We start from the raw sequence: 922,746 nt of genomic DNA on the forward strand, positions 1-922,746 counted from the left end.
TCCAGGCGCAGCCCTCTGCGTCCATCTCACCGATCACTACGCCTTCTGGAACACCCGATACAACATGAACCTCGAAGCCGGGAATGTCGGCGAAAATCTCACCCTCGACGACCTCGCCGAAGATCAGGTCTGCGTAGGCGATCGCGTCCGTCTCGGCACTGCGCTCGCTCAAGTCAGCGGCCCGCGCATCCCGTGCGCCAATCAAGCACGTCGAATCGGACGCCCCGACTGGATCAAGCTCACCATTCAAGAGAATCGCACGGGCTTTTATCTGCGCGTCCTTGAGCCGGGCACACTTCAGCCGGCAGACCCCTGGATCATCGAGGAACGACTCAACCCCGAAGGCTCGATCCCCGCAATCAACCGCTGCATGTATCTGAAGTTCGATCCAGACTACGCCCGCCGAATGCAGGAGATGTCCGGCCTCGAATCATGGTGGAAAGACCAGGCACGCGAAAAGATCGAAGACCGAACCGGCCACTGGACCTCGACCATGAAGAACGGAGGCGACTAGCAGCAGCTAGCCTGCTCTAGTTCGTCAAAACCGCCCGATACCTCACCTGGTTCTTCTTCACCTTGGTCACCGCATCATTTGCTTTGGCCATCGCAAACCGCTCCGTAATCGCCTTCACCCCATGCCGAGCCGCAACGTCCAGCATCTCGCTGATCTCCTGCGGACTCCCGGTATTGCTCCCCGCAACAGCCTTCTGGTGCGTAATCAGCGACCCCCCCAGAATCGGCATCGGAGAAGGCGGCGCCCCAACAATACACAGAGTCCCCTTCGGCCGCAGCGCATTCACATAAGCCTGCCACTCCTGATCCGCGCCCACCGTCGAAAGCAGCAGATCAAACGATCCCGCAACCTTCTTCAGCGCTCCCGTATCGCGTGTATTCACGAAGTGATGCGCACCCAGCTCCTTCGCCTCGGCCTCTTTGTCCTTCGAGGTTGAAAACGCCGTCACCTCCGCGCCAAACGCCTTCGCAAACTGCACCCCAAGATGCCCCAGCCCGCCAATCCCGATCACGCCCACGCGCGACGACGGCCGCACCTCATAGTTCCTCAGCGGAGCGTACACCGTAATTCCACCGCACAGCAGCGGAGCCGCATTCTCGCTCTCAAGCGCCGCAGGCAAGGGAATCGCAAACCGCGAATTCACCCGGACCCTGTCGGCAAACCCGCCATTGCGTCCCACGCACGTTGGTTGTGCCTTCGCGCACAGCTGCTCCTGCCCCTGCCGGCACCACTCGCAGATTCCGCAGCTATCGGCCTGCCAGCCAATCCCCACGCGCTCGCCCATCGCGCGGTCCTTCACACCCGAGCCCACTCCCACAACAGTTCCCACAATCTCATGGCCCGGAATAAACGGATACTTGCTGATCCCCCAATCGTTATCGATCAGGTAGACATCGCTGTGACATACGCCGCAGTGCGAGATCTTTACCTCGACCTCATTGGCTTGCAGCGCGCCCGGATCGTATTTATAGGCTAGTAAGTGTGCGCCGGCCGCATGCACAGCGAGACCATGTATTTCACTCATTCGAAGTCTTTCCCTTTTGGCGCAGAACATATCCGCCGCGCCGACCCTTTGATGCTATCTACCCTTTGATGCTACCTGATGCTACAACACCCAACCGGAGCAAAAAAACATCCGCACGCTAATCGCACCCGATCGCAACAATCGTGTAACAAGACCTGCCTCAGCACTTAGAAAACTGGCAGGACAGTCTCTGGCCCGACCTCATTCCACCCACTACCGCACCACCAGGTTCAGCACCTGGTAGCCACTCACCGCATATCCCGCCTCCACCGACCCCGCACTCACAACACTCTCTCCTGTCAGCTGCATCTTCTGCGCCTCTTTCAACGGCTCGAAGATATTCGCCATCGACAACGGAACCTCAGGCAGAGCCTCGCCCTCCAGCACCACCTGCGCCGAATGATTCAGCAGCGTCACATAAACCCGATCGTTCTCATGAATCCTGTTCAGCGCCGCCACCGTATCGGCCAGCCCCACCGACCGCTCCGCCCCCGTCTTCGTTGTCAGCTTGTCCACCGTCGCGCCATCGCTCACCACCACCCGCATCGACCCCGCGCTCACATCCTCCGGCAACCTCACCTTCACCCGCACCATCCGAGCCTCAGCCTGGTAAGGATGCACCACCGCCTCCACCTCAATCTCATCCCCCGCCCGAGCCTCCATCCTGCTCAAACGCGCCGACTCCAGCACCGCCGACATCCTCGCCGGAATCGCCTCCACCCTCAGCCTCACCCCCGTTACCACCGGCTGATCCAGCGCATTCCCATACACCTTGCTGAACCGGTCATTCACCAGCAGAGCCGCGTTGATCGTAGCCGGATTGAGCTCGTTCTGCGTCATCAACCCCTGCATCGCAACCGGCGGCAACCCCTTCAGCTCAATCTCGCCCGACAGCCGATAGCTCAACTCCTCCGCCGCCGTGTTATTCGTCTGCAAACTCTGATACACCGACACCACCATCGCCGACGGAGTCAGTTGCCGGTTATCCAACACCTCAAAGTGCAGCGTCCTAGTCTTGGCCTGCACTCCCTTATCCATTGGAGGAGGCACCACCTCTACCACCACCGGAATCATCCGCGCCTCCACCCCAAACCGCCCCATAATCGCCGAAGCGCGATCCTCCGTAAACGCCCCCACCGTCTCGGTTGTATTGATAATCTTGAACGCATTCAGCGGCGACGCCAGCGAAGCCAGTACCGTAGCCTTAGTCATCGGCATATCCACCGGCCCATACTGCGTAATCGGATGCCCGCACGCCAGCAGTCTCGTCGGGTCCACATACGTCACCGTGCAAGTCCCCGCCATCGACAGATCCCCCCGCACCAGAACCGCGCTCACCGCACTGCCCGGCACCAGCGGCTCCGGCTGCACCGCGGCAGAGTCCGCCCCGCCCAGCCCAACCACCGGCGTCAAACCCATCGCCCGGAACCGATCCCCAAACCGCTCCACCGTCTCCTGGCTGAACCCGCCCATCACCAGCGGAGTCTCCATCGCCCGCATCTCCGGCTGCCCCTCAAACTCCCGGCTCACAGAAGCCAGTTTCATCCCCGCCGCGCCATCCTCATCCCGCACCTGCAGCATCGACTCGATCGGCGTAATCCCCGCAATCGGCTCCTTGCTGAACTGCCCAATCCGATAACTCAGCGCCCCCACCAGCCGCCCATCGATGTACACCGGGCTTCCGCTCATCCCCGCCACCACGCCCGTGTACTCCGGCTTATCCCCATGCAGCCGAGCCAGAATCATGTCCTGCCCCGGCCCCAGCGCATCCTTCAACAGCCCAAGAATCTCCACCTGCATCGGCTCCGGGTTCACCCCTTCGAAGACCGTATAAGCCACCCCGCGCATCCCCCGCCTCACCTCAGCCAGAGGAAAAAATTTAGTCACCGCCGGAGCCACCGAAGGCGCTGCCACCGCAGTCCACCCGCCCGCTCCACTCACAGCCTGCGCCGCCGCCCGCGGCCCACCCAAAAGCACAGAACTCCCCAACACCCCGCCCACCATCAGGCCAGCCATCCCCAACCGAGTCTTTACCGCATCCATCACGTCTACAGACTACTAGTGTTCCGTCTTTAAAGTTCTTTTCAGACACAAGACCAGAAGATAGGTCCTGCCGGACGGGCGGTCACTTCGTGACGTGTATACCGGCTTCGCCCGGTCCTCCCGTTGGTCGGAATCAACTTCCATCGCGACCAACGGGAGCGCCAACCGAAGGGGTATACCCGCCACGAAGTGGCCGCAGCCCGGGCAGGGCGCCCGTCCGGCAGGACAAGTCCCAGCGTCTCTCACAATTGCACTTAAACCCCGTCCAACATTCGGAGTAAAGTTTCAGATGATGACTATCCTTCCGCATCCCAGGGCTCGCATCCTCCTCCTTCTCTCCTGCTTCCTCATTCTCACCCTGCCCGCAGCCGCCCCCGCGCAGGAAGCCCCCGCGCAAAACCCGCCCCAGCAGACCAAGCCCACCCCCGACGACGCCGGCCCCGACACCGACAACGGCTCCATCATCCTCAAGAAAAAGAAAGAAGCCGACGAGCCCCCCCCACCCGCCGCGCCCGTCGCCCCCAAGGTCAAAAATCCCGACAACGAGACCTTCTCCCTCCGCGTCGACGTCCCCATCGTCAACATCGACGCCAGCGTCATCCTCGACAAGACCCACCAGTTCGTCCCCGGCCTCAAAGCCAACAACTTCCTCATCCTCGAGGACGGCGTCCCCCAGACCATCACCAGCGTCCGCACCACCCAGACCCCCATCACCGCCGTCATGCTGCTTGAGTTCGCCGCCAACAGCTACTACCTCATCAACGACATGCGGAACGCCTCCTACTACTTCTTCCGCTCCCTGCGCCCCGACGACTACATCGCCGTCATCACCTACGACCTACGCACCCACATCCTCACCGACTTCACCAACAACAAGGACCTCATCGCCCAGTCCCTCCAGTCCCTCATGATCCCCGGCTTCTCCGACACCAACATGTTCGACGCCCTCTACGAGACCCTCGACCGCACCAGCCGCATCGAAGGCCGCAAGTACATCATCCTCATCGGCTCCGGCCGCGACACCTTCTCCAAGCTCACCCTTGACAAGATCCTCGCCAAAGTAAAGAACACCCCCAACATCACCATCTTCACCATCTCCACCGGCGCGCTCCTCAACGAGCTCCGCTCCGGCGGGGGCCCACGCGAACTCGACTACCTCCAGGCCCAGAATCAGATGAGGACCTTCGCCTCCATGACCGGCGGCCTCAGCTTCGCCCCCATCTTCCAGGGCGAACTCCCCGACATCTTCGCTCAGATCAACCAGTCCATCCGCAACGAGTACATCCTCACCTACCGACCCACCAACAACAAGAACGACGGCACCTACCGCAAGGTCAAGGTCCTCCTCGTCGACAACGAAGGCCACCCCTTGCGCATGCAGGACGAAAAGGGCAAGCCGCAAAAGTACTCCGTCATCGCCCGCGACGGCTACAGCGCCAAACTCCCCGTCGAATAGTGCAGGGCATGCCGATACGCAAGAAAAAACTCTCCAACTTGATCTCTGATCAGAGCAATGCCATCACTGACGAGAAGCCGACTTACCGCTACGAATCGGGTAAGTGAGTGCATCGGCGATTTGGCAACAGCTGAGAATAGGCAGAGGCTTTGAAGGTCTGGCGCTCACTGGAGTTTCGCTGGGTCTTCGAAGCTAATGATAATACGCGATGCCGTAGCACTTTCGGTCTTCGTTGTCGCTAATCATTGAACATTCGAAGCAGTTGTGACGTGCGTCTCGTTTGAGATGGTGTAGCTGGTGACACGCTGGTCGGCGGTGAGTACGAGGAGTTGGGTTCCGTGGTTGCGGAACTCGGCAAAGCGGAGGGGGCTGTCGAGGGTAAGATGCACAAGTTCAGCGCCAGTCTTGTCGGAGACGGTGGTCTCGTTGCGGCGGTTGTGGGTGCAGATGGTCTGCGAGGCGATATCGGCGGCGACGACTGATCCGTAGAGCTGGCGGAGTTGGACGCCTGTCTTGAGCGAGTAGACGATGATGCGGTTGTCGCCGGTGGAGAGGTAGAGGAGGTCGCCGAGCCTGCTGAAGCCGTCGACGCCTTCGTACGTGAGTGGTACCTGGACCACGACCTGGGCACGAACGGTGCCGTCCTCTGCGTTGACGATCTCGATAAGACGTCCGGCGGGCTTTTGTTTGATTGCGTCTGTCTGCTCTTTGAGGATGGCATTGCTGCGGAGTTTCTCCTTCGCTGCTGAGGACAGCAGCAGGTCGCTGAAGATGAGGTCTGTGTCGCCGTAGTTGGTGGTGTAGCCAGGACGGCCCTCTGGGAACTGGCGGGTCCACTTTACGGCGAGGTCAGCGGGCGAGTAGGCCGTGAGGGTCCAGGCTTTCTTGTTCTGCGACTTCCACTCGAGGAGGTCATTATTCTCGAGATGGGCTTGGTCGGGGAGCTTGTAGGCCATATTTTTGGCGAGACGAGGCTCGGGCGTGAGTTCCCCGATGACGGCGGGGTGCTCCTTGTCGGTTGCGGTGAATTCGGCGAGGAGCTTGCCATCGGGGGTCCACCAGGAAGAGCGGAAGCCTCTCATGAGGAAGATTTGTTTGCCTGTTGCGAGGTCCCACACGGCGCCGCGAGTCCGGGCGGAGAGGGCAAGATAGCGACCATCGGGTGAGATCGCGGTGGAGCGGGCCGGAGCCAGGGGGCTGAGCGGCATGTTGGCGCTGAGGATATGCATCGGATTCGGATCGCTGAGCTTTCCAAGAACAATGGAGCCGGCCAGATTTTCAACGACAAATGAGTCGCCAAAAACGTCGATCGCCGGGGACTTGGAGCCGAGGACATATTTTGTCGCGTTCACATCGACGACCCCCACTACGGCCTCGTTGGAACCTGAGGTGGTGACGTATCCGGCGGTGGTGGTGGCGTTCATGAAGGGAAGGCCGAGCTTGAGCGATTGGAGACGTTTACCGTCGGGGAAGCTGAAGACACCTGAATTTGCGGCCTGGAGGGCGTGGACGGCAACGATCTTGTCGTTGCCCTCGAAGCAGTAGGTGATGGGGAAGTCGTAGCTGGTCAGTGCTCCGGAGATCTTGATAGGAGTTCGGGTGCGGAGATCGAAGGCGAGGCGGTCGGCACCGGGACCGAGGAGGAGGGTGTTGCCATCGGCTGAGAACGCAGAGGTCAGGACGCCGGACGTGTCTTTTTCGAGCTGGCGGACGAAGACCGACATCTCGAAGTTGAAGTTGGGGTGAAACCAGTCTTTCTTCTCGAAGACAACTTGCCCGGTTTCGATGTCGATGAGGAGGGCCCTAAGGTTGACCTCGGCCGCTGGATACGCGATGCAGATGAGGGTCCGGGCGTCGGGCGACAGGAGGGTCTGGAGGCAATTTTCCTGAGTGACGACCTCATGGGCGGAGACGAGTTTTTGTTGGGCGATGTTCCAGAGCTCCACATGGAGGTTGGGGGTGTAGAAGGCAATCTGTTTGGAGTCGGGGGTGAAGTCCGCGGGCAGGCCGCGCTCGGCGTCGAAGCGAAAGAGCTCTCGGAAGGGGCTGCGGGAGAGGACGAAGATGGAGCTTTCATCCTGGGCGAGAATGTATTGGCCGTCGCGGCTGAAGCGGAGGTGGTCGATATTGAGGCGCAGTGGCGGGTTGAGTTGGATTGGCGTGGTGTTAGTCGATATTGCGGTGGCAGCGGGCGCAGTGGGAGTGGCCCCGACTTGGTCCTCGAGCACCAGAGTGTGCCAGTGCTCGAAGGCTGTGGAGGTGTTGTCAGCGACGGCGCCGCAACCGGAAGGGAGTTCGGCGATGATGCCGCGGATGCGGCGCAGACGCTTCTGCGAGGGAGTGGTGGTTTGGAAGAAATCGCCTAAGCGGCCGCCGGTCTTGCCGCCGACGAAGAAGGAACGGTCCCAGAACTCGGCATAGGCCTGGGCCCGGTAGCCGGCGGCGGCAGCAGCGTAGACGGCCACGCGGTCCGCCCCGTCCTGCTTGTCGTCCGAGTCGACAGCGATGGCGTGCTTGTCGTGCTGGCGGGCATCGGTAAGGCGCTGGAACTTGGTGTAGATGTCTGCCCGGTCGGTGACGGAGGTGACGCCGAGCAGGCGACGAAGATCTGCGGTGGTCTCGATGGCGAATTGGTGGGAGAGGATGTGGCCCATCTCATGGGCGACGACACCCGCGACCTCGTCTTCGCTGTGAGCGCTGGCGACGAGCTTGCGAGTGAGATAGACGCGGCCGCCGGCGAGCGAAAAGCCGTTAACTTCGGGAGATTCGACCAGGAGGAAGTGAAACTGGATTTTGGTGGGTGGCAGTGCGGCAAGGAGGCGGCCACCGATCGTATCCAGGTAGGCATTTTCTTTGGGATTCTTGACGGGACGGTTTTCGGTTTCGATGTAGTCAGCCATGGCTTCGCCGAGCCATTGCTCCTGTTGTTCGGAGAAGATGTTGGCTTGGGTAGATTGGAGAGCTGCTGGTGGTGCTCCGCAGGCTGATTGGGGCGTCGATTGCGGGAAGGCATGAGAGATCATGCTTAGGTGAAGCAGCGGCAGAGACAGCAGCAGGTGCAAACATGAGCGCATTGGAGGACCAGGGTTAGGAATCATCCTATTACGAAAGGGTAGCTGTCCGAACCTCCCGAAAGTCGCACTTGGCAACTACAATTCTCAGCGGTTGATAACAGGACAAAGCACTCATCGACACACGTTTGGGGAAGATTCGGGATGAGTCCTCAAAAACGCGCTTCTGTTGAGTGGCCTCTATGGCCGGCGGCCTCAGCTTCGCCAATTGAAAAATAGTGTGACATCTCTCTTGACAATCCATAACCAAACAGTTATGGTTTTGCCTGTGAAGCCGACCAGCGCCCATCACGTCTTCCGTGCCCTATCCGACCCGACCCGCCGGGCCATCTTCGAGGAGTTAACCCGGCAGGGCGAGCAGACCGTCCACGCATTGACCAGCTTTGCCGGCGTCTCCCAGCCCGCTGTCTCCAAGCACCTCACCGTACTGAAGCGCGCAAAGCTGGTACGGCATCGCCGTGCGGGACGAGAGACTCACTACCGCGCGCAGCCCGATGCCCTGGCCCCCATGGTCGACTGGCTGCGTCACTACGGCGCCTTCTGGCGCGACCGGTTCGACAAGCTTGAAGCACTTTTGGAAAGGATGGAGCCATGAGCCAGAGATCAACGACCAATCCAGCAGAAGCAGAGAGTACCCGTACCCTTGTCATCGAGCGAGTCTTCCCCCACACACCGGAGAAGCTCTGGCGCGCACTCACCGAGAGCCCGCTCCTCGCGCAATGGATGATGAACAACGACTTCGAGCCGGTGGTCGGGCGCAAGTTCCAGTTCCGCGCCGACCCCATGCCGAACTGGAACGGCATCGTCGACTGCGAGGTGCTCGTCGTCGACCCACTCCAACGTCTCTCCTACAACTGGGGTGTTGGAGGAGGCGAAGCCGGCCTTCAATGGGTCGTGCTCTTCACCTTGACTCCAGCCGACGGCGGCACCCACCTACGCATGGAGCAGTCCGGCTTCGGTCCCGATCAGCAGGCAGCGTATCAGGGCGCAAACTACGGTTGGCAGAAGTTCTTCGGCGGCCTCGAGCGTGTCCTTGGAGAGGTGCAATGACCACGAGAGCAAAAAACATTACTTACTGGACAACGACCGGACTCATAGCATTTTTTATCGGAGGCGGCGGCGCCGGGCAGCTGATACAGTTTCAGCGCAACCCCCACGGCGTCGTGCCCGTCCTCGGCTACCCACTGTACTTCTTCGCCATCCTGGGCATCTGGAAGGTGCTTGGCGCCATCGCCATCCTCGTGCCACGCTATCCGCGCCTCAAGGAATGGGCCTACGCCGGCATCTTCTTCGACCTGACCGGCGCAGCCGCATCCTGCGCAGCAGTCGGCGGCTACGGCGCCTACGCCTTCCACGTCCTCGCCCCGCTCATCCTCACCGGTATCACCGTGGCATCCTGGGCCCTTCGACCCCAAAGCCGCACCATCGGCCTCCTCTTTCCCGCAAGTCGCGGCCAAGGAGGTATCGAGTGACGATTCCGACTGCCTCCGTTTCCGACGCGTCTCACATCGCTGCCCGTGGCGCGATAGTTGCCGCAGGGCTAGCATTGCTCGCGCTGGGCGCTTTACACATACTCCGCCCCGATTTGGACCCATCGCGTCAAATGATAAGCGAATATGCGATTGGCCGGTTCGGTTGGCTCATGACCGTCTGCTTCGCGCTGTTCGCAGCTGCCAGTGCCTCCTTGTTTCTTGCCCTGATGGGGAACACATCGACACTTGTCGGACGAATAGGTCTGATCTTCCTTTTGGTGGCAGCCACCGGACTTGCGATGGGCGCCGCCTTCCGCACGGATCCTCTATCTACGGCACCCGAAGCCATGACCTTTTCTGGGCGCATGCACGGTGTGTCCTTTATGATCGGCGTTCCAGGTGTGCTTGTCGCGACTCTTCTCTTATCCTTCGCGCTCCGGACTCACGAAACCTGGATTGGCCTGCCACTTCTTTCGCTCATGGCGATTACCTGGCTGAGCCTGGCTGCAATGGCTATCGCCATCGCCGTCACCATGAAGCACTTGGGAGTCGATGTATCCAGCATTGTTGGATGGACCAATAGGCTGTTTATGGCTGGTTACGCCCTGTGGGTCATCGTCGTAGCTTGGCCGATGGCACGATAAAAGCCGCCTCCAATAGCAAGCCGAGCGCAGCTAAATTACGATTACGTCCAAGAGTTTGGAGCTATACATGAAAAAAGCCATCCCGGTGGAATCAACCTCTGCCTTCATCGATGCGAAGATCAACGAACTCGGCGACTGGCGCGGCAAGACGTTCGCGAAGGTCCGCGCCATCATCCACAAGGCAGACCCTGAGATCGTCGAAGAGTGGAAGTGGATGGGCACTCCCGTCTTCTCTCACGAAGGCATCGTCTGCACGGGAGAGACCTACAAGAGCGTCGTCAAGCTGACCTTTGCCAAAGGAGCTGCGCTGCCGGACCCATCCGGTCTATTCAACTCCAGCCTCGAAGGAAATGTCCGTCGCGCCATCGATATCCACGAAGGCGACAAGATCAATGAGGCGGCCTTGAAGGATCTCATCCGCGCTGCCGTCGCGCTCAATCTCGATCTCAAGACCGCCAAAGCCAAGCCCAAGCCGAAGCCCAAACCTGTGAGCAGCAAGCAGGCCGATTAGCTCATTCGCAGCCCGCGGCACCAGCGAAGCGAATCACCGAGCGTTCTTCGCCAACAGCTCCCTCATCGCGGCCGCAACCTCCTCCACATGCGTCTCCAGCGCAAAGTGTCCTGTGTCCAGAAACTGCACCGTAGCGTTTGGATTATCTCGCTTGAAAGCCTCAGCACCCGGAGGAATAAAGAATGGATCGTTCTTCCCCCAGATCGCCAGCAGCGGCGGCTTCGACGTCCGGAAGTACTCCTGAAACTTCGGATATAGCTTCACGTTGTTCTGATAGTCGAAAAACAGATCCAGCTGAATGTCGGTATTCCCAAGCCGGCTCACCAGCGCATAGTCCAGCCAGTAAGCCTCCGGCCCAATCGTCTCAGGATTCTTCACCCCATGCACATACTGAAACTTGATCCCTTCAAAACTGACCGCGGCCTTGCGTACCTCCTCGCGATTCGCCGCCGAAGGATCGCTCCAGTACTTACGAATCGGCCCCCACGCATCGCCCAGCCCCTCTTCATACGCATTCCCGTTCTGCGAGACGATCGCCGTCACCCGCTCCGGATGCGCCATCGCCATGCGAAACCCCGTCGGCGCGCCATAGTCAAACACATATAGCGCATACCGCTTCAGATCGAGCGCATCGGTAAAGGCCAGCATCGTCTTCGCCAGCGCATCGAAGCTGTACCTGTACTGCCGCGCCTCCGGCACCTCGGTAAATCCAAACCCCGGAAGATCCGGCGCAATCACCCGATACTTATCCGCCAGCCGCGGAATCAACTCACGATACTGAAACGAAGAAGCAGGGAAGCCGTGCAGCAGCAGCAGCACAGGCGCACCCGCCGGCCCAGCCTCACGATAGAACACACTCACCCCATCGGCCTCAACGCGGTGAACGGTAGTCAGCGGAACTCCTGAACCTGTCACTCTTGAACCAGGTACTCCTGAACTAGTAGACATACTCTCTCCTCTCCCGAAACTTCGTGTGTCTTCCAACCAACCTTGTGAAAGGGCAGCAGGAGCAGCACCCGCCAGGGCAAGCAGACTCCCGCCTCCCGCCAAAAAGCCTCGACGATCCATTCCGCCCTCCCATGTAGTTCAAATTATGCGAAACCGCTGAACGCATCATTCAGCAGTTACAGGTAAGATGTAACCCAGCAGGATAGGTTTCACAAGTTACAATAAAACAGAAGAAAAATCCCCATGCCGACACCCACCCATCTCCCTCCATCCATCGAGCCACCAAAGGCAGGGGATCATCCTGCGCTCGATCTCCTCAACACCGTCTTCCTTCTCAACGGCACAATCGTAGACTCCCTCCAGACCGATCAGGATGTACTTCTGTGGCTCGCCGGCGCTGGCTGGCCAGTCGAGCACGACCTCGCAAGATCAAAGCCCGGCGCCCTCCTGCGCAGCGCCCGGACTCTCCGCGAAGCAATCCGCCGACTCGTCGAAGCCAGAAAAGCCGGCAAGCGCGCCGACCCGGCTCCCCTCAACGCCTTCCTCGCCCAGTCGCAGAGCCATCTCAAGCTATCGCCCGCCAAGGGTCGAACCCTCCACCTCGAACGTCAGTGGAGACAGCGCACCCCCGAAGAGATCCTCGCCCCCATCGCCGAAGCCGCCGCCGAGCTCCTCGCCACCGGCGACTTCAACCTCGTCCGCCACTGCGAAGCCCCCGAGTGCGTCCTCTGGTTCTACGACCGAACCCGCTCCCACCATCGCCGCTGGTGCAGCATGGCCACCTGCGGCAACCGCAACAAGGTAGCCGCCTTCCGCCACCGCCAATCCACCACCTAACCACCACCTAGCGACCACAACTCACCACCAAGCCGCCACGACGTGACCACAAACCACCACCGTTTTTTTGTCATCCCGCAGGGATCTGCTGTCTCTCACCTACCAACAACATCGTCATTTCGACCGAAGCGGACCACAGTCTCATCGTGGTCCGCGCAGTGGAGAAACCCCCGCATTTGCTTTTGCCGTTGCTGTTTCCCCGCAAGGAAATCCCAAAGCGCGAACAAAAACCCATGTCAAGCCCCAAACAAGCCTAAACTTCTCTATCCAAAGAACATCCACGTGGCGTATCAGATAACCCCACCGAACTATACTTAAGGAAGAACAGAAAGGAGAGATAGAAGAGATTTCAACAAACACCTCTCATGTCTCCATCTAACTCATTGATTACAAGTATTTTGCAAACAACTAACCCGCAATCAATACCTTACAGACAGCCACCCCTCTTAAACCACTAAAAACAAACAGCTTCCCTGCAAGATACCCAGAGGGGGGAGGGGAGGGGCACCACCGCTACCTGGGCCGAGGAATCGTAAGGTCAAGATCCCCAGCAGTCATCTGCTTGGTCAGCAAAATAATCTGCCCCACATGCTGCTGCACATGTCCCACCACCTGGTAGATCGCCTCCAGCACACTCACATCGCGCCCCTGCGGAGTAATCCTCTCCGACAGCCGCCCCGCCGGCACCGCCGCAATCACACCCTTCGCCTCCGCCATCGTCGACTGGAACAGTGCAATCAACTCCTCCGCACTCATCCCACCCTCCGCACTAAACTCCGCATCCCGAACCCTGACATCGGCCGCCCCACCCACCCCATGCATCACCCACTGCCGAGCATTCCCGCAAAGATGAAGCACAAGATTTCCCACGGCATTCTCATGGGCCCCCTGCCGCTGCCACACCTGATCGTAGGTCAGCTTTTTCAGACAAGCCACCAGGCACTCGCACATCATCTCCAGCCGGCGACACGAAACATCAAGAAAATCCGCAGCAACAGCATCAAGGGTCGTAGTCATCCCAGCATTCTAACCCGCCCAAAGGCGTCTGAATCCGTCGAGCCGTTGACGGGTAGGGGGATAGGAGCCGGGAAAAGTGCACCCCCTGAGATTAGGATAATAACTCAACCAGACTGTTCGATAACGACAGGGTGGGATGAGTGTGGAGTGTCGCGTTGTCCTATAGTCGTCGAATTCGTCTCAGATCCTACCCGTCGAGCCGTTGACCTTCTCTCCCTCACCTCGTACACTCATAAAAGGCAGTCAGCGAGCACCCTGTTCGCGACGCAAAAGCGCACCCACGCCAAGCACGTTGCCCCCTAGTTCAATGGTAGAACAGTCGGCTCTGAACCGATCAATCGGGGTTCGAATCCCTGGGGGGCAACCAATCGTAACTACCCCCTGAATCCTCAGCCCAGACGGATATTCGTTCGAGGTTGTTCGCAAGAGTTAGCGTGCATTATTTCCGCACACCCGCTCGTGCAAATGCAAAGAGGAAACAGGTTGTACGCGCCCTCGACGCGATGGTGAACAAGTGGGTGTGAAACGGCTCAGTTTTCAGCAAGTCTGGCGTAGTTGAGCGAGCAAACACATCGCTGACATGTTGGGTTTCGGGCAACGTCTAATGTGCGCCGGAATTGCTGCGCCTCTTCAGAATTAACGGCGTCTTCTAACGAGCCCCTCTCGACCGTGCCAATCTTATGATGAAAAAAACAAGGCCGAATAGACCCGTCGACCTCCATTACCGCGGAAACCCAGGGTGCGTTGCAGACAGGCGACACTGGCGTCAGCTCGCCCAGATGTTCGCGAAATCGGCGCACGATATGTCGTAGCTTCTCGGGCGGCTCTACGATGTAGCGCCGAGCGATTTCGTCGCGGAATTGTTCGAGCAGCAGTTCGATCTCGACTTCAAGGCACGCTATTTCTGACCGTGTCAGCGCGACCTCGCTCTGCCGTTCTCCGGGCCAAATGAGCTCTCGGTTGAATGCGTGCGACGATACGTCAGTCGCCAGAAAAGAGATGGAATCAAAGCCCAGCCGTTTCGCCGCGGCTACCGTCTCGCGCAAAAAGAGAAAGTTGGCACGCTGCACTGTACTACGGGCTTGGATCGATATCCCCGGCCGATGGCACCGAATCGCTAGTATGCCCGCCCGAATTAGATCAAAGCCTCGAATTACCCGCCTGATACGATCATGGATCGCTTCTGGGCCGTCAAGCGAAATGATGATTTCATCCACGGACCTTGCTACGATATCCGCTCGTTTCTCAAGCAGCAGTCCGGTCGTCAAAAGAGTAACTCGGGCCCCGCAGCTCTTGAGAAAGCTACATAATGCCTCAAAGTTCGAGTGAAGCAGGGGCTCGCCTCCCGTCAGTACGACCTGCTGTACTCCCAGGGCCATAATGGAATCACGGTGGTGTCTGAAGCTTGCGAGGTCGAGCCCCAAGCCAGGCGGCCTTTTCCAAATATCGCACATAAGGCAGCGGCAGTTGCAGTTCTCATGCATGTTCAGCAATAAAATCGGGAGCGATGTGAGTTTATGCGGCAACGCGTGAGAAAGTTGCGCCTTTGCTTCCAATTTAACTGACATGGCATCTCCTGCGGTAAAACTTATGTCGGGTAGCGGGTTCGTCGACATGGCTTATACCTGCATTCTGGAAACTCGGAGACCGCCGACACGAACGTTACCGTCACCCAGAACATTCTCCGTTGCTTCGAGCAACACTGTGGCGGGAGCACGCAGCCAACGGACTTCCTTCTCAATCATGAGCGGGACAAGTGCTCGCCTCATCTGTGCTGTGAGCCTGTCGAAGATTTCAGATGAAGCTAGTTGTACCAAGCCGCCGACAATCACCAACTCCACATCCCGCCAACTCAACTCACTCAAAATATGTGCTGGGCTTCCAGCTCGCTGAGTTACAGCAATAAGGTCGGCTACGGCACCTTCGCGCAGTGAACCCTCACCACCCTGCAGACGTAAAAGCTGTGCGGCTTCATCAGTAACCATTGAGAAGAGTCTGTCATCGTTAAGGTCGCAGGCCCACCTAGTAAAACGAATCTCATCTAGAAGATCACCGTTTGAAGTCAACGGTGAGTCGCTCCCAAGTCCAAGCCTCTCGATGGAATGTAATAGTTCACGTGTGAGGGCCTTTTCGAAGAGAAAGCTGTTTGAAGAAGGACAAATTACCAAGGCAGAGCGGCGCTCATTCAGGAGTGCCGCGCCTTTGGCATCCAGTGCTAATCCATGTATGAGGACGGTACGCTCCTCGATCGCGCCAACAGCATCGAGTATGTATAACTCTTCGGCTGCAACATGATCGACACCTTCGCACGCATGGATGAGAAAGGGAGCATTGGCGGGAGTATCCTCTAGGGCGGACCGGATATCTTTTGCGAATGCCAGCGAGTGGTCCCATCCGTAGTTTGTGATCACCCGTATGGGAAAGTCCCTAGTCAGCAGCAACGGATCGACCGGGTTGTGCTGACATACGGTGGTGACCCCGCACAGCAGGTTGCGGATGCCACCCCACCACAGGCGAACGTCTTTCGGCACTTTTTTGTGAAGCGCAATCTTCTCGGCCTCCTTCACTTGAATATCCAGCGCCCACTCGGTCGCGTTCTCGTATGGAGGAGAGCCCAACCGGGGAAAGAGCGCAAACTCAAGGTGATCGTGTGCATTCACCAGCCCCGGAAAGACGAGATATCCAGTCAGGTCAATTTGATTCGTTCCGTTTCTACTGGCCGTCTGTGCAGTTTCTGTCGCAATTGAAGCAACTAGTCCGCTGTCCACGGTGACAGAGGTTGCAAGACTCTCATGTGCGCCCAAAACGCATTGCGCGCCTCGCAGATGAAGATCTTCATACTCCCTAATTGCAGGTGAAGACGCGGACATCCTGCGAAGATGAAGCAAGTAGATTGCAGGATTTCCAGCCGCTTGCTGCCACGCTGCCTCTTTGCCCGCCGTCATGAACAATTCATGGTCACTCTCGTCGAACGGCGGTTCGAGGCACACGACAATCGCGAAACCATGAGCGACAAACGTGCTGATCAGATCGGTCAGGGGCCGAGTATGTGCTTTGAGTCTGTATGTCTGGACGGGAGTATCAAAGCCACGTTTCCAGCCAAGTGTAGCCGCGGTGCCCGGATGCATGTCTGACAGAAATAAATCTCCACCAGGACGGATGACTCGCGCTAATTCGGACGCACATAGTTCGAGATCTTCCACATAACTCAGAACGAACGAGGCGAGTACCAGATCCTTGCTGCCGGACGCAATCGGGATAATAGGAAGTGCGGCATGGATCAGTTCCGTATCCGAAAGCTCTTTGCGAGCGGCTATATCAATCATCTCGCTGGAACTATCGAGACCATGCAACGAGGCTGGTTCGCCGTGCACGAAACGCGACAGCCATCTTCCACTGCCACAGCCTACATCTAAAACATGCCGGTCTTTCGTGTGCGGCAGAAGATGAGCGAAATAACGTTCCTCAAGCGCAAGCAGCGGATTCGGCTGCTTGTCATATACTTTCGCCCAAGCTGCGAAGGCATGTTCGTTTTCCGTCTTTGTTCCACACTCAGCGATCCTCACAGGCTTTCCCGCTTTGGCTTGCGTAGCTTGATAAAGCTGTTCGCCCACTGCAACTCAACCGGATAGCTGTACACCTGCAGCGTATACCGCCATGAGCTTAAGGTTTTCAGTAGAATGCGGCTCCACTTAGGCGCGCGAATGTCCTGAACGGTAGGCCATCGAGATGCTACAACTAATTCGAAGTTGTCGATCAGCTCCTTCGTCGTGGATTTCAGCCAAGGGGCACTAGTGTCGATGCGAAGAGTGAAGTCCATCCACCGTTTTGTCGCCCATCCTGCCGGGCTGTCGGGAAAGGAAATCTTGTCGTCCACATCCCCGTACATAGAGCCTTTCTGCGGAGTGGGTGTGTAGTGCTGGACGATGATCTCCGAGTCCGGATTAATTCGTTTGATCCTTCGGATAAACCTCAGAGTTTCTCGCGTGTCCCGTTCAGGATCTTTAGGGTTTCCGACCACGAACGAAAATTCAGGAATAATTCCGAATTTTCGCGTCCGCTTGGCCATGGTCAGGGTTTGTTCCGTGGTTATACCCTTCTGCATTTCTTCTAATGCCCAATCGGAGCCGGACTCGGCACCAAAGAAGATCATCGCGCAACCTGCACCGGCAATTGCGGCCATCGTCTCGTCCGAGTATCGTGACATGATGTCTACTCGTCCTTCACACCACCACCGCAGCTTCAGGGGAGCCATCAGATCGCAGAGCTTGCGTGCGTGGTCTTCGCGAAGGAAAAAGTTCATATCGTAGAACTGCACAGAGTCCGCGCCATATTGGTCGATCAGATGCTTGAGGATTGCCACCGTACGTTCCGGCGATTCCATCTTTTCGTCGCGTCCATAGGCCGCATGAACGCCGCAGAAACTGCAGTTGAAAGGGCACCCAATGCTAGCGTGATGGACTGCCGTGCGCTTGCCGAAGAAGGAAGGCCGCAGATACCTCTCTACTGGCAGCCGATGGAACGGAGACCATGGAAAGCTATCCGGGCCTCTCATCGGACGTTCAGCATTGCTGCGATGCAGACCGAACGCATCTTTGTAGGAAAGCCCGCGGATTGAATCCAGGGGGCGATTGCCCCGAAGCGCATCGATCAATTCCAGCAGGGTATCCTCACCCTGTCCCCGCACGATAAAGTCTACATACCTGGCGTTCAGTGCTGCATCCGGATAAATCGAAGGAAAGTATCCTCCCCATACGATCTTTACATGTGGCCGCAACTTGCGGATCTCACGCGAAACTTCCATGGCTGAGACCATTTGCGGTCCAGGCATAGTGGAGACACCGAGTAACTGCACCGGATGCGCGTCGATAAGCTTCAATAGCGCTTCGACCGGTTTCTCCTCGAGGTTGCCGTCAACGATCTCGTACTCTTCACGCCCCTCCAAAACGGCGGCAAGGGCGAGCACCGCCAAAGGCAGCCGACAGTTGCGCGGTCTTGTAGCTCGTGGATGAAAAAGAAGAATCATGCGGATTTCCTGGCTGTATAAATCTGGAAACGTGACGGCTCGCGGCGACGATTCCAACGTGCAATCCACGGTCGCATCGTCCAGCGGAATCCATAGAACGGATTGTGGCGTTCCCAGCGGATGCCGAGCTTTTCTTCCAGATCTCTAAGCCGCTCGTCTGTCAAAAACTCGAGGCTTCGAATTGAGTTCGAAGATGTGCCAAACCGCTTAAGAAACGCTGCCTGCCGTTCCGCAATCATCTGCTCACCGCTACTCTCGTTGGAGTACCACGGCGAGTCTGCCACGACGATTGTTCCACCGCTCCTAAGGCAGCGCAGCGCTTCCTGCAGGCTTGCCTCGTAACTCTCTGCATAGTGGAAGGAGGCGTTGAAGAAGACCGCATCGAACTGGGCAGAGGCAAATGGCAGGGCCGTACTTTCGGCCTGTACACGCGGAAACATCTCCTGTAGGTGTTCGTGATAATGTTTTGCGGCACCGAGTCCGTCCTGATCATTGACCAGCAAGTCCACCGCAACAGGTCGAAGCCCCATCTGCGAAAACCGATAGCTCATCCATCCGTTACCGGCGCCCACATCCAGAACGCGTGCATTCACTCCCGCTTCTGTCTGAACCTTCGGAAGAATCTGCTTAGCAAGATAGGAATAAGTACGCGCACGGATTGTCCATTGCGCCTGATTCTTGCCTGAAAGATCCTTGTATGGGAGTGCCAGATAGTAAGCCGCGTTTTGACCGCCACGCCCCTCGGCAGCGCGAATCATCTCATAATCTGTAATGAACTGGGAATAGTGCGCCGTGCGATCTTCGCTGAGTGCAATCCAGATCCCTTCGCGAAGAACCACGGAATGGCGACATCCATTGCAGATGAGGCCGTTCTCTTCCCGCTGATTCTGTCTGACCTTGAGCGAGTCATCGCATCGTGGGCACCTCGATATCAGATCTGTAGCGCTTCTATCGCAACTCGCATTTGGGTGTTCCATCACACTTGGCATGGCCGCACTTTCTCCAGATGTAACAGCATGTGGTCTCCCAAAGTACGCAATCCTGGCCAGGTGCGTGCGGTCTCATCGATGACCTCGAGAAACTTCAAAAGACGTGGGCGAGACGTCACCCAGGATTCGACATAGGATGGGGGCACGGCGAGACCGACAGCAGTCGTTGAGACAAGGCGAAACTCAGGCGCGAAAGCGCTACGCAACTGTGCAATCGTCGGATAGTACACAGGGAACTCCAGACCATCGAGGCGTGCCTCTGATACGCCCTTCCATCGGCGAAGCGCCTTGCGCGGATCCCCACGCAGCAGAAAGTAAACGATCTCCCACAAGCAGTACCGAGTAGAAAAGCACAGCAGAAGCGGCGCGCCTGATGGCAGCCGCTCGGATAACTGTTGTGCGAGGCTAGTCAGATTCCCAACACAGTTCAGCCCAGAGAAGTTGGAGAATACGCCGTCAAAGCACTGTGTTTGTGGCAGAGTGCGGATCTCTTCCGTACGAAGAGGGATAAACTCCACAGTGGCACTCGGGGCCTCTGCAGCCATTTTGTAGCGCGCTTGTTCGATCATGCCCAGCGAGGCATCGCATGCAGTGACCGTCATGCCTGCCTTGGCGAGAAACAAGGCATCCTGCCCAGTCCCACAGTTTAGTTCGAGGATGTGGCTGCCTCTTGCGAATGCTTTTAGCGCAAGTTTCCAGACAACCTTTCGTTGTGATCTGCCGATCGCCGAAAATGTGAAGAGCGAGTCATAAGTAGTCGCCAGACGGTCAAATGCCAGTCCGGCTGTGGAGGTTTCGAAAGTATTCATCACCGCTCCACCTCGGCGTAGGTCGCTAGCAGAGCGGCGCGCTCGCTTGCAATGGCCTGCCGCAGCAAGGCTGCCTGTCTCGGATCGATCGTCTGGTCGGCGCCTTGTGAGTTATCCAACATTCGGGCTAGAGCGACCTCATCTCGCAGCACTCTGTCTGCATGCGTATAAAAGGCGCGCGAGTGCCTCCCTTTGATTTCGAGTTCACGGTCTGAGGTTTTTCCCCAGGGAGAAATCTGAACGATCCGAGAAGCAATGCGGTTATAGTATGGCGTTCCCTTTATTGGGTACGAGACGGTTGTAAAGAAGATGTCTGGCTTCGAGGTGCTAACGTGCTTAATTGTTGCCTCGATATCTTCCATTTCTTCTCCTTCGTAGCCCCACATAAGGAACATGCCGCTTTGGATACCGCGCTCGCGGCACATTTCCACGGCCTTGTGCACCTGCTCGATCTTGACGCCGCGATCCATCGCGTCAAGAATGCGCTGCGATCCGCTCTCCGATCCTATCCACATGCGGAAGCAGCCCAACTCTGCCAGAAGGTCCATCATCTCGGGACTCAACCGGTCTGCACGCGAGATGCACTCAAAAGGAATGCGGATTCGACGTTGTTTCATCTCAGCAGCATAGGTGCGCAACCATGCGTGATTGATCGTGAACACATCATCGGAGACCCACACCATGTCTGGTTGGTACTCGTCCAACAGCCATGCCACCTCATCGACGACCTTTATGGGATCACGTCGCCGATGGGACTGCCCAAAGACCTGGTGGCTACACCAGTTGCAACGAAAGGGACATCCACGTGCCGTGATGAAGTTTATCGACCCAGTGCCGTGATGAGTCCGCCAGGTCTCAACATACCGACGGATATCGATTGCGCCACGTGCAGGCCACGGCTGTAGATCAAGATTCTGAATCTGTCCACGTGGTTGGTTCTGGCATAGGTTCCCATCGATGTCAAGATACGATAGGCCGGCAATTTTGGAAAAATCCTTTTCTCCGCATCGAATCGCAAGGAGCAGATCCTCCATCGTTAGCTCACCTTCACCGGCAACTACAAAGTGGGCTCCAGCCTGGAGATATTCCAGCGAATAAGCGCCTGGCTCAGGCCCGCCCACCACGGTCGTCCAACCGGCTTCTCGAGCCACAGAAAGAATCTCAACGACATTGCTTCGAGTCATCAGGTTTGCGTACACGCCGAGCACCGAAGGCTTTTCTGTGCGCAGGTGGTTGAATAGTTGCCCACGACTTGAAAAGGTCGTGTCGAATACATCGACGTCAAAACCCCGGCTACGCAAGTGCGAGCAGAGATACAGAATTCCCAAGGGGGCATAAGGCTTCATGATCTGCCGTTCCTTTGGGTCTTCGAATAGGAAGTATCCATGAGTGAGTAGAAGATCGAGCATCTATGCCCCCGTTGCTCCAGTGAGCTGATGAATGGGAACCAGGTTCACCCGAGTCTTCCCACTCGCGTTCGTCGCGATAAGTTCGATTGCATTTGGATTTTTACTAATCGGCTCCAGAAGAGATACCTCGTTCCACAGTCGTTCGACGGAAGCCTGGGCCACCTCGAAGCCCTGACCATCGAGAGTCCAGGCGTCGACTTCTGCGTGAAGAGCATTGCGGACAGCACGATAAAACCCGCTCGTATACTCTGCTTGAAACATGATGCACAAGTCATCGCTATCGGCCCAGTTGCGTTTCGACCCAAGTTGTGTCCGCACGCGCTCATAGAAAACGGTGCCAGGAAGGGGGTATGAGAATGAGATCCCAATGTCATCAGGACGTGTATTGCGGACGAAAGCGATGGTCTCTTGCAGATCAGACCAATGTTCTCCTGGATAGCCAAATTGTAGGAAATAACCTGCACGAATCCCGAACTCTTTCAACCTTTGTCGTGCCGCTCGGACCGAGGATATATTCAGACCTTTGTCCATCGCGTCCAGAATTCTCTGCGAACCGGATTCAACACCCATCCATACTTCCGCGCAACCGGCCGACCTCAGCGCTGCCACCGTTTCCTCAGTCATCAGATCTGCGCGAGACTGAATCTTGAATGGCAGCGCGGCCGCTCTTTGAGAGACTTCTGAAACAAACTCCTGGACCCAATGACGATTCAACGCGAACACGTCATCACTGAACCAGATGTGCTCAGCTCCCGCTTCATGTTTAAGCTGCCTCATCTCTTCCGCAACAACAGATGCAGCACGCAGTTGAAATTTGTTGCCTGAAATCGGTTTTGCGCACCAATTGCACTGATATGGACATCCACGGCTCGAGACCATGTTCACCGAGAAGTATCCGTGCGCTTTCTTCCATGCATGGCGGTACGAGCTGAAGTCTGTCAAATCGGTGGGCGGCTGATGCAAGGTGGTCCAATCAGGATTTCTCGAGAGCGCTCGATCACCAGAGGTCGCGTCACCGCTGTCTCCAATACATACGAGTCCGCCAATCTCGGTGGGCGTTCTTCCCTTAATCAGGTCTGTGCAAAGGGCTACGAGAGTCTGTTCCGCCTCGCCACGCAGTACATAGTCGATTCCATGACTCAAGAAGAGTTCGGGGTGGTCAGTGGCATCTGAGCCATGCGCGATCACCGGAATTTCTCTTTCTTTTGCGGCGTCCGTGAGGTGCCAAGCCACTTCTCGCATTCGTGTTAGGCACATCTTCGTCAGAAAATTGAAGTCGTCTTCATAAATCACCACAATCTTTGGGTCGTGGTGCGCCAAAGACCTTCTGAACTCCATATCCGGATCCGACAGCATGGTATCGAACAGAGCCACAGAAAAACCTGCATCGCGAAGAGCTGCCGCTGCGTATAAGGTGCCGAGCGGACGGTAAGGCTGCATCTTTCGCACTTGCTTCTGATCGTAGGCAAGGTGATACGAATGTGTGAGCAGAATGTCTACCAAGAATCACCTCTGCGCATCAAGTTGGCGTGCCGGCAAGCCCCACTGAACCTGGACTTGACGATGCAGCGCCGGCCTAGCACGCGGCCTCCGCTGGTGTGTTCGCAAGTCGTTTAGCATCTACGGCAGGTTTCATTGCCGTGTATTGCTTTAGCTTGTTGTTGAGCCAGAGCTCTACTGGCATGCGATACATATCGTGGTCCAATCGCCAACGTGCGGGGAGCGAAATGCACTTCTGCATCAGTCGGGTGATCTTACCGCGCTTGTCGGCTCCGATTGGTATGCGGTCGAATGCAACGCGCAGATAATCCCGGGTCACCTGAAGTCTGTCGTGTTCCCTTCCATTAAGCCAGGGAAGCCGTGTGTACCGCGGGAAGTAATCTGCCCATGCCTCAAGTGAAGCCGGCAACTCGATGCCGAGCTCCGTGGCCTTTGAAAAGATCGGTGAGCCGGGATAGGGGGTGAAGATGTTCGTCCAGAATTCGGCGCCTGGAAACCTTCGGCAGACGTTCATCATGAAATCAATAGTTTCGCGCCGTTCGTTCCTGCCTTCACCCGGAAATGCGAAGATGATATTAAAGGACGGCCGTATTCCGGCTTCCAGACAGCGTGCCGCGCTTTCGTAGATGGAGTCAAAATCCTGCCAATCCTTATTCATTGCCTTCAACACTGTAGGTGAGCCAGAATCCACACCTTGGCAGATCTGCTGCAAGCCCGCTCGACGCAGCATGCGCAGATCCTCTGGTGTAAGCCGTGCGACCACATTGCTGGTTGCCTGAATGCTCCACTGGAAATGAGAGTCTTCGCGCACCAGACCGTCTGCGATTCCTCGGGCTCGGTCCATGTCAACGAGGAAGTTGTCGTCAACCACCCAGATCATATCGAGTGCATACCTGCGGCTCAGATCTACCGTCTCTTCAACAAACTGTTCCGGAGGCAGCGCGTTCCACTTGCGTCCGTAGACGCCGGCGTTGGTGCAGTAAGCGCAGTTGAATGGGCAGGCGAGGCTAGACGTGTACATTGCCCAACGCCGTCCGCACTTGCGCTCATAGGCATCGAAATCCGCGATGTGGTATGCCTTCGGAGGCATTTCGGCCAGCGGACGCAGTGGACGTTCCGGTGTCATGACTAACCTGCCATCGCGTTTAAATCCGATACCTGGAACGAAGTCCGGAGCGGAACCTGATTGCAGATGCTGCACCAATTCCAGAAAGCTCTCTTCGCCTTGTCCTCGCACAATGTAGTCGAGGTAGGGTGCCTCAAGCGTCTGCTTTGGAAGCAATGAAGGATGCCATCCTCCTAACACTATCGGGAAGTCCGGGCTCCATGCTTTCACAGCCTTCGCGATCTCCACGGTTTCGCGGATCATCGGGCCGGTCACTAGAGAAACGCCCAGACACAGTGCATTCTTGACTTCTTCCAAGACACGGTTCTTGAAGTCGGGCGTGATAGTCGAATCGATCAGTACGATTTCGAAGCCGGCACGGATCAGCGGAGTCGCTACCGCCAAAATGCCGAGTGGCGCCGTCGCCTCAGAACTGGCAAACGATGGAAAGAAAAAGACGATCTTTCGAGATGTACGCACGCTATGCCCGCCGTTTCTTTGGAAAAGCATAGCGAGTTGGTGCGGCGGAGCTTGTCACCAGGTTGTCAACGGACTGTCATCTTGTTACCTGCCAAGAAAACGCGCTCTGCCAGACACGCAACTTAAAACTGACAAGGCACAAGAATTATCGGCGATGGAACGGCACTTAACGGTATAGCTACTCGTTCAAATGCACCTCCGTTAAGAATGGCAACAATCGAATGACCCCGAAATGACGGCGGGGTGACAATCACAGAGCGGCTATTGAGCAAGCATGAGATGTGACCGCACTTTCGGACGATCGTATTCTGCACTGGCTTGAGAGGGGTCTCCTCGTCATCCTATTGCTCTATCTGGGAGCACACACCCTGCCACGTGCATGGGGAAAGCTGAATACCGATTTCCCAAACTACTACCTGTCTGCGAAACTGGCGCATGAGGGGTACGATACTAGCCGCATGTATGAGTGGGCCTGGCTACAGCGCGAAAAGGATCATCGTGCTCTGGACGTTCGTGTAATTGGGATGTTGCCCATAACGCCGATATCTACTTTGACTATGTGGCCACTGACGCGGTTCTCACCGCTTACGGCAAAACGTTTGTGGGTGCTGCTGAATCTTGGGTTGCTAGTCCCCCTCTGCTGGCTGTTGCGCTCTCTAACCGGCTTGTCCTATCAGCGGATCGCACTTGTCTTCACACTAAGCTTCCCTTTGCATCGAAACCTGCTGTATGGCCAGTTCTATTTACTTTTGCTATTACTGATTGTGGCTGCATGCTGGGCATACCTACACAAGAAAGATACGCTTGCCGGTTCCCTGATCGCAGTCGCAGCAGCCTGCAAAGTATTTCCGATCTTTTTCTTTGTCTTTTTCGTGCAGCGCAAGGCTTGGCGCGCCCTCACTGCGGGTGCGCTCACCGGGCTAGCAACTCTCGCGACATCTGTCTCGATCTTCGGCTGGAACGTACATCGCACCTATCTCCAGGAAATTCTTCCATGGACTCTGCATGGGGAAGGTCTGCCACCATATGCAACAGCCAGTGGTTCCATCTCGAGCGTTCTGCATTACCTCTTACTCGATGAACCGCAGTGGAATCCGCATCCTTGGCACCACTCCCCATTTTGGTATGCCATTCTGCAACCGACCTTGCAAATAGCACTGTTGGCGCCAGCGATTCTGCTCATGCGAGGGAAGGGTCGAGCCCCTCACCGGACACAACTGGAGTGGTCGGCGCTGCTGGTGGCTTCCCTTGCTATCTCCACCATACCGGCTTCATATAATTTCGTTCTCCTCGTTTTTCCTGTATGTGTGTTGACAGCAATATTGCTGGAGCGAAAGAGATATAGATGGCTTCTGGTTTTATCCATCGTCTACTTGGGTATTGGGCTACCCCTACCGGGCCCAGGCAGTGTGATAGGTCCAGCAGTCCTGCTGTATATCCCTCGGTTGCCATTGATGCTTGCGCTGCTACTGGGAACTTATATGCTGTTACGTTCCGAACGGTTGGTCCCGAGTTCATCACGCAGCAGCTGGACGCAATACGTGTGGGTCGCGGCGATGACCGCTGCGGTTATGTTCAGCGTGCATTACACTCTCGAACGGGAACGGGCCGTCCGTCAAGAGTACGCTTACCGGCTACCGCTCCAGACTCAAGTTCTGCTTGCTGCCAGCCCTGAATTAGCAAGTAAGGGAATCAGATATCTGGCATTCACTTCGGCGGGATATCACCTTGAGGGCACGGCGGACGCGATAGGAAGCGATCCCACGATGAGCGATGAGCTCTCGTTTGCCACCAGTGCAAAGGGTCTATGGGCCGAGGAGGCTCTTAACCCAGAGTCACGAATCATCGAGCGAGGAGATTCTTCGCATGTGATAGTGGAGAACGCGCGTGAGCCAATGCTCTCAGCCGATCAAGCGAGCCTGGCTTTTGTTCGTGATTACCATGGTCGCGGCACTTTATTCGTTCGAAGAAACTTCCAGTCCCAGACGGCATCGGATGTGGTACTTACACCTCCGTCGCTCAACTTATATGAGGCATCTTTCCTTTCCGAGCACGAGTATGTGTTTTCTGCGGTGAAGGGACATCACCCACCTGGAATCTACTTAAGCGACGCTTTACATAGCAACACGCCGCTCGATCTGGGTGAGGCGCGATATCCGGCGCTTTCTCCAGACGGGCGCTGGATGGCATACAGCCACTTCGATCGAGGCGCTTGGAACCTATGGATTCGAAATCAACAAACCGGCGAAACGAGACGCATTGCGGATGTTCCCTGTAATCAAATTGAGCCAAGTTGGGAGACCGACTCGAAGACTCTGCTTTACAGCACCGATTGCGGTCGCAGTCTATGGTTTACCGCGGTAGCACGTAGACGCGTCGTTCCATGAAGACGTCCACTAGTGGATCAGCCTTCAATAGCAAAGGAGATCCCATTGTCACTGATAGAGCTAAAGCAGATCGCCCAAGTGGAGTTCCCAACCCGGTGGACCGATTTCCATCTGCTAGCTTTCGAGGGAACGTACACGAGTCCAGGCAAAAAGGAGAAGCGTGTACAAACAGCGCTCGCCCTCATCGCGGGTAACCTTTACCACGATGCTCCTGTGGTCCGTATTCATTCTCAATGCGCCACAGGAGATGTTTTCCATTCTCTCCGGTGCGACTGCCACGACCAGCTTCATCTTGCGTTGCGCACGATTGCGGAGCTAGGTACAGGGATACTACTGTACGAGCACCAGGAAGGGCGGGGAATAGGCCTCATGGAGAAGTTGAAAGCCTATGAGCTACAGGATCAGGGTCTCGACACAATTGAAGCAAATCTCCGTCTAGGCCACGCAATCGATCATCGTGACTATCAGCTACCGGTAGACATTCTCCGTTCGCTGAACATTCGGAGGGTCCGTCTGATGACCAACAACCCAGAAAAGATCCGGGCAGTTACATTATCAGGAATCCATATTGTCGAACGTTTAAATGCTGAAGTTCCGATCGATCCCCACTGTGCGGACTACGTTGCCACCAAACGAGAAAAGCTAGGTCATCTCTCGACGCACCCTGCTGCGAGCCTAATAAGCTAATCCTCCGCATAACTCCACGTCGGCTAGAATATTCGCGGCCATGGAGGACCATTATTTTCTCTCCGTCCATAAATACATCTGTGACATACGGCCAAGCCTCGCATCTTTGGAATGTTTGATTGATTCGTTATTTCGCGGGATGGCGTTCTCGCTTATGAAATGTGTCCGCTGCAAGGGAGCGCGCCAGTTCTCTATCGCGCTGTTCAAATTTCTTGAGTCTCCAGGATTGGTAAAAACCGTGGATCGAGCAAAACGTCAATTCATTAGTGTATGTTTCTTCTTCCAGGATCTGCCCAATGAAGAAGCGGTGGCTGCCAACAGCGATGGAGTTCCAAATCTCAAGCTCCTTCACTCTCTGTGCGAACTCTGGAATGGGAATGCTGAGTGCCTTTGAGATCTTGGTTGCGAAAGGAAGCTCACTCCAATCGACGGATTCCTTTTTGTGCTGATTTGCCAGACGGTAAGCCAAATAGCCTGCCTGCTCAGGCAGGCTGCTGAGAGCCACGTAGCCAGTCCGCTGGACAACCGTACCGGCAACTCGTTCCGTTCTCAACGCAAAGCCGAAGTATCCGTTGCCGAGATATCCGCAGAGATTCATGGGGAAGAGGTTGCCTTCTTCGTGATTGCCAACACTAACCAACATGATAGGGTGAGGCCGGATGAACGTGACCATAGATGCACGTCTCTCGAGGAACGACATTTTAATACCTTGCGTGTTGTCTCTCCTCCATTGACGATATGCGTGAAGAATGTAATGGAGTCCGAGCTGCGCATTCGGCAAGCAGAAATTCTTTGAACTCCTCGGTTCGAAAAACATGAACTCCGTGCGTACGCCAGACAAAGTTTGCCTGTAGTCGAGACCGATTTCGCCCAGGACGCACTCTTGGCCGTTTCGCTCCGAAAATACCAAGGTCAGCTCAGAGAGCTCTCTGGGGCTTGGGCAGGTGCCCTCATCGAAGCCGATGCAGATTGTCAACGGCTCAGCACATGCCGTCGACAGGTGTTCCGTTACGTCACGATTCACACCTGCGCCGCGCAGAAAGACAGTGATCTCGGTCTGCGGCTCCGGCAGCCCGAGAGTGAATTCCTGTGGAAGTAAGGTTTTTCCTAAGGCAACTGTCTTGATCCCTGCGCGGACTCTGGTCGCGATCGACATATAGAAGATTCTCCTTGAGTAGTTGTTTGGAATGGAGGGGACGTCGAACCTCAAAACGAGCAAATCTCTTGTTGAACTCCGGACGTCGACCAGTGATCTCATCATCGGGTTGACGCTCATTCGTTCTAGGCTTTTAGTACAACGGGTCGAGGGTGGTGTGTCGTCAGCTGTCGCCAATGGAAAGCAATATCTGGAATCAGAATGGCTAGAAATGTGATTATGATGATCTCGATAGCGAAACCGGCCTCGCTATGTCGGTTCCAGGCCGGAATCGGTTGAAGCACGCGAGTACCCACAAATGTAAGTGTCACGGCATAGGAACGGACCATCCATTCGCGATGCTGCTGAATGTGGCCATTACGAGCCGTGAGAAACGCCGCAAGTGTAGTAATCATCCATGTGCAGGCTTGAACAGAAGTGGCCACTACAAAATGGATAGCTCGGGGGTCGTGCCGGTGCTTTGACAACGTGATCGCGAGGGGAGCGGCTACAAATACGGCAGTCACATAAATTCTTCCAAGTGCCCGGTGAAATCGCGGATAACGTCTGCGCAATCGGCTCGAAAACTGAATTGGCCCGATAAGAAGTGCGAGCACGCCCCCCGTTATGTGCGGGACTATGAGAAAAAGAATGGAGCCCAGGTACGCCCGTTCCGCTGCTTGACGGAGGAGCGGTACTTCGCTGTAGAGCGTAACCGAGAGTGTCATCGCGCCGATGAGCATCCAAAGCGCAACCTTCATAAAACGCGGCTGAGAAGAATGGAGAACCTGTTTTTCTGCCGCTGCTTCACCAAGTTGCGCGATCCCTCTGGATGGGTCTAAGGGAGCACCCACAGGGGACGACCCTATGCCCTCGTGTAGTCCTCTCAGCATCGCGTGATTGTCTCGATCACCGTTGAGCACCATGCGCTCCTTCTCTTGCAGCAAGCACCGGCGCGTCGACGGCGGAATAGACAACCGCGGGTTTGCGGCTGAAAGTCTGCTCGATCAAGGTAGAGTTGGCTAGGGCCGCTGCACCTCCCACACCGGCACCGGAAACCCTATGACTGTGCCATCCCGACGTACGTCTATCCATCAGCGTTAACGCATTTGCTCCTTCGCCAAGCAACTCCCCGATCAATTCGCTGGACGACTGATTGGCGATATACAGCACCGAATGCCTGGTAATTGCCGCAATCCTTTGCAGGCACTCAGTCATCGCCCCTGCCGATAGATTTGAAACTCCATTGGAGCTAAAGGTGATGTCGATAGAAGCATTCTGCATAGCCGCCAGCGCAGATATAGGCAACAGTGCTACGTCAACCTCTGAGAGAGCGTCTTGGGTCAGCGACTTCTCGCCATATAGTAGAAAAGTTAAATGGGGAAATGCCTTCATCAGATGGTATGAGCTCAGAGCAATTCGCTCCGGAACGTCAAAATCAAAATAGGTTAGAGGTCGATGATCACGGAGAAGATAGTAGGCGACAGCGCCGAAGCCACCACCGATTTCCGCTACGGTCGAATGGGGTATGCAGAAGCGATCTACTAAGCCGGCTACCCGCTGCGCGCAATAGTGTGAGTACTCCGCTCCGACGGTGATATGCGTCCCGTCGATCACAACTCCGAACGGATTGCCGATTCCCGATCCTGCTAGGTCCTTCAGAGAGAAGCGGTTGCTGGTAAGAGATTTCCAGTAGTCGAGTCGATATAAAACGTGGCTTAGATAAAAATGACGGTAGATGTCTTTGATTTGCGGTCCAAAATAAGCTTTCGACATTCCTTGAGGAGCTGCCAACAAGCCGGCAGAGCAAGGATCGCGGTAGAAGTTTCGGTACATCTCGCCTAAAGCAACAGTTTCATGCTTAATGAGCGCCCGGATTGATGGGCTCAAACTTCCTTGTCGCAGCCTTCGCACCGACTCCGACGCTATATAGGCGCCAAGTACGGAATGCGGTTCGCTTTCGGCTTTATTGTAGGCTGCACAGATGCGTTCAAGAAGAGGTGTATCGTCAGACGCTTCATCGATTCGATTGGCGAAGCCAGCCGTGACCTGTTGCAGATCATAGCGGGGATCTTTTTTAAAACGTCTTCGGCCGTGGTTGCCAAACCTCCACATGTGAACATGAGCGGCAAACCATGACTTCGCCTTTCTGGCGCTGCGAAGCGGATGACTTATATTGGTCAAACTCACGGAATCATATCCTCTGCACTCCTGAACAAATCTTGGGCACATTCAACACCCGGCACAGTGATTCGCCATCTTCCTATAGCCACTTGGACTCGTAGTGCAACAGACATCTCAACCGTCAAACTGGAGTTGGGCATAGGTCTCCTTCGCCGGTTGCCAGAAACAGGTTGCTTTCAAGTCTGTGTTGTCTCGTGTAGAAGTCATAGTAATGTTGCTGGAGCGAATACAGAGATTCATGCGTTCCACGTTCGACGATCTTCCCGTGATCAAGCACAAGAATCTGGTCGGCGCTTTGGATCGTGGAAAGCCGATGAGCGATAACAAAAGTTGTTCTGCCCCTCATCAAAGAACTCAGACCTGCCTGGATCAGCGCTTCCGATTCCGAGTCAAGCGAACTTGTGGCCTCGTCGAGGATGAGAATGCGCGGATTCGCTAAAATGGCGCGGGCAATGGAGATCCGCTGGCGCTGTCCCCCCGACAGCCGGATTCCCCTTTCGCCCACGACTGTCTCATACTGATCCGGAAGTCGCTCTACGAATTCATCCACGCGGGCGATACGGCAAGCCTCGAGCCATTGTTCTCTATGTGCGCCAGGACGGCTAAATAGAACGTTTTCGCGAATGCTCCCATCGAACAAAAATGTATCCTGCAGCACCACGCCCAGTTGTTGGCGATAGCTGTCGAGCTGCACGGTTGACAAGTCGACGCCATCGATAAGGATCTGACCGTCAACTGGAATATAAAAACCGCAAATCAGCGAGATGATTGTAGATTTACCAGCACCAGAAGCACCGACCAGTGCGGTCACTGTACCTGGATCGGCCTCAAACTGAAGCCCATGCAATACAGCCTTCCCGGTTGTGTAAGTAAATGAAACATCCCTGAAAACGACGCTACCTTGGATTGGGCCAATCATTCGGGTACGGCATATCTCACTGTCCTCCTTAGGTTCTCTAAGGAGGACCGCGGTACGGTGAAGCTTGGCGATGGACTCTGTAAGTTGACTTCCAACACTAACGAGGAGTGCAATGGGAGCTACCATAAAAGCCAGCAGCATGATGAACTCCACATAACTGCCAATGTCTAAACGGTGTTCCTTCACCTCCAGCGCACCGAGGTACATGATCAGGCCGCCAACTATGCCAAACAGGATAGTAGACGCCAGCGACATCCATGATTGTGCACCAATGGAGCTCACATGGTTCTTAAGTATGCGCTCAGCGCCATTGGCGAACACATTGGCCTCGCTAGCTTCGGCACGGTAGCCCTTTACTACACGCACAGCTGCAAGCGATTCGGTTAAGCGCCCCGCTACCTCAGCAGTCAGCTTGGAGCGTTCATGAAAAATCGGGCGCGTGATGCCAAATGCAGTCTTAAGAAAGAACCCGAACCCGACCAGAATGCAGAAAGTCAACATTGTCATCAAGGTGCTGATGCGTAAGAGAAGGACAAGAGCGATGATCGCGGTCAGCATACCTCCTGCCAAATCCACGAGGCCGGCGCCTACCAGGTCACGGACACCTTCCGCATCGTTCATAATGCGGGCTGTGAGATCTCCAGCGCGACTGCCATCGTAAAACGAGATGGGGAGGCGCCCAATATGTTTCTGAACTTGTTTCCGAAGGTCCGCGATCAAACGCTGACCAGTGATGGAGAGCTTTTGAGAAAGGAAAAAAGTAGTAACACCCTGAATGCATGTCGCCCCAGCGACGGCACTAACGATCAAAGCTAACTTATCGAAACGACGTCCGTACATTACATCGTTGACTAAGTAACGGAAAGCGACGGGAACTGCAAGGCCACATATGCGGTTAACTATCATCAACGCAAAACAACCAAAGATGAGCCAGCGAAATGGCTTGACGAGCATCCAGACTTCAGGGATTGCCGCGACAAGCTTCGGCTTCCATACGCGTTCCGATGCACATACAGTGCCTCTGTCGCTGGATGATCTGGAAGAAGAATTCATAAGCGCTCGTGTCCCGGTCGATTCTGCGGCAGCGCAAGCCGGCTGGATAGAGAGACCTGATCGACTTCTGAGATGACATCGAGTGGCATCTGCAGCTTGATCTGGCTCAGAATCCTGTTGTAACGTACTCGCATCCGCTCAGAATCGGCGGTATTGACAAGGGTCGTCAGTTCGTCAATCGATGGCTTGAATTTCAGAGGCAGGTGCTTCCAGAAGTACTTAAGATCCTCCGACAGCCAATGGGCATAGGTGCTTTCCCATGAGCGATCGTTCGAGCCGGGGAATACGAAGTTCGCAGGATTTGAGACATGGGAGTAATCCTGAAACCTGCAATCCATAGAAATTCGGAGTTGACTGGAAGTGTTTGGAGAGGCGGAGTGAACTGTTAAGCCATGGAAGATCAGCGCATCTCCAGCATTGATCGCTCCGCTCACCCATTCTCTGCCTCGCGCATTATCTCTTGAGATCACCCCGGTGTCGGGATCGGCGTCTTGCAGGCCGAAATGATGGGAACCCTCCAGGACCTGCAGCGGACCAAGTTCAGCCGGACAGTCGTGAAGTGGCAACCATGCTGTAAAGCAGTCCGTATCGCCTCCAACAGCTAAGTGGTCCTGATGCGCATGAATCACGAATCGATCGCAATTAGGAAAGATCAATCGACCGATCGGTTTCGGGTGAACAAGCAGCTTGGGGCCTACCAGCAAACGCATCACCTCGCGAAGTTTCGGGTGATGAGCAAAAGAGTGAAAAGCTTCAAGATTGAAGACTTTTTCGTAGACTCGCTTAAATGCAGGATCAGATTCGCCGCAGGCTGCCTTTGGGTTGGCCGCTCGCACCATGGGGTGCTGATTTGGCAGCAGCCAGCCTTCGTCAGAGAGAATCTGCACGATCTGGCGCAGCAAATTCTCAATGTCTTCAAATGGCAGGAACTGCCTGATGAGCACGTAGCCGCGCGAATCCAACTCACTCTTTACGTAAGCTGAATCCACGTGACTAGCGTCGATATCGCGGAATGACTCCATCTAATGACCTCTAGCTCGTTGTCCTCTGGATCACGACAAACATACTAGCGCTCGTAGTTCATCGGCGTACCAACAGACCTCAGACCTCCAAAGGATATGGTCGGTGCTGCTATCGTTTGTCATCGAGTTGTCACTTCATTGTCTCTTTGGATCTACATGCATCGTGAGGTATGCCAGCCTGCCGATCGAATCGGATCCCAACTTGCCCATGCATAAGCCTCGACAATGCAATGAAGACATTTAGACAATCTCGCGACAAGTAGAAAATACCCAGACGTATACCTTGGGAAAGAGGCTGCGAATTGAGAATCGACCAGGGGATAAAGGAAGCTGTGAGCGTCTGCCCATCATCTCGAGCCTGCCGACCAATCTGCTACATGAATGTCAATATGAAATTAGCTTCGAAGTATCTACGAAATCCGGTTCAAACGCTGAGATCCGCCGGCCTCAGGTGGCGGACGGCGTGGGCAAATCGCGAGCTTCTATACCGGGGCGGTCATCACTTCAAAGGTGATCCGCGATACGATCTTGATGGCGTCACTCGCGGGTTTAGGGATCGCATCGGCGACAACAGCTCCGATCGGCCATTGCTGCAAAGGATTTGCAGGGCCTACTCCCTGGCAATGAGCCGAGAACAGGCCGCATCGACGAAATACGATCCAACCCCTTGGTGGCAGCAACACCGCGATCTCACACTTGAGCCTGTCATGCGGGCTTTGGCTTCGCACGACCTCGATACATTGCAGAAGATGTACGAGAACTTCTTCCGCGATGATTGTTCAACGGGGCTGCTCCCCGTGCAAAGGGTGAAAAACAACTATTTCGGTCATGTCATTGCCGACTTCTACCGCCGTCTGTATTTAGTCGATGCCCTCTATCGCCTGGACTATTGGAAGGCGGAGACAAGCGGCTGTTATACGGTTGGCGATCTGGCTGGCCCGGCGACCGGAAACCCCTTCGGCGTTGCTCTGGGGGATACCCTTGTCAGAGTAGGCTCCGAGTACCAGCACTACTGTGCGCAGAGAATTGCCCAGCTTCTGCACGGTCACGCCACGATCGCCGAGATCGGCGGGGGGTTCGGTGGAATGGCATATTATCTTCTTCGCGATCGCCCAGGAACAACTTACATTGATTTCGATGTGCCAGAAAGCATATCTCTCACATCGTATTACCTGCTGAAAAACTTTCCGCATCTCAAGATTGTTTTGTACGGAGAGGCAGAGTTGACCTCCGATACGATCCGGCAGGCCGACATCGTCCTAATGCCATTAGTCGAGCTTGCGCATCTGCCGAACGACATAGTCGACCTTAGCTTCAGCTCACATGCCATGTCAGATCTCGCACCGGAAGTCATGCCCGAGTACTTATGCGACATCGCCCGGATCACACGAAATCATTTTCTCTATGTAGGAACCGAAATCTCCGCAGCGAGAATTGTGGATTTCTCCGAAGCTATGCCTAGCCAATTCATATTGTTGGAGTCGCGTCAGTCCGGCTGGAATCGTCATATCGCGCCCAACGCTGGTCATGTGGAATGTATCTACCAAGTTAGTTGTTCAACTTCACCCATATGTTGGGACAAAGAAGTGACAAATCGGTAACAACACGCAAAAAGACTCTGTTCATAATCAGCTTTGATGCAGCACGAGCATATGACAAAGCAATTTCATAAATCCGACATGAGCTTCTCCTGTGCGCAACTCTTCGGAGCGCCGGATACTTCTCGGCCTCACGAAGATAAAGGAATCCAAATATGACGATCCAGGAGATTGAACGGGCGTGTGACAACTTACAGCCACTGGACTTTTCCAGGCCCGAGCTCCCGAAATCCAAGCTCTCATTGACCAGAAGGTTCTATCCATATGGATTTCCCGTCGAAGTGAGGACAAACTCAGTCGACGTGTTAGAGGTGCTGGAGGGTATTTGGGGCAAATTCGAGCAGCGATACAACACAACTCCCATCTCTTCCGAAGTGCATTTGGTGACGAGCGATTCTCTCGACTGTCCGCCCCTGCCGGTGTACCGCCTTATGTCGTCGTTGTTTATAAGTATCGCGGACAAAGATAACTACAGCATCGTCGATATGGAGCGGAATACCGCGCAGATATGTCTATCGGATGCAGCCCTCCGTCACAAACTATACGCAGGATATTACTTCCTCGGAACCCCGGTCTCCTGCATTGCGTCTTGTCACACAACACCGGTACATGCAGGATGCGTGGCCCTGAACGGGCGCGGTGTGCTGCTTTGTGGAGACTCAGGAGCGGGCAAATCTACATTGTCCTACGCATGCGCGCGAAACGGATGGACGTACGTCTCCGACGACGGAAGTTATTTGTTGAGCTCCGGCAAAGATCGCGTGGTTACAGGCAACTGCCATCAGGTAAGGTTCCGGCCGACCGCAGCGGAACTGTTTCCGGAGATCGGAGAGCTCAAGATGATGCCACGAGCGGCCGGGAAACCATCCGTAGAGATGCAGACATCAATGATCCCGGGGTTGACCTGTGCTCAGGCAACCAAGGTCGACTTCATCGTGTTCTTGAATCGTCATTCGGAGGGTAGGCAGGGTCTTGTACCCTATCGCAAGGACGTGACGCGCAACTTTATGCGCCAGATGCTATTCGGACCACCAAATACGCGCGATCGGCAACATGCGGCTATTGAACAATTGTTGACCGCCGAAGTCTTCGAGCTGCGGTACAAGGATCTGAACTGGGCAGTTCATCGGCTGGAGAAGCTGGTTCACGACGGACGGTAGTGGATTTTGCTCCCACATCTGGCATATTAGTCGGCAAAAACAGAGACGCCATCCCTGACCCTAACGATCTCACAAAGCATAAACAACCGGGCAATCCACCTTGCCGAAGATTTGAAGTACGCAATCCCACCCAGGAGGAAAGGTATGTTGCAAGCTAATCAGGCATTTCAATCGACGCGGAGAATTCACTTTTCGAAGTCAGGATAGATCCAAGCGCCATTGAGACAGGTCAGCTTGTTAGGGATTCAGAAAACGTAGGAGCTCTTGTGCCTCGTGCTGACTGAGCGATGCTCGCACACGCATGTGGCGCACCACCGTGCCCGATATATTGGGCGAGAACCCATCAGGAGCCGCATGGCACCGCGAGCAGTTCTGTGCGAAGATGCGATCGCCCTCACTATGGGGAGCCTGTGAGTTTTGTTTCGTGGATACTTTCTGCTCAACGTGCGCGGAGGCTTGCTGATTCGATTGAGGTTGAGTTTGCGCCGCTAGAAACGGCGTAAGGAGCGCACTTAGACCAAAAGCATAAGCGAGAAGATGTGTCTGGCTCATTATTGTTTTCCTTTCCAGGCCGGGAAGAGGAACCGATATACGATTCCGGTCTCCCAGATGTTGACATTTCCGCTGGACGAGAACTGTCGCGAATAGCTTGTGAGAATTCTCGTATTGTGCGGTAGGTTATAGTCCAGGCCGAAGTCTGCACGCTGTGTGTTGACGGCTGGCAAACTATCGCTCGCTACGCTGTCGATTCGAAACGTCTGCTGAATACGAAAGATAGGCTCCAGTCGGCCGATCCAGCTATTAAGTCCCCCGAAGTTTGTGGGTCGATAATCAGCTTCCACCCAATAGCCCTGTGCGTGCTGACCCCGAGCCCACTCTGAACGCAAACGAAAAGCACTATCCTTGGGTTCCCACCAGACATGCGTTCCGTAGAAGTTCTCTTGAGTGCCTTGCAAAAGCCGACCATAAGAAAAACCTACTTCCAGACGTTTCTCCGGCAGATAAAGGCTCACCCGTCCACCGGAGGAGCGTTTTGAATTAAACTGTTCGTTCCCACTGCGCGTAGAGAAGTATGCAGCATAGTCAATGGAGAAGTTATGCCGTGAGATTGCGGATCCTCGCAACTGACCGCCGAGACCAACTCCTGTGGTCATAACTCCTAGCGTCTGGATCAATGGTCCGTCCTGAAGATTATTGATCCAGATTGGAGATAGGCGTTCGTTGTAGGTTCCGAATGGGGTCAAGAAACTCCCGCCCACAACGGTCACATGCGGAGAAACAATGTAATCGCCCTGAAGATAGGTCAACCCAATGAAATGACTGTGGTCGTAGCCGGACTGACCGTCAGCTTTCGGTGTAAAGTCCTCGAGCAGCGTCGCTCGAGACTCGATAAGAAAGTGATCTCCGATTGGTGCGGCTAACACGGGCGAAATGATCGGCAAATAGCTTGTACGGCCCGCAGTGGTATTCGTAAAGAAACCAACGCCACCGGAGATTAACGGCGTGTCCTGGGCATTCCCGTACTGTGTAGCGAAGAGTACGGCCACACTAAATAGGAGCGGTCTCGCAGACCATAGTGATTTGAAAAAACGGAAATCTCGTCGGGGGCACGGCATAGATGCAACTGTAGTCACGTCTCCAACCGGATGTGTCTCATGCTCGTATGTCCTTTGTCAAAGGTTTGTCACGCAACATCAAGCGAAATCTTCTGACGTACCCACCGGTGTATAGGCCCAACGGGCTCGACCTTGGACGTGTTCGTATTCACTGATCTGTATGTCCGGCAATCGAAGCCAATTGGCACGATGCAAAAAGTGACAATTGGTTTACAGCCTTATGACAAACGTCCACAGAATCTTTCCTACAGTTGAAGTCACCAATGCAGGTTGGCGAACAGTGTCGCGGAACAGCTTGGTATTTGTCTTGGTTACTGGTTCGCATGAAATTTGAAGCGATAAAAGAATCCCTGAGCGCCGAACAACAGATCAGGCACGCTGTGCTGCTGACCTTCTGCGACCCGCTTCCTGCCCAGTGTTCGCTACTGCGACATATCTCCTCTAAGGATTGGAAGAAGCTACTGCATTGGCTGGATACCAGTGGTCTTGCATTGTATTTTCTCGACCGGATGCTGGAGCTGCAACGATCCGAAATGCTACCGCCATCGGTACTGGAACGTCTGCAGCAGAATCTCAACGACAACATTGCCCGCACTCAGCGCATGGCGGCCGAATCAAATACGATTCACCGTGAGTTTCAGCACTCACACCTCTCTTATGCAACCCTGAAAGGATTTTCGCTCTGGCCACTTTCGGCGCCAAAGCCGTGGCTGCGATCGCAACTAGACCTGGATTTCTTAGTAGCGGAGGATCATGTACCCGAGGCGCGCCGGATCTTGGAACAGCGAGGCTATTACCTGCACGCGGTCAGCGACAAGAGCTGGGAATTCAAGACGATCCACGCTCCGGGCAGGTCTGTGAAGGATTTATACAAACCTCTTCCGTTGCGTTGCGTAGAGCTACACGGTGAAACAAGCGATCAGAGCCGTCCCTCAGTGCTCGCACGAAAACATGAACTCGACTTCAATGATGTCTCCATTCCGGTGCTTTCTCGCAGCGATCTTTTCGTAGGGCAGGGGTTGCACCTGTTTAAACATGTAGCCAGCGAGTTTTCACGGACTGCACACCTCGTCGAATTCTATCGGCACGTGCTCGCTCGTTATCACGATGACCTCTTCTGGAAGGAAGTCCAGGCTGCGGCTGAGGAGAATCCAAAAGCGGCTGTGGCACTCGGGGTCATTACAATGTTGACTACTCAGGTTATGGGTAATTTCGCTCCTGAAGCACTGACAAACTGGACGGTTCATCACGTCCCCGCTCGCGTACGGTCCTGGGTAAGACTGTACGGATGCAAGTCTGTTCTTGCTAGCTTTCCCGGCAGCAAGCTTTACTTGTTGCTCCAGACAGAGCTTGAACGCGAAGGTATGCCCTCGAAGCGGTCGCTCCGACAATCACTGCTGCCGCGGAGTTTGCCGCCGGCAATTGCCCATACGCCTCCGCACGAGACAGTTCCTGAGCGGATCCGTCGATACTTTATGCAAGTGCGTTTCGTATGTTTCCGCCTGCGGTTTCACTTATTTGAAGGTCTTCGCTACCTCTGCGAGTCGGTCAAATGGCGTCAGCGAACACGTCGGCTTGCACTTTGAATTGACGTCCCAGCTCACTCCATATTGGCGGCGGCTCATTTGTATTCAAACAAGCCCGACAGGGCGGGGTAGGCGATCTATGCCAATTCCTATTTGTCTGAAGCACCGCTTTGCTGTTGGTGTGAAGACGCAGGGCGCGTGCTCAACTTCCTTGAGTTCAATCACGACAACAAAAGAGTGACAATTCACTGACGCACGCATGACATCGCAGTTGTGTTACTTCGCTAGGGTAAATGGTGCACATCGGGACCAATTCAGTGAGCCGGTATTCATTGGTCTAAGCCACAACTCTGAGGCAACGCACGTATGTGACCGTCATTATCCGTCTCTCCGTCCGCTTTCTGTTGCAAAGCCCGCATCTTGAACAGCGAGTCTGATCGGCCATCGAGTCGTAAGCGGCGACGAGTGTCAACCGGCGCAAGGATAGACACTGCAACCCTCATCTCACGCAGACAAGAGATTGACATTTGCCTTACGAAGGCATGACACCGCACCGGTTCGAGTTCTTTACGTTGAAAGACGAAGAGAAAACCTATGCTGATATCTTCCAGGCCATTCCGCATTCTCAAGCTAATTCGAATCACACCCTCGCTTGAGACTGCCTACCGCGGTCGTATGTCGCGTTCGCACGCGGTTGCGGCAAGCGGCTTATTGGCACTTACGGTGATGCTGGGTCAGTCTTCACAGGCGCAAGGAGTGTTCTCACCTCCGCAGAGTACGACCCAATCTCCCTCAACTCCAGGCCCAGGTCTAGGAGCTCCGGAGCAATCCCAAAGTGACGGATCGCAGGACGATAAAAGCAGCTCCTCAAGCAGCCTCGCCGTTCCGGCTACTCTTTCCTCGAACCAAATCATCCATATCCTGCAGCAGAATCCCGATCTGGTTGTGGAGTTGAAGTCGCAAGTAGCCGATCGCCTCCAACAGCAGGGGACGCCGATCGATGCCAACGATATCTCCGACCAGATGCTCTATAGCCAGATCGCAACAAACAGCGATCTGCGCGCGAACATCACGATGTTTCTTCGCGCAAGAGGGTACGTTTCACAGGACGATCTCCAAAGTTTGGGCTCCAATTCAAATATTGAAACCACGGAAGGCAGTGACCTGACCGGACAAGAAGGCAGTGGACTAGCAGGTCAATCTCCTGTGTCGGCTGGACTTGATACTGCCAGGCTTGCTGCAGCTGGTCTCTCTTCGCCCGATCAAATCGATGCTACGGACCGCGCAACTCAGTTGATAGGCCCGGCCGCCAATCAGTCCTCCAGCGAACAGAAGCGTGGCCATGAACCGGTGAATGCCTCCACTGACCCACCGAAGGTTCTACGCCAGCCTGCTCCTTATAACCTGCAATCGATGCGTGATTTATATACGCAGATCCCCGAACAGACTGTCCCACTCAAGCGCTTCGGTTCAGATGTATTTGTCAATCGCAACGTCTCCGCGATGGCTCGTGGCGGGGCTGGTCGGGACACCCCTCTGGATGTGCCACTGGGTCCCGACTACGTGATCGGCGCGGGTGACACACTCACGATCAACATGTGGGGTGGCATGACACAGAGTGTGAATCGAGTCATCGACCGCGACGGTCGCATCTTGTTGCCTGAGGCGGGCTCGCTGGACTTGGCCGGGCTTTCGCTCGATCGTGCGGAGAGCCTGATTGACAACGCACTTAAGAAACAATATCGAGATGTTAAGGTTACCGTGACCGTGTCGCGCCTTCGCTCCGTGCGAGTGTACGTTGTGGGCGATGTGCAGCGGCCCGGCGGGTATGACATCAGTTCTCTGGCAACTCCGTTAAGTGCACTCTATCTCGCGGGTGGCCCGACCGCGGCCGGGTCGCTTCGGATGGTGCGTCATCTACGCGGAGAGCAGCTCGTTGAGAATATAGATCTCTACGACTTTCTGCTGCATGGAATCCGCGCCAAGGGCGCCCGTTTCGAGAGTGGTGACACCTTGCTGATACCGCCTGTAGGACCACAGGTTGCGGTCTCAGGCGCGGTCAAGCGGCCCGCGATCTATGAATTGAAGCCGGACGAATCGACGTTGGACCTGGCCATCAGCGATGCAGGCGGTCTTACTGCGGCAGCCTCTCTTGGGAACATCACGATCGAAAGAATCGATATCAATCGACAACGCGAGACTGTCACGCTTAAGACTTCTGCGGCCGGAACTGCTGACGCCGACCGTGCCACCATTGCCGCGTTCCAGATCCGGGATGGTGATCGCATTCGGATTGCGCCTATTCTGCCCTATAGTCAGCGAGCGATTTATCTTGAGGGGCACGTCGTTCGCCCAGGAAGGCGTTCGTACAGTGACGGCATGCGTCTCAGTGACGTTTTGCACAGTTACCAGGACTTGTTGCCGGAGCCGTCGCCTGTAGGGGAGATTATCCGCCTCGTACCACCCGATCTCCACGCAGAGACCATCAACTTCAATGTGCCGGATGTGCTCATCGGGAACAGCAATCTCGAGCTTCAGACATTCGATACGATTCGCATTCTGGGTCGATACCAAGCGGATGCCCCAAAGGTGACGATTCAGGGCGAGGTACTGCGACCATCTACTTACCCATTGTCCGATGGCATGACGGCTGCACAACTCGTCCGTATGGCCGGTGGATTCAAACGCGACGCCATGCTCGATGAGGCGGATCTTACAAGCTACGGCGTGGCGAATGGAACTCGAGTCACGGGAAATCTTGTTAACGTTCACATCGGCGCGGCTGTGGCGGGGACTGAGCCGGGCGCAGACGTTCCGCTTAAACCAGGAGACATCCTCACCATTCACCAGATCACGGGATGGAATGACATCGGTCAGTCGGTACAGATCGAAGGGCAGGTCGCTTATCCCGGTACGTACGGCTTTCGGGAGGGAGAGCGTCTCAGCTCAGTGCTGCGTCGCGCTGGCGGATTCCGCGAGACGGCATATCCAGCGGGCGCAGTCCTTGTTCGTGAACAGGTGCGCGAACTCGAACAGAAGAGCCGCGAGGAACTGATTCGACAGATTGAGACGAGCTCGGCTTCGGCACGTCTTTCACCGAATCTAGGCGCTGGCGACTCCGGAGCAACGCTGAAGTTGATCCAGGCGCAACAAGATCAGGTGCTGGCCCGCTTGAAGAGCGAGCCCCCGACAGGTCGTCTTGTGGTCCATATCACCGCGGACATCGATAGCTGGGCGAACACCGCTGTTGACATCGAAATGCGCCGCGGCGATGTGTTGACGATTCCTAAACGTCCCGGATTTGTTCTGATTACCGGTCAGGTATATAACGCCACGGCACTGACCTTCGCACCAGGAAAGACTGCGAGCTGGTATCTGCAGCATGCCGGTGGCACGAGTGATACGGCGAACCGAAAAGAGATCCTCGTGATCCGTGCCAATGGCTCAGTCATTGGTCGGCATTCGGGCGGTCTGTTCGATCCTTCTGTCCTCTCCACACGGCTTGGCCCTGGTGACGTGGTGGTCGTACCGCAGAAAGTGCTTGGGGCCTCTCTCTTCTGGAAAAATCTCCTCACTGCTGCACAACTCGCGTCGTCGATTGCCATCACCGCAGCCGTAGCGAATATCTAAGGTCGCTATGGTCGCACCACTCAGCGTACTGGACCCTGACACTTCTATGCCGAACGGGACACTTCAAGGCACAACCAATCCGGGCAGTAAGCAACAACACCGCTCCCTGCCGAGGGCAAGGACATGAGCGAAAGTGTCATGACACCATACGTGGAATCCGCTCCGGAGTTAGCAGCTTCAGCGCCTATGGATTGGCTTAGCCGCGCAAGACTGCTTTGGCAATACCGCCAGACGCTTGCGCGTGTCACGGCCGTTGCGCTCGTAGCAAGCCTCACGATCGCATTCCTGATTCCTAAGCGTTACAAGTCCATTGCGAGCATAATGCCTCCCGACCAACAGGGCTCAGGTGCGATGCTGCTGGCTGCGTTGGCCGGACACTCTGGTAGTTTGGGCAGTCTCGGTAGTCTGGGAAGCCTTGCCGGCGGCTTGCTCGGTGGGCACACCAACACTGCACTCTACGAGAGCCTGCTGGAAAGTGGGACTGTCCGGGGACGTCTCATCGATCGCTTCGACCTGCAAAAAGTCTACTGGTCGCGCTACCGCTTTACCGCTGCGAAACACCTGGCGAATATGACGAAGATCACGGACGACAAGAAGAGTGGCGTGATCACCATTGCGGTGCAAGACACCGACCCGGTACGGGCGCGTGATATGGCACAAGCCTATCTGGATGAATTGAATAATTTACTGACGCGGACGAGCTCGTCCTCCGCCCGGCAGGAACGCATCTTCATCGAGAGCCGCCTTCACTCGGTAGGGGCGGATCTCGAACAAGCCCAGCTTGAGTTGAGCGAGTTCTCTAGCAAGAACAGCACGATCGATATCAAAGAGCAGACACGTGGACTGGTCGAAGCAGGAGCAAGAGTGCAAGGTGAGTTGCTGGTTGAGCAATCAGGCCTTCAATCACTGCGTCAGATCTACGGTGATGGAAACGTGCGGGTTCGTGAGACCGAAGCGCGAATCGCATCGCTGCAGCGCGATCTCCAGAAGATGACCGGGACTTCTGCTCCTCTGACTAAAGGCGACGCGACCGGCAGCCACGCGTCGGCGAACCCCAGCGATCAAGGCGAACTGTATCCGCCACTGAGACAGCTTCCCCGTCTCGCGGTTCCGTATGCCAACCTGTACCGCCGCGTACGAGTGCAGGAGGCCGTATTCGAACTGCTCACACAGCAGTACGAGCTGGCTCGCATCGAAGAGGCGAAAACCATTCCAGTCGTCACAGTCATTGACTCTCCGGGAATACCAGAGAAGAAGTATTTTCCGCCTCGTCTCTTGCTGACCCTGTTGTGTACCTTCCTCGCGTTTGCGGCCACTTCAGCAATGATCGTGGTTCGTGAACATTGGCGTGCAGCCGACAGCCGCGACCCGCGTAAAGAACTGGCGATTGAGGTTCTTTCGGTTATACGCAAACGCCTTTTCCGGATGTCCCGACGGGGGCACATTGTCGAATGAAAAAACACCTCGTTAACGCCGTCTATGGAGTTCTCGACTACGGCTCATATCCGTTCGGGATGTTGCTGGTTGCACCCATCGTGCTGCACAAACTTGGTGCGGCAGAGTATGGGGTTTGGATGATCTCAACGGCGGTCGTCAGCGCTGGAGGCATCATCGCCTCGGGATTCTGTGACGCCAACATTCAGCGGGTTGCCATACTTCGAGGAATTGGCGCAACCGATTCGATGGTGAACTCTGTGCGTAGCATGCTGGGCATCAATCTAGTGCTTGGCATTGCGTTAGCGATTGCCTCCTGGATTGCGGCGCCGTACGCTGCGCGTCATATCACGGTCGCATCTTTCACTCCGGTTCGGGAGTGTCTGATTTGCCTCCGCATAGCGAGCCTGCTGATCCTGGTGCGCGCTATCGAAAGCGTAAGTGTAAGCACGCAGCGCGCCTTTGAACAATATCGCGATGCAGTGCAGGTAAGCGTCGCGGTTAGACTCTTGACGCTTGCTGCAGCAGCTCTACTCGTCCAATCTGGCCACAGTGTCATCTCCATTCTGACAGGCACCGCTGCATTCCTGATCTCGGGTACGTACCTTCAGTTTCGTCAACTCTGGCGCCTACTCGGCAGGCCCTCCTTGTTGCCCGCCTTTCATTCCGGTGAGACGCGATCGCTGCTGCGGTTCGGCATCTTCGCTTGGGTGCAGGCTCTGGGTGGCATTATCTTTGGACAGCTCGACCGACTGTTGCTTGGTGTCTATTTGGGTGCCGTGGCCCTCGCCCCTTACGCTTTGTGCATACAGTTTGCGCAGCCCATCTTTGGGCTAACTGCATCAGGACTCCACTTTCTGTTCCCCTATATCTCTGGACGGGCGGCTACAGTCTCCCGCGAAGAGTTGAAGCGAACAGTGTTGAAGGCATTCGCGTGCAATTTGCTGCTCGTTTCCGGTAGTGCGGCCATGCTACTTAGCTTCGGACCCAGGTTGATCAGGATCTGGGCGGGAGTGAGAGTGGCACAAAGTGCCGCCGCTATCCTTCCTCCGATTGTGATCGGTTCGGCCCTCATGGGCCTGGGTGTGACTGGCATCTACGCCATGCAGGCTCTGAGCCTATTCCGCATGGCGGCCTGCATCAGCCTTGGAGGCAGGGCAGTCATGTTGGTTGTGATGATCTACCTACTGCGCCATATGGGGATTGAAGGATTGGCGATTGCGCGAGTCGGGTATGGCGCAATTGCTCTACTGGTGTATCTGCCTCTTGGCTACCAGCTAGGGATAGTACGCAAGAAGACGGTAGGGGCTTCATCTCTCGCAACAGCCTGCGAACTTCATGAAGGGCCCCGTCTATGAAAATTCTCGTCGTCGCCGCCTCCTACTCGGCTAACATCTCTGGCCTTCAACGCCATGCCTTCAATATGGTGCGCTGTCTATTGCTTAATCCGGATATCACGGCGGTACACCTGGTTCTGGCCCCATGGCAGCGCAAGATGGCCGTGTCGGCCGGACTGGGTTCGGACCAGCGCCTTGCAATCCATTTTGAAGAGATGGACCGAGGGACCGTTGCTCGAAACCTGTGGTATTACAGAAAGCTTCCACAGCTTGTCTCCCGATTGAAACCCGATCTGGTTCATCTCACTTATCCGATGCCGGTCGATGCAGAGGCGATCGGATGTCCGACGGTGCTGACCTTGCACGATCTTTATCCGTACGAGATACCGAGAAACTTTGGACTGCATAAGGTCCTTTTCAACCGAGTGATTTTGCAGCACTGCCTCAATTCCGTCGATGCGATTGCCTGCGTGTCCGAGACGACGATGAATCGGCTGAAGCAGTATGCTTCGAGCAAGACCTATCAAAAGGCGACCCGTCTTTATAACTGCGTTGAGCCAGAACCCTTTTGTGCAACGCAATCTCCGCTTCCAGGATGGCGGGGTGAACCATTTCTGCTTAGCGTTGCTCAGCATAGGCGGAACAAGAACATTCCTCTGCTCATCCGTGCATTCGATCGCTTGTTGCAGCAGAAGCAAATACAACCCTCGACGAAGCTGGTTGTGATCGGAATCAAAGGACCGGAAACCCATCTCATCGAAACGTTGGTGTCTCGGCGTGGTCTGCACAAAAGTGTGATCTTCCTGGAAGGGCTGGAAGAGATGGAGTTGCAATGGTGCTACTCGCGTTCTGAGGCCGTCGTGCTGCCGTCAGTGACAGAAGGTTTCGGTCTGCCTGTCGTGGAGGCGCTTCTCGCAGGCTGCCGCGTGGTCTGTTCAGACATCCCTGCGTTCCGCGAGGTCGGCGACCGGCATTGCGAGTTCATCGAGCTGCGAGAAGATGCCGAGGAAACTCTCGCGAGGGGGATCAGGGCGACATTAGATAATCCAGCCAAAGAGCCCGTGTCGCTTCCGCACCTCTCCGCAGAAGTTCTTGCGAACGAGTACGCGAGACTTTATCGCGGCTTGATACCCGCCGCCTCGATAGCAAAAAGCATGACCCGCAACTCTTCAATCCAACTGGCGGCCCCAGAAAGACAGTCCCTATGACAGAAGAAGACACGCCCGGCCCTGGTTGGTCGAAGACGTGGACTGACGACGCGCGATTGGAGTCTGATGAGACTAGACAGAATTTTGACAATTGACTAACCGACACATGACAACTCGAGGCGATGAAATATCTACGGTACGAAGAGAGCTGAGATATTCCGAACAAGCAAGTCCAGATACGTTGTGCGATTGACAATTGCGCCCGGCTTCCACCAAACGGACGTAGCTAAAGGAGAGTATATGAAGAGAAATGTAACGTTGATGGGCACGTTGATCGCAGGTTTAATCGCAAGCGGCTTCCCGGGCCACGTGGTCAAAGCGCAGGGAGCACCGCGTCAGGTGGAAGTTACCGCCAAGCGTTTTGCTTATGCTCCGGGTGAGATCACTCTAAAAAAGGGACAGCCTGTTGTACTAGTCATTAAGAGCGAAGATGTAGCTCATGGCCTCCGCTTTCGTGAACTAAACCTGAATGCTAAGGTCGACAAAGGTGGATCGGCCCAGTTGAGTTTCACCCCGGATAGAACCGGTGACTTCGTGGGGCATTGCTCTGTGTTTTGCGGCTCCGGTCATGGCGCGATGACCTTGACATTGCATGTGGTGGAGTAGTCATGCGGCCGCCTGCCGGAGTAATTGTCGCAGCGTTCGCGGCAGCGTTGACTGGATGTAAGGCGAGCCCTCCAGGCAAGATCGAGATGGTGACTGTCACCTTCGCCAAGCACCACATCTTCATCCGCAACAGGAGTCAAAAGAATCCACTGGAGCCTAACGCTGCAACCTGGGCGGATGGCAAAGAGGCGTTCTCGCATTATTGCGTCGCTTGCCACGGTATGGATGGACAGAACACTGGAGTTCCATTCGCGAATCACATCTCACCACCCATCCCCTCCTTGGCTTCTGATGAGGTCCAGCGATACTCGGATGGTCAACTCAAAGAGGTTCTCGACAATGGAATCTGGCCGTCAGGCATGCCTGGTTCTAAGGGAACACTTAGCGATGATGAGCTCTGGGCAATCGTAGTGTTCATTCGCCATCTACCGCCAGCCGGGAGCCAAGGCATTCCAGAGATGTACAACCACTAAGTCTTCAACGAGACAAGTGAACAATGGCAACCGCCGACAACTCGACCATCGCAGCACAACCACAGGTGTCGAAGTATTCAGCTTCGGCATTTTGCGTTGGGTTCTATTTTGCAATCCGCGTTGTTACGACTGTCTTCTTTGTCCGTATCCTGGGTACTGATCCCCAGGTGGGTGCCGCAACAAACTTGACTTTCAACTTCCTGCTGTTGGGCTTCATCTGGCTATCGACGCTGGGAACATCAAGTCGCGATTCCGCCTCCGTGCTGACGTTTGCGCAGATTCGATGGGTTCTCATCTTTCTCGGGTTTTCAGGTTGCAGTCTTCTGTGGAGTGAAACGGCGTCGCCATTGGCATCGGCTGCATACTGGTGTGGCACCGTATCTGATGTCGCGATTATTATCTTGCTGCTGCGCAATCGATCTGGAGTTGAGGCAGCGGATTCGTTGATGACGGGTTTCGTATGGGGCGGCTGCTCCATTGCCTTAGTAGCTTGGGTCATGCCGACGCAATTTGATATGCGTCTTGGAGATGAAGACTATCTCAACGCAAATACAATCGGAAATCTCTGTGCGTTTGCCATCTTTTTCGCTCAATATCTCAGGACGTCTAAAAAAGCCCGTTGGGGACTTGCGATATTCTTCCTTGCAATTACAATTGTCCGGAGTCTCAGTAAGACGGCGATTGTCGCGTTCTTAATCAGCGAAGGCTACCTCATCATCCACGACCGGGTCATGAATCGCCGAACCAAGACATACCTGACAATCGGCGTAGCCGTCGTTGTCCTTGTCTTCTGGGGCTTGTTCGAGGCGTATTACGACTTCTACACAACCTATGGCAATCAGTCTGAGACCCTGACGGGGCGCACCGCGATTTGGGCCTATGTAGTTGATGCGGCACTTGCAAAGCCTTGGATCGGTTATGGCTTCGATTCTATGTGGAAAGTAGTTCCTGCCTTCGGAGCCTTTGAAGCGCGGCACGCCGAGAATGAACTATTAGAACAACTCTACTCTTACGGAATCGCAGGCCTGGTTATACTCTGCGGCGTCTACGGGAGCCTCTATCGGAAGGTTCGCAAACTCGACGAAAGCCCGCTCCGGATCATCTTCGTCGGGATGCTGATGTTCGTCATCATCCGCGGCTTGGCTGAGGCCGAACCCTTTGATCTCTTGTTTCCACTGTGGGCTATCGTCTTAGTCACCTCACTCGTTACTCGGAATGCCGTGGCCGGGCATCACATACATCCTCATCCACCCCAATCGGAACCGGTGTACGACTTTGGATCTAGATCAATCGCGGCCTGCGCAATCCAAATGAAGAGGGGAACGGCAGATTCATGCTCTTAACTCACTCATTACAGAGCGAGAATCTTCTGCCGGAATTGTCATCTGATTGTCATTTGTGCCGCCTGGCGCTTCAGTTCTCGGTGCCGGTCGACGAGAATAAACTAGAGAGGTCCAAAAATCATGATCATGGAAGCGGATTTTGTGAAAGACAGCATCGAACTCGAATCGGCGCACTCAGTCAGTCTCGGAACAATCCTGATCATTGAAGATGACCCGCGCATGCAAAAGGTGCTCCGCCGAATCTTCACCGAAGAGCATTACGCTGTGCTCGTTGCAGGCGATGGACAAACCGGGCTGGATTTGTTTCGCACAGAGCGACCCTTGGCTGTAGTCCTTGATTTAATCCTGCCTGGGATTCCTGGCCGCGAACTTTGCCAGAAGTTCAAGTCAATCTCCAGCGAAACTCCGATCATCGTGCTCAGCGCGATCAGCGAAGTCGTCGACAAGGTTTTATTGCTGGAGCTGGGAGCTGACGACTATGTTACAAAACCATTTAGCCCGCGCGAACTAACGGCCCGTATTCAAGCGGCCATTCGAAGGCAACGCAAGCCCGCTCGCGCTGAGATCTTTCGCTTTGCCGACTGCGAAATCGACTTCAAGAGTATGAGCGCCCGGCGCAACAAAGTGCCTGTCAGCCTCACTGCACACGAGTTCAAGCTGCTGAAGTACTTTACTGACAACATTGACCGTGTACTCACGCGAGAACTCCTATTGAATGAGGTGTGGGGTTACAATTCCTATCCCACCACGCGCACAGTAGATAATCAAATACTGAAACTGCGTCAAAAGCTGGAAACAAACCCTGCCGATCCAAAACATATTCTCACTATCTATGGAGCAGGATATAAATTTGTTCCATGAGTATCCCCGGTCAAGGCCGGCTGACCAAATGACCAACGAGTTAGTGGGCATCAACGAGAAGCGGGGAATTCGGACACATATCCTGTTGGTCGTTGCCATGGCGTTGGTAATTGCAGTTGTCACAGGTTCGTCCCTGTTGCTCATCCGCCATCGTCTGCGCGCCGAAGTTACAGAGGAGTTGTCTCAGGACCTGACTCACTCTGTCACTACCTTCCAAAACCTGCAGGCAGAGCGCGTAGCCGCGTTAGAGCGTGAGAACTCGCTCCTCGCCCAACTGCCTACCCTGAAGGCGTTGATGACCAGCGGTGACGACCTCACCATTCAGGACGGCGCCACCGAATTCTGGCAGCTTAGCGGAAACGATCTGTTCGCGTTGATAGACCCCAGCGGACGTGTGGTCGTCGTCTATAGGAAGAACGCGCCTCCTGATGCCACCCTGGTTCGCGGGCTGCAGACCCTGGCCGCTTCACCAGACAAGCGTTACCTGATTGACGGCCGAGGACTTTACGTCTGCTCACTGCAGCCTCTTTACTTTGGTAGCGACGGCGATGGCACACTGCTAGGCTATGTTGTAAGCGGTGTTTCCATCGAACCGACCGTGCGTCAAATCAGCCGGCCCACCGGCGCTGAGGCTACATTCTTGAGCGGTGACGAAGTGGTTGCCAGTACGCTGAGTTCATCAGCACAGGCTAGCCTCGCGGCCGAGCCGCTCTTGTCGTCCAACGCGACGCGGACGCCTTCCACGTTGAACCTCGGAGGTACCCGTTTTCTCGCCGATACCGAAGATCTCTCAGCTGCGGCGACTGCTCCGCTCCAACTGGTCGTATTGAGATCCTTCGAGCAAGCGGACCGGTCGATCAACCGGATCGATCGGATTGTGTTGAGTGCGGGGCTTCTAGCGCTTCTCTTAGGCACCGCGTTGATGATTGCGCTCTCACGCTTCGTGACTCGTCCTCTCGAAGAGCTTTCGCGAAGTGTGATCGCATTCGGTGTCGGTGATGGAGCATATCGTATCCCTAAATATGGGACGCAGGAGGTTCGCCAGCTGAGTACGGCCTTCTCAGGCATGCGGGACGAGATTCAGCAGAAGAGCAGGGCATTGCTTGAATCTGAGCGTCTGGCGACGATAGGCCGCATGGCGAGTTCGGTCTCTCACGACCTTCGGCATTATCTGGCCGCGATCTATGCCAACTCAGAGTTCCTGGCCTCACGTCAGCTTTCCGAGCGGGAACGTGCGGAGATATTCGCAGACGTTAGTGCGGCGGTGCACGGTACCACCGATATGATCGAGTCGCTTCTCATCTTCAGCCGTAACGGTGCTGGCATGAGACGCTCGCCGGAGCTAATGGCTACCCTGCTCGAACGAGCAGTCGCGGTGGTCCGTGCACATCCTGATGCGGAGCGCGTCTCATTGAAGGTGCAGTACGGTGATCCGGCGGAGACCGCGATTGTGGCCGATGGAAAGCAGATCGAGCGTGCACTCTGCAACCTCTTACTCAACGCCTGCCAGGCCACGCGCCCAGCCGAGCGAGAGCGTAAAGTGAGGTTGACACTCGAGGTCAGGGAAACTCAGATGATTATCTGCGTTATCGATAATGGAGAGGGAATCCCCGACGCCATTCGTAACAGCTTGTTCGAGCCCTTTGTCAGCGAGGGAAAACAGAAGGGCACAGGTCTAGGTCTCACGCTTGCTAACTGCATTGCTATTGAGCACGGAGGAGAGGTCGTTCTTCTCAAAAGCCATCCTGGTGAAACTGTATTTCAGATGAGGTTGTCGCGTGGGCTCCTGACCCCTGACGCGGCGGTTCTTCCGGAAGCGAATCCGCAAAATCAGGTTATCGAACATGAGAATATACGGTCCTAGAAGAACTTGTCGTTTCCTGGGTTCTCTTCGTAACCCATGGTGGATGATGTCGATACTTACCGTATCCTGCGGACTCTTCGCCTCTGGTACGTATGCCCAGAACGCAACGTCGCCGGATTTGTCGGAGCAGCTCCTGAGGCTGACGGAAGCGATGGCGCGAACCCAGGCTCAGGTCGAGCAGTCGCAACACGAACTGGACGAGATGCGCCGGCAGGTGAGTGCATTGCAGGCACTCGTGGCACAGTTCGGTTCGTCCGCGCAGGTTACGCCTCCGTTTGCGGCTACCCCGGCGTCTTCTCCCATTCCACAACCGCCATCAACGACTACCAGCGCCGATATTGATGAAATTCACGAACGTCAAGCATTAGACGAGGCGCAGATCAGAACTCAAGACCAGACAAAGGTAGAGAGCGAATCGAAGTATCCCGTAAAGGTAACTGGACTGTTGCTGATCAACGGATTCGTCAATACCAAGCAAGTGGACACGGCGCCTACGCCTACACTCGCGGTTCCTGGACCAGGCAGCAGTGGCGCGTCTTTACGTCAGACTGTTCTCGGTATCGATGCACGTGGCCCGCATCTCTTCGGAGCTCGCAGCTATGCAGATCTAAGCGTGGACTTTGACGGCAATCCGCCGTCCCTCAGCACAACCAATTACACAGGTTACGACACGTCCAACGCTACACTGCTGCGGCTGCGTACCGCTCATGCGGGTCTACAGTGGCAACACACCCAGGCGTACTTCTCGTTGGATCGCCCTATCTTCAGCCCGGATACGCCAACGTCGTTGACCGCTGTAGCTGAGCCTTCGCTCGCCTGGTCCGGCAACCTTTGGACGTGGAATCCGCAGCTCGGCGTCACGCAGGACCTTCCCGTCGGTTCTCACGCAATTCGTCTGCAGGGCGCTCTGGTCGATGTCGGCGATGCCCCATGGCCTGCCCCTCCTATCTCTGCGGTCACCGGCGGGACCTTCGCCACCACCGCACAGCAGAGCCGTTGGCCGGGCGTGGAGGCTCGTGTCGCGCTGCTTGGATCGAAGCTCGACGAGGGAAGTCATCTCGGCTTCGGCGGATACTTCGCCCCTCATCTCAGTCCCTTGGGAAATCGCTTCGACGCCTGGGCCGGGACGCTCGATGCGAAGCTGCTTCTGCCATACCGCCTCGCATTCAGCGGTAGCTTCTACCGCGGAGAGGCACTGGGCGGCCTAGGGGGTGGAGGCTTCAAAGACTTTACGTACATCGCCGGTCCGTTGCCCGGTGAATACTACTTCCGCCCGCTCGATGATGTCGGAGGCTGGGCACAATTGAAAGAGAAGCTCAGTGAACGGCTGGAGTTCAACGCCGCGTTCGGGCTCGACAACGTCTTCTCGAAAGAGCTGCGGCCATACGCCATCCCCGGCGGAACGATCTATCGGAACCTCGCAAGAAACCGGACATACACCGGCAACATCATCTACAGCCCAAGCGCTTACCTGCTCTTCTCCCTCGAGTATCGTCGTCTTGAGAGTGCACCTGTCAACGGCGTGGCCGCAGGGAGCAACGTCATCGGCGTCGGCGCGGGATATAGGTTCTGATGGCGAGAACACATCTCCGAAAATGGCTGGTCTGCGGCGTGAGTCTGGCATCGAGCCTGACCTGCGCCCAATCCAACTCCTCGCCGAATCCTATAGGCGAGTTGCGACTTCGCGCCGTATCGCCTCAATCCACTAAGCATCACCCCGCGCCCGCGGTCATCTGGCTAGAGCCGCTCGGTGCTACACCAGCCCTTAGCTTCCGACCCCATGGTCGCTCCACCTTACTTCAAAAGAATCGGACCTTCATCCCGCATTTGCAGGTCATTCCAGTTGGCACTGTAGTTCAGTTCCCCAACGCCGATCCCTTCTTTCATAACGTCTTCTCGCTATTCGATGGAAAACGTTTTGATCTGGGTCTCTACGAAGCGGGCTCAAGCAAAACCGTGACCTTCTCACGAGAGGGGGTGTCCTACATCTTCTGCAACATCCATCCGGAGATGAGCGCAGTGGTGCTGGTGCTATCAACACCCCTGTATGCGATCGCCGACGCGAACGATGCGTTCGTTTTATCCAACATTCCCCCTGGCGACTACATCCTGCACTTGTGGGTGGAGGGCTTGCCGCAAACTGTCGCAGATCGGTTGACGCAACATTTACATCTGACGGGACAAAATGTCGATTTGGGCGTGATAACTATCCCTGCCACATCTGGCGCCAGCGATGCCCATTCAAATAAGTATGGCAACCCTTACGATCCCATCCCTAAGTCGCCCTACGAGCACTAAACCCAATCCCTTCCGGGGCGACCTGCTCATTCTATTTATGGGTTCTAATCAGAGCAGGCTTGCGTCATCCCTTCTCCGAAAGATCAATGAGTGCTTTGCCCTGTTGGCCACAGAGAAGACCATCTACTCAATAAAATGCCAGCACTAGCGAAATAGGCGTTGGTCCCACAGTACGAGCTCCGGCTCTTGAATGCTAATCAATGCAAATTGATCATGTTGGGGATTGAAGACAATATTGTTCTCTCGTCCCTGTGTGATCACGCTCGGTACTCTTAAGACGGCGGTCCGGTTCTCTCGAATCCATGTATTACCAAATGACCTGGAAGCTGTCATATCTTCCCAATCCCATCCGGGTACGTCTGTGATCTTGACCGTTTCGATCAAGACGTCATCTGGAATCGAGACTCGAACCACACGATGATTCTTAGGCGGCTGCGAAAGATTGGAGTGAACCAGAACTTCCAAGAGAGCCCCCGCGTAAGTCTCGGCAGCGTATATCGCGCGAAGGCCGATTGAGTTCCAACGTCCTCCGTGAAGCATGGCTCCAGTCGCGTCGAAGATGGGATGCCGCGAGTCGGCGATTCGATAGGCGAACATTTATAGCGGAAGACCGTAGAAGAGTTTGTCCAGAAGATCTTCCACCCTGCGAGCTCCGAGTTCTGTACGTGCAACCTCCAATGGAGTTTCACCATGCAATTCCCGGTGGGGTTTACTCATCCACTCTCGCGCCTGCTCGCGATCATCCCAGATATACTCCGCTGCAGCGAGCACACGGGCCAGCCTTTCCGTCTTCTCGCTTTCGTGAACTGAAAGCCGCTTCGTACGGCGCTTCCAAGTTGCCTGCGGGACCACCTTGAACTTGTAGGCACTCGCTACTCGACGGTCTTCATAGAGCCGTGAAGAGAGTCGCTCCAAGGCGCGTTTGGGCAATCCGGCTGATACGGCATCTTCAAGTTCGCCTACTGTGCGAACCGATGCTCCCAAACCAAGAATTTCGGCGATGGATTCCGGTGCGATCATGGAGAAGTCCTCTTGGCTCAGTATAGCCTAATATTAGGCTCATGTGAGCTTGATGTCGAAAGTCGAGATATATACTGACTTCTTCGCTCGTCGAAAAACAGGCACTGGATTTCATGGGTATGTGCCTGTTCTACAATGGTTTGGCTCATCGCTAAAAGGTCTCGGGTCGTCCAAGATATGGAATGGCAGAGCGTGGGTCCACAAATTTGATGCTTGGGATACCATATAGAAATCCTCCGAGGGCTTGGTGCCGGTTTGAACGGGAATTTTGGTGCGATTTCTTGCGACCCGTTGCAAGTTCCGCATGACTCGTAACCGTACACCAACGAACGTCGCACCGCTACCTAACCCACGCCTCCCGCAAAAAATCAAAACTCCCCGCCCCGCGAGGCACAACTCCCTCAACTCGCCGGGTATGAATCACCTCATTATTCGGATACCAAAGTGGTATCCCCGGCAGCTCCTCCGACAAAATCTTCTGCACCTCAACATAATCCGCTCTTCTCGCCGCCCGATCCGAGCTGGCTGCAGCCTCTGTCAGCAAAGCATCGACCCGCGCATTCGAATACCGCCCTCGATTGCCACCCTTCGGCGGAAAGCTTCCCGACCCGTATGCATAACGAAAGATATCCGGGTCTTCATTGCTCCCGATCCACCGCAGCGCGTACATCTGGAACGCTCCCTTGGTCACATCCGCATAGAACGTCCCAAACTCCGCCGACCGAATCTCAAGACGAATCCCCGCAGCCCGCAACTGCTGTTGCAACACCGTCACCATCAGCCGAGTCGTCTCGTCCGTACTCGTCTTCATCGTTAGCCGCAGTCGCACTCCATCCTTGCCGGCAGAGAAACCAGCCTCGTCCAGCAGTCTCTGCGCCCGCGCCACATCATGCGGATACTGGGCCAACTCCGCTTTCCCTGCCGCCGCCCAATGTTCCGCCGGCAGCAACGTATCAGCCAGCCGAGCCTGCCCCCTCCATATCGCATCCACGATAGCCTGCCGATCCATCGCACAAGCAATCGCCTGTCGCACCCGTTTATCCTTCAGCAACGGATATGTAACGTTGAAGGTCACATAAACCACCGGCGACCCAGTCCCGGACTCCACCTTCAGGTTCGGCGCACTCTCCAGCGCATGCACCATATCCAGCGTCACGACATTGCTGGCCAGATCCGCCGATCCCTTCTTCAACTCCAGCGCACTGGTAATCGCATCCGGCACCACCTCAAACCGAACGCGCTCGATTCTCCGTGCACCCTCCGAAACCACCTGCATCGGTTCAATCTTCGATGCCCAATAGTCGTCAATTCGTACAACGATCACCTCTTTATCCTGAACTGCACTCACAAACCGGAACGGCCCCGAACCCACTGGGTGCAACCCAAAGTCCTTCCCACTTCCACGCGGCACCACGCCAAACAATCCATCACTGACGTTGAACAACAGCCCCGCATCCGGCCGCTTCATATGCACTACCACCGTCCGCCGATCCTTCGCTTCCACCTTATCCACCGCGGCAAACCCGCCGCCCTTTGCCGTCACCAGCGAGCCATCAATCAAACTCCGAATAGTGTAAGCAACGTCCTCTGCCTCCAACGGCCTGCCGTCATGAAACCGCACCCCATCGCGCAGATGAAACACCCAGGTCAACGGATCGGGCTGCTCCCAGCTCTCCGCGAGCCACGGTTGCAGCTCATAGTGCTCATCCTTCTTCACGAGAGCATCGAAGATCAACCCTCCAACTCGCTCCGATTGAGCATCCGCCCCCACCCGCAAGTCCAAATTATTCGGACTACTCTCAATAATCACCACCACAGAACCCGGCTCCTCCACCCGCCCCCGGCATCCGGTGATGAAAAGCAAAACGACAAAAACCGCCAGCCAGTCCAACCCACGCAGAACATCAGCAAATAGCTTCACTCTACAAAAGAGAGACCATCTCGGAAGCACGGCACAACCCAGCCTAAAGATCATGGATCCCGCCAGCGGCCATTCTTTTCGGCGACCTACCCATGCGTTATCTTCCCCAGCACGACCGCCCTCGGTGCGCCAGTCGCAGCGGGAACATTCCCCGGCAGTCCGCTCCAGCTCAACCATGCCAGCAGCGCAAACGCTATAGCTTCTTTCGCCTGCGCCGGAACCCCCAGCTCCTCTATCAATCTCACCTTTACTCCCATCGGTTCCAGCTCAGCACCAAGCATTCTCATCAAACAAGCGTTCTTCGTCCCACCGCCTGCAACCACAAACTCCACCCGCGACAAAGGCGCTGCCTGTCCCACATGCCCCAACACAAATCTCCGGTAAGCCTGTGCAATCGAGGCTGCCGTCAACGCGGTTGCTGTGGCGACCACATCTTTATCGCGACCTTCCCGCCCGCCCGCTTTTCTGCACATCGCAACAAAACGCGAAACAAACGTCTCCCCAAACTGCTCTCGCCCGCAAGACTTTGGTGGCAGGGCAGAGAAGTACGTTTCCTCCAAAATCTTCTCCACCACATCTCGCAACACGGTTCCCGTCCGGGCTACAGCGCCACCGCGGTCAAACTCCCGTTCGTACAGTCTCTTCATGCAGGTGTCGATCACCATATTCCCCGGCCCCGTATCGAACGCCATCAGCCCATTTGCATCAGCCTTCGCAGGGATAGCGGTCAGATTTCCAATCCCACCAAGATTCAGCAGCACACGGCTCACCTTCGCCGAACGAAACATGCAGTAGTCCAGCATCGGCACCAGCGGAGCCCCCTGCCCGCCGGCAGCCAGATCTCCCGGCCTGAAATCACTCACCACCGGAACCCTCAGCCGCTCCGCAATCACCGCGGCCTCCCCCGTCTGCCACGTAACCCGCAGCGCTCGCCCTAGGTACTTCTCCGAAGCCCCCTGGTGATAGATCGTCTGTCCATGACAACCCACCAGCTGCACCGTCACGCCGAACTTCTCCTGAGCTCTCGCCACAGCCTCTGCATACAACTCACCCAATCGCCAGTTCAATCGTGCAAGCTCCGCCACCGAGATCGCCTCGGCGTCCATCGCACCCAGCACTGCCGCTCGCAGCGTCTTCGGATAGGCCAATCCCAAATGTCCCAGCAGCTTGATTCGCGGCGTCCCACCAGCACGAAGCGCCGGCGATACTCTGCAGATCGCGACGTCCACACCGTCCGCCGAGGTCCCACTCATCACTCCAGCCACTACCAAGCTCTTCACGAAGCCTCCCACCGGGCAACGCCCGGTCCCATGCAACAGACATCACCACAAAAAGGTACACAAGTCACGAAGTGACCGCGAATCGGGGTCCCCACAAACAGGTCTTCGTTTGTGGGGTGACAAAGCGAAGTGGGCCCGTCCGGCAGGACATCATCCCTTCAACTCCCGCTGCAACTCCGCCAGCAGGTTCAACGCCTCGCGCGGAGTCAGCCCATCCACATCCGCCTCCGCCAACCGATCCACAATCCTCTGCGACAGCGGTGTAAACATAGTCATCTGCATCTGCGCCCCCTGCGCAGGCGAAGCCTCTCTCACCTGCTGCGTCTCCGCCCGTTCATGCACCTTCAACACCTCACGAGCCCTCGCGATCACAACACTCGGCAAACCAGCCAGCCGCGCAACCTCAATCCCATAGCTCTTACTCGCAGGCCCCGCCTCCACCGTGTGTAGAAACACAATCCCCCCCGCAGTCTCTTTCACCGTCACACGCAGATTCGTCAGCCGCGCCAGCCGATCCGCAAGCAGCGTCAGCTCATGATAGTGCGTCGCAAACAGAGTTCTCGCTCCAATCCGGTCATGCAAATATTCCACCGTCGCCCAGGCCAGGCTCAATCCGTCATAAGTAGCCGTACCGCGTCCCATCTCGTCCAGCAGCACCAGCGAGCGGTTCGTCGCCGTATTCAGGATCGCAGCCGTCTCCGTCATCTCGACCATAAACGTCGATCGCCCCCGCGCCACATTATCGCTCGCCCCGATGCGCGTATAAATCCTATCCACCAATCCCAGCCGCATTCCTTCGGCCGGAACGAAGCTTCCCATCTGCGCCATCACCACCAGCAGCGCGGCCATGCGCAGATACGTACTCTTTCCTCCCATATTCGGTCCTGTAATCAGCAGTACCGCAGGCCCAGCGTCGGCATCCAGATGAACGGAGTTCGGCACAAACCTCCCGCCACCCGACTCCTCCATCCGTCTCTCCACCACAGGATGCCGCGCCTGCACAAACTCCAGCACGCCCGACACTTCAATCTGCGGCCGCACCCATCCGCGCAGCGCAGCCAGATGAGCAAAGCAACCCAGCAGGTCGATCTCCGCAATCTTCCTCGCAGTCTCCCGCATCCGCCCCGCGGCCTCCAGCAACTGTCTTCGCAACTCCGCAAAGATCCTTCGCTCAATCTCTCCGCTTCGTTCCTGAGCGGTCAAGATCTTCGTCTCATACTCCTTCAACTCAGGAGTCGTAAATCGTTCCGCATTCACCAGCGTCTGCTTCCGCTCATAATCAGCCGGCACCGCCTTGGCATTTGCCTTGGTCACCTCAAGGTAGTACCCGAACACATTATTGAACCGCACCTTCAACGACCCAATCCCCGTCCGTCCGCGCTCTCGTTCTTCAATCGCCGCCAGCGCCTGTCGTCCACTGCGGCTCAACTCGCGCAGCTCATCCAGATCCGGATCGACGCCCACGCGAATCGCTCCGCCATCGCCAATCGACACTGGTGGCTCCTCTGCAATCGTTCGCACAATCATCTCGTGCAGATCTTCCAAAGGATCGACACTCTCCCCGAGCTCTCGCCATCGCAGCGCAGAGAACGCCTTCACCGCCCCCACCACTCCAGGCAAGCACCCCAGCGTCTTCGCCAGCGCCACCACCTCCCTTGGCCCAGCCGAATCCAACGCCACTCGCCCCAGCAACCTCTCCAGATCGAGCACTCCATCCATCGACCGCCGCAGATCTTCACGCCGACGCAGATCTCCAGCAGCCTCACCCACCGCCTCCAGCCGAGCCTCAATCTCTCCCATCCCACTCGCAGGCCGCAGCAGCGACGCACGCAGCAACCGCTTCCCCATCGGAGTACAGCAAGCATCCATCGTGTAGAAGAGCGTAGTCTGCGCCGACTCGCCAGAGAACAGCGGCTCCACCAGCTCCAGGTTCCGCACACTCACCGCGTCAAGCTCGAGGCAAGTAGACCGCTCATAAAACCGCAGCCCATCCACATGCTCCAACCCACCCTGCTTAGTCGCTCGCATATAGTGCAGCAGGGCCCCAGCCGCCACCGCCGCCGCCTCATGTCCTCCCAGCCCCATCCCGTCCAGCGAATGCACTTTGAAGTGATTCCGCACCAGAGGCACCGCATACTCCGCCGTAAAGACCCACTCCTCCACCGCCGTCTTTGTCCGAATGGCATCCAGACCCGCCGCCGTCTCGCTCTCCCCGGCCAGATTGACACCGCCCAACAAACCCGACCCATACAGCAGCTCCACCGGCCGCACACGCCCCAACTCGTCCACCAGCGCCGCCCATCCGCCAGCCCCTGAAAACTCAGTAGCCCGAAACTCCCCCGTCGAAAGATCCAGCAGCGCCAACCCACAACTCTGTATCGCTCCCGCACCCAAGACCGCCACACTCGCCAGGTAGTTGCTCTGCTCCGCCCCCAACGCCGGATCGAGCGCCGTCCCCGGCGTCAGCACCCGCGTCACCTCCCGCCGCACAACCGACTTCGTCTGCTTCGGATCCTCCATCTGCTCCAGCAGCGCAATCTTGTATCCCATGCGCAGCAGCTTCTGCAGATACACCTCCGCCGCATGGTAGGGAACCCCGCACATCGGCTGCTTCTTTTCGCGATCACGTGCCGTCAGCGTAAGCTGCAGCAAACGCGACACAAGAATCGCATCCTCATAGAACAACTCATAGAAGTCCCCGATCCTGCAGAACAACAGGCAGTCGGGATACTGCTCCTTCGCCGCGAAGTACTGCCGCATCGCCGGCGTTGCCCCAGCCGCCTCACCCGCCAAATTCGCTACTGTTTCATTCGTCATCCCGGTCTCGATCACAGAACCGCAGAATACCGTACCGGCGCCATCGCCCGTTTAACCACTCCGCGGAGGCACTTAGCGCGTAACCGCTGATTCGAAACTAGGTGGAATCCATCCCAGAGCGTGGAGCGCATCACGCTATAATTATGAGGCGCGAGTTAGGGGTTAGCGCGACCTCCACTGACATTGCACCCAATCAAAAAAATAACGTCGGCCAACCTAGATCTCCTCCGCGCAGTGGCGGTTTCCTGCGTGTATTTCGGTCATCTCGTGAGCACTATCGGCAATCCCAGCTTCCTGAGCCTGGCGCGCTTCGGCGTTCTTATTTTCTTCGTTCACACCAGTCTCGTGCTCATGGAATCCCTCGATAGACTCGACCCAACCGCAGGCAGTAACTCCCGGTTGTTCGGTGGCTTCTGGGTTCGCCGTATCTTTCGCATCTACCCTTTGGCGATGCTTACCGTCGTTCTGGTCGTCCTCTTCCACGTTCCGTACATCCCGGGACAAGTCTACGGCTGGATCGGAGCCAAGGCGTTTCTGTCGAACCTTTTCCTGGTGCAAAACCTGACTCTCACCACCGATATCATCGGACCGCTCTGGAGCCTTCCGCTTGAAGTGCAGATGTATATCCTTCTGCCCTTTGCCTACCTGGCGATACGAGGCCGCAGATACCGTTCTCTCTTCCTGTGGGTACTCTCTGTCATCCTGGCCATGACGTTGCCGCGACTCTCTCCGCGCCTCAACGTCTTCTACTTCGCACCCTGCTTCACCTCAGGTATCGTGGCTTACGATCTCGTCCGTAGTCGGCTAGGACGGTGGAAGCTGCCCTCCTGGACGTGGCCCCTTGGCATCTGTATTTTTATCCTTCTCTTCGGCCCCCACGACAACGAACTCTTTTCCAGCAAGTTTCACCGTGCATGGGCAACTTCACTCCTTTTAGGGATCCTGTACGCAAACGTCAGGGAACTTCCTGCCGGCGTTATCCAGCGTCTCACCCACTGGATAGCAGAACACTCCTACGGAATCTATCTCAGTCACATGATCATCATGTGGGTCGCGGTCGACCGGATGCACGCCAAACCTCTTTGGTTCAGGGTTCTTTTCTTAGTCACAACTTCTATAGCAGTTCCAGCACTGCTCTACGTCTCTATCGAAAAACCCTTCATCCTAATAGGGCAACACGTAGCAAGAGGCTTGTTGCGCACCAGACCAAAGGACAGCGCAACATCTGTCGTGCTCCCGGTACTGGCACCAGATTCGCGCTTCGACTTGCCCGACTCGCAGTGAACATGGCGAGTTCGAGACAGCGGAACGTCTTTGCAGGGTTTTGCTCAACCACTTGGCTGGGGAGGGGAGCATGAACTACACTTGAAGCAGCTATTTAAATCGTCCGCGAGAGGTTCTCATGACACAGTCGACCTGGGCTACGCCCGACTTTGAAGAAGTTACCCTTAACTGCGAGATCAACTCCTACGCTCCCGTAGAACTCTAAGCAGAGTTTCCGTGAGGATTAAAGTCCTGGGGGCCGCCGCAGGTGGCGGCCTTCCGCAATGGAACTGTACCTGCGCGAACTGTTCCGCTCTGCGCCAAAACCAGCCGAACATTCAATCCAGAACTCAGTCTCAACTAGCCGTGACGGCTGACGGAGACGCGTGGCTCCTTGTCAACGCCTCCCCCGACCTTCGCCAACAACTCATCAACAATCCTGAAATTCATCCAGACCCCGCAAAGGGCCTGCGCAACACTCCTGTCGTCGGAATCATCCTGACCAGCGCCGATCTCGACCACATCCTCGGTCTTCTCCTCCTGCGCGAGTTCACCCCGGTTCGCATCTACGCCACCCGCCCGGTCATCAGCATTCTGAAAAAAAACAGCTTCTTCCAGATGCTCGATCGCCTCCCCGGACAAAGCCGCTGGACAGAGATCGAGCCCGACGTAAGCTTTCACGCCGGCAACGGCCTCGTCTGCACTCCAATCGCACTCTCAAGCAGTCTCCCCTCGTATATCGGCGAACAAGAGCGCGCCGCCCTCGACCCAACCGGCGCGACGATCGGGCTGATCCTCGAAGATACTCAAAGAACCCGAGCAGCCTATCTCCCAGCTCTCCCCGCGATAACCGATCCCTTGAAGGAGCGTCTCTCTACATGTTCCACTATCTTCATAGACGGAACATTTTGGAGCGATGACGAACTGCAGAAGATCCAACCCGGAACACCATTAGCCCGCTCCATGGGCCACCTGCCGATAGATGGCCCGGACGGCTCTCTCGCAGGCCTCCAAGATCTCATCAACACACGCAAAATCTACACACACATCAACAACACCAACCCGATCTTGCAGGAACAAAGTTCAGAGCGTCGCACCGTCGAGGACGCAGGCTGGGAAGTGGCATGGGACGGACTAGAGATAACGTCGTAGATCAGGAAGAGCCGGTTTTGCTCGACAAACCAGCTCTGCGCCAACGTCTCCAGCAAGTGGGCGAGGCGATGTATCACCACAAACATCCCTTCCATCTACACATGCACGCAGGCGAGCTCACACGCGGCCAGATGCAGGCCTGGGTGCTCAACCGCTACTACTACCAGAGCCGCATCCCCATCAAGGACGCCATCATCCTCTCCAAATCCGAAGATGTCGCCTTCCGCCGAGCCTGGCGAAAACGCATCATCGACCACGACGGCGACGCCGGAGCAGGTGGTATCGAAAAATGGCTCCAACTCGCAGAGGCCGCCGGTCTCAACCGCAGCTACGTCACCAGCAACCACGCCATTCTCCCCGGCGTTCGCTACGCCGTGGACGCCTATATCGAGCTGGTTACCCACAGCACTCTGCTCGAAGCCGTCTCCTCCTCACTCACCGAGTTATTCGCCGGTCAACTGATCGCCTTACGCATGGACGCTCTCGCGAAGCACTACCCCTGGCTTCAAGATGGCCTCGCCTACTTCCAGGGCCGTCTCACCCAGGCCCCCGAAGACGCCGCATTTGCCTTCGACTACGCCGCCGAACACGCCGACACACCTCATCTGCAATCATTAGTAGTCCGCTCCCTCGAACGAAAGTGCGCGCTACTCTGGGCCCAACTCGACGCGCTTCACTACTGCTACGTCGAGCCGGGATCCCTCCCCCCACAGCCCAACATCTTTCGCCCCGAGGCGTCATGAGCGAGACCCCCGAGACCCCCGACACGAGAGTTCCGCGCCTCGCAGTAGGCTGTCGCGTTCGCACTGTCTCGCCCGACGAAGCAATGCTTTTAGTCCCCGAAGGTGCATTGAAACTCAAAGGCGCAGCCAGCGAGATCATCAGCCTCATCGACGGACAGCGCTCAGTCGAAGCAATCACAATCGAACTCCAACAGAAACACGCCACAACCGACTCATCGCAAATCGCCACCGAGGTAAAACAGTTCCTGGACAAGCTCCACGCAAGAAGCGTCCTACTCTACAGCGACCAGGCAGAAGATTCCTAATCGCGACCAACGGGAGCGCCAACCGAAGGGGTATACGCGTCACGATGTGACCGCCGCCCGCGCAGGGCGCACTTGAGCATACAATCTTTTCAAGCCGTAACTATGTCGACACTTCCAGGCCCACTCTCCCTCGTAGCAGAAGTAACTCATCGCTGCCCCCTGCATTGCGTCTACTGTTCGAACCCGCTCCAGATGCAGTCCGCAGCAAACGAGCTATCAACCGACGATTGGACAAGAGTCTTTCATCAAGCGTCAGAGCTAGGCGTCCTTCATCTTCATCTCACCGGAGGCGAACCCCTCTCGCGACCCGACATCGCAAACCTAGTCGACGCGGGCAGGGAAGCGAACCTCTACGTCAACATGATCACCTCAGGCCTCGGCCTCACCGCCGACCGCATGCACGAATTAAAGGACGCTGGCCTCGAACACATTCAGCTAAGCCTCCAGGACGCAGATGAGGAGAAGGCAAACGAGTTCGCCGGTGCTCGCGCCCACGCTCACAAGCTGAAGCTGGCCGCACTCATCCGTCAACAGGACATAGCCTTCACCGTCAACGTAGTCGTGCACCGCGACAACCTCGATCGCCTCGAAGCAATCCTCGCTCTCGCCGAATCTCTCGAGCCGCAGAGAATCGAAGTAGCCCACGTGCAGTACTACGGCTGGGCTCTCAAAAATCGCGACAGACTCATGCCCACCCCCACTCAGGTTGAACGCTCCGTGCAACTGATCACCGAAGCCCAGTCCCGGCTGAGCGGCCGCATCCAGCTCCAGGCCGTCTTCCCGGACTACTACGCGCGCTATCCCAAAACCTGCGTCGGCGGTTGGGGTCGCCAGATGATGCTCATCGACCCCGCCGGACTGGCTCTCCCGTGCCACGCCGCCGCCATCATCCCCGGCATGAACTTCGACTCAGTCCGCGCTCACACCCTGGAGTGGTTGTGGAAGCACTCTCCAGCCTTCAATCGTTTTCGCGGCACCGACTGGATGAACCCGCCATGCAGCACCTGTGATCGCAGAGAGATAGACCTCGGAGGCTGCCGATGCCAGGCATTTCAACTGACCGGCGACGCGGCCAACACCGACCCCGCATGTAGTCTCAGCGATCAACACGAAAGTCTGGTCGCAATCGCACAAGCCCGCCCAAGCAGCGATTCGCAGTGGGTCTATCGCATCCTCGCCAAGTCGTGAATCCATAACCCCAGGAAAACAGACCACATCTTCCTCTCTCTCCTGGAGCAGTGTCAGAGCAGAACCCCTACATCCTTTGAGGGATGTCCTGTCGAACTCGCGTCACTGTAGTGTCGTCTTCGTTCCAAAGGACAGGATTATGGCCAGAGCGACAATGCCGGTAGGGATCAACCTGAATCTCACCTCTTCAACCCGAACCAAAACTCAAGATATCCCCGAAAGGGATCTCAACAAAGGTTCGAGCCCTGCCGCTGGAATCGTCTTCGGCCTTCTCTGTTCTCTGATCGCCTGGATGTTCCTCGCCTATGGAATCTATCGCCTCCACGCGATGTCCATCGCAATTCGATAAGCCTGCAAATTGCCACGGTAGAACAAGTTCCGACGATCCTACACGCAAACCAAAAGATACTCACGCCCTGCCGCTCCACAGTCAGGCTTGCGTCCCGATGAGACCGTGCGAAACCGCCAGCACCCACGCAGAATCAAACTCATAAGCGATATACTCAATGTTTGCGGAAAACTCCGCGAAGTACGTCACTTATGTCTCTTTTCTGGCTCAGAGTCGCGGTCTTACTCTACGGCATTGCCGCGCTTGCGGTCCTGCCGGCCGCCCTCTATGAGCGCCCCCGCTGGCGCCATATCGCCGTCCCCGCCACCGTAGCCGCAGTTTTCTTCCACTTCGTCTCGCTGGCCGAGATGCTCAACGCGGCCCACCATCGCCTCCCCGTAGACACCCACGAAACCCAATCCTTCCTGGGCCTTCTCCTCGCCCTGGCCTTCCTCCTCGTCTACGCCCGCTACCACACCGTCTCGCTCGGCATCTTCCTCCTGCCTATCTGCTTCCTTCTCGGCCTGGTCCCAGCCTTCCATCCCGGCCAGGAGAGCACCACCTTCCCCATCCTCCACGCAGGCTGGATCTTCCTCCACGTCGCTCTTCTTCTTGCCGCCTACGCCGCGCTCTTCCTCTCCATGCTGGCCTCGCTTCTCTATCTGGTGCAGGAGCGCCGTCTCAAGCAGAAATCGCCAACCCTCTCCTGGCTGCCACCGCTAGAAACCACCGACCAGATCGCCCTCAAAGCCCTCCTCTTTGGCCTGCCCTGCATGACCGCCGGCCTACTCATCGGTTCGCTCATCGCCCAGGCCACCGTCGGTGCCTCTTACTTCCGTGACCCCAAGATTCTTCTCGCCTTCGCCATGTGGTTGGTCTATGTTGCAATGATCCACATCCGCCGCATCTCTGGCCTCCGTGGCCGCCGAGCCGTCTACCTCTCCAGCTTCGTCTTCCTGGTCATACTCACCGTGTGGGTAGCAAACCAGTTCTCCGCGGTCCACAGGTTTACCGCCCCATGAGCGCGACTACACAGGGGCGTCTCGTCCTCCTCGGCATCAATCACAACACCGCGCCCATCGAGGTACGCGAGCGCCTCGCCATCCCCGCCGAGCGCCTCGCCGACGCCACCCGCACCCTTCTCCACCAGCCCGGCGTCCGCGAGGGCCTCATCCTCTCCACCTGTAACCGGGTCGAACTCCTCACCCTCCAGGACGACGCCGAAGCCGCACCGTCACAGGCCAAAACCGACCTCCTCCGCTTCCTGCACGAGTACTTCGCCGTTCCGCCGCACGACATTCAGCCCCACCTCTACGAGTTCCGCGAGCGCGAAGCCGTCCGCCATCTCTTCCGCGTCGCCAGCTCCCTCGACAGCATGGTCGTCGGCGAACCCCAGATTCTCGGCCAGGTAAAAGAGGCCTACACCGTAGCCCGCGACGCCGGTGCCGTCTCCACCCACCTCGAAGCCTTGATGCAGCGCACCTTCACCGTCGCAAAAAAAATCCGCACCGAAACTCAGATCGGTTCAAGCTCTGTCTCCATCGCCTCGGTAGCCGTCGATCTCGCGCGGAAGATCTTCGGCTCCCTCTACGGAAAGACCGTCCTCCTGGTGGGCGCCGGCAAAATGTCCGAATTAGCCGCCCGTCACCTCATCCAACAGGGCGCATCCTCCATCCTCGTCACCAACCGCACCCAGTCCCGCGCTGAAAAAATAGCCTCCGACTTCAACAGCCTCACTGTTCACACCGAAGCCATTCCCTTTGAGGCCCTCTACGAGCAGGCCGATCGCGCCGACATCGTCATCACATCCACCGGCGCCCCCCAGATGATCTTCGGTCGCTCCCACGGCCAGCACTTCCTCCATCGTCGCCGCAACCGTCCCATGTTCTTCATCGACATCGCCGTCCCCCGCGACGTCGACCCGCGCATGAATGAGGTCGAAGGCTGCTTCGTCTATGACATCGACGATCTCCAGCAGGTAGCCACCGCCAACCTGGCCGATCGCAGCCGCGAGGCCGCAGCAGCCGAGAATATCGTCAGCAGGGAAGTAGACAAGTATCAGGAGCGTCTCCAATCCCGCGACGCCGTCCCCGCCATCAAAGCCCTTCAGCAACAGGCCGAGCAACTCCGCCAGGCCGAACTAGTCCGCTCCCAATCCAAGCTCGCCGATCTCACCGCCCAGCAGCGTGACGCCGTCGAAGCCCTGACCCGCTCGCTCACAGCCAAGCTTCTCCACCCCCAACTCACCGCGCTCCGCGAATCCACACGCAAAAAAGACTCCGAGTAAGACTCGGAAGGCGTTCTGCCTCATGTCTACTCGGAATCCTTCTCAGTCTCGTTCCGCCAATACCAGCCCGCTTTGCCGAAACTATATCTACACTGCGCCTGAGCCACGAAAGACTGCAGGAATAGTTTGAAACAGGATCTTGATATCGAGCCACATCGACCACTGGTCGATGTAGCGCATATCCAAAGCCATCCATTCATCGAAGCTGATCGAGCTTCTCCCCATCACCTGCCACAGGCACGTAATTCCAGGTTTGACGCTGAATCGTCTCCGGTGCCAGTCCTTCGAGAACCCTTCATAATCTCTAACGGGAAGTGGCCGCGGACCGACAAGACTCATGTCGCCGAGGAACACATTGACGAGCTGAGGAATCTCATCCAGACTCGACTTCCGTAGAAACTTACCCAACGGAGTGATCCGAGGATCGTTCTTCAACTTGAAGGTCGGGCCCTTGGTCTCGTTCAAATGCTCCACCTGGGCCATCAGCTTCTCTGCATCGACCACCATGGTCCGAAACTTCAGAATCTCGAACGGCCGTTTCCCGTAGCCAATCCTGGTCTGACGAAAGAAGACGGGACCCTTCGAGGTCAACCTGATCAACGCCGCAACCAGGAGAAAGACCGGAGCCAGCCCCAGCAGCAGCACTGCCGACACAACCGCATCGGTGACTCGCTTGATCATGAAGCCCCATGCATTCCACGACTCGTCATGCAGAGTGATCGTGCCTACCCCTCTCTGCAGATACGCGGTTCGTTTCGTCTGTTCCTGATCGAAGAACGTTCCGATGCTTCGCACTGCAATCCCATGATCCCGGCACGAGGCAACAATCTCCGCTATCTGCTGATAGAACGAAGCCAGAGGCAACGCCACGATCACCTCGTCCACCGGAAGCGTCCGCAACAGAGAGGGAATCGAATCCAACCCGCCCAGCAAGGCCCCTGCATTGGACGCAGCCGTCTCTTCAGACCACCATTGATCGTCAACGAAACCCTGCAGGTGATAACCCCACTCCGGATGCAGTGCGACATCCTGCGAAAACCCGTGGGCGCGTCGATTGGTCCCGACCACCAGAACATGGCGAAGGTTATAACCCTTGGAACGGAACACACGCGCCAAAGCTCGTCCCACCAGCCGAGTGGATACAAAGATGGCAAAGCTCACTGCGCCGAAGACAGCGCTGATAAAACCAATCTCTGCGATGCTGTGCTTCGAGTGGGAGCACACCAGCCACAGCCAGGCACAGGAGGAGAGAGCGCAAAGTACGCTCGCTATAAAAACATCCACGACCTCTCTGACAAACCCATCCACTCTTCGAGAGCGATAAAACTTATTTGACCGCAGAATTCCGTGCCATACTACCGCCAGCACCAGTGTCGCGAGGAAGACTTGTACGGGGTGCCGCGTCTCCAGGGAGTCAAGAATTCCAAAGAAGCGGTGGCCGGACGTGAAAGCATACGCGCCGCCCAAACTGCCGAATAATAGACAAAGGTCGCCGAACTCCACCAACTCTAAAAAGATTTTCCTGTTGGGTGGTGTCATAGATCTAGCCCCTTTTCATGAATGCTGTAACGCAAGTTATGATGCGAAGCCGACAAGGGAAAAGTTGATTACCACACATCACTAGAGTAACCAGGCACCCAAAACTCTGCAATGAAGCGGATGGTCCGAGAAGGCCTTCTCATATCTTCGGCAATTCGCTATCTCGACCTCTAGAAGCAATTCTGAGGCCGCACCGAGAAGGAGGACTCTAATCTGCCAAATAGACAAACAACCCTGGTAGAACTCCTCCCCAATCACCTCTTTCTAGAGAGTTATGGTCAGGTTTGGGGATTTACAGGACACAGGCTTACGGCTTTGGACTCGAAAATGCTCACAACCCGGAGAGAAAGTATCCCATTCCCTGGGGAAGAGAGAGAAACTCCGAGGAGAAAAGCATGAAAAGAATGTGACATTGCTAAAAATTTGCCTACTACGTGGGAACTTTCGTTCCATTCGTACCTCGGATGGTGCACTTCAGCCGACTCCACCAACCACGGTACGGAACTATAATGATCTATTGATCGAGCAAGCTCTGGCGTTCCGTGCAACGGAGAAATATGCAAAACCAACCGGGTATCCGCGATGTGTCTAGGCTCCTTGACCAGCTCTCTCTCTCCGAGAGTTCCTCCAGCCTGGCCAACCGATATCAGAATAGTCGACCGTACCCCTATCTCACGATCGATAACTTGTTCAATTCAGAGCAGCTCACGGCCGTGCTTCAAGAGATGTCCCACACCAGAAAATCCGACTGGGTGCATCACAATACCCAAAATCTCGAAAAGCTTGGGCAGAAGTCTGCCGCCGGGCTTGGACCGGCTGGCTTTCAGCTCGTAGCTCTGCTTCACTCAGCTCCATTCCTCTATCTTCTTTCGGAGATTACGGGAATCTGGAATCTGCTGCCTGACCCCTATATGCATGGTGCGGGCTACAGCATCATCCCCCCAAAAGGAAAGTTCGACGTCCACATCGACTCCAACGCCGACCTGACCAGCGGACTGATTCGCCGTCTCGCTTTGATCATTTATCTCAACCATGACTGGACCTCGGAGTATGGCGGCCAGCTCGAGCTGTGGAACGAAGATGCGAGTCGCAAAGAGGCCGAGATAGAGCCCATCTTCAACAGAACGTTGCTGATGAATATCTCGGAGACCTCCTACCATGGCATCAATCCGGTCGTCGAACCTACCGGAAGGTCGCGTTATTCCTTCATGATCTACTACAACACCGTCGGCAACATCCTCGGCAAAGAGATGGGTGTGCACAGCTCTCTGTATGCACCTGACTGTTATAAGCCGAAGCCCACGGCACGTAGTCTGGTTCGCAAGTGGACGCCTCCTGTTTTCTACGACTTCGTTCGTCAGAGGATCCGGTAGCTCTCACTTCGATCCATTCGATAAACGGCTTCAGGGATAACATGACGGGTGAAGTAAGAACCTTCGTCTTAGATTTCAAGTCTGACGGTTTTAACTTAGGTTGACAGGTGACGCGTCTTACCACTGCATCTCACTCAATATGCGTGTGCTATGCAGTCTCGATGAGAGTATCTTCCTATCCCACTTGCGATAACTTCTCTCCAATGCGAAAGCGCAGCGACTACGTTACAGTGAAAAACACGGATAGATTTTTTTGAGGCCTGATGCGGATTCTGTTTCTACACAATAGATACATCTATCGAGGTGGAGAAGATGAATCTCGAGAGCAGGAGATCGCGATGCTTCGCGCGCGCGGAGAAGATGTTCACGACTACACGCTCGACAACGCTGAAATAAAATCAGGGAACCTCATCACCATCGGTCTGCGTTCGGTCTGGAACACTAAAGAGGCCGACCGAGTGAAAGATCTGATCCGATCCACAAAGCCGGATCTCATGAAGGTAGATAATTTTTTTCCTCTCCTTTCGCCCTCCATCTTCGACGCTGCGAAGTCAATGGGAGTTCCGACCGTTCTCTCCGTACGAAACTATCGGCTTATCTGTCCGTCCGCCAATCTGTTTCGCGACGGCCACATATGCACCACATGCGTTGGGAGCAAAGTTGCACTCGCCGCCATTGAGCATCGTTGCTACCGGCAGAGCTATCTGCAATCGGCTGCAGTGGTTGCCAGCAATGCGTACGCTCATCTCCGCGGCATCTGGACCAACTCTGTCGACCGCTACATCGCAGTCAGCAGCTTTGTCAAGCAGCAGCTCGTCGAAGGTGGATTTCCCGAGGAGAAGATTCTCGTAAAGCCAAATTTCATCTCGGACAGCGGAGTCGGCGACGGCTCCGGCGGATATGGCTTATATGTCGGACGTCTCACCGAAGAGAAGGGCGTTCGCTCGCTTCTCAATGCGTGGCCGGACGTGCCGTCATCAGCCTCTTTGAAGATCATCGGCGATGGCCCCCTCGAGTCCGTCGTTCGTCAGGCGGCGCAGGCTGATCCGAGGATCGAGTACCTGGGACGAAAGTCGCTGACCGAAGTCTGCGACTATCTCGGCAAAGCCGCCTTCCTCATCTTCCCGTCGCAGTGGTATGAGCCCTTCGGCCGCACGATCGTCGAGGCATACTCCAAAGGGACGCCGGTCATTGCCGCCCTGACCCCACCGATGAAGGCGATGGTCGACGATGGCGTAACCGGCCTTTTATACAACCCCTCTGATAGTAAGGACCTTGCCGCCACCGTAAGCATCCTTATGGCAGATAAGGAGCGTCTGAACCTAATGCGGGTTCAGGCTCGAGCGAAATATCTAGCTGCCTACACGGAAGATCAGAACTATCGACAGCTCATGGATATCTTTCAGCAATGTATCCATACGTATCACGCCCAGCCCGCGTAGCAAAAGGAGATACCTTCCTGCAGTAGAGTCAGTCTTACAACAGGACCAACCTATCTACGAGTAACAGGTCCTTCAAGAATGAAGAATGCAGTTTGAAATTTGTTACATCGTTTGAACAGACTGAAGTTAGAAAGAGACGGAAACCCTGAGCGCTGCCGAACATTTATTGTTAGAGGACACCATAGGAATGACATTCAACTCATACTGCTGCAACGCTCTATGGGCGGTTATTCCGTCACAGATGTTCGAGGAGACCAGTAAAGGCTGTGGTAGTATTCATGAATAAATACCTGATCTGCACTGTAAGATTTTTAGCCCTCGAGTCTCAAGAGGGTGTTGCTCTTGAGCTAGCACAATTCATAGCATTCCCTCGATCAGTTACCTCCGGCCGGGGAGAATGCAAAAAAGGATTATTGCTATGAGTGCACTTCAGCCACATCCCACTCTCTCTACAAAAAATCAGTCTGCCGCCTTGGGTACCTTGTCCGACGACGCTCTCTTCGCATCGGGACCTTCCGAGTACGAGACACTTTCAGGTGTCCTCCGGGTTCTGCGCCGGCGATGGAGGACTGTCGTTCTCGTCACCCTCGGCATCTTTCTTCTGGGCCTGCTGGTCTGCCTCATCATGACCCCGAAGTATGCCTCCACGGCCATCATAGAGATCAACAAAGAAGATAACAGCGCGAATGTATCCACCGACACGGGAACCGCGTCGCCGACCGCTGATGAGCTGAAGGCCGAGATCGAAACCGACATCAGCGTCCTTCAAAGTGATGGGCTGGCGTTGGCCGTGATCCGCGATCTCAACCTCACCCACACCCGCCCCTTCAGTGGAGATATTGTCTCGTCCGAGAAGGACAAGCCCCTTGATCAGGCTCCGCTCACCCGCGAGAAGCTGATCAAACGATTTGCGAAGAATCTCACCGTCGAGTCGCCGCCGGATACGCGCCTCATTACCGTCACCTTTCTAAATCCCGATCCCGCCGTAGCCGCCAATGTGGCCAATGCCATCTCGCAAAAATTTATCGATAGTGCGATGGATCGGCGCCACAAGTCGACGATCCAGTCGTCCTACTGGCTCCGGAAAGAACTCGACGATCTGAAGAAGCAGGTAGAAGACTCCGAACAGAAGCTGGCGGACTACCAGAGGGAGTCAGGGCTTGCGGGCGTTCAGATCTCCGCAAATGGTGGCGGTGGCGACAACGCAGGTGGTGCCGCCGGCATCTCCCCGCATAGTACCGTCACGGATCGGCTCTACACGCTGAACCAGGAGCTCACCGCTGCTGAGTCCAACCGCATCTCCACCGAAACCGTCTTCCACCTCGTCCAATCCCAGGACCCCGAAGTAGTGCTGGGCCTGGGTTCCATGAGTGCCTCCGGAGGAAACGGTGGCGGATCGCTCACACCCGATGGCGGCATTCAACTCATCCGATCTCTCCGGACCGAAGAAGCTGCGCTCGAACAGGAGTACGCAGGCGCCGCCGTCAAGTATGGCGCAAACAACCCGCGTCTCGCCCAGACCCAGCAGCAGCTCGATGCAGTCAAACAGCAGCTCCACGCCGAACTGCAGCGCATCAGCAAGCGCGCCGAAAACTCCTATCTCTACGCCAAGCAGAACGAAGACACCATCCGGCAACAGTTCGTCAAGCAGCAGTCGAATGCAAACGAGATGGCCGATGCCACTGTCCATCTTCAAGTGCTCGCGCAGGAGGCCTACTCCAATCGAGCTCTCTATGAGAGTCTCTTCTCCAAACTGCAGACGGCTAATCTCGCCTCCGGGGTTCGCGCCACCCGCATCGACATCGCCGACCAGGCTCGTCCCGCGGGCACACCGGCCATACCGAACTATCTGAAGTATCTGTCTCTGATCGCCGGCGTAGGAATCTTCTTCGGCATCTCCTCCGCCTTTCTGCGTGAGAGCCTCGATGAGACCGTGCGCAGACCACGTGATCTGCAGAGGATCGCAGGGCTTCGCATGCTGGGCTATGTCCCTAGAATGCAGACCAAGAGCTTGCTTGCCTCAAGTGGCGGAGACAGCAAGTTGATCGACGCTCCAAAGGCTCCTTTCTCCGAGGCCTTTCGCGTCATCAGAACCTCCATCATGCGTGCTCTCCCATCGATTGGATCGAGGACCCTGCTCGTCACCAGCGCTGCAGGCCGTGACGGCAAGACGACTGCCGTCTACAACCTCGGAGTGGCCTTCGCACAGCAGGGTGCTCGAGTTCTGCTGCTGGATTGCGATCTTCGCAACCCGGATCTGCACCGCCTCTTCGGGTGCGCGCTATCGCCCGGTGTTAGCGATCTGCAGGATCCTGTCACGAAGGCCGAAGTTCTCGGCATCGTACGCCATACCTCGCTCTCCAACCTCTTCATGCTTCCCGCCGGGCCCCCCCCGGAGTTCCCAGCCGAATTCTTCGAATCGCAGACCTTCGATGCTCTCCTGCGGGTCTGTGCCGCCGACTACGACTATGTCCTGATCGACAGCCCACCCATTTTGTCCGTCACAGATACCTCCATCATCGCCAGTAAGGTTGGCGGCTCTATCGCCGTGGTTCGCTCACGCAGCACGACGCAGTCGGTTCTCTCCAGTCTGATCGAGAGCCTGCATCACGCCAATACTCCGGTACTCGGGGTCGTGCTCAACGACGTTCGCAATCCTGAGAACGATGGATTTCATGGCTACAGTTATTCCAGGCAAGAGGAGGGTCCTATCCATGCAGGAATTTAGGTTTGGAAGAAAAAACTGGGCGATTCCAGCATTGACGGGGTTGCTCGCACTCACGTCCTGGACTGCCCTGGCACAGGGGAACGCGGCTCCAAAGGTCGGCGGAACCAGCACCTTCGATAGTCCAGGGGCAAATGAAGGTCAGGGAGCCAACAACAGGAGAAGGCTTACCACCCTCACTCCGGTCCCGGAGGACTTCTCCAACCTGAAGCTCTCGCCCGGCTTTCTACTCAGTATGGACGTCTATGACGCGCCTGAGCTATCGACCGATCTCCGCATCGACACTCAGGGCAACGTCGTCGTTCCCATGGTCGGCTCCGTCCACATACAAGGCGAGACGATGACCGAGGCGGCGGCGTCGATCGGGCAACGTCTCAAAGACGGCAAGATCCTCAACAATCCGCAGGTCAACCTGAACATCACCCAGTATTCTGGACAGAATGTCAGCGTCCTCGGCGAGGTTCACACCCCCGGGCGTATCGAGTTGCTGGCCCCGCACAGTCTCGATGACGTCATCGCCCTCGCAGGCGGCGAGACCGAACTGGCAGGAAACACCATTGAGATCCGTCATGCCCCGGGCGTCACCCCGCAGAAAGAGACGATCCACTTCTCCCGCAGTTCGGATGATCCGACTATGAACGACGTCAGCGTTCGTCCTGGTGACACGGTCACAGTGCGCAGAGCAGGCGTCGTCTATGTCCTGGGCGGAGTCACCCGGCCCGGCGGCTATGTCATGCAGGAAGGCGGGGAGCTGGACGTAGCCCAGGCGTTATCCATGGCCTACGGAACCACGATGGGCGCTGCCGTCGGCTCTATGCGGATCATCCGTAAGCTGCCTGACGGGAAGGTGCAGGAGATCCCCGTAGCGTATCGCGATATTGAAAAAGGAAAAGCCCCCGCCCCGAGGCTTCAAGCGGAAGACCTTCTCTACGTCCCCATCAGCAAGGTCAAGACGGTCCTCACCACTTCACTGCTTTCCGCTACCTCTTCGGCTGCACTCTACGTGTACCACTAGTCGATCGACGGCCCGATCCAGGTGTCGATCGCGAGACAAGCAACTGGACCGGGAGCGGACACCATGGACGACTCTAAGACTTTATGACGCTTGATCGACCCTACTCAGCGCAGAATCCGCTCTTGTACTGGACCTCCCTGGTCTACATCGTCGGCGCGCCCAACTTCCTTCACTTCGACACGACAGGGCGCACCCACGAGCTCGGTCTCTTCAATCTAACCTCCATCAGTCAGATCGTCATCGCGCTCGGCAGCGTCTATGTCCTCACAGCGGTTCTGTTCTTGAGCCATCGCCCGCTCTTGTGCCGCAAAGTAAACTTCGCGCAGTGGCTGTGGTTCCCCCTGCTGTTCCTGCTCGTCGTGGCCACCGTGCTGCACCCTCGCAGCCACCTCACCCCGTCTTCTGCAAAAGACGTCATCATCAGCCTCTATCGCCTCTTCGAATGGGTCCTGGCCTTCGCCCTTTTTCTGGCTCTTTACACCCGCACGCCACTCGAACACGCAACAGAGGTCGTCGTTCAACTGATCGGTCGCGCTTCCTGGATCTGGACCGCAATCGTCTGGATCGTGCTACCCGTCATGCCCGCACAAGTCTATGGCATCTCTGAAGAGTCCACCAAGGCAGTCGCCCAGCTCGGAGGTCAACTCATCTCTCCGTCCTACTTCGCCACCCTCTCCGTTGCGGCATTCTTTTATGCTCTCTTCTATTTTCCGCGCGGCCTCGCCACGGTTGCAGGCTGCATGCTCGCATTTGTAGATATAGTCTTGGCACGAACCCGTATCGAACTGATCAGCTTCCTCTTTTTGCTGATCATCTATGCGATCTTCTTCTCGGGAAAATTCATCCTGCGCATGGGCACGATTATCGGACTCGCAGCTTCCGGAGTGTTGGGTATTCTCTTCCGGGATCTCATCTTCAAATTTCTCTCTCGCGGCCAGAGCCTCAAAACACTCTCCACTCTCGACGATCGCACTCGCGTATGGCAGGCGACCTATGAGGCCGCTCGTCTCAGACCCTTCATTGGATATGGCTTCATCGTAGGCGCTAAAAATGCGATTAAGGACCATTGGAAATATACCCACTGGACCCCGCCTCATGCGCACAACGAGTTGCTTCACGCATGGGTCAGTGGAGGAATCTTCACTGCCATCATAGTTCTCTGTCTTTATGGCCGGGCGCTTTGGACCGCATTGAAGACAGTCCGGCAAGGCACGCCGGAGGTGTTCCTGTTCCTCTTCTTCCTCCACTTCGTCGTGAGATCAATTGGGGGACCAAATCTAATCGTGGCTTACGGCCGTGTCGGGGCAGTTTTTCTGCTGACTTTTATAGGCATCGTCGCAAATCCCCAATATGCTTCCCGCAAGCGGCTCAAACAGTCTAAAAAAACCTCAGTACATCTTCATCCCCAGGAAGTTGGAGCATAGCAATACCGGGCAAGAGATTGTATGCAAGGCCACAATCAATAAGACGCTGCCATAGTCAGAAACTCGTTACACTGATATCGCTGGCTTCAACGAAGCAACCAAAAGACCTCCCATGCCGTCTTTTTAATTTTGAATAGGCAATCAGTCTTCGTAGAATGGAACTGCCCATCTGAATTTTCGACCAGCGCACAGCAACCAAAGGAGCTGATTCAGCCTATGAGCAGTAGTATCTACGCCGATCTCTTCTGGCTCCCCAAATCTCCCGAAAACTTTTCCTCTCTCTGCCGGTCCGTTCTTGAAGACGATCATGGACTTGGCCGAAGACTGCAAGGGCTCGCCAAATATGCCCTCAACGGAAATCAGCTAGGTCGTCTGGCAAAGGTACTTGCAAAGGCACGCGCCGACGGAATGTCTCTGGCTCCCCTGACACCGTTTCGGCTCGGAGTTCTCAGTAACTCAACCCTGGACTTCATCGTGCCCGCGCTCGAAGCCACGGCTCTCCGTCACGGTATCGCGCTTGAGTGCATCAAGGCAGACTACGGCCAGGTCATCCAGGCGGCCCTTTCGCCAGACTCAGTCATCAATCGTGCTATGCCTGACGCAGTTCTCGTCGCGGTGGACCTCCGTTATCTTCCTCTGCAATCGACTCTGGGAAATCAAGAGGCGGCCGCGGCCGCAGTGTCCGGTGTCCTCCAGCACTTTCAGGCCATCCGCGAAGGCGTCCGGAATAACAGTGGCGCCATCTCGATCCTTCAAACCCTCGCGCCTCTTCCCGAGAGTCTCTTCGGAAGTTTCGATCGCGTTCTTCCCGGTGCACCCCGTCAATTGATCGATGCAGTCAATCGTGGGCTCGCCGAAAGTGTCTACGGCACTGAAGACGTCCTGGTCGACGTCTCTGCGATCGCTGAAACTGTCGGCCTTGCGCAGTGGCACTCTCCCGCCCAGTGGAACATGGCCAAACTCCCCTTTGCGGACGAGCTGGTTCCGCTCTATGCCGACTACGTCGCTCGCACCATCGCCGCACTTCGAGGAAAGAGCAGGCGCTGCCTCGTCCTCGATCTGGACAACACCGTATGGGGTGGCGTCATCGGCGACGATGGCCTGGAAGGAATCAAAGTGGCACAGGGAGACGCGGCCGGCGAGGCGCATCTGGCAGTGCAGAGAATGGCTCTGGCGCTTCGCGAACGCGGAGTCGTACTAGCCGTGTCGTCAAAGAACAACGACGATGTTGCACGCAAACCCTTCCGCGAACATCCCGAGATGCTCCTCAAAGAAGACCACATCGCCGTCTTCCAGGCCAACTGGAACGATAAAGCGACCAACATCAAAGCGATTGCAGAAGAACTCTCACTCGGCCTGGAGTCCTTCGTCTTCCTCGATGACAATCCCGTCGAGCGAGGACTCGTTCGAGAGATCCTTCCGCAGGTAGCGATACCCGAGCTTCCAGATGATCCCGCTCTCTTCTCTCGCACGCTGAGCGCGGCAGGTTACTTTGAGGCCGTTACATTTTCCTCTGAAGACCTCAAGCGCGCAGACTACTACCAGGACAATGCGCGCAGAGTCACACTGCAAAATCAAGCGGGAGACATCGACGCCTACCTCGCCTCCCTCAAGATGGAGATCACCTTTCAACCCTTCGACCGGACAGGCCGAAGCCGCATCGCCCAGCTGATCAACAAATCGAATCAGTACAACCTCACCACTCATCGGTACACCGAAGCCGAAGTCGCAGCGGCAGAGACCGATCCCCGTTGCTTCACCCTGCAGGTCCGCCTCGCCGACATCTTCGGAGACAACGGCATGATCAGCGTAGTCATCTGTCGCCGCACCGATCCCAAGGTATGGGAGATCGATACATGGCTGATGAGCTGTCGTGTCCTCGGTCGAAAGGTCCAGGAGGCGGTGCTTCGCGAGATACTGAAGCACGCAGAAGGAAACGGAATCGAAGAGCTGATCGGAATCTACAAGCCAACCGACCGCAACCAGATGGTCGAAGGGCACTACCGTTCCCTCGGATTCGAGCAGATTGGTTCAGAGCCCGACGGCTCAACAACGTGGAAGCTTCTGGTACAAGAAGCCAGTGTTGTGGAAACCGCGATGTTGGTCCGATCGACTGGCTTTGAAACTGTTGAAATAGGAAACATCTGAAGCCCAGATTGCACCAGGCAAGCGCCGCTGATTCGCCCGATGTGATTCGTGCTACCAGGACAATTACAAATAAAGAGATGGAGTGTGTAAGTGGAATCAACTGAAATCTATGATCGTCTTACAAAAGTCTTCCGAGAAGTGTTCGATGACGATGAGATAGTCGCTCGTCCCGACCTGACTGCTTCTGACGTCGAAGAGTGGGACAGCCTCAAGCATGTACGCCTCATCCTCTCCGTCGAAAATGCATTCAAAGTTCGCTTCTCTGCGTCTGAGGTCAGCAACCTCAAGAACGTCGCTGATCTCGCGAAGGTCATTCAGTCGAAGGTGTAGCGCGTAAACTGGTTGTCAAATTGATAGCAATTTGCTCTAAGCCATCCAGATCTCTTGAGCGACAATTATGAGCACAATGGTGACCCTTCCAAAGGATCAACTTCCTCGCCGCGACCTCTTTGTTCTCCCGGCGCTCAGTATCTTGACCCTCCTCGTCCTTCTCATAGCATCCGAGGCGGCAGCAAGATTTTTCTTCCCCGAACAAAAGACCGATTACTGCGAAATCCCGAATGCGCGTCTCGGCTTCAGCTACAAGCCAGGCTGCATCACCCACGTCAAGGCCGCTGAGGGCCCCTGGGTCATCAATCAATATAACGACTGCGGCTATCGCTCTCGGGAGTCCTGTGGACCCAAGCCATCAGGAACAACGAGGATCGCCTTGATAGGGTCTTCGATCGCCGAAGGATGGCTCGTCGGTTACGACCAGAGCTTCAACGCTCGCACCGCGAAAGATCTCACCGCCCGCTGTCATCGGCCCGTCGAGATCCAGAACCTCGGTCGCCAGGCATGCAGCCTTACCTGTATCTCCCGCCGCGCCGACGAGGCTCTCGCTCTCAAGCCCGACGTTCTCCTGATGACCATCAACGCAAGCGACATAGAGACTCTTACGGAAGCAGACATGGCCACCCGCTTTCAGCCAACCGTGCCCGCTCACAAGGACCCCGCAACCGAAAAGCGTAGTCCGGTCAGGCGGATCAAATCTCTATTCGCCGAAAGCCGGGCAATGATCGTGATAGAGCACTATCTCTTTCAGGATGCTGCGACCTACCTTCGCCTGGCCCTCATCAATACGAATGCCACCGGCTTCCTGCATACTCCTTTCAACTCCGCATGGGAACAGCGCTTTCATAACTTGGATATCTTGCTCTCAGAGACTGCAGCGAAGGCTCACGAGGCCAACGTCCCGTTCGTTCTTGTTGAATTTCCAAGCGCCGCTCAGACCGCAGCTCTTGTTCTAAACGACCCTGCTCAAAAATTGGACCCCGATGCGATCAATACGCGTCTGGCCCAGATATCTTCCAGCCATGGAATCAAATTTGTGAACACGCTAAACGCTTTTCGGGAGACACCTGCATCAAACAAACTTTACTATTTGGCCGACGGCCATCTGGACGGTGAGGGACAGGCGCTGATCAGCGGACCGCTGGTCGAGCAGTTGACCGACTCAAGCGATCCAGTAATCGCTGGCTGTCCTGTTCTACACGCTCAAGGGCCCCGATAGAGCTCACTACCGAATAACAGCAGGAGCTTCTGACATGACAATCGCATCATTTACATTTCTCGGATTTGCGCTTGCCGTGGTCCTTATCTACAACTGCTTCTCGAGTGCGACCTGGCGGATGTGGGTCTTGCTCCTGGCAGATCTAGCGTTCCTCTCCACCTTCTCCCACAGCGTCTCCGCCTTTGTCCCACTCACCGTCTTCCTGGCATGCGGCTTCTTCGCCGTCCAAGCCATGCAGCGTGCTCACAAAGAAGCGTCCTATCTGTGGATCATCGGTGGAACGATCCTCGCCTTCATCTGGCTAAAGAAATACACCTTCCTGCCCCACGACACGTTCCTGCAATTTGCTTACACTACGCTCGGCCTCTCCTACATCTTCTTCCGCGTCATGCACATGATCATCGACTCCCATCAGGGAAGCCTCAACCAAAAAGTAGGCCCGCTTGCTTACCTGAACTACACGCTAAACTTCACGACACTGGTCTCAGGTCCCATCCAAAGCTATCCCGCCTTCATCGAGCAGCACCTCGCTCCCGTACGCCCGCCCCTCACCATCATCGACATGGGCAACGGACTGGAGCGAATCGTCGTCGGGTTCTTCAAAGTGAACGTAGTCGCCCTGGTTCTATCGATGATTCAGAATCAGGCGATCAATGCACTCTCTTCCTCTCAGCCTCTCGCAACGCGAGCCCTTACCGGAGCCATCATCGCCGCAACCTATCCGGTCTACCTCTACTACAACTTCTCCGGCTACACGGACATCGTCATCGGCATAGCGCGCTTCATGCGAATCAAGCTTCCAGAGAACTTCAATCGCCCCTTCTCGACCGACAACTTTCTCGAGTTCTGGAACCATTGGCACATGACCCTCTCCGGCTGGCTCAAGGAGTACGTCTACAACCCACTCCTCAAGTCGCTCATGAGACGCTATCCTTCGCCCCGCGCAGAACTCTCCCTCGGAGTCATTGCCTTCTTCGTCACGTTCTTCCTCATCGGTATCTGGCACGGACGCACTTCGGAGTTTCTCTTCTACGGCGTCCTGCTCGGAATCGGCGTCAGTGTCAACAAGCTGTATCAAGTCAAGATGGCGAAATCCCTGGGCAAGAAGCAGTACAAAGCTCTCGCCAACAACTGGATGTATCAAGCACTCTGCCGTGGCCTGAACTTCACCTTCTTCGCGTTCTATCTTCTCTGGTTCTGGTCTACCTGGAAGGACCTGGGTAAGATGGCCAACACCTTGGGTCCGTCTGCGCAGCTGCTGGGATGGAGCCTCATCTTTATCGTCTCCACCATTGTGCTCGCTCTCTGGCAGGTCGTTCGTGCCAGCGTCTTTCGTGTGCAATGGGAAGACCAGCCCTTCATCTTGTCCCGCTACGTGAGAACGGTCTTAGACACGAGCCTCGTCTTCGTCTTATTGGTTGTGATGGAGCTTCTCAATACACCGGCTCCCGATATCGTCTACAAGGCCTTCTGAACGCAGCAGCTTCCAATCGTTCCAGCGAATCGATCATGTTACATACTCATGGGGGAAGCGATCGCGTCGAATGATATTCTTAGGTTGTGCCTTGCTTCCATCACAGCCTCGCACAGCTCCTTTCAAACATGTCTCGATGGACGAGGGTTCCCTGCGTTGCTTACGAAAAGTGTCGACACAGGTAGAGGTGGCATTGAGTACTGAACAACTAGCGCTGAAGCAAACCTTTTTCGCACGGATCCTTGCCAGGATCGGTGGAGGCCGAACCCCTGCCGCACTCTTCGATCAGGGACTCGTCAGCGGCGCCAACTTCATCACGAATGTCGTCCTGGCACGCGGCTTCGGTATCAGGGACTATGGCGTCTTCGCTCTTGCATGGGTTGCCGTGCTCTTCGCCAATAGCCTTCAATACGCTCTCATCATTACCCCCATGGTGAGTGTCGGGCCAAAGCAGGAGCCCGAAGAACGGCCCGGATACTATGGCGCAGTTTTACTGCAGGAGTTTATCTTCGCGTTCTCTGCCGCGTTGATTATGTTCGTCTGCGTGAAGCTGTCGGTCCGCTTCTTCCCTCAGTGGGGAGTAGGTAATCTCGCTCTTCCCATCAGCGGAGCAACCCTCGCCTACCTGCTTCAGGAGTTCGTACGCCGCTACTTCTTCTGTACCCGCCAGAGCAAGCTAGCGCTCATCACCGATGTGGTCAGCTATCTGACCCAGCTTCCCATCATCTATTGGATTGTGCACAGCCATTATGCGAGCCTCTCCAATGTGCTGTGGATCATCGCCGCCACATCCTTCATGGGCTTCATCACCTGCCTCAGATGGTTCGAGCCAGTCACCTTCGATCGGCTCGCTTCCAAAAAAGTATTTCTCCGGCACTGGCGCATGTCTCGCTGGCTTGCACCCACCGCCTTCATGCAGTGGGGAGCAGGGAATCTCTTCCTCATGGCCGCCCCGGTCTACTACGGAGCCGCCGCCTCCGCAATCATCAGGGCTGCAAACAACATCGTAGGAGTGGCCCACGTCTGGTTCTTAGGTCTGGACAACGTTGTGCCGGCAGAGGCATCGCGACAGATGCGCCTTGGAGGTGTCGATGCAATGCTCCGCTACATCAAACGAGTAGTCATCCTCTGGGGGGGCGTCACCCTGACCTTTGTCACCATCGTCGCCTGTTTCCCCACCCTATGGCTCAAATTGGCATACGGGCAAAAATACTCCTCCGACGGTTCAGTGCTTCGTCTCTACGCGCTCCTTTATATCTTCATCTTTATCGCGGGTCCGCTGCGCGCTGCACTACAGGCGCTTGAATACACTGCACCCATCTTCTGGGCCTATCCCGCCTTGATCGCCTTCTCCGTCGCATTGGCCGGCCCCTTCGCTCGCAACCTCGGACTCAACGGCGTCATGCTGGGCATGTGTGCCACCCAGTTTGTCTTTCAGACCTTCATCGGCGTTGCGCTCTGGTTCCGAGTTCGTAAGGTACGACACGACATATCGTTGCAGAATATCGGTCCCTAAAGCCCAGAGAGCCCTCCCCAAAAATCGTGTCGAAAACGGAGCATCTCTCTCATAGCTTTGTTTGTCCTAACTTAAAGCAGATCGTGTTCTCCGGCTTTCAATCATGCGGAGACAACTCGTCGCTAACTCAAGAGGGGTTGATCATGAGAAGACTTTGTCAGTTCGTACTCCTGCTATCGTCTCTTCCAACGGTGGCCGCAACCTACACCGTCACCTCACCCCATCTCACCATGCACGCGGGCGACCCGCTACCTCCCCTGATCTTCAACATCTCGGCTTACTCCGGAAGCTATGCGAGCCACTTCAAAGGATCGCCAGAGCTAACCACCGCGGCAACTTCACACTCTCGCCCCGGTAGCTACCCCATCGTCATCAAGCAGGGTTCCATGGCCGCCGTCGATGGCAGCGAACTGAAGTTTGTAAACGGCGTGCTCGATGTCATCCCGGCAGATGACATCGGCGCTAGGCTCACCAACGGGATCTCTTATCCTCCAGGATTCTTCAGCGGCCCGGGTGACTATGCGCTGCTCAACGTCACCAACAATCCAACAGCAAATCTAGTAGGCGACTGCGTGACCGACAACGCTGCCAACTTCGCCAAACTGCTAAGTCAAAACGGCAAGCGCATCCCCACCACCAGAAACGGAGGAGGTGCCCCACTTAATCTGTACTTTCCGCCCGGCTGCTACGCCACTAGCCAGCCGCTCACAATCTACGGCAGCTTCTGGCATCTCTGGGGAGCAGGCCCACAGCAGTCCATCATCAAGCTTCTCCCCAACTCGCCGGTATTCAACACAGGCTCCCCCACGCAGTTCTTCAGCCCGCAGAGCGCAGGGGGAAATGAAAACTTCTCCGAGTACCTCTTTAATCTAGGCTTCGAAATAGGCGCAGGGAATCCGAACGCAGTCCCCGTCACCACGGTACAAAACAACTCAGGAGTCTTTCGCAACGTACAGATCTGGGCCGACGACTCCAACTGTCCCTATGCGATGAACTTTCGTCGCGGCTTTCCCGGCCCTGCCTTCTTCAAGAACATCGCCATCTACGGATGCCAGAACGCCATCTCCAGCAATCAATCCGAATACAACGCCACCTTCGAAGGACTCACCACAGAAGGTCAGACGTCGACAGCCATAAATCTTCAAGCCTTCAAGATGAGTATCCGTCACTGGCTCAACGACAATCCTTCAACCGCTCTGGCCGCCGCCGGATCCACCACCGCAAACGTCTCCATTCTAGACTCAAAGTTCGTAAACGGCTCTCCGTCGACACCGGGAATCACCGTGGCGTCAGGCAGTTCTGTCTACATCAAAAACCTGGCTTCCAACGGCTACAACCCAACCGAAAACGACTCCGGCTCAGGCACGCCGGTCGCCCGCAACGGCAACATATCTCAGGCATGGACCGGCAATCCGCAGAGCGTCTTCAACGCGACGCAATCTCCGGACTCTCTCCATATCCCCGTCAACGAAACTCCAACGCCCTCCGACCCACCCGTCAACACCTGGACAAAACTCGGAGACGAGGTCACAACGTGGCCTGCACAGATCGCAGGCTCCAGATCAACGACCGTCTACACCGCTCCCGGTGTCTACACCACCTCTGGAACGACAAACATCACGGTGCCTGACACAGTCAACCACCTGCAATTCTTTCAATCGAAGTTCCAGAACGGAAAGCCGCAGATCGTCCTCACCATCGCAGGCAAATCCACCACTCCTTTGATCCTCGATGGCTGCCCTTATGAGTCCTGCCAGGTCGTCCACACCAGCGCCAGGCCCGTCGTCATTCTCGATTCCACTCTCACCAGTTACACCTCCAGCAACGGCGCCGGCGATCTTTACCTCGAGGACGACGAACTCAACTACCTCAACACCGGCTTCCCAACCTTCTACCCGTCGCAGCACGTATGGGCGAGACAACTCGACCTCGAGCAATCCCAGAACCAGAAGTTCCTCTGCCAGGGCGGCACTCTATGGATGCTCGGCTACAAAACAGAACAGGCATCGCCATCCATCGTCCTCACCAACAAGGCGCAGGCTGAGGTCTTCGGCTTTTTCTTCTATCAAAACAGGGGACCGCTCCAACCCGTCAGCGCAAACATCTATCTGACAGATTCCAGCCTCTTCGCCACCGGCTGGACCAAGGTAGACGTTCCGGGTCGCGGCCAGCCAAACTGGGTCATCGAAAATCAGAGTGGAAGATCCTCAACCTTCGCCACGCACGATACCATGACCTCCCAGCAACTCAACGTCTTCTACTCTTATGGAGGAGACACTCCCACCCGAGCAAAGCTTCGTGCCGTCGGCTCACCCACACGAAATCAAAACCAGAAGTAGAGCGTTCGCTATCGTCGCATGCGGACGAATCCTGCAAGGCACAGGTGATCCCGGACCACGTCGCAATGCAAGCGAAACTACGCGAACCCCGCCAGATGTTCGCCCAGACGAAGTGCAAGCGCCACAATCGTCAACGTCGGATTCGCATGACCTCCGGTAGGGAAGACCGAACTCCCGGCAACATACAGGTTCTCGACTCCGTGCACCTTACAACTCTCATCGACCACGCCATGCTCCGGAGAGGTTGCCATTCGAGTGGTCCCGATATGATGCGCCGCAGAGTTGAAGTGCTCAAATCGACGTCTCACGTAATCTGCTAACTCCCCTTCGTCGAAGATAAGCTCTCCCGCTCCCGCAGCGCGATACCGCTCCACAAAGATTCGGTGCGCCTCCACCACAGTCCGTATGTCCTGCTCCGTAAACGCGAGATCGACCACTGCCCGCGGCACACCATGTTCATCGAACTGATCAGGAGATAAAGTAATCCGGCTATCGCGATTCGGTACCTGCTCCGCCTGATAGTAAAGCCCCAGATACTTCGACTTCACCGACGGCAGTACCGACGGCAACCTCCGGTCCTTCGCTGCCCGCGCACGCCCAAGCTTCACCAGCCGGGGAATCGACGCCAGCCCATCTGACGCAACAATCGCAAGATGCTGGCGAACATCAGGCGCCAGTGCTTTCAACTTGGATCGTCTCTTCGAAAACCCATGCGCGCGCATCACCGCAAGCGCAGCCTTCGCCACAAACACGGCGGAAAAAATTGCGTCGCGATGACCGTGAGCGGCGTTCGTCCTGTCGAGAAAGAAGATAATATTGTTGATCCGCAGTCGCGCCTGCGCCTCTTCCGAGATCGTCCATCGCCGCCGGCAATAAACGCCATCGCTATCACGCTCGTAGTCATATTTGATCGCCTGCCGGTTCACGGGAGCAAGCGAGGTATACGTCCCATGAGGATGAGCCTGATAGAAACGTCCAACTAGGTCGCGTTCATTCCCGACCCCTGCAGGATGCAACTCGCTCTTGGATGACAGAAGAATTCGAGCATTTTCAATCCCGCCCGTCGCAAAAACAAACGTCTTTGCGCGAACTTCGAATCTCTTCCCCTGGGAGATCGTCCGCACGAAATCGATCCTGTCCTTGCGATCTGTCGAAACAAACTCCAGCACATGGGTATTCAAAACGACGCGGACGTTCGCTGCATCGGACAGAACAACCTGAAACTCTTTTGCGAAATCTATCGGCGGGCTCCATCGCTCCAGGTGCCAGTCCTCCAGGTCTTCGCTCTTCATGCCGGGAATGATCTCCCCACTCTCAGCAGGGAAAACCTCGCGGCTGTCGAAGTCATACCGCCCAGCGCGACAAAGCGTTAGAGCTCGACGATAAAACGGTTGCATCTCTTCGTAAGAGAAAGGCCAGCCACTCTCGGCGATCCAATCCCGCGCCTTGAAATCAATCGGATCGAAGGGGATGCACCGACCTCCCCATGCAGAAGATGCCCCGCCAAACACGCGCCGCCGATTCTCCTCAAGACTCTCATGCGAGCCTGGCCTAGCGATAACGCCGCGGTTCAAATCCTGATCTGAGGCGGACTCCCGGTTCGCCCCGCCGCCCACCAGCAGCAGGATACTCACTTTCTTCTTGAGTAACTCCAGCGCAACGCTGATCGCCGCCGGGCCACCGCCGACAATACAAACATCCGATTCGAGCATCTCCCCGGAAGGGTTGCCGGTGAGAATCATGCGAACGCCTCCTTCATCTCCGCGAACATCTCTCGCATCTCTGCTCCATACTCCAGGGCCTTCAAGTTCTCAAGCAAATGACCAGCCGAAAGTGTTCCCACAAGAACAGTGCTCACACCCTCCTGGGCTGCGGCATAAGCAATCAGCAACTGCGGAGTAGCAATCATCCCAACTCCATGTCGTTCGCGCATCGAGTTCCACTCACCGGCATGCTCCTTCAACAGCGTCTGCGGCTTCAACACCTCATTGGCAACAAGCGGCACCTGTCCCTCCACGCACAACTCTCCGATCGTCCCCGCATTCGGCGAACACAGCGACACGGGCGTCTCCACAATCATCACCTGTCCCGAAGCAAGGCCCTGCCGCACCACTGCGGGATCGCTGGTGGATACTCCGGTCAGGCGACTCATCCCCTTCGTCCGTATCGTCTCCAGCGCGGCCCAACTCTCATCCGTCGGCTCGCCAGCGACAGCCGCGTGCAGCAAAAAAGCATCGACGTGATCTGTCCCCAACCTCTTCAAACTCCGTTCGACACAGCGCACCAAATAGGCCTTCGAAAAATCTCTCCCTGGCGACACCTTCTGCTTCAACTTTTTTCCGATCTGGTTTAGCGGAGAGAACGCTGCAGGCAAAGCAACATGCGCAAATCCGGCCTTCGTAATGAGAAAGCAATCGTCGCGCCGCCGCTCCTTAAGAGCCGCCCCAATTACGCGCTCACTGTCACCGGAGCCATACGTATCAGCCGTATCGATCACCCTGATGTCATGATCGATCGCCGCATGGATCAACCCAATCGCCTGACGACGGGTAAGCGACGAGCCCAGCGATGCCAACCGGCCCGTACCGAGACCCATCCGCGAGATCGGAGTCGCAACTTTCATCGGTCCCTCCGCTTCATAAATCTCACCCTCCAAAACAATGGATGCGTATTCTGATGCTCTCGACCATGTCGATAAAGCAACAAAGGCCATGTTGTTCAAGCAACAGGAATTAATTCGAACCCACCTGCGCGGCCGCCTCCAGAACAGCGATATCGCTAGCCGTATATGTATTGCGAATCTGTTCGTCATTACGCGCCAGCAGCACATTGGAGTGGTAAAGCCCGGTGCCCTGCGTCCCTGGAACGAAAGGAAACCGCAGCGGACGGTCCCAAACCTGCCGGGTCCGCATCCCCGCACGCAACGCATTCACATGCAGCCACACATCATCCGCCTTCGGACAGAGCTGCACAAACTCGGAGCCCGCAAGCTTCAATCTCCGCAGCAGCGACGGAGGATAGATGCAACCGGAGACTCCCGTCGCAAAATGGAGAAAGCTCGACTCAGTCGTTCTGCACCTTCCCCACGTCACGTAGGGAGCGATCGCCCCCTTCTCAAGCCTCACCCGATGAGCTCGATAGCAGTTCACCGACCCAGGGTCTTCACGATTCGCTCGCACCAGGCCCTCCAGCCACCACTCGTTGTACAGAAGATCGTCATCCGCCGTCACAAGCGCCGATTCAAACGTATCGGTCGACAACAGATACGGATAGTACTTGGTGTGTGGCCCGAAGTTTTCACTCCGGCAGATCTCGAGACCCCGATCAACCAACCTCTGCAAACCAGCCGTTCGATTCGCAAACGCCTCTTCACTATCCACCCACAAGATCATCCTCGACGGAAGCACAGATCCCGCAGCGATCGACTCCAATACCAGATGAACCGTACGCAGCCGATCCCCGTAAGTGGTCACCGAAACCACCGGTCCCCCCGGCGCCGTCACCGAAGCCTTCGAGCGTTCGTTGCGAAGACGCAGCCGCGTCAGGTGAAACTTCGTAAGCTTGGTCTCATGCCTCAGGAAAAAAAGCCACGTCTCAACGGCTCTTGTAGACAAGCCAGCCCTCGCGGTGCGGAGTGCCAATGAGAATCTCCCAGTACGTCGTGAAGTAGAACTTGCGATAGGTTCGCGCGTCTCGAGAGCTCTCGCGGTGTTCGGCCAGAAGGAGAAGATCTCGATCGCGTCTACGTTGAGTCTCTATGGCAAGCCGCCCTGTGTCAACGTTTCCCGGCGGCAACCCTTACGGTGCTACTTCGCATCTCCTGCCGAAATTTCTCTGTAGAGAAGCTCGGCAGCCGCGGCCCGCATAGGCCAGGTACTCGTGCGTGCAAACTCCCAACCCGCACGCGACATCGCATTCTTCTGCTCGACACTCATCGAAGCAAATCGGTCGATGGCCGACGCCAGCGCGCACACCACCTCCGCGGGAGTGGTAACAGGAACCTTGATGCCGGCCTCGTCAGGGACGACATCGCGCGCCCCATGCAGGTCCAGGGTAATCACCGGCAGACCGAGCGCCATCGCCTCTAATAGCTGTACTCCCGAGGTCTCGCGCAGACTCGTAAACAACAGCGCATCATGTTCCAGATAAGCTGCGCGCACCTCATCCCAGCTCAGACGCCTTCCCGCCCAGTGGACACGGCCCGTCAACTCCCGCTCAGCAATCATCTGTCTCACCTCGGCCTCGGCTATACCGTTCCCGACGATCGTCAACATCCAGTCGTGCGTCACCTTCGCCAGCGCATCGAGCGCCATCGGAAGCGCCTTGCGCGGCAGCATCCTCCCCACCCAGATCAAGCGAACAGCAGAGCTGCCCTTGAAACTTCGCGGCCCCGGCGCCAGGTAGTCGACCCCCACTCCATTGTCGAACTGTAGTTGCACGTCCGGCCTGCCCATCTCTCGTATCAGCTCCAGCGTGTCATCGTTTGCAGCCAGCACCCTGCTCATCTTCGCAAGCCAGCGTCTGTGAAACGGAGAGTAGGGAAGCGCTCTCGTCAAAAGCGTCCGGCGCTCCTCCGACCGTCTGCTGGGTCCGAAGTATTCGAGCATGCTCGGCGGAGCCGTCTGTCCTCCGCCCACCGGCCCAAACACAGTGGGCACGCCCAAACGCCACAACTGCGTCGGCACATGGATACTCGTATAGGTCACGTGATGCACCACATCGAACCGTTGCTGTCGATTGAGCTCCTTCGCCACTCCCACCGCGAGCATCTGCCAAAGGGCATAGTGAATCCCGCTCCCCGGTTTGAATAGCTTGATCGGTACCGTCACATAGCCAAAGCTCACGTTCGACTTTGGATGATCGCGCTGGTATGCCTCGATCTCCTCACGCCCCTCTCCGCGCGTCAGCACCGTAACCTTGATCCCACGCTCCGCGAGGTGCATCGCCCAGTTCCATCCATTTCCAGGCTCCGAACCAGAGTCCGGCAGGCACGCATAAGCCGAAAGCAAAACATTCATCAGGGAGCTCACCCTCTCATCTTGAATTTCTTTGTTCCCATTCTTCCAGCAATCAGGTCTTCCATTTGCCACACACTCTTATTCAAGCATGCCTTTCTCTCTCTGCCATGCAGCACTTTCGTCTCATTGTGATCTCCAACGAAGTGTGACACAGTAAAAAACAGAACGTTCGAAACTCCCAACGGAGAAAGAATGTGAATGCCAACGGCCAAGCAGACAATCCTCCCTCTGACATCAATGAGATTTTTTGCCGCTCTATACGTCGTCTTATTCCACACCTTGACAGAGCTGCTCACTGGTTTAGATGATCCCAATGCTGTCAACGGGGGACTTCTCGGTCTCGGCTACATCTCCGTCAGTTTTTTCTTCGTGCTCTCGGGCTACATCCTTGCTTTTGTTTACTTGAATGAGGGACAAGGGCCCAAGAAGGGAAGGTTCTGGTGTGCTCGATTCGCAAGAGTTTACCCGCTCTTTTTCTTCACGCTTCTGCTGGACACACCGCACTCTCTCTTCGCTTCGGCTCGCCACATTGGCTTTCATGCCGCTCTCCTCTCAACTGCGAAGATCCTGGTTGCCAATATCTTTCTGATGCAGGGCTGGGCAGTCTCCCTGAGAGGAATCGATAACCCCAACTGGTCGCTCTCAGTCGAAGCATTTTTCTATCTCCTCTTCCCCTTCATTGCAAGCCTGCTTCTCCGCAGACGCCAATCAAGTCTATTGTTGATCCTTGTCCTCTCTTATTGTTCGGGGTTGGCCCTCGTTGCAGGCGCAGCCGGCATGCATCTTAGACAGGATGCCGTGAAGTTTTCACCGGCTCTGCACCTGCACGAGTTTATCGAGGGAATATGCGCTGGTCTGCTCACTCTCAGAATGACCAGCAAGACAAAGTCGACCATCGAGCGAATCTCTCTCCCCCTGTTGGGATGCGCCGCTCTGGGATTTGCCGCCTTTGTCGCGCTCTCCTATCGCACTCTCCACCTGCATTTGCTGATTCATGACGGGATGCTGGCTCCCTTGTTCCTCGTTGTTATCGTTGCACTCACCTATGGAAACTCCGTCGTGCATCGCGTCCTCTCCTATCGCTGGCTGGTAGTTCTAGGAGAGGCCAGCTATGGTCTCTATCTCATTCATATTCCACTATGGCATCTGCTGAAACCAATACATCGAGGCCACAGTCTCCAGACCTATCCCTTCTTTCTGGCTCTCGCAATAGGTCTAAGCGTCCTCAGCTTCTACTACCTGGAAGCGCCTTCGAGGAGATTCATCCTAAGTAAATTCGAGACACGCCCGAACGAGAACCCCAGCCGAACGTTGGTCGCGAATCGTTTCGGCTTGGAGCAGTAGCCGGAGAATTTATCAACGGGTGATCTTTTTTTTGATTATTTTCTAACAAAATACCCGGTCGCTGCCGTCAGGTATCGTTCTACAAAAATGGCGCAATGAAAGGCACTTAGCCCCTGCATCCACGTCGGCGCGCTCTTCCGATCCCATGCAGCAGGCCTCTTCGCTCCGATGCCACACACTTTCGTACTATTGTGACCTCCAGCGAACCGTGCAAGTATTTGCATATGAGAATATGCCCTCCCCCTCCCCGTAACGCTGGGATTTCTCTGCCCAGCGAAGTTATCCGGTCGCGCGCTCTCTTGCGTGCCACCATCAGCGTCATCAGCTTGCTCTGTCTTCTCGTAATGGTGGGTTGCTCCGGACAAACCATTCCCGTTGCCGACGGCGGCACAGCCGCGCCGCAACCCCTCTCCCTGTCCGGCGCTACTCTCAGTGGGACACTGACGTTTCCGGCTGGCTTCATGACCTCCGTCAAATCCTACGGAGCGGTCGGCGATGGAGTAACCGACGACACCGCAGCCATTCAGAGCGCTCTCTCCGATGGCCGATCCAATGCCACCGAGGACTACAACGGCCTCCCCAAAGCGCTCTACTTCCCACCCGGCACCTATCTTGTCAGCAACACGCTGCAATGGAACGGATGCTGTGTCACGCTGCAAGGCTCCGGCTCTTCGAGCAGCATCATTCGTCTCGCCCCCAGCTCCAGCGGCTTCAACAACTCCTCCGCTCCGAAGCCCCTCATCCAAACCCCGAAAGGGAACCAGTCCTTCCGTCAGAGCATCTGGGACCTCGGCTTCTCCGTTGGCTCCGGCAACCCAGGCGCAACGGCACTCAGCTATGTCTCCAACAACGTCGGTTCCATCCACGATGTTTTGATCAAGAGTGAAGACGGAACCGGTCACGCGGGCATCGATCTCACCAGGCAATGGGCCGGCCCCATGATGATCCGCAACACCGAGGTGCAAGGCTTCGATGTAGGCATCGACCTTAAGAATGCCGAGTACAGCATCACCATGGAAGGCATCACCCTCCAGAACCAGAACATCGCCGGCATTCGCAACAGCAATCAAGCCATCAGCGTTCGCGGTCTTACCAGCACCAACAAGGTTCCCGCTCTCACCAACACCGGCGGCTTCGTAATCCTGCTCGACGGCAGCCTCTCTGGCGGAGTCGATACGGTTTCCGCCATTCAGACCAACAGCAACCTCTTCCTGCGAAATGTCTCCTCCTCCGGTTACGAGGCGACCCTGCAAGACTCAAGCACCTCCACTCCCACCCTCACCAAGGGAACCATCTCGCATCTCGTCGTAGGCACTCCCAGTACACTCACGGGAACCATCAACACCATCGGTCTGAATCTTGCCGTTCAGGAGACACCCTCCTTCACCAGCTCAAGCCTCACCGATTGGGCCGTCTTCACCCCCAAGTGGTACGGCGATACCTCAGGCCTCCAGGCCGTACTCAACAGCGGCAAGCACACCGTCTACTTTCCCTTCGGCCAGTACTTCTCCTCCAACGAGACCGACGTCACCGTACCTGACACCGTTGACCGCATCGTAGGTTTTTCCTCCGTCGTCAACCTCGGTTCGGGAACCAACGGCGGCGGCATCCGATTCGTCGTCACCAGTAACTCCTCCCAGCCGCTCATTATCGAGCAGTTCGGCTACGGCATCAAGATCGATCATCGTGGCAGCCGTCCCATCGTCCTCAAGGACGCCCACATCAACAACTACGCAGCCTACGCTGGTGCCGGCAAACTCTTCCTCGAAGACATCGGCATCTCCGGCCTGACCGTCCAGAAGGGTCAGCAGGTCTGGGCACGCCAGCTTGACAATGAACTGAACGGAACCAAAATCTCAAACCTCGGCGCCTCGCTCTGGATCTTCGGTCTCAAGACAGAAGCCGCCGGCACCGTCATCAACACCACCTCCGGCGGAAAGACAGAGCTCCTCGGCTCCCTCATCTATCCATCCACCTCTGTTCCAACCTCGCAGGCAGCCTTCATCTCCACGGACGCGCAGGTGTCGTACATGTACAAGGAGTCGGTCTACTGCTCAGGCTGTGGATACGCCATCCAGGTGCAGGAGACACGTTCCGGTGTGACAAAATCCATCACCTCACCCAACAGCAATCCATTTCGAATGCCGCTCTTCATCGGTTACAAATAGGAGAGTCCAAGGGAGTGCTGTCGAGCTGCACGTCAGGTCGACAGCCTCCAACGACTTTCGTATACTCGAGCCATCAGCAGTGCCAACAACTCAGGGGAGTCCTATCAAAGCGCTCTATCCCATGGAGCATGCGACTCCCAGCAACCCGCAACACCACGGACTCGAACGTCAATTTCATCGTCAAGGAGCGATCATGATCTCTGCCGATCCGCCAAGAGTCAACATCCTTGGTGTCGGAATAAGTGCACTCTCCATGAAAAGCGCACTGGAACATAGCGAATCCTTATTGAGCAGCGGCCAATCCGGGTACATCTGCGTCACGGGAGTCCACGGCATCATCGAGGCACAATCAGACGAAGCCTTCCGAACCATCCTCAACAAATCTTTTCTCTCAACCCCCGACGGCATGCCCACCGTGTGGCTCGGCCACCTCCACGGCTTCAAGCACATGACCCGCGTCTACGGTCCAGACTTCATGCTGAACCTGTGCGAACTCTCCGTCCAGCGCGGCTACCGTCACTTCCTCTACGGAGGCAGGCCCGGCATCGCCGAAGAGCTGCGTGCCGAACTCACCCGCCGCTATCCCGGTCTCCAGATCGTAGGCACCTACACCCCGCCCTTCCGTCCGCTCAACGCCGAAGAGGAGGAAGATCTGCAAACTCAGCTGACCGCATCCCAGGCCGACATACTCTGGTGCGGCCTCAGCACACCCAAGCAGGAGCGCTTCATGGCCGCATACAACGGCCGCCTGCCGGTGAAACTGATGATTGGTGTCGGCGCAGCGTTCGACCTCCTCAGCGGCAACCTCGCCGAAGCTCCCGACTGGATGAAGCAGTCCGGCCTCCAGTGGCTCTACCGGCTCATCAAAGAGCCGAAGCGTCTATGGCGTCGATACCTCATCAACAATCCAAGATTCATCTGGCTAAGCTTTCTGCAACTATCCCGCCTCAAACGCTTCTCCGTGTAAAGAAAAAGAGCAAACACTCGCCTCACACCGAAAGTGTTGCGTGCAATCAAGCCGTGTTGCGTTTAATCAAGCCCATCTACTCCGTACGCAGCGCCGTCATCGGCTCGATATTTGCAGCCCGCCGAGCAGGAATAAATCCCGCAACCGTAGCCGATCCCAACAGCACGGCCACCGCAATCAACAAACTCACCGGATCATACGAGCGCACGCCATACAGTTGATCGGCCATCGCCCTCGCTCCAAAGATCGCAATCGGCACTCCAATCACCAGCCCCAGCCCAGCCTGCACAAACGCACTCCGCATCACCATCCGCACCACATCTCCGCGGTCTGCTCCCAGCGCCATACGCAGCCCAATCTCGCTCGTTCTTCGTGCCACCTGGTACGACGTGATTCCATAGAGACCCACAGAAGCAAGTACCAGCGCAAGCCCACCGAACAACATCGTCAGCCTCGCAATCAGCCGCTCCTGCGTAAAGTTGTCGGCTATCTGGAAGTCCAGCGAGTGCAGGTCAAGCACCGTCAGGTCCGGATTGATATTCGCCAGTGTTCGTCTCACCGTCGCGTCAAGATTTTGTGGCTCGCTCCGAAAAAACAGAGTCACCGAGTTGATATACCGCCCGCGTCCCTCAGCCATCGTTTCATTCGGATCCGTCAGCCCCGTCATCGTCTGCGTTAGCGGACGAAAGTACATCGTTCTCATCTCATCGCGCGGATTCTGATACTTGGCATCTGCCACAATGCCCACAATCTCGAACGAAGATGAGAACTTCTGCTCGTAGATTCCGAAGTGCCTCCCAGTGGGATCTTCCTTCGGAAAGAACTTCTTCACGAACGCCTGGTTCACCACCGCAACCTGCTGCGACGTCGCCGTATCCTGATCCGTAAATCCGCGTCCACGCACAACCGGCTGTCCCACCGTCTCAAAAAAGTGGTTACTCACCCGATCCCACGAAGAGTTGTTGTGGTCATTCGGTCCAGGTGCTGGATGCCCATCAACGAACACACTCTCACCCCAATTATTTCCCTCGAGCGTGCTGTAAAGCGCCAGCCCAACGCTCTGCACTCCCGGCAGCGATCCAAGCTGCTGCTCCAGAGTCTGGTAAAAAGCCGGCAGCTTCTCCGGCGTATACCCCGCGCCAGCCGGGTCGAGATGCAGAACATACCGGTTTGCCGTCTGAATCCCAAAGCTCTGATGCTCCATATTTCGCAGACTCTTCGTCAACAGCCCCGCACCCACCAGCAGCACCAGCGACAGTGCCGCCTGAAACACAATCAACGATCTCTGCGGCAGTGACGCCCGATCTCGCGTCGACCGGTTCGCACCCCGCAACGCCTCCGCCGGGTCCGAGTGCGATGTAATCCAAGCCGGCACAACCCCAAACACCACTCCCGTCAGCAGCGACAGCAAAAACGCAAACCCCAGCACCGCCAGCGAAGGGCTCGCCGCAATCGGCAGTTGCGGCGAGTCAGGAAACGCAAGCGCCAGAATCATTCGCGTTCCCGCATACGCCACCGCCAGGCCAGCCAGCCCACCCGCGCACCCCAGCAGCAGACTCTCCGTCAGCATCTGCCGTATCAATCTGCTTCGCGCCGCGCCCAGCGCCATCCGCACCGATGTATCAACCCTCCGCGTCGTTCCTCGCGCCAGCAGCAGGTTCGCCACATTCGCGCACGCCACCAGCAGCACCAGCCCCGAGATCGTCATCAGCAGATAAAGTCCCTTGCCCGTCTCCTTCTGCAGGTTCTGAATCCCCGCGCCACCCGGCACAATCACCACATGCTGCTTCGGAATAATCGTCGACCCACCATTGCGAGAGTAGTTAGGCTGCGCTGCAAGAAACTGCCTCAAGCTCCCCGACATCTTGTCCTGCAACGCAGTGACGCTGACTCCCGGCTTCAGCCTCCCTACGGCATAGAGCCAGTTGCTATCCGGCACATGCAGAATCGAATTCTTCCCCTCGATCGCAGGCTCCATCGCCAGCGGAATCCACAACGCCGGTGGATTGCTCCTGATCCGGTCGCCAAAGAATCCCGGCGGAGCGATCCCCACCACCGTCGCCGGCTGCCCCTGCAGATAAAACGTCGACCCCACCACCTTTGGATCGGCGCCATAGTCCGACTGCCACGCCTGATAACTCATCACCACCGCCGGAGCCGCACCCGGGGTATCGTCCGCATCTGTTAGCACACGTCCCGCAAACGGTCCAATTCCAAACGTCTTAAAGAAGTTCCCCGACACATACTGCGCCCGCTCAGACTTCGCCGGCTCCGAGCCTCGCCGCGTCGTCTTCTGCTCTCCGCCAGCCTGCATCGCCGCAAGGCGCTCAAACTCCGGCGTCGTCTCCTGAAGATGCTTGTACAACTCGTAAGAGAAAAGATCGAAGTCCCCGTTGTCATTAATAAAGCCGCCGTTGACGCAGCAATCATCCTGGTCGCCCACGCGAAACAGAGTCTTCGGATCCGCCACCGGCAACGACTTCATCAGGATCGCGTGCACCAGCGTAAAGATCGCCGTATTCGCCCCAATTCCCAACGCAATCGTAAGCACAACCGTAATGGCAAAGCCCGGCGATTTGTAGAACTGGCGCAACGCAACCCAGATATCCTGCATGAACTCCCCTCCACTTGTGTCTCTCTCAGGCACTTACGCTTGCAGTGCCAACTTAGTTCCGAAAAAAATCAGACTTGCACGTCCTTCAGCCGTAGCTCGCCCATCGATGTAAAGCCACTCAACGAATATTTCGCCGCCGCCTAAAAACGTCATTCCGACCGCACCCTGAGCGGAGTCGAAAGGGAAGTGGAGGAACCCGCTTTTCCTCAACCGGGCACAAACCACCTGAATCAGCGAACCAGCTCACGCATCATCCCGTATCCTAGTAAAGACCATGAGTTCCGAGCACAATAACCCTAGCAATCCAATCCGCATCGGCAGCCGAGGCTCTCAACTAGCTCTCTGGCAGGCCAACCACATCCTCTACGCCCTCCGCGACGCCGGCTACCACGTCGAGCTCGAGATCATCCGCACCACCGGCGACCGCATGCAGCAACCCGGCTTCGTCCCCCCGCCGAACCTCGACGGCAAAGGCATCTTCATCAAAGAAATCGAGGAGGCCCTCGAAGAAGGCCGCATCGACCTCGCCGTCCACAGCCTGAAAGATCTCCCGACAAAACTAGCCCCTCAATTCACCCTCGCCGCAATCCCCAAACGCGCCGACGCCCGCGACGTCTGGGTCTGCGAGCCCTACTGGGCGCTCCACACCCTCCCCACAGGAGGCCGCATCGGCACCACCAGCCCACGCCGCCGCGCTCAAATCCTCGCCCTACGCCCCGACGTCACCTTCGTCGAAGTCCGCGGCAACATCGACACCCGCCTCAAGAAGCTCGCCGATGGAAAGTGCGACGCCCTCGTCCTCGCCGCCGCCGGCCTCGACCGCCTCAAGCGAACCGAATCCGTCCACCAGCGCTTCTCCCCCTGCGAACTCTGTCCCGCCCCAGGCCAGGGTGCCCTCGCCCTCGAAACCCGCAGCCCCGAACATGCCATCGACGAAGCCCGCGACACCTACATCCGCAACGCCATCGCCTTCCTCGAGCACCCCTACACCCGCTTCGCCATCGACGCCGAGCGCACCACACTCGACGCCCTCGGCGGCGGCTGCTCCCTTCCCATCGGCGCGCACTGCTTCCACGAAGAAGGGAAGTGGAAGATGGTTGCCCAGGTCGTGTCCCCCGACGGCGAATCCATGGTCCAGGTGGAAACCGAAGCCACTCCCGACACCAACCCCGTCACCCTCGGTCTCCGCGTCGCCGACGACCTCAAATCCAAAGGCGCCCTCGACCTCCTCGACCTCGCACTCTCCGCCGACTGACCGTTCTTGTAAGATAATGCTGCCTCACGGGTCCCGGGCCATACGTCTCCGCGTTTGTTTTTCATGGAAACGACGATGAAGCCAGAGGAAATAGACAAGCCCGAAAAGCTAAGGCCGCGATTCTTTCTTCGCGCCACACTCCTTGTGCTCTTCTTCGCCTGCCTGTGGTGGTTGATGTTCAGGGTAGCCTTTCGCATCGCCCCAACCGAGATTCACTGGAACGATATCTACCTCAGCTGGATCGAAAAGGGAGGTCCCCACCTCGTCATCCCCCACGCCATCGTATTGTTCATCCTGCCGATAGCCTTGTTTCTTTTCCTCATCTACAGAAAGTCTCATGCATTCCAGAAGTCCCGCACGCGACCGCTCTACTGGCTCTATCTCACCATCGCCGCGTTGACCGGCCTCCTGGTCAGCCTGCTCTGCTGGTACCTGATCTTTCGTCGTTCCTTCGCAGGCCACTTCGCCGCCCATTCCATCTACTACAACATCCTCGCGCGCGCTATCCTCTGCACCGGACTCCTCCTCGTGGGCACCCTCCTCTACCTGTTCAAAAAATATCTAAAGATCTTCTACGGCCTGTCTCAAATCGTTATCGCAATTTTGTCGAATCTTACCCTTCTTCAAAAATCCGACCTCAACCACATCCCCGCGCGCGATCTAAGCTCCTTAGGACTATTCGCATTTGCCGCATTCACGTTCCTGCTCAGCAAAGGTGTCAGCGACGTTGTAGAAGGAGTGCAGGAACGGCTCGACAAGACCCTCGCTCCGCCGCAACCCTCCGAGCCTTTAGCTGCCGAGCCGCAAGCAGTTAAATAGCAAGGGGAGACCGGTATTTCCGATCCCCCCTTGTTTCGCTCTGTGCTTCCGTTCGACCTACTGTGCCGGCTTAATTCCCGGTAGCACAGCTGTTCCTTCCTGCTGCACCGCGTTCAGCAGATTTGGGTTTAGCCCCAAAAGCTGCAGAATCGTCGGAGCCACCTGCGCCGTCGCAATCGGAATCGACACCGACACCTTCGCAAATCCAGGATTCGATACCAACAGCATCACATTGGTATCGTCATGCGCAAAGCCGCCATGCTCCGCCAGCTTTGCCGCACTTCCCGTATACGTCACTCCAACATTCGGAGTCACGATGATGTCCGGAGCCCGCGGATCCAGACCCGCTCCGAGACCCGGCTTGTTGTAGTTCAGAGCCACCGACGGCCCATAGTAAATCTGCCCCAGCCCGATTGCGACCTTGTTCTCTTCAAGAGTACTCACCGCTGTCGTCACATCCGCGCCACTCTTCAGCCACAGCAGCGAGACGTCATCTTCCGTCGGCCCAATTCCACCGCCCAGCGGCGACTCAGAAGCCGGCAACATCGCCGCCAGCAGCGTCGCTGGAGTCGTTCCGTTGCTCGTCTTGCCCGGCGTCGCCTTATAAAGATTCGGATCGATCGGAGACTGTCCGTGCTTCGCCGTCACAATAATGACAGTGTCCTCCAGATTGCCCGTATCTTTCAGCGCAGTCACCATCTGCCCAATCGAGGCGTCCACATACTCGATCTCCTTCAGCAACTCCTGCGTAGGCACTCCCTCCGCATTCGTGTAGCCGCCGGTGGCAACATTCGCTTCTATCAACTTCTGTCCTACACTCACTGCCTGAAAGTTCATGCCAAACAACGCTGGAACCTTTCCCGCGCCGCCGTTGTGCGTCTTGCCGGCAATCTCGTTCAAGATCGCATTCACCTTCAGCGTGTCATAGCACTGGATGTTGTCAAAGCTATTGGTCCACGACGTCAGATCGGCAGCCGTATCGCGGATCGTCGCGCACGAAGCTCCCTCTGGCGTCTTCACTCCCGGCAGAGCCACCACGTTCGAATTAATCTCCGGAGCGTAGAAGTCGTCCAGGAAAGGTCCGCCCGGTCCACCCACCGACGAATAAGCAGGATGCTTATCCGACCATGCCGTATAACCTCCAGCCTGATGGATCACCCCAAAGACAGTATTGGTGCGAATAAAGTTCCACGGAAACACCGGCGCACAGCCCGCCGCAGGATTGCGAATCAGCTTCTGCGGATCAATCGAAGCAAGGCCGCCCTCCGTCAGTCCCGCTCCCGGCGCGCCGCCATTCAGCTTCGTCTGGTCGATATCGATTCCTTCTTCATACTCGGTCGTCGTCCCCGTCGGCGCTGCGCCTGCGGTGCACGGCCCGGCTAGATTCCCGTTGCCCGTAGTCTTCGCCGGAGCGTCCAGCGAGCGGTCGTACGCCACATCGTAATAAACCCCCATCGTCCGCGGAGTAGCGCCCGTCACCAGCGTCATCATCCCCGGAAACGAATCGGAAGGCCTCGTCGTCGACGCAGCCGAGTAGGTCGTCCCCCGATGGCTAAGGTTTGCAAGATTCGGGCAGTAAGGCTCACCGCCGTTCACCCCGCTGATACCGTTCGAGCAGTTGTAAAAGTCCACCGCATGCATCCCGTCGATGCTCAGCAGAAGCACATGCTTAATCGCACTTGGGTCCTGCGCGATTCCATGTGTTGAAAGACTTGCCAGGGCAACGGCAGTGGTAGCTGCCGCAATTGAAATCTTTTTCATAACGAACCTCCGCACTCTTGATAGCAGAGGCCGGCCAGCGATACGTTACCTCAAAATGAATTCACAAGGGACACTCGATGACGTCAACAAAGCTTCCAATAAGGTCGATAACCTTAAGTTATTCTTAGTAAAACCCGCGTCAATCCTGAAGAAAACCTTAATAACGCCTCTCGTCGGAAAACAAACTAAAATCGTCTCCTGTGCCACTACTCACCAACAAACGCATCCTCATCACTCGAACCCGCCACCAGGCCTCCGAGCTGGCAACTCAACTCGAAGCCCTCGGCGCGATCACCATCCTGATCCCCACCATAGAGATCGTCCCGCCCACCTCCTTCGCCGCCCTCGACGCCGCACTCACCTGCCTCCGCACCTACGACTGGCTCCTCTTCACCAGCGCCAACGCCGTCGAAGCCTTCCATCGCCGAGCCCAGTTCCTCCACCTCACCCAACTCCCCAAACACATCGCCGTCATCGGCCCCGCCACCCTTCGCGCCGCCAACGCCATCGGCCTCACCGTCGACCTGGTCCCCCCGCAGTACCTCGCCGAATCCCTCGCCGAAGCTCTCCTCCCCGAAGCCTCCGGGAAATCCTTCCTCCTCCCCCGCGCCGCCGAAGCCCGCGACACGCTCCCCGAGACCCTCACCGCCGCCGGAGCCACCGTGACCATCGCCGAAGCCTATCGCAACCAGACACCGCCCAACTCCATCCCCGCCCTCCGACATCTCTTCAGCGCACCAGAGAACTACCCCGACGCCATCACCTTCACCAGCGCCTCCACCGCCACCAACCTCTTCGCTCTCCTCGAAGCCGCCAACCTCACGCTCCCACCCAACATCACCCTCGCCTCCATCGGCCCCATCACCAGCCAAACCCTCCGCGCCTTGGGCCACGAACCCACCGTAGAAGCCGCCGAACCCACCATCCCGGCCCTAATCGAATCCCTCCTGAAAGGAAGATGAAGACGTGGGGTGGCAAGCGCGTGTACCGGTCCTAGTGGAACGAACGCCGTGGGTCCTCCCGTGGTTGGGAAGGAAGATCGCTCGCGACCAACGGGAGCGCCAAGCGAAGCGGTATACACGTCACGAAGTGACCGCAGCCCGCGCAGGGCGTCCGTACGGCAGGACAGAGCCTAGTGCGAACTCCAGGTCTTATCGGAAGAGTTACAAAGCCGCTCCAGCGTACAGTCCACACACCGCGGCTTCCGAGCCACACAAATCTGCCGCCCATGATGAATCAGCTCATGCGAGAACGCGATCCACCGATCCTGCGGAATAATCTTCATCAGATCCCGCTCCACCTTCTCCGGCGTAGTCGACCCAGGTGTAGTTCCGGCCAGCTCAAGCCGCCGCGACAGCCGCATAACATGCGTATCCACAACAACTCCCACCGCAATCTTAAACCATGACCCCAACACCACATTCCCAGTCTTCCGAGCCACCCCCGGCAGCGTAAGAATCTCCTCCATCGTCTGAGGCACCTTCCCCCCAAACTCCTCCACCACCACCCGCGCCGCGCCCTGAATCGACTTCGCCTTATTGCGAAAAAATCCAGTAGTCCGAATCAACTCCTCAAGCTCCGGCAGGGAAGCAGCCGCAAACGCCTTCGGTGTAGGAAACGCCTTGAACAGCGCCGGAGTCACCAGATTCACCCGAACATCCGTACACTGCGCCGACAGAATCGTAGCCACCGTCAGCTCCCACGCACTCCTGTGATGCAACGCGCAGACGACCCCAGGGTAAGTCTTCGCCAGAATCTCCAGAATCGCCGCCACCCTCTCCTGCGAAGTAGGATTGCGCATCTTCCCAGTCTTCTTCCCCGTAGCCACCCGTTCAACCGCTGCAACCGCCGGCTTGCTGACTCGCCGACTCGCTGCTTTCCCAACTCGCTGACTCGCTGCCTTCCTCATCCCAGACGATCCAGCATCTCCGCCGCAGGCACCCGCACGCAGCTGAAGATCGGTGTGTCCTCCAGCGTATACAAGCTGATCTCCGTCTCCCGAAGCTGCTGCACCAGGTCCAGAAAATCCTCCGGAAAATTCGTCTCAAACGCCACCACAAACTCCTGGTCGTCGATCCCGAACGAGTAAGTCGTATTCAGCTTCACCCGTGGATACATCAGCCCAATGCGAATATGCTCATCCATCAACCGCTTCCGTTCCGTCGCCGGCAGCAGATACCACGGCCGCGTCTTCCAGAACGGATAGATAAAGATGTACTTCTGCCCACCCGGACGAATCGCTCCACGCCCTTCGCCCTCGCTCTCATCCGGCCGGTCAATCTGGTACTGCGACCGCTTCGTCATCGCCAAAAAGTTATGCGGCGAGTTCAGATATCCCCCCAGCGGCGTCCGCATCAACTCGCTGCGCATCTGGTTCAGCTCATCCACCCCATAGCCAATCGACCACACGCACATATCCACATCGCCGCGGGTCCCAATCGTCGAGTACGTCAGCGACACAAACTCCCCCGGCTTATTCCACCTGGCCAGCACCTCGGCAAACGCCGCCTTATGCGCCGCCTTCTCCTCCGCCGGCAGCCTCCGCCACTCCGGCATCACCTTGTAGAAGCTGAAGCAAACAATCTGCCGCTTCACCGCCGGCTTCGAAGGGTCATGCGGAGCCGCCCCAAAGCTGCTCGCCGGCCTTCCCGCCTGAGTCGGCGCACTAGGATTAGTCTCGCTGGCAATAGAGGTTCCCGCTTCGGTAACAGTATTCGACATGGTGCAAATCTCCTGACTCTTCCATGCTAGCTCATCCCACCAAACCCTCACCCCGTATACTGCACCTGCATGTCAGAAAAAATCATCGCACTCCTCATCGGCGCCATCGCCAGCGGCGGCTACGCCAGCGTCATCCTCCTCATGGCGATCCAGTCCGCCTGCATTCCCATCCCGTCTGAAGTCATCATGCCGCTCGCCGGCTACGCTCTCGCCCACACCCAGCTCCAGCTCATCATCCTCGCCACCGTCGCATCGCTGGCCTCGAACCTCGGCTCCATCCCCGCCTACTGGGTCGGCGCAAAGGGCGGTCGCCCCATGGTCGAACGCTACGGCAGCATGATGCTCCTAAGCCGTCGCGACCTCGACCTCGTCGATCACTTCTTCTCCAAATACGGCTCCATCACCGTCCTCATCGGACGCATGCTCCCCATCGTCCGCACCTTCATCGCCTTCCCCGCCGGCGTCGCGAAGATGAACCAGCTCCGCTTCCACCTCTACACCTTCATCGGCTCCTGGCCCTGGTGCTACGCCCTCGCCTGGGTCGGCATGAAGCTAGGCGCAAGCTGGAACACCAACCCCCAGTTCAAAGCCATCTTCCACCGCTTCCATCTCGCCGTAGAAGTAGTCCTGGTGATCGGCGCAGTCTGGTTCATTACCTCCCATTGGAAGAACCGCATCCGCACCGAAGCCGCATAGCCGCATCTGCCTCCACTGCAAGGCACGGCGTCGGTTGACTACTTTGCATTATGCAAAGTAAAATTGGAGAGAAAGTTAGACTCTCATGACACAGGCTTTCGTCTATGAATGTAGTAACCCGAAAGCATCTGCTCGAAGCCGAAACCCGGTGTCCAGAGGCCGCAAATGAGATAAGAGCCTGGTACAAGATCGCGACCGCCGCACGGTGGAGAAACTTTGTGGAGGTCAGGCAGGTCTTCCCAGACGCAGATGCCGTCGAGGGATACGTTATCTTCAATATTCGTCAGAACAGCTTTCGACTCATTACGATCATTCACTATTCGCGGCAGAAGGCCTCACGCATCACCGAAGGCCACATCTACATCCGGTCTTTTCTTACGCACAAGCAGTACGACAACACAGCCAACTGGGACAAGGGGGTCAAACGATGAGTACAACACTAGCCAATCCCGCCAGGATGATTCGCCTTGGAGCGCCCCACCTCATTCGATCCGACAAGGAACTCGCCGCCTATACGAAAGCATTGTTCGAGCTCACCGCGAAGTCTGCCCCGACCGCTTACGAGGACGAAGCGATCGCGCTCCTCACTCTGCTCATCAACCAGTATGAATCTCAACATCACGTCGTGCCTGACGCCGATCCTGCAGAGGTGCTACGTTTTCTGCTCGACCAAAACGGTCTCACCCAGCGCGACATCGCCAACGAACTCGGGAGCGAAACCACCGTCTCGCTCATTCTCTCCGGGCGCCGCCAGCTTACGCGCGACCATATCCAGCGTCTGAGCCGCCGCTTTCACGTTCCCCCCTCCGTCTTCTTCTCCGAAATCTAAGCACCCGCCATCCGTGATCGACCTCCGTTTGATGGAATGAAGAATAGCGCTAAACCTGCCACGACTCCGCGAACGAGATGATCTACAGTTAAACGTGACCTCTCGGAGAGCCAACCATGAGCCGCGTTCTGGTCATTGGAAGTGATACCCAAATCGCCCAAAGTATCGGCGATGCACTCTCCCGCGCCCGTATCCCCAGTGACTATGCCTCTGGTCACGCCGACGCCCTGCAGCGTCTGCGCATGCGATCCTTCAGCGTCGTCATCACCTGCGCCAACAGCTCCGTCGAAGAAGACCTGGCTCTGCTCGACGAGATGCGTCACATCCGTCCGGGAGTAAAGTGCATCGCTCTCGCCCACCACAGCACGCCGGAAGACGTTATCGCTGCCCTGCGAGCCCACGTCTTCGCCTGCTTTACGCCTCCCTTTGATCCGCACGCGATCGCCAGCCTGGCCGGCGATACAACCTCCGACAGCCGGTGGCAGCAGGACATCCACGTTCTCTCCGCTCGTCCCGGCTGGGTCTCCGTCCGCATCAGTTGCCGCCTCATTACCGCCGAGCGCCTCCTCACCTTCGCCAAAGAGTTCACCAACCTTTTACCCGACGGTGCACAACTCGACCTCATGCAGGCGCTGCGAGAGATCTTGCTCAATGCCATGGAGCATGGCGCCGCCTTCAATCCCGAACAGGTCGTCGAGGTCACCGCCATTCGCACCGCACGGACACTCGTCTTTCACGTACGCGACCCCGGCGCAGGCTTCCGCCAGGAGTCTCTCACCCACGCCGCCATCGCAAACCCTCCACAGGATCCCACCGCCCATATCCGTAAGCGCGAAGAGGATGGAATGCGCCCCGGCGGCTACGGCCTCCTCCTCGCAAACGGCACAGTAGACGAGCTGATCTACAGCGAAATCGGCAACGAAGTCCTGCTCATCAAATACTTGGAGACGCCTGCGAAGTAGAAACCGTATCCCCACGACTCCGGCTTCCGTCAGAGTTGCGAGAAAACATCGCCCTGTCGATGATCGGACGCCTCCATTCTTTGCCCCGACCCGAGAACGTCTACCCGGAGCCGCCACGCAAGCCGCGGCCAGCACCAAGCCCGCCTCTGGAAGACTAGCCGTCATGATCCCGGCACAGAAGCCGTCGCCACCACCCTCATCGCCGGTCTAGGATGACAGTTGGAGAACGGCTATGGAAGGCATTCAGGCACACAGATTGTTCTTCGCCAATCTGATCACTGCCAATGCCGGCCTTCCTCCAAACAGCGAACTCGCCTCTGCCTTTGCGTCTACCCCCCGAGAGAAGTTCGTAGGACCTCCTCCGTGGCACGTCTTCACAGGCACTGACTACATCCAGACGCCCTCCGACGATCCTGCATGTCTCTATCAGGATGTCGTCGTCTCGCTCGGCGCTGCAGACCCTCTCAACAATGGACAGCCCACCCTGCACGCGTTCTGCATCGCTGCCCTGAATCTCAGGAAGGGCGAACATGTGGTCCATGTGGGCGCCGGAACCGGTTACTACACCACGCTGCTCGCGAAGCTGGTAGGAGAGACAGGAGCCGTAGACGCCTACGAGATCGAGCCAACCCTCGCGCAGCGTGCCATCAGCAATCTCGCTGAGCTTCCTCACGTCAAGCTGCACCTCCGCTCCGGAGCAATGGCGCCGCTCCCCGAATGTGATGTCCTCTATGTGAGCGCTGGAGCAACTCATCCACTGGCCGTTTGGCTCGACGCACTGCGCCCGAAGGGACGGCTCATCGTTCCCCTGATTCCCTCGGAAGGATATGGAGCCATGCTCCACATCACCAAACGCGAAGACGGTGGCTACGCGGCTCGTTTTCTGACGCAGGCACAATTTGTTTCCTGCATCGGAGCAAGGGATGAGGCAACCGCGCAAAAGCTCACCAAAATGTTCCGCAAAAGCAGCTGGACCAGGGTAAGGTCGCTGCATCGAGATGACGAGCCGGATGACACCTGTTGGTGCTCTGGCCCCGGCTGGTGGCTTTCGATGAGATGAATTGAGGTACATCCTCCCTTCGACCCCCTTGGTCCGGTTCCATTTGCACCCCTACTCCACCGTAAGCGATACTAAAGAGTCCGCATTACACGGAATATCGCACGACAGAAGGGTACCGCCAAGAATGTCTACACCCCCAGCCGCTAAGCCAGCATCCGCTGCGCAAGACGCGGCAACCATCAAGCCTGCCACTGGAAAACTAGGCGTCATGATTCCCGGCATGGGAGCCGTCGCCACCACCCTCATCGCCGGCGTAGAAGCCATTCGCCGCGGCTTCGCCAAACCCATCGGTTCCACCTCGCAGATGGCCACCATCCGCCTCGGCAAACGCACCGACGCGCGCAGCCCCCTCATCAAAGAGTTCATCCCCCTCGCAGACCTCAACGACCTCGTCTTCACCGGCTGGGACATCTTCGGCGGCAACCTCTACGACGCAGCCAAGACCGCGCAGGTTCTCGACCGCGACCAGCTCGAGCAGATGCGTCCCTTCCTCGAGTCCATCGAGCCCATGCCCGCCGTCTTCGATCAGCACTACGTCAAGCGCCTCACCGGCCAGAAGGTCAAGACCGGCAAGAACAAGTGCGACCTCGCCAACCAGATCCGCAACGACATTGCGGAGTTCAAAACCAAAACCGATCGCCAGGTCATGATCTGGTGCGGCTCCACCGAGATCTACCTCGAGCAGACCGCCGTCCACCAGACCCTCGAAGCCTTCGAGAAGGGCCTCGTCGATAACGACCCCGGCATCTCGCCCTCCATGATGTACGCCTGGGCCGCACTCAAGGAAGGTATCCCCTTCGCCAACGGCGCACCAAACCTCACCGTCGACATTCCCGCACTGCAGGAGCTTTCCAAGAAGATGAACGCTCCCATCTGCGGCAAGGACTTCAAGACCGGCCAGACCTTCATCAAGACAGTTCTCGCTCCCGCCTTCAAGGTCCGCAACCTCGGCGTCGCCGGCTGGTACTCCACCAACATCCTCGGCAACCGCGACGGCGAAGTTCTCGACGACCCCGACTCCTTCAAGACCAAAGAAGTCTCGAAGCTCGGCGTGCTCGAGCACATCTTCCAGCCCGAACTACACCCCGACCTCTACAAGGACCTCTACCACAAGGTCCGCATCAACTACTACCCACCCCGCGGCGACAACAAAGAGGGCTGGGACAACATCGACATCTTCGGCTGGCTCGGCTATCCCATGCAGCTCAAGGTAGACTTCCTCTGCCGCGACTCCATCCTCGCCGCCCCACTCGCACTCGACCTGATCCTCTTCATGGACCTCGCCGCCCGGACACCTCTACTGCGTGGTCTCGGTATTCAGGAGTGGCTCAGCTTCTACTTCAAGGATCCCGACTCCGCACCCGGCGTCTACCCCGAGCACGACCTCTTCATCCAGCACATCAAGCTGAAGAACACTCTCCGCCACATCATGGGCGAAGACCTCATCACCCACCTCGGCCTCGACTACTACGGCGACTAATTCCACGACCTAAAACCGAAGAGCGGCTGCGAAATCTATCGCAGCCGCTCTTATCATTTCAAAGTCAAAGCAAAGCTATGGCCCCGGCAATAAGCGAGTCAGAATATAAACCCCCGCTTGGCTTCGTCGGCATCCTCCGCCAGATCGCGCATCACTTTGACGAAGGCGGGCGATTGCCCGATGAAGAGACCCATTGCCGTCAGGAAGTTGACCACTCCCATCGCTATCCCATTAGTTTCAGTGGGACGGATGATCGAGCACACCGGCAGCTTACGGCTCAGGAACGGACACGGCTCAGGCATGATCAAGTTCGTCTGGAACTCCTCACCACCAAACGGAGGAGAGTTCAGGTCTGGAAAAGTCACCGACACTTTGGTGACGGGATCCACTGCAGTCAGAGGAGGCGCGTTGCCCGCCTTGTCTGACCATGTTTGAAAGTGCATCGTCTCAGTGGGGCCGATGCTGATCAGAATTCGTAAGACCTCCACACTTGTGGCTCTCTGCGCCATCGAGGGATAGAGGCTGTTGCCGCCTTGTTCGATCGTAGCGAAGTGGAAGCCGGCAGTGTTTGCGATCGCCTGAAGGAAGTTTGGATGCTTGGTGTCGTCATTCGTCCTGGGAATTGCCGTATGCTCGCCTGTAAATAAAGTAGGCACAGCCTGCGGGAAGGTGAAGTTCGGATCGAGGTCCGGGTTATGGCTGTCGTCGCGGTAGCGAGTCCACCAACTCGTATCCAGAGTCAGTCGCATTAAGTTTGTAAGGCGTAGTTTTCCGCTGGAGCCAGTCGCGGTGCTCCCCTGCAACGTGCGAAATTGCTCAAGGTTGACTGTAGCTGCTCCCTTCGAAGCCAGATACGCGTTGAGAAAGTTCTGGTGGGTAAATTCGTCGTCGGTATTATCGTGGACGTACTGGGCCATGTCGGAGTCCAGCTTCGAAAGGGCCGCGGTGAAGGCTGGATTGCCGCTTCCGCCAGGGACTTCGCTGTCCTGAATCCCCGCTAGTTCGTTGTACTGCACCCAGAGGTCCGTCTCCAGTATCTCCGCTGCTGCGGCGAACCGGAGCAGCGCTGCATCTCCACGGGTGAGACGTCCGCTACGGTCATCGTCAAATCCATCTAGCGCTGAAGCTGAAGAACTATGGCCCAGAAGTCCCATTCCAACTGTTGTGGCCCCCGCTGCAGTTAGTCCGTTCTTCAGAAACGAACGTCGGTTGGTTGCGGCCTTCATGTTGGTCCACATGTTTTCCATAAATGCCTCCGTAGGCAAGCTTGAGTTTGCCAACCAAAGCTTGAGCTTGGTCAACAAAGGCCGGTGTCACCGAAACGTCAAAGTCTAGTAATTTCCGCTAGTCGTGGGGCCACATCGAAAACAATCTTCACAGCATCAAAAGGCGAAGACCGCATCACCACCTCGGCCTCGACTACTACGGCGACTAGCTACTCGTGCTGACTAGTCAAGTGCACAAACCTAAAGCAGGCACAAAGCAAACAGGCGGCTGCGGGTGATCGCAGCCGCCTGTTCTCCTTCCAATCAAACAACAAACGCTGTCATTCCGACCGAAGGCACTCACAGTCGTATCGTGAGTGACGCAGCGGAGGAACCCGCTTCTCTCCCAAGCCTGGTCCCCGCTACAAAATAGGTGCTCGAATACCGCCTACTCCGCCACCTCCATCATCTTCGCCCAAAGCACCTTCGTCCCCGCATCCGTCTTCGCGCTCACCGGAAGAATCTCCTCCACCTCATGCGCTTTCTTCAACGCCGCAACAGACTTCGCCAACTGATTATTCGAAAGCTTATCTGCCTTCGTCCCCACGACAAGATACGGCCGCTGCGTCTGCTTGAAATATGTAATCAACTGAGTATCATTCTCCTGCGGCGGAATATTCGTATCCACCAGGCAGATGCATAGCGCCAGCGTCTCCCGCTCCGCAAGATAAGGCTCAATAAACGAAGGCCACTCCGCCGAGATCGACTTCGAGATCTTTGCATACCCATACCCCGGCAGGTCCGCGAAGATCAACGTCGGCCTCACCTTCATCTTGTCTCCCGTACCCTCATGCAGTGCAAAAAAATTGATCGTCCGTGTCCGCCCCGGCGTCGACGACACCTTCGCCTCCCGCGAACCAAGCAGGGAATTGATCAACGAGGACTTCCCGACATTAGACCGCCCAAGAAACGCAACCTCAGGCGCGCCGAAGGTCTTCGCTTCGGAAGGGAAGTGCGCCACATCGGTCGCAGACAACAAAAAAACAGGATTCAGTCGCATCTCTCAAGTCTACCGTCATGCCGTCGTGTGCCCCGCAAATCCTCACCGCATAAAAAAGCACCTGCCCCGAACAGGGAGCAGGTGCTTGATCCATCATAGAATCCCGACTTTATTCCGTAGGAGCGGCATCCCTGGCAGCGGCCCTCGATCGCGCAGTGACCGTGACCGGAGCCGTCAGGTGAAAGGTCACCGTTGACTCCGACGGAATCACGACGTCCTTATTACCCGTGAACGCTGCGCCAGCCGTTCCAGCGCCCGCTCCCAGCAATCCACCCAGCAGAGCGCCCTTGCCGCCGCCGGCCAGTCCTCCAATCAGTGCGCCGCCGCCAGCACCGCCGCCAATAAAGCCAGCCGACCGCTTACCCTTGCCGGCCTGATCCTTCTCATACGAGCTCGTGCTCACAGAGGTCCCCGAGATCTCGGTCACCGCGATGCCAAGCGCACCTGATCCCTTGAACCGGCCGCGGCCCTTTGCAGCCACCACCGTGCCGACCACGTGCGCCCCGCGCGGGAAGACCGTTCCCCCACCCGAGCTCTTCACCGGAGCCGCCAACACCCCGGAAAATCCATCGCCAACGTTGTTCTTGCTGGCGCTAAGCTGCTCGGTCACCGTCACCGTTACGGCAGTGCCTGCCGGAGCAGTCAACCTTACGGGAGCAGGCGGAGGTGGAGGTGGCGGTGGAACCGCTGCTGCCACCGGAGCTGGTGGAGGCGGCGGAGGCACCGCAGGAACCGAAGTCGCAGGCGAGACCGCAGGCGTAGCCGGCGCCGTCGCCGCGCTCGACGAAGTCGGAGTGGCAGGCGTCCCATCCGGGTTCAGGCTTTGTGTCGGAGCCGGAGTAGGAGCAGGCGCTGAACTTTTGCATCCGCCCAGCAGTAAGGTGGTTGAAAGAGCTATGCTTGCTGCAAGATACATCGATTTCACGCGCATGGTCGTCTCCGATAGCGAAGGATCTGATGGAAGCAGGCTACTCGAATAGATTAGCTTTCTTTCGCGAAAGTTGTCCGAAATTCCTCGAGCGAGAAAGAGTAGAACCGGCTTTTTTCCAACACGAGTGGCCGAGACTCACGGCAGGCATCGAGCCGCCAGGCCAATCAAATTCGCATCCTCAAGAAACGCCCACACAGCCCGAAGACTGCAAGAAGACTGCAAATAGTTGCATGTGCCGGGAGTTTGTTCTGGTCAATCTATTAACGCATGGCCTACAAATGACCCAAAAGTGTCACGAGTTATTTAGCACCAGAATGGCCAACCTCGGGTATGCTCCATCATGAGATGTTGAAAGATTTTCAGTCGTCCTGTAACTGTCCTCCCCCTCAGGGGCCCTCCGACCCGTAGAGGCTCCGTTATCGAAGGAAGTTCCAGATGTTATAGATCTTTTGTATTGACGTGGCAGTTTGCACTAATGAATTAATCTGACAGTCCGATATTTTCCCCCAGCCTGTCTCACTCTTGATTCTCACGCTTTTGATTTCATGTTGTCTCTGGTCAGCACAACCATTACCTTGAACAGCAAACCGCACCACCACCTTTCGGAGGGAACACCCATGATTGGCAACTCTTTCGCCCGGCTGACGGGCTCAAAGCGAAATCTGCTCGCGCTGATGGCATCGAGCGCGGTCTTCACCGCCGGCTGTTCGAATATGGCGACGACGGCGCCTTCCATCGTAAGCAACGCCAGCTCCCCAGCCGCACTCGGTGGGAAGATCCACGGCGGCAATCAGCCAGTTGTGGGCGCTACGGTCAAGCTGTACTACGCCGGCCAGAAATCGGGCTTTCCTTTCACCCTCGGCGCCACCACCACCACCGACGCCGCCGGGTCCTTCGCCTTCACGAGAGATCCAATCCCTGGCAATCCAGCTGATAATGGTTCCACCAGCACCTTCTCCTGCCCGACGAGCGTGGGAATCTCACCTCTGGTCTACGTCATCTCCTCTGGCGGAAACACTCAGAACAACGGTGACACGACTCAGAACAATACAGCCGCAGAGTTCATCTCGGTCTTCGGTACCTGCAACTCGCTTACCGGATCCACTAACATCGACATGACCGAAGTGACGACCGTGGCCACAATGGCTGCCTATCAAGGATTCTTCGACCCAACCACGGAGAGCATCTCCGCTGACGGGACGACGCAGCAGACCGCAATCATCACAGCCATCCCCAATACGATCGCTCTTCTCGCCAATCTAGCCACAGGCGCCTCCGTCACCTCAACCACGTTGAGCGCATCCAGCACAGGGAACATCAATCCAGCGGTCACGATCACCGCTACTCCCGAGCCCGGCAAAGTCAACCTGCTCGCAAACATTCTCTCCGCCTGCATCAATACCGCAACTGCCTCTTCGACAGCCTGCACTTCGCTCTTTACGGCTGCAACTCCGCCGAACTCCGCCTATACGTCTAACTTCCAGCACGGGACTCTCCCCGCTCCAACCGATACTCTCCTGGCGATCTACTACCTCCTCACGAATCCTACGAGTACAAGTGGCGGCACCTCGAACATCGGCACTCTCTTCGGTCTCGCGGGCGGCGTCAGCGGTCCCTATCAGCCCGCGCTCGCTACCCAGCCTACGGACTGGACCATCGCGGTCAACTTCACCAGCACCAGCACCTGCGGCTCGACCTCAGGCGGCAGCGGTGGCTTCATCAGCTCGCCCATCGACATCAATATCGACGCGGCGGACAACGTATGGATCGCCAACTCCCAGGCCGGTACCGGCAACCTCTCCGAGATCTCGAGCGGTGGCGTACCCACCACCTGCGTCCTTCTCGGCAGCGGCGGCTCGCAGGGCGGCGCTACGGTCGACTCGGCAGGTAATATCTGGTTCGGCTCCGGCACCAGTCTCTACCGATACAACAATGGCTCCACCCTTGCCTTCCCAACCACGGTATCTCCCATCGGAGTTACGGCGGATGGAGTTGGAAACGTGTACTTCACCGCTGTCTCCGGATCCGTTGGCTCACTCTATCGGATCGCAGGCGCTGCCAGCGCCGGGGCGGCAGTCGCTCCAGTTCAGATCTCCAGCAACGTTGGCACCAACCCGGTTCGCCTCATGCCGGACTTCCAGGGAAAGGCTCTCCAGGGCAACATCTTCGTGACCACCGGAACAACCTCGGTCGCCGAGGTCTCACCCAGTGTTGCAACTGGTAACCTGAACGGATTTGCCACCACCTCCATCAACACCTCCGGCAACTCCTATGGTCTCGCCCTCGGACCTCAAAACAACCTCTTCGTCTCGGCGATCGACAGTGGCGTAATTACCGGGCTGAGCGCAACCAGTGGCTACACCGCGCCTATCAACGGGGGCTACCCCTTCGTGACGCCGGCAACCATTGGTGTCGCTACCCCAACCTCCATCGCAGTCGATGGCCGTCTCAACGTATGGATTCCTAACAATGCCAACGGTACCGGCACCGGTAGCGTCAGCGAACTCGGAAGCGCAAACACGGCGACCGGGCTCTCACCTTCCACCGGCTTCCAGAAGTCCTCGTCCTTCCTGACCTCCGGACGCGCCTCCGTAGTCGATCAGGCCGGCAACGTCTGGGTTGCAGGAGACGGAGCAAACTTCATCACCGAGATCGTCGGTGGTGGCGTTCCCATCTTCCAGCCCTACGCGCTCGGTTTGAAGAATGGCCGCTTCCAGGCCATCCCCTAACTCAACGCGGAACAAACCATCAGAAGACCCCGGATGCACTCGTCCGGGGTCTTCTGCATGGATAACCCACCTCTGCCGGTAAAGTAAGACTTAGATTGCAACCAAACCAGCTACAAGATCCTCCTCGCAGAGTACGTTTGATCAGCCTTCATGGGTAAGCAGAGCCTCCCTCGCCCTCTTCGCACCAACTTCGTTCCCTTCAGGATCGCACTCGCCCTCCTGCTCTGCGTCCTCTCCCTCTCGCGCCTTCCCGCCCAGACCACATCCGTCTCCGCGCTAACTGTCCCCCTCGTCCTCCCCTCCGCCATCGTCTTCGATTCAGCCGGCAACCTCTACTTCGCCGAAACTGGAAACCACGTCATCCGCAAGGTCGACACCAGCGGCAACCTCACGACCATCGCTGGCACAGGCACGCAGGGCTTCTCCGGCGACACAGGCCCCGCCACCTCCGCCACCCTCGACTCTCCGCAGGGCCTGGCCCTCGACGCGGCAAACAACCTCTACCTCGCCGACACCCACAACCACCGCATCCGCAGAATCAATCTCGCCACCGGCCTCATCACCACCATCGCCGGCAGCATCCCTGGCTTCTCAGGCGACGGCGCCCCCGCCCTCTCCGCTCAACTCAACCTCCCCACCGGTCTTGCCATCGACGCCTCCGGCAACCTCTACCTCGCCGACACCGGCAATCACCGCATCCGCAAGATCACCTCCACCACCGGCCTCATCACCACCATCGCCGGCACCGGCACGCAAGGCTACTCCGGCGACGGCGCTCCCGCCCTCTCCGCCGCCATCGACTCACCCACCGGCATCGGCATCGACGCCTCCAACAACCTCTACCTCGCCGACACTCACAACCACAGCATCCGCAAGATCACCTCCAGCACCGGCCTCATCACCACCATCGCCGGCACCGGCCTGCCCGGCTTTTCCGGCGACACCGCCCCCGCCTCCGCCGCAACCCTCGCACTCCCTCACGGCCTCACCGCCGACGCCGCCGGCAACCTCTACCTCGCTGACACCGCGAACCACCGCATCCGCCGCATCGATGCCACCACCGGCCTCATCACCACCGTCGTCGGCGACGGCACCCAGGCCTTCGCCGGCGACAACGGCCCCCCCACAGCCGCCTCCCTCGACAGCCCAACCGCAACCTCCCTCTCTCCCGCCAGCAGCCTCACCCTCTCCGACACCGGCAATCAGCGCATCCGTCAGGTCGAGACCCAGCCCGCAGGCAGCATCATCACCACCATCGCGGGCCTCGGTTCAACCACCCCCACAGCACTCACCCTCACCGCACCCTCCGCCATCGCCTATGGCACCGGCCAGCTCACAGCCAACCTCGCCACCAGCCAAGCCACAGGCTCCATCACCTTTCTCGCAACCACCACCACCGCCACAGAGACCCTCGGCACCGCGCCTCTCCTCTCCAACACCGCAACCTTCTCAACCACCACCTTGCCCGCGGGCTCCTACAGCCTCACCGCAATCTACTCCGGCGACCAGACTCATCCCTCCACCCAGAGTCCACCCCTGGCCCTCACCATTACCCCACAGCAACTCACCGCGACCATCGCTCCCATCTTCGTCCTCTACGGCCGGCCAATCCCAAGCCTCAGCGGCACTCTAAGCGGAGTCCTCCCTCAGGATGCCGCAAACCTCGCCGCCACCTTCATCACCACCGCCACTGACGGCTCGCCCGCCGGAACCTATCCCATCACGCCCCTTCTCACCGGCCCGGCAGCAGGGAACTACACCGTCTCTGCACCCTCCACCTCCCTCACCATCACCCCGGCCGGTACAGTCATCACCCTCAGCAACCTCGTAGCTACCGGGACCACCGGAACCACCGGATCATCCCTCACCCTCACGGTCCACGTTGCCAGCACCACCACCGGCACGCCAACCGGCTCGGTCACTCTGCTCGATGGCAGCAGCCCGATCTTCACCACTCCACTCTCCTCCTCTGGAGACGCAGTCTTCCTCACCAGCCTCCTCGCCCAGGGCTCTCACACCTTCACCGCTGTCTATGATGGCAGCACCAACTTCACCCCCAGCGTCTCCACTCCGCAACTGATCACAGTCGGAACCGGCCCCGCCACACCGGACTTCGCTCTCTCCGCCACCGGCAGCACCACGCAGACCATCCTCTCCGGCTCCAGTGCCAGCTTCACCTTCGCCGTTCAGACGGAGAACAATCTCTCCAGCCCCATCACCCTCGCCGCCACCGGCCTGCCAAATCTCGCCACCGCCTCCTTCAACCCCGCCACCCTGCCACCCGGCGCCACACCCAACTCCTTCACCATGACGATCGCAACACCCACGACCGTCGCAGCGAACCGCCCCTCAGCCCACGGCCTCTACCAATCCTTCCTCGCAGGAGTCTTTCTCCTCTGTCCCCTCGCAGGCGCGGCCGTACGCAGACGCAAACACACGACAGCAACTAGGCTCCTTCTCATAGCCATCGCCAGCGTCACCCTCACCCTCGCCACCGGCTGCGGAGCCCGCATCAACGCCGACCCTCAGCTAACCTCACCCGCAAAGAGCTACGCCATCACGGTCACCGGCACCGCCACTTCCCCAACCGGAAGCCCCCTGCAACACTCCGCCACCGTAACCCTCACCCTCAATCCCGCCAGCTAGATCCCGCCCGATTCCGACCAACGGGAGGACAAGCGAATCCACCCCGCCCGGAAAAGGTATACAAGTCACGAAGTGACCGCTCCACGCGTAGTGGGCCCGTCCGGCAGGACATATCTTTCGGCGCAAAACCTACCCAGGCCCGAGCAGCCGCAGAATAAAAAACACCACCACCCCAGCAAAAAAAACCAGCGCCATCCGCAACCCAGGCTCCCGGTTCACCTCCGGCACCAGGTCCGTCGCCGCGACATAGATCGTCACCCCAGCCGACAGCGGCAGCCCCACCCGCACCCAAGCAGGCTCGAGGTTAATCACGAGCACCCCAAGCACCGTCATTGCCCCCAGAAACAACGCCGAGTTCAACGCCGCCGCCGCGCCTCGGCCACCCGCCAGCATCACGCTCGCCATCGTAAAGCCTTCGGGAATCTTGTGCAGAAACACCGCGAAGAACAAAATCCACCCCAGCCAATGCGACAGCACAAACCCCGACCCAATCGCCACCCCATCAAAAAAAGTATGCGTCGCCAACCCCAGAAGAACCGAGTAGCTGGTCTTCGCCGAAATGAACTCGTGGTGGTGCGTCTCCTCCCCAAAGTGAAAGTGAGGCACCAGTGAATGCTCCAGCAGATGTACCCCGCAGTACCCAGCCAGAATCAGCAGCGGAGCAAACCGCGCATTCACCCGCAGCCCCTCCGGAATCATCTCCAGCACCGCCGCCGCCAGCATAAAACCCGCACCCAGTGCGACGAAGTAGCGCAGAGCCCGCGCCGAAGGCGACTGCCGCACCAGCAAAAATCCACCCAGAAAATCAGCCAGTCCCGCCACCAGCCCCAGCGTCAGGCTCAACCACAGCGCCGACACCGCTAGCTCCTCCGGCCGATGTTAAGCCTATCGCCATCCATCACGGAAAATAAAATCGCCGCATCCACTCGCAGCAAACCAATCACGCAGATCTTCATGTTCTTAAGATTCTACCGTCTCCTATTGCGACTCACGAGACAGCACAAACACCACCCCCAACCCACAAAAAAAGACGAACCCCTCCAGCCGCTCCGACAAAACATGCAGCCGCTCAAAGTCCACTCGCCCCGCGTTCCCCACCGGAGCCGTCTCTACCGCTCCACCCGCCAGCGCCCGGTCCACCTCCATCGCCGGCAGTATCTTGAACTGCGAATAAAACGTCCCCGCCATCATCAGCCCGGCAAGTATCATCTCAATCGCAAACTCAGTCCTTGCCGCCACCCCCGCCCGCAGCCACAACAGCCCCGTCGCAACATAAAACACCGCACCCCCCACCAACCCGATCCAGTGCAGCACCCGCAGCGTTCCGCCCACCACCATTCCCGCTTCGTGCGCGCTCGGCAGACTATGAAAGGCCACAGGCGCCACCACAAAGGCAAAAAAACCAAGCCCACCAACCCACGCCACCATCGCAAACAACCGCAGAGCCCGAAGCAAAGTCTGCATCCTAGATTTGGTCCCCTCGAATCACTAGATGTGGTCCCTTCCAATCAACCGTTGAATCCGTTCCTTCATCGGAGGATGCGTCGAAAAAAGACTCCCAATCCCGCCACTCCCCAGCAGAGGCGCAACAATAAACAGATGCGCGTTCGAAGGCGAAGCCTGCATCGGAATCCTCTTCGAATAATCCTCCAGCTTCTGCAGCGCCCGCGCCAGGGCATACGGATTCCCCGTCGCCGCCGCCCCCGTAGCATCCGCCTCAAACTCCCGCGTCCGCGAGATCCAGAGCTGAATCAGCGAAGCCGCAATCGGCGCCACAATAATCATCAGCAGACCCTGCAGCCCGCCGCCGCGTCTGTCGCCTCCACGACCCCCGCCCCCGCCAAACAACGAAGCGTAGTAGCCCATCCGCGCCACCATCGTAATCGCCCCCGCCAGCGTCGCAGCAATCGAGCTCGTCAAAATATCCCGATTCCGCACATGCCCCAGCTCATGCGCCAGCACCCCCTCCAGCTCCTCATCATCCAGCAATTGCAGAATCCCATGCGTCACCGCCACCGAAGCATGTTGCGGATTCCTCCCGGTAGCAAACGCATTCGGCGACTCCGTCGGCAGCACATAGATCTTCGGCATCGGCAGCCCCTGCTTCGCCGTCAGCCTCTCCACCGCCGCATACGCTCTCGGCAACTGCTCCCGCGTCACCGGCTGCGCGTTGTACATCCGCAGCGCAATCCGGTCCGAGAAAAAGTACGTCCCGAAGTTGAACGCAACCGAAAGGACGAACGCGAGCACCATGCCGTTTCGCCCACCAAAGCGATCTCCAATGAAAAGCAAAAACAGCGTCAGCAAAACCAGCAACAACGTCGACTTGAACGTATTCATCGCAAGCACCTCAGACTACGGGTCCCGCCACATTAGACGTCTCTGCGCTCCGTTCGCCGCGAGTCAGCGCCCGTCGCAGCACCACCTCCAGCGCGGCCTTCTGCTCAACATACTCGCTCTCGGTTAACTTTCCCTGCAATCTATCGGTCTCCAGCGAGAACAACTCTTCCTTCATCGCCACAAGCAGGGAACCAGGCGCCGCCGCCAGCGAACCAGACCCACCCACACCCGCAACACCAGCCGGACTCACAGCAGCAGGCCCATTCTTCAACATCACCCCCGCACCCACCGCCAGCACCAGCCCAAGCCCACCCAGAATCCACCACTTGTACTTAGCCCACGGATCATTCGTCCCCTCAGGGTCCAGCGGAGTGCCCAGCCCGCCACCAGGCCGCGTATCACTCGCCGCTGTACTCGTCGCCCCGCCCGCACCAGCCGGCGCCGAAGCATCCCCCGCCGCTCCACCCTCACCAGCCGTCGCCGCAGCCCCGGTATCCCGCGGCATCTGCCCCGTCCCCGAGATCGTAAAGTCCAGTGTCTGCGAAGGAGCCACACCCCGTGCCACATAAGTCTGCGCCGTCGTCTCCTCCGTCACCGCCGTATACGGTGCAGAAGGTCCCGGCTTGAACGTCATGCTCTTCGGCATCATCACCGCAATCGTGTCCGTCGGCATCATCACCCGCGGCGAAAACTTCAGGCTCCCGCCATACGGCAGCTTGTACGTAATCTGAAACCGCGTCTCACCCGGACGAATCGGAAAGATGAACGCATAGTGATTCGGCTCCCCCAGCGGCACCGGTGAAGCCTGCACCGGCATTCCACCCGGCGACAGCGCCGCCGAACCCTCCACCACCGCACCCTCCGGCAGATAAAACTCAAACGGCCTGTCGCTGAACTGCGTCAACGGAGGACTCGACTCATTCTTTACAAAAAAATTCTCAACCACATGCAGCGACTTCCCGCTCTCATCGGTCTGCAGCCGCATCACATCGGCCTCGCTGCTAACACCCTTCACCTTCGCCGCAGCGTTATAAACATCCACCTCGACCGACTGCGTCCCCGGAGGCGCCGGCCGAAAGTAGTTCGCCTTATCATGCGTCACCCGCACCAGATGAATCGCCTGGCTCTCGTTCGCCGGCACCTCCAGCGTAAAGCGTCCCTTCGCGTCCGTCTTGGTCCGCGTCGCCTCCTGCATGCCCTGCTGCAGACGAATCAACACCACGTCATCACCAGCCGCAGGCTTGTTCGTCGTCTTATTTGTAACCGTGCCGGTGATCGAATCAGCAAACGCCAAACTGGAAAACGCCGCCACCAAAGCAGCAGCCACAACAACACGCCGAAGAAAAGAAGGGAAGTATCTCACCCTTCAAGTTTACGTCAAACCCGCAGCAACCAACGGTCTCAAGCCCGACTCCGCCGCCCAAAATCCCCACGAGCCTCAAGCGCATCCATCTCCGCAATCACCCGCGCCGCCTCATCTTCAAGCCCCGCCCGCTGCTCCGCATAGTCCTGCTCCGGATACTTCCCAGCCAGATACTCGAAGTTCAGATCCCGCAGATTCTCATAGATCACATCCTTCCGCTCCCGCAGATAGTCCACCCGTGTCTTATCCGCCTGAACAAAGGGATTCCGCTCCGGCCAGAAGATGAACCCAAACAGAGCCAGCGTCAGCACCACACCCGCAATCATGCCCATCTCAGTACTCCGTCTCCCGCCGAATCCGCTCGCGCACAGCATCGCCACCCAACACAGGCCCAGCCGCACTCACAGCCCGACGCTGCGCCGACCGCGCCGACCACATCTTCACCAGAAATCCCGTTCCAATCGTCGCCAGCAGAAACACAGCCATCGGCGCGATCCACGCGACGTTATCGAACCCCCCACGAATCGGCGCCGCCAGCACCGTCGCCCCATACTTCGTCTCGAACCAGTTGAAGATCGAAGTATCGGTTCCCCCCGCATCGATCCCCGAGTGCAGCTCCGAGATCATCACGGGCGAGACAGGGCACCCAACGTGGTTGCACTCCAGCAATACCTGCCCGCACCCGCAGGTGCAGATCATCTCATGGCCCATCTTCTCGAAGCGCGAATCAGGCGTAGCCCCCAGCATCACCACGGCCAGCAGACAAACCATCCCAGCACCAACAAAGCGTCGAAAGCGACCAACGGGAGCCGCACTCGAAGGAGTAAACAAGCCAAGAAGTGGCCGCACTCCGCGCAGGAGGCTCGTCCGGCAGGACATTCTTGCAGCAAACTCAAACATGATGAACCTCAGCCTCAACCACCGGCGCCTCCGCGGTCACGCGCGCAGCCGTCCGAGCAAGGTTCGGCACCAGCGCCAGGAATGTCCCCCCCACCACAATCAAAACCCCAATCCAGATCCAGTTCATCAGCGGATTCAGAAACACCTTGATGATCGGCCGATCCGTATCCGGATTCTTCCCCTCATAGATCACATACAGATCACTCGCCAGCGTAGAGTGCAGCGCCACCATCGTCGACGAAGTCTGACTCGCAATGTAGAACCGCTTCTCCGGAGCCAGCTGCGTAATCTTCTTGCTCCCGCGAAACACATCCATCAACGCATACTCCGTGTCGTAGTTCCTGTTGCTGTCCTGCGTATAGCTCTTGCACACCAGCCGATACGGCCCCAGCTTCAACGTATCGCCAAAGCCCATCTCCTGCTCATGCGACTGGTTGAACGCCCCACCAGCAATCCCGATAAACATTACCACGATGCCGAAGTGCACCACATATCCGCCATAGCGCCGCGTATTCCGCCGCACCAGCAGCACAGTAGAAGCCACCAGATTCTTACCCGTCTGCGTCGCCACCACGTTGGCCCCACGCAGAAACTCCGCCCCAATCGCCGTAATCACACCAGCCGCCAGCGTAAAGGTCACCAGAGAAAACAGCGTAGCCTGCCAATCATCCCCAGCCTGCCAAGGCCTCACACCCACACCCAGCAACACCACCAACGCCAAACCCATAGCAATCGAAGGCAAAATAAAATTCCGTCGAATCGACCGCAGCGAAGTCGACCGCCACGCCAGCAGCGGCCCAATCCCCGTCAGAAACAGGAGAAACAATCCGATCGGCAGATTCACGCGGTTATAAAATGGGGCACCCATCGTAACCTTTGTGCCCTGCACATACTCGCTCAGCACAGGAAACAGCGTCCCCCAAAGCACCGTAAAACAAGCCGCCAGCAGAATCAGATTGTTGAACAGAAAACTAGACTCGCGGCTCACCAGCGACTCCAGCCTGTTCTCCGACTTCAAATGATCCCGCTGCTTGAAGAACGTAAACAAACACACCGCAAACACAATCAAAATAAATCCGTAAAACCAATCCCCAATCGAACTCTGCGCAAACGCATGCACCGAGCTCACAATCCCCGACCGCGTCAGCAGCGTCCCCAGAATCGTCAGCATGAACGTCGAGAAGATCAGCCACACATTCCAGCTCTTCATCATCCCGCGTTTCTCCTGCATCATTACCGAGTGCAGAAACGCCGTCCCCGTCAGCCACGGCATCAGGCTTGCATTCTCCACCGGATCCCAACCCCAGTAGCCACCCCACCCCAGCACGCTATAAGCCCAGTGCGCACCCAGAAAGATCCCGCACGTCAAAAACAGCCACGTCACCATCGTCCAGCGCCGCGTAATGTGAATCCACTTCTCTCCCGGATACCGCATCATCAGCGCACCCAGCGCAAACGCAAACGGAACAGAAAATCCGACGTAGCCGAGATACAACATCGGAGGATGAATCACCATCTCCGGATACTGCAGCAGCGGATTCAACCCAAACCCATCAGTCGCCACCGGCCCAGGCTGAATCGCAAACGGAGGCGCCGCAAAGTTCAGCAGCAGCAGAAAGAACACCTGAATCCCAGCCAGAATCGTCGAAGCAAACGCCGACAGCCGGACATCCACCTTATGCCGCATCCGCAGCACAAACCCGTACGCCGACAGCAGCCACGCCCAAAGCAGCAGCGAGCCCTCCTGCCCCGACCACAGCGCAGAGAACTTATAAGCCGTATTCAGATCGCGGTTGGTATGGTGCAGAATGTACGAGACCGAATAGTCGTTAGTAAACGAAGCCCATACCAGCGCAAACGCCGCGCAGCTCAGTGCCACAAAGCTCGAGATCCCCGCCCGCCGTGCCGTCTCCCCCAGCCGCCCCGCCCCGCCATCGACGCCCGCCGCCATCCCGCGCGTACGCCACAACGCCACCCCACCCATCACCAGCGTATAGGCGCTCAATGCCAGAGCCAGCAACAACGTAAAACTTCCAAACTCCGGCATAGAATGCAGTCGCATGAATTCCTCTGCCTTATTCTCTCAAGCGCAGAGCGTATCAGCAATCAACCAATGGATGGACGCATCGTTTACCGGACAGCTTTACTGCGGCATCACACCAGAGTCGCGTCTTCCATCCCGAACCAGCCCATGAACCGTCGCCAGCAGATGATCCGGCAGCAGCGGTTTCATCCGGAACGTCACGTTCAGCTCCTCGTACTCCTCTTCCGCCTCCTGCAGCCCGCTGATCACCAGCACCGGCACCGCAGGATTCGTCTTGCGCAATGCCCGAACAAAGTCCGCGCCCGTCATTCCCGGCATCAGGTGGTCGGTAATCACCAACCCGATCTCCGCCGGAAACTCGCCCCTCTGAATCTGTTCCAGCGCCCGCGACGGATTCAGCGCCGCAATCACAAAGTACCCGGCCCGCTTCAAGATCGTCTGCCGCGTTGCCGCCTGGACTGCATTGTCATCGATAAGGAGAAGGGTGGCCGGCATTCGAGAGATGGTCTGTTCCAAGGGAGAGTTCACCAGTAAATTCAAATCAGAGCCTCTTTCAGGAAATCTTTGCTGTCGTACAACCGGAGGTGATCCGACCAATTTCACTATCACTGGGATGCACCCTCTCGATCAAACGTTGGCACAAGATGCCCATCTTTTGGCAAAAAATATCGCATCGTGAGACATTTTGTCCTTGCATCAGGTCATAATCTCCCAAACCCGCCTCCAATACCTACAAAATTTGGAAGACAGTACCAAAACAATTTACAGTTGGCCCCAGGACTATCTAACTTCCCGTTCCGAAAAACTGCGTCGGACCGCAACAGGATCGAAGCAGAACGGCAGCAGAACAACAAGGGTTACCGTGAATCTTTCCATCATCGACTGGCTCATCATGCTGGTCTACTTCGTCTTCGTTCTGGGCATCGGCTTCGCCCTCAAGCGCTACATGCGCACCTCAAATGACTTCTTCCTCGCTGGCCGCTCCATCCCGGCCTGGGTCTGCGGACTCGCTTTCATCTCCGCGAATCTGGGTGCCCAGGAGGTCATCGGCATGGGTGCCTCCGGAGCCAAGTACGGCATCATCACCAGCCACTTCTACTGGATCGGCGCCATCCCAGCGATGATCTTCGTCGGCATCTTCATGATGCCCTTCTACTACGGGTCTAAAGCCCGCTCCGTACCCGAATACCTCCGCATGCGCTTCGACGAGAAGACCCGCGCCGTCAACGCCTTCTCCTTCGCCATCATGACCGTGCTCAGCTCCGGAATCTCCATGTACGCCATGGCGCTTTTGATCCAGACCCTCGGCCTCCTCCACGGCGTCATCCCCGACGCCTACGTCTTTCACGTCTCAGTCTTCCTATCGGCAATTATTGTGCTGGGCTATATCTTTCTCGGCGGCCTCACCAGCGCCATCTACAACGAGGTCCTCCAGTTCTTCCTCATCGTCGCCGGCTTCGCCCCCCTGGTCTGGATCGGCCTCCGCAATGTAGGCGGATGGCAGGGAATCAAGCACACCCTCCCCGCCACCATGACCCACTCCTGGCGCGGCATGGCCCACGCCTCCACCAACACCCTCGGCGTCGAGTGGGTCGGTCTCGCCATGGGCCTCGGCTTCGTCCTCTCCTTCGGCTACTGGTGCACCGACTTCCTCGTCATCCAGCGCGCCATGGCAGCCGACTCCGAGGTCTCCGCCCGCCGCGTCCCCCTCATCGCCGCCATCCCCAAGATGTTCTTCCCCTTCCTGGTGATCCTCCCAGGCCTCATCGCCGTCACCATCACCAGCCACATGGCTGGAGCCGGCCAGACCACACCCGTCGTCACCCAGTCCCTCACCGTCACTCACCACGGTGTCCAAGGCACCGAGCCCGCCCTCTACACGCCACCCCTCGACGACCAGCACCCCCACGGCATCATCCCCGAAAAGACCGACCCCGTCAGCGGCCAGCCCGTCCTCGACAACCACGGCAACCCCGTCTACAACTACGACCTCGCCATCCCCGTCATGCTCCTCCACTTCTTCCCGACAGGAATCCTCGGCTTGGGCCTCACCGCCCTCCTCGCCAGCTTCATGTCCGGCATGGCCGGCAACGTCACCGCCTTCAACACCGTCTGGACCTACGACATCTACCAGGCCTACATCAACAAAAAGGGCACCGACGCCCACTACCTCTGGATGGGCCGCATGGCCACCATAGGAGGCGTCACGCTCTCCATCGGCGCGGCCTACCTCGTCACCAACTTCAACAACATCATGGACGCGCTCCAGCTCGTCTTCTCCATCGTCAACGCCCCCCTCTTCGCCACCTTCCTGCTAGGCATGTTCTGGAAGCGGACGACAGGCCACGGAGCCTTCACAGGCCTGCTCGCCGGCACCGGCGCAGCTCTGATCCACCACGGCCTCACCCTGCCCGCCGACGCATCCCCCGGCATCCACGGCGGCTGGATCGCCATCCTCCACCACTACCCCAGCGACATGGCGCAGAACTTCTGGACCGCCATCTTCGCCTTCACCATCAACCTGCTCGTCACCATCGCCGTCTCGCTCGCCACCAAACCCCGCCCCGAAGCCGAACTCGTAGGCCTCGTCTACTCCCTAACCCCCAAGCCCATCGACACTCACCTGAGCTGGTACCAGAAGCCCGCCACCCTCGGCCTCGTCGTCCTCGCCATGCTCATCGTCCTCAACCTCGTCTTCGCCTAGCAACGAGTATTGTCTTTGCCTGGCAACGACTACAAAATGTCGTTATCCTGACCGCCGCGAAGGATCCCCGTATTTGTATTTGTCTTAGCTGTTGCCTTTGTTTTTCTTGTTGTCATCCCCGAAGGGGATCTGCGGTTGCACTTCGCAAGTTGCTCGCTCACCGAAACAGCAAGCAGCCCTCACCCTCAACCATTCGGCAGATGGGCGACGCATGATCTTTCAGCTTGCCGATCTATCTCGGGACTGTCTGCTGATACGCCGGCTTCTGAAAACGAAAGAAACGACAGTCGCACCGATCACATCGGAACGGATACAGAAAGATCAGGCTAAGGACTTTATCGAGTGGATGACGATGGGACCGTCTCACTTCACCTTGACTCACACATTCGGGACACTTAGGCATCATGTTATTGCTCCGGGGAGGCGCAAAGAATAGTCCCACACTGCAGGGTGTAACGGACCACCACCTTTGTGGGATTTACCCCAGAGCCGTACCCCACTTCGGTGCATAATTAAACCAACAACAAAGGACACATCTTGGGACTAGACATCCGCATCCCCCTCGGCCTCATCTTCCTGCTCATCGGCGGCCTCATGAGCGTCTACGGCCTCATCACCCGCCACAGCGCCGACATCTACGAGAAATCCATGGGCATCAACCTCAACCTGACCTGGGGCCTCCTCATGTTCCTCTTCGGAGCCATCATGTACTACGTAGGCCGCCGCCAAAAGTGGCAGGACGACCCAGTCAACCCCCGCCCCTGGGAAAAACCCACCGCCCCCCGCCACTGATCCGAGATTGACTGCGCCGCCGAGACAACTCTCAACCCTCACCGGCTTCATAGAAAAAATCTATACGCGTATGCCCGCGCCAACAGGGTACCCTTAAGGCATGGGCCACACTTCGACTCTCCCCACTCTGGCACCCCCAGCCCAGCCCCAGTCCGGCACCCTCCTGCGCGTCCTCGCCGCCGCCAGCTTCTGCCATCTCCTCAACGACATGGTGCAGTCCCTGCTGCCCTCCATCTACCCCATCCTCAAGAGCTCCTTCCATCTCAACTTCACCCAGATCGGCATCCTCACCCTCACCTTCCAGATCACCGCCTCTCTCCTACAGCCCGTCATCGGCCATCTGGGAGACCGCACTCCCCGCCCCTTCGCTCTGCCCATCGGCATGACCTTCACCCTCGCCGGCCTGCTCCTGCTCGCCGTGGCACCCACCTTCGGATGGCTCATCTTTGCGGCCTCCTTGGTGGGCATCGGCTCCGCCATCTTCCACCCCGAGTCCTCCCGCATCGCCCGCATGGCATCTGGTGGTCGCCACGGCTTCGCGCAGTCCTTCTTCCAGGTCGGCGGAAACGCCGGCTCCGCCATCGGCCCGCTCCTCGCAGCCTTCATCGTCCTGCCTCGCGGACAGATCGGCATGGCCTGGTTCGCCATCCCCGCCCTCCTCGCCATCTGCATCCTCATCTGGGTTGGCCGCTGGTACCGCATCACCCACACCAATGCCGCAGCCAACAAGCCCCCCGAAACCACGCACCACACCCATCTCTCCCGCGGCAAAATCATCGGAGCCATCGCGGTCCTCATCGCACTCATCTTTTCCAAGTACTTCTACCTCGCCAGCCTCACCAGCTACTACACCTTCTACCTCATCAACCGCTTCCAGGTCTCCGTCCGCACCTCGCAGGAGCTGCTCTTCCTCTTCCTCGCCGCAGTCGCCGCCGGAACCCTCATCGGCGGACCCGTAGGCGACCGCTACGGCCGCAAGTACGTCATCTGGGTCAGCATCCTCGGCGTCCTGCCCTTCACCCTCATCCTGCCCCACGCCAATCTGCTCTGGACCGCAATCCTCACCGTCATCATCGGCTTCGTCCTCGCTTCCGCCTTCTCCGCCATCCTCGTCTACGCGCAGGAGCTGGTCCCCGGCCGCGTCGGCATGATCTCCGGCCTCTTCTTCGGCTTCGCCTTCGGCATGGGAGGCATCGGCGCCGCCGTCCTCGGCAAAGTAGCCGACGCCACCAGCATCACTCACGTCTACCAGCTCTGCGCCTACCTGCCCGCCATCGGCCTCCTCACCTGGCTCCTCCCCAACCTGGAGCCAGCCAGAAAGCGACAATAAAGAAAGCGACAATAAATCCGACCACCCCACAAATAACCCTCCCTAAACCATCCACACCCTCGCCCCTTGCGATAATCAATCCATGAAGCGCCGCGAGATCAAGCAGTACGAGTTCGTCCGCAAGATAGGCACAGGCGGCAGCGGCGTCGTCTACCTCGCCAACGACACCCTCCTCCAGCGGCCCGTCGTGCTCAAACTCCTCAAGCGCGGCAACCTCACCATCGAGCAGATGCGCGCTACCCAGCTCCGCGAAGCCCGCCTCGCCTCCGCCATCGACCACCCCAACGTCTGCGCCATCTACGACGTCGGCGAAGCCCTCGAAGAGAACGGCAGCGGGGAAGAAGCCTACATCGTCATGCAGTACATCCCCGGCAAATCCCTCGACAAGCTCATCGCCGAAGGCCCCGCCAGCCTCCAGCTCGTCCTCTCCGCCGGCATTCAAACCGCCGATGGCCTCTCCGCCGCCCACAACCTCGGCATCTTCCACCGCGACCTCAAACCCGCCAACGTCATGCTCACCGACGGCGGCCTCATCAAGATCCTCGACTTCGGCCTCGCCCGCCGCCTCCGCCCCGACCAGACCGAGTTCGACCCCGGCGGCCCCGTCAACAAACGCACCCCCGTCGCCGGAGCCACCTACACCGCACGCGGCGGCACCATCGCCTACATGGCGCCCGAGCAGTTCGTCACCGGCCAGTCCAGCGTCCAGTCCGACATCTTCGCCCTCGGCCTCATCCTCTACGAGCTCGCCACCGGCCGCCACCCCTTCCACCGCCCCGACGCACCCGAGTTCCAGTCCATCCGCGCCATCCAGTTCGCCGACCCGCCCTCCATCCGCGACATCGCCCCCGACCTCCCCGTCGAGCTCGAGTCCGTCATCCTCCGCTGCCTCGAAAAACAACCCTCCGCCCGCTTCGGCTCCGCAGCCGAGGTCCGCGACGCCCTCAAGACCATCATGCGAGCCATGCAGCTCGACTCCGTCCTCCTCCCCGGCGACAACATCTCTCTCCGTCCCAATCAGGCCCGCCTCCCCCTCGACACCCCCGACGAAGAAAAACGCACCACCGGCATCCTCTCCATGCTCGCCGAGCGATTCCGCGAGTCCGGCACCTCCTCCACCAGCAACCAAAACAGCATCGTCGTCCTCCCCTTCGTCAACTTCGGCCCCGCCGACGTCGCCCCCCTCTACGGTTACGCCCTCGCCGACGCCATCGCCACCCGCCTCACCCGCATGTCCTCCCTCGTCGTCCGCCCCTCCAGCTCCTTCATGAACATCCCCACCCAGCAGCTCGACCCCCTCAGCATTGGCAAAAAACTCCTCGTCAACTACGTCCTCGCAGGCAACTTCCTCCGATCCGACAAAGGCTTCGACCTCAACTGGCAGCTCCTCGACGTCCCCAACCAGAGCGTCCGCGCCGGCGGCTCCATCAACGTAGCCTCCTTCGACCTCGTCTCCGTCCAGTCCGAGATCTGCAACGAAGTATTCAGTACCCTTCAGGGCTTCGGCGATCTCGCTCCCCACGAGACCAATCGCACCGCCTCGCTCTCCGCCCCCTCCCTCAACCAGGCCCTCTCCGAGCAGTACCTCCAGGCCCGCGCCGTCCTCTCCTCCTTCATGAACCGCACCGGCAGCCGCGACGACCTCAACCGCGCCTGCGAGCTCTTCACCTCGGTGGTCAGTCAGGATGAAAAATACTCCCCCGCCTGGTCCGGCCTCGGCGTCACCCATCTCCAGTACGTCCGCCACGGCCTCGGCGGCCAGATGCACGTCCTCGAAGCCCGTCGCGCCTTCGACAAGGCCCTCCAGCTAGACCCCGGCTCCGTCGAAGCCAACCTCTACCGCGTCTACATGCTCCTCTCCCGCGGCGAAAAAGAGTCCGCCCGCCACGGCATCGAAAACCTCCTCCAGACCGCCGGCAATGACTGGAACGTCCGCCTGGTCGCCGGTCAGACCCTCCGCATCGACGGCATGTACGACGAGGCCCTCGAGCAGTTCAACGCCTCTCTCCGCATGAACCCCTCGAACGCCGCCATGATCTACAACCATCGCGCCCGCGTCTACCAGTATCAAAACCAGATGGAGCTGGCCGCCGACGAGATCGAAAAGGGTCTCACCCTCGAACCCCGCCAGCCGCTCCTCAGAATCTCCCTCGGCTACCAGCAGATGCGCACCGGCGACCTCCCCAAAGCCATCGAGACGCTCGAAAAAGTCATCCGCGACGACACCTCTCTCCGCATCGTCTTTCCCACCATCGCCCTCTGCTACGTCCAGCTGGGCGAACGCCAAAAGGCCGCCACCTTCATCGTCGACGAGACTCTCTCCGCCGCCGAAGCCGACAGCGAGATGGCCTATCGCCTGGCCACCTACTTTGCCCTCGAAGGCGACGAGTCCGAAGCTCTCCACTGGCTGCGCCGCGCCATCTATCTCGGCAACGAAAACTATCCCTGGTTCAGCATCAACCCAGCCTGGCGCAAGCTAAAGGGCCACGTCGACTTCGAGCGAATCCTAGAAGACCTCAAAAAATCCTACCGCCGCAACCAGAAAAACTGGAAGCGCCTCTTGGCCCAGGTCCGCAACTGACAAGCACCTGGCAAGCAACAAGCAAGCATTGAGCCGTATCTGGCGCCGAAGGCGCGTCAGCCTCGATGGCAGATCGCGCCGTGCGCGCACCACGCCCTTGCTTTTGCCGTTGCCTTTCTTGCATTCTGAGCGCAGCAAAAACCCCGCATTTGCGTCTCTGTTCATGCGCCGGACGACAGACTCACTTACATTGACGTGGTCCAAATCCGCGATCAGTTCGCAGACACAAATCAAGCATCCTTATAGACATGAAACCCGCAGCCCTGGCCTTCGTCGCCTTCGTCTTCCTCTTTCGTCTCGCAACTCTGGCGATCTCAATCCGCCACGAGCGCGCTCTCAGAAAAGACGGCGCCATCGAGTACGGCGTGCTCAACTCGAAGATTCTCACCGTCGCCTACACCAGCTACCTCATCGCTGCGGCGATCGAAGGAGTGATCCGCAACGCCCCCTTCGACATCCTCTCTGGCATCGGATTCGTACTCTACGCCATCAGCGTCATCGCCCTACTCGCAGTCATCCACCTTCTCGGTCGCTTCTGGACGGTCAAACTCCTCATCGCCCCAGATCACTCTCTCGTGCTTCATCCCTTCTTCCGTCTGATTCGCCACCCAAATTATTTTCTCAACGCGATCCCGGAACTGGTAGGTATCGCCCTGGTGCTTCACGCCTACGACACGCTCGTGATCGGTCTTCCCCCAGTCCTCCTCCTCTTCGCCAATCGCATCCGCCAAGAGGAGCGCGCCATGAAAGCAACCTTCGCAGCCTATTGATTGAGTCAGGAACGGTTTGCTCGTCCGCTCGACGACTCGTCATCCTGACTGCAGCCGCGTGCTCTTGTCCGCTCATGATTCGTCATCTCGGTCTAAGTCTTGCAGTCTCATCTCCCTCAGGATTCGTCATCTCGACCGAAGTCGCGCAGTCTCATCGCGACGCAGTGGAGGGACCCCCGTATTTCGTCTTTCTCTTCACGATCGCCCAGACACCACATAGCAATGCGGACCTGCGACAGCTCATCGTCAGCCTATCCACATCGACAAAGAAAAATGCTCCGCCAGGAGCCTTGCTAAAGCAAACCCAAACGCTCAGCAGGCCAGAGATAGCTCTCAAGTGAGCGCAATCCCGCCTTGAGAACCCACTAACCCTTCGCCGCAATCGGAGCCGCTTTGACCGTTGGAGCCGCAAGGGCAACCGAAGCGGCTTTGGGTGCGGTCACACCCAGATAGCCATCGACCGTCGCTACCGAGATCCCGAGGTTTGAAGCAATCTGAGAGAGCGCCTGTCCCTGCTGCTTCAGCTGGTGAACCTGCGCAGCCTGCGATAGTTTCACCGTGTCGCCGATTGCCGAAACGGGTTTATGAACGACCTCCGTCGGGGTTGATTCAGCGGGAGAGGGAGGAGCAACCGTCGATTGAGACGATAAAGAGCCAGAGATAGAAACAGCCATAGAATGTCCTTTCTTACACAAAAGGTAAGATCGGCAGGCCAGTTGAAGAACATCTCTTTGTGTTGCAGAACGACACAGAAATACCAGCATTCGCGAGACATCTGACGCCCTCGCACGCGCGCTGCTACGATACGAAACGTACTGCCGCAAACTACTGCGTAGCGCCCGCCACGCCCACCCCACCAGTAGTTAAGCTGCTAACCGGCGACCCACTCAACGGAGTCAAAATCATAGGCGTAGTCAGACTGAACACCAGCAGCTCATCCTTAGGCAGCGTAGCCTGACGATCCTGTTTCAGCCACATCACCGTACTTACCCCCGCGCCGATTCCCGCGCCAACCACAGCTCCAACGCCGCCGCCAACCAACGCGCCCGTCGCAGCACCCGCTCCAGTCACGCCGCCCACAATCGCAAGCGTCTCCTTCGCATGATCCTTCCGCTTCAACGTCCCTTCGTTATCCACGTTGAACTCGCTCTTGCCCGTATCGACCAACTGAGCATGAACAATATAGTGCGTTCCATCCGGCAGCGTAACGTCGCTGGTCTCCAGATGCAGCAGCGCCGCACCCGTAATCCGCCGTCCGCCGCGAACCTCCGTCACTCGCCCCTCAAGAACCGAACCAACGGGAATGATCACTCGTCCATTCCTCTCGATAGCCTCCGTAACGGTCGCCGAAAATCTGCTGCCCGCAACCGTCTTATCCGTAGCCAGCGTCTCTTTGATCTGCGTCTTCAGCAGAGTCCCTTCCCGCAGCGTCCCATTACGCTCCGGCACACTCGTCACAACCATCGCATCCGGATCGTTCGGATCATCCGCCGAAGCTTCAGCCGTCATCATGTTCGAACCCGCAACCGTCGCGCCCCGGTAGGGAACATAAGGCCCATACGCCGTGGCAGGCGACGCAGGCGCAACCACCGCGGGCACATCAGCACTCGGCTTCGCGATCGGCGTCTGCTGCACCGTATCGTCTGTACTCGAGATCACAGCAGAGTCAGGATGCGAGACTCCTGTCATAGCACTCTGAGAGAACGCGGGCGCAGCAGCAAGAACGAGAGCGGCGGTAGTGATGTGCATCTTCATGGCGATACCTCGGTGAAAATTCTCGGTGAAAATTCTTAGACCAGCTAGAGCGCCGAATTCTTCAGCACTCGTATCACTCCAAAGAATAAAACTCCCAACGCTTCTAGGGAACAAATTCCTTACACCGGAATCGACCCTGCTAATAAGCCCTTCAACGCTCATTCTCAATCTCCGACCCGCGTCGTTTCCGACGAAACTCTGAGCGGAGTCAAAGTATAAGCAAAGAGGCCTGTTCTTCCCTACCTAATACTTAGTCTGTCATTTCGACCGAAGCGTAGCGAAGTGGAAAAACCTGCTTTTCTCCAACCCGCCTAGACTCTTCATTTCCCCACCTCAATAATTCATCCTCTTGTAGTCGCGACCGAAAGCGCTACTCCCATCCCTTTGCTAAAATCCGACAGGTGAGCCCATCCGACGCAAAGCTGGTGCAATCGATCACCCTCGCGGGTGGCAGCGCCCTCCCGGTCGACCGCCGGCCAAAGTTAAACGAACGGTTGAACCATCGCATCGTAGCCCAACATTCCGCAACACCAAGCCAATCACAGTTCAGGAGCAACATGACCGAGATCGTCTCTATCCACGCACGCGAAATTCTGGACTCCCGCGGTAATCCCACCGTCGAGGCCGACGTCCTCCTCGACAGCGGAGCCAAAGGCCGCGCCGCCGTTCCCAGTGGAGCCTCCACCGGCGAGCACGAAGCCGTAGAACTCCGCGACGGAGACAAAGAGCACTACCTCGGTAAAGGCGTCCTCCAGGCCGTCGAAAACGTCGAAACCATCCTCGGCCCCGAACTCACCGGCATGGACGCCAGCAACCAGCGCCTCATCGACGCCACCATGATCAACATCGACGGCACCGAGAACAAATCCAAAGTCGGAGCCAACGCCATCCTCGCCGTCTCCATGGCCGTAGCCCGCGCCTCTGCCGAAGCCCTCAAGCTCCCCCTCTACCGCTACCTTGGCGGAGTCAACGCCTGCCTCCTCCCCACGCCCATGATGAACATCCTCAACGGCGGCTCCCACGCCGACTCCAACGTCGACTTCCAGGAGTTCATGGTCATGCCCACCGGCGCCGAAACCTTCTCCGACGCCCTCCGCTGGGGCACCGAGGTCTTCCACACCCTCAAAGGCGTCCTCAAAAAGAAGGGATACAACACCGCCGTAGGCGACGAAGGCGGCTTCGCCCCCTCGCTCAAATCCAACGACGAAGCCCTAGACCTCATCCTCGAAGCCATCCAGCTCGCCGGCTACACCCCAGGCGAAGACATCTCCATCGCCCTCGACCCCGCCTCCAGCGAGTTCTTTGATAAAGAGACAGCCAAATACGTCTTCAAGAAATCCGACAAGCGCAGTCTCTCCTCCGAAGAGATGACCGCCTTCTGGGAGAACTGGGTCAACAAATATCCCATCATCTCCATCGAAGACGGCCTCGCCGAAGACGACTGGACAGGCTGGGCGCACCTCACCAAAGTCCTCGGCGACAAGGTCCAGCTCGTAGGCGACGATCTCTTCGTCACCAACACCCAGCGTCTCCAGCAGGGCATCGAGCAAAAAGTAGCCAACTCCATCCTCATCAAGGTCAACCAGATTGGCACTGTCACCGAAACCCTCGAAGCCATCGAGCTCGCCCGTCGCTTCGGCTACACCAGCATCATCAGCCACCGCTCTGGCGAAACCGAAGACACCTTCATCGCCGACCTCGCCGTAGGCACAGGCGCAGGCCAGATCAAGACCGGCTCCGCCTCCCGCACCGATCGCATCGCCAAGTACAACCAGCTCCTTCGCATCGAAGAAGAGCTAGGCCAGTCCGCCGAATTCCTCGGCATCGAGTCTGTCAACTTTGGCGAATAAAACTGTCCTGCCGGACGGGCCGCCTGCGCGGCGCGCGGTCACTTCGTGACGGGTATACCGGTCTCGGCAGTACAATCATCCCGGTCCTCCCGTTGGTCGGAATCATCTTCCTTCGCGACCAACGGGAGCGCCAACCGAAGGGGTACACAAGTCACGAAGTGACCGCGCGCCGCGCAGGCGGCCCGTCCGGCAGGACACAAGCATCTCAAAACCATGCGCCTTACCGAACAAGATCACCTCTTCGTCCTAACCGGAGCAGGCATCTCCGCCGAGAGCGGCCTGGCCACCTTCCGCGGCTCCGGCGGCCTCTGGAACGGCTACCGCGTCGAGCAGGTAGCCACCCCCGAAGCCTGGGCCGCCGACCCCGCCCTCGTCTGGCACTTCTACTCCCAGCGCCGCCGCAACGCCTCCTCCGCTCAACCCAACGCCGCCCACCTCGCCCTGGCCAAAATCGAGCAGCATCTAGGCGACCGCTTCTACCTCTGCACCCAAAACGTCGACGAGCTCCACGAGCGCGCCGGCTCCCAGCGTATCCACCACATGCACGGCAACCTCTTCCAATCCCGCTGCACCCGCTGCAACCAGCCCTTCCCCGACACCGCCCTCTACGAAACCGCCACCACCCTCCCCCAATGCGATCGCTGCCAGGCCCCCATCCGCCCGCACATCGTCTGGTTCGGCGAGATCCCGCTAGACATGGACACCATCTACCGCAAGCTAAACGAAGCAACAGTCCTCGTGGTAGTAGGCACCTCCGGCTCCGTCTATCCCGCTGCCGGTCTGGTCCACATCGCCAACCAGCAGCGCACCCACACCATCTACCTCGGCCCCGAAGCACCACTCAACCACGAAGCCTTCGACGAGATCCTCCTCGGCACCGCCACCGAACTCCTCCCCACCCTGGTCCCATAGAAAAGGCGCCGAAGGCGCGTCAGCCTCTTGTGGCAGATTCGCGCCCCGCGCAGCGGACCCGTCCGGCAGGACAAGCCGTAACCCCAAAAACCTGTCAAGCCCCCAATCGCCCCAAACCCGCGCCAACACAGGAGATTCGCGTGGCGTATTCACCCCACCCAATCCGCTAAAATAGAAGCAGAAGCAAAAAAGGGAGCCCGGCGCAAGCCGGGTTCTTCCATTTAAACCCGAAACTTAACCCGGAAACCATACCAAGGACACCACAAGGTCCAGACCTATGCCGTTTCTTTCGAAGACTTTGCACACATTTCTACCCGGTGGGGGAGGGAACACAATGCACCACGCAATCACCAAGCACGCAGTCATCACCACAAACAACATCCAACCCAAGCGCTACCAATGCCGCCACATCTTCACCGACGGCCATCGCTGCGGCAGCCCATGCCTCCGCGGCGAAGAGCTCTGCTACTACCACCACACCACCCGCAAGCCCGTCACCGGAGCCCGCCGCCGCCGCTCCCGCCGCTCCGCCTTCGATCTGCCCCTGCCCGAGGATCGCTCCGCCATTCAATCCTCCATCGGCCAGGTTCTCCAGCGCATAGCCTCCAACGACCTCGACTCCCGCCGCGCAGGACTCCTGCTCTACGGCCTCCAGATCGCAAGCCTCAACCTGCCCCGCGAAGCCTCACCCGCACCCGCAGCCGACACCGTTGAAGAGCTCATCCTCGACCCAGCCTTAGGTCCGCTAGCTCCACGCGCCGAGGCCGGACAGACCAACTCCCGTCGCAGCCCAGTCGCCGCTCTCCTCGAACAACTCGCCATTGGCGAAGAAGACGAAGAAGCCCTGCAATCGATCCTCCCCGCAGTCCAGGCCTCCGCCGAACTCCAACCAGTCCCATCGAACCACCGCACCCTAACCAGCCGTGCCATGCCTCACCAGCGCAAGCGCAGTCAGATCCTCGTCCTCCTGCCGATGTCCAAAGGGATTCAGCCTGCTGTACCAGGGAACCTGCTTGAACTCCTCAGCCGCCTTCAACGCCGCCAGGCAAAGCTCCGTCGCCGACTGCGTCGCAAACCCGGGCGCCGCGTCCTGCATAAGCGGAATCAGTCGCTCCACACCAAAGTGAGTCCGTCCATGCCGCGTCTCCATCACGCCCTTGGTCACCAGCAGCAGCTTCGCTCCCGGCTCAAACGCCTGCATCGCAGGCTCATGCGTCAGGTGCGTAAACAAACCCAGCGGCACCGACGCGCTCGTCAGAATTCGCGCACCCTCCGAATCATGAAACACAGCCGTCAGCCCACCCGCGTTCACATAGGCAAGAATGCCAAGCGCAAGATCGTAGCAACCCAGAAACGTAGGCGCAAAGCGAACCCCCTTCGCAGCCCGGATCAACTCATGGTTCACCGCCTGTGCCAGCTGAGCCGTAGCATCCATCACGTTCGTGCCCGCCGGCCCCAGCAGCTCCGCAGCGCTCCCGCGAAAGATCCTCTGAACCTCGGACGCAATCGGTTGCGTCGCCTCCTTGGTCCCGGCAATATCGGTCAGCAGAAAGATCACATGCGTGCCCAGGTCCACCGCATCGAAGAAGTCTCCACCCGTCCGCACCGAGTGATACTCCGCGTGCAGATCAACACCCTGCAGCCCCTCGAGCTCCATTCGCCGGGGACTTCGGCCCGTCGCTGCCAAATCCGGTTCAGACGACTTCATCGCATATCCACCCAACTAAACGTCTCCGCGATTGTAACCCCGCGCGTTACCCACAGCCCCACCCGAAAGAGCTGTCATTTCACGGTGCACCCCAAGAGCTGTCATTTCGATAAGCACGAACAAAGATCTGTCCTTTCGAATTTAGAACAAAGATCTGTCCTTTCGATTTAGTACAAGGATCTGTCATTTCGATTTAGTACAAGGATCTGTCATTTCGACCGGAGCGGGACGGCTCTTTGTCCCGCGCAGTGGAGAAACCCGCTGTTCGCCGCTGCCGGTTCAAACGCCGATCCCTCGAATCCACATCAAGCTTTGTTGATATCCTGACCACGAGCCTCGAACCCACAACCATCCGCGAGAGACAAAGCCCATCATGCCCAAAGCACCTGTAGTCCTCACCATCCTCGACGGATGGGGTTACCGCGCCGAGACCCACGGCAACGCCATCGCCCAGGCCCGCAAGCCCACCTACGACGCGCTCCTCCGCGACTACCCCAACACCCTCCTCCGCGCCAGCGAACACTTCGTCGGCCTCCCCGACGGCCAGATGGGCAACAGCGAAGTAGGCCATCTCAACCTCGGCGCAGGCCGCATCGTCCGCATGGACATGACCCGCATCGACACCGCCATCCTCGACGGCAGCCTCTACACCGACCCCACGCTCGTCCGCGCCTACGAACTAGCCGGTCAGAAGGGAAGAGCACTCCACCTCATCGGCCTCCTCTCCGACGGCGGCGTCCACTCCCACCAGCGCCACCTCGACGCCCTCATCCGCATGGCCGCCCGGCACAAGCTCACCCGCGTCTTCATCCACGCCTTCATGGACGGCCGCGACACCATGCCCACCAGCGGCCTCGGCTACCTCGAACTCCTCCAGCAGACCCTCCGCGAAGCCGGCACCGGCCACATCGCCTCCGTCAGCGGCCGCTACTACGCCATGGACCGCGACTGCCGCTGGGAGAAGGAGCACCAGGCCTTCGACGCCCTAGTCACCGGCCACCCCGAAGGCGGCACCTACGCCGACCCCATCGCCCGAATCAAAGAGCTCTACAACAACGACATCACCGACGAGTTCATCCCGCCCTTCACCTGCATCGACGCCGAAGGCACCCCCATCGCCCTCATCCGTGACGAAGACGTCATCATCAACTTCAACTACCGCGCCGACCGCGTCCGCCAGATCACCCGCGTCCTCACCCGCAAGTCCGGCCTCACCGCCGACCCCGTCGGCAGCCAGGGCCATCAGCTCCCCAAGGCCGCCGAACTCGACGCCGAGATCCCCCTCGACCTCATCCCCTCCAAACTCCACTACGTCTGCATGACCCAGTACGACAAAAACTTCAAACTCCCCATCGTCATCCCCGCCGAATCGATGGACAATCTCCTCGCCAACCTCATGGCCCAGGCCAACCTCCGCAACCTCCGCGTTGCCGAGACCGAAAAGTACGCCCACGTCACCTACTTCTTCAACGGCGGCATCGAAAAGCCCTTCCCCGGCGAAGATCGCGCCCTCATCGACTCACAAAAAGTAGCCACCTACGACCTCGCCCCCGAGATGTCCGCGGCAGGCATAGCCGACGCAGTCGTAAAGGCCGTCAACGACACCGCCTTCGACGTCATCATCGTCAACTTCGCCAACGCCGACATGGTCGGCCACTCCGGCATGATGGAACCCACCATCCGCGCCGTAGAAACCGTAGACACGCAACTAGGCCGCATCTATCAAGCCATCAAACAACGCGGCGGCTCGCTCCTGGTCACAGCAGACCACGGCAACGCCGAGATGCTCATCGACCCCGCCACCGGCGGCCCCCACACCGCCCACACCACCAACCCCGTCCCCTTCCTCTACATCACCGAAGAAGGCAACAAGCCAGCCCTGCGCGAAGGTGGCAGCCTGCGCGACATCTCCCCCACCATCCTGTCGCTGCTGAACGTAGACCAACCCAACCAGATGACCGGCGGCAACCTCCGCACAAAACCCAATACCGAATAAGAATTTTTCATCCGACCAAAGGGAGGACCAGCATCGTTCCCCAACCACAACAAGGTATACAAGTCACGAAGTGACCGCCTCCCGCGCAGGGAGCCCGTCCGGCAGGACAAAATCTTTCGCAGTGAAGACAGTGACGAAGCGAAGCGCCGGGAGGCGTTTAAGCGAAGTTAGTAACCGTGCCATCCAGCTTCTTAGTAAAGGCGTGGATCACTCGCCCCTTCTCATCCAGATGCCTCAACGTAAGCATCTCCGGCGTAACCTCCAGATCGCTGAACCCATATACCCGCGCCGCATAAGGCCCACGCTGAGCCTCATCGATGACGAGCGGATAGAGATCCGCCCCACCGCCACCAGACAAAACAAACGAAGTAGGATGCCCCTCAAACTCCAGGTGCTGCATATCGTGGTCATGCCCGGCCAGGTACATATGAGCCTTATGCTTCCGCAGAAGCGGCTCCCAGTCCCGCACCAGCACCTTATGATCCCCATGCGGCCCATTCGAAAAGATCGGATGATGCCCCATCACCACCAGAAACGGAGTACTCCGAGGCTTCTCCAACTCCGCCGCCAGCCACGCCAACTGCTCAGCCTGCTGCGTTGGAGTCAACGTAAAGTTCACGCCCTTCGTCGGCAATCCACTCGCGAAAGGCATATTGCTATCCAGCGCAATCACCGTCATCAAAGGCTTCTTCACCGGAAACTCGAAGCTGTACCAGAGAGAAGGCATCGTCCACCGCGTCCCGCCCGCCTTCGCATACTCCAGCTCCGCCGCAACCTTGCTCATTGGCATCGTCTGATAGTCATGGTTGCCAGGAATCGCATACGCCGGGCAATCGAACACACTCTTCGGATACATCTCCTCGAACTGCCTCTGCCACCGCGGGTCCTTCACACCACCCGGCAGAGGCCCATACCAGTTGTCACCCAGCATCAGCAGCCCCTCGGTCTTGAACCCCTGCGCCCCCACATAAGCCTGCATCGCAGTGGCCACGCGGCTCTGAGCCTGGAAGTCCTCATAACCCCAATCCCCCACCATCAACAACCGCGATCCACCCGGGGACCGCGCAGGCTTCGAACCAGCAAAAGAAGGCAGACTCCCAAGCCCAGCTAACGCACTAAAAGCAAAACTCTGTCGAAGAAAGCCGCGGCGGGACAGCGTGTTATTCAAAGTCATCCTGTTTTTATAACACCGCCTTGTTACACAGTGTTGACGAGCCATTCAGCGATTCTTAATCTTGGGAAGCGACGAAGAAGGCGAGTCCACTCAAGAAGCCGAGTCCACTCAAGCAGATCGTCTCAGCTTCAGCAGCTAAAACTCACGCCGCCCTTCCATCGCTCGTGTCATCGTCACCTCATCGGCGTATTCGATATCGCTCCCCGCCGGCACACCCGTCGCGATCCGTGTCACCTTCACATCGCCCTTCGCCTTGCGCAACTCCAGGGCAAGATATCCAGCAGTCGCCTCGCCCTCGGTAGTCGGTGAAGTTGCGAGGATCACCTCATCCACCTCCAGCAGACGAGTCAGCAGATTCGCAATCCGCAACTGCTCCGGCCCCACCCCGCCAATCGGCGAGAGCGTCCCATGCAACACGTGATACACCCCGTGATAACTCCGCGTCTTCTCAATCGTCGCAATATTGGTCGGCTCTTCGACCACACAAACCACCCGCTGATTTCGCACCGGATTCGTGCAATATCCACAAGGATCGACGTCGGTAATGTTGTTGCACACCGAGCAAAGCCGCAGATGCAGCTTCAGCTCCCTGATCGCCGTCGACAACGCCTCGGCATCCTCCGCGGAGGAGCGCAGCACATGAAACGCCAGTCGCTGTGCGCTCTTGGAGCCAATTCCAGGCAGCTTCCTCAACTCCTCGATCAGCCGCGACATCGGCTCCGCAAAACGATTAGGCGCTGCATGGAACGAACCAGCCACTTAGCTCAACCCCGGCAGATCCGGCAGGCCCAGCCCACCCATCATCCCGGCCACACTCGACTTCATCGCCTCATCTGCCCGCCGCCCGGCCTCATTCACTGCCGCGGCAATCAGATCCTCCAGCAACTCCAGATCGCTCGCCGAACTTCCCATCGCAGTCGGCTCAATCTTCACCCGCAGGACTTCCTTCTTCCCATTCATCCGCACCGTCACCACTCCTCCGCCGCTCGAAGCCTCCACCACCATTGCAGCGAGCTTCTTCTCCACCTGCTCCTGCATCAACTTCGCCTGCCCCATCATCTCTTTCATCTTGCCCAGATCAGAAAAATCCATCCTCACCCCCAACGCTGTATCGTGCTAATCGTTATCCCGCAGATCGATTACATTCCGAACCTCAGCATTGAACAACGTCTGCGCCCTCTGCACAATTGGATGCTCCAAGGCCTTTGCCTGGACGCTTCCGCTCTTCGCCGCCCTCGGCTTTTTTGCACTGGCTGCGCTCTTCACGCCCGGCAGCAGCACCAGCTTCAACGCTCCAGCGCCCGCATCTCGCAGCGCAGCCCTTGTCAGCTTCTCTGCCTCCGCATTGATCACCATCGGCAGCATCGTCTTTGAGAGCTCCGTCTGCACCCGAATCTCGTTCTCCGTCACGGACCACTCTGCATCCGCCAGAGCATCCGCCGGCGTCGCCTGATTCTTAGCGGCCGACAAAGCATCAACAGCCACCCTCTGCAGCTCCTCCGCCGAGTGTAACGAAGTTGGTTGCATATCAGAGCTGCTCGCACTCCCGGCAGTCTCCGGCCTCTCAACCGCCGTCTCAATCGGCTTCTCCACCACCGGCAAAGCCGCAACTGCCAAACCTTCTGTCGCCAGCGCAGCTCCAATCGAATCGCAGTCAGTCAGCACCATCTCCGCAGGAGTCGCCACGGGAGCCGGCGTCGCTTCTGCCGCAGGTACAGGCATCGGCGCCGCGATCGGCACAACGAGAGCAGCAACAGGCACAATTGCAATCGGCGCAGCCGCTATCGCCTTCTCGTCAAACCGATTTCTACTCTGGTCTTTTTCAAACGGAGAAAACGCCGGTCTGGCACTCGCCACCGTTGCGCTCGTCTCCAACACTCGCGCCGTCGCAGCTCCACTCACCGGACTTCGAGAAGGCGTCGAAGCCGTGCTCACCGTCCTCGCCGTCGCCACACCCGGGCCAGGCCGCGAGCCGCCGCCAACAGGGAACTGACTCAACACCTCTTCAATCGGCAACAGCCGCCGCAGATGCACCAGCTTCAGCAATCCCAGCTCGAAGTGAAACCGCTGCTCCTGCCGGTATCCCAGCTCATCGAACGTCCTCAGCATCACCTGCAAAAATCGCGTCAGCTCTTCTTCGCTGAACAACGCAGCCGACCGCCCCGCGCGCCGTTGTTCATCGGCCGAGACCTGCAGCAGCTCTCCCGCCACTCCATCCGCTCCGGCCCCATCCACGCCGATACCCGCAATCTTCGCGATCACAGCATTCCGCAGATACCTGACAAACTGCCGCGCCAACTGCGCCGGAGAGTTTCCCGCATCCAACAGTTGGTTCGCAACCGTAATCACCTCGGCGCTGCGATTTCCATCCACCGCCTCAAGTATCCGCTCAAAGACCGCATTCGGAACCGTCCCCATCAGCTCCCGAATCTGCCCCGCATCCAGCCGCGGCCGCCCATCTTCCACCGGCGCGCTCGCTATCGCCTGATCCATAATCGACAGCGCATCGCGCATCGACCCATCGCCAGCCTCGGCCAGCAGGCTCAGCGCAGACTCATCCGCATCCACGCCCTCCCGCTCTGCAATGCCGCGCAGCTCGCCCAGAATGTCCACCAGCTTCACCGCATGAAAGCTGAAGTGCTGACACCGCGACCGCACCGTCTGCGGAATATCCTCCGGCTGCGTCGTCGCCATCATAAAGACGATATGATCCGGCGGCTCCTCCAGCGTCTTCAACAGCGCATTAAACGCCGCATCCGTAATCTGGTGAGCCTCATCCAAAATGTAAATCTTGTACTTATCCCGAGCCGGCCGATACCGCGCCGCATCCCGCAGCTCGCGAATCTCATCGATCCCGCGATTGGTTGCCGCGTCGATCTCAATCACATCGACCGCATTGCCCGCTCTGATCTCCGTGCAACTCTCGCAGACCTCGCACGGCTCTGCCGTAGGCCGCACCGCCGACCCAATCGCATTCCGGCAGTTCAGCGCCATCGCCAGAATGCGCGCAATCGTCGTCTTTCCAATGCCGCGATGTCCGCTGAAGATATATCCATGCGCGATGCGACCCTGCGTCAGCGCATTCATCAGCGTCACGGTCACGTGGTCCTGTCCCGCAACATCTGCGAAACGCTGGGGCCGGTATTTCCTAGCAAGTACCTGATATGCCATATAGAAAAGGTAGGGAAGTCACAACTGTCGCGACCGATCCGCAGCCTCTATTGTATCGCCCATCGCCAGCCCACTTATCCTCTGCGACGAAAGGCGCTGAAGGCGCGTCAGCCTCGATGGCAGATCGCCGTGCGCGCAGCACGCCTTTAGCTTTTTGTAGCTTCAAAACTAACGCCCAGCCTTAGCCAAAGCCCGAGCCTTCCGCGCCCGCCGCTTCACCTCAGCCTCGCTGAACATCGTCCCCCGGCACTTCGTCGCTCCGCAGTAGCAGTTTTGCTCGTCATCGTCACTGTCGTAGAGGTTGTACTCATAGGTCAGCTCCTCCCCGGCAGCGATATCCCGAATCGCAACAACAAACACCCTGCCATCGACATTCTCCGACTCGCAGTTCGGATCGCACGAGTGATTGATAAACATAGCCGTCCCAAATCCGTCGATCACCAATCCATTCTCCCCACAGCTGAACAGGTAGGTGATATCCCGGTCCTGGTATCTATCGTCCGCCTCGTCTTTGGTAAACCGCGGCCCGTCATACTCGCAGACCCGCTTCCCCCTTTTTATCGCCCGAGTGGTATAGCAGCCCGCTGCATGAATCGACGAAGAACGAATAATCAGCCCATCAACCATAGTCAAAGAAGTTCCATCTAAATAAAATAGTGGCAGGGAAATAGGCCAGGTGAGCTGACTATAACAAACCACCTCGCAACATCGTCCAAGTACCGAACGAGATCTGCACCTTATGGCAACCGGTCCGAAAATTCGCGCATTGCTCGCTGCGTTCTTCCTCTCCGTAGCTTGCCACGCACAGACCACGCCTGCGCAAAATCCACCCCCGCCATGCCCAGCCCCAGGCCAGAACACATCCCAACCCGCCGCGCCATGCTCCCCGCCTCCATCGGCAAAGAAGCCCTCAGTCGCCGAGCAGTTCCCCTTTCCCGGCAGCCCCGCGAAGCCGTCCACCTCTGCAACACCCCCGCCCGAATCCCCCAGCTCCACCACAACACCTTCCTCCGCTGCAGAGCAGCATCCCTTCCCCACAGCCCCCGCCCCCAGGCTTCCAGGCGACGACTCCAGCAGTAGCAGCAGCTCCGACTCCAGCACCCCAGACCCAGACGCCGTTCCCGACACAGACTTGCCGAAGCCAGGCACCGAAGGCAGCTCCGTCCACCGCAAGCTCCCCAAGGTCAAACGCGTTCAGACCGACGACGAGCGCGTCGACGAAGACCTCAAGGTCGCAAAGTTCTACATGCGCGACGACAACCTTCCCGGCGCCTATCTTCGCGCCCAGGACGCCGTCAAAATCCAGCCCGACTACTCAGCCGCTCACTACGCCCTCGCCGAGATCGCGCAAAAGATGAAGAAGAAAGACGAAGCCATCGCCGAGTTCCAGACTTACCTGAAGCTCGATCCCGATGGCGAAAACGCGAAACAAGCCCATAAGGCGTTGGATCAACTAAAGTAGTTGCCACCTGTAGTCCTCTGCCAGACCATCGCCCCGCACCCCCGCAGAGAACACTAGCCGCCACGTCTCTAACCGGTGTAACGTGATTCTGCTTATGAACTCAACCCTCCATCGCCTCCAGCGCGAGATAGCCTTCTCCCTCGACGGACTCGACGCCGTTCAAACGCAGCTCCAGCCACCCTCGCGTCCTCACAAGTGGACCATCCAGCAGATCATGGAGCATCTCCTCCTCAGCTACTCCGGCACCGAGCTGGCTCTCAACGCCCGCCTCGCCAAACGAGCCCCCACCCGCGCAAAACCCAGCATCCCCCAGCATCTCGGCCAATACACCCTCATCCGTCTCGGCTACTTCCCGCACGGCCGCAAGGCCCCGCCCATGGTAACGCCGGCTCCCACGTCCCATCCTCTCTGCGGCGAAGATCTCACCACCGCCGCCGCCGAACATCTGGCTCACCTCGATGTGCTCTGCGGCGAAGCCGAAGAACTCTTCGGAACCACCTGCAAATTTGCGAGCCACGCAGTCCTCGGTCCGCTCAATGTAAACCAATGGCGAAAGTTCCAGCTCATTCACGGCGAGCATCACCTCAAGCAGATCCTCGCCATCCGCAAAGCCCACAGTCTTTCGCCCATCGAGCAACCAACTCACCAGGCATAAGAAGGATGTCGTTCAGAGATCTGCCAGACCGGTAAGATCTGCGGCCTACTCTTCCAACCGGCCTGCCGCAGCCTCAGCCGTCTCTTCCTCCAGATCATCCTCGACCCGCAGATAACGCCGCATATATCGAAGCGGCTCTTCGGCAGCCGCCATCTCTTTCAGGTGATACAGCCACGCATCCTCCCGCGCGCTCCGTCGCGTGTACCCCTTGCGCTGCACCGTCCCAATCGACCCATCCTTCATTCTGCGTGTAAACGACTGCATCGGAACCTGGAAGGTCATCAGCTCTCCCGGCTTCCAGAACGTCGACGCAAACTCATGCGAGAACAGCAGCGCATAATAACGACGCTCCGCCGCCAGCATCTCCACCGCATGCCGCGCGCTCTGCCAAGGCAAACCAAGCTTCCCCACATACCATCTACGAAACTCGAACCCGTTGGTGCGCGCCTGCCCGACCAGTAACTGAAGCAACTCAACCCGTGTCATATGCCCGTTCCACAGCAAAGAAGAATACCGGCATCGTAGCCGGTTCCGGTGCCCACAGGGTACAGTCTGCGGTGTTATGCGTCCAACTCCGTGTACGCTATCAGAGAAGTTTCCGGAATCAGAGTCTGCATCCCAGGCTGCCAACCTCAAACGCTTCGCCGTCCAGGCCCGGAGAAGAACCATAAAACGCAGCGTCAAAACTCTCAGCCTCCTCCTCGCCCTCGCGCTGGCTGCTCCCTCCAACTCGCAGTCTTACAACCCTGCCGCCCACACCGACCCCGTCAACCTCACCCCCCAGGTTCGCGACGCCTTCGAGCACTTCTACGACCTCGACTACGAAGGTGCTCTCTCCCGCTTCGAGGCCGTCCAGCGCGCCAACCCGCAAAGCGTCATCGCCATCGGCAACATCCTGCTCACCCTCGTCTTCCGCGAACTCTATCGTCAGGACTTGCTCGATACCACCTACTACGCCCACGACTCCTTTCTCACCTCCAAGCGCAATGTTCCCGTCCCCCCGCCCATCCGTGACCGCATCGAATCTCTCACCAACTCCGCCGTCGCCCTCGCCGACCAGCAGATCAAATCCAATCCCAACGACGCCAACGCCTACTTCGCCCGCGGATACGCCCGCGGCATGCACGCCGCCTTCATCACGCTCGTCGATCACAGCTACGTCGCCGCAGCCCGTCAGGGCCTGGCCTCGCGCAACGACAGCGAAGCCACCCTCAGGATCGACCCCGACTACGCCGACGCCAAGATGGCCATGGGCATCCAGCAGTTTGCCGTCGCCAGCCTCCCTCGCCTCGTCCGCATGCTCGTAGGCATCGCCGGCGTAGGAGGCAACAAAGAAAAAGGCCTCGACCTCCTTCGCGAGTCCGCCGCCCACGGCATCGTCACACCCATCGAGTCCCGCACCGCGCTCTCGCTCTTCCTGCGCCACGACGCCCGCTACGTCGAAGCCATCGTCGTCCAGAAGGGCCTCGCCGACCAGTATCCCCACGACTATCTCTTCCGCCTCGAGGTCGCCAACCTCACCAAAGACTCCGGCAACGGCCCCGCCGCCATCGCGCTCTACAACGCCATCCTCGACGACGCAAAGAAACCCGGCTACTTCATCGAACCCCGCCTCCACATGACCTATTTCGGCCTCGCCGACACCCAGCGCGGCCAGAACCAGATCGCCGACGCCGCCCAGAACTACCTCAAGGCCGCCGCCCAACCCACCTGCAGCGACTGGATTCGCCGGCGCGCCCAACTCAACGCCGGCGAGATGTTCGACCTCCTCCACAAACGCGACGAAGCCACCAAACAGTACGAGCTAGCCTCATCCGGAGGCGGCGACCAATCCCAATCCGACGCAGCCCACCGCTACCTGAAGACCCCCTACACCGGCAAGTAGCTCGGAAAGCCTACGTACATGGTAATGAAGCGATCTGCCGTAATTGATGGTTCAACTCTCCGAACTCTTCTATTGTTAGGATCAATCACGCTCCTGACAAGCTGTCACTGTGCCCAACCTTCAATTCTTAGCACTGCATCTTCGCCGAGTGGTAAACGAACGCTCACTTACAGCATGAACACATGTACAAGGACTAACGGATCTCCGATCTTCGACGTGACTGTTGACGGCAGCGGTCAAACAAACACTTTGTTTGAGACAAACAACTCGAACCACCATCTCAAAATCGCATGGCTTTCAGAGAGTGAAGTACTAATCGACTGCAGTGCATGTGACTTGAGCAGTTCAGACGTGCATTTCTTTCGAACACAGGGAAGTGGTGTAACAATGAAGTACGCTGGCGTCCCGCTCGATGAACGACACCGTCGTTAGGACGTGTAGGGATCGTCGACCATAACCAAAAGACTGCTAGCCTAAACGTATCTATGCGAAGCCATCGCCCTCTTGCCGCCACCCTCCTTGCCCTTACCACCACCCTCTCCGCCCAGCAGCCCCCGCAAACCAACACCAGCGTCCTCGACGCCAACGGCACCGCCCACATCACCCGCGTCATTCCCGTCCCCACCACCATCAGCCCCGAGGCCCAAGCCTCCCTACGCCGCCCCGCCGGAGCCGAAGACCAAACCCTCGCCGAGCGCCGCACCGCCATCGACGCCTGGCAGACCAGCGCAGGCGAAACATCCCGCAAAGCCTACCCCGTCAAGATCGAATCCCTCACCATCGCCAACGTCCCCGTCCGCAACGTCCTCCCCCTCGAAGACGTACATCCCGACCACGTCCTCATCAACGTCCACGGCGGCGGCTTCAACTCCGACTCCGGCTCCTTCACCGAGTCCATCCCCATCGCCAACCTCACCCACACCCGTGTCGTCTCCGTCCTCTACCGCCTCGCCCCCGAGCACCCCTTTCCCGCCGCCGTCGACGACACCATCGCCGTCTACCGCGACCTCCTCAAGACCTACAAGCCCGCCCACATCGCCCTCTACGGCACCTCCGCCGGAGCCATCCTCACTGCCGAAGTAGCCGTCCGTCTCAAGCAGCTCAACCTCCCCCTCCCCGCCGCGCTCGGCATCTTCTCCGGCATGGGCGACTTCAGCCAGAACGGCGACTCCTGGTCCATGTACGCCCTCCGCGGCCTCACCGGCAGTCTCCCAGTCGCAGGCACCCAGCCCCGCAGCACCGAGTACACCGGCACCACCAACCCCAAAGATCCCGTCCTCTCGCCCCTCTACGCCGACCTCCACGGCATGCCTCCGACACTCTTCATCACCAGCGGCCGCGACATCCTGCTCAGCGGCACCGGCATCCTGCACCGCGCCTTCCTCCGCAGCGGAGACGACGCCCGCCTCATCGTCTTCGAAGCCCTCCCTCACGCCTTCTGGAACGACATCAGCCTCCCCGAGACCAAAGAAGCTTACGGCTACATGGCCGACTTCTTCTCCCAGCAGCTGAACCGCTAACCGTCGGGCCAAACTGAACCATCAGCACAATCTTTGCGTATTCAACCACGAGAGCATATGGCAAAATAGAAGCTCTCGGAGACACTTATGTTCTGCTCCCACTGTGGCAATCAAGTCGATCCCTCCTCCCGCTTCTGTCCGGCATGCGGAGCCCCCGCTGCCCCTGCCGCCGCTCCCCCGATGGGCTACTATCCGTCCACCACACAACTCACCCGCCCGCGCACCAACCGCATGATCGCCGGCGTCTGCGCAGGCTTCGCCATTCACTATGGCTGGGACCTCAACCTCGTCCGCGTCCTCACCGCGCTCATGATCGTCCTCACCGGCGTAGGCGCCATCGCCTACATCGCCGCCTGGGTCATCATCCCCGAAGCCCCCTACGCGCTTCCCGTAAAGAGCACCTAAGTTTTGCCAAATAAGGTTTTGTCAAAAAAGATCGCCGCCACTCCGCCTCCAATCGAGGCCAATCCACGCCCCTTCGTCTACCGCGACCGCCTCCTCCATTGCGACGGAGCCGACCTCACCACGCTCGCCGCCGAACACGGCACACCGCTCTACGTCTACTCCGCCCGGCACATCTCCCACCGCCTCCAGCTCTTCAAAGACGCTTTCGCTGCCCACCCCCACACCATCTGCTACGCCATCAAAGCCAACTCCTCCCTCGCCATCCTGCGCCTCCTCGCAAAGCAGGGAGCAGGCTTCGACATCGTCTCCGGCGGCGAACTCGAGCGCGTCCGCAAAGCTCACAAGCCCGCCCTCAAAAAAGTAGTCTTCTCCGGCGTAGGCAAGCAAACATGGGAGATCGACGCCGCCCTCGACGCCGACATCCTCCTCTTCAACGTAGAGTCCGAAGCCGAACTCCATCTCCTCGCCGCACGCGCAGAAGCCCGCAGCAAAGTCGCCCGCTTCGCCCTCCGCGTCAACCCCGACGTCTTCGCCGAAACCCATCCCTACATCTCCACCGGCCTCAGCGAGCACAAGTTCGGCATCGACATCAAAGCCGCCCGCTCCATCTATCGCAGCGCAAAAAAAATGAAGTGGCTAGATCCCGCCGGCGTCTCCGTCCACATCGGCTCGCAGATCCGCAAAGTGGATCCCTTTGCCGCAGCCCTCACCCGCGTCACCAGCCTCATCGCCGACCTGCGCCGCGACGGCCACAACATCCGCTACATCGATGCAGGTGGCGGTCTAGGCATCGACTACGGCACGACAGCATTTGACCCCGCGAAACAAGTAGCCAAATACGCTGCCGCTCTCACCAAAGGTCTCGGCACAGAATCCGCCCATCTCCTCCTCGAGCCCGGCCGCTTCATCATCGCGCAGGCCGGCGCGCTTCTCACCCGCGTCCTCTACGTCAAAAAGAACGGCACAAAAACCTTCGTGATCACCGACGCCGGCATGAACGACCTCATCCGCCCCGCGCTCTACCACGCCCACCACGAGATCATCCCCATCAAAGAGCCAGCCAAACAACCAGCAGGGAAGCAGCCCCTCCCGGAGACCGGCGAGAACAAAGTAGACGTGGTAGGCCCCGTCTGCGAGTCCGGAGACTTCTTCGCCCGCGACCGCGTCCTGCCCCCAGTCAAACCGAACGACCTGCTCCTCCTCCTCGACGCCGGAGCCTACGGTATGTCCCAGACCTCGAACTACAACTCCCGCCCCCGCCCAGCCGAACTCCTCATCGACGGCGCCACCACGAAATTAATCCGCCGCCGCGAAACCATGCGAGACCTCCTCGCCCCCGAACTCCTCTAGATCTCTGGGCCTTTGCAATCTCCGCGGCCTTTGCAGTTGCTGTTGTCTTTCTTGTTGTCATCCCGCAGGGATCTGCTTTGCGTCTCTCATCCCTTCCCAAGAAAACGTCATCTCGACCGAAGCTACTCACAGTCTGATCGTGAGTAGCGCAGTGGAGAGACCCCCGCATTTCGCCTCTGCTTCCGTAACATGACAAGGACCACCCGGCTTCAATCGATGCCGAGGTCTTGGACGATGCGGGCGCGGAAGAGAATCTCTTCCGGATTCAGGCCTTGTTGATCGACAAAGACGGCGACGAGAGCGTTCCATACACTTTGGGGTGACCAAGGCAGAACTTCCGGCGGGGCTGGCAGCGGCGTGTGCGTGGAAAGGAACAAGAACTTTTTTCCTTGTGCGTGATCCTGGGAAGCTCTGCGGAGGTGACGGGGGATTGGAGCGGAGCCACATTCATCTTCGAACAGATCAGGTTGTAGAAGTCTCCGACAGTGCGGACGGCAGCTGCTTCGTCGTCTCCGATGGTGATGACGAAGAGTTCTTCTGTGCGCAGGACGATCTCTACTGCGTCAAGTCCCATCGGTAGAGGTTAGCGCGGAAAAGGGTAGCACCGCCAACTTCCCGAAACGGGTTTATGAGAAAACTTTCGATTTTGGTTTGTCGCCCGCAGGGATCTGCTTTTGATTTTGTCCTTCCCACCAAAAACTCATCATCTCGAAGCACTAATCGACTGCCGCACCGCAGCCAGCGGCGCCTTCGCGTCAAACACCACTCCATTGTTCGGTCCCGCGCTCACGCCCAGCTCCTTCCATAGAGCCACCAGGTCCACCGGCACCGGCCTCTCACTCCACTTCGCATACATATCAGTCAGTACACTAGTCCCCGTCGCTCGATCCCCAATCTGCAACACCCGCGACAGCGGCCAGTCCTTATCGATCCCGCCCCCGCTCGCCACCACCGCACGCAGCGCATCCTTCAGCCCCTTCCTGTCATTCGTCTCACGCCGAATCGACACATCCGCCATCAAACAAAACATTGCCCCGCCCCAATAAGTCCGTCCCCACGTCTGCGTCTCGTTCAAGCCTCGATCCCCGCGCTCCGGCTCACCGTTATGCATCTCATGCAGAAACTCCGCCCACACCCTCTCCTCCGTCAACCGGCCAGTCCCGGCACGCGCAATCGGCTCAACATACGTAGCCAGCCCCTCCTCCATCCAATGCTGATCGTCCGGAAGATCCGGCAGCGCCGTATGGACAAACTCATGCGTCATTACCCAGTCATCCTTCAGCGCGTCCTTGGTCACATGCTGGCCCAGACGAACTCGTGTCACGGCAGGGAAGCCACCCACCCCACCCCACGTCGTCCCGTGAATAGAATCCGAATCGCCCGCAATAGGCTCAATCACCACCCGCGCCCGAGCCACCGGAAACCTGCCGTAGAACACCGCCACCGAGTGAGCCGACGCATGAATCCACGAGACAACATCTGCTTGCGAAAGATCTAGATCGCCCGCCGCAAAGTCCACCTGAATCGTCGCTCCCCCCTCGCCAAAGCTCTGCGAAGCAACGATCCGCTCCCCCCGCCATCCTCGATGACCATCCTGCGCGCATCCCACGCAACCAGCCCAGAGCAACGCCAGGCAAGCGCACATCACCACGGTTCTCAGCCCCCACCAACATCTCATCCCAACCTCGAACCGGAGTCTGCCCGATCGCTAATCTTCTAATGTTCGATCTCTCCATCTACCAATAGGACTCGCCCGCCGCCGAAACAGTTACACCAGCCCGCAGCACGCGCTTCCTCATCTCAACATGCCAAAACCTCAAAGACGACGGGTGCCCCATATCTCGATTTTGAGATGTGGGCATTCGCGCGACAGCGCGAACCCTCTTCTAAGAAGCTGTCCTGCCGGACGGGCCCACTGCGCGTGGGGCGGTCACTTCGTGACTTGTATACCCCTTCGGTTGGCCCTCCCGTTGGTCGCGAGAAAGTTCATTCCGACCAACGGGAGGACCGGGCGAAGCTCAAAAAAGGCGTGCGAACGCCCGCACTCCGCGCAGGAGGCCCGTCCGGCAGGACAGCTTCTACAGGGATGCATGTTCCTCTCCTCAACATGCTAAAATCGCAAGGTCGCGCAAGCCCACAACTGATCGTAGGCACACGCAAAATCAACACCGAGGTAGTCCATGTCCGGCCACTCAAAATGGGCGACAATTAAGCACAAAAAGGGCGCCACAGACGCCAAACGCGGCAAGATCTTCACCCGCCTCATCAAGGAAATCACCATCGCCGCCAAGTCCGGCGGGGGCGACCCCGACGGCAATCCCCGGCTCCGCGGAGCCATCGCCGCCGCCAAGGCGGAGAACATGCCCGCCGACAACATCAAGCGCGCCATCCAGCGCGGCACCGGCGAACTCGAAGGCGTCAGCTACGAGGAGATCACCTACGAAGGCTACGGCCCCGGCGGCGTCGCCCTCATCGTCGACGTCCTCACCGACAACAAAAACCGTGCCGTAAGCGAGATCCGCCACGCCTTCTCGAAGAACGGCGGCAACCTCGGCGAGTCCAACTCCGTCTCCTGGATGTTCACCAAGAAGGGCGTCATCACCATCGCCAAATCAGCCGCATCGGAAGACAAGCTCACCGAGATCGTCCTCGATGCCGGCGGCGAAGATCTCTCGGACGAAGGCGAAAACTGGGAAGTCCTCTGCGACCCCAAGGACTTCGAAGCCGTCACCGAAGCCCTCAAGGCCGCAAAGATCACCCCCGAACACGCCGAGGTCACCAAGATCGCCTCGACCTACACCAAACTCGAAGGCACGCAGGCCAACGCCATGATCCGCCTCCTCGAGACCATCGAAGACCTCGACGACACGCAAAACGTCTACTCCAACTTCGACTTCGACGAAGCTGCAGTCGCCAACGCCAGCCACTGATCGAAAACGGCAGCTAAGCCCAAAACGGCCGCCGTGCACCGGCGGCCTTCTTCTGCAACCGGCCTTCCTCTGCAACCAACCTCGGAGACCTAAGTGATCAAGCAACTCGCACGCCTTGGAGCGACCGCCCTCTGGACCGCCCTCCTGCTCGCCGCCGCTCGACCCTCCTCCGGCCAGGCAATCGTCAGCAACGAGAACAATCCCTTCCTCGATCCCAAAGGCCACCAGCCCCTCGAGATCGGAGCCATCGTGCAAGGCGGCTTCGGCCTCACCGAAAATCGCAACGACTTCAAGTTCATCATGGCTGGAGTCCACGCCGGCAAAGTCCTCACCGGCAACATGGGCCACGGCCCCCTGCGCGGCAACTTCGAGTACGCCGTCGAGGCCTTCCCCTTCTGGCAGTCCTACACGCCCAAGTTCGAGCGCCCCTTCTGCACCAACCCGCCCGGCACCCCGGCACAGTGCACGCCCTTCTACACCGTAGGCGGCACCTACACCGGAGCCTCCGTCACCCCGATCATCCTCCGCTGGAACGTCGTCGGCACAAAGAAGTTCTCCTTCTGGGGACAAGCCGCAGGCGGTCTCCTCTGGACCAACCACAAGTACCCAGCCTTCGGCGGACCACCCTACAACTCCCAGAACGACGGCAAATACGCCGATGCCAGCGTCTTCAACTTCACCCCCCAGGGCGGCGTCGGCCTCCACTACTTCCTCCGCCCCCGCCGCTCCATCGACTTCAGCGCCAACGGTGTCCACATCTCCAGCGCCTCCCTCGGAGACCGCAACCCCGGCGTCAACGCCAGCGTCCAGTTCTCCCTCGGCTACACCTGGTGGAAGTAACAAGTAAACATGTATCTTGTCGCCAACCGGCCAACCGGCCAACCGGCCAACCGGCCAACCGGCTAACCGCTAAATGGCTAACTCGCTAACCCGCTGACACACCACCATGAACCCAGAAGCCATCGTCGAGTGCGTCCCCAACTTCTCTGAAGGCACGGACGCCGCCAAGGTCGAGCAGATCGTCGCCGCCACCGAGGTCGAAGGCGTGCGCCTGCTCGACTGGTCCCTCGACACCGCCCACAACCGCTCCGTCGTCACCCTCGCCGGCTCGCCCACCGGCATCGTCGAAGCCGCCGTCCGCGCCGCAGGCAAAGCCGCCGAGCTCATCAACCTCACCACGCAGAACGGCGTCCACCCCCGCATCGGCGCCGCCGACGTCATCCCCTTCATCCCCGTCAGCGGAGCCTCCCTCGCCGACTGCGCGGTCCTCGCCCGCCAGGCCGGCCTCCTCATCTGGCGCCGCTACGGCGTCCCCGTCTACTTCTACGGAGCCGCCGCCGCCCGCCCCGACCGCGTCCTGCTCGAAGACGTCCGCCGCGGCCAGTTCGAAGGCCTCCGCGACGCCGCCCTCCGCGACGCCACCCGCCGCCCCGACATCGGCGGCCCCGAGCTCCACGCCACCGCCGGAGCCTCCGCCGTCGGCGCCCGCAGCTTCCTCATCGCCTACAACATCCACCTCCAGCAGCCCGACATCGCCGCCGCCCGCGCCATCGCCCGCGACATCCGCGCCGCCAACGGTGGCCTCCACGGCGTCAAAGCCATCGGTGTCCTCGCCAACGGCCGAGCCCAGGTCAGCATGAACGTCACCGACTTCCGCGTCACTCCCATGCACCACGTCCACGCCACCGTCCAGCATCTCGCCCAGCGCCACGGCGTCCTCATCCAGGATGCCGAACTCATCGGTCTCATTCCCCAGGCCGCCTATGAGCCCGATTCTGATTGGGTACGTCAAATCACTGGCTTCGATCCCGACGGCAAGGTACTCGAGCGCAGACTCCACTCCCCCATCTCGTGGCCTCAGCACTAGTTATTCCAAAGCCACCCCATCTACCACGAAAGTAGCAAGCTTGCTAACAGAAACCTCACCCATCCAGTCTTGCAACCAGCGCGTATTCACGGAACAATGGTGGTATTGCAGCTACACTGCCAGTAGCTCAAGGAGTAAAGGAAACAAATGAACAAGCCCAAGCGCACCCTCTTCACCACCGCCGTCGTCATTGCAACCATGACGGCGACCATGATGGCCCCCAACTTCGCCTCCGCCGCCCAGCTCTCCAGCGACGCCAAGTCCGCCACCCCCAAGGAAGTTCAGCAGCTCATCGTCGTCGACTATCGCGCCATGCAGAACTCCCCCGCCGCCATGGACCTCAAAGACCGCGTCCTCCCCCCCGAGCTAAAGCGCCTCGAGACCGCCCTCAAGAGCTCCGGCCTCAAGGTCGACCAGGACGCCGACGTCCTCGCCTTCGCCGCCTTCCGCGATGCAAAGGGTGACGGAACCCGCATCGTAGGCATCGCCCAGGGCCAGTTCCACACCCGCGAGGTCATGGCCAACTTCACCAAGAACAAGATCAAGCCCACCATGATCCGCAATAACAGCGTCTATCCCATGGGCTCCAACGGCATGAGCGTCGTCTTCCTCAACCAGACCACCATGGTCTTCGGCGACAAAGATGCAGTGCGTGAAGCGATGGACGCCCGCGATGGCATCAGCTCCAACTTCCTCTCCAACGGCGACATGGTCAACGAGATGAACGTCGTAGACACCAAGGCCGTCTGGAGCCTGCTCGACGCCAAAGGCACCCAGACCATGATGAAGAGCGTCCTCGGCGACGCCTCTCAACTCGCCGACTACGACACCGTCAAGAACCGCATGAAGAGCAGCCGCTACACCATGGACTTCCAGAACGGCGTCAAGTTCGACATGGCCGTCGTCATGTCCGACACCATCACCGCAGCCACCGCAGCCACCCTCATGAAGGGCGTCTCGATCCTGCGCAAGAACTCCGGCTCGCCGCTCGAGAAGTCCGCGCTCGATCAGACCACCATCGACTCCAACGCCGGCACCCTGACCGTCTCCTACTCCTCCTCCGACAGTCAGTTCGCCAGCCTCCTCACCTCCCCGCTCTTCCAGTCAGTCGTCAAGTAGTCACTCGCAGTTTGCCAAATAAAGCGCTCCGCAAAACAAAAAGCCCGGCCTCCGCATCAAGCGAAGTCGGGCTTTTTATCGCAGTCGGGCAAAGTCCCGTATCAGGCCTTTGGCTGTCATCCTGAACGGAGTGAAGGATCACCGTATTTGTATCAACCTCTGCTACGTTTTATTCAATCCTATGCACCCACAAGCGGACGATTCAACTCCGTTCGCCAGTTAGCCGGGTCCGGACCCGCCTCCATGCCGGTCAGGTAGCGCTCCCACAGGTCCTCTGCTGTCTTATACCCATTCTTCGCGATCCATGCTTCAAACTCGCCCCACCCCGTACCGAGTCCAGAGTAGTCTCCGTGGTAGACCGTCCTCACCAACTTCATTGCAGGCCACACTCCAGCCTGCACACGGCCCGCAGCCACAATCGGCGCGGCAACCGGCACGCAGATCTCGAAATCGAAGGTATCCTTCGGCTTCGTCAGGTGGTGAGTAAACCATGGTCCGGCCTCGGCAACTCCTTGTGCGGCAACCGCGGCCTTCACCTCGTTCAACCCGGGAATCATGACCTTCCGTATCTCCGAGGCCGGAACCTTGAGAGGAAGAAAGGCCATAGGCAGTGCAGTAGCCTCGATAACCTTCGGCGTCTCGATCATGCTCTTCTCTCCTCAACGACGGCCCGCGTCATTGTTTTAGCTTTCGCACAAAGCCTTGAGCTGGTCCGCGCACTTATCCCAGCCTTCATGGAAGCCCATCTGTTCATGCTTTTTCAGATCCGCAACGGTCCAGTGCCTTACCCGAGCCGTGTAATCCGTACCTCCTCCAGCGTCCTCGAAGGTCAAAATCACGGTCATGAATGGACTCTCCGACGGCTCCCACGCGTTCGTATAGGCGTCGGTATAGACCAACCGCTCGTTGTCGACGACCTCCAGATAAACCCCGCTGCACGGATACTCCGCTCCATCCGGACCGCGCATCACCACTCGCATCGAGCCACCCGGCCGCACATCCAGCTCCGCAACTGGAGTCGTAATCGGCGCCGGCGCAAACCATCGGTTCATCATCTCCGGATCGGTCCACGCCTTGTATACCTTCTCGCGCGGCGCCTTGATCGTGCGCTTCACCACAAGCTCGCGACTGACAACAGGCGCAGCTAACGTTTCGGTGATCATAAAATCCTCCTCCTTCCAACTCGCTCTACACGTCTCTGTTCTGTTATTTACGGCTGCAGATCAAACGCCGGCCGCAGACTGCCATCCATGTAAAACGGCACCGACGTGTGTGAATGTGTGATCCTCCACTGACCAGCCTCCCTCTTCAGATGAAGAGTGGAGCGCATCCAGAAGCTGACCAGTCGCGCCCCCGCCTTCGAGGTGGCGTTCATGTGCATAAAGCCATGACCGAACGCAACGTCGCCACTGACCGTCACCTCAAAATCACGCGCTTCCACTTCCACCGGTCCATCCCAGGAATCAAACCACGCCTGCTTCTCGCGTCGATCGATTCCACGATGAGAGAGCGGCGGAGCCAGATTGTAGTCGGACGCATCCTCCGCGAACAACGCCGCAAATCCGGCAGCATCTTTGTCATGATTCGTCTTACTGAGTTGATCGATCACCGCCAGAACGTCGGCATGATCCTTCGAAACATTCTGCATTGCTGCTGTCGCCATCGTTGTTCTCCTCTCTGATTTAGCTTCATGTACCAAGCCTTTGCTGTCATCCTGAGCGGAGCGAAGGATCCCGACGAACCCCGTCCTACCCAAACCGCTCGTCCCTTTCCGGCCATCCTCTCCACGCCGTTGTTCTCTATCGTCCCCTTGCAAAAATGCTGCTGCCTCTGAACGCAGTTAGGTTCCGGACACTAACGAATCGGCACCCACACCTCAACATCGCCCGCGCCGACCTCCGGATCAAAGCTCTCGCCATAACGCTCGAAGAAACCCGGCGCCCCCGGCGTCCCCAGCGCAAACGAGTGTTGGGACCGCGGCAGCCACTCGTGCTCAATCGCGCGGCAGGTCTCCGAAAGCTTCGAGACATGGCCCCTGTGCTTGAACACCGCATATCGTTCTACGGGCATCGTCACCACGCTGAACCCTTCAGGCAGTCCCTCCGCACTTCGTACCTCGACTCCGGCCATATAGCCAAAACCCTCCGACGAAGGAAAACAAACCCCATAAGCCACCCTGCGAACCTGTCCTGGGATCTTGCCCAGGTAAGCAGCAAAACGCTGCCACAGCGCCGGAATCTCTCGCATCGTCGCCATCGTGTACTCACCACGCAATCCAGCCAGCAACATCGGCCTTCCATCTTCAAACCGCGGCGCTTCCAACTCCTCAGAACCTGGCTTAACTCCCTGCTGTCGAACCTCTGTCATGAAGTGCTCTCCTGGAATCGGATTGAGAAACAACATCTCAATATACCGGTGCAGGTGATCGATGCAGGCGGCTGCAATCTCGGGGCCGCCTTTGGCCTTGGCAAGAATGAACGCTCCCTGCAGCGTCGCCTGCATGTAGAGCGCCAGACTCTGCGCAGTCCACTCCGCAACGATGCCGTACTTTTGCATTGCATCCGCGATGTCCGCCTCCACGGTCGCAGCGTGGCCGCTGATGCTCCTGTCGCACGCCTCCCGTATTGAAGGATTGGTGTCGTAGACCTCCTGCACCATCGTTCCCACCAGGCACGTAAAGTCAGACAACGGTCTTCCCGGCAGAATCGCCTTGCGGAAGTCCAGATAAGCAAGAACGCGATCCAGCGGATCGGGGAGCTCGCGATACGGCGCAGACGCAAACACCCCCCCAGTAATCTCGCTCCAGTGATCCGCTGCAGCCGTAGCCAGCTCTTCCTTGCTCTTGAAGTGGTGGAAGAAGCTTCCCTTGGTCAGGCCAGCTTCTTCGCAGACATCCTCAATGCGCGTAGCCGTGTACCCTTTGACGCGGATTACGCGCATCGCCGCATCCAGAAACTTCGTCTTCGATTCGTGCCGGCTGTCGATCATGAGCGGGACCCTGTGTGACAAGCACAATACCAACCAGTGGGTATGCTGTCAACCAAAATCTCCACCCACCTGACAAACCGTCTAAGCCTAGATTGAGCGCCCTTCAACACGCGATGTTCAACGCGTTACGACGTTCAGCGCGTCGACCTGACTTAGCCGACCTGACTTTAAAAGGTTGCTGAAAGAGTCTGTTTTGCTTAGGGCACGGCTGGTAGCCCAAGGCTTTAGTCTTGGGTCTCCGTGCCGCAAATGCTTTGATTGCATTGCGGCTTTTAGCCGCTGAAGTCCCTGGCAGTTGTACTTGCTCCTGGCAAAAACCCTTCGCTTCGGCCCGCGTTCAAACGCGCCACACGATGAGCCCCACACGGCAACGCCTTGGCATCACCCGCCGCTTCTTCACCGAAATCATGTCAAGGCCCACATCATGCTAAGTCCCATTTCATCAGACAGATCCGCGTGGCGTATGAGTTACATCCCACCAGCTATACTGAATACAGTGATCTATCCGAAGATACTCTCTCAATCAGCATGTGCCAGCAGATGCTTGCGTAAGTCCTTTGCCTTGAGGAATCTGCGAGCAACCTGTTTGAAATGAAGCATTTGCGAACAGCCGCTTCTCGTAAGTCGTTAACAATAAAAGACTTACGCGCTGGTAATAGGGGGGGGGCACCTCCCTAGAATGCCAGTACTACCCCGAAAACATTACCCTGAAACGAATACTTCCGGCTGAACTTGGTCCCGAACTTAGCCTGATACCCCTCAAGCCCATCCCGAGTGACAGCGGGGGTCGAGATCGTGCAGTTGGAGTCCGGTGAGGCAAGCTTGCTCTTCCAGCCGCCGGCGATCATATTGCAAAGCTCCCCGATCGCATCGTCCACCATCGGATCGTGCGGCTCTGACGGCGTCCCCAACAACGCCTCAGCAGTCACCGACGCAGTAGCCTGACTCGCATACAACAGGCACTCGCCATCCACGGCACCGGTAAATTGAATCCTCGCCACGATCCGCCCCTCCACCGTGTCGACCTCGCCCTCCAAAGGGTCGCAGCTTCTCTCCAGCATCGTCTCAAAAACTTCTGCGACAGCCGAATCCAGCCGAGTCACTGCCTCATCCTGCGTATTTGACACAATCGTCCTCTTCCCGCTCCAGGTTTGTATTCCGGAATAACTCAAGCAACTCTCAACCAACAAAGCTCCAACCGATGCAACTAACAAAGCTCCAACTGATCTCAACGAACGAAGCTCCAGCCGAAAAGCCGGACGACAATGAGCAACAACAGAACCGCTTAAGCCGCACGCAACAGAGGAAGCACCCGCGCCTTCACCTGCTCGGCCGTGAACGGCTTGCAGATGTAGCCTTGCGCGCCTGCAGCGATCGCCCGCAGCACAAAGCTCTCATTGCCCTCAGTCGTAATCATCACCACCGGCACGCCCTGCGCCAGATTCTCCTGCTTCCGAGCCTCCAGAAACTGCAGTCCATCCATCACCGGCATATTGATGTCACTCAGGATCAACGCCAGCCCACCCGAACCTTGGTTGTCACGAAGAGTCTGCAACGCCTCCTCCCCATTCGAAGCCTGCAACACCTCGCTGAGTTCGAGGCCCGCCTGCCGCAACGCCCGTTCGATTACCTTCCTCATCACTGCCGAATCATCAATAATTAGCGCTCGCACCGACCCTCCCAACACATCTTCTGGTCTAACTGTTGTATCGGCGGATCAACAGCAACCTTGAACGAACCTCCCCTTAGCACTTTCTAACCATCACCTCTCCAACTTCGGCCACCGAACTGCATAAGCTCGTGGCATGGACAGCGGACTCTACGCAGCATACACAGGACTCTTGGCACGCACGCAGGCGCTCGACACCGCGGCCAACAATCTGGCCAACGCTGGAACCTCCGGCTTTCGTGCCCAGCGCGACTACTTCAGTGGAGTTCTCGCAGGCGGCATCGATCAGGATCCCGAGACAGCATCCCAGGTCGGCCAATCCGTAAACGGCTTCGGAGTCTTGGGAGGAAACCGACTCGATCTCGGACAGGGAGAGCTGAAAGCTACCGGCAATCCGCTGGACCTAGCCCTCGAAGGCCAGGGATTCTTCGCCATCCAAACCCCCAACGGCATCCGGTACACAAGAGATGGAGCTTTCTCCCGCTCCCCCAAAGGAGTGCTCCAGACAAGCCAGGCAGAGCCAGTGCTCGATGCCAATCTCAAGCCCATCACCATCCCCACGGGCACCATCTACGTATCCCCCGACGGCACCATCTCAGTTTCTACACCAGACGGCAGCGCAATTGTAGGCAAGGTCGGCGCCTTCGATTTTTCAGATAAATCAGTCCTTTCCGCTGAGGGTTCTAATCGGTTTTCAGCGAATGGGGCAAAGCCCACTGCTGCGAATGCCTTGGTAGAACAGGGCTCGGTCGAAGGAGCTAATGAAGACGCTGTTCACGGCACCATGCAACTGGTGCTGGTGCAGCGACAAGCGGAGATGATGCAAAAAGCATTGAGCGTCTTCAATAACGATTTCGACAAAACGGCGTCAGAAGACCTTCCTCGGGTTTGACGAAAGGCCCATATTTTTAGAGTCCACTACCGAACAAGGAGCTTGAAATGATTCGTGCACTATATACAGCCGCAAGTGGAATGAGCGCTCAACAGACAAATCTGGACACTATTGCAAACAATCTGGCGAACTCCGGGACTGCGGGTTTCAGACAGCGTCGAGTGCAATTTGAGGACATGATCTATCAAAACCTGGTTACACCTGGATCCGCCGAGACACAGCAAACCCTTTCAGCCGGTTTGCAGGTTGGTCTTGGCACCAAGACAGCTGCGAGCGAAGTAATTATGACGCAGGGTGATCCTAACAATACAGGTAACCCATACGACCTCGAGATCCAAGGCGCGGGATTTTTTCAGGTTTCACTTCCCGACGGAACCATAGCTTATACACGTGCTGGGAACTTTCATTTGAATAGTCAGGGCACGATTGTGACCTCAGCTGGGGATACGATCTTGCCTGCGATCACAATTCCGTCTAACGCTACTAATGTTGTGATCTCTCAATATGGCGTTGTAACTGCAACCCTTCCTGGGCAGACAAATGCTGCTCAGCTTGGCACCATTCAGCTTGCAACTTTCCCTAATACAGGCGGCCTGAGTTCCATCGGAAGCAATTTGTTACAACAGACTGCATCCTCTGGCAATCCCATTACGGACACACCCGGAGGGACTAGCGGCATAGGAACACTCCAGCAAGGTTATCTAGAAAATTCGAACGTTGATGTCGTCGCAGAGTTCGTACAAATGATTCTGGCGCAACGTGCCTACGAGAGCAACTCCAAAGTCATACATGTCGCCGACGACATGTACTCGCAAATCAATGGTCTCGTTCGGTAGAATGCTATGTTCAATAGATTTTCAATATTTAAAACGGTTGGCAGAAGTTTCTTTCTCTTGCTGCACGGAATATGTTTCACCAATGCATTTGGAGTCTGCTACAGAACGCCTGCGGATGCGATCGCCGCGAACCTCGAGACTTCCCCGTATTCAATATCGGTGGGCGGTGGTTATAGGGTGTCGAAGATTCAGTCTGACCCAGTGTTGAATCAAAGCTGGGCGATGATTATCCCTTGTGATCATCCAGGATGGCCAGCATTTGCGTTTCCATTGCGTAATTCAATCTTACCGGCACAACTTAAAGTGCCGGAACGTGCAACGAAGATCTTGGCTCCTGTTGTAGTTCGTGCCGGCGATACCGTTCGCCTCTGGAGGCAAGAAAGCTCCTTGCGTATTGAAGTCGCTGGTACCTCGGAAGGGAATGGCGGATTGGGCGATCTCGTAAAAGTCAGGCTGTTACGTAGAAACACAGACAACCAGTCGATAACGGAACAATTCTCCGGTATCGTTCGAGGGCCGTTTGATGTGGAGATGAAACCATGAGGAAGACCCTAAAGGTAGTTTCTTTTTTTAATTCTATCCAAAAACGTGCGCACAACGAGGTCCATATCTCGATAAGCCAGCCCTGTTGGATGTTGTTAGATAATAAAATTTCGAGCTATTTCTCAGTGGTAATCGCTCCGTTATTGGTGTTGCTTTTAAGCCTCCCCTCGCTGCACGCGCAGACCGAAGCGATCCATAAGTTGATTGAGCCAAAGCCTAATGTGGCTGCGGCGTCCTTGTCCTCTTATCTAGAGAGAGTGCGGGCGGAGAACTCCAACATCCAACCTGCGCCAGGATCTATCTGGACTGACAGTGGAAGGCTCACTCGCATCAATACGGATGTGAGGGCTATGCGGCCGCATGATCTGATTTCAGTTGTGGTCTCCGAGAGCCTCGTAGCGTCTACGGACGGCACGGTAAAGAACTCCAGAGCATCCAACGCCAGTTCCTCTATCTCTGGTTTAATTGGCGCTCTGCGTGCCGGTAATGCGCTGCAGAATTTGATCAACCAAACATCCTCATCAGGACTTAATGCGCAGGGAACAAGTGCAACGAATTCGAGCTTGAGCACCACGTTTGGAGGACAAGTGATTGAGGTTCTTTCAAATGGAATGCTCGTGATAGAAGCCGCTCGACAGGTCGAATTTAGTCAACAGACACAGACGATCATTTTGAGAGGACTAGTCCGTCCCGAGGATATCTCTCAACAAAACCAAGTTCTATCGACAGCTATCTCTAGCCTCGAGCTAGAAGTGCGTGGGAAGGGAATTATCAACGATTACACCCATCGTCAAAATGCCCTGGTTCGTCTTTTGGAAAAAGTATTGATTTTTTAGCGAGGAACTCATGCATGTTGACGACAAGCCAAAAAAAATAGAATTAAACAAAAACGTTATAAGGCCCTGGATCTCCTTTGCATGTCTATCGATTCTTTTTATTGCTTCGACTGTATATGCTCTTTCTTCTGATGCGTCAGCTTCTGAATCGAGGCAGGCGCGCATTAAAGATATAGCTTCAATCGAGGGTATTCGTGACAATCAATTGGTCGGATACGGCATAGTTGTTGGTCTACAAGGTACCGGCGATAGCCAGCAGACGACCTTTCCTGCACAGACGTTGGCGTCAACGTTGCTCCGTATGGGAGTCAGCGTACCTGCATCGGCGATTAGAGTACAAAATCTTGCCGCAGTCTTTGTTTCGGCTACGTTGCCGCCCTTCGCTCGTCCAGGTACCAAGCTGGATATTACGGTCTCTTCGGCAGGCGATGCGAGAAGCCTCGAAGGAGGGCTACTTCTCATGACTCCTCTCTATGGTTCGGACGGAAAAATATATGCACAAGCGCAAGGACCATTGGTGGTAGGGGGATATTCGATCAACGTTAATGGGAATGTAAAACAATATAATCACCCCAATACTGCAAGAGTACCTTTCGGGGCGATGGTAGAACGTGGTGTGCCGCTTGATTTGGAAGGAAGAAAGCAATTCTCAATATTGTTGAACGATGCTGACTTTCGAAGCGCAGAAGGGGTGGCGCTTGCGATCAATCACACGTTAGGACGACCTGCTGCGCATGTTCTCGATAGTCGGAGGATTGATCTGTTTGTGGCCGCGGGTGAAGAGGTTCCAGCCCTCCTGGCTCAGGTTGAGTCAATAGAAGTACCTGTCTTTCCTCGCGCAAAGGTGGTTGTCAACGAGCGCACGGGAACGGTAGTTATTGGTGGAACAGTTGTCTTGCAGCCGGTGTCGATTCTTCACGGTGGATTAGCCGTCAACGTTGTGAGCGAGTTTCAGGTATCACAACCAAATGCATTTTCTTCTGGTGGCACGACACAGGTCGTGCAGCAGACAAGAGTCGACGCTCAAGATAAGCCGGTCAACCGAATTGAGTTAAAGCAGGGAGCTACTGTGGATGACCTGGTTCGAAGCCTCCAGACAATAGGGGCCTCAGCGCGAGACGTTATCTCGATCCTTCAGGCGATGAAGTCTGCAGGAGCATTGGAAGCGGAGATCGAAGTCCTATGAAAATAGATTCAGATCTTTCAATCCCGACAGTTTCCGACGTACAAAGACAAAAACAAGCCAAGTTGGTGGATGCCGCACAACAATTTGAAGCGACGATGTTACAGGAACTTCTAAAGCCAATGCAGCACGGGCAAAGTAGTTGGGGAGATGAGGAGAAGAAGGACGATTCTGCTTCCGACACGATGAGCAGCTTCGGGACGGAGTCTATTGCAAAAGCCATATCGAAGGGTGGCGGCTTCGGGATCGCTCGAAGCGTAGTCAAACAGGTCGCTCAAGAGCATCAACGACACTCAGAAAAGAAGACCTCCGGGTACTAAAGTTTGTGGATTGGATGCCGATATAGTCATGTAGACGGAGGCTCATCATGAGCTATACAAGTGGAATCGGCAGTCAACAGACAACCAACGCGATCACTCCATCTGAGACGCAGCCGGTTGTAACCGTGAATGCGTCCGGGACCGTAGCCGATAAATCTGAAGCACTTAGCGCAACTGTCGGACACACCGACGAAGCGGCTTTGAGTTCAACAGGGGGCCTGGTATTTCAGTCTCTAGCGGCTTCCGATACGCGAACCGCGAAGGTTTCATCCTTGCAGGAAGCGATCGCCGCTGGAAGGTACACAGTGCCGTCGTCGGATGTGGCAGACAAAATCATACAGTCCTTACTGGAATAACGATGACGATTGATCAAACAGTGGCTGATGCACTCGATGAGACGATTAAGGCTCTCACCATTCTGGATCTGAATCGACTGCAAACCCTGGAAGAGCGAATCTCAGCGCTTGCGAAGTACAGCATCGTATGCAGCAAGGGTAGTCTTAGTTCAATTTTGGCAAAGAAGCATCTGCTTGAACTCATTCTTCAAAATTGTGAGTCGAATCTGGCTACACTTCACCGCCTACACGGGAGAGACACGAGAGACCAATGGGCACACTAACGTCATTATTGAATATAGCTAGTGAGGCTTTACTGGCCGATCAGGCTGCCCTGAACGCAACCGCCAACAACGTTGCGAATCAACTCACTCCTGGCTACACACGGGAGGTCGTGAGCTTCCAGTCGGGGGATTCAGTCTCTCTTAGCGGGCAAGCCCAGAGCTCAGGAGTCACCGCTACCGTTTCGTCACAGAGGGATCGCGTTCTCGAACAGCGTGTACAGCAGCAAACACAGACTACCTCGCAGAGCGCAGCGCTTCAAACTGCTTTGCAGCAGGTTGAAAACATATTCGGATTGACCTCGGCTTCAACGGGGTCGGGGGCCGTAGCGTCGTCTCAACTTGGCACTGCGATCAACGGATTCTTTAGCTCTTTATCTTCCTTGGAAGCTAATCCGTCTGATACAGCAACACGACAGCAAGTACTAACTGCTGCTACCGCGTTAGCCGGCGCATTCAACAGCGCATCGAGTCAGCTTTCGCAGATCTCTACCAGTCTTAATCAGCAAGTCAGCGGTGACGTCAGCCAGATAAACTCACTCACCTCCTCGATAGCCTCTCTTAATTCCAAGATCGCCAGCACCAGCCCGAATGGAGATGCCGGCAGTCTCGAAGACCAGCGGCAAGAGGATATCGATCAACTGTCTCAGCTCGTTGGGTTGGACCAAATTTCAACTTCACAGAACGGCATTTCTCTGACAACCAGCGGCGGAGCAGTTTTGGTTAGCGGTGATCAGTCCTTTCAAGCGAGCACGACACAGGTAGCAGGCAACACAGACGTCCTGGCAGGGGACCCTCCTCAGGACGTGACTTCAAACCTCAGCGGCGGAGACCTGGGTGGAGCATTGCAAGCGAGGGATCAGTACTTGCCGACTTATTCCGCGGCGTTAGATAACTTAGCCTTTTCCCTTGGAACTGCAGTCAATCAGCAGAACAAGCTAGGAGTTGACAGTAGCGGGAACCCAGGACTGGCGATCTTCAGCCTGCCGGGCAGTGCGACTGGTTCTGCTGCAACGATCGCAGTTTCGGCAACCTCTCCTGGGGCCGTAGCGGCTGCCTCTGCTGGAGAGGGGTCTTCGGGCAACGGCAATGCTACTACTCTCGCCGATCTTTCCACGACCAATGTGGTCGGGAGCCAGACGGCCACAGGTTTCCTCGCTTCGTTCCTCGATCAGGTTGGCAGCGATGCTTCGAGCGTGACCACGGAGAATGCGACGCAGCAGGCTACGCTCACCCAGCTTACGTCGCAACGCAATTCGCTCTCGAGTGTATCGTCCGACGAAGAAGCATCGAATCTAACGCAATATCAGCGCTCCTATCAAGCGGCGTCTCAGGTGTTCTCGATCGTTAACGCCCTGATGGCGAGCGCAATCAATCTTGGTGAACAGACTACAGTGACCTAAGAAGACGCGGCACTCTTCGACCCTAACTAACTATCAATCAGGAGCGCATCTTGCGAGTAGATCCGACTTATCTCAGCAGCCTGACCGGGGCACTCAACCAGTCCAGTTCCACGATCAACAACCTGACCTCCGAGCTATCAAGCGGATTGAGTATCCAATCGCTTCAGGACAACCCGGTTGCTGTCGCGCAGAGCGCCCTCCTGGCCAGTCAGATCGAACAAGCGGACACGTTCGTTCAATCAGCTACCGGGGTGGGATCGAGGCTGCAGGTTGCCGACTCGACTTTGGGCGACGTGGTGACACAGATCAATCAGGCGCTCTCGCTCGCGGTGCAGGGCAACAACGGCACACAGAACACATCGAACAACGCCAGCGTCGCTCAAGCGCTCAGCGGGATTCTCACTGAAGTGGTCTCGCTGGCGAATACCAGTTATCAAGGGCAATATCTCTTCAGCGGTAGCCAGGGGTCGGTCCAGCCTTTTACGCTCAATACCGCCGCCGTTCCACCGACAGCTACCTACGCCGGCGACACCAATGTGCAAACCGTCGAGGTGCCAGGCGGACAAAAGCTTCCAATCAATCTGCCGGGCTCCTCTGTCTTCGGTTCGGGGGCCACCGGGATTGTTGGCGCACTGAGTCAGTTGATCGGCGATATCTCGAGTGGCGCCTCGACCGCTAGCATCACGACCGATACGGCCGCCCTCACCACAGCTCTTGGTCAGCTGTCTGATCAGCGGCAAACACTCGACAGCTCTTTGAGCCGACTCAACTCCGCCAGTACCTTTGCGCAGACCAGTGAAAGTCAGCTTCTTGTGGCGCAGAGCACTTTGGTTTCGGCGAATCCCGAGCAGGTGGCAACGCAGCTTTCGGCTGCCGAAACTCAACATCAGGCGCTGCTCAGCGTCATCAGTAACCTGGGAAACCAGGAGGACCTCTTTCAGCGTATGAGATAAGTGGACTTCGGCACTCCGTCCCGCTGCACGATGATGCGAGCAGTTTCCTGGCCGCGTAGGCGGGACGTTTGGAGTTATCTTGTTCAGGAGCCTGGACTTTGTGTACTACCCCTCCCCTCTGTACCCGTTAATTGATAAAGTATCTGTTTTCATGCGTTTGCGGTCTATTTAGAGTGCAAAGTGTTCATTATAAATGGCTTGCTGCTAAAGTATTCAATCCAGGCGACTTGCCGGCTTAAACGCGTCGGAGACATAAAGAAGCCCCGATTCCGTTCGGGGCTTCCTCACAATGTGTCCTAATTCAAGTATAGCTGATTGGGTATGACCAATACGCCACGCGTATGTAACTGTACAGATTGGAGTTGGGAGGTTTTGGGGGTTGACAGAACTTTGCAGGGGTGAGCGGTTTGCCTGCGATTGCTCTTGAACTGGCAACTGTCGCTTTTTGCCTGAGTTTAGAAAGAAGTAGTTGTCATGGCCTGTGGCTGGACGATAGAGGAGACAAAAGAAGAGGGCAACGGCAAATGCTACGACGACGGCAACCGCGACCGCAGATTCCCTTCGGGAGATGACAACAAAAGAACAGGCAACGACAGAACATCTCTGAGGGAGTGCCTATACTTTAGTGTTGAGGACTCCTATGGGCGAAGAGATCAGATTTCTCTGGAACGCGACGCGCGGTAACAGATTGAGGCCGTGGCGAAGCCCGTATCTGCGATGGAGACTCGAGACCTATTCGGGCCAACGTGCGGATACCGTGCGCGCGCTCGATTTCTGGAACCTGTTCTGGAAAGAAAAAAGACAACTGTTTCGATTTCTTCGCTGGACGCGAGAGATCAAAAGCTACACCGAATCCAAGAACAAATAGACGACGGGAGATAGCAGGATCTTCCAGTGTTGTGTCTCGGAAGTTCACAGCATATTTCCGACCGTAATCTGTTCGCCAACCGGACATACAGCAGATCCTTCGACTGCGTTTGGCACAAAAACGCGCCAAACTTCGCTCAGGATGACACCCTGTTTATGCAACGAACTTTAGAGACGGGACACCGTATCCGTGGTTTCAAAGTGTGACTTTTACTTTTATTTGACAACTCACGATGGCAAAGAAGCTCGATGAATTGGATATGATGGAGTTATGAGTGAGTGGATCAAGCTGAAGGCAAAAGACGGTCATGAGTTGAGTGCGTATGTTGCGCGGCCCATTGGAGAAGCGGTTGGGGTTCTGATTCTTGTGCAGGAGATCTTTGGCGTCAACGCCCACATTCGCAGCGTGGCCGATGGGTATGCCAAAGATGGGTTTCTGGTGGTTGCGCCTGCGATCTTTGACCGGTTCGAGCCTGGCGTAGATCTGACGTACCAGCCCGAGGATATGAAACGGGCCTATAACTTTTATGGCATGTTGAAGCCTGAGCCGACGCTGATGGACGTGGCTGCGGCGTATGAGTGGGCGAAGAAGGCCGGGAAGAAGATTGGTGTCATCGGCTATTGTTACGGCGGGCTGACCAGCTGGCTGGTGGCTACGCGCGGCAAAGACTACGGGATGCAGCCTTCCTGCTGCGTCGGCTACTATGCGGGCGGCGTTGGATCGGTGGCAAAAGAAGATCCGAGCTGTCCGGTGATGTTGCACTTTGGAGCGAATGATAGCCACATTGGGAAGGATCAGGTGGATGCGGTTCGTTCGGCTCATCCTGAGGTGAAGATCTTCATCTACGAAGGGGCGGGGCATGCCTTTAACCGTGACGCCGATCCGAGCAGTTACCACGCTGCCTCGGCTAAGCTGGCGCGGGAGCGTTCGCTCGAGTTTTTGAAGACGCATCTCGCTTAAAGTTTCCTGAAAATCGTTCGCATCGATGGCGGCCGTGGATTGCCCGGTTTCGCCAGCGGTGCTATCCTTATGTGGACACTAAGAGTGAATTAGAAAGAAGATTAGGAGTAGAAACAGCTGTGTTGGCATCCGCTAAAAAGACAGACATTATTGAGAAGTTCCGCACGCACGACTCAGATACCGGGAGTCCAGAGGTTCAGATCGCTATTTTGAGCGAGCGTATTGGCGAGTTGACGGAACACTTCAAGGCACACAAGAAGGACCACGGATCGCGTCGCGGGCTTCTGATGCTTGTGAGCAAGCGTCGCCGTTTGCTTGATTACCTGAAGAAATGTGACGCGGACCGTTATCGTGAGGTCATCGGCAAACTCGGAATCCGCAAGTAACCGCATCATCCCCGGAGAAACCGTTCAAACTATGGGAGCATACACGGCCCGTTCTCATTCGGCTGGCAACTTCGTGCAAGGTCCAGTAAGACCTTGTCGCCGGGGTTGCTGACGATGGGACGCCACGGTGGTGTGTCTATGGTCTTCGACTCACGCGGGTGCTGGTCCATGAACGAGTCCACGAACAACCTATTCCAGCGCAGCTTGCTGGCGGCTTACTAGTCGCCAGCGTCGAGCTGCGCTTTTTCGCGCCCGATCAATGGATGTCGCGATTCAAGCTTATTAATTCGATAGAACACGAGAGAAGAGAGGCAACATGAAACAGGATGTGACAGTTGAGCTTGCCGGCGGCAAGCAAATTAAATTCGAGACCGGACGCATGGCGAAGCAAGCCCCCGGTGCGGCCCTTACTTCAAGCGGCGATAACGTAGTTCTGGCGACGGCAACCGCCTCCCCCGATCCGAAAGAGGGGATCGATTTTTTCCCGCTCACCGTGGAATACCGCGAGTTTACCTATGCCGGTGGCCGTATCCCTGGTGGGTTCATCAAGCGCGAGGGGCGTCCGAGTGAGAAGGAGATCTTGACGAGCCGTCAGATCGACCGTCCGATTCGTCCGCTGTTTCCTGAGGCGTTTCGCAATGAGACCCAGGTGGTTGCGTTTGTCTACTCTGCGGATAAAGAGAACGATCCCGATGTGCTTGGCATCAATGGTGCCAGCTGCGCTTTGGCGTTGAGCGATATTCCTTTTCACGGCCCGGTTGGTGCGGTGCGAATCGGTCTGATTGACGATCAGTTTGTAGTGAATCCTACTTACGCCGAACGGGCGCAGAGCAAGTTGAACATTATGGTCGTCGGAACGAAGGACGGCATTGTGATGATCGAGTCTGGCGCAAAGGAGGTCGCTGAAAACCGTGTGGTGGATGCGATTGAGTTTGCTCATGAGCAGATCAAAAAGATCTGTGCGGCGATTGAAGACCTTGTTGCTCGCGCGGGTAAGACCAAACGCACGGTCAGTGAAGTGGAAGTCGATCACGCGTATCTGAACGAGCTGACGGCAAAGGTTGGTTCGCAGTTGAAAGATGCTCTCGACACGGAGAAGCATCCGAAGTTCGAGAGCTATGCGCTGGTCAAGACGATCAAGGATGAGCTGAAGAAGGATCTGCCTGAGGGTGATGCGGCGGCTGCGAAGAAGCTCAGCAAATACTACGAGCTTTTGCGCGAGAAGATCTTCCGCGATCAGGTTTTGCACGATCGGATTCGTCCGGATCATCGTGCCTTCGATAAGATTCGCGACCTGAGCATCGAGGTTGGTGTGCTTCCGCGGGTTCACGGCTCGGCTCTGTTTACGCGTGGTGAGACGCAGGCGCTGGTGAGTGCAACCCTGGGTACGACGGATGACGCTCAACGGCTTGAGAGCTATGAGGGAGAGCAGAAGCGCCGCTTTATGCTGCACTACAACTTCCCTCCGTTCTCGGTTGGCGAGGTGGGGCGTATGTCTGGCGTGGGACGGCGAGAGATCGGGCATGGTGCGTTGGCTTCGCGTGCGATTGAGGCTGTGCTGCCGGCTGAGGATGAGTCGCCTTATACGCTGCGTGTCGTCTCGGACATCCTGGAGTCGAATGGATCTTCGTCGATGGCTACCGTGTGCGGTGCGTCGCTTGCACTGATGCAGGCGGGTATTGCGATCAAGGGATCGGTTGCAGGCGTCGCGATGGGCCTGGTGAAGGAAGGCGATAACTACGCCATTCTGACGGATATCGCCGGAGCGGAAGATCACTATGGCGATATGGACTTCAAGGTTGCGGGTACGCGCAACGGAATTACCGCGCTGCAGATGGATATCAAGATCATGGGGATCACTCCGCAGATCATGCGCGAGGCACTGGAGCAGGCGCGTAAGGGTCGGCTGTTTCTGCTCGATACGATGGATGGAGTCATCTCGGGTGCGAGCCAGGAGAAGTCGCAGTTCGCTCCGCGCATTCATACGCTGCAGATTCCTACCGACAAGATCCGCGATCTGATTGGGCCGGGAGGCAAAGTCATTCGCGGCATCATTGATGCCACGGGCGTGAAGATCGATGTGGACGATACTGGACGCGTCAATGTGGCGTCGAGCGATGCGGATGGTCTTGCACGCGCGATTCAGATGATCAGCGATCTGACTGCTGTACCTGAGATTGGGAAGACCTATCTTGGTAAGGTGGTTCGTCTCGCAGAGTTCGGCGCGTTTGTGGAGATCTTTCCTGGAACCGATGGGTTGCTTCACGTCTCCGAGATCGCGGAACATCGCGTGAAGGAGGTGAAGGATGAACTTCGCGAAGGCGATCAGATCCTGGTGAAGGTTTTGGCGATTGAAGGGAACCGGATCAAGCTTTCGAGGAAGGCTGTGTTGCGGGAGCAGCGCGCCAAGCTTGGTCTTCCGGAGCCTGGTCAGATTGGTACGGATGGAGGCAGCGTCGCGGCCGGTGCAGCCGGGGGACCCGGTCGTCAGGATGCTGTTGTCGGTGATGCCGACGGGAGCGACGATGAGGGTGAGGAGTTCGACGAGGATGGTGACGAGTCGGCGGAAGAGCCTAACTTCAACCGTGCGGAGGGCGCTGTTCCGGTCCAGGCGGGCGGCGGAGCACCGGGCGCGAACGGACCTGGTGGGCAGAGGCGGCCGGGTGGCGGAAGACGTCGTCGTGGCGGTCGCCGGCCGGGCTCGGGTTCCGGGTCTGGTGCGCCTTCGGGCGGCGGCAATCGGTAAGGTTGCATAATGGAGGGAGAGACCGCGCACTTTGCGCGGTCTTTCTGTCTGTGGAGTGAGTTCCCTGGGAGTGAGTTGCAGGGGAGTGAGTTGCGGTGAGTCGATAGGATGAGACGCGCGGTGTGGATTGCGTTTGCGGCGGTTTGTGTCTTGTCGGCTACGTCGTGGGTTGTTCCTCGTGCGGAGGGTTTGCCTGCGCTTGAGTTGCAGGGGCTTCGTTATGGGTTGATTGGGTTCGTTGCGTTTTTGTTGGTGCGGGGCCGGGTTCGGTTTGGGAGGGTGGGGCTGCGGGTCGCGGCGGCTGGGGTGGGGTTCTTTGGGATTCCTATGGTGGTGGGGGAGTGGGCGCGGGTTGGTGTGCCGGAGATCAGCCGGTCGGCGTTGTTTGCCATGGTTCCTGTGGTTGTGGTGATGGTGGTTGCGGCGGGGGATGAGGAGCGTGGGGTTCGGCGGTTTCTGGTTCCGGCCCTGGTGGGACTGGGTGGGCTTTTGTTGCTGCTACCGCTGGAGTTTTCGGGGTCGCTTCGCGGGCGGTTGATGCAGGGTGCGGTGTGCCTTGCGGTGGTTGGGGTTGGGTTGTCGAGTGTGTGGCTGTATCGTCTGTTGCGGGGGATGGCTCTGGCGGAGGCGCTTGCGGTTGTTTGTCTCAGCAACGCTTTGTTTCTGCTGGTTTGTAGTGCGGTTCGGGAGGAGTTCGTCTGGCGGTGGAGCGGGCTGGCTTCGGTGGTGTCGCTTTCGTCGTTAGTCGATGTGGCGGAGGTGGTGTTGCTGGTGTGGCTGCTGCGGGAGATGATGCCGGTGCGGTTTGCTGCTCGATACCTGGTGATTCCGCTGCTGACTTTGCTGGAGAGTTATGCGCTGATGCGGCCTGAGCTGACGGTGAGGGTGGTCAGCGGAGTGGTGCTGCTTGCGGCTGGTGCGGGGATGCTTCTGGCCTTGAAGATGGGCGAAGAAGAGACGATGCTGTCTCTTCGTTGATACTTTTCTGTGCAGACTTCTGCGCGGTACACTTTGGGGAATGGCTGCTTCCATGTACATTGTGGTCGAGGGCGAAGACCCTGGGTTCGATATCTTCGTAAACGGGCGATCGCTGGCGCGGCATGAGGATGCGCTGGAGCGGCTGGCTCTCCGGCTTGGGGTTCGACCGCTGATTGAGTTTTTTTCGGCAGATGAGAATTCGATGTCGCTTCTGATTGAGGAGGGCGCGGGGAACCAGGAGCTGTTGCGCCGGCTGCCCCCGCCGCAGTGGTACTCCCCCGCAGACGGGCTGAAGACGGTGTGCGCGTTGTTGAGAACGCTGGAGGCTGATCCGCAACAGCTCGGAACCGAGGGGGAGCAGGTGCTCTCGGAGTTATTGGAGTATGCTCATGTGCTTGAAAAGACCATGGACAGGAAGATGCGGTGGCATCTGGCGGTTAGCTGGCGGTAACTCGACCACGAAATCATTGCTTCGAGGTAGAACTACCAGCCGCCGCTTGCTCAATGAGTGAAGCAACCGCGTCGGGCCGTGAGACGTAGACGGAGTGGCTTCCCTTGACCTCAACAACCTTTGAGCCGGCTCGTTTCGACATGGCTCGCTGAGCGTCAGGCGGGATCATCCGATCGTCAGTGGTAACGAGATACCAACTCGGCTTCGTCTTCCAAGCGGCCTCGGTGACGACGCCATTCAACGCGTCCATTCCCCATGGGACCTGCGAGTTCGCCATGAACTCTGCCATCTCAGGCTTTACGTCACCGGCAAACGATGCTGGAAACTTTTCCCGGTCGAGAAGCAGGAAGCCGTCCTGTGGCGGCAGAATCGGGGGGACCGGTGCACCGGGAGGAGGGTTCTTGATCAGAGAGCTGACAGATTCGCCATTGTCTGGGGCGAATGCGGCGATGTAAACAAGCCCAGCGACCTTAGGGTCCGATCCCGCCTGGCTGATGACCGCCCCACCGTACGAATGGCCAACGAGAATTACGGGACCATTCAATGCGGCGATAGATCTCTTCGTTACCGCTACATCATCCACAAGAGATATTGTGGGATTCTGAACGACCGTGACGGTATATCCCTTCTTCTTGAGGATGTTGTAGACACCTTCCCATCCAGAGCCGTCTACGAATCCACCATGGACGAGCACAACGTTCTTTACGGCAGGTGCACTAGCCGTTTGAGAACGGGCGATTACACCCGTGAACATAAGGGCGACAGCGGGCAACAGCCGCCACAGACTTCGTTGAAACTTCATTCTTCCTCCCGGAGTCCGGGCCTTGTTCGGCCACAGATCTCTTGATGTTGTTTGTAGATTCTGACACTATGAACAACAAGTTCCGAATAGTTAACGTCTGTTGAGGGATCATCAACAATGGATTTTTCATCCAGGCAGCTAAAAGCTTTTCATCTGGTCGCACGGCATCGGAGCTTTGCGCGTGCCGCTGAAGAACTCCTCATCACTCCGTCGGGATTGAGTGTGTTGATCCGCGAGCTGGAGCGACAACTCGGATTCCGTCTGTTCGACCGCACGACCAGACAGGTCACCTTGACAGCTTTCGGAGGTGAACTGATTGCGGTAACGGAACCGAGTCTGGGAGCGTTGGATGCGGCCATGTCTCGTATCGAGCAAGTGGCCAAAGGCCGGGAACGCTGGATCTCAGTCGGAACAACTCCCTGGCTTGCGGCGAATGTACTACCGCTGGCAATCAAGCAATTTCGCAAGGGGCGTCCAGATCTGCATATTCGCTTATTCGACGGCTGGCTGGACGAGATCCAGCAGCGGGTGCAAGCCGGAAAGCTTGATATGGGAGTTGGGATCTTCAAGAACTCCTCGGGAATGAGGAGGAGTCCACTTTTTCGCTTTGCACTGATGGCAGTCTTCCCGGATCAGGGGGCTGCGATCAACAGCGCACCGACGCGATGGTCCTCTCTCAGCGAGCAGAGATTAATCTCACTGACCAAGGACTATCCCCATCAGTTGATTATCGACAAGCAGCTGGCTAAGGTTGGCATCGTTTGCAGACGCGAACAGACCGTGAAGCTACTGGAGACGCAGATTGCACTGGTGGAGGCCAAGGAAGGTATCGCCGTCATTCCTTCGTTTGGCATGCTCGCCTGCCGTAACCGCAAGGTCACCATGAGCGCGCTGATTGACCCGGTGGTGAGCCTTGACTTTTATCAGATTAGCAACCGCGGCAGCCGTTTGTCAGAGGACGCTAAAGAGTTCAGCCGGTTCTTGAAGACGTATCTTGCCAACTGGGCAGGCAGTTCGAGCGTTCGATAGCATTCTTCAGCCCCTGAACGAGAAAGGCCCCGGCAGGATGAGCCGGGGCTTTCGGGTCTGCGCTGGTTGGGTTCTTGTGCGTTAGTTGTGGTCCCGATCGTGACCGTGATTGCTGCGGTCATCGTGGTCTCCGTGGTCTTTATCGTGTCCATAGGCGTGGCCTTCTCCGCGGCCATGGTCGTGGTCCTCGCGGTCCCAATGGCCCTCGTGAATCTGCCAGCCCTGGGGATAGCGATCGTAATGCGGGTGGGTCCAGTAGGCTCCGGGATAAGGCGGGTGGTCATAGTGACCGCGGATCCAGCGGTAGTGGTTTCCCTGGGGAGCCCAGAAGCCCTCCATCCAGACGACGTCGGGTGCGGGGGGTGGCGGCGGAGGGGGTTCGTAGCGGATCGGCGGGGGCGGTGTTCCGATGTAGACCGATATCTGCGAGTGTGCCGGTGCTGTAATGATTGCCGCGAGGAAGATTCCGAAGGCCAAACTTTGTTTCATGCAGGTTTCCTTAAATGCTGAAGTGGGGAGGGCCGATCCGCGTTGGATGGGATGTAGAAGTTGACTCTGATATGCCAGTTGAGGTCGATCGTACGGAGAGAGGGTGGCAAGGGCTATGGCACTTGAGTGGGATATGTAGGGGCGCGGTTCAGTCTGGATGTTAGTGACGGGTTTCGGTGGAGGCGGTGGTGTGGGTGGTCTGGTCGCCTTCGCCTAGTTTGCGGTGGAAGAGATCGAAGACGAGGCCGTAAAGGCTGTAGGCGAGTTCGGGGTCGTAGCGGATGCCTTCGTCGCGCAGGAAGGCGTGGGCTCCGTTGACCTCGTGCCAGCTGAACTTCTTCTGGAGTTCGTTGAGGCGGGCGAGGACGGCCATGCGGCCTTCGAGGGGGATGTGCGGGTCCTGACGGCCCCAGATCATGAGGAGTTCGCCCTGGATGTCTTTTGCGCGTTCGAGGGAGTCGTCTCCGCTTTTGCTGAGCGAGCCTTTGTGGATGTCGGTGGCGTAGAAGCAGGCGGTGGCGAGGACGTCGGGGTTCATGGCGGCGCGGAAGGCGAGGTGGCCGCCGATGCAGATGCCCATAGCTCCGAGACGGCCGGTGCAATCGGGGCGCGACTTGAGGTGGTCGAGGGCGGCGCGGGAGTCGGCGTCGTAGCTGGAGAGCTCTTTGGTGGTCTTGAGGACGTTGCCGCGGTCGGAGCCGGCCTGGTCGTAGGCGAGGATGGTGCCGGCGGGTTCGAACTCGTGGTAGATCTCGGGCATGGCGATGATGTAGCCGTGGCCGGCGAGCATGGCGGCGGTGCGGCGGATGGGGGCGGTGATCTGGAAGATCTCGGAGTAGAAGACGATGCCGGGGTAACGGCCGGGGGCGGCGGGGCGGACGATGTGGGTGCGCATGGGGCCGTTGGTGGTTTCGAGTGTGACGTACTCGTCGTTGACGATGATCATTTTTCTTTTAGCCTCGAATCTCGGATTATGGATGGCTCGCTTGTGGGTTTGCCCGGTGTCTATCTTATTCTGGTTGAGAGTGGTTTGGCTTATGCTGCAGGCGTGAGGTGAGGTATGTATATTCCACGTGCGAATGAAGAGCGGCGTGTGCCGGTGCTGCATTCGCTGATGAGGGCGGAGCCGCTGGCGGCACTGGTGACGCTGAGTTCGTCGGGGCTGGTGGCTTCTCATATTCCGATGGTGCTTGAGGAGGGCGGTTCGCCGCTGGGCGTGCTGAGGGGCCACGTTTCGCGCGCGAATTCACAGTGGCGCGATCTGGAGGCGTCGGTTGAGGCGTTGGCGATCTTCTCGGGTCCGCAGCACTACATCTCGCCGACGTGGTATCCGGGGAAGGTGGAGCATGGGAGAGAGGTTCCGACGTGGAATTATGTTGTGGTTCACGCGTACGGATCGCTGAAGGTGATGGAGGACAAGGGCTGGATGAGAGCACACCTTGAGAGACTGACGAATGAGAACGAAGCCGAGACAGCGATGCCGTGGAAGGTGAGCGATGCGCCGGAGGAGTTTATCGAGACGATGATGAAGGGGATTGTGGGGCTGGAGCTGCCGATTGGCCGCCTGGAGGGGAAGTGGAAGGTCAGTCAGAATCGTACGGTGCGGGATCGAGAGGGAGTGCTGGAAGGATTGAGCAAGGAAGGGACGCCGGAGAGTCTGACGATGAAGGGACTGGTTGCGGACGCCATGTGAGGATTTGGACGAAGTGGTGTGGATGCCCGGCGAAGAGGTCGCCGGGCACTTTTGTTGGGGAGTTAGTGGTGGTGGTCGCCGCCGTGTTGTTCGCCGTGCTCTTCGTAGTGGGTGTGACTCTCTACGCGAGGGGCGGCTGGGCGCACGTAGGGATGGGAGTAGGGGTGAACGTAGACGCCGCGGTTGTAGTAGGTGCGTGTCCAGGGGTGGTGGTCGATGAGGATGGTGTGGCCTCCCCAGCCAAAGCCAGCGCCGTACCAGCCGAAGACGCCGAAGGCCGGGCCGATGGTGACGACGGGGCCGAAGCGGATTCCTGTGCTGATGATGAAGCCGGGGCGTGGACGATAGAAGACGATAGCCGGGCTGTAGACGGGGACGTAGTAGTAGGCGGGGTTGATGGGCTGGATCTCAAGGTAGCCGCCGTTGTCTGCGACGTTGTCGTAGGCGTTGGGGACGAGGTAGCCGTAGTCGTGAGCTAGGAGGCGCTGGCGTTGGACGGCGTCCATGACGTCGGGGCGCTGGCCGAGGACGGCGTTGCCGAGGGTGCCGGTCCACTGGGGGTCGCGAGCCATCATGTCGAGGACGTTCGGGAAGGGGAGAAGGGCGAGGACGCTGGGGTCCCAGGGGAGGTTATCGGCCTGAATGGCCTGGGCGAGGGAATCGCCGGTCATGAAGTTGTGTTGCTGGGCCCAGGTGGCGGCGTCGGGGATCTCGTTCCAGAAGGTGGAGGCGGTGAGGACCTGCGCGAGGAGCGGGTCGGGATAGAGGGCGATGCGCTGGACTAGCTGGTCGAGTTGCTGTGGCGCGATGGTGGGCGGCGGGCCTTGTTGCTGCTGGTCGGGAGGGCCGGCCTGTTGCTGATACTGGGGGTCGCCCTGCTGCGGATCGTATTGCTGAGGGTAGGCTTGTTCGTCTTGCTGATTAGGCTGCGCCTGCTGCTGGTCTGGGAGAGGCTGTGGTGGCTGGCGCTCGATGGGGGCTTGCGCGAATGCGGACGCTGACAGAGCAGTTACGAACAAGGTGTTAACCAGGGCGTGGGCGAGTTTTTTCATGGACTCTTTCTTTCGAAGCGAAGGCGGCGGGTTTTTTGATGTTCGAGAGGGTGCATGCCTCTTCTTGCAGATGAGTTCTCCCGCACAGTGATGGACGTTTCTCCGGGCCCAAAAGTTGTGGTTGACCATGTCAGCCAAATGTCAAAGTTATGGTTAGGGATTAGCTGAAGAGAAACTCTTTGGTGCGGAGTTCTTTTACGGTGTCGCGGAGCTTGGCGGCTTTTTCGAACTCGAATTTTTTGGCGGCTTCGCGCATGTCGGACTCTAGGTTGCCGATGTAGGTGTCGAGCTCTTGTTGGGTGGAGAAGTCGGGCATCCCTTCGGCTTCGTCGGTGAGGTCGGCGTAGTCGGCTTTGAGTATGCCGGCGAGGCCCATCTCGATGGGGCGGATGATGCTGGCGGGGGTAATGCCGTTTTCTTCGTTGTAGGCGACTTGTTTTTCGCGGCGGCGGTCGGTCTCGTTGATGGCGCGCTGCATGGAGTCGGTCATCTTGTCGGCATAGAGGATGGCGCGGCCTTCGATGTGGCGGGCGGCGCGGCCGATGGTCTGGATGAGAGAGCCTTGCGAGCGGAGGAAGCCTTCTTTGTCAGCGTCCAGGATTGCTACCAGCGAGACCTCGGGAAGATCGAGGCCCTCGCGCAGGAGGTTGATGCCGATGAGGACGTCGTACTCGCCTTTGCGGAGGTCGCGGAGGAGCTTGATGCGTTCGAGGGTTTCGATCTCGGAGTGCATGTAGCGGCAGCGGACGCCGACCTCGGTGTAGTAGCTGGCGAGGTCCTCGGACATGCGCTTGGTGAGGGTGGTGACGAGGACGCGCTGATTCTTTGCGGTTCGGTCGCGGATCTCGGCGAGGAGATCGTCGATCTGGCCCTTGATGGGACGGATCTCGACTTGAGGATCGATGAGGCCGGTGGGACGGATGATTTGTTCTACGACTACGCCGGCGGATTTGGTGAGTTCGTAGGCGCCCGGGGTTGCGGAGACGTAGATGATCTGGCCGGTGCGGGACTCGAACTCTTCGAAGCGGAGGGGGCGGTTGTCCATCGCGGAGGGCAGGCGGAAGCCGTAGTCGACGAGGTTTTGTTTGCGGGAGCGGTCGCCGTGCCACATGCCGTGGAGTTGGGGGACGGTGACGTGGGACTCGTCGATGAAGAGGAGGTAGTCTTGCGGGAAGTAGTCGAGGAGCGTGGGTGGTGGTTCGCCGGGGAGACGCGCGGAGAAGTGGCGGGAGTAGTTTTCAATGCCGTGGCAGAAGCCTACGGACTTGATCATCTCGAGGTCGAAGCGGGTGCGCTGGTGGATGCGTTGGGACTCGACTAAGCGGCCTTGGGTTTCCAACTCTTTTTCCCACCACTCCATCTCTTCGATGATGGAAGCGATGGCGGTGGTCTTGCGTTCGGGTTGAACGACGTAGTGGGACTTGGGGTAGATGGGGAGGCGTGAGTACTTTTGCCGGACCGTGCCGAAGAGGGGGTCGATCTGGGAGAGTGAATCTATTTCGTCGCCGAAGAGCTCTATACGGTAGGCGTTCTCGTCATAGGTTGGATAGACCTCGATGATATCTCCTCTAACGCGAAATGTTCCGCGGCGGAAGTCGACGTCGTTGCGCTCGTAGAGGATCTCGACGAGGCGGCGCGTGATGTCTTCGCGCTTTATCTTCTGGCCTTTTTCGAGGAGCATCAACATGCCGTAGTAGGCCTCCGGCGAGCCGAGGCCGTAGATGCAGGAGACCGAGGAGACGATGATGGCGTCGCGGCGCTCGAAGAGGCTGCGGGTGGCGGCGAGACGAAGTTTATCCAACTCTTCATTGATGGTTGACTCCTTCTCAATGAAGAGATCGCCGGCGGGGATGTAGGCTTCGGGTTGGTAGTAGTCGTAGTAGGAGACGAAGTATTCGACGGCGTTGTTGGGGAAGAAGGTCTTGAACTCGTGGTAGAGCTGGGCGGCGAGGGTTTTGTTGTGCGCGAGGATGAGGGCTGGGCGCTGCAGCTCTTCGATGACTTTGGCCATGGTGAATGTTTTGCCGGAGCCGGTGACGCCGAGGAGGACTTGATCTTTTTCACCGGCGTGAATGCCGGAGATGAGCTCGGAGATGGCGCGGGGCTGGTCGCCCTGGGGCTTGTAGGTTGTGGAGAGCTGGAAGTCCATCTTTGTAGGATAGTTTATTTAGTACGGAGGTTGTGATGAGTGTGGGAACTGAGTTGTGGCTGGTGCGGCATGGGGAGACGGAGTGGAGTTTGAGCGGGGCGCATACGAGCCGGACGGATATTCCGTTGACCGACCATGGACGCAAGCGGGCAGAGGAGCTGCGGGATTATTTGAAGGGGACGAAGTTCGATGCGGTGTTTGAAAGCCCGATGCAGCGCGCGAAGGAGACCTGCGCGATTGCGGGGTTTGGCGACCAGGCTGTGGTGGAGAACGGGTTGAAGGAGTGGGACTACGGTGTGTATGAAGGGAAGACGACCAAGGAGATTCAGGCGGAGATTCCGGGCTGGTCGGTGTGGAAGGACGAGATTATTGGTGGCGAGACGGTGGAGCATGTTGGGGAGCGCGCGGATGGCGTGATCGCACGGGCGCTGGCGGCTGCTCCGCAGGGTGGGAAGGTGGCGCTGTTTGCGCATGCTCATATATTGCGGATTCTGGCGGCGCGGTGGATTGGGTTGGCGGCTACAGGTGGGAGTCTGCTGGCGTTGGGGACGGGGAGTGTGAGTGTGATGGGGTGGGAGCGGGAGACGCGGGTGATTTCGAGCTGGAATCGCGGGTTTGAGTAGAGGCTAGAAGTCTTTGATGTGCTGGGGTTGCAGGCCTACTCCTACGAAGCTGGCTGGGAGATTTTGGAAGCCTGGGAGGCTGGTGAGGATGCGGAGAGCGAGGGGCGGCTGGATGGGGCCGGGGTTGTGGAGGACTCGGTTCAGGATGCGGTGAGCAACGACTTGCACGCGCTGGGTGTTGCGAACTGCGCTTTCGCGATAGTGCTGTACCTGGGCGAGATTGTGCGGGCTGAGGGTGTTGGAGAGTAGCGCTTCGGTGAGGATGTTGGCGGTGGCGACGGCGTCCTGAATGGCGATGTTGATGCCGATGCCGCCGACGGGAGACATGGCGTGGGCCGCGTCGCCTATGCAAAGGAGGCCGGGGGAGGACCACTCGAGGAGGCGGTTGACCTGGATGGTGAGCAGCTTGACCTTGTCCCAGGAGTCGATCTCGGCGGTGCGGCCGACGAGGAAGGGCACGATGCGTTCGATGCTTTGTTGGAAGGCGGGTAGACCTTGCTGCTGGATGGCGGGAAAGGTGCCTTTGGCGATGATGTAGCCGACCTGGAAGTAGTCGCTGCGGTTGATGAGGACGATGAGGCGGCCGTAGTTGATGTAGCCGAGAGCGTTCTCGGGGTCGGAGGGCTGGCGGGCGATCTTGAGCCAGAGGACATCGACGGGGACGCCGACGTCCTGGAGTGTGAGGTGGCCGGCGTCGCGGGAGATGGCGTGGCGGCCGTCGCAGCCGACGGTGAGGGTGGCGGGGATTTCGACCGGGCCATCGGGTGTGTTGGCACGGACGCCGATGGTGGTGCCGTTTTGCTGGATGAGGCCGGTGGCCTCCCATCCCATGCGCAGGGTGAAGGCGTGAAGACGGCTGGCTTCGCTTGAGAGGAAGTCAAGGAAGTCCCACTGTGGCATGAGGGCGATGAACTTACAGTGGGTGGGGACGTGGGCGAAGTTTGCTATGGGGAAGCGCTGGCCGCCGATGGTGGCAGAGAGCGCTGCGACCTGGGAGTGGGGGATGGTGAGGAACTTTTCGAGGAGACCGAGTTCGTAGAGGAGGTCAAGGGTGGAGGGATGGATGGTGTCCCCGCGGAAGTCGCGGAAGAAGTCTTTGTGCTTTTCGAGGACTGTGACCTTGACGCCGGCGCGGGCGAGAAGAAAGCCCAGCATGATGCCTGCGGGCCCGCCTCCTATGATGCAGCAGGTGGTGGCGAGCGGATTGGGTGCGGCGGCCATGGGTGGTGATGAGGGTAGCAAGCCGCGGGGAGGGCGTCAAAAAATTACTGCGGATCTGCGAGGATGAAGGAGAGCCAGTCGGCGGGGGTGTGGGCGAGATGGTCAGGTGGAGCGTCTTCGAGGGAGTGGGGCTTGAGGCCGAAGGTGCAGCCGATGCTGCGGGCGCCACAGTTGCGGGCGGTGAGGACGTCGATGTCTGTGTCGCCTACCATGATGGTTTCGGCGGGGGTGATGGTGCGGCCGGCGAGGGTGGAGGCTTCGGCGATGAGCGCTTCGAGGCCGTGGGGGTCAGGCTTTTTGGTGTGGAAGCTGTTGCCGCCGTAGTTTTGGAAAAAGAAGGGTGAGAGGCCGAAGTGGGCGCAGATGTCGCGGGAGGGGTGTACGGGTTTGTTGGTGAGGACGGCCATGAGGGTTTGGGGGTGTGTGGCGCGGATGGCCTGGAGGGCTTCGAGGACGCCGGGGTAGAGGTAGGTGTTGTCGAGTTTGTGGATGCGGTAGTAGTCGAGGAAAAATGTTAGCGCTTTGGTTACATATTGCTCGTCGGTGATGTCCCCTTCGGGGTCGCCGATGGCGCGGCGAACGAGCATGGAGGCTCCGTCGCCGATGTAGCCGGAGATGACGGCCTCGGGGAGGGTGGGTTTGCCGAGGTGGGCGAGGGTGGCGTTGACGGAGTTGCAGAGATCGACGCGGGAGTCGATGAGGGTGCCGTCGAGATCGAAGACGATGAGGCGGGGAGGAGATGCGAGGGGCATGGTTTAAGGGTAACCGATGGCGGTGGTGTAAGCTTTCTGGCATCGGGAGAGACTATGCGGCGAGTGATTGCGGGCGAGTGGACGCGGAGGCAGTTTGTTGCGGGAGCGGTAGCGGCTGGCGCGCTGGCAGAGTTTGCGGGTATTGGTCGATTGGCGCTGGCGCAGACGGGAATGACGGGCGAGACGGCAATGAAGGAGCTGATGGCGGGGAATGAGCGATACATTGCGGGAAAGATTACTTCGTTTCCCGAAGACCTGAAGATTTTGCAGGAGAAGACGGTGTTGAAGCAGGAGCCTTTTGCTGCGGTGCTTGCGTGTGCTGATTCTCGGGTGCCGGTGGAGATACTGTTCGATCAGAGCATCGGGCATGTGTTCGTGACACGGGTTGCAGGAAATGTTGTGACACCTGAGGTGATGGCAACCCTGGAGTATGGTGTGGGTGTGTTGGGCTTGAAGGCGGTTCTGATTCTGGGACATACGAACTGCGGGGCGATCGCTGCAGCGGTACAGGGCAAAGAGGTTCCGGGACAGATTAGCGTACTGTACCAGCACCTGATGCCGGGAGTGCGTGAGGCGCATGGAGATGTGGTGCAGGCGGTGAAGGCAAATGTGGTGTTTCAGACGAGGCTGGTGCAGGAGAGTTCTACGCTGATTGCCAAGGCCGTGAAAGAGGGCGGAGTGAAGGTAGCGGGTGGAGTCTATGACCTGGAGAATGGGCGCGTGAACATCATCGCTTAGCGTCGGGTGAAGGTAAATAAAAAAGACGGTGGCTGCGAGTTGGGGTTCGCGGCCCCCGTCTGATTGGTTTGGGGAGGACTACTTGATGGAGATGTCGCCGGAGCCGGTGCCGATGCGGAGGGTGGGGCCGCCGCCGCCTACGACCGCGCTGACGTGGTGGCGGTTGAGGCTGCCCTGCATGGTCATGGGCTGAGCAACGCTGATGTTTCCGGAGCCGGTGTCGGCGTCGAGGTTGAAGTGGGCGCTGCCGACGGTGAGGCGAACGCTGCCGCTGCCGGTGGAGAGCTTCCAGTCGCTGGTGGGCTGGCCTTCGGCGGTGATGTCGCCGGAGCCGGTGCTGGCTTTGAGGGCTCCGTTGAGACCACGGAGCTGGATGCTTCCCGAGCCGGTTTCGGCTTTGACGTCGCCTGGGCCGGTCTGCTGAAGTTCGATGTCGCCGGAGCCGGTGCCGAGGGTGGTCATGCCCTGGACGCCGTGGACGCGGACGCTGCCGGAGCCGCTCTGCGCTTTGACGGCGGCGCCTACGTCCTGAATATCAATATCGCCGGAGCCGGTGGTGGAGTTGATGGTGGAGGCGCGGGGGAGGGAGATGTCGTAGTCGATGGAGATGTTGCGGTAGAGGTCGTTGTTATGGCGTTCGCCAATGGTGACGTCGTTGCCGCTCTGGACGATGGGCGGGTTGCTGATGATCTGCTGGATGCGGCTGTCGGTGTCCGAGCCGCCGCTCATCCAGCCGTGGCTCGAGTGGAGGTGGGCGACGATGTGGATCTGATCGCCGGAGCCGGGATGGAGACGGATCTCGCCGGAGCCGGTGGAGACCGAGACGTTGGGAGAGCTGCCGGCGCTGAGGGTGCGCTCGAAGTTGCCGTCGGCGGCAAAGGCTGTGGCTGCGGTGAGGGTGAGGATTGCGGCGGTGGAGGCGAAGACTGTCATCTTCATGGGCGTTCCTTTTTTTCGACTTTTCGACTCTGGGTAACTGCGGTTTAGATGTTAGCTCGTCGGGTGAAGGTTGCGATCCTTGTACGCTCGATTGGCGGACTTTCTTGTTGCCACTGGCCGTGCCGGTTATTGCTGAAGGATAACGGTGTCGCCGGGGTTGAGGCCGGCGAGGATCTCGGTTTTGGTGCCGTTGGAGATGCCGGCCTTGATGTCGATCTTTCTGCGGCCGTTCTTTTGCTTGGGGTCGGGAACCTCGACAGAGGCGTTGCGGTCTTTGTCGTAGAGGACGGCCTGCTCGGGTACGGTGAGGACGTTTTTGTGCTCTTCGAGGAGGATCTCGGCGTTCGCGGTCATGTTGGCCTTGAGCTCGCCGCCGGGGTTGTCGATGGAGACGCGGACCTCGAAGGTGGTGACGTTATCCTTCTCTACGCCCAGGGGTGCGATCTTGGTGACTTTGCCGAGAAAGGTCTTGTCCTTGAAGGACTCGACTTTGATGCGGGCGGCCTGGCCCATATAGACCTTGCCGATGTCGGACTCGTCGACCTTGCCCTGGACGTAGACCTGGTTGGTGTCGCCGATGGTCATGACAAGGGTCGCGGTGGAGCCGAGGACGAGGATGGAGCTGACGGCGTCGCCGATCTCGACGTCGCGGGAGAGGATGGTGCCGTCCATGGGCGAGGTGACGGTGGTGTAGCCGAGCTGCTCTTCAAGCTGCTTGAGGGAGGCCTTATTCTGAGCGACCTGGGCCTGAGCCTGGCGGAGTTTGGAGGAGTCGACTGAGATTTGAGAGACGGCCTTGTCGCGGGTGTTGGCGGCAGAGAGGTACTTCTGCTGAGCATCGTCGAGGGCCTGCTGCGAGACCACACCCTCTTTAGACATCTGGAGGTTGCGATCGTAGGTGTGCTTGTACATGGGCAGGTCGGGCGCTTCGGCGTTGACCCTGTCGTACTGGATGGAGGCTTCAGCGGCGCGGGCGTTTGATTCGGCGGCGGCGAGCTGGGCTTTCTGCGCGGCTACCTGATCGAGGATCTCCTGCTGGTCGAGTTGAGCGAGAACCTGGCCCTGATGGACGTGGGCGTTGATGTCGGTGTCGAGGCGAGTGACGATGCCCGAGGCTTTGGATTTGACCTCTACTTTAGTGATGGGCTGAACCTTGCCGGTGGCGACGACGGAGCGGGCGATGTCTCCGCGCTCTACCTTGGCCAGTTGCGAGGGTTCAAACTTTGTGGTGTTGCCGTGAGCGGCTGCGACCACGCCGAGAACGACGGCTACGACCAGGACGCTGAGGCCGACCCAGAGCCAGGTTTTTCGTTTGTTTTTACGCTGCGTAGCCAATTGCTGCTCCCATTGGTGCTGGTGATATGTGTCTTCGGAGTGTGGTTACGCAGGAATGCGCTCCGCGGTTCCGTCGACTACGAAAAAGTTTACGTGACGGCGTGGCAATGTTGCAGAGTCGACGTTTAGACGGGGGAGGTGGGAGGAGGAAGCAGTGGGGCAGGCGGACGGGGAGTGAATCTTATGCGTACTTTCGGAGAACCCCGAGGACCTTGCCTTGGATGCTGACATTCGCGGCCGGGGCGTAGATGGGGGACATCTCCGTGTTGGAGGGTTGAAGGCGAATCATACTGCCCTCGCGGTAAAAGCGCTTGAGGGTTGCGTCGGAGCCGTCGATCAGAGCGACGATGATCTCGCCTTCGCGGGCGGTGCGGGTGCGCTCGACCAGAACGTAGTCGCCGGAGACGATGTGCTCGTCGCGCATGGAGTCGCCTCGTACTTCGAGGGCAAAGACCTCGCGGTTGCCGATGATGTCTGAGAGGGAGATGCTCTCTGCGCTTTCGATTGCTTCGACGGGCTTGCCGGCGGCGATGCGGCCCAGCAGGGGGAGACGGTCGGAGCCTTTTTTGCCGCTGCGTGCGGGTAGCACGTCGATGGAGCGGCTGCGGTTGTGCGCGCGCTGGAGGAGGCCTTTGTTCTGGAGGTTGGTGATGTGTTTGTGGACGGTAGCGAGGGAGCTGAGACCCAGGCCGCTGGCGATCTCCTCGTAGGAGGGCGAGTAGCCATTCTTCTGGGTGAAGCTGGAAAGGAAGTCGATGACCTCTTTTTGTCGCCGTGTAATTGCCATGCGGATGATTGTAGCGAATAAAAAGCGAATTGCAAGGGATCTGTCGAGTTTATTTTCCGAGCGTGCCTCTAGGAGTGCTGGCGGTTGGGAGAGAGAGCGCGGGATATGCTGATTCCATGAAGACTTCGAAGCTGGTTCGCATCTTTGGGGTGGTGGTGACCTTGGTGCTGGCTGTGTCCGCGGGGCGGGCGGAAGAGTCGCAGAAGATTGCGGAGTTGGGAAGCTGCGCTTTGGAGAGTGGCAAGGTGGTGTTGGATTGCAGGGTTGGGTACCGCACCTTTGGCACGTTGAACGCTGATGGGTCGAATGTGGTGGTGATGCCTTCGTGGCTGAATGGACGAAGCGAGGATCTGGCTCCTCTCTTTGGGCGGGAAGAGACTGGGCATCGGCTGGTGAATACGTCGCGGTTCTTCGGGGTGGCGTTCGATGCGTTTGGAGATGGGGTCTCGTCGTCGCCATCAAATAGCAGGCGGCAGCATGGGCCGGAGTTTCCGGAGTTCACGATGGAGGATATGGTGCGGGCGCAATACCGCGTGTTGACCGAGGTGTTGCATGTGCGGCATGTGCACGCGGCGGTGGGGCTGTCGATGGGCGGAGAGCAGGTGTTTGCGTGGGCGGTGCTGTTTCCGAAGTTCGTCGATCTTGCGGTGCCTATTGTGGGGACGCCGCAGGTGACGAGCTTTGATCTGTTGTCGAAGCAGATTGTGATCGACGCGATTGAAGCAGACCCGGAGTATATGCACGGGCGGTATGTGACGGAGCCGCAGTTGAAGCTTGCGAATGCGATTGGGACGCTGATTGTGAGCGCACCGCAGTATAGGAACGCCGAGATTCCAAGGGCGCAGTTTGCAGAGTGGTTGAAGACGGTCGAGTCGCCGCAACGACAGGACGCGAATGACAGGGTGTGGCAGGCGAAGGCGATTATGCATCATGATGTGCTGCATGGAAGAACGATTGACGAGGTTGCGCGGTCCGTGCCGGTGAAGTTCCTGGTGATTGTGGCGGCGGAGGATCGTATGGTGACTCCGCAGCCTGCGCTGGAGTGGGCGAAGGCGGTGGGTGCGGAGACGTATGTTTCAGCGGGCAGCTGCGCGCACTTGATCATGAGCTGCGATGCTGAGGCTGTGTCGTCGCGGGTGGAGCGGTTTTTGGCGAGGTAGTGAGGAAATTCCCGTTTTGAAATTGACCTTACAAAAAGATCGCGAAGAACTCTTGTCAAGATGAGTTGGATGCACCAAGGTAATAACACGCCACCGAAACGGTAATGTAATTTCGGTTGGAACGGATGACCTGAACATCTTGATTGTGCCTTGGGAGACGAAATGCGAGTTCTGATTGTGGAAGATGATGCAGCTTTGGGTTTGTTTCTTCAGAAGGGTCTGAAGCTGGAGGGACACCAGGTGGATTGGGTGGGTGATGGCGAGGCCGGGTTGCGGCATGCGGAGGAACATCGTCCGGACTTGATCGTGCTGGACCTGAGTCTTCCGAGAAAAGATGGGACCGAAGTGCTGGCGGAGATGCGCGGGCGCTTCGATGAGACCTCGGTGCTGGTGCTGACGGGCCGCAGCTCGGTGGAAGAGCGGATCAAATGTTTGAACCTTGGCGCGGATGATTGCTTGTTGAAGCCGTTCAGCTTTCATGAACTGACGGCGCGCTGCCGGGCGCTGCTGCGGCGGCGGGAGCAGTTTGTGGATCCGGTGCTGCGGCATGGCGACGTCGAACTGAACCGAATGGAGCGCAAGGTGATGCGGAACGGTTATCTGGTGGATCTGACGGTGAAGGAGTTCAGCCTGCTGGAGTTTTTGCTGAAGCGGGGCGGGCAGTGCTGCAGCCGGAGCGAGCTGCTGCGGGACGTGTGGCAGATGTCTCCCGATGCCGGGACCAACGTGGTGGATGTGTACATCAACTATCTGCGGCGGAAGCTGGCGGCGGCGAGTGGGGATGGCGACCTGGGGTACTCGGTCATCGAGACGGTGCGCGGAGAAGGTTACCGGATGAGCAGCGGGCGTAAGAGTGTGGGCCGGGTTGGCGTGCTTCCGGTGAGTGCGGCATATGCCGGTGCGTGAGCTGGTGCAAGAGGCTGGTCGCGCAGAGTTTGTGGAGCGCCTTGACGTCGCGTTGCACGGGCTTTGCCAGCCGTTGACGGTGTTGCAGTGCAGGCTGGCGATGGGCGAGATGATCGGAGAGCCGGATGCGATGCTGGAGGCAATTCGAGAGGCTTTGAAAGAGTGTGTGCGGTTGAACCAGACAGTTGGAACGATGAGGACGATGTTGCAGCAGGTGAAGGCGGATACGAACGACGAGAGGATAGGGTGACGGAGATGGGCATGGGACGGGAGTCGGTGTTGAACTCGGTGTCAAACATAGATGCAGCCGAGGTGGCTGCTGTGCGGACGGTGGTATTGGCCAGTGCTGATGCGGGGTTGCGACAGCGACTGCGTGCCTCTCTTACGGGGCTGCGTTGGCAGGTTCGCGAGGCCAGTGGAGGAGCCGAGGCGATGGCGCAGCTCGAGGACGCGCGGTCGGAGGCGCTGCTGGTGGATAGCTGGCTGCCGGATCTTGAGGTGGGTGAGTTCGCGAGCGTGATCCGGATGATGTATCCAGCGATGGAGCTGCTCCGGGTGGATGGTGGTGTGGATGGTGGAGCGCGGAGTCCACGGCGTAATGAGTTGCTGCATGCGTTACGAGAGGCCCAGAACGCTCCGGTGAACGATACGGCGGCGTGGGCCGCGGCTCCGGTTTCAGTGCCTGTGGCGACACCGGCTCCGGCAACTGCTGCCTCTGGTGCGGGAGCGAGGGTGCCGATTCGGATGCCGTCTCCAGTACGAAAAGATGTGGACCAGGACGAGGCGCGGGAGAGAGAAGAGCAGGTTCGTCTGGAGTCGACGCGGCAGGCGCTTGCCGTTCTGCTGGGCAGGGAGGAGACAACGCGGCCCGCGGCGAAGAACGAGCCGATGTTGCCGGAGATGATTGGCGCGAGTGAACCGATGCGCGAACTGACGCGTTTGATTCGGCTGGTAGCTCCGCGGTCAACGACTGTGCTGGTTGAAGGGGAGACGGGGACCGGAAAAGAGGTTGTGGCGCGGGCCTTGCATCGGTTGAGTGAGCGGGCGGGGAAGCCGTTTGCGGTGTTGAACTGCGCGGCGATTCCTGAGGCTCTGCTGGAGGCTGAACTGTTTGGGCATACGCGCGGAGCCTTTACTGGCGCGGTGCAGTCACGAACCGGACGGATCGAAGCGGCGCATGGTGGGACGCTCTTTCTGGATGAGATTGGGGAGATGCCGATGGCGCTGCAGGCGAAGATGCTGCGGTTTCTGGAGTGCGGCGAGTTGCAGCGGGTGGGCGATAACGAGACGATGCGCGTGGATGTGCGTGTGATCGCCGCGACGCATCAACCGTTGGAGAAGCTGGCTACGAGCACTGGCGCGGAGAGGACGTTTCGATTGGATCTCTACCATCGGCTAGCCGTCTTTCCGGTGGAGGTGCCGGCGCTGCGGGATCGGATGGACGATCTTGGGCTGCTGGCGGAGCACATTCTGGAGCAGATGGGGCAGGAGATGCCACGCAAGCGGTTGACAACCGAAGCGGAGGCGAAGCTGTACGAACACAGCTGGCCGGGCAATGTGCGAGAGCTGATGCATGTATTGGAACGCGGCGCGATTCTGGCAGGGGAGAAGATGGAGATTGGCGAGGAGGAGATTCGCTTCCGGCGGGCTACCCGGAGTTAGGACGGGTAGCCTGGAGTCAGGCTGGCGGCTTGAAGCCGAGGGCTGCTAGCTGGAGCCAGGTTGGCTTGGAGTCTAGGCTGCAGGCTGGAGCAGGTTGGCTGACTTGGAATCTAGGCTGCTGGCTGTGATCGTGTAAAAATCACGGATCAAGATCGTCAAAAAGTCAGAAATCGAGATCGCCTAAAAAATAGTTGAAAATCGTGGCGTATTTTTCGTCACGCGAAAAGTGGATGCTAAAACACCACCTTCACCACGCATCTCACCACGTCTTCACCACCAAAACACCACAACGAAAACCACGTTTTTTCCCGAAAACCCCTGCAAAAACCACCAAACACCAGCCGAAAAAAACTTCATTCCAATTCCCCAAAACCCGACCCCGATCTCTGATTTTTCGACGGTCATGATCTCTGACTTTCAGGCAATCTGTGGGTGATGGACAGTTCGAGGTTGGAAGTTGATAAGAGCGCTCTCATTTGAGGGCGCTTTTGTTTGGTCGTAGGACTGCATATGTCATGGCGTGGAGGTGAAGGGCCTATGCAGACGACGACAGCGATGAGCGATGCTTTGGGACGGTATCTGGATCTGACCAGTCAGCAGATGCAGGTGACTGCCAGGAATATGGCGAATGTGGATACGCCTGGGTTCAAGACGCAGGGGTTCGATTTCGAAGAGGTGTTTGCGCAGCAGCTGAACGATGGCGCGGGCGCGGCGGGTCTTGAAGGGGTTCTGGCTCCGATGCAGGATGTCGATGGACTGGTGGCCCGGCCGGATGGCAATAACGTATCGATCGACCGCGAAGGCTTGCAACTGGCTAAGGCACAGATGCAGTTCAAGCTGGGCACGCAGCTTTTGAAGGGCGAGTTCGCAACGGTGATGAGTGCAATTCATATGGATTCGAAATAGGCCATGAATATCTTCGGAGTGATGGATGTGAGTGGTTCGGCGCTGAAGGCCGAGCGAGTGCGGGCTGAGGTGGTGGCTTCGAATATGGCCAACGCCGAGACAACACGGACACCTGAGGGCGGCCCGTATCAGCGGCACCATGTGGTGTTTGAAGCTCAGAATGGCGGCACGTTTCAGGACTCGATGGTGAATCAGTTGAATGGCGGATCGAGCATTAGTACGGGGAGCGGCTTCAAGAATATCTACACCGGTGGGATCAGCGGTGGGTTGAGCGGTGATCTGACGGCTGCCAATCCGACGCCGGGCGGAGTTGAGGTGACTGGTGTGATTGCAGATGCAAGCAAGCCATTGCAACGGTATGACCCCTCGCATCCGGATGCGGGGGCGGATGGATTCGTGGCGTATCCGGATATTAATCCCCTGACGGAGATGGTGGATCTGATGGGGGCGACGCGATCGTATGGGATGAATGCGTCAGCCATTACGGCGGAGAAGAGCATCTTCAACTCTTCGCTTGATCTTTTGAAGTAGAGCGATCGTGCAGCGCGCGAAGAGATAGAGACGCAGAGGAGGGATTGTGGTCGGATTGCCTGTTGGTTCCGGAGTGATGAGCGGAGTAGGGATTGGAGGCCTCGATGATGGCTTCCTGAGTGACGCTGGGGTTGCGGCGTTGAACGCAGGGGGCGCGGGGAGCGTGCCGTTTGCGGGGGTGTTGCAGTCGATGGTGAAGGAGACGACGAAGCTCGATCAGAAGGCGTCTGAGGCCGTGACCGGGTTGTTGAATGGCTCGGGTGTCGAGGTTCACGACGCAATGATTGCGACGCAGAAGGCGAATATGGCGTTCGAGCTGGCGCTGCAGGTGCGGAACAAGGCAGTAGGCGCCTATCAACAGATGATGGGCATGCAGTTTTAAGAACTTAGGGTTCAGAGAGACACTGGGGCGAGATGGCTGAGACAGAACAGGTTGGCGGGGCGGGGATGCAACGAGCGGGAGAAGCCGGCGCTGGTGTGGCTGCCGGTACTCCACTCGAGAAGGCGCAGGCGATGGTCTCGGGGATGCGCGAGCGGCTGATGGCGATGCCGGCGGCGAAGAGGACGTGGCTGATTGCGGCTGGAGTTTTTCTGGCGGCAGTGTGCGCCGCGATGGTGTGGTTTGCGGGGCGTCCGGACTGGCGGGTGTTGTTCAACGGGCTTGATGCGAAAGATGTGCAGCAGGTCTCGCAGGAGCTTGCGGCTGCTGGAATTCCTTACGAGACGACGGCGGATGGCGCGGGAGTGCAGGTGCCGGCGGATATGTTGGATAAGGCCCGGATGGAGGTTGCGGCGAAGGGGATGCCACAGACGGGGCGACTGGGCTTTGAGTTGTTCGATAAGCCGAACTGGGTGGGTAGCGAGTTCGATGAGCGAGTGAACTATCAGCGGGCTCTGGAGGGTGAGCTCGAACACACGATTGGAACGCTGGGCGTGGTGAAGTCGGCGCGGGTGCACCTGGTGCTGCCGCAGCCTTCGTTGTTTACCGCGGAAGAGAAGGTGGCGAAGGCTTCGGTGGTGTTGAAGCTGAAGCGGGATGCGCTCGATCCGGAGCAGGCGGATGCGATTCGCAGTCTGGTGGCGGGGTCGGTGGAGAACCTGAGCGCGGACCAAGTGACTCTGGTGGATGCAGATGGGCGCGTGAACTTCAAGCCGCGCTCGAGCAATGCGGCCGAGGCCGACGCGGAGCAGGCGATGGAGGCAAAGCTGGTCGCGATGCTGGAGCCGCTGGCTGGACGCGACAATGTGCGGGCAACGGTGAATGTGAGTTACGACGAAGGCAGCGAGGAGCGGACCGACGAGGTCTACGACCCGACTGAAGTGGTGACGTTGAATATGCAGAAGAGCGAACAGGTATCGACTGGGCGGGGAGGGCCCTCGGGTATTCCTGGGACGGCAAGTAATTCGCCTGGCGCGTCGCCTGAGGGTGCGGTGGCGGGATCGCAGGTGGCGGCTGCGCCGGGTACTCCACCGCTGCTGCAGAAGCAGGCTCAGTCGCTGCCGGTGTATCCGCAGCAGAATGGAGCCCAGGGGCAGAGCATTCATCAGGAAAATGGAACCTACGGAGTTACAAAACATCTGGTGCATACGGAGCAGGGTCCGGGGCGGGTGCGGCGTGTGTCGGCCGCGGTCGTGGTGAACGATCGGAGCATGACTGAAGGGGCGGGCAAGCTGGAGCATGTGGTTTGGAAGCCGCGGAGTACGGAGGAGATGCATCGGCTTGAGGAGCTGGCGCAGGCCGCGGTTGGTTATGATGCGCGGCGCGGCGACCAGGTGGTGATGCAGAACGTGAGCTTCAGCACGAACGCGCCTGAGGTGAAGCCGCCGACGATGGACAGGTTGATGGACCAGGTGCGCGGGTTGCTGCATACGCAGCCGGGACTGATGCGAACGGCGGTGATTGGGCTTTGCGGCGTGCTGCTGGTGCTGTTTGTATTGCGTCCCGTGGCGACCCAGATGACAGCGACCTTGCGTGAACCGATGCTGCTGCCAGCCGATACCGGACACGTTGGGTTGAACAACGCCGAGGAGCAACTATTGGCCTCGAGTGAGGCTCCGGACAAGATGCTGCCGCGAGCCAGGAACAAGACCTATCAGTTGCAGCAGGGAATCTTTGAGCAGGTGTCGGAGCACATTCGACGGGAGCCTGGGCAGAGCACGCGGTTGATCGAGGCATGGATTGGAACATCTGAGGAGAGGTCGTAATGGGGACAGCGATGCAGTTTTCAGGGGCAGAGACGACGCGGCAGAATCCGCTGTTGTTGACACCGGAGTCGGGATTTGTACCGGCGGATATTCCAGGGCTGCGGAAGGCCGCGATCCTTATGGTCGCGATCGGTGACGAACTAGCGAAGACGCTCTTTTTGAGTCTTTCGGAGAATGACGTACGTCGCGTGACCGAGGAGATTACGCGGCTGGGAGATGTTCCGGCGTCGCAGTTGACGCAGGTGCTGACGGAGTTTTACGGACTGTTGGAGACGCAGCAGTACATGGTTCGCGGCGGCCCGGACTACGCGCTCAAGTTGCTGACAGAGGCATTTGGAGCGACCAGGGCAGAGGAGCTGCTGCAACAGGTAAAGAAGATTCGCGAACGTACGAACGGCGACATGGCGATGTTGCAGAACATGGACGCACAACATCTGAGCAAGTTTCTGGAGAACGAACACTCGCAGACGGTCGCGCTGGTGCTGGCGCATCTGGATGCCAAGCGAGGCTCGACGGTGTTGATGAACCTGCAGGGCGCGATGCGAGTGGATGTAGTGCGGCGGTTGGCGGAGATGCGGCAGTTCTCGCCGGAGATGGCGCAGACGGTTGCGATGGCTCTGCACAAGCGAATGGAGAAGATGGGTTCGAGTGGCCGGAAGTCGTACTCGGGCTTCAAGGCGGTCGCTGAGCTGTTGAACCGTCTGGACCAGGGCGAGAGCCGCGGGATTCTGGAAGAGATTGAACAGAACGAGCCAAAGGTGGCGATTGGAATACGCGAGCTGATGTTTGTGTTTGAAGACCTTTGCACGGTGCCGGCGGAGAGTATTCGCGAGTTTGTAAGTTCTGCCGACAAGAAGGTGCTTGCGATGGCGCTAAAGGGTGGCAAGGACAATGTGAAGGCTCATCTGTTCAAGGCGATGAGCTCGCGTGCGGTCGATATGTTGAAGGAGGACATGGAGGTGATGGGGCCGGTGCGGATGCGAGACGTCAACGCGGCGCAGCAGGAGCTGTTGGCGCTGGCGAGGCAGCTCGAGAGCGAGGGCAGGATGATCTTGAAGATGGAGGTGGATGATGATCTCGCCGTCTGAGAGCGCTGGAGCAGGGGCCGATCGCGGCGCTGCCATGCAGTTGCCCGGGAGGTTGATGAAGGCGGGTGCGAGGAGCGTGTCGCGACTTGAGTTTTATCCGTTGGATCGGCCGGAGCCCGTTGCGGAGATCGTGGCAGAGGACAAGATTGTTGAGGTAGAGGCTTTGCTGAAAGAGGAAGAGGCACTGAACGGGAAGCTGCGATCGCAGGCGGAGCAGATGTCGGCGCAGGTTGAAAGAGCGCGGAGTGAGGCGACTGCTGAGGCTCGTCTTTTGTGGGAGGCCGAACTTCAGGAGAAGATTGCGCAGGAGCGTTCCCGGCTGCAAAAGATTGAAGAGGAGTTTCGCCAGGAGCGGACGAGATATTTTGCTGGAGTGGAGAGTGAGGTTGTTCGGTTGGCGCTGGCTATTGCCGTGCGGGTGTTGCATCGCGAGGTAAAGCTCGATCCGCTTCTGTTGACAGGTGTGGTGAGGGTGGCGCTGGAGAAGGTTGCAAAGGATAGTGCGGTGGTGCTGCGCGTGCCGGTGGGCGAGATTGAGATGTGGCAGGGGGTGTTTGCTGCGCATCAGGACGCCGCTATGAAGCTGGTGGGAGATGAGCGGCTTGCGGCTGGAGAGTGTGTGCTCGAGACGAATGTCGGCAGAGTGGAGCTGGGTGTGAGTGCGCAGTTGGAGGAGATTGAGCGAGGCTTCTTCGATCTGATGCAGCAGAGGCCGGCATGAGCGACGACTTACAGGACGCGGTGAATGGGAGCGCGAACGGCCTGGGAACTTACATGACCCAGCTGGCAAATCGTCCGGCGTGGCGGTGGAGTGGGCGTGTGGTGGAGGCGAATGGACAGACGGTGGAGGCTGAGGGACCGCTGTGTTCGGTGGGGGAGTGCTGCGAGATTGTTGACAGCGAGGGGCAGAGACACAGCGCAGAGGTGATCGGGTTTCGCGGGCGGCATGTGCTGGCGATGCCTTTGAAGGAGACGCAGGGAATTCGCTATGGAGATGCGGTGCTTGCGATGGGGGTGACGCCGCAGATCGCTGTGGGGACGGAGATGGAGGGAAGGATCGTCGATGCGTTGGGGGCTCCGCTTGATGGCCTGCCGACGCCGAGGGCGGTTGAGATGTGGCCGCTTGATGGCACGGTGCCGCACCCTATGGAGCGTGAACCGATTCGAGAGCCGCTGCAGACAGGACTTCGGGTGCTGGATGGGATGTTGACGGTTGGGCGTGGGCAGAGAGTGGGGATCTTTGGCGGCTCGGGTGTGGGCAAGAGCACGCTGATCGGGATGATGACGCGAAACACGGCGGCTGATCTTACGGTGGTCGGGTTGGTGGGGGAGCGCGGGCGCGAGGTGCGGGAGTTTGTGGAGGACTCGCTGGGAGAGGAAGGACGCAAGCGATCGGTGGTGCTGGTTTCGACGTCAGATCAGAGCCCTCTGCTGAGGATGCGGGCGGCGATGGCGGCGACTGCGGTGGCGGAGTTTTATGCGGCGCGTGGAAAGCATGTTCTGCTGGTGCTGGATTCGTTGACGCGGTACGCGATGGCGGCGCGGGAGTTGGGGCTTGCGGCGGGGGAGCCGCCGGCGAGCAAGGGATATACGCCGTCGGTGTTTGCCAAGCTGGCGAAGCTGGTGGAGCGCGCGGGGAACTTTCGCAGGGGGAGCATCACGGCGTTCTATACGGTGCTGATGGAGGGCGACGATCAGCAGGATCCGGTGGTGGACGCGGTGCGATCGCTGCTCGATGGACATGTGGTACTGTCGCGATCGATGGCGGCGAGTGGATGGTATCCGCCGGTGAATGTGCTGGATTCGCTGAGCCGGTTGATGCCCGCGGTGACGATGCCGGAGCATCGGGCACGGGCTTCGACGGTGCGGAGACTGCTGGCGGCTCATGCGCGGTCAGAGGATCTGATTCGCATTGGAGCTTACAAGGCGGGAACGGATGAGGACCTGGATCGGGCTATGCGGGCGATGCCGGTGCTACGCGCGTTTCTGGAGCAGGGAAGCGACGAGCGCGTGACGATGCAGGAGAGTGTGGCACGGCTGAATACGATGGAGCTATAGAGAATGTCGACACGGTTAGAGACGCTGCAGCGATTGATGAATCTGTACGCCGCAGTCGAACAGATGCACTCGACTGAGTTGCAAAGGTTAACGACGGCGGTTCGCGAGGCGCAGCAGGCGATTGCCGTCGAGCAGTGTGCGGCGCAGGTGGCTCGTATCGATGGGCGCAAAGCTTTGACGGAGGGCGATCGCGTGGGCTGGATGATGTCCGAGACGCAACAGGAGACGGCGGGGTGGAGGCGACAGAAGCTCGAAGAAGTTCGGGTGGGTCGCGAGGAGCTGAGCGATGCGGCGAGAGAACAGTATGTCGCGAGCCGGTTGAAGAAGGAGCAGATGAAGCGCGTCTTCGAAGAGATGGAGGCGCGGGCGCAGATGGAAGAGGGGAGAAGAGTGCAATCCTCCTCCGATGATCTCTTTTTGTCGCGACGACGATGGACCGATGCGAAGGAGAAGACAGAAGAGAGGGAAGAGATGAAGGCTTCCTAATCGTTTCGTCGCATGTTTGGAATGGGAATTGCTATTGCACTAGTCGCAGGAGATGGGCGAGGACCGAGATGATGAGTACGGCGATTCTGATGGCAATGGGTGCAGAGCAGAGCGGTAAGCAGCCGGCAGCCCACGACGTAGAAAATTCCGACGGGCCCACGTTCGCGCAGACTCTCGATGCTCGTGTGGAGATCTCTCCGGCGATCTTGGGGAAGGACTTGGGGAGAGACTCCACGGTTGTAACGCTGCCTGAGGCGCCGATTGGAAAGACGGAACCAACTACGAAGAACCTGGTTGATGCGCCTGACCTGGCGGCTGGTGTCAAGGCAAAGATGTTTGCGGGCCAGTTGACGTCAGCTCAGGTTGAGAGCAAAGACATCAACGTCGCAAAGACTGCGCCATTGCATCCTGCGATCGTGGCGGCACCAAAGGTTCAGAAGAAGGAGGAAGAGGCAGAGGCGCAGGTTGCCGAACCGGTTGTGGGCACCGAAGAGAACCAGACAGAGACACCTGCAGCCGCTCAGGTTGCGCCGGCCACCAGCTTGCAGACGTACGGAACGATACCACTGGAGCAGCAGGCGGAAGGGAATCAGATTCAGGTGCCTCAGGTCCAGACGCCGGTGAGTCCGAGAGAGGCTTTGGCAACAGGCAGGACGCTGGAGGTTGCTCCCGAGAAGAAGACAGCGACGAAGACGCAGGCGGGAGATGCTAGCCAGCCGGTTGTGACCGCGAAGAACGGGGCAGTCACAGTGTCTCCGATAGCCGATGAGACGAAGTTGACGCACGGAGTAGGTGCCCGGGTTGTTGTCCAGATACCCAATCCTATTCCGGTACATGCGGCTGTAGCGTCTGCTTTGCCGGTTGCGATTGCTACGCCTGCCGCGTCTGCTGCGCCTGCTATGCCTGCTGCGACTTCGAATGTTGCACTCAACGTGGAGGGTGGCAAGAGCGGCGTTGGCTCTGGCGCTGCTTCTTTGTCTGGAGGCACATCGTCTGGCGTTGCGCCTGCGGCTGCCGACGCTTTAGGCAGCAGCAAGAACGCTGCGCATGGCACGAAGACCTCCGTATCGGATCGTGAGACGACGACGGCACCAGGAGATCCGGCTGCGACCGGAAAGCCTGACGCGAAGGAGGAGAGATCGCAGACAACAGCGGCGAATGCAAGTGGTGACACCGATACGAAGGTGCGAACGACTGGCGACGCTCCTGCGGCGGCGGTCCATGCTGTGGTGTCAGGCGGTGAGGTTACATCAGGATCTGCAGCGACGACCCTTGCGGGATTGACGAAGTTGTCCGGTGGCGAAGGCAGCACCTCAACCGCTGGCTCGTCGAATGGGCTAAGAGAGCAAGACAGTTCGGGCGGTGTGTCACGGTCTATGGAGCCAATGCCGCGAACTCTGTCGGCGACTCCAACGGCGCTCGAGGTTGGTATCCCGGATGGAACGCACGGGTGGTTGAAGGTTCGGGCGGAGATGGCCGATGGCGGCGTGGTGAACGCATCGGTGTCAGCGGCTTCGCCGGCGAGCCAGGAGATGCTGCACCGGGAGCTGCCTTCGCTGACGGCCTATCTCCAGTCGGAGAAGGTTGCGGTGAATACGGTCGTCGTTCATCCGACTGCGAGCGCGGACGCGGAGTCTCGAGGCAACTCCACTGGACCGGAGAGTGGTAACGGACAGACACCACGGCAGAGCCATGAGGGAGGGCAACAACAGAGCTCTGTGAAGACGGCCGCGAAGGTTGCAGAAGATGTTACGAGTTATCGAGGTTTGCACGGAGTTGATGAAGATGGGACGTCGCCGCTGGCGAGTCATGGGAGCGGTGGAAGCTGGTTAAGCGTCAGGGCATAACCGAGGGGAATTCATTTCAACGGCATAAGACACGAGGAGAGGAACAATGGATTGGTCTAACATAACTTCGATTGTAGGGTCAGGTGTAGGGTCAGGGAGTTCAGCGGCGGGAACGGTGGCTTCGGCACTGGCTCCGCGAAACGCGACGGTAAAGGCGACGCCAAAGGATTCGAGCAGCAGTCCGACGACGAGCGGGAGCAACAGCAGTTCCGCGACTAACTCGGATATTACGTCGCAGGACTTTCTCACTTTGCTGGTGAGCGAGCTGAAGAACCAGGATCCTACGCAGCCGACGGATCCAAACCAGTACATCACGCAGCTGGCACAGGTTAACAGCCTCGAACAACTGATTTCGATCAACCAGGGAATCGGGACTCTTGATGGTGCAGTGTCTCCGAGTTCAGCTTCAGGTTCAGGCTCAGGTTCTGGTTCTGGAGCGAGCTCGAATGCAGTGGCTGCGGTGGCGAATGCCAACGCTGCCTCGGGTTTGCAGGCGATTCCAGGGCAAAACGCGATATGGGGCGGCTCGACGGCGAGCTAAGACAAACATTGGAAGTCCGTAGTGTCCCTTGAGAAGGGGCTGCGATCAACAGAACTATCAACAGGAAGGTCAAGGAGAAGACGATGGGAAATTTTTCGATTGCACTGTCAGGGCTGGAAGCTGATTCGACAGCGCTGAATACGATTGGAAACAATCTGGCGAATCTTAACACCGTTGCTTACAAAGGACAGACTACTTCGTTTGAAGATCTGTTTCATCAGCAGCTTGGGGAGTCGGGTGCGGGCGATCCGATTCAGGTTGGATCAGGAACCAAGGTCGGTTCGACGACTACGGACTTCAGCGAGGGAACCCTTTTGCCCGATGCCAATGGGAACACGAGCGATATGGCTCTGGACGGAAATGGCTTTTTCGTGGTGGAGCGGAACGGCCAGCAGTCGCTGACCAGGGCGGGTAACTTTACTGTGGCCAACAACGGCAGTCTGACTACGCAGGACGGTCAGTTTGTGCTGGGCTATCCGGCGACGGCTGGCGTGGTGAACACGAACACAAACCCACAGCCGATCACGCTTCCTGTTGGCGCTACTGAGGGAGCACAGGCGACCCAGAATATTTCGGTGACCGCAAACCTGAACTCGGGAGCAACCGTTGGCACAACCTTTACGACGCCGGTAACGGTCTATGACTCGCTTGGGCAGAGCCATCAGGCGACGATCACCTATGACAAGACCGCTACGAACACCTGGAGCTACTCGGTGGCGCTGCCCGCTGGCGATGCAACCGGAGCAACCAATGCAACCGGAACTCTTAGCTTCGATACCTCGGGAAATCTGATTCCACCGCCGAACTTACCGGCCTGGCCTGCCTCTACTGCGGTTACCGTTGGAAGTACTGTCGTCGATTCGAACGGCAATCTGGAGAAGGTGACCTCTATCTCGGGTACGGGCACTACTGGAGGTGCGCTTCCGGTATGGAACACTACAGTAGGGGCAACCACTACGGATAACGCGGGAGCCAATCAGGTAATGTGGACGAACCTTGGCCCTGTGAGCACGGTTCCGGGTCCGATTACGTTTACGGGGTTGGCAGACGGAGCGAGCAATCTCAGCTTCAGCTGGAACCTGGATGGCGGTGGCACAAGCCCGCTGATCAGCCAGCTGGCGTCCGCGAATAGCAATGGGGCGAATACTCAGGATGGGTTCGCAAGCGGTAACTATACGGGATTCACCGTGGACCCCAGTGGTGTCATTCAGGCCAAGTTCAGTAATGGCAACTCGGAGACGATCGGCCAGGTTGCGGTGGCGAATGTTGCCAACGTGCAGGGATTGGTGTCGGTTGGAGGGAATAACTTCCAGACGACTGGGGCCTCGGGGCAGGCGGTTGCAGGAGTGGCCGGAACTGGTGGGCGCGGTGTTGTGCAGGATAGCGCGCTCGAGCAGTCCAACGTCAATATCTCGACAGAGTTCTCTAATCTGATTGTTGCGCAGAGAGCGTTTGAGGCCAATTCCAAGACGGTGACGACCTTCGATACGATCTCGCAGGATGTGATTGCGATGGTTCGGTAACATTTTCTGAAGCGGGTTGAGGCGGCTTAGCGGGTACGGGACCTGGACGATGGGTTCTACCGGCTGGCCGCCTCGGCTGTTCTTTGCTGTTTGTATGGCCCCCGGCTCTTGACTGAGCTTTATAGGGCGATCCTGAAGAATCGCTAATATTCGCGAAGGTTGGACTGGCCACCCGTTTGCATTCTCTCCAGGCATCATGGCTACTTCACCTACAGTTCTTGCTGGCGCTTCTTCTGCGGCTCCTCCGGATTCCTCTCCCGCTTCGGTAGCGGCTCCGGTGGAAGCTAAGTTTCCACTTATTCCTTTGTTGATCGCTGTGGTGGTGGGAGTTCTCGTCGCTACGTTGGGTGTCGGCGGCGTTGTGTACTACCTGGTGCGGACCGGCCGGCTGTCGGGACGAGAAGGCTCGGCTCACAGGACTGAGATTGTTATTCCGGCTGCGACGCATTCCATGGTGCTGGAACCGCTTCTGGTGAACCTGGCGGATGCGGGCGGGAGCTCCTACCTGCGGGTGGCGATGACTCTGCGGGTGGCTGACGCCACGGAGGGCAAAGAGGCCAAGCCCAAGGAAGAGAAGCCGAAAGAGGACAAGGAAAACAGTGGCGATGTAGCCGCGGTGCGCGACACGATGCTGACGGTGCTCGGGAGACAGACGGCGGATCGTCTGCTGGCTAGCGATGGAAAAGAACAACTGAAGGCCGAGTTGAAAGCTGCGCTGGCCGAGCACAACGCTGGTCTGAAGGTGATGGATGTGTTCTTCACCGATTTTCTGGTTCAGCGCTAACCGAGATTGGGATCGTTGCAGAGAAGAGAGAGGAAGAGACGATGACGGGGACGGAGCTTGCGGTACTCGCTGCAGAGGGTGGGGGGATGACGGGTCTGGATCTGGTTAGGACGACGCCAGCCGCACCGTGGATGACACGGATTGAGGCACATCCCTCGTGGGAGACGCTGTCGCAGCTGAGGATCACGATGCGGGTTGGTGTGGCTTTGAACCGGTTCCGGGTGAGGGACCTGCTGACGCTGAAGGTTGGACAGGTCTTTGAAAGCGTCTCGCCTGAGACCGAAGACGTGCCGCTGATGGTTGGTCAGGTGCAACTGGGTTGGAGCGAGTTCGAGGTCGTCGACCAGAGGATGGGGCTTCGATTGACGCGGCTTGGGTAGGGAGTGAGCAACGAGTGGTGGACCTCGAGTGCGAACGATCATGCGGGTTTTCGGACTGAACAAAGTAACTGGACAAAGTATTAGGACGGAGAGTTGAGATGCGGCTTTTGCAGGGTGTGAGACCGGGAAGTTTGGAGGAGACGTCGGCACCCGAGGTGGCTGGGCTTGCAGGATGGCTTTTGGCGCTGGTGCGTGGATGGCGCGGGCAACGAGAGTGTCAGCAGAAGCAGCTTCAGCTGGTGGAGACGTTGCCACTTGGCGGAAAGCGGCAGCTGATGCTGGTGAGGTGTGCGGGGGAGAGCTTTCTGGTAGGAGGCAGCTTCGAGAGCGTGGAGACGATTGTGCGGTTGAGGGCTGAGACATCGCTAGAGCACACGGGGGACAGGATGGAGGAGCGATGCGTGTAGTGAGCCAATTTCGTTGGCTGGGGTTGGCTCTGGCCGGGTTGGCGATGGCTTTGCCTGCGGTTCATGCTCGCGCAGAGAGCTCGATGATGGCGGCTGCTGTTATGGCGCCGGAGTCGTTTTGGGTCAAGAAACCCGCAGGCTCGGTTGGGGGGCATGAGCAGGTGGCTTCAAAGGCTGGCAAAACGGCCATGAAGGCGCATGGGGGCGCGAACGCGGGGGCAACTCCGGGAGCGAAGAAGAACGATTCGATCGCATCGGAGCTTGCGGGAACCAAGAGCGTTCCATGGTCGATTGTGGTTGGGTTGACGTTATTGACCCTGCTGCCGGCGCTGCTATTGTCGATGACTCCGATGGTGCGTCTGCTGGTGGTGTTCCATTTTTTGCGGCAGGCGCTTGGGACACAGACCGCTCCGTCGAACCAGATTTTGATGGGGCTGGCGTTGATGATGACGTGGTTCCTGATGCAGCCTGTTCTGCTTGAGGTCGAGCAGACGGCGGTTGCTCCTTACAGCGCAGGATCGATTACGGGCGAGCAGGCGCTGGACCTGGGCGTGGTTCCGGTAAAGCACTACATGCTGCGCTATGCGCGGGAGAAAGACCTGGCGGTATTTGCGTCTGCAGGAATGGCTGCGCGGCCGAACAAGAGAGAGGACCTGCCAATTCAGGTAGTGATTCCGGCTTACATCCTGAGCGAGTTGAAGGCTGGATTTCAGATTGGCGCGATCTTGTTCTTACCATTCCTGCTGGTGGACCTGGTGGTGGCAAGTATTACGACCTCGATCGGCATGATGCAGCTGCCGCCGGTTGTGATTTCGACGCCGTTGAAGATTCTGCTCTTCGTGATGATCGATGGCTGGAGTCTGCTGGCGGATCAGTTGATCAAGAGTTTTTAGGCAAGCACACGTAGCGATGGAGCAGGGATGGGACCGGATCAGACAGTAGAGATTATGCGGCGGGTGTTGATTGAGGCGATGCTTTTGAGCGCGCCACTGCTGGTGACGGCGGCCCTGGTGAGCCTTGCGGTGAGTCTGCTTCAGACCCTGACGAGCGTGCAGGAGCAGACGCTGACGGCAGTGCCGAGGTTGGTGGTGGTCTTCGTCATCACGGTGGCGGTGCTGCCGTGGATGGTGCATCGGTTGGTGGGTTTCACGGTGCGGTTGTTTACCGACTTTCACAGGTACCTGGGATAGAGGCCGCTATGAATCGTGAAGTGAGTGGATTGATGGCGGATTGGCCGCAGTACCTGTCGGCGGCGGTTCTGGTGATGGTGCGGTTGAGCGGGCTGATGGTATTCGCGCCTGTGTTCTCCTCCTCGGCGATTGCGCCACGGATCAAGGCTGGGTTTGTGTTTGCAATGACGATCCTGCTTGCGCCTGCGGTGGCGACGGTTCCGGGAGCGCGTGCGGTGCTTGATGGGAGGGCGCTGCTGGGCGAGTTGAGCGTGGGTCTGCTGTTTGGGCTTTCGTTGATGTTGTTGAACGAGGCGTTGACCTTTGCGGGAACGTTGCTGGGCTTGCAGTTCAGCTTTTCGCTGGTGAATCTGCTGGATCCGAACTCGATGATCGAGACGGCGGTGTTGGGGCAGATGCTGAGTTGGCTGGGTGTGCTGGTGATCATTGGCTCGGGGCTGGACAGGAGTCTGCTGGCTGCGGTGGTAAGGAGTTTTTCTGCCGTGCCGGTGGGAGAGGCCGTGATGCAGGCAAAGACCGGAGTGGCTCTGGCCATGATGGCAAGCGGGATCTTTCTGGCGGGAGTGCAGTTGGCCGCTCCAGTGATGGCGGCTGCGTTGGCAGTGGAGGTGACGATTGCTCTGGTGGCGCGTCTGTCGCCGCAGTTGCCTTCGATTGTGATCAGCGTTCCGATCAAGACGATGGTGTCGTATGTGGTCTTGATCGCGAGCCTTGCGGTGTGGCCTGGATGGATCGAACGGCATTTCACGGCGCTGCTGGATGCTGCGGCAAAGATGTTGGTGCGGGCATGAGCATCGTGATGGCGATTGGAAATAGAGGGACGTGCTGCCTGAGAGGGAATCCTCATGCCAGATAAGGGCACAGAGCAGGCTACGCCACTACGAAAGAAGAAGGCGAAAGAAAAAGGCGATAGCGTTCATAGCCGCGAGTTGCTGTCGGCGATGGCAATGTTGGGCGGCGTTGTGATGCTTGGGGCGATGTCGAATGGGTTTGTTGCCAGCTGGGGCAAGGTGTATCAGGAGAGCCTGCGCTCTGCTACGACGAACGCGAGCGGGTTGAACGGAGAGCAGCTCTTCAATGTTGCGGTGAGACGAATCCTGGTGCCGTCGCTGCTGCCGGTGGGGTTGGTGATGGCGGCGAGCTTTACCGGCGCACTGGTGTCGGGAGTAGCGCAGAGCGGTGGCGTGCAGATCTACCCGAGCGCGGTGGAGTTGAAGTTTTCGAAGTTGAATCCGGTTACGAACCTGGGAAATTTGTTTAGCTTGCGGTCAGCGACACGGTTGGTTAAGTCGCTGGTGCCTGCGTCGGTGATGGTGGTGCTGGGTTGGGGAGCTTTGAAGACGTTGATGATTCCGATGCCGGTGATGAGTCTGCTGCGGCTGCCGGCTACGTTTTCTGCGGCGTATGGGTTGGCGCTCGATGCGGCGTGGGTGACGCTGGCGTGGTCTGGACTGGACTATGCGATTGAGTGGAGGAGCTGGAATCAGCGGCTGAAGATGAGCAAGCAAGAGATGCGCGAAGAGATGCACGATGCGATGGGCAATCCGCAGATCAGAGCGAAGATCCGGCAGATTCAGCGCGCGATGCGCAAGCGCAAGGTGAAGGCGGATATGTCGCGGGCGAGCGTGGTGATTACGAACCCCACGCACTATGCGGTGGCGCTGGAGTTCAGCTTCGAGACGATGTCGGCGCCGACAGTGCTGGCGAAGGGGCGCGATCTGCTGGCTGCGGAGATTCGCGAAGAGGCGCGGTGGGCTGGGGTTCCGATCATTGAGAATCCTCTGCTGGCGCGGAGTTTGTACAAGATGGTCGAGCCGGGGCAGTCGATTCCATTCGATCTGTATGCGGCGGTGGCTGGAATTCTGGCCTTTCTGTATCGACAGAAGGTTGAAGAGCGAGTGCGGCAGGATCGCCAGGCGAAAGAGAGAGAACAGAAGACCCAGATGACCGGGCGTCTGCTCGGCGGGAGAGGCAATGTGGGAACGACGGGGATGGTTGGAATGCGTGGCTTTGGAGGTGGGATGTGAGTGAAGCAGCGATAAAGAAGAATAGTGGTTTTCAGATGGCGAAGCTGCAGACGTTGATGCTGCCGGTGGCCGCTATCAGCATGGTGTTCGTCATGATTATGCCGGTGCCGAGCGTGGTGCTGGATATCTTGCTGGCCGCCTCGATTACGGCTTCGGTGATTGTGTTTTTGACGGCGGTGCAGGTGCGGAGAGCGGTGGATTTTTCCGTGTTTCCTACGCTGCTCTTGCTGCTGACACTGTTTCGACTGTCGTTGAACCTGGCTTCGAGCCGCAGGATCCTGCTGCATGGTCAGGAGGGAACACACGCTGCCGGCGCAGTAATTGAAGCGTTTGGGCAGTTTGTTGTGGGCGGGAACTATGTGGTCGGGCTGGTGCTGTTTCTTGCGCTGATCGCGATTCAGTTTCTTGTGGTGAGCCACGGTGCGGTGAGAACTGCGGAAGTTACGGCGCGGTTCACTCTCGATGCTCTGCCGGGTAAACAGATGGCGATCGATGCGGACATGAACGCTGGTCTGATCGATGAGCAGGGAGCGAGGAAGCGGAGACAGGCCATTGCACGGGAGGCTGAGTTCTACGGCGCGATGGATGGTGCGGCGAAGTTCAACCAGCGGGACTCGCTGGCGACGATCCTGATCACGGCGATCAACATTGTGGCAGGGTTGTTGATCGGAGTGTTGCAGCATGGCACGGATCTTGCGACGGCCGTGAAGACTTACACCATTCTGACCGTGGGCGATGGCCTGGTGACGATGATTCCCAGCCTGCTGGTTTCGATTGCGGGCGGCATGGTGTTGACGCGGGCTTCGTCTGCGGGGTCGCTCGATGAAGAGCTGGGAACGCAGCTTCTGAAGGGGCGCAACACGCTGTGGATCGCCTGCGGCGTGCTGCTTGGACTGGCTCTGATTCCTGGACTGCCGAAGCTGTCGTTTGTGTTGCTGGCGGTTGGGGTTGGGTTGATTGCGCGGCGACTGCCTGCGGCGAAGGACGCCTCTCTGCTGTTGGCGGAGGAGGCGGCTGAAGCGAATGCGAAGGGTGACAAGGCGAAGGCGGGGGATGCGGCGAAGGGCGAGAATCTGGCTTCGTTGCTGAAGATGGATGAGCTGACGCTGGAGATCGGATTCCAGCTAATTCCGATGGTGGATGAGAAGCAGGGCGGGCAGATGCTCAACCGCGTTCGCGCGCTGCGGAGGCATCTGGCGACCGAGCTTGGATTTATCGTTCCACCGATTCATATCACGGACAACCTGCGGCTGAAGCCTCGGGAGTATGTGGTGAGTCTTCGCGGGATTGAGATTGCGCGATGGCAGACGGAGCAGAACTGGTTGCTTGCGGTGAACTCGGATCCGAAGGCGCGTGTGCTGCCTGGTGTTGAGACGAAGGAGCCGGCGTTTGGCGTGCAGGCACGGTGGATTCAGCCGGGGCTGGAGGAGCAGGCGTTGGCTGCGGGCTACTCGGTGGTGGACCAGACGACAGTGATTGGAACGCACCTTGGCGAGTTGATCCGCCGACATGCGCATGAGCTGCTGGGACGGCAGGAGGTGAAGCGTCTGCTGGACAGCCTCAATGAGAGTCATCCGAAGCTGGTGGAAGAGCTGGTGCCGAAGCTGATGACGCTGGGCGAGGTTCAGAAGGTCTTGCAGCAACTGCTTCGGGAGCAGGTCTCGATTCGCGACCTGGGGGCGATCCTCGAGATTCTGGTGGAGGCGGCGCAGCAGTCGAAGAACGTGGTGCACCTGGTGGAGAGTGTGCGGCAGTCGCTGGGGAGAGGGCTGGTGCACTCTCTGCTGGATAACGAGGGCGGCCTGAAGGTGCTGGTGCTGGATCCGGAGCTGGAGAGCGAGCTGCAGCAGACCTTCGATCCGCAGGGAGCCGGGCTGCTGCTGGGGGATGGCGCGCGTCCGGCGGGGATGCGGTCGGACTTTTTGAAGCGGCTTGTGGAATCTGTGAAACGCCTAACCGGAGGTGCTTCGACCTCGGCACTCCCCGTGCTTCTATGTCCGAGTCCAGCCCGATATCACGTGCGGCGTTGGCTGGAGCCGTTTCTGCCCAAGGTGACGGTGCTGGCGCCAGGAGAGATTCCTCCGGAGATTCGGGTACGGAGCATTGGCACGGTCGGGTAGAGACGGTGTGCAGGACGGCGGTAAGACAGTAGCGGCAGATGAGGAATGGAGGAAGTATGAGCACAGGGAGTTCGATTCCGATACAGGTCGGGCAGAAGTTGTCGAAGGGGAAGCTGACGGGCGAGCAGTGGACTTCGCTGGAGGCCGCACGGTTTGACGAGGTGACAGGTATTGCGGAGGCGGGGATATTCGCTCCGTTTACCGGAGAGGGACTGGCAGCACCAGGGGATGGCAACGCGACTGAACGGGACCTGCTTTTGATGGAGCATCTGCCGACGGTGCGCTACCTGGCGCGACGAATCCATGAACGACTGCCTCAGCATGTGGAGTTGGATGACCTGGTCTCGGCCGGTGTTGTGGGCTTGATCGATGCCTTCACGAAGTTTGACCACAAGAAGAAGGTGCAGTTCAAGAGCTATGCGCAGTTCAGGATTCGCGGGGCGATTCTTGATTCGTTGCGGACGCTGGACTGGAGCCCAAGGGAGCTGCGACGGAAGGGCAGGGCGGTCGAAGAGGCGATTCGCGCGGTGACGCAGAGGGTCGGACGAGCGCCGTCGGAACAGGAGATTGCGCGGGAGATGGCGCTGACCCTGGCGGAGTACCAGGCGTTGCTGGGTGATCTGAAGGGGCTCGAGATTGGAAGCCTGCACATGGAGCGGTCGGAGGACTCCGGCGATGAAGAGCTTGCTTATGTTCCTGGTGCGCCGGAGGACGACCCACTGTTTCGCTGCTTGAAGGGGGAGATGAAGCAACGGCTTGCGGATGCGATCGATGAGCTTCCGGAGAAAGAGCGCATGGTGTTGACGCTTTACTACTACGAGGAGCTGACGATGAAAGAGATTGGACTGACGCTGGGCGTGGTGGAGTCGAGGGTCTCGCAGATCCACTCGTCGGCGGTGTTGAGGCTAAGGGCATCGCTCGCGAGTCTGCGGCCGGGAGACTCTGCCGGGGTTGTGAAGGCCAAGGCTTCGAAGCGCAAGGCTGGAGCACGTTGACGCTCTGATCTAGTTGTTTGTGAGAGATCTCTAACCAAAGAAAGGAATGCATGGGAAAGCAGCTTGGGCAGGGAGATATCGATGCACTGTTCGCGGCGGCTGGCGCGAATGCTTCGGCGCAGTCTGAGGGTGCTGAAGCCGAGGTGCCGCTGGAGCAGTATGACTTCAGCAGCGCGGGACAGATCAGCAACGATCAGATGCGAGCGATCAGTTCGGTGAACGATCTGTTTGCGAGGAACTTGATGCACACCCTGGGGGCGTGGTTGAGGACTCCGTTCAAGATGAAACTGGTCGCGGGGGAGCAGCTTCCTTTCAGTGAGTTTCTGGAACGACTCTCTTCTCCGAACTACATCTGTTCGATTCGGCTGGAGCCACTGGGAGCGGTCGGGTTGCTGGAGCTGGAGCTGGCGCTGGCATCGCCGATCGTGGATGTTCTGCTGGGTGGGGTAGGGCGAGCGTGGCCGGCGCGGGAGTTGACCGATATTGAAGACGCGATTCTGACGTCGGTTGTGCAGATGACGGTGCAGGAGCTGAACCTGGCTTGGCAGTCGGTCGGGTTGGAGTTCGTCTTTGAGAAGCGAGAGTCGGAGGCGGCGGTGGCCCGGATGTTGACCTCTGGCGAGAAGACGCTGTGCGTGAGCTTCGAGGCGCGTATGCCTGAGGCTCAGGGAGCGATGAATATCTGTCTGCCGGCGGTTGTTCTGAATGCGATTCTGCGGCGGTTGATCTCTGAGGGGGATCGTCCAAAGAGGCGATCGAAGGAGGCGCAGGCAAGGATGCGCCAGCTGATGGGTGAGGTAAAGTTCGGCGCTGCTCTGCAGTTTCCCTCGATGCGGCTTCGAGTGAGTGAGTTGACGGCCCTGGAGCCGGGAATGGTCCTGCGTCTCCCGTTGGCGAAACACGCTATCTCCGAGTTGCGGGTTGGTGGCTTGCAGCTTGGGAGAGCGCATCCGGTGAGGACTGGCGAACATCGCGGGGCTCAGCTGGAGGGCGAGATCGAGAGTGAAGACCTAAGCAGCGTTTTGGAGACTCAGAGCGCGGCCGAGACGATGAGTGTGAACTAGGAGAGGGACGAGACATGGAGAATGTGACGGGTTCGGATGGGATCGCTGGGATTGATCCGGGAATTGGGTTGTTGTGTGACATTGAGCTGGATGCGACGTTGCAGTTCGGTTCGCGTGATATGCCGTTGCGAGAGGTGCTGGAGCTTGGGCCGGGGGACGTGGTGGAGCTGGATCGTCATGTATCCGAACCGGTGGACCTTGTCGTGGGAGACAGGATCGTGGCTCGGGGCGAGGTGGTTGTCGTCAGCGGCAACTTCGCTCTGCGCATTACTGAAGTGGCTACGCCGCAGCTGAGACTGGAGAGCATTCGATGCCTTTTCTAACGAAGAAGACGGGAGCGATGAAGGTGAGCGCACTGATGCCGAGTGCCTTGAGGGTAGGGAACGGGGTGGCCTGGCAGGAGGATGAGTACAGGCCGTCGAATGAGCTTGCGGGGTTTGAAGGGTATGGTCTTCCGGCTTCTGTGGGGAAGACGGCGCAGCGGAGGATGTGTGGAAACTCCGAGTGTGAGAGCGGATGGACCATGCCCTGGAGAAATCGGCGCAGGCCGATCTTCGAAGGGCAGTGGGGATGCAGCGGACGGTGTGTGCTCGCGATGGTACAGGCAGCAGTGCGTCGCGAGTTGCGAGACGGAGGAGCGTCGGCAGATTTGTCTCCGCATCGGCATCGGGTTCCGCTTGGCCTGCTGATGCTGGCGCAGGGATGGATTACTCATCCCCAACTTCAGAAAGCATTGGGGGCGCAAAGAGAGAATGGGACAGGGAAGATTGGCGAGTGGCTTCGGAGCGAGTGCGGCGTAGAGGCTGAGCAGATCACTCGCGGATTGAGCATGCAGTGGGGGTGTCCGGTGCTGACGACCGAGGGATTCTCTCCGGAGGCGATGGCTCTGGTGATGCCCAGGGTATTCGTTGAAAAGTTCGGTCTACTGCCGCTGAGAGTTGCGGGCTCACGCATCCTGTATATCGGCTTCGCGGATCATCTGGATGCGTCCTCCGCGCTGGCGATGGAACAGATGACGGGGTTGAAGGTTGAGAGTGGAGTTGTGGAGGGGGCTCAGTTCGAGGCGGCTCGAAGCAGGCTTCTTGCGTGCGAAGGCGTGGAGGCAAAGCTGGAGACAGCCGCGGATAAGGATTCGATGGCTGCACGGATCACCGCGGTGTTAGAACAGAAACAACCGATCGCGGCTCGGCTGGTTCGAGTTCACCAGGACTATTGGCTGAGGATGTGGCTGGAGAGCGGCACAGTGGGAAGAGCAGGGAATCTGCCGGTGTCGCATGAGGACGTGAAAGACCACGTCTTTACCATCCGGGTCCAGTAGCAACGATGTACGCAGGTCTCGTTGAAAAGAAAAAGGAGGGCCGATTGGCCCTCTTTTTTGTGTGAGCGAATGTTTTATCGCTGCATGAAACCTGAGGTCGGAGATACATCGGAGACAGTCATTGCGGGAGTGCCGGTGCTCATTTTGGAACTCTGCTCGGGGCCGAGTCCTAGTTTGATGATGGCTCGGGAGTCGGGGATCAACTTTGTCTGCCAGCCGTTATCTGCCTGAAACTTCTGCATCGCCGTTTGTGTCTGGGAGTCCCAGTGGCCTGATGCCTCGCCGGAGAGATAGCCGGACTTGATCAGAGAAGCCTGAATCTGGGTTGCTCGGGCATCATCGATGGTGCGCTGTCCCACTGGCTTCGCGGATTTTGAGTGTTTACTCGATACCCTCGGCGAGGTTGGGCCACGACGCGAGTGCGTGAACGCCAGGCATGGCATTGCGGTTGCCAGAAGCAATGTCGAGGTTAGAAGTGATCTGCCAAACTGCATAGTTAGAACATCACCTTGGGATAAATATCGGTAAGTGGATACCAAGACTGTCGTCGATGCTGAGAGTAGGGTACCCCGATAGTAACGTGCGTTGCAAGAAAAAGGTTGACTAATGCGAATACATCTTTTGGGTGGGGTGTTTGTGTAGTTCATCGAACGATGAAGAAGGAGTGAGGCTGAGGTCGATCAGGATCACTCCTTCTTCTGTCGGTTCTATGGGATGACTGCTCTACGGCAGTGTGCCACCTACGTAGGAGTTGAGGTTTTTCTGGATGGGGGACTGAATCACAAAGACGACGTCGTCCTTGGACTTGAGGGTGGATACGATGGCGCGATAGCTGGTCTCATCTGTGACTGGTTTGCGATTGATTGCGGTGATGATGGTTCCTTTGCCGAGGCCAATCTCGTCTGCGAAGGAGCCGGGGCGGACGTTGGTGACGATGACGCCACCCTTGATCCCCACCTTGGATGACAAGGAGGCCGGGATTGCCGAGACGGTAATGCCGAGCTTGCCTTCTCCTGCGTCGGTCTCCTGTGGGGTAGAGGTGTCGTCGGGCTGGCCGGTGATATCGGCGTATGTCTTGGCGCGATCTCCGATGGTTACATTTGCGGTATTCTGCTTGCCGTCGCGGAGGTAGCCGAGTTTTACAGTCGAGCCGACATGACGGGCTGAGATGTCGTTGACCAGATCGTCGCCGTCTTTGATATTGCGACCATCGATCGAGACGATGACGTCGCCTGCCTGGATGCCGGCTTTTGCCGCGCCACCGTTGGGTGTGACTACGCCGACGATGACGCCGCTCGAGAAGCCATACACGCGATTGACGGCAGAGGACTGGGCCACCTGGAACTGGATGCCGATGGAGCCGCGAACGACCTTATGTTCGGGTCCGATGAGCATGTTGTAGACGCTTGCAATGATGTTGGCGGGCATCGCGAATCCGACACCCTGAGAACCCATTGACTGGGTGTAGATGGCGGTGTTCATGCCAACGACCTGGCCGGCCATGTCGACCAGCGGGCCGCCGGAGTTACCGGGATTGATGGCGGCGTCGGTCTGGATGAAGCGCTGGAACTGGGTTTGGGAGACGCCGTTGGGGCTGGGCTCGTCGATGCTACGGTTCTTGGCAGAGATGATGCCGGCGGTGACGGTCTTCGAGAGGGCGAAGGGGCTGCCGATGGCGAGGACCCAGTCGCCGACCTGTGCGCCGTCGGAGTTGCCGAGCTTGATGGTGGGGAGCGGTTCTTTGGTGTCGATCTTGATGACGGCGATGTCGGTATCTTTATCGACGCCGATTACAGTGGCGGGACGGCCTTCGTCGCCGGGACCGCCATCCGGGTCGGTGGAGAGCTTCACGTAGATCTTGTCGGCTTTGTCGACGACGTGGTTGTTGGTGATGATGTAGCCGCGAGGATCAACGATGAAGCCGGAACCGAGCGCGCGGCGTTCGCCGGCAGCACCGCCGTCGCTATCGTCGCCGCCCTGGCCACCACCGAAGAAACGGTTGAAAAAGTCCTGCATGTCGCCTGGGGACTGCTGGCTGTCGTCGTCGCCGCCGCCGTTCGGGTCGCTTGGCTGCGGCAGGCGCTGGCCGCCACGTCTGCGCTTGTTCGATGAGGGCTTGGGGAGCTCTTCGGTATTGATATTGACGACGGCGGGTCCGACTTGCTTGACGATCTGGGAGAAGCCGTTGGAAAGCGCGACTGGAGAGGGAATGACGAGAGGCTTGGCGTCGGTAGAGTTGACCTCAGACTGCTCTTTGCCGCTGACATTGCGCGTGAGGATGGAACCGGCGAGTATGCCGACCGACAATGTGGCAAGAAGGGTGAACGTCGTGGTGAGGCGGTGGGTGCGGACGCGTTCGAGCAGAGTGGAGGATGTGTTCTTCGGTGTGTCCATTAGTAGGTCTTGACCTCAGTATTATGTGTTGCTGTGTGCCGGAGTGTGTGCGCGGCGTGAAGTTTAAGTATAGTCGCTGCGGTGTATTGTGCTTTGGCCTGAGGTGAGGTCAGCGTCACAATCTGATTAGACGCAAAAAGAAGACGAAAGTCTGTGTGAAGCTCAGGCGGGGTAGGTGGGGATTGGAGCTTCCGAGGGAAAGAGCTCGATGAAGGCGATCCCAGCGAGGATGAGAGCGGCTCCGAGGAGAGAACGGCGGCCTAGATGTTCGTGCAGGACGAGGAATGAGGTAAGGCAGGCGAAGACGGGTTCGAGAGTGAGGAGGATCGCGGTGTGGGTGGGGGGGAGATGTTGCTGGGCCCAGCTTTGGATGGTGAAGGCTGCGGCTGTAGCGAGGAGGCTGGTGATAACGAGTGCTGTGACTAACCGAGGTGTGAGGGTGAGATGAGGCCTTCCGCCTAAGGGCAGTGTGACGGCCATGATGAGGGCAGCAGTTCCGATCTGGAGAGTGGCGAGTTGGGCGGTTGGGACCTTGCGGGAGGTATGAGCCAACGATAGGAGATGAGCGGCGAAGGCTATGGCGCAGCCCAGTGTGAGTAGATCGCCCGCACCGATGCTGCTGGAGAGATTCCGCCAGGATGTTCCAGCGGGCGTTGTGAGTAGGAGAAGGCCGCAGAAGGCGAGGATGGCTCCGATTGCAGTGGTCCAGCGCGGAGGTGGTGTCCCTTGCGGGCGAATCGCAGGGATGAGGGTGAAGAGAGGGACGAAGACGACGACCAGACCGGTGATCAGGGCGGATTTCGCCGCGGTTGTGCGGGACAGGCCGGTGGTCTGAAACTGGTATCCGGCGGCGAGGAAGAGGCCGACGATGAGGCCGGATACGATGCTTTGGCGGTTGATGTCGCGGAGTTGACGATGGTTCACGATGGCTAAGGCGATGAAGGCAAGAGCCATTCTGAGCAAGTTGAAGAGCAGAGGCGAGATGTCCTGGAGCGCACCTTTTACTAAAACGAATGTGGCCCCCCAGATGATGACGACCGCGAGGAGTAAGAGGTGGGCCAGGGTGGTGGCGCTTGGTCGGCGGGGCAACTAGTTGCTCGCTCCGACGTTGGGTTTAGGTGACTGCGTGGGTTTAGGTGACTGCGAGTAGACGGTTTCGCCGTTCACGATGGTGCGAAGGACTTTGGTGTGGAGCAGTTGCTGCGGGGTTGCGGTGGTGATGTCGCGGTCGAGAACGATGAGGTCGGCGAGGTAGCCGGGTTCGAGGCGACCCTTCTGGTGCTCGCGAAACTCGGCGAAGGCAGAGGCCTGGGTGTAGGCGTAGAGGGCTTCGTTGAGGGAGATTTTTTCTTGTGGCTGGAAGGTCTGGGTTCCGGCTTCGTTCTGGCGGGTGATGGCGGCATAGAGTCCGCGGAAGGGATTGATGGACTCCACTGGGTAGTCGGTGCCGAAGGCGAGGGTGACATTGTGGTCGAGGAAGCTCTTCCAGGCGTAGGCGTACTTCACGCGGTCGGGGCCGAGGCGGTCGGTGGCCCACTTCATGTCGGTGAGGAGGTGGGAGGGTTGCATCGAGGCGATGACCCCCTCGCTCGAGAAGCGGTCGAAGTCTTCGGGAAGCAGGACCTGGGCATGTTCTACGCGGAAGCGGAGGGCGGCGGGGGTGGGGTCGGGTGGGGGTGGAGTGGTGACGATGTGGGCGTCGGCGGTATGGGGGTTGGCGGGTAGCGGGGCTAGGGTGGCGACCTGGTCGGCGGCGCCGAAGGCGTTGAGGGCCATGGCGTTGGCGCGGTCGCCGATGGCGTGGAAGCCCAGCTGGAAGCCTGCGGCTGCGCGCTCGGAGGCTAGTTGGGTGAGCTTGTTCTGGTCGTAGCGGGGGAGGCCGGAGTTGTTGAGGTCGTCGGAGTAGGGCTCGTCGAGGGCTGCGGTGCGGGAGCCGAGGGAGCCGTCCATGAAGCCCTTGAGCATGGTGAGGTGGAGGAGCGGGTCGTCCGGGGAGTGGCTGGCGCGGCGCTCCTTGAGGACCTCGAGGGGCTTGTCGAAGGGGAGCCACTCGGCGAAGCGGAGGTGGAGCTGGTGCGCGTCTTCTAACTCTTCGAGGGCGAGGAAGTCTTCCCAGTCGGAGTAGTCCTGGACGCTGGTGACGCCGTGGGCGAGAGCGTCGTTGATGGCGAGGTTGAGGGCTTTGGTGCGCTCTTCGGGGCCGGGCGAGGGGATTTTGCTGAAGACGAGGTTGGTGGCGGCGGGCTCGCGGAGGATGCCGGTGGGAGGGCCGGAGGGATCGCGGTCGGGCCGATCAATCTTTGCTCCGGCGGGGTTGGGGGTCTCGTCGGTGATGCCGGCGACGGCGAGGGCGGCGGAGTTGGCGAGGGCGATGTGGCCGTCGACCCGCTCGAGGATGCAGGGGTGGCCGGCGGTGATGGGGTCGATATCCTCGCGGGTGGGGAGCTTGGCTCCGGGCCAGAGGGTGTGGTCCCAGCCGCCGCCTTCGAGCCAGGTTCCGGGCTTGGCTTTTGCGACGTAGACGCGGATGCGTTGCTGCATCTCGGCGAGGGATTTGACTCCGTCGAGGTTGATGGAGAGTTGCTGGCGGCCGGCCGGGGCCATGTGGGTGTGGGCGTCGTTGAAGCCGGGCATTGCGAAGGCGTGGTGCAGGTCGATGATGCGGGTTTTCGAGGACTTTAGTTTGAGAATCTCGGCGTCGGTGCCGGCGGCTACGATCTTTCCTTTGGCGATGGCCAGGGCCTGGACCTTTGCTGGGGTGGGGGAGGGGTCGTTGGGGCGGAGGTGGGCACCGGTGAGGATGTTTCCGTGGAGGTAGATGGCGTCGGGCGGCGTGTTTTGCGCCTGGGCGAGGGTAGTGAGGAGGAGAGTGGCGGTGAGGGTGAAGGGTTTCACGAGTGGAGTGTATCGCGGAGTGGGGTAGAGTTGGTGGTTTCGGGTCGGAGTTTTGTTGGTCGTACCCCTCCCCCCTCCCCCCTGGGGGTATCTTGCAGGGAAGTCTATTGGAATCATTGGTTTGCAGGGAGTGGGTGTCGCTAAAATATAGAAAGTAAAACAGTTGCGTACAAAATACTTGTTTTGTTGGTATTGTGTGAGACTTCGTCCGAAGCTGCATGGTTTGACCCGCGCGGCCTGGTGACTTGAGATCTGGATTTGCTGGTTAGTTCTATTATAGCGGGGGAGCATAACTGATACGCCACGCGAAAGTCCGCGGCTGGTGCTGGTTTTATGCGATTCGGGGCTTGACAGGCTTTGTGCGCGGAACATGAGTTACTTGCGCCAAACTCAAAATTTTGTGCGATAGGACTCGGTTGAGTTCGGTCCGTCATTCTCAAGACCCCATTGCCGAAAGCGTGTACACGTGAGCGATAAACGGAAGCGCGTTTATCAGGACTAATCCTCGCCTCCAGCAGAAGCTCAATGAGCGCATTGGCCTGTTACCGCGAACTGAGGATTGCGGCACTTATACGAGACGGCGACTATAAGACCAAGTGGACTCTCTGGCTCGCCGCTGAATGGTTCGAGATGCGCCAATCCGGATGACGACGAGTCGCATGAGATTGCACTTTATGCGAGGGATGCTTTCAGAGAGGGCGTGAGCGTGAGGGTAAGTACGGTGATGTCGTCGTTCTGGCCGAATTGCTTTGCGGCTTCGGCGATGGCGCTGGCGGATTGGGTGCTGATGGCCTGGGTTCGGTGGAAACCGAAGAGCTCGCGACGTTCGTTAGTGGCTTCTACGACTCCGTCCGATACGAAGGTCAGGCGGTCGTTTGGATTGAGCTGGAATGTGGTTTCGGAGTAACAGGCATCCGGCGTGATGCCAAGTGGCAGGCCGGATTCAACATCCAGTTCTTGCCCATTGCGGTAGGGCGGGTGGTTTCCGGCGTTGGCGAGGGTCATGTTGCCGTTGGCGGCGATCAGCGCGATGGTGCAGGTGACGAAGCCTGTTATTTGGCCGTGGAGAACATGGTTGAGGTAAGCGAGGACTTCGGCGGGTTTTCGCACCGTGCAGCCGCGCAGCGCGCCGATGATGCTGCCGACGGTCATTGCAGCTTTGAGGCCCTTCCCGCTGACGTCTCCGACGACAACGAGTAGAGAACCATCCTCGGCGGGCATGATCTGGAAGAAGTCACCGCCTACCTCACTGGCGGGAAGATAGACGCTATCGATGGCAAATCCGGGAGTAGCAGGCGGCTTTGCCGGGAAGAGCAGCGATTGAATGTTGCGGGCAGACTCGAATTCACTTGAAAGGCGCGCGCCCTCCTGCCGAGCGAGCGAGAAACGCCGAATCAGAAATAAAAGAAGGGCAAAGATGAAGATCGTACCTACGACCGGACCAGGCAACAGCACGAACGGTTTGGTTAGCAAAGCGAACGTCCAATGTAACGCCCAACGCTGCCAGCCCAGTTGCCACGTGATGATGAGGATGTTGTCGATGAAGGGAAACCCCTGCCAGAGCAGAGTAGGAACAAGCAGGATGAGAGCGTCGCGATCGCGTTGAAGCGCACGCCTGAGTAGGGTCACGAGAATCCAGACGGTGGCAGGAAGCACAGACAGCGTGGCAACCAAGCTGGCGATTCCCACAGAGGTGATATTGAAGACGTAAAGAAAAACCGCTGGCGGATTGATTAGCAGCAGGGCGGCGACAAACCACCAGGTTCTCGAGCGCGGGGCACGCAGCACGATGGAGAAAAAAGCCATGGCGGCAAAGAGAGCAGCCAAGCGCACTGAGCCATCGATAAAGTCAACGACCGGCAAAGGGATAAGAGCAAGTACCTGACCGAAGCTCAGTCCAATGTCAATCGCGTTCGCCAATAGAAGCAGCGCGAACCACAGATATTCGCGTTCTTCGCGGCGGAAGAAAGACAAGACGAGCACCACTAGGCCGACGAGCGTGCTGAGCACGGCATACGTGTATTCGTTGACGAGCCCGTTCCATTGCAGCGATCTGGCCGTCGCCGCACGTTGCGCGATGAGGCGGGAGTCTCCGAAATAGCTGCTACCGAAAAACCCAAACCCTCCCGGCACATAATCCGCCCAGGCGGGAAGGTGCCAGGTGCGGATGGCAATATGAAACGTACGCGGGCCGGAGGCGGCAGCGGGGGATAGGGCGAAGGCGCGGCTTGATTGGGCGTAGTTCAGAGAATTGAGGATTGGGCCGAATGAACCGGCGGGACGTCCGTCGACGAAGAGTTGATAGCCGGTTTCCATGGGTCCTAAGTAGATGGACCAGTCCCTACTACCCTCAGGCACCGCGACGGTGAAGCGATACCAGGCGAATCCGCCATAGTTCTCATAGCCCTGTTGGTTCCAATCCTTATCGGAGCGAAGCAGAGGCCATTGCGAATCGTCGAAGTTCGGGTCGGCCCATGCGGGATTGTCTCCGGTGTGAAAGCGCCAGAGGCCGTCGAGGGAGGCGACGGCCTCGCGTCCGGTTTGCAGGTTGAAGGTCTGGGCATGGAGGCCAGAGGCCGCGCAGAGTAAGAGCGACAACGAGGCTAGCGACACCAACAGCACAGAGAACCGCGAGAGTCTCATTTGATGATTTTGAGCTTTCTCATGATCCGTGTCCTTCTGCGGGTCTCGGCCATGGCATAACGTCGCCAACACTGCCTGCGGGCACTCGCGTGGCCAACTTTCTACCCATAGTACGTGACGAGTACCGGAAACACGCATGTCGCCAGGAATCCTTCCGGATTCACGCTAAATCGCCGAGTCACTCATATACGATCGGGCGCCTATCCGTACTTCGCGAAAAACGGGGTTTTCGGCAGCTGAGGCCGGACTAGTAACGCTAAGTCGGCTTCTCGTCAGTAATCGAGAGATCAGTGGCCCGTCGGGTGGAGTAGTCGATACAGCCACAAAGCTTCGATCGATAACTGACTCGATCGAAGCTTTGGCGGTTGGTGTAGGCAAAAATGTTGGCTCAGGCGACTAATAGGGGCGGTAGTAGCCGTAGGGTGGTGGGTAGGCGTAGCCATAGGGTGGTGGCGGTGGAGGATAGCCGTAGACTACGTGGGGGCGTACGACGACGGGGGCCTGTTGGATGACGGTTGGCGCGGGCGCCTGGGCCTGGACTACGACCACGGAGGGGTTCTGCTGCTGGGGATAGTACGGCGGCGGGGGCGCGTAGGACTGCTGGACCGGCTGAGGGTAGGCCTGTTGGATGGGGGCGGCCTGCCGCTCGATTGGGGCCGGGGTGGGATCGGCGTAGTTGAAGCGGGAGATCATCTCGGGTTGATGCTGGACCTCGGACTTGGTGGGGATGCCGATATCGTCGAGGAGTTTGATGGTGAGGCGGGTCTCGGGCTTGAGGACGGGATAGGGTCCGCGGCGGGGCAGGTTGATGAGGTCGATGGGCCAGAGGACGGGGATAAGCCACTCGACGGTGTCGCGGGTGGCGTGTCCGGTGCCGAGGATGCGGCCGTTGAGGTCGACGGGATTCTTGCCGGAGTCGGCGACGACGCGGGCCGAGATGGGGATGACGGTGTCGTTGCCTACGACGATGCGGTCGAATTTGAGCTCCATCCAGCCTTTGCCGACGAAGTGCCCTGGGTCTTTGTAGTCTTCAAAGCGGCCGACGAGGTAGCTTCCGTAGGGGAGGACGGAGCGACCGTACTTCTCGACGCGGCTAAGCTGGCAGAGGACGGGGTCGCCGAGGTGGAGGGTTTTGGATGAGATTTTGTCGGAGACCATGCATTGCAGGACCGAACCGGCTGGAATCAACTGCTCGGCGCCTGCGATGAGGGAGACGGGCAGAAGAAGAAGCAACGAGGCAAAGATGCGCTTCATGGGGGACCTCCACAACACACGGGAGGTGGATGCCGTGTGCTTTACACCTTGGGTTCGCCGGATCGCGGGGGTTGATCTCGAGACGTGCCAGAATGTTGGGCGGATTGTTGGGCTGGATTTTAGCCTAATTGTGGCGGCTTGCCACTTAATTTTCTGCGGGTTGGAATTTTTGCACCTCCCAAAGCTCGAATTGATCCCTGGTGCTGATGAGTACCCTTGGTTGGGGTAGCTTCTGCTTTCGGCTTTATCGGCATAAAGGTTGATCTCTTTAGTGCCTTGCGAAGTTTTGTGCTGTTTGCGGTGGGAACACCGTTGTTTTTGTAAAGTTGCTAAGAAAATTGAGGGGTGGGAGATGGGGAACAGACAACGGCTGGAGAGGTGGGTGGAAAGGGACGGGCGGTTGGGGCAGGTCAGGTTCTTCGGGATCCTTCGCTGCGCTCAGGATGACGGCAAAGGCAAAGCGATGACAGCAAGGGCTTGATGACGGTAACGGCTCGATTTGTTGCTAGAGTTGGGCTTCGGCGAGGAGTTGGGTGGTGTCGAGGAGGGTTAGGAGGATGCGGCGGAGGGCGGTTTCGCGGCCGGTGGGGTCGTACCACTCCTGGAGGGTGTGGATGCCGCCGCCCGCGCCGCCGCTGCCGAGGGCGAGGGCGGGGATGCCGCGGGAGAGAGGGATGTTGGCGTCGGTGGAGCCGAGGCGGAGTTCGGTGCGGAGGGAGAGGTGACGGTCGACGGCGCGGAGGGTGTGGAGGAGGGGGGAGTCGTCAGGGAGGGTGGCGGCGGGACGGTTGCCTATGGTGTCGATGTGGAGTTTTAGTGGTGTGGCGGTGGTGGATTGTGTGGTGACGATGTCGTCGAAGATCTGGTGGACGCGGGTGGCGGTGGAGACGAGCTGGGTGGAGTCGGTGGAGCGGAGGTCGAGGAGGGCGGAGGCGGACTCGGGGATCGAGTTGATGGAGGTGCCGCCGGAGATGTGGCCGACGTTGAGGGTGGTGAGGGGGTCGGTGGGGAGGGTGAGGGCGGCGATCTCGGTGAGGGCCTGGCTGAGGGTGAGGATGGGGTTGGGGGTTCCGGCGTCGGCCCAGGAGTGGCCGCCTGGGCCGGTGATGGTGACGCGGAAGCGGAGGCTGCCGAGGGCTCGGTGGATGGCGGCGGCGGTGCCTCCGCCTTCGAGGATGAGGGCTGCGGCGATGCGGGTGCGGTAGGGGCCGCGTTCGAAGAGGTGACGCATGCCGCGGAGGTCGCCTTCGCCCTCCTCGCCTACGTTGGCGGCGAAGAGGATGGGGATGGGTGGGGTGATGTTGGCGAAGCGGAGGGCGGCGGCGATGGCGAGCAGCGCGGTGAGACCGGCGGCGTTGTCGCAGATGCCGGGGGCGTGGATGCGGGGAGAGTCTTTTTCTTCGGTTGGGTCGATGGGGGTGTTGGCGGGGAAGACGGTGTCGAGGTGGGCTGAGAGGAGAGTGCAGGGAGTAGGGGGTAGGGAGTAGGGAGTAGGAGACGGGTCTGGGGTGAGTTCTGGGGTGAGTTCGGGGGCTAGTTCGGCGAGGGCGTTGCCGGCGTCGTCGAGGTGGAGGTTGGTGAGGCCCAGGGCTTGGAAGCGCTCGAGGAACCAGGCGGCGCGGGCGGATTCGCCGAAGGGTGGGGCGGGGATGCGGACGAGCTCGAGCTGCCACTGGCGGAGTTGGGGTTGATGGAGGTGCAGCCAGTGGAAGGCGCGGTGGACGGCGGTGAGCGTGGCGAGGCGGGAGATGCGGCGCTGGGCGGAGGCGGTGGCTGGCATCAGGAGTCGGCCTCGGCGTCTGTATAAAGGACCTCGACTAGGAAGAGGCCGCGGGCGGGGGCGGTGGGGCCGGCGGCGGCGCGGTTGCGAGCGGCGAGGATCTTGGGGATGGCGTCGGGGGAGAGGCGGTTGGCGGCTGCTTCGACGAAGGTGCCGACCAGGTTGCGGACCATGTGGTGGAGGAAGCCGGAGCCGGTGACTCGGTAGATGAGGAGGTCTTCTTGCTGGTGCCAGGCGGAGTGGAAGATGGTGCGGGTGTTGTCGGTGGGGATGATTCTGTTTTGTGAGGTGGCGTTGTGGGCCGGGGTGGGATTGGTGGTGGTGTGGGCGGAATGCGGGGGGTCTTGACGGATACCGCGGCGTGAATCGGTCCGCTGCAACTGAGGACGGTGGCTGCAATCCACTGCGCTGCTCACGATGAGGCTGTGAGCAGCTTCGGTCGAGATGACGTTGTCTTGGGCGATGGCGCTTTTTTTGGAGGTGACGCTGATTTGGTTGGGTGACTCAGGGGAGTCGATGGTGGCGGTGCGGGTGGTCAGGTCGGGGTCGGTGGCGGCAAAGGAGGTGAAGTCGTGGGTGCCGAGGATGTGGGCTGCGGCTTGTTGGAGGGGGGCGAGTTCGAGGGGGAGAGGGCAGGCCCAGACGTAGGGGGCGAGCATGGGAGGGCAGATGCGTTCTTCTGAATGCGAATGGGAGTGCGAATCGGAGTGGGAGTGGGAGCCGCAGGGGAGGATGCGGTACTCGTAGGTTTTGCGGCGGGCGCTGTGGCGGGCGTGGAAGTCTTCGGAGACGACTTCGACGGAGAGGATGCGGATGCTGGGTGGGAGGGCGCGGTTGAGGGCGCGATGGAGATTTGCGGCGGGGATGGGGACCGAAAGCGAGAAGGTGGCTACCTGGGCGAGGGCGTGGACGCCGGTGTCGGTGCGGCCGGAGCCCTGGGGGAGAACGGTCTCGCCGGTGACGCGATGGATGGCCTGGGCGAGCGTGCCCTGTACGGTGGGGAGAGATGGTTGGATCTGCCAGCCGTTGTAGGGGGTTCCGTCGTAGGTGAGGATTGTCTTCCAGTGAGGCATGGGCTGCTTTGGACGGTATCACGGTTGCGCGGGACGGGTTTGGAGACGGTTGGTAAGGACAAGAGGTTGATATACTTACCGCATCGTATCTTGAAGCGCACTTTTACTGGAATGCACTTTTACTAAAGATGTTGGGAACGAAGCGGGCGATGAGTGCGTATCTGTGCTGAGCCCAGACAGCGTAGAGGTAGTGAGCGATGTTTGGGTTAGCAGGATTTTCCTGGTTCGTCGCATGTGTTGTCGCCTAAGTGTCATCGCATGTCTGTGGTCGCATATCTGTGGTCGGATATCTGGGGCTGTCTTTAAGAGTCTTTGGGAAGGTGCTGCGCGTCTGAATAAGAATTGCAAAAACAGGTTGCGGCTGACCCCTCGTGTGGTTGAGCGGGGTTGGGAGAGCTATTGAGTCCGGCGAGTCCGGGGAAGTGGTCTATGCCGATGTGGTCCGGGCCGGTGTTGGGCATTGCCGGTAAAGTGTCGAGAAGCTTCAGGAAAGAGTTGGAGAGCGAATCGTGAGATTAAAGGATATGCAGGGGGCGGCGAGCATTGCACTGCTGCTGATGAGTCTGTGCACACAGCCGAGCTTGGGGCAGCAGACGCCGACGAGTCCGACCACGCCGGCAGCGCCACAGCCGGTAGCGAACGACACGACGGGACAGGCGGGATTGCCGCAGGCTCCTGAGCCGAAGCCGACCGAGCCGTTGTTTATGCGACCGACGAGCCGCGACTTTACGAAGCCGAAGAGCCATATCTGGAATCCGATCGCTCCCTATACGGCGATTCAGCTTCCGACCTTCCAGATGGGAAACACGACGCTTAGCAGTTTGCTGAAGGATGGGAAGCTCTATCTGAGCCTGGCGGATGCGGTGGCGCTGGCGCTCGAGAATAACTACGATATTGCGATCTCGCGGATCAATCTGGATATTGCGGATACGGATCTGCTGCGGGCGAGGGCGGGATCTTCGCTGCGCGGTGTTTCGACGGGCCTGCTGACGAATACGATTGGCGGAACGACGCTGACGATTACGACGGGCGGCGGACCGGGAGCGACCTCGCAGGGTGTGGGTGGCGGCGGTACTGGTGTGGGCGGCATCGTTGTGAGCACGAACGGCGGCGGACCTGTGCCGGAGAATCTTGACCCCGTGGTGACGGGGCAGGTGTCGTATGAGGCTTCGACGCAGCCGCAGTTGAATACGCTGTTCAGCGGTGGGTTGAATGTGTTGACGACAAACACGGGGACTTACAACTTTAATTATGCGCAGGGATTTCTTACCGGCACGCAGTTGACGGTGGGTTTCAACAATACGCGCGTGACGACGGATAATCCGTTCAGCAACTACAGCCCATCGCTGACGACGAGCTTTCGCGCGACGGCGACGCAGCATTTGCTGCAGGGATTTGGCTGGGGCGTGAATGGCCGGTTTATTCTGCAGGCCAAGAACGATCGGCGGATTACGGACTCGGCGTTTCGGCAGCAGCTGCTCTTCACGGTGAACCAGGTGGAGAACATCTACTGGGCGCTGGTGAGCGCGTACGAAGATGAGCAGGCGAAGGAGCGTCAGCTGGCGCAGTCGTCGCAGCTGACTTCGGATAACCGGAAGCAGTTGGAGATTGGCACGCTGGCTCCGTTGGATGTGGTGAACTCGGACAGCGCGGTGGCGAGCGACAAGCAGGCGCTGGTGGCGTCGAAGACGAACCTTGAGTATCAGCAGCTGCTGATGAAGCAGGCGATTGCGCGGACACTGAATGATCCGCAGCTGTCGCAGGCTCCGGTGATTCCGACCGACCGCGTGGCTCTGGACAGACTGCCTGAGGAGGATTTGCAGGTAGAGGACCTGGTGAAGCAGGCGTATGCGAACAACCCGCAGATTGAGCAGGCGGTGTTGAACATGAAGAACAACGAGATCACGATCAAGGCGTTCAAGAATGGATTGCTGCCCGTGGTGGATGCGTATGCCTTCTATGGGGGAAGCGCGCTGGGTGGTGCTCAGAATCCGAGTGCGATTGACTTCTCCAAGAATACGCCTTTTCCCCCGGGAACATTTCCTTCGGTCAGCTACGGCACGGTTTTTCAGAACACGTTCAACAACAACGCTCCGGATAAGGGCGTTGGGGTGAACATCAACATCACGCTGCGGAACCGCACGGCGCAGGCGGACCAGGCGCGGTCGCAGATGGAGTACATGCAGTCGCAGATGCGGTTGCAGCAGCTCTACACGTTGATTCGGATTCAGGTGACCAACCAGCAGTATGCGTTGACCAACGACCGGGCGCAGGTACAGGCGGCACAAGCGGCGAGAGACTTCGCGGCGCAGAGTCTGGATGCTGAGCAGAAGAAGTACAGGCTGGGTGCATCGACGACTGCGAATGTGCTGCAACAGGCGAGGAACCTGGCGACGGGGGAGAATAACCTGATCTCGGCCACGGCGGCTTATGCGAGGGATCGTGCGCAACTGTTCCAGCTTCTGGCGAACACTCTGGATCGGTATGGGATCAGCATCGAAGCTGCAGCGCAGGCGGTTGGAGGCGGCGCGGGCATGGCGACGCCTGTGATTCCTGGGCTGACGGCTCCGAAGGCTCCTGAGGCGCCGAAGCCGATTGATGTGAACCCGGGTGCTGCTCCGCCGCAGTAGGGATGGATGATTTGCGAGAGGGCTCGGGCTTTGGCTCGGGCCCTTTTTGTTTGGCTTGATGCGGCGTAGTTGGTGATGCGGGTTGGGTTCAAAGGCGGCTAGTTTTGGTTCGTGGATAGACGGGATGCAGTGAAGGCGAAATACAGGGATCTTGACGGATACCGCGGCATGAATTGGTTCGCTGCAACTGAAAGCTGTAGTCGCAATCCACTCCGTCGCGCGATAGGATTGCGCGACTTCGGTCGAGATGACGGGAGTTGGGAGGGGAACAGCAGATTCCTCCGCTTCGCTGCGGAATGACAAAACGGAAGTGCGGGTCCGGGAGATGCGTTTGCACTAGACTGAGATGCGTTTGAACTAGACTGGAAGACTATGAGTGAGGAACGGACGGCAAGTCAGGAAGCGGCGGGGAGTCACGAGCAGGCTGAGGTGCATTTGAACTCTTTGGCGAGTGCGGCTTCGGCTTATCTGCGGTCGGCGATGCATCAGCCGGTGGAGTGGCAGGAGTGGGGCGAGGCGGCGTTTGAGAAGGCGAAGGTGGAGGATAAGCCGATCCTGCTGGATATTGGCGCGGTGTGGTGCCACTGGTGTCATGTGATGGATCGCGAGTCGTATGAGAGTGCGGCTACGGCGAAGATCATCAACGACAACTTTGTTGCGGTGAAGGTGGATCGCGACGAGCGGCCGGATGTGGATACGCGATACCAGGCGGCGGTGTCTGCGATCAGCGGGCAGGGTGGTTGGCCGCTGACTGCGTTTCTGACTCCGGAGGGGAAGCCTTACTTTGGGGGGACTTATTTTCCGCCGGCGGATCAGCATGGACGGCCGGGGTTTCAGCGGGTTCTGCTGACGATGGCGGAGGCGTTTCAGAATCGGCGGGATGAGGTGAACGAGTCGGCTGGTAGTGTGATGGCGGCGATTGAGCATAACGAATCGTTTATGGGGAGGAGTGGGAATCCCGGGCCGGAGCTGGTGGCGAAGCTGGTGGGGTCGGCGCTGAAGCAGTTCGATTCGCGGTCGGGAGGGTTTGGGTCGCAGCCGAAGTTTCCTCACTCGGGGGCGATTGATCTGCTGCTGGATGTGGCGTCGCGCGTGTCGGCCGGCGGGATGGAGAGTGTGAGCGAGGCGGCGAAGACTGCGGCGATGGTGACGCTGCAGAAGATGTCGAAGGGCGGGATCTATGACCACCTCGCCGGGGGATTTCATCGCTACTCGGTGGATGAGCGATGGGTGGTGCCGCACTTCGAGAAGATGTCGTATGACAATAGCGAGCTGCTGAAGAACTATGTTCACGCGTTCCAGACGTTTGTGGAGCCGGAGGCGGCGCGGGTGGCTCGAGAGATGATTCAGTGGATCGACGAGTGGCTGAGCGACCGGGAGCGCGGTGGTTTTTATGCTTCGCAGGATGCGGACTTTTCGCTGGAGGATGACGGCGACTACTTTACGTGGACACGCGATGAGGCCGCGGAGGTGCTGACTGCGGAAGAGCTGGCGGTGGCTAGTGCTTATTACGACATTGGCGAGATCGGCGATATGCACCACAACCCGGCGAAGAATGTTTTGCATGTGCGGGGGACGCTGGAGGGAGTGGCGAAGGCGAATGCGATTACGGTGGAGGTGGCGAGGGAGCGGCTGGGGGCGGCGAAGGAGAAGTTGTATGCGGCGAGGCTGAGGCGGCCTACTCCCTATGTGGATAAGACGATCTATGTGGGCTGGAATGGGATGATGATCTCGGCTTACCTGGAGGCGGGGCGGGTGCTGGATATGCCGGAGGTGCGGGCGTTCGCGCTGAAGTCTCTGGACCGGGTGTTGGCGGAGGCGTGGGAGGCCAAGGCTGGGATGGCGCATGTGGTCGGCTATGGCGAGCAGGGTGGGAAGGGAGCGCGGGTGGCTGGGGTGCTCGAGGACTATGTGTTTCTGGGGCATGCGGCGCTGGATGCGTGGGAGCTGACGGGGGAGATGCGGTACTACACGGCTGCCGAAGCGATTATGGAGAGTGCGCTGGTGAAGTTTTATGACCCGGTTGGGTGCGCGTTCTTCGATACGGAGAGCGTGGCGGAGGGAGAGACGCGGCTGGGTGCTCTGGTGACACGGAGGAAGCCGTTGCAGGACTCGCCTACGCCTGCGGGGAACTCTGTTGGCGCGGCGTTGCTGCTGCGGCTGGAGGCGCTGAATGGACGGGAGGACTATGCGGTGAAGGCTCTGGAGACGCTGGAGACGTTTGCTGGGGTGGTGGAGCACTTTGGGTTGTATGCGGCTAGCTATGGGCTGGCGCTGCAGAGGATGGTGCTGCGGTCGGTGGAGATCTGCGTGATTGGGGACGATGCCGCGGCGAGGAGGCTTGAGGCGGTGGCGCTGGCTCGGTATGCGGTGAATAAGAGCGTGATTCGGTTGCGGAGGGATCAGTTGGGGGCGCTGCCTCCGGCGCTGGCGGAGACACTGCCGCACCTGCCGGGGCTGGGTGGGGAGGGGAGTTTTGCGGTGGTTTGCAGTGGGCGAGGGTGTTTGCCGCCGGTCTCTACCGCGGATGAGTTGATTGAGGCTATGAATAAAGCTTTGTAGGCGGGACTACCTTTTTTTCTCTTACTGCCTCTTGTCCTGCCGGACGGGCCTCCTGCGCGGAGGGCGGTCACTTCGTGACGGGTATACCTTCCTCCCGTTGGTCGGTTTGATTTTGCTAGCTGCCTATTAGGGGTTGCTGGGCGGGCGGACCTGTGGGGTTGGAAGCTCGGATAATGAGCATGTTTGCGGGGTCGTTGCCTAGCGGGATGCCTTCCTTTTCGAAGGCGAGGATGATGCGGCGGCGCAGTTCGCGGAGGACGCCGTCTCTCTGGTTAGCGCGGACGCGGATCTGGATGGGATAGGTGATCTCGCGGCCGTTGATCTTGTCGACACCCAGGACGACCGGGTTGGCTATGGCAATGTCTTTGAAGGCTGAGTCCTGACGAACATCGTCGGCCAGGGCTGTGAGGAGTGCGATGACTTTGTCGGGGTTGGCGCTGGCGTCCACGCTGACGGGAAGGGTGGCGACGGCGTAGTCGCGGGAGAGGTTGGCGACGTTGGCGATCTGGCTGTTGGGGATGATGTAGAGGGTGCCGTCGGCGTCGCGGAGGCGGGTGCTGCGCAGGGAGAGATCTTCGACGGTGCCTTTGAGGCCGGCGAGAGCGACGACTTCGCCTACGTTGTACTGATCCTCGATGAGGATGAAGATGCCGTTGAGCATGTCCTTGAAGATGGATTGGGCGCCTAGGCCTATGCCGACGCCGACGATTCCGGCAGAGGCGAGGATGGGCTGGTAGGGGATATCGAAGATGTTGAGAAGCTGCAGGAAGGCGATGAAGCCGAGGACGCCGTAGGAGGTGGCGCGCACGATGGAGGCGATGGTGCGAAGCTGGGCGGCGCGGTGGAAGTTGCCCACCTGGCGGTCGGCGCGGGTGCGCATCTTTTTGACGAAGAAGAGAACGAAGCGCTGGAGGACGAAGATGACCAGGAGGACTACGACGATCTTGGGCAGCTTGTTTTGCAGGAAGAGGATGATGTCGTTGTGCCAGTCGTGCTGGATGACCTCGATGATTCGCTCGTCTTGCGGGGGAACTACCAGAAGGAGCATGATTACGGCGTCTCGCTTTCGGGAAAGAAATACTGTGAACAGAATGCGTCAGGTGTTTGTAAGATGCAATTCATGCAGAGGATGTGGGTGGGCGGCGGGGCGTGATGGAGGGTGCTATGAAGATGCTTCGAGCGGCGATGATTGGGGTTGTTGTGTTGATGATGGGCGTGTCCGGTGGGGTGAGCGGGGGCGAGCCGAAGCAATATGCGCCGCAGCCACAGCACTTTCCCGGGCAGGCGCATCAGCCCAGCGATCTGGATCCGACGACGGATCCTCATCGTTTGGAGCAGCAGGAGCAGGTTAGGAGCACGGAGCGGCAGAAGCGACTGGTGGCGGACACGGATAAGCTGCTGGCGCTGGCGACGGATCTGAAGCAGCAGGTGGACAAGACGAATAAGAATATTCTGTCGGTTGATGTGATTAAGAAGGCGGATGAGATTGAGAAGCTGGCCCATAGCGTGAAGGAGCGGATGAAGGGCTAGGTCCTGCCGGACGGGCCCACTGCGCTAGGCCACCCCGCAAACGAAGACTTGTTTGCGGGGACCCCGATTCGGGCGGTCACTTCGTGACGCGTATACCGCTTCGCGTGGTCCTCCCGTTGGTCGGAATCTGACTGCTGAGCAACGCGAAGCCCATTGCACCTGACTTACCCCGACAAGGTACACACGTCACGAAGTGACCGCCCTCCGCGTAGGAGGCCCGTCCGGCAGGACTACTGTGGCGTGGGTAGGGAGAGAGCTGCGGTCGCGCTGATCAGAGGGATGGAGAGGCCGGGGAGGGTGACGGCTGAGTTTCGCATGGCGGTGACTACAGTTGCGGCGCTCCAGCCTGGGTGGGCGGCGCGTAAGAGTGCTGCGACTCCGGCGGCGAGTGGGGCTGAGGCACTGGTGCCCATGGCCTGAACGTACGGGGTGTGGCCGAGGTTGAAGCAGCCGTAACTGTGGGCGGAGTTGGCGGGGAGGCCGTCGAGGGTGTTGGGGAGGCCGGAGCTGCAGGCGCCTTGAATCCAGCCGCTGACGCCGCTGTCAGGGCCGTCCGGGTAGCTGCCGCCGGGTGCGGCGAGGGCGTTAAGGGGAGCTCCATAGTTGGTGTAGTAGGCGAGCGAGACGGGGCCGGGGGTGCAGGTGGCGCCGGGGGTGGTGTTCTGCGCACAGGCGGGGTTGGTGGAGGCGGCGATGGCGAGGACGCCGCGAGACTGTGCGGGGAGCTCGACGTATCGGGGGTTGGAGAGGTCGAGGCCGTCGTTGCCGGCGGAGGCGACGAGGACGATGTTGGCCTGGGCGGCGGCGTAGGTGATCTGGTTGAAGGCGGCGAGGAGGCCGGCTCCGTCTCCGGTGGTGAGGTCGGCGGTGGCGCCGACGGAGAGGGAGATGACGTCTGCGCGGTTGGTGACGGCGTCTTCGATACCCTTCATGACCCAGCTGAGGAGGCCGCTGGCTTCGCCGGCTTCGCACAGGTCGGCGGGGTTGGTGTCGCCGGTGATGGAGACGGGCATACGCTGGAGGACTTTGATGTTGAGGATGGTGGCGGCGGGGGCAACGCCGATGATCTTTCCGGTTCCGGGACCGATGGCTCCGGCTGCGAGCGAGGAGGTCCAGGTGCCGTGACCTTGCTGATCCTGCGGACTGCCGTCGTCGCAGGCGCTGGGGTAGGCAGTCTGGTCGACCTCGGTGAGGTTGAGGGCGAGGTTGGGGGCGATGTCGGGGTGGGTTCGGTCGACGCCGCTGTCGAGGACGGCGATCCGAATGCCTTTGCCCATGGTGGTGTCCCAGGGGCCGTGCGCGGGTGCGCCGGGGGTGTTGTTTCCGTAGCCGCCGACCTGCTGGACGGCCCATCCCTGGGGGGTGGAGGTGTAGTAGGTGTCGTAGGTTGGCGGCGGTGGCGGCGGAGTGGCCGGGGGTGGAGTTGGGATGTTGGGGGGAGCTGAGGTGATGGGGCCGTGGGTGGGGAGTCGGCCTATGGTTGTGGTTGGCGTGAGAGATTGTGCTCCGTTGTTGTCGTGCGAGGTGGGCGCGATGGGCTTGAGGCGGAGGCGCAGTGCGGAGACGATTCGGTCGTGGAGAACGTAGCTGACGTTGGGTTGGGCGGCGAGGAGGCGGAGGGTGGTGGCGTCGTCCTGTGAGACGGGAGACTGGACGGCTGCGATGCCGAGGTGCTCGTTGCGTTGGGTGAGGCGGGTATTGGCGGAGAGGAGATGGGCCTCGGCGTCGCCGGGGATGGTTGCGTTGCGATAGAGGACGAGGTAGCGATGGGGCGCGATGCTGGTGGTGTCGATCTGGGCCACGGCGGCGGCGGGGGGAAGAAGAGGGAGAAAGAGAGCGGCGACGCGCGAGATGCTTCGGCGGAGCTGACGGGGGCGAGCCGCTGTGGGAGTTAGCTCTGGTGAAGCGATTTTGTTGAAGACGGACACGGCGGCACCTCAAGGTTGCAACTGAGGTATGAATCGGCTGCGCGCGGATTTGCATTAGTACCAGTCCGGTTGTGTGCTATTCCTTTAGTCTGTCGATTGAGTGAAATCTGACTGATCCTGCTCGATTAACGGATACGTTGACCCTGTTTGATCGCACGTGCTCTAATTGCGCCTTTGTGAAGCAGAGAGAAAGTTTTTGTTCGAAGGAGACCCTTGCATGGTTGGAGTAAGTATTTTGGCGTTGGCCGTTCAGTCGCAGGTTCCGGTGTCCTCTGCGTCTGTGGACGGCGGCGACGGGCGCGTCTATTTGTGGATTGCACTGACGGTTGGGGTGCTGGCGTTGGTTGCTGCGCTGATGCTGGCTCGTGCGGTAATCGCCTCAGATACCGGGACGCCGGAGATGCAGGCGATCTCGAACGCGATTCGCGAGGGGGCGGAGGCGTTTTTGCGGCGGCAGTACAAGACGATCGGGTCGATTGCTCTGGTGCTGGCGGTGGTGGTGTTTGTGGGGTATAAGATGTCGCCCCGGACTTCGCCCTATGCGCTGAAGACGGTGGTGAGTTTTCTGGTGGGCGCGGTGTGCTCGGGGCTGGCGGGATTTACGGGGATGTACTGCTCGATACGCGCGAACATTCGAACGGCTTCGGCGGCACGCACGAGTTTGAACAAGGCGCTGCAGATGGCGCTGCGTGGCGGGGCAGTGACGGGGCTGGTAGTGGTTGCGCTCTCACTGCTTGGTGTTGGGGTGCTGTTCCTGTTCTTTGGCGGGTTGGAGCATCCGCAGGCGGTTCCTTATCAGCTGGTGGGGTTTGGGTTCGGGGCTTCGCTGGTGGCGCTGTTCGCGCAGCTTGGCGGAGGGATCTATACGAAGGCCGCGGATGTGGGTGCGGACCTGGTGGGTAAGGTGGAGGCGGGGATTCCTGAGGATGATCCGCGGAATCCTGCGGTGATTGCGGACCTGGTAGGCGATAACGTGGGTGACTGCGCGGGTCGTGGTGCGGACTTGTTCGAGTCGACGGCGGCGGAGAATGTGGGCGCGATGATTCTTGGCGCTGCGCTTTATCCGGTGTTCGGAGTGAAGGGGATTCTGTTTCCGCTGATTGTGCATGCGATTAATTTGATTGCGAGCATCGTCGGCGTGTTTGTGGTGAAGACGCGTGAGGATGAGGATCCGATGCACGCGTTGAACAAGGGATTTTATGTGACCTCGGCGCTGGCGCTGGCCGGGTTTGCAGTTGCGGTTTATACGATGTTGAACGGGCCGCAGGTGCAGCCGATCTGGCTGCTTGGGTGCGGCGTGATTGGGCTGGTGACAGCGTTTCTGTTTGTGTGGATTACGGAGTACTACACGGAGGCGATCTATCGTCCGGTGAAGTCGATTGTGGAGGCTTCGGTGACTGGGCCGGCGACGAACATCATCAGCGGGCTGGCGGTGGGGATGGAGACGCCGGCGATGCCTGTGGTGGTGATCTCGGCGGCGCTGTTGCTGAGCTACTACTTTGGCGTGCAGGGACTGGCGGGCGTGACGGGGATCAGCGACTACGCCAAGGGAATCTACGGGACGGCGATTGCCACGATGGGGATGCTGAGCTGCGCGGCATACATTCTGGCGATGGATACGTTTGGGCCGATTACGGATAATGCGGGCGGGATCATCGAGATGTCGAATCAGCCTCATGAGATTCGCGACCGGACGGATAAGCTGGACTCGGCGGGGAATACGACGAAGGCGCTGACGAAGGGATATGCGATCGGGTCGGCTTCGCTGGCTGCGTTTCTTCTGTTCTCGGCGTATCTGGAGGAGATTAAAACAATTGTAACCGATAAGGTTGCACTTGCCGACGGGTATATGCCGGTGGGGTGGAGCTTTACGAATATCAATCTGGCGCAGGTGCCGGTGTTTGTGGGCGCACTGCTGGGTGCGATGTTGACGTACCTGTTCAGCTCGCTGGCGATCAAGGCGGTGGGGCGAACGGCGCAGATGGTGGTGAAGGATGTGCGCGATCAGTTCAAGGAGAATCCCGGGATTATGCTGGGGACCTCGAAGCCGGACTATGCGCGCTGCGTGAACATCGTGACGGGTGCTGCGTTGAAGGAGATGGTGGTGCCTGGGCTGCTGGCAGTTGGTTTGCCGGTGGCGGTGGGGTTGATCTTCCGCCACTTGAGCTCGAGCTATCAGGCCAGCTCTGCGTTGTATGCGCCGGGAACGATTCTGCCTGTTCCTGCGATTGGCGGCGTGCCGGTGAATCTGGCTGGAGCTGAGGCTGTGGCTGGGTTGCTGATGGTCGGGACGATCTCGGGCGTGCTGCTGGCGATGTTGATGAACAACGGCGGCGGGGCGTGGGATAACGCGAAGAAGTTTATCGAGACGGGACAGTATGGCGGGAAGAAGTCGGAGGCGCATAAGGCGGCGGTGGTGGGGGATACGGTAGGCGATCCCTTCAAGGACACGGCTGGGCCTAGTTTGCATGTGCTGATCAAGCTGCTGGCTACGATTACGCTGGTGCTTGCGCCGTTGTTTGTTTAGTTTGACCACTGCTTGAAAGATGGGTGGCCTTCGGGTTGCCCATTTTTCTCGATTTTTTTTGCAGAGCGTGGAGAAGGAATGCGGGAGACAGGGGAGTCAAGTGTAGCGGCTTCCCGGTACAATCTGTGTCGGTAGTGTTAATGAGCTGCGGCTTTTCGATGGCTCTTCGATGTAAAGGATGGGTGTATGGCAAGACAGTCTGGATCGGGTGTGCAGGAGAGCAAGAAGACGGCGGGAAGCGTGGCGGAGAGCTTGCTGACGCGGGAGCAGCTGGTGGAGTTTTATCGGCTGATGTACCTGTCGCGGCGTACCGATGATCGTGAGATTGTTTTGAAGCGGCAGCAGAAGATTTTTTTTCAGATCTCTTGCGCCGGGCATGAGGCGTTGCTGGTTGCGGCGGGGATGGCGCTGAAGCCGGGGTATGACTGGTTCTTTCCTTACTATCGGGATCGCGCGATCTGCCTGACGCTGGGCAATACGGTGGAGGAGCAGCTGCTGCAGGCGGTGGGTGCGGCAGACGACATAGCGAGCGGCGGACGGCAGATGCCTTCGCACTGGTCGAGCAGGAAGTTGAATATTGTTTCGCCGTCTTCGTCGACGGCTACGCAGTGTTTGCATGCGGTTGGGTGTGCGGAGGCGGGGAGATTTTTTACGAAGCATCCTGAGGCGGCGAAGAAACATGAGGGAGATTATCGTGAGTTCAAGGATGTGACGTTTCATGGCGATGAGGTGGTGTATGTTTCGATCGGTGAGGGGTCGACTAGTCAGGGAGAGTTCTGGGAGTCGCTGAATACGGCCTCGAATGGGAAGCTGCCGGTGTTGTATGTGGTCGAGGACAATGGGTACGCGATCTCGACGCCGGTGGAGGTGAATACGCCGGGGGGAAATATCTCGAAGCTGGTGGCGAACTTTCCTAACTTCCACTTTGCTGAGATTGACGGGACCGATCCGATTGCGAGTTACAAGGCGATGGTGGAGGCGGTGGCTTATTGCCGCTCGGGCAAAGGACCGGCGTTGGTGCATGGGCATGTGATTCGGCCTTACTCGCACTCGCTGAGCGATGACGAGAGGCTCTACCGGTCGGTGGAGGAGCTGGATGCCGATGCTGCGCGGGACCCGATCTCGCGGATGCAGATGTGGCTGCTGCGCGAGGGGATTCTGGATGCGGAGGGGATCAACCGGCTAGAGCGGCAGGTGGATGAAGAGGTGCAGCGGGCGGCGGATCGCGCGGTGATGGCGACGCTGCCGACGGTGGCTTCGATTACGAAGCATGTGTACTCGGAGGATGTGAGTTCGCAGGATGCGCGGTTTGCGACCGAGCCAAAGCCGACCGCGGATGCAACAGAGCGCACGATGGCGGACCTGATCAACTGCTGCCTGAAGGATGAGATGCGGCGCGATGAACGGGTGGTGGTGTTTGGCGAAGATGTGGCCGATGCTACTCGCGATGGTGCGCTGCGCGCGGGGAAGATCAAGGGCAAGGGTGGTGTGTTCAAGCTGACGGCGGGGCTGCAGACGGAGTTTGGCAGCGACCGATGCTGGAACTCGCCGCTGGCAGAGGCGAATATTACGGGCCGTGCGATTGGGATGGCGGTGCGCGGGATGAAGCCGGTGGTGGAGATTCAGTTCTTCGATTACATCTGGCCGGCGATGCACCAGATGCGGAATGAGCTTTCGCTGATGCGGTGGCGGTCGAATGGGGACTTCAGCTGCCCGCTGGTGATGAGGGTGCCTATTGGCGGATATCTGACGGGTGGATCGATCTATCACTCGCAGTCGGGGGAGAGCATCTTTACGCATACGCCGGGAGTGCGGGTGGTGATGCCGTCGAATGCGCTGGATGCGCTGGGGTTGTTACGGACGGCGATTCGTTGCGATGATCCGGTGTTGTTTCTTGAGCATAAGCGGCTGTATCGCGAGACGTTTGGACGGGCGGCTTATCCGGGGCCGGACTACTGCATTCCGTTTGGGAAGGCGAAGATTGTGCGGCCGGGGAAGGACCTGACGGTGTTGACGTATGGCGCGGTGGTGCCGCGGGCGCTGCAGGCGGCGCAGAAGCTCAATCGCGATACTGGCGTGGATGTGGAGCTGATCGATCTTCGGAGTTTGACTCCTTATGACTGGGAGGCGATTGCGGAGAGTGTGAGGAAGACCAACCGCGTGATTGTGGCGCATGAGGATATGTTGAGCTGGGGGTATGGCGCGGAGATCGCGGCGCGGATCGGGGAGGAGCTGTTTCATGATCTCGATGCCCCGGTGAGGCGTGTGGCGGCGATGGATACGTTTGTGGCGTATCAGCCGCTGCTGGAGGATGCGATTCTGCCGCAGCCGGAGGATCTTTATCGGGCGATGGCGGAGCTGGCGGCGTTCTAGTTGGCGTATGGGCGTCCTGCCGGACGGGCCTCCTGCGCGGAGGGCGGTCACTTCGTGAGTGTCTACCGGTCGTGGCTGGAGGTGGTGCGTGGGTCTTCCCGTTGGACAGACGCAAGGATTGCGCAACTGATGCGCTGGTTTGGTGTCTCTGATTGCAGGTGTAAATCTGCGGTTGGTTGCGCTGCTTGATTTTTTCGGCGCTTAGTGAGGAGTGGCGATGCGATCTGGACAGAGAGCCGGAGTCTTTCTCGGTGGAGTGCGGGTTTTGGTCTCGGGTGTTTTGTGCGTGTTCATGGTGGAGCAGCCGATGGTGGCGGCTGCGGCTACGAAGAGGGCGGTGGTGCCTTCGGTGCAGCAGATTGAGAGTGACCAAAGGGCGCTGCATGCGCTGAACCGGTTTACGTTTGGGCCGCGGCCGGGGGATGTGGCGGCGGTGCGGGAGATTGGGGTGAAGGCCTGGTTCGAGCGGCAATTGAATCCGCAGAGCATCGACGATTCGGCGCTGGAGGAGCGGCTGGCCGCGTTTCCTGCGATGCAGATGGAGCAGGCTGAGTTGATGCAGCGGTATCCGAGCCCTGCTGTGTTGCGGCAGATGATTGCGAAAGGTGAGCCGCTGCCGGGTGATCCTGTGGAGCATGCGATCTATGCGGATCAGATTGCGTTTTACAAGGCGGCGAAGGCGAAGAAAGAGGCGGAGCAGGCGGCTGCGGGGAAGAGCGGCGAGGATGGGACAGGTGCAGCCGGTGACGGCGCGATGATGAAGAGTGCGGAGGAGATGAAAGGGAGTGCGGCGCTGCCTGGGGATGGGGTGGATCCGGCGACGCCGGCGATGGCTACCCATGAGGAGCAGTTTTATTCGGGGCTGGATGCGGTGCGGGTGATCAACCTGCCGCCGGATGAGAGGATGCAGCGAATTCTGGCGATGCCTCCGGAGGAGCTGGTGAGGTTTCGCAAAAGTTTGAGCAGGAGCGAGCTGCTGGCGGCGGCGGAGGGTCTTTCTCCGATGCAGCGGGAGACGCTGGCTGTGCTGCAGGGTTCGCCGCGGATGATTGGCGCGGAGCTGTTGCAGTCGCGAATGCTGCGCGATATCTACAGCGAGCGGCAGTTGGAGGCGGTGATGACCGACTTCTGGCTGAATCACTTCAACGTGTACATCAAGAAGAATCAGAATGAGCCGTTTTTGCTGCCGGCCTATGAGCGGGATGTGATTCGGCCGCATGCGCTGGGGAGGTTTGAAGACTTGTTGGTGGCGACGGCGAAGAGTCCGGCGATGCTGATGTATCTGGATAACTGGCAGAGTATTGGGCCGGACTCGATGGCGGCGAGGAATGGCGGGAGGCTGGCGAAGTTTGCGCAGAATCCGCAGGTGAAGCAGGCGCTGAAAGATCGCGGGTTGAATGAGAACTATGCGCGGGAGTTGATGGAACTGCATACGCTGGGCGTGCAGTGCGAGGTGAGCGCGGATCGACCGGTGAGCATGTTGGATAAGGCTTGCGGGCGGGGGTATACCCAGCAGGATGTGACCGGGGTGGCGGAGGTGCTGACGGGATGGACGATCGATCAGCCAGCACGGAGTGGTACGTATCGGTTTGAGGAGCGGCGGCATGAGCCGGGGACGAAGACGGTTCTGGGGAAGAAGATTGGGGAGGGTGGTGAGGCGGAGGGGCTGGAGGTGCTGCATATGCTGGCGACGAGTCCGGCGACGGCCAGGTTTATTTCGATGAAGCTGGCGGTGCGGTTTGTGAGCGATACGCCTCCGCCTGCGCTGGTGGACAGGATGGCGAAGGCGTTTGTTGCGAGCGGGGGAGACATGAAGACGGTGCTGCGGACGATGTTCGATTCGCCGGAGTTCTGGTCGCCGGAGGTGCGCCGCGCGAAGGTGAAGACGCCGGAGGAGTTTGTGGTGTCGGCGGTGCGGGCGAGCGGAGCTGAGGTGACGACGGCGATTCCGCTTTACCAGGCGCTGGAGAAGCTGGGGATGCCGCTGTATGGAATGCAGACGCCGAATGGCTATAGCTGGATGGCGGAGCCGTGGGCGAACTCGGGCGATCTGGTGAACCGGCTGAACTTTGCGGTGTCGCTGAGTAACGATCGCATTGGGGGAGTAGAGACGGACTGGGCGCGGTTGCTGGGGGCGCAGGGTTCGGCGCAGGGTTTGGTTGCGACGGGAGATTCGGCTGCAGCGAAGGAGAAAAAGCTGGAGGTGGCGCTGCTTGGGCAGGCGGTGAGCGATCGAACGAGGGAGACGGTGCTGGCCCAGTTTCAGGATCAGACGACGCAGCAGCAGGCGGAGAAGAGCTTCGGGATCAGGGCGAATGAACAGGAGCCGATGGCGCAGGTGTTGAACATCTCTTCGCCGAAGCAAAAGGTGAGGCCGCCGCTTGATCGTGAGGCAGCGGGGATGGCTGGGTTGCTGCTTGGTTCGCCGGAGTTTCAGCGGCGGTAAGGAGTTGTGTGTGCGCAGATGCATTGTGGTGAGTGCACGCGAGTTGGAATTGTTCCGATTTGGCAACTTCTCCTACGGAAATGCGTTTGTATAGGCAGAATGGCGTGATGCGATACGCGGACTGGGGTCTAAGATGGCGAGCATGAAGAGTATGGCGGATCAGAGCGACTGGGGTTGCGATCTTCATGGGCGCGATGCAGCTCGGCGGCAGGTGACGCGGCGTGGGTTTATGAAGGGTGGGGCGCTGGCTCTGATTGGGACTTCGACGATTCCTGCGTTCCTGTCGCGGAGCGTTCTGGCTGAGGTGACTACGGCCGCGGCGAATAAGAAGAAGCTGGTGGTGCTGTTTCAACGGGGCGCGGTGGATGGGTTGAATGTGGTGGTTCCTTACAAGGAGAAGAACTACTACGCGATGCGGCCTTCGATTGCGATTCAGGAGAAGGATGTTCTGGATCTGAATGGATTTTTTGGACTGCATCCGGCGATGACGGCGTTCAAGCCGCTCTATGACAAGGGGCACCTGGCGATTGTTCAGGCGGCGGGTTCGCCCGATACGACGCGGTCACACTTTGACGCGCAGGATTATATGGAGAGCGGGACGCCCGGCGTGAAGGTTACGGCGGATGGGTGGTTGAATCGTGCGTTGCAGGCGGAGATTTTGACGGGAAAGCCTACGGCGTTTCGTGCGGTGGCGTTGGGGACGCAGGTGCCGCGGACGTTGCAGGGGAAGATTCCCGCGATTGCGGTGAGTAATCTGGCGGATTTCTCGGTGGCGGGGAAGGGGCCGCAGGCTTCGCCGATCAGCAATGCGTTTCAGGCGATGTATGACGAGAGCACGGACGCGGTGCTGCATGGGACGGGGCAGGAGACGTTTGAGGCAGTGAAGATGCTGAAGTCGGCGGACCCGGCGAAGTATCAACCGGCGGCGGGGGTGGTGTATCCGAATACAGCGTTTGGCAACAGCATGAAGCAGGTGGCGCAGCTGATGAAGGCGAACCTGGGGGTGGAGGCGGCGTTCTCGGATATTGGTGGCTGGGATACGCACCAGAACCAGGGGAATGTGAATGGACAGCTGGCGAATCGGCTGAAGGAGTTTTCGGAGACGATTGCGGCGTTCTGGAGAGACATGGGAGACGACGCCGAGAATGTGACGCTGGTGACGATGTCGGAGTTTGGACGGACGGCTCGGCAGAATGGGACAGGCGGGACCGACCATGGCCATGCGAATGTGATGTTTGTGCTGGGTGGCCGGGTGAAGGGCGGCAAGGTTTATGGCAAGTGGCCTGGGCTTGCGAATGAGCAGCTGAACGAAGGGCGGGACCTGACGGTGACGACAGACTTCCGGCGTGTGCTGGGCGAGGCGACTTATAAGACTCTGGGGGCGAGGAATCTTGAGATGGTGTTTCCGGGAGCGCGGGTGAGTCCGAGTGAGTTTTTGAATCTTTCTCAGGTGTGACGGGCTCAGGCGTGACGGGGTTCAGGGGCGCGAATGTCTTTACAGTGTCACTATTCTGTTTATGGAATGTAAAAATCAACAAGATACAAAATAGTGGAAAAAGCACGGCAACTTTTCTTTGTATTCTGCGTCTTATTGGATGTAACACACGACAGTCGGGCTTGCAGTTCCCACAGTTCCGGCTTCCAATATCCGCAACAAAAGAACTCCCCACCACAATGTAAGGCTCCCAGAGTATCGGGAGCCTTCACTCCTTTTGGTCGGGATTTTTCGGTTTTAGTCGGTCTGCGTTCGCAGGCTTCAGGTCAGGCGAAGCCTATCTTGCGGTCGAGGGCCATGGCTCCAGCGCCGTAGAAGATCAGCATGATGGCCAGGGCGGCCAGGGCGAGGATGTAGTTGTAGATGCCGAAGCCCTGATGGATGCCGACGGTGACGAAGGCTACCAGCATGTTGGTTGCGACCAGAAACGCGGCGAGACGGGTGAGAAGACCCAGGATGAGGAGGATGCCGCCGACGAACTCGGTGTAGGCCGAGACGTATCCGAGCCAGTAGGGCAGGCCGAGGGTGGTGACGTAGTGGGCGTAGTGGTGCAGGGCGCTGAGCGGCAGGACCTTGTGGTAGCCGTGGATCGCCATGGAGATGCCGAGGATGAGGCGCATGAGAAGCGCGCCGGTGGGTTGGAGGCTATTGAGCCATTTCGTCATAGAGATCCCTTTTGGAAAAGGGTACCTCGGGGAGTTGTGAAGATGAGTCGGATCTTAGTGGGTGGGTGCCGGGGGAGGTACGAGTTGCTGGGTTGGCGCGGGCGAGAGATCGTGGGCTACGTACTGATCTAAAAATCGGGTGATGCTTTGAGCGTAGAGACGGTCGGGTGAGGGGAGTTCTGGTTTGGGAAGTTCTGGGGAAGGGAGTTCTACGGTGAGTTTGGGATCGGCGGCGGTGCGAAAGCTTTGGTCGGGTGAGTTGCTGCGGGAGAGGAGGAGCTTGGGGGTTTTGAGGGTGGAGAGTGGTGCGGCGAGGGGGAACTGCTCGTGAAATAGGAGGCGGACGGGGAGGAGACGGGCGCGGGGGTCGCGCTGGGCTATGGGGAGGAGGTCGGCGTGGGGGGCGTCGAGGATGAGGGCGGGGATTGTGGTGTGGTTTGCTGCGAGTTGGGCGGCGAGGGACGCTCCTACGCCGGTTCCGTAGGGGATGATTTGTTGGGCGGGGATGGCTCGGGAGTTGGTGAGGTACTGCCAGGCGGAATCGGCGTCGTGGGCCATGTTTTGTTGATTGGGGCGCGTGGTTGCGCTCTGGCCGTAGCCGCGGTAGTCGAAGGCGAAGACGTTGAGGCCGACGTTGTGGAGGGCTGCGAGAGTGGCGATGGAGTCAGCCAGAGAGCCGTCGGCGCCGGGAAGGAAGAAGATGGTGGCGTGGGCGTAGCGGGCGTTGGGGGAGGAGGGAATCCACCAGCCGGTGAGCCGCGGGGTGGCGGACTCGTCGGGGCCGAAGCGGATGAGCTCGTAGGGGATGCCTGCGATGGAGGTTGGAGCGGCAGACGTGCGGGTTGGGTGGAGGACGAACTGCCACTGGCCTTGATAGAAGAGGAGGCAGAGGGTGAGATAGCCGCAGACGAGGGCCGCGATGATGGTTAGGGCGATGGCCTTGACGAGCCAGAGAGGGCTTACGACTTCAGGCTGGGCGTTGGTTGGCGGGGTGCGCTTGCTGGGCTTCGGCGTGGGGCGGGGCATGAGTCAGGCTTCTGTATCGACTTTAGCATTCGGGGTGAGGGGGCTGAGTCGATTTGGCGAGAGCTAGGCTCTAACATGGAGATGGCGGAGGATTTCGAGTGGCGCAGTGGGTGAGGTTGTGTGGGGTGGCGGAGGCTCCGCCGGTGGGACGGGTGATGGAGGCCGAGGTAGAGGGCGTCGCGATTTGCCTGGCGAATGTGAATGGGGAGCTGTCGGCGCTGGATAATGTGTGTCCGCATCGGCAGGGGCCGCTGGGACAGGGTTGGATTGAGGGGGAAGCGGTGGTGTGCCCGTGGCACTCGTGGGCTTTCAACGTGAAGACTGGGCTGGCGGAGTATCCGGCCGATGAGAGGGTGGAGGTGTTTCCGTTGCGTGTGGAAGGCGAGGATGTTCTGGTGGATATTGAGTAGCGATCCGTTTGGGGAATCAAGGTCGGAACGTCACGGATATTTTGGAGATATATGTTTCTAACCCACAAGACGGCAGGCTAAGCTGCATCTACTGACAGACCATTCGAAGGAGTGGCTGGTTGAGAGGGAGTTCTGCCATGAAGTTGCGTTCGTTGTTTCTCGCTGTCGTTGCGTTCGTTGTTCTTGCGGGCGCTGTAGTGCCTGCCAACGCGTCTACCCGACATCATCGTCGTCATCACCATCACCATCATCACAGCTAGAGTTTGAACAGAATGTGAATAGGCTCGGCCATTGTGCCGAGTCTTTTTGCGTGCCAGGGGATTTGCCTGCGATCGGCGTTTTGCATCGTCAATGCTGATAGAATCTATTAAATCCACTCCAGACAGGAGAGGCAATGCAGGCAATACTGGCGCTGGAAGATGGGCGCGTTTTTCGGGGTAAGAGTTTTGGCGCGCGGGCGGAATGCTCGGGCGAGGTGGTCTTCAATACATCACTGACCGGCTATCAGGAGATCTTTACCGATCCCTCCTATGCGGGTCAGATCGTGGTTTTGACAAATCCACATATTGGGAACTATGGGACGACGCCGAGCGATGCGGAGTCGAAGAAGCCGTTTATCGAGGGTTTGGTGACGCGGGAGTTTTCGCCGATGAGCTCGAACTGGCGTTCGACGCAGGTGGCGGATGAGTATCTTGAGCGCTATGGCGTGCCGGTGATCGGCGAGATTGATACGCGTGCGGTGGTGCGGCATCTGCGGGCGAATGGTGTGATGCGCGGGGTGATTGCGTCGGGGGAGAATCTTGATGTCGATGCGCTAGTGGCAAAGGCGCGATCGATACGCAAGATGGATGGGACGGACCTGGCGAGCGTCGTGAGCACGAAGGTTGCGTATGAGTGGGATGCGAACGAGCCGAAGAATCAGACGGGCGATACGCTGCTGACTGCGGCGCTCGGTGAAGACGTGAAGCAGATGCATGTGGTCGCGTATGACTTCGGGATCAAGGAAAATATTCTGCGGATGCTGACGCGGGAGAACTGCCGGGTGACGGTGGTTCCGGCGAAGACCTCGGCTGCGGATGTGCTGGCGATGGAGCCGGATGGAGTGTTCTTCTCGAATGGACCCGGGGATCCCGAGCCGCTTGAGTACGCCGTTGAGAATGTGAGGGAGCTGCAGGGGAAGAAGCCGATCTTCGGGATTTGCCTGGGACATCAGATCTTTGGGCTGGCGCTGGGTGGCAAGACTTATAAGCTGAAATTTGGACACCATGGCGGGAACCACCCGATCATGAATCATCAGACGGGCAAGGTGGAGATTACCGCGCAGAATCATAACTTCAATGTTGATCCTGATTCGCTGCCGGACGACGTTGAGAAGACGCATACGAATTTGAACGATCAGACGCTGGCTGGGTTGAGGCACAAGACGGCCCCGATGTTCAGTGTGCAGTATCACCCGGAGGCTAGTCCGGGGCCGCATGACTCGCATTATCTATTCAAGGATTTTCGGAAGATGATGGAAGAGTGGAAGAAGTAGGTTTTTGAAAGGGCGCGGCTTTAGCCGCGCCGATTGATGCGAGAGAAACGGGGGCTTTAGCCCCTGAGGGAATGCATGATACCGAAGCGGGAGGTAGCTACCAGGAATGGACAAACCTACTTCGTCACTTCTAACACGGCTGGACGGAAGCCGTTCTTCAGACATGAACGATGGGCACGGCTTTTCATTCAGATGTTGTATGAATATGGGCCAGCAAGATTTTTGATCCACGGCTTTGTGGTGATGCCCGATCACTTTCATCTTTTGATTACTCCGCAAGAGAGTTTAGAGCTTGCGGTGCAATGCATCAAAGGCGGATTTTCGTTTAGGGCGAAGAAGGAATTCGATTGGTCCGGAGATGTTTGGGTTGCAGGTTTCTCTGACCATCGGATTCGGGACTATGAGGATTTTGAAGTGCATCAACGGTATATCGCGAAGAATCCGGTTGAGGCTCGGTTGGCGGAACGGGCAGGGGACCATGCGTATTGTTCCGCGAATGGACAGTTCGAATTGGATGCATTCCCTCAGGGGCTAAAGCCCCCACTCGCGGTGATGGCAGACGGCGCGGCTAAAGCCGCTCCCTTTCAAGACAAGAGCGGTGACCAAGGGAATGAAACGTAGCGGATGGTGCAGCCATTCAACGCATGAGTAGCAACGAAGCGCAAAGACGAAAAGGGTAAAGATGCCACGCAGGAATGACATCGCGAAGATTCTGGTGATCGGCTCGGGGCCGATTGTGATTGGTCAGTCGGCGGAGTTTGATTACTCCGGGACGCAGGCTTGTAAGGCGCTGAAGGCCGAGGGGTATGAGGTGGTGCTGGTGAACTCGAACCCGGCGTCGATCATGACCGATCCTGAGGTTGCGGATAGAACATACATTGAGCCGTTGACTGCTGCTTATCTTGAGGAGATTCTTCGCGTCGAAAAGGAGATGCTTGATCCGGATGGGTTGGGCACGAAGGGTAAGTTCGCGGTGCTGCCTACTGTGGGCGGACAGACGGCGCTGAATCTTGCGGTGGATCTGGCGGATTCGGGTGTGCTGGATAAGCTGGGGATTGAGCTGATCGGCGCGAAGCTGGAGGCGATCAAGAAGGCCGAGGACCGGCTGCTGTTCAAAGACGCGATGACGAAGATCGGGCTGGATATGCCGCGGTCTGCGTTGATCAATAATCTTCGCGATGGGTTGGAGTTTGCAGCGAAGATCGGATTTCCGGTGGTGATTCGGCCTTCGTTTACACTGGGCGGTTCGGGTGGTGGGATCGCTTACAACCGCGAGGAGTTGATGGAGATTCTTTCGCGTGGGCTGGACCTATCGCCCGTGCATGAGTGTCTGCTCGAAGAGAGTGTGCTGGGTTGGAAGGAGTATGAGCTCGAGGTGGTACGGGACCTGAAGGATAACGTCATCATCATCTGCTCGATTGAAAACTTCGACCCGATGGGCGTGCATACGGGCGATTCGATTACGGTGGCCCCGGCGCAGACATTGACCGATCGCGAGTACCAGGCGATGCGGGATGCGGCGATTCGTGTGATTCGCGAGATCGGCGTGGAGACGGGCGGGAGCAATGTGCAGTTCGCGGTGAATCCGCTGAACGGGCGCATGACGGTGATTGAGATGAATCCGCGGGTGTCGCGTTCGTCGGCACTGGCGAGTAAGGCTACGGGCTTTCCGATTGCGAAGATTGCAGCGCGGCTGGCGGTCGGGTACACGCTCGATGAGATTCAGAATGACATTACGAAGGCCACGCCTGCTTGTTTTGAGCCGACGATCGACTATGTCGTGGTGAAGATTCCGAAGTGGCAGTTTGAAAAATTTCCTGGTGCGGATGAGGTTCTGGGGCCGCAGATGAAGTCGGTCGGTGAGGTGATGGCGATCGGCAGGACCTTCAAGGAAGCAATGATGAAGGCGGTGCGGTCGCTGGAGACGGGTAAGAAAGCTACGGCGGATGAGATTGAGCCGCGGCGGTTGACGCAGAGGTTGGTGACTCCGCATCCGGAGCGATTGAACTACGTTCGGTATGCGTTTGAGCGCGGGATGACGGTGCGTGAGGTTGCACGTATGACCTCGATGGATCCGTGGTTCCTGTATCAGATGAAGCAGATTACGGATGAGATCAAGGCGGTTGGCGGGGTGCCGATGGCGGAGGTGACGGCGGAGCAGCTTCGCGCGGCGAAGCGGATGGGGATCTCGGATGAGAGGCTGGCGGCGAGCTGGGGTTTGACTGGCGCGGAGGGTACGGCGGCGGTGCGGGCGCTGCGGAAGAAGCTGAACGTGATGCCGGTGTACAAGATGGTGGATACGTGCGCGGGTGAGTTTGAGAGCTACACGCCTTATCTGTATAGCTGCTACGACGAGGAAGATGAAGCGGCGCCGACGAAGAGGAAGAAGATTCTGATTCTGGGGAGCGGGCCGAATCGGATTGGGCAGGGGATTGAGTTCGATTACTGCTGCTGCCATGCTGCGTTTGCGCTGCGTGAGGATGGGTACGAGACCATCATGGTGAACTGCAATCCGGAGACGGTGTCGACCGACTATGACACGAGTGACAGGCTGTACTTTGAGCCCCTGACGCTCGAGGATGTGCTGGGCGTGTATGAGCACGAGGCTACTTCTGGTGCGGAGATCGGCATGATCGTGCAGTTTGGCGGACAGACGCCGCTGAATCTTTCGCTGCCGCTGAAGAAGGCCGGGGTGCCGATTATTGGGACGTCGCCGGAGTCGATCGATCTGGCGGAGGATCGCAAGCGGTTTGGAAAGCTGATTGACGAGTTGAAGATTCCGCAGCCTGAGGGCGCGATGGCTACGAGTGTGGAAGAGGCTGTGGCTGGCGCGAATCGTGTCGGATATCCGGTGCTGGTGCGGCCCTCGTATGTGCTGGGTGGACGCGCGATGGTGATCGCGTATGACGATGAGGCGATTGTGCGGTATATGTCGACGGCGATTGAGTACTCGCAGGAGCGGCCGGTGTTGATCGACCACTTCCTGGAAGATGCGGTGGAGTGCGATGTGGATGCGCTGTGCGATGGCGACGATGTGGTGATCGCTGGGATTATGCAGCACATCGAAGAGGCGGGGATTCACTCCGGGGACTCTTCCTGCGTGCTGCCTGCGGTTGATTTGAGCGATGACGTGCTGAGGATGATTCGCGAGTACACGCGCAAGCTGGCGATGGCGTTGAGCGTGCGGGGCCTCGTGAATATTCAGTTTGCGATTCAGCGGGGAATTGTTTACGTGATCGAGGTGAACCCTCGGGCTTCGCGGACGGTGCCCTATGTTTCGAAGGCGACGGGGATTCCGCTGGCGAAGATTGCATCGCGGATTATGGTGGGACGGAAGTTGAAGGAGTTGTTGCCGGAGCAGACGGCAAGCGGCAAGGATCTGGAGACGGGCTCGCACTACTTTGTGAAGTCGCCGGTGTTTCCGTGGGGCAAGTTCCCTGGAGTCGATACGGTGCTTGGTCCGGAGATGAAGTCTACGGGCGAGGTGATGGGTGTCGCGGATAACTTCGGCGAGGCGTTTGCCAAGGCGCAGATCGCCGCGGGGCAGGTGCTTCCGCTGCAGGGAACGGTGTTTCTCAGCGTCAACGATCACGATAAGGAAGGCGCGGTGCGGCTGGCGCGCGATTTTGTGGAGATGGGATTTCACCTGGTGGCCACGCACGGCACGGCTCTTGTGCTGGAACAGGCGGGGCTGCAGCCGGAGCGCGTCTACAAGGTGAAGGAGGGACGGCCGAATGTGGTCGATCTCATCAAGGGAGACCGGATTCACCTGATCGTGAATACGCCGCATGGGCAGGATACGTTCTTCGATGAGAAGGCGATTCGACGGGCCGCGGTGATGGCGCGGATTCCGACGATCACGACGCTGGCAGCGGCACGGGCAGCGGCTGAGGGTATCTCCGCGCTGCAGGAGGGCACGTTGAGTGTTGTTGCGCTGCAGACGCTTCACGCGAACAGGATTGCGGGCGAGGTCAAAGCTGTTGCTGCTGTGAGATAGAAAGCGACGGCAGGTGGTTTAGTAGGGCTCGCGTGCGAGCTTTGCGCCGATGGCGTAGCTGATCATGGAGAGGGGGAGCCAGGTGCCGATGAGGAGGCCGTCCCCGCCCATGAGGCCGCTGCCGTGGCGGAAGGTGAAGAAGGTGCGCCAGAGTTTTTCGACGGCTCCACAGTTTTCGCAGAGGCCTTTGCCGGTGGGCAGCTCGAGCACCCAGACACAGACGATGGAGAAGATGACGAGGCCTGAGATCCAGGTGTAGGGTGCGATGTCGTTTTGCAGGAGGCGAGTGACGATCGCTCCGCCGAACAAGGGGATAAGGGCAGCCAGGATGGTGGCTAGCAGCTTGGGGGTGGCTGAGTCCGGGTCTGGATGATTGAGTGAGAGGACCACGATGACGATGGCCAGCGTGAGGATGGCGATGAGGGTGTGGGTGAGAAACCAGGAGGCTTCGCGGCCGAGGTCGCCGAGAGATTTGCCTTGCGGGATGTCTCGTCCGTTGGTCATGGGTACCAAAAGTTAGATTACTGCAATGGGGCTTCGTCGAGACGGTATGTTGTTACGTCTTTCGGGGTATGAGGCTGTGGGATGGATCGTTGTCCTGCCGGACGGGCCTCCTGCGCGGAGGGCGGTCACTTCGTGACTTGTATACCCCTTCGGTTGGCGCTCCCATTGGTCGCGACGGAGAATGATTCCGACAACAAGAAGAGCTGGCGCAAAACCGGGTACAGCAACGGTGTATTCGCTTTTAGAATAGAGAGATGCTGCTTGATGGGCTTCAACTACCGCTGACTACGCCGTTCTATCCTGACGGTCGCCTCAATCTCCATAAGCTGGAACACAATGTGGCGCGCTACTCGAAGACGCCAGCGGCCGGGCTGGTTGCGCTGAGCGAGGTGGGGGAGCCGACTCTGCTGAGTGAGGAGGAGACGCGGCACGTCTTGCGGAGTGTGGCGACGTCGGCTGCGGCGGAGAAGGTGCTGATCGCTGGAGTGTCGCGGGATAGCGTGGCGGGGACGCTGGAGCTGGCGGAGTCGGCTGCGGCGTTTGGCTATGATGCGGTGCTGGTGAGGCGGCCTTCAATGCTTCGGGAGAACGGGGGACGGGCGAAGGAGCTGCTGGCTTATTTCCAGGCGGTGGGTGACCGGTCGGCGCTGCCGGTGGTGTTGTACAGCTCGTCGGCGGAGGATGGCGGGGTGCTGCCTGCCGAAGTTGTGATCGAGCTGGCAGGACACTCGAAGGTTCTTGGGCTGGTGGATGGTTGGGGGGACCGTGCGCGGATGGAGACGATCAAGACTGGAACCGCTAGCTGTAAGCGCGATGTGATGGTGACTGCGGTGTTTGCTGCAGTGACTGGTAGGATGCAGCGTCGAAGTGAGGGTGCGGAGGCGAAAGATCTGATTCTGGCGACGGAGTTGATGGATGGGATGCCTGCGGTGGCGACGCCCATGAAGATGGTGGAGAAGACGCGAACGAAGGTGGTGGGGTTTCAACTATTGGCTGGAAGAACTGATGGGATGTTGGAGGGTTTGAGGAGTAGTGCCGTGGGCGCGATGCCGGCGTTTGCGGCGGCTGCTCCGCAGGCCTGCTACGAGGTGCTGGCGGCGTGGAAGGATGGCGATGAGGGATTGGCTGGCGAGAAACAGATGCGACTGCAAGAGGTTGCGGTAAGGATTGAAAGGCAGATGGGAGTTGCTGGTATCAAGTTTGGGTGTGATTTGAATGGGTACTTCGGAGGGAGGCCGCGTCTGCCTTTGCTGCCGCTTGGCGGGGAAGAACGGGCCGAGATTGAGGCTTTGATGCAGGGGATGCGGAACTGAAGGCTAGTGCTTGGGTGTGACGGGAATGCCCATGCCGCTGAGTTTGCTGCGGGCCTGCATGGACTCGGGCGAGTTGGGGAAGCGCTGGATGAGGGTGCGGAGTTCGCGGGTGCCGGCTTCGTTCTCCTTGAGATTGAAGAGGGCGATGCCCTTGTGGAGATGAGACGCGGGGACCTTGTTGCTGTCGGGATACTGCTCGAGGACGGCATCGTAGGCTTTGATGGCGGCGGGGTAGTGGCCGTCGCGGAAGTTGATCTCGGCCTGGTAGTAGAAGGAGTTTCCTGAGAGGGGATTGTCGGGGTAGTACTTGACGACGTCGCCGAACTCAGAGGACGCGAGGGGGTACTTGGCGGCCATGTAGTCGCCGAGGGCAGTCTTGTAGAGCTGGTCGGCGGGAGGAACGGCGGGGCCGGCGGGATCGGGGGGGTCGGCTGCCTGGGGGATGCTGGCCGAGGGTTTGCCTTTTTTCCCGTTGGGGGCTGGGGCTGCCGGGGCGGGTGTTGTGAGCGGTGCGGGGTTGGAAGGAGGGAGTGCGGTCGAGCCGGTCGGCTGGGGCATGCCGGCGCTCATCGACTGCTGCTGGCTTTGTACATCCTGCATGAGCTTCTGGAGGGTGGCGATGCGGGCCTTGATCTCGTCGACGGAGTCGTTGAGGGACTGGATCTGACCGGAGACCTGGTCGACCTTGCCGCTTTGCGTCTCCTGCTGGGTCTGAAGCTGCTTGCGCATGACGTCGACGTTTGCGCCCATCTTGTTGATGGAGTCGGCGCTCTGTTGGATGAGATCTTTCATGACGCCCATGCGCTCGTCGTTGGACTGCTGAAGACGGGCTACGGCGTCCTGCAATGCCTGAATCTGGGTCTGCAGCTGCACCATGTCTTTGCTGACGGCGAAGGCTGGGGCGGAGCAGAACAGGATGGCCGCGAGGAGAGCGGCTAAAGGGAACGTCGGGGTGACGAATTTACGGGGTTGCTTTGGTTTGATCATGTCAGAGGCACTCGGCTTTCTGTCTTTGGTCGAGCTGAAAGAGTGGGTCAGGTTAGTAGAAACCCCTGTCCTTGATTCAGGACAGGGGAAGGGTGGTTTTGGATTGGGTTTGCGATCGGGTTAGCGGTCTTGTTAGCGGTCAAGGGAGAATTGGGCGCGGCGGTTTTGCTGCCAGCAGCTTTCGTTCTCTTCGGTGCAAAACTGCTTCTCTTTGCCGTAGCTGATGACGCGGAGACGGCTGGCCGGCACACCGGCATTCACCAAAGCGGTGCGGGCGGCGTTGGCGCGGTTCTCGCCGAGGGCCAGGTTGTACTCTGCGGAGCCGCGATCGTCGCAGTATCCGCCGATGACGACTCGGATGGCGGGATGAGCGGTGAGGTACGCTGCGGCTTTGGAGGAAGCTGTGGTCGCGTCGGGACGAAGATCGTAGCTGTCGTAGTCGAAGAAGACATCCTGAACGTTCTCGTGGAAGGCTGCTTCGCTGCCCATGTCGTTGTCTGCCGGCGGAGGAGCAGCGGGGGCGACGGGGACACGGACGGTTACGCGGACGTTGGCTTCGGTGGTGCCGCCGTCACCTTTGGCGGTGAGATGAAAGTTGGTCGAGGTGGAGGGGGCGACGGTCTGGGTGCCGTTGGTGTTGACGTCGCCGATGCCGTCGATGGTGACCGTGGAGGCGTTCTGCGTGCGCCAGTTGAGGATGACGGATTGGCCGAGGTCGATGGAGAGAGGGTCAGCGGTGATGGTGGCGGTGGGTGCGGCGGCGGGAGGAGCAGGCGCGGGCCCGAGCGCGTTGGGGTCGATGCCGCTCGCTTTCTTGTGGCAGCCGGTGACGGCGCCGATGGAAATGAGAGTTGCTGCAATCACCAAGGTCTTGCGAATTCCTGTTTGCATCGCGTTCATTTTGATATCTCCTGCTAACGGTAATGGTGCAAAGATCAAGTTGCCTGCGAAGCGCTTCCGCAGAGACGAATAAAAACTTTTACTTCCAACTCCAGTTGGGCATGTCTGCGCCGGCTCCGGTGAGTTCATGCTTTTGTGTGCCGTCGGCCAGCATAGTCATGATCTTCATGTGGGTGGCTTTGCCGTCGGGCGAGTTGGCGTAGACGATGTGGCGACCGTCCGGGGACCACGAGGGGAAGTCGCAACGACCGCCGTCGTGGGTGAGTTGAATCCAGCGTTTGGTGGCGATCTCCATGACGTAGATATCCTGTCCACCGGGTGCGCCGGGGCCGTATTTGCGATCCCATGCGAAGGTGAGGAACTGTCCGTTGGGAGACCATGAAGGTGAGGTGGCGTATCCGCCGTCGGTCATACGCTGAACGTTGGATCCGTCGATGTCCATGATGTAGAGCTGGGGGAGATTGGTGCGTCCGCTGATCCAGGCGATCTGCGAGCCGGTGCGGGGGTTGAAGACGGGCGAGACATCGGGGCCGCGGAAGCTGGTGACGCGGCGCGAGGAACCTCCACTGGTGTCGGAGATCCAGATCTCGGGGTCGCCGCTGCGGGAGGAGGAGTAGGCGAGGTCCTTGCCGTTGGGAGACCATGCCGGGGAGAGGTTGGTGCCGCCGGCTGCCGAGAAGTTCACCATGCGGTTGAGGACGAGAGAGAACATGCGGATTTGAAAGCCGTCGCGACCGAGCGAGGAGAAGGCGAGGCGTGAGTTGTCGGGCGAGATGCGAGGGGAGATCGAGACCGTGCCGAGGTGGGTGAGAGGATGCTGGTTGGCTCCGTCGTAGTCCATCTGCCAGATCTCTTTGTCGGTGCCGGTGAGCTTGACGTAGTAGATCTTCGATTCGGCGATGCCCTGGCTGCCTCCGCTGAGACGGAAGATGATCTCGTCGGCGAAGCGATGGGCAATCTGGCGGGCGGAGTCGTCGGTGGCGTCCTCGTTGTACTGCTTGGCGAGGACCTGTGGATACTGAAGATTCTTTGCGTCGAAGAGGAAGCCGTTGCAGGTGATTCTGCTGCCCTGAATGCCGAAGTTGCCGAAGGCCACCATGGCTGCAGAGGTTGGCGCGTCGGCCCACTGCTGAATCCTGATCTCGGCGGGTGCGCCTGGAGTGGATTGGGGGAGGAGGCTCTTCGAGACGATGTCGAAGATGCCTGCGTTCGCGAGGTCGGCGTAGAGGGTCGAGTCGAAGGTGTGCTTGAAGGCAGAGGTCTGCTGATCTGCGGAGGCAGGTTTGAAGTCGGCGACGGCGATGCGGATGTTTGAGACTCCGCTGGAGGTTTCAGTCTTGAAGCCTTCCTGCGCGTGCAGAGCGGAGGCGCCAACAAGAAGAAGGAGAAGAACTCCAAGACGACAAAGGTAGGCGTGCCGAGGGAGCGGCGTACGTTTCAGTCTAAGCATTCTGTTCCATGTTAGACGCAAAATCGGTGGGACGGGGTGTCTTAGGGTAGTTGCCAAGCGGAATCAAAGAAAACACTCCCTGAAGACGAGATTTTATTGGGGATGAAGGTGGAAGGTGTATTCGACGGTGATGTGATCGCCTTGCGGGAGGGGACCGAAGCCGTCGACACGCTGAACGGCTCGCATAGCGGAGAGGTCGAGCGAGGGGGAGCCGCTGGGCGTCTCGACGCGGGCGTTGGAGGGGACGCCTTCGTGATTGATATCGAAGATGATGGTGGTGCTTTTGCCGATGGAGGTGCGCGGGTCGGCCTCTGCGGTGTACCAGTTCTGCGCGACCTTGCTGTTGACGATGTTGACGTAGTAGGCGAAGCGCTGGCCGAAGGTGCGGTCTTCGACGGAGACGCTGGCGGTGCCGTTTTTCAGCTCCAGTGTCGATTGCGCGATGCGGACGCCTGCGGTTTCGCCGGTGACTGCTTTGGTTGGCGGAGGGGTGACGGGCTGGATGTGTTTTGGTGGCGCGGGCGTGGGCTTTTCAGCCTCTTTGATGGGTTTGGTGATCTTTTCCGGGATTGCAACTTCGTTGGGAACTGGCGGCGGCTCGGTTCTCTCTTTGGTGATGACGGGCGCGGGGCTTGGCGCCTCCGAGGTGAGGACGCCGGTGTCGAGGGTGCGTTGTGTAGGAGGAAGCGGGAGCGAGGAGACCATGGTGGCCTGAATGGCTCCTGCGTTCGAGGCGTTCTCTCCCCAGTCGTGGCCCCGCGTGTGGAAGAGAAAGGCCCAGCCCAGGATGGCGGCGGCGATGATGCCGTGCAGCACGATGGAGCCGACGAAGTTTGCGCCGAGCTTATCGGGATTGCTGTCGCTGTCGCGGCTGAATGTGAGAGACGTGGCTATGTCACCCTCCTCACTTCTGGATCGGCTGGGTGACGATGCTGATGTTGGTGATGCCGGCCTGCTTGACCGCATCCATGACGGAGGCGAAGGCGCCGAAGGGCACGCGCTCGTCGGCTCGCAGGTAGATGATGCGCTTGGACGGGTCGGCTTTGCCGGTGGATCTCAGCAGCGTGGGGAGCTGGTTGACGTTGACGGGCTTGTCCTGCAGGAAGACGTTCTGCTCGCGGTCGATGGTGACGACCATGCGCTCTTCGGTGAGTTGATTGACGGAGCGCGTCTTGGGAATCGCGACCTCTACACCGGACTGGAGAACGGGTGCTGTGAGCATGAAGATGAGCAGGAGCACAAGAACGACGTCGACCAGCGGCGTGATGTTGATCTCGGCGAGCGCGGTCTGGGTGTGTCCCTTGGTGGAGAAGGCCATTGCTAGAAGGTCCTCCGGCGGATCTCTTCGGGCTGCGGCTGGGGCGGTTGTGGCGGTTGGCTGTGCTGGCTGGGCGTGATCATGGCTGCGTTCTCGATGGCGTTGAGAAGCTCGCGGCCGAAGTCGTCCATGCGTGCGGCGAACTCACGGAGACGGGCGGTGAGCTGGTTGTAGCCGACGACGGCTGGGATGGCGACGACGAGGCCTGCGGCGGTGGTGATGAGGGCCTCAGAGATGCCGGGTGCGACGGCGCGGAGGGTTGCGGCGCCTGCGGTGCCGAGGCCGTGGAAGGCGTCGATGATGCCCATGACGGTGCCGAAGAGGCCGATGAAGGGAGCGATGGCGGCGATGGTGGCGAGCCAGGTCATGCGGCTCTCCATTGTGGTGAGGGCTTCGCTCGAGGCGGTTTGAGCGGCGCGTTCTAGTGCGACGGGATTGCGGGGGAGGCCGCGTCCTCCGTTCTGACGCTGGTACTCGTCGTGGATCTCGGTGAAGACGGCGACGAGTGGGCTGGGCCTGAACTGGTCGGCTACGGCGGCGATTTCGCTGAGGCGAGTCGATTTGCGAAAGGCCCGGACGAAGCGCTGGCTCTGGGTATGGGCTCTGCTGAAGCTGGACCACTTGGAAAACATGATGGCCCAGGAGAAGATGCTGGCGAGAAGCAGGATGACCAGGACGGCGAAGGCGACAGGGCCGCTGTTATGGATCATCTCCAGCAGGGCGCTGGTGTTGGAGGCCGCAGGGGGCGCGGCGGCGGAGGGGTCTTCCTGGAGAAGGTAGAGAGCTAACGAAAGGGTCCAGACCATAGTTGTTGTGTACCAGAACTTAGTGTAAATCGTGGTTGAGGCCAATGTGGCTGGCAATCGGGTTGGCGCACCTTCTGTGGTGCGGATCTGCAGGGTGTTTCAGGTGTAAATGATAGTTGGGGGCGAGGTTTGCTATTCTCGCGATACGTGTTTGCCTGAGGGCCTTATGCTGCTGGAGTTGCGCGCGGAAAACTATGCTGTGATCGACCGTGCGGTCGCTACGTTCGGGCTGGGCCTTAACCTGCTGACTGGCGAGACGGGCGCGGGGAAGTCGATTCTGATCGATGCCCTGGCGCTGCTGCTGGGTGGAAAGGCGTCGGCTGACTTTGTTCGCCATGGGGAAGAGAAGGCGGTGGTCAGTTGCGTCTTCGAACTGACACCCGGGGCGGCTGCGATTCTTGAGACGAATGGGATCGACAGTGAGTCGGATCATCTTTTGCTGCGACGGGAGATCCTGGTTAGCGGCAAGGGGCGGGTGTTTGTGAATAATCAGCCGGCGACGGTTGGGGTGTTGCGACAGCTTGCGCCTGAGCTTGCGCTGGTGCACTCGCAGGGGGAGACGATGGGCTCGTTCGACCAGGCGCAGCAACGTATTTTGCTGGATCGCTTTGGTGCGGTGAGTGTCGATGGGGTGGCGGAGGCGTTTGCTGCGTGGCGGGCGACTACGGACAAGCTGGACGAGTTGCAGTCTGCTGAGCAGGACCGTTTGCGGATGGCGGATCTGTGGCGATTTCAGAGCAGGGAGATCGATCAGGCTGGGCTGAGTGCAGAGGATGAAGATGTTCAGCTTGAGGCCGAGAAGCGGGTGCTGGGGAATGCTGAGAAGCTTTATACGGCGGCGATGAGCGCGCATGAGCTGCTCTATGAATCGGAGAGCTCGGCGGAGAGTGCGCTGGGTGCGGCGTTGAAGCATGTGGAGGAGTTGGCGCGATATGATGCGCGGTTTCAGGAGCCTGCGCAACAGTTGGCAGCAGCGAAGGCGATCGTGGAAGATGTCGATGCCGAGGTGCGGGATTTTGCGGACAATGTTCATGCTGCGCCGGGTCGGCTGGAAGAGATTGAAGATAGATTGGCTGCACTCGACCGGTTGAAGCGGAAGTATGGGCAGAGCTTGAAAGAGGTTATCGACTTTGGTGCGGAGGCGGCGCGGCAGTTGGCTGAAGTTGAGAATCGTGATGCGCTGCTGGTGGAGCTGAAGGCGAAGCAGGAGAAGGATGCGAAGGCCTATAAGGTTGTCGCAGCGAAGCTTACCGCGGGGCGTACAGAGGCTGCGAAGCGACTGGAGAAGCTGGCTGAGGCGCAGATCAACGATCTTGCGATGAGCACGCGGTTTCATGTTCGCGTGACTGCGGAAAAGTCTCCGGAGAACTGGACCGCGCATGGGTTGGATCAGGTGGAGTGCCTGATCGCGACTAATGCTGGGGAACCCATGAAGCCATTGCATGAGATTGCATCGGGTGGTGAGATGTCGCGGGTGATGCTGGCGTTGAAGGTGACCGTGGAGGAGGCGGCGTCGGGAGGGGCGGGGAGGAAGAAGAAGTCGGTTCTTCCACGGACGCTGGTCTTTGATGAGATCGATATCGGCATCGGCGGACGGGCGGCAGAGGCGGTTGGGCGGAAGCTGAAGACGTTGTCCAAAGGCCAGCAGGTGCTGTGTATTACGCATCTGCCGCAGATTGCCGCATTTGGGGATCAGCACTTCCTGATCGAAAAGACGGAGAAGCGCGGACGCACTCAGACTGAGGTTCGTCGCATGGAGGATTCAGAGCGAACCCAGGAGATTGCGCGCATGTTGAGTGGGGCGAAGTTGACTGAGACGAGCCTCAAGCACGCTGAGCACTTGCTGGAGAGCAGCCGATGATGGTTTGCTGCACATCTTGTGGGACGGCGTACGCATCCGAGTGAGGAGATGCTATCCAGGAGGATGAGATGTCGAATGATTCCAAGAAATGCGCTATGAAGGGTTGTCTCTGTACTCCGCCTGAAGGGCAGAAGTACTGTTCTGCGTACTGTGAAACAGCAAAGGGTGAGACGAAGTTGCAGTGCGACTGCGGTCACCCGGCCTGTGCTGGTCAGAAGCTCTAGGTTTCGGACAACATAGGATGATGCCAAGACGATGCCGGAGGGCTTCGAAAGGTTCCATTATTTGTGCGGCTTTTGTTGCTTTCTCGGCATGTTATGTTGCACCTAGAATGGTTCAATTCTGTGCTAAGACAGGGTTGAACGCGGTATACTAGGGACGTGACTACAACCACCCTTGACCACGCTGCTGGAACCGAGAGCGGCAACAAAACGAAAACTAAGCGGGTTCTCCTCCTCAAGCCTCGCGGCTTCTGTGCCGGCGTCGTGCGTGCGATCGATATCGTGCAGATCGCGCTGGAGACCTTTGGCGCTCCGATCTATGTTCGCAAAGAGATTGTCCATAACAGCTATGTTGTGACCGACCTGGCGAAGAAGGGCGCAATCTTTGTCAACGAACTTGATGAGGTTCCAGAGGGTGCTCGGGTAATTTACTCGGCTCATGGAGTTTCGCCGGCGGTTCGTGACCGGGCGAGGGAACGCGGTTTGAAGGTGGTGGATGCGACCTGCCCGCTGGTGACGAAGGTTCACGTGGAGGCGATCAAGTTTGCCAAGCAGGGCTACTCGCTGGTGCTGATCGGTCATCGTGACCATGACGAGATTGAGGGCACGCAGGGCGAGGCTCCGGATGTAACCCAGGTGGTTTCGACGGTGCAGGAGGTCGCGGATCTGGTTGTGCCGGATCCGAATCGCGTGGCGTATCTGACGCAGACGACGTTGTCGCTCGATGAGGCCCGGGATATGATCCAGGCGCTCAAGAACAAGTATCCGAATATCGTTGGGCCGCACTCGCAGGACATCTGCTATGCGACAGAGAACCGGCAGGTTGCGGTGAAGAATGTTGCTCACGGAGCGGACCTGGTGCTGGTTGTCGGGTCGACCAATAGCTCCAACTCCAACCGCCTGGTTGAAGTTTCGAAGAATCTGGATACGAACTCGTATCTGATCGATACGGCAGATGCTATTCGGCCGGAGTGGCTTGATGGTGTTGATACGGTTGCTGTGACGGCTGGCGCTTCGGCTCCTGAGGTTCTTGTCAAGGATGTCGTCGAATATCTGCAGACTGTGGGCTATGGCTCGGTCGATGAGGTTGAAGTGATGCCGGAGAACGTGCGCTTTGGTCTGCCGCCGGAGATCGTTCAGGCGATTGCATCTGCTCCACCAGTAAACCGGTAACGAGTTTCGTATCGGTAACTAGTTTCGTAGACAGAGAGTTTGTTTTTCATGGGTATATCTGCAAGTAATCCGAAGAGCGTTGATCAGCCGGCCCAGCCGCGTTTTGGCCGGATGGATGTTGGCCTGGATCGTATTACTGATGGTGTGGCGCGCGCCAAAGACTGGCTGTTCGAGCAGCAACATCCAGATGGGTACTGGTGCGGTGAGCTCGAAGCAGATAGCATGCTGGAGTCTGACTACATCTTTATGCATACGCTGCTGGGCACCGGCGAACCGGGCCGGATGGAACGCGCGATCAATGAGATTCTTCGGCACCAGAATGACGACGGAGGCTGGGGACTGTTTCCGGGTGGGCCGTCGAATATCAGCTATGGGGTCAAGGCTTATCTTGCTCTGAAGCTGATGGGATGGTCGAAGGATCATCCGGTGCTGGTGAAGGCTCGTGAGTGGGTGCTTGCACATGGCGGCGTCGTCGAGTGCAACACGTTTACGAAGATCTATCTGTGTGCGCTGGGTCAGTACGACTACGATGCTGTGCCCGCTATTCCGCCGGAGATCGTTCTCTTTCCAAACTGGTGCTACTTCAATATCTATGAGATCTCTTCGTGGTCGCGCGGCATTCTTGTTCCGCTTTCGATCATCTATGCGAAGAAGCCGTTCAAGAAGCTCGCTCCGGAGCAGGGGATCGAGGAGCTTTTTGTGGGCGGCCGCGAGAATGCCAATCTGCATCTTCGCTGGGATAAAAAGAAGCCATTGGGTTGGCGCAACTTCTTTCTTGCCGTCGACCGCGTGATGCATCTGGCGGAGCGGGTTCACATTCGGCCATTGCGCAAGGTGGCATTGAAACGCGCAGAGGCCTGGATGCTGGAGCGGTTTGAGAAGTCTGATGGACTGGGGGCGATCTATCCGGCTATGTTGAACTCGATCGTGGCTCTGCGATGCCTGGGGCGCTCGGTGGACGATCCCCAGTTGATTCGTGCGCTCGATGAGTTTGAGAAGCTTGGTATCGATTGTCCTGATGGCACGGACGACTATTCGACGCCTACGTTTCGCATGCAGCCCTGTTTTCCGCCGGTGTGGGATACGGCGCAGGCGATGTATGCGCTTGGTGAGGCAGGTGTTCGCAGAGACGATCCGCGGATGTTGAAGGCTGCGGATTGGATACTGTCGAAGGAAGTGCGTCAGAAGGGCGACTGGGCGGAGAAGGTCAAGAATGTTGAACCAGGCGGCTGGTACTTCGAGTTCAACAATGAGTTTTATCCGGATGTGGATGATACCGGGCAGGTTCTTCTTGCGCTCAACTGCGTGGAAAATCCGCGGGAACGGTATCAGTATGACGCCTGCCAGCGGGCTCTGAACTGGATTTGGGCGATGCAGTGCAAGAACGGTGGCTGGGCGAGTTTTGATCGCGACAACACCAAGATGATCTTCCAGTACATCCCGTTTGCGGACCATAACGCGATGCTTGATCCGCCGACGGTCGACATTTCCGGCCGGATGTTGGAGATGCTGGCGCTGTATGGCGTTGATAGAAGCGATCCACGTGTGGAGAAGGCGATTCAGTTCATCCTGAAGGAGCAGGAGTCTGACGGGAGCTGGTTCGGGCGCTGGGGCGTCAACTATCTCTACGGGACGTTTCTGGTGCTGCGCGGACTTGAGGCGATGGGTTTTTGGAATCACGAGCCAGCCGTGCAGCAGGCTGCCGAGTGGATTCGCATGGTGCAGAATGCGGACGGCGGCTGGGGCGAGACCTGTGGCACCTACGACGATCCGAATCAGCGCGGCATTGGACCGAGTACACCCTCGCAGACGGCGTGGGCTGTGCTTGGACTGCTCGCTGCCGGGGATACGCGTTCTGATTCCGTGGCCAAGGGTATTCGCTGGCTGGTGGATCGTCAGCATGAAGATGGAAGCTGGGATGAGCTTGTCCCCGGACGCAATGGCGAGAGCTACTACACGGGTACGGGGTTCCCGCGTGTGTTTTATCTCGGATACCACCTTTACAAACAGTACTTCCCGCTGCTGGCGTTGACGACCTACGAACGTGCCATGAAGAGCGGTACGGCTCACTAACTCAGTAAGCCGCGCGTCAAGAATTTATCTGGAAGTTGGAGGAGACATCGATGGCAGTGCCAGTCTCGCAAGCCTGGACGGTTGCAACTTATGTTTTGAAGCAGAAGCTGATGGGCCGGAAGAAGTATCCGCTCGTGCTGATGCTGGAGCCGTTGTTTCGCTGCAACCTGGCGTGCGCCGGCTGCGGAAAGATTCAGTATCCCGCGCACATCCTGAAGGCAGAGCTCTCGCCTGAGGATTGCTTCAAGGCTGTGGAAGAGTGCGGTACGCCGATGGTTTCGATTCCCGGTGGGGAACCATTGCTGCATCCTCAGATGCCCGAGATCGTTGCCGGATTGGTAGCGCGCAAAAAGTACGTTTATATGTGCACCAATGCTCTGCTTCTGAAAGAGAAGCTGCACTTGTTCAAGCCAAGCAAGTATCTTTCTTTTTCAGTCCATGTGGACGGTCAGCGCGAGCATCATGACTTTTCGGTTTGCCGCGAAGGTGGATACGACATTGCGATGGAGGGGGTACGGGCTGCGGTTGCGGCTGGTTTCCGCGTTACGACCAACACCACCTTATTCGACGGGGCGGATCCGAATAGTGTTCGTGCCCACTTCGACGAGATGATGACAGCCGGCGTCGAAAGCATGATGGTTTCGCCGGGATATACCTACGATAAGGCGCCGGATCAGAATCACTTTCTCGGCAAAGCGAAGTCCCGCAGAATGTTTCGCGCCATACTCTCCAATCGTAAAAAAGAGTGGCAGTTCAATACTCATCCCCTCTTTTCCGAATTTCTGATGGGGAAGCAGAACTTTGAATGCACGCCGTGGGGAATGCCGACTTTCAGCATCTTCGGCTGGCAAAAGCCATGCTACCTGCTGCAGGATGGCTACGCGGATACCTTTCAAGAGCTGCTGGACTCCACGAAGTGGGAGAACTACGGCGCGAAGAGCGGTAATCCCCAGTGCGCGAACTGCATGGTGCACTCCGGACACGAGGCTTCTGCGGTCGACTATAACTTCGGCTCTCTGAAAGGCTTTTTGACCACGGCCAAGAGGTATATGTTTGCGTCTCTCTATCCTGATGAGGGCGCACAGAAGCTGCTCAACGAGTGGCGGCCGGAGCACACCAGTCCGCTGATTCAGATTCAAGCTCCAGTCGGGACAACGAAGACAGAACTGCAATCGATCTCAGGAGACTAGGTGTCATGGCCACGGAACAACAGGAACATCTAAAGATCGCGCAGTTGCGGCATCAGAGTGCTGACGAACTCGAGCACATTGCGGGTCGCGACCGCGAACAACTTGAAGGCTGGATTCCGACGCTTGCGACCGATCAAGAGATTACCGAGGCGTTGGAGAAGGCCTTTGACTATCGCGGCGATATTACGGTCACCCGTAAAGATGGGTCTCAAGTGATTGGCTACCTCTTCGATCGACGGACAGGTGCCTCCCTCGTAGACTCGTTCGTCCGCATCATTCCTGTGAATGAGAAGACGAAGGTAAGTGTCACTTACTCGGACATTGCGGCGATTGCGTTCAGCGGCCGCGATACGGCGGCGGGCAAGACCTTTGAAGCGTGGGTGAAGAAGTACTGGGAGAAGAAGGCAGCCGGCGAACAGAACATCCAGATCGAGCCGGAGAAGCTGGACTAAGACCGCGGTCGGGCGTAGAGTTTGCCGGGTAGCAGGTTGATGGTTCCAGGATTGTCTGCCAGTTTGGCTGGAAAGAGCGAGAGTGCGCGTATTTATTACGGGAGCGACGGGCTTCGTTGGAGGCCATGTGGCCAGGAGTTATGCAGCGGCGGGCGCCAGCCTTCGGTTGCTGACTCGGCAGACGAGCCGGTTGGACTCCCTTGCTGGCATTGATGCAGAGATGGTGACCGGGGATCTTCGCGAGCCGGAGAAGCTGCGCTCCGCTTTGGTGGGTTGCGATGCTCTGGTTCATGTTGCCGCGGATTATCGTCTGTGGGTGCGTGATCCGGACCAGATGTATGCAGCCAATGTGAATGGCACGCGGGAGCTGCTGAAGCTCGCTTGCGAGGCTGGCGTCGAGCGTGTGGTCTATACCTCGAGCGTGGCGACGATGGGGTTCAAGAAAGATGGGACGATCGTGGATGAGGAGTCGCCGGTCTCGTTAGAGGAGATGATCGGCCATTACAAGCGGTCCAAGTTTCTTGGCGAGCTCGAGGCTATCAAAGCGGCGAAGGCTGGCCAGCAGGTGATGATCCTGAATCCTACGACGCCGATTGGGCCTGGCGATTCGAAGCCTACGCCTACGGGAAGGATTATCGTTGATTTTCTGAATAGAAATTTTCCTGCGTATGTGGATACCGGACTGAACCTGGTGGATGTGACCGAGGTGGCGCGGATGCATGTCGTCGCGCTCGAGCGGGGAACGCCGGGGGAGCGATACATTCTTGGTGGAGAGAATCTTACGCTGAAGCAGATTCTGGATCGTATGTCGGCGATCACGGGACTTCCTTCTCCGACGATGAAGGTGCCGCATGCCGTGGCGATGGCCTTTGCCTTCTTCGATGAAAACTTTACCGGCAGGTTGAGGGGCAAGGAGCCGCGTGCGACCGTTGAGGCCGTTCGAATGGGGAAGAAGATGATGTTTGCTTCTTCGGCGAAGGCGGAGCGGGATCTGGGATTTCAGGTGCTGCCTGTTTACAGCGCGCTGCGAGCGGCGATTGAATGGTTTGTCGCCCACGGGTATGCCCCGCCGCTGGATGGACAAGCGACATGAAGGGAAACATCGCGATTATTGCAGCGCTTGAAGGGGAACTGAAGCCGTTGGTTCGCGGTCGAGGTGCAGGGAGTTGGAAGCGGAGAGAGGTGGGGAAAGGATGTTCGGTGTGGGAGTATCGTCACGCGGATGGGTGTTGGATTGCCGCGTGTGCGGGCATGGGGGAAGTGAGGGCCGCTATTGCCTTTGCTGAGGCTGAGAAGGTTGCTGGGATCGATGCTGTTTGCTCTGTTGGGTGGGCGGGTGCTCTAGATGGAGCTATTGCGGCGGAGTCGGTTTCGGGTGTCTCTTTAGTCATCGATACGAAGACGGGAGAACGGTTTCGTCCGGCGGATTTTCAATCCGCATGGCCGGTGCTGGCAACTACGACGCGAGTAGCTGATGAGCGAGAGAAGAAGCGACTCGCTGCGAGTTATGGGGCGGGGCTTGTGGATATGGAAGCGGCTACGATTGCCCGGATAGCGTTAGGGAAAAGCATTCCATTCTACTCCTTCAAGGCCGTGTCGGATGATGCGGAGGCGCGGTTGCCAGATTTGAATCCGTTTGTTGCAGAGAATGGACGGTTGAAGATACTCCCGTTTTTGGCGCATGTTGCGGTGCGGCCGGGCTCGTGGTCGGGCTTGATGAAGTTGGGAAGACATAGTTCTGCCGCGGCTAAGAATCTGGCAGAGGCGCTCTATGGATGGTTGGATGAAAGCGGTTCGGTGCGCAGATCGAGCGGCAATTACACTGAGAAGCAGAGATAGGTAAGGATCGGTTGATGTCACAAATTATTCCTGAGACGATGCGTGCTGCGGTCTATCGCGGTGTAGATGATGTTCGGGTTGAGACGATTGCGGTGCCGGAGATCGGTGACGGCGAGGTGTTGGTAAAGATCCACACCTGTGGGATCTGCGGGACGGACTTGAAGAAGATTCATAGTGGTTCGCATGATGCGCCGCGCGTCTTTGGGCATGAGATGGCGGGGACGATTGTGCAAGTGGGTGCCGGGATTGAGGGGTTCGCTTTAGGAGATCGGGTGATGGCTTATCATCACATTCCTTGTGGCGAGTGCTATTACTGCCGCAAACAGACGTTCGCGCAATGTGAGGTTTATAAGACGGTCGGGTGTACTGCGGGGTTTGCGCCCTCTGGCGGCGGCTTTGCTGAGTACATTCGCGTGATGGACTGGATTGTGCGACGTGGGTTGGTGAAGATTCCGGACGATGTTCCGTTTGAGCAGGCGGCGTTTCTGGAGCCGGTGAATACCTGCTATAAGGCAATTCAGTTGCTCAATTTGAAGGCAGATGAGACGGTGCTGGTGATTGGCCAAGGACCGATTGGAATTTTGCTGGCTGCGCTGGCACGACGGACGGGAGCTAATGTTCTGACAAGTGATCTGTATAAAGAACGGCACGCTGTGGCAGCGAAGTTTGGGTTGGATCGTCCTGTTGATGCTCGTGAAGATGTTGTTGCGGCAGCGAAGGCGGCTACTGAAGGTCGTGGTGCGGATGTGGCTCTGTTGGCGGTTGGCAGCGATGCGCTGATCAAAGTTGCCATGGAGTCGATCCGGCCGGGCGGACGAGTGGTGCTGTTCGCCTCGACGCAGCATGGGGAGGCGCCGTTCGATCCTGCGGCTGTATGTATGGACGAGAAGACGTTGATGGGGTCTTACAGTGCGTCGGTGGCGATACAGGATGAAGTGACGCGGATGGTGTTCGACGGCTACCGTAACGGATTCGATCTGACGAACCTGATCTCGCACCGGTTTTCACTGGAGGATGCGGTGACGGCTATCGATCTGGCGTCGCATCCTCAGGCTGGTTCGATGAAGATTGTGATTCAGCCTGGAGGCTAGTCGCGGGTGCGCTTCTTGACCTCTACGTTGAGGCGCTTGATCTTCTGGTTGAGAGTCGAGAGAGGAATCTTGAAGTACTCTGCGGCTTCGGTCTGGTTCCAGTGGCAGCGCTCGAGACGGTCGGAGATGATGCGACGTTCGATCTCTTCCATCAGGTCGAAGAGGCTGGCGTTGGGCTGGTGGTCGAGCAGGCTGGCCGAGTAGGTTCCGCCTGTGAGTTGAGTGGGCAGCAGGTCTGGATTAATGCTGCGGGAGGTGGAGAGGACGACGCCACGCTCCATGGCATTCTCAAGCTCGCGAACGTTGCCGGGCCACTCGTAGTCCATGATGATTCGCATCGCCTCGGGTGAGAGGGTGCGGGTCTCGGTACCGTTTTCTTCTGCGTAAAACTTGAGAAAGTGAGCGGCGAGCAGAGGGATGTCTTCGCGGCGGGAGCGGAGGGGCGGGAGTTCGAGGCTGATGACGTTGAGGCGGTAAAAGAGATCCTCGCGGAAGCGGCCTGCGCGGACGGCGTCCTGCAAGTTGACGTTGGTTGCGGCGATGATGCGGACGTCAACCTGGATCTCCTGCACGCCGCCGAGATGCATGAAGCGACGGTCTTGAAGTACGCGGAGGATCTTGGCCTGCATGTCCATCCCCATGGTGCCGATCTCGTCGAGGAAGAGCGTGCCACCGTTGGCGACTTCGAAGAGACCTTTCTTGGCTGTGACGGCGGAGGTGAAGGCGCCTTTGACGTGTCCAAAGAGAGTGGATTCGAGCAGCTCGGATGGCACGGCACCGGTGTTGACGGGCACGAAGGGACGATCCTTGCGAGGGGAGTTGGCGTGGATGGCCTTCGCGATGAGCTCTTTGCCGGTGCCGCTTTCACCCTGGATGAGAACGGTTGAGCGGCTGGGCGCGACTTGTGCGATGAGGTCGAAGAGGCGAAGCATCGGCTCACTCTTTCCGACGATGTTTTCAAAGTTGTAGCGCTGCTTGAGGGTGCGCTTGAGTTGAACGACCTCTTCTTCGGCGCGATGGCGGGCGACGGCGGCGCGAATGTCGGCGAGTAGCTTCTCGTTGTCCCACGGCTTCTGGACGAAGTTTTCTGCGCCGGCGCGGATGGCGTCGACCACGTTGCCGACCGTGCCGTAGGCCGTAATCATGATGACGGGAAGGTTGGGCTGCATCTCGACGATGCGGGGGAGGAGATCCAATCCGCTTTCGCCGGGCAAGGCGAGGTCGAGGAGGAGCAGGTCGTACTCGTTGCGTGAGAGAAGTTCGATGCCGGAGGGGCCATCGCTGGCGATACTGACCGTAAAGCCCTCGAGGGTGAGCAGGGTATCGAGCGATTCACGGATAGCGGCTTCGTCATCGATGATGAGGATGCGGGGATCGCCGACGACTCGGGCGGTACGTTGGAGATGGAGGGTTTCGGCGGCGAGCTCGGTAATTTCAGACATGCATCGCCTTCCTGTCAACAATTGCAGACTCGCTCTTCGGTCCATCCGCTATCACGGCAGGGCGAGCGGCTGAGGTGGGGAACTCCAACTGGAAGGCGGTGCCGACGCCGATTTCGCTCTCGACGTGGATCTTGCCGGCGTGCTCCTGCATGATGCCGTAGCTGACGGCGAGGCCGAGGCCGGTGCCCTTGTGCTCGCCCTCCTGCGGCTTGGTCTTGGTGGTAAAGAAGGGATCGTAGATGCGGTGGAGATGCTCTTTTTCGATGCCGTTGCCGGAGTCCTGAATGCGGACGATGACGCGGCCGGCGCCATTGAAGGTTGCGATCTTGAGCGTCGCGTTGGCGGTTCCGAACATCGCGTCCTTTGCGTTCAACATGAGGTTCAGAATGACCTGTTGAAGCTTGCCCTGGTTGCCGTGAATGCGGGCGAGGTGCGGGTCGAAGTTGGTTTCGACGCGGATCTGTGCGGTCTTGAACTGATGCTCAAGCAAGGTGACGGTGTCGCGGAGAAGCTCGTTGAGGTTGAGGGGAGCGAACTCGGCGCCGCTGGTGCGGGAGAAGTTGAGCAGACCATTGACGATCTCGGAGGCGCGGAAGGTCTGCTGAGTGATCTTTTCGAGCACGGGGGCAAGGCGCTCATCGTCGCGCATGTGCTTGGTGAGCATCTGGGTGTAGCTGGAGATGACTGCGAGGGGAGTGTTGACCTCGTGTGCGACCCCTGCGGCGAGCAGACCGATGGAGGAGAGTTTTTCGGCTTGAGTGAGCTGGGCTTCGAGCTGAATGCGGTCGGTGATGTCGTCAACGAGAATGATGCGACCTACAGCGACGAAGTTACGCGTGACCAGTGGGGCGATGGCGATGTTGGCGATGCGGACCTTTCCGTCGGGAAGTACGAGGCGGAACTTGTAGAGGGTGTGGGTGCCGTGTTCCTCGCGCACACTGTTGAAGCGGGCTACGAAGTCCGGCGGCAGGACGGCAGAGAGAGGTTGGCGCAGGACCTCATTGCGCGACTTCGAATACATGCCCTCCATCTGGGTGTTCCAGCTTTCGATACGGTCGTCGAGGTCGACGGCGAAGACGCCGATGTTGATGGACTCGACGATGTTTTCGTGGAACTCCTTGAGGCTTTCGAACTCGGTGATCTTCTGTTCGAGGCGGCGGTAGAGCTGCGCGTTTTGAATGGCGATGCCGATGTAGCCGGCGAGGGATTCGAGCAACTCCATGTCTTCGCTGGAGAGGAAGTCTCCGTCGTCAGTGCGGCCGAGACCGATGACAGCGACGGTGCGGGTACCACCGCCTTCGCGGTTGGCGACGCGGCAGGGAAGGTAGTAGTTGAGATCGAGGCGGCCGGCGCTTTGGCGCTGGGCTTCGGGGAGGCGCAGGACCTGCTGGGGGTTCTCGAGGAAGATGTGGTTGTTGGCTCCGGGCCGGTCGAAGTCCAGGAAGCGAACATCGAGGCTGCGGAGTTCGGCGGAGTGGAGGTTGGTGAGACCGTGGGAGGCGGCCAGATCGAAGTGTCGTGGGGTGAAGCTGCCTTCACTCTCCGAGGCGAGAAAGACTGCGACGCGAGTGACGAGGAGAGTCTGGGGAAGGCGCTCCACGATGGAGTCCAGCAGGGCGCGAAGGTCGGTTTGGGCGTTGATGCCGCGGCCAAACTCAACGAGGGTCTCGCGGTAGTCGAAGCGCTTCTGATCGAAGACACGGTCGACTCGCGCCTGAATCATGCGCTTGAGCGGATCGAAGACGATGCCGGCGATGATGATGGCGGCGAGCAGTCCCCAGACGCCGAGGCTGGAGAGTCGAGTGTGGACGATCTCGCCGGTGAGCGCGATGACGCCGAAGTAAACGCCGACGAGGGATGCGGTGGCCAAGGTGTAGGTGACGCCGCGCTTGAAGATGAGATCGACGTCCATGAGCCTGTAGCGGACGATGGCCCAGCTGAAGGTGAGGGGAAGGACGACGAGAGAGAGACCTGCGATCTTGGCGATCTGGCTGTTGACCGACCAGTCAGCCAGGTAGGGGATGACGTAGAGCAGGGTGAAAGGCGTGACAGCGATGAGGGTGCCGCGCGTGAGCCATTTGAGTTGCTGACGCTCGAGAGCAGACTCCGCCCAACGGTAACGCAGTCGGAAGACGATGGCGGCGATTACGTAATAGAGTGCCAGGTAGCCAAGGGCGATTTGATCGAGCCGGTGGAGTAGAACCTCAGTCGCGGACCAGAAACTTATCGCTGTGTACTGCAAACCGATGAGAAAAAGCCCTGGGAGGTAGAGCAACACACAGCCGATGCGGCGGCGCAGACGGTTGCGTTGGTCGGAGGCGAAGTTATCGGAGAAGCTGACCGCGAAGTGCAGAAAGAGGGCCGGTTGAAGCGCCTGCGCCGCCATGTTGCCCCAGTAGATGTACCAGTCGAAGGTGCCAGGTTCGCCGGTAGATCGGAAGCTGTAGAGGACAAACGAGGCAAGGCAGAAGACGTAGAAGTGGACAGACTTTGGAGCGGTCCAGCGCCGGAACAGGACGTAGATGCCGATGCAGAGATACACCAGCGCGATGAAGCGGAGCCCCTGATTGATGGAGCGGTCTTTAGGCTCAAGAATGACCTGGATGTCGAGCTTGGTCGCGCCGTGCAGGTCGATGGACTGGGGAACCGGTCGAAGGATGGAGTACGTGGCGTGGGCCCAGATGCCGCTGCGAAACATCTCCCGGGTGAGAGAGGCGACGCGTGGGGTTGGCTGGTCGTCGACACTGACGAGGATGTCGCCGGTGCGTATGCCGGCGCGATGGCCTGGGGAGAGCGCTGGAACCCGCTCAGCCCGGAGGCCGGTGACCGCCTCGACCCACCAGATGCCGTCGGTTGGGACGTCGAAACCGCTCTCCCGATCGAAGTTCATGGCCGCAAGGACGCAGGCGGCGACGGTCGCAACTGCGAGTACGATAGCCAGAATGCGAGTTTGGGAGGCGTTTTTCATGAAAATCCGACGACCTGGAACAACATCAGCACATCAAGGACCAAACGATTTAGCCCTCTATGCACCATTAGCAAGTCATTTGCCGTCCCAGAGTCTACAAAAAATCATAACCTATTCCGTAATAGTCGAAGTTATTCAAAGCTTACGCTCCTGATGTAGGAATTGTTCACATCTATGCATCTATATAGTCTGACTGGGCCCAAAATCCCGGATTTGAACACCTCTGGAGGAGAGATGGAATTTAGCTAAAATAACCCAGGGAAAGAATTAATACTCCTGTAATATTTGAAGATTGCTTTGGAATGAACTTCCTTTAGCAAGACGAGGCTGCCGGACTGTGACACGAAGAGATACTAGCCAGATTGCTGAGGGATTTGTTGTGGTGGATGGGGTGAAGGTCCACTACCAGCGCGCGGGTTCGGGACGGCCACTGCTGCTGCTTCACGGCCTGGTGGGATCGGCTAAGAACTGGCGGCGAAACATCAGCTTTCTTGCACAGGACTCCGACGTCTACGCGATCGACCTGTTCAACATGGGGGAGTCGGAGCGAGTTCCCGGACTGGATGCCGGGCTTGAAGCTACGGCGGACCGGTTAGCGGCCTATATGGACGCGCTTGGTTTGGACGAGGCGGATATAGCTGCCCATTCTCATGGTGGAGCAGTGGCCATGATGTTTGCCGCACGGCACTCGGATCGAGTGCGCAGGCTCATCCTGTTCGCGCCGGCAAATCCGTTCTGCGACCTGGGACACCAGTTGATCCGGTTCTATCAGACAAGATTCGGGATTTGGGTTGCTCGGCAGATTCCTTCCTTGCCGAGGATGTTGAAGGCGACCGCGCTGAGCCGCATGTATGGGGACCCCTCCCGGGTTTCGGCCGGAGCTCTTGAGGGGTATATCGAGGGACTGCATATTCCGGGAACGATGGATCACGTGCTGCAGATTGTTGAGCGCTGGTTCGTGGACATGGGGTTGCTGCGATCTGTCCTTGAGCGGTTGATAACGAAGCCAATGCTGCTGATCTGGGGCGATCGCGACAGAGCGGTGGGCCTGAGCTCAGCACGAGAGTTGCAGCGGATTCTTCCGCAATCGAGTCTGATGGTGCTTCCGGGCGTGGGACATATCGCGTTCGAGGAGATGCCGGAGGTCTGCAATACGGCGATGCGGGAGTGGTTGCTGAAACCGCTGCCCTCCGAAGCGCGCGTTACTGTGAGTCGTCATGCCGAGTCTGCCGCGTTTGCCAGCCAGGCGATTAAACGAGGCGCGGCTTAGCTCGCTAACTCAAGCTGAATACTCTCTGCAGCCAGAGGCGAATCTCGGCCTGCATCAGATCGAGCTTCGGGTTGGGTGACTCTGTAGTTCCCTGAAAGAAGTGGTCGGCGTCTGCGATCCAGACCAGGCGCTTTGGTTCGGGCGCTCGTGCAAAGACGTCTTCCAGAATGTCGCGTGGGCCGTATTGGTCGTGGTCGCCGCTAATGAAGAGCTTAGGCTGGGTGCATTTCGGCAGAAACTTATAGGTGTAGTCGCGACCCTCTGCGTGGACGGGAACGCCGAGGCCGACGAGACCCTTCACGCGGGGATCTCCACAGCAGGCACGCAGTCCGACGTTCGAGCCGAAGGAGAAGCCGGCGAAGAGGATAGGCCGGTCGAGGTTGTGTTGTAACCAGTCGAGAGCTGCGAGAACGTCGTCTTGTTCTCCGAGTCCGTGATCGTGAGCGCCTTCGCTGAGGCCTACGCCGCGGAAGTTGAAGCGAAGGACGGGAAGGCCGAAGGATGAGAAGGCCTTCATAGCGTGATAGACCACTTTGTTGTGCATGGTTCCGCCGCCCGAGGGGTGTGGATGGCAGACGAGCGCAGCGTATGGGGCGTCGTCACGGCCGGTGTTGAGGAGGGCTTCGAGGCGACCGGCGGTACCGCGAAGATCGTCGATCGACCGGATCTGGGAGGTGGTGGTTTGCGTCATCGTCTTCAGTTTATCGGGTGTGTTCGTTATCCGTTTTTTACAGGGGATACCGTATGCTGGAGGGCATGGCGATTGACCCTATCGAACTGACGAAACAGCTTGTAAATATTGAGTCCACTACGTATCACGAGGGTCTTGCCGGTGCTTTTCTCTATGACTATCTGGGGGCGCAGCGTTATGAGGTGGAGCGGACGGCGGTCGAGCAACCGGACCGCGCCAGCACGCCGGGAGCGGGCAGCGGAGAGCGGTTCAATGTGTACGCCGCCATGCCTGGAGTGACCCCGGATGTGGTGCTTTCGACCCACATGGACACTGTCCCTCCCTTCTTTGGCTGCACGGAGGACGACGAGTTCTTATATGGACGGGGAACCTGCGATGCGAAGGGGATTCTTGCGGCGCAGGTTGCGGCGGCGGATCGGCTGCGCGATGGCGGGGTGAAGGTTGGATTGCTGTTTGTGGTGGGCGAGGAGAGAGATTCGGCGGGGGCTGCGGAGGCTAATCTGTCTCCGAAAGGATCACGGTTTTTGATCAATGGGGAGCCGACGGATAATCGGCTGGCGCTTGCATCGAAGGGCGCGTTGCGGGTTGAACTGAGGGCGAAGGGCCGCATGGCGCACTCTGCCTACCCTGAACTTGGAGAGTCGGCTATCGATAAATTGATTGAAGCGCTGCATGATGTTCTGGCGATGCCATTGCCGACTGAGCCGGAGATCGGCCCTTCCACGTTGAACATTGGGTTGATCGATGGGGGGCGTGCACCGAACGTAATCGCGGATAAGGCAGAGGCACACATTCTGGTTCGTCTGGTGGGGCCTTCGGATGAAGTGAGGAGATCGATCGTTGCTACCGTCGGCGACAGGGCGGACGTTGAGTTCAGCCTCGATCTACCGTTTGTCAGGATGCGGAAGGTTGGAAAGTTACCGACGATGATTGCGAAGTTTACGACGGATATTCCCAAGCTGACGGCATGGGGCGAGCCGTTCCTGTTGGGGCCTGGGTCGATTCACGTCGCGCATACCCCCCAGGAGAGGATCGCGAAACGAGAGCTTCTGGAAGCGGTCGATCATTACGTGGAACTCGCCACGAGTCTTGTTCAAAACAATTAGCCTGAGGCCAAATGCGGTCACTAAGAAAGATTCTGATCATCTTGCTGGCGGTGGTGTTCGTTGTTATTGTCTGCGCAACGTTTGTGTATCGGAAGATTCCGAACGGCAACACCGACCTGAGACACTTCGATACTCTCATCGTTCTGGGAAATCCTGCCATGCCGGATGGAACGCCTTCGCCGGAGCAGCGGGAGCGTACCTTGGAGGCGGTTCGAGAGTACAGGGATGGTGTTGCGTCACACCTGATCTTTACGGGTGGCGCGGCCCATAATCGATTCGTTGAGGCCGACGTGATGAAGACTTTAGCGGTCGCGAACGGCGTCCCCAGCAGCGAAATTACGGTGGAAGATCAGGCGCAGAACACCATTCAGAATATCTACTACAGTGACCAGATTATGGACGCTCATCATTGGACCAGTGCGGAAGTAATAAGTTCGCCCAGCCATCTTCCTCGTACCGGGCTGATTCTGTCGCGCTATCACTTCGCGTGGCGAACCCATGCGGCACCATGGCCGGCTGAGTACACGTTGCTAGAGAAGCTGATGCACTTCTGCGTCGAGGCGGAGTACTGCTTAAAGCTGCGGGTCTTCGGGTTTCCTGCGTCGCGATTCCTGCCGAAACCAGCCTGACTGGTGTTTTGTCCGCGTTTAGCCGGAGACGACGCGGAAAGAGAGATTGCCTTGATTGTCTTCCGCGAGTACGGCGGTCTCATCGGGATTGGCAGGGTTGTAGCGGATGTTTACCGAGGGGCTGCCGGTGGTCTTCGACTCCGCCTCGTGATGAGTAAGAGCTACGCTGCGAAGATAGCCGCCATAGTACTCCCCGTTGATCTTGAAGTGGAACCCGGCTTCGATCTGGTAGGTGACTCCAGGTGAGGCCACCTCTTCGTCGGCGGAGAGGACTTGCCAGTGGTTGATCTCGGCCTGGGCGAGTGGCCATTGGGCGGCGAGGCGAAGCTTCTTCTCGCGATTTTTGCGGCGGAGCCTGCGGCTGATTGCGTCGATGAGAAAGATGCCGGCCATACTTGGATAACGATTCTAATACGGCAATTTGGGACGCGTTTTCCTATGGGCGGCTGGGCTCTAAACTAGAGGGATGGCAGCAGAGTTTACCCACCTTCATCTTCATACTGACTACTCCCTCCTCGATGGCGCGTGCGATGTAGATAAACTTGCCGGGCACCTGAGCAAGATCGGCCAGACAGCGGCTGCAATGACCGACCATGGAAATATCTATGGCGCGGTGCACTTCTTCGACGCGATGCAGAAGAAGGGAATCAAGCCGATTCTGGGGTGCGAACTTTATATCTGCAAGAACGACGATCATCGTGCCGCGCCGGAGGGGGACAAGTATAACCACCTGCTGGTGCTGGCTGAGAATCAGGAGGGCTATCGCAATCTGGTTCGGCTGACGAGCGAGGCGGCGCTGCATGGGTTCTATCGAAAGCCTCGTGTGTCGAAGGACTTTCTTGCAAAGCACTCTGAGGGGTTGATTGGATTCTCGGGCTGTCTTGCGGGTGAGGTGAATCAGTTCCTGATGGAGGATAAGTACGAGGAGGCCAAGCGTACTGCTGGCTTCTACCAGGATGTCTTTGGAAAGGGGAATTATTTTCTAGAGATTCAGGACCACGGACTTGCGCCGGATAAGGGTGTCTGCGATGCGTTGTTCAAGATGGAGCGTGAGCTTGATATTCCGCTGATCGCGACCAACGATAGCCACTATGTTGCTGCGGATGATTCGCGCGCGCATGAGATTCTGCTCTGCGTCCAGACGGCCGGCAGCATGAACGATCCGAAGCGATTCAAGTTCGATACGCAGGAGTTTTACATCAAGAGCGCAGAGGAGATGCTGCGGACGTTCTCGCAGAATCCCGAGGTCTGCGCGCGGACGATGCAGTTCATCGAGCGTTGCAACGTGAAGATGATGAAGGTGGACAATCCGTTTCCGGATTTCGTCGTGCCAGAAGGCGAGACGCTTGACAGCTACTTCGAGCAGGTGTGTCGCAAAGGGCTGGAGATGCGGTTGGAGACGGCGGTTGCTCATCTGCGTTCCCGCGGGCTGCTGAAAAAAACGATTCCTGAATATCATGAACGTCTGGATCGCGAGCTGAACATCATCAAACAGATGAAGTTTCCAGGCTATTTCATGATTGTCTGGGACTTTATCAAGTACGCGCGCGAGCAAAAGATTCCGGTGGGGCCGGGGCGTGGATCGGCTGCGGGATCGCTGGTGGCTTACGTGATGCAGATTACGGATATCGATCCGCTGCAGAATGAACTGCTGTTCGAGCGATTTTTAAACCCGGAGCGCGTGTCGATGCCGGATATCGATATCGACTTCTGCATGAACCGGCGCGGCGAGGTGATTGAGTACGTCAATCGTAAGTATGGACGGGATCAGGTCGCGCAGATTATTACGTTCAATACGATGGCGGCCAAGGCTGCGATCAAGGACGTCGGCCGGGCATTGGATATGCCGTATGGCGAGGTCGACCGGATCGCGAAGATGATTCCGCCTACGATTGGGATCACGATCGATCAGGCGTTGAAGGATTCGCCGACGTTGGCGGGAGCGTACGAGGGCGACCCGAAGATCAAGGAGTTGATCGATGCGGCGCTGCGGTTGGAAGGACTAGTTCGCGGCGCGGGCGTGCATGCAGCGGGCGTCGTGATTGCACCGAAGCCGCTGACAGAACTGGTTCCGGTGACGCGTGCGAAGAACGACGATATCGTCACAGCGTATGACATGAAGGCCGTCGAGAAGATGGGGCTTCTCAAGATGGATTTTCTCGGGCTGACGACGCTGACGGTGATTGATGACGCCTTGAAGTTGATCAAGTCTACGACGGGGACAGACGTCGATATGTCGACGATTCCGCTCGACGACGCGACGACGTATGAACAGGTCTATCATCGCGCGCTGACCTCGGGTGTGTTTCAGTTTGAGTCGGGAGGGATGCGCGATGTGTTGCGGCGATATAAGCCGAACACTGTTGAGGATCTGACCGCGTTGAACGCGCTGTATCGTCCGGGGCCGATTCAGGGTGGCATGATCGACGACTTCATCGAGCGCAAGTGGGGGCGGCGCGCGGTGAGCTATGAGCTTCCTGAGCTTGAGATGATTCTGCGCGAGACGCTGGGAGTCATCGTGTATCAGGAGCAGGTGATGCAGATCTCGAATGTGCTGGCGGGGTACTCGCTGGGTGATTCGGACCTGCTGCGTCGAGCGATGGGCAAGAAAGATCCTGCAGAGATGGCGAAGCAGCGCGATCGTTTTATGAGTGGCGCGGCGGCGAATAAACATCCGAAGGATACGGCAGGGAAGATCTTTGACTTGATGGCGCAGTTTGCCGGGTATGGCTTTAATAAGTCGCACTCTGCCGCGTATGCTCTGCTGGCGTATCACACGGCGTGGTTGAAGACGCACTATCCGGTTGAATTTATGGCGGCGCTGCTGACCAGCGAAACGTCGAAGCCGGAAAATGTTGTGAAGTACATCTCAGAGTGCCGCGAGATGAACATCTCGGTGGTGCCGCCGAATGTGCAGGTTTCCGATGCGAACTTTACGCCGATCGATACACCAGGTGGGGGTGCGATTGGGTTTGGATTGGCAGCGATCAAAAACGTTGGGCATAACGCGATTGAGTCGATCATTGCGGCCCGGACGGCGCTCCAGGCTGCGGGAAAGAAGGGGTTCTCCAGCCTTTGGGAGTTCTGCGAGAAGGTTGATCTGCGACTGCTGAATAAACGTGTGCTGGAGTCGCTTATCAAAGCCGGAGCGATGGATGTGTTTGGCGGTCGGGCGGCATTGTGCGCTGCTCTGGATAAAGCGATGGAGCGGGCGCAGAAGTCACAACGCGATGAGGCGGCTGGTCAACACGGGCTGTTTGGGATCTTCGATGCGGATATTCATTCTCCCTCTTCGAACAACCGGGAGGAGCCGCTGCCCAGTGTGGCTGAGTGGGACGAACACACTCGGCTGCAGAACGAGAAAGAGGTGCTGGGATTCTTTGTGTCAGGGCATCCGATGGATAAGTATCGGGAGAAGCTTCGAAACATGAAGGTTGTCGACACGGTGACCGCCTGCGAGATGAAGCCTGAGCCGCAGGTATTCCGACGCGGACGAAATGAAGAGCCACAGAATGAGATCTCTATCGCGGGCGTGATTACAGGCCTGAAGGTCGCGAAGTCCAAGCGCTCGGGGGAGATGTATGCGCAGGCTTCGCTCGAGGACACCGTGGGCAAGATCGAGTTGATCGCGTTTCCGCAGTCGTACGAGAAGCTCGCGGAGAAGTTGAAGATTGATGTGCCCGTGGTGGTTCGGGGGGTGCTGCGTGGGGAAGAGGATTCGGCGCCGAAGCTTGCGATCTCCAGTATCCAGGCGCTGGAGGATGTGAAGATCAAGCTGCCGGATTCGTTGCGGATCAAGGTACCCCTGCATAATCCTGACGCGGCGCTGCTTGAGAAGCTGCACGCCATCCTGGTTGGAGCGCCCGGCAAGGGAAAGCTGCTGCTCGATCTTGAAGAGCCGGGGGAGTTTTGTGCGGTGCTTGAACCACACAACTGTCTGGTCGCCGCGGATCGGCTTTTCATCGATCAGGTGGAGGAACTGGTGGGCCGCGGAGGGGTTCGCATCATCGACTAGCCGTCGATGCCATACAATCGAGAGAGAAGTTTGTGAAGCATACCTAGACAATGGCAGAACACGAGACCGGAAGAACAGCGCATTCCCAGGCAGTATCCGCACCGACTCCCGAAGCGTGGATTAAGACGGAGCTGGCGCGGCACCCCCAGCGCCCCTACCCGATGGATTTCATTGCAGCTTTGTTCACCGACTTCAGCGAGATCCACGGCGACCGCGCTTTTGGCGACGATGCCGCGATGAGTTGTGGGATGGCGGCCTTTCACGGCGAACCGGTGATGGTGATCGGGAACCTGAAGGGACGGACGCTGAAGGAGCGGGTGGCGCGGAAGTTTGGCAGCCCCGATCCGGAAGGGTACCGCAAGGCTCTGCGGGCGATGAAGATTGCTGAGAAGTTTGGCAGGCCTGTGTTTACGTTCCTCGATCTGGCTGGGGCGAATCCTGGCATTGGTGCCGAGGAGCGCGGGCAGGGGGAGGCGATCGCACGGAATCTGCTGGAGATGTCTCGGCTGCGGGTGCCGACCATCGCCACGATTACGGGCGAGGGCGGTTCCGGCGGTGCGTTGGCGCTGGCAGTAGCCGATCGCGTATTGATGCTCGAAAACGCAATTTACTCAGTGATCTCTCCTGAGGGTTGCGCGTCGATCATGTGGAAGGATGCGAGCAAGAAGCAGCAGGCAGCGACGGCTTTGAAGTACACCGCTGTGGACGTCAAATTACTTGGCTGTGTCGATGAGGTATTGCCTGAGCCGTGGGGTGGGACGCAGAACAATCCGGAAGAGGCCATGGCGCTGGTCGACGAAAGACTGCGAGGCAACCTCGCAGATCTTCGGGCACTCCCGCTCGAGACACTGCTGGAGCAGCGCTATATCAAGTTTCGTAATATCGCGCAGTTTTACACCACCGTTTAGCGGAACCACCGTTTCTGGAGCAGCCAGCGTTGCAATCCCTCAATTCGACACACTCAGGCCGCTCTGAGCGCACCTTGCAACTGGCGCTCTTCGTAACATCTGCGACCTGGTTTGTGGCTTCGGACATTCTGGCGGGACGTTCGGCGCGCGGTCTTTCGGAGCGATTCGGCCTTGACGCGGAAAGGCCGCTGCTTGCGGCACTCTTTCTTCTCTTTTTGCTGGCGGTCGGGTTTTCGATTCTGCAGGCGATTGCGCATCGACACTCTTCGCTTCGGGAGGTTCTGGGCCTTCCAATGCGGTCGACATCGCGGCGGGAGTGGACCCTCGGGGTCGCTGTTGGCTGGGGTTGCGTGGTTCTGGCCATTCTTCCGATGACGCTGACGGGAAAGTTGGATGTCCAGCTGTGGTTGCAGGCGCGGGCGATCTGGCTGCTGTTATTGAATCTTGTAACTCTTGGGATCGCGGCGCTGGCCGAGGAGGTGGCATTTCGCGGCTACCCCTTTCGGCGTCTGATTGAAGCGATTGGACCAGTAGCGGCGACCATTGGAATGTCTCTTCTCTTTGGGCTGGGACACGCACTGAACCCGGGGGCTACCTGGACCAGCGTTTTTGTGACGATGCTGGCCGGTCTGCTGCTGTCGGTGGCGTGGCTGCGGACCCACGGATTGTGGTTACCCTGGGGACTTCACTTTGCCTGGAACGCCAGCATCGGCATTCTGTTTGGCCTTCCAATCAGCGGAATCAGTGACTTCGCCAGCGTGGTGCAGACGCGGGCCTTCGGGCCTCTGTGGCTGACGGGAGGGAACTACGGACCCGAGGGGGCGGTTTTCTCTGTTTTCGTTTTGCTGATCGCTGTTGTCGTTCTGATCCGTATTACTCGAGACTATGCATGGGATTACACCCACAAGCCGATTATTGCAGGTGGCTATGCGATTGAGGTTCAGCCACCGCCGGCGCATGCGGCGATGGAGCAGGAGGCAAAACCGGCGGCGGCCTCCCTGGTTCAGATTCTTCCGGTTACTCCGCAGGCGCGTTCGGTTGGCGAGGAGCCGAAGCTCTAGACGGGTGGGATTGAGGCGCTATTGTTTTGATTTTGGGACTCTAACCCTGCTTCCCTGTGGTCTGATCAAAATTCGTAAACCGGCTCTTGTCAAAAGGGGAAGAGAAGGCGCAAGCTGGTGTGTATCTGAGGTGCTTCGATGGCACTTTTTCACTACAGATCGGCTCTCCTGCTGGGTAGTCTGGCGCTGTCGTCGCTGTCCCTGAAGACGGCTCATAGTCAGGTCTTTGTGGTTGGGGAGGGCACTGCGACCGCTGATATCTCAACGGATTTCTCCCCTACGCATGTCTCGTTGCCAGATACCCCTATGACCGAGCGTGGGCGTCGTGAGCTGGTCCGGAATCTTGAGGCGGAGCAAGGCTTTGCTCATCGTGCGCTGCCGGTGAGCGCGAGTGTGATGCTGCGAGCGAATGGGCCGATCAGTCCCGGTGGGGCGGATTACAAAAAGTTGATATATCAAAAGGGTGAAGCTGCGGCGCTCGGGGACCGCGTCATCATTACCTCTTTGGAGATCAAGCCGGATCGGATTGTGCTGGACCTCAACGGCGGTCCGTATGTGAAGCATCGGTTTTTGAGTCATGTTCAGATCAATGACGCGCCGGTTGCGCGGACGAACCAGGATAGGGCCTCAGGGTCGCGAATTACGCTGATCTTTGAGGGGCATGTTCCGGAGATCTCCGCGCCGGAGGTAAAGGCGTTGCTGGAGCCGGTGATCGATTTTGGAGTGAAGACCTCTGAGCAGGCCTATGCGGACACTCTGCCGCCTGTGTTGAAAGAGGCGATTGCTGCGCATGAAGTTCTGGTGGGGATGAACCATCGGATGGTGCTGGCGGCGCTGGGAGCACCAGAGAACAAGATGCGGGACCAGCCGAGCGGAGATCCGAGTGGTGGGCGATACGAGGAGTGGATCTATGGCCACGTGCCACAGACCATTCGATTTGTGCGGTTTGTAGGGGACCGCGTGACGGTCGTGGAGATTGCGGCGCTGGGCAAGCCGATCGAGATACATGACAAGGATGAGATGGCTGGCTACAACTCCGGCGAGCCGGCGCGTGAGGTCGCGATGGGAGATAAGGCCGCTGATGGAACTGAGAAGACGAATGCGCCGCCGACGTTGCTCAAGCCGGGTGAGGCGGCGTCCGCGGGCCGCACCGACAATAAGGTTCAATTTCCCGACGACAAGAAGGACAACAAGAGCGGAGCGTCTGCGCCTGCATCGCCGGCACAGCCGCCTTCGAACAACCTTGCACTGGCTGAGCAGCCACGTTAAGGCTGTGGTCGTGTAGACTTATAGGAGAGCTTCAATCGCAGTTCTTCTCCTCCGATTCCCGCCGTGGTTCGTCCCGGACAATCTTTACGAGAAGCACCGGATGATGAGATTCTGCTTGCCCGCGCGGGTCTAGCCGATCGAAATATCCAATGCGTGGGCCGAGAGATTTGTAACGTTCGTATTAGGGAGAGCAAGAATTATGGCGAAGATTGCCAAGACCGGCGACCGTAAGAAGGTCATGGATACTAACAAGAGCACGGATTGTCCGAAGTGCTCCAAACCAACTCGCATTGTGAAGCGCGTGAAGGACCGCGAGCGCGGTACTCCTGGCGGAGTGTATATCTCCTGCTCAGCGTGCGATTTCTTCGAGAAACTCTAAGCGAGATTCAACCAAGATGCCACAGGATAAGGAGCCCCGCGTGGGCTCTTTGTCGTGTGTGGGCCTTTCTTTTGTGTGTCTTGTGAGTGTCTGGGCATGAGCTGGATTTCGTTGAGGGTTATGCACCAAAGTTGTACAGATAATTTACCGGCAGAGACTTGACGATTGTTGCTTCAGACGGGCAGACTCGACGCTGGAAAGTAGGAACCCCGTTTTTATGATGACCAGCAGCTCTGCACTGACCTCCTCTGTGTTTGCGCCTCTTCCGCACTTCACTCGCCCCACGTTTCTGATGTGTCCGCCTGAGTTTTATGACGTGGACTACGTGATCAACCCGTGGATGGCGGGGAATCTGCATCAACCGTCGCGGGATACTGCGTTTATGCAGTGGAAGAACCTGTACCGGCAGCTGCAGCGGGTGGCGGACGTTCGCTTGCTGCATGCTCGGGAAGGGGCGCCGGATATGGTGTTTGTGGCGCATGCGGCGGTGGTGCAGCATGGGCTGGCGGCGGTGTCGAGTTTTGCTCATCCGCAGCGGCAGACGGAGGAGGGACATCTGCGAAAGTGGTTGCAGGACGCGGGTTTTCTGCTGTGGGAGACGCCGCGGGAGACTTGCTTCGAAGGCGAGGGGGATGCGCTCTTTGACGCTAATGGCGGGCATCTGTGGGCGGCGCACGGGGTTCGGACCTGCAGGCATAGCCACCGGCATCTGGGGGATGCGTGGCATACGCGGGTGACTTCGCTGCATCTGGTGGATCCGCGGTTTTATCATTTGGACCTTTGTTTTGCGCCACTTAGCGGGGAGTATCTGCTTTACTTTCCGAGCGCCTTCGATGCGGCTTCGCTCGAGAAGATCCATTCGGCATATGGAGTGGATAAGCGAATTGTTGTCAGCGAGTTAGAGGCTACGCAGTTTGGCTGCAATGTGATCAACGTGGGGCGGGATGTTTTGCTAGGGGCGGTGGAGACGAATCTGGCTAAACGATTGATGGAGCGGGGTTTCGATGTGACCGAGATGCCTCTGGGCGAGTTCCAGCGTGGGGGCGGGTCGGCGAAGGCGCTGGCTCTGCGGTTGAGCGATTCGGCACTGGCTCTGGGGGATGCTCGGATCGAGTCGGCGCTCTAGTATTTCGTTTTTCGTGGATGATTTTTTTGGGGTGTGGTGGAGAGGCGTTTTTTCTGGGGTTTTTCCAGAAAAGCGCCTCTTTTCGCGTGGTGTTTTGGTGGTGAAGCTGTGATGTTTTGTGTGGTGGATGTGGTGTTTTAGCAGCGATCTTTTTGGCTGCTAAAAATGCGCCAACTTTTCGAACTTTTTTTGATTTTTATTTGGACGCTCCACCCGCCATCTAACCAAACCTGCCTATCGATTGAGATCCTACATCCCACTCTTCGCAAGAGCGCGAAGGATGGGGCACCCGATTGTTTTGCGTGCGTCAAAATTTGGGTGGGGCGCAAAGACCTACCTCTCAATCGAGACTTGCGGCCAAGAGGGAGCGGTTCGAGCTTTGCTCGAGGGCCCACTCATACGATGAAGCTGCATGAATGGGGCGCCCGGCACCCGGCAATCGCTCGAGGGCCCACTCATACGATGAAGCTGCATGAATGGGGCACCCCGCAATCGGGACGTAAAGACGTCAGCGGGCTTCGTGAAATTTGCGAGCCATCCGGAGGCTGGCTACGAAAAGGCGTGAGGTGTTGAACAGAAGAAAGAGGGAGACGCGGAATGAGCGCCTCCCTCGAGTTTGCGGTTCGGCCGATTGGTTAGAATTGCCCGCCGTAGCCGAGGAACTGGCGCAATCCGTCGCCCGTTCGCCAGGTGGACTGGGATTCGTTCTTGATTAAGTCGCGGAATGCGACGTGGGCGATCTCCGACTTGATCTGCTGGAAGCGCAGCGAGTTGGGATCGAGGGGATTGCCGGGCAGATGCGCGGCTAGCTCATTGGGAAGATAGTTGTTGACGAGCGCGTCGTAGCCCTCCTGGGCACGGGGGTCGCGGGGGTGGCTGAAGAGCTCGAGCTGACCGGCTTTGGTGGAGTAGTCGTAGAACTCGAGCTGTACGCTGGTGGGGTCGATCCGGGTGGATAGGGGCAACCAGTCGTAGTAGGCACCCACCTTGGTCTCGCAGGTGGTGAGGGAGAGGATGTTGGTTGGGGCTCCGTTGAAGTTGAAGAAGCCGGGAGCGATCTCGTCAGTGGCGAAGAGGAGGTAGTCCCGGCCGGGGGCCCAGCGCGACTTGAGCATGGAGTACATGTCGTGCCGGTTGGTGTAGATCTGGTCATAGGGATGCTTCGTTAGCCAGGTTGTGTCGCCCTTGTGGCCGAGGGTGACGAACATATTCAGCAGGTCGACGGAGGAGCAGAGGCCGGTGCGGATGGTGTTGGTGTCGCCTGTGAAACGGCCGCTGGGATCCATGACGATGAGGGGGATGTGGGTGGCCTCGTCATAGACGGTGCCGATTTTGCCCTGAACGAAGCCGTGGGCGCCGTTGTACTCACCGTGGTCCGAGGCGAAGATGATGATGGTGTTGTCGATGATGCTCTGCGGCAGGTTGTGGAGCTGATCAAGGAGGTCGCCGATCTCTTCATCGATGATCTTGGTGATCTGGTTATAGCTGTCCAGGCCGCGCTGCCAGTAGTGGAACGGTGCGTTGCCTATGCCGAAGCCGGTGCTTCCGTCGGGTCCGTCAGGGTAAGGAACGACCTTGAATCCCAACTGAAACGGGTTCGTGGCGATATCTCCCCAGACCATCGCTGAAATCTTCTGAAAGTAGGCATGGGTAGTGGGTTTGCCGGTTGCAGCATAGTTACCGGGGTCCTGCCAGTTGGTCGGAAGGATGGGATTGCCGAAGGGCGGTGGAGATTTGAGCTTATTGGTGTTCCAGTTCACGATCGGCGGACTGTTCGTGTAGTCCTGGTTCTGATTGAGTGGGGCGTTTGGGTGGTTTTTGTTGTAGTTCGCGAAGAGGTTGGTGTAGGTGAGAAACTCGGTGCCGGCGGGGAAGAACTCGCGATCGTGCGGGTTGACATAACCGACAGTCAGAAACCACGGGGCATCGGTGGTCTTGACGTTCTGCAGGTAGGCGATGGCCTGACCGGTGGTGTAGGCGTCGTTGTTGTAGGGGGGAGGGATCGCTGGGTCTTGGCCGGGCGCGGGGGGAGTTTGGTCGCCGTAGGTTCCCTGCAGGTTGTACCCGGTCGGGTCGGGTGGGCTGTTCCAGGCGAATCCGTAGGGGACGAGGGTGTCCTTGGGGCCGCTGGCGACGGAGACGTGCCACTTGCCGAAGTATGGCGTGGTATAGCCGGCTGACTGAAGGAGCTTGCCGAAGGTAGGAAATGCAGGATTGAGGACAGGAACTTTGGGATTCGTAGTGATAGTGCCGATGAGCCAGCTCTGATGGGAGTAGAGGCCGGTGATGATCGTGCCGCGAGCCGGCGTGCAAGCGCAGGCCGCGGTGTGGTAGTTGGAGAACTTTACGCCGCGCTTCCAGATGTGCTTGTAGAGGTTCGGCATGAAGCGCTTGAAGTATTCTTCGGCGCTGTTGACGCCAATGGGGAAGACGGAGGGCCAACGCAGCTCGTCGACAAGGATGAAGATAACGTTAGGTTTCGCTCCCGGTTCGGTGATGTTTTGAGAGAAACCAAGACGACTGGCGACACTGGCGCCTGCGACGGCAGCGGTGGTTTTCAGGAAGTCTCTGCGCTTCATATGTATTTTCTCCAATGGATGAAATTCGAAATTCGTTGCTGCTGAGAGTGAACTTCGGAGAAGTCCGAAGCCGAAATAGCAACCCACGTAGGGAGATAACCGAGACACAATGGTTGACCTGAATTTGTTCCAGAGCCCCTTTAGCTGATGCACCATGCAAACAGCTCTCGAGAGCGGATGAGGGCTCTCGATGAGGCGCCGGTTTAGTGGAATGAATCAGGGAGCCGGTGGATTCCTGGGGGATTCAGGGGGTCAATAGATTCTTGGGGGACCAGGGCCGACGAGAGTCGCGAGGGAAGATCACTTACGCGACGGGCCGATTTTACGCCGGGTGCCAAGAGGGGTCAATGCAATACTCGGTAAAGATCGAATGAACATCGTCTGTCTTGTGCGAACTACGTTTCAGAGGTCAACGACCGTTCGTTGAACAACTTGCCACCTTGGCATGCTTATCGCTGCCTGATCTCAGTGGCGATAACAGGTCGTAAGTTGGACCATGAGTGGTGCCCGAGCATAAAGATTCGTAAATCGCCACTCTTCGCAAGAACGCGAAGGGTTGAAATTCCCGTTGAAACCCGTGAGCTTTGGCAGTAGGCTCCTTGGCAACAGGAGGATGCCCTCATGCAAATCGATCGTCGAGCCTTCCTTGCGACCCTCGGAACGGCCGCCGCTATCAAAGCCATGCACTCCGAGGCGCTCGCCGAGGCACTTGAACACCACATGATAGAAAACCTCGACGCGGAGACCACCAAGGACGAGCTAAAGGTTCGTCTCGGCACGGGACTATTGTTCGGCGGGCCCCTGCCGAGTGGCAAGGCACCGGCGGTGCTGACGAAGCTGGAGCCGATGCCGGAGAAGCCGACATTGGTCGATTTCTTTAAGTACCGGTTCGCGCCAGCGACCGCGAAGCATGTCTTGCAGAGCGCGACTGATGCTATGAAAAAAGGCGAGAGAGAGGAATTGATCCTCGCCTGCCTTCTTCATGATGTTGTGCTCAACCTGATCAAGGTTGATCACGGGTGGTGGGGTGCGCAGATGATGGAGCCCTACGTCTCGGAGAAGATCAGTTGGGGCATCCGCTATCACCAAGCCTTACGCTTCTACCCGGATCCGTCGGTCGGCTATGAGTACCCAGAGATGTACAACCAGATCTTCGGCAAGGACTATGTGCCGCCCCCCTACATCAAGCAAGCCTACGAGTATGCCCGCAACCACAAGTCATACATGGACGCGCGCATGATCACTGTGCACGACCTCTACGCTTTCGATCCGGCAATGAAGGTGTCGATAGATCCGTTCATCGACATCATCGGTCGTCACTTCAAACAACCGAAGGAAGGGCTCGGGTACGACAATAGCCCCGTCGCGCACATGTGGCGGACACTCATCTTTCCGGACACCCCGCTCTAAGTCGCCCGATTTTTTTGGGGTGGGGCAGCCGGCCTTAGCTCGTTCTGGATCTGCGGTGCCGGAGTATGGTGATTGCTCCGAGGATTCCGGTTGCCATCAGGGCGAAGGAGGAGGGTTCGGGAACGGTTGAGTTGGTGAGAGGTTCGATGGTGAGGGTGCCGGGGTAAGGTGGGAGAAATGGGATGTCGGTTTCGTACAGGCCGTCGAAGGTTCCGGTGAGAAAGGTGGGAGCGTCAACGGGACCGGTGAAGAGAAGCGGTAACAAGATCTGGGTGAAGGCCCTGCTTGGGGGAATAGGGCCAGACTGGTAAAAGGCGTACCCGACTAACATTTCGGTGGGCGATAGCTGGATGAAATGGACGAGGAGGTTTTCGGAGCCGGACTGGCCGAGAGCGGTGATGCAGTAGTCCGGGGGGCATGAGCCCAAAAAGCCGCCCAGGTAGGGTTGAGGGGAGGCGGGAAGGTCGATGGTGATGATGCCTGTGAAGCCGTCGGAGATGTGGGGGAAGTTGAAGGCGAGCTGGTCGATGGTGTCGGCGTGAGCGGTTAGGGGGATGGACAAGGCAGAGGCAAGGAGGGCAAGGGCGAAGAGAGTTTTGCGCATGAGTGGATCCCTTCTCGAAATTTGAGTGGGATAAGGGTGCGCCTTGGTCTGGGGGGCGTCAAGTGAATTTGCGGGGCGGAGGGAGCGGTTCGAGGTTCGCTCGAATGCCCACTCATGCGATGAAGCTGCATGAATGGGGCACCCGGCTTCGATTTTTAGCTATTTTTCTGGGGGGCTTCGGCTTGGGCGATTTCGTCGAGGATGGCTTGGGCGGCGGCGGCGGGGTTTGGGGCCTGAGTGATGGGGCGGCCTACGACGAGCATGGAGGCTCCTGCGGCGATGGCCTGGGCGGGGGTGGCGATGCGCTTCTGGTCCCCGATGGCGGTGCCTGCGGGGCGGATTCCGGGGATTACGAGGAGGGTGTCGGGGCCGGTGGCTGTGCGGACGGCGGCTACCTCTTCGGCGGAGCAGACGAAGCCGTCTATGCCGGATTGGGTGGCGAGCCTGGCGAGGCGAAGGACCTGGTCTGCGGGGGAGGCGGTGATGCCTGTGCCTGCGAGTTGTGCGGCGTCCATGCTGGTGAGGACGGTGACGGCGAGGAGTCGGGGGGAGCCGGGGGCGCGAGCGGCTTCGGCTGCTGCGGCCATCATGGCGGCTCCTCCGCTGGCGTGGAGGGTGAGGAGGCCGGCTCCGGCTTGTGTGGCGGAGCGGACGGCACCGGCTACGGTGTTGGGGATGTCGTGGAGTTTGAGGTCGAGGAAGACGTCGAAGCCGCGGTCGCGGAGTTCGCGGACGACGGTAGTGCCGGCGGCGTAGTAGAGCTCCATGCCGACCTTGAACCATTGGCAGGTGTGGCCGAGAGTGTCGACTAGTTTAAGGGCTTGCTGGGCGTCGGGGTAGTCGAGGGCTACTGCCAGGCGAGCTTTTGGGTCGGGCATGAGGTTAGTTTAACTTCTTGCGGCGACAGATGGGTGGAGAAAAGCTGAGTGCGGCGCTTGGTGCGTGGGTTTGATTGGCGAAGAGGTTCGCGCTGGGTGTTCGAAGGCCCACATCTCAGCGTCGAGATTTGCGGCTAGAAGGAGCGGTTCGAGCTTTGCTCGAATGCCCACTCATGCGATGAAGCTGCATGAATGGGGCACCCGCAGACGGCCTACATCTCAAAGGTCGAGATGTGGGCACTCGTTGATACTGTAGAGTGGCCGTTGCTCAGTGGCCTCCGTCGTCGGCTAACAACTTACGCACGACGCCGTGGATAGCCTGTGGTCCGAAGTGCGAGGTTGCAGGCCCCGTGAAGACCATCGTCATGTTCGAGTATGGGACCTCCGCTCCTCCAGTGATGCAAACCTGTAGCATCGTTGCAGGCGGTTTGGGCTCGAAGAGGGCGTTGCTTCCATTCCCCGTGATCAGGTTTACCGTGCTGGTGATCTGAAAGCCTCTAGTGGTGGCAGGGCTGAAGGTGGGGCAGCCAATCATGTTCCAGATGACCCTGACGTTGGTCAACCGGATGTGGTGCGTGTGAGCGTTCTGTCCGCCCGCGGTCGCATCTGGTGTACCTGCTGTGATCGCATAGTCGGACATTGTCATGTCTGCTGCGAAGTCGGCGAAGTCGGATTCACCGTGAATGTCGAATGCCCATTGACCATGCATCTCCCAAGGGCCGCCTTTGACCGTTGAGGGGGAGTAATCGTTGATTAAGCCTTTGAAGTGCAGCTGCTCGCGCTCCTGGGCCCAAGTGCAGGTAGCTGAAACCAGCACAAAGAGGGAGAGCATGCGCACCGCCGAAGTGAGGGTTTTGATTTTCATGAAGGATCTCCAGTTTGGAATTGACGCCTGAGTCACCGAAAATTCGTAGAACGCCCAAAGAGCGAACTGCCTGGGAATCGATGAAAGTGAGCCAAAACTTCAGCGACTTCGCGCCTGATTGGTGACACCATCGAGTACGCTGCACTGTTGGGTCAAGCAGCAAGACGCGGAACGGCTACATGCCGTCAAATGCCGTCTTTTGCGGTGCCGGCTGACAGGATTACAATTAGCTCGCCTCCCTGCGATAACGTTTCTCGCTGCGATACGCTGAATTGCTCTGGAGATCTCTATGGGTGAGCCGTCGTATGAAATCCCGCCAGTAGAGAAGCCAGCGGAAAAGCGCCTCGATTCGTGGAAGGAGATCGCGACCTATCTGAATCGCGATGTGACGACGGTTCAGCGCTGGGAGAAGCGAGAGGGGATGCCGGTTCATCGGCATGTGCATGACAAGCGCGGCTCCGTCTATGCTCTAAGCGAAGAACTCGACGGGTGGATTCTGAGTCGAAGCCGGCGTGCGGACGAGTCTGACAAAGAGCCTGAGGAGGAGATACCCCAGGCAGAGGCGAACGGTGATGACGCGATGCCGGTGTGGAGAGGCCGCCACTGGGTTGCTTTGGCTGTCGTCCTTTGCCTGTTCCTGTCGGCTGCTGCGTGGCTCGTGCTCCGGCATCGCGCGACGGTTAAGGTTGAGCCGAAAGATACGCCTGAGTCCAGGATTCGTTCGCTGGCTGTGCTGCCTCTGCGGAATCTGTCAGGGGATACTGCGCAGGATTACCTGGCCGACGGTATCACCGAAGCTCTCACTGGACGCCTGTCAAACATCCACGATCTGCATGTGACCTCTCACACGTCCGTGATTCGCTTCAGAGATCCGCAGCTTTCTACCCCGGAGATCGCGAAGGCACTTGGTGTGGACGCTGTTGTCGAAGGCTCTGTCATAAAAGAAGGGGATCGTATTCGCGTTACGGCCCAGCTGATTCGCGGCTCTACCGACGAGCACTTCTGGTCAGAGACCTATGACCGCGAGATGCGAGACGTGCTTCCTCTTGAGAGCGAATTAGCGCGATCCATTGCGGAAAAAGTGGAGGTAACGGTGAGCGGGGAGGAGCACAGCCGGCTCATCTCTGCACGACCTGTTGCGCCTGAGGTGTATGAGAGCTATTTGAAAGGGAGATTTGTCTTAGAACAGGGAAACATAACCGGCGTTGAGCAAAGCATTCGTGATTTCGAGGACGCTCTAAAGAGGGATTCGAGCTTTGCCCCAGCTTACCTGGGACTTGCCAAGGCCTACACCAGGCTTGGAACAGTCTTTGCCGGAGCCCCTCCGGAGACGACGCGGCCAAAGGTGAAGAGCTTCGCCCGACGTGCCCTAGCACTAGACCCTGCTCTCGTTGAAGCTCACGTATTGTTGGCAAATGTCCTGCAGGAGGAGTGGCACTGGACCGAAGCCGAGACCGAGTACAAACGCGCTCTCGAGTTGAACCCTAACGACGCCGAAGCCCACGCGGAGTTTGCTTTGTGGCTGCTATGCCAGGGACGTACGAACGAAGCGGCGGCCTGGATAGAGCAGGCCCGGGCATTGGATCCGGTTGGGGTCTCTGGTGGTAGCATATCGTGGATTGCTTTCCAGTCACACCGGTACGAGGATGCCATTCGCGAGTCGCGCAGCGCGTTGGCCGTTCAGCCAGAGAATGCGAACAATCTTCTGGGCCTGGGATTTGCGCTGATCGCCAACAATCAGCCGGGAGACGCAATTCCAGTGTTGGAAAAGGCACACACTCTCTCACCGGGGAGTCCTGCTGTCATGGGCGTGCTGATCAGAGCGTACGCTCATGCGGGGCGGCGCAGCGATGCGGTCCGGCTCCTCGAGGAACTTAAACAGCGCAAGAAGAACGGCTACGTTCCCGCGGGTGCTTTCGTGAACGCCTATCTCGGCCTCGGAGATAACGAACAGGCCTTCTACTGGCTCGAACAAGCGTACAGGGAACAATCGAATATCCTGCAGTTCCTCAAAACCCATCCATATTTTGACCCGATTCGAGGGGACCCCAGGTTCGCTGAGTTGGTTCGTCGGGTGGGGCTTGGCTAAGTCCACTCGATAAGGCGAATAAAGGAGTAATAGAACCGATCTGCCTTCGTGGCTGGGGTTCTCGTCTTTAGTTTTGATTTTGTCGATAATAGAGGTCTATGTCGAAACGTGAATTTCAAACTGAAGTTAGTCAGCTGCTGCAACTGATCATCCACTCGCTTTACTCTCACCCTGAGATCTTTCTTCGTGAACTGGTGTCGAACTCGTCCGATGCGTTGGATAAGCTTCGCCATCTGACGCTGACGGACGAGGCTTATAAGGCGCTGCCGTTCAATCCGCGGATCGACCTGGACCTGGACGAGGAGAAGAAGACTCTTACGATCAGTGATACCGGCATCGGGATGAATGAGGAGGATCTGACTTCGAACCTGGGTACGATTGCGCGGTCGGGTACGAAGAACTTTCTGTCGCAGCTTTCGGGAGATGCGAAGAAGGATTCGAATCTGATCGGGCAGTTCGGCGTTGGGTTCTACAGCGTGTTCATGGTGGCGGATAAGGTCGAGGTTGTGTCGCGCAAGGCTGGGGAGGAGCAGGCGTGGCGGTGGGTGAGCGACGGCAAGACTGGATTTGATGTTGAGCCTGCCGAGCGTGACGTTGCCGGGACTACGCTGGTAATTCACTTCAATGACGAGGGTGCCCAGTACGCGAATAGCTGGCGGCTGCAGGAGATTGTTAAGAAGTACTCGAACCACATTGCGTTTCCTATCTTTCTCACCTACGACAAGAGTGAGTGGAATGAGGCGGAGAAGAAGTCGGATAAGGTTCGCACAACGGAGCAGGTGAATGCGGCGAGTGCATTGTGGCGGCGACCGAAGAGCGAGTTGACGGATGAGGACTACAAGGAGCTTTATAAGTCGGTGTCGGGCGGGTGGGATGATCCTCTGTTCTGGTTCCATACAAAGGCAGAGGGGAGCCTGGAGTACACAACGCTGTTTTATATTCCTGCGAAGGCTCCGCTTGATTTGTATAACGCGGAGTACAAGGTCGGGGTGAAGCTTTATGTGAAGCGCGTCTTCATCATGGATGATGCGAAGGAGCTTCTGCCGCAGTACCTGCGATTTGTGCGTGGAATTATCGACAGCGAAGATCTTCCGCTGAATGTGAGCCGCGAGATTTTGCAGCAGAATAAAATGCTGACGACGATTCGCACGGCCAGCGTGAAGAAGATTCTCTCTGAGCTGAAGAACATTGCAGCGAATCAGCCGGAGGAGTATCTGAAGTTTATTGCGGAGTACAACCGTCCGTTGAAGGAGGGGCTGTACGGGGACTATGCGAATCGCGAGACGCTGCTGGAGCTGGTGCGGTTCAAGTCGACCAAGGTGGAGGGGCTGACGAGTCTTGCGGAGGTGAAATCGCGGATGAAGGAAGACCAGAAGAGCATCTACTACATTACGGGTGGGGCGGAGTCGCTGCTGCGGACCTCGCCGCTGCTGGAGATTTATAAGAAGAAGGACGTTGAAGTTCTGATTCTTGATGATGACTTCGATGAGGTGATCTTCTCCGGCGTCGAGAAGTATGGCGAGATCGACATGAAGGCGGTGAATAAATCTTCTACCAGCGAGGATCTGAAGAGCGAGGATGAGGCGGATAAGAGCGAGAGCCTGAAGCCGCTGATCGAGATGCTGAAGAAGACGCTGGGGGATCGGGTGAAGGATGTGCGGGCCTCGGTGCGGCTTGCGGATAGTCCTTCGTGCATTGTGTCGGACGAGGAGGAGCCGTCGCTGAAGATGCAGCAGATGATGCGGGCGATGGGGCAGAAGGATCTTCCTGCGCTGAAGCCTACGCTGGAGATCAATCCGGATCATGAGATTGTGAAGAAGCTGCTGGCGCGGTCGGATGATTCGGTGGCGCAGGATGCGGCGTGGCTGCTGTTTGATCAGGCTCTGCTGATGGAGGGTGTGACGATTCAGGATCCTGCGGCGTTTGTGCAGCGGCTTAATCGCGTTTTGAATCTTTCTGTCTAGAGGCTCTCGTAGCGGCTGTGGGGTGTGCAGCCGCTGCGCCATTGCGTTTTTGGCGAAGCGCGGGAGTGATGGACGGGGCGTTTTATTGCATTGGGGATTGACTGGCTTGGGTGAGGATTTTTTTTTGCCTTAGGTCTTGAGAAGGGCTAGGGTCTCTTTACTGTGTTTTTAGAACTGGAGGGTTGATGCTGTCTCGCAGGACTCTTTTCAGCTTGCTGGTTTTGTTTGCGTTCTCCATCTCTTATGCGGCAGTTCCGCAGGCTCCACAGACGCGTCCGGCGCCTGGGGGTGGACAGTCGGGAGGCGAGAAGCCCGGGGGAGGGAACCCAGGTGGAGGTGGAGGCAATACGCGTCCGCCGGGTGGAGGAAATCCTGGTGGAGGACGGCCTCCGGGGGGTGGAAACACACGTCCGCCCGGGGGAGGGAATCCTGGAGGGGGAAATAATAATCGTCCTCCGCCGCGGCCTACTCCGAGTCGTCCACCGCCTCGGCCGAATCCGAGTCGACCGCGGCCTCCGAGTGGGCGACCGCCGCAGTGGGGACGTCCGCCGCAACAGCGTCCGTCGTATAGCTTCAGGAGAAACGACTGGGGATACCTGCACAACTACTACAGGCGGAATCTTGGGTACATCAACATCGCAACGCGGCCTCGGTTTGTGATTGGCGGATTCTTTCCGTACGCTTACATTCCTTACATCACGGCGCTGCCTCCGAATGTGTATGGGTATCTGCCGCCACCACCGCCGGGGTACAACATGGGCTACTACGATGGATATGTTGTGGTGTATGACCCGCTGACTTACTTCATCGCAAACGTAGTCGATCTGTTGCAGGAGCAGTAGAGGTGTGGCGGGCCGGAGTCTCGGGATGCTCCGGCCCGCTGCGGTATGGAGTGGCGTTGCATCGAATGACCTTCTTGCATCGAACGACTATAGGGGACATCTGTTTAAAGTATGAAGAAGAAGAATCCGAGCGCGGAGGTGACCTTGTCGGAGGATCAGTTTCAGGCGATCGCTCGTGCCCTGAGTGATCCGCGCCGGGTTGCCATTCTGCAGCAGGTGGGGGCCTGCGAGGGGATGGAGTGCAGCGCGCTGCGGGAGCATGAGTCGATCAGTCCGGCGACGGTGTCCCACCATATGAAGGAGTTGAGCGAGGCGGGGTTGCTTGAGATAAAACGCGTTGGCCGAGGCGCGAATCTCTCTCTGTGCCGGCGGGTGCTCGATGCTTACGTCAGACGGCTTTCCTCTATTTAGATTTTTGGTAAATGACGAATCGGGTTGGACCTTCTCCGCATCTATTTGATAGCGACACTGTTCGATAGATATCGAAATAAGGAGATTTGAGATGGGAAAGCTTGCAGGGAAGATAGCGGTTGTAACTGGCGCGTCGAAGGGTATTGGCGCTGAGATTGCGAAGGAGTTGGCGGCGCAGGGCGCGTCTGTCGTGGTGAACTACGCGTCGAGCAAAGAGGGCGCCGATAAGGTCGTCGCAGAGATTGTGAAGGCCGGTGGAAAGGCGATTGCCGTGGGCGGCAGCGTGGCGAAGGCTGCGGAGATTGACGCGCTCTTTGCTGCGACGAAGAAGGCTTATGGCAGGGTCGATATTCTGGTGAACAATGCCGGGGTGTATGAGTTCGCTCCGCTGGAGGGGATTACGGAGGAGTCGATCGACCGGATGCTGGGCATCAATGTGAAGGGATTGTTGCTCGCGACCAGGGCTGGTGTGGCTCTGTTTCCGGCAGAGGGCGGCAGCGTGATCAATATTGGATCGGTTGCGAGTGACCAGACGCCACCGATGTCGGCGACGTACAGCGGCACGAAGGGCGCGGTGGATGCGATTACGCGCGTGTTTGCGAAGGAGCTGGGGCCGAAGAAGATTCGGGTGAACTCGGTAAACCCCGGGCCCGTGGTAACGGAGGGCTTCAAGTCGGCTGGGGTTGAGGGAAGCGATTTTGAAAAGCAGATGCTGCAGAGCACGCCGCTCGGCCGTATCGGACAGCCGAATGATGTGTCCACCGTGGTTGCATTCCTGGCTTCGGACGATGCCAAGTGGGTGACCGGTTCGCTGCTGCAGGTTGCGGGTGGGATGCGGTAAGAGAGTTGCTGAAGGTGGGCGCTTCGGGCTTCGAAATGAAGCTCGGAGCGCTTTTTTTTGTTTGCAGGTGGGGGCCCTGCACTGAGCACCTAACTAAGTTGAAGAGACGATCCTAACGGTGGCCCTCTTGTTCGCCCAATTCTTCGGCGCGTCTTGCGATTCTCTTGAGCACTTCTACCATCTGTCGCTGCTCCTCGAGTGAGACATCCTGAAAGGCACGTTTAACGAGAGCGGTGTGTTGGCGATCGTGCAGGAGCACATCTCAATGCCCCCGCAGGCCGCCCGGTAGTGAGCACCAGATAAGAGTGAGGCAAGCAAAATGGGCGCTGGGCTTGCGCTCCCCGACAAGCAGCCAGCCGATGACCTTAGTTGGGATGATCTTCTCGTCGCGAGACCGGCAGATCATCCCGATATTGGCCGACGGAACTCAGATTCACCTGTACGCATGTGGAAATCACGTTGGTTAGATTCACAAAAACGTAATTTGAAGACAAGGAGGAGAAGATGTCTACGAAATCAAACACGGCAGCGATTCCGGCCGACGACCTGCGACGGAATCAGGAGGGCACGGCAAGATGAAAACTCCAATAAAGAACACACGAGGGGCACGTAGCGTTGGTCACCGGCGCCGGCCAAGGCATCGGCCACGCGATCGCACTGGCATTGGCAGAACGAGGCGCGCGGGTGATTGCGACCGATCTCAAACCGCCGCACGAAACCGCAAGGAAGATTGGCCTGACGGCAACCTCGCTTCAACTTGATGTGACTCAGGAAGCGGATTGGCGTTCGGCATACGTCAAGAGCCTGGAGGTTGGCGAGGTGGATATCGTCGTGAACAACGCGGGTTATTTCCCGAACCGCCTTATCGAGGAACTCGATCTGCCGACGTGGCGAAGGACGATGGCTACTAATCTCGACTCGCACTTCCTGAGCGCGAAGTACTTCTTACCCGCGATGAGAAAGAAGAAGTGGGGCCGCTTTGTCGGCATATCGTCAAACATGGTCGGCTTAGCGATACCCGGTATGAGCCACTACATCGCTTCAAAGATGGGAATCATCGGGTTCATGAGAGGTTTGGCGAACGACGTTGCAAACGACGGCATTACCGCGAACGCGGTCTTGCCCGGTCTGATCAATACTCTGGCAACTGCGCCTCAATCGGATGAGCAAAAGCGCGCCACCTGGGAACAGCAGGCCATCAAGCGTATGGGGGAGCCGGAGGACGTCTCAGGTGCGATTTTGTTTTTGACAAGCGATGATGCTGCCGGGCAGGCAATTGTGGTTGATGGTGGTCAGTACCGCATCGGCTAAGCTCTGCCTCCGGCGTATGAAAACGGAACTGGTATTCACGTGTACGTATGTGGAGATCACGTTGATCAGGTTTACACAACGCAATCCGTAATTTCAAAACGTAATTTCTAAACAAGGAGGAGAAGATGTCTACGATATCCAACACGGTAGCGATTCCGGCCGACGACACGCGGCGGAATCTGGTGGTTCGAAACCCGGATAACAGCGGTGCCCAGCATCTCGGGGTCGTGGGCGACACCTACACGATCCTGCTGTCTGGAGCAGATACTGCAGGTCGATTCACTCTGATCGATATGCATGTTCCTCCCGGAGGCGGGCCTCCCCCGCATCGGCATGATTTCGAGGAGAGCTTTACTCTTCTCGACGGGGAACTCGAGGCGACCTTCCGAGGGGAGAAGCGGACGGTGCGCGCTGGAGAGACGATTCACATTCCAGCGAACGCTCCTCACCAGTTTCATAATGCCTCGTCGAAGCCGGTGAGGATGCTCTGCATCTGCTCGCCGGCAGGCCAGGAGGAGTTCTTCAAAGAGTTGGGAGCAGTGGTTGCGACGCGTACCACACCGCCTCCCAGGCTCGATGCAGCACAGGAAGCGGCGTTCCTCAAGAAGGCAATTGAACTGGCTCCGAAGTACCGAACCGAACTGCTCAGAGAAGCGAAGTAGGGCCGACTCAAGGCGTAGCACCGGCTTGATAGTTGACCGGTGCTCGCCTGGCATCGTTCTATGCGAGGGAGAGAATGTAACAGCCTTTGGGATCTCTCAGGGAACGTAGACGAGGAACTCCGGCATGTCCGGAAGGCCTTCCATGAACGTCCCCTTTTTCTTTCCCTCGGGGGAAAAGCGCAGCACCCGCTGCTTCTTTCGCTCGGCGACGTAGAGATCGCCGTCGGGCCCGATGGCAAAGCCGGAGGGGGTATCGAGTTTTCCGTCGATTACCACGCGCGCCTTGAGCTTGCCGCTCGGCGGTGTGGAGGTCAGGTCCAGCGCGAGGATGCTGCCGGTGCCCGCGGCGCCGATGTAGAGCGTCTCGCCGAGCAGGAGCAGGTGCACGGGCGCCTTGAGCGCGTGCTCGGTGATGTGGGCCATCAACTCGCCGGACTCCACCAGAAAGACCTTCACGGCGTCGCCGGCTTCGTCCGCCACATACAGATGCTTGCGGTGCACGACGATGCCGCGCACCGAGCGCCGTGGTTTGCCTTGCTCGTCGAGCACGACGCTAAGGCCGAGAGGCGATGGCACATCGAGCGGCGTGCGGTCACCGTACCCGGGCAGCCTTCCCTGGCTGGACGCGACGAGCGTGCCGGGGAGGAACTTCCCGTCGGGATAGCGCATGCGCAGGTGCTCGGCCACGGGTGCGGGCTGGCGGGTCTGGGGCACAAGCGACACTACGGTGTTGGTGTCCTGACAGGAGATGTAGATGCGACCATCGTCGCCCAGATCCACGTCGAAGGGGTGCACCATCGCTGCAACCTGCTCGGTCTTCGCCAGCACCTCCTCGAAGCGGAAGGAGTCGCCGTGCCGGTGGTAGCGTGCGATGTGGCTATCCTTGCGCCACGCGTTCGCGATGTAGAGGTCGTCGCCCACCAAGGCGAAGCCGCGCGCAATGTGCAGCGGCTCGGCGGCATAGGGATCGAGGAGCAGGGGATGTATCTTGCGCGGGGAGCCGTCGTCCTCGAAGACGTCGATGTTGTTGACACCGTGCTTCGATTCACCCCGATAGCTGATCCACCACACGGTTCTGTCCTCCCGAACGCGATCGCTGCATCGTCAGAACCGGCGCGCGATACCGTGCGGCTCTTCAGCCAACAGGCAAGCTGCGGTGACAATTACGACCCGCGCAATTGGACCGGGCATGGGGCATTATAAGCCGGGTGGAAGGCGCGCTTCCTTTATGCTGGAGGGAAGCGAATGATGCAGACCGTTTTGACGATTGCTGGATTCGACCCCTCGTCGGGTGCGGGTGTGACCGCCGACCTGATGGTGTTTGCGGCGCATGGGCTGTTTGGGACCTCGTGCGTTACGGGGCTGACGGTGCAGTCGACGCTGGGGGTGCGGGACAGCTTGCCGGTGCCGGTGGAGATGGTGCGGGCTACACTTGCTTGTCTCGAGAGCGATCTGCCGGCGGCGGGGATCAAGATTGGAATGCTGGGAACGGCGGCGAATGTGGTCGCGGTGGCGGAGTTTCTTGAGGGGCTGCGCGGGCGTGGGTGGCGGGTTCCGGTGGTGCTGGATCCGGTGATCCGGTCAAGCTCGGGAAGGGAACTGCTGGATGCGGAAGGGGTGGGGGCGCTGCGGGATAGGCTGCTGCCGCTGGTGGATTGGGTGACGCCGAATCTTGACGAGCTGGGGGTTTTGGCGGGGCGGATCGTGATGCAGCGGGGGGATATGCCGAAGGCGGCGCGGGATCTGCAGGCGATGGGAACGGGGCTGAATGTGGTGGCGACGGGTGGGCATCTGATGCCGCCGGACGATCTGCTGCTGCGCGTGGGCGGGGAGATGGATTGGCTGCCGGGGGAGCAGATTGTGAGCCGGTCGACGCATGGGACGGGGTGTGCGTTTTCGAGCGCGCTGCTGAGCAGGGTGGTGCTGGGGGATGCTCCGCTGGCTGCGGCGAGGATGGCGAAGCGGTATGTGGCGGAGGCGATTCGGACGGCGGAGCCGAGGGGCGCGGGGCTGGGGCCGGTGAATCCGCTGTGGCCTCTGCGGGAGGAGTAGTTGGTTTCGACGGATGTGCTGAATCGGGAAAAGAGGGGGCGGCCGGTGTGCGGGAGGGGAACAAGGCACGGTTAGGGTGCAGAAACTACATCGATTGGGTCATTGCGGAGCTGTGGCTGGACTGTTCCGATAGCGCTGAGGGTTATACGTTGAGTTGTCTGAGTCGGGATATTCCGGATAATGCCGCGGTGAGGTTCGCCGATAGGGATTAGGACGGAGGATTCAGGTCCATGTCCACAGTTGCTTTTCCCGGGGTCTTTCGACCCGAACTCGTAAACCGGAGCGCCTCGAGCGTTCCAACTCTTTCGCCGGGCAACCCCCCGCCGAAGAACGCAGACCTGACGATTCACAGGATCAGCCAGACGCACCACGGACGCACGCTGCTGACGCTGGGCCATGCGGCTGAGTACCTGGCAAACTCTCGGCGTTATTCGATCGAGGCATTCGACAACAAATCAGACGATGAGGCAATCCATATCCTGCTGGGGCTGAGCCGCAGTGTGTTTGAAGACTTTGCCGAACCTAAGACATTGACTCGCGGGTTGTGGAACTGGATGGTTGAGCGGGTGGTGCGGGTGCTGAGTTAGCCCGCGATGCTGCTAGGCTGAATGGGTATGGCACTTACGGTGATCTTGAATGGCCAGTCCCGCAGCTTTGACGCACTTGAGGAAGCTGCCAACCTTGAACAACTCGTCGTGGAGCTGGGATTGAAGGGCGACCGTGTGGCGATCGAACACAATGGGGAGATCGCTCCTCGCTCGCAGTGGGCCCAGACGGTTTTGCACGGAGGGGACCGGCTCGAGGTGGTTCACTTTGTCGGGGGCGGAGTTTGACGAGGCGTTTCGTTCGGTGCCTCTTTCGCTATCAGATGCTTTAGAAGAGACTCCCAGCGGTCGCCGTAGTCGTCCCAGCCTCCGAGAAGCTGGACGCGACGAAGGGCGGCCTCGCTCATCTGCGATTGGAGGGCGGGGTCGTCGGCGAGTTGCTGCATGCGCTCGGTGAGGGCGGCTGCGTCGCGAACCGGGACTACGAAGCCTTCTACGCCGTTGGTGAAGAGGTCTTCGCCGCCCGTGTTTGTCGAGCAGAGAACCGGGCAGCCACAGGCGAGGGCTTGACCCTGGACCAGTGCCAGACCCTCTTCGATGCTGGGGAGGACCATGACGTGGCTGGTGCTCATGAGGGCTGCGAGCTGTTCCTGCGGAAGTGGGCCGAGGAACTCGACCTGCTGTTGAGGGAGGCGGTCGAGGACGGTCTTCATATCGGGATGGATGGACCCGGCGAGGCGCAGGCGCTTTGCGGGATGACGCAGCTGGGCGAAGGCCTCGAGCAGGTAGGGAACTCCCTTGCGTAGGGTGACGGAGCCGGCAAAGAGCACCTCGAAACGATCGGCGGGAGGCTCGCCCGTGCGGGTGAAGCTTTCAAGGCGAACGCCATAGGGGATGACGTGGAGCTTTTCGGCGGGGACGCCCATTTCTACGAAGGAGCGGGCGGCGAAGCTAGAGGGGACGGTGATGGCGTCCGAGATATTGTAGATTTTTTCTTCGCGGAGGATGTCGCGGATGTCGGTAACGGGACGGGTTACATTCCAGCGCTGGTACTCGTCCGAGACGATTGTCTCCTGGTAGCGCTGGTGCGAGGAGCCGCGGTCGCAGATGAGGCGGCCTCCACGAGACTGGATCTCGCGGCCGGTTTTTAGGCTGGAGCCGGAGATGGCGATGAGGGCGTCTGGGGTTGCGGCGGCGCGGGTGCGGCGGAGGGTCCACTCATCGAAGGAGAGCGCGTTGGCATAACTTATTTGATCCATTAGGTATGGATGGTGAATGCCAAAGCGTTGCATGAGGATTTCGGGGGTGTGAACCCAGGGGAAGGTCTCGACGACTTCGTAGGGGAGGCCTTCGCGCTTAAGGCGGGTCCAGGGCCAGGTGGAGTAGATGCGCTGGAGATGGCCTCGGCGGTGAAGTTGGCGGGCGAGTTCAAAGTGATGAAAGACACCGAAGACCGTCTGAACGATTCGCATAGCGCCCGTTGGGCGATTGACCTCGGTTCATCGTAACAAAGGTCTTTAGATTATTTGATTCGTGGTGTGGACGTGCCTGGTCAGGGAGCAGATTGGACTGCGGGGCGATGATACTTAGCGGTTAGGAGCCGGGTCACAGGCCTCTCGACGTAGAGATAGCAGAGGGGGCCGATGAGAGCGACGGACAGAAAGGCGAGGACCACATTCGTGTCGGGGCCTAGACGCGCGAGATGGGGATAGAGGCGATCGTATCCGTAGAAGACGAGGAGCGTGACGAGGTAGATGGAGTAGGACGCGTCGCCGAGGAAGACGCCGAGACGCCCGATGGGGGACGTGATCTGCGTGAAGCGGAAGACGAGGCCTGCGGTGATCATGGCGGCGGGAATGCCCCAGAGAAAGATGCGATACCAGCTGAGGGCTCCGTTGAGGACATATCTGGCGTCGCCGAGGTTGTAGTCGCCGAAGAAGAGGGTGGAGAGAAGCCATAGCGACCCGGTGGCGAGCAGCACAGTGCCGAGGGCGTGGCGCTTGCCGAAACGCGCGTAGGCCAGGCCGATGAGACAGCCGAAGATGAACTCGATGTTGAGGGGATTGGCCACCAGAATGAGCACGGGCTGGTGGAAGCCGAGCAGGCCGCCGACAACGATGAAGGCAAGGATGGTGAGGATGGTTCGTTCGACGACACGTGCGGCGCCGAAGAAGAGATTGAGAGTGAGAGTGTAGTAGAAGAACATCTCGAAGATGAGCGTCCAGCCGATGAAGATGAGCGGCGGCGGCATGGGAAAGCGCAGCGAGGGAAGCAGGAGGTAGGAGTTGAGGAGCCAGGCAGTGGTTAGATGGTGTAGCTTCCACTGAATCAGAACAAAGAAGAAGGAGAGGATCCAGTAGATGGGAAAGATGCGGATGAAGCGGCGAAGGAGAAAGTCGATTGCGCCGTGGGGCAGGCTGGGATGAGTGGGGCGGACGCTCATGGCGACGGTGGAGAGGATGAATCCGCTGATCGTAAAGAATATGTCGACGCCGCAGGCGCCAAAGTTGGTGAGGTTGAAGAAGTGACTTTGGCGGGAGACTGCGTGCCCTGAGACGACAAAGAGGGAGTGGACGTAGACGACGAGCAGGGCCGCGATCGCGCGAAGGATCTGGATCGAGTCGTGTCTTTTCATCGAGAGAGGGAGACCGGCTTCAAGGTCAGTGGGGTCGCCCTGGAGTGTCTTTTCGAAGGTAGATGCGGTATCCGCGTTCGTGCTGCGCATCGCCGCCACGTTGTATGGAAAGAACGTAGTTTTCGTCCAGGAGGTCGGTGAACCGCGGCCAGAACTGCAGTTTCTCGTAGCCATGAGCACCGTAGGTCGGCCACTGTTCATTGGTCAAGACGATGATCCGAGGATTGGATTTCTTCAACTGTGCCAGGAAGTCGTCTCTCAGATGTTCTACCCGCGCATCGTTGCGGTCGAGGAAGAAGACGGTGTCGTTGACGTAGCCTGTGGCCATGGTGATGTTCATTTGAAGCAGGACGTTGAGACAGCCGCTGGTCACGTCAAGACACTGCACCTCACCTGGCGCATCCGAAGCATGCAGGGCGACCAGGTCACTCTGAAGCGCTCCTTCGTTCCACCTGTCCCACCGGGCTGGACGTGAGAGACGGGGGTAGAGTGCGGCGGAGAACAAGACCAGAGCAAGAGCCAACCATTTGTAGGTTGCTGAACTTTGCCTGATCGTCGCTACAAGCACCCAGCCGGCCCAGAGAAAGAAGAAAAAATAGAAGGGCGTGCGGTGATATAGGAAGCCTTTGTGTTGCAGGAAGTACGATGCAGCGCCCAGTGCGGAGGCGAGGAGTAAGACCTGCTGGTCAAGGTTGTTTCTGAGGGAGGGTTGCAGCGCGACGAGGAGCAGCGAGCCGATTGCCACCTCCGGTAGTACATGAATTGGATCGAAGATAGCCGGAAGCATCTTCCGGAAGCCCATGGAAGCTGTGGTCGCATAGACCGGAACCATGGTCCATTCGAGATGGAGAAAGGCGCCTAAAGCTTTTTCGTAGAGAAGATAGGCAAGGATCAATGCGATGCCGGCGGCGAACCCGGCGAGGAGATATCCCAGATAGGCGCGGAGTGGGAGCTGCCGCTTGCGGAGTGCCAGGACCGTTGGCAGGGCGAGGAGAAGAAAGACGCTGGCCGTAGGCTTGATCGTCGAAGCGAGCGCGACGGAGAGTCCGAAGAAGAGGATGAGGAGCGGCCGTTGTCGATGGAAGGATTCAAGTAAGAAGGCGACACCGGCCCCGAGCAGGCAGGTCATGAAGAAGTCTCGCTGGCCCAGGCCGATGATGCTGGCCCAGGTGCCGGTATGCTCCAGCACAAAGAAAGAGAAGCCGAAGACAGCGGCGAACCAGAGCTCTCGGCGGCGCGTGATGACGAGCATGGAGGCTAGAGCTACGACCAGGCCGCAGAGATCGAAGAGGCGGAATGCGAGATCGCCGGGGCCGAAGAGGTGCCTTTCGAGGCTGTAAAGAAGAAGCGATCCGGGAAACTGTACTTCGACGATGTCACGATAGAGACGCATCCCGTGCTCGCTCAGGTAGACCATGTAGAGCAGGATGGGGCTGTCGTGCACCATGGGCCAGTGGATGGAGTGAGCGATGGTGATGGTTACGAAGACCGCGAACCAGACGGTGAGGAGAGCGAACAAAATGCGCAAGGTCGACGGTTTGAGTGCCGGGGAAGAGATGCCGATATTGCGTTGCGTCAGGGCCGAGCCTCCGGATGGTGCTTCAGGAAGAAGTATAGAGTCTGGCTATAGGATTAGCCGAGAGAATCAATTCGGGAAGCGCGATGCAGGGGAGTATGGTTCAGGGCAAGCTTTTCGATGGACGGTGGCTATTCCTGCGCCGCCAACTCGCAGGTCTATCTTTACACTCTGGGAGCGAGAACGCGGAAGAACGTTCCAGAAGCCCTGAATACGTCCCTGTGTCTCAAGGAACTACATTGAAGAGAACTTTTCCAGTAAACTCTAAGCTCCCCATCCGGATGCGAAGCAGCGTCGTCTTTGCTCTGGGCTGAACAGGACCAGAGGAAGGCTACAGAGCACTCTTAACCGGGTATATCGAAGTCATGCGGGCCAAGTCGCCCACTACCGGTTCCAACGCCGTGCCACTTCTTTCAAAATCCACGTTCAACATCCAGTTGCCTTCCATCGTCGCAAAATGGACTTTGCCGTTCAACGAACTCATCACTGTTGAGAGCTGACTGGACAGCAGGGCCAACTCGTCGGTGGTCATTCCGAACTCTATCGCCTCGGAAAAGAGGTCCAGCCTGGATCGTCAGATTCGCTCGAAGCCAGTTGCTGTCCTCTACACTCTGGGCACGAAGATTTTCATATGGGATCTCCCAATCAGTTATCAAGCTATAGGTGGGACACGCTCATATTCCATCAACAGCTGCGTTGATTGAATGAATGGATATCTGTTACCTAGCCGGAGGCTGTGATAGGTTGCTGCTCCAACTATCCGGATTAAAACAAGTTGTTGATAAATGCTCGTGTGTCCTGGCAAAGTAACCAACTTTGATTACTACTTTGCATGCACATGTTCTGCTCAGATGAGTTACATTTTGCGTTTAACGTGCTAAATGAGTCGGCACGTTTTGTTGGCCTCCTGCCGGGGACGCGAAAGATCCCGCTGCAGTTGTGTTGTCTGGTTCGGCCTTGGTTGAAACTCGTTGGAAATTGGATTCATTCTCCTCGCTCACAACGAAACAACCACGGAGCTGGAGGTGAGTCGTGTCGCTGGTTATCTTTCTGCCCATTGGTCTGGCTAACTTATGTATTCGACGTCACTTTTCAAGCAGGGTTGAAGCAGCCGCCAGGTCTTTGCTCCTAGCAATGCTCTTTCTCTGCGTGTCCACTGCGGTGAATGAATCAGCGCTGGGCCAAGTCGCGACTCCGGTGAATGTACCTACCTGGCGATATGACAACACCGAGGCTGGAGCTAATACGCAGGAGACTTTACTTTCGCCTGCTAACGTGGTGAGTTCATCGTTTGGTCTACTCTTTTCAAGGTCGGTCGATGGTTATGTCTATGCCCAGCCCCTCTACATCAGTGGTCTTACGATGGGTGATGGGTTAGTACACAATGTTCTGTTTGTAGCGACAGAACATGATTCCGTATACGCTTTCGATGCTGACTCCAACGTCGGCGCGAATGCCCAGCCACTGTGGCAGATCAGCTTGCTCAACCCGGCTTATGGCGCCGCCCCCGGCGCAACCACCGTTCCCAGCGCGGATGTTAATACTAACGACCTTGTTCCTGAGATAGGGATCACCAGCACTCCTGCAATCAACGTCGCTGGTAATACGATGTACGTCATTGCCAAAACGAAGGAAAGTGGAGGGTATGTCCAGCGGCTGCATGCGATCAACATAATAACTGGAGCAGAGCAGCCAAACAGCCCAACAATTATTCAAGCGACGGCGGCGGGCAAAGGAGCCGGAAGTTCGGGCGGCGTAATCGCGTTTAGTCCGTTATGGCAGCTGAACCGCGCTGCCTTGAGCTACTACAACGGCATAGTCTATGCGGGATTTGGCTCTCATGGCGATAACGGTCCATGGCACGGATGGTTGTTGGCATTTGATGGCACGACGTTGGCCCAGACGGGATCGATCTGTTTGTCGCCTAGCGGTTCCGGAGCCGGCGTCTGGGAGTCCGGTGCCGGAATGCCAATCGACAATGGAGGGACTGCCGGACGGATGTTCTTTTCTACAGGTAATGGGTTGAACACTCTTTACCCTCCGTTCAATCCGAGTGTGAATCTCGGAGACAGCGTTGTGGAAGTGAGTCTTGCGAGTGGCAGTCTTGCTGTGACCGATGCCTTCACTACTTTTAACCAGGCTGCATTATCCGGAGCAGATCGCGATCTGGGTTCCGGCGGGGTTCTACTATTGCCCGACCAGACAGGTTCAATTCCGCACATCCTGATACAGGCCGGAAAAGAAGGACGCATCGTGGTCCTTGATCGAGATAATCTCGGAGGCTATCTACCGGGAGGTACATCGAACACAAACGCTTTGCAGGATATTCTCGGCGCAACTACTGGGATCTTCAGTACTCCCGCCTACTGGAACGGAAATGTCTATTTTTGGGGGAATGTAGACTATCCTAAAGCCTTCAGTCTAACGAGTGGTGTACTAGCATCGACTTATAGCAGCGAAGGTACAGTTAAATCTGGCTTTCCGGGGGGAAGCTTCGTCATATCTTCAAATGGCACATCGAACGGTATAGCGTGGGCCGTCAGGCAGGGCAACGCAACTTCTCCCGAGTTACTCTACGCCTTTGACGCCACGAACCTATCGAGGATTCTGTATGAAAGCGATAAGCAAACGCGCGATAACGCTGGCCTGGCGAATAAATTCGTTGTGCCAGTGGTTACAAACGGCAAGGTATATTTAGGCGCACGATACCAAGTCGATGTGTTTGGCCTGCTAAACGGCGAACCGGTTGCCGCAGCGCCAACGGTTACGCCCAACGGGGGTGTATTCGATCCTCCCCAACTTGTATCGCTCAGCACGCTAACACCTTCCGCGAATATCTACTACACACTGGATGGAACAGTTCCTACGACTGCGTCAAATGTCTACACGTCGCCAATCTCCGTTACTATTGGCACAACGATCAGAGCCATGGCGAGTGCAACCAACTATCTTCAGAGCGCGCTAACCTCCGCGACGTTCAGCCCTTCGCCATTCACACCTTTGCCGGTATTCACACCAGCCGGGGGCACCTATGCATCAGCGCAGGAGGTTGTGTTATCAGATAAAGATACTTCGGCCGCTATCTACTACACGCTGGATGGCTCTACGCCTACAACCTCGTCCCCCGTCTACACGGGTGCGATACAGGTGCAAGCGAATACGACTGTTAGTGCTTTAGCTGTAGATCCGGCGCTAAAGACTAATCACGCTGTGACGGCAGCCTATGTTATTCAGAGCGGAGGTTCGAACATAGATTTTGGTAGCGGTTTTGCAATTCCGACTGGACTAACCTTCAATGGCACTGCGATTAATGCGAACGACACTAGCCTCCAACTCACAAACGGAGGTACTAACCAGGCGGCTAGCGCCTTCTACAACCAACCGATTGACGTTCGGGTTTTTACTACCGATTTCGTGTTCCAGCTCATCAATGCGTACGCAGACGGCTTCACGTTTACCATTCAGAATCAGCGTGCTACTGCGCTCGGCAGCGTGGGACCAGCATTAGGGTACGGCAGAGGCATACCAACCAGCGTCGCTGTCAAATTTGACTTTTACAACAACATTGGAGAAGGCAGCGACTCGACTGGCTTCTATACCAACGGAGCGATGCCCGAACTTCCTGCCGTCGATATGACCGCAAGCGGGGTGATTCTGAAGAGCGGCAACATCATCCAGGCTCACCTAACTTATGATGGCACTACTCTAACGCTGACACTTACTGACATCGTGGCCGCTAAGACATTTACGTACAGTCAGGCGATCAATATTCCTCAGATTGTTGGAGGCAATACCGCATATGTCGGTTTCACTGGCGGAGCAGGCACAATTACATCAACCCAGAAGATCCTGACCTGGACCTACAGCACCCCAGCGACCGCACCTGCGCCTGCACCACCGACCTTTAGTCCCGCGGGTGGCAGTTACCTGTCGACGCAGAGCGTTGTGCTTAGCGATACGAGCTCTGGTGCCGTGATTTACTACACGACGGACGGTACGACTCCAACTACATCTTCTGCCGTATACAGCAGCCCCATCGTGGTTAACGCCGCGACGACAACCATGCTCGAGGCAATAGCTGTAGCTCCCGGTGGTTCGCAAAGCGCAATCGCTACTGCAACCTATGTGATTTCCGCTGGTACTGCCACGCCGACGTTCTCGCCGGCGCCAGGCACATACACGAGTGCGCAAAGCATTACTCTTTCCGACGCTACACCGGGTAGCATCATCTACTACACAACGGACGGCACGTTACCAACCACGAGTTCTTCGGCGTATTCCGGTCCCATCCCGGTTGGGTCAACCGAAATGATACAAGCCATGGCGATTGCGCCAGGACTTTCAGCAAGCTCGGTGTCGAGTTGCGGATATACCATCAGTGCGGTAACTGAAGTGATCAATTTCCCAAGCGGTTTCGCCGGCGCAGGAAGCAGTTTCAGCTTCAATGGAGTTGGCACTCTAAATGGTTCGATGTTGCAGGTGATGACCGCAAGCCAGAAATCTTCGCGAAGTTCTATATGGTTTAACAGGGCGGTCAATACCGCTACATTTACGACTGATTTTGATTTTCAGATCCTCAACGGTGTAGCCGATGGTTGGACGTTCACCATCCAAAACAAAGGGCTCTCGGCTATTGGACCAACGGGAAGCGGTCTGGGCTACGGAGGAGGGACCGCTGGAATCGGAAATAGCCTGGCAATTAAGTTTGATATCCATAACAACTCTGGTGAGGGAACTAACTCAACCGGGTTCTATACAGGTGGGGCATTGCCAACGATACCCGCTATCGATCTGACACCTTCCAATATTGTCTTGATCAGCGGGCACGTTATACATTCGCATGTTACTTACGACGGCACAATTCTTACACTGCTGCTAACTGACGCTACAACATCTGCAAGCTTTACTGCGACGTATGCTGTGAATCTAGCCAGCGTAGTTGGTAGTACAGCTTACGTTGGTTTTACAGCAGGAACTGGTGCTTCAACAATGAACGTAAACATCCTTGACTGGACTTATCACAATTAGCAGATGCAGGCCCAGCGCTAGTCGTGATCGTGATCGCCGTGGCCCATGCTCCAGAGCAGCAATCTGTTCATCTTTCACACCGACGCTATGCGCCACCACTACGTTTTGCCGCCAGGCATAGAAGCAGTCCGACTGATTTGCGACGAGAAGAACGATCATTCGCTCGAGTGCCATGTCCAGCTCCATCGGCCGGAACAACTGCAACATGCATGTACTTGCTGAAATGCGGGTAAAGGGATTCAGCGTTCGTCAACGCACGGTACACATTGATTCGCAATCCCGCCGCCGCAAGTCGGTGAAAGGATATAAGCATCAGTTACGAGCCTCAAAGCTGCAAGCTCCCATTTTTACTTAAAATTAGGGACTAGCTCTACTTGAATGGACGACACGTATCTTCAAGTAAATCATGAACACCATGCTGCATTTAAGTTATTGATTCCAAAGCTCGATGCCTACAACAAACCCATCTGTTCTTTGAAATCTCTCAAGTAAAGTATGAATTGAGCCGTCATTTCAAGTAAATGATTGTCGCCGCGGCCAGCGACGGTGTAGTCATTCGGATCAGCGAGCAGCTGCAAGAGCTCGGGCAGGGGGTGATCGTGGCCGACGTCTGCGAACTGCGAGCCATATCGCACAGTGATCGCAAGAGCGATCAGGTCGATGCCGAGAAGTTAGCCCGCTACCCACAGCGTTTATGAGGACCGACGGGGAGCGTCTCTGATCCCTTGTGGCACGTGCGCGGAACAGTCCATTGCCAACTTGATGGGCGAACCGAACCGAACCGGCTCTCGGCTCGATAGCCAAGTAAAAGAGCGTTTGGCAAAAACAGAATCCCGGGAATTGCTTTTTTTGAATCGCTATACGTGTTGCAACACTCATATACGTGTTGTAACACTTAATGCTTGCCGGAAACCCGGGAGCGCAAAAGGAGAATCAAGATGAACGTCGTACTTTATGGAGCCACTGGGAACTCAGGCCAACGTATTTTGAAGGAACTTACCAATCGCGGGCATCATGTTACGGCGGTCGCCCGTGATACCTCGAAGATCCCCTCGACCGTAAAAGCTGTCAAGGACGACTTAAGCAGCGTAGAGGGGATCGCCTCCATCATCGCCAGTGCGGATGTTGTGGTCAGCGCCTACGCTCCCCCTCAAGACAATACCGACGCACTGCTCGGCGTCACCGAGCGGCAGATCGCTGCAGTGAAGAAAGCTGGCGCGGCGCGGTTGATCGTCGTCGGAGGTGCCGGACTGCTTGAGGTTGCGCCCGGCGTCACACTGATTGCCTCGGGTTATTTACCGGAAGCATACCTCCCCATAGCTAAGGCACACGAAAAGGCTCTCGGCATCCTCAAAGCGTCTGATATCAACTGGACCTACTTCAGCCCTGCCGGTTACTTCGAGGCGGGCGAGCGAACGGGCAAGTTCCGGCTGGGCACTACCAATCTGATCGCCAACGAGAAGGGGGACAGCCGCATTTCCTTTGAGGACTACGCCGTCGCCTTGGTAGATGAGATCGAGACACCGGCTCATGAGCGTGGCCAGTTGTCCATCGGCTACTAAGGGTAAGGTCACACTTCTGCTTGTGCTCGATTCGAGTGAGACTGCTTTGACTTCGGTTCGGTGTCGCAACCCGTCGGCAGCCTCACTCGCCTGTGAGCGGGATCGTCAACTTTGGGTGTAGCTCTGAAAGAATGACTTATGGCGACTACCAGCAAATCTCCTTTGGCCGTAACGCTGAAGCAGAACCGGCCTTTTGTCTCTTTGCAGCAGGAAGCATTCCTGAGCATCCTACGCACAGCCTCGGAGCTGTCGAACACTGCCGACAAATTACTGCGCCAATTCGACATCACCCAGCAGCAGTACAACGTTCTTCGCATTCTGCGGGGAGCTGGGACGGAGGGTCTTTGCAGGAACGAGATCTCTGCACGCATGGTAGCGGCGGCGCCTGATATGTCTCGCCTGTTGGACCGCATGGAGAAGTCCGGTTGGATCACTCGAGAGAGGGCTGAGGATGATCGGAGGCAGGTGTCGACCTTCATCACCGATTCAGGCAAAAAGCTGCTCACGATCATCGAGGGTCCAGTTCACGCACAGACTCATCGACTGTTTGAAGGTGTGAAGTCCACCGATCTCAAAATGCTGGTCGACGTGCTGGCACAAATCAGAAGCCGTCGTGCCGAACTCTCCTGAAAGAACAACCGAACCGGAACATTGGACTTACCTGCATGAAGAAAATTGCCTTTCTCTCGTTCGGCCATTGGACGGCTTCGCCGCAGTCACAAACGCAGTCGGCAGCTGATACGCTGCTGCAATCCATCGACCTCGCGGCGGAGGCCGAACGCCTGGGGATAGACGGAGCCTACTTCCGTGTTCATCACTTCGCCCGACAACTAGCATCACCATTCCCGTTGCTCGCGGCAGTCGGTGCTAAAACGCGAAAGATTGAAATTGGCACGGCAGTGATCGACATGCGGTATGAGAATCCGCATTACATGGCGGAGGATGCCGGCGCTGCGGACCTCATCGCCGGCGGCCGCCTGCAGTTGGGAATCAGCCGCGGTTCGCCCGAGCAAGTGATCGATGGGTGGAGCTATTTTGGCTATACCCCGCGTGAAGGCGAGAGCGATGCAGACATGGGCCGACGCCACGCCAAAGAGTTTTTCGAACTGCTACGCGGCAAGGGATTCGCTCAACCGAACCCGCGTCCGATGTTTCCCAATCCACCGGGGCTGTTGCGTCTCGAGCCCTTCTCCGAAGGACTGCGTGATCGGATCTGGTGGGGTGCGGGTTCCAATGCGACCGCTGTCTGGGCCGCCAGGCTTGGAATGAACCTGCAATCTTCGACCCTCAAATTCGATGAGACCGGTGAGCCGTTCCATATCCAACAAGCCGCCCAGATTCGCGCCTTTCGCGCCGCCTGGAAAGAGGCTGGCCACTCTCGCACTCCGCGCGTTTCCGTCAGCCGCAGTATCTTCGCGTTGATCGACGACCGTGATCGCGCCTATTTCGGACGAGGAGGTCAGGAACAGGACAAGGTCGGATTCATTGACGGAAACAGACAGGCCGTCTTCGGTCGTGGCTACGCTGCAGAACCGGATGTTCTCATTGAGGAGCTTAGGAAAGACGAGGCGATCACCGAGGCCGATACGCTACTGCTGACGGTTCCAAATCAACTCGGTGTCGCCTACAACGCGCACGTTCTGGAAGCCATTCTGACTACTGTCGCCCCAGCTCTCGGTTGGCGATAAGTCGCCGAGACGAATAAACCCCGTTTACAGACAGCTGCATGAGGCACTTGTCCGGGATGCCGACTACACGTCCATGTGGCTCGCGTTCCGTTGTCGGTGAGTGATTTGGCGATGATGCACTCTTTGAGAAGGCTTAATGTGCCAATTGACGGCAATCACTGTGCAACAAAGCCGCCTCCAGCTCAAAGAATCGGTGGAACCTAGCTAGGGTCTCTCTTCATTGCCCGACTCGCCACGGGGAGGTTGTTTTCCAAGTCACGAGTTCCTTCGTCGCCCAATCCGTCGATTTGCCTGTATGGCAGGATGTGCAAGGGTTAGACGTTTCGACCTCGCTTTTCATAGCCGAGCTTCTGACTGTTCGTGTTCACCTTCGGCGTGAAGTACGTGTCTTGCTGTGCCTTGATGAGGGCAAGAGAGTGGCCTAAGCGTTTGTTCTCGACGATCGCGGTATGGCTGACTCTCTGATCCTTGCTGAAGACGCGATAGGGAAGCAAGAGGCCCTTGGTGCGGACTTCCAAGCGGCCATATGGGAAGTCGTAAACGTCAACATACTTGCCCTCAAGTCCTTCGGAGAGAGAATTTCGCTCCAGGATGATCCGCTTACCGGCCCGAACTTCCGCCAAAACCTGTATCCGTTTTACATCCCGCTCATTGAAATAAGTCCCATCCCGTTAGTGTCGTTTCTAATGGGCGTAACCATGTCATTTCTAAAGAGCGTCTACATTAGAACTATACATAATATGTGTTATCGGACATACATGCAGTCTCCTGCTAGCCTGCGGCGGCACGGGTGTCGGATACAGAAGTCATTGAGACTGAACACAAGTGCCTGAGACTGAGTCGGGGGGATATCACTACTATCTCCTCGGCCGTCCTAGGATCGCCTGATTCAACGCACGAGTGATTCGTGGAGGCAACGGATTATCTCTTTTCCGTCTTCATATGCTTGCACCACCTCGGTCCAAGTAGCCGTCCCAATAGTCGCAGAGTGTGCGAAACCATGCCGCCAGAGAATGATGTTCTTGTAAGACGCTCGAATATCTCGACGCTGTGTTCGCAGTGTCGTCCTAGCAGTTTGGTCAATCTTTTTATCAAATCTCTCTTTGTATTTCAGTCCCAGCGGAAAAATGTAGTTCGGCTTGAGAGAGTCCAACTGAATTCTGCCGTTCATCCTCTCACAGCTGTGCCGAATAAAACTTCCCAACACCTGATGTTTTTTATCTGCAAAGGTCGTGAGAATCTCTTTGATCGCCATCTCAAATACTGTTACGCATGCGACAGCGACAAAGCCGACATATTTCGCTTCGAGAAGAGGATCCAAAGTAGGACCACGAAGACTCCCAAGGTGGGCGATGATTCTGTCAGCATGCACAAAGTGGGATTGATAAGCCATCTACTTCTCCATGAACACTTTGCGAACGAGCGCAAACCGATCTTGGAGAACCTTGGCATCACTCGAGCCCGGCCGCGTCCATGCTTCAAAGTCATTTGATTTCAAGAGCCGTTGTCTTTTCCCTTCTAGTCCATGTTTTGGCAATTTAGCGTAATTCTCAATAAGGATCGCGGTTATCGAATCAAGCGCTGCGATGTTTATAGGCCCTCGTATATGAAACGGGCGCTCACCCATTTGCTCTACGATCAGTTTGGTAACTTTTGGGAAAATACTCTGAAAATCAATGGCCTTTTGAGTTCGCCCCTTCCGATTAGTGCTCATTGCCTTGTTTAGGAATTCTTTCATCGGCTTTTCATATTTGTCTGCCGAGCCAACTAGTGCAAATACCCGAAGAAGGAACTCGACATCCCTTTGGCGTCTATCAATAGATTTTCTACCTAGAATCTTGCGCCAGTTCTCATCACGATTGAGACGCTTCAGGATCTTGGTGAGTTCTCCCCTGAAAACTACGTTTCTAATCTCTTGTGGTCGTAGTGGCGTTCCGCCTGTATTTAAGCGTTCGAAGATGTGATACGCGCTAGTTCCCTCACCTTGTGGGCTGAGTTGTCTGATGTTCACTGCTCTCAGAACTGTTTGCTTGAGCTTTCTCTGGTCGGCTTCGTCAAGATCAACGAATCGCTTATTTACGTAAGGGTTTTTGTCTCCAATGCCTCGCAGGCGAAAGACAGAACGCTTTCCGTGGGTGCTTTCTCGACCGAAATATCCTTCCATGAAAAAGACAACACTGAGTATTCGCTGTTGCCCATCGATGACAAGGTTTTTGTTTTCCTCATCGATGTAGAAGAATACTGACGGCACTGGAAGCCCACACAGGAAAGAATCGATGAGAAGGGATGATTGTTGTATAGTCCAGACAAACTCTCGTTGGAACTCGGGGATAACGATGTCACCGTTGTTCCACATCTCATTAATGCCGGAGAGGGTGTAATCGGACGGATACGTGGCGATGTCGTAGGACATCGGTACAGCTTCCTCATCAATCGATTCGTCATCTTCCGTGATTAGATCTTCCGGATCTTCAGCCACAATGCCTCTCCAAAGGAATTCTAAGTAGCACAATGTTTTGATCTTAGCCGATTAGACGGGGAAAAGCTGTTGTCTAGACGGATGCCGTTGCTTCCTAACGAGCGGCTTTGCGTAACAACAACCCTAGCATGGTGGACCTAGGAATAAGGCACAGCTACGCGTTGCGGCACAGTTGGCCGAGGCCACGCGGATCTCGAGTAATCACTTGTGCTCACCTATACAGAGAGAGATCCACCTCAATTTGTAGTTGTGTCCGACATGCCAGCCCAAACCGTGGCAGCATTTGTAAGAGTCGATGAGATCGGGCCTACGCGCACCAGGTGCCCCCTTGAGCCGTTCGACCTCCTGCTCGGCCAGCTCCCGCGTGCCCCACGCGATCTTGGAACAGGTTTCACAGTAATTCCCTTGAGCCTCCGGCGATCGTCGAGTCCGGCGACGCTTGCCCCGCTTTCGTGACATGCTAATTGCCTCCTGCCTGAGTCTCGGAAGCGATTTCGGTGACTGCCCGTGCTGGGGGGTTCTTCGTCAGAGCCTTAATCCGATAGGTTCCAGTGTCGATTTCGTGCCAGGCGTATCCCGCCATGACGACCTCATTAAACCAACGAACCGAGATCGCATTCCGATTGAGTGCCGGATACGACACCTCCGCCGTCCTAGCGCAATCGACAAATCGCGTCGGCCATTCCTCTGTTAGCCAAATTGCAGCTTCCAAGGCCAATACTCGTGCATGGACAGCAAGCTCTTCGAAGTGCAGCATTTCTGCATCTGGTTCATAGGGAAGCGGGACATCAACGCGAGGCAGGCCTGAGCGATCAGCTATGACCTGCCGGAACCGCTCGAGCCCAAGGTTCTGGCCCACAATCAGGCTGACTATGTGTCGCAGCACGGCAAAGTAGTCCGCAGTTCCCTTCTCCGCCGACTCTAGCTTCAGGGTCAAGGCTTCCTGGCGTTGGACAAGCGAGTCGTCTGCTACTACTGCCAGCGCATGTCTCAGATCAAATTGGCAATTACGGCAGCGCTCCATCCGGAGCAGATATTCCATGCGTGGGTCGTCCCGAAGCCCCCACAGGCCCTGGACCGATGCATGGATCGATGCTCGACATTCCGGACAGCGGTCCACGAGCAGGACACGATGCACTGGGCAACAGCAGATGAAGGCAATCCGCCATTGCCAACGGAAATAAGGCTCGCTGGAGTTCAGGCAAAGTGGGCAAAACTGAAAGCCGGCGATGGCACCGCTCCGGTGAGATCTCCCGATGGGGATCAGCCATGGCCACTCTGGCGTATTGATCCTCAGTCTGTCACTGTGCAGGGCGGACATTCGGCGTCTGAGCAGGGTGGCACGGCCGGCGATGGGATCTGTCCCAGTCACCTTGCATACGCTTCTGACCAGAATGTCGGATGCAACCCGATCGATGTCGCTGTTATGAAGGTGCCGAGCTAGACCCAGGATCTGGAGGAAGTCACAGAACTGCATACAATATGTACAGCCTAGACGGATCAACCAGGACGAGAATAGCTCATCCGGCAGCGGCTTGGGCCGACATGGCAAAAGATACATGGTCAGATCACCGCCATTGCATGTTTCCTGCGCGCTGAAGGTGGAATCCAGTGCAGCCGGTCCAGGACTGCATCGCAGATCCGCTCCTCGCCCCCAAGGATCGCCTCAGCCATAGCGCGTTGTATCAGGGTCGATAGCTCTCCTACTGTTCCCTCCGACATCGAGTGCAGACGTTGAGCGAGTCGAGGATCCGCTAAATCGGACGGTTTTTGCAACGGCAATTCCATCTCGAATGTGGCCAAAAATCTGCGCCACTCATTCGTGCATTTCCAGCGCGGGATCTCGAGCGGTTGGAACCGGTTTTCAATCTGGCTGTCACTCTGAACAGCGCAGAGAGCTTGGCGCGTTCCCGCCCCGATCATTGGGACCAACAACTCATTACCGATGTACTTCAGCGTGTTAAGGAAGGCATGATGCTTCTTGGTGCTTCCAGACAGGATGTGGTGAATTTCGTCGATCACCAACATCTTCAGCCCGACCCGTGGAAGCAGATTCCTTACCTGGTAGAAAAGCTCGCTGGTTCGAAAGGAGCGCCGGTGGAAAACACCGATGGCGTCCAGGAGAGCCGCGTAAAACCTTTGCTCATCAGGTAGAGGCGGTGCCTGGACATAGACGATGGGAATGATAGCCGCTTCCTGGTGTGGATCATTACTGGAAGGGTGGAGCGACATGAAATGACGAATGATCGCGGTCTTCCCGTTGTTTGTTTCGCCGACCAGTAGCCGGTTTGGCATCCTGTGAACTTTTGGGTGGGTCAGCAGGGAGTTCAGCTCTGCAATGATCTGTTCAGCTGCCGGGTAGCACACAAATCGATCATGAAGGGAGTACCGGCTTCTCGCGATATCGGACAAATCAAGAGCTGTGCGGGCGTGCTCGGTTAGCTGGGTCATAGCTGCTCCACTCGGAACGGAGAGACTGGACTATCGTCGAAGGGCTCAACTGAGCCGGCGGAGAAATCCTGGGCTTCTGAGATCTCCCGGGCTTCTGGTTCTTGCACTGTCTCTTCCGGCTTCGAAGATCCCGCGCGTTTTCGTTCCAGCAGCAATCGGCGCTTAACTGCCTTCGTCTGTTTGACTGCGCTGCGCGCCTGCTCCATAAGCTCCAAGTGTTTGTGGAACAGTAGGTTCTCGTCGATGTACCGCCGACCTTCTGTCACAAGCTTCCTATTCGCCTCGCGCAGTTCCCAGATGCTCATCGGCCCCCGCGACGTGTCTAAGTAGGGGATTTCTTGATATTCATTGTCTTCAGGATTTAGAAAGAACACCCGGCTGATATCGCGGGGGTCACGTGCAAAGCTGAACTGCCGGGAGCGGGTCTTCCCTTCCTCGCGGCTACCAATAAACCTGTTTAGTTCAGGCCCGTAGTAGCGGATGTAGTCGATTTCTACGCCGGTCCGTTGAATAGTTCGATACACAACGGGCATGAAGTCTTTCTGGAGGCGATCTATATCAAAGAGGACTGGTGGCAACGGGCGGCCGTTGGGCTCCATGAATCCCTCCGTAAAGCGTTTGAGGGGGGACTTCTGAATGCCACGATGAAATTGATTGTGGTAGATCTCCACAATCCACTTTCCAATCGCCTGTTCAAGTTCGCCCAACGTAAAACAGGCCTTCGCCGCGGAAGGGTATTCTCCCTTGTCTGGAACGCTGGAGAAGGTCGTCCCCGGGAGTTTGTGAAGCCAATCGTTCAAAGTTCGATAGAAACGCTCCACGTGACCGCCAAAGTGGGGCTGGCCCACCGGTCGGAAGTTGAGTTCGATTCCGTACCGTTCGCATGCGCGCCTGAGCATGTCCCCTCGAAACTCCTTAGCATTGTCAACGTGAATGCAATCCATCCGTCCCCAGCACGGCCAATCACCCTCGATGCCGCGCTCCGCAAGCCATGTATCTTTGCGCATCATGGAATGGGCGATGCATAAGCCGGTAGAAATAGCACCAACTGGGTCAAGTGATATGTAAAAGCCCATGACCATCCGACTGTAGACGTCGAATCCCAGAGTGATCCACGGCCTACAAGTGGCCCCGCGATCAATATCATCGACGAGAATGACGTCGAGTTTCGTGTGATCGATCTCAACGATCGAGAGAGGGTACGTCGCGCCTTCAAACTTGGTCGGTCGAGGCCGAAAGCGCTCAGCAGCCTTCTTCCCTTTCCTTTTCCGGGCGACAACCTCCGCAGAGACCTGATGAACACGGCTTGCAATCGTGTTCACATGGGGCGCTGGTAGTCCCGCAACGTCGCAGGCTCGTCGGACCTCCCTCGCCACATCTTTGATCTTAAGCTTCTGCTTATTAAGGTAGTGGCATTCTATCGAGCTTGTAATTAGCTCATCAACGTCAGGACGAAGACGACTCTTGCCCCGCCCGCCGTCGGATTTCAAAGGCACCAGGGCCTCTTCCCGGCCATGCAGGTCCCATGCTGCGAGGCGGCGGTAGATTGTCGAGGGGTGAATTTTATATTCCGCGGCCCTGTTCAGAACTAAGTCACGTGATCGGTCAGCGGGATTGCGAAGAGGGCGAATACACTCCATCCACTTCCCTGCCTGAGTTTGGTCGCGTCCCCCGAGCGGTAAGGCCATCTGGCGACCATGCTCTTCTACTATTAGCGGCGGTTTCAGGTCGGCTATCGGTACCATGCACTTTTCCCGCCGATCTGCGGAACGAACGCAAGCCCGGTCAGTCCCGAAAGTTGCAATCAGCTCCCAGTTCCGGTCTTTGTAACCAACAACGGAGCCGGGATAGAGATTCAAGACGGGCATAGCATCACCTCACCCAAATGGTCGTTTCGGGCCCAAAAGGCATCTCGAAATCCGAAGAAATCATGCGCTTCGCGATGGCACTCCAGATGACTTGCCTTGGGTCGACCGTGTGGTAATTCCACGTTTGGCTAGTGAGGAAAGCCCTAACGGTGGTTCGCCCTGCCGACCGGAGCGCAGCCACAACCTCGTCGAGCATGGCTGCCGACAGGTCAGAATTCAAGAATGGGCGCACGAACTTCGCATTTGTAAGCGGGATACACGACAGGCACGCTTCGCTGACGATATGGAACTGGGAATTCCGTCTGGTTGCCTCACGAAACCCGGCGCGCAGTTTCTGCCTGATCTTCGGCCAGTTCTCTGCTAGGTCACTACGGTACTTGGTTTCCACAATCCAGGGGCGCGTGACGTCTCTTCCCAAGAAGCGGCCGCTCGTGAACTCGATGTGGAAGTCGGGGACATAAACCTGATCGACACCAGTTTCGTCGATAAATCGGATCTTCATAGGCTGCTCCGAGAACCATCGAACAGCTGGGTGCATATCCAGGAGCAATATGAAGTCGCGCTCGAGGATCGAATCGAATTGAACGAGCCTCTTAAGTCGAAGGCTATAAAACAGCCCAGTGACGTTTTGGTAGCTCTTCTTGAGTTTTCTGACAGGCATCTATTTTTCCCTACCAACCGTTTATGACGGTTTACATTCGGCTATGCCAAGCAGGATGTACTCCTTATAAATATCCTGTCAAGTGTCCTATTTACTGATAGTTACACCGCTTTTGCGATTTGACAGGGGCTGAGATTTGCCTCACCTGACTTAATGTCAGGTTGAAGGCCGCAAAATTGCGGGCTGTCAGCTTCTGTTGTAGTTAATCATGTCCTCCACGACGTGTAACTTTTCTTAAACTATTTGATTAGCCAGCCTCTTGACTTCCACGAAGGATTGATTAACCTTATTGCTGTATGAGCCGTCAAGAGGTTCGACACGCCATCGATCAGTGGGAACAAGACCTTCTTAGTAGGAGGTCAGGGCTGAGCGCCCAGATGAGACACCTTCAGGAGGAGCTGGCCAGTATCGAGCGCGTACTCATTGATCTGGTCAAGCTACGTGGGGAGGTAGAAATCGTAGCTTGCGATTCGGAACCGCCAGATCCTCCCATTCCAAGCCTTACAGAGCATGTTCGAAGACTGGTAGCGGTGACCACGATCCCTCTGCTGGCAACACAGATTCGGGACTCGTGCGAAGCAGTTGGTATTCAGGCGTCTTCCCGGAAGAACCTTCTTATTCAGGTTCACACTGCCCTGCAAAGGATGAGGTTAGATGTCAGGAGGGTGAAGATTGATGGGAAGGGTGCCTACCTACCCCGAATTCCCTTTAGGAGTACGGTCGCTCCGCCCCGAATGCCATCGGTTACCAATCACCGCAGTAACTCCGGAGTGGGTTAGCGCTAGGGAGGCTTCGTAACCTAGAAACGCGTCTTTTCCCTAGCGTCGCAGTCTCAATGCCTGGCGTAATCTGTCTTCCCGGTCTCAAGAACTTAAGTGTCTAGTCCCCACAGCTTCTGTTCCCCGCGGCATGTTTAGTCTCAACGGCTTCTGTTTCCAACAACGGGCGAACGCCTCCAGGAGCCTCCCCCAATCGCCTTCCGTGTCGAAGATTCGACGCATCTCATCGCGACGTGCCCCATAGCGATCAAGATGACGATGCTCCAGTTCGACGAGTGTATGCTCGCCACCGCCAGCTCTGAAGCGCACCTCGATTTCAGTCTTCAGGTTTGGGTCATACTGCCAGTCGGCGCTGATATCCCACGAGAGGACCAGCCGCGAGTGCGGTTCCCACGCGAGTACACTGCCCCACTGACAGATGCTGCCATCGTCGCCTTGCTCGTACCAGCGGCCCCCGACGCGTGGCTCGATCACCGCGTCCACTGCATCGGCTTTTCCGATTTTGTAGTATGCCAGCGGCCACCACGCGCCCATCTTCTCGGTGAACACCCGCCACGCCACCACCTGCGGCGCCTGAACGCTCACGACCTTCCGAACGCTATTGGGATCGACACCGGCGGGCGTCTTCGGCTCTGTCTTCATGGTTTCTCCTGGGATGCGTGTCCAGCAATTTTGCGTTGTCGGCTTTTTTGCTAGCTCTTTGGGAAGTTTGGGTCCGCCTTCACTTCATTAATCTGCTTGAGGTGACGCTCGCTGTGTGCCGCAATAAAGAGAACAAATTCATACCCATCCATTTTGCCCACCGGTCCATCCATCACGTGATCGCGCAGCCCAGACGTGGTCTTTAGATATTCCTCGGTCGTCGCGCGGCTCTCGAGAAAATGTTTCACGGATCCCTCTGGCGAACCATAGCGGTTGGTGGGGACCAGTGGCCCTGGCGCCTGAGCCTTGTGACTGCGGTCAGGAACCATCGCCATCACCGCTTCGTCGGTCTTCGCTAGATCGCGTCCAGGCGGCCCCGAGGGCGAGACCATGACCTTTTTCTTCAGCAAGTTGTCGCGGATAAAGTCCTCCGACGCAGCGATGTGTTCCATGACCTGCGCCACAGACCAACGATCTGGGGCCGGTTTGAAGTTCCATTGCGCCTCGGAAAGCCCTCTGGTGGCTTCGAGGACATTCGCCTTTGTGGATTCCAGATAGTGTACTGCCCGGTCTCTTCCCGCCTTCGTTAGTTCTTGTGCTCCGGCGGCCACTGTCCCAGTCACCAAAAGCAACAGCAACGCGAAGATTGTCTCCGTCAGGGATTTGTTCCTCATTTCGGTTCTCCTTTTGTGCCATCGGATGCTTCTTGGTCTCAGAAACTTATCATTCATACGAGCTCCCCTTTCTTCGTCTTCCTGGGTTTCAGTTCTTTGACTGCTTCTCGTTCGGCGGCTTCCTTAAACGCAAGGAGCGCTTGGTCCCAGAATCCCTCCAGCCACTTCCGCAGCGACTCTATGCCCCGTGTGTCGACTGCGTAGACCCGTCGCGTGCCCTCCGCATGAACAGTCACCAGCCGTGCCGTCTTGAGGATCTTCAGGTGCTGAGAGACTGCGGGGCGACTCACCTCCATCCCTTCGGCGATCTCGCCTACGGATCGTCCGCCGCCGCGCAGGCGCCTCAGCACCGCCCGCCGGGTAGGATCTCCCAAAGCATCGAGGGCTCGTTCTTCGTAAGTAATCACTTACGGTAAGCTACTACTAACGGAAGTGGCTGTCAAGCTCGCAGTCTAGATGGCGTAGATCTCCTTCCTGCGTTCAACGCAGGCGAGAGTTATCTCTCGCGACTCTTCAGATGTGGCGTGCAGGACTCTACGAATGGATTGACCAGGAAGGTGCCTGCGATGCCGGAGATAAGGATGGTTCCATCGGAGTTGAAGTGGGCGGAGCGGAACTCCTCTTCTGGAAGATCGTTGAGCCTCCTCCAGGTTTCGCCGCTGTCCTGGCTGGTGTAGACGCCTGTGAGCGAGGTGACGACCTCCCGGTTTGGCTTTGAGGGGTCGACCTCTATGCTGTAGGCTCGGACGTTTGAGCCGGTTTCGTCGGTGGTTCTATGCAGGAGAAATCTTGCGTTGGTGACTCTTCGAACGGTGCCTGGGCCTGAAGGGTTGTACACTCCCCAGCAAGCAGCCAGATGGAGACCGCCGACGACACTCATCCCATGGATCGCCGAATCCGGGCCGACGCCCTCGATGCGACTCCACTTCATGGAGTGAAGGTTGAGCAGGTAGACCTGGTCCCCTGTTCCGAGATAGAGGAAGCCTGGGTTCAGTTTTTTGGGATCATCGAACTGAAGGGAGAGCAGATCCATCTCGGTTGGGAGATGAGGGATGGGCCCATCTTCGATCCATGAGCCATCGTTCTCTTTGTGGTAGCGGAGGAGCTGGGGCTCGAGGTCAAAGTAGCCATAACCGATGATGAGATGTTGTCCGTCGGGTGTGATCTCTACTACGTTTGCCCTTAGGGGGTCGTCCGCCTTCTTCGTAATGGGCGTCTTAGGAGGCGTGTCGGGAACGCGCGGGCCTACGATCGGTTTAACCAACGCCTCAGATGGGCTTGATTGAGGAAATACTTGAAAGGCTCCCCGTTGCGTTGTGATTATAAAGTAGGTTGCGTCGGGAGAGATGATGAAGCCGTTACGCAGCCCCTCGCCGATTCGTGCATCGAAGTATCTGGAATCCACTCGTGCGACTTGAGTCCATGTCGCGCCGCCATTGGTTGACTTCGAGATGTACATGGCTCGATCCTGGGGCGGAAGTTTATTGCTCAGGTCCGCAGTGAGAGCCCATATCAAGTCAGGATTGGCGGCCGGGTTGGGGTCGCTGGCTATGGCCTCGATAAAGTCGCTGGCAAACTGATGACTTCCCGGAAGGCTGGTTACTCGATGAACAAAGCAGCTGTCCATATTGTTCGCTGCATCGCCTTCGCTACGATCAGAGGATGACGGTGAGCTGGTGACGACGTGATTCAGAGTCAGAGCCTGTCCCTGCCCCGCGATGGGAAGCGCCATCAGCAGCAGTAGGGTTCTGCTGAGGGCGGCTCGATATGGGAGTGGGAGTGCCATAACCAGAACACTTTCGACGCGCTTGAATCAACACCTCAAATCTACTGCAAGGCGCAGGATCTCCTGAATAGCTGAGCAAAATTCCCTGGCCTGCTATCCATGGTTTCAGGTTCGCGTCAGGCAAAGTTCACCCGAGGTACTCCGTTCTCACTAATATGAATGTGAGACGTCTTATTTCTGGCGAGGTGCTGCTTCGTGTCCGCAAACCGAATCGTCTGTCGCCTTCGACGCAACGATTCGATCCTTTTCCTTGTGGTTCTGGTCTGTGCCTTGTGGGGGGACGAAGCTCGTTGCCCTGCCCAGATCGGCGGCGCTGCAGGAGTAGGCACATCGATTGCGAGCTCCAGCATTCCAGATCTGGTCTCGGGCCGAGTGATCAATGCCGCCACAGATCAGCCTGTTCGTAGAGCGTTGGTTCGGCTCAACACCCGCGCAGTTCTGACCGACAGCGAAGGCAGGTTTCGGTTCGAACAGAACAAAGAGAGCAGCGCCAACATTCTGGTTACCAAGCCAGGCTTTTATGCCACCGCAGAGTATGGCGATGCCGGCAATCTGTATCTGCAGTCCGCACAACTGGCAGCGCCGCTGGAGCTTCGAATCTACCCTGAGGCTCTGCTTACCGGCGTGGTACTGGCTCCGGATGGGACGCCTCTTCCAGAGATTTCGGTGACTGCGATGAGAAGGGTGTACGACGATATGGGGCGTCGCTGGGTGCCCGCTGATCAACGTCCGACAGACGTGCACGGGGGCTTTCGCATCCCTGTTCCGGCTGGGGAGTACCGCATACAAACTCGCTATTCTCCGCAGAACTCTGCGATGGGCGAAGCTGTCCTTCCTGTTGCAGTTCCGAGTGGAAGCGCAAGTAACACTTCACAACTGATTGGCATTCACAGCGGAGAGGAACAGACGTTTGAGCTGCGACCGGCCGTCAGTGCGATCCATACCGTCGGAGTTTCGCAGTCTCCTCCTGATCGCGGCTTCCTGCGGATCTCCGCGCGCACCGCCAATGGAGGCACGGTGCAGGTCAACTCGATGCCGGCAAGTGATGAGACAAAGATACAGCTCCCCCAGGGAACGTATACGCTGACGGTTCGGACGATGGGCGATACCGATGCTACGGAGCTGGCAGAGACGACGGTTATGGTTCCGGATCACGATATCTCCGGGGTGGTTCTGCGGTTCTCGCCAGTGCCATCGATTCCGGTGGAGTTGTTGATCGACTCTTCATCCTCCGATACAAGTTCGACTGGGCTGGCACAGCTGGGCCTCAGTCTGCAAAGTGAGCAGGCTGATTCCGACGGCGGATTCGCCAGGATAGGGTTGTCGCCCAGGGCAAATCAGAGCTTCTTCTTCTCGGCTCCTCCAGGCAGTTATCGGCTGGTGGGGCGCAATAGCGGCGCGTGGTATATCAAGTCTGCCAGCTATGGCGACTCAGATTTGTTGGAGCAGGAACTCGTCGTAGCGCCTGGAGCATCCGGTACTCCGATACGCGTTGTGGTCAGCAATCAGACGGCGGCGTTGCAGGGGACGGTGCACCTCAACGGCGATCCTGTGGCGAGTTGGGTGTATTTGATTCCGAACAGGCGGAGCGCGCAGCTGGTGTACAGTACCCGCAGCAGTTCGACGGGCAGCTATAGCTTGGATCATCTTCCGCCCGGAAGTTATCAGGCTATCGCGTTTCAGCGACGGCACTCGGTCGACTACCGTGATCCCGAAAGCCTGACGTCGTTTGGTGATCGTGCGCAGGCGGTTACGGTCAACGTCGGCGATAAGCCTACGCTGAACCTTGATGCTGTGCCGGCGACGGAGGTGATTCCATGAGATGTAGTCTTGTGTGCCCTTCGTTGCTGCTCTTTGTCGGCGCTCTGTGGGGAGGGATCGCGCGCGCACAAACTCGAGCGCAGACGAAGCCGGAGGCCAAGCACACGATAGCCGTTACACACTATGAGATCACTGGCGTCGTTGTCAGCAGCATTGACGGAAGTCCCGTCCCGCACTGCAGGCTGACGCCGAATCTCGTGGTTCCTGGGGGCTCCGGGAGCCGCCGCTTCCCTGCCTCGACTGACGGCTCTGAGGCCGATGACCATGGTCGCTTTTCGATTTCGTTGCCTTCGGCGGGCGCGTGGAATCTGAGAGCGCGTGCTCGCGGCTACGTCACCCAGTCCTACGAGGAGCACGACGCCTTCTCCTCGTCGGTTGTACTGACAGCCGATTCGCCGACGATCGATCTACGGTTCACGCTTAGTCCTGAGGCCAGCATCAAAGGCATCGTTCTGGATGAAGCCGGGGAGCCGGTGAGAGACGCCCAGATCTCTCTTTCCCTGGTGCCGCCGCCAAGTCCAGGAGGCCCGCCGGCTAATGGAAGCGCGCGAGGGAATGTTAGAACCGACGATCGTGGCATGTATGAGTTGGCGAATCTGTCCCCGGGAGGCTATCGCCTGTCGGTGCGGGCGCATCCCTGGTACGCCGAGGCCACGCAGCAAAGCGGAGCGTCGGGCACTGATGGATCGCCGCTCGATCCCTCCCTCGACGTCGCCTACCCGCCGACCTGGTTTCCAGGAGGCAGCGAGGTTGTGACCGCCGAGACGATTGTCTTGCATGCAGGCGATACACGTCAGGCAGACTTTCATCTTGTTCCGATCCCTTCGATTCATCTGAAGATCGCGCCACCAACAGGAGCTTCGGGAGCGGTCAACGGTCGCCAGGGACAAGCGTTCCCCATTGTGGAGGAGATTACGCCGGGTGCAAACGGCCCGCGCGCAGTCTCGGTTGCAACCCGTCGCGACCCACAAGGAGAGTTCGATGTTGGTGGACTGACGCCAGGGCTCTATCAGGTGAGGACGCCGGGCCAGGAGGGGCGCTCCACGATGGTCGACGTGACAGCGAACTCGGTTCGAACGCTCAATCTCGATGCGCCGGGGAGCGATATCGCGAGACTTACAGTCCACGTCGACGGGTTCGCCGGCGATACGGAAGAGTCAGGTGACAGACGCGGCAGAGGGCTTCGCGTCAGCCTGATCGATACCGATACGCAACGCGGGACGTTTTCTTCCGTGGGAGATGAGGGCGGGTTTGCAGGTCGCCGAAGGTCGAAAACACCGGCTACAGACCGTATCATCGAGGTTCCCCCAGGACGTTACGAAGTTGTTTTGCAGGGCGTCCCCAACATCTATCTGATTGGTATAACCGCCAAGGGAGCCGAAGCCTCGGGGCGGTACGTGACGGTGCCCGCGGGTGAGACGACCCTTACGGTGCATGTTGCGAATGGCCGCGCTAACGTTAGCGGAGTCGCGACGCTTGACGGAAAACCCGCGGTGGGCGCCATGGCCCTGCTGGTTCCGATTACGATTGAGGAGCCTGACTCCATTGGTTTTTTGCGGCAGGACCAGACCAATACAGACGGAAGCTTCGACATCGAGAACGTAATTCCGGGGCAATACATTCTGGTGGTCATCGATGGCGGATGGCAGATCAACTGGGGCGATCGATCGACGCTGCGCCGCTATCTTACGAGAGGGATACCGCTGGAGTTGAAGCCGTCTGCAAGCGTGAAACAGAACGTAGTTGCGCAGGCTCCATGAGGATTGGGGAGGTGCGCGAGGCATCGGCAGACTTCAAGTTGTGTTAGATTCAAAAAGGCCCGCAATACTGCGGAGAGATGGCCGAGTGGCTGAAGGCGCACGCTTGGAAAGCGTGTATACCGCAAGGTATCCAGGGTTCGAATCCCTGTCTCTCCGCCACATCTTTTTAACCCTCTCAAGATCAACAAACTATAGCGTAATCAGTACCGCTCAACTCTAAAGTGCCTTTTCTGACTACCTCTGAACCGCCCACTAGGTATGAAAGGTAACGACCAGGAGCAAAATCACGCCGAGGTATGCCATTGGATAGATCCATCTTCCGGCGGAGTGCACCTTCACCGCTGTAGACCTCCTTCCACGTTTTTGCAGAAGATAGACCGTAAGAATTTCAAAGACACAAAGAAAGCAGAGGGCGAAACTGGCGAGGAAGACAGCATCCAGAAAAGTAACGTAGCCAACTCGCGGAAGGTCGCGTGTAATCGTGAACTCGAAGGCCACCATGGAGAGCAGCATGGTCATCGGAACTTTCAGGAGCCAGTCGAACTGCTCGACGTCGATCCAAAAGACGACCACTGGAACCAGAGTCATCATCGCCAGCGGCACAAATATCTTCCAGAGATAAAAGCCTGCTCGTCGTTTGACAACAAGCTGGAAGACCGCTTCCTGAGCTGGGGGAAGGAAGCGATCAGTGGCCACCTTTTCCGCAGTGTAGCGAAGATCGTTTATTTGCCAGGCAGCTAGTTGAGTATGTTGTTCCGGACTGATGCCCGTCGACGGCAGCGGCTGAGGGGCGAATCGAATCTCAGAGGCGGTTGAAAGAAATGGTTGAAATTCAAACTGAAGGACCTGGTTGTCGAAGGGAAATCTTCTCAAGTCGTAGTCGTTGGATAGAACCGCGTCGAAGCGTTCGATGTAGGTCACAAAGCCAGCTCTGTCGGCTACCAGAGAGTACTGGTTCATCTTGTGAGAGATGGAGTTCGCCGCCTCAATCGCTGGAGCCCAGAGGTCTTCCAGCCGAAACGTGCGAGTCAGTGTCTGCTCCGTTCGCTTATCTGCGGCTTGGCCCGCGGGCAAGGCAAGGCGCGGATCCTGCCATTTTGCAGTAAGGTAGCCACCGACCTCAAAACTCTCACGGGATTCGTCTATCGCTACAAAGTTAGTGATGTAAAGCCCCACCGAAATCTCAATTGGCGTCTTTCCGCCGGTCGGATGTTTGTGAAGATCCACATTGGGCTTTGCTGCCGCTTTCACTGCGGAAGATGCGGGAATGGCAATGGGGGCCACTATCAAAAACATAGCTAGCTTTGCACGGAAGAGACCGCATTGCTTCATGGAGTTGTCCAGGAGGGAGTGCCCCCACTGTATCAGAAATCTTACCCAGAGAGGCGACTCCTATTTCCTTGGTTTACGATCTTGGGCCAATGCCGTTCAATCTAGATGAATTGGGTTGGCCTTATCTACTAGTCGGCAAAGGCTCACTTATTAGAGCAAGCCTTTGGACTCCTTCTTTCCGTACTTCAAAGATCGATAAGCCTCGGCTCTCTCTGGCTGAGTGCGGCTATTCTTGTAGTTCCGCGCTACGCTCATTTCTGCCATCGGATATAGATCTCCTTCCTGCATCGACGCTTCGCCGCGCCGCGCCAACACTGCCTGGAAATCGAGGATGGCCTGAGGCGTCTGACTCAATGCGGTATGCGCCATGCCGCGCAGATACGCCGCGAACAACGTCTGGTCGTACTGCCCGGAAGCATCCAGATTTGGGATAGCCTTCCCCGGTTCATTGATGCCAATTGCCGCTGCAGCCTTCAACTCCGGTGCGTAGTTCCGGGCCACTGCAGTATTTCTCGGAAAATACTGTTGCAGAATAAGAGCGGTCTTTATCGCATACGGTTGATCTCCACAAAGAGCCGCTGCCATTCCCGCGTTGAAGCTTGCAACTGGCCCCTTCGGCAAGCCCTTCCCTTCCTCAACCATCGCGAGCGCGACAGGGCAACTCTCCGCAAGAGCGTGATCAAGCGCACCCTGCGCCAACAAATACGCCTGAGTGCCAGATAGCTCAACCTCGTCGCCGGCTTTCGCAGCCGCACTCCGCCACAGGTCCAGAGCCGTGCTCTTCTTTCCTGTGTTATCCAGATAAAGACCGTAGTCATTCAAGTCCGCGTAAGTCACCTGCGTGCGATTGCCCATCGTTGGTTCTACGAGCGCAGCCTGCAGTTCTTTTTCTTGCTCGGCCACAAGATCTTCCCTCCCGTCCAGGTATGCCGCGGTCAGAACGTTAGTGCTACTCGCAACGCCAACGTGACCAGCCTGTGATTCCAATTCAAGAACGCTCCCGTACCGATCCATCCCAATCAGGTCACGTTCTGCCTCGACATAAGCCTCTGCATCGAACGGATTCGCCTCATAGCCCTGCTGCGCCGCCTGCAAAGCCTCCGGGAAGAGCCGTTGCACTCGCAACCCCAGCGCCAGCTGCTTTCGCCCGTCAACGCTGAGCGGATACCGCAACACATACTCACGAATCGTCCTGGTAGCCTGAACCAGATCCCCGCTCGCATTCATCTCGAAGCAGAACTTCGCCAGCAACTTCACCGCCTCGCTCGAGTGCACGGCACCATCGCGTGCGAAACTGGCAGCATTCGCGGAGGCCACTTCAGCTTTCTCTTCGCGATAAAGCCACGCTAGACGCATCTGCGCCTGAACAAACTTCGGGTCGAAACGGACAGCCTCCTGATACGCCCTCAACGCATCGGTGACTCGCCCACTCTGCTCCGCCGTCGCACCCGCGAAGTAAGCGTGCAACGCCTCCAGGCTTCCCGATGCCTCATCGGCAAATGGAATCTTTCTTCTCAGGTCGGCTTTACTGTCGGCGCTGACCTCTCTCCGCACGGCCAGCGCCAGTCGTCCGATCGCCGCTGGAATCTCTTCCCTGCTTCCGGCAGTCTCATCGAGGCTCGCCACCTTGTCATTCGAGTCCGTCCTCAACACGTCGACACTAATCGTGTAGGGCGCCTCGGATCCATTAATTCCATTGATCTCGCCATACAAATAGGCTCGTGCACCAATCTTCTGCGCGACGCTCCACACCGGCACCGTCATGTTCGCGCCTGTGTTCTCCGGCTCGATCTGCACTAAGCCCGCGTGATACGCCTCACCACCCAGTACATTCAAAGTCCGCGATTGACGCAATGCAATCTCAAGTCCCTGCATCACCGTTCCATCCAGCGTCTTGTCCCCGGTTTTGTTTTGGATAAGAGTCAGCAGTAGACGATCACTCGGCTTCAGCACCATCGGCCGAAAGAGGCTCATGCCCATCGTAAGAGAGGCTGCCGTCGCGACGCCGAGAATTATCGTCACTGCGACTACCATCCGCACCCGGAGGTTCTTCCCCTGCTCGGCCACCAACTCTGCCGACGAGTCTTCTTCAGAGCCCACCCAATCTTCTGCTTCATGGTGGACATCGTCGTCGCGTTCTTCTTCGACAGCAGCCCATCCGCCTCGCGACCTTATCGAGCCATCTTCATAAGAGAGTGTCTTCGCTGCTGCCGGCGCACCATAATCAACATGCGGGACAACGGGGTCTTGAGAGGAAGCGCCTTGCACGGCCACGCCGTATTCAAAGCGCGATTGCCACGGCGCATCCGTACTCTCAAAAGCCAGAGCGCTCGCCTGCGCGGAACGCGAGCCATCCACATCACTTCCATGCTCTCGCTCCGGTCTGCGCGCGGGGCGTGTCCGTTTGTTGCCATTGCTCGCCCCCCTCGTCTGCGCTACCGGGAGCCGCCCACCCGGCGTATCGCTCTTGCCTGGATCAGACTTGCGTTTCGGTCCCTTATGCAAAGCCACCGGATCATAGGCGCGAACCAGCGGAACCGCTGACAAAGTCCCCTTATGTCGCCATCCGCCTCGACCCAGCTTCCCACCAACTCTGGTCAAGGCCTCCTGCAACTCCTGCGTCGTCTGGAATCGCTCACCCCGACTCTTTGCCATCAGCTTCAGAATGACCCGCTCCAGGTCACGCGGAATCGACTCATTCCAGTTGCGCACCGAGTCCGGCGTGTGACTGAGAAGCTGCACAAACATCAGCGCGCTCGTCGTCCCTTCAAACGGCACACGCCGCGTCGCCATCTCATACAACACCACACCCAGCGAGAACATGTCCGACCGCGTGTCCAGCGACTCGCCCCGCGCCTGCTCCGGCGACATATACGCCACCGTCCCAACCGTCGCCCCCGACAGCGTCATATCCAGCGTCCGCGACTCCCACCCGCCGCGCACTTCGAGCCCGATCTTCGCCAGTCCGAAGTCCAGCACCTTCGCCTGGCTCTTTCCATTCGGCAACTTCACCAGAAAGATATTTGCCGGCTTGATATCGCGATGCACAATTCCTTTGGTGTGTGCCGCAGCCAGCGCGTCTGATATCTCCAGCGCATAGCGAACAATCTCTTCTGGCGAAAGCGCACCGCGTTCGATTCGAGACTTTACCGTCTCACCCTCCAGCAACTCCATCACCAGATAAGGAGTGCCCTTCTGTTCGCCGATGTCGAACACCGTACAGATATTTGGGTGATTCAGTGCGGACGCTGCCCGTGCCTCCTGCAGGAAACGCTCTCGCATTCCGGGCATCTTGTAGCTCTCATGCAGAAGCTTTACCGCAACCTCGCGATGCAGACGCTCGTCCCAGGCGCGAAAGACCAGTCCCATGCCTCCGCCGCCCAGTCTGCCTAGGATCTCGTACGGACCGAACCTCTGGCCAGCCTCAGGAATCATCGCCGCTGTTGCCTTCTATTCTCCCCAACCCTCAATCAGAACCAATCTCTTCGCTTAGCGCATTTTCTAAGCAGCGTCGCGAACGTAACACCTTGTGCGACCTGATCATAGTGGCCATCGTTCGTTGTTAGTAGAACCACCTCGAAGGGTTCCATACTCGATAAACAAAATCTGCAGATGGCGCTGAAGCCCGTGCACTCTTCAGCCGCACTGACCCAGGACTCGTGATCACCCTCAACTCTCGCATAGCCGACCCAGGGAATATATCCCCCAAGCGTGGCATGTCGCTCAAGGCTCTACCCTCTCCATCAAGCCCCGTCGGCACGACCTATAATCAGTCTGTGAACTCCCCTACTCGAATAGAACGTCGCCCAGCCAACCAGACCCTCCTGATCGACGCCGACGACACGCTCTGGGAGAACAACATCTACTTCGAGCGGGCCATCACCAGCTTCATCTCCTACCTCGATCACCGCATCCACACCGCCGACGAGGTCCGCAGTCATCTCATCCGAGTCGAGCACGACACCATCCGCACCCATGGCTACGGACTTCACAGCTTCCGCCGATCGCTGGCCGCCTGCTTCGAGCAACTCAGCGACGCCCCCATGACAGACGAAAAGCACCGTCGCATCGAAAGCTTCGCCCAGTCCATCGCCGAGCAGGAGATCGAACTCCTCCCCAACGTTGCCTCCACGCTCAGCGAACTCGCCACGCGCCACCGCCTCATCCTGGTGACAAAGGGAGACCACGACGAGCAAACCGACAAGCTGCATCGCTCCGGTCTCGCTCCTCACTTCACTGCCGTCGAGGTGCTGTCTGAAAAACACCACCAGGCCTACGAATCCCTCGTCTCCCACCACGCCTGCGACTCATGTAGCACCTGGATGATCGGCAACAGCCCACGCTCGGACGTCAATCCCGCGCTCTCCGCCGGCCTGAACGCCATCTTCATCCCGCACGACTTCACCTGGGTGCTGGAGCACGAGGCCGTCCACCAGCCCCCAGCCGGCCGGCAGTTGCTCGAGCTAGCCAGCTTCGCCGAACTCACACAGCACTTCTAGACTTGCTCTCTAGAACGAACACGTCGCATCCGTAGCGACCATCCGCATGCACAATTTAGGGTTTTACATCCAAAGCCGTTGCTGTTGCCATAGGCGACTAAGCGGAACTCTCGCACCGCGACAAAGATAAATTGTCACATGCTCGAATGGCATCGCATAGGGGTGGTTCACGTACCCCACTGCCTTCACCGAAAAAAACATCTCTTTCAATTCGGTTTCGGGCTTCCCAACTACTATCATCAACTCACCTGTATACCCATGAGTTCCCCAAAGATAATAGTTCTGATGGCCGCTTATCGCAAAAGGCAAACCATATTGTGCGCCAAGATAATTGATAGCGCTTGCCTCGCCATAGTTCTGACAGAATATGCCAGTCTTCGCCTGATCTCCTGGCCCCAGTGCGCCATAGACGCGCGCCACCTCCGCTGTAAGTTCCGGCCAACCGAACATGTCAGCGGTAAAAGATGGAAGTGGCCCTATTACAAGATTTTCAGTGCTCGAAGGCTTGAAATGCAGCATATGCATGTAACGGACGAAGTCTGTCGGAGGAAGGATCGGCAATGACATAGGAGCGAGGAGCACGCCAGTAACAACAAGAATTAAAGAATACGTGCATGCCACCCAGTACCGGCTCCGTGTCCACGATTCCCAGACAAGGCCACCCGCCGAAAAAAGCACTGGATAGATCGGAGCAACATAGTAGTCCTTGGAGTGAAGAAACATCATCACTACCAGAAACACCAGATAAGTAACTCCGACAAAACGCCATCTCTTGCTACCCTGCGCGAACAGCAGCCAAATCAGCCCTGGCACCCACATCAGAACCGTGAGCGGGTTCATCATCTGCATCTGGTGATGCAAGAACGATATTGGGCCGTAGACTACGTTCTTGCTGCTGTGCGCGATGTTATTCAGCAACACGAAGGTGGCCCAATGGTGCCTCGATTCCCATATCAGGTTCGGCAGCGCAATAAGGACCATCAGCGCCATAGCAATGGCAAACCAGCGGCTCAACAGGATACGCCGCTGCTTCGTGGCCGCTAACCCAAAGAGCAGGGCCGCCAGAAAGAATGCGGTCGAATGTTTGTTCTGGAGACCCAGACCGCCCAGCACGCCCGCCGCTAGCCACCAGCGTTGGTCTTGACCACGAGCAACGAGGATCACTGACAACAGACAGCCCATCCACAAGATGGACTCAACCGAATTCATTGAAAGATAGCCGTCGATACCGAGGTATTCAGGCGCGACAAGCACGGCGATCATTGCAAGTGTCTGGGCTGTCCGCCTTCCACCTAGGGACCATGCGAGAAGACCTGTGAGCAGTACTTTGACCGCCCCCGCCATTGCGGAGAGCATTCGGACCTCAACAAGTGAACTTCCAAATACCGCCGTCACAACTCGTGCCTGCAGGGCGACTAGCGGGGGCTGATCGACGTAACCCCAGTCGAGAAAGCGTCCGCAGATGAGGTAATAGAGTTCATCGCGTTCATAGCCATATCCGAGGTGCTGTGCCATCAGATTGGCTCCAACCTGTATCGACAACTTCACCAGCGCAAACACTACTGCAATTTGGAAGGCGCGCTGGAAGCTGGAATCGCGCGTCGCAGGCGAGTTCAACTGCATGAGTCGTTCCCGCTTGCCATGTACGTTGATACTACGAGTTCTTTCAGCACGGGAACCTTTCACTCTTAGGAAGACTCTACGGATATTCGGCTGCAATTTGGAGTACGCAGAACAGAAAGAGCAAGTTCCGTTCCTGGAAATGTCGGACTTCGCGAGCGGCCACGGTCTTGGTCCGCAGCATCTAGCTACACTAACCGCATCGGGCCTGGTCAAAGCATGCAAACGCTTCACGAATGACCCAGCATTCACACTCCATAAACACTCCACAAAACTTCCCTGTAACATCTAAGAGGACTACAAAGAAGCAGTGAGAGGTGTATGAGCGAAGGCCGTTGGGTTTTATTGATTGCGAGTGAAGTTGGCGGTACGGATTCGGTCTCAGACCGCGCTATGGAGCGTCTGGTTGAGGCGATCCGTCTCGAAGGATATGAGGTGGTTCGCACCTCCACGCCGGAGGACGGTCTATCCCTGGTCACATCCGATCCGTCCTACAGCGCAATCCTTCTAGACTGGGACCTCGAGGGCGAGAACCAGTTCGCCGAAGGCGCAGCGCTCGCCATCCTGCGCGCCGTTCGCCGCCGCAACAAGAAGATTCCCATCTTCCTCATCGCCGACCGCACCCTCGTCAGCGAACTCCCCCTCGAAGTCGTCAAGCAGGTTCACGAGTACATCCACCTCTTCGGCGACACCCCCGCCTTCATCGCCAACCGCGTCGACTTCGCCGTCGAGCGTTACCACGAGCAACTCCTCCCACCCTACTTCCGCGAGCTCAAAAAATACAACGATCAGGGAGCCTACTCCTGGGACGCGCCCGGCCACATGGGCGGCGTCGCCTACCTCAAGCATCCCGTCGGCATGGAGTTTCACAAGTTCTTCGGCGAAAACATCATGCGCTCGGACCTCGGCATCTCCACTGCCCCGCTCGGCTCCTGGCTCGATCACCTCGGACCTCCCGGCGAATCCGAACGCAACGCCGCTCGCATCTTCGGCGCCGACTGGACCTTCTACGTCCTCGGCGGCTCCAGCACCTCCAACCAGATCGTCGGCCACGGCGTCATCGCGCAGGACGACATCGTCCTAGCCGACGCGAACTGCCACAAGTCCATCTGCCACTCCCTCACCGTCACCGGCGCACGCCCCGTCTATATGAAGCCCACGCGCAACGGCTACGGCATGATCGGCCTCGTCCCCGTCAAGCGCTTCAGCCCCGAGTTCATCCGCGGCATCATCGACAAGAGCCCGCTCACCACCGGCGTCGCTAACCAGAATCCTACCTACGCCGTCGTCACCAACTCCACCTACGACGGTCTCTGCTACGACGTAAACCGCGTCGTCACCGAGCTCTCGAAGTCCGTCCCGCGCATTCACTTCGACGAGGCCTGGTACGCCTACGCCAAGTTCCACGAGATCTACCAGGGCCGTTTTGCGATGGGTGTGCCCGACGACATGCCCGATCGCCCCACCATCTTCGCCGTCCAGTCCACGCACAAGATGCTCGCCGCCTTCTCGATGGGCTCCATGATCCACGTCAAGCTAAGCCCTCGCGCCAACCTCGACTTCGATCAGTTCAATGAGTCCTTCATGATGCACGGCACCACCTCGCCCTTCTACCCGCTGATCGCCTCGCTCGACGTAGCGGCCGCCATGATGGACGAGCCCGCCGGACCCACCCTGATGAGCGAGACCCTGCAGGACGCCATCAGCTTTCGCAAGGCCATGTCGTCCATCGGCCACCGTCTCCGCGAAGCCGAGCAGGGCTGGTTCTTCCGCCTCTATCAACCTGAGTACGTCTTCGATCCGCTCGACGGAAAGACCTACCTCCTCGAAGAAGCCGCTGACGGTCTTCTCACCAACCGCTCCAGCGCCTGGACCCTCAAGGTCGGGGAGGAGTGGCATGGCTATCAGGACGAGGACATCGCCGACGACTACTGCATGCTCGACCCCACCAAGGTCACCATTCTCACTCCCGGAGTCAACGCCCAGGGCGTCGTCAGCGAGTTGGGCATTCCCGCAGCCATCGTCACAGAGTTCCTCGACGGACGCCGCGTCGAGATCGCCCGCACCGGCGACTACACCGTCCTCGTCCTCTTCTCCGTCGGCACCTCCAAGGGCAAGTGGGGCGCCCTGCTCGAAAACCTCTTCGAGTTCAAACGCCTCTACGACTCCGAAGCCTCCCTCGAAGAGGCCCTGCCCGAACTGGTCTCCCGCTTTCCTCATCGCTATCGCAACGTCAGCCTCAAAGAGCTCTCCGACGAGATGCACGCCGCAATGGTTCAACTCAACCTCTCCGGCCTTGTCAACGACGCCTGCGACGAAGACTTCGACCCCATCCTCACCCCCGCCCAGACCTACCAGAAGCTCCTCCGCCACGAAACGGAAAAGATTCGCTTCTCCGAGATGGCCGGACGAATCGCTGCGGTCATGCTCGTTCCCTACCCTCCCGGCATCCCCATGTCCATGCCCGGCGAACGCCTCGGCGGCACCGAAAGCCCGGTCATCAAGCTCATCCTCGCCATGGAGGAGTTCGGCAAGCGCTTCCCCGGCTTCGAGCGCGAGGTCCACGGCATCGAAACCGACGCGGAAGGAAACTACTGGATGCGCGCCGTCATCGAAACTCCCGGCAAGAAGAAAAACGGCAATGGCCACGGAAAGCAGCGTCCACCAAACGCCGCCCCGCCTGTCCAGAAGAAGAAGCGCGTTCCTGCGACTTCGCCTATCGTTCCAGGAAGCGGCCTCGCCTCGGAGAGGTAGTTTCATAAAGCATTTATCAACCTGGTCCAACGGCCTTTTCTGTTGACAGAAGAGGCCGTTCCCTTTAACGTGCCTCCATAGTCGATGGCGATTGATCTCTGGTTTTGATCTGATTTCCTGTCACCGTACTCCTCCCACTTGCATCACGGCCTGGCATTTTCTGTAGTTTCACCGGTTGAAGCTGGCCTTCCCTTCCAACATGGAACGGCCTCCAGTACAACCGGCAATCATTCCGGAAAACAAACCAAGAAAGGTCCTATGATGAAAAAACTTCTACTTGCTCTGATCTCCATTGGGGTGACCTTACCGGCTGTTGCGCAAAACAAGATTGATGATCGCCTGGGCAACTCCGCCGAAGTGTTGAAGCAGATCCTTGCCAGACCCGATGGAATCCCCCAGAATCTCCTCGATAAATCCGTATGTGTGCTCGTCTTCCCCGCTGTCAAAAAAGTAGGAATCGGTCTGGGCGTAACCTATGGCCGTGGGGTCATCGTCTGCCGATCCGGCACGGACATGACCGGTCCGTGGTCTGCTCCCGCAATGTACAAACTCGATGTCGGCAGCTTAGGGTTGCAGCTGGGCAGTTCTTCCACGGACTACGTCCTGCTGGTCGAAACCAAAACCGGAGCGCAGAAGGTTCTATCCGGCAAGCTCAAACTTGGTGCTGACGCAACCGCCGTTGCCGGGCCAACTGGAGCGAAGGCGGTCGCTGCCAACGATCCAAACGTCGATATTCTCACCTACTCCAGGCCCAAAGGCGGATTGTTTGCCGGAGCTTCTATCGGTAGCGCTTCCATGGACACCGACACCGACGCGAACAAGTCGGTTTACGGCAAAGACATCACAGCAACCGAGATCGTCCGCGAGGGAGGCGTTACCATAACGCCCGCGGGTAAAGCCCTCGACAACATCCTCAGGAAGGCATCGCCCACTCGTTCCCAGACCGCCAACTAATCCGCAAAAACAAAGACCCGGAGGAATGCCGTCAACTTTCAGCCGACGCCATCCCCGGGTCTTTGTTTCGCATGTTACATCCGCTGGCGCCACCGAATCGAGCGACATCTCCAAACCCGAGATAACAAGAAGAAACTCGTCCTGGCATCCTCGCGAGCCCAAAAACCTTATCCACACCCACTCCCACTCAACCCGTCGCAGATGCTATACTTACCTTCGGATTGCTTACCGCACCTCGCGCTTCCCAAGCGTCGAGATAAAGCGCGGAGGTGGCGAAATTGGCAGACGCACTAGCTTGAGGTGCTAGCGCCGCAAGGCATAGGGGTTCAAGTCCCCTCCTCCGCACCAATCCAAACTTTTTCAAGGATTTATTCAGGGTCGACCGAAAGGTTGACCCTTTGCTTTGACTATCGCTCGGCGTTCCAGGCGGACGCGAGATAGGACGAGGGGCTCTTACACAGCACCGGACCCGCGAAACACCGCAGGAATCGTCTGAAAAAGAATCTTGATATCCAGCCAGACCGACCACTGGTCGATATACCGCATATCCAGAGCCATCCATTCGTCGAATCCGATCGAACTCCGGCCCATAATCTGCCACAGACACGTAATTCCAGGCTTCACGCTGAACCGTCGTCTATGCCAGTCCTGCGAAAATCCCTCGTAGTCGCGCAGCGGAAGCGGTCGCGGACCCACAAGGCTCATATGTCCAACCAGCACATTAATCAATTGCGGAATCTCATCCAGACTCGTCTTGCGAAGAAAGCTGCCCGCTCGAGTAATCCGCGGATCATTCTTCAGCTTGAACGTCGGCCCCTGCGTCTCATTCAAGTGCTCCACCTGTGACATAAGGCGTTCCGCATCCTGCACCATCGTACGAAACTTCAGAATCTCAAACGACCGCTTGCCGTACCCCATCCTGACCTGTCTAAAAAAGACGGGACCCGGATCGGTCAGCTTGATCAATAGCGCGATCATCAGGAAGAGCGGTGCGAGCACCACCAGCAACAGCAGCGAAACCGTGACATCGGTCGCACGTTTGATCATGAACGCCCAGGCATTCCAGGATTCATCGTGCAACGTGATGGTGCCAACGGTCTCACGCATAAAATCGCTCCGCTTCGACTCGGCCTGATCGAAAAAAGTGCCGAGAAACCGGACGGCGATCCCGTGATCGCGACACGAGGAGATAATGCCCGCAATCTGTTGGTAGAACGAAGCCAGAGGCAGAGCCACAATGACCTCGTCCACAGGCAGTGTTCTCAGCAGTTCAGGAATCGAATCCAGGCCGCCGACTAAAGCTCCCAGTTGAGAGTCAGCCGTCTGCTTACTCCACCATTGATCATCCACGAAACCCTGGACGCAGTAGCCCCACTCCGGGTGGTTGTCCAGCTCTCGCACGAAGCTGTTGGCGCGGCGATTGGTGCCCACGATCAGCACATGTCTGCGATTATGCCCACGCGCTCGAAACGCCTGCATCGTCGCGCGAGCCACCAGACGAGTCGTAAGAAACGCCGCGAAGCTCATAATGCCGAACAGCGCCGCGACCACTGCCAGATCTATCGTGTTGCGCATGGAGCGCGATGCGATCAGCCACAGCCAGATACAACTCAACACCGCGCATAGCGAGCTGGCAGTGCAGACATCGAGTGCCTCTCTCACAGAGCCGGCCAATCGACGGGAACGATAAAACCCATTGGACCTGAGCACCACATGCCATCCCAGCGCCAGCACTAGCGTCGCCGCAAAGACCTGGATGGGATAGTGGGTCTCGAGCGAGTTGAAGACATCGAATGGCCGCTGATGAACCGCTGTGATGTAGGAAAGGCCAAGACAGCAAAACAAAAGCCCGAGATCGCCGATTGGCGCCAGCTCTAAAATAGTTGTTCGATTGGAAGGTGTCATTGGGGAAGCCCCTTCTGAAAGTGCCTTCTCGCAAGGTTGGTGGAACCGTTGAGCAACAAGTTAAGCCCGAATGTGGCAGTTCCCAGAGTAACCTGTCCCAGCCCCAGCAAGCAATGATGAAAAATACCCGAGAAGCATTTCTCACACGAGACGATACGATTGCAAAACCGTGAATTCTTTTGTCGACAAGTCGCCTTTATGTCTCCAACTTGTCACGAAGAGGATACCTGTGGACAAAATAAGAATGGCGTCCACACTGCAACCTGCGGTATAAGGAGACTTGAGCGTTTTTCTGGAACAGCGCGACATCGAGCCTGAGAAAATTCTCATTCAGCAACAACCGCCCATGCTGGAGGGACTCATCGATAGACGTACCTACAAAATTGCTCCTGCACCTTCCGCCACCTCTTCCCCATGGACTCCAAACTGGTCTCGGGGGCAAAGCCAGGATCTGGTAAACATTGTCAAAGGGTTCCTCGATATCTGTTTTCGATATCTAAGATATCGCCACGATCAAGCCAACTCGTTCCCGATTTTGATCGTCCTACAGGGGGCACACTACCTGTAGAAACCAAGTTTCTATACCAAGGTAAGACGCGAGCGGCCATTCGCCAATCTCGATCTTGCACATAAAAAATAAGACACTGGGAGACCCTATGAGTGATTCGATTCACATTGCAGTCGTCGGTTCCGGCTATGTCGGATTAGTAGCTGCTGTTTGTTTTGCAGAGATGGGTCACAGCGTCGTATGCGTGGATAATGACCAGAAAAAAGTATCCGCCTTGCAAGCGGGAGAGAGCCTGATTCACGAGAAGTATCTGCCTGAGCTTCTCCAGCGGTATCGCAACGCCAGGGTACGTTTCACCACCGACCTCTCCGCCGCCACGCGCGAAGCCCAGGCCATCTTCATCGCGGTGGGCACACCCCAGAGCGAGACAGGAGATGCCGACCTGTCCTACGTCGAAGCCGTTGCCAGTGAGATTGCGCGTTCGATCACCACCTATAAGGTCATCGCCGAAAAGAGCACCGTTCCCGTCTACACCAACGAATGGATTCGCAGGGTGATGGAGCGCAACGGCGTCTCCCGGGAGATGTTCGATGTCGTCTCCAACCCCGAGTTCCTGCGCGAAGGAACAGCCGTCGCCGACTTCCTCCATCCCGATCGAATCGTAGTAGGAACCGATAGCGACCGCGCCGCCGAGATCATGTCGAAGATCTACGAGCCCTTGACCACAGGCAGGTACTACGCCAAGGCAGGAGCGATCGACGGATCCTGCAATCACGACACTCCACCGCCTCTGCTGCGCACCTCCACAAAGAGCGCCGAGATCATCAAGCATGCCTCCAACGCCTTCCTCGCCCTCAAGATCTCCTTCATCAACGCCGTCTCCAATCTCTGCGAGGCCGCAGACGCCGACGTCGAACAGGTAGCCCAGGGCATGGGCCTCGACAACCGCATCGGTCCAAGATTTCTGCGGCCCGGCATCGGCTATGGTGGATCCTGCTTCCCGAAGGATGTCGCTGCATTTCGCTCCGTCGCCGAGCAGCTCGGAGTCAACTTTGCTCTCCTCACCGAAGTCGAAAACATCAATGCCGATCAGAAGCGGCGATTCCTCAGCAAGGTCCGTTCCGCGCTCTGGACGCTCCGCGGCAAAAAACTCGGTGTACTCGGCCTCGCCTTCAAAGGCGGAACCGACGACATACGCGACTCTCCCGCAATAGATCTGGTCCGAATGTTGATTGAGGAGGGTTGCTCCATCCGCGCCTTCGATCCCGCCGCCATGCAACGCGCGCAACAGATACTCCCGGAGGGACCGGAGATTCAATACGCCTCCGACCCCTACGACGCTTCGAACGATGTAGACGCCCTCCTGATCCTCACAGACTGGTCGGAGTTTGCCCGTCTCGATCTTCAGCGTCTCAGCGCGGCAATGCGCTTTCCCATCATCCTCGATGGCCGCAATCTCTATGATCCAGAACTGATGCTGGAAAATGAGATTACTTATTTCAGCGTAGGCAGACCCACACGACATCACACCGAGGAGCTCGCAGCCGTCGCCTCTCGCTCTCGATAAGGATTTCAGCCAAGGACTTTTAGCCAAGTCCCCGTTCCGATGTATTGAAATATCTTGTGCGCGATCCGGTTGGTCTCCCTCAGGCAGCCACCGGACCTCGCATCTGAAGGAGATCTGAGGGAGATATGAACGCCAAAAGAGTTCTTGTAACAGGAGCAGCAGGCTTTCTCGGTTCACACCTGTGCGACTCCCTGCTGCACGCAGGAAACACCGTCCTCGGTGTCGACAACCTGAGCACAGGCAACCCCGCCAACCTCGCTCACCTGCGCAACGAGTCCCGCTTCGACTTCGAGCGCCTCGATATCTGCCAGCCCTTCGACCCAGGCAAAGTCGACTACATCTTCAACTTCGCATCCCCCGCAAGCCCTTTGGACTATGCCCGCCTCGGCGTGGAGACCCTGCTCGTCGGCTCGGCCGGAACCATCAATACCCTCGAAATTGCAAAGAAGTATCACGCCGGCTACCTGCACGCCTCTACCTCCGAGTGCTACGGCGACCCGGAGGTTCATCCTCAAACCGAGACCTACTGGGGACACGTCAATCCCATCGGCCCGCGCTCGGTCTACGACGAAGCCAAGAGATTCTCCGAGGCCGCCGTCATGGCCTATCACCGCTACCATCGCGTCAACTCCCACCTCGTGCGAATCTTCAATACGTACGGGCCACGGTTACAAATCAACGATGGCCGCGTCATCTCCAACCTCATGTCTCAGGCCCTGCGCGGCGAGCCGCTCACCATCTACGGCGACGGCATGCAGACCAGAAGCTTCTGCTACGTCTCGGATCTGATCGCAGGCATCCTCGCACTCGCAGACTCCAGCGAGCATCTCCCCGTCAACATAGGCAATCCTGAGGAGTGGACCATCCTGAGTTGTGCCGAAGAGATCCTCAAGCTCATCGGATCCGACCAGAAGATCGTCTTCAAACCGCTGCCCCAGGACGATCCCACCCGCCGCAGGCCGGACATCAGTAAGGCGATCAGCCTTCTCGGATGGACCCCAAAGATCCAACTGCGTCAGGGACTCGAGATGTCCTTGGCCTACTTCCAAGAGCACATCGAAACTGGGCTGGTTCAAAACTCGCAGGCATGAGAGGTTCTTCTCATGAAAAGCCGAGCAGGAAGTCTCTATGCAAAAGAAAGAACTTAGATCTGCACCTGCGGAACAAGTGCTCTGGGTTCAATGTTAATTTTTCGAGTAATTTAGTCGCTGTAAGCGACGCTCGATGAGCACTTACCGCAAAATTATAGGCAGCAGATCCGGTAACTTTTTCGTCTGGAGATCATCTCGAATGGTGGGAAGATCTTCTCAATTGAGCGACCGACCTCTGTGCTGGAGAGACTCATGAAGCGAGTTACTGAAGAAAGCACCTCCCCGAACGTCATCAAAGTGATTGTGGCCAACCTGCCCATTATGCTCTGCGAACTGTTGCAGAACGCCTTTGAAGCCGTTCCCGACATCCAGATCATTGCCCCGGTCAACGACGTCCAGCATCTTCTCCATCCGGCCAGGCCCCTCCCGGTCGACGTCATCCTCATCGGCTCTTCCCGGATGGAGTCCAGGATGGAGAACACGCACGGCGCCGTCTCCATCCTCCAATCCCTTCCCGAGTTCTACAAAAATGCCCGCGTCGTCGTCCTCACGCAGGATCCCGACTACGCCGAAGTCATCTCCTTGTTTCGTGCCGGAGCCAAAGGGATCTTCGGCAGCGCCGACCTGCGCTTCGAGCTCCTCTGCAAGTGCATCCGATGCGTTCACCAGGGGCAGATCTGGGCAAAAAACGAGCTGCTCGCCCACCTGGTCTCCTCCCTCTCTCACCCCAGGTCAACCAACGTCATCGACCGCCACGGCAAGCCTCTGCTCACCACCCGCGAGCAGCAGGTTCTGCATCTTCTCTCGGACGGCCTCAGCAACTCCGAGCTGGCAACCGTGCTCAAGCTCAGCGAACACACCATCAAAAACCACCTCTTCCGCATCTACGACAAGCTTGGCGTCTCCAACCGTATGGAGGCCGTCCTCTACGCCCTCACCCCTCGCGACGTGCACCACCCCCCGGTACAAAATCGCCCCACCCACCCAGCAGCCTCCAACAAAATCGCAATCATCAAAACCGCCTAGGCCCATATCCGGCTTCCTGACCCTGAGCGAAGTCGAATAGGGAAGGATCCAAGAGCTGGCCAAGCCCGTATCAGGTTTTTGCTGTCATCCTGAGCGCAGCGAAGGATCCCGACCTGCGAGCCGAGCGAGCGAGGTGACATATGCTAGCTGGACTCCGTACTGCCCAAGCCGCTCGTCCCTCTCCACCAGCCTTCCTCGAGTCCAGCGCCGCTGGGTCTTCCCCGGTAGCCGGTGATACACTAGGTTTTAGGTTTAGGTGCGAACGCCGCAAGGCGCGAGGACTCATGCACCGATCCCAAACATTCTCCGGAGATCAACTCTCCGGGCTCAAGAGGTAGCAAGCAGCTCCGATGGTTATTCTTCTCGTCATCATTCACGTTATCGTCTGTCTCTTTCTCATTGGCGTAGTCCTCCTGCAGCAGGGCAAGTCCGCCGACCTCGCCGGAGCCTTCGGTGGCCAGGGATCCCAGACCGCCTTCGGTCCCCGCGGCGCAGCCAATCTCCTCACCAAGCTCACCACCTACTCGGCCATCGTCTTCATGCTGACCTCCATCGGCCTCACCATCCTGCTCTCGCGCGCCAGCGGCGACCACTCCGTCCTCTCCGGCACCGCCCACCCCACCAGCCAGACGACACCCGCCAAGAAGTAGCTCTTCGATCTTCAGAGATGCGCAGGCCTTGGGCTTGCGCATTTTTCATTCCCAAAAGCTCTCCCCGCTGAAGGCTCAAACACCATGATCCACGAGATTCTCCCCGTCGGCCCGCTGCAATGCAACTGCTCCATCCTCGGAGACGAAACCTCCCACGAGGCCATCGTCGTCGACCCCGGCGACGACATCCCCCGAATCATGGCCGTCTTAGCCACTCACAACCTCACCGTCAAAAAGATCGTCATCACTCACGCCCACATCGACCACATCGCCGGAGCCCATCGCCTCAAGCAGCTCACCGGAGCCCCCATCCTCTACAACCAGCACGACCTCCCTCTGGTCAAGATGATGGACATTCAGGCAGGCTGGCTCGGAATCCCCACCCCCACCGTCCAAGCCCCCGACGACACCCTCGAGGACGGCAAGCTCATCGCCGTCACCGGCCTCACCGGCTCCATCCTCCACACCCCTGGCCACACCGAAGGCAGCGTCTGCCTCTACCTCCCCGCCCAATCCCTCCTCCTCGCCGGCGACACCCTCTTCGCCGGTACCGTCGGCCGCACCGACCTCCCCGGGGGCGACATGCGCAAGCTCCTGGCCTCCATCCACGACCGCCTTCTCACCCTGCCCGACGAGGTCACCGTCATCCCCGGGCACGGCTCCAGAACAACAATCGGCGCAGAGCGAGACTCCAATCCATTTCTGCAAAAGCAATAAAAACAATCGCTTACATAAAACATTCAATGTACAGCTTTACACGCATCGCATGAACTAGTAACTACCGTGGTTCCATCCAATTACCCTTTTGATTCTCGAAATCCCCCCTGCAAACCCCTCCGTCGATCCCAGCAGACTCACCACCACCCGCCCAGCTTCACCGATCCCATAAAAGCTCCCCGGATGCACGATCACTCCTGCCTCCCGTAACAACCACCCCGCAACATCCCCCTCGCCGAGCCTCTGAGGCAGCCGCAAAATCGCACTCCACCCAGCCTCCACCCTCAGCACCTCAACCCCACCTCCAACCGCAAGCCCCAGATTCCCCCTCACCCGCTCCAGAATCTGCCCCTGAATCCCCCGCCTCTCCGCCAGCCAAACCGGCAGCGCCCGCTGCATCGGCGCGTTCACCGACAGAAAGGTATCCGCAACCACCTCCAGCCGCTCCATTGCCCGCCGTCGATCCCCCACCGGCCCCAGCCCCACGATCCACCCAACCTTCATCTGCGGCAGCCCTGCAATCTTGCTCATCCCGCTCAGCACAAACGTCAGCACCGGGTGCGGACCCACTGCAAAGCTCCCCAGCCTCCCCCCCTCCTCCAGCGGATAGTCCAGAAACACCTCATCCACGATCAGCGCCAGTCCATGCCGCGCACAGATCTCCTCCAGCCGCCCCCGCTCCCCCGCCCCCGTAGCGTGCCCCGTCGGATTATTCGGATGCACCACAACCACAGCCTTTGTCCGCGGCCCAATCCGGCGCTCGAGCTCCGCAAAGTCGATCCACCATCCATAGTCATAGAACAACGGATAAGGCCTCAGCCGCACATCCTCCAGATCCGCCAGAAAATCGAACAGCGGATAGCTCGGCCGCGCCACCAGCACCTCATCGCCCGCGTCGCACAGCAGCCGAAACAGATACCCATACCCCTCACTCGTACTGGTAGTCAGCACCACGCTGTCCGGATCGACATCGGCCCGATGCCCACCGTAGTACCCCGCCACCGCCTCTCGCGCAAACCGCATCCCCCGCGGATCAGGGTCGTACGTCATAGCCTCTCGGCTCGCCAGCGGTGCAAGAACAGCCCCCGCGTCATAATCAAACCCACACACCGTAGGGTTCGACACCGTCAGGTCCACCAGCTCCCGTCCGGCCGCCCGCGTCTCGCGAATCGCAGCCGCGAACCCACTCTCCCCCACATCCCAACCTGTCCGCGCCGAAAACCGATAGCTCACCCTCCCATGCTAATCGGTCAGCTAACCCGGCCCGCTCCATCAATCGAATCCAAACTAATTCCGCCACCCACAAACAAAAGCGAGCGACGCAATCGCATCGCCCGCCCACGTTTTACTGCACCCAACTTAGAACAGGATTCGTCCTCCAAGCTGGATCACCCGCATCCCCGACCCCTGTGGCGTAAGGGTCTGTGCAGAGATCACGCCAAAGGTGCTCGGATTGTTCAGCACCGCCCCGGGATTGCCCAGGTTGACGAAGTTGAAGACGTTGGTCGCCTCGCCGCGAAACTGGAACTTCACGCGTTCGAAGATGCCAAAATCACGGAAGATCGCCGCGTCGACGTCCTTGTACCCAGGGCCGCTTATCGAGTTCGGGCTCACCGTGCCATCGACATTTCCTGCTCCGGTGCCCGCAGAGCATCCCGCCGAACCCACCCTGCAGTACGCGCTCGTATCGAACCACTGTGTCTTCTCTTTCGCGCGCGACCCACTGAAGATGTTCGTCCGCTCCATCTTGCCGGGAACAAGGTTAGGCCGATCGTTGGTGTCTCCATCCATATTGTCGTCGCTGCCGCTAGTGATATTGAATGGCACCCCGCTCCGCATCGTAACAATGGCGGAGATGGACCATCCATTCAGCAGGTTCTGAACCACCCGGTTGGATTTGCCGAAGTAATCCGGCTTCCAGACAGCCGCAATCACCGCCTGATGACGCTGGTCGCTATCCGTCCGCTGCCGTTCCAGCCCAAGATTATAGTAATCCTCAGGCATAGTCGCGCCGCTGTTGCCAATGTTGCCCGTCGTCTGCAGCGAAGCACTCGACAGCGCCTTGCTGAACACATAAAACCCATTGACGCTGATGTGGTTGCTCAGACGTTTTTCCACCGTCACCTGCAGGCCCTGGTAGTTCGTGTTTTGTCCGTCCTCGATCACATACGCATTGCTGATGTACTTCGAGCCCACCGCTGGATTCGCGCACGCTGTTCCCTTTCCGAACGGAAGCGCGTCAAAAGGCCGACGGCAGTTGTAGTTGGTCGTCGTGTTCATCGCAGGGTTCGCAGTGTTGTAGATCGGCGCATTCGCATCGATGTACAAAGGCAGCTTCCGGCTGAAGGCTCCCACGTAGTTGATGCTGATCGCAAGATCCTTGGTGAACTGCTGCTGCACGCCAAAGTTGGCCTGAATGTTATACGGCCAGCGCATCCCCTCTTGTAGGAACACCAGCGACGCCGGAGACACATACCGTGGATTCGTCTTGTCGTAGAGATACGGAAACGGCGAAGTGCAACCCTGGAAGTCCTGGCAGTCGGTCGAGTAGATATGCTGCAGGCTGGTCACATGGCTGAAGGCCGCCGTCTCTCTCACCGCAAACGGTTGGAAGTTTTGCGGCAGCATCCACTCATTGCCTCCGATGGTGTCGAAGAACAACCCGGCGCCGCCATGGAAGACCGTCTTGCCGTCACGATACGGGTTGAATGCAAAACCGACACGCGGCGAAACATGGTTGTAGTTCGTGCCGACACCGCTCTGCGGCACCCCCGGATCTCCAGGAAACAACTGTCCCAGAATCGCATTCGGTGAGACCGTGGACTGCACACCCGGCTTGAAGATCGCATACCGGCGCTGCGTATCGGTCGGGGCCGTCTGCACGTCATAGCGCAGCCCAAGGTTCAGGGTCAGCTTCGGAGTAATCCGCCAATCGTCCTGCCCGAAGATCCCATAGTTCCAGTAGTTGGCATTCGCATCATCGGGCGAGTCCTGACCCATCGAATTCGGATGCCCGATCAAAAAGTCAGCGATCGCCGCTCCAGTCTTCACATAAGTAGCCTGCCCGACTGCGGTGGTAGGAACCGCGGAGCTCGTGAAGCTGAACGTGCCGTAGTTATTCAGCAGCGTCTCCAGCCGATCTTTCTCCAGATAGATCTCGCCGCCCACAAAGATCGAGTGCTTCCCTCTGGTCGTGTTGAAGACATCCCGCAGGCCGTACACGTTATCGCCTGCAACCGGACCGCTGATCGCGTTCGCAAGATGAAAGAAGTTAGCCACGTTGATATCCGGCAACGAAGGCGTCCCCTGCACATTCAGGTCCGAGCCATAAGCCGCCAGCGAAGTTCCCGGCGTGCTGTTGCGCCCGGCAAGCATACGCGTATAGCTCAGCCACACCTGGTTCACCGACCGCGCCGAGACCGTCCAGACATCGCTCACGTTGGCCGTCTGCTGCCGGTACACATAGTTGTTCACCGCCCATCCCGGCAGATTCGAGCCATTAGGAAGATTGCTCTGCGCTCCATTCGACTGGAAGTAGTCAAGCGTAAGCCGATGCGCCGCCGTCAACTGCTGATCGCCTTTGATCAGAAACTCGTCGGTCTGATTCGGCAGCCCTTCGTTTCCGATAAACCGGTTGTCCGTCCGCCCCGGCGATGGCATCGGGACATTCTTCGCCAGCACCGCCGCGGCCACAGGATCAGGATGATAGTTCGGATCGAGATCGAGACGATTGCCCGGCACCGGCTTGTGCGTCACAGGATCGCAGACGATAAACCTTCCCCCGTAAGCCGTCACTGATTTATCCGCGGCAGACAACGGCGTCGCACACGCGCCCAGCCCCGTCGCAATCGTTGTGGACGTAGGAAGATTCTCGGAGAAGTTGCCAGCACGCTGAAGAGCATCCGGAACAACCGTATTGAAGTTGACCGGACTCACTTGTCTCAACCCCGCATAGCTGCCGAAGAAGAACGTCTTGTCCTTAACGATCGGGCCGCCCAGAGTCGCGCCAAATCGATTGATGTGCAGCGGCGTCCTCGTCGTCTGCAGCCACGCGTTCGAGTTGAAGTTCGTCTCCTGATGAAATTCGAAGACCGAACCATGTATCTGATTTGTGCCCGACTTGGTCAGCACCGAGACCACACCCGCTCCCGTGCGTCCATACTCCGCGCTGAAGTTGCTCGTCTGAACCGCAAACTGATCGATCGCATCCGGGTTCGGCAGAACGTTGCCGGTATTGCGCACACCGGTCATATTCAATCCACCATCGAGATAGTAGGTCACCTGTCCCACCATGTTGTCGGAGGAGCCGTTGATGATCACATGCTGACCAGGAAAGCCGACCGTGTTCTCCGTCTGGCTGTTCTGAATGCCGGGCGTCAGGCTCAGAAGTTGATAAACGTTTCTACCCACAATCGGCAGGTTGTCGACCTCGCGGTTATCGACCGTCCGTCCCAGCACAGAGTTTCCCAGGTTCACCAGCGGAACATCGGTCGTCACCTCCACAACCGTGGTCTCGCCGCCAATCTCCAGCGCGTAGTTCACCGCCGCCTCCTGCGTTGCGGTCAACACAATCCCGCTCTGCGCAATCTCTTTGAATCCCGCGGCAATCACCCTCACCGTATATGGCCCAACCGGCAGAAACTCCGCGCGATACTGACCCTGATCATTGGTCTTGGTCACGCGGACGAAGTTTGTCTGCGTCTGGGTCAACGTAACCGTAGCCCCGGGAACAATCGCTCCGGACGAATCTGTCACAATACCGAACATCGTCGCGGTACTCAACTGTGCGGAAGCACGCGGCCCGGCAAACCCAGCCAATATCATCGCGATCAATAGTGCGAAGAGCGAACTCTCTCGCAACACTCTGCTTTTCATGGGACGGCTCTCCTTAAAAAATACGGCATCTGTCTTCGTGTGAGACCAGCTCCCGGGAACGTGTTTGAGGCTTCTGAAGACCGCTGCCCTGCTTTGCAAGGCGTCTCGAAAGAAGCTTGTCCCCTGGGGCGATCGAGCTGATAAGTTTGAAACTCAGTTATAAGACCGCAGGGCGAGAAGCACTGTCAAGACATTTGTTTGAAGTCCATCCTTATTCTGTATAGACAACTGTTTCCTATGGAAACAACGCACTCTAATCGCACTCGAGAGATCTTTCGCAGCCTTCAATTGGCCCTACCACTTCAGACTCATCCTCCCCATCAATCACGGTCGCCATGCGCACCGGGTCAAAGTTCAAATCCGCTGCCTTACAATTGCCTTTCATGGCACTCGTAAAAGCAGTCCTCTTCGACTACGGCATGGTCCTCTCCGGCGAACCGGACTCCACCGCCTGGACCCGCCTCCTCACCATCACCGGCCTCAGCGAAGAACTCCTCCACCGCGAGTACTGGGCTCACCGCCACGCCTACGACCGCGGCGACCTCAACGCCCAATCCTTCTGGCACACCGTCGCCGCAGGCGCTGGCATCGTCATCACGCCCACGCAGCTAGCCCAGCTCATCGCCGCCGACACCGACCTCTGGTCCACCCTCAACCCTCCCATGCTCGCCTGGGTCGACCAGCTCCAGCGCGCCGGCATCCGCACCGGCATCCTCTCCAACATGCCCGATGCCATGGAGGCAGGCCTCCGCGCCCGCCACGCGTGGATCGAATCCTTCGACCATCACACCTGGTCCCACGCCGTCAATCGAGCCAAGCCCGAGCCCGAGATCTATCAACACGCCGCCGAAGGTCTCCAAACACCTCCCGAACACATCCTCTTCATCGACGACAAGGAAGAAAACATCACCGCAGCGCTGGCCGCAGGCATGCAGGCCATCCAGTACTCCAGCCACGCCGCATTCGAGCGCGAGATGAAAGCCCGCGGCCTCGACTACCTCCTACAACTTGAGCGGCATACGGACTCCCAAAACGGGAAGCTATAGTACCTCGGTAACGTCTCGTTGAGATTTCTCCACTCAAACAGCACCAACGCAAGGAATATTTAAGGTCAGGCTGCACCAGCGTACTGCCCGCAGCCAACAAAACATGAAGACACCGCTCTCTCTCCGACGTGTACGTGCCGGTCTCTGCGGCGTCATCGCTCTCTTCTTTATCGCTTCCCTGCCACTGGCCCCCCGGATCGAAGCCCAGACCGCCTCACCAGCCACCGGCCCGCAGCAACTCCTCTTCACCGGCCTCCTCGGCTCCTCGAATCCCAATCCCGCAAACTCGCACTACGCCCAGTTCAATGCCATCCAATCCGACTCCGCCGGCAACCTCTACCTCCTGCTCGACCAGGGCGACGGTATCCGCCTCCTCAAAACAGATTCCACAGCGACCAACGTACTAGCCCAAACTCATCTCGGCTCAAGCGGCGACATCGGACTCGCCATGGCTGCCGATCCCTCCGGCAACCTCTACGTCGCCGGCACCACTACCTCGGGCACCCTCTCAACCACCTCCGGCGCAGCCTTTCCCAGCGCGGCGGACACGTCCATTAATTCGTACATCGGCAAATTCGATCAAAACTTGAATGTGCTCTTCGTCACCTACGCCGGAAGCCCCCGCACCGCAGCCTCCGCCATCGCCGCAACCGCCGACGCCGTCTTCCTCACCGGCAGCATCTTCGGCTCCGCGCTTCCCGTCACAGCTTCCGGCATCATTCAATCCCCCGCCTCCGGCTCGCTCCAAAACGGCTTCGTAGAAAAGTTCAACACCACCGGAACCACCCTCCTCTACGCCACCTACCTCAGCGGCCAAAACGGCAACACCGCCCCCGCCGCCATCGCAGCCGACGCCACCGACAACGCCTACATCGCCGGCTACACCACCTCCACCGGCTACCCCACCCTCTCGGCCATCATCCCCGACCTCCTCTCCGCCACCTCAGGCTTCCTCACCAAGCTCACCCCCGCAGGCGACGGCATCGTCTTCTCCACCTTCATCCCCGGCCCCGGCATCTCCTCGCTCGTCATCGCGCCTTCGCCGCAAGACCCCACCACCCAGACCCTCCTCCTCACCGGCTCCATCGCCCCCGGCCAGTTCCCCATCGCCACCGTCTCCTCCCCGCTGGTCAACACCAACTACCAGACTCTCCTCCGTCTCTCCCTCGACGGCAGCACCCTCCTCACCTCCGACCTCCTCGCCCCCGGCATCCAATCCTCCGTCGTACCCGCACCCTCTGGCGCAGCATGGATCTCCGCCACCGGCAGCAATCCCGCCTGGCTCCTCCCCCTCACCCCGCTCTCCGACATCGGCAACAGCTACGCCCTCCGTCTGACTCAGCAGGACACCATCGACCAGACCATCCGCTTCGGCGGCCTGCCCATCACCAGCGGCTCCTTCGCCAGCGCTCCAGTCACCCTCACCGGTCTCACCGTCGACTCCACCGGCCAGCCCACCTTCGCCGGCAGCGCCTCTCCCACCGCCAGCGCCAGCCTCCTCGCCACCGAAACCTACGATCTCCCCCTCACAAACTCCCCAACCCCGGCACTCCCCTCCACCCTCCGCTCCGCCACGCTCCCCGCAGGCTCCTGCACGAACAGCAGCCTCTGTTCCGGCTCCGCCGCCTGGCTCGCCAAACTAAGTACCACCAGCGCACCCAGTCTCGCCCTCTCCACCGACGACTCCCCCAACCTCACCCTCCGCAACCTCGGCAGCCTCGCCGCTACGAACCTCCAACTCACCGCCACCAACTTCACCCTCGCAACCGACTGCCCCACCACCCTCGCTCCTGGTGCGGAGTGCAGCATAGCCCTCACCAGCACCAGCAGCAATCCCGGCACCGTCACCGCGCAAGCCAGCAACGCCACCGCCCAAACGGTCACCCTCCCCGCACCAACCGCCTCACCAAACCCAATCGTCGTCTCTCCCAAAGAACTCGACTTCGGCATTCAAACCGCCACCAGTCCTGCAACCACACGAACCATCACCATCAGTAATCTCACCCAGCTCCCCCAGACCTTCTACGCAGGCGACGCCACCCTGCAACCCGTTCCCCCGCAGTACGACCTCAGCGTGCAATCCACTGACTGTCCGGCCTCCACCACTCCCGGCGACGATGTCCTTCCTCCAGGCGGAGTCTGTCACCTCACCCTTGCCCTAACCGCCCCGGCCACGGCGACCGGCAGCTTCGTCACGGCCTATCGCATCATCGGCGTCGACGCCGTTCTCCTCACCGCCTACACCCAACCCACCGACCTCAACCTCTCCGCTACCGAGATCGACTTCGGCACCCAGTTCGGCACGCCCTCCGGCGTCGGAGGCACCCCCAGCCCACGCCTCCCGCGCTACCTCTACCTCTCCAACAACTCCGCCAACGCCGTCACCCACACCCCCGTCACGCTGCAAACTCCCTTCACCCTCATTGACCGCTGCCCCACCACACTCAACCCCCACACCGTCTGTCAGCTCGAGATCAACTACCAATCCCCCGTCGCCCCCTCAGCCGACTCCACCACCCTCACCCTCGGCAGCGGTACATCAGCAGAGGGCCTCACCGTCCTCATCACCGGCACCACCAAACCCCAACCCACCGGCGTCGGCCAGTCCGCCAACCCCAACCTCACCCTCACCCCCGCCGCCATCACCTTCCCCAACGCCGTCCCCGTCACCACCACTTCCTCGAGCACCCAGACCGTCACCATCGGCAACATCGGCGCCGTTGCCTTCCCCCTCGCCCTCACCCTCACCGGCGACTTCACCGACGCCACCGACTGCCCTGCCACCCTCGCCGGCAACGCAACCTGCACCGTCGTCCTCACCTTCGCCCCCTCTCAACCCGGCATCCGCCAGGGCCTGCTCTCGGTCACCGCCGGAAGCTCCTCCCCCGCCTACGTCACCCTCAGCGGCACCGGCTCCGCCATCGTCACCGCCCCCAACAACACCCTCGCCTTCGGCAGCGTCCCCGTCGGCCAGCCCGCCGTTCAGTGGCACAAGATCACCTCCTCCTTCACCACCCTCACCGCCACCACCTCCGCACCCGACTTCAAAGCCATCCTCGTCGAAGACATCGGCTTCGGCCACGGCCAACCCTCCACCTCCGCCTTCGTCTCCTCCTTCACCGGCACCTGCGCCAACTGCTGGCTCGGAGTGCAGTTCACCCCCTCAGCCCCCGGCTCCCAGACCGCCTCCGTCACCCTCACCTCCTCCGGCAATCCCTCCTCCATCACCCTCACCGGCACCGGCATCGCCCTCACCGGCGTCCTCCTCAGCCCCACCACGCAGGACTTCGGCACCGTCCCCGTCAACAGCGCAAGCCCACCCATCCTCTTCACCGTCACCAACCTCACCACCAGCCCCGTCTCCCTCTCCACCCCCACCCTCACGGGCGACTTCGCACTCAGCAACCTCCCCACCGGCGGCTCCCCCTGCAGCGGCCTCCTCGCCCCCAACGCCTCCTGCTTCTTCAACGTCGTCTTCGCTCCCACCGCCACCGGCAGTCGCACCGGCCTCCTCACCGTGCCTGCCTCCTACGGCCGCATCACAGCCACCCTCACCGGCTTCGCCTCGCCCGACCAAGGCCTCTCACTCAACCCTACAGCCCTCATCTTCAACAACGTCCCCGGCCCCACCGCCACCCAACAAAACATCCTCCTCACCAACACCGGCGCCGCCACCCTCCAGATCGGCACCCCCACCAACGCCACCACCAGCTTCACCTCCGTCAACAACTGCACCACCCTCGCCCCCGCCGCCGTCTGCACCATCACCGTCACCTTCCTCCCCTCCAACGCCACCGTCACCGACACCCTCCAGATCCCCGTCACCAGCTCCACCACCGGCCTCGCCACCTACACCGTCCCGCTCTCCGGCGCCTACACCACCGAGAGCGCCGGCCTCCAGATCCTCCCCAACCAGGCCAACTACGCAGCCACCCCCACCAGCACCCTCGGCGGAACCCGCCAGTTCACCATCACCAACCTCACCGCCAAATCCCTTGCCCTCAACATCGCCCTCCCCCGCCAGTTCCTCCTCAACGGCCCCGCCTGCGCCGCCCTCGCCCCCAACGCCTCCTGCAACTTCAACGTCACCTTCCTCCCCCTCACCAACGGCGACATCACCGGCACCCTCTTCGCCCAGGGCACCCCAACCGACGGCTCCGCCACCCTCAACGGCCTCGGCTACGTCGAAGGCTTCGGCATCGGCCCCGCCACCATCAAAATCTCTGGCAACATCATCCCCGGCCAAACCGTCCTCGACTTCGGCCAGGTCTCCTCCGGCCAGACCGCCACCCAGACCGTCACCCTCACCAACACCGGAGCCACCCCACTCACCATCCGCCGCCTCACCAGCCAGTGGCCGTTCCTCATCACCTCCACGCTCTGCGGCGCCACCCTGCCTCCCACCGTAAGCTGCACCGCCACCCTCACCTACACCCCCCTCAACCAGACCACCACCCCCGGCCCCGCCTCACCAGACTCCGGCACCCTCATCATCGAAAGCGACGCCCTCACCGGCCCCGACCTCCTCACCCTCACCGGCCAGGCCGCCCCCATCACCGTAGCCGCGCCGAGCAACGCCGCTCCCCTCGTCTCCTACGCCCTCTCGCAAAGCTCCCTCACCTTCCCCGCCACCCAGGTCGGCGACCAGAGCGACGTCCAGACCGTCACCCTGGCCAACACCGGCACCACCACCATCCACATCGCCGGCTTCCGTCCCACGCCCGACTTCACCGTCCAGACCAACTGCATCGGCGCCCTCGTCCCCTCCGCCAGCTGTGTCGTCAACATCAGCTTCACCCCTCAGGCAAGCTTCCCCAACACCGTCTCCAACCGCATCTCCGCCCTCGAGATCACCTCCGACTCCAGCACCGCACTCGAATTCATCTCCCTCTTCGGCGTCGCCAACCCCTCCCCCCTCAACTTCTCTCCCTTCACCCTCAACTTCGGCAGCGTCCAGGTCGGCACCTCCGCCACCCTCCCCGTCCAGATCACCAACATCACCACCGCCCCCATCGCCATCCAGACCATCTCCGCCATCGGCCCCTACACCGCCACCGGCGACTGCCCCACCGAAGGCAACACCCTCGCCCCCTCCACCAGCTGCACCGAGCAGGTCACCTTCACCCCCACCACCACCGCGACCATCGGCGGCCTGCTTTCCATCCGCTCCTCCGCCTCGACCCTGCCCATCGAATACCCCCTCACCGGAAAGGGCATCCAGTCCCACCTCCAGGCCGTCCCCTCCACCCTCAACTTCGGCAGCATCGCCCTCGGAGCCTCCGCCGCCCAGACCATCACCCTCACCAATACCGGCACCGCCCCCATCACCAACCTCGCCCTCACCATCACCGGCGACTACGCCATCTCCGTCCCCTGCGCCTCCACGCTCTACCCCGGCATCGCCTGCCAGATCACCGTCACCTTCGCCCCGACCGCCCTCGGCTCCCGCACCGGCTCCATCACCGCAACTGACCCCAACACCGGCCTCCAGAACCTCAACATCCCCCTTACCGGCAACGGAGTCTCCAGCGGCGCCTTCACCCTCACCGTCAACGGAGGCCCCTCCGCCACCCTCACCATCCCCAGCGAGCACGCCGCCGACTACACCCTCCAGCTCACCCCCCAATCCGGCTTCACCGGCACCGTCATCCTCAACTGCACCCCCGTCAACCCCGGCGCCTGGGCCACCTGCTCGCTCCTCCCCTCCAGCATCACCCTCAACGGAGCCGCCCAAAACTCCATCGCCAACCTCAACACCGTAGCCGAGTACATCCCGCCCACCACCGCGCAAAACAACACCCGCAGCCGCAACCGCGCCATCCTCTGCCTCCTACCCATACCCCTCCTCTTCTTCCGGAACGCCAAAGCCCGCACAAAAAACCGCACCCTGCAAGAGCACCCCCTCACCCGCCTGCTCCTGCTGGCGATCCTCTTCGCCCTACCCACCCTCTGGATCTCCGGCTGCGGCCGCGGCGGCAGCGACCCCAACCTCCGCTTCACCCCACCCGGCACCTACCAATATCAAGTCACCGCCAGCTCCACCACTGGCGTTCAACTAAGCCAGACCGTCACCCTCAACCTAGTCGTCACCGCCCGCTAACTCACAGGCAAGCCCCTTCGTTCTACTGCGTTCTGTCGGCCAGGGCACATAGGAGTACTCTATAGATCTCCCCTTGTGCGCGAGCTTCAGCTCTTCGCGCACTCCTGGAAGGAAGAATGATGGCACCCGCGAAGCTCTTATTAGTCGACGACGACGAGACAATACGCTATACCCTCGGCATCATTCTCAGAAAACATGGCTTTGAAGTAACCGTCGCTTCAACGGTCAATGAAGCTCTCAAGCACATCGGCTCTGAGGTCTTCGACGTCCTCCTCAGCGACCTTCACATGCCTGGTGCAGGAGACGGCCTCACCGTCGTCAGCGCCATGCGTCATGCCAACCCAAAAGCCGTCACCATACTGCTGAGTTCGTTTCCTCATATGGACGCCGCGGCTCAGGCGATTCTGCTGCAGACTGATGAAATTCTCGTCAAGCCAATGGACGTCAACATGCTGGTAGATGCCATCAAACAGCGACTCGCCGTCGGTCCGACTCGCACCCGCCTGGTCGAAAGTGTCGCCACCATCCTCGAACGTTCCACCGACAGCACCATCAGCGATTGGTACGAACTCGTCGAAAAAGAAGAGTCGTTGACGGCAATTCCAATGACGTTCCAACTACGCTCCGGTCATCTCCCTCAGGTTTTTCAGGATCTCGTCCTGCGTCTCCGTTCGTCAACGATCCTTGGCACGAAAGAACTCCACTCGACATCAGCCGCACAGCACGGCACCGCTCGCCGCCAACAGGGCTATACCGCTGCAATGATGGTCGAGGAGTCGCGCATCCTCCAGGTCAGCGTCTTCAACACGCTCCAGAAAAACCTCGCAAACATTGACTTCAGCGTAGTGCTGATCGGAGTCATGACCATCGCCGACGAGATCGATTCACAACTAGGTCAGGCGATGAAGAGCTATCTAGCTGAATCAATCGTCGACGCGCTTCCGGCATAGCCACAAGAGGCCGAAGCGGAGGCGAATAGCATTAAGTCTTTGCTGTCATCCTGAGCAAGTCTTTGCCGTCATCCTGAGCGCAGCGAAGGATCCCGAAGAACTCAGTCCTACCCGAACCGCCCGTCCCTTTCAACCCACCCTCTCCAGCCGTTGTCTGTTCTCTATCTCTCCGAAAAACCGGCAGAAAGCGTTCTTCTCCTCAGACGCTCAATCCCTTTGGACGATTAGCCCCGTCGGTAGCGTAAGCAAACGCCCGAAGAATCACAGCCTCTCGCCCACCTCAGCTTCCTTTGGTCTCGCTCCCGCCACCAGCAACACCGCTCCTCCAAACAGCAACGTATCCCAGACGTAGTTCGCCCCTTCCAACACCGCCGGCACCCCGGACGCCATCAGCAGAATCGGCAGATAAAGAAAAACCGTAAGCAGAGTCATCACCAAGCCCACTACAGTCGCCCCATCGCGGCAATATCTCCGAATCAATATCGCCACCCCGCCCCCGATACAAACCAGCCCCGTCAAAAACGCCCACACATGAGGCCCCGGCACCCACGACGGCGTCAACTTTCCCAAAGGCACCCCCGGCGCAAACTGCGGAAACAGTATCAGCTCCACGCCATACACCATCAGCACAACAGCAACAATCACCCGCCCAATCCACACCGCTACATTCTCACCGCCATCCCCCGCCTCTCGAATCCCCGACTCTCGAATCTCCGCCCCACTCCCCAAATACCCCGCAAGCGCCAGCGCTCCTGCACCAAAACTAAGATCTCGCAACGCCACATTCCAGATAATTCTGTCGTGCATCTGCGCCGCCGCATTCGGCACATGGATCATCACCACAAACAGAAAAAACATGATCGCAAGCAGAGTCGCGGTCAAACGAACGCGTATCCCAAGCGCCAGACTAAAAGCCGCAGCGATCAACGCAACGCCAACGAAGTACACCCAGAACAACCGCACCGGCATCAACACAGGAACAGCCCCAATGATTACCTTGCCGAGCACCAGATGCTCCACTCCAAAGGCCGCCAACGGCGCCGCAAACAGCACCCCGCCAACCGCAACAAGTTTGTCCAGCCCCTCCGCCGCCTGCAACTCTCTTCGAGCGGCAACAAACCCGACAACAAGAACAATCACTCCCGCAACACATATCCAGACATTAGTACTCGGCGGCACAAACACCTCTTCCCAATCACAATTTCTGACGCACTATCGAATCTTCTTCCAAAGCAAATCTTCGTTATTCCTGCGATCGATCATCATGTCCACATGCCCCGAAGCATCCCGATGAAATAGCCGCCGCCCCTCCTCTCCCGCGCGAAAAAACATATCCGGAGACTCGGGCAAAAGTTGATAAGGTTTTCCCGAGTTACGCTGCGCATACAGCTCACCACCCTGCCGCGTCACTGTGGCCACATTTCCAGGAGCCAACTCATACGCACCCACATAGTCGTTCAGCATCGCCTCCGCAACCGCTCCTACAGCCGGGTCTTCGTAGTACCGCAACGTCTGGCTCGCAACAATCTGCCACGCCTGATTCCGATACAACCACGTATCCGTCGAGTGATAGCGAGCATGCAGCTCCCGCCCAAACACCGTCTCCACCTCGTCGCAGTCGTAACTCAGCACCGCAACATTCGCCGCAAACCGCGACTTCGGATGCACCACCCGAATCGTTCCGCTATAACCCGCAGGCAACGGCTGCAGATCTTCCAGCAGCGCCGGCTTATCCATCGCTCTGCCCTTCTCGTCGAAGAACATCGCATCGTCCGCCAAATACATCTTCCATGGCGCCTGATTCCCAGGCCCAACCGCATCGTATAGTTCCTGCGTTCGCTGAACTAGTTCCACTTCTGTAATCTTCGCTATATCCACTCCACGTGCCACCGGGCACACGAAGACGGCCAAGACCAACGAAGCAATCAAACCTCGTTTCATGTCACTCTCCTTCAGACAATGCCTACCCAACGCTCTGGTTGGTAAGTACGCCGCCCAAAGCTCAGAGTTCCCTCTTCGGATCAACCGACCTACTGCCCATAGAGCCGATACCGAATCCAGTACGTCCCGTTACTCCAATCGATCCGGGTCCCATCCCTGCTTATCGTCCCTGAGATCCTCGTCCCCTGCCAGTTCGTCGTCACACTCCACTTGCCATTGAAAGAGCCAGTAGCCCTGTCCCCATTCTCGTTCTGCAGCGTCAGATTTCCCCGTCGCTGCTGAATCGAACACTGCAGCGACCGGTTCCCATTCGGATACCAGTTTCCATTCAGGTTGGGCGTTCGATACCGGCCGCCGCCACCGCCTCCATAACATCGGGCCCAAAACGTTCCATTCGACCAGTTGATCCGCCGGCCATCCCCACTGAGCGTCCCCGTCACAAACTGCCACTCCGGCGCGACAATCTGATTGTTTCCCTGCAGATTCCCAATCGAGGTGCTCCCACTCTCGTTCGTCAGGTTCAGCATCACCCCATTGCTGCTGATCGAGGCCTGCTTCGATGGATCGCCCTGCGCGCACCACGCCCCCAGAAACCCCGCCGACCCCTGTTGGTTATTCCTTCGCTCCTGGTCTTGTTGCTGCTGTCTCTGCTGTGGCACATCCGTCGGCGGCCCCTGCGGAATCTGCGAGTCCGACGGCATCGTCGGCATGCTCGGCATCGGCGGTCCCTGCGGAATCGGAGGCACCTGCGGCGGCGCGGGCATCAGCTGAGCCATCCCTGCCACGGTAAAGACAAGGCCACTCAACAACACATACAAAGCTGCTCTCTCAAAGCGAACTGGACCCATCACGACTCTCCTCCTTGCTCGAAGGCGAAGCCATTATCCTCTCGAATCGGGCTGCGGCAAATCAGAATCTGCAAGGAGCGTCCGTCACCGCTACTTCGGCGAGACAGCAACTTCAAAACTATTCGCGCGAGACCATCACTTCGGACGATTCGCCGCCGTGGGCAACGAAAGCAACTTCGCCGCCAGCGCCGACAGCCGCTGAACCGGCTCTGCCAGATCCTCCGCCAGCGTCTTCGCATCTCCGGGCGCCCCGCCGGCACCCGCCAGGTACACAAGATTAGTAATGCTCTGCAACGGATTGTTGATCCGATGAGCAAGCTCATTAGCCATTCCCGCAGCCGCGGCATGGATGGTCTGCTCCATCAGCAGCTTCTGCTGCCGCTGCTGTCTCACCCCCATCGCAGCGAAGTTCGCCAGCACCTGCATCATGCGAAGATCGTTCCCATCAAACGCCTCGTCGCGCCCATGAGCCATGATCCAGATCGTTCCGCGCGTCTCCTCCACCTCCCACGGCAGCAGAATGCCATCGGTCACAGTAGGTGCTTCAATCCCCATCAGGTCGAAGAACCGCTGCGCCACGCGAAACAGTTGCGGCCGCCCACGCTCCAGGCACGTCCCACACGCACTTGGACTACGTGGCAGCGTCGCATTCAGAAAACCCGCATACTCCCCCGCCGTCGCAACCCACTCATAGAACTCCTCGTCGGTCTTCTTCTCCCGCTCGATGCTGATTCCCGAGCTGTCGGCCCCGCACATCTCCACCGCCGCATTCACCAGCTCCTGCAGAATCGTGTCAGGGCGCTCCACGAACGCATGCGCCAGCCGCCTCATCCCCTCCATCTGCATCGCGACATCGCGCTCATGCAGCCGTCTGCCCGCAAACGAAGTGTCCTCGAAGAGGTCGACTACCTCCAGACCCGTGTCCGCTGCCGTCGAACCAAGCGCGCTCATTTCAAACCCTTCCCGTCCCAATTACCCCTATGTTTGACACCCGACATAGCGGCAACTCTCGAATCCTGGATCATCCATCATAACGTTCAGGGGAGGTATTGCAGATAATAGTTCACAGAGCACAAAAAAACGTACGAAATCTTCTCAACCCCTGGCGTATTTTTCAAGACCACAAATCGCGCGGCTAAATCACCACATCAGCCACGCATTTCACCACATCTTCACCACCAAAACACCACGTCCAAAACACGCCTTTTCCCAAATCACCCCTGAAAAACGCCCATAAAGCGCAGTTCTCCCTCAGCCCACCACGCCAGTATTTTTTCTGGAAAATCTACCGCCGAACCGTCTCGATCGACACCGGAACCTGCTCCACAATCTCGATCCCGAATCCCTGCAACGCCGGTACATGCGTCGGCGTATTGGTCAGCAGCCGAATCTTGTGAATCCCCAGATCCGACAGAATCTGCCCGCCCAACCCAACCTGCCGCAGCGTTCTATGCGCCCGATCCTCGCTTCCCTCCCGAGCCCGCTGCTCCCGATGCAGCACAATCCGCGCCGGCGTAACTCCCTTGTCCACGCCAAAACCCGCGCTGCCATTGTGCAGATACACCAGCGCTCCCTTGCCCGCCTCCGCAATCATCTTCAAGGACTCCTCCACCACCGCCCTGCAATCGCACAGCGTCGTAGCAAAAACATCTCCCGCCAGACAGTGCGTATGCACCCGCACCGGCACCGGCTCCTTGCCGCTCACATCGCCAAACACCAGCGCAATATGCGACTCCCCACCATCCACCTCGCTCTCATAGGCGATCATGCGAAACTCCCCATGCGCCGTAGGCATCACCGACTCCGCCACCCGATGGATGTACCGCTCATTCTGTAACCGGTAACGTATCAAATCCGCCACCGTCACCATCAACAGCCCATGCTCCGCGCAGAACTTCACCAGATCCGGCACCCGCGCCATCGTGCCATCGTCGTTCATAATCTCGCAGATCACACCGGCAGTCACCAGCCCGGCCATCCGCGCCAGATCCACCGAAGCCTCCGTCTGCCCGGCCCGCACCAGCACGCCACCCTTGCGCGCCCGCAGCGGAAACACATGCCCCGGCCGCGCCAGATCATGCGCCGTCGAACGCGGATCGATCGCCACCTTGATCGTATGCGCCCTGTCCGCAGCCGAAATCCCCGTCGTCACGCCCTCGCGCGCCTCGATGCTCTCCGTAAACGCAGTCCCGAACCGCGACGTATTCTCCTGCGTCATCGGCCCCAGCCGCAGATAGTCCGCACGCTCCTCAGTCAGCGTCAGGCAGATCAATCCACGGCCATACTTCGCCATAAAGTTGATCGCCTCCGGCGTGACAAACTCCGCAGCCAGCGTCAGGTCGCCCTCGTTCTCGCGGTCCTCGTCATCCACCACGATCACCATCCGGCCCGCCTTGATCTCCGCTACTGCCTCTGCCACGTCAGCAAACATAGTCCCCGCCTTCCACCTGCAACTCTTTCGACGCATCCCATCTTACGTCCGTCGCAAAAAAGAAACGCCACCCGCAACGGGCAGCGTCTTCTTTTTACAATCGAATGACAAAATCCAGATCAAACACTTACAGCGTGGACTCGATCTCGAATCCCCATGCCTCAAGCAGCGCCTCAGGAATGTACTTCGAGTTCTTGTTTCTCCGGGCCCACTCACGAAGCCTGGTCGAGCGAATGTACTGGTCGGGCGTGAGCTTGAACTCCTTCACAACCTGCTCGAACGATGTTACCGTTGGAACAACCGGCCCGATCGGCTCAGGCTTGCCCCAGTTGGGATTTCCACGACGCTTTGCCATATCTTTTTCAGTACCTCTTCACAATTTGATTTCCGCACTTGGCGTTTTGCACACTGGGAAAGAAACGCAACCTTCATTCTAAGGCATTTATCCAGCAAAAGCAAGCGTTTGCCCCCATTTCTCAGGCCTTAGCGCTGCTGAGCCAGAGCGTAGAACCTCGCCATATCCGCCTTCATCTCCTTCAACGCATCCACATTCAAATACACCATGTGCCCCGCCGGATAGTAGCCAAACTGCACATTATTTACCAGCTTCTCCGGCAGATCCATGTGACTCAGGTCGTACTCCGTTGAAAAGAAGGGCGTAGCCAGGTCAAAGTACCCATTGGCCGAGAACACCCTCAGCCTGGGATTCTTACGCATCGCATCCGCCAGATCTACCGCCACATCCGGAGCCAACTGCTCCCCAGCCCTCCCCGGCCCGCCACCCGGAGCCTTGTGCTTGAAGTCCCAGTTCTCATTCAGCCCCGGCCCCGAGGTGTAGTAAGGCTCCTGGCTCAGATACTTCAACTCCTTCTGAAGGTACTCATGAAACGCCCCGACATACACCCCGCTAATCCCCGTATCCGAAGGGTCGTACCCCGGATTCTCCCCCGCCGAGTCCACATCCCACCCCATAAACCGCGCATCGTATCGCCCCAGCGTCCGCTCCTCCCCACGCAGCAGCTCCTTGCGAAACCGGCTCGCCGAAATCCGAAGCTTCGCCTCCTTCACATACTCCACGCTCAACCCGGTGATCGCCGCCAGCTTCACTGCCATCGCATCGAACTCCGCAGCCGGCAGCTTATCTCCCTTCTGCAAAGCCTCCGCATAAGGCCCGCGCGCAAAGACTCTAGCCTGCTCCACCCACTCAGCCATACTCAAACTCGTCTTCACCTTGTGGTAGTGATACGCAATCGCCGCGAACGAAGGCACATACCCAATCGCCTCATAGTCCAGCCCAGGGCTACGCCTGTTGTAGTTCAGAATCGAAGACAGCAGCGTCACCCCGTTGAACTCGATCCCATCGTTCTGCAGCGCACTCACCAGCCCAGCCGATCGCGTCGTTCCATACGACTCACCAAACAAAAACTTCGGCGAGTTCCACCGCTGATTCGCCGTAATGTACCGCACAATAAACTTCTTGAACGCAAGAATGTCCTGATCGGTCCCGGCAAAATCCTTCACCGTCCCCTTGCCCACCGCGCGCGAGTATCCGGTCAGCGGCGCATCGATAAACACCAGGTCGCTCTTATCCAGCAGGCTGTACTGGTTCTGCACCCACTCAAACGGCGCCGGCCCCGTTGTCTCCGGGCTCTGCGTCACCACGCGCACCGGCCCAAACGATCCCATGTGCAGCCAGATCGTCGCCGCTCCCGGCCCACCGTTATAGAAAAACGTCACCGGCCGGCTCTTCGCCTCGACCCCATCCTCCGTGTACGCCACATAGAAGATGCTTCCATTCGCCTTATCCTGATCGTCCCGTATCAGCAGATTTCCCGCGGTCGCAGTGTAGTGAACCATCCGCCCGCCCGCAGCCCACTCATGCTTGGTCACCGAGCTCGTCTCTGCAGGAACAGGCACGCTCGCCTCTTCCTTCTTAGCGTCCGCATCGCCCGCCGCCTTCGCCTGCGAGAACACGGGCACAACCGCACCCACCATCAAACCCATCGCAACAACAAGGCATGGTATGCGAGGTACCACAAGTAACTTGAACACCTTCACTAGAATCAATCCCACTCTCCGGAACAACCGTGCAAACCTACACTGATCAAACATCCTTGGACCGAATTGCAGCTTTGTGGACGCGATCATCATACCTTTTCGATCGCCCGCGACGACGCTGCCTGCATGCATCTTTTTTTCTAAACGGTCACGTCTAGTTGTATTGACTCTTCGTCTCGATCGCCCCGCAGCGCCACTCCGCCAAGGGCTCTCAATCGCAGGTATCACCTGCAGCCGCAATCCTACCCGCCGTACCGACCAAGGGAGAACCGAAGCAGCAAGCCTCGCCCAAACAAGGTACACACATCACGAAGTGACCGCCCCAATCGGGGTCCCCACGAACAGGTCTTCGTTCGTGGGGTGGCAAGCGCAGTGGGCCCGTCCGGCAGGACATCTTCATCAAGCATCAAGCCGTATCAAGATGAAACGGAGTAGTGTATCTCTCCACCGGATACCCCTTCGCCTTCCACGCATCCAGCCCGCCCTTCAAAAATTTGATCTTCGTAAAGTTCAGCGCCAAAGCTCTCTCAAGGATCATCCGGCTCGTGCTCTGGCTCACGCAGGTGCAGTAGATCACCGAGTCTTTTTCCTTCGGAATCAGCGTAGCCTGCTCCAGCACCTCCTTCGGCGGGATCCTCTTCGCTCCAGGAATAATCTCCGAGTGCGCCAGCAGATCAAGCGGCTGACGAACATCGAACAGCAGAATCTCCGAATTCTTTTCGAGCAGATCGTAAAGCGCATCCGCTTCGATGCTGTGCTCCTCCAGTTCACGCCTCCGCCGCAGCTGCCTGATCCGCAGGAAGCCGAACAGCAGAACCAGGAACCCAACCACGCAAATCGCAATCAGATACATACTGCCTCCTCCACCGCGCGCCCTTTAGTTTTATCTGATCATTTCGTTGCCGTAAAAGATGCGGGAAATTCCAGCCAGGCCTCCGCCCCAATAGCTCCCCATCGATCTCCATCGACCCGCTGAGCCTCCATCAACCCGCTCAAGCCGAAAGCTTCTCCTTCACCAGAGAAAGTGCGTGGCTGGCAGCAGATGCGAAGGCCCCCGCCGTAGCAGGGTCAGACACAGCCTTCGCCTCCCAGTTGATCGTCAGGCAGAAGTACACCCACCGTTCGTCAAACAACATCGCCCCCGGCGCGCACAGTGCATGAAACCCCGCAACGTCGATGCTCCCACCCTTGCAGAACGCGCTCACTCCCAGCGGTAGCGGCAGCAGCCAGATCGCGTCCCCCAAAGAAAGAATCCTGCGAAACTCATTCAGCGTCTCCTTGTTCTTGAAAAAACTCCCCTGCATCGCTCGCGAGTAGTACGACACAAAATCATCGGCCGAGCAAGCCATCGTCTGCACATCATTCATCGGCAGGTTCACCATCGACTCATTCGCCGCCGCTCCCAACTCCTCCCAGCTAAAACTCTTGTAGTCCTTAGCCCCCAGCAGATATCCGAAGAGCGACCGCGTGCTCTCAGGAATCACGCAGCTCTTCAATCCCGCCGAAGCAACAAACTCCCGAACCCTCTCCGGGCCAACATGCTTCAAACACATATCTGTTCCCGTGTTGTCGCTATGCATGATCATTGCCTCCAGCGCAGTCCTCTCCGAGACCTTCCCAATCAGGTTCGGCGGATTGAACATCGTGCTATCCAACGACCACACACTCGCATCCAGACTCAGCTGTTGAGCCTTCAACGTCTGCACCACCTCCGGCGCATCCACCTGCCGCAACGCCTCGCACAGAATGAAAGTTTTAATCGCGCTCCCCGCAAACAACGTCTTCGCAGAGTTCGACTCCACCAGAAACTCCGGCTTCCCACCCGCCGCCGGCGCATAGATCTTCACCGCAACCTCTCCCGGAAGCCCCTTGAACAGAGAGAGAATCGCATCCGATGAAGCCTCCACAGCCATCGCAGGCCCCGCCAGTTGCATCGTTCCAACCGCTGCTGCACTCTTCACCAAAAACTCCCGCCGCGAATTCAACATGCTCTATCCATCCTTCTCGCATCGCGAGTGCTCATCTACATCTGAAATTTGAACCATCTGGATTCGCGATACATGCTACTCTCTCTCTGATTTAGAACAACAAATCATGACCGCTACCAAGCTCAGCGTCATAACCTTCCTCATCGGATTCACAGTCCAAACCGCCCTCGCAAATCCAGCTTTGGCCTTCGCGCAACAAGCTCCACCCGCCGCATCGTCCGCGGAGAGCAAGAAACCGGACCCACAAGCAAATCCCAAACAGTCGCTCCCCAATCCAGACTTCTTCGGCATCTATCACGCTGGAGACGGAGTTACGCCTCCGAAGCTCATCTTCTCCGTCGAGCCAGAATTCTCCGAAAAAGCGAGAAAGAAAAAGATTCATGGCAACTGCCTCGTCTCGCTCATCGTCCGCACCGACGGCACCACTACCGACATACACGTTACGAAGTCGGCCGCTGATGCCGTATCCATGAAGGAACGAGAAGCAGCCCTCACCCTCGACGAAAATGCTGTCAAAGTCGTAGCGCAGTATCGGTTCACTCCCGCAACCTACCGCGGCACACCTGTTCCGTATCGGATGACCGTCGAAGTGAACTACCAGATCTTCTAGCTCTTTTCATTAACCTGCGACCATCTCAGGACTCAAGCTGTCCACCTCGAGTTCCGCATCAGCCACTTCGCCCTACGCGAAGATTATGCGAAACTCGAAGCAAGCCGCATGAACCTCACCTCCCTGCTCCACAAAACCTTCGGCCACGAATCCTTCCGTGCCAATCAAGAAGCCGTCTGTCGCGCCGCCACCGACGGCCGCGACGTCCTGCTCGTCATGCCCACCGGAGCAGGAAAGTCCCTCTGCTACCAGCTCCCCGCCATCGCCCGCGGCGGCACCGCACTCGTCATCTCCCCCCTGATCGCACTCATGGACGACCAGGCCACCAAGCTCACCGCCGCCGGCCTCCGCGTCGCCCGCATCCACTCCGGCCTCTCCCGCGACCAGGCCCGTCAAGCCTGCCGCGACTACCTCGACGGCACCCTCCAGTTCCTCTTCATCGCGCCCGAGCGCATGCGCGTCCCCAACTTCCCCGAGATGCTCGCCCGCCGCAAACCCTCGCTCATCGCCATCGACGAGGCTCACTGCATCTCCGCCTGGGGCCACGACTTTCGTCCCGACTACCGCACCCTCGGCGACTTCCTCCCCGCCCTTCGCCCCGCGCCCGTCATCGCCCTCACCGCCACCGCCACGCCCACCGTCCAACGCGACATCATCACCCAACTCAAGCTCACCCAGCCCGAGCTCTTCATCCACGGCTTCCGCCGCCACAACCTCGCCATCGAAGTCGTCGAGCTCTCCAAGCCCCGCCGCAACGAGTTCACCGCCAACCTCCTTAAAGAAAGCTCCAACCGCCCCGCCATCGTCTACGCGCCCTCACGCAAAGCCGCCGAAGAACTAGCCTCCACGCTTGGCGGAAGCGCCGCCGCCTACCACGCAGGCCTCGACCCAGCCACCCGCGAACGCGTCCAGCGCCACTTCCTCTCTGGCAATCTCGAAGTAGTAGTAGCCACCATCGCCTTCGGCATGGGCATCGACAAAGCCGACGTCCGCACCGTCGTCCACACCGCGCTCCCCGGCTCCGTCGAGCAGTACTACCAGGAAATAGGCCGCGCCGGTCGCGATGGCCAACCCTCCCGCACCGTGCTCCTCCACTCCTTCGCCGACCGCAAGATGCACGACTTCTTCCTCGAGCGCGACTACCCCGCCATCACCGACCTCACCCGCGTCGCTGCCCTTCTCTCCGACGACTACCAGATGCCCGACCTCCTCCGTCAGCGCCTCAAGATGGACGCCGAGACCTTCGACAAAGCCGTCGAGAAACTCATCGCCCAGGGCGCAGCCAACATCGACATGGCCGGCAACGTCCGCGCCGCCGAAGACACGCCCCGCAGTGCCGCCTGGCGCAAAGGCTACGACGACCAGATCAACTTCCGCCGCTCCCAGATCGACCGCATGGTCCAGTTCGCCGAGTCCGCCCAGTGCCGCATGGCCGCCCTCATCCAACACTTCGGCGACACCGACGACGGCCTCCGCCCCTGCGGCCACTGCGACTTCTGCTCCCCGCAGAGCGCAACAGCACAAATCTTCCGCCAACCCACCACAGAAGAAGAGCGTCAACTTCGCGCCATCCTCCGCGCACTCGACGGCACCACCCGCGCCACCGGAAAACTCCACACCGAACTCTCCACCGGCCCCCTGCGCAACACCCCCGCCGCCGACCGAAAGATCTTCGACACCCTCCTCGACGCCCTAACCCGCTCCGGTCTCATCACACTCAACACCGACCAGTGGACCAACCCCGAAGGCAACGTCATCACCTACAAAAAGGCCTCCCTCACCCACGAAGGCCGCACCCTCACCGGCCCCCTGCCACCCGACCTCCTCCTCAAAGACACCACCACCTCCACCACCTCCTCGTCCCGCACCCGCTCGCGCAGCGGCAAGAGCAACGTCCCCAACACCGGCCCCCGCCCCAGCAAGGCCTCCCTCAAAGCCGAACGAGAACAAACCACCGCAACCTATACTCCCGCGCAAAAGATCCTCGAATCCAACCTCCGCGACTGGCGCAAAGCCGAAGCCGCCAAGACCGGCAAACCCGCCTTCATCGTCTTCAGCGACAGCGTCCTCCACAACCTCGTCCTCGCAACTCCAAAGACCATCTCCGAACTCCTAACCGTCTCCGGCATAGGCCCCGAAAAAGCCGACCGCTACGGAGCCGACGTCATCGCTCTCTGTCGCGCCGAAGCTTCCGTCTCTCCACCGATCACGACCAGAAGAGAATCGTCATCTCGACCGGAACGCAGGGAACAAGAACTTTCTGGCCAATCCAATGAATCGTCATCTCGACCGAAGCGTAGCGGAGTGGAGAGACCCCCGCAGTTTGTTTTGAGCGGCACAACCTCTACAGCTACCGAAACCTTCCACCGCCAATGCACCACCACCGAACCCACCGACTCCCTAACCCCCCAGCAACAAGCCCTCGACGAGCGCCTCCGCGAATGGCGCAAATCCGAGTCCGAGCGCCTCGGACTCCCTCTCTTTTTCGTCTTAGCCTCCACCACCCTCCGCAACATAGTCCTCGCGCACCCGCAAAACCTCACGCAGCTAAAATCCGTCCACGGTCTCGGCCTCGACAAGATCGAAAAGTTCGGTCCCGGAATCATCCAGGTCTGCACTACCTAAACAAAACTGAATCACTATTCATTCCACGCTTCTCTGTGCTAACGTCCAAGCACAGGTCGATCTATGAGCAAAGACACAACCCTCCCCGACAACGCCCGCCACACCCCCATCTCCATGGACGGCAACCCCACCATCGACGAGCGCGCCAATCACTGCTTCGGCTGCGGCCCCGCCAACCCCCAGGGCCTCCATCTCCACTTCACCACCGACACCTCAAACCCTCAGGCCATCACCGCCACCTGCCACTTCCAGCTCGACCGCATGCACGAAGGCCCCCCGGGCCACATCCACGGAGGCATCGTCGCCGCACTCCTCGACGAGGCAATGAGCAAGCTCAACCGTCCCCTCAACGTCCTCGCCATGACCCGTCACATGGAGATCGACTACCTCCGGCCGGTGCCGCTCTACAAGCCGTTAGTCCTCATAGGCCGCCATCTCAGCCGTCCAGCAAAGGCCGACGGCACGCCAGGCAGAAAGTTCTTCCACCAGGGCGAGATCCAGCTCCCAGACGGCACAGTCCTGGCCCGCAGCAAGGGCCTCTTCATAGCAATCGACGAGAAGCTACTAGCCGCAGGCCTAGCCCAAACTGAAACCTAGCCGTCTAAAGTCGGCCAACGGCCGAACCAAAGCCCTTCCCTCACCAAGACCGGTACACACGCCACGAAGTGGCCGCGCCACGCGAAGTGGGCCCGTCCGGCAGGACAAGCAGCTAACTACCCAGCCTCACCCCAGTACCCCTGATCCTCCAGAAAGTACTCCTCATCCCACGTATGCACCATCGTCTTGAAGAACATCCAAACCATCCGCCAGTGCCCCAGCTTCTGAAACCGCCGGTTCGTCGTCAGCACGCGCCCACGCACAATCCGAAACCGCTGCCGCGCCACACCCTTCGACAGCAGATAGTCCTCCGCAAACAGAGCCCGCTCATTGAACCCACCCAGCGCCCAAAAAACCTCGCGGTCAAACAGCATAAACATCCCCGTAGCGAACGGCTTGGTAAACGACCCCACCCTCTGCATCAAATTATTTCCCGCATACAGCAGATCGTCGAATAAACTCCCCTGCCGGCAGGCAATATTCGTCGTTGCCAGGTGCAATCCCCGCCGTTCCATCCGCCACAACGCCCGCCGCAACAGCGTAGGCTCAGGCATCTCCACATCCGCATCCAGAAACAGCACATACTTCGTACTCGCCAGCTTAGCCCCAGCATTGCGCCCAACCGAAGGCAGCCCACCCTTCACCACCTCTACTGCCAGCCGGCCGCGAAAGCCCAGTGCCATCTCCACCGTCCCGTCAGTCGAACCCGCATCCGCCACCAGCACCCGCGTCTGCGCCATCCCCGTATAGTCCTGCCTGCAAAGAGATTCCAGCAGTCTAGGCAGCATCGCCACTTCGTTCTTCGCCGGAATCACAATCGTCAGTTCACCAACCATACAGAGGCCTCCGTCGAGGCCCGCACACCGCCCCGCAAGCGCAGCTTGAAGCTGCAACCCCATTGCCCTGATAAATTGCAGTTGAATTTTCAGCCAAATTCACCCTTGCTGTCCCAAATTCGCCAACACCGCCGGCGAGCTAAAGGCAAGCTAAGATCGATCACATGCCAGCCTCCCCAGCCCTCCATCTGAACCTATGGAAGCAGCAACTCGGAGAGGTGCCCGACTCCGTATGGCAACAAACCGAGATCGAAACGCTGGTTCTAGCCGACAACGGACTCACCCAGGTCTCCGAAGAGATAAGCCGTCTTACGAAGCTTCGCATGCTGGATCTAGGCCACAACCAACTCAGCCAAGTGCCCCCCGAGATCGGCGACCTTCCCAGCCTCACCGACTTTCTCTACCTTCACGACAATCGCCTAAGTTCGCTGCCCGACTCCTATGCCAAGCTGACCCACCTGCGCTACCTCAATCTCAGCGAAAACGCATTTCACGTCCTGCCAGAGTGCGTCACCGGAATGTCTCGTCTGCAGGAGCTTCGCATCTCCGACAACTCACTGGAGTCCCTGCCCGTCTCCATCGAACGCCTCTCCCATCTCCGCGAGCTCCACCTCAGAAACAACAAGGTGAGCACGCTGCCAGACTCCATCAGCCTGATGCAGGAGCTCCGCCAGATCGATCTCCGCGGCAACCCGCTCACCGAGCTACCGCCCGCCATTGCGAGCCTCCCTCGACTAGAAAAACTAGATCTACGCTGGGTCACGACGCTGAAAGAGTGCGAATGGATAGCAGACCTCGAAGCACGAGGCTGCGCTGTATATCGTTAGCTATTCTTTTGTCCTGCCGGACGAGCCCGCTACGCGCGGGGCGGTCACTTCGTGACTTGTATACCCCTTCGGCTGGTCCTCCCGTTGGTCGGAGGAAAGTTGATTTCGACCAACGGGAGAACCGTCGAGGTTCATCCTGCCGCGACAAGGTATACGCGTCACGAAGTGACCGCCCTCCGCGCAGGAGGCCCGTCCGGCAGGACTCCAAAGCTGCTAAACTTAAAATCCTCGCGGACAATCCCGCAGCATCGTGCGCCCACCGCCGCGCACCGCCACAAGAAACCGCGCATCGCCACAAGAAACAAGGAGACACCATGGCAGACCACACCACCAACGGCAACTTCAGCTCCCCGTCTCTCCGCCTCAAGCTCGGCCTCGCCGAGATGCTCAAAGGCGGCGTCATCATGGATGTCATGAACGTCGAGCAGGCCCGCATCGCCGAAGAGGCCGGTGCCATCTCCGTCATGGCCCTCGAGCGCGTCCCCGCCATGATCCGCGCCGAAGGCGGCGTCGCCCGCATGGCCAGCCCCAAACTCATCAAGCAGATCATCGCCGCCGTCTCCATCCCCGTCATGGCCAAGGCCCGCATCGGCCACTTCGCCGAAGCCCAGGTACTCCAGCACCTCGGCGTAGACTTCATCGACGAGTCCGAAGTCCTCACCCCCGCCGACGAGACCTACCACATCGACAAGCACGCCTTCACCACGCCCTTCGTCTGCGGCGCCCGCAACCTCGGCGAAGCCCTTCGCCGCATCGCCGAAGGCGCAGCCATGATCCGCACCAAAGGCGAGCCCGGCACCGGCGACGTCGTCCACGCCGTGCAGCACATGCGCCAGATCGTCCGTGAGATCAAGGCCCTCACCGTCCTCGGTGACGAAGAGCTCTACAACGCCGCCAAGGTCCACGGCGCCCCATACGAGCTAGTAAGAATGGTCGCCAAAGCCGGCAAGCTCCCCGTCCCCAACTTCTCCGCCGGCGGCATCGCTACCCCAGCCGACGCAGCCCTCATGATGCAGTTGGGCGCCGAGACCGTCTTCGTAGGTTCAGGAATCTTCATGAAGGAGCGCGCCACTCCGCTCGACGTCGAGAACGACCCAAAGGAGCGCGAAGAGGCCGTCAGCCGTGCCCGCGCCATCGTCATCGCGACCACTCACTTCAACGACCCCAAGATCGTAGCTGAAGCCAGCGAATCAGTCATAGGCTCCATGAAGGGGCTAGCCGCAGCAGCCATCGAAGAGCAAGACCTAATGCAAACCCGAGGCTGGTAAAAAGTCCCCCCCGACCAACGGGAGGACCCATACCCCTGACCAACAAAGACCGGTACACACGCCACGAAGTGGCCGCCCGAATCGGGGTCCCCACGAACAGGTCTTCGTTCGTGGGGTGGCAAGCGTAGTGGGCCCGTCCGGCAGGACAAGCCTCTCCCTGCTCTTTACTGAAAGTTCTTAAGCGGCTCCCAGGGCAAAACCACGATCGTCTTCCCCTGCCAGTACCCCATCACCCCACGCGACAGAATCCTGCCACTGGTCTCCATCTCGACAGCAAAGCGATGTTCCGACATGAACTGACTCGCCCCCGCCGCAGTCGGAAACACCACGAACTCCTCAGGATGCTCCGCAACATCTCGCCGCAGACTAGCCTGCAGCGCGGCCGCATCTCCCACCGGCGGCGCAGCCACGATCCGTCTCTCGGCAACAGCGTCAGGTCGAACCAGCGGCGCAACCGACGCCCCAGCCGACAGACCCATCAGCAAAAACACGACGCACGAACTAACCATGGCCCGATGAACTCGCACCCCCTATCTATAGCGAAACAGCCTCCCCGAAGCCATCCCCCAAACGGTGCATCCCGCGCCAGATCTTCACTTGGCCAATCCGCCCGCACTAAAACGCCCAACGCTGTCCTGCCGGACGAGCCTCCTGCGCGGAGGGCGGGCGTTCGTACGCCTTTTTAGAGCTTCGCCCGGTCCTCACGTTGGTCGGAGGGAACATGATTCCGACCAACGGGAGGACCGATGCAGATCGTTCCGCCAAGACCGGTATACACGCCACGAAGTGGCCGCCCGAATCGGGGTCCCCACGAACAGGTCTTCGTTCGTGGGGTGGCAAGCGTAGTGGGCCCGTCCGGCAGGACACAGTCTTTCAGCGAATATTGAAGTCCTGAACGATCTCGCGCATCATCCATCCCGTGGAGAATGCGGGCAAAACCGGTTGTCAAGCCCGAAATTCCCATAAGCCCTTCAATAAACTACAGTTACGAGTGGCGTATTGGGGTGATCCAATCCTTTATACTTAGGTTAGGCAAGTCTTTACCTGCAAGAACCGACAGAAAGGACGAAAGCCTCCATCAACCGGAGCTAATGCCTTCCGCAAGAACACTTTACAAGTAAGTCCTTGCTTTGGAAGACTTTGCAGTGTTAGGTAACCTACAAGCTGTTCATAACAGATACTTTACGCGTGAGACCCAGGGGGAGGGGATATGACACGGCAACCAGCTCCGAAACATCACGCGCCCACCCTCGGCATCCTGGCTCTCCAGGGCGCCTACGAGGCCCACGCAAAGACCCTGGCCACCCTTGGCATTGCCACAAGACTCATCCGAACCCCCGACCAGCTCTTCACCCCCGACGGCCACTCCAGCATCGACGGCCTCATCATCCCCGGTGGCGAGTCCACCACCATGCTCAAATTCCTCGAGCGCAACGGCTTCCTCGACTCCCTCACCACCCTCGTCCGCACCATCCCCACCTTCGGAACCTGCGCCGGAGCCATCCTCCTCGCCAACGACGTCCAAAATCCCGCCCAAATCTCCCTCGCTGCCCTCGACATCACCATCGAGCGCAACGCCTACGGCCGCCAGTTGGACTCCACCATCCTCACCGCCCCCACCAAACTCCCCGGCGGCCCCCTCGAGATGGTCTTCATCCGCGCCCCCCGCATCACCGGCACCGGCCCTCAGGTCGAAATCCTGGCCACCCGCGACGACTTCCCCGTCCTCGTCCGCCAGGGTCACCTCCTCGCCGCAACCTTCCACCCCGAGCTGGGCCACGACCCCCGCGTCCACCAGCTCTTCCTCGACATCGTCTCCTCGACCTCGTCCAAAGCCATCTTAGCGTCGGCTCCTTGAAAACACAGACTCCTGAAAACACAAGTTCCTGAAACCAAACCCCAAAGCCGCTAATGGATCCCGCATCTAGGCCAAATCTTTATGACTTCTTTACGCCGTCGTAACTAGCATTTGTGTATATGAGTTCCAGCCTCGGCCAGACGGATGTCCTCAAGAACGGAAGATCCGAAGGTCAGTTCCTTCTCTTCACCGGCAAAAAAACGCAGCTCGACAGCATAGCCAATGCAGTCGACATTGACAGGCTCGCTCCTCTTCTGGTCGGAATGGCTGCAGCCATCATCATCGTCATCCTCTACGCATTCCTCCTCGGCAAGCTAGGCTGAAGCGCTAAGCAAGGCTGAAGGCTCTCCTCTCACCTCGCGGACAAGATATCCTGCACAGGTGATCTGCTCCCGCCTTACGAGCGCCTGTCTCCCCAGCCTCTGTCTCCGCAGTCTCTGGCTCGATCACGCCGCAATCCGCAGCCCATGGCTGTTACCCAGAGACGCCAGCGCCCACGGCCTCGCCCTCGATCACCACCTCCTCCTCAACCTCTGGATTGCCCTCGCTCTCCTCGCCCTCGCCCACCTCATCCTCCTCATCGGCCTCCTCGCCCGGCGCCACTCCGAACCAACCCAGCTCTGGCGCATCGAGTACCTTCCGCTCGCCGCCCTCGCCCTCCTCTTCGCCGCCCTCACCCTCAAGGCCGAGCGCCTCTGGGCCTCCTCCCGCTACACCGGAGCCTCCCCCACAGCCCTCCAGGTCGAGGTCACCGGAGTCCAGTTCGCCTGGTACTTCCGCTATCCCGGTCCCGACGCCACCTTCGGCCTCACCAACCCCAGCCTCGTAGCCCCCGGAGAAGGCAATCCCCTCGGCCTCAGCTCAACCGACCCGCACTCCGCCGACGACTTCGTCTCCTCCCAACTCGTCCTCCCCGCCAACCGTGAGGTCGACCTCCGCCTCCGCGCCCAGGACGTCATCCACGGCTTCTCCATCCCCGAAATGCGCCTCAAGCAGAACGCCGTCCCCGGCCAGACCATCCACCTCCACTTCACCCCTACGACCCCCGGCACCTACGCCATCCTCTGCACCCAGCTCTGCGGCCTCGGCCACTACCGCATGAACGCCACGCTCCTCATCCTGCCCCCCGACCAATTCGCAACCTGGCTAGCCGCAAAACAAAAGGCGGCCCCATGACTCCCCCCTTCAACACCCCACCAGCGCAACCGCACCCCGCAAGCTCCACAAGTCCAAGGCTCCGCGCCGCCCTCTTCTCCACCGATCACCGAGTCATCGGCATCCAGTACCTGGTCCTCGCACTCATCGCGGTAGTCATCGGCACCCTCCTCTCCCTCCTGATGCGCATCCACCTCGTCTGGCCCGACTGGCCTCTCCCCCTCCACGGCCCAATCCTCCCCGAAGACTACCTGGCGCTCGTCACCATCCACGGCACGATCATGCTCTTCTTCGTCCTCACCACCGCGCCCCAGGCCGGCTTCGGCAACCTCATCCTCCCCGCGCAGATCGGTGCTCGCAGCATGGCCTTCCCTGCCCTCAACGCCGCCAGCTTCTGGCTCACCGCCGCCGCCCTCCTCATTCTCCTAAGCTCCACCTTCGTCCCCGGCGGAGCCGCCATCTCCGGCTGGACCGCCTACCCACCCCTAAGCGCAGTCGCAAGCTCTGGCCCCGGCCAGGCCCTCGGCATGGACCTCTGGCTCACCAGCATCGCCCTCTTCGCCATTGCCTCCACGGCGAGCTCCATCAACACCCTCACCACCATCCTCCGCAACCGCTGCCACGGCATGACCTGGGAGCGCCTCCCTCTCACCGTCTGGGGATGGTTCACCGCCGCTCTGCTCAGCATCATCGCCTTCTCGGTCCTGCTCGCCGCCATCCTGCTCCTCTTCTGCGACCGCCATGCCGGCACCAGCTTCTTCCTCCCCACCGGCGACCTGGTCAACGGCATCCTGCACCAGGGCGGCAACGGCAGCCCCCTCCTCTGGCTCCATCTCTTCTGGTTCTTCGGACACCCCGAGGTCTACATCGCCATCCTCCCCGGCATGGGCCTCACCTCCATGCTGCTCGCGAACTTCAGCCACCGCCGAGTCTTCGCCTATCGCACCATGATCACCACTACCCTCCTCATCGGCCTCCTCGGCATCCTTCTCTGGGGACACCACATGTTCGTAGCCGGCCTCAACCCCTTCGCCAGCTCCGCCTTCTCCATCTCCACCATGGCCATCGCGCTCCCGGCTGCTGCCAAAGTCCTAAGCTGGCTCGCCACCATCTGGCGCTCCAGGCCCAGCTACAAAACCCCCATGCTCTTCGCCCTCGGCTTCGTCAGCCTCTTCCTCACCGGAGGCCTCACCGGCCCCATCCTCGCCCAGCCCATCCTCGATGAGTACCTCCACAACACCTTCTTCGTCGTCGCCCACTTCCACCTCATCATGGCGATGGCCGGCATCTTCGGCCTCTATGCCGCCACCTACTACTGGTTTCCCCTCCTCACCGCAACCAGCCAACACCCCGGCCGCCTCCTCTCCGAACCCCTCGGCCACCTCCACTTCTGGTGCACCCTCCTCGGAGCCTACGCCGTCTTCCTTCCCATGCACCTCACCGGCCTCGCCGGCGAACCCCGCCACTACGGGCAGCTCACCGGAATCCCCGGCCCAGGCGGCTCCCTCAGTCCCGCCGGAGCACTCCTCTCCCACACCCTCCCCCTCAACCGCTTCATCACCTACGCCGCCATCTTCCTCGCCACCGCGCAGCTCATCTTTCTCTTCAATCTCGCCCGCAGCCTGCGCAAAGGAAAGATTGCATCGTCTAACCCCTGGCAAGCCACGACGCTCGAATGGCACCCCTCCATGAATCCTTTCCCCCCACTACCCGCATCCGATACACCAGAGATCTCCGTACACCGTGCTCCATGTCACTATCAACCATGTCACTATCAATCCAACAAGGTTGAAGTTTCGTTCCTGCCACAATGGGCGCCCATCCCATTCGAGCAAGATGAAATCGAAGACGTCACAGACACAAAACCGGAGTAAGCTGTCCAATACGCGTGCACTCAGAGGGCAACTTCATGCCGGCAACCATCACTCCCAATAAAACCGAGCAGGAACGAAAACGCCGCGTTGAAGACCACGACAACGGCTCAGGCCGACGCCCGCCAACCGACAAACGAACCGGCGGCGGCGGAGACAACGACAACTGGAACGATCGCCCCAACGGTCGACGCGGCCCCTATGAGCGCCTCCATCGCTACCGCATGGGCCTCTTCTTCGCCCTGGCCAGCGATCTCATGTTCTTCGTCGCCATCGTCAGCACCTTCTTCGTCAACCAGTCCACCGGCCACTTCGACGCCTACAACCACTACGTCAACGAGTGGCTCCCCACCACCATCCCCCCCATCCTCTGGCTCAACACCGCCGTCCTTCTCCTCAGCTCCGCCGCCATTGAGTTCGCCCGCCGCAACATGTTCCGCGAGACCGACGTCATGGACGAGTGGCTGGGCCTGGGAAAGCCGATCACCCGCCGAGCCCGGCCCTGGATCTCCGCAACCATTGCGCTCGGCTTTCTCTTCCTCACCGGTCAGTGGATCGCCTGGCGTCAGCTCGCCCTCCAGCACATCTTCTTCAAGACCAACCAGAGCAGCCACTTCTTCTACCTCATCACCGGCGTCCACGCGATCCATCTCTTCCTTGGCATCACCGCCCTCATCACCGCCTTCACCGGCCTCTACGTCTCCCGCCAGCTAGAAACCCGCCAGATCCTGGTCGACGGCGCAGCCTGGTACTGGCACGCCATGGGCCTCCTCTGGCTCTTCCTCTTCACCCTCCTCGTCTTCTTCCAATGAACTGCATCTCGCGAAGAACTCTCATCGCATGCATTCTCTTCGCGGCGTCACTCACAAGCCCCGCGCCAACCCACGCCCAGGGTTGCACGCAATGCCAGGACAACACCGCCGCAACCCCACCAAAAACCCAGGCCGCCTACCGCCACGCCATCATTCTGTTAACCGCAACGGCCAGCAGTGTCTTCCTCGGTTCCCTCTTCCTCTTCAAACGCCACCGCTAGCTCGACCTTCAGATCTCTTCCCCTAGGAGAACTCCAAAGATGACACGCGACCAAAAATACAAAGCGTTTCAAGCGCTTCATCAGCGCCCGGGAGCCTTCGTGATTCCCAACCCATGGAACGCCGGTACCGCAAAGATCCTCGCTGCACTCGGCTTCGAAGCCCTCGCCACCACCAGCGCTGGCTTTGCCTTCTCCGTCGGATATCAGGACTCCGCACCAGAGCTCACTCGTGAGCACCTTCTCGAAAACGCACGCGAGATCGCAGACGCCACCACACTCCCCGTCTCAGCAGACCTCCAGAACGGATTCGGCCACTCCCCTGATAGCTGTGCGGAGACCATCCGATTTGCCGCTGCTACCGGACTCGTCGGCGCATCGATCGAAGACGCCACCGGCGATCCATCCAATCCAATCTACGAACTGCAGGCGGCCAAGGATCGGATTGTGGCAGCGTCCGAAGCTGCCCATCGCCATCAACTCCTCCTCACCGCGCGAGCCGAAAACTTTCTTCACGGCAAACCTGATCTTGACGACACCATCCGTCGCCTCCAGGCCTTCGACGACGCGGGCGCCGACGTTCTCTACGCACCCGGACTCCCCACCCTTGAAGCGATCCGAACGGTCTGTGCCTCCGTCTCCAAACCGGTCAACGTCCTGATGGGTCTCAAAGGAGCAACCTTCTCCGTCGAGGAGCTTGCCGCCGTCGGTGTCAAGAGAATCAGCGTAGGTGGAGCATTCGCCCGCGCCGCATTTGGCGCATTCTTACGAGCAGCCCGCGAAGTGAAAGACCAGGGCACCTTCAGCTTCGCAGCGGACGCCATTCCGAGCGCAGAGATGGCCCATTACATGACCGAACACAAGCGCTAACTCTTGCGTTCCACGCCTCTGCCGTCATCCTGACCCTAAGCTTGTCGAAGGGAAAGGAATCCGAAGGTCACCAAGCCTCTGCTGTCATCCTGAGCGCAGCGAAAGATCCCGAGGGTCTCTCCACCCTTCACAACCTTCCGAACCTTTCTACCCAAACGTTCCGCATAAATACTCGCCGGTATCCAGACGGAGCAAGAGACCGTTAGCGGCGTTTCTTGGGAGCGGCCTTCACTGCCTTCTTCGCAGGAGCATGATGCTTCGCAGGAGCATGCTTCGCCGCCGCCTTCTTCGCAGGAGCAGCCTTTGCCGCGACCTTCTTCACAGGCGCATGCTTCTTTGCCGGAGCATGCTTCTTTACAGGAGCCTTGGCCGCAGCCTTCCCTGGAGCTTTCTTTGCGACAGCCTTCACCGGAGCCTTCTTCGCAGCCTTGACGGCCTTCTTCGCCGGCGCCTTCGTTGCTACCTTCTTCGCAGCGGTCTTTGCCACCACCTTCTTGGCCGCGACCTTCACCGGAGCCTTGGCAACCGCCTTACCCTTCACCGGAGCAACAGCCTTAGGGACTGGTGCAGCCTTCTTCGCAACAAGCTTCAGCGGCGCAGCAACCTTCACTGGCGCAGTAGTCTTCATTGGCACAGCAGCCTTCGCCACGCCACTCTTCGCAGGCGCTGGAGAACCCGCCTGAACTTCGTTCGTCTCCGCAGCCGCAACAGCCTCAGCATCTCCATTCGCATCCACCGCAGCAGCCTTCTTGCGGCTCTTGGCAGGCTTGGCATCCTTCTTCGCCACGCGCGGCCTGCGCAGATGAACCGGCGGAGGAGGAGCTGGCGGCGAGTAAGGCTCAAGATAAGCCTTCATCTCCTCAACCGTTCCCAGCTTGCCATCCATCAGCTCAAAGAAAAGTTTGTCCAGCAGCTCGCCATACCCAGGCAGTTCAGGAACGATCCGCATCTCCTGCATCAACGTATAAGGCAGCCTCTGCTTCGCGTGAGCCCACTCGGTAAAGAATCCCTTGAACTTGTTCTGAATTCCAGCGTTCTTCGACGTATGCGCCACCCACAAGATCGACTCCGGCTTCGCCGAGTGCAGCAGCTTCCACGCCTGCGAAGGCGACGCCGCGCCCTTGCCCGAGAACTCCGTCGCAAACGCCTTCGCCTCGTCCTCCAGCGTCTCGATCTCGTGCACGAACCCCTGCCGCGCAAAGCTCTTCTTCAGCGCAGCCACTTCCTTCGGAGCCATCTTCGCCGTCAGGTAAGGAAAATTAGCAACCGCCGCCTCAGGATGAATCCCCTGCATCTGCAACTGCGACTGCACATCCCGCAGCTTCTCCAGCTCCGTCACATTCGCCTTGGCCGACGACAGCGCCGGGAACAGATCCTTCATCCACCCCTCGGCCTCCAGCTTGCGCAGCACCCGCAGCGGATCCTCCTCGTGGAAGATCTCCTCGGTCTCATACCCCCGATGAAACTCTCCCATCGCCGAGATGTACCCCTCCTGCTTGCCCGTCTCATACCGCGCCTGAGTCTTCTCATCCATCTGCCAGCCCAGCCGGGCCATCAGCCGCGCAGCACGAATCATCCTCACCGGATCTTCGATGAACCCATAGTTGCTCACCAGCCGCAGCTCGCGATTCTCAATGTCCGCCACCCCGTTCAGCGGATCCATCAGCAAGCCATACGAGCCGTCATTCAGCGAGAGCGCCATCGCGTTCGCCGTGAAGTCCCGCCGCCGCAGATCGTCCAGGATCGTTGCAGCCTTGACCACCGGCTTACCCGGCTTCGGATAAGTCACCGTCAAAGTGCTGCCAATCTCCATCCTCACACCACCGGGAAACCGCACAAACAGCGCCTGTCCGGCCTCGTTCTCCCCGGTGATCACGGCATGAGCTTTCTCTAAATCTTTCTTCAGCTTGAGAGCGTTTCCTTGAACCACTACATCCAGATCCCGCACTGGCGATCCGCTGGTCATGTCCCGCACCGCGCCCCCCACCAGAAACACGGTAAGTCCTTTGGCGCGAGCCACTTCGCGTACTGCCAGCAGCGAGTCACGCTGCGCTTGAGAGAGGCGATTTTCGAGCAGGTAGATGTAGTCGGCCATAACTGGTACTTTTACTCCAAGCCGGTTCAAACCGGACCGCCGCAACCCATCGAAGCCCCCTCCAACTCCAGGCTAAGCTCCGACGAATCAAGCGTTTATAATGGTGAGCACAGGTAAACGCAAAAGGCCAATGTAACACAGCATTAGCGAATTGACTACTCCGATTGCACCTTTTTCGTTGCTCTAACCCCTGGTATGCGACAATCCGCGAGTCCTTATGTCCTCCGCGCACAAGAAGGTCATCGTCCGCCGCTTCACCGGAGACACCCTCCCCGGCTACCTGCCGCTCGCCGGCTTCACGCGCAACCGCATCGTCGACCTCCTCGACCTCGAAGGGCGTGTCATCTCCCTTTCCATCAACGACATAAAGCACATCTGCTACGTCCGCGACTACAACCTCCACGACACCGCCAACCCCGAACGCCTCACCCGCCGCACCTTCCTCGCCAAGCCCCGCACCGAAGGCCTCTGGCTCCGCCTCACCTTCCGCTCCGGCGACCTCCTCGAAGGCCTCGCCCCCATCGACATCACCCTCGCCGACGACCTCATCAACGACACCGGCCTCCAGCTCACCCCACCTGACGTCCGCTCCAACACCCAGCGCATCTTCGTCCCGCGCACCTCCATCACTGACCTCCAACTTCTCGCCGTCATCACCACCCCCTCGCGCCGCAAACCCCTTCCCGCCTCATCGGTCCCCAGCCTCCAGGAGGACCTCTTCACCAACCTCATCCCACCCAACACCCGCCCCAACTGAATCCAGACTCTGTCCTGCCGGACGGGCCTCCTGCGCGGAGAGCGGGCGTTCGCACGCCCGTTTAGAGCTTCGCGTGGTCCTCCCGTTGGTCGGAATCATCTCCCTTCGCGACCAACGGGAGCGCCAACCAAAGGGGTATACCCGCCACGAAGTGGCCGCCCCGCGCGCAGTGGGCCCGTCCGGCAGGACAGCACGCTCCACCAGCCCGTTCCATTACAATCCACCCCATGCCATCCAGTCCGAAATCGGTAACTCTAGCCGAACTGGCCGACCACCTCGGCGCCACCCTGCACGGCGATCCCGCCGCCAAAATCACCCAGGTAGCCGGCATCGAAGCCGCCACAGCCGGAGCCCTGGCCTTCGTCGCCAATCCAAAGTACGCCTCCCTCGCCCACACCACCCAGGCCACCGCCGTCCTCGTCGAACCCGACTTCCCCCAGATCCCCGCCCACACCCTCCGCCTCAAAAATCCCTACCTCGCCTTCGCCCGCGCCATCGAGCTCTTCTATCAGCCTCCCACCTACGCCCCCGGCATCCACCCCACCGCAGCCATCGCTCCCACCGCGCGAATAGGCGCCAACGCCCACATCGGCGCCTACGCCGTCATCGGCGATCACGTCACCATCGGCGACAACGCCGTCATTCTCCCCCACGTCGTCATCTACCCCCACGCCGGCATCGGCGACAACCTCTTCGCCCACGCCCACGCCATCGTCCGCGAACACTGCCAGCTAGGCGACAACGTCACCCTCCAGAACGGAGCCATCGTCGGCGCCGACGGCTTCGGCTTCGCCCGCCAATCCGACGGCACCTGGTACAAGATCCTTCAATCCGGCCCCGCCATCCTCGAAGACAACGTCGAGATCCAGGCCAACGCCTGCATCGACCGCGCCTCCATCGGCGAAACCCGCGTCCACGCCGGTGCCAAGATCGACAACCTCGTCCAGGTCGGCCACGGCTCCACTGTAGGCGAGAACACACTCCTCTGCGCCCAGGTCGGCCTCGCAGGCTCCACCATCATCGGCAAAAACGTCATCCTCGCAGGCCAGGTCGGCGTCGCCGGCCACTGCACCATCGGCGACGGAGCCATCGCCACCGCCCAAAGCGGAATTCCCAACGACGTAGCCCCCGGAAAAGTCGTCAGCGGCTATCCCGCCATCGACAACCGGCAGTGGCTTCGTTCCGTCGCGCTCTTCAATCGCCTTCCCGAACTACTACGCGACATTAAGTCGAAACTAAAATAACCATCCACCAGGTGACCCTCGTCGTATATAAATCAAAGAGGTACTTGGGGGTAGGACATGATGGAACCTCCCGAAAGTCTCCGCAACGGCACGAACGAGATGCAAAGCACCACCACCCAACCCGTTCGCGTCCTTCTGCTCGATGACGAACCCACCAATCTCCATCTCCGCTCCGCCATCCTGCGCCAGCACGGCTACGAGTGCGTTCCCGCCTCCACCATCGAAGAGGCAACCGACCTCTTCAACAACATCGACATAGCCGTCCTCGACTATCATCTCGGAGCAGGCCAGTTCGGCACCGAGGTCGCAGCTCTCCTCCGCCGCCGCCGGCCCCACGTCCCCATCATCATTCTCTCGGCCACTATCGATCGCTACTTCGGCGGCGTCGAAGACATGCATCTCCTCAAGGGCCACAGCTCCGTCGAAGATCTCCTCGACGCCCTCAGCTCCCTCGAAGCGAAACGCCGTGGCGCACCAGTCGTCGTCGATGCCCGCGACTTCTTCTACTCCCGCATCGCCATGGCTATCGGCACCGATGTCCTCGTCCAGATCTTCGACGAGAAAGGCATCTGGCAGTACTGCAACGACAGCGTCGCCGAATACCTCGGCCAACCTCGCGAGTGGTTCATCGGCCGCAGCGTCTTTCAGGAGATGCGTCCCTTCATGCGCGACTGGAGCGACGTCCTCCAGACCGTCTGCCTCACCCGCGAGACCTACATTGACCGCACCCATCGCGGCCTCCTCGCCCAACCCCGACCGCAGGAGCCACAACTCACCTGGAGCGTCCTCGCCTTCCCCATCACGTTACACGACAACCGCTCCGGAGCCGTCCTCACCGCCCGCATCCTCGACAAGCCCCCCACCCGAACCTCCGAACTTCTACCCTTCCTCTAAAAAATCTTCATATTCCACCTCTGAGGCTGGTGTAAAGATCAAGAATTTCATTAGCGATCCGACTAGCGTCCTGGTCGCTTATTTTTCTTGTAGTGGCCTCAATCCTGCCTTCATTCCCTACAGCATGATTCTTGGTCAGATTTCGAATTATCGAACTAAGAGCCTCTTCATATTGCTTGGGCAGTTCGTTATTCGATGGAAGGCTACACAAACCCGTTGCAGCACTTACGAGGCGCTCCTGAAGCGTTCCCCCGCTCGTCGTGAGCGCACGGATAGCCAGCCATAGTTTTTCTCTCACGTTCCTCGAACTCATTAGTTCTCCTTCAAATGACCTGATAACGGACAACTGGCAGATATAAAAACTACCCTCAGGGCAAATTGGCAGATTCCCGCCCTACTTACTCGAACACGGCATGTTTGCTTTTAGCTCATCGAGCATGACCGCTACAGCCGGATCGCGACGAAGCCGGAAATTAGCTTGAAGTCTGTCGTTAAGCATTGTTGACACACTCAAAGGATTAATTAGGCGCTGATCGCCACACAAAACTGGTTTTCCTGTTTGTTCCGACACGAAAAGCACGGCGCTAAGAAACCCCGCCTGATACTGGGAACACGAACTAAACGCGATATCTCCGGCGTGGCACATATCTATGAGTTCCCCTGCGGATACATGGTTTTGAATGCGACTTTGACCTTTTCGCTTTGAACAGTTGTGATCCCTGATGAGCAGCGTAGCCAAAACGGTATGCGTTTCTTCAGTACGTGCTTTTGGATTTGTCTGGACCTCATGCGCAAATTCATAGATCAAGTCTGAGATGTCGCCACAAAGACCATCACCAGCGTCGCCTTTCGAATCAGTGGCAAAGATAAGGTCTAGCGTGTGGGCAAACCCAGCAAAATAGATCTTGCAGTCGGCCTGTTGCTCAGGATCTGAACAGACAAGCGCCTCCATGTTGGCTGGAATGTGATTGTATGTCGTCTGTGCATCAGCCTGCTTCGACTGAAGCCCTCCCGCTTGAGGAGCATTCGCAAGCGCGAACATTAGGCATAAAGAAAAGAGGACCGAGCGCATGTAAAACAATCTACGCTAAGGACCAGCATCTCGGGTCTCTGTAGTCCCACCCTGATAACCTTGAACCTTATGCGTTCTCTGCTCGCGCTCGCCCTTCTCACCAGCCTCGCCGCGACCGGCTGCCACTCCCCGTACGTTGAGACCACGGTCAGCAATCACACCGGCAAGCCCATCGAGCTCCTCGAAGTCGACTACCCCAGCGCCAGCTTCGGCACACAAAACCTCGCCACCGGCGCCGACTTCCACTATCGCTTCAAGGTCCTCGGCTCCGGCCCCACCAAGCTTCTCTACACCGACAGCGCCCACCAGGAACACAAATCCGACGGCCCCTTCCTCAAAGAAGGAGCAGAAGGTTCCCTGGCCATCGCCATTACTACCGCCAGTGTGACCTGGCAACCCGCGCCCACCGTCACCAGGTAGATCCCATCATCCGTTCGAGCCCGGCAGGCTCACTTCACTCCGTGCGTCTCACTCCCGGCTCTCAGCTGTCTGCCATGAAACTCGCGACCGTGAGACCGAACCATCAGCGTAATTACCAAACCCAATGCCAGAAGCACAAAGACCATTGCAAAAATCACGACCATCATCATACGTTAGGGCCCTCTGCTGCACTCGCTTTCCGCAGCGCGCAACATAATAATCCTTCTCGGGATCGACTGGCCAATACTTTCTCCCGAACTCTCCCCCATCACCATCTGGGATAAGCTGAAGACAATGCCGCGCGGATATTTCATCACCTTCGAAGGCCTCGACGGCTCCGGAAAGACCACTCAACTACGCCGCCTGGCCACCTCGCTCGAGTCCAAAGGCCGCACCGTCGTCACCCTCCGCCAGCCCGGCGGCACTGCCCTCGGCGACCGCATCCGCAGCATCCTGCTCGACTCCCGCTCCGAAGCCGCCCTCGGCCCCATCGCCCCCGCCGCCGAGATGTCCCTCATGTTCGCCGACCGTGCCCAGTCCATCGCCGAGGTCATTCTCCCCGCCCTCGCCGCCGGCTCCATCATCCTCTGCGACCGCTACACCGACTCCTCCGAGGCCTATCAAGGCGGAGGCCGCCAGCTAGGCAGCCAGCGCATCCTAGCCATGCACGCCGCCGCCTGCGACAACCTCCAGCCCGACCTCACCCTCCTCCTCCTCCCCTCGCTCGAGTCCTCCCTTCGCCGCGCCCGCCGCCGCAACCAGCGCCACGTCGAAAAGCAAGGCACCGACGAAAACCGCTTCGAGCGCGAGTCCGACGACTTCTATCGCCGCATCTACGAGAAGTACGAAGAGATCGCCGCCCGCGAGCCCCACCGCGTCGCCGTCATCCGCGACGACGCCTCCATCGACCACATCGAAGAGATCATCCGCGACATCGTCCTCTCCCGACTCGACGCCGCCGAAGCCTGATCCCGTTTCTTTCCACCTCGTCAACGCCGCCCACCGCGCCCACCAGAAGTATGTTCTCCTCGTCTAAGAAGCTGTCCTGCCGGACGGGCCTCCTGCGCGGAGGGCGGTCACTTCGTGACGTGTATACCGCTTCGCAAAAAGGCGTGCGAACGCCCGCTCTCCGCGCAGGAGGCCCGTCCGGCAGGACAGCGTCTGGACAGCTTCTAAGGCAGTTAACCAAGTCAAAGTCACCTGAGACGACGCAAATGACCACCCCTCCCCTCACCCTCGAAGCTCCCCCAGAACCGGTCAGCAGCAACACGGGACGCATGCCACCAGGCCTCAAGCGCTCCCTCCCCTTCTACGCCTTCAAGCCCTGGGTCAAACTAGGCAGCCCCATCCTCCTCTTCGAGCACCTCCTCAAAACCTACGGCAACATCGCCTGCTACCGCTTCCTCGGCACTCCCATCGTCTTTATCAACGACCCCGAGTACATCCGCGAGATCCTCGTCACCCAGGCCGCCAGCTTCGTCAAAGAGCGCACCGTCCGCCGCATGAAAGTCCTCCTCGGCGAAGGCCTCATCACCTCCGACGATCCCATCCACATGCGTCAGCGTAAGATCGCCGCGCCAGCCTTCCATCGCCAGCGCATCGCCGCCTATGGCGACCAGATCGTAGCCTGCGCCGCCCACCAGAGCGAAACCTGGCAGCAGGAATCTCCCTCCGGCCAGCCAATCGACATCTCAGCCGCCAGCATGAAGCTGTCCCTCGAAATCGTCGCCCGCACGCTCTTCAACACCGAGGTCACCGCCGACATTCGCAGCATCAACGACGAGGTCAACACCATCATGGACCTCTACAACTTCATCGTCGCCTTCCCCAAGATCGAATCCTTCCTCCACCTGCCCATTCCCGGCATCATAAAGTTTCGCCGCTCCAAAGGCCGCCTGGACGCAGTAGTAGACCGCCTCATCCGCGAGCATCGCGAAGCCGCCGCCCGCGGTGAACCAGATCGCGGAGATCTCCTCTCCATGCTCCTGGCCAGCAAGTACGAGTCCGACGACCCCACCCAGCAAACCGGCATGTCCGACGAGCAGGTCCGCGACGAAGTCCTCACCATCTTCCTCGCCGGCTACGAAACCGTAGCCAACGGCCTCGCCTGGACCTGGTATCTCCTCAGCCAGAATCCCGCCATCGAAGCCAGACTCCACGCCGAACTAGACGCAGTCCTAGGCACCGGCGCCACCCAACGCCTCCCCACACTCCCCGACTACCCCGCCCTCCGCTACACCGAACAAGTCTTCGCTGAATCCATGCGCCTCTACCCGCCCGCCTGGGCGATGGGCCGCATGTCCACCAAGCCCATCATCCTTGGCCCCTACACCATCCCCTCCGGCGCACACTTCTTCTTCAGCCAATACATCATGGGCCGCGACCCGCAGTACTTCCCCGACCCACTCCGCTTCGACCCCGACCGCTTCACCCCGGAGAATAAAGCCGCCCGCGCCAAATTCGCCTACTTCCCCTTCGGCGGAGGCAGCCGCCAGTGCATCGGCGAGAGCTTCGCCTGGATGGAGGGTGTCTTCAGCATCGCCACCATCGCCCAGCGCTGGCGCATGATCTACCTCGGCTCGACACCGCCAGAGGTCCAGGCCAAGATAACCCTCCGCCCCCGCGACCCGCTCGTGATGCAGCTAATCCCCCGCTAAAAAAGATCCCGACCAAAGGGAGGGCCCATGCACCAGACACAAGCAAGACCGATACACACGCCACGAAGTGGCCACCCCGCGCGCAGCGGGCCCGTCCGGCAGGACAAGCATCAATCCACAGCAACAATCACACTCGAAGCCTTGAACGCCGCACAAACCCTCTCGCCTATATGTAACTCCAACCGGTGCAAACTCCCATCAGTAATCACACCGGTCAGCAACTCCCCACCTGGCAGCTTGATCGAAACCTCATCATTCACGCTCCCCTCATGAATACTCTCCACCACACCACAAAGAATATTCCGCGTGCTGATCCTGCTCTTATCCAACTCCTTCCCCAGGATGATCCAACTCGCCTTCACCAGCGCATAGGCCTTCATCCCATCCTTCAAACCCATGGCATCCACGCTGCCATTGGTAATGATCGCGGCAACCTCATCCCCACCCGCAGTCCTCAACAGCACCTCGGAGTTCACAGCACCCTTCGTAATCTTGCTGATCGTTCCCGCCAACATATTCCGCGCGCTCGTCTTCATGTACAGTCTCCTCATCCCTATCGTATCTATCGTACCCAAGAGCAAAAAAGCCGCCACTCGGCAACCTTCCCCATCACCAAGGGTTCCAACAGACAAATGCAAAAAGCAAGCCAAGCACGAAGCCTCGCCCTCCTCGCACTAACCCTCGCAGCCCCACTCGCCGTCGCCCAAACCGCTCCCTCCCGGGCCGAGCAAACCATCCTCCAGCTCACCAATCAAACCCGAGCCGCCCACAACCTCCCGCCCATCCACTGGGACAGCGACCTCGCCCGCGCCGCCAGAGTCCACGCCCAGCGAGTCCTGCGCGAACCAGGCGAGTTAGAGCACCAATACCCAGGCGAGCCCGACATGACCACCCGCGGCGCCCAGGCCGGAGCCCACTTCACCACCATCGCCGAAAACCTCGGCCGCGCTCCTGACCCCATCACCCTCCATCAAACCTGGATGAGCTCCCCGACCCATCGCGCCAACATCCTCGATCCCAATCTCGACGCCCTAGGCATCGCCGTCATCCCAGGCCCGGGCGGCCTCCTCATCGCCGTCGAGGACTTCTCCCACAGCGCTCCCGTCCAGTCCTTCGACGGCCTCGAAAGTCGCGTAACCCAGAACCTCCAATCCCACGGCATCGCCCCCGCTCCCTCTAACGCCGACGCGCACCAGACCTGCACCATGCCACGCGGCACAGCAGGCTCGCCAAGACTAGTCGTCCAGTGGGACGGCCCCGACCCCACCATCCTTCCCGACGCTCTCCTCCACGCCATCTCCACCGGCCAGTACACCACCGCCGAAGTAGCCGTCTGCCCCAGCAAACAACCCAACCCTCAATTCACCACCTACAACGTTGCGGTGCTCCTCTACTAAGGTAGGCGGAAAATATCCAATCGCGACCAACGGGAGCGCCAACCAAAGGGGTATACAAGTCACGAAGTGACCGCCGCCCGCGCAGGGCGCACTTCAGGTTTAAAAAATAATCCGCATCCGAGCATTCAGCAGCACACTCGTGTAAGCCTTCGCCGCGTACATCGGGTTAATCGACACCTGCACATCAGGGCCAACCTCCATGCTCTTGGTCAACCTGATCCGATAGAACGTCTCGAAGATACTCTCATGCCGCTTCCCCGTATGATTCGGCTGAATGTAGTTGAACGCCGCGCCGAACATATCGCCCCGCCGGCCAAACGGACGAACGTTCGTCAGTCCCAGCGTATCGGTCTGCCGGATCGCCGTTCCCGTCTCCGTCGCAAAACCATATCGGCCAAACGGCGCCCAGCCATTCGAAAACTCATGATCTAAGCCAATGCCTACCCCGTGCCCGCTGCCCAGATTCTTCGTATCGTCACGCCACACGCCGACGCGAATGTTTAGATATCGACTCCCAGGCGCACCATCAAACCATCCGAACTCCACCCCCTCCAGATATTTCTTATCCGCCAGCGTTTTAATGTTGGTCTGTTGCGCACCCACCGTATCGATCGCCAGAGCGTGCAGATAAAAATGGTGCGTCATCTGAAAGTCAACCGCTCCACCACCCGCATACGTCCCATCCGAAGCAATCGCCAGATTGCCGTCGTTCTCCCCATTCAGAAACTGCGTTCTCTCATCGTTGTTGTAAAAACTAAGGCTGACGTACTGATTCGGGTGCAGCTTGCCCACATAAAACGACAGCCTCTTGTGCATAAAATCCTGCCGCCAATAAAGGATGTTCACCGTAATCGGCCGCTGCGCCCCACCCCCCTGCAGGCAGTTCAAAAAGATTCCCGAGCCCATCTGATCGCTCAGGTTCCACTGTTGACTCATCCCGATATTCGTACCCGAACGTACCAGCAGCCCAATCGAACCAGCCGTACTCTCGTGGTCATAGACCGACCAGTTCCCCGTAAAGTCCAGCCGCCCGCTCAACTGGTCATGTCGCCGCGCCGTATCGGGAACCACCGTCGCATACTGATTCAGAAACGTATACGTCGCTCCAAATCTCAGGCGCGAAGAGAGCTCCAGCCACCGTCCCCCCATATCCGCCGCTCGCGTAACAAACCCAAGCGGATCGCTCTCCAGGAGCGGATCCGCCGGCACCTTGCCCAACGCCGCTGAAGCGGAATCGAGCATCTGCGCGAACTGCGGCAGCGGTCTCTCAAGCGGAGGTTCGGCCTGTGGCTGATACTGGCTGGTCTCATCGGTTGCTCCAGCCCTGACTTGGTTCGTACTTTGCCCAACGAGAGCAGTGGCAGCTCCCAGCAGGACCAACAAGACGACCTTCCGCACGTACTTCCTGGCGCCCACACAACTCCTTAGCGAAGTACTTTTACCCTGTAACAAAACTGATGCACCGACAACAACATTAGCGTCACGAATCTTCCTGGAACTCCACACGCCAACATGCGTGTCCTAGGAGAGTTTGTGGGTGTGGGTTCGGTCGTGGATGCGTCATCTCGACCGAAGCAACGAACAGCTTCATCGTTCGTTCCGCAGTGGAGAGACCCCCGTATTTTTCCCCATCTGCCACGATCCCTCGCTTCGCCCCCCTCTCCCTGGGTGCCGAAACGCGTTTCACCTTGTCAAGCCCCCAAATCCTCTGACCCATCACAAAACCCGCTAAAGACGCACCTTTCCGCGCATCCCCAACTTGGCGCATTACCCCCCGCCAAACGGGTATCATAGAACGAGAGAGATAAAGTCTGGGAAAGCAGAGAGATAAACCAGAGGGATAAATCCCGGAAGCAGACCATCCCCGGCGCGAAGTAGCACACCCGAAGTCCAGACCTAACCTTCCTCGATGGAAGACTTTAGCACTAAACCAGTACACCCGGGGGAGTACCCCGAGAGCCGCATCGAAGACCCAAGCCGAAGAGGAGTCCGCAAGTCGTGACCGCACAAACCGCTCTCCCCGCCACCTTCAACGACTTCCTCGGCAACAGCACCGCCATCGAGCACCTCCGCACCGCCATCGCCGCCGGCCGCCTCCCCCACTCCCTCATCCTCGCCGGCCCCAACGGAGCAGGAAAGTACACCCTCGCCCTCATGCTCGCCATGGCCGTCGAGTGCGAACGCCAGCCGCGCGATCTCTGGTCCAACGGCCAATCCCTCGCCAGCTTCTGCGGCGTCTGTCACAACTGCACCCGCATCGCGTCCGTCGCCAACCTCGAAGACGAGGTCGAAAAAGCCGTAGCCATCCGCGAAGAGCTCAAGACCGAAGCCGACAGGAAAGACACCCGCGTCCTCGTGCAGCCGCACCCCGACGTCCTCATCGTTCCACCCGATCCGCCCCAGCTCCTCATCAAGCTCGGCCAGATCCGCACCGTCATCCAGCGCTCCCACTACCTCCCCAACGAAGCCCCGCGCAAGATCTTCATCCTCACTGCCGCGAACATGATGAAGGAGGCCGCCAACTCCCTGCTCAAGGTCCTCGAAGAACCACCCGCGACGGTCCACATCATCATCCTCGCCGAGAACCCCGGCGAACTCCTCCCCACCATTCGCTCCCGCTGCGCCACCGTCCGCTTAGGTGCACTGCCCGTCGAAGAGATCGAGATGCTCCTCACCGACCGCCGCCCCGACATACCGCCAAAGCAGCGCACCCTCATCGCACGCCTCGCCCAGGGAGCCGCCGGCAAGGCCCTCAGCTTCGACCTCGAAGCCTATACCGCCTCCCGCGCCGACGCACTCGTCTTCCTGCGCAACGCCGCCGCCGCCAACTCCGGCTCCGCAGAGCCTGATCACACCGCCCTCTTCAAGACGACCGAGACCTACCGCGCCGGAGCCGAAGGCCAACAAAAAACCTCAGCCCTCCTCCGCAGCCTCTCCCTCCTCCTCGAAGATCTCCTCCTCCTCGGCGCAGGCACTCCCGAGCTCGTCCGCAACACCGACCTGCGCCCCGAACTCGACCGCCTCAGCAGCACCCTCAGCTTCGCTTGGATCGAATCCGCCTCCCGCGCTCTCGACCAGGTACAGAGCGGATTGCGCCGCAACCTCCTTCGCAGCCTCTCCCTCGACGCCTTCGCCGGCCAGCTCACAGCCGGGCAGCTCACAGCAAGATGACCCAACCCATCCCGATGAGCCAGCCAATCCCACAACGAACCCCACAGCGAACCCCAGAACGAACCACCGCCCGCCTCACCTCCAGCCCACAGGACATCGCCCGCGCCGCCGAGATCCTGCGCCTCGGAGGCACCGTAGCCTTCCCCACCGAGACCGTCTACGGCCTCGGTGCCAACGCACTCGACGCCTCTGCAGTCGAGCGCATCTTCCAGGCAAAAGACCGCCCCCACTGGGACCCCCTCATCGTCCACGTCAGCAACCGCGCCATGCTCGACGAAGTCGCCACCGTCTCCGCAAAAGCAGAGCGCCTCCTCGAAGCCTTCTGGCCCGGCCCCCTCACCCTCCTCCTGCCGCGCACCAAAAAAATCTCAGACGCCGTCACCGCGGGCCGTCCCCTCGTAGGCGTCCGCATGCCCGCCCATCCCCTCGCCCACGCGCTCCTAGAAGCCGCAGGCGTCCCCCTCGCCGCCCCCAGCGCCAACCGCTTCGGCCGCATCAGCCCCACCACCGCAGCCCACGTACTCGAGGATCTCAACCACCGCATCGACGCCATCCTCGACGGCGGCGCAACCACAGTAGGCGTCGAATCCACCGTCCTCGATCCCAACCAGACGCCGATGATCCTCTACCGCCCCGGCGCCATCACCGCAGCGATGCTCCAACCCATTGCGGGCCCAGTCACTCTCTATCAACCCCCGCAGCAGACACCCTCCGAACCCCAAAGCCTCCCATCCCCCGGCGTCGGCATCCGCCACTACGCCCCCCGCGCCCAGCTCATCCTGGTCGACAGCGAATCCGACCTGCAGTCCCAGCTAGTGGCCACTCAAGCAACAGCAAATAATCTCATCGGCGTAATGCTCCCCCAGGGATGGGCCATCCCCAACACCTCGTTAGAAGTCTTTCCCTGGAATTCCATCGAAGATCCCACAGCCCTCGCCCAGACACTCTTCGCCGGCCTGCGCGACCTCGACGCCCGCGGCGTAGCCATCATCCTCTGCCCCATGCCCAAACCCGAAGGCCTCGGCCTCGCCATCCGCGACCGCCTGAAAAAAGCCGCAAAATCAAAGTAGCGGCCTCGTTTTGCACCACACGCCCGCCGTATACTCCATTCATGCAGAACTCTGAGATCGAACTCAAGTTCCCCGTCCCCGATCCAGAAGCTCTCCAGGCCCGCCTCTCGCAGCTAAGCTTCCACCTCGTCACTCCCCGCACCTTCGAGCACAACACCCTCTACGACACCCCCAACCGCGACCTCCGCGCCCTCAAACAGATCCTCCGCCTCCGCCAGTACGGAAGCCTCTGCACCCTCACCCACAAGCGCCTCCCCGACCAGCAGGACCCCGTCGACACCACCCGCTACAAGATCCGCGTCGAGACCGAGACCACCGTGGCCGAACCCGAAGCCATGGCCGAGATCTTCAAGCAGCTGGGCTACCTCCCAGCCTTTGTCTACGAGAAGTACCGCACCGAGTGGTCCCACTCTGCAGGCCCCGACGAGATCACCGCTCACCTCGTCCTCGACGAGACCCCCATCGGCACCTACGCCGAGCTCGAAGGCCCCACCGCCTGGATCGACGAAACCCTCGCCGCACTCAACATCGACCCGGCCACCTGCCTCACCGACAGCTACGGCAAGCTCTTTCTCGACTGGAAGCAGCGCACCTCGAGCCCCGCGGAAAATCTCACCTTCGCCGAAGTAACCTCCCCCGTCCTGTCTCTCCGCTAAAGCCATTTCCCTGTGGGTGTGCAGGTGAGTCAACGCATTCATGGCCGTCTTCTCTCAAGGAAAACGGCGCTGCGGTAAATCCTCCGTTCTACGGAACAGGGAAATTGCGCTAAAGCCTCCCGCCCCTCCGCCGATACAACCTCTGTACCCGGAGGTTTTCCTTGGCAATCCCACTTCGCTCTTCGCGCCCCCTTCTTCTTGCCGGAAGCGTCGCCCTCTGCGTTGGCACTGCCTTCGCAGGCAACGTTCATCGCGCAATCGTCTCCCGCACCAACCCCTCCTACCCCGAACTGGCGAAACGCATGCACGTAGGCGGCAAGGTCATCCTCCTCGTCACCATTCAGGCGGACGGAACCGTATCGGCCACCAAGGTAGAGTCCGGCCACGCTCTCCTCGCTCCCGCCGCCCAGGACGCGGTCACCCACTGGCGCTTCGCTCCGAACTCCGATGCCACCGAGTCTGAGATCGAGGTCAACTTCAACCTCGAGCAGTAGCCCAAAAGAATCCGTAGCACCAGACATCGTAGCCCTAAGCATCATCGCGACAGAGGCCCCGTCGGGATCATCCGGCGGTGTCTCTTAAACCCTGAAATCAATCGCCCCTCAACTCTGCTCCGAGGTCCTCATGCAACTGCAGTCGAAGATGTTTCTGATGACTGGCGCCATTGTCGCCACTACCGTTCTCAGCGCATGTATCGCCCACCGGTACATCGGGGAGGCCAACGCTCTCTCGAACATGGTCACGGAGAATCGCATCCCCGTCATCATGTCCAGTCGCGACATCCGCTCCCACTTCACAGACACCGTTCGCCTGCTTGAGTCCTACATGCTCTTCGGCATCGACGCGACCGCTTCGGCTAACTACCGCAACGCCCGGCGCACACAGTTCGAGCAGGCCGAAGCCTCTCTGGCCCAGCTCCACCAGCAGACCTCGCACTTCGATCTGGGCTCCGATGCCCCGCGACTGATCGCCCTCGACAACGACCTCGCAGCGCTCAAGGTCCTCGAAGAGAAGGTCGAAAGCCTTAACGAATCGAAGACCCCGCAGGGCTCCGCCGCAGCCTACGACACCCTGCAGAACCAGATCATCCCTCTCGAAAACACCCTCTTCTCCAACATCACCGAGATCACGCAGTCCCAGACTCGCCTCGCCAACGAAGAGCAGGCGCAGCTCCGCGAGGCCAACCACTTCACCCTCATCGTCCTCTGGCTCGGTACCATCATCGCCTCCCTCATCGGCATCTCGGTATCGATCTATCTGGCTCGCAAGATCACCTACGCCCTGAACATGGTCATGCACCGCGCCGACGCCATCGCCTCTGGCGACCTCAGCGGCCAGCCTCTGGCTCTCGACGCCACGGACCAGACCGGAGCCCTCGCCAACTCCGTCCAGAAGATGCAGTCCAACCTCGCCGGCATCATCGGCACCCTGGCTCAAACCGTCTCCACCATCACCGGCAGCGCCGCCACTATGGGTACCGCCAGCGATCAGATCCATCGCCGCATGGACCAGCAGAGTCAGCAGACCCAGCAGGCCGCCACTGCCATGCAGGAGATGTCCGCCTCCATCGCCGAGGTCTCCCGCCACACGCAGTCCGCTGCTGAAACCGCCCGCAGCGCCGCCGAGACCGCCCGCGAAGGCGGCACCATCGTCAAGCAGGTCCTCGGTAGCATGCACTCCATCGCCACCGCCGTCAGCGACACCTCCGCCACGGTCGGCCTCCTCGGCGACGACTCGCGCCGCATCTCACAGATCGTCACCGTCATCGACGAGATCGCCCGCAAGACCAACCTGCTCGCCCTCAACGCCGCCATCGAGGCCGCCCGTGCAGGCGACCAGGGCCGCGGATTCGCCGTAGTCGCCGGAGAGGTCCGCCGCCTCGCCGAATCCACCGCGCAGGCCACCGGCGAGATCGCCAGCATGATTCAGGGCATTCAGGACCGCACCCTCACCGCCATCGCCAGCATGGAGAGCGGCACCGGAACGGTTCAGCAGGGAGTCATCACCACCACTCAGGCCGGCGAGGCCCTCGAGCGCATCATCGGCATGGCCGAACGCGTCGACCGCATGATCGCCCAAATCGCCATCGCCGCCTCCCAGCAGACCGCCGCAGCCGACCAGTCCAGCGCCAGCCTGCACTCGATCCACTCCCTCAGCCACGAAAATCTTACCGAGATGGCCACCACCGCAGCCGGAATCGAATCGCTCCGCACCACCGCCGTCACGCTCGAGCAGCAGGTCGAGCGCTTCAGCCTCAGCTCGGCCCCCGACTCAAGGCTGGTTCGCGTCGGAAACTCCCCCGAGCGTCACGTCACCTTCCAACACGCATAACCAAACCATCAAGAAAGAAAAAGGGCCCTCAAATGAGGGCCCTTTTTCTGCACTGAGCTTCGTACCTGTTCCCTATTCCCTACTCCCTGTCACTAGAAGATCTGGAAGTTAACCTCAACGTTCAACTCAACCAAAACAGGCCTACCGTTCTCCATCGCCGGCTTGAACTTGTACTGCCTCACAGCTTCCATCGCCTTCTCATCCAGACCCATACCAACCCCGCGAATCACATGGACGTGGCTGGGATTTCCATTCGTATCGACCCATAGGTTAACCAGAACATTTCCAGCAACCTTAGCCTTCCGAGCCTCTTCAGAGAACTCCGGTTCCACCGAAAAGATCAGCACCGGAGCCGAAACCCCACCGCCAATCCGCTTCGGCCCACCACCGGTATTGCCGCCCGACCCAGGCCCGATACCCGATCCACTTCCAGATCCAAGTCCTGTTCCGCTGCCATTTCCTAACGACATGCCCACCAGCGGCGAGTTCGCCACGCCAATCTGCGGAATACTGGTCGCCATCTTGATATCTTTCTGCATCTCGACCGTCGGATCGATCTTGATCTTCGGCTCGACCAGCGGAGGCTTGCTCGGCGGCACAATCTGCGTGTCTGCAGCCTTCGGAGGTGTTCCCTTCGTCACCGGCGTCGGCCCACGCTGTCCACCGCCTCCACCCATCGCCTGAGCTCTCGGCGGAGCCTGCGGCGGCACCGAAAGGTCCGTCACCTGAACCATCCTCACGGGAGCGGCAAACTGAACCTTCTTCGCCAACAAAAACGCGATCAGCAGAATAATCAATCCATAGATCACGACAGCGGAGGTCGTCGCAATCGGATTCTGCTTCGTCTTCATCCGATCGACAACCGCAATCGGCTGCGACTCCAGCACCAGCGGCGGCAGCTTCACCGGGAAGAACACATCCCGCACGCTGTTCAACAAGGAAGCAAAGACTCCCTCTTCCTCAATAATAAAATCGTTGTCAGCGGGCCTTGACTCAAGGTGCAGCGGAGTTTCGTCCGACCTGCTGAAAGCATCCCGCAAGTTCGCGAAGAACGAGGACCACATAGACCCATCGGTCTCCTCGTTCAAATTCGGCGCGTTCGCCGGGCGTAATGTCGGGCCCTGCTTCTCCGGATCAATCTGCGGGGGTGGTGTCAATAAACTATTCGCCATAAGCTGCTTCGCCTCGGTGCAGTAAGCCGCAGCTCCCGCACACCACTTCCAAAAAATCTCACCGCCTCGAATCCTGCTTCTCTTCTTACGCACCACGTGCCAGGTCGGTTCTCTTCCCGGCTCTGGCCAACCTCGCCTGGTCATTAAACATTCTACAAACATTCACCAACCGGCGCTTGTACCCTTGGACGCACGCCACTACAGGAATGTCTCCTTGCCATCCTATGTACCACCCCTCCGCGCCGTCTACAATAGAGGTTTGCCACAAACTGGATCTTTGTCACAACGAACCAAGAGGACCGAATGTCGGAAGCAACCCAGGCAAAACCCGAACTCAAAGCGCTGAAGTCCACGCTGAATCTGCCCATTGGCGGGAAAGACAACGCATCAGATCCAGCGCCTAAAGCGCTGAAGTCCACGCTGAATCTGCCCCAGACGACCTTTCCCATGAAGGCCAATCTGCCCCAGAACGAACCAGCCCGCCTCCAAGCGTGGCAGCAAGGTGACTTATACGGCCAGATCCGCACCGCCCGCGCCGGCCAGCCCAAGTACATCCTCCACGACGGCCCTCCCTACGCCAACGGAGCCATCCACCTCGGCCACGCCCTCAACAAGTGCATCAAGGACTTCGTCGTCAAAACCAAGACCATGGCTGGCTTCGACGCCCCCTACGTCCCCGGCTGGGACTGCCACGGCCTCCCCATCGAGATCAAAGTCGACGAGCAGCTAGGCCGCAAAAAACTCGAGATGGACCCCATCGCCGTCCGCCGCGCCTGCCGCGAGTACGCGCAGAAGTACGTCGACCTCCAGCGCTCCCAGTTCGAGCGCATCGGCGTCTTCGGCCGCTGGAACGATCCCTACCTCACCATGAGCTTCGGCTACGAGGCCAGCATCGTCGAGACCTTCTACGACTTCTTCGAAAAAAAGTTCGTCTACAAGGGCCTCAAGCCCGTCTACTGGTGCATCCACGACCGCACCGCGCTCGCCGAAGCCGAGGTCGAATACGACCAGCACACCTCGCCCAGCGTCTACGTCCGCTATAAACTCACAAGCGATCCAGCTGTTATCAACGCTGCTCTCGCCGGTAAAGATGTTTACACCATCATCTGGACCACCACCCCGTGGACCCTCCCCGCATCGCAGGCCGTAGCCTTCAACCCGCATCTCGAGTACGTCGCCCTCGCCTGCGAAGGCGGCACCTACCTCATCGCTCAGGCGCTCATGTCCTCGGTCATCGCTCATTGCCATCTCATGAGCGCAAAGAACGCCACTGAGCCCGCATCCCAGGCCGACATCCTCGCAGTCTTCACCGGCAATCATCTGGAGCACGCCACCTTCCAGCACCCGTTCCTCGATCGCAGCATCCTGGGCGTCACCGCGGACTACGTCACCGCCGAGCAAGGCACCGGAGCCGTCCACACCTCACCCGCCCACGGCGTCGACGACTTCTACACCGGCCAGCGCTACAAGCTCCCCGAGATCCAGTACGTCGACAACGCCGGCCGCCAGCGCCACACCGGCACCAACGGCGGAGGCGGAGTTGCCCAACCCTACGAAGACCTCACCGTCTTCAAATCCAATCCCGTCATCATCGAACTCCTCAAAGAAAAAGGCACACTCCTCAGCGACACCACCTTCGAGCACTCTTACCCGCACTGCTGGCGCTGCCACAACCCCGTCATCGTTCGCGCCACCGAGCAGTGGTTCATCGGCATGGAAACGCCAATGATCACCGACGAAGGCACCGTCACCACCTTCCGCCAGCGCGCCCTCGACGAGATCAAGCAGGTTGTCTGGGACCCCGCCTGGGGCGAAGAGCGCATCTCCAACATGATCGCCACCCGGCCCGACTGGTGCATCTCCCGTCAGCGCATCTGGGGCGTTCCCATCGCCGTCTTCCTCTGCGACAAGTGCGGCGAGCCCCTCAACGAACCCTCCATCAACAAGAGCATCGTCGACCTCTTCAAAAAAGAGGGTGCAGACGCCTGGTACAAACACGAACCCGCCGCCCTGCTCCCCGCAGGAACCGCCTGCGCAGGCTGCGGCCACAAAGAGTTTCGCAAAGAGATGGATATCCTCGATGTCTGGTTCGAATCCGGCTCCAGCTGGCACGCCGTCCTCGACCTCGAACCCGAGCTCCACTCCCCAGCCGATCTCTACACCGAAGGCGGCGACCAGCACCGCGGCTGGTTTCACTCTTCCCTCCTCACCTCGGTAGCCGTCCGCAACCACGCTCCCTACAAGATGGTCGCGACCTCTGGCTGGACCCTCGACGAACAAGGCCGTGCCTTTTCGAAGAGCCTGGGAAATGGAGTGGACCCTGTCGACATCGCCAAACGTCTAGGCGGCGAGATCATCCGTCTCTGGGTGGCCTCCGTCGACTTCCGCGAAGACGTAGCCGCCAGCGAAAACCTCATGCAGCGCGTCAGCGACAACTACCGCAAGCTGCGCAACACCCTGCGCTTCCTCCTCGGCAACATCCACGACTTCAATCCCGCGACCGATGCCATCGCCTTCGCCAACCTACAGCCGCTAGACCAATACATCCTAGCCCGCACCGCCGAGCTCGACGCCAAGATCCGCGCCGCCTACGACAGCTTCGAGTTCCACCGCGCCTACCACGCCCTCAACGAGTACGTGAACACCGACCTCAGCGCGCTCTACCTCGACGTCCTCAAAGATCGTCTCTACACCTTCGCGCCCAACCATCCCGGCCGCCGTAGCGCGCAGACCGCTCTCTGGCGCATCGCCGAAACCCTCACCCGCCTCATCGCCCCAATTCTCAGCTTCACAGCCGACGAGGTCTGGGCACTCCTGCCCAAGGTAGAAAACCGCGAATCAAGTGTCCACCTCGCCCACTTCCCCGCCATGTCCGAGATCATCCCTGTCACCACCCGCAAACTCGAAGAAGACTTCGACCACCTCCTCACCCTGCGCGACGAGGTCCTCAAGGTCCTCGAAGAGGAGCGCACCGCCAAGACCATCAGCAACAAACCCTCCGAGACCCAGATCGTCCTCGGCTGGCTCAACACCCTCGCCGAGCAGCCCAACCCCGTCTTCGAGCAGTACAAATCCATCCTGCCCGAGCTCTTCGGCGTAGCTCAGGTCGAGATCTCAAACGCCATCATCACCGAAGGCACCGTAGAAAAGGGAGCCTTCTACGTTCAGGCCAAACCCGCTGCAGGCTCGAAGTGCGAACGATGCTGGCGCTTCACCGAAGACGTAGGCCACGAAGCAAACTACCCAACCGTCTGCCTCCGCTGCGCCGAAGCCCTCGAAGCCATCCACTTCCCACCCTACGACGCACCACCCAGCAACACCACGGAGTCGCAAGCCTGATGTCCTCACTCAACAAGACGACCTACGAAACCACAGCTCCGGCCGTTGAGCCCGTCCATCGCGATCAACGCGGCCTCACGCTCGCCATCGCCGCCGCAGTCGTCCTCCTCGACCGCATCACCAAACACATCGTCGCCCGTCAACTCCCCAACGGCCAGGCCCACACCGTCATCCCCGGCATCTTCCGCATCACCGACGTGCACAACACCGGCGCCGCCTTCAGCATGTTCGCCGAATCCGCCTCGCCCACCACCGTGCGCAACATCCTCATCGCCTTCTCCGTCCTCGCAGTCATCGTCCTTCTCGGAATGCTCTGGCGAGCAGGGCGCGTCCTCTCGCTCAGCTCCATAGCCCTCGCGCTCATCCTCGGAGGAGCCTTCGGAAATCTCTACGACCGCGTCCGCTACAGCTACGTCGTCGACTTCCTCGAGGTCCACATCGGCAGCTACCACTGGCCCGACTTCAACGTAGCCGACAGCTGCATCGTCATCGGAGCCTGCCTCCTCCTCATCGAAATCTTTCGCCCCCAACCATCTGACTCATAAGCCCTGTTCCCTAAGCCCTACTTCCTTTCCTCTATGAATGACCAGATCACAATCCGCGGCGCCCGCACCCACAACCTCAAGGGCATCGACGTCGACATCCCGCACAACGCCCTCACCGTCGTCTCGGGCGTCAGCGGCTCCGGCAAATCCTCCCTCGCCTTCGATACCGTCTACGCCGAAGGCCAGCGCCGCTACGTCGAATCCCTCTCCGCCTACGCCCGTCAGTTCCTCGAGCGCATCGAAAAGCCCGACGTCGACTTCATGGACGGCCTCGCCCCCGCCATCGCCATCAAGCAGAAAAATCAAACCCGCAACCCCCGCTCCACCGTAGCCACCGCAACCGAGATCTACGACTACCTCCGCCTCCTCTACGCCCGCTGCGGCACCGTCACCTGCCTGCACTGCGGCGGCATCGTCAAGCACGACACCGTAGACGAGATCATCACCACCCTCTTCGCTCTGCCCGAAGGCACACGCACCTACGTCCTCTTCCCCATCCTCCGCGCCGAGATCAAACTCGAGCCCATGCAGATCGCAACCACCGCAGAGCCCGAAGCCGAAGCTCCAAAGCCAAAGAAGACCGCCGTAAAGAAATCTTCGAAAGCCGCAAAGTCAACAGCGCCCGAAACGCTCAACCTCACCGACAGCCTCAAAGAACGCCTCACCGAACTCCGACGCCGCGGCTACAACCGCCTCTACCAATCGGGAAAAATCGTAGAGTTCTCCACCCCCGAATCCCTCCTCGAACTCGACTTCACTCAACCCATCTTCGCCCTCATCGACCGCCTCTCCATCAGCCCCGAGAGCCGCGCCCGCATCGTCGACGCCATCGAAACCGGCTACCGCGAATCCGGCGAAGTCCAGTTCCATACCGTCCCACGCGACGGCGAAATCGAAGCGCAGAAGTACCGCTTCTCCGCAGCCTTCGAGTGCACCACCTGCCACCGCGCCTACCGCGAACCCGAACCACGCCTCTTCTCCTTCAACAACCCATACGGCGCATGCCCCCGCTGCCAGGGCTTCGGCAACACCATTGACTTCGACCCCAACCTCATCATCCCCGACAAGTCGAAGACCCTCGACGAGGGCGCCATCGCCCCCTGGACCACCACCAAATACCGCCCCCACCACGGCGAGATGAAGCGCGCCGCCAAAGCCGCAGGCATCCCCACCGACGTCCCCTGGTACGATCTCACTCCCACGCAACAAGCCTTCATCGAAGACGGCAACGGCACCTTCCCCGGTATCCGAGGCTTCTTCGCCGCCCTCGAACACAAAAAATACAAGCTCCACGTCCGCGTCTTCCTCTCCAAATACCGCGGCTACGCCCTCTGCCCCGACTGCCGTGGCCAGCGCCTCCGCGCCGAAGCCCGCGCCGTCCTCATCAACAATCAAAACATCTGCGAGACCTCCGCCCTCACCATCACCGGCGCCCAGCAGTTCTTCGATAATTTGCAACTCACACCAGCACAATTAGAAGTCGCCGGCAAAATCCTCGAAGAGGTCCGCCAGCGCGTCCACTTCCTCCACCAGGTAGGCCTCGACTACCTCACCCTCGACCGCCTCAGCTCCACCCTCTCCGGCGGCGAAGCCCAGCGCATCCAACTTGCAACCTCACTAGGCTCCCGTCTCGTCGGTGCCCTCTACGTCCTCGACGAGCCGAGCATCGGCCTCCACACCCGGGACACCGCCAAGCTCATCAGCATCATGAAAGACCTCCGCGACCTCGGCAACACCATCCTTGTCGTCGAGCACGACCCCGACGTCATCCGCGCCGCCGACCACCTCCTCGACCTCGGCCCGGGCGCAGGCGAACTAGGCGGCCAACTCCTCGCCGAAGGCACCGTCGCCGAGGTCACCGCCAACCCCAACTCCATCACCGGCAAATACCTCTCCGGCCGCGCCACCATCCCCATCCCCAAGCACCGCCGCGAACCTGGCCGCGAGCACCTCAAACTCACCGGAGCCCGCATTCACAACCTCCGCGGCGTCGACATCGACATCCCCCTCGGCCTTCTTTGCTGCGTCACCGGCGTCAGCGGCTCCGGCAAATCCACAATCGTCCACCAGGTCCTCTACCGTGCGCTCATGCAGGCTCTCGGCCAGACCGAAGGCGCAGACCCCGCGCACCTCTACCGCGAACTCACCGGCACCCACCACCTCAACGACGTCATCCTCGTCGACCAGTCCCCCATCGGCCGCACCCCGCGATCCAATCCAGTTACATATATCAAAGCCTTCGACGACATTCGCGCCCTCTTCGCCGCGCAGCCCGACGCCAAGCGCAAAGGCTTCGGCCCCGGACACTTCTCCTTCAACGTCCCCGGCGGCCGCTGCGACGTCTGCGAAGGCGACGGCACCGTCACCGTCGAGATGCAGTTCCTCGCCGATATCGAGCTCCCCTGCGAAGAATGTAACGGAACACGCTACAAATCCTCTATCCTCGACATCCGCTACAAGGGCAAGAACATCCACGACGTCCTCAACATGACCGTCAAGGAAGCTCTCGTCTACTTTGCCGGCCACCCCAAGATCGTCGACAAGCTCTACGTCCTCGACGAGGTCGGCCTCGGCTACGTCCGTCTCGGCCAATCCGCCACCACCCTCTCCGGCGGCGAAGCCCAGCGCGTCAAACTCGCATCGCACCTCGCCACCGCTCGCTCCATCACCAACCGCAGCGCCAACGACACCGCCGCCAAGGCCCGCAGCCGAACCCTCTACATCCTCGACGAGCCCACCACCGGTCTCCACTTCGACGACGTAGCCAAGCTCCTCGCAGCCTTCCGTAAGCTCATCGAAGGCGGCGGCTCCCTCCTCGTCATCGAGCACAATCTCGACGTCATCAAGTCCGCCGACTGGGTCATCGACATGGGCCCCGAAGGCGGCAGCGGCGGAGGCCAGATCGTAGCCACCGGCACCCCCGAAGAGATCGCCGCCAACCCCGCATCCCACACCGGCCACTGGCTCGCCCCCGTTCTCAACCTCGCCGCCCCGAAGGCCGAACCAGAACTCCAGGTCACCGCTTAGCCCGAACAGAAAGCATCGGCTCTGGTCGTCATCAACCTCTTTCATCCCCTGTTCGTAGCAATCAGACGGCTGTTATTGTAGAGGCGATGAGAAAAAAGAGAGCAGCTACCGCCAACGCAATTCAGCAGGCTGAACTGATTCTGAAACTGTATGAACTCCGGCGGGAGGCGGTCATGCGCGAAGCGCGCTCCTACGTAGGCGGCGATTTTCTACCCGCATCCGCCAGCGAACTTATCCAGATTGTCAGTGCAGGGGACAGGCACAGTAGTTTCGTTCTTCAAGTCTACGGATACTGGGAGATGGTCGCCGCCTTTGTAAGAAGCGGTGCCCTCGACGCAGAGTTGCTCTACAACACCTGTCCCGAGATGTACTTCCAATACGCCAAAATTCAGCCCCATCTGGCTCAGTTTCGCGAAGAGATGGACATGCCCGAGTTCCTGATCAGCATCGAACAGCTTATAGAAGGATCACATGCGGGCCGCAGGCGTCTCGAAGCCATGCAAAAGAATCTGGCCGCCATCGCCGAGGCACGAAGTCGCTCTGCCTCAAAGCCCCAAACAACGTCAAAGCCAACCTCAAAGCCAACGTCAAAGCCACGGAGAAAAAGATAGCTTCACTCCAGACCACCGCGTAGCCCGCAGCATCCTATCCCCGAACCATCCCCGAACCATCCCCAGACCCCGCCGTTCACGAAAGCACCGTTTGCCTTTTCGCGTTCAATCGGTCTAGTATCAAATCCTTCTCCTCCCCAGGCATTGCGGGCCAGCACCTCAGAAAACCCAGGAGGTACTATGGGTTCATCCTGTCCCAACCGACATCGTCCTAGCCTTCGATTAGCCACAGCAACCTTATTTGGCTTCTGCGCTCTCTCTGTCGCCGCCGCTCAGGCCAACGACCCGCTCCTCCCCGGCGTCACTTACGTCTGCAGCGGCGAGCGCATCTTCATCGAGAGCTGCAACATACGCGACACCTCCGACACCTCCACCTGCATGGTCGGCCACCCCGACCACATCCAGCCCAACGGCCTCATGCAATACACCAACGCCACCCGTGGCGCCCTGAAAAAACTCTTCCCCACCTGCACCCAACCCTCCGCCAAGCAGGTCGCCGCCGCAAAGGCCTTCCAGCAGAAGCAGCAGGACATCTACAACGCGAACGTCCAGAAATCCAACGACCAGCTCAACGCCGCCCAGCAACAAGCCCAGTCCGGCGCGGGCTACGGCCAACCCACTCCCCCCAAGAACGCGGAAGAGCGTGAGATGCGCCGCTGCGTCAGCTCCGGCAGGCTACCCTCCAGCTGCACCGGAAACCAACTCTTGGGCGCCTTCTCCCAGATGTTCACCCAGGTGACCTCTGCGCTTGCTCCCGGCATGGCCCCCAAAGAGGGATCCTCCTCCGGCCCGAATATGGCAGGAGTCTTCGAAGGCGCCGGCCACTGGCGTCTCGACTTCATCGACGGCGGCGTCCTCGTCAACTGCTCTTTCCTCTCGCCCAATCAAGAGGCCTACTCCCTCGACTTCAAAGAGGGCCGCGCTGTCCTGATCATCAACACCAGGCCCAAGCCTCTGGTCCTCACCCTCCACGGTACTGAAACCATCACCGGGCCGCCCGGCCCCGTCACCATCGACGGCGTCGTCGCCGGCGGCTACACGCCAGGTAGCTCCTCTCCCGGCCACACCGAAACGTCCCAAACCACCACCCACGAAATGGTCGATAAGAGCCAGACCGGCAACTACGGCCAATCGCAGCTCACCTACCAGGGCAACAACCAATACGACGCCGCCACCACTCACACCAACAGCACCTACGTCGCTGGCGCATCTACTCCTGGCTACACAAACTTCGTCCCCAAGCGCGCCACCTGCCCCGCCATCAACCTCTCCTCCAAAGGCGCCGGCACGGGCATCCAGACCATGCAAACCGATCTCCTGAAGACAGCATTCGGCGGAGACAAAGGGCCACCCACCCCTCCCGGCATCCGCATGCACGGCATCTTCGCCGCATCCACCGGCTTCAGTGTCGAGTTCTTCCCCGAGTCCGTCATCCTCGGCTGCGGTCCCGATGCCGCTCGAGCCTATCCCTACACCGTCGAGCCCGGCGCATCCGGCGTCGCCATCAAAATCGCCGCTCCCGATCACCCCCTCGCCCTCATCATCAAGCCCGACGGCTCACTCGACCCCGGCTCATCCGCCCCCTACCAGGTCCACGGACGCGTCGTCACCGGCCAGGACAACAACGACAACTTCACCTTCGCCCCGCTCGAACAGACCTGCAATCTCGCCACCCTCACCCCCAGCAAGACCATCCCCTCCTCCGGCGGCGCCACCACCATGCTCGCATCCGCTGGAAATCCGGCAGCAACCGCTGGAAATCCGACAGCAACCCCAGCCAACAATGGTGGCACCCTCTCCACCTCTGCCACGCCCCTCGGCAACGCCACTCTGTCCATCGTCTCCGGGCTCCCCCCACAACCCGGCGCACCCAACCCTCTCGCCGGACATCCCTACACCCTTCTCCGCAACAGCGTCGCCGACATACTGGCAAAGCAAGGCATCTCCGTTCCCCAGGGGTCGTCCCCTTATAAAGTCCTCGGCATCGCCTGCGGAAATCACACCCCGGACTGCCAAAAGATTCTGGATGCCGTCAAAGCAAATGCCGCCTCCGCCATCCGGGCCGACGCCAACGGCAGCGGAACCTTCCCCGGCGTCGCTCCCGGAACCTACTACCTGATGATCTCAGCCCGCTACAACAATCAGGCTCTCGTCTGGGACCACCCCATCCAACTAAAGCCCGGCCCAAACTCACTCTCCCTCGACCAGCGCAACGCAACGCCGATCAATTGAAACCAAACCACACGTCCGCGGGAGTGCCTGGAACGGAGCAGAGAGAGCTGCGCCGCTGCGTCGCCGGGACTTTCTACTTTGATCACCCAAAGCGGACCTGACGCTCCGGCGCAATCCGTCGGGCGAGTTGCGCGATTAGGCGGGAACGTACGTCAACCTAATCACGTCCTCGCCAATTCGATCGCTGGCAACAAGACGGAGCGGCGGCCGGGGACCGGAGAAGTATGGCTTGCCGCGACCAAGCACGACGGGGTGGAGGTAGAGTCGATACTCATCAATAAGACCAAGGTCAGTTAAGCTTCCTGCCAGGTCTGGTCCGGCAACTGCAATCTCCCCAACTGGCTGTGCCTTCAGCCCACGTATCACCGCCTCGACGTCATCCTCGACAAGTGTGGCGTTGGGTCCGACCGATTTTAACGTGCGCGACACAACCCACTTCGGACAGCTCCGCCACACCGCCGCGAACTCGTGTTCCTCCGCGTCCCAGTCCGGACGGTCTTCGTCCCAATAACGCATTATCTCGAACATGCGGCGACCGTATACCATGCCCGTCAGGTCGCGCGTATGCTCTATGAAGACACGAAAGACCGCCGGGCTTGGCCTAAATGCCTGATGGTCGACGTAGCCATCCAAGGACTGGTTCAATCCATACACGAGCCTTGCCATGTACAAAACCTCCACCGCTGTTTACGTCAGGAGCGCATGATTGAGGCCCGCGATAGCGCAATGCTGGCGACATAGCAGGCCAAAGAAATGATGATGCCTCTGAGAGGCGCGCTGAAAAAATAAACCTTGCAGAGCACAACAAAACCACCAAGCATTGCTAACCCGACAACGAGCAGGAACGGAGAATGAAAGAGAAGTTGGCCATGAGCCAATGCAAGAAAACCAAAGACCAAGCCGAACAAAATAAGCCCCATGCTGTGGCTGACATTGAAGCCCACCCAACACCGCCACATTGTTGTTTCCTTCGTAAGGACAGGTGCAATCTGGCTCATGCTGATTTGCAGTGCTGGGTCACGAGGCGTGAGCAATGGCCCCCAGAACGTATAAACGAGGTGGACGACTCCGAGCGTAAAGCTAATGCCAGCACTAAGAACCATGAGAATCTTTGCGGCCAAGATGCTCTCCCTATTTTGTCGACCTAACGCCTGGGTTAAGCCGCCGAGCAGCGCCCGAAGAGGTGGCTGGTCGGCTTGAACCCTGTGTTAGCGCCGCATCGCTGATCCCTTTCAGCTTTGCAACGATTTCTCTATTTGCTCGCGATTGTATGCCGCATCGTTCTTTTGACGAAATACAAAGCGCAGCACACGCCAGGAACTCTCCGTTCACCGTTTTGACGGATAGTTGGCGATAAATTCTCGTAGCACTCACAACCCGGGAATCGGTATGCCATCGGGAGGATTGTCGGCAACTCGGAGGTTACACCAGCGATGAGATGCGTCTGCCCGTAAAGTTTCGTGGCAGTATCCAGCAGCAACCCTCTTGACTCATCTGTTACTCTTGAATCAGAGAAAAGCTGTCGAAGCCCGGCCATCCAGGCCGGGCTTCCGCACTTAAGAAACCATAGGAAGTCCAGACCTAAAGTATCGCAATCGAATACTTTGCACACTTTAGGGTAGGAGGGGGAGTACCGGCAATGCACGACGCAGGAAACAGTAAACGAGAGCACAGAAGTTTGCTCTATCGAACTATCTCCGCTGTTCCGACATATTTATTTTGCGCCCTCGTGCTCGCCTCCGGGTCCATCAACGCACAGCTCCCGGCAGGCGCCATCGACACCACCGCCGCTCCCAAAACCGCACCGATCGACCCCGCCCGCGCCCAGGCCAACGAAGCCCTCGACAAGCAGGACTATCCCACCGCCCTCAAGCTCCTCACCAACCTCACTGAAAAATCCCCCACCGACGCCCACCTCCTCTACGACCTCGCCTTCACCCAGGACGCACTCGACCAGACCACCGCCGCCGAAGCCACCTACCGCCGCGCCATCGCCGCCGACCCCACCTACTTCGACCCCCATCTCGCCCTCGGCCTCCTCCTCGCCCGCGGCGGCCGCCTCACCGACGCCCACGCCGAACTCCTCAAAGCCACCACCCTCACCACCGACAACCCAGCCCTGAAAGCCCGCGCCTTCCGAGCCCTCGCCCGCATCGACCAGACCGCCAACCCCGCCGCCGCCAGCGACGAACTCCTCTCCGCCATCAAGATCACCCCCGAGACCCCCGATGACATCCTCCTCTCCGGCGAACTCGCCGAAGCCTCCGGCGACTACACAGCCGCCGAGCTCGCCTACCGCCGTCTCCTGGCAGTCGACCCCCAGAATCACGACGCCACCGCCGCCCTCACCCATCTCCTCCTGCGCCAACAGCGGCCCGACCAGGCCGAATCCCTCCTCACCGCCGCCCTCGCCAAAGACCCCGACAACCCTACCCTCAACGCCCAGCTCGCCAGCCTCTACGAGCAGCAGGGCAAGACCACCCAGGCCATCCCCCTCGCCGCCAAACTCCACGCCGCCCACCCAGAAGACGCCGCCATCACCCGTCTCCTCGCCCGTCTCTACAGCCGAAACCAGCAGTACGACCAGGCCGCCCCCCTCTACAACGGCCTCCTCACCAGATCCACGCAGGACCCGACCCTCCTCGACGACAGCGCCGACGTCCAGATCCACCTCAAAAACTTCGCCGAAGCCGAGGCCCTCCTCAAGCGCGCCCTCGCCCAGCCGAACGCCTTCCCCAGCAAAGACGACCTCGCCCAGGCCGCCAGCCATCTCGCCTTCGCAGCGTCCGCAAACAACGACCCCACAACAACCTTGCAAGCATTATCTATTCGTGATAAAGTGCTGCCACAGTCGCCGTCATCTCTGTTCCTCGCGGCAACTGCGCACGACAAACTGCACCACACCAAACAGGCGACCGACCTGTACAAACAGTTCCTCTCCGTGGCAAACGGCCAGTTTCCGGACGAGGAGTGGGAGGCCCGCCACCGTCTCCTCACCCTCGATCACCTGAAGTAGGCAAGCGCTCCCTTCGAGGTGCGTTATGAAATCGATCCGTCGGTTCGCTCTTCTTCTCTCCCTGCCGCTGCTTCTGTCCTCCCCCGCAACCGCTCGAGCCGCCTCCTTTGACGACAGCCTTCCCACTGCCCAGGCCCTGGCGCAGCTCGAACTTCGTGCCCAACAGGCCAATCCCCGCGATCAGTGTTTCCTCTACACTGAGCTCGTCCACGTCATGACCGAGATGGCCGGCAAACAGATGCTCAACGGCGACGTCGATCAGGCCACCGCTACCCTCAAGAAGGTCAACGCCTACGCGATGCTCATCCACATGGATATCGCCAGCAACTCCAAGCGCCTCAAGAACGCAGAAGAGCTGATGCATCACACCTCCTATCGCCTCGGCGAGTATCTCCATAAAGCCTCCAATGAAGATCGCGACACCCTGCAGGCAACCCTCAAGCAGCTCGACCAGGTCCACGACGAACTACTCGCTCAGGTCTTCAAACACTAAGAACCAGACACCAGCAATCAACCATCAGGAACCGATGCTCCGCAGACTCTCGCTCGTCCTTCTTCTGCTCTCGCTTGCTCCACACCTTCCCGCCCAGCGCACCGACGCCTCCCTCTCCGACGGCGAAGTCGAGCAGCTCCGAGAGGTCGCCTACTATCCCAACGATCGTGTTCTCCTCTTCATCAAGCTCCTCGACGCCCGCAACAAATCCATCCAGGATCTCTTCGCCAGTCCGCGTAAACCCGGCCGCGAGCAGGACACCCACGATCTCCTCGAGCAGTTCACCGCCATCGCCGACGAGCTCAACGACAACCTCGACGACTACGCCCCCCGCCACCGCGACATCCGCAAAGCTCTCCCCAAGCTAGTCGAAGCCACCGAGCGCTGGGCCTCCAACATCAAAGCCCCGCCCGACAACGAAACCTACAACGTCTCTCGCAGGCTCGCCCTCGAAGCCGTCCACGACCTCCACGATCAAGCCACCCAACTCATCGAAGAGCAGAAGGCCTGGTTCCTTGCCCACCCACCCCCCAAAGAAAACAAGAACGCCCCCATCGACCTTCCCCGATAGCCTCGAAGAAACTGTCCTGCCGGACGGGCCCACTGCGCGGGCAGCGGTCACTTCGTGACGCGTATACCCTGTCTTGGCAGATCATCGGCGCAGGTCCTCCCGTTGGTCGGAACCAACTTCTCTTCCGACCAACGGGAGGACCACGCGAAGCGGTATACAAGTCACGAAGTGACCGCCCCACGCGCAGTGGGCCCGTCCGGCAGGACATTAGTCTAAGCGAACCTACCAACGCACTCCTCCACAGCCTCCCCTCTTATAAAATCGTCCTGTAGCACCAAGACAAGGACGAAGCCCTGACCACCCCGAAGCATCCCGGCCCCTCCCCCCTGCGCCAATTCCTGCAGCTCTTTTCATCGCCCTCGCCCACTCTCTTCGACCACATCCCACCACCCGCAGCGCCGATCCGTCCTCACACACCACGCAAGCCCCGCGCCGCAAAATCCAAGTCCGCCGCCACCTCCCTCGTAGCCGTCTTCGAGGAGCAGTACCGCGAGCTCCGCCCCCGCGCCCCCATCCCTCCACTCGACATCCGCTTCCGCCGCTTCACCTCCCTCAACACCACCATCCGCCTGCGCGAAGGCCGTCTCCACGTCCGCCTCTCCGACCTCCTCGAGTCCGCACCCGACTCCATCCACCACGCCATCGCCCACATCCTCCTCGCCAAGCTCTACAAGAAGCCCATCGCCCCCGCCCACGCCGACCGCTACCGCCGCCACGTCTCCTCCGAGGCCATCTCCCGCCAGGCCGAGCACATCCGCCAAACTCGCGGCCGCAAGCGCCTCTCCACCCCCTCCGGCCATCACTACGACCTCAACGAAGTCTTCGAATCCCTCAACACCCGCTTCTTCCACGGACTCCTCGGCCGCCCCACCCTCACCTGGTCGGCCCATCACGCCCGCCGCATGCTCGGCCACTACGACGCCGCCCACAACACCATCGTCGTCAGCCGCGTCTTCGACCGTCCCGACACCCCCCGCTGTGCCATCGAGTACCTCCTCTACCACGAGATGCTCCACCTCAAGCATCCCGTCCGCGTCAAAGCCGGCCGCCGCTGCGTCCACTCCCGCGAGTTCCAGGCCGAAGAGCGCCTCTTCCCCGAGCTAGAAGCCGCCAAAGCCTACCTCAAGCGCCTCTAAACCCTTCCCCTGCAATCCGCGCAGCCCAAAATTTCACGCGCTGGCATAAGATCCCGTGCTACGATTCCGCAAAGCGAAGTCACCGTCGTCATTGCATCGGAAGCACGCGTAGGAATTAACAATCTCGAAGTCACCCGCCAGTCGCAACGGCTAATAGCAGAGTTACCTTCCGCAAGCAAAATCCAAATCACAAGAAAGAGCAGGTAGACCCCAATGGATCTCTCCAAACGAGCAGCAGCGGAGTTCTTCGGCACCTTCTGGCTTGTCTTCGGCGGCTGCGGCAGCGCCGTCCTCGCTGCGGCCTTCCCCAATCTGGGAATCGGCTTCGTCGGAGTAGCTCTGGCCTTCGGTCTCACCGTCCTCACCATGGCCTTCGCCATCGGCCACGTCTCCGGCTGCCACCTGAACCCCGCAGTCTCCATCGGCCTGGTCGTCGGCAAACGCTTCTCCCCCTCCGAGCTTCTGCCGTACATCGTCGCGCAGGTCCTCGGAGCCATCGCCGGCTCCGGCGTCCTCTACCTCATCGCCAGCGGCAAGCCCGGCTTCTCCCTCGCCGCCGGCTTCGCCTCCAACGGCTACGCCGACCACTCCCCCGGCGGCTACTCTCTCCTCGCCTGCTTCGTAGCCGAGGTCGTCCTCACCGCCTTCTTCTTGCTCGTCATCCTCGGTGCCACCGACGAGCGCGCCCCCAAAGGCTTCGCCCCCATCGCCATCGGCCTCTGCCTCACGCTGATCCACCTCATCAGCATCCCCGTCACCAACACCTCGGTCAACCCCGCCCGCAGCACCGGGCCAGCCATCTTCGTAGGAGGCTGGGCACTCAGCCAGCTATGGCTCTTCTGGGTAGCGCCAATCCTGGGAGCAATCCTCGGCGGCCTTGTCTCCACGGCCTTCTTCGCTGCCCCGCAGCCACCCCTCCGCGAAGAGATGGCCCGCGACAAACCCTAGATGCCCACTGCGCATGACGCGGGCGGGCGTTCACACGCCTTTTTAAAGCCTCGCGTGCCTCCCGTTGATCGGAATCAACTTCTCCTCCGACCAACGGGAGGACCAGGCAAAGCGGTATACAAGTCACGAAGTGACCGCCTCGCGCGCAGCGAGCCCGTCCGGCAGGACACAATCCCTAAGAACTAACCTCAACCACCGGCGCCACCACCACACTCCCCCGCCGAGTCACCACCAGCACAATCAACCCCACCACCACCGACCCCAGCGCCGCCACCTGCGCATTGCTCATCCCCCAGTAAAGCCGCGGATTCACCCGCACAAACTCCACCAGAAACCGCGCAATCCCACTCAGAAAAAGATAAAGCCCAGTCATCCATCCCAGCGGCCTCGCCCTCTTCCCTAACCGCCAAAGCAGCCACCCCAGCGCCATCGCAAACAGAAACTCATACACCGGCGTAGGCTGCACCAGAGCATCCGGCGGAGTCGGCAACACCAGCGCATCCTTCGCCATATGCACTCCCCACGGCAACGTCGTATTGATCCCGTAGTCCCCATCGCCCGAAGTCAAACACCCAATCCGCCCCACGCCATATCCAATCGCCGCCGCAGGAGCCGCCAGATCCAGCATCCGCACCGCAGCCTTCCCCCCACTCAATCCATCAGGCTTAGCAAGCCGACCCTGCCACATCAGCATCGCGATCCCAGCCAGCATCCCGCCGAACCACGCAAACCCCGCCTGGAACCAGTGCAGAAAGTCCATGGCCACCGCAAACGGCCGATGCCATCCCGGAGCGATAATCTGCCGAAACGCCGCATAAAGATCCGCCGGATTCTGCAACTCATGCCACGCCTTCGCGCCCAGCACTCCCGCGATCACCACAAACGCCACCACGTTCAGCGCATCAGCACCCACGCCGTTCCGAACAAAGTTCTTATGCAGCACCACCGTCGCCGCCACCGCCGCCAGCCACAACAACAACCCAAACGTACCCAGGTGAATCGGGCCAATATCGATATAGGGAAACATAATCCTCGCTCTATAAAAGTATAACGGCCTTTGCCTCAGCCCCCCACTCGCGTTAGCCTATCCCTTATGGCCACCAGCACGCCCGTCTTCCCCCCCGCCGCAGAGATGGAGATTCTCTTCTCCAAACAACAGATCGCCGACCGCACCCGCGAGATAGGAGCCCAGATCTCCGCCGACTACAAGGGTCAGTCCATCGTCCTCATCGGCGTCCTCAAAGGCGCAGCCATCTTCCTCGCCGACCTCGCCCGCGCCATTCAGGTCGACAACACCTTCGACTTCGTCGCCGTCTCCAGCTACGGCCGCGCCCGCGTCTCCTCCGGCGCCGTCAAACTCATCAAGGACATCGACAACCCCATCGAAGGCAAGCACGTCATCATCGTCGAAGACATTCTGGATACCGGCCTCACCCTCAGCTACCTCCGCGGCCTCATGCTGCAACACAAGCCCGCCTCGCTAAAGATCGCCAGCTGCCTCGACAAACCCGAGCGCCGCCTCGTCCCCATCGAAGCCGACTACGTAGCCTTCAGGATCCCCAACAAGTTCGTCATCGGCTACGGCATGGACTACGCCGAGCGCTACCGCGGCGTAGAAGACATCCGCATCTTCCCCTCCGACGTCGCCGGCCACTAGCCACAGCCACACATTTGCCTTGCTTTTTTTGTACAAACGTACACGTTGTACTGAGTGTACCGGGACAAAGTCGTCGTCATGTCTGGGCGTTCCACGGAGCAGATACGCGAGTTGCTCCGCTCAAACCTGATTACGTCATCACGGGCGGGAGCTAATCAGAACTTCGAAACCGAGGAGCATACATGTCAAAGGTTCGTGTCGCGGGATTTGGTATTTCGTTGGACGGTTTTAGCGCAGGGATAGAGCAGAGCCTGGACGATCCGCTGGGCAAGCGCGGTCCAGAGATCTTTCAGTGGTTCTTCCATACCAGGACATTCTGCGCCATGCTCGGCAAGGAAGGCGGATCTATCGATGTCGACGACGTGTTCGCACGGCGGGGGATGGAAAACTTTGGAGCCTTCATCCTTGGCCGCAACATGTTCGGTCCGGTGCGTGGCCCATGGCAGGACGACTCGTGGAAGGGATGGTGGGGGCCCAATCCGCCCTACCATGCGCCGACCTTCGTTCTGACGCACTACGAGCGCGAGCCGCTCGTGATGGAAGGCGGGACGACCTTCTACTTCGTCACCGGAGGAGTCGAAGAGGCGCTGAGGCTCGCGAAGCAGGCAGCGGGCGACAAGGACGTCAAGATCGGAGGCGGTGTCTCCACCGTGCGGCAGTATCTGCAGGCGGGGTTGATCGATTCCCTTCACTTTGCACTGGCACCGGTTGCCCTAGGTCAAGGGGAGGCACTGCTTACCGGTCTTGACCTGCCCGCGCTGGGATTCTCTGTGACGGAGCACGAGGCGACCGAGCACGCGACACACGTTGTGCTGGAGAAGCAGCGAATTTGAACGAAATGATGAAGGAGAGCGAGCAGCGGCGGCGAAGGACATCACGCGGTAAGGAGCAGACCATGCCAGTGCATAACAAAAGGTCAAGCGTTCTCTAGCTACTTACATCTCACGCGATTATCGTGCGAGGCGACGATCTGCCATGTACCGCCGCGCTTCAGCCACGTGTCAGTCCAAACCTGGCACACCTTTATGTTCGGTTGGGACTTGTCTTTGCCGACAGCATGTTCGCTGCCGTAGACAACGGCAAAACTGTCTCCGAAGAAACGCACTTTAGCCTCATCAAGTCCGCACTCATGAGCGGTGCGTGCGCCCTTCTCGTCCTTCAGTTCATCAGCTTTTGTGAAGCGCGCACCTATCGTTGAAGTGCCTTGGAAGTCGTCGGCAAGCAGACCAGCGACGACACCGTTATCAACACATACACCCTCAGCCCACTTGCGCTCCATCTCGATGATGTATTTCGCGGTTTTATCATCCGCCGAAGACCAGTGACTCTGCTGTGCGTATGCCTGAACAAGCAACAACGTCGTCGCGATTGCCACCGCGAAGATTCGTAAACGCGTTTCTCGCATGGCGGAATCCTACACTAGCTCCGATAGTGACGCACTATAACTGCACATTCGGTTATTTCGGTTGCGTGTCGGCAAACCGCACCTTACTCTCCTGAGCTCGAATCGGATATTGTCCTGATCGAACCGCAAACCGCGGCACCGCACGCCTTCGGAGTGGATGATACTTTGCACGCTAGATGGCAGCGTAACGCTGCACTGGGTGGCAGAATTGATTGTATTCAGCGCACCCACGCCTCGTCAGAAGCTACCCTTTCGCGGCCTACTCGGAATTCAGCGTCCAGATCGTCAACGTCGCAGTGTTGTCATCGACCGCCGCCAGGATCGCCTTGTCCTCCGTCGTCCGCACAGCTAAACCAAACGATCCGCCCTGGGCCGGATCCACCGGGATCTGCTTCACAAACCTTCCGTCCGTCGTAAACTCGACGATCTCGCTCGGCTGATTGGCATCGGGATTGATGCCATCGTTGTTGGTCACCAGCAGGTGGCCATTCGGAGCCATCGCCAGCCCCAGCGCCCCATGCAGATGAACATTGTCCTGATAAACAACCGTTCCCAGTCCACCATCCATCTGACGATCCGCCGCATCCCACACCGCGAAGACGGCATTGTCCCCCGTCGAAGCAACAAACAGCACGTCGCGCCGATCGTCGTACACCAGTCCCGTAGGAGCCACAAACAGCGTCACCGGATCGCCGCGGTGAATATACCCCGAAGCAATGGTCTTCGTACTCCGCAGCGTCAGGCCGCCTGAGCTTACCTTGAAGTCCATTCGGATAACCGTCCCGGTCAGTGCATTGGAGACAAACGCAATTGCCCTGTCTCCACCATCAACCAGCGCCATGTCCCACGGCCCCTGTATCGCCGCATTCGTGATGGTCTGTATCAGCTTGCCCTGATTGTTGATGACCAGCAGCGACCCTGGCCCTGCCGTTGCTGCGGTGCCGTCCACCGTCGGCGCGTTCCCGACAACCACAAACCCAACCTGCAGCGTTCCCAGCGCCGTAGAAAGCCCCAGCGGTTTTTTACCCTGGAAGAACACGGTCGGCGATCCGCTCTTCGGCACCCTGACGATGGTCGTTCCCGTACCCTGCTGATTCATGCTGTTGTTGAAGTTCGAGACCAGAATGTCTCCACGCTTCAACGGCCCTGATCCAGCCTGAAAATTATCCCCGACAAACGCAACCCCATACGGATTCACATCCCCATTACTCGGCACCGTCGAGACACTTCTCACCGGGCTCGGCAGAAAAGCATCGTCGCCGTCACGGTGTTGCGCGAGTCCCACTCCAGTCGCACAGACCAGCAGCCAGACCAGCAGCGTAACGGCTGTAAAGGTTTTGCTCCAACCAGACCTGCTTCCCTGGCGAAGCAGCGGCGCATCTATTCCACGGCGCGAGAAAGATTCGTAGATTCGCATTTCGTTGTACCTCGAAGCGAGACATTTCTGCCTCGAGTGAGATCACGGCGGCGGCACCCATCTCTCAGCAGCAAGCGAAACAATAGACCACTCACATCAACCATGTCCGTAGAAGGCGCAACGAATGACAAAACAATTACAACTAAATGACACAGTAACCATTGCCTCTGGTCACTCGGCCCACGCGAAGAAATGCGCTGTCTTAATCTCGAGGCGCAAACTTCATCTTCAATCACCCATGAATAATCGACTAACTTCGAAGATCAACCAGCCTCGCATCTCTCTCACCGGCGAATACGCCCAACCCAAACTCCGCCGCCAGCAACTCATAACTCCGCAGCCGCTTCGCCTGATCCCACACAATCGTATTCACGATCAGCTCCCCGATCCCCAACTCCTCCGCCATCGCCTCCATCTGCTCCCGCACCACCGCAGGAGTCCCCACAAAGTACCGCGGCCACTCCCCCTCCTCCTGCCGCATATCGCCCAACAGGTACAACTCACGCGCCGCATCCTCGGGCGATGCCACCGGCCGCCGATCCCCCTGCCGAATCCGCCGCTGCAGCAGCCGCACGCTCGAAAACAGAAACTCCGCCTCCTCCTGCGTCTCCGCGCAGATCACACCTACCGCCACCGTAGCCTCCGCCGCCTTCCGGTAAGCACTGGCAGTAAACCCACGCCGATAAGTCTCAATCGCCGCCCGCGTATTCACCGGGCTGAAGAAGTGCGCAAACGAATAAGGCAGCCCAAACTCCACCGCCGCCGCCGCGCTCCACATGCTCGACCCCAGCATCCACACATCCGGCCCACCCGGCATCTCCGGCGAAACCCGAATCCCCGCAAACGGATGCCCCTCCGGAAACCGATGTCCCAGAAACGCCAGCAGCTCGCTCACCTGGTCAGGAAAATCATCCAGCATCTTCGTCTTCCTGTCCCGCTTCAGCGCCAGCGCCTCAATCGGCCCACCGCCCGGCGCGCGCCCGATCCCCAGGTCCACCCTGTCCGGATACAGCGCATGCAGCATCCGAAAACACTCCGCCACCTTCAGCGGCGTGTAGTGCGGCAGCATAATCCCGCCCGACCCAATCCGTATCCGCTTCGTCTCCGCACCAATCCGCGCCAGCATCACCTCCGGAGCCGTACACGCCAGCGTATCCATCGCATGGTGCTCCGACATCCAGAACCGGCTATACCCCAGTCCATCCACCAGCCGCGCCAGTTCAATCGAGTTCGCCAAAGCCACCCCGGCAAAACTACCCGCAGGCACCGGCGACTGGTCCAGCACCGAAAGTCGCAATCCGTTCTTCAAGCCATTATTGGTCACACTCTTTTGATGTAAAAAAACCGAGATCGAACCACCCCGGCGCGCAAGTCATCACACCCGTTAAGCCAGCCCCACCCCCCGTATGATAGAAAGTAACCCGGCGCGATCACCTTCCCACGCCGAAGGAGCACTTTTTTGAACACGCTGTCCATCACCGATCCGCTCCCTCACGGCCCAGAGCACTTCGACGCCGCAGCCTTCGCCGCCCACACCCTCTCCTCGCCGCAAAACCTCGCCGCCGTCCTTGACCACACCCTCCTCAAGCCCGACGCCACCCGTACCCAGGTCCTCCAGCTCTGCAACGAAGCCGCCGAACACCGCTTCGCCTGCGCCATGATCAACCCCGCCTGGGTCCCGCTCGCCACCGCCGCCCTCCAGGGCACCGGCATCCCCGTCGGCGTCGTCATCGGCTTCCCCCTCGGCGCCACCCTCGCCATCTCCAAGCGCGAAGAGACCGCGCACATGCTCAAGCACGGCGCCCACGACATCGACATGGTCCTCAACGTCGGCCTCCTCAAGTCCGCCCAGTCCGCAGACTACGAAGCCATCCGCCAGGACATCCACGGCGTCGTAGAGATCGCCCACGCCGCCGGAGCCATCGTCAAAGTCATCCTCGAAACCTGCCTCCTCACCTTCGAAGAAAAGCTCCGCGCCTCCGAGCTGGCCCTCTCCGCCGGTGCCGACTTCCTCAAAACCAGCACCGGCTTCTCCACCGGCGGCGCCACCGCCGACGACATCGGCCTCCTCCGCGGCGTAGCCGGCACCCGAGCAGGCGTCAAAGCCTCCGGAGGAATCCGCTCCCTCGCCGACGCCACCACCATGCTCCGCGCCGGCGCCTCCCGCATAGGAGCCAGCGCCAGCGTCAAAATCGTCAACGAGCTCGCCGGACACGCCCCAGACCCAGCCGCCCCAGCCCCCACCTACTAACTCCAACGAAGGGGAAGTGGTGAATCCCCAGCATTTTGCCAGAACTACCACACATGCAGCCTCAGCAGTTGCCGTTGCTTCTAGGTACCCCAAGGCTTTAGCCTTGGGTCTCTCAGCCAGCGAAGAGAGTGGGGCTTTAGAGGCTGCTGAAAAAACCTGTATTGCTTAAGGGCACGGCTTCAGCGGTGCTATAAGTGTCCTGTTTGCAATGCGGCTTTAGCCGCTGAGGTACGCTTTTCTTCCTCCCGGGCACATTTTCAGCACCCCCTTTAGCCCCTGGGGTATGCCCTCCTCTCCCAGCCGAGTCCTCGACCGCCGCAAGCTCATCCCCTGCCAAATCCCCTGTCAAGCCCCCAAACAACCAATCCCCTTCAAAGTCAAAAACATAGCCATGGCGTATCAGTTCCACCCACTCCGCTATAATAACTACAGTGTTCATTCTTTTGACCCCGGTCACCGGGGTCGTCTCATTTAACCAGGCAGCTACACCCTTAAACCCTTTGGAATGAGGATTCTGCAGCTAAACCTTTTGCAATCTTATTTTTGCGAGGTACCACCCTCTGCAAATCAAACAAAAATAACCTACTTACACGACAATAATATGGGGGGGACCCCCGACTGACAGGAGCGAATGAATCAGGCGATCACAACCGGAGAGGAGCCGCAAGATAGAACACTCATCCCGGCTCCTACAGAGGAACCCGGCCCGCTCGTCCACAACGATCCGCAATCCCCATCAGGCACTCCCCAAACCCAACCTCACCCGGTAATATCAACGCAAAGCAGAATGCCTTCCCCCATCAAACCGAGCTCCACGCCGCCTCCCGCTCCCGAAGCACCTGTGCCCGAGCACCCCTACGAGGGGGACTACCGCCCCCCCACCCAGCAACTCTTCCACTCCCACGCCGCCGACCCCAAAATTCGCGTCGAGCCCCTCCAGGTCGAGTTCCTCCACAACCTCGCCGACGCCCTCAACACTACCCTCGACCTCAACACCCTCATGCACCGCGTCGCCGACCTCGTCCGCGCCGTCATCGACTACAAGATCTTCGCCATCCTCCTCGTCAACGAGCGCGCCGCCGACCTCCGCATGCGCTTCCAGATCGGACACTCCACCGAGGTCGAGCGCATGCGCATCAAACTCGGCCGCGGCGTCGCCGGTCAAGCCGCACTGCAACGCAAATCTCTCCTCGTCGAAGACGTCACCACGCAGGAGAACTACATCGACGCGAACCCCAACGTCCGCTCCGAGCTAGCCGTCCCGCTCGTGGTCAAGAACAAGGTCATCGGCGTCCTCGATCTGCAGTCCGAGACCATCGGCTACTTCACCATGGAGCACCAGCGCCTGCTCGAGCTGGTCGCCTCCCGCATGGCCATCGCCATCGAGAACGCCCGCCTCTACACCCGCGTCTCCCGCCAGGCCCAAACCCTCGCCGTGCTCAACGACATCTCCCGCGAGATCACCAGCATTCTCGATCCCGACGACCTCCTCGAGCGCATCGGCCAGCTCCTCAAGCGCGTCATCGACTTCCACATGTTCACCATCCTCCTGTGGAACGACCGCACCCAGCTCTTCGAGCACCGCTTCTCCTCCCGCTTCGGCGAACGCGTCACCCGCGAGCGCACCATCGCCCTCGGCGAAGGCCTCATCGGCACCGCCGCCCAGCTCCGCGAGCCCATCCTGGCGCCCGACGTCCGCAAGGACCCGCGCTACGTCGAAGCCAACCCCGAGGTCCGCTCCGAACTCGCCATTCCCCTCGTCTACAAGGGCGAGGTCATCGGCGTCCTCGACCTCGAACACACCCGCGTCAACTACTACAACGACGACCACCAGCGCACCCTCTCCACCCTCGCCTCACAGGTCGCCATCAGCATCGCCAACGCCAAGCTGTATCAGCGCATCCACGAGGAGGAGCAGCGCATGGAGCGCGACCTCGACATGGCCCGCCAGGTCCAGCTCCGCCTCATGCCCTCGCACCCGCCCAAGCTCGAGCGCGCCGAGATCGCCGCCCGCTTCGTCGCCGCCCGCTCCATCGGAGGCGATGTCTTCGACTACCTCGACTACGGCTCCGGCCGCATCGCCATCGCCGTAGGAGACGTCAGCGGCAAAGCAGCTCCCGCCGCGCTCTACGCCGCCCTGGTCAGCGGAATCCTCCGCTCCCTCGCCCCCCGGCATCTCTCTCCCGCAGCCATGCTCGTCGCCCTCAACGACCAGCTCCAGGAGCGCAAGCTCGACTCCCAGTACGTCACCATGCTCATGGCCGTCTGGGACGACAACAACCAGACCCTCCAGATCGCCAACGCCGGCTCCGTCCAACCCCTCTTCGTCGCCGTCAACTCCGACACCACCAAGCCGCCCAGCGTCCGCACCATCAAAGCCGAAGGCTTCCCCCTCGGCCTCTTCCCCAACGCCGAGTACGAAGAGTTCACCCTCTCCACCCGCCCCGGCGACCTCATCGTCTTCTTCTCCGACGGCATCGTCGACGCCGTCAACGCCACCGGCGATATGTTTGGCGACGAACGCCTCACCCAACTCCTCGAGTCCCAGCACCAACCCGCGGCCCAGTTCACGGTAGACGCCGTCCTCCAGGCCGTCACCGACTTCCAGGCCGGCACCGCTCACTTCGACGACGAGACGATCGTAGTCCTGCGCGCCACCGGCCAAAGCACCTGAAGCAGCCCGGAAAGGGTATACCCCACCTCTTAGAGCTGTAACGATTCTTTAAAAAAATCACCATCTACCTAAGAGTGAATATTTGCCCTCAGCAGGCCATAGTTTCCTGAGTCGCAAAAGGAGATAAATATGAGTGCATTTTGTCGTCAGCTTTATAAGTATTTGGGCAGTGCAGCTTCAGATTCATTGTCCAACACAGAATATTTTGCATTAGTCCACCACTATAACCAGCATTGCTAAAGAGGGCTATATGGAACGCCATGAAAACAATGAGATGTTCAATCCTTATGGCATAGCCGATATTACTGCTGAAGAGCAGAATAGAATTAGTTCAAGTCTTCAGCAATTTCGCACTAATGCCAAAACAATATTGAAAAAAGAAGATGCTAGATTAGACGATGGTATAAAACAGGTCAAAGAACTCAAAAATGCAACTGACAAAGAATTGAAGGCTCTCCTAGGTGAAGAGCGGTTTCATTCTTTTATGGCACATATAACAGGAACCGGATCTTAGAACCTGAGATAGTCCCGATAGTTTGTGGGCCCGTACGGAAGGACGTTTTACATCGCAACAACAGTAGAGGACAAAAGAGGCCTGCCTCCGCGCAGACCCCTTTCATTTACTAACCTCTATTCGGCATCAGGCAAAGTTACTATCGTCTCCGCCACCCGACGCATCATCCCCAAAATCCCCACTATCATCGAACGAAGCATCATCGCTAGAGCTATCCGAGTCGAAGCTGGCATCATCACCAGCACCCGTGTCTGCCCCATAAAGCGAGTCGCGATCGTTTGAGGACGTATCCGAGCCGCCACGCGATCCAACGTCCTTATCCTCTTGCTGCCCCAGCGACCTCTCATCCGCCGAGACATCGCGCCCTCCGCGATCATCGCCATAGTAGTTATTGACGATCTCCTCGGTCGGACGCTGACCACCCTCAAAGCCGCCCAAACCCTGGCCGCCGCCATACCCCGCCTCATGCCCAAACCCATGCATCAGCGACTCCACGCCCTCAAACGCCAGCGCTCCCGCCGCAACCCCAGCAGCCGTCTGCATAGCACCCCGCAGAAACCCACCGCCGCCCATCCCCCGCGGAGCACCATACTGAGGCGGAGCATACTGCACCGGAGCCCCATACTGAGGAGCAGCGCCATACCCACCACCCACCGGAGCATACGGCGGATAAGCCGGCCCCCCCTGTTGCGGATAGGCCTGCTGCGACGGAGGCGGCGGGGGTGGCGCAGGCTCCTCGTTGCGCCCCAGTAAACTCCCCAAAAAACTCGTCGCATGCTTCGGCTCTGGATGCTGTTGCATCTGCTCGATCTGCGCCTTCGCCTGCGTCAACTGTGCCTGCGCCTGCTCCAGCGCATACTTCTGCACCAGCACCGTCTGCGCCAGAATGTACAACGCATCCGGACTCCGTCCCAATCCCTGCTGCAGCATCTGTTCCGCGTCCGTATCTTTCTCTGCAAGCTGTGTCTTCTGGATGCGGTCGATCAGACCGCCAATCATGTCCTGTTCCTGAGGAGTCATCTTCAATCCCTTTCCGTTATCCTGCACCAACTACTCACAGCGCCCGCACAAAATCTGTGGCTCACTTCCAATGGACGTACACCACGCCGCAACGTCGACACCAACAATCACCGGCAGTACAAAATAACATCCCGTCTCAATGCTCATAGGATGCTCCGCGCCTCTCTCAAGACAACCTACGCAGGCCAGTCTACTTTCGTTCACTCCTCGAACCCACGCGTTTCGTCATCCATCCTGACCTCGTCTGAGCCCTTCTTCAGCTTTACTTAAGATTCACCAGTTCCTAACACAGCCGGCATAGAGTCCTCTCCGTAACTCAGCACAAAAATCAACACCACGGAGACACTAATGCAACCCCTCTTTCCGAAGTCAAAAGGTTCCTGGCAGACGCTCCTCAAAGGAGTCGCAGCGCTTTCCTTGGCCACTCTCGCCGGCATTCCCGCCAGCGCGCAGGATCGCGACCACGACGAACACATACACTTCTTCCCTGGCAATCTCGTCGTCAGCCGCAGTCTCTACAACAACAACGCCAACAACGTGAAGGTGGGAGCTTTACTCCCCCCGAACTGCGCCGACACCGTTGGTCCCTGCGTCGCTGCGGTCAACAACGGTACCTATCCCTTTGTCTTCAACAACGATACCGTCGACAGCAGCTTCGGCATCACCTCCAAGATCTACCTCGACCAGATCACCCCCTGGGGCTTCCTCCTCGACAGTCTTGAGGTGCCCAACAGCTCCCTGAGAGACATCAGTAGCGAGAGCAACCAGCTCGTGACCAGCTTCAGCTCAAAATCCGAGATCGCTCTCAACCTCTCCACCGATGGCAAACTCCTCACCTTCATGGGCTATGTCGCACCCATCGACGCCATCGATGCCTCCAACTCCAACACTCCCGGCGTCATCGATCCCTCCAACCCTGTAGGCGTCAGCTACTATCGCGCCGTCGCCACGGTCAACCGTTCCGGCAAGTTCACCTTCACCGAAACCAACGCCTATAGCGGCAACAACGGCCGCGCCGCCATCCTGAACAACACCAACGGCGCGAACTTCTTCTACACCGCCGGCAACGCAGGCAACGGCTCCAACCCTCAACCCAACGGCATCATCCTCGGCGCTGGTACGCAGATCATCGATCCCTCGAAGGCGCCTGAGAGCTTCCAGACCCCCACCGCTCCCACCCCTGTCGGCAGCTTCTCTGTCACCAAACTCGGCGACAAGGCCGACAAGATCGGCAAGGACGACAATTTTCGCGGCCTGACCATCTTCAACAACGTCGTCTACTTCACCAAGGGTAGCGGAAGCAATGGCGTCGACACGGTGTACTTTATCGACACCACAGGCACTGCATGCCCCAAAGGCGTGGGCGTTCCTGCCGTCGGAGCAACCCTGCCCATCTCTCCTCTTGCCTATGACGCAACAACTCTCCAGACCTCAGGCTTGCCGAGCAACATGTGCATTCTCGCCGGCTTCCCCACTGGGTTGGCAAAGACCGCCAACCCAGTCGCAGCTCCCTTCGGCCTCTGGTTTGCTAACGCAGAGACCCTCTACGTAGCTGATGAAGGTGACGGCTTCGCCGGCGATACCACCCTCTACACTCACGCTGCTGCACAGACCGCTGCTGGCATTCAGAAGTGGATCTTCAACTCCTCGACCCAGACCTGGAACTTCGCTTACACGTTGCAAAACGGTCTAGAGCTTGGCGTTCCCTACACGGTCAACAAATACCCCGCCGGCACCAACTCAGCCACCGGCCTTCCCTGGGCGCCTGCCACCGACGGCGTCCGCAACATCACCGGCTCCGTCGATGGCGGTAAAGTCACCATCTACGGCATCACCTCCACCGTCAGCGGCAGCGGAGATCAGGGCGCCGATCCAAATCGCCTCGTAGCCGTCACCGACGTTCTCTCCAACACCGACGCGACAAAGGCCGCCACGGAGAAGTTCACCATCGTCCGTAAGGCCGACTTCGCCGAGGTCCTCCGCGGCGTCTCTTTCACCCCTGGCACATCATCGAACCACGATCGCTGGTAGTCGGAGTTCACCCAAAACGCCTGTTCAACAACGCATCGCGGCGGAGCCCCTCTCCCGCCGCGATGCGTTTATTCCGTCCATCTACACAAAACTCCCAAGATCAACAGAAAGCCTCTAGCACATCTCCTCTTTGGAGGTATATGAAGTAAGAGCGTAAGCGATATCACACCCGCCTCCTCCCGCTACCTCGAGGCCCCTGGCCGTCTTCCGCGGCTCTCCCAATCACGCAAAAGGATTGTAAGCTAGAACCCAATGCCTTCCTCTTCCATCACGCAAACCATCCGTCCCGCGCGCAACTTCCAGGGCTCCCTCACCCTCCCAGGCGACAAATCCATCTCCCACCGCTACGCCATGCTGGCCGGCCTCGCCGAAGGCACCACCCGCCTCTCCAACTTCTCCACCGGTGCCGACCCCCACTCCTCCCTCGCCTGTATGGAGGCACTCGGCGCAACCGTCGTCCACAAAGAAGACAAGACCATCGAGATCACCGGCACCGCCGGCAAATTCCAGCAGCCCTCCGCACCCCTCGACTGCGGTAACTCCGGCTCGACCATGCGTATGCTCGCCGGCCTTATCGCCCCTCATCCTCACACCTTCACTCTCATCGGCGACCACTCCCTCACCCACCGGCCCATGGAGCGCATTCGCAAACCCCTCGGCCAGATGGGCGCAAAGATCGATCTCGTCGAAGGCCACGCCCCCATCACCGTCCACGGCGGACCGCTTCACGCCATCGACTTCGACACCCCCATCCCCAGCGCCCAGGTCAAAACTGCGGTCCTCTTCGCCGGCCTCCAGGCCAACGGAACCACCAGCCTCACCGAATCCATCCGCACCCGCAACCACTCCGAACACGCCCTCCAAGCCTTCGGCGCAACCCTCAACCGCACCAGCTCTCGAGGAGGAGAGGTAGCAAAGCTAAGCATCCCCGGTAACCAAACCCTGAAAGCAATCGACGCCACCATCCCCGGCGATATCTCCTCCGCTGCCTTCTTCCTCTGCGCCGCGCTCCTTTTTCGCGACTCTAACCTTATCCTCGACAGCGTCGGCATGAACCCAACCCGAGCCTCTCTGCTCGACGTCATCACCGCACTCGGCGGCAAGATCAAAGTCCTCAACGTCGAAGAGCACCATGGCGAACTCATCGGCACCATTCAAGTCAACGTCTCGCCCAACGGCCTCCGCGGCATGCACATCGGCGGAGCTCTCGCCGCCCAGATCATCGACGAACTCCCCGTCCTCGCCGCCATCGCCCCCTACACCCACGACGGCATCACCATCCGCGACGCCAAAGAGCTTCGCGTCAAAGAGTCCGATCGCATCGCTCTGGTCGCAAAAAACCTCCGCGCCATGGGAGCCGAACTCACCGAGCACGAGGACGGCTTGGTGATCCCCGGCAACCAGAGCCTTCACGGAGCACAGATCGACTCTGGCACCGATCACCGCATCGCCATGGCCTTCTCCATCGCCGCCCTGCGTGCCACCGGAAACACCGAGATCCACGGAGCCGAATCCGCCGCCATCAGCTTCCCCGAGTTCTTCACCCATCTCGACAATCTCTGCCAACGCTGAGCCGCCGCCTTCAACACCTGCAATTTGCTAAGCTGATTTCAATCTCCCAAGGTCCATGCAAACACCCGCGGGCGGCTCCCGCCCCATCCTCATCACCGAGATCGAGCAGTTCGGCGGCTCCGAGCGCAGCGTCCTCGCGCTCTCCCGCTGGCTCCATCAACGCAACCTGCCCAATCACGTCGTCACCTACTTCGACCGCTGCAACCTCGCTCAATACGCCACCCACCCCCTGCAGGTCGTCGAGCTCAATCCCGCACCAGGACCACGCAACAAGATCGCCTCCCTCCGCACCTACTTCAACCAGCAGTCTCCAAACTCACCCAAACCACTCGCCTCCGGCTATCAACCTGCCCTTCACGCAACCCTCGCCGGACAACGCGGATTCCACACCCTCATGCACGACACGCCCTCTCTCTTCGGAGATCAGGAGACCCGCAGCCTCTCCACAAGCCTGCGCATCGCCGTCTCAAATCGCATCATCGGCTACGGCCTGCGCTCCGGCGGCAACACCATCGTCACCAGCGAGTATCTCCGCAGCGAATGCCGCAAGGACTTCAACATCGACGCAAAGATCGCCCGCATGGGCGGCCTCGTCACCAGCACCTCAGCCCCTCTCGTTCACCCGGTAAACGACCGGCTCCGAATGTTCTCTGTCTGCCGCATCGAGCCCAACAAGCGCATCGACTGGATCATCCGCGCCCTCGCCGAACTGGAGCGCGGCAACAAACCACTCTCCTCCGTCATCGACTGGAGACTCGACCTCGCCGGCAAAGGCTCCCTCATCCCAAGCCTTACCCAGATGGCACAAACCCTCGGCATCGGCGACCGCATCCACTTCCACGGCTTCGTTCCCGATGACGATCTCGAGCGGCTCTTCTCACAGACCCACCTCTTCCTCATGCCCGCCGTTCAAGGCTACGGAATCCCCGCCATCGAATCGCTCCACCGCGGCATTCCTGTCCTGCTCCATCGCGAATCCGGCGTCAGCGACATTCTGCTCGACACCCCCTGGGCAACCGTCTTCACCGGAGGGGAAGAAAACATGACCCCAGCCCTCCAATCTGCGATCGAAGGCATCCTCCAGGGCAAGCATCACGCCGTCCCACAGCCTCATCTCCCCACCGAAGACGAATGGGCCGAACGGGTCGCAACCCTTTGCAATTGGTTGTAACCAAAACCGTTACATTTTGTAGCGGCCCATGTCATCGTCATTCAGGTTCTCAAGCCACCGCCGCATCTCCTCAGCATTCACATTCGGTGTGCCGCTGGCAGCCTGCTTCGAGCTTTCAAGTACCGTTCGATTGACATAGATAGGGCAGTCCCACCGCAGCGCCAGCGCAATCGCATCCGACGGCCGCGCATCCATCGTCACCGTCTCGCCCGCATGATCCATCCAGATCACCGCAAAAAACGTATCATCCCGCAGCTCCGATACCACCACCTTGCGCACCTCGGCATTCAGCCCACGAGCCATGTTCTGCAGCAGGTCGTGTGTCATCGGACGCGGCGTAGCCGTCTTCTCCAACTCCAGCGCAATCGCATTCGCCTCAAAAATCCCCACCCAGATCGGCAGCACCAGATCGCTCCCAACATCCTTCAGCACAATGATGGGCATGTTCGTGACCGGGTCCATCATGAGCCCGCGGATCTGCATCTCCACTTCATCAGGAGCCTGCACGACGGGTTGAACCGAAGAGGGATTCATCAGTTAAGCACCACAAAATCCGCAGCGCGTTGCACCGCCACAAAAGGCAAAGGGTCCGCCTCGGCGATCGCCTCACCCACCAGGCAGTTCGGCAGAGTCTGCGTAATCCGCACCGGCAGATAACTCCCAATCGGAGGCTGAGCCTGCACAATCTGCGCACCAATTCTTGAGACAGCAAAGTTCACCGTCTTATTCTGCGAGCTCCGGCCGACCACCTGGTTGCGCGAAGGATTGTAGCTCTCCACCATCACCTCCTGCACCTCGCCCAAATGCCGTCCATAGTGCTCCCGCTGAATCTCTCGCTGCCGGTCCATCAAAATCCGCAACCGCTCCGACTTCACCTCATCCGGAATACTGTCCGCCATCGTCACCGCAGGCGTGTTCGGTCGCGGCGAAAACTTGAACGCAAATACCGCGTCATACTTCACCTCGCCCACCAGCGTAATGGTCTCCTCAAAGTCCGCGTCCGTCTCGCCCGGAAAACCCACGATCATGTCGCTGGTAATGCTGATGTCGCGCTTCGCCGCCTTGATCCAGCTCATTCGCTCCAGATACCACTCCCGCGTATACTCCCGCGACATAGCCTTCAGCACGGCGGTCGACCCTGACTGCACCGGCAGATGAATATGGTCGCAGAGCGTCGCCGTATCGTCGATCGCCTGCACAATGTCCCGCGAAAAGTCTCGCGGATGCGAAGTCGTAAACCGCACACGCCGAATCCCTGGCAGCTCCCCAACCGCAACCAGCAGCTCCGCAAACGACATCCGCCCCGAAGGATCACGGTACGAGTTCACATTCTGACCGAGAAACTGAATCTCCGTGAACCCAAGGTCCACCATCTTCTTCGCCTCAACCAGCACCGAAGCCGCAGTCCGGCTGCGCTCCTTGCCCCGCGTATAAGGCACCACGCAGTAAGCGCAAAACTTGTCGCAACCCTCAATAATTGTGATGTACCCACGATGCGGATTCGACCGCGCCGTAAACTCCGTCTCAAACGTCAAGTCCGTCAGCCGGTCATCGAGCCCCGTAATCCGCTCTTCCCCAGCCTCCAGCCGCCGCAGCATCTCCGGCAGATTCCGATACGAAGCCGACCCCGCCACCATCGACACATACGGAGCCTTCTCGAAGATCTTCTCGCCCTCCTGCTGAGCGACGCAGCCCAGCACGGCGAACTTCTTCCCCTCACCCTGCAGCTTCTTGTACTCATTCAGTCGGTGAAACACCTTCTGCTCCGCCTTATCGCGAATCGAACAGGTGTTATACAAGATCAACCCGGCAGCGTCTTCATCCTGCACACGGGCATACCCCTGCTGCTCCAGCGTCCCGATGACCTTCTCCGAGTCATGGGCGTTCATCTGGCAGCCAAACGTCTCAATATAAAAAGTCTTACTCACACCTACAGTATAGCCGTTCGCTAACTCTCGATTGACAGGGGGTTGGCAGCGCCAAGGGTTCACAGGGATTAGTTTTGAAGAGTTTGATTTTGGCTATCTTTCTTTTATAAGCACCGCTATAAAACCGACGCCCAAACAGATGAATCCGCAGATGGAAAGATAGGCCATGCCCGAGAGAAAGAACGTTATGGCATCCTGCGATTGACCCAAGCGGTTGTCCTCGTGGATGGAGCAGCCAAGGCAGAAGAGTAATGCGCTCGCTAACGAGGCTAAACAGTACAGGCCGATCCGTAAAGACAATCTCATGCCAACCATGCTCTCAGGTAGTCGGCAAAAGCGGGAAGCTAATTTCAGAGACCGCCGTTCGCTAAGTCTTACCTGACACCGGCTTGGTGGTGTGCGGAGCGCCAGGCCTTTCAAAATTGCTTGTCACCGGAAGGCTTGCCACCGCGAGATTTGAGGTTGTGTGAACAGCTTGCTACTTAAGCGTCAATGGGCACACTCGCCCTGTGCCCATCTCGCTTCTAGGAATCGACCCTATGGAATCAGCCCTCATTGCACTTCTGACAACTGTCGCCATGCTGCACCATAGCGTTATAGGTCCATAAAAGTTCTGCACGGCTGCCGCTCGTCCTGCGCTTACCTAAAGTGTTCACGCACTCACGGGCGGCCTTCAGAAAACTCCGTGCAAGCTCCATACCCTCATCGCACGCCGGTCTCTTCTCAAGGTTTGGCCAGGAGGAGAGAAGTTGACTTTGGTTCATTACCATCAGCTATAACCTACCCTTTCAATTTTGCATTGCCATTCTGTCGTTAGCGGAGCCGCCACGACGGCCCTCTCCCTATGGTGATTGCGGCTTGAAGAACGTTTCCTCTGTCTCTTCTTTAGACGCAGACGCTCCTCCAAATTCCCCAATTTTTTGGAGCCGATCATCTTGACTTTCACGTTAGATTCACACACCGACGAAGCGCATCTTCGGCTCCGCTCGACACACCTGCGCAACCCCGACCAGTGCTGGCGATGCGGGAATAAACGACTGTTCTCTGTCTAAGTTGTTGAAGATTGGTAGCGCCAACGGGGATCGAACCCGTACTCTCAGCCTTGAAAGGGCCGCGTGTTAACCAGTTACACCATGGCGCCAAAACACTAATTGCAGAAGGAAAGGATTGGTAGCGTCAACGGGGATCGAACCCGTACTCTCCGCCTTGAGAGGGCGGCGTGTTAACCAGTTACACCATGACGCCAGAAACCAGACAGGAGAGGAACTTCTCCACTGCGATAAACAAATTATATCAGCTAACGACGCTGCTGAGCGACCCGCGCCCCTCTGAAAAAGAAGCCTTTACAGCCCCAGCTTCTTCACCTCGTCGTTGTAGTACTTGCGGTACAGGATGTCCCACTCCTGCGACCCTTCCACGATGATCTTTCGCTGCGAAGCAATCTTCTGCCGCGCCGCCGCGTCGATCTTCGTCTCTTCCATCAGCAGCTTCTCCAGAGCCTTCCTAGCCTCCTGACGAATCGTGTTCCGATCCTCCAGAAAGTCGACCTCCGGAATCTCCGCCAGGGTATCGGCCACCGTATGGGCCAGCTTGTTCAGCTTGTCGCGAGAGATTCTCACAGCACCGCCTTGTACTTGCGGGCCAACTCGTTCTTCACCTTTTTGAACATCTCCGGATAGCTCGCGCCGGTCTTGCGCATGTCATCCTGAAACGCCTCAAGGATCACGCGAACCTCATCGTTGATCCGGTCTTCCAGCGCCAGCTCATCCACCATTCCCGCAGTGACGCGTTCGTTGACAACAGCCGGTTTGTCGGTGTGGATCATCTTCTCGGCGACTAAATGCTTAACCGTCTGGCGCGCCAGGTATCCAACGTAATCTTTTGAAAAAATCATTTGACTTTCCTTCGAATATACCACGCGACACAGCGCATCTCGCCTCTATCCATCACATACGTTTCAGCATCGGCTTATGCGGACAACTCTCTGTATTCAGACACGTATCCGCCAGCCGCAGCCGCTCGACAGGACGTCCATGCAGCAGATGTTCGTTCACAATCTCCTCCACATCTTTCGCAGAAACAGCCCCATACCAAACCGCATCCGGATAGACCACCACCACCGGCCCATGCTCGCACTGGTCAAGACAGCCAAGCTCATTCGCCCGAACCTGCCCCTTCAAACCCGCCTCCTTCACCGCATCCTTGAAGGCCGATTTCAGCCTCCCGCTACCATCGCCGCTGCAACTGGGCCGCGATGCGCTCTCGTCCCGTTCATTGATGCAAATAAAAACATGGTGCTTGAACTTTGCCAATCCAGAATCCCTTCCACAAGCCGTTGGCCCGGCACGCAACGAAGTCTTTCCCGTGCGATGCACCGGCGTTTCTGAGACAATACTTATCGAATGCAACCTGACAATCTTATCTCGCTCAAAGACGACATGGTGGCCTTCATCGCCGGCCACGGCATGCGTCGCCTCAACGCCTACGTTACAGAAGACGTCCCGACCGTCATCTTCGAAGAAGAAAACCCCGACGGATGGAAGGACTTCGTCGAGCACGCCAAGGCTGCCGGCTCCCCTTTCGTCACCATGAGCGAAGTCATCCTCGAAAAATCAGACGTCGCCATCCTGCTCGAACAGCTTCGCGACCAGACCTTCCCCGACGACAACTCCGAAGAGCTCGACGACGCCGAGTATCTCGTCAACCACGTCGGCAAAGTCGGCTACCTCCAGCTTGGCTTCGCCCACCAGGGCGTAATGTTCATCTTCGAGGTCGCGACCGACTGGTACGACAGCTTCCAGAACCTCATGGAGACCGTCACCGATCTCGGCGGCATCGTAGTCGACGACAGCGACGAGTAAACAAAGCCAATGTCCACCGCCCCCGTTGGCAATCCAGCTGGGCTGCCAGCCTGGACCACCCGCCCCGCAGACGAGACCGCCGTTCAGAATCTCACTGACGCCCTCGGCTGCCCGCAGGCGATCGCTCAAATACTCGTCTCACGCACCATCTCCGACGCCGCAGCCGCCAAAACCTTCTTCACCCCAACCCTCGACGACCTCATCGACCCCATGCTCATGCTCGGCATGGACACCGCCGTCGCCCGCATCCAGCACGCCGTCCGCTCCAGCCAACCCATCCTCATCTACGGCGACTACGACGTCGACGGCACCACCGCCACCGTCCTGCTCAAAACCGCCATCGAACGCATCGCCCCCAAAGAGACCCCTGCCACCGTCACCTATCACGTCCCCCACCGCATTCGGGAGGGCTACGGCATGCAGAACGGCGTTCTCGGCCAGGCTGCAGCCTCAGGCGTACGCCTGGTCATCAGCGTCGACACCGGCATCCGCGCCTTCGCTGCAGCCGAAGAAGCAAAGGCTCTCGGCATGGACCTCATCGTCACCGACCACCACCTCCCCGACGGCGTCATCGGCATCCCTGCGGCGGTCGCAGTCCTCAATCCCGCCCAGCAGAACTGCCCCTACCCCTTCAAACACCTCTGCGGCGCCGCGGTAGCCTTCAAACTCGCCCATGCTCTCCTCCTGGCCACAACCGAGACCGAAGAGCAGCGCGCTAAGCTGAAACGCGGCCTGATTCCCTCCTTTCTCAAGCTCGTCGCCATCGCCACCATCGCCGACTCGGTCCCCCTCGAAGGAGAAAACCGGGTCATAGCGGCCCTAGGCCTCAAAGATCTCCGCAACCCTGTCCAGCCCGGACTGCGCGCCCTCATGCAGGTAGCGCAGATACCCATCAACCGCCCACCTACTGCCACCGAAGTCGGCTTCCGACTCGCCCCCCGCATCAACGCCGCAGGCCGCATGGACATCGCCGGCGACGTCGTCGAGCTCTTCCTCACCAAAGACCCCGCCCGCGCCTCCGCCCTCGCAGACAAGCTCAACCGCCTCAACGACGAACGCCGCGCCACCGAAGCCAAAGCCCTCGAAGCCATCGAAGCCCAACTCGCCGCCCTGCGCGACAGCCTCGGGGACTACCTCGCAGAGTGCATCATCCTCGATGACCCCGAGTGGCATCGCGGCGTCCTCGGCATCCTCGCCTCCCGCGTCGTCGACCGCACCGGCAGACCCGCCATCGTCATGACCCACGAAGACGGCCACGCCCACGGATCCGGCCGCTCCATCGACGGCTTCCACCTGCTCGACGCCATAAGCGCGGTCCACGAACCCCTCACCCCCTCAGACGCTCCGCTCTTCTCCAGATTCGGCGGCCACGCCCACGCCGTCGGCTTCTCCATGCCCTCCGACCGCATGCCCCTCCTCCGCGAACGCATGCAGCGCTACGGCGCCCCCAGACTCACCGGAGAGATCACAGCGCCTCCGCTCGAGTGCGACGCCGAACTTCTCCTCAGCGACCTCACGCAGAGTTTTTATGACTGGCTCACCCGCTGCGAACCCTTCGGCATCGGCAACCGCGAGCCCGTCTTCCTCACCCGCGGCCTCATCCTCTCCGCGCCCGTTCGATTCATCAAAGAAAAACACATCTGCCTTCCGCTTCAGAGCCCCGGCCTTCAGAGCTCCGGCACAACCAACCGCATCAGCGCTCTAGGCTGGAGCCGCACCACCGACTGGCCCGCCCGATGCGCTGAAATAGGCCTCAATACAGGCTCGCAGCTCGATGTCGCTTACAGATTGAAGGCCAAAACCAACCCACAGTTCCCTGGTCTGGAGCTGGAATTAGTCGCTCTCCGCCCCGCCTGACCCGCTGCATCGCATCGGTTAACTACCTTATCCTCAAAAGTTTCTGGTCCGATCGAACCGCCTACAGCGTCTTATATACTGAACCTTCGACTGATGCCCACCACTGAGACAAGACGGCTGAATCCTGTAATGCTGTGGGGCATCTTCCTCGCCATTATCGCCATCGGCTTCATCATCGTGCGCTCGTCCACCCGCGACCTGGTTGGCGTTCGCATCGCAATCGTCGACCACCAGAACATCGTCAGCTCCGTCTCGACCAACGGCAAGGTCGAGCCCATCGAAGAGTTTCCTGCCGTCGCAACCGCTCCCGGCGTCGTCGAAAAGGTTTACGTCGATGTTGGCCAGAAGGTCAAAGCAGGCCAGCTCCTGGTCAAGATGGATGACGCCGACGCTGTCGCCAAGATCGCAGCCGCAAACGCCGCAGTTCACACCGCTCAAGCGACTCTCCACGACATCGGTCAGGGAGGCTCGCAGGACGAGCGCATCGGACTCTCCGGTGATCTCAACCGCGCCGAGCAGCAGCAGCAGCAGGCCGCAAAAGATCTCGCAGCACTCAAGGCCCTCCAGCAGAAGGGAGCCGCCTCCGCCAGCGAGGTAGCCTCTGCCGAACAGCGTCTCCTCACCGCCGAAGGCTCCGTCAAAGGCCTCCAGACACGCAGCACCCAGCGCTACGGCGCCACGGACCGGTCCCGCGCCGAAGCCCAGCTCGCCGATGCGCAGGCCTCCCTCGCCGCCGCCAAGGCCGCCTACGCCAACGCCAACATCCGCGCCCCCTTCGCCGGAACCGTCTACTCCATCCCCGTCTCAAACTACGACTTCGTCCCCGCTGGCGAAAACCTCCTCGATGAAGCCGACCTTAACCGAATCCAGGTCCGCGCCTACTTCGACGAGCCCGAGATTGGAAAACTCGCCGTAGGCCAGGCCGTCAAGATCGTCTGGGATGCAAAGCCCACGCAGGCCTGGCACGGCCACATCAGCCGCGCCCCCTCCACCGTCATCACCTACGGCACACGCAACGTCGGCGAATGCATCATCACTGTCGACGACGCCCGCGGCGATCTCCTCCCCAACACCAACGTCGTCGTCACCGTCACCACCTCGCAGCGCTTCAACGTCCTCAGCGTCCCCCGCGAGGCCCTCCACACCGAAGGCGGTGACTTCGTCTTTCGCGTCGTCAACAACAGGCTCGTCCGCACCCCCGTTCAGGTTGGAGTAGGAGTCAACCTCACCCGCCTCGAGATCGTCAGCGGCCTCTCTGAAAAAGACACGGTCGCCCTCAGCGCCGTCAACAACCGTGAACTCACCAATGGGCTCCCCGTCAAAATAGTCGAGTAGCTATGTCCCTTTCGACACGCCCGTTTCGTCTTCCCCACGCGTTCCTGCTCGCTCTCCTCTTCACGACTTCCTTTCTCGCAGCCGACGAAACCCAGGCCAACGCGCTCCTCCAACAGGGTCGCGTCGACGAAGCCGCAGCCATGCTCCAGGATCTCCTCGCCTCCCAACCAAACAACGCGCTTGCCCATCAGCTCTTCTGCCGCGTCTACTACGCCCAGGAGAAAGCCGACCCCGCCATCCACGAGTGCGAACTAGCCGTAGCCAACGCACCCGACAGCAGCGAAGATCACATGTGGCTCGCCCGCGCCTATGGATACAAGGCCGCCCATGCCAGCCCGTTCTCCGCGCTAAGCCTCGCCGTCAAAGTCCACAACGCGTTCGAGCGCGCCGTCCAACTCGACCCCGAAAACTTCCAGGCCATGAGCGACCTCGGCGAATACTACGTCGCGGCCCCCTCCATGATCGGCGGCGGCACCGACAAAGCCCAGGCTCTCGCCGCCAGAATGCAGCCCAGTTTCCCTGCCCAATCCCACCGCCTCCTCGCCCTCATCGCAGAGAAAAAAAAAGACAGCGCAGCCGCGGAGGCCGAGTACCAGGCCGCCGTCGCCGCAGGCAAAACACCCGAGGCCTACATCGACCTCGGTGACTTCTACAAACGGCACAATCAGACCGACAAGATGCTCGAAGCCCTTAGATCGGCCGTAGCCGCCGATCACCGCAAAGGCCCTCCCCTGGTCGACGCCGCCACCACCCTCTCGGACGCTCACAGTTCACCCCAACTCGCCATCAGTCTCCTTCGCACCTACCTCGCAGCCTCAGGAAAGACCGACGGAGCCCCCGCCTTCAAGGTTCATCTCCAGTTAGGTGGCCTTCTCGCCCAAAGCGGAGACACCGACGGAGCCCACAACGAATACCTCGCAGCTCTCTCCCTCGCATCGAACTATGTACCCGCACGCAAAGCATTACAGGGATCGTAGACAAAAGGCGATACCATGATCTCTAACCGTTCCTAAGGAATCTCCCAGCAAGTATGATTCGTCTTCTTCGCCAATTGATCGCGTGCTCTGCTCTGGCTTGTGCCGTGACGCCTGCCATCGCGCAGATATCGTTTACCAGTGCGGTAGGTCTGGCCCTGAAGAACAGCCCCAAAGTTCTCACCGCCCAGGCCGACGTCAACAAGGCGCAGGCCGCCCTCGATCAACTCATAGACGCCTTCGTCCCAAATGTTGTCGGCGCATCCTCCATCGGCCCTCCCTCCTACGGATTCCCGCTGGGCCAGCCTTCCATCTACAACCTCACCGCGCAGTCTCTTGTCTTCAGCTATCCGCAGCGCGACTACATCCGCGGCGCCAAGGCCTCCCTCGAAGCGGCCCGCCTCGCACTCAAGGACGTTCGCGAGGCCGTCGCCGAAGACACCGCCATCACCTACCTGGCGCTCCATCGCGACCTTCAGCGGCAGACCGTCCTCCAGCAGCAGCAAGGCTTCGCCGGCCATCTCGTCTCCATCGTCGAGGATCGTCTCGCCTCCGGTCAGGACACCCCCATCGATCTCACCACCGCCCGCCTCACCGCCGCGCAGATCCATCTCGCCCGTCTTCGCGTGGACGACGAGGCGGCTACAGACCAGGCTCATCTGGCGCGCCTCCTTGGCCTGCCCCCGCAAGGGATCAGCACCTCCGCCAGCAGCATCCCCGCCCTCACCGGCGACCTGCCCGACGGCAAGTCCGCCGACATCAATGCAACGCTAATCGGCTTCAGCCCCGCCGTCGAGTCTGCCTACGCCAACGCGCGTTCCAAGCGTGAGATCGCCTTCGGAGAGAGCCGCTACCTCTGGCGACCGCAGATCGTTCTCCAAGCCCAGTACAGCCGCTTCGCAAAGTTCAACAACCTGCAGGACTACTACTTCCGCTTCCAGCAGAACAACGCCGCCATCGGCGTCCAGATCACCATTCCCTTCTTCGACGTCGCCCACAAAGCCAAAGCCCGCGAGGCAGACGCTGATGCCGCCCACGCCGAGCACGAAGCCGACTCGATCCGCGATCAGTTCTTCGACTCCAGGCTCAGAATCCAGCACGCCGTAGCAGAGCTCGCCGTCCGCTCCGAGATCGCCACCCTCGATCAGCAGCTCGCCCAGCAGAACCTCGACGTCCTCATCGTTCAACTCAACACCGGCAACGGAAACATGGCGGGCACCCAGATGACCCCCAAAGATGAGCAGACCTCCCGCATCGCCGAGCGGGAAAAGTTCCTCGCCGTCCTCAACGCCAACTTCGAGCTGCAACAGGCTCAGATCAATCTCATGCGAGAGAGCGGCGACCTCGAGAGCTGGATCGCCGCAGCCCTGCAGGCACAGCCCGCCGCTCCCGCGAAACTCTGACCCAAATTCACGAATATCCGTTTTGAAATGAATCGTCTGGCGCACTCAGGCATCGCTGCAGATACCTGCTGCAAACGTCAGAAAAGCCCCTCAAGCCCTTAACGAAATGGTAAAATCGAGTTATTATTATGCCTCTCAAGACACTGTTTCTGAATCCGCCCTCCTTCGAGAAGTTTGACGGTGGCGCCAGCTCCCGCTGGCCCGCAACCCGCGAGATCGAGTCCTACTGGTATCCGGTCTGGCTCACCTACCCGGCAGGCATGCTGGAAGGCTCCCGTCTCCTCGATGCTCCGCCCCACCACATCAAGTGGCAGGAGGTCGTCGAAATTCTCAAGGACTACGAGTTCCTCGTGCTCTTCACCAGTACCATGGGCTGGGACGGCGACCAGAAGATGGCCGAGGTCATCAAGCAGACCTACCCCAGCATCAAGATCTCCTTCGTTGGCCCCCCGGTGACCACCTCCCCAGACAAGGCCCTGAACGAGTGCCCAGCCATCGACTTCATCTGCCGCCGCGAGTTCGACTTCTCCGTCGTCGAATACGCCAACGGCAAGCCCCTCAACGAGATCCTCGGCATCAGCTACAAGGACAAGGCCACCGGTAAGATCCTCCACAACCCAGACCGCCCTCAGGTCACCCCAGAGGAGCTCGACGAGATGCCCTGGGCCACGGAGATCTATCACCGCGATCTCGACGTCACCAAGTACAACGTCCCCTTCCTACTCCACCCTTACGTAGCGCTCTACTCCACCCGCGGCTGCCCCGCCCAGTGCACCTTCTGCCTCTGGCCCCAGACCCTCTCCGGCCACGCCTGGCGCAAGCGGTCTACCGATGATGTGGCGGCCGAGATGAAGCAGGCCAAAGAACTCTTTCCCCACGTCAAAGAGTTCTTCTTCGACGATGACACCTTCAACATCCAGAAGGTCCGTACCATCGAGCTCTGCGAAAAGCTCAAGCCCCTCGGCCTCACCTGGTCCTGCACCTCGCGCGTCACCACCGACTACGACACCCTCAAAGCCATGAAGGAAGCCGGCTGCCGGCTCCTCATCGTCGGCTACGAGTCCGGCGACCCTCAGATCCTCAAGAACATCAAGAAGGGCGCCACCGTCCAGCGCGCGCTCGACTTCCAGCGCGACTGCCACAAGCTAGGCCTCGTCGTCCACGGCGACTTCATCCTCGGCCTCCCCGGCGAGACCCGCGAATCCATCCGCAACACCATCGACTTCGCCAAGCAGCTCGACTGCGAGACCATCCAGGTCTCCATCGCCCACGCGTTCCCTGGAACCGAGTTCTTCGACTACGCCAAGGACAACGGCTTCATCACCAACGAAGCCATGAGCGACGACGGCGGCCACCAGATGGCGCACATCGAGTACCCCGGCCTCCCCGTCGAGTACGTCATGGAGATGGTGCACAAGTTCTACGACGAGTACTACTTCCGCCCCAAGGCTGCCTTCCGCGTAGTCTGGCAGGCCATCGTCAACCGCGACGTGCCCCGCCTCTACACCGAAGCCAAGTCCTTCATGGAGCTTCGTTCCAAGCGCAACAAAGCCGTCCGCGCCGTCAAGGAAGCTAACGCCGCCAAGGCGCAGGAATCCGTCAGCATGAACGCGTAACTAACCTGTCTGCAAATCATCTAACGAGCGGTCAGCATTCAAGATGCTGGCCGCTTTCTCTTAGTTTTCAGCACCAGAACGGATCGATCAAGAGATGCAACACACCCTCACTCCCCGCCGCTGGATCGTCCTCATCGCCGTCATGCTGGGCGCCTCCATCGGCGACGCACTCCTGGGCATAGGCATGAAGCAGCTCGGCCCCGTCTCCCTCCATCATCTCAGCGCACTCTTCTTCGCTCTCAAAAGCCCCTGGATCATCTCCGGCATCCTCGTCCTGCTCGGCTTCATGGCCTGCTACATGACCGCCCTCAGCTGGGCCGACATCACCTTCGTCCTCCCCGCCACCGCCTTCGGCAACGTCATCGTCACCGTCCTCTCGCGCTTCTGGCTTCATGAACACGTCTCCCGCTCCCGCTGGCTCGGCGTAGCCCTCATCGTCATCGGCGTAGGCTTCGTCGCCAACGGCCCCTCACGCACCGAGCACGTCCCAGTAGAAGTCGAGGCCCTCCCATGAACCCCACCCTCCACACCTGGGCCACCATCGCCGCCGTCGTCCTCACCGCCACCGCGGGCGACATCCTTATCGCCGGCGGCATGCGCAAGCTCGGCGACCTCGACGACATCCGCGCCAAATCCGGTCTCCTCGGCGCCATCAAAGCCGTCCTCTCCAGCGGCATGTTCCTCCTCGGAATCACCTGCATGTCCCTCAGCTTCTTCTCGCTCCTCTTCGCCCTCTCAGGCGCAGACCTCAGCCTCATCGCACCCGCGACCGCCTCCCTCACCTTCATCACCACCGCCGCCGCCGCAAAGTTCTTCCTCAAAGAAAACGTAGACGGCCGCCGCTGGATCGCCGCCCTCTTCGTCTGCGCCGGCGTAGCCCTCCTGGCAAAGTAATATGCCCCGTCCGACCAACGGGAGGCCCTCTAACTCCCCCCAGCCGAGAAAGGGTATACAAGTCACGAAGTGACCGCCCCACGCGAAGTGGGCCCGTCCGGCAGGAATCCTAGCCGGGTAGAGAAAATCAGCTCAGTCCCGGCTAAACCACCGCATCAGCCCACCAGCCGGAGTCTCCGCCGCCATAAATCGCCTAGCATCTCCCACCACCGCCCCCGCCGCCAGCCGCCCACTCCGGACCCCACCCTCCATCGTCGAAGGCCACTCCGTCGCCGTCCAATCCCCCGCAAGAAAAAGCCCCGGCCACTCCGTCTCCTGCTTCGGACGAAACTGATCCAGCCCTGTCGTCACCGAGAACGTAGCCCGAGCCTCCTTCAACACCCCACTCTTCACCAGCTTCGCCTGCTTCACATCAGGAAAGAACATCTCCAGCTCCCGCAAGCCCGACGAAAGAATCTCCTCCCGCGTCATGCCCAACTGCGCCTTCGACCCCGCAATCACCAGCTCAACGTAGCTTCCCCGCCCCTTCGCATACCGCCGAATCCGCGACTTGTGAAAGAACCACTCAATCGTCGTATCCAAAAGCCACGCATGATCAAGATCCGTAATCTCACGGTCATACCAAAGCAGAATCGACGTAAACGAAGAGTGCATCTGCCGCGCCATCTTCAACTCCAGATCGTCCTTGGTCTCCTCAAACCGTCCCGCGTACTCCTCGTTCACTCGAACCGCCGGCAGCAACTTCTGCGTCTGTTCAAATGGGAGCGCCAGAATCACCGAGTCCGCCGTATACCCCGCGTCAGCCGTATAAACACGCCACCGTCCATCCCCCTCCTGCACCAACCCCTCTACGCTAGCCCGAAGCCGCACCTTCCCCCCGCAAGCCTCGATCATCCGCGCCTCCGCCGCATAAAACTCGCTCAGCGGAACCGTAGGTATCCCCAGCCGCCCACCCGTAGACGACTTCACAAACAGCTCATGAAACACCTTCCCCGCATATCTGGTCGAGCAGTGCGCCGGACGATCATTCAACGTCGCCATCACAATCGGGCTCCAGAAGTGCCGAATCGAAAGCTCCGTCTGCTTCGTTCGTTTCAGCCAGTGTTCGACGCTCTCCGTATCTTCCGCTGGATATCCACGAAAGAACTCCATCAACCCACGCGCCACCCCAACCTTGTCCTTCCACCCCAACATCGACATGCCCGCAAAGCTGGGCGCGAAGTGAAACGGCGCCGGCAGATCGCTCGTCACAATCGTGCTTGCATTTCCATTCGGCTCGAGAAAAGTTTGCTCGTCATACCACCGAATCTTCCCCGCAGTCCCCGCCTGCTCGCAAAGTTCAATCAGGTTCGTGCAGCATCCCAGCAGCACATGCTGCGAGTCCACCACCTCCCCCAGCGCAGGATGCTCATACGAATAAGCTCTCCCACCCACATAAGGCTTACGTTCAAGAACAGTTACAGACTTCCCCGCCCTCACCAGCGCACTCGCCGCAGCCAGTCCCGCCGCACCAGCTCCAACAACAATCACATCGCTATGTTCCGCGCCGCTCACAAGACCATCCGGTTGCGCACAGCCATCCCCATCCCCTGCGCCAGGATCAGCAGCTTCCGCGAGGTCGGCACACTCACGCGCTCTGAAAACACATCGTAGTTCTTCGCCATAATCCGCTCCAGCAGCCCGCGATAGATCGTCACCAGCACCCACAACGCCGCGCGACTATCCTTGTCGATCAGCGGCAGCAGCTCCTCCGCCGCAGCGTAATAAACCAGTGCCCGCGCCGCCTCCTGCGCCAACAGGCTCCGCACCACCTTCGTCTCAGCCTCTCGGCGAACCACCTGCAGCAGCTGCTTCACTTCAACCCTGCCCGCAGTCAGATCCTCCATCGGAAGATAGATCCGTCCACGCTCCGCATCCTCACTCACGTCCCGCAAAATATTGGTCAACTGGAACGCAACGCCAGTCTTCTCCGCCAGCATCTCAGCCCGTGGATCGCTATACCCAAAGATGCGAATGCAAACCAGCCCCACCACCGAAGCAACCAGATAGCAGTAGCGATACAGCCCCTCAAAATCCTCGTACACCTGCAGCGTCTGCGTTTTATCTGCAACCGTATCGGTTACAAGCACCACATCGGCCTGCGACTCTTCGAGGTCCATCGTCGTACCCCGCACCAGATCCTCCAGCAGCGCATCCGGAATCGCAAACCTCTTCTGCGTATCGTTCAACGCCACAAAGACCGGATCCTCCGACACCCCGCTCCGCCGCGCCTCACGCCACGCACCCAGCCACGCCGACATCACCACGCGCCGCTCCACCACCGGCATCGTCTCTTCATCGGAGATATCGTCTGCCCGCCGCATAAACGCATACACCGCGCACATTGCATCTCGCTTATGATCCGGCAGCACGCGAAACGAGTAGTAAAAGTTCTTCGCCTCCCGCTGCGCAATCTCCGTGCACACGGCATAAGCCTCAACAATCGTCACGAGGCCATCCCCGCGCTCAGCTTGCCCACAAGCGCCTCGATCAGCAGACCCGCCTTCCGCGTCTTCGATACCACCGGTCTTCCGCGCAGCACATCAAAATCCTGCCTCGTAATGCCGTTCAGAATCGCCTCTCCGCCCTTACGAAACAGATCAAGCACTACCTTCAACTCTTTATCCACATGCTGGCTGATCTCCCCACCCTCCAGCAGCATCGCCCGCGTCCGCACCACCAGCTCCTGCATCATCCCGCGAAACTCCGGTGTAAACACCCGCCCCTCGATCTGCCCCTCGTCCACCCCGAACCGCACCATCGACTCCGCAGGAAGATACCGTCGCCCCCGTTCCTTATCCTCCACCACATCCTGCCAGAAGTTCGCCAGCTGCAGCGCCGTACAAACCTTGTCCGACATCAACGCCCGTGCCTCATCCGTATACCCGCACACCCAAAGCACCAGCCGTCCCACCGGATTCGCCGAGTAGTGCGAGTACTCCAGCAACTCCGCCCAGCTCTCATACTCCGTCTTGTACTGATCCATCCGAAACGCATGCAGCAGATCCAGAAAGAGCTGTCGCGGCGGATCGCACTCGCGAATCGTCTCCCGCAGCGCCACAAACACCGGATGCATCGACCGCTCCGGCGCGTCGTAGCACTCCTCCAGCATCGCGCCCCAGGTGTTCAGCAGACGAGTCGCCACCTCGCGATCCTCCACCTCATCCCCCAGATCATCGGCCACCCGGCAGTACGCGTAGATGCTCTCGAAGTGCGGCCTCACCTTCGCCGGAAGAAAAAAGGTCGCCACATGAAAGTTCTCATAGTGTGACGTCGCCAGCTCCCTGCACCAGGCCCGCGCCTCGGCGAGAGTCGGCCGCTCCAACGGTGTCAGGTACTCGAGCGGAGCCCCCAGCAGCGCATGCTGCATCGCAGTCGTGTCGTTCACCTCGGCCCCCCAGCGGGAAAGACTGCCGTCTTGATATCCCGCGCACTTCCATTCCGATGCATCATCCCCGCAAAGATCGCCGGCACCTCGTCCAGTCCCGCCCGCCCCGTAATGTACTCCGCGCATTTGAACCGCCCGCTCGTCACCAGCTCGAATGCCGTCCTGCAGGTCGCCGGCGTATGGTGAAAGCTCGCCTTCAACGTGATATCTCCGTAGTGCAGCCGGTTAGTATCCAGCTTTACCTTCGTCCCGCTCGGCGGACCCCCAAAGAAGTTCACCACCCCACCCTTCCGCACCATATCCACTCCCCACTCCCACGTCGCCGGGGCGGCCACAGCTTCGATCACAATATCCGCGCCTCTTCCCGCAGGAGTCAGAGCACGCGTGGCCGCCACCACATCCGGCACCGCTCCAATATGAACCACCTCACGCGCGCCAAACAACTTCGCCGCACCTATCTGGTCCTCGCGCTTCACCACCGCAATCACCTCTACCCCTGCGATCTCCGCGGCATGCATAAACATCAACCCGATCGGCCCTGCTCCGATCACCACCATCGTGTCCCCGGCCCGCGTTCCACTCTCCTCCAGCCCGCGCACCACGCAAGCCAGCGGCTCGGTCAGCGCCGCAAACTCCAGCGGAACCCCCTCCGGCACAATTAACGTATTCTTCTCGACGATCCGCGCCGGAATCCGAATAAACTCCGCATACGCCCCATTGTTGAACAAAAGGTCTTCACACAGATTCTGCTGCCCATGCCTGCAAAAAAAACAGACATCGCAAGGAGCCGAGTTCAAAGCCACCACCCGGTCTCCGACTTTGAACGCCGTCACCCCGGCACCCACCTCCTCCACCACCCCCGCCAGCTCATGTCCGAACGGCATCGGAGGCTTCAGCATCTTGGCATGGTAGCCTCGCCGATAGACCTTCAAATCCGTCCCACAGGTCAGCGCCGCGCCCACCCGCACCACCAGCTCTCCGGCGCCGGCCTGCGGTATCGCCACGCGTTCCAGCCGCAGATCTTCCTTGCCGTACAACACCGCCGCCGTCATCTCAGCTTTCACTCTTCTATCTTCTCATTCCCGACCGGATTGGTGCACATTTCGCCATCCCTCAAATCCTTCAAGAACATGCAATCCTCGCCGCCGCCCCAGCATCTGATAGTCTGAGCCACATAAACATGCCCTTTGTCTCCCCAGAGATCTTCGCCAAGGAAAGGCTCGCCGCGATCCAGGACTACTCCATCCTGTCCTGGCGGGCCGTCGTCAACCTCTTCAGCAAGCCGCGCTATCTGGCCGACATCTACACCCAGATGGACTACATCGGCGTCGGCTCCATGCCCATCGTCGTCCTCACCGGCTTCTTCACCGGCTGCGTCCTTGCCCTCCAGTCCGCCACCTCGCTCGAGGCCTTCGGCTCCGTCAGCCTCACCGGCAACCTCGTCGCCCTCTCCATGGTCAAAGAGCTCGGCCCCGTCCTCACCGGCCTCATGGTCTCCGGCCGCAACGCCTCCGGCATGGCCTCCGAGATCGGCTCCATGAAGGTCACCGAGCAGATCGACGCCATGCGCGCCCTCGGCACCGACCCCCTCCGCAAGCTCGTCACCCCCCGCCTCTACGCCACCATCTTCATGCTCTTCTTCCTCACCATCATGTCCGACGCCTGCGGAATCGCCGGCGGCGCGCTCGTCAGCGTAGCCCTCCTCGGACTCAACGCCTCCTCCTACTTCCACAACTCCTACCGCGCCCTCGCGTACGGAGACGTCGTCCAGGGCCTCACCAAGCCCCTCTTCTCCGGCTTCATCATCGCCACCGTCGGCTGCTACTTCGGCATGAACACCAAAGGCGGCACCCAAGGCGTCGGCAAAGCCACCACCCAGGCCGTCGTCGTCTCCTCGGTCTTCATCATCATCGTCGACCTACTCGTCACCCGCGCCATGATCGGCGTCTTCGGCAGGTAAAGGCAGCAATCACACTCCAATGGCAGACCTCGCCCAATCCGGCTCCGCAACCCTCGAGCAGCAGCCCGACTCGCAGGAGCCCATCGTAGTCGTCGACGACGTCTCCATCATCTTCGACGTAAAGCCCGTCCTCCAGAACGTCTCCTTCACCGTCCAGCGTGGCGAAACCCGCATCATCCTCGGCCCCGCCGGCGGCGGAAAATCCGTCCTCCTCAAACTCATCAACGGCCTCCTCAAGCCCGACACCGGCTCCATCCACGTCTTCGGCCACAACGTCTCCACCATGCGCGAGACCGAGCTCTTCAAGCTCCGCAGCCGCATCGGCATGGTCTTTCAGGAGTCAGCCCTCTTCGACTCCATCTCCGTCGGCGACAACGTCTCCTACCGCCTCCACGAAGACCACATCCCCGAAGAAGAAGCGCACGCCCGCGTCATCGAAGCCCTCCGCTTCGTCGAGCTCGAAAACACCATAGAAAAATTCCCCTCCGAGCTCTCCGGTGGAATGCGTCGCCGCGTCTCCATCGCCCGCGCCATCATCACCAACCCCGACCTCATCCTCTACGACTCCCCCACCGGCGGCCTCGACCCCATCACCTCCACCACCATCATCGACCTCGTCATCAAGCAGCGCGACGTCACCCACACCACCTCGCTCGTCATCACCCACCGCATCCAGGACGCCTACCTCCTCGCCCGCAGCCGCTTCAACACCCAGACCGGCAAAGTCGAACAGATCCCCAACAACGGCATCGACGACAGCACAAAGTTCCTCGTCCTCAACGAGGGCAAAGTCGTCTTCGACGGCACCACCGAAGAGCTAGTCCACTCCACCGACCCCTGGCTCAGAGAGTACCTCTCCTGACCAGCCTCGATCTTTTGCACAAGACCGAAGCGATAAGCAGCGCGCCGCTCAACTGTTGTGAGCCGCCGCCGGAATCAGCATCTTATTCTCCGCAAACACCGCATCATGTGCGACCGAGCACGCAATCGCCGCGCGAAACCCACACTGCACATCGGCAAAGATCGAATGCTCCCCACGCACCGCTTCCACAAACGAGCGAGCCGCCGCCAGCGTCGGGTCCTCCGAACTAGCCACCACAACCTTCTCGCCCGGCCCGCGATACGGCATCTCGCCCGCAGTCGAATACGACGCCCCCGTCACCACGCCACGCTCGACGACGGTCTTGCCCTCTGCCTGATCGGCCGTCGGTTTATTCGAACGATTCTTCTCGAAGTACATCGTCGCGTCTTCGATCGTGATCTGCACGCTCCCCGCCGTGCCATAGATCCATAACTCACACCCAACCTTCGCATTATCCGTAATCGAAGAGAAGACCAGCCGCCGCCCTTGAGAGTAGTTAAAAACCGACTGCACATTGTCCCCAACCGTACGTCCATCGTGATATCGGCAGATGCTGTTAGTCCCAATCACGCTCTCAGGCTGTTCGCCAAAGACCCAGTTCGCCATATCGATATGATGCGAGCCCAGCTCCGTGCCCAGCCCGCCCGAGCTCTCGCGATACAAACGCCAGTTGATCAGGCGCTCCAGCTTTCCGTCCGGATCAGGCGAAGGAACACTCCGCCGCCAATCGCCGTTGCGATGCCAGTAGGCGTAAACGTGGGTCGGCGTTCCAATCTCGCCGGCATGCACACGGCGTATCGCCTCCCGCACCCATGAGGCATAGCGGTACTCATGGCCGATCTGGAAGAGAACCTTGTTGCGAGTCACCGCGTCGAGAATGTTCTGATTGTCGTCCACCGTGAAGCCCAGCGCCTTCTCTCCATAGATCGCTCGACCCGTCTTCGCAGCGGCAATCACATGGTCCGCGTGACACGCCACCGGCGAGGCAATCATCACGGCGTCGATATCGTTGCGCGCCAGCAACTCGTTGTAGTCAGCTGTATGTTGCACCTCTTTGCCCACCAGGCGATTCACCTGCTCGTAGCGCGGAGGATAGATATCGCAGATGGCCTCGACCGAAACTCCGGGCACACGCAGGAATTGGCGAAGGTTCTCCTGTCCTCTGCTGCCCGCGCCGATAACACCCAGTCGAACAGGTTTCACCGCCGGCACCGCGGCACGGGCGATTGTGGTTGAGGCAAGAGCAGCAGCGGAGGCGGATTGTAGAAAGTCACGACGGTTCATAGTTGGCCTTGGAATCTAAAGCAGTTTAAGAAAGCACAGTTCAGAGAGCACAATGTGTTGAGTCGACCGAGCTGGTCCATTGAAAGGTGGTACAGCGTGCAGCCTCCGCATCGTTCGCATCATAGGAGACGATCAAAGCGTGAGCGTCAGGCGCAAAGGCCTTAAGCGTGGCAACACTCTGCTCCGGTGTTTCAACAAAGACAACGTTCGAGAGCGCGTCGCTAGCGGTCGCCGAAGGCGCGACAACGCTCACCTGTATTCTGCCCTCCACCGGACGCATCGTACGCGGGTCCATGATGTGGCAGTAACGATGACCAGCCACCGTGAAGTTCTTCTGACTGCAATCTGCGCTCGAGAGCGAGGTATCCCGCAGCGTAATCACCGAAAGCGTCTTCTGCGAAGGCAACGGCCCCGGAACGACCACACGCCATCCAGTCTTGTGCGGCGGAGCGCCCAGCGCGTACACGGTGCTGCTTCCCGCCGAAAGCATCGCCGCCCTGATGTGATCGGCACGTAGAATGCGAACCGCCGCATCCACAGCAAAACCCTTGCCGATACCGCCCGGATCGAGCTCAATGCCCGGCGAGGTGAACTGCACCGTGCGTGCCGCCGGATCAAGCTTCACCTTCTCCCAACCCGTTACCGCACGAAGATCTTCAAGCTCTGCGTCCATCGGAATACGTCCATCGTAACGGAAAAACCCCCAGGCCTTCATCAGGCGGCCCACCGTAATATCGAAGGCCCCGTTGCTGGCCCGGCTCCAGTGCTCGGACTGCTCTAAAAAATCCATCATCTCCGGATCAGTCGTCACAGCGCCAGCGCCGGCGTTCTGGGCGTTCTGATTGATCCGTGACAGCTCGCTCGACTCGCGATAGTTCGAGAGCAGCTGCTCAATACGGTCGACCTCGTCGAAGACCTCCTCGGACGCAGCCGCCGCAGCCGCAGGGCTTGCGCTGTAGAGATACAACGTAAACTCTGTGCCCATCGCAGGATGCGTCGTAGTAAACAGCCTGAGCGGCGACGGCGCAGCCCCGACCGCCAGTGGTGTCACGCTCAGAGTGATCGCAAGCCAGCCAACTGCCAGCCAGCGCTTCATCTCTTCCCTTTCTTCCACTCCTCATAAGGAATCCGCGGAATATTCAAAAACGAATCCCGCGTCTTCACATAAGCCCCCAGCCCATTCATCCTGCCAATCGCATGCAACTCCTCCGACAGCACATATGGCCCCGCCGGATCGACAAACTTGTCCTCAATGTAAACCGACACCACGCGCCCCAGTACGATCCGCGACCGCCCAATCTCCATCGTCGTAAACTCTTTGCACTCGAGCGCCGCATGAGCCTGCGCAATCCTCGGCACCTTCACTACTTGCGACGGCGCAGTAGTAAACCCGGCCATCTCCAACTCATCAAACTCCGCAGGAAAATCCGTAGCGCAGATGTTCATCTGCTGCGCGATATCCTCGGTCACCACGTTCACCACAAACTCCCCCGTCCGCCGGATATTCCGCGCCGTATCCTTCGGCACAAAATGCTCCGACGGACGATTCATCACGCCCATTCCGATAATCGGCGGGTCGGTACAAAGGTAGTTGTACGAGCTAAAAGGCGCAGCATTCATCCTGCCCTCTTCGTTCATGCTGGTCACCAGCGCAATCGGCCGAGGCGCAACCAAACCGATCAGCAGGTTATAGGTCTCACGCGCCTTTATCTTCTCAACATCAAAAATCATCTTTACTCCTGGTACCCTTCAGCAGCCTAGCACCGAATCCCAAGCGATGAGTCACTCCCCTCGAGCCGTCTCCCTGAGCGTCAAAGCTGCTCATCAAGGGTGTCGTCATCCTGAGCCCTCCACCGTCGTCATCCTGAGCGAAGTTGCTCACAGCACTTTGTGAGCAACGCAGTCGAAGGATTCCCGTATTCGTCTTTGCCGTTGCTGTTGTTTTTAGTCCATAAGCCCGTAAAGAACCACCGGGCAGGCCGCCCCGCCGATCCTCACAAAACCTGTCAAGCCCCAAAAACACGAAACCCCGCGCCAGACAAGGAGAATCGCGTGGCGTATGAGTTCCACTCCAACAGCTATACTGATAACAAGATCCAAACACACAGCCCCGGAGACCCTCCGGGGCTAACTTATTGACAATAAGGAATCTGTACGCAACCCATTTGTTATGAATGTTTTACAGCCATAATTCACCTGTACACTATTGAATACAAGCATCTTACGCCCCGGTAATATGGGGGGGAGGGGCAGAGCTGGCCCAGGGACTTTGGCCGCCAGCAAAAGATAACCACGAAAACACCACAGCAGCCACGCTTCACACCACAGACTCACCACAAGTTGCGGCAGTGTCCGCTCGCACCCACACGAAAAAGCCCGCAAACCAGCCGAAGCCGCTTCACGGGCGTATCAAAATCTGCGTTGAAAAAAGATGGAGAGAGCCAGAAACCAGGCTCTCTCCCAACGACAACTTAGTAAGGCCGGTAGTAACCAGGGCCGTAGTAGTAGCCAGGAGGTGGAGGAGGAGGATAGCGGCGACGGAACTGTGGATCCGCGCCCACCGGAACGCCTGCACCCAGCCGGTTCAACTCCGCCTGAGACACAGTCGTAATATCCGCCGGCTGCGTCAGGTGGAAGACCAGGATCGCCTCGGGAGGCAGCGACGCCTCGCCCCGGCCCGAAGCCGCCGACACGCCAAGACCGGCCACACCGCCAACTCCGGCACCAACAGCCGCCCCAACGCCACCGCCGGCAACCGCACCGATCAACGCGCCAACCGCGCCCAGCCCCACCGTATTCCCGACCGTGTTCCCCGTCTTATCCACCCCCTGGTGCCACCAGAAATCGGTAGCAATCGGGTAGACCCTGCCGCCCAGCGAAACAGAGTTGAGCTGCAACTTCAACTCGCCCTTGCCCTTCAACTCGCCCGCAGTATGCACCGCAACCACAGTTCCCTGGATAGAAGCACCACGCGGAATCGCAATCGAACCACCAGCCGCCACGTCGTTCAGAATCACGCCGTCAAACGTAGTCCCGACCGTGGTGCTCTTGCTGTTCATCCCCTGATTGATCCGAACCCGAAGATTGGTTCCAATCGGCACCACCACAGCGTCCCCGCCCTTCTGAGCCACATAAGGCCGCGGCGGAGGATACTGCGAAGGGTAAGGCTGCCCATAAGCCGGATACTGCCCCGGCTGCTGCTGTCCTGGATAAGGCGGTGGATATTGCCCCCCCTGCTGCGGCGCACCATAAGCCGGAGGGTACTGACCAGACTGCTGCCCCTGATAAGGAGGCGGATACTGACCACCCTGTTGCCCCGGGTAGGGGGGGGGATACGGACTACCCTGCTGCGAACCCTGCGGCGCAGAAGGTGCACTCGGACTGTTTGGAACCGGAGGACTTTGCGCTTGCGGAGGAGCGATCGAGCCATCAGACTGGAGATTCGGATTCGTTCCTTGAGATGTGTCCTGCTGTTGCTGCGAGGAGTTGTTGTCAACAACCGCAGGAACCGTACCAACAATCAACTGGTCCACAACCTTTTGAACCCCGGCCGTATTCGAAACCAAATGGTCCGCCAGATCACGCGAGGGCTCATCCCGGACGGTGCCACTCAACGTCACTACTCCGTAAACGGTACTCGAGGTGATCGCCTGATCGGCCAACTCCGGGGCACCCGCTAAAGCCTTCAAGACACTTGCCTCAATCTGGGCATCGGGCACGGGCGCTGGCTTGGCCTGCGCTAACCCCACACTACCCTTCGACGCCAGACTGGCCATCAAAAATGCCATCATCGCGAACTTTGAAAACTTGCGCTGAAACCCGTCGTACATAAGCCCCTCCGCTCCCTCGGCGCAGCACTCTATCGCCACGCTAACATCCTATTGATGCAGACTCGGTTTTCAGAAAAAAGTTCCGCTCAATCCCTCTCGACACAGACAAGAAAGCCGTACTTAGCTCCACTTCGGGCTGATTGACCTTAGCTGGAAGTAACGGTATATTCAAAGAGCGGGGTGGAGCAGCCCGGTAGCTCGTTGGGCTCATAACCCAAAGGTCGTAGGTTCAAATCCTACCCCCGCAACCACTTAGCGAAACCGCCAACCCGGAATAACCCGGTGTAAGAGCAGCAACATTTGCTCCGCCGGGTTTTCGCACGTTTTGCTGCTCGCTTTCATTGGGCTATGCGCTCCTCAAAATTCTGCTAACGACTGCTGCGTTTGCCTCGCGCTTTGCTTCCATCGTGCAGCGGAAGGCGCTTCCCGTTCGGAACGGGAAAGTCGGTCTTGCACCACTCACCCGCGACGGCCCCACAGTTCGGGCAATCCACGAGACAGCAACCGGCAGGGCGGATGTAGTCCTGTCCGATTGGCGACGCGTGGAAATGCCGCCCCGTCATGGGGCTGACGAATAGCAGCTCCGACTCGATGAGTCCGACGCCCTCATCTCCCAAATTGGCGAGCGCCTCCCTCTCGGCTTCGCGAATGAAGTCGAGCAAGATGGCAGCGAGGTCCGGGTCAAGGGGCAGTTCGTCCTCCGAGTATTCCGTCTTGACCAGCTTCACCCGACCATGAACGACTGCTCGAACGATCTGCATACTGAGTTTCTCGAAGTGGATGTCCGGCTTTTCGATAGCCAAGACTTCCTCAACGCGAAGACCCGAGCATTGCGCGAGTAGCGCCATCATGCGGTAAGGCTGCGGAATCAGCGGAAGGATCAAAAAGAACTGCTCGACAGTGAGGATCACCGGTCGTTTCCGGCGTTTGCTAATGCCCTTGATCTCGACGAACTCCATCGGATTCCGTTGCCACTCGACCATCTCCCACAGCATGGCTTTCTCATACAGGCGATGTATGACAGCCTTGATGTGACCTTTGGTTTTGGGCGCGGCTTCCAGGTTTCGTAACCATTCCTGGACATTCATCGGCTTCAGACGAGTGATACGAGTGGTTCCCCACTTCGCACGCACCCGCTTGATGACGCTGAGGTAGGAACTGGCTGTCGAAAAGCTCAACTCGCCTACGTTGTCGCAGGATTCACCGGGTCGAACCTTCTTGATTTCAAGCAGGCTTCGGAATGAAGGTGGAGGAGTTTGCGGACATCGCCTTCGCCGCCAAATCCATGCCGTCCTTTGGCTACGGATGCGCCGTCTTCATGCAGTCGGATATCGTCAACTTCCAACGTCAAGGTTGGCGATCGGAAGAGATTCTCGCCGGACTCGCTGATGTACTGCCGAAGAACGTTTTCCTCTATGTTGCCAGTATTCCGAATCTGGCCGCCCTCGGCACACGCTTCGTCTTGCAGGGTGGAACGCAGAACAACCTTGCCGTGGTCAAGGCAGAAGTGGACTTCATCAAATCCAGCTTCCGCGCGAACGGAAAAGAGCCGGAAATTATCGTTCATGAACACTGTGGCGAGTCCGGAGCAATCGGCGCCGCACAGGAGGCACTCCGTCTCTGGCGTAATGGCCGGGAGACCACGGTTATCGGCCTTGAAGCTGTTGCGAACATCCGCTATCACACGACGCGAAATGAAGACACACGCTGCTATTTCTGCAAAAACAACTGTCTGCGTACCTTCATCGATGTCGATGTAACTGGAGGGCAAAGCCCGGAGCACAATCACACCCTTGACGCAGCAGACCGTGTTGCAACGGAAGAGGAGATAGCCGAGGTTGTATCCAACTTACCTTCCCTTGAACAGATCCACGCGAACCTTCCACCACTTGAATCGCAGGGTTCCTGCAGCACAGGTGTAGGACACAGTTCTCCCTCTATATTCAAAGCAAAAGTAGAACCGCTAGTTCAGATTCAACTGGCTCCAGGATCAAATAAAGTTGTCGAGCTACCAAAACCCGCCGAATTTCAAGCGCGCAAGACCAAGGTCCCACTGCGAATGGGCGAACAGCGGCTCATCATCGCCACCTGCGAAAAGGGCACAGTGGAAGATCTCGATGAGATGAAAGACATTAAAGCCGATATTGACAAAGTCAAAGTCGTAAATCCCAACTACGTTGATATCGCTGCACGCGATGTCTTCCGTCACCATGACGTCGAGGTCGTCTCCGACGCCATTCCAGCCACCCGTGGCTTGTTCATTTCAAAGGCAACCAAAGAACGCGCTTCACAGATGGAGCGGCGTAGAGACTTCCGCGTAGGGATTCCGCGTCTTTTGAACACCTATACTTATGCACCGTTCTTCAATGGATACTTCGCCAGCCTTGGACTAAAGTCCGAAAATATCATCTACTCCGATTACACGACTCCGGAACTTTACCGTGCAGGCGCAAGTCGCGGCGCTATCGACCCATGCTATCCCTCAAAGATAGGCATCGCGCATGTCTACAATCTACTCGCGACCAAACACGTGAAGAAGCCGCTTCACGCGATCTGGTTCCCGATGTATGACGTCTTGCATTCGCATCTCGTGAACCTGACAGGATCGAACGCCTGCCCAACCGTAACGGCAACACCAGAGACAGTTAAAGCCGCGTTCACCAAGGAGAGCGATATCTTTTCCGAAAACAACATCCTGTACATGGATCCGATCTTAAATCTTCAGGACGAAAAGATTTGTGCCGACCAGATGTTCAAAGCCTGGGGACCGGTACTCGGAGTTACCCGCGAAGAGAACGAGCGCGCCATCGCCGTCGGATTCAAATCGTTGCACGAGTGCGAAGCCGAGATTCGCCGGCAGGCGCGAGAGACGCTAGATCAACTCGAACGAGAGGACCGCATCGGTATTGTGATGCTGGGCCGCGTATATCATCATGACCCAGGCCTGAACCACGAGATTATGGAGGAGTTTCAGAAGTTAGGATATCCGGTCTTCTCGCAAAGCACATTGCCGCTGGACGAAGACTTGCTTGACCGCCTCTTCGGAGAAGAGGTTCGCGCCGGGTTGATTACCCATCCGCTCGACATCAGTGACGTCTGGAAGAATCGTTACTCCACCAGCACTAATCACAAAGTCTGGGCCGCAAAGTTTACGGCGCGCCACCCCAACCTGGTTGCGCTCGAGGTCTCCAGCTTCAAGTGCGGCCACGACGCTCCCATCTACGGGGTCATCGAAGGCATCATCGAGCAATCAGGTACACCCTACTTCTCATTCAAAGACCTCGACGAAAACAAGCCCACCGGGTCTATCCGCATTCGTGTCGAGACAATCGACTACTTCCTGCAACGCTATCGTGAAGACATCATCAAACGCCGCCACATCGAAAGCAATATCGAAACGCAATTGGCTGTGTTCGAGCAAACGCTTCGCAGCCAACCACGAGAGCGATACGAGATGGCAGTGGCAGGGTATTGAAATTCGAGGTAGCACCTGAAACCTGCCGCATAGCGTCAGCGGGTCGCTGATCCAGGAGTGTCGATCCGTTCTATGGATGCATCGTGGAGTCCCATAAATCGGTTCGCAGAGAACTACTGTCAAGGTCGGCGTGCAGATGGATTCCGAAGTAGATAGGTGTCCATCACCCAACCGTTTTTCTCCCTAGCCGAGCTTCGAGCCATCTCGATGCTCTCCCTCGTTTCGGTAAGTCTTCCAGACAAGAGAACCTCTTTATCACTACCCACGTATGCTCCCCAATAGATCTCCACCTCTTTGTCTAGCACCTCTTTGAAGGAACACTTTCCGTCGAGCATCACAATAACGTTCTCGGTGTTGGAGATTAGGCCAGGCGATAGTTGACGACCCGTTGTGATACAAATCGACTCCCCTATACCATTCAGAGTTATCTTGTGGCGCGCTGCGAGGGCTTGAATGCTGGTAATTCCAGGGATGACTTCGTAGTCGAAATGAATTAGACCCCGGCTAATAACCTGATCAATCACTCTAAGAGTGCTGTCGTAAAGTGACGGATCTCCCCAGATAAGAAATGCACCACACTCATCCTCTTGCAACTCATTCTTGATCAGTTCTTCGTAGATTAGCGCCCGCTGCTGGTGCCACGCCTCGACTCGAGAGGCGTAAGAATCTATGGTCGGATCGCGCCCCGAATCGACGATCTCGACAGTTCTGTACGATGGCTCGTCGATGTATCGTTCACATATCTCTTTTCGAAACTGAGTGAGATCGTTCTTCGCCTCTCCTTTGCTCGTAACAAAGAACACATCAACCTGGTTTATAGCCTTAATCGCTTGAATTGTAACTTGTTCTGGATTACCCGGACCGATTCCAATGATGTATAGCTTCCTCATATGGGCATTCCTTTTTAATGGTCGACAAGGGTGGCCGACATTCCAGACATCAATACCCCATGCCAAGCTCATGAGCGTCATTGTGTTGTTCGATTAGACTGAATTAAGCGATCAATTTCCACGAGTACTTCTTCAAGTGTTTCGACAGTTGGAACGGTATGTTTGACAGGTCGCTTCACCATGACTACCGGTATTTCGAGTAGTCGTGCAGCTTGAATTTTGGTATATGTCGCCGACCCACCACTATTTTTAGAGATGACGTAATCGATTGAGTGATCCTCTAGTAACCGTAATTCTTCGTCAAGATTAAATGGCCCACGACGTAATAGAATTTCATGAAAACGTGGCAGTCGCCCAGTCGGTTCTTCGATGGCGCGAATCAGAAACCAGGTGTTGTGACAAGCCGCGAACGAACCTGCCTCTTGCCGACCAATCGACAGGAATACACGTCCATTCTGAACGTCAACAATACTGGCTGCTTCCTCAAAGTTTTGGACTTCATACCAAAGATCCGCTTTTGTCTTACCCCAGGGTGGCCGGATGAAAGCGATCAGTGGCAATCCTAACCTGGCGCACGCAAGCTCTGCGTTACGGCTGATCCGGACGGCAAAAGGATGAGTAGCATCAACGACCATCCCGATGTTCTCTTTCACGAGGAAAGAGGCGAACCCATCAACGCCACCAAATCCTCCAACCCTGACAACTCCTTCGGGACGTGTAGGCTCGCTAACGCGCCCGGCCAGTGAAGAGATGGCATATAGGTCCGATCTATGTGCAAGACGCGAAGCAAGCTCAGTTCCCTCTCCAGTCCCACCAAGAATCAGTATCCGTGGCGATAAATTTTGAGATCCATCGGGCGTGTTTTCTATCTCATCCGATGTTGGATTGAGGTGCGCCAAGTTACACATCCTATCTTTAAATTGCACCTGATCAATCTGTGTCCGCGGATACAGGTTTAACATCATCTTGTGTTTCCACCTCACGCTCTCTGGAAACAGAGTAGAGATAGCTTTCACTAAAATCGGGACGGCTAAGAGATCTTCCGAGCAAAATTAGCGCGTTTTTATCTACCCCTGACTTGGCAACAATCTTTTGGATATTAGATAGTGTCCCGCGCAGAATCATTTCGTCTGGCCAACTCGCACGGAACACTACTACTACCGGGCAATCTGCACCATAGAGTGGCAATAACTGTGACGTCACCATATCAAGGTTCATGATAGAGAGATGAATGGCCATTGTCGCGCCAGATCGACCCAGCGTAGTGAGATCTTCACCGTTTGGCATTGCCGTAGACCGAGTTGAGGTCCTTGTCAGAATCAAAGTTTGAGCTACCCCAGGAAGGGTTAGTTCTTGATTGAGTGCAGCGGCGGCGGCGGCGAATGATGGGACACCGGGGGTTACGTCGTAAGGGATTCCGAGGGCAGTGAGACGGCGGGTCTGTTCCGCCATCGTGCTCCAGATGGAAAGATCCCCTGAGTGAATTCGAGCGACGTCGAGTCCCTTCTCGTCAGCGGATGAGATCTCTGCGATGATCTCATCGAGATTCATCTCTGCCGAGTCAACGATACGAGCTCCCGCCGGAGCATGTGCGATCACTTCATTAGGCACTAATGAGCCTGCATACAGACATACGGGGGAGCGGCTAATCAGATCTCTTCCCCGCAACGTGAGCAAGTCGGGAGCGCCAGGTCCTGCTCCAATGAAATGAACTGTCATAGCAGCACCGCCACTGCACATGTGCAGAAACGCCCCGTCTGGCGCGGCAAAATAAGATTGGCCGTGGGTCCCAGAGAAGCCAGCGCCGACGCTTCCGCGACGTTTGCAGTCCCAACCCTCGATGCAGCCAGCAGCGACTGACTTTTAATTCCGCGAACCTGCGCAAGAACACTCGCCGGAAACAGTACAAGCTGCAGTTTGAGCGCGGTCGCGACAGCTTCCCCGATACTTGCACAACGATCCAACGTTGCGAGGATGCCGCCGGGAGTAATTTCACTTACGCACTGTTGAATAAGCTGAATAACATCCGAAGATGTCGCACGAGAGGAGCAGCCAATCCCGATCGAACAAGAGATACTCATGACTTCGCCACCGACCATTGAGTAATTGGCATCAAATGACGCCATCCAAGGACGCCACCGACGGGTTCTGCTCTAGCTACGAGGATTCGTACAAGCTCGCCGCCGTACAACCTCTGCCAGGTTGCTACCGCTATCTCGCTTTCGATGGTAACCGCGTTCGCAACGATCCGACCGCCTTTGGTGAGTTTGTCCCAGCAGGCCTGGAACAGGCCGTCTCTGCCAATTCCCCCACCGATAAAAATAGCGTCTGGCGGCTGCAATCCGTTGAGAGTCGACGGCACACTCCCCTTGATTACCTTTAGGGTTGGCACACCAAGTCTCTTCGCGTTGATTAAAATTCTAGCGGCCCTATCTTCGCGTTCTTCAAAGGCAATGCACGAGCATGAAGGATGAGAGCGCATCCATTCGATACCTACCGTTCCTGTACCCGCTCCTACATCCCATAACTGTTCGCCCGGCAACGGCGCTAAACGCGCTAGTGTTGCGGCGCGGACTTCACGTTTTGTCAGTTGTCCGTCTGTTACGTAGAAATCGTCGGAGAGTCCCGGAACAATCGGCAACGGCCTCGTTTGAGAATCAGCAACGCATACGACCGCAATCAGATTCAAATCACCACATTGTTTTACCGACCAAATATTTGCCCGGTCGTCCCGGCGTCTCTCCGCAGAGCCACCCAGATATTCGAAGACGGTGAATTGACTCGATCCATACCCACTGTCGGTTAGAAATTGCGCGACTGCTGTAGGAGTTGTGCCGTCTTCAGAGAAAAGTACCAGCCGCTGGTCCGGATTGAGGTATCTGTGCATTTGCTCGATCGGGCGATTGACCAGTGATACCAGGACTGTCTCAGAAATTGCCCAGCCGAGGCGAGCACACGCAAGGGAGAACGCGGAGACCTGCGGTATAACAAGAAATTCGGCGGGGGCTAACTCGCGAGTGAGCGTCACACCAACGCCAAAGAGCATCGGATCGCCACTGGCTAAAACTGAAACCCTACTCCGCCCTCGATGGCTTGTCAGAATCTCGTGCACAGCCGGGGCCATGGGCGATGGCCACGCTATCTGGGCAGCACGAACCGTTGGAACATAGGCAAGATGGCGAACGCCACCGTAAAGAAACTCCGCAGACTCTACAGCTTGCTTCGCTGCCGGGCTGAGGCCATTCCAGCCATCTTCGCCGATACCAACGATCGATAACCAATGCTCCATAACATCCGATCTTGCAGCTTCAATTTCAGGAAACGGCATTGTCAAACCCCATAGGTTCGCGGAGTGTAGATCATCTCCCGATGATCCGACAGGGCGAGACTGCGAGTTGTTGAAGAACCGACAAGAATGAGCGTCTGCATATCCGCTAGGCCGGGATCAAATCGTCCGAGATCTGTAATCATAATTTTCTCGTCTGATCTGCCGACGGCGCGCGCAAGTACAACCGGGGTCTCGGGGCCTCGGTAACCTGCAAGAATCGCCTGTGCTTCCGCCAGCTGCCACTTCCGCTCAGAAGAGATGGGGTTATAAATCGCGAGGGCGAAGTCAGCGGAAGCAACAGCGTGCAACCGCTTCACGATGACTTCCCAGGGCTTTAAACGATCCGATAGCGAGAGAACACAAAAATCGTGCCCCAGAGGAGCACCTATTCTGGCTGCTACTGCCTGCATAGCCGATACCCCAGGAACAATGCGGATATCGAGAGAACGCCATACTTCTGGCCCCTGATCGACCGACTCCAACACTGCGGAGGCCATTGCAAAAATACCTGGATCTCCCGACGAAACGACACATACGCGCCTGCCAGACTCCGCGAGAGAGAGCGCATGACGTGCGCGTTCTGCCTCTACCTTGTTGTCAGATCCGAAACGACGCTGACCGGATCGAAGTGGAACTCGATCCAGATATCGCTGGTATCCAACCAGATCGGTCGCCTCAGCGAGTGCTTGCTGGGCCTCCGGCGTAATCCACTCAGCGGAGCCTGGTCCTAGTCCGACAACTGCTACCTGTCCCGGGCTATTGACGATATCACTGTGTTGGCTCTGCCTCGAATCAGGAACAAGTATGAGCGAAAAATAAGGAACGCTTGGCGAATTCACTTCGCTTAGTGGAACAATCCGTTCCTGGCTCATCGTCGCACGCTCTATGTAGAGAGCCTTATCTGAGACCTTGGCTCGTGACAATGCGTTTTTCGCCTTCGTGAAGTTGCGGCCAAGTTTTATGATCGCAAATGCATCATGAGGATTTAGCCGAGCCGTCAAAGCATCTTCCGACAGAGTTGCAGGGAGTATGGTTAGCTCTGAATCCCTTCTGACGAGAGGGGTGCCGAGCCTTGCTGCCGCGGCCATCACAGATGGAATTCCAGGAATTACCGAAGTGGAAAAACGGTGAGCCAGCCTATCGTGAAGGTACATAAACGACCCGTAGAAAAAAGGGTCGCCCTCACACAGAACCGCAACGTCGCGACCTTCCAGGAGATGAGCCGCGATTTGCTCAGCCATCTGGTCATAAAATTGAGCGATGATTGCCTCGTACCCGCCAGGATGGCCGGTCGACTCTGTCGTGATTGGGTAGATCATCGGCATCTCAATCTGCTCGCGTGTCAACTCTAAGTTTACGATGCAACGCGCGTTACTCTGGCCGTGCTTGGCTGTCGGATAAGCAACCACGTGAGCCTGCCTGATGGTACGCAGAGCCTTGAGAGTAATAAGCTCGGGATCGCCAGGTCCTAGTCCAACGCCGAATAGTTTTCCAGGCATAGTGCTTTCGATCATTCTTCCTCACTTGCGAGAGCGTTGACGGCAGCCGCGGCGATGGCGCTTCCACCACGGCGCCCTCGAACCGTCAAATAGGGAAGATTAAGGTGGTTAGTCTCAAGAGCTGCTTTTGACTCCGCCGCGCCGACGAAACCAACAGGAATGCCGATGATGAGGGCGGGAGTCGCTGCGCCTGCTTCGAGCATCTCGAGCAGGTGAAACAAAGCCGTCGGCGCGTTTCCGATCACAACAATAGAACCGCCGAGTCTGTCGCGCCAAAGCTCCAGCGCCGCTGCGCTGCGTGTCGTCTCGAACCTCCTCGCTAGTTCCGCGGTACGTGGATCACTCAGCGTACAGATCACTTCGTTGTCCTTCGGAAGTCTGGATCGGGTGATCCCATTTGCCACCATATTTGCATCGCAAAGTATGGGCATCCCGGCTAGAAGCGCCTGCTCGCCGACTTCAGTCGCGGTCAGTGATGCAGAAACATATTGCGGCAGATCTGTCATCCCACATGAGTGAATCATCCGCACTACCACGCGTGCGAGTAGTGGTGAGAACGAAGATAGGTCGGATTCCGCCCTGATGATCTCAAAGGATTCTCGATAGATAGCCTGGGCGTCTTTCTTATAAGTCATCCTCACGAAAAAACCTCAATCGGCATCTCCGCCTGACATGCAGCCACCTTGTTCATCACAGATTCAAGCGAACAGTTTGACGCAATAAATTGCCCATCGATCCGCAAATCGTAACCAAAGGAACTTGCTATCAACTCGGCAGTCGCACCATTTCGCATCGCGCATTGTTTTTCACATCCTGAAATGTTGACCGTCCAGCCAGGTTTTGTGTTGCGGCCGGCCAGCCGGCGTGCCAACAAAGACGCATCGCGTCTCACGTCAGTCAAAGAGGCATCACAACCGGTACTCCCCGCGCATGCGGCGATCCCGCGATACCCATCTTTGCCGTCAAACGACACACCTTTAGCCTCAAGCAGCGCAGTAATCTGACTAATCGAACGTTCAGTAACAGATCCGAGCACGATACCCCGCCATGGAGCCAACCGGATATCTCCATCGCATTCTTTCGCGATTACGGCTACACACTGCAACTGCTCTGCGGTTAGTCGTCCGAGAGGAACCAAGGGAACCAAGCTTGCGAAATCGGATCGCTGAGTTGCATAGACTCCTACGGGCATATGGGCAACGAGGGTTGAACGGTCGGGAGAAGGACAAGCCACAAGAAAACTCGATACCCCCTCAAGTAATCGACCCATCGCATGAGGTACTGACGCAATCTTCCTTCCCCTCGCTGGCATCTCGAATTCTTTTGAGATATTGAGACATATCTTTGCGGCCTCGAGTATGCAGTCCAGGGCCTCATCTACCCTTACGCAGAAGCCGGAGAAGGTGTCTCCAATGATGAAATGAAACAAATGCGTGTCATCTACGTTCACTACTCGCAAGGTTAGATCATCGCTATCGCGAGCAAACCAATCTCCTCCGCCATCGATGGCAAAACTAAACTTGGGTGGTAGACCAGCCATCCCCTGATCTGCGATGAGGCGACGATCTAATTCCTGAACGAATGGCCGTGTATCCAAAATCTCGCCGAAGCCTAACCCGGCGAAGGGGCTTGTCACTATATTGCGGACTCGGTCGTGTTCTGGTGAAGGAAGAAAGCCAGCCGAGTGCAACCCTTGAACCAAGGAATTCAGATCTTTCTTTTGAATAGCCCGCAGTTGCAGGTTGGAACGTGAAGTAATTTCGACTTGCCCGTCAGCGAACGAGGTTGAGAGTTCGGCCACAGCGGCGAGTTGGCTGGGGGTGATCATCCCTCCCGGCACTCTTATCCGAGTGAGTAGACCGTCTTTCGCCTGGACGGCGTGAAGAATTCCAGGGCAGAAACTCTCTCCAACTCTCATCATGCGACTTTCTCTCTTGACCTGTCACCGCAAGATGGTCGGGAAACGCAGCGCACGAAATAGGCTGCGGCCACCCGGCCTTCCCCTCGGAGGCGTGTGTCATTGTGTCCGATGTGGACACTGTTTGCGGCAGGTCTTCGGACTTACAGGCTGCCTAATCGCTCCAGCTTCCCAGTCAACTATCAGACCAGTGCTCTTGTTGGAGCTTTCGTTCCTGATTACCGCTGCGGGGCAGTTCCGGACTCTCACCGGATTCCCTTTTGGCTTGCTCCTTTGGAAGCAACCACCGGAAACAGTTCGAGTATAGATCAGATAAATATTCCGGACAACGTGATGAATTCGCGTAAAGCAGCAGATGTCAACGCTTTGTCAGGCTGGTGTTTGAGATTGATCTGGAAGTGGTGGCCCGGGCAGGAGTCCAACCTGCGACCTTCGCGTTAGGAGTGCGCTGCTCTATGCAACTGAGCTACCGGGCCACGTTTCGGTAGTGTATCGCGTAGGTTGTTGGTGGTGCGGTGGTAAACTTGGGAGTGGAGAGTTTATGCCTGAGATACAGCGTCGACGTGCGGTAACGGTGAACATTGGTGGGGTTCGGGTTGGGTCGGATTCACCGGTGGTGGTGCAGTCGATGACCAATACAGACACGGCTGACGTTGACAGCTCGGTGCAGCAGATTGCGGCGCTGGCTCGCGCCGGCTCGGAGATGGTGCGCGTGACGGTCAACAACGACGAGGCGGCGAAGGCTGTTCCGGCGATCGTCGAGGAGCTGGCGAAGAAGGGCTGGTCGACCCCGATCATTGGGGACTTTCACTACAACGGCCATCTGCTGCTGAGGAAGTATCCCGAGACGGCCAAGGCGCTGGCGAAGTACAGGATCAATCCGGGTAATGTATCGATCGGGCGGAAGGATGACGACAACTTCCGGACGATGGTTGAGGTTGCGGTGGAGCATCAGAAGCCGGTTCGGATCGGCGTGAACTGGGGTTCGCTCGATCAGGCGCTGCTGACGAAGATGATGGACGAAAATTCGAAGTCGGCCAATCCCCTGCCCGCTCGCGACGTGATGATGGAGGCGATGGTGGTGTCGGCTCTCGATAACGCGGCTGCTGCAGAGCGATATGGGCTGCGGCGGGATCAGATTATTTTGAGTGCGAAGGTCTCGGGAGTGCGGGATCTGATCGATGTTTATACCGAGTTGGCCAAGCGTTGCGACTATGCGCTGCACCTTGGGCTGACCGAGGCGGGCATGGGGATGAAGGGCGTGGTGGCTTCGGCTGCGGGTCTGGCTCCTTTGCTGCTCTCTGGGGTCGGGGATACGATCCGGGTTAGTTTGACTCCTACTCCCGGTGGGGACCGGTCGGAGGAGGTGCGGTGCGGACAGCAGATTCTGCAGTCGCTTGGCATTCGCAGCTTTATGCCGCAGGTGACCAGTTGCCCGGGGTGCGGTCGGACGACTTCGACCTACTTCCAGGAGCTGGCGGAGCGGATTCAGGGCTACCTTGTGGCCTCGATGCCGGCGTGGAAGAAGCAGTATCCGGGAGTCGAAGAGTTGAAGTTAGCCGTGATGGGCTGCATTGTGAACGGTCCTGGTGAGTCGAAGCACGCCAACATCGGAATCTCGCTGCCGGGTACGTTTGAGGAGCCTAAAGCTCCGGTTTATGTGGACGGCAAGCTGTTCACCACGTTGAAGGGTGATCGGATCGTCGAGGAGTTTCAGGTGATTCTCGATGAGTACGTCGAGAAGCGTTATGGCCGGGTTCTGGTCGAGGTCTAAGCTCCTTCTTTTCTGATCGGTAGCTGCGTCCGGCGAGGCATACTTCAGCGTCTTCCAGGCTGGGGTACCCCCCTCCCCCCGGGGGGGGTATTTTGGACGTAAAATACTTGTATTGAATAACTTGCAAGATAGTACTGTCAGCAAAATATTCATAACAAACGACTTGCGCCTAAAATACTTGTTATCAATAAATTAGCCCCGGGTAGTTCCCGGGGCTAATCTGCTTTTGATCTTCGTAACCTTCACTGTCAGTATAGCTTCTGGAACAGAACTAATGTGCCACGTGGAAGTCTCTGTTTTGAAATGGCTTATGGAGTTAGAGGGCTTGACAGGTTATGACGACCGATCAGAACGGATGCTCTGCTAGCAGGTTGATTTGTCCGTCGACTACTCCAGTCGATCGATTCGCTCACGCTGGTCCTGTGTGAGCACCGGCGCCATTGCTTCAAACACACCGTCGTTTCTGACCAGCTTATGAAAGAGAATTGCGGCGACATGCATCAAGATGAATGCAAAGAAGGCAAAGGCCAGGTAGTGATGTGCACGCCATAGCAGCGTATGCAGGCTGGGACTTACAGGCAGGATCGATGGCAGATGAACACTGCCGAAGAGCACCACGGGATAGGCCGCAGCGGACAACATAGCCCAGCCGATCAGCGGCATTGCGATCATCAGCACGTAGAAGATGTACTGCGACGAGATCGCAGCCAGCTTTATCGGCTCTGGCAGATCGGCGGGTAGTGAGGGCGCACCGTAGATGATCCGTAGCGTGAGACGAATAAGTGCCAGCACCAGGATGGCTATACCGAGCGGCTTATGAATCTGGACCAATGTAAGGTACCTGGTGGTAATGGTCGAGACCATACCCACACCGATAAACAGCATGGACAGAATGCAAATTGCCATGAGCCAGTGAAGTAATCGCTGCGGCGCGGTGAAGCGAGTGCGGGTTGTTGTCATTGCTTGGCTCCTGTCGCGGTACGCGGGTAGTCCGCCTCTTCGGCTGTACGGCTGTTGTACGACCGGGAGTACGCTGCCGAGCGGGCGGCGGGGAATGGGTCATCCGACGTAGTGATTCCGGTCGGCAGTACCGTCGGGTCATAGTTGATGTCGCGGCACGGGCCGTCGCGCTCTGGTTCGATCTGCTGTACCGTCATTGTGCCAACGTTGATCGTACGGCGATCAGCTGGCCACGCCTTGTTGGGGTCCGCAGTTGGGTCGCCGGGGTTGGCGACGGTGACCACGAGGTTCCAGTGCTGAGGGCCCGCGGCCACACGCTGCGTGATCTCCTGCTCGAGATAGTCGGGACCGCGCTTGGCCAGATCCGCTGGCGAAATAGAAACAGGTTGCGCCGCTGGGATCAACGACCAGCGGATCGCATGCTTCGCTCCGGACTCATCGACGAACAGAAAAGAGTTGAGACTGTTGTAAGGCTCCTCCGCATAGCTCTCGGTCCATTGGTCACTCTTGGCCCAGGGGAGAAATGTAAGGAACCCCGGATTTGCGGCAATGAAGTTCTTCATCGCATCGGGGTCCTTGCTTGCGGAGGCAGTCAGGAGGTCGTAAAAGGCCTGCGGATTTGAAACGGGAAAGATCGGCGCGTTGATCATGGCACTGCGCCACTGCTGCCCATCCGGCGTGGTGATGAGGATGCCGAGGCCGCGCACACGCACCATTGCGTCCTCAGCATTCGGATTCGGAGTGGCAAGGTTGAACCGTCCCACAATCGGATATTGGCCCCGAACGAAAACCGGCGCCTTGGAGAGTGCCGAACCTTCGCCGTTTGCCTCAAACGTTCCGGTGAAGCAGATGCCTTTGGCGTGGTTGCGGCGATAACCCAATGCCGGGCCGCCCGGAGGCGCCAACCCCGCTACCAATTTTTTTGGCGTCAGCCTCTGCGGGGATAGCCATCCAGCCGTGTATGCGAAACCAATCGCGGCGATGCCCACCACCAGAGCAATGAATACGAACGGCCAAAGACGAAAAGCCTTCGGTGATGCAGGAGACTGGACCATTCAAACCTCGTTTCTTTCAGCTACGGAGTCTCAAACCGAGACCATCACAGTGTGCCGGAGACTCATGCCATTTGACGAAGTGCGTCCGGCTCATCGACTGATTCTGATGATCTGAGCCGCGAACTGAGAATAAGAATACAAGCCGTCGGAACGCTTCATGGCCTGATTTTTACCTGGACGAATCAAAAAAGCAGGCCAAAAACATCTGGCAGCGCGTCTCCGGTCGCTAAAAACTTTGAGTGAGAACCGTAGATAAGTGATTCTTAGTTGCCTGGTATTTTTTTGTGCTGCGGCGTCGTGGAGAACTAACTCCAGGCGTCCTTGTAGCTGCGATCGAATCGGCGGCGAGTCTTTGAAGACTAGCTCTGGGGGCTGGTGAGGTGAGGTTTCTTGCGTAGCTCCGAGAGTGGGTAGAAGGTGCCACGCCACGTGACACCGCCGTTCTTTAGCGTTGTGATCATCGAGCGAATGATCGAATAGACGATGAGGGTGGCGCTGATGGGAAAGAAGACTGCGTACCAGGGAGAGACTTTGCTTTGGCGGCTGGAGAGGACGTAGAGAAGTGCTACGGAGAGGAGGGTAAGGATGGCTGGAGTGCGAGTTTGTGGAAGGGCAAGGAAGACGACCGGGACTATGCAGAAGATGGTGGTCCAGAGGCTGGCGAGGAGAGCGAGGACGGGGTTGTAGCGGAAGATGGCGAAGAAGTTTTTGGTCATGCCGTTGAGGATGCCGGAGACGCCGCTGGCCCAGTGAACGCGGACCAGTCCGGGGCCGGTGGCGACTTGCTGACGGAAGCCCTGGCGCTTGATTCGGGTGCCAAGGGCGAGGTCTTCGACGATCTCCATGCGGAGGGCTTCGAAGCCGCCTAGCTGCTGATAGACAGTGGTGCAGACTAGGTTGAACGCGCCTACTCCTACTGCGTCGCGGAGGGCTTTGGGGTCGGAGATGCGCCAGGGGCGGACGGCCCAGAGGCTCATGACTTGAAGGTAGCTGAGGAGCATGCCCTCGCCTGCGGATTTGCTGAGGGTGGTGGGGAGGAGGACGAAGTGGTCGGCCTGGGTGGCGACGGCTTGGGCGAGCGCGAGGCGGAGGGTCTCGGGGCGGAAGAGGATGTCGGCGTCGGTGAAGAGGAGATAGTTGGGGTGGTGGAGGGAGATGGTGTGGCGAGCGGCGTAGGCCATGGCGTGGGTTTTGCCGAGCCAGCCGGTGGGGAGTTCGGTGAGGTGAAGTGCGGTGAGCTTGTCTGGGTGTTGGGTGGCGAGGGTGTTGAGGATTGCGCCGGTGGAGTCGGTGGAGCGGTCGTCGATGGCGATGAGGTGGAGGTTGGGGTGGTCCTGCTGGAGAAGAGAGTTGAGGCATGCGCCGATATTTTTCTCTTCATTGCGAGCGGGAACGATGACGGTGATGGATGGATTGGTGGGCGGGGTTAGATTGCGTTCGGGCGCTGTGAGGTCTGGGATGCGGCGGAGACCGATGGCCGAGGTGAGGGCCTTCCATATCCACAGGAGTGCAATGAACCAGGCGGAAAGGGTAAGGGTGTAGTGGAGTGCTTGGGTCACCTCTTGTCATGCTACTTGATGGTTCGGCTCGGAAGGAGAGTAAGTAGGTCTCGCTTCTCCACCCCACGAGCAAATGCGCTCGTATAACCCACCCTTTGCGGTGAGACTGCAAAGGATGGGGCACCCGGACTTGGAGAGTACAGACCGGGATCAATGGTTGTGGGGATGGCAGCAGTCGTAGTCGATCTGCTCGTCCCAGGCCGGGGGACGCCCTTCGGGGGTCATGTCGAAGATGTTCCAGATTGTGTCGAGGGTGCCGAGATGGCGTGGATCCTGGCCCGGGTCGGTGGGAGCAAACATCAACTCGGAGCTCCAGAAGAGGCGGATCTGGTCGCCGTCGCGATGGAAGACGGTCATGAGAGGGAGTTGATCGCCTTCGGAGTTTTCGGCTTGGTAGTCGCGTTTGAAGTTGTTGCCGGCGGAGGAGAGGAGACGGAGGTTTTTCCAGCCGCGTTCGCGCGCATAGGTGGCGATGCGTTCGATCGGGGCTTTGGCGATGACGACGAAGTTGAGACCGGAGGGGGCGAAGTGGATGGCGGTGGGATCTAGCGAGTCGAGTAAGGCGGTGCAGGAGGGACAGGGGGAGTCTTCGAGTTTCAAGTCGGCGGTTGCGCCTTTGGTTGGACCGGGGCGGGAGTCTTTGCTCCAGCGCGGGAACATGAAGTTGTAGACGACCAGCGATTTCTGCTCGGGCGTGAAGAGTTGAGAGAGCTTTATTTTTTCGGGGTTGCCGTTGGGGTCGATGGTGTCGAAGAGGTAGTCCTCGGGGACGGGGCCGCCGGGTGGCAGGTTGCGACGAGCGATGGCTACGGACTCCATGGCGCGGCGGAGACTGATCTCTTCGTCGAGGAGGCGGTTGCGGGCGGCACGGTATTCGGGAGACTCTCCGGGGAAGGTGATGGTCACGATTTGTTGGCTCCTCTCTGAATTGCTTCAGATGAGATGGGGGGTCAGGCGGCTACGGTTTCTTCTGAGTGCAAAGGTGGGGCGTAGCGGGAACCGATGGAGAAGATGACGGAGGCGAGGAGCAGGGTGATGAGGGTGGAGCCGAGGCCGAGGTTGAGGGTGGAGCGGTCGCTGACGGCGCCAATGATGCGGGGGGAGATGGCGTCGCCAAGGGCGTGGATGATGAAGAGCTGGCCGGCCATGGCGGTGGCGCGTATCTCGGGACGGACGGCGTTGAGGGTGGCCGCGTTGACGGGGCCGGTGCCGAGGAAGATGAGGAAGATGGCTGCTCCCAAGCCGTAAAGAGTGAGGTTGTGAGGGCCAAAGAAGCAGAGGAGCGCGGGCGGGACCGCGATGGCGGCGCTGATGGTGGGGACCAGGTAAAGGGCTTTGGAGTTGGTGCGGGACCACCGCTGCGCGATGGTGCCGCCGGTGATGGTGCCGCCGAGGCCGGCGACTACGGTGATGGCTCCCATGATGTAGGCGGCGGAGGATTGGCTGCGGCCGTCGATGCGCTGGAGGAAGGAGGGCATCCACCAGGAGATGCCTCCGAGGGAGAAGGTGACGGCTGCGTAGCCGAGGATGGAGCAGAGGTAGGCGGGGTTTTTGAGGAGGGAGAGGATGGTTCCCTTTTCGAGCTTTGCCTTGCCGTGTTCGCGGGCGGCGGGACCTCCGCTGGCGGCTGGGTCTCCACTGGCTCCGCGGGCTGGCTCCTTCAGGAAGATGGCGATGAGGATCGCGAGGATTGCGGCGGGGATGGCGGAGACGATGAAGGACATGCGCCAGCCGTAGTGTTCGCCTACGGTGCCTCCGACGAGGTAGCCGAGGGCCGCGCCGACGGGGATGGCTACGTTGAAGATGGTGAGGACGCGGTTGCGCTGGTCGGGCTCGTAGTAGTCGGCGAGGAGGGAGGGGGCGAAGATGCCGAAGCTGGCTTCGCCGATGCCGAGGGCGGCGTGGCGGAGGTTGAGCGAGTCGTAGGAGTGGACGGTGGCGGTGAGGAAGTTGATGGCGGCCCAGAAGAGGGCGGCGGTGACGATCATGGGCTTGCGGGGGAAGCGGTCGCCTAGCCATCCGGTGATGGGCGAGGTGAACATGTAGGCGATCATGAACCAGAAGGTGAGGCGGCCGATGTGCTCGTCGGAGAGATGGAACTCGTGCTTGACCTGCTCCTGAACGCCGGGGAGGATGTAGCGGTCGATGTAGTTGACGAAGTTGAGGGCGGTGAGGAGGACGAGGGCGGTGGTGGCTCCGGCGACGGAGGGGGCGCGGGTGGGTTTGGTGGTGGAGGCCATCTGGGTGTCCGCTTCTCGGCTGGGAATCAGTCTCAGGGAAGGATAGCAGGTGGGTTTTGCAGATTTTTTTGCGGCGTGGTGGAGGGTGGTTTTGTTGGGGGATATTGCGATTTTTGCGTGTTTTGTGGTGGTGAATTGGTGGTGCGAACGTGGTGGTTTGCGTGGCTGATGTGGTGTTTGGGCTGGCGCATTTTCTGGTGGAAAAAATGCGCCAGGTTTTGAGGTTTTATTTTTGCGGGACTACTTTGGGCGTGACTCTTCGCGGGGGTAGGTGGCGGTGACGACGGTGGAGATGCCGCCGCGGGGGCGGAAGTCGCCTACAATGACGGCCCAGACGGGGTTGCAGGCTTTGACTACGTCGTCGAGGACCTGGTTGACGATGTTCTCCTGAAAGATGCCGAGGTTGCGGTAGGTGAAGAGATACTCCTTGAGGGACTTCAGCTCGAGGCAGCTCTCGCGGGGCATGTAGCGGATAGTGAGGCGGCCGAAGTCGGGGAGGCCGGTCTTGGGGCAGACGGAGGTGAACTCGGGGTCGTCGACGAGGATCTCGTAGGCCTTGAACTGGTTCTGCCAGGTCTCAATTGGGGGGAAGGTGGCATCGAGGCCGGCTTTGGCGTGGTCGTCGGTGTAGCCGGTGGTGTGTGGGGTGGGGATGGTTGCGGTGCTCATGGTTCTATTTTAGCTTGTCTGGCGCGGGTTTTGGTCTGCGGGCTGGGTGTGCCGCGGTTGGGAAAAGCGGGTTTCTCCACTTCGCTCCGCTTCGGTCGAAATGACATATCTTTTGATCACGCTAACGGGATGGCGGAGGCGCGGAGGGTCCAGGTGCGGCCGTTGTGGCGGAGGTCGGTGAGGGTGAGGGGGGCGATGTCGATGCGCCAGAAGGATTGGGGTGGGGCGTTGAGGGTGTAGAGGATGGCTGCGCGGATGACGGCAGGATGGGTGATGGCGATGGTGTGGATTGTGTCTTCGACGGTTAGTGTGGTGAGCCAGTCTCCGATTCGGGTGATGAGAGCGGTGATGGATTCGCCTTTGTGGGGAGTGGCGGTGGGGTCGGTGAGCCAGAGCGCGATGGGGGCGGGGTCTTCGGTGTAGAGGTCGTTGAGGGTGCGGCCTTGCCAGATGCCGTAGTCGAGGTCGCGGAGTTCGTTGGTTGGTGTGGTGGTGAGGTTCAGGGCTTTGGCGGTTTGTTGGGTGCGGAGTTCTGGGGCTGCAAGAATCTGCTGCGCGCGGGGTGGTTGCCAGTTGAGGGTTGCGAGCTTGGAGAGGACGGATTCTTCGAGGGGCTCGTCGGTGGGGAAGGCGGAGAGCCGCGTGGCGGCTGTGGGGGCGTGGCTGATGAGGGTGAGGCGGGCTGGCACTTTGGCTGGTCTCTCCGTGGTTCATCCTCCTTGGCGGTTACGTTGCGGGAGGAGCTTTGGGCGAAGTTGATGGTGCGAGGGTTTCTTTATGCTGGGCAATGATTTCAGAAAGAACAAGCAAGGGCAAAGACAACAGCAAAGGCAAGAACAAAGACAACTGCAACGGCAATATTTTGTCGCTTCGCCCTTTGGGCTCTGCTCCGGCCTTCGGCAGAGTGGAGTCTTTTTTGCGGTGGGTCTTAGACGCGGGGCTAAAGCCCCGCTCTACCTAGCTGCAACGGCAAGGGCAACAACTAACTGCAACCGCAAAAACAACGACTAGCTACAACGGCAAGGGCTACGACAACAACAGCAAGGGCTACGACAACAACAGCGACAACCGCAAAAGCGTTTGCTTCGGAGATCTGCACCAGCGTTTGCTTCGGAGACTTGACATCGATGATTGTGGCACATAGGGTTGAGGTAGATTTTGAAGAGGGTGGAAGAAGCCGGTGAGAGTCCGGTGCGGTCGCGCCACTGTGATTGACCTGATGTTCGGGTTGAGAGCCAGACGTTCCTTCCTCGTTCGAATGAGCAATACGTGGGACGCACGATCCCTGGAGGTTACAAATGGCTCAATCCGTCTTTGGCTCCGTCTCTCAGCCGGTTTCTCTTCCTGTCGTTCCGCTGCGTGAGATTTTGCCGTATGCGGTGTTCGGTGGGCTGCTGTTGTTGCTGGCGATCTACTTTGTCGGCGCGGAGCAGGGCGCTACCTCGATGTTCCGTGGGACGATGGTGCATGAGTTTTTGCATGACGGTCGGCATCTTCTCGGCTTTCCCTGCCACTAGAGCGGGTTTTGCGTTGAAGTAAAGCTCAGGCAGTCGAAGACGCAAAGACGAAATACAGGGATCTCTCCACTGCGCTGTTCACGATGAGACTGTGACCAGCTACGGTCGAGATGACGAGTCAGGGTTTGTCGATGTTCAAAATGTCCATCTACAACTGCAGGGGAACCAGAAGACTTTGATGACTCGAACTCTGCTCCTTCGCGGGATGCTGGTGGGTGTTGTTGCGGGCCTGCTCGTCTTCGCGTTTGCACGATGGATCGGCGAGCCGCAGGTGGAGCGCGCGATTGCGTTTGAGACGGCTGCGGATCAGGCTAAGGGCGAGGCTCCTGAGCTGGAGATGGTGAGCCGTCGCGTGCAGAAGAGCTTCGGACTGCTTACCGGCACGGTGGTCTATGGTGCGGCGGTTGGTGGGTTGTTTGGGCTGGTGTTTGCGTTGGCCTATGGGCGGATTGGGGAGCTGGGGCCGCGGGCGCTGTCGGCTGTGCTGGCTGGGCTTGGGTTTGTGGCGATTGTGCTGGTGCCTCAACTGAAGTATCCGGCGAATCCGCCGGCGGTGGGGAGTGCGGAGACGATTGGGGTTCGTACCGGGGCTTATTTTTTGCTGATTGCTGTTTCGATTGCGGCGATGGTGTTTTCTTTGCAGATGCGGAAGAGGCTGGCGCGGCGGTTTGGGGAGTGGAACGGTTCCCTGCTGGCGGCTGCGTTGTTTGTGGTGGTTGTGAGTTTGGTGGCGCACTTTTTGCCGGTGGTGGATGAGGTTCCGGCTGGGTTCCCTGTAACGCTGATGTGGAAGTTTCGCGTGGCGGCGGTGGAGATTCAGGCGGTGCTTTGGGGGACGCTAGGGTTGGGGTTGGGGTGGTGGATGGAGCGGGAGCTGGGTTTGGGGCGCATTCCGAAGTAAGTCAGACAGCCGTTGATGCTTTGATGCAAACGCTTTTCGTATTTGACGTGGTTGAGATCGAGTGCGCACGGATGGGAGTCGCTCGCTGGTTGGGACTTAACTTTGAGTTCGTCCTATACTTCCGCTCAACGGCTTGTCGCTTGCTGCGATCAATTTGGCAGAAGCAATTGGAAGGGCCCGATGAAGGCGATCTTACGCACACAATACGGGCCACCAGACCTGTTGCAGTTCGCGGAGGTCGCAACACCTGTGCCTGGGGAGCGTGAGGTGATGATCAAGCTTTGCGCGGCAGCGGTGAATCCGCTGGACCTGTACCTGATGAAAGGTGCGCCGTGGGATCGGATGCCGGGACTGCGGAGGCGAAAACCGATGATCCTGGGTTGCGACGTGGCGGGCCGCGTGGAAGCGGTGGGGAAAGCGGTAAATGGGTTTCAGGCTGGGGACGAGGTATTCGGGGTCACAGGTTTCAAAGGGCAGGGATTTGCCGAATACGTATGTGTCGCTGAGGAGAATCTGGGGCCGAAGCCGGGCAACCTGACGTTTGAGGAAGCGGCGGCGGTACCGGTCGCGGCCATTACGGCGTTGCAGGGTCTTCGCGATAAGGGAAGGATTCGGCCAGGGTCTAAGGTTCTTGTGGAAGGGGCGTCTGGCGGCGTGGGCACTTTTGCGGTACAGATTGCCAAAGCGTTCGGGGCTGATGTGACCGCAGTGTGCAGCACGAGGAATGTGGAGATAGCGCGTTCGATTGGCGCAGACCGTGTCATCGATTACACGAAAGAGGATTTCACGCGGGACGCGCAGCGGTACGATCTGATACTGGGAGCGAATGCGCATCACTCGATCTTGGACTATAGGAGTGCGCTGACTGAGAACGGCGTTTATGTCGCGGCTGGGGGTGGTTTGTTTCAGATCTTCGAGGTGTTTGTCATGGCGCCGGTGCTATCGCGAATGGGGCGGAAGAAGATGGGTTTCTTTTTGACGAAAGTTACCCGGAAAGACCTGGATTTTATGAAGGATCTTCTGGAGAGCGGCAAAGTTGTGCCGGTGATTGACAGACGTTATCGGCTGAGCGAGGCGGCGGAAGCGCTTCGCTACCTGGCAGAAGGACATGCGCAGGGGAAGATTGTGCTGACCGTTTCGCAGCGTCTCGATATTTGAGGGGGGCGATTCTTCGCGACCTCAGCCGATGATGTCTCTGGCATAGGAGACACACTTCTCTACTTCTTCGGGCGAACGACCGGTTCCGGCATAGTCGCAATCTACGTATGCTGTGATCGGAGCTTGTTTTTGTTTCAGGAACTGTAGGACTTCTTTCATGTGCGCTGCGCCTTCTCCAAACGGAACACTTGGGCCTCCGGGCATCGCGTCCTTGAGATCGAACGCGTACATGGACGCATAGTTGGTTTGGACAAACTGCAATGCGTCGATCTTTGCTTTCGTCAGGTCGCCTATGTCGGGGTCCATACGGAAGTATTGAGAGGCGGCGAGCTGTTGCTTCAGCTCGTTCAGATCGGAGAACTGAAGTCCGACGATCATTCGATGTTTGTCCGCTGCAGCCGCTGTCATGGTTGTCAACGTTGCCGGGAGGCGGGTAACGAGCGAATCCGCTCCGAGAGCTTTTGCCATCAGGAATAGGCGGTCGATCTCTGCCTCAGAGCTCCCCATTCTGACCGAATAGGATTTAATTCTGAGGCCCTGTTTTTCAAAGGTGGACCGGATGTCTTCGAAGTAGCTCATGGGAACCGAGAGTCGCCACTTCGTCAGCGCAGCCGCGGTCGCCTTTTGTTCTTCCAGTTGCTGCGGGGTTGGAGACGATTTGGGTGGGCTGAAGATGCCTGCGGGAAACACGGGATTGAACTTCACGGGTTCGACGTGGGTGAATAGGATCTGACAGTCGTGTAGTCTCGTCTGCTTCATCGCCTGAATAATGATTGGAATTGCTTCCTCCTGGGAAAGAGCTCGCAGACTCCATGTGTTCAGTCCGAGTCTGAGTCCATTCTCCGCAAATCCGAAGCTCCGGCGCGAGCAGGCGGCTATGGCCGCGAGCGCACCTATTCCCTGGTTAAACTGCCTTCTTGAGAGCTTCATCGATTGCCTCACCAATTCTGGTTAGCTGCTTGCGTGTTGGGCAATTCTAAATTGTGAGATGACTGTACCTTATGTCCCACGCGTTCAGCATGGTGAGCGCCAGAGATGGCGCAGGTTCTGACAGCCTGCGCGGAAGGCGGCCACTTCGTGGCGGTCTACCCTTCCTACTAGTTGCGGCGGCCCAGGGTTGGGCGGTCGTCGGTGCTGCTGGCCGGATTGTTCGGGTTGTTGGGGTCGTTGTTGCCGTTGCCGCTGGCGGTGCGGCGCAGCGTGGGCTTGTTGCCGCCCTTGCCGTCGTTGATCTTGCGCTTGTTCTCGAGACGGGCGAGGCGGGACTTTACGTCGTCGAACTCGGAGGTGGTGACCATGTAGTCGGGGCGCGCGGGGAGGATGGTGGCGATCTCCTCCTCGGAGTGCATGATGCGGTCGGGGGTCTGGGGATGGTCGGCGAAGACCTTGGCGAGGGTGCCGGGCTTGTGCTTCTCGAGGGCGTCGAGTTTTTCGAAGAACTGCACGAAGGCCTGGGGATCGTAGCCGGACTTGTACATGTACTGGACGCCGAGCCAGTCGGCTTCGGCCTCGTCCATGCGGGAGAACTGGAGGAAGCTCAGGGGGATGGCGAGCTGGGTGGCCTCGTAGATGCCGTACCCGGTCCAGCTGCCTTGGGTGAAGATGATGAGCGGGATGGAGCCGATCTGCGCGTAGTTCATCTTGGTCATCTGGCGGGCGGCGTGGTGGGCGCAGACGTGGGCGGTCTCGTGGGCCATGACGCCGGCTAGCTCGGCTTCCTCGTCGGCGGCGAGGATGAGGCCGGAGTTGACGTAGAAGAAGCCGCCGGGAAGGGCCATGGCGTTGATCTCGTCGGAGTCGATGACTTTGATGGTGAAGGGGACTTTGCAGTCGGAGTTTTTGACGATGTTCTGGCCGACGCGGTTGACGTACTCAACGATGACGGGGTCGTTGACCATGTGAGCGGACTTTTCGATCTCCATGGAGTACTGCTTGCCGGTGCGGATCTCCCAGTCGGTGGAGTACCAGTTGGCCAGGCCGCGACCGCCGATGTTGCGGGTTCCTACGGAGTTGACGTCGTCTTCGCTACCGGGCTTGATGTTGGTCTTCATGTCCTCGCCGGGGGATGGGAGGCGATCGGTTTTGTTTTCAGCTTTGACCGCAGCCGCGGCGTCCTTACTCTCTTTGGGCGTGGCGGTGGGGTGGCCGGGGATGGGCTTCTCGGCGGGGATGTCGGAGGGGATGGTGGCGTTGACGGGAGTGGATTGAGCTGTAGATTGATCTGGGGCGCTGGACGGGGATGTGGTGGGCGTCTGCGCGGGTGGCGGAGTGTTGGCCGGGGTTTGGGTTTGAGTCTGCGACCACGCTGCGACGGAGAGCGTGAGGAAGGCGGTCAGGCCAAGGTGCGTGACGGATCGCATGTGGGGTCTCCTGGTGGGCCGCTTCCCTGCTGACCGGACGCAGCTCGACGAGTCTTAGACCATAGTATGCTCCTTTTGGTGAGCGGAAGGATACTCCCTGGGCTTTGGTTTTTCTGTGGGAGAGCAGGCTACTCTTCGACGAAAGATTTGAGCCTGCCCAGCGCCTGATCCCATTGCTGGGAGACGAGGTCGAGATAGCGCTTCATCTCTTCCAGTGGCTGGGGGTTGAATTCGAACAGGTTTTCGCGGCCGTTGCGGACCGCGTGAACGATGCCAACGCTCTCGAGCACACGCAGATGCTTGGTGATGGCCTGACGGGTGAGCGGAGAGCCTTCGGTCAATTGGGCGATCGATTGCGGCTGGCCGCCGGAGAGCCTGACGACGAGCGACAGCCGCGTCCGGTCTCCCAGGGCGGCAAAGACGGGTGCATAGGATCTTTGGCGTTTGCCAGGGCCTTGGCGTTTGCTAGGGGTTCTGGGTGACATGGGTTTCGATATTGCCGAGCTGCTGCGCCCAGCCGTTCTCGTTCATGCGGAAGGCCTCGAGACGGCGGTGCTCGGGGATCTTGTCGAAGCCTGATTCGGTGACCTGGAGCAGGGTGCCGCCTGGAATGCTCTTCAGACGGAATTGGACGAGTGTGGGTGTTTCGTTGGAGTAGTCGACTTTGGGATCGATGGCGTAGGGGTGCCAGGTGTAGGAGAAGAGGTGTTCGGGCTCGATCTTCTGGGTGGTGACCTCCATGACGAGGTGCTCGTAGCCGGGATGGGTAATTTGGCCGCGAGTGATGGAGCCGGGGAGGAATGGGCCTTCGAGTTTGACATGGAACCATTCGCCGAACTCCCGGTAGTCGGTGAGAGCGCGCCAGACGCGGGAGACTGGGGCTTTGAGCTCGATACTTTTTTCGATCTGATTCTTCGACATAGGCAACCTCACAGTTGCATATTAGAGGGATGATACGGAAAGTGCAACTTTTTGGTTGCTCTTTGGTTTTGAGAGGGGGGATCTGGAGGGATGGATGGGTGATTGCGCCGCGCTGGGGATGGAGGGTAGACAACTGCTGGGTTGAGAGGTTCGAGCGGGCTGGGCTGGTAGGCTTCGTCGGGATCCGAGAGGCGGACCTCAGCGGCTAAAGCCGCAATGCAACCAAAGCTCTCGCGGCACGGCTGAAGCCGTGCCCTTAAGCAAACGGACTTTTTCAGCAACCTCTTTAAGGGCGATTGCTCCCTCGCCTTCTCGATGACAGAAAGCTTAAGGCGTCGCTTGGGGATGGGGTTACCAGGTGTTGTAGGAGGTTCCGTCGGAGGCGGTCTGCTGGGCTCCGCTGTGGACGTCGTCGATGCCGGTCTCGGTCTGGTCGAGGCTGATGTTGGTGTCCTCCTGGACGGGGAGCCAGGTGTCGGAGCGGTGGGTGAAGGGGTCGACGGGCATGGACTTGAGGTAGCCAGCCTGGACGAGGTCGTCGAGGGATTGGGGGGCCTTGGCCTTGTCAACGGTGTAGGAGTCGATGGCCTGGCGCATGGTGTGGAGATCCTCTTTGAGGACGGCCTCTTTGGCGTTGCGGATGTTGCTGGTGTAGGCGGGGATGGCGATGGCAGCGAGCAGGCCGATGACGACCATGACGATCATGAGCTCGAGGAGGGTGAAGCCTTGTTCGGCTTGGCGGGTCTGTCCCGGTTCGAATGACTGGCCGGATGGGCGGGTGGAGCGAATTGGGGGGGTGGCTACCATGTGGAGTACTTCGTTCCGTCGAGTGCGGTTCCGGTGCTCTTGCTGTGGACGTCAAAGACGTTCTGGCCGCCGAAGGAGTCGGAGTCCGTGTCGTCCTGGTTGGAGCGCAGGCCCCAATCGGTGTTGTTGGTCATGGGGTCGACGGGGATGCGACGAAGAAATTTTACCTTTTTTCCCTGGGCAGCGGTGACCTCGACTCCGTCGACGAGGGTTTGCAGGTCGGGGGGGTAGCCGAGGGAGTCGGCTTTGATCTGGAAGGCTCCTTTGTCCGCGGCGTCCTTGTAGTGGTCGATGGCGTCGCGCATCTCCCAGAGGTCGCGGCGGAGTTCGCGCTCTTTAGTGCGCTTGACCTGGAAGCGGGCGATAGGGATGGCCGCGGAGGCGAGCAGGGCTACGATGGCTACGCAGATGATGAGCTCGACGAGGGTGAGGCCAGATTGAGGGTGTAGGGTGTAGGGCTTAGGGTTTAGGGTGTAGCGTACTCTACGCCCTGAACCCTGCACCCTACACCCTGATTTACTTGACATGCACCGTGGCCTGCGAACCGACGGCCGGAAGATTGGCCTGCGCGCTGTTGAGAGCGCCGACTTTGACGAGGGCGAGGGTGGAGTCTCCAGGGGCGATGGCCTTGAAGGTGAGGGTGCAGAGGCTGCCGGTTCCGCTGACGCCCGGGGTGTTGGGCGGACGGATGGAGGAGATGGCGACGAGGCCCTTGTCTTCGCGGTGGACGAGGGAGACGGCCTGACCATCTTTGCCGAGGAAGTTTCCGGCGTCGACGTTGACGAGTTGCAAGAGCGCTGGGTTGAATTGGAGCTGGAGGGGCACGGAGAAGATGTCGTGTCCGTTGCCGAGCATGACGGCGACCTGGAAGGTGCTGCCGACGGGCTGGGTGGAGTCGGGCGGGACGACGGTGAAGCTGACGGGCGGGCCACCTACGGTTGGGGTTGCCGGGGTCTCTGGTGTTTGGGCTGCCGGGGGTTGAGTGGCTGCGGGCTGCGTGTCAGGAGTTTGCGCTCCGGGCACGTAGTTGGGAGGAGGAGCGACGGGGGCAGCCTGCTGGCTTAGCTGCTGGACCATGGTGCTGGCAGCGTTGGCTGCGCTGGTGGGTGAGGCAGGTTTGCGAACCGAGTTGCTGTAGACGGGCTCAGAGTCGCTGTCGTTGGCGGAGACGTCGCGGCGCAGCTCGATCGACTGACCGGTGCCGGTGTCGATGGGGCGGACGTTCGCGCGGGTGAGGACTGACTCGCGAACGATGTGGGGAATGATGATGAAGACGATCTCTTGCTTGTCGTTGACCTTGTCGCGCGAGGAGAAGAAGTACTTGAGGAGGGGCATCTCGCCGACGCCTGGAGTGCCATTGATGTTGAGGCTGTCCGTCTTGGTGATGATGCCGGCGAGGAGGGTGGGTTCGCCATCTTTGAGGGTGATCACCTGCTCCGAGGTGCGCTGGCCGATGACGGGCTCGGTGACGCCTGAGATGGTGACGTCGGAGATGTGCGAGAGCACCTCGATCTTCATCTTGAGGGTGACCTCGCGGTCATAGTGGACGGTAGGCGTCATGTCGATGTTAACGCCGATGTCGAGGTAGGTGAACTGGGTCTGCACGCCGATGCTGGCGACTCCGGTGGAGACACCAGCATTGTAGGAACCTGTGGCGACGGGGATCTTCGAACCAATCTTCATGGTGGCGCGCTGGCCGTCGGTGGCGCGGATGCTGGGGTTCTGGAGGATGCGGGTATCAACGTCGCTAAGGAGCGCGTTGAGGGTGCCGCCGGTGATGCCTACGGCGAAGTTGTTGGCGTTGAGGTGGGCGAGGGTGTTGAGGGTGAAGTTGGAGGGGCTGGTGTTGGTGCCTGTTCCAGTGCCAGTACCGCTACTGCTGCTGCTCGAAGTAGTGGTTGGACTGGCCTGCGGGGTGATGGTGATGGACTGCGGAAGCGTGATGCCGAGGTTATGCTCGACGTTCTTGTTGACTTCGAGGACTGCTACGTCTACGACCACCTCGGGGCGGGCACGATCGAGGTCGTTGAGGAGCTTCTGCGCGAGGAGGAGCTGGTCGGGCGTGGCGCGCATGACGATGGCGTTTTGGCTGGGGACGAGATAGATCTTGACGCTGGGGTCGAGCAGATTGCGGATGGCGATGACGACTTCATTGGCGTCGTTCTGCTGGCTGGCGTTGGTGAGATAGAAAGTCTGGACGGCCTGTTCGTCGAGGTCGGTGCGCTTGGTGCGCGAGTTGGTGGCGACGAAGATGGTGTTGGGCGTGATGGCCTTGTAGAAGGTGCCGGAGATGGTACCGACGATGCGGAGGGCGTCCGTGAGGGAGACGTTGGTGAGGTCGACGGGGATGCGCTTGGAGCTGTAGTCGGGGTCGAAGAGGACGTTGAGGCCGGCAGCTTTGCCGATGGCTTCGTAGATGACTTTCACGTCCTCGACCATGTGGAGGGTGATGGGATCGTTAGTGACGGGCTTGAGTTCGACCGGGCCAGCGATGGAGCCGAGCGTGCTGAGGGTCTCGTTCTGGCGCGACATCTGCTCCTGCGCCTGCGGAGTATTGTCGCGCTCTACCTGCTGCTCCCGTTGGATCTGATTGATCTCCTGCTGAGCGGCCTGGTTGCCGGAGTCGATCTGGAGGGCGCGGGTGAACTGGGCCATGGCGCCCTGGAGGTCGCCGTTCTGGCGGAGGACACGGCCGCGATCGACGTGGGAGACTGCGGCCTGATATCGCATGCGGTCGAAGTGCTCGGTGAAGCGGAGGTCCTTCGGCTTTTTGAGGACGGCTTTGTGATAGTCCTCGTAGGCTGTATCGAAGTCCTGGCGCGCTTCGGCGTCTTGACCGCGCTTGTCCCACTTGGCGGCTGACTGGGCGTGGGCGGTTGTGGCGCAGAGGCTTGCGATGCTGCATAGGAGCAACGCAGGGAGCACACTGCCTGGGAACACGCGACGGGGAGTGATTGATAGAGTGCTGATTGATTTGTACAGGCGACCCATGCTGCTTCCGTTTTCGTCCTTTACACCGTGAAGAGTATGGCGTTTGCCGGAGATAACGCCTGCCGGGAAGATCTTTCCGGCGTGGGCGCTGCCTGTGGGGGCCGTGCCTGCCAGGCTGCTGCGCTCGGGTGAGTATAGCATTCGCTCCAAAGTCGACCTCGTCAAAAAGTGGGTAGGTGTCTGGGTTGGTCCGCGGTCGTTTTGGGGTACGGCTCGCGGCTGGAAGATTGGGCAGAACTCATGACGTCAAAAAGTAGGACTGACAAAACGTTGTGATTAGACGCGCTGGGCTTCGGCGGGTGAGGGCTCGGGTGTGAATCGAAAGTTGCAGACATGTTAAAGTAAGAGATTGCATGGCACGTTCTATGTCCAACACGACAGCCGCCCACCAGCCCAAGCCGGTGGTGAAGGAGAAGGACCGCGACCCGGTAGCGGCGGGCAAGAGAGACGCCGCGTTCAATCGATCGGCGAGTTTTAACTATTTTTTGACAGACAAGTTCGAGGCCGGGGTGGCGCTGCGCGGTACCGAGGTGAAGTCGATCCGCGAGGGGAAGGCGAATCTGAAGGACGCGTATGGGCTGCTGAAGGACGGCGAGTGTTTTCTGTTGAATGCGCACATCGGACCGTTCTCTCATGGGAATGCGATGAACCATGATTCGCTGCGTACCAGGAAGTTGCTGCTGCATAAGAGCGAGGTGCGGAAGCTCGAGGGTATGACGAAGCAGAAGGGATTTACGCTGATCCCGACACGACTTTATTTTCGCAACGGGCGGGTGAAGTGCGAGATTGCGCTGGCCAAGGGCAAGCAGGAGTGGGACAAGCGCGCCACCGAACGTAAGCGCGAGGCCGATAGCGAGGCCAAGGCCGCGGTTGCCCGGAGTCAACGAGGGTAGTTCTACTTTCGTTGTAGTTTTACTTCCAAAGTGATCGACATGCAGTCGGGTACGACGCGCAGTCGGGTTACGATAGACACATGGACACGAAGTTACTCTTTCAGGATGCTGCTGGGTTCCAGACGCCGCTGCTGGCTGTATTTGCGGTGGATATCGCCGTGGGCAAAGATGCGGAGCCGTTGGTGGCTTTGTTGACGACGTCGGATTCGGTGGCGGATTCGGTGGCGAAGGTTCTGGCTTCGGGCGAGTTCAAGGCGACGGTGGGCGAGACGCTGCTGCTGCACGGCCCGAATGGGTTGAAGACGGAGCGTCTGCTGGTGGTGGGGCTGGGGAAGGCGAAGGGCCTGTCGGTGGAGGAGGTGCGGAAGGGCGCGGGGACTGCGGTGCGCGCGGCCAAGCCGCTGGGAGCGCGGGAGATGGCGATTGCGTTTCCGGAAGACCATGCGCTGGACGACGAGCACCTGGAGACGCTGCCCTGTGCGTTGCTGTCGCGCGCGCTGGTAGAGGGAGCGGAGCTGGCGGAGAAGGATTGGGATACGTATCGGAGTGAACGGAAGGACCGGTCGGTGCGGTCGCTTTCGGTGATTGCGAAGGAGGCGGAGAAGTCGACTCGGGAGGAGATTCAGGAGGGCTTTGATGCTGGAGTGATTGTGGCGGCGGCGCAGAACTTTACGCGGTCGCTGGTGAATGAGCCGGGCAATGTGCTGACCCCGACGGAGCTGGGCAAGCGCGCGGCGGCGATGTGCGCAGAGATGGGATTGCGGTGCGAGGTGCATTCGACCGCGAAGCTGCTGGAGTTGAAGATGGGCGCGTTTGCCGCGGTGGCGCAGGGTTCGGAACAGCCTCCGGCGTTGATTGTGATGACGTATGAGCCGAAGCTGGCGAAGGGCGAGGCGCTGGCGAAAGATGCTCCGGTGCTGGGGCTGGTGGGGAAAGGGATTACGTTCGACACGGGCGGGATCTCGATCAAGCCGGGCGATGGCATGGAGAAGATGAAGTACGACATGGCGGGCGCTGCGGCGATGATTGGCGCGATGCAGGCGATTGCGCAGTTGAAGCCGAAGGTGAAGGTGATTGGGGTGGTGTGCTCGGCGGAGAATATGCCGGATGGGAAGGCTTACCGGCCGGGCGATGTAGTGACGGCGATGTCGGGTAAGACGATTGAGGTGATTAACACCGATGCCGAGGGTCGGCTGGTGCTGGCGGATGGTCTGCACTATGCGAAGACGCTGGGTTGCACGCATCTGATCGATGCGGCGACGCTGACTGGCGCTTGTGTGGTGGCGCTGGGGATTGTGAATGCGGGGTTGTTCTCGAACGATGAGGCGACGTGGCAGAAGTTTGTGGACGCGACGAAGACTTCGGGGGAGAAGTTCTGGCGGCTTCCCTGCACCGATGATTACAAGGACCAGATCAAGAGCCATATCGCGGATATGCGGAATACGGGCGCGAATCGTTGGGGCGGGGCGATCTCGGCGGCGATGTTCTTGAAGGAGTTTGTGGGGGAGACGCCGTGGGTGCATCTGGATATCGCTGGGTGTGCTTGGAATGATGAGAATAAGCCGTGGATTGCGAATGGGCCTAGTGGGATGGCGGTGCGGTCGATTTTGGAGTGGGTGCGGGGGTACTCAATCTAGTTAACGGTCCTACCTTGCAGCAACACCCGAAAATGGTAGAGTCCGCGCTCGAGCGCTAATGCGCTTGCGAGGATATACATGATTATCAAACCTAACTGTATGCATGGGCATTGTGTGCCTGTGTTCGTCCCCACTCCTACTCCGGAAATCATTCAGTGCCGGTTTGTCGGCAACCGGTTCCGCTTAGGAACTGCACTCCAACGGCCGGCATGTCGCTTGAAGTTTGAGTTGCTAAAGATTTGAGCCGCTGAGTACAGAGTAGGCACTCAGCGACTCAGCTGAAAATTAAAGCGACTGTCGCGCAGTTCGTATGAACAGGAAGAGAGATCGCAAGCAAAGACAAATACGGGGGTCTCTCCACTGCGCTGCTCACGATGAGACTGTGAGCAGCTTCGGTCGAGATGACGATCTTTTTGAGGTTACGTTGGAGGAGAACAAGAATAATTTGTATGAATTGCAGTTACATAACAGGTGGGGCTTCGATGCCTAGGTAGCCTAGCGCGCGGGTCATCTCTCGTTGGGCTACCGCGGCGGTGGCGAGGAGGAGGGTTTTGCGGGTGGGGTCGGTTTCGTTTAGGACGTGGTGGCGGTGGTAGAAGTTGTTGAACTGCTGGGCTAGCTGGAAGGCGTACTTGGCGAGGTAGGCGGGCTCGGCAGTGGCGATGCATTGTTCGATCAACAGGGTGAGTTTGGAGGCGAGGAGCCAGGTCTCCCAGAGACTGCTTCCCTCTTCGGTGTCCAGGAGGGTGGATAGGTCGAGCGTTGCGATTGCGGCCAGGGATGCGGCTTCGGTGGTGTTGGCTTTGCGGAAGATGTTGGCGGCGCGGACGATGGCGTACTGGACGTAGGGGCCGGTCTCGCCTTCGAAGCTGAGGGCATCTTTGAAGTCGAAGGCTATGACCGTGTTGCGAGTGAAGCGGAGCATGAAGTAGCGGAGGGCGCCTACTGCGATCTGCGCGGCGATGGTGAGGCGGTCGGCGGGTTCGATCTCGGGATGGCGGGTGTCTACTTCGGACTTTGCTGCGGCGATGAGCCGGTCGAGGAGGTCGTCGGCTTTGACGCCGAAGCCCTTGCGGCCGCTGACTTCGATGAAGGGTTTCTTCTGGTCTTCTTCGCTGATGGTGTAGCCGAGTTCGACGGCGCAGCGGGGGGTGAGGGCGACCATCTCATAGCTGAAGTGGGTGTAGCGGTCGGCGGCTTCTGTGTAGCCCATGCCGCGGAGGGCGGCGATGACGTTGTTTTGCGGATCGTTCTGGCGGGAGTCGATGACGTTGTAGATCGCGTCGGCTTTGCCGAAGGTGGGGTGGTTGGGGGCGCTGGGGCCGGAGGTGGAGATCCAGCAACAGTGCGAGGGGTACTCGTGAAATTTTGCGTAGCCGAAGTCCTTGCCGGGGAGGAGGCCGAACTTCCAGAGGTGGTAGGCGATGTCCTTGCCGACGTAGGTGACGGTGCCGTTGGAGCGGACGATGACCTTGGCATCTTCGTCGGGTTCGGGTTTGGCGGCGATGGGGTTTGCTGAGGTTGAAGAAGACGGTCTCGCTTCGCTCGATGCCCACATCTCAGAGTCGAGATGTGGGGCACCCGGTTCTTTGGTGGATTCGGATGTGGCGGTGGGTTCGAAGCCGGCGCGGCGCATGACGTAGCAGCCTTTGTTTTTGCCGGCGGTTTCGAGGTAGAGGACACCTTTTTCGAGCATGAGTTCGCGGGCCGCGTCCCAGAAGTGGAGGGAGAGGATCTCGCTTTCGCGGGGGAGGAAGTCGTACTCGATGTTGAGGCGCTGCATGGTTTGCAGATGGCGGCGGAGGACGGCGGTGGAGATGAGGTCGGCTATGTCTGCGGTGTCGTTGTGGCCGAGCTCGAGGGCGTGGAGGGTGTCGAGGCGGATCTGCTTGCGGGCGTCGATGTGTTCGGGGTCGGCGGTGTACCACTGGGAGACGCGGGCGTAGAGATCCCAGCAGTAGAAGTCGATGCGCTGATTGGTCTCGAGGAGTTCGGTGAGGAGTTCGCGGGTGCTGGTGAGGGTCTTGCCTTCGAGGTAGACGAGGCCGACGACTACGTCTGCTACCTGAACGCCGGTGTTGTCGATGTAGTTTTGTACGCCGACTTCGTAGCCGGTTTTGAAGGTGCCGGGACGGAGGAGGCGCTGGAAGGTGTCGCCGAGGATGGCGTTGCGGAGGTGGCCGATGTGGGCAGCTTTGTTGGGATTGATGCTGGTGTGCTCGACGAGGCGGAAGCCGGGGCCGCCGATGTCGGCGTGCTGATCGGCGGCGATGCGGCGGACCGTGGCGGCGCGGTCGAGGCGGATGTTGAGGTAGCCTGCGCCTGCTACTTCTACGCTGGCGACGCCTTCGAGGGTGGGGAGGGCGGCGGTGAGTTCGGCGACTAGTTCGGTGGCGATGGCGCGGGGGGCTTTGCGGAGGCGCTTGGCCAGCTCGAAGGCTACGGGCAGGGCTAGTTCGCCTAGGGCGATGCTGGGGGGCTGCTCGACGACGAGGTTGGTGAGGGTGACGTCGTACTTCGCGAGGAGGATGGCCTGGATGCGGGCCAACAGAGACTGCTGGATTGTGCGATACATGCTTTGGGGGTCACCACTTTGGAAGATGGGTTCAGTTTACTAGAGGCTTGTCCTGCCGGACGGCCCCACTGCGCGTGGGGCCGTCACTTCGTGACTTGTATACCCCTTCGGATGGTCCTCCTGCCGCGACCGGTATACACGTCACGAAGTGACCGCCCTCCGCGAAGGACGTACGTCCGGCAGGACCTTTCTTCATGGCAGCCTGGCCGGCAGATCTTCAATCTCTTCGAGCAGAGGCTTGTGGTTGTGGATGCGGATGCGATGGATGAGGAAGATGATGCCTCCGGCTCCGGTGACCGAAAGGAGCATCCAGACATGGATCGCCAGACCGAAGACCGCGGATTGCGACATCGACGCACCGTGGTTGACTAGAGAGGTTTTGACGGCTAGCTCGAAGGGGCCGATGGCTCCGGGGGAGCTGGGGATGAGGTAGGAGAGGTTGGCGAAGGAGACGGCGAGCCAGGCAGCGATGCCGTCGACCGAGAGGCCGAGCAGACGGATGGCAGAGAGGAAGATCATGCCTTCGCAGGTCCAGATGACGACCGACTGAAAGAGCAGGAGAAGAGAGCCAGCGACGCCAAGCCGGCCGGTTGCGTCGAGGGCGAGGGTGATCCAGTGTTCGATTTTCTTCAGCAGCGGGCCGGCGGGGAGGCGGGCGAAGAGCCGCTGTACGGGAGCCTGCAGGCTGCGCGCCGCTACGAGGAGGATCAGCAGGCCGATGGCTGAGACGGCGAGGGAGATGGTGGCGATGAGGCGAAGGCGCGGCGTGGCGATGCGGCCAACGGTCGAGACAAAGAGAAGGACGAGGACAAAGATGTCGAGGAGCTTTTCGAGGATGACGGTACTGAGGATGACGGAGGGCGCGGTGCCGAGGTCGTCGGAGTAGGTGAAGATGCGCATGATGTCTCCGATGCGCAAGGGGAGGATGTTGTTGGCGGCGAGCGAGGTCATGAGGACGCGGGCGCAGACGGCGAAGTGGGCGCGGAGGGAGCGGCCGTTGCGGGGCATCATCTGGCTCCAGCGAACGCAGCGCAGGGTGTAGCTGGCGACGGTGAAGCCGAGGACGCCGAGAATCCACGCCGGGTGCACGGCGCGGAGGGCGCGGAACTCGTTGAGCGGAATGTTATGGAAGGTATACCAGAGGAAGAAGGCGCTGATGAGAAGGCCGGGGATGGTCTTCAGCAGGTTGCGGCTGTTGGCGGCGGCGCTCATGCGGGCAGCCTGAGGGACGCCGGGCGATGGTTGGTTCCGCGGGGGACCGGAAGGGAAAGGGGACGATCAAACATGCAGCTTCGATTGTATCGTCTGGGTGTTGCCGATCCTCTTGCGTTTTGCGTTGCGGAAGCAGTATGCGTCGGGGCGGTTAGACGGAGACGGAGACGAAGACACTGCGGAAGGCCTCTTCGTCCTGCTGCGGATTCTTTCTGCGTTGAGGGTTGGATTCCGCCTGGGCCTCGACGCGGGAGATGACTTCGTCCCCATCGCTGGCTGCGAAGCTGCTGAGTCTTCGGCGTACGGCGGCTGCGGCTTTTCTGGCTTCCTGGGCCTGAAAGGCGGATTGGGTAGAGCCCAGAGTAAGCTGGCTGACCGGACTGCTGTGAATGTGCATGATGTGGCCTCTCCTGGTGTTGTCTCCTTCGTACGGCTTGATGAACCTGGCTTGATGAACCTGCCCTTGTAGGGCAATCGGAGGGCCAACTTGCAGAAAGGCGTGATGAAAGATTTCTAAGTATTGTGCGTGGCGTATTTTTTGATTTGGGAGAGACGTAGGCTGAATCGATGTTTTGGCGTCTAAGTCAAAGAGTTTGTCTTTGTTGAGATGCTTGTTGAGATATGCGCGAATTTGATTTCGCGAGGAGTGGCTGGCTTTCGGTTAGGATTTCGCAGAACGCAGAACTGATGTCATGCGATAGAAACTAAGACCACGGCAGGAGCAGGATTTATTTGGCTACATCGATCGCATCACAGCTCTCTTCGATAGAGCTCGAACTGGAGCGGTACCGGCGGGAGCGAAGTTTTGCCGCTGTGCTGGTGACTGCGTTGACGTTTCTTGCATTGCTGATCCACGGCTACCATCCGTATGCCGAGGATGGGGGCATCTACCTGCCTGAGATCAAACGTCTGCTGGATCCGGCGCTTTATCCGTACGGGGCGGAGTTTGTGGTGGGGCATCTGCGGTACTCGGTGTTTGCGCCGCTGATGGCTGGGCTGGTGCGCGAGTCGCGATTGAGTCTCGAGATGGTGCTGCTGCTGGTGCATCTTGCGAGCTTCTGGATGACGTTATTTGCGGCGTGGTTGCTGGCGGCTCGCTGCTACGCGTCGCGTGAGGCGAGGGGCGGTGCGGTGGCGCTGCTGACGGTGTGGTTGACGATTCCGATTGCGGGGACTTCGTTGATGCTGATGGACCCGTATGTGACGGCACGAAGTATCTCGACTCCCTGTGCGCTGCTGGCGCTGGTGGGGACGCTGCGGTTTTTGTCGCCGCAGTTTGAGATGGAGGGGGAGCGGCGGCGCGGGTTAGGGCTTTGCTGCGGAGCGCTGCTGGGTGCGGCGACGATGCATCCCCTGATGGGGGCTTATGCGCTGGGATCGGTGCTGGTGCTGGGAACAATTCTGTGGACGAGCCGGCTGGTGCGGGTGTGGGGGACGGTGGGACTGTGTTTGACGGCCGTGATGGTGGCGGCGGGGGTGCAGTTGTCGGCTCCGGCGGAGAGCGCGGATTACCAGAGAGTGATGCTGACACGGAGTTACTGGTTTCTTAGCCAATGGCACTGGTATGAGTGGGTAGGACTGGCGGCGCCGCTGATGATTCTCGCGGTTGTGGCCGTGAGGCGAGGTCGCGAGGTGGAGGTGGTGCGGGTGGGTTTGGCACGGGTTGCGATCGCGTCGGGAGGGACGGCAATTGCGGTGGCGTTGCTGTTTGCGAGAGAGGGGGCCGCGGTGCATCAGGTGGCGAGGCTGCAGCCTCTGCGGGTCTTCCAACTGGTGTATGTGGTGATGATTCTGATTATTGGTGCGACGCTGGGAGAACGCTTGTTGGAGCGACGTGTGTGGCGGTGGGTTGCTGCGTTCTCTTTGCTGGCGGCGATTATGCTGCAGGTCGACCGTATGGCCTTCCCGGCTTCGAAGTACTTTGAACTTCCGGCTGCATCGGAAGGGGGTGGGGGAAATCGCTGGGTGCAGGCGTTTGTCTGGATCAGAGAGAACACGGCGAAGGATGCGGTGTTTGCGCTGGACGCTAACTACACGGTCAGGGATGGGGAAGAGGCACAGGGCTTTCGTGCGATTGCGGAGCGGAGTTCGCTGCCGGATTCGAAAGATGGCGGAACGGCGTCGAACAGACCCGAGCTAACGGAAGAGTGGTCGCAGGGGATGGCGCTGCAGACTGGGCTTGATGGGGGGCTTGGCGGGGAGTCAGGCGGGAAGGCGGGGCCCGGTCGGTTTGCTGCGCTGAAGGCGGTTGGTGCGACGTGGGTGATCCTGGAGCGAGACGCTGCGGCGGGGTTTGGGTGTGCTTACGAAAATGAGGTGGTGAAGGTGTGCCGCCTGCCGTGAGGAGAGCAGGCGGCGCAGGCTTCAGTTCCCCGCTGGAGTTGGTTTGGCGGGAGCGGGTGCGGTGGTGAGGACGACCGTCTCCTGATCCTTGTTTTCGAATTTGGAGTAGAAGCTGCGGAGGCCGGCGTACTCCTCGGTCTTGAAGTAGATCTCTCCGAGAACGTAGTCGCGACGGATGGTGAAGCTGTTGGGGGTGGACTCCGAACGGAGAGTATAGAGAGCGAACTTCTGGAAGCCCATCTGGTCGGCCGTGGGGAGAGATTCTACTTTGAAGGACGGTGGGAACTTGATGCGGACGGCGTCCTGATTAATGCGGGAGTATGGGAAGTAGACCGGGATCTCTCGTTTTTCGTGGGGGAACGCCGGCTTCGCGTTGACCTCGAAGATATCAGCGGGGATGAGCATGCGCTTGCCGGTGGCGGAGCCCAGGTTTCCTTTGAAGGAGAGGGTGACGACGAGGGGTTGTTCGTAGTCTTCGAGCTTCTCGATGGAGGTGACCTTGACGTCGGCTCCGGCAGGCATGAGGCGTTCGACGTTGGTGCGAAGTTCGCGTTTGAGGCTTTCGTCGTCGCCGGTGAGGGCGCGCTGCCGCCAATGAAGAGCGGGAGATCCCAGGTAAGTCATCTTTAGAATGCCGCTGACTTCGCCGTGTTCGTCCATGGTCAGGTCGGCGATTCGCGTGGTCTTCGAATAGAGATAGGTCTCACCAGGAGTCTCCACTGGACCGGCGCCACCGTCCATTTGCCGAAGACCACTTGTCTGGCTGTGCTTCCACTCGAGATGCTGGTAGGGACAGTAGCGAGAGCCAGGGTCGAAGAACTGATCCTTGCCATCTACGTTGACGATCGCGACGTCGTCGTCAAGCTGCGACATGCTGAGGTAGGCGCGAAAAAAAACACTGCGGTCGCGGCTGGTGATCACGGCGAGATAGGCTTTCATGCCGGCGGCGCGGGCCATGGCGACGAACAGTGCCGTGAGTTGATCGTTGTTGCCGCGCTTACGGGTCCAGATGTCGTCGGTGGTGTGAACCTCTTTGAGGCCCTGGGACTTCTCTTCGGTGCTGGAGTGCTCGCGGGTATAGTTGGTGTTTTCGAGCTTCATTACGGCGGCGTAGATCTTGCGCAGCTTCTGATCCTGCGAATCTGCCGGGAGGATGATGTCGTGAACGGCTGCGGTAACGACGGGTCCGGGTCCGATGAACTTGTCGCGACTCTTCGCCCAGCGCTTGCCTTCGTTCTTCCAATATTCGTCGCCAGTGCGATAGGGAGAGTAGTAGAAGAGGACGCGATAGGTGAAGCTGGAGATGGGTGGCATGTAGTCCTCCTCGGGGGCGGGAGGGATATCGTGCGCGTTGAGATCGAAGATGTACTGGCCGTCTTCGTAGGCTCTGGAGGGAAGCTGGGTTTCTTTTAAGTCGGTGCCCGCGGGAAGAATTTTGGTCCAGGAGATGGTGTTGGTGAGGCCGCCGTCTTCCGACGAGATGAGTTGTTTGTCGGTAGGGCGCCAGGAGTAGTGGGCTTTGCGGGTGTAGAGAGCGGTCTGGATGTACCACTGTGGCGCCCTGAACCAGTTGTCGCCGAGTCGCAGCTTGTACCGGTATTCGATGATGCTGCCAACCTCGACGTCGGGCAAGGTGAAGACCTTGGCCATGAAGCGGACGCCCTGGGTCTTTTCGACTAGCTTCTCGTAGGGTTTGCCGGTGAAGGGGATGATGGTGCCATCGGGGTGAATGGTTCTGCCCTGGATGTCGTCGATGTCCGTGGAACCGCCTTCGTTGGAGTGAGCGTAGCTGAGTTCGACGTTGGCGTACTCCTTGCCGCGTTCGGTGAGGACTTTGAGCCGGACGTAGATGCTGAACATATGGAGCTTGTCTTCTGTGGTCTCTTCGCGGAAGAGGTAGACGGCGGCGGCGCCGGGAACCTCGGGCTGTGAGGTCATGGAGAGTTCTTCGGGGGTGGGGACGGTCCACTGCGCGCGGGCGCAGGGTGCGGCGAGGAAAGCCAAGGCAGAGAGAAGAGTGAGGCAGAGGATGCGGCGTGAGGTGTGGTTCATGTTTGGAGTCGTCCTTGTTCGATTGCTTCGTAGTACGTGAATCGTTTGTGATTGATCTTTGTTTAGAGATTTTTTTACTGCTTTTTGAGGACGGCTTTGCTTTGTTCGTCGGCTGCTATGACGCCTGAGAGCTTTTGAACGTCGGGATATCTGTCGGCGGGGAGGGTGACCTCGCGAACGGTATAGGTGCGGGTGTAGTGGAGGGTGTGGTCCTTGACTACGCTGGAGCTCTCATAGGAGGCGAAGTCGAGGTCGAGCTTGACGGGATCGGGGATCTCGTCGACTGCGTATCCGGAGGGAAGCTCGATGGTGTAGTCGTCCTGCTCCTGCATGGTCTCGCTAAGGTTGATCGGGATGTTGTGGCGCTCTTTGCGATCGGCGTAGAGAGCCTCGCTGCCGAGGACGCGGGGGCGGACCATGAGCAGGGGGCCCATGGGCTTGCCGAAGTGGTCGGCGGTGAGGGAGTAGGAGGTGGTGAGGTCTTTGTTGAGAGCCTCGGCGTTCTGCACCTTGAAGTCGGAGACGGTGAAGGTGGTGAAGTCCTGGCCGAGGAGGCGCTCGAGAAACTTGGTCTGCTCTTTGGCGTCGCCGCTGATGTAGAGATCGCGGCGGTGTTCGGAGAGGTCGCCGAAGCGCTTCTCGGTGACGGTGCCTTTGAGCGAGCCGTCGGGTTCGAGCTGGAAGGTGGCGGTGCGGCGGATGGTGTTGAGATCGGGAGAGAGGACCGGAAACTGAATGATCTGACTGTCGGGGCCTTCCACCAGAACGCCGTAGCCTCCCTGGAGGTTATGCGCAAGCTGACCGAAGGCGGTCTTGTCCCAGGTGGGATCGAAGATGAGGTAGCGGCGACCGGACTTGGCGGTGACGACACTGCGGAGCTTGGGGGAGTTGTAGCCTTTGGGGATTTCGATAGCAGCGATCATGTGGTCGCCGACGATCGAGGGTGCGTCGGGGTCGATGACTCCGCGACGATGGTCGACCAGGACGAGAGCCCCGTGGACCCCTACCGTAGAGAGCATGGAGACGAGCAGGGTGGCTTTGTCTTTGCAGTCGCCGTAGCGGTTGTGGAAGATATCTGCGGCGTAGTGCGGTTGATGGCCGCCGATGCCCATCTCGATGACGAAGTAGCGGACCTGCTTCTGAACGAATTCGGCGATGGCTTCGGTCTTGTCGTAGAAATCGGTCTTGTCACCGGTTAGTTCTTTGGCTCTGGCGGCGATCTCGGGTGTGGCGGTTAGGCGATCTTTCGCGAGGGTCTGGTACCACTGGCCGACGCTCTGCCAGGTGCCTTCGGTTGGCGACTGGATAGTCGGCCCGGCGTAGTGAACGGTCATGCGGCCCTCGAGCGAGGACTCCGACGGGCGAAGCTCAACCTGATCGAGGTCGATGGGAGGGACGTCCTTCATCTCCCAGCGCCAGCGCTGATGTTCGAGGTCGATAGCCGGGAGTTCCCTGCTGTGCGCCCAGACGGTGCCGTGAATGAATCCGGGGGGCAGCTCGAGGGTGAAGCTCTGATTGAGGCGCGGGAGTTCGCTTTGAAAGAACCAGGTCTTCTCGGTGAGGTAGGGGTGCGTGCGCTGCTCGTATTCATAGGCGACGACGCCGCCGGGGTCGCGGCCGGGAGCCTCTGCCGCCCTTACCTTGAGATCCATGAAGAGGTTGCCCTGGCCGGGGTAGCCGAACTCTACCTGCTCACTGTCTTTGACGGCGTACTCGTGTCCGTCGGGTCCGATGCTCCAGACATGCAGGGAGAGGATCTTGGTGTCCTTGTCGAAGGGGACGGCGATTCTGCCCTCGTCGCGGCCCTGGGGACGAAGGATTTTGACGACGCTGCGGAAGTGCTCGGTGGCGCTGCCGTCGGGCGCGACGGTGTAGGTGGTGTCTTCGAGAAGGACGACTGCATTGGTTTCGGGGGGATACTGGGGGACCTTTTGCTGCGCGGCGGTGCGGACCCAGTCGGGAACGTTGTCGGGCCGGGAGGCGAGCGCTGGGATCGCGGTGAAGAGGATGAGGCTAATTGTCGAGATAGATAGATGAAGTTTGCGCAATTGCTCTGCTCGCTGGTTCGTTCGTCGTGTTATCGGGTTTCGATACACTGGCAGCCCCATCGTTGAATTGGAAGCGTCCGGCTGCGTGACAGGATTGTGTACGTTTGAGAGTTATACGTGGGAGAGGAGAGTAGTTCAAGGGAATTCAGGGGACGGCACGGTACGTCGAATGGGGGATATTCCCGCTTCAGAGTTGGCTTCGGAGTTGGTGACTTCAGGCTGAGTGGGTGTAGCTGGTTCCCTGCAGGCGGGCTCGGGCTCGGCGGCGCAGAGCGGAGCGAAGGATGACGGCGAGGAGGAAGCAGACGACCAGGGTGGAGATGACCATGAGCCACTGGTAGTCGGCGAAGAGCATTTTGAGCTGGAGCCAGAGCGAGAGGGAGCCTACGCGGTAGACGTCGTTGCCGATGCGGTAGGAGGAGAAGTGGGAGTCGTGGAGGACGCTTACGGATTGGGAGATGTCGGAGGACTGAGAGGTTTGAAGGAAGCTGGAGAGAAAGTTGGGGATGACGGTTTTGTCGCGCAGGGCGATGACGACGACCGACTGCTTGGATCCGCTGGGCCACTCGACGCCTTCGATGAGTGCGTCGGGGATGGTGCCGGCGGTTTCGAGCTGGCCGGACTGGATGTGGTCGGAGCTGCGGACCTTCCACCAGGCGTGCTGGAGTTGCGCGAAGAAGTCCTGGGTGTCCTGGATGTGAAGGCCGCTGCCGTCGACGCTGACGGGGAGTGATGGATTGAGGCGGTTGATGGCGGGCTGATCGTCGACGGTGCCGAGGACGAGGTAGTCCTTGTGGGCGTCGGGGCGCATGCCTTCGGCGTTGGTGACGGTGACGTTGAGAACGGGGTAGCCGGTCTGGGCGCCGAAGTGGGCCATCAGGGTGAGGTAGAGCTCGATCTCTTCGGGGCCTGGGGTGTCGGGCAGGACGACGGCGGTGTCGGAGAGGTCGGCTTTGCGGGTGAAGGGGTAGCCGGCGTTGGCGAAGATCTCGAGGTTTGGCAGAACGGCCAGGTGGGGAATGTCCTTGAGGTCGAGGTAGGAGTCTTTGAGGATGGAGCCCAGGAGGTTCGGCGAGGTTGGGTCGGGGCAGTCGGTTTTTTTGGCGAGTTGGAAGAAGAAGCGCAGCAGGATGGAGTTCGAGAAGGGACGCATGTCCGAGACGGGGAATGGGACGATGCGCGCGGGGGAGGCTTTGTCGGTGTGCGAGAGCGGGGTTGAGTTGATATAGGCGTCGTTGAGATAGACCTGGAGGGAGCTGTCGTCTGAGAGGGGGACGCCGTTGTAGCGATAGGCGAGATGGAAGCCGAGATTCTGGCGGGTGCCGTAGAAGAGGTCGGGCGGGAGGCGCAGAAAGAGGGCCACCGGGTTGGAGCCGTCGGTCTGGAGGCTGCTGGTTTGGAGGAGGTCGCCGATGGGAGTGTTTTTGTCGGTGCTGAGCCAGCGTGGTGCGTCGTCGGCTTCGCGCGAGGCAGGCATTTTGATGGCGGGGATACGCACGCGATCGCCGCTGAGGAGGTCGCGCTGGAGGGTGAGCGCAAGGGCTGCGCTGAGGAGGTCGGCGTCGGTCTCGCCGGTCAGGATGAGGAGCTTTGAGTAGGGGTCCGAGGGGTTCGGCCGCATGACGACGGTGGGGCCGGCGATGGAGTTGATCTGGAGTTCGGCGGGAAACGATGGGCCATTTTGGCCGATGACGATTGCGTTGCCGGCGGGGATGGTTCCGACTGTGACTGGGAAGCGGATGGGGCGGGAGTCGGCGAGGAGTCCGAGCCACGAGGCGAGGATGCCTGCGGCCTGAAGGGCCTTCGGAGACGGCTGGCCGAGGAAGACGATGGGGATGACGGGATGAGGATTGACGAGCGGATCGTAGAACGGCGCGGGGAGGAGCTTGAGATCGTCGTGCAACTGGCTGAGGGATCCGGCGAACTCGATGGTGGAGCTGTTGTCGATGTGTGCCCAGAGGGTGGAGTGGGCGGGGTCTTCGCACTGTGAGGCGTAGTGGCCGACGAACTCGAAGGTGAGCTGATTGTCTCGTGTCAGGGCATCGACTGGCAGCGTGACGGTCGATTCGAGCAGGTCGGTGCTTTGGGCTGGAACGGGATTTGTAACTGTCTGGGTGGCTTGAGTGGCGCCGGTGGGGTGTGGGTCGACGACGGGGAGGGTCGCGAAGAGGGTGCCGTTCAGGCTCACCTTGAGATGGCTGAGCGATGGAATGAGACCGGGCGAGACGTGGTAGCGAAGATGCATCGTCGCGGTCTTGACGACCTGCGTCTGCGGCAGTGCGAAGTGGATCGTGTTGAAGGCGTCGAGGCCCTGCATGACGATGGTTCGTGGGACGCCCAGATCGGAGAGGCTGACGACTCTGTCGAAGGTGTCCGGCGGCGCGGCGGCAGCTTGTGCAGCGGTCAGTCGAGCGGCGTATGCCTTGTAGGAGAGGAATGGTTTCACCGCAGGCGGGTTTTGAGGTGGCTGCTGGGTTTCGGTCGAAGGCGGGTTCTGGGCTGCAGGGGCGGGGGCTAGTGGAAGAGTTTGAGCTGGAGGCGCGGTTTGAGCCGGTGGTGGGGTGCTGGCATCATTCTGCAGCAAAAAATGTGTAGTGTGAAGCGGGTGAACCTGAGCGAAGAGAGCGGAAGAGCTCACCAGCAGGGCGAGGACGAGAAGCGGTACGACGCTGGGAGCCAGATTACCGTTGGACGATGGTTCTTTTGCTTTGGCGCCGCTGCGAAAGGTTCGGACGAAGCCTTGCCCGGCGAGTTGGACGATGCGGCGCAGGCTGGTGAGTGGTCTGTCTGCCTCGCGTGTCTCTCCCCAGCCTAGCCAGGTGTCGGCGCGGGAGTAGAGGACCATGGTGAGCGCCTCTTCTTCAAGGAGGGTGAGCGGGTCGAACTGGGCGCGCAAGGTGTTGCCTTCGATTCCTACCACGGTAGCGGGTAGGGTGGCTTTGCCGTCGAGAACCGGCAGGGTGAGTTTGACGGCGTCGCCGATGCGGCCGGTGAAGGCGCGCTCGATGCGGACCATGAGACCGCCGCTGGACATGTCGCTGGTGACACCGCGGACGATGGTTCCATTGCCGAGCTCTACGTCGGCGGGGACGGACATGGGAAGACGGACGGCCTGGCGGCGCTGACGACTCTCCCAGGCGACGGAGGTGGCGACGCCGAGGATCATCATGTTGAAGCAGGCCCAGAGGAGGTTCATCAGAATGGTTCCAGGGTGGCCTCCGTCGTACATGTCCGCGATGAAGTGAAGCGGGGAGGGTGTTCCGGCGCCGGGAAACTGAATGAATCTGGGGATGGCGCAGAGGATGCCGATGGCGTTGAGCGCTGAGAGGAAGAGGAAGGGCTGGGCGATGCGCGAGTCAAAGAACCGGCGCGTGACGACGCCTCCCTTCGCGGTTACGTCGAAGTTGCCGAATCGGGGGTTGAGGAAGGCGAAGAGTGTGGGAAGAAGGATGTAAGGCGCGAGGACTGTCTCGTAGATCTGGTTCCAGAAGGAGTGGCGATGCTGGCCCTGGATGCGGGAGTTGGCGATGTTAGCGAGTACGAGGTGCGGGAGGGCGTAGGCGAAGATAAGCAGCCAGTAGCCGGGGAGATTGACGTGTCCGAAGATGAGGTAGACGAGCGGCGCTGTGAGGAAGATGAGACGCGGCAGAGCGTAGAGGAAGTGCGTCATCGCGTTGAAGTAGCAGAGACGCTGGGCTGCGCTGAGGCCGCGGGCAAAGAGCGGGTTTTCGGTGCGGAGGATCTGGACCATGCCGCGGGCCCAGCGGATGCGCTGGCGGATGTGGCCGCTGAGGCGTTCGGTGGCGAGGCCTGCTGCCTGCGGGATGTTGATGTAGGCGGTGTTCCAGCCGTTCCTCTGCATGCGGAGGGAGGTGTGGGCGTCTTCGGTGACGGTTTCGACGGCGATGCCGCCGATCTGGTCGAGGGCGGAGCGGCGGAGGACGGCGCATGAGCCGCAGAAGAAGGTCGCGTTCCAAAAGTCGTTGCCGTCCTGGACGATGCCGTTGAAGAGCTCGCCTTCGTTGGGGATCGTGCGGAACTGGTCCAGATTGCGCTCGAAGGGATCGGGCGAATAGAAGTGATGCGGGGTCTGCAGCATTCCGAGCTTTTTGTCGCGGAGGAACCAACCCATGGTGATCTGCAGGAAGCTTCGGGTGGGGACGTGATCACAGTCGAAGATGACGACGTAGCGAGAGTTGAGCTGGGCGAGGGCGTGGTTGATGTTGCCGGCCTTCGCGTGCTGGTTGTCGTCGCGCGTCATGTAGCCGATGCCGGCGTCTGCGGCGAACTGGCGAAACTCTTCGCGCTTGCCGTCGTCGAGGAGATAGACGTTGAGCCTGTCGGAGGGCCAGTCGATGTTCAGGGCGGCGAGGGCGGTGTACTTTACGAGGCTGAGCGGCTCGTTATAGGTGGGGATGAGGAGATCGACGGCGGGCCACTGGGCGATCTCGTCGGGCAAGGAGACGGGCGTGCGGCGCAGCGGCCAGAGCGTCTGGAAGTAGCCGAGAAAGAGAACGACGAAGGCGTAGAACTCGGCGAAGAGGAGGAGGCAGATGAAGAAGCCGTCGAGAACGCTCCAGGTCGAGCCGGGATCGAAGAAGAACTTGAGGGTGGTCGAGACTCGCCAGAAGCCGTAGCGGAAGGTGGAGAACATCGAGGCCAGCATGAGCGTCAGGGTGACGAGGTAGGAGCCGGAGCTGCGGTCCATCCAGATGACCAGGGCTACGGTGAGGATGCCGAGGACGATCTGCTGGGGCCAAGTGAGCTCCAGAATGCCGGTGAATGCTAGAAGAAATACTCCGCCGAGAAGGATGAGAAAGCGTAGGGCTTTGTAGAAGAGAGCGTCACCTGATTGAAGTTGGTCGAAGAGAGGGCCCTCCCTCATCGCTCGCTCCAGCGAACGTTGCGGAAGCCCGCGGTGGCCGGTGCGGCGACGGTGCGGAGCCAGGTGGCGAGGTTCAGATAGTCTTCGGCGACGGGTGCGTCTGGAGCATAGTCGACTACGGTCATGCCCTCGGCCAGAGCTTCGCTGACGGACTGGGCGCGACGGATAACAAAGGGGAGGAGGCGATCTCCTAACTGCCGGCGCATCACCTCACGGACGTCGAGGTGCAGTGGCAGCGAGGTGTCGAACTGATTGAGGACGTAGAAGGGCTGCAGGGGGCGGCCATCGCCGTCGTTGACGCCGCTGAAGAACTTTTCGACGGTCTGCAGACTGATGACAGAGTTCATGTCGGGCGCGACGGGAACGAGAATGGTAGGGCTCATGCGGGCCATGCGGCGAACGATCCAGCTGGAGCCGACGGTGAGGTCGAGCAGAATGCGGTGGGCGCCACGGCCGTTGCTGATGATCTCTTCGGCGAGAAGCTCCTGTGCTTCCTCGTCGGTTTGCTTCTGGTCGACGTCGTAGCTGACGAGGTAGATGGGAGCATCGGTGCTGCCGCTGGGAGGCGAGAAGGTGCGGACGGTTCCGTGGCGAAGCTCGCTGGCGCCGAAGTAGAACGGCAGCAGACCATGTGAGGTGGTGTCGGTGAGCAGAACTTTTTCTCCCATGGAGGAGAGAGCTCGCCCGACGGTGGCGACGAGGCTGGTTTTGCCGACTCCGCCGGCGAGGGAGAAGACGGCGAGGACGGGGGTCCGGGTCTCCTTTTGACGCACGGGCGCTGCCTCGGGTTGATCCTGTCCGGGCTGTTCGAAGACACCTTTGAGGGCGTACCAGCGGGCGGCGACGCGCTCCCTGGAGTGCTGGAGGGTGTCGGCCACCGAGGATTGAGAGGGTGGCTGCTGCTGCGGTGCGAGTGGCTTTGGAACGACGGGCTGCGCGGGCGAGGCGTAGAGCCAGGCCGGGCCGGCAGGATCTGACTGGAAGGCAGGTCGCGCGGAGGCTAGAGGCGCGGGCTCAGGAGATGGGTCTGCGGAGCTGCGACGCGGCGGGTCGGATGGATTGTGCGGCTGCTGATAGTCGAAGTCGTCCTGGGCTCGGCGGCCGCGGGTGGAGTCGGAGGGGACCAGCGCTTGAGAGAACGGAGAGACGGGCCTTGCAGGTGTGGAAGAGATCGGCGGCGCAGACCGAAAGGCTCCCGATAGTCTGGGGCGGGGCGGTGTGGCCGGGGAAAGATTCGACGAAGAGTCTCGAGTGGAATCGAGCGGAGTATCAGCCGATGTCCTCGAATGATCCTTGACGGATGGAGACCGCTGATCCGGATTGGCTGCGGAAGCCGCGGGGGCCGGTTCGCTTTGAGACGCCGGTGCGTCGGCACGGGGCTGAGGATCGGTGCGGCGTTGACCCAGCAGCGGGGCCGCACCTTCGTTTGAGGACGGTGGAGGCGGCGGTGCGGGCTGTTCGGAGGTGGGCTTCATATCCTGGGATAAAAGAGGTGCAGGCGCAGCTCGGTTTTGCGTAGGAATTAAATGTCTGATTGGATCAGGAGTAGTGTACTCGGCTTGAGAGTCGTCGGGGCCGCGATAAATCTGGCGGACACCGGAGGCTTCATCTGGGCGGTAGCCCTGGGGGCGGCGTGGGGTCATATTCTGCTTAACGTAGACACGCTGCTCGGGTTGGATTGGATCGCTGGACTGGACTGGATCGCTGGGCTGGATTGGATCGTTGCTCAAGGGCGATTCCTGTGGAGAACCGGCCGGTTGGTGGAGTGCGGCTTCGGTAGCCGGTTGATGGTTTGGCTGGGGGTGCGCCTGGGTTGGGGTTTGAGCATGAGGAGTGTAGGGGTCCGAGGTCCGGCCGGGCAGCTCTGGAGCGTCTTCGGAGGCTCTGCGACGAATCTCCGAGTCGGCATAGCGAGCGGCCTGTCGCTGGGCGGAGGCGTGGGCCTCTGCAATCTCACGTTCTTCGCGGCGGGCGGCAGCTTCGGCGACGGCGGCGACTTCGGCCCGGCGAGCGGCTTCGAGACGTTCGGCTGCAGCGGTTCGAGCGGCTTCTTCTGCTTCGCGCAACGCACGCCGTCTGTGGGAGTCGGAGTCTTCGGAGTAGGGATCGAGTGCGACCTTCGATGCGTTGCGTGCGGCGGCATCGGCGGTTGCGGCGGCGTCTTCGGCCTCAGCCTGAGCCAGGAGCGCCTGCTCCCGCACCTGCTCGGCGGCGCGATGTCTGAGCTGCGCACGATACTCACGACGCGATGCTGAGAAGTCGCGATACTTGGCTCCATGAAGATTTGCCCAGGAATAAAGTACAGCAACGTCTTCAGGTGTTTCCGTTACTGCGAGATCTTCGACCTTGTCGGTGGTCTTGTCTGTGCCGCGAGAGTCCATAGCTCTTGGTCCTGTGAGTTTGGTGAAGCGGTTTCTTTCAGTTTGAACTGCGCCGGTTCGCTGCCAGTTCAAAATAGGTGGTTGCACCCGTTCCAATGCAATAGCCTGAGGCTACTGTGGGTAGTACCCCAAGTCAATGAAACCGTCGTGCGACTTAAGTGTGAGAATGCAATGGGGGCGCGGGTTTTCGCATCAATCGCAGCTGAATTTGGGGTGAAAACAGGCTTCCGGAATGGAACTTTTTGGGTTTGATCCTGAAAGAACCTGCTCGTGGCGTATCCAGGCGTCACTTGAGCGGGGAGTCTTCTTCGGCTTTCCTGCCGGTGAAAGGGGGAAAGAGGGTAAAAGCTTGCGGTGGCGCTGGTTGAAGGCAATATTCCCCTGTCTAAATGTGCTAACTTGGTAGTGTGGTCTGAGAGCGTAGCTCAGTTGGTAGAGCATCGCCCTTTTAAGGCGTTGGTCCTGGGTTCGAGCCCCAGCGCTCTCACCATAACTATTCCATAATCAGCTATCTATACCACTTTCTAAATGGTCGAGATTAAGAAATCGTTTCGGCCGGACAGGGGAGATCTTCCAGCGGTGAGGCTCGCGCCAACTGGTCGCGGGATGTCTACGCCAGATGATGGGAGATCAAGGTGCAATAGCGCTCGATCTCGTCTTTTTGGTAGAAGGGGCCACGTAAGTTGCTGAGACACCCGGTTACGACCGCCTTCGGCGCAAGCACTATCGCCCTGCTTCCCCTGCTAGAACCACTAGCCTCCCCTTTGCATACCGAGTTCTATCATTTGGTGGGACCTGTCAGTGCGGTGGCCGTACCGGTGTTGCTGAACTTTGCGGGAGTATGGCTGGTCTTCTCTCTTCTATTTTTATGGGGACGCAACCACCCGCGATACAACTCCTGGCTTTGGAGCTTAGTTGGCATTGCATTGGGTTGGATCGTGATAAAAGACTGGTACCTCTTTCACGGACACCCTGTGCCAGTCGCAGTCAATAGGGTTTTTGCCATTGTGGTTTGCATGATCTGGCTGGCATCAGTGGCCTGGAGTTCTCGCGTTCAGCCAATTCTGGGTCGCACCATGAGAGTAGCTGTGACGATGTTTGGATTTGTAGCGCTGAGCGGGGTTGTCATAATTGGACAAGGGGTTTTGTTTTCATGGCAGGCACGTCACCTGAACTCCCTTCGCCCCTTGCACCAGCGGGCGGAAGGTAGGCTTTCCTCTGATCGCTCCACTCGACTCATCTGGATTGTCCTGGATGAACTCTCTTATCGACAAGTCTACGAACATCCTTACCAAGGCCTAAAGTTGCCTGCCTTTACGGAACTCGCGAGTACGGCGACAGTTTTCACCCACGTTGTACCTAGCGGTCTGTATACCGAGCAGGTCCTCCCGTCTCTGATGACAGGACGACAATACGATGACGTGCGTACCTCTGTTGCGGGTTGGCCTCTTGAGGTGCATGACCGATCCTCGAGAACCTGGGGGACCCTGGACCCTCACAAGACGATCTTTCAGGATGCGCTCGATGCAGGCTACAGCACGGCGATCGCGGGTTGGTATAACCCGTATTGCCGCATTCTGCCAGAGGTTCTTGACAGCTGCTTCTGGACAAACCATATAGATTTGCCCGGCGCTATGTATCCAGCGCAAAGCATCGGTTGGAACAGTTACCAGCCAATAGTGCGTCATTTTGTAAATCTGGCGAGGATGGCACGTCTACTAGCGCCTCAGGAGGCCACTTCCACCGAGGTTAGCTTCCACCAGCAGGACTACCAGGAGCTTATAGCAGCGGGCGACATACTGCTCAGAGAACCCTCGGCCAACTTCGTTTTGTTGCACATGCCGATCCCGCATCCAGGTGGGATCTACAACCGGCACACCGGTAGCTTTGCGGTATCTCATCCAACTTACATCGACAACCTTGCCCTCTGCGATGTCTACCTGGCGCATGTTCGGCATGAGTTAGAAGAGAACGGAACGTGGAATAATTCCGCTTTGGTGATTATGGGAGATCACTCGTGGCGAGTTCATATGGGCTGGGGGAAGAGCCGGGAATGGACAGAAGAGGAGCGTATTGCTTCGGACAATGTCACATTTGACGATAGACCTGCCTACATTGTGAAGCTTCCTGGGCAGACAACGCCTGCACACATTGACGAGCCGTTTGAATCGATAAGAACGCGTGAGCTCTTCGACAAGCTGTTGACGGGGCAGATCGAAACACCGGAGCAGCTAAGCGCGTGGGCGATGCGGAGGCCATAATACGGGCTCATCTGGAGTGCGTCCCTTCTCGAATCTACTTTTTGCGGAGACGTTCCGAGGGGGATTCGCGCTAAGGCTTACGCTGTTGGTTTATCTGGAGGGGGCACGACGGCGCAGAAGTCCTCGAGGAAGCGGTTGGTGTATTGGCCGATGAGATCTTCGATGCGTTCGGCAGAGTCGGCGCGGAGGATGAGACCGGCGTGATGATGACGATTGAGACGGTGAACGATCTCGGGCGCATCGTAGCTGCTGGTGTCGGGATGATCCTGCCGCGCGAGGCAGATAACGCTGCCCGCGTATTGGTTGTTTAGATTCGGCAGCGTGTACTCCATTTTGAGGAGTGTGGCTACTTCTATTCTGGCCCACTCGACCCAGGGATTGATGCCTGAGGCGAACTGGACGACATCGGCAATGTGGGCGCCACCGACGCGAGCTGCGGTTTCGAGGAAGTAGAAGCTGCCGTCGGCTTGCGATTTGATGAACTCGGTGTGGGTGACGCCGGAGACGAGGCCGAGGGATTCGATCACCTGTTTATGAATTGTGCTCAGAGCGACGGCGTCGTTCGATTCCCTGTCGATGGCTCGTGTGCTGAAGATGCCTCCCTGATGCATCGTCTGCATGGGCGGCTTGCCGTACTTGTAAGGTGCGCCGAAGAGTATATTGCCGTTCCAGGTGACGCCTTCCATGTGAAAGATCTCGCCGGGGACGAAGCGCTCAAGGACGTAGTGCGACTGAAGGTCGGCTAGTTCGTCGAGAACGGGCCATAGGGCGTCTGGGGACTCGATCTTGCGGATGCCGATGGCGGAGGCGTTGGTGCGGGGTTTTAGCAGCCATGGTCCGGGGACGTTATGGAGGAACGTGCGGAGATCGTCGTGGTTGAAGACTCCGGTGAACTCGGGGACGGGGACTCCTTTTTGTTTGGCGCTTACGCGCATGGCGAGCTTGTCGCGGAAGTTTCGGGTGAGTGATTCGCCCATTCCGGAGAGGCGCATATGTTCGCGGAGCAGGGCGGCTACTTCGAGGTCAAACTCGTCTAACGCGACGATGCGGTCGATGGGGTTGGTGCGTGCGAGATAGGTGACTGTGTTTAAGACCTGGTCGGGGGTGAGCTTCTCCGGCATGGTGACGAGTTTGGTGAGGGACGCGCGGGGCCAGTCGGCGTGCTCGAGTTTTTCGACGGTGAGCAGGAGAACGCTGGCGCCGAGACGTGCGGCCTCTTTGAGAAAAGGCTGGCCTTTTTCGTAGGTGCTGATGCAGAGAATCGTGGGCATTCGTTGCGTCTCAGTCACACTGGCTCCCTGTAGTTAAGAACAGATTGGCTACCACTCCAAGATTTCAGGCTTGGTTAGAGTACACCTGTTTTTGCGAAGGAACAGAACTACGATGACGCGGGCTCCTCGGCGAAGGTTTGTTTTACGCCGTCCTCAAGCGTGGTGAAGGGCGCGGTGTATCCGGCGGCGCGGAGACCTGAGATGTCGGCCTGGGTGTAGTGCTGGTAGCGGTTCTTCAGGTCACCCGGGAATGGGATGTATTCGATGTTGCCCTGGCCGTGAACCCGCATGAGCGCCTGGGCGACGGCCTTGAAGGTGCGGGCTTCGCCGGTGCCAGCGTTGACGACGGCGTGGATGGACTTTTTGGGACTTTCGGGGAGGAGGCCGGCGAAGAACATGTTGATGCGGGCGAGGTCTTTGACGAAGACGAAGTCGCGGCGCTGTTCGCCGTCGGCGTAGCCGCCTGAGCCCTCGAACATGCGGATGGCGCCGGTGTCTTTGAGCTGGCGGGTGAAGTGGTGGATGACGCTGGCCATGCGGCCTTTGTGCTGTTCGCGCGGGCCGTAGACGTTGAAGTAGCGGAGGCCGACGACGGTGCACTTCATATCGTGAAGATGGCGGCGGACGTAGTTGTCGAAGACGAGCTTCGAGTAGCCGTAGACGTTGAGTGGGCGCTCGTTGGCGGGGAGTTCGGTGAAGTTGGTGCTGGCTCCGTAGACAGCGGCGGTTGAGGCGTAGACCAGGGGAATCCTACGGTCGAGTACAAAGTGCAACAACTCTTTGGAGTAGGTGAAGTTGTTGTCCATCATGTAGCGGCCGTCGTCTTCAAGGGTGTTCGAACAGGCGCCCTGATGGAGGATGGCGCGGATTCTGGTGTTCTCAAAGTCGCCGGCTTTGAGTGCGGCGCGGAACTCGCGCTTGTCCATGTAATCGGCATATTCGGCTCCGGCGAGGTTGAGGAACTTCGGGCCGGTGAGGTTGGGGGCGGGAGCGAAGTTGTCCACCAGCAGGATGTTGCGTTCGCCTGCGCGGTTGAGCTGGTGGATGAGGTTGCTGCCGATGAAGCCTGCTCCGCCGGTGACGATGATCACTTCTTAATCTCCTCGCTCGGGGTTGGATTTGCCGTGAGCTTTTTTACGAGGTTGGTGGTCGAGAAGCCTTCTACGGTGGGGACGATCTCGACTCGTCCTCCGTAGGCGATCACATCTTCGTGACCGACCACGGTTTCGATGGTGTAGTCGCCGCCTTTGACCAGTACGTTGGGCCGCAGTGTGCGGATGAGTTCGAGGGGTGTGTCTTCTTCGAAGAGAACCACGGCGTCTACTGCGGCGAGAGCAGCCATGACGCGGGCGCGTTCTCGTTCCGAGACGATGGGGCGGGTTGGGCCTTTGAGGCGGCAGACCGAGGCGTCCGCGTTGAGGCCCAGGACGAGCTTGGAACCAAAGCGGCGGCAATCTTCGAGCAGGGTGATGTGGCCGACGTGGAGGAGGTCGAAGCAGCCGTTGGTGAAGACGATGGTCTCGCCGGAGGAGCGCCACTCGGCTACGCGGAGTTTGAGGCGGTCGAGGTCGAGGATCTTTTCACCGGCGGTGAGCCCGGAGCTGGGAGTGAGGGCCGCGACGAGCTCGTGCGCTGCGATGGGTACGGTGCCTACCTTACTGACTACGATTCCTGCGGCGAGGTTGGCGAGGTCGACTGCGGTTTCGATTTGTAAGCCGCCTGCGACTCCAGCAGCGAGGGTTGCGATGACGGTATCGCCTGCTCCTGAGACATCGAAGACCTCGCGGGCGCGTGCGGGTGAGTGATAGATGCCTGGGTTGCCTTCTGATGGTGGCCTGAGGACTGTGATTCCCTTCTCGCTCATGGTGACGGTGAGGAATTTGAAGTCGTGTTCTGTGACCAGGGCCTGGGCTGCGGCGAGGAGTTCGTCGGTGTGGTGAGAGGGGATGCCGGTGGCTGCGGAGAGTTCGCCTAGATTGGGACAGACGGTGGTCGCGCCAGAGTATTTGCTAAAGTCGGGGGTTTTGGGGTCGGCGAAGACGGGGATGCCTGCGTTGCGTGCGGCACGGATGACGGACTCGCAAAGAGAACGGGTGAGGGCCCCTTTGGCGTAGTCGGAGAGGATGACGGCGTGGACCTTTGCGACGAGCTCGGTGGCGCGCTCCTGAAGGCGTTGCGCTTCGATCGCTGGGACCGGGTCTCGGCTCTCGATGTCTAGGCGGAGAAGCTGCTGCATGCGGCCGACGATCCGGGTCTTCGAGATGGTGGGGAGCGAGCTTGAGACGACTCCGGCGGTGTTGATGCTGGCGCGTTCGAGGATAGCTGCTAGTTCTGCCTGCTCGGAGTCACTGCCCCAGAGGCCCGCGAGGAAGGTCTGACAGCCGAGGCCGGCGAGGTTCATGGCTACGTTGGCCGCTCCGCCTGCGCGCTCGTAACGCTGGGCGTGGCGGATGACTGGGACCGGGGCCTCGGGGGAGATGCGCTCGACCTCGCCGTGGATGTAGCGGTCGAGCATGATGTCGCCAATGACGAGCACTTTGAGTTGACTGAAGCCGCCCTCAAGCAGGTTCAGGATCGAATGAAGTTCGGGCAGCATGAACGAAAAAGATCTCCCGCGAACATCATCGCATCTTTGAGCGAAGGTGAGTGTTCTCGGCTAATCGAGGATGGCGCGAACCTCGGTGATCACCTCGTCGACCGTGATGGAGGTGAGGCACTTCTTTCTTTCGACGATGCAGGTTTCGAGGCCGCAGCCCCAGCAGTCGGTCTGGTGGTAGACGACGCGATGCTGCTTGCCGTAGGGGAACCAGACGCGAGGCTTGTTGCGGGCGGCAAAGATGGCGACGCACGGGGTTTGAACGGCTGCGGCGAGGTGCATGGGGCCGCTGTCGTGACCGATGAACATTTGAGACTGGGCGAAGACGGCGGCGCTCTCGCGCGGAGTAAGGATGCCGCAGAGATTGATGACGGGTTTCGAGGAGTTTTGCTTCCAGCCGTCGGCTGCGAAGTTACTGGCTTCGGCCTCTTCGAGGGCTCCGCAGAGGGCCAGAGCGTGGTCGGTGTAGAGGGCAGCAAGGTGTTGCAGGAGTGCACGCCAGTTTTCCCGGCCCCAGTCCTTCGATTGAACTTTGGTTCCTACGCTGACCGCTATGACGGGCAGGGCTGCGGCAGGGGCGAGAGCTTGTTTGGCGCGGGCGTGCTCGTCGGAGGTGAGGCGGAGGTCCCAGCTTGCGGCGTTGTCGAGTTGAGCGTCTCCCAACTCGGCGAGATTGCGGGTGAGGCGCGCTCCCTCTGGTTCGAGAGCCTGGGTGAGTTTCTCCCAGCGGTTCTGCTGCATGTCGTCGGTGAGGGGGACGCCGATGAGTCGCTTTATTCCGCAGAGACGGAAGAACTTTTCGTCGCGGCGCGCTGACTCTACTCCGCGGGCGGATCCCATATAGACCAAAACTTCCGGGCGCCAGAGGAGGAGCTGCCACCAGAGAGAGATTAGCTCGCGTGGGCTGCGCATACCGACGACGTAGCGAAAGTAGCCGTGGACGAGGCCGCTGTTTTCTAGGATGGCGGCGGCGGGCGGGGCTTTGACATTGACGGGGAAGTTGGTGAGGATGCGGCGTTCGGCCTGCGGGAAGGCGCGGGCTACGAGGTGCAGGGCGGGGAGTGCGATGAGGGTGTCGCCGAGGCTGCCGAGGCGGTAGATCAGGACCCGTTTTGGGGAGGTTGCCATTGTCTCTGTCTAGTCTGCTTGGTTCCGGGAGTTACCGCAAATAGGACGAAAGGGGCAGGAGGAGCCTGTTAGCCTGATCGGGCTAGGAATGTGGGGGCGAGGTACGTGGGTTTGAACGAAGCGAATCACTTGATTTTTGTCTCGATCGCTACGTATCGCGATCCGCAGCTGGTTCCTACGATGGAAGACTGCATCGCGAAGGCTCGCCAGCCTGAACGGCTGCGCTTTGGGATTTGTTGGCAACACGATCCCAAAAAAGATACGCTTCCCTTTCGCAATGACGACTGCTTCAGAATACTTGCTGTTGACTGGCGGGAGAGTAAGGGGGCCTGCTGGGCGCGCTCCGAGGTGATGAAGCTGTGGCGGGGCGAGGACTGGTTTTTGCAGGTGGACTCGCACTGCCGGTTTGCTTGGGATTGGGATGCGAAGCTGCTCGACGAGATGGGGCAGACAGGGAGCGCTAAGCCGATCTTGAGCACGTATGCCTCGCCGTTTACGCCTGGTGGCGACGAGGTGTTGGTGGATGGGCCGCTGCAGATGGTCTTTCAGGGATTCACCGAGGATGGTATTCCGCATATGAAGCCTCTAGCGATAGCGGATTGGCAGAACCTGACGAAGCCGCGACGGGCGCGATTTCTTTCGGCGGGATTTATGTTTGCGCAGGGCACTTTTGTGGAAGAGATTGGATACGATCCTGAGTTGTATTTTCTGGGGGAGGAGACGGCGATGACGCTGCGCGCCTTCACCAGCGGATATGACCTGTTTCATCCGCAGGAGACGATCGTCTGGCATGACTACGGCAGGTCGACCGCGCCTAAGCACTGGGGCGATCACACTGAGCATACTGAGGACAAGGCCGGTCTCGTGTGGCATGAACTGGACTTGCGCAGCAAGGAGAAGGTTCTACGGCTGCTTGCGGGACAGCCTGTGGAGAGCTATGGATTGGGATCGGCGCGGAGCCTTGAGGAGTATGAGGCTTATGCGGGACTTTCGTTCAACCTGCGAAAGGCTCAGGATTACACGGTGCGGGGTGGGGAGCCACCGAATCCCGAGGCTGCTGCCGACTGGGCCGGACAGATATTTCCGTGGATGGTGCGGATCACGTTTGATCGCGCGGCACTGCCTGCTGCTGCGCTCGACGATCCCGAGTTCTGGTATGTCGGGGTGAAGGATGAGAGCGGCGCTGAGATCTATCGTCAAGATATTCCGCAGTCACAGCTTGCCAAGCTTCCGAGCGGCGAATCGAAGATCGTTCTGGTTTGCGAGTTCGAGTCTGGGGCGATTCCGGCGGCTTGGACGGTGTGGCCGGTGAGCCGTTCGCTGGGATGGCTGAACAGGATTGAAGGCACCCTGGGCGATGAGGATTATGCGATCGTCCTCGAAGACGACACTGAATAAACTTCTGGCTTAAGCTGTTGCAGTGCCTTCGAGTGGTTACGACCCTGACCGCTACTACTGGTAAAGTCTTTGGTTGGGAGGAGGCCTATGCTCGATGCACTTTTGATAATCCGGATGCAGGACGAGATGACAGCGGCCCTGCATGAGACTGAGAACGAGGTGGCGTTCGAAACGGGAGCTGATGGCTTGATGGCGCTGGCGATGGCGCAGCACCGGGCTAACTTCGAGCTCTGGCATGAGGAGGATAAGGCGCGGGTTCCTGGGGTGCCTGATGCGGAGATCGTGCGGGTGAAGCATGCGATCGATGCGTTAAACCAGCGCCGGAACGATCTGGTAGAGAAGATGGATCTGTGGCTGATGGAGCGGCTGGAGCAGGATCCGGTGGCTCCCCTGCACTCGGAGACGCCGGGGCTGATGATTGATCGACTCTCCATTCTGGCGTTGAAGATTTACCACACGCGGGAGGAGGCGCACAGGGGGAGCGCGACCGAGGAGCATCGCTCGCGCAATGTGGGGCGGCTGGCGCTGCTGGTGGAGCAGCGCGAGGATCTGGCAGGCTGCCTGGATGTGCTGTGGAGCGAGGTGCTGGCGGGCAGGCGACGGTTTAAGCTCTATCGACAGATGAAGATGTATAACGACCCTGAGTTGAACCCGGCGGTGTATGGGCGGGGATAACCGTTGCAGTGTGATCGAGACTCGCACGATAGAGACGGGCTTCAGTTGCACTGCACTGAGGTGGGGTTGACCTTACGGCCAGGTCTGCGTATAAAACCGACACGAGAACAAACCAAATGAGCACCCGTTAGAATGGGAGAGCTCAGAAACGCCTTAGGCGACAGGAATGACGATGGCTCAGACAAAGACTGCAACTGTACCTACTGCAACAAAGCGTGCTCCACGCACACTCGCTGGAACCATTCCTCAGACAAACGACAATGCGCGCGCGCAGTTGGTGGCTCACTATGAAGTTGCGCTGCGGCTGATGCAGGAGGGGAAGTACGACAAGGCGCACGCGGCGTTCGACAAGATGCTGGCCGCCGGGGCGGGCGAACTGAGCGACCGGGTCCGCATGTACTCGACGGCTTGCGCGCAGCAGATGACCAAGGGAAAGAATGCCTTTTCCAACTGCGAAGAACAATATGACTACGCCATCTCTCTGCTGAACGACGGACACTACGAAGATGCGCGGGAGCACTTCCACCTGATCCTGAAGGAGAACGAGAAGGCGGATTATGCCTTCTACGGTCTGGCGGTGCTGGCGAGCATGACGGGGGACTCGCATCACTGCCTGGAGCATCTGACCGAGGCGATCCGACAGAATCCACGGAACAGAATCCAGGCGCGGGCAGACTCGGACTTTCAGGATATGGCCGACGATCCGCGCTTTACGGAGCTGCTGTATCCCGAAGCATAACTACGAACTTGCTCCAGGTCTACTGCGCTTCGTTTAGGCTGGTGTAGGAGAACCTGCGCATGTCGTTGCGGAAGCTGACCGAATCGAAAGAGAAAGACCTGCGCGTGGTTGCCATTGGCGGCGGCACGGGGTTGTCGACGCTGCTGCGGGGGCTGAAGCGGTACGTGGTGACTCCGGACCGGAGGAGAGGGATTCGGCTGGGAGAGTCTGCGCGGGTCGAACGGGCTCCTACGCCGCCCTGCCCTGAGTCGCACTGCATTATTCGGGAGCTTTCGGCGGTGGTGACGGTGACCGACGATGGCGGCTCGTCGGGGCGTCTGCGCGAGGACTTCAAGATGCTTCCGCCGGGGGACATCCGGAACTGCATGGTCGCGCTCTCGGAGGATGAGCATCTTCTGTCGCGGCTGTTTCAGTATCGCTTCGAGCATGGCGAGCTGGAGGGGCATAGCTTCGGCAACCTCTTTGTGGCCGCGCTCTCGCACATCACGGGAGACTTTGCCCAGGCGGTGCAGATGTCCTCGCAGATTCTGGCCGCGCGGGGGAAGATCTTCCCTGCTACGAATACGAACGTGACCTTGGCGGCGGATATGGACGATGGCTCGCTGGTGCGGGGGGAGACCAATATTACGGCCAGTAAGCGCAGCATCGTGGAGCTGCGGCTGGAGCCGGAGACTGCCGATCCTCTGCCGCAGACGCTGGAGGCTATTGCAAATGCTGACCTGATCACTCTGGGGCCGGGGTCGCTTTACACTTCGCTGATCACGAACATGCTGGTTCGCGGCATCCCGGAGGCGCTGTCGGCGTCGCGGGCTACCAAGGTGTTTGTGTGCAATCTGATGACGCAGGCCAACGAGTCGCTGGGGCTGACAGCCTCTCAGCATATCGAGAAGATCATGCAGCATGCGGGTGGGGTCAAGGTTCCAATCTTCGACTATGCGCTGATCAATACGGGGGATATCTCGGCGGCGCGGCTGGAACAGTATGCGCGTGAGGGGCAACAGCCGATCGTGGCGGACCTGGAGCGCGTTCGGGCGCTGGGGGTGGAGCCGGTGATGGGCAACTTTGTCCATGAGGGCGATGTGTTGCGGCATGACTATGACCTTTTGGCGGAGCGGCTGCTGGAGCTGGGGATGGAGCGTCCGGTGGCGGTTTCGGGTGTGGGGTAGGTACCCCCTCCCCGTACTTAATGTGTGCAAAGTCTTCGAAGATAATGGTTTAGGTCTGGACTTCTCCTTGCTTAATGGTTGAAATGAGATGCCCCGGCTTTTGGCCGGGGCATCACTTCCTTCTGTATCCAGTATAGCGAGTGGAGGGAAACTCATGCGCCAGGTGTATGTGCTTGGCTGGCAAGGAGTTTGGGCGTTTTGGGGGTTGACAGCTAGATTCAGCGCGGCGTAGCCACTAATTATGTTTGTTGAGCTGACACCAATCGGGCTGCAAATCATTTCTAGATGAGTGATCCACTGCGTGGCAGGAGCTTGTTGGTTTTGGCGTTGCGACGAGCTGTTGCAGAGTCTCTCAAGATCATTTTGAGTCGACTATGCTTTGGGTCGTGGAGCTCAAGGCCGGTATGAAAGGAACTGAAGGCACCGTCGGCTAAGCTATCGAAGTCTATCGCCCTCACCCTGCGCTTGAGATGCATCATTATCCGTTGGTTCTGGATACGGCCGAGGAGTTTGCAGTAGGTCCGGAACGGGATGTCTCCTCTGCGGGAATTACATGATTTGCACGCCAATACAAGATTGAGCGCCCAGTTCGAACCCCCATAATTCGCCGCCAGCAGATGATCTTTGGTCCATTTCACTTCATTGGAAAACTGAACATTGCAATAGATGCAACGATTCCTTTGGAGTGTAAGTATCTGGCGGGTCTCCGCGACAGTATGTTTCCCGCCCGCTAACGAAAGGCTCTTCCTGCGACGTTGTAATCGCTCGTAAATATACATCCGACCCTCAGCTTGCAAATAGCGTGAGGAGTGCAAAACCCAAACGGGATTGCCGCATTCACAGGCGATGAAATCCTCTGCATCGGCCCGAGATTTCCTATAGGAATTCACTACAGACAGAGAGCGGAAGCTAAGACTGGTCATTGGGGATGCGCATTTCACGCAAAGCGCTTGCCCAAACATATGACTCTTGAAGATTGGAGTTAAAAATCTTGGGAAGTCACTGCGTTTCGGCAAGTGAAAGACAAAGCCATAGATCTTGCATTCACGGTCGAACTCTGCGCGCCTGAACGAAAGGCCACCGCACTGGCCGTATGCTCCGAGGCCGCCTATGCTCCAGAAGTCGGGATCACGGTCTTCAAGACGGCCAGCTGCCAACGCCGCTGTCCTGTGCTTCGAAATTAGTTTTCCGGCTGCGGTCATCGCTAGCCACGCATTCCCGTTCTTCAGCACTATCGCATTGCAGTCATGACGGTATTTGCCGGGATTTACCCTATACCATCCTGCCTCTTCCAAATCGTTTCTTTCTCTACCAGCCATGACGAAGCATTATCTCGCATTTGTGGCACTGCCCCCGAATCGTTAGCGTACATAAAATTCCGTTTCTTGAAGTTATACCTATAGGCAGGCCGCAGCCAAAAGGCGAAATACGGGGGTCTCTCCACTGCGCTGTTCACGATGAGACTGTGAACAGCTTCGGTCGAGATGACGAGTTTTGAGGGTGGGGTGGGAACAATAAAGGCGGAACTGTACGGGCGGATGGTCTACATCCCATCTCAGGTTCTACATCCTATCTTAGGCGCAATGTTGGGATCTGTTAGAGAGCGATCTCGACGAGGGGCGTGGGAGGCGGGGACTCGAGGGTTCGCTTGAGTTGGCCGCAGGCGGCGTAGATGTCGCGGCCGCGGGGCTTGCGAATGAAGGCCGGGATGCCGCCGTCGCGGAGGCGCTTTTGGAAGATACCTACGTCCTGCGGGGTCGGCTCGTGGAAGGGCATGTCGGGGCCTGAGTTCCAGACGATCAGGTTGATCTTTGCCTGAGATTTGGCGCGGAGATTCTTCAAGAGCGCGATGAGCTCGTCGGCGTGCTGGCGCTGGTCGTTGATGCCTCCGAGGAGGACGTACTCGAAGGTGACGCGCTCACGGGGGCGCAGCGGGACGGCGGAGATGGCTTCGAGGAGCGCGGCGATGTTCCACTTGCGGGTGATGGGCATGATGGACTCGCGGACGACGTCGTTGGAGGCGTTGAGGCTGACGGCCAGCTTGGGGCGGATGGTCTCGCTGGCGAACTGCTGAATGCCGGGGAGTATGCCGGAGGTGCTGACGGTCATGCGGGACTCGGGGATGCTCATGGGGCCGGTGAGGAGACGGACGGCGTCCATGAAGGCGGCGTAGTTCAGGAAGGGTTCGCCCATGCCCATGAAGACCAAATTGATTCTGTCGCGGCCTACTTCGACCTTGTGACGGTTGAGGACGGCGGCTACCTGGCCGGCTATCTCGCCTGGGGTTAGGTTGCGGCGGATGCCCAGCTTGGCGGTGAGGCAGAACTGGCAGTTGACGGCGCAGCCTACCTGGCTGGAGATGCAGATGGTGGCGCGCTTGTAGTCGTCGTCATCGTGGGTGGGGTGCTCTTCTTCTTCGGCGGCCTGGGTTCCGTCGCCGCGCTCGCCTCCGTCGCCTCCGGGCATCCAGACGGTCTCGACGGTCTCGCCGTCGGCCATGCGGACGAGGTAGCGCTCGGTGCCGTCGATGGAGCGGGCGGTCTGGAGGAGTTCTGGCAGACCTACGGTGTAGCCTGCGGAGCTCAGGGTGGTGCGTAGGGTTGCCGGGAGTGTGGTGATCTGGTCGAGCGAGGGGGTGCGCTGGGCGTAGAGGGCCTCATAAAGCTGACGTGCCCGGTAGGGGGGCTGACCGAGGTTCTCCATCAGACCGGTCAGCTCCTGGAGGGAGGCGCCGAAGAGAGGTTGTGCCTCAACTATCGGATTAGATAAGTTTATTATTTCATTCATTTTATTATGCTTATTAGGTATGTTACTTTGAATCGAAGATCGTGATGACGTGCTGGAGCATCTATATAAGTCTACTCCGATAGGTACAAAAGATGGCGCAGGTGGCGCTGTGAAACAATGGAGTCTGAAGGAGTCTCATGTCTGTAACGCTAGTAGATGATGCCGCAATTACGAAGACTGCCACGCGCAACATCAGGAAGACTGTGTTGTCGAATGGCCTGTTGGTGCTGACCGAGAGCATGCCGCACGTGCGGAGCGTCTCGATGGGAGCCTGGGTGGGCTCTGGTTCGCGGGACGAGACGGCTGGGGTGAACGGGGTCTCGCACTTCGTCGAACATATGGTGTTCAAGGGTACGACCTCGCGGTCGGCGCAGCAGATTGCCCGGGAGGTGGATACGATCGGGGGCAATCTGGACGCGTTTACGGGGAAGGAGACGGTCTGCTTCAACATCAAGGTGCTGGATGAGAATGTGGCGCCGGCGCTGGATGTGCTGTCGGACCTGGTGCTGCACCCGACGTTTGCGCCGGAGGATGTGGAGCGGGAGAAGGGCGTGATTCTGGAAGAGATCAAGATGGACGAGGATAACCCCGACTATCTGGTGCACGAGGTGTGGACGCAGAACTTCTGGAAGGGCGATGCGCTGGGAAGGCCAATCCTGGGGACGGCGAAGACGGTTTCGAGCTTCGATCAGCAGACTCTGCTGAACTTTTATGCGGGGCAGTTTACTCCGCGGAATATGGTGTTTTCGGCGGCGGGAAACCTGGAGCATGATGCTTTTGTGGGCCAGGTGGAGCGGGAGTTCGGCTCACTGGCGGCCAGCGGGGACAGCGTTCCGGAGAAGGTGGCGGCGCCGAGGGCTACGCCGCACATTACGCTGAAGAGGAAGAAGTCTCTGGAGCAGGTGCAGCTGTGTCTGGGGATGCCGGCGCCTCCGGTGAACGATTCGCGGCGGTATGTGGTGTACCTGATGAATACGATGCTGGGCGGCGGGATGAGCTCGCGGCTGTTCCAGACGATTCGCGAGGATCGGGGGCTGGCGTATTCGATCTACTCGGAGATGAACCCGTTTCGGGATACGGGCTCGCTGTGCGTGTATGCGGGGACCTCGGTGGACAAGACGCAGGAGGTGTTGCAGCTTACCCTGCAGGAGTTGCGGCGTCTGAAGGAAGAGACGGTCAGCGAGGTGGAGTTGAAGCGGGCCAAGGATCAGCTGAAGAGCAATATGGTGATTGGGCTGGAGAGCTCGGGCAGCAGGATGGCGAATCTGGCGCGGCAGCAGATGTACTTCGGCAGATTTTCCGGCGTGGATGAGATTATGCACGAGATCGAAGCGGTATCCACGGTCGACGTGCAGGAGCTGGCGCAGGAGCTGTTCAAGCCGGAGACGATGGCGTTGACGCTGCTGGGAAATCTTGGGACGATGAAGATCGAGCGGGAAGATTTGGCCTGCTAGGTCTCGCTGCTGATAGATTTGTTCGGTGGTAGAGATACAGAATTGCCGAGGATTGATAAAGACAATGAATGTACGGGACCGATTGCGCGCAGGGCTCGAGGGACGACCGAACGAAGATGGATTTACGCTGATCGAACTGCTGATTGTGATGTCGGTGATGCTGATCCTGATGACGCTTGCGGTGCCGCAGCTGTTGAAGCTGAGGAAGCAGGCGCAGGAGACGTCGGCAGTGCAGTCGCTGCGGACGATTGGGCAGGCGGAGCTGCAGTACAACTCGGCTTATCCGGCGAATGGATTTTCGTGCTCTCTGGCTACGCTGGGTGGGGATCCGAAGTCGGGCGCGCCTACGTCGCAGTCGGCACAACTGATTACGCCGGATCTGGCGAGCGGGCAGAAGGCCGGGTATACGTTCGCCATCACCAATTGCACGAAGGTGACGGTAAACAATCAGGATATGTATACCTCGTTTGAGATTACGGCGGTTCCGAACTCGATTGGAAAGACCGGTGATCGCGGCTTCTGCACGGATGAGAACAATACGATCCGCTACGACCCGGCGGGTGGAACCAACTGCACACAGCCCATTCAGTAATGCTGGCTAAGGCTCTGCTGTTCGCGTCGTTTTGCTGCGCTCCGCTGCTGGTTGCGCAGGAGAACGACGCGTTGGTGCGTAAGGTGGATGATCACTACAACCATCTCAGTTCCCTGCGCGCTCATTACACCGAGAGCTACGCGGGGATGGGGATGAACCGCACGGAAGAGGGCACGCTGCTGCTGAAGAAGCCGGGGCGGATGCGGTGGAGTTATGCTGCTCCGGTGGGCAAGGTGTTTGTGCTGGATGGGAAGTTTGCGTGGTTTTATACGCCGGGCGATGCTCAGGCTACGCGGGTGCCAGCGAAGCAGTTGGATGATCTGCGGTCGCCGTTGCGATTTCTGCTGGGGCATACGCAGCTGAAGAAGGAGCTGGATAGCCTGGCTGTGGTGGCGGATGGGGCGGGTTTTCGGATCTCGGGTGTGCCGAAGGGGATGGCGCAGAGGGTAAAGCTGCTGTCTCTTTGGGTGACTGCGGGCGGGGCGATTGAGCGAATGAAGCTGGAAGAGGTGGATGGGGCGGTCACGGAGTTCGCGTTTACCGGGATGCAGGAGAATGTGCCTGTGAAGGATGCGGACTTTGTTTTTGTTCCACCGGATGGGGTGAGTGTGGTGGAAGGGTTGCCGCCGATCTAGTCGAATTTTGGTGCGGATGTCCTGCCGGACGGGCCTCCTGCGCGGAGTGCGGTCACTTCGTGACGGGTATACCCCTTCGGATGGCGCTCCCGTTGGTCGCGACTTGAGATTCGCGCATCAAAAAAAGCAGATTAAAACCAGATGTAAATCGAGTTAGCGAAGCGGGACAAGACGGGTTTCGCTGAGCAGACGGTAGTAAAATGATGACAATCTTCAAGTCGAATTTGTCGTTGAACGCGCGCGCGAGATGCGCAGAAAAGTAGAGATAGATTGTGAGCCATGTTGTTTCAGTGAGTCGCCTGAGTACCTCGGAGTTTCATTCGGCTGTTGCTTCGCTCTCTCCCTCGGTTGCAGTCTTTGATTGCGACGGGACGCTGTGGTCGGGGGATGCCGGGTCTTCGTTTATGAAGTGGACGATCGAGACGGGGCTGGTCTCGCGTGAGATGACGGACTGGATCGACTCGCGATATAGGGGATACCTGAAGGGCGAGGTCTCTGAGGTGGCCATCTGCGGGGAGATGGTGCAGATGTACCAGCGCCTGCGCGAGGACGAGATGCGGCGGGCGGCGAAGAACTTCTTTGCCAGCCAGATTGAGCCGAATATCTTTGCCGAGATGAGGGAGCTGGTGGGGGAACTTCGCGCGAAGGGCGTGGAGATCTGGGCGGTCAGTTCGACCAATAACTGGGTCATTGAAGAGGGAGTCAAGCGGTTTGGCATTCCGGCGGAACGGGCGCTGGCGGCGCGGGTGCAGGTGAAGGACGGCGTGATGACGGACGTGATTCTGGATGTCCCGACGGATGAGGGTAAGGTTGCATCGCTCAAGCGGGCCGGGGTGACGGCACCCGATGCGGTGTTTGGAAACTCGGTCCATGACGCGGCGATGCTGGCGATTGCGAAGCGGGCGTTTCCGGTGAACCCGAGCGCGGCTTTGGTGGAGCGGAGCGCGCAGGAGGGCTGGCCGGTTTACTATCCGGCGGCGGTGCGTCCGGCCTAAGTAAAGTGAATAGAAGCTTTTGGACTGCGAATATCGTCTAATCTGTAGTCAGGTGAGAGAGCCGATTCGCAAACTCGAAGAGCATGCTGAAACCGCAGTGCAAAAACCGCTTCGATTGGTGGTGGCGGCGTTGATTTTGCGTGGGGATGCGGGTGAAGGCGGGGGGGGGCTGGAGGTGCTGATCTGCCAGCGAAAGCCGGACCAGCCGATGAGCCTGAAGTGGGAGTTTCCTGGGGGGAAGATCGAAGCCGGTGAGACGTCGGAGGGTGCTCTGGCTCGCGAGCTGAATGAGGAGTTGGGGATTACGGCTATTATTGGGCGGCGGGTGGCGCGGGTGAGGCACAAGTACCGCAATGGCGGCGCGATCGATCTTCAGTTCTTCGTGGTGCGGGAGTTCGATGGTGCGCTGGAGAATCGGATCTTCAACGACATGCGGTGGGCGCCTTTGACAGAGCTGCCGGGATACGATTTTCTGGCTGCTGATCTTGGGTTGATTCGGGATCTGTCTGAGGGGAAGTTGTTGTAGCGCTCTGAGCTGTCAGCTTTGAGCGGTGTTTGGGTGAAAAGGTTCGAGCGATAGGGGTGGGTGTAGTGTTTCGGAGATCCTTCACTGCGCTCAGGACGACAGCAAATACAAGAGCAACCGTCCTGCTCAGGATGTGGAATCACAACCACAAAAACGAAAGCAGATTCCTGGGCTTCGCTCGGAATGACAACAAAAAACGCGGGGAGATGCCTAGCCGTGGAGGGTGTTCCAGACCAGGATGAGTGAGAGCGAGGTGACGATGATGACCGTCGTCCAGGCGATGACGTTGAACCAGCGCTTGTTGGTGTATTTGCCCATGAGGTCGTGCTTGTTGATCAGATTCAGCATGAAGACGAGAACCAGGGGTAGGAGAACGCCGTTGAGCACCTGCGAGAGGATGCTGAATTTGACAAGTGGAAAGTTCGGGATCAGGACGATGGCAGCGCCGGCAAAGAGCAGCACGCTGTAGAGCCAGTAGAAGAACTTCGCTTCGCTGAAGCTCTTGTCCAGACCGCTCTCGAAGCCGAGGCCTTCGCAGACGGTGTAGGCGGTCGAGAGGGGCAGGATGGAGGCGGCGAAGAGGGACGCGTTGAAGAGGCCGGCCGCGAAGAGAATGAAGGCGTACTGACCGGCCAGGGGCTTCATCGCTCCGGCGGCGTCGGAGGGGTCGGCGATGTGGCGGATGCCGTGGGTGTAGAGGGTTGCGGCGCAGGCGACGACGATGAACCAGGCGACGATGTCGGTGAAGATGGAGCCGATGATGACATCCAGCCTTGAGGCCTTGTACTGGCGAACGCTGACGCCTTTTTCGACGATGGAGGATTGCAGGTAGAACTGCATCCAGGGGGTGATGGTGGTGCCGATGACGGCGACGGTGGTGTAGACGTAGTCCTTGTCGGACCAGACGTTGCGTGGGGGCAGCTTGACGGTTTCGACGAGGGCGAGGTGCCAGTCGGGGCCGCTGAGTACACCGGTGATGATGTAGGCGATGTAGAAGACGCTGGCGATGAGGAAGATCTTTTCGACGCTCTTGTAGTCACCTTTGACCACTAATATCCAGACGATGAAGGCGCAGACGGGGACGCTGGCGTATTTGGAGATGTGGAAGAGCTGCATGCTGCCGGCGATGCCGGAGAACTCGGTGACGACGTTGGTGAAGTTCACCACGATGAGCAGGATCATGATGAGGAAGGTGATGCGGAGGCCGAACTCTTCGCGGATGAGGTCGCTGAGGCCTTTGCCGGTGACGACGCCCATGCGGGCGCACATCTCCTGCACGACGATGAGGGCGAGGGTGATGGGGAGCATCGTCCAGAGGAGCGTGTAGCCGAACTGCGCGCCGGCTGCGGAGTAGGTGAGGATGCCGCCGGCGTCGTTGTCCACGTTGGCCGTGATGAAGCCGGGGCCGAGCACGGCGAAGATGAGAATGAGTCGGGTTCTCCAGGTGCGCCAGGGGCTCATTGCTGATCCTTGTGTGGACAGGTGTGGGTGGAAGTTTGTGCTGTTTTGAGGAACCTATCGGCTCGCCTTTATCAGGTTAGCTCATCTTGATGTTTGGGCGTTGGGGTAGGAGGCGGTCCTTTTGGAGCGGTATCCAGCTTGCACCTGCTGGGCATGCCGATGCTGGCTACAGCTGGTTACGATCGGTCTGTACGAGGTGGTGGAGCTGTCTTGCGGGGGCTTCCAGGGCGCGGTCTTCGGCTATCTTCGCGTTGGCTTGAATGTGGATGGGATTTTTTGAGGAGAAGAGGATGACGCTCCTGGGATTCATGACTAGCGCGGCTTTTAGCATGAGGTGGGCGAGTTGTTCGGGGTTGCTGAGGTCGATGTTCGTGGATGCGGACCAACGTTGGCATAGCTGTTTGTCTTCGGATAGGGTGCGATGCAGTGAGCGGAAGTTTTCGGTAAGGGAGCGGTGATGGATGCGGAAGGGCGATGTTGGGGATGCCGCAGCTTCGGAGTCTGCTTCTGGATTTATTTCAGGGTCTACTTCGGGGTCCAGGACGGACCACTCGTACTGGAGGGTGCGGCAGTAGGCGGGATGCTGGGCGAGGAGGGTGGGGATCTTGTCGGCGCTGCTGCCTATGCCGAAGGAGCCGACGGTTCCTTGCTGCACCTGCTCTTCGAGAAAGCTTAGGAGGGCTTCGTCGCGCAGGTCGGCGGCTGAGACTTCGTGGAGCAGCCATAGGTCGATGTGATCGGTGCGAAGGGCGGCGAGGCTGCGTTCGAGGGAGGCTTTGGCTTGCTGCGGGGTGAAGGTGGCCCTCTCGCTGGTGCGCTTGGCGGCACTGGCGGCTTGCGCGAGACGGTGCTTCGCGCTGGGAACGGCTTTGAGGATGGGTCGGGCTACGCGGCGGGCGAGCGATAGGAACGGCGATTTTTTTGTTGGGGGGATTCCGTACTTGGTGGTGACGGTGACGTGGTCGCGATGGCGCTGGAGGAACTCGCCGAGACAGCTCTCGGCTTCGCCGTAGCCGTACATGGGAGCGACGTCGAAGTGGCGGATGCCGGCGTCGTAGGCGGATTCGAGGATGGCGAGGGAGTCGCGGCGGCCCATCGCGCCCATCAGGCTGGAGCAGCCGAAGCCCAGGGGAGTGGTGGTGCGACCGGTATCTCCGAGTGCAATCTTCTCCATTGGCCTCCGTTTTGTTCCCTGAAGAGATTAGCTGAGATGATCGCTGAGGCGCAGGGCCAGGGCAAGGACGGTGTGGGTGGGGTTGGAGAAGCCGGAGCTGGGGAAGACGGCTGAGCTGCAGATGTAGGTGTTGGTGAGGCCGTAGAGGCGGAGGTCGGTGTCGACGATGCCGGTGGCGTCGGAGGGGGACATGCGCATGCCGCCCATGTGGTGGTTGCTGTCGTCGCAGCGGGTGAGGAAGTTTGGGCTGCCGGAGAGGAGGTCTTCGTTGGGGAGGATGCGGGCTACGCCGGCGAGGGCGCGCTGGGCTATGAGGACATACTGCCGGATAGTCTCCAGTTCCCTTTCGGAGATCTGCCAGTCGAAGCGGATTCGGAGGAGGCCGAGGGGGTCGCGCTGATCGGTGAGGGTGATGCTGCTGCGGGAGGTTGGCTCCTGCTCGCAGTGGACGCGGAGGAAGATGCGGACCTCGGGTGGGCTGTAGGCGCGGCGTTGAACCTTGTAACGCCAGCCCTGGTGGACGAGCATGGGGAGATGATTTGCGGTGTGGCGGAGGTTGTCGCGGGTTACCTCGCTGAAGCGTCCGCGCATGAGGTTCCGGATGGTTGATTTCGCCTGGCCGCGAGCTTTGCCGGTGTCTTCGAAAGACATGGTGGAGCCGATGTTGAGGGTGCTGTGGGCGGCCTGTGCGCGCGGGAGGAGGCGGAGTTTGGGGAGGTATTTGAAGCCGTGGGCGAAGATGGGATCGAAGGTGTCGTGGAAGCGCTTCGGGTCGAGCGGCTCGATGGCGGCGGCGTTGCAGTCGATGTGATCCTGAAAGTGCTGGCCGAGGAGGCCGGAGCGGTTCCAGGGTAGACCGCCGGGGCGAGGCTGGAGGAAGAAGCGCGAGCTCTCGATTCCGCCGAGGGCGAAGATGTAGCTGGGCGCACGGAAGATGGCTTCGATGCCGGTGAGGGTGCTCGCGCGAAGGCCGGTTGCGGCGGTGCCTTCGGTTATCAACTCGACTGCGCTGGCGTGAAGCCAGAGGTGAATGTTGGGATGCTCCCTGAGTGTCTTGTGATGGAGGCGGGCGAAGTTTGGTTCGGGACACCAGCGCGAGAGGTAGGCTTCGAGATCTTCGAACTGGGTGAAGGGCAGGTTGAGATCTTTCCAGACCTCTGCGTCGCTGCGTTCGACTTTGGCTAGCCCCTCGAGGGCGAGAGCGCGCTCGTAGAAGGAGGTCAACGTGGACTTTGCGAATGGCCAACCGCTTTCGGGGACGCCGGGCCGGGGGGTGAAGTCGAGGGCGTCGAGCTCGAGGATCTGGCCTCCCCAACGGACTGTAGTTCCTCCTTTTACGCGGATGCGTCCGGTGTGGATGCCACGGTGGGGGAGGCCGGTGATCTCGCTGTGGTAGAGGGCCTGCGAGGAGTCTTCGCGGGTTGCGCCGCCGCCTTCGAGAAGGAGGACTTTTTTGCCCCTTCGCGCGGACTCTACTGCGAGGGTGATGCCTGCGGCTCCGGCGCCGACGATGCAGAGGTCCGCGGCGAGGACGGCAGGCGACTCGTGGAGGAGATCGTGAATCACCGACTGCCTGCGTGCGCTGTTTTGGTAGAGGGCTTCAATTTTTCGATGATTGATTGGGCGCGCTCGACGATGAGCTCGACCTGCCGGTCGTTGTAGTAGCCGTCGCGTGCCGCGCGGATGCAGCCAGCTGCTGCGATGCGGTTCCGCGATGCCTCGTCGGGCAGGTAGCGGCGAATCTTTGCGGCTAGCTCTTCGAATCCGGTGAAGAATACCGCCTCCTCGTCTTCTTTGAAGCGCTGCATGTGGCCGTCGGAGCGCTCGGCGAGCAGGAAGCCTCCGCAACCGGCGATCTCGAAGCTCTTGTGCACGAACTCGTCGCAGTTGGAGTGGGTGATGAAGCTGAGGTTGATTTTGGATCTCCAGATGCCTTCGCGGTACTCGTCGCGAAAGAGTTCGCCGCCGTTGAAGAGGGCTTTGTAGGCGCTGGGCTCCATGGCGCGGCCCCACTGGCGGGGGTTGCCGGAGATGACGACGGGAAAGCCGCAGTCGCGCCAGAGCCGCGTGAGGGTTTGGGCGCGGTCGTCGTAGGGGGTGCCGATGAAGGAGACCTCGCGGTTTCTGTCGGCGTCGGACCAGCCCTCCGGCGGCGGGAACTGCAGCGTGGGTTCGTAGGCGGTCTGAATCTTGATGACGTCGCGCGCGCCACGCGATTTGTAGTCGAGGATGTTCTGGTCGCGCTGGACGACGTGGAGGTCGTAGTGGGGGATGTCCTTCATGTACATGCGCCAGCCTGGATCCTGGCGGGTTCCGAAGGGGTTGTCGATCATGTAGCTGACCGTCGCGATGCTCATGACGCGCATTCGGTCCAGCGTTCGAGGCCGTATGTAGAGGAGCTTATCGGTCCAGAGGACGTCTGGTTTTTCTGCTTCTGCGATTTTGATCAGATCCGTATTGAGCCGTGTTACGGAAGGTCCGATGACGAGGCGCTGGTTTACCTTGCGTAGGACAGGATTTCTGGATTCGTAGTCGAAGACGTTGAAGGGAATGACCTGGTGTCCGAGGCGCTCCAATGCCCAGAGGCGATAGAGGGAGGTGTCGTTTGGTGAGAGGCCGGTGGCGTACAGGATCTTCATGCGATGCGGCGTTTCCTTTTGTGACACGATGTCTGTTCTAGTGGCTCGCCCGCAAAAGGGCAATCACCTGTTCGGCGTGAATGACGCCGGCGAGATGCTTTTCGTTGTCGATGACCGGCAGGGAGCGCAGGTTGTACTTGTCGAAGAGCTCGGCTACCTTGCGGCCGTTGGCATCCACGTTGCAGGTGACGAGATGGCTGTGGGGCAGATCCGCCAGGGGCGTGCCGGGCGCCGCGAGCAGGAGCTGGACCAGCGGAACCAGGGCGATAATCTTCTCCTCTTCGTCGAGCAGGTAGATGTCGGTGATCATGTCGATATCGCCTTCGAATTCGCGCAATGCGGCGATTGCGTGATCGGCGAGGGCTGACGACGGCAGGGCGAGGTACTCGGTCGTCATGCGGCCAGCGGCGGAGTTGCCGGCGAACTCGAGCAGGTCTTCGACCTCCTGGCGCTCCTCGGGGTCCATCTCCTCGAGGATGGCTTCGGAGCGCTCGTCGGTGAGCTCGGAGAGGAGGTCGGCGGCGGCGCCGGGGTCCATCTCTTCGACGATGCCTGCGATCTGCTCGGAGTCGAGCGACTCGATCAGCGACTGCTGCATCTTCGGCTTGACCTCCTCAAGGGCCTCGGCCGCAACCTCCTCATCGAGCGAGACAAAGAGAGCGTGACGCTCGGCGGGGGCCAGCTCTTCGAGGATGTCCGCGATGTCGGAGGGATGCATCTTGGAGAGGCGATCCTGCTCGATCTTGAGGCGGACGCGGCGGGCGGGGTCGCGGTCGATGAGGTCGACGAAGTCCCATGGGATGACGCTGGCACCGAAGCGGGAGGAGATACGGTCGACCGAGGTGGACGGGAGGCCTTTGAGGAGGCGGCGGACGGCTCCGCGCATGCCGACCTCTACCTCGGCGATGCGGAGCGAGAGGTCGGGAAGATCGTCCTGGATGTTCTCCCACACCAGATCGACGTCGTTTACGCGGACGACCTTGTGGCCGTGCACGTCGATGATCTGCTGATCGAGGAGATCGCGCTCGAGTAGAAGAAACCTCTCATCTTCAGGCAGTGGAGTGGGTTGGGCGGACTCGCGGAGTTGCATGGCGCCGTCGGGACCGAATTCGAGCTGGGAGATCAGGACCAGGGAGGGCTTGTCGGTGCGCTTGGATGAGGCCAGTTTGAGGACGATGCCGTGGATATGGGCCGCATCGACCGAAGGCGCTACGGCCAGCTCGCGCACGTGGCCCAAGGTGCCTCCCCGGGCGTCGGCAACGGCCGATCCCATGAGGGCTGAGACGCTGGTCCTTTGATTGGCATGCCTGGTCATAACGGGTTTGCGCTCTCAAACATAACCTGTAATCGCATGTTAGCCCACCTTGAGTGCGATAAGTTGCAGGAAAGAGCCGGTCTGGTCAACCCCCGGGACAAAAAAAGAGTCTGAAATTACAGAGGAAGATCGGGGTAACCTTGACATTCAAGAGATCCACAAGCAAACTGCCATCATCGCTGTTGTCTGACGTTGACGACTGGCATACCAGCACTACAAGGACTGCTTTGGCCGATTCAACGACTATGCGCGCCAGCTACACATTGGACTCGTCTCTCGACAGCGTCAATAAGATCGAGCAGATCGGAGAACAATTCGCTACAAAGGCGGGGTTTGAGGAAGACACGGTATCCGGCATTGCCATGGCGGTGCGCGAAGCCGCTGTGAATGCGGTGCTGCACGGGAACTCGTATGACACCAGCAAGCATGTGGTTGCGTCGTTCGAGACAACCTCTGACTCGCTGATTATCCGAATCTCGGACCAGGGCCCCGGTCTCGATCCAGACAAGATTCCCGATCCTCTGGCTCCGGAAAATATCCTCCGCGGCTCGGGTCGCGGTATCTTTCTCATCAAGGCTTTCATGGATGAGGTAAACTTTCGGCAGTTACATCCGGGCACGGAACTGACACTGATCAAGCATCGAACACCCGCGCAGTCGGGGACCTAAGGAGAACACTAGACATGAGCATGAAAGTAAAAACTCGCCAGGTGGATGGCATCACCATTCTGGATCTCAGCGGACGCATCACCCTTGGCGAAGGCAGTGTGACGATCCGCGACGCCGTGCGCGATGTTCTGGCGAAGGGTTCCAATAAGATTTTGCTCAACCTCGGCGACATCAGCTACATCGACAGCTCGGGCATCGGCGAGCTGGTTAGCGCCTTTACCACCGTCAAGAACAGCGGCGGCGAGTTGAAGCTGCTGAACCTGACGAAGAAGGTTCACGACCTGCTGCAGATCACCAAGCTCTACACCGTCTTCGACGTCAAGGACGATGAGGCGACCGCGATCTCTTCGTTCACCAAGTAAATCAAATTTCACGCAATAAAAAAGCCGCCGCTAAATGCGACGGCTTTTTTATTGGGCCAGGTCAGTTCGCTTCGTCTACTTTGAGAAGTCGACCTTCGGCGCCACACTGTTCTCCGGGTTGCCCTTGAAGTACTCTTCGCGGTAATGAAAGCCAGCGATGTTGGCCCAGATGCTTTGAGGAAACTGCCGGACGTAAACATTGTAATCCTCAAGAGTCTTGTTGTACCGCTGACGTTCGACCGCGATACGATTTTCTGTTCCGGCGAGCTCGTCGGTAAGACGGGTGAACTGCTCGTTACCTTTCAGGTTGGGATACTGCTCCTGCAGACGGAAGAACGGGCCCAGGGCCACGTCCAGCTTGGCGTTGGCGTTGATGTTGGCGGCGTGGTCGCTGCCTGCAGCGAGGACACCGGCGCGGGCGTTGGCGATGTTGGTCAAAATTGTTGATTCTTCGGCGACATAGCCCTTCACCGATGCGACGAGATTCGGAATAAGGTCAAGGCGGCGCTGCTGTACGACGTTGACCTGTGAGAACGCCTGATTGACAGCCTCATTCTTCTGTACCAGCGTGTTCTTCGCGCCGATGTAGCTGCCTCCTACAAAGAGCAGAACGACGATGAGAAGAGCTACAACACCAAGCACAACCCATAAAGATTTCATGTTTCCTCAATTCCCTTCGTCTGAAGTTTCGATGTTCCCGACAGGTGGTGTCTCCGGCTGTACTTTATCACTGTAACCGGATTTCTTTGTCTATCTTTGCAGCAACCTGGTGATATTCAAGTCTTCAAAAGTCTCCGCTGGCACCGCCGCCTCCTGAACTTCCGCCTCCAAAGCCGCCAAAGCCGCCGCCTCCGCGGTCGTCATCGCGTCCACGGCCACCGCCAAAACCGCCGCCTCCGCCGCCCATCAGATTTCCCAAGAGGAAGAAGATGAGGCCAGTGTTACCGGTTTTGACCAGGAAAAAGAGGATCAGCAGGATCACTCCTCCACCGATGACGACCTCTGTGAGGCTCAGTTGAACGGGTTCCTGCTGGCGGTGGTATTGATGAACCGGCTGGGCGAGGTTCAGAGTGACGCCGGCATCGGTCGCGATGATTCGGGCGATCTGCGTCACCCCGAGCGGGATGGCGGTGTTGTAGTCCCCCTGTTGGGCCGCAGGAACCATTGAGCGGCCGATGTCGCCTACCTTGGCGTCGTTGAGGATGCCCTCGAGACCATAGCCGACTTCGATGCGGCCGCGTCTCGGGGTCATGACGAAGATCATCAGAACGCCACGATCGGTTCCCTTCGGGCCAACCTTCCATTTGTCTTCGAGCGCTGTGGCAAACTCTTCGATCGACTGTTCGCCATCGAGGGTTTTGACGGTAACGACCGCGATTTGCGCATGGGCCTGACGGTCAACCTGGGTGCAGAGGTTTTCGAGGCCGGATTTGGTGGAAGGAGACAGGACGCCGGCAAAGTCGTTGACATAGCCGGTCGGCGCCGGGAGCGTGGCCACCGACTCCGCAGTCACCACGAGCGACGGCGCGAAGATCAAGAGGACGACGGCCAGCCATCGCGAAAGAAAGTTCATCGATGGCCATTCTACCCCCTGACGGTTTCTGCCGTTGATGGGTGTGGAACAACAATTTGGGTTACTTGCGTAAAAAGAGGGCGCCCATGGCACCCTCGACCACCTGAACCGGAGAACAGACGTTACGAGGTCGGGCTAGCTGATTTATTGGGACCGCGTTGGGGCATGGGGACTCCTTTGTCGCGGGCGAGTTTATCGACCATGACACTGTGCTCATGAATTACTTTCGTCGCGTTGTTGACCGCAGCCTGAAGGGTCGGATCGGTTGTGCTTGCCGCCTCCTGGCGAAACTCGTGCAGGTCCTTGTGGTGATCCTTCACCATAAAGGACAGGTACTCCATATCGAAGTCGTTGCCGGATAGTCCGTTGAGTTTGTCGTACTCGGCCTGATCTTCCTTGTTCAGATTTGTTGGCAGCCTCACGCCCATGGAGTCAGCGATCGGGGCCATATTGTTGTTGAGCCTGGTGTGGTCGTCGACCATCTTCTGGCCAAAGGCTTTGACATCGTCGCTGCTTCCCTTCTGGGCCGCGAGCTGGCCAAGCTTGACCTCGGCCATGCCTCCCTGTGCGGCTTTGCGGAGGAAGATCTTGTCCTTCATGGTCTGGCCGACGTCTCCGGCGTTTGTGGCGGAGTCCTGCATGGATGTAGCAGAGGCAGGCACTTGCTGCGCTCGGTTGGGCTGCGTCTGTGAGGCTGGTGGAGCCATGGGGTCAGACTGCGCCAGAACAAATGTGGGAGAGAAGGTTGCTGCACACAGGATCAGGATTCGAGGGATTTGGTTGCAAGCTGAATTTAGTTTCATGATGGTGCTCCAGTGGTGGACGACTGTCTCGGTCGTGCCGCAGATGTCCTGTCGTGTTGGGTGTTTTCGGGCGGGTTATGGTTGCCTCTCGCAGGGGAATGACGCTGTATCCTGTCAATGGAGCTTTCAAATTAATGACGCAAAGCATCATCCAGCCACCTCAGGCTCGCCAGGAACCTACGCCCACAACGTTGCATGGACAGACACTCGAAGATAACTATCGCTGGATGAGGGATAAGTCTTCGCCCGAGGTGTTGGCTCATCTTGAAGCGGAGAACGCTTATACGCTCTCGGTGATGGCGGGGACCGAAGGGCTGCAGAAAAAGCTGTACGACGAGATGCTGTCACACATCAAAGAGACGGATGTGTCGGCTCCATACCGAAATCGGGGCTGGTTCTACTATGTCCGTACCGTGGAGGGGAAGCAGTACCCGATTCACTGCCGACGATTGGCTTTGGGAGCAGCGTATGACGAGTCGCAACCGGAAGAGATTCTGCTGGATGTGAACCAACTCGCAGAGGGCCAGCCGTTTATGGCATTGGGCGCGTTGACGGTAAGTATGGATGATACGAAGCTTGCCTACTCCACCGATAACACGGGCTTTCGTCAGTACACGCTGCATATTCGCGACCTGAAGACGGGTTTGGACTTACCGGATACCGCAGAACGGGTGGGATCGATCGCCTGGGCTGCAGACTCGCACACACTCCTCTACACGACTGAGGATGAGATGACGAAGCGGCATGATCGTCTCTTCCGACATCGTCTGGGCGACTCCTCAGAGAGCGATGTTTTGATTTACGAAGAGAAAGATGAACGCTTCAATCTGGGAGTGGGCAAGACTCGTGATAACGAGTACCTGCTGATGGAGGCGGGGAGCCATACAACCAGCGAGTGCCGCTTTCTCTCTGCGAAGACGCCTGAAGGCGAATTTCGGATGATTGCGCCACGCGTCGATGAGCAGGAGTACTCGGTCGATCATCGCAAGGGCTTGTTTTACATTCGAACGAACGATGCGGGCAAAAACTTTCGTGTAGTTACGACCAGAGTGGAGACACCAGAGCGAGATTTCTGGGAGGAGTTGATTCCGTTAGAAGCAGACGCGCCGCTTGAAGACTTCGATGTCTTCGATTCGTTTTGCGTTTGTTCGCGGCGCAGACTGGGTCTTCCTACCCTCACGGTCATCGAATTCGGTATGGCGAAGGGGCTCGGCCGATCGCGAGAGATCGAATTTCCAGAGCCGGTTTATGCTGCCGCGACGAATATGAATCCAGAGTTTGCAACAGAGAAGCTTCGGTATAGCTATACGTCGCTGGTGTCGCCTGCTTCGGTCTACGAGTATGACGTGCGGCTGGGTACGTCGCAGCTTTTGAAGCAGCAGGAGGTTCCGGGGGACTTCGATTCTGCTCGCTATGCTTCAGAGCGAGTCTGGGTTGAGGCTTCAGACGGGGTTAAGATTCCGGTATCTGTTGTCTATCGACGCGACTCGTTTACTCGAAACTCGACTAATCCTGTCTATGTTTATGGGTATGGCTCTTATGGATATCCGCTTCCGATCGGTTTCAGTTCGTCGCGGTTGTCGCTGCTGGATCGAGGTGTGGTGATCGCGTATGCCCACATTCGTGGTGGTGGCGAGATGGGAGATTCGTGGCACGATGCCGGCAAGATGATGGTGAAACGCAACACGTTCAGCGACTTCATCGCGGTGACGGAGCAGTTGATCGCGAAGGGGTACGGGGCCAGGGATCGGGTTGGAATCGAGGGTGGGAGCGCGGGTGGTTTGTTGATGGGTGCGGTGGTCAATGAGCGGCCAGAGTTGTTTCGGGTAGTTCTGTCACACGTTCCGTTCGTTGACGTGATGAACACGATGCTCGACGCAAGTTTGCCGCTGACTGTGGCGGAGTATGAGGAGTGGGGGAACCCGAACGAGGCGGAGGCCTTCGAGTATATGCGGTCTTACTCGCCGTATGACAACCTCAAGACTGGGGAGTACCCGGCGATGCTGGTGAAGACGAGCCTGAACGACTCCCAGGTGATGTACTGGGAGCCAGCGAAGTATGTGGCTAAACTGCGCACACTGAAGACGAATACTGCTCCGCTGCTGCTGCACATCAACATGGATGCCGGGCACGGTGGCGCTTCGGGGCGATATGACTATCTGAAAGAGATTGCGTTCGACTATGCATTCTTGCTAGCCGAACTTGGAGCGGCGGACTAGGCTCCGTCTCGTCCGTTATGTCGATTGGAGCGTTTGCGCAGCACCCAGGTTGTCATGCACCGGTGGTCCTGTACGATTGTTGTTTTTAGAGGGTCCACCAGGACGGCATCCAACTGCTGCGTCAACTGCATCAGCATGAGTTCGTCGACCAGGAACCAATCCGAGCCGTCGTTGATCCGGTAGATGTGGGGTCGCACCTGCTTGAAGTCCATGCCGATGCGAGAACCCAATCGGCAGAAGAGCATACCTCCTGGGCGCAGAACTCGCCATAGCTCTTCGAGCATTGCGAGGAAATGAGATTCGTTGTGCGCGAAGTGCAGCACCGAGCTGCAGATCACCACGTCTGCAAAGTTATCTGGCAGATTTATTTGTTCGAGTTTTCCCACCTGAAAGTTGCTTGCCGGCAGGGTTGGGGCTAGTTCTGCTGCAAGCGCTCGCACGTGCGCCACTCCCTCGGCATTTGCGTCTATAGCGAAGATCTCGCAACCCTCTCGTAGAAGGTGCACGAGATTTCTGCCGTAGCCGCAGCCAGCGTCGAGGACGCGCATATCGGGAGTGATGTTCCCTCGCAGAATCTGGTCGAAGACGTAGATATCAATCTGGCCGAACTGCTCCTGCACGTTCATTGCGACTCTTGCTGCTTCCACTTTTTCTCCGGTCGTCGAGGTCTTGAGTTGTTCGTGTTTGGGAGAGCCAGGCGTCTATTTACGCGATAGCACTAGGACTGCGTCGAAACGGACTCTTCGATCTTGTCGCCTTCTCCTGGTGCAAGAAAGAGATTTGTTTCGAGGCCGTGCTGGCGAGTGTAGAGGTCGTAGTAGCGGCCTTGCAGTTTGTAGAGCGAATCGTGAGTTCCGCGTTCGACGATCCTTCCCTGCTCGATGACGAGGATCTGGTCGGCGCGGCGGATGGTGGAGAGGCGGTGCGCGATAACGAAGGTGGTGCGGCCCTGCATGAGGAAGTTGAGACCGCTCTGAATGAGCGCTTCAGACTCTGAGTCGAGCGAACTGGTGGCTTCGTCGAGGATGAGGATGCGCGGATCGGCAAGGATGGCGCGGGCGATGGAGATACGCTGGCGCTGGCCGCCAGAGAGCTTGACGCCGCGTTCGCCGACGATGGTGTCGTACTGCTCGGGAAAGCGCTCGGCGAACTCGTCGACCCGGGCAATGCGACTGGCTTCCATCAGCTGCTCTTCGGTGGCCAGCGGGCGGCTGAAGAGGATGTTCTCGCGGATGGTGCCGTCGAAGAGGAAGGTCTCTTGCAGGACGACTCCGAGCTGCTGGCGGTAGCTGCTGAGGCGGATGGTCGCGAGATCGATGCCGTCGATGAGAACCTGGCCGCCGACGGCGTTGTGGAAGCCGCAGATGAGCGAGATGATGGTGGACTTGCCGGAGCCAGAAGAACCTACGAGTGCGGTGACGGTGCCGGGTTTGGATTCGAAGCTGATGCCGTGGAGGACTGGCTTGTCGGTCTCGTAGGCGAAGGTTACGTTTTGAAAGGCCACGTCGCCGTGGATGGGATTGATGACGACGCTGCGGCTGGGCTCGCTGTCTTCTTCGCGTTCGTTCAGGATCTCGGTCGTACGGTCGAGGCCTGCGAGGGCTTCAGTAAGCTGGGTGCCGATGGAGACGAGCTGCACGATGGGCGCCACCATGAAGGCGAGCAGCATGGTGTACTCCACGTAACCGCCGACATCGAGGCGGTGGGCTGCGATCTCTTTCGCGCCGAGGTACATGATGAGACCGCCGACGACTCCCAGCACCATTGTGGAGGAGAGGGTCATAAGCGATTGCGCTGTGATGGAGCTAATCACATTCTTGAGGAGCCGTTCTACGCCGCGGGCAAAGACACGGGCTTCACTCTCTTCGGCGTGATAGCCCTTGACGACGCGCACGCCGCCCAGCGATTCGGTGAGACGGCCAGTGACCTCGGCGTTGATTTTGGAGCGCTCGCGGAAGATGGGGCGAATCGTCTTGAAGGCCTTCTGCAGGATGAGGCCAAAGACTAGCAGGATGCAGACGGTGAGCAGGGTCATGCGTCCGCTGATGCGAATCAGGATGCAGAAGGCGATGATTGCGGTGAGAATTCCGCCGACGAACTCGAGCAACCCTGTGCCGACCAGATTGCGGACGCCTTCGACGTCGGTCATGATGCGGGCGACTAAGGTGCCGGTTCGGTTCTCGTCATAAAAGGCTACAGGCAGGCGGCCGATGTGTTGTTGAACGCGGGTGCGAAGCTCTGAGATGAGCCGTTGGCCGGCTGTGGAGAGGAGTTGGGTGAGAGTGTAAGAGGTGACTCCCTGGAGGAAGGTGGCTGTGGCAACGGTTCCAATGATCCACGGCAGCAGGTTTAGCTGATGCTTGTACATCACGTTGTTGATGAGATAGCGCGAGGAGACCGGCAGAGCGAAGCTGCAGAGACGATTGACGATCATCAACAAAAAACTGCCGGCGAGCAGCCACCGGCGCGGCTTGACCAGCTTCCAAACCTCTGGCATTACCTTGGTGAGTTTGGGCTTGGGACGCGAGGCTGTGAGGTCGGCCGTTGTGGCTCTGCCGGTGCCGCGGGAGGGACGGTCTACGGCTTTCATACCGCCGCCAAAATTGGATGGGCCGAAGGAGGAGGACATAGATAAGTTGAGTTTACGCTGGAGGCGCTGTCAGGCGAGGCGAGCGCGACGGGCAGAGAGGAAAGAACGGACACAGAAGAGCACGTAGATCAGGCAGAACAGACAGAGCGCGCCCTTCTCTTCGACGGCGATAGGGTGAGGGAATGTGGCGCCGCGAGAGAGTTTGAGCGTGTCGATCGCGGAGGGAATCATTCCTAGAAAGACGAGCAATGCTACCGTGACGGAGATGTGCATCCAGAGCATGCGCTTTTTGGAGTCGTCCGTATTTGCCATGACGCCAAAGAGGACAAAGAAGATGCCGATGCCGCTCGGGATCAGGGCCGTTGGGTGAGCGCTGCCCGTGGTGACATATCCGGTGATGCCAAGCAAGATGAGCAGAATGCCAAAGGCGATAGTGAGCTTTGCCATGAGTGGGACTCCTTGTAGAACCACTATCAGGATACTTGAATGGCAGGCCTGACCGTCTGGCAGAGGCTCGTAGAAGCGTTTGACAACAAAAATACCCAGCTCGAAAGCCGGGTATTTTTGCGGGCTGTGTATCGTGCGAGGACCAGACTTCGGTTATCTCGGACCGTTCATCAGATGCGCGATTGCAGCATCATACCCGCGACGAAAGCCTTCGCGATAGTCGCCTCGTGCACTTGCGGGCACATGGGGATGACGGTACTCGTCGCGATTATTTACGCCGGGGCGACGATGATTGTCGACGTCCTTACGCGCTCCCTCGACGCCGTCATGATACCCCTGGCGCTGAATATCGCGGAACTCCTGCGGTGGGACGTCCCAGCCACCGGGCCCCTGTCCGTACCCCTGAGGTGACGGCGTGTATGGCTGACCGAACACGAAACCGGGAGCAGTAAGTGCAATAGCAAGTGCTGGGATAGCGAGTCTATTAATCTTCATTTTGATCCTACCTCCGTGCGTCTTCTGCACAGGTAATCAGATGAGAGGTTTTGATTCCTCGTTGTCTGGAGGCAAGTTGTTGTCTGGAGGTTATGCGGCACTCTTTTTGATTGCAGCTAATACATCTTCCGGCTTCCACTCGTTGGTGGGGTACCAGTCGATGATCTTGCCATCTTTGCCGATGAGGACCGTCGATAGAGAGTGGGTAAGAGATTTGCTGTCGCCGGGGGTGACACCTACGTTGAAAAACTGTGTCATCGCGGACAACTCTTTTTCCGGAGGCGCAGCGAAGTCCCAGTGAAGAAACTTTTCGTTGGTGTAGTTGCCGGTGTACGCACCGCCGTAGCTGCGAAGAACTTTTGGCGTGTCGTAGGCTGGGTCGAAGCTGACGCTGATGAGATGGGTCTGCTTGTAGAGGGCTGGGTCGGCGGCAAGCGCTTTGTCGATGTCGGCGAAGTTGTGGCTCATGCGGGGGCAGAAATCTGCGAGCTGGCAGCGGGTATAGATGAAGGTCATCAGCACGACCTTGCCCTTGAACTGGTTGAGGTGAATCGTGCGGTCGCTCTGGTTGAGGAGTTTAAAGTCGGGCACGAGATCGCCTGTGGTCGGAACGTGATAGGCGATGGGAGGCTTGTAGTCGGGGCGGGCCTGGGCGATGACGACGATATCTTCGAGCCGGACATTTGCATAGTTGTCGCCCTGCTTGTCGGCAAGAATCTTGGCGGTGATGCGGTCGCCGGGGTGGAGCTCGCTGACGACGCTGGGATCGACGAGTTTGTAGTCCATGGTCATCGCCTCCATGAAGCCGGGAACCTGCTCGCCATCGAGCGTGACGTGTGTGGCATCGATTGAGACGACCTGGCCGCGAATGGTGAAAGTATTTGGGGCAGAAGCTGGCTTGGATGGGGTGGATGATGTGTTCTGGTGACAGCCAGCGAGAAGAACGAGAAAGGCGAGGAGAAATAAAGGCTTGCGGGGCACGGGCAGACTCCTGCGTCAATGATAATGGCTGAACAGTGAGATTACGCAGGGGGCGATTGATGGAGCGAAGTAAGAAGGAGGCGCCTTCTCCGGGGCTGATGCACTTTGGACTGATGCTGGCCGGGCTTGGAACGGCATTGCTGGGGCCGATTCTTCCTTTGCTGGCTAAGCAATGGGAGATGGTGGACTCGCAGAGCGGGCTGATGATGATGGCGAAGTTCTGTGGCGCGTTTCTTGGCGGAGTGACGGTGTCGCAGAGGCTGAGGTGGAGTCTGCTGGCGGGCCTGGTAGCAGGCACGGTGGGGTTCGGAGGCTTTGCGATGTCTCCGTCGATGGGACTGGGGTGCATAGGTTTGTTTGTGGGCGGATTTGGGTTGGGGCAGATCATTACTTCGATCAACATTCTGGCTGGCCGCAGGTTCACGGCGCATCGTGGCTCTGCTCTGTCCCTGTTGAATTTTTCGTTCAGCCTGGGAGCGATGCTGTCTGCGCTACTGGCGGCATGGCTGTTGCCGCACTTTGCTTTGAGGGGAGTGCTTGAAGGATTCGCTGGACTGTTTGCGATTGGCCTGTTGGCGCTGTGGATACAGACGCGTGGAGAAGTTTCGGGTGCTGAAAGCTTCGACGCTGCACCCTTACAAACCGGGCCGCAGACGGGATTGAGCGGGCGAGTCTATCTGTACTTCGCTGGATTGCTTGTGCTCTACGGTGGATTGGAGACGTGCTTGAGCGGGTGGCTGACGACGTTCGCACTGCGTTATGGGGATAAGACGCTGGCGGTCAGCGAGTATACGACGCTACTGCTTTGGATGGCGCTGACCTTCGGGCGGCTGGGCGCTTCGGCAGTGATGCTGCACGTGGGAGAGAAGACAGCGCAGCGATGGAGTCTTGCACTGGCGGCCGGATTCACGGCGGCCCTGGCGATGGCGCATTCCGCGGAGACTATTGCGATCTTTGCTGTGCTTCTCGGGCTCAGTCTTGCGCCATTTTTTCCAGCCACCTTTGCGCTACTGATGGCGGAGCGGCCGACGGCTCGGCAGGCGGGGATCGTAGTCGCGGTTTCGGGGCTGGGGGCGGCGGCGTTGCCGTGGATGATGGGAGTAATTTCTACGCGGACTGGATCGCTGCAACTGGCGCTTGCCCTACCCTTTGCGGCCGCTCTGGGACTGCTCGCGATGAGTTTGTTTGCACCTCGGGCGCTGGCGGTCACTGACTGATTTCGGAGTCTGCTTTTCCTGCGACGTTGGGCGTATAACCAAAGGATGGATGGTCGTGGGCTGCTGCCGGGTGGGATTGCTGAGGCGTTGGAGCAGGGTTCAGTCGTTGTAACAGGCAACCAGCGAGCAGCACGGGCGATTCGACGCGGGTGGGATCGGCGCAACCGCGCTTTGGGTCTGGCAAGCTGGTCACCCGCAGCTGTGACGTCATGGGATGCATGGCTTGCGAACATGTGGCAGCGGTTGTTGGTGGAGGGCCACGTCACCTCGATGATGTTGAATCATTCGCAGGAGCAGGTGGTTTGGCGAACCATTCTCGAGGCCGACGATGAACTCGCTAGTTTGCGGACTGTGGACACGCTGGCGGCCATGGCGGCGGACGCGTGGCGGCTGGTATGCAGCTACGATGGGCGATTGAACCTGCAGGCAGCGATCGGCAACTCGGATACACGATCATTTCAACGATGGGCGCGCACCTTTGAACGGCTTTGCGAGGCTGAGGGATTTGTCGCACAGGCCCAACTGGAGGACACGCTTCGCGAGGAAGTCGAAAGGGAGGCTGCGAGAAGCGGGTTCTTCGGGGTCATAGCGGACAGGGTCGTGCTGGTGGGATTCGATCAGATGACTCCATCACAAAGCCGATTGGTAGAGGCGCTGCATTCGACGGGAATACAAGTGGAGGAGCTACGCCTGAATTTTCCAGCGCAGAGACGGTTCCTGGTGGAGGCGGCCGATGGTCAGGAGGAGCTGTTTCTCGCGGCGCGCTGGGTGCGGAGATTTCTCGAAGAGAACACGGGGGCAACCATCGCTGTGATCGTGCCAGCGCTTGAGAAAGAGCGCAGAGAGATTGACCGAGTGTTTCGTGAGGTGCTGGCTCCTGAGCTTGAAGACATCCGCGCGGATGATCACGTCGGACCTTATGAGTTTTCGCTTGGTTCGACGTTACGGGAGACCCCCCTGGTTGCTGCCGCCTTCGATCTACTGCGATGGTCAAACGAGCCGTTGCCTCTGGAGAGGGTGAGTGCGTTGCTGCTGTCGCCTTATTTCGCGATGAGCAGTGGAGAGCGGAGCGCACGTGCGGAGTTCGATGCCTTTGAACTGCGTAAGGCGCGGGTGCTGCGGCCGGAGATCTCGCTGCGTGGACTGGTCGAGATGATGGATGGATCAAAACGGAGGGCGAAGTTTCCGCAAGTGCTCGGTACATTGCGCGCGATGCAGCGGGTTGCGGGCCGATTGCAGGGGCTCGATGAACGCTCTCATGCAGAGTGGGCGGAGAAGATGCGGGAGTTCCTGATGACGGCGGCGTGGGGCTCAGGGGGCGGGGACACCAGTGTCGAATTTCAGACGCAGCGGAAGTGGGAGAGCGCTCTGGATGAAGTCGCGACGCTGGACTTCGATGGCGTAGCTGTCGACTATGCACAAGCATTGGAAGCACTCGAAAGAGTTGCGCGCCTGACTATGTTTGCGCCTGAGTCGCGAGAGGCGCCGGTGCAGGTGATGGGTCCGCTGGAGGCTGCTGGAAGCACGTTTGATGCGGTGTGGTTCTTGCACGCGGGCGAGCTCGACTGGCCGATGCCAGCTGTTGGCAGTTCCCTGCTGCCCTGGCATCTGCAACGTGAATTGGAGATGCCGGGAACAGATCCGACGCTCGACAGTGAACGCGCGCAGAGGATCACGGAACGGATTGCGGCAAGTGCGGGCAGCATTGTGTTCAGCTATGCGAAGGAATCTTCGGAGGGAAACCAGAGGCCTTCGCCGTTGTTGACCGGGATCGGCCTGGAGACGGTTAAGGCTGCGGAGTTTGTGGAGTCTGAATCACAGCGGACCATTGTCGAGTTGGAAGATATTGCGGATGCTGCTCAAGTTCAGGCGCCACCAGACAGAGTGATTCGCGGTGGCGCAAAAGTTTTGGAGCTGCAGGCGGCGTGCGGCTTTCGTGCGTTTGCAGAGAAGAGATTGTGGGCGACGGAGCTTGAGTCGATTGAGCCTGGCATGGATGCGCGAGAGAGCGGTACGGCGTTGCACAAGGCGCTCGAGATTTTTTGGGACGAGGTGAAGACGCAGGACAATCTACGTTCGATGACCATGGAGGAACGTGATGAGGCACTAATCTGGTGTGTCGCCAGGGCGTTGAAGAAGACAGCAGAAGCGAGTGCGACCGACTGGGACAAGGCTTATGTCGAGGTGCAGCGCGAGAGGTTGCGCAGACTTCTGTCCGGATGGCTTGAGCTGGAGCTGGAGCGAAGACTGCCGTTTGAGGTGAAGCTCAGCGAGAAAGAGTTCAAGGATGTCCGCGTTGGCCCGCTGCGTTTGAGTGTGCGCATGGACCGGGTCGACGTTGTGGAAGGTGGGGAGGTGCTGATCGACTACAAGACGGGATCGGCTTCGCCGAATGATTGGCTAACGCAGAGGCCCACCGCTCCTCAGCTTCCGCTGTACGCGATTCTCTCTCAAGCGGACCAGCTGCAGGGTGTCGCCTTTGGTCTCGTCAAGGCTGGTAAAGACCGTGGTCTGCAGGGGTACGCTGCGAGTGACGGAGTGCTGCCCAAGCCAACCAGGCTGAAAGAAGCTGCAACACTTGAAGCGCAGGTGGAGCGATGGAGAGAGGTGCTGGTGAGGCTGGCTGAGGAGTTTTATTCAGGCGATGCGCGCGTGAGTCCAAAGACGTATCCGGGGACCTGCGCTCACTGCGGACAGAGGATCTTTTGCCGGCTTAACGTGTCGTTGCTTGAGGAGGATGACGAGCAGGAGGACGGCTCTGTGGCGGAGGTGAGCCGTGGCTGATCTTTTTGTTGTGCCAAAGAGTGACGACCTTCCAGATCTTCCAATGGATACGAGCAGTACAAGGCCACCGGATTGGCAGGAGCGAGAGCGCGCTCTTGACATTCGACGATCGTGGATCGTCGAGGCGCCGGCGGGGTCTGGCAAGACCGGTCTGCTGATACAACGCTACCTGAAGCTGCTGGCCGATGAGAGTGTCGAAGATCCCAGCCAGGTTCTGGCCATTACGTTCACCGTAAAGGCGACGGCGGAGATGCGGGAGCGTGTCATTGATCAACTGGAGAGCGCTTCCCGGAGCGAGCCACTGAAGAGCGACTCCGACTTTGATCGTGTGACACGTGTGTTGGCGGAGATGGTGCTCCGTCGCGACGCTTTATTGGGATGGGAGTTGCTGCAACATCCACGCAGATTGAATATTCGCACGATCGATTCGGTTTGCGGTGAGGTGGCACGATTGTTGCCGGTTCTCTCAGGCGCTGGCGGTCGACAGACTCCGGTCGAAGATCCGACGTTGATGTATCGCGAAGCGGCACGAGAGACCTTGATGCAACTCGGCGGAGCCGATGTGGAGCTGGACGCTGCCCTGTGCACCGTGTTGTTGCATCGGGATGGCAGTCTTCGCGACTGTGAGCGTCTGTTGATGGAGATGCTGCCGCTGCGTAACCAGTGGGGAGAGCTGGTTCCGCTGGGGACGCAACAGCTGGATGATGTTTTTTTGGATGAAACGGTATTGCCTAAGCTTGAGCTGGCGCTGGAGCAGGCGGTCTGTGAAGGATTAACGCTATTGTCGCTCAGCGTTCCGGCGGATATTTTGCAGGAACTGACCTCGCTTGCGGGTGAGATGGGGCACGCGGGAGGTTATCGAGGAAGTCCTTCTCCGATTGCCACGTGCGCCGGGCTGCACAATATGCCGCAGGAGACCGCTGAAGACCTCGAACATTGGCGGGGCTTGATTCATCTCCTCACAACACAGGAGTCGAAGTGGAGGGCAAGCGCAGCACGTAGTCATCTAGGTTTCCAAATTGAAAAACATCACGCCGAACGGTTGAAGCTTCTAGTGCAGCAGCTGCGGGATCGCGACGATGTGCTGGAGGCAATTAAGAGAGTGAGGAGCCTGCCGCCTGTTCAGTACCCGCAGGAGCAGTGGGTCGTGGCAAAGGCATTGTTTCGAATTTTGAACAGGGCGCTGGCTGAGCTGCAGCTGGTGTTTGCGCGGCGCGAAGAGTGCGATTTTGCCGAACTTGGACTGCTGGCACGGGTCGCACTGCAGCGGGAGGGTGCCGTCGCCGATTTGAACAAGGCATTGGGAATGAGTCTTCAGCACCTGCTTGTCGATGAGATGCAGGACACGTCCACGGGACAATACGAACTGATTCAACTGCTCACACAGAGATGGGACGGACACGGTCAGACGGTATTTCTCGTCGGCGATCCGAAGCAGTCGATCTACCTGTTCCGGCAGGCGCGAGTGGAGCGGTTTGTGAAGACGATGCAGACGGAGTTTCTTGGGGACCTTCCCGTTGGCAGACTACAGTTGACGGCAAACTTCCGTTCGCAGAGGACTCTTGTTGAAGCGTTCAACGATGATTTCTCGCTGCTGTTTCCTCGAAAGACGAGTCCCACGAACCCCGAGGATGTGCCGTATGTCGAGGCACAGGCTGTACGCGGACCTTCGCGAAGTGGCTCGCTGAATCTTGTGTGGCATGCGCGTGTGCTGCCTTCGGAGACTTCGACTGAAGCGACGAAGAGAGCGAAGCGGCGGCACGCCAGGTTGGAGGCTGAAAAGGTGCGGGCGGTCGTCGAGCATTGGCGCGAAAGACCGTTGCCTCAGGGGCGGAGCGAGCCATGGAAGGTGGCTGTGCTGGTGCGAAGCCGCAATCTGCTGGCTGATATCGTTGCGGAGCTGAAGGATGAGTCGAAGGGCGCGATTGCGTTTCGTGCGGTGGATATAGAGGCACTGGGCGAGAGGCAGGAGGTTCTCGATCTCTTTGCATTGACCAGAGCGCTGATGCACCCGGCTGATCGCGTGGCGTGGCTCGCGGTACTGCGTGCTCCGTGGTGCGGCCTTGGGCGTGCCGATCTTCATGTGCTGGCGGGTGGGGATGATCCCGACTGGGCAGAGAGATGCATGGGAGATGTGATCGCAGAGAGGCTGGACCTGCTGGAGGAAGAGAGTCGCGCAAGGGTGATGCGGGTGTGGCCTGTGTTGCAGGCGGCAGAGGAAAAGCGACCGGGCTTGAGCGTGGCCCAATGGATAGAGAGGACCTGGCGGTCGTTAGGCGGTGACGCGTATTTGAAGCCGGGAGAGCTGGCCAATGCACGAAGGTATCTGCAGCTTTTAGATGAGATGGAAGAGGACACCGGTACGACTGATGTGAGCCTGCTGAAGCGCCGACTCGATAAATTGTTTGCCCAACCGGCGGGTGGAGGTTGGGCGGTCGATTTGATGACCATCCATAAGTCGAAGGGTCTGGAATGGGATGTCGTGATAGTACCGGGACTTCAGAAGAAGGATCCTGCGGATCGTGAAAGATTGTTGACGTGGAGCGAGATCGATTCCGACGATACAGAAGCCGCGCACATCATGCTTGCGCCGATCGCGGGTCGCGGCGAGGGTTCAAGGGCGCTGAATCTCTGGTTGAGGGGTATTGATAAAACAAAGAAGGCCGCGGAGAGAAAGCGCCTCTTCTATGTTGCGTGCACGAGAGCGCGGGAGGAGCTGCATCTGTTCGCATCGCCCGAAGCAACGGTGAGGGGAGAAGTCATACGACCGTATGGGAGTCTGCTGGCTACCGCGTGGTCTGCGGCGGGGCGGCACTTTACGAGGGGTGCGCCGGCTTCGGAGAGGCTCGTTCAGATGCCCATGATGTTTCCTAAGTTCGAAGAAGAAGAGGGCTTCGTCGGCGAGATTGCGGCAGGCGCCGACGAAGCGGCACAACCAGCGATGCTTCAGCGACTTCCAATGGAGTTCAGGCCGGAATCACGATTTTCAGCAAGCCGTAAGCTCTCCTACGGTGAGGATGCGATTGCACCAGGACCTGCACACTTCGAAAGACCTGAAGGTTCCTTCGAGGCTCGTGCCTTTGGCAACGCCGTCCATGCTTTCTTAGAGATGCTGGCGAAGAAGCTGGCAAATGGTACGAGGGTCGAGGCCGTGCTGCACGAAGTGGCGGGATGGACGCCCAGAATTGCGTCGGTGCTGCGAAGAGATGGACTACATCCGGTCGTCGTTGAGCGGCTTGTCCCACGGGTGAAGACTGCGCTCACCAACATGCTGCAGGACGACGAAGGACGATGGGTGCTGAGCCAGCACAAGCAGGCGGCGACCGAACTCTCACTGAGTGCGTGGAATGATGCGCCGAGCAGCGTGCGATTGGATCGAGTGTTTTATAGCGGAGCACAACCGATGGAGAACGGGGCTGATTATCTTTGGATCATCGACTATAAGACGGCAAACCACGGGCGTGAAGGGCTTGCCGAGTTTCTTGCCGACGAGCGAATGAAGTACGCGGAGCAGATGAAAGTGTATGCCCGGATGATGAGGGGCCGCGTAGCGAATGGAAGACTGCGGGTTGGCTTGTACTATCCGATGTTGCCAAAGCTCGTCTGGTGGGAACCTGAGACAGACTGACAGGCCGTTCCGGGGAGTAGGATGCTGCTCGGAGGCTTAGGTCTCTTTGAGATCAACTGCAGGTGGGGTGTCCTGCCGCCAAAACTTAGAGTACCGAACTGTTGTGACGAACATCGGCGCCACGAACCCAGAAGATGACATCTTCCGCGATATTTGTGGCGTGGTCGCCGACGCGTTCCAGGTTGCGGGCGATGATCAGGGCGTTGAGTGACTGCGGAGTGAGTTCGGGCTTCTCCTTGATGAGCGAACTGAGTGCGTAAAAGGCTGCATCATTCATCTCGTCGACCTGATCGTCGAGTCGCAGAACAGATTCGGCCAGTTCGGCATCGCCTTCAATGAAGGCCTGAAGGGATTTGCGAACCATTGCGGAAGAGAGCGAGGCGAGCTTAGGAATGTCGACGGGGAGATCGATGTTGGCGAAGGCTCCCATCTCTCGTACGCGCACGGCGATGTTGACCGCCTGGTCGCCTACGCGTTCGAGATCGGCGTTGATCCTGATCACGGAGAGGATGAAGCGAAGGTCGATGGCCATTGGCTGTTCCATAGCCAGCAAGTCTAGCGCCATTTGATCGATCTCGCGTTCGAGGCGGTTGATGGAAGGCTCGGCTCGGAAGACAAGTTCGCAGATGGAGAGATCGCGCGTGCGATAGGCTTCGATAGAGCGTTGAATGGCCTGCTCCGCCATGCCCGCCATGACGAGCAGCTTTTCTTTCAAGTCGTCGAGACTTTGATGAAATTTGACGCGCATCAGCCGAATCTCCCGGTGATGTAGTCTTCCGTTCGCTTGTCCCGTGGATTCGTGAAGATCTTATGGGTGGAGTCGAACTCTACCATCTTACCGTTGAGGAAAAAGCCGGTGTTCTCCGCAACGCGGGCGGCTTGCTGCATGTTGTGCGTCACGATGACGATGGTGTACTGGCTCTTGAGCTGAAAGATGAGATCTTCGATCTTGGAGGTGGAGACGGGGTCCAGCGCGGAGGCGGGCTCGTCCATCAGGAGAACCTCGGGATCGACTGCGAGCGCGCGGGCGATGCACATGCGTTGTTGCTGACCTCCCGAAAGCGAGGCTCCTGATTTCTTCTTGAGGTCGTCCTTGACCTCTTCCCAGAGCGCGGCCTGCTTGAGCGAACGCTCGACCGTCTCGTCGAGGATGCGGCGGTTGCGGAAGCCGTTGAGCTTGAGGCCGCTGACGACGTTGTCGTAGATGGACATGGTCGGGAAGGGATTGGGGCGCTGGAAGACCATTCCGACACGGCGGCGAATCTCTACCGGCGAGGCATCGCTGTAGATGTCGATGTCCCCCATCTTGACGATGCCGGTAGCGCGTGCGATGGGGTTGGTTTCGTGCATGCGGTTGAGGCAGCGGACGAAGGTGGATTTGCCACAGCCTGAAGGACCGATGAGCGCGGTGGCGTGGTTCGCAGGGATGTGCAGGTTGATGTCCTGCAGGGTGTGGGTTGTTCCATACCACGCGTTCAAATCCTCAACTAAGATGCCGACTCCCACTAGCTTCCTCCCTTGAGTACGCCGCGGTTGGCAAAGATGCGGACGAGCGTGACCGAGACCATGATTAAGACGATAAGAACGAGCGAGCCGGCCCACGCCAGACGATGCCACTCGTCATACGGCGAGATGGCGTAGACGTAGATCTGCAGCGGCAGGGCGGCGATAGGTTCGCTGAGTTTGAAGCTCCAGAACTGATTTCCGAAGGCGGTGAAGAGCAGCGGAGCGGTCTCTCCGGCAACGCGGGCAAATGCCAGCATGCAACCGGTGATGATGCCGGGCGAGGCCGTGCGCAGGCTGACCGAGATTGCTGTTCTCCATTTGGGGACGCCGAGGCCGAGAGCTGCCTCGCGAATGGCGTGCGGCACCGTGGCCAGCATCTCTTCGGTGGTGCGTGTGATGGTTGGGACCATCATGATGGCGAGAGCTACTCCGCCAGCGAGAGCGGAGAAGTGTTTTTGCTGGACGACGATCAGCGAATAGATCGAGATGCCCATGACGATCGATGGAACGCCATTGAGCACGTCGGCGGTGAAGCGGACTGCGGTGGCGAGGGTCTTGCCGCGCCCAAACTCCGCCAGATAGACGCCTGCCGCGATGCCGATCGGGATTCCCATCAGGCTCGCGAGGAAGAGGACGATGCCCGAACCAACAATGGAGTTGGCCATACCTCCGCCCTCCTCACCCACAGGGGCAGGAATGTGGGTGAAGAAGGCAAGGTTCAACGAACTGGCGCCTTTGTAGATCAGGTAAAAGAGGATCGCGATCAGTGGGAGGATCACCAGGACGGTCGCGAGGATGCAAAGACCGCTGACGAAGTAGTTCGTGGCGGAGCGCAGTGCTGTATTCCTGCGCATGGACTTGGATTCGAAGTCCATGGGGCGGGGCTGGTTGCTCAAGGGTTGAGTACTCATGTCAGTTCACCCGCGCCGGTGCGTTGCGTGTGACCGCCCACACCATCAGCCGTGCGATGGCGTTCACAACAATGGTGACCAGGAAGAGCGCGAGGCCGATCTCGATGAGGGCGCTAAGGTAAAGATCGCCGGTGGCCTCGGAGAACTCGTTCGCGATAACGCTGGCCAGCGTGTAGCCGGGAGCGAAGAGCGACTTGCTGATATCGGGATGATTGCCAATGACCATCGTGACAGCCATCGTCTCTCCGAGTGCGCGTCCGAGGCCCAGCATGATCGCTCCGACGATGCCGATGCGGGAGTTGCGCAGAACGCCGATGCGAATCATCTCCCAGCGCGTGGCTCCCAGGGCAAGTACAGCTTCGCGCTGGCTGTTGGGAACTGCGTTCATGATGTCGCGGGTCAGCGAAGAGATGATCGGAAGGATCATGATGGCGAGGATCATGCTGGCGGTCAAAAGGCCGACGCCGAAGTTGGTGCCTTCGAAGAATCCTGTCCAGCCCAGGATCTTGTAGAGGAAGGGGCCGATAAGATCACGCATGAGCGGGACAAGGACGAAGACCGCCCAAAGACCATAGACGACGCTGGGGATGGCTGCGAGCAGCTCGGTCAGGAAAGAGATCGGGGCACGAAGCACGCGCGGGCACAGTTCCGTAAGGAAGATCGCTACGCCGAGTGCCAGAGGGACTGCCATGCACAGAGCGAGAAGTGACGTGGCGAGTGTGCCATAGATGAAGGGCAGTGCACCGAAGTCGCCCGAGACCGGGTCCCACGCCTGACGGGTGAAGAACTTCCAGCCGAACTGGATGAGGCTCAAGCGGGAGTGAACGACCAGGATGACGAAGATGAAGAGAACAATCGCGAAGATGCTGCAGGCGCATAGAAGCATGACTGTCGCGAAGCTATTATCAGCAACGGTGCCGCTTCCCCGCTTGCTGAGGAAGTCTCGAATCGGAGACAGGGCTGCACCAACCGGAGCTGGCGTCGCATCGGCAGCAGATGCCACAGGAAGCTGTGGCAGGGGCGATGGCACAGGCAACGGAGAGCTTGATTCTCTTTCGGGAGTCATACGGGTAGAAGACACAATCCTATTTTTCCTGACGGTTGACTCTACGGGTCGATTGTATCGAGCTTACTATCCTGAAGCTGGGAAGAAAAAAGATGCCGCACGGCCTTCGATGCGAAACCCGTGCGGCAGAGTAGCTATTTTACGGTCGCGATGCTCTTGCGAACCATATCCTGCACTTGCTTGGGCAGCGGAGCATAGGTCAGCGCAGCGGCTTCGCTTTCGCCATGGTCCAGCATCCAGCCGAGAAAATCGGCCAGCGCCTTTGCCTTGTTCGGATCGGTGGAGTGAGTTGGGATCAACAGCCAGGTAAAGCTGGAGATCGGGTAGGCGTCCGCTCCAGGGGCGTTGGTGATGGAGACGCGGTAGTCTGCGGGCATCGTCTTGGCGGCGCCGGCGGCGGCAGCGGTGACTCCGCCGGTGGAGGCCTTGAGGAACTTGCCCGAGGCATTCCGTACCGCGCCGAAGCTCATCTTGTTCGTCTCGGCGTAGATCAGCTCGACATATCCGAAGGAGAACGGAGACTGACGAACCATTCCGGCGACGCCTTCGTTGCCCTTTTGCCCGATTCCAGTAGGCCACTTGATCGAGGCTCCCTTTCCAGGACCGGAGTTCCAGCCAGACGAAACTTTGGAGAGGTAGTCGGTAAAGATAAAGGTCGTTCCGCTTCCGTCCGAACGGTAAACAGGAAGGATGGCCTTATCCGGCAGGTTGGCGCCAGGGTTGTCTTTCGCGATGCGGGAATCGTTCCACTTCGTGATCTTGCCGAGATAGATATCGGCAATTACATCACCTGAGAAGTTCAGATCCTTGTTGATGCCTGGAATGTTGTACACCGGAACAACGGCCCCCAGAACGGTAGGAATGTGCATGACCTTGACCTTGGCCGCGCTAAGCTGATCGTTGGTCATAGGGCTATCGCTGGCGCCGAAGTCCACTGTACCTTCGGAGACCTGACGGATGCCGCCGCCGGAGCCGATGGACTGGTAGTTGATCTTCACTTCCGGGTGTAGTGCGCTGTATTCGCTGAACCATTTGGAGTAGATGGGATAGGGGAAGGTCGCCCCGGCTCCGTTGATGTTCTGTGCGTTGGCTCCGACAGTTACAAGCGCCAATACGGCTGCTGCAATGACTTTCAGTTTCACTCGTCCCCCTAGGATTAAATGCATCGATCCAAATCAATCAGTCAATACATCTCAATATTGAGTGTGAGCGGGAATTGTTACGGAGAGGTTACATCGTAGTGAAAACGGCATTATTCCACCAAGTTCTGGGCCTTGGGGAGTGTGAAGATAAAGTTGCTGCCGGCGTTGAGCTCGCTTTCTGCCCGAATCGACCCGCCGTGCGTCTGCACCATGTGTCGTGCAATCGCGAGTCCCAGCCCGGTGCCTCCAGACTCTCTGGAACGGGCTTTATCGACCCGGTAGAAGCGCTCGAAGATGCGGCCGAGATGTTCCGAGGCAATTCCGGGGCCAAAGTCGCGAACACTGAACTCGACGGCCTCAATCGGGTCCGACACATCGCGGGAGGAGACGATCACCCTGCAGACGGGCGCGTTCCTGGCCTGGCCGTACTTGATGCCATTCTCAATGAGATTGCTGAGCACCTGGAGGATTGCGTCGGTGTCGGCGAAGACCTCGGCGGTGGAGATTTCACCGATCTCGAGGATCGATTCGGTGTCCTGTACGAGGCCACTCATCGCCTGCACGGCGTCGCGCACCAGAATGTCGGCTGGGATGGGGGCTGGGTGCAGCTCCTGCTCGGAGGATTCGACCCGCGCCATGACCAGGAGATCTTCGGTCAGGCGGTTCATGCGGGTTGCGTTCTTGAGGATGATGCTCAGAAACTCTCGCGCCGGTTGACTGAGCGAAGCCTCATGGTCGAGCAGAGTTTCAACATAACCGGTGATCGAGGTCAGCGGAGTACGCAGCTCGTGCGAGACGTTGGCTACGAAGTCGCGCTGTGTTCGTTCGACTTGTTCGATGCGGGTGATGTCGTGGAGGACGGCTACGGCTCCGCCACCTGGCATCGGAGAGACGTTGACTTCAAAGATGCGCCCGGGCAGAAGTGAGGTCGAACGGCCATCGCTCACGACTCTCTGCTCGAGTGCGGTCCGAACGCAGTCCAGAATCTCCGGATCGCGAATCGTCTGGACCAGCGCGTGGCCGACACGGATCGCGCTACTGAAGGAGGCGCCCGGAATAAGCTTCTGCATCCGCTGATTGGTCCACTGAATGCGGCCTGCCGGATCGACGGCGACGACTGCATCCTGCATACTGTCGATCATCGCCTCAAGTTCGTGGCGGCTCTCTGAGGCTTCGTTGAGCGAGCGGTTTACGTGATCGGAGGCGACCGAAATGGCACGTGCCAGTCCATCGAAGTCGGTGAAGGAGGGATTGATCTCTCCGACCTGGCGCTCAGGAACCGCCGCGGCCGAGTTCTGCAGAAGTGTGACGTCCTGCCGAACCGAACGCGCCAGAAAGAGCGCGCTGATGCCGGCCCATGCGATGACGAGCAGGCCGGCGATGATCCATCGGTACGGCAGCGAGGAGAGCCCGACCAGCGCACAGAGTACCAATGCGATCGCGATGCGAAAGAATACTGAAAGAAAGAAGCTGCGCCTCACGAGTCGCCCCCTCGCCTAGGCCTGAGCCGCCTTCGGAATCTCGAATCGATAGCCTGCGCCGCGCATGGTCTTGAGATAGCGCGGCGTCTCGGCATCAGCTTCGATCTTTTCGCGAATACGCCGGACATAAACATCGACGGAACGCGGCGTGACAAAGCGGGCATCGCCCCAGACTGCGTCCAGGAGATGATCGCGGCTAAAGACTCGTCCGGGATGTCGGGCGAGATAGTCCAGAAGCCGGAACTCTGTCGCCGTCGTCGTTACCAGTTCGCCGTTCACACGAAGCTGCATGGCACTGGCGTCAATCTCCACGTTCTCGAACTTCAGCACCGAAGGCGAACTTGGCCGCTCGAAGCGCCTTAGAACTGCCTTTACTCTGGCTACGAGCTCGCGGGTGGCGAAGGGTTTGGTGATGTAGTCATCGGCGCCCATCTCCAGACCGTGGACGCGGTCATTCTCAGCCGCACGTGCGGTCAGGAAGATGATCGGAACCACGCTGAGGGTAGGGTTCTGACGGAGACGCCGGCACAGGTCGAGGCCGTCGCCACCGGGAACCATGATATCCAGCAGAAAAAGTGCGGGCGGCTGCCGTTCGGCGTCGGCAAGTATCTGATTGATAGCGAGATATGGGCGAACCGTAAACCCTGCGCTCTCCAGGTGGTACTGCACCAGGCGGGAGATATCCGCATCATCTTCCAAAACAAAAATCGTCTGACTCACTTCGTAAACCCCTGTCAACTCGCGACTTGATTAACGTCAGGTTAGCGCACCCCGGACGGGGGATTGCTAACGTACGATGAATCGTCCACAGTAAACCGTATGAAGAGTACGTTCGTATACTCTAGAGTAATCCTACGGATTGTAGATGGTCAGAACTCCATGAAACAAAACTCCAATCTCGTCCTTTGCGTGGATGACGAACGAATCGGGCTCGAGGTTCGGAAGATTCTGCTGGAACGGGCTGGATACCGAGTGCTAACCGCATCGGATGGACCGACCGGGCTCGCAATCTTCTCCGCCGAGCCGGTGGAGGCAGTTGTGCTGGACTATTCTATGCCCGGCATGCACGGGGGCGAGATCGCCATCCAGATGCGTCAGGTCAAGCCCCAGGTCCCCATCCTTTTGCTCTCGGCTTATATTGGGCTGGCTCCCGAGGTGACTGCTGTCGTCGATCTGTATATGACCAAGGGGGAGGGCGCGCCGGTCCTTCTGGAAAAACTAGGCAGCCTTCTGCAACCCGTCAGTTGACCGACCCCTCAAAGCAAGGTACGAGATGAGAGGACTGTGAATCTAAGTCAGTTCAATAACATTTTAAGGCAGGTGTTCGTATTGCCTGTGGTGGCGCTGCTGGTGGTCGCTGGCGCGCTCTACGTTCAGATCCGGGGATCGAACGTCACAGTGAATCTGATTCAGGAGTCTGATGCCAGAATCTCACAGGCGACCCTTCTCTCGAAGTTGATTGTCGACGAGGAGTCGGGTCTGCGCGGATACGAAACCACCGGCGACACAAGGTTTTTGCAACCGTTTTACGAGGCTGAGTCCCACCTGCAGACCGAGATTCAAACCCTCGACAACATGGCCGGCGCGGACGCGGACCAGAAGCATGACATTGCAGATCTTCGGGATGAACATCAGACGTGGCAGGATGCGTTTGCGCTTCCCGTCATTGCGACCGTTCGCGGAGGGGGACAGACCAACGACGTGGATCTGAACCTTCACGGCAAGGTGCTGATGGACAACGTTCGCCACGACCTTACCGACATCATCCAGAAGGCTGAGGCCAGCCGAGCCCGGCGCATCGCACTCTGGCATCGTCAGGTCCATAGCCTGCTGTTGGTGTTGCTCGCGCTGGCCCTGGGGATGGGGATGTTGATCGGCCTCTTTACGCGAAGCCGTCTGCATGCAGTCTCCGCAGCCTACCGGGGTTCGCTGGACATTCTTAGTCGCCGCGCCGAAGAACTCTATCAATCCGAGCAGCAACTCCGGACGACTCTGGAATCGATCGGCGACGGTGTGATCACGTGCGACGCCGAAGGCCGCATCCAGATGATGAATCCCGTGGCCAGGGAGTTGACGGGCTGGAGCCCGACCGAGGCGAATGGACGACAACTCGAAGAGATCTTCCGCATCGTCAATGAGACTACGCGTGAACCGGTAGAGACGCCCGTCGCAAAGGTGAGGCGACTGGACAAGATCGTCGGCATGGCAAACCATCACACGATTCTTCTGCGCAAGGATGGCACCGAACTCGATATCTCCGACAGCGGCGCGCCTATCCGCGATAAAGCCGGCAATACGATCGGCATTGTCCTTGTCTTTCGCGACATCACGATGGAACGCAAGACGCAGGAAGCATTGATCGCGAACGAGAAACTAGCGGTTGCGGGTCGTCTCGCAGCAACCATCGCGCACGAGATTCACAATCCGCTCGATTCTGTCTCGAATCTGCTTTATCTCATGCGCAACGGGGCGTCCCCGGAGGAGTCCGTCCACTTCATGGATATGGCTGAGCAGGAGCTGACGCGAGTCACGCAGATCAGCCGCGCCATGCTTGGGCTGTATCGCGAATCGAAGGCTCCTGTGGTCGTCGATCTCCAAGAGATGCTCGAGGAGATTCTCCTTCTGATGGAGAGACGGCTGAGCGATCTGGGTGTCACGATTACAACCGAGATGCCCGAACCCATCGAAGTCTGTGCCTTTCCCGCAGAGCTGCGCCAGGTCTTCACGAATCTCATCACCAATGCAGCCGAAGCAGCGGGCGTTGGTGGCAAGGTGAAGATCAGCATCGCGCCACGGAGCGCAAGCGTCGAAGCAAATGGCCAGAAGCTGCAGGCTGGAGCAACGGTGACGATCGCTGACAATGGCGAAGGCATTCCAGATGATGTACAGCCACATCTGTTCCAGCCTTTTTTTACGACCAAAGGAGAACATGGCACTGGCCTCGGCCTTTGGGTGAGCCGTGGAATCATCAACAAACACGGGGGGACCATCACCGTCGTCAGTGACACGAGCGATGCGTCGCACGGCACCTGGGTGAGCGTCTTCCTTGCGACCAATCCCACCATCAATGCCGGTGGAGACTAAGCTGCGAAGGAAAGCAGGGTTAGTCACTAGAGCGCCCGCAACTCCTCGGAGACAATCGCAGCGGCCTTGGTGCAGGCAACGCGATCGACATCGTAGTGCGTCACGAATCGCACCGAGTGAGGACCAATGGCGCTGGCCAACACTCCTTTCTGCTTCAAGGCCGCAACAAAGCCTACAGCATCACCGCCATTTACCTGATCTTTGCCGCGCAGCTTGAAGATCACAATGTTGGTCTGCACCGCATCCAGATCGATCTCCGCCTTACCGGGCTCTGCGGCAACCGAGTCCGCCAGGAGGCGAGCATTGTCGTGATCATCCTGCAGCCGCTTCGGCATCTCATGTAAAGCGATGAGCCCTGCAGCAGCGAGAACTCCCGCCTGTCGCATCCCACCACCTAACGCTTTGCGATAGATTCGCGCTTCTTCGATCGCTTTCCTGCTGCCGAGCAGCATCGAGCCGACTGGAGCGCCCAACCCCTTCGAAAGACAGAACATGACAGTGTTGAATCCGCTGGTCAACTTCGCCACACTGACTCCCAGCGCAGTCGCAGCGTTGAACACTCTCGCTCCATCGAGATGCACTGGCAGGCCGACTTCGCGAGCACCTGCCCATACTTCTTCGAGCACCGAAAACGGCGTCACCGTACCGCCGGCCATGTTGTGGGTGTTCTCCAGAGTGATAAGGCCGGTCTGAGCCCTGTAGTAGATCTTCGCTCCGATCGCGAGCTTGATGTGGTCCCACGTAAGAATGCCTCGCTCTGCTGCAACCGTCCGCGCCAAGCAGCCGGAGAATGCGGCCATCATCGCCATCTCCCAGTCCAGTACGTGGGATCGCGCCTCGCAGATGACCTCCTTTCCATGCTGCGTGTGCAGTCGGATCGCAATCTGATTTCCCATCGTCCCCGTCGGTACGAAGATGGCGGCCTCGCGACCGAAGACCTCTGCGGCCTCCTTCTCCAGGCGGTTGACGGTTGGGTCTTCACTGTAGACATCGTCGCCGACCTCGGCGGAGGCCATTGCCTCGCGCATGGCTGCAGTGGGGCGGGTCACGGTGTCGCTGCGCAGATCGATCATGGTCTTCGTTCTCTCCTGTGATGGTTGTTTTGTTTATGCGGCATTGGGAATCAACAGCCGGCTGAAGACTTCGTTCGAGACTAATCGCCCCTGCGAGGTCAACCGAATCCTGTCGGAGTGGAGTTCCAGGAGACCTGCATCGCGGACCTCTACCAACGCAGGCATCGTCTCCTGCAGCAAGCCTTCGCCAAACTTTCTCCGCAACTGGTCGAGATCGACCCCTTCATTCAAACGCAAGCCGAGAAAGAGTGACTCCTCAAAGGCCTCGCTGCGCCCGACAACATCCACTTCGGCATGCGTCGCGTTTTGTCCGGAGCTAAACATTTGAAACGAACTCGGTTCGGGTGCTTGTCCAAGATATCGATCAAGATCGCTTGTGTTGGCAAATCTCACCGCCTCTTGACCGGCAACAAGCATCGAGTGAGCATCGAGTCCAAAGCCTATGTAGGGCTGACGCTGCCAGTACTTCAGATTGTGACGGGAGCGGTGTCCGGGTCGCGCGAAGTTCGAGATCTCATACTGCTGCACGCCCGCCTCGTGCAGCATGTCGCACGCCTGCTGATACCACTCCGCAGCCTGATCCTCATCAGGTACAGCCGCCGCACTGTAGCGACTTCCCTGCTTCAGCATCTCTCGTCCCAGTCGCGAGTCCTCATCCACTTCAAGTAGATACACGCTGATATGTGGCGCACCGCTCGCGATCGCCTGTTCCACCGAATACTGCCAACTCTGCGCTGTCTGGTGCGGCAGACCGGCGATCAGGTCGACGTTGATCTCGCGAATGCCAGCGGCGGTCACCCTCGCAATCTCTGCGTTGCACTGCTGGTGGGTATGTAGCCTCCCCACAGCTGCCGTCTCCTGGTCAACAAACGACTGAACTCCAAAACTGATCCGGTTCATCCCCTGCCGCAGTAGCTCGTCCAGGGTTTCATCCGCGAACTGACCGGGAGCGCACTCCAGAGTGATCTCCGTATCGGCGTCAAGGTCGAACTCACCACGCAGATGCTGAAATACTTCTCTACACTGTTGTGCCGAAAGCAGGCTAGGTGTTCCACCGCCAAAGTAGATCGTGTCCACGGCCCTGGGGAGCGAGGCTTCGATTCTTTCTGCAGCCGCGTGCGCTCCGCGAATCTCTCCACAGAGGCGGTCCACATAGTGCTGCATCCGCTCTGCGCCGAATACATCCGAAGCAAAGTTGCAGAAGGTGCACTTCGCCTTGCAGAACGGAACCGAGATGTAGATGCCGACAGATCCAGTCATTCGTCCGAAATACCCCTCCCCCAATTGTTTCACGCCCTGTCGTTTCTCGCGGACGTAACTAAACCAGCGACGGCGACTCTAACATCACAGAGGTTCAGCTCTATGCTGCAGATTTGCTCCTTCTCCACTTACTTCCTTTCGATCTTCTTCCTTGCGCTGCCGGTCTCCGCACTCTCGCAATCTGCTTCGTCGAACCGTACACCGGTGCTGGTGGAACTCTTCACTTCGGAGGGTTGCTCCAGCTGCCCTCCAGCAGATGCCCTCTTGGCCAAGCTTGATCAGGATCAGCCCATTCAGAACGCGGAGATCATCGTTCTGGGGGAGCATGTCGACTACTGGGATAACCTCGGCTGGCACGACCGTTTCTCCTCGCACCAGTACACTGAGCGCCAGAGCCAGTACAGTGCCCGCCTCGGCGTTGATGGGGTCTACACTCCGCAGATGATCGTGGACGGAAGCGACCAGTTCGTCGGTAACGACTCCACCCACGCGCGCCGGTCGATCACGAGCGCTGCACAGAAGGCCAAGCTGAACCTGTCGCTGTCCCGTCCTGTGGTGGACGCCCGAAAGATTTCAGCCTCCGTCTCGTTGCCAGCGTATTTGGCGTCTTCGTCGCACGGCGAACTCTATGCTGCTCTGGTCGACCCGACCGACGTCACCGACGTTCGCAAGGGTGAAAATGGCGGCCGCAGGCTACAACACGTCGGTGTTGTGCGGAACCTGCAACGCATCGGCTCTTTGAAAGACCTAGGCGCCGGCCCACTTAACTTCAGCCTCAACGCTCCCGGAGATGCGAATCTGGTTAACATACGTGTGGTGGTCTTCGCCCAGGAGAACAACCAGGGCAATGTTCTGGGCGCAGTGGTGACCGACGTAAAACGCTAGTGGAACTGCACTTCCCGAATCTCCCGTCGCCCTTAAGCATCTAGAATAGAGACTGCAAATGGCCGACGACCGAAAACCGAAGGATCCGAAGGAACAGCCCGCGAAAAAGCCGTCGCAGGACGATGAGGTCGCGGGCAAAGCCTATGACGCGCGCCTCATGCGTCGCCTTCTGACTTATCTGAAGCCCTACAAGCTACAGACCGGTCTGTCCGCACTCACCATCTTCTTCAAGGCTTCGACCGACGTCATGGGGCCATATCTGGTCAAGGTCGCGGTCGACACCTATATGACCGACACGCCGCCGGCAAAGCTCTCCTGGCTTGCGCGTCATCTCAGCTCGCGCCCCATGACCGGCATCACGCAGATCGGTTGTCTTTATCTCGGTGCGCTGCTTCTCACTTATGTGCTGGAGTTCGCGCAGACTTACATGATGCAGTGGACTGGCCAGAAGATTATGTTCGACCTTCGCAGCCAGATCTTCCGTCACCTGCAGCGCATGCAGCCCTCTTTCTTCGATCACAACCCTGTCGGCAAGCTCGTCACCCGTGTGACCTCGGACGTAGATGCGCTCAACGAGATGTTCACCTCCGGGGTGCTTGCCATCTTCGAGGATATCTTCGTACTCCTCTTCATCGTTCTGATCATGCTGCGGATGAGCTGGCCTCTGGCTCTTCTGGCGCTCTCGGTCATCCCGGCGATTCTCTACGTCACCAAAATCTTTCGGCGGCACGTTCGCGACAGCTACCGCCGCCAGCGCGCCGCAACAGCTCGCATCAACTCCTTTACACAGGAGTACGTCTCGGGCATGTCCATCGTGCAGCTCTTTAACCGCGAGCGCCGGGCCTTCAACGACTACTCCTCCGTCAACGCCGAGAACAAGCAAGCGTGGACCGACGCCATTTTCGCGTACGCTGTTTACTACCCGGTGGTTGAGTTCCTCAGCTCTACGGCGATCGCGCTGGTGATCTGGCGTGGCGGCATCTCCGCGCTCCACTATCTTCAGGCGACGCAACTGCACGAACTGCAGCCGCTTCTGCACGCGCTGCCGAAGGCTGGCAGCGTCGTGACCGTTGGCATTCTGATCGCCTTCATCCAGTATGCGCAGCGCTTCTTCCGACCCATTCAGGATCTCAGCGAAAAGTACAACATCCTGCAAGCGGCCATGGCAGCCAGCGAACGCGTCTTCAACCTGCTGGATACCCAGCCGACTATCGTCTCGCCAGCCGCCCCGATCGTTGGAGATGACTCTGGCCGCGTCGAGTTCCGTAACGTCTGGTTTACCTATCAAAAACTCGATGAAGCACAACACGCACGTATAGCCTCGGCAACCGAAGAAGAACTCAACACCTTCGCAGATATTGAATGGATTCTTCGCGGCGTATGCTTCACCGTCGAACCCGACGAAACTGCCGCCATCGTCGGCCATACTGGCGCCGGAAAAACCACCATCACTGGGCTAATGATGCGCTTCTATGACATTCAGCGCGGCAGCATCCTGGTCGATGGCGTCGACGTCCGCGAGCAGGATCTGAAGAAGCTGCGCCAGCGCTTCGGCGTAGTTCTGCAGGACCCATTCCTTTTTACTGGCACCATCGCCGACAACATTCGCCTCGGCTCTAAATGGATTACCGACGAGCGGCTTGAACTGGCTGCGGACGAGGTCAACGTAGGGGACTTCATCCGTTCGCTCCCACTGCAATTCTCCGAACCGGTCCGCGAACGCGGCGCCACGCTCTCCACCGGCCAGAAGCAGCTCATCAGCTTCGCTCGTGCGCTCGCCCACGATCCCGGTATTCTCATCCTCGACGAGGCTACCTCCTCGGTCGACACCGACACCGAGCTTCGCGTCCGCCTTGCACTCTCCCGCATGATCACCGGGCGCACCTCGATCCTCATCGCGCACCGTCTCTCGACGATCCAACGCGCCGATACCATCCTGGTCATGCACAAGGGTCAGCTTCGCGAACGCGGTACCCACCAGCAGTTGCTCACCGAACGCGGGCTTTACTGGAAGCTCTACCAACTCCAGTACCGCGACCAAGAGCTCGGCACGGGCAGCGACTCGATCCCTCTGGAACCACTCAGCGCCGACTAATCTCCCGTCGGCAACTGCACCGCAGCCATCGTGGAAGACGTTCGTGCACTCCACTCAACGACCGGACGCCAGTATGCCTCTGTCGGAAAGTAGACCGGCCCATCGTGTGCAAATCCGGAGACGATGATCAGCTCTCCTTTCAACCCACAAGCCTCGTGGACTCGCTTCGCCATGTCCACCGGAAACAGTTGATCCCCATCACTGTGTACGACTAGAACCGGAGTTGTTATTTCATTCAGCCGACGAAGGTTGTGCCAGACGTCCGGCATAGCATACGTCATCCAACGCCGAAACCCCATCGCGAGCGCCGCCTCGCGAAGTGTGGAATATCCCTGGCAAAGAATCACACCTTCAACCTCGATCGCCGGTGTGACAGCTAAGACCACCCCACTGCCAAGAGAAAAGCCCAGCAAGAAAATATATCGGTGCCCACGATCCTTCAACTCCCAATAGGCTGCAATCGCATCTTCTTCGCAATGCGTCACGCTCACTCTTCCGGAACTCGCGCCATATCCGGAGTAGTTGAACACAAGCGATGAGATGCCCATTGCCTTCAAAAGCTCCTGAACGCCACTCCAGTACTCAACCTGCTCACCAATCCCGTGGCAGATCAGAAACACCGGTGCGTCATCGCTCGCTCGAACATACACGGCAGACAGTTCCCTGCCACCGCTTCGGATAGTCAGACGCTGCTGGTCGAAAGCGAACGCACCGAGCAAACGTTTCATCGAGCCATTCAGGCGGTCTCTTCGAAGAAACACACGGCCGACAATATCGAATGCAAGGGAAAGAATTCGGTCTCTCATCTTTTTGCCGCCTTCAGGCAGTCTTCCACCAACTTCTTCACTCGTCTCTCCCGCGCCTCAGGGCTTTGATAATAAAAGATCGCGAGCAGACCGCTCCTCCTCTGCGTCTCCGTCAGTAACTCCCACCCTCTGCGCGCTGCCGGCACCCGGTTAAAGGCAACTTCCAACACCGGCGGCAGCACCTTCTCTCCTTCCATGGTCAGCAACATCCGTTCGGCCATCTGCTCCGCCCGCCTCCTCCGAGCCTCTGGACTCTTCACCGCGCCCAACCACTTGCCCACCTCACGCTGCATCGACTCGCTCTGCTCTCCGTACCATCTGGCGAGCCTCTTCTCCTGCTTTAGCAGCCTTTCAAACTCGGGCGTCACGACCGCCTCGCGCTCGTCAAGGTCAGGCTCAATCTGGAGGTCGACCAACGCTCCGACTTTTGCCCCGGCCGCTCTCTGCATCTTCTTGTTCACCAGAACGAAGTGGCCGCCCTGTACAGCATCGCCAAACAGCGAAGTGCGAAAGACCTCGCCCCCCATTTCAACCTTTACCCGCAGACGAACCATCTTCTTCCAGGTCTTATCAACCTCAAACGGAAGCCGCACGATGATCCAACCCAGCCCGTTATTGGCCGGCTCGAGTACTGCGCGAATCTTCTTAGCTGCACTTAAAGCCATGCAATCTCCAGGATAAAAATCTACACTGGATCCATTGCTACGAGTCCCAACCCGCGCATCTTCCTTTCGGCAGGCGAAGCCAGCGGTGACCACTATGGCGCCCAGATCCTGTCCGAACTTCGCAGCCGCCGACCAGGCCTCACGAGCTTCGGGCTCGGAGGCAAGGAGCTGGAAGAGGCCGGCCTTGAGCGCATCGTCCGCGCCGAGGATGTCGCCCATATGGGCATCACCGAGGTTATCCGGCACATTCCTTACATTTATGGGGAGTACCGCCGCCTCGTGGCCGCCATCAAAAAGCGCCGCCCCGACGTCGCCATCCTGATCGACTTTCCCGATGTCAACCTCCGCCTTGCGCGCGAACTGAAAAAACTGGGTGTCCCGGTTATCTACTTCGTAAGTCCGCAACTCTGGGCCTGGAAGCGCCGCCGCCTCCGTTGGGTCCAGCAGCGCGTCGATCGCATGATGGTCATCTTTCCGTTTGAAGAGAAGTTCTACCGAGCCCGAGGCGTCGATGCCGTATTTGTCGGTCATCCCCTGGCTGAGCTTCCCAGGCCGACGGTCTCTCGCGGAGATTACGCCGCAGCCCATGGCCTCGACCCGGCCAGGCAGTGGATCGCACTCTTACCGGGCAGTCGCTGGAAAGAGATCACCGCCAACTTAGAGGCAATGATCGAGTTGGCTCACCAACTCTCTTCCGGGTTCGAGTTCCTATTGCCCGTAGCTGCCACGATTGATCGCCAAAAGCTGGAGTCCTATATCGCCGGCCCCGACGAATGGTGGCCCGCGAAGCCTGAGTCCGACCTGAAGCGTCTGCATTTCCATCTCGTGCCGGACGCTCGCGACGCTCTCCACCACGCCCGCGCCAGCGTCGTCGCCAGCGGCACAGCCACGGTCCAGGCGGCGGTCATTGGAAACCCCTTTGTCGTTGTCTACCGCGTCTCCCCCGTCACCTTTCGGTTGGCAAAACATCTCGTCCACTACCCTCCCGAGATTTGGCCGCCCGCCCAGACCGATGCCGACGGCAACCTTCCGATCGCCATGGTCAACCTAATCGCCCGCCGCCGCATCGTGCCGGAGCTGCTGCAGGACCGGTTCACCGCCAAAGACGTGGCGGACGCGCTGGCTCCCCTGCTCGCCGACACCCCCCAGCGCCAGCAGATGATCGCCGATCTCGCAGAAATCCGCGATATCCTGCGTCCAGACTTGAATTCAGGCTCGATACAGGGGGTTTGCGATGGGGTCGAAGATCTGCTATCTCGAAGTACTCCCGCAGGTGGCCTAAATGTAACGGCAAGCGTCTAACCAATCGACCGCTGTACCATGATGTTTTGAGGAATCTTAGCTCGCATGGCCGCTCTCTTCCGCATCCTTCGAACGACACCCACGAGAGTGCTCTCTCTCTGCCTCCTCACAGCTACAGGCTGGGCCGCGCCCGTCAAACCCCAGCTGCAGATCACCAGCTACCTCATCAGCGCCGACCTTGACCCCTCCCTCAATCACCTCAGCGCTACCGCCGACGTCACCTTCACCGCTCTTGAAGATCTCTCCACCCCCACCTTCGAGCTGAACAACGGCCTTCAAATCACCAAGGTCACCGACGCTCAGGGCCATCCTCTCGAATCCGAACGCCTTACCAACAACAGTACGGTCCGCTTTACCCTGGCCACGCCTCTACGGAAGGGAACAAGCACCACCTATCACTTCGAGTACTCCGGGACCCTAAAAGGCGCCGAGACCAGCCCGGTCGAAGGCATCAAGCTCGCCTCCGTCGAAGACCCGATCAGCATCCTCCTCTACGCCGGGCGCTGGTTCCCCATGACCGGCCTCTTCACCAACCGGTTCACCGCCGAGATGCACATCCGGGTCCCTTCGGACGAGCGCGTCGTAGGCTCAGGCAGTGGAGTCGCCGCAGCAAAGAGCCTCCCTGGCAATCGCACGGAGCACACCTTCAAGTGGTCCAAACCCGGCTTCCCCGGCACCATCATCGCAGGTAAGTTTCTTGAGCCGATCACCGCCGGGAACATGCGCGTCTACGTCACCGAAAAACACAAAGACCACGCCCACGACTTCGGCAGCCTGGGTGAGCGCGAATATCTCTTCCTGTCCGGCACCTTCGGCCAGCCCGAATCTACCCGCATGAACCTGGTCGAGCTGCCTGACGACGCCGTCTCCGCTGCCTGGGCGCCGGAGATCGCCGCTATCGCAGGCAATCGAATTGCAGCGCGCAATGAGCAACGGCTGCTCTCCAATACCCTCGCCCATCAGTGGTGGGGCAGCCAGGTATCCCCCGCGACGATGAACGATGCCTGGATCACTAATGGCATGTCTCGCTATGCCGAGCTGATGTATCTGGAAGATTCTTCTGGCAAAAACGCCTTCCAGTCCGCCATCACCGACGTCTCTGCCGGCGCTCTTGCCTACGACACTGAGCCCCTGACAACCATCGGCCGCCTCGATCCTTTCTCCCCGCAGTTCCAGTCCATGACCCTCGAAAAAGGCGCTATGGTCTTTCACATGCTTCGCTGGGAGATGGGCGACGACGTCTTCACCAAGTTTCTCCGCGCCATTCTTTCGCAGTACACCGACAAGTCCGTCCACACCTCAAACGTCCAGACTTTAGCGGAAAAGGAATCGAACCTACAGCTCGAGCCATTCTTTGCCCAGTGGCTCGACGGCACCGGCGCTCCTGCCTTCGCTGACAAGTACTCCGTCTTTCGTCTGGGCGACAATAAGGGCTTCCGCACCATAGGCGCCATCACTCAGGACCTCGATCTCTTCCGGATGCCGATTGAGCTCCGCATAGAAACCGACGGTAAAACCGAGATTCGTCGCGTCGATATCTCCGGCTCCGACTCGCAGTACTCCATTGAAACCTTCGGCCGTCCCCGCCGCATCAGCATCGACCCTGACAACTGGCTGCTGAAGAGTACCCCCGATCTTGCTGTCCGCGTCGCCGTCCTCCGTGGTCAGGAGCAGGTGGCTCAGGGGGATCTCACAGCTGCACTTATCGAATATCAAAAGGCTCTCGATGCCAACAAGAACAGCTCACTCGCTGCCTACCGCATAGGCGAAATCTTCTTCATGCAGCGCAACTACCAGTCCGCCGCCAATAGCTTCCGCGACGCACTCCGTGGCGACGGCGATCCCAAGTGGGTTGAGGTCTGGAGTCATATTGAGCTGGGTCGCATCTTTGACGTCACCGGTCAGCGCGACCGCGCCGTCAATGAGTACCGGCTCGCGGTCCAGACCAATGACAACACCCAGGGTGCCGTCAACGAAGCCCGCGCCTCGATGCAGAAGCCCTATAAACGAGAGCAGACGGAGAACTGATTATCATCAGGCGCTACTCGTACCGGAGCGCCTCGATGGGATCCAGGCTCGCTGCCTTCATCGCCGGAATCATCCCACTGATCGTTCCTACAATGATGAGAATTACCGTCGCCACCAGAACTGTGTTCGGCGAAATGACCAGATGAATATCCCCAGCCTCCGCGTTCGAGGCCAGTGCGCTATAGAAAGTAATTCTCCCCACGCCCTTCGCCACGGCGTACGCCAGGGCAATTCCGCCCACGCCGCCGACTCCCGAGATCACCAGAGCTTCAGCCAGAAACTGCAGCAAAATATGGCGTTTCCTTGCTCCCAACGCCTTCTCCACACCGATCTCGCGCGTTCTCTGCTGGACACTCACTAGCATAATGTTCATCAGACCGATGCCAGCAATCCCCAAGGTCAGTGCGCCGATAAACGACAGCAGCACCTGCAGCCCCAGCGAAATAATTCGAAACTGCGTCAATTGCTCCATGATGTTCGCCACGAATACAGCGCGCCGATCGCTCGGCCTGTAACCATGGGCCACCGCGAGGGTCTTGCGCAGCGCCTCCTCAACCATCTTCGGATCGCCCTTGTAGTCCAGCCAGATGCCATCGAGGTACTTTGTGTCTTTGATATCGCTCATCGTTGTGAGCGGCACATTCACCTGACGGTTGATGTCGCTGTCATCGCCCTCCTGCATCTTCGGCGTCATCACCCCCACTACTTCAAAGCTCACTCCGTTCAGCCGAATCTTCTCTCCTATGGGATACAGGCCCGAAAACAGCTTTGTCTTAGCCTCTGATCCGATCACAGTAACGTGCGCTCTCTGCTGCACATCCGCCTCAGTTATTGGCCGGCCCGCGGCGAGCTCCAGTCTCTGGATTGACTGCAGCTCCGGCGTAATCCCTGTGACATCCCAGCTATAACTATGCAGATCGTTCTGTACTGGAACGGTCTTATCCACCGTCGGTGCCACGCGCATCACACCCGGCACCGTCTCCTGAATCCGTTCCACATCGTCCTGCGTCAGTCGGACCTGCACGCCGGCCTTTGATCCTCCCGCCTGCTCGCTGGTGCGCCCCGGAAAGACGCCGATCATGTTCGTTCCAAACTGCGCGAAGATGTTCTCGAACGCCCGTCCGAACCCCGCGCCATAGGCCAGCAGCAGCACTACCGTCGCGATGCCCCACGCCATGCCCACGATCGTAATCATCGTCCGACGGCGGTTATGTTTCATCGCCTCAACAGCCTGCCCCAGGATGTCACTCAGCATGGTCTTATTCCTTTCGCAGCGCTTCCACAGGAGCGAGCATCGCAGCCTGTCTCGCCGGATAAAGCCCGGCCACTATTCCGCACAATGTCAGCGTCCCCATCGCCATTGCTGCCGACCATGGCACAAGGCGCGGCGGATCGAATCCCATATCGTTATTTCCGACTACCGAACCAAGCGCTGCCATCAGAGCCGCAGCGCCGATAATTCCAATGAATCCACTTAATGCCGTCAGCGTCAGGCCCTCAAGAAAGAACTGAAAGAGGATGCTTCGATTGGTCGCACCCAGCGCCTTCCGCAGACCAATCTCTTTCGTCCGTTCAGTCACCGTCACCAGCATGATGTTGATGATTCCCACCGCGCCCAGAGCCAGCGTTACGATTCCGACGCCCCCGAGAAACACGTCCATCGCGGTAAAGATCAACCCTACCATCCGGTTCGACCTGATCGTATCCCACTCCTCGAACCCCTCTTTCCGAGCTGGATCGAAGCCATGCCGGGTCGCGATGACTTTATGTACTTCAGCCTTCGCGGTCTCGTTCAACTCTTCTGTCCGCGGCTGGTACTGGATTTGGGAGATCGAATCCTGCGGGATGTTGTCACCCGTCAGAGGAAAGAACTCCTGCATTGTGGTCAACGGAATGTAGATACGCTGATTCAGCCCATCACTGTTGCCGCGGCCTACCTTCTTCGCCACCCCTATCACCTGAAACCGGTAGCCGTTCAACGTGATGACGGCACCGAGAGGCGGACGACCCGGAAATAAAAGCCCCACCATCCTTTGTCCCAGCACCACCACCTGCCGCCGTTCAGCCAGGTCCTGCTGGTTCAAATAGCGGCCTTGCGCGATTGGAAGATTCGCAATCTCCGGATAGTTGAGTTCAACTCCCAATACCTGGCCGCCCGCACTCGAAAAATCGCTCACCTGTTTTAGATCACTACGATTGATAATCGAGGTGACGTTACGAACATCCGGCGCCTGCTCACGAATCGCGGCCGCATCGCTCATGGTCAGCTTGTACGGGCGCATCCCCACATGCTGCTCCGGCAGCACGGGGATCGTCCCACCCCACATCATGATCTCATCGGTGCCAAGCTCGGCGAGCCCCCTGCGCTGTCCCGAACGAAATCCTTCTCCAAGCCCGATCAACAGCAAAAGCGAGGCGACACCCCAGGCAATACCGAACATCGTCAGGAACGAACGCAGCTTGTTGGCACCGATCGAGCGGAATACCTGAGCGAAGATATTGATAAGAGCGCGCATAGCTATGGTTGGACGAAAGCTTCCCGAAGTTGTCTACGCAAAGTTGCGCAAACCAGTTCCCTTCCACCAATGAATTAACATCGGCAATCTTCGCTGACACAGAAAGGGATAAAATGCAACAGGAAAGCAACTACCGCGCCGCCGGGGAGACGTTCTTGATCAGCGCAGGCTCCTCGGGATCCACCTCCGCCTGTACCGCAAGTCCAAGTTTAGAGAGAAACCGGCTGACTGTCTCGACAATTGACTGCAACGTAGCCGCCGGATACAACACCCGTACCACCGGCGCTACTGCTGCGTCACCTCGAACAAGATCTCCCCGGACCGCAACGCACCGATCGGGCCGATAGACGCAGGACGCCAGGTCTGTAATGCTCAGCGCGTAACTCGGTGTACACAGAATCGTCCTGGGTGGGGCCATCCGGTCGATCATGCTGAAGATTTCAAGCTTCGACTCGAGCTCATCCGGCACAAAGTCAACCGCAATATCAGCCGTACGAACGGCATCTTCAACGGTTGAAGCCAACTCAAAGCTCCCCGCCGCAACGCGCTTGCTCAGGTCTGAATACTCCGCCTCGGCCCGCCACAGATTGGCTGGCATTACATCTTCCAGCACAACATCGAAGCCCGCTGCAGCACAAGCTAAAGCGAAGCTGCGGCCAGCCACTCCGGCTCCGATAATCGCAACCCTGCGAATCTCGCCTGGCAGCTGGCCTGCAACCTCCTGCATCACTTTTTGCTCGCGACAGCTGTGATCACAGACTCGTAGCTCGGCTCCGCGCCCTTGATATGCTCGGACACGCGCTGGCGCTCCTCCTCTGTCAGCGACGGTAGCACCGCGAGAATGCGGCGCAGGGTTACCGAGATGTCATCAACGTAGTTCATAGTGCGGATTGCTTCGCCAGAGAGAGGCATGCTTTGGTGCTCCTAAGAAATTAAAGATACTTATCCAGTCTAAACGTTCGCGCCCAGCTCTGCCCGTTTCGACGCCTCTTCTACCGGCTTGCCTGCTTCGACCCCCTCGGACGGCTTCTCCCAGCCATCGCGATCGGTCATCGCCATCAACTCGGCCAGCTGTGTCGCAAAGTCCGGATGCACGGCGTTCAGCCTATACCGCCAGCTCCAGTTCCCCGCTCCGGCAGACGGCGTATTCATTCTCGCTTCGCTGCCCAGATGCAACACGTCCTGCATCGGAAAGACGCAGAGATTCGCCACCGACCGTGCTGCCGCCCGAATCATCGCCCAGACGATATCCTCGTCGTGATCGAACTTCTGCAGATAGGTCTGCACGTTGGTACGCTCGACATCGCTCACATCATCCCGCCACCAACCCAGCGTCGTGTTGTTGTCGTGCGTACCCGTGTACACCACCGTATTTGGAACGTACCGGTGCGGCAGATAGAGATGTGCGCCGCGATCCGAAAACCCAAACTGCAGAATCCGCATACCTGGCATCCCAAAGTGCTCCCGCAGCTCGTCCACCTCGGGGGTGATCAGCCCAAGATCCTCCGCGACAAACGGCAGATCCCCAAAGACCTCCTTCAAACGCTGAAACAGCTCATGCCCAGGAGCCTTCACCCACTGCCCATTGATCGCCGTCTCCTCCTCCGCGGGAATCGACCAGAACGCCTCAAATCCGCGGAAGTGGTCCAGCCGAATCACGTCATACAGGGTCAACGACCGTCTAATCCGCGCCACCCACCAGTCGAATCCTCGTTCCTTCAGCAGACCCCACTTGTAGAGTGGATTTCCCCACCGCTGTCCAGTCACGGAAAAGTAATCCGGCGGCACACCGGACACGCGAACCGGCCTGAGTTCTTCGTCCAGCTCGAACATCTCGGGATGCGTCCACACATCGGCGCTGTCGTAGTTCACGAAGATTGCAACATCCCCCATGATGCGAATCTTCCGCTTGGCACAATACCCTCGCAGCGCGCACCACTGCTCGTTGAAAAAAAACTGGACCACCTGCTCAACCGCAAGCTCGCGTCCACGATCTTTCAACAGCTTGCTGAGTGCGTCGCCCTTACGCCGCGCATACTCCGGTGGCCACTCATGCCAACTGCCATACTCGTGCATACGACGAAGGACGTTGAACATCGCATAGTCCTGCAGCCACGAACTGTTGTGTTCGCAAAATCTCAGGAAGCTCGCGCGCCTGCTATCCGGCGCATGATCGAGAAAATTCCCCGCCGCCTCTTCGATCAACGGCAGCTTCAGGCGGAACGCCGCGTCGAAGTCCGCTGGCCCATCATGTCCCGGCAGTCCTGCGAGCCGCTCTCCCGCAATCCACCCGTCATTCACCAGAAGCTCGAGGCTGATCAAAAGCGGATTCCCCGCAAACGCCGAAAGCGCGGAGTAGGGAGAACTCCCGTAACCGGTCGGACTAAGCGGCAGTACCTGCCACATCCTCTGCTTCGCGGCTGCCAGAAAATCCACAAACGCATACGCAGCGGGTCCAAAGTCCCCTATCCCACCATACGAAGGTAGCGAGGTCACGTGCAGCAAAACTCCCGACTGACGTTCCTGATTGCTCACTTCCCCACTCATCCAGCCCCCTTGTGTAGCTCCAATTATGATGCCAGAAGTCGTACCGCTCCGGGAGAGCCCTCGCTCGCCGCCAATGCCTTTCGGTGCAAGACGCAAAGATGCCCCAGGCCTTGATTCTCCTGGGGCATCTCTTACAGCATGGAGCGAGCGGCTAGTTGCCGGCGGGCAAACCCGGCTCAGCCTGTTTCTTCGAGAACCTGACCGCGCCGCCCTTCTCGTACTTCTGGGTCAACTCGCCGATATACACACGGAAGATCTCCTCCCGCTGATCGTTGAGCAGCTTATCCTTCGTTGCATTGAAGTTCTTCGCAATGTCGTCGGCCGTTGGTTCCTGCTTGTCGATCACGCTGAGCACAACTCCAACCCGCCCTGCATTGATCGGACCTGAGATAGCGCCCTTGGGCAGCGAGAACGCGACCGAACCTGCGCCGCTCATCGCACCGAGATCCGGCACCTGGCCATCCTTGCCGACCAGATCGCTGGTTTTCAATGGAACGTTCATCTCCGCGGCAGCCTTCCTCAGATCGTTCAGGACCTTCGCTCGATCGTCCAGTTTGTTCAACTGGGCGCTCAGCAACTGAGGCACCTGCTGCTCGCGATAGTCCTCGAGAATGTGAGACTTGTAATCCGCAAACTCGGGAGCATGAGCCGGCTTCACGTCGGTCACCTGGAACACAGCAAACCCATCGCCGGTAGCGACCGGAGCTGGGTCCGCGCCCTTCACCACCGAAAACGCCTGCGTCAGCAATGCCGAGCCGTCTGCCAGACCGGCGATCACACCGTCCTTCGCTACGAAGTCCGTCGTCACCGCGTGCAGCCCCTTCGAAGCAGCAGCCTTCTCCAGACCATTCTTCTTCGCATCCGCAGCTAACGCCGAAGCGAACGTCTGCTCCGCCGCGCCCGCCCTCTGCTGCTCGAGCACCGGCACGATCTCCGGCTTCACCTCTGCCAGTGGGCGAAGATGCGCCGTCTTCTTCTCCTCCACCTGCAGGATGTGATACCCGAACTGCGTCTTAACCAGATCCGAGGTCTGTCCCGGTGCCAGCGTAAATGCCGCCTTATCAAACTCCGGTACTGTCTTGCCGCGATCCAGCCAGCCCAGTTCGCCGCCCTGCGTTTTGCTGCCCGGGTCGTCCGAGTTTTTGCTTGCAAGATCCGCAAAGCTTCCACCGCTCTTGATCTGTTTCAGAATGTCTTCGGCCTTCGCCTTTGCAGCAGCGTCAGCCTTCGCGTCGGCTCCGGCAGGAACTGCAATCAGGATGTGGCGAACCTTCACCTGCTCCTTCACCTGATACTGGTCCTGATGCGCGTTGTAGTAGGCCAGCACATCCGCATCCGAGATCTGCGGCTTACCGCCAGGCAGATTCGACGTGTCGAACGAAACATACTCAATCTTTCGCGTCTCCGGAACGGCATTCGCATAACGCGCCGCGTTCGTCTTGAAGAACGCCTGCAGCTCCGAGTCCGACGGGTTGATCGTCTTGCGGACATCATCCGCCGAGATCACCGCGTAATCAAACTTCACCTTGGTCCCATCGACCTTGTAGGCCTCGCGTACCGCGTTATCCGAAACCGAAACTCCGCCCGTGATCAGCGCCTGCAGGCGGTTCAGCTCCATGTCGCTCTTCACCTGCGACTCAAAGTCACCGCGAGTCGTCTGGAATGCGCTCTGCACGAAGTTGATGTACGCATCGTCGCCAATGTATTGGCCATTGGGAAACAGGTACTGTGCAAACGGCCCGGTCTGCAGCTCGCGACGCAGATCCTCATCGCTCACCTGGAGGTTCATCCTGTCAGCTTCATGCTTCAGGATCGCCCGCTGTACCAGAATCTGACCAGCACGCGGGAGGAAGTAGGGCAGCAACGCATCGGGAAAGTGCTGCTGTTGCAGCTGCCGGCTCGCCAGCTGATTTACCTCAACCGTTTTGATCGGCGTGCTTTCACCAAAAATCCGCCCGAAGGGCCCGGGCTGCTTCACCGTGGCATAGACCGACGCATCGTTCGTCGTAGCGTTGTCAAAGATGCCGGGCACCAGCGTAATCACCATTGTGATCACGGCAAATCCAATAATGACGGCGAAGATAATCTTCGTGATGCGGTTGTCCTGCTGCAGAATACGAATCATGCTTGACTAAAACCTTCACTTCGCGCGAAAGCCGTCTCCCACTTGCGGGAAATGGCTGCGTGCCCGGGATTTTGCGTGACCTTGCGGGGAGGTCTTTCGACCAGCGCCACGCCGGTTGCAGGGCAAGCGACAAGTATAAATCACCAGCCTATGGAAATTCACCCGCATCCGCGAAGGCCGTCCAGAACTCCACCCAATCTTGTGTCCATCTGCGGACATTCATTCCGATCTTGGACACCATACAGTCTCACCAACGCATGCATAACTCAATAAAACCCAAAAAAGCAGGTTCTTCGTCCTATTCTCTCTGGCAAGACAATTGCTAACTCCCTCATAATCATCTCTCCGAGGACCCGCATGCGCTCTTTCTTTCAATATCTGAAGATTGCAATTCGCCACCTCTCCAAGTCGCCTGGATTCGCCGCCACAGCCATTTTGATGCTGGCCTTAGCCATTGGCGCGACCACTGCAATCTTTTCTCTCGTCGAAGGCGTTCTTCTGAGGCCGCTCCCCTTTCCTGAGCCCAGCCGCCTTGTGGTTCTCTCAGACATCCTCAAAGGTCTGGACACCGGCAGCGGTAACAATGAAGCCGGTGTCACCGCGCCGGACATCCGTAACTACACTCGCGACACCCACAGCTTCACCAGCCTTGGCGGTTACCACTCCACCAGCTACGAGCTCTCCGGCGCAGGCGAGCCCGCCAACGTCAACGCTACCCGCATGAGCAGTGGCGTCTTCCCCGCCCTCGCCGTCCAGCCCCTCCTCGGCCGCTTCTTCACGCAGCAGGAGGACGATCAGCGTCAGCAGGTCCTGGTCCTCAGCTACGCCACCTGGCAGACCCGTTTTCAGGGCGACCCCAACATCCTCGGCCGAAAGGTCCTGCTCGATCGCAAGCCCTACCTCATCATCGGCGTCATGCCCCGCAACTTCGAATTCCCCCTCGTCCCCGGTCATCTTAACCGCAGTGAGTTCTGGGTTCCCGTCAGCTTCGAAACGGAGGAACTCGGCATCGGCGCAGCCTCGTGGAACTTTCAGATGGTTGGTCGCCTCAAACCGGGTGTAACCATCTCTCAGGCCATAGAGGACGCAAACCTGGTCGCCAAAGAGACTGTCCGGAACTACCCCGCCTTCATGGCCGGATTCAGCATCACGTCCATCATCAGGCCGCTCGACGAAGAGACCGTCGAAGAAGCACGCCCTCTCATTCGCACCCTCTTTCTCGCTGTTGCCGTCGTTCTTTTGATCGCGTGCGCGAACCTCGCCGGGCTTCTTCTGGTACGTTCCATCCGCCGCCGCCGCGAGATTGCCGTCCGTCTCGCGCTTGGCGCTACTGCGTCCACTCTGCTCTGGCAGGCCATCCTGGAAAGCCTCGTCCTGAGCGTAACCGGGGGCGTTCTGGGGCTCATTCTCGCCACCATTGCTCTCCGCGTCGGCATTCAGGCGCTCCCCGAGACGCTGCCACGCATCAACGAGATTGGCCTCGACTGGCCGGTTGTCGCTTTCGCGCTCGGCCTGGCTGTCGTCACCGGCGTTCTTTGCGGTCTTGCGCCGGCCTTCGCTGCCATTCGCACCAGCGTCAACGACACACTCAAAGAAGGTGGGCGAACCGGAACCTCTGGTGGAGGTCACGCAAGGCTTCGGTCAGCCCTGGTCATCTCAGAGATCGCCGTCGCGCTCGTCCTGCTAGCTGCGTCCGGACTTCTACTCCGCAGCTTCGAGAAGATGCGTCAGGTCGATCTTGGCTTTCAACCAGATCACACCCTCGTCGCCAGCTATAGCCTCCCCAAAAAACAGTATGGAAACCAGACCGCCGTCAATGAGTTCAGTCACCAGCTTTTGGCGCGTCTGCAGGCTCTTCCCGGAGTAAAAAGTGTCGGCCTTACCACCTTCTTGCCCGCAAGTGGCAATAACTCCAGCAGCGCCTTCGTCGCAGAAGGACATGTTCTGCCGGCTACTGCAGGAGGACTCGACCTCGGAACCTCGATCGCAGTCCAAGGCGACTACTTCCGCGCGATGGGGATTCCACTCCTCCAGGGGAGGCTCTTTACCGCTGACGACAACGCCAGCCAGCCGCCTGTTGTTATCGTCAATCACATGCTGGCCCAGCAGTCCTGGCCCAATCAAAACCCAATCGGCAAGAGGTTTCGTATCGGCACAGAGACGATGAAGACCCCTTGGGCGACGGTAGTCGGCGAAGTCGCGGACGTGAAGGAGAACTCACCCGATCTGCCCCTCAAGCAGCAGTACTACATGCCTGTCGAACAGCAGGAGGAGATGGCGGGATCGCTCGGCTCACCCACTGATATCAGTGGCGACAGCGGATACATTGCAGTGCGAACAGCGATGGCACCCGAGCAGATGGAAAACCTCCTGCGCTCCACCGTGCACTCTATCGACCCGCAGCTTCCTCTCACCCAGGTGCAAAGTATGGAGCACGCCATCTCGGATACCGAGGCTCCCCGCCGCTTCAACACTGCGTTGATCTCATCCTTCGCTGCGATCGCAGTTCTATTGGCCGTGCTTGGCATCTACAGTGTCATCGCGTTCTCGGTCGCGCTGCGCGTTCAAGAGATGGCCATTCGCATGGCGCTTGGCTCCCAGCGTGCCGGCATCGTCCGCCTCGTTGTCACCTCGGGAGCGAAGCTCGCACTCTTCGGCTGCGCAATCGGTCTCGCCGGAGCCTTGGCCGCTTCTCGTCTGCTTCGGTCTTTCCTCTTTGGGGTGAGTGCCTTTGATCCTCTGGTCCTGACCATCGCGACGCTCTCGCTCCTGCTGCTCGCCCTGGTCGCCTCTCTGCTTCCCGCCCGACGCGCAGCCTCCGTCGACCTGACCCAGGCACTACGCTCCGAGTAGCTCATGAGACCTGCCTCAGGTAAGCAAGAAGAAGACAGCTCCAGCGGATGAAAGATAGGGAAAGTGTCTCGATTGCAAACTCAGCAGCTAGATTCGTTCGTTTACTGCTTTGCAACACCCGTAGGACTTGATCCGGTGGGAGCAGGCATATACACGATCACCTCACCGGGCCGCGTGTAGTGCAACTCTTCGCGGGCCTGGTGCTCAATCGCGTTCGGATCACTCTGCAGTCTGCCGACATGCCCCTTCAATAGATCGTTCTCGCGCTGCAAACTATGCAGCTGAACGTCCAGGCTCCGCGCGTCGTTACGCTTCTGCTGATAAACCGTCAGCCCATTCTGCCCAAAGATGACGTGGTAACCCATCGCCACCGCGAGCACGGCTGCTGCCCCGGTAGCGACCTTCCGCCACCCCACCCGGCCCCGTTCATACAGGCGCGCGATTGCTCCAGACCGCTTCGCCACCACGCCTGCTGTATTTAAACGAGTCATCTCAAACTCAAGTACAAACTTCTCACCCTTCACCGTCAAGTGGAAAACCTGTTTCCCGCAGACACGTACCTACTTCATACCGCCGCCTCCGCAAAGACATTCAAAGCCACCCTCTATTCATCCCGCTACAACACGAAGCGAAAAACTGCACGAAGCGCTGCCGCCTTGTTATCCTTCTTGTGGAGCATGCAGATTCCTTCGCCATCTCGACCCATCGATTCCCGCCACGACACAGCCGGCCTCGCGCTCTTTGCTCTCCGACTGGCTTACAATCGATAAGCCGGCATCGCCTCTCTCACAAGTCTTAGCAGCGTCTCAACCGGATCCACATAAAACCTCACTAAGCGCTCCACCTAAAACCCGACGCTACCGAAATCGATACTGAAGCAAACTCATCACATCACCACCAGCACGAAAGGACCCTCCAGTATGCAATCCGCCACCTCGTCTCAACTCGGTCTCACCCACCGCTCCGGATCGCTTCAAGAGTCCCTCTCCGGCAAGGTCATCCTCACCGTCGCGGCCAGCGCCTTCGTAGCGATCTGCGCTCACATCTCTCTCCCGCTCCCCTTCACTCCCGTACCTCTCACCCTGCAGAACTTCGCCGTCATCCTCGTCGGCATGCTGCTCGGCCCGGTCGCCGGCTTCTCCGCGATGGTCCTTTATCTTGCCGAAGGGGCAATGGGCCTGCCCGTCTTCACGCCCCACAGTGTGGGCGGCGTCGCGCATCTGCTCGGACCCAATGCGGGCTACCTCTTCTCCTATCCTCTTGCCGCTGCAACCGCCGGTTGGGCTGTCCGCGTCATGCAACGCATTACCACACGCTTCCGCGCCGGCCTCGTAGCCGCCACCGTTGCCAGCGCACCCATCTTTCTCCTCGGAGCAGGCTGGCTCGCTCATCTGCTCCACATCGGCACTGCAGCCACATGGACCATGGCCATCGCCCCTTTCCTTCCCGGTGAAGTCGTCAAGATCACCGCTGCCGCCGGCATCTTCAGCTCACTTCAACGCTGGCGTCAGTCGTAACCAAAGCGACAAACCGCAAGCATTCCTCTCAGCGCACAGTTCCATCCACACCTTGCGCTTCTCACCGCATCAAGAACATCGAAGGAAGCATCATGACCACCACGAGCACTGCAATCCAGGAAATCAGCATCGCCCACAGCCCCGACTCCGACGACGCCTTTATGTTCTACGGCCTCGCCACCAATAAGGTTCGAGTCCCCGGCTTCAAGTTCACCCACACCCTCACCGACATCGAGACCCTCAATCACCGCGCCATCAACGAGGCCTTCTACGATGTCACCGCCATCTCCTTCCACGCCTACCCGTACCTGCAGGATAACTACACCCTCATGGCCTGCGGCGGCAGCGTCGGCGAAGGCTACGGTCCCATGATCGTCGCCCCTCGCAAGCTCTCTCTCGACGAGGTCAAGAAGACTCGCATCGCGGTCCCCGGCACTCTCACCACTGCTTACCTCACCCTCAAGCTCTTCGCTCCCGAGATCGAAACCATAACCGTCCCCTTCGACAAGATCATCCCCGCTGTCGTCGCAGGCGAGTTTGATGCCGGCCTCATCATCCACGAAGGCCAACTCACCTACGCTAATGACGGCCTTATCAAGCTCCTCGACCTGGGCCAGTGGTGGCGCGAACAGACCAGCCTCCCACTTCCACTCGGCGGCAACGCTATTCGTCGTTCTCTCGGAGCCGAGACCCTCCTTACTACCACCAATGCCCTGCGTGACAGCATCCAGCACGCCCTCGACAACCGCGAAGAGGCCCTGACCTACGCGATGCAGTTCGCCCGCGATCTGGACCCCACACTCGCCAATCGCTTCGTCGGCATGTACGTCAACGAACGCACGCTCAACTATGGCGAAGACGGCAAGGAAGCAATTCGCAAGCTGCTCGACATGGGTTACGATCGCGGCATCATCCCCCACCGCGCCAATGTAGACTTTGTCGGCTAACCGGAGATCTGTAGTTGGCCGAGCACCAACGCACAGCGAAATACTTTCCTATAACTCACAGCTTGCAGCGCCAGTTTTAGGCTGCAAGCTGTGTTATCTTTAATAAGTCGAGTGATTGAGTCCAGGCTGTAACACCCCATGCAAGACTCTCGCCGATCTCCTCTCCAGGAGCAAAACCAAAAGGACGCGTAGCTCAGTTGGTAGAGCATTCGACTCTTAATCGACTGGTCGTAGGTTCGATCCCTACCGCGTCCACCATTCCTCTCGCGAGTATCAAGATACCGATTTCGGATGGTTGGTTCCGTACGTTTCATTTTCCAAACCTGACCGAAAACCTGCCCAGTTTTTCCTTTGGTTCCGTTGTTGATTGCCCTCCGTCATGGTTCCACTTTCCTGGTGCTGATACGGCTCCATCGACTTGCCGTGGTTACGTCCCCTCCGGAGTTGGCATAGCTGTCGTTCCTCCTAGAGGATTATCAATAAAAGCTTATTGACAATTTATCTTTACCACCCACAACTGCGCAGAGCGCTGAACATCAGGAGCCATATCTCGTAAGGCGAGGGTGGATATATGGGCCGAATGCGAACCACGTGCAGAGCCCATCTGCTGATTGGAGATGGGCTCTGCACGCGTATCCCTTCACAAGATGATGTCATTCCATCAATTCGAAGCCTACTTTCCTCTGGCCACATCGATTACGGCTGAAGTTATTGAGAATACCGGGCTCCAATTTGTATCGCCACTGTATTTAGCCGTAATCACATTCCGCCCTTCCGGAAGCACTGGAGCAAGCGTTGCCAGGATGGTTCCGCCGTTGCCAGAGTTCAGCGCCTGTGGGTGGCCAATTGCCTTCTCTGCTGCTCCGTTGACGGAATCATAGAACTGGATGGTTCCGGTTGGAGCCAACACGTTGGTAGCAGAAAGAGCGCTGCTGAGGATAGCAGTAAGACTGCTCTCCGTTCCGGCAACGACCTTGCTGGCGTTTGCCTTGAGCGCAAGAGTCGCCGTCGCCCGTGTGACGGTGACGGGGAACGAGGAGCTGCTGCTGGCGGCGAAGTTCGCATCTCCAGAGTAGACAGCGTAGACCTTCTCTACCGCAACATGACCCCACTGAACGAACCCTGTGGCCTGACCGCCCAAGAGATTCATGGAGCCAGCCAGCTGACCTTCCGCTGAGTAAAGAGTGACCGTTCCCGTTAGAAGCTTGGTGGTCTTTCCAGTTGCTGCAACATGCACTGTGAATTGGGTCTCCTGGCCCATCGTCGCTGTACTGTTACTCGCGGATAGTGTCGTCCTGGTCGCGGCTGCGCCGGATGACGTAGTGATGATCTGCTCATAGCTGGCGAGATACCCTGGGAGATAGTTTGCATCGCCCTTCCAGCTTGCGAGGACGCTATACGTACCCGCCGGAGCGAGGAATGGGATCACCGCCGTACCGCTCTTGTTGATGGCGCCTGTGGCGAGGATTGCGCCGGTATCGTCACGCGTGAGCGTCACCACCCCCGTCGGCAGGACAGCCGGATCGTTGTTGAAGAAGACCGTGGCCACAACTTCACCACCTGGAGGCGGCGTCTGGTTATTCAGCGCTACGGCATAGTTCAGCGATCCCTTTGTGATGGTGAAAGGCGCGCTGGACGTGCTCGGACCAAAGCTGCTGTCTCCGGAATAGGAGGCGACGAAGGTATAGGTGCCGAGCCCGTAATCGCAGTTTGTGAAGGGGCCGCACTGAACATAGATTTTCCCGGTAGCATCGAGTGGAAACTTGCCTATAGATTGCGAGCCCATACTCAGCGCGATCGTTCCTGTCGGTACTCCATTGCCCGATTGCCCAGAGATCTGGAACTGGACATAGAAGCTGTTTGCGAGCTGGGCGGAGGACGCCTCGACGATCGGCCGCCGCCCCAGAATATAAAAGCGGGAGGCGGTATACGTTGTACCGGTCGCGGTGCTGCTTTCAGGAGAGACCGTCAGGGTGACAGGGCTGGAGGTACTGCCCTTGAAGGTGGCATCGCCGCCGTACTGTGCAGTGATGCGATAGGTACCCCCGGGAAGGTTATTGATCGCGCCCGAGTAGGTGCCACCGGTCAAGACCTCCGGATTGAGAAGGGGCTGTTCGTTGCTACGTAGCACGATCGAACCGCTTGGGGTTCCATTGCCGACTAGAGCCTGCACATCTGCTGTAACCGTGACCGGCGTTCCGTGAGCAAAGGTGGTCTTCGAAAGGGCGAGGTTCGTCACGGAATCTAGGAGCTTGGCCTTCTCCCATGCGCCAACGAGATTCGCGGCGTCAACGGAACCAAGACCGCTGGCTTGGTCGTAGCCTTTTGTCGCCGAATATCCGCTCAGATCGCCAAACACTGTACTGCCGGCAATCGAGACCGTGCAGTTGGGATCACGAAGAGGGCAGCTGAGCGCATTCGAACCGGCAGTCACGTCGTGAAAGACGCAGGACGTTGGCTGGGTGAGATTTGTCTCCGCGCTCGAATTGCAGGCGGAGGGAGTCTGCTGGGCTGCGATTTTGTAAAGCTGATAGTTTGCCTGACCCTGGTAGGTCCCGTTCTTCTGTTCTACTAGTGCCAGCAGACCGGCGAACGAAGGCGAAGCCGCTGAGGTTCCGCCGATCACAGAGGCCTGCGTCAGAGTCAAACTTCCATCCGAGTTCTTAGTCCACTGACACGAGCCGTTATAGCAGAGCAAAAACCCATCGTGACCGGCTGCCGCCGCGAGCGCCACATCCGGCAGATCGCGAACAGCGTCCTTCGGAACACCGATCCCTGTCTGCCATGAGGGCTTTGGGTAACCGGCAGCGCAAGTGGCTTTGCCATACTGGTCCGTGGTCGTTGTAGCGCAGGAGCTAGCTCCCCCGCCACCGGCATAGGTGCTCTCATAACTTGGGTTGTAATAGCAATTTGTCGCAGAGATCGGAAGAAAGACGTTGCAACTCTCGTTCCAGACAGCTTCAGGCACATAGCCCTTGATCGAAGACAGGTTTGAACCGTTTGCGATATTCCAATAAGTATTCGTGTCGACGTCGTTGAGCTCCGTTCCTCCCACTGCCACGTTGTACGGCGTGGATGCGAGACCGTTTACTCCCAGGCCAAAGGGACTGGCACGGTATTCGCTTGGAATGACACAACCGCTCGATCCGCCGTCGCCCGAGGAGACTAGAACCGTGATTCCTTCAACCGACGCCTGCTGCCAGAGGTCGTGATAGAAGGCCATCTCCGTTGCGCCTATCTCAGACTCACACTCGCCGAAGCTGATCGACATGATGGGCGCGAGGGCGTGGTCGACGATGTAGGCGGCGGAGATATCGACGCCGTCGGTTGTAAGTGTGCTGGCGCCGATTACGAAGTTGATATTCGCCTTCGGAGCGACGGCTCCGGACCACTCCACGTCGAGAATCGCCTCTTCATCGTCACCCGCGATTACGCCAGGGTCTGTTGTCGCGTAGGTAATCTTTGGGTCATTGAATGGGAGTTTAAAGAGCGTGCGAAAGGCCTCTACATCCGACAGGCTGATATCGGAACGGCCGACGATAGCGATCGAGACGCCTTCGCCATTGACTCCCGCGTTGATCAATGGCGTGGTGTTGTAGAGCTTAGCAAAATCACCTGGCGCAAGGTAGTTCTCTTCCTGCGAACCAGTCGACGTGAAGGCTGGGCCGGCCGCGAGGGTCGTGTCGATGCCCGCGGTAGATGGACCTGTCGTGCTGCCTTTCACCCGTAGGAGCTTGCCGTCCTCACTGCGGGCGACGGTGCCTGGAGTGACATGCTGCGGACGTTTCAAGAAGTTATTGATACTGACTACACCCGAGACCGCCGGTGCCAGCGCAGCGGGCAGAGAGAGCTCAGAGGCGTTTGCGTAGTGAGTGACGCCCTTGGCGGAGTACTTGTGAATCTCTGTTCCAAAGGCCTGCTCCACCTGCTGTGCCACGCCGGAGAAACGGATCCAGGTCTTCGCTGCAGAGACCTCCTCGATCTTAAAGCCATTGGCGGTGAGCCAGTCACTCGCAGCCTTTACGTCACTATCGGCCGGACCATATTGTGCGCCAAACTGTGCGGGTGTCAGCCAGTGGTGATAATTTGCCGAGTTCACGTTGTGGAGATCATCCGCCAACTGTTTGAGCTGAGCTTTTTGAGTCGCGCTGGCACGGAGAGTGAGAACCATATCCTTCATGGCCAAAGATGCATCCGCCCGCCCAAGGTCATTCTGCGTATTTGCCAATGGGTGTACGGTGCCGGAGATCCGTGTTCGGACGCTGGCATCAACCGGCTGCGTGATCTGTGGGGTCACTTGCCCGATGGCAAGATCCGGTAAGGAAAACGACACGACCACGGCGAGGATGCCACGAACTACAGCGAGTGAAATGCCCTTACCCATGCGATATCTCCAATTCCGTTGGACAGACAGAGTTCGGCTGCGTCCGCTGCAACAAACTGCCGGCGAGCGAAGGTGCTATTTACAAAATGAGGGGAATCAAGTACAGCTTGCGCAAAGCATAGACGAAATTCATCGGAATGCAACCGTCTGCCTAGAGTAGTTTTGAACCTACCCTTTCGGGTATCGGCCTCAGACGTCCAGTAGACCGCGCTGAATGGCGATCACGACCGCCTGGGTCCGGTCATTCGCAGGAAGCTTGCCCAGGATCTTCTTTACATGCATCTTTATTGTGTCTTCCGTCACAAAGAGCAGTCGGGCGATCTCCTTGTTGCTGTTGCCCTTGGAGATGAGTTGCAGCACTTCAATCTCCCGCTCGCTAAGCTTCTTCGAGGCGACATGTTGCGAGAGCTTCTCGGCCGCCTCGGGCGACAGGCAGCGTCCGCCAGCCCATACTCGGCGAATGCCTTCGCCAAGCGTGGCGCCGTCGATTCCCTTTACCAGGTATCCGGAGGCGCCGTTTGAGATTGCATCGAAGATGCTCGCGTCGCCTTGCGAGGAGCTCAGAAAGATGATCTTCGCATCGGGGCGGTCCGCGAGGATTTTGCGCATCACCTTGATACCGCTCTGGTCGGGAAGTCTTAGATCGAGTAACAAGATATCGGGCAGATACTGGGCGAACATCTCGATGGCCTGGCGGCCGGTCGCGGCTACGCCAACGATCACCATCTCCTGCCGCTCGAGAATGCCGGCGAGTCCTTCTCGCACCATAGGGTGATCATCGACGATCATGATGCGGAGCGGCGCGTTCTTCACGCGCTCTTGGACGAGTGTGTTGTCTTCCGGAGTATGTTGAGTGCTCACTGTCTGCACTTATCCTATCAACGCACACCGTGTCAGCGCATACCGGTCACTACTATATTTCTGACGAGATGCCACCAGCGGCGCGAGGGCGTCGGCACGTTCAGCCGTACAGTGGTTCCCAGATTCAGTTCGCTGTCGATCAGAACAGTTGCCCCAATACGCTGAGCGTGCGCCTGCATGCCGCTCAAGCCGAAGTGTCCCGACCTACCGATTCTGAGGGTCTCCTCATCCATTCCACTCCCGTCGTCGCTGATCGAAATCTCTATCCCCTCGTCCGTATACGCAGCACAGACATCGATCCGGGTGGCATTGGAATGGCGAAAGGCATTGGCTAGTGCTTCCCGACAGATGCGATAGACCTCATCGCGGACAAGCGGCTTAATAATTGGCTGTTTGCCCCTTGTTTCAAGCCTCAAGACGGGCAGTTCTCCGAGCCGAAACTCCGCAGCAGCTTCCCTCAACACTTCAAGAAGATGGTACTGAGGAGTGGCCATGGAATGCAGGCTCGACACCATGTTGCGGCTCTTACCCACCATCTCCCTCATTCGCGCGGTCAAGTCTGCAAGGAGATACGCTGTTTTTTCTGAGTTCTCTGGTATCTGCATACCGATAAGCTCGAGTTGGAGCGCGGTGCCGACGAGATCCTGAATGATGGTGTCGTGAATCTGGTATCCGATGCGCTCACGCTCTGCAGCACGTTCCTGAAACCTCAGTCGTTGTTGCTCCGCGACATACCTCGTTCGTCGCCGTGTGATCTCGATGACGCTGGCAAGCAAGGTTAGACATGCAAGGATCATGAAGAGTTTGGTCTGGTAGAAGAAGGGACGGATGTGCACGCCTACCGACGCCTCTCTGTCACTCCACACTCCGTCTTCGTTAGCAGCGACGACGCGTAGCTGATAGTCGCCCGGAGGCAGTCCGGTGTAGGTGATTTCGCGGACCGAGGCTGCGTCTAACCAATCCTTATCCCAGCCATTGAGCCGGTAACGAAAGCGCAGTTGTTCCGGTGAGTGCAGATCGGGCGAGGTGAAGATGATGGTAAGTCGATGGCGACCCGGCGGCACGACGATCCGATCCGCAGTCTGCTGGAGCACTTCGTCGATTGCAATCGATTCAACAAACACCTGCGCAACGGGAGCGGGAGCGGTTTTCGTCTCAGCGACGGACAGACCATTCGCCGTCGCCAACCAGATGCGTCCGTCGTGCGCGCGCACTATGTCTACCTGACCGATCGGTAAGACATCTCGACTTCCGAGACCGTCGGCCTGTGTAAATCGCTTCGGCCATAATGTGTTTTCTGCGCCCGTCAGCACTGCGTCTAATTGCTTGCGATCTACCTGTGCGATCGCATTCGCAGTAGTGATCCACAGATTATCGGCGTCATCGGTTGTCGCTGCAAGGACGAGGTTACCCGGAAGACCTTGCGCCTGCGTGATGCGCCTCATGTGGCCGGATTTCCAGAACACCAGCCCATCACCAGTTCCAAACCAGAGGCCACCACGCTGGTCGTCCCTTCCGATGGAAATCACCGGAATATCTGCGATGGTTACGAATCGATCGCCGCGGAACTGCGCAACGCCTTCATTGGTAGCCACGAGCACTGCTCCTTGTTCATCGAGGAGCAAGGACGACACACGCGTTCCGGGAAGCCCCTCCGCCGTCGTGAAGTGGCGTAGCGAACCATGGGCTAACCGAAAGACTCCATTGCCATTCAATCCGAACCAAAGAGCGCCAGTCGTATCGCTTATCGGTGAGGTGATGTATCCATGAGGGATGCCGGCGATGGGCACAAAGTGTTTGCCGTTCAATCGAAATAGACCGTAGTCAGATATAGCAACGACGATTCCTTCATCGGAGTCCGCGAAGCCTCTCACCTGACCGCGCTTGAGCCCCTCGCGAACGCTGAATCGCTCAAACCTGCCATCGTGAACTCGGCCGACGCCATCTTCGAGGGATCCGACCCAGATAGAGTATCCCTTGTCTTCAAAGACAGCATCGTATTGGTTCTGCCCCTGAGGCAGTCCGTCAGCGACGGTGTAGGTTGTAAACCTGCCATTGTGCAGGCGCTGCAAACCGGCAATAGTACCGATCCACATATCGCCCGAACGATCTTCGAAGAGGATGCGCGCATCATTGCTCGCGAGACCTTGCTCCATTCTGAAGGAATCGACCGTTCCCTCCACATTGCGACTGATCCCATGCAGACCACCGCTTGCCATCCATAGGGCACCGGCGTGATCCGTCAATAGAGAGACAAAGTTGCCGAGTCCAGGGGCCTGGACGATTCTGAATCGCTCACCTTCTAGCCTGAAGAGACGATGCCCATCTCCGGCATACACATTCCCGCGAGCGTCGGCATCAACGAACGAGATGTTTGCCGCAGGAAGCCCTTCAGCATCTCCATAGTGACGAGAGACCTTCCCTCCGCGAAGCGCAAAGACTCCTTGATTCCCTGCAACCCAAAGAGTCCGATCGGTAGCCTCAGCAATAGCCTTCAATCCGCCGGCATGCCCATCCACGGGTAGGAGACACGGAGTAAATGCGTGGTTGTTTGCTTTGAACAATCGGCTATGATTGGCCACCCATAGCCCGCCTTCATGATCTGGAACAAGATCATCAACTGGGAATCTCTTTAACCCAGCCTGGTTGGCGATTGCAACAAACCTGCCGTGCTCGTAGTGAGTCAGGCCTGCCGATGTTCCAATCCAGAGGCTTCCGTCTTCGCCCGGTACCAGCCCTGTCACACGCTCCTGCAAGTTGTTTTCGCCTCCTCCTGCGGGAAAGGAAACGAACCGCACACCATCGAATCGGACTAAACCACTCATAGTGCCGACCCAGAGAAAACCATCCGAAGTTTGAGTGATAGCTGTAATGAAGTTTTGTGGCAGACCTTGATCTGTCTTCCATGAACTCAGTGCGTAGTATCTCAACGGCTTCACGGGGAGGTCCTCAGCGAGCGAGGTGAAGAAGCAACCCGGTAAACAGAAAATGAGACAGAGAGTCGCACTTCTACGACAGAAACCTAAAGATGAGAAGTTTCTGTCCGATCGCCAGAGGTGGCCCATGATTTGAGAATAGAGCATGTAGGTGTAGAACGCCTGACGCATCACCGCAACCGGCCCGAAACCGCAATTCTAAAAGAGACAGCAAACCTGATCACTCGTTTTCTGATGATCTAACGAACTCTGAACGCTTAGTGTTCGGTGTCTGTACTTGCTTCTGCGTGGCGGCGAGGTGCGAAGGTGCTCCATCGATATGCCTCCTTTTCGTTAGGGTCAGGTTTCGCTGTCCACAGCGTGGCGCTGATTCCATTCAGGTCGTACACGATCTTTCCATCCTTGATGGTGAGTTCACAGATGAGCTTCTGGTTGCCATCGAGGCGTTTGTCCACCATGTCGGTAAATCCGAACTTGCCTTTTTCCAGACGAAGCACCGCGACGTCCGCAATCGACCCTTCAGAGAGATTCCCCAGCTCTTCATGGCGAATCTCACGGGCGGGATGAGAGGTCATCTCCGCAACGACCTCCTTGAGAGGCACACCCACAGCCATGATCTTATCGGCAACGTTCAACTGGTCTTTCATAGCCGCGTTCATACTGGTGATGTGAAGATCGGTCGAAATGGAATCGGGGATAAATCCATCCTTGATCATCGGGACTGCGAGCGACCATTTGAAGCTGCCGCCTCCCTGTCCCACGTCAAAGTAGATCCCGCGCTTGCGGCCTTCGATGAGGGCTTTGCTCGGACCCAGCGTGACGGGATCCTGCTCATGGCGAAGACCAGAGTACATATGTGTGTAGATGTCGCCAGGGCGAAGCTTCTGGGTCATAAGATCGAAAATCGGGCGAGTTGGACGATCAACGCCGAAGTCGACCATGACAGGAATGTTGGCGCGGGTCCCGGCGATAACAGCCTGCTCGACCGGTGTCCATTCAGGACCTTCAAAGTGGGCCGTCTTGATACCGACGATTGTGTTGGGATACTTGAGAGCCATCGCTGCAGTTGCCACTCCGTCCATGTCAGCGGTGTTCTGTTCGTACTTGCCCCCGCGCATTCCTGAGCCGACGATATCGAGCATTGCAAAAACTCTGGTCTTCGAACGGTCAATGATGCGGTCCTTGAAGTCCTCGAAGTTGCGCCAGCCAGAGCAGCCTGCGTCCACCACGGTCGTTACGCCCACCCGGAAGGTGAATCCATCCGGTGGAACGCTATTATCGCCAGCATAGGAGTTGCGCTCACCCGTGCCCGCGTAGACATGAACGTGAAGGTCAATGAGTCCAGGAGTGACATAAAGTCCCTTAACGTCAATGGTCTTTAGTGCATCGGTCGCAGGGATGTGTACGGCAACCTTTGCAACTCGGCCGTCTTTGATTGCCACGTCCATGATGGCGTCGACGTGGTTCTTATCATCTAGGACATGGCCGTTGCTCAATAGCAGATCGTATGCCGGCAAAGCCTGCTGAGCCGATAAGCTACCGCTTGTCGCGAGGGTAACTGCGAGACAGAAAGGCGCTATACCTTGTTTCCACGAAAACAAATTCATGACTCCCCAATCGATGCGTTGACGATGCAAACAAAGTTTGAATGCGTGATACTCATTTGGTTTCGGCGCTGGGAACATGACAGGTCTTCAGTGCCCCGACGACGAACATCAGACACGGGTCGCCTTCCAGCTTGCGTCTCCGTACTCTCCCATGTTGACGGTTCCGACGATTGTATTGCCCTCAACTATTCCACGAAACGTCCACGGAATTGTGTTTCCGCTAACGTCCATATTGCTATGCAGTTCAAGCTGGTTCGCATGAATGGTGCCTTTCAGATCGGCTTTGTAGAGTTCACCCTGCTGTCTACCAGTAAGGTCCCCTCCGCTTTGTTCAAGAATGAAGTGCTGCTCCCCGACGCCACGCGAATATTGAATCGCAATGGCCCACTTCCCGTCTACTTGTGCTGGGGCTCCGGTCGGAATGACAGGATCTTCATAATGGCCAGGTTTAGTGAGACCCTCGTAGATCGCATCCGCGATGATGCGGTCTTCTCCGGGATCCATCATGTACGGCATGATGGTGATCGAACTGGCCATGTGAGCGGGACGAGTGCCAGTGCCGCCATCGACAAGAATTCTTGGTGCGCCTGCATCAAGACGGGCGACAAGCTCAGTGCCCGTGATCTTCAGCGAGGTCGCATCCCAGTGAATACGGAGACGCGGTGAGCGGTTAGAGAGATCTTCCGGCTGCAGGTACTCGGTCGTGACCGAAGGCAGCCCCTGCACCCGTTTCTCAATGTACTGAAGCCAGGAGAGCCACTCCTGCTGCTCTGCCGCATGGTCGCGTTTGTACCATTGGCGCACCGCAGCCAGCAGCCCCATCACCTCTTCCTTACTGCACTTGTAAGCACGACCATAGTTGTGATGCGGCGCTGCCTGAAAGTAAGCCGCCCGGCACAGATCTTTCTGTCCGATAAGCATTCCGGACGATTGTGGCCCGCGCATGCACTTGCCTCCCGAGTAGCCGACTAGAGAAGCACCATGCTGAATGTGGATGTTAGGGACAAGCGGCTCCTCAGCAGCGGCATCCACGAAGACGGGAACACCCTTTTCCTTTGCCATCGAGCAGATACTGGGGATACTAAGCGGACCCCGTTCTGCATCTGGTCCCGACAGAATATAGATCATCGCCGTGCGCTCTGAAAGCTTACTGCGAAGCTCCTCTGCGGAGTCCACTTCAACGATCTCTACTCCCGTCATGCGAACCCCGAAATCGTAAGGATTCCGGGAGTGTTTAGGAATGATGACCTGATCGCGTGTCTTGATGTAAGGAAGAGCCTGAGACTTCTCCGGATCGGTTCCTGCGATACATGCAATCGTAGCGAGTGCAATGGCCGCTTCGCATCCGGTCGTAGCAATGCCCCACTCCGCCCCTGTCAACTGCCCCAACTCTTTGCCAACAGCCTCCATAAGCTCGTCGAGATGAACAAAGTAAAACGATGCGTCGTACATCGCCTGCTTCACCTGAGGCAGAGACCGGGAGCCGCTGATAATGGTGAAGGTGCCGCGACCGTTTACGATAGGACGTACGCCAATGCGGGTAAAGAGATTGTCGGTCTCTGTGCCTTCATGCATGATCGTCCGCTGAGCGGATGCCTTTTGCTGCGCCGTCGCAGCCAGGGGTGAGATTGAAGTTACAGCTCCAAAAGCAGAGAGCATACCAGACTGCTTGAGGACTTCACGCCGTGACCACCGTGCGGTGCGAAAGAGAGACATAAGAACCCGTTTCCTTTTCCTGAAGTAAGTCGTGTTTGTGGAAGTGCATTGGCGGCTCGGATCAAGTTCAGATATAGGCAATAAGATCGATCTCTACGAGCGAATTTCCCGGAATGCCGCCGGCGGGGGCAATCGTTGTGCGTACCGGAGGGATCTTGCCCCAGCGGCCGCCGTAAACAGTGTTCATCTTTGCCCAGTCGTTGATGTCGTTGAGATACACGTTGACCTTGAGGACCTTCTCCATGGAAGAGCCCGCTGCGGTCAGATTCTTCTCAAGTTCATCAAGAACATGCTTTGTATGCTCTTCAATTGTCCCTTGAAAATGCGCTCCGACTCCCGCAAGAAAGAGAAGGTTGCCATATGAAACGGCGCTTGAGAACAGGGGAACCGGTTCTGAAGCTGATTTGGGCGGATAAGATCTCTTCTCAAGCTTGCCGGTTACCTGCGCCTTCGCCGTCCCTGCGAGAGCCGCGCCTCCTGTTGCAACAACGGCTGCTTTGGCAGCGTTCTTGAGAAGACCTCTTCTGGACTGCTTTTCCATGACTGACTCCTTTTCCGTTGTTAGGCTGATCGAGCATTGCGCGATGTTCAAGCGTTAGGGGGGAGAGAGGACTGCGCGAAGCTGGCGGCCCACGATCTCGGCTTCGCCAGGCTGCAGCATCCAGGTTCCAACGACGATGGTGTTTTCGTTGGAGTGAGAGCCAAAACGGCCAGATGAGCCTGTCGCAGGGTTCAGTTCAATTCGAGGACGCTGTGCGCGAAGTCGCTCCTGGACCTGCTTTGGCGTGATGCCAACAACCTGCGGGTCGTACGCGAGCATCAGATGCGGCACATGATTAGCGACCGCAGGCACGAAGATCTCCGTCTTCATTGTGGGAATGGTCTTCACCTCACGAACAATCACATCGGCGCGACGCCTATACTCGGCCTGATCCGCCTCGTCGTTCTGTTCGAGCAGCCAGTCCACCGCAGCGACCATGCCGACGATCTGCTCCTTGGCAACCTTCATACCGCGGCCTACGGCGTCTGAGTTTGGGTTGTTGCTCTCCATCGCCAGATCGATAAAATGTTTTTTGCCGAGTAACAGTCCCGCATTTTGTGGACCACGAATTCCCTTCCCACCAGAGAAGCAGACAAGGTCGTAGCCCATGCTCGTGTACTTCCACAAATTCTCGATGGGAGGCATATCCGCCGCAGCATCCATATGGCAAGGCACGTTATGTTTATGCGCAACCTCAAGCCAGATCTGGCGATCGATCTCACCCCCTTCGGCCGAATTAAAGAAGTTCGTCATGATCGTCCTTGGAGAGAATGCACGTCTGTAGTCATCCAGCGTTGTAACCTCGACGATGCGCACTCCACACAGCAGCATCGCGTGGTCGTACTCGTAGCGATGAGCTTTCTGAACGATCACCTCATTCTTCATGCCGCCTACACTCTCCGGAATCAGGTTTGCTGGAACGCCATTCGCGTTGGCGATGCAGGCAGCTGTTGCGAGCGTGAGTGCAGCAGAGGCGCCACAACTCACCAGAGCTCCTTCGCATCGAAGTCGTTTGGCAATGTAATCTCCCGAAGCTATTTGTAGATCTTTCAGGACAACGGGATGCAGAGCCGCCTCTGCGACAGCGCGCTGCACCTGCGGAGGCATAACCGCAGCAGTGAGGTAGGTGTAGGTCCCGGCAGCGTTGATGATCTTCTCAACACCAAGCTTTGCGTAGTAGTCCTCCGGTGACGCCGACTCAGAGATGGGAGACAGGGCATCGGACCTCGACGACAGGAAAGGTACGGCACCAAGAGTGGCCAGCGCCGCCTGCGACCAGCCAAGGAAGCGCCTTCGCGTAAAGATGGTTGAATCTTGTGCGGGGAACGTCAACAAAGCCTCCAGGAATCACAGCGTACTAAGAAGATCGTTCGGTCAGATTCTGCCAAATTGGCGGACAGCCTCTGTGATGGAATGAAACTTTTCAATGAAGGGATACATAGAGTGTTCGCTGTTATCCAGCTTCTGTGCGAGAACAAGGATGTCAGCTGCATGCTCACGCGGCACCACCACGACACCATCCTGATCAGCAACAACGATATCGTTGGCAGCAACCGCGACGCCATCGCAGACGATGGGAACATTCACTCCCGCGAAGCGATAGTGATTCACCGAAGTGGAGGGCACCGGCCCTGTGGAATAGACCGGAAAGCCGATGCGCTTGAGCTGCGGCAGATCGCGAACTCCTCCATCGACGACCGCACCGGCGAACCCCCTGGCAAACATGGCTGTACCCATCAGTCCACCCATGCCTGCTATATCTGCCCCGTCTTCTACCTGCATGACATAAACAGATCCAGCCCCTCCGGAGTCGATCGCCTGAAGCATTCCGGTCAGCGCCGCTGGGTCTTGGTTCTCCTGTTTAATCAGCTTAACAGTGAGCGCAGCACCGGCAAACTTCGTGGGAAACACCGACTGCATGCGATGCGACATATATCGCTTTTCATGCAGAAGCTGTTCGATCGCATCGGAGACGGAAGCAGCTTCGACATGACGATACCCATCGATCATAGCCGCCGGATCCGCGGCATACTCTGCTGGGGTCTTCTGTGCGTCGGCATTCACCTTCTGCATCAGGGTAAGCACCGTACAACAAAGAAAAACGGCCACGGCCGTGCCGGTGATCGGACGAATCCAACTCGTCTTGTTCGAGGTCATGATAGAAGTTTCTCCTCCTCAAAATAATAGGTCTTTTGCGCCTCAACTGTGATCCCCGGCCTTTCCAAATCCCCAGCACTTCCTTCGATGTACGAAGGGGCAGCAGCCGGCGGCATTACCGGCCGCTGCCCGAATCGAACAAGTCGCTAAAAGATGAACTTGCCCGCGAGTTGCAGCGAACGAGCTCCACTCAACTCACCGGGAAGGGTCTGGACCCCGATAACCTGACCGAATCCACTGGTGCTCACAGCAGTGCTTGATTGAGACGCAGCGTTGAGAGTTGGATTTCCGCTTCCGTTCGAAGAATTTGGATTTGCCGCACTGGGATGGTTGAACACGTTCAGAGCCTCCGCCCGGAACTGAATCTTCATGCGCTCACGCAGTCCAAAGTCTTTGAAAAGCGACAGATTATCATACGAGAAGCCGGGCCCGTGAAGAGTATTTCTGGAGGTGTTTCCGAAGCCATAGTTGTAAGCAACTATGCCTCCAGAGGAGTTCAATGTCTGCGGAGCTACAGGAAGTGTGTAGGCCGTCGCGTCGATGCAAGACGTCTTGTTCCCCGTAATGTAGTTGTGCAGACTGCAGTGAGCACTGGCCAGATGAACGAAACTCGGTCGCGTCGTACCCTGATCGAATCCTGCGCTGTTATAGCCGAGTACCACGTTGAAGGGCATGCCAGTCTGCAGATTGACGATGTCATTGAGCTGCCAGCCACCAAGTGTCTCCTGAACCCAGCGGTTTCTTCCTTTGAAGGATGGCAGATCGTAGGTCATTACGCCGACGAAACGATGACGGATATCCCAGTTGGAGTTGCCATAGTCTGCTTTGATGTTGAATGGCTGCGACGCTGTTCCGCCGCCGTTCGAATCTGAACCAATGTCCAGGTCGTGAGACCACGTATAGCTTGCCTGTCCCGATAGACCATGGAAGAGCCGCTGACGAAAGATTGTCGTCAAGCCGTTGTAGTGGGAGTAGGCAATGTTATTGAGATCGCGGATCGAACCAAAGAGCTGGTTTGGCCGCCGAGAGTTGAGCGTCGGCTTAGTAGTTTTGTAGGACGCAATCTCGTTTCCACTAGGATTGATGGGCAGATTTGTGTAGTCGCTGATATCCAGATGCAGAGAGTGAGACCCCAGATACTGAAGCTCAAAAGCCGCCCCCCTCCACAACTCCTGCCCAACGCTCACGTTCCACTGATAGCTGCGCTGTGTTTTGTTCTTCGGGTCGTATTGAACTGCGCTCTGAAAACTTCCGGGGATGCCAGCAGCTGAAGAAGAGCTAGCTGCTCCCGCAGTTGGATCGGCTAAGGATAGCTTTGTTCCAATTGCGCTGTATCCGACGAAGGCTCCCAGTGGATAGTTGCTGCTGAGCAGGGTAAAGCTGTTGAGCTGGTTGGCGTTATAGTAAAACCCTGCTCCTCCTCTGATCACCGTCTTATCGGTTGCCCGATAGGCGATTCCCAGACGTGGTCCCCAATTGTCATGCGTTGCACTGGCAAGCTTGAACCCAGGAGTAGGAGTGAAGGCCCCTGGAGTCTGCGCAGTTGTGGGCGGAATCAACGCGGTCTGGTCGGCGTTCAGCAACCGTGCGTAGCCGTTCAGACTGTAAGGGACGGTCGGCAGGTCGTAACGCAGACCATAGTTTATGGTCAGCTTCGAGGTAGCCTGCCAGTTGTCCAGAACGAAGAACCCATCACGCCACTCGCCCACCGAACCCTTGATGGTACTTACAGGCGTCTGATCGCTGGCAGGCAGGCCCAACGCAAAGTCGGCCCGGCTGTCACCCGTCAGTGTTCCATTGAAGGTAAACAAGCCGAGGGATTCGTTGGTGGCCGCACGGCCAAGGGTCAGCTTCCGCAGTTCAAGACCAGCCATGATGCTGTGCTTTCCGCGGGTGTAGCTGACTTGGTCATACCCGTCGAGCGTACGATCGTCCTGGAACCAGTTCGTTCCGTTGTTTCCAATGTTCATGCCGCTTGCGCTGGTGAGCTGAACATTGGGAATTCCAAGGTTTCCCGTCGTCGTGTCGTAGTTGAAGCCGGGGATGCCGAGAGAGGTGCCCGCTCCTTTGAGGTTGTTCACATACCAGTAGTTCAAAGAGTCCGTCAGAAACTTGTTGATACCGAAGTGAAAGTCATTGACGAGTCGGGGCGTAATGACGTGGGAGTATCCGATAGCGAGATTTCGGCTATTACCAGGTCCGTATCCGCCGGCTACCGGAACCTGATTTCCGTTGGCGTAGGTCAGGTTCTGCCAGTGGTAGCGAACGAAGAGCCGCACCCGCTCCCCGATGTTTTCATCGACGCGCTCCAGCGTCTGGGCGATAAACAAGTTGTTCGGGAAGTACACATTGTTGAGGTTGTTGTTTATCCCCGCGACGTTCGGCAGCGGCACATATGCCTCGTACTTTTTGGCAATCAACGCTGCGGGAGTCGATAGTTCGCTGGCCGGAATCTGATTGTTCAGGTAATAAGCATTCTTGTTATACGGGTCTTTAAGACAGATGCCCGTACAGCTGCCGTCGGGATTCAGGGTGCCTAACGCCGAGAAATCGCCGCCCTCCTGGGCCCCCGTCATAACGGTGGAAGTACCAGCGCTCTGTGCCTTCTGATTGAGCTTCTCGTAGGAACCAAAGAAGAAGGTCTTGTTGTGGCCGTTATAGAGCTTTGGAATCCAGACAGGGCCACCCAGGGTAAACCCATACTGGTTGTAGTTCAGAGGCGCCTTCTTCTGCGTAGGAGAGTCAAGAAAGTTGTGCGCGTTCAGAGCCGTATTCTTGACATAGTCGTAGACCACGCCATGAAAGTCATTAGTGCCAACCTTACTCACGAGGTTGATGTGCACGCCGAGGTAGGCGCCATACTGTGCAGGATAGTTGCCGCTCTGCATCTGAACCTCGGAGATCATATCCGTGCCGGGGCGCGCAGGAGTGACGTTTCCCAGGTTGTTCATGATCGAGACACCATCGAGAGTCAGGTCGTTCTGAGTCTCACGCTGTCCTGCTCCAATAAAGTCGACGCCGGGAGGGTTTCCGCTGTAGCTGGTCTTCGATCCGATCGTGACGTTCGAGGCTAGCGCAGCCACCTCGAGCGCATTGTGCCCCTGAACCGGAAGATCCTCGACCTGTTTGGTCGAAAACGTCTCCCCGAGGTTCGCGTCGTCGGTGGAGAGCGGAGCCGTACTGGCGGTGATGGTGACGGTCTCCGTTGTCGACCCGATCTTCAGGTCAAAGTCCGTACGCACGGCAAGGTCCACCGATACGGGAACACCCACCGTCTGCTCCTTCTTGAATCCCCCCTTTTCGACGGAGAGATCGTAGACGCCGCTCTTGATGAAGGTAATGGAATAGTAGCCCTGCGAGTTGGTAGTCGCCGTATACTTCACCTGCGTGGCCTCTTCCGTGGCCGTGACCTGAGCACCCACGACTGAGCTTCCGCTCGCGTCAACGACCGTCCCCACCAGAGCTGTGTTGTTAGCGATCTGCGCGGATGCGCCCGATACACCCAGAAGACACATCAAACAAATCCGTAGAAGAACTTTGTTCACAGCACGACCTCCGAAAGACGTCCGTTGATTTATTAACAGTCCATTCGCCTGGTTTACAGAGCGAATGCGGTAGCCCACCGTCGGCTGATTCGGCAGGTACAGCGGTTCAAATCCCAGGTTGAGGATTAACAGGGATTTGATTACGGGGTCATCTGATTGTCATTAGGCTGTTGCCATGTCTTTAGCTAGGACAAATGTCCTAGGCTCGTCAGTTCAGGTGGACAAGTCCGCGCTGAAAGGCGTAGATCGTCGCCTGAGTCCGGTCGCGGGCACCCATCTTATCGAGCAATGAGCTGACGTGAATTCTCACGGTCTTCTCAGCGATGTGAAGATCCTCGCCGATCTCCCGGTTACTAAGTCCTCGCGTAATTCCGGCGAGCACCTCGCTCTCGCGTGGCGTCAACTCCAGAACCGGTGTGCGTTCGGCCAGGCGGTCGAGCGCAAGGTGAGGAAGATACCTTAGTCCCCGATCCACGTTCTGGATAGCATTCAAGAGCTGTTCTCCACTCGCATCTTTATTCAGATATGCCATCGCGCCGCTTCGTACCGCACGATAGATATCCTCGCTGCCCTGATAGTTGGATAGCACCACGATGCGAGCGGAGGAATACTCCTTGCGAATTTGATCGATTACTTCGAAGCCGCTGAGCCGTGGCAGGCGCAGATCAAGTACCACCACATCCGGACGCAGACTCCGGTACATCTCAACGCCTGTCTCACCGTCGCTGGCTTCACCAATAATCTGAATCTGCGAATGGCCCGAGAGCACCGAGTGCAGCGCCATGCGAGCAAGAAAGTGATCTTCGATCAGCAACACACGAATCTGTTTCATATCCCTATCCAACGTATAACATGATGCTCCTGCCTTAGCGACTGTCGTGCGGCGTTGAAGGACACCTTCACTGTCACCTCAGTACCGGCCTCGGCAGAGGTCTGCAGCCGGAATGTGCCTCCGATCTTTCGCGCCCGCTCCTCCATCACGGGAATGCCGAAGTGGCCGCGGCGCGAGCTGTTCGCCTCCGAGCCCTGAAACCCGTGCCCGTCATCGTAGATAGAGAGGCTCAGCGAATCGGCTTCATACCTCAGCAGAATGAGAATCCGTGAAGGGTTGGCGTGACGAATCGCATTCGAGACCGCCTCCTGGCCAATACACACAAGATGATGGACGCAGCCCGGAGCAAGTGGTTGCTCCTCACCCTCAACTTCAAAGGTAGTCTTGAAACTCTCCTGGAGCGGATTAGCTTCAAGGACGCGACCAAGCGCTCGTGATAATAGATTGGTCATCTCGTCAGCATCGCGCAGATCCCAGATGATTCGTCGCGCCTCCGCCTGGCAGTGCGAGACCATGCTTCGAGCCAGCTCACACGACTGAGCTGCAGGAGTAGAGCTCGAATCACTGTCGCGAAATAACTTCGAGGTCGCCTCCAACTGCCACGAGATCGCGGCAAACCCAGCCATCAGCGTGTCGTGGCACTCGCGAGAAATACGATTCCGCTCTTCCAGTACGATGCCGATTCGCCCCTTCATCAATTGAAGACGACGTCGAAACAATTGCGTAGCAAGAGCAAGAACGACAAGACAAAGACCGGCAGCGAAGTACCACGTCTGGTAGAAATAAGGCCGCTGTTTCACCTCAACCGTGCTCACCGGAGAGGTCCAGTCTTCCCCGCCGGCCCGGGCCTGCACCTCAAACCTATAGGTCCCCGGCGGCAGGCGGCGGTAGCGGGCCGTATGAGCGCGCGTATTCGTCCACTCCGCGTCATAGCCTGTAAGACGATAGCGATACTCCACATGCGCCGGATTCGAGAGCAGCTTGGCATTGAAAAAGAACAGAATGTCAGGCTGCCCCGCCTCGAGTTCGATCCGCGAATCGCCCGTCCTCGTCTCGGTATCGGCGGCATCGGGATCGCTCGACAGTGTCCAGCCCGTGATTGTCGCGGCCGGACTTATCGTGCCTAGCTTCTCGGCAACATCCGTCGTATGTACGAAGCTCTTGGTCGTCGCAAACCACAGAGTCCCGTCAGGCTGAAGCGCAGAAGACGGCTTCGAGGGCCCACCACACTCTGAGGACCGCATTCCATCCGCCTTCCCCAGAATCACAACTGATAACGGGTGCTGTCGACCGTCGATCACCGCATGCAGCTCAGCCACCGTAAGGCGCACGATCCCTCGATAGGTGCCAAGCCACAGATGGCCGTCCTGATCCTCCGTCGCCGTGCTCACCGGTTGCGTGGGCGCGTTGACGTTGCCAGGCAGAGCAACCGCATGATCCTGCCTAATCGCAACGATTCCGCCGGCTTTGGTCCCCGCCCAGAGATATCCTCCACTATCGAGCACCAGCGAAAGCACATACGGATGAGGAAGGCCGGAGACCGCCGATACCGTTCCATCCCGAACACGATACAGACCACTGCTCGTTCCAACGAGAATCGAGCCGTCTTTATCCTCGATCAGGCATGTAATCAGCTTGGTCTCGACGAACTGTCTACGATTTCGTTGATCCGGCTGGCCCTGCGGAAAATACAAAACCCCTGTGTAAGTCCCCACCCACAGGCCGCCGTGACTGTCAGCAAGAATAGAACTGACAGCATTGCCTGGCGACTCGTTGCCAAGCAGATAGTGCCGATAAGAGTGGCCGTCGTAGCTGTAGATTCCATCGAACCACGTTCCTATCCACATTCGCCCCTTCTGGTCTTCGGCAAGGGCTCGGATCGCCGTAGTGATCGGCATGCCCGGAGGACTGGCAGGAATGAGCTGGCCGTTGTGCCGCCGAAACAAACCGTTCCCCCAACTTCCAAACCACAGATCGCCGCGGCTGTCGGCAAACACATTGGCGGCGTAGGAGGCGTGAAAACCCTCAGGTTCTCCAAACGGCGCAAGCGCTCCTTTATGCCATCGGCTCAGGCCACCGGAGAGCATCCCGACCCAAAGGTTCTGCTCGTCATCCATAAACAGAGTTCGGATGGCGTCATCAGGTAGTCCATTACGCGAGCCCCAGTGCGAGAGCCCGTCTGCAGCAAAACGCCACACCCCATCGTGGCGGGTCCCCATCCAGAGATCTCCGGCGGAATTGCCGAGCAGACCAGTGATGGGACTTGCGAGGGTTGCACGCACCATTGGATCGAATACAGGTGCCTCGCCGCATAATACGCACTTGCGTGGAACCAGCTGCACCAGATGAGTCATCGTTCCCACCCAGATCCGCTGTGCCGCATCGCGATAGACCGCGACCTCAGTATCGGAGGCCGATCTACCAACCGGATAGCGTTGGACCTTACCGCCTTGCCAGTGGTAGAGCCCCGAAGAGGTAATGAAGAACATCCCTCCATGACCGTCCTCGGCGAAGGGAGTCGTGATATCACCGGAGATCATTCCGGCGCCGGCAACCGCCTCGAGGTGATTGTGAACGAATCGCTCAATCCCGTTTTGGGTAGCGATCCACAGCACCCCTTGTGCATCCCGATAAAACGTTCGAATGCGCTCATTATGAAATCCGGCCTGTTCGCTGATTGGAACAGTTCCGGATGCGGTAAGGTGCAGTATCCCGCTACCATCGGTTCCAATCCAGAGATCGTCATTGCCCTCCGGAAGCACCGCATTGATAGCTTCATTGTCAACGAGGCCACCGACCACAATGGGAAGACTGTGAAAGTGCTGTCCGTCGAAGGTGGAGAGCCCCGATCCGGTAGCAAGCAGCAGCAGTCCATCCGGCCGCTGCGCAATCATCCGGACGTTATTGTCAGGCAGTCCGTCCTCGATCTGCCAGTCCTGCTTCTGATACTCGGAGAGCCTGAGCGGAGACGATGTTAGCGCCCGTGCCCCACCTGCGAACATCCCCGCAGCTAAGCAAAGAAGAAGACACAGAATCAGTCCCCTGCCACGACGAAACTGGCTCGCAGCAGAGATCGAACCCACGCGTCGCGGAAGACACGCTGTCGTCGGGGCGTAAGAGTCACGCTCCACTCGAACGGGATGGAATCGCCTGGTCAATATCCAGATAGATCTCAAGGCGAACACATATTTCTCTGCGTTGCAAGCGAATCCGCTCCGAACGGACTTGCTAAGCGTCGAGCGGACGTTCCGGATGCACCGTCAACCAGCAAAGCGCCCCTATCACGGCCAAGACCGCAGCAAGGGCAAAAGAGGTCGTCCAACCGAAGCGCTGGGCGATCCACGGAGTCAGCGACGCCGTCACCGCACCCCCTATCTGCCCTCCCATATTCACCATGCTCGAAAACACTCCGGAGCTGCGACCTGCGATGTCGATGGAAACAGACCAGAACGAACTCTGCGACAGATACAACGCCCCGGCCCCGCCTGCGAGGATGACTCCTGCAAGCTGCGGACTATGAACCATCGATCCGATTACTAGAAAGCATGCCGTCGCAAAAAGCGCGACCGACGCCAGACCAGCACGGCCGATACGCAGCCCATACCGATCCGTTAGTTTGTCGCTGATCGCCCCCCCTGCCAGACAGCAGATCGTCATCGACAGGAATGGAAGCATGGAGTAGCGCGCGCTCGATTTGAGATCGAAGCCCCGCACCTGTGCCATGTAAAGAAAGAACCAGCTGAAGAAGATCCACGCGACATAGCCGAAGCTGAAGTAGCCAATCATCAGCGATGGAAGATCGCGGCGATGGAAGATCGCACGCCACGAAATCTCAACCGTTTCGGAACTGAGTGCGCGGTGCTCCTGAACGGTACCGTTGATTCCGGCGTGAATCTCGCTCAGCTCCAGTGGGCCGACATCGGGGTGCTCCTCGGGGGTATCCCGCGAGTAACGCCACCAAATGGCTCCCGCGACCAGACCTACAATCGCACTGAACCAGAAGGCCGCGCGCCATCCGTGATGGGTGATCAGCCACGTAAGCAGTGGTGGAGTCAGGCCGCTGCCGGCGCCGACTCCGGCAAAGATAAGCCCGTTGATGAAGCCGCGCTCGCGAATCGGAACCCATCGAGCAACAAACTGATTCGCCGCGGGATAGATCACCGCCTCGCCTGCGCCCAGCGCAAACCGGATCGCAATAAGCAACATCACCGCATGCGAGATCCCTGAAGGCAGCATCGCCGTCAGCGCCGTCGCAATCCCCCACCACAAAACTCCAAGGGTCAGAACCCGGCGCGGGCCAAAGCGAGCCGCAAGCCATCCCGCCGGAAGCTGAAAGCCCGCATACCCAATAAGAAACGCGCTGAAGATCCAGCCCAAACGCTGATTCCCCAGTCCGTACTCTTTACTGATCTGTATCCCGGCGATCGAGATGTTGGTTCGATCAAGAAATGCAACGCCACTCAGGACGAAGAGCCAGAAGGCAAGCAGAAACCTGACTCGGGTATGGCGTTCGAAATACACTGGTGGTCCTCCTACCGCGATACGTGGCCCGGACAGATCTTTGCAATCGACTCTGACAGAGCGCTCCGACCTCCTATTGAACAATGCCTTGAGCATTTCTCTTTAGGACTTATGACCTATATCGCTTGCAGAGCTTCGCCTGATGAAACTCAACGCTGCCTCTCCATCGACGTCGACAAAACTGGAATCTGACAGCTAGGTCATTTAGCCTACTTGAGAATCGGCCGCTCGCCCGATGACAAATTACAGGCGCTGCTGTCGAATTCGCTCTAGTCACTGATACATACTCTTCTGGCCGTTACCTTTGTGGCAATTGAGATGAAATAAACAAGATGCCCATTATCATTACACGCGACGACCCGCGATACGTGAGCTTGCAAAAAGGCCACAACGCGCGATTCCCCGAGACCGAGCTCGACGCTGCAAAACGGATCTTCCTGTGTGAAACCTCCGCCGACGCGGCTGTTGCTCTTCAGCAGATCGTGAGCTCTGGCCTGCGGCCCACCATACGCAGCGGAGGTCACTGCTACGAGGACTTCGTCGCAAATAATCCCGGGGGCGCTATTCTGGATCTCAGCCTTCTCTCCGGCGTCAACGACAGCAGAAGTGCCCCGCCCTACCGGATTGGTCCCGGAGTGCAGCTCTGGAACGGATACCTCGAGCTCTACAAACGCTACGGTGTAACGCTTCCCGGAGGAACCTGCGGCACCGTTGCGGCAGGTGGCCACATCAGCGGCGGAGGATATGGTCTCCTATCACGGCTTCATGGGCTCTCCTCCGACTGGCTGACTGCGGTAGAGATTCTGACGATCAATGGGAGTGGGAAGGTAATTCCCCGCCGAGTAGACGCCCGCCACGAGGCCGACCTCTTTCGCGCCTGCCGGGGCGCAGGAGGCGGTGGCCTGGGCGTGATCACTTCCTACGAATTCGACAAGCTCCCTCAACCACCAGTGGAGGTCGTCGAAGCTTACATCTCCTTTCCGTGGGAGGGCATGACAGAAGAAAAATTCGTATCGCTCCTGAAGACATTCGGAGAGTATTGGGAGACCCGCGGCCAGGATCCCGAGACCTGGGGGATGTTCGCGGTCCTGGTAGTCGCGCATCAGGCAGGCGGAGGACACATGGGAATGTCCATTCAGTTCTGTAACCCCAACGGCACATGCCGCGACCTGACCGTGCTCAACGACTATCTGGACCGCTTTCTCCAATGCGGCTCCCCGGCATCTCCGGCAGATGGCACTGGCCATGCAGGACTCGCAGCCAGAAAAGACGCAGGCGACCCTCTCTGCTCCGGTGTCCACACCGTCCGACGACGAAACTGGCTCGACGCCACAGGCGGCAACAACAGCTCCGGCAGCAGCACCCGCGCCAAGTACAAATCCGCCTACATGAAACGCGGCTTCACCCAGGCCGAGGCTCGCTGCATCTACAAACACATGACCCGGACGATCCCGAACGTCGACCTTCGTGGCTCGGTGATCGAAATAGACTCCTACGGTGGAGCGATCAACCGCAAAGAACTCCTCGAAACTACCTCCGTCGCGCAGCGAGCCTCTGTACTTAAGCTCCAGTTCATGACCTTCTGGGGAGATCCTGAAGACGACGCCGGAAGACTTCAGTGGATCCGCGACCTTTACAAAGATCTCTACTCGGGCCCCGACTCCGACCCCGACCACAAAGAAACTCCTTGGTGGAGCTCCCGCCATGAAGGCTGTTACATCAACTACCCCGACCGGGATATGCTCTCCTATACCTACTGGCCTCAGCTCTACTACGGTCAGGGAGAACTCTACCCATTCCTCCAGACCGTAAAACGAAAGTACGACCCCAACAACATCTTTCATCACGCCATGTCGATACGCCCCTGAAGAGTCGAACCACAAGGAACTCCGATGAAGCAGCGCTCCTCTCTCAATCGCAGACACTTCCTTCGCATCGTGGGGGCCGCCCCGCTTGCGCTGCGAACGAGCGTGGCGCGCGGGCTTCCATCGTCTCCGCGTCTTGCATATGTTGGGAGCGGCTGCGGTGAGATCTACGTCTTCCAAATCGATGGCCCTAACTGGACGTTGATGCAGATCGTAGCCTGCAAAGCCCCCGCTTCACTCACAGTCCATCCGAATCGCCGGATTCTCTACGCAGTCAACCAGGTAGCCAGCCACCAGCACCTGCCCACAGGCTCAGTCGAAACCTTCACCCTCGCACCCGACGGCAGACTTGCCGCATTCAGCAAAACTTCCCTCTCGCTCTCCGCTACCCTCCCCCGTCACCTTGCTCTATCGCCCGATGGCAAAAGAGCCGTCGTAGCAATCCACGGTGGAGGAGCCTACAACCTACTCACCTTCCTCGATGGTGGCCTGCGCCCACAGATAACCGGAATCCTCAAGGAGAGTGGTTGCGGCCCCACCGCACTGCATCAGCTCTCCGCCCATCCCAGCATGGCTCTCTTCGACACGACCCAAAGCCGTGTTCTCACCTCCGATACGGGTAGCGATCGAATCAGTGTCTTCGCGGTCAACGAAACCAGCCTCACAGTGCACCAGAGATTCGCCACCGATGCAGGCAGCGGACCGGCCCATCTCCTTCTACATCCCAAAGGGGATATTCTCTTCGTTGCCAACCAGCTCAATTGCTCCCTTTGCAGTTACAAATATGACCCGGAACGTGGCAGAATTCTCCACTGCATACAATGCATTGCCGAAGATACAGGCGGTCCTTTGGCTCTCCATCCATCAGGTCGCACGCTCTACACTACTGGCGGCAGCGAAGACGATGTCATTCAAGCCTGGCACATCGATCGAACCACCGGCAGACTGAATCGACTCCAGAGCTGGCACCAGCCCTCCGCAAGATCCGTCGCCATAACAGCAGAACGTAATACCCTCCTTGTTGTAAGCGATACGCTCGACGGCGTACTGCGTTTTGCAGCAGAGCCCGCCGACGGACGTCTACATCCCCCCACACTGGCAGCAGAAGTCCCCAAACCACTCAGTATCGCAACACTCTCCGACTCCGTATAACTCAGGCCTTCAGATTCGTGACACTAAAGAACAGGATGAGCCCGAAGCCACTTAGCAACCTCGCTCGGGCTCATCGGGAGCGGCAGCACTCTTCCCTGCTCGCCCGAGCGAAATGTTGTCTCCAGCACGGCCATCACCGCGACCGCATCGATCCCTGGAATCGAAGCCTGCTGCCCTTCCAGTATCGCGTCTCTGATCTGCATATAGTACATCTGCTGGTTGCCCAACGGCGCCGGAATCTCCGTGCGCCTGCCCGTCTCGCCGTCGTACAGAACGCCGGGGTCAGGGTCGTAGCCGAAGCCGGGACTACCAGGCACCATGCCTTCCTTCAGCTGCGTCTCCTGCACATCCGCACCGTACTTCACCCAACTCGCTCGTGTCCCATGAACGATAGACCTTGGACCGCCTCTTGAGACCAGCAGCGACGCATGAAGAATAATCCGCATGCGCTCATAGTTCAGCTGAACATGAGCCCAGTCGTCCGTCTTTCCACCTTCACGTAGCGTGGCAAAGCTTGCGCTAATCGACTGCGGGAGTCCGAAGAGATACAGCGCCTGATCGATAAGATGTGGCCCCAGATCAAACCACAACCCCGCACCTGGGCCCTCCTCCTCGCGCCAGCGCTGGCGCACGTGAGGCCGGTAGCGGTCCATGTGGCACTCATAGTGTGAGACCACACCAAGCGCGCCCGACTCCAGCACCGCGCGTGTGGCCTGAACCTCGCTCTCCCAGCGGCGGTTGTGAAAGACCGAGATCATCCTTCCCTGTTCCTCCGCAATCTGCAGCAGAGAGCGCGCCTCGGCGAGCGTCACCGTGAACGGCTTGTCGACGACCACATCCTTCCCCGCACGCAGCGCAGCCGAAGCAAGCGGAAAGTGGCTGTCGTTAGGGCTCGCGACCACCACAAGATCGACATCGGGATGTATCGCCACCTCCGCGGCAGAACAGATCATCACCTCACCCAGATCGTTCCGCACAACTTCAGGCCTGCTCGAACCCACCATAGTTAGCGCAAGCCCCGGAACCGCTCGGATCAGTGGCGCGTGAAAGGTCTTTCCTGCATACCCATAGCCGATCAGGCCAACACGAACTATCCGGGAATTTCCGCTCATCTCACCTTCAGGGTCGCCAACCAAATATCAGCTTTCTCGTACGCAGCCATCAACTACGACTATTCGCCTCACTGCGATCTCGGAGGAGTTTTCGGTAAAGATCGATCGTCTGCTCCGCGATGGCCGACCACGCAAAGGTCTCTTCCACGCGTCTGCGACCTGCCTCCCCGAACCGCTTCGTCTTCTCAGGGTCGGCGAGCAAGTCGGAGATCTTCTCCGCTAGATCACGGGAAAACTTCTTCGGATTCGAAGCGAACGTCGTCACCGGATCCTGCTCGAACGGCACCAGATAACCCGTTACCCCATCCACCACGACCTCCAGAATCCCCCCGGTCGCACTCGCGACCACCGGAGCGTGGCAGGCCATCGCCTCCAGATTGATAATACCGAATGGCTCGTAGACAGAAGGGCAACAAAAAACAGACGCATTACTGTAAAGCTGAATCGCCTCCGGCTTGGTCACCATCTTCTCGATCCATACGACGTGCGGGTTAATCTTACTGACCTCCTCAACCTTTTCGCGCATCTCGGCCGCGATCTCCGGCGTGTCCGGTGCACCTGCGCAAAGCACGACCTGCGTCCCCTTCGGAAGATGAGGGATCGCCTCGACGAGATGCGTAACGCCCTTCTGCCGCGTAATCCGACCGACGAACAAAACATAAGGTACTGTCGGATCAACCCCATACTTGATCAGCGCCGACGTATCCGAAGTCTTCTGATACTCCTTCAAATCGATCCCGTTATAGATAACGTGAATGAGTTCCGGGTTGATCTCAGGGTAAGACCGAAGAATATCTTCTTTCGTTCCCTTCGACACAGCGATCACCGCATCGGCATCCAGAATTGCAGTGCGTTCCATCCAAGAGCTCATCGCATACCCACTACCTAGCTGCTCCGCCTTCCACGCACGCAACGGCTCCAGGCTGTGCGTCGTCAAAACGAACGGAACGTTGAAGAGCTTCTTCGCAAGAAAGCCTGCCATCGACACGTACCACGTGTGCGTATGCACAACGTCAATCGCCGCAAGCGACTTCACCTGCGCGAGATTGAGACTCAACGCCTCAAGGGCCGTCTTGTACTTCCCCTCTGTACCGTTTGTGATCTCCGACCAAGGCTCTGCACCGTGCACATGCAGGTTGCCTTCATCGAGCGATTGATTCCCCCAGCAATAGACCTCAACGTCGATCGACTTGGCCAACTCCCGACTGAGATATTCAACGTGAACTCCAGCCCCGCCGTACACATTCGGGGGATACTCTCGTGTCATCAGACCAACTCGCAAGCAAACCTCCTCATGTCCGATATCGACCTCAGTGTCGAATCGAACAGAGACACATCATACGCAAATACACTCAAAATTTCTGCGACAAGTCTCAACGGCGGCCGACTCATCCCAGGTGGTCTTTCTCTCATTCGCTATCACAGCTTCGCTAATGTTTCCGACCTGACAGAGCATCAAGATGGCCAACCCTTCGGAGACGCCGCGAGGCTTGATTGTGCTTCCTCAACCAGAGTCTCGGCAGTGCGCAACAGGGAGCTGAACTCCGGATGTTTCCGCACCGTACTCAACCAGGGGTCCGATCTTAGAGTGGCGGGTGCACAGACAAACCCTGACTGCGCCGCCCGCTTCAGAGCTTCTACGGCGAGATCCGTCATCCTGAGCCGGGCATAGTGACGCGCGAAATAAAGGAGAATCTCGGGTTCACGAGCTGTATCCGCCGTCTCCATCAGTTGGACTGCGTCACTCGCCCTACCTTCGAGAACGGCCAACAGCGAACTCATAAGAGCAACCATTAGCTTGGACAACGCCATTCTGCCTAATCGATCACGCAAGAGGCTAATCGCCCGCTTCCGATTTCCCAGAGCCGCCCACGCCGCCGCGTCGAGATAGTAGGCGGCGCGTCCGCTATACTGCTCAATGGCAGACGCATACTCCCCAGCAAGAAACAACGTATGAGCAACGCTCGTCACAAGCGCCGGGTCCAACTCGACCCCTCGTCTGTGTGCTTCGACCGACTGCTGCAGCAGACCTCGAAAGCGAAACACCTGAACCAGGCTCGTAAATGATTCCGGCTCTCCAGGGTGCCGCTCCAACCGTTCAAGCAGGCGCCCCAAAGCCTCATCCGCATGTCCAGTGTCTACCTGCACCAAGGTATAGAACTGGTGAGCGCAAGCTAGATCCGAATCAAGGGCGAACGCTCGTTGAAATGCGGCATGCGCCAACTCCAGATTTGTCGAAGAGCTGCCACTGAATTTATCAAGGAACCAGCAGCATCGACCCAGCCAGGCCCATGCAGGAGCAAAACTGGGATCCACGGCGAGGCAGGTCCAGTACAGGTCGCGCGCAAGCTGCATCGACTCCAAAGAACGTTGAATCGTCAGCTCTTTCGCGCGGGTAAACTTCTCATACGTCTCTTGCGCTACGCCCGGTTCACCCGTAACAGCCAGCTCAAATCGATAGCCATGCTTCGAAACGGTGCGAATCGTATCGCGCCCAACAATTTTTCTCAGGCTTACGATTGTATTGGTAAGGTTTGATTCACTCACATGCACGGATGGCCAGAGCGTCTTGATCAGCTCTTGTTTGCTAACTAGGCGTTCGGCCCTCCGGACCAGACAGAGCAGAGCGTCAAAGGCTTTAGGCTGAAGCGGAATCGGAACGTGAGCTCTCTTCAGGAGACGCTCTTCCGGGTGCAGTTCGAAATTGCCGAACCGGTACGCATACTCCACTGAGCTTTGATTTTTCTTTGAAAATCCATGTGTCATAAGTGGAATGCTCAACGTGGGAACAAGCCTACACTGCTCGCATGAGCGAGAGCAGAACACCAATCATTCGTCCTCTTACCGTCCAGACTAAGATACTCGGGACGGCGAAACATTGGCTCCCCATAAACAAGCGGAGCATCAAGCTTCGCATCGCTGCCGTCTTTCTTCTGATGTGTGCCTTTGGCTGGCGTCCGGATCTGGCGTCTCCCCTAACGGCCCAGGTCGGGTCGGATACCGCGCCCCAGACCGCTTCGCTGCGAGACGGACAACACGACTTCGACTTCAACTTTGGGGTATGGCATACCCATATCAGGCGAGTCCTCGATCCATTCTCAGGCTCGTCCAAGTCGCTGGAACTCAACGGAACGGTCACAGTAAGGAAGGTCTGGGACGGCCGTGCGCAACTGGAGGAGATCGAAGCCGACGGCCCCAATGGACATTGGGAGGGGCTAACCCTGTTTCTTTATAACCCTCAGTCTCATCAATGGAGCCAGACCTTCATCGATAGCAAGATGGGCGTTTTGAATACGCCAACGATCGGTTCGTTCAAAGACGGACGCGGCGAGCTCTTTTCCCAAGACACCTTTCACGACAAATCAATCCTGGTTCGCGGGGTGTGGTCTAACATCAAGCCGGGTTCCCATCGTTACGAAGAATCCTACTCGAACGATGGTGGCGTGACCTGGGCTGCGGCTTTCGTCGCAGACCTGACACAGGAAACACAATCGACGGCCCTGGACCGTCCCATCGCTGAAACGAACAAGGATGTAAAGACCTCAACCACAGCAGAACACGGACACGACTTCGACTTCGACTTCGGCACCTGGAAGACCCACTCCTCCCGCCTCTTACATCCCCTGACCGGATCGACGACGTGGGCCGACATGGACGGAGCATCTGTGATCAAGAAGGTCTGGAATGGCCGCGCCAATTTAGCGGAGTATCACGCGGACGGTCCAGCCGGCCACATCGAACTCTTGTCCCTGCGCTGGTTCAACCCAACCACACACGAGTGGAACCTGGATTTCGCAACCCCAAAGGTTGGCACGCTCGGTATTCCCGGCGTCGGCGAATTCAAGAATGGACGTGGCGACTTCTATGATTACGAACTCATCAACGGCCGATCCGTACTTGTACGGTTTTCCATCTGGAAGATAACCCCAGACACCGCCCAATCCGAACAGGCTTTTTCTGACGATGGCGGAAAGACCTGGGAGGTCAACTGGGTCAATAAATATGAACGGAAAGCTGAAAAATGACGTGGCATGCCCACTCCTGCGTCATCCCATGAGCTCATCTTTCGATAGCAAGCACTTGAGAAGAAAACGCTAGAGAGGTTCCAAGTCGTACGATCTCGCCTGAGGTCGAAGAATTTCGGCGCCAGGCATCTAGACGATACTTCCACTATCTAGCACATGCTATCTCTGGATGAGAACGAAGGGGAGAACAAAGACGCGGCTAGAACGTGAACGCAAGCCCTGCCTGAACTGTCCGGGGAGATTGCGCCAGGAACAGGGTCTGACCATCCGCTGACAGGAACGGCCGATATCCCTGCGCCAGAAGATTCGTGACATCAACCGTAGCCTCGAGTCCCGGCGGCAACAGACTTCCCAGCCGCAAGGTCTGCCGCAGATAGCAGCTCAGGTATGCCTGATCGCTGAACGGAGCGTAGGGATCAACCGCAGTCACCAATCGTGTCGGCTGCCAGCGATAGGCCGCTCGAATCGCGGTTCCACTGCGAAGCACCCGGCCCCGCAAAGCGACCGTCGCAGTCCGAGCCCTCACTGGCGCCAGATCAGATCCAGTCCCAGGCAGACCGACAGCAGCCCCATCTTTCGCGCCAAGCGCAGCCCCAGTGCCGTACTCCACCGCTACCCAAAGGCTCGTCGTCAGCGGCTCAGTCAACATGACATTCATGCCCCTGGCGTTGTAGCCGGCACTCAAAAAGCGGAAGTTCCCCGACGTCGAATCGGCGATAATCCCGCTCGCGCCATTCTGTCCTGTCTGCGCAATATCAGCGGCAGTCAACGCGCCGCCACCAGAGACCGCTACCCGGTTCAGAGAATCACTGTAATACGCAACCTGCACCATTCCGCGGCCAGTCTTCCGGCCAACCGTAAACTCCTGGTGCAGACCGCCCTCGGTCTGGATTCTCCCTTGATAGACCACAGCAACAGGCAGCTCACGCTTCACCGTATCGAGCCCTGCAAACGACTGCAGATCCTGCGACGTGGCCATCCGATAGCCAACGTTCCAATTCTCGGTCGGGTGTGCTGTTACCTTCAAAAACGGCCGCGATCCGGAGGCATAACCAGAGGTCCGGGCGACATACACGGTACCTCCCGCCTCCACGTCAACCAGATCCCCAAGCTGCATCTTCTGTCCGCTGGCCAGCTGCATCACTTGCAAGCCAGAAGATCCATCCGGCCCCAACACTTCAGGATGTGCTTGATAGCTCAACACTGTCCGCGCCGCGCCGCCCATCCCCAACTGCATTCCATATCCGGTCGCGACCTCAGTGGACTGTCCGACTGATGGTGCCCCAGGTTGCGTCCCAATATCCGCACGCAGGGTCAAACCGGCTCCGTCGTCGAGCACTCGGTCGAACGCAAAAACATTATGAATTCCGCTGCTTCCAAAGCCGCCATCGCCAGCCATAACCTCGGCACGCACTCTTTCAGCACGCTTAGGCGTCTCACGGACGCTCGACGAGACCATGATCACGTCCCCATCTTCAGCTAGCCGAAGGATGGGACGATTGGCGACTGACCGCAAAGTCCACTTCCAATCGTCACCCGGCTCGTCCGCCTTCCGACGCTCGGCTGGAAGCCATGCAGTCGATTCGAAGAGAGTGCTAAGAGTGAGATTGACGACCGCCTGCGCTCCTGACTGAAGTTGCAGGTTGCCCCGCATCGCCGGAACAAACAGCGCTGCACTAGCGCGTACCTCATACTGGCCAGGCAGTAGATGCGCAATGAAATAGCGTCCGTGGAGATCTGTAAACGTGGTTCCGGCCATGGCAGAATCCGCAGCTATGACTTGAACCAGAGCACCCAGCTGCGCCACTCCCTGCGCGTCGCGAACCACCCCTGAGACAGCCGCACCTTGGCCCACAGCTACGCTGGTAGCTGCAAGAAGCAGCATCAGCGGCAGAAGCGCGATCTTCACCTGGGGTCGTTGCACAGTGAAACCGTCCTGCGCGTCGAATGGCGGTCCGAATGATCCGCACCCAGAAAAGTAGGGAGCGGCGTTACAGAGTGCGAGGGAACTGGTTATCGCGAATCGGAGTCTGCATAACCATGTTCTAAAGCCGCACCTGTCTAATCTACGATAAACGGCGCAGATTCTGCGATCTGCTGCTTCGTTATTCCATCATTTACTTTGATGTTGACCTGATACTTACCGGGCTGAAGACTCGCCAGCGGCAAACTCTTTTCAATCGTAACTTGATCCGCGTTGGGGTTGGTCTTCGAGGTCAACTCCTGCGTCTCAAGAATGGCTTTGTTCGTAGCCACGTCAAGAATCTGATACTCGATCGTTGCACCATTCTGCTTACTCTTCTCGTCGATTCCCAGGTTATACACCTGCATCCAGAAGTTCAGATTTTGCGCTCTATGAAACGTAACCGGAACCCCGATTCCAGTAGGGACGCGTGGAGTAATGTGGGTATCGCCAATAATGAAGTTTCCCGCGCCGATATCCTTCGACGGGACCCTCTCCATGGACGAAGCCAGAATCAAAGAAGACGAAGCAAGGCGGTCATCATCGTAGGCTGGCACGTTCAAACTACGCTGCCATCTGCCGATATGGTCGGGATTATTGACGTCCTTGATAACGATGTCGATCTTGTACAACCCGGGACGCAGCGGCAGAGACTTCCAATAGACCGACTGATCAGCCCGCTTGCGCGCAAGCAGTTCGCTCGGCACCTGAACGCTGACCGTATCCTCGAAGGTCTGTATTGCCTTGTGATTCAGATTCGAGACGCGCCCCAGAATGTTCACCGTGCCCATTGCGACGCCGTCTTTATTGGTGAAAGTAATGTCACCGTTTTTGATCTGCAAAGTTACAGGAACCAGAATTGTATCGTTAGTGACCTTGACGTAGTCGGTCCGAACATCAAATAGAAACGGCGGCCCAGTCAGAATCTTCGAAGTCGTCATAAACGACTCGAGGTCTTTGAATTTGATCTCAGGCGGAGCCATCAGCTTGGCGAATCGGTCCAGCCGATCAAACTGCTTACTCTGGTTCTGAGACGATAAGGGCCCAGCACCAAGCTGCTCCAGTCCGCCGCCCGAAAAACGGTCCGCCTGTTTCGACTGTCCCGACTGCTCATAAAGTGTCTGGCCAGCACCTGGGGTGTGCTTCAGCGCATCTTTCTCCGAGCGATCGATCGTCATGTGATAGTCGCCGCACATGCAGGTGTCGACAAACTCGATATCGATGTTATCCCCGATACCCTCTAAATATCGGTAGTGCCAAATCTCAAAGGGGAACGTAGAGGTATTTCCGCCGCCTTCTTCGATCGGACGCTCGTAGCTGCCGCCGCTCGGGTGCGAGTCGGTGCTGTCTGGCTTGCCGTAGGCGATGTAGATATGACCACGATCTGTTCTCCAGCCGGGCTTACCGGCGGCGAAGTGGTCGTTTGCATAAGCGATGCGCGCGTAATGCTCCTCGCGAAACTCGTTCTCCGGTGAGTCAGGATTCGGATTGCGACGTAACCAGAAGTTCTCGATAAACTGGTCGCGCTCCTCGTCGTTGCTCAAACTCTTGAACGCCTGTAACTCCTGATCTGTGATGATCCAGCGAACGTCCTCATCCACCCATTTCTTGTAAACACCCTTCAACTCAGCCTTCAGCGCCTTCTGCTGGTCACGCTTCTCTTTATCGCTCAGAGGACGCTTCAGCGGATCCGGCTTCTCCACCGTCACCGGTCCCCTCGTCACGCCGTCAGTCTGTGCGGAGTCAGCAGGTGCCTCCTGGGCAGTCAAAAGACGCCCCCCCATCAGAATCAACAGAAATAGGGTCGTGCCGGATACCAAGCGCCGAGAAGTCGTCATAAAGAAGGGGTGCACTCCTGTTACCAACCAACATTGTAGAGCGGTTACATCTTCGTTACAAGAGGAGACTATAACCCGCCCCTGATATCATCGCTGCTGTTCCTCGGCAAGCTCATAAGTCTCGTGTAACGGATAGTTGCAGGCTTTTGCATAATCTCTCGTAAAGTGATCTGACTCAGGTTTTGGAAGATCACGGAACGCAATTTCTTCCACTTCCGTACAGTCTTTAGCAAGCACCGACTCCCAGCCACCTCTGCACTGCCGCGGAGGTGCGATAGAAAGCGGCAATGAGCATAAAGAAAATCCTCTTGATCGTAGTTGCGGTCCTGGTTCTCGCAGGCATCGTCGTTGGTACCATCCTTCACGGTCAGGCCAACGTCACGAAAGTCTCCACCACCAAGGCCGCCCATCAAGATCTGGTCTCCGTTGTTAACGGCACCGGCCAGATCAAGCCGAAGACCTACGTCAACGTCGGCGCCACCGCCTTTGGGCGCATCACCCACCTCTATGTCAAAGAAGGCGATCATGTGAAAGCCGGTGCGACCCTCGCCACGGTCGAAAGTGTTCAACCCCAGGCCACCGTCGCAGCCCAGCAAGCGACCATCGCCTCCTCCCGCACAGACATCACCAGCTACATCGCCGCGGAAAAGACCGCCGAAGCAAACATAGCCCAGGGAAAAGCCGATCTCGAGCAGAAAAAACTCGACTTCGGCCGCGCGGAGTCCTTGTACAACGAAAAACTGATCGCAAAACAGGACTTCGACGCTAAGAAAGCCGCATACGACATGGCTTCCGCTACCCTCGCCCAAAGACAGGCAGCTCTTGCACAAGCCACCGCGCAGACCGAATCGCAACGCGGCCACATGAACCAGGCAGTCGCCAGTCAGCGTGCAAATTTCGACGCCCTCGACAAAACCATTAGCCGCGCCCCCTTCGACGGGCTCGTTACCAACGTTCCCGTACGTGAGGGCGAAACTGTCGTCGTTGGGATCCAGAACGCTGGCGGATCCACCATCATGACCCTCGCCGATATGTCCGTCATTACAGCCGAGGTCAAGGTCGACGAAACTGACATCGTCAACATTTCCCTGAATCAGCCCGCTGATGTCTCCGTCGACGCGCTGCCTGGTCGGGTCTTCAAAGGCCACGTCACCGAGGTCGGCGATCAGGCGCTCCTCCGAACCACCGGCCTCTCGACCACACAAAGCACCACAGGCACCGAGGAAGCCAAGGACTTCAAGGTCGTCGTCACCCTAGACCAGGCCTCCGACGATCTTCGTCCGGGCCTCTCCGCTACGGCAAAGATCACCACTGCCCACAAGCCGAATGCCCTCACCATACCTATCCAGGCGCTTGTACAGCGTGACACGGCTGTCGAAACCGCACTCGCAGCGAACGCAGGCAAGGCAAGCGTCGTTGCCGTCTCCGCCTCTAGCACTCCCAACCGCAAACCTCAACCGGTCCAGGGAGTTTACGTTCTCCAGACAGACCACAAAAAACGCCGCGCGATCTTCGTTCCAGTCACTACCGGGGTCACAGGAGCCACAGATATCGAGGTCCTCAGTGGTTTGAAAGACGGCGATGAGATTGTCACTGGCCGCTATCGAATTCTGCGAACACTAAAGAGCGGAACCTCCGTCAAAGTAGATAACAGCGTTGAAGCCGCAGGCGACTCTGACAAGTCATAAGAAAAAAATCTGAAATATTGGCGAAAAGTCTTAAAATTGTTGTTCTCGGAGTGACTCAGTCAATACCGCGGAACCATCCCACCACCCCAAACGTACTATCCTGAAACACGTAGGAGCACGGAGAACCGGATGGCCATCGAAACTGCACTCGAATCCAACCTCAGCACCAGCAACGCCTCCGGACCTACTCCCGGGGACGTCATCGTCACCGACAATCTCTGGAAGACCTACGAGATGGGCGACCAGCAGGTGCACGCCCTTCGCGGCGTCAACCTCCGCATCCGCCACAACGAGTACGTTGCCATTATGGGCCCCTCCGGCTCCGGCAAATCAACCCTGATGAACCTCATCGGCTGCCTGGATTCGCCATCTCAAGGCCGGTACTGGCTCAACGGCCACGATGTCTCCGAACTAAACGACGACGAACTCGCCCGCATTCGAAACAAGGAGATCGGTTTCGTCTTCCAGACCTTCAACCTGCTGGCCCGCGCCACCTCGCTCCACAACGTCGAGCTCCCCCTCATCTACAACGGCACACCAGCCGCTGCGCGCACCGAGCGTGCAAAGAGTGTCCTCGAGTCGGTAGGCCTCGGCACTCGCATGATGCACAAACCCAACGAACTCTCCGGCGGTCAGCGTCAGCGCGTCGCCATCGCCCGCGCTTTGGTCAACAAGCCCTCAATCATCCTCGCCGACGAACCCACCGGCAACCTCGACTCCAAAACCGGCGACGAGATCATGGCCCTCTTCGACGACCTCCACTCCAAGGGCAACACCATCATCCTCGTCACCCACGAGCCCGACATCGCCGAATACGCCCACCGCATCGTCACCATCCGCGACGGCGTCATCGCCGGCGACCATCTCTCGACGCGCGTCCGTAACTAATTGCAAAGTCAGTTGCGGATTCAATGTGTCACGGTGACATCCGTACCCACCTCATTCCCGTCTAAAATGGAATGATGGCAAAAGCGTTTCGCCGCTCACGCTTCCTTGGAACTCTCGCTGCCACCCTATTGGCCTGTCCGCTGCTCCACGCCGACCCCGCGCGCTTTGACCTGGCTGGGCCGAAGGTAGATGTACACGTCACCCGCTCCGGCAAAGTTCTACCCATTGCACAGGTCCCTAATCTGCAGCCAGGCGACAAGATCTGGCTCCGCGCCGACCTTCCACCCACGCAATCGGTCCACTACCTTCTCGTCGCCGCCTTCCTGCGTGGAACCACCAATCCACCGCCAGACAACTGGTTTTTTGCGATCCAGACCTGGAATAAAAAAGTCCGCGAAGAGGGCGTGACCATCACCGTCCCCGCCGAGGCCCAGCAGGTGATTCTTTTCCTTGCGCCCGAAACCGGCGGCGACTTCAGCACCCTGCGCTCCGCGGTTCGCGGCCGCCCTGGCATCTTCGTCCGCGCCTCTCAAGACCTCATCGAATCAGGCTTCGAACAGGCCCGTATCGAGACCTACCTCGCCGCCATCCGCCGTGTCCCGCCCGAAGACGCCAAAGGTCTCGCCGAGCACTCCGACCTCCTCTCCCGAACCCTCAACCTCAAACCGAACGGCGACTGCTTCAAACGCCCCGTCGATACTCAATCCACCTGCCTCACTCAGGCCGGAAATCAGACCCTCTTAGACGACGGCCACGGCCAGTCTGTCGCCGACGCGCTCAACGACGGATCCAACTCCGATCTCATCAACCAGGCAAGCTATACCAGGCTTGCCGGCGGCGGAAACTATAGCCCATACGTCGGCGCCATCGTTGACCTCATCCGCATCACCAGCACCCTCCACACCGCCAAATATCAGTACATCCCCGCCATCGCCTTCCCGGAGGGTGACGCCCTCAACCTCCGCCTCAACACCCCGCCCTCCTTCAACAACCCCAAATCCGTCATCGTTATCGGTCTGCCCGCGATTCAGGCTGCAGTTCCCCCGCCTCTGCGCTCGCCCAACCCCGAAGCCATCTCCTGCCTGCTAAAACCGGAAGTGGCTCTTCCCGTTGATGGCGCACCTCTGGTCTACGCGACAGCTCTAGCGCACGATCTCGTCCTCCACCTCGACGGCCCCAACGGGGGCACCGACATTCCCGTCACTCCGGACGCCTTTCGAGGCGGTCTCGTCCTCGCTCACCTTCCCGCACGTAAGCCACTGCCCCTCGATTCAAGCGTCCCTTCAGATACCGACTCCAAACCAAACACCAACTCCAGCGCACCCTCCGAACCCCATCCCACAGAAACAGCTTCTGCGCATCCAGGCACAAACACCATCACCGGCACCATCACCGGCTTCTGGGGTTTCGACCCCTTCAAAGGCCCCACCCTCAAGCTCCAGGACTCCCCGGGCAAAGACTGGAAGCTCGCCGACGATGATGTCCTGATTGCCGGACGCGAAAATCACCTCATGTTGAGCTCCACCGGCACCGCCTGCGTCGACACCATCTCTCTCGATACCAGCACAGGCAAACTAGTCGAAACCAAGTGGAAGCCTGCCGACAAGCCCTCTGCGATCGATGTCACCGTCTCCCTCAAATCCATCGACCCCGGCTCCCTCCATCTCGCCATCAAGCAATTCGGCGACGACAAAGCCGACACCGTCGCAGCCAAAACTTACTCCGAACCCGCCCGCCTCACCGCGCTCGAACTCCATGCCGGCGACACCACCGCCGACCTCACAGGCTCCAGCCTCGATCAGGTCCAGCAGCTCACCATCAACAACCTCGTATTCACTCCTGCCCCCCCAAACATTCCATCCAACCAGGACACCGCGACTCCCACACCCGCGCCTGTGAACCCCGACACTCAACTCCGCCTCACCCTTCCGCCTAACAGCCAGGCGCCCAAGCTCCGGGTTGGCGATCATCTCACCGCAAACTTTTCACTCAAAGACGGTCGTACCCTTACCCTTCCCGTCACCGTCTCGCCGCCACGTCCCTCCGTTACTCTTCTCAGCAAAAACATCGGCCAATCGACCACAACGCCCATCCACCTGGCCGACCAAGACGACCTGCCCGCCGACCAGCAACTCACCTTCTCCCTGAAATCGATAGCCCCCTTCCCCCGCGCCGGAAAGATCGAAGTGTCGAACGCCGACGATAGCCTCCACACCACCCTGAGCGTCGCCTCCGGCAACCTGGTGCTTCAGAACCCGCACACCATCCTGGCCACCCTGGATCCCCTCAAAGACTTTGGCGCCTCCGCCTTTGGCCCACTCCGCCTTCGCCCCGTCTCTCCTGACGGAACCACAGGCGACTGGCTCCCGCTGGTCACTCTCGTCCGCCTCCCGACCCTCAAAGACCTTCACTGCCCGGCGGACACCGCCCAACCCTGCACCGTCACCGGCTCCAGCCTCTATCTCGTCGACTCTATCGCCACCGACTCCGCCTTCACATCGCCCACCACGGTTCCGGAGGGCTTCGTCGGTACCACTCTCACGTTGCCGCACCCAGCCAAGACCGGCTTCTTTCTTCGCCTGCGCGATGACCCCACGGCCGCGAACACTGTAACGCTACCCATCCTGCCACAAGCAGCATCCTCGCCGCCAAGCGCCTCCACTACAGCATCCAACCCAAAATTCCTACCCAAAAACTAACCGCTGGCCGTCTTCTGCTCGGCAAAAGGCCGACGAGGCTGCGGGTGTGTCGGAGTTCGGCAAAGCAACTCCGACACACCTCTGCAAAGGCCTACTCAACAACGCCGTCGCGAATCGCCTTCTGCACCTTGCTATGCTTCACGCTATAGGTGAAGTAGATCAGCAGTCCAAATGCGAGCCAACCCAAGACCACAACCTTGGTCAGCGTTGGCAAAGTCCAAACCAGATACAACGCACTGAGGATGCCGAGTATCGGCACCAGAGGAACCAGTGGCGTCTTGAACGGCCGATGCAGATCGGGATTGCGCCGCCGCAAGATCCAAACGCCTGCGCAGACGATCGCAAACGCCAACAGTGTGCCCATATTTACCAACTCGCTCAACTTATCGATGGGCAAAAGCGCCGGCATAAACGCAACGATCGCCCCCACCACGATGTTCGAGATCCACGGGGTCCGGAACTTAGGATGAATCACCCCAGCCCACTTCCACAGAAGTCCATCCCGCGACATCGAAAAGAAGACGCGAGACTGACCCAGCAGCATCACCAGCATCACAGTCGCAAGACCGAACACAGCGCCAATCTTCACCAGAATGCTGCCCCACCGAACACCTGTTACATCGATACCGACCGCAACCGGATCGCCGACGTTCAATGCCTTGTAGTTCACCAACCCAGTCAACACGCCCGAGACAACGATATAGAGCAGCGTGCAGATCACCAGCGACCCCAGAATGCCGATCGGCATATCACGCTTCGGATTCTTCGCCTCCTGCGCCGCCGTCGACACCGCGTCAAACCCTATATACGCAAAGAAGATCGAAGCTGCCCCTGCCGTTATGCCGCCGATGCCAAAAGCTCCCGGCCCCTGGCTTGGCGGTATAAACGGAGTCCAGTTCGCATGAGCCTCCGCCGGATGATGCAGGATGTACCCAATCCCCAGCACCAGAAAAACTCCAACGACGCTCAGCTTCACGATCACAATCGCAGTATTCAGATTGGCCGACTCTTGAATCCCTATGATCAGGATCGTCGTAATCACCGTAATCGCCAGAAATGCCACCAGGTTGAAGACCCCGGCCACATGCGGCAGCGCCGAAGCATCGATCCCTGCGGGCAAAGCCGCCAGCGCCTGCCAGCGATCGTGATACAGATACAGCACATTTCCCGGTGTCGTCGTCAGCTGCGGCGGAATATGAATATGGAAGTCCTGCAGCAGCCCGACAAAGTACCCGCTCCATCCCGAAGCCACCGTAGCCGCGCCAAACGCATACTCCAGCACCAGATCCCATCCAATGATCCACGCCACAAACTCGCCGAGCGTCGCGTAGCCATACGTATACGCCGAGCCAGCAATCGGAATCAGCGAAGCAAACTCCGCGTAGCAAAGACCGGCAAACGCGCAGGTAATACCAGCTACGACGAAGCTCAACATAACCGCCGGCCCTGCATGCTTCGCCGCAGCCTGACCTGTCAGCACAAAGATCCCGGCACCGATGATCGCCCCAATTCCCAGCGTAATCAGATTCAGGGGGCCCAGCGTACGTTTGAGTCCACTCTCACCCTCATTCTCCGCCTCCTTCAACAAACGAGAGAGGGGTTTGACTGCCAGCAGCTTCGCCATTGATTCCTTTTCTCCACTTTCCTGAAACTGTTTACGACTCTTCCTTTGCTGCAATATCCATCCCAACCGTACGTGGCATCCGTGTCCACAACAGATACACCGGGATCCCCAGCAGAACGAGAACCAGGCCCGGCCAAGTGTATTGAGGTTTGTAACGCAATAGTACTGCACAAATCCACAGCGCCATCACGATATACAACGCCGGCAGCACAGGATATCCAAACGCCCGGTAAGGTCGCACCGCCGACGGCCGAGTGCGCCGAAGCACAAACAGTCCCGCAATCGTCAAAATATAAAAGACCAGCACGGCAAAGATCACGTAATCCAGCAGCTGACCATAGCTTCCCGACAGGCACAGCAGACAGGTCCAGGCCCACTGCACCCAAAGCGAGTTCACCGGCGTCTTCGACCTCTCACTCAGCCTCCCCACCGATTTAAAAAACAGCCCATCCCGGCTCATCGCGTAGTACACCCGCGCACCCGCCAGCAGCATTCCGTTCACACATCCAAACGTCGAGATCAAAATCGCCGCAGCCATCAGCTTCGCGCCGTAGCCCGCAAAGGCCTGCTCCATCACCGCCGTCGCAACCCTGTCTTCCGAGGCAAACTGAATCCCGCGCCCGACAATCGTCGTCGCCCCCGCGTCGCCTGCCAGCGGCAGCACACTCAGATAAACAAAGTTGCAAAGCACATACAGCAGCAGCACCACGCCCGTGCCAATGGCCAGCGACAGCGGAAGATTCCTCTTCGGATTCCTGATCTCCCCTGCCGTGAACGTAACGTTGTTCCACGCATCCGAGCTGAACAGCGACCCCACCTGCACCACCGCTACAATCGTCAGCACTCCAACATAAGCCGTCGGGCCACCCACACCGACCTGCACCGCGTGCGTAGTATGCAATCCAGCCCCTGCCCAGAAGTTATGCCAGCCCGTGCCAAAGTTTGCCGCCACAGCAACAGAGTTCTTCGCTAGCACACCCACCAGCACCACCGCCGCCAACGCCAGAACCTTCGCGGAAGTAAAGACATTCTGCACCGCCGCACCCATCTTCACGCCTAACGTATTCAGCAGCGTCAGCAGCGTAATCACTACAATCGCCGACAGGTTCGCCGTATTCAATCCAATATCCATGTTGCCCAGCACCATCGGCCCCACATGCCACGGTGGAACATGCCCGATATGCCAGATCCAATTCTGCCCGCTCACACTCGGAAAGAAGACCCCAAGAAACTTCCCGAACGCGACTCCTACTGCCGCAATCGTCCCCGTCTGGATCACCAGGAACAGCGTCCACCCATAGAGAAAACCCCACAACGGCCCCAGCGCCTCGCGCAGATAAACATACTGCCCACCGGCCTTAGGCATCATCGCCGCCAGCTCTCCATAGCTCAGCGCGCCAATAATGGTCATCAGCGCCGTCACCAGCCAGGCCGCAATCAGCAACGCTGGCGACCCCAGCCCACGCGACATATCCGCCGACACAATAAAGATGCCCGACCCGATCATCGAGCCCATCACAATCGCCGTCGCCGAAAACAGCCCCATCCCCTGTACAAACTGAGGAGACGACGACATTCCTTCGCCTTCAGCCGTCAACACAGGGGTGTCCATTTCATTTTTTTTCACAAGATTCACGTTCGTCAGTTCTACCGTAAAACATCGAGAAAGTCTCTCGCCACTTTCTCAACCGACTCCCCCTCAGCAATCAACGCGCTGATCACCGCAACCGAATCCGCCCCGGCATCGATCACACTTCGCGCATTCGCCCGCGTAACTCCGCCAATCGCTACAATCGGCTTCTTCGTCAGCGTCCGCGCCAGCGCAACACCCACCAACCCAATCACCGGCTCCGCGTCAAGCTTCGTCCCCGTAGCAAACACCGGCCCTACGGCAACATAATCCGCGCAACTCAACTCCGCCAGCCGAACCTGCTCCTCCGTATGAGTCGAAACCCCAACCCAGCGCTCCACTCCCACAACCCGGCGTGCATCATCAGGCGATAGATCCTCCTGCCCCACATGAACTCCATCCCACCCAGCAATCACGGCAAGGTCCGCTCGATCATTCAGAATCAACCGGCACTCACTGCCAGCCATCGCATCGCGAATAAGCGCGGCAACCCGCAAAACCTCCTGAGGACCGCCCGACTTGTTGCGATACTGAAGCAGCCCAACCCCAGCTGCCTTTAGCTCCTTCGCAAATCCTTCAACCGCCAATCCGCGACCCGTCAGAAAACCATCGTCCACAATCGGATACAAACGCGGTAGCGGGGTCCCCACCTAGCTTTCCTTCTGCCGCTCGAAGAATCGCTCCATAAACTTCGTATCGAACTGCCCCGACCGAAACTCTTTATCCGCAAAGATCTTCTCATGCAGCGGAATCGTCGTATGAATTCCTCGCACCACAAACTGGCTCAGCGCCCGCTGCATCTTGTTCATCGCATCTTCGCGATCCGATCCATGGCAGATCAGCTTCGCAATCAGAGAGTCATAGTAGGGCGGCACAAATCCCTCAGCGTATTGGGCAGTATCCACCCGCACCCCGTTACCGCCCGGCAGATTGAAAGCCGTAATCTTCCCTGCGCTAGGCGTGAACTTCTCCGGATGCTCCGCATTGATCCGGCACTCGATAGCATGTCCGCGAATCTCCACCGGACGCGTAATGATCGACGTCAGCTTCTCGCCTGCAGCGATCCTTAGCTGCGCCTTCACAAGGTCAATTCCTGTAACCATCTCGGTTACACAATGCTCCACCTGAATCCGAGTGTTCATCTCGATGAAGTAGATCTTGCCATCCTCATCCATCAAAAACTCAATCGTCCCGGCATTCCAATAACCAATATTCTCCAGCGCCCGCTTGATCGTCTTGCCCAGCTCTTCTCGAAGCTTGGGTGTCACCATCAAACTCGGCGCCTCTTCAATCAACTTCTGGTGTCGTCGCTGAATCGAGCACTCACGCTCCCCAAGACTCATCACATTGCCATGCTCATCGGCCAGCACCTGGAACTCGATATGCCGGGGCCGCTCAATGAACTTCTCCATGTACATATCGCCGTTCCCGAACGCATTCGATGCCTCGGTCGAAGCCTGCTGATACATCCCCGGCAGCTCTTCTTTATTCCGGCAGATGCGCATCCCGCGACCGCCGCCACCCGCGACCGCCTTTAGAATCACCGGATATCCCACATCCTTCGCCCAGTCGAGCGCCTCATTTTCGTCGGCAATCACGCCATCCGACCCCGGTAAAATCGGCACCTTCGCCTTCTTCATCGTCTGGCGCGCCGTGGACTTCTCGCCCATCATCCGCGTCACCTCGGGCGGAGGTCCGATGAACTTGATGTTCGACGCGCGGCACACCTCGGCGAAGTTTGCATTCTCACTCAGCAGCCCGTACCCAGGGTGAATCGCGTCAACATCCGCAATCTCAGCCGCCGAGATCACCGCAGGCACATTCAGATAGCTATCAGCCGAACGCGGAGGCCCAATGCAGATCGCCTCATCGGCAAACCGCACATGCAGCGAGTTCCGATCGGCCTCGCTATACACCGCAACCGTGCGGATACCCATCTCCTTGCAGGCGCTGATCACGCGCAGTGCAATCTCCCCACGATTGGCAATCAATACCTTACGAAACATAAATGCAGGTGCCTTCCATCGATCTTTGCTGACGAATCTTTTGCTGACGAATCGCTACGTCTCTTATCGCGCCTTGATGGCAAACAGCGCCTGTCCATACTCCACCGGCTGCCCGCTCGCTGCGATTCGCTTCACCACTTCGCCGGCCACATCGGACTCAATCTCATTCATCAGCTTCATGGCCTCGACGATGCAGAGCACCTGTCCCACTTCCACCTGATCGCCCACCTTCACAAACGCAGGCGCGCCCGGCGACGGCGACTCATAGAACGTTCCCACAATCGGCGACTTCACCTCATGCAGCTTCTCCTCAACCTCAGCAGCCGGAGCAGCAGCCGCAACCACAGCTGCAGCAGCCGGAACCGCTGCAGGAGCAGGCGCCGACGCCATCAATCGGCTCAACTGCGCCATATCAAATCCGCCAGCAGGAGCAGCGGCAGCAGGCTCACCCGCGAACTTGATCCGCACCTTCAGGTCGTCCTGCTCCATATCGAACTCGGCGATCTCGTTCGCCTTCAAAAACTCGACCAGTTCGCGCAGCTCATTCAACTTATTTCCGTCCATCATGTCTCTTCCCGTGCCTCTTCCGGCACCATGTCGTTTTTAGAGCTCTATCCAGGCCTTCACACTGGGCGTCAAAACTTCGCCGCGATTAGCCGTCACTAAAACCATATCTTCAATGCGCAAACCGAACCGTCCCGGCATATACACACCAGGTTCGATTGTAATCACCATTCCCTGCTCTAACACCTGCGTCTGCTTCGCCGCAAGCCTTGGTCCTTCATGAATCTCCAGCCCAACACCATGCCCGGTAGAGTGACTGAAGTACTTATCCAGCTTCACCCTCCGCAAAACGCTCCTTGCCGCCTCGTCCACCTCTCCGGCAGTCACTCCCGGCACCACAGCGGCGACGGCGGCTTCCTGCGCTTCCAGCACAGAATCATACACGTCCCGCTCATCCGGCAACGCCTTGCCTATGTGCACAGTACGAGTCATATCGCTGCAATATCCGTCGAGAATAACACCGAAGTCCAAGGTCACGAACCCCTGCTTCGGCAACCTCGCCCCCGTTGCTCGACCATGCGGCAGCGCCGATCGCTCCCCGCTCGCAACGATCGTGTCGAATGACATCCCCTCCGCTCCCGCCAGCCTAGCCGCGTACTCCAGCGTCGCCGCCACCTCCACCTCGGTCCGCCCCGCCTCCAGATACGTCAGCATGCCCTCAAACAGATCGCACCCCACCAACGCAGCAGCGCGTATCAGCTTCACCTCGTCGGCGTCTTTCACCTCACGCATCCGCGCCACCACCGGTCCCACCGCCACAAACATCCCCCGCCGCACCTTCGCCGAAAGCGCCTTCCGCATCGTCTCCAAACCCGCCACCGTCGTGTGCGCCGCGTCGAACCCACAGCGCCGCACCCTGGCAGTCTCCAGCCACTCACAAGCCGCCACCACCGCAGGCTTCTTTGCAATCACAACCTTAGTCCCGGCTGCCTCTGCCCGCGCCTGCACGGTGTACCGCCCATCGGTAAACAACGTCGCGCGTCCACCCACCAACGCCAGCACCCCATTCGAACCCGTAAACCCGCACAGATAACGAACATCCGGCAGATGAGCGATCAGCATCCCATCGACGCCAGCTGCCTTTGCCGCCGCCGCAGCTCTTTTCTTTCTCAAACTAAAATTCATTACTTTGATTCTACCCAACCCCATCGTCCCGCACTCGCCTTTGGCCCATACCGTTCCAACCGGTATCATAGGACTATGCCCGGCTCTCAATCCGCTCAGCCGTCGCGCTTTACCCGACGCAAGTTCCTCATAGGCTCAGGGACCGCCGCAGCAGCTCTGGCTCTCTACTCCGGAGAGATCGCTCGCCACGAAGTCGACGTCGTCCAACGCCCCATCGCCATCGCGAATCTCCCCGCCGCCTTCCACGGCTACCGCATCGTTCAACTCAGCGACATCCACCTCGACGAGTACACCGAACCCTTCTTCTTCGAGCGCATCATCCGCAAGGTCAACGCCCTATCGCCTGACCTCGTCCTTCTCACCGGCGACTTCATCACCCACGGCTCCATCACCTTCATTGCCGGCAAACACGCCGCCCACCGATGTGCGGAGATCATCGCCACCCTCACCGCCCCTCTGCGCTACGCCGTCCTCGGCAATCACGACGTAGCCGTCAACGCCCCCATGGTCATCCAGGCTCTCTCCAGCCGCGGCACGCCAGTCCTGGTCAACCGTTATCTCCCCATCGAACGTAACGGCTCCCGTCTCTGGCTCTGCGGCGTCGACGACCCCGGCACCAGTGCCCCCGACCTCGACCTCGCCATCCCCAAAAAACCCGACGGTCCGGTCATTCTCATGGCCCACGAGCCCGACTACGCCGACACAGTCGTCACCCATCCCAGCGGCCCACTCGTCGATCTCATGCTCTCCGGCCACGCCCACGGCGGCCAGGTCCGTCTGCCCTTCCTCGGCCCACTCATCCTGCCTCCACTAGGCGAAAAATATCCCGAAGGTCACTACCAGTTCAATCGAATGCAGCTCTACGTGAATCGCGGCATCGGCACAGTCGGACTTCCCTTCCGCCTCAACTGCCCCCCGGAGATCACGGTCATCACCCTCCAGCCAGCCTAAGCCGCGAGTGCCATACGCACAGCGACTCGCATCTCCAGCTCAACAAGGAAAAGCCTTCCGTCAGCTCCCGAAGGCAGTAAAAAAAATCATCACCACTCCCAGCGCAAGCAGCGCCACAGCCCCCGCCAGTCGTCCCACCACGCCATACCAGGGTTTGCCGGCAGCCGACCAGCAAAGCTGAATCGCAAACCAGAACGCTGCCACCGCGACAGCTCCAAACAGGACGATATACCCGTCGATGTGAAACGCCAGAAGTCTGATCAATCCGCCTACCGCGCCCTCGCAACCGGCTTCTTTTGTTTTGGCATCACAGCAATCGGCGTAGGCGGCTTCACGCCCGACTTCTCATCCATCCACGCATCCATGAGCGTCTTCTTGAATCTCCACCGATTTCCCAGCTTGAACGCCGGAATAAACCCCTCCGAAGCATACCGGTACAGCGTGTCCCCGCTGATCCCCAGATACTCCGACGCCTGCCGGATGTCCATCACCTCACGCACCGTTGCCTGTACCGACACAGCCATCACAAGTCTCCGTTCGACGAAAGCAGTGCAAAGTGGATGCCGGATGCAGAGCATCACCCAGCACCCTCTTTGTACCCCCTTTTGTCTATCGGCACAACAAAAATCGCCCTTGTTAACTGGAAGCTAACGGCTGTAACCCCTTCATCACCGCCAGTAAGTCCTCCCCCACCGTCCTCGTCTTGGCAATCGCGTCCGCCAGTGGAATATCTGTGATCGCAGTCCCCATCAGTACCACCAGACGGCCGAACTTGCCCGCATGAACTAGGTCGATCGCCGCCACGCCATACCGCGTCGCCAGCATCCGGTCATAGGCCGAAGGCGTCCCACCCCGCTGTGTATGCCCCAGGTTCACGCTGCGTGTCTCATACCCGGTCCTCTTCTCAATCTCCTCCGCCAGCGCCTGTCCAATCCCGCTGAGCCGCGCATGGCCAAACGAATCGACAGCCGTCCCATGAGTCGCCTGCCCCGTCTCCGGAAACTGCGCCCCCTCGGCCGCCACCACAATCGAAAACTTCTTCCCATGCTCGCGGCGATACTTCACCAACCGGCAGACCTCTTCAATGTCGATCGGCACCTCGGGCACAAGAATCACATCCGCGCCGCCGGCAATGCCTGCCGTAATCGCGATCCACCCCGCATCGCGCCCCATCACCTCGCACACCATCACGCGGTTATGCGCCTCCGCAGTCGAGTGCAGCCGGTCCACCGCCTCCGTAGCAATCCCCACAGCCGTATCGAACCCAAAGCAGGCATCAGTCCCATTCAAATCGTTATCGATCGTCTTCGGCACGCCAACGCACTTCACGCCCTTCTCGCTCAGAGCCAGACTGATCGACTGCGTATCGTCCCCGCCCAGCGCAATCAGGGCATCGAGCTTGTGCTTCCCCAGCACCTCAACGCACTTCTCAAACCCACCCGGAATCTTCTTCACATTTGTCCGTGAAGACCGCAGAATCGTCCCACCCCGATGCAGAATCCCCGACGTCGTCTCGAGCGTAAGCGGCATCGTCACATCATCCAGCACCCCGCGCCAGCCCTCCATAAACCCGACAAACTCATCCCCATGGTGCAGGATCCCCTTACGCACCGCCGCCCGAATCACAGCATTCAGCCCAGGACAATCCCCGCCGCCAGTCAACATCCCAATCCGCATCAAAATTCTCCTTTTCGACAACGGCAAAATCATACAGCAGCCTTATCGGCGGTCTCATTTTATGAAGCAGGACGCGAGAGATTTCGACAGGAACGAGTCTCAAAAGAGCCATCATCCACTGAGGCTTTCCCGGAACTACCGGAACTACTTGACCTTCCACCAATCCGACCGCACCTCGACCCCACCCACAACCTCGGTCGCTCGTCCCGGCTCAGGAGCCCACAACCGAATCCCGCGCTCCTCCGCCAACTCCAGCAGTCGCGTGATCGGCTGCCGCCAGGCATGTAGCGCCAGATCGAAGAGCCCCCAGTGAATCGGCATCATCAGACCCTTGCCGCCCAGCGCCTCAAACGCACGCGCCGCACCATCCGGCCCAAGATGAATCCCGTCCCACAACGCATCGAACGCTCCAATCTCCAGCATCGTAAGATCGAACGGCCCATACACAGCGCCAATCTCTGCAAACCCGTCCCACCATCCCGAGTCCGCGCCAAAGTAGACATTATGCTTCGGCCCCCGGAACACAAACGCAGACCAGAGCGTCTCGAATCGATTAAACAGACTCCTTCCGGAGAAGTGCCGCGACGGAACCGCAATGATCTCCACCCCACCCACTGAGATACTCTGCGTCCAATCCAGCTCCGTGACCCTCCCGGCATCGACGCCAAACCCCTGCAGTAGCTCCCCCACTCCCAACGAAGTCACCCACTTCGCCTCACGCATCGAATCGAGCCGCGCCAATCCACGAATCGTAGCCTCGCCCAAATGGTCGAAGTGGTCGTGCGACACCAACACCACATCCACAGCGGGCAACTCCTCCAGCCGCATCGGAGCAGCAAAAAATCTCTTCGGCCCCATCCATCGCGTCGGAGAGGCGCGTTCATCCCACATCGGATCGATCAGCACTCGCAACCCATCAATCTCCATCAACAAAGACGAGTGCCCCATCCAGGTCACCCGCAGACCGCTGGCCGGCGCGGCAGCATACACGGAGACATCGGTCGTGAACGGCCCCAGTGCCTTCGCCGGCACCGTCTCCGCCTTATTGAACAAATAGTGCGGCAGCACCTTGAAGATCGTGCTCAACCCACCAATCACGGTAGGCACGGGATTCACAAACCTCCGCCCCACCTTACTCGCTCGCCGCAGCATCGTCGTATCACCGGATACTAAAGTCCCCAAATCAAGCCCCCCTGCAAAACCCCTAAGGCAAATAGTAAAAGGGATTCGGCAGTTTTACGCTGATTTCCGCTCTGGGCTCCCCATTCAGGTCACTCCACTGATCCCCCACGCTCATCACAATCCGATATCCCGCATCCACAATCTTCCTCCGCTCCTCGCTCTTGTAGGCGACCGTAGCCATCGTCTTCTCAGGCCCCTCTCGCAGCGCAAGCCCCTTCCATCCACGATACCCCGCAGCCTCCAGGTTCCTCGCCGTCGCAGCCTTCTGCTCCCCCGGCCGCCCCGTAATGAAGAAGACCTCCAGCCCCGCACCACGAGCTTCGTTGAACAGCCGAAGCGTCCCCGGTATCGCCATATCCGCCTCTGCGGAGACCGCCCACTCATTGAACGGCACCGAGATAAATCCGTAGTCCTCCCGCTTCATCTCGCAGTAGTTCGTCAGCGAAGTCTCATCGATATCCAGCACCAGAGCCAGCTTCTCGCCAGCCTTCTCCGTAGCGATCAGCCTCTTCAACTCAGCCTCCGCCCGCTTGGCTTGCGCATCCAGGTCCGCCCAGTAACACCCACCCGTCCCCACGCAATCGGCATAGTCTGACAGCCGATACCGCGCCACACCGAAGTTCTCCATCGGCTCGGCCGCCACCACCATCGTTGGATCAGCAGCCGCCGTCTCCGCCGTAGCCACCGCGGCTTCCACCGTAGGTCTCGGCCCCACCTGAGGCCGCAGACTAGCCGCCTGCTTCCCCGCCGGAACCGCACAAACCGGCGGCACAATCTGCGCCAGACAAACTCCACCAGCCAGCGCCACCACACTCACCACGCGCAACACGCCAGCTCCTACAGCACTCAACTCACCCCTTCGACGCAGTCGCCTCATCCGCATAGAAATCTCCAATCTCCTTCGCGTACTTCTGCTCCACCACCCGCCGCTTCAGCTTCATGCTGGGCGTCAACGTTCCATCCTCCACGCTCCACTCCTCTGCAACCAAGCTCATCCGCTTCATACTCTCAAAGTTCGCCAGCCCCATGTTCACCTTATCCACGATCTCCTGGTAAGCCTTCACCACCTTCGCGTCCTTCACCAGAGCCGCATGGTCACCAGCGGCGATCCCCTGCCCCTTCGCCCATCCCTCAAGCGCCGCAAAGTTCGGCGAAATCAGCACGCACGCAAACTTGTGCCTATCCCCCACCAGAGCAGCATGCGCCACCAGCACATTCGCCTTCAGCTTATTCTCAATCGGCTGCGGAGCAATCAGCTTTCCACCACTAGTCTTCAGCAGCTCCTTCTTCCTGTCCGTAATCGACAGGTACCCATCCTTATCGATATTCCCGATATCGCCAGTCTTGAACCACCCATCGGCAGTAAACGCCTCGGCAGTCTCTTTCTCCTTCTTCCAATACCCCACAAACACCGAAGGCCCCCTCACCTCCAGCTCGCCATCCGCCGCAAATCGGCACTCCACATTCTTCAAAGCTTGCCCAACCGTCCCAATCCGATGAGCCTCCGGATAGTTCACCGCAATCACAGGCGAGGTCTCCGTCAACCCATACCCTTCAAAGATCCGTATCCCCACATCCGCGAACCACCCGGCAGAATCCATCCCCAGCGGCGCACCGCCCGAGATAAACACCTCCGCCCGCCCGCCAAACGCCTCGCGAATCTTCGAGAACACCAGCTTGTTCGCCATCTTCCAGCTCAGCGAACGAGGCGTCTTCCCAACCAATATCTCCGCCCGATGCTTCTTCCCCACTCCCAGCGCCCAGCGCAGTATCTTCAACTTCGCCGGCGACGCAGCCGACTTCCCCTCCACTGCCTGTCGAATCTTTTCATACACCCGCGGCACCGCAAGAAACACCGTAGGCTTCACCGCCTGCATCGCCGGCGCCAGTTGGTCGAACTTCGGACAGTAGGCCAGCTTCACCCCATGACACAGCAGCGCATAGTCCGTATGCCGAGCCGTCACATGCGACAGCGGCAGAAACGAGATGCAGCTATCCTTCTCCGAAAATCCCATCTTGCCCGTCGAGAAGTTCACATTGCTCGTCATGTTTCCATGCGTCAGCATCACGCCCTTCGGCTCTCCCGTTGTGCCCGATGTGTAGATAATCGTCGCCAGATCCTCTGGCTTCACCGTCTTCAACATTCCATCGAAGCCAGCATCCTTCTGCTGCTTCGCCGTCGCTTGCTCCATCAGCGCGCCAAAGCTCTCCGCATTCGCAAACTCTCCCGCATCCATCACCACCACACGCTCCAGCTCCGGCAGATCCCCCGCCGCCGCAAGCTTGTCGTATTGCTCCCGCGACGACAGCACCGCCACCTTCGCTCCCGAGTCCCGCAACATATACCCAATCTGCTCCGGCGTCAGCGTCGGATAAAGCGGCACATCCACCGCTCCAATCGCCAGCGTCGCAAAGTCCGTCACCGGCCACTCCCACCGATTCTCCGAGAGAATCGCCACGCGATCGCCCTTCCCCACGCCCCAGCCGCGAAGCACCTCCACCAGCGCCCGTACCCGCCCATAAAGCTCGTCCGAAGTAATCGGCTTCCACGCCCCATCTGCGCCCTGCCCCATCATCACCGCCCGACTGCCCCAACCAGTAGCCTTCTCCAGCACATCATTCAACGTCACAAAATCGAACATCGTCTCTCCCAAAATCTAATGCTGCTCCATCTCTATTCTTTCAACACTGGAACCTGGCCGCCTGAAGCCATGCTTCCCGAAACCGCCAGCGCAATCGTTCGCGGTTCTTCTTCTACCCAACCTTCAAATCCGTCATCTCGCCTGAATCCCGCTCAACAGCACATCCATCACCTGCGCAGCCGTCGCCTTCGAATCATAGACCCGCCCCGTAAACACAGCGGAACTCAACAGCTCATCAATCGCACCGAACATGCAGTGAGCCACCACGCCATCCGAAACATCGCGCCGAAAGATCCCCTCCTGCTGCCCCCTCCGCACCACCTCGCGCACCACCTGGATGTACTTCACCAGATGATGATGCGAGAACTCCGCGATGAACCTCGCACTCTGCCGCACCTCGGTCTGCATCAGCACCGCCATACTGCGATTCACCGCATGGCTCTCCAGATGAACCTGCGCGATATATTCCAACTGCTCGCGAGGCCCATGCAGCGTCTTGAACTCCTCCTCCACCTGCCGATGAAACTTATCGAAGGTCGAGTCGATCGCCGTCCGCAGCACGTCATCCTTACTCTTGAAGTAGAGATAGATCGTCCCATCCGCCACCCCGGCGCGCTTCGCAATCGCACTCACCGGCGAGCTGAAATAGCCATGCTCGGCGATCACCTCCACCGCCGCATCCAGAATGCGCTGATATTTTTCGCTTCCGGGTCCCGTTGCCGGCACATCTGCCTTGATCGAATCAGGCCTCGTCTTCTTCGCTAATCGTTTCAGTCCAGGCCTCAAACCGGAAATCTCCGGTGCCGCCACTCTAATGAATCCACACGACTTTGCCAAGAATGAATTACGATTCATTCCCCCAAAATGAATCTTTATGCACTCCCTGTCTGACCGAAGCGCCTCACTGAAGCGAATCAACGAAGCCAAGCCGCAATCCAACCAGTCGCCATCTCACGCTGCTGCGGCGCGCCATCCCACACCGCAGCCTGATCAGCGCCTAAGCTTGAGGACGCGGAGTCAACCGAATGAACCCCGCAGCCCGCGCTGGCCAATCCGCCAGCATCGCCTGCCCCAGCCCACTCCCCGACTCCTTCACATGCTCAGCAATCAAAGCCCGCAGACTCTCCTGCGCTTCAACTCCAATAGCATTAAACGGCTCAGCGTCAATGAACTCCGGATGATACCTCGGCCCCGACACGAAGGAGCCGTCAGCATCAAGAACCCATGCCAGGCCACCCGTCATCCCCGCGCCAAAGTTGATCCCAACCCGGCCAAGAATCGCCACCACACCACCGGTCATATACTCGCACCCGTGGTCGCCAACGCCCTCGACGACGGCAATCGCACCGGAGTTACGAACTGCAAACCGCTCTCCGGCACGCCCCGCCGCGAACAACTTTCCGGACGTCGCGCCATAGAGAGCGACATTGCCAAGAATCACATGCTTCCCGCTATCCTTCGCCGCCAGACCACGCGCCCGAATCACAAGCTCACCGCCCGACAGACCCTTCCCAACAAAATCGTTCGCCTGTCCATCCAGCACCAGCTTCATCCCATCCACAGTGAACGCGCCGAACGACTGTCCCGCCGTTCCCGTTAGATTGAACGTAATATTCGCCGCAAGCTCTCCCTGCGCTCGACGCAGCGCCAACTCGCCAGCCAATCGAGAACCCACAGCCCGATCAGAGTTAGCGATCTTCGAGTCCACCACAAACGGCTCTCCAGCATCCGTTGCAGTCATAGCTGGCGCAACCCAAGCTTCATCGAGCGGTGGCCCCGCAACCGGCTGTGTATTTCGCACACCCATAAACCGGCTCGACCCATCCGACACCCTCGCCAGCATCGGCTGCAGATCAAGATTCCCATCGAACCGAACCTGCTCCAACAGGTCCGAGCGCCCAATCGCCGCCTCAATCGAAGGCAGCCCATAACGAGCCAGCAAATGCTGCAAATCCCCCGAAAGCTGCTCGAAGAACCGAACCACATGCTCCGGCTTCCCACGGAACTTCGCCCTCAGCTCCGGTTTCTGCGTCGCAATCCCAGTCGGACAGGTATTCAAATGACATTGCCGCGCCATATCGCAGCCCAGCACCACCAGCACCGCCGTGCCAAACGCATACTCATCCGCGCCCAGCAGCGCCGCAATCAAAATATCCCGCGCCGTAGCCAGCCCGCCGTCGGTTCGCAACCTCACGCGTCCGCGCATGCCATTCTGCATCAGCACCTGCTGCGCCTCTGCAAGCCCCAGCTCCCACGGATTCCCCGCATACTTGATGCTCGAAAGCGCCGCCGCACCAGTTCCGCCAGTATTCCCAGCGATCACGATGTAGTCCGCATACGCCTTCGCGACGCCGGCAGCAACCGTACCCACACCACAACCCGACACCAGCTTCACGCCAATTGCAGCCTTCGGGTTCACTCGCTTCAGGTCGTAGATCAGCTGTGCCAGATCTTCAATCGAATAAATGTCATGATGCGGCGGCGGCGAGATCAGCGCCACCCCCGGCTGCGCATGACGCAATCGCGCAATCAGCCCGCTCACCTTGTGCCCAGGCAGCTGTCCACCCTCGCCAGGCTTCGCTCCCTGCGCTACCTTGATCTCAATCTCCTCAGCGTGCACGAGATACTCCGCCGTAACGCCAAACCGCCCCGACGCAATCTGCTTGATCTTGTTGTTCAGGTTCACATGCACCGCAGGCGCTTCCACCGCAGCCTCGGCCACCGCAGCGCCTCCGCCCGACCGAGCCGCAAGGCTCATTCCTCCACCCGCATCGACCCTCTCCGCGCTCTCAGGATGCACCCTATAAACCGCCGAGTCCTCGCCACCTTCGCCAGTATTCGACCGGCCGCCCAGCATATTCATCGCAGCCGTAATCGTTTGGTGAGCCTCCGGGCTCAAAGAACCAAGCGACATCGCGCTGGCCACAAATCGCTTGCACAAATTCGCAGGCGTCTCCACATCATTCAACGCCAGCTCAGGCCCCGCCGGACGAATCTCCAGCAGATCCCGCAACACCGCAGGATCCCGCGCAATCACATCCCGTGTATAGATCGCGAACGCACCCGCAGGGTCCGTAGGCTGCGGCACATTCCGCGCACTCCCCACCACCGACTGCAACGCCTTCACCGTCGGCGGCTGCCACGCATGAGGCTCCGAGACATCCGCCTTCCGGAATCGCACCCACCCATAATCCGGCAGATCCGCCGAAGCCGCAGCCTCACCCGGCGTCCACGTATGCCGCAACTGCCGCTCCACCTCGGCAAATCCCACACCAGACAACGGAGCCGGCGTCCCGTAAAAGCACCGCGCCACCACACTCGAGTGCAAGCCGAGAATGTCGAACAGATGTGCCCCACGGTAGCTGTCCACCACCGAGATCCCCATCTTCGACATCACCTTCGCGAGCCCTGCATCGAGCGACTTCATCATCTTCCGCTCAGCATCCGCCGCATCAGTACCAGCAGGCGCAAGACTCCTGCCCGTCTCCAGCGCAAGCCAAGGACAAACCGCTCCAGCACCATAACCAATCAGCACAGCTGCATGATGAATGTCCCTGCAATCTCCCGCCTCAACAGCAAGCCCAGCCAGCGTACGCAGCCCAGCATCCACCAGCGCGTGATGAACGGCACCCGTAGCCATCGCCATCGGAATCGGCAGTCTCTCCGCACTCGCACTGCGATCAGAGAGCAAAAGAATCCGAGCCCCCTCACGCACCAGCTTGATCGCCTGCATGCACAGATCATCGATCCCCTGCGTCAGCGTCTTCTCCGCACCAAACACCGCCTGCAACTCCGCCAGCTTCAGCTCTTCCTTGTGCGGATACTCCCCCTTCCGCAGCGCCTCCACCTGCCCCAGCGTCAAAAATGGAGAAGGCAGAGAAACTCCGGGCAGCGGCGCATTTTTATCCAGCATGTGAGGCCAAGGCCCAAGCCGCGTATGCAGCGACACCACGCAGGACTCGCGCAGCGAATCAATCGGCGGATTGGTCACCTGCGCAAACCTCTGTCGAAAATACGCATAGATCGGACGCGGCGACCGGGCGAGAAACGCCAGCGGCGTATCATCCCCCATCGAATACACAGCGTCCTTGCCCTCCAGCGCCATCGGCTGCAAAATCATCTTCACGTCTTCGCGTGTATACCCAAATCCACGCTGCACCGCAGCCAGCGCACCCGAATCCACCGCCGGCGCCTCAGCCGCAATCAGCGGAGTATCTTCCACCAGCTTTGCGTAAGTCGCCCCCACGTCGAACAGCTCTAGCAACTCCTCATCCTCATAGATCTTGTGCCGCTCCAGGTCCACCAGCAGCATCTGCCCTGGCCCCAGCCGTCCGCTATGTGTCACCTCCTCCGGATCGAGATCCACCAACCCCGCCTCCGACCCAGCAACCACCAGCCCCGCGCTCGTTATCGCAAATCGACAAGGCCGCAGTCCATTCCGATCCAGCGCCGCACCCACCACGCGTCCATCGCTGAACGCCAGCGCAGCCGGACCATCCCACGGCTCCGCGCAATCCGTGTGGTATCGCAAAAAGGAAGACTCATGATGCCCCTCCGTCGCCGGCGGCAGCAGCATACGAACCGCCTCAGCCAGCGTCCTGCCATTCTGCGACAGCAGCTCCACCGCCTCATCAAGACTCGTAGAGTCCGTCCCATCCTTCGTCAACACCGGCTTGCACTCCACCGGCAGCGTCGAGTCGCGAGCGTCCATCCGCGCCCGGTTTCCCCACACCGTATTGATCTCGCCGTTATGCCCCAGCTTCCGCCCCGGCTGCGCCCGATGCCACGTCGGCAGCGTATTCGTCGCGTACCGCTGATGAAACACCGCGAACGGCGTAACGTAATCCTCCGAAGCCAAATCAGGATAAAAATCCCGCAGAAAAACCCCAGTACACATCGCCTTGTAAACAATCGTCTGCGACGACATCGAGCACACATACCCCGTCACATCGCCCTGCTCATGCGCCCGCTCAAACTGCTTCCGCGCAAGATACAGCCGCCGCTCCATCGTCTCCGGCTCGGCATCCGCCGCATCGACGATCAGCACCTGACGAATCTTCGGCATCGTCTCCAGCGCCGTCTGCCCCAGGTACTCGGTCCGCACCGGAACGTCGCGCCAACAAAGAATCTCAAAGTCATGAGACTGCAGGCACCGCTCCACAATCTCTTCCGCACGCGTCTCCGCCACCGGAATCAGCAGCATCCCCACACCCAGCAACTGTTTGTGGTCAATTGAAAGATTCGCAGCCTTCACCAGCAGCGACCGCGGAACCGCAGTCATCACGCCAACCCCGTCGCTGCTCTTCCCATCAGCCGCCGTCGCACCGCGATGCGCCAGCCGTCCCAGCGCCGTCAGCGCCTGCTCCAGGATTACATGCGAAGACGAAGCCTCCACCGAGGCAACAAAACCCACACCACAAGAGTCATGGTCAAAACGCGCGTCAAGAAGCGACGGCGATACCGCGGAAGACACACCCGCATCAAGGCGAGTTGGGGACAAACTAGCTGCCTGGGACCGTTCCATGCTTCACTATACGTCGCACCCGGCACCAAAATCCTGGTCGCGACCCTTCCTTTTTGTGTGGAGCGCGCATCAACGAAGAAACTGATGAGATAGCGCATGCATAAATATACACAAATAATGTATATTTATACAGAATGAGTTCATCTGCTAAATAGCGCGTCTACTAAATTGAGCCGCTGTTGACGACTTAACTACGGGAACACAGGTACAACAAAACTAATGAAGCAACAGCGTCACGCCGTAATTCGAGAACTGCTGGTAAAGACCGCAGTCACCAGCCAGGACGAGCTACGTCGAAAACTAGCCGGACGCGGATTTCATGTCACTCAAGCAACATTATCGCGCGATATCCATGAACTGAGATTAAATAAAGGACCAAACGGCTACTCGCTCCCCAACGGCAACGACTCCGACGACGACGCGCTCCCCGGAATCCGCGAGGTTCTCGAAAGCTTCGGCCTCGAAGTCCGCCAGGCCCTCAACCTCCTCGTCCTCGTCACCACCACCGGAAGCGCTCAACCCATCGCCGCCGGCATCGACTACGAAGACTGGCCCGAGGTCATAGGCACCATCGCCGGCGACGACACCGTCCTCATCATCTGCCCGGACGAGAAACAAGCAAACCTGTTGAAGACACGAATCGAAGACTACCTTGGCTAACTCAACCATCTCAAACATGACGAACGTACTCGATCAACCCGCCGCACGCACCACCGCGCCCCGCACTGCCATCGCCGGCATCGGCGGCTATGCAGGCGGCGAGCTCGCGCGCCTGCTCCTGCATCATCCCAGACTCCGCGGAACCGCACCCACGTTCCTCGGCCGCGCCGGCGAACCAGAGTCCACCACCCCGCACTCCCTCGAAGACATCCATCCCCAGCTTGCTGTCGCGGGCAAAGATCACGCCCACGAGATCCTCCCCTTCTCATGGGACCGCATCGTTGACTCCGGAACCGAAGTCCTCCTCCTCGCCACACCACACGAGCAGTCCCGTGAGTGGGTTCCCCAGGCCATCGAACGCGGCATCAAGGTCATCGACCTCAGCGGCGCATGGCGGCTCCAGCACCACGCCAATCGCGCCATCTACAAGCTGAAGGACACCAACGCAGACCACGCCGCACAGCTTCAATCAGAAGCCGTCTACGGCTGCCCCGAGCTTCACCGCGACGAGATCCGCAAAGCCCGTCTCGTCGCCAACCCCGGCTGCTACGCCACCTCCATCATCCTCGCCTTGGCCCCGCTTCTCCAGGCCGGCCTCGTCGACCTCGATCACGGCATCATCTGCGACGCAAAATCCGGAGTCAGCGGAGCAGGCAAAGCTCCCACCGCCAAGACCCACTTCATGTACGCAGCCGACAACTTCTCCGCCTACGCAGTCTTCGGCCACCGGCACACCGGAGAGTTACTGGAGCAGCTTCACATCACCTCGGATCAGATCCAGTTCACCCCGCATCTACTACCCATACCGCGCGGAATTCTGTCCACGATCTACCTCCGCCTCAAAACCAAAACCGAAGCCGCCGAAATCACCACCGTGCTGCAAAACTTCTATCGACACAGCCCGCTCGTCCGGCTTCGCAACACGCCGCACCTGCCCGAGATCCAACACATCGTGCGCACCAACTTCTGCGACCTCGGCTTTGCACTGGCCGCCGACGGGAAGCGTCTGATCCTGGTCTCCTGCCTCGACAATCTTTTAAAAGGAGCCTCCGGTCAGGCGGTTCAAAACCTCAACCTGATGTGCGGATGGAATGAAGAGGAGGGCTTGCTGTGAGATTTGTCGTCAAACTAGGCGGTGCCGCTCTCGAGGACAAGAAGATCCTCCACGCCTGCGGTAAAGCCATCGCCGACCTCGTCGCGGATGGCAATCAGGTCGCCGTCGTCCACGGTGGCGGCGTGCAGCTCACCCGCACCCTCGCCCAGATGGGCAAAAAGAGCGAGTTCATCTCCGGCCTCCGCATCACCGATGCCGAAACCCGCGACGCCGCACTCATGGTCCTCGCCGGCCGCGTCAACAAATCCCTCGTCGCCTCCATCGGCACGCACGGCCAGTCCGCCGTAGGCCTCTCCGGCGGCGACGGCCACGTATTCCGCGCTCGCAAGAAAAAAACCAACCCCGACCTCGGCTTCGTCGGCGAGATCGCCGCCATGGACCCCAAGTGGCTCGAGGCCATCTGGGCCATGGGCGCAGTCCCCGTCATCTCCTCCATCGCCCTCGGCTTCGACGGCGAGTACTACAACATCAACGCCGACGAGATGGCCGCCGCCTGCGCCATCGGCGCCAAGGCCGACACCCTCGTCTTCCTCACCGACGTCCCCGGCGTCAAAGGCGCCGACGGCAACGTCATGCGCTGGCTCACCCTCGCGCAGATCCCCGCCATGGAACAGGCGCAGGTCGTCTCCGGCGGCATGCTCCCCAAACTCAACGCCTGCCGCGACGCCCTCACTCACGGCGTCAAGCGCGTACGTATTCTTCCCGCAGAAGCAGCATCTCTACTACCTGACCTCGTCTCCACACGGGTCAACGACGGAACGGAGGTCATGGTCGCATGAACGCAGCACCGAACTTGCAATCCATCCAGGCAGCAGAAAAGAAGCTGCTCCTCAACACCTACGAGCGCAACCCCATCCTCTTCGTCAGCGGCGAGGGCGTTCACCTGCGCGACGAAAACGGCAACGACTACCTCGATCTCCTTAGCGGCATCGGCGTCTGCGGCCTCGGCTACGCACACCCCGCCGTCACAGAGGCCATCGCCGACCAGTCGAAACGCCTCCTCCACACCTCCAACCTCTTCTTCCACGAGCACACCGCAGAACTCGCCCTTCGCCTCACCGAGATCTCCGGCCTCGGCCGCGTCTTCTTCACCAACAGCGGCACCGAAGCCTGGGAGGCCGCCCTCAAGCTCTCCCGTGCCAACGCCGGCCGTCTCCGCGCCCAGGGCCGCACCATCGGCACAAAGTTCCTCGCCCTCGACCACAGCTTCCACGGCCGCACCATGGGCTCGGTCGCCACCACGGCCAAAGACAAGTACCGCGAGCCCTTCATGCCCGTCATGCCCGGCGTCGACTTCGTCCGCTTCAACGACGTAGCCGACCTCCGCGCAAAGTTCTCGAGCGAAGTCTGCGCCATCTGCATCGAGCCCATCCAGGGCGAAGGCGGCATCCACCCCGTCACCCAGGAGTTCTTCGCCGCAGCCCGAGCCCTCTGCGACTCCACCGGCGCCCTCCTCATCGCCGACGAGATCCAGTCCGGCATGGGCCGCACCGGCAAGTGGTTCGCCTACCAGCACTACGGTATCCTCCCCGACGTCACCACCCTGGCCAAGCCCATCGCCAACGGCATCCCCATGGGCGCGATGCTCTGCACAAACGCCGCTGCCGAGGCCATCACCCCCGGCATGCACGGCACCACCTTCGGCGGCAACCCACTCGCCTGTGCCGTAGCCATCGCCGTCATCGACACCATCAAACGCGACAACCTCCTCGCCCACATCAACGAAACCGGCGCCTACTTCCACGACCAGCTCACGCAGCTAGCCAAACGACACGACTGCATCACCGAAGTCCGCGGCAAAGGCCTCATGCTTGGGCTGGAGATCAACTCCGCCGACCTCGCCCAGCGCGTCGCCGCTCAGATGATGGAGCGCCGCATCATCATCAATCGCACCAGCGACACGGTCCTCCGTCTCCTCCCGCCCTTCCTTCTGGAGCGGCAACACGTCGACACCGCCATCAAAGCCTTCGACGAGATCTTCACTGCAGCACTGGCCGGCGCAGCACCGGCAGGAGAAAAATCTCATGGGTAGCAAAACCGTCATCATGACCTCAAAACCCGACACCGACGACCTCGTCCCCGCCCGCGCCCACGCCACCCTCGGCATCCAGTCCGACACCGCATTCAGCGAAGCCTCCAAGCGCCTGCACGGCCGCGACCTCTGCTCCATCGCCGACCTCACCGTCGAGGAGATGGCCGCCATCATGGAGCTCGCCCACGCCGTCAAGAACAACCCCGAAGACTTCCGCCACGCCCTCGACGCGCGCCAGATGGTCATGTTCTTCGAGAAGGCCTCCCTCCGCACTCGCCTCACCTTCGAGACCGCCATCAACACCCTCGGCGGCAACGCCATCTTCGTCGACCAGACCCAATCCCCCCTCGGCGAGCGCGAGTCCCTCGCCGACATGGCCCACAACATCGAGCGCTGGATGTCCATCATGGTCCTCCGCACCTACGCCCACGACACCATCACCGAGATCGCCGCCTGCTCCAAGATCCCCGTCATCAACGCCCTCTCCGATCTCGAGCACCCCTGCCAGGCCATCGCCGACTTCTTCACCCTCGAGGAGCGCTTCGGCTCCGCAGAGGGCCTTCACTTCACCTACATCGGCGACGGCAACAACGTCTGCCACTCCCTCATGCTCACCGCCGCTCAACTCGGCGCCCACTGCACTGTAGCCACCCCCAAAGGCTTCGCGCCCAAACTCGAAATCATCCACAAAGCCATCGAGATCGCCGAGACCACCGGCGGCAGCATCACCCTCATGCACGACCCCGTCAAAGCCGTCACCGGAGCCGACGCCGTCTACACCGACGTATGCACCTCCATGGGCTTCGAGCACGAAGCCACCAAGCGCGCCCCCATCTTCAAGCCCTACCAGGTCAACGAAGGCCTCATGGCCCACGCGCAAGCCGACGCCGTCTTCATGCACTGCCTCCCCGCGCATCGCAACGCCGAAGTCACCGACGCCGTCCTCGACGGCCCCCAATCCGTAGTCTTCGACCAGGCCGAAAACCGCATGCACGCCCAAAAAGCCATCCTGCTCATGCTCCTCGGCGGAGCAAAGCGCACCACCAATAGCCGCAACCGCGGAACCCAACCCCGCAAACGCAGCTAAATCAATTCGCCAAGGCACTGATGAACAGTAGAGGCGTTAACAAATGATCAAGATCGTTAAACTCCTCAAAAGGTATGTGGTTTTTGGGGTTGTATTAACACTTTTAAGTTTTTCAATAATTGGATGCGAGTATTTTCCTGAGTCAACATTCGAATTAGCGAATGAGTCGAGGCTGCCAAAATGGGTTAACCTCCCACCGGAACTTACACGCGCCAATGCTTCGCTTACTATGAACTATTACTCTGTGCCATGGCGCAAAGCGCAATTTATATTGCGAGATAAAAATGGACATACTCTGAAGAAAGAAAATGGCGAGATGAGATGCAGAGCGCCTTTCGAGCTAAAAAATCCCCCACAAGGATTTCCCTCTGGGTACCCGGCTTATGAAGCAATTAGTGTCAACGGCATAACAGAAATCATCGAACATAAAAAGATGGAGCCGATATTTTATGTAACGGATGACAGCGCTGTTTGGAAACAATATGAGTCGCTTGGTTGCTAGCTAAGCGCTACGGAACTCGTCTTAACCCGCTGAGTTTACCTCCAGCTAAACCTAGTACTGAGGTCCGCCCCACATGTCCGTAATTCTAGAAACCCTCCCCCTCGGCCAAAAAGTCGGCATAGCCTTCTCCGGCGGCCTCGACACCAGCGCCGCGCTTCACTGGATGAAGCAAAAAGGCGCCATTCCATACGCCTACACCGCCAACCTAGGCCAGCCCGACGAAGCCGACTACGACGAGATCCCCCGCAAAGCCCTCGAGTACGGCGCCGAAAAGGCCCGCCTCATCGACTGCCGCGGCCCCCTCGTCCGCGAAGGCATCGCCGCCCTCCAGTCCGGCGCCTTCCACATCACCACCGCCGGCGTCACCTACTTCAACACCACCCCCATAGGCCGCGCCGTCACCGGCACCATGCTCGTCACCGCCATGAAGGAAGACGACGTCAACATCTGGGGCGACGGCTCCACCTTCAAAGGCAACGACATCGAGCGCTTCTACCGCTACGGCCTCCTCGTCAACCCCGACCTCAAGGTCTACAAGCCCTGGCTCGACCCCACCTTCATCGACGAGCTAGGCGGCCGCGCCGAGATGTCCGCCTTCATGACCAAGGCCGGCTTCGGCTACAAGATGTCCGCTGAAAAGGCCTACTCCACCGACTCCAACATCCTCGGCGCAACCCACGAAGCCAAGGACCTCGAGCTCCTCACCACCAGCATGAAGATCGTCGCCCCCATCATGGGCACCGCCTTCTGGCGAGACGACGTCACCATCAAACCCGAAGAGATCACCATCCGCTTCGAAGAAGGCTTCCCCGTCGCCCTCAACGGCAAAGAGCTCTCCGACCCCGTAGCCCTCATGCTCGAAGCCAACGCGATCGGCGGCCGCCACGGCCTCGGCATGAGCGACCAGATCGAAAACCGCATCATCGAAGCCAAGAGCCGCGGCATCTACGAGTCCCCCGGCCTCGCTCTCCTCTTCATCGCCTACGAGCGCCTCATCACCGGCATTCACAACGAGGACACCATCGAGCAGTACCGCGACAGCGGCCGCAAGCTAGGCCGACTCCTCTACCAGGGCCGCTGGTTCGATCCCCAGGCCATCATGCTCCGCGAAGCCGCCCAGCGCTGGGTCGCCAAACCTGTAACCGGAGAAGTTACAATCGAACTCCGCCGCGGCAACGACTACTCCATCCTCAACACCGCATCGCCCAACCTGACCTTCCACCCCGAGCGCCTCACCATGGAAAAGGGCGAATCCACCTTCTCCCCCCGCGACCGCATCGGCCAACTCACCATGCGCAACCTAGACATCACCGACACCCGCGCCAAACTAATCACCTACGCCCAAACCGGCCTAATCACCCTAAGCAAAGGCTCCGAAATGCCCCAACTCACCACCACCAAGGAACCCAAGGAGTAGCCACCAATTCTTTCGCAAGATACTTTTGTTGTCGTTTCTTTTTGTTGTCATTCCCGAAGGGAATCTGCGTTTCGCTAGTCAAGCCACAGACACAACAGAAAGCACAATGCCAAAACGCGAATACCAATTCTGGCTCTACATTCTCTCCAACCGCTCCCACATTCTCTACATTGGCGTCACCAACAACCTTCGCAAAAGAATCTATCAACACCGCAAAGAAGCGCCAAGCAGCTTCACATCACGCTATAAAGTCACCCGGCTCGTTTTCTTCGAGCGTCATCAGTACATCAATAACGCCATCGCTCGTGAGAAGGAACTCAAGCATTGGACACGGACACAGAAAATCGCTTTGATTGAAAAGACGAACCCAACTTGGGAAGAACTGATGCCAGACGAGTCAGGAGAGCCCGCAGCTAAAGAGACTAAGCCGCAATGTCAGAGAGCCAACAACCTGCCCTGAAAACTGTCTACGTTAAGCTTTTCGAAGAAGCAGTAGATGTGATTCGGCCAACGTCTGCGGTCTCACTCGGCCAAGGCAAATACCAGTTGCTACCACCTGATAACTACGACCCCGAAGATGAGCACTGGGAATTCGTTCCGGGAAGCATAGTCGAAGTAGTAAGAACAACCATTGACGGCAAATTGATCCTGCTGGCCATCTCGCTCGCAAAAGAGAATTTCAAGGATAACGATGTCTAACAACGAACAACCAACCAAAATGTGGTCCGGCCGCTTCCGCGAACCACTCGACCCCACCTTCGAATCCTGGCAGCGCTCCTTTCCCTTCGACTGGCGGCTAGTCCCCTACGAAGTAGAAGCCAGCATAGCCCACGCCCGAGCCATCCAAGCCGCAGGCATCCTCACCAGCGAAGAGCTCCTGCAAATGGAAGAAGGCCTCCGCGCTATAGCCCAGCAGCATTCCGAACAAGGCGAAGCCATCGTCACCGCCACCCCCCAGGCCGAAGACGTCCACCACTACGTCGAACTCGAACTCACCAAACAAATCGGCGACCTGGCCCTCAAGCTACACACCGGCCGCAGCCGCAACGAGCAGATCGCCACCGACATGCGCCTCTTCGTCCGCGAAGCCATCGACAACACACTCGCGGGCCTCACCGCATGGCGCAAAGCCTTGGTCGAACTAGCCGAGCAAGCAGGCGAAGCCACCATGCCCTCCTACACCCACCTCCAGCGCGCCGAACCCGTCCTCGTAGCCCACTGGCTCTTAGCCTACGTCAGCATGATCGAGCGCGACGCTAGCCGCCTCACCGACGCCCGCAAGCGCATGAACCTCTGCCCCCTCGGCTCCGGAGCAGTAGCAGGCGCAACCCTCGCCCTGGACCGCACCATCGCCGCCCGCGCCCTCGCTTTCGACGCGCCCACACCCAACAGCATGGACGCCACCAGCGACCGCGACTTCGCCCTCGAGTTCACTCAAGCCATCGCCACGCTAGGCATTCACATCTCCCGCTTCGCCGAAGAACTCACCCTCTACTCAACCGCAGAGTTCGGCTTCCTCGACCTCCCCGAGCGCTTCTCCACAGGCTCCAGCGCGATGCCGCAGAAGAAAAACCCCGACCTAACCGAACTCATCCGAGGTAAATCCGGCCGCCTGCTAGGCGCAGCCACAACACTAGCCACCCTCATCAAAGGCCTCCCACTCGCCTACAACAAAGATCTCCAAGAAGGCCAGGAGCCAGTCTTCGACGCAGCCGACACCATCGCCGGAATCCTAAGCGTCCTCCCCGCCTTCACCGCGTCCCTGAAATTCCGCTACGACGCCATGAAGATCGCCGCCCACTCCGGCTACCTCAACGCCATGGCCGCCGCAACCTATCTCACCGATAAGGGCATCCCCTTCCGCAAAGCACACGAGCACATCGGCAACGCCGTCCGCCTCGGCCTGGAAACCCAACGCGAACTCCAGCAACTTACCCTCGACGAACTCCGCACCATCTGCCCCCAGTTCGGCGACGACTTCTTCCAGGCCATCACTTTGGAAGCAACATTAGACTGCCACGACGTCATCGGAGGCACCGCCCGCCCCCGCGTCAAAACCGCCCTAACCGAAGCAAAGGCCCGTCTCACGGAGCACGCGTGATGACGAAGCCGGTTAAACCTCTTGCTTACCCAAAGAAGCTGGTTCAATCTCTCGCTTCCCCACGGATTCGTCATCTCGACCGAAGCAATAGACAGTTCCATCGTCTATTGCGTAGTGGAGAGACCCCCCGTATTTCGTCTTTTGCCGGGTGCCGGGTGCCACATATCTCGATTTTGAGATGTGGGCCTTCGCGCGAAGGCGCGAACCGCACTCCTCAACACCCGCACCAAACCGAATCCTCAAATCATCCAATACTCTGCGAAAATAAACCAAGGAGCCGAACACAGTTGCCCATCACCCCCCTGATGACCGTGAGTGAATCTACCTCCTCATCCCGCCTCCGCGTAGGTGGCGCCACCGTGCGCAAAGCCAAACTCCCCGACGCAGTCGCCATCTTCGACCTCGTCAACTCCCTCTCCGGCGACGGCACCCTCCTCCGCCGCAACTACGCCGAGATCTGCGAGAACATCCGCGACTTCGCCGTAGCCGAATCCCCCGTCGACGGAGACTCAGGCGGCGTCTTCCTCGGCTGCGGCGCCCTCCACCTCTACGGCCCCCACCTCGCCGAGGTCCGCTCCATCGTCGTCAAGCCCGAAGCAAAAGGCCAGGGCGCAGGCGGCCGCCTCCTCCGCGCGCTCCTCGAAGAAGCCGAAGAGCAAAAGGTCACCGCCGTCTGCCTCTTCACCCGCATCCCGGACTTCTTCTTCCACTTCGGCTTCCGCGTCGTCGACCGCACCACGCTGCCCGACAAGATCTACAAAGACTGCCAAACCTGCCCGCGCCTCTACGCCTGCGACGAAGTCGCGATGGTCCGCGGCCCCCTGCCAAAGATCGCCGTCCTCGGCCCATCACGCATCGCCCAGCCCGAACTAGTCAAGCTCCAGACCGGCGTAATCTCCCAGGGAAATTAGCTGAAAAGAAGATGTCCTGCCGGACGGGCCCACTGCGCGTGGAGCGGTCACTTCGTGACGTGTGTACCTTCTTGGTAATTGAAGTGGAGTGGTCCTCCCGTTGGTCGGAATCATCTTCCTCCGACCAACGGGAGGACCATGCGAAGCTCTAAAAAGGCGTGCGAACGCCCGCCCCACGCGCAGTGGGCCCGTCCGGCAGGACAGCTCTTTCAAACACTCAAAAAATAAATCTCAAAACCGTGGCGCATTTTTCGCCCCTCAAAAACGATCTGCTAAAACACCACGTCCACCATGCTTAAACACCACGTTTCACCACCCAAAACACCACGCTACGCACCCACTTTTCTCAAAATACCCCTGTAAAAACCCCAAATCACCACGCCAGAAAAAAAATCCCTCACCAGGCGTGATAAAAACCATCCCGCTCCGAAAGCTGAACCTCCGTCTTAAACAAATCACTCAACCTCTCCGCCGTAAGCAACTCCGCCTTCGACCCATCCGCGACAATCCGCCCCTCCCGCATCATCAAAATCCGGTCAATCTCCGGCGGAATATCCGCAATATGATGGGTAATCAGCATGATCCCAGTCCCCTGCTGCGCCAGCCGCCGCATCAACCCCCGCAGCTCCGCCTGGGCCGCCAGATCCAGCGCATTCGAAGGCTCATCCAGCAGCAACATCCCCGCCGACCCCACTAGCGCCCGCCCTATCATAATCCGTCTCTGCTGCCCCGCCGACATCTCCCCCACCAGCTTCTCCGCAAACCCCACCGCATCAATCTGCCGCAGCACCACCTCCGCATGAACCCGCATAGAATCCGTCACCAAAAGATTCGGCCACAGCGTACTACTAGAAAAAAAGCCAGTAATCACCGCATCCCGGCCGCTAGTCTTCAGCGTCTGCTTCCCCGGCAACTCTGCCGAAACCACACCCAGCCGCTTCTTCAACTCCGTAAGATCCCACCGCTCGCGCCCAAAGATCCTGACCTTCATCTCCGGGTGCACCACCGGATAACACTCGCAAGTAATCGTCTTGATCAGCGTCGACTTGCCACACCCATTCGGGCCAAGAATCGCGATGTGCTCCCCAGCATTGACCGACAGGTTGATATCGTGAAGAACAACATTCTCTCCGCGGGCTACGTTGACGTGGGCGAGATGAAGAAAAGGTTCTACTAGGTTCCCTTGCATAGCTTCAGAATATAGAGAGAGCCACTAACTTATGCATCACTCGACCGTTCCTTATGCTCGAATTGCAAGTCCGTAACCCTGTGTCAGTTTTGACATCTGATGAAACAACATAGTCTCGAACGCTGCGTACAAAAAAGGAGCGGAAAACGGAATGGCAGAAGAATCAGAGTTTGCTGACGAGCGCCTAGCCTACGCCCTGCTGCGCATGGTGGTCGGCATAAATCTGATGATGCACGGCGTAAGCCGCATGATCGCTGGTCCAGGAGAGTTCGCAGCGAAACTCGTCATGCAGTTCGGCCATGCGCCACTTCCTGCATGGAGCGTATGGTTCTTCGGCTTAATCCTGCCCACCATCGAATCTCTCTTAGGTCTCCTCGTTCTCATCGGCCTGAGAACCCGAGCAGCGCTCATCGCCGCAAGTCTCCTCATCGCCGTGCTGACGTTTGGATCGGCTCTTCTGCAGGACTGGGCCGCCGCAGGAACCCAACTCACCTGCGCACTGATCTACTCCGCGCTAATCTTTCTACACCGCTACAACGGATACTCGATCGACTCCTGGATGAAGAGCCGTTAGCCTCTTCGTTCCACCAGCAACGGAACTCCATGTTTTGGCCGAAGGCTGATCGCAGGATTAAGCGCGATCTCAGCTGATCCCTCGGGCAGACTAAGCCGCCAGTCACGAACGATCGTAACCAAAGACAGCACTCCCTCCATCCAGGCCAACCCTTCGCCGATGCACTGCCGGCTTCCCGCCGCAAACGGAAAGAAGGCGAATCGTGGCCGTGGTCTGGCAGTCTCTCTTTTATCAACGGCAAAACGATCAGGATCGAAGCGAAGCGGGTCAGCGTAAAAGCGCGGGTCCCGGTGAACGACGAACTGCGGCGCGACAAGCACAGCGCCTTTAGCAATCGCATAGCCGGCAATCTCATAAGGCTCGACACAGGTACGAGCCGTCACCCACACGGGAGGGTAAAGCCGCATGGTCTCCGAGAAGACCTGAGTAGCATAAGGCAGACGCGAGTAGTCCTCCGCTGTCGACGTTCGGTCGCCAAGAACCGTGCGTGCCTCCTGCCACAGACGTGTCTGCACCTCTGGATGTTTCGCGATCAGCCATAACGCGAAGCTCAGAGCATTCGCAATAGTCTCATGGCCCGCAAGCATAATCGTCAGGCACTCGTCATGCACCTGTTGATCCGACATACGGCCGCTGGAGTCATCTACATCCACTGCTTCAAGCAACATGGAAAGAAGGTCGCCTCGATCTCCCGGCGACCGGCGTCGCTCCCGAATCATTCCATAGATAATGGCGTCGAGGTCAGCCTGTCCCTTGCGAATCCGTTTCATGGCAGGCAGAGGCAATCGTTGAATCTGTTCAGAAAAAGGCAGAATAGCCAGTGGAAGAAATCCCATGAACGCATCGACCGCCGTCGAAACCTTCTTCACCTCTTCGTGCGACTGAACGTCCAGATCGAACAGGCACTTGCCGACGATCCGCAGTGCCAACTCCAGCATATCTTCGTGCACATCACGAACTGAGCCCCGCTTCCAACTCTCTGAGATCCCCGCAGCATTTTGCCCAATCACCTCGCCATACGCCGCAATACGTTGACGCAGGAATGCTGGCTGCGCAAGCCTCCGTTGACGCATATGCAGTGGTTCCTCACTGGTCAGCAAGCCCTCACCCAGCACGATCTTCGCCCGCTGCATCACAATGCCGCGATGATGCTTGTTCGCATCTTTGAGAAGGAAATCCTCAACTAGCTCAGGGTGATTCAATTGGTAGATATGCCGTCCAAAGACGGTGTAGTGGACCAAGTCACCATAACGACGCGCAGACTCCGTCATAGACTCCACCGCCGTCTGTCGAAACATGCGCCCAGAGACAAATCGTGGAAGAAAAGAAGGACCGGCAGGGTATCTCTTCGAGCGTCCAGGATGAATATCGAGTGCGACCGTAGTCATTCGGACCTCTACATGAGTTTAGACTCACCCAGCCATACTTCCGGCATCGGGGCCCAAATGACTTTGATCTGTTGGAAGAGATGCTGATCAAGCATCTATCGCCAAATCTTCTAACCGCAATTACATCCCCTTCAGAATCGAACCCACAATACCGCCGACAACCCCGCCCTCAGCAGCCTGCTGCGCGCGCTCCTTCGGCAGGTACTCCTGAATCTGATGTGCAAGCCGCGAGATCGGCAGAGTCTGCAACCACACACGACCGGGACCTGTAAGCGCCGCAAGAAAGACACCATCGCCGCCAAAGATCAGATTCTTGATGCCAGGTACGCGCTGAATCTGAAATGAAACGGTAGACTGAAACGCGCCCACATGACCGGGATGAACCCGCAGCGTCTCACCGGGAGCAAGATCCTTGATCACAAGTTCCCCAGAGAGCTCAAGCCACGCAATGCCCTGTCCGCTGATCTTCTGCAATAAAAATCCGTCACCACCGAAGATCCCCGCGCCAAGCGACTGCTGAAAACCAACCCCCAGCTCGATGGCCGCGGTAGCGCAGAGAAAACCATGCCGGTGAACGAGGTACTCATGCGCCGGACCAACCTCCACAGGCACAATGTGTCCTGGCACCCGCGTCGCGAACGCAACCTCGCCGGCGCCGCCAATAGCGCGGTACTCCGTCATGAACAGCGATCCGCCTCCGGCCACCCTCGCGATAGCGCCAAAGAAACCACCGCCACCGGCATGTTGAGTGTGCGTAGTCATCTGAACTGAAGCAGTCATCCACGAGAGTTCTCCCGCCTCCGAGATGACCGCGTCATTCGGGCCAAGGGCAAACTCCAGAACGGGCATGGTAGTGCCAAGAATGCGACTTTGCATAAGATCTCCTGATACCGCAACGCAACAAGTATACGTGGGTGGCGAACCTTCCCTTATTCGGACAGTTCTTAGCCTGGTTTGCGCGAAAAGCCCGTACGAAACAACACCTCGAGAATCCGAACCGCAGCCTTCATACTAGCCTTCACATCACCCGAAACCTTGGAGGTCCCTCCCCTGCGCTTGCGATAATCAACCGGAATCTCCCGAATGCGAAGCTTATTCCGCGCAGCACGAATCTGCATCTCGAGATTCCATCCATAGGTCAACTCTGACATTTGTAACTCGTTAAGTGACGTTCTGCGAATTGCCCGAAAAGGCCCCATATCGGTATATCGAACACCTTGTAAGACGCGTAAGAGAGCTCCGACCAGGTGAGCAGCAAAAACCTGTGAACCGAGCATCGACCCCGCCTCGCGCCTGCCACGAATACGCGATCCAAGAACGAAGTCCACATCGCCGGCCTCTATCGGAGCCACCAGCCTTGGCAGGTCCGCAATAACATCGGAGCCATCACCGTCCATATAGACCAGAATAGTGCTCGAAGATATTGCCGCATCGCCCCCCGCTTTACACGCCGCTCCGTATCCACATGGAGACCGGACAACACGCGCACCCGCAGCCTCGGCAATCGTAGCAGTCTCGTCAGTGCTCCCATTGTCGACGACGATACATTCGGCGATAAGCTGCCAGGGCATCTCAGAAACAACAGAGCCTATCGATTCGGCTTCATTCAGTGCGGGAATAATGACAGATATTTGTGGTGGCATCCTGATTCTTTGCGTCGGTCCAACCTGAGCTGCAGTGCGTGAGTGTGCGTTCAACGGAGGCCGACATACACTTCAATCTGAGCCTTCTCCGGATCGGTCGAACGCTGATCGTAAACTTCGTAGTCGGCTCGAAACGATCGCGTACCACCCAACTCAGCAACCGACATAGACCAGATACGCTGCCAGGTCTCAGGAACAACCTTTGTCACCGGCCCTCTATTCGACGTAACAACGGCGTAGCGACCCCCGGGAATATGTTTCGCAACGAACTTCGCAGGCACGTTGTGAATCGAAGACACAGGCAACCCGAGAAGATAGGTGTACTGGCCGTTATGATCCTTCTCATAGTCGGTATACACCGCAATCAGATCGATACCAAGCTTGTTCGGAATCTTCGCGGCAAGATTATCGCGCAATAGCCTATGCCAGATCTCTCCGATCTTTCCCTTGCCGTTCCTCTCTGCCGCGTTATCAGTGCGAGCCGCTACGCCTACCACGTAGAACCCGGAGTGCTGCTGGATAGTCATCGCATCCTCTCTGTGTTTCGCAGGTGCGATTATAAGGGCTTGCCGTAAAGGTGCAAGGGCGATCCTCAAAGACTCCAACGAAGCCCGCAGTTGACACAGGCCGGCGGCGGAGAGCTGGTCAGAAGCCCCTCGCGGAAATGTTGATATTCAGCCCCGTTCCATATCTCTCGCAGGCTACTCTGCGTAGCGTCGCCCAGCGTAAAGCTGCCGTAGCCCTTCATGCTGAAAGGCGCAATACAGCACGGAAGCACACGGCCGTTAGCGGTAATGTACATCAGCGACCACGGCCGTCGGCACAGAGACCAAGGACTATCGGAGCGCTGCATCTTGATCGACTCGCCAGGATCAACTGCGCCGGACGCCGAAAACATCACACCCAGTTCCCGCGCAACCGACTCCGCCTCACGAATCAAAGCCTCTTCCCGCTCGGTTGTGTGTTCAAACAGCGCCGACTCCGCACGCGCAAGAGAGTGTTCATCCATTGGCACATCGAAAAACACCAGCCGCTGCAGATAAACCTCAGTGACTCCAATCGAGTGGGCCAGACGCACAAAGTCAGGAAGCTGATCCACCGTCTCGCGCAGACCAGTCAGCCACAGCGACACGCGCGGCTTGGGAGCATCAAGCTCACGTTGAAGCCGCGTAAAGTTCTTTACGTTGGCGACTATCTTGTCGAAGAAGTCCTTGCCCCGAACCATCTGAAAGACCTCAGATTCAGCCGCATCGAGCGATACGCGAAGTTCATCCAGACCCGCTTCGATCAGCGCCCGCCCATTTGCATCCGTCAGCAAAGTCCCGTTCGTGTTGAACAGAACATAGATGTTCCGATCCTTCAGATACTTCACGCGCTGAGCAATATCTTTGACCAGCATAGGCTCGCCGATGCCGTGCAGCACAACCCGCGCAACATTCGGATACTGGTCGATCAGCGAAGTAAAAAGCTCCCACGGCATATCAGCCTCGGGCTCCAGTTCTTCGTAGGTGCGCGGGCAGGTCGTGCACAGCAGATTGCATCGGTTCGTCGTCTCCAGATAAAGACAAACCGGCTCCTGCGCAGCTACTGCAGCAAGATGCGCATCTGCCTCAGGCTTCTCGAAGTACCGGCGCATGCGGTTCTTCTCCTCCTCCGCCTGCTGCGCCGCGGGGGTAAGTCTCTCCTTGTCATGCAACAGATCGTCGGGAGGAAGAATCGGAAGAAGTGTACTCATAGAGATTCGCTCGCTATCACTGGCTGGACGAACAAGCTGCGATGGATCGGCCACCGCTTGAGAACTAACTGAATTATGAACGCTCCAAGGACCGAGGCGTAGAGAATTTTATTAGCAAGAAACATTCTGGGACCAGGTTCTGCCAACGGGGTCGTGTACAGATAGAAGAAGCCAAGAACATAGGTAAGAATCGGCAGATTCGGCATCAAAGTGAAAAACGGAATCAGCCAGACGATGTACCAGGCATAGTGCGGAGAGAACAGAAACGTCAGTGCTGACGCAAGCCCGAAGGCAGGCGAAAGAAAACCCGCAACCCCGTCCGACGCAAACGGCTTTCTACGGTTGTCTCCGCCAGAACCCGCGACCCGCCAGCACCACCAGATAATTACCGCGAAAACCGCAGCACAGAAAACGTAGTAGGGCGCCGTAGAAAGACCACGCAGTCCGGGGATGTATTGCGAAAGTTCCAGCAGAAAATATCGCGCACCAGTCGCCATGCCCTCTTCTTTTACGTAGCCCCCAAGAAATCCAAAGACAAGAACACCAACGCTCGAATAAGACGCATAACCCAGTGCAATGACGGCGGCAATCGTGGCTGGCATCTTGAAGTCGCCGCGACGATAGAGCGCAGGAAACAGAACGAGAGGATAAAGCTTCAGCAGAATAGCGACACCAAGAAAAATCCCTGTCAGCACCGGGCGTTTTCGGAAGCGCACTAACAAAGCAAGCGCAATAAATGCCATCGCTGCAGAATCGAGATGGCCCGAGCCGGCGATCTCCCACACTAAAACCGGACACCACGCATAGAGCAACGTCTGCTCGCGGCGAAGGCCAAGAGCCTGAAGAAGCGTCACCAGCGCATACATCGTCACGCCTTCAAACAGGACCATCACAGTCTTCATGAAAGTGATCGTCGGAGAGATCCAGGTAATCAGGTAAAAAAGCACCTGTGCCGCAGGTGGATAAATCGTATGGGCATAATCTCGCCGATTAATCTTGTCGAAGATGCTCTGATGCGGCGCACGTAAAAACGCAAGCACAGCATCGCCGGGAACATAACGATATGGGCTGATGTGTGCATGTTGCACCACGCCATCCCACACATAGCGATAGATATCACTCGACAGATAAGGCGGCGCATCGAGCGCAACCACGCGGCAAGCAACGGCGACACCAAGGATAATGGGAAAAGTAAATCTATCGACCGGCTGGGTTAGCACAAGAAACGCCGCCCCAAGATAGAGAATGCAGGACCACCCCGACACGCCGGAAAACCCAATCGTGAAGTGGTCATACTCGCTAACCAATTGTCGCGTAAGTAAAAATAGAGCAACCCCAATCAGACCCAGCGCGACGTTGGTCTGCCAGGCACGCGCAACCGACCAATGTCGGCGAACACACGACCCCAGCGCAGCACTTGCAGCTGAATTCGTCGCCGAGTCAGTCGTCGCGATCATCAACGTTCCCCTCCCTGCGGGCGAAGCTCACGCAGATAAGCGCGAGTATGTTCGGCGCGATACCCTGAAAGCCTGGCAAACGGCGGCGGCTCCTCACCTAGCACTTCGGCGGCCAGCAGCTCAAGCGTCTCTCGATCATCTACGTCATACCAAAGCGTCAGAACGACGACCTCGATGCCAGCCTCCTTCGCCGCAGCAACCGTCTCGGAAAAGACAGACGAAGTACTCCACGCGATATCGGCGAAGAGCTCAGAGTGAGCCCGCTTGAGTCCGATCAAATAATAACCACCATCCACCGCCGGACCAAGAACAATGCGGTCGCCTTCCTTCTGCAACTCCGCGACAGCCTGCTCAAAAGCAGCAGCCGGAACCGTGGGCGAATCGGAGTCGATCAGGCAAACACTGCCGTAGCCGCACGACAAAAGATCCTGTGCCGTCGCAAGCAGGCGTTCGCCAAAGCCGTCGCCCCGCTGCGGAATCAGGGTGAAGTCCGCAGGCAGAAGATTGTCGAAGAGAGCCTCCTCCCCAACGGGGGTGTAAGAGATAACGCCAGCCGCCCCACCCGATCCAGCGACAGCAGCAATATTTTCGGCCGTGTCCTTAAGAAAGCAGACATTTAGATCCGCAGCCTGAGCCGGCGTAAGAGGAGGTGAGAGGCGGGTCTTCACCTTGCCGGCACGCGGAGCCTTCGCCATCACCGCAAGAGCGGTCTGTCCGGCTCTCACAGCCAGCGGCTTCGCAGGATCGAGAATCGCGTAGGACATCGTTGGAGGAGTCATAGGACTAAACCATCCGCCACGCCAACCGGCCGCTCCTGCCACTCAGAGTTGACCGAAGCTGCCGTCTTTTTTTCGCAGACCGCATACTGATACCAGTCATCATATTGCAGACCGGCTTCGCCCCACGGTTGCGAATGAATCAACGCCGAAAAGTCCGGTGCAGTCATCACGTCAGCCTGTCGCGGCTCGCAATATCTTCCCCCGGGGCTGTTCGTCACCTTGGAGAGTAGCCACATGCAGCCAAGTGGAATGCGGGTTCGAAAACCCGAGGTAGGCTCTGCGATAAAACATCGTCCCCCTGGCCGCAGAACCCGAAAGATCTCGCCCAGCACTGCCTCCCTGTTCGCCACAATCAGAAACAGTCGCGAGACCACAATGGCATCGACAGAGTTAGAAGCATCCGGGAGAGAGTGCGCATCGGCATACGCGAAGGTGCAGTTCTGAAGGCTGCGACTGGCCGCCCGCGACTTCGCCCTCGCCAGCAACCTGCGCGAGAGATCGACGCCAGTGGTATGAATCTGCGGGTACTCCTGCGAGAGTCGACAGGCATAGAAGCCAGGGCCGCAACCAAGCTCAAGAACCCTGGTACCCGGCGCCGGCCCCTCAGGTGGAAACAGCGCTCGACTGATCTCCGGGGTGTGATCGCGAAACAGGTACTCACGGCAAAGAGCATAAAACCACGAGCAGCTCTCAAAGAGGCTGTCCGGCTGGTGCGCAGGAGGATGCGTAAAGGTTCTGCCGGGCATTTCGCAGTCGCTTGTTTCCATTCTTGGCCTGTCAAGTTTGAACGTGCGCTTCGGTCGAGAACTTCCTGATTTTTGCAATGACTCAGATAATAGACGCTTCCTACTCTGGAATATTCAACATTCTGCTCCCGCGTGGTTTGATGCACATCTGCCTTTAAGGTTACGGCTACGCGAAATCGGTGGATTGCCCGCTCCCGCCACAGACAGCTGTCATCCGACCGACATTGGCGCAAACAGCCAACCTCTGCAATATCGAAGATTGTTCGAAATTTTGAACTTTTGTTGATAGTACTCACGAATCCCCAGCCCAACCGACTCAAAACGCACCACAGCCCGCTCTGCACAACAAGAACGGGCCGTAGTGGAATGTGAGATTTTATTTAACGCAGCTCAAACACTGCCGCGACAACCTAAGCAACGTCGCTCCAGTCGAGAATCACCTTCCCCGAGTTCCCCGATCGCATCGCCGCAAAGCCGGCCTCATAGTCACGCCAGTTCATCCGGTGCGTAATCACGCCCGAGATATCCAGCCCGCTCTGGAGCATCACGGTCATCTTGTACCAGGTCTCATACATCTCCCGCCCGTAGATGCCGCGAATCGTAAGCTGGTTGAACACCACCTGATTCCAGTTAATCGAGATATCCTCCGACGGAATCCCTAGCATCGCAATCTTCGCGCCGTGGCTCATATTCGCGAGCATATCCCGAAACGCATTCGGATTACCCGACATCTCAAGCCCCACATCGAATCCCTCCTGCATATGCAGCTTCTGCTGAATCTCCTTCAGCGGAGTCGCCCGGGGATCGACCGCAAGCGTCACCCCCACCTTCTCCGCCAGCGTCCTGCGATACTCGTTCGGGTCCGAGATCACAACATGACGAGCCCCGGCATGTCGAGCCACAGCCGCAGCCATAATCCCGATAGGCCCTGCCCCAGTAACCAGCACATCCTCGCCCAGCACTGGAAACGCCAGCGCCGTATGCACCGCATTGCCCAGCGGATCGAAGATCGCCGCGATCTCATGAGGCACCCCCGCGCTGTGAATCCAGATATTCGACATCGGCAGCACAATATACTCCGCAAACGCTCCATTGCGATTCACCCCGACGCCCAGCGTGAACGCGCAAAGATGCCGACGCCCCGCAAGACAATTACGGCAGCGCCCACAAACCACATGCCCCTCACCGCTCACCAGCTGCCCAATCGGAATATCGTTTACATTCGACCCAACCGCCACCACCTCGCCGACAAACTCATGTCCAATCGTCAGCCCCTGCTTGATCGTCGAGCGAGCCCATGCATCCCACTCGTAGATGTGGAGGTCGGTCCCGCAGATCCCGGTAGCCAGAACACGAATCTTAACGTCATTGATGCCCATCTCAGGCTCAGGAACATCTTCGAGCCACAGGCCGCGCTCTTCGCGGCTCTTCACTAATGCCTTCACTTGGGGGAACCTTTCCTGTTGCGTCTCGCAGCTTAATCGCGGCCTCGTCGAAGACAACCCGCAGTTACCATTCTAGTCTGCATCGCAGCGTCCGCAGCCCACCGCCCTGCAATCGCCGTCATCAGGCTATAAGATGAGAGGACGTGCTAGTTTCTCAAGACTCACAGCGGAACGCCGCTCCATCTGATCAAACTCAAGCGAGACCCATGCTCTTTCCCACCGATGACCTTCGCATCACCTGGACCAAAGTCGTCCTCCCGCCCGTCGCCCTCGAAGAAGAACTCCCCATCACCGAAGCCGCATCGGCGACCGTCTACAAAGCCCGCACCGAGATCATCAAAATCCTCCGCGGCGAAGACCATCGTCTCCTCGTAGTCGTCGGCCCCTGCTCCATCCACGACACCGACGCCGCCCGCGAGTACGCCGAGCTCCTCAAATCCGCCATCGCCGAGCACTCCCGCGATCTCTGCATCATCATGCGCGTCTACTTCGAGAAGCCCCGCACCACCCTCGGCTGGAAGGGCCTCATCAACGACCCCTACCTCGACGAGTCCTTCAAGATCAACGACGGCCTCCGCAAAGCCCGCCACCTCCTTCTCGACCTCGCCGAGATGGGCGTCCCCGCCGGCACCGAGTTCCTCGACATGATCTCCCCCCAATACGTCTCCTCCCTCGTAAGCTGGGGAGCCATCGGCGCCCGCACCACCGAAAGCCAAGTCCACCGCGAGCTCGTCTCCGGCCTCTCCTGCCCCGTCGGCTTCAAAAACGGAACCTCCGGCAACGTCCAGATCGCCATCGAAGCCATCCTCTCCTCCGGCCAGCCCCACAACTTCCTCGGCCACACCAAGCACGGCCAAACCGCCATCTTCGTCACCAAAGGCAACCACGACACCCACATCATCCTGCGCGGCGGCCGCAACACCACCAACTACGACGCCACCGCCGTCGAAGACACCTGCAAGCAGATGGACAAAGCCGGCATCCGCCCCCAGGTCATGATCGACTGCAGCCACGCCAACAGCCACAAAGACCACACCCAGCAATCAGCCGTAGCCCGCAACGTAGCCGCCCAGATCACTTCAGCAGACAAGCGAATCATGGGCGTCATGCTCGAAAGCAACCTCGTCGCAGGCGCGCAAAAACTAGTCCCCGGCAAACCCCTCGTCTACGGCCAATCCATCACAGACGCCTGCATCGACTGGCCCGAAACCAAAACCGCCCTCGCCGAACTAGCCGCAGCCGTCCGCTCCGCCCGCAGCTAAACACATTTACGACCAGCATAGAAAGCGGCATAATTTTTTAGGAAGTCGTCATCCTGAGCGGAGCGAAGGATCCCCGTATTTGTCCTCGCGGCTCTATCCGTTCAACCCGTCGCAAGATGACGACACACCAAGCAGCGCACAATTGGGTATATCCTCTCTAGAAAATCATGCGCATCCACACTTCGCTCCTCGCCATCGCAGCCCTGACCGCCACCGCCTTCGCACAGCAGCCCACCTCGCCAAAACACCAGGACACCGAAGTCTACGAGCCCGTCCCCCCAATCGTCACACCCGGCGCCACCGACGCCGCGCCTCCCTCTGACGCGATCGTCCTCTTCGACGGAAAAAACCTCGACCAGTGGGTCTCCACCAAAGACAAGTCACCCGCCGCATGGACCGTAGCCGACGGCATCCTCACCGTCAGCAAAGCGCCCGGCTCCGGCAACATCGAAACCAAACGCACCTTCAAGAACTACCAGCTCCACATCGAGTGGCGAATCCCCGAGAACATCACCGGCACCGACCAGGCCCGCGGCAACAGCGGCGTCTTCCTCGCCTCCACCGGCACCGGCGACGCCGGATACGAGCTCCAGGTCCTCGACTCCTACAACAACAAGACCTACGTCAACGGCCAGGCCGGCAGCATCTACAAGCAGGGCATCCCCCTCGCCAACCCCAACCGCAAACCCGGCGAGTGGCAGACCTACAACGTCATCTGGACCGCACCCACCTTCAACGAAGACGGCACCGTCAAAACCCCCGCCTACGCCACTGTCTTCTTCAACGGCGTCCTCGTGCAGAATCACTTCGAGCTAAAGGGCGAGACCCTCTACATCGGCCAGCCCTTCTACAAAAAATACGACACCGCCCCCATCAAACTCCAGGCCCACGGCGACAAGAGCGAACCCATCAGCTTCCGCAACATCTGGGTCCGCGAACTCAAATAGCAAACCTTCCCACACCGAAGAGATAGCCTCGATCTCCTGGAAAATTACTGTGCCGGGACTTCCAGCAGAGCGTCAAATATTCTGTTAGCAACCTTCTTGATGACATTCTTATTCAAAAGATGGTTGTCCAATTGAAGTTCGAGAACGAGAGCAGAGATCACGGGTCCCAGGGTTTGAACCGCGATCACCCGACTGATCGCATCTTTTCCCTTAGCGGCTGCCCCTAGTATGTCGGCAAGCTTCTTTTCATCAGTCCGGTAGAAGATCTCTGCGTACAACGTCTGCAGCCGCTTCCTCGATTCGGGATGCCGCATGGCAAAAAGTTTGAATTCCAATAATAAAAGGGACCACGCCTGGTCCTCGGTGCGCTCCAGGAAAAAATTCCGAAGAGCATCCATATTCCCGTCAACGGTCATTGATGCGGCCAAGATCTTTTCCATTCGAGCGCGGTAGTAATTAGTACGCTCTTCAATGAGCGCGAGAAAGATGTCCTCCTTGCTCTTGAATTGCGCGTAGATCGCGCCCTTGGTGCGACCGGCAAGGGCCGCAATCTCTCCCAGTTCTGCTCCTTCGTATCCGTCCCGCACGAAGATCGTTTCAGCGGCCTGGAGTAAAAGCGACCGCGTCTCTCTTGTTCTGAGTTCGTGTTTGTTGGCTGTTTTGACTGTCATCTCTGGTCTCATTTTAGTGAAGTAAAGCCGTTCCTTGGCGGTTGAAACGCGCTCTGTGCAATGGCGAAGACTGTTCCTCATCATAATTTGGTTAGAGTACGACGCTTCGGCGCGTCCGCTCAGTCCCGGCAGACTGGAGCCTTCGTCGACCGTGCCACGTTGATGGAGGTTGTGATACATGATTCTCTGATTGATCAAAGTTTGCTCTTCGCCCCCAGATCATCTGATGACTGCGAGCCTTGGTCCTTAGGTACGCCTGACCTCGCCTCCAGAAGATCCTGACGGAGCTCCTGATTGGTCTTGAGAAGATCACAAACCAGCGAGCGTAAGGAATTGAGCTTGTGGTCCATTTCGAGGTGGGAGTCGTTACTCCAACGGTTGTCAGTCGTGTGTGGAATTTCGCGGATGTTCATGTTTTCTCTCTGTGGTCGCTCAAAGCTCAGAAAGTGAAGTTCTCGGTTGCTTACAGGGTAGAAAAGAGCTCTGATAAGAGCGCCGTCACGCAGCCTCCGTAACGGACGGCGCTTCTGAGGATCTACAAAGCAGGATTGACTGTGTTTTTCGCTGAGTTGCTCTTGTCGGCGCTCTTCAGCACGGTAGCGTAATGTTTGGCAATACTTTTGGCGACGTGGTCCGCGACGTTTGTGCTCTCGGACTCGCCCCGCATCGTGGCCGTGATCTGTTCGTTCCTGCTCAGCGCGCCCGAGGAATCGGTGAAAGTGACATCGAACTTCATCTGCGTGGTCCCAACGAACATTCCAGCAGGTCCTAAAGCCGCCCGCTTTACCGAGCTTCCTTCCTTGAAAGCCGCAATCGAGAGGTGAACCTTGTACTGCGGGCACGTACCTTGGCCGTTATCTTCACCACCCCGGTAGACATGCGCCACTTCTTTCGTACTCTGAATACGATCGATCAAGTGCTCGTATACAAGTGCTCGATAGGCAGCCGGTACCTCAGCCTGATCCCAGTTGGGAGCGGACACGAGCACGCTCTTTGGTTCAACCGGGGCGTTATGGCAGACAGTGTCCGAAACCTTCCGAGGCGGGATAGGGGTTAGGACGAAGCTCTCAAGAGCACGGTCAGCCTCTTTGGCTGGTAGTAAGAAAACAGCAGCGTGATAGCCGCCGCTGCTGTCGGTGAACTCGACCGTAAGCATGTCTACCCGGTGATGCATAACGGCAGCCGCTGCAACGCCACCTCCATCCGGGATCGTCATTCTCAAGAGCCTTCCGCCGATACCCCAGATTTCGACTCTCTGGTTGCCGGCGCTCACTGCCGTTACCGAACTGCGCTGAATGGACGTATTGCCCGACTTTCCGGAAAACGTAAGGGCATCCGCACTGAGCGTCAATGTGCCTTTTTTATTGGGCTTCATATCAGGAAGCCCATACACATGCTCAGCCTTGGCGGACTTCCAGGTTGCGACCGTGGCTAGAACGGCATGATCCTGGGAGACAACCTGGATGGTTGCCGCCGAGAGATGGGTTGGCACGCATAAAGACACGTGAAGGATAAGCACGAACACAGCACCGGATAGATATCTCATAACCTCTCCTAAATAGAATACGTACTAGTAGGTATATAAATTGAAGCCCGTCAGAAGTCAACTACACTGCCTCGAATGGACCCTCTTGAATGAGCTCAAAATAACCTGAGCGCCCGAAACCAAACGCCATCGGCCCCTGGAAACCAGCGAGGATCGACGCGCAATAAAACGTAGAGCCTCCATTCCTGGTGCTATCCTCCGGGTGTGCCACGTACGACCCCACTGCGCGAATCCGAAAACCCCCGCCACTCCGCACTCGTTCGCCTTACCCACTGGATAACAACCGCCGCCTTCTTCGCCCTGCTGTTGACCGGCATTGAGATCGTCATCTCTCATCCCCGTTTCTACTGGGGCGAGACCGGCAACGTGAACATGGCTCCGCTCGTCAACCTGCATATCCCTTCATCACGAGGCACCGTGCCCACTGGCTATCGTGTCCTCCCCGACCAGAACGGCTGGAGTCGTTACCTCCACTTTGAGGCCGCATGGGTCCTCGTTCTCACGGGACTGCTCTACCTCGGGGCAAGCCTGTGGAACGGGCACCTACGCAACCACCTGCTCCCTCCCCGTGGCCATCGCACCTGGCGCGCCTACCGCGACGTGATCGCAAAGTACCTCCGCCGCCGCCCACCCTCTGAGGAATCCGGTGCCAACGGTTACAACGTGATGCAGCGGACCGCCTACCTCATCGTGATCTTCGTCCTCTTCCCGCTCATCATCTGGACCGGCCTCGCTCAGTCCCCGGCACTCGTCTCCGCCTATCCCTTCCTCGCAAGCGCACTCGGAGGCCGGCAGTCCGCACGCACGCTGCACTTTCTTGTCTCCGGAGCGATACTGCTCTTTGTACTGACTCACATCGCCATGGTCATCCACGCAGGCTTCCGCAGCCATGTACGAGCGATGATCACCGGCCACGCCGACACTCCCGCACCCACGCAGCCAGCCCACCCATCCGTAGCGCCCCTACCGGAGCAGCCATGACTCCCATCTCACGACGCAAGCTCATCACCTCTGGCCTGGCCGCGACCGCCGGAGTCTCGGGCCTCGCCGTCGCCTCCCATCTCTCGCGCCGCTTCGGACTCATCCCACCCGACTGCGCCGGCCCCTATGGCCTCGGCACCACACTCACCTACGCCGCGCAGCGCCTCATCACCACGCACTCACTGGCACGTCAGTTCCCACGCGGAATGATCTCGAAGATGCCATTCGCCAACGCAATCGCCCCGCCGAATGCGGACTTCAAGGCTCATCAGGCAAACGGATTCGCCAACTGGAAGTTGGCCGTCGATGGTATGGTCGCGCATCCCACCAGTTTCTCGCTCTCCGATCTCCGCAGCATGGCTCTTAGCAGCCAGATCACCGAGGTCGCCTGCGAAGAGGGCTGGTCCTACATCGCCGAGTGGATCGGCACCCCGCTCATCGACGTGCTGCACAGCGCCGGGATTCTGCCGCAGTCGCGTTACATTGTCTACCACTCCATCGAGGGCGACTGGTGGGACAGCATCGACATGGCCGACGCCCTCCACCCTCAGACGCTCCTCACCTGGGGCATGAACGACGGGGACCTCCCGGTCTCCTTCGGCGGCCCTCTTCGCCTGCGCGTCCCCCGCCAGCTCGGCTACAAGAGTGTGAAGTTCATCCAACGCATCACAGCCACCGATTCGCTCAAAGGCTTCGGAAAGGGTTTGGGTTCCTCGGAACCCGAATTCGGCTATGCCTGGTATGCAGGCATCTAAAGGCATCGGCGCATCTCCGCACATCCGAACCCATCGACAACGAAACACAAGTTCGTGTTAATCGAGTCAAGCGCAAACCCCGTATGGTGGCTATCTGGAAGTGAACCTGACATCCTCTACTAGCATTGACCTCCGCCTACATCGGCCTCATCAACTACTTCTACGCCCGCCAGTGCGACGGCAACCTCGTCCTACGCATCGACGACATCGGCCGCGCCCGCTTCGTCGCGGCTCTTCGTCAACTTCACCGCCGCAAGCAACAGCCAGAGGAACCCCAGGTATCGAGTGATTGGGATCAGGAAGTTCGCCGGATATGCGACCAGGCTGAGCGACGAGAACTCTCCCGCAACTGCGACAAGCATTCCCAGTGCAATCAACCAACGTGGAAGGAGATGGTAAAAATAGCTCGTGACGCACACCCCTGCAGCCATCAAGCCGAACCCAACCGCGTAGGCGGCTCCTCCAAACAGAAAGCTGAGAAAGAAGATAGCCCGAACCATCGACACAGACGCGGCAACATCAGGCAAAGACAACACCCAGCCGAACAGGCCGGAAAGGATCAACGCGTTGGCGGCCGTCAATCCGCCGAAGAGCGCAATGTTCGTACCCGCAGCCCGAACCCCCAAAAACCGCAACCGGCTGACCATCGTGACGGCAAAGAGACCAAGAGGTACGGCGGAGGCAAACAAGAAGAAGTTGCTTACACGGACAGCGGTGGGATTTTGTTCAAAAAAAACGCGGACAGTCTCAGCCGCCGCAAAAGGGTTGATATAGGGCGCCCCGTGCCGGAGCGTCGCACCTGCTACGAGACCCGCTGCGAAGAGCAGGATATGTATCGTCCCGAGCAGAACTAATGAAGGTCCACGAAATTTAGGATACGATTTCATAATGTAATCGTTTATATACTAAATTAATAATTTATGCAATAATAAACTCACGACATGGACCACAAAGAGATGGAAAGAGGACAGCCGGCATTTCTACTCGCGCAGTTGGGCGCGCATGCCGCCAATCAATTCACCGAGCGATTAGCTGTGCTGCAACTCACTCCCGCGGATGCAGGGATACTGCGGTTGCTGCGCGTCGCAGCGGCGATCAGCCAGCAGGAACTCTCGGAGAAGTTGCGCATTCATCCCAGCCGCCTGGTCGCCATCCTGGACAATCTGGAGCGGCGGCAACTTGTCGAGCGGAAACCAAACCCCAATGACCGGCGGCTCTATTCGCTCCATCTCACCGGGGCAGGAGGCGAAATCCTGGAGCGAATTGGCAAGGTGGCCCGTGAGCATCAGGATGCGCTGCTCTCCGCACTGAGCGCCGGCGATCGCAAAAAGTTAAGCGAGTTGCTGCAGCAGGTCGCAGACCAGCAGAAGCTCACGCGCGGTGTTCACCCCGGGTATCAGCGGCTGGGCAAGACGAAGCCTTCCGACCTCAAGCATTCCTGAAATGCTGCACCAACCACCGTCGCATCCTCTGCTAGCATTAAACTCTTGGCCTTTATGACAAATAGCATCAGCACCTCCGATACCCCCATCCGCGTCCGCATCGCTCCCTCCCCCACCGGCGACCCCCACGTAGGCACCGCCTACATCGGCCTCATCAACTACCTCTACGCCCGCCAGCGCAACGGAAAATTCGTCCTCCGCATCGAGGACACCGACCGCGCCCGCTTCGTCGCCACCTCCGAGCAGGAGATCTTCAACTCCCTCCGCTGGCTCGGCCTCACCTGGGACGAAGGCCCCGACCTCGGCGGCCCCTACGGCCCCTATCGCCAATCCGAGCGCACCGAAATCTACCGCGAGCACGTCGAGCTCCTCCTTGCCAACGGCACCGCCTACCGCTCCTTTGAAACTCCTGAAGAATTAGAGGCTCTGAGACAACGCCAGATCGCCGCCAAGCTCCCACCACGCTACGACGGCGCCCACCGCGAACTCTCCCAGGCACTAATCGACGCCTACCTCGCCGAAGGCCGCCCCTACACCGTCCGCCTCAAAGTCCCCGCCGGCGACCCTGCCTTCACCGAGTTTCGAGACGAACTCCGCGGCGTCATCCGCTTCGAGCACTCCAACGTCGACGATCAGGTCCTCATGAAGTCCGACGGCTTCCCCACCTATCACCTCGCCAACGTCGTCGACGACCACCTCATGCACATCACTGACGTCATCCGCGCCGAAGAGTGGATCTCCTCCACGCCCAAGCACGTCCTGCTCTACAACGCCTTCGGCTGGGCTATCCCGCGCTTCTGGCACATGCCCCTCCTGCGCAATCTCGACAAGTCAAAAATCTCCAAGCGCAAAAATCCCGTCTCCCTCATCTACTACCGCCAGGCCGGCTTCCTCCCCGAAGCCATGATCAACTTCCTCGGCCTCATGGGCGGCGGCATGCCCGCACCCACCGCCGACTCCACCCCCGCCCAGCCGGCCACCAAAGCCCCAAACAAACCAAGCGAGACCGACATCTTCACCCTCCCCGACATGGTCGCCCGCTTCGACGTCAAAAACATCCGCCTCGGCGGCCCCGTCTTCGACCTCACCAAACTCAAGTGGCTCAACGGCGAATACATCCGCGCCCTCACCCCCGAAAAGTTCTACGCTGCACTCCGCGAAACCATCCTAAGCGACGCCTACCTCCAACAGATCGCCCCACTCGTACAAACCCGCATCGAAACCCTCGGTGAGTTCGGCAACCTAACCCACTTCCTCTTCGCCGACGACATCATGGCCCCCGCCGAAGTCTTCGTCCCCAAAAAACGCACCCCAGAGGAAACCCTCGCCTTCGCCGCCGAGCAACTCACCCTCCTCGAAGCAACCGACTGGACCCACGAAGCCCTCGAACCCGCCCTCAAGCAACTAGGCGAAGCCCAGCAGTGGTCCGTCAAAGAAAACTTCATGCTCCTCCGCGCCATCCTCACCGGCAGCACCATGTCTCCGCCGCTGCTCGAAAGCATGATCGTCTTCGGCAAATCCCGCACCCTCGACCGCGTCCGCCGCTTCCTCGAAACCCAGAAGAAACTAGCCAACACAAAAAAATAGCGACGCCCTCGAGCAACGTAGCAGTTGTCGTAGAGTGCCGTGCTTTTTTGTTTGTCATTCCCGAAGGGAATCTGCGGTTGCCTTCCTCCACATCAACAGCAAATCCGCCCTAAGCCCCAAACTGCCGCAGATGATGATCCAGGTGCTTATACATCCACGCCGACCACTCCTGCGGCGTCAACCTCCCGAAGAAGCTATGCGGATGCGTGGTGCATCCCGCGGGCCCAGCCGCAGCAAACCGGTCGATCAGCCCGCACAACCGCTTCCTTTCCGCTTCAAGATCCCGTTCCTCCTCCACCTCCAGCCCCGGCACCGTAGGCGAGTTCTTGCGCATCGGCTCGCCCTCTCGAAACGCCTTCGGCTTCACCATCGGCCCAAGAATCCTCCCGATCAACATCCGCGGCGGACGCCTGTCCCCTAACGCCAACTCCATTCCCCTCGCACAATGCTCCACCGCCTGCGCTGCGTTCATCCTGCCCCACTGCGCCGCGCTATCAACCCTCAACTGCGCCATCCGCCCCTTCACCTCGTCCACTGCCGACACTTCAAAGAGATTTTTCATGCGGAAAGTCTACTCCAGAAAAAGCCTCACCCCGTCACGATCCAACTCCCGCTCGAAGCATCCCAAAACCTTCGTCTCCGCCCATCCACCATCGAGGGCGCGTTACCGTCGTGCTGTTCTTCAGCAAAATCCATTGGAGCTCCCGAACCTCATCTGCTAGTCTCTTCTGGTCCCTCCCAACGCGTTCAGGCCCCGGAAAAGAGTATTAGCCCCGTATGAAGCAGCTTCGTCGAGTAGTCCTGCCACTCCTTACAGTGGCCCTGCTGTTCTCCTCTCTGCCCTCGTTCTCCCAGACGCCAGAGCCCCGGATAAAAGGCGCCATCACCGAAACCTCCCGCGCAGTCCTTCCCAACTCACGCTCCCCAAGAGTGCGCACCGCTGAGGACCTCGGCGCCGTCTCCTCCGACACAACCATCCCAGGCATCACGCTCGTCTTCAAGCGCTCGGCCACCCAGGAAACCACCCTGCAGGAGCTCCTCTCCGCCCAGCAGAACCCGTCCTCGCCGCTCTATCACCACTGGCTCACCCCTGAGATCTTCGCCACTCGCTTCAGTGTCTCCGACCAGGACATCGCAGCCACTCAAAGCTGGCTCGCCTCGCGCGGCTTTCACATCGACAGGGTATCCCGCAGCCGAGACCGCATCACCTTCTCCGGCACAGCGGCGCAGGTCGATGCCGCCTTCGGCACCGAGCTCCACCACTACCGCACAGTCGATAACGAAACCCACTTCGCCCCCGCAGCCGACCTCACCCTCCCCGCCGAGCTAGCCCCCGTAACCGCCGCCATCCTCCACCTCTCCGACTTCCGGCCCAAACCAAACGTCAAGCTACAAACCCGCCCTCAACCCGACTACACGACGCTTTCGACACAAACCCACTACCTCGGCCCACAAGACATCGCCACAATGTATGACCTGAACACGCTCTACAGCAGCGGGTTCAATGGTTCCGGCCAGGGCCTCGCGGTTGTAGGTCAGTCCTATGCTGGCTCCGCGGTCTCGTTCTTCAAGGGAAACCTCTCGCCGGGCAGCGGTAACATCAGCTTTGTCCTGGTTCCAGGCTCAGGTGTTGAGGCCATCTCGCCAGGCGATGAGGGGGAGTCCGAAATCGACCTCGAATACTCCTCCGGTATCGCCACGGAGGCCAACATCTTCTTCGTTCATGTAGGGGCCAACCAGAACTACGATGTCTTCGACGCCCTGGCGTTCACGATCGACCAAAACATAGCCCCCGTGGTTAGCATCAGTTATGGCATCTGCGAACCACTGATGAGCGCGGCAGATCTCGATCAGGGAAATGCGCTCTTCGAACAAGCGGCGGCTCAGGGACAAACCCTCGTTGCTGCTGCGGGTGACAGCGGCTCTACCGCCTGCGCCGCCTATCCCTCTTCAGAGGTTACCGCCACACAGCAACAGGCTCTCTCGGTTTCATATCCTGCGGACAGTCCCTATGTCACGGCGGTAGGCGGAACTCAGATGGCAACCGGAACCTTTGCCCCAGGGGCCAGTCAATATTGGTCAACCGCCAGCAACGGAAATCTGATCAGTTCTCTACTCTCCTACGTTCCAGAGGTGGTTTGGAACGAGGGCTCGTCCTCGTTCGGCATCGCCGCAAGTGGTGGCGGCACCAGCGCCCACTTCTCACGGCCCACTTGGCAGACCAGTGTCCCGGGGATATCTTCTGGAGCCTACCGCCTCTTGCCCGACATAGCTCTTCAGTCTTCAATCAAAAGTCCCGGCTTCCTCTTCTGCTCCGACGACCCGTCTCTGACGAACTCACAGGGGCAGAGCGCCAGTTGCGCCAATGGACTCGGGGGTAGTAACACGAACTTCCCGGTAGCCGGCGGAACCAGCTTTGCCACGCCCATCTTCGCCGGTCTGATCGCCATCCTCAACCAGGCCCAGCAGGAAACAGGACAGGGAAACATCAACCCCATCCTGTACGGCCTGGCATCGAATCCTGCATCGTATGCAGCGGTGTTTCACGATATTGTCTCCGGTACGAACGCCTGCGCTGCTGGCACTCCCTCTTGCGCAGCGCCCGGCGAGTCAGGATACCCGGCAACCCCAGGGTATGACGAGGCTACCGGTCTAGGCAGCGTCGATTTCGGCCAGTTGGCTAAGGCGTTACCTCCAAGCCCAACCACGAAACTAATACCGACCACTATCCGGATCAATTCTGTCTTTACCGATACTCCGGGAGACATTGCCGTTCAAATTACCGTGGGACCGGCCAGCTCTCCTGTCAATGCCGTTGCTCTCACCGGCGGCGTTTCGGTGTCCCTCGATGGCACTGTCTTGAACCCTTCGCTTGCGTTCCCGTCGACTCCTTACTATAACGACGGCGGCCAACTCATCACCTTTCCTTTTCCGCAGCCGTCGACCCCCGGTTCTCATTTGCTGACCGTCGCCTACCCTGGTGACGCAACACTTTCACCTTCCATCGCAACCTACGCCTTCCAGGTCGGGAACCTGACAGCTACCGGCAGCTTCACGGTTACAGCCGCAAACCTCACGGTCGCAAACGGCAGCCAGGGAAGCATTCCAATCAACGCGACGCCCGCTGGGGGGTACAGCGGCAGAGTTGCCTGGTCTCTCGCCGCCACAACTACGAATGGCACAGCTGAAGTGTGCTACTCCATCCGCCCATCCTCCACCAACAACCCAAACGCGGCTACACTCACCATCTTCGTAGGTTCGGCATGCAACTCAACGGCCCCGGCCGACCGTTCGAACCTTCGCTCTATCAACTCTCGCGTTGCCTCGAAGCAGGAGACTCCGTCCCCATGGCGCAAAACGCCGCAGATCGCTCTCTACGCCGGGCTGATCCTCTGCGGCTCTCTAGCAGGACGTCGGCGTAAGATCCGCCTGTCGCTGCTACTGGCTCTGGCATCTTTGACTTACATCACCACTGGCCTCACCGGCTGCGGTGGTGGCGGGGGAAGCAAACCCGGCACGCCACCGGCAGTAACACCCACTGCGACCACCTACACCATCACCTTGACCGGAAATGACTCCGTCAACACGTCGATCACCGCCTCAACCACCTTCACCCTCACAGTCAATTAGCCGGATTTCGCAAACCCTGAAGAGGCTGGTGAAAAAGTCCGTCTTGCTTAAGGGCACGGCTTCAGCCGTGCCGCAAGAGCTTTGGTTGCATTGCGGCTTCAGCCGCTGAGGGTCCGCCTTTCGTTTCGGAAGGAATTTTTCAGCACCTCCGAAACACCGCGCTCCCCGCCCCAGGGGAGTCGAACCCCAGAGCCACGCTAAACTATCAGCCATCTCCGAAAACTCCCAAGATAGCCCCATCATGCACATCGCCGACCACCTGAAGTCCCTCGAAGAACGGCTCCTCGACCCAACCATCCGCCGCGACTCCGAAGCAGTCGCCGCCCATCTCACCGACGACTTCCTCGAGTTCGGAGGCTCAGGCCGAGTCTTCGACAAAGCCGCCATCCTCGAAGACCTCCAAGACGAGCCACCCCGCCCACCCTCCCTCCTCTCCGACTTCAAAACCCGAGAACTAGCCCCCAACGTCATCCTCGCCACCTACAAAGCCACCCGCCGAAACGCCGCCGGAGAACCAATCGGCCAGTCCTGGCGCAGCTCCATCTGGACGCACGTCAACGGCCAATGGCAGATCACCTTCCACCAGGGCACCCCAATCCCCGCCACCCCAGATCCACCTTCAACCCAAAAATAAATCTCAAAAACGTGGCGTATTTTTCCGCTTCAAAAAAGCCGCGGCAAAACACCACGTTCTCATCACAATCCACCACGTTCTTCAGCACAAAAAACCACCACCAAACACCACGTCTTTTCCAAAACACCCCTCAAAAATGCCCGTAAAACAACAAAAGCCCCGGCTCTCACCGGGGCCCATTTTTTTCTAGATTAAAACCCTTCAACCCGCCTTGAACATCTGCTTGATCCCCCGCAGCGCCTGCCGTGTCCGCTCCTCGTTTTCAATCAGCGAAAACCGCACATGCCCATCCCCATGCTCGCCAAAACCCACGCCAGGGCTCACTGCAACCTTCGCCTCCAGCAGCAGCTTCTTCGAAAACTCAATAGATCCAAGCCCTTTATACTGCTCCGGAATCCGCGCCCACGCAAACATGGTCGCCTTCGGCAACTCCACCGGCCATCCCAGCTTATTCAGCCCCGGCACCAGAACATCCCGCCGTTCCTTGTAAATATCGCGAATCTCCGCCACACACTCCTGCGGCCCATCCAGCGCGCAGATCGCCGCCACCTGAATCGGCGTAAAAGTCCCATAGTCGAAGTAGCTCTTGATGCGTCCCAAAGCCGCGACCAGCTTGGGGTTTCCCACCATGAAGCCCACCCGCCAACCCGGCATATTGTAACTCTTCGAGAGCGTAAAGAACTCCACCGCGATCTCCTTCGCCCCAGCAACTTCCAGGATGCTCGGAGCACGATATCCATCAAACACAATGTCCGCATAGGCCAGATCGTGAACGATGTAGATCCCCAACTCCCTGCACAGCGCCACAATTCGCTCAAAGAACGAAAGCTCCACACACTGCGCCGTAGGGTTCGAAGGAAAGTTCAGAATCAGCAGCTTCGGCCGCGGCTCCATGCGTGGTAGATCATGCTCCAACTCCTCCAGCAGCGCCTCCGCAGTCCCGCCTCGCATCGGAATGCTCTGCACCTTCGAACCCGCAATCACTGGCCCAAAGATATGAATCGGATAACTCGGATTCGGCACAGCGACGGTATCCTCGTCATCCAGCACCGCCAGACAAAGATGCGCAATCCCCTCCTTCGAACCGATCGTAACGATCGCCTCGGTCTCCGGATCGAGATCCACATCGTAGCGCCGCTTGTACCAGTTACAAATCGCCCGACGCAGTCGAGGAACGCCACGCGACAACGAGTACCGATGCGTAGCCGTCCGCTGCGCCGCTTCAATCAGCTTGTCGACGATATGCTTCGGCGTCGCGCCGTCGGGATTCCCCATCCCGAAATCAATGATGTCCTCACCACGCTTGCGTGCCGCAGCCTTCAGCTCGCTTGTGATGTTGAATACATACGCCGGCAGCCGTGTCAGCCTTCGAAATTCTTCCATTCCCGTCCGCCCGCTCCTGTCTGTCCTGTTCCTCCATGATGCCACCACTCCATCAGAAAGAACGCCAGACGTATCGAGCCTACCAACAGAAGTTTTTCCGATCGCTCCACAACGAGCTACTACGACGACCTATTTGGCCGTGAAGATCACCTGAACCGGCAGGCTCTTCGGCGGATAGCACGCCGCATGATCGCACGCCTGATACCGCAGCGTCCCATCCACCGTATGCATCCCCGCCTCGGCCACCACCGGCAGCTTCACCGTAAACGCACCCGAATAAACATCCAGCTTCTCCGTCGGATCGAAGCTAAAGCTGTACGACGTCCCGGACGGATACTCAACCGCCTCAGCCTTCACCCCCGTAGCCGGCTGCAGCTCAATCCTGGTCGGAATCAACAGCTCCGACTTCGGCGAATGCGAGTTCACATGGTAGCCATCCAGCACGCGAAAGTGCAGCTCCAGCACGCTGCGCTTCCCTGCCGCGACACTCTGCGGCTCAGCACCATACACAACATACGACTTCGGCTTCACCACAGGAGCATCAAGATTACCGACCTGCTGCGCCGCCAACACGACCGGCAACCCGATCAGCAATCCCGCAAAGAACCTCGTCAATCCCGTCGATCGCGTCACTGTCCACCCGCCGCCGCCGTCGCTCCCGAAGCAACTATCTTCTTGATGTGCGCCTCGATCTCGTCCTTGCTGCCAAGCCCAGCCGTCTCTTCGACGATCACGCCGTTCTTGTCGACGTAGAACGACATCGGCAGATAGTCCATCCCATCCGGTCCACCATAAGCCTTCTGAATCTTCCCATCAGTCAGCAAAATGGGATAGGTCACGCCGGTCTTCTGCGCCACCTTCGCAATCGCATCCTTACCCGCATCCACGTCATCGGCCAGTCCGAGTATCTCAAAGCCCTGCGCCGCATACTGCTTGCGAAACTCTTCAAACCACGGCATCTCCACCTTGCATGGCCCGCACCACGTCGCCCAGAAGTTCACCAGCACCGGCCGCCCCTTGTAGTCGCTCAGCGAAACCTTCTTGCCATCCAAAGTCGTAAGCGTAAAACCAGGGGCAACCTTGCCACGCATCTGCATCGCTTCCGCTTCAGGAGACTGCGAATCCGTCTGCGCTGCCGATCCCGCCTTCTCAGGCACAAGAACCACGTGGTTCTCCTGGGCCTGCTGCATCGCAAGCCGCCGCTCGCGCAGATTGTGCCATCCCGCCCACAACAGCAGCGCAATCCCAACCACCATCACACCAAAGACCAATCCACTCCGCTTCACGTGAGAAATCCTTTCGGCACAAACTCCGCGCCACACTAACCCTCTCAGTTTAGACGCAAAGACCCTGTAAACGATGCAACGACAGCCTTCTCCACAAGTTGCACTGCCGCTTCAGCCGAAAACCTCCTAAAGCCCACACCAGCATCCCCAACGCATCCCTCTGCTAGCATCGACATGGTTCAGTCCCTATGTCCAGCAAAGCCTCCAGCCCATCCGACTCACCGCGTCCCTCCGAGTTCGTCCGCATCGAGGCAGCCGCTCTCAACGAGCTCGCCCTCCGCCTCGACACCGCGATGCTCGCGCCGTTCACCCAGGCCGTCGATCATCTCCTTCAAGCCGCTGCGAATCAGACCCGCGTCATCGTCACCGGCATCGGCAAGAGCGGCATCATCGCGCGCAAGATCGCCGCCACTTTTCGCTCCACCGGCACGCCGGCGCACTTCCTCCACGCTGCCGAAGCGATTCACGGCGATCTCGGCATGCTCGCGCCCGGCGGCATCGTGATAGCCCTCTCCTACAGCGGCGAAACAGAAGAGCTGCTCCGCCTCCTCCCCACGCTCAAGCGCCTCAACACCACGCTGATCGCCATCAGCGGCTGCGCCACCTCAACCCTCGCCCAGGCCAGCAACATCTTCCTCGACGCAGGCGTCTCTGTGGAAGCCTGCACCCTCAACCTCGCACCCACCGCCTCCACCACCGTCATGCTCGCCCTCGGCGACGCCCTCGCCCTCGAAGTAAGCCGCCTCCGCCAATGGACGCCCGAAGACTTCGCCGACCTCCACCCCGGCGGCCGCATCGGCAGACGCCTTGCCCGTGTCCGCGAGCTGATGCACACCGGAGATGCCCTCCCACAAGTCGGCGAATCCACACCCATGCCGCAGGTCATCTACGAGATGTCGCGAAAGAAACTCGGCATGACCACCGTCCTCAAAGACGGCCACCTTGCCGGCATGATCTCCGACGGCGACCTCCGCCGACTCCTCGAGCGCGACGGCTCTCACGCCCTCGAACACACCGCAGCCGAGATCCTGAACTCACATCCTCACACCATTGCAGGCAGTGCCCTGGCCTCCTCGGCCCTGGCCATCATGGAGGACAAGAAGATCACCTCACTCATCGTCGTAGCCCCAGACGGCCGGGTAGAAGGTGTCGTCCACCTCCACGACCTATGGACCCTGCAACTCACCTGAGCGAGCGGAGCCGCACGTCCTTCTCCTAATCGACGTAACTCAACTCTTCAGCCGATGTCTTGCTAATAATTCGATCGTACGAAGAAGTCACGATGCTGTAGCACTCGCAAGCTGTTTTGATCAGCTCAGGGCGATCCATAATGTTGATCTTTCCTCGACTGTACCCGATGACTCCGGCCCTCTGCATATCTCCAGCCGCCACCGTCACCGTCGACCGCTGCACCCCCAGCATCTGCGCCAGAAACTCCTGGGTCAGATGCAACGACTCCGACTCCATCCTGTCGGCAGAGGTAAGCAGCCATCGCGCCAGCCTCGCATCCACCTCGTGCATGCGGTTACACAACACCGACTGAGTCGTCTGCACAAGCTGCAGATAAGCGAACGAATGAACCAGCCGCCGTAACGCTCCACCCTTCAAAAACTGATCGCGCACAATAGAGGCCCGGATTCGCAGTCCCTCGCCCGCTCCCTGCATCAACACCGAGTGCGACATCTGCGGCTGATCCAGCAGCGCCGGCAAACCGGAGAACCCCTCACGGCCAATCACTCCAACCTCCACCGATTCGCCCTTCGCGGTTAACGCATCCGTCGAAATCAAGCCGCTATTCAAAAAATAGACGAACTCGATAGGCTCGTTGGGCTCGGAGAGGCGAGTCTCCAGAGGCAGTTCGACAGGCACAAGAAATCTCACCAACGCCTCATACTCGGCATCCGGCAACTGGGCCAGTATGAGATTTCTTGGTCGCGGAAGTATCTCTGACATAGTGTGGTTGTTTCGCACCTCTGGCGTCCTTTGCACAAGAGTCACCTCTCTAGCCGCAAAGACGAGTTGCCCACAATGCAGGGGCAGGTAGATGCGATTGATTGGACTGTACGCTTTATCAACCTAGAAAGTCTGCCACATGAACGACATAGCGGCCACAATCAAGACCTAACCCCATTCCATGCTCCATCAACCCGAACAAACCTCGTCCAGAAATAAATCTCAAGTGACCCGGTTTAGAATGGAGACTCATCCTAAAATGCCCACGCGAGCCTCGATGCGATGGGCCGGAAAGTGCCTTTTTGACAATGCATCGCTGGTCGCAACTCTTCATCCCCACCCTCCGCGAAGCACCCGCAGACGCCGAAGTCGCCAGCCACAAGCTTCTCCTCCGCGCCGGCTACATCCGCCAGCTGGGCGCCGGCATCTACAGCTACCTCTTCCTCGGCAACCGCTCCGTCAACAAGATCGTCGCCATCGTGCGCGAGGAGATGAACCGCATCGGTCAGGAGTTCCTCCTCCCCGCCCTCAACCCGAAAGAGATATGGGAGGCCAGCGGCCGTTGGTCCGGCATGGGCGAAAATATGTTCCGCCTCAAAGACCGCAAGGGTGCTGAGCTCTGCCTCGCCATGACTCACGAAGAGGTCATGACCTCCATCGCCCGTAACGAGCTCCGCAGCTACAAGCAGCTCCCCCAAATCTGGTACCAAATCCAGACCAAATTCCGCGACGAGCCCCGCCCCAAATCCGGTCTCCTTCGCGTCCGCCAGTTCCTCATGAAGGACGCCTACTCCTTCGACATCGACGAAGCCGGCCTCGACGTCTCCTACAACAAACACGACGTAGCCTACCGCCGCATCTTCACCCGCTGCGGCCTGCAGTTCGTCGCCGTCGACGCAGACTCCGGCGCCATGGGCGGCTCCGCCTCGCAGGAGTTCATGGTCTACACCGACGCCGGCGAAGACCTCATCGCCAGCAGCGCCTCCGGCTACGCCGCCAACATCGAAAAGGCCACCTCGCAGCTAGCCTCCGTCGAAAGCCTCGCCCCCACCGGCGACGGACTCCCCGAGCTCGTCCACACCCCCGGCCAGCGCACCATCGACGAGGTCGGAGCCTTCCTCAACCTCGCGCCAGTCCATCAGATCAAAACCATGGCCTACATGGTCGAACTCCCTGAAGCGGACCACGCCAAACTCGGCAAGCTCCGCGCCGTCGTAGTCTTCCTGCGCGGCGACCACTCCCTCAACGAAGCCAAGCTCCTCACCATCGCCGGCGGAGAACTCCGCCCCATGGTCGCCGAAGAGATCGAAGCCACCTTCAAGGCCCCCGCAGGCTACCTCGGTCCCATCGGCCTCGAAGCCGCACCTCATCCCAAAAAACCCGGCACCCTCGTCATCCTCGACAAGGCTCTCGAAGGCCGCACCAACCTCATCGCCGGAGCCAACAAGGAGGAGTACCACCTCCGCAACGTCACCCCCATGCGCGACTTCAAGCCCACCCTCGCCGCCGACGTCCGCAACATCGTCGAAGGCGAGCTCGACCCCATCGACGGCCAGCCCCTGCGCCTCGGCAAAGCTGTCGAGATCGGCCACATCTTCAAGCTGGGCCGCAAGTACACCGCAAGTATGGGAGCCTCCGTCCTCAACCGCGACGGCAAAGAGGTCACTCCGATCATGGGCTGTTACGGCATCGGCATCGAGCGCATCCTCACCGCCGCGATCGAGGCATCCGCCGCGACAAACAAAGGGGAAGCCTACGCCCTCCACCCTGCCATCGCTCCCTTCCAGGTCGTCGTCACCATCACCAACATCGGCGACGAGGCCCTCCTCGCTGCCGGAGAAAAGATCGCCGCAGACCTCGAAGCCGCAGGCGTAGACGTTCTCCTCGACGACCGCGACGAGCGCGCCGGAGTCAAGTTCAAAGACGCCGATCTCGTCGGTATCCCTTATCGAATCAATATCGGTCGCGGAGTCGCCGAGGGCAAGGTAGAATTTCTCGATCGCCTCCGGAGCATCACCGAAGACGTCGCACTCAACGAAGTCACCGCGAAGGTATCCGGCCAGATAACCTCCACGCTGCACAACTCGCTCTCCACAGCCGGCCTCTAACCGTCCAACGAAAGAGCCTCTTGCCAGTCAAACTCAAATACGGCAGCAACGTCCGAAACAAACTGAAAGCCTCCGGCCTGGAGTCACACATTCTGCGGGTGGCTCTCATCGCTCTGCTCGCCATTCTGGTCGTCGGCTGCAGTGTCTTCGGCTACTTCTACTACCACTACCAGCGTGTCGTCGACGACCGCATCGCCTCCGGCCCCATCTTCGCCAGCGTCTCACAGATCTACGCCGCACCGCGCGAGGTCCGCGCCGGACAAAAGCTCTCCGCCGCCGCCATCGCCGCAGACCTGCGCCAGGCAGGCTATAACGCCAACTCCCAGCTCGGCACCTACCAGCTCAACGCCGACAACATCTTCATCAAACCCGGCCCCGAGAGTTACCACAACACCGACGGCGCCACCATCAACACCACCGGCGGCATCGTGCAGAGCATCACCGCCGAAAACGGTGTCTCCCTCAGCGCCTACGAGCTCGAACCCCAGCTCATCACCGCCCTCTCCGAAGACAAGAACCGCACCAAGCGCCGCCTCGTCTCCTACAACGAGATCCCTCCCCGCATGGTCCAGGCCGTCATTGCCATCGAGGATCGTGACTTCTTCAACCACGGCGGCATCAACTACCTCCGCATCGCCAAGTGCGCCTTCTCCGACCTCGTCACCCATCACCGCACCTGCGGCGGTTCCACGCTCACCCAGCAGCTCGCAAAAAATCTCTTCCTCTCGCCCGAAAAACGCATCAAGCGCAAGATGATCGAGATCCTCATCACCTTCCAGCTCGAAGCCCGCTTTACCAAGAAGCAGATCTTCGAGATGTACGCCAACGAGATCAACCTCGGCCAGCGCGGCAGCTACGCCATCAACGGCTTTGGCGAGGCCGCACAGACCTTCTTCGGCAAAAATCTCCAGCAGCTCGACCTCGCCGAGTGCGCCCTCCTCGCCGGCACCATCCAGTCGCCCACTCGACTCAATCCCTACCGCCATCCCGAGCGCGCCATGGAGCGCCGCAACGTAGTCCTCGAGTCCATGGTCGAAACCGGCGCCATCACCGCCAGTCAGGCGCAGACCGCAAAGGCCGAGCCCCTCCGCCTCGCCCCGCCCAACATCGACGCCAGCGAAGCCCCCTACTTCGTCGACCTCGTCCACGACCAGCTCGTCAAACACATCGGCGACCAGGACATCGCCCACCAGAGCCTCCGCATCTACACCTCGCTCGACCCCGAACTGCAACGCGCCGCCTCCGAGGCCGTCGAGATCGGAATGAAGAACGTCGACGAGCTCGTCCGCAAACAGCATAAGACGCCTAAAGGCGAACAGCCCGGACCCATCACCTATCCCCAGGTCGCGCTCGTGGCCATCAACCCACACACAGGACAGATCCTCGCCCTCGTCGGCGGCCGCAACTACGGTGCCTCCCAGCTCAATCACGCCGTCTCCCAGCGCCCCACCGGCTCCATCTTCAAACCCTTCGTCTACGCCGCGGCCTACAACAGCTCCCTCAACGGCCTCTCGCTCAGCAACGGCGACACCGGCGGCAGCGGAGTCTTCACCGCACTCACCGAGCTCAACGACGAAGAAACCACCTTCACCTACGACAATGGCCGCCAGACCTACACGCCAAAGAACCTCATCAGCGGCTATAAGGGCGACGTCACCGCAGCGTACGCTCTCGCTCACTCGCTCAACGCAGCCACGGTTCAGCTGGGCCAGATGGTCGGTTTCGACAACGTTGCTGCACTCGCCCGTTCTGCCGGAATCACTAACGCGCGCGGCACTCCTTCAGTGGCCATCGGCACCTACAACGCCACACCTATCGACATGGCCGGCGCCTACACGGTCTTCGCCAACAACGGCGTCCACCTCACCCCCTGGATGCTCGCCTCTGTCCGCAACGCGAGCGGAGACATCGTCTCCGACTTCTCTCCCGACGCCAAGCAGGTCATGGATCCTCGCGCCGCCTACCTCACCCAGTCTCTCCTCGAAGGCGTGATGAACTACGGCACCGCCGCCGCCGTCCGAGGCCATGGCTTCACCGCACCCGCCGCCGGCAAGACCGGAACCAGTCACGACGCCTGGTTCGCCGGTTACACCTCCAACCTCATCTGCATCGTCTGGGTCGGCAACGACGACTACACCGACGTCAAGATCGAAGGTGCGCACGCCGCTGAACCGATCTGGACCGAGTTCATGAAGCGCGCCATCCTCCTGCCCCAGTACTCCGACGTCAAGCCATTCGTCGCGCCCGCAGGCATCACCACCGCCCGCATCGACAAGACCTCCAACCTCATCGCCGACTCCACCTGCCCCGGCAACATCCTCTACGCCGCCTTCCTCGACGGCACCGCGCCGATCAACACCTGCAGCCAGATGAGCGAAAGCCCCCAGAACCTCATCCAAAGAATCCTCGGCATAGGCGGCAGCAAATCCGAAACAACCACGCCTCCACCCACCACCGGCGCACCCATCGTCCGCGTCCCGCCCAACACGCCACCCGACGGCAATGCCCCCGACACCACGCAACAGCCAACCCCACCCAAGAAGAAAAACTTCTTCCAGAAGATCTTCGGCGGCGGCAAAGATAAAGACAAAGATAAACAGCAAGAGCAACCCGCCCCACCGCCTCAGTAGTCATCCTCAGCCGTCTAACATCCAATCTTGCCCCGTCGCACCAAAGACACCCTTCCCAACGGAGCGACGGTCTCCCCCATCCCCACCCACGGCTGGCACTCCGGACACCAGTAAGTCGAACGAGCCTGCAACCCCTGCTTCCTCATCATCACCGTCGCCCCACACCGTCGGCACTCCTGCCCCTGCCGCCCATACACCCACAGCCTCTCCTCGCGATTCGACGAGTGTGTCGTCCGCCGATTGCCCGAGTAAGTCACAATCCCCTCCCCGCCTCCTAGAGAAGAAGACCCGTCCGCCACATTCGCCTTCATGTATCTCTGCGACACGTCAACCATCACCTCCATCTCTCGTGTCGTAATCGTCCTCATCGCGCGAAACGGATTGACCCCCGCCGCAAACGCCACCTCGCTCTTATAAACATTCCCCAATCCCGCCAGCACTCGCTGATTCAGCAGCACCACCGCAATCTCCGCATCAGGATTCTCCCTCCCATACGCAGCCAACCGAGCCACACCACCTTCCACCGTAAACTCATTCGACAAAATATCAGGCCCCAGCTTCGGCACCTGGCTACTTCGTTCCAGAGACCGCGCCGTATGAAACTCTGCCACCGGAATATTGAACCCCACAGCCTCCCATTCCGCCGTCCGAACCACCACCCGCATCCGATCCCTTCCCATCCACCACTACTCCGCCCGTCCGATAAAGATGCCAGCTCCCGCTCATCAACATATGCGTCACCAGAATCAAATCGCCCGAGAAAGATATCAGACACCACTTCCCCCGCGACTCCACCTTCTCCACGGTCCGACCTACCAGCGGAGCATCATCATTCACCCGAGCTAGCTTAGCCAGCCCGGTATCAAACCCCGTCACCACCTTGCCCCCAATCGCCTTCTGCAGCGCCCGCGCCGCCCGATAGATGGTGTCCCCTTCAGGCATTTGCTCTCACCTCACCGCGAGCGCCCGGCAGCGGCGGCAATCCTCTCCGTACATTGAAGCCCATAGCTCCCGCCGCAAACCCCGCATCCAGCAAAAACCGCGCCATCCAATGCTCCGCCACCGTCATCCCATTCACACTCGCAATCAGCATCCCGCCGCGTCCATCCGCATCTTCCTGCTCCCGCACCCGAGACACCAGAAACTCCGCCAGACTCCGCGCCACCTGCGATCTCTGCGGCTCCTCCTCCGGCAGAAACACTTGCAGATTAGGATTCCCTCGCCGCAGATAAGTCACTAGCGCCCCATCGCAAAGAATCACCCGAGCCCCAACGCTCCGCGTCAAAAAAGATCCCACCTCCGCAGCCGCAGGCCACCGCATCAAAGCCCCATAAGGATTCGCCGGATCGGTCGCCGCCAGCTGCAACATCTCCGTCTTGTCGCCTTGGTTAGAACCCCTCAGCGACCGCAGCAGATCCACCGCAGCCGGCAGTGCAAACTGCGTCGCCCCCAGGTCCGCCGCAAAGTATCCTCGCCGAATCTTCCCACTCTCCTCCAGCGCCTTCATCACGTCGTAGATCGACGAAAACCCACCCGGCAGATTCTCCGCATGCGCCGTCTCGCGAAACACCACCCCATATCGCGTTAGCAACTGCTGCGCAATCGCGTGACTCCACTCCGTAGCCGATCTGTCCATCGCAAACGCAGCAGGATTCAACGCCCATCGCCCCTGCGCCGTAGGCGGAGTCGTCCTTCTCGAACGAAATCCAGTCTGCTGATGCACCCTTCGGGCTGGCTTCCTCGACCCACTCGCCGCCGGCCTCTCGCAGTACGCACGCAACGCCGCCAACCCATCGTTGGTCAGCATCCCTCGCCACATCAAACTCCAAAGAGCCTCGAGCGTCTCTCCCGGATATCCGCCGCCAACACCATCATGCAGATCCTGAAAGAACGAAGCCCCGCGCCCCTTCAGATACTCGACAATCGCGGTCTCCCTCTCATTCAGCGCAGCAGGGTCGTCGCTCTGAGTAGAACCAACTCCCCGCTCCTTCTGCCGTCCAATCGGCCAAAGCACCGGCAGCTTCTCCGCAAGATAAAGCCCAATCCGCCCATCTCTCTCCCCAATCGGATCGAACCCAACCCACACCACCTCTCCCGCCGCAATCAACGTATCCAGATCCGAACTCTTGTACCCCACCAATCGTGCCGGCAGAATCTCCGTCTCCAGAATCGAAGCCGGCAGCGGTGCTCCCTGCAGATTCTCAATCACGTCCAGCAGCGCATCCAGCCCTCGCCGAGGCTGCACCACACCCTGCCACCTCGTGAAGAGCCGCGCCAGCGTCCTCTGCTCCACCGGCTCGACCTCCTTTCGCAGCCGAGCCAGAGATCTCCGACGAATCGATCGCAGCACCTCGTTGTCGCACCACTCTCGATGCATCCCCCCTGGCCGAAATCCACCCTCCACCACCTTGCCGCTCTGAATCAGCCGCTGCAGCACTGCCTCCACACTCTCCATCGGCAGATCAAAACGCCCAGCAGCCTCAGGCGTCGTAAACGGACCATGCGTCCGCGCAAATCTCCTCATCAAGTCCAGCAGCGCATCCGGCATCTCCTGCAAAAACGCACCCGGCAGCCCCGGCGGCAGCGGCACGCCCAACGCATCCCGATACCGCGCCGCATCCTCCACCGCAATCAACCGCTTCTCCCCGGCGATCTGAACCTCCAGAGCCCGTCGCGCCCTCAACAGCTTCCCAACCTCTTCTGCAACCTCATCCGTTACAGATCGAGATCGCACCTCCTCCCGCGTCAGATCGCCAAGCCGCAGCAGCAGATCATGCACCCCATCCCTATTCCGCGCGCGATACCCCTCCGCAACACACTGCAGCTGCTCCTCTGTCTCCTCAATTGCATTGATATCCAACAACTCCCGAAGATCCGCATCCCCCATCAACTCCCGCAGCTGATCCTGATCAATCGAAAGCGCCTGCGCCCGTCTCTCGGCCAGCGGAGCGTCCCCGTCATAGATGTAGTTCGCCACATAACTAAACAGCAGCGCCGAAGCAAACGGCGAAGGCGTCCTCGAGTCAACCGTATGCACTCGCAGCGAGCGACTACCAATATTCCGCAGCGTCTCCATCAGAGCGGGCATATCGAACACATCCCGCAGGCACTCACGATAAGCCTCCAACACAATCGGAAACGAAGCATACTGGCTCGCCACACTCAGCAGGTCATACGCCCTCTTCCTCTGCTGCCAAAGCGGAGTCCGCCCATCCGCTCTCCTCCTCGGCAGCAGCAACGCCCGCGCCGCGCTCTCGCGAAACTTCGCCGCAAACAGAGCTGACGACCCCAACTGCCGCAGCACCAATTCAGCCGCCTCCTCCGCCTCCAGCAGAATCGGTTCAATCGCGGGAGCCTCTTCAGTCTCAGGAAAGCGCAGCACAAAGCCGTCCTCCGACCACATCGTCTCCACCTCCTGCCCGTTCCCCGCACGGAGCTTCGCCGTCACCGCCATCGCCCACGGCGCATGCACTCGACTGCCAAACGGAGTCAGCACGCAAACACGCCAATCTCCCAGTTCATCCCTAACCCGTTCAATCACGATATTGCGATCGTCAGGAACAACAACGGTAGCCAGCTCCTGGTCCGCCAGGTACCGCAGCACATTCTCCGCCGCCCCCGGCTCCAGATCATGCTCCGCCGTCAGCCGAGCCATCGCCACGCTCCGCGGAGCATCCCGCAACTCCCTTACCAGCGCCCCAATCCTTCGTCCAAACTCCAGCGGCCTTCCAGCCTGATCCCCATGCCAGAACGGCATCTTCCCAGCCTCCCCCGGTGCCGGCGTCACCAACACCCGGTCGTGCGTAATCTCGTCGATCCGCCACGTCGAAGCCCCAAGAATGAACGTATCTCCCGTCCGGCTCTCGAAGACCATCTCTTCATCCAGCTCACCCACCCGTACCGGCTTCGAGCGCTGACCCGCCAGGAACACTCCATACGTCCCGCGATCAGGAATCGTCCCGCCGTTCAGAATCGCAATTCGCTTCACCCCAGCGCGCGGCGTAATCCAGTTCCTCGTCCTGTCCCACGTAATCCTCGGACGCAGCTCAGCAAACTCATCCGACGGATACCGCCCCGCCAACATATCCAGCACTCCGTCGAAGACACTCTGGCTCAACCCCGCAAACGGAGCCGCACCCCGCACCAACCCAAACAGCGCCGCGTAACTGATTCCCGGACTCTCGTCCTCCTCCGTCTTATGCTTCGTGCGCCGCTCCGCATCCGCAACGTTCAACGGTGGATGAGCAATCACTGCCACCATCTGCTGCGCCAGCACATCCAGCGGATTACGCAGAAACCGCGTCGATTCCACATGCCCCTCATGCATCGCCCGCGTCACCGCCGCACACGCAATCAAATCCGCTCGATACTTCGGAAAGATAATCCCATGCGACGGAGCCCCCACCTGGTGCCCCGCTCTTCCAATCCGCTGCATCCCACTAGCCACAGAAGGAGGAGCTTCGATCTGAATCACCAGATCGATCGCCCCCATATCGATTCCCAACTCCAACGAGGACGTAGCCACCAGAGCCTTGATCTGTCCCGCCTTCAGCAACTCCTCAATCTCTGTCCTCTGCGTAGCCGCAAGCGAGCCATGGTGCGCCCGCGCAATCTGCTCTCCGGCAAGCTCATTCAGCGCACCAGCCAGCCGTTCCGCGACCCTTCGCGCATTCACAAAGATCAGTGTCGAGGTCCGCCCCTGAATAATCTCCAGCAGTCGCGGATGGATCGACTGCCAGATCGAAGTCCTCTTCGGCCCCTGCGAAGCCGGCCCGCTTGGCTGCTCCTCGATCTCCCCCAGCCGCGCCATATCCTCGACCGGCACCTCAACCTTCAGCTCTAGCAACTTTCTAGCCCCGGCATTCACCACCGTCACGGGCCGATACAGCGGAGCATTCGCGCCAACATCCGGCCTCACCCCATCCTCGCTGGCCGTACTCATCAGCACGCCGCTGGCCTCGAGCGCCGACTCTCCCACAACCCGCTGACTTGCTGACTCGCCGACCTGCTGACCTGCTGTATCCGCACCACCAAGAAAACGCGCTACCTCCTCAAGCGGCCTCTGCGTCGCAGACAGCCCAATCCGCTGCAGCCTCCTGCCAGTCAACGCCTCCAACCGCTCCAGCGACAGCGCCATATGCGCCCCGCGCTTGCTCGGCACCAGCGCATGAATCTCATCCACAATCACGGTCTCCACCGACCGCAGCGACTCCCCCGCCTCCGACGTCAGCAACAGATACAGACTCTCCGGAGTAGTAATCAGAATGTCGCCAGGATGCCTCCGAAACCGCGCACGCTCCTTCTGCGAAGTGTCCCCCGTGCGCACACTGATCTCCGGCATCCGCACCGCAACGCCTTCACGCTTCGCCATGTTGGCAATCCCCACAAGAGGCGATCGAAGATTGCGTTCCACATCCGACGCCAGCGCCTTGAGCGGCGAAAGATACACCACCCTGCACCCTCTCTCAGCCTCAGGAGCCGTCCGCATCATCAATCTGTCGAGACACCACAGAAACGCTGTCAGCGTCTTACCCGTGCCTGTCGGCGCCAATATCAACGTCGACTCTCCACGAGCAATCGCCGGCCAGCCCTCCACCTGCGGGGCCGTCGGCGCATCAAACACCGCCCGAAACCACCTCGCCGTAATCGGATGGAAAAGCGCAAGCGCATCCTCGCCGCCGAGATTCCCAGGCAGCAGCGGCTCCGTCTTCTCCGGGATTATTTTCTTCTTCGGCTTAGAAGTCTTTGGCGGCATAGTCAAAGTGTGCGCTCTCAGCAGCATAACTGCCGCACACTATTGGATGCGCGCCCAAGCTCTCAGGTCCAGCCCGCGACCGGCCATCTACCTCTCAACTCGCCCTCACCGGACTATAGAAGTAGCAGTCCGCCCCAAACTCCACCTCAAAAAGATTCGTGGAATCCTCCGCCTGCTCCGCATTCCCCAACACTAGATATCCGGCAGGAGACAGCTTCCGGTGAATCTCCCTGAAGAGCGCCCGTCGATCCTGCTGAGAAAAATAAAGCAGCACATTTCTCAACAACACCAGATCGAAGGTCGGCAGCAAAGGCAACGGAGCGCACAGATTGGCGTAGTGAAACTCGCACATCGACCGAATCTGCGGACTAACCTCCCACTCCTCTCCGTGACGGGTCATATACTTCAGCAGCATCCGCGCGGGCAACCCGCGATTTACCTCCAGCCGCCGATACCGCCCCTTCTGCGCATAATCGACAACATGCCGCGAGATATCGGTGCCGACGATCTTTACATCCCAGCCCGCAATCTCCGAAAAATGCTCCGCAATCATCATCGCCAGACTGTAAGCCTCCTGCCCGGTCGAACTCGCAGCACTCCATATCCGCAGCCGCCGCTCCTCCATTCGCCGTTCCATCAGCCGAGGAATAAGAATCTGCCGCAGCATCTCAAACGGCCTCATGTCACGAAAGAAACTCGTCTCATTGATCGTCATCGCCTCGGCAACCGCGCGATGCAGATGAGCCGGCCGCCCCGCCTTCAACATATTCACAAAGTCCTCAAGACTATCCGCGCCCGACAACCGTGCGATAGGTGTCAGCCTCGTATCAAACAGAGCATTGCGCGACGGATCAATCAGGTTCGCCGACTGCTCCAGCACAAGCTCACGAAGATAAGCGTAGTCCGTATCAGAGCAGGCCATCGTTGATCTCCCGTCGCGACGCCATCGCGGATGCTGCGTGGCGTGCTGTATCCATCTTCGTCAATCTTCCCGCGTCAACTCTCTGCTTCAGCGCACCCGCAATCTCCGCAAGCGGTAGCGTTGCGCTTGCAATTCCAGCCTCAGTCACCTTGGCTGGCATGCCCCATACGGCAGAGCTCGCCTCGTCCTGCGCCAGCACCACTCCCCCGCGTTCATGGACGGCCCGCGCTCCATCCAGGCCATCCGCACCCATACCCGTCATCACCAGCGCCAGCGCAGCCGCGCCATACATCCGTGCCGCAGAAAAAAACAGGTAATCCACCGCCGGCCTGCAGTGATTCAACGGCTCCCGCTGATGCAGCCGAACCCTGCTGCTCCGACCCGCCAACCCCCCATCCTGTCTGTCCGTTAACCCGTTGCCCGGGCCTACCTCCATGTGCGCATCCCCCGGAGCCAGCCAGATCGTGCCCGGTCGAATCATCGCGTTCTCATAGGCCTCTTTCACCCGCAGCGAACAGCATTTATCCAACCGCTCCGCCAGCGCACCGGTGAACAGCTTCGGCATATGCTGAACGATCAACACCGGAACAGGAAAATCTGCAGGCAGCCGCGGCAGCAACTGCTCCAGCGCAGACGGCCCACCGGTAGACAATCCAATCACCACCAGCTCAATCGGAGCGGACAACTTCGGCAACGCCGCACCAGCCGGAGCGTTGCCGGCATTGCCCGAACCGCCCCGAGCGACCACACTCTCCTGCTTCCGCTTCGCGCCTTTAGCCAGCGCAGCAATTCGCGGCAGCAGTTGCTGCGACAGCGAAAGCATCGCCGAGGCGAAATCTCGCTGCTCAGCCGGCTTGGTCACATAGTCTGCAGCGCCACACGCCAGCGCCTCCAGCGTCGACCGCGCCCCGCGCTCGGTATGCGCACTGCACATGATCACCGGCAGCCCCGGATTCTCCACCTGCAAGCGGCGCAAAACCTCCAGTCCGTTCAGCCTCGGCATCTCAAGATCCAGCACCAGCACATCCGGCGACAGCCGCTTCACCGACTCCAGGCAATCCACCCCGTCCAACGCAACACCGCATAACTCCATGCGCGGCAGTTCGCTCGACCGATCCTCCGCGTGCCTCTGAAACAGCTTCCACATCACGCCGCGCATCACCGCCGAGTCGTCCGCTGCAAGAATGCGGAGCGGCCGTTCCTCCATGGGTCCCATATCTATTTTCCTCAGGCTTTCTCTTCCACCCACAACCCTCAAGCTGCGATCACACCAAGCAGAAGCATCTTCTCGCGAAGGCTCTCAGGGGTAAACGGCTTCATCAGAAACTCATCCGCGCCATTGTCCAGCGCCGTCGTAATGAACGAGTGATCGGCTTCGGTCGTCACCATCATCACCTTCATCTCAGGCCCAAGCTTCGCCTCGCGCAGCTTCTTCACGCACTCCAGCCCGTTCATCACCGGCATGTTCACATCCAGCAGCATCAGATCGAACGACTCCTCCGCCCGAAGCACAGCCAGCGCGTCGCTCCCATCCTTCGCCTCTTCACACACCACATCCATCCGGCCCAGCAGGTGCCGCAGATACTCGCGGATAAAGCTCGAATCATCAACGATCAGGACTCGCATCTATACCTCCATTCGAACTGCTTTTAAACAATCCCACCTCCGACAAGCGCGACGGCGACAGCTTCCGTGGATCCAGCTGCACCATCAAACCCGCGTCCATCTTGTAGGCTCCATCGAACAACCACTTACCCCTCGCCTCCAGCGTGCAGGGGTTGTCCTCCAGCATCCGCCGGCTCACCGTCACCACGCCGCCCACCGCGTCCACCACCAGCCCAAAACGCTCCGCGGCCTCATCCTCCGCCATCACCAGCACGCAGCATCTGCCGGAGTGCGCCTCCATCCCCAACAGCGCCCGAAGATTTACTGTCGTGAGCACCTCGCCGCGATAAGGGACAACGCCCGCGATGAAGGGCGGCGACATCGGCACCCTCTGCAGATCCCGCTCCCCAAGCACCTCGCGTATCTTCCTAGTGTCGATGCCGAACATCTCACTACCCGCATACAGCGAACAAAGCGAGACCGCATCACTCTCATCCTGAATCTCGTCGACCTTCTCCCGACCGGCTATTCTCACGCAACCTCCTGCCAGGCAGCCTTCGCCTTCACGCCAAACTCACGATGAACCTGCGTCAGCTTCTCCTTCACCAGAGCAAGCTCCATCCCCTGCGTCGCCTCACCCTGATCAATCAAGGTTCCCGTCGAAACATCCAGAACCTGCCGCACGACCATGCCGCCCCGCTGCGCTCCTGCCACGCCGGCATCGCCGCAGATCAGTATCGTCACCATCGTCTCTTCGCCCGCCTGCCGCGCAGACTCCAGCTCCATCAGCACACTTCCTTCATCCCGTAGCGGCAGCAGTTCGCCGCGATACTGCAGCAACGGCCGTCCGCCCGCGTACTCAATCTGTCCCAGCGGCACACTCTCAATCCGCTCCACCACATCCAGCGGCAGCGCCGTTCGCTCTCTCACCCGATCCTCAAAGATCAGGAACGAGATCCCCGCACCCTCCAGCACCGCAGCCTCTCCAGCACCAATCCCAGAGACCTCCTCTTCGATTGGCTTCACCCCAGCACGTGCCGCGGTCGCACCGATATCCAGAATCAAAGCCAGCGTCCCATTGCCCAGCACCGTCGCGCCCGAGAACAAACCAATCTCCCGCAGCACCGGCGACAGCGGCTTCACCACAATCTCCTCAGGAGACATCAGGTCATCGACCACCAGGCCATACCTGCAACCCTCCGCCTCCAGCACCGCCAGGTAGTGTCCCTTCGACTGGTCCGGATTATCCGCCTCCAATCCCAGCAACCGATCCAGCCACACCATCGGCAACAGGCGCTCTCGCAAACGGTACAGCTCCGACGAACCAATCCTCTGCACCACCTGCGCAAACTCCCGCTCCGGAATATCCACCAGCTCCACCAGCGTGCTCTGGGGCAGCGCGAACGCCTGGCCCCCGCTCTTCACCACCAGCGAAGGAACAATCGCCAGCGTCAGCGGCACCCGCAGCCGCAGCGTAGTCCCCACACCTCTGCGCGACTCGACCTCAACGCTCCCGCCAACCTTCTCCACATTGGCCCGCACCACATCCATACCGACGCCGCGCCCGGAGACCGTAGTCACCGCAGCAGCAGTAGAAAATCCCGGCAAGAAAATAAGCTGCAACGCCTCCCGTTCCGACATCCCCGCAGCATCTTCCGCCGTTACCAGATTGCGTTCGATCGCCTTCTCGAGCACTCGCTCGATCGGGATCCCGGCGCCATCGTCTTCAATCTCGATCACCACCGAGCCGCTTTGATGAAACGCCTTCAACCGCAGACAGCCCTCAGCCGACTTCCCTGCCAGCACACGGTCCGCAGGCGACTCGATCCCATGATCGACCGCGTTCCTCACCGCATGGGTCAGCGGATCCTTGATCGCCTCGAGCAGGCTCTTATCCAGCCCCGTCTCCTGCCCGCTGAACTCAACCCGCACCTCGCGACCGCAGGTCCGTGCAAGATCCCGCACCATCCGCGGAAACTTCCCAAACAGATTCCCAACCGGCTGCATCCGAGCCTGCATCACCGTCTCGCGCAGATCCGCCGTAACGCTATCCAGCCGCCGCGCCAGCTCAGGAAAGTTCGCCGCCTCCATCCCGCTCTGCAGCATCTGGTTGCGGGTCAACACCAGCTCGCCCACCAGGTTCATCATGCGGTTCAGCACATCCACATCGATCCGCAGCGTCTTATCCGCGCTCGCCTTCTCCGTCACCACCGTCGGCTGCAACACCGGCGACGCACCACCATTCGAAGCGGCCGGCGCAGCACCCTCACTCTTCGTCGTCTCCACCAGAGCAATCTGCGGAGCCTCGATCTCCGGCAGCTCCGCAGGCACCTGCCCATTCAGACTCGCCAGTTCGGCGATCAGCTCGCCATCTTCATCACCCGCTCGAGTCCCTTCACTCCCGGTCTCCTCGATCAACATCAGAATCGAGCGCAGACCATCCATCAGGCGAAGCAACCCGCTGATCAGATCCGAGGTCACCGCAAGCCTTCCGTCCCGCAGCGACCCCAGTAGATGCTCTCCCGCATGCGCCAGCTTCTCCAGCCGGTCGAATCCCAGAAAACCCGTCGTCCCTTTGATCGTATGGACGGCGCGGAAGATCTCCCCCAGCAATCCGGTATCGTCAGGCCGCATCTCCAGCTCGGTCAGGCACCGCTCCATCCGGTCCAGACCCTCCTGGCTCTCCGCAATAAATTCTTTGGTTAGCTCGTCCACACACCTTATATCGGGCGCGGAGCGGTAACCATGAGGCGCCTGCCACTTGCTATCGGCCCCCGCACCCGATAGCCTCACTCACATCATGTCCTCCGAACTCTCCGCCGAACAGCCCAGTGCCGCGCTCACTCCCGCACAAATCGCCAGCCTGCAGCAGCAAGCCGTCACCGTCGCGCACCACGCCTACGCCCCCTACAGCAACTTCCGCGTCGGCGCCGCCCTCCTCCTCACCGACGGTACCATCGTAACCGGCTGCAACGTCGAAAACGCCTCCTACCGCCTCACCACCTGCGCCGAGCAGACCGCCATCACCTCCGCCGTCGCCCTCCGCGGCCCCGGCATCCGCATCCGCGCCATCGCCGTCGCCAACCTCAACCAGACCGCCAGCCAGCCCTGCGGAGCCTGCCGCCAGACCATCCACGAGTTCAGCACCCCCGACACCATCGTCTACTTCCCCGCCGAAGGCGGCTCCATCGCCCAGGCCACCATGGCGGAGCTCCTACCCGCCGCCTTCCTCCTCAACGAGTAATCATTCAAGTCGATTGATCAATTCTCTAGTTAAGGAAGACTGCTTTGATAATCCGTGACACAAATGGCAAAGCACTGCGTGATACGGCGTTTGACACTAGCCTTGATCTTTGTGACCTGCGCAACGCAGACTTCCGCGGCCAATCCGTGGAGGTTCTTGATCTGTCCGACGCAGATTTAAGAGGAGCTGACTTCACTGACGCCGACCTTTACGGTACTTATCTTTTCAGGGCCAATTGTGAAGGAAGTATCTTTCGGAATTGCCGACTAAGCGGAGTGGTCCTCGATGGTGCCAATCTACGCAGGGCGGACTTCACGGGAGCATATATTTCCTATGACAACATCCTCCATGCATCGTCTCTCCTCGAAGCAGATTTGACTGACGCTCTTCTCGACGGAGCAGATCTGAAGGGATCGCGATACAGCAGCCGGACCATCTTCCCTCACGGATTCGATCCCAAGGCAAATGGCATGATTCAAGTTAGCGAGGAACAAGGATTGGTTGTACCCACAAGTAGCAAGCCAGATCGAGAAAAATAGATGACCCAGACCATCCATCCCATCGACGTCCTCCTCCACAAGCGCGACGGCCGCGTCCTCACCGACGCAGAGATCCAGGCCTTCATCCACGCCCTCGTTCACCGCACTCCGGACAAACAGCTCGTCACCGACGCCCAGATCGCCGCCTTCCTCATGGCCGTCTTCCATCACGGCCTCACCCCGCAAGAGCTCGCCACCCTCACCGCCGCCATGCGCTACTCCGGCGAGACCTTCGACGCCGCGCCCCTCCACAGCTTCACCGTCGACAAGCACTCCACCGGCGGCGTCGGCGACAAGACCTCCCTCCTCATCGCCCCCATCCTCGCCGCCGCAGGCCTCGCCTCGCCAAACCCCGACGGCATCCCCAGCATCTGCGTCCCCATGATCTCTGGCCGCAGCCTCGGCCACACCGGCGGAACCCTCGACAAGCTCGAAACCATCCCCGGCTTCAACACCCAGCTCACCCTCGACCACCTCCTCCTCACGCTCGAAAAGTGCGGCGCAGCCCTCGTCGGACAAACCCCGCATCTCGTCCCCGCCGACCGCATCCTCTACGCCCTCCGCGACCACACCGGCACCGTCGAATCTCCGTACCTCATCTGCGCCAGCATCATGAGCAAAAAACTAGCCGAAGACCTCAACGCCCTGGTCCTCGACGTCAAAACCGGCAGCGGCGCCTTCATGCCCACCTACGACCAGTCAAAGCTCCTCGCCGAACTCATGGTCCAGACCGGCGAAGCCTCCGGCACCCGCACCGTCGCCCTCCTCACCAACCACGACGAGCCCCTCGGCCGCTTCTCCGGCAACTGGATCGAAGTCTGGGAGTGCGTCGACATCCTCCGCGCCACCCGCATCGAGGATCGCCACCCCCTCTCCGCCGACCTCATCCAGCTCTCCAACCTCCTAGCCGGCTGGATGCTTCATCTCGCCGGCAAAGCCGCCACCCCCGAAGAAGGAGCGCGTCTCTCCGACGAGATTCTCCTCAGCGGCGCAGCCTTCAAAGCATGGATCAGAGTCGTAGCCACCCAGTGCGGCGACGTCTCCCTCTTCCACGACCCCGCCGCCCACCACCGATACACCGCCTCGCGCACCCTCACCGCTACACACACCGGATACCTCGCCTCCATGGACTGCAAACAAGTCGGCTGGGCCGTCCAGCGTCTCGGTGCAGGCCGCGCCAAACCCGGCGATCCCGTCAGCGCCCACGCCGGCATCGAGATGCACGCCAAGCTAGGCGACTCGATCAAAGCCGGGCAACCCCTCGTCACCCTCTTCAGCGAAGACCTCTCGCTCCTCGACGAACCCGAGACCATGCTCCTCGACACCCTCCACATCGCCTCCGGCCCGCCCCAACTCCAGCCTCTCCTCCGCGAAGTCATCACCAAGAACACCTGATTCCCAGACCAAAAAGTGGACCCGGAGATCTTCATCGCCGGGTCCTGCTCACACAAAGTACAAACTATTTGAGAGCAATCAGAACATCGCTATTGACGCGTACGGATGCTTCCTGTGCCTGAGCCCTGGCCCACTTCTCCTGCTTCGAAGTCGTCAGGTGGCAGCTCATCGACGAATTCGCTGTGCGAATCTCACTCAGGAAGTACTGGTTCCCGTAGTGGTGAAAGACCAGCTTGTTGTCTGCCGAGACACTGTTATCAGGGACCGTAGTCGCCATCACGGCAATGCCCTTCTCTCGGTCCGAAATGCTCAGAATCCGCGGCGTGTTGCTCTCGTTGCCGATGGTGTAGTTCCCGGCAGGCAGCGTGCGGCCATTGACCGTGAAGTTGAATGGAACGGTTGCCGTGACCTTATGATCCTGGGCCAGAGCACTACCAGCGGTGGCAATACCGGCGGCGACGAAGAGTGCGATTGCAGTAAGGTTTTTCATGACGATCTCCTTTGTGAGATACCTCTCTCAGGTTCCGATTGGTCTCTGGATTTCGTTCTCTCCGGAGCTTGTTGTTACGCCCGGATACATTGCAACCGCATGGCCAAACCGCGCCAAACTCCCGTACATCGGCAGCTCACTTTTATTTGCAACAAGATGGAACCGCAGCGTCCGCCCGCAGGCCGGCGAATCTCACCCACGCTTCAATCTCCCGGTATCCGAATGGTTCCCCGCGGTATCTGATCGGCTCCCGTGTTCCCGCATCGTGTCCTGAATCGTGCCCCGGAATCGCGGTCGCGCAGCCGATTCAGCTACACTCTCCTTCAACGGAGACCCTATGAAACCGCGGCTCCTCGCCATCTCGGGCTCGCTGACCGGAACCGTTCGAGAGCTGAGCGATAGCCCAATCTCGGTTGGCCGACTCGAAGAAAACCAGCTATGCCTCACCGATCCAGCGGTCTCTCGAAGCCACTGCACCATCCAGCCTATCGACGGCCAGAACAACCAGGGCCAGAACAGCCAATATGAACTGGTCGACCTCGACAGCAGAAGCGGCACCTTCGTCAATGGAATGCCCGTCCTGCGCCGATCCCTCGACCACGGCGACACCATCCGCATCGGCAACGCCAGCTTCCTCTACCTCACCCACGAAGACGAAGCAGGCCCTCCCAGAAGGCGCGCAAGCGACCTCTCTGCCAACGCCTCTCTGGAGACAACGCGAGTCGCGCCCCCCATCGAGTTCGGGCGCATGGCCCGCGACCTCACCGCCCTCTTCAGGATCAGCAGCGTCATCAACTCCATCCGCGACTCTCAACTCCTGCAACGCGAGCTCCTGCAACTCATCTTCGAAGTCGTCCCCGCCGACGAAGGAGCGGTCGTTCTCATCACCGATCTCGAAGAGGAAGCATTCGAAACCTGCACCTGGAACCGCCATACCGACTCGCCGTCGAAGATATCCGTTCCAAAAGAACTCGTTCACCGCGCCTTCTGGGAGCGCGCAGCCATTCAGATCGACGCCGATCCAAGCGCCGGCGAGCAGCAGAACATCCTCTGCCAGCCGCTGGTCGCCGTAGAACGAACCATCGGCGTCCTCTATCTCACCTCTCTCCCTCCCGCTCCGCCCTTTGGCGAAGATCACCTCTACTTCCTCGACTCCGCCTCCCGAATCGCAGCCGTGACCCTCGAAAACATCCTCGCCCTCGATTCCCTGCGCTCAGAAAACTCAAAGCTTAAACGCCAGCTCAACACCGCCACCAACCTCGTTGGCGAAAGCCGCCAGATCCGTCAGGTCAGCGACTTCATCTCCCGCGTCGCGCAGAGCGACTCCACCGTACTCATTCGCGGCGAGAGCGGCACCGGCAAAGAGGTCATCGCACGCTCCATTCACCAGAGCAGCCCCAGAAGCGAACTCCCCTTCATCGCCATCAACTGCGCCGCCATCCCCGAGACTCTGCTCGAAAGCGAGCTCTTCGGCCACGAGAAGGGCGCCTACACCGGAGCCCTCGGCATGCGCAAGGGCAAGCTCGAAGCCGCCGAAGACGGAACCCTCTTCCTCGACGAGATCGGCGAACTCGCTCCGCCCATGCAGGCCAAGCTCCTCCGCGTCCTCCAGCAAAGAGAGTTCGAGCGAGTCGGCGGAACGCACTCCGTAGCCTTCAAAGCCCGCGTCCTCGCCGCCACCAACAAAAATCTCGAGCTGGCTATCAAGTCCAACGAGTTTCGCCAGGACCTCTACTACCGTCTCAACGTCGTCTCAATCTCCGTGCCCCCGCTGCGCGAACACTGCGAAGACATTCCTCTGCTGGCCCTCTACTTCGCGTCGAAGTACGCGCAAAAAAACAAGCGCCCCTTCAAAGGCATCTCCTCCGAAGCGCGCTCCCTGCTGCTCGGCTACAGCTGGCCAGGCAACGTCCGCGAACTCGAGAACGCCATCGAGCACGCCATCGTCCTCGGCCTCACCGAAGAGATCCTCGCCGAAGACCTTCCCACCATCATCCTCGAGCAGCAGTCCGCAAAGCTCGCAGGAGGGAAGTACCACGACGTCCTGAACGAATCGAAAAAAGAGATGATCCTCAACGCGCTTCGAGACTCCAAAGGAAGCTACCCCGAAGCCGCGCGCACCCTCGGCATTCACCCCAAGTACCTCCACCGCCTCGCGCGAAACCTGAATCTAAAATCCGAATCTCCGCAATGACCTCGCGAAGTAACGGTTGCCGACCATCGAAGCCAACACCGTCTCAGGAAATCGCTAGGCCCCTCTCCTCGCAACCAGTACACTCAACCAAAGTATTCAAACTGCGTTCATCTCAGCAGCAGGAGCGAAGCCTTTGTCTCGATTCACCGGTCTGCTCGGCCTCATCACCTTCCTCGGCCTCGCCTACGCCTTCTCCACCAACCGCCGAGCCATCCGCTGGCGCACCGTGGCCTGGGGACTCGGCCTGCAGATCTTCTTCGCCTTCCTCGTCATCAAGTGGAACACCGGCCAGCTCATCCTCCACAACATCTCCTCCGTCATCACCTCCCTCCTCGGCCACTCCGTCGACGGCTCCTCCCTCGTCTTCGGCCGCATCGGCACCCCAGGCGACCCGCTCGCCACCCTCGCCTTCGCCGTCCTGCCCACCATCATCTTCGTCAGCGCCTTCTTCGCCATCATGTACCACATTGGCCTCATGCAGCGCATCATCCGCATCGTCGCGTGGATCATGCAGCGAACGATGGGCACAAGCGGCGCGGAAAGTACAAACGTTGCCGCCAGCATCTTCATGGGCCAGACCGAAGCCCCGCTCACCATCCGCCCCTTCCTCGCCGGCGCCACCCGCAGCGAGCTCATGGTCATTATGACCTCCGGCATGGCCCACGTCTCCGGCGGCATCATGGCCGCCTACATCAGCTTCGGCATCAACGCCCAGGACCTCCTCTCCGCCGTCATCATGACCGCCCCCGGCACCATCCTCGTCGCCAAGATGCTCGTACCCGAAACCGAAGTCCCCGCCACCGCCGGCACCGTTCACATGCCCCCCAGCGAGGAGCACAAGAACGAAAACTTCGTCGCCGCCATCGCCCGCGGCACCATCGACGGCGGACAGCTAGCCTTCAACGTAGCCATCATGCTCATCAGCTTCGTCGCCCTCGTCGGCCTCGCCAACGCCATCATGCTCGGCATCTCGAACTTCGCCTGGGCCCACGGCAACATCCCCTTCCCCCACTCCCTCAACGCCGTCCTCGGCGTCGTCGGAGCGCCCATCGCCTGGCTCATCGGCATCCCCTGGCACGACGCCCGCACCATCGGCAACCTCCTCGGCACCCGCACCATGATCAACGAGTTCGTCGCCTTCACCCAGCTCGGCCTCATCAAGTCCGCCCTCGCCCCGCGCACCTTCTCCATCGCCACCTTCGCCCTCTGCGGCTTCGCCAACGTAGGCTCGATCGGCATGCAGATCGGCGGCATCGGAGCCCTCGTCCCCAACCGCCGCAACGATCTCGCCCAGCTTGGCCTCCGCGCCATGCTCGCCGGAACCATGGCCAACCTCATGTCCGCCAGCATCGTCTCCATGCTTATCAAATAAAATCCACGCAAATCCCACGATGCACTAGAATCTCCGCACATCCTGCATCTCTTCCCGCAGCCTTCCCTTTTGAAGAGAACGCAGCGCAGAAGCGCGTTCGAACTGGAGAATCCGCAGCATGGCGTTCCGAAGGAGCAGCAAGAATACCGCCGAGTACAAGCGTCTGGTCCAATCCGAAGAGAACAAAACAACCGGGCTGTTGAACCTGGTAGTCGTCCTCGCTATCGCCGCCGTCGCCTACACTGACTGGATCGTAGTAGCCAATATCTCCCTCGGATATCTCTACGTCCTTCCCATCGCCCTCAGTGCCCTCATCAACCCGCTTCCAGTCACAATCGCACTCGCGATCCTCGGCAGCATCTTGCAGGAGCTCTTTGGTCCCGCCGGCGACAGCCCCCACGTCAGAATCGTCCGCTTCATCGTCAGCCTTACCGGTTTTCTCATCGTCAGTTCCCTCGTCACCCTCATCGCGCACCAACGCGAACGCCTCGCCGCAGAGGTACGCCGCCAACGCGACGAGTACGAGCGCGATCTCACCCTCGCCGCCCAGGTCCAGCGCCGAGTCCTGCCCAGGCCTCCCACCGTCCCCGGGCTCGAACTCGCTGCCGCCATGCAGACCGCGCGCCTGCTCGGTGGCGACTACTACGACTTCTTCACCATCTCCGACGAGATCGTCGATGTCGTCATCGCCGACGTCTCCGGCAAAGGCGCCGCAGCATCTCTCCTCATGCCCTCCCTCGCCGTAGCTCTGCACCTTCGCGCCCGCGAGCTCAGCGGCCCCGCAGCCATCCTCAAGGATCTCGACGAAGTCCTCAAACAGATCACCAACCCCGCCACTTTCGTCACTATGTTCTACGCCCGCCTCAACCCCTCGCTCCGCACCCTCGAGTACGCCAGCGGCGGGCACAACCCACCCCTGCTCCTGCGAACCAGCAAAGACGAATCGTTTCTCCTCGAAGAAGCCGGCCCCATCATGGGCATCCTGCCCGACGCCCAGTTCTCCAACACAATCATCCCCCTCGAACCCGGCGACATCCTCGCCCTCTACACCGACGGCGTCACCGAGCAGGAGAACGAACACGAAGAAGAGTACTCACTCGACCGTCTGACAAAACTCATCCTGAGCAAAAAATCAGAGCCAGCGACCGCGCTCGTAGCCGACATCACCGAAGCCGTCTCCACCTTCGCCGGAACCAAAGAACAGACCGATGACCTCACCCTCGTCATCGCCAAACTCCTCTAACAAACTCCCCGAGTAGATCATCAACTCATACGAAAGCCGTCATCTCGACCGAAGCTGTTCACAGCCTCATCGTGAACAGCGCAGTGGAGAGACCCCCGTATTTGCTGTTGTCTTTGCTGTTGTCTTTGCTGTTGTCTTTGCTGTTGTCTTTGCTGTTGCCTTTGCCTTTGCCTTTGCCTTTGCTGTTGCCGTTGCTGTTGCTGTCATCCTGAACGCAGTGAAGGACCCCGACACCTTCCACCCACCCATACCGTTCGAACCTTTCAACCCAAACACTCCAACGGTTCCCTTTTTTCCCCCCAAGAAAATCGTCATCTCGACCGAAGCGGTTCACAGTCTTATCGTGAACCGCGCAGTGGAGAGACCCCCGCATTTGCTGTTGTCTTTGCTGTTGTCTTTGCTGTTGCCTTTGCCTTTGCAGTTGCTGTTGCTGTCATCCTGAACGCAGTGAAGGATCCCGACACATCCCACCCACCCATACCGTTGGAACCTTCCAACCCAACACCCCAACCGTTCCGCTCTTCCCACAAATCGCATCTCGACCGAAGCTGTTCACAGCCTCATCGTGAACAGCGCAGTGGAGAGACCCCCGCATTTGCTGTTGCCCCGCCCTTCCACAGCGCAGCGAAGGAATCCACACTCCCTCCGCCTCACCCAACCAGCTTCAGATAATCCGGCTCATCCGCAATCGTCTTATACCGGAACTGCCGCACAATCTTCGCCCCTTTTAAAAAGAAGATGCCCTGCATCTGATGTCCATCCTCTTGGATCGCCCCGATCCCATGTTTGAAGATCGCCCCCTTCAACCACCCAATCCACACCGAAGGTTGCAGCAACGTCAGCGCCGGATGCATCCGCGGCAGCGCAAACACAGGAAGCTGGTACACCACCGCCTCCGGATCGCTCACCCGCTCCACATCCCCAATCCCGTAATAATCAAAGAACGGCTTCGCTCGCTCCGGAGTACCCAGGTGCACAAACACCGGCCTCACCCCGCGCCGCGCCAACTCACCACGAATCTCCGCAACATCACTGATCGCCTGCCGGCAGAAAGAGCACCCAAAGTGCCGCAGAAATACCAGCAGCACCGGCGAAGCCTCCACCAGCGCCAGCAGGCTCGCACCCGACTCCGTACGAATCGAAGCCAGCACCCCCGCGACCTCGTCCGTAGAACTCATACCCATCCAACCAACGGCCGCACCCGATCCCCCACTCGCTGAATCGAACCTTCGTGCTGAAACTTTACTCTTCTCATCGTCTCCCGTTTTTTCCTGTCAAGCTCCTGCCCGCGCAAAGAAGAAAATAAATCCGCACGCACCCTCCACAAAACCCACGTCAATCCAGCGTTTCCGCACACTCGCCACGCAAAAAATAAATCCCGAAACCGTGGCGCATCCACCCCCGCCCACTCGATAAACTATTAACAGCGGCCTTCAACGAAACCGAACCGCAGTAGCCTCGCTTCGAATGGCGACCGTAAACCGTTTGAATAGAATACTTTACCAAAAAGTCTCAGACAATCGACACTTTACCCTGAAAAGTCCACCACTAAGCATTTTATTTTGAAGACTTTACACAAAAAGCATACAGGGAGGGGATACCATCCTGTATGTCCGCCCGACCGCCCTTAGGAACGCGAATGACCGAGACCAACAAGACGATCGACCTCTACGGCAAAGCGCAAGCCGCCGCCCACTACATCCGCAGCAAGACCCCACTCCAGCCAGCTCTCGGCATCATCCTCGGCTCCGGTCTCGGCAGCTTCGCCACCCACGTCAAATCCGCCACCCGCATCCCCTACGCCGACATCCCCCACTTCCCTCAGTCCACCGTCCAGGGCCACTCCGGCCACCTCGTCCTCGGCCAGATCGCCGGCGTCCCCGTAGCCGTCATGCAGGGCCGCGTCCACGCCTACGAGGGCTACAGCATGGAGCAGGTCACCTTCCCCACCCGCGTCCTCGGTCTCCTCGGTTGCAAAACCCTCATCGTCACCAACGCCGCCGGCGGCATCCGCACCACCCTTGCGCAGGGCTCCATCGTCGCAATCTCCGACCACATCAACCTCACCGGAACCAACGCAGCCCTCGGCCCCAACGAGCCCCGCTTCACCGTCCTTGGAACCCCAGCCCAGCGCTTCTTCGACATGTCCACCGCCTACTCCCTCCGCCTCCGCACCCTCGCCATCGAAGAGGCCGCCCGCCAGGAGTTTCTCCTCACCGAAGGCGTCTATCTCGCCGTCCTCGGGCCTAGCTTCGAAACCCCCGCCGAGATCCGCGCCTTCCGCACCCTCGGAGCCGATCTCGTCGGCATGTCCACCGTTCACGAGGTCATCGTCGCCCGCCACATGGGCATCGAAGTCCTCGGCCTCTCCCTCGTCACCAACATGGCCGCCGGCGTCCCCGCCTACGGACGCGAAACCGCCGACACCATCGACCACGAAGAGGTCATGGAGACAGGCAAGCGCGTAGAAAGACAGTTCACCTGCCTCCTCACCGCCCTCATCCCCCAAATTGCAGCCCAGCCCGCAACCCTCCAACCCGCAACGACAAACCAATTGTGACCGTTACCGTAGCAATTTCAGCGAATATGTGACCCGGAACGTCACATATTCACCAACAATCCCAAACCACACCTTGACCAGCTCCTAAAGCGCCCCAACCAACTCGGAGTCGTGCTCCCACCCGACGTTCGCCCCAGCCTCCAGCCCCAGCCCTTCATACATCTCCGCCACCACCCCCTGCGCCGTCTCCGAGAGCACAAACCGGTCCCCCCGCTCGACGATCTCCTCCCCAAACCGTATCTTTGCCCGCAGCCCTCGCAGCCCAAGAAATTTGAACATGTGCGACCCAAACTCCATATCGCCCCACCAGCACACATCCTCCCCAACCGTCGCGCCGGCATTCACCACATGCGGATCAAGCGAATACCTCAGCGCCGCAACCCGCAACGCAACCCCACCGTTCAACACCGAGTGAAACAACCCCCGCCGAAACGGCAGCACCTCTGCTCCATCGGTCGTCGTGCCCTCCGGAAAGAACAGCACTGGCAAGCCGCTCCGATAAGCCTCCGCCATCGCAGCATTCACCGCCGGATACGTCTTCGGCCCACCGCCCCGCTCCACATACACCGTCCCCGCCTGCGCCGTCAGCCAGCCCAGCAGCGGCCAGCCCCGCACCTCCTTCTTCGCCACCATCACAAACGGCTGCACCGAGCTATACAGCAGAATATCCAGGTAACTCAGGTGATTCGACACCACCGCCCCGCCCGACGGAACCGCCCCCTCCACCATGCACTCGAACCCCAGCACCCTCACGATCCGTCGGCACCACCCATGAATCCAAACAGCACCCTCAGCCCCAACCCTGGGCCGTCTCATCCAGCAGTCCACCACCGCCGCCACCAGCAGTCCTACAAACAAAAAACTACGCAGCCCCGAACGCAAAAATCGCCACACAGCGATCGCCACATTCACCTCAGCACCCCTCAAGAAATCTCTTCGCCACCCGCGGATGCAGCGTCTGCAGATCCAGCAGCGTCAGAAAATCGATCGTCTTGAAGTCGCGATCGATCGCCGGCTCGCTGCAGATCTTCGCTCCAATCGTCAGATAGGCCCGCAGCAGCTTTGGAGCACGAACCTCCGTCATCTCAACCTTCGCCGCCGGCAATCGAAACGGAGCCGTAGCAACCGTCAACAGCGCCGGCTCCACCATGCAGCCGCGCAGCGACTCATACACCGCATGGCCCATCTCCGCATCCTGCGACGTCAGCGAGCAGCACCCCATCATGTACCGCCCCCCGTTCACCAGCGCATACCGCGCAATCCCCCGCCACAGCAGATGCAGCACCTCCGACGACCGATGCTCCCGATGAATGCACGCCCGGCCCAGCTCCACAATCTGTCCACGCATAGCCTCATACGGCTTGAAGCAAAACTCCTGCTCGCCGTAGTACCCAAAGTACTTCCCGGCCACATCCCCCATCTGCATCCGGTACGTCCCCACAATCGCGCCTGTGCTGCGCTCTTGCACAATCATGTGGTCGCACACATCATCGAAGTGATCCTTGTCGTACCCATCCGCATAGGCCGACTCAAGCCCTTCGTTCATCTCCAGGTTGAACACCAGAAAGCGCAGCCTGTACGCCGCGGCCCGCTCCCCCTCGCTCAACGCCAGCCGCACAACGTAATCTCCAGCCTCCAGTCGAATATCCTTCTTCGACGGCAGCTCCGGAGACACAGCCCTATTCGGAAGAAGTGCGATAGACCGCGACTCAGTCACTGTAAGCATCGACTCTCCTTGCAACATCCAGGATTGTGGTGCGTTCGATGTCAGTCTGCGTCCTCTTCTGTTACAGAATGTTCACGTCAAATGAACATTCGTTGAATCAAAAATGGTGCATCTCCCCCGCCACCTGCTCTCCTTCCCTAAAGGTGTTAGTTCTCAGCGCAGCCACCGCCGCCCGAGCCTCCACCGCCGCCCGCTTCCGGTGCAGCACATCGCTCGAAAACTCCATCGGCTCCTCGGCAAACCGAACCTCCGCCCGCACCCCGCGCAGCCCGAGAAAGGTAAAGACATGCCCCAGCATATTCCGGTCCCCCCAGTAGCAGACGTCATCCGCAACGCTCACACCTGCCCCATTGTCTTCTCGAAGTTCATAGCGAAGACAAGCCGCCGTCACCGGAGCGCCACCATCCATCGCCTGCGCCAGCAGCCCGCTATGAAACTTCAGCAACCCATTTCCATTGCTCGTCGTCCCCTCAGGAAAAAACACCACCGGCAATCCCGCGTCCAGCGCCGCCTGCATCTCCGCCCGCGCCTTCATGGCCGACCCGCCATGCCCCCGCTCAACATAAACCGTCCCCGACATCGTCGTCATCCACCCCACCACCGGCCAGCTCCTGATCTCCGCCTTCGACACAAACACACACGGATGCACCGCCGCAAACACCACGATGTCCAGATAGCTCAGGTGATTCGAGATCACCGCCCCACGCTCAGGAAAACTCCCCGCAACACTAATCTCAATCCCCATCTCCCGCATCGCCGTCGCACAAAAGCGATGCAGCCAATCAGCCCGCGCCTCTCGTGTCGACGGGCGCGTCAGCGCCAACTCCGCACCGAACCTCACAAACATCCCCGCCAGTCGAACGCTCCGCCACGCAGCCCGAAAAAAGTTCACCAGATCGAATCCTCACTCGCCTGAAGCCGCGCTTCTTGAACGAAGCCTCCTCGCGCAGTCTATCCTGTCAGCAGTGCACCCTAACGAATCCAACCTCAGCGTCGACAGCCAAGTCCCCGCATCCGTTCATCACAACTGGCTCTATCGCCGCGTCGCACTCCCCGTCCTCGCGCTCCTTCGCATGGGAGCGTCGCCGGAAAAACTAGCCTGGAGCCTCGCCGTAGGACTGCTCATCGGCATCAACCCCATCCTAGGCAGCACCACCGTCCTCTGCCTCGCCGTAGCCTTCCTCCTGCGCCTCAACATAGCCGCCTCACAGCTAGGCAACCACATCGTCTATCCACTCCAACTCGTCCTCGTCATCCCGTTCATCCGCCTCGCCAGCCGCGTCTTCAACACCGCACCTATGCCCCTCTCGGCAAACGAGCTCCTCCACGCCGCCCGCGAGCGTCCCCTCGCCCTCTCCCGTCAGCTCTGGCTATGGGAGTGGCACGCCTTCATCCTCTGGGCCATCTTCGCCGCGATCGCAATCCCAGTCATCGCACTCGCACTCACCCCATTCCTGCGAAGACTCCTCAAGCGCGTCGAACACCACCAGTACCCGCTTCTCGCATCAACACAACCGGACAACAGCCCTCACTAGTCCGCCCACTTCGAAGGCGGCAGCGGCTCAGCGCTCTTCACCCACGCCGAATAGATCATGTCCCGCAACTCCGTAGCTCCCGCTGCCAGCCTCTCCTCAGCAAAAGCCTTCCCCTCCGGCGTTCCCGCCCCCGCAAACGCACCAGCCTTCTCCAACTGATACGTCTTCTCCACCAGCGAGTTCGTATGCCGCAGATAAGCCATGTAGTCGGTAAACACATCCCCCAGCACCACCGGCTTCTCCGCAATCAAGGGAGCCACCTCTCCCGGCTTCACATTGGCAGACACAAAAGTAGACTCGAACAGCGCATGAATCCTATGCTCCGTCGTATACCCCTTCGGATTCGGCCCCGTCCACCCGTTGTACTGGATCGTCGTATGCAGCGGCTGCGAACCATCCGCAACATAGTGCCCCAGCCATCCCGCCAGAAACACAATCTCGCACTCTGAAGGCTTCGTCTCCTTGTGGTCTTCCTTCAGCTTCCGATAGTCCCGCATCGCACTCTTCAACCGCTCCCAAACTTCAACGGTTACATAAGGCTGCAGCCCCACCTTCTCAGGAGTCAGTGCCAGATCCAGGTGCGACTTCTGTGCAAACTCAAGCGCACGCACATAGTCATAACGCCGCCTCGGCAACTCCCCAATCAGGTCCGCCCACTCCAGATCGATGTAATGTTCCGGAAAACCCGCCGCATTTAGCTCCGGCTCCAGCGGCGACTTCCACCGGTCCGGCTCCGGCCCGTAGTATTCCAGCGCATCCAGCCCCTGCTTCGATCGTAAAAACTCCGGCACGTCCGAAGGCAGCGCAGCCCCTGCCAATCGATTAATCATCATGTGCCCATCCCTGCCCCACGCCAAACTCTGCTGAACCGTCATCACCGGCAGCAAAGCCACTGCTGCCGCAACTCGAACCAAGCCCATCCATCTCGTCATGGGAAAAAAGTATACGTGGCGCGCACTAACAAAAAATGAACAAGCCGAGCAACGCGAGGCCCACAGCACTCACACCAGCAAGTCAAGGTATACAAGTCACGAAGTGACCGCCGCCCGCGCAGGGCGCCCGGCCGGCAGGCCACAAGCTTCTAAACCGTAACCAAAGCCCCCTCCACCGCCACACTCCCAAACACCCGCCGATACCGAGCAATCTCCTCCGCCGGCCCAGTAGCCTTCCGCGCATTATCCGACAGCTTCACCGCCGGCCGACCCTCCACCGTCATCAGCTTGCACACCAGGCTGATCGGATCGAGCCTCGTCTCCCCCCGAGGGTCGCATCCGCGAAAATCGTTCGTCAGCAGCGTCCCCCAGCCGGCGCTGAAGCGTATGCGTCCGTGGAAGTAATGATGCAGCCGAAGAATCTCGACCACGTCCAGCCCATCGGACGCAATCAGCCGTTTTTTGCGTGAATCCCGCCCATGCCGCAGCAGCCACGCGATATATTCATCGCCGGCGACAGACGGATCCTTGCTGTCGCACCGCTGCCCCGTCCAGTCCGCCACCCAATCCGGCGCGCCCTCGAGGAACTGCGTCGTCCCAAACGTATCCGGCAGCATGATCAACAACTCCCCGCCATAGCTCTTCTGCCAAAGCTCCAGCACGTGATACTGCGACTGATGCAAAGCGTCATCGCCGTTCGCCAGGGCCGCCATCGCCATCGGCAGCTCATGCGCATTCGTTCCCATCGCCTCCAGGTCATGCTTGTACGCGAGAAAAGTATTCGAAGTCCCCGACAGGCTCGCCCCCAACGCCGCCCGCATCACCTGGATCACATACTCCTGCCAAAGAAAGCTATGCCGCCGACGCGTCCCAAACTCCGAAATCCTCACCTCAGGAACCCTGCGCAGTAGCTCAATCTTCTCCCAAAGCTTCGTCTTCGCCCGCGCATACAAAACATCCAGCTCCAGCTCGCTCAGGGTACTCAACGCCGCCCGAGTCTTCATCTCACTCACCAGCGCCAGCCCATAGACCTCCCACATCGTCACCTCGGTCCACAACCCCTCAAACCGCACCACAATCTGCCCATCGTGTTCGGTCACCGTGTAATCCGACAGCCGAAAGTCCCTCTCCAGCCACTCCAGAAACGCCGGCTCAAAGATCGACCGCGTCCCATAAAACGTATTTCCCGCCAGCCAGATAATCTCCGACCGCCGAAACCGCAGCCCGCGCACATGCTCCATCTGGTCCACCAGCATCGCCATCGGGACATGCTCCGACAGCCGCACCGACACCGTCCTATTTGTAACCTCCGAAGTCACATGAATCTTCGGAAAGTTCTTCCAGATAAACTGCAACATCAGCAGCTTGTAGAAGTCCGTATCCAGCAGCGACCGTACAATCGGGTCCAACTTCCAGTTATGGTTATGGGCCCGTTCCGCAAAGTTAACGTTCATCCCAACAGTCTCGTCTCCAATTCACTTCAAAGCAACTCTCTTCCCCTTGGCCCGTCCGTTGAGTCGACAAGTGGCCCTGTACATCGAATCGGCAAAGGGTTGATGATGATCTCGCAACCCCGGGCGCAAATCCCGATCTCGCAACTCCAGAAGCTAGCAACTCCTGGCGCAACTCCAGCAATTGCCCAGCCGCAGCTGAAAGCCGCACACCTTCGCAAAGGGAGCTACCACGTGAAGTCTGAACCTCAGGCAACCTCTTCCCCCCGCATCTTCGCCGAACCGGCCGAGCGCGAGTGTCCGGAGTGCCCCTACCTGCGCATCTTCAAATCCACCGTCTACGTCCGCAACCACGACAAGAGCCTCAAGTTCTACGTCGACCAGCTCGGCTTCAGCATCGTCGCCGACGCCCACTTCGACTTCGACGGCCGCTGGGTCGCCATCGCCCCTCCCGACGGCTCCGCTGTCCTCGCCCTCATGGCACCCAAGCCCGGCTCAGAGAACTACAAACTCATCGGCCGCAACACCCAGATCGGATTCATCTCCGAGGACATCAACACCACCTACGAGCTCTGGCGCAACCGCGGCGTCCGCTTCCATCACCCGCCTCAGCAGACCATCTTCGGTGCCACCGTAGCCGGCTTCTACGACATCGACGGCAACTCCTTCGAACTCCTCGGCTCCAACGAGATCAGCCGCGAGATCGAGCGCCAGCGCCTCCACGCCACCGAGAAGATCGAGGCCGACCGCCGCACCGCGCAGGAGTTCGAGATCGCCCGCCGGGTCCAGGCCCGCCTCTTCCCCCAAACCCTCCCCCCGCTCGAAACCCTCGACTACGCCGGCATCTGCATCCAGGCCCGCCACGTCGGCGGCGACTACTACGACTTCCTCTCCCTCGGCCACGGACGCCTCGGCCTCGTCATCGGCGACATCGCCGGCAAAGGCATCGCCGGCGCGCTCCTCATGGCAAACCTCCAGGCCAACCTTCGCAGCCAGTTCAGCCTCGCCCGCGACGAGCCCCACAGCTTCCTGCAATCGGTCAACCGCCTCTTCTTCCAGAACACCATCGACAGCGCCTACGCTACGGTCTTCTTCGCCGACTATGAAGACAGCACCCGCCTCCTCCGCTACGCCAACTGCGGCCACCTCTGCGCCATCGTCCTCCGTCACAACGGCGACGTCGAACGCCTCCACTCCACCGCCACCGTCCTCGGCCTCTTCGAAGAGTGGCACTCCCCCATCGTCGAGTGTCCGCTCGCCCCAGGAGACCTCTTCACCCTCTACACCGACGGCGTCACCGAATCCTTCAACGAGTCCGAAGAGGAGTTCGGCGAAGACCGCCTCATCGCCGCCCTCGAGCGCCACTCCAAGCTCCCGCCCCAGGCCCTTCTCTCCGCCATCGTCGACGAGATCAAGCTGTTCAGCCCCCAAGAGCAACACGACGACATCACCCTCATCGTCGCAAAGTGCACCCCAGCAAAACTAAAGCAACAACCCACCCGACCAAAGGGAAGACCGAGGCAGTCCATCCCACCCAGAAAAGGTATACCCGTCACGAAGTGACCGCCCGAACCGGGGGTCCCCGCAAACTGGTCTTCGTTTGCGGGGTGGCCTAGCGCAGCGGGCCCGTCCGGCAGGACACCGACAGAGAGCCCTAAAAAATAAAATGACAAGCACGCTTGACAATTATTTCTCTTTATGTCAAGCTTAGTTGTCTTTATGGAAGGGACTCTTGTCATGACCTGCATTCCGAAGTCAAAAGCCGAACTCCGCTACCTCTACCGCCTCGCTCCCACGATGCTTGCTTATGTGGTCTGCCTCGTTATTGCCAAAAGGACGTTCCATCACCACCACCCCACCGGCCTCGCCGCCTACCTTCTCGCAGTACTCCCTGCATTGCCTCTGGTTGGCTCACTCGTTATCGTCGGCCTCTACATCGCCGAAGAGTCCGACGAGTTCCAACGCTCCATCCTCATTCAGTCGATGCTCTGGGGTCTCGGCGGCGCTCTTTCGGTCGGCACCATCTGGGGCTTTCTCGAAGACTTCGCCAACGCGCCCCATATCTCCATCTTTTATGTCTATGTCGTCTTCTGGATCTTCATGGGACTCTCCCAGCCGTTCGTACGAATGAGATACCGCTGAAAGAAACACTGTCAGCGATCGCAACCGACGCTGCAAAGATCAGTCAGCCTAATCCACCTCAGGAAAAGCCAATGAAGAACCGCCTCCGCGTCCTTCGCGCCGAACGCAACTGGAGTCAGGCCGATCTAGCCGAACGACTCGAAGTCTCCCGGCAATCCGTCAACGCGATCGAGACCGGCAAGTTTGATCCAAGCCTTCCACTCGCCTTCAAACTCGCTCGCCTCTTCAACAGCCCCATCGAAACCATCTTCACCGACGAAGAATAAGCCCTCACAAGCCGTCCCGCCCATGCATCTGCTCATGACATCTGTCACCTCACTTCAGTGACGCGAGCCACTAACAACCGGGCAATAAACCCGGCACACTAAGAATCGTTCGAAGGAGCTCAGCCATGACCTTATCCCGCACAACCTACCGCCTCGTCATCCTCCTCCTGATCCTGGCTGGCATCCTCTTGCTGAGAAAACCAGTCTTCAGCCAGGCCATCACGGCCGCACCCACCCGCTTCTCCGTCGTCATCGAAGGCGTCGCCCCCGGCAAAGGCCCCGACGTCCTCCTCATCCCCGGCCTCGCCAGCTCCCGAGACGTCTACGCCGCCGAAGCAAAACTTCTCACCGCAGCCTATCGACTCCACCTCATACAGATCGCAGGCTTCGCTGGCGAACCCTCCGGCCCCAACGCCACCGGCCCCATCCTCTCCCCAGTAGTCGAGCAGCTCCACCAGTACCTCGTCATCAACCACCTCCAGCCCATCCCCGTCATCGGACACTCCATGGGCGGCCTTCTAGCCCTCATGCTCGCCCAGTCCCATCCCGAGGACGTCAGCAAGCTCCTCATCGTCGACACCCTCCCCTTCTACGGTCTCGTCTTCAACCCCGCCGCCACCGTAGAAAACGTCGCACCCCAGGCCCAGGCCATGCACGACCAGTTCATCGCCACGCCGAACGATCAGTTCGCCGCATCCTCGCCCACCTACACCAACCGCCTCGTCAAAGATCCCGAAGGCCAGCGCCTGGTCACTGCCTCTTCCCTCGCCTCCGACCGCACCGTCTTCGCCAACGCTATGCTCGAAGACCTGGGCACCGACCTCCGCCCCCAGCTCGCCACCATCAAAACGCCGATGACGCTTCTCTATCCCTATGAAACCGCGGAAGGCCCAGCCGACCAGGTCACAACCCTCTACACCACCGCCTACGCCACCAAACCCAACCTGAAGATCCTCCGCATCGACGACTCGCGCCACTTCATCATGTATGACCAACCCGCCGCCTTCGACAAAGCCGTCCAGACCTTCCTCAAACCCTAAAGAGATTCCCACCCGACCAAAGGGAGGACCAAGGCCGCTCCTGTCACCCAGAAAAGGTAGACATGTCACGAAGTGACCGCCCTCCGCGCAGGAGGCCCGTCCGGCAGGACACACGCATCTCATGAAATTCCCATGAAAACCAGCGTTATTCCTAGTTAAAGTTGATATTCTGTAAAGGCCATGCCTACAAAAAAAGAACTCCTAGCCCGCCCCATTCAGCACCTCGACATCAAGCAGCACAACGTAGTTCCTCTGGTCGACGCGATGTCCCAGATGGCCTACTCCGCGCGTGACACCGCCCGCGCCGCCAACATCTACGACATGATGCTCCGCGACACCGACTGCGGCGTCATCCTCTGCCTCGCCGGCTCCCTCATCTCCGCCGGGCTTCAAAAAATATTTGTCGACCTCATCCGCAACAACATGGTCGATGCAGTCGTCTCCACCGGCGCCAACATCGTCGATCAGGACTTCTTCGAGGCCCTCGGCTTCAACCACTATGTCGCCGGCGACGAGTACAAGTACGGCGCAGGCGATGCCGAACTCCGCGAGCTCATGATCGACCGCATCTACGACACCTTCATCGACGAAGAAGAGCTTCGCCAGTGCGACGAGATCACCCACCAGATCACCAACTCCCTCGAGCCCAGGCCGCACAGCTCCCGCGAGTTCATCCGCGAGATGGGAGCCTACCTCAGCAAAAACGGCAAGACCCCGCAGGCCGGCGGACGCGACTCCATTGTCCTCGCCGCCTACGAGAAGAACGTCCCCATCTTCTGTCCCGCCTTCTCCGACTGCTCCGCCGGCTTCGGCCTCGTCGCCCATCAGCACGCCCGCCAAGGCAAGCCCATGGTCTCCATCGACTCCGCCAAGGACTTCTACGAGATCACCCAGCTCAAGATCGCCAATCCCACCACCGGCCTCCTCATGATCGGCGGCGGCGTGCCCAAGAACTTCGCCCAGGACATCGTCGTAGCCGCCGACATCCTCGGCGTCGAAGCCTCCATGCACAAATACGCCATCCAGATCACCGTAGCCGACGCCAGAGACGGCGCCCTCTCCGGGTCTACGCTCAAAGAAGCGTCCAGCTGGGGAAAAGTCGACCTCACCTACGAGCAGATGGTCTTCTCCGAAGCCACCCTCGCCCTGCCCCTGATTACCGGTTATGCCTTCCATAAGAACGCCCAAGCTTCCCGAAAAGGGAAAAAATGGACCAGCGTTCTCGATCAGGTAGCCGTAATCGCCTAACCCCTATAAAACCCATAAAAAGCCGCCTTTTCCCCCGAAAAGGCGGCTTCTTCATGTCAATTATCGGCCTAAGTGCTTTGCCTCCAATGTTGTCATCTGTGATAACCCACCGACGTGTTATTCCCACTACAACTTAGTTTCTGTCATCCTCAGCGTGAAATCCGATTTCTTACGCTGACGGACAGGGGTTCCTGAAATCTCCAGCCGAGCCCTCATCCAAAGTGCGCTTTAACACGTACGTGCTATAAAGCTTCCAACGGTTACCAAATAAAGTTACCGACAAGTAGCATAAGAGTTACCATAGGTCACCGGCAAAAATGCACATCCTTCCTCTACTTGGCTATCTCTCGCTCCTGACTACCTCCGCAGTTTTGCTTATCGCCTTTTTGCGCGTTCAACGTAACTGCCGCGAGATGACCGACCAGCTGAACCAGGCCCGCGAGCAGCAACATCAGCACACCCTTCAACTCACCCATCGCTCCGAGCTCGACACCCTCAAAGACGAGTTCATCTCCACCGTCTCGCACGAGCTCCGCACTCCCCTTACCAGCATCCGCGGCGCACTCGGCCTTCTCTCCTCCGGCATCATCGGCGACGTCGACGCCAAAGCTCTCAACCTCCTTCGCATCGCAGTCACCAACACCGACCGCCTCATCCGCCTCATCAACGACATCCTCGACCTCGAGCGCATGGAGTCCGGCCGCGCCCCGCTGCAGATTCGCCGCTGCTCCCTGCGCGATCTCGCCCAGCAGGCCATCGACACCATGACCGCCATGGCCGACGCCAACACCGTTCATCTTGCGCTCGAACCGTCCACCGTCGCCCAGGTCGCCTATCCCGAAGCCCTCTTCTTCGACGGCGACGCCGACCGCATCCTCCAGGTCCTCACCAATCTCCTCTCGAACGCGATCAAGTTCTCCCCCGCCGCTTCTACGGTCCGCATCCACACCGAAGCCGCCTCCGACTCCATCCTCCTCAAGGTCGTCGACGAAGGCCGCGGTATCCCCGCCGACAAGCTCGACACCATCTTTGACCGCTTCCAGCAGATCGAACCCTCCGACGCCCGCCAGAAAGGCGGCACCGGCCTCGGCCTCGCCATCTGCCGCAGCATCGTCCAGCAGCACTCGGGCTCCATCTGGGCTCAGCGCAACCTCGGCCCCGGCACCACGCTCTACATGATGCTTCCCCGCACCACCCGCGCCACCGACGTCGCCGTTCCCTCCCAGCTCCCCCCGCGCGGCGAAGGCGCCATCCTGGTCTGCGACGACGACGCCGGCATCCGCACCGTAGTAGCCGAGCACCTCACCCGCCAGGGCTACACCGTCGTCGAAGCCAGCTCCGGCGAACAGGCCCTCATCCTCGCCGCCGAGCATCACGTCGAAGCCATCCTCCTCGATCTCTACATGCCCGGCCTCAGCGGTTGGGAGACCCTTCAGCGTCTCCGCAACAACCCCATCACCGCCAACATCCCCGTCGTTGTGCTCAGCGTTCTGTCCTCCACCCTCCGTCCCCAGCTCACCGGCGACGCGCAGGGCTGGGTCCAGAAACCCTTCAACGAAAACCTCCTCTTCGCGGAACTAGGTCGCGTGTTGCATCAGGGGGAAGGCCCAGCCTATGTCCTCCTCGTCGAAGACGACGAAGACCTCGCCAGCGTCCTCACCGCCAGCTTCCAAGACGCGGCAGTCCACGTCGATCACGCCGCCACCCGCCAGCAGGCCATCCGCCAGTGCATCACGCGCCCGCCAGACCTCCTCATCCTCGACCTCACCCTGCCCGACGGCGACGGCTTCTCCCTCGTCGAGTGGCTCCGCCAGCAGCCCACCCTGCGCACCATGCCACTGGTCGTCTACTCCGGCCGCGAGATGTCCGAGACCGAGATGGCCAAGCTCCGCCTCGGCCCCACCGAGTTCCTCACCAAGGCCAAGGTCCAGCCGCAGGAGGTCGAAGAACTCGTCCTCTCCATGGTCCACCGCCTCCGCACCAAGTTCGCCGACCTCGCCACCGCAGGTCCAGCCGCCTAGCAACTCAACACCCCGCAAGCGAAGCCACGAAGACAACTCCACGAACTCCCATCGCATGAGAGAATAAAACTCGCTCATGCGACGCATTCTCATAATCGACGACGAAGATGACATTCGCGAGGTAGCCGCGCTATCCCTGGAAGCAACCGCAGGCTGGGAGATCCTCACGGCCAGCTCCGGCGCAGAAGGCATCGACATCGCCTCAGCCGAGCAGCCCGACGCCATCCTCATGGACGTCATGATGCCCGGCGTAGACGGCCCCACCACCTTCGCCAGAATGCAGCAGACTCCCGCCATCTCCCGCATCCCCGTCCTCCTGCTCACCGCCAAGGTTCAGGGCGTCGATCAGCGGCGCTTCGCCGGACTAGGCCTCGCAGGAATCCTCTTCAAGCCCTTCGATCCCCTCACCCTCGCCGACCAGATCTCCACCGCCCTCGGCTGGGCCGACTAACGCCCGTCTCTAACAAGAAGCCCCACCCCCCACTCAAGCCTCTGCTGTCATCCGCATTCAGCCTTTCGCTGTGTCATCCGCGCTCAAGCCTTTGCCGTCATCCTGAGCGCAGCGAAGGATCCCGACGAACCTGACCCACCCTGACCACCTAGTCCCTTTCACCCACCCATTACCTCCGTGTCATGAGGCAACATCAGGCCATGACATTCGCTCCTCCCAGCCGCACAATCCGCAGTAAACTACCCGCATGCTTTGTTCACCGAGCCGCACTCGATCTTTCCCCGAAGCTCCCCACCAAAGCCCTCCCGCATGAAAAAAGCTGACCAGATCGACAACGTCCTCGCCAGCCTCTGGAAGAAGAACCTTCCAACCCTGCGCGAACGTCTCGACCTGCTCGACCGCACCGCCTCCCTCGCCGCCTCCGGCACCCTCCCCGAAGAACCCCGCCTCGAGGCCTATAGCATCGCCCACAAGCTCACCGGCTCTCTCGGCATGTTCGGCTATCAGCAAGGCACCGACATCGCCCGCAAGATCGAGCACATCCTGAAATCTCCCACCCCTGCTGAGCTCACCACCCTCGCCGCGCTCGCAAAAGATCTCCGCACCTCTCTCTCCGCCGGCCTTTAGAGAATGTCCTGCCGGACGGGCGCCCTGCGCGGGCGGCGGTCACTTCGTGACGCGTGTACCGGTCCTGGTGGAACGAACGCCATAGGTCCTCCCGTTGGTCGGAAAAGAAGATAGCTCGCGACCAACGGGAGCGCCAACCGAAGGGGTATACAAGTCACGAAGTGACCGCCGCCCGCGCAGGGCGCCCGTCCGGCAGGACAACCCAATCAATTACAAGCCAGCGCCATCCACATCCCCGAAGCCGTCCCACTCGCACCCGTCACCGTAAAGTCCACAAAGTTCCCCGCCGCCACCGTCACATTGCCCTCCTGCGTACACGACGCGCCCGGCGCGACCGAACAAGCCAGCGACGTATTCGCCATACTCCCCGGCGTCCCCTGCCGCAAAATCACATTCACGGTATTCGTCGTCTCACGCGAAAACACACTCAACTGCGTAGCCGTGCACCCCGCCGGAACCCAGGTCAATACAGCGTCAGTCTCCGTCGCCGCATCCGCCGAACTATTCACCGAATGAAACAGCAGATTGAACGAGACCGAGTGATAGATCGAAGAAAACGGTATCCCACTCGTCCCCGCTCCACCGCCACTGCCGCCCGTCCCATTCGCCCCCGCGGCTCCCTGCGGAATCGTAAAATTCAACACCGCGGCATTTGCACTCCCAACATTGGTCACGCTCGCCTGCGTTCCCGCCGCGCCGGTCGTCACCGTTCCCACGCTCACCGTAGCCGCCGCACCAGCCGGCCCCGTGGCCCCCGCGCTTCCATCCTGTGCCAGCACCCCCCACACCGCCGGCGAGAGATCCGGCTCCGCACCAACCGACCCGGTAGCCGCCAGGTACGTCGCCCCACCAAAGCTGACCACATCGTTGGCATGGTAGGTAGCCGCAACCCCCCATGGCCCGCGAAACGTCACACCCACTGCCCCCGCCGGCCCAGCCGGACCCGCCACACCCTGCGGCCCCTGCACTCCCGTCGTCCCCTGTGCGCCGGTCGCCCCGGCAGGTCCCGTCGCGCCAGCCGCACCCTGCGCCGCCAACAAACTCCACACCGAAGGGTTTACATTAGGAGCATTCCCTAAATTACTAGAAATAAAGGAGATATAACTCGACCCAAGATAGCTCACCGCATCGTTCAACCCATAGTTTGTACTTGAAGAGTAGGCTCCCCGATAGACCATCCCCGCTGGCCCCGCAACTCCAGCCGGTCCCGCAGCACCCTGTGGCCCCGCCGGTCCCGTAGCCCCAGTCAAACCCGCCGGGCCTGCAGAACCCGTAGCTCCGGTAGGCCCTGCAACACCCTGAGGCCCCGGAAACCCAGTCGCGCCCTGCAGACCGGTAGCGCCCGTAGCCCCCGCAGGCCCCTGCGCCCCAGCCTGAGCCAACAATCCCCAATAGCTGGGACTCAGATCCGGCTCTCTTCCGACATTCGCCACTAGCGCAATGTAACTCGACCCACCAAAGCTCACCGCGCTTCCGACCGGGTAGCTGGTCCCCACCAGCCATCCGCCCACAAAGCTCACCGGAGGCCCCTGCGGACCCACCGCACCATTGGCCCCCGCAGGCCCAGTCGCACCTGCCGGCCCCACTGACCCAGCCGCACCAGCCGGCCCAGCAACGCCCTGTGCCGTCAGCACCGCCCACTGCCCCGGACTCAGCGAAGGTGTATTCCCAACATTCCCCCCCACCAGCGAAACATAGGTCGATCCATTGAAGCTCACCGCATCATGCAGCGCATAGTTCGTCGACGACAGATAGTTCCCCGTATAGTTCGCCACCGGAGGCCCCTGCGGCCCCGTAGCGCCCGTAGCCCCCTGAGGCCCCGCCGCTCCCGCAACCCCAGCCGGACCCGGCAAACCCGCCGGGCCCGCGGGACCCTGCGCTCCCGTAGCGCCCGTCGAACCCGTAGCGAACAAAGACCACTGCGCCGGGCTCAAGCTCGGAGTATTCCCAATATTCCCCGCCACCAGCGAAACATAAGCCGACCCGCCAAACACCACGCCATCCGCCAGCCCATAGTTCACCGCAGACGAATAAGTCCCCCGAAACGTCATCCCCACCGGTCCAGCAGGCCCCTGCGGACCCATCGGCCCACCTAATCCCTGCGCCCCCGTAGCTCCCGTCAAACCCTGCGCCCCAGCCTGCCCAGAAATCCCCTGCAACCCCTGAGGACCCGGTGGCCCATTCGGCCCCACGGACCCCGGCAATCCCTGCGCCCCCGCAATCCCCTGCGGTCCCTGCGCTCCCGTAGTCCCCGCCGGTCCCTGCGCGGTCAAAACTCCCCACTGCCCCGGACTCGCACTCGGAGTATTGCCATGATTCCCATTCAGCAGCGAAGCATAGCTCGCTCCCTGCCACAGCACCACATCCCCCAGCGCATAGTTCGTCGTCGAAGCATACGCCCCCTGATAAACCAACCCCGGCAGCCCCGGAGCACCGGCAGCCCCTGCAGCTCCCGTCGGCCCCGCAGCCCCGATAGGTCCAGCCGGCCCGGTCGACCCCTGCAACCCCTGCACCCCAGCAGGCCCCGCCGGTCCCTGAATCCCCACCGCCCCCAGCGCCAGCACCCCCCACTGCCCCGGACTCAACCCCGGAGTATTCCCATGATTCGCCACAATCAGCGAAACATAACTCGACCCCTGATACGTCACCACATCATTCAGCGCATAGTTCGTAGCCCCGGCATACGTCCCCTGGTAAGCCAACCCAACCGCTCCACCGCTGCCACCCGAACCCGTCCCTGCCTGCGCCAGCACCGCCCACTGCGCCGTGAGCCCCGGCGTATTCCCCCGGTTCCCTCCCGTCAGCGAGACAAAACTCGACCCCGAATAAGTCACCACATCATGCAGCGCATAGGTCGAACCCGCCGCATACGCCCCCTGAAAGCTCAACCCCGGCGCACCCGCAGGCCCAGCCGGTCCAGTAGCCCCTGCAGCTCCAGTCGGACCCGCAGGCCCTGCAGGTCCAGTAGCTCCTGTAGCCCCAGTAGCTCCCCCCGAAGCCAGCGCCACATCCAGCACCGCCGCATGCCCCGTCAGGTCGTTCTCTTTGCTGTCGAACTGCACCACCGCCGTCCCCGCCGTCAGCGCCACTCCATTGTTGGTCGCCGGAGCACTCACCCATCCCTGCACCAGCCCCGTCACATCCACCACCACATAAGCCCCGGCCTGCCCCACCGCCACCGTCTTCACCGCACTCCCCAGCGCCGGCAGCGTCCCATACGTCACGCTGTACTCCCCCCAGCTCCCATTCACCGGCTGCACACTCACCGAACCCGCCGTATCCATCCGATTACAATAGAGCCGCAGCGTAGCCCGCGACACCTGCGCCGCCGTAGTCCCCGCCGGCAGCATCGAAAGATCAAACTGCAGCAGCGCCGTATACCCGCCGCCCACATTCAGATTCGAGATCGCCCCGCTATTGACCGCCGGCCGCGCGCTGTTCACATGAGCGTCCGCCACCAGCGTCGTCTCCACCGCAGACGCGGGCAAAGCCGCAGCCCAAAGCCTCGCAAGCCCCAACCCATACAGAAGAATCCGTCGTACCTGGCCCATCCAACCCCTCATGGACAGGCCCGCGACGCACCTTCGCGCCAAACAAGACCAGCCATCGTTTCCACGATCAAAACTCAACAGCGCACGTCGAAGCCGGCTAGAAAGCGGCCCAGCAGTGTTACAAATCAAAACACACAACCCGGATCATTCCCGTTTTAGGCTAACCGCACCCAAAACACAAGCACCTTCAACTGCGACTTCCGTGTCAATCCCGACTCTCCCGTCAAACCGACGTCATACATCTTCCACACATCCGCATCCCATATAGTGTCAAAGGTCGCAACAATCAATCGGCACACGAAGAGGGACAAAACGGCATGAGCCATCCAACTCAGACTCCCAACCAGCCTGGCCAGCCCCCACTCCCCGCCAACCTGGTCAACCTCTCTCGCCTCATAACCGCCTACTACACCCTCCATCCCGACCCCGCCATCCTCGCCCAGCGCGTAGCCTTCGGAACCTCCGGTCACCGCGGCAGCGCCTTCAAAACCGCCTTCAACGAAGACCACATCGCCGCCATCACCCAGGCCATCGTCGACTACCGCCGCAGTCCTGAGAACGCCCAGAAAGCCACCGGCCCCCTCTTCCTCGCCCAGGACACCCACGCCCTCTCCGAGCCTGCCTTCGCCACCGCCCTCGAGGTCCTCGCCGCCAACAACGTCGAAGTCATGGTCGACACTGACCTCGCCTACACCCCCACCCCCGCCCTCTCCCACGCCGTCCTAACCTACAACGCCCAGCACAAAGATCATCAATCGGACGGCATCGTCATCACCCCCTCCCACAACCCGCCCGAGGACGGAGGCTTCAAGTACAACCCACCCAACGGCGGCCCCGCCGACACCACCGCCACCAAGTGGATCGAGAACCGCGCCAACGACATCATCGCCGCCGGACTCACCGCCGTAAAACGCATCCCCTACACCCAGGCCCTCAACGCCGCCACCACTCACCGCCACGACTACATCACCTCCTACGTGGATGACCTTAGCAACGTCATCGACTTCGAAGTCCTCAAGGGCACCACCCTAAAACTAGCCGTAGACCCACTCGGCGGAGCCGGAGTCCACTACTGGCCCCGCATCGCCGATAAGCATCATCTACCGTTACAAATCCTCAACCCCAACGTAGACGCCACCTTCCGCTTCATGACCACCGACTGGGACGGCCGCATCCGCATGGACTGCTCCTCCCCCTATGCGATGGCCAGCATGATCGCCAACAAAGAAAGGTACGACGTAGCCTTCGCCGCCGACACCGACCACGACCGCCACGGCATCGTCACCCGCACCACCGGCCTCCTCAATCCGAACCACTACCTCTCCGTCTGCATCCAATACCTCTTCACCAATCGCCCCCAGTGGTCCGCCAAAGTCGGCATCGGCAAAACCCTCGTCTCCTCCTCCATCATCGACCGCGTAGCCAAAGGCCTCAACCGCCCCATGTTAGAAGTGCCAGTGGGTTTTAAGTGGTTTGTGGCAGGCCTCATCGACGGCACCCTCGGCTTCGTCGGCGAAGAGTCCGCCGGCTCCACCTTCCTCCGCCGCAACGGCCAGGTCTGGACCACCGACAAAGATGGCCTCATCCCCGGCCTCCTCGCCGCCGAGATGACCGCCCGCACCGGCAAAGACCCCGGCCAACTCTACGCCGAGCTCACCGCCAAGTACGGCAACCCCGTCTACGAACGCATCGACGCCGCAGCCACCAAAGATCAAAAAGCAAAGCTCGCAAAACTCTCACCCGCACAGGTCACCGCAAAAACACTAGCCGGCGAACCCATCACCGCCATCCTCACCGAAGCGCCCGGCAACCACGCCCCCATCGGCGGCCTCAAGGTCACAACCGAAAACGGCTGGTTCGCCGCCCGCCCCTCCGGCACCGAAGACGTCTACAAGATCTACGCCGAATCCTTCAAAGGCCTCGATCACCTCAAACAAATCCAGACCGAAGCCCAGGCCCTCGTAACCGCCGCCATCTCCTAAGTCGTTGCAGACCAACTCAAAGCCGCGCAATCCGCTCCTTAAGCACCTTGGCAACCAAAAAAAGCTGCATAAAGGACCCAAAAGATGCACACAAATGACGTTGTACTTCGTCTACCCTCTGCTATAAGAGATTTGAAGTAGGCGGCTCACGGTGCGATATCGGATAAAACTGGGACCCTTCCTATTCAAGCGTTAAAACTGGAAGGGGCCTGCCCACACCCAGAAAATAGCGTACGAAGAACGAATGCTGAAGATTTCTGGGAGAGATGAATTTGGTAGTTTTATCCGTTGACTCAGCAGCCTATGAAACTGCGCCCCCCAGTCTCAACCACTCCAGCAGCAACCTAAGCAATAGACTCATCCCCCTGACGGCTCTGGCCTCAGCGACCTTTCTGCTCCACGGCTATCATCCCTACTCGCAGGATGGAGCCATCTACGTCGCCGGCCTCGAGAGAACCATCAACCCCTCGCTCTTTCAGGCCGACGCCATATTCGTCGATGGCCATAGCAGGCTCTCTCTCTTCTCCCATCTCCTGGCCTGGATCTCAGTCCACGCTCATCTCCCCTTCAATATCCTTCTGCTGCTGATCTACTGCGTCTCCATCTTTGCCTTCCTCTTCGCCTCTCATCTCCTCGCCATGCGGCTCTTCCGTTCGGAGTACGCGCGATGGAGCAGCACCCTCCTCGCCGCCGTCTGTCTCACCATGCCCGCCGCGGCAACATCTCTGCTCGTGGCCGATCCCTATCTCACCGCCCGATCCCTCTCCACTCCGCTCACCCTGCTCGCCATCGTAGCCTGCCTCGATCGCTCTTGGACCCGCATGGCGATCTGCACCCTTCTCGCCTGCTCGCTTCATCCGCTCATGGGCATCTACCTCATCGGCTTCCTCCTGACGCTGATGCTGCTTAGCCAGCGTCGCCTCCTCGCCGCCCTGGGTCTCTGCGGAGCAGCCTTCCTCCTCTGCGGCCTCATCGCCTGGATCACCCGCCATGACCCCGTCTCCCCCTACTACCGCGAAGCCGCCCTCAGCCGCACCTACTACTTCCTCTCCCGCTGGCAATGGGAGGAGATCCTCGGCCTCATCGCCCCTCTTCTCCTCATGGCCATCGCCGCGGTAAAGTCCGGCCTCCGTTCCAACGCCGGCAAGCTCTGCCTGGCCTGCGTCTTCACCGGAGCCACCAGCTGCCTCGCCTCCCTCTGCTTCGTTCACCCGGATCACCCCGATCTGCTCATGCGTCTTCAGGTGCTTCGCAGCTTTCACACCATCTACGTCCTCGGCCTCGTCATGCTCGGCGGCTTCATCGGCCTCCACATCCTCCGGCGAAGAGTCCTGCCAGGCATCGCCGTCCTCATCATCGCCATCGCCGGAATGGCCTTTGGCGACCACCAATCCTATCCCGTCTCCTCGCACATCGAGTGGCCCTGGGAGCGGCCAACCAGCCCCGAGGAACAAGCCTTCCTCTGGGTCCGCGCCCACACCCCTCCACAGGCCCTCTTCGCTTCAGACTCCACCGCAACCCACAGCTCCGACGACGAACCCGGCTTCCGCGCCATGGCCGAGCGAAGCACCCTCAACGACAGCAAGGACGAGGGCGTCTCCTCTCTCTTTCCCGCGCTCGCAGCAGTCTGGGGACCCTACCGCGACGCACAGCGAGGCCTGAATCAACTCACCGACGCCGAGCGAACCGAGCGCCTCCGCCCCTACGGAGTCACCTGGATCCTCCTCTCCCCCCAGGCCACCACCGCCTTCTCCTGCCCCTACCGCAACTCCGCCGTAGCCGTGTGCCAGATCAACACCCCATCCACCACCCTCGCAAAAAAATAATCGCCCCTGTTTGTTCGTGTTGTCATCCTGCCCCTGAGCGAAGTTGAAGGGGGAGGAACCTGCTGTTGCATTTGTATCTGGGTACCCCAAGGCTTCAGCCTTGGGTCTCTATCGAACTAGCCAGTCGTGGGGCTTCAGCCCCTGGGGTATGCCGTCCTCTCCCCCACCCAAAGTCATCCCGACCAAAGCAGCGGAGCCAAACGTTTTGCACAGCCTCCCGCCTAAAAAACACGGCCACTTCCTCCCCACTCCCTGCGTCTAATCACGCAGGCAAGTAGAGAAGGAGTTTAACGAATGCAGATTCAGATCAGCAGCGATAAAAACATCTCCATGCACAGCAAACTCTCACACTTGATCGAGTCCGATCTTCACCGCATCCTGAACCGATTCAAAGATGAAATCACCCGCGTTGAGGTCCACCTCAGCGACGAAGATGGGGACAAGGCCGGAGCGCAGGACAAACGCTGCCGCCTCGAAGTCCGCCCAAAACGCCACCAGTCCCTGGCCGTCACCAACAAATCCTCGAACATCCCCGCCTCGGTCACCGGCGCCGCCTCCAAGATGCAGCGGCTCCTCATCAGCACCTTCGGCCGCATCCAGGACAAAAACCGCGCCCTCACCACCAGAGCCAGCGGCCAGGGCCAGAACCTGGTCCTAAAGCCCGAAGCCATCTAACAAACCTCCCAAAAGGGGGGAGCCATCCCCCCAACTGGGACCCACTCTTCGCTGTCATCCTGACCCTGAGTCGAAGGCGAAAGATCCCGACACATTCCACCCACCCACACCGTCCGAACCTTCCAGCCCCCAAAACTCCGTCATCTCGACCGGAGCGGTTCACCGTCTTATCGTGAACCGCGCAGCGGATTTCGGCCACAGCCCTCAGTTGCAGCGAACCAATTCATGCTGCGGTATCCGTCAAGACCCCCGCATTTGCTGTTGTTGCTGTTGCTGTCGTTGCATTTGTTGTTGCCGTCATCCTGACCCAGAGCGAAGTCAAAGGGGTAGAAATCCGCTGTTGCATTTTGCCTCTAGGTACCCCAAGGCTTCAGCCTTGGGTCTCTATCGAACTAGCCAGTCGTCGGGCTTTCAGAGGCTGCTGAAAAGTCTGTTTTGCTTAAGGGCACGGCTTCAGCCGTGCCGCAAGAGCTTTGATTGCATTGCGGCTTTAGCCGCTGAGGTCCGCCTTTCGTTTCGGAGGATATTTTTCATCACCCTCTTCAGCCCCTGGGGTATGCCGTCCTCTCCATGTCCCGATCCAAAATTCCCCCACAAAAACCTGTCAAGCCCCCAAACCTCAAATCCCCGCGCCCCACAAGGGTTTTCGCGTGGCGCATTAGTTTCCCCCCACAAGCTAAAATAGAAACAGGAACAAAAAAGCCCCAGCATTTAGCCGGGGCATTTTTATGGAGAGCCAAAGCAAAACCAGCCGATGAGGAACCAGCCCTAACTCACTCATTCTAGATATTTTGCACGCAAGTCATTTATTATCTAATTTTTACGCCCAATACCCCCTCCGCAAACCATTGATAAAAAGCAAGTTACGCACATGTAACCGGGGGGGAGGGGGGTACCCCCGAAACCAGCAAAACCAACCCCGTGGTACCCTTTCCGCCGAAGAGGCTCAAACCCCATGGCCGTCACCCGCCGCACCTTCTGCTCCCAAGCCGCGACCCTCCTCCTCTCCCCAGGCCTCCTCCGCTCCCAAACCCTACCCCAGCCCAAACCCATCGCCCGCCCCGACGTAGCCGCCATCGACCACGACCGCATCCTCGCCCAGGCCAACCGCTACCTCACCCAGCCGCCCGTCCCCCTCACCACCCTCCCCTGCCCCCGCAGCCCCGGCACCCCCCACGACTTCTACTCCGAACCCGAAGATTACTTCCCCGACCCCGCCAACCCCACCGCCTCCTGGATTCAACAGACCCAGCACACCGACACCACCGCCCCCAATCCCGACGCCTTCACCGCCCACCGCGACGCCCTGCTCAACCTCAGCCTCTACGTCCCCGCCCTCACCGCCGCCTACCTCCTCACCACCGACCCCCGCTACGCCCAGCAGGCCGCCGCCCACCTCCGAGCTTGGTTCCTCACCTCCGCCACCAGCATGACCCCCAGCCTCCAATACGCCCAGACCATACCTCCTGCAAAAAATGGCCGCCTCGAAGGAGTCGTCGAAGCAGTCCACCTCGCAGAAGTAGTCCAATCACTCCCCTTCCTCACGAACTCCGAGGCCCTCACCTCCGAAGAGCTCACCGCCCTCACCAAGTGGTTCACCGCCTACTTCGACTGGCTCAATACCTCACGCATGGCCGGCCTCGCTCGCGACAACAAGAGCCACCATGGAACCTCCTGGCTCCTCCAGGCCTCCGCCATCGCCCACCTCACCGAACCAGCAGACGACCGCCCCCTCACCACCCTCCGCCACCAGTACAAAACCTCCACCCTCCGCGCCCAGATCGTCGCAGACGGCACCTTCCCCCACGAGCTCACCACCCCAAACCCCTACCGCAACACCCTCTTCAACCTCGACATGCTCGCCGCCATCTGCCTCCTCCTCTCCTCCCGCTTCGAGAGCGTCTGGGAGTACGAGCTACAGGACGGCCCCGGCATGCACACGGTCATCGCCCGCCTCTTCCCCTACCTCCTCAACCGCGGCACCTGGCCCTACCGAGCCGACGCAGCGTACTTCACCGCACTCCCCATCCGGCCACCCAGCCTCCTCTTCGCCGCCCGCGCCTACGACCGCCCCGAGTACGCCACCCTCTGGAAGACCCTGCCCCCCGACCCACCCAACCTGGAGCTCCAGCGCACCTTCCCCATCCGCCAGCCCCTCCTCTGGACCACCCGCCCAAAGCCCTGGCTCCCACCCGGCACCCCCGCAAAAACCTAAACCGGATGCTTCGAACGAAACGCCTTCACAATCTCCAGATACTTCCGGGCAATATCGGTGATCACCTCAGGCCGTCCCTCCGCAATCATCTTCTTATCCACCAGATCCGACCCCACACCAAGCGCAAACGCACCAGCCTCCAGAAACTCCGCCGCCGTCCCCAACATCACGCCGCCAGTAGGAATCATCTCGATCTGCGGCAACGGCCCCTTGAGCGAAGTTAGGTACTTCGGCCCACCCATCGCACTCGCCGGAAACACCTTCACCACATCCGCCCCAGCCTGCCAAGCAGTCACAATCTCCGTCGGAGTCAGCGCTCCCGGCAACACCGCAACCGAATACCGATGACACATCTCGATCGTCGCCACATTCAGCGCCGGACTCACCACAAACTGCGCTCCCTCGAGGATGCACATCCGCGCCGTCTCCGCATCCAGCACCGTCCCCGCCCCAATCAGGATCTCCGGCCTCTGCTCCGCCAGACGACGCATCACCGCGATCGCCCCCGGCACCGTCATCGTCACCTCAAGTACGGTCACCCCACCCCCCGCAATCGCATCCGCCAGCGCCATCGCCTGCTCAATCGAATCCGCGCGCAGCACCGGCACCAGCCCAATCTCCCGCAACTCCCGCAATACCGCAGCCTTCTCCATAGCTCTCCTCACTCTCAACTCTACCGCTGCACTCCGGCCGACCCACCCGCCATCACACGCTCCACCTCGCCCAGCGTCGCCATCGAACTATCCCCCGGCGTCGTCATCGCCAACGCCCCATGCGCCACTCCGCAATCAAGCGCCCACTGCAAGCCCTTCGCCTCCATCAACCCATAAATCAAACCTGCCGCAAAAGAATCCCCACCGCCCACGCGGTCGAGAACCTCAAGATCGTCAAACCGAATACTCTCGCAGGCCCTTCCCTCCGCATACCCGAACGCCCCCCAGTCGTTCCTGTTCGCAGTTTTAGGCCTCCGCGTCGTCGTAGCAATCACCTTGATATTCCCGAACTCCTGGCACACCCGCGCCGCCATCTCCCCATAGCTCTCATAGCTATGCCACGGCGCCCCATGCGATGCGTCGCACAATACCGCCGCCAAGTCCCCTTCATGCCCAAACATCACATCCACAAACGGAGCCAGCATCCGATTCACATCGCTCGCTCCTTGCCGCCCAGCATTCTTCCAGAGCGACGGCCGATAGTTACAGTCATACGACACAACCACCCCATGCCGCTGCGCCGCCACCATCGCCTCTCGGGCCACAGCAGGAGCCTCCGCCGACAGAGCACACATCACACCACCCGTATGAAACCAGCGCACTCCCTCTCCGCCAAAGATCCCATCCCAATCGACCTGGCCCGGCTTCATCTGCGAGATCGGCGTATGTCCCCGATCCATCATCCCCATCGCACCGCGCAATCCAAATCCACGCTCCAGAAAGTAGATCCCGTTGCGCGCCTCCCGCCCAACCCCGTCATACTCCACCCACCGCAGATGCGACAGATCGACGCCGCCCTCCAGCATCAGATCCTCGAGCAATCGGCCCACAGGATTATCCGCCAGCGCCGTAACAATCGATGTCCGCCTCCCGAAACACCGGCGCAGCCCACGCGCCACGTTGTACTCGCCCCCACCCTCCCACACGCGAAAGTTTCGCGCTCCCGCAATCCGCTCTTCGCCCGGATCAAACCGCAGCATCACCTCGCCGAGGCTCACCAGGTCCCATCTGCAAGCGTCCGCCGTACGAATCGTCAACCCAGCCGAGGCATCGCTCATCTCAAGTCCGCAATCGACACAGGGTCCATATCGCCGTAAGCCTGATTCTCTCCACCCATCCCCCAACAAAAAGCATAGTTCTTCGTCCCAACCCCAGCATGGATCGACCAGCCCGGCGACACCACCACTTCCTTATCCGCCACTACCAAGTGACTCGTAGCATCGGGCGGCCCCATCAAATGTAGTACCCGATGAGCAGGGTCCACATCGAAGTAAAAATAAACCTCGCTCCGTCTCATATGCGTATGCGGAGGCATAGTATTCCAGTCACTCCCTGACTCCAGCAAAGTAAACCCCATCACTAACTGGCAGCTCTGAATTCCATCCTTACAAATAGCTTTATAAATAGTTCGCTTGTTACAAGTCTCCGCAGCTCCTAACTGCAATCCCTGCAAATCAGCGAACTTCACCATTGCAGTCGGATACTCTGCGTGAGCTGGATAACTCAAGAGATAAAAGTAAGCCGGATCCTTCGCGCTCTTACTCGAGAAAGTAACCGCTTTACTTCCACGACCTACATAGAGACAGTCAAGCTTACCCATCTCAAAGCTCTTTCCATCTACCATCACCGAACCCGCCCCACCTACATTTAGAACCCCAAGCTCACGCCGTTCCAGAAAATACTCCGACCGTAACTCCGGCTCTGTCTCAAGCGTCAACGCCTCCTTCCCAGGCACAGCCGAGCCAATCACCGTTCGGTCAAGATCCACATAGGCAAATTCGATCTCCCCAACTTCGAACATCCCCTCCAGCAGAAAGGTCTCACGCAACTCCTCGGTGTTCATCAATCCGTAGCGCACCGCATCTGCCATCTGATAAAGCCGCATTCCCTGTCTCCGATCCAATCCAGTATAAGAGTCCCGTACTATCTGCATCCGCGCGCCACTCTGGCTATTTCGCCGCGACGCTTCCTTCAACCGCCGGCTTTTCCACCTTGATGACAAAGATCGTGATCGTCTGCCCAGGCCCTTCAATCGCCTGGTGCGGCGTCCCTGCCGTAATGTGAAGAATATCTCCCTTGTGCAGCGCGTGGGCCGTAGCACCCTCCAGGCGCGACCCACGCGTCTCCCCATTCTCCCCTTCCTTCGGATCGACCACCGTGCCGCCCGTCAGTTCCGTGCCTCCTCCGTCCACCACAATCAGAAAGTCGGAGTAGTGTGCATGCACCTCGGCCCCACCGCTCTTCGCCCTCGCAGTAATCATCGTGTAGTGTCCCGGATACTTCGCCAGCGTCACACCGGAGCTCCCGCTCGCACTCGCCTTGGCCTTCTCAAGCTGCTCTGCACCGCGAGTCGCAAGATCACTAGGCGTCAGCAGATCCACCAACCCAGCCTGTGCCTGCGTAGCTGCTCCAGGCGCCGTTGTCTGCGACCACCCCACCGATGCCACCAGCGCCACGATCCCAAAAACAGTCGTCAGCCTCGTCAACCATTGCATATAGTTGTCTCCTCAAACAATACCCCCAACCATACGGAACCATCGCTTCATCGTCAACCTCTTCCGTTTGCTCCTCAACCCGGATCCCAGTACATTTGCCTAGATGCCCACCAAGCCCTTCAACGTCCTCGAAAGCTTCCGCCTCGACAACAAAGTAGCCCTCGTCACCGGCTCCGCCAGCGGCCTCGGCGCAGCCATCGCCATCGCTCTCTCGCAAGCGGGAGCCTCCGTAGCCTGTCACGGCAACCGACGCGCTGCCACAGAGACCGCCGCAGCCATCGGCGAAAACGCCGCAGCCTTTCGCGCCGATCTCGCCTCCACCACCGGCGCCGAAGATCTCTTCACCCAGGTCAAAGAGAAGTTCGGCCGCGTCGACATCCTCATCAATAACGCCGGAACCATCCACCGCGCCGCCGCCGAAGAGGTCACCCTCGATGACTGGCAGCAGGTCCTTCAGGTCAATCTCACCAGCGTCTTTCAACTCTCCCAACTCGCCGCACGCGACATGATCCCGCGCGGCGGCCTCGGCACAAACTGCGGCAAAATCGTCAACATCGCCTCCCTCCTCAGCTTTCAGGGCGGCATTCGCGTGCCCGCCTACGCCGCCAGCAAAGGCGGAGTCGCCCAACTTACCAAAGCCCTAGCCAACGAGTGGGCCCCCACAGGAATCCAGGTCAACGCCATCGCCCCCGGCTACTTCGCCACCACCAACACCGAAGCCCTCCAGGCCGACGAGACGCGCAACCGCCAGATCCTCGACCGCATCCCCGCCGCACGCTGGGGCCAACCCGAAGACCTCGCCGGCGCCGCCCTCTACCTCAGCTCTCCCGCCAGCAACTACGTCACCGGCACCGTCCTCACCGTCGACGGCGGATGGATGGGCAGATAGAAGACGGGCATGTAGAAGAGCAAGTAGAATCTGCTCCCACTTCAGCCAGAACAAGCATCCAAACATCCAAGAAGCCAAGGAGCACCTCATGCCGCAGAGCCCGCACGACCGCGCCGCCGAATATCACAACAAAGCCGCCCACGCCCACCAGGCCGCAGCCACTGCGCACGGCAAAGGCGATCACCTCACCGCCCACGAACTCTCCAAACAAGCCCACGAGCATTCCACGAAAGCCTTCGAGCATTCGAAGGAGGCGAGCGAACACGCCGCATCCAGCAAGAACTAACCGCCTGATGCATCCGGCCGACTCCACGCATGAACTCCGATTGACTTAGCAAGCTCTAAACTGAACCCATGCTTCGAGTCCCCTTCGACCAACTCCACGCGGCCCTCCTCCGCGCCATGCAACAGCTTGGGCTCACCCAGGATCGCGCCATTCTCTGCGCCCGTCTCTTTGCAGAAACCACCCGCGACGGCGTCTACACTCACGGCCTCAACCGATTCCCTCGCTTCGTCGAAACGATTCGCAACGGCAGCATCGACATACACGCAGAGCCCAACAAAATCGCCGGCATCGGAGCTATCGAGCGATGGGACGGTCATCGCGGCGTTGGCAATCTAAACGCCCACGCCTCCATGCAACGAGCCATCGCCCTCGCCCAACAACACGGAATAGGCGCAGTAGCTCTCGGCAACACCAATCATTGGATGCGCGGCGGAACCTACGGCTGGCAGGCCGCCGAGCAAGGCCTCTTCGCCCTCTGCTGGACCAACACCCTCGCCAACCTCCCTGCCTGGGGAGCCACCACCCCCGCCCTCGGCAACAACCCCCTCGTCATCGCAGTCCCCCGCCCCGGCGGTAACGTCGTACTCGACATGGCGATGTCGCAGTTCTCCTACGGCACACTAGCCGCCTACAGCAAGCGCGGACAACCTCTCCCAGTCGACGGCGGCTTCGACACCGCAGGCAATCTCACCCGCGATCCAGCAGCCATCGAGTCCTCCCAGCGCGCCCTGCCCGTCGGCTATTGGAAGGGCTCAGGCCTCTCCCTCGTCCTCGACATGCTCGCCGCGATGCTCTCCGGCGGTCTGGCCACCCACCAGATCCCCCGCGATCCACTCCGCGAGTCCGGCCTCTCTCAGGTCTTCCTCGCCATCGACCCCACCGCCATCGCCAACCCCGACGAACTCACCCGCATCGCCGAAGGAATTCTCGACTCCCTCCACCAAGCAACCCCAGCCGACCCCAACAAACCCAGCCGCTACCCCGGCGAACAGACCCTGCAACTTCGAGAAGAGAACATGCGCCTCGGCGTCCCGGTCGACCCCGAAATCTGGCAGCAGCTAACCCTCTCCGCAACCTCGTAACCGCAAGCCACAGCGCCAATCGCTTACCCACAAACTATCCAACACCTGATAGCTTTACTGCATCCATTAAGTGCAGCCATAACTTCTATGTGACTCTTCCTTTTCTCTTTTGCAGTCTCACTTTAGGAGCGATTTGAAAGACCCTGTGAAAGCTGAGAGTCCATGGCGGGATCGAATCCGCGCCCTGCAAAACATGCCCGCAGTCCTGCGCATCCTCTGGCAGTCAGGACGTGCCGTCGTAACGTGGGGCTTGTTCCTGCGCCTCGTCGTCGCCATGCTTCCGTTCGGTATCGCGAAGATAGCCGCATACATCCTGAATGACATCGCAGAGGTTATCCGCGGCCACGCTCTAGCCGCCAACTTCTGGCACCTCGTCGCCGCCGAAGTCGTCCTCAACGTCTCCCTCGGCCTCATCACCCGAGCCATCGACTACTCCGACTCACTCCTCGCCAATCGATACACTCAGTACGTCAGCGTCCGGGTCATGGAGCAGGCCGCACGTCTCGACCTCACCACCTACGAAGATCCCGTCTTCTACGACCGCCTCGAACGCGCCCGCGTGCAGGCCACCGATCGCCTCGCGATGATCCAGCAGCTAGGCCGTCTGGTCACCCAGATCATCACCACTCTGGCATTTTCGGCAGCCCTGGCGTTTGCCTCTCCGTGGCTTGTCCTCCTGCTCGCACTCGGCGTTCTTCCCTCCTTCCTCGGCGAAACCCACTACGCCTTCCTCGGCTACGCAAAGAACTTCCGCCAGACCCCCGCCAAGCGTCAGATGGACTATCTCCGGCAGGTCGCCGGCAGCCGCGAAGGCGCCAAAGAAGTAAAGCTCTTCGGCCTGAACAAGTTCTTCACCAACAGATTTCAAGCGTTAGCCGATCAGATCTACCTCGAAGACGTCACCCTCTCCCGATCCAAACTCATCGTCGGCGGCCTGCTCGGCGTCATCGGCACGCTCGGCTACTACGGAGCCTACGTCTACGTCATCTGGCGCACCCTTCACGGCGCCTACAATATCGGCCAGTTCGGATTCCTCACCACCGCCATCCAACAGGCCAGCTCGAATCTCCAGCAGGTATTCTCCACTGCCTCTGGAATCGCCGACCAGGCTCTCTTCCTCACCGACCTCATCGCCTTCTTCGACATGAAGCCAACCGTTATCTCCAACCCCGACGGGCATCCCGCCCCCGCCAAGATCCAACGCGGCTTCGAGTTCCGCAACGTCTCCTTCACCTATCCAGGCACCAACCGAACCGTCCTCAAAAACTTCAACCTCACCCTCTCGCCCGGAGAAAGAATCGCGCTCATCGGCGAAAACGGCCAGGGAAAGACCACCGTCGTCAAACTCATCACCCGCCTCTACGATCCCACCGAAGGCGAGATCCTGCTCGACGGGATCGACCTCCGCGAGTACAACCTCGAAGATCTCCACCGCAACATTGGAGTCATCTTTCAGGACTTCATGCGCTTCGAGATGACCGCGCGAGAAAACATCGCAGTAGGCCGCGTCGATCAGCCTTATCAGGACAGTGACATCGAGGTCGCCGCCCATAAAAGCCTCGCCGACACCGTAGTCGACAAACTCGCCGGCGGCTATGATCAGATGCTCGGTCGACGCTTCGAAGGAGGCGTCGAACTCTCCGGCGGAGAGTGGCAGAAGATTGCCCTCGCCCGCGCCTATCTCCGCGACGCCCAACTCCTCATCCTCGACGAGCCCACCGCCGCCCTCGACGCACGCAGCGAACTCGAGGTCTTCGAGCGCTTCGCCGAGCTGACCCTGGGAAAGATGGCCCTGCTCATCTCCCACCGCTTCTCCACCGTACGCATGGCCGACCGCATCGTCGTCCTCGCCGGCGGCCGGCTCATCGAAGAGGGCAACCATCAACAACTCATAGAAAAAAATGGACTCTATGCGAGCATGTTTGAGATGCAGGCCGCAAGCTACAGGTAAGCCCACCCTCGCATCTCACCCAATCAGCACCGGCAGACGAGTCAACATCAGCAGATAATCGCAGTCAGCACCCGCCGCGGCGGGAGAATGGTTCGAGAAAAGCTCCATGGCACCGTCTTCAGAGAATCCTGTCACCGCAGAACACGCTCTGCCGCCCACTGCTCCGGCACCGGAGATGCCGACTGCGGGCCTTCCCGAAAAACCCTCCGTCTCTGACGCAGAACTGAGAGCGTGTGCCGATGCCATGAGCCGCCAGTGGGAGATGGTGCCAGCCAGCACCAAATCGGACGGCCTCTCGAAACGACTCGAAAGCCTGAAGCAGCGTCTTACCGAAGTCCTTCGCACCTGCAAAAAAACCGCCTCCATCCACGAGCTCACTCCAGAGCTCGAACTCCTCGAGAGCACCCGCATGCTCGAGTCCGCGCTCATCGCTGGAGACAACACCGCCGAAAGCTTCGCCTCCCTTCCCCACGTCCGCGTAGACAAAGACAGCGAACTGCCGCGAGCCATCAATCTCACCGAGGGATACCTCGTCGCAGCCCGCGGCATCTGGTCCGACGAGTCCCTCACCGTCTACGTCAACCAAGCCCAGCAACGCGATGCGCTCCTCCTCGAAGAGATCACAGTCCTCCCGCAAGCCCTCAAGCTCGCACAACTCGAATACATCCTCGACCGTGCCGAAGAAGCCTTAGCCGCCGGCCCGCTCCCACCCATTGAGCAGTCTCCCTTCTCCGCAATCCTCCACAGCATGCGCCGCCTCAACCAGTTCGAGTGGCGCAACGTCCTCGAACCCCTCATCGCCTTCGACTCCATCCTCCGCGAAGACCCCGCCGCCGTCTTCGCCCGCATGGAGGACGAAACTCGCCACACCTATCACATGCGTGTGGCAGAGCTCGCCCACTACGCCGACGCCAGCGAAGTAGAGACCGCCCAGATCGCCCTCAACCTCGCACGCAATGCCGCAGTAACCTCCGACCCCGATCCTCGCCTCGCTCTGCGCACCCGCCACATCGGCTACTATCTCTTCGCCGAAGGCCTCCCCGAGCTTCACCGCCGCATCGGATACCACCCTCCTCCCATCGAACGCATCCGCAGCTTCCTCCGCCGCTTCAACGAGGACTTCTACATCCTCGGCATCTTCACCCTCTCATGTCTCCTCATCGTCGCCATCATCGCCCCGCTGGTCCCGCATCACGCCTTCTGGCCGGTCATGGTAGCGCTCCTGCTCGCGCTTCTTCCCGCAACCCAGGGCGGCGTAGACCTCATCAACAACACCGTCACCGCGCTCATGCACGCGGAGTCTCTCCCCAAGATCGATCTCTCCAAAGGAGTCCCCGACGACGCCATCACCCTCGTCGTCGTCCCCACCCTCCTCCTCAACGAGATCCAGGTCCGCGAGCTCTTCGACGAACTCGAAGCCCGCTACCTCTCCAACCAGGATCCCAACATCCACTTCGGCCTCCTCACCGATCTGCCCGACACCAAGGCCCGCCCCCTCGACGAAGACTCCAACCCCCTCGCGCAACTTGCGGCGGACTGCGTCGATCATCTCAATGCGAAGTACCCCCGCACCAAAGGCGGAGCCTTCTTCCTCTTCCACCGCTACCGCGTCTTCAACTCCCGTCAAGGCGTCTGGATGGGATGGGAGCGCAAGCGCGGCAAGCTCCTCGACCTCAACAAATTTCTGCTCAACGAGTTCGACAGCTTCCCTCTAAAGGCCGGCCCACTCGAAGCTCTACACCACGTCCGTTACGTCATCACCCTCGACTCCGACACCCAACTCCCTCGCGGCACCGCGGCCCGCATGGTCGGCACCATGGCCCACCCGCTCAACCAGGCCATCGTCAACCCGCGCCTCCGCATCGTCACCCAGGGCTACGGCATCCTCCAGCCACGCGTCGGTGTCAGCGTCGCCTCGGCCTCGCGCTCCCGCCTCGCCTCCCTCTACTCCGGCGAAACCGGCTTCGACATCTACACCCGCGCCGTCTCCGATGTCTATCAGGACCTCTTCGGCGAAGGCATCTTCGCCGGCAAAGGCATCTACGAGGTCGCCGTTCTCCACGAAGTCCTCGATCGCCGCTTCCCCCGCAACGCTCTCCTCTCGCACGACCTCATCGAAGGCTCCTACGCCCGCGCCGGCCTCGTCACCGACATCGAAATCATCGACGACTACCCCTCGCACTACTCCGCCCACACCCGCCGCAAGCATCGCTGGGTCCGCGGCGACTGGCAGATCGCCCGCTGGCTCTTCTCCGACGTGCCCGACGAATCCGGCAAATCCGTCCCCAACCCCATCAACACCATCTCGCGCTGGAAGATCTTCGACAACCTCCGCCGCAGCCTCGTCGAACCCGTAACCTTCCTCCTCTTTCTCCTCGGCTGGTTCGTCCTCCCCGGCGGCGCACTCTACTGGACCATCGCCGGCCTGGTCCTTCTGCTTCTCCCAGTCCTCGTGCAACTCGGCTTCAACCTCGGCCGAGCCCTGCTTAAACTCAGCTTCGTCGGCGCGCGCGAGGGCGTCCTCACCTTCGCCACCTCCTTCGGCTTCACCATGCTGAACCTCACCTTCCTCCCGCATCACATGTTCCTCGCCATCGACGCCATCGTCCGCTCTCTGAGCCGAACCCTGGTATCTGGCAAACACATGCTCGAGTGGGAGACCGCCGCCCAGGCCGAATCCGGCGGCAAGTCCCGAACCCCGCTCGACATCTACCTTCAACTCTCTCCCGTCGCCGCCGTACTGATAGCGGTCGCGCTAGCCTTCCACAGCCTCTGGTCTCTCATCGCTGCCGCACCAGTGCTCGTTCTCTGGGCCATCGCGCCTCTGGTAGCCATCTGGCTCAACTCACCACCAAGTCGCGAAGAAGGCCCGCTCACCGCGGAAGACACTCACTTCCTGCAGCAGCAAGCCCTCCACATCTGGCGCTACTTCCACGACTTCGGCGACGAAAAAAATCACTGGCTCATCCCCGACAACGTCGAAGAGCAGAACACCGTCCAGATCAGAAAGCTCTCCCCCACAAACCTCGGCATGCTCTTCAACGCTCGCCAGGCCGCATACGAGTTCGGCTTCCTCACCCTTCCAGCGTTCGCCCAGGCCACCCTCGGAACCCTCACCACTTACGACCGCCTCGAAAAGCAGCGCGGCCACATCTACAACTGGTACGACATCGAAACCCTGCGCCCCATCCTGCCCCACATCGTCTCCGCAGTCGACAGCGGCAATCTTTCCGCCTCGCTCTACACGCTGCGCACCGGTGCCCTCGATCTCCTCAAGCGTCCCATCCTCAACCCAGAGACCTTCGCCGGCCTGAAACAAATGCAGCAAACACCAGTCAAGACGACCATCACCCTAACGCCAGCGGAACCTCCAGCAACCGCAATCCGATCTCATCTCCGGTCCATCGCTAAACAAGCCAGCCCCGCAAGCGACGCCACTTCCAATCAGGATCGCAACCAATGGTTCGCCAACGAGATCTCCAACCATCTCGCTGCGTTATCTCTCTTCGCCGAGCAGTACACTCCCTGGCTTCTTCCCAAGTTCGAATCTCTCTTCACCCCGCCTCAACTTGTCGGCTCCGAACACAAGACAATTCCAACCCTCCTCGACGCAGCCGAATACGTAACAGAATTGGAATCACAACTTACCGGCACATCGCGCGACCTGCCAAAAGACTCCGCGCTCGCCGCCGCCGCCGCCGAGTTGTTGGCCCTTCTCCCCGCCACCCAGCAACGCCTCGCGCAACTCAAATCCGACATCACAACCATCGCCAGCGAAGCAGAGCGCCACGCCGACGCTATGGAGTACGGCTTCCTCCTCGTCGAAGCCCGCCAACTCCTCTCCATCGGCTACGACGGCATCACCCACGAGCTCTACTCCTCCTGCTACGACCTCCTCGCCTCAGAGGCCCGCATCGCCTCCTTCATCGCCGTAGCCAAAGGCGACATCCCCCAGCAGTCCTGGTTCCGCCTCGACCGCTCTCACGTCCTCGTCAACGGACGCGCCGCTCTCCTCTCCTGGACAGGAACCATGTTCGAGTACATGATGCCGTCCCTCTGGATGCGCACCTTCCCCGACACCCTCATCGCGCGCTCCCTAGAGTCCGCCGTTCGCATTCAAAAGGACCACGTCCACAACATCCCCTGGGGAATCTCCGAATCCGGCTTCTCCAAAAAAGATCCTCACGGCCGATACAGCTACCAGGCCTGGGGAATTCCAAAACTCGCCTTGAAGTACGGAGCCGAAGATGGTCCCGTCATCTCGCCCTACTCCAGCTTCCTCGCCCTCGCTCTTCTTCGCAAAGACTCCATCGCGAATCTTCGTCGCATGGCAGCGATGGATTGGATGGGAGCCTATGGCTTCTACGAAGCAGCCGACTACACCCAGGGCAATCAGCCCGAGCTGGTTCGCTCCTGGATGGCCCATCACCAGGGCATGTGCCTTCTCGCTGTTACCAACCTGCTAAAGAACAACATCGTGCAGGAGTGGTTCCACGGCACTCCCCGCGTCCGCGCAGCAGAACTCCTCCTTCACGAAAAAGCCCTCAGCAAGGAAACCCTTAAGGATCTGGAAAAAATATCGAAGTTACAGGCAACCGAATAGCAACCCACATCGCAACAAAAAAGATGGGCAGTGGATTCAATCCCACCGCCCATCTTTCTTTACTGCGTCTGCCGTTAGAAGTGGAAGCCAAGCTCTGCCGTCAAAGCACGCGGCGTCACATAGTGCGTACCGCTGAACGTCGAGAGGAAGTTGTAGAGCGCATATTTGTTCGTGATGTTCACACCCGTCAAACGAAGGCTCCACTTGTTCTTATCGCCGTTGAACAGATTATCCTGCCCAATCGAAGCGTCGAACAGGCTGCGCTCAGCGATACGCGGCGGATGCTTATCGTCATTCTCCGTTCCAGGTGCAGGAATCGAAACCAGCTTGGACGTAAGCTCTGAAGCCAGACACTGATTCCCAGGGATACCTACAAACGGAGTCGCCTTCACTCCATTGCAGGTAAGCCCAGCCTGAAACTGCTGATCCGGCGTCAAGCCGCTCAGATCGATCCCAGGCTGTCCGTTAATCGTAATCGACGGCCCCCCGTTAGCTGGATTGCATCGGCTATTCGGATCCGTCACGTTGTAGCACGGCACCGAACCAGCCGTCAGACCGCTGTCGAACCGCCAGTTGAATCCAACCCACGGGCTGCGCTTGCCAGGTATCTGGTACTGGACATGCGTCGTCTGGTTGTAGCGCTCGTCGTGGTCGATACGGAAAGGAAATCCGCTGCCGCCAACAGTAGCGCCTGCGCCCGCTGTCTGCGGCGGAAAGAAGCGGGCCGCGACCGACGACATCACAACGAACGCCGACAAGTTATGGAAGTTCGGCACGTCCGCCCGCAACGCGAAACCCGGGATCTTGGAGTTATGCCAGTCAATAGGAAACGTGATGGGTGTATTGCCCAGCACGCTGAAGTCGAAAGCGTTATGCGTGTACTTCCAGATGTAGTCCCCGCTGATTACAAGGTTCTTGCCAAACGCCTGCTGCAGTCCGGCATGGAACTCGTTACGAAAGCCGGGCTGCAGATTGCCTGAAACCCCAGGAGTGCAAAGCAGCAGCGGAGATAGAACCTCGTTCAAACATCCCTGGCTCGACAACACCAGGTTCTCGTTGAACGGAGTCTCCAGCGTTCTCGCGTAAGAAAGACGCAGCACCGTGTTCGTCTGCTTCACACTATAAGCGAGCCCCACACGCGGCTCAGCCTGACGCGCAGTCGTCAACCCGTTATACAAGTCTCCCCGAATGCCCACATTGAACAGCCAGTTTCCCGCCTTGATCTGGTCCTCAGCATACAGGGCCAGTTCCTTCACATCGGTGTGTCCAATAAAGTTGAACTGGCCGCCCCCACGAGTCAAATCGTAAGGCAACAAAACCGAATTGAAGCTGCCGCCAATCGAAGGATCGTTCGACACCAGTCCCGCCGCAGCACATTGCGATGGATCCGTGAACCCTGGCTGGGACACCCCATTGCCATCGACGCATGGCGAGTTGAAGGCCGAGTTGACGATTCCCAGCCTGTCACTCTCCCGCAGAAATGTCTGCGAGTAGTTCGCCCCGATCTTGATGTTATTGATTCCCTTTACATACGAGAGATCGGTATGAACTCCAGCATTTGTGAGCGAACGCGTTTGAGCTATGCTTTGGTTCTGTATCGGTCCAAGATCAGCCAGCGGATTCCCGCTCGGATAGTAGTTATACTGGTCCTTGCGAATATACGGGCCGAAGTTGAAGACCGAATTAGCCCCAATCGTGCGCGTATACGTCGGAGCAATATCAAACGTCCCGATCTTCGAGCGTTGATCGGTATTCCCTACATTCTCGAAGACAGGATTCGCTCCCGCCCCTCCGCTAATCACGTTCTGCACATTCAGGTTGTCAAAAGCATTCGGCGTCTGAAACCACGAACGACTGTAATTCAAATTCAGGTGAACCGAATCCACAGCAGAAAGCTGACGGTCGATCCGGTCGAACACATTAATCTCGTTTCCCTTGTCGTGAAAGACCGCGAACTCCGGAGGATCGAGAAAGCGGCCAGTATCCAGACCATCGACCTCAATAAAGTTCCCCCAGTTATCCCCACCATAACTTAGATCAACTCCACCAGTCGCCGATCCGAAGCTTCCATACGAGGTCGTCACACTCCCAGTCGGTTTCTTCACCCCAAGTCCCGACCGCGTAGTCACCTGGATGACAAGGCTCGTCTTACCGCCAAACTCCGCAGGAGGCGCTCCCGAGATCACCTCAATCGACTGAATCGAGTTCGAAGGAATCTGGTTCGAAAACACCTTGCTCTGCTGATCCGTAATCGGCTGGCCATCAACCGAAAAAGAGTTCGAAGCATGGTCGCCCAGCCCATGAAACAGACCATTCGAATCCGCAGCCACACCCGGCGACGACAAAGTCACCAGCGAGCTAAGCGAAGAAGACTGGCTCTCCAGCGGCAGTTTGTCGAACAGGCCGCGGTCCACATCCGTATGGAACGTTGAATCGCTCTCCACCAGATCGCTGCCCGTCACATTCACAACCGTCGAAGTTGTCCCGATAGTCAGACTGGTCTTCACCGTAATCGGCACAAACGACCTGACCTGAACATCCTGAGTCGAAGACGCAAACCCCGTCAACGAAACCACAACGTGATAAGGATTCAGCGGCAGGTTCGTGAACTGATAGTGCCCCGAACTATCCGTCGTAGTTACCCGGCTATATCCGCTCACCGGATTCTCGATCGACACCGTGGCGCCCGGCACAATAGCACCCGTCGCATCCGTTACCGTACCAACCACAGTGCCGGCATTCCCGGCAGACTGCGACCACAAAACCGTACTACTGCAAACAAAGACAACTACAAATAATGCGAAGATGACGCGCCATTTCGACGTGTGCATACCCAACCCCCTTGAGTTAAAGCCTGGTTTTTGACGTCGTTCTAAGCGAGAACAGAGTCAACAGGCGGCGGGCGGGTGTAAAGTGCAAACGTGAAAAAAGTCTTCATCCGCGTCGACGGATCGAAGACTTCTACTGCAGATACGACGGCGGCAACAATCAGCGCCACCGGCGGCTGAGCAACTTCTACGGCAACGTGGGCCGTAAGGCAAAGCGCGCAGTCCGTATGCGAGATGTCGCCAACAGGGTGGGAGTGAACAGCCTGAATCGTCCCGGTCGCCAGAACCAGCAACACACAAAGCAACGCGAGGAAGATCCTCCACGAGCCCTGCGCATTCGGTTTTGGCCCCAGGCTGAACACTATAAATCTAATATAGCGCAGTATCCTAGTCACAAAAGCGCTGCAGAACCGCGCCTGGATCATCCCAAACCCGCAGCACATTGAAAACTAAGGACAATCCCTCATTTTCGCTACTGCGAATTTATTCTTGATAATCTTCAGACCAGCTGAACTTCCACCTTCTTCATCTCGCGATCCAGCAGCGTGATCCGAAAGCTCCGAACCTGCCCCGCGCGAACCGGCTCCGCCTTTGCCTCTGCCGCACTCGGCCCATTCTTCCATCGCGCCGCCAGCATCGAGCTAATCGACGACAGATCCGCCCCCGTCGACTTCGCCTCCTCCTTCACCGCAGCCTCCGCAACCAGCCGCGCCCGTGATCGAATTCCCTCGCCGAGCTCCACGGTCCCGTGATCCCCCGAGACCTCAATCAGCCGCCCCGTCACCACATCGCCCTGCGCATGCTCGGCGATGTACTCATCCAGCCCCGTCGGCACCAGCTGCTTCATACTCAGCTTGATCTGCCGTTTCTCCCTGTCGAAATCGAGCAGCTTCGCCTTCACCACCTGCCCAACGCGCAGCACATCCTGCGGCCGTTCAATCCTCTTCTCCGCGCTGATCTCGCTGACGTGAATCATCCCCTCCACACCCTCCGTCAGCTGCACAAACGCACCGAACTTCGTAAAGCTCACCACCGGCCCCTCCACCTGCGAGCCCACCACAAACTTCTCCGCCGCATCCACCCAAGGATCGCCCAGCGTCTGCTTCAGCCCCAGCGACATCCGCCTCTCCGCCGCACTCACGCCAAGAATCATCACCTCAACCACATCCCCCGGCTTCACCAGATCACCGGGCTTCCTCACCTTCTTCACCCACGACATCTCCGAGACATGCACCATCCCCTCAACGCCCGGCTCCAGCTCCACAAACGCGCCAAAGTCCGTCACCCGAGTCACCGCGCCCCGCACCCGTTCTCCCGCGACATACTTCCCCGCCACCGCGTCCCACGGGTGCGCCATCAACTGCTTCATCCCCAGCGAGATCCTCTTCCCCGCCGCCTCCACCTTCAACACCTTCGCCTCAATCTGCTGCCCCACCGTCAACACCTCCGCCGGCTTCTCCACCCGAGCCCACGCAATGTCGCTGATATGCAGCAGCCCATCCACTCCACCAATATCAACAAACGCGCCATAGTCCATCAGGCTCCGCACCGTCCCCGAAACCACATCTCCCTCACTGATCTCCCCAAACCGCCGCTCCTTGGTCGAGCGATCTTCCTCCTCCGCCACCGCCCGCCGATCGACAACCAGATCCTCCTCCGCCACATCCAGCTTGATGATCCGGCAGCGAATCTCCTGCCCCACCAGCTTCTCCATCTCCGCCGCATCGCGCGCCCCACTCCGCGACCCCGGCATAAACGCCCTCACCCCCACATCCACCGTCAGGCCGCCCTTCACCACGCCCGTCACCGTCCCCACAATCACCGACTTCTCCGCGAACGCCTGCTCCAGCGCGCTCCAATCCTTCGGCTGCTCCACCCGCATCCGCGACAGCTCGTAGTACCCCTCCTCGTTGCGCCCTTTCACCGAAACCAGCAGCTTGCCGCCCGGCTCCACCGTCTCGCCCGCGCTCTGAAACAGAGCCAGCGGCAACACACCCTCAGTCTTGTACCCAATATCGACAAACACCGAATCAGCCGACACCGCGACCACCGTTCCCGCTATCTGCTTGCCGCCCTCACCCGACCGGCGCGAGTGCGTCTCTTCATACTCCGACAAAATCGCGTCGAACGACTCTGTAGACTCAGGGGCCAACTCTGTGAACTCAGGGACTTCGCCAGACTCGGTGGCATCAAAAGATGGGTGCTCTGGAACGCTGGGGTTTGACATGAAAAGCTGGGCCTCATTCCTACTGATTCTGGCTAGAATATCACCGCATCCAGCCACCCTGCCTCCACCACACCCGCACGAACACACAACAATTTACTCTCTACAAATCTCCCCTCTGTCATAAACTCTCCTCTCATGCTCCCCGCCCGAAAAAGAACTCTCCTGCCAGCCATCACACTCCTCGCAGCGACGATCCTCTCCGTCACTCCTCCAGCCAGCGCCACCACCAACTACCAAGACCTCAACCACGACAACGCCTCCATCCTCATCACGCCCTCACAACTGATGAACGGATCACCCTATCTCCTCACCGTCACCCTGCCGAACCGAGCCCTCTCCGTCACCGGCAACTGGCAGTCTCATCCCATCTCCTTCTTCTCAAACTCCGATCGCCGCACCTGGTTCGCGCTCGCCGGCGTCGACGTCGAACTAAGCCCCGGCAGCTACCCCCTGATCATCGAAGCCGCTCTCAAGGACGGAACCCACCAGACACTGCATCAGCAACTGACCATCGAGACCGCACCCTACCTGCAGGTTCCCCTCACCGTGCCAGACAAGTTCGTCGAACCCGACCCCAAAGCGCTCAAGCAGATCGCCGCCGACAAAATAGTCAAAGACAAAACCTTCGCCTCTTCCGCCTCAAAACCGCAATGGACCGGAAACTTCCTCCCGCCCCTCCGTCTCGCGCCCGAGTCCGACTCCTTCGGCAACCAGCGCCTCTTCAACGGCAAGATCGCCAGCGTCCATCGCGGCCTGGACTATCACGCCAAACTCCACACCCCCGTAGCCGCCATCAACTCAGGTCGCGTCGTTCTCGCACGTCCGCTCTACTTCGAAGGAGGCTGCGTCGTCATCGACCATGGCCTCGGCCTTATGAGCGTCTACATGCATCTCTCGAAGATCGAAGTCACCGCAGGCCGCCGCGTTCGTCGAGGCCAGATCATCGCCTTGAGCGGCGCCTCGGGCCGCGCCACCGGCCCACACCTTCACCTCGGCGTGCGCTGGCAGGGCAGTTATCTCGACCCAGCAAAACTATTCGAAATCCAGATGCCGCCCAGACCAAAATAACTATGCGGAAGTGCGCCCTGCGCGGGCAGCGGTCCGGCAGGACAAAGAGCCTGTCAAGCCCCTTCCGCGCACAACCCGATCTTTTGCAACAACATACGCGTGGCGTATGAGTTACCCCCAACCCGCTATACTGGAAACAGAACTAAGAAATTCCCGGCAAACCCGGGGATTTTTCACTTTAACCGCATAACCCTTTTATTTGCAAGAATCTGCAAGTAACCCTATTAGAATCACGTTTTTACGGGAGGCAATGAGCCACAAGTAAATGATAATAAAAGACTTATACGACGGTAATATGGGGGGGGAAGGGGGTACCCCGGGGGGCTAGGGCAGAGGCTTGGCCGGACTCTGAGCCTCTTCCAGGTCGGTGCCGAGCAGCCGCCGAAGCGGTCTCTGGATCGCCCGCAGCAACGCCCTGGCAGCCAGCAAAGCCGCCACCAGCAACAGAACCGCAATAGAAGCCGCAGCCATCGGATGATGCGTCGCAAACCAAGTCAGCCCCACCGCCGCCACATCCTCAGTCGAGCTAAGCGCAATATTCGACACCGGTTCAGGGCTAGGCGTCACCGCAGCCCGCAGAGCCGTCTTCGATCCATGCGCCGCCAGCGCGACCGCAGCTCCAATCGCCGTCGCCAGCACCTGCATCTGCGGAGACAGTTGCGAGCTCGCGTGATACGCCACCAGCGCAGCAATAGGAATTCGCACCACCGTATGCAATGCATTCCAGATCATGTCGAACGCCGGAATCTTGTCGGCCACGAACTCGATCGCGAACATAATCCCGCACACCACCAGCACCCAGGTGTGCCCCAACGAATCCAGACCAGGAGGCAGCGCAACCCACTGCGTACGCGCCAGAATCCCAAGCGTCAGCACGGTGGCATAGATATTCAGGCCAGCCGCAAAGCTGGCAGCAATCACAAGCGCCGTAATATTGGCTGGACTGAAGCTCATTTGGCTGAAAGTGTATCGCCTCCCGAAAGCGGTGGCTCACATTTATTATTCGTCCGAGAGTTCTACCGGCGAACAGCCCGCTTGATCTGCGCATACTGCAACAGAATGAAGCTGTCGGTCATTCCAGCGATATAGTCAGCCACCACGCGAGCCAGACCCTGCTTCTCTACCGACTCGAAGTGGTTCACCGGCAGCTCCTCCGGATCGCTGATCCAGTAGTCGAAGAGTGCCGTGACGACCTCTTCCGCCTTGTCGTGCTCATGCTCGAGAGCCGGGCAGGTGTAAAGCGTGTCGTAGAGATACTGCTTCTCCTGCAGACGCTCCGCCTCGACCTCAGGCGAAAACAGCGCGAGCCGCCTCGGGTGTCTGCGCACGTCAGCAAGCGACTCGGCCCCTATGGCAACCGTATTCCGTGCAGTATTTTCAATCAGATCGTCGGTCAGAACGTTCTGCATCAACTGCAGCGCCTCGTTGAACAGGAACTTCTCATCGACCCCGGCATGTTCTCGTTCCACCGTCTTGTAGCAACGCGCAACAATCTCTACATGCTCGCAGATATGACTCACCTCAAGCAGCCCGGACTCGACCCCATCGTCAAGATCCGCCGTAAGATAGGCGATCTCGTCAGCCAGATCGATCAGCTGAGCCTCGAGCGGTGGTCGCTGATCCAGCAGCAGACCTGTCAGATCCGGATGCTTCTCGATGCTGTAGTCCCGCGAGTGCTTGATGATCCCCTCGCGAACTCCCAGCGTTAGATTGAGTCCGCGATGGGCCGCATACCGCTGCTCGAAGTGGTCAACGATGCGCAGGGCGTGGATGTTGTGGTCGAAGCCACGGCCATGACGCTTCAGGCACTGGTCCAGCGCCCGCTCCCCGGCATGTCCAAACGGCGGATGACCGATATCATGAACCAGGGCCAGCGTCTCGGCCAGATCTTCCTGCAGACCAAGCGCCGCCGCAGCCGCCCGCGCGATCTGTGCGACCTCAATGGTGTGGGTAAGACGGCTGCGAAAGTGGTCCGAAGCGCGACTGGTAAAGACCTGTGTCTTCCCCGCCAGGCGTCGAAAGGCGCGGGCCTGCACAATCCGCTCCCGGTCCCGTTGAAACGGAGTCCGTGAAGGCCGAAAGGGTGCCGGGTACACACGAGTCAGCAGCAGGTCGCCCGGATCGGCGACGACCGCGCATCGATGAAGATCGACTGTCATAGTCAGCTCTAGTGTAAACGGCAGAGGCTCCTCGAGATCGCTCGAGGAGCCTCAAACCCTAACCACGATGCGACGATGCCGCTATTTGACCGAAACGGTCCCTACCTTCGCCAGCTTCACACGCGCGTTTTCGAGCTTATGCTGAACCTTCGCAACATCCGCGGGATCGGCATCCGCGGGCAGCGAGCGAGCATATTCGGTCATCGAGCGCTCCCACTGCGTCACCGCCATCTTCAGGTTCCCGGTCTTCTCATACACCTCGCCAAGATGATCGTGAACCGTGGGGTCGGTGCTAATTCGCTCATTCGCCTTGCGCAAATTTTCCTCGGCCAAAGCATATTGACCGGATTTGTAGTAAACCCAGCCAAGCGAATCCAGAAACGCACCATTCTGAGGATCGAGCTCAACCGCCTTGCGGATCAGCGTCAACGCCTCCGGAAGCCGAACACCGCGATCAGCCAGCATGTAGCCAAGATAGTTGAGGACTGTCGCATTCTGCGGATCGATCGCAAGCGCCTTGCGAAACTCTGCTTCAGCCAGATCGTACTGTTTCTGCCGGTCATAAAGTGCACCACGCAGAAAAGCCACGTAGAGCTTCTCGTCGGGCTTTGTAGCGAGCGCGTCAGCACTCGTCAACTCGGCAGAAGCATCCTGATAGCGCTTCAGGCGAGTGTAAATCTGGGCCAGAGCCAGATGCGAGTCACGCTCGTCAGGAGTTCCCTTCGTCGCCGCCAGCTGCGCAGTCGCCAGCGCAATCCCCTGATCAACAGCACCTGTATCAGAAAGCTGACCAGCGTACATCAGCTGAATCCCATGATCGTTCGGCATCAGCTTCGCGATCTCAGCAGCAGTCGCAGTCGCATCCTTCCACTGATGAGCATCGCGATAGGCATCGATCTGACCTTGATAGCCGGTCTTGACGTAATCACCGCCAAGCGAGGCCATCTGCTTGTAAGCAGCAACTGCGTCTGCAGTCTTGTTCTCCTCGCGATAGATGATCGCCAACCGATCGAGGAAGATCGATCGGTTAGCCTTCTCTCCGTCGGTGTACTTTCCATCCGGATGCGCAGAATCAGCCACCAGCTTGGTCAGCACTCCAATCGCATCGTCATAACGACCGAGCGAGTCATAGATAAGAGCCTCGTTGTAAGTAAGCTCAAGCGAGTCCGGAGCCAGCGGCTTGGCCTTATCCAAGGTCTTCAGCGCTTCGTCGTAATGCCCTTGTCTCCGCTCAATCTCGGAGATATGGATCTGCGACTGAGCGTCTTGCGGCTCAGCGGCGACAATGCCATTCAACACCTTCAGCGCCTCATCCAGTTGACCATCGCCAAGCAAGGCATTGGCAAGACCACGCTCTGTATCGAGATTATCGGGCTCCGCATCCAGAGCCCGATGATAGGCAGCGATTGCGTCCTTATTCCTCTTCAGCTGCTCGTAGCTTGCACCTAACGCAAACTCGACGCGAGGCGAACGATCGTCAACAGGAATAGCAATAAGAACGTCGGCGGCGCGCTTCGGATCTCCCTGCTCACTGTAGAGCCGAGCCATATTGAGCGCGACCTCCTCCGAATTGGCGTCAATACCTTGGGCAGCCTTGAACTGAGCTTCGGCTTTCCCCGAATCGTGATTCAGCCCATACAATTGGCCCAATAGAAGATGAGTCTCCACATCGTTCGGCTTTAGTTGAGCAAGCTTCTCGTACTCTGCAATCGCGAGTTGAAGCATCTGTCCGGACTGAGAGCTCTGCATGTCTCCCAGCGAGCGTAGATAGACCTTTCCCAGCAGAGTATGAGCTTCGATATCATCAGGATTCTTGTTTACCTGGTCCTGAGCAGCCGTCACCGCCTCGCGGATGCGGCCGATCTTGAAGTAAAGGTCCGCCAGACCATCCTGCAGGAGGCGCGAATCGGGGTCGGCGTCCAAGGCCAACTTGTATTGCTCCACCGCCTGTGTCGCATAGTCCGACCGCCCCGCGTTGACCGCCATATCTTCATATAGCCTGGCCAGGCCATAGTGGTAGTACGACGATGCGCGATCAGGCTCAGCGGAGGCAGTAGCCAGGTTCTTCGAAGCAACTGGTGCCTGAGCAACCATCGTGTGGGCAACAAAAAGAAGTGCGGCAGCGGGAATCAGCCTAAGTTGGCGAATAGACGAGGCACGTAAAAGAAGGGTCATGTTGTAGTTTCCTGTGCCGACGGAAAATGAAGTCGAAGCTGTGCAACCAGACACTGGTTAGACGATTCCGCCCGCAGATTGGATGCAGACGGCTCAGACCAGCTATTTGCGTGGCATGGCCGTCATTATATCCATCCTTGCGGCGAACCCATAGGATTATCCATGGCGAAAGTGCCTGACACCTGTAAACACCATCGCCACGCCCAACCCGTCCGCAGCCTCGATCACCTCGGCGTCCCGTACAGAACCCCCAGGCTGAATCACCGCTGTAGCACCTGCGTGAGCTACCACTTCCAGGCCATCGGCAAATGGGAAAAATGCGTCGGAGGCGGCAACTGTGCTGTTTAACGGCAGTACGGCTTTCATTGCGCCGAAGCGAGCTGCATCCACCCGGCTCATCTGGCCGGCCCCGATACCCACTGTCTGACCATGCCCACCACTAAACCGAGCGTAGACTATCGCATTCGATTTGACGTGTTTGCAAACTCGCCACGCAAAGAGCAAAGCACGCAATTCCTCTGCGGTAGGCGTTCGTTTGGATACGATCTGCAACTCTCCTTCGCTGATACGTAACCGATCGGAATCCTGCACCAGCAGCCCACCTGAAACCTGCTTCAAGATACGTGGAGTCTCTGCGGACGAAATCTCAAGGAGCCTAAGATTCTTCTTCGCTCTAAAACGCTCCAACGCGTCAGAGGTAAACGAAGGTGCAACGATCGCCTCGACAAACAGCTTGGAGATCTCTTCGGCTGCTGCTGCATCTACCTCGCGGTTTATCCCAATCACTCCGCCAAAAGCCGAAACCGGATCAGCCTCAAGTGCCCGGCGGTAGGCTTCAACAACGGTGGATCCAGTCGAAGCCCCACATGGATTGGTGTGTTTTATGATGGCAACCGCCGGCTCATCGAACTCACTTACCAACTCCCAGCAAGCGTCCAGATCCACGATGTTGTTGTAGCTGAGTTCCTTACCCTGCAACTGTCTGGCGTTAGCCACCCCTTTTTCGCTGCCGTCTGTATAGAGCGCAGCTTTTTGGTGGGGATTTTCTCCATAACGAAGCGATTTGAGAAGAGGGTCACTGACACGAATTGTCGTCGGTAGCTGCTCTGACAAAAAAATCGCCTTGCCGCTTGGAGTTTCAATGCTTTCCAACGCCGTCGCTATGCCCGCATCGTAGGCTGCAGTGACCGCGAAGGCCGTCTTGGCGAGCCTCCAGCGTGTCGCGTGAGTCAAACTGCCCGAGTTCGCGATCATCTCATCCGCCAATCGCGAGTAGTCTGCAACTGAGGTCACAATCGCCACATCCGCGAAGTTCTTGGCCGCCGAACGAACCATCGAAGGTCCACCTATATCGATATTTTCGATCAGGTCCGCGAACGCAACTCCAGGGCGACTCGCCGTTTTCTCGAAGGCATAGAGATTTACCACCACCATATCGATCGGCTCGATCTGATGCTCGGCGACCGAAGCCATATGTTCAGCGTTATCACGAATATGCAGAATTCCACCGTGGACCTTCGGGTGAAGTGTCTTCACACGGCCATCGAGCATCTCGGGAAATCCGGTAAGTTCGCTGATATCGCGCACCGGAAGACCAGCTTCCCTTAGCGCTCGAGCGGTTCCCCCTGTTGATACGAGGTCCACGTCGAACGAAGCGAGAACTCGCGCAAAATCAACAAGTCCTGTTTTGTCGGTAACCGAGAGCAGAGCGCGGCGAATCCGCCGTAGATGAGTTGGAGTAGCTAAGAAAGCGGCGTCGTGTTCGATCATCACTCGACTATTCTAAGCCAGCACAAGCCGGAGCATATTGTCAGAGCAGAGCCGAACCGGTGAGCGAGCTTGCCTGCAGAACCTCATGCGCGATACACCAACGTTTGAGTCCATTCGCAATGTTCTCGACGGCGCGTGGATCAGCGTAGCTGGCAGTCCCAACCTGTACTGCGGTCGCTCCTGCCATCATGAACTCCACCGCGTCCTCGGCCTGTACAACTCCTCCCATGCCGACGATAGGAATCGTCACATTCTTTGAAACCTCATGGACCATCCGCACGGCAATTGGCTTGATTGCAGGTCCTGAGAGTCCGCCGGTGATGTTGGCGATACGAGGTCGACGGGTCTCGACATCGATCGCCAAGGAGACGAAGGTGTTGACGAGTGAGACCGCGTCCGCACCACCGTCCGCCGCGACGCGAGCCATTAATCCAATGTCGGTCACATTGGGCGAAAGCTTCACCATCAAAGGCCTGCGAGCGGCTGCCTTGCACCGTGCCACCAGCTCCCAAAGCTGCGGCGGATCGGTCCCAAAGACCATGCCTCCGTGGCTGGTATTGGGACAACTTGCATTCAGCTCATACATCGCTATATCGGGGGCGTCGTTCAGGAGTTGGATGACCTCGACACAAGCCTCGATGGTGAACCCAAATACATTCGCAATAATGACCAAGCCTTTGATTTGTCTCAGCCTGGGAAGTTTTTCCGCGATAAATGCAAGAACCCCCATGTTCTGTAACCCAATCGCATTCATCATCCCGGCGGCGGTCTCTATGATCCTCGGAGTCGGGTTTCCTGCCATCGGCTCGCGCGAAAGCCCTTTGGTGACGAACCCTCCTATGCGATCCAGAGAAACTATTTCCTCGAATTCGATTCCATATCCGAAGGTTCCGCTTGCCGCAATCACCGGCGAGCTAAACTCGACGCCGGCGACGGTCACCCGCATGTCGGGGCCTTTAGTTCGTGCAGCCGCGCTCACTGTTCCGATTCCATTCCCATACCTAACTAGTGTAGCGGTAACTTATCGCTCGCCATCGATCCGAGGAAATGGAAGTATTGGAGATATCGCAAGTTTGCGTGGCAGGAAGACGCTAAAATGTGAGGTGATGATTGATCTTGCCTTTGTGCGGGCTAATTTGGCCCTTGTAGAAGAACAGTTGCGTAATCGGGGAATGGATCCCGCCATTGCACTCCGTAACTTTGTTGAAATCGACCGCGAGCGCCGCGAGGCTATCACTCGAGTGGAGACGCTGAAGGCCCAGCGAAACAAGTTAACGGAAGAGATTGCGAAGCTCAGGCGTGAAGGCGTAGATACAACTGCACAGACCGATCAGACACGCGTTCTGAAGTCCGAAGCGGAGTCGCTCGAGTCCGCCGCAGCGGCCTCCGACGAACGCTTGAAAGAGATACTGCAAGCCCTACCCAACTTACCCCAGGATAGCGTTCCCATTGGGAGATCGGCTGACGACAACCGCGAAGAGAAGGTCTGGGGTGCGAAAACAATCTTCGACTTCCCGGCAAAACCTCACTGGGACCTTGGCGAAGCGCTGGGCATTCTCGATTTTGGCCGCGCTGCCAAAATCTCAGGCTCCCGTTTTGTTGTCCAATTCGGCCAGGGAGCCAGGCTTGAACGCGCCCTCGCCAACTTTATGATCGACCTTCACACTGGCGAGCACGGCTATACCGAAGTCCTGCCACCGTACATGGTCAACTCTAGATCTCTATTTGGCACAGGCCAACTGCCCAAGTTTGCCGAAGATCTCTTCCATTGCGACGATAAAGGTGGCTACCAACCCGGGGTTTACCAGGAGAACGATCACTGGCTCGTTCCGACCGCTGAGGTTCCAGTCACAAACCTATTCCGCGATGAGACACTCGACGAATCGCAACTTCCAATATCCTTCTGCGCCTACACCCCTTGTTTCCGCTCCGAAGCAGGCTCCTACGGCAAGGATGTTCGTGGCATGATCCGCCAGCACCAGTTCCAGAAGGTTGAGTTGGTCAAGTTCGTACGTCCGGAAGACTCCAACTCCGAGCACGAACGGCTCACGCGCCACGCCGAGACCGTGCTTGAGCGCCTTGGCCTCCCCTATCGACGAATGCTGCTCTGCACAGGCGATATGGGCTTTTCTGCTGCCAAAACCTATGACCTCGAGGTGTGGTTGCCCGGTCAGCAGCTCTATCGCGAGATATCCTCGTGCTCCAACTTCGAAACCTTCCAAGCCCGCAGGGCAAATATCCGCTACCGCTCGACCAAAGCAAAGAAGAGCGAGTTCCTTCATACCCTCAACGGCAGCGGACTCGCTGTAGGACGCACCTACCTTGCGATTCTGGAGAACTATCAACAACCAGACGGCACCATAAGGGTCCCAGAGGTGTTGGTACCCTATATGAACGGCGACACGGTGATCGGCAAGCAGCAAGGCTGGAGCTAAGACATGTTCAAACTGATTCGCAACTACATCTTCTGGGCCTACGAACGGGGTAGCTTTCACTATGACGTCATGGTGACTGCCATTCTCGTCTTCATGTTTGTCTCACCCCACTTGATCGACTTCAAAGACAAACCTGTCGAGACCGTCGCTCTCCATGCTAGCGAGGTGCTGGTACGGGAGGCTGGAACCGCCGGCGGGAGTAGCCGCTTTATCTATCAGGTTCGCGCTGAGGATATGGGCAGCGCCAGTACAGACGCCGAGCGCCAGGTCGCCATTTTGCGGTTGATCGAACCGATCTCAGGCGAGGTATCGATCCAGCGGTACGAACCCGTTCGCGACGCACAGGGTAAGATCATCGCCTACAACGCCTGGGTTCTCCGTTAACTTCTGGCGCAGAAGCATCCAACCTTCGGGAGTACCTGACTTATGACCACATTTCGTCGTATTGTTGCATCACTTTTCCTGTCATCCGTGGTTTCCGTCATCGCTACAGTTTCTGCGGTTGCGCAGCCGAAGCCTGGGCACCTGGATGAAGTTCTTCGGCAGATGGATGCGGCGAGCTTGAAGTTCCAGTCGGCCGAAGCCACTTTTCAGTGGGACCTTTACGAGAAGGTTGTGCAACAGACGACGACGCAGAAGGGCACCATCTACTTCAAAAAAGATGGAACTAAGACCGTGATGGGGGCGAAGGTCACGTCCCCCTCCATCAAGATTCTGGAGTATCGGAACGGCATTTTGACTCTGTTTGACCCTGGCACGGATCATGAGACGATCGTCACTCCCAAGGGCAACCAAGCTCAGATGGAGAGCTTTCTGACGCTTGGGTTTGGCGGCAGCGGCAGGGAGATGGCCAAGGCGTGGACGATCTCAGATCTTGGTGATGAGGTGGTGAACGGGGTGCAAACGGCGAAGCTGGATCTGGTGCCGAAGGACCCTGCTGTCCGCAACAACTGCACGCATATGACGATCTGGGTAGATTCTGTCCGCGGCATTACTCTGAAACAAAGCTTCTACATGCCGTCAGATGATTATCGAACGGCTGTCTACTCCAACATCAAGTACAACCAGGGCGTCGATACTAAGCCTTATCAGATCAAGACGGATAGCAAGACGACGACTGATTCCCACTAAGGGCTGTCACTGACGCATTCGTCGAAGGATCAGGCTATCGGTCTGTCTGGCTATCGGTTCTGTTTGGCTTAGGCGTCGAGTAGAAACTGGCCGTCGCGCATGATCTGCTCTTCGCCGTGGGCGTCGCCCAGCCAGATGCTGAACTCGAGGCCGACTACGTCGATGTGGGTGGAGGACTTCCAGGGGGCTCCGGTGTGGGCGCCATAGGGGTCTCCGAAGGCGATGTGGATGCCGGGGAATTTTTCATCTTGCAGGATGTTGCCGATGACGCGGTCGACGCCGATGTTGGTGCCGATGGCGAACTCCCCTACACGGTCGGAGTTTTCGTCGGTGTGGGTGTAGGCCCAGAAGTCGCGCTCGAGGGCTTTGTTTTCGCTGGAGACGCGGGTGATGCGGTTGCCTTCGATGTTGATGGTGAGGGGGTGGGCGCGGAGGATGCCGTAGCGGGCGCAGAGGAAGTCGCCTACGACGCCGTCGACTACGAAGACGCCGTTGACCTCGCCGGGTGCGGTGAAGCACTCGCCGCCGGGGAGATTGCCCCACTTCTCGGTGCTGATGATGCCGGAGGTTTTGAACCAGCGATAGTCGGGGTTGAGTTGAGCGTGGATGTCGGTGCCGGCAGGGGTGGTAGCGCGGACGTAGGTGGCGGCGCGGACCTTGTCGAGGACAGCTTGCGAGAGGCGGTCGATTGCGAGGAAGTCGGCACGCATGCCCTGAGTCATGATCTCGGGGGTGATGTTGACCATGTGGGCGTGGCGCATGCGGCGGCGATTGACGACGTCAGTCATCTGCATGCGGCTGTGGAGTTCGTTGGGCTGGACTTCGACGGCGAAGATGCTGACCTGCGAGGACTCCATGTCTTCGAGGATAGTGGCGGGCAGATCGATTAGCGGGCGGGGCGCGAGGGCTTCGAGGACGAAGGCGTTCCAGGTGCAGCCGATCTGGTCTAGCTCCGCGACGAGGGAGGCGGCGATGGTGAGGCAGCGCTCGTCGGTGATGAGGGTGACCTTCTCGCTGGGCTGGATGCGGAGGCAAGTAGTGACGGCGTTACGGGCACCTGGGGTGAACTCAGGGGGGAAGGCGGTGGTGCGGAGGTCTGGTGCTGCCTGCGTTGCTTGATCAACCATGGGTGCGGCCTTCCGGATAAAACTTCTTTCTAAGATAGCTTGTTACTGATGAGTTACAGGAGAAAAAGGAGTTTGAGAGGGGTATCTACGGCTCCCCCTCCCCGGCACTTTTGCGCTAAAGTCTTCCATCTTTGAGGCTTAGGTTTGGACTTTCCTTTTGGCTTAGATTGACTTAGAGGCAAAGTCTTGAAAAGACAGATGCTTCTTTCGATCACTCCCTGTAAAGTCTTCATTCCAATTGCCTATGAAAACGAAAACCCCGACGCGAGGTCGGGGCACTCTTTGGTACTGCTTTAATTATATCGGGTTTGGCGGGGTATTGTGCCATGCGAATCTGCTTGTCTGGCGCGGCGATTTGCGATTTTGGGGCTTGACAGGTTTTTCGGGATTTTGGATTGGGACACGCAACGGCTGGTGTGTTGGGCTGGAAGGTTCGAACGGTTTGGGTGGGTGAAAGGGTGTCGGGATCCTTCACTCGCTCAGGATGACACATCTGTGGTGGGTTGAGTGGTTGGTGGGGTAAGGGCGGTTCGCAATATTTAGAGGCCGGCGCGGGTTTCGGCGGCCATGTAGTCGACTACGGATTTCAGGCTGTTGGTTTCGCGAAAGACTTTTAGCTGGCGGTCGGCTCCGGAGCCTTCGCGGAGCATGGTGTGGATGTAGTTGATCTCGGTGCGGCTGCCTAGCTCGTCGAGGACGTCGTCGACGAAGGCGAGGTATTCGAGGATGAGTTCGCGGACGGGAACCTCAGCCTGTTTGCCGAAGTCGATCATCTTGCCGTCGAGGCCATAGCGGACGGCGCGGAATTTATTTTCCATCAGCAGGGCGCGGGAGTACTGACGGTAGTCGATGTTCTTCGAGTGGAGGTGCCAGAGCTTGCAGGCGGTGGCCTGGATGAGCGCGGCGATGGCGATGGACTCGTGCGCGCGGAGGGGGATGTCGCAGATGCGGACCTCGACGGTGTCGAAGAAGGGATGAGGGCGGACGTCCCACCAGATTTTTTTCGCATTGTCGATGGACTTGGTCTTGATGAGGAGGTTGACGTAGCTCTCGAACTCGGAGTAGCTGGCGAAGCTGTCGGGGAGGTTGGTGCGGGGGAAGTTTTCGAAGACCTTGGCGCGGTAGCTCTTGTAACCGGTCTCCATGCCGAGCCAGAAGGGGGAGTTGGTGGAGAGCGCGAGGATGTGGGGGAGGAAGTAGCGGAGGGAGTTCATGATGCGGATGGCGGCTTCGCGGTCTTCGATGCCGACGTGGACGTGGAGGCCGAAGATGAGGTTGGCGCGGGCTACGAGTTGGAGATCTTCGACGACCTGGGCGTAGCGGGGATCGGGATAGATCTCCTGAACGCGCCAGTCGGCGAAGGGGTGAGTGGCGCCGGCGATGAGGAGGAGATCGTGCTCTTCGGCGAGGGCGATCATGTTGCGGCGGAGGTCGAAGAGATCCTCTTGCGCGGCCTGGATGTTGCTGCAGATGCGCGTGCCAACCTCGATGACGGATTGATGCATCTCGGCCTTGACTCGCTCTTCGAGACGGAGCTTGCCTTTGGCGAGCATCTCGGTCGCGATGTGGGAGCGCAGGTCGCGGGTTTCAGGGTCAACTGTCTGGTACTCCTCTTCGATGCCTAGCGTAAAGGATGGCCGCATACACTCTCCGCATTCCGTTGTGAAACAGAAGCGTATCACCCATCGTGTCCTGCCGGACGGGCCTCCTGCGCGGAGGGCGGGCGTTCGCACGCCTTTTTAGAGCTTCGCGTGGTCCTCCCGATGGTCGGAGTCATCTTCATCGCGACCAACGGGAGCGCCAACCGAAGGGGTATACAAGTCGCGAAGTGACCGCCCCACGCGTAGTGGTCCCGTCCGGCAGGACAGCAGTTCTTCAGCTTTTTTCTTTCTTTGCTGCACTCTTTCCCGCAGGTTTTTTAGCGATCGTTTTTTTCTCTGCAGATTTCTCCCTCGGATTCAGGAACGCTGTCCAGCGGAGTTCGGACTTGACCGGCCTCTGGGCCTTCTTTACAGCGAGCTTTGATACTTTGTCGACGATCCAGTCGAAGCTCTCTTTGCCGACGGCGTGGAGGTCGGCGTCGGGCGCGGGATTCATGAAGTCGATGGCGTAGGGGATGCCGTCTTCAACGGCGAACTCTACGGTGTTGAGATCGTAGCCGAGGGCTTTGCAGAGGGTGATGGCGTCTTTTTCTACGCGCTTGAGAAGCTTCTTGTCGTACTCGGGCGGGTCGAGAACGTAGCGGTGTTCGTGCGGGCGGCGCGGATCGTAGGGCATGATGCGAACGTCGGTTTGGCCTACGACATAGCAGCGGAAGTACTCCTTGAAGTTGACGGCGGCCTGAAGGGTCATGCAGAGGTCGCGAGTCTGGTCGTAGGCGTGGAAGAACTCTTGCGGCGAGTGGACGTGGAAGACGTCGCGCCAGCCGCCGCCGTCGTGAGGTTTGAGGAAGGCCGGGAAGCCTACGTAGTCGAAGACACCGTCCCAGTCGAGGGGAAACTGGAGGTTGCGGAGGGAACGCTCGGTGATCTGCGGGGGATATTTTTTGTGGGGGAGGAGGACGGTTTTGGGGACGGCTACGCCTAGTTTTTCGGCGAGGGCGTAGTTGAAGAACTTGTCGTCGGCGGACCACCAGAAGGGATTGTTGATGATCTGCGTGCCGGTGAGGGCAGCGTTTTTGAGGAAGGCACGGTAGAAGGGCATGTCGTGCGAGATGCGGTCGACGATGACGGCGTAGCCTGAGGGCGCGGCCATTTGCACGCCGCCTACGCAGACGAACTCGGCCTGAATGCCTTCGATCTCCATCGCGTTGATGCGATCAACCAAGGCTCCGGGAAAGGTATTTTCCATTCCGAATAGAACACCGATCTTCTTCACTGAATCCTCCATGCGGGTTGGTATGGTTTGGGGCGGCTAGAGTTGTTTATCCTGCAGTGTCCTGCCGGACGGGCCCACTGCGCGTGGGACGGTCACTTCGTGACTTGTATACCGGTCCTGGTTGGGGATGTGCTTGGGTCCTCCCGTTGGTCGGGTCGTTGGTCGGGTCAAGGCCTGGCTTTAGAGATAAGTTTGCAGCATTCTCTGCCACCAGGGCCAGTCGTGGCCCGTGTTGTCGCCCCAGACGTCGAGGCGGCAGGGGATGTTTTTTGCGCGGAAGATTTGCGCCATGCGTTCGTTGTCGTTCCAGCACTGATCGTGGACGCCGGTGGCGAGGACGTAGGTGTTACGGCGGTAACGGTCGAGATACCACGAGTCACTGATGTTGGGGAGGTAGTGCATGGGGATGTTGAAGTAACAGTCGTCGTCGTAGTAACCGCGAAGGAAGTGGGACGGGTCGTAGGCTCCGCTCATGGAGAGCATGCCGGTGAAGACGTCGGGGTGGCGGAGGGCCATGTTCATGGCGTGGTAGCCGCCGAAGCTGGTGCCGATGGTACCGATGCCGGAGTACTGGTTGAGCTGGCGGATGAGGGCGACGACCTCGTTGATGATGTAGTTGCCGTACTGCACCTGGCGGGCAATGCGCCAACGGGGAGGGACGTCGCGGTTGTACCAGCTTTCGCCGTCTACCGAGTCGACGCAGTAGAGCTGGAGGTGGCCGTGTTCGAGCTTGTCCTGCACGGTGCTGACCATCTGGCGATCTTCAAACTCGTAGAAACGGCCTTGGGAGGTGGGGAAGACGACGGCGGGATAGCCTGCGTGTCCGAAGACGAGCAACTCCATATCGCGCCCGAGGGAGGGTGAGAACCATTTGTGGTATTCGCGTTTCATCGGGCTCCCTCTGCTAGTCTGATGCAATCGTAGTTTATTTGGAGCAGCTTCTTTCGCATTGAAACAATCATCGCCATCTCATTCCATTCCTGCGCTTACGCCTCTCGAGGGCGAGACTGCGCTCGTCCATTTGCCCGAAGCCGTCAATTTGCCCGAAGAGGCGATTAGAGAGCATACCCCAAACGACCTGGATTCTAATCCGAGATACAGCGTCAGCGAGTTTCACTCGGAGATTCTGCCGGATGACCGGGTTGTTTCGGTCTATCTGCCGCCGCAGTATCTGGAGGATGAGGAGCGGCGCTTCCCTGTCTTCTACTTGCACGATGGGCAGAATCTGTTCGACGGGAGAACGTCGTATCTTGCAGAGCGAACGTGGAAGGCGCATACGACGGCTGACGAGCTGACCCTGAACGGCGAGATTGAGCCGGTAATCCTGGTCGGCGTGGCGAATACGGGGCTTCGGCGGATGGCAGAGTACACGCCGACGCGCGACTTCAAGCTTGGCGGCGGGGAGGGACCGAGTTACGGGCGGTTGCTGGTTGAGGAGCTGAAGCCGCTGATTGACGGCTCGTACCGCACCTTGACCGATGCAAAGAATACCGGGCTGGGCGGGTCGTCACTGGGCGGATTGATCTCTCTGTATCTGGGGTTTTCGTGCCCGGAGGTGTTCGGCAAGCTGGCGGTGATGTCGCCTTCGCTATGGTGGGATCAGCGCAGCATCCTGCGGGTGGTCGAACGGACGGAGCCGAAGCCTGAAGGGCGTATCTGGCTGGATATCGGGACCGCGGAGGGGGTTCGTCATGTTCGAGACACGGAGATGCTGGAGCGTGTGCTGCTGAAACGGGGCTGGCAGACGGGAAAAGACCTTATTTATGAGAAGGTTGATGGGGCAGTTCATGATGAAAACGCGTGGTCGGAGCGCTTTGGGGATGTATTGCGGTTTCTTTTTCCGCCGGAGTGAGGGAGTTTGCGCTTCTTTGCGCTTCTTCGTTGCGAAAAGGCGCATTTTCGGCCATACTTAGATGTTGGGTAATGTATCTCAAGTCCCTGTCCGATCGACAGCGCGGCTATGTCACCCAAACCAATAATGTTCTGAAAGGCATTGCCCGTGTTGATGATTCGTTTGGCGCGTGTTGGAGCGCGTAAGCAGCCACATTACCGCATCGTTGTTATTGAGAAGGACCGCGCCCGGAACGGCCGTTCGGTCGAAGTAGTGGGAACGTACAATCCGCGCACCAACCCTGCAACGGTTGATCTGAAGCGCGACCGCATCGACTACTGGACTGGGAATGGGGCACAGTTGTCGGAGCGTGTGGGGAAGCTGATGGCGCAGAAGCCTGCAGAGGCAGTCGCGGCCGCCTAGGAGTTACTAGTCAATGCTATCTTTGGGCATGCGGTAATGGTTCCCAAAGATAGCTGACACAATAGGTTCTCTGAAGCATCTCCTGGCACCGTTTCACGTAGACTCCTTGGTATTGCACAGTCGAACTGCAGTGGCCTTGCAAAGCAGAGGGCCCGGGGTTTATAACCCTGGACTTCCTGCGACCGGTGTCTCGCTCGTTGTAGCACCTCCTGGAAGATCTCGCAGTAGACGAGACAAAGGGAAAGGGCTTGAGCGTTACACCGTGACTCCCAGACCCAGAAGGTGTGTGATGAACCAGGCAACCCAGTTTCCTGCAGGGGACAACCCTGTAAAGAACATGACAGACCTTGTAGCAGAGATAGCGCGTGCCTTGGTAGACGACCAGGACAGTGTCTCGGTTGAGGCCATCGAAGATGGTGAATGTACGGCCATTCGTTTACGGGTCGCTGCCAGCGACGTTGGTAAAGTGATCGGGAAGCAGGGCCGCACAGCGCGTTCCATGCGTACGATTCTCAGCGCAGCCAGCATGAAGCTGAAGCACCGCTTTTCGCTCGACATCGTGGAAGAGGACCATCCCCCTGCACCATAAAGTTCAGAGCAGCTTGCAGGATCCGGGCCTTTGCTTCTGCTCAGATTTTGCTCTATGACGCAAATCGCTCCAGCCTGGATTGTGTTGGCACATCTGCTTCGCCCGCAAGGTCGCAAGGGTGAGGTGCTTGCAGAGTTGTTGACCGACTTCCCTGAGCGGTTCGAGGAGCAGACGAGAGTCTTTCTTGCTGCCTCGGGCTTTGAGGGGAAGGAGTCGGAGGCGCGTGCTGCGGAGGTGGTTGCGTTCTGGCTGCCTGTCGGTAAGAACGAGGGACGTATCGTGCTGCAGTTTGCGGGCATCGAGACGATTTCGGATGCTGAGGCGGTCGCAGGATTGGACGTGATCGTCCCGCGAGAGGAACGGCGCGTGCTGGATGACGATTCGGTTTACATCAGTGAATTGATCGGCTGCACGGTGTATGACGGAGCGGCGGCGGTGGGTGTGGTCGAAGATGTTCAGTTTGCTACGACGGCGGATGGGGCGCGCAGGCTTACCGACGCAGCGCCGCTGCTGGAGATCACTTCGCTTGCCGGGGATGAGATTCTTATCCCGTTTGTGAAGGCGTTTTTGGTGGCAGTGGATACAGAGGCGAAACGCATCGAGATGAAGCTGCCTGAAGGTTTGATTGAGGTCAATCGAAGCTCGAGCGACAAGAGCTAGAAGTGGTAGGCCACTCCTAACGAGAGGATCGGGTAGACGGGGACCCTCTTCAGGTCTTCGTTTATTTTTTTAATCTCCTGCGTGAGACTGGCCTGGGCCTCGGAGTTACTGGCGAAGCTGGTGCATCCCTGGTTGGTACAGGCGGTACCGGTGAGGTTGACGTTGATGGTGGCCGCGCCGGTGTAGGCCACCCCGAACTCCATGGGGATGGAGAGGCGGCGGCTGGTGCGGGGAAGAATGTTGCCGAAGCCAAGGAGAAGCAGAGGGGATAGATTGCGTGGGTAGGCGAGCGACATGTTGCCGTGAACCGGGTCGCCGACGCTGTTGATGAAGGACTGGTCGCCGAGGGTGAAGCTCTGGCCGGCAGGCACGGTCGCTGTCGATGAGACTGTGTTTTTGGAGAAGAGAATCCCGGGGCTGATGTGGAAGGCGTGACCACCGGGGAACCAGTCGAGGGTGCTCTGCGAAGACCTGAAGTGAAGATTTGCGTCGTAGTTGACGCCGTCAATGCCAAATGGGTAGGCAAACGCTAAGAAGTTGACGCCAGAGCGGAGATTGAAGCGGCGAAAGAGCGGCGTCGCCAGCTCCGCGCCGGCTCCTAACGTATTGGCCTTAATGCCAAAGGCTGCCGTGCGGAACGGCCTTTGGGACGGCAGCTTTTTGGCCACCTGGGTTGCCGGGGCGATACGGATGACTCCTTCGGCGCTGTAGGATTCGGCGGCTGACTTATGCGATTCTTCGGTCGATAGGCTCGCTGTTGCCGGCAGGGCCAGCGCGAGTTGCGAGGGTGCAACAAGATTCGAAGGCGTCTGCTGCTGTGCTGTGATCGTGACGCTGAGAGATGCCGACAGGAACACTGGAAGAACAGCGAGTTTTGGACGAAGCATCGGGATGCTCTTTCGTCTCGCCACAATGACCTGAAGGACCGAAGTCGAGCGCAGGTCATCATAATGAGATCCTGGAATGAGATCAGTCGCGGGGTTTCACAACTTCCGAGTGATATGGTGCAATCTGGGAGTCAGAAAACGAGCGGCTGTAACGCACTCATCGACCATGCGCTTTGACATCATTACGATCTTTCCCGATTTCTTTGCCGGGCCCTTCGACTACGGGATTCTGAAGCGTGCTCGCACGACGGGTCTGGTAGAGATTGCGACGCATGATCTGCGCAGCTTCACGCATGATCGCCATCGAACGGTGGACGACCGGCCGTTTGGTGGGGGCGAAGGGATGGTGCTGAAGGCGCAGCCAATCTATGACGCGGTGCAGTCGTTGAATCTCTCTCCGAAGGGGGAACGGGATCGAGGCAGAGAGACGGTGATTCTGCTGTCGGCGCAGGGGCAGCCGTTCACTCAGTCGCTGGCGCAGGAGCTTTCGACGACGGAGCGGGTGGTTATTCTGTGCGGGAGATATGAGGGCGTGGACGAGCGCGTCAACGAACTGCTCTGCGACCGGGAGATTTCAATTGGCGATTATGTTTTGTCGGGCGGAGAGCTGGCGGCCGCGGTGATCGTCGATGCTGTGGTACGGCTGCTGCCGGGGGCTCTGGGGAATCCTGACTCGTCGCGATTTGAGAGCTTCGGTGCGGATGAGGTTGCGGATCTTCCTGATTCGGCGGATGGGCCTCCGCGGTCTACTTATGGGTCGGGTGGGTTGCTGGACTATCCACACTACACTCGGCCCGCGGATTTTATGGGGATGACGATCCCCGAAGCGCTGTCGGGGGGTAATCATGAGGTGATCCGGCGATGGCGGAGGAGGATGGCGCTGAAGAAGACGCTGGAGAATCGTCCGGATTTGTTGGAGAGGATCGAGATCACAGACGAGGATCGGGAGATTCTGGCGGAGCTTCGCGGTGACTAAAGATGTGTCCTGCCGGACGGGCCTCCTGCGCGGAGGACGGTCACTTCGTGACTTGTATACCTTGTTGGTGAGGGGTGAAGAGGATCGGTCCTCCCGTTGGTCGGAGGAAGATGATTCCAGAGGCATTTTGCGCAGATTTCGTGTACACTAAAGGTCGAGTCCAACATAGGAAAGTTGTGTCATGTCCATTCATCCGATTATGCAGAAACTGGCCGCGAAGTTCGAGCGGACCGATTTACCCGCGTTCGCCCCCGGCGACACAGTTCGAGTTCAAGTAAAGATTCGTGAAGGCGAGAAAGAGCGTCTGCAGGCGTTTGAGGGCATGGTGATTGCCTGCCGTAAGGGCGCGCAGGGATCCTTTACCGTTCGCAAGATGAGCTTCGGCCAGGGCGTCGAGCGCATCTTCCCGTACAACTCCAAGGTCGTCGACAAGGTGGAGAAGGTTCGCTCCTACGAGGTTCGCCGCTCGAAGCTGTTCTACCTGCGGGGTCTGCGTGGCAAGGCTGCTCGTCTGCGCGAGGTTGAGCGCGCCGCCAAGTAACGATTCGGTTCCCTGATTTCCACTGAGCTTTTCACTGAGCCACGACTTCGGTCGTGGCTTCGTTTTGCGTGGTGGCTATACACTCGAACGTGAAGAACATGGCCTCGATTCCCTCCACTCGCACACTCCGAAAGGTGACGGCAGCCACTGCCAAACAGCGCATGCTGAAGCAGCTGGTGTGCAGCGATGCACCGGAGCAGGCTCTGCGGTATTACGGATTTCAGCGAATCGCCGGTGTCGATGAGGTGGGGCGTGGGGCGCTGTTTGGCCCGGTGGTGGCTGCGGCGGTGATTTTGCCGGAGGGCCTCGACGAGTTGGCGAATGCGGGGCTGAAAGACTCCAAGCAGATGACGCGGGAGGAGCGCGAGGCGCTGGATCAGCAGATACGTGGGATGGCGCTTGCGGTTTGTGTGGCGGAGGTCGATGCGGAGACGATCGATCGGGTGAATATCTACCAGGCTACGCGGCTGGCGATGCTGGCTGCGGTTCAAGGGCTGGCGATGGTTCCCGATCATCTGCTGATCGATGCTATGCGGCTCGATCATCCTTGCCGGCAGACGAAGCTGATCTACGGAGATGCGCTGAGCCTTTCGATTGCTGCGGCTTCGGTGATCGCGAAGGTGCATCGCGATGCGCTGATGCGTGAACTGGACGCGGTGCATCCGGGATATGGGTTGGCTTCGCACAAGGGGTATGGGACACCGGAGCATCGGCGGGCGTTGGCTGAGATTGGGCCTTGTGCTTTACACAGGAGAAGCTTCGCGCCGGTACGGGGGGTTGATCCTGATGCGGAGCTGGAGGAAGCGATGTCAGCAGAACTTCTCTTTGAGGACGCTGATCTGGATGCGGGCCTGGAGGGCGCTGAGTGGGCTTGAAGTTGATGTGCGTGACGGCGCATCCTGACGATGAGTGCTACGCCTTTGGTGGGGCGCTGGCGTTGGCGGCGGATCGAGGAGTCGAGACGTACGTGGTTTGCCTGACGGATGGTCAGGCAGCTACGAACCGAGGCGACGCTGCGGATGGAGAGGCGCTGGGGAGTATGCGACGGGAGGAGTTTCGCGTCTCGTGTGAGGTGCTGGGCGTTACGCACTACGAGTTGATGAACTACCAGGACGCGCAGTTGGAGTTTGTCGATCTGTCGCGAGCCTCCGAAGAGCTGGTGGTGAGGATGCGAAGATTCAAGCCGGACGTTGTGATTACCTTCGGCGGCGACGGCGGACAGAACACTCACCCGGACCATATGATCGCTTCTATGGTGACAACCGCGGCGTTTCACTGGTCGGGACAGCCGAAGCGATATCCGGGGGCGGGCGATCCACATAAGGTGCAACGGCTTTACTATGTGACGGCGAACTTTGTGATGCGTGACCGACAACCGGCGATGATGATGCCGTGGAGTGTGGCTCTGGATATTCGGTCCGTGCGAGAGCGGAAGAACGAGGCGTTTCGGAGGCACGTGTCGCAGGCACCGTTGATGGAGAAGACGAAGGAGATCTTCGAGCGATATGGAGCTGAGGAGTTCTATGCACTCGCGGCTGCCACTGAGCCTCAGGTCTGCAGGTTGCAAACGGATCTGTTCGAGGGTCTGAGCTAGTTCGGTTTCTGCACATTCGAAGACTCCACCAGGAAGGCTCTTGCAGTTCGATGGACTGACGGGTTGAGCTTTGTTTTTTTGTGTTCCAGCGAGGTTTTTGATGAGTGAGATCGATGTGGAACGTGCGGTGGACCCCATTGCGTTATTCGGCTTGTGGATGAGTGATGCAGAGGCTGCCGAGTTGAACGATCCGAATGCGGTGGCGCTGGCTACGGCTACGCGGGAGGGGGTGCCCAGTGTGCGGATGGTGTTGTTGAAACGGGTGGATGAGCTGGGGTTCTGCTTCTACACGAATGCGGAGAGTCAGAAGGGTTCGGAGCTGGCAGAGAATCCGCGGGCGTCGATGTGCTTCCACTGGAAATCGCTGCGGCGCCAGGTGCGTGTCTCGGGATCGGTGGCCGAGCTGCCGGGTGAGGATGCGGACGAGTACTTTCATAGCCGGTCGCGGCTGAGTCAGCTTGGTGCGGCGGCTTCCGAACAGAGTCGCGTGCTGGCTTCGCGGGAGGCGCTGGTGGAGCGGGTGAAGGAGTTAGAGCGGGAGTTTCCGGGGGAGATTCCGCGACCGGATTACTGGCGAGGGTACGTGCTGTGGCCGGAGAAGATTGAGTTCTGGAAGGACGGAGAGGGACGGCTGCACGACCGGTTTCTGTTTACGCGAAGCGGCGGAGTTTGTGGCGGAGTTTGGAATAAGGAACGATTATTTCCTTAGAGCTGCGCGGCTCGTGAATGATTTCAGAAGACGAAATACCGAAGGCGAGATGCGGGGGTCTCTCCACTACGTCGTGCGATGAGACTGCACGTCTCCGGTCAAGATGACGCATCTTTAGAGTTCGAAGAGGCTGAGTTTGTCTAGTTCAGATCCAGAGTTTTGGGAGGGCACCGGAGGGGCCGGTCAGTGGGTCGGAGTGGGGAAAGCGGACCTTGCGCATGCTTGCGAGTGTTTCGGGGCTGGGGGCGGTGCGGCAGATGTCCCAGTGTTCGTTCTCCGGGTAGGCGCCGATCACGAGGAAGTCGTTGGAGGCCGAGATGCGACAGTGGCCGGTACCGGTGGGGAGAACGAGGACGTCGCCGGAGTGTACGCTGAGTGATTCGCCGCCTTCGCCGCCAAGGACGAGGTCGGCGTGGCCGGCTGCAAAGCCGAGGACCTCGTGTGCGGTGGAGTGGTAGTGGTGGAAGGTGTAGACGCCGTTGCGCCACTGTGGCGGCCATCCATTGGCGGTGAAGATACGTTCCATGGCAGAGGCGAGGTCTGCTGTTGATGAGAGAGCGTTGCGGTAGAGCAGAACGGGCAATGGGCTGTTCGGCATCCAGCCGTTGGGCTTGAGGTGAAGCTGTTCAGGCGTTGCAGTGAGCGGGCTTTCGCTTGCAGACGCTAAGGTTTTGGTGGTTGCCAGGCCGGCAGCTACGAAGCCGGTCGCGAATTGCCTGCGGTCGATTGGTGTCATGTGGAGTTAGATGGCCTGGAGGTTAGCGGAGTTGGAACTCGGGGCTGCCCATGACTAGGGCGGTCAGCAGATTGAGGGTGTCGGTGGAGTTGGTGGTGGGAATTTCGGTTATTTGTTTATGGATGAGTTGATTGGTCTGGGTGGAGACGTCGTTGCCGATGAGAGTGTCTTCGAGGACGTGGAGGGCTATATCCTGGCCGGCTGCATCTGGTGGGGGTTGGTTCGTGGTGCCGTTGTGGATCTCGGCGGTGAGGAGGGCTTCGGAGAACTTGGCTCGATTGGAGCGCTCTGTGGTGGACATCTCGGGAGCGGGTGAGCTGGCGGGTTGGGACATGAGGCCGAGTGCGAGGACGTGGGCTGAGTCGAACTTTTGATTTGCGAACTTGTTGCCGGCGAGGGAGTAGGCGAAGTTGAGGCGATCGACGAGAGCGGTGGAGTTCATCCACTGGTCGGCGGTGATGTAGTAGCCGGTGGGGGGAAGCGCGTAGTAGAGGGGCATGCCCATCGTCTTGAGGGTGTTGACCAGTGCGCCGGGGTTCACCGGGTCGGTGGCGGTGGTGCGGAAGGCGGAGGCGACGAACTCCATCGGAGTCTTGACCTTGTTGCGGAAGTACTTCCTGGAGTTGAACTCGGGCGATTGGACGAGGGTGCGGAGGATGGCTTTGATGTCTCCGTCGGTGGCGAGGTAGGTGGCAGCCATGCGATCGACGAGGGCGGGTGGCGGGTCGTCGGCTACGAAGCGCTGGGCTAATTTGTAACTGATGAAGTGCGCGGTGTGCGGGTCAGCGGCAAGGATGGTGAGAGCTTCGATTCCCTCTTTCATGCCGGTTTGCGTCGCTGCTGGAGAGGCGTTGGGTAAGACAGGCTCTGAGGAGATGGTGCGGCGCAGCCACTGTTTTGGGCCGGGCTCGTGCTTCTTGTAGTCGTATTGGAAGGGGCCACCCTGGTTGGGGCGATCGACGGTCCAGCCGGTGAGGATGGCGGAGAGTGCAGTGACGTCGGCCTGGGTGTAGCCGCCGTTGACGCCTACGGTGTGGAGCTCCATGACTTCCCTGCCGTAGTTCTCGTTGAGGCCGTGGTTGCCCTTCTTGGAGTTGGGGTTGGCGGGGTTGACTCCGTTGGCCTGGGAGTCGGGGCCTATCGATAACCAATTGTCGAGGTAGATCATCATCGCCGGGGTTTGGGCGGTGGCGAGGAGGAGGTCGCGGAACTTGCCGAGGGCGTGTTTGCGGATGGCGTCGCGCTCGAAGCTGGTGGTGTACCAGGTGTCGGAGTCTTTGCCGATGAAGATGTTGAAGTGGTTGAACCAGAAGTCGGACATGACCTCCTGCAGCTGGCGTTCGCTGAGGATGGCTCGGAGGATCTTGGCTTGTGAGAGCTCGTCGATGAGGTAGTGGGGCGCGCCGATGTTGGCGGCCATGCCGTTGAAGATCTCGCGCTCGCGGGGGTTGAAATCGGCCAGGAGGAGATTTTTCTGGGCTTCAAGAGGACCCCCGGCTGCGACGTAGGTGGTGAAGGCGATGCGGTCGGGGACGGGGAGCTTGATGAGCATCGCCATTCGCTGATTTTTGGGGAGGGCGAAGAGCTCTCCGGCGATGCGGGCGGCGGTCTCCTGGTCGGTTTTCTTCTGGGCGGCGGCTTCGGCGTCGGTGGGTGGGGGCGTGATGAGTTGGCCGTTGGCGTTGGTCTTTTTGCTGTCGATGTCTTTGTTGAGCTTGTAGACCTGTACCTGGTACATGGCGAGGAGGAGGGGGTCGGTGGGGTAGGGGCGCTTGCCTTCGGCGGTGATGGCGATGGTGAAGTGGTCGGGAAAGAGCTGGAGGGCCTGGTCGGGCTGGAGGTTGAGGGTGGTGTAGTCGGCGAGGCGGTGGTCGAGGGCGGCGTCGGGGATGGCGGCGGGGTTGAGTTGCTGCTCGAACCACTTTTCGGGGGTGAGGGCGATTACTTTTTCGAGGTCGCCGGGGCGGGGGCCGAAGGTGAAGCGGCTGAGGAGTTGCTGGGCCCGTTCCTGCTGGGTGAGGGAGATGAGAGGGGCGGATTTGGGCGGGTTGGCCGGCTTGGACTTTGCGGGTTTGGGCGTGGGTTTGGCTTGGGGGTGCGCGGGTGCGGCGACGGCTAGAGCAAGGAGAATCGGTAAGAACCTTCGCATAGACGCCTCTGGCTGATTAGACCTGACATCGAGTTCGAAGTTGCGTTTTGGGCTGTTTGAGAGCGGAGACGGTACCCCCTCCCCCCTCTGGGGTATTTTAGGCGTAAAGTCTTTTGATTCTTACACCTGCAGGCAGTGGTTGCCTCTAAGCTATTGCAAATAAATTAGTTATTCGCAAAATACTTGTTATCAAGGAGTTAGCTGAGTGATTTGGTCGGGCTTATCGGCTTTTTTGTTTCTTTACTAAGTATAGCTGGAAGAGGGTAACTGGTACGCCACGCGAATCTGCAGGATTGGCGCGGGTTTTGGTGAGTTTTGGGCTTGACACGTAGAAGACCGCGTCTAGCAACGGGGTAAGAGTCGGATGGTATGGTGGGCGCATGGTGGAGATTCGAGCGGCGGCGGGTAAAGATGCGGGTGCGATCGCCCAAGTGCATGTGGCGAGCTGGAGGACGACGTACGCGGGGATTGTGCCGGAGGCTTACCTTGCGAGTTTGAAGGAGGCCGAGCGCGAGGTCTCGTGGCGGGAGTGGTTGACGCTCGATGTTGACGTGTTCGTTGCGGAGTTGGAGGGGGAGGTGGTGGGGTTCGTCAGCGGAGGGGCGATACGGGAGCCTGTGGAGGGGTTCGATGCGGAGTTGTTTGCGATCTATCTGCTGCGGGAGGCGCAGAGGCGGGGGATTGGGACGGCTCTTTTGGGGAGGCTGGCTGGGTCGTTGAAGGCTAGAGGGTTCAGGAGCATGATGGCCTGGGTGCTTGAGGACAATTCTTCGGGTGGGTTCTACTCGCGGTCGGGTGGGGTGCGAGTGGCTTCAAAGGAGATGGACGTGGGTGGGGTGATGCTGCCTGTGGTGGCTTATGGGTGGAAAGATCTCGAGGCGATTTGGAAAGGTGTTGGTGCAGTTTAGACTCAAGGCAACCAAAGTTTCCCATAACCCCGTTTTCGAGACTCCGTTTCGACTGGAGGAGAACACCTGTCCTATTAGCCGACTTTACGGACAAGTGATGGTGAGAGTCTGATCGATCGAGCAAGTCTTGGCCCCTGTCTTACCAATTACAGTCGGGGTGGACTGTGCTTTGAAGGCTGTATGCGAGGAAGAAAGGATCGAGAAATTGTGCCCGTCCGCCTGACCGCTTGCGATAGTTGCAGGTAGGCCTGGGAGAGCACTCAAAGAGTCAATGTATGTGCCACTCGTAGCGTGATACGTAATCTCCGCTTTGCCGATTAGAGTGAGGTCGTTTTCCGCAGCAGCGTCTCGCGCCGCATTCCGTACCTTTTGGACGGCCGGAAGCAAAAGCGCAATCAGCACAGCTATGATCGCGATCACTACAAGCAGTTCAATCAAAGTAAATCCCGAGCTCATATCTCGACCAGTGATTTTCGCGGTATCCATTTTGCTCTCCTTTCGCGTGAAACGGTCGACCTGTAGCGCATCCGGGCCCATCTTCCTCGCTGGGTTTGTAATTCATTACATTACTTCATTCGAGCGTAGCCATGTGGCGAACGACAACAGCAGATTCCTTCGCTGCGCTGCGGAATGACAACAAAAGAACGGGCAACGGCAATGCAGAGGCTAGACGGAGCTGGGGCGGGCGGGGATGGGGATGGGCTTTTTTAGGCGCTTCATTGCTGTGTAGGCTACTCGGGCCAGGAGGAGGAGGGTCAGGATTGCGGTGACCTTCCAGGGGGCGTTGTTGCCTTTTTTAACAAGCCACCAATAGTGGACGACTCCGGCGATGGCTGCGAGGTAGACGAGGCGGTGGAGACGCTGCCAGTTTTTGCCGCCCATGGCTCGCATGATGAAGGCTGGCGAGGTGCATGCGAGGGCGAGGAGGAGGAGCCAGGCGAAGAGGCCTACCTGGATGAAGCGGCGCTTGAGGACGTCTTCGACCATGCCGGGCCAGATGAGCTTCCACTGGGTGACTAAGGCGCTGGGATGTCCGGCGTGGAGGCCCGTGAGGGCGGTGGTGATGTCGTATCCGGAGAAGAGGAAGATGTAGGTGGCGAGATGGAGGGTGGCGTAGAAGAAGGCGTAGAGGCCGATGAGGCGGCGGAAGCGAATGAGGAAGCCGAGGCTGGTGGCGAGGCGGCGGATGGGCGTGATGGCGAGGGAGGCGAAGAGGGTGTAGAGGGTCCAGTCGCCGGTGAAGTGGGTGATGTAGTTGACGGGATCGGCGTTGAGGGCGAGGGCGCCGGAGGTGTAGAAGTGCAGGAGCCAGGCGAGGGGGGCGAGGCAGAGGAGGTGGACTAGGACTTTGAGGAGGATGATGGCGCGCTTGGACATTGGGCTGGGGTTAGTTTAGCTCGGGTTATTGGAGTTGCCGGGCATGTTGATGCCCCCGGGCGAGGATGACCGGGAGATGCGAGGAACGCTGTAGTGAGGGAGAAGCTGCGATGATGGAAGAAGGCGGTGGCGATGCCAGTTCTTTATCTTCGCAAGTTGACGGGAAGCGAACGCAGCCAGAAGGCCAACCGGCAGCTTGCGCACTTCCTCGCTTTTATCGCGGGAGCGGCAAATGCCGGGGGATATGTGGCGGTGAAGCAGTATACGTCGCACATGTCCGGGATTGTGTCGGCGATGGCAGATGCTACTGCGGCACAGGATCTCGGGTGGCTGGCGGCGGGAGTAAGTGCGTTGCTGGCGTTTCTGGCGGGTGCGGCGTGTACTGCAATTCTGGTGAATTGGGGACGGAGACGTTCTTTGAATAGCGAGTATGCGTTGCCGATGATGCTTGAGGCTGCACTGCTGCTGTGCTTCGGGCTGATGGGCGGGCATCTGGCGAATAGTGGGTGGTTTGCGGTGCCGGCTACGGTGGCGCTGCTCTGTTTCACGATGGGGCTGCAGAATGCGATTATCACGAAGATCTCTCAGGCGGAGATACGAACGACGCATGTGACCGGCATGGTGACAGACATTGGGATTGAATTGGGCAAGGCTTTGTATTGGAATCGGCGAGGCGAGAGTGAGGGGCTTACCGTAGTACGGGCAGATCTCGAGAAGCTGTGGCTGCTGGTGTCGCTGGTCGGATTGTTCTTTGTCGGCGGCGTGGTGGGGGCGGTTGGATTCCGGCTCGCTGGGTTTGTTGCGACTCTGCCGCTGGCGGTGGTGTTGCTGATGCTGGCGGTGGTTCCGATTATGGATGATGTGCGGGAGTGGGGTGCTCGTGCTTCTTAACACTCTGTCTTCAGGAATAAGGACTGAGGATGTGTCCTGCCGGACGGGCGCCCTGCGCGGGCGGCGGTCACTTCGTGACTTGTATACCGCTTCGCTTGGTGCTCCCGTTGGTCGCAGGCTAAAGTTCGTGCCGATCCACTTCTACGTTGCTCAGTAGAACTTCTTCAGGTCCATGCCGGCGTAGAGGCTGGCTACCTGGTCGCCGTAGCCGTTGAACATCTGTGTGGGGATGTTGCGGGGGAAGGTGCTGGAGTCGAGGCGGCGCTCGTGGGCCTGGGACCAGCGGGCGTTGTCGTAGTTGGGATTGACGTTGGAGTAGAAGCCGTACTCGCGGCCGTCGGCTACGTTCCAGGTGGTCGCAGGCTCTTTGTCGGTGAAGTGGAAGCGGACGATGGCCTTGGCGGATTTGTAGCCGTACTTCCAGGGGACGATGACGCGGACGGGAGCGCCGTTCTGGTTGGGCAGCACCTGGCCGTAGCAACCGAAGGTGAGCAGGGTGAGGGGGTTCATGGCCTCGTCCATGCGGAGGCCTTCGCGATAGGGCCAGTCGTAGCCGGAGGGCTCGTCGGGCATGACCTTCTTATTGTTGTAGGAGAAGAACTGAACGTACTTGGCGCTGGGGAGGGGCTGGCAGAAGTTGATGAACTCGGAGAGGGAGTAGCCGTCCCAGGGGATGATCATGGACCAGGCTTCAACGCAGCGGTGGCGATAGACGCGCGACTCGAGAGGGCGGTAGTGGATGAGGTCGTCGATGTTGATGGTCTGGGGCTTTTTGACCATGCCGGTGATCTGGATGGGCCAGGGGCGGGTTTGGAGGCGGTAGGCTTCGTGGGAGGGGTCGGACTTGTCGGTGCCGTACTCGTAGAAATTGTTGTAGGTGGAGGCCTTGGCGAGGGGGGTTTGGGGGTCGTCGAGGGTGTACTTGCTGGGGATGGTTTTGAGTTGCTCGGCTGCGAACACAGAGGTTGGCGGATCGATGAGAGAGGGGATAGTGCGGGCGGCGAGGGCGGCGGCGCCGAGGGTGGCGGCGGAGGTGAGGAAGCGGCGGCGGGTTTGTTGATGCTGCTCGAAGACGGGCTGCGGGGTGATCTCGGAGGAGCGGATGGTGGCTTCGAGGCTGGGCGATTTGCGGATAAGCATGGTGTTGATTGCCTCGGTTACAGATTACTGCCACTAGATTGGACTCGGAATGGGGCTGGCGGTTACAGGCGCTGGTGATAGTACGGTTGGGGTGGGGCGGTGGATGGTGGGTTTTCTGGCGTGAGCTTCTGGCGTGATTTGGGGTGGGTGGGTGTGAGAGATTAGAAAGCAATGACTTCCATGCGGGTTGTTGCGGGTCTGGCTGCGGTTTCGGTGATGGCGCTGGTGGTGGCGGGCGGGGTTTTGAGCTGCCAGGAGCTGCGGGATGCGGCGCGGCAGGATAAAGCGAATCTGGCCGCGGAGCAGGTACGGTCGGCGGTTGGAGTGCGGGGGATCGCGGCCAATGAGGGGTCGACGGCGCTGTGGCAGAGTTTGGTGAAGCTGCGGACGCGGGCGAGTCTGATGATGATTGTGGCGCATCCGGATGATGAGGATGGCGGGATGCTGACGTATGAGGCGCGGGGGCAGGGCGCGCATGTGGCGATGCTGACGCTGACTCGGGGGGAGGGTGGGCAGAACTTGATGTCGGCGGACTTCGATGATGCGCTGGGGTTGGTGCGGACACAGGAGCTGCTGGCGGCGGGGCGATATATGGGGATCGACCAGATGTGGGGGACGCAGGTGGACTTCGGGTTTTCGAAGACGAAGGAGGAGGCGTTCGAGAACTGGGGGCATGATCGCGTGCTGTATGACGCGGTGCGGGCGGTGAGGCTGTATCGGCCGCTGGTGGTGACGGCGGTGTTTCTTGGCGGGATCACGGATGGACATGGGCAGCACCAGGTGTCGGGCGAGATGGCGCAGGAGGTGTTCGATGCGGCGGGTGATCCGAAGGTGTTTCCGGATCAGATTGCGGCAGGGTTGATGCCGTGGAGTCCGCTGAAGGTCTATGGGAGGGTACCGTTTTTTTCGGTGACGTCGAAGGGGATGTATGACTATGCGACGGGAAAGTATGCTCCTGCACGGTTCTATAACTATGTGACGAAGGAGTGGACGACGGAGTCTCCGAAGGCGAATGTGACGGTGCCGGAGGGAGACTATAGCCCGGTGCTGGGGATGACTTACTTGCAGTTTGCCCGGATGGGGCTGGGGCTCCAGAAGTCGCAGAATGGCGGGATGGGTATACCGGCGGCGGGGCGGTTCGATGTGGGGTATCACCGGTATGGGGCTCGGCTGCAGGATGGCGCGCAGCCTGGTGAGGAGGAGAAGGGATTCTTTGATGGGGTGGATACTTCGCTGGTGGGGATGAGTTCGCTTGCTCCTGGGGAGACTAGTTTTTTGAAGCAGGATCTGGCTAAGATCGATGGGTTGGTGGGGCAGGCTGTGGGGGTTTATAAGATCGCTGCGCCGGAGAAGACGGCTCCGTTTTTGCGGGATGGGTTGCGCGCGACTGATGAGCTGATTGCGAAGGTGGAGGCTAGCGGGCTGACGGCTCGGGAGAAGTACGATCTGCTGCATGAGCTGCGGGTGAAACGGATGCAGTTCAACGATGCGATTGTGCAGGCGCTGGGGATTAGTCTGCGGGCGCAGGTTACGGGGAAGGCGGAGACGGGGCCGTTCGCGCGGTTTAGCGATGGCGCGGAGACGTTTGTGACGGCGGTGCCGGGGCAGAGCTTTGGCGTGAAGACGCTGGTGGCGAATGGAAGCAAGGTGAAGCTCGTCGAGAAAGATGTGACGCTTGTCTCGAGCTCCGGACAGACATATCAGATGACCCCGATAGCAACCGACGGAAAAGATGCGCCTGACGTAACAATTCAAAATGATGCCCATGAGAATTTGTTTCAGGTGAAGCTGCCGGAGGATGCGAAGGTGACGCGGCCTCCGTTTACTCGGCCGGGGATTGAACAGGCTTACTACGATGTGGCGGATCCGGCGATGCGGAATGCTTCGCTTCCCTTGCCTGCTCTGACGGCGTGGGTGACGTTGGACTACGACGGCGTGGAGGTGAAGCTGGGGCAGGAGGTGCAGACGCTGCATCGGGTGACGGGGCTGGGGACGGTGTATGAGCCGCTGGTGGTGGCTCCGGCTATTTCGGTGGCGGTATCGCCTTCGGCGGGTGTGGTGCCGCTGACGGAGAAGACGCTGATGGTGACGGCGAAGGTGAAGAGCAATGTGAAGGGTGCGGCGACGGGGACGGTGAAGCTGGAGTTGCCTGCTGGGTGGACGGCTGCGCCGGAGACGGCGGAGTTTTCGCTGGGGAAGGATGGGGATTCGGTGGATGTGCCGTTTGTGGTGACTCCGGGAAAGATGGCGGAGACGGCTTATACGATGACGGCGGTTGCGAGTTATGAGGGCAAAGAGTATCGCGAGGGGTACAAGACGGTTGGGTATGCGGGTTTGCTGCCGGCGAATCTTTATCGGCCGGCGACGTATCGGGCGCGCGGGGCGGATGTCAAAGTGGCTCCGGGGTTGAAGGTGGGGTATCTGCCGGGGACCGGGGATGAGGTGCAGGCTTCGCTTGAGAATCTTGGCGTGCACTCTACGACTCTGACGATGGGAGATATTGCCGGCGGGAGGTTGAGTGGTTACGACGTGGTGGTGTTGGGGGTGAGGGCTTATGCGGCGCATCCTGGGCTGGCCGCGGCGAATGGACAGCTGCTGCAGTATGCGAAGAACGGCGGCGTGGTGATTGTGCAGTATAACCTGGGGAACTTTGACTATGGTCCGTACTCATACTCGCTGGGGAGCGCGGAGAAGGTGGTGGACGAGAAGGCGCCGGTGCGGCTGCTCGTGCCGGAGAGCCCGGTGCTGAGCTGGCCGAACAGGATTACGGAGCGGGACTTCGATGGATGGGTGGAGGAGCGCGGGCACGGCTTTATGGAGACGTGGGACTTGCAGTATGTCGCTCCGCTGGAGACGCATGATCCGGGACAGGATCCGCAGAGGGGTGGGCTGCTGGTGGCAAAGACGGGTAAGGGCGCTTATGTGTATGTGGCGCTGGCGCTGTATCGCGAGCTGCCGGAGGGAGTGCCGGGAGCGTATCGGCTGTTTGCGAATCTGTTGAGTTTGGGGAAGGATGCGGTGGCAAAGTAGGTCAGTTGGCCACGAGACAGAAGCGGGCTGGTTGGGAGACACTGGACGACATGATGACTGGAGAGAGAGAAAGCCAACTGATTGAGGCTGCGGATCTGCTGCTGGATGCGCGTAGGACGGGTGTGCCGATCGAGGATCTGCCGGAGGCTTTGCAGCCGAAGGATATGACTGAGGCTTATGCGCTGCAGGATCATATCGCAGAGGCGTATGGCGCGATTGGCGGGTGGAAGATCGGGGCTCCGAGTGCGGAGGCCGAACCGTTGTTTGCGCCGATGCCGCGGGCGTGGATGGCGGGGGATGGCGCGGTGGTTGGCGAGGTGCGGAGATATCGCGGACTGGAGTCGGAGATTGCTTTTTTGATGGGCGAGGATCTGCCGGGGCGGGCTACGCCGTACTCACGGGAGGAGGTCGTCGCTGCTATTGCGAGCTGCCATCCGGCTATCGAGGTGATTGAGAGTGGCCTGCTGGATCCGTTGAAGGCGGCGCGGATGTCGATGCTCGGCGATCTGCAGATGCATGGTGGGTTTGTGTATGGGCCGGCCGTGGCGGAGTGGAAGAAGATCGACTTCAAGACCGAGCATGTGGTGATCGCGGTCGATGGTGCGGTGAGGGTGGAGCGGACGGGATCGAATACTTCGGGAGACTTGATGCGGCTGCTGCCGTGGCTGGCGAACGAGGGCGCTGCGAGGACTGGTGGATTGAAGGCTGGACAGTGGGTGACGACGGGGAGTTGGACCGGGGTGACTGCGGCTAATTCGGGGTCTGTTGCAGATGTGAAGTTTTCTTCCGCGGGTGAGGTTCATCTGCGGTTTGAGTAGGTCCTGCCGGACGGGCGCCCTGCGCGGGCAGCGGTCACTTCGTGACTTGTATACCGCTTCGCGTGGTGCTCCCGTTGGTCGCAGGCTGAAGTTCGTGCCGACCAACGGGAGGACTGTGGGTGTTCGTCCTGCCGAGACCGGTATACGCGTCACGAAGTGACCGCTCTCCGCGCAGGGCGCCCGTCCGGCAGGACCTATCAGCCTAAAGTGCGGCGTGGCTCAACTTCATGACCAGGCATTTTGCGGCGCCACCAGCTTTGAGGAACTCGGTGAGCGTGACTTCGATGACGTCGAAGCCGCGGGACTCGAGTTGGCTGCGTAGATCACTGCTGATGTTGTTCAGGATGATCGTGCGATCGACGTTGATGGCGTTGCAGGCGAAGCAGACGGCATCCGACTCGGCGACGATGATTCTTTTTTCGAGTGGGTAGAAGGCTTCGATCTTGTCGAGAGAGGCTCGGTCGAAGGCCTCCGGGAAGTACATGACGTAGCCGCCTTCGAGGGGAGCGAAGCAGGTGTCGAGGTGGTAGAAGCGCGGGTCGATGAGGTGGAGTGAGGTGACCTCGATGCCCCAGATCTTGCGGAGCGCTTGATGGCTGGAGGGGACGGTGCGTGGGCCGTAACCGACAAAGAGACGGGTGCCGTCGGTGGAGAAGAGGGCGTCGCCTTCGCCTTCAAAGGGCGTGGCGCGGGGGGTGTCCATGACCTTGTAACCGGCTTGTTCGAACCAGCGGCGGAAGTGTGGCTCTTCGCCCTGGCGCTCGGGATGGAAGAAGCTGCTGATGGCGACGGTGCCGTTGCGCTCGAGGCCGGCGTTGGCGGTGAAGACCATGTCGGGGGAGCCGGGTTGGGGTTCGACGAGCTGGACGTCGGCGATGGTGCTGACGGCTTCGTAGAGACGCTGCCACTGTTCGGCTGCGCGGGTGCGCGAGGAGGCGTGGACGTTGCCGGCCATCCAGGGGTTTATGACGTAGTTGACGTCGTAGAGCCTGGGGGGACACATGAGGAAGGTCGCTGAGGTGGAAGGAATCGTGGCCAGGATTGCCGGGTTGGTGATATCGATGGGCTGCGTACTCATGGTTCAAGCATGGAGGAGCGCGAAAGGCGCGTCAATGCTAATGATTATGCATTTGTAACGGATATTTATACATAAAGGATTTGTCCTGCCGGACGGGCCCACTGCGCGTGGAGCGCCCACTTCGTGACTTGTATACCGCTTCGCTTGGCGCTCCCGCGAGGATGATGATTCCGACCAACGGTCTAATACTTTGTTTCGCCGGTTTGGATGTCGATCGACCATGGTCTGGGCTCGGGGAGCACGAGTTGACCTTCGCCGATCCGGAGGGGCATCCAGAGATAGCGCGAGTCCCATAGATCGTCTGGCTTCCACTGGTCGGCCATGAAGACGACTGCAGTTGTTTTGGTGCCGGGGATCGTCAGGAGTGTGGAGGATTGCGAGTGGAAGGTTTTGGCTGCCGGGGGGGCGATGTCTTTGAACTGGGTCCAAGGGCCTTCGAGGCTGGTGGCTGTGGCGTAGACGTTGGGGTTGGGGCTCCATCCGCTCATATGGGAGCCAATGACGTAGTAGAGGCCTTGGTAGTGAACCAGGGCGCCGCCTTCGAGGCGGGCGGGAACGAAGCTCATCTGCTTTTCGACGTCGAGATAGTCGGGAGAGAGCCGTGCGATCAGGAAGCCTCTGGTGGGACGGCTCTCGAAGATGAGGTAGGCTGTGCCGTCGTCATCAATGAACTGGCCGATGTCACGGCTTTCAAGGCCGAGGGGGCGAAAGCTTTTGAGGTAGCGATAGTCTCCGTCGACTGTGTCGCTGATGGCGATGGCTACGCGGGCGACTTTGTAGGTGCCGTCGTCGATGTGGGCGTAGAGGACGTACTTCTTTGTCGTGGCGTTGTAGAAGACCTTGGGACGTTCGATGAGCCAGCCTGCACCGAAGTTTTCAGGATCGGAGAGTTTGAGAACCTGATTGCGGAAGGTCCAGTGCACGAGATCCTTCGACGCGTAACAGCTCACGTATCGCTTATTCGGATCGAGCCCTTGGGAGCGGTCTTCTCCAAACCAGAAGAAGGTGTCGCCGACCTTGAGGATGCCGCCGCCGTGAGCCTGAATCTGCTGGCCGCGATTGTCGAACCAGACGCCTCCGGGGGTGATGGCGCCGGAGGCGTTTCCTCCGCGCAGGAAGATAAGACAGGCGATAGCACAAAAGGCAGCGAGACGCGGCAATGCTGAATGTGATTTGCCTGCCAGCAGAGCCATCAAGTCTACCTTTCGTTCGACTGCCCGCGATCAAGTTGGCGTGAGGCGCGCCCTGGTTAGAGATTCTGTCCTGCCGGACGGGCCCACTACGCTTGCCACCCCACGAACGAAGACCTGTTCGCGGGGACCCCGATTCGAGCGCCCACTTCGTGGGGTGTATACCGCTTCGCTTGACGCTCCCGTTGGTCGCGATGGAGAAGATGATTCCGACCGCGGGAAGCGTATACGCGTTACGAAGTGATCCTACAGCTCTTGTTCTCTAAAGATTACCGCGCAGTTCCTGTTCTCTTTCTATGGCCTCGAAGAGGGCTTTGAAGTTGCCCTTGCCGAAGCTGCGGCTGCCCTTGCGCTGGATGATCTCGTAGAAGACGGTGGGGCGGTCTTCTACTGGTTTGGTGAAGATCTGGAGCATGTAGCCTTCGTTGTCGCGATCGACGAGGATGCCTAGTTTTTCGAGTTCGTCGATGGGCTCATCGATCTTGCCGATGCGGGTTTGCAGCTCGGTGTAGTAGGAGTGGGGGACGGTGAGGAAGTCGACGCCCTGCTGCTTCATGGCGGCTACGGTGGCGAGGATGTCGCTGGTGGCGAGGGCCATGTGCTGGACGCCGGGGCCCTGGTAGAAGTCGAGGTACTCCTCGATCTGGGACTTGCGGCGGCCTTCGGCTGGCTCGTTGATGGGGAACTTGACGTAGCCGTTGCCGTTGGCCATGACCTTGGACATGAGAGCGGAGTATTCGGTGGAGATGTCGTTGTCGTCGAAGTGCTGGTAGAGGCCGAAGCCCATGACGTCGCGGTAGAAGTCGACCCACTGGTTCATGGAGTTCCAGCCGACGTTGCCGACGATGTGGTCGATGTGGAGGAGGCCGACGGGGCGGGCGATGTGGTCGTGCTTGACGGCGTGGTAGCCGGGGAGGAAGGGGCCGGCGTAGTGGGTCCGGTCGACGAAGGTGTGGATGGTGTCACCGTAGGCGGCGATGCTGGAGGTGGTGACGCTGCCGTTGGCGTCGCTTGCGTCGGTGGGGGGCTGGATGCTGCGGGCGCCGCGGCTGGTGGTCTCGAGCCAGGACTGGCGGGCGTCGTCGACCCAGAGGGCGATGGAGTGGACGCCGTCGCCGTGCTTGTCGACGTGGCGGGCGATGTCGGAGTCGGTGCGGAGGGCGGTGGTGAGGACGAAGCGGACTTTACCCTGCTGGAGGACGTAGCTGGCGCGGTCGCGCTGACCGGTCTCGGGGCCGGAGTAGGCGACCAGCGACATGCCGAAGGCTGCACGGTAGAAGTAGGCGGCCTGGCGGGCGTTGCCGACGTAGAACTCGACGTGGTCGGTGCCTTTGAGGGGGAGGAAGTCGGGGGTGGATTCTGATGTTGTCTGGGGCTTTGTTGGGGCGTGTGTTGCCATGAGCGTATCTCCGGTTCGGCGAGCGTGGCGGCCCGCGGTGCAGGATGAGGATAGTTCAAGCGGGAGGGGGTTGGCTAGGCGGGTAGGTGGTGGGCGATGGCTAATTAGAATTTGGCAATGAATCGGAAGGAGTTGCCTTTAGGACTCGGGCAATCCTCACAACATCCTTAAAGCAAAGAATGCCAATCAAAATGACCACAACGACACCGAACAGCTCGCCGAGTGCCAGCGCGACGTGATCCCTGTCCTTCCATATTCCAGGAAGCAACAGCAGATCAACCAGACATATAGTTCCGAAAATGGCTTCGACAGTCAGACGTACGGCTAGAAGGAATCGCTTCACGCGCATGATTTTCTCAAGCCACTAACGAAGCGGCAAGGAAAAGTGGAGAGTGAGTAATGCTTGTCAGACACGGGCGGGGAGGATGGTGGCGCGGCACTCGCCAAGGCCGATGCGGGGGTGGCCGGGGGATTTGCAAGAGCCGCGGAGGATGATCTCGTCGCCGTCCTCGAGGAAGGTGCGGGTTTCGCCGGTGGGGAGGAGGAGGGGTTGGGCTCCGTTGTGGGTGAGCTCGAGGAGGCAGCCGGCGGAGGCCTGGGCGGGGCCGGAGATGGTGCCGGTGGCGAGGATGTCGCCGACCTGGAGGTTGCAGCCGTTGCTGGTGTGGTGGGCGATGAGCTGCGCTGGGGTCCAGTAGAGGTCTTGCGGGTTGGATTCGCTGAGGAGGAACGGCTGGAGTTTATTGGCTTTCATTCTTTTCGTCAGGATGAATACTTCAAGTAATACATTCACGCTTCCGCTCTTTTGATCGGCGGTTGAGTGAAGATAAGGGAGGGGCTTTGGGTCGGTGGCGGGACGGGGGGCGGCGGGGACTCGGAAGGGTTCGAGCGCGGGTATGGGGGTGACCCAGGGGGAGATGCTAGTGGCAAAGTTTTTTGCAACGAAGGGGCCGAGGGGTTGGTACTCCCAGGACTGGATGTCGCGGGCGGACCAGTCGTTGAGGAGGCTGATGCCGAAGATGTGGTCGGCGGCGCTGGAGATGGGGATGGGGACGCCCTGGGTGTTGGGCTGGCCGATGTAAAGTGCCAGTTCCAGTTCGTAGTCCAGCTTGCTGGTGGGAAGGAAGTTAGGTTGGACTTCTTCGGCGGACGGGCGGGTTTGGCCGATGGGCCGGACGATGGGTTCGCCGCTTACGAGGAAGGAGGAAGCTCGGCCGTGATAGCCGATGGGGATGTGCTTGTAGTTGGGGAGGAGAGGCTGGTCGGGGCGAAAGAGCTGGCCGGCTCGGGTGGCGTGGTGGATGGAGGCGTAGAAGTCGGTGTAGTTGGGGATGTGGACTGGTTTTTGGAAGGTCGATCCGGCGATGGAGTGGAGGGCGGCTTCGGCTTTTTCCTTGTGCTCAGGCTTTGCGTCGGCGTGGAGGAGGGTGGTGAGGGTTTTGCGGAGGAGAGCCCAGGATCGAGGGCCCTGGGACATGAGCAGGTTGAGGGTTGGGGACTGGCAGGCCTCGGTGAGGGTGGGGGGGAGCAGGCCGGAGGAGGCGCAGGCGTGGAGGTCGAGGAGGTGGGAGCCGATGGCTACGCAGAGGTGTTGCTGGCCTTCGCGGGTGAAGGCGGCGTAGGGGAGATGGGTGAGGGGGAAGTCGGTGGTGGCGTGGTTGGCGTCGGGGAGCCAGCTCTTGTGGGCTGCGATGCTTTGTTTTGCCATGGAGCACATGATAGCTCGTGTCCTGCCGGACGGGCACCCTACGCGGGCAGCGCCCACTTCGTGGGGGGTATACCGCTTCGCTTGGTGCTCCCGTTGGTCGCAGAATGAAGTTCGTGCTGACCAACGGGAGGACCGTGAGTGTTATGTGCTGCCTCGACCGGTATACGCGTCACGAAGTGACCGCCCCACGCGCAGTGGGCCCGTCCGGCAGGACGAGAGTCTCTTAGTGGCTGGGCAGTTCCCTGCTTGGGGCTACGGTTTTCTTGCCTGAGAACTTGCCGAGGATGGTCTTCAAGATGACATAGAGGACCGGGATGAAGAAGAGGTTGAGGATGGTGGAGAGCACCATGCCTCCGACGATGGCTGTGCCGACCGAGTGACGGCCGTAGGCTCCGGCGCCCGTGGCGAAGTAGAGAGGACCTACGCCCAGGATGAAGGCGATGGAGGTCATCAGGATGGGACGGAGGCGGAGTTCGGCAGCTTCGATGGCGGCTTCGGTGATGGTGCGGCCCTGCGCGAGGAGCTGCTCGGCGAACTCGACTATGAGGATCGAGTTTTTTGCGGAGAGACCGATGAGCATGACGAGGCCGATCTGGACGTAGACGTCATCGACCAGGCCGCGGAGGGAGACGAGGGAGAGCGCGCCGAGGATGGCCATGGGGACGGCGAGGAGGATGATGAACGGCAGCGCGAAGGACTCGTACTGGGCCGAGAGGGTGAGGTAGACGACGAGCAGGCCGAGGCCGAAGATGATGATGGCCTTGCCTTCGGACTCAACTTCTTCGAGGGCGAGGCCGGTCCAGGAGTAGGTCATGCCCTGGAGTTTGTTCTTCTCGAAGAGCTTGACCATGGTGGCATTGCCCTGACCTGAGCTGAGGCCGGGGGCGGGTGAGCCGTCGATCTCGGCGGAGCGGAAGAGGTTGTAGTGGTTGATGACCTGGGGGCCGGAGATCTGCTGGACGGTGGCGAGGTTGTCGAGCGGGATGAGCTGGCCGGTGTTGGAGCGGACGTAGTACTGGCGGAGATCGCCCGCGTTGCGGCGGAACTGCTGGTCGGCTTGGACGTAGACGCGGTAGGAGCGGTTGTTGAAGTTGAAGTCGTTGATGTAGCTGGAGCCCATGAAGGTGCCGAGGGCGGCGGTGATCTGCGTAAAGGGCACGCCGATGGTCTCGGCCTTCTGGCGGTCGATGGTGACCTGAAGCTGCGGGTCGTTGGAGGTGAACTGCGTGTTCATGGCGATGAGGCCGGAGCCTGGGGTGTTGCCTTGGGCGACGAGGGTGTGGGCGACGCGGGCGATGTCGTCGAAGGTGTTGCGGCCTGCGTCCTGCAGGATGAACTGGAAGCCTCCGACGGTGCCGAGGCCGGCGATGGCGGGGGGTTCTGCGGCGAAGGCGACACCGCCGGGAACGCCGAAGAGCTTGGGTCCGACGTCGCGGACGATGTTTCTTGCGGTGAACTTGTCGCCCATTTTTGTGCGGTCATTGATGGGCTTGAGTGGCGCGAAGATGAGGCCGGAGTTTGGTGAGCTGCCGCCGGCGAGGGAGAAGCCCATAACGGAGAAGGTGCCGAAGACGCCGTCGTTCTTGCGAACTACATCGGAGACGCGGTCGGCAAACTCGGTGGTGTAGCTGAGCGAGGCTCCGGGAGGCGTCTGCACGATGATGAGGAAGTAGGACTGGTCTTCCTGCGGGATGAAGGCGGTGGGGACGTAGTTGTACATGAACGCCGTGGCCGCGAGGGCTCCGACGAAGAACAAGAGCATGACGTAGCGGATGCGGACGACGAAGGTGACGACCTTCGCGTAGGTGCGGATGACCCACTGGATGATGGCTTCGATGGGGTTGAGGAGAAGCCCCATGATGCCGGTCTTCTTCTGTTCGGGACGCAGGAGAATGGCAGCCAGCGCAGGCGAGAGAGTGAGGGCGTTGAAGGCCGAGATGGCGATGGAGAAGGCGATGGTAAGCGAGAACTGTTTGTAGAGAATGCCGGTGGTTCCGGGGAAGAAGCTGACCGGGATGAAGACCGAGATGAGGACGAGCGAGGTCGCGATGACGGCGCTGGTGACCTCGGCCATGGCGATGCTGGTGGCCTTGTGGGGATCGGAGGAGGTCTGAGCCATTCCGGAGCCGTGCTTCTCTTCGGCGAGGGTGTCGGGGGCGTAGGGGTCGGGTTCGCTGAGCTCGTGCCGCTCTGGGATGACGGCGTGGCCGGAGAGGTGGCGCTGCACGTTTTCGATGACGACGATGGCGTCGTCGACGACTAGACCTGTGGCGAGGGTGATGCCGAAGAGGGTGAGCGAGTTGATGCTGAAGCCGAAGATCTTGATGAAGGCGAAGGTGCCGATGAGCGAGACGGGGATGGTGACGGCGGGGATGATGGTGGCGCGCCAGTCCTGCAGGAAGAGGAAAATGACGATGACGACGATGATGATGGCTTCGCCGATGGTGGTGACGACTTCGTGGACGGACTCGCCGATGACGAGGGTGGTGTCGACGGCGATGATGCCCTTCATGCCGGGGGGGAAGTTTTTCTGGAGCTCTTCGAGGACGGCGCGGCACTTCTTGTCTACGTCGAGGGCGTTGGCGTTGGAGAGCTGCTGGACACCGACGCCGATGGCGTCTCCGCCGGAGTATTTGAGAGCGGTGCTGTAGGTTTCAGCGCCTAGCTCCGCTCGGCCGATGTCTTTGAAGAGGACGACGCCGCCTGCAGTGGGATTGTTTTTGATGACGATGTTGTCAAACTGCTTGGGATCGTCGAAGCGGCCTAAGACTCGGACTGCCATCTGAAACTGCTGTTTAGGATCAGCCGGAGGTTGGCCGAGCTGGCCGGCGGGGACTTCTACGTTCTGCTGGGCAAGGGCATTGGTGACGTCGAGTGCGGTGAGGCCGCGGGCGGCGAGGCGGGTCGGGTCGATCCAGAGACGCATGGCGTACTTGCGCTCGCCGAAGATGAGGACCGCGCCGACGCCGGGGACGCGCTTGAGGGCATCGCTGACGTAGACGTCGAGGTAGTTGGAGATGAAGGCCTGAGAGAGGGAGTGATCGGGCGAGATGAAGCCGGCGGCGAAGATGAAGTTCGAGCTTGCCTTAGTGATGCTGATACCGGTGTTGTTGACTGTGGCGGGTAGACGGCCTTGAACGGTTGCGACGCGATTCTGCACGTCGACGGCTGCGATGTCGAGGTTGTACCCGGTCTGGAAGGTGATGATGATGGACGAGGTGCCGTCATTGGAGCTGGTGGAGCTCATGTACCGCATGCCTTCGACACCGTTGATGGCCTGCTCGAGGATGATGGTGACGGCGGATTCGACGTCCTTGGAGTTGGCGCCGATGTAGTTGCTGCTGACGACGACCTGGGGGGGCGCGAGATCCGGATAGAGCGAGATCGGAAGGCTCGGGATGCAGACCGCGCCCGCGAGCACGATGAGAAGCGCACAGACCGTGGCGAAGATCGGACGACGAATAAAAAAGTCTACGAACAAGGCTGACCTCTAACCGGAACGGCTGGCCCCGGGGTGGAGCGTGAAACTGTGCGGAGCCCAGACGGACTCCGCAGGATGGGAAGAATCCCGTTGCTTAACCGAGAGGCTTGACCGGCGCACCTTCCTGCAGAAACTGCAGGCCGGAGGTGATGACTTTTTCTCCCGTCTTGAGACCACCAAGAATGGGATAGGTGTTACCGAGGGTTTCGCCAACCGTAACCGGGACTTGATGGGCGATGTATCCGTCCCCTTTCGGGGTTGCGACGTAAACGAAGGTCTGGCCGCCGATGAGACTGACGGCGAGGACCGGGACTGTGGGGGCAGGCGCGCTGCTCCAGGTGATGCGGGCCTTGACCAGCTGCTGGTTGCGAAGGATGTCCGCAGTGCGTGGGACGCTTGCCTTGGCGAGGATGCTTTGCAGGCCGTTGTCGACCTGTGGCGAGATGAAGTCGACGACGGTTTTGACCAGGACGTTGCCGGCGCTGTCGAGGATCTCTACCGGAAGGCCTTTGCGAATGCTGCTGGCGCGTTCGGTGGGAATGTAGATGTACGCTTCGAGGTCGGCGATCTCATCTACGGTGGTGAGCAGCGTGGTTTGGGAGACGTAGTCGCCGAGGTGAACGGGGATGTCGCCGACGACACCGTTGAAGGGGGCGCGGATGTCGTAGTAGGCGAGCTGCTGCTTCTGGGTGTCGGTGAGGGCCTGGTTGGACTCGTAGTCGGCCTTGGAGTTTTCATAGGCCTGATTGGCCTGGTCGTAGGTGTCGCGCGAGACGACTCCCGCCTCGAAGAGCTTGCGCTGGCGCTCGACTTCGATCTTGTTGTAGTCGTAGAGGGCCTTCTTCTGCGCCTGAGTTCCCTGCTGGGACTGGACGCTGGCCATCTGCTTGAGGGGATCGATGCGCATGAGCACCTGACCGGCTTTGACGGTCTGGCCGGACTTGACGAAGATCTTGACCAGGTTGCCGTCGACCTGCGGCTGCATGGTGGAGGAGCGGCGGCTCTTGATGGTGGAGACGTAGGTGTCGGAGGTGGGCACAGACGACAACGATACCGGCGCAACCTTTACGGGCATGGCCTGCGGAGGCGGCTGAGGGGGCGGGGCAGACTTGCAACCTGCGACCAGGCATGCGGCCGCAACGACAAGCACCGGGAGGACGCGGGGGGTACTCAAAATCAGGGGCACAGAACTTCTCCTTCACAAGCGACGACTTCGAAGACAAGCCACCAGACGAGTTGCAATAAGCGGTGGGCAGGAAGAATTACGACGCAAGATTCTGCGGATCAACATCTTACTGGCTACGACTCAGGATTTCCATTTTAGATGACTACGTCCCCGTGAAGGGTTCGGAATATGCATCGAAAAGAGTTTCTAATGCGTCCTAATCCGTTCCAGGAGAGCGTGTCAGGCGTCCAAACTGCTCTTTTGCGCAAAGGAAAAGGGGTTGAAGCTTTGATGACGATCGAACGCATCGGCGTGTTCGGCTCGTTTGAGCCAGTTTATGACAAGATACGTGATCGGGGTAGCGAGGACCTCGTATCCGACCTTGAGGGCGTAGCCGGTAACCATAATGTTGAGGAGGATGCGGACGGGATAGATTCCGCCGAAGGTGAGGGTGATGACGAGGACTGTGTCGACGGCCTGGCCGACGATGGTGGAGCCGATGGTGCGGGTCCAGAGTTTGCGTCCGTTGGTGAAGAGCTTGAGGCGCGCCATGGTGTAGGAGTTGGCGAACTCGCCGGCCCAGAAGGCGATGAGGCTGGCGGCCAGGATGCGCGGGATGAAGCCGAAGACCGTTGAGAAGGCCTGCTGGTTGCGCCATCCGGGGGCGGAGGGCAGCGCGATGACGATGGCTCCGATGAGATAGAGGAGGGCGGTGCCGAAGAAGCCCAGCCAGATGGCCCGGCGGGAGGCGGCAAAGCCGTAGACCTCGGTGAAGACGTCTCCAAAGATGTAGGTGATGGGGAAGAGGAGAACGGCTCCGCTGACCGCGAAGGGGCCGATGGACCAGCTGCCGATCGCGACTGGCCCGAGGAGGCAGACCTTTTGCGCGATGAGGTTCGAGACGAGCAGGATGACGACGAAGGCGGTGGTGAGGGCGTCAAGATATTTGAAGCTGCGGGGAGTCGATGGCGTGGCACTCGGTTGGATCGTTTGGAGTTGCGTGGGCATCGTTACCAGTATGCCGTGTGGGAGCGAGGCGCGCCAGTTTTTGACAGAGCATGGCCTGCTTGTTAGCGTTAGAGGTGGTGAGGGTGCTGGGTACGCCCTCTGCCTGGTGCGTCCCCGTCGTCTAGCCCGGCCCAGGACACCGCCCTTTCACGGCGATAACATGGGTTCGAATCCCATCGGGGACACCAATCAACACAAGGATTTTGAGCGAAAAGCACTCGTGCTTTTGCAACCTGTCGAGTTACGTGTCGAATAAGCGCGTCGTGAGGCGTCGTCATTAGCTTGTAAGGCCGTGTCGATGCGAGCGTAGAGATATACCCCCCCAATTCCAGGAATCTATGCAGTGGACAAACGCAGGGAGCAGGTTTCTGCGCTCGCGCTTATTTTTAGAACGAGAACTTGGCGGCTAGCTGGACGAGACACGGGGCTGCGGCACTGACGATCTTGCCGAAGTTCTGCGTGTCTTCTACTTGTCCATCGACGGAGGCGGGGCCGTAGAACTGGGTGTGGTTGAAGGTGTTGAAGGATTCGAGGCGGAACTCCAGGGACTTTGACTCGGCGAAGCGGAGATTCTTCTGGAGGGCCATGTCGAAGTTGTTGATGCCGGGGCCGTAGAAGATGCGGCGCCTGGCGTCTCCGAGTTGGCCGAGGTTTTCTTCCGGGAAGAGAGCGGTGTTAAAGGCTGGGCGGCCGTTGCGTCCGTTGGTGTTGATCTTGAGCGCGCCCGGGAGGTACTGCGGGGTGTCGAGGAGATAGTTGTTGGCTCCGTTGCCTAGAGTGCCGAGGAGAGAGTTGTCGGAGTTGTCGAATAAGGTGACGGGGAAGCCGGTAGCGAAGCGAATGGTGCCGGAGAGGCTCCACTCTTCGGTGAGGCGATTGCTCTTGTGGAGGAGAGAGGCGATGGGAAGGGCCCAGGTGTAACTGCCGACGAAGTTGTGCTTGAGGTCCCAGGCGGAGATGGTGCGGCTTTGGCGTGGGTCGATTGGGTTGAGTTGTTCGCCGAGGCTTGAGCCCTGGTCGATGGATTTGGCGTAGGTGTAGCTGAGGAGGAACTGCGAGCCGTGATGCTGGTAGCGGAGGGTGGTTTCGAGGGCGTTGTAGTTGGAGCTGGCTGCGGATTTGTCGGCTGTGTTTTCGCCATAGTTGGGGCCCTGACATACGCGAGTTCCCTGCACTGTTTGACCGGCACTGTTGGTGTAGGTGGAGTCTTCGCCGAAGGGGCCGCAGCCGTTGAGGCTGAGACAGAGCGCGGGGTTGCCGGGGTTGGCGGAGACGAGGGTGAGGATGCGGTGGCCTTGATTGCCGACGTAGCTGACGGTGAGTAGCGTGTGGCCCGTGATCTGACGCTGGAGGGAGAGCATGTAGCTGCTGGTGTAGGGAGCGCGGTTGCGGTAGTAGAAGAAGGGGTCTGCCGCGATGGGTGTGAAGTTGACCCAGTTGACCGAGGTGTCGGGGTTGGTGCGGGAGACTGAGTGCGAGGGGAACGGGAAGGGAAAACGTTGGCCGTTGTTGACGCCGGTGGCGGCGGTGATGAAGGGCGTTGCGAGTAATGGTGGAGCGGGGCTGAGGTAGTTGAAGCCGAAGGGCGGGACGGAGTACATGATTCCTGCGGAGAGGCCGGGGAAGGCGGTGTAGAAGAGGCCGTAGCTGGCGTGGATGCTGGACTGGCCGCTGGCTCCGAAGATCTTGCTCCAAAAGCCGTCGCTGAACTTTGGGGAGTAGGCGAAGCCAATGCGCGGGGCGAAGTTTTTGTAGCCTGTGGGAGCGATGGTTTTGGGAACGCCTGGATCGCCGGCGACGACGAAGCCTTCGGGGGCTCCGGGATAGAGGGTTGATTGTTCTCCGGGGATGTAGGTCTGGAGTTGATTGTATTTTTCGGACCAGGGTGCGATGAGGTCCCAACGGAGGCCGGCGTTGATGGTGAGGTCTCGGCGGGCGCGCCAGCTGTCTTGCACGTAGAGGCCGAGGTAGTGATTGCGCAGATAGAAGGGCTGGCCGGAGGATTGGGTGAAGTTGCTTGGCGTACCGAGGAGGAAGTCGGCGTAGGGGTCTCCGGTCTCGGTGCCGTTGATGTTGAAGGTGCCGTTGAAGGTGGCGTTGGGATGCTCGTTGACCTGGTCAATGTGGAACTGGACGCCGAGCTTGAGGGTGTGTGCGCCGATGGATCGCGAGACGCCATCGCTCAGGTAGAAGGTGTTGTTGACCTGGGTGATGTTCGTGATGGGGACACCCATGACGAAGGTGGGGAAGGTGATGTTTTCGACGCCTTCGAACTGCGGAGCCTGGACGACGATGCCTGGAGTATTCGCGCCGGTGGTGAAGCCCTGAGATGCGAGGCTGACGCCGAGGCCTCCCTTCGGCTGGCCGACGATGTTGGCGTTGCGCAGATAGCCTGCGTGAAATTCGTTGACGGTGTTCGTGCCGATGGCTTTTGTATCTCCTACGGAGAAGAGTTGCGCTCTGCCGATGAAGAGGGCGTCGAAGCCGGGGATGCTTGCTCCAGCGACGGAGCCAGGGTAGGGGTTGTCGAGGTTGTAGTCGTCGAGGAAGTAGTAGGCGGAGAGCTGACCGATGCGGGTGTTGGCGTCGATGCGTGCGGAGCCTTTGTCGTCGCGGACGGTTTGCGAGAAGGCAGAGGTGGAGAACTGGTTCTGGCCTACGTTCGGGGAGGGGATGTAGGGGAGGAGATTTCTTGCAGGAGCGGACCATGCGCTTTCGGGGATGTTTCCATCGGGAAAGACGCTAGTGTAGGGTTCGCCGGCGGTGATGGTGCGGCCTAGCTGCTGGCTGAGCAGGGATGCGAGGTAGGGGCCGCTGACGGATCCGGCGAGGTCGTTGAAGGTGCCGGTGCGTTGGGCGAGTGAGGGGACGGAGATGTTTCCGGTGGAGACGCCTTGGGTGGTTCGGGTTCCCTGGTAGTCGGCGAAGAAGAAGATCTGGTCGCGCTTGATGGGGCCGCCGATGGTGCCGCCGAACTGATTTTGGTTGTAGGCGGCGCGGGTTTGATCGAAGTAGCCCCTGGCGTCGAGGTTGGTGTTGCGGAAGAACTCGAAGGCTTTGCCGTGAAGGTGGTTGGCTCCGGATTTGCTGACTACGGTGATGATGCCGCCGTTGTAGTTGCCATATTCGGGATCGAAGTTGGCGGTGAGGACGCGGAACTCTTCGATGGAATCCAGATTTGGGATGACGGCGGTGCCGCCGTTCATGGGCTCCTCGACGTCGATTCCGTTGACCAGGAAGCCGTTGGAGGATTCGCGCTGGCCGTTGATGGAGAGGTTGCCGGGGTTTGCGTCGCCGGAGGGGTCGATGCCACCGGTGACGCCGGCCATGATGACAGAGCTTGGCAGGAGGGTGGAGACGGGGGCGACGCCGGGCTGGATGGCGAGCAGGTCGGTGTAGCTGCGGCCGTTGAGGGGGATGGTGGTCATCTGTTCGCTGGAGACGACTTCGCCGAGGTGGGTTGCGGTGGTGTCAACCTGAACGCCGACCTCGCTGGTGACGGTGACGACGTCGGAGCGTGTGCCGATTTCGAGGGAGGCGTTGACGCGGAGGGCGGAGTCGGCGTCTACGGACAGGTTGGCTTTTCGCTGTGTGTTGAAGCCTGCGGCGGCGATGTCGAGGTCGTAGTGGCCTACGGGTAGATTTGGGAAGGTGTAGAAGCCCTGCTTGTCGGAGACTGCGTTGTAGGTCGTCTGCTGGGCGGTGTTGACCAGCTTGAGGGCTGCTCCTATGACTACGGCGCCGCTCTGGTCGGTGATGGCGCCGGAGATGCTGCCGCCGGTTGCTGCGTGAAGAAGCGATGCGATGAGTAAGAGGAATGCGAGTGCCAGTTTCGCTAGAAGCACTCTGGCTGCGGGAGAGATTGACTTCAATAAGAGCACGTTCGCCTCGAGAAAGGCGTGGTAATCAGGCTAGGCTCAGGATGAGTGAGCGATCGCCCCCGTTTCCACGCGGGGTAGAATCACGACTTCTCCTGGGTAGGTCTCCTGACTTACAGGCGAAGCTGCTGTTGAGCGGCTCCTGACTCTTCGCCTTCCCCGATGGACTGAGTGGCTCGTGAAGAGTCTTTTCCTGATTACAGTGGCGGGACCATGCCGGACTTACACCGGCTTCCCTTTTATGCCCTCGCGGGCACCCAGAATGTTTCTCTTACAAACTAGCATAAAAGGAAAAATTTGCGGTATCCAAACATAGAAACTACTTGTCGGCGGCTATGGGGTGTCGGGAGATTGTTTATCTTCGCGGGTGAGAGACTTTCCCTCGGAGAGCTTCTTCATGTTGCGCAGCATCTTGCTGAAGAGTTTTAGGTATCGATCCTCCTGACTTTGTCGTGCAGCGTCGTCCGGCTCCGTGGAGTTGTCCCAGACGAGCGTGTAGTACAAGGTGGTTTTGCCGTCTTCCGTTTTGCCGTCTTCGATGGATCGCGCCTCGAGCGCACGCTGCCTGGAGCACCACTACCTTGCAGGTATCGGCAATCCTCCCACTCGGGGGAGTTCATCCACTCCGTGATGTTGCAAAAACCGCCGACCCTTGCCCAGACGCGATCGACAGGCGCGTCGACAACGACGGATCGAGTGGCGGTGATGTAGTGGGGATTCGCAACCGCGAGCGCAGCCTGAGGCTCCTACGAGGATGATTGTGACGGTACGGTAAACATTATGCCTGTAAAAATTGCAGCGCTGAGGAAGCTGATGAAACTCCCTTTGAGGGGAACCTGGTCAGTCATCTAAGCCCTCCTTCTGGTTACAAATCCTGAGACGGCAGCACGTATATTGCAATTGTGAGCCCAATCAAATTGCTCTGACTTCCTGGTAAGAGGATTTTAGGTGCGCTGAACGAGCGTCTCTGCTCTTTCTTGATTCCGGCTGTTGATTGATTTCGCCAATGATTACGCTGTAGCAACTTCATGGCCGGGTCGTGGGTGGGAGTAGCACGGAAGGTGTAGAGAACTTGCGCGGGTTTGCGGGTATCTTTGCTGGAGATTCACCTTTTGCTGATCGTTGGGCCTGGAACGCTTGTTTCTTTTTCTGCATGCATCGAGCTGTCTGCGAGGGTGATGGGCCCGCGCTGACAAAAATTTGCGATCCGCCCAGGAGCCCCGATGGTTAACGTAGCCGCATTCCTTAATTCGCTTGTCGCCTCGCCACTGTTCCAGTCGCGCCTTACTGTTTTGGCGGACGATCGACGATCAGGCAGCTGGATCAGGCGCCGGTCGGGAGGCATACGGCTTCTGACTGCGACGCTTGCACTGCTGGTGATGACTGCTTGCGGTGGAGGATGGAATGGCTACTATGGTCAAGCTCCGACCATTACGAAACAGCCGGTAAGCGTGACCGTGAATGTGGGACAGACCGCGACGTTCAGCGTTACCGCGACGGGAACCGGGCCCCTTACGTATCAGTGGTTCGACAACGGAACGGCGATCCCCGGAGCGACTTCGAGCACCTACACGACGCCGGCGGCTGCGAGCACCGATAGTGGTTCAGTGTTTACCGTGACGGTTACAAATGCAGCGGGCAGCGTGACTAGTACACCGGCCACTCTGACGGTGGCTGTCGGTTCAACGACCGTGCCGCCGAACGCTCCGCTTGTGATCAGCCAGCCGGCAAACCAGACCGTACAGGTGGGCCAGACCGCGACCTTCAGCGTTACGGCTTCTGGGACCGCTCCGCTTACCTACCAGTGGTCCAAGAACGGGACTTTGATCCCCGGCGCGACTTCGAGCAGCTACACCACGCCTGCGACGGTGATCGGCGATAACAACTCGCTGTTTACGGTGACTGTAACCAATGCGGCTGGGGCAGCCACGAGTAATCCGGCTACTCTGACGGTCATACCTTTGGCTGCCAGTCTGGCTTGTGGCTCGTCCACTCCGCCGTACAACTCCTCTGCGACTCTGACTCCTACCTTCTCGGGCGGCGCGGCAGTCCTCGGATCGACTGGCGTGGGGAGTAGCGATATCACGTCGTCGGCAGTCAGCGGCAGCTCCTATTCGACTCCGCTGCTGACCTCGGCTAAGACGTACACGCTGTCGGTCACGGGCACGGGAGGTGCGGTTGTTTCGGCCACGTGCACGGTTACACCGACGAGTGTGACGATCTCGCCGATCTCACCAGCGAATGCGACGATTGCTCCCGGGACTCAGACCTTTACCGCGACTGCCTCCGGGGGCGCTACGAATGGCTTGATATGGACGGCCAGCGCAGGAAGCTTTGCCGGTAATGTATGGACCTCTCCAAACACAGTCGGGACCTACACGATTACAGCTACCAGTGTCGATGAGCCTTCTGTTTCGACGACCACGAGCGTAACCGTTAGTGTGCCGGTGATCACGACGCAACCCTCCGGCGTGAATCTCTGCAACAATGCCTCGACCACTCTTTCTGTCGTCGCGATGTATGCAACGACGTATCAGTGGTTCTTCAACGGGTCGCCGATTGCCGGGGCTACCAGCTCGAGCTACTTTATCCCCAGCGCAGTGGCGATGGATGTCGGCAGCTATTCGGTCACGGTTACAAATGCCGCGGGCAGTGTCACCTCGAATGTCATCAAGGTGGTGGTCGGAACTACGATTACCTCGAATCCGGTGAGCCTGACGATCGTCGCGGGGCAGACGGCCTCGGGGGGGCAGACCGCCACGTTCTCGGTTGCGGCTGAGGGAGACGCTCCGTTCAGCTACCAGTGGTACGTGATTGCTCCAGGCAGCTCGACAGGAGTTGCGATCGCCGGAGCTACCTCTAGCACGTATACGACGCCCGTAGCAGCGAACACGAATCCTAGCGGCACGAAGTACTACGCCACGGTCACAGACAGCTGCGGAAGCGTGCTTACAAGCGCTTCGGCGACGTTGACCATCGTCTCCGGCAATGACCCGCCCACGATCATTACGCAACCTGTAAGCCAGACGGTGGCGATTGGCAGCACGCCCACGTTCACTGTGGTTGCGGCTGGATCGCCTACGCTCACGTATCAGTGGTACCAGATACCTGCGGGCAGCGTGAACGGTATTGCGGTCTCGGGCGCAACCTCCGCCTCGTACACTCTGCCGACGACTGCGACCAACATCAGCAATGATCAGGACGGCTACTATGTCATCGTCAGTAACGCCTATGGGACGGCGCTGTCTCAGACTGCCACGCTGTCGGTTGGGACTGGGATCCAGATTACGAAGCAGCCGGTAAATGATTACGTCAACGTGGGAGATCCGGGTACCTTCTCAGTGACGGCTACTTCGACGCTTCCTTTGACCTACCAGTGGTTTGAGGCAGCACCGGGCAGCGCTACTTTCTCTGCGATTCCGGGAGCAACGAGTGCGACCTATACGCAGCCTTCGACGGTTGCTTCCGACTCCGGTTCGGTCTTCTATGTGGTGGTGAGCAACGGAAGTTCTCCCGCGGTTACGAGCAACTCGGCTTCCCTGTTCGTCGGAACTCTAACTGGTATCGGCAATCTGTGCTCTGGTTGGAAGTTGATTGGCAATGCCCTTCCGCCTACGCCAGACTGTTCGATTCAACTGGTCGCTGCGACTACGGGTCAACGCGGGGAGATCGTCTGGCCGAACCTCATCTCCACCGGCAACATTCAACTTAGTTTCACGATAACCACTAGTGACTCAAGCAGTCCGCCGGCGGATGGCTTTGCGATGGTGTTGGGCGATCCATCGCTGGGAGCGACAACCAACAGTATTGGAACGACTGGAGGGGGATTAGGTGCGGAGGGAATTCCGGGGATCGTGCTTGCCTTCGACGATTACCACGATCCGGGCGATCCACCTGTTCCCTACATCGGTATAGGGAGGGGAGAGACTGCTCTGTGGGAGAATCCTTACTTCAACCTTAATAGGAATATCGCGCCGCTCGCGGCCGCTGGTGTCACGGTATCGCATAGCTATGTGGTCTCGCTTGTGCAGGGCATGATGACGGTGACGATGGATGGGGTTCAGGTTTTCTCAGGCAGCGTAACGGCTCCTCCTGTGGCCTACCTTTACTTCACCGCTTCTACCGGTGCTCTCGACGAGCAAACGGTCATCAGCAACCTCTCAGCCACGATTACTGCACCGTCCAACTGACGGCGGACGAGGAGAAACCAGAGATGCGATCGCTTTTATTAGTCTGTATTTGGATCATCGGGATGGCAGGTACGGCTTTGGCCCAGGCGATCTCCGGGGGACCGACCCATAGCGGAGATGCCGCGTTGACCTATCATTGGGTTCATACGAACGCCCCTCCGAATGGAGGATGCGGATGCTTTCCGTTGAATGGCGGCGGCATCTCCGGCTCTTGGAACTTTGGAGGACGATTGGCCGCGGTTGCCGAGTTCAGCGTTGATCACACCAGCAATGCGCTCTCTTCCAGCAGATCGCTGACGCTGACTTCCTATCTTGGTGGCGCCCGTTATCGCCTTCCTCGATTCTGGAGGCATGGGGATCGCGCCCTTGAGCCGTTCGCCCAAGTGCTCGTTGGAGGGGCGCATGCAGGCGGTGGAATGGCCGGTGTGGCCGATGGCACCTCTGCTTTTGCCGGTCGCCTCGGTGGCGGAGTCGACCTGCCGTTGACCATGGGAATCTCTGTTCGCCTTATCCAGGCGGACTACTATATGACCAGTTTTAATAACTCCGCAGACAATCGCCAGAACAATATTCTATTGGGCGCTGGAGTTGTGCTTCACTGGCTTCACTGAGTGGAAGCTCGCAGACTCGCTTGACGAAGGGTCTCGGCGGCGGATTCGGGTGTGATGTCCCGCTGCGGAGAGCCTAGTAGTTCGTAGCCAACCATAAACTTTCGGATGGTGGCCGATCGAAGCAGAGGCGGGTAAAAGTGGGCGTGAAACTGCCACTCCGGATGCTCCTCCCCGTCGCATGGAGCGGGATGCAGGCCCATGGAGTACGGGAACGGAGTGTCGAAGACCTGATCGTAGGTTGCGGTGACCGCGTGCAGGATGGCTGCGAAGTCTGATCGCTCTTTCTCTGCGAATGCCTGCAGAGTGGCGACGTGGCGGCGCGGCAGGACCATCACTTCGAAGGGCCACACAGCCCAGAAGGGAACGACCGCGAGGAAGCTCTCGTTCTGCGACACAACGCGTTCGCCCCGCGACTCTTCCAGCTTTTGGTACTCGCACAGGAGAACAGCATGATTTTTTTCGAGGTATTCGCGCTGGCCGGCGAGCTCTGAGATGACCTCGTCGGGAATCGAACGGCTGGCCCAGAGCTGTCCGTGGGGATGGGGATTACTGGCCCCCATCATGGCCCCACGATTTTCAAAGATCTGAACGTAGTTGATGTCGTCGCGTGCGCCGAGCTCTGCATACTGTTCGCTCCAGACATCGACGACGGCGCGAATCTCGGGTACGGACATCTTCGCCAGTGTGAGGTCGTGGCGCGGGGAAAAACAGATGACGCGGCATACTCCGCTCTCTCCCTCGGCAAGGAGCAGGCCTTTGCTGCCTTCATCGCTCGAGAACTGCGGGGCGTCCGGCTTCAATGCGGCGAAGTCGTTTTCGAAGACGTAGGTGCTGGCGTATTTGTCGGTTCGCACTCCGCCTGCGCGTACGTTTCCCGGACAGAGATAGCAGGTTGGATCGTAGGTCAGTGCGACCTCTGTGGTCTTTGTCTCGGTTTGCCCTTGCCAGGGGCGCTGTGTGCGATGGGGAGAGACCAGAACCCACTCGCGCTTGAGGGGATTGAATCGCCGGTGAGGATTCTGCTGCGCTAAAGGAATCACTCGACACCGCCGTTTGCCGCCATGGCGAGCGCTCCGTCGGAGGGAGCACTGATGAAGCACTGCGCGGAGATTCCGGTCTTTGCTGCATACTCGTCTTTCAATGTTGCGACGAATTGTTCCGCCGCCTCTGCGCGAACGACATTCACGGTACATCCTCCGAATCCGCCCCCGGTGATGCGAGCGCCGAAGCACCCTGGCTGCTGCATGGCGATCTCAACCAGCGTATCGACCTCTTTACAGCTTGCGGCAAAGTCATCGCGCATACTTTTGTGAGCCTCAACCATGATGCTTCCAAACTGCCTCATATCTTCGTGCAACAGCGCCTCCCGAGCATCTAAAACGCGTTGATTTTCTGTGATGATGTGTTTGCATCGCGCGAAGCTGGCGGCGGACATCTTGCTTTTGCAGGCTTCGAGATCTTTCAGTGTTGCGTCACGAAGCAGTTTTACGTGTGGCCGCTCGTGTTGCAGGACGGCCTGGCCAGACTCGACCTCGTCGCGCCGGTCTCCATATTCGCCGGTTGCCACAGCGTGTTTCACCATCGAGTTGCAGATGACCACACGCACCTGGTCCGGCAAGGGGAGAAGCTCGAAGGTGAGGGAGCGGCAGTCGAGCAGCATCGCGCGATGCGCTACGGCACCCGCGACGACGAACTGATCCATGATGCCGCTCTTTGCGCCGACGTACTCGTTTTCGGCGCGACGGCAGAGGTTTGCGAGTTTTTCGAGGGGCAAGTTCGCTCCTGCATGGGCCAGGAGTGCCAACGCCGTCGCCACTTCGACGGAGGCAGAAGAGCTTAGTCCGGCTCCCAGAGGGACGTCTCCTGCGAGAGTCATATTGAAGCCACTTACTGCGATGCCCTGCTGTTGGAGAGACCACACAACGCCTGCGGGATAGTCAGACCAATGCCCCTTCGGAGTGCGCTCCAGGGAGGCAACTTCGTACGAGGCTTCTTCGTCGTAGTTTGCCGAGTAGAAAACGGCGCGTTGGTCTTCTCTCTTACTGAGGACGGCGGCGGTTCGAAAGTCTATCGCCATGGGCATGACCAGGCCGCCGGTGTAGTCGGTGTGCTCGCCGATCAGATTGACCCGAGCCGGAGCTGCGAAGAGCTTACCCTCGAGACCGAATCGCAGCTGATGAAGGCGCAGCGCCTGTTCGTTGTATGTCATCATTCACAGTACCTGCATCCCTAACGTTATTGACAAGATCATCTCACATACGTGTACGTGCACGGAAGGCTTTTAATCACTCTTCGCGAAGGACTTCCAACGGTTTTTTTCCCAGAATGCGGTGACTCGCAACCCAGCCGGTTGCGACGGTGAGGGCAGCTGTTCCGAGAAGTGCGCCCAGCGTCCAGAACCACTGGAAGTGATAGCTGACTGTGAGTCTTGTGAGCAGCACTCGTGCGATGATGTTCGCGAAGAGTATGCCGACGATGCCGGCGACGAGCCCCAGGACGGCGAATTCGATGGAGAATACGGTGGCGATGCGCGCTCGAGTGGCACCCAGAGTCTTGAGGACGACGACCTCGCGGATGCGGCGATAGCGGGTTCCGGCGATCGAGCTGGCGAGGATGACGATGCCGGCGAAGATGGAGAACGCTGCGAGAAACTGGATCACGTAGGTAATCTGGAGGACGACTGCTCTTACGGTCTCTAGCGCCTGGGCTACGTTGATGACGGTGACTGTGGGGTAAGAGTTGTAGAGTGCCCGCTGCAGCTCACCTACGCGGTTGGGGTCGGCATGGACGCCGCCATACCAGACGACCGGCAGCCCGGCGAGGGCAGGTTGCGGAAGGATAAACTCCGCTCGCGAGTAGGCATGTTGGCCGTCCGATTTGGTGAGAGCGACAACCGTTGCGACGAACTGGGTGTCTTGTGCGGCGAAGGTGATGTGCGAGCCGACATGAACGCCTAGCCTGTCCGCCTGACGTTTTTCTACGGCGACGACCGGGCGCTTTTCGTCTGCGGACCACCAGTTTCCTTCTACCGTCTTGGTTCCGGGAGGCGAGGCGGCAGACCAGGTCAGGCTGATCGATCGCAACATTCGCTTTGGGAAGTTCTTCAGCTTCGCCTCGTTTGCGGGGACACCGTCGATGTCGACGATGCGGGATGAGACGACGGGAAGGAGCTCCGGCGGTGCAGTGACGCTGGGCTGTGACTTTAGCAGCGTGCGAATTCCGTTGATCTCTTCGTTAGTGATATCGATCAGGAAGACGTTGGGAAGGTTGGGCGCGGCGGATACGTGGAGCTCCGTGACAACGGCCTGCTGGACGAGATAGACCGTCATGATCTGCATCACACCCAGCCCGAGTGCGGCCAGCAACGCAGCAGAGGGATTGCCTGGACGATAGAGGTTTGCGAGTCCATGACGAAGCGAGGACGGTAGATGGAGGCGGGTTTTGGTGAGGAAGAAGCGGAGTCCGGCGAGCACAGCTACCGAAGCGAGTAACAGCACCGCGAGGACGGCTACCAGGCCAAACGAGAAGACCTCGCCAACTACGAGCGAATCGCTCAGTGTGGTTGCTATGGCGGCGAGTCCTGCGAGGATGAGTATGGCAGCCGCGACTTGTGCGAGATTTTTTGTGATCTTGCGCCACGCTGCAGTCACAAATGGGTCATCGTTGTCTTCGACTGCCCGGCGAAGAATCAGGATGGGACGGACTCCGCGGATATCGAGCAACGGAGGCAGGGTGAAGAGAAGAGTCGTGAGCAGGCCGGCTGCGAGTCCTGTGATGACGGTGCGAAGCTGGAGGTGAAGCTCGGTGTCGACGTGAATGAGCCGGGCCAGCAGGTGGGGAAAGCTGAGCTGCACCGCGACGCCGAAGGCTACACCCAGCAGGCCTCCAGCCAGCCCCAGCAAGAGCGTCTGCAGGAGGTAGATTTTGATGATCTGGCCTGAACGTGCGCCGAGCGACTTCATGATTGCGATGGTGTCCAATCGCTGCTGCAGGTGAGCTCGCATCGCCATGGCGACACCAATCGCGCCGAGCACCAGGGCCACGAGGCTCATCAGCGACAGGAGACTTGTGGCGCGGTCGAGACCTTGCGTGAGCGCCGGGTTGGTCTCGCGGTAGTCAATAATTTGTGCCTCTGGAAGGAGCTTTTCTAAACGCACTTTCAGGTCGGCTACGGCTTTGTCGGAGATGGGTGCACCGTTAGTCGGCGGAGGAACCTTGAAGAGATAGCGCTGTCCGGCGTGGCTTCCGGGTGCGAGAAGACCGCTTGCGTCCAGGCCCTCCCGTGAGATGAGCACGCGTGGACCAGCTGCGAAGTTGCCTGAGAGACGATCCGGTTCATTGACGACGACCGACCCGATGCGAAAGAGCTGCTTGCCGATCTTGAGTTGATCTCCTATTTTGACGTTCAAGCGAACGAGGAGATCGTCAGCCACTGCAACGGTGTTGGCGTCGAGTACGGTCTTCAGTTGGGCGGACGGGGCGAGTTCGACCTGTCCGTAGAACGGGTACTTTGCGGGATCGACCGACTTGAGCGAGACCAGTAGCGGATCGAGAGTCTTCGCGGAGGACGCCATCGAGAGCAGTTCGGTGACGGGGGTGATCTCGACGCCGGTTGCTGCGATCTCGTCCAGAGCCTTTTGCTGGTCCGGCGTTGGCTGCTGGAACATTCTCGCGGAGAGATCGGCGGCCATGATGCTGCGAGCTCGATTGAGCAGAGTGCTGCGGAAGGACGAGGAGAAGCCGCGTACTCCGGTGAGTGCGGCGACGCCGATGGCGACGGAGAGGATGACGAAGAAGAACTTTCCGCGGGAGGAGTGCATCTCGCGGGCGGCGATCTTCGCGGCGGAGCGATAGGAGAGGGTCGCCATCAGCCCTCGGTCAGGGCGGCTTCGCGGGAGGTCTCGGCCGGGGTGGGATTGATCTCGTCGGCAATGATCAGGCCATCACGCAGAGTGATTCGCCGATTCGCGTAGGAGGCGAGCACTGGATCGTGCGTGACGAGGACGAGGGTTGTGCCTTCGGTGCGATTCAGGTTGAGGAGAAGTTCGAGCACGTGGGCGCCGTTGGTGGTGTCGAGGTTTCCAGTGGGCTCGTCGGCGAGGACGATGGGCGGGCGGAGGATGAAGGCGCGGGCGAGGGCTACTCGCTGCTGTTCACCGCCGGAGAGCTGGACGGGGTAGTGGTCCATGCGGTCGCCGAGGCCAACGCTGGCGAGTAGGTCACGCGCGCGGGTGAGGCCACTTTCTTTGGTGTCGTGGTTGAGCTCGTGCGGCAGGAGGACGTTTTCGAGTGCTGTCAGCGTTGGGATCAATTGATACGACTGGAAGACGAAGCCGATGGTCTTGCCGCGGACCTGGGCGAGCTTGTCCTCTGGGAGATAGCTGATTGCGGTGCCGTTCAGGTGGACGTTCCCGGCGCTGGGGGTATCGAGCCCTGCCAAGAGGCCGAGGAGCGTGGACTTTCCGCTGCCGCTCGAACCCATGATGGCGGCGAACTGCCCGCGTGGAATGGTGAAGTCAAGTCCTTTGAGGATGTCTACCGTGCGGGGACCATTGCGGATCGACTTGCGAAGACCTTCGACGGCGATCATGGGAGTTGGTGATGTCAACTTCGGGGACTCTCCTTCTTCGGCAACAGTTTTGTTACTTTGTAGAGATGCGGAGAACAGTATCTGTAGCTATTCTAGCGGTCTTGTCTCTCTTGGTAGTGGCGCTTTCGCAGAGTGGCTGTCGCCCGGATAAAACGACGAAACCGTCTGAGGTGGCGGATTCGAGTCAGCCAGCTGCCGAAAGCGCGGCTCCGGATGCAGCTTCCCTGCCCTCACCGGCAGCCACGAACGATAAGCGGCCGGTCATCGTCTGCTTCGGCGATAGCCTGACTGCCGGATATGGAACTGACCTCGGGCAGAGCTATCCTGACTATCTTCAGACGGATCTGACCGCCGAAGGATATAACTACCGCGTCGTTAACGAGGGGATTAGCGGCAATACCACCAAGGACGGTGTCGATCGTCTCGACCGGGTGCTTGCGCTGAAGCCGGTGGTGGTGGTGGTTGAGTTTGGCGGGAATGATGGGTTGCGCGGCCTTCGCATTGAAGACTCACGCACAAACCTGGATAGGATTGTTGGCACCCTGAAGGCCAGTGGCACGAAGGTCGTTCTCGCGGGAATTACTCTGCCGCCTGACTACGGCCCCGATTACATTAAGCAGTTCAACGACACCTACGCGATGCTCGCAACGAAGTACCACGTGCCAATACTGCCGTTTCTGCTGAAGGGCGTCTTCGGCGTGGAGGGGATGATGCAGGCTGATAGAACTCATGCGACGAGTGCGGGGAATCAGATCGTGGCGAAGAATGTGCTGCCTCTTGTGACTCCTCTGCTGAAAAAGTAGGGCCTAGCCGAGGACGACGATGGGTTGCATCAGCGTGCCGGCGATGCGGCGGGCGATTGCGAGCAAGTCTGTCGGAGTGGTGAATACCTTGATCAGTGGAGCCTGCGAGAAGTCGGGGAGATTGACCTGCATTCCGTTTCGCAGGCGACCGGCGAGCTGATCGTCCACGGTGACAGAGGGCATCTCGGGGAGCAGCGTGCGCGGGTGCGGCAAGAGCGCCTCAAGTTCGGCTAGCGAGGCAGTCTTCAATTGGTCGATGGTGATTGCGTGCTCGAGAGAGAATGCTCCGGCACGCGTCCTTCGCAGGGTGGAGAGATGCGCTCCGCAGTCCGCCAACTGGCCGAGTTCGTGGGCTACGGAACGGACGTACCCGCCGGCAGAGACAGACATGACAAAGGATGCAGTGTCGCCTTCGAGAGAGGTTAGCTCGAAGTTGTGGATCGTGATGCGGGCCGGCTTCACCGCGACCTCCACACCGGCTCTTGCCAGCTTGTGGGCGGCGACGCCGTTGATCTTCTTCGCGGAGAAGATTGGGGGAACCTGGTCTAACTCTCCGTGAAATTTTTTGCTTAGTGTTTGCAGCTCTTCCAGCGTCTGGCGCAGGGGAAGCACCTCGCCCACTGGTGTTCCGTCTGCGTCGAAGCTGTCGGTTGCGAAGCCGAAGCGGATGTGGCCTGTGTAGTGTTTGTCGGCCTGCCCGAAGAACTGCGCCAGGCGTGTGTATTTGCCGAGAAGCAGCGGCAGGACACCGGTGGCCATGGGATCGAGAGTGCCCAGATGGCCGATGGACTTTTCGCCAGTGGCCCGGCGGACGATGGCGACGACGTCGTGCGAGGTGATGCCGGAGGGTTTATCGAGAACAAGGAGACCATTCATGCAGTCTCCAGTTTAGCTGCTAGAAGCCGCTTCCCTGCCGGCGAACGAGAGAAAGGAATTCGTTGCGCGTCTGGAGCTGCGTCTTGAAGACGCCGAGCATGGCGGAGGTGACGGTGGAGGAGTGTTGCTTTTCGACTCCGCGCATCATCATGCAGAGATGTTGCGCCTCGAGAATCACGGCTACGCCCTGCGGGTGAATTGCATCGGTGATGGCTTCGCCTATCTGACGGGTCAGTCGCTCCTGAACCTGCAACCTTCGGGCGAAGACATCGACGAGACGCGGGATTTTGCTCAGTCCGATGACCTTCCCGTTTGGGACGTACGCAATGTGTGCCTTGCCGAAGAAGGGTAGAAGGTGATGCTCGCACTGCGAGAAGAACTCGATGTCTTTTACGATGACCATCTCGTCGTAGTCGACATCGAAGAGAGCCTCGTGAAGGACGTCGGTGATGTTCATCGTGTAGCCGCGCGTGAGAAATGCCATGGACTTCTCCATGCGCTCGGGGGTACGTAGCAGGCCATCCCGGGTGGGATCTTCTCCGATACGGAGAAGCAATTCGCGGTAGAGATCCTGGGTTGAAACGGTGTCGAGCAATGCTGGCTCAATTGTGGCCAAGGTGCGTGCCATAGGACGGGCCTTTCTTAGATCGTGCCTGGCGTTGGTGTCGCGTCGCCGGCGTAGTCGAACGAGTTGTTACTCGTCTCCTCAACGTGAACCCGCTCCAGGTGGGCGGCGGGAAAGCGTTGAAAGATGCGGTAGATCTCGATACTTAGATTCTCCGTCGTGGAGACCATATTCGCAAAGCAATTCAGGGTGTTCAGGTTCATGTGGTCGAATCGGGCGAGAAGATTTGTTTGTGCAAAGGCGTCAAGCTCCGCAAGATTGCAGACCATTCCGGTGGACGGATCGACCGGACCGCTCATGGTTACCTGCACGGTGTAGTTGTGGCCGTGGCCGTGGGGATTGTTGCACTTCCCAAAGACTGCACGGTTTTTCGCGGCGTCATACGCCTCGGTATGGAGGCGATGGGACGCGCTGAAGTGGTAGCGGCGATTGAGATGCGCGTTCATGGTTCTCCATAATAGTCCGCAAAGAGATCGGGCATCTCGTAGACGCGGACGCGGTGCAGCCTGGCGTGGGGAATCTTGTTGTCGAGACGCTGCCAAATAGCGATGGCAATGTTCTCGGTCGTGGGGATGGTGGTTTTGAACTCGGGGACTTCTAGGTTGAGATGGCGATGGTCGTAGACGCTGACGACCTCGCGCTCGAGGATGTCCTTCAACTCTTTTAGATCGACGACGAAGCCGGAGGTGGCATCTACCGAGCCTGCGACTGTGACTTCGAGCGTGTAATTGTGACCGTGACCGTTGCGATTGGCACATTTACCGAAGATGCGTTGATTCTCTTCAGGCGACCACGCTTCGTTCCAGTAGAAGTGGGCGGAGGAGAACTCGGCTTTGCGGGTAAGAAAGATCATCGTTATTCCTGTGGTTAGACGTGTTTATGGGATTCGCGGATGCAAACCCATGGTAACTAGGGGGCCGTGTTGTAGTTACGTCCCTTCCAGAAGACGTTTTTCTTGAAGCGATGACGGCTGACGCTGCGTAGAAGAAGATAGATGAAAAACGGAGCTCCGAGGATCGAGATTGCGATGTCCAGTGCCGGGAAGTTGGAGCGCGCAACGCGGGAGTAGAAGCGCCAGAGCGTCCTGACCCAGATGAGAAGGATAACGTTTCTCTGCCAGGACTGCAGCCAGTAGAGGCCAAACGCCGCAACGGGCAGGCCGAAGAAGAGAAGAACGTCGAGGATGCGCCACAGGGCGAGGGCGACGGGCTTTGGGAAGAGGAGGGCGAGGTTTTTTGTCCAGCCTTCGATCATCTCGGAGGTGGTCCAGTACATCCGCGTGGCGAGTGCCTCGGGGGCGTAACGGAAGCGGATGGAGCGGGAGCCGCGCTTGATGTTCTCGGCCAGGGCGACATCCTCGAGAATGTTCTTGCCGACGGCACGATGTCCGCCGATGGAGAAGTATGCGTCGCGTTCGACGAGGAGAAACTGGCCGTTGGCTGCGGCGAGGCGGCTGGCGGGATCGTTGATCTGCTTGGAAGGATAGACGGAGGCTAGTTCAGAGAAGACTAGCGGCATAACCGCGTGCTGCCAGAAGCCGGTGACGACCTGGCGGGGCGAGTAGGAGAGCAGAGCTGCGTCATGGCGGTCGGCTTCGCGGAGGGAGCGGGAGATGTCGTTGGTCTCGTGGATGGTATCTGCGTCGGTGAAGAGGAGGTATCTGCCGCGTGCGGCCTGTGCGCCGGTCCAACAGGCGTTGGTCTTGCCGGTGAATCCCCCATTGCTGCCGAGGTCTAGTGGTGGCGCGTCGAGGACGAGGACGCCTGCGTGGGTGGCGGCGGCTTCGACGGCGAGGGCGCGGGTGTTGTCGGTTGAGTCATCGTTGACGACGATCAACTCCCACTGTTGGCCGAGGAGGAAGCCGGGCTCAGACTGGCTCAGGATAGAAGCAAGACAGGCGGGCAGCGAGCGCTGCTCGTTGCGGGCGGGAATGATGACCGAGAGTTCGAGGTCGGGTGCTTCGGTAGAATTCGGATGCTGCGCGGGGTCGGTGTCGGTCACGACTTCGTATTATAGGAAGTGGAGTGACTTGTGCGTAGATTGTTGATGAGTGCGGTGTTGGGATCGCTACTGGTGGCGGGGTGCGACCGGGGCAGCCATCCCGGGAATATTGATAAGCCCGCGCCGCAGTTTGTGATGGGGGACGGCATCCGGACGGTCGATTTGAGCAAGCTGCGCGGGCGGGTGGTGGTGCTGAATCTATGGGCCACCTGGTGCGCGCCGTGCATCGAGGAGCTGCCGAGCCTGCTGGCGCTGCAGAGGCAGATGCCTGAGCTGGCGATCGTCGCGGTGAGTATGGACCAGGACCCGGATGTGTACAAGCGATTTCTGGTGGACCATCACGTCGACCTGTTGACTGTTCGCGACGAAGATCAAAAGGTGAATGCGCTGTATGGGACGGTGCAGATTCCTGAGACCTACATCATCGATAAGCAGGGCGTGTTGCGGCGGAAGTTCATCGGCGCGCAGGTGTGGACCAGCTCCGAGATCACCAGCTATCTCTCGAAGATGTGAGAGCGAATGTCGGCCCGTTGCAGCTGAAAATCTTCCATTTTCGTAAAATTAACGCCTAACCTCTGAATCCGTATCCTTTCGAGCCGCAAAGGAAAATTTGGCGGAGAGAACGGAGCGGGTGACGCCGTCACTGATATCATCGAAGCCATGACACAGCTTGATGTTCTTTACCGCTATGGAGTTCCGCCGACCGAAGCCTCCGTCGTGGCGATGGCCAAGATGCGCGAGGTGTACGGTGTTCGCCACATGGCGCTGGACGAGGGGAAGAAGACGGTGCGAATCGAATACGACGCGACCCGTTTGACCGAGCCTGTGATCTATGAACTGCTGCGCCGTGCCGGATTGGATATTGTCGAGACGGTGCCTATGTTCACAGTACCCCCGCCACCTGAGCCTGCGGCGGCCTAGTTGCTTTGAGGACAGTTTCTCCGGTATTTTTAGGATGCTCTTGTAAGTCACTTCCCTGTTTTGCGCGCCCGTAGCTCAGCTGGATAGAGCATTTGGCTTCGAACCAAAGGGTCGGGAGTTCGAATCTCTCCGGGCGCACCATACCTGTCAATTGATTAGGCATCCATCTGCTGATTAGGCATCCATCTGCCGCTGCATTCGTATCCGTGCCTGGCGGCATTGAGACGGCGATCGTCGCAGCGCGCTGTGGGGTCATATCGCGTCGTCAAAGGGCCTTGAGATCTGCAGCCGTTTGACTTGCTCTCGGTTATGAGAATCTAGATCGTCGGCTCCTGCTTTCTGCGTGGGGGTCTGTATAGGTTTCCCAACCTCGAATGGAGCGTGTCTTAAATGTCGACCCAAAGCCGCAGGACGTTTATGAAGAGTATGGCGTCAAACGCAATAGCGCTTTCCGTTGCGAAGAGCGGGATGGCGCAGTCTCGAAGTCATCGCGAAAACGAGAAGTACGTAGTTGCCGCTTACTACTTCGGCAACTATCACCAGGACTCACGCAACGATGTTGCCCACGGCAAGGGATGGACCGAGTGGCAGCTTGTGAAGGACGCTCGGCCGCGCTTTGCCGGACACAAACAACCCAAGGTTCCGCTCTGGGGCTATGGGGATGAGTCTGATCCAAAGGTCTTTGAACAGAAGATCCGTGCAGCTGCTCATGCGTCGATCTCCGCCTTCATCTTCGATTGGTATTGGTATAACGACGGCCCATTTTTGCAGGGGGCTCTCGAAGGGGGTTATCTACGCGCGACCAACCGCGCAGAGGTTGAGTTTGCCATCATGTGGGCGAATCATGACTGGTTCGATTTGCATCCTGCGAAGTTGACGGCTCCGCCACACCTTCAATATCCAGGGGAGGTCACGGCTGCCACGTTCGACAAGATGACAACCCATATCGTCGATGCCTACTTCAGCCAGGACAGTTATCTCAAAGTCGATGGGTGTCCCTACTTTTCCATCTACGAGCTGTATCGATTTGTTCTCGGAATGGGTGGAGTTGAGAAAGCTGCGGCAGCGCTGCAACAGTTTCGCGAGAAGGTGAAGGCAGCAGGATTCCGAGACCTGCATCTCAATGCGGTTACATGGGGTGTTCAGCTCTTACCGGGTCAGACGGAGGTGACAGACCTGAAGGATCTGCTCGCGCGTTTGAACGTCGATAGCACAACCTCGTATGTATGGATCCATCACGCACAGCTGGCAAAATTCCCCAGCACGGACTATCAGGATCTGGCTTCTGCTTACGAAGTCTATCGAGCTACGGCGTCCGCCAAGCTGGGAAGACCCTACTACCCGAACGTTTCGATGGGGTGGGACTCCTCGCCCAGGGCATGTCAATCTGACATCTATACCCAATCGTCGTATCCCTTCATGCCAGTAGTGCAGGGGAACACACCGCAACGATTTGGCGATGCCCTTCGCTCTGCGAAGCAGTTTCTTGACAACTCCCATGACCTTAAAACAAAGCTGCTCACTGTGAACTCATGGAACGAATGGACCGAGGGGAGCTATCTGGAGCCCGATACGGAACACGGGTATGCCTACCTCGAACAGATCCACGCGGTCTTCGGCAAGAAGGCTTGAATCTCGCTTGCGCGGTGCGGATTCGGTGTTCGTCTACGCCGCTGCGAGGACGACGGATCAGGCGAGATGCGTGGTTTTGCTCGCCGGAACGAGTAAGTCCTCGATACGCACCGGGAGATCACGCACGCGAATACCTGTCGCGTGATACACCGCATTGGTAATCGCAGAGGCGATCCCGGCCAGCCCGATCTCTCCGACACCTCGAGCGCCGAGGGCGTTGAGCTGATAGTCCGGATAGTCGAGGAAGGTGACATCGATCTCCGGCGTGTCCGCGTTCACGGCAACGACATAGTCGGCGAGGTTGTTGTTGATCGGAGCACCCGAGCGGGCGTCGTACATCGTCTCTTCGAACAACGCCATGCCAACACCCATCACCACTGCGCCTTCGATCTGATTGCGGGCGGGCCGCGGATTCAAGATGCGGCCGGCGTCGATGACCGTAACGACACGGCTGACGCGAAGGCGCGCGATTTCTGGTTGCCAGGTCACTTCGGCAAACTGCGCACCGTAGGAGTGGAAGGAGACCTTGGGCTTTGCGGCTCCAAAGGTACTGTCAGACTTGCCTGTGCCAGAGACTGAGTTGACTTTGGCGATCCTCAGAATCTCCGCCATCGGCACTGCGCCTTGTTGTTGTCCCTTCAGGCGAACCGTTCCATCGATGAGTTCGAGTTCCTCCTGCTTCTTGCCTTTGAAGGGCGATCCGTCAGACTTGATCGCTGCGAGCAAGAGCGCTTTGCCCGCGTTCTGCGACGCCGCAAGGACTGCCGGTGTCATGGACGCCGTGACCCACGAGCCGCCCGAGATTGGCCCCGGTGGAAGCGAGGAGTCGCCGAGTACAACATCAATCCGGTTAACCGGAATGCCGGTCTCGTGGCTGACGACCTGAGCCATGACGGTATAGGTTCCTCCGCCGATGTCCTGCGTGCCACAGGCGACACGCGCTGAGCCGTCCTGGAGAAGTTCGACTGTCGCCTCCGTCTCGATTCGCGCCGCCAGCCACGAGCACGCGGCCATACCCCAGCCCAGCGTCAGACCGTCACGCTTCATCGAGCCGCTCTCGGGAGTACGCCGCGCCCAGCCGAACTTCTCGGCCCCAACCGTCAGACACTCCTTCATGTGGCGGGAAGAAAATGGAATATTCAGGCTCTCGTCCAGCGCCGGCTCGTTCTTCAAGCGCAGTTGCACGGGATCCATCTTCAGCGCGATCGCCAGCTCATCCATCGCCGACTCCAACGCGAACAATCCCGGCACTGCGCCTGGTCCGCGCATCGCCGTTGGGTTGCCGACGTTACGGCGAACCAGGCCTCCGGTGACAAGCAAGTTCGGGGTGCTGTAGAGGAATGGCGTGATCTCTCCGCAACCTTCGTCGTAGTCATCGAGCATTGACGTGTGGTTGACGTAATCCTGTTGCACCGCGGTCAGCTTGCCATCGGCGTCGGCTGCGAGCTGGATTCTCTGGTCTATCGCGGGCCTGTGGCCGACGCTCTCGAACATCATCTGGCGGCTTACCACCAGCTTGACTGGACGCCCGAGGTTGCGTGCACACGCGGCGGCCAGCAATCCATGGGGCCACGGCCACAGCTTGCCCCCGAAACCCGATCCCAGGAACCGGGTAATCACCTGCACCTGCTCTGTAGGAACGCCCAGCATCTGCGCCATCACATCGCGATGGTTCACCACCGCCTGTGAGGTCTCGTACAACGTATATTTCTTACCGTCAAAGACCGCAACGGAGGCGTGCAACTCGATGGGGTTGTGGGTCTCGACGGGAATCTTGTAGACCGCATCAACCTTTACTTTCGCCGCTTTCAATGCCGCAGCTGTATCTCCACGCTTGCTCTTTTCGTCAGGCTTGTCGGTCGTGAGCGGCGTTCCGAGCAGCTTCTCGCCGGTGTCCGGCTTCTCTTTGTTGTAGGTCACCTTCACACTCTCCGCCGCGGCCCGCGCCTGTTCGACGGTCTGCGCTACGACTACAGCGACATACTGGCCGTAGTAACGAATCGTATCGTCCTCAAGCGGAGGGCGCTTCTCATCCAGGATGAGCGAGAAGCCGGTTGACGGGGGCACGCGGTAGAGCTTCCCGATGTTCTCCCGATGGTAGACAGCGACAACGCCGGGCATCTTCTCCGCTCCGGTCGTGTCCATGTGTGCGATCCTTCCGTTCGAGATCGTTGCGCAGACCGGCCATGCGTAGAGCAGGCCCGGAAAATTATGATCTGAGGCGTACATTGCCGAGCCGCTCACCTTGAGCGGGCCATCGATCCGCGGCGTTGCGACGCCAATCACCTTCGACTCGGTTACCTGATCCATCGTCGTCTCCTTAGGCGCTTTGACTCGCCTGTCCCATCGCGTGCGTCAGGCAGCGTTTTGCCAGCTCTACTTTGAATCCGTTCTGGCTCTGAGGTTTTGCGCCACGAAGCGCAGCCTCTGCTGCGGTCAGGAAGTTGGCGGAGCTTGCAGCCCTTCCAAGAAGTGCTTTCTCAGCTTCTGTAGAGCGCCACGGCTTCGTTCCAACCCCACCCATCGCGACGCGAATGAATTCGATCTTGCCGCTTGCATCCTGCTTGATCACAATCGCCGCCGAGGCCAGCGCGAACTCATAGGAGGCACGATCGCGCAGCTTCAAGTACACGCTCTTTGCGCCAACAGGCATCTTGGGAAGCGTGATATGGGTCACCAGATCGCCCGGCTCCAACACAGTCTCCCGCTGCGGGGTAGATCCCGGAACGACGTAGAACTCCGCAATCGGCACGGCCCGCTGGCCTTTCACTCCCTCGATATGAACCACAGCATCGAGCGCCATCAGCGCGACGTTCTGGTCGGAGGGATTAGTCGCAATGCAGTGTTCGCTCGTCCCCAGGATCGCAAGCATACGGTTGTAGCCACCGATCGCGGAGCAGCCAGAGCCCGGCTCCCGCTTGTTACATCCAGTCGCCGTATCCCTGTAGTAGACGCAGCGTGTCTTCTGAAGCAGGTTGCCTCCAGTCGTCGCCATGTTGCGCAACTGCGGCGAGGCACCAGCCAGCAGCGCCTGCGATAGAACCGCATACTGCTCCTTCACGGTCGCATCCTGAGCCACGTCCGCGTTCCGTGCAAGAGCTCCAATCTTCAGTCCGCCGTCGGCAGTCTTTTCGATCCGATCCAGCGGCAGACCGTTGATGTCGACCAGCCGATTCGGCCGCTCGACGTTCAGCTTCATGTAGTCAATCAGGTTGGTGCCGCCCGCGATGAATCGCACCTCTGCACCATTCTGCGCGGTGGAGGACTTCGCCTGAGCCTTCACTGCGTCCGGGATCGTCTGTGCCGTCACCAGTTCGAAGAGTTCCATCGCCGATCTCCTCCTATGCCATTCGTCGAACTGCCTGGACGGCTGCAACGATGTTGGGGTACGCTCCGCAGCGGCAGATGTTGCCGCTCATTGCCTCCTTCACATCGCTATCCCCTGTACCCCATGGCTCCTTCACCATGGCGACGGCGGACATGATCTGTCCGGAGGTGCAATATCCGCACTGAAAACCGTCGTGCTCCACAAAAGCAGCCTGCATGGGGTGCAGGTGGCCGGGTTGGCCGAGGCCTTCGATGGTGGTGATCTCGACGTTTTGCTGCATGCCCGCAAAGGTAAGGCAGCTGTTCACGCGCCGGCCATTGATATGCACGGTGCATGCGCCGCATTGCCCGTGGTCGCAACCTTTTTTAGTGCCGGTCAGATGCAGCGTCTCGCGCAAGGTGTCCAGCAGCGTCGCACGTGGATCAATCTGAACCGAATGCGTCTGGCCGTTCACCTTGAGAGTCACCGGCATGGTTCCGGGAATCGCCTGAGTTTGAGGAGCTGTTCGCTCCTGCGTCTCGGCTATCGCAGCGGAGACGGCTAGCGGAGTGACTGCTGTCGCCGCCGTAGCAACACCCGCGGCTCCCATGTGGGACAGAAAGGATCTGCGGCTCAACTTGCCTAAAGAAGATGCCGGTTCTTTTGCGTCTCTCGCATCTGCGTCTCTCTCATCAATGGCCAAGCTCCACCTCCGGACACGTGCTCTTCGAACGTACGAAATTATGTTCATAATACGGCGACATCTCAACCGCCACCAACTTCTCCCGACATTCTCTTACGGACTGCGCCCGGCTTGCCGCAGCGAGCGAAATCCTATATCTTTAAAAGGTTGCAACCCCACGCAATGTGCGCCCGTAGCTCAGTTGGATAGAGCATTTGGCTACGAACCAAAGGGTCGGAGGTTCGAATCCTTCCGGGCGCACCATTCAAAATCAAAAATTCAGAGTCGAGCTTTGCCGCAGCCACGGATTCTTCCGCGGAGAGCCTGCTGTTCCTAGTCGAATCGACGGACACGTTTGTATTCGTCGCGGGCGAGCACGAGGATCAGTCCAAAGATGACGCCGAGGGTGTCTATCATGACGTCTGACCACTCCAGCGGATTGTTGTAGATTGCGTGCTCCAGAAACTCCAGAAGATATCCGAAGGACACGACCATCGCGGCCAGGGCGAATCGAGACCAGAGCGAGGTTACGGTGCTGACGAGCAGAAGAGTCAAGGTAAAAAAGGCCAGCACATGGCCCACGCGATGGTAGTGCCCGGTTGTGTGTAGCAGAAGCTTGTCGTGGTTGGGCAGGAAGGACAGGACGCCAAGCAACACCATCGAGACGCAACCCAGAACAATGACTGCGGAGCGGCGCTTACGTTCTTCCAACATATTCTGATGGTCTCATTCCTTTAGCCTTGCACGAAATACGATGGAGCAGGACTCTGCGGGCCTCGACGAATCCCATTCGAAGGTAGAGCTGGATGGCGCGATGGTTGCCGGCGCTGACATGGAGCCAGGAGACCGCTCCGTCGCGACGGTGCCTTCTTACAAGATGCCAGATGAGATTTTCGGCATAGCGCTTGCCGCGATGATCGGGGTGTGTGCAGATTCCGCTGATCTCAGGATAGCTCTCCGTCGGGCCGTCGAGTTTGAGTCGCTCGCCCCCCATGGCGATAAGTTGGCCTTCAGACCGGACCCCGAAGTATGAGCCCATCTCGCAGGTTCTGCTGCGAAAGAAACCCGGAAATGCGAGGTCGGTGAGGGCTACCATCTCGGGCGCCTCCCGGCCCGAAAGCGGGACGATCTCGACCCTTGCGGCAGGCGGCTCGATCTTCGCGGGAAGGACCATCTGAAGACACTCGAGCGTCTGTTCGAAGACGAGTTGCGTCGGATGGGGGTAGCTTTCGGCCGCGATCCAGACCGATTCGCCCGGCACGAGAAGGGAGTGAAGCTGCAGGAGCGCTGCTTCGGTCGGCGAAGCAACGGCGGCAAAGGGCGCGACATCGGCAGGATAGCGGCAGGCTTCCCCGGCTGAAATCGCGAAGTGGCGATGCTTCGTGTGGAGGGCGGTCCACACTGGATTTGCGAAGAGACTCTCGGGCAGATCGAACATTCTTATAGAGAATACGGCGTTTCCACAGTTTGGCGGTATCTCTCCGAGCCGGCGAGTTCGGGGATCTCTCCCTGCGATTGTTACTGGCCCAAGAAAATCGCGGCTGATAATCGAGCGCCTTCGATTGACGACCAATTTAGTCCTCATTACACTAGATACTGGAACGAGGAGTTGATCCAGCCTCGTGGAGATGGGCTCGGGGCCGGTGGTTGCAGGCCTGCCGGAGCGCCGCCAGGGAAGAGAAAGACGTTATGTTGCAGGCATTTATCATCACGCTCCGCGAGGGGGTCGAAGCATCGCTGATCGTCGGCATCGTCTTCGCCTACCTGTCCAAGATCGGCCGGCCCGAGCTGAAGCGGACGGTCTTCTGGGCTCTCGGTTCGGCCATCGCTGCCAGCGTCGCAGGCGCAGTCGTGATCGCCCGGAGCCAGTTCAATACGGACATCTTCGAGGGTTGGGTGATGCTGGGCGCCGCCGCCTTCGTCATCAGCATGATCTGGTTCATGCACAAGACAGCCCGCACGATGAAGGGATCGATCGAGGAGAAGATCTCCCAGTACACCCGCCCGGCGGGCGTGTCGAAGGCGGGGCTGTTCTTCTTTGTGTTTCTTCTGGTCCTGCGCGAGGGCGTCGAGACGGTGTTGATTCTTTCGGCCGTCACCCTGAACTCGACCGAGTTGCTGAGCTTTACCGGAACGCTGTTGGGGATCGCAGTTGCCGTTGTGTTCGGAGTGCTGTTCATACGCGGCAGCGTGAAGATCAACCTGCAGCGATTCTTCCGCGTCACCACCGTCATACTTTACTTCGTGGCGTTCCAGCTGATCGTCAGCGGCCTGCATGAGCTGAGCGAAAATGGCGTGCTGCCGTCGAGCCCGACCGAGATGCGCTTGATCGGCCCCATCGTACGCAACGATCTCTTCTTCTTCGTCACGATGCTGGCGTTAGCCGGACTGATGATGCTGTTGGAGTACAAGCGCCGCACACCCGCCGTGCTAAACGCGAACGCGACCCCTGCCGACAAGCGGCGTGCCGAGTGGACCCAGCGCCGCGAGAAGATGTGGATGACCGCGGTCGTTGCGACGAGCTTCGTCTTCATCTTTCTCTCCACGGCTGAGTTTATCTACGCAAAGAGTTCCACCGCCCTCTCCCCCACGGCGGCGGTGACGCTGGTGGGTTCGCAGGTGACGCTGCCTACGGCTGATGTCAACGACGACAAGCTGCATCGCTACGGCGTGCACCTGGACGACGGCAAGGGCGGGAATGTAGAGATTCGATTTCTGCTCTTCAAGAAGCCCGACGGAAACATCGTCTCCGTCGCGGACGCGTGTCAGATCTGCGGGCCGGTTGGCTTCTACATCGGCGACCAGGGGATCACCTGCAAGATGTGCGCTTCGCCTTTGAACGCGTCTTCGATGGGACAGAAAGGCGGGTGCAATCCCATCCCGCTGAAGTCGACCGTGGGTGGTGGACAGCTGATCATTGAGGCTGCGGATCTTCGGTCGCTCGCTCCGGTCTTCGAACGATGAGGGAGCACTAAATGTTCTTTCGCCTCCTCATGGAGAGCTTTCGCAGGCAGCGCCGCCGAAAGATGCTGGCCGGCGTAGCTATCCTGCTTGGGACTACCGCCGTGACGGCGATGCTCGCGCTCGCGACTACGATTGGCGATCGAATCCATAAAGAGCTGGCTGTCTATGGAGCCAACATCGTTGTCTATCCGAAGGCCGACCTGCTCGATGTGAAGGTGGGTGGGGTGGATCTGAAGCCCGCTTCGGGTGGGGCTTATTTGAAGGAGAGCGACCTCGCCAAGCTGAAGACCATCTTCTGGGCGAACAACATCACTGGCGTCTCGCCGGAGTTGCCCGTGCAGATGGCGATTGCACCGAAGGCGGGCGATCCGCTCGTTGCCGTAAATGCGGTCGGATATTGGTTCGATCACGACTTCAATACTTTGAAGACCGGAGCACCGGCCCTGCATCCGTGGTGGCGTATCAAAGGATCATGGCCTGCGCCACAGAGCAGTCCGGATAGCAGGAGCGTCGTGGTTGGGACGAATCTTGCGAAGAAGCTTGGCCTCAAGATCGGCGACACCTTAGTCATGCAGGGAACGCAGGCTGCGCCCTCTTCGCGATTGACCGCAGACATTGCCGGAATCGTCACGACGGGCGGCGAAGATGACAATGGCCTTCTGCTTACACTCCACGACGCGCAAGTCCTCGTGGGCGAAAACGATGCCGTACGACGTGTCGAGGTAAGCGCCCGGACCAAGCCCGAGGATGCCTTTGCGCGGGTCGATCCCGACTCCCTGCCCCCGAAGCAGCGGGAGATCTGGTACTGCAGGCCGTATGCGAACTCGATTGCTTATCAGATTCGCGAGGCGATTCCTGGAGCGCAGGCGGAACAGGTTCGGCGAGTGGAGCAGAGCGAAGGCAATGTGCTGAAGCGAATCAGCGGGCTGATGTGGTTGATCAGCGCTGCGGCGCTGCTGGCTGCGGGGTTTGCGGTGAGCGCTGCGATGGCGACTGCGATTCTTGAGCGGCGTGGAGAGATTGGGTTGATGCGTTCGCTGGGTGCGAGTAAAGGCTCGATTGCTCTGCTGTTCTATGCAGAGGCAGGTCTGCTCGCGCTGATCGCGGGAACGATGGGCTATCTGCTTGGTTCGGGACTTGCAGCGTGGCTTGGTGCGAGGATCTTTGCCGGTGACGGAGGGGCCGCAGAGGCTGTGTTGATCCCGGTCCTGCTGCCGGTTGTCGTCGCGCTGGCGCTGGTGGTCGCGATTGCGGGAAGTACGCCGTCGATCCGGACGGCTCTGCGCATGGAGCCTTCGGCGATCCTGAGGGCGGATGCCTGATGGTCAAACTGAGCCTCTTCGGAATGTTGCGGCGGTCGCTGGTGCATCGCAGGGCGCGAAGCATCTCGGCGCTGGTGGCGATGACGGTATCGGCTGGTGTGGCGACAGCGCTCCTGACGCTCTACGCGGATCTGGACGCCAAGCTGCATAAGGAGTTTCGCAGCTTCGGCGCGAACATTGTCCTCTCTGCTCCGGCTTCGGTGCCTCTGCGCACCAATGCTCTGGCCCGCGTGCAGGAGGCAGCGGGGCCTGATGCGTTGGCAGCAGAGTTTGCCTACGCCGTGGCGACGACCGATACCGGAACACCGGTAGTCGTGGCCGGAACAGACTTTGCTGCGGTCAGGCGGCTGGACTCGTGGTGGCAGGTACAAACATGGCCTGACGCCACAGCCTCGGACGCTGCGTTGCTTGGTCAGAGGGCAGCGCAGTTTGTTGGGAATGAACACGCGGTCGCCCTGACCTTCGCAGGACACTCCATTACGCTGAATGGAGCAGGACTGATCAAGACCGGCGGCGACGAAGACAGTCGCATCTATATGCCGCTCGCCGCCTTCACCGCGTGGACCGGAGTTGGGCCGAGCGTGATTGAGCTTCAGGTGCCGGGAGGCGCGGCGAAGGTCGAGGCCACCATAGCGCGTCTGCGTCAGGACTTCCCCGAGATGCAGGTGCAGCCCGTGCGGCAGTTGGTCGAGGGAGAGTCGAAGATCGTCGATCGCACCCATGCGCTGATGTATGGAGCGGTGCTGCTGATTGCGCTGACAGTTGCAGTAAGCGTATTGGCGACGCTCTCTGCGAGTGTGCTCGAGCGGCGGCGGGACTTCGCTTTGATGAAGGCGCTGGGCGGATCGCAGATGCAGTTGATGGGAATGTTCCTGCTGGAGGCTCTGGTGCTGGCGTTGGCAGGCGTGGCGGTGGGCTTTGTCGTGGGCTCGGCGGCGGCGTGGGCCATCAGCGAGGGGAATTTCCATACTGCGACGTTGCCGCGTCCATCGGTTCTTCCCTTGGTGCTGCTGCTCAATGTGATGATCGCAGCGATGGCTGCGCTATTCCCTGCCCGGGTGCTGCGCGGTCTGCAGCCCGCTGCGCTGCTGAAAGGGGAGTGAGAAGATATGAGCGTGAGCGAAGCGAAGGTAGTGGCGAAGATACAGACCGGGCCGCTGGCTGATCCAACCGGAGGCACGCGGGACGACTGCGCTGTGATCGCACTGAAGCACGTGACCCGCGAGTACGCCGGGCATGGCGGCGTCGTGCGTGCGCTTGGGGATGCTACCTTTTCGATCGTCGCCGGGGAGTGGGTCGCTATCACCGGGCCCTCCGGTTCGGGCAAGAGTACGCTGGTCAATCTCATTGGCTGCCTCGACCGGCCGACGGCGGGTGAGGTGAAGATCGATAACGTCGATACAGCGTCCATGAGTGCTACGGAGCTCGATCGATTTCGTGCGGACAAGATTGGCTTTATCTTTCAGCAGTTCCATCTGATTCCTTACCTGTCCGCTCTTGAAAACGTAATGCTGGCGCAGTACTTTCACTCGATGACGGATGAGGCGGAGGCGCGGGCGGCGCTGGTGCGCGTGGGGCTGGGCGACCGGGTCTCGCATGTGCCCAGTGAGCTGTCAGGCGGAGAGCAGCAGCGGGTCTGCATTGCGCGGGCGCTGATCAACAATCCCCCGATTTTGCTGGCGGATGAGCCGACCGGAAATCTGGACGCGGCGAACCAGAAGATTGTGGCGGAGCTGCTGCAGGATCTGCATAGGAATGGACACACGATCGTGATGGTGACGCACGATCCGGAGATGGCGGGACTGGCGCAGAGGAGGATCGCGCTGAGCCATGGGCAGGTATTCTGCCATCCCGTCAGCGGGCCGATGGTCACCCTGCGCCGGGCGACGGACCGTTTGTAGTTGGATTTTTATTTTTTGTGGTGGATGCGCGTTTTTGCTGGGGGTTTTGGCGAAAAGGCGTGTTTTGGTGTGGTGTTTTGGTGGTTTGGATGTGGTGGATTGCGTGGCTGGTGTGGTGTTTTAGCAGTCACTTTTTGGCTGCTGAAAATACGCCAACTTTTCAACTTTATTTTTGGGCTCGCGGCGTGGGTGTCCTGCCGGACGGGCCCACTTCGCGTGGGGCGGTCACTTCGTGACGCGTGTACCCTTTCTTGCTTGGGTGGCGGCTGCTGGTCCTCCCATTGGTCGGAGAGGAGAGCTTGTTTGCTGGGTTGCTGCTTAGCGCTCGCCCCATTTGAGTTTGGAGCGGAGGACGCTGAAGAGGCCGTTGGGACTGTGGCGGAGGAGGCGGACCGCAGCCTCCGAACGCTGGCAGTGGACCAGGTCGCCTAGCTTGAGCTGGACTGCTTCCTGGCCGTCGACGGTGAGGTAGATCTCGTTGGGTACACCGACGACCTCGACACTGACGGTGGAGTCGCCCGGAACGACGATAGGGCGAATGGTGAGCAGGTGGGGACAGATGGGGGTGACCAGCATGGCGTTGACGCTGGGCATGACAATAGGCCCGTCGGCAGCGAGGTTGTAGGCGGTCGAGCCGGTGGGAGTGGAGACGATGATGCCGTCGGCGCGGAAGGTGGCGACGGCCTGTTGGTCGATCTCGACGGAGAAGTCGCCCATGCGGGCGATGGTTCCTTTGGCGACGACGACGTCGTTGAGGGCATCCCACTGCTTGACGATCTGGCCGTCGCGAATGATCTCGGCTCGCATCATGCTGCGAACCTCGATCTCGGCACAGTTGTCGCACCAGGCTTCGAGGGTGGAGTAGAGCTCGGAGAGGGGGATCTCGGTGAGGAAGCCGAGGGAGCCGAGGTTGACGCTGAGGATGGGCGTGGTGGTGCGGGCGAAGGCCCGGGCTGCGGCGAGGAGGGTGCCGTCGCCACCGAGGACGATGACTAGATTTGGCTTGTGGTTGGGGAGGTCTACGCGGGCGATGGGGTTGGCGCCCGAGACGTAGGCGGCGCTGTCGGGGTCGAGCAGGTAGTGGTAGTTGCGAGCTTCGAGCCACGCAATGAGATCGCGGAGGATTCCGGCGAGTTCCGGCTTCTGGGGTTTGGAGATAATGGCGGCCTGGAGCATGGATCTTTAGTGTAACTGTATGGCGGAAATGCTTCGTCGGCGACACAGATGGAATCTGCCGGAGGCGTGAACGAGTTCCTTGAAAACTTGTTGGGGCCAGGGGACAAGTTGTTGTATGTCCAGTTGTGGACGTCTCCTTCGATCGCTGGACACACGTTCTGTCGACGCGCTCGCTAAGTAGAAGATAAATATAGCGTGTGGTTTGGAGATACACGTGCGGACTTTATGCTGTTTTCTTCGCGATCCAAAGAATCCGCCGAGCGCCTTCTGGGAACAGCTCGATGGCTTCAAGTGTCAAAGGCAAGTACGATGGTCAACTGCTGCAGATCAATCGGAGGCTAGCGAGATGATCAACAGGAATACAGGAAGAACGATCGTCAAGAGACTGCCGGATTTCTTCGTAGTCGGTACTCTGTTTTTGGCAATTTGCGCGGGGTCCTGGACCCCTGCGGTGGCGCAACAGCCTCCCGCCACAAGTGTCCAAAAGAGCGTCGAAACTCCGGCGCTTCCAGCTCCGGAGACGTACAAGATAGATCCGCGTCACAGTTTTGCCTATTTCAGCGCCTGGCACCATCTGGTGGGACGTGTGCGCGGCCGTTTCGACCAAGTTTCAGGGACCATCACCGTATCGCCGGATCCAGCCGCTTGCAGCGTAGACGTCACGATCGATGTCGCTACGATCAGCACGCAGGTCAGCCAACGTGATGACGATCTTCGCAGTGACTCATATTTTGATGTGAAGAAGTTTTTGACAATGACCTATCAAGGGCGGGGCATTCATCGTGTCTCGGCAGATCTCTGGAGGATGGACGGCTCGCTGACCATGCATGGCGTTACCAAAGTAGTGCCGCTCACCTTCAAATATAGCGGCGTCTTCGCCGATACAGAGCCGAACCAGCCGGCGAGGGTCGCGTTCCATGGAACTGCAGCCACGAAGCGCGCTGAATTCGGCATGGGAGCGCGCGACAATTCGACAGAAGTGGGCAATTCAACGGCACCCGATGTCGATATCGAGATTGACGTTGAAGCAGACGCAAAACCCACTACTCCGTAACCGGAGCCCTCCCGCAATTTCCCTTGTGGCTAAATTGCTGATGCAACTCATCGAGAGACGATCAGTCCCGACAAGTCGGGTTGTCGGGACTGATCCGTTCCAGCGTTGGGAGTCAGCGGCTACGAGTTTCGTAACAACCTCGGATACGCCACTCTGAACTACAATTCTGACCGGCAAGGCTCTGTGCTGAAAGGAGCTTAATATGGCTGACACATTCACGATTGATCCGGCTCACACGGCGGTCTTGAGCATGGATTGTCAAGCCGGCATCGTTTCTATTTACACCCGGGAGGGCAAAGACGCTTTTCTGGTTCGAGTCGCAAGTGTTCTCAATCATGCTCGTGCTGCTGGCATGACCATCATCCACATCCAGGTAGGTTTTCGACCGGGAACCCCTGAGATCAGCTCCCGAAATGCACTCTTCGGCGCCATTAAATCCTCAGAGCAACATCATCGGCTATTCCGGGAACCGCTTGGAGCGATCCCGGATACCATCGCACCGCAAGGCGATGAAATCGTTATAACCAAGCACCGGATCAGTGCCTTCGCCGGCACGGATCTCGCTATGATTCTTCGCGCCAATGACATCGATACCCTGGTTCTTTACGGCATTGCGACCAGTGGTGTCGTCCTTTCCACTCTCATCGAGGCTGCTGACGCCGATTACCGTCTTGCGGTCATCGGGGATTGTTGCGCTGACCTGGACTCAGCGCTTCACGATTGCCTGATCCAGCGATTCTTCCCTACACGTGGGTCGGTCTTCTCGTCTGAGGGTTTTATTGTCGCCTCCTCGAGGACGGACAATAAATCGTGAGAAGTTCCTCCTCTCTGCAGCGAGAGGATGCATTTGACACAGACCGGCCTTCACATGGAAGTCGCAGTATGTCCACACAACTGCGCAAAGACATTCAGGTTGCGTCGATGGGCCGTGAGACGTAACCTCTACCTCTGACGGTAAGCGGGCTCCTGGCAGGCTGTAGGGGAAGAGGTATCAGGTCCTCTCCGTGCTGAATTTCTACTGTCCGGAATGCCCTTTCGCATTGGCGTGCAACATCGATTTTGGCTGTGGCATCACAATGAGATACGGTACGGACGAGGTGATGGCATGGGAAAGCCGGTTCGGTTGGTCCTGATTGCGGTGGGTGCTGTTCTGGCGCTGATCGTCCTTGCGGCTGTTTGTGTGCCGCTGTTCCTCAACACGGATAGCTTCAAGGCAAAGATTGAATCGACGCTGACGAAGTCGCTGGGGCGGCAGGTGACGATCGGGAAGGTGAATCTGTCGGTGTTGTCGGGCAGCCTGGTGGCGGAGAATGCGGTGGTTGCGGACGATCCGCGGTTCAGCACGCAGCCGTTTATCCAGGCCGATACGGTGAAGATCGGGGTGGAGATCCTTCCTCTGATCTTCAGCAAGCAGGTGATCATTCGCGGGTTTTCGCTGGGGTCGCCGAAGATACAACTGCTGCGGGCGGCCAATGGGACCTGGAACTACTCCACGATTGGGACGGGCGGCCAGCAGGCGCAGAGTGCAGAGACCAAGCAGGCGTTTCCGAACCTGACGGTGGGCGAGGTGAATGTGGAGAATGGGCGGATTACCGTTGGCGCCGGACCGGGAACGACTGGGGTGGGGAGCGGGCCGATTCGCGTGTATGAAAAGGTGAATTTGAAGGTGAGGGACTTTTCTTTTGCGAAGGCGTTTCCGTTTGAGGCTTCGGCGAATCTGCCTGCGGGCGGATCGGTTGCGCTGAAGGGATCGGCTGGGCCGTTCAACCAGCAGGATGCTTCGGCTACAGCATTCTCAGGAAATCTTGAGATCAAACATCTCGATCCACTGGCTGCGGGATTTGTGGATGCTTCGGATGGCGTTACCGGCACGATCGACGACATGGTGCTGGATGCGGCGTGGAGCGGGACGCAGATGCATGTGACCAAGCTGCTGGTGGATACGCCGAAGCTGACGCTGGTGCAGAGCAATGGGCCGAAGCCGCCGAAGCCAGTAAAGGCGAATGCGGAGGGGTCGTCGATGCTGGATAACCTCACGGTGGATGATGCGCAGGTGAAGAACGGAACGATTACGCTGACGACGGCCGGCAAACCAGGCAGTGCGGTGTACAGCCAGGTGAATGCTCAGGTGACGAACCTTTCGCCGAAGACTGCTTCGCCGTTCAATCTGAGCGGTCAGTTGCCGAATGGTGGAAGCGTGAGCGCGAATGGTACGGCTGGACCGTTCAACCAGGCGAACAATGCGAGCACTCCAGTGAATGGGCAGGTGACGCTGAAGCATGTTGAGATTGGCACGGCGGGAGTGCTGCCGCCGGATGCTGGGATCAGCGGCGTGGCCGACCTGCAGGCGAAGATTCAGTCGAATGGGCAGACGCTGAATGCGCAGGGAGCTGCGACGGTTGTGGGGATCAAGCTGGCGAAGGATGGTGTGCCGTCGCCGAAGCCGGTGCAGTTGCAGTTTACGCTGACGCAGAATGAGCAGGCGATGAACGGCGTGGTGCAGCAGGCGGTGGTGACGATTGGCAGCGCGGTGATCAATCTGTCGGGGACGTATCAGACGAGTGGAGCTTCGACGGCGCTTAATATGAAGGTGGTTGGGAACGCGGTTTCGATCAATGAGCTGGAGGCGTTTTTGCCTTCGGTTGGAGTGCATCTGCCGACGGGCTCGCGGCTGCAGGGAGGGACGCTGACGACGTCGCTGGCGGTGACGGGGACCTCGGCTGCACCTGTGATTAGCGGGCCGGTGAGGATCGACAACACGGTGCTTGCGGGGTTCAATCTGGGATCGAAGCTGGGGGCGCTGTCGTCGCTTACGGGCGGGAGGATTGGTTCTTCCACGGGATCGGGGACGACGATTCGCTCTTTGAGTATGAATGTGCGCGAAGAGGGCGGAAATATTCGGACGGATAATATTGCGCTCGATGTGGCTGGAGTGGGGACGGCGACCGGTGCGGGGAGTGTGAGTGCCGGCGGGGCGCTGAACTACAACGTGGTGCTGAAGCTGACGGGCTTGATGGGTGGCGGAGGCGGGACGCAGCAGGCCAGCTCTGGCGGAGGCGCGGTGGCTGGGCTGGCTGGGGCGCTGGGCGGGTTTATTCCGGGCGGCGGTGCTGGTGGTGCTGCGCTGGGCGGGCTTGCGGGAGGAGTGCTGAAGGCGGGGATTCCTGTGGCGATTGGCGGGACTACGAGCAATCCTACGTTCAGCCCGAATGTGGCAGGGCTGGCTGGGGCGGTTGGGGCTAATGCGGCGAAGGGTCTGCTTGGCGGGCAGCTTGGCGGGCAGCAGAAGGGGAAGACTCCGGCAAATCCTCTCGGCAATGCGCTGGGTGGTTTGCTTGGGAAGCATTGAGGGAGGGTGTGTCCTGCCGGACGGGCGCCCTGCGCGGGCCGCGGTCACTTCGTGACGCGTATACCCCTTCGGTTGGCGCTCCCGTTAGTCGCGAGCGAAGATGATTCGGACCAGATGTAGGTCGATACTGTCTAGAGGAAGCGGGCGTGGAGGAGGTACTCGTGGTTGCCCTCCATACCGAGGATGGGTGAGTCGATGAGGTCGAGGGCGGTGCCGTGCTGCTCGATGACGCAGTCGCGGACGCGCTCGATGGCGGCTTGACGGGCGTCAGGGTCGCGGACGATGCCTCCCTTGCCGATGTTGGCGCGGCCGGCTTCGAACTGCGGCTTGACGAGGAGGATGGTGGTGCCTTGCCAGGGTTGATCGGGCGTGCTGAGAGCTGCGAGGACAGCAGGGAGAACGAGGGTCGCGGAGATGAAGGAGACGTCCATGGCGAGGAAGGTTGGGGTGGGGGTGTGGGGAATGAGGAGCTCGCCGTGCGTGAGGAGGCGGGCGTTGGTGCGCTCGCGGAGGGTGACGCGGGGATCGTCGCGAAGCTTGTGGGCGATCTGGCCGTAGCCGGTGTCGACGGCCAGTACAGATTGTGCGCCGGATTGGAGCATGCAGTCGGTGAAGCCGCCCGTGGAGGCTCCGATGTCGACGCAGGGGACGTCGGTGAGGCGGATGGACCAGTGGGCGAGGGCGTGCTCGAGCTTGAGGCCGCCGCGGCTGACGTATTTGAGATCGGAACCGAGGAGGCGAATGACGGCGTCGGAGGAGATGGAGGTGCCTGGTTTGTCAATGCGCTGCTCGTCGACGAGGACGCGGCCGGCGAGGATGAGGGCCTGGGCGCGTTCGCGGGAGGCGGCGTGGCCTTGATCGACGAGAAGCTTGTCGATGCGGGACTTCGAAGGCTTGTTGCGCTGGGGTGGTGTGGGGTTGCTCATGTTCGGTGTGCTGGGTGAATCCTTCTGTTGAGTGAATGCTGAGGAACAAGGATTGTTGATTTTCTTTATGAGAATGAGATTGCAGATTCGATACGGGGCGAGGAAGTCTGCCACAGGCCGCCGATTTTTCGGGTAAAGTAGCTCTGGTGTGCAAAGCGTAAAGTAACTTCTTTTGAGGTTACATGGGGTTGCCTGAAGGAACCTAAATACTTGGCGATTTTTGCAATCTGCAACTGTAGTGGGTGCGTTTTATGTATAGAGAGACGGGACTCGTGAATTCACCACCACCCTCGGGGCAGGACGACGCTGTTCTGCTTGGGCTTGTGCAGAGGGGGGACGAGTACGCCATGGCGGCGCTGTTCGACCGCTATTCGAAGGTTGTGTACTCGGTGGCCCTTCGGGTTCTCCGCGACCCGGCCGCGGCGGAGGACGTGCTCCAGGAAATCTTCATGCAGATCTGGCGTAATCCTGATGGCTTTGTAGCAACCCGCGGTAGCCTTGGCGGCTGGCTCGCTGTGGTTTCGAGGAATCGGTCGATCGATGCGCTGCGTAGAAAGCGTCCGATGGAATCGGTCGACGATATGGCGCTGGCTTCGAACTACAATCTTGCGAACGAAGCGGAACGAAATAGTTTGGTGGAGAAGGCACGGGGTGTGATCAATCTGCTGCCGGTGGAGCAGCGTAAGACTCTGGAGATGGCATTTTTCGATGGATTGACGCACTCCGAGATTGCGGAGATGACGGGCGATCCGCTAGGTACGGTCAAGACAAGAATCCGCAGCGCGCTGACCTCGCTGAGAAAGGCGTTCCCAGCATGAGCGAGCCACGGCGTATTACATCAGAAGATCTGGCGTTGTTTGCCATGCAGCTGCTTCCCGCAGAAGAAATGGCGGAGATTGCCGCTTATGTGGTGCGGTCTGAGGACGCACGGCGGGAGTTGGCTGAGATTCAAGGCGACCTTGCAATGTACGCCCATACGGTGGAGATGCAGTCGCCGTCTGCGGAGGCTCGCGATCGTTTGATGAAGCAGGTCGGGCGCGAGAAGAAGGCGATTCCGATCGATCGTCCTGTTGAGGCTGCCGCTGCTGCCAGTGCGAGTGCGAGCGTGGCTGCGAATGATGAATTTGGAAGTGCGGCGGGGAGCCTCTACTCGACGGAGGAAGAACCGCCGAAGCCGGGCTTTGCCGGCAGGGTGCTGCCGTGGGTGGGCTGGGCGGCGGCTGCTGCTCTGGCTGTGGCGGCGGGCTCTCTCTACAAAGAGCGCGAGGGGCTTCGCAGCGCGGTGACGGAGCAGAGCAGCAAGATCGATTACCTGACCGCGGATGCAGCGGCGGCGCGACAGGTTCTGGATGCGATGACCGACAGCTCGGCGCTGAGGGTGACGTTGAACGTGAAGGGTGCACCACCGGCTGTTCCGCAGGGCAGAGCGACCTACGTGGCGAGCAAGGGGACGCTGATCTTCCTGGCGACGAACCTGGAACCGCTGCAGCCCTCGAAGACGTATGAGCTTTGGCTGATTCCGGCTGGCGCAGGACAGAATCCGATTCCTGCAGGTACGTTCCGTCCGGATGCGCATGGGAACGCCAGTGTCATTATGCCGACTCTGCCTAAGGGCGTGGAGGCGAAGGCGTTCGGTGTGACGGTGGAGGATGAAGGTGGGGCGACGACACCGACTCTGCCGATTGTCCTGGTTGGAGCTGCTGCTGGAGAGTAACTCTGAGGCGTCAGATCAAATGGAAGAGGCCATCCTTTGCAGGATGGCTTCTGTTTTTGCGGTCACAGGTTGTCTGGTGCGCTCTAGGGTTGAGTGACGCGAACCGAGACGCCTGCGCCCTGCAGGGGGACGGTGGTGTCGATGGCATCCGTATCGGTGCGGATGACGGTCATGAAGTTCGAGTCCGGCGATACGACGTAGACCTTGCCGGTGGGCGTGCCGCTGGTAACGGCAACGTAGTTCGGATGGCCGTTTTTGAACGGAGTCGCGGCGTCGATGCTAATGCTGAGAGGTAGCGGGATGGTTGCGATGACGGTGTTGGTGTTGAGGTTGATGACCGAGACCGTGCAGGTGGTGGTGGCGGCTGTGACGGCAACGCCAGGGGCTGCGCAGGGCAGGCTCTTGTTGCCCTGGTTGACGACGTAGGCGCGGCTGTTGGTGGTGTCCTGGAGGACGCCGACCATGACCGGGTTCACACCGACTGGAACGGTCGCGACGACGGTGCCGAAGCCGATGGCATCGACTGGATTGTTGAGGTCGCAGTTCGGGTTGCCGACCTGAGCGGTCGCCGAGCAGAGGGGGATGCTGATGATGCTGAGCGAGCCTGGGTTGACGCCATCACCTGCGTTGGCGACGAGTACCTCATTACGAACCGGCGCGAAGTCTGCCCAGAGCGGGTTGACCGTCGCAGGATTGGAGCATGCCGGGGCAATGCAAAGCTGGATGGGATTGGTGGGGTTCGTGGGATTGGTCTGGCTCACCGGGACCGTGTCGAGCGCGTTGGTCTGGGCGTTGATGACTGAGACGGTGCCGTCGCCCTGATTGAGAACGAAGGCGCGCTTGGCGTCGGCGGTCATGACACCGTAGACGGGATTGACGCCTACTGGAAGCGGCGTAGGGTCGATGGTATTGGTTGCCACTTCGATGGTGCTGGCCTGGCCGGGTGCGCCTAGAGTAAGGCTCGGGCTGAGGGCGTATACGCGTGGAGCACTGGTTACGCCGACGGTATAGACGGGCGTGAAGGCCGGGTCTATGGAGAGCTGCTGGCGGAGCGCGAGGGGAGAGCCGGTGAACTGCGAGATGACACCCTGACCGGGATTGATGGTCGGGTCGGTGACGTAGGTGTTGACACCTTCGGGAAGGATGGCCACCGGGTTGGCGCCGGGGAGCAGGGTGGTCTGGAGGATCTGGCTGGTGAGCAGCTGGGTGTCGATGTCGAAGCTGGTGAAGGTGTGGTCGCTGTTGAGCGTGTATCCGGTGTTGGCGGTTGAGGTGGTGGTGGTGCCGCCATTGAGGATCAGGTAGTAGGGGTTCACACCTACGTTGGCCGTGATGAGGATGGTGTCTCCCGAGAAGTCAACGAAGGTGATTAGACCTGGCTGGGGTTTGTCGGAGGTGCCGGTGTTGGAGACGGCTACGGCGAACTTTTGCGGCTGGGCGGCGGGGCCGACAGGGTTAATGGCGCTGACGACGGGGCGGTAGTTGTTGCCGCATCCACTGACCGAGGCCAGAACGGCGGCGACCGCTGCGAGGCTGAGTGTAGCGCGGAGGGCCTGAGTTGCAGACCTGACGGAGCGCCGGTGTGGCCGCGACTGGGTGGTTCCATTTGCTTCGATACTTGCTAAGTGCAAAACTGCTCCCGCGTTGGTGCTGGTGTTGGCTATGCTCAAGGTTCGATTGTAAATCACGGAATGGCATGAGGTTGGGATGGGCGAGGAAATACAAGTTTCCGCGAGAGATTCGCAGAGAGAGGCGCACTGGGCAAAGGCGATTCCGCGGGCTCGGGACCGTTGGCAGTCGAGGTGGCTGGTCAGGGTGGTGACTCCGCTGCTTGTGCTGGGGGCGGTAAAGGCTTGCGTTTCGACGGTTGCGGCGGGTTCGGTGCGGTCGCTTCTCTTCCCGGTCGGGTTCAGCGTGGGGTTCGCCGGGTTGGTGTGGATGCTGCGATCGGCTACGCTGCCGGCGGCCGGGGTGGGACTGCTGGTGTGTCTGATTGCGGCGCTGGTGGTGAGAGTGCCGGGCGGTTTGGGATTTTTTGTGAGGCCTGCGCTGTGTGCTTTGATTGCGCTGTTTGTGCTCACCTTCGTCGCGACTCGATTTGGCAGGCGGAGAAAAGGGGCGCGCGGTCTGGCGGAGGCTCGAAGCGGAAGGCGCGCTTCGCAGGTGGTGGCGAACCTTGGAGTCGCAGCGTTGTGCGCGGCGGTTGGATGGTATGGTTGGTGCCTGGCGGCGCTGGCGGAGGCTACGGCGGATACGATGTCCTCCGAGATTGGGCAGGCGCTGGGTGGGCCGACGTGGTTGATCACGAAGTTTAGACGAGTGCCGGCGGGAAGAGATGGGGGGGTGAGCGTTGCGGGGAGTTTGAGCGGGGTGGTGGGTGCGGGGGTGGTGGTGTTGGTGGGTTCGAATATGGTTGCGAACCGGCGGGAGATGGTTGTTGTGCTTGTTTCAGCGTGCGCCGGGTTAGTTTTTGACAGCTTTCTTGGCGCGACTGTCGAGGAGCGCGGATGGTTGGGGAACGACCTGGTTAATTTTGCGTCAACGTTGTTTGCTGCAGGGGTGGCTTGGTTGTGGCTGTGAGCAAGTCGGGGGCTCGTTCATAAGAAGCGCGGATTGGGCTTCTGCAAATTGAACACCAAATACGGGGGTCTCTCCACTACGCAACCGACGGTGAATCTGTCGATTGCTTCGGTCGAGATGACGGAGTGTGTGAGTTAGGAAGAAAAGGCAACCGCAGATCCCTACAGGATTGACAACAAAAAGGACAGGCAACGACACGGGACAAGCAACGACAGGGGCAAGAGCAGACCCCTTCGGGGATGACACCAAGAAAGGCAACAGCAAGCTAGACTTCGGGTTTGCCTTCGAGCCAGCTGTGCAGGAAGGCTACGTTGATGTTGAGGCGGAGGGCCGTGTAGCTGATGATCTCGTGCACGTAGCGCATGGTGAGGTCGTAGTTGCTGATGTGGCCGAGCGAGGGGCGGGGCGAGGTGTAGACGTCGAGGCCGGCGTCCTGGCAGAGCTGGCGGATGCGGAAGAGATGAGTGCCGTCGGAGACGACGACGATGTGGTGGAGATTGTTCTCGTGGGCGATGGCGGCGAGGCGGTGGACCTGCTGCTCGGTGTCGATGGAGCGGGTCTCGGCGATGATGTTGGCGAAGGGAATGCCGTTGGCGAGGAGGTAGTCGCGGCCTACTCCGCCTTCGGTGTTGCCGGAGTCCTTGTCGGTGCCGCCGCCGAGGGTGATGACGAGCGGGGCGATCTGTTTGCGGTAGAGCTCGACGGCGTGATCGAGGCGGGCGTGGAGAACGGGGGAGGGGTGGCCGAGGTACTCTGCTGCTCCGAAGACGGCGATGGCGTCGGCTGGCTGGGCGTTGTCCTGGCTGGCGACGGTGTCGATCTGCACATAGACCCAGATGCACCACGCTGTGGCGATGAGGAGCAAGAGCCCGAGGACGCGGCGGAGGAAGAGACCGCGTGTGGTGCTTCTGCTGCGCAGATTGGATTGAGGCGCGATCATGTTTTTCCAGAGAGCGTGCGAAGGCCCAAGGCTATGCCAGAGAGTTCAACTTTTGCATCGAGCTAGTCTACAGGGTCGGAGCTGTGAGGCTCGACGCAAAAGTTGTCGAGGCGCAGGTTGAGAGCAAATCGTTAGTGCTGGAGGGCGAGTGCGATCTCGTGGGTGGGGATGGCTCCTTCGCGGAGGATCATCCAGGAGTTGCCGCCGCCGGAGAGGTCGACGATGGTGGTGGCGGTGGTGCGGGCGGTGGGGCCGCCGTCGACGATGAGGGGGATCTTGTCGCCGAGCTGCTCGCGGACGCCGGTGGCGTAGGCGCACTCGGGGTGGCCGGCGAGGTTGGCGGAAGTTGCGGTGATGGGAAGGCCGAGGCGGGTGACGACGGCGCGGGGGATGGCGGCTTCGGGGACGCGGAGGGCGAGGTTGCCGGTGTTGGCGGTGACGCGGAGGGGGAGCCTGGAGCCTGCTTTGACGACGATGGTGAGCGGGCCGGGCCAGAACTTTTCGGCGAGGCGGTCGAAGGCGGAGTCGAGCTGGCGGGCGATCTCGTAGGCCTGGGCCACCTCGGCTATGAGGAGCGAGAGAGGCTTGTGGCGGGCGCGGGCTTTGAGGTCGTAGATGCGGTCGACGGCCTGGAGATTGACGGGGTCGACGGCGAGGCCGTAGAAGGTGTCGGTGGGGAGGGCGACAACGTTGCCGTTGTTGAGGCTGGCGACGACGTAGTCGATGAGCGCTGGTTCGGGCTCGTCGGGATGGATGCGGAGTGTTTCGGCCGTCAAATCTGGCTCCTGTGCCGGTTAGTCCGTCCGCTTGGGCCGGGTGCTGCTGGTGATGCCGCAGACTCGCACCTTAGCATACCGCCTCTGCGGGCTCAAGGACAGCGGAGCGGGTGGAGACGGCGGACGGCGTAAGATTTGAGGAGATGCAGACTTCGGAGCTGGTGGTTTCGAGCAGGGCAAATGCGCGGGTGAAGCAGCTGCGGGCGGCGTTTCAGGGCCATGCGCGGTTGAGTGGCGGGATGGTCGCGATTGAAGGGGATCATCTGCTGGAAGAGGCTCTGCGAAGCGGCATGGTGCTGAAGAGTGTGTTTGTGAGTGAGCAGCGGGCGGTGCCGGGGATCGTGCCGCGTGGGGTAGAGGTGCTGCGACTGACGGAAGAGGTGTTCGGGAGCGTGGTGGAGACACAGTCGCCGCAGGGGGTGGCTGCGTTGATGGTGCCTCCGGTTAGGACTTTGGCGGATGTTTTTGAAGGTTCAGGGGCGGCTTTGATTTTGATTACGGTGGGGTTGCAGGATCCGGGGAATCTGGGGACGCTGGTGCGGTCGGCGGAGGCGTTTGGCGCGAGTGGGGTGTTGACGACGCCGGGAACTGTGAGTGCGTGGAACCAGAAGGCGCTGCGGGCTAGTGTGGGGAGTGTGTTTCGTGTGCCGGTGGTTGGGGTGACTGCTGGGGAGGTTGCGGAGTTGAAGGGGCGTGGGGTTCGGTTGATTGCTGCTGTGGGGGCGGATGATTTTGGGGTGGTGGCGGCGCAGGAGATGGATTTTACTGCGGCTTGTGCTGTGATGATTGGGAATGAAGGAAGCGGGCTGGCAGCCGAGTGGATGGAGATGTGTGATGCGCGGGTGACGATTCCCTGCCCTGGGCCGGTGGAGAGTTTGAATGCGGCGGTGGCTGGGTCGCTGCTGTTGTATGAGGCGAGTCGGCAGAGGAGTGGCTGATGTGTGTCCGATGTGGCAGAACGAGCGACAGCAAAGGCGAAATGCGGGGGTCTCTCCACTGCGGCGGCAAAGTGCGCCGCCTCCGGTCGAGATGACGGCGATTTTGCAGGGAGTGAGGGAGTGGGATGAGTTTGTTTGATGCTAGTCCGATGAGTGCTCCGGCTGAGCGTGGTAGGCAGACGCCGCTGGCGGAGAGGATGCGGCCGCGGACGCTTGCGGAGTATGTCGGGCAGGATCATCTGCTGGGGCCAGGGAAGCCGCTGCGGCTGGCGATTGAAGGGGATGATCCGACGTCGATGATCTTCTGGGGGCCTCCGGGGACTGGGAAGACTACGCTGGCGAAGATTATTGCGCAGATGACGCAGGCTAGTTTTATTGAGTTCTCTGCGGTGTTGAGTGGGATCAAAGAGATCAAGAACGTGATGGTGGAGGCCGAGAAGGCTGCTAGTTTTGGATCGCGAACGATTTTGTTTGTCGATGAGATTCACCGGTTCAACAAGGCGCAGCAGGATGCGTTTCTGCCGTATGTGGAGCGGGGGACGATCCGGTTGATCGGGGCGACGACGGAGAATCCATCGTTTGAGATTAATGCGGCGCTGCTGTCGCGGTGCAGGGTTTATACGCTGGTGGCGTTGACTGAGGAGCAGATTGTGGGACTGCTGCGTCGCGCGCTGGTGGATGTTGAACGTGGGTTGGGAGCGAGTGGCGTTGAAGCGGATGAGGAGGCGCTGGCTACGATTGCTTCCTACTCGAGTGGAGATGCTCGGAATGCTCTGAATGCGCTGGATGTGGCGGCGAAGCTTGCTGTCTCTCTAGAACCAGGGGGGCGCGGGGAAAAGCTGATCACGAAGGCGCTCGCGGCGGAGGCTTTGCAGCGTCGTGTGCTGCTGTATGACAAGAAGGGCGAGCAGCACTACGACATTATTTCGGCGCTGCATAAGAGTGTGAGGAACTCGGACCCGGATGCGGCGATGTACTGGCTGGGTCGGATGCTGGAGGCTGGCGAAGATCCGATGTACTGCGCGCGGCGGATTGTGCGGATGGCGGTGGAGGATATTGGGCTGGCGGCTCCGGAGGCGCTGAATCTTTGTTTGAGCGCGCGGGATGCGATGCACTTTCTGGGGCATCCGGAGGGAGAGCTGGCGTTGGCGCAGGCGGTGGTTTATCTGGCGCTGGCTCCTAAGTCGAATGCGGTTTATACGGCTTATGGTGCGGTGAAGGCGGATATTGAAGCGACGGCGGCGGAGCCGGTGCCGCTGCATCTGCGGAATGCGCCGACGAAGTTGATGAAGTCGCTCGACTACGGCAAGGACTATCAGTACGCGCATGATGTGGAGGGGCGCGTGGCGGATATGGAGTGCCTGCCGGCGGGGTTGGCGGGGCGGCGCTACTATCATCCGACCAATGAAGGACGGGAGAAGCTGCTGGCGCAGCGGATGGAGGAGATTTCACGGATCAAGGGACGAAAGCGGGAGCCGTAACGTGATAAGTTATCTCGGTTCCCGGATCATTCAGTCTCTTGAGGTGCTCGCATGGAATCCTATCCTCCGCTTATCCCCTATCTGGTTGTTCGCGACGCCGCGGCAGCGATCGATTTTTACAAGAATGCCCTGGGGGCGATGGAGATCGTGCGACATCACATGCCGGAGTCAACCAAAATTACCCATGCCCATCTTGTCATCGGTGATGGAAGCATCATGCTTTCGGATGATTTCCCCGAGATGAGGGGAGGCAAAGCGTCGACCCCCGAGGCCCTGGGCGGGTCTCCGGTGACGATCCATCTGCAGATGAACGATGTGGATCGGTTCTGGAAGCGTGCGGTGGAGCATGGTGTGATTGTGACGATGCCGCTGGCCGACCAGTTCTGGGGCGACCGTTACGGGCAATTTCAGGACCCGTTCGGGCATAAGTGGTCGGTGGGGCACACGAAGATTTCGCTGAGCGAAGACCAGTTGAAAGAGGCTGCGCGGGTTTGGTTCAAGATTTAGTTTGCTTCTTCTGCTTCGTCCTAGTGGGCGTATTTGACGGAGCAGCCGTAGGGGCGGGTGCTTTCGACCTGCAACGGTTTGCCGGCCATGGCGGCGGTTAGCGTTTCGTTGAGGTAGTTGCGTGCGCCTTTGAGGTCTTCCTGGTCTGTGGTTGGCTTGTCGTCGATGGCTCCCTGATAGATGAGCTTGCCGGTGGGGTCGACGACGAAGATGTGCGGCGTGGTTTTGGCTCCGTAGAGGCGGCCGATGGCGCCGTCGGGATCGAGGATTGCGGCGGTGGGCGCAGCGTGCATGGTCTTGAGGTAGGTGTTCTCTTCCGATGGAGTGACGTAGCCCTGCTGGCCGGGCGCGGAGGAGATGACGGAGAGCCAGATGACGCCTTTGGCGGTCCAGTCGCGTTGTTGCGACTCTATGCTGCCGCTGAGGTAGTGTTTGCGGTCGTAGGGACAGCCCTGGTTGGCCCACTCGAGCACGACGAACTTGCCGCGGTATTCGGAGAGTTTGTGCTGGGCACCGTTGGAGTCGATGCCGCGGAAGTCGGGGGCTGGTGTGCCGGGGACTACGGCGAATGCGGGTAGGCTGATGAGGAAGATGAGGGCGATAAGTTTGCGTTGGGGCTTGATGTTCAACGGAGCACCTCCACGACTGCGGATGGCCATTTCGAGGCCAGCAAACGAGGCCAGCAGACAGTGATGCGGGATTCGCCAGACCTTGGGTGGTTAGACGCTGGCGTATTGAAGATGTGTTGGATTCGTTCGATTTCAGGGAACGCGGTGACTAGACAAGGGTTAAGAGGTTGGCGTCGCGCCAGATGCGCCATTGGCCGTCGGAGCCGCGGCGGAGGGCGGTGAGGACGTTGCCGGCGTGCTTGCGGGTCTGGCCGCCTTCGACGGGAGTGAAGGAGACTTCGAGAAGGTTCCAGCAGAGGGCGAGGTCGCCGCTGATGGTGATCTCCTGCACGTTGGAGCGGCAGGTGAGATGGACCATCGCGATCATGGCGGAGAAGGCTTCGGCGAACTGCTTGCGGCGCATGGGCGCGCTGCCGGTGGTGAGGAAGATTACGTCGTCGGTCATCAGCTGCATCTGGGCGGTGAGGTCTCCGGCTTCGGAGGCTTCGCCCCAGGCGTCGAGGAGGGTGCGGATCTTCTGCTCGTCGGATGGATCTTCTTGATCTGCGGTGGGCAGCTGCGAGGTCATGGCTTCACGTCCTTTTCGAGGGCGGTGAGGACGATGTCTTTGGTGAGGAGTTCGGGGAGGACGTCGGCGGAGGAGTTCTTCATCGCGGGATAGATGACGTAGGTGGGGACGCCGCTGCGGTTGACCGAGGCGAGTTGCTTGGTGATCTCGGGGTCGTACTGGGTCCAGTCGGCTTTGAGGAGGGTGACGTTATTTTTGCGGAACTGTTGCTGGACATCGGCGGATTTGAGGACGGCGCGCTCGTTGACCTGGCAGCTGAGGCACCAGGCGGCCGTGAAGTCGATGAAGACGGGATGGCCGGCGGCGCGGGCTTGATCGAGGGCTTGTTGGGAGTAGGGCGCCCAGACGAGCGTGGTGTCCTTTGGTTGATAGAGGGGGATGGCCAGGCCGAGGGCGGCGATGACAAGGGCTGCGATGGCGCTTTTCCAGCTTGCGGGCCATTTGCCGAGAGCCCAGCCTGCGATGGCGAGAGCGAGGAAGCACCAGAGGAGACGGGCGAGGTGATCGACACCCTGACTGTTGCCGCTATGGAGGTTGCCGTAGACCCAGGCGAGCCAGATGGCAGTACCGAAGAGAGGGACGGCGGTGAGCTGCTTGAGGATCTCCATCCATGCGCCGGGACGTGGGAGGATGCGGGTCCATGCGGGTTGGAAGCTGAGAAGGAGATAGGGTGTGGCGAGGCCTAGGCCGAGGGCGGTGAAGACGGCGAAGGTGACTCCGGCGGGTTGTGCGAGGGCGAAGCCGATGGCTGCTCCCATGAGCGGTGCGGTGCAGGGTGTAGCGACGATGGTGGCGAGGACTCCGGTGAAGAAGCTACCGGTGTAGCCCTGCTTCTGCGCGAGGCCGCCGCCTACGCTGGTGAGGGAGAGGCCGAGGTCGAACTGTCCGGCGAGCGAGAGGGCGAAGAAGAAGAGGCCGGCGGCGAGGACTGCGATGAAGGTTGGGGATTGAAGCTGGAAGCCCCATCCGGCCTGACTGCCGGTGGCGCGGAGGATGAGCAGTACGGCGACGATGATCCAGAAGGAGACGAGGATACCGAGGGTGTAGACGATGCCGTGGCTGCGGAGGCGGCTGCGCTCTTCGCCGGAGGACTGCACGAGGGCGAGGCCTTTGAGGAAGAGGACCGGGAAGACGCAGGGCATCAGGTTGAGGATGATGCCGCCAACGAAGGCGAGGCCGATGGCGCTGAGGGTGGTGACGCTGCTGGTGGCCGGGGCTCCGGGGAGTTTGCTGCCGGGTGCGGGAGCAACTTCGCCGGCGGTTACGGGGGCGGTGATCTCGTAGGCTTCGGTGTCGGAGAGCTTGAGGACGCCGTGGAGCTGGGTGGGGAGAGTTTTGAGATCGTCGGAGCGATGGACTCGGAGGCGAACACCGTCGGAGGTGGGCTCGATCTGCTGCGGTGCGGCGTTGGCGATCTGATCCTGATCGGAGGGATAGAACTCGGCGTTAGTCTCGCGGCCCCCGGTGACGAGGTTGAAGACGAAGTCGGTCTTGCCGCCGGTGATGGTGAGCTTCGCGTCGGCGGGTAGGGGCTTGGGGATGAGGGTGAGAGCTTCGCCGATGGCGCCGACGGGTTGTACCGGAGCGGCTCCGGGGGCGACATTGAGGTTGAGGCCGAGGTGCGCCTTGCCGGGAATGCAAACCTCGCGGCAGACGAGCCAGTTGATCTTGGCGTCGAGATGGATGGGGCCGGGCTTGAGGGTGCTGGCGGCGGCGAGCTGGACCGGGAAGGCTACCTCGTCTTCGTAGCCGAAGTCCATGAGCGGGCCGAGCGGGAGGCGGCTGGGGATGGGAAAGAGCATCGGGCCGGCGGTGATGCCTTCGGGGAGGGTCCAGGTAATTTTGGGTGGCTCGCCGGAGTCGCCGGCGTTGATCCAGTAGACATGCCAGTGCTCTTCGAGGGTGAGGACGAGGCCGACCTGAAGGGTGCCGCCGGGGGCGATACTCGGGGAGAGAGAGACGAGTTCGGCGGTGAGATGCTGGGCTTTGACGGGGCCGGGGCCGCCGTCGCCGACGACCTGAAGCTGGGCGTGCGCGGGTGTGAAAAACAAGGAGGCGCAGGCGAGGAGCAGGAAGGCGGAGAGTTTGCGTACGTTATTCATTCAGTTCCAATTGTAGGGGTTCGGAGGTGGAGTGTTGTCATCTGGGTGTCTGGTGGAGGTGTTCGACCATGATGCAGCGATCCATGATGACGTGGATTCCTGCAGCTTCGGCACGGGAGGCGGCCTCGAGGTTGACGATTCCCTGCTGGACCCAGAGGTTAGGGAGGTTGAGCTGGATCATCTCGTCAACGATGGCGGGGATGAACCTTGGCAGGCGGAAGACGTCGACTATATCTGGTTTGATGGGGAGGTCGGAGAGCGACGCGTAGGACTTTTCGCCGAGGACCTGGGGGATGGAGGGGTTGATGGGGTAGAGCTTGTAGCCGTGCTGCTGCATGTAGGCGGAGACGTAGTGGCTGGGCCTGGAAGGGTCTTCCGAGAGGCCGATGACTGCGATGGTGCGTGGGTTCTCTTTGGCGGTGGCGCCTAACATGCTGCGGATGATCTCTGGTTCGTTCATTTTTGTTTTGAGGGCCTCTACGTCAGAGTCTATTTGGGCCATGCGCCTAAAAGACGGCGGATGACGAGCAGTTCGCCGAGATGGTAGGCGTTGTGGTCGGCGACGAGGAGAGCCTCGCGGAGTAGATTCTGGCCATCGCCCCAGCGGAAGGGCTTGTAGAGGTCGGAGCTGGGATTTTCGATCAGCGATTGGAAGTGTTCGGCGTCGGAGCGGATTGCTGCGATGCACTGGTCCCAGGCGTTGGTGGCGGGTGGCTGGGGGGATTTGGGCCAGTACTCGTCTGGCCACTTCATGCCGTGATAGCCGCCGGTGGGAGGCGCGGAGAAGTTGAGTATGTCGCGCTGGGTGATGCGGAGGTGATCGAGGATCTGCCAGGCGGAGTAGGGGAGGTTGGGTGGGACAGTGCCGCGGAGACTGGCTGGAAAGTCGTTGATGACTTCGTCGAAGGTGGCGTGGGCCTGACCGCCGTGGAGAAGGGCGATCAACTGTTGGCGCAGGGGTGCTTGTTCGTCGGGCGTCTTCTTTTTTTCTGCCGGCTTGGTTGCGCTCATCTTTCGATTTGCCTCCAGGGTGCTGTCTGTTGGATGCGGCGGGGGCGGCAGAGTTACATCGGTCCGCGGGGGGGTGGGGCTGTTGCGTAGTCGTTGGGAGGTTTTTTTGTTTTGTGGTGGTTTTTGTGTTTTTGCGGGGGTTTTGAGGAAAAGGGGTGTTTTGCTGTGGTGATTTTGTGGTGAAGAGGTGGTGGATTGTGTCGTAGACGTGGTGGGTTAGCATCCACTTTTTTGTTGGCTGGGAGTACGACACACTTTTTGGATTTATTTTTGGGAGGGGCTTTGCCGGACTGAGACTGGCTGGGTGGAGTGGGAAAGAGATAACTTGCAACGGCAACGGCAACCGCAGATCCCCTTCGGGGATGACAACAAGAAACGCAAGTGCAACGACAAATGCAAAGACAAATGCAAAGCCACTGGACCCTGAATGTTGCGGCTCCAGTTGAAGGATCAGGTGAGGTCTTCGTCTGCGGCTTCGGCTGGGAAGTTGCCCTCGCGGCGCATGCGGAGGTAGCCGCGGATGAAGGGCTCGAGGTCGCCGTCGAGGACCTTGTCTACGTCGCCCACTTCGACCCGGGTACGCAGGTCCTTTGCCATGCGATAGGGCTGCAGGACGTAGCTGCGGATCTGCGAGCCGAATTTGATGTCGAGCTTTGAGTCTTCGAGTTTGCGGGCGGTGGCCTTCTTCTTGTCGAGCTCGTACTCGTAGAGCTTGGAGCGCATCATCTTCATGGCGCGCTCCTTGTTCTTGTGCTGGGAGCGCTCGTTCTGGCAGCCGGTGACGAGGCCGGTGGGGATGTGGGTAATGCGAACTGCGGAGTCGGTGGTGTTGACGTGCTGGCCGCCTTTGCCGCCGGAGCGGTAGGTGTCGATGCGGAGGTCTTCGGGCTTGATGTCGATAACGATGGTGTCGTCGATCTCGGGCGAGACGAAGACTGAGGCAAAGCTAGTGTGGCGGCGCTTGGCCGAGTCGAAGGGGGAGATGCGGACCAGCCTATGAACCCCCGTCTCTCCACTTAACAGCCCGAACGCAAAGTCGCCGGTGATGGTGAAGGTGGCGGATTTAATGCCGGCCTCGTCGCCGTCCTGAATCTCGTTGATCTCGACCTTGAAGCTCTGGCGCTCGCCCCAGCGGATGTACATGCGCATGAGCATCTCGGCCCAGTCCTGACTCTCGGTTCCGCCGGCGCCGGGGTGCACGGTGACGATCGCGTTGAGGGGATCGGTCTCTTCCGAGAGCATGGTCTTGGATTCGAGCTCTTCGGCGAAGGTAAGCAGGGCGGGGATCTCGCGGGCGAGGTCGGGTTCGGTACTCTCGCCTTCGCGGGCGAGGTCGAAGTAGGCTTCGATGTCGTCGGACCGGCGGGCTAGTTCGGCATCGTCGACGAGGAGGGTTTCGAGGCGTTTGCGCTCGCGCATGAGGGGCTGGGAGCGCGAGGCGTCGGCCCAGACGGTGGGGTCGGCTATCTTCTCTTCAATGATGGAGAGTTCGCGGCTGAGTCTGGAGGAGTCAAAGATACTCCCGCAGAGCGCGCACTTTGTCGCGGACCGGGGAGTAGGAGTATTCGAGATCAGAGAGCATATGTTTTCGATTCTATTGCATTCTAGTGGCGGGGTTGGATGCGACGCGTTTCCTTTAGCTCTGCCATTCACCGCAAGATCGTTTCGACCGACTCCAGTGACCGTTCCGAAGTTCGTAGATCACAATTCCCCCGTGCCCACATAACTTTCCGCATTGAAAACTAAAGTTCAACGCAGCAAGCCGATGGGTGTGGTCAAAGATAACCTCAGACATGCTCATGAGCCCAGCGTCAATTGCGGCTTGAACAGCGCTATCCAAGTCCTCTCTCCGCTGCATGAAGTCGCCCACCTGAGCGACTTTGTATTTCTCTGGATTCACTAAATGAATGCGATCATTTGCAAGTTGATCGGCAAACTGATGCACCTCCATTGCGCGGCTATCCTTAGGAAAATTTCTTAGACAACCATGTAAATCATCTTTGTCGGGCAGAAATGGGTCGGTGACGTTGGCTACATTGAGAGTCACCTTTGAGTCTCCTTGGTATCCGGTCAGAAAAGCGTTGTAAACCGCCTTCTGCTCTGCTGTCAGAGGCTTGGTCGATACTTTGGGCGGGGTAGTTTCTTGCGCCAAGGCAACCGTAAGAAAGCAACATGCTAAGAAAGGAGAAATGAAGCGAACGATCGCGCGCAATGAAACCATGTTATGTAAGGACACCATGGCAATCCAATAGGTTCCATTCGGATACCGGTGGAGGGCCTTGTGAACTCGACCTAAAGCGTACCGGCTGATGTTCGGCGGCCGAGGCAATAACCCAGGGCGAGCGTGGTGAGGAAGGCGCAGGCATAGGCGAAGAGATCGCCGTGGGCGGCGTAAAAGGTGAGGTCGTGCTCGTAGCCGAAGTGGACGCGCAGGCTGGAGCGCAGGTGGCGCGGGAGAGCCGTGATGACGTGACCGTAGGGGTTGATGGATGCGGTGACGCCGGTGTTGGTGGCGCGAAGGACCCAGCGGTGATTTTCGATGGCGCGCATGCGGACCATGTTGAGGTGCTGCCAGGCGGCGCTGGTGTCGCCGTACCAGCCGTCGTTGGAGATGTTGATGAGAACGTCGGCGCCGTGCTGGGAGAGCTGGCGGATCTCGTCGCCGAAGATGGACTCGTAACAGATGAAGACGCCGTAGGTGTGTCCTCCGGTGGAGAAGACGGTGCGCTGGGCCCCGGGGGCGAAGGTGCCTACTTCGTTGAGGAGATTTTTTGCGAAGAAGAAGAGGTCTTTGAAGGGGACGTACTCGCCGAAGGGGACGAGGTGCATCTTGTCGTAGTGGCCATCGAAGGTGCCGTCGGCGTTGATGAAGGAGGCGCGGTTGTACGGGGTGTAGCCGGATTTATTTGTGGGGCTGGGCTCGAAGCCGATGTTGCCGACGATGACGGGGGCTTGTGCGGAGCGGGCTAAGGCGGACATCGCGTTGCGGAACTGTGGGTCTATGTCTTCAAAGGGTGCGGGAGATTCGGGCCAGACGATGAGGTTGGTCGCGATGGGAGGGTTGGCGTCGGACTCTTCTTCGTCGCGAGGGCGGACGAGGTAGAGGGTCTGAGTGTCGCGGAGTTCGGGGGTGCCGAGGAGGAATCTTCTTGACGGATGGCGGCTGAGATAGGAGAAGGAGTCGAGGAACTGCTGGGTTGTCGGTTGCGGGCCGGTGTTGGCGGCGCCGACTTCGAGATTTTCCTGGACGAGGGTGGCGGTTGCGGTGGTGGAGGTCGGCTTCGGGTTGGCAATGAGGCGAAGGCCGAGGATGTAGACGACGATGATGAGGACGCCAGCGATGGTGAGCGCGGGACGGGTGTAGCGGCGCTCGCGGAGGCGGATGCGAACCAGCCAGAGGGCGTTGACTGCGGCGATGACGAACGAGAGGCCGTAGGCTCCGGTGATGGGAGCGAGGCGGGTGAGCAGGGGGTTGTCGACCTGGGCGATGCCGAGAAGATCCCATGGGAGGCCGGTAATGCGGGCGCGGGCGAGTTCGACGGCGACCCACGCGAACGGGACGAACACCAGCGCAGACTGACGGCCGAAGTGACTTCGGAATGCCGCTAGGATGGCTCCGAAGAGGGCGTGATAGAGACCGAGGTAGAGGCAGAAGAGGATGAGAATGCCGGCGGCGATGGGCTTGGCGAGGCCGCCGTAGAGATACATGGTCTGGTAGATCCAGTAGCAGTTGCCCATGTACCAGAGGAAGCCGCAGAGATAACCGATGGCGGCGCCCTGACGGATGGTAAGTGGGTTGTTGTTCTTGTCGTTGGCGAGAGTTGCCCAGAGGAGAGGAAGAAGTGCGATCCAGCAGAAGGTGGTTCGCCAGACAGGGACGGGCCCTGCGATGGGAAAGGGCAAAACCTGAAGAATGCCGGAGAGAACGGCCATGGCCCAAAGTCGCAGGGGGATAAGTCGCATCGCGTCTGAAGTCTAACATTGAGCTGACAATTTCCAGTTAGTTTTCAGCCAGTTGAGAGATACAATGGATGCGCATGGATTTCGTCATTCATCTCGTTGCAAAGGTTGTTGTCCCGCTTTTTTTTCTTGGGATGGCGGGGTCCGCAGTCGTGATCGTGGTGAGTTTCGCGGAAGATTTGAAGGAGTTGCTGGGGGATGAAGAATAGCTGCCAGCGGCGGAAGCGGGATTGTAATCTGCTCTTGCCGGTGGGTGTTGGCAGTGTTCCACTTAAGGTGGGGGAGTGGCCGTCGAACATGCTGAAGTTATTCAGTGTCGCTGGCTGTTCGGGTTATCAAACAGCAAACCATAATGGGATCTAAACAGACGATCACTAAGCCGCAATCGAACCGCGTCCGCCTGGTCGTGGCGTCGTCGGTGATGCTTACTTTTATTTCGTTCTGGCGAGCGGCGGCGATCGTCCTGAACGACCTGGGGTCATCGGCGTTCTACGCTGGCGGCATCGCGGAGGAGGCGGTGGGCAAGGCTGCGCCGTGGTTCATTCTGGGCGTGATGCTGTTCAGCTTCGCGGTGCGTGCGGTGTATGTCGAGAGCTGCAGCATGTTTACGCGCGGCGGCGTGTACCGGATTGTGAAGGAGGCGCTGGGCGGAACGTTTGCGAAGCTGAGTGTCTCGGCCCTGATGTTCGACTACATTCTGACGGGGCCGATCTCAGGCGTCTCCGCCGGGCAATACATTGTCGGTTTGCTGAATGAGGTATTGCGGCTTTGTGCGGCGCACCATTGGGCTGTCAAGTTGGTGCTGCATCCCAGCGGCTCGGCTCGGCAGTTGCCGGTGGATGGAACTTCCGCCGCGATTGCGGGACTTATCACCATCTACTTCTGGTGGCAGAACACGAAGGGGATTGAGGAGTCGAGCGACAAGGCTCTGAAGGTGATGAAGATCACGACGGTGATGGTTGTGATTCTGCTTACGTGGGGGATTTTTTCGGCGATTCATGTGGGGGCACATCTTCCGCCGTGGCCTACGCCGGACAATCTTCATTTCAGCAACGACGCTCTGGGGTTTTTGAAGCACACGGGATTCATGCGGTCGCTGGGGTTGTTCGGTGTGCTGATGGCGTTTGGACACTCGGTGCTGGCGATGAGCGGCGAGGAGTCGCTGGCCCAGGTAAACCGCGAGATTGAACATCCGAAGCTGAAGAATTTGAAGCGCGCAGCGATCGTAATTGCGATCTACAGCTTCATCTTTACGGGTATCGGCACGCTGCTGGCCGTAATGCTGATTCCGGACACGGTGCGGGTGCCGGTCTATCGCGATAACCTGATCGCGGGGATGGCGATGTTTATGGTGGGGCCGCTGGCGGTGCGGATCGGGTTCCGCGTCTTTGTGGTGATCGTGGGATTCCTGATTCTTGGCGGGGCAGTCAATACGGCGATCGTGGGTTCGACCGGCGTACTGATGCGGGTGGCTGAGGATGGGGTCCTGTCGGACTGGTTTCGTAAGCCGCAGAGGAAATATGGGACCAGTTATCGAATTGTGAACCTGGTTGCAGGGCTGCAGGTGTTCACGATTCTTGTAACTCGGGGCAACGTGATCATGCTGGGCGAGGCCTATGCGTTTGGCGTGATCTGGAGCTTCACCTTCAATGCTCTGGCGATGCTGGTCCTGCGGTGGAAGTACAAGGGCGAACGCGGCTGGAAGGTGCCGCTCAATATTCGGATCGGGAAGACAGAGATTCCTCTGGGACTACTTTGTGTCTTCCTGGTGCTGCTTACTACAGCAATTGTGAATTTATTTACAAAGTCGGTAGCTACGGTAAGTGGAATTATCTTTGCGGCGGCCTTCTTTGTAATTTTTTCTCTCTCGGAGAGGGATAACAAGCGTCGTCACGATCTAACCACGAGACAGATGAAAGAACACTTTCAGCTGGAGCATCAGGATAATGTGGGGCGTGAGGCGTTGGATATTCGTCCGGGGGCGGTGGTGGTGACGATGCGCGACTCGGCCGCACCGTTTGCGCTGAAGTGGGCTTTGACGCATACCAATACGGACGATCAGGACCTGGTGGTGCTGGCTGCTCGAATGATGGGCGCGGGCGGACCGGAGTATGTCGACGCGTCGGAGCAGTTATTCAGCGAACACGAGCAGATGTTATTTACCAAGGCTGTGTCTGTCGCCGAAAGCTTCGGGAAGCATATTTCGTTGCTGGTAGTTCCCGCGGGAGATATCTTTTCGGCGCTAGTGCAGACGGCTAACTCGCTGGATGCAGCGGCGGTGGTCTCCGGACTATCGACCAAGCTTACTGCCGAGGAGCAGGCTTACCACGTTGGCCAGGCGTGGGAGGCGCTGCCTGAGCCGAAGCGGCAATTTACTTTTTATGTCGTCAAACCGGATGGCGAGTCACTCAGCTTTCACATCGGTCCTCATGCCCCTACGATCGAACCGCACGAAGTACAGCTGGTGCATCGTCTGTGGCTCAACATTCGGCGTGCGCCGGATATGCAGGATCTGCACCACAGCGACATACTCGCCTATGCTTTGACCCGCATGGCGACTGAGTTTGCGCGTGACAAACAAGGAACGCTGAAGGATCTGCAAAGGTGCATTGACGAGTCGCATCATCGTCGCGGGCTGGGGGGCTCGCGGCACGAAGAGTTGGATGAAGCTGGACCTGGGTATGCGATCCGCGCTCAGAAGACAGCACCTAGAACGGAAGAAGATAACGTCGCTGCCGCTAAAACGAAATAGCCTGACGAGTTACTTATTGTTTGCATCGGGTTAGTTGCTTCTGTATCGTCATGAGGTGGCAATAAAAAAATTGGTCCTACGAGTAACTCGACCTGATGAGGCCACTGGAGGTAACACGTGGAAGTTAGCCGTATAATTGCCGAGATAGATGCCCAGATCGTAAAGCTCCAGCAAGCTCGCGCGCTACTGGCTGGGACGACGGCAACGACAAAGCGCACAGGCCCTGGCCGTCCCAAAGGCAGCAAAAACACCGCTGCAACGGCAGCAGCAACGGCCCCTCGCAAACGCAAGTTGAGCCCCGAGGGCCGCAAACGAATCGCCGACGCGATGAAGAAGCGTTGGGCCGAGCGCCGGAAGCAAAATGCAAAGGGATAAATTTCCGGAAGATTTCCTGTAAAAAAAGCGAAGGCGCCTCCAGTCGGGGCGCCTTCATCTTTTTGCTCTGGACGGCTGTGGTGATGCCTAACCTGCAGGATTGGCCGCAAGCTTAGCGGGTGATAATGACCTCTCGCAGGCTGTCTTTGGCAAGGAAGAATCGGAAGTTACTAAATTCACTAAACAGGTTTTCGATCTTGCGATTGTTGAAGATGTTGAGCAGAGGGTAGTTTCCTGCACGCTGCATCTCGACTACATCGGTATCGGTCAGATGATAGCGACAAAAGAAGGTCTCCGGGCTGCTTGTCTGGTGAAAGAAGGCGAGCATGAGGCCGCCAGGCTGTAGAACTTTGTGGATGCGGGCCAGCACAGGCGCTATCAAAGGTTCGGGCAAATAGTCCGCCGTGTCCCAAAAGATGACGACGTCGAAGACGCGGCCCGAAAAATTGAGATTGCTTTCGAGAAATCGATCGACATCGAACCTGGGTTCCTGCCCGTCTTCGCCGGGAGTGAGCCACTCCGGCTTTGAGGCCTCATCTACGACGCTCGCCATATAGATGCTGTGGCCCAGGCTGGTGATGTAGTTGATGTTGGTGGACGAGGTAGGTCCGATGTCGAGGATACGCAGAGATTCCTGCGACTGCAGGTGCTTCAATAACTCTTTCCACCCGCTGGAGTGACGCGGGATACGACCGGTGTCGCCACCTCGTTGAGTGCTTGTACTATCGCTACCGCCGAAAAGGCTGCGCATGAGCCCGCTTCCCTTTCTGGTTCTATGCCTGTGGTTGAGTGAAGAGAGGAGCGCCGGACTCGACTGGCGCGGAGTGCGTTGCGGCAGGAGTGGAAGACTTGGACTTTGCTTCGGAGTTGCCTTTGAGTTCGACGCTTCCCTTCAGGACCGCGCTCTCTTCGATGCAGAGTCGGCCGGCCAGGATGTCTCCGTTGACGATCGCCGACTGACGGAGGTCGACGCGCCCCGTGGCTTGAACGTTGCCGGTAAGATGACCGAATACGGTAACGTCGCGGACGTTGATATCGGCCCGTACGCGCGCGTTGGGTCCAATGGTTAAGCCGCTCTCTTTGAGAGTGATGGTTCCTTCGATGTCTCCGTCGATGTAAAGGTCTTCCTCGCCGGAGAGTTCTCCTCGAATGACGACCGACTTACCGATGACGGTGGAACCCTCTGCTGGTTTCATAAGCGTTTTGTTCTCCCTTGAGGTCGTGCCTGCTACACATGCACCTTGCCCGAACTATACCCAAGCTCATGCCGGGAGGCAAACCGCGAATACTTTGTCCCCCTTCGTGAGTCAATAAGAAGAACCATAGAATGGGGAGATGAGAGGTGTGGATTGGTAAGAGGTACCGTGGACACATGCGAGGCAGCTTCAGTCAGCAAGCCCCGATTCATGGCAGTTTCTGGGCAAATGAGGTCACGGAAGCGGAACTTCTCTGGATATCTTCTGTTCCTGGTGGCCGCGGTGGGAGGGGTCGCCAGTGCACAGAACGCCACTACGACGAAAGATGTAGAGGAAGCGACCCTGCAGTCGATACCGGCTCGCTCCTGGATAGTCGACGCAGCGAAGAATGAGTTGGAAGCGCTGCATCACACAGACTCTTACCTGCGGTATCGCACGCACACGGTGAGCGAGAAGGGCGACATGGTTCGCGACGTGGTTGAGAGTAAAGACGGGACTGTGGCGCGGCTGATTATGAGGGACGGAAAACCGCTGACGGAGGAGCAGGATCAGGGCGAGCGGCAGAGGCTGAACGACATGATCGCGTCGCCTTCGGCCTACTTCAGGCATGTTCGGAATGGCGAGTCGGACCGGAGGCTGGCAGACAAGTTAGTGCCTCTGATGCCGGATGCGGCGATTTACACCTACACGCCCGGGCAGCCGCAATCGGGCAAGAACGGCGGGGCACCGGAGGTCGTGATCGACTACAAGCCAAACCCGAAGTTCAATCCGCCAAGTACTGAGGCCCAGGCGTTGACTGGGCTTGAGGGGAGAGTCTGGATCGATGCCAGGTCGCATTGTCTGGTTCGCATGGAAGGGACGATCTCGCGGGGGGTGAACTTCGGCTGGGGCATGCTGGCTCATATCTATCCGGGAGGCAAACTGATGTTGGATCAGACCAGCGTTGGGGAGAATCGATGGATCTTCACTTACTTTTCGATGAAGCTGAGCGTGAGAGCGCTGATATTGAAGACGGTAAACGTGCATACCGAGTCGACGGCCAACGACTTCCAGAAGCTTGGGCCGATGAGCTATCAGGATGCTATTCGGATGATGCTGGCTACGCCGCTGCCGGACCGGTAGGGCGAATCACGCGGTTACGCGAGCCTTGGCATTGAGGGTCTGCCGGCGTACGGTGAGGGACTCGATGCGGTCGCGCTGGACTTCGAAGCCTCTGCCGATCGTCGTGGGCACCGTGATCTCTCCGCATGCGCTGACGGTAACTTCTGGCTCGATGATGTCCTGCGCCCAGTAGCGGCTAGAGGCGGAGACGTCGCCGGGAAGCGAGAAGTTAGGCAGAGAGGAGAGGGCGATATTGTGGGATCGGCCGATGCCGGTCTCCAGCATGCCGCCGCACCAGACCGGGATGGCGCGCTCTTCTGCCGCGTTATGAACGGCGATGGCCTCGCTGAATCCGCCGACGCGGCCGACTTTGATGTTGATGATGCGACAGGACTCCATGTCGATGGCGGCGAGAGCGTCGCGGCGATTGCGGATGGATTCGTCCAGGCAGATTGAGGTTAAGAGGCGCTTCTGCAGCATGGAGTGGAAGTAGAAGTCGTCGTACCAGAGAGGCTGCTCGATCATGAGCAGATTGAATCGATCCCATTCGACGATGTCTTCCAGGTCCTTCATGCGATAGGCGGAGTTGGCGTCGCAGCTGAGAGTGATGTCGGGCCATCGTTTGCGGACCGCTTCGAAGATGCTGACATCCCAGCCGGGCTTGCACTTCAGCTTGATGCGCTGGTAGCCGGCGGCGAGTTCGGCGGCGATCTTATCCATCAGGTGGGCGGGCGAGGGCTGGATGCCGATCGAGACTCCGCAGGGAATGACGTCGCGGGTTCCGCCGAGGAGTTCAGCCAGCGAGACGCGTTTGGCCTGCGCTTCGAGGTCCCAGACAGCGTTTTCGAGCGCGGCTTTGGCCATGCGATGGCCGCGGACCTGCCGGAAGATGTCCGGACAACTGCCGCCACGTTCCACAGTGGCTTCGAGCAGACGAGGGGCAAGTTCCGACTCGGTGATGAGCCAGGCGGTGTCGATGGTCTCGTCGCTGAAGTAAGGGTGTTCGCCGGCGACGCACTCGCCCCACCCGGTGAGGCCGTCGGATTCGAGTTCGACGAGAAGGATGCGGCGGCTGGTGGTGAGGCCGAAGCTGGTCTCGAAGGGATGAGCTAGCGGCAGGTTGATCTCGCGGAGATGAATCGCGTCGATGTTGAGCATGTGCAGTCCTGTCTTTCCGAGTTGCTGGATCGTAGCGGGTCTGTTGGGCGTGGCTCAGTGAAATTGTACTGCGATCATGGGCTGATATGTCAGATCTCTGAGGCGTTCTTCCAGGGACCGAGGAGGAAGGTGCCGTTGCCCTGGGGGTCGCGTTCGTATCCAACCACGGCCAACCCGCGCTGAAAGGCCGATTCGAGGGCCGTTCGGTTGTTGCTCTGCAGGTTTCTGGCGAGGCTTCGTTGCTGAGCGTCCCGCTTCCATTGGTAGATGGTGTGGGGGACCGTGATGCGTTCGAGGATCTGTTGCGGCTGCGGCTCGCCTCGCAGCAAATCAACGACGTGGCGGGAGCGCAGCCACCACTCCGCGTAGAGCCTGTCGGTGGGCAGGCCACCCTGCAGCGGGGAGGAGGAGGGCCCGTAGAAGTCTGCCTGATAGCGCCGAACGATCGCGCCGAGCCGGTTGATGTTGAGATGCGAGTTCCTGATCTCGAGGGGATCGAAGGTCCACTCCATCAGATCGATGCCGCGAGCGATGGCGTCGTCGCGCTGGGCGAGCTTGAGGCGGCGACCGATGCCGGCGTTGCGGTACTGGGGGAGGACGGCGAGCATGTGGGAGTGGAGATAAGACTTGCCGTCGCGGTAGCCGGGCAGGGACATGGCGAATCCGACGAGGGTCTCGCCGTCGAAGGCTCCCAACACCTGGCCTCCGATGCGCTGGGCGACGACGAAGACACGGCGAGGGATGACGTCGCCGTCGCTGTAGCCCCAGACTTCAAGCTGGAGGACGACGCAGCGCTCAAAGTGTTCGAGGCTGTTGAGGGATTGAATGGAGATGGCTGTGTGAGGGCTGGCGTTCATGACCTTGTCGGCTCGGTGGCGGCGTTCTTCGCCTGGTTCCATAGTATTTCGAGCTGGTCGGGGCTGGAGGCGGCCAGAGCGGCGCTGTCGCCCGCGGCAGACTCCATTGCGGCGAAGCGACGGCGAAACTTCGCGTTCGTAACACGTAGCGCGGATTCGGGGTCGACCTTGAGGTGTCGGGCGAGGTTGACGGCCGTGAAGAGAATGTCGCCTAGCTCCGCTTCGATCGCGGTCGTGGAGCTGGCGGTCGAGGAGGGATTCAGTTCGGACTTGAGTTCGCCGATCTCCTCGTGCAGCTTGTCGAAGAGTCCGTCTGCATTGGGCCAGTCAAATCCTACTTTTGCTGCGCGGGAGCCTAGTTTGCCCGCTTCCATCAGGGCGGGCATCGAGCGAGGGATCTCGTCGAGCATGGATGTTTGCGAAGTTTGCGCTGATGCGGATGCTTTCTTTTCGGTCTGTTTGATCTGCTCCCAGTTGCGCAGAACGGCGTTAGAATCAGTGGCCTCAACGTCGCCGAAGATGTGGGGATGACGGCGAATCAGCTTGGCGTTCAGATTTTCCGCTACATCCTGGATGGTGAAGTAGCCGGCCTCGGAGGCCATCTGGGCGTAGAAGAGCACCTGGAGGAGGAGATCTCCGAGTTCGTCCTTTAAATCGGGCCAGGCGCGGCGCTCGATCGCATCGAAGACCTCGTAGGTTTCCTCGAGGGTGTGACGCTTGATGGAGTCGAAGGTCTGCTCGCGGTCCCAGGGGCAGCCACTCGGAGCGCGCAGGCGGGCCATGATCGCTACGGCCTCAGCAATCGGGTCCGTGGCAGAGGCGACCTCTTGCGGGAGATTCTCGGGGATAGGCTCAGGCATATCTTCTATCTTCAACTTTACCCGATGACTTCTATCTATGACTTGGTTGATGACATGGGCTTCCGGACTCGAAGTAAATGCATTATCCTTTGCAGGATATGGTGCCAGAGACAGAAGCGAACGCGAAACCAAGAACCCGCAGGAGCCGCTGGGTGCTCCTGCTTTTACTACCTTATCTTGGGCTGTGTTTCCCCTTAGTGTATGCGCGTTCCACGCCTGAGCTCTGGGGATTTCCGTTCTTCTACTGGTATCAATTCGTCTGGGTCATGTTGGCATCCGGGCTGTTGGCGATCGTCTATCGCAAACTCAAGACATAGGCGTTCTGCACCAAATCACCTCGAGGCATTTCCAAGCAGGCATGGCAAAAACGAACGCGCCGACAATAACATCGGCGCGCGTTAGGCTGGTTCTATTGCGTTGACTTCGAGCGGAGCTGATTACATCTGGCCGTTCGGTTTGGTGGAGGCAGCCGTGCTCGGCTGGTCGCTGTTCATGTTTGTCATCAGCTTGATGTCGACTCGACGATTCTTCGCCCGGCCGGCGGCTGTGCTGTCACTGGCGACCTGCTGATCTTTGCCGATGCCGATCAGGTAGAACTTATGGGGCGGGATGTTGTACTTCGATGCCAGGTAGTTGACGACCGCGTCGGCGCGATGCTGGCTGAGCTGATAGTTATAGGTCGCGTCACCAACTGAGTCCGTTCCACCGGTCACTTCAAGAATGTAACCGCGAGTGTTGGTGAGGTTTGCCGCCAGGTCATCGAGCTGCTTCTTGTCAGACGCAGAGAGAACATACTTGTCGAAGGCGAAGGTGACACTCACGTCGGAGATCTGCTTGTAGTTGTCCAGGTTGGCTACGACGCCGCTGAGGCTGTCGACCCGGTTATAGGCTTCCTTCGCGGACTGGTTAGCCGTATCGGCGGACTGGCCTGCTGCGAGGGCGTGCTGATCAGCGGTGTTCGCCGCAGATTGTGCACCGGCGATTCCGGTCTTGGCCCGCTCGTCCGTATCGACGATATTGCGATGATCGGCAGCAGTCTTGGTATCCAGATCATTGGTCTGCTGGATGATGGGAGCGGTCTGGGAGCGAACGTAGTTTTTCGTCGAGCAGCCGACCGTGAAGGCGAGGGCAAGAGCACTGGCAAATACGGCGGTGCAGGCAGATTTAATCTTCATATCTCTCTCGTTATTGGATCTCATTCTTTCCACTCTCCTGGTAGTAGTGCTGCAACAGACCAAACTACAGCGGTTAATAAGATGCAATCAGGGTGCCAAAAATATGCCTGCAAGTAGGCTATTTCTTTTCAATCAGTTATCGCAATCAGCAGACCCCACCGATGCGAGCGTTTGTTGGGAAGCGGGAACTTTTGATCAGCTGTCGCGTCAAATCTACTGAGCAAAGATATGCACACTGCGGGCTCAGTAAAGCTGCGTCTACACTGAGATGCGGGCTCTGATACCAGGCGATGGATCTTCATCAGAAAATTCGAACTCTCCCCACCCAGCCAGGCTGCTATCTCTATAAAAATGCCGAGGGCGAGGTTATCTACGTCGGTAAGGCGAAGAACCTTCGTGCACGGGTGCGCTCGTATTTTCTGGAGGCGTCGCAGGCTAATGCCAAGACCGGCACCCTGATGCGCGAGGCAGTCGATGTGGAGTACATTACGGTCGCCAATGAGCACGAGGCGCTGGCGTTGGAGAACAACCTCATCAAGCAGAAGAAGCCCCGCTTCAACATTCTGCTGCGCGATGACAAGACCTATCCGTATATCAAGCTGACGATGAACGACCGCTACCCGAAGGTCTTCGTGACACGCAGGTTGCGCAAAGACGGCGGGGCCTACTATGGTCCCTATTTTCCGGGAAATCTGGCCTATCGGCTGGTGGATCTGATCCATCGCAGCTTTCTGATTCCAAGCTGCAAGGTTGACCTGTCGCGATATCATCCGCGGGCTTGCCTGCAGTACTACATCAAACGCTGCCTGGGGCCCTGCCTGGAGGGACTGACCACACCTGACGCTTACCGCGAGACCATACGGGACGTGCAGCTCTTTCTGGAGGGGAGGCCGAACGAGCTTGAGCAGTCGCTGACGAAGCGGATGGAGGCGGCGGCAGGGGCAGAGCAGTTTGAGATGGCTGCGCGGCTGCGAGATCAGATCGTTACCGTCCACCAGATGCAGGATAAACAGCGCATGGCGAGCGCCGACAATGAGGACGCCGACGTCTTTGGCTACCACTTTGAGAACGAGATGCTCGCGGTAAACCTGTTCCACATGCGAAGCGGGAAGATCGTGGACCGGCGCGATTTCTTCTGGGAGGATCTGCCGGAGTCCCTGCTGGATGCGGCGACGGAGACCGTCTCGGAGGTGGATGAGTTGGAGGCATTGCCTCGCATGGAGCCAGACCCTGCAGCGCCGGCGCCTGAGATCGGCGAGGGTATCGCCATCGTGCAACATGCGGCGGTGTCGGAGCTGGGAGGCTCGTTCAGTGCCGGAGTGTTTTTCTCTGCGCTTCTGAAGCAGCTTTATCTCGATCAGAGTTATGTACCGCGATCGATTCTCGTGCCCGTTGAATTTCCTGACCGAATGCTGTTGGCCGAGGCGCTGACGGAGAGAACTGGGAAGCGAATCGAGATTCTTGCGCCGCAACGTGGCGAGAAGCGATCCCTCGTCGATCTTGTCTGTCAGAACGCGAAGCAGTCGTATGATCAGCGGTTCCGCGTGCTGCAGCCTGGGATGAAGGCGATCCAGGAGGCGCTGCAGGATGCGCTCACGCTCGAAGAACTGCCGCGTCGGATCGAGTGCTTCGACATCTCGCACATTCAAGGCGCAGAGACGGTGGCCTCCATGGTGGTGTGGGAGGACGGCGCGATGAAGAAGTCCGACTACCGGAAGTTTCAGGTAAAGACAGTTTCGGGCGTCGACGATTTCGCGAGCATGCGCGAGGTCATTCAGCGTCGCTATAAACGATTGCAGGAAGATAAGAAGCCCTTCCCTTCCCTGATTCTGATCGATGGAGGACTAGGGCAGCTTCACGCGGCGTATTCGGCGCTTGAAGAGATCGGCATTACGCTGCAGCCCCTGGCTTCGATCGCCAAGAAGGAAGAGATCATCTACGTGTATGGGCAGGAGAATGAGCCGGTGGTGCTGGACCGGCGGTCTCCCGTGCTGCACCTGATGCAGAAGATTCGCGACGAGAGCCATCGGTTCGCTGTGACTTATCACCGCAAGCGACGCCAGATGCGCGACCGCGACAGTGAGTTGCTATCGATACCCGGCGTTGGGCCAAGAACTCGTCAACGATTGATCGAACACTTCGGCAGCGTTCGCGGGATCAAGCAGGCTGGCCCTGATGCGTTGACCGCAGTCGTGAATGCCGCAACGGCTGAGCGCATTCGTAGCTACTTCGCGGCTGAGGCATCTGGCAATGCGGTGCTGCCCGTGTTGAACGAAGCTTCCTGAGATTATTCGGCGCTGTCGGCGGGCGGAACAGCACCACCGAATTTGAAGGTGTTGCAGGCTGCGATGGTTCCCTGCTGGAATCCGCGTTTGAACCAGCCGACGCGTTGCGCAGACGATCCATGGGTGAAGCTCTCCGGGCTCACCGTTCCTCGCTCCAGGCGTTGTATATGGTCGTCGCCGACCGCGGCCGCTGCCTGCAGACCGGCTGTGATGTCGGAGTCGTGAACGATATTGCGCTGCGCTGTGCTGTGCGCCCATACGCCCGCGAAACAGTCCGCCTGGAGTTCAAGATCGACCGAGAGGCGATTCCTCTCCGATGGATTTTGACCTGATAGCTGGCGCACTTTGCCTTCGATTCCGAGGAGATCCTGCACGTGGTGGCCTAGCTCATGAGCGATGACGTAAGCCTGTGCAAACTCCGCATTGCTGCCCCCGAGGCGTTTTAGCTCATCCCAAAAACTAAGGTCGACGTAGACCTTCTCATCCGCCGGACAGTAGAACGGTCCGCTCTGCGACTGTGCTGTGCCACAGCCGGAATAAGTGCGACCGCGAAAGAGCACGAGCGTGGAGCGCTGGTAGTTTCTTCCCGTCTGCGTGGGCAGGAGCTTGGTCCAAGTATTCTGCACATCGTCCAATGTCCAGGAGACAAGCTGCGCCGCCTTCTTCTCCTGCGGCGATTCAGTAGTCGGAGGCCGGTTGGCTGCGGAAGGCGCGCTTTGTTGCGTGGACGGCGATGCACTGTGGCCGGAGAGATAACTGCCTATATAGTTGCGGCCCGTGACCAAACTGACGACAAGCAGGATCAAAAAACCGACGATCCCTATCCCGCCTCCGCCAAAGCTTCCGCCACCGCCTCCGGAAGAACCACGTCTGTCTTCAATGTCGCCACTGAGTCCGCCGCCAGGTGTCCAATCCATAGTTCACTCCAGTTGGTGCGTCTCCATCTTATAAGTAAGATCTTTAATTTAATCGCACTCGAGTCAGGTTTTCTCACCAATTTACTTGCGGTCATGCGGCGGAGGTGTGCTACTCTCCGGGAACCGATGCCAAACAGTAAGTCCGAACTGCCCCGCGTCCTGAACGCATCCCACGCGACCTCGATTGTCGTGGGCATCATTATCGGGAGCGGCATCTTTCTAGTGCCGCGGGAGATGATGGCTGCGGTGGGCTCGTCCGGCATGGTCTATGTGGTTTGGATCGTGGGTGGCTTGCTCTCGCTCTTCGGCGCAATGACCTATGCGGAGATCGCTGCCGCGCGACCGCGGTATGGCGGCGAATATGCTTTTCTTCGCGAGGCCTATGGGGATCTGACCGGCTTCCTTTATATGTGGACGCAGATTACGGTGGCCAAACCTGCATCTCTGGCTACGATCGCTGCCGGGCTTGCGCGCGTGTTGGGGACCTTCGCGATCTTCAGCTTCTTTGCCCGCCCGGCTTTCTTTCATCTCTTCTGGGGACAGATCTTCGCCATCACGGTGACGTGGCTCATTGCCATTCTTAACATCATTGGGACGAGAAGATCGGCGAATGTGCAGCTTCTGCTTACGTGGCTCAAGGGCCTGCTGATTCTCGTGATTGCGGGGTTTTGTTTTGGAGCGGCAGGCCAGCATGGGTCGTGGCACAACTTCAGCACAGACTTTGCGGGAGCGCGGGGAGGCTTTACCGGCTTCATGATTGCGCTGGTCGCCGCGCTGTGGGCCTACGACGGATGGAGCGACGTCGTAACCATGGCGGGCGAGGTGAAGAAGCCGCAACGCAGCATGCCGCTGGCTCTGGTGGGAGGGGTTGCCATCGTTGGTGCGCTCTATATGCTGACCAATGCTGCGATTCAATATGTCTTGCCCGCAGCAGCCATCGCTACCGCGGATCGACCTGCAGCCGATGCGATGCGCCTGGTTACTGGATCGTGGGGAGCGACGCTGGTGTCGATCGGAATGGCCGTCAGTATCTGCGCGACCTTTGTAGGGTCGTCGCTCTCGGGTGCGCGTGTGCCGTTCGCAGCGGCTCGCGATGGATTGTTCTTCAAACAATTGGCGCATGTGAACTCGCGATTTCAAACGCCGTCGACAGCATTGATCCTTCAAGCCGTTCTGAGTTCTCTGCTGCTGCTTGCCATCGGAAAGTTTCAGGCACTCTTTTCGCTGGCCATCTTCGGAGAGTGGCTCTTCTACATGCTCACAGCCAGCACGATCTTCGTGTTTCGCCGCCGCGAGCCAGACACACCGCGTCCTTATAGCATTTGGGGATACCCTGCGTTGCCGGCACTGTTCATTCTTGCGGCGGCAGTGCTGCTGGTCTTTTCGTTTGCAGATCAGCCGCGGAACTCTCTTATCGGAACAGGAATCATTCTGCTGGGAGTTCCGCTGCACTACCTGTTGCAACGAAGACGAGCTGCCTAGCTGCGATTCTGGATGACACGCTCGTAGAGGCGGAGGTACTCGCTGGCAGGCTTATCCCAGGAAAAGTCCTGCGCCATACCTCGCCGCATCATCTGTGTCCACTCTTGTTTGTTGCGGAACGTTTCAAGGGCGCGCTTGAGCGCGTCGAAGAACGCCCCCGCACTGTAGCCCCAGAATTTGAACCCATTGCCTCCACCGTTCGGCTGCTCCTCGATGGTATCGTCGAGGCCGCCTGTCGCGCGGACGACGGGAATCGTGCCGTACTTGAGGCTGTAGAGCTGGTTTAGACCGCCGGGCTCGTAGCGGGATGGCATCAGAAAGATGTCAGCGCCTGCTTCGATCTTGTGCGCCATTACATTGTCGAACTTTACCTTCACGCGCACTTTAGCGGGATGGCGCTCGGCCATCTCCACCAACAGCCGTTCGTAGTACTCTTCGCCGCTTCCCAGAATTACCAGCACCATGTCTTCCTGCGCCAGACGGTCCATGATCTCGACGATAAAGTCCGAGCCTTTCTGGGTAGCGAAACGGGAGACCACTCCGATCACAGCGGTGTCGTCACCGACATTCTCCAGTCCATAAGCGTGAAGCAGATCGCGACGGCACTCTTTCTTGCCGGAGAGGTTTTCCGCCGTGTAGTGCGCTGCGATGTGGGAGTCGGTTGCCGGATTCCACTCGTCGGAGTCGATGCCGTTCGTGATTCCGAGCAGGTCTCCACTCCGTTGGCGAAAGACTCCTTCGAGCCCGTTGCCGAACTCGCTCGTCTGGAGTTCTTCGGCGTACTTGCGGCTGACCGTCGTGATGGCATCCGCATACACGATGCCGCCTTTCAGAAAATCGACCTTGTCGTAGTGTTCGAGTTTTTCGACCGTGTACAGATCCCAGGGGAGGAGCAGCTTTTCGATGGTCTGCGAAGGAAACCAGCCCTGATAGCCCGCGTTGTGAACCGTCAACACCGCTGGGACGTTTCGCAGAACGGGATCGAAGTAGTAGATGGAGCGCAGCATGACCGGGAGCATCGCCGCCTGCCAGTTATGAACGTGGAAGACATCGGGAACGCCAAGCATCTTTGAGACTTCAATTACCGAGCGGCAGAGCAGGCCGAAGCGCTCCGCGTTGTCGGGATAATCTCCAGACGGCGTGCCATAGAAGTTCTCGCGGTCGAAGAGTTCGGCGCAATCGATGAAGTAAGTCTGGACCCCACCCTTGACTCCGCCGTCGAGAATACGCACGAAGCGGTTATAGCCGGGAAAAGGAATCGTGATACTGTGCAGCACAACCGGAGGGTTCGGGACAGCCTTCGCGACCTGGCGATAGTAGGGCAGAAAGACGCTGACGCGATGACCGAGTTTAGCCAGTGCGCGTGGGAGCGCGCTTACCACATCTGCCACTCCACCCGATTTGGCCCAGGGGGAGCACTCCGATGCTGCGAAAACAATATGCATACCTTCGTCCTTTATCTTTCCAACCAAACCGTTAGTCTATAGAAGAGCACAGGAACAAACAGCAAACATTGGATGCAGATGAAACGTAAGCCGAAGCTGGGGCAGAATTTTCTTGTCGACGACTCCGCCCGTCACGCCATCGTCGATGCCCTTGGTGATCTTAGCAAGCGCACCGTCATCGAGATCGGCCCTGGGCATGGGGCGATTACCGACATCCTGGCTGCACGTTGCCACAAGCTGATCGCACTGGAGCTTGACCGGAGCCTGGCAGCGGAGTTGACCTTCCGCTTTCGCGATCATCCGCAGGTACAGATTCTCGAGTGCGATGTTCTGAAGACGGACCTGCTAACGCTGGTGCCGGAGGGCGAGACGGCTGACGTGATCGGAAATCTGCCGTACTACATCACGTCGGATATTCTGCTGCAACTGTTTGCAGCTGGCAGCGCCGGCACGCTCGCCCGCGCTGTACTGATGATGCAGCGGGAGGTTGCGGACCGCGTCTCGGCGGCACCAGGGGTTCGCGACTATGGCTTGCTCTCAGCGACTGCACAGATGAACGCGCAGGTCGACAACCTATTCACGCTGGCGCCGTCCGCGTTTTTGCCTCCTCCCGATGTTTACTCCACCGTGCTTCGGCTGCACTTCGCGCCACGGTTTGCTGAGCTTGGTGTAGATCCTGAAGAGTTCAACCTCTTCCTGAAGCAGTGCTTTGCGCAGAAACGCAAGACTCTGCAGAACAACCTCCGTGCCGCTGGCTACTCGGCCGAACAGCTCTCTCGAGCGTGGCCAGCCAGCGTTCCCGCACAGGCACGCGCCGAATCACTCGCGCTGGAATCCATGGCAGAGCTCTATCGTTCTTTGTCGCATGTCGTTGCCGATAGCGACTGAAGAGATTGTTCCCGATGCCTGCGTATTGCAGGATCCTAATGACTGTCCGCGGCAACCTGCTCCAGCATCTTTGCCGCACGCAATCGAACGCGTTGAATCACGGCTGTGTCGTCCGCGATTGCGGCCAGCGTCGGCGAGATCGTTCCCATTTCGAGCGCGCGTCCCTCCTTCACCTCGTCCGCGAAGGAGTTCATCTCGGCATCGAGGCCGAGGCGGTCGTAGCGGTGCAGAAACTCCAGCCTACGTCCTTCATCCAGTGTGGAGGCGACTCCGAGGAAGATATCGGTCAGCGTGCCTACAGTTTTGTTCTCTGAGTAGTTGTAGACACACGATCCCGATCCATCGGAGCCGGCGTACGTAAGCGTCTTCGTGCCGGTGTCGGCTATGTTCTTCGCCTTGGAGGCGCATTCGACGTTGAAATGATTCAGCGAGCGCGCCGCCTTGAAGACCTTTGCGACGGTGCCCGAAGTCAGGTTGATGGGTCGATCGACATGCTGCGCCGCCTGGCCCCGCATCGAGGTCTGCGTTGCTGGAGTCTCGGCCTGATCCGCCTGATAGGTGCCCGTTCCGTTCTCATGAATCCGCAGCGTGAAACGCGGAACCGGAAGCCCCGTGCGGTCGAACTGAAAAGTGACCTCGGCGCTGGGGGACACAGCCGCCGCAGGTTCGGCCGTTTGAGCGATCGCCACAAAGCTGGAACCCAGAAAAAGCGCTGTGCCAAGTACTATGCTCGTTGTCGCTCTCATCGGCGCGCGCCCTGGAGTTCGAGTGTCTGAGCGGTATGGATGTGGCAGATCGCAATCGCCAACGCGTCAGCAGCATCTGCGGAGTCGAAGGCATTCTCGTTGTCGAGCAGACGCCTCACCATGAACTGCACCTGCTCCTTGGCGGCCAGTCCGTAACCAACCACGGAGCTTTTTATCGAGAGTGGAGCATACTCCGCCACGGGCATTCCGCAGGTCGCTGCGGCCAGCATCGCCACACCGCGCACCTGACCAAGCTTCAGCGCAGACTTTGCATTCGCGGAGAAGAATACCTCCTCGATGGCGACGATCTCCGGCTGATGCAGGGTCATCAAGGCGGTCAACTCAGCGTAGACCTGAGCGAGCCGCTGAGGTGTCTTCTCTTTCTTGTTGAGCCGAATCGTACCGGCCGCCAGGTGAATGAGACGAGGCGTGCGGGCGTCGCCATCCACCTCCACCACCCCGTAGCCGGTGAACTCCGTTCCGCAGTCGATGCCGAAGACTCGCATGGGCGAAGTTTACTGCATCTGGTAGCAGCTTCGGACTATCGAAGTTGAGTCCACCGAAAGAACTGCGTGCACTAGCGGGAGATCCCCTCGAGTGGGGAGCTGGCCGTGGCGTAGAGTTTGCGTTGCATTCTGCCAGCAAGAAAGGCCTGCCGCCCGGCGAGGACGGCATGCTGCATCGCCTCGGCCATCAGCAAGGGGTCCTTCGCCGCAGCTATCGCGGTATTCATCAACACAGCATCGAAGCCCAATTCCATCGCGACCGCAGCATCGGAGGCTGTGCCGACGCCTGCATCTACGATCAGCGGCACCTCCGTGATCAGCTCTCGCAGAATACGCAGGTTGGCCGTATTTTGCAGTCCAAGCCCGCTGCCGATGGGTGCTCCGAGAGGCATGACAGCCGCGGCTCCCGCGTCAATCAGCCGCTTGGCAAAGACGATATCGTCCGACGTATACGGCAGAACGGTGAAGCCTTCTTTGACCAGCACGCGGGTGGCTTCGAGCGTCGCCTGCACATCGGGATAGAGCGTCTGCTGATCGCCGATCACCTCGATCTTGACCCAGTCCGAGAGCCCCACCTCGCGCCCCAGCCGCGCAGCGCGGATCGCCTCGTCGGCGGTGTAGCACCCGGCTGTATTGGGCAGCAGAAAATAACGCCTTGGGTCGATGAAGTCCAGCAAGGACTCGCTCGTGCGATCGAGGTTGACCCGCCGGACGGCAACCGTCACCATCTCCGCTCCTGAGGCTTCGATGGCAGCCTGGGTCTCGGCGCCATCTTTGTACTTCCCTGTGCCGACGATCAGTCGTGATTGAAAGGCTCGTCCTGCGATCACCAGAGGTTTCATAGTTAATATCCTATCGGAAGGATGCCGGCAAAACGCAAACGGCTCGCACTCTGGAGAGCAGCGAGCCGCCTGGCGGTGAACTGTTGAGATTGACCTGAGGCGTCCATACTCGGACTTGGCCTCGGCGTGGACTTTTCTACTACAAAGACCGCCAGGACTAGAGCTATGGACGCTCTAAGCCTCAGTCACCTCACGTTGCGTTGAACTACATGTACTGTCAATTTTCATAGGCAGGACCATCCTCCTTTCCCGTGTAAAGGCAGACTACTCCCGAGTTCCGGTTGCGTGCAAGTGCGCCAGCAAAAGCGTGGGGATGGTACATCTGCAGAGGTTGCACTCTGCATCAGAGGTTTAGTCGCGATCCTCGCGTCGAAGAAGGGTTCTCTTATGAAGGCAGCAACTATTGTTGGAATTCTCCTTATTGTTCTTGGGATTATCGGATACGCCACCGGCGGCCTCTCCTTTACGCACGAGAAGAAAGTCGTCGACGCGGGACCTATTCAGATCTCGCGCAAGACTCAGGACACGTTGCCACTCTCTCCCATTCTGAGCACGATCGCACTGATTGCCGGTTTGGGCCTGGTTGTTGTCGGTGCGAGATCCAAGTAACCTGGCGCGCGAAATCGTTCTCAAATCTCGGGCGACTTGCCCCAGACTATTTATTGATTGCAAACCCCGCACACTCATAATTTAGGCATCGTCGTTCTCTTTCTGTTAATCTTCAGGCCTGAAGATTAGAGTTCAATGACTAGAAACCATGCCAGAAGGGGCTGCCTTGCAGGCACTCTAGCCCTTCTGTTTCTTGCCTGCAACTTTGCCACGGCGCAGAGTGTCACCGGAGCAGGTCCAGAGCAGACGCCACAGCCCGACGCGCCGACTCCGTCCCCCGAGAGCACCGATCCCGCGCTGACCATGTTTCCGCACTGGGAGCATTCGCGATTCTTCATCGGCGGGCAGGCCAACATCATCCTTCAGGCGCATGGGCCGTTCCATTCGCCCTACGAAGGCGTCAATAGCCTTCTGCCGCGAGGGGAATATAAGACATCCCTGCTCGGCACGCTTTATCTGGGTGCGCAAGTAGTCACTAATCCGAAGTTCGCGCTGGACGCTCTCTTCGACCTCGAATCTGCAGGCGGCCGGGGCGACAGCGAGGCCCTGGGACTGGCCGGCTTCACGAATCTCGATGTGGTCCGTAATCCGAATCTCGGTTCGACGCCCTACATGGCCCGTGTGCAACTCCATCAGACGATCGGCTTCACCAGCAAGCTCGTGGAAAATACCCAGTCACAGTTTTCCCTTGGTACTGAGGTGCCGGAGCGCCGCCTGGAGTTTCACATCGGCAAGATGAGTCTGCCCGACTTTCTCGACATCAACAGCATCGGCAGTGACAGCCATCTTCAGTTCATGAACTGGACCGTCGACAACAACGGCGCGTGGGACTACGCGGCCGACACGCGCGGCTACACCTACGGCATCGTCAGCGAATACGACGACAAGGTCTGGTCCGCACGATACGCGCTCGCACTGATGCCCACGGTCGCCAACGGGATCGATCTGGACTGGGCTCTGCGGCGTGCCAGCGGGCAAAACTGGGAGTTTGAGCTGCGCAAGCCCCTGCTGGGAAGTCTGCTACCGCCCGATCGCAAGGGCACCGTCCGCGTACTGAGCTACGTCAATCACGCTCACATGGGTCTGTACCGCGATGCCAATAGAGCTTTTCTCGCGGGCGAAGATCCTACCCCGGACATCAAGCTGCACGAAAAGTTCAGCGCGGTGAAGTATGGCTTTGGCTTGAATTTCGAGCAAGAGGTGACGAAGGATCTGCGCGTCTTTGGCCGCTTCGGATGGAACGAAGGCCAGCATGAGTCCTTTGCCTACACCGAAGTGGATCAGACGGTGGAGTTTGGCGGCGACTACTCTGGCCGCGGATGGTCGCGCCCAAATGATAAGGTCGGGCTGGTCTTTGTCTCGAATGCCATCAAGAAAGATCACCAGGAGTATCTGAAGCTCGGCGGTCTGGGTTTTCTGCTGGGCGACGGCAAGCTGAACTACGCGCGCGAGGACATCCTCGAGAGCTACTACAACCTGCACACCTGGCGGGGAATCTACTACGCGCTGGACCTGCAGTTCATCGAGCACCCCGGCTACAACCAGGATCGAGGCCCTGTGCTGGTCGAATCGGTCCGCATGCACGTCGATTTCTAGGCTTGACGCCTACCTATACTTTTTTGGTCCAAAGTCTTCGAAGGAAGAGACTTAGGTCCGGACTTCCGCCTCTTAGCCTATCCTGTAAGCGCGGCCGTGAAACCGTATACTCATCGGGTGGACCAGCTTGGCATCGTTCTCTTCGCGGCGTTTTTCCTTGGACTTCTCTTTGGCAGCTTCCTCAACGTCTGTATCTCGCGATTGCCGCAGCGTGAGTCGGTCGTCCACCCGCGCTCGCGATGCCCAGAGTGTGGAGCGCCCATCCGCTGGTACGACAATGTCCCCCTTATAAGTTGGATCGTTCTTCGTCGTCGATGCCGGGACTGCAAACAGCCTATTCCGTGGCGTTATCCATTGGTCGAACTCGCAATGGGTTTGTGGCTGTTGAGCGTGGCTCGCTTGTTTTGGGACGCTATGCATTTAGATACAGCGATTGGAGCAAACCCAATACCTTTCCCTACCGAAGCCCAGATCGTGGGCTATTGCTTGTCTCTGGTTGGTGTCGCCATTCTTGGCTTTCTCCTCATCGGCCTGATGGTGATGGACTGGCAGACCATGATCCTGCCTCACTCCTTCACGCTTGGCGGCATCGCCGTCGCTCTCTTCCTTGTCTGCACACAGGCCCTCTTCCTCGGGCCAAACGAAGATGAGGTCGTCCTGACCAAACACCACATCCAACTCACCAGTCCCGGTGGTGTGGTCGATCGCGGCAATCTCTTCTTTACCGGTCCGGAGAGCCTGATCTTTGGTCGCATCGCGGCTGTTTGCGGAGCAGCGCTCCTGCTTCTACTCATCCGCTGGCTCTACAAGGCAGTCCGCCACCGCGACGGCATGGGCCTGGGCGACGTGAAGCTTCTTGCCATGATCGCGGCCTTTCTCGGCTTCTGGCCAGCGATCCTCTCCCTCTTCCTTGGAACGTTAGCGGCTGCGGTCTATGGAGTCGTCCTTCTGGCGCGCGGCAGGGCAGGAGCGACCTCCAGACTTGCCTTCGGCAGCTTTCTTTCGATCGGCGGACTAGTCAGCGCACTCTTCGGTAATCGATTGATCAATATGTACATAGCATTACTTCGATAGCCGCACACTGTCCTGACAATCGCTTGACACTTGCCAGCCGCAATCTTAGAGTCGAAGATGGCCATGCACAGTTACCCCTACATTTGGAACTACCTTCCACTCGTGCTTCAGGTTCTGGCCGCCCTCGGGCTGGCTGTGGGCATGGTGGGCGCCTCATTTCTCATCGGAAAACACAAAAATTCACGCACCAAGGCCTCAGTCTATGAGTGCGGCATGGAGGCGACCGGCGACGCTCGCGGCCGTTTCACCGTACGTTTTTACATGGTCGCGATGCTATTTATCCTGTTCGATGTTGAAGCTGTTTTCATGCTGCCCTGGGCGGTGATCTTCCGCCGCCTGCCGGCAATTACCGGCTCGCGCATGTTCGGCTTCTACGAGATGCTCGTCTACCTCGGCTTCGTTGCTGTCGGCCTCTTTTACGTCTGGAAGAAGGGCATCCTGGATTGGGCGAACGATAAAGGAGACCTCTAATGTACGATCCAGCCTCTGCCATCAAGGGCAAACAGGCCGTCTTCGAGGCGCATCCTGAAAACACCGCAGTCAAAGCTCTGGCCGACCTCGCGACTGACGCCAAGTTCGACCGCGCCGAGCTGACCCTTACCGTGGCTCGCGAGAACATCGTCGCCGCGGCGAAAGCAGTCCAGCAGGCTGGTTACAACTTCCTTGAGGATGTCACCGCCGTCGACTGGTACCCCTCGGAGCCGCGCTTCCAGATCTCTTACAGTATTCTTTCGCACAAGTTGAAAGAGCGCGTGCGGTTGGTGGTTCGCCTCGATGGAGAGGACGCCGCGCTGGACAGCATCACGTCGGTATGGCCCTCTGCCAACTTTTACGAGCGCGAAGTCTTCGATCTCTTTGGAGTGCACTTCGGTGGTCATCCCAACCTTCGCAGAATCATGATGCCGGAAGACTGGAAGGGGCATCCATTACGCAAGGACTACCCCGTGGAGGGTTACCGCTAATGACTCCCCCTGTTGAAGAACTTACCGGCGTGGCAGCTATCGATCCGGGCATTGACGATCTGATCGCCAACTCCGCACGAAATAGACAGAACCCGCCGTCCAAAGATCAGACCATGATCATCAACATGGGTCCGCAGCATCCCTCGACCCATGGCGTTCTCCGGCTGGTCATCGAGGTCGACGGCGAGACCATCGTCGGGCTGGCGCCGGATATCGGCTATCTTCACACCGGCATCGAGAAGACCTGCGAGGCGAAGTTCTACCAGCAGGTCGTCCCCATGACCGACCGCATCGACTATCTCTGCCCCATGACCAACAATCTCGCCTACGCTCTTGCAGTAGAGAAGTTGCTGGGTCTAGAGATTCCCGAGCGCGCGCAGTATCTTCGCGTCCTCTTCAACGAGCTCACCCGCATTCAGTCGCACCTGGTCTGGCTCGGAACGCACGCCATGGACATCGGTGCGCTCACCGTCTTCCTCTACTGCTTCCGCGAGCGCGAAGATCTGCTGCGAATCTTCGAGGCGGTCGCTGGCCAGCGCATGATGACCAGCTACGTCCGCGTCGGCGGCCTGAGCCTGGAGCCACCGCGGGATATCTACGAAAAGATCCGCACCTTCCTCAAAAACTTCCCTGCACATGTCGACGAGTACGAGGGTCTGCTCCAGACCAACCCCATCTGGATGAATCGCCTCAAAGGCGTAGGCTATCTTTCGGCCGAAGATGCGATTGCGCTGGGCGTCACTGGCCCCCCACTGCGTGCCTCTGGTGTCGACTTCGATGTTCGCCGGGATATGCCTTACTCCGGCTACGAGAAGTTCCAGTTCAATGTGCCCGTCTCTGATGTCGGCGACGTGTGGGCGCGCTACATCGTTCGTATGCAGGAGTTCCGCGAGTCGGTCAAGATCTGCCTGCAGGCGCTTGATGGTCTTCCTGAAGGACACATCGTCGCAGATGCGCCGAAGATCATTCTGCCGAATCGCGAGCAGATGAAGACCCAGATGGAGTCCCTCATCCATCACTTCAAGATTGTGACCGAAGGCTTTGGTGTTCCAGCAGGTGAGGCGACCAGCTCCGTCGAAGCGCCGCACGGCATGATGAACTACTACGTCGTCTCCGACGGCACCGCCAAACCCTACCGCGTGCACATGCGCAACCCTGGATTCGCAACTCTGCAGGCACTCGAAACCATGTGCAAAGGCCGTCTCCTCGCCGATGTCGTCGCCGTCATCGGATCGATCGATATCGTTCTGGGCGAGATCGACCGCTAACCTCTGATGCTCGAAGCGCGCCTCAGAGCTGAACTTTGGACCTCGTGGGCCTCGCTGCTTCGCTCTTATGCGGCCGCTCATGGAATGAACAGCACGCATCATGCAGTCGTTGAAGTGGGAGCGGAAGAGATTACACTTCGTGTGGCCAGCCGCTGGCTTCGCTTCACGCACGAGACGATGGAATCAAGTGATGGAAGCCGCTCTACCTTCACCATGCAGGAAGATGGAACGGTCAAACTGAACGGTATCGCCGAAGAGATGGACCTTGCCGCCGAGAGGCTGGCGCGGGAGATGATGCAGAGTGAGTGAAATAGCCAATACGATCTTTTCGCCAGAGACGGCCGCGCGCTTCGACCATCTCGTCACCATCTACCCACTCAAGCGGTCAGCGCTCGTGCCCATGCTGCTCTACGCCCAGGATGAAATCGGCTATATCTCTGACGTCGTCATCGCCGAGATCGCCCAGCGCCTCGACCTTCTGGAGTTGGACGTACGCAACGTGCTTTCGTACTACTCCATGCTGCGCACCAAGCCTGCTGGCAAGTACAACGTGCAGGTGTGCACCAATATCTCCTGCATGCTGCGTGGCGGCTACGAGATCCTCGACCACTGCAAGCACAAGCTCGGCATCGGCCACAAAGGCACAACCTCCGACGGCGTCTTCTCGCTGGAAGAGGTCGAGTGCATCGGAGCCTGCTGCTGGGCGCCAGCCATTCAGATCAACTACGACTTCCACGACGACCTCACCACAGAAAAAGTCGACGTTCTCTTCCAGATGTATCGCGACGGCCAGGGAAAGGACGTGAAATAAATGCCATCACTCGTCTCGCATCCCGATGAGGTAAAAGTAGTCTCCCGCCGCTTCGGCCTGGGGGCAACCGACATCGACAAGTATGTTGAACTCGATGGCTATAAAGCTGTTCAGCAAGCCATCGCCAAGGGACCCGAGTGGATCATCACTGAGATGAAGGCCAGCGGCCTACGTGGACGTGGTGGCGCTGGATTTCCGACCGGCATGAAGTGGTCCTTCGTCCCAAAGCAGTCCGAAAAGCCGAAGTACGTGCTGGTCAACGGTGACGAATCCGAACCCGGCACCTGCAAGGATCACGTCCTGTTCCTGCACGATCCCCATGCCGTCATCGAAGGCACGATGATCGCGGGCCTCGCCATCGGCTCCAAGCTTGGCTTCATCTATCTCCGCGGGGAGTATCGCTACCTGCTCAAGATCGTCGAAAAGGCTGTTGCCGACGCCTATGCAAAGGGCTTCCTCGGCAAGAACATCTTCGGCACCGGTGTGGACTTCGACATCATCACGCAGACGGGAGCGGGAGCGTACGAGGTTGGCGAAGAGTCTGCCCTGATGGAGTCGCTCGAAGGCAAGCGCGGAGTGCCTCGCATCAAGCCTCCCTTCCCTGCCGTCGTTGGGCTTTATGGTGGTCCTACGGTCATCAACAACGCCGAGACCATCGCCAACGCGCCGCATATCCTGCTGATGGGTGGCGAGGCCTATGCGAAGCTTGGCAGCGAACGCAACGGTGGCACCCGCCTCTTCGGCATCAGCGGTCATGTCGAACGCCCCGGCGTCTACGAGCTTCCGATGGGCTACAACCTCAAGCGAGCTATCTACGAGGTCGCAGGCGGTATCAAGGATGGCAAGAGGCTGAAGGCAGTCGTACCCGGCGGCTCGAGCTGCCCCGTCATGACCGCGGACGAGATCGACGTCGGTCTTGACTTCGACCAGATGGGCAAGGCCGGCACCATGCTTGGCTCGGGCGGCATCGTGGTGCTTGACGAGAGCGTCTCCATCGTCGAATTTGCTCTCCGCACCATCGCGTTCTACCAGCATGAGTCCTGCGGCTGGTGCATTCCCTGCCGCGAGGGTACGGACTGGATCAAGAAGACTCTCACTCGCGTCTACAACGGCGGCGGCAATAAAAAAGATGTCGACAACGTTCAATATCTCGCCGAGAACATGCTGGGACGAACCTTCTGCCCGCTGGGCGACGCAGCAGCTATGCCCACCATCGCCTTCGTGAAGAAGTTCCGCAAAGAGTTTGAAGACTACATCGAGGGCCACAAGGCCGGAACCCCCATCATCACCGTTGAACAGCTGGTTGGAGCGCATTAAGCCATGGCAGACGTAACCCTTACCGTAGACGGCAAAAAAATCACCGCACCCGCAGGCACTCTTTTGCTCGAAGCCTGCAAGTCCGCCGGTATTGAGATCCCCGCCTTCTGCTACTACCCCGGCCTCTCGCTGCAGGCGGCTTGCCGGATGTGCGTCGTGCGCATCGAGAAGATGCCTAAGCTCCAGACCGCCTGCACCACGCCGGTCACCGAGGGCATGGTCGTGACCAGCGAGTCGCCCGAGATCGCCCAGGCCCGCAAGGCTACGCTGCAACTTCTCCTTGGCAATCATCCGCTCGACTGCCCTGTCTGCGACGCCGGCGGCGAGTGCGAGCTGCAGGACATGACCTTCAAGTACGGCGCAGCCGACAGCTTCTACGCAGAACCCAAGAACCACCGCGAAGAGCAGAAGTGGTCCCCTGTCGTCTACTTCGATCGCCCGCGCTGCATCCTCTGCTACCGCTGCATCCGCATGTGCGGCGAGGGCATGGACGTCTTCGCTCTCGGCATTCAGAACCGCGGCAGTTCTTCGGTCATCGCCCCCAACGTTCCCGCGCAGATGTCTCCCGACGACCTCGCCCACGTGGACTGCGAGCAGTGCGGCATGTGCATCGATGCCTGCCCGGTCGGAGCGCTGACCTCCGGCACCTACCGCTACAAGACGCGGCCCTGGGAGATGAATCACGTCTCGACGATCTGCACGCACTGCGGCGACGGATGCAAGACCACGCTCGGCGTTCGCAGCACCACGGACGGCTCCGAGATCGTCCGCGGCGATAACCGCGACAAGTCCGGCATCAACGTCGACTTCCTCTGTAACAAGGGTCGCTACGCCTTCGACTTCGCCAACAATGAAGACCGCATCACCCAGCCGCTCGTTCGCCAGCCCAACGGCGAGATGAAGCCCGTCAGCTGGGAGGTTGCACTCGACCACGTCGGCAAGACCTTCCGCGAGCTCCGCGACACGCGTGGCGGCAAGAGCATCGGAGTCATCGGCTCCAATCGCACGACGAACGAAGAGGCCTACCTGCTGCAGAAGTTCGCTCGCACCGTGTTGGGCACCAACAACATCGATCACCATCGCACCGCAGATTACGTCTCCTTTGCCCGAGCTCTCGCCGGCACAACGGATCGCACCGCCAGCCTGAAAGACACGCTGACCGCGCCGGCCATCATGATCCTCGGCGGCGATCCAACGATTCAGGCCCCCGCCACCGCGTGGAATATCCGCACCAACGTCCGCAACAATCGCGCCCGGCTCTACATCGCCAACTCTGCCGAGATCAAGCTTCGCCGCCAGGCCAAAGCCTTCGCGCACATCGCACCCTTCAGCTACGGCGCGCTGGCCAGCTTCCTCGCCGGAGACGATAGTGCTGTTGATGCCCTCACCCACCCGGGCGCAGACGCATCCTCCTTCCACGATTTCCGCAAGTCAATTCGGGCGGAGGAGAGTCTCCTCGTTCTTCTCGGGTCGGAGTTCCGCGGCGCCGATCTGCAGCGCCTCCTGGCCTTCGGCAAGACGTTGCCAAACCGCAAGTTCGCCCTCATCTCCGACTACGTCAACTCACGCGGAGCCGCCGACATGGGCCTGCTCCCCGACCTGCTTCCGGGATACACTCCGCTTGCAGGCAACACCACCTTCGCCGAGTACAACACTCCTGCCACGCCAGGTCTCGACCTGCTCGAGATGTTCGAAGCGGCTGGACGTGGTGAGCTCTCCGCGCTCTACGTCGTCGGATCGAACCCGGTTTCGCGCTACAGCGTAGACCCCGCCTCGCTGAAGGACACCTTCGTGGTGGTGCAGGATATGTTCCTCACCGAGACCGCAGCCCTCGCCGACGTCATCCTTCCAGCCGCGAATCTCTACGAGAAGTCCGGCTCCGTGACCAACAGCTACGGCGATCTCCAGCTCGTCAGCAAGGCAGGCGACCGCGCCGGAGTCCGCACCGACTTCGAGATGATCGTTCGCATCGCCGACAAGATGGGCGCGAACATGAAGGCTCTGGTTCCCTTCGGCAAAGGCACGCGAGCCGATATGGGTCAGTCCCGCGGTGCACAGTCCGGCGAGGCCGACCGTCACGCCGTATGGCTTTCGGCAAACAATATGGAGCCGAAGCTCAGCCCCTTCGATCCCTTCGCAATTCTGGACGAGATTCAGCGCCTCGTCCCCGGATACGACCTGCTGCGCCTTCAGCTGCTCAGCGGCAATGATCAGCATCTGCAGCCAGACGTAAGCGCCAACGACCTCGTTCAAATAGGCAACCGCCGCGACCTCGTCCTTCCGGCGAACGATACACTGTTTACCTCGGGCACCCTGGGACGCTACTCCGCCATGCTCTCCGACCTGCAGCATAACGAGAGCCTTCGTCCTCCAACCGGCCTCACCCAGATTCAGACCGCAGCCGACTAAGTAGACACAACAGCAGACTCGAAACAACTACAGGAGCCCAACCCACCGCCGTGAGCCACCTCAGCCCATTTCAGACATTCCTGCTGCTCAGCATTCTCAAGGTCGTGGTCGTCCTGGTCATCACCCTGAGTGCGGTCGCCTACACGGTGCTACTGGAGCGCAAGGTGTTGGGCCGCATTCAGAATCGCTGGGGACCCTCCCGCGTCGGGCCCTTCGGCTTGATGCAGCCGCTCGCTGACGGAATCAAACTCTTCCTCAAAGAAGATCTACTGCCTATCGCGGCAGAACGCCCGCTCTTCATCATCGCCCCTATCATCGCGCTGACCTGTGCGCTTATCTCCATCGCGGTTGTTCCCTTCGGCGGTATGCAAACGGTGAAGGGCGTCGAGATGTTCAACATCGCCGACCTCAACATCGGCCTGCTCGTCATCCTGGGCATCACCTCCATCGGAGTCTACGGCATCGCACTCTCGGGCTGGTCCTCGAACAATAAGTTCGCCCTCCTCGGCAGCCTCCGCGCAACCTCGCAGATGATCAGCTATGAACTGGCTCTTGGCCTTTCGCTGGTCGGCGTCGTCCTCCGTGCACAATCTCTCAGCCTGCGCGATATCGTCAACAGCCAAGGCGCACACGGCCTGCTTAGCTGGAACTTCTTTGGCGGCTTCCAGTTTGTCGGCTTCTTCATCTACATCATGGCCGCCTACGCCGAGACCAACCGCGCTCCCTTTGACCTTCCCGAAGCCGAGTCCGAGCTCGTCGCCGGCTATCACACCGAGTACAGCTCGATGAAGTTCGCCATGTTCTTCATGGCTGAGTACGCGAACATGATCACCGTCAGCTGCGTGGCCTCGCTGCTCTTCTTCGGCGGAGCCTCCAGCCCCCTCGGCCATCTCCTGCCAGCGGACTTCGGCGGCCCCATCCTCTCCGCCATCTTTCCGATCCTCTGGTTCGTGGCCAAAGTTCTCGCCTTCCTTCTGCTTTTTATCTGGGTGCGAGGCACGCTGCCGCGCTTCCGTTATGACCAGCTCATGAGCTTCGGCTGGAAGTTTCTCCTGCCGCTCGCCATAGCCAACATCATCGTCACAAGTTTAGTCATTGCCTTACGGAGTTAGCTCCACGGAAGTAGCAACAAGGTGTTTTACAATCAGCAGATAGCCCAGTTCTTCGAAATCGGCCTCTGCTCTGTTTCAAAACGTCTCAAGCGATTCACAAAGGACCTGACGGAACATCATGCAACTGGCACTCTTTCTCATCTTTGGCGGGCTGGCCGTAGCAGGAGCGTTGAACCTGCTCCTGCAGCGCCATCCCATCAACAGCGCACTCTCGCTGGTCGTCGTCATGATGTCGCTGGCGGTCCTCTACTGGTCGCTGGGGGCCGAGTTCCTCGCTGCCTCCCAGGTCATCGTCTACTCCGGTGCCATCATGGTCTTCTTCGTCTTCGTCATCATGCTTCTGAACGCAGGCGAAGAGGAGCGAACCACCGGCAGCCGAGCCGCGTACCTCGTTGGCTTCCCCGGCGCCGCAGCCATCTTCTGCCTGCTGAGCTTCGTCTTCCTGTCGGAACGCAAGGCTCTCGGCTACACCAACATCGGCGGCTATCTCAATCACATCACCAGCAACATCTCCGAGATCAGCACCATCCTCTTCACCAAGTTGCTGCTTCCCTTCGAAGTCACCTCGATCCTCATCCTGGTAGCCATCCTCGGAGCCGTTGTGCTCGCGCGAAAGGAACAATAGAGATGCTTCCGCAAGTGCCCATCGCCGCTTATCTCATCCTCGCTGCTGTGCTCTTCTCTGTTGGCGTCGCGGCCTTCCTCATCAAGCGCAACCTCATCACCATCTTCATGTCGATTGAGCTGATGCTCAACGCCGTCAACCTCACCTTCGTCGCCTTCGCGCATATGTGGCACCAGGTCTCCGGCCAGATCTTCGTCTTCTTCGTGATGGTGGTCGCCGCAGCCGAGGCCGCCGTCGGCCTTGCCATCATCATCGCCATCTTCCGCACGCGTGAAACGCTGAACGTCGACCAGATCGACCTGATGAAATCGTGACCTCTATGCCCTCTGCCTCCATGATCTCCGACTACCTCTGGCTGATCCCGCTTGTCCCCTTTGCCGGCTTCCTGATCAACGGCACTGTGGGCCGCAAGTTTCCCCGTGCTCTCGTCTCCGCCGTCGCTCTGCTCTGCACCGCGATTCCAGCCACGATCGTTGCGTGGCTCTGGATCGTCATGAAGTCCGAAGGCGCGCCCGAAGTCCTTCGCGTCGTCAGCCAGCCATGGATCGCAATTACCGGACTCCAGATCGACTTCGCCCTCACCGTCGATCACCTCACCCTGATTATGCTCGGCGTGGTCACCGGGGTCGGCTTCCTGATTCATGTTTACTCGGTCGGATATATGGCGCACGAAGAGGGATACTGGCGTTTCTTCGCCTACCTGAACCTCTTCATGTTCTTCATGCTCGTCCTCGTCCTGGCTGAGAGCTTCCTCCTGCTCTTCGTCGGCTGGGAGGGCGTGGGCCTCGCCTCGTATCTGCTCATCGGCTTCTACTTCACGAAGGACTCCGCCGCCAACGCCGGCAAAAAAGCCTTCATCGTCAACCGCATCGGCGACTTCGGTTTTCTCCTTGCGATGTTCCTCCTCGTCCGCGAGTTCGGCTCCCTCGACTTCAGCCACATCTTCCAGGCGATCAACGTCAATCCCGGCTGGCACGGAGGTATCCTCACCGCGATCGCACTCCTGCTCGTCCTCGGCGCAGTCGGAAAATCCGCACAGATTCCGCTGTACGTCTGGCTCCCCGACGCGATGGAAGGCCCCACCCCCGTCTCGGCCCTCATCCATGCCGCAACGATGGTCACGGCCGGCATCTATATGGTCGCCCGCTGCCACGTGCTCTTCAACCACAGCCCCCACGCGCTCGGCGTCGTCGCCATCATCGGCGCGGCCACGGCCATCTTCGCCGCCTGCATCGGCATGGTGCAGCACGACATCAAGCGCGTCCTCGCCTACTCCACCGTCTCGCAGCTCGGCTACATGTTTCTGGCCTGCGGAGTCGGCGCGTACACGGCAGGCATCTTCCATCTGCTCACCCACGCCTTCTTCAAGGCGCTGCTCTTCCTCTCTGCCGGCTCGGTCATCCACGCGCTCTCCGGCGAGCAGGACATGCGTAAGATGGGCGGCCTCCGCAAGCGCATCCCCGTCACTTTCTGGTCCATGACAATGGGCGTCTTCGCTATCGCCGGCATTCCCCCCCTAGCGGGTTTCTTCTCCAAGGACGAGATCCTCTACCAGGCCTTCGTCTCGACCAATCCCATCGGCAAACTGCTCTGGCTCGTCGGCCTTATCACCGCCGGCATGACCTCCTTCTACATGTTCCGCCTCTGGTTCAAGACCTTCTTTGGCCCGGAGCACTTTGAGGAGCACACTGATCTCCACGCCCACGGAGCAGCCGTCCACGCTCACTCCGGCGGCCACACCGTGATGGTCGTCGACCCGGAAGACAACCACGCGCACGGCGTTCACGAGTCCCCTGCGATCATGACCGTTCCGCTCGCCATCCTCGCGCTGCTGTCGATCATCGGCGGCTGGGTAGGGGTTCCCGCCGCTATGGGTGGCCACAACGAGATCGAACACTTCCTGGACCCCGTGTTCAGCACAGACGCAGCGGTCGAAGCAGCAACCACCGCTCATGGCTCCGAGCTTGGCCTCGCCGTAGTCTCCGTCCTTGTCGCTCTGGCCGGCCTCGGAATCGCCTACCTCTTCTATTACAAGAAACCGGGCACCGCCGCAGCGCTCGCAGCAAAGATGCCCGCTCTCTACAACCTCGTCGCTCACAAGTTCTACGTCGACGAGATCTACGGCGCCCTCATCGTCTCCCCGCTGCTCATGCTCAGCCGTCTCTTCCTCGGCGGCATCATCGACGGCGGCATCGTCAACGGCTCAGGCGCAGCCGCTGGCGCAACTACCCGAGGCCTCAGCTCTCTCGTCCGCCGCGTTCAATCAGGAAACATTCGCTCCTACGCCGGCTGGCTCGCACTCGGGGCCGCCGCCGTTCTGCTCGTTATGATCTTCGGCCGCTCCATTTGGATGCACTAAGGAAAAGCGCGTTTTTACCGGCATCTTGTTTTTGCAACACCAAAGGAAACGATGAATATCGACCACACCATCCTGACCGTCCTCATCTTCGTCCCGCTCGCGGGCGCGGTCCTGCTGGCCTTGCTGCCCGACAAGGGCAGGCTGATGCAATGGGGTGCGCTCGCCGTCACCCTGATCACCTTTATCTGCACCCTGCATCTGCCCGCAAACTACGACTACTCTGCCGTCGCCGGCACCTTCCAGTTCGAGCAGAATCACGAGTGGATCACCTCGCCCGCCATCCGCTATCACCTCGGCGTCGACGGCCTCTCTATGTGGCTGGTCGTGCTCACCGGCTTCCTCGCTCCTCTCGGCGTCCTCGTCTCCTGGAACACCATCGGCGATCGCAAGAAGCTCTTCTACACCCTCTTCCTCCTGCAACAGGTCGCGATGATCGGCATCTTCGTCTCGCTCGACCTCTTCCTCTACTACGCCTTCTGGGAGCTCTCGCTGGTTCCCATGACGCTGCTCATCGCCACCTTCGGCCGCGGCGCCAACCGCCGCCGCGCCGCCATCAAGTACTTCCTCTACACCTTCATCCCGTCTGCGATTCTGCTCGTCGGGATGCTCTGGGTCTACGCCCGCACCGGCACCTTCCAGCTGCCCGAGCTCGCCCAGCTTGCCGCCGCCCACAATATCTCCAGCAATAACGCAGCGCTCTGGCTGGCCTCACTTGCCTTCCTCGTAGCCTTCGCAGTCAAAGTTCCAGTCTTTCCGCTTCACGGCTGGCTCTCAGACGCAATCGCCGAAGCCCCCACCGCAGCCGTGATGGTTCTGGTCGGCAAACTCGGCCTCTACTCCATCCTGCGCTTCTCCTTCAGCATCTTCCCCGAGCAGTCCCGCCAGATCGCTCCGCTTATGATCGCCCTCGGAGCCATCGGCATCGTCTACGGTGCGCTCATCGCTCTTGTGCAAAAAGATCTCAAGCAACTGGCCGCATACGGAGCACTCGGACACGTCAGCGTCGTCGTTCTTGGCATCTTCACCTTCACCATCGCCGGCATCGACGGCGGCATCTACGCCACCCTCAACGAAGGCATCGGCGCCGGTGCTTTCTTCATCCTTCTCGGCATTCTCTACGAGCGCTACGGCACCTACGATATGCGCGACTATGGGGGTCTCGCCGCCAAGCTCCCTTGGATGGTAACCCTCTTCGTCATCACCACGCTGTCGGTGATCGGCTTGCCGATGCTCAACGGCTTCGTAGGCGAGTTCCTCGTCCTCACCGGCGGCATGCAGTCCGCCGTCACCCACCACACTCGCTGGACGGTGCTCGCCACCACCGGCGTCATTCTCACCGCCTCGTACATGCTGTGGATGATTCAGCGCGTCTTCTATGGCGACCTGAACGAGAACACAGCCGACGTACCGGTCCCTGACGTCACCGCGCGCGAGCATCTCGCACTCTGGCCACTAATCGCTGTCATGCTCTTCATGGGCATCGCGTCCCCCTACTGGCTGCGCGCCATCGACACCGCAGGTACCTACCTCGCGCAGGAACCGCAGCCCATCGAGCCCGCAGCAACCGTTAACACCATCGTCCCAGAGCCACAGACATCCGCCGCCCAGGAGGCCACGAAGTAATGTCCCCTAACGTCCTGGCCCTCCTTCCCGAGCTCATCCTCACCCTCGTCGGTGTCCTCGTCATGCTCGTGGAGCCATGCCTGAAGCCGGGCTCCAGCCGCAAACCTCTTGGCTGGCTCGCGATCGTCGGCACCGTCGCCGCTCTCGCCGGAAGCTGGTATCAGATTCAGTTCGGCACCCTCCACGCCTTCTCCGGCACCATTCAGGTCGACGCCTTCTCGGTGCTCTTCCACTTCGTCATCGGCTCCGTCGTCCTGGTTACCCTGCTGGGCTCAATAGATTTCTTCGAAGGCAATGCCAGCCACGCCGGCGAGTACTTCGCACTTATTCTCTTCGGCGCAGTCGGCATGATGCTGATGACCTGCTCGGTCGAACTCCTCATGGTCTTCGTCGGCCTGGAGATCTCCTCGATCTCGACCTACATCATGTGCGGCTTCCGCAAGGGTCAGGCCACCGGCACCGAGTCCTCTATCAAGTACTTCCTGCTCGGCTCCTTCGCCACCGCTTTCTTCCTCTACGGTGTGGCCCTCTCGTTCGGCGCGACGGGTTCTACCAACATCTACGCCATCGCCCACGGCCTCGAGACCACGGCAACCCCTGCTTTAGCTTTCACGGCCCTCGCGCTCATCCTTATCGGTCTCGGCTTCAAAGTCTCCGCCGCCCCGTTCCATGTCTGGACCCCGGATGTTTATCAGGGCGCACCGGCCCCAGTCGTCGGCCTCATGTCGACCGCACCCAAAGCCGCCGCCTTCGCCGTCCTGCTCCGCATCACCTTCACCGGCTTCCCGACCTATCAACATCGCTGGGCCATCCTGATGTGGGTTCTCGCCGCACTGTCAATGACGGTTGGCAATCTCGGCGCTCTTATGCAGCGCGACGTCAAGCGCATGCTCGCCTACTCCAGCATCGCTCACGCCGGCTATCTTATGGTCGCCTTCACTGCCTTCCCCTTCGACGGTATCGCCGCGGCCTGCTTCTACACCGCGACCTACGCCGCGATGAACGTTGGCGCCTTCGCGGTTGTCACGCAGATTGCCGGCTACGACGAGCGCGCTCGCAGCATCGACGACTTCACCGGTCTCGGCCAGAAGCGCCCCTACCTCGCCGCTCTGCTCAGCTTCTTCCTGCTCTCGCTCATCGGAATCCCCTTCACCGGCGGCTTCTTCGGCAAGTTCTACGTCTTCTCCGCAGCGATCCACGGCGGCAATGTGTGGTTGGCCGTTATCGGTCTGCTCAACAGCGGCGTCGCCTGCTTCTATTATCTGCGTCTGCTGGCTGCGATCTACACTCGTCCCGGCAGCGAGAGCACTCGCCTCAACCAGCTTCGGCGCATCAGTGTTCCTGCGGCGATTGGGATTGGTCTTGCTGCTGTGGCGACGGGGGCGCTTGGCATTGTGCCCAGCGGTGCGGTCTCCTTTGCGGAGTACGCCAGCCACTCTACTCTCATCGAACAGGGCCGACAGGAGTGTGCCGCCTCTCCCGATAGCTGCCATCTTCAGCTGCAGTTCGACGAGAAGTAACTACGTCCTGCCGGACGGGCCTCTGCACTCAGTCACCCCGCAAACGAAGACCTGTTTGCGGGGACCCCGATTCGGCGGCCACTTCGTGGCGTGTATATCGGTCTTGGCAAGATGATAGTCATGGGTCCTCCCGTTGGTCGGCATGGATTTTCCTTCCGGCCAACGGGATGACCAACAAGGTACACAAGTCACGAAGTGACCGCCCCACGCGCAGTGGGCCCGTCCGGCAGGACAAATAGGCAAACAAGAAAGCCTCCGCGAACTGCGGAGGCTTTCCTTGTCACAAACTTCAAAGGCCAGAAGCTTACTGGACCTTGAGGAAGATGATGACGAACGTGAACAGCGCGAGCGACTCAATAAACGCCAAACCAAGAATCAGGAAGATAAAGATTCCAGGACGAGCACCCGGGTTACGTGCCAGCGCCTCGGTTGCCGAAGCGGTCGCCTTACCCTGACCCAGACCGCAAAGACCAGCAGCCAGCGCCATGCCCAGACCAGCAGCCAGAGGAACCCACTGGGCTCCGGGGCTTGCAGCGGCAGCGCCCTGCGCAAAAGCCGGCGTTGCAAACAGCAGCGCGGCCAACGACATAAAGAGATATTGCAGCTTCTTCATCGTGTTACTCCTGCCTCCGTGGATACGCCGCCAGTGGGTGGTTGATGCTCACCGTGCTGGCACCCTCACGCTATGCGGCGTTGTTGCACACTGCGAGAGGAGGCCCCAACGCAGCGAAACTTGGTAGCCAAGGTTGGTAGCCCAATGCTTTAGCTTTGGTCTCCTTGGGTGATGCGAAGCATCAATGATCGTGCGCCGTTGCCAGCGAGAGATAAATCGCCGCCAATAAAAAGAACACGTAAGCCTGCACCACAGCCACGCCAAGGTGCAGCCCCAGGAAGATCAGCGGAATTCCAACCGGAACCAGCGAGAAGAAGGCAATCGTCACCAGGTCTCCCGCAAACATATTCGCGTAGAGACGAACCGTCAGCGAGAGAACGCGAGCGAGGTGCGAGATGATCTCAATCGGCAGCAGCAGCGGGTACAACCACCACACCGGCCCCAGAAACTGCTTGATGTACGCCCAGCCGTTCTCGCGAATGCCATGGTAGTGGTAGTAGATGAACGTGACCAGCGCGAAGCCCAGCGGAACCACGGCATAGGCCGTAGGCGACTTCAGCCCCGGAATAATACCCATCAGGTTGGCCAGCAGAATGAACAGCCCCAGAGACGTCAGGTAGCTCGTGAAACGCTCCGACCCGTGGCCGATGATCTGCTCGCCCTGCTGGGAGACAAACTCATGGGTCATCTCTGCCAGATGCTGCGCGCCGGCTGGCTTCTCAACGCTCAACGTCATCCGTACGAGGATGAAGTAGGCAATCAGAACGAAAAACACCAGCAGTTCCATCGCGAACGAGTCCGTAATTGGATAAGCCGGATACTTCGGATGCACATGCACGGCCTGCAGCAGTGAGGTCGTAAACGCACCGAAGTGCTGATTCAAAAATTGGGTGAAGAGTGTCTGTGTCGGCATATAAATAAAACTTCTGTCCCATCAAATCCGCGAACGCCCGGCCTAAACCGTCCACGCCTTCATCAGCCTCAAACCCTCGACTGTCAGTGCAAACACACCCAAAGCGAGGCCTGCGGCAAGCGCGTAGACCGAACCATTCAGAATCTTAAGGCTAACATAAAGCAGCACTACCGTCAGCCCCAGCCGCAGGAAGAAACCGAACAAAATCAGCCCCATCGGCTTCGCCTTTCCTCCGCCATCCATGCGGACCATCACTGCCGTCATCAGCCGCAGCCACTCGAACAGCCCCGACCCCGAGATCAGCGCCCCCACCATCAGCAAAACCGCAGACTGCCACCCCATCTTCCACCACACCAGCGGCGCCGCAACCAAGGTAATCACCACCAGCAGCCGCAACGCGCTCAAAATCGTCCGTTTGAAGTCCGCGTCGCTGAAGCTATCCATCGTCTTCACAAGATCACCCTCACCTGCGCTCTTATCCACGCTTGATATACCGCGACGCCGTCCGAAAGATCTGTACGAATCCCGCCGCCGCCCCAATTAGTATCCCTACAATCGCGATCCAGCCCTGATGAAAGTGCCGATCCAGCCAACTCCCCCCCAGCCACCCGATCAAGCACCCAGCCGGCAGTGCGATAGCCAACTGGATCATCGACTCAGCCTTCACCAACTCGCCGAGCGCACCCTTCCCGCCGCCACCCGCATCGTTACCGCCGTTCCCTGCTCCATCATCCGCCATAGCAGGACTATTACACCACGCACAGCACCCACTGACACACCGAAGTATCCTTCGCAGCCCTCATGCCTCGCTATACTGGGGTGTCAGTAACATCCAGCCAAAGGAATCCCTGTGTACGAGTCGGAGTTCGAAAAAAATCTTTACCAGCAGCGCCGCGACAAGCTGCAGCAGATCGCCGCCCTGGGTCAGCTCGAAGGCCTCAGCCTCGCGGAGGCGACCTATCCCAATCACTACGCCGCCAGCCACACCATCCCCGAGATCCGCGCCGCCTACGACTCCCTCACCGCCGAGCAGTTCGATGTTGACCCCATCCTCGTCAGCATTGCTGGCCGCATCATGGCCATCCGCGTCCAGGGCAAGGCCGGCTTCGCGCAGCTGCAACAAGGTGGCCAGCGCTTCCAGATCTACGTCCGCAAAGACGACGTCGGCGAAAACACCTTCGCCCTCTACAAACTCCTCGACCTCGGCGACCACATCGGCGTCCGCGGCCATCTCTTCCGCACCCGCACCGGCGAGCTCACAGTCCACGTCGGAAGCTTCGACAATCTACCCGCCCTGACCTTTCTCACCAAGGCCATGCTCGCCCTCCCTGACAAGTACCACGGCCTCGAAGACACCGAGCTTCGCTACCGCCAGCGCTACGTCGACCTCTTCATGAACACAGGCGCCACCAAACACGCCACCCCGGAAGAATCGCGAAATGACGGAGCGCAAAGCGAACCACTAGAACCCGAAACTCCAAACGTTCGCGAGGTCTTCGTCAAGCGCGCCGCGATCCTCCGCGCTATCCGCAAGTTCTTCGACCGTCGCAGCTACCTCGAAGTCGAAACCCCGATGATGCATCAGGTAGCCGGAGGCGCAGCCGCACAGCCCTTCACCACGCATCACAACGCGCTCGACCTCGACCTGTTCCTCCGCATCGCGCCCGAGCTCTATCTCAAGCGGCTCGTCGTAGGCGGCCTCGACCGCGTCTACGAGATCAATCGCAACTTCCGCAACGAGGGCATCAGCACCCGCCACAACCCCGAGTTCACCATGCTCGAGTTCTACCAGGCCTACGCGAACTATCACGACCTGATGACCCTCAGCGAAGAGCTCATCATCTGCGTCGCGAAAGAAGTCAACGGCACCACTATCACCCACTTCAATGGCCACGAGATCGATCTCGGCAGATGGACCCGGCTCTCCATGCGCGAGGCCATCATCAAGTGGTGGCCGCCGAACGCGCCTATTCAACCAACCGTAGAAGATTTTTCTTCCGAGGAAAAGTTCAGGGCGCTCATCAACGAGGGTGAAAAGTTCGCCGACCCGGAGAAGTCCTCCTTCGATCGCGCCCTCAATCGTCTCGGTGCAGACTGCCACTTCGTTCGCGAGTTCGTCCTCGATAAAGGCGCACCGTACGGCAAAGCCATCTCCGATCTCTTCGAGCTGAGAGCCGAGGCCCTGCGAGGCGGAGAGATGGGCATCGAAGAACCCCTCATCCAGCCCACCATCATCTACGACTTCCCTCTGGCCGTCAGCCCCCTCTCGAAGATCAAGCCCGACGAGCCCGACTGGGTCGAGCGCTTCGAGTTCTACATCGGCGGCTTCGAAGTCGGCAACGCCTTCTCCGAACTCAACGACCCCGACGACCAGCGCACCCGCTTCGAGCAGCAGATGGCCGAAAAAGCCCGCGGCGACGACGAAGCCCACCAGATGGACGAGGACTACGTTCGCGCCCTGGGCTACGGTCTCCCCCCCACCGCGGGCGAAGGCATCGGCATCGACCGTCTCACCATGCTCCTCACCAACTCCAAGTCCATCCGCGACGTCATCCTCTTCCCCTTGCTCCGACCCCAGGTGAAGCAGGCTGACGCAGCCGACGCCAAGCATGGAGAGTCCGCCGAATAGCGCACAAGCGGCGACGCCAACCCCGTCGCCGCGCCCCAAACGCGTTATCCTTACTCTGTGGCCACCTCCGCGACAACCGATGCAGTCCTCGCGCCCGCGAAGCCCCATTCGCTGCTCGCCGACTACGCCACCCTCTTCAAGCTCCGCGTCTCCACCATGGTCATCATCACCGCCGGAGCAGGCTTCTACCTGGGCAGCCTTCAAAGCGGCATCAGCCCCTTCCACGCCGGTCTCCTCCAGGCTCTCGCGGGAATCGCCGTCGTCACCTGCGGCAGCAGCGCGCTCAACCAGGCCCTGGAACGCAAGACCGACTCGCTTATGCGCCGCACCGCCTCACGCCCCATGGCAGCCGGCCGAATCTCTCTCACGCACGGCCTCATCCTGGGCTTCGCGGCCATCTTTCTGGGCTCTCTCTACCTCGCCTACACCACCAACCTCCTCACCGGAACCCTGACTCTTCTCACAGCGATAGGCTACGTCGCCATCTACACCCCGCTCAAGCGCGTCACCACCATCAACACTTTCATCGGCGCATTCCCCGGAGCACTGCCGCCCCTCATCGGCTGGACTGCCGCACGCGGCATCATCGAGTGGCCCGGCGTAGCTCTCTTCGCCATCCTCTTCGTCTGGCAGTTCCCTCACTTCATGGCCATCGGCTGGATGTACCGCGAAGACTACGCCCGCGCCGGCATCCGCCTCACGCCCAACCTGCCCAACACCCAGTACGCCGCGCAGAGCACGGTCATTCAGGCGCTCTTCTACGCGGTCCTCATGATCCCCGTCAGCCTGTGGCCCGCAATGTTACACACCACCGGCTACTTCTATGCGGCAGCAGCGACGATCCTCGGCACAGGCTACCTCTGGTACACCATCCGCTTCGCGCGCATCCTCCGCAATCCCGACTCCGACTCCTCGCGCCTCGTAGCCCGCGACCTGCTCCGCGCCTCAGTGATCTATCTCCCACTACTCTTAGCCGCAATGATGCTCGACGCCAAAGGACGCCTGCTCTTCTAGACCCATGCCCTCATCGACACAACAAGTCAATCCGGAATACCGCACTCCCCCTGCTGTCATCGCTTCGATCATCGCCGTTAGCGCGATCGCATCGCTCTTTCTCGCGTGGCTTGTCTATTACCACCCTCCGGTCGACGTAGCAGGCACTCATCTCGCCTTCCTTCCCGCGCTCGACGCCGTCCTCAACGCCCTCTGCGCCGTCTTCCTCGTCATCGGATATCGTTTCATCCGCCGCCGTCAGATCACCGCACACCGCAACAGCATGTTCGGCGCCTTCATCGTGTCGAGCGTCTTCCTCGTCGCCTACATCGCCAACCACGTCCTCCACGGCGACATGCTCTTTCCCAAGGCTTATCCCACAGCACGCTTTATCTATCTCTGGATCCTGCTGACGCCGCACATTCTTCTCGCGATCATCTGCCTGCCCATGATCCTGATCACCTTCTTCCTGTCCCTCACCGGCCGCTTCCCCGCGCATCGCCGCCTCGCTCGCTGGACCTATCCCATCTGGCTCTATGTCTCGGTCTCCGGAGTCATCGTCTACGCGATGCTCGCCGCATACCGGTAGCCCCTCCTTGAACACGCAAACTCCAAGCACGACTCTTATGCAGCCAGACACCCGCAAGCTCCTCCGCACCGGCCTCCTCATCTTCGGGACTGGAGTCGTCGCAGCCGCACTCATCTTCACCAGCTTCGGCGGCGTCACCCGCCATCAGGGCCCCCACACCAACCTCGGCTGGCTATCCCTGATGCTAGCCATGGGCTGCCTCCCCACCGGCTTCCTCACGCTTCTTCTGGCAGCTATCAAACTCCTCGGCGACCGCCACCGCTGACTCTCCGCTCAATAAAAAAGCCCCGATCATCATGATCAGGGCTTCCTCATCAAACCATTTCACAACGAACAAAACGCAGAAGCATTACTTCCCGAGCGTCGGAGGATTCGAGCTGCTACCCACCGCCGGCCCGGTCGCTCCCGTGCTCACGCCATCGAGTGACGCCTGGTACGAGATGATCGTCTTCAGCGTCTCGTACGGAATTCCAGCCAACGGCAACAGATGCCCGTTCACCGCGAGCATCGGAGTCTGGTCGATGCCCACATCCTGCGCCAGCTTGATCGAAGCATCTACCTGATCCTTGGTCGCCGGAGTCGCCGCGCACGCATCGATCGCCGCCGGATCCAATCCAGCCTTGGTCACCGCATCCTTCAGCGTCTGATTCCCCGTCTCGTTCGTCAAAGCAGCCTGCGTATCGAACACCGCGGCAGAGTAGACAAAGAACGCATCGTTCTTCTGCTTCTGCACGCAGTACCCATAGGCCGCTGCCTTGAACGCGAAGGGGTGCAGGTCCACCAGCGGAAAGCTCTGGTACACCACACGTGCGTTCGGGAAGTCCTTCACCAGCTGGTCCATCGTGGACTGCGCCTCTTTACAATGCGGGCACTGCAGATCGGCAAACTCCACTAGAAGAAGATCCTTGCTCGTCGCACCGCGCGTCGCACCATCTGCGCGAGCCTGCAGCGTCTTACGCAGATCAGCAAACGGAGTCGCGCCAAACGGCACCACCGTGTCGCCCGCAACCGCATGCTTTCCATCCGGCGTCACAAAAAACACCGTAGGCTGCACCTTCGCATTGGGACCCTTGCCCGACACAAACACCACCACCTTGCTCACACTCGGCGCCGAGGTGGTCTGGATCGCCTCCACCCGCCAGATACGGTCCGGATCGTATCCCCACAGGGCCTTCAAAAACGCATTGACCGTATCCACCGTAGGCGTAGACGCCGTAAAGTACTTCTGATTCACCGGAGGAAACGGATCCGCCTTGGTATCCTGCCCCAGGCTCTGCAGCTTCAAGGGAGCGTCAGCCTTCTGTGCCGCAGGAGCCGTCTGCGCCGCAGGAGCCGCTGCAGTCTGGGCCCCGGCCACTGCCGTAACGCTGAGAGCCGTCACCACTCCCGCCAACATCCAATTCGAAATCTTCCCGTTTAAAATCTTCCCATTTAAAATCTTCAAAGACACCATCCTCCGCCGTCGCTATCCACGCAGCTTCTCTATTACACCTGAACCTTGACCGCAATGGGAAACCGCCGCCCCATTCCGAACGACTTTCTCGTAACTTTCAACACCGGAGCCGCCTGCTGCCGCTTGTATTCGCTCTTCTCAACCAGCTGCAGCACCGACCTCACCAGCGCCACATCCAATCCCTGCTCCTCGGCGATCTGCTCCGCCGAGCAATACCGCTCCACATAAGCCTCCAGGATCGGGTCCAGCACCTCATACGGCGGCAGCGAGTCCGTGTCCCGCTGCTCCGGCCGCAGCTCCGCCGAAGGTGGCTTCGAGATCGTCTCCCACGGAATAACTTCTTTGACGCGGTTCACATACCGGCTCAACGCATACACTTTCATCTTCATCACATCGCCAATCACGGCCAGCGCACCAACCATATCGCCGTACAGCGTGCAGTATCCGGTCGACATCTCGCTCTTATTCCCGGTCGTCAACACCAGCGCGCCAAACTTGTTCGACAGCGCCATCAGCAGCGTCCCACGAATCCGCGGCTGCAAGTTCTCCTCCGCAAGCCCAAACGGCGTCCCCGCAAACAGCGGCTGCAGCACATGCTGAACCTGCGCGAACACATCATGGATCGGCAGCAGCTCAAACCTCACGCCAAGGTTCTTCGCCAGCTTCCGCGCATCCTGAATCGACCCCAACGATGAGTACTCCGTCGGCATTCCCACACCTATCACATTCTCCTTGCCAAGGGCCTCCACCGCAATCGCCGCAACCAGCGCCGAATCAATCCCCCCACTCAAACCCACCAGCACCTTGCTGAACCCGCACTTCCGCACGTAGTCCCGCGTCCCCAGCACCAGCGCACTCCACATCGCAGCGACCTCGTCCACCTGAATCGCAGCCGCGATCGCCTCTCCATCCCGTGTATCGAAGACCACCAGATCCTCAGCAAACGAAGCCGCCCGCGCCACTACATGACCATCCGGCCGAATCACCAGCGACGAGCCATCAAACACCAGGCTGTCGTTCCCGCCCACCTGGTTCGTCATCGCCACAAACGCATGATGCCGCCGTGCCAGCGCAGCCAGCATGTTTTGCCGAACCTGCGGCTTTCCCTGCCAATAGGGCGAAGCCGAGATATTCAGAATCACCCGCTGCTGCCCCACCAGCTCCTTCGACTGCGACTCCCACCGCCCCATCAGCTTCTCAACCGGATCGACCGGATACATCTGCCGCGGCCAGAATCCCTTGTCGTTCCAGGCGTCCTCGCAGATCGTAATCGCCAGCGGCTCCCCGCCGACACACACCAGCGTCTGCTCCGTCGCCGGCTCAAAGTATCTCTGCTCGTCGAAGACGTCGTAGAACGGCAGCAACATCTTCTGCTGCACAAAGCTCACCCTGCCCCCATCCATCAGCGCCGCGACGTTCCTCACCTGCTTGCCCACGCTGGCCTTGGTAGCCATCACCGTGCCACACAGAATCGCCGGTCGACCCGCAACAGCGGTCCAGCCTGCAAGCTCCGCAACCACCTGCTCTGCCCTCGCAACGAAGGAAGCTTTCTCAAGAAAATCCGCCGGCGGATACCCACACACCGCCAACTCGGGAAAGACCACAAGACCCACGCCTAACGCCTCGGCACGAGCCGCATATTCAAGAATCTTCTTCGCATTCCCGGCGAAGTCCCCCACCGTCGGGTTGATCTGGGCAAGCGCTATCTTCACCCTTCAAGTCTACCGCTTAGGAGCCTGTCCCGCTCAACACCACACCCACCGTGCGCGCCAGAATCCGAAGATCCATAATCAGACTCCAGTTCTCGACGTACGCCGTATCCAGCGAGATATAGCTGTCGAACGAGGGATCCTGCCGCGCCTCCACCTGCCACAGCCCGGTAATGCCCGGCAGCACATCCAGCCGCCGCAGATGCGCAAGATCGTACTGCTCCACCTCAGCCGCCATCGGAGGCCGCGGCCCCACCAGGCTCATATCGCCCTTCAGCACGTTATAAAACTGCGGCAGCTCATCGAGCGAATACTTCCGCAACACCCTGCCTACCTTCGTAATCCGAGGGTCCTTCTTGATCTTGAACAGCACGCTGTCGCGCTCGTTCATGTGTTCCAGATCGGCCTTCAACTTATCCGCGTTCTGCACCATCGTTCGAAACTTGTAGCAGGAGAACGCGCGACCTTTTCGCCCAATCCGCTGCGCCTTATAAAAGATAGGCCCCGGAGAGTCCAGACGAATCGCAACGGCAATCGCCAGCATCACAGGCGCAGTCAACACCAGCCCAATCACTGAAACTGTCGTATCCAGCACCCGCTTCAGCAAAAATCCGCCGATAGGAAAGTCTCTGCGGTGCAGCGGAATCGTCGGAAACTGACCGACATATTCGACCTTCGCATTCCACGCCAGGCCGTCATACATATCCGGAACCACGCGGACATCGATGCCGGCGATCCGAGCCTCTTCCACCATGCGGATCACCATCTTCTCTTCCGCCGGAACGGAAAAGAAGATCTCATCCACAAACAACGATCGTGCCAGCGACAGGCAGTTCCTCGCATCGCCAATCACATCCGCGTTGCCGGACTCCGCCTCACGCTCGGTCAACGCCACAAAGCCCTTGAATCGAAAACCCAGATGCTGCAGCGTGTCGATATGGTTCCTCAGCGCGTGCCCCACGCGCCCTGCGCCCACAATCAAGACATTCCGCGTCTCAATGCCTGCCCGGAATCGCCGATAGACCATCCTCCGCCACAACGCGCGCCGCAGACACAGCAGCACCGTCGTAAACACCACCATCAACCCAACCACGATTCGGGAGATCGCCTCGCCGCTCGACAGGTAAAGCGTCCCGCACAGAAGCAGGCCCGAGGTCAGCGATGCCTGAATCGTCATCCTCTGTTCATGCAATCCGCTATGGTGCTGAATCGTCCCATACAGCCCATACGACCGCGTAAAGAAGATCAGGCAGATTCCATACCAGCCAATATAAAAAAACAGAAGATTCGGGGAAGACCTGATCAGATGCGGGAGCACATGCAGCGTAGGCACATCCGCGGGTGTCGCTACACGGAACCTTAGAGCTACAACCGCCGCAATCACCACGGTCAGCAGGTCCAGCGAGGCCCACACCGTGCTCGTGATCGACGGCCTGCGGAAGACCCCGTCGCCGGCCCTTGACGCGCGTCTTCCATTCCCAGCGTATTTTCTCTCTGAAACGATGACCTGCTGCAGATAATCCGGTGTCGCCATAGCGAACGCCTTTCAACTCAAATAGTCCCAGGGCCTTATAGTCGGTAGGATGCCCAAAGTTGAAGCTCAGGGGTATCGTCGATAAAAAAAGACGCCAAATAATACAGTGCTGCGGGTCATTGAAAATTTTGGATGCTATCTGGAGCATACGTCTCAGACCGGGGCTTGGCAACACATACTGCAACAGTTTGCAGAACAGCTATAACACCTTCATGGGAGTCGCTTTAACGGAGCCGCGCCTTGCCTCATGCCATAACCCTAGACCGGAGTCACCAACTCATCCAGCGCCAGAAACTCCTGAAGGATCGGATCCCGACTGCGTTCCATCTCTTCCATCGTTCCAAAGAAAATCGCTTTGCCTGCGCTCAAAAACACCACTCTATCTGCGAGCTTCTTCGCCAGCCGCATGTCGTGAGTCACCACAATGCTGGTGAGATGCAACTGTTGCTTCAACCGTTCAATTAAATCTCCGAGAAGATGTGCCATCAGCGGGTCCACCATCGTCGTCGGCTCGTCATACAGCACCGCCTCCGGCTGCGACGCCAACGCCCGCGCAATCGCAACCGACCGCTTCATCCCTGTCGAGAGGTCAGACGGCAACAGGCTTTCCATCCCCGCGACCCCCACCATCTCCAGCAGCCCCTTCACCACCTGCAGAATCTGGTCCTCCGCCATCTCCCCGCGCTCCCGCATCGGAAACGCGACGTTCTCTCCCACCGTAATCGAGTCGAACAGCGCTCCGTTCTGAAAGACCATCGTCACCTTGCGGCGAATCTCCTGTAACTCCCTCTCCCCGAAGCCACAGATATTCTCCCCCGCAACCTTGATCATCCCCTTATCCGGCTTCAAAAAGCCCAGCAGCATCTGCAGCGACACCGACTTACCCACGCCGCTTCGTCCCAGGATGCACAGCGTCTCCCCCGGCAGCACGTAGAAGCTCACATCCTCCAGCACCACAAACTCGCCGAACGACTTGTACACATGCTCAAACGAGATGTAGGGCCCCGGCTTGTTCTTCACATCCGGCACAGCCTCGGCAGCAGCCTCATTCTGCTCCGCCGCCTGCTGGATAAAATCGCCCACCTCCACCGACACATCCTCCGACACGCTCTCAATCAGCGGAGTATCCGCGGTTACCTCAGGCTGCTGTTCCTCGATCTTGTCATCCGGCTCTGCCATCTCAGCGACTCCCACCAACCAAATCAAGACACAAATCTAGCCTAACCCATCGCCCCCGCTATGTATCCCGCTATGTATCCAGTGCATCGACATGCCGCTCCGCCTCCGCAAACTCCTCCGGCGTATTCAAATTCGCAAACCAGAGATGCTTCGCCGCCTGCTGCGCCTCGGTCGTTGCCAGCCAGACTTCTTGCCGCGGACCGTATAGATTTGGCGTCGCCTCAAACTTCGATTGATCGCTCCATGGCAAATTGCGGAATGTCATGCCGAGCACGACTCCCTGCTTCTCGGCCAGTTCCCTGCCCGCCCGCTCCAATACCGGATACAACTTGAACTCCCCCCGCTCTACCGCACTCGCCACAAAGGGGGCGGCGTCCCGGTGAACCATCGCCAGCGTGGGCTGCGGAAGGCCATCCACCGTAAACATTGCCAGCCTCGCTCCCCTTTCCTTCTCAACCAGCGTCCTGCGAACCCAGTGGCGCAAAAACGCCGAAGGAAGAAACGGCATATCCACCGGCATAAACAGATTCCACTCAAAGACCGAGTGAGCCAGCGCCGCCTCCATCCCCCCCATTGGCCCGCAACCGGGATGCAAGTCAGCCACAATCGGCGCGTACGCCGCAAGCTCTGGGTTGCCGCTCAGAATCCGTACATCCATGCACACCCGTCGCAGCTTCGTCACCGCATGGCGCACCAGCGGCTTACCCGCCAACTCCAGCAGAGCCTTGTCCCGCCCCATGCGCGAACTCTTCCCACCCGCCAGCACATATCCGCCGACCTCTTCCGGGACCGGGCAGGCCATCAGGCACCCACGCCACTCAAAAACCGCACAATCGACTCGATGCCGCGATGAAAGTTCGCCAGATGAAACTTCTCGTTCGGCGCATGAAGGTTGTCATCCGGCAGCCCGAATCCCATCATCACCGTCGGCACCTTCAGCTCCCGCACAAAGTCCCCCACAATCGGAATCGACCCCCCGCCACGCACAAACACAGTCTCCTTCCCGAACACCTCGCGCATCGCCTCCGTCGCAGCCTTCACGTAAGAGTTATCCGTGCTCACCACAATCGGATCGCCCGCATGAATCAACCGCACCTCGAGCTGCACTCCCTTCGGCGCAATCGACTCCACATAGGCCTTGTACCTCCGAAAGCTCTCCGCCGGAGTCATATCCGGCACCAGCCTCATGCTCACCTTCGCCACGGCCTTCGCGGGAATCACAGTCTTAGCGCCCACTCCAACAAACCCGCCCGGCATCCCATGCACATCGAGCGTCGGTCTCGCCCACGTCCGCTCCTGCACACTCAACCCCGGCTCGCCCGTCAGCACACTCGACCCAACCTCCGTCGCGCAATAGTGCTCTTCATCAAAAGGCAGCGCCTTCCACGCCTTCAACTCATCCGCCGTCGGCTTCTGCACCTCGTCATAAAATCCCGGAATCAAAATCTTCCCGTTCTCATCCTTCAACTTCGCAATCACCTGAGCCAGCGCGACAAACGGATTCGGAGCCGCCCCGCCATACATCCCCGAGTGCAGATCCGTCTTCGCCCCGCGAGCCTCAATTTCGGTGTAGATCATCCCGCGCAGCCCCACGCACAGCGTCGGCAGCTCCGGCGCAAACATCTCCGTATCGCTCACCAGCGCCACATCCGCCTTCAGCTGATCGCCATGCTCCCGCACAAACGCAGCGATCCCCTCCCCGCCAACCTCTTCCTCTCCCTCAACGATCACCCGCACATTCACCGGCAGCGTCCCACCGCCCGCAGCCATCAGCGACTCCAGCGCCTTCACATGCATCCACATCTGCCCCTTGTCATCCACCGCACCGCGAGCATAGATATTCCCATCCCTCTCCGTAGGCTCAAACGGAGGCGACTTCCACTCATCCAGAGGCTCCGCCGGCTGAACATCGTAGTGCCCATAACAAAGCACCGTAGGCTTGGCCTTCCCATCCGCTCCCGGCGCCGCATGCAACCAGTCCGCATACACCAGCGGATGCCCCTTCCGCCCCGCAGTACTCGTCTCAATCAGACGCACGTTCTCCATCCCAATCCTCTTCAGCTCAGCCGCAACAAACTCCGCAGCCCCCCGCACATCACCCGCATGCTCCGGAGCCGTAGACACCGAAGGAATCCGCAGCAGAGCCTTCAACTCCTCAACAAAACGCCCCTTGTTCTCCCGCCCAAACGCAACCGCAGTCATCATCTTCGTCGTCACCGATTCACTCCCAGAGAGCATTCTCCCGCCGGCAAAATCCCTGCCCGGCAAAACACAAGTATATGTCCGCTCCCCCGGGCCCAATCATTCCCCTTGCATCTCATCCCTCACAAAGCGTAATTAATCCGGGCCGAGGAAAACAAAATGACCACCTCCCTCAAAGACGGCACCATGATCGACAAGATGGCGCAGTTCGACCTACCCCAGGAGATCGCCGACTCCGAGCAGAAGAAGCCCTGGCAATCCGGCCAGTACGCCAAGACCCTGTTCAAGAAACACGACCTCCGAGTCGTCCTCATCCTCATGGAGAACGCAGCCAAGATGAAGGAGCATCACGCGGACGGAACCCTCTCCGTCCAGGTCCTCAAGGGGCAGATACGTTTCACCGTCCACGGCAAGCCCCACGACCTCAAAACAGGAGAGCTCATCACTCTCGGCGCCTCCATCCGGCACGAAGTAGAGGCCCTTCAGGACTCCGCCTTCCTCCTCACCATCTCCTGGCCCAGCAATCAGGATCTGCTGGCTATGAAGCATCGCGGTTACGGCACCTAGCGTCGTTATCTCTGAAACACACATAATGTCCTGTCTGAAAGAAGCGCCATCACTCTTACGGGTCGGCGCTTCCTTATCCCCGCACAGAAAATTCTTATCTTCCTCGCAAAAAGGCGCGCGTCGGCGAACAATAAGCAGATGAGCGCCCACCTCAAAACCGGCCAAACCTGGAACACCGAAGACTACGCCGCCAACGGCCGCTTCGTCGCCACCCTAGCCTCTGACGTCGTCGCTCTCCTCGCCCCCCAACCCGGCGAACACATCCTCGATCTCGGCTGCGGCGACGGCGCCCTCACCGAACAACTCGCTGCCACCGGCGCCATCCTCACCGGCGTCGACGCCTCACCCACCATGCTCGCCGCCGCCCGTGAGCGCAGCCTCCACAGCGCCGTCAATTTTGCTGGCGCCCGCAGCTTTGCTGTAGAACAACAGGACGCAACCGCGCTCCCCTACAACAACCAGTTCGACGCCGTCTTCTCCAACGCCGCCCTCCACTGGATCACCGGCATCTCCGGCCATCAGGCCACGCTCGCCGGCGTTCACCGCGCCCTCCGCAGCACCAATCCACAAGCCCGCTTCGTCGCCGAGATGGGCGGACACGGCAACGTCGCCGCCATCCGCACCGCACTCCAGGCTACCCTCGCGCCCTTCCACATCGACGCCGAAGCCACCGCCGCCAGCTTCTTCCCCTCGCCCGCACTCTATCGCCGTCTCCTCGAATCCGCGGGCTTCACGGTCCAATCCATCGCGCTCATCCCTCGCCCCACGCCGCTCCCCAACGGCATGGAGTCCTGGCTCAACACCTTCCGCAACGGTGTCCTCGACCGCCTCAATCCACACGATCGCACAGCAGCACTCACTGACACCATCGCCCTGCTCGAGCCCATTCTCCGCGACGCCGACGGCAACTGGATCGCCGACTACGTTCGCCTTCGCTTCCATGCCACCCTCAGCTAAGCGCCACAAATCCCAAAGCAAATCCCAGAGCAGATCCCCAGAGCAAGCCCGCATCTTACTCAAATCTCTCGCCGCACCCGTGCCCAAGAATCAATTAAAAGTCGATGAATCATCTCAGCCAGACCAAACATCATAGTTTTACGTCTAATGAACTAACTTAATACCTAATGCCTATGAAAATAAAATCAGGTCACTCCCTCTGCGCCACCAATTTGTTCCTGTCACTGTATCTTTTCTGCGGCAACGCAGGGGCACAGAACAGACTGAACTCCCTCTCGGATAAGCCCGCCGCTTTCAAAACAGTCAGTATTGACACAGCCTCATCGTCCTCGCTCGACAACTCCGACCTTCCCGACGCTCCTCAGGCCCCGATCTCAGGCCCGGTCGCAAAGCAGGAAGGTGTTCAAACCAAGCGCATCCTCGGCATCTTTCCAAACTTCCGCGCCGTCAGCGCCAACGTTCACCTACCCCCGCAAACACCCCTAGAGAAGTTCAAAACTGCTACGCAGGACAGCTTTGACTACTCCTCCATCTTTCTTCCCGCAGCGGTCGCCGGCATCAATCAGGCTACAAACTCCACGCCCGAATTTCGTCAAGGCGCCGCAGGCTACGGACGCTACTACTGGCACGCCTTCGCCGACCAGGCCGTGGAAAACTACACCGTTGAGGCTATCTTCCCCGTCATCACCCGGGAAGACAACCGCTATTACACGCTGGGACACGGTGGCTTCATGAAGCGCGCTGGCTACTCTCTAAGCCGCGTCGTAATTACGCGGAACGACGCCGGAAATGAGACCTTCAACATCAGCGAGATCGTCGGTGCAGGAGCTGGCGCCGGACTCTCCAACCTTTACTACCCCTCGAGAGAACGTACTTTCGGCAATACCGCCAGCAAATGGGGGTCAAACATCGGTATCGACGCCGGCACCTTCCTCTTTCACGAGTTCTGGCCCGACATCAACCACAAACTATTCCACGGCAAACAACCCAGCCAGTAAACCAACGGCCTGCCTTCCCCACGGCAGGCCGTCCTGGCTTCTCTCCTCAGGCTCTACCGGCCGTCAGACTCCGGCCCAAGATTCGCAAGGCACTGCTCCAGCACCCCATTCAAAGCCTTGATCGAATTCTCCGCTACCCCCCGCCAGAGCTTCCCTTCGATCTCCTTCACCATCTTCTCCGCCGTCTGGAGCAGCTCTTCCCCCTCCGCAGTCAGTTGCGCCGTAAGAATCCGGTCATTCCCCCGCCCTTTATTCCGTACAATCCATCCGTCTCTCTCCAGCCCCGACAGCAGCGACTGCGCCGACTGCGGTGTCATGTAGCACAACCGCGCCAGCTGAGCCCCCGACAGCCCCGACTGCTCCCGAATCGTCTTCAGAATGTGCAACTGAGCCGTCGTCACGCCATGGGGCCGCAGCGCCTCGTCCATCTGGCTGCGGAAGTGGATCAGGATGCGCTTCATCATCTGCGCCGCCCGCCGTCTCTCCGCCTGTCGTTTCGTACCGTTAGAATTTAAAGAAACCATATCAGTCTCCTGATATCATATCAGGAGACTGATATGGCAACAATGACTGCACCTTCGTCCGCGCTCGCCCGGCCTACGCCCCCTGCCGCGCCCGCTGCGTGGAAGCCCCACCACAACCCCTGGGCCATCGCGCTCACCGTCACCCTCGCCACCTTCATGGAGGTCCTCGACACCTCCATCGCCAACGTCGCCCTGCCCCACATCGCCGGCACCCTCGGCGCCAGCTCCGAAGAGGCCACCTGGGTCCTCACCAGCTATCTCGTCTCAAGCGCCATCGTCCTGCCCATCTCCGGCTGGCTCTCCAACCGCTTTGGCCGCAAGCGCTTCTACATGGTCTGCGTCGCCCTCTTCACCATCTGCTCGTTTCTCTGCGGCATCGCCAACACGCTTCCCCTGCTCATCGTCGCGCGCATCCTTCAGGGCGCAGGCGGCGGCGGCCTCGCCCCCAGCGAACAAGCCATCCTCGCCGACACCTTCCCCGTCGAAAAGCGCGGCCAGGCCTTCGCCGTCTATGGAATGGCCGTCGTCGTCGCACCCGCCATCGGCCCTACCCTCGGCGGCTGGATCACGGACAACTTCAACTGGCACTGGATCTTCTTCATCAACATCCCCATCGGCCTCATCTCGCTCTACCTCAGCAACCGCATGGTCGAAGATCCACCCCACCTCAAGGAGCGCATGGAGCAGGCCAAGCACCTCAAGATTGACTTCCTCGGTCTCGGCCTCGTCGCACTCGGTGTAGGCTGCCTCGAGTTCACCCTCGATAAAGGCCAGGAGAAGGACTGGTTCGGCGATCCCATGATTCGCACCTTCGCCATCCTCGCCGCAGTCACCCTCATCTTCTTCACCTGGTGGGAGTGGCACCACCCCGACCCCATCGTCGACCTCAAGCTCCTCAAGAACCGAAACTTCGGCACCGCCGTCTTCCTCCAGCTCATCCTCGGCATGGTCCTCTTCGGCTCGACGGTCCTCATTCCTCAGTATCTCCAGGGCCTCCTCGGCTACACCGCAGAACGCGCCGGCATGGTCCTCTCCCCCGCAGGCTTCGTCATGATGATCATGATGTTCGTCGCCGGCCGCAGCCTCGGCAAATTCGACCCCCGCCTCATGGTCTGTCTTGGCTACCTCGTCACGGCCATCGGCATCTTCAACCTCACCCGCCTCGACCTCAACGCAGCCTTCGGCACCGTCACCCTCTGGCGCATGCTTCAGGTCATCGGCCTCGCCTTCATCTTCATCCCCATCAGCACGCTCAACTACGTCGGCGTCCCTGCCAGCAAGACCAACCAGATCTCCAGCCTCTCCAACTTCGCCCGCAACCTCGGCGGCAGCGCAGGCACAGCACTCCTCACCACCTACCTCGCGCGCAACGCCCAGGTCCAGCAGGTCACTCTCTCGGCCAACGTCGTTCGCGGAAGCGTCCCCTACAACCTCTACATGGACCGCATGAAAGAGATGCTGATGTCGCAGGGTATGTCCGCAGCCAACGCCTCACAGATGGCCGTCGGTCAGGCCTACCAGCAGATGCTCCGTCAGGCCTCGATGCTCAGCTACAAAAATGCCTTCGCCATCCTCGCCTGCACCATCTTCCTGCTCACGCCGCTGCCCTTCATCATGCGCCTCCCACCCAAGCGGGCCAAACCCGACCCCGAAGCCATGGGCGGACACTAACTCCCTGGCCTCAACGCCCTAATCCAGCATCTCGGACACACCCTACAGCGGCAAAAAACCGGGTGCCCCACATCTCGATTTTGAGATGTGGGCTCTCGGCGACGCCTTTGAATAAGCGATGAACCCCTAACGAGCCGCATCCAGCTGCATGATCGTCTGAGCACGCTCAAACGCAATCGGGCTCACCGACACCGAACCCTCAAACGGCCGCGCCAGGTCCGCAATCGCAGTCAGCGTCACCGCCACCACAAACGTCAGCGCCAGCACCTGGCAATAGTGCAGCCACTTATTGTCATTCCCCAGCAGACACGAAGACCCCACCGTCGCGCCCCCGCCCGCCAGTAGCAAAATCCACAACACAACCGGCAGCCGCACACGAAGCTGCTCCTCCCGCAGACTGCGCCTCTCCGACAGCTCACTCAACACCCGCGTCAGGTGGTCCACGCTGTTCGCCGCGCCGGCATCGTCCTTCAGAGCCGCGAGCAGCTTCCACATATCCACCTCAATCACCTCTCCCGCCCGGCTCTCCTGCTGACGCTGCATCGCCGGCCACTCCTGGTGCACCACCGCATCCGCGTACTTCAGCCCCAGCGCGCGAAACGCCTCTCTCTCCGCAGCCGGCAGCGCCGAGGCCACCCGCGTAACGGTCAACAGAGAGCTAGCCTCCTGCGCCGCATTCACCTCCGCCGCTCGAAAGTCTATCCAGACGGTATAAAGCATGAAGCCCAGAATCACTCCATACGTCGTGCCCAGTATCCCCAGCTGCCATCCCGTCACATCATTGATCAGCTTGCGATTGGGAATCGGCCACGCCCGATTGAGCACCAGCACCATCGCCACCGAAACCAGCATCGCCAAAACCACCAGCAAGCTACTCTGCACGTAACTCAGCATAAGATTCCCGCCTGAACGAACTGCCGCAACTGACAAGTCAGCTTACATCCCGCCTCCGCTTCCCGCCATTCCCAAAGTCACTCGAAAACATCTCACCAGATTCACAAAGAAAGACTAAAATTCTCGCAGTGAACAAACCAGCCTCCAACGCGGTCTATGTAGTCGTCGCCGTGGTTCTCATCCTCGCCTCTTCAGCGAGCGCGACTCCGCTGCCCTCCGCGTCCACCCTGCTGGCCTGCACCGCCGCGCAGCTCTCGCTCTCCTTCGACGGCGAAAACGGCAACTTCGACGGCATGTCGCAGTCCGGCACCCTGCTGGTCCTTCGCAACATCGGCGGCGAAACCTGCATCGTCCCCGGCCGCCCCACGCTCGCCTTCGAAGACGCCTCAAACACCAAACTCCCCATCTCCCTCGAAACTCCGCCTGGCATGCACCCCGGCCCGGTCATCCTGCCCGTAGCGATCCCTGCCAACGCAGAAGCAACAGGCGAACTCCACTGGGTCTCCGGCGAAGTCTTCGACAACAGCAAGTGCTTCACCCCGGCCTTCGTTGCCATAACCTTCGCCGCCGAAACCCTCCGCGCTCCCTTCACCGGCCACCTCTGCGCACCCTCAGGACAAGACGCCAAGTACCGCTTCGCCTACCTCAAGCGCGACCCGGTCTACGTCCGTTCGAAATCCTAGCCGCTCGAATCCCTCACTCGCGAGCTTCAGATTTGCCGTATCTCAAACGGCCAACATCACTTCCAACCGCGCCACCCATACCAGTTACACTAGTATTTGGGACAAAGTGCGCCCCCGAAGGATACCGTTTTGCTCAACTCAGTCATTGCAAAAGTCTTTGGCACCAGTAACGAACGCGCCGTCAAGCGCATCCAGCCCACCGTCGCGCAGATCAACGCGCTCGAGCCGACCATTCAGGCGCTCTCCGACGAGGCTCTGCGCAACAAGACCGCCGAGTTCCGCCAGCGTATCGCCGACGCCATCTCCCACATCGCCGACACCCCAGAGAACGCCGACGAGCGCAACGCCGCCGAAAAAGAAGCCCTCACCGCCATCCTGCCTGAAGCCTTCGCCGTCGTCCGCGAAGCCGGCAAACGCGCCGTCGGCATGCGCCACTTCGACGTCCAGCTCATCGGCGGCATCGTCCTCCACTCCGGCAAGATCGCCGAGATGAAGACCGGCGAAGGAAAGACCCTCGTCGCCACGCTCCCCTGCTACCTCAACGCACTCGCCGGCCGCGGCGTCCACGTCGTCACCGTCAACGACTACCTCGCCAAACGCGATGCCGAATGGATGGGCAAGATCTACGGCTTCCTCGGCCTCACCGTCGGCGTCATCGTCCACGACCTCGACGACCAGCAACGACGCGACGCCTACGCCTCCGACATCACCTACGGCACCAACAACGAGTTCGGCTTCGACTACCTCCGCGACAACATGAAGTTCGAGCTCAAGGATCAGGTCCAGCGCGGCCACTACTACTGCATCGTCGACGAAGTGGACTCCATCCTCATCGACGAGGCCCGCACCCCGCTCATCATCTCCGGCCCCACCGACCAGACCACCGACAAGTACGCCCGCGTCAACGTCATCATCCCCAAGCTCGAGCTAGGCGAACTCATCGAGACCGTCGAAACCAAAACCTGGTCCGGCGACTACGTCGTAGACGAAAAGACCCGCTCCATCACCGTCACCGACGAAGGCTGGGAGAAGATCGAAGGCCTTCTCGGCATCGGCAACATCGCCGACCCCGAAAACTGGGACCTCAAGCACCACGTCGAAGTCGCCATCAAGGCCCACTCCCTCTACAAGCGCGACGTCGAGTACGTCGTCAAAGACGGCGAAGTCATCATCGTCGACGAGTTCACGGGCCGCCTCATGCCCGGCCGCCGCTGGTCCGACGGGCTACATCAGGCCGTCGAAGCCAAGGAAGGCGTCGCCATCCGCAAGGAAGACCAGACCCTCGCCACTATCACCTTCCAGAACTACTTCCGCATGTACAAAAAATTAAGCGGAATGACGGGTACTGCGGAGACCGAAGCCGCCGAGTTCGACAAGATCTACAAGCTCGACATCGTCGTCACCCCCACCAACCGCACGATGCGCCGCATCGAAAACGCCGACGTCGTCTACCGCACCGCGCAGGAAAAATACTTCGCAGTCGCCGACGAGATCGCCCGCCTCCACGGCGAAAAGCAGCCCGTCCTCGTAGGCACCACGTCGATCGAAAAATCCGAACTCCTCTCCGAGATCCTCAAGCGTAAAGGCGTTCGCCACGTAGTCCTCAACGCAAAGTTCCACGAGAAGGAGGCAGAGATCGTAGCGCAGGCCGGTCGTCTCGGCATGGTCACCATCGCCACCAACATGGCAGGCCGCGGCACCGACATCCTCCTCGGCGGCAACGCCGAGTTCATGGCCCGCCAGGACCTCGTCCGCAAACAACAAGCCCGCGCAGTCTCCGCAGCCGAAGGCATCATCAGCCCCGTCGCCGGCCCCGGCATGGTCCGCTTCTACTACACCGGCCAGGAGTTCGAAACCACGCAAGCCAACTGGGACGCCGCCACCGCAGCCCACGAGGGCGCAGCCAAAGCCGAGCACGAGAGCGTCATCGGCGCAGGCGGCCTCCACATCCTCGGCACCGAGCGCCACGAGTCCCGCCGCGTCGACAACCAGCTCCGCGGCCGCGCCGGCCGTCAAGGCGACCCCGGCTCCTCGCGCTTCTTCCTCTCGCTCGAAGACGACCTCATGCGCATCTTCGCCCGCGAGTGGGTCTCCACGCTCCTCCAACGCCTCGGCATGGAAGAGGGTGTCCCCATCGAATCCGGCATGATCTCCCGCCGCATCGAGGCCGCGCAGAAGGCCGTCGAAACCCAGAACTTCGAGTCCCGCAAGCACGTCCTCGAGTACGACGACGTCATGAACAAGCAGCGCGAAGCCGTCTACGGTTTGCGAAGGCAGCTCATGGAAGGAGTAGACCAGAAGCAGCTCATCACCGAGGATTACACCTCCACCATCCTCTCCAACATCCTCGACGAAAACGCCCCCGAAAAGGTCCACGCCGACGAGTGGAAGCTCGAGCCTCTCTTCGCGCAGATCTACGACATCTTCGGCGCACACCTCGAAAAAGAGATCGACGCCACGGCACTCAACCGCCACGAACTAGGCGAAGCCATCTTCCAAAACCTCCGCGCCCGCTACGACATCAAAGAAAACATCCTCGGCGCCGAAGCCATGCGCTACCACGAGCGCATCGTCATGCTCTCGGTCCTCGACGGCCTCTGGAAGGATCACCTCCTCGCGATGGATCACCTCAAAGAGGGCATCGGCCTCCGCGGCTACGCGCAGCAAGACCCACTCGTCGCCTACAAGAAGGAGTCCTTCGAGATGTTCGAAGGCATGATGATGCGCTTCCAGGAAGACACCGCCCGCCACCTCTTCCGCATGCAGATCATCGGCCCCGACGGCACCCCCATCGAATCCGCAGAGCAGCTCGCTCAAGCCCAGGCCCACGCGCAGGCTCTGGCTCAGGCCCAACAAGCCCAGCAGCTATCCGCAGCCAACGCCCAAAACGCACTCCCACCAACCGGCCCACCGCAGCACACCAACGCCCCAGCCGCGCGTCAAAACGTGCCAACCGCACCACCCAACCGCGCACCCTCCACCACCATCGACGCCCTCGAGCGCGAGTTCCAAAAGAAGAAGCAGCGCGAACTAGAGCAGGCCCGCTCCGTCAGCTCCTCCTCTGCCGACACCAACGGCTCCGGCCCACGTCACGCCGGCGAAAAAGTAGGCCGCAACGACGAGTGCCCCTGCGGCTCCGGCAAGAAGTACAAAAAATGCCACGGAGCCAACGCGTAGAACGAGCAAGTCAGCGCGGAATGAGCAAGTCAGCAAGTCGGCGATAAAATCCGTCAGCGAGTCAGCAAGCAGTTGCCCACCGCAAGAACTCCGCTGACTTGCTGACTCGCCAACCAGCTTTTCCGCCGACTCGCTAGTAGGGCAGGACAATCACCTTGCCAATCATGCCAAGATTGTCATGCAGCGCGCATATGTAGTTGTACGTTCCCGCCTCCGTGAAGGTAATGCGAAAACGCGTATTGCCCGGAGGTGACTGCGGCACGCCAACCTGGTTCTCCGGCGACGCGACAATAAAGCCCGAATGCACGTTGTCCCCCTGCGAATTGATCGTCGCATGCAACACTCCATCCGCATCCGGGATCAACGGCACATTGCCGGAAGGAGGCCCGGGATTCGGCGGCTCCTTTCCGAACGTGATCGTATGCGGCAAAGCCGGGTCTAAATTGGTCCACTCGATCGTGTCTCCCTTACGGACCTCAATGGTTCCCTTCAGAAAACGCACAACCGAAAGCGACTCAAATCCAGCGCCGGTCACCGTCATCTCTCCAATGCCGGCGGTCACGCTGTTCTTGTTTGCGAGCACGTGCGCCGAGAGCATGTCATCCATGTCCCGCTGCTTGTCGGTATCGGTGAGCAGACTCTTCCGCTGGTCCGCTGCCTTCGCGTCATAAAAGGCCTGATCGTGCGGAAGAGCCGCCGACGCCGGGAGGACGTGTATGACTCCGGTCATGTGCGGGTGGACCAGACAGACAAGGCTATAGTTGCCGGGTTTAGGGAAGTTCACGGTAAAACTTTGCCCCGTCACCAACGGAGGCGTGCTCACGCACTTAGTGCCATCGAAACTCGTGCCACTGGGCGAGTATCCAGGACAACCCACCATGAAATTGGTATACGCCTGACCGGCTATCAGGAATGACACGGTATGAATCTCGCCGGTCCCAGAGGTCCAGGTGATGTTGTCGCCCTCGTGGATCCAGAGCTCGTTGGGAAGAAAGGCGATAGCCTGTTTGCCCATATCTTTATTTTGACCGCCAAGCACTGCCTTCCAGTTCTGCTGGGCAGATACGCTACCTGGGATACAAACTGCTAGCGCCGTCAGCGCCACCAGCGAGAGACACACCGAGATTCTCGATTTCATGATCGCCTCTTGAACTATAGATTTTGTGGGAGCAGGCCCCGAGCCCGGCCAGAATTATAATCCGCGTCGCAGTTGTGTCAACTTCGTCTTTGTTCGAAGCACCGCGACCACGCCATCGCTCAAGACGCGCCAGCTCGCAACCTTTTGACAGCGGCGAGATCGCGAAACGGCGATCCCCAACAAATCCGCTAGTGGAACAACGACTAACCCCTACTTCTCCAGATCATCCAGCAGCAGCTTAGCCTTCGTCGCCAGCGTCTTCGCCCCCTCAGCATCGCCGGACTTCAACGCATCCTGAGCATCCTTCCAGAAGTTCCGCACCTTACTCACCTGGGCCTTCTGCTCTTCCACCTTCTGCGCCGGCAGCGCATTCAACCTCTTGTCGATCGAAGCGATAAGATCCTCCGCCTCCTGTTTCGTCTGCGGATTCGTCTCTCCCCCCGCCGTCAAAGCACCCACCGCAGCATCGGGCGACGGAGCAGCAGCGGCACTGGCCACCTGTGTCTCCGCTGGCGGTGGTTCAACCGGTGCGACAACCTTAGGCGTCTTCTTCCTCTTCTTCGGCTTCCCTGCCTCGGTCGACACCGGCACCACCGGCAGCTTTACCGGCGGCTCCTCCACCATCGGCAGATCATCCGGCTCCGGAATATCCTCAAGCGCTACCGGAGCCATCACTGGCGGCAGCGGCGCGAGCTGCGGCTTATGCCGGCATCCCGCCATCCCCATCGCCAAACCAAACCAGAGAGTCGTCCATGCGATCTTTTGCGTAATGTTGCCCGTACCCTTCAAACCCGTTCCCCTAGCTCTTTCTGAAATGCTCCCGCGGCCTTCCTGCTCTCGCCGCCAACTCCCGCCGCAGCCGGCAGCCGAAACGTAAAGGTCGTCCCACGCTCGACCGAACCCGGGTCGGCATTGGATCGAACCTCCATCGCTCCGCCATGCAGCTGCAAAATCCTGTACGTCATCGCCAGCCCGATTCCGCTGCCCTTTGGTTTGGTGGTGAAGTACAGTTCGAAGATACGCGGTAATAGCTCCGGAGGTATACCCTCTCCTTCGTCAATTACTTCAACCACCGCCAGCTGGTGGTCCCGCCGCATCCGTACCACCATCGCCCCGCCCTCGGGCATAGCCTGCATACCGTTCAGCAAAAGGTTCAGCAGCGCCTGCTGCATCAGCTGCGCATCCACCCTCACCATCAACGGATCCTTCGGAGCATCCACCACCACCCTCACCCGACTCTCCTGCATCTCGGCCGAGGTCAGCTCCATCACAACCGCAACCACCTGCCGCAGGTCATGCTCCCGCAGATGCAGTTCCATGGGTCGCGAAAAGTCTGCCAGCGTCTGCACCACTCTGTCCAGCCGCTGCATCTCGCCCGCCAGAATCTCCACATGCCGTTGCGCCCCGCCAAACGCCTCGGCCCCTCCGGGCGCCAGCTTCCCGCGCAGCAGCTCCAGGTGCAACACCATCGCGTTGATCGGGTTCTTTACCTCATGCCCCACCCCGGCCGTCAGCCTCCCAATCGCCGCCAGCCTCCTCGCGACCTCCAGCTCCTGCCCTAGCTGCGCCACCGACTCCATATCCCGCAGCGTCAACAGCGTCGCCACACTCCCCACCCCGCTCAACCGATCGTCGATCCGGTCCAGCGAGAATTGCACCTGCCGCCCGTCCTCCAGCGTCACCGCCTGCGCACTCACCTGGCCGCCCTCGGCGAACGCCTCCAACACCGCCTCTCCGAGCACGCTATCCGGAGCAAAGATCTCTTCCAGCCGCATGCCAACCAGCTTCTCGTGATCTTCGTTCAACGGCGCTCCCAGAAAATAAGCCACCGCATCCGACACCATCACCGCCCGTCGATCCGCCGTAAACAGCAGAACGCCATCTCGCAGCGTATCCAGCATCTGGTTCAGATTCGCCTGCAGCGCAGTATACCCGGCCTCCTGCGTGCGCATCTGTTCTCCCAACCGGTCCAGCGTCCTGGTCACCCGCACCACCGCGTCATTCCTTACTCCGCTGTCCAGCAACCTCTCCGGAATCGCGCCTCCCGTCAGCGTCAAGCTCTCCAGCCGCGCACTGATCGCCTCCAGTGGTCGCAACGCCACATTCGCCAGCAGCCCAGCCGACAACATCGCCGCCAGCGCCGCCAGCGCCGCAAAGATCAGCGCATCCAGTAACCACGGCTCATAGGCGTTCTTCAAAAACGTCGACCGCACCCCAACATGCACCACCAGAAACGGAGCCCCATTCCGCTCCAGCGACTGCGAGATATCCAGCACCCGCGGCTTGCCGAACACCACCCTCATCTGCCGCGAGATCGGCCCGTTCTGCACACTCGCCAAACTGAATCGGAACACCGCCGGCTGATCCACAGAATCCGGGTCCGTACTCAATAACGTCAACCCATGCGCATCCGTCACGCTCACGTCCTGCACAGTAGGCGAGTAGCGCACGATCGTATTCATCACCTGGGTCAGAGCCGTCTGACTCCTCAGCGCATCCACCACCGCCGCATGCAGCGCCTCGTCGCTCCGGTCCACCGGCGGATTCGCCCGCAGCCCCGTCTCGACCGCCTTCCGCATCTCCAGCCAGACCTCGTGCACCAGCACATCATTCGCCGCTGCCGTCTGCTCGATCCTCTGCCGCAGCAGTTCGCTCACGAACAATGCCGAAAGCACCAGCACGATCGCAAACGTCAACCCCGTTGCCGCGAGAACCAGCTTCGTCTTCAGCCGCATCGTTACTCCGTTACAGCAGCGTTCGAATATTCCTTCAGCTTATTCTGCAACGTCTTCGAACTGATCCCCAGGATCTCCGCGGCCTTGGTCTTGTTGTTGTGCGTCGCCACCAGTGTCTTCAGAATCAGCTGCCGTTCTGCCTCATCCACCGTCGTCCCCACCTCCACCCGCACCGAGTTCGACTCATCCAATCGCCTCTGACCATCCTCAAATTGAGCCGCATGCGCAGCCGCAGCCGCAACAGCAGCCTCCACGCCACCCACCCGATTAGGAGGAGGCGCAAACCCCGGCTCCCCAAAGTGCGGCGGCAGATGTTCAATCCCCAGCATCCCCGACCCCGCCAGAATCACCGCCCGCTCAATCGTGTTCCGCAGCTCCCGCACATTGCCCGGCCACTTGTAACTCTCCAGCCGCGTCATCAACGAGTCCTTCAGCCCCGCCACCGTGCAGTGGTGCCGCTCATTCATATCGTCGATCATCTTCTCCGCAATCGCCGAAACATCCATCAGGTGATCCCGCAGCGGAGGCATCTGGATATTAAAAACATTCAGCCGATAGTAAAGATCCCCGCGCAGCTCCCCACTCGCCACCGCCTTCTCCGGATCTTTATTCGTCGCAGCCACCACCCGCACATCCACCGGCGTCTCAATCTTGCTGCCCAGCCTGCGCAGCTTCCGATCCTCCAGCACCCGCAGCAGCTTCGCCTGCGTCGCCATCGGCATCTCGCCAATCTCATCGAGCAGCAGCGTCCCCTCCTCCGCCAGCTCAAAGCATCCAGCCCGCCGCTCCAGCGCCCCGGTAAACGCGCCCTTCTCATGCCCGAAGATCTCGCTCTCAATCAGCGTCTCCGGAATCGCCGCGCAGTTCACCGCCACAAATGGCTTCAGCCTGCGCGCACTCAGGTCATGCAGCGCCCGCGCCACCAGCTCTTTTCCCGTCCCGCTCTCGCCCGTCACCAGCACCGACACATTCGACGGAGCAATCCTCTCGATCATCGAAAAGATATCCACCATCTGCGGCGACGACCCCACCATCGGCCCCAGCACGCCCGTGTCTCTCAGCTGCCGCCCCGTAGCCTCCAGCTCTGCATCCGCCTCCCGCTGCCGGCTCGCATTATGCAGAATCGTCTTCAGCCGAACCGGATCTACCGGCTTCGGAATATAGTCGTACGCCCCCATCCGCATCGCATCCACGGCCGACTCGATCGACCCCTGCGCCGTCAGCATCACCACCGCAATCCTCTGCGGCAGTTCGCCAATCCGGTTCAGCAGCTCCATCCCATCCATCCGCGGCATCTTCAGGTCCGTCACAATAATCGCGGGAGCCCACGCCACCGCCTTCTCCAGACCCTCCATCCCATCGGCCGCACACTCAGCCCTGTAGCCCCAGCTCTCAATCAACTCCGTAAGGCCACTCCGTGCGTGGACCTCGTCTTCAACAATCAGCACTTTCTCCAATACACTCTCCAAACCAAAACCATTCGTCGAACCCAAGACAGTCTCCAAGGCAGTCTCCAAGGCGGTCAGCGTCCGCAATTAAATTCGTGAGCTTCCACAGGATGCACCCTGCTCAACCGCATCCCCAGCCCGGCACGCTCCGCGGAACCGCCAGAATTAACCCAATCCTCATCGAAGCCCCCCTGGCGGGACCCTGTGCCTGATGCCATCTCTAAGGATATCCTTGAAATCATGCTAGAGCCCGAAATTACCGCAGAAGCCTTCTCCGCCCTCCGCCAGCAGCCCAACGCCCCTCTCCTATTGGACGTCCGCGAGCCCTGGGAGTTCGAGACCGCCCAGCTCCCCGGCTCCACCCTCATCCCCATGGGCGATATCCCCTCCCGAGCCCACACCGAACTCGACCCCGACGCCCCCATCGTCGTCCTCTGCCATCACGGAGCCCGCTCCCTCAGCGTTACGATGTGGTTGCGTAATCAAGGCTTCGAGCACGTCCAGTCCCTGGCCGGAGGCATCGACGCCTGGTCCCGCTCCATAGACCCCACCATCCCCCGCTACTGATCGAGCGTCGCAAACCGGCTGGAGGCCTCGAATTGAACAGACTTCTCCCCGTAATTCTCCTTCTATCAGGCACGCTTCCCATCTTCGCGCAGAGCAGCAGTTCGAGCCTCCCGCCCAACTACCAGACCATCCTCACCAACGACACCTTCAACGTAATCCGCGTCCACTACGGCCCACACGAGAAGGTCCCCGTCCACGACCACCCCGCCACCTCCACCGTCTACGTCTACCTCAACAACTCCGGCCCCGTAAACATCATCCACGAGAACCCACCCCAAACCATCACCCGCCCGCCCACCCACCTCGGAGCCTTCCGCATCAGCCGAGGCCTCCTCGAGCATCACTCCATAGAAAACCTAAGCGACCTCCCCTCAGACTTCCTCCGCGTTGAACTCCCCCACCTCAACCTCGGCAACACCCCCGACTTCCGCGACCCCGCCCCCACCGACCTCACCCACAACCTCACCTCCACCGAGTTCTCCGTCCCCGGCCTCTCGGTCCTCAGAGTCCTCTGCGCCACCCCCACCCCATGCCCCGTCCCGCCCTCGTCAGCCCCCTCCGTCGTGGTAGCCCTCTCCGGCACGTCCATACTCCACAACGGCCAACCCACAAAGATCGGACCAGGCACCGTAGTCGCCATCGCTCCCAACCAGCCCTTCCAGATCGCCCCAGCCACCCCCTCCGAGCCAGCCCACGTCCTGCTCATCTCAAGCCACTGACCCATCACCGACGGGCGCCCCACCGAAGCACGGGTGCCCCATTCATGCAGTCTCATCGCATGAGTGGGCATTCGCGCCACGCGCGAACCGCCTTCCCTCACGCGCCACGAATCTCAGGGTGCCCCATCCATCGCAGTCTCACCGCGATGGGTGGGAATGTAAAATTTTGCCTCGCCTGCCTTGAAAACCCAAGCCACCCACACGCACGCGATCGTCAAATCGCTAAACCGGGTGCCCCATCTTCGCGACAGTCTCATCGTCGCTTAGGTGGGCATTCGCGCCACGCGCGAACCGCTCTCCTCTAACCTAGCGAAACTGTCAGATTCGTCCAAGGACTAAACCACGCACAGAGAGCCCATTCCAAGTAAACTCGTAACCCTTACATCAAAGAAAAAACTCACCTCTGCGGCTGGGGCTGAGCAGGAGTCTGATCCGGCTCGGCGTTCCCCTCAGGAGACGCAGGCTCCTCCGGCTCAGCCTCCTGCATCGGCGCAGTCGGATTATCCTGAATCCTCTGGCCAGGCACTCCCGGCAGCGGCTGATTGATCGGAGCCTCCGGAGCCTCCTGAATCCGCGGCTCATCCTGCTGAGCCTGCCGAATCTTCGCGCTCCGCTCGACCACCCCATTCAGCTCCTGTTGCTGCCGCTGGGAGGCCGCCTGCTGCCGTTGCAACAGACTCGCATCCCGCTGCCTCTGCGCCTCGGCCAGCGCGTCCAGGTCAACCACCGGCTGCACAACCGGCACCACAACAGGCGCAGCCGCCCGCCGCACCGGGTGATGCGTCCCCTTATCGGCGACCAACGGCTCAGGCGGCGGATCGTCCGGGAAGTCCGGCGGCGCAGGCCGAGGCACCGTCCGCACCACAGGCTGCTCCGGAGCCGGAGCCTGCTTCTTCTTGCATCCCTGCCCCACGATCAAGGCCAACCCCACCGCCGCCAACCCCGCACCCTTCGCCAACCGTGCCAGCATCCCGTACCTCGCCCTCATTGGATGCAGCCGCCCCTCCCGCCGCACCTTCCTCCGGCAGATTCCTCCAGCCAAATGCCTCTCTGCGGTTGTTGTGCCATTCCTCTCGACGCCCGCAAAAATCTCACCGTTTCCGAGAGATTCCCGAGAGATCAAACCAACTCCTCTGCCGAACAACCGCTCCGCAAGAGACTCCGTCAAGCCAAAAAGAGTCAACACTTAGCAGTGCTCTCTTCAACATGAAAAAACGTTGAAACTTCCAACCCATTTCCACGCCCTATAATCCAATTGCAAGTACGCTTTCACCAACGAATCCTCCCAACTCCCAGGAAGACCGGTAAGCCAATGCTTGAAAACATTAAAGCCTTTCTAAAGAACGTCCCTGTGCTCGGCCACGGTCTCCTTCAACTTCGCCGCGCGCAGTTCCGCAACTCGGTCGACTACTGGGATCAACGCTACCGCAAGGGTGGCGACTCGGGCGCAGGCAGCTACAACCGGCTAGCCGAGTTCAAGGCCAACTTCCTCAACACCTTCGTCGAGCAGCACCACGTCTCCTCCGTCATCGAGCACGGCTGCGGCGACGGTGCCCAGCTCCAACTCGCCCGCTATCCCGCCTACACCGGCGTCGACATCTCCCCCAAAGCCGTCGAGATATGTCGCACCCTCTTCGCCGGCGATCCCACCAAACGTTTCTTCGAAGCCAGCCTCCTCCCCGCCGCCATCAAGGCCGACCTCGCCCTCTCACTCGACGTCATCTACCACCTCGTCGAGGACCACGTCTTCCACGCCTACATGCAAGAACTCTTCGCCTCCGCCAGCCGCTTTGTCGTCGTCTACTCCAGCAACATGACCCAGGACTGGCCCTACAAGCACGTCCACCACCGCACCTTCACCGACTGGGTGGCCAAAAATCAACCGCGCTGGTTTCTCCAGTCCAGAACCCCCAACGACTACCCCTACGACCCCGCCAACCCCGACGAGACCTCCTTCGCCGACTTCTACGTCTTCGCCGCCACCAGCTAGCAAGCACCCAAACAAAATCCAGACACGAATCCAGACACGAATCCAGACACGAAAAAAATCTCAAAACTCTGTCACTTTTTCCCCCACCCCAAACAACACCATCAACCCACCACGAACTCACCACAAACCACCACATCCGCCCCATCAAAAAACCACGTTCAAAACACCATTTTCCGCAAAACCCCCAGCAAAAACCCCCACACCCACAAAATTAAAAACTCCCAGCCATCCAGCGCCAGCGAATCAATTCTGTGACGAAGGAGTGGCAGTCGGACGCGGAGGAAGAAGCACAACACGTCGTCGAAGATCATTCGAGGACAAAAATCTCACTTCGCCCGAGGATGCGTCTCGTCATACACCTTCTGCACCTGACCCACCGTCAGCTGCGTATACCTCTGCGTCGTCGACAGCCGCTCATGCCCCAGCATCTCCTGAATCGCCCGCAGATCCGCACCCTCCTCCAGCATGTGCGTCCCAAACGCATGCCGCAGCGTATGCGGATGCACATCCGCCGCCAGCCCCCGGCTCAACGCAATCGCCTTCACAATCCGCCCCACACTCCGCGTCGTCAGCCTGCAATCCCCACGCATTCGCAGGTTCATCATCAGCGGCCCCTCATGCACCAGCGCGCCCTTGCCCGCCGCCACCAGCTTCGCCTCCCGCAGCGGCAGATACGCCCGCAGAGCCACCGCAGCCTCATCCCCCAGAGGCACCAGCCGCTCCTTCCGGCCCTTGCCGCGCACCAGCACCGCATCATCCCGCCACTTCACGCTGCCCATATTCAAACCCACCAGCTCCGAGTTACGAATCCCGCACCCATACAGCAACTCGAAGATCACACGATCCCGCTCCGGCCACGCCGAAGCATCTCCCTCCTCCGAATCGCCACGACCCTCCGGGTGCCCCATCCTTCGCGCACTTTGCGAAGGGTGGGAGACGATCCCGCCCATCCCGCCAGCCCTCTTCTCGGTCGAACCATCCAGCGAGTTCAAAACCCGATTCACCTCTTCCATACTCGGCACCCGCGGCAGATGCTTCGGCAGCTTCGGCGTGCTCACCAGCAGCGCCGGATTCTGCGCCACCTTCCCCTCCTTCGCCAGCCACTTGAACCAGCTCCTCACCGCCGCCAGCGCCCGCGCCGCACTCGCCTTCGTCAACCCCCGCTCATACAACGCTCCCAGGTAAGCGCGAATATGCAGATGCTCCACCGCACTCACCTTCGCACCCTTCCCCAAAGTCTCCTTCAGATAAGCCGCAAAGCTCCGCACCTCGCGCGCATAAGCCCGCACCGTATGCTCCGACGCTCCACGCTCATCCGCGAGCATCGCCAGAAACCCTTCGGCCAATCCCTCAATCTCGCCAGCCTTATCCCGCATTTCGCCTCTGCCTTAGCCTCTGTCTTTGTCGTTGGCTTTGTCGTTGTCTTTTGTCGTTGTCTTTGCTGTTGTCGTTGCTGTTGTCGTTGCCGTTGTCGTTGTCGTTGCCGTTGCCGTCATCCTGAGCGGAGCGAAGGATCCCGAAGACCTCCCTCGCCCCAACATCCCCGAACCTTTCAGCCTCAATCCTTCAAACCACCGCCGGGTGCCGGGTGCCCCATATCTCGATTTTGAGATGTGGGCATCGTGCGCAGCACGACCGTTCCCACCCCTCTACGGCTAACCTCAACCCGCACCCACCCGCCGCTTCCCCCGCGGATGATGCTCCCGATGCACCTTCTTCAAATGCCCCAGCGCCACATGCGTATAAACCTGCGTCGTGGCAATATCGGCATGCCCCAGCAAAGTCTGCACACTCCTAAGATCCGCACCATGCTCCACCATATGCGTCGCACAGCTATGCCGCAGCATATGCGGACTAGCCTTACTCCCCGTCCCCGAAGCCGACCGCACCATCTCCCAAATCCACTGCCGCGTCAGCTGATTTCCCCGCACACTCAAAAACAGCGCCCGCTGCACCGGATAACTAGTCCGCTGCACCGCATGACCAGCCCGCTCCAACCCACTCCGCACCAACCCCGGCCGTCCCACCACCAGATACCTCTCCAAAGCCTCCACCGCCGACCGCCCCAGTGGCACAATCCTCTCCTTATCGCCCTTCCCTCGTACCTGCGCCCGCGCCTGGTCCAGATGCAGATCCTCCACCCGCAGCGCACAGATCTCCCCTACCCTCAATCCACCCGCATACAGCAGCTCCAAAATCGCATGATCCCGCAGCGCCAGCCCATCCGCTCCGTCACTCCGGGCAGCAACCCCGGTCCGCTCCAGCATCTCCGCCACCTCGCCCTCGGCCAGCGACTTCGGCAGCACCTTCCAGCTCGCAGGAGTCGCCACATTCACCGTCGGGTCATGCGCAATCCGTTTATCCATCAGCAGCCAGCGATAA

The 922,746-nt window shown here is 59.0% G+C and carries 774 protein-coding genes, 12 tRNA genes, 4 pseudogenes and 2 riboswitches (2 of these 792 only partly in view); of the genes and pseudogenes, 403 read left to right on the forward strand and 387 right to left on the reverse strand.

Annotated elements, in window-relative coordinates; translation table 11 throughout:
* On the forward strand, positions 1 to 514 hold the 3' portion of the coding sequence (locus HDF09_RS00950) for an MOSC domain-containing protein (protein ID WP_183760383.1). It extends 170 nt beyond the left edge of the window; the window shows 514 of its 684 coding nt (coding positions 171-684); its start codon lies off the left edge, out of view; it ends in the stop codon at positions 512 to 514.
* Between the two features lie 16 nt (positions 515 to 530).
* Here HDF09_RS00950 and HDF09_RS00955 read toward each other — a convergent pair whose 3' ends face one another.
* Together HDF09_RS00955 and HDF09_RS00960 are read right to left on the reverse strand one after the other, a co-directional pair.
* Positions 531 to 1,538 carry an NAD(P)-dependent alcohol dehydrogenase gene (locus HDF09_RS00955; protein ID WP_183760385.1) on the reverse strand — a complete coding sequence of 336 codons (1,008 nt, stop codon included), beginning with the start codon at positions 1,536 to 1,538 and terminating at the stop codon, positions 531 to 533.
* A 213-nt stretch (positions 1,539 to 1,751) separates the two neighbouring features.
* Positions 1,752 to 3,581 carry a SpoIVB peptidase S55 domain-containing protein gene (locus tag HDF09_RS00960; RefSeq protein ID WP_260180847.1) on the reverse strand — a complete coding sequence of 610 codons (1,830 nt, stop codon included), beginning with the start codon at positions 3,579 to 3,581 and terminating at the stop codon, positions 1,752 to 1,754.
* 289 nt (positions 3,582 to 3,870) lie between these two features.
* On the opposite strand from HDF09_RS00960, the gene HDF09_RS00965 reads away from it, so the two are divergent.
* A complete protein-coding gene (locus HDF09_RS00965) occupies positions 3,871 to 5,037 on the forward strand; it encodes a VWA domain-containing protein (RefSeq protein WP_183760387.1) in 1,167 nt (388 codons plus the stop codon).
* A gap of 242 nt (positions 5,038 to 5,279) precedes the next feature.
* On the opposite strand, the gene HDF09_RS00970 is transcribed toward HDF09_RS00965, so the two are convergent.
* Positions 5,280 to 8,111 (reverse strand): M48 family metalloprotease, encoded by a 2,832-nt coding sequence (locus HDF09_RS00970; protein ID WP_183760389.1) that lies wholly within the window; start codon positions 8,109 to 8,111, stop codon positions 5,280 to 5,282.
* Between the two features lie 265 nt (positions 8,112 to 8,376).
* On the opposite strand from HDF09_RS00970, the gene HDF09_RS00975 reads away from it, so the two are divergent.
* The 5 genes from HDF09_RS00975 (at position 8,377) to HDF09_RS00995 (ending at position 10,735) form a co-directional block, all read left to right on the forward strand.
* Positions 8,377 to 8,703 carry an ArsR/SmtB family transcription factor gene (locus tag HDF09_RS00975; RefSeq protein ID WP_311718302.1) on the forward strand — a complete coding sequence of 109 codons (327 nt, stop codon included), beginning with the start codon at positions 8,377 to 8,379 and terminating at the stop codon, positions 8,701 to 8,703.
* Positions 8,700 to 9,158 carry an SRPBCC family protein gene (locus HDF09_RS00980; RefSeq protein WP_183760393.1) on the forward strand — a complete coding sequence of 153 codons (459 nt, stop codon included), beginning with the start codon at positions 8,700 to 8,702 and terminating at the stop codon, positions 9,156 to 9,158. The genes HDF09_RS00975 and HDF09_RS00980 overlap by 4 nt, the downstream gene beginning before the upstream one ends.
* The gene (locus HDF09_RS00985; RefSeq protein ID WP_183760395.1) at positions 9,155 to 9,580 is read left to right on the forward strand and encodes a DoxX family protein; all 426 of its coding nucleotides are present in this window, start codon (positions 9,155 to 9,157) and stop codon (positions 9,578 to 9,580) included. The genes HDF09_RS00980 and HDF09_RS00985 overlap by 4 nt, the downstream gene beginning before the upstream one ends.
* The gene (locus tag HDF09_RS00990) at positions 9,577 to 10,224 is read left to right on the forward strand and encodes a DUF998 domain-containing protein (RefSeq protein WP_183760397.1); all 648 of its coding nucleotides are present in this window, start codon (positions 9,577 to 9,579) and stop codon (positions 10,222 to 10,224) included. Before HDF09_RS00985 ends, HDF09_RS00990 begins: the two co-directional genes overlap by 4 nt.
* 67 nt (positions 10,225 to 10,291) lie before the next feature.
* Positions 10,292 to 10,735, forward strand: a complete 444-nt coding sequence (locus HDF09_RS00995) for a DUF1801 domain-containing protein (protein ID WP_183760399.1) — start codon at positions 10,292 to 10,294, stop codon at positions 10,733 to 10,735.
* A gap of 33 nt (positions 10,736 to 10,768) precedes the next feature.
* Here HDF09_RS00995 and HDF09_RS01000 read toward each other — a convergent pair whose 3' ends face one another.
* On the reverse strand, positions 10,769 to 11,683 hold the full coding sequence (locus HDF09_RS01000; RefSeq protein ID WP_260180848.1) for an alpha/beta fold hydrolase: 915 nt from the start codon (positions 11,681 to 11,683) through the stop codon (positions 10,769 to 10,771).
* A gap of 243 nt (positions 11,684 to 11,926) precedes the next feature.
* Here HDF09_RS01000 and HDF09_RS01005 point away from each other — a divergent pair, with 243 nt between their 5' ends.
* Entirely contained in the window at positions 11,927 to 12,520 is a 594-nt protein-coding gene (locus HDF09_RS01005) for a CGNR zinc finger domain-containing protein (RefSeq protein WP_183760403.1), read from the forward strand.
* Between the two features lie 513 nt (positions 12,521 to 13,033).
* Here HDF09_RS01005 and HDF09_RS01010 read toward each other — a convergent pair.
* A complete protein-coding gene (locus HDF09_RS01010) occupies positions 13,034 to 13,537 on the reverse strand; it encodes a DinB family protein (RefSeq protein ID WP_183760405.1) in 504 nt (167 codons plus the stop codon).
* Positions 13,538 to 13,830: 293 nt separating this feature from the next.
* Between HDF09_RS01010 and HDF09_RS01015 the strand changes: the two genes are divergently transcribed.
* Positions 13,831 to 13,904, forward strand: a tRNA-Gln gene (locus tag HDF09_RS01015).
* A gap of 163 nt (positions 13,905 to 14,067) precedes the next feature.
* Here the strand turns inward: HDF09_RS01015 and HDF09_RS01020 are convergent.
* The 8 genes from HDF09_RS01020 to HDF09_RS01055 form a co-directional block, all read right to left on the reverse strand.
* The gene (locus HDF09_RS01020) at positions 14,068 to 15,105 is read right to left on the reverse strand and encodes a radical SAM protein (RefSeq protein ID WP_183760407.1); all 1,038 of its coding nucleotides are present in this window, start codon (positions 15,103 to 15,105) and stop codon (positions 14,068 to 14,070) included.
* Positions 15,106 to 15,156: 51 nt separating this feature from the next.
* Complete coding sequence (locus tag HDF09_RS01025; RefSeq protein WP_183760409.1) at positions 15,157 to 17,151, reverse strand: methyltransferase domain-containing protein; 1,995 nt, start codon at positions 17,149 to 17,151, stop codon at positions 15,157 to 15,159.
* On the reverse strand, positions 17,100 to 18,563 hold the full coding sequence (locus HDF09_RS01030) for a B12-binding domain-containing radical SAM protein (protein ID WP_183760411.1): 1,464 nt from the start codon (positions 18,561 to 18,563) through the stop codon (positions 17,100 to 17,102). Before HDF09_RS01030 ends, HDF09_RS01025 begins: the two co-directional genes overlap by 52 nt.
* Positions 18,560 to 19,402 carry a class I SAM-dependent methyltransferase gene (locus HDF09_RS01035; protein WP_311718308.1) on the reverse strand — a complete coding sequence of 281 codons (843 nt, stop codon included), beginning with the start codon at positions 19,400 to 19,402 and terminating at the stop codon, positions 18,560 to 18,562. The genes HDF09_RS01030 and HDF09_RS01035 overlap by 4 nt, the downstream gene beginning before the upstream one ends.
* Before the next feature lie 137 nt (positions 19,403 to 19,539).
* Positions 19,540 to 20,361, reverse strand: coding sequence for a class I SAM-dependent DNA methyltransferase (locus HDF09_RS01040; protein WP_183760413.1), 822 nt, complete (start codon positions 20,359 to 20,361; stop codon positions 19,540 to 19,542).
* Positions 20,361 to 21,770 carry a B12-binding domain-containing radical SAM protein gene (locus HDF09_RS01045; RefSeq protein ID WP_183760415.1) on the reverse strand — a complete coding sequence of 470 codons (1,410 nt, stop codon included), beginning with the start codon at positions 21,768 to 21,770 and terminating at the stop codon, positions 20,361 to 20,363. The genes HDF09_RS01040 and HDF09_RS01045 overlap by 1 nt, the downstream gene beginning before the upstream one ends.
* The gene (locus HDF09_RS01050; RefSeq protein WP_260180849.1) at positions 21,771 to 23,210 is read right to left on the reverse strand and encodes a B12-binding domain-containing radical SAM protein; all 1,440 of its coding nucleotides are present in this window, start codon (positions 23,208 to 23,210) and stop codon (positions 21,771 to 21,773) included.
* 136 nt (positions 23,211 to 23,346) lie between these two features.
* Positions 23,347 to 24,855: a B12-binding domain-containing radical SAM protein gene (locus HDF09_RS01055; RefSeq protein ID WP_311718311.1), complete on the reverse strand. Its 1,509-nt coding sequence runs from the start codon at positions 24,853 to 24,855 to the stop codon at positions 23,347 to 23,349.
* 281 nt (positions 24,856 to 25,136) lie between these two features.
* Here HDF09_RS01055 and HDF09_RS01060 point away from each other — a divergent pair, with 281 nt between their 5' ends.
* Together HDF09_RS01060 and ribA are read left to right on the forward strand one after the other, a co-directional pair.
* Entirely contained in the window at positions 25,137 to 27,242 is a 2,106-nt protein-coding gene (locus HDF09_RS01060; protein WP_183760421.1) for a glycosyltransferase 87 family protein, read from the forward strand.
* Between the two features lie 45 nt (positions 27,243 to 27,287).
* Positions 27,288 to 27,929, forward strand: a complete 642-nt coding sequence (gene ribA / locus HDF09_RS01065) for a GTP cyclohydrolase II (RefSeq protein WP_183760423.1) — start codon at positions 27,288 to 27,290, stop codon at positions 27,927 to 27,929.
* A gap of 127 nt (positions 27,930 to 28,056) precedes the next feature.
* Here the strand turns inward: ribA and HDF09_RS01070 are convergent, their stop codons facing one another.
* The 5 genes from HDF09_RS01070 to HDF09_RS01090 all read right to left on the reverse strand — a co-directional run bounded on the left by HDF09_RS01070 (position 28,057) and on the right by HDF09_RS01090 (position 34,242).
* Positions 28,057 to 29,085 carry a PNPOx family protein gene (locus tag HDF09_RS01070; protein WP_183760425.1) on the reverse strand — a complete coding sequence of 343 codons (1,029 nt, stop codon included), beginning with the start codon at positions 29,083 to 29,085 and terminating at the stop codon, positions 28,057 to 28,059.
* A 125-nt stretch (positions 29,086 to 29,210) separates the two neighbouring features.
* Entirely contained in the window at positions 29,211 to 29,990 is a 780-nt protein-coding gene (locus HDF09_RS01075) for a DUF2306 domain-containing protein (protein ID WP_260180850.1), read from the reverse strand.
* Positions 29,974 to 31,254 (reverse strand): putative sugar O-methyltransferase, encoded by a 1,281-nt coding sequence (locus HDF09_RS01080; protein ID WP_183760427.1) that lies wholly within the window; start codon positions 31,252 to 31,254, stop codon positions 29,974 to 29,976. The genes HDF09_RS01075 and HDF09_RS01080 overlap by 17 nt, the downstream gene beginning before the upstream one ends.
* Before the next feature lie 115 nt (positions 31,255 to 31,369).
* Positions 31,370 to 33,220: an ABC transporter ATP-binding protein gene (locus HDF09_RS01085; RefSeq protein WP_183760429.1), complete on the reverse strand. Its 1,851-nt coding sequence runs from the start codon at positions 33,218 to 33,220 to the stop codon at positions 31,370 to 31,372.
* A complete protein-coding gene (locus HDF09_RS01090) occupies positions 33,217 to 34,242 on the reverse strand; it encodes a phytanoyl-CoA dioxygenase family protein (RefSeq protein ID WP_183760431.1) in 1,026 nt (341 codons plus the stop codon). The genes HDF09_RS01085 and HDF09_RS01090 overlap by 4 nt, the downstream gene beginning before the upstream one ends.
* Before the next feature lie 389 nt (positions 34,243 to 34,631).
* On the opposite strand from HDF09_RS01090, the gene HDF09_RS01095 reads away from it, so the two are divergent.
* Together HDF09_RS01095 and HDF09_RS01100 are read left to right on the forward strand one after the other, a co-directional pair.
* Complete coding sequence (locus tag HDF09_RS01095; protein ID WP_183760434.1) at positions 34,632 to 35,843, forward strand: putative sugar O-methyltransferase; 1,212 nt, start codon at positions 34,632 to 34,634, stop codon at positions 35,841 to 35,843.
* A gap of 278 nt (positions 35,844 to 36,121) precedes the next feature.
* Entirely contained in the window at positions 36,122 to 37,000 is an 879-nt protein-coding gene (locus HDF09_RS01100) for an HPr kinase/phosphorylase (RefSeq protein ID WP_311718317.1), read from the forward strand.
* Positions 37,001 to 37,551: 551 nt separating this feature from the next.
* On the opposite strand, the gene HDF09_RS01105 is transcribed toward HDF09_RS01100, so the two are convergent.
* Entirely contained in the window at positions 37,552 to 38,547 is a 996-nt protein-coding gene (locus tag HDF09_RS01105; RefSeq protein ID WP_183760437.1) for a hypothetical protein, read from the reverse strand.
* Between the two features lie 392 nt (positions 38,548 to 38,939).
* Between HDF09_RS01105 and HDF09_RS01110 the strand changes: the two genes are divergently transcribed.
* The 12 genes from HDF09_RS01110 (at position 38,940) to HDF09_RS01165 (ending at position 55,196) form a co-directional block, all read left to right on the forward strand.
* Complete coding sequence (locus HDF09_RS01110) at positions 38,940 to 40,202, forward strand: nucleotidyltransferase family protein (protein WP_183760439.1); 1,263 nt, start codon at positions 38,940 to 38,942, stop codon at positions 40,200 to 40,202.
* A gap of 534 nt (positions 40,203 to 40,736) precedes the next feature.
* On the forward strand, positions 40,737 to 43,772 hold the full coding sequence (locus tag HDF09_RS01115; protein WP_260180851.1) for an SLBB domain-containing protein: 3,036 nt from the start codon (positions 40,737 to 40,739) through the stop codon (positions 43,770 to 43,772).
* Between the two features lie 186 nt (positions 43,773 to 43,958).
* Complete coding sequence (locus tag HDF09_RS01120; RefSeq protein WP_260180852.1) at positions 43,959 to 45,227, forward strand: GumC family protein; 1,269 nt, start codon at positions 43,959 to 43,961, stop codon at positions 45,225 to 45,227.
* Entirely contained in the window at positions 45,224 to 46,564 is a 1,341-nt protein-coding gene (locus HDF09_RS01125) for an oligosaccharide flippase family protein (RefSeq protein WP_183760441.1), read from the forward strand. The genes HDF09_RS01120 and HDF09_RS01125 overlap by 4 nt, the downstream gene beginning before the upstream one ends.
* Positions 46,561 to 47,751 carry a glycosyltransferase family 4 protein gene (locus tag HDF09_RS01130; protein WP_183760444.1) on the forward strand — a complete coding sequence of 397 codons (1,191 nt, stop codon included), beginning with the start codon at positions 46,561 to 46,563 and terminating at the stop codon, positions 47,749 to 47,751. Before HDF09_RS01125 ends, HDF09_RS01130 begins: the two co-directional genes overlap by 4 nt.
* 240 nt (positions 47,752 to 47,991) lie before the next feature.
* Positions 47,992 to 48,357, forward strand: coding sequence for a cupredoxin domain-containing protein (locus tag HDF09_RS01135; protein ID WP_183760446.1), 366 nt, complete (start codon positions 47,992 to 47,994; stop codon positions 48,355 to 48,357).
* Positions 48,358 to 48,359: 2 nt separating this feature from the next.
* A complete protein-coding gene (locus HDF09_RS01140; RefSeq protein ID WP_183760448.1) occupies positions 48,360 to 48,830 on the forward strand; it encodes a c-type cytochrome in 471 nt (156 codons plus the stop codon).
* A gap of 23 nt (positions 48,831 to 48,853) precedes the next feature.
* Positions 48,854 to 50,173 carry an O-antigen ligase family protein gene (locus HDF09_RS01145; protein WP_183760450.1) on the forward strand — a complete coding sequence of 440 codons (1,320 nt, stop codon included), beginning with the start codon at positions 48,854 to 48,856 and terminating at the stop codon, positions 50,171 to 50,173.
* 120 nt (positions 50,174 to 50,293) lie between these two features.
* Complete coding sequence (locus HDF09_RS01150; protein ID WP_311718321.1) at positions 50,294 to 51,034, forward strand: response regulator transcription factor; 741 nt, start codon at positions 50,294 to 50,296, stop codon at positions 51,032 to 51,034.
* 28 nt (positions 51,035 to 51,062) lie between these two features.
* Positions 51,063 to 52,898, forward strand: a complete 1,836-nt coding sequence (locus HDF09_RS01155; protein ID WP_183760452.1) for an ATP-binding protein — start codon at positions 51,063 to 51,065, stop codon at positions 52,896 to 52,898.
* 43 nt (positions 52,899 to 52,941) lie between these two features.
* Positions 52,942 to 54,471, forward strand: a complete 1,530-nt coding sequence (locus HDF09_RS01160; RefSeq protein ID WP_260180853.1) for a hypothetical protein — start codon at positions 52,942 to 52,944, stop codon at positions 54,469 to 54,471.
* Positions 54,471 to 55,196: a cupredoxin domain-containing protein gene (locus HDF09_RS01165; RefSeq protein WP_183760454.1), complete on the forward strand. Its 726-nt coding sequence runs from the start codon at positions 54,471 to 54,473 to the stop codon at positions 55,194 to 55,196. The genes HDF09_RS01160 and HDF09_RS01165 overlap by 1 nt, the downstream gene beginning before the upstream one ends.
* A 144-nt stretch (positions 55,197 to 55,340) precedes the next feature.
* Here HDF09_RS01165 and HDF09_RS01170 read toward each other — a convergent pair whose 3' ends face one another.
* The 5 genes from HDF09_RS01170 to mutS form a co-directional block, all read right to left on the reverse strand.
* Positions 55,341 to 55,793: an RES family NAD+ phosphorylase gene (locus HDF09_RS01170; protein ID WP_183760456.1), complete on the reverse strand. Its 453-nt coding sequence runs from the start codon at positions 55,791 to 55,793 to the stop codon at positions 55,341 to 55,343.
* A complete protein-coding gene (locus HDF09_RS01175) occupies positions 55,794 to 56,216 on the reverse strand; it encodes an antitoxin Xre/MbcA/ParS toxin-binding domain-containing protein (RefSeq protein ID WP_183760458.1) in 423 nt (140 codons plus the stop codon).
* Positions 56,217 to 56,556: 340 nt separating this feature from the next.
* Positions 56,557 to 58,137 carry an ABC transporter substrate-binding protein gene (locus HDF09_RS01180; protein WP_311718325.1) on the reverse strand — a complete coding sequence of 527 codons (1,581 nt, stop codon included), beginning with the start codon at positions 58,135 to 58,137 and terminating at the stop codon, positions 56,557 to 56,559.
* 86 nt (positions 58,138 to 58,223) lie between these two features.
* Positions 58,224 to 59,417: an anhydro-N-acetylmuramic acid kinase gene (locus HDF09_RS01185; RefSeq protein ID WP_183760462.1), complete on the reverse strand. Its 1,194-nt coding sequence runs from the start codon at positions 59,415 to 59,417 to the stop codon at positions 58,224 to 58,226.
* A gap of 150 nt (positions 59,418 to 59,567) precedes the next feature.
* Positions 59,568 to 62,234, reverse strand: coding sequence for a DNA mismatch repair protein MutS (mutS, locus tag HDF09_RS01190; protein ID WP_183760464.1), 2,667 nt, complete (start codon positions 62,232 to 62,234; stop codon positions 59,568 to 59,570).
* Between the two features lie 183 nt (positions 62,235 to 62,417).
* Here mutS and HDF09_RS01195 point away from each other — a divergent pair, with 183 nt between their 5' ends.
* The 9 genes from HDF09_RS01195 to hemA all read left to right on the forward strand — a co-directional run bounded on the left by HDF09_RS01195 (position 62,418) and on the right by hemA (position 69,500).
* Positions 62,418 to 63,518: an acyltransferase family protein gene (locus HDF09_RS01195; protein WP_260180854.1), complete on the forward strand. Its 1,101-nt coding sequence runs from the start codon at positions 62,418 to 62,420 to the stop codon at positions 63,516 to 63,518.
* 118 nt (positions 63,519 to 63,636) lie between these two features.
* The gene (pqqA, locus tag HDF09_RS21220; RefSeq protein WP_183763060.1) at positions 63,637 to 63,723 is read left to right on the forward strand and encodes a pyrroloquinoline quinone precursor peptide PqqA; all 87 of its coding nucleotides are present in this window, start codon (positions 63,637 to 63,639) and stop codon (positions 63,721 to 63,723) included.
* 11 nt (positions 63,724 to 63,734) lie between these two features.
* Positions 63,735 to 64,649, forward strand: coding sequence for a pyrroloquinoline quinone biosynthesis protein PqqB (pqqB, locus tag HDF09_RS01205; RefSeq protein ID WP_183760468.1), 915 nt, complete (start codon positions 63,735 to 63,737; stop codon positions 64,647 to 64,649).
* The gene (pqqC, locus tag HDF09_RS01210; protein ID WP_183760471.1) at positions 64,622 to 65,392 is read left to right on the forward strand and encodes a pyrroloquinoline-quinone synthase PqqC; all 771 of its coding nucleotides are present in this window, start codon (positions 64,622 to 64,624) and stop codon (positions 65,390 to 65,392) included. The genes pqqB and pqqC overlap by 28 nt, the downstream gene beginning before the upstream one ends.
* Positions 65,389 to 65,697: a pyrroloquinoline quinone biosynthesis peptide chaperone PqqD gene (pqqD, locus tag HDF09_RS01215; protein ID WP_183760473.1), complete on the forward strand. Its 309-nt coding sequence runs from the start codon at positions 65,389 to 65,391 to the stop codon at positions 65,695 to 65,697. The genes pqqC and pqqD overlap by 4 nt, the downstream gene beginning before the upstream one ends.
* A gap of 102 nt (positions 65,698 to 65,799) precedes the next feature.
* Positions 65,800 to 66,885: a pyrroloquinoline quinone biosynthesis protein PqqE gene (pqqE, locus tag HDF09_RS01220; protein ID WP_183760475.1), complete on the forward strand. Its 1,086-nt coding sequence runs from the start codon at positions 65,800 to 65,802 to the stop codon at positions 66,883 to 66,885.
* A gap of 139 nt (positions 66,886 to 67,024) precedes the next feature.
* Positions 67,025 to 67,234: a hypothetical protein gene (locus tag HDF09_RS01225; protein WP_183760477.1), complete on the forward strand. Its 210-nt coding sequence runs from the start codon at positions 67,025 to 67,027 to the stop codon at positions 67,232 to 67,234.
* Positions 67,235 to 67,425: 191 nt separating this feature from the next.
* Positions 67,426 to 68,235, forward strand: coding sequence for a cytochrome c biogenesis protein CcsA (gene ccsA, locus HDF09_RS01230; RefSeq protein ID WP_183760479.1), 810 nt, complete (start codon positions 67,426 to 67,428; stop codon positions 68,233 to 68,235).
* Positions 68,232 to 69,500, forward strand: a complete 1,269-nt coding sequence (gene hemA / locus HDF09_RS01235; protein ID WP_183760481.1) for a glutamyl-tRNA reductase — start codon at positions 68,232 to 68,234, stop codon at positions 69,498 to 69,500. Before ccsA ends, hemA begins: the two co-directional genes overlap by 4 nt.
* An 87-nt stretch (positions 69,501 to 69,587) precedes the next feature.
* On the opposite strand, the gene HDF09_RS01240 is transcribed toward hemA, so the two are convergent.
* Positions 69,588 to 71,039, reverse strand: coding sequence for a sugar transferase (locus HDF09_RS01240; RefSeq protein WP_183760483.1), 1,452 nt, complete (start codon positions 71,037 to 71,039; stop codon positions 69,588 to 69,590).
* 725 nt (positions 71,040 to 71,764) lie between these two features.
* Between HDF09_RS01240 and HDF09_RS01245 the strand changes: the two genes are divergently transcribed.
* The 11 genes from HDF09_RS01245 to HDF09_RS01295 all read left to right on the forward strand — a co-directional run bounded on the left by HDF09_RS01245 (position 71,765) and on the right by HDF09_RS01295 (position 88,047).
* The gene (locus HDF09_RS01245; RefSeq protein ID WP_183760485.1) at positions 71,765 to 72,412 is read left to right on the forward strand and encodes a 2OG-Fe(II) oxygenase; all 648 of its coding nucleotides are present in this window, start codon (positions 71,765 to 71,767) and stop codon (positions 72,410 to 72,412) included.
* A gap of 338 nt (positions 72,413 to 72,750) precedes the next feature.
* Positions 72,751 to 73,854, forward strand: a complete 1,104-nt coding sequence (locus HDF09_RS01250; protein WP_183760487.1) for a glycosyltransferase — start codon at positions 72,751 to 72,753, stop codon at positions 73,852 to 73,854.
* Positions 73,855 to 74,272: 418 nt separating this feature from the next.
* Positions 74,273 to 76,582 (forward strand): GumC family protein, encoded by a 2,310-nt coding sequence (locus HDF09_RS01255; protein ID WP_183760490.1) that lies wholly within the window; start codon positions 74,273 to 74,275, stop codon positions 76,580 to 76,582.
* A complete protein-coding gene (locus HDF09_RS01260) occupies positions 76,569 to 77,594 on the forward strand; it encodes a polysaccharide biosynthesis/export family protein (protein ID WP_183760492.1) in 1,026 nt (341 codons plus the stop codon). The genes HDF09_RS01255 and HDF09_RS01260 overlap by 14 nt, the downstream gene beginning before the upstream one ends.
* Before the next feature lie 83 nt (positions 77,595 to 77,677).
* Positions 77,678 to 79,018: an O-antigen ligase family protein gene (locus HDF09_RS01265; protein ID WP_183760494.1), complete on the forward strand. Its 1,341-nt coding sequence runs from the start codon at positions 77,678 to 77,680 to the stop codon at positions 79,016 to 79,018.
* A gap of 216 nt (positions 79,019 to 79,234) precedes the next feature.
* Complete coding sequence (locus HDF09_RS01270) at positions 79,235 to 81,166, forward strand: HAD-IIIC family phosphatase (RefSeq protein ID WP_183760496.1); 1,932 nt, start codon at positions 79,235 to 79,237, stop codon at positions 81,164 to 81,166.
* A 90-nt stretch (positions 81,167 to 81,256) separates the two neighbouring features.
* A complete protein-coding gene (locus tag HDF09_RS01275; protein WP_183760498.1) occupies positions 81,257 to 81,496 on the forward strand; it encodes an acyl carrier protein in 240 nt (79 codons plus the stop codon).
* Between the two features lie 67 nt (positions 81,497 to 81,563).
* Complete coding sequence (locus tag HDF09_RS01280; RefSeq protein ID WP_183760500.1) at positions 81,564 to 82,718, forward strand: GDSL-type esterase/lipase family protein; 1,155 nt, start codon at positions 81,564 to 81,566, stop codon at positions 82,716 to 82,718.
* A 34-nt stretch (positions 82,719 to 82,752) separates the two neighbouring features.
* Positions 82,753 to 84,192 (forward strand): MBOAT family O-acyltransferase, encoded by a 1,440-nt coding sequence (locus HDF09_RS01285; RefSeq protein WP_183760502.1) that lies wholly within the window; start codon positions 82,753 to 82,755, stop codon positions 84,190 to 84,192.
* 193 nt (positions 84,193 to 84,385) lie between these two features.
* Positions 84,386 to 85,708, forward strand: a complete 1,323-nt coding sequence (locus HDF09_RS01290; RefSeq protein WP_183760504.1) for a lipopolysaccharide biosynthesis protein — start codon at positions 84,386 to 84,388, stop codon at positions 85,706 to 85,708.
* 143 nt (positions 85,709 to 85,851) lie between these two features.
* Positions 85,852 to 88,047 carry a glycosyl hydrolase family 28-related protein gene (locus tag HDF09_RS01295; RefSeq protein ID WP_183760506.1) on the forward strand — a complete coding sequence of 732 codons (2,196 nt, stop codon included), beginning with the start codon at positions 85,852 to 85,854 and terminating at the stop codon, positions 88,045 to 88,047.
* 77 nt (positions 88,048 to 88,124) lie between these two features.
* On the opposite strand, the gene HDF09_RS01300 is transcribed toward HDF09_RS01295, so the two are convergent.
* The 4 genes from HDF09_RS01300 to HDF09_RS01315 form a co-directional block, all read right to left on the reverse strand.
* Positions 88,125 to 89,789, reverse strand: coding sequence for a GMC oxidoreductase (locus HDF09_RS01300; protein WP_183760508.1), 1,665 nt, complete (start codon positions 89,787 to 89,789; stop codon positions 88,125 to 88,127).
* The gene (locus HDF09_RS01305; protein ID WP_183760510.1) at positions 89,786 to 90,670 is read right to left on the reverse strand and encodes an aldo/keto reductase; all 885 of its coding nucleotides are present in this window, start codon (positions 90,668 to 90,670) and stop codon (positions 89,786 to 89,788) included. The genes HDF09_RS01300 and HDF09_RS01305 overlap by 4 nt, the downstream gene beginning before the upstream one ends.
* Positions 90,671 to 90,779: 109 nt before the next feature.
* On the reverse strand, positions 90,780 to 91,661 hold the full coding sequence (locus HDF09_RS01310) for a glycosyltransferase (protein WP_183760512.1): 882 nt from the start codon (positions 91,659 to 91,661) through the stop codon (positions 90,780 to 90,782).
* 192 nt (positions 91,662 to 91,853) lie between these two features.
* Positions 91,854 to 93,065, reverse strand: a complete 1,212-nt coding sequence (locus tag HDF09_RS01315; RefSeq protein WP_183760514.1) for a glycosyltransferase family 4 protein — start codon at positions 93,063 to 93,065, stop codon at positions 91,854 to 91,856.
* 198 nt (positions 93,066 to 93,263) lie between these two features.
* On the opposite strand from HDF09_RS01315, the gene HDF09_RS01320 reads away from it, so the two are divergent.
* The 3 genes from HDF09_RS01320 (at position 93,264) to HDF09_RS01330 (ending at position 97,544) form a co-directional block, all read left to right on the forward strand.
* Entirely contained in the window at positions 93,264 to 94,409 is a 1,146-nt protein-coding gene (locus HDF09_RS01320; protein WP_183760515.1) for an acyltransferase family protein, read from the forward strand.
* A gap of 299 nt (positions 94,410 to 94,708) precedes the next feature.
* Positions 94,709 to 96,577 carry a glycoside hydrolase family 55 protein gene (locus HDF09_RS01325; protein ID WP_183760517.1) on the forward strand — a complete coding sequence of 623 codons (1,869 nt, stop codon included), beginning with the start codon at positions 94,709 to 94,711 and terminating at the stop codon, positions 96,575 to 96,577.
* A gap of 193 nt (positions 96,578 to 96,770) precedes the next feature.
* Complete coding sequence (locus HDF09_RS01330; RefSeq protein ID WP_183760519.1) at positions 96,771 to 97,544, forward strand: WecB/TagA/CpsF family glycosyltransferase; 774 nt, start codon at positions 96,771 to 96,773, stop codon at positions 97,542 to 97,544.
* Positions 97,545 to 97,620: 76 nt separating this feature from the next.
* Here the strand turns inward: HDF09_RS01330 and HDF09_RS01335 are convergent, their stop codons facing one another.
* Positions 97,621 to 100,158 carry an ABC transporter permease gene (locus HDF09_RS01335; protein ID WP_183760521.1) on the reverse strand — a complete coding sequence of 846 codons (2,538 nt, stop codon included), beginning with the start codon at positions 100,156 to 100,158 and terminating at the stop codon, positions 97,621 to 97,623.
* 274 nt (positions 100,159 to 100,432) lie between these two features.
* Between HDF09_RS01335 and hemC the strand changes: the two genes are divergently transcribed.
* Both hemC and HDF09_RS01345 read left to right on the forward strand, forming a co-directional pair.
* On the forward strand, positions 100,433 to 101,413 hold the full coding sequence (gene hemC / locus HDF09_RS01340; RefSeq protein ID WP_183760523.1) for a hydroxymethylbilane synthase: 981 nt from the start codon (positions 100,433 to 100,435) through the stop codon (positions 101,411 to 101,413).
* A 75-nt stretch (positions 101,414 to 101,488) separates the two neighbouring features.
* Positions 101,489 to 102,232, forward strand: a complete 744-nt coding sequence (locus tag HDF09_RS01345) for a hypothetical protein (protein ID WP_183760525.1) — start codon at positions 101,489 to 101,491, stop codon at positions 102,230 to 102,232.
* A 57-nt stretch (positions 102,233 to 102,289) separates the two neighbouring features.
* Here the strand turns inward: HDF09_RS01345 and HDF09_RS01350 are convergent, their stop codons facing one another.
* Positions 102,290 to 103,993, reverse strand: coding sequence for an alkaline phosphatase family protein (locus HDF09_RS01350; RefSeq protein ID WP_183760527.1), 1,704 nt, complete (start codon positions 103,991 to 103,993; stop codon positions 102,290 to 102,292).
* A gap of 200 nt (positions 103,994 to 104,193) precedes the next feature.
* Here HDF09_RS01350 and HDF09_RS01355 point away from each other — a divergent pair, with 200 nt between their 5' ends.
* A complete protein-coding gene (locus HDF09_RS01355) occupies positions 104,194 to 104,955 on the forward strand; it encodes a uroporphyrinogen-III synthase (RefSeq protein WP_183760529.1) in 762 nt (253 codons plus the stop codon).
* Between the two features lie 170 nt (positions 104,956 to 105,125).
* On the opposite strand, the gene nth is transcribed toward HDF09_RS01355, so the two are convergent.
* Together nth and HDF09_RS01365 are read right to left on the reverse strand one after the other, a co-directional pair.
* A complete protein-coding gene (gene nth / locus HDF09_RS01360) occupies positions 105,126 to 105,902 on the reverse strand; it encodes an endonuclease III (RefSeq protein WP_183760531.1) in 777 nt (258 codons plus the stop codon).
* Positions 105,899 to 106,714 (reverse strand): chlorite dismutase family protein, encoded by an 816-nt coding sequence (locus tag HDF09_RS01365; RefSeq protein WP_183760533.1) that lies wholly within the window; start codon positions 106,712 to 106,714, stop codon positions 105,899 to 105,901. The genes nth and HDF09_RS01365 overlap by 4 nt, the downstream gene beginning before the upstream one ends.
* Before the next feature lie 69 nt (positions 106,715 to 106,783).
* Between HDF09_RS01365 and HDF09_RS01370 the strand changes: the two genes are divergently transcribed.
* The 6 genes from HDF09_RS01370 to HDF09_RS01395 all read left to right on the forward strand — a co-directional run bounded on the left by HDF09_RS01370 (position 106,784) and on the right by HDF09_RS01395 (position 111,741).
* Positions 106,784 to 107,410: a DedA family protein gene (locus HDF09_RS01370; protein ID WP_183760535.1), complete on the forward strand. Its 627-nt coding sequence runs from the start codon at positions 106,784 to 106,786 to the stop codon at positions 107,408 to 107,410.
* A gap of 104 nt (positions 107,411 to 107,514) precedes the next feature.
* A complete protein-coding gene (locus HDF09_RS01375) occupies positions 107,515 to 107,841 on the forward strand; it encodes a type II toxin-antitoxin system HigB family toxin (RefSeq protein ID WP_183760537.1) in 327 nt (108 codons plus the stop codon).
* Entirely contained in the window at positions 107,838 to 108,239 is a 402-nt protein-coding gene (locus HDF09_RS01380) for a helix-turn-helix domain-containing protein (protein ID WP_183760539.1), read from the forward strand. The genes HDF09_RS01375 and HDF09_RS01380 overlap by 4 nt, the downstream gene beginning before the upstream one ends.
* Before the next feature lie 116 nt (positions 108,240 to 108,355).
* Positions 108,356 to 109,201 (forward strand): ATP-binding response regulator, encoded by an 846-nt coding sequence (locus HDF09_RS01385; protein WP_183760541.1) that lies wholly within the window; start codon positions 108,356 to 108,358, stop codon positions 109,199 to 109,201.
* Between the two features lie 232 nt (positions 109,202 to 109,433).
* On the forward strand, positions 109,434 to 110,261 hold the full coding sequence (locus HDF09_RS01390) for a protein-L-isoaspartate O-methyltransferase family protein (RefSeq protein ID WP_183760543.1): 828 nt from the start codon (positions 109,434 to 109,436) through the stop codon (positions 110,259 to 110,261).
* A gap of 124 nt (positions 110,262 to 110,385) precedes the next feature.
* Entirely contained in the window at positions 110,386 to 111,741 is a 1,356-nt protein-coding gene (locus tag HDF09_RS01395; protein ID WP_183760545.1) for an inositol-3-phosphate synthase, read from the forward strand.
* A gap of 98 nt (positions 111,742 to 111,839) precedes the next feature.
* On the opposite strand, the gene HDF09_RS01400 is transcribed toward HDF09_RS01395, so the two are convergent.
* The 3 genes from HDF09_RS01400 to HDF09_RS01410 all read right to left on the reverse strand — a co-directional run bounded on the left by HDF09_RS01400 (position 111,840) and on the right by HDF09_RS01410 (position 114,937).
* On the reverse strand, positions 111,840 to 112,988 hold the full coding sequence (locus HDF09_RS01400; RefSeq protein ID WP_183760547.1) for a ferritin-like domain-containing protein: 1,149 nt from the start codon (positions 112,986 to 112,988) through the stop codon (positions 111,840 to 111,842).
* Between the two features lie 406 nt (positions 112,989 to 113,394).
* Positions 113,395 to 114,006 (reverse strand): ribosome biogenesis GTP-binding protein YihA/YsxC, encoded by a 612-nt coding sequence (gene yihA, locus HDF09_RS01405; RefSeq protein ID WP_183760549.1) that lies wholly within the window; start codon positions 114,004 to 114,006, stop codon positions 113,395 to 113,397.
* A gap of 109 nt (positions 114,007 to 114,115) precedes the next feature.
* On the reverse strand, positions 114,116 to 114,937 hold the full coding sequence (locus HDF09_RS01410) for a hypothetical protein (protein ID WP_183760551.1): 822 nt from the start codon (positions 114,935 to 114,937) through the stop codon (positions 114,116 to 114,118).
* A 617-nt stretch (positions 114,938 to 115,554) separates the two neighbouring features.
* Here HDF09_RS01410 and HDF09_RS01415 point away from each other — a divergent pair.
* Positions 115,555 to 117,666: a hypothetical protein gene (locus tag HDF09_RS01415; RefSeq protein ID WP_183760553.1), complete on the forward strand. Its 2,112-nt coding sequence runs from the start codon at positions 115,555 to 115,557 to the stop codon at positions 117,664 to 117,666.
* Between the two features lie 150 nt (positions 117,667 to 117,816).
* The gene (locus HDF09_RS01420) at positions 117,817 to 120,312 is read left to right on the forward strand and encodes an NHL domain-containing protein (RefSeq protein ID WP_183760555.1); all 2,496 of its coding nucleotides are present in this window, start codon (positions 117,817 to 117,819) and stop codon (positions 120,310 to 120,312) included.
* 129 nt (positions 120,313 to 120,441) lie between these two features.
* On the opposite strand, the gene HDF09_RS01425 is transcribed toward HDF09_RS01420, so the two are convergent.
* The 8 genes from HDF09_RS01425 to HDF09_RS01460 all read right to left on the reverse strand — a co-directional run bounded on the left by HDF09_RS01425 (position 120,442) and on the right by HDF09_RS01460 (position 127,499).
* Entirely contained in the window at positions 120,442 to 121,170 is a 729-nt protein-coding gene (locus tag HDF09_RS01425; protein WP_183760557.1) for a ZIP family metal transporter, read from the reverse strand.
* Positions 121,171 to 121,290: 120 nt separating this feature from the next.
* Complete coding sequence (locus HDF09_RS01430; RefSeq protein ID WP_183760559.1) at positions 121,291 to 121,776, reverse strand: DUF4149 domain-containing protein; 486 nt, start codon at positions 121,774 to 121,776, stop codon at positions 121,291 to 121,293.
* Between the two features lie 24 nt (positions 121,777 to 121,800).
* Positions 121,801 to 122,652 carry a zinc metalloprotease HtpX gene (locus HDF09_RS01435; protein ID WP_183760561.1) on the reverse strand — a complete coding sequence of 284 codons (852 nt, stop codon included), beginning with the start codon at positions 122,650 to 122,652 and terminating at the stop codon, positions 121,801 to 121,803.
* A 10-nt stretch (positions 122,653 to 122,662) separates the two neighbouring features.
* Positions 122,663 to 123,979 (reverse strand): peptidase associated/transthyretin-like domain-containing protein, encoded by a 1,317-nt coding sequence (locus HDF09_RS01440; RefSeq protein ID WP_311718343.1) that lies wholly within the window; start codon positions 123,977 to 123,979, stop codon positions 122,663 to 122,665.
* Between the two features lie 74 nt (positions 123,980 to 124,053).
* The gene (locus HDF09_RS01445) at positions 124,054 to 124,347 is read right to left on the reverse strand and encodes a hypothetical protein (protein WP_179583981.1); all 294 of its coding nucleotides are present in this window, start codon (positions 124,345 to 124,347) and stop codon (positions 124,054 to 124,056) included.
* Position 124,348: 1 nt separating this feature from the next.
* Entirely contained in the window at positions 124,349 to 124,915 is a 567-nt protein-coding gene (locus tag HDF09_RS01450; protein WP_260180855.1) for a cytochrome c-type biogenesis protein CcmH, read from the reverse strand.
* Entirely contained in the window at positions 124,908 to 126,977 is a 2,070-nt protein-coding gene (locus tag HDF09_RS01455; RefSeq protein ID WP_260180856.1) for a heme lyase CcmF/NrfE family subunit, read from the reverse strand. Before HDF09_RS01455 ends, HDF09_RS01450 begins: the two co-directional genes overlap by 8 nt.
* An 81-nt stretch (positions 126,978 to 127,058) precedes the next feature.
* Positions 127,059 to 127,499, reverse strand: a complete 441-nt coding sequence (locus HDF09_RS01460; RefSeq protein ID WP_260180857.1) for a response regulator — start codon at positions 127,497 to 127,499, stop codon at positions 127,059 to 127,061.
* Positions 127,500 to 127,821: 322 nt separating this feature from the next.
* On the opposite strand from HDF09_RS01460, the gene HDF09_RS01465 reads away from it, so the two are divergent.
* From HDF09_RS01465 to HDF09_RS01485, 5 genes are all read left to right on the forward strand, one after another.
* Positions 127,822 to 129,663 carry a sodium:solute symporter family protein gene (locus HDF09_RS01465; protein ID WP_183760565.1) on the forward strand — a complete coding sequence of 614 codons (1,842 nt, stop codon included), beginning with the start codon at positions 127,822 to 127,824 and terminating at the stop codon, positions 129,661 to 129,663.
* A gap of 537 nt (positions 129,664 to 130,200) precedes the next feature.
* The gene (locus HDF09_RS01470) at positions 130,201 to 130,455 is read left to right on the forward strand and encodes a hypothetical protein (RefSeq protein ID WP_183760567.1); all 255 of its coding nucleotides are present in this window, start codon (positions 130,201 to 130,203) and stop codon (positions 130,453 to 130,455) included.
* A 100-nt stretch (positions 130,456 to 130,555) separates the two neighbouring features.
* Entirely contained in the window at positions 130,556 to 131,785 is a 1,230-nt protein-coding gene (locus HDF09_RS01475; protein ID WP_183760569.1) for an MFS transporter, read from the forward strand.
* Positions 131,786 to 131,867: 82 nt separating this feature from the next.
* Positions 131,868 to 134,366, forward strand: coding sequence for a serine/threonine-protein kinase (locus tag HDF09_RS01480; RefSeq protein WP_183760571.1), 2,499 nt, complete (start codon positions 131,868 to 131,870; stop codon positions 134,364 to 134,366).
* A 248-nt stretch (positions 134,367 to 134,614) separates the two neighbouring features.
* Positions 134,615 to 135,136: an isoprenylcysteine carboxyl methyltransferase family protein gene (locus HDF09_RS01485; RefSeq protein WP_183760573.1), complete on the forward strand. Its 522-nt coding sequence runs from the start codon at positions 134,615 to 134,617 to the stop codon at positions 135,134 to 135,136.
* 365 nt (positions 135,137 to 135,501) lie between these two features.
* Here HDF09_RS01485 and HDF09_RS01490 read toward each other — a convergent pair whose 3' ends face one another.
* The gene (locus tag HDF09_RS01490) at positions 135,502 to 135,810 is read right to left on the reverse strand and encodes a helix-turn-helix transcriptional regulator (RefSeq protein ID WP_183760575.1); all 309 of its coding nucleotides are present in this window, start codon (positions 135,808 to 135,810) and stop codon (positions 135,502 to 135,504) included.
* A gap of 151 nt (positions 135,811 to 135,961) precedes the next feature.
* Complete coding sequence (locus HDF09_RS01495; RefSeq protein ID WP_183760578.1) at positions 135,962 to 136,891, reverse strand: hypothetical protein; 930 nt, start codon at positions 136,889 to 136,891, stop codon at positions 135,962 to 135,964.
* 557 nt (positions 136,892 to 137,448) lie between these two features.
* On the opposite strand from HDF09_RS01495, the gene eno reads away from it, so the two are divergent.
* On the forward strand, positions 137,449 to 138,741 hold the full coding sequence (gene eno, locus HDF09_RS01500; protein ID WP_183760580.1) for a phosphopyruvate hydratase: 1,293 nt from the start codon (positions 137,449 to 137,451) through the stop codon (positions 138,739 to 138,741).
* Between the two features lie 213 nt (positions 138,742 to 138,954).
* Positions 138,955 to 139,653: an SIR2 family NAD-dependent protein deacylase gene (locus tag HDF09_RS01505; protein WP_183760582.1), complete on the forward strand. Its 699-nt coding sequence runs from the start codon at positions 138,955 to 138,957 to the stop codon at positions 139,651 to 139,653.
* 310 nt (positions 139,654 to 139,963) lie between these two features.
* Here the strand turns inward: HDF09_RS01505 and HDF09_RS01510 are convergent, their stop codons facing one another.
* From HDF09_RS01510 to HDF09_RS01520, 3 genes are all read right to left on the reverse strand, one after another.
* Entirely contained in the window at positions 139,964 to 140,224 is a 261-nt protein-coding gene (locus HDF09_RS01510; protein WP_183760584.1) for a hypothetical protein, read from the reverse strand.
* Positions 140,225 to 140,398: 174 nt separating this feature from the next.
* The gene (locus tag HDF09_RS01515) at positions 140,399 to 140,560 is read right to left on the reverse strand and encodes a hypothetical protein (RefSeq protein ID WP_183760586.1); all 162 of its coding nucleotides are present in this window, start codon (positions 140,558 to 140,560) and stop codon (positions 140,399 to 140,401) included.
* A 6-nt stretch (positions 140,561 to 140,566) separates the two neighbouring features.
* The gene (locus HDF09_RS01520) at positions 140,567 to 141,361 is read right to left on the reverse strand and encodes a PP2C family protein-serine/threonine phosphatase (protein WP_183760588.1); all 795 of its coding nucleotides are present in this window, start codon (positions 141,359 to 141,361) and stop codon (positions 140,567 to 140,569) included.
* A 373-nt stretch (positions 141,362 to 141,734) separates the two neighbouring features.
* Here HDF09_RS01520 and gpmI point away from each other — a divergent pair, with 373 nt between their 5' ends.
* Entirely contained in the window at positions 141,735 to 143,357 is a 1,623-nt protein-coding gene (gpmI, locus tag HDF09_RS01525) for a 2,3-bisphosphoglycerate-independent phosphoglycerate mutase (protein WP_183760590.1), read from the forward strand.
* Positions 143,358 to 143,514: 157 nt separating this feature from the next.
* On the opposite strand, the gene HDF09_RS01530 is transcribed toward gpmI, so the two are convergent.
* The 5 genes from HDF09_RS01530 to HDF09_RS01550 all read right to left on the reverse strand — a co-directional run bounded on the left by HDF09_RS01530 (position 143,515) and on the right by HDF09_RS01550 (position 148,329).
* On the reverse strand, positions 143,515 to 144,531 hold the full coding sequence (locus HDF09_RS01530; protein WP_183760592.1) for a metallophosphoesterase: 1,017 nt from the start codon (positions 144,529 to 144,531) through the stop codon (positions 143,515 to 143,517).
* A gap of 135 nt (positions 144,532 to 144,666) precedes the next feature.
* Complete coding sequence (gene recR, locus HDF09_RS01535) at positions 144,667 to 145,245, reverse strand: recombination mediator RecR (protein ID WP_183763072.1); 579 nt, start codon at positions 145,243 to 145,245, stop codon at positions 144,667 to 144,669.
* Between the two features lie 45 nt (positions 145,246 to 145,290).
* Positions 145,291 to 145,623: a YbaB/EbfC family nucleoid-associated protein gene (locus HDF09_RS01540; RefSeq protein WP_183760594.1), complete on the reverse strand. Its 333-nt coding sequence runs from the start codon at positions 145,621 to 145,623 to the stop codon at positions 145,291 to 145,293.
* 24 nt (positions 145,624 to 145,647) lie between these two features.
* A complete protein-coding gene (dnaX, locus tag HDF09_RS01545; protein WP_183760596.1) occupies positions 145,648 to 147,702 on the reverse strand; it encodes a DNA polymerase III subunit gamma/tau in 2,055 nt (684 codons plus the stop codon).
* A gap of 168 nt (positions 147,703 to 147,870) precedes the next feature.
* Positions 147,871 to 148,329: an SET domain-containing protein gene (locus HDF09_RS01550; protein WP_183763086.1), complete on the reverse strand. Its 459-nt coding sequence runs from the start codon at positions 148,327 to 148,329 to the stop codon at positions 147,871 to 147,873.
* A gap of 112 nt (positions 148,330 to 148,441) precedes the next feature.
* Between HDF09_RS01550 and HDF09_RS01555 the strand changes: the two genes are divergently transcribed.
* Entirely contained in the window at positions 148,442 to 149,164 is a 723-nt protein-coding gene (locus HDF09_RS01555) for a tetratricopeptide repeat protein (protein ID WP_183760598.1), read from the forward strand.
* A 94-nt stretch (positions 149,165 to 149,258) separates the two neighbouring features.
* Positions 149,259 to 149,819 carry a DUF1569 domain-containing protein gene (locus tag HDF09_RS01560; protein WP_183760600.1) on the forward strand — a complete coding sequence of 187 codons (561 nt, stop codon included), beginning with the start codon at positions 149,259 to 149,261 and terminating at the stop codon, positions 149,817 to 149,819.
* A gap of 45 nt (positions 149,820 to 149,864) precedes the next feature.
* Here the strand turns inward: HDF09_RS01560 and HDF09_RS01565 are convergent, their stop codons facing one another.
* On the reverse strand, positions 149,865 to 150,305 hold the full coding sequence (locus HDF09_RS01565; RefSeq protein WP_183760603.1) for a hypothetical protein: 441 nt from the start codon (positions 150,303 to 150,305) through the stop codon (positions 149,865 to 149,867).
* Positions 150,306 to 150,381: 76 nt separating this feature from the next.
* On the opposite strand from HDF09_RS01565, the gene HDF09_RS01570 reads away from it, so the two are divergent.
* The 4 genes from HDF09_RS01570 (at position 150,382) to lysA (ending at position 154,979) form a co-directional block, all read left to right on the forward strand.
* Positions 150,382 to 151,704, forward strand: a complete 1,323-nt coding sequence (locus HDF09_RS01570; RefSeq protein ID WP_260180858.1) for a tetratricopeptide repeat protein — start codon at positions 150,382 to 150,384, stop codon at positions 151,702 to 151,704.
* A 485-nt stretch (positions 151,705 to 152,189) separates the two neighbouring features.
* Complete coding sequence (locus HDF09_RS01575; protein ID WP_183760605.1) at positions 152,190 to 153,224, forward strand: alpha/beta hydrolase fold domain-containing protein; 1,035 nt, start codon at positions 152,190 to 152,192, stop codon at positions 153,222 to 153,224.
* An 87-nt stretch (positions 153,225 to 153,311) separates the two neighbouring features.
* Positions 153,312 to 153,629 (forward strand): PspC domain-containing protein, encoded by a 318-nt coding sequence (locus HDF09_RS01580; RefSeq protein WP_183760607.1) that lies wholly within the window; start codon positions 153,312 to 153,314, stop codon positions 153,627 to 153,629.
* An 18-nt stretch (positions 153,630 to 153,647) separates the two neighbouring features.
* Positions 153,648 to 154,979: a diaminopimelate decarboxylase gene (lysA, locus tag HDF09_RS01585; RefSeq protein ID WP_221269976.1), complete on the forward strand. Its 1,332-nt coding sequence runs from the start codon at positions 153,648 to 153,650 to the stop codon at positions 154,977 to 154,979.
* A gap of 265 nt (positions 154,980 to 155,244) precedes the next feature.
* Here the strand turns inward: lysA and HDF09_RS01590 are convergent, their stop codons facing one another.
* Positions 155,245 to 155,553, reverse strand: a complete 309-nt coding sequence (locus HDF09_RS01590) for an acyl carrier protein (RefSeq protein WP_183760609.1) — start codon at positions 155,551 to 155,553, stop codon at positions 155,245 to 155,247.
* A gap of 129 nt (positions 155,554 to 155,682) precedes the next feature.
* Entirely contained in the window at positions 155,683 to 156,657 is a 975-nt protein-coding gene (locus HDF09_RS01595) for a hypothetical protein (protein WP_183760611.1), read from the reverse strand.
* Between the two features lie 502 nt (positions 156,658 to 157,159).
* Here HDF09_RS01595 and HDF09_RS01600 point away from each other — a divergent pair.
* The 4 genes from HDF09_RS01600 (at position 157,160) to HDF09_RS01615 (ending at position 160,895) form a co-directional block, all read left to right on the forward strand.
* A complete protein-coding gene (locus tag HDF09_RS01600) occupies positions 157,160 to 157,909 on the forward strand; it encodes a YebC/PmpR family DNA-binding transcriptional regulator (protein ID WP_183760612.1) in 750 nt (249 codons plus the stop codon).
* A gap of 93 nt (positions 157,910 to 158,002) precedes the next feature.
* Positions 158,003 to 158,749 (forward strand): acyloxyacyl hydrolase, encoded by a 747-nt coding sequence (locus HDF09_RS01605; RefSeq protein ID WP_311718362.1) that lies wholly within the window; start codon positions 158,003 to 158,005, stop codon positions 158,747 to 158,749.
* Between the two features lie 106 nt (positions 158,750 to 158,855).
* Positions 158,856 to 159,776 carry a glutamate formimidoyltransferase gene (gene ftcD / locus HDF09_RS01610; protein ID WP_183760614.1) on the forward strand — a complete coding sequence of 307 codons (921 nt, stop codon included), beginning with the start codon at positions 158,856 to 158,858 and terminating at the stop codon, positions 159,774 to 159,776.
* 147 nt (positions 159,777 to 159,923) lie between these two features.
* On the forward strand, positions 159,924 to 160,895 hold the full coding sequence (locus HDF09_RS01615) for a hypothetical protein (protein WP_183760616.1): 972 nt from the start codon (positions 159,924 to 159,926) through the stop codon (positions 160,893 to 160,895).
* Between the two features lie 179 nt (positions 160,896 to 161,074).
* Here the strand turns inward: HDF09_RS01615 and HDF09_RS01620 are convergent, their stop codons facing one another.
* The 6 genes from HDF09_RS01620 to HDF09_RS01645 all read right to left on the reverse strand — a co-directional run bounded on the left by HDF09_RS01620 (position 161,075) and on the right by HDF09_RS01645 (position 165,570).
* A complete protein-coding gene (locus tag HDF09_RS01620) occupies positions 161,075 to 161,542 on the reverse strand; it encodes a GyrI-like domain-containing protein (RefSeq protein WP_183760618.1) in 468 nt (155 codons plus the stop codon).
* 36 nt (positions 161,543 to 161,578) lie between these two features.
* Entirely contained in the window at positions 161,579 to 162,058 is a 480-nt protein-coding gene (locus HDF09_RS01625; RefSeq protein ID WP_183760621.1) for an SRPBCC family protein, read from the reverse strand.
* A 47-nt stretch (positions 162,059 to 162,105) separates the two neighbouring features.
* Complete coding sequence (locus tag HDF09_RS01630; protein WP_183760623.1) at positions 162,106 to 162,558, reverse strand: YybH family protein; 453 nt, start codon at positions 162,556 to 162,558, stop codon at positions 162,106 to 162,108.
* A 191-nt stretch (positions 162,559 to 162,749) separates the two neighbouring features.
* Positions 162,750 to 163,883: a GyrI-like domain-containing protein gene (locus HDF09_RS01635; RefSeq protein WP_183760625.1), complete on the reverse strand. Its 1,134-nt coding sequence runs from the start codon at positions 163,881 to 163,883 to the stop codon at positions 162,750 to 162,752.
* A gap of 674 nt (positions 163,884 to 164,557) precedes the next feature.
* Positions 164,558 to 165,010, reverse strand: coding sequence for a chemotaxis protein CheX (locus HDF09_RS01640; RefSeq protein ID WP_183760627.1), 453 nt, complete (start codon positions 165,008 to 165,010; stop codon positions 164,558 to 164,560).
* A 158-nt stretch (positions 165,011 to 165,168) separates the two neighbouring features.
* Positions 165,169 to 165,570, reverse strand: a complete 402-nt coding sequence (locus HDF09_RS01645) for a response regulator (RefSeq protein ID WP_311718368.1) — start codon at positions 165,568 to 165,570, stop codon at positions 165,169 to 165,171.
* Positions 165,571 to 165,688: 118 nt separating this feature from the next.
* On the opposite strand from HDF09_RS01645, the gene HDF09_RS01650 reads away from it, so the two are divergent.
* The 14 genes from HDF09_RS01650 to HDF09_RS01715 all read left to right on the forward strand — a co-directional run bounded on the left by HDF09_RS01650 (position 165,689) and on the right by HDF09_RS01715 (position 179,523).
* A complete protein-coding gene (locus HDF09_RS01650) occupies positions 165,689 to 166,444 on the forward strand; it encodes a flagellar hook-basal body protein (protein WP_183760631.1) in 756 nt (251 codons plus the stop codon).
* A 47-nt stretch (positions 166,445 to 166,491) separates the two neighbouring features.
* Entirely contained in the window at positions 166,492 to 167,280 is a 789-nt protein-coding gene (gene flgG, locus HDF09_RS01655; protein ID WP_183760633.1) for a flagellar basal-body rod protein FlgG, read from the forward strand.
* Positions 167,281 to 167,286: 6 nt separating this feature from the next.
* Complete coding sequence (locus tag HDF09_RS01660; protein WP_183760635.1) at positions 167,287 to 167,823, forward strand: flagella basal body P-ring formation protein FlgA; 537 nt, start codon at positions 167,287 to 167,289, stop codon at positions 167,821 to 167,823.
* Positions 167,820 to 168,659, forward strand: coding sequence for a flagellar basal body L-ring protein FlgH (locus HDF09_RS01665; protein ID WP_260180860.1), 840 nt, complete (start codon positions 167,820 to 167,822; stop codon positions 168,657 to 168,659). Before HDF09_RS01660 ends, HDF09_RS01665 begins: the two co-directional genes overlap by 4 nt.
* A gap of 10 nt (positions 168,660 to 168,669) precedes the next feature.
* Complete coding sequence (locus HDF09_RS01670) at positions 168,670 to 169,845, forward strand: flagellar basal body P-ring protein FlgI (RefSeq protein ID WP_183760637.1); 1,176 nt, start codon at positions 168,670 to 168,672, stop codon at positions 169,843 to 169,845.
* Entirely contained in the window at positions 169,842 to 170,162 is a 321-nt protein-coding gene (locus tag HDF09_RS01675) for a hypothetical protein (protein ID WP_183760639.1), read from the forward strand. Before HDF09_RS01670 ends, HDF09_RS01675 begins: the two co-directional genes overlap by 4 nt.
* 47 nt (positions 170,163 to 170,209) lie before the next feature.
* Positions 170,210 to 170,518 carry a flagellar biosynthesis anti-sigma factor FlgM gene (flgM, locus tag HDF09_RS21225; RefSeq protein WP_183760641.1) on the forward strand — a complete coding sequence of 103 codons (309 nt, stop codon included), beginning with the start codon at positions 170,210 to 170,212 and terminating at the stop codon, positions 170,516 to 170,518.
* A gap of 250 nt (positions 170,519 to 170,768) precedes the next feature.
* On the forward strand, positions 170,769 to 172,181 hold the full coding sequence (gene flgK / locus HDF09_RS01685; protein WP_183760642.1) for a flagellar hook-associated protein FlgK: 1,413 nt from the start codon (positions 170,769 to 170,771) through the stop codon (positions 172,179 to 172,181).
* A gap of 50 nt (positions 172,182 to 172,231) precedes the next feature.
* Positions 172,232 to 173,134: a flagellar hook-associated protein FlgL gene (gene flgL / locus HDF09_RS01690; protein WP_183760644.1), complete on the forward strand. Its 903-nt coding sequence runs from the start codon at positions 172,232 to 172,234 to the stop codon at positions 173,132 to 173,134.
* A 1,138-nt stretch (positions 173,135 to 174,272) separates the two neighbouring features.
* Positions 174,273 to 174,962: a dienelactone hydrolase family protein gene (locus HDF09_RS01695; RefSeq protein ID WP_183760645.1), complete on the forward strand. Its 690-nt coding sequence runs from the start codon at positions 174,273 to 174,275 to the stop codon at positions 174,960 to 174,962.
* Between the two features lie 119 nt (positions 174,963 to 175,081).
* Complete coding sequence (gene rpsO / locus HDF09_RS01700) at positions 175,082 to 175,348, forward strand: 30S ribosomal protein S15 (RefSeq protein ID WP_158944128.1); 267 nt, start codon at positions 175,082 to 175,084, stop codon at positions 175,346 to 175,348.
* 316 nt (positions 175,349 to 175,664) lie between these two features.
* Positions 175,665 to 178,094 carry a polyribonucleotide nucleotidyltransferase gene (pnp, locus tag HDF09_RS01705; protein WP_183760647.1) on the forward strand — a complete coding sequence of 810 codons (2,430 nt, stop codon included), beginning with the start codon at positions 175,665 to 175,667 and terminating at the stop codon, positions 178,092 to 178,094.
* A gap of 108 nt (positions 178,095 to 178,202) precedes the next feature.
* Positions 178,203 to 179,072: a hypothetical protein gene (locus tag HDF09_RS01710; protein WP_183760649.1), complete on the forward strand. Its 870-nt coding sequence runs from the start codon at positions 178,203 to 178,205 to the stop codon at positions 179,070 to 179,072.
* A gap of 52 nt (positions 179,073 to 179,124) precedes the next feature.
* Entirely contained in the window at positions 179,125 to 179,523 is a 399-nt protein-coding gene (locus tag HDF09_RS01715) for a hypothetical protein (RefSeq protein WP_260180861.1), read from the forward strand.
* A 13-nt stretch (positions 179,524 to 179,536) separates the two neighbouring features.
* Here the strand turns inward: HDF09_RS01715 and HDF09_RS01720 are convergent, their stop codons facing one another.
* Positions 179,537 to 180,325 (reverse strand): alpha/beta hydrolase, encoded by a 789-nt coding sequence (locus HDF09_RS01720; RefSeq protein ID WP_221269978.1) that lies wholly within the window; start codon positions 180,323 to 180,325, stop codon positions 179,537 to 179,539.
* A gap of 117 nt (positions 180,326 to 180,442) precedes the next feature.
* Here HDF09_RS01720 and HDF09_RS01725 point away from each other — a divergent pair, with 117 nt between their 5' ends.
* Positions 180,443 to 181,354 carry a LysR family transcriptional regulator gene (locus tag HDF09_RS01725; RefSeq protein ID WP_183760653.1) on the forward strand — a complete coding sequence of 304 codons (912 nt, stop codon included), beginning with the start codon at positions 180,443 to 180,445 and terminating at the stop codon, positions 181,352 to 181,354.
* Positions 181,355 to 181,435: 81 nt separating this feature from the next.
* Here the strand turns inward: HDF09_RS01725 and HDF09_RS01730 are convergent, their stop codons facing one another.
* Together HDF09_RS01730 and HDF09_RS01735 are read right to left on the reverse strand one after the other, a co-directional pair.
* Entirely contained in the window at positions 181,436 to 181,843 is a 408-nt protein-coding gene (locus tag HDF09_RS01730) for a YXWGXW repeat-containing protein (RefSeq protein WP_183760655.1), read from the reverse strand.
* A 160-nt stretch (positions 181,844 to 182,003) separates the two neighbouring features.
* Positions 182,004 to 182,789 (reverse strand): dienelactone hydrolase family protein, encoded by a 786-nt coding sequence (locus HDF09_RS01735; RefSeq protein WP_183760657.1) that lies wholly within the window; start codon positions 182,787 to 182,789, stop codon positions 182,004 to 182,006.
* 114 nt (positions 182,790 to 182,903) lie between these two features.
* On the opposite strand from HDF09_RS01735, the gene HDF09_RS01740 reads away from it, so the two are divergent.
* The gene (locus HDF09_RS01740) at positions 182,904 to 183,536 is read left to right on the forward strand and encodes an FMN-binding negative transcriptional regulator (RefSeq protein ID WP_183760659.1); all 633 of its coding nucleotides are present in this window, start codon (positions 182,904 to 182,906) and stop codon (positions 183,534 to 183,536) included.
* A gap of 62 nt (positions 183,537 to 183,598) precedes the next feature.
* Here HDF09_RS01740 and HDF09_RS01745 read toward each other — a convergent pair whose 3' ends face one another.
* Positions 183,599 to 184,588 (reverse strand): DUF3300 domain-containing protein, encoded by a 990-nt coding sequence (locus tag HDF09_RS01745; protein ID WP_183760661.1) that lies wholly within the window; start codon positions 184,586 to 184,588, stop codon positions 183,599 to 183,601.
* A 160-nt stretch (positions 184,589 to 184,748) separates the two neighbouring features.
* Positions 184,749 to 186,737, reverse strand: coding sequence for an excinuclease ABC subunit UvrB (uvrB, locus tag HDF09_RS01750; RefSeq protein ID WP_183760663.1), 1,989 nt, complete (start codon positions 186,735 to 186,737; stop codon positions 184,749 to 184,751).
* Positions 186,738 to 186,772: 35 nt separating this feature from the next.
* Here uvrB and HDF09_RS01755 point away from each other — a divergent pair, with 35 nt between their 5' ends.
* Positions 186,773 to 187,360 carry a histidine phosphatase family protein gene (locus tag HDF09_RS01755; protein ID WP_183760665.1) on the forward strand — a complete coding sequence of 196 codons (588 nt, stop codon included), beginning with the start codon at positions 186,773 to 186,775 and terminating at the stop codon, positions 187,358 to 187,360.
* Between the two features lie 3 nt (positions 187,361 to 187,363).
* Here HDF09_RS01755 and HDF09_RS01760 read toward each other — a convergent pair whose 3' ends face one another.
* The gene (locus HDF09_RS01760; RefSeq protein WP_183760667.1) at positions 187,364 to 188,581 is read right to left on the reverse strand and encodes an FAD-dependent oxidoreductase; all 1,218 of its coding nucleotides are present in this window, start codon (positions 188,579 to 188,581) and stop codon (positions 187,364 to 187,366) included.
* Between the two features lie 44 nt (positions 188,582 to 188,625).
* Positions 188,626 to 189,333 carry an HAD family hydrolase gene (locus HDF09_RS01765; RefSeq protein WP_183760669.1) on the reverse strand — a complete coding sequence of 236 codons (708 nt, stop codon included), beginning with the start codon at positions 189,331 to 189,333 and terminating at the stop codon, positions 188,626 to 188,628.
* Positions 189,334 to 189,387: 54 nt separating this feature from the next.
* Here HDF09_RS01765 and HDF09_RS01770 point away from each other — a divergent pair, with 54 nt between their 5' ends.
* A complete protein-coding gene (locus HDF09_RS01770; RefSeq protein WP_221269979.1) occupies positions 189,388 to 190,071 on the forward strand; it encodes a carbonic anhydrase in 684 nt (227 codons plus the stop codon).
* A 78-nt stretch (positions 190,072 to 190,149) separates the two neighbouring features.
* Here the strand turns inward: HDF09_RS01770 and HDF09_RS01775 are convergent, their stop codons facing one another.
* The 3 genes from HDF09_RS01775 to lexA form a co-directional block, all read right to left on the reverse strand.
* A complete protein-coding gene (locus HDF09_RS01775; protein WP_183760672.1) occupies positions 190,150 to 191,010 on the reverse strand; it encodes a DUF4097 family beta strand repeat-containing protein in 861 nt (286 codons plus the stop codon).
* A 126-nt stretch (positions 191,011 to 191,136) separates the two neighbouring features.
* The gene (locus HDF09_RS01780; protein WP_183760674.1) at positions 191,137 to 192,345 is read right to left on the reverse strand and encodes an efflux RND transporter periplasmic adaptor subunit; all 1,209 of its coding nucleotides are present in this window, start codon (positions 192,343 to 192,345) and stop codon (positions 191,137 to 191,139) included.
* Between the two features lie 181 nt (positions 192,346 to 192,526).
* Positions 192,527 to 193,132 (reverse strand): transcriptional repressor LexA, encoded by a 606-nt coding sequence (lexA, locus tag HDF09_RS01785; RefSeq protein ID WP_183760676.1) that lies wholly within the window; start codon positions 193,130 to 193,132, stop codon positions 192,527 to 192,529.
* Between the two features lie 116 nt (positions 193,133 to 193,248).
* On the opposite strand from lexA, the gene HDF09_RS01790 reads away from it, so the two are divergent.
* The 27 genes from HDF09_RS01790 (at position 193,249) to HDF09_RS01920 (ending at position 218,330) form a co-directional block, all read left to right on the forward strand.
* On the forward strand, positions 193,249 to 194,292 hold the full coding sequence (locus tag HDF09_RS01790; RefSeq protein WP_183760678.1) for an alpha/beta fold hydrolase: 1,044 nt from the start codon (positions 193,249 to 193,251) through the stop codon (positions 194,290 to 194,292).
* Between the two features lie 162 nt (positions 194,293 to 194,454).
* On the forward strand, positions 194,455 to 195,198 hold the full coding sequence (locus tag HDF09_RS01795; protein WP_183760680.1) for a response regulator transcription factor: 744 nt from the start codon (positions 194,455 to 194,457) through the stop codon (positions 195,196 to 195,198).
* Positions 195,185 to 195,448 carry a hypothetical protein gene (locus HDF09_RS01800; RefSeq protein WP_179583875.1) on the forward strand — a complete coding sequence of 88 codons (264 nt, stop codon included), beginning with the start codon at positions 195,185 to 195,187 and terminating at the stop codon, positions 195,446 to 195,448. The genes HDF09_RS01795 and HDF09_RS01800 overlap by 14 nt, the downstream gene beginning before the upstream one ends.
* A 5-nt stretch (positions 195,449 to 195,453) precedes the next feature.
* Complete coding sequence (locus HDF09_RS01805; RefSeq protein WP_260180956.1) at positions 195,454 to 196,860, forward strand: sigma-54-dependent transcriptional regulator; 1,407 nt, start codon at positions 195,454 to 195,456, stop codon at positions 196,858 to 196,860.
* Between the two features lie 537 nt (positions 196,861 to 197,397).
* Positions 197,398 to 197,766 (forward strand): flagellar basal body rod protein FlgB, encoded by a 369-nt coding sequence (gene flgB / locus HDF09_RS01810; RefSeq protein WP_183760682.1) that lies wholly within the window; start codon positions 197,398 to 197,400, stop codon positions 197,764 to 197,766.
* Between the two features lie 3 nt (positions 197,767 to 197,769).
* Positions 197,770 to 198,297 (forward strand): flagellar basal body rod protein FlgC, encoded by a 528-nt coding sequence (gene flgC / locus HDF09_RS01815; RefSeq protein WP_183760684.1) that lies wholly within the window; start codon positions 197,770 to 197,772, stop codon positions 198,295 to 198,297.
* A gap of 55 nt (positions 198,298 to 198,352) precedes the next feature.
* Positions 198,353 to 198,679: a flagellar hook-basal body complex protein FliE gene (fliE, locus tag HDF09_RS01820; protein ID WP_260180862.1), complete on the forward strand. Its 327-nt coding sequence runs from the start codon at positions 198,353 to 198,355 to the stop codon at positions 198,677 to 198,679.
* Positions 198,680 to 198,711: 32 nt separating this feature from the next.
* The gene (gene fliF, locus HDF09_RS01825) at positions 198,712 to 200,502 is read left to right on the forward strand and encodes a flagellar basal-body MS-ring/collar protein FliF (protein ID WP_183760686.1); all 1,791 of its coding nucleotides are present in this window, start codon (positions 198,712 to 198,714) and stop codon (positions 200,500 to 200,502) included.
* Positions 200,502 to 201,590 carry a flagellar motor switch protein FliG gene (gene fliG, locus HDF09_RS01830; RefSeq protein ID WP_183760688.1) on the forward strand — a complete coding sequence of 363 codons (1,089 nt, stop codon included), beginning with the start codon at positions 200,502 to 200,504 and terminating at the stop codon, positions 201,588 to 201,590. The genes fliF and fliG overlap by 1 nt, the downstream gene beginning before the upstream one ends.
* On the forward strand, positions 201,571 to 202,311 hold the full coding sequence (locus tag HDF09_RS01835) for a FliH/SctL family protein (protein ID WP_183760690.1): 741 nt from the start codon (positions 201,571 to 201,573) through the stop codon (positions 202,309 to 202,311). The genes fliG and HDF09_RS01835 overlap by 20 nt, the downstream gene beginning before the upstream one ends.
* Positions 202,308 to 203,648, forward strand: coding sequence for a FliI/YscN family ATPase (locus HDF09_RS01840; RefSeq protein ID WP_183760692.1), 1,341 nt, complete (start codon positions 202,308 to 202,310; stop codon positions 203,646 to 203,648). Before HDF09_RS01835 ends, HDF09_RS01840 begins: the two co-directional genes overlap by 4 nt.
* A 3-nt stretch (positions 203,649 to 203,651) precedes the next feature.
* Positions 203,652 to 204,134 (forward strand): hypothetical protein, encoded by a 483-nt coding sequence (locus HDF09_RS01845; protein WP_183760694.1) that lies wholly within the window; start codon positions 203,652 to 203,654, stop codon positions 204,132 to 204,134.
* A gap of 68 nt (positions 204,135 to 204,202) precedes the next feature.
* Entirely contained in the window at positions 204,203 to 205,981 is a 1,779-nt protein-coding gene (locus HDF09_RS01850) for a hypothetical protein (protein WP_183760696.1), read from the forward strand.
* A 46-nt stretch (positions 205,982 to 206,027) separates the two neighbouring features.
* Entirely contained in the window at positions 206,028 to 206,522 is a 495-nt protein-coding gene (locus HDF09_RS01855) for a flagellar hook assembly protein FlgD (protein ID WP_183760698.1), read from the forward strand.
* An 83-nt stretch (positions 206,523 to 206,605) separates the two neighbouring features.
* Positions 206,606 to 208,045, forward strand: coding sequence for a flagellar hook protein FlgE (locus tag HDF09_RS01860; RefSeq protein ID WP_183760700.1), 1,440 nt, complete (start codon positions 206,606 to 206,608; stop codon positions 208,043 to 208,045).
* Positions 208,046 to 208,241: 196 nt separating this feature from the next.
* Entirely contained in the window at positions 208,242 to 208,829 is a 588-nt protein-coding gene (locus tag HDF09_RS01865; RefSeq protein ID WP_183760702.1) for a flagellar basal body-associated FliL family protein, read from the forward strand.
* 41 nt (positions 208,830 to 208,870) lie between these two features.
* Positions 208,871 to 209,209 carry a FliM/FliN family flagellar motor C-terminal domain-containing protein gene (locus tag HDF09_RS01870; RefSeq protein WP_183760704.1) on the forward strand — a complete coding sequence of 113 codons (339 nt, stop codon included), beginning with the start codon at positions 208,871 to 208,873 and terminating at the stop codon, positions 209,207 to 209,209.
* 98 nt (positions 209,210 to 209,307) lie between these two features.
* Complete coding sequence (locus HDF09_RS01875; RefSeq protein WP_183760706.1) at positions 209,308 to 209,616, forward strand: flagellar biosynthetic protein FliO; 309 nt, start codon at positions 209,308 to 209,310, stop codon at positions 209,614 to 209,616.
* The gene (gene fliP / locus HDF09_RS01880; protein ID WP_311718385.1) at positions 209,616 to 210,509 is read left to right on the forward strand and encodes a flagellar type III secretion system pore protein FliP; all 894 of its coding nucleotides are present in this window, start codon (positions 209,616 to 209,618) and stop codon (positions 210,507 to 210,509) included. Before HDF09_RS01875 ends, fliP begins: the two co-directional genes overlap by 1 nt.
* Positions 210,510 to 210,536: 27 nt before the next feature.
* A complete protein-coding gene (locus HDF09_RS01885; RefSeq protein WP_179586814.1) occupies positions 210,537 to 210,806 on the forward strand; it encodes a flagellar biosynthetic protein FliQ in 270 nt (89 codons plus the stop codon).
* Between the two features lie 8 nt (positions 210,807 to 210,814).
* Complete coding sequence (locus tag HDF09_RS01890) at positions 210,815 to 211,597, forward strand: flagellar biosynthetic protein FliR (protein ID WP_221269980.1); 783 nt, start codon at positions 210,815 to 210,817, stop codon at positions 211,595 to 211,597.
* 54 nt (positions 211,598 to 211,651) lie between these two features.
* Positions 211,652 to 212,833 (forward strand): EscU/YscU/HrcU family type III secretion system export apparatus switch protein, encoded by a 1,182-nt coding sequence (locus HDF09_RS01895; protein WP_183760708.1) that lies wholly within the window; start codon positions 211,652 to 211,654, stop codon positions 212,831 to 212,833.
* 35 nt (positions 212,834 to 212,868) lie between these two features.
* Positions 212,869 to 214,953, forward strand: a complete 2,085-nt coding sequence (gene flhA, locus HDF09_RS01900) for a flagellar biosynthesis protein FlhA (RefSeq protein ID WP_183763120.1) — start codon at positions 212,869 to 212,871, stop codon at positions 214,951 to 214,953.
* 56 nt (positions 214,954 to 215,009) lie between these two features.
* Positions 215,010 to 215,948 (forward strand): sigma-70 family RNA polymerase sigma factor, encoded by a 939-nt coding sequence (locus HDF09_RS01905; protein ID WP_183760710.1) that lies wholly within the window; start codon positions 215,010 to 215,012, stop codon positions 215,946 to 215,948.
* A 50-nt stretch (positions 215,949 to 215,998) separates the two neighbouring features.
* Positions 215,999 to 217,012: a flagellar motor switch protein FliM gene (locus HDF09_RS01910; protein ID WP_183760712.1), complete on the forward strand. Its 1,014-nt coding sequence runs from the start codon at positions 215,999 to 216,001 to the stop codon at positions 217,010 to 217,012.
* A gap of 14 nt (positions 217,013 to 217,026) precedes the next feature.
* Positions 217,027 to 217,335: a FliM/FliN family flagellar motor switch protein gene (locus HDF09_RS01915; RefSeq protein ID WP_183760714.1), complete on the forward strand. Its 309-nt coding sequence runs from the start codon at positions 217,027 to 217,029 to the stop codon at positions 217,333 to 217,335.
* The gene (locus HDF09_RS01920; RefSeq protein WP_183760716.1) at positions 217,323 to 218,330 is read left to right on the forward strand and encodes a GspE/PulE/PilB domain-containing protein; all 1,008 of its coding nucleotides are present in this window, start codon (positions 217,323 to 217,325) and stop codon (positions 218,328 to 218,330) included. Before HDF09_RS01915 ends, HDF09_RS01920 begins: the two co-directional genes overlap by 13 nt.
* 74 nt (positions 218,331 to 218,404) lie before the next feature.
* On the opposite strand, the gene HDF09_RS01925 is transcribed toward HDF09_RS01920, so the two are convergent.
* The 4 genes from HDF09_RS01925 to HDF09_RS01940 form a co-directional block, all read right to left on the reverse strand.
* The gene (locus tag HDF09_RS01925) at positions 218,405 to 218,689 is read right to left on the reverse strand and encodes a peptidoglycan-binding domain-containing protein (RefSeq protein WP_311718390.1); all 285 of its coding nucleotides are present in this window, start codon (positions 218,687 to 218,689) and stop codon (positions 218,405 to 218,407) included.
* A gap of 364 nt (positions 218,690 to 219,053) precedes the next feature.
* Positions 219,054 to 220,724, reverse strand: a complete 1,671-nt coding sequence (locus tag HDF09_RS01930) for a trypsin-like peptidase domain-containing protein (RefSeq protein ID WP_183760720.1) — start codon at positions 220,722 to 220,724, stop codon at positions 219,054 to 219,056.
* A 162-nt stretch (positions 220,725 to 220,886) separates the two neighbouring features.
* A complete protein-coding gene (locus tag HDF09_RS01935) occupies positions 220,887 to 221,813 on the reverse strand; it encodes a DMT family transporter (RefSeq protein WP_183760722.1) in 927 nt (308 codons plus the stop codon).
* On the reverse strand, positions 221,814 to 223,619 hold the full coding sequence (locus HDF09_RS01940; RefSeq protein WP_311718392.1) for an amidohydrolase: 1,806 nt from the start codon (positions 223,617 to 223,619) through the stop codon (positions 221,814 to 221,816).
* A gap of 525 nt (positions 223,620 to 224,144) precedes the next feature.
* Between HDF09_RS01940 and HDF09_RS20580 the strand changes: the two genes are divergently transcribed.
* Positions 224,145 to 224,267, forward strand: coding sequence for a hypothetical protein (locus tag HDF09_RS20580; protein WP_260180864.1), 123 nt, complete (start codon positions 224,145 to 224,147; stop codon positions 224,265 to 224,267).
* 24 nt (positions 224,268 to 224,291) lie between these two features.
* On the opposite strand, the gene HDF09_RS01945 is transcribed toward HDF09_RS20580, so the two are convergent.
* The 4 genes from HDF09_RS01945 to HDF09_RS20585 form a co-directional block, all read right to left on the reverse strand.
* On the reverse strand, positions 224,292 to 226,262 hold the full coding sequence (locus HDF09_RS01945) for a PP2C family protein-serine/threonine phosphatase (protein ID WP_183760726.1): 1,971 nt from the start codon (positions 226,260 to 226,262) through the stop codon (positions 224,292 to 224,294).
* Between the two features lie 396 nt (positions 226,263 to 226,658).
* Complete coding sequence (locus HDF09_RS01950; RefSeq protein WP_183760728.1) at positions 226,659 to 227,516, reverse strand: hypothetical protein; 858 nt, start codon at positions 227,514 to 227,516, stop codon at positions 226,659 to 226,661.
* 505 nt (positions 227,517 to 228,021) lie between these two features.
* Positions 228,022 to 229,296, reverse strand: coding sequence for a M20/M25/M40 family metallo-hydrolase (locus HDF09_RS01955; protein ID WP_183760730.1), 1,275 nt, complete (start codon positions 229,294 to 229,296; stop codon positions 228,022 to 228,024).
* Positions 229,296 to 230,369 (reverse strand): tRNA pseudouridine synthase A, encoded by a 1,074-nt coding sequence (locus HDF09_RS20585; RefSeq protein WP_260180865.1) that lies wholly within the window; start codon positions 230,367 to 230,369, stop codon positions 229,296 to 229,298. The genes HDF09_RS01955 and HDF09_RS20585 overlap by 1 nt, the downstream gene beginning before the upstream one ends.
* A gap of 524 nt (positions 230,370 to 230,893) precedes the next feature.
* Between HDF09_RS20585 and HDF09_RS01965 the strand changes: the two genes are divergently transcribed.
* Both HDF09_RS01965 and HDF09_RS01970 read left to right on the forward strand, forming a co-directional pair.
* A complete protein-coding gene (locus HDF09_RS01965) occupies positions 230,894 to 232,999 on the forward strand; it encodes a TolC family protein (RefSeq protein WP_183763123.1) in 2,106 nt (701 codons plus the stop codon).
* Positions 233,000 to 233,371: 372 nt separating this feature from the next.
* Positions 233,372 to 235,561, forward strand: coding sequence for a thioredoxin domain-containing protein (locus HDF09_RS01970; RefSeq protein WP_183760732.1), 2,190 nt, complete (start codon positions 233,372 to 233,374; stop codon positions 235,559 to 235,561).
* Between the two features lie 115 nt (positions 235,562 to 235,676).
* On the opposite strand, the gene HDF09_RS01975 is transcribed toward HDF09_RS01970, so the two are convergent.
* Complete coding sequence (locus HDF09_RS01975; RefSeq protein WP_183760734.1) at positions 235,677 to 236,609, reverse strand: mechanosensitive ion channel family protein; 933 nt, start codon at positions 236,607 to 236,609, stop codon at positions 235,677 to 235,679.
* A gap of 116 nt (positions 236,610 to 236,725) precedes the next feature.
* Between HDF09_RS01975 and HDF09_RS01980 the strand changes: the two genes are divergently transcribed.
* Positions 236,726 to 237,091, forward strand: coding sequence for a hypothetical protein (locus HDF09_RS01980; RefSeq protein ID WP_183760737.1), 366 nt, complete (start codon positions 236,726 to 236,728; stop codon positions 237,089 to 237,091).
* Positions 237,092 to 237,321: 230 nt separating this feature from the next.
* Here HDF09_RS01980 and HDF09_RS21050 read toward each other — a convergent pair whose 3' ends face one another.
* Positions 237,322 to 239,019, reverse strand: coding sequence for a S8 family peptidase (locus HDF09_RS21050; RefSeq protein WP_183760739.1), 1,698 nt, complete (start codon positions 239,017 to 239,019; stop codon positions 237,322 to 237,324).
* Between the two features lie 217 nt (positions 239,020 to 239,236).
* Here HDF09_RS21050 and HDF09_RS01990 point away from each other — a divergent pair, with 217 nt between their 5' ends.
* The 4 genes from HDF09_RS01990 (at position 239,237) to HDF09_RS02005 (ending at position 247,821) form a co-directional block, all read left to right on the forward strand.
* The gene (locus HDF09_RS01990; protein WP_260180866.1) at positions 239,237 to 241,546 is read left to right on the forward strand and encodes a sodium-translocating pyrophosphatase; all 2,310 of its coding nucleotides are present in this window, start codon (positions 239,237 to 239,239) and stop codon (positions 241,544 to 241,546) included.
* A gap of 186 nt (positions 241,547 to 241,732) precedes the next feature.
* Positions 241,733 to 243,919 carry an alpha-ketoacid dehydrogenase subunit alpha/beta gene (locus tag HDF09_RS01995; RefSeq protein ID WP_183760741.1) on the forward strand — a complete coding sequence of 729 codons (2,187 nt, stop codon included), beginning with the start codon at positions 241,733 to 241,735 and terminating at the stop codon, positions 243,917 to 243,919.
* A gap of 217 nt (positions 243,920 to 244,136) precedes the next feature.
* Positions 244,137 to 246,365, forward strand: coding sequence for a DUF1800 domain-containing protein (locus HDF09_RS02000; RefSeq protein WP_260180867.1), 2,229 nt, complete (start codon positions 244,137 to 244,139; stop codon positions 246,363 to 246,365).
* 151 nt (positions 246,366 to 246,516) lie between these two features.
* Positions 246,517 to 247,821 carry a DUF1501 domain-containing protein gene (locus HDF09_RS02005; protein ID WP_406704245.1) on the forward strand — a complete coding sequence of 435 codons (1,305 nt, stop codon included), beginning with the start codon at positions 246,517 to 246,519 and terminating at the stop codon, positions 247,819 to 247,821.
* 305 nt (positions 247,822 to 248,126) lie between these two features.
* Here the strand turns inward: HDF09_RS02005 and HDF09_RS02010 are convergent, their stop codons facing one another.
* Positions 248,127 to 248,525, reverse strand: a complete 399-nt coding sequence (locus HDF09_RS02010; RefSeq protein ID WP_183760745.1) for a DoxX family protein — start codon at positions 248,523 to 248,525, stop codon at positions 248,127 to 248,129.
* A gap of 54 nt (positions 248,526 to 248,579) precedes the next feature.
* On the reverse strand, positions 248,580 to 249,551 hold the full coding sequence (locus tag HDF09_RS02015; RefSeq protein WP_183760747.1) for an alpha/beta hydrolase: 972 nt from the start codon (positions 249,549 to 249,551) through the stop codon (positions 248,580 to 248,582).
* 98 nt (positions 249,552 to 249,649) lie between these two features.
* Between HDF09_RS02015 and HDF09_RS02020 the strand changes: the two genes are divergently transcribed.
* The 4 genes from HDF09_RS02020 (at position 249,650) to carB (ending at position 255,492) form a co-directional block, all read left to right on the forward strand.
* Positions 249,650 to 249,961, forward strand: coding sequence for a Rieske (2Fe-2S) protein (locus tag HDF09_RS02020; RefSeq protein WP_183760749.1), 312 nt, complete (start codon positions 249,650 to 249,652; stop codon positions 249,959 to 249,961).
* Positions 249,962 to 250,355: 394 nt separating this feature from the next.
* Positions 250,356 to 251,495, forward strand: a complete 1,140-nt coding sequence (carA, locus tag HDF09_RS02025; protein ID WP_183760751.1) for a glutamine-hydrolyzing carbamoyl-phosphate synthase small subunit — start codon at positions 250,356 to 250,358, stop codon at positions 251,493 to 251,495.
* Positions 251,496 to 251,570: 75 nt separating this feature from the next.
* Complete coding sequence (locus HDF09_RS02030; RefSeq protein WP_183760753.1) at positions 251,571 to 252,116, forward strand: REP-associated tyrosine transposase; 546 nt, start codon at positions 251,571 to 251,573, stop codon at positions 252,114 to 252,116.
* A gap of 61 nt (positions 252,117 to 252,177) precedes the next feature.
* Positions 252,178 to 255,492: a carbamoyl-phosphate synthase large subunit gene (gene carB, locus HDF09_RS02035; RefSeq protein WP_183760755.1), complete on the forward strand. Its 3,315-nt coding sequence runs from the start codon at positions 252,178 to 252,180 to the stop codon at positions 255,490 to 255,492.
* An 18-nt stretch (positions 255,493 to 255,510) separates the two neighbouring features.
* Here carB and HDF09_RS02040 read toward each other — a convergent pair whose 3' ends face one another.
* Positions 255,511 to 255,996, reverse strand: coding sequence for a hypothetical protein (locus HDF09_RS02040; protein WP_183760757.1), 486 nt, complete (start codon positions 255,994 to 255,996; stop codon positions 255,511 to 255,513).
* A gap of 254 nt (positions 255,997 to 256,250) precedes the next feature.
* Between HDF09_RS02040 and HDF09_RS02045 the strand changes: the two genes are divergently transcribed.
* A complete protein-coding gene (locus HDF09_RS02045) occupies positions 256,251 to 257,309 on the forward strand; it encodes a dihydrodipicolinate synthase family protein (protein WP_183760759.1) in 1,059 nt (352 codons plus the stop codon).
* 3 nt (positions 257,310 to 257,312) lie between these two features.
* Here the strand turns inward: HDF09_RS02045 and HDF09_RS02050 are convergent, their stop codons facing one another.
* The 6 genes from HDF09_RS02050 to HDF09_RS02075 form a co-directional block, all read right to left on the reverse strand.
* Positions 257,313 to 258,296 (reverse strand): tetratricopeptide repeat protein, encoded by a 984-nt coding sequence (locus HDF09_RS02050; protein ID WP_183760761.1) that lies wholly within the window; start codon positions 258,294 to 258,296, stop codon positions 257,313 to 257,315.
* 132 nt (positions 258,297 to 258,428) lie between these two features.
* A complete protein-coding gene (locus HDF09_RS02055) occupies positions 258,429 to 259,187 on the reverse strand; it encodes an OmpA family protein (RefSeq protein WP_183763132.1) in 759 nt (252 codons plus the stop codon).
* 88 nt (positions 259,188 to 259,275) lie between these two features.
* Positions 259,276 to 260,646 carry a DPP IV N-terminal domain-containing protein gene (locus tag HDF09_RS02060; RefSeq protein WP_183760763.1) on the reverse strand — a complete coding sequence of 457 codons (1,371 nt, stop codon included), beginning with the start codon at positions 260,644 to 260,646 and terminating at the stop codon, positions 259,276 to 259,278.
* A 93-nt stretch (positions 260,647 to 260,739) separates the two neighbouring features.
* On the reverse strand, positions 260,740 to 261,462 hold the full coding sequence (locus HDF09_RS02065; RefSeq protein WP_311718405.1) for a TonB family protein: 723 nt from the start codon (positions 261,460 to 261,462) through the stop codon (positions 260,740 to 260,742).
* Positions 261,463 to 261,550: 88 nt separating this feature from the next.
* The gene (locus HDF09_RS02070) at positions 261,551 to 261,964 is read right to left on the reverse strand and encodes an ExbD/TolR family protein (protein ID WP_183760767.1); all 414 of its coding nucleotides are present in this window, start codon (positions 261,962 to 261,964) and stop codon (positions 261,551 to 261,553) included.
* Between the two features lie 2 nt (positions 261,965 to 261,966).
* Positions 261,967 to 262,770: a MotA/TolQ/ExbB proton channel family protein gene (locus HDF09_RS02075; protein WP_183763135.1), complete on the reverse strand. Its 804-nt coding sequence runs from the start codon at positions 262,768 to 262,770 to the stop codon at positions 261,967 to 261,969.
* A 166-nt stretch (positions 262,771 to 262,936) separates the two neighbouring features.
* Between HDF09_RS02075 and recN the strand changes: the two genes are divergently transcribed.
* The 8 genes from recN to HDF09_RS02115 all read left to right on the forward strand — a co-directional run bounded on the left by recN (position 262,937) and on the right by HDF09_RS02115 (position 272,670).
* Positions 262,937 to 264,631, forward strand: coding sequence for a DNA repair protein RecN (gene recN, locus HDF09_RS02080; protein WP_183763140.1), 1,695 nt, complete (start codon positions 262,937 to 262,939; stop codon positions 264,629 to 264,631).
* Positions 264,632 to 265,011: 380 nt separating this feature from the next.
* A complete protein-coding gene (locus tag HDF09_RS02085; protein ID WP_183760769.1) occupies positions 265,012 to 266,025 on the forward strand; it encodes a 4-hydroxy-3-methylbut-2-enyl diphosphate reductase in 1,014 nt (337 codons plus the stop codon).
* Positions 266,026 to 266,073: 48 nt separating this feature from the next.
* A complete protein-coding gene (gene shc / locus HDF09_RS02090) occupies positions 266,074 to 268,098 on the forward strand; it encodes a squalene--hopene cyclase (RefSeq protein ID WP_183760771.1) in 2,025 nt (674 codons plus the stop codon).
* Positions 268,099 to 268,148: 50 nt separating this feature from the next.
* Complete coding sequence (hpnH, locus tag HDF09_RS02095) at positions 268,149 to 269,288, forward strand: adenosyl-hopene transferase HpnH (protein WP_183760773.1); 1,140 nt, start codon at positions 268,149 to 268,151, stop codon at positions 269,286 to 269,288.
* A 5-nt stretch (positions 269,289 to 269,293) separates the two neighbouring features.
* Positions 269,294 to 269,740 (forward strand): hypothetical protein, encoded by a 447-nt coding sequence (locus tag HDF09_RS02100; protein WP_183760775.1) that lies wholly within the window; start codon positions 269,294 to 269,296, stop codon positions 269,738 to 269,740.
* A gap of 82 nt (positions 269,741 to 269,822) precedes the next feature.
* Positions 269,823 to 270,833 (forward strand): hopanoid-associated sugar epimerase, encoded by a 1,011-nt coding sequence (gene hpnA / locus HDF09_RS02105; RefSeq protein ID WP_183760777.1) that lies wholly within the window; start codon positions 269,823 to 269,825, stop codon positions 270,831 to 270,833.
* Complete coding sequence (locus HDF09_RS02110; protein ID WP_183760779.1) at positions 270,830 to 271,579, forward strand: phosphorylase family protein; 750 nt, start codon at positions 270,830 to 270,832, stop codon at positions 271,577 to 271,579. Before hpnA ends, HDF09_RS02110 begins: the two co-directional genes overlap by 4 nt.
* A gap of 14 nt (positions 271,580 to 271,593) precedes the next feature.
* On the forward strand, positions 271,594 to 272,670 hold the full coding sequence (locus tag HDF09_RS02115; RefSeq protein ID WP_183760781.1) for a zinc-dependent dehydrogenase: 1,077 nt from the start codon (positions 271,594 to 271,596) through the stop codon (positions 272,668 to 272,670).
* Here HDF09_RS02115 and HDF09_RS02120 read toward each other — a convergent pair.
* A complete protein-coding gene (locus HDF09_RS02120; RefSeq protein ID WP_183760783.1) occupies positions 272,667 to 274,112 on the reverse strand; it encodes a sigma-54-dependent transcriptional regulator in 1,446 nt (481 codons plus the stop codon). The genes HDF09_RS02115 and HDF09_RS02120 overlap by 4 nt on opposite strands.
* Entirely contained in the window at positions 274,105 to 277,080 is a 2,976-nt protein-coding gene (locus tag HDF09_RS02125) for a GAF domain-containing sensor histidine kinase (RefSeq protein ID WP_183760785.1), read from the reverse strand. Before HDF09_RS02125 ends, HDF09_RS02120 begins: the two co-directional genes overlap by 8 nt.
* A 337-nt stretch (positions 277,081 to 277,417) precedes the next feature.
* Between HDF09_RS02125 and HDF09_RS02130 the strand changes: the two genes are divergently transcribed.
* A complete protein-coding gene (locus HDF09_RS02130) occupies positions 277,418 to 278,350 on the forward strand; it encodes an alpha/beta fold hydrolase (protein ID WP_311718411.1) in 933 nt (310 codons plus the stop codon).
* Between the two features lie 4 nt (positions 278,351 to 278,354).
* On the opposite strand, the gene HDF09_RS02135 is transcribed toward HDF09_RS02130, so the two are convergent.
* The gene (locus HDF09_RS02135) at positions 278,355 to 279,041 is read right to left on the reverse strand and encodes an alpha/beta hydrolase (protein WP_183760787.1); all 687 of its coding nucleotides are present in this window, start codon (positions 279,039 to 279,041) and stop codon (positions 278,355 to 278,357) included.
* Between the two features lie 65 nt (positions 279,042 to 279,106).
* Between HDF09_RS02135 and HDF09_RS02140 the strand changes: the two genes are divergently transcribed.
* Positions 279,107 to 280,147, forward strand: coding sequence for a M20/M25/M40 family metallo-hydrolase (locus HDF09_RS02140; RefSeq protein WP_183760789.1), 1,041 nt, complete (start codon positions 279,107 to 279,109; stop codon positions 280,145 to 280,147).
* 11 nt (positions 280,148 to 280,158) lie between these two features.
* A complete protein-coding gene (locus HDF09_RS02145) occupies positions 280,159 to 280,776 on the forward strand; it encodes a YdcF family protein (RefSeq protein WP_260180869.1) in 618 nt (205 codons plus the stop codon).
* An 18-nt stretch (positions 280,777 to 280,794) separates the two neighbouring features.
* Here HDF09_RS02145 and HDF09_RS02150 read toward each other — a convergent pair whose 3' ends face one another.
* On the reverse strand, positions 280,795 to 281,169 hold the full coding sequence (locus tag HDF09_RS02150) for a DUF3592 domain-containing protein (RefSeq protein WP_183760791.1): 375 nt from the start codon (positions 281,167 to 281,169) through the stop codon (positions 280,795 to 280,797).
* A 73-nt stretch (positions 281,170 to 281,242) separates the two neighbouring features.
* Between HDF09_RS02150 and dnaE the strand changes: the two genes are divergently transcribed.
* From dnaE to HDF09_RS02180, 6 genes are all read left to right on the forward strand, one after another.
* Positions 281,243 to 284,791 carry a DNA polymerase III subunit alpha gene (dnaE, locus tag HDF09_RS02155; RefSeq protein ID WP_183760793.1) on the forward strand — a complete coding sequence of 1,183 codons (3,549 nt, stop codon included), beginning with the start codon at positions 281,243 to 281,245 and terminating at the stop codon, positions 284,789 to 284,791.
* Positions 284,792 to 284,841: 50 nt separating this feature from the next.
* Entirely contained in the window at positions 284,842 to 285,699 is an 858-nt protein-coding gene (locus HDF09_RS02160) for an acetyl-CoA carboxylase carboxyltransferase subunit alpha (protein ID WP_183760795.1), read from the forward strand.
* A gap of 74 nt (positions 285,700 to 285,773) precedes the next feature.
* A complete protein-coding gene (locus tag HDF09_RS02165; RefSeq protein WP_260180872.1) occupies positions 285,774 to 286,760 on the forward strand; it encodes a CPBP family intramembrane glutamic endopeptidase in 987 nt (328 codons plus the stop codon).
* 138 nt (positions 286,761 to 286,898) lie between these two features.
* A complete protein-coding gene (locus HDF09_RS02170) occupies positions 286,899 to 288,029 on the forward strand; it encodes a hypothetical protein (RefSeq protein WP_183760799.1) in 1,131 nt (376 codons plus the stop codon).
* Between the two features lie 199 nt (positions 288,030 to 288,228).
* Positions 288,229 to 288,408 carry an Rcat domain-containing protein gene (locus HDF09_RS02175; protein ID WP_020713649.1) on the forward strand — a complete coding sequence of 60 codons (180 nt, stop codon included), beginning with the start codon at positions 288,229 to 288,231 and terminating at the stop codon, positions 288,406 to 288,408.
* A gap of 217 nt (positions 288,409 to 288,625) precedes the next feature.
* Positions 288,626 to 289,534, forward strand: coding sequence for a dimethylarginine dimethylaminohydrolase family protein (locus HDF09_RS02180; RefSeq protein ID WP_183760801.1), 909 nt, complete (start codon positions 288,626 to 288,628; stop codon positions 289,532 to 289,534).
* A 635-nt stretch (positions 289,535 to 290,169) separates the two neighbouring features.
* Here the strand turns inward: HDF09_RS02180 and HDF09_RS02185 are convergent.
* Entirely contained in the window at positions 290,170 to 292,113 is a 1,944-nt protein-coding gene (locus HDF09_RS02185) for a sulfatase-like hydrolase/transferase (protein WP_183760803.1), read from the reverse strand.
* 621 nt (positions 292,114 to 292,734) lie between these two features.
* On the opposite strand from HDF09_RS02185, the gene HDF09_RS02190 reads away from it, so the two are divergent.
* Positions 292,735 to 293,523: a hypothetical protein gene (locus tag HDF09_RS02190; protein WP_183760805.1), complete on the forward strand. Its 789-nt coding sequence runs from the start codon at positions 292,735 to 292,737 to the stop codon at positions 293,521 to 293,523.
* Between the two features lie 34 nt (positions 293,524 to 293,557).
* Here the strand turns inward: HDF09_RS02190 and HDF09_RS02195 are convergent, their stop codons facing one another.
* The 3 genes from HDF09_RS02195 to HDF09_RS02205 all read right to left on the reverse strand — a co-directional run bounded on the left by HDF09_RS02195 (position 293,558) and on the right by HDF09_RS02205 (position 295,870).
* Entirely contained in the window at positions 293,558 to 294,127 is a 570-nt protein-coding gene (locus HDF09_RS02195; protein ID WP_183760807.1) for a PEP-CTERM sorting domain-containing protein, read from the reverse strand.
* 155 nt (positions 294,128 to 294,282) lie between these two features.
* A complete protein-coding gene (gene pyrF / locus HDF09_RS02200; protein WP_183760809.1) occupies positions 294,283 to 295,005 on the reverse strand; it encodes an orotidine-5'-phosphate decarboxylase in 723 nt (240 codons plus the stop codon).
* Positions 295,006 to 295,273: 268 nt separating this feature from the next.
* Complete coding sequence (locus tag HDF09_RS02205; protein WP_183760811.1) at positions 295,274 to 295,870, reverse strand: hypothetical protein; 597 nt, start codon at positions 295,868 to 295,870, stop codon at positions 295,274 to 295,276.
* Positions 295,871 to 296,159: 289 nt separating this feature from the next.
* Between HDF09_RS02205 and HDF09_RS02210 the strand changes: the two genes are divergently transcribed.
* From HDF09_RS02210 to HDF09_RS02240, 7 genes are all read left to right on the forward strand, one after another.
* The gene (locus HDF09_RS02210; protein ID WP_183760813.1) at positions 296,160 to 297,959 is read left to right on the forward strand and encodes a tetratricopeptide repeat protein; all 1,800 of its coding nucleotides are present in this window, start codon (positions 296,160 to 296,162) and stop codon (positions 297,957 to 297,959) included.
* Between the two features lie 98 nt (positions 297,960 to 298,057).
* The gene (htpG, locus tag HDF09_RS02215; RefSeq protein ID WP_183760815.1) at positions 298,058 to 299,923 is read left to right on the forward strand and encodes a molecular chaperone HtpG; all 1,866 of its coding nucleotides are present in this window, start codon (positions 298,058 to 298,060) and stop codon (positions 299,921 to 299,923) included.
* 185 nt (positions 299,924 to 300,108) lie between these two features.
* Complete coding sequence (locus HDF09_RS02220) at positions 300,109 to 300,765, forward strand: hypothetical protein (RefSeq protein ID WP_183760819.1); 657 nt, start codon at positions 300,109 to 300,111, stop codon at positions 300,763 to 300,765.
* Between the two features lie 111 nt (positions 300,766 to 300,876).
* Positions 300,877 to 301,176: a winged helix-turn-helix domain-containing protein gene (locus HDF09_RS02225; RefSeq protein WP_183760822.1), complete on the forward strand. Its 300-nt coding sequence runs from the start codon at positions 300,877 to 300,879 to the stop codon at positions 301,174 to 301,176.
* Between the two features lie 91 nt (positions 301,177 to 301,267).
* Positions 301,268 to 302,017, forward strand: a complete 750-nt coding sequence (locus HDF09_RS02230) for an SDR family NAD(P)-dependent oxidoreductase (RefSeq protein WP_183760825.1) — start codon at positions 301,268 to 301,270, stop codon at positions 302,015 to 302,017.
* A 615-nt stretch (positions 302,018 to 302,632) separates the two neighbouring features.
* Entirely contained in the window at positions 302,633 to 303,328 is a 696-nt protein-coding gene (locus tag HDF09_RS02235; protein WP_183760828.1) for an SDR family NAD(P)-dependent oxidoreductase, read from the forward strand.
* A 125-nt stretch (positions 303,329 to 303,453) separates the two neighbouring features.
* Complete coding sequence (locus HDF09_RS02240) at positions 303,454 to 303,990, forward strand: cupin domain-containing protein (protein ID WP_183760832.1); 537 nt, start codon at positions 303,454 to 303,456, stop codon at positions 303,988 to 303,990.
* 96 nt (positions 303,991 to 304,086) lie between these two features.
* Here HDF09_RS02240 and HDF09_RS21055 read toward each other — a convergent pair whose 3' ends face one another.
* Positions 304,087 to 305,061: an NHL repeat-containing protein gene (locus tag HDF09_RS21055; RefSeq protein WP_183760835.1), complete on the reverse strand. Its 975-nt coding sequence runs from the start codon at positions 305,059 to 305,061 to the stop codon at positions 304,087 to 304,089.
* A gap of 174 nt (positions 305,062 to 305,235) precedes the next feature.
* Here HDF09_RS21055 and thiD point away from each other — a divergent pair, with 174 nt between their 5' ends.
* The 3 genes from thiD (at position 305,236) to thiS (ending at position 306,875) form a co-directional block, all read left to right on the forward strand.
* Complete coding sequence (gene thiD / locus HDF09_RS02250) at positions 305,236 to 306,042, forward strand: bifunctional hydroxymethylpyrimidine kinase/phosphomethylpyrimidine kinase (RefSeq protein WP_260180874.1); 807 nt, start codon at positions 305,236 to 305,238, stop codon at positions 306,040 to 306,042.
* Between the two features lie 230 nt (positions 306,043 to 306,272).
* Positions 306,273 to 306,629 carry a hypothetical protein gene (locus tag HDF09_RS02255; RefSeq protein ID WP_183760838.1) on the forward strand — a complete coding sequence of 119 codons (357 nt, stop codon included), beginning with the start codon at positions 306,273 to 306,275 and terminating at the stop codon, positions 306,627 to 306,629.
* A 27-nt stretch (positions 306,630 to 306,656) separates the two neighbouring features.
* A complete protein-coding gene (gene thiS / locus HDF09_RS02260) occupies positions 306,657 to 306,875 on the forward strand; it encodes a sulfur carrier protein ThiS (protein ID WP_183760841.1) in 219 nt (72 codons plus the stop codon).
* Here the strand turns inward: thiS and HDF09_RS02265 are convergent.
* The 4 genes from HDF09_RS02265 to HDF09_RS02280 all read right to left on the reverse strand — a co-directional run bounded on the left by HDF09_RS02265 (position 306,851) and on the right by HDF09_RS02280 (position 311,330).
* A complete protein-coding gene (locus HDF09_RS02265; RefSeq protein ID WP_183760844.1) occupies positions 306,851 to 308,059 on the reverse strand; it encodes a glycosyltransferase family 4 protein in 1,209 nt (402 codons plus the stop codon). The genes thiS and HDF09_RS02265 overlap by 25 nt on opposite strands.
* Positions 308,060 to 308,139: 80 nt before the next feature.
* Positions 308,140 to 309,312: an acyltransferase family protein gene (locus HDF09_RS02270; protein ID WP_183760847.1), complete on the reverse strand. Its 1,173-nt coding sequence runs from the start codon at positions 309,310 to 309,312 to the stop codon at positions 308,140 to 308,142.
* A complete protein-coding gene (locus HDF09_RS02275) occupies positions 309,248 to 310,750 on the reverse strand; it encodes a glycosyltransferase family 87 protein (RefSeq protein WP_183760850.1) in 1,503 nt (500 codons plus the stop codon). The genes HDF09_RS02270 and HDF09_RS02275 overlap by 65 nt, the downstream gene beginning before the upstream one ends.
* A gap of 379 nt (positions 310,751 to 311,129) precedes the next feature.
* A complete protein-coding gene (locus HDF09_RS02280) occupies positions 311,130 to 311,330 on the reverse strand; it encodes a hypothetical protein (protein ID WP_183760854.1) in 201 nt (66 codons plus the stop codon).
* Positions 311,331 to 311,830: 500 nt separating this feature from the next.
* Between HDF09_RS02280 and HDF09_RS02285 the strand changes: the two genes are divergently transcribed.
* The 5 genes from HDF09_RS02285 to HDF09_RS02305 all read left to right on the forward strand — a co-directional run bounded on the left by HDF09_RS02285 (position 311,831) and on the right by HDF09_RS02305 (position 319,076).
* On the forward strand, positions 311,831 to 315,826 hold the full coding sequence (locus HDF09_RS02285; protein WP_183760857.1) for a chitobiase/beta-hexosaminidase C-terminal domain-containing protein: 3,996 nt from the start codon (positions 311,831 to 311,833) through the stop codon (positions 315,824 to 315,826).
* Between the two features lie 521 nt (positions 315,827 to 316,347).
* Positions 316,348 to 316,524 (forward strand): hypothetical protein, encoded by a 177-nt coding sequence (locus HDF09_RS02290; protein ID WP_183760860.1) that lies wholly within the window; start codon positions 316,348 to 316,350, stop codon positions 316,522 to 316,524.
* 240 nt (positions 316,525 to 316,764) lie between these two features.
* Positions 316,765 to 317,388 (forward strand): NAD(P)-dependent oxidoreductase, encoded by a 624-nt coding sequence (locus HDF09_RS02295; RefSeq protein WP_183760862.1) that lies wholly within the window; start codon positions 316,765 to 316,767, stop codon positions 317,386 to 317,388.
* Positions 317,389 to 317,526: 138 nt separating this feature from the next.
* On the forward strand, positions 317,527 to 318,018 hold the full coding sequence (locus tag HDF09_RS02300) for a MarR family winged helix-turn-helix transcriptional regulator (protein WP_183760865.1): 492 nt from the start codon (positions 317,527 to 317,529) through the stop codon (positions 318,016 to 318,018).
* A 35-nt stretch (positions 318,019 to 318,053) separates the two neighbouring features.
* Complete coding sequence (locus tag HDF09_RS02305; RefSeq protein WP_183760868.1) at positions 318,054 to 319,076, forward strand: LLM class flavin-dependent oxidoreductase; 1,023 nt, start codon at positions 318,054 to 318,056, stop codon at positions 319,074 to 319,076.
* Positions 319,077 to 319,390: 314 nt separating this feature from the next.
* On the opposite strand, the gene HDF09_RS02310 is transcribed toward HDF09_RS02305, so the two are convergent.
* From HDF09_RS02310 to HDF09_RS02360, 12 genes and pseudogenes are all read right to left on the reverse strand, one after another.
* Positions 319,391 to 319,699 carry a hypothetical protein gene (locus HDF09_RS02310; protein WP_183760871.1) on the reverse strand — a complete coding sequence of 103 codons (309 nt, stop codon included), beginning with the start codon at positions 319,697 to 319,699 and terminating at the stop codon, positions 319,391 to 319,393.
* Positions 319,700 to 319,965: 266 nt separating this feature from the next.
* The gene (locus tag HDF09_RS02315; protein WP_183760874.1) at positions 319,966 to 320,469 is read right to left on the reverse strand and encodes a HEPN domain-containing protein; all 504 of its coding nucleotides are present in this window, start codon (positions 320,467 to 320,469) and stop codon (positions 319,966 to 319,968) included.
* Positions 320,470 to 321,555, reverse strand: coding sequence for a DUF262 domain-containing protein (locus tag HDF09_RS02320; RefSeq protein ID WP_311718430.1), 1,086 nt, complete (start codon positions 321,553 to 321,555; stop codon positions 320,470 to 320,472).
* A 460-nt stretch (positions 321,556 to 322,015) separates the two neighbouring features.
* Positions 322,016 to 322,597, reverse strand: a complete 582-nt coding sequence (locus HDF09_RS20595; RefSeq protein ID WP_260180876.1) for a hypothetical protein — start codon at positions 322,595 to 322,597, stop codon at positions 322,016 to 322,018.
* Between the two features lie 90 nt (positions 322,598 to 322,687).
* A pseudogene (locus HDF09_RS21230) lies at positions 322,688 to 323,116 on the reverse strand (TniQ family protein); the annotation flags it as partial.
* A 2-nt stretch (positions 323,117 to 323,118) separates the two neighbouring features.
* Entirely contained in the window at positions 323,119 to 324,006 is an 888-nt protein-coding gene (locus tag HDF09_RS02330) for a TniB family NTP-binding protein (RefSeq protein WP_183760880.1), read from the reverse strand.
* Entirely contained in the window at positions 324,003 to 325,874 is a 1,872-nt protein-coding gene (locus HDF09_RS02335) for a Mu transposase C-terminal domain-containing protein (protein WP_183760883.1), read from the reverse strand. The genes HDF09_RS02330 and HDF09_RS02335 overlap by 4 nt, the downstream gene beginning before the upstream one ends.
* A 4-nt stretch (positions 325,875 to 325,878) precedes the next feature.
* Positions 325,879 to 326,535 carry a TnsA endonuclease N-terminal domain-containing protein gene (locus HDF09_RS02340; protein WP_311718432.1) on the reverse strand — a complete coding sequence of 219 codons (657 nt, stop codon included), beginning with the start codon at positions 326,533 to 326,535 and terminating at the stop codon, positions 325,879 to 325,881.
* Positions 326,536 to 327,398: 863 nt separating this feature from the next.
* A complete protein-coding gene (locus HDF09_RS02345) occupies positions 327,399 to 327,956 on the reverse strand; it encodes an SRPBCC family protein (RefSeq protein WP_183760889.1) in 558 nt (185 codons plus the stop codon).
* A 50-nt stretch (positions 327,957 to 328,006) separates the two neighbouring features.
* Positions 328,007 to 328,687 (reverse strand): DinB family protein, encoded by a 681-nt coding sequence (locus HDF09_RS02350; RefSeq protein ID WP_183760892.1) that lies wholly within the window; start codon positions 328,685 to 328,687, stop codon positions 328,007 to 328,009.
* Complete coding sequence (locus tag HDF09_RS02355; RefSeq protein ID WP_311718434.1) at positions 328,684 to 329,037, reverse strand: ArsR/SmtB family transcription factor; 354 nt, start codon at positions 329,035 to 329,037, stop codon at positions 328,684 to 328,686. The genes HDF09_RS02350 and HDF09_RS02355 overlap by 4 nt, the downstream gene beginning before the upstream one ends.
* A gap of 89 nt (positions 329,038 to 329,126) precedes the next feature.
* On the reverse strand, positions 329,127 to 330,416 hold the full coding sequence (locus tag HDF09_RS02360; RefSeq protein WP_183760895.1) for a WD40/YVTN/BNR-like repeat-containing protein: 1,290 nt from the start codon (positions 330,414 to 330,416) through the stop codon (positions 329,127 to 329,129).
* A 195-nt stretch (positions 330,417 to 330,611) separates the two neighbouring features.
* Between HDF09_RS02360 and HDF09_RS02365 the strand changes: the two genes are divergently transcribed.
* The 3 genes from HDF09_RS02365 to HDF09_RS02375 all read left to right on the forward strand — a co-directional run bounded on the left by HDF09_RS02365 (position 330,612) and on the right by HDF09_RS02375 (position 334,156).
* Complete coding sequence (locus tag HDF09_RS02365) at positions 330,612 to 332,237, forward strand: carboxypeptidase-like regulatory domain-containing protein (RefSeq protein ID WP_183760898.1); 1,626 nt, start codon at positions 330,612 to 330,614, stop codon at positions 332,235 to 332,237.
* Positions 332,234 to 333,997: a carboxypeptidase-like regulatory domain-containing protein gene (locus HDF09_RS02370; RefSeq protein ID WP_183760901.1), complete on the forward strand. Its 1,764-nt coding sequence runs from the start codon at positions 332,234 to 332,236 to the stop codon at positions 333,995 to 333,997. Before HDF09_RS02365 ends, HDF09_RS02370 begins: the two co-directional genes overlap by 4 nt.
* Positions 333,998 to 334,068: 71 nt before the next feature.
* Positions 334,069 to 334,156, forward strand: a tRNA-Ser gene (locus tag HDF09_RS02375).
* Positions 334,157 to 334,249: 93 nt separating this feature from the next.
* Here HDF09_RS02375 and HDF09_RS02380 read toward each other — a convergent pair.
* Together HDF09_RS02380 and HDF09_RS02385 are read right to left on the reverse strand one after the other, a co-directional pair.
* Positions 334,250 to 335,293 (reverse strand): ligand-gated ion channel, encoded by a 1,044-nt coding sequence (locus tag HDF09_RS02380; protein WP_183760904.1) that lies wholly within the window; start codon positions 335,291 to 335,293, stop codon positions 334,250 to 334,252.
* A 186-nt stretch (positions 335,294 to 335,479) separates the two neighbouring features.
* On the reverse strand, positions 335,480 to 338,764 hold the full coding sequence (locus HDF09_RS02385) for a serine/threonine-protein kinase (protein ID WP_183760907.1): 3,285 nt from the start codon (positions 338,762 to 338,764) through the stop codon (positions 335,480 to 335,482).
* Positions 338,765 to 338,988: 224 nt separating this feature from the next.
* Between HDF09_RS02385 and HDF09_RS02390 the strand changes: the two genes are divergently transcribed.
* Positions 338,989 to 339,828, forward strand: coding sequence for an HAD family hydrolase (locus tag HDF09_RS02390; RefSeq protein ID WP_311718438.1), 840 nt, complete (start codon positions 338,989 to 338,991; stop codon positions 339,826 to 339,828).
* Positions 339,829 to 339,891: 63 nt separating this feature from the next.
* Here HDF09_RS02390 and HDF09_RS02395 read toward each other — a convergent pair whose 3' ends face one another.
* Complete coding sequence (locus HDF09_RS02395) at positions 339,892 to 341,451, reverse strand: ArnT family glycosyltransferase (protein WP_183760910.1); 1,560 nt, start codon at positions 341,449 to 341,451, stop codon at positions 339,892 to 339,894.
* 318 nt (positions 341,452 to 341,769) lie between these two features.
* On the opposite strand from HDF09_RS02395, the gene HDF09_RS02400 reads away from it, so the two are divergent.
* The 3 genes from HDF09_RS02400 (at position 341,770) to HDF09_RS02410 (ending at position 345,504) form a co-directional block, all read left to right on the forward strand.
* Positions 341,770 to 344,202, forward strand: coding sequence for an Orn/Lys/Arg family decarboxylase (locus HDF09_RS02400; protein ID WP_183760913.1), 2,433 nt, complete (start codon positions 341,770 to 341,772; stop codon positions 344,200 to 344,202).
* 258 nt (positions 344,203 to 344,460) lie between these two features.
* On the forward strand, positions 344,461 to 345,156 hold the full coding sequence (locus tag HDF09_RS02405; protein ID WP_260180878.1) for a lipid-binding SYLF domain-containing protein: 696 nt from the start codon (positions 344,461 to 344,463) through the stop codon (positions 345,154 to 345,156).
* Positions 345,157 to 345,419: 263 nt separating this feature from the next.
* Positions 345,420 to 345,504 (forward strand) — tRNA-Leu (locus HDF09_RS02410).
* A gap of 105 nt (positions 345,505 to 345,609) precedes the next feature.
* Here HDF09_RS02410 and HDF09_RS02415 read toward each other — a convergent pair.
* A complete protein-coding gene (locus HDF09_RS02415) occupies positions 345,610 to 347,061 on the reverse strand; it encodes a sugar transferase (RefSeq protein ID WP_183760917.1) in 1,452 nt (483 codons plus the stop codon).
* Between the two features lie 656 nt (positions 347,062 to 347,717).
* On the opposite strand from HDF09_RS02415, the gene HDF09_RS02420 reads away from it, so the two are divergent.
* From HDF09_RS02420 to HDF09_RS02440, 5 genes are all read left to right on the forward strand, one after another.
* A complete protein-coding gene (locus HDF09_RS02420) occupies positions 347,718 to 349,136 on the forward strand; it encodes a UDP-glucose dehydrogenase family protein (protein WP_183760920.1) in 1,419 nt (472 codons plus the stop codon).
* A 125-nt stretch (positions 349,137 to 349,261) separates the two neighbouring features.
* The gene (locus HDF09_RS02425; RefSeq protein WP_183760923.1) at positions 349,262 to 350,227 is read left to right on the forward strand and encodes a UDP-glucuronic acid decarboxylase family protein; all 966 of its coding nucleotides are present in this window, start codon (positions 349,262 to 349,264) and stop codon (positions 350,225 to 350,227) included.
* Positions 350,228 to 350,479: 252 nt separating this feature from the next.
* Entirely contained in the window at positions 350,480 to 351,253 is a 774-nt protein-coding gene (locus HDF09_RS02430; protein WP_183760926.1) for a response regulator transcription factor, read from the forward strand.
* A gap of 350 nt (positions 351,254 to 351,603) precedes the next feature.
* On the forward strand, positions 351,604 to 351,903 hold the full coding sequence (gene secG, locus HDF09_RS02435; RefSeq protein WP_179583052.1) for a preprotein translocase subunit SecG: 300 nt from the start codon (positions 351,604 to 351,606) through the stop codon (positions 351,901 to 351,903).
* Positions 351,904 to 351,987: 84 nt separating this feature from the next.
* Positions 351,988 to 352,620 (forward strand): MBL fold metallo-hydrolase, encoded by a 633-nt coding sequence (locus HDF09_RS02440; RefSeq protein ID WP_183760929.1) that lies wholly within the window; start codon positions 351,988 to 351,990, stop codon positions 352,618 to 352,620.
* A 54-nt stretch (positions 352,621 to 352,674) separates the two neighbouring features.
* Here the strand turns inward: HDF09_RS02440 and HDF09_RS02445 are convergent, their stop codons facing one another.
* Complete coding sequence (locus HDF09_RS02445; RefSeq protein WP_183760932.1) at positions 352,675 to 353,853, reverse strand: pyridoxal phosphate-dependent aminotransferase; 1,179 nt, start codon at positions 353,851 to 353,853, stop codon at positions 352,675 to 352,677.
* Between the two features lie 126 nt (positions 353,854 to 353,979).
* Entirely contained in the window at positions 353,980 to 357,495 is a 3,516-nt protein-coding gene (locus HDF09_RS02450; protein WP_260180879.1) for a TonB-dependent receptor, read from the reverse strand.
* A 383-nt stretch (positions 357,496 to 357,878) separates the two neighbouring features.
* Between HDF09_RS02450 and HDF09_RS02455 the strand changes: the two genes are divergently transcribed.
* From HDF09_RS02455 to HDF09_RS02465, 3 genes are all read left to right on the forward strand, one after another.
* Entirely contained in the window at positions 357,879 to 358,541 is a 663-nt protein-coding gene (locus tag HDF09_RS02455) for an HAD family hydrolase (protein WP_183760935.1), read from the forward strand.
* A gap of 103 nt (positions 358,542 to 358,644) precedes the next feature.
* Positions 358,645 to 364,641, forward strand: coding sequence for a choice-of-anchor D domain-containing protein (locus tag HDF09_RS21060; RefSeq protein WP_183760938.1), 5,997 nt, complete (start codon positions 358,645 to 358,647; stop codon positions 364,639 to 364,641).
* A gap of 116 nt (positions 364,642 to 364,757) precedes the next feature.
* Positions 364,758 to 365,591: a response regulator gene (locus HDF09_RS02465; protein WP_260180881.1), complete on the forward strand. Its 834-nt coding sequence runs from the start codon at positions 364,758 to 364,760 to the stop codon at positions 365,589 to 365,591.
* A gap of 261 nt (positions 365,592 to 365,852) precedes the next feature.
* Here HDF09_RS02465 and HDF09_RS02470 read toward each other — a convergent pair whose 3' ends face one another.
* The 9 genes from HDF09_RS02470 to HDF09_RS02510 all read right to left on the reverse strand — a co-directional run bounded on the left by HDF09_RS02470 (position 365,853) and on the right by HDF09_RS02510 (position 374,857).
* Positions 365,853 to 366,770, reverse strand: coding sequence for a DoxX family protein (locus HDF09_RS02470; protein WP_183760941.1), 918 nt, complete (start codon positions 366,768 to 366,770; stop codon positions 365,853 to 365,855).
* Positions 366,771 to 366,803: 33 nt separating this feature from the next.
* On the reverse strand, positions 366,804 to 367,532 hold the full coding sequence (locus HDF09_RS02475; RefSeq protein WP_183760943.1) for a DUF4440 domain-containing protein: 729 nt from the start codon (positions 367,530 to 367,532) through the stop codon (positions 366,804 to 366,806).
* Positions 367,533 to 367,621: 89 nt separating this feature from the next.
* Complete coding sequence (locus HDF09_RS02480; RefSeq protein WP_183760946.1) at positions 367,622 to 368,380, reverse strand: hypothetical protein; 759 nt, start codon at positions 368,378 to 368,380, stop codon at positions 367,622 to 367,624.
* A 135-nt stretch (positions 368,381 to 368,515) separates the two neighbouring features.
* Positions 368,516 to 369,331 (reverse strand): GAF domain-containing protein, encoded by an 816-nt coding sequence (locus tag HDF09_RS02485; protein ID WP_183760949.1) that lies wholly within the window; start codon positions 369,329 to 369,331, stop codon positions 368,516 to 368,518.
* Positions 369,332 to 369,665: 334 nt separating this feature from the next.
* Entirely contained in the window at positions 369,666 to 370,811 is a 1,146-nt protein-coding gene (gene ribB, locus HDF09_RS02490; protein WP_183760951.1) for a 3,4-dihydroxy-2-butanone-4-phosphate synthase, read from the reverse strand.
* A gap of 127 nt (positions 370,812 to 370,938) precedes the next feature.
* Positions 370,939 to 371,166 carry a hypothetical protein gene (locus HDF09_RS02495; RefSeq protein WP_020713518.1) on the reverse strand — a complete coding sequence of 76 codons (228 nt, stop codon included), beginning with the start codon at positions 371,164 to 371,166 and terminating at the stop codon, positions 370,939 to 370,941.
* Positions 371,167 to 371,294: 128 nt separating this feature from the next.
* On the reverse strand, positions 371,295 to 372,869 hold the full coding sequence (locus HDF09_RS02500) for a S10 family peptidase (RefSeq protein ID WP_311718836.1): 1,575 nt from the start codon (positions 372,867 to 372,869) through the stop codon (positions 371,295 to 371,297).
* A 406-nt stretch (positions 372,870 to 373,275) separates the two neighbouring features.
* Positions 373,276 to 373,722, reverse strand: coding sequence for a rhodanese-like domain-containing protein (locus tag HDF09_RS02505; protein ID WP_183760953.1), 447 nt, complete (start codon positions 373,720 to 373,722; stop codon positions 373,276 to 373,278).
* Between the two features lie 139 nt (positions 373,723 to 373,861).
* A complete protein-coding gene (locus HDF09_RS02510; RefSeq protein ID WP_183760955.1) occupies positions 373,862 to 374,857 on the reverse strand; it encodes a serine hydrolase in 996 nt (331 codons plus the stop codon).
* A gap of 106 nt (positions 374,858 to 374,963) precedes the next feature.
* On the opposite strand from HDF09_RS02510, the gene HDF09_RS02515 reads away from it, so the two are divergent.
* The 3 genes from HDF09_RS02515 to HDF09_RS02525 all read left to right on the forward strand — a co-directional run bounded on the left by HDF09_RS02515 (position 374,964) and on the right by HDF09_RS02525 (position 378,689).
* Positions 374,964 to 375,467 carry an energy transducer TonB gene (locus HDF09_RS02515; RefSeq protein WP_183760957.1) on the forward strand — a complete coding sequence of 168 codons (504 nt, stop codon included), beginning with the start codon at positions 374,964 to 374,966 and terminating at the stop codon, positions 375,465 to 375,467.
* A 108-nt stretch (positions 375,468 to 375,575) separates the two neighbouring features.
* A complete protein-coding gene (locus HDF09_RS02520; protein WP_183760959.1) occupies positions 375,576 to 378,092 on the forward strand; it encodes a RecQ family ATP-dependent DNA helicase in 2,517 nt (838 codons plus the stop codon).
* A gap of 63 nt (positions 378,093 to 378,155) precedes the next feature.
* Complete coding sequence (locus HDF09_RS02525; protein WP_183760962.1) at positions 378,156 to 378,689, forward strand: PaaI family thioesterase; 534 nt, start codon at positions 378,156 to 378,158, stop codon at positions 378,687 to 378,689.
* Between the two features lie 116 nt (positions 378,690 to 378,805).
* On the opposite strand, the gene HDF09_RS02530 is transcribed toward HDF09_RS02525, so the two are convergent.
* Positions 378,806 to 379,525 carry a glycosyltransferase gene (locus HDF09_RS02530; protein ID WP_183760965.1) on the reverse strand — a complete coding sequence of 240 codons (720 nt, stop codon included), beginning with the start codon at positions 379,523 to 379,525 and terminating at the stop codon, positions 378,806 to 378,808.
* A 164-nt stretch (positions 379,526 to 379,689) separates the two neighbouring features.
* On the opposite strand from HDF09_RS02530, the gene HDF09_RS02535 reads away from it, so the two are divergent.
* The gene (locus HDF09_RS02535) at positions 379,690 to 380,352 is read left to right on the forward strand and encodes a leucine-rich repeat domain-containing protein (protein WP_183760968.1); all 663 of its coding nucleotides are present in this window, start codon (positions 379,690 to 379,692) and stop codon (positions 380,350 to 380,352) included.
* Positions 380,353 to 380,666: 314 nt separating this feature from the next.
* On the forward strand, positions 380,667 to 381,620 hold the full coding sequence (pdxS, locus tag HDF09_RS02540) for a pyridoxal 5'-phosphate synthase lyase subunit PdxS (RefSeq protein ID WP_183760971.1): 954 nt from the start codon (positions 380,667 to 380,669) through the stop codon (positions 381,618 to 381,620).
* A gap of 164 nt (positions 381,621 to 381,784) precedes the next feature.
* Here the strand turns inward: pdxS and HDF09_RS02545 are convergent, their stop codons facing one another.
* Positions 381,785 to 382,129: a hypothetical protein gene (locus HDF09_RS02545; protein WP_183760974.1), complete on the reverse strand. Its 345-nt coding sequence runs from the start codon at positions 382,127 to 382,129 to the stop codon at positions 381,785 to 381,787.
* A 701-nt stretch (positions 382,130 to 382,830) separates the two neighbouring features.
* Here HDF09_RS02545 and pdxT point away from each other — a divergent pair.
* The 7 genes from pdxT to HDF09_RS02580 all read left to right on the forward strand — a co-directional run bounded on the left by pdxT (position 382,831) and on the right by HDF09_RS02580 (position 388,404).
* The gene (pdxT, locus tag HDF09_RS02550; protein ID WP_183760977.1) at positions 382,831 to 383,478 is read left to right on the forward strand and encodes a pyridoxal 5'-phosphate synthase glutaminase subunit PdxT; all 648 of its coding nucleotides are present in this window, start codon (positions 382,831 to 382,833) and stop codon (positions 383,476 to 383,478) included.
* A gap of 119 nt (positions 383,479 to 383,597) precedes the next feature.
* Positions 383,598 to 383,801 (forward strand): hypothetical protein, encoded by a 204-nt coding sequence (locus HDF09_RS02555; RefSeq protein ID WP_183760980.1) that lies wholly within the window; start codon positions 383,598 to 383,600, stop codon positions 383,799 to 383,801.
* A 58-nt stretch (positions 383,802 to 383,859) separates the two neighbouring features.
* Complete coding sequence (locus tag HDF09_RS02560; protein ID WP_311718453.1) at positions 383,860 to 384,654, forward strand: cupredoxin domain-containing protein; 795 nt, start codon at positions 383,860 to 383,862, stop codon at positions 384,652 to 384,654.
* Complete coding sequence (locus HDF09_RS02565) at positions 384,651 to 386,507, forward strand: cytochrome c oxidase subunit I (RefSeq protein ID WP_183760983.1); 1,857 nt, start codon at positions 384,651 to 384,653, stop codon at positions 386,505 to 386,507. The genes HDF09_RS02560 and HDF09_RS02565 overlap by 4 nt, the downstream gene beginning before the upstream one ends.
* A gap of 35 nt (positions 386,508 to 386,542) precedes the next feature.
* A complete protein-coding gene (locus tag HDF09_RS02570) occupies positions 386,543 to 387,316 on the forward strand; it encodes a cytochrome c oxidase subunit 3 (protein WP_183760986.1) in 774 nt (257 codons plus the stop codon).
* On the forward strand, positions 387,313 to 387,537 hold the full coding sequence (locus HDF09_RS02575; protein ID WP_183760989.1) for a hypothetical protein: 225 nt from the start codon (positions 387,313 to 387,315) through the stop codon (positions 387,535 to 387,537). Before HDF09_RS02570 ends, HDF09_RS02575 begins: the two co-directional genes overlap by 4 nt.
* 39 nt (positions 387,538 to 387,576) lie before the next feature.
* Positions 387,577 to 388,404, forward strand: a complete 828-nt coding sequence (locus HDF09_RS02580; protein ID WP_183760992.1) for an isocitrate lyase/PEP mutase family protein — start codon at positions 387,577 to 387,579, stop codon at positions 388,402 to 388,404.
* A gap of 202 nt (positions 388,405 to 388,606) precedes the next feature.
* On the opposite strand, the gene HDF09_RS02585 is transcribed toward HDF09_RS02580, so the two are convergent.
* Complete coding sequence (locus tag HDF09_RS02585; RefSeq protein WP_183760996.1) at positions 388,607 to 390,499, reverse strand: CCA tRNA nucleotidyltransferase; 1,893 nt, start codon at positions 390,497 to 390,499, stop codon at positions 388,607 to 388,609.
* A gap of 217 nt (positions 390,500 to 390,716) precedes the next feature.
* Here HDF09_RS02585 and HDF09_RS02590 point away from each other — a divergent pair, with 217 nt between their 5' ends.
* The 3 genes from HDF09_RS02590 (at position 390,717) to HDF09_RS02600 (ending at position 393,394) form a co-directional block, all read left to right on the forward strand.
* Complete coding sequence (locus HDF09_RS02590) at positions 390,717 to 391,256, forward strand: DUF6982 domain-containing protein (protein WP_183760999.1); 540 nt, start codon at positions 390,717 to 390,719, stop codon at positions 391,254 to 391,256.
* Between the two features lie 227 nt (positions 391,257 to 391,483).
* Positions 391,484 to 392,500 carry a UDP-3-O-(3-hydroxymyristoyl)glucosamine N-acyltransferase gene (lpxD, locus tag HDF09_RS02595; RefSeq protein WP_183761001.1) on the forward strand — a complete coding sequence of 339 codons (1,017 nt, stop codon included), beginning with the start codon at positions 391,484 to 391,486 and terminating at the stop codon, positions 392,498 to 392,500.
* Positions 392,501 to 392,557: 57 nt separating this feature from the next.
* Positions 392,558 to 393,394 (forward strand): response regulator, encoded by an 837-nt coding sequence (locus HDF09_RS02600; protein WP_183761003.1) that lies wholly within the window; start codon positions 392,558 to 392,560, stop codon positions 393,392 to 393,394.
* A gap of 394 nt (positions 393,395 to 393,788) precedes the next feature.
* Here the strand turns inward: HDF09_RS02600 and HDF09_RS02605 are convergent, their stop codons facing one another.
* Entirely contained in the window at positions 393,789 to 394,436 is a 648-nt protein-coding gene (locus tag HDF09_RS02605; protein WP_183761005.1) for a hypothetical protein, read from the reverse strand.
* A gap of 99 nt (positions 394,437 to 394,535) precedes the next feature.
* On the opposite strand from HDF09_RS02605, the gene HDF09_RS02610 reads away from it, so the two are divergent.
* The 3 genes from HDF09_RS02610 to HDF09_RS02620 all read left to right on the forward strand — a co-directional run bounded on the left by HDF09_RS02610 (position 394,536) and on the right by HDF09_RS02620 (position 397,543).
* Entirely contained in the window at positions 394,536 to 394,886 is a 351-nt protein-coding gene (locus tag HDF09_RS02610) for a hypothetical protein (RefSeq protein ID WP_183761007.1), read from the forward strand.
* A 294-nt stretch (positions 394,887 to 395,180) separates the two neighbouring features.
* The gene (tmk, locus tag HDF09_RS02615; RefSeq protein WP_183761009.1) at positions 395,181 to 395,855 is read left to right on the forward strand and encodes a dTMP kinase; all 675 of its coding nucleotides are present in this window, start codon (positions 395,181 to 395,183) and stop codon (positions 395,853 to 395,855) included.
* Positions 395,856 to 396,100: 245 nt separating this feature from the next.
* Positions 396,101 to 397,543 (forward strand): cytochrome P450, encoded by a 1,443-nt coding sequence (locus HDF09_RS02620; RefSeq protein ID WP_183761011.1) that lies wholly within the window; start codon positions 396,101 to 396,103, stop codon positions 397,541 to 397,543.
* Between the two features lie 110 nt (positions 397,544 to 397,653).
* Here the strand turns inward: HDF09_RS02620 and HDF09_RS02625 are convergent, their stop codons facing one another.
* Positions 397,654 to 398,079, reverse strand: a complete 426-nt coding sequence (locus HDF09_RS02625; RefSeq protein WP_183761013.1) for a TOBE domain-containing protein — start codon at positions 398,077 to 398,079, stop codon at positions 397,654 to 397,656.
* Positions 398,080 to 398,175: 96 nt separating this feature from the next.
* On the opposite strand from HDF09_RS02625, the gene HDF09_RS02630 reads away from it, so the two are divergent.
* Positions 398,176 to 398,940 carry a CAP domain-containing protein gene (locus tag HDF09_RS02630; RefSeq protein ID WP_183761016.1) on the forward strand — a complete coding sequence of 255 codons (765 nt, stop codon included), beginning with the start codon at positions 398,176 to 398,178 and terminating at the stop codon, positions 398,938 to 398,940.
* A gap of 99 nt (positions 398,941 to 399,039) precedes the next feature.
* On the opposite strand, the gene HDF09_RS02635 is transcribed toward HDF09_RS02630, so the two are convergent.
* Positions 399,040 to 400,356, reverse strand: a complete 1,317-nt coding sequence (locus HDF09_RS02635; protein ID WP_311718465.1) for a carbohydrate porin — start codon at positions 400,354 to 400,356, stop codon at positions 399,040 to 399,042.
* A gap of 582 nt (positions 400,357 to 400,938) precedes the next feature.
* Here HDF09_RS02635 and HDF09_RS02640 point away from each other — a divergent pair.
* From HDF09_RS02640 to HDF09_RS02660, 5 genes are all read left to right on the forward strand, one after another.
* Complete coding sequence (locus HDF09_RS02640) at positions 400,939 to 402,111, forward strand: DNA polymerase III subunit (protein WP_183761019.1); 1,173 nt, start codon at positions 400,939 to 400,941, stop codon at positions 402,109 to 402,111.
* Positions 402,108 to 403,181 carry an L-threonylcarbamoyladenylate synthase gene (locus HDF09_RS02645; RefSeq protein WP_260180884.1) on the forward strand — a complete coding sequence of 358 codons (1,074 nt, stop codon included), beginning with the start codon at positions 402,108 to 402,110 and terminating at the stop codon, positions 403,179 to 403,181. The genes HDF09_RS02640 and HDF09_RS02645 overlap by 4 nt, the downstream gene beginning before the upstream one ends.
* Before the next feature lie 41 nt (positions 403,182 to 403,222).
* Positions 403,223 to 403,837 (forward strand): class IV adenylate cyclase, encoded by a 615-nt coding sequence (locus HDF09_RS02650; RefSeq protein ID WP_183761022.1) that lies wholly within the window; start codon positions 403,223 to 403,225, stop codon positions 403,835 to 403,837.
* A gap of 161 nt (positions 403,838 to 403,998) precedes the next feature.
* Positions 403,999 to 404,331, forward strand: coding sequence for an energy transducer TonB (locus tag HDF09_RS02655; protein ID WP_183761025.1), 333 nt, complete (start codon positions 403,999 to 404,001; stop codon positions 404,329 to 404,331).
* Between the two features lie 130 nt (positions 404,332 to 404,461).
* Positions 404,462 to 406,168, forward strand: a complete 1,707-nt coding sequence (locus HDF09_RS02660) for a methyl-accepting chemotaxis protein (RefSeq protein ID WP_183761028.1) — start codon at positions 404,462 to 404,464, stop codon at positions 406,166 to 406,168.
* Positions 406,169 to 406,260: 92 nt separating this feature from the next.
* Here HDF09_RS02660 and HDF09_RS02665 read toward each other — a convergent pair whose 3' ends face one another.
* A complete protein-coding gene (locus HDF09_RS02665) occupies positions 406,261 to 407,340 on the reverse strand; it encodes an energy transducer TonB (RefSeq protein WP_183761031.1) in 1,080 nt (359 codons plus the stop codon).
* A gap of 447 nt (positions 407,341 to 407,787) precedes the next feature.
* Here HDF09_RS02665 and ileS point away from each other — a divergent pair, with 447 nt between their 5' ends.
* From ileS to HDF09_RS02690, 5 genes are all read left to right on the forward strand, one after another.
* Complete coding sequence (gene ileS / locus HDF09_RS02670; RefSeq protein ID WP_260180966.1) at positions 407,788 to 410,679, forward strand: isoleucine--tRNA ligase; 2,892 nt, start codon at positions 407,788 to 407,790, stop codon at positions 410,677 to 410,679.
* Positions 410,679 to 411,224 carry a signal peptidase II gene (lspA, locus tag HDF09_RS02675; protein WP_183761037.1) on the forward strand — a complete coding sequence of 182 codons (546 nt, stop codon included), beginning with the start codon at positions 410,679 to 410,681 and terminating at the stop codon, positions 411,222 to 411,224. The genes ileS and lspA overlap by 1 nt, the downstream gene beginning before the upstream one ends.
* Positions 411,225 to 411,257: 33 nt before the next feature.
* Positions 411,258 to 414,251: an excinuclease ABC subunit UvrA gene (uvrA, locus tag HDF09_RS02680; protein ID WP_183761040.1), complete on the forward strand. Its 2,994-nt coding sequence runs from the start codon at positions 411,258 to 411,260 to the stop codon at positions 414,249 to 414,251.
* Between the two features lie 86 nt (positions 414,252 to 414,337).
* Positions 414,338 to 414,862 carry a DUF4760 domain-containing protein gene (locus HDF09_RS02685; protein WP_183761043.1) on the forward strand — a complete coding sequence of 175 codons (525 nt, stop codon included), beginning with the start codon at positions 414,338 to 414,340 and terminating at the stop codon, positions 414,860 to 414,862.
* Positions 414,863 to 415,042: 180 nt separating this feature from the next.
* Positions 415,043 to 417,094, forward strand: a complete 2,052-nt coding sequence (locus HDF09_RS02690) for a hypothetical protein (RefSeq protein WP_183761046.1) — start codon at positions 415,043 to 415,045, stop codon at positions 417,092 to 417,094.
* Between the two features lie 135 nt (positions 417,095 to 417,229).
* Here HDF09_RS02690 and HDF09_RS02695 read toward each other — a convergent pair whose 3' ends face one another.
* Both HDF09_RS02695 and HDF09_RS02700 read right to left on the reverse strand, forming a co-directional pair.
* On the reverse strand, positions 417,230 to 417,760 hold the full coding sequence (locus tag HDF09_RS02695; RefSeq protein ID WP_183761049.1) for a dihydrofolate reductase family protein: 531 nt from the start codon (positions 417,758 to 417,760) through the stop codon (positions 417,230 to 417,232).
* Positions 417,761 to 417,786: 26 nt separating this feature from the next.
* The gene (locus HDF09_RS02700; RefSeq protein WP_183761052.1) at positions 417,787 to 418,215 is read right to left on the reverse strand and encodes an LIC_13387 family protein; all 429 of its coding nucleotides are present in this window, start codon (positions 418,213 to 418,215) and stop codon (positions 417,787 to 417,789) included.
* Between the two features lie 557 nt (positions 418,216 to 418,772).
* Between HDF09_RS02700 and HDF09_RS02705 the strand changes: the two genes are divergently transcribed.
* The 3 genes from HDF09_RS02705 to HDF09_RS02715 are packed head-to-tail and all read left to right on the forward strand — an operon-like array spanning position 418,773 to position 421,174.
* Positions 418,773 to 420,110, forward strand: coding sequence for a tetratricopeptide repeat protein (locus HDF09_RS02705; RefSeq protein ID WP_260180886.1), 1,338 nt, complete (start codon positions 418,773 to 418,775; stop codon positions 420,108 to 420,110).
* A gap of 25 nt (positions 420,111 to 420,135) precedes the next feature.
* On the forward strand, positions 420,136 to 420,603 hold the full coding sequence (locus HDF09_RS02710; RefSeq protein ID WP_183761058.1) for a hypothetical protein: 468 nt from the start codon (positions 420,136 to 420,138) through the stop codon (positions 420,601 to 420,603).
* A gap of 34 nt (positions 420,604 to 420,637) precedes the next feature.
* Positions 420,638 to 421,174: a hypothetical protein gene (locus HDF09_RS02715; protein ID WP_183761061.1), complete on the forward strand. Its 537-nt coding sequence runs from the start codon at positions 420,638 to 420,640 to the stop codon at positions 421,172 to 421,174.
* Positions 421,175 to 421,524: 350 nt separating this feature from the next.
* Here the strand turns inward: HDF09_RS02715 and HDF09_RS21065 are convergent, their stop codons facing one another.
* Complete coding sequence (locus HDF09_RS21065) at positions 421,525 to 422,064, reverse strand: hypothetical protein (protein ID WP_311718474.1); 540 nt, start codon at positions 422,062 to 422,064, stop codon at positions 421,525 to 421,527.
* Between the two features lie 12 nt (positions 422,065 to 422,076).
* Between HDF09_RS21065 and HDF09_RS21070 the strand changes: the two genes are divergently transcribed.
* Together HDF09_RS21070 and aqpZ are read left to right on the forward strand one after the other, a co-directional pair.
* A complete protein-coding gene (locus HDF09_RS21070; protein ID WP_306458008.1) occupies positions 422,077 to 422,310 on the forward strand; it encodes a M48 family metalloprotease in 234 nt (77 codons plus the stop codon).
* A 213-nt stretch (positions 422,311 to 422,523) separates the two neighbouring features.
* Positions 422,524 to 423,258, forward strand: coding sequence for an aquaporin Z (gene aqpZ / locus HDF09_RS02725; protein ID WP_183761064.1), 735 nt, complete (start codon positions 422,524 to 422,526; stop codon positions 423,256 to 423,258).
* 175 nt (positions 423,259 to 423,433) lie between these two features.
* Here the strand turns inward: aqpZ and HDF09_RS02730 are convergent, their stop codons facing one another.
* Positions 423,434 to 424,285 (reverse strand): prolipoprotein diacylglyceryl transferase, encoded by an 852-nt coding sequence (locus HDF09_RS02730; protein WP_183761067.1) that lies wholly within the window; start codon positions 424,283 to 424,285, stop codon positions 423,434 to 423,436.
* A 66-nt stretch (positions 424,286 to 424,351) separates the two neighbouring features.
* On the opposite strand from HDF09_RS02730, the gene hpt reads away from it, so the two are divergent.
* Positions 424,352 to 424,915 carry a hypoxanthine phosphoribosyltransferase gene (gene hpt / locus HDF09_RS02735; RefSeq protein WP_183761070.1) on the forward strand — a complete coding sequence of 188 codons (564 nt, stop codon included), beginning with the start codon at positions 424,352 to 424,354 and terminating at the stop codon, positions 424,913 to 424,915.
* A gap of 182 nt (positions 424,916 to 425,097) precedes the next feature.
* On the forward strand, positions 425,098 to 425,748 hold the full coding sequence (locus HDF09_RS02740; protein WP_183761073.1) for a dihydrofolate reductase family protein: 651 nt from the start codon (positions 425,098 to 425,100) through the stop codon (positions 425,746 to 425,748).
* Between the two features lie 98 nt (positions 425,749 to 425,846).
* Here the strand turns inward: HDF09_RS02740 and HDF09_RS02745 are convergent, their stop codons facing one another.
* The 3 genes from HDF09_RS02745 to HDF09_RS02755 form a co-directional block, all read right to left on the reverse strand.
* Positions 425,847 to 426,320: a nuclear transport factor 2 family protein gene (locus HDF09_RS02745; protein WP_183761076.1), complete on the reverse strand. Its 474-nt coding sequence runs from the start codon at positions 426,318 to 426,320 to the stop codon at positions 425,847 to 425,849.
* A 259-nt stretch (positions 426,321 to 426,579) separates the two neighbouring features.
* Positions 426,580 to 427,737, reverse strand: a complete 1,158-nt coding sequence (locus tag HDF09_RS02750) for a YncE family protein (protein ID WP_221269983.1) — start codon at positions 427,735 to 427,737, stop codon at positions 426,580 to 426,582.
* Between the two features lie 250 nt (positions 427,738 to 427,987).
* The gene (locus HDF09_RS02755) at positions 427,988 to 429,034 is read right to left on the reverse strand and encodes an LLM class flavin-dependent oxidoreductase (protein ID WP_260180887.1); all 1,047 of its coding nucleotides are present in this window, start codon (positions 429,032 to 429,034) and stop codon (positions 427,988 to 427,990) included.
* Between the two features lie 162 nt (positions 429,035 to 429,196).
* Between HDF09_RS02755 and deoC the strand changes: the two genes are divergently transcribed.
* The 3 genes from deoC (at position 429,197) to HDF09_RS02770 (ending at position 433,176) form a co-directional block, all read left to right on the forward strand.
* Positions 429,197 to 429,988, forward strand: a complete 792-nt coding sequence (deoC, locus tag HDF09_RS02760; protein ID WP_183761079.1) for a deoxyribose-phosphate aldolase — start codon at positions 429,197 to 429,199, stop codon at positions 429,986 to 429,988.
* Between the two features lie 787 nt (positions 429,989 to 430,775).
* The gene (locus HDF09_RS02765; protein ID WP_183761082.1) at positions 430,776 to 432,662 is read left to right on the forward strand and encodes a SpoIIE family protein phosphatase; all 1,887 of its coding nucleotides are present in this window, start codon (positions 430,776 to 430,778) and stop codon (positions 432,660 to 432,662) included.
* Between the two features lie 250 nt (positions 432,663 to 432,912).
* On the forward strand, positions 432,913 to 433,176 hold the full coding sequence (locus HDF09_RS02770) for a hypothetical protein (protein WP_183761086.1): 264 nt from the start codon (positions 432,913 to 432,915) through the stop codon (positions 433,174 to 433,176).
* Positions 433,177 to 433,302: 126 nt separating this feature from the next.
* Here the strand turns inward: HDF09_RS02770 and HDF09_RS02775 are convergent, their stop codons facing one another.
* On the reverse strand, positions 433,303 to 434,196 hold the full coding sequence (locus tag HDF09_RS02775) for a DUF2076 domain-containing protein (RefSeq protein WP_183761089.1): 894 nt from the start codon (positions 434,194 to 434,196) through the stop codon (positions 433,303 to 433,305).
* 348 nt (positions 434,197 to 434,544) lie between these two features.
* Here HDF09_RS02775 and HDF09_RS02780 point away from each other — a divergent pair, with 348 nt between their 5' ends.
* From HDF09_RS02780 to HDF09_RS02790, 3 genes are all read left to right on the forward strand, one after another.
* Positions 434,545 to 436,227: a hypothetical protein gene (locus HDF09_RS02780; RefSeq protein ID WP_221269984.1), complete on the forward strand. Its 1,683-nt coding sequence runs from the start codon at positions 434,545 to 434,547 to the stop codon at positions 436,225 to 436,227.
* A 252-nt stretch (positions 436,228 to 436,479) separates the two neighbouring features.
* Positions 436,480 to 437,799: a 3-phosphoshikimate 1-carboxyvinyltransferase gene (aroA, locus tag HDF09_RS02785; protein ID WP_183761092.1), complete on the forward strand. Its 1,320-nt coding sequence runs from the start codon at positions 436,480 to 436,482 to the stop codon at positions 437,797 to 437,799.
* Positions 437,800 to 437,854: 55 nt separating this feature from the next.
* The gene (locus HDF09_RS02790) at positions 437,855 to 438,970 is read left to right on the forward strand and encodes a glycosyltransferase family 4 protein (RefSeq protein WP_183761095.1); all 1,116 of its coding nucleotides are present in this window, start codon (positions 437,855 to 437,857) and stop codon (positions 438,968 to 438,970) included.
* Between the two features lie 9 nt (positions 438,971 to 438,979).
* Here the strand turns inward: HDF09_RS02790 and HDF09_RS02795 are convergent, their stop codons facing one another.
* The 7 genes from HDF09_RS02795 to HDF09_RS02825 form a co-directional block, all read right to left on the reverse strand.
* Positions 438,980 to 439,504, reverse strand: a complete 525-nt coding sequence (locus HDF09_RS02795; RefSeq protein ID WP_183761098.1) for a bifunctional nuclease family protein — start codon at positions 439,502 to 439,504, stop codon at positions 438,980 to 438,982.
* A complete protein-coding gene (miaB, locus tag HDF09_RS02800; RefSeq protein WP_183761101.1) occupies positions 439,504 to 440,898 on the reverse strand; it encodes a tRNA (N6-isopentenyl adenosine(37)-C2)-methylthiotransferase MiaB in 1,395 nt (464 codons plus the stop codon). The genes HDF09_RS02795 and miaB overlap by 1 nt, the downstream gene beginning before the upstream one ends.
* A 1,064-nt stretch (positions 440,899 to 441,962) precedes the next feature.
* A tRNA-Glu gene (locus HDF09_RS02805) sits at positions 441,963 to 442,039 on the reverse strand.
* A gap of 27 nt (positions 442,040 to 442,066) precedes the next feature.
* Positions 442,067 to 442,143, reverse strand: a tRNA-Glu gene (locus tag HDF09_RS02810).
* A 98-nt stretch (positions 442,144 to 442,241) separates the two neighbouring features.
* A complete protein-coding gene (locus HDF09_RS02815) occupies positions 442,242 to 442,517 on the reverse strand; it encodes a DUF507 family protein (protein ID WP_179582933.1) in 276 nt (91 codons plus the stop codon).
* Complete coding sequence (locus HDF09_RS02820; protein ID WP_179638107.1) at positions 442,514 to 442,792, reverse strand: DUF507 family protein; 279 nt, start codon at positions 442,790 to 442,792, stop codon at positions 442,514 to 442,516. The genes HDF09_RS02815 and HDF09_RS02820 overlap by 4 nt, the downstream gene beginning before the upstream one ends.
* A gap of 52 nt (positions 442,793 to 442,844) precedes the next feature.
* Complete coding sequence (locus HDF09_RS02825; RefSeq protein WP_183761103.1) at positions 442,845 to 443,210, reverse strand: (2Fe-2S) ferredoxin domain-containing protein; 366 nt, start codon at positions 443,208 to 443,210, stop codon at positions 442,845 to 442,847.
* A 90-nt stretch (positions 443,211 to 443,300) separates the two neighbouring features.
* On the opposite strand from HDF09_RS02825, the gene HDF09_RS02830 reads away from it, so the two are divergent.
* The 8 genes from HDF09_RS02830 to HDF09_RS02865 all read left to right on the forward strand — a co-directional run bounded on the left by HDF09_RS02830 (position 443,301) and on the right by HDF09_RS02865 (position 451,838).
* Positions 443,301 to 443,759 (forward strand): hypothetical protein, encoded by a 459-nt coding sequence (locus HDF09_RS02830; RefSeq protein WP_179582930.1) that lies wholly within the window; start codon positions 443,301 to 443,303, stop codon positions 443,757 to 443,759.
* A gap of 9 nt (positions 443,760 to 443,768) precedes the next feature.
* On the forward strand, positions 443,769 to 445,616 hold the full coding sequence (gene recJ, locus HDF09_RS02835) for a single-stranded-DNA-specific exonuclease RecJ (protein WP_183761108.1): 1,848 nt from the start codon (positions 443,769 to 443,771) through the stop codon (positions 445,614 to 445,616).
* 93 nt (positions 445,617 to 445,709) lie between these two features.
* A complete protein-coding gene (locus HDF09_RS02840; RefSeq protein WP_260180888.1) occupies positions 445,710 to 446,951 on the forward strand; it encodes an efflux RND transporter periplasmic adaptor subunit in 1,242 nt (413 codons plus the stop codon).
* A gap of 2 nt (positions 446,952 to 446,953) precedes the next feature.
* Entirely contained in the window at positions 446,954 to 447,928 is a 975-nt protein-coding gene (locus HDF09_RS02845) for a tetratricopeptide repeat protein (protein WP_183761111.1), read from the forward strand.
* 53 nt (positions 447,929 to 447,981) lie between these two features.
* Complete coding sequence (locus tag HDF09_RS02850) at positions 447,982 to 449,328, forward strand: TolC family protein (RefSeq protein ID WP_183761114.1); 1,347 nt, start codon at positions 447,982 to 447,984, stop codon at positions 449,326 to 449,328.
* 128 nt (positions 449,329 to 449,456) lie between these two features.
* Positions 449,457 to 450,944: a hopanoid biosynthesis associated radical SAM protein HpnJ gene (gene hpnJ, locus HDF09_RS02855; protein ID WP_179582925.1), complete on the forward strand. Its 1,488-nt coding sequence runs from the start codon at positions 449,457 to 449,459 to the stop codon at positions 450,942 to 450,944.
* A gap of 94 nt (positions 450,945 to 451,038) precedes the next feature.
* Positions 451,039 to 451,458: an EamA family transporter gene (locus HDF09_RS02860; RefSeq protein ID WP_183761117.1), complete on the forward strand. Its 420-nt coding sequence runs from the start codon at positions 451,039 to 451,041 to the stop codon at positions 451,456 to 451,458.
* The gene (locus HDF09_RS02865; RefSeq protein WP_183761120.1) at positions 451,455 to 451,838 is read left to right on the forward strand and encodes a hypothetical protein; all 384 of its coding nucleotides are present in this window, start codon (positions 451,455 to 451,457) and stop codon (positions 451,836 to 451,838) included. Before HDF09_RS02860 ends, HDF09_RS02865 begins: the two co-directional genes overlap by 4 nt.
* A gap of 132 nt (positions 451,839 to 451,970) precedes the next feature.
* On the opposite strand, the gene hpnE is transcribed toward HDF09_RS02865, so the two are convergent.
* From hpnE to HDF09_RS02885, 4 genes are read right to left on the reverse strand one after another with little or no spacing between them, the layout of a single operon-like run.
* Positions 451,971 to 453,392 (reverse strand): hydroxysqualene dehydroxylase HpnE, encoded by a 1,422-nt coding sequence (gene hpnE / locus HDF09_RS02870; protein ID WP_183761138.1) that lies wholly within the window; start codon positions 453,390 to 453,392, stop codon positions 451,971 to 451,973.
* Complete coding sequence (locus HDF09_RS02875) at positions 453,389 to 454,327, reverse strand: phytoene/squalene synthase family protein (protein WP_183761140.1); 939 nt, start codon at positions 454,325 to 454,327, stop codon at positions 453,389 to 453,391. Before HDF09_RS02875 ends, hpnE begins: the two co-directional genes overlap by 4 nt.
* Positions 454,324 to 455,265 (reverse strand): squalene synthase HpnC, encoded by a 942-nt coding sequence (hpnC, locus tag HDF09_RS02880; protein WP_311718490.1) that lies wholly within the window; start codon positions 455,263 to 455,265, stop codon positions 454,324 to 454,326. The genes HDF09_RS02875 and hpnC overlap by 4 nt, the downstream gene beginning before the upstream one ends.
* Positions 455,262 to 456,317: a zinc-dependent alcohol dehydrogenase gene (locus HDF09_RS02885; RefSeq protein WP_183763194.1), complete on the reverse strand. Its 1,056-nt coding sequence runs from the start codon at positions 456,315 to 456,317 to the stop codon at positions 455,262 to 455,264. Before HDF09_RS02885 ends, hpnC begins: the two co-directional genes overlap by 4 nt.
* 128 nt (positions 456,318 to 456,445) lie before the next feature.
* Here HDF09_RS02885 and HDF09_RS02890 point away from each other — a divergent pair, with 128 nt between their 5' ends.
* Together HDF09_RS02890 and HDF09_RS02895 are read left to right on the forward strand one after the other, a co-directional pair.
* Complete coding sequence (locus HDF09_RS02890; RefSeq protein ID WP_183761142.1) at positions 456,446 to 457,225, forward strand: MlaE family ABC transporter permease; 780 nt, start codon at positions 456,446 to 456,448, stop codon at positions 457,223 to 457,225.
* A gap of 19 nt (positions 457,226 to 457,244) precedes the next feature.
* Positions 457,245 to 458,087: an ABC transporter ATP-binding protein gene (locus HDF09_RS02895; protein ID WP_183761155.1), complete on the forward strand. Its 843-nt coding sequence runs from the start codon at positions 457,245 to 457,247 to the stop codon at positions 458,085 to 458,087.
* 48 nt (positions 458,088 to 458,135) lie between these two features.
* On the opposite strand, the gene HDF09_RS02900 is transcribed toward HDF09_RS02895, so the two are convergent.
* The 4 genes from HDF09_RS02900 to HDF09_RS02915 all read right to left on the reverse strand — a co-directional run bounded on the left by HDF09_RS02900 (position 458,136) and on the right by HDF09_RS02915 (position 463,240).
* Positions 458,136 to 459,371, reverse strand: a complete 1,236-nt coding sequence (locus HDF09_RS02900) for a Gfo/Idh/MocA family protein (protein ID WP_183761192.1) — start codon at positions 459,369 to 459,371, stop codon at positions 458,136 to 458,138.
* Between the two features lie 40 nt (positions 459,372 to 459,411).
* Entirely contained in the window at positions 459,412 to 460,467 is a 1,056-nt protein-coding gene (locus HDF09_RS02905; protein ID WP_183761195.1) for an FAD:protein FMN transferase, read from the reverse strand.
* The gene (locus HDF09_RS02910) at positions 460,464 to 461,102 is read right to left on the reverse strand and encodes a flavin reductase family protein (RefSeq protein ID WP_183761198.1); all 639 of its coding nucleotides are present in this window, start codon (positions 461,100 to 461,102) and stop codon (positions 460,464 to 460,466) included. Before HDF09_RS02910 ends, HDF09_RS02905 begins: the two co-directional genes overlap by 4 nt.
* Positions 461,103 to 461,842: 740 nt before the next feature.
* On the reverse strand, positions 461,843 to 463,240 hold the full coding sequence (locus tag HDF09_RS02915; RefSeq protein WP_183761201.1) for a BON domain-containing protein: 1,398 nt from the start codon (positions 463,238 to 463,240) through the stop codon (positions 461,843 to 461,845).
* 135 nt (positions 463,241 to 463,375) lie between these two features.
* On the opposite strand from HDF09_RS02915, the gene HDF09_RS02920 reads away from it, so the two are divergent.
* Positions 463,376 to 463,452, forward strand: a tRNA-Met gene (locus HDF09_RS02920).
* Positions 463,453 to 463,569: 117 nt separating this feature from the next.
* On the opposite strand, the gene HDF09_RS02925 is transcribed toward HDF09_RS02920, so the two are convergent.
* Positions 463,570 to 464,379: a tyrosine-type recombinase/integrase gene (locus tag HDF09_RS02925; protein WP_183761204.1), complete on the reverse strand. Its 810-nt coding sequence runs from the start codon at positions 464,377 to 464,379 to the stop codon at positions 463,570 to 463,572.
* Positions 464,380 to 464,441: 62 nt separating this feature from the next.
* On the opposite strand from HDF09_RS02925, the gene HDF09_RS02930 reads away from it, so the two are divergent.
* On the forward strand, positions 464,442 to 466,676 hold the full coding sequence (locus HDF09_RS02930) for an acyl-CoA dehydratase activase-related protein (RefSeq protein WP_183761208.1): 2,235 nt from the start codon (positions 464,442 to 464,444) through the stop codon (positions 466,674 to 466,676).
* A gap of 119 nt (positions 466,677 to 466,795) precedes the next feature.
* Here the strand turns inward: HDF09_RS02930 and cobF are convergent, their stop codons facing one another.
* From cobF to HDF09_RS02975, 9 genes are all read right to left on the reverse strand, one after another.
* Positions 466,796 to 467,566 (reverse strand): precorrin-6A synthase (deacetylating), encoded by a 771-nt coding sequence (gene cobF, locus HDF09_RS02935; RefSeq protein ID WP_183761210.1) that lies wholly within the window; start codon positions 467,564 to 467,566, stop codon positions 466,796 to 466,798.
* Positions 467,567 to 467,643: 77 nt separating this feature from the next.
* A complete protein-coding gene (locus tag HDF09_RS02940; RefSeq protein ID WP_260180889.1) occupies positions 467,644 to 468,531 on the reverse strand; it encodes a cobalt-precorrin-6A reductase in 888 nt (295 codons plus the stop codon).
* Positions 468,497 to 469,306: a precorrin-4 C(11)-methyltransferase gene (gene cobM, locus HDF09_RS02945; RefSeq protein ID WP_311718494.1), complete on the reverse strand. Its 810-nt coding sequence runs from the start codon at positions 469,304 to 469,306 to the stop codon at positions 468,497 to 468,499. Before cobM ends, HDF09_RS02940 begins: the two co-directional genes overlap by 35 nt.
* Positions 469,282 to 469,692 carry a cobalamin biosynthesis protein gene (locus HDF09_RS02950; RefSeq protein WP_183761216.1) on the reverse strand — a complete coding sequence of 137 codons (411 nt, stop codon included), beginning with the start codon at positions 469,690 to 469,692 and terminating at the stop codon, positions 469,282 to 469,284. Before HDF09_RS02950 ends, cobM begins: the two co-directional genes overlap by 25 nt.
* A complete protein-coding gene (gene cbiE / locus HDF09_RS02955) occupies positions 469,644 to 470,894 on the reverse strand; it encodes a precorrin-6y C5,15-methyltransferase (decarboxylating) subunit CbiE (protein ID WP_221270033.1) in 1,251 nt (416 codons plus the stop codon). Before cbiE ends, HDF09_RS02950 begins: the two co-directional genes overlap by 49 nt.
* A 2-nt stretch (positions 470,895 to 470,896) precedes the next feature.
* Positions 470,897 to 472,408: a precorrin-2 C(20)-methyltransferase gene (locus HDF09_RS02960; protein ID WP_183761221.1), complete on the reverse strand. Its 1,512-nt coding sequence runs from the start codon at positions 472,406 to 472,408 to the stop codon at positions 470,897 to 470,899.
* Complete coding sequence (locus HDF09_RS02965; protein WP_183761224.1) at positions 472,405 to 473,028, reverse strand: precorrin-8X methylmutase; 624 nt, start codon at positions 473,026 to 473,028, stop codon at positions 472,405 to 472,407. Before HDF09_RS02965 ends, HDF09_RS02960 begins: the two co-directional genes overlap by 4 nt.
* A 2-nt stretch (positions 473,029 to 473,030) precedes the next feature.
* Positions 473,031 to 474,314, reverse strand: coding sequence for a precorrin-3B synthase (cobG, locus tag HDF09_RS02970; RefSeq protein WP_183761227.1), 1,284 nt, complete (start codon positions 474,312 to 474,314; stop codon positions 473,031 to 473,033).
* A gap of 108 nt (positions 474,315 to 474,422) precedes the next feature.
* A riboswitch (cobalamin riboswitch) is annotated at positions 474,423 to 474,617 on the reverse strand.
* A 93-nt stretch (positions 474,618 to 474,710) separates the two neighbouring features.
* Positions 474,711 to 474,787, reverse strand: a tRNA-Arg gene (locus tag HDF09_RS02975).
* Positions 474,788 to 474,852: 65 nt separating this feature from the next.
* Between HDF09_RS02975 and ispG the strand changes: the two genes are divergently transcribed.
* Positions 474,853 to 476,085 (forward strand): flavodoxin-dependent (E)-4-hydroxy-3-methylbut-2-enyl-diphosphate synthase, encoded by a 1,233-nt coding sequence (gene ispG / locus HDF09_RS02980; protein ID WP_183761230.1) that lies wholly within the window; start codon positions 474,853 to 474,855, stop codon positions 476,083 to 476,085.
* Positions 476,086 to 476,472: 387 nt separating this feature from the next.
* Here ispG and HDF09_RS02985 read toward each other — a convergent pair whose 3' ends face one another.
* The 7 genes from HDF09_RS02985 to HDF09_RS03015 all read right to left on the reverse strand — a co-directional run bounded on the left by HDF09_RS02985 (position 476,473) and on the right by HDF09_RS03015 (position 483,257).
* Positions 476,473 to 477,045: a cytochrome b gene (locus HDF09_RS02985; protein WP_183761234.1), complete on the reverse strand. Its 573-nt coding sequence runs from the start codon at positions 477,043 to 477,045 to the stop codon at positions 476,473 to 476,475.
* A complete protein-coding gene (locus HDF09_RS02990; RefSeq protein WP_183761237.1) occupies positions 477,042 to 478,100 on the reverse strand; it encodes a catalase family peroxidase in 1,059 nt (352 codons plus the stop codon). The genes HDF09_RS02985 and HDF09_RS02990 overlap by 4 nt, the downstream gene beginning before the upstream one ends.
* Positions 478,101 to 478,459: 359 nt before the next feature.
* Complete coding sequence (locus HDF09_RS02995) at positions 478,460 to 479,659, reverse strand: glycosyltransferase family 2 protein (protein WP_183761241.1); 1,200 nt, start codon at positions 479,657 to 479,659, stop codon at positions 478,460 to 478,462.
* 150 nt (positions 479,660 to 479,809) lie between these two features.
* A complete protein-coding gene (locus HDF09_RS03000; protein WP_183761244.1) occupies positions 479,810 to 480,565 on the reverse strand; it encodes a DUF899 family protein in 756 nt (251 codons plus the stop codon).
* 44 nt (positions 480,566 to 480,609) lie between these two features.
* Positions 480,610 to 481,899 (reverse strand): spinster family MFS transporter, encoded by a 1,290-nt coding sequence (locus tag HDF09_RS03005; protein ID WP_183761248.1) that lies wholly within the window; start codon positions 481,897 to 481,899, stop codon positions 480,610 to 480,612.
* Between the two features lie 240 nt (positions 481,900 to 482,139).
* Complete coding sequence (gene queF, locus HDF09_RS03010) at positions 482,140 to 482,568, reverse strand: preQ(1) synthase (RefSeq protein WP_183761251.1); 429 nt, start codon at positions 482,566 to 482,568, stop codon at positions 482,140 to 482,142.
* A gap of 116 nt (positions 482,569 to 482,684) precedes the next feature.
* The gene (locus tag HDF09_RS03015) at positions 482,685 to 483,257 is read right to left on the reverse strand and encodes a histidine phosphatase family protein (protein WP_183761254.1); all 573 of its coding nucleotides are present in this window, start codon (positions 483,255 to 483,257) and stop codon (positions 482,685 to 482,687) included.
* A 609-nt stretch (positions 483,258 to 483,866) separates the two neighbouring features.
* Between HDF09_RS03015 and HDF09_RS03020 the strand changes: the two genes are divergently transcribed.
* The 3 genes from HDF09_RS03020 (at position 483,867) to HDF09_RS03030 (ending at position 486,144) form a co-directional block, all read left to right on the forward strand.
* Complete coding sequence (locus HDF09_RS03020; RefSeq protein ID WP_183761258.1) at positions 483,867 to 484,085, forward strand: CbtB domain-containing protein; 219 nt, start codon at positions 483,867 to 483,869, stop codon at positions 484,083 to 484,085.
* 178 nt (positions 484,086 to 484,263) lie between these two features.
* Complete coding sequence (locus HDF09_RS03025; RefSeq protein ID WP_183761260.1) at positions 484,264 to 484,986, forward strand: CbtA family protein; 723 nt, start codon at positions 484,264 to 484,266, stop codon at positions 484,984 to 484,986.
* A 180-nt stretch (positions 484,987 to 485,166) separates the two neighbouring features.
* Positions 485,167 to 486,144: an NAD(P)-dependent alcohol dehydrogenase gene (locus tag HDF09_RS03030; RefSeq protein WP_183761263.1), complete on the forward strand. Its 978-nt coding sequence runs from the start codon at positions 485,167 to 485,169 to the stop codon at positions 486,142 to 486,144.
* A 21-nt stretch (positions 486,145 to 486,165) separates the two neighbouring features.
* On the opposite strand, the gene HDF09_RS03035 is transcribed toward HDF09_RS03030, so the two are convergent.
* From HDF09_RS03035 to HDF09_RS03065, 7 genes are all read right to left on the reverse strand, one after another.
* The gene (locus HDF09_RS03035) at positions 486,166 to 487,074 is read right to left on the reverse strand and encodes a hypothetical protein (protein ID WP_183761266.1); all 909 of its coding nucleotides are present in this window, start codon (positions 487,072 to 487,074) and stop codon (positions 486,166 to 486,168) included.
* A gap of 167 nt (positions 487,075 to 487,241) precedes the next feature.
* Positions 487,242 to 488,504, reverse strand: coding sequence for a M48 family metallopeptidase (locus HDF09_RS03040; RefSeq protein WP_183761269.1), 1,263 nt, complete (start codon positions 488,502 to 488,504; stop codon positions 487,242 to 487,244).
* Between the two features lie 128 nt (positions 488,505 to 488,632).
* On the reverse strand, positions 488,633 to 488,989 hold the full coding sequence (locus tag HDF09_RS03045; RefSeq protein WP_183761271.1) for an ArsR/SmtB family transcription factor: 357 nt from the start codon (positions 488,987 to 488,989) through the stop codon (positions 488,633 to 488,635).
* On the reverse strand, positions 488,970 to 489,425 hold the full coding sequence (locus HDF09_RS03050) for an SRPBCC family protein (protein ID WP_183761276.1): 456 nt from the start codon (positions 489,423 to 489,425) through the stop codon (positions 488,970 to 488,972). Before HDF09_RS03050 ends, HDF09_RS03045 begins: the two co-directional genes overlap by 20 nt.
* Before the next feature lie 351 nt (positions 489,426 to 489,776).
* Positions 489,777 to 490,232 carry a type II secretion system protein gene (locus HDF09_RS03055; RefSeq protein ID WP_183761279.1) on the reverse strand — a complete coding sequence of 152 codons (456 nt, stop codon included), beginning with the start codon at positions 490,230 to 490,232 and terminating at the stop codon, positions 489,777 to 489,779.
* Positions 490,226 to 490,759, reverse strand: a complete 534-nt coding sequence (locus HDF09_RS03060; RefSeq protein WP_183761282.1) for a type II secretion system protein — start codon at positions 490,757 to 490,759, stop codon at positions 490,226 to 490,228. The genes HDF09_RS03055 and HDF09_RS03060 overlap by 7 nt, the downstream gene beginning before the upstream one ends.
* Positions 490,749 to 493,364 (reverse strand): cohesin domain-containing protein, encoded by a 2,616-nt coding sequence (locus tag HDF09_RS03065; RefSeq protein WP_183761286.1) that lies wholly within the window; start codon positions 493,362 to 493,364, stop codon positions 490,749 to 490,751. Before HDF09_RS03065 ends, HDF09_RS03060 begins: the two co-directional genes overlap by 11 nt.
* A 212-nt stretch (positions 493,365 to 493,576) precedes the next feature.
* Here HDF09_RS03065 and smpB point away from each other — a divergent pair, with 212 nt between their 5' ends.
* Positions 493,577 to 494,116, forward strand: a complete 540-nt coding sequence (gene smpB, locus HDF09_RS03070) for an SsrA-binding protein SmpB (RefSeq protein WP_260180890.1) — start codon at positions 493,577 to 493,579, stop codon at positions 494,114 to 494,116.
* An 80-nt stretch (positions 494,117 to 494,196) separates the two neighbouring features.
* The gene (locus HDF09_RS03075; protein ID WP_183761288.1) at positions 494,197 to 495,753 is read left to right on the forward strand and encodes a leucyl aminopeptidase; all 1,557 of its coding nucleotides are present in this window, start codon (positions 494,197 to 494,199) and stop codon (positions 495,751 to 495,753) included.
* A 460-nt stretch (positions 495,754 to 496,213) separates the two neighbouring features.
* Here the strand turns inward: HDF09_RS03075 and HDF09_RS03080 are convergent, their stop codons facing one another.
* The 3 genes from HDF09_RS03080 to HDF09_RS03090 all read right to left on the reverse strand — a co-directional run bounded on the left by HDF09_RS03080 (position 496,214) and on the right by HDF09_RS03090 (position 499,937).
* Positions 496,214 to 498,328, reverse strand: coding sequence for an arginine--tRNA ligase (locus tag HDF09_RS03080; RefSeq protein ID WP_183761291.1), 2,115 nt, complete (start codon positions 498,326 to 498,328; stop codon positions 496,214 to 496,216).
* Between the two features lie 192 nt (positions 498,329 to 498,520).
* The gene (locus HDF09_RS03085; protein ID WP_183761294.1) at positions 498,521 to 499,540 is read right to left on the reverse strand and encodes a lysylphosphatidylglycerol synthase transmembrane domain-containing protein; all 1,020 of its coding nucleotides are present in this window, start codon (positions 499,538 to 499,540) and stop codon (positions 498,521 to 498,523) included.
* A gap of 151 nt (positions 499,541 to 499,691) precedes the next feature.
* A complete protein-coding gene (locus HDF09_RS03090) occupies positions 499,692 to 499,937 on the reverse strand; it encodes a hypothetical protein (protein WP_183761297.1) in 246 nt (81 codons plus the stop codon).
* A 335-nt stretch (positions 499,938 to 500,272) separates the two neighbouring features.
* On the opposite strand from HDF09_RS03090, the gene HDF09_RS03095 reads away from it, so the two are divergent.
* Positions 500,273 to 501,883, forward strand: coding sequence for a hypothetical protein (locus tag HDF09_RS03095; protein WP_183761300.1), 1,611 nt, complete (start codon positions 500,273 to 500,275; stop codon positions 501,881 to 501,883).
* A gap of 21 nt (positions 501,884 to 501,904) precedes the next feature.
* On the opposite strand, the gene HDF09_RS03100 is transcribed toward HDF09_RS03095, so the two are convergent.
* The 4 genes from HDF09_RS03100 to HDF09_RS03115 form a co-directional block, all read right to left on the reverse strand.
* A complete protein-coding gene (locus HDF09_RS03100) occupies positions 501,905 to 503,935 on the reverse strand; it encodes a DUF3858 domain-containing protein (RefSeq protein WP_183761303.1) in 2,031 nt (676 codons plus the stop codon).
* Positions 503,936 to 504,009: 74 nt separating this feature from the next.
* Positions 504,010 to 505,983, reverse strand: a complete 1,974-nt coding sequence (locus HDF09_RS03105) for a DUF3857 domain-containing transglutaminase family protein (protein WP_260180891.1) — start codon at positions 505,981 to 505,983, stop codon at positions 504,010 to 504,012.
* 214 nt (positions 505,984 to 506,197) lie between these two features.
* Positions 506,198 to 510,868, reverse strand: coding sequence for a UDP-forming cellulose synthase catalytic subunit (gene bcsA / locus HDF09_RS03110; RefSeq protein WP_183761310.1), 4,671 nt, complete (start codon positions 510,866 to 510,868; stop codon positions 506,198 to 506,200).
* Positions 510,865 to 513,249 carry a cellulose synthase operon protein YhjQ/BcsQ gene (locus HDF09_RS03115; RefSeq protein ID WP_183761313.1) on the reverse strand — a complete coding sequence of 795 codons (2,385 nt, stop codon included), beginning with the start codon at positions 513,247 to 513,249 and terminating at the stop codon, positions 510,865 to 510,867. Before HDF09_RS03115 ends, bcsA begins: the two co-directional genes overlap by 4 nt.
* A gap of 414 nt (positions 513,250 to 513,663) precedes the next feature.
* Here HDF09_RS03115 and HDF09_RS03120 point away from each other — a divergent pair.
* Both HDF09_RS03120 and HDF09_RS21235 read left to right on the forward strand, forming a co-directional pair.
* Positions 513,664 to 513,739: transfer RNA gene (locus tag HDF09_RS03120), tRNA-Lys, on the forward strand.
* Between the two features lie 604 nt (positions 513,740 to 514,343).
* Complete coding sequence (locus HDF09_RS21235) at positions 514,344 to 515,510, forward strand: sulfatase-like hydrolase/transferase (protein ID WP_260180969.1); 1,167 nt, start codon at positions 514,344 to 514,346, stop codon at positions 515,508 to 515,510.
* Between the two features lie 77 nt (positions 515,511 to 515,587).
* On the opposite strand, the gene HDF09_RS03130 is transcribed toward HDF09_RS21235, so the two are convergent.
* The 4 genes from HDF09_RS03130 to HDF09_RS03145 form a co-directional block, all read right to left on the reverse strand.
* The gene (locus HDF09_RS03130; RefSeq protein WP_183761319.1) at positions 515,588 to 516,781 is read right to left on the reverse strand and encodes an ATP-grasp domain-containing protein; all 1,194 of its coding nucleotides are present in this window, start codon (positions 516,779 to 516,781) and stop codon (positions 515,588 to 515,590) included.
* A 107-nt stretch (positions 516,782 to 516,888) separates the two neighbouring features.
* Positions 516,889 to 517,872 carry an ADP-glyceromanno-heptose 6-epimerase gene (gene rfaD / locus HDF09_RS03135; protein ID WP_183761322.1) on the reverse strand — a complete coding sequence of 328 codons (984 nt, stop codon included), beginning with the start codon at positions 517,870 to 517,872 and terminating at the stop codon, positions 516,889 to 516,891.
* Complete coding sequence (gene hldE / locus HDF09_RS03140; protein ID WP_183761325.1) at positions 517,869 to 519,377, reverse strand: bifunctional D-glycero-beta-D-manno-heptose-7-phosphate kinase/D-glycero-beta-D-manno-heptose 1-phosphate adenylyltransferase HldE; 1,509 nt, start codon at positions 519,375 to 519,377, stop codon at positions 517,869 to 517,871. Before hldE ends, rfaD begins: the two co-directional genes overlap by 4 nt.
* Before the next feature lie 60 nt (positions 519,378 to 519,437).
* On the reverse strand, positions 519,438 to 520,505 hold the full coding sequence (locus HDF09_RS03145) for a glycosyltransferase family 9 protein (RefSeq protein WP_183761328.1): 1,068 nt from the start codon (positions 520,503 to 520,505) through the stop codon (positions 519,438 to 519,440).
* Positions 520,506 to 520,634: 129 nt separating this feature from the next.
* On the opposite strand from HDF09_RS03145, the gene HDF09_RS03150 reads away from it, so the two are divergent.
* From HDF09_RS03150 to HDF09_RS03165, 4 genes are all read left to right on the forward strand, one after another.
* On the forward strand, positions 520,635 to 521,903 hold the full coding sequence (locus tag HDF09_RS03150) for a GlcNAc-transferase family protein (RefSeq protein WP_260180892.1): 1,269 nt from the start codon (positions 520,635 to 520,637) through the stop codon (positions 521,901 to 521,903).
* Positions 521,904 to 521,990: 87 nt separating this feature from the next.
* Positions 521,991 to 522,578, forward strand: a complete 588-nt coding sequence (locus tag HDF09_RS03155) for a DUF4254 domain-containing protein (RefSeq protein ID WP_183761334.1) — start codon at positions 521,991 to 521,993, stop codon at positions 522,576 to 522,578.
* Positions 522,579 to 522,750: 172 nt separating this feature from the next.
* On the forward strand, positions 522,751 to 523,317 hold the full coding sequence (locus tag HDF09_RS03160; protein WP_183761337.1) for a tetratricopeptide repeat protein: 567 nt from the start codon (positions 522,751 to 522,753) through the stop codon (positions 523,315 to 523,317).
* Between the two features lie 59 nt (positions 523,318 to 523,376).
* The gene (locus tag HDF09_RS03165) at positions 523,377 to 524,483 is read left to right on the forward strand and encodes a gluconeogenesis factor YvcK family protein (protein WP_183761340.1); all 1,107 of its coding nucleotides are present in this window, start codon (positions 523,377 to 523,379) and stop codon (positions 524,481 to 524,483) included.
* 281 nt (positions 524,484 to 524,764) lie between these two features.
* On the opposite strand, the gene HDF09_RS03170 is transcribed toward HDF09_RS03165, so the two are convergent.
* Both HDF09_RS03170 and rlmN read right to left on the reverse strand, forming a co-directional pair.
* Positions 524,765 to 525,802, reverse strand: coding sequence for an HNH endonuclease (locus HDF09_RS03170; protein ID WP_183761353.1), 1,038 nt, complete (start codon positions 525,800 to 525,802; stop codon positions 524,765 to 524,767).
* Between the two features lie 277 nt (positions 525,803 to 526,079).
* Complete coding sequence (gene rlmN / locus HDF09_RS03175) at positions 526,080 to 527,270, reverse strand: dual-specificity RNA methyltransferase RlmN (RefSeq protein WP_183761356.1); 1,191 nt, start codon at positions 527,268 to 527,270, stop codon at positions 526,080 to 526,082.
* A gap of 137 nt (positions 527,271 to 527,407) precedes the next feature.
* On the opposite strand from rlmN, the gene HDF09_RS03180 reads away from it, so the two are divergent.
* The 5 genes from HDF09_RS03180 to HDF09_RS03200 all read left to right on the forward strand — a co-directional run bounded on the left by HDF09_RS03180 (position 527,408) and on the right by HDF09_RS03200 (position 531,472).
* Positions 527,408 to 528,724: a M16 family metallopeptidase gene (locus HDF09_RS03180; RefSeq protein ID WP_183761359.1), complete on the forward strand. Its 1,317-nt coding sequence runs from the start codon at positions 527,408 to 527,410 to the stop codon at positions 528,722 to 528,724.
* Between the two features lie 64 nt (positions 528,725 to 528,788).
* Complete coding sequence (locus HDF09_RS03185; RefSeq protein WP_183761362.1) at positions 528,789 to 529,316, forward strand: prepilin-type N-terminal cleavage/methylation domain-containing protein; 528 nt, start codon at positions 528,789 to 528,791, stop codon at positions 529,314 to 529,316.
* Entirely contained in the window at positions 529,316 to 529,951 is a 636-nt protein-coding gene (locus HDF09_RS03190) for a LolA family protein (RefSeq protein WP_183761365.1), read from the forward strand. Before HDF09_RS03185 ends, HDF09_RS03190 begins: the two co-directional genes overlap by 1 nt.
* A gap of 272 nt (positions 529,952 to 530,223) precedes the next feature.
* Entirely contained in the window at positions 530,224 to 530,946 is a 723-nt protein-coding gene (locus tag HDF09_RS03195; RefSeq protein WP_183761368.1) for an HAD family hydrolase, read from the forward strand.
* 52 nt (positions 530,947 to 530,998) lie between these two features.
* Positions 530,999 to 531,472: a (deoxy)nucleoside triphosphate pyrophosphohydrolase gene (locus HDF09_RS03200; RefSeq protein WP_183761371.1), complete on the forward strand. Its 474-nt coding sequence runs from the start codon at positions 530,999 to 531,001 to the stop codon at positions 531,470 to 531,472.
* 210 nt (positions 531,473 to 531,682) lie between these two features.
* Here the strand turns inward: HDF09_RS03200 and HDF09_RS03205 are convergent, their stop codons facing one another.
* The 5 genes from HDF09_RS03205 to HDF09_RS03225 all read right to left on the reverse strand — a co-directional run bounded on the left by HDF09_RS03205 (position 531,683) and on the right by HDF09_RS03225 (position 538,061).
* Positions 531,683 to 532,933: an Nramp family divalent metal transporter gene (locus tag HDF09_RS03205; RefSeq protein ID WP_183761374.1), complete on the reverse strand. Its 1,251-nt coding sequence runs from the start codon at positions 532,931 to 532,933 to the stop codon at positions 531,683 to 531,685.
* Positions 532,934 to 533,099: 166 nt separating this feature from the next.
* The gene (locus HDF09_RS03210) at positions 533,100 to 534,107 is read right to left on the reverse strand and encodes an aldo/keto reductase (RefSeq protein ID WP_183761377.1); all 1,008 of its coding nucleotides are present in this window, start codon (positions 534,105 to 534,107) and stop codon (positions 533,100 to 533,102) included.
* Between the two features lie 27 nt (positions 534,108 to 534,134).
* The gene (locus HDF09_RS21080; protein WP_221270060.1) at positions 534,135 to 535,673 is read right to left on the reverse strand and encodes a GMC oxidoreductase; all 1,539 of its coding nucleotides are present in this window, start codon (positions 535,671 to 535,673) and stop codon (positions 534,135 to 534,137) included.
* On the reverse strand, positions 535,670 to 536,746 hold the full coding sequence (locus HDF09_RS03220) for a CgeB family protein (protein ID WP_183761380.1): 1,077 nt from the start codon (positions 536,744 to 536,746) through the stop codon (positions 535,670 to 535,672). The genes HDF09_RS21080 and HDF09_RS03220 overlap by 4 nt, the downstream gene beginning before the upstream one ends.
* Positions 536,747 to 536,783: 37 nt before the next feature.
* Positions 536,784 to 538,061, reverse strand: a complete 1,278-nt coding sequence (locus tag HDF09_RS03225; RefSeq protein WP_183761383.1) for a magnesium transporter MgtE N-terminal domain-containing protein — start codon at positions 538,059 to 538,061, stop codon at positions 536,784 to 536,786.
* Positions 538,062 to 538,288: 227 nt separating this feature from the next.
* On the opposite strand from HDF09_RS03225, the gene HDF09_RS03230 reads away from it, so the two are divergent.
* Positions 538,289 to 538,729, forward strand: coding sequence for an ATP-binding protein (locus HDF09_RS03230; RefSeq protein ID WP_260180893.1), 441 nt, complete (start codon positions 538,289 to 538,291; stop codon positions 538,727 to 538,729).
* Positions 538,730 to 538,743: 14 nt separating this feature from the next.
* Entirely contained in the window at positions 538,744 to 539,091 is a 348-nt protein-coding gene (locus tag HDF09_RS03235) for an STAS domain-containing protein (protein ID WP_158945525.1), read from the forward strand.
* A 75-nt stretch (positions 539,092 to 539,166) separates the two neighbouring features.
* Here HDF09_RS03235 and HDF09_RS03240 read toward each other — a convergent pair whose 3' ends face one another.
* The 3 genes from HDF09_RS03240 to HDF09_RS03250 all read right to left on the reverse strand — a co-directional run bounded on the left by HDF09_RS03240 (position 539,167) and on the right by HDF09_RS03250 (position 541,467).
* Positions 539,167 to 539,751 (reverse strand): LemA family protein, encoded by a 585-nt coding sequence (locus HDF09_RS03240; protein ID WP_183761386.1) that lies wholly within the window; start codon positions 539,749 to 539,751, stop codon positions 539,167 to 539,169.
* Positions 539,752 to 539,875: 124 nt separating this feature from the next.
* On the reverse strand, positions 539,876 to 540,664 hold the full coding sequence (locus HDF09_RS03245) for a TPM domain-containing protein (protein ID WP_183761389.1): 789 nt from the start codon (positions 540,662 to 540,664) through the stop codon (positions 539,876 to 539,878).
* A gap of 122 nt (positions 540,665 to 540,786) precedes the next feature.
* On the reverse strand, positions 540,787 to 541,467 hold the full coding sequence (locus tag HDF09_RS03250) for a DUF4142 domain-containing protein (protein ID WP_183761392.1): 681 nt from the start codon (positions 541,465 to 541,467) through the stop codon (positions 540,787 to 540,789).
* Positions 541,468 to 541,601: 134 nt separating this feature from the next.
* Between HDF09_RS03250 and HDF09_RS03255 the strand changes: the two genes are divergently transcribed.
* Positions 541,602 to 543,686 carry a S9 family peptidase gene (locus HDF09_RS03255; protein WP_183761395.1) on the forward strand — a complete coding sequence of 695 codons (2,085 nt, stop codon included), beginning with the start codon at positions 541,602 to 541,604 and terminating at the stop codon, positions 543,684 to 543,686.
* Here the strand turns inward: HDF09_RS03255 and HDF09_RS03260 are convergent.
* The 5 genes from HDF09_RS03260 to HDF09_RS03280 all read right to left on the reverse strand — a co-directional run bounded on the left by HDF09_RS03260 (position 543,683) and on the right by HDF09_RS03280 (position 548,199).
* The gene (locus HDF09_RS03260; RefSeq protein WP_311718532.1) at positions 543,683 to 544,333 is read right to left on the reverse strand and encodes a class I SAM-dependent methyltransferase; all 651 of its coding nucleotides are present in this window, start codon (positions 544,331 to 544,333) and stop codon (positions 543,683 to 543,685) included. The genes HDF09_RS03255 and HDF09_RS03260 overlap by 4 nt on opposite strands.
* 71 nt (positions 544,334 to 544,404) lie before the next feature.
* A complete protein-coding gene (locus tag HDF09_RS03265) occupies positions 544,405 to 546,276 on the reverse strand; it encodes an ABC transporter ATP-binding protein (protein WP_406704037.1) in 1,872 nt (623 codons plus the stop codon).
* A 69-nt stretch (positions 546,277 to 546,345) separates the two neighbouring features.
* On the reverse strand, positions 546,346 to 546,723 hold the full coding sequence (locus tag HDF09_RS03270) for a TMEM14 family protein (protein ID WP_183761400.1): 378 nt from the start codon (positions 546,721 to 546,723) through the stop codon (positions 546,346 to 546,348).
* A 153-nt stretch (positions 546,724 to 546,876) separates the two neighbouring features.
* Positions 546,877 to 547,218, reverse strand: a complete 342-nt coding sequence (locus HDF09_RS03275; RefSeq protein ID WP_183761403.1) for a hypothetical protein — start codon at positions 547,216 to 547,218, stop codon at positions 546,877 to 546,879.
* A 90-nt stretch (positions 547,219 to 547,308) separates the two neighbouring features.
* Complete coding sequence (locus HDF09_RS03280; protein ID WP_183761406.1) at positions 547,309 to 548,199, reverse strand: SCO family protein; 891 nt, start codon at positions 548,197 to 548,199, stop codon at positions 547,309 to 547,311.
* Between the two features lie 59 nt (positions 548,200 to 548,258).
* Here HDF09_RS03280 and HDF09_RS03285 point away from each other — a divergent pair, with 59 nt between their 5' ends.
* The 3 genes from HDF09_RS03285 to HDF09_RS03295 are packed head-to-tail and all read left to right on the forward strand — an operon-like array spanning position 548,259 to position 555,828.
* Positions 548,259 to 549,416, forward strand: coding sequence for an MFS transporter (locus HDF09_RS03285; RefSeq protein ID WP_260180894.1), 1,158 nt, complete (start codon positions 548,259 to 548,261; stop codon positions 549,414 to 549,416).
* Positions 549,417 to 549,461: 45 nt separating this feature from the next.
* Positions 549,462 to 552,200 carry a PD-(D/E)XK nuclease family protein gene (locus tag HDF09_RS03290; protein ID WP_183761409.1) on the forward strand — a complete coding sequence of 913 codons (2,739 nt, stop codon included), beginning with the start codon at positions 549,462 to 549,464 and terminating at the stop codon, positions 552,198 to 552,200.
* Positions 552,193 to 555,828 carry a UvrD-helicase domain-containing protein gene (locus HDF09_RS03295; protein ID WP_183761412.1) on the forward strand — a complete coding sequence of 1,212 codons (3,636 nt, stop codon included), beginning with the start codon at positions 552,193 to 552,195 and terminating at the stop codon, positions 555,826 to 555,828. Before HDF09_RS03290 ends, HDF09_RS03295 begins: the two co-directional genes overlap by 8 nt.
* An 85-nt stretch (positions 555,829 to 555,913) precedes the next feature.
* Here the strand turns inward: HDF09_RS03295 and phoU are convergent, their stop codons facing one another.
* From phoU to HDF09_RS03330, 7 genes are all read right to left on the reverse strand, one after another.
* Entirely contained in the window at positions 555,914 to 556,576 is a 663-nt protein-coding gene (phoU, locus tag HDF09_RS03300) for a phosphate signaling complex protein PhoU (RefSeq protein ID WP_183761415.1), read from the reverse strand.
* The gene (gene pstB / locus HDF09_RS03305) at positions 556,576 to 557,334 is read right to left on the reverse strand and encodes a phosphate ABC transporter ATP-binding protein PstB (RefSeq protein ID WP_183761418.1); all 759 of its coding nucleotides are present in this window, start codon (positions 557,332 to 557,334) and stop codon (positions 556,576 to 556,578) included. The genes phoU and pstB overlap by 1 nt, the downstream gene beginning before the upstream one ends.
* Positions 557,334 to 558,245, reverse strand: coding sequence for a phosphate ABC transporter permease PstA (gene pstA / locus HDF09_RS03310; RefSeq protein WP_260180895.1), 912 nt, complete (start codon positions 558,243 to 558,245; stop codon positions 557,334 to 557,336). The genes pstB and pstA overlap by 1 nt, the downstream gene beginning before the upstream one ends.
* Position 558,246: 1 nt before the next feature.
* On the reverse strand, positions 558,247 to 559,326 hold the full coding sequence (gene pstC / locus HDF09_RS03315; RefSeq protein ID WP_311718538.1) for a phosphate ABC transporter permease subunit PstC: 1,080 nt from the start codon (positions 559,324 to 559,326) through the stop codon (positions 558,247 to 558,249).
* Between the two features lie 119 nt (positions 559,327 to 559,445).
* Complete coding sequence (pstS, locus tag HDF09_RS03320) at positions 559,446 to 560,453, reverse strand: phosphate ABC transporter substrate-binding protein PstS (RefSeq protein ID WP_183761421.1); 1,008 nt, start codon at positions 560,451 to 560,453, stop codon at positions 559,446 to 559,448.
* A gap of 110 nt (positions 560,454 to 560,563) precedes the next feature.
* On the reverse strand, positions 560,564 to 561,934 hold the full coding sequence (locus HDF09_RS03325) for a sensor histidine kinase (protein ID WP_183761424.1): 1,371 nt from the start codon (positions 561,932 to 561,934) through the stop codon (positions 560,564 to 560,566).
* Between the two features lie 15 nt (positions 561,935 to 561,949).
* Positions 561,950 to 562,654 carry a winged helix-turn-helix domain-containing protein gene (locus HDF09_RS03330; RefSeq protein ID WP_179584361.1) on the reverse strand — a complete coding sequence of 235 codons (705 nt, stop codon included), beginning with the start codon at positions 562,652 to 562,654 and terminating at the stop codon, positions 561,950 to 561,952.
* A gap of 159 nt (positions 562,655 to 562,813) precedes the next feature.
* Here HDF09_RS03330 and HDF09_RS03335 point away from each other — a divergent pair, with 159 nt between their 5' ends.
* Together HDF09_RS03335 and HDF09_RS03340 are read left to right on the forward strand one after the other, a co-directional pair.
* Positions 562,814 to 563,182 (forward strand): response regulator transcription factor, encoded by a 369-nt coding sequence (locus HDF09_RS03335; protein WP_183761427.1) that lies wholly within the window; start codon positions 562,814 to 562,816, stop codon positions 563,180 to 563,182.
* A gap of 36 nt (positions 563,183 to 563,218) precedes the next feature.
* Positions 563,219 to 565,018: an ATP-binding protein gene (locus tag HDF09_RS03340; protein WP_183761430.1), complete on the forward strand. Its 1,800-nt coding sequence runs from the start codon at positions 563,219 to 563,221 to the stop codon at positions 565,016 to 565,018.
* 26 nt (positions 565,019 to 565,044) lie between these two features.
* Here the strand turns inward: HDF09_RS03340 and HDF09_RS03345 are convergent, their stop codons facing one another.
* Together HDF09_RS03345 and hemW are read right to left on the reverse strand one after the other, a co-directional pair.
* Positions 565,045 to 566,091 carry a threonine aldolase family protein gene (locus HDF09_RS03345; protein ID WP_183761434.1) on the reverse strand — a complete coding sequence of 349 codons (1,047 nt, stop codon included), beginning with the start codon at positions 566,089 to 566,091 and terminating at the stop codon, positions 565,045 to 565,047.
* A gap of 33 nt (positions 566,092 to 566,124) precedes the next feature.
* A complete protein-coding gene (hemW, locus tag HDF09_RS03350) occupies positions 566,125 to 567,351 on the reverse strand; it encodes a radical SAM family heme chaperone HemW (protein ID WP_183761448.1) in 1,227 nt (408 codons plus the stop codon).
* 102 nt (positions 567,352 to 567,453) lie between these two features.
* Between hemW and HDF09_RS03355 the strand changes: the two genes are divergently transcribed.
* Both HDF09_RS03355 and HDF09_RS03360 read left to right on the forward strand, forming a co-directional pair.
* Positions 567,454 to 568,236 carry a DUF1223 domain-containing protein gene (locus tag HDF09_RS03355; protein ID WP_183761451.1) on the forward strand — a complete coding sequence of 261 codons (783 nt, stop codon included), beginning with the start codon at positions 567,454 to 567,456 and terminating at the stop codon, positions 568,234 to 568,236.
* Between the two features lie 58 nt (positions 568,237 to 568,294).
* Complete coding sequence (locus HDF09_RS03360; RefSeq protein WP_183761456.1) at positions 568,295 to 570,331, forward strand: ABC transporter ATP-binding protein; 2,037 nt, start codon at positions 568,295 to 568,297, stop codon at positions 570,329 to 570,331.
* Here HDF09_RS03360 and HDF09_RS03365 read toward each other — a convergent pair.
* Together HDF09_RS03365 and HDF09_RS03370 are read right to left on the reverse strand one after the other, a co-directional pair.
* Positions 570,328 to 571,059: an alpha/beta hydrolase gene (locus tag HDF09_RS03365; protein ID WP_183761459.1), complete on the reverse strand. Its 732-nt coding sequence runs from the start codon at positions 571,057 to 571,059 to the stop codon at positions 570,328 to 570,330. The two genes, HDF09_RS03360 and HDF09_RS03365, sit on opposite strands and share 4 nt — an antisense overlap.
* Before the next feature lie 74 nt (positions 571,060 to 571,133).
* Positions 571,134 to 571,802, reverse strand: a complete 669-nt coding sequence (locus HDF09_RS03370) for a YdeI/OmpD-associated family protein (RefSeq protein ID WP_183763235.1) — start codon at positions 571,800 to 571,802, stop codon at positions 571,134 to 571,136.
* Positions 571,803 to 571,859: 57 nt separating this feature from the next.
* Here HDF09_RS03370 and lpxB point away from each other — a divergent pair, with 57 nt between their 5' ends.
* A complete protein-coding gene (gene lpxB / locus HDF09_RS03375) occupies positions 571,860 to 573,104 on the forward strand; it encodes a lipid-A-disaccharide synthase (protein WP_311718841.1) in 1,245 nt (414 codons plus the stop codon).
* Between the two features lie 45 nt (positions 573,105 to 573,149).
* A complete protein-coding gene (locus tag HDF09_RS03380) occupies positions 573,150 to 575,132 on the forward strand; it encodes a M1 family aminopeptidase (protein ID WP_183761462.1) in 1,983 nt (660 codons plus the stop codon).
* Between the two features lie 13 nt (positions 575,133 to 575,145).
* Here the strand turns inward: HDF09_RS03380 and HDF09_RS03385 are convergent, their stop codons facing one another.
* The 6 genes from HDF09_RS03385 to HDF09_RS03410 all read right to left on the reverse strand — a co-directional run bounded on the left by HDF09_RS03385 (position 575,146) and on the right by HDF09_RS03410 (position 582,320).
* Entirely contained in the window at positions 575,146 to 576,387 is a 1,242-nt protein-coding gene (locus HDF09_RS03385) for an ABC transporter permease (protein ID WP_183761465.1), read from the reverse strand.
* Between the two features lie 4 nt (positions 576,388 to 576,391).
* On the reverse strand, positions 576,392 to 577,648 hold the full coding sequence (locus HDF09_RS03390) for an ABC transporter permease (RefSeq protein ID WP_183761468.1): 1,257 nt from the start codon (positions 577,646 to 577,648) through the stop codon (positions 576,392 to 576,394).
* 130 nt (positions 577,649 to 577,778) lie between these two features.
* Positions 577,779 to 578,375: a 3-hydroxyacyl-CoA dehydrogenase NAD-binding domain-containing protein gene (locus tag HDF09_RS03395; RefSeq protein WP_183761471.1), complete on the reverse strand. Its 597-nt coding sequence runs from the start codon at positions 578,373 to 578,375 to the stop codon at positions 577,779 to 577,781.
* Positions 578,375 to 578,560 carry a hypothetical protein gene (locus tag HDF09_RS03400; RefSeq protein ID WP_183761474.1) on the reverse strand — a complete coding sequence of 62 codons (186 nt, stop codon included), beginning with the start codon at positions 578,558 to 578,560 and terminating at the stop codon, positions 578,375 to 578,377. The genes HDF09_RS03395 and HDF09_RS03400 overlap by 1 nt, the downstream gene beginning before the upstream one ends.
* A 39-nt stretch (positions 578,561 to 578,599) precedes the next feature.
* Positions 578,600 to 580,195 (reverse strand): 4-alpha-glucanotransferase, encoded by a 1,596-nt coding sequence (malQ, locus tag HDF09_RS03405; RefSeq protein WP_183761476.1) that lies wholly within the window; start codon positions 580,193 to 580,195, stop codon positions 578,600 to 578,602.
* Positions 580,196 to 580,346: 151 nt separating this feature from the next.
* Positions 580,347 to 582,320, reverse strand: coding sequence for a peptidylprolyl isomerase (locus HDF09_RS03410; RefSeq protein WP_183761479.1), 1,974 nt, complete (start codon positions 582,318 to 582,320; stop codon positions 580,347 to 580,349).
* Positions 582,321 to 582,677: 357 nt separating this feature from the next.
* On the opposite strand from HDF09_RS03410, the gene HDF09_RS03415 reads away from it, so the two are divergent.
* Positions 582,678 to 585,173, forward strand: coding sequence for an ABC transporter permease (locus tag HDF09_RS03415; RefSeq protein WP_183761482.1), 2,496 nt, complete (start codon positions 582,678 to 582,680; stop codon positions 585,171 to 585,173).
* Between the two features lie 101 nt (positions 585,174 to 585,274).
* On the opposite strand, the gene HDF09_RS03420 is transcribed toward HDF09_RS03415, so the two are convergent.
* Complete coding sequence (locus HDF09_RS03420) at positions 585,275 to 585,664, reverse strand: FtsB family cell division protein (protein WP_183761485.1); 390 nt, start codon at positions 585,662 to 585,664, stop codon at positions 585,275 to 585,277.
* A 429-nt stretch (positions 585,665 to 586,093) separates the two neighbouring features.
* Between HDF09_RS03420 and HDF09_RS03425 the strand changes: the two genes are divergently transcribed.
* The 3 genes from HDF09_RS03425 to HDF09_RS03435 all read left to right on the forward strand — a co-directional run bounded on the left by HDF09_RS03425 (position 586,094) and on the right by HDF09_RS03435 (position 587,895).
* A complete protein-coding gene (locus tag HDF09_RS03425) occupies positions 586,094 to 586,690 on the forward strand; it encodes a biotin transporter BioY (RefSeq protein WP_183761488.1) in 597 nt (198 codons plus the stop codon).
* A gap of 92 nt (positions 586,691 to 586,782) precedes the next feature.
* The gene (locus HDF09_RS03430; protein ID WP_183761489.1) at positions 586,783 to 587,637 is read left to right on the forward strand and encodes a menaquinone biosynthesis family protein; all 855 of its coding nucleotides are present in this window, start codon (positions 586,783 to 586,785) and stop codon (positions 587,635 to 587,637) included.
* A 182-nt stretch (positions 587,638 to 587,819) separates the two neighbouring features.
* Positions 587,820 to 587,895 (forward strand) — tRNA-Lys (locus HDF09_RS03435).
* A 415-nt stretch (positions 587,896 to 588,310) separates the two neighbouring features.
* Here HDF09_RS03435 and HDF09_RS03440 read toward each other — a convergent pair.
* The 13 genes and pseudogenes from HDF09_RS03440 to HDF09_RS03495 form a co-directional block, all read right to left on the reverse strand.
* Positions 588,311 to 592,021, reverse strand: coding sequence for an Ig-like domain repeat protein (locus HDF09_RS03440; protein WP_183761492.1), 3,711 nt, complete (start codon positions 592,019 to 592,021; stop codon positions 588,311 to 588,313).
* A gap of 189 nt (positions 592,022 to 592,210) precedes the next feature.
* Positions 592,211 to 592,882, reverse strand: coding sequence for a response regulator (locus HDF09_RS03445; RefSeq protein WP_311718552.1), 672 nt, complete (start codon positions 592,880 to 592,882; stop codon positions 592,211 to 592,213).
* A gap of 32 nt (positions 592,883 to 592,914) precedes the next feature.
* A complete protein-coding gene (locus HDF09_RS03450) occupies positions 592,915 to 595,638 on the reverse strand; it encodes a sensor histidine kinase (protein ID WP_260180897.1) in 2,724 nt (907 codons plus the stop codon).
* Between the two features lie 72 nt (positions 595,639 to 595,710).
* A pseudogene (locus HDF09_RS21240) lies at positions 595,711 to 595,989 on the reverse strand (two-component regulator propeller domain-containing protein); the annotation flags it as partial.
* A gap of 86 nt (positions 595,990 to 596,075) precedes the next feature.
* The gene (locus HDF09_RS03455; protein WP_260180898.1) at positions 596,076 to 597,503 is read right to left on the reverse strand and encodes an amidohydrolase/deacetylase family metallohydrolase; all 1,428 of its coding nucleotides are present in this window, start codon (positions 597,501 to 597,503) and stop codon (positions 596,076 to 596,078) included.
* Between the two features lie 30 nt (positions 597,504 to 597,533).
* Positions 597,534 to 599,141, reverse strand: a complete 1,608-nt coding sequence (locus tag HDF09_RS03460; protein ID WP_183761497.1) for a PLP-dependent transferase — start codon at positions 599,139 to 599,141, stop codon at positions 597,534 to 597,536.
* 67 nt (positions 599,142 to 599,208) lie between these two features.
* Entirely contained in the window at positions 599,209 to 599,682 is a 474-nt protein-coding gene (locus tag HDF09_RS03465) for a RidA family protein (protein WP_183761500.1), read from the reverse strand.
* 54 nt (positions 599,683 to 599,736) lie between these two features.
* Complete coding sequence (locus tag HDF09_RS03470; RefSeq protein WP_221269987.1) at positions 599,737 to 601,014, reverse strand: selenocysteine synthase; 1,278 nt, start codon at positions 601,012 to 601,014, stop codon at positions 599,737 to 599,739.
* A 42-nt stretch (positions 601,015 to 601,056) separates the two neighbouring features.
* Complete coding sequence (locus HDF09_RS03475; protein ID WP_260180899.1) at positions 601,057 to 601,839, reverse strand: RraA family protein; 783 nt, start codon at positions 601,837 to 601,839, stop codon at positions 601,057 to 601,059.
* A gap of 146 nt (positions 601,840 to 601,985) precedes the next feature.
* A complete protein-coding gene (locus tag HDF09_RS03480) occupies positions 601,986 to 605,384 on the reverse strand; it encodes a TonB-dependent receptor (RefSeq protein ID WP_311718558.1) in 3,399 nt (1,132 codons plus the stop codon).
* Between the two features lie 208 nt (positions 605,385 to 605,592).
* Positions 605,593 to 606,216: a response regulator gene (locus HDF09_RS03485; protein ID WP_183761503.1), complete on the reverse strand. Its 624-nt coding sequence runs from the start codon at positions 606,214 to 606,216 to the stop codon at positions 605,593 to 605,595.
* The gene (locus HDF09_RS03490; RefSeq protein WP_183761506.1) at positions 606,213 to 609,218 is read right to left on the reverse strand and encodes a sensor histidine kinase; all 3,006 of its coding nucleotides are present in this window, start codon (positions 609,216 to 609,218) and stop codon (positions 606,213 to 606,215) included. The genes HDF09_RS03485 and HDF09_RS03490 overlap by 4 nt, the downstream gene beginning before the upstream one ends.
* Positions 609,219 to 609,444: 226 nt before the next feature.
* Complete coding sequence (locus tag HDF09_RS03495; protein WP_183761509.1) at positions 609,445 to 610,737, reverse strand: MFS transporter; 1,293 nt, start codon at positions 610,735 to 610,737, stop codon at positions 609,445 to 609,447.
* Positions 610,738 to 611,069: 332 nt separating this feature from the next.
* Between HDF09_RS03495 and HDF09_RS03500 the strand changes: the two genes are divergently transcribed.
* Both HDF09_RS03500 and HDF09_RS03505 read left to right on the forward strand, forming a co-directional pair.
* Entirely contained in the window at positions 611,070 to 612,605 is a 1,536-nt protein-coding gene (locus HDF09_RS03500) for an FAD-binding oxidoreductase (protein ID WP_183761512.1), read from the forward strand.
* A 24-nt stretch (positions 612,606 to 612,629) separates the two neighbouring features.
* The gene (locus tag HDF09_RS03505; protein WP_183761515.1) at positions 612,630 to 613,754 is read left to right on the forward strand and encodes a lactonase family protein; all 1,125 of its coding nucleotides are present in this window, start codon (positions 612,630 to 612,632) and stop codon (positions 613,752 to 613,754) included.
* A gap of 23 nt (positions 613,755 to 613,777) precedes the next feature.
* Here the strand turns inward: HDF09_RS03505 and HDF09_RS03510 are convergent, their stop codons facing one another.
* From HDF09_RS03510 to HDF09_RS03520, 3 genes are all read right to left on the reverse strand, one after another.
* The gene (locus HDF09_RS03510) at positions 613,778 to 614,866 is read right to left on the reverse strand and encodes an oxidoreductase (RefSeq protein ID WP_183761519.1); all 1,089 of its coding nucleotides are present in this window, start codon (positions 614,864 to 614,866) and stop codon (positions 613,778 to 613,780) included.
* Positions 614,867 to 614,915: 49 nt separating this feature from the next.
* On the reverse strand, positions 614,916 to 616,148 hold the full coding sequence (gene glgA, locus HDF09_RS03515) for a glycogen synthase (RefSeq protein WP_221269989.1): 1,233 nt from the start codon (positions 616,146 to 616,148) through the stop codon (positions 614,916 to 614,918).
* Between the two features lie 173 nt (positions 616,149 to 616,321).
* Positions 616,322 to 617,632, reverse strand: coding sequence for a winged helix-turn-helix domain-containing protein (locus HDF09_RS03520; RefSeq protein ID WP_183761522.1), 1,311 nt, complete (start codon positions 617,630 to 617,632; stop codon positions 616,322 to 616,324).
* A gap of 41 nt (positions 617,633 to 617,673) precedes the next feature.
* Here HDF09_RS03520 and HDF09_RS03525 point away from each other — a divergent pair, with 41 nt between their 5' ends.
* On the forward strand, positions 617,674 to 618,891 hold the full coding sequence (locus tag HDF09_RS03525; RefSeq protein WP_183761525.1) for a DUF1579 family protein: 1,218 nt from the start codon (positions 617,674 to 617,676) through the stop codon (positions 618,889 to 618,891).
* 199 nt (positions 618,892 to 619,090) lie between these two features.
* On the opposite strand, the gene HDF09_RS03530 is transcribed toward HDF09_RS03525, so the two are convergent.
* Both HDF09_RS03530 and HDF09_RS03535 read right to left on the reverse strand, forming a co-directional pair.
* Positions 619,091 to 620,815 carry a carboxypeptidase-like regulatory domain-containing protein gene (locus HDF09_RS03530; RefSeq protein ID WP_183761528.1) on the reverse strand — a complete coding sequence of 575 codons (1,725 nt, stop codon included), beginning with the start codon at positions 620,813 to 620,815 and terminating at the stop codon, positions 619,091 to 619,093.
* Between the two features lie 137 nt (positions 620,816 to 620,952).
* Positions 620,953 to 622,692 carry a GWxTD domain-containing protein gene (locus HDF09_RS03535; protein WP_183761531.1) on the reverse strand — a complete coding sequence of 580 codons (1,740 nt, stop codon included), beginning with the start codon at positions 622,690 to 622,692 and terminating at the stop codon, positions 620,953 to 620,955.
* A gap of 287 nt (positions 622,693 to 622,979) precedes the next feature.
* Here HDF09_RS03535 and HDF09_RS03540 point away from each other — a divergent pair, with 287 nt between their 5' ends.
* The 3 genes from HDF09_RS03540 (at position 622,980) to HDF09_RS03550 (ending at position 627,967) form a co-directional block, all read left to right on the forward strand.
* On the forward strand, positions 622,980 to 624,380 hold the full coding sequence (locus tag HDF09_RS03540; RefSeq protein ID WP_183761534.1) for an efflux RND transporter periplasmic adaptor subunit: 1,401 nt from the start codon (positions 622,980 to 622,982) through the stop codon (positions 624,378 to 624,380).
* Positions 624,381 to 624,509: 129 nt separating this feature from the next.
* A complete protein-coding gene (locus HDF09_RS03545; protein ID WP_311718565.1) occupies positions 624,510 to 625,268 on the forward strand; it encodes an ABC transporter ATP-binding protein in 759 nt (252 codons plus the stop codon).
* Between the two features lie 71 nt (positions 625,269 to 625,339).
* On the forward strand, positions 625,340 to 627,967 hold the full coding sequence (locus tag HDF09_RS03550; protein WP_260180900.1) for a hypothetical protein: 2,628 nt from the start codon (positions 625,340 to 625,342) through the stop codon (positions 627,965 to 627,967).
* A gap of 91 nt (positions 627,968 to 628,058) precedes the next feature.
* Here the strand turns inward: HDF09_RS03550 and HDF09_RS03555 are convergent, their stop codons facing one another.
* The 6 genes from HDF09_RS03555 to HDF09_RS03580 form a co-directional block, all read right to left on the reverse strand.
* Entirely contained in the window at positions 628,059 to 629,591 is a 1,533-nt protein-coding gene (locus HDF09_RS03555) for an amino acid permease (RefSeq protein WP_183761537.1), read from the reverse strand.
* A 31-nt stretch (positions 629,592 to 629,622) separates the two neighbouring features.
* On the reverse strand, positions 629,623 to 631,203 hold the full coding sequence (locus tag HDF09_RS03560) for an APC family permease (protein WP_221270041.1): 1,581 nt from the start codon (positions 631,201 to 631,203) through the stop codon (positions 629,623 to 629,625).
* A 35-nt stretch (positions 631,204 to 631,238) separates the two neighbouring features.
* Positions 631,239 to 631,871 carry a thiamine phosphate synthase gene (thiE, locus tag HDF09_RS03565; protein WP_183761540.1) on the reverse strand — a complete coding sequence of 211 codons (633 nt, stop codon included), beginning with the start codon at positions 631,869 to 631,871 and terminating at the stop codon, positions 631,239 to 631,241.
* Positions 631,872 to 633,227, reverse strand: coding sequence for an acetyl-CoA carboxylase biotin carboxylase subunit (accC, locus tag HDF09_RS03570; RefSeq protein ID WP_183761544.1), 1,356 nt, complete (start codon positions 633,225 to 633,227; stop codon positions 631,872 to 631,874).
* Between the two features lie 63 nt (positions 633,228 to 633,290).
* Entirely contained in the window at positions 633,291 to 633,791 is a 501-nt protein-coding gene (accB, locus tag HDF09_RS03575) for an acetyl-CoA carboxylase biotin carboxyl carrier protein (RefSeq protein WP_183763271.1), read from the reverse strand.
* Between the two features lie 39 nt (positions 633,792 to 633,830).
* Positions 633,831 to 634,904 (reverse strand): M24 family metallopeptidase, encoded by a 1,074-nt coding sequence (locus HDF09_RS03580; RefSeq protein WP_311718569.1) that lies wholly within the window; start codon positions 634,902 to 634,904, stop codon positions 633,831 to 633,833.
* 87 nt (positions 634,905 to 634,991) lie between these two features.
* Here HDF09_RS03580 and HDF09_RS03585 point away from each other — a divergent pair, with 87 nt between their 5' ends.
* Positions 634,992 to 635,867 (forward strand): metallophosphoesterase, encoded by an 876-nt coding sequence (locus HDF09_RS03585; RefSeq protein WP_183761549.1) that lies wholly within the window; start codon positions 634,992 to 634,994, stop codon positions 635,865 to 635,867.
* Positions 635,868 to 635,927: 60 nt separating this feature from the next.
* On the opposite strand, the gene HDF09_RS03590 is transcribed toward HDF09_RS03585, so the two are convergent.
* The 8 genes from HDF09_RS03590 to HDF09_RS03625 all read right to left on the reverse strand — a co-directional run bounded on the left by HDF09_RS03590 (position 635,928) and on the right by HDF09_RS03625 (position 646,781).
* Positions 635,928 to 636,131: a hypothetical protein gene (locus HDF09_RS03590; protein ID WP_183761552.1), complete on the reverse strand. Its 204-nt coding sequence runs from the start codon at positions 636,129 to 636,131 to the stop codon at positions 635,928 to 635,930.
* Between the two features lie 5 nt (positions 636,132 to 636,136).
* The gene (locus HDF09_RS03595) at positions 636,137 to 636,391 is read right to left on the reverse strand and encodes a helix-turn-helix domain-containing protein (protein WP_183761554.1); all 255 of its coding nucleotides are present in this window, start codon (positions 636,389 to 636,391) and stop codon (positions 636,137 to 636,139) included.
* Positions 636,392 to 636,503: 112 nt separating this feature from the next.
* Positions 636,504 to 637,544 carry a 6-phosphofructokinase gene (locus tag HDF09_RS03600; RefSeq protein WP_183761557.1) on the reverse strand — a complete coding sequence of 347 codons (1,041 nt, stop codon included), beginning with the start codon at positions 637,542 to 637,544 and terminating at the stop codon, positions 636,504 to 636,506.
* Positions 637,545 to 637,688: 144 nt separating this feature from the next.
* Positions 637,689 to 638,726: an MBL fold metallo-hydrolase gene (locus HDF09_RS03605; protein WP_260180901.1), complete on the reverse strand. Its 1,038-nt coding sequence runs from the start codon at positions 638,724 to 638,726 to the stop codon at positions 637,689 to 637,691.
* A 22-nt stretch (positions 638,727 to 638,748) separates the two neighbouring features.
* The gene (locus tag HDF09_RS03610) at positions 638,749 to 639,609 is read right to left on the reverse strand and encodes an HAD family acid phosphatase (RefSeq protein WP_260180902.1); all 861 of its coding nucleotides are present in this window, start codon (positions 639,607 to 639,609) and stop codon (positions 638,749 to 638,751) included.
* Complete coding sequence (locus tag HDF09_RS03615; RefSeq protein ID WP_183761560.1) at positions 639,578 to 641,368, reverse strand: AMP-dependent synthetase/ligase; 1,791 nt, start codon at positions 641,366 to 641,368, stop codon at positions 639,578 to 639,580. Before HDF09_RS03615 ends, HDF09_RS03610 begins: the two co-directional genes overlap by 32 nt.
* Before the next feature lie 132 nt (positions 641,369 to 641,500).
* Positions 641,501 to 642,154, reverse strand: a complete 654-nt coding sequence (locus HDF09_RS03620) for a TetR/AcrR family transcriptional regulator (RefSeq protein ID WP_183761563.1) — start codon at positions 642,152 to 642,154, stop codon at positions 641,501 to 641,503.
* Positions 642,155 to 642,365: 211 nt separating this feature from the next.
* Entirely contained in the window at positions 642,366 to 646,781 is a 4,416-nt protein-coding gene (locus HDF09_RS03625; RefSeq protein WP_311718575.1) for a glutamate synthase-related protein, read from the reverse strand.
* Positions 646,782 to 647,111: 330 nt separating this feature from the next.
* Between HDF09_RS03625 and HDF09_RS03630 the strand changes: the two genes are divergently transcribed.
* From HDF09_RS03630 to HDF09_RS03680, 11 genes are all read left to right on the forward strand, one after another.
* The gene (locus tag HDF09_RS03630; RefSeq protein WP_183761568.1) at positions 647,112 to 647,552 is read left to right on the forward strand and encodes an arginine repressor; all 441 of its coding nucleotides are present in this window, start codon (positions 647,112 to 647,114) and stop codon (positions 647,550 to 647,552) included.
* Positions 647,545 to 648,666, forward strand: a complete 1,122-nt coding sequence (gene argC, locus HDF09_RS03635) for an N-acetyl-gamma-glutamyl-phosphate reductase (RefSeq protein ID WP_260180903.1) — start codon at positions 647,545 to 647,547, stop codon at positions 648,664 to 648,666. Before HDF09_RS03630 ends, argC begins: the two co-directional genes overlap by 8 nt.
* Complete coding sequence (argB, locus tag HDF09_RS03640; RefSeq protein ID WP_183761571.1) at positions 648,663 to 649,445, forward strand: acetylglutamate kinase; 783 nt, start codon at positions 648,663 to 648,665, stop codon at positions 649,443 to 649,445. The genes argC and argB overlap by 4 nt, the downstream gene beginning before the upstream one ends.
* On the forward strand, positions 649,442 to 650,698 hold the full coding sequence (locus HDF09_RS03645) for an aspartate aminotransferase family protein (protein WP_183761574.1): 1,257 nt from the start codon (positions 649,442 to 649,444) through the stop codon (positions 650,696 to 650,698). The genes argB and HDF09_RS03645 overlap by 4 nt, the downstream gene beginning before the upstream one ends.
* Positions 650,691 to 651,785: an ornithine carbamoyltransferase gene (gene argF / locus HDF09_RS03650; protein WP_183761577.1), complete on the forward strand. Its 1,095-nt coding sequence runs from the start codon at positions 650,691 to 650,693 to the stop codon at positions 651,783 to 651,785. The genes HDF09_RS03645 and argF overlap by 8 nt, the downstream gene beginning before the upstream one ends.
* 43 nt (positions 651,786 to 651,828) lie before the next feature.
* Positions 651,829 to 652,287: a hypothetical protein gene (locus tag HDF09_RS03655; RefSeq protein ID WP_183761580.1), complete on the forward strand. Its 459-nt coding sequence runs from the start codon at positions 651,829 to 651,831 to the stop codon at positions 652,285 to 652,287.
* Positions 652,288 to 652,360: 73 nt separating this feature from the next.
* Positions 652,361 to 653,704: an argininosuccinate synthase gene (argG, locus tag HDF09_RS03660; RefSeq protein ID WP_183761583.1), complete on the forward strand. Its 1,344-nt coding sequence runs from the start codon at positions 652,361 to 652,363 to the stop codon at positions 653,702 to 653,704.
* 28 nt (positions 653,705 to 653,732) lie between these two features.
* Positions 653,733 to 654,164: a GIY-YIG nuclease family protein gene (locus HDF09_RS03665; protein WP_260180904.1), complete on the forward strand. Its 432-nt coding sequence runs from the start codon at positions 653,733 to 653,735 to the stop codon at positions 654,162 to 654,164.
* On the forward strand, positions 654,137 to 654,403 hold the full coding sequence (locus tag HDF09_RS03670) for a hypothetical protein (protein WP_183761586.1): 267 nt from the start codon (positions 654,137 to 654,139) through the stop codon (positions 654,401 to 654,403). The genes HDF09_RS03665 and HDF09_RS03670 overlap by 28 nt, the downstream gene beginning before the upstream one ends.
* A complete protein-coding gene (argH, locus tag HDF09_RS03675) occupies positions 654,396 to 655,805 on the forward strand; it encodes an argininosuccinate lyase (RefSeq protein ID WP_183761589.1) in 1,410 nt (469 codons plus the stop codon). Before HDF09_RS03670 ends, argH begins: the two co-directional genes overlap by 8 nt.
* Before the next feature lie 305 nt (positions 655,806 to 656,110).
* Positions 656,111 to 656,716 carry a GNAT family N-acetyltransferase gene (locus tag HDF09_RS03680; protein ID WP_183763287.1) on the forward strand — a complete coding sequence of 202 codons (606 nt, stop codon included), beginning with the start codon at positions 656,111 to 656,113 and terminating at the stop codon, positions 656,714 to 656,716.
* Positions 656,717 to 657,113: 397 nt separating this feature from the next.
* Here HDF09_RS03680 and HDF09_RS03685 read toward each other — a convergent pair whose 3' ends face one another.
* The gene (locus HDF09_RS03685; protein WP_183761605.1) at positions 657,114 to 657,905 is read right to left on the reverse strand and encodes an ABC transporter ATP-binding protein; all 792 of its coding nucleotides are present in this window, start codon (positions 657,903 to 657,905) and stop codon (positions 657,114 to 657,116) included.
* A gap of 151 nt (positions 657,906 to 658,056) precedes the next feature.
* On the opposite strand from HDF09_RS03685, the gene HDF09_RS03690 reads away from it, so the two are divergent.
* The gene (locus tag HDF09_RS03690; protein WP_183761610.1) at positions 658,057 to 658,479 is read left to right on the forward strand and encodes a MauE/DoxX family redox-associated membrane protein; all 423 of its coding nucleotides are present in this window, start codon (positions 658,057 to 658,059) and stop codon (positions 658,477 to 658,479) included.
* Here the strand turns inward: HDF09_RS03690 and HDF09_RS03695 are convergent.
* The 9 genes from HDF09_RS03695 to tdh form a co-directional block, all read right to left on the reverse strand.
* Positions 658,476 to 659,867, reverse strand: a complete 1,392-nt coding sequence (locus HDF09_RS03695) for a cytochrome P450 (protein WP_183761612.1) — start codon at positions 659,865 to 659,867, stop codon at positions 658,476 to 658,478. The genes HDF09_RS03690 and HDF09_RS03695 overlap by 4 nt on opposite strands.
* A gap of 120 nt (positions 659,868 to 659,987) precedes the next feature.
* Positions 659,988 to 660,743, reverse strand: a complete 756-nt coding sequence (locus tag HDF09_RS03700) for a TIGR00266 family protein (protein WP_183761614.1) — start codon at positions 660,741 to 660,743, stop codon at positions 659,988 to 659,990.
* 68 nt (positions 660,744 to 660,811) lie between these two features.
* Complete coding sequence (locus HDF09_RS03705) at positions 660,812 to 661,510, reverse strand: glycosyltransferase family 2 protein (protein ID WP_183761616.1); 699 nt, start codon at positions 661,508 to 661,510, stop codon at positions 660,812 to 660,814.
* Positions 661,511 to 661,560: 50 nt separating this feature from the next.
* Positions 661,561 to 662,037 (reverse strand): GyrI-like domain-containing protein, encoded by a 477-nt coding sequence (locus HDF09_RS03710; RefSeq protein WP_183761618.1) that lies wholly within the window; start codon positions 662,035 to 662,037, stop codon positions 661,561 to 661,563.
* A gap of 65 nt (positions 662,038 to 662,102) precedes the next feature.
* Positions 662,103 to 663,245 carry a radical SAM protein gene (locus HDF09_RS03715; protein ID WP_183761620.1) on the reverse strand — a complete coding sequence of 381 codons (1,143 nt, stop codon included), beginning with the start codon at positions 663,243 to 663,245 and terminating at the stop codon, positions 662,103 to 662,105.
* Positions 663,242 to 664,702, reverse strand: a complete 1,461-nt coding sequence (locus HDF09_RS03720; protein ID WP_183761622.1) for a glycosyltransferase family 87 protein — start codon at positions 664,700 to 664,702, stop codon at positions 663,242 to 663,244. Before HDF09_RS03720 ends, HDF09_RS03715 begins: the two co-directional genes overlap by 4 nt.
* Positions 664,702 to 665,481, reverse strand: a complete 780-nt coding sequence (locus tag HDF09_RS03725; protein WP_260180905.1) for a TIGR04282 family arsenosugar biosynthesis glycosyltransferase — start codon at positions 665,479 to 665,481, stop codon at positions 664,702 to 664,704. Before HDF09_RS03725 ends, HDF09_RS03720 begins: the two co-directional genes overlap by 1 nt.
* Entirely contained in the window at positions 665,478 to 666,227 is a 750-nt protein-coding gene (locus HDF09_RS03730) for a class I SAM-dependent methyltransferase (protein ID WP_260180906.1), read from the reverse strand. Before HDF09_RS03730 ends, HDF09_RS03725 begins: the two co-directional genes overlap by 4 nt.
* Before the next feature lie 410 nt (positions 666,228 to 666,637).
* A complete protein-coding gene (gene tdh / locus HDF09_RS03735) occupies positions 666,638 to 667,672 on the reverse strand; it encodes an L-threonine 3-dehydrogenase (protein WP_183761627.1) in 1,035 nt (344 codons plus the stop codon).
* A gap of 206 nt (positions 667,673 to 667,878) precedes the next feature.
* On the opposite strand from tdh, the gene HDF09_RS03740 reads away from it, so the two are divergent.
* On the forward strand, positions 667,879 to 668,934 hold the full coding sequence (locus HDF09_RS03740) for a 3-deoxy-7-phosphoheptulonate synthase (protein WP_183761630.1): 1,056 nt from the start codon (positions 667,879 to 667,881) through the stop codon (positions 668,932 to 668,934).
* A 167-nt stretch (positions 668,935 to 669,101) separates the two neighbouring features.
* The gene (locus HDF09_RS03745) at positions 669,102 to 669,881 is read left to right on the forward strand and encodes a 3-keto-disaccharide hydrolase (RefSeq protein ID WP_183761633.1); all 780 of its coding nucleotides are present in this window, start codon (positions 669,102 to 669,104) and stop codon (positions 669,879 to 669,881) included.
* A 44-nt stretch (positions 669,882 to 669,925) separates the two neighbouring features.
* Here the strand turns inward: HDF09_RS03745 and HDF09_RS03750 are convergent, their stop codons facing one another.
* From HDF09_RS03750 to HDF09_RS03760, 3 genes are all read right to left on the reverse strand, one after another.
* On the reverse strand, positions 669,926 to 670,732 hold the full coding sequence (locus HDF09_RS03750; RefSeq protein ID WP_183761636.1) for a TetR/AcrR family transcriptional regulator: 807 nt from the start codon (positions 670,730 to 670,732) through the stop codon (positions 669,926 to 669,928).
* Between the two features lie 14 nt (positions 670,733 to 670,746).
* Positions 670,747 to 670,965, reverse strand: coding sequence for a hypothetical protein (locus HDF09_RS03755; RefSeq protein WP_183761639.1), 219 nt, complete (start codon positions 670,963 to 670,965; stop codon positions 670,747 to 670,749).
* Between the two features lie 122 nt (positions 670,966 to 671,087).
* Positions 671,088 to 672,098, reverse strand: coding sequence for a hypothetical protein (locus HDF09_RS03760; protein ID WP_183761642.1), 1,011 nt, complete (start codon positions 672,096 to 672,098; stop codon positions 671,088 to 671,090).
* Positions 672,099 to 672,302: 204 nt separating this feature from the next.
* On the opposite strand from HDF09_RS03760, the gene HDF09_RS03765 reads away from it, so the two are divergent.
* Together HDF09_RS03765 and HDF09_RS03770 are read left to right on the forward strand one after the other, a co-directional pair.
* Positions 672,303 to 673,079: a cytochrome b/b6 domain-containing protein gene (locus HDF09_RS03765; RefSeq protein WP_311718589.1), complete on the forward strand. Its 777-nt coding sequence runs from the start codon at positions 672,303 to 672,305 to the stop codon at positions 673,077 to 673,079.
* Entirely contained in the window at positions 673,076 to 673,834 is a 759-nt protein-coding gene (locus tag HDF09_RS03770) for a molybdopterin-dependent oxidoreductase (protein WP_183761644.1), read from the forward strand. The genes HDF09_RS03765 and HDF09_RS03770 overlap by 4 nt, the downstream gene beginning before the upstream one ends.
* A 191-nt stretch (positions 673,835 to 674,025) precedes the next feature.
* Here HDF09_RS03770 and HDF09_RS03775 read toward each other — a convergent pair whose 3' ends face one another.
* Positions 674,026 to 674,721, reverse strand: a complete 696-nt coding sequence (locus tag HDF09_RS03775; protein ID WP_183761648.1) for a hypothetical protein — start codon at positions 674,719 to 674,721, stop codon at positions 674,026 to 674,028.
* Positions 674,722 to 674,775: 54 nt separating this feature from the next.
* Between HDF09_RS03775 and HDF09_RS03780 the strand changes: the two genes are divergently transcribed.
* Together HDF09_RS03780 and gltX are read left to right on the forward strand one after the other, a co-directional pair.
* Positions 674,776 to 675,276: a MarR family winged helix-turn-helix transcriptional regulator gene (locus HDF09_RS03780; protein WP_183761650.1), complete on the forward strand. Its 501-nt coding sequence runs from the start codon at positions 674,776 to 674,778 to the stop codon at positions 675,274 to 675,276.
* A gap of 54 nt (positions 675,277 to 675,330) precedes the next feature.
* Positions 675,331 to 676,863 (forward strand): glutamate--tRNA ligase, encoded by a 1,533-nt coding sequence (gene gltX / locus HDF09_RS03785; RefSeq protein WP_183761653.1) that lies wholly within the window; start codon positions 675,331 to 675,333, stop codon positions 676,861 to 676,863.
* A 109-nt stretch (positions 676,864 to 676,972) separates the two neighbouring features.
* Here gltX and HDF09_RS03790 read toward each other — a convergent pair whose 3' ends face one another.
* Positions 676,973 to 677,425 (reverse strand): DUF1569 domain-containing protein, encoded by a 453-nt coding sequence (locus HDF09_RS03790; protein WP_183761656.1) that lies wholly within the window; start codon positions 677,423 to 677,425, stop codon positions 676,973 to 676,975.
* 215 nt (positions 677,426 to 677,640) lie between these two features.
* Between HDF09_RS03790 and HDF09_RS03795 the strand changes: the two genes are divergently transcribed.
* Together HDF09_RS03795 and HDF09_RS03800 are read left to right on the forward strand one after the other, a co-directional pair.
* On the forward strand, positions 677,641 to 680,493 hold the full coding sequence (locus HDF09_RS03795) for a S53 family peptidase (protein WP_183761659.1): 2,853 nt from the start codon (positions 677,641 to 677,643) through the stop codon (positions 680,491 to 680,493).
* A 241-nt stretch (positions 680,494 to 680,734) separates the two neighbouring features.
* Positions 680,735 to 681,127, forward strand: coding sequence for a nuclear transport factor 2 family protein (locus tag HDF09_RS03800; RefSeq protein WP_183761662.1), 393 nt, complete (start codon positions 680,735 to 680,737; stop codon positions 681,125 to 681,127).
* Positions 681,128 to 681,328: 201 nt separating this feature from the next.
* Here the strand turns inward: HDF09_RS03800 and alaC are convergent, their stop codons facing one another.
* The 3 genes from alaC to HDF09_RS03815 form a co-directional block, all read right to left on the reverse strand.
* A complete protein-coding gene (gene alaC / locus HDF09_RS03805; RefSeq protein ID WP_183761665.1) occupies positions 681,329 to 682,510 on the reverse strand; it encodes an alanine transaminase in 1,182 nt (393 codons plus the stop codon).
* Positions 682,511 to 682,639: 129 nt separating this feature from the next.
* The gene (locus HDF09_RS03810) at positions 682,640 to 683,143 is read right to left on the reverse strand and encodes a protein-disulfide reductase DsbD N-terminal domain-containing protein (RefSeq protein WP_311718595.1); all 504 of its coding nucleotides are present in this window, start codon (positions 683,141 to 683,143) and stop codon (positions 682,640 to 682,642) included.
* Positions 683,140 to 683,796, reverse strand: a complete 657-nt coding sequence (locus tag HDF09_RS03815) for a TlpA family protein disulfide reductase (RefSeq protein WP_311718597.1) — start codon at positions 683,794 to 683,796, stop codon at positions 683,140 to 683,142. Before HDF09_RS03815 ends, HDF09_RS03810 begins: the two co-directional genes overlap by 4 nt.
* Before the next feature lie 188 nt (positions 683,797 to 683,984).
* Here HDF09_RS03815 and HDF09_RS03820 point away from each other — a divergent pair, with 188 nt between their 5' ends.
* Positions 683,985 to 684,986, forward strand: coding sequence for a KpsF/GutQ family sugar-phosphate isomerase (locus tag HDF09_RS03820; protein ID WP_183761668.1), 1,002 nt, complete (start codon positions 683,985 to 683,987; stop codon positions 684,984 to 684,986).
* Positions 684,987 to 685,011: 25 nt separating this feature from the next.
* On the opposite strand, the gene HDF09_RS03825 is transcribed toward HDF09_RS03820, so the two are convergent.
* Positions 685,012 to 685,749 carry a Crp/Fnr family transcriptional regulator gene (locus HDF09_RS03825; RefSeq protein ID WP_183761670.1) on the reverse strand — a complete coding sequence of 246 codons (738 nt, stop codon included), beginning with the start codon at positions 685,747 to 685,749 and terminating at the stop codon, positions 685,012 to 685,014.
* Between the two features lie 308 nt (positions 685,750 to 686,057).
* Here HDF09_RS03825 and HDF09_RS03830 point away from each other — a divergent pair, with 308 nt between their 5' ends.
* Positions 686,058 to 687,857 carry a proline--tRNA ligase gene (locus tag HDF09_RS03830; protein WP_183763302.1) on the forward strand — a complete coding sequence of 600 codons (1,800 nt, stop codon included), beginning with the start codon at positions 686,058 to 686,060 and terminating at the stop codon, positions 687,855 to 687,857.
* Positions 687,858 to 687,877: 20 nt separating this feature from the next.
* Positions 687,878 to 690,487: a transglycosylase domain-containing protein gene (locus tag HDF09_RS03835; RefSeq protein ID WP_183761673.1), complete on the forward strand. Its 2,610-nt coding sequence runs from the start codon at positions 687,878 to 687,880 to the stop codon at positions 690,485 to 690,487.
* A 14-nt stretch (positions 690,488 to 690,501) separates the two neighbouring features.
* On the opposite strand, the gene HDF09_RS03840 is transcribed toward HDF09_RS03835, so the two are convergent.
* The 8 genes from HDF09_RS03840 to HDF09_RS03870 form a co-directional block, all read right to left on the reverse strand.
* Positions 690,502 to 691,167 (reverse strand): Fpg/Nei family DNA glycosylase, encoded by a 666-nt coding sequence (locus tag HDF09_RS03840; protein ID WP_260180907.1) that lies wholly within the window; start codon positions 691,165 to 691,167, stop codon positions 690,502 to 690,504.
* Positions 691,058 to 691,429 (reverse strand): DNA-formamidopyrimidine glycosylase family protein, encoded by a 372-nt coding sequence (locus HDF09_RS20625; protein WP_260180908.1) that lies wholly within the window; start codon positions 691,427 to 691,429, stop codon positions 691,058 to 691,060. The genes HDF09_RS03840 and HDF09_RS20625 overlap by 110 nt, the downstream gene beginning before the upstream one ends.
* Positions 691,422 to 696,242 (reverse strand): Lhr family helicase, encoded by a 4,821-nt coding sequence (locus HDF09_RS03845; RefSeq protein ID WP_183761676.1) that lies wholly within the window; start codon positions 696,240 to 696,242, stop codon positions 691,422 to 691,424. The genes HDF09_RS20625 and HDF09_RS03845 overlap by 8 nt, the downstream gene beginning before the upstream one ends.
* Before the next feature lie 94 nt (positions 696,243 to 696,336).
* Positions 696,337 to 697,164 (reverse strand): CheR family methyltransferase, encoded by an 828-nt coding sequence (locus tag HDF09_RS03850; protein ID WP_183761679.1) that lies wholly within the window; start codon positions 697,162 to 697,164, stop codon positions 696,337 to 696,339.
* Positions 697,151 to 698,380 carry a protein-glutamate methylesterase/protein-glutamine glutaminase gene (locus HDF09_RS03855; protein ID WP_260180909.1) on the reverse strand — a complete coding sequence of 410 codons (1,230 nt, stop codon included), beginning with the start codon at positions 698,378 to 698,380 and terminating at the stop codon, positions 697,151 to 697,153. Before HDF09_RS03855 ends, HDF09_RS03850 begins: the two co-directional genes overlap by 14 nt.
* A gap of 38 nt (positions 698,381 to 698,418) precedes the next feature.
* Positions 698,419 to 698,790 (reverse strand): response regulator, encoded by a 372-nt coding sequence (locus HDF09_RS03860; RefSeq protein ID WP_183761681.1) that lies wholly within the window; start codon positions 698,788 to 698,790, stop codon positions 698,419 to 698,421.
* Entirely contained in the window at positions 698,771 to 699,304 is a 534-nt protein-coding gene (locus tag HDF09_RS03865) for a chemotaxis protein CheW (protein WP_183761684.1), read from the reverse strand. The genes HDF09_RS03860 and HDF09_RS03865 overlap by 20 nt, the downstream gene beginning before the upstream one ends.
* Complete coding sequence (locus HDF09_RS03870) at positions 699,301 to 701,484, reverse strand: chemotaxis protein CheA (RefSeq protein WP_183761687.1); 2,184 nt, start codon at positions 701,482 to 701,484, stop codon at positions 699,301 to 699,303. Before HDF09_RS03870 ends, HDF09_RS03865 begins: the two co-directional genes overlap by 4 nt.
* Before the next feature lie 46 nt (positions 701,485 to 701,530).
* Between HDF09_RS03870 and cdd the strand changes: the two genes are divergently transcribed.
* The 3 genes from cdd to HDF09_RS03885 are packed head-to-tail and all read left to right on the forward strand — an operon-like array spanning position 701,531 to position 703,947.
* Positions 701,531 to 702,013, forward strand: coding sequence for a cytidine deaminase (gene cdd, locus HDF09_RS03875; protein ID WP_406704088.1), 483 nt, complete (start codon positions 701,531 to 701,533; stop codon positions 702,011 to 702,013).
* Between the two features lie 44 nt (positions 702,014 to 702,057).
* Positions 702,058 to 702,552 carry a pentapeptide repeat-containing protein gene (locus HDF09_RS03880; protein WP_183761689.1) on the forward strand — a complete coding sequence of 165 codons (495 nt, stop codon included), beginning with the start codon at positions 702,058 to 702,060 and terminating at the stop codon, positions 702,550 to 702,552.
* Positions 702,553 to 703,947 carry a thymidine phosphorylase gene (locus tag HDF09_RS03885; RefSeq protein WP_183761692.1) on the forward strand — a complete coding sequence of 465 codons (1,395 nt, stop codon included), beginning with the start codon at positions 702,553 to 702,555 and terminating at the stop codon, positions 703,945 to 703,947. It begins immediately after the preceding gene.
* Positions 703,948 to 704,011: 64 nt separating this feature from the next.
* Here HDF09_RS03885 and HDF09_RS03890 read toward each other — a convergent pair whose 3' ends face one another.
* On the reverse strand, positions 704,012 to 704,437 hold the full coding sequence (locus HDF09_RS03890; RefSeq protein ID WP_183761695.1) for a hypothetical protein: 426 nt from the start codon (positions 704,435 to 704,437) through the stop codon (positions 704,012 to 704,014).
* A 337-nt stretch (positions 704,438 to 704,774) separates the two neighbouring features.
* Here HDF09_RS03890 and HDF09_RS03895 point away from each other — a divergent pair, with 337 nt between their 5' ends.
* The 3 genes from HDF09_RS03895 to HDF09_RS03905 all read left to right on the forward strand — a co-directional run bounded on the left by HDF09_RS03895 (position 704,775) and on the right by HDF09_RS03905 (position 709,246).
* A complete protein-coding gene (locus HDF09_RS03895; RefSeq protein WP_183761698.1) occupies positions 704,775 to 706,631 on the forward strand; it encodes a sigma 54-interacting transcriptional regulator in 1,857 nt (618 codons plus the stop codon).
* A 133-nt stretch (positions 706,632 to 706,764) separates the two neighbouring features.
* Positions 706,765 to 708,003, forward strand: a complete 1,239-nt coding sequence (locus HDF09_RS03900) for a NupC/NupG family nucleoside CNT transporter (RefSeq protein ID WP_183761701.1) — start codon at positions 706,765 to 706,767, stop codon at positions 708,001 to 708,003.
* 118 nt (positions 708,004 to 708,121) lie between these two features.
* Positions 708,122 to 709,246 carry a PP2C family protein-serine/threonine phosphatase gene (locus HDF09_RS03905; protein ID WP_183761704.1) on the forward strand — a complete coding sequence of 375 codons (1,125 nt, stop codon included), beginning with the start codon at positions 708,122 to 708,124 and terminating at the stop codon, positions 709,244 to 709,246.
* 58 nt (positions 709,247 to 709,304) lie between these two features.
* Here the strand turns inward: HDF09_RS03905 and HDF09_RS03910 are convergent, their stop codons facing one another.
* Positions 709,305 to 709,487: a hypothetical protein gene (locus HDF09_RS03910; RefSeq protein WP_183761707.1), complete on the reverse strand. Its 183-nt coding sequence runs from the start codon at positions 709,485 to 709,487 to the stop codon at positions 709,305 to 709,307.
* A gap of 409 nt (positions 709,488 to 709,896) precedes the next feature.
* Complete coding sequence (locus HDF09_RS03915) at positions 709,897 to 710,424, reverse strand: thioredoxin domain-containing protein (RefSeq protein ID WP_183761710.1); 528 nt, start codon at positions 710,422 to 710,424, stop codon at positions 709,897 to 709,899.
* A gap of 461 nt (positions 710,425 to 710,885) precedes the next feature.
* Here HDF09_RS03915 and HDF09_RS03920 point away from each other — a divergent pair, with 461 nt between their 5' ends.
* On the forward strand, positions 710,886 to 711,806 hold the full coding sequence (locus HDF09_RS03920; RefSeq protein ID WP_183761713.1) for a purine-nucleoside phosphorylase: 921 nt from the start codon (positions 710,886 to 710,888) through the stop codon (positions 711,804 to 711,806).
* A gap of 84 nt (positions 711,807 to 711,890) precedes the next feature.
* On the opposite strand, the gene HDF09_RS03925 is transcribed toward HDF09_RS03920, so the two are convergent.
* The 3 genes from HDF09_RS03925 to HDF09_RS03935 form a co-directional block, all read right to left on the reverse strand.
* Positions 711,891 to 712,733: a lysophospholipid acyltransferase family protein gene (locus HDF09_RS03925; RefSeq protein WP_183761716.1), complete on the reverse strand. Its 843-nt coding sequence runs from the start codon at positions 712,731 to 712,733 to the stop codon at positions 711,891 to 711,893.
* A complete protein-coding gene (locus HDF09_RS03930; RefSeq protein WP_183761718.1) occupies positions 712,720 to 713,532 on the reverse strand; it encodes a GNAT family N-acetyltransferase in 813 nt (270 codons plus the stop codon). The genes HDF09_RS03925 and HDF09_RS03930 overlap by 14 nt, the downstream gene beginning before the upstream one ends.
* A 97-nt stretch (positions 713,533 to 713,629) precedes the next feature.
* Positions 713,630 to 714,424, reverse strand: a complete 795-nt coding sequence (locus HDF09_RS03935) for a lysophospholipid acyltransferase family protein (protein ID WP_183761720.1) — start codon at positions 714,422 to 714,424, stop codon at positions 713,630 to 713,632.
* 73 nt (positions 714,425 to 714,497) lie between these two features.
* On the opposite strand from HDF09_RS03935, the gene HDF09_RS03940 reads away from it, so the two are divergent.
* Complete coding sequence (locus tag HDF09_RS03940) at positions 714,498 to 715,067, forward strand: DUF2062 domain-containing protein (protein ID WP_311718606.1); 570 nt, start codon at positions 714,498 to 714,500, stop codon at positions 715,065 to 715,067.
* On the opposite strand, the gene HDF09_RS03945 is transcribed toward HDF09_RS03940, so the two are convergent.
* Both HDF09_RS03945 and pncB read right to left on the reverse strand, forming a co-directional pair.
* The gene (locus tag HDF09_RS03945; RefSeq protein WP_183761723.1) at positions 715,064 to 715,987 is read right to left on the reverse strand and encodes a S1/P1 nuclease; all 924 of its coding nucleotides are present in this window, start codon (positions 715,985 to 715,987) and stop codon (positions 715,064 to 715,066) included. The two genes, HDF09_RS03940 and HDF09_RS03945, sit on opposite strands and share 4 nt — an antisense overlap.
* 161 nt (positions 715,988 to 716,148) lie before the next feature.
* On the reverse strand, positions 716,149 to 717,453 hold the full coding sequence (pncB, locus tag HDF09_RS03950; RefSeq protein ID WP_183761726.1) for a nicotinate phosphoribosyltransferase: 1,305 nt from the start codon (positions 717,451 to 717,453) through the stop codon (positions 716,149 to 716,151).
* 231 nt (positions 717,454 to 717,684) lie between these two features.
* Here pncB and HDF09_RS03955 point away from each other — a divergent pair, with 231 nt between their 5' ends.
* The 8 genes from HDF09_RS03955 to HDF09_RS03990 all read left to right on the forward strand — a co-directional run bounded on the left by HDF09_RS03955 (position 717,685) and on the right by HDF09_RS03990 (position 725,245).
* The gene (locus tag HDF09_RS03955) at positions 717,685 to 719,013 is read left to right on the forward strand and encodes a SpoIIE family protein phosphatase (RefSeq protein WP_311718608.1); all 1,329 of its coding nucleotides are present in this window, start codon (positions 717,685 to 717,687) and stop codon (positions 719,011 to 719,013) included.
* A 174-nt stretch (positions 719,014 to 719,187) separates the two neighbouring features.
* Positions 719,188 to 719,592: a hypothetical protein gene (locus tag HDF09_RS03960; RefSeq protein ID WP_183761729.1), complete on the forward strand. Its 405-nt coding sequence runs from the start codon at positions 719,188 to 719,190 to the stop codon at positions 719,590 to 719,592.
* 71 nt (positions 719,593 to 719,663) lie between these two features.
* Complete coding sequence (locus HDF09_RS03965; RefSeq protein WP_183761732.1) at positions 719,664 to 719,858, forward strand: helix-turn-helix transcriptional regulator; 195 nt, start codon at positions 719,664 to 719,666, stop codon at positions 719,856 to 719,858.
* Positions 719,859 to 719,983: 125 nt separating this feature from the next.
* Positions 719,984 to 720,898, forward strand: a complete 915-nt coding sequence (locus HDF09_RS03970; protein ID WP_183761735.1) for an alpha/beta fold hydrolase — start codon at positions 719,984 to 719,986, stop codon at positions 720,896 to 720,898.
* 180 nt (positions 720,899 to 721,078) lie between these two features.
* Positions 721,079 to 722,146, forward strand: coding sequence for a 1,9-bis(guanidino)-5-aza-nonane synthase (locus HDF09_RS03975; RefSeq protein ID WP_183761738.1), 1,068 nt, complete (start codon positions 721,079 to 721,081; stop codon positions 722,144 to 722,146).
* A 317-nt stretch (positions 722,147 to 722,463) separates the two neighbouring features.
* The gene (locus HDF09_RS03980) at positions 722,464 to 724,167 is read left to right on the forward strand and encodes a response regulator (RefSeq protein ID WP_183761741.1); all 1,704 of its coding nucleotides are present in this window, start codon (positions 722,464 to 722,466) and stop codon (positions 724,165 to 724,167) included.
* Between the two features lie 76 nt (positions 724,168 to 724,243).
* Positions 724,244 to 724,618 carry a response regulator gene (locus tag HDF09_RS03985; RefSeq protein ID WP_183761744.1) on the forward strand — a complete coding sequence of 125 codons (375 nt, stop codon included), beginning with the start codon at positions 724,244 to 724,246 and terminating at the stop codon, positions 724,616 to 724,618.
* A gap of 309 nt (positions 724,619 to 724,927) precedes the next feature.
* Complete coding sequence (locus tag HDF09_RS03990; protein WP_183761747.1) at positions 724,928 to 725,245, forward strand: Hpt domain-containing protein; 318 nt, start codon at positions 724,928 to 724,930, stop codon at positions 725,243 to 725,245.
* 206 nt (positions 725,246 to 725,451) lie between these two features.
* On the opposite strand, the gene HDF09_RS21085 is transcribed toward HDF09_RS03990, so the two are convergent.
* Positions 725,452 to 728,796, reverse strand: a complete 3,345-nt coding sequence (locus HDF09_RS21085; RefSeq protein ID WP_183761750.1) for a DNRLRE domain-containing protein — start codon at positions 728,794 to 728,796, stop codon at positions 725,452 to 725,454.
* Positions 728,797 to 729,113: 317 nt separating this feature from the next.
* Between HDF09_RS21085 and pgm the strand changes: the two genes are divergently transcribed.
* The 4 genes from pgm (at position 729,114) to HDF09_RS04015 (ending at position 735,494) form a co-directional block, all read left to right on the forward strand.
* The gene (gene pgm / locus HDF09_RS04000) at positions 729,114 to 730,778 is read left to right on the forward strand and encodes a phosphoglucomutase (alpha-D-glucose-1,6-bisphosphate-dependent) (RefSeq protein WP_183761753.1); all 1,665 of its coding nucleotides are present in this window, start codon (positions 729,114 to 729,116) and stop codon (positions 730,776 to 730,778) included.
* A gap of 266 nt (positions 730,779 to 731,044) precedes the next feature.
* Positions 731,045 to 732,604, forward strand: a complete 1,560-nt coding sequence (locus tag HDF09_RS04005; protein ID WP_183761756.1) for a hypothetical protein — start codon at positions 731,045 to 731,047, stop codon at positions 732,602 to 732,604.
* 294 nt (positions 732,605 to 732,898) lie between these two features.
* On the forward strand, positions 732,899 to 733,279 hold the full coding sequence (locus HDF09_RS04010; protein WP_183761759.1) for an HPF/RaiA family ribosome-associated protein: 381 nt from the start codon (positions 732,899 to 732,901) through the stop codon (positions 733,277 to 733,279).
* A 955-nt stretch (positions 733,280 to 734,234) separates the two neighbouring features.
* Entirely contained in the window at positions 734,235 to 735,494 is a 1,260-nt protein-coding gene (locus tag HDF09_RS04015) for an alginate lyase family protein (protein WP_183761762.1), read from the forward strand.
* On the opposite strand, the gene HDF09_RS04020 is transcribed toward HDF09_RS04015, so the two are convergent.
* The 4 genes from HDF09_RS04020 to HDF09_RS04035 form a co-directional block, all read right to left on the reverse strand.
* Positions 735,491 to 736,147 (reverse strand): bifunctional 4-hydroxy-2-oxoglutarate aldolase/2-dehydro-3-deoxy-phosphogluconate aldolase, encoded by a 657-nt coding sequence (locus tag HDF09_RS04020; RefSeq protein ID WP_183761766.1) that lies wholly within the window; start codon positions 736,145 to 736,147, stop codon positions 735,491 to 735,493. The genes HDF09_RS04015 and HDF09_RS04020 overlap by 4 nt on opposite strands.
* Before the next feature lie 20 nt (positions 736,148 to 736,167).
* Positions 736,168 to 737,265, reverse strand: coding sequence for a sugar kinase (locus tag HDF09_RS04025; protein WP_183761769.1), 1,098 nt, complete (start codon positions 737,263 to 737,265; stop codon positions 736,168 to 736,170).
* The gene (kduI, locus tag HDF09_RS04030; RefSeq protein ID WP_183761772.1) at positions 737,262 to 738,092 is read right to left on the reverse strand and encodes a 5-dehydro-4-deoxy-D-glucuronate isomerase; all 831 of its coding nucleotides are present in this window, start codon (positions 738,090 to 738,092) and stop codon (positions 737,262 to 737,264) included. Before kduI ends, HDF09_RS04025 begins: the two co-directional genes overlap by 4 nt.
* 64 nt (positions 738,093 to 738,156) lie before the next feature.
* Entirely contained in the window at positions 738,157 to 738,702 is a 546-nt protein-coding gene (locus HDF09_RS04035) for a hypothetical protein (RefSeq protein WP_183761775.1), read from the reverse strand.
* Between the two features lie 103 nt (positions 738,703 to 738,805).
* Here HDF09_RS04035 and HDF09_RS04040 point away from each other — a divergent pair, with 103 nt between their 5' ends.
* The 5 genes from HDF09_RS04040 (at position 738,806) to HDF09_RS04060 (ending at position 747,513) form a co-directional block, all read left to right on the forward strand.
* Positions 738,806 to 739,591: a glucose 1-dehydrogenase gene (locus HDF09_RS04040; protein ID WP_183761778.1), complete on the forward strand. Its 786-nt coding sequence runs from the start codon at positions 738,806 to 738,808 to the stop codon at positions 739,589 to 739,591.
* A gap of 88 nt (positions 739,592 to 739,679) precedes the next feature.
* Entirely contained in the window at positions 739,680 to 739,877 is a 198-nt protein-coding gene (locus tag HDF09_RS04045; RefSeq protein WP_183761781.1) for a DUF1771 domain-containing protein, read from the forward strand.
* 68 nt (positions 739,878 to 739,945) lie between these two features.
* A complete protein-coding gene (gene yiaK, locus HDF09_RS04050) occupies positions 739,946 to 740,959 on the forward strand; it encodes a 3-dehydro-L-gulonate 2-dehydrogenase (RefSeq protein WP_183761784.1) in 1,014 nt (337 codons plus the stop codon).
* 133 nt (positions 740,960 to 741,092) lie between these two features.
* Entirely contained in the window at positions 741,093 to 742,910 is a 1,818-nt protein-coding gene (locus HDF09_RS04055) for an ABC transporter ATP-binding protein (RefSeq protein WP_260180910.1), read from the forward strand.
* Between the two features lie 106 nt (positions 742,911 to 743,016).
* Positions 743,017 to 747,513: a glucoamylase family protein gene (locus HDF09_RS04060; protein WP_183761787.1), complete on the forward strand. Its 4,497-nt coding sequence runs from the start codon at positions 743,017 to 743,019 to the stop codon at positions 747,511 to 747,513.
* Between the two features lie 74 nt (positions 747,514 to 747,587).
* Here HDF09_RS04060 and HDF09_RS04065 read toward each other — a convergent pair whose 3' ends face one another.
* From HDF09_RS04065 to HDF09_RS04075, 3 genes are all read right to left on the reverse strand, one after another.
* A complete protein-coding gene (locus HDF09_RS04065) occupies positions 747,588 to 750,344 on the reverse strand; it encodes a TonB-dependent receptor (RefSeq protein WP_183761790.1) in 2,757 nt (918 codons plus the stop codon).
* Positions 750,345 to 750,385: 41 nt separating this feature from the next.
* The gene (locus HDF09_RS04070; RefSeq protein ID WP_183761792.1) at positions 750,386 to 750,703 is read right to left on the reverse strand and encodes a hypothetical protein; all 318 of its coding nucleotides are present in this window, start codon (positions 750,701 to 750,703) and stop codon (positions 750,386 to 750,388) included.
* Between the two features lie 137 nt (positions 750,704 to 750,840).
* A complete protein-coding gene (locus tag HDF09_RS04075; RefSeq protein WP_183761795.1) occupies positions 750,841 to 752,568 on the reverse strand; it encodes a 30S ribosomal protein S1 in 1,728 nt (575 codons plus the stop codon).
* 135 nt (positions 752,569 to 752,703) lie between these two features.
* Between HDF09_RS04075 and HDF09_RS04080 the strand changes: the two genes are divergently transcribed.
* Positions 752,704 to 753,636 (forward strand): M23 family metallopeptidase, encoded by a 933-nt coding sequence (locus tag HDF09_RS04080; protein WP_183761798.1) that lies wholly within the window; start codon positions 752,704 to 752,706, stop codon positions 753,634 to 753,636.
* Between the two features lie 324 nt (positions 753,637 to 753,960).
* On the opposite strand, the gene HDF09_RS04085 is transcribed toward HDF09_RS04080, so the two are convergent.
* The 5 genes from HDF09_RS04085 to HDF09_RS04105 form a co-directional block, all read right to left on the reverse strand.
* Entirely contained in the window at positions 753,961 to 754,590 is a 630-nt protein-coding gene (locus HDF09_RS04085; protein ID WP_183761800.1) for a DUF4126 domain-containing protein, read from the reverse strand.
* Positions 754,591 to 754,652: 62 nt separating this feature from the next.
* The gene (gene dgt, locus HDF09_RS04090) at positions 754,653 to 755,795 is read right to left on the reverse strand and encodes a dGTP triphosphohydrolase (RefSeq protein WP_183761803.1); all 1,143 of its coding nucleotides are present in this window, start codon (positions 755,793 to 755,795) and stop codon (positions 754,653 to 754,655) included.
* An 81-nt stretch (positions 755,796 to 755,876) separates the two neighbouring features.
* On the reverse strand, positions 755,877 to 757,970 hold the full coding sequence (locus HDF09_RS04095) for a tetratricopeptide repeat protein (protein ID WP_183761806.1): 2,094 nt from the start codon (positions 757,968 to 757,970) through the stop codon (positions 755,877 to 755,879).
* Positions 757,971 to 758,126: 156 nt separating this feature from the next.
* The gene (gene purH, locus HDF09_RS04100) at positions 758,127 to 759,740 is read right to left on the reverse strand and encodes a bifunctional phosphoribosylaminoimidazolecarboxamide formyltransferase/IMP cyclohydrolase (RefSeq protein ID WP_183761809.1); all 1,614 of its coding nucleotides are present in this window, start codon (positions 759,738 to 759,740) and stop codon (positions 758,127 to 758,129) included.
* 40 nt (positions 759,741 to 759,780) lie between these two features.
* On the reverse strand, positions 759,781 to 760,686 hold the full coding sequence (locus tag HDF09_RS04105) for a dihydroorotate dehydrogenase (protein ID WP_183763322.1): 906 nt from the start codon (positions 760,684 to 760,686) through the stop codon (positions 759,781 to 759,783).
* 160 nt (positions 760,687 to 760,846) lie between these two features.
* Here HDF09_RS04105 and serS point away from each other — a divergent pair, with 160 nt between their 5' ends.
* From serS to HDF09_RS04120, 3 genes are read left to right on the forward strand one after another with little or no spacing between them, the layout of a single operon-like run.
* On the forward strand, positions 760,847 to 762,175 hold the full coding sequence (gene serS / locus HDF09_RS04110; protein WP_183761813.1) for a serine--tRNA ligase: 1,329 nt from the start codon (positions 760,847 to 760,849) through the stop codon (positions 762,173 to 762,175).
* Positions 762,176 to 762,178: 3 nt separating this feature from the next.
* Positions 762,179 to 762,559: a hypothetical protein gene (locus tag HDF09_RS04115; protein ID WP_183761816.1), complete on the forward strand. Its 381-nt coding sequence runs from the start codon at positions 762,179 to 762,181 to the stop codon at positions 762,557 to 762,559.
* A gap of 42 nt (positions 762,560 to 762,601) precedes the next feature.
* Entirely contained in the window at positions 762,602 to 763,306 is a 705-nt protein-coding gene (locus HDF09_RS04120; RefSeq protein ID WP_183761819.1) for a LolA family protein, read from the forward strand.
* 68 nt (positions 763,307 to 763,374) lie between these two features.
* Here the strand turns inward: HDF09_RS04120 and HDF09_RS04125 are convergent, their stop codons facing one another.
* The 4 genes from HDF09_RS04125 to HDF09_RS04140 form a co-directional block, all read right to left on the reverse strand.
* A complete protein-coding gene (locus HDF09_RS04125) occupies positions 763,375 to 764,433 on the reverse strand; it encodes an aminopeptidase (RefSeq protein WP_183761822.1) in 1,059 nt (352 codons plus the stop codon).
* A gap of 539 nt (positions 764,434 to 764,972) precedes the next feature.
* Positions 764,973 to 766,076 (reverse strand): carboxylate-amine ligase, encoded by a 1,104-nt coding sequence (locus tag HDF09_RS04130; RefSeq protein ID WP_183761826.1) that lies wholly within the window; start codon positions 766,074 to 766,076, stop codon positions 764,973 to 764,975.
* Between the two features lie 232 nt (positions 766,077 to 766,308).
* Positions 766,309 to 767,310, reverse strand: a complete 1,002-nt coding sequence (locus HDF09_RS04135) for an ATP-grasp domain-containing protein (RefSeq protein ID WP_183761829.1) — start codon at positions 767,308 to 767,310, stop codon at positions 766,309 to 766,311.
* Between the two features lie 180 nt (positions 767,311 to 767,490).
* Positions 767,491 to 768,201: an esterase family protein gene (locus HDF09_RS04140; RefSeq protein ID WP_183761833.1), complete on the reverse strand. Its 711-nt coding sequence runs from the start codon at positions 768,199 to 768,201 to the stop codon at positions 767,491 to 767,493.
* A 58-nt stretch (positions 768,202 to 768,259) separates the two neighbouring features.
* On the opposite strand from HDF09_RS04140, the gene HDF09_RS04145 reads away from it, so the two are divergent.
* The 4 genes from HDF09_RS04145 to rimM all read left to right on the forward strand — a co-directional run bounded on the left by HDF09_RS04145 (position 768,260) and on the right by rimM (position 770,813).
* The gene (locus HDF09_RS04145) at positions 768,260 to 769,162 is read left to right on the forward strand and encodes an alpha/beta hydrolase (RefSeq protein ID WP_260180911.1); all 903 of its coding nucleotides are present in this window, start codon (positions 768,260 to 768,262) and stop codon (positions 769,160 to 769,162) included.
* Positions 769,163 to 769,315: 153 nt separating this feature from the next.
* The gene (gene rpsP, locus HDF09_RS04150; protein ID WP_183761839.1) at positions 769,316 to 769,564 is read left to right on the forward strand and encodes a 30S ribosomal protein S16; all 249 of its coding nucleotides are present in this window, start codon (positions 769,316 to 769,318) and stop codon (positions 769,562 to 769,564) included.
* A 289-nt stretch (positions 769,565 to 769,853) separates the two neighbouring features.
* Positions 769,854 to 770,153, forward strand: a complete 300-nt coding sequence (locus HDF09_RS04155) for a KH domain-containing protein (protein ID WP_183761842.1) — start codon at positions 769,854 to 769,856, stop codon at positions 770,151 to 770,153.
* 54 nt (positions 770,154 to 770,207) lie between these two features.
* Complete coding sequence (rimM, locus tag HDF09_RS04160; RefSeq protein WP_183761845.1) at positions 770,208 to 770,813, forward strand: ribosome maturation factor RimM; 606 nt, start codon at positions 770,208 to 770,210, stop codon at positions 770,811 to 770,813.
* Here rimM and HDF09_RS04165 read toward each other — a convergent pair.
* Entirely contained in the window at positions 770,810 to 771,700 is an 891-nt protein-coding gene (locus HDF09_RS04165; protein WP_183761848.1) for a hypothetical protein, read from the reverse strand. The genes rimM and HDF09_RS04165 overlap by 4 nt on opposite strands.
* A 166-nt stretch (positions 771,701 to 771,866) precedes the next feature.
* Between HDF09_RS04165 and trmD the strand changes: the two genes are divergently transcribed.
* From trmD to pdxH, 5 genes are all read left to right on the forward strand, one after another.
* On the forward strand, positions 771,867 to 772,676 hold the full coding sequence (trmD, locus tag HDF09_RS04170) for a tRNA (guanosine(37)-N1)-methyltransferase TrmD (RefSeq protein ID WP_183761851.1): 810 nt from the start codon (positions 771,867 to 771,869) through the stop codon (positions 772,674 to 772,676).
* A 181-nt stretch (positions 772,677 to 772,857) separates the two neighbouring features.
* Positions 772,858 to 773,217 (forward strand): 50S ribosomal protein L19, encoded by a 360-nt coding sequence (gene rplS, locus HDF09_RS04175; RefSeq protein ID WP_218884516.1) that lies wholly within the window; start codon positions 772,858 to 772,860, stop codon positions 773,215 to 773,217.
* Positions 773,218 to 773,315: 98 nt separating this feature from the next.
* Positions 773,316 to 774,092, forward strand: coding sequence for a ribonuclease HII (locus HDF09_RS04180; protein WP_183761854.1), 777 nt, complete (start codon positions 773,316 to 773,318; stop codon positions 774,090 to 774,092).
* Positions 774,083 to 774,811, forward strand: coding sequence for a PIG-L deacetylase family protein (locus HDF09_RS04185; RefSeq protein WP_183761857.1), 729 nt, complete (start codon positions 774,083 to 774,085; stop codon positions 774,809 to 774,811). The genes HDF09_RS04180 and HDF09_RS04185 overlap by 10 nt, the downstream gene beginning before the upstream one ends.
* 100 nt (positions 774,812 to 774,911) lie before the next feature.
* The gene (gene pdxH / locus HDF09_RS04190) at positions 774,912 to 775,520 is read left to right on the forward strand and encodes a pyridoxamine 5'-phosphate oxidase (RefSeq protein ID WP_183761860.1); all 609 of its coding nucleotides are present in this window, start codon (positions 774,912 to 774,914) and stop codon (positions 775,518 to 775,520) included.
* Between the two features lie 145 nt (positions 775,521 to 775,665).
* Here pdxH and HDF09_RS04195 read toward each other — a convergent pair whose 3' ends face one another.
* Positions 775,666 to 776,256 carry a cupin gene (locus HDF09_RS04195; RefSeq protein WP_183761863.1) on the reverse strand — a complete coding sequence of 197 codons (591 nt, stop codon included), beginning with the start codon at positions 776,254 to 776,256 and terminating at the stop codon, positions 775,666 to 775,668.
* A gap of 22 nt (positions 776,257 to 776,278) precedes the next feature.
* A complete protein-coding gene (locus tag HDF09_RS04200) occupies positions 776,279 to 778,405 on the reverse strand; it encodes a DUF1800 domain-containing protein (protein WP_183761866.1) in 2,127 nt (708 codons plus the stop codon).
* A 380-nt stretch (positions 778,406 to 778,785) separates the two neighbouring features.
* Here HDF09_RS04200 and HDF09_RS04205 point away from each other — a divergent pair, with 380 nt between their 5' ends.
* Entirely contained in the window at positions 778,786 to 779,313 is a 528-nt protein-coding gene (locus HDF09_RS04205; protein WP_183761869.1) for a GNAT family N-acetyltransferase, read from the forward strand.
* Positions 779,314 to 779,397: 84 nt separating this feature from the next.
* Here the strand turns inward: HDF09_RS04205 and HDF09_RS20465 are convergent, their stop codons facing one another.
* Entirely contained in the window at positions 779,398 to 779,799 is a 402-nt protein-coding gene (locus tag HDF09_RS20465) for a type II secretion system protein (RefSeq protein WP_221269993.1), read from the reverse strand.
* Positions 779,800 to 779,979: 180 nt separating this feature from the next.
* Positions 779,980 to 780,690 carry a protein-methionine-sulfoxide reductase heme-binding subunit MsrQ gene (locus HDF09_RS04215; RefSeq protein WP_183761872.1) on the reverse strand — a complete coding sequence of 237 codons (711 nt, stop codon included), beginning with the start codon at positions 780,688 to 780,690 and terminating at the stop codon, positions 779,980 to 779,982.
* 132 nt (positions 780,691 to 780,822) lie between these two features.
* On the opposite strand from HDF09_RS04215, the pseudogene HDF09_RS04220 reads away from it, so the two are divergent.
* Positions 780,823 to 781,557, forward strand: a pseudogene (locus HDF09_RS04220) (YoaK family protein); the annotation flags it as partial.
* Positions 781,558 to 781,731: 174 nt separating this feature from the next.
* On the opposite strand, the gene msrP reads toward HDF09_RS04220, so the two are convergent.
* Positions 781,732 to 782,721 carry a protein-methionine-sulfoxide reductase catalytic subunit MsrP gene (gene msrP, locus HDF09_RS04225; RefSeq protein ID WP_183761878.1) on the reverse strand — a complete coding sequence of 330 codons (990 nt, stop codon included), beginning with the start codon at positions 782,719 to 782,721 and terminating at the stop codon, positions 781,732 to 781,734.
* A gap of 171 nt (positions 782,722 to 782,892) precedes the next feature.
* Here msrP and HDF09_RS04230 point away from each other — a divergent pair, with 171 nt between their 5' ends.
* Entirely contained in the window at positions 782,893 to 785,751 is a 2,859-nt protein-coding gene (locus HDF09_RS04230; RefSeq protein ID WP_183761881.1) for a PIG-L family deacetylase, read from the forward strand.
* Positions 785,752 to 785,756: 5 nt separating this feature from the next.
* Positions 785,757 to 786,569, forward strand: coding sequence for a 2-keto-4-pentenoate hydratase (locus HDF09_RS04235; protein WP_311718630.1), 813 nt, complete (start codon positions 785,757 to 785,759; stop codon positions 786,567 to 786,569).
* Positions 786,570 to 786,771: 202 nt separating this feature from the next.
* Here HDF09_RS04235 and HDF09_RS04240 read toward each other — a convergent pair whose 3' ends face one another.
* The 7 genes from HDF09_RS04240 to HDF09_RS04270 form a co-directional block, all read right to left on the reverse strand.
* Positions 786,772 to 787,647, reverse strand: coding sequence for a dimethylarginine dimethylaminohydrolase family protein (locus tag HDF09_RS04240; protein WP_183761884.1), 876 nt, complete (start codon positions 787,645 to 787,647; stop codon positions 786,772 to 786,774).
* A 182-nt stretch (positions 787,648 to 787,829) separates the two neighbouring features.
* Positions 787,830 to 788,840: a family 43 glycosylhydrolase gene (locus tag HDF09_RS04245; protein WP_183761887.1), complete on the reverse strand. Its 1,011-nt coding sequence runs from the start codon at positions 788,838 to 788,840 to the stop codon at positions 787,830 to 787,832.
* 259 nt (positions 788,841 to 789,099) lie between these two features.
* Entirely contained in the window at positions 789,100 to 790,236 is a 1,137-nt protein-coding gene (gene hppD, locus HDF09_RS04250) for a 4-hydroxyphenylpyruvate dioxygenase (RefSeq protein ID WP_183761890.1), read from the reverse strand.
* 406 nt (positions 790,237 to 790,642) lie between these two features.
* Positions 790,643 to 791,944, reverse strand: a complete 1,302-nt coding sequence (fahA, locus tag HDF09_RS04255; protein ID WP_183761893.1) for a fumarylacetoacetase — start codon at positions 791,942 to 791,944, stop codon at positions 790,643 to 790,645.
* Between the two features lie 223 nt (positions 791,945 to 792,167).
* Positions 792,168 to 795,425 (reverse strand): efflux RND transporter permease subunit, encoded by a 3,258-nt coding sequence (locus HDF09_RS04260; RefSeq protein WP_183761896.1) that lies wholly within the window; start codon positions 795,423 to 795,425, stop codon positions 792,168 to 792,170.
* A gap of 94 nt (positions 795,426 to 795,519) precedes the next feature.
* Positions 795,520 to 796,611, reverse strand: a complete 1,092-nt coding sequence (locus tag HDF09_RS04265; protein WP_311718634.1) for an efflux RND transporter periplasmic adaptor subunit — start codon at positions 796,609 to 796,611, stop codon at positions 795,520 to 795,522.
* Positions 796,612 to 796,830: 219 nt separating this feature from the next.
* Positions 796,831 to 797,598, reverse strand: a complete 768-nt coding sequence (locus tag HDF09_RS04270) for a queuosine precursor transporter (RefSeq protein ID WP_183761899.1) — start codon at positions 797,596 to 797,598, stop codon at positions 796,831 to 796,833.
* 110 nt (positions 797,599 to 797,708) lie between these two features.
* Here HDF09_RS04270 and HDF09_RS04275 point away from each other — a divergent pair.
* Positions 797,709 to 797,786, forward strand: a tRNA-Glu gene (locus tag HDF09_RS04275).
* Between the two features lie 198 nt (positions 797,787 to 797,984).
* Here the strand turns inward: HDF09_RS04275 and HDF09_RS04280 are convergent.
* From HDF09_RS04280 to HDF09_RS21245, 3 genes are all read right to left on the reverse strand, one after another.
* Positions 797,985 to 801,443 (reverse strand): TonB-dependent receptor, encoded by a 3,459-nt coding sequence (locus HDF09_RS04280; RefSeq protein ID WP_311718637.1) that lies wholly within the window; start codon positions 801,441 to 801,443, stop codon positions 797,985 to 797,987.
* Positions 801,444 to 801,557: 114 nt separating this feature from the next.
* Positions 801,558 to 801,752, reverse strand: a riboswitch (cobalamin riboswitch).
* A gap of 57 nt (positions 801,753 to 801,809) precedes the next feature.
* Complete coding sequence (locus tag HDF09_RS04285; protein ID WP_183761905.1) at positions 801,810 to 801,980, reverse strand: hypothetical protein; 171 nt, start codon at positions 801,978 to 801,980, stop codon at positions 801,810 to 801,812.
* The gene (locus tag HDF09_RS21245; protein WP_183763334.1) at positions 801,902 to 802,183 is read right to left on the reverse strand and encodes an SRPBCC family protein; all 282 of its coding nucleotides are present in this window, start codon (positions 802,181 to 802,183) and stop codon (positions 801,902 to 801,904) included. Before HDF09_RS21245 ends, HDF09_RS04285 begins: the two co-directional genes overlap by 79 nt.
* 516 nt (positions 802,184 to 802,699) lie before the next feature.
* On the opposite strand from HDF09_RS21245, the gene HDF09_RS04295 reads away from it, so the two are divergent.
* Together HDF09_RS04295 and HDF09_RS04300 are read left to right on the forward strand one after the other, a co-directional pair.
* On the forward strand, positions 802,700 to 805,666 hold the full coding sequence (locus HDF09_RS04295; protein WP_183761908.1) for an immunoglobulin domain-containing protein: 2,967 nt from the start codon (positions 802,700 to 802,702) through the stop codon (positions 805,664 to 805,666).
* A gap of 62 nt (positions 805,667 to 805,728) precedes the next feature.
* Complete coding sequence (locus tag HDF09_RS04300; RefSeq protein ID WP_183761910.1) at positions 805,729 to 806,277, forward strand: hypothetical protein; 549 nt, start codon at positions 805,729 to 805,731, stop codon at positions 806,275 to 806,277.
* On the opposite strand, the gene HDF09_RS04305 is transcribed toward HDF09_RS04300, so the two are convergent.
* The 4 genes from HDF09_RS04305 to HDF09_RS04320 all read right to left on the reverse strand — a co-directional run bounded on the left by HDF09_RS04305 (position 806,271) and on the right by HDF09_RS04320 (position 811,867).
* A complete protein-coding gene (locus HDF09_RS04305) occupies positions 806,271 to 807,317 on the reverse strand; it encodes a UDP-glucose--hexose-1-phosphate uridylyltransferase (RefSeq protein WP_183761913.1) in 1,047 nt (348 codons plus the stop codon). The genes HDF09_RS04300 and HDF09_RS04305 overlap by 7 nt on opposite strands.
* On the reverse strand, positions 807,314 to 808,489 hold the full coding sequence (galK, locus tag HDF09_RS04310; protein ID WP_183761916.1) for a galactokinase: 1,176 nt from the start codon (positions 808,487 to 808,489) through the stop codon (positions 807,314 to 807,316). Before galK ends, HDF09_RS04305 begins: the two co-directional genes overlap by 4 nt.
* Positions 808,490 to 808,562: 73 nt before the next feature.
* Positions 808,563 to 811,145 (reverse strand): ABC transporter permease, encoded by a 2,583-nt coding sequence (locus HDF09_RS04315; protein ID WP_183761919.1) that lies wholly within the window; start codon positions 811,143 to 811,145, stop codon positions 808,563 to 808,565.
* Positions 811,145 to 811,867, reverse strand: a complete 723-nt coding sequence (locus HDF09_RS04320) for an ABC transporter ATP-binding protein (protein ID WP_183763337.1) — start codon at positions 811,865 to 811,867, stop codon at positions 811,145 to 811,147. Before HDF09_RS04320 ends, HDF09_RS04315 begins: the two co-directional genes overlap by 1 nt.
* Before the next feature lie 170 nt (positions 811,868 to 812,037).
* Between HDF09_RS04320 and HDF09_RS04325 the strand changes: the two genes are divergently transcribed.
* A complete protein-coding gene (locus tag HDF09_RS04325; RefSeq protein WP_311718640.1) occupies positions 812,038 to 812,670 on the forward strand; it encodes an arylesterase in 633 nt (210 codons plus the stop codon).
* Between the two features lie 3 nt (positions 812,671 to 812,673).
* Here the strand turns inward: HDF09_RS04325 and truB are convergent, their stop codons facing one another.
* From truB to HDF09_RS04350, 5 genes are read right to left on the reverse strand one after another with little or no spacing between them, the layout of a single operon-like run.
* A complete protein-coding gene (gene truB, locus HDF09_RS04330) occupies positions 812,674 to 813,546 on the reverse strand; it encodes a tRNA pseudouridine(55) synthase TruB (RefSeq protein ID WP_183761925.1) in 873 nt (290 codons plus the stop codon).
* A gap of 19 nt (positions 813,547 to 813,565) precedes the next feature.
* Positions 813,566 to 814,174 (reverse strand): GTP cyclohydrolase I FolE, encoded by a 609-nt coding sequence (gene folE, locus HDF09_RS04335; RefSeq protein ID WP_183761928.1) that lies wholly within the window; start codon positions 814,172 to 814,174, stop codon positions 813,566 to 813,568.
* Positions 814,175 to 814,188: 14 nt separating this feature from the next.
* Positions 814,189 to 814,617 carry a 6-carboxytetrahydropterin synthase gene (locus tag HDF09_RS04340; protein WP_183761931.1) on the reverse strand — a complete coding sequence of 143 codons (429 nt, stop codon included), beginning with the start codon at positions 814,615 to 814,617 and terminating at the stop codon, positions 814,189 to 814,191.
* Positions 814,614 to 815,024, reverse strand: a complete 411-nt coding sequence (locus HDF09_RS04345) for a 6-pyruvoyl trahydropterin synthase family protein (RefSeq protein ID WP_183761934.1) — start codon at positions 815,022 to 815,024, stop codon at positions 814,614 to 814,616. The genes HDF09_RS04340 and HDF09_RS04345 overlap by 4 nt, the downstream gene beginning before the upstream one ends.
* A 56-nt stretch (positions 815,025 to 815,080) precedes the next feature.
* Positions 815,081 to 816,172, reverse strand: coding sequence for a glycosyltransferase family 2 protein (locus tag HDF09_RS04350; protein ID WP_183761937.1), 1,092 nt, complete (start codon positions 816,170 to 816,172; stop codon positions 815,081 to 815,083).
* Between the two features lie 30 nt (positions 816,173 to 816,202).
* Between HDF09_RS04350 and HDF09_RS04355 the strand changes: the two genes are divergently transcribed.
* The 4 genes from HDF09_RS04355 to HDF09_RS04370 all read left to right on the forward strand — a co-directional run bounded on the left by HDF09_RS04355 (position 816,203) and on the right by HDF09_RS04370 (position 818,725).
* Positions 816,203 to 816,685 (forward strand): TlpA family protein disulfide reductase, encoded by a 483-nt coding sequence (locus HDF09_RS04355; protein ID WP_311718645.1) that lies wholly within the window; start codon positions 816,203 to 816,205, stop codon positions 816,683 to 816,685.
* A 147-nt stretch (positions 816,686 to 816,832) separates the two neighbouring features.
* Positions 816,833 to 817,093 (forward strand): hypothetical protein, encoded by a 261-nt coding sequence (locus HDF09_RS04360; protein WP_183761940.1) that lies wholly within the window; start codon positions 816,833 to 816,835, stop codon positions 817,091 to 817,093.
* Between the two features lie 64 nt (positions 817,094 to 817,157).
* A tRNA-Arg gene (locus HDF09_RS04365) sits at positions 817,158 to 817,234 on the forward strand.
* Positions 817,235 to 817,483: 249 nt separating this feature from the next.
* On the forward strand, positions 817,484 to 818,725 hold the full coding sequence (locus HDF09_RS04370; RefSeq protein WP_183761943.1) for a glycosyltransferase WbsX family protein: 1,242 nt from the start codon (positions 817,484 to 817,486) through the stop codon (positions 818,723 to 818,725).
* Between the two features lie 57 nt (positions 818,726 to 818,782).
* Here HDF09_RS04370 and HDF09_RS04375 read toward each other — a convergent pair whose 3' ends face one another.
* Genes HDF09_RS04375 through HDF09_RS04385 form a run of 3 tightly spaced genes read right to left on the reverse strand, consistent with a single transcriptional unit; the run spans position 818,783 to position 822,669 of the window.
* Positions 818,783 to 821,035, reverse strand: coding sequence for a xanthine dehydrogenase family protein molybdopterin-binding subunit (locus tag HDF09_RS04375; protein WP_183761945.1), 2,253 nt, complete (start codon positions 821,033 to 821,035; stop codon positions 818,783 to 818,785).
* A 10-nt stretch (positions 821,036 to 821,045) separates the two neighbouring features.
* Positions 821,046 to 822,053 carry an FAD binding domain-containing protein gene (locus HDF09_RS04380; RefSeq protein WP_183761948.1) on the reverse strand — a complete coding sequence of 336 codons (1,008 nt, stop codon included), beginning with the start codon at positions 822,051 to 822,053 and terminating at the stop codon, positions 821,046 to 821,048.
* Between the two features lie 13 nt (positions 822,054 to 822,066).
* Positions 822,067 to 822,669, reverse strand: coding sequence for a (2Fe-2S)-binding protein (locus HDF09_RS04385; RefSeq protein ID WP_311718647.1), 603 nt, complete (start codon positions 822,667 to 822,669; stop codon positions 822,067 to 822,069).
* A gap of 232 nt (positions 822,670 to 822,901) precedes the next feature.
* Here HDF09_RS04385 and HDF09_RS04390 point away from each other — a divergent pair.
* A tRNA-Arg gene (locus HDF09_RS04390) sits at positions 822,902 to 822,978 on the forward strand.
* A gap of 69 nt (positions 822,979 to 823,047) precedes the next feature.
* On the opposite strand, the gene HDF09_RS04395 is transcribed toward HDF09_RS04390, so the two are convergent.
* Positions 823,048 to 823,428 (reverse strand): hypothetical protein, encoded by a 381-nt coding sequence (locus HDF09_RS04395; RefSeq protein ID WP_183761953.1) that lies wholly within the window; start codon positions 823,426 to 823,428, stop codon positions 823,048 to 823,050.
* Complete coding sequence (locus tag HDF09_RS04400; RefSeq protein ID WP_183761956.1) at positions 823,412 to 824,152, reverse strand: GNAT family N-acetyltransferase; 741 nt, start codon at positions 824,150 to 824,152, stop codon at positions 823,412 to 823,414. The genes HDF09_RS04395 and HDF09_RS04400 overlap by 17 nt, the downstream gene beginning before the upstream one ends.
* Positions 824,153 to 824,403: 251 nt before the next feature.
* Here HDF09_RS04400 and HDF09_RS04405 point away from each other — a divergent pair, with 251 nt between their 5' ends.
* Genes HDF09_RS04405 through HDF09_RS04420 form a run of 4 tightly spaced genes read left to right on the forward strand, consistent with a single transcriptional unit; the run spans position 824,404 to position 828,901 of the window.
* Entirely contained in the window at positions 824,404 to 825,678 is a 1,275-nt protein-coding gene (locus HDF09_RS04405) for a Fe-S-containing protein (protein ID WP_183761959.1), read from the forward strand.
* Between the two features lie 11 nt (positions 825,679 to 825,689).
* Entirely contained in the window at positions 825,690 to 827,000 is a 1,311-nt protein-coding gene (locus HDF09_RS04410; RefSeq protein ID WP_183761962.1) for an ABC transporter permease, read from the forward strand.
* Complete coding sequence (locus HDF09_RS04415) at positions 827,000 to 828,103, forward strand: ABC transporter permease (protein WP_183761965.1); 1,104 nt, start codon at positions 827,000 to 827,002, stop codon at positions 828,101 to 828,103. The genes HDF09_RS04410 and HDF09_RS04415 overlap by 1 nt, the downstream gene beginning before the upstream one ends.
* Before the next feature lie 6 nt (positions 828,104 to 828,109).
* Positions 828,110 to 828,901 (forward strand): ABC transporter ATP-binding protein, encoded by a 792-nt coding sequence (locus HDF09_RS04420; RefSeq protein WP_183761968.1) that lies wholly within the window; start codon positions 828,110 to 828,112, stop codon positions 828,899 to 828,901.
* A 318-nt stretch (positions 828,902 to 829,219) separates the two neighbouring features.
* Here HDF09_RS04420 and HDF09_RS04425 read toward each other — a convergent pair whose 3' ends face one another.
* On the reverse strand, positions 829,220 to 830,077 hold the full coding sequence (locus HDF09_RS04425; protein ID WP_183761971.1) for an NAD(+)/NADH kinase: 858 nt from the start codon (positions 830,075 to 830,077) through the stop codon (positions 829,220 to 829,222).
* A gap of 346 nt (positions 830,078 to 830,423) precedes the next feature.
* On the opposite strand from HDF09_RS04425, the gene HDF09_RS04430 reads away from it, so the two are divergent.
* From HDF09_RS04430 to HDF09_RS04440, 3 genes are all read left to right on the forward strand, one after another.
* Complete coding sequence (locus tag HDF09_RS04430; protein ID WP_183761974.1) at positions 830,424 to 831,131, forward strand: YceI family protein; 708 nt, start codon at positions 830,424 to 830,426, stop codon at positions 831,129 to 831,131.
* Between the two features lie 202 nt (positions 831,132 to 831,333).
* Entirely contained in the window at positions 831,334 to 831,945 is a 612-nt protein-coding gene (locus HDF09_RS04435) for a cysteine hydrolase family protein (protein ID WP_183761977.1), read from the forward strand.
* 291 nt (positions 831,946 to 832,236) lie between these two features.
* The gene (locus HDF09_RS04440; protein WP_183761980.1) at positions 832,237 to 834,480 is read left to right on the forward strand and encodes an AsmA family protein; all 2,244 of its coding nucleotides are present in this window, start codon (positions 832,237 to 832,239) and stop codon (positions 834,478 to 834,480) included.
* A gap of 131 nt (positions 834,481 to 834,611) precedes the next feature.
* Here the strand turns inward: HDF09_RS04440 and HDF09_RS04445 are convergent, their stop codons facing one another.
* Entirely contained in the window at positions 834,612 to 835,406 is a 795-nt protein-coding gene (locus tag HDF09_RS04445) for a TlyA family RNA methyltransferase (protein WP_183761983.1), read from the reverse strand.
* A gap of 251 nt (positions 835,407 to 835,657) precedes the next feature.
* Between HDF09_RS04445 and HDF09_RS04450 the strand changes: the two genes are divergently transcribed.
* Positions 835,658 to 836,224 carry an RNA polymerase sigma factor gene (locus HDF09_RS04450; protein ID WP_183761986.1) on the forward strand — a complete coding sequence of 189 codons (567 nt, stop codon included), beginning with the start codon at positions 835,658 to 835,660 and terminating at the stop codon, positions 836,222 to 836,224.
* On the forward strand, positions 836,221 to 837,120 hold the full coding sequence (locus tag HDF09_RS04455) for an anti-sigma factor (protein ID WP_183761989.1): 900 nt from the start codon (positions 836,221 to 836,223) through the stop codon (positions 837,118 to 837,120). Before HDF09_RS04450 ends, HDF09_RS04455 begins: the two co-directional genes overlap by 4 nt.
* A gap of 83 nt (positions 837,121 to 837,203) precedes the next feature.
* On the opposite strand, the gene HDF09_RS04460 is transcribed toward HDF09_RS04455, so the two are convergent.
* A complete protein-coding gene (locus HDF09_RS04460) occupies positions 837,204 to 838,751 on the reverse strand; it encodes a YncE family protein (protein ID WP_260180913.1) in 1,548 nt (515 codons plus the stop codon).
* Positions 838,752 to 838,827: 76 nt separating this feature from the next.
* Between HDF09_RS04460 and HDF09_RS04465 the strand changes: the two genes are divergently transcribed.
* Positions 838,828 to 839,700, forward strand: a complete 873-nt coding sequence (locus HDF09_RS04465; RefSeq protein ID WP_183761992.1) for a DUF92 domain-containing protein — start codon at positions 838,828 to 838,830, stop codon at positions 839,698 to 839,700.
* A gap of 265 nt (positions 839,701 to 839,965) precedes the next feature.
* Here HDF09_RS04465 and HDF09_RS04470 read toward each other — a convergent pair whose 3' ends face one another.
* Positions 839,966 to 840,640 carry a YdcF family protein gene (locus tag HDF09_RS04470; RefSeq protein WP_183761995.1) on the reverse strand — a complete coding sequence of 225 codons (675 nt, stop codon included), beginning with the start codon at positions 840,638 to 840,640 and terminating at the stop codon, positions 839,966 to 839,968.
* A gap of 131 nt (positions 840,641 to 840,771) precedes the next feature.
* The gene (locus tag HDF09_RS04475) at positions 840,772 to 841,416 is read right to left on the reverse strand and encodes an L-threonylcarbamoyladenylate synthase (protein WP_183761998.1); all 645 of its coding nucleotides are present in this window, start codon (positions 841,414 to 841,416) and stop codon (positions 840,772 to 840,774) included.
* Between the two features lie 143 nt (positions 841,417 to 841,559).
* Here HDF09_RS04475 and HDF09_RS04480 point away from each other — a divergent pair, with 143 nt between their 5' ends.
* The 3 genes from HDF09_RS04480 (at position 841,560) to HDF09_RS04490 (ending at position 844,342) form a co-directional block, all read left to right on the forward strand.
* Positions 841,560 to 842,354, forward strand: a complete 795-nt coding sequence (locus HDF09_RS04480; RefSeq protein ID WP_260180914.1) for a TrmH family RNA methyltransferase — start codon at positions 841,560 to 841,562, stop codon at positions 842,352 to 842,354.
* A gap of 125 nt (positions 842,355 to 842,479) precedes the next feature.
* The gene (locus HDF09_RS04485) at positions 842,480 to 843,835 is read left to right on the forward strand and encodes a replication-associated recombination protein A (RefSeq protein WP_183762001.1); all 1,356 of its coding nucleotides are present in this window, start codon (positions 842,480 to 842,482) and stop codon (positions 843,833 to 843,835) included.
* 51 nt (positions 843,836 to 843,886) lie between these two features.
* Complete coding sequence (locus tag HDF09_RS04490; RefSeq protein ID WP_183762004.1) at positions 843,887 to 844,342, forward strand: VOC family protein; 456 nt, start codon at positions 843,887 to 843,889, stop codon at positions 844,340 to 844,342.
* Between the two features lie 20 nt (positions 844,343 to 844,362).
* On the opposite strand, the gene HDF09_RS04495 is transcribed toward HDF09_RS04490, so the two are convergent.
* The 8 genes from HDF09_RS04495 to lnt all read right to left on the reverse strand — a co-directional run bounded on the left by HDF09_RS04495 (position 844,363) and on the right by lnt (position 852,615).
* Entirely contained in the window at positions 844,363 to 844,971 is a 609-nt protein-coding gene (locus tag HDF09_RS04495) for a redoxin domain-containing protein (RefSeq protein WP_260180916.1), read from the reverse strand.
* A gap of 148 nt (positions 844,972 to 845,119) precedes the next feature.
* Positions 845,120 to 845,539: a YybH family protein gene (locus HDF09_RS04500; protein ID WP_183762021.1), complete on the reverse strand. Its 420-nt coding sequence runs from the start codon at positions 845,537 to 845,539 to the stop codon at positions 845,120 to 845,122.
* Positions 845,536 to 847,641, reverse strand: coding sequence for a protein-disulfide reductase DsbD family protein (locus tag HDF09_RS04505; RefSeq protein WP_183762024.1), 2,106 nt, complete (start codon positions 847,639 to 847,641; stop codon positions 845,536 to 845,538). The genes HDF09_RS04500 and HDF09_RS04505 overlap by 4 nt, the downstream gene beginning before the upstream one ends.
* A gap of 37 nt (positions 847,642 to 847,678) precedes the next feature.
* On the reverse strand, positions 847,679 to 848,101 hold the full coding sequence (locus HDF09_RS04510; protein ID WP_183762027.1) for a CoA-binding protein: 423 nt from the start codon (positions 848,099 to 848,101) through the stop codon (positions 847,679 to 847,681).
* A 29-nt stretch (positions 848,102 to 848,130) separates the two neighbouring features.
* A complete protein-coding gene (locus tag HDF09_RS04515) occupies positions 848,131 to 848,652 on the reverse strand; it encodes a DinB family protein (protein WP_183762030.1) in 522 nt (173 codons plus the stop codon).
* Between the two features lie 450 nt (positions 848,653 to 849,102).
* Positions 849,103 to 850,234 (reverse strand): peptide chain release factor 2 gene (gene prfB / locus HDF09_RS04520; protein WP_183762034.1). Its coding sequence is split into 2 segments (ribosomal slippage): positions 849,103 to 850,164 and positions 850,166 to 850,234, totalling 1,131 coding nucleotides; the frame shifts between segments, so codons are not numbered across the junction.
* A 54-nt stretch (positions 850,235 to 850,288) separates the two neighbouring features.
* On the reverse strand, positions 850,289 to 850,891 hold the full coding sequence (locus HDF09_RS04525) for a hypothetical protein (protein ID WP_183762037.1): 603 nt from the start codon (positions 850,889 to 850,891) through the stop codon (positions 850,289 to 850,291).
* A gap of 53 nt (positions 850,892 to 850,944) precedes the next feature.
* A complete protein-coding gene (gene lnt / locus HDF09_RS04530) occupies positions 850,945 to 852,615 on the reverse strand; it encodes an apolipoprotein N-acyltransferase (RefSeq protein WP_260180917.1) in 1,671 nt (556 codons plus the stop codon).
* Between the two features lie 68 nt (positions 852,616 to 852,683).
* On the opposite strand from lnt, the gene HDF09_RS04535 reads away from it, so the two are divergent.
* The 3 genes from HDF09_RS04535 to HDF09_RS04545 all read left to right on the forward strand — a co-directional run bounded on the left by HDF09_RS04535 (position 852,684) and on the right by HDF09_RS04545 (position 855,739).
* Complete coding sequence (locus HDF09_RS04535; protein WP_183762040.1) at positions 852,684 to 852,821, forward strand: hypothetical protein; 138 nt, start codon at positions 852,684 to 852,686, stop codon at positions 852,819 to 852,821.
* A 143-nt stretch (positions 852,822 to 852,964) separates the two neighbouring features.
* Positions 852,965 to 855,364 carry an APC family permease gene (locus tag HDF09_RS04540; RefSeq protein ID WP_183762044.1) on the forward strand — a complete coding sequence of 800 codons (2,400 nt, stop codon included), beginning with the start codon at positions 852,965 to 852,967 and terminating at the stop codon, positions 855,362 to 855,364.
* A 117-nt stretch (positions 855,365 to 855,481) separates the two neighbouring features.
* Positions 855,482 to 855,739: a hypothetical protein gene (locus HDF09_RS04545; protein ID WP_183762047.1), complete on the forward strand. Its 258-nt coding sequence runs from the start codon at positions 855,482 to 855,484 to the stop codon at positions 855,737 to 855,739.
* A gap of 112 nt (positions 855,740 to 855,851) precedes the next feature.
* Here the strand turns inward: HDF09_RS04545 and HDF09_RS04550 are convergent, their stop codons facing one another.
* Positions 855,852 to 856,394 (reverse strand): class I SAM-dependent methyltransferase, encoded by a 543-nt coding sequence (locus tag HDF09_RS04550; RefSeq protein WP_183762049.1) that lies wholly within the window; start codon positions 856,392 to 856,394, stop codon positions 855,852 to 855,854.
* Positions 856,395 to 856,512: 118 nt separating this feature from the next.
* Entirely contained in the window at positions 856,513 to 856,935 is a 423-nt protein-coding gene (locus HDF09_RS04555) for a bactofilin family protein (RefSeq protein ID WP_183762052.1), read from the reverse strand.
* 228 nt (positions 856,936 to 857,163) lie between these two features.
* Between HDF09_RS04555 and HDF09_RS04560 the strand changes: the two genes are divergently transcribed.
* Positions 857,164 to 858,057: a hypothetical protein gene (locus HDF09_RS04560; protein WP_183762055.1), complete on the forward strand. Its 894-nt coding sequence runs from the start codon at positions 857,164 to 857,166 to the stop codon at positions 858,055 to 858,057.
* Between the two features lie 6 nt (positions 858,058 to 858,063).
* On the opposite strand, the gene menC is transcribed toward HDF09_RS04560, so the two are convergent.
* The 3 genes from menC to mazG form a co-directional block, all read right to left on the reverse strand.
* Positions 858,064 to 859,194: an o-succinylbenzoate synthase gene (menC, locus tag HDF09_RS04565; protein WP_183762057.1), complete on the reverse strand. Its 1,131-nt coding sequence runs from the start codon at positions 859,192 to 859,194 to the stop codon at positions 858,064 to 858,066.
* 89 nt (positions 859,195 to 859,283) lie between these two features.
* Positions 859,284 to 860,051 (reverse strand): GNAT family N-acetyltransferase, encoded by a 768-nt coding sequence (locus HDF09_RS04570; protein WP_183763352.1) that lies wholly within the window; start codon positions 860,049 to 860,051, stop codon positions 859,284 to 859,286.
* On the reverse strand, positions 860,048 to 860,911 hold the full coding sequence (gene mazG / locus HDF09_RS04575) for a nucleoside triphosphate pyrophosphohydrolase (protein WP_183762060.1): 864 nt from the start codon (positions 860,909 to 860,911) through the stop codon (positions 860,048 to 860,050). The genes HDF09_RS04570 and mazG overlap by 4 nt, the downstream gene beginning before the upstream one ends.
* 98 nt (positions 860,912 to 861,009) lie before the next feature.
* Here mazG and HDF09_RS04580 point away from each other — a divergent pair, with 98 nt between their 5' ends.
* Entirely contained in the window at positions 861,010 to 861,228 is a 219-nt protein-coding gene (locus tag HDF09_RS04580) for a DUF3311 domain-containing protein (RefSeq protein WP_183763355.1), read from the forward strand.
* Positions 861,229 to 861,348: 120 nt separating this feature from the next.
* On the opposite strand, the gene HDF09_RS04585 is transcribed toward HDF09_RS04580, so the two are convergent.
* Complete coding sequence (locus HDF09_RS04585) at positions 861,349 to 862,086, reverse strand: OmpA family protein (RefSeq protein WP_260180918.1); 738 nt, start codon at positions 862,084 to 862,086, stop codon at positions 861,349 to 861,351.
* A 290-nt stretch (positions 862,087 to 862,376) separates the two neighbouring features.
* Here HDF09_RS04585 and uvrC point away from each other — a divergent pair, with 290 nt between their 5' ends.
* Positions 862,377 to 864,371 carry an excinuclease ABC subunit UvrC gene (gene uvrC / locus HDF09_RS04590; RefSeq protein WP_183762066.1) on the forward strand — a complete coding sequence of 665 codons (1,995 nt, stop codon included), beginning with the start codon at positions 862,377 to 862,379 and terminating at the stop codon, positions 864,369 to 864,371.
* 2 nt (positions 864,372 to 864,373) lie between these two features.
* On the opposite strand, the gene ypfJ is transcribed toward uvrC, so the two are convergent.
* Positions 864,374 to 865,288, reverse strand: coding sequence for a KPN_02809 family neutral zinc metallopeptidase (gene ypfJ, locus HDF09_RS04595; protein ID WP_183762069.1), 915 nt, complete (start codon positions 865,286 to 865,288; stop codon positions 864,374 to 864,376).
* 126 nt (positions 865,289 to 865,414) lie between these two features.
* Here ypfJ and HDF09_RS04600 point away from each other — a divergent pair, with 126 nt between their 5' ends.
* On the forward strand, positions 865,415 to 866,770 hold the full coding sequence (locus HDF09_RS04600; RefSeq protein ID WP_183762072.1) for an APC family permease: 1,356 nt from the start codon (positions 865,415 to 865,417) through the stop codon (positions 866,768 to 866,770).
* Here HDF09_RS04600 and glgA (HDF09_RS04605) read toward each other — a convergent pair.
* Positions 866,767 to 868,215 (reverse strand): glycogen synthase GlgA, encoded by a 1,449-nt coding sequence (glgA, locus tag HDF09_RS04605; RefSeq protein WP_183762075.1) that lies wholly within the window; start codon positions 868,213 to 868,215, stop codon positions 866,767 to 866,769. The genes HDF09_RS04600 and glgA (HDF09_RS04605) overlap by 4 nt on opposite strands.
* 72 nt (positions 868,216 to 868,287) lie before the next feature.
* On the opposite strand from glgA (HDF09_RS04605), the gene rsmA reads away from it, so the two are divergent.
* Positions 868,288 to 869,103: a 16S rRNA (adenine(1518)-N(6)/adenine(1519)-N(6))-dimethyltransferase RsmA gene (rsmA, locus tag HDF09_RS04610; RefSeq protein ID WP_183762078.1), complete on the forward strand. Its 816-nt coding sequence runs from the start codon at positions 868,288 to 868,290 to the stop codon at positions 869,101 to 869,103.
* 35 nt (positions 869,104 to 869,138) lie between these two features.
* Here the strand turns inward: rsmA and HDF09_RS04615 are convergent, their stop codons facing one another.
* The 3 genes from HDF09_RS04615 to HDF09_RS04625 all read right to left on the reverse strand — a co-directional run bounded on the left by HDF09_RS04615 (position 869,139) and on the right by HDF09_RS04625 (position 871,197).
* A complete protein-coding gene (locus HDF09_RS04615) occupies positions 869,139 to 869,849 on the reverse strand; it encodes a hypothetical protein (RefSeq protein WP_183762081.1) in 711 nt (236 codons plus the stop codon).
* Positions 869,846 to 870,355: a crossover junction endodeoxyribonuclease RuvC gene (gene ruvC, locus HDF09_RS04620; RefSeq protein ID WP_183762085.1), complete on the reverse strand. Its 510-nt coding sequence runs from the start codon at positions 870,353 to 870,355 to the stop codon at positions 869,846 to 869,848. The genes HDF09_RS04615 and ruvC overlap by 4 nt, the downstream gene beginning before the upstream one ends.
* Positions 870,356 to 870,426: 71 nt before the next feature.
* Entirely contained in the window at positions 870,427 to 871,197 is a 771-nt protein-coding gene (locus tag HDF09_RS04625) for a thiazole synthase (RefSeq protein WP_183762088.1), read from the reverse strand.
* Between the two features lie 387 nt (positions 871,198 to 871,584).
* Here HDF09_RS04625 and HDF09_RS04630 point away from each other — a divergent pair, with 387 nt between their 5' ends.
* The 17 genes and pseudogenes from HDF09_RS04630 (at position 871,585) to HDF09_RS04705 (ending at position 888,482) form a co-directional block, all read left to right on the forward strand.
* Positions 871,585 to 871,806 carry a DUF3185 domain-containing protein gene (locus HDF09_RS04630; protein ID WP_183762091.1) on the forward strand — a complete coding sequence of 74 codons (222 nt, stop codon included), beginning with the start codon at positions 871,585 to 871,587 and terminating at the stop codon, positions 871,804 to 871,806.
* 135 nt (positions 871,807 to 871,941) lie between these two features.
* Positions 871,942 to 873,402, forward strand: a complete 1,461-nt coding sequence (locus tag HDF09_RS04635) for a carbohydrate porin (RefSeq protein WP_183762094.1) — start codon at positions 871,942 to 871,944, stop codon at positions 873,400 to 873,402.
* A 117-nt stretch (positions 873,403 to 873,519) separates the two neighbouring features.
* A pseudogene (locus tag HDF09_RS20640) lies at positions 873,520 to 873,786 on the forward strand (prepilin peptidase); the annotation flags it as partial.
* A gap of 30 nt (positions 873,787 to 873,816) precedes the next feature.
* On the forward strand, positions 873,817 to 874,476 hold the full coding sequence (locus HDF09_RS04640) for a prepilin peptidase (RefSeq protein ID WP_260180982.1): 660 nt from the start codon (positions 873,817 to 873,819) through the stop codon (positions 874,474 to 874,476).
* Between the two features lie 63 nt (positions 874,477 to 874,539).
* On the forward strand, positions 874,540 to 874,947 hold the full coding sequence (locus HDF09_RS04645) for an NADH-quinone oxidoreductase subunit A (protein WP_183763361.1): 408 nt from the start codon (positions 874,540 to 874,542) through the stop codon (positions 874,945 to 874,947).
* Positions 874,947 to 875,438, forward strand: a complete 492-nt coding sequence (locus tag HDF09_RS04650) for an NADH-quinone oxidoreductase subunit C (RefSeq protein ID WP_183762098.1) — start codon at positions 874,947 to 874,949, stop codon at positions 875,436 to 875,438. The genes HDF09_RS04645 and HDF09_RS04650 overlap by 1 nt, the downstream gene beginning before the upstream one ends.
* Entirely contained in the window at positions 875,438 to 876,706 is a 1,269-nt protein-coding gene (nuoD, locus tag HDF09_RS04655; protein ID WP_183762101.1) for an NADH dehydrogenase (quinone) subunit D, read from the forward strand. Before HDF09_RS04650 ends, nuoD begins: the two co-directional genes overlap by 1 nt.
* Positions 876,707 to 876,790: 84 nt before the next feature.
* Complete coding sequence (locus HDF09_RS04660) at positions 876,791 to 877,015, forward strand: transcriptional regulator (protein ID WP_260180919.1); 225 nt, start codon at positions 876,791 to 876,793, stop codon at positions 877,013 to 877,015.
* Positions 877,008 to 877,517, forward strand: coding sequence for an NADH-quinone oxidoreductase subunit NuoE family protein (locus HDF09_RS04665; protein ID WP_183762107.1), 510 nt, complete (start codon positions 877,008 to 877,010; stop codon positions 877,515 to 877,517). Before HDF09_RS04660 ends, HDF09_RS04665 begins: the two co-directional genes overlap by 8 nt.
* Positions 877,518 to 878,834: an NADH-quinone oxidoreductase subunit NuoF gene (nuoF, locus tag HDF09_RS04670; protein ID WP_183762110.1), complete on the forward strand. Its 1,317-nt coding sequence runs from the start codon at positions 877,518 to 877,520 to the stop codon at positions 878,832 to 878,834.
* A 3-nt stretch (positions 878,835 to 878,837) separates the two neighbouring features.
* Positions 878,838 to 881,243 carry a molybdopterin-dependent oxidoreductase gene (locus HDF09_RS04675; protein ID WP_183762113.1) on the forward strand — a complete coding sequence of 802 codons (2,406 nt, stop codon included), beginning with the start codon at positions 878,838 to 878,840 and terminating at the stop codon, positions 881,241 to 881,243.
* A gap of 50 nt (positions 881,244 to 881,293) precedes the next feature.
* A complete protein-coding gene (nuoH, locus tag HDF09_RS04680) occupies positions 881,294 to 882,355 on the forward strand; it encodes an NADH-quinone oxidoreductase subunit NuoH (protein ID WP_183762116.1) in 1,062 nt (353 codons plus the stop codon).
* A 118-nt stretch (positions 882,356 to 882,473) separates the two neighbouring features.
* Positions 882,474 to 882,980, forward strand: coding sequence for an NADH-quinone oxidoreductase subunit J family protein (locus HDF09_RS04685; RefSeq protein ID WP_183762119.1), 507 nt, complete (start codon positions 882,474 to 882,476; stop codon positions 882,978 to 882,980).
* A 2-nt stretch (positions 882,981 to 882,982) separates the two neighbouring features.
* A complete protein-coding gene (nuoK, locus tag HDF09_RS04690; protein ID WP_183762122.1) occupies positions 882,983 to 883,294 on the forward strand; it encodes an NADH-quinone oxidoreductase subunit NuoK in 312 nt (103 codons plus the stop codon).
* Between the two features lie 5 nt (positions 883,295 to 883,299).
* Entirely contained in the window at positions 883,300 to 885,339 is a 2,040-nt protein-coding gene (gene nuoL / locus HDF09_RS04695) for an NADH-quinone oxidoreductase subunit L (RefSeq protein ID WP_260180920.1), read from the forward strand.
* A gap of 51 nt (positions 885,340 to 885,390) precedes the next feature.
* Positions 885,391 to 886,962, forward strand: a complete 1,572-nt coding sequence (locus HDF09_RS04700) for a complex I subunit 4 family protein (RefSeq protein WP_183762125.1) — start codon at positions 885,391 to 885,393, stop codon at positions 886,960 to 886,962.
* On the forward strand, positions 886,962 to 888,482 hold the full coding sequence (locus tag HDF09_RS04705) for an NADH-quinone oxidoreductase subunit N (RefSeq protein ID WP_183762128.1): 1,521 nt from the start codon (positions 886,962 to 886,964) through the stop codon (positions 888,480 to 888,482). Before HDF09_RS04700 ends, HDF09_RS04705 begins: the two co-directional genes overlap by 1 nt.
* A 304-nt stretch (positions 888,483 to 888,786) precedes the next feature.
* Here HDF09_RS04705 and HDF09_RS04710 read toward each other — a convergent pair whose 3' ends face one another.
* The 4 genes from HDF09_RS04710 to HDF09_RS04725 all read right to left on the reverse strand — a co-directional run bounded on the left by HDF09_RS04710 (position 888,787) and on the right by HDF09_RS04725 (position 890,747).
* On the reverse strand, positions 888,787 to 889,095 hold the full coding sequence (locus tag HDF09_RS04710) for an ATP synthase F0 subunit C (RefSeq protein ID WP_179637647.1): 309 nt from the start codon (positions 889,093 to 889,095) through the stop codon (positions 888,787 to 888,789).
* Positions 889,096 to 889,276: 181 nt separating this feature from the next.
* Positions 889,277 to 890,008, reverse strand: coding sequence for a F0F1 ATP synthase subunit A (atpB, locus tag HDF09_RS04715; protein WP_183762131.1), 732 nt, complete (start codon positions 890,006 to 890,008; stop codon positions 889,277 to 889,279).
* A gap of 42 nt (positions 890,009 to 890,050) precedes the next feature.
* Entirely contained in the window at positions 890,051 to 890,491 is a 441-nt protein-coding gene (locus tag HDF09_RS04720) for an ATP synthase subunit I (protein WP_311718675.1), read from the reverse strand.
* Complete coding sequence (locus HDF09_RS04725; protein ID WP_183762134.1) at positions 890,484 to 890,747, reverse strand: AtpZ/AtpI family protein; 264 nt, start codon at positions 890,745 to 890,747, stop codon at positions 890,484 to 890,486. Before HDF09_RS04725 ends, HDF09_RS04720 begins: the two co-directional genes overlap by 8 nt.
* 111 nt (positions 890,748 to 890,858) lie before the next feature.
* Here HDF09_RS04725 and HDF09_RS04730 point away from each other — a divergent pair, with 111 nt between their 5' ends.
* The 4 genes from HDF09_RS04730 to HDF09_RS04745 are packed head-to-tail and all read left to right on the forward strand — an operon-like array spanning position 890,859 to position 894,484.
* Positions 890,859 to 892,637, forward strand: a complete 1,779-nt coding sequence (locus tag HDF09_RS04730) for a lysine--tRNA ligase (RefSeq protein ID WP_183762137.1) — start codon at positions 890,859 to 890,861, stop codon at positions 892,635 to 892,637.
* A gap of 57 nt (positions 892,638 to 892,694) precedes the next feature.
* Complete coding sequence (gene cyoE, locus HDF09_RS04735; protein WP_183762140.1) at positions 892,695 to 893,651, forward strand: heme o synthase; 957 nt, start codon at positions 892,695 to 892,697, stop codon at positions 893,649 to 893,651.
* A gap of 4 nt (positions 893,652 to 893,655) precedes the next feature.
* On the forward strand, positions 893,656 to 894,219 hold the full coding sequence (locus HDF09_RS04740) for a DUF420 domain-containing protein (RefSeq protein ID WP_183762143.1): 564 nt from the start codon (positions 893,656 to 893,658) through the stop codon (positions 894,217 to 894,219).
* 7 nt (positions 894,220 to 894,226) lie between these two features.
* Positions 894,227 to 894,484 carry a hypothetical protein gene (locus HDF09_RS04745; RefSeq protein WP_260180921.1) on the forward strand — a complete coding sequence of 86 codons (258 nt, stop codon included), beginning with the start codon at positions 894,227 to 894,229 and terminating at the stop codon, positions 894,482 to 894,484.
* Positions 894,485 to 894,568: 84 nt separating this feature from the next.
* Here HDF09_RS04745 and HDF09_RS04750 read toward each other — a convergent pair whose 3' ends face one another.
* The 6 genes from HDF09_RS04750 to HDF09_RS04775 all read right to left on the reverse strand — a co-directional run bounded on the left by HDF09_RS04750 (position 894,569) and on the right by HDF09_RS04775 (position 902,299).
* The gene (locus HDF09_RS04750; protein ID WP_311718680.1) at positions 894,569 to 895,663 is read right to left on the reverse strand and encodes a DsbA family protein; all 1,095 of its coding nucleotides are present in this window, start codon (positions 895,661 to 895,663) and stop codon (positions 894,569 to 894,571) included.
* A gap of 41 nt (positions 895,664 to 895,704) precedes the next feature.
* Positions 895,705 to 897,384, reverse strand: coding sequence for an NAD+ synthase (locus HDF09_RS04755; RefSeq protein ID WP_183762146.1), 1,680 nt, complete (start codon positions 897,382 to 897,384; stop codon positions 895,705 to 895,707).
* Between the two features lie 16 nt (positions 897,385 to 897,400).
* Positions 897,401 to 898,915 (reverse strand): sugar transferase, encoded by a 1,515-nt coding sequence (locus HDF09_RS04760; RefSeq protein WP_183762149.1) that lies wholly within the window; start codon positions 898,913 to 898,915, stop codon positions 897,401 to 897,403.
* 258 nt (positions 898,916 to 899,173) lie between these two features.
* The gene (locus HDF09_RS04765; protein WP_183762164.1) at positions 899,174 to 900,094 is read right to left on the reverse strand and encodes an ABC transporter ATP-binding protein; all 921 of its coding nucleotides are present in this window, start codon (positions 900,092 to 900,094) and stop codon (positions 899,174 to 899,176) included.
* A 70-nt stretch (positions 900,095 to 900,164) separates the two neighbouring features.
* On the reverse strand, positions 900,165 to 900,896 hold the full coding sequence (gene mobA, locus HDF09_RS04770; protein ID WP_183762167.1) for a molybdenum cofactor guanylyltransferase: 732 nt from the start codon (positions 900,894 to 900,896) through the stop codon (positions 900,165 to 900,167).
* Positions 900,896 to 902,299 (reverse strand): dipeptidase, encoded by a 1,404-nt coding sequence (locus HDF09_RS04775; RefSeq protein ID WP_183763376.1) that lies wholly within the window; start codon positions 902,297 to 902,299, stop codon positions 900,896 to 900,898. The genes mobA and HDF09_RS04775 overlap by 1 nt, the downstream gene beginning before the upstream one ends.
* A gap of 156 nt (positions 902,300 to 902,455) precedes the next feature.
* On the opposite strand from HDF09_RS04775, the gene HDF09_RS04780 reads away from it, so the two are divergent.
* The 3 genes from HDF09_RS04780 to HDF09_RS04790 all read left to right on the forward strand — a co-directional run bounded on the left by HDF09_RS04780 (position 902,456) and on the right by HDF09_RS04790 (position 904,818).
* Positions 902,456 to 902,863, forward strand: a complete 408-nt coding sequence (locus HDF09_RS04780; RefSeq protein ID WP_183762170.1) for a cupin domain-containing protein — start codon at positions 902,456 to 902,458, stop codon at positions 902,861 to 902,863.
* 138 nt (positions 902,864 to 903,001) lie between these two features.
* Positions 903,002 to 903,820, forward strand: a complete 819-nt coding sequence (locus HDF09_RS04785) for a class I SAM-dependent methyltransferase (RefSeq protein ID WP_183762173.1) — start codon at positions 903,002 to 903,004, stop codon at positions 903,818 to 903,820.
* 173 nt (positions 903,821 to 903,993) lie between these two features.
* Positions 903,994 to 904,818, forward strand: a complete 825-nt coding sequence (locus HDF09_RS04790) for a hypothetical protein (protein WP_221269994.1) — start codon at positions 903,994 to 903,996, stop codon at positions 904,816 to 904,818.
* A gap of 53 nt (positions 904,819 to 904,871) precedes the next feature.
* On the opposite strand, the gene HDF09_RS04795 is transcribed toward HDF09_RS04790, so the two are convergent.
* The gene (locus tag HDF09_RS04795) at positions 904,872 to 905,342 is read right to left on the reverse strand and encodes a MarR family winged helix-turn-helix transcriptional regulator (protein ID WP_183762176.1); all 471 of its coding nucleotides are present in this window, start codon (positions 905,340 to 905,342) and stop codon (positions 904,872 to 904,874) included.
* 42 nt (positions 905,343 to 905,384) lie between these two features.
* Between HDF09_RS04795 and HDF09_RS04800 the strand changes: the two genes are divergently transcribed.
* Positions 905,385 to 907,013, forward strand: coding sequence for a DHA2 family efflux MFS transporter permease subunit (locus HDF09_RS04800; protein WP_183763382.1), 1,629 nt, complete (start codon positions 905,385 to 905,387; stop codon positions 907,011 to 907,013).
* 126 nt (positions 907,014 to 907,139) lie between these two features.
* Here the strand turns inward: HDF09_RS04800 and HDF09_RS04805 are convergent, their stop codons facing one another.
* Positions 907,140 to 907,907 carry a bestrophin-like domain gene (locus HDF09_RS04805; protein WP_183762179.1) on the reverse strand — a complete coding sequence of 256 codons (768 nt, stop codon included), beginning with the start codon at positions 907,905 to 907,907 and terminating at the stop codon, positions 907,140 to 907,142.
* A 128-nt stretch (positions 907,908 to 908,035) separates the two neighbouring features.
* On the opposite strand from HDF09_RS04805, the gene HDF09_RS04810 reads away from it, so the two are divergent.
* Positions 908,036 to 908,590 (forward strand): DUF4232 domain-containing protein, encoded by a 555-nt coding sequence (locus tag HDF09_RS04810; RefSeq protein ID WP_183762182.1) that lies wholly within the window; start codon positions 908,036 to 908,038, stop codon positions 908,588 to 908,590.
* A gap of 129 nt (positions 908,591 to 908,719) precedes the next feature.
* Positions 908,720 to 911,767 (forward strand): preprotein translocase subunit SecA, encoded by a 3,048-nt coding sequence (secA, locus tag HDF09_RS04815; RefSeq protein ID WP_183762197.1) that lies wholly within the window; start codon positions 908,720 to 908,722, stop codon positions 911,765 to 911,767.
* Positions 911,768 to 911,900: 133 nt separating this feature from the next.
* Here the strand turns inward: secA and HDF09_RS04820 are convergent, their stop codons facing one another.
* The 4 genes from HDF09_RS04820 to HDF09_RS04835 form a co-directional block, all read right to left on the reverse strand.
* A complete protein-coding gene (locus HDF09_RS04820) occupies positions 911,901 to 912,905 on the reverse strand; it encodes a cupredoxin domain-containing protein (protein WP_183762201.1) in 1,005 nt (334 codons plus the stop codon).
* A 210-nt stretch (positions 912,906 to 913,115) separates the two neighbouring features.
* Positions 913,116 to 913,694, reverse strand: a complete 579-nt coding sequence (locus HDF09_RS04825) for a hypothetical protein (protein ID WP_183762204.1) — start codon at positions 913,692 to 913,694, stop codon at positions 913,116 to 913,118.
* A complete protein-coding gene (locus HDF09_RS04830) occupies positions 913,691 to 915,640 on the reverse strand; it encodes a sensor histidine kinase (RefSeq protein WP_183762207.1) in 1,950 nt (649 codons plus the stop codon). Before HDF09_RS04830 ends, HDF09_RS04825 begins: the two co-directional genes overlap by 4 nt.
* 2 nt (positions 915,641 to 915,642) lie before the next feature.
* Positions 915,643 to 917,145, reverse strand: coding sequence for a sigma-54-dependent transcriptional regulator (locus HDF09_RS04835; protein ID WP_406704155.1), 1,503 nt, complete (start codon positions 917,143 to 917,145; stop codon positions 915,643 to 915,645).
* Between the two features lie 183 nt (positions 917,146 to 917,328).
* Here HDF09_RS04835 and HDF09_RS04840 point away from each other — a divergent pair, with 183 nt between their 5' ends.
* Together HDF09_RS04840 and HDF09_RS04845 are read left to right on the forward strand one after the other, a co-directional pair.
* Positions 917,329 to 917,655, forward strand: a complete 327-nt coding sequence (locus HDF09_RS04840) for a rhodanese-like domain-containing protein (protein ID WP_183762210.1) — start codon at positions 917,329 to 917,331, stop codon at positions 917,653 to 917,655.
* A 32-nt stretch (positions 917,656 to 917,687) separates the two neighbouring features.
* Complete coding sequence (locus tag HDF09_RS04845) at positions 917,688 to 918,374, forward strand: hypothetical protein (protein WP_183762213.1); 687 nt, start codon at positions 917,688 to 917,690, stop codon at positions 918,372 to 918,374.
* Positions 918,375 to 918,771: 397 nt separating this feature from the next.
* On the opposite strand, the gene HDF09_RS04850 is transcribed toward HDF09_RS04845, so the two are convergent.
* A complete protein-coding gene (locus HDF09_RS04850) occupies positions 918,772 to 919,416 on the reverse strand; it encodes a hypothetical protein (RefSeq protein WP_221269995.1) in 645 nt (214 codons plus the stop codon).
* A 270-nt stretch (positions 919,417 to 919,686) separates the two neighbouring features.
* Here HDF09_RS04850 and HDF09_RS04855 point away from each other — a divergent pair, with 270 nt between their 5' ends.
* The gene (locus HDF09_RS04855; protein ID WP_183762221.1) at positions 919,687 to 920,364 is read left to right on the forward strand and encodes a class I SAM-dependent methyltransferase; all 678 of its coding nucleotides are present in this window, start codon (positions 919,687 to 919,689) and stop codon (positions 920,362 to 920,364) included.
* Between the two features lie 326 nt (positions 920,365 to 920,690).
* Here the strand turns inward: HDF09_RS04855 and HDF09_RS04860 are convergent, their stop codons facing one another.
* The gene (locus tag HDF09_RS04860) at positions 920,691 to 921,740 is read right to left on the reverse strand and encodes a tyrosine-type recombinase/integrase (RefSeq protein WP_183762226.1); all 1,050 of its coding nucleotides are present in this window, start codon (positions 921,738 to 921,740) and stop codon (positions 920,691 to 920,693) included.
* A 285-nt stretch (positions 921,741 to 922,025) separates the two neighbouring features.
* Positions 922,026 to 922,746, reverse strand: partial view of a tyrosine recombinase gene (locus HDF09_RS04865; protein WP_183762241.1) — the 3' portion only. It continues 263 nt past the right edge of the window; 721 of the gene's 984 nt are visible here — the last part of the coding sequence; its start codon lies off the right edge, out of view; its stop codon occupies positions 922,026 to 922,028.

Origin of the sequence: Edaphobacter lichenicola, from assembly GCF_014201315.1 — a bacterium.
In the GTDB taxonomy this organism is placed as follows: Bacteria; Acidobacteriota; Terriglobia; order Terriglobales; family Acidobacteriaceae; genus Edaphobacter; species Edaphobacter lichenicola_B.

Coding starts and splice junctions, on each gene's coding strand:
- HDF09_RS01305 (WP_183760510.1), bottom strand. CDS start 90,670: ATGAAAGTTGCGACTCCGATCTCGCGGATGGGTCTCGGTACGGGCCGG.
- HDF09_RS01260 (WP_183760492.1), top strand. CDS start 76,569: ATGCAGGAATTTAGGTTTGGAAGAAAAAACTGGGCGATTCCAGCATTG.
- HDF09_RS01740 (WP_183760659.1), top strand. CDS start 182,904: ATGTATATTCCACGTGCGAATGAAGAGCGGCGTGTGCCGGTGCTGCAT.
- HDF09_RS02830 (WP_179582930.1), top strand. CDS start 443,301: ATGCAACCTGACAATCTTATCTCGCTCAAAGACGACATGGTGGCCTTC.
- HDF09_RS03075 (WP_183761288.1), top strand. CDS start 494,197: ATGGACACGAAGTTACTCTTTCAGGATGCTGCTGGGTTCCAGACGCCG.
- HDF09_RS04615 (WP_183762081.1), bottom strand. CDS start 869,849: ATGAGAGCGACAACGAGCATAGTACTTGGCACAGCGCTTTTTCTGGGT.
- HDF09_RS01365 (WP_183760533.1), bottom strand. CDS start 106,714: ATGTCGAATACTGTTACCGAAGCGGGAACCTCTATTGCCAGCGAGACT.
- rimM (WP_183761845.1), top strand. CDS start 770,208: ATGACGCAAATCGCTCCAGCCTGGATTGTGTTGGCACATCTGCTTCGC.
- HDF09_RS04080 (WP_183761798.1), top strand. CDS start 752,704: ATGCTCCCCGCCCGAAAAAGAACTCTCCTGCCAGCCATCACACTCCTC.
- HDF09_RS03890 (WP_183761695.1), bottom strand. CDS start 704,437: ATGAAAAACCTTACTGCAATCGCACTCTTCGTCGCCGCCGGTATTGCC.
- HDF09_RS03505 (WP_183761515.1), top strand. CDS start 612,630: ATGAAGCAGCGCTCCTCTCTCAATCGCAGACACTTCCTTCGCATCGTG.
- HDF09_RS21065 (WP_311718474.1), bottom strand. CDS start 422,064: ATGGGCCGACCAGGTGAGGGTGGGGCGGCCGAGGAGTCCGTGGAAGAA.
- HDF09_RS02100 (WP_183760775.1), top strand. CDS start 269,294: ATGGCCACGGAACAACAGGAACATCTAAAGATCGCGCAGTTGCGGCAT.
- HDF09_RS02070 (WP_183760767.1), bottom strand. CDS start 261,964: ATGGCCTTCTCCACCAAGGGACACACCCAGACCGCGCTCGCCGAGATC.
- lexA (WP_183760676.1), bottom strand. CDS start 193,132: ATGGCAATTACACGGCGACAAAAAGAGGTCATCGACTTCCTTTCCAGC.
- HDF09_RS02050 (WP_183760761.1), bottom strand. CDS start 258,296: ATGATCAAACCAAAGCAACCCCGTAAATTCGTCACCCCGACGTTCCCT.
- HDF09_RS02430 (WP_183760926.1), top strand. CDS start 350,480: ATGAAGCGAGTTACTGAAGAAAGCACCTCCCCGAACGTCATCAAAGTG.
- HDF09_RS03430 (WP_183761489.1), top strand. CDS start 586,783: ATGACCACCACGAGCACTGCAATCCAGGAAATCAGCATCGCCCACAGC.
- HDF09_RS03730 (WP_260180906.1), bottom strand. CDS start 666,227: ATGCCCGGCAGAACCTTTACGCATCCTCCTGCGCACCAGCCGGACAGC.
- HDF09_RS01315 (WP_183760514.1), bottom strand. CDS start 93,065: ATGAATGTTTTGCTTTCGGCTTATGCGTGCCTGCCGGACTCTGGTTCG.
- HDF09_RS03060 (WP_183761282.1), bottom strand. CDS start 490,759: ATGTCAAGTAAATCAGGGTGTAGGGTGCAGGGTTCAGGGCGTAGAGTA.
- HDF09_RS01225 (WP_183760477.1), top strand. CDS start 67,025: ATGGCCAGAGCGACAATGCCGGTAGGGATCAACCTGAATCTCACCTCT.
- HDF09_RS03085 (WP_183761294.1), bottom strand. CDS start 499,540: ATGAGCGCCGCCGCCAACAGCCGCAACCTGCTGAAGACCATCCCCGGC.
- HDF09_RS03055 (WP_183761279.1), bottom strand. CDS start 490,232: ATGGTAGCCACCCCCCCAATTCGCTCCACCCGCCCATCCGGCCAGTCA.
- HDF09_RS03425 (WP_183761488.1), top strand. CDS start 586,094: ATGCAATCCGCCACCTCGTCTCAACTCGGTCTCACCCACCGCTCCGGA.
- HDF09_RS02335 (WP_183760883.1), bottom strand. CDS start 325,874: ATGCCCGTCTTGAATCTCTATCCCGGCTCCGTTGTTGGTTACAAAGAC.
- yiaK (WP_183761784.1), top strand. CDS start 739,946: ATGCTTCGAGTCCCCTTCGACCAACTCCACGCGGCCCTCCTCCGCGCC.
- HDF09_RS04420 (WP_183761968.1), top strand. CDS start 828,110: ATGAGCGTGAGCGAAGCGAAGGTAGTGGCGAAGATACAGACCGGGCCG.
- HDF09_RS20595 (WP_260180876.1), bottom strand. CDS start 322,597: ATGGAATATCTGCTCCGGATGGAGCGCTGCCGTAATTGCCAATTTGAT.
- HDF09_RS01145 (WP_183760450.1), top strand. CDS start 48,854: ATGGCAACCGCCGACAACTCGACCATCGCAGCACAACCACAGGTGTCG.
- HDF09_RS04315 (WP_183761919.1), bottom strand. CDS start 811,145: ATGGCGACCCTCTCCTATCGCTCCGCCGCGAAGATCGCCGCCCGCGAG.
- HDF09_RS01990 (WP_260180866.1), top strand. CDS start 239,237: ATGGTTGGAGTAAGTATTTTGGCGTTGGCCGTTCAGTCGCAGGTTCCG.
- HDF09_RS03985 (WP_183761744.1), top strand. CDS start 724,244: ATGCGACGCATTCTCATAATCGACGACGAAGATGACATTCGCGAGGTA.
- HDF09_RS04600 (WP_183762072.1), top strand. CDS start 865,415: ATGCCAAACAGTAAGTCCGAACTGCCCCGCGTCCTGAACGCATCCCAC.
- HDF09_RS02120 (WP_183760783.1), bottom strand. CDS start 274,112: ATGTCTGAAATTACCGAGCTCGCCGCCGAAACCCTCCATCTCCAACGT.
- HDF09_RS02885 (WP_183763194.1), bottom strand. CDS start 456,317: ATGACGGCGGCGGTGTTGTACGGCAAGGAAGATCTGCGGCTGGAACGC.
- HDF09_RS03670 (WP_183761586.1), top strand. CDS start 654,137: ATGTCAGAGAGCCAACAACCTGCCCTGAAAACTGTCTACGTTAAGCTT.
- HDF09_RS02715 (WP_183761061.1), top strand. CDS start 420,638: ATGCTCCGCAGACTCTCGCTCGTCCTTCTTCTGCTCTCGCTTGCTCCA.
- hpt (WP_183761070.1), top strand. CDS start 424,352: ATGGCCACCAGCACGCCCGTCTTCCCCCCCGCCGCAGAGATGGAGATT.
- HDF09_RS02455 (WP_183760935.1), top strand. CDS start 357,879: ATGGCACTCGTAAAAGCAGTCCTCTTCGACTACGGCATGGTCCTCTCC.
- HDF09_RS02240 (WP_183760832.1), top strand. CDS start 303,454: ATGTCTACGATATCCAACACGGTAGCGATTCCGGCCGACGACACGCGG.
- HDF09_RS02415 (WP_183760917.1), bottom strand. CDS start 347,061: ATGACACCTTCCAATCGAACAACTATTTTAGAGCTGGCGCCAATCGGC.
- HDF09_RS01350 (WP_183760527.1), bottom strand. CDS start 103,993: ATGAAAAAGATTTCAATTGCGGCAGCTACCACTGCCGTTGCCCTGGCA.
- HDF09_RS02300 (WP_183760865.1), top strand. CDS start 317,527: ATGGCGACTACCAGCAAATCTCCTTTGGCCGTAACGCTGAAGCAGAAC.
- HDF09_RS20465 (WP_221269993.1), bottom strand. CDS start 779,799: ATGGATACCGCGAAAATCACTGGTCGAGATATGAGCTCGGGATTTACT.
- HDF09_RS03850 (WP_183761679.1), bottom strand. CDS start 697,164: ATGGCCTGCTCTGATACGGACTACGCTTATCTTCGTGAGCTTGTGCTG.
- HDF09_RS01775 (WP_183760672.1), bottom strand. CDS start 191,010: ATGAAGATGACAGTCTTCGCCTCCACCGCCGCAATCCTCACCCTCACC.
- mobA (WP_183762167.1), bottom strand. CDS start 900,896: ATGGCCTGCCCGGTCCCGGAAGAGGTCGGCGGATATGTGCTGGCGGGT.
- HDF09_RS01595 (WP_183760611.1), bottom strand. CDS start 156,657: ATGAGATGTTGGTGGGGGCTGAGAACCGTGGTGATGTGCGCTTGCCTG.
- HDF09_RS04020 (WP_183761766.1), bottom strand. CDS start 736,147: ATGGAGAAGGCTGCGGTATTGCGGGAGTTGCGGGAGATTGGGCTGGTG.
- pgm (WP_183761753.1), top strand. CDS start 729,114: ATGAGCCATCCAACTCAGACTCCCAACCAGCCTGGCCAGCCCCCACTC.
- HDF09_RS00980 (WP_183760393.1), top strand. CDS start 8,700: ATGAGCCAGAGATCAACGACCAATCCAGCAGAAGCAGAGAGTACCCGT.
- HDF09_RS04485 (WP_183762001.1), top strand. CDS start 842,480: ATGAGTTTGTTTGATGCTAGTCCGATGAGTGCTCCGGCTGAGCGTGGT.
- HDF09_RS03035 (WP_183761266.1), bottom strand. CDS start 487,074: ATGAAGCTCTCAAGAAGGCAGTTTAACCAGGGAATAGGTGCGCTCGCG.
- HDF09_RS04650 (WP_183762098.1), top strand. CDS start 874,947: ATGTACGATCCAGCCTCTGCCATCAAGGGCAAACAGGCCGTCTTCGAG.
- HDF09_RS03130 (WP_183761319.1), bottom strand. CDS start 516,781: ATGCCCACGATTCTCTGCATCAGCACCTACGAAAAAGGCCAGCCTTTT.
- HDF09_RS03885 (WP_183761692.1), top strand. CDS start 702,553: ATGACCCAGACCATCCATCCCATCGACGTCCTCCTCCACAAGCGCGAC.
- HDF09_RS04780 (WP_183762170.1), top strand. CDS start 902,456: ATGACCACCTCCCTCAAAGACGGCACCATGATCGACAAGATGGCGCAG.
- HDF09_RS01300 (WP_183760508.1), bottom strand. CDS start 89,789: ATGATTCTCACCGGCAACCCTTCCGGGGAGATGCTCGAATCGGATGTT.
- HDF09_RS02545 (WP_183760974.1), bottom strand. CDS start 382,129: ATGGTTAGTTCGTGCGTCGTGTTTTTGCTGATGGGTCTGTCGGCTGGG.
- HDF09_RS04440 (WP_183761980.1), top strand. CDS start 832,237: ATGGGAAAGCCGGTTCGGTTGGTCCTGATTGCGGTGGGTGCTGTTCTG.
- hldE (WP_183761325.1), bottom strand. CDS start 519,377: ATGCTGCCCGAACTTCATTCGATCCTGAACCTGCTTGAGGGCGGCTTC.
- HDF09_RS02610 (WP_183761007.1), top strand. CDS start 394,536: ATGCGTTCTCTGCTCGCGCTCGCCCTTCTCACCAGCCTCGCCGCGACC.
- HDF09_RS04470 (WP_183761995.1), bottom strand. CDS start 840,640: ATGATCGCGCCTCAATCCAATCTGCGCAGCAGAAGCACCACACGCGGT.
- HDF09_RS01665 (WP_260180860.1), top strand. CDS start 167,820: ATGAGGAAGACCCTAAAGGTAGTTTCTTTTTTTAATTCTATCCAAAAA.
- HDF09_RS01005 (WP_183760403.1), top strand. CDS start 11,927: ATGCCGACACCCACCCATCTCCCTCCATCCATCGAGCCACCAAAGGCA.
- uvrC (WP_183762066.1), top strand. CDS start 862,377: ATGGATCTTCATCAGAAAATTCGAACTCTCCCCACCCAGCCAGGCTGC.
- HDF09_RS02315 (WP_183760874.1), bottom strand. CDS start 320,469: ATGGCTTATCAATCCCACTTTGTGCATGCTGACAGAATCATCGCCCAC.
- HDF09_RS03600 (WP_183761557.1), bottom strand. CDS start 637,544: ATGCGGATTGGGATGTTGACTGGCGGCGGGGATTGTCCTGGGCTGAAT.
- truB (WP_183761925.1), bottom strand. CDS start 813,546: ATGAATGGTCTCCTTGTTCTCGATAAACCCTCCGGCATCACCTCGCAC.
- HDF09_RS04270 (WP_183761899.1), bottom strand. CDS start 797,598: ATGCCCACGCAACTCCAAACGATCCAACCGAGTGCCACGCCATCGACT.
- HDF09_RS03020 (WP_183761258.1), top strand. CDS start 483,867: ATGGCTCAATCCGTCTTTGGCTCCGTCTCTCAGCCGGTTTCTCTTCCT.
- HDF09_RS03145 (WP_183761328.1), bottom strand. CDS start 520,505: ATGGCAACCTCCCCAAAACGGGTCCTGATCTACCGCCTCGGCAGCCTC.
- HDF09_RS01895 (WP_183760708.1), top strand. CDS start 211,652: ATGCCAGATAAGGGCACAGAGCAGGCTACGCCACTACGAAAGAAGAAG.
- HDF09_RS01625 (WP_183760621.1), bottom strand. CDS start 162,058: ATGATCACCGAAACGTTAGCTGCGCCTGTTGTCAGTCGCGAGCTTGTG.
- HDF09_RS02765 (WP_183761082.1), top strand. CDS start 430,776: ATGCCTTCCCCCATCAAACCGAGCTCCACGCCGCCTCCCGCTCCCGAA.
- HDF09_RS01490 (WP_183760575.1), bottom strand. CDS start 135,810: ATGGCTGTTTCTATCTCTGGCTCTTTATCGTCTCAATCGACGGTTGCT.
- HDF09_RS01150 (WP_311718321.1), top strand. CDS start 50,294: ATGATCATGGAAGCGGATTTTGTGAAAGACAGCATCGAACTCGAATCG.
- HDF09_RS03610 (WP_260180902.1), bottom strand. CDS start 639,609: ATGCGGATGAGGCGACTGCGTCGAAGGGGTGAGTTGAGTGCTGTAGGA.
- HDF09_RS04860 (WP_183762226.1), bottom strand. CDS start 921,740: ATGCGGGATAAGGCTGGCGAGATTGAGGGATTGGCCGAAGGGTTTCTG.
- HDF09_RS01715 (WP_260180861.1), top strand. CDS start 179,125: ATGTACATTGTGGTCGAGGGCGAAGACCCTGGGTTCGATATCTTCGTA.
- HDF09_RS01075 (WP_260180850.1), bottom strand. CDS start 29,990: ATGGTGCTCAACGGTGATCGAGACAATCACGCGATGCTGAGAGGACTA.
- lspA (WP_183761037.1), top strand. CDS start 410,679: ATGTCCTCACTCAACAAGACGACCTACGAAACCACAGCTCCGGCCGTT.
- dgt (WP_183761803.1), bottom strand. CDS start 755,795: ATGACAGTCGATCTTCATCGATGCGCGGTCGTCGCCGATCCGGGCGAC.
- HDF09_RS01710 (WP_183760649.1), top strand. CDS start 178,203: ATGAGACGCGCGGTGTGGATTGCGTTTGCGGCGGTTTGTGTCTTGTCG.
- HDF09_RS02895 (WP_183761155.1), top strand. CDS start 457,245: ATGGCAGACCTCGCCCAATCCGGCTCCGCAACCCTCGAGCAGCAGCCC.
- HDF09_RS04405 (WP_183761959.1), top strand. CDS start 824,404: ATGTTGCAGGCATTTATCATCACGCTCCGCGAGGGGGTCGAAGCATCG.
- HDF09_RS04410 (WP_183761962.1), top strand. CDS start 825,690: ATGTTCTTTCGCCTCCTCATGGAGAGCTTTCGCAGGCAGCGCCGCCGA.
- HDF09_RS04660 (WP_260180919.1), top strand. CDS start 876,791: ATGAACAGCACGCATCATGCAGTCGTTGAAGTGGGAGCGGAAGAGATT.
- HDF09_RS02160 (WP_183760795.1), top strand. CDS start 284,842: ATGGCAGAACACGAGACCGGAAGAACAGCGCATTCCCAGGCAGTATCC.
- HDF09_RS01855 (WP_183760698.1), top strand. CDS start 206,028: ATGGATTGGTCTAACATAACTTCGATTGTAGGGTCAGGTGTAGGGTCA.
- HDF09_RS01770 (WP_221269979.1), top strand. CDS start 189,388: ATGCGGCGAGTGATTGCGGGCGAGTGGACGCGGAGGCAGTTTGTTGCG.
- HDF09_RS03800 (WP_183761662.1), top strand. CDS start 680,735: ATGCACATCGCCGACCACCTGAAGTCCCTCGAAGAACGGCTCCTCGAC.
- HDF09_RS03945 (WP_183761723.1), bottom strand. CDS start 715,987: ATGGGCTTGGTTCGAGTTGCGGCAGCAGTGGCTTTGCTGCCGGTGATG.
- HDF09_RS02045 (WP_183760759.1), top strand. CDS start 256,251: ATGCTGCTTGATGGGCTTCAACTACCGCTGACTACGCCGTTCTATCCT.
- nuoK (WP_183762122.1), top strand. CDS start 882,983: ATGCTTCCGCAAGTGCCCATCGCCGCTTATCTCATCCTCGCTGCTGTG.
- HDF09_RS03645 (WP_183761574.1), top strand. CDS start 649,442: ATGAACGCAGCACCGAACTTGCAATCCATCCAGGCAGCAGAAAAGAAG.
- flgG (WP_183760633.1), top strand. CDS start 166,492: ATGATTCGTGCACTATATACAGCCGCAAGTGGAATGAGCGCTCAACAG.
- HDF09_RS01980 (WP_183760737.1), top strand. CDS start 236,726: ATGAAGATGCTTCGAGCGGCGATGATTGGGGTTGTTGTGTTGATGATG.
- HDF09_RS02420 (WP_183760920.1), top strand. CDS start 347,718: ATGAGTGATTCGATTCACATTGCAGTCGTCGGTTCCGGCTATGTCGGA.
- HDF09_RS03390 (WP_183761468.1), bottom strand. CDS start 577,648: ATGCGCGCTCTTATCAATATCTTCGCTCAGGTATTCCGCTCGATCGGT.
- HDF09_RS02590 (WP_183760999.1), top strand. CDS start 390,717: ATGTCCTCCGCGCACAAGAAGGTCATCGTCCGCCGCTTCACCGGAGAC.
- HDF09_RS21235 (WP_260180969.1), top strand. CDS start 514,344: ATGTTTGGATTTGTAGCGCTGAGCGGGGTTGTCATAATTGGACAAGGG.
- HDF09_RS01240 (WP_183760483.1), bottom strand. CDS start 71,039: ATGACACCACCCAACAGGAAAATCTTTTTAGAGTTGGTGGAGTTCGGC.
- HDF09_RS04785 (WP_183762173.1), top strand. CDS start 903,002: ATGAGCGCCCACCTCAAAACCGGCCAAACCTGGAACACCGAAGACTAC.
- HDF09_RS03355 (WP_183761451.1), top strand. CDS start 567,454: ATGCTGCAGATTTGCTCCTTCTCCACTTACTTCCTTTCGATCTTCTTC.
- HDF09_RS02125 (WP_183760785.1), bottom strand. CDS start 277,080: ATGAAAAACGCCTCCCAAACTCGCATTCTGGCTATCGTACTCGCAGTT.
- htpG (WP_183760815.1), top strand. CDS start 298,058: ATGTCGAAACGTGAATTTCAAACTGAAGTTAGTCAGCTGCTGCAACTG.
- HDF09_RS03930 (WP_183761718.1), bottom strand. CDS start 713,532: ATGCTTACAGTGACTGAGTCGCGGTCTATCGCACTTCTTCCGAATAGG.
- HDF09_RS03420 (WP_183761485.1), bottom strand. CDS start 585,664: ATGACTCGTTTAAATACAGCAGGCGTGGTGGCGAAGCGGTCTGGAGCA.
- HDF09_RS03780 (WP_183761650.1), top strand. CDS start 674,776: ATGGACCACAAAGAGATGGAAAGAGGACAGCCGGCATTTCTACTCGCG.
- HDF09_RS02960 (WP_183761221.1), bottom strand. CDS start 472,408: ATGATCGAAAGCACTATGCCTGGAAAACTATTCGGCGTTGGACTAGGA.
- HDF09_RS02950 (WP_183761216.1), bottom strand. CDS start 469,692: ATGGCGTCATTTGATGCCAATTACTCAATGGTCGGTGGCGAAGTCATG.
- HDF09_RS02210 (WP_183760813.1), top strand. CDS start 296,160: ATGGGTGAGCCGTCGTATGAAATCCCGCCAGTAGAGAAGCCAGCGGAA.
- HDF09_RS01245 (WP_183760485.1), top strand. CDS start 71,765: ATGTCCCACACCAGAAAATCCGACTGGGTGCATCACAATACCCAAAAT.
- HDF09_RS03545 (WP_311718565.1), top strand. CDS start 624,510: ATGGCCATCGAAACTGCACTCGAATCCAACCTCAGCACCAGCAACGCC.
- HDF09_RS03725 (WP_260180905.1), bottom strand. CDS start 665,481: ATGACTCCTCCAACGATGTCCTACGCGATTCTCGATCCTGCGAAGCCG.
- HDF09_RS01630 (WP_183760623.1), bottom strand. CDS start 162,558: ATGGCGACAGCAGCAATGCAGAATGTTTCGAAGGATCATGCCGACGTT.
- HDF09_RS02205 (WP_183760811.1), bottom strand. CDS start 295,870: ATGAAAATCAAAACCCTCACTTCGGCGGTGCGCATGCTCTCCCTCTTT.
- HDF09_RS03250 (WP_183761392.1), bottom strand. CDS start 541,467: ATGAAACTAAATTCAGCTTGCAACCAAATCCCTCGAATCCTGATCCTG.
- HDF09_RS03465 (WP_183761500.1), bottom strand. CDS start 599,682: ATGGAAAAGCAGTCCAGAAGAGGTCTTCTCAAGAACGCTGCCAAAGCA.
- HDF09_RS02115 (WP_183760781.1), top strand. CDS start 271,594: ATGTCACAAATTATTCCTGAGACGATGCGTGCTGCGGTCTATCGCGGT.
- HDF09_RS04805 (WP_183762179.1), bottom strand. CDS start 907,907: ATGCTGAGTTACGTGCAGAGTAGCTTGCTGGTGGTTTTGGCGATGCTG.
- HDF09_RS01430 (WP_183760559.1), bottom strand. CDS start 121,776: ATGCAGACTTTGCTTCGGGCTCTGCGGTTGTTTGCGATGGTGGCGTGG.
- HDF09_RS04165 (WP_183761848.1), bottom strand. CDS start 771,700: ATGCTTCGTCCAAAACTCGCTGTTCTTCCAGTGTTCCTGTCGGCATCT.
- HDF09_RS02475 (WP_183760943.1), bottom strand. CDS start 367,532: ATGAAACGAGGTTTGATTGCTTCGTTGGTCTTGGCCGTCTTCGTGTGC.
- HDF09_RS02660 (WP_183761028.1), top strand. CDS start 404,462: ATGCAACTGCAGTCGAAGATGTTTCTGATGACTGGCGCCATTGTCGCC.
- HDF09_RS04380 (WP_183761948.1), bottom strand. CDS start 822,053: ATGGAACTCTTCGAACTGGTGACGGCACAGACGATCCCGGACGCAGTG.
- HDF09_RS04400 (WP_183761956.1), bottom strand. CDS start 824,152: ATGTTCGATCTGCCCGAGAGTCTCTTCGCAAATCCAGTGTGGACCGCC.
- HDF09_RS03115 (WP_183761313.1), bottom strand. CDS start 513,249: ATGGACTCTCGCGGCACAGACAAGACCACCGACAAGGTCGAAGATCTC.
- nuoD (WP_183762101.1), top strand. CDS start 875,438: ATGACTCCCCCTGTTGAAGAACTTACCGGCGTGGCAGCTATCGATCCG.
- secG (WP_179583052.1), top strand. CDS start 351,604: ATGGTTATTCTTCTCGTCATCATTCACGTTATCGTCTGTCTCTTTCTC.
- HDF09_RS04230 (WP_183761881.1), top strand. CDS start 782,893: ATGACTTCCATGCGGGTTGTTGCGGGTCTGGCTGCGGTTTCGGTGATG.
- HDF09_RS02690 (WP_183761046.1), top strand. CDS start 415,043: ATGGGTTCATCCTGTCCCAACCGACATCGTCCTAGCCTTCGATTAGCC.
- HDF09_RS01600 (WP_183760612.1), top strand. CDS start 157,160: ATGTCCGGCCACTCAAAATGGGCGACAATTAAGCACAAAAAGGGCGCC.
- HDF09_RS00995 (WP_183760399.1), top strand. CDS start 10,292: ATGAAAAAAGCCATCCCGGTGGAATCAACCTCTGCCTTCATCGATGCG.
- HDF09_RS01040 (WP_183760413.1), bottom strand. CDS start 20,361: ATGAATACTTTCGAAACCTCCACAGCCGGACTGGCATTTGACCGTCTG.
- hemC (WP_183760523.1), top strand. CDS start 100,433: ATGAGTTCCGAGCACAATAACCCTAGCAATCCAATCCGCATCGGCAGC.
- msrP (WP_183761878.1), bottom strand. CDS start 782,721: ATGCTTATCCGCAAATCGCCCAGCCTCGAAGCCACCATCCGCTCCTCC.
- HDF09_RS02840 (WP_260180888.1), top strand. CDS start 445,710: ATGCCCACCACTGAGACAAGACGGCTGAATCCTGTAATGCTGTGGGGC.
- HDF09_RS04830 (WP_183762207.1), bottom strand. CDS start 915,640: ATGCGGCTGAAGACGAAGCTGGTTCTCGCGGCAACGGGGTTGACGTTT.
- ftcD (WP_183760614.1), top strand. CDS start 158,856: ATGAACCCAGAAGCCATCGTCGAGTGCGTCCCCAACTTCTCTGAAGGC.
- HDF09_RS03365 (WP_183761459.1), bottom strand. CDS start 571,059: ATGAAACGTTTGCTCGGTGCGTTCGCTTTCGACCAGCAGCGTCTGACT.
- nuoF (WP_183762110.1), top strand. CDS start 877,518: ATGCCATCACTCGTCTCGCATCCCGATGAGGTAAAAGTAGTCTCCCGC.
- smpB (WP_260180890.1), top strand. CDS start 493,577: ATGGCACGTTCTATGTCCAACACGACAGCCGCCCACCAGCCCAAGCCG.
- HDF09_RS03100 (WP_183761303.1), bottom strand. CDS start 503,935: ATGAACCACACCTCACGCCGCATCCTCTGCCTCACTCTTCTCTCTGCC.
- HDF09_RS01835 (WP_183760690.1), top strand. CDS start 201,571: ATGATGATCTCGCCGTCTGAGAGCGCTGGAGCAGGGGCCGATCGCGGC.
- HDF09_RS01160 (WP_260180853.1), top strand. CDS start 52,942: ATGATGTCGATACTTACCGTATCCTGCGGACTCTTCGCCTCTGGTACG.
- HDF09_RS04490 (WP_183762004.1), top strand. CDS start 843,887: ATGGAATCCTATCCTCCGCTTATCCCCTATCTGGTTGTTCGCGACGCC.
- HDF09_RS01965 (WP_183763123.1), top strand. CDS start 230,894: ATGCAGGGGGCGGCGAGCATTGCACTGCTGCTGATGAGTCTGTGCACA.
- HDF09_RS04415 (WP_183761965.1), top strand. CDS start 827,000: ATGGTCAAACTGAGCCTCTTCGGAATGTTGCGGCGGTCGCTGGTGCAT.
- recJ (WP_183761108.1), top strand. CDS start 443,769: ATGTCCACCGCCCCCGTTGGCAATCCAGCTGGGCTGCCAGCCTGGACC.
- HDF09_RS03185 (WP_183761362.1), top strand. CDS start 528,789: ATGAATGTACGGGACCGATTGCGCGCAGGGCTCGAGGGACGACCGAAC.
- HDF09_RS01280 (WP_183760500.1), top strand. CDS start 81,564: ATGAGCACAATGGTGACCCTTCCAAAGGATCAACTTCCTCGCCGCGAC.
- HDF09_RS01870 (WP_183760704.1), top strand. CDS start 208,871: ATGACGGGGACGGAGCTTGCGGTACTCGCTGCAGAGGGTGGGGGGATG.
- HDF09_RS02780 (WP_221269984.1), top strand. CDS start 434,545: ATGCAACCCCTCTTTCCGAAGTCAAAAGGTTCCTGGCAGACGCTCCTC.
- HDF09_RS03165 (WP_183761340.1), top strand. CDS start 523,377: ATGTCGTTGCGGAAGCTGACCGAATCGAAAGAGAAAGACCTGCGCGTG.
- HDF09_RS01570 (WP_260180858.1), top strand. CDS start 150,382: ATGCGTCCAACTCCGTGTACGCTATCAGAGAAGTTTCCGGAATCAGAG.
- HDF09_RS20580 (WP_260180864.1), top strand. CDS start 224,145: ATGAGCGCATTGGCCTGTTACCGCGAACTGAGGATTGCGGCACTTATA.
- HDF09_RS02180 (WP_183760801.1), top strand. CDS start 288,626: ATGATGACCAGCAGCTCTGCACTGACCTCCTCTGTGTTTGCGCCTCTT.
- HDF09_RS03845 (WP_183761676.1), bottom strand. CDS start 696,242: ATGCCGCCAAAGACTTCTAAGCCGAAGAAGAAAATAATCCCGGAGAAG.
- HDF09_RS04025 (WP_183761769.1), bottom strand. CDS start 737,265: ATGAGCGATGCCTCGGCTGGGTTGACGATTCGTACGGCGGACGCTTGC.
- HDF09_RS04195 (WP_183761863.1), bottom strand. CDS start 776,256: ATGACACCAATCGACCGCAGGCAATTCGCGACCGGCTTCGTAGCTGCC.
- pqqC (WP_183760471.1), top strand. CDS start 64,622: ATGGGACGGACTAGAGATAACGTCGTAGATCAGGAAGAGCCGGTTTTG.
- phoU (WP_183761415.1), bottom strand. CDS start 556,576: ATGCGCGTCAAATTTCATCAAAGTCTCGACGACTTGAAAGAAAAGCTG.
- HDF09_RS04450 (WP_183761986.1), top strand. CDS start 835,658: ATGTATAGAGAGACGGGACTCGTGAATTCACCACCACCCTCGGGGCAG.
- HDF09_RS03555 (WP_183761537.1), bottom strand. CDS start 629,591: ATGGCGAAGCTGCTGGCAGTCAAACCCCTCTCTCGTTTGTTGAAGGAG.
- HDF09_RS01270 (WP_183760496.1), top strand. CDS start 79,235: ATGAGCAGTAGTATCTACGCCGATCTCTTCTGGCTCCCCAAATCTCCC.
- HDF09_RS04345 (WP_183761934.1), bottom strand. CDS start 815,024: ATGATCTTTCTTACCCGCAAAGCCGAGTTCTCCTCCGCCCACTTCTAC.
- HDF09_RS03825 (WP_183761670.1), bottom strand. CDS start 685,749: ATGTCAGAGATACTTCCGCGACCAAGAAATCTCATACTGGCCCAGTTG.
- HDF09_RS02745 (WP_183761076.1), bottom strand. CDS start 426,320: ATGCGAGAAACGCGTTTACGAATCTTCGCGGTGGCAATCGCGACGACG.
- HDF09_RS02695 (WP_183761049.1), bottom strand. CDS start 417,760: ATGGCAAGGCTCGTGTATGGATTGAACCAGTCCTTGGATGGCTACGTC.
- hemA (WP_183760481.1), top strand. CDS start 68,232: ATGAGCGCGACTACACAGGGGCGTCTCGTCCTCCTCGGCATCAATCAC.
- HDF09_RS03830 (WP_183763302.1), top strand. CDS start 686,058: ATGCATCGCTGGTCGCAACTCTTCATCCCCACCCTCCGCGAAGCACCC.
- HDF09_RS01620 (WP_183760618.1), bottom strand. CDS start 161,542: ATGATCGAGACGCCGAAGGTTATCGAGGCTACTGCACTGCCTATGGCC.
- HDF09_RS04710 (WP_179637647.1), bottom strand. CDS start 889,095: ATGAAGAAGCTGCAATATCTCTTTATGTCGTTGGCCGCGCTGCTGTTT.
- HDF09_RS01175 (WP_183760458.1), bottom strand. CDS start 56,216: ATGATCGCACCGGAATCCATCGCCGAAATTCTTGGTTTGGGAGCATCG.
- flgC (WP_183760684.1), top strand. CDS start 197,770: ATGAATATCTTCGGAGTGATGGATGTGAGTGGTTCGGCGCTGAAGGCC.
- HDF09_RS01295 (WP_183760506.1), top strand. CDS start 85,852: ATGAGAAGACTTTGTCAGTTCGTACTCCTGCTATCGTCTCTTCCAACG.
- HDF09_RS01905 (WP_183760710.1), top strand. CDS start 215,010: ATGAGCACAGGGAGTTCGATTCCGATACAGGTCGGGCAGAAGTTGTCG.
- HDF09_RS03510 (WP_183761519.1), bottom strand. CDS start 614,866: ATGAGCGGAAATTCCCGGATAGTTCGTGTTGGCCTGATCGGCTATGGG.
- HDF09_RS03235 (WP_158945525.1), top strand. CDS start 538,744: ATGAGCATGAAAGTAAAAACTCGCCAGGTGGATGGCATCACCATTCTG.
- HDF09_RS02530 (WP_183760965.1), bottom strand. CDS start 379,525: ATGGTTGGTGAACTGACGATTGTGATTCCGGCGAAGAACGAAGTGGCG.
- HDF09_RS01735 (WP_183760657.1), bottom strand. CDS start 182,789: ATGATCATCGTCAACGACGAGTACGTCACACTCGAAACCACCAACGGC.
- HDF09_RS03455 (WP_260180898.1), bottom strand. CDS start 597,503: ATGTTCCCAGCGCCGAAACCAAATGAGTATCACGCATTCAAACTTTGT.
- rlmN (WP_183761356.1), bottom strand. CDS start 527,270: ATGAATGAAATAATAAACTTATCTAATCCGATAGTTGAGGCACAACCT.
- HDF09_RS02555 (WP_183760980.1), top strand. CDS start 383,598: ATGAGTTCCAGCCTCGGCCAGACGGATGTCCTCAAGAACGGAAGATCC.
- HDF09_RS03775 (WP_183761648.1), bottom strand. CDS start 674,721: ATGAAATCGTATCCTAAATTTCGTGGACCTTCATTAGTTCTGCTCGGG.
- HDF09_RS00970 (WP_183760389.1), bottom strand. CDS start 8,111: ATGCGCTCATGTTTGCACCTGCTGCTGTCTCTGCCGCTGCTTCACCTA.
- HDF09_RS01615 (WP_183760616.1), top strand. CDS start 159,924: ATGAACAAGCCCAAGCGCACCCTCTTCACCACCGCCGTCGTCATTGCA.
- thiD (WP_260180874.1), top strand. CDS start 305,236: ATGATGCAGACCGTTTTGACGATTGCTGGATTCGACCCCTCGTCGGGT.
- folE (WP_183761928.1), bottom strand. CDS start 814,174: ATGGCACGCACCTTGGCCACAATTGAGCCAGCATTGCTCGACACCGTT.
- HDF09_RS01670 (WP_183760637.1), top strand. CDS start 168,670: ATGCATGTTGACGACAAGCCAAAAAAAATAGAATTAAACAAAAACGTT.
- HDF09_RS03475 (WP_260180899.1), bottom strand. CDS start 601,839: ATGACCTCGAACAAGACGAGTTGGATTCGTCCGATCACCGGCACGGCC.
- HDF09_RS03920 (WP_183761713.1), top strand. CDS start 710,886: ATGACCGAGACCAACAAGACGATCGACCTCTACGGCAAAGCGCAAGCC.
- serS (WP_183761813.1), top strand. CDS start 760,847: ATGATTGATCTTGCCTTTGTGCGGGCTAATTTGGCCCTTGTAGAAGAA.
- lpxD (WP_183761001.1), top strand. CDS start 391,484: ATGCCATCCAGTCCGAAATCGGTAACTCTAGCCGAACTGGCCGACCAC.
- HDF09_RS04445 (WP_183761983.1), bottom strand. CDS start 835,406: ATGAGCAACCCCACACCACCCCAGCGCAACAAGCCTTCGAAGTCCCGC.
- HDF09_RS02055 (WP_183763132.1), bottom strand. CDS start 259,187: ATGCAAACAGGAATTCGCAAGACCTTGGTGATTGCAGCAACTCTCATT.
- HDF09_RS02450 (WP_260180879.1), bottom strand. CDS start 357,495: ATGAAAAGCAGAGTGTTGCGAGAGAGTTCGCTCTTCGCACTATTGATC.
- HDF09_RS01380 (WP_183760539.1), top strand. CDS start 107,838: ATGAGTACAACACTAGCCAATCCCGCCAGGATGATTCGCCTTGGAGCG.
- HDF09_RS01495 (WP_183760578.1), bottom strand. CDS start 136,891: ATGAAGATGCACATCACTACCGCCGCTCTCGTTCTTGCTGCTGCGCCC.
- malQ (WP_183761476.1), bottom strand. CDS start 580,195: ATGAGTGGGGAAGTGAGCAATCAGGAACGTCAGTCGGGAGTTTTGCTG.
- HDF09_RS02380 (WP_183760904.1), bottom strand. CDS start 335,293: ATGTTTTTGATAGTGGCCCCCATTGCCATTCCCGCATCTTCCGCAGTG.
- HDF09_RS02195 (WP_183760807.1), bottom strand. CDS start 294,127: ATGCGCAAAACTCTCTTCGCCCTTGCCCTCCTTGCCTCTGCCTTGTCC.
- HDF09_RS03045 (WP_183761271.1), bottom strand. CDS start 488,989: ATGTCACCCAGAACCCCTAGCAAACGCCAAGGCCCTGGCAAACGCCAA.
- HDF09_RS03410 (WP_183761479.1), bottom strand. CDS start 582,320: ATGATTCGTATTCTGCAGCAGGACAACCGCATCACGAAGATTATCTTC.
- HDF09_RS02930 (WP_183761208.1), top strand. CDS start 464,442: ATGAAGGTGGAGGAGTTTGCGGACATCGCCTTCGCCGCCAAATCCATG.
- HDF09_RS04535 (WP_183762040.1), top strand. CDS start 852,684: ATGCGCATGGATTTCGTCATTCATCTCGTTGCAAAGGTTGTTGTCCCG.
- HDF09_RS04505 (WP_183762024.1), bottom strand. CDS start 847,641: ATGAATAACGTACGCAAACTCTCCGCCTTCCTGCTCCTCGCCTGCGCC.
- HDF09_RS04585 (WP_260180918.1), bottom strand. CDS start 862,086: ATGAAGATTAAATCTGCCTGCACCGCCGTATTTGCCAGTGCTCTTGCC.
- HDF09_RS02400 (WP_183760913.1), top strand. CDS start 341,770: ATGAGCGAAGGCCGTTGGGTTTTATTGATTGCGAGTGAAGTTGGCGGT.
- HDF09_RS03750 (WP_183761636.1), bottom strand. CDS start 670,732: ATGTATCACAACCTCCATCAACGTGGCACGGTCGACGAAGGCTCCAGT.
- HDF09_RS01410 (WP_183760551.1), bottom strand. CDS start 114,937: ATGCGCGTGAAATCGATGTATCTTGCAGCAAGCATAGCTCTTTCAACC.
- HDF09_RS04455 (WP_183761989.1), top strand. CDS start 836,221: ATGAGCGAGCCACGGCGTATTACATCAGAAGATCTGGCGTTGTTTGCC.
- HDF09_RS04425 (WP_183761971.1), bottom strand. CDS start 830,077: ATGCTCCAGGCCGCCATTATCTCCAAACCCCAGAAGCCGGAACTCGCC.
- nth (WP_183760531.1), bottom strand. CDS start 105,902: ATGAGGAAGGCAGCGAGTCAGCGAGTTGGGAAAGCAGCGAGTCGGCGA.
- HDF09_RS03275 (WP_183761403.1), bottom strand. CDS start 547,218: ATGAAGATTAATAGACTCGCTATCCCAGCACTTGCTATTGCACTTACT.
- pncB (WP_183761726.1), bottom strand. CDS start 717,453: ATGAACGTTAACTTTGCGGAACGGGCCCATAACCATAACTGGAAGTTG.
- HDF09_RS04300 (WP_183761910.1), top strand. CDS start 805,729: ATGGCAGGTACGGCTTTGGCCCAGGCGATCTCCGGGGGACCGACCCAT.
- flgM (WP_183760641.1), top strand. CDS start 170,210: ATGAGCTATACAAGTGGAATCGGCAGTCAACAGACAACCAACGCGATC.
- HDF09_RS04430 (WP_183761974.1), top strand. CDS start 830,424: ATGATCAACAGGAATACAGGAAGAACGATCGTCAAGAGACTGCCGGAT.
- yihA (WP_183760549.1), bottom strand. CDS start 114,006: ATGCGACTGAATCCTGTTTTTTTGTTGTCTGCGACCGATGTGGCGCAC.
- HDF09_RS01765 (WP_183760669.1), bottom strand. CDS start 189,333: ATGCCCCTCGCATCTCCTCCCCGCCTCATCGTCTTCGATCTCGACGGC.
- HDF09_RS04095 (WP_183761806.1), bottom strand. CDS start 757,970: ATGACCCTTCTTTTACGTGCCTCGTCTATTCGCCAACTTAGGCTGATT.
- HDF09_RS02150 (WP_183760791.1), bottom strand. CDS start 281,169: ATGGCCGGCATCTTTCTCATCGACGCAATCAGCCGCAGGCTCCGCCGC.
- HDF09_RS01950 (WP_183760728.1), bottom strand. CDS start 227,516: ATGAAGCGCATCTTTGCCTCGTTGCTTCTTCTTCTGCCCGTCTCCCTC.
- HDF09_RS04040 (WP_183761778.1), top strand. CDS start 738,806: ATGCCCACCAAGCCCTTCAACGTCCTCGAAAGCTTCCGCCTCGACAAC.
- HDF09_RS01445 (WP_179583981.1), bottom strand. CDS start 124,347: ATGGGCATGATTGCGGGTGTGGTGCTGACGCTGGCTCTGTTTGGGTTC.
- accC (WP_183761544.1), bottom strand. CDS start 633,227: ATGTTTCGTAAGGTATTGATTGCCAATCGTGGGGAGATTGCACTGCGC.
- HDF09_RS02940 (WP_260180889.1), bottom strand. CDS start 468,531: ATGATGTTAAACCTGTATCCGCGGACACAGATTGATCAGGTGCAATTT.
- tmk (WP_183761009.1), top strand. CDS start 395,181: ATGCCGCGCGGATATTTCATCACCTTCGAAGGCCTCGACGGCTCCGGA.
- kduI (WP_183761772.1), bottom strand. CDS start 738,092: ATGCGGCTTTATCAGATGGCAGATGCGGTGCGCTACGGATTGATGAAC.
- HDF09_RS21070 (WP_306458008.1), top strand. CDS start 422,077: ATGCTCGGCCACTACGACGCCGCCCACAACACCATCGTCGTCAGCCGC.
- HDF09_RS04855 (WP_183762221.1), top strand. CDS start 919,687: ATGCTTGAAAACATTAAAGCCTTTCTAAAGAACGTCCCTGTGCTCGGC.
- HDF09_RS01575 (WP_183760605.1), top strand. CDS start 152,190: ATGCGAAGCCATCGCCCTCTTGCCGCCACCCTCCTTGCCCTTACCACC.
- HDF09_RS04800 (WP_183763382.1), top strand. CDS start 905,385: ATGACTGCACCTTCGTCCGCGCTCGCCCGGCCTACGCCCCCTGCCGCG.
- pstA (WP_260180895.1), bottom strand. CDS start 558,245: ATGAGTACTCAACCCTTGAGCAACCAGCCCCGCCCCATGGACTTCGAA.
- HDF09_RS02340 (WP_311718432.1), bottom strand. CDS start 326,535: ATGCCTGTCAGAAAACTCAAGAAGAGCTACCAAAACGTCACTGGGCTG.
- HDF09_RS02075 (WP_183763135.1), bottom strand. CDS start 262,770: ATGGTCTGGACCCTTTCGTTAGCTCTCTACCTTCTCCAGGAAGACCCC.
- HDF09_RS04370 (WP_183761943.1), top strand. CDS start 817,484: ATGTCGACCCAAAGCCGCAGGACGTTTATGAAGAGTATGGCGTCAAAC.
- HDF09_RS03720 (WP_183761622.1), bottom strand. CDS start 664,702: ATGATCGCGACGACTGACTCGGCGACGAATTCAGCTGCAAGTGCTGCG.
- HDF09_RS03205 (WP_183761374.1), bottom strand. CDS start 532,933: ATGAGCCCCTGGCGCACCTGGAGAACCCGACTCATTCTCATCTTCGCC.
- HDF09_RS03090 (WP_183761297.1), bottom strand. CDS start 499,937: ATGCACATTCACAGCAGTCCGGTCAGCCAGCTTACTCTGGGCTCTACC.
- cobM (WP_311718494.1), bottom strand. CDS start 469,306: ATGTGCAGTGGCGGTGCTGCTATGACAGTTCATTTCATTGGAGCAGGA.
- HDF09_RS02440 (WP_183760929.1), top strand. CDS start 351,988: ATGATCCACGAGATTCTCCCCGTCGGCCCGCTGCAATGCAACTGCTCC.
- HDF09_RS03770 (WP_183761644.1), top strand. CDS start 673,076: ATGACTCCCATCTCACGACGCAAGCTCATCACCTCTGGCCTGGCCGCG.
- uvrA (WP_183761040.1), top strand. CDS start 411,258: ATGAATGACCAGATCACAATCCGCGGCGCCCGCACCCACAACCTCAAG.
- HDF09_RS03360 (WP_183761456.1), top strand. CDS start 568,295: ATGGCCGACGACCGAAAACCGAAGGATCCGAAGGAACAGCCCGCGAAA.
- HDF09_RS01050 (WP_260180849.1), bottom strand. CDS start 23,210: ATGCAGCCTTACCGTCCGCTCGGCACCTTATACGCAGCGGCAGCTCTT.
- HDF09_RS04570 (WP_183763352.1), bottom strand. CDS start 860,051: ATGAACGCCAGCCCTCACACAGCCATCTCCATTCAATCCCTCAACAGC.
- HDF09_RS03655 (WP_183761580.1), top strand. CDS start 651,829: ATGATCAAGATCGTTAAACTCCTCAAAAGGTATGTGGTTTTTGGGGTT.
- HDF09_RS04685 (WP_183762119.1), top strand. CDS start 882,474: ATGCAACTGGCACTCTTTCTCATCTTTGGCGGGCTGGCCGTAGCAGGA.
- HDF09_RS01865 (WP_183760702.1), top strand. CDS start 208,242: ATGGCTACTTCACCTACAGTTCTTGCTGGCGCTTCTTCTGCGGCTCCT.
- HDF09_RS02040 (WP_183760757.1), bottom strand. CDS start 255,996: ATGACCAACGGACGAGACATCCCGCAAGGCAAATCTCTCGGCGACCTC.
- HDF09_RS02510 (WP_183760955.1), bottom strand. CDS start 374,857: ATGTTGAATTCGCGGCGGGAGTTTTTGGTGAAGAGTGCAGCAGCGGTT.
- HDF09_RS03705 (WP_183761616.1), bottom strand. CDS start 661,510: ATGCCACCACAAATATCTGTCATTATTCCCGCACTGAATGAAGCCGAA.
- dnaE (WP_183760793.1), top strand. CDS start 281,243: ATGGCAGCAGAGTTTACCCACCTTCATCTTCATACTGACTACTCCCTC.
- HDF09_RS02395 (WP_183760910.1), bottom strand. CDS start 341,451: ATGCAGTTGAACTCGCCTGCGACGCGCGATTCCAGCTTCCAGCGCGCC.
- HDF09_RS00955 (WP_183760385.1), bottom strand. CDS start 1,538: ATGAGTGAAATACATGGTCTCGCTGTGCATGCGGCCGGCGCACACTTA.
- HDF09_RS02580 (WP_183760992.1), top strand. CDS start 387,577: ATGACACGCGACCAAAAATACAAAGCGTTTCAAGCGCTTCATCAGCGC.
- HDF09_RS03030 (WP_183761263.1), top strand. CDS start 485,167: ATGAAGGCGATCTTACGCACACAATACGGGCCACCAGACCTGTTGCAG.
- HDF09_RS01885 (WP_179586814.1), top strand. CDS start 210,537: ATGGGACCGGATCAGACAGTAGAGATTATGCGGCGGGTGTTGATTGAG.
- HDF09_RS01135 (WP_183760446.1), top strand. CDS start 47,992: ATGAAGAGAAATGTAACGTTGATGGGCACGTTGATCGCAGGTTTAATC.
- HDF09_RS03745 (WP_183761633.1), top strand. CDS start 669,102: ATGCGCATCCACACTTCGCTCCTCGCCATCGCAGCCCTGACCGCCACC.
- fliF (WP_183760686.1), top strand. CDS start 198,712: ATGGCTGAGACAGAACAGGTTGGCGGGGCGGGGATGCAACGAGCGGGA.
- HDF09_RS03385 (WP_183761465.1), bottom strand. CDS start 576,387: ATGCTGAGTGACATCCTGGGGCAGGCTGTTGAGGCGATGAAACATAAC.
- flgB (WP_183760682.1), top strand. CDS start 197,398: ATGCAGACGACGACAGCGATGAGCGATGCTTTGGGACGGTATCTGGAT.
- HDF09_RS01010 (WP_183760405.1), bottom strand. CDS start 13,537: ATGACTACGACCCTTGATGCTGTTGCTGCGGATTTTCTTGATGTTTCG.
- HDF09_RS01475 (WP_183760569.1), top strand. CDS start 130,556: ATGGGCCACACTTCGACTCTCCCCACTCTGGCACCCCCAGCCCAGCCC.
- carB (WP_183760755.1), top strand. CDS start 252,178: ATGCCACGCAGGAATGACATCGCGAAGATTCTGGTGATCGGCTCGGGG.
- HDF09_RS04515 (WP_183762030.1), bottom strand. CDS start 848,652: ATGAGCGCAACCAAGCCGGCAGAAAAAAAGAAGACGCCCGACGAACAA.
- HDF09_RS04540 (WP_183762044.1), top strand. CDS start 852,965: ATGGGATCTAAACAGACGATCACTAAGCCGCAATCGAACCGCGTCCGC.
- HDF09_RS01590 (WP_183760609.1), bottom strand. CDS start 155,553: ATGGGACTTGACGCAGTAGAGATCGTCCTGCGCACAGAAGAACTCTTC.
- HDF09_RS02770 (WP_183761086.1), top strand. CDS start 432,913: ATGGAACGCCATGAAAACAATGAGATGTTCAATCCTTATGGCATAGCC.
- HDF09_RS01400 (WP_183760547.1), bottom strand. CDS start 112,988: ATGGAAAACATGTGGACCAACATGAAGGCCGCAACCAACCGACGTTCG.
- fliG (WP_183760688.1), top strand. CDS start 200,502: ATGGGGACAGCGATGCAGTTTTCAGGGGCAGAGACGACGCGGCAGAAT.
- HDF09_RS03710 (WP_183761618.1), bottom strand. CDS start 662,037: ATGACTATCCAGCAGCACTCCGGGTTCTACGTGGTAGGCGTAGCGGCT.
- HDF09_RS02290 (WP_183760860.1), top strand. CDS start 316,348: ATGATTGTCGCCGCGGCCAGCGACGGTGTAGTCATTCGGATCAGCGAG.
- HDF09_RS04140 (WP_183761833.1), bottom strand. CDS start 768,201: ATGAAACGCGAATACCACAAATGGTTCTCACCCTCCCTCGGGCGCGAT.
- HDF09_RS01695 (WP_183760645.1), top strand. CDS start 174,273: ATGAGTGAGTGGATCAAGCTGAAGGCAAAAGACGGTCATGAGTTGAGT.
- HDF09_RS04375 (WP_183761945.1), bottom strand. CDS start 821,035: ATGGATCAGGTAACCGAGTCGAAGGTGATTGGCGTCGCAACGCCGCGG.
- HDF09_RS03520 (WP_183761522.1), bottom strand. CDS start 617,632: ATGACACATGGATTTTCAAAGAAAAATCAAAGCTCAGTGGAGTATGCG.
- HDF09_RS21060 (WP_183760938.1), top strand. CDS start 358,645: ATGAAGACACCGCTCTCTCTCCGACGTGTACGTGCCGGTCTCTGCGGC.
- HDF09_RS02485 (WP_183760949.1), bottom strand. CDS start 369,331: ATGAGCGCGCTTGGTTCGACGGCAGCGGACACGGGTCTGGAGGTAGTC.
- HDF09_RS03970 (WP_183761735.1), top strand. CDS start 719,984: ATGACCTTATCCCGCACAACCTACCGCCTCGTCATCCTCCTCCTGATC.
- HDF09_RS03630 (WP_183761568.1), top strand. CDS start 647,112: ATGAAGCAACAGCGTCACGCCGTAATTCGAGAACTGCTGGTAAAGACC.
- HDF09_RS04180 (WP_183761854.1), top strand. CDS start 773,316: ATGGCCTCGATTCCCTCCACTCGCACACTCCGAAAGGTGACGGCAGCC.
- HDF09_RS01375 (WP_183760537.1), top strand. CDS start 107,515: ATGAATGTAGTAACCCGAAAGCATCTGCTCGAAGCCGAAACCCGGTGT.
- HDF09_RS03980 (WP_183761741.1), top strand. CDS start 722,464: ATGCACATCCTTCCTCTACTTGGCTATCTCTCGCTCCTGACTACCTCC.
- HDF09_RS01860 (WP_183760700.1), top strand. CDS start 206,606: ATGGGAAATTTTTCGATTGCACTGTCAGGGCTGGAAGCTGATTCGACA.
- HDF09_RS03695 (WP_183761612.1), bottom strand. CDS start 659,867: ATGACTACGGTCGCACTCGATATTCATCCTGGACGCTCGAAGAGATAC.
- nuoL (WP_260180920.1), top strand. CDS start 883,300: ATGCCCTCTGCCTCCATGATCTCCGACTACCTCTGGCTGATCCCGCTT.
- HDF09_RS01115 (WP_260180851.1), top strand. CDS start 40,737: ATGCTGATATCTTCCAGGCCATTCCGCATTCTCAAGCTAATTCGAATC.
- ispG (WP_183761230.1), top strand. CDS start 474,853: ATGCCTGAGATACAGCGTCGACGTGCGGTAACGGTGAACATTGGTGGG.
- HDF09_RS04200 (WP_183761866.1), bottom strand. CDS start 778,405: ATGCGAAGGTTCTTACCGATTCTCCTTGCTCTAGCCGTCGCCGCACCC.
- HDF09_RS04795 (WP_183762176.1), bottom strand. CDS start 905,342: ATGGTTTCTTTAAATTCTAACGGTACGAAACGACAGGCGGAGAGACGG.
- HDF09_RS03490 (WP_183761506.1), bottom strand. CDS start 609,218: ATGTTCGCAGGTGGGGCACGGGCGCTAACATCGTCTCCGCTCAGGCTC.
- HDF09_RS02140 (WP_183760789.1), top strand. CDS start 279,107: ATGGCGATTGACCCTATCGAACTGACGAAACAGCTTGTAAATATTGAG.
- HDF09_RS03240 (WP_183761386.1), bottom strand. CDS start 539,751: ATGAAATCTTTATGGGTTGTGCTTGGTGTTGTAGCTCTTCTCATCGTC.
- HDF09_RS03025 (WP_183761260.1), top strand. CDS start 484,264: ATGACTCGAACTCTGCTCCTTCGCGGGATGCTGGTGGGTGTTGTTGCG.
- lnt (WP_260180917.1), bottom strand. CDS start 852,615: ATGCGACTTATCCCCCTGCGACTTTGGGCCATGGCCGTTCTCTCCGGC.
- ribB (WP_183760951.1), bottom strand. CDS start 370,811: ATGTTTGCTGACGTGGCAGAGGCAGTAGCGGAGATCAAGGCGGGCCGG.
- pnp (WP_183760647.1), top strand. CDS start 175,665: ATGAAACAGGATGTGACAGTTGAGCTTGCCGGCGGCAAGCAAATTAAA.
- HDF09_RS01390 (WP_183760543.1), top strand. CDS start 109,434: ATGGAAGGCATTCAGGCACACAGATTGTTCTTCGCCAATCTGATCACT.
- cobG (WP_183761227.1), bottom strand. CDS start 474,314: ATGATGAGAGTTGGAGAGAGTTTCTGCCCTGGAATTCTTCACGCCGTC.
- HDF09_RS03535 (WP_183761531.1), bottom strand. CDS start 622,692: ATGACGACTTCTCGGCGCTTGGTATCCGGCACGACCCTATTTCTGTTG.
- HDF09_RS03210 (WP_183761377.1), bottom strand. CDS start 534,107: ATGGAGAAGATTGCACTCGGAGATACCGGTCGCACCACCACTCCCCTG.
- mutS (WP_183760464.1), bottom strand. CDS start 62,234: ATGACGAATGAAACAGTAGCGAATTTGGCGGGTGAGGCGGCTGGGGCA.
- HDF09_RS04075 (WP_183761795.1), bottom strand. CDS start 752,568: ATGTCAAACCCCAGCGTTCCAGAGCACCCATCTTTTGATGCCACCGAG.
- HDF09_RS01170 (WP_183760456.1), bottom strand. CDS start 55,793: ATGTTCGCCTATCGAATCGCCGACTCGCGGCATCCCATCTTCGACGCG.
- aqpZ (WP_183761064.1), top strand. CDS start 422,524: ATGGATCTCTCCAAACGAGCAGCAGCGGAGTTCTTCGGCACCTTCTGG.
- HDF09_RS01560 (WP_183760600.1), top strand. CDS start 149,259: ATGAACTCAACCCTCCATCGCCTCCAGCGCGAGATAGCCTTCTCCCTC.
- pdxT (WP_183760977.1), top strand. CDS start 382,831: ATGACACGGCAACCAGCTCCGAAACATCACGCGCCCACCCTCGGCATC.
- HDF09_RS02495 (WP_020713518.1), bottom strand. CDS start 371,166: ATGGCAAAGCGTCGTGGAAATCCCAACTGGGGCAAGCCTGAGCCGATC.
- HDF09_RS02685 (WP_183761043.1), top strand. CDS start 414,338: ATGAGAAAAAAGAGAGCAGCTACCGCCAACGCAATTCAGCAGGCTGAA.
- HDF09_RS00965 (WP_183760387.1), top strand. CDS start 3,871: ATGATGACTATCCTTCCGCATCCCAGGGCTCGCATCCTCCTCCTTCTC.
- HDF09_RS04015 (WP_183761762.1), top strand. CDS start 734,235: ATGGCCGTCACCCGCCGCACCTTCTGCTCCCAAGCCGCGACCCTCCTC.
- HDF09_RS04395 (WP_183761953.1), bottom strand. CDS start 823,428: ATGTTGGAAGAACGTAAGCGCCGCTCCGCAGTCATTGTTCTGGGTTGC.
- HDF09_RS01455 (WP_260180856.1), bottom strand. CDS start 126,977: ATGCGACTGCATTCTATGCCGGAGTTTGGAAGTTTTACGTTGTTGCTG.
- HDF09_RS03975 (WP_183761738.1), top strand. CDS start 721,079: ATGCCTACAAAAAAAGAACTCCTAGCCCGCCCCATTCAGCACCTCGAC.
- HDF09_RS01345 (WP_183760525.1), top strand. CDS start 101,489: ATGAAGCCAGAGGAAATAGACAAGCCCGAAAAGCTAAGGCCGCGATTC.
- recN (WP_183763140.1), top strand. CDS start 262,937: ATGCTGCTGGAGTTGCGCGCGGAAAACTATGCTGTGATCGACCGTGCG.
- HDF09_RS02620 (WP_183761011.1), top strand. CDS start 396,101: ATGACCACCCCTCCCCTCACCCTCGAAGCTCCCCCAGAACCGGTCAGC.
- HDF09_RS03595 (WP_183761554.1), bottom strand. CDS start 636,391: ATGGCTGTGTCGGTACAGGCAACGGTGCGTGAGGTGATGGACATCCGG.
- HDF09_RS02645 (WP_260180884.1), top strand. CDS start 402,108: ATGACCCAACCCATCCCGATGAGCCAGCCAATCCCACAACGAACCCCA.
- HDF09_RS01045 (WP_183760415.1), bottom strand. CDS start 21,770: ATGCTCGATCTTCTACTCACTCATGGATACTTCCTATTCGAAGACCCA.
- HDF09_RS04775 (WP_183763376.1), bottom strand. CDS start 902,299: ATGATGACTGCGGTTGCGTTTGGGCGGGAGAACAAGGGGCGTTTTGTT.
- HDF09_RS02425 (WP_183760923.1), top strand. CDS start 349,262: ATGAACGCCAAAAGAGTTCTTGTAACAGGAGCAGCAGGCTTTCTCGGT.
- HDF09_RS01250 (WP_183760487.1), top strand. CDS start 72,751: ATGCTTCGCGCGCGCGGAGAAGATGTTCACGACTACACGCTCGACAAC.
- HDF09_RS04035 (WP_183761775.1), bottom strand. CDS start 738,702: ATGCAATGGTTGACGAGGCTGACGACTGTTTTTGGGATCGTGGCGCTG.
- HDF09_RS03440 (WP_183761492.1), bottom strand. CDS start 592,021: ATGGGTAAGGGCATTTCACTCGCTGTAGTTCGTGGCATCCTCGCCGTG.
- HDF09_RS04560 (WP_183762055.1), top strand. CDS start 857,164: ATGAGGTCACGGAAGCGGAACTTCTCTGGATATCTTCTGTTCCTGGTG.
- argH (WP_183761589.1), top strand. CDS start 654,396: ATGTCTAACAACGAACAACCAACCAAAATGTGGTCCGGCCGCTTCCGC.
- HDF09_RS02910 (WP_183761198.1), bottom strand. CDS start 461,102: ATGATTTTTGATGTTGAGAAGATAAAGGCGCGTGAGACCTATAACCTG.
- HDF09_RS01920 (WP_183760716.1), top strand. CDS start 217,323: ATGCCTTTTCTAACGAAGAAGACGGGAGCGATGAAGGTGAGCGCACTG.
- queF (WP_183761251.1), bottom strand. CDS start 482,568: ATGAGCACCGCAACCATCCCCACCCCACACACCACCGGCTACACCGAC.
- HDF09_RS04005 (WP_183761756.1), top strand. CDS start 731,045: ATGAATTTGGTAGTTTTATCCGTTGACTCAGCAGCCTATGAAACTGCG.
- HDF09_RS04240 (WP_183761884.1), bottom strand. CDS start 787,647: ATGAGTACGCAGCCCATCGATATCACCAACCCGGCAATCCTGGCCACG.
- HDF09_RS02850 (WP_183761114.1), top strand. CDS start 447,982: ATGATTCGTCTTCTTCGCCAATTGATCGCGTGCTCTGCTCTGGCTTGT.
- HDF09_RS01755 (WP_183760665.1), top strand. CDS start 186,773: ATGAGTGTGGGAACTGAGTTGTGGCTGGTGCGGCATGGGGAGACGGAG.
- hppD (WP_183761890.1), bottom strand. CDS start 790,236: ATGGCAACACACGCCCCAACAAAGCCCCAGACAACATCAGAATCCACC.
- HDF09_RS01285 (WP_183760502.1), top strand. CDS start 82,753: ATGACAATCGCATCATTTACATTTCTCGGATTTGCGCTTGCCGTGGTC.
- HDF09_RS03740 (WP_183761630.1), top strand. CDS start 667,879: ATGCTCTTTCCCACCGATGACCTTCGCATCACCTGGACCAAAGTCGTC.
- HDF09_RS03290 (WP_183761409.1), top strand. CDS start 549,462: ATGGATGGTCGTGGGCTGCTGCCGGGTGGGATTGCTGAGGCGTTGGAG.
- HDF09_RS03560 (WP_221270041.1), bottom strand. CDS start 631,203: ATGGACACCCCTGTGTTGACGGCTGAAGGCGAAGGAATGTCGTCGTCT.
- mazG (WP_183762060.1), bottom strand. CDS start 860,911: ATGCCTGAGCCTATCCCCGAGAATCTCCCGCAAGAGGTCGCCTCTGCC.
- HDF09_RS04760 (WP_183762149.1), bottom strand. CDS start 898,915: ATGGCGACACCGGATTATCTGCAGCAGGTCATCGTTTCAGAGAGAAAA.
- HDF09_RS02465 (WP_260180881.1), top strand. CDS start 364,758: ATGATGGCACCCGCGAAGCTCTTATTAGTCGACGACGACGAGACAATA.
- gpmI (WP_183760590.1), top strand. CDS start 141,735: ATGCCCAAAGCACCTGTAGTCCTCACCATCCTCGACGGATGGGGTTAC.
- HDF09_RS01995 (WP_183760741.1), top strand. CDS start 241,733: ATGGCAAGACAGTCTGGATCGGGTGTGCAGGAGAGCAAGAAGACGGCG.
- fahA (WP_183761893.1), bottom strand. CDS start 791,944: ATGGCAAAACAAAGCATCGCAGCCCACAAGAGCTGGCTCCCCGACGCC.
- HDF09_RS03690 (WP_183761610.1), top strand. CDS start 658,057: ATGGCAGAAGAATCAGAGTTTGCTGACGAGCGCCTAGCCTACGCCCTG.
- HDF09_RS03615 (WP_183761560.1), bottom strand. CDS start 641,368: ATGTTCGATTTTGTGACGTTGAATGATGTGCTGGAGAAGGCTACTGGT.
- HDF09_RS04360 (WP_183761940.1), top strand. CDS start 816,833: ATGACACAGCTTGATGTTCTTTACCGCTATGGAGTTCCGCCGACCGAA.
- HDF09_RS02505 (WP_183760953.1), bottom strand. CDS start 373,722: ATGTATCTGATTGCGATTTGCGTGGTTGGGTTCCTGGTTCTGCTGTTC.
- HDF09_RS02170 (WP_183760799.1), top strand. CDS start 286,899: ATGGCACTTTTTCACTACAGATCGGCTCTCCTGCTGGGTAGTCTGGCG.
- hemW (WP_183761448.1), bottom strand. CDS start 567,351: ATGACTGGATCTGTCGGCATCTACATCTCGGTTCCGTTCTGCAAGGCG.
- HDF09_RS04840 (WP_183762210.1), top strand. CDS start 917,329: ATGCTAGAGCCCGAAATTACCGCAGAAGCCTTCTCCGCCCTCCGCCAG.
- HDF09_RS02015 (WP_183760747.1), bottom strand. CDS start 249,551: ATGCCCCGCCCCACGCCGAAGCCCAGCAAGCGCACCCCGCCAACCAAC.
- HDF09_RS03080 (WP_183761291.1), bottom strand. CDS start 498,328: ATGTATCGCACAATCCAGCAGTCTCTGTTGGCCCGCATCCAGGCCATC.
- HDF09_RS03895 (WP_183761698.1), top strand. CDS start 704,775: ATGAAACCGCGGCTCCTCGCCATCTCGGGCTCGCTGACCGGAACCGTT.
- HDF09_RS03415 (WP_183761482.1), top strand. CDS start 582,678: ATGCGCTCTTTCTTTCAATATCTGAAGATTGCAATTCGCCACCTCTCC.
- HDF09_RS02345 (WP_183760889.1), bottom strand. CDS start 327,956: ATGAAGACAGAGCCGAAGACGCCCGCCGGTGTCGATCCCAATAGCGTT.
- HDF09_RS04465 (WP_183761992.1), top strand. CDS start 838,828: ATGGGCGAGGAAATACAAGTTTCCGCGAGAGATTCGCAGAGAGAGGCG.
- HDF09_RS01000 (WP_260180848.1), bottom strand. CDS start 11,683: ATGTCTACTAGTTCAGGAGTACCTGGTTCAAGAGTGACAGGTTCAGGA.
- HDF09_RS02750 (WP_221269983.1), bottom strand. CDS start 427,737: ATGCGAATCTACGAATCTTTCTCGCGCCGTGGAATAGATGCGCCGCTG.
- HDF09_RS01675 (WP_183760639.1), top strand. CDS start 169,842: ATGAAAATAGATTCAGATCTTTCAATCCCGACAGTTTCCGACGTACAA.
- HDF09_RS01070 (WP_183760425.1), bottom strand. CDS start 29,085: ATGTCGATCGCGACCAGAGTCCGCGCAGGGATCAAGACAGTTGCCTTA.
- HDF09_RS02185 (WP_183760803.1), bottom strand. CDS start 292,113: ATGAAGCGCAGAGACTTCCTGAAAACCACCGCTGCCGTCGCAGGCGCC.
- HDF09_RS04105 (WP_183763322.1), bottom strand. CDS start 760,686: ATGCGGGTGACCGTCGCCGGCGTCGAGTTTAGCTCGCCGGTGATTGCG.
- HDF09_RS02255 (WP_183760838.1), top strand. CDS start 306,273: ATGTCCACAGTTGCTTTTCCCGGGGTCTTTCGACCCGAACTCGTAAAC.
- HDF09_RS02650 (WP_183761022.1), top strand. CDS start 403,223: ATGCAGAACTCTGAGATCGAACTCAAGTTCCCCGTCCCCGATCCAGAA.
- HDF09_RS03040 (WP_183761269.1), bottom strand. CDS start 488,504: ATGCGATCCGTCACGCACCTTGGCCTGACCGCCTTCCTCACGCTCTCC.
- HDF09_RS01520 (WP_183760588.1), bottom strand. CDS start 141,361: ATGAAGTCGTCTGAACCGGATTTGGCAGCGACGGGCCGAAGTCCCCGG.
- HDF09_RS01550 (WP_183763086.1), bottom strand. CDS start 148,329: ATGGTTGATGGGCTGATTATTCGTTCTTCGTCGATTCATGCAGCGGGC.
- HDF09_RS04640 (WP_260180982.1), top strand. CDS start 873,817: ATGCATTTAGATACAGCGATTGGAGCAAACCCAATACCTTTCCCTACC.
- HDF09_RS03170 (WP_183761353.1), bottom strand. CDS start 525,802: ATGGCTGGTAGAGAAAGAAACGATTTGGAAGAGGCAGGATGGTATAGG.
- HDF09_RS04060 (WP_183761787.1), top strand. CDS start 743,017: ATGGCACCGTCTTCAGAGAATCCTGTCACCGCAGAACACGCTCTGCCG.
- HDF09_RS04725 (WP_183762134.1), bottom strand. CDS start 890,747: ATGGCGGATGATGGAGCAGGGAACGGCGGTAACGATGCGGGTGGCGGC.
- HDF09_RS02890 (WP_183761142.1), top strand. CDS start 456,446: ATGCCCTTTGTCTCCCCAGAGATCTTCGCCAAGGAAAGGCTCGCCGCG.
- HDF09_RS03760 (WP_183761642.1), bottom strand. CDS start 672,098: ATGAGATATCTATCCGGTGCTGTGTTCGTGCTTATCCTTCACGTGTCT.
- HDF09_RS02990 (WP_183761237.1), bottom strand. CDS start 478,100: ATGGTCCAGTCTCCTGCATCACCGAAGGCTTTTCGTCTTTGGCCGTTC.
- HDF09_RS04555 (WP_183762052.1), bottom strand. CDS start 856,935: ATGAAACCAGCAGAGGGTTCCACCGTCATCGGTAAGTCGGTCGTCATT.
- HDF09_RS01320 (WP_183760515.1), top strand. CDS start 93,264: ATGCCAACGGCCAAGCAGACAATCCTCCCTCTGACATCAATGAGATTT.
- purH (WP_183761809.1), bottom strand. CDS start 759,740: ATGATCGAACACGACGCCGCTTTCTTAGCTACTCCAACTCATCTACGG.
- carA (WP_183760751.1), top strand. CDS start 250,356: ATGCAGGCAATACTGGCGCTGGAAGATGGGCGCGTTTTTCGGGGTAAG.
- HDF09_RS02385 (WP_183760907.1), bottom strand. CDS start 338,764: ATGATTCCTGAGGCTGGCCAGAGGTTCGGTCCGTACGAGATCCTAGGC.
- HDF09_RS01330 (WP_183760519.1), top strand. CDS start 96,771: ATGATCTCTGCCGATCCGCCAAGAGTCAACATCCTTGGTGTCGGAATA.
- HDF09_RS04340 (WP_183761931.1), bottom strand. CDS start 814,617: ATGAACGCGCATCTCAATCGCCGCTACCACTTCAGCGCGTCCCATCGC.
- HDF09_RS21085 (WP_183761750.1), bottom strand. CDS start 728,796: ATGGGCCAGGTACGACGGATTCTTCTGTATGGGTTGGGGCTTGCGAGG.
- HDF09_RS02135 (WP_183760787.1), bottom strand. CDS start 279,041: ATGACGCAAACCACCACCTCCCAGATCCGGTCGATCGACGATCTTCGC.
- HDF09_RS01265 (WP_183760494.1), top strand. CDS start 77,678: ATGACGCTTGATCGACCCTACTCAGCGCAGAATCCGCTCTTGTACTGG.
- HDF09_RS02865 (WP_183761120.1), top strand. CDS start 451,455: ATGAACCCCACCCTCCACACCTGGGCCACCATCGCCGCCGTCGTCCTC.
- HDF09_RS01910 (WP_183760712.1), top strand. CDS start 215,999: ATGGGAAAGCAGCTTGGGCAGGGAGATATCGATGCACTGTTCGCGGCG.
- HDF09_RS02295 (WP_183760862.1), top strand. CDS start 316,765: ATGAACGTCGTACTTTATGGAGCCACTGGGAACTCAGGCCAACGTATT.
- HDF09_RS02010 (WP_183760745.1), bottom strand. CDS start 248,525: ATGACGAAATGGCTCAATAGCCTCCAACCCACCGGCGCGCTTCTCATG.
- HDF09_RS02230 (WP_183760825.1), top strand. CDS start 301,268: ATGGGAAAGCTTGCAGGGAAGATAGCGGTTGTAACTGGCGCGTCGAAG.
- HDF09_RS04245 (WP_183761887.1), bottom strand. CDS start 788,840: ATGGCTCTGCTGGCAGGCAAATCACATTCAGCATTGCCGCGTCTCGCT.
- HDF09_RS01805 (WP_260180956.1), top strand. CDS start 195,454: ATGGGCATGGGACGGGAGTCGGTGTTGAACTCGGTGTCAAACATAGAT.
- HDF09_RS04705 (WP_183762128.1), top strand. CDS start 886,962: ATGTCCCCTAACGTCCTGGCCCTCCTTCCCGAGCTCATCCTCACCCTC.
- HDF09_RS02330 (WP_183760880.1), bottom strand. CDS start 324,006: ATGACCCAGCTAACCGAGCACGCCCGCACAGCTCTTGATTTGTCCGAT.
- HDF09_RS04085 (WP_183761800.1), bottom strand. CDS start 754,590: ATGAGCTTCAGTCCAGCCAATATTACGGCGCTTGTGATTGCTGCCAGC.
- HDF09_RS01385 (WP_183760541.1), top strand. CDS start 108,356: ATGAGCCGCGTTCTGGTCATTGGAAGTGATACCCAAATCGCCCAAAGT.
- HDF09_RS03755 (WP_183761639.1), bottom strand. CDS start 670,965: ATGAACATCCGCGAAATTCCACACACGACTGACAACCGTTGGAGTAAC.
- HDF09_RS04130 (WP_183761826.1), bottom strand. CDS start 766,076: ATGCGGCCATCCTTTACGCTAGGCATCGAAGAGGAGTACCAGACAGTT.
- HDF09_RS01395 (WP_183760545.1), top strand. CDS start 110,386: ATGTCTACACCCCCAGCCGCTAAGCCAGCATCCGCTGCGCAAGACGCG.
- HDF09_RS02005 (WP_406704245.1), top strand. CDS start 246,517: ATGGCGGATCAGAGCGACTGGGGTTGCGATCTTCATGGGCGCGATGCA.
- HDF09_RS03380 (WP_183761462.1), top strand. CDS start 573,150: ATGGCCGCTCTCTTCCGCATCCTTCGAACGACACCCACGAGAGTGCTC.
- HDF09_RS20585 (WP_260180865.1), bottom strand. CDS start 230,369: ATGCCTCACTGGAAGACAATCCTCACCTACGACGGAACCCCCTACAAC.
- HDF09_RS04320 (WP_183763337.1), bottom strand. CDS start 811,867: ATGATCGCCGTCGAAGGTCTTCGCAAGTCGATCCGCAATGGTCCCCGC.
- hpnH (WP_183760773.1), top strand. CDS start 268,149: ATGGCAGTGCCAGTCTCGCAAGCCTGGACGGTTGCAACTTATGTTTTG.
- HDF09_RS01165 (WP_183760454.1), top strand. CDS start 54,471: ATGGCGAGAACACATCTCCGAAAATGGCTGGTCTGCGGCGTGAGTCTG.
- HDF09_RS02145 (WP_260180869.1), top strand. CDS start 280,159: ATGCGGTCACTAAGAAAGATTCTGATCATCTTGCTGGCGGTGGTGTTC.
- HDF09_RS02790 (WP_183761095.1), top strand. CDS start 437,855: ATGCAAACACCCGCGGGCGGCTCCCGCCCCATCCTCATCACCGAGATC.
- HDF09_RS01840 (WP_183760692.1), top strand. CDS start 202,308: ATGAGCGACGACTTACAGGACGCGGTGAATGGGAGCGCGAACGGCCTG.
- HDF09_RS04625 (WP_183762088.1), bottom strand. CDS start 871,197: ATGAAACCTCTGGTGATCGCAGGACGAGCCTTTCAATCACGACTGATC.
- HDF09_RS02060 (WP_183760763.1), bottom strand. CDS start 260,646: ATGCTTAGACTGAAACGTACGCCGCTCCCTCGGCACGCCTACCTTTGT.
- HDF09_RS01480 (WP_183760571.1), top strand. CDS start 131,868: ATGAAGCGCCGCGAGATCAAGCAGTACGAGTTCGTCCGCAAGATAGGC.
- ileS (WP_260180966.1), top strand. CDS start 407,788: ATGAAGGCCAATCTGCCCCAGAACGAACCAGCCCGCCTCCAAGCGTGG.
- flgK (WP_183760642.1), top strand. CDS start 170,769: ATGGGCACACTAACGTCATTATTGAATATAGCTAGTGAGGCTTTACTG.
- HDF09_RS03345 (WP_183761434.1), bottom strand. CDS start 566,091: ATGATCGATCTGCGCAGCGACACCGTGACCCGCCCCACTGCAGCCATG.
- HDF09_RS04480 (WP_260180914.1), top strand. CDS start 841,560: ATGCAGACTTCGGAGCTGGTGGTTTCGAGCAGGGCAAATGCGCGGGTG.
- HDF09_RS04045 (WP_183761781.1), top strand. CDS start 739,680: ATGCCGCAGAGCCCGCACGACCGCGCCGCCGAATATCACAACAAAGCC.
- gltX (WP_183761653.1), top strand. CDS start 675,331: ATGACAAATAGCATCAGCACCTCCGATACCCCCATCCGCGTCCGCATC.
- HDF09_RS01130 (WP_183760444.1), top strand. CDS start 46,561: ATGAAAATTCTCGTCGTCGCCGCCTCCTACTCGGCTAACATCTCTGGC.
- HDF09_RS03265 (WP_406704037.1), bottom strand. CDS start 546,276: ATGAAAGCCGTAGACCGTCCCTCCCGCGGCACCGGCAGAGCCACAACG.
- HDF09_RS02630 (WP_183761016.1), top strand. CDS start 398,176: ATGCAAAAAGCAAGCCAAGCACGAAGCCTCGCCCTCCTCGCACTAACC.
- HDF09_RS03270 (WP_183761400.1), bottom strand. CDS start 546,723: ATGGCAAAGCTCACTATCGCCTTTGGCATTCTGCTCATCTTGCTTGGC.
- HDF09_RS01415 (WP_183760553.1), top strand. CDS start 115,555: ATGATTGGCAACTCTTTCGCCCGGCTGACGGGCTCAAAGCGAAATCTG.
- HDF09_RS03820 (WP_183761668.1), top strand. CDS start 683,985: ATGTCCAGCAAAGCCTCCAGCCCATCCGACTCACCGCGTCCCTCCGAG.
- HDF09_RS03460 (WP_183761497.1), bottom strand. CDS start 599,141: ATGTCTCTCTTTCGCACCGCACGGTGGTCACGGCGTGAAGTCCTCAAG.
- HDF09_RS02905 (WP_183761195.1), bottom strand. CDS start 460,467: ATGAAGCGCTGGCTGGCAGTTGGCTGGCTTGCGATCACTCTGAGCGTG.
- HDF09_RS04065 (WP_183761790.1), bottom strand. CDS start 750,344: ATGCACACGTCGAAATGGCGCGTCATCTTCGCATTATTTGTAGTTGTC.
- HDF09_RS02265 (WP_183760844.1), bottom strand. CDS start 308,059: ATGCGAATCGTTCAGACGGTCTTCGGTGTCTTTCATCACTTTGAACTC.
- HDF09_RS01720 (WP_221269978.1), bottom strand. CDS start 180,325: ATGAAGTTTCAACGAAGTCTGTGGCGGCTGTTGCCCGCTGTCGCCCTT.
- HDF09_RS03915 (WP_183761710.1), bottom strand. CDS start 710,424: ATGAGTTCTACGGACGAGGTCGCGGGGGTGCTGGCTTCGATTCGTACG.
- HDF09_RS03860 (WP_183761681.1), bottom strand. CDS start 698,790: ATGCGAGTCCTGATCGTTGATGATTCGAGCTTTATCCGCGAGTATCTG.
- HDF09_RS04635 (WP_183762094.1), top strand. CDS start 871,942: ATGACTAGAAACCATGCCAGAAGGGGCTGCCTTGCAGGCACTCTAGCC.
- uvrB (WP_183760663.1), bottom strand. CDS start 186,737: ATGGACTTCCAGCTCTCCACAACCTACAAGCCCCAGGGCGACCAGCCC.
- HDF09_RS04675 (WP_183762113.1), top strand. CDS start 878,838: ATGGCAGACGTAACCCTTACCGTAGACGGCAAAAAAATCACCGCACCC.
- HDF09_RS01635 (WP_183760625.1), bottom strand. CDS start 163,883: ATGATCGACAGCCGGCACGAATCGAAGACGAAGTTTCTGGATGCGGCG.
- ruvC (WP_183762085.1), bottom strand. CDS start 870,355: ATGCGAGTCTTCGGCATCGACTGCGGAACGGAGTTCACCGGCTACGGG.
- HDF09_RS02665 (WP_183761031.1), bottom strand. CDS start 407,340: ATGGCGAATAGTTTATTGACACCACCCCCGCAGATTGATCCGGAGAAG.
- pdxH (WP_183761860.1), top strand. CDS start 774,912: ATGAGTGAGATCGATGTGGAACGTGCGGTGGACCCCATTGCGTTATTC.
- recR (WP_183763072.1), bottom strand. CDS start 145,245: ATGTCGCGGCTGATCGAGGAGTTGAGGAAGCTGCCTGGAATTGGCTCC.
- HDF09_RS01930 (WP_183760720.1), bottom strand. CDS start 220,724: ATGGACACACCGAAGAACACATCCTCCACTCTGCTCGAACGCGTCCGC.
- HDF09_RS01650 (WP_183760631.1), top strand. CDS start 165,689: ATGGACAGCGGACTCTACGCAGCATACACAGGACTCTTGGCACGCACG.
- argG (WP_183761583.1), top strand. CDS start 652,361: ATGTCCGTAATTCTAGAAACCCTCCCCCTCGGCCAAAAAGTCGGCATA.
- HDF09_RS01095 (WP_183760434.1), top strand. CDS start 34,632: ATGAAATTAGCTTCGAAGTATCTACGAAATCCGGTTCAAACGCTGAGA.
- glgA (WP_183762075.1), bottom strand. CDS start 868,215: ATGCATATTGTTTTCGCAGCATCGGAGTGCTCCCCCTGGGCCAAATCG.
- HDF09_RS03965 (WP_183761732.1), top strand. CDS start 719,664: ATGAAGAACCGCCTCCGCGTCCTTCGCGCCGAACGCAACTGGAGTCAG.
- HDF09_RS01140 (WP_183760448.1), top strand. CDS start 48,360: ATGCGGCCGCCTGCCGGAGTAATTGTCGCAGCGTTCGCGGCAGCGTTG.
- HDF09_RS02270 (WP_183760847.1), bottom strand. CDS start 309,312: ATGCGCAGCACGAACGCGGATACCGCATCTACCTTCGAAAAGACACTC.
- HDF09_RS02600 (WP_183761003.1), top strand. CDS start 392,558: ATGATGGAACCTCCCGAAAGTCTCCGCAACGGCACGAACGAGATGCAA.
- HDF09_RS01955 (WP_183760730.1), bottom strand. CDS start 229,296: ATGCCAGCCACCGCCTCCGCCCAGCGCCGCATCTCCCGCCTCGCCACG.
- HDF09_RS03715 (WP_183761620.1), bottom strand. CDS start 663,245: ATGAGTACACTTCTTCCGATTCTTCCTCCCGACGATCTGTTGCATGAC.
- HDF09_RS04500 (WP_183762021.1), bottom strand. CDS start 845,539: ATGACCTCGCAGCTGCCCACCGCAGATCAAGAAGATCCATCCGACGAG.
- HDF09_RS03550 (WP_260180900.1), top strand. CDS start 625,340: ATGATGGCAAAAGCGTTTCGCCGCTCACGCTTCCTTGGAACTCTCGCT.
- HDF09_RS03905 (WP_183761704.1), top strand. CDS start 708,122: ATGGCGTTCCGAAGGAGCAGCAAGAATACCGCCGAGTACAAGCGTCTG.
- HDF09_RS03525 (WP_183761525.1), top strand. CDS start 617,674: ATGAGCGAGAGCAGAACACCAATCATTCGTCCTCTTACCGTCCAGACT.
- hpnJ (WP_179582925.1), top strand. CDS start 449,457: ATGCCTCTCAAGACACTGTTTCTGAATCCGCCCTCCTTCGAGAAGTTT.
- HDF09_RS01505 (WP_183760582.1), top strand. CDS start 138,955: ATGCGCCTTACCGAACAAGATCACCTCTTCGTCCTAACCGGAGCAGGC.
- HDF09_RS02565 (WP_183760983.1), top strand. CDS start 384,651: ATGACTCCCCCCTTCAACACCCCACCAGCGCAACCGCACCCCGCAAGC.
- HDF09_RS03335 (WP_183761427.1), top strand. CDS start 562,814: ATGAAACAAAACTCCAATCTCGTCCTTTGCGTGGATGACGAACGAATC.
- HDF09_RS02605 (WP_183761005.1), bottom strand. CDS start 394,436: ATGTTCGCGCTTGCGAATGCTCCTCAAGCGGGAGGGCTTCAGTCGAAG.
- atpB (WP_183762131.1), bottom strand. CDS start 890,008: ATGCCGACACAGACACTCTTCACCCAATTTTTGAATCAGCACTTCGGT.
- HDF09_RS02570 (WP_183760986.1), top strand. CDS start 386,543: ATGCCGGCAACCATCACTCCCAATAAAACCGAGCAGGAACGAAAACGC.
- HDF09_RS01255 (WP_183760490.1), top strand. CDS start 74,273: ATGAGTGCACTTCAGCCACATCCCACTCTCTCTACAAAAAATCAGTCT.
- HDF09_RS04435 (WP_183761977.1), top strand. CDS start 831,334: ATGGCTGACACATTCACGATTGATCCGGCTCACACGGCGGTCTTGAGC.
- HDF09_RS02030 (WP_183760753.1), top strand. CDS start 251,571: ATGATACCGAAGCGGGAGGTAGCTACCAGGAATGGACAAACCTACTTC.
- HDF09_RS01530 (WP_183760592.1), bottom strand. CDS start 144,531: ATGACTTTGAATAACACGCTGTCCCGCCGCGGCTTTCTTCGACAGAGT.
- HDF09_RS01110 (WP_183760439.1), top strand. CDS start 38,940: ATGAAATTTGAAGCGATAAAAGAATCCCTGAGCGCCGAACAACAGATC.
- HDF09_RS02220 (WP_183760819.1), top strand. CDS start 300,109: ATGCTGTCTCGCAGGACTCTTTTCAGCTTGCTGGTTTTGTTTGCGTTC.
- HDF09_RS01890 (WP_221269980.1), top strand. CDS start 210,815: ATGAATCGTGAAGTGAGTGGATTGATGGCGGATTGGCCGCAGTACCTG.
- HDF09_RS01795 (WP_183760680.1), top strand. CDS start 194,455: ATGCGAGTTCTGATTGTGGAAGATGATGCAGCTTTGGGTTTGTTTCTT.
- HDF09_RS01790 (WP_183760678.1), top strand. CDS start 193,249: ATGAAGACTTCGAAGCTGGTTCGCATCTTTGGGGTGGTGGTGACCTTG.
- HDF09_RS03990 (WP_183761747.1), top strand. CDS start 724,928: ATGAAAAAAGCTGACCAGATCGACAACGTCCTCGCCAGCCTCTGGAAG.
- HDF09_RS04740 (WP_183762143.1), top strand. CDS start 893,656: ATGCCCTCATCGACACAACAAGTCAATCCGGAATACCGCACTCCCCCT.
- HDF09_RS03700 (WP_183761614.1), bottom strand. CDS start 660,743: ATGCAAAGTCGCATTCTTGGCACTACCATGCCCGTTCTGGAGTTTGCC.
- HDF09_RS20625 (WP_260180908.1), bottom strand. CDS start 691,429: ATGCCTGAAGGGGACACCATCTATCGGGCGGCGCGGGCGCTGCAGAAG.
- HDF09_RS03395 (WP_183761471.1), bottom strand. CDS start 578,375: ATGCAGGAGGTTGCAGGCCAGCTGCCAGGCGAGATTCGCAGGGTTGCG.
- pqqA (WP_183763060.1), top strand. CDS start 63,637: ATGACACAGTCGACCTGGGCTACGCCCGACTTTGAAGAAGTTACCCTT.
- HDF09_RS01555 (WP_183760598.1), top strand. CDS start 148,442: ATGGCAACCGGTCCGAAAATTCGCGCATTGCTCGCTGCGTTCTTCCTC.
- HDF09_RS03220 (WP_183761380.1), bottom strand. CDS start 536,746: ATGAAGATCCTGTACGCCACCGGCCTCTCACCAAACGACACCTCCCTC.
- HDF09_RS04790 (WP_221269994.1), top strand. CDS start 903,994: ATGAAAATAAAATCAGGTCACTCCCTCTGCGCCACCAATTTGTTCCTG.
- HDF09_RS03855 (WP_260180909.1), bottom strand. CDS start 698,380: ATGGGACCCATGGAGGAACGGCCGCTCCGCATTCTTGCAGCGGACGAC.
- HDF09_RS02730 (WP_183761067.1), bottom strand. CDS start 424,285: ATGTTTCCCTATATCGATATTGGCCCGATTCACCTGGGTACGTTTGGG.
- HDF09_RS00985 (WP_183760395.1), top strand. CDS start 9,155: ATGACCACGAGAGCAAAAAACATTACTTACTGGACAACGACCGGACTC.
- HDF09_RS02820 (WP_179638107.1), bottom strand. CDS start 442,792: ATGATTTTTTCAAAAGATTACGTTGGATACCTGGCGCGCCAGACGGTT.
- HDF09_RS01030 (WP_183760411.1), bottom strand. CDS start 18,563: ATGATTCTTCTTTTTCATCCACGAGCTACAAGACCGCGCAACTGTCGG.
- HDF09_RS01745 (WP_183760661.1), bottom strand. CDS start 184,588: ATGAAAAAACTCGCCCACGCCCTGGTTAACACCTTGTTCGTAACTGCT.
- HDF09_RS02965 (WP_183761224.1), bottom strand. CDS start 473,028: ATGACTTATAAGAAAGACGCCCAGGCTATCTATCGAGAATCCTTTGAG.
- HDF09_RS02480 (WP_183760946.1), bottom strand. CDS start 368,380: ATGGGTCCAGTTCGCTTTGAGAGAGCAGCTTTGTATGTGTTGTTGAGT.
- HDF09_RS03370 (WP_183763235.1), bottom strand. CDS start 571,802: ATGGCTTTAAGTGCAGCTAAGAAGATTCGCGCAGTACTCGAGCCGGCC.
- HDF09_RS01565 (WP_183760603.1), bottom strand. CDS start 150,305: ATGACACGGGTTGAGTTGCTTCAGTTACTGGTCGGGCAGGCGCGCACC.
- HDF09_RS01915 (WP_183760714.1), top strand. CDS start 217,027: ATGGAGAATGTGACGGGTTCGGATGGGATCGCTGGGATTGATCCGGGA.
- HDF09_RS02000 (WP_260180867.1), top strand. CDS start 244,137: ATGCGATCTGGACAGAGAGCCGGAGTCTTTCTCGGTGGAGTGCGGGTT.
- HDF09_RS00960 (WP_260180847.1), bottom strand. CDS start 3,581: ATGGATGCGGTAAAGACTCGGTTGGGGATGGCTGGCCTGATGGTGGGC.
- HDF09_RS03400 (WP_183761474.1), bottom strand. CDS start 578,560: ATGCCTCTCTCTGGCGAAGCAATCCGCACTATGAACTACGTTGATGAC.
- dnaX (WP_183760596.1), bottom strand. CDS start 147,702: ATGGCATATCAGGTACTTGCTAGGAAATACCGGCCCCAGCGTTTCGCA.
- HDF09_RS04630 (WP_183762091.1), top strand. CDS start 871,585: ATGAAGGCAGCAACTATTGTTGGAATTCTCCTTATTGTTCTTGGGATT.
- HDF09_RS02535 (WP_183760968.1), top strand. CDS start 379,690: ATGCCAGCCTCCCCAGCCCTCCATCTGAACCTATGGAAGCAGCAACTC.
- HDF09_RS03225 (WP_183761383.1), bottom strand. CDS start 538,061: ATGACCAGGCATGCCAATCAAAGGACCAGCGTCTCAGCCCTCATGGGA.
- HDF09_RS02625 (WP_183761013.1), bottom strand. CDS start 398,079: ATGAAGACGAGCGCGCGGAATATGTTGGCGGGAACGATCAGCAAGATT.
- HDF09_RS03960 (WP_183761729.1), top strand. CDS start 719,188: ATGACCTGCATTCCGAAGTCAAAAGCCGAACTCCGCTACCTCTACCGC.
- HDF09_RS03050 (WP_183761276.1), bottom strand. CDS start 489,425: ATGTCGAAGAATCAGATCGAAAAAAGTATCGAGCTCAAAGCCCCAGTC.
- HDF09_RS01970 (WP_183760732.1), top strand. CDS start 233,372: ATGAGTGAGGAACGGACGGCAAGTCAGGAAGCGGCGGGGAGTCACGAG.
- pqqD (WP_183760473.1), top strand. CDS start 65,389: ATGAGCGAGACCCCCGAGACCCCCGACACGAGAGTTCCGCGCCTCGCA.
- HDF09_RS04120 (WP_183761819.1), top strand. CDS start 762,602: ATGACCACATTTCGTCGTATTGTTGCATCACTTTTCCTGTCATCCGTG.
- pyrF (WP_183760809.1), bottom strand. CDS start 295,005: ATGCCCGACCCAAAAGCTCGCCTGGCAGTAGCCCTCGACTACCCCGAC.
- HDF09_RS01660 (WP_183760635.1), top strand. CDS start 167,287: ATGTTCAATAGATTTTCAATATTTAAAACGGTTGGCAGAAGTTTCTTT.
- HDF09_RS02520 (WP_183760959.1), top strand. CDS start 375,576: ATGAACCTCACCTCCCTGCTCCACAAAACCTTCGGCCACGAATCCTTC.
- HDF09_RS01945 (WP_183760726.1), bottom strand. CDS start 226,262: ATGAGACTCTCGCGGTTCTCTGTGCTGTTGGTGTCGCTAGCCTCGTTG.
- HDF09_RS01120 (WP_260180852.1), top strand. CDS start 43,959: ATGGATTGGCTTAGCCGCGCAAGACTGCTTTGGCAATACCGCCAGACG.
- HDF09_RS03255 (WP_183761395.1), top strand. CDS start 541,602: ATGACGCAAAGCATCATCCAGCCACCTCAGGCTCGCCAGGAACCTACG.
- HDF09_RS04820 (WP_183762201.1), bottom strand. CDS start 912,905: ATGAAATCGAGAATCTCGGTGTGTCTCTCGCTGGTGGCGCTGACGGCG.
- HDF09_RS02360 (WP_183760895.1), bottom strand. CDS start 330,416: ATGGCACTCCCACTCCCATATCGAGCCGCCCTCAGCAGAACCCTACTG.
- menC (WP_183762057.1), bottom strand. CDS start 859,194: ATGCTCAACATCGACGCGATTCATCTCCGCGAGATCAACCTGCCGCTA.
- cobF (WP_183761210.1), bottom strand. CDS start 467,566: ATGAGGAAGCTATACATCATTGGAATCGGTCCGGGTAATCCAGAACAA.
- HDF09_RS02515 (WP_183760957.1), top strand. CDS start 374,964: ATGACCGCTACCAAGCTCAGCGTCATAACCTTCCTCATCGGATTCACA.
- HDF09_RS01420 (WP_183760555.1), top strand. CDS start 117,817: ATGGGTAAGCAGAGCCTCCCTCGCCCTCTTCGCACCAACTTCGTTCCC.
- HDF09_RS01125 (WP_183760441.1), top strand. CDS start 45,224: ATGAAAAAACACCTCGTTAACGCCGTCTATGGAGTTCTCGACTACGGC.
- HDF09_RS03190 (WP_183761365.1), top strand. CDS start 529,316: ATGCTGGCTAAGGCTCTGCTGTTCGCGTCGTTTTGCTGCGCTCCGCTG.
- HDF09_RS03685 (WP_183761605.1), bottom strand. CDS start 657,905: ATGCAAGGGAACCTAGTAGAACCTTTTCTTCATCTCGCCCACGTCAAC.
- HDF09_RS03795 (WP_183761659.1), top strand. CDS start 677,641: ATGAAGCAGCTTCGTCGAGTAGTCCTGCCACTCCTTACAGTGGCCCTG.
- HDF09_RS03840 (WP_260180907.1), bottom strand. CDS start 691,167: ATGGGAAGGGATCGGATGCGGGTGGTGGTTCGGACGGCGGAATGGGAG.
- HDF09_RS01435 (WP_183760561.1), bottom strand. CDS start 122,652: ATGAATACGTTCAAGTCGACGTTGTTGCTGGTTTTGCTGACGCTGTTT.
- pqqE (WP_183760475.1), top strand. CDS start 65,800: ATGTCGACACTTCCAGGCCCACTCTCCCTCGTAGCAGAAGTAACTCAT.
- HDF09_RS02585 (WP_183760996.1), bottom strand. CDS start 390,499: ATGGCCGACTACATCTACCTGCTCGAAAATCGCCTCTCTCAAGCGCAG.
- HDF09_RS04700 (WP_183762125.1), top strand. CDS start 885,391: ATGAATATCGACCACACCATCCTGACCGTCCTCATCTTCGTCCCGCTC.
- rplS (WP_218884516.1), top strand. CDS start 772,858: ATGTCCATTCATCCGATTATGCAGAAACTGGCCGCGAAGTTCGAGCGG.
- ypfJ (WP_183762069.1), bottom strand. CDS start 865,288: ATGGATTGGACACCTGGCGGCGGACTCAGTGGCGACATTGAAGACAGA.
- bcsA (WP_183761310.1), bottom strand. CDS start 510,868: ATGAGGGAGGGCCCTCTCTTCGACCAACTTCAATCAGGTGACGCTCTC.
- HDF09_RS02525 (WP_183760962.1), top strand. CDS start 378,156: ATGAGCAAAGACACAACCCTCCCCGACAACGCCCGCCACACCCCCATC.
- HDF09_RS01155 (WP_183760452.1), top strand. CDS start 51,063: ATGACCAACGAGTTAGTGGGCATCAACGAGAAGCGGGGAATTCGGACA.
- HDF09_RS02350 (WP_183760892.1), bottom strand. CDS start 328,687: ATGAATGATAAGTTTCTGAGACCAAGAAGCATCCGATGGCACAAAAGG.
- argF (WP_183761577.1), top strand. CDS start 650,691: ATGGGTAGCAAAACCGTCATCATGACCTCAAAACCCGACACCGACGAC.
- HDF09_RS01725 (WP_183760653.1), top strand. CDS start 180,443: ATGGATTTTTCATCCAGGCAGCTAAAAGCTTTTCATCTGGTCGCACGG.
- cbiE (WP_221270033.1), bottom strand. CDS start 470,894: ATGCCGTTTCCTGAAATTGAAGCTGCAAGATCGGATGTTATGGAGCAT.
- HDF09_RS02405 (WP_260180878.1), top strand. CDS start 344,461: ATGATGAAAAAACTTCTACTTGCTCTGATCTCCATTGGGGTGACCTTA.
- galK (WP_183761916.1), bottom strand. CDS start 808,489: ATGATGACATACAACGAACAGGCGCTGCGCCTTCATCAGCTGCGATTC.
- HDF09_RS02985 (WP_183761234.1), bottom strand. CDS start 477,045: ATGACAACAACCCGCACTCGCTTCACCGCGCCGCAGCGATTACTTCAC.
- HDF09_RS02845 (WP_183761111.1), top strand. CDS start 446,954: ATGTCCCTTTCGACACGCCCGTTTCGTCTTCCCCACGCGTTCCTGCTC.
- HDF09_RS02900 (WP_183761192.1), bottom strand. CDS start 459,371: ATGAACCGTCGTGACTTTCTACAATCCGCCTCCGCTGCTGCTCTTGCC.
- flhA (WP_183763120.1), top strand. CDS start 212,869: ATGGCGAAGCTGCAGACGTTGATGCTGCCGGTGGCCGCTATCAGCATG.
- HDF09_RS03540 (WP_183761534.1), top strand. CDS start 622,980: ATGAGCATAAAGAAAATCCTCTTGATCGTAGTTGCGGTCCTGGTTCTC.
- HDF09_RS01580 (WP_183760607.1), top strand. CDS start 153,312: ATGTTCTGCTCCCACTGTGGCAATCAAGTCGATCCCTCCTCCCGCTTC.
- HDF09_RS01090 (WP_183760431.1), bottom strand. CDS start 34,242: ATGGAGTCATTCCGCGATATCGACGCTAGTCACGTGGATTCAGCTTAC.
- rpsP (WP_183761839.1), top strand. CDS start 769,316: ATGATTCGTTTGGCGCGTGTTGGAGCGCGTAAGCAGCCACATTACCGC.
- HDF09_RS01085 (WP_183760429.1), bottom strand. CDS start 33,220: ATGAATTCTTCTTCCAGATCATCCAGCGACAGAGGCACTGTATGTGCA.
- HDF09_RS02305 (WP_183760868.1), top strand. CDS start 318,054: ATGAAGAAAATTGCCTTTCTCTCGTTCGGCCATTGGACGGCTTCGCCG.
- HDF09_RS03245 (WP_183761389.1), bottom strand. CDS start 540,664: ATGAACTTTCTTTCGCGATGGCTGGCCGTCGTCCTCTTGATCTTCGCG.
- HDF09_RS01335 (WP_183760521.1), bottom strand. CDS start 100,158: ATGCAGGATATCTGGGTTGCGTTGCGCCAGTTCTACAAATCGCCGGGC.
- HDF09_RS03285 (WP_260180894.1), top strand. CDS start 548,259: ATGGAGCGAAGTAAGAAGGAGGCGCCTTCTCCGGGGCTGATGCACTTT.
- HDF09_RS01370 (WP_183760535.1), top strand. CDS start 106,784: ATGTCAGAAAAAATCATCGCACTCCTCATCGGCGCCATCGCCAGCGGC.
- HDF09_RS01020 (WP_183760407.1), bottom strand. CDS start 15,105: ATGTCAGTTAAATTGGAAGCAAAGGCGCAACTTTCTCACGCGTTGCCG.
- HDF09_RS03790 (WP_183761656.1), bottom strand. CDS start 677,425: ATGAAAAATCTCTTTGAAGTGTCGGCAGTGGACGAGGTGAAGGGGCGG.
- HDF09_RS03065 (WP_183761286.1), bottom strand. CDS start 493,364: ATGCTATACTCACCCGAGCGCAGCAGCCTGGCAGGCACGGCCCCCACA.
- HDF09_RS02795 (WP_183761098.1), bottom strand. CDS start 439,504: ATGAATCCCTCTTCGGTTCAACCCGTCGTGCAGGCTCCTGATGAAGTG.
- HDF09_RS01485 (WP_183760573.1), top strand. CDS start 134,615: ATGAAACCCGCAGCCCTGGCCTTCGTCGCCTTCGTCTTCCTCTTTCGT.
- HDF09_RS01730 (WP_183760655.1), bottom strand. CDS start 181,843: ATGAAACAAAGTTTGGCCTTCGGAATCTTCCTCGCGGCAATCATTACA.
- HDF09_RS02575 (WP_183760989.1), top strand. CDS start 387,313: ATGAACTGCATCTCGCGAAGAACTCTCATCGCATGCATTCTCTTCGCG.
- shc (WP_183760771.1), top strand. CDS start 266,074: ATGGGTATATCTGCAAGTAATCCGAAGAGCGTTGATCAGCCGGCCCAG.
- HDF09_RS04010 (WP_183761759.1), top strand. CDS start 732,899: ATGCAGATTCAGATCAGCAGCGATAAAAACATCTCCATGCACAGCAAA.
- HDF09_RS02370 (WP_183760901.1), top strand. CDS start 332,234: ATGAGATGTAGTCTTGTGTGCCCTTCGTTGCTGCTCTTTGTCGGCGCT.
- HDF09_RS04645 (WP_183763361.1), top strand. CDS start 874,540: ATGCACAGTTACCCCTACATTTGGAACTACCTTCCACTCGTGCTTCAG.
- HDF09_RS04765 (WP_183762164.1), bottom strand. CDS start 900,094: ATGGCAGAGCCGGATGACAAGATCGAGGAACAGCAGCCTGAGGTAACC.
- HDF09_RS03155 (WP_183761334.1), top strand. CDS start 521,991: ATGCTCGATGCACTTTTGATAATCCGGATGCAGGACGAGATGACAGCG.
- HDF09_RS02225 (WP_183760822.1), top strand. CDS start 300,877: ATGAAGAAGAAGAATCCGAGCGCGGAGGTGACCTTGTCGGAGGATCAG.
- HDF09_RS04155 (WP_183761842.1), top strand. CDS start 769,854: ATGAACCAGGCAACCCAGTTTCCTGCAGGGGACAACCCTGTAAAGAAC.
- HDF09_RS04125 (WP_183761822.1), bottom strand. CDS start 764,433: ATGGTTGATCAAGCAACGCAGGCAGCACCAGACCTCCGCACCACCGCC.
- HDF09_RS02740 (WP_183761073.1), top strand. CDS start 425,098: ATGTCAAAGGTTCGTGTCGCGGGATTTGGTATTTCGTTGGACGGTTTT.
- HDF09_RS03180 (WP_183761359.1), top strand. CDS start 527,408: ATGTCTGTAACGCTAGTAGATGATGCCGCAATTACGAAGACTGCCACG.
- pdxS (WP_183760971.1), top strand. CDS start 380,667: ATGGCAGACCACACCACCAACGGCAACTTCAGCTCCCCGTCTCTCCGC.
- HDF09_RS02280 (WP_183760854.1), bottom strand. CDS start 311,330: ATGACCACCGACGAGTTGGCCCTGCTGTCCAGTCAGCTCTCAACAGTG.
- HDF09_RS02775 (WP_183761089.1), bottom strand. CDS start 434,196: ATGACTCCTCAGGAACAGGACATGATTGGCGGTCTGATCGACCGCATC.
- HDF09_RS01760 (WP_183760667.1), bottom strand. CDS start 188,581: ATGGCCGCCGCACCCAATCCGCTCGCCACCACCTGCTGCATCATAGGA.
- HDF09_RS04205 (WP_183761869.1), top strand. CDS start 778,786: ATGGTGGAGATTCGAGCGGCGGCGGGTAAAGATGCGGGTGCGATCGCC.
- HDF09_RS01800 (WP_179583875.1), top strand. CDS start 195,185: ATGCCGGTGCGTGAGCTGGTGCAAGAGGCTGGTCGCGCAGAGTTTGTG.
- HDF09_RS03680 (WP_183763287.1), top strand. CDS start 656,111: ATGACCGTGAGTGAATCTACCTCCTCATCCCGCCTCCGCGTAGGTGGC.
- accB (WP_183763271.1), bottom strand. CDS start 633,791: ATGGACGGAAATAAGTTGAATGAGCTGCGCGAACTGGTCGAGTTTTTG.
- HDF09_RS03005 (WP_183761248.1), bottom strand. CDS start 481,899: ATGGCCTCCACCACCAAACCCACCCGCGCCCCCTCCGTCGCCGGAGCC.
- HDF09_RS01850 (WP_183760696.1), top strand. CDS start 204,203: ATGATGAGTACGGCGATTCTGATGGCAATGGGTGCAGAGCAGAGCGGT.
- HDF09_RS03500 (WP_183761512.1), top strand. CDS start 611,070: ATGCCCATTATCATTACACGCGACGACCCGCGATACGTGAGCTTGCAA.
- thiS (WP_183760841.1), top strand. CDS start 306,657: ATGGCACTTACGGTGATCTTGAATGGCCAGTCCCGCAGCTTTGACGCA.
- eno (WP_183760580.1), top strand. CDS start 137,449: ATGACCGAGATCGTCTCTATCCACGCACGCGAAATTCTGGACTCCCGC.
- HDF09_RS02710 (WP_183761058.1), top strand. CDS start 420,136: ATGAAATCGATCCGTCGGTTCGCTCTTCTTCTCTCCCTGCCGCTGCTT.
- HDF09_RS02860 (WP_183761117.1), top strand. CDS start 451,039: ATGCAACACACCCTCACTCCCCGCCGCTGGATCGTCCTCATCGCCGTC.
- alaC (WP_183761665.1), bottom strand. CDS start 682,510: ATGGAAGAATTTCGAAGGCTGACACGGCTGCCGGCGTATGTATTCAAC.
- ccsA (WP_183760479.1), top strand. CDS start 67,426: ATGTCTCTTTTCTGGCTCAGAGTCGCGGTCTTACTCTACGGCATTGCC.
- HDF09_RS01450 (WP_260180855.1), bottom strand. CDS start 124,915: ATGTTTGAGTTTGCTGCAAGAATGTCCTGCCGGACGAGCCTCCTGCGC.
- HDF09_RS04115 (WP_183761816.1), top strand. CDS start 762,179: ATGTTCAAACTGATTCGCAACTACATCTTCTGGGCCTACGAACGGGGT.
- HDF09_RS04525 (WP_183762037.1), bottom strand. CDS start 850,891: ATGGTGTCCTTACATAACATGGTTTCATTGCGCGCGATCGTTCGCTTC.
- aroA (WP_183761092.1), top strand. CDS start 436,480: ATGCCTTCCTCTTCCATCACGCAAACCATCCGTCCCGCGCGCAACTTC.
- HDF09_RS04215 (WP_183761872.1), bottom strand. CDS start 780,690: ATGTCCAAGCGCGCCATCATCCTCCTCAAAGTCCTAGTCCACCTCCTC.
- HDF09_RS04580 (WP_183763355.1), top strand. CDS start 861,010: ATGGTGCCAGAGACAGAAGCGAACGCGAAACCAAGAACCCGCAGGAGC.
- HDF09_RS02110 (WP_183760779.1), top strand. CDS start 270,830: ATGAAGGGAAACATCGCGATTATTGCAGCGCTTGAAGGGGAACTGAAG.
- HDF09_RS01875 (WP_183760706.1), top strand. CDS start 209,308: ATGCGGCTTTTGCAGGGTGTGAGACCGGGAAGTTTGGAGGAGACGTCG.
- HDF09_RS02175 (WP_020713649.1), top strand. CDS start 288,229: ATGGCGAAGATTGCCAAGACCGGCGACCGTAAGAAGGTCATGGATACT.
- HDF09_RS04295 (WP_183761908.1), top strand. CDS start 802,700: ATGGTTAACGTAGCCGCATTCCTTAATTCGCTTGTCGCCTCGCCACTG.
- trmD (WP_183761851.1), top strand. CDS start 771,867: ATGCGCTTTGACATCATTACGATCTTTCCCGATTTCTTTGCCGGGCCC.
- HDF09_RS03160 (WP_183761337.1), top strand. CDS start 522,751: ATGGCTCAGACAAAGACTGCAACTGTACCTACTGCAACAAAGCGTGCT.
- HDF09_RS03485 (WP_183761503.1), bottom strand. CDS start 606,216: ATGAAACAGATTCGTGTGTTGCTGATCGAAGATCACTTTCTTGCTCGC.
- HDF09_RS02190 (WP_183760805.1), top strand. CDS start 292,735: ATGCAAATCGATCGTCGAGCCTTCCTTGCGACCCTCGGAACGGCCGCC.
- HDF09_RS03585 (WP_183761549.1), top strand. CDS start 634,992: ATGCCCGGCTCTCAATCCGCTCAGCCGTCGCGCTTTACCCGACGCAAG.
- HDF09_RS04510 (WP_183762027.1), bottom strand. CDS start 848,101: ATGAACGAACCAGAGATCATCCGCAGCATGTTAGGCGCCACCGCCAAA.
- rsmA (WP_183762078.1), top strand. CDS start 868,288: ATGCAGATGAAACGTAAGCCGAAGCTGGGGCAGAATTTTCTTGTCGAC.
- HDF09_RS01540 (WP_183760594.1), bottom strand. CDS start 145,623: ATGGATTTTTCTGATCTGGGCAAGATGAAAGAGATGATGGGGCAGGCG.
- HDF09_RS01845 (WP_183760694.1), top strand. CDS start 203,652: ATGTCGACACGGTTAGAGACGCTGCAGCGATTGATGAATCTGTACGCC.
- HDF09_RS01975 (WP_183760734.1), bottom strand. CDS start 236,609: ATGCTCCTTCTGGTAGTTCCCCCGCAAGACGAGCGAATCATCGAGGTC.